This is a genomic window from Staphylococcus debuckii (genome assembly GCF_003718735.1).
Classification (GTDB): domain Bacteria; phylum Bacillota; class Bacilli; order Staphylococcales; family Staphylococcaceae; genus Staphylococcus; species Staphylococcus debuckii.
Window position 1 is genome coordinate 461,372 of sequence record NZ_CP033460.1, and the last position, 922,746, is coordinate 1,384,117.

A 922,746-nucleotide genomic window follows, 5' to 3' on the forward strand; every position below is an offset into this window, starting at 1 on the left:
CTATATTAATAGCTGCTAGAGATAGAAAGTTAGATGTCTTATTGCTTGATGATAACGATAATATGGAGTTTTATGATATTGATTTTAAAAATATAGATATTGGAAATCTCGAAGTTTATATTGAATTTATGGAAAACTCGGGATTATTCGATTTTCTTCAAAATGGAGTACATAAAAGCTTGGTTGACTTTGTATATGGAGTGGAAACTGGTTTAGACTCAAATGGTAGAAAAAATCGTTCTGGCAAAGTTATGGAAGATATTCTTGAGAGAAATGTAGCAAAAATGTGTGAACGATTAAATTATAAATATAAAGATCAAGCATCAGCGAAATGGATGCATGATACTTGGGGAGTTCATGTTCCAGTGGATAAATCAGAAAGACGCTTTGATATGGCCATCTATGATGATGAAAGAGATAAAGTTTATGTAATTGAAACAAACTATTATGGCGGCGGCGGTTCTAAATTAAAATCTGTTTCTGGTGAATTTAGAAGCCTTAATAATCTAATAAATTCGAGTGAGCATGATGTAACATTCGCTTGGGTAACTGATGGACAAGGATGGCATACAGCTAAGATACCATTATCTGAGGCATTCCAAGATATTAAAAACATTTTCAATTTGAGTATGCTCAGAAAAGATTATATTTACGACCTGATTAAATAGCAAAAGGTAGAAATATAAATTTAGAGGAGGATAATTGTGAATTTCCAAGAGTATAAAGAGAAATCGATTACGGAGAAAGTAAATTATTTTTTAAAGAATTTAAGTATATCTAATAGGGAAGCTAGTTATTATGTGAAGTGGGATAAAATTAAAAAGCAATCTAAGGAATATACCAATGAATTGAAAAAATTAAATCAACTTTTGGGACAGAAAAATGTTGAAGAAAAAGCTGAAAAATTATTTATTGAGGATCCATCAGTACTAGAAGCTATACCAATTTTAATAGCATTGAGACTGAGAACTCAAAAAGTTATCAATGTCATGGAATTGGATGGTAACTATAATAAAAGTTTTTACTCGATTAACTTCAGTAATATTGATTTAGAAAAAATAGATGTTTATATGAAATTTATAAGAGATTCAGGCCTCTTCGAGTTCTTTAAAAACAGTCCAATAAATGATTTGAGAGATTATATATACGGTGTGGAGGTCGGAATGGATACAAACGCTCGAAAAAACCGTTCAGGAAAGGTTATGAAAGATTTTATTCAAAAAAATATTGAGAGTGTTTGTAAAAGATTAGGATTTAAATACGAATTTGATATTAAATCATCACAATTAAAGAAAAAATGGAATTATAGTATTAATTCTGATAAAAAAGGACGGGAATTTAATGCGGCAATTCTCGATGAAAAAAATAATGAATTATACGTCATAGTAAATGATTACTATGGAGGTGGAGGAACCAAACCTTCTACTGTTACAGATGGATTTATAGAATTAGATAGAAGCATAAAAAAAAGTAAAGATGAGGCTACTTTTATATGGATAACAGATGGTTTAGGTTGGAATGATGGCGTTGAAGCTTTCACAATTGCATTCAAAAAAATTGATTATGTCTTTAATATGGAAATGGTAGAAAATGACTTTATTTATGAACTGCTAAAATAAAAAAGCCACTCATATAGTACTGTCACACTTTAAAATTCTGATTTTAGAGAGGCAGTACTATATGAGTGGCTTACTATTTAAAATAGGGAAAGTTGTGTTGAAGTATTTTTAAGTCTTTTTTCAGCTATTTCTAAGTAATCTTGATTAATATCTATTCCAATATAGTTTCTTTCTAGTTTTTTACACGCTACAGCTGTCGTTCCGCTGCCTAGAAAGGGATCAAGCACGACGTCGCATTTTTGAGAAGATGCTTGTATAATTCGTTCTAATAAATAAAGTGGCTTTTGTGTAGGATGTGAACCGAATACTTTTTCGTGTTGAGGAGTAAGATTACCAGTCCATACATCTTTCATTTGCTTATCCCCATTAATACTCTTCATGCGACTATAGTCAAAGAAGTGTTTAGCCTTTTTAGTATCCTTCTTTGCCCAAAGTATTGTCTCAGTAGAGTGTGTGAAATTTCTGCATCCTAAATTTGGTGGGGGGTTCGTTTTTTGCCAAGTAATATTATTTAGTATTTTAAAGCCTTCTTCTTCTAAAGCCATACCTACAGAATATATATTATGCAACGTTCCTGAAATCCAAATTGTTGCATTATCTTTCATTACTCTTTTACATAATTTAATCCATTTTTTGTTGTACATATGCTTTTCTTCCACAGTAAGAGATTTATCCCAATCTCCTTTATCAACTGAGACCATTCTGCCTCCAGAATTTGAAATACCTCCAGAAGATAAAAAATATGGCGGATCTGCAAAAATTAAATCTACACTGTCTTCCTCTAATTTCTCTAAGGCTTCAAAAGCATTATCAAGAATCAATTTACCGCATGATTCTTCAAAATAAATATTACTAGACACTTTTATTCAATCCTATCTATTAATAATTTTTAATAATCAGCTCTTTCCCTGTACGTTTACTAGCAACAGAGTTGATACTTCTCCGAACATTAATTTCTTCAATATTAAAATCTTTATATAAGTCTTGTATTAAGTCAGTATTGTGATTGGTAAGCATGCAATAAACTCCGCGTTCATTAAGTAATCTAAATACTTTTGATAGACGAATATGATCTTCTAATTTAAAGCCGGTTTTATCGTATGATGTAAAACTAGTAGGGTTAATAGGAGTATAAGGACTATCAAAAAATACAAAGTCGCCTTTTTCAGCTTTTAAAGCTACAGTTTCAAAGTCTTGACTAGTTAATTGAACATCCTGCAAAAATTTTGAAATATCCATTAGATTTTCTTTATTAAATGAAGTAGCAAACTCTTTTTTATTCCAAGGGACATTATAAAGCCCTTTACTGTTAACTCTATATAGGCCGTTAAACGAATGTTTATTAAGAAAAATAAAAAGAGCAGCTGTTTCTGTATTGTAAATGTTATCAGTTATATGTTGGTTATAAGTAGAGCGGAATTCTTTATACTTTTCTGCGTCCAATGGTATTTTATCAAATTCGGTTAGCATTGCTATTAAATCATTAGGATTATGTTTGATTTCATTGTAGGTGTGGATGAGGTGAGTATTAATATCATTAATAAATGAAGGGTTATGTTCTAAACCGAACAATACAGCGCCACCTCCTACAAAAGGTTCAAAATACGAGTTGAATTGTCTAGGTGCTTCTTCTAAAATTTTGGGCAAGTATTGTCTTTTACCTCCTGCCCATTTTACAAAGGGGTGCATCAGTAAAACCTCTTCCTGTTATTTAATATTGTTAAGTTAATCATCTTTGATGTTAGAAAGAATCACATTCTATTGTACCACGATCAAAAGGGATCGTTTAGTTATTAATACAGAAGTTTGCGGCTTTTTTTCTGACGATAATACTTTTAGAACATTAAATAAGCTTTTTGAAGAGCAAAAAAATTTGAAAGCGTAAAATATTTTAAGAAATATTCTAAAAAGTAGAAGACTTAACTTTGAAATTGAAGTAAAATGAAATTATTAATAATGGTAAGCGCTATCAAAGGATAAATGGGGACTTTGGAGGTTGTTTAAATGTTAGGTGATATGTTAATTGAAGAAAGTGATTTATCAACGCGTTCAAAAAATCAATTGACTAAAAATGGAATCGTAAGTTTCAAACAATTGCAAAAGTTAAATGATGACGAACTTTCAAAAATTAGAAATTTAGGACAAAAATCTTTAGATGAAATAAGAGAATTAAGAGACTCATTTCTCGAAAGAAAACTGGTTGAAGTTGAAATTCCTAAAAATTCATGTATAGAAGATATCTATGATTTGCCTATAGATTCAGTTATCAAAGAACGAAACATCTTAGAAAATTTAAAAAGAAATAATATTAAAAGAATAAGTACCTTAGTTGAATTGATACCTGAAGATATTAAAAAATATAGAGACTTAGAGGAAGAAGAAAAGGATGATTTATGGGATATTATAATCTTGTTAAAAAGACAATTAAAAATTAATTATGTAGATATTTCTTTGAAATTAGTCTTAAAGTCGAACAAGTCGTTTAAAGATATAATTGATGAATATTTACCACATACTAAAGCTCAAATTAATTATAAATTTCTTTATAAAAATAAGATTAGTAGTTCTATAAAAATAGGTCAGCTAAACGAGCTGTTTTCAAAGAAAGAACGAAATTTTATTGAAAAAATGAAAATTAATAATGTGGATAATTTTCTTAAAGAAAATAATAAGCATCTAATGATACAACAAGGTATTTCTAATAGTACTATCAATAGAATTATTGAATGGTTCGCCAAACATTTAATAATCTATTCTAAAAAAAGAGTATACATTTGTGATATCGCAACAATGTACTTAATAGAAAAGAAATTAGGCTATTTATTACAATTAAAAGATGAATTGACACAAAAAATTTTAAAAAATATAAATGATAATGTAATAAAATTGATATCGCTCAATGACTATTCTTTGAGATTTAGTCTAGATTTACTAAAAGATAATGAAGAATTTGAAAAAGGAGTTTTGAGTAGAGTAATAAATAATAATGATTCTTCTGAAATTATATATACCTATTTAAAGAAAAATGGCGGTGTGATAAATCAATATCAAATTGAAGATGAATTTAATAAGTTCAAAAATGTTGACGTCACAGCTGCCATAGATAAATTGATTAATAAAAATTTAGCTGAATTAAAAGAGAAGAAATTATATTATAAAAATCCTTCAGTTTTTTCTTATGTTAAAGAAAAATTTAATGATCAAGTTTTTCAAGCATTTAAAAAAAGAATGGAAGGCTATACTTTAGAAGAAATAGGACAAGAATTAGGTGTTACAAGAGAAGGAATTAGACAGATAAACAAAAAGGTTATAGACAGATTGCCAGAAAAAGAATTTCTTGAAGATAAAAACATGTATTGGTTTACAAATTATATTATGGATAAAAATACCTATAATAAAATATTTTCTGACAATAATTACACTTATCTTTCATTGAGATATGAAAATGGAGATAGAGATTGGTCTGAAATATTGAAGGACGAAAAAGCTTCGGACGAAATAAGAAAAAAAGTGCAAAGCTTAGTTTATAAAAATTTACTTGTCCTTGGGGATAAAACAATTCCTAAAAATAAGGGGGAAGTACTGAAGTATGTTATTAGTGAGTTTATTAAAACTCCTACTCATGTTAAAGATATATTAGATTTTTATAATTTATTTTTAGAAGAACAAAGTTTAAATGAAGAAAAATTTATTTGTGATATAAGGTACCTTGAAAATAGACTTACTGATCTTGACTTTGCAGTTAGCAGAGGTAAGAAAATATTTCGTGCTTATTTGTTTGAAACTTATGATTGGGAAGAGTTCTATAAAGAATTAAGATTAGGTGAATGGCAAAATACAGAGTTGTCAGCAAAAATTTTATTTGAATCTCATGAAGATCTGATGAAAAAATATAACATACTACATGAAAATGAGTTGCATAACATAATCAAAAGAACGCATGAAAAGTATTTAGATATAGATATTACAGTAACAAGGATGCCAGGATTAAATATAGGAAATGCTGACAGAGAAATTCAAGTGAAGGAATTTATGTTAGAAATTAGTCCAATAAGTGTTGAAGACTTTGTGAAATGTTATAGAGAAAGATATGGAGTCAAAGAAAGTACTATAAAAGCAAATTATCTCGTATTTATAGACAAGTATATATATGAGGATTATATTGATGTCACTTTTGATAATTTGAAAAGAGAAGATATTGAGGCAGTTAAACAAGCGATTAATAGTCAGGATTTTCTTTTTTATAAGGATTTCCTTCATGATTTGAATAGAAATATAAGTTCAGAAAATATTGGTCTCATACTAAAATATTTAAAGTATAAGAAATACATTACTTATCTTTTGGGACCGAAATACCCAACGATTAGAAGTTATTTTGATAAACAATATTATGAAGACAGAGACATTATTGATTTTAATGAGTTAGATAAAAGAATTTGGGAATTGAGTTCTTTTAACTCATGGCTCTATGACAAAATTATTAACCTAGATATGATTGAATTTCAAGATAAAAAATTTATTTCTATAAAAAAATTGAAAGATATAGGTATTAAAAAGTCCGAACTTTTAAATTATAGAAATGAAGCAATCAAAAAAATGAGTGACGGACATGTTTGGTCATTAACCTCATTGATAAATATCATTGATGATTCAACTATTGACAGTTTAGGATTTGAGCCAATATTTTACCGGTCTTTGATTAGAGATGGGAAAAGAGTTCGAACAAATAACGTGGGGAAAAATTATCTATTGCAATTAGATGAAAATCCAACTTTATTAACTATTATTGAAGAAGAAATTTTGAAAAGGAAGTCTATCGATATATACGAATTAACTCAATTACTTAATGAAAAATTTGACTTAAGTTTAACTAAAGGGCACTATACTAGCGCAATTTACAATAGCGGATTGTACTATGATCAAATCATGGAAAAAATATATCTAGATATAAATTATTATTACGAGGAGTTCGAGATATAATGACTAAATTAAAAAAAGAGAATTTAATTAAAACAGATGTTACGAAAAAAATGAATGTTGATGGTATTACCAAAGTTTATCCTGTATATAAAATTAAATTAAATGAACTATATTTTAATGATCAAAATGATAGAATTGCAACTTGGATTAGTAAATATAAAGCAGACAATGATTTAGATAAGTTTAATATGGAGAATTTAGAAGAGTATAATTCTATTATTAGTGATTTTATTAAAAAAAGTGATGAGAAGGCATTTACAAAAACCAAAAATAATATTGAACTTATTAATCAGCAGGAACCTGCTGTTGTATTAACTGACGGGAGAATTATTGATGGGAATAGACGTTATACATGTTTAAGAGACTTAAGTAAAGAAGACGCCAAATTCAATTATTTAGAAGCAATTATTATAGATAAAGACATTCAAAACAGTAAAAAAGAAATTAAGCTCTTAGAGTTATATCTTCAACATGGCAGAGAAGAAAGAGTAGGTTACAATCCTATAGATAAACTTGTGGGAATATATAATGATATTGTGAAAAATCAATTGATTTCTGTGAATGAATATGCAAAAAATACAGGAATGTTAGAGAGAGACGTAGTAAAATTAGTGAAAAGATCTGAATTAATGGTTGAATTTCTTGAACATATTGAGATGCCTGAACATTATTATATTGCCAGAGAATGGGAATTAGATGGTCCTTTGGGAGAAATACCTGCAGTGCTAAATAAAGTGAAATCTGAAGAGGAAAGAGAACAATTAAAATATATTATATTTACTTATTTAGCATTAAAACCATATCCTGAGATGGTTCGTTTTGTACGTAATATCAAAAATATTGTTGATAAACCGCAATTTAAAGATTTCTTAGAAAAAGGAATTGAAATAAGCGAAAAATTCTTAGAAAAGTTCGATGACGAAGATGTGTCTTTAGAGTTTATTAAAGAAAATATAAGAACTGATGAAGTATTGAAAGAAGAAGTTTTAGACGTTTATGAAAAAGCTCAAGAACAAGTGAAGAAAAGAAATGTTTTAAATGCTCCTAAAAATCAAGTTGAAAAAGCTATTGAAGCCTTAAAAAATATAGATAGTAACATAGTAATTGGGCTAAGTGATGAAGATCATCATCAATTTTTACAAGCTTTGGAAGAGTTGGAAAGTGAAATGAAAAATTTTAGAAAAGAGGTTTATGGTAATGCTTCTTCTGTCAATGAATGATAATGATCAATTAATACTCGAAGGAAACAGCCAAGAAATTAAAAAATTATTACGTTATAGTTCATTTAAAATGAAGATCAAAATGTATGTTGAAAATATTTTAGAAGATCTAATTGAGTTTAAAAAAGATATATATTATAGAGACATTAATAAAGTAATAGAAACTTTGGAAAAATTTCAAAGTAAGAAAGGTATCGAATTACAAGTAGAACCAACCGTTTATGAGTATATCGAAAATGAAAATACTTATATAGAATTAAAGTATAGCATAGGAAATGATATAAAAAATCAAGATCCTAGGATGATAGAAAAATATCTTGAATTTTGTGAAATAGTCAATAATAGTATGAAACGAGAATTAAGACATAAACAAATGATAGATGCATTTTATTTATCAATGATGGAGAAAGCAGGGAATTTCTCTGTTCCAGGTTCAGGTAAGACATCAACAGTTTATGGTTTATATAGCTATTTAAATAAAACTAAGGATGTAGATACTATATTAATGATAGGCCCGTTAAACTCATTTAATTCATGGATTGAGGAGTATAAGGCTTGCTTTGGTGGTGAACAAAAGCTTAATTATCTTAATTTAAAAGATTATAACACTTCTACAGAGAAGAAAATGATTTTAACTTATGAATCCGGAAATAAAGAACTAATACTTGTTAATTATGAGATTTTGGATAACCTTGAAGATGAAATAAAAGGAATTATAAATAAGAATGTGTTAGTTGTTTTTGATGAAGTCCATAGGATAAAAAGTACTACAGGTAAAAGAGCGGGTGCTGCTCTACGTATTACTGAAAATGCAAAATATATGGTTGCTCTTACAGGTACTCCTATTCCTAATGGATACATCGATATATATAATTTGCTGAACTTGCTATATCCCAACGACTATAAAAAGTTTTTTGGCTTTACAGAAACACTTCTAAAAAATCCTGACACAAACGAAATGAAAATGATTAATGACAAAATCCAACCCTTTTTCACACGAACAACAAAAGAAGAATTAAATGTTCCTAAGCAAAACAAAGATATTATAATAGATGTTTATGCTGATGAAAATGAACAAGAGTTATTTAAAATATTACTTTCTAAGTACAAAAATAGTGCGCTTGCTTTATTCGCTAAAATTTCTCAAATGGAAAGTGTTCCGAAAATGTTATTAGAAGAATTAGATCTTAATGATTTTAGTAAAATATTAGATATTGCAGTAAGTCACGAAGATTTTGTAGACTATAAAGATTTCTCTGAAGATGTTAATTACTTAGTTGAAAAGATAAAAATGACGTCTAAAATGAGAGCGGCACTTGAACTAGTAGATAGGTTAACAAGAGAGAATAAAACTGTAATTCTTTGGTGCATATTTGTCAAAACTATGGATAAGTTTAAAAAACTACTTAGCAATATGGGGATCAAAGCAGAAATAATCGCTGGCAGAGTTGAACCATATGAAAGAAAAAGAATTATTGATAAATTTAAAAATAAAGAAATTGATGTGTTAATTACTAACCCTCACACTTTGGCAGAATCCGTTTCTTTACATCAAACTTGTCATGATGCTATATATTTTGAGTATAGCTATAATTTAGTCCATTTATTGCAGTCAAAGGATCGTATTCACAGACTTGGCTTAAAAGAAAATGATTATACTCAGTATTATTATTTGCAACAATTTTATCCTATGCAGCAAGGTGATTACTCTTTAGGAGAAAGAGTTTATAATAGATTGTCTGATAAGGAACAATTAATGTTAGATGCAATTGACAATCACGAATTAGAAATACTTCCAACAGAAGACGAAGATTTAAAATTTTTCTTTGAAAATGTTATTTAAAAGTTAAAAAAAGAAGCGGAATTAGTACATTTCTCGTTCACTAGTCCGCTTCTTTCACATTTATATACTACAATACCAACAAATATGGATTCTCTATATACTTCGCAAGTACTTTCAAGAACTCTGCTGCATCAGCACCGTCTAAAATCTGATGATCAAATGTTAAGCTGAATGGGATACGTTGTACTTGTCTTACGTTACCATCTTGCATTACTACTTCTGATTGCATAGCTCCTACACCTAAAATGCCCGCTTCTCCTACATTCAATATCGGTGTAAAGTACTCAATCTCACTCGCACCCATATTCGTAATCGTGAATGTGCCGCCAGACATTGGCACACCATCAGTATCATTATTGCGTACTTTTTCAGATAATGTACGAATACTTTCTGCTAAAGCACCAATACTCTTACCATCCGCATTTTCAATCACAGGCACCATCAAACCATCATCTAATGAAGTCGCAACACCTAAATTGACGTGATCATACTCAGTCAATTCACCATTTTCATAACGAACATTCATCTTTTTATAATTTTGGAGCGCAAGCACTACAGCTTTAGCTAATAAAGCAGTAATAGAAAGTTTTACATCTTGGCCTGCATCGCCTAATTCTTTCTTCAGTTTATCTTTGAAGACAATCAACTCATCCGCATTGACTTTACGATGTAATGTGAGTTGTGCTGTCTGATCCTGACTTTGTCGCATGTTCTGTGCAATACGTTTGCGCATTGGATTTAAACCTTCGCCTATATCTGCAGATGCTGTTAAAGTAGAAGGAGTCGGAGAAGTTTTCGCTTCACCTTTATCTAATCCATTTTCTAATACACGTTGAATATCTAATTTGGTAATCCTTCCATTTCCGCCAGTTCCTTCCACTCTTTGAATATCAATATCATTTTTCTCAGCCATCTTGCGTGCGAGAGGAGAGATAAAGATACGTTTTTGATTAGATGCGTTATTATCTTTATTGTTATCGTTAGACGATGCCTTATTTGAAGCGGAGCTTGATGATTTGTCTTTATCTGCTTTTTGATTTTCATTTTCTGTATCATCTTTTTTCTCTTGTGCATCTTCTTCGTTATCGTCAGTTGATTCTCCTTCTTCGCCAATCACACCGATAACAGTTTTTACTTTTGTATCGTCACCGGCTTGTACTTTGATTTTTAAGAGAGTGCCATCTGCCGGCGCTTCTATATCTTGAGTTAATTTTTCCGAACTGATCGAAGCCACAATGTCCCCTTTACTCACAGTGTCTCCTTCAGATACGTGCCATTCTTCTACTGTGCCTTCTTTCATTGTCATACCGAGTTTCGGCATCATAATATTTGTACTCATCTCATTCACCTCCCGAAGTTAAGATTTAACCTTTTTCAAATCTTCAATGAGTTCGTTAGCGACATCTAATACTTTATCTACACTTGGAATGTAAGCTTGTTCTAGGTTTTGTGCAAATGGAACAGGAGTGTCAGGTGCTGTTACTTTTTTGATTGGACCATCTAAATAATCAAAACCAACATCTCCGATTGTAGAAGCGACATCTCCTGCAATATTACACTGTGGGTTAGACTCATCAATAACAATTAAGCGACCCGTCTTCTTCACTGAATCTAAGACTGTTTCCTCATCCCATGGTGAGATAGAGCGTAAATCGATGACTTCGGCTGATACGTTGTCCTCCGCTAATTTATCAGCAGTATCCAAAGCAACTTGAACCATCTTACCTATAGCAACAATTGTTAAATCGTCACCCTCTTGAGCAACTCGTGCTTTTCCAATTTCAACTGTATAATCTTCTTCAGGCACTTCACCTTTCATACTCAATAAAGTTTTATCTTCAGAGAATACAACTAAGTTATCATCTTCAATAGCAGCTAATAGTAAACCTTTCGCATCATATGGATTTGAAGGTACTACAACCTTTACACCTGGAATCGATGCAAAAATATTATAAAGCGTTTGAGAGTGTTGAGCTGCAGCCCCTGCGCCTGCACCGTGAATGGTTCTGACTACCATTGGAATTTTAGCTTTACCGCCAAACATATAACGCATTTTTGCGCCTTGATTGAGTATAGGGTCCAGACCAAATCCGATAAAATCATTGAACATTAATTCAGCAATAGGGCGTAAACCAGTGGCAGCTGCTCCGACTGCTGAACTCAAGGTAATATGTTCGGCAATAGGTGTGTCAATCACACGATCACGTCCATACTTTTTAACTAATCCTTTCGTAACACCGAATACACCGCCGAAAGAATCATCATCTTTCAAATGTTCTACATCTGCACCACCAGCGACGTCTGTTCCGATTAAAATAACATTATCGTCTTTCTTCATTGCAGTATCAATGGCTTCGTTTATTGCGCCCATAAATGTTAACTCACGTTTTTCACTCATAACTAAATCCCCCTTTGATTTATGCAAATACATCTTTGTATAATGAATCTAAATCCGGTTGTTCACTGCTTTCTCCGTATTCAACAGCATCATCAATAGCTTTTTGTGCAGCTTTTTCAATTTCATCCGCTTCTTCTTCCGTTAATAAATCATTTTCAATCGCGTATTTACGGAATTCTTCGGTTGGATTACGATCAGCATTACGGTCTTCTTTTGTTTTTACCTTTTGCTCGTCGCCTTCAAAGTGCCCATACTTACGGTAAGTATCACATTCGATAAGAGTTGGACCTTCTCCGTTTTTCGCACGTTCGATAGCTTTTTTAGCAGCATCTCTTACTTCAACTACATTCATACCATCTACATAAACGCCAGGCATATTATAAGCTGACGCACGTTCGGCAACTGTTTCAGAAGCACTCGCATATTTATGAGTCGTTCCTTCACCAAATTGGTTATTTTCACAAACGAAAATAACAGGTAAGTTGAGAATTGAAGCGAAGTTCAAACCTTCATGGAAGTTGCCTTCATTGGCAGCACCATCACCGAAAAAGCAGACTGCCACATTATCTTTACCTTGATTACGTAAAGAGATTCCTGCACCGGTAGCTAATCCGAAACCGCCACTTACAATACCGTTAGCGCCTAACATACCTTTATCAATTTCAGCTACATGCATCGATCCGCCTTTACCATGTCCTAGACCATCGCGTTTGCCCATAATCTCAGCCATCATTCCATTTAAGTCACAACCTTTAGCAATTGCATGTCCATGACCACGATGCGTACTTGTAATATAATCATCATCTTCTAACAGTGACATTACACCTGTAGCTACGGCTTCCTCACCAACATATAGATGTACAAATCCTGGAATTTCTCCATTGCTGAACATCTCATGTGCTTTTTCTTCAAAATCACGAATTTCATTCATCGTTTTATAAATCCAGCGTGCTTGTTCTTTATCCATAATGGATTCCCCCTTAAAGAAAAATATTTATTTGTGAATGGCTTTTTTAAACCAGTCATCTGCAGCTTCACCTAAAACTTCAAGTAGAGATGGGTGAGGTTGAATTACTTCAGATAATTCTTCAACTGTACCTTCTGCAACCTTCACGCCCAGTAATTCACCAATTAAGTCAGTAGCATGAGGACCTACAATAAATCCGCCTAAAATTTCACCATATTCTGCATCCGCCACGATTTGAATGAAACCATCTGTCTCTTCTTCAATCATTGCTTTAGCATTACTTTGGAAATAAGATTCTGCAGTTTTCACTTTATAACCTTGTTCTTTGGCTTGTGATGCTGTTAAGCCAACGGAAGCGGCTTCTACACGAGTATAAATACAGCGTGGAATCATATTAATATCGATAGATTTTGGATTTAATCCTGTGATCGCTTCAACGGCATTGATCCCCTCAGCACTTGCAGCATGTGCTAATTGATAAGTGTTAATTAAATCGCCGACTGCATATACATGCGCTTTACTTGTTTGGTAATTACTATTTACTTTTATAAAAGGTGTATCTTTTTCATTTTCTAATTTGAGATTTTCAGAAGCTTGTAAGTTAGGTTTACGTCCTGTGGCTACGAGTAATGTATCAAAATCAATCGTTGTCTCATCTGCAAAAATAATTTTGTTTTGGTTAACTTGCTTAATTTCACAGTTGGTAACTATATTGATTCCTTGTTCTTCTAAGTGTTCTTTTAAAATTGATCGAATTTCTTTAGTTTCAGTCAATAGAATATCTTTTGCGACTTCAAGAAGTGTTACATTAACTCCTAAATCAGCCATAGAAGAGGCGATTTCAGTGGCAATTACACCACCACCTATAACTACAAGTGATTGAGGAAGTTTTTCAAGCTTAAAAATAGTATTCGTAGTGTGATAATTTACTTTATCTAAACCATTGATAGGAGGAATAAAAGGTGTACTGCCTGTAGCAAGAAGGATATCTTTAGCTTTGATTGTTTGGTCTTCAATCTGAATCGTTAAGTCATCATTTACCTGGGCTTCACCATTAAATATTTTCACTTTATTTTGCTTGAGAAGGTGAGTGACACCGCTTGTTAAATTATTGATAACTGACTTTGTCCTTTGATTGAGTTTCGAGAAATCAATATTTAAATGATTCGTCTTAATCCCCCAACTATCAGCAAGTTTAATATCTTGGACTTTCTTGCCATATTCAAGTAGTAATTTAGATGGTATACAACCAACATTTAAGCAAGTACCTCCCATGTATTGCTTTTCGACAATGGCTGTATTTAAACCTAATTGGGCAGCACGTATAGCGGAAACATAACCACCTGGTCCAGCTCCAATGACTACTAAATCATATTGTTCCAATAAATCGCCCCCCTTAAGAAACCCAGTAGATAGAAACGAGATATAATTATGTAAGCGCTTACCTCGTTTACTCTATTTTATCTATATAAGTGTGAATTTTCAAATAATAATATAACGCTTAAGTGTTTTGTTGCAAAACGCGAATAAAGATATAAAATATAATTAAAGTAATTTTAGATTTTACAAATTAAACTCATTAGAATTTTTATCGAGAAAAAGAGAGGTAAATTACGAGAGAGTTAATTGACAAGATACTAGAAATGAAAAAAGAACAAAATGCTGAAAACTTTTCAATGACTGTAAAAAGCAAAAGAGAAGAAAATTTTAAAAATCGATACAAAGAATTGGTTCATAATTTGCTACCTTTAAAAATACGAAATGATATAGAAGTTGATTCATTGAAAGTTAATGGAAGTATAGGCAAAGGACGATATGCGCAAGTACCTTGGGTCGCTATTATGGACCCCAAAATCACAACTTCCACTCTAAGAGGATATTATGTCGTATTATTGTTTCATCCGGAAGGGGAAGGGTTTTATTTGACGCTTAACCAAGGATGGGCAAATATAACAGAACATGTGAGTTCTGATTCACCTTATTCATCAAAAGATCTAGCAAAAAGATTGTCAAATCAACTTAGTGAAAAAGCAGAATTTAAATTTACTAAAGGAAGCTATAACTACTATGAAAACGACGAGGAGAATAAAAATCTGAATGACAAGGCTAAAGGTTACAAATACGGAACAGTTTTTTATAAATATTATGAAAAAGGGAATTATAACGATGATGAACTTAAAAGTGATTTAGAAGATTTTCTTTATACTTATCATGAAATAGTTCAAAAAGTTTCTTATAATGATTATATAGAAATGCTAAAACAAATTGAAAGTTATGCTTTAATAGAAGATATAAAAGCTCTAGATAATTTTGAGCTTGAAATTGTAGAGAAACCAAAATTTAGCGGAGCAGGAAAGAAAAGTACTACAAAAGTTAAAGTAAATACTGAAGAGATAGAAAATAATCAAAAAGAAAATAAATTGGTTGGCGATAAAGGAGAAAGTATTGCGATACAGTATTTTAAAGATTTAACAGAAAAATGTTCAGGGACTGATAATAAAGAAAAACTGATGGATATGATAGAAAGCGTCAGTGAAAAAGGACATGGGGATGGTTATGATCTTATTGCATTTGATCCTAATAAACTAGAAGATCCCCAAAGAAAATTAATTGAAGTAAAAAGTACTACTTCCTCTGCTAAAAATCATCCTTTTTATATGTCATCTAACGAATTATGGGCAATAAAGGAAAATCCTAATAAAATTTTAATTATGAGATTATATGATATTTTAAATTCACCCAAGGCATATTTTATCGATCCTTATGAAAAGTGTGATAATTATGAAAGTATTGAGGATATAATAAAAAGTCTGTTTACAGCAGAAGCTACTAATTATAAAATTATTGGCGTTAAGTAGTTTTGTTATAATTTATATATTTTGAAATTAGGTCTATAAAACTGTAATTAGAAGAATAATCATAGGTTATATCACAATCCACCCATACGGATTATGATATAACCTTTTTCATTACCAATTTTTGATTTCTTCATCTATCGAAGCTTCAGTGAAATTGCCGTTTCCAACAACTTAATTATCCTAAATTTACAGAATTGTAACATTTCTAATAACAAATTGTGCAAAATCATATTGACTAAAATTTTGAAAGCGGTTACACTATATGTGACATCAATCACAAGGAGTGTAGAAAATGCAAAACTTAAGAAATCGTAATTTTTTAACTTTATTAGACTTTTCACAGAAAGAGATGGAATTCTTATTAAATCTATCGGAAGATTTGAAAAGAGCAAAATACGCAGGTATTGAAAAGCAAACTTTAAAAGGTAAAAATATTGCGTTGATCTTCGAAAAAGATTCAACTCGTACACGTTGTGCGTTTGAAGTTGCAGCTTATGACCAAGGTGCGCATGTGACTTATCTTGGGCCAACTGGAAGCCAAATGGGCAAAAAAGAAACTGCAGCGGACACAGCTCGCGTATTAGGCGGTATGTATGATGGTATTGAATATCGCGGATTCTCACAACGTACTGTTGAAGTATTAGCGAAAGAATCAGGTGTTCCTGTATGGAATGGTTTAACTGACGAAGATCACCCAACACAAGTATTAGCTGACTTCTTAACAGCTAAAGAAGTGTTGAAAAAACCATATCATGAAATCAACTTCACATATGTCGGCGATGGCCGTAATAACGTAGCTAATGCTTTAATGGCGGGTGCTGCAATTATGGGTATGCGTTTCAATTTAGTATGTCCGAAAGAATTGAATCCAACTGATGAATTATTAAACCGTTGTAAAGAATTAGCTGCAGAAAATGGCGGCGAAATCTTTATTACAGATAATATCGATGAAGGTGTGAAAGGTTCTGACGTACTTTATACAGACGTATGGGTATCTATGGGCGAACCTGATGAAGTATGGAAAGAACGTATTGCATTATTAGAACCTTATCGTGTAGATCAAGCAATGATCGAAAAAACTGAAAATCCTCATGTTATCTTTGAACACTGCTTACCATCATTCCATAATACTGATACAACTATCGGTAAAGAAATCTTTGATAAATACGGCTTGAAAGAAATGGAAGTTTCTGATGAAGTCTTCGAAGGCAAACACTCAGTAGTATTCCAAGAAGCTGAAAACCGTATGCACACTATCAAAGCAGTAATGGTTGCTACTTTGGGCGATATTTAATCTTTAGAGCTACTCAACAAGGAGGAACATCAAGAATGGCAAAAATCGTAGTGGCATTAGGTGGTAATGCTTTAGGTAAATCTCCAGAAGAACAATTAGAATTAGTTAAGAGCACATCCAAATCACTTGTTGCATTGATTCAAAAAGGTCATGAAGTTGTCATTAGTCATGGTAACGGCCCGCAAGTCGGCAGCATCAACTTAGGCTTGAACTTTGCAGCTGATCATGAACAAGGTCCTTCATTCCCATTTGCTGAATGTGGTGCAATGAGCCAAGCTTATATCGGCTATCATTTGCAACAAAGTTTGCAAAATGAATTGCATCATCTGGGTATCGACAAGCCTGTAGTAACACTTGTTACGCAAACACTTGTAGATAAAAAGGATAAAGCTTTTGACAATCCAACTAAACCAATCGGTCTGTTCTATGATAAAGCAACTGCAGACAAAGTTTCTGAAGAGAAACACTATACGTTTGTAGAAGATTCTGGTCGTGGCTATCGTCGTGTCGTACCTTCTCCAGAACCAATTGAAATCATTGAACAACCAAGTATCGAAACTTTAATCAATGCCGGCAACCTAGTTATTTCAGGTGGCGGTGGAGGTATCCCAGTGTATAAAGATGCTGAAGGCAACCTTCACGGTGTAGACGCCGTTATTGACAAAGATAAATCAAGTGCTTTACTTGCCGCAAATCTTAAATCTGAGCAATTAATCATTTTAACAGCAGTAGATTATATCTACATCAACTTCGGTAAAGATAACCAAGAAATCTTGAAAGAAGTGACAGTTGATGAAATTAAACAATATATTGCAGAAGATCAATTTGCGAAAGGCAGCATGTTGCCGAAAGTAGAAGCTTCATTACAATTTATTGAAAATAATCCTGAAGGTAAAGTGATTATCACATCTTTAGAAAAACTAGACGATGCCTTAGAAGGAAAAGTCGGTACAGTGATTAAAAAATAATAAATTTTAAAAAAGAGATCTGAAAACACCTTCTATCATAAACAGGATTTTCAGGTCTCTTTTCATGAAAACGTGAAAATGGGTGTGCAAGGAGATGTATTTATGAGCGAAGATATGAGTTTGAAAAATAATAAAGCTGCTAAAAAGAAGAAAAAATTTGAAATGCCCGGTGCATTCGCAATTTTATTCATCATAACTTTAGTCGCTGTCATTGCTACATGGGTAGTACCTGCAGGCGCTTACTCTAAATTATCATATGAACCTGCAAAGCAAGAATTAAAAATCGTCGACCCGCCTAATAAAGTAAAAATGGTGCCGGGTACACAAGAACAACTCGATAAAATCGGCGTTAAAATCAATATCGAACAGTTCAAATCAGGAGCAATCAACAAACCGATTTCTATTCCTGATACTTACGAACACTTAGATCAAAACCCAGCTGGTTTTTCAAAAATCACAACGAGTATGGTTCACGGAACAATTGAATCCGTAGATATTATGGTATTTATCTTAGTGCTAGGTGGTTTGATCGGAGTCGTACAAGCAAGCGGCTCTTTCGAATCCGGACTTTTAGCTTTAACTAAGAAGACTAAAGGGCACGAATTTATGCTCATCTTCATGGTATCTGTGCTAATGGTACTTGGCGGAACGCTTTGCGGTATCGAAGAAGAGGCCGTGGCCTTCTATCCTGTCCTAGTACCGATATTTATAGCGCTCGGCTATGACTCCATCGTCTGCGTAGGGGCTATCTTCTTAGCAAGTTCGATTGGGACGACCTTTGCAACAATCAACCCGTTCTCGGTTGTTATCGCGTCTAACGCAGCAGGTATTACTTTCACTGAAGGTTTATACTGGCGTATTGGCGGATGTATTGTCGGAACAATCTTTGTAATTGCTTATTTGTATTGGTACAGCCAAAAGATCAAGAAAGATCCAACCGCTTCTTACTCTTACGAAGACAAAGCTTCTTTCGAAAAAATGTGGTCTGTCTCTAACAATAACGGTTCTGACAAATTTACGTTACGTAAGAAAATCATTTTAGTATTATTTGTCTTACCGTTTCCAATCATGGTTTGGGGCGTTATGTCACAAGGCTGGTGGTTCCCAGTTATGGCCGCAATGTTCTTAGCGTTCACAATCGCAATTATGTTCCTTGCAGCAACAGGAGAACATGGTCTAGGCGAGAAAGGTGTCGTAGACCAATTCGTCAATGGTGCATCCAGCTTAGTTGGTGTATCTTTAATCATCGGTTTAGCGCGTGGTATTAACATCGTAATGAACGAAGGCTTAATCTCAGATACGATTTTACACTTCTCTTCTTCACTCGTAGAGCATGTGAGTGGTCCGATCTTTATAATTATTCTATTGATTATTTTCTTCTTCTTAGGATTTATCGTACCATCGTCTTCTGGATTAGCTGTATTATCAATGCCGATTTTCGCACCATTAGCTGATACAGTAGGTATTCCGAGATTCGTAATTGTTACAGCTTATCAATTCGGGCAATACGCAATGTTATTCTTAGCACCGACAGGACTCGTAATGGCGACATTACAAATGTTGAATATGAAATACTCTCACTGGTTACGCTTCGTATGGCCGGTCGTAGTTTTCGTACTCGTATTCGGTGGCGCAATGCTCGTCACTCAAGTATTAATTTACTCTTAAGATATATTATTTAGGCTCAAGCAGGTTGAGACTTCAATTGAGGTCTCAGCCTATTTTTTCGCTTAATTCTCCACAATCTTCTCCATCAATTCTGATGCACTTAAGTCTTCTTCCGCATCTTCTTCTGCCTCGATATCACTGTCTAATATGCAAGTAGTGTAACTTCTCTCAGGAAAAAGATGAATTAACCGTGCGCCAGGAGCTAAGTCGCTATATAGACTGACTCCGCTGACCCGACCGTAATTCAATCCAATCCCTTGGTGGAAGAAAGTAAAATCATTATCATAATCATGACCGCAAAAGATACCGTCTATATTCCTCGCTTCCCGCAAGACAGAGAATAATCGCTCACTCTCAGCAGCATAAGAAATTGCACTTTTCTTTTCGCCGATATAAACGAATACGTTGTCATAAGCTTTGATAGGGCGGTGCATAAATAACACACGACGTGCGACATGCTTTCCGCAATGCTTAAGCTTCTCTTGTAACCATACGAGATGTTCTTCCTCGATAGTGCCATCTGCGCCATTATCTAAGACAAAAATTTGTTGGTGTGGACTTTCGATGATATAAGCTTCTTTATCGTTTGCGATACTGCTGCAGTATTTATGTGCATAACTGGTCGAATATTTCGCTTCAAGTTGTCTTAACTTTGTCCGTGTAAGTCCGTGGCATGTCTCTTTATCGCCGAAAGTAGTAGCGATTTTAACCTCGAATTGATTCATAAACTCCAAGAAACGTCGATAAAGCTTTGCTCCCGTTTCTTGATCTTCAGCCCATATTTGATTGCCTGTAAAAATACATAGATCAGGGTGATACTTGTTGATAAAGTAAGCAATCAAATCAAAGGTTTCTTCGTTTTCTATTTGCTTAGATTGCTCACATGTTAAATAAAGATCTGTTAACTGTAAAATTGCATATTTATTTTTCATCATTGGCGGTTACTCCTTAGGTGTATTTTTCTCATGAAAATATCAATTTTTAAAAGTTAATTTGGTGAAGTAGTAAGTAATTTAATTATAGAGTGATTGATTGTAAAAGGTAAATGACTTATTTGGTAAGATTCGCGTTCTTTTTTTATGGTTAAACGCAATTAAAGCGTAAAAATATCTCTTTACATATTTTTTAGGATGTGTAATCAGATGTTAAAAAGAAAATTTTAAAGCAGGTAAAACAAAAAATGAGTTGAATTATTTTGAGGATAAAGTTAAGAACTTCTCGTTTAACTCTAGATCGCAATATTCTTGAATTTCGGAACATAAGTTTTCCCAATATGTTCTCCAATAGGGTTCGTTCAAATAGACATTGGGGAGTTCACTGAAGACTAATACATCATTATTCACCATTTCTTTAAACACAGAATCAGCATAAACCATAAAGGGAGTGGCTGGAATTGCTGTTTCTGGACTTTGGGCTTGGCGCTTTTGAAATGCTGTAATGATGTTGAATTGAAGAGTTAAATAAGTTTCGTAGACTGTTGAGTTCATAGGCTGATACCTCTTTTTCATAATATAATTTAATAATAGAGGCTGCTTGCTCATTTGTAAATATTTTTTTAGTTAAAAATTATCTCTAATAGTCGACAACGGTTATTGATGATTGAAAGTGATAAAAAACTGTCATAATAATATTTAAACTCATTGTATTACTTAGAGTTTGCAGTGCTAAAATGTTGATAACACCGTATCATTCCTATACTTTTTAAAAGAAATTTCTATTAAAGCATAAATAATTTAAAGAATTTTGTTGACGTTCTAAAAATAAGGTGGTAATATTTTGTTACGCACAAAAGAGGCGGGGGATTCCCTTATTAAATTAAATCGGAATATTCCAAATCCATTAATCTTTGATGACTATTTTAAAATTAAAGCATATTTTCTCTCGTCTCTATTTGTGTGAGATCCATATAGTTAATAACTATTTTGCTGCCAATTGCCATGTTGGAAAGCAACTAATTTCTTGGTGGGTCGGCATGTGGACTATATTGAAAATGAAGAATGATAATAAGAATTTGAGAAAATCTTGGGTAGAGCTCATTAATGATATTTATAACTTTTTTTCTGGTGAATTTTAATAAATAATATCAATCTTTTATTTTCTTTATACTTAGTCGTTATCTTATATCTGAAGTTTATAGCGCGCATAACTTTAGTGAGAGGTAAAGACACACGTGTAAGTAAGACATATGGTATTCACTTTTTCTTTTAATTCAATGGCCTATTCATTAGGTCAACTCTAACGACTGTTTTTATTAATTTTTGTTTCTTTTGAAAGAAGTATATTTGCAAAGCTAATAAAAAGTTTTGCAACAGTATTAAAACGAAGAGAGTAGGAGCTGGGACAATACAAGGTCTCAGCTCCTGCTTTTTTGTATGGGAGAGTCGAAAGTGTTAAGGCTGGCGCTCCTTGCCTATACAGATAGGGCAGAAAGTGTTAAGGCTCACGCTCCTCGCCTATACAGATAGGGTCGAAAGTGTTAAGGCTCACCATCCCAGCCTACACAGATCCCCCGCAGCATCACCACTCCCCAACTTCACCCATCACCTCAACGCCATCTCATCTCTTTTCATACATAGCAAAACCGACTACTGCAGCCCTGCACAGCTGCAATAGTCGGTTATTTTTTAAAATATTAGATTAAGAGTAAACGAGTACTTGAGTAACGAGCATTGCACCACCGAATACGAGTACGAAGACGACGACCGGCCATACAAATCGGAACCAGTGAGAGTATTTCATGTCGAGCATTTGCAGTGTTGCCATTACCAGTCCTGTCGGAGCTAAGAACAACATTGCGTATTGTCCGAATTGATAAGCTGTTACCATAACGAATCTCGGAATACCTACTGTATCAGCAAGCGGCGCGAAAATCGGCATTGCGAGTACAGCTAAACCAGATGATGATGGTACGATAAATCCTAAGAAGAAGAAGATAAATAGGATGATGATGATAAATATCGGACCACTTACATTTTGTACTAATGTAGATGAGAAGTGCAAGATAGTATCTGAGATTAAGCCTTCATTCATGACTAAGTTGATACCACGCGCTAAACCGATGATTAAAGATACACCAACTAAGCTGGATGCACCATTTACAAAGGCATCTACTGTTCCTTTTTCACCTAAACCATTTTTACCAGTTCCCGCAATGAACATGATGACGATTGTGACTGCTAAGAACATTGAAGCCATGACTGGGAACCACCAGCCTTGCGTCATAACGCCCCAAACCATTAATGGGAATGGAATAACGAATAAGATTAAGATAATTTTCTTACGCCAAGAGAAGTTATCAGCATGTGCATCTTTACCCATAACAGACCATTGTTTTTCAAATGATTCACGGTCTTCATAAGAGTAAGATAATCTGTGATCTTTCTTGATTCTTTGAGAATACCAGTATAAGTAACCGATAACAAAGATAGCACCTACGATACAGCCAGCTACACGCCAGTATAAACCTTCAGTAAATGTAATACCTGCTGCGTTAGAGGCGATTACTACTGAGAACGGGTTGATAGTAGAGAAAGTTGTCCCTACAGAGCTGGCCAGGAATATGGCCCCTACACAGACAATGGAGTCATAGCCCATGGCAATGAATATCGGCACCAGTATTGGGTAGAAGGCGACGGCCTCTTCTTCAATACCGCAGAGGGTACCGCCCAGTACCATTAAGATAGATACCATAAATATGAGCAAGAACTCATGTCCTTTAGTTTTCTTAGTTAAAGCAAGCAATCCTGATTCGAAGGAACCACTGGCACTTACCACGCCAATCAGACCACCGAGCACGAAGATGAAGACCATGATGTCTACCGCTTCAATTGTCCCTTCAACCATCGCATTGGTAATTTCTCCAGGTCCCGCTGGATTTTGATCTAATCTTTCATAAGTATCAGGAATCGAAACCGGTTTATTAATCGCACCGGATTTAAACTGTTCAATGTGTATTTTAACGCCCATCTTATCGAGCTCTTTTTGCGTTGCCGGTACTTTCTTGATTTCTTTATGAGGGTTCTCAATTTTTAATTGTTGCGCACCAGGCTCATAAGATAATTTAGAATACGCACCCGCTGGAATTACCCACGTCGCAATAACAGCCACGACAGTTAAAATAAAGAGGATTACAAAGGCCCCGGGCATTCTGAATTTAAATTTTTTCTTTTTCTTCGTATGCCGTTCAGTGCTGTCATGTTCGTCTTGTGCATGTTTACTTTGATTAGTGTTGTCCATAATGGTCATCTCCTTTTTGGCAGAGTGCAGCATTTGCCGATATGTAAATAGAATTTCGGAAACAGCGCTGCAATTAACTTGAATTCAAATGCTATCAAATACAGAAAGTTGTGCGACTCGACAAGCTGATGAGATGACAAGATGTAAAGTTACTCTCGCGTTTCACGCAAAAATTTTTTAGAAAAGCAGAGCGTCCAGAAGATCGCGTCTGAAGTTGATTCACTGAATTTGTCATAGAGCTTGAATGCAAATTATTTATAAAAAGGCCTGAACAGGATGTAACAAGGATACTATTGTTTACTCATGTTCAGGCACTTGTTATTATTCAATGAAGTTGTGATATGCAGATTCTAAGATGAGGCAGGTTAAGACATTTCATTGTCGATCATGTCCTGAGTGGAGGACACTTTTAAACTTTCCATGTCCATTCCCTAAGTTTTATTTTTTAATCACAGTGCCGACTTTACCTTCTAAAGCGTCATCTAATTTGTCTAATGAAGTGATGATAACTTCGCCTTTAGGGTTGTTTTCGATGAATTGGATAGAAGCTTCTACTTTAGGCAACATGCTGCCTTTCGCAAATTGACCTTCGTCAATATATTGCTTCATTTCGTCTACTGTGACTTCTTTCAATTGTTCTTGATTGTCTTTGCCGAAGTTGATATAGATATAATCTACTGCAGTCAAGATAATCAATTGTTCAGATTTCAATTCAGCACCAAGTAGGGCACTTGATTTATCTTTATCAATAACCGCATCTACACCGTGTAGATCGCCTTTATCGTCTTTAACAACTGGGATACCGCCGCCGCCACTTGAAATAACTAAGTTGCCGGCATTGATAAGTGTTTCAATACTTGGGAATTCAACGATTTCAATCGGTTGTGGTGAAGGAACTACACGACGATAGCCGCGTCCTGAGTCTTCAACGAAAGTATAGTGACGTTCTTTAGCGATTGTGTCTGCTAATTCTTTGTCATAGAACATACCGATTGGTTTAGTTGGGTTCGTAAATGCTTCGTCATCTCTGTCTACAACTGTTTGCGTAACTAATGTTACTACAGGTTTCTCAATACCTAAGTTATGCAATTCATTTTGCAGACTTTGTTGTAGTTGATAACCGATATAAGCTTGGCTCATTGCTCCACATTCTGGGAATGGGAATGGAGGGCCTTGCTCGTGTTCAGCAGCGTAGTTCAAGCCTAAGTTGATGCTGCCGACTTGTGGTCCGTTACCATGACTGATAACGACTTCGTTACCTTTTTGCACTAATGCAATTAAGGATTTCGCTGTATTTTCAACAAGTTTCAATTGTTCTTCTGGTGAGTTGCCTAATGCGTTTCCGCCTAATGCTACTACGATTTTAGCCATGCTATTTATCCTCCCTTATCCAATATCGCCTAAAGTTGCGACCATTACTGCTTTGATTGTGTGCATACGGTTTTCAGCTTCTTGGAATACTACTGAGTGTTTGCCTTCGAAGACTTCGTCAGTCACTTCCATTTCTTTCAAGCCGTATTTGTCAGCGATTTCTGCACCGATTTTAGTTTCATCGTTGTGGAATGAAGGTAAGCAGTGTTCGAAAATCACACGTGGATTACCAGTTTTTTCAATCATTTCTTGGTTCACTTGGTAAGGTTTCAATAATTTGATACGTTCTTCCCAAACTTCGTCAGGTTCGCCCATTGATACCCAAACGTCTGTGTAAAGTACGTCAGAACCTTTTACACCTTTGTCGATGTCGTCAGTTACCAAGATTTCGCCGCCGTTTTCTTCAGCCAATTCTTTACAACGATTCAATAATTCGTCTGTTGGATTTAACTCTTTAGGACATACTAAGTGGAAACGCATACCCATAATTGCGGCACCAGCCATCAATGCGTTTGCTACGTTATTGCGTCCATCACCAACATATGTGAAGTTGATTTCGTGATAAGGTTTTTTCAATGTTTCTTTGGCAGTCAAGAAGTCAGCCAATACTTGAGTAGGGTGATCTTCGTCTGTCAAACCGTTCCATACCGGAACACCTGATTTTTCAGCCAATGTTTCAACAGTACGTTGAGAGAATCCGCGGTATTCGATACCGTCATACATGCCGCCTAAAACGCGAGCAGTATCTGCTGCTGTTTCTTTTTTGCCCATTTGGCTGCCTGTAGGTCCAAGATAAGTGACGTGAGCACCTTGGTCGTAAGCGGCAACTTCAAATGCGCAACGAGTACGAGTTGAGTCTTTTTCGAAAATTAATGCAATATTTTTTCCTTTCATCGTTTGTTGCTCAATACCTGCGTATTTCGCACGTTTCAAGTCTTCCGAAAGGTTGAGTAGGAATTCAACTTCTTTCTGTGAAAAATCTAATAATGTTAGGAAATTTCTGTTTCTTAAGTTTTGCATTATACATACAACTCCTCTTTGTGATTGATTTCACATTTATTGTAATCGCTTTCTTTAGGTTTCGTCAATAGTATTTCAAACAATTTTTTGCTTTTCTCAATAAAATTGACGAAATAGTTACAAAACAATTTTTGCAGTTTACAAATGTAAATATTTAGTTTATGGGAAAATATATTCTTTTAAAATTCTACCGTTATCTTTATTGCCTATTTAAAAAAGAATAATCATGAAGATTATGAAAACTTTTTGATAACTGCGCTAATTATTTTTTTAAAGCCCTATACAAGTTGAATTATAGTTGATAATTTGAGATTTTAAACGAATTTAACAAATTCTTCATAAAAAAATGAAAAAGTCTTGATTTCCGTTAAAAATCTTATAAGATAAGAAGGAATAAATAATTTGACTACGCAAGTCATAATTTATTTGTTAGCTTTGCAAATAAAGATAGGGTGGAGAAAAACAAGTGAAAAGATTATTATTTTTAATGGTAAGTGTTTTATTTTTATTAGCAGCTTGTGGTAGTAACAAGTCTGAAGAAAAAGCTGAAGCTGATGAAGAAAGAGGCGAAGCAACGGACAAAATGAAATTGTTCCGTGTGGGCCAAACCGTCACAGCGGGTGGTGTAGATATTAAAGTCATGAAAGCTGAATATGTAAATGACTATGATGAATATAGCGCACCAGAAAACGGTAAAGTCTTAAAAGTCTATTTAAAATTCAAAAATAACAATAAAGATCAAGTATTAGTTGATAGCAGTGCATTTTCTATGAAAGTTCGCGGTGAAAATTATCCGGAATGGTATGGCGGAGATGGGACAGATGGAATGTTCTCACATCAATTGAATCAAGGCAACACAGCTACAGGAACATTGATTTATGACGTTCCGGAGTCTAACTTCTATACTTTAGAAATGGATACGAATTTCAACATGAAGAATGTGAAGGCGAAGTGGAACATCTCTAAAGCAATGATTAAAGAAAGCGGCAGTAAGAGCGAGGGAGACGAAGCGAAAGCCAGCGAAACAAGCAATGCCAAAGCTGATAAGAGCGATGATGAAAAGGATTATCCATATACCGCAGATGAATATAATGCTTTAGTAGATGAATACAATGCATTGACTGATGGTGAAAAGATGGATCATGTGACACGTGGTGTAACGAACAAAGAATACAATGATTTAGCTGCACGCGTGGAAAAATTATATGAAGAACTCGGTGCAGAATATGAAAAAGAATATCAAAAACAACTAGACCAAGAAGAAGCTGAGCGCCAAAAACAATCAGATCAAGAAGAAGCTGAGTGGAAAAAAGAACAAGAGCGTTTAGATAAAGAGTTTGATGCAGAAATGAAACGTCAAGATGAAGCATATGCGCGTGAAGAAGCACAGCGTCAAAAACAAGAAGCCGCTGATCAAAAAGCTTATGAAGCTGAACAACAACGTATACAAGAACAAGAAGCGCGTGAAGAGGCACAACGCCAAAAAGAAGAAGCAGCTGAGCAAGCACGCCAACAAAAAGAAGAAGCTGCACTTTCTGAAGAATAAGTGTGTAAATTTAAGCGTTCAGGGTATCTAGTTAGTAATTTTAAAAGCATAATGCATTACTAAAATTAAAATGAAAGCAGGGATACTATGAACGAACCAAGAAACAATGACAAGCGTGATGAGCGATACGACCAACCAGAAGATGCAAAACATGATGGCAGGCAAGAATCCAGCTTTGAAAAACGTGAAGAGCGAATCTATAACGATGGACAAAAGTCTGAAGATAAGACACGTGAAGAAGGCAACTTTGTAGATAGACGCGAACCAAGAAATGTGGATTCTGAAAATGATGGTTTTGTTGAAAAACGTGAATCAAGATATGATGACCGCGAGGATAATAGGAATCGTGAAAGCCATGACGGACGTGAATCTGGAAATGCTCGTCACGAAGAAGAAAGTTTTGTAGATAGACGTGAGCCGAGATATGTAAATCAAGAGGACAATGGAAACCGTGAAAGACATAATTTGGGATATAATCAACATGAGGGCAACCGATTTGATGATAGACATGAGTCAAGAAACGCTCATCATGAAGATAATCGCTATGCGGATAGACGCGACCAGAGATATGACAATCATGAAGATAGAAGATACAATGACAGACAACAATCGAAACATGATTATCGAGACAATCATCGGAATCATGATGACTACTATGATAGAAATAGAAGACCGACAAGCAGAGTAGCAGAAATGGTTCTAGGAATCATCGGTAGTATATTCGGTATTATTGGTGGAATCATCGCATTAGTGATTGGCACTATCAGTTCTGGATTAGGTGAAACAGATAGCGGTTCAATTTTCGGCCAAGCAATCGGTGTAATTCTTGTTTGTATTGTAACTTTAATTATCAGCTGTATTATTAATAAAAACCGAATTGCTATGGGTGTACTATTAATTATCGGCGGATTATTGAATTTCATTTTAATCGGTGGATTCGGTATCTTATCTGGTATTTTAATTCTAGTAGCAGGCGTTATTGCTTTAATTCGTAAGTAAAATAGAAATAGCCTAGCAACGTTAATCGCGCTGCTAGGCTATTTTTCATGCTTCATTATTTTTTCTTTTTCTTATTCTTTTTAGACACTACTTGTGTGTTCTTCGGCTTTTTATCAGCGCCAGAATCTTTATTCATCTTCGCTTTTAAGCGTGCCACTTCTTGATCTGCATATTTTGCATAGTAGCGGTTAGCTGCGAATGTTTGCACAATCATGAAGATGGCTGATACTGACCAATATAGACCAAGTGCTGAAGCTGAAGTATAAGAGATATAGATAATGAAAATTGGAGAAATAATCATCATCATGTAACCCATTTGTCGTTGTTCTTTCGGCATATTCTCTAGACTCACTAGTGATTGTAAGAAGTAAAGTACACCGGCAATAATCGTGATTAAAATGTCAGGTTTCGTTAAATCAAACCATAAGAAATCAGGATGTGCTGTAATACCGCCGTGCGAAGGCCATTTAAGAGAAACATATAAACCAAATAAAATAGGCATTTGAACTAAAATCGGCAAGCAACCTAACATGCTTTTCATCGGATTTAATTCATATTTCTTATAAACTTCCATCATTTCTTGGTTAGCGGCCATTTTTTCTTCTTGAGTACGCGCACGTTTTACTTTTTCTTGAACCGCATTCATTTCTGGTTTCGCAATATCCATTACTTTACGCATCATTTGGCCGTTCTTAGTTTGACCCAACATAAACGGCAACATGATTAAACGTATAGCCAACACGATGATGATAATTGCGAGTCCGTAATCGTGATTCAAGTTGTTACCTAACCAATGTAAAAGGTTATCCATTGGTCTAGCGAAAGTGTTATAGAAGAAACCTGTTCGATTCCCTGGTTTCGAATAATCACAACCCGCTAAAAGTACTGTAGTCATAGCAAGCAACAGTATGTATTTGATTTTCATGGTTAACTCTGCCTTTCTTTATTTATATGAATATTTATTAATATGATTAGCAAAAACTGAAAAAAGCAACCACGAAATGGTTGCTATGTGAATAATACAACAGTGTGGAAAAATTACTTCCGCCTTTAGATACTATCATAAATTGTTGACATGTCAAATTAGTTGATGTTATAGAGGAATATTTATATTAAATAATTGAGAATGCAAAAGTAAGTACTGGGGCGAGTGGAGGCAGTGCTAGTTAGAGGCGAAAGCGTCAAGGCACGAGCATGTTGCCTAGACACTTTTGCGTACCTCGCTCGCTAGAAGTCTCATTTCATTACGAAGCCTAAGGAGAAGGGGAACTAATTAAGTTCTTTCTGCTCTTTCTTCTTGCTTTTCTCCAAATCATCAATTAACAGAAAGCCTATGTAGCTGGCAAAGACTGTAATAAAAATCAGAATGACTATCAATAATGGTAGATTGAACGGGTTGTCAAATGGAACAACAGTGATTAAAACGTAATAGATCAGTGCTGCAAGAATAAGTTCGATAAAGCTGAGTAATATCGTTTTAGTCGCGGAATCCGCACTAGCTAAAATTACGCTAGGGATGACCAGTATTTCCAGGGTAATAGCAAACATCATTGCTGCTTGACCCAGAATCAGTATATTGGTTGTATGTAAATTTAAAAAAGGTACTTTAGCGATAAATAGAATCAGTGCTATAAAGAAGTAAATAAAGATGATAGCACCTACGAATTCACCTCCGAGTGCTTTGAGAAATGAAACTGCTAAACTTTCTTCGGTGATGCCTGCTTGTTTGACTACAGCGCCTGTGAGTGCTGCTATGAGCATGGTAATGATAATTATAGTAATAAGGAGTGGCGAAACTTTGCCTTGTATCAAGTCTGCAAAGAAGTCGATGCCGTTGCGAAAATTATGCATGATAAATATAATCCCTTCTCAATCATTATTCATTTAAGTATAATCATAAAAATTTAAGTAAATCAAATTGCTTTTCAATATAAAAAAAGTAAATGTCTATATTGAATAAGTATTATTAATTTAAAGTGGTTTTCATGGAAGTCGACATAAAAATTCATACTTTTGCTTTATCTTTGAGGTGGAGGTGGAAGGTATGAAAAATATATTTTTGAAAGGGAGTTTGGCGGCAGGTGCACTGCTCTTACTTTTTCCGCAGGGGCAGAGTCATGCTGCAGTTAATAGTTATGAGGTTAAAGTATATGCGGATGCTGATAAAATTGTGAAGGATAATCGGCATATTGATCATGACATCTTAAACCAATTAGGTTCAGAGGATAAAGATGAGGATTTCAATGTTCAGTACATAGACGATGGCATCGTTCGAATTATAACAACAAGGAGACGTTCCGTGTGCGTAAGTCTGAAGATGAAGATTCTACGGAGTTGCAGTATAAGAAGCGTTATCCGATTACGAATGGAGATGCGGATGCTGCAGTAGCACAAGCTAAGAAAGATGGATTCAATACTGACGATTATGAAGTGGAGTATGGTGAAAAGGGTCAAACCTTAAGCGCTTCGAATGAAAGTTCAGTGAATAGCGGTTCTGATTTGCCAGATGCCTCACAAAGTTTAGATGCGTTAAAAGGAAGTGCGAAGGCGCCATTTGATGCTTCCTTAAATAAAATTGGCAGCCCTCAGAAGATTGGTCCTGTACACTTTGAACGTCATAAAGGAGAGATTGACGGTAATAAAGTGAAGATTGAAAACTGGGATATCGGCAATCAAAATGTGGTGGAAGTTTCCGCTAAAGTTTCTAATGCTTCTGAAGCAAAATCTGTGCAGCAAGCGATTGTGCAAAAGTTAGACCAAATGGGCATACATGAAACAAAAGATCAGTTAAAGACCGATATGATATTTAATAATTATTAATAGATAGAAAGAAAGCCTGGATGATGATTTGTCCAGGCTTTCTTTGTCGTTTCTTCTTATGTTAGGTTAGGCTCCCGCTTGTCTGAAGTAAGACTGCCGGGAGGTTATTTAGCGCTGATTTAATACAAACGATAGATGGTGGATATGAAATCTTGCATAATCGGGTGAATGACGCGGTCGGATTTATACACAATAGAAATGTGTCGCTCGGCAGGTGCATGTGGTAAGGGCTTTGCGATAATATCTGGATGATTGACGGCGCTGGAACTGAGTAGACTAAGGAATTGTGAGTTGCGAATGGTTTCGATTAGACTGCTCATACTATTGGATTGCATGATGGGCTCAACCTCAATCAGATTCTTATGTTGCCATTCATCGATACTGTCTTTCGTTGAGCCACTGCTATGTGTAATCAAGGGATATCTTTGAATATCTTTAATGGTAAGTGTTTCTTTGTCTGCTAAAGGATGACGCTTGTCCATCGCTACCATTAAAGGATCGTTAAATAACCGCTTCACTTCCACTTCTTTATCTCGAATCCCGTTTTCGGAAATCACTCCGATTTCCACCTCTCTATTCTTTACCTTTTCCACGGTACGTGGGGCGGTATCGACTTCTAGTGAAATTTCAATCTCTGGATAAACTTTCATGAATTCTCTCATAGCGTGCGGCAACATTCCGTATATAGGGGCATGGCTGGCACCGATGCGTAAATGTCCGCGTTTGAAGATGGTGTAATCATCCATGAGCATTTCGGTTTCTTCTATTAAAGTAAGGATTTTGGTGCTGTTTTGATAAAGTATTTGGCCGGCTTTGGTCAGGGTGATGTGTTTGCCTTTCTTATGGTAGAGCGGCACGTTATGTGTTTCGCTCAGGTTCTTCAAATGGAAGGTGACGGTGGGTTGGGTGATGTTGAGCTTGTCGGCGACGATATTGACGTTCTGATCTTCGACGAATTGTTTGAAGATCATCAGTTGTTTCAAGTTCATATTTATCCTCCTCTTAAAAATAGAGAAAATCTATATTGATATATATTTTACATTGAAAAGATTGATAGTTTGTTAACGTTGTATTTAATATGCATTAATATCTGTTGTTTATAGTTGGTAGTGAAATGAGGTGAAGGAAGTGGCGCTTGAGATTCGTAATTTGAAAAAGGCGTTTGGTGAACAAGCGGTGATTCGTGATGTGAATTTAGCTGTGGATTCTGGAGAGTTTATTTCGCTGCTTGGTGCATCGGGAAGCGGCAAGACGACGTTGTTGCGTTTGATTGCTGGTTTGGAGCGACCGGATAGCGGATGGATTGAAAATGACGGGCGTGTGTATTGTTCGGATGAAAGACAGACGCAGTTAATGGCTCCGGCGCATCGGAATATCGGTATGGTGTTTCAGGACTTTGCGTTGTGGCCACATATGTCGGTATTTGAAAATGTGGCGTATCCGTTGCGTGTGAAAAAAGATACCAAACGATTGAAGCAGCGCGTCCGTGAGGTGTTGCAGGATGTGCGGTTGGAAGGTTATGAGAAACGTAAGATACATGAGTTGTCTGGCGGTCAACAGCAAAGGGTGTCGCTGGCACGCGCTATTATTTCGCGTTGTGATCTCATCTTGATGGATGAGCCGTTGTCGGCGCTGGATGCAGGACTACGTGAAGATATGCGCTTGTTGATTCAGCGCCTGGTCAAACAATATGGTATGACGGCTATCTTTGTGACGCATGATCAATATGAGGCGATGACGATGTCTGACCGCATTGCGGTGATGCAGGGTGGTCGCATCGAGCAATGCGACACGCCGGAAATGTTGTACGCACGGCCGAAAAGCGAAGCGGTAGCGCGCTTTATCGGCAAGGGCTCGTTTATTAAGGGCGTATTGGAGCATGGCAGATTTACGGTGGATGGAGCGTGTAATAATCAAGATTCCGAGTCGTTGAGTCATGGTGGTGCATGCGAGACAGAACTTTCTTTTTCTGTCGAGGGTGACTTGCCTGAAGGCCGGTATGGTGTGTTGTTACGTCCTGAGAATGTGCATGTTGGCAGCGCGGGCCACACGGCGGTTGTCTCGACAGTGAGTTTTACAGGTGAACGATATGAATACACAGCTTACATAGACGGCATTATTGTAATGTTTTATGATGGAAGATTTTTTTCCGAAGGGGAAGAAGTGCAGTTGGTCTTTGAAGTGAAGCGTGAATATTTAATTAAAATGGAGGAGATTTAAGTGAAGCGTTTGGTGCAGTTGGGCGTTGTGTTAATGGCGTTGTTAATGGTGTTGGCGGGTTGTCAGAATAAGCCTGAGGGGGATGATGCGAAATCTTCTGATGGCAAGTCTTCTGGCGGCAAGGATAAGTTGGTGTTGTACACGGCGGGGCCGGATGATTTGGTAAAGGATATGGTGAAGGAGTATGAGAAGGATTCTGGCAAGAAGGTGGAGGTCTTCCAAGGGACTACGGGTGAAATTCTAGGTCGTTTGGAAGCGGAAAAGGATAATCCGAAAGCGGATGTTGTGCAATTGGCTTCTCTGCCGGCTGCTTTGGATTATAAAAAGAAGGGCTTGATTGCGCCGTATAAGGTGAAGAATGCGGATAAGTTGTACAAGGATTGGCAAGATAAAGATGGGTATTGGTATGGTTTCAGCGGTAGTGCGCTTGGGATTTCATACAATACGGATAAGGTGAAACAGGCTCCGAAAGATGTGAAGGATTTGTTGAAGAAGGATTATAAAGATGCGTTGGCGATTCCGAATCCTTCTGAGTCGGGTACTGCGTTGGATTTGTTGTCGATCAAAGTGCATAATCAAGGTCAAAAAGCTTGGGATGAGTATCAAGCGTTGAAGGATAATGGCATGAAATTGGCGGGTGCGAATAAGCCTGCATTGGAAACGGTGATTAAAGGTGAGAATAAAGCGGTATATGGCGGTGTGGACTATATGGTCTATAAAGCTAAGAAAAAAGGTGAACCTGTAGATATTACTTACCCTGAGTCAGGTACGTCGATTTCTCCGCGTCCGGCGTTTATCTTGAAGTCTTCTAAGCATAAAGATGCGGCGAAGGATTATATGAATTATGTGACGAGTGATAAGGGGCAGAAGCAAGTGGATGAGCATTATTTGATTCCGGCAGATAAAGCGGCGCATAAGAATAAGATGACGAAGGCGCGTGAAGATATTAAGGAATTGAAATATGATTGGCCGTCGTTGTCGAGCGAGAGTGAAAAAGTGTTGAAACGCTTTATGGATATGATGAAGTCATAGAGGTTTGTGGTGAGTTGTAGGGAGTAGAGTGTAGGTTGAGGGGTGAGGCGCGGGTTGCGCGGTTGTGTTATGGCGGAGCTGCTTGGCGGCGAGTGTCGAGTAGAGGTAGCGAGCCCGCGTAACAGCGACTGTTAGAGAGTGTGCGGGAGATGTGTAGGAAGTTATAGCGGGTCGTGGCGGGATATTGGCCAAGAATTGAGGCAACGTGTCCAATAAACGGATATATTGGCCAAGATTGGAGCGAACGTGTCCAATAAACGGATATATTGGCCAAGAATAGTGTGAACGTGTCCAATAAACGGATATATTGGCCAATATTGGTGTGAACGTGGCCAATATCCTAGTTATCTAGACACAACTCAGAAACTAGTGTCCAGATTCCGGCGTTTTCTAGACACAACTCAAAAACTAGTGTCTAGATTAGGGTGTTTTCTAGACACTTCTCAAAAAGTAGTGTCTAGATTCGCCCGTCCGCCTGCCGCCCGCACTCCTACCAAATAACCCCCACACTCAACACACACTCAGCATAAGAGATGGCGGTGACTCATTTCGTATGAAGCGTCGTCATCTCATTTATTTTTTTAAAGATTGGAGTTGGATGTGATGGAAGATATGCAGCAGTCGTCTGCATCCGCACATGTCGGAAAGTCAACAGATCATACATTAATGTGGCAGCGCATCAATCGCATCTTAGCATTAACCGTCTTAGTGTTATTAATTGTCATGCCATTATGTTTGATACTATGGAAAGGATTCGCGCCGACCGCGGAATCCGGCATAATAAGTAATATCGGACAATTAGCACAAGGTGATAATATTAAAATACTATGGAACTCAGTAGTGTTAGGTATCGCGGTTGTCATACTATCCACAATCATTGCTTTGCCGCTGAGTTATATCATGGTGAAAACGTCATTAGCAAGACATCAATGGATTGATATTCTTATTATGATACCTTTTATGACACCGCCTTACATCGGTGCAATGGGTTGGATGTTGACGATGCAGCATAACGGATTATTAGAACAATTAGTACCAGGTGCAGCTAAAGTAACGCCGTTATTCTTCTCATTCTTTGGTATGGCACTCATTATGAGCTGCCACCTTGCACCTTTTTTATATGTAGTACTAAAAAAATCCCTATTGAATGTGCAGCAATCACAAGAAGAAGCGGGGCTCGTTTATGGCGGATCATTTATGTACCGCTTCCGCCGCATCATTCTCCCGATGTTTGTTTCGGGTTACAGCATGGGCGCGTTGCTTGTCTTCGTTAAGACGATTGGCGAATTCGGTACTCCGATAACGATGGGCAACCGCATCGGCTACCGCGTACTGACATCTGAAATTCATCATAGCGCCTCTATTTGGCCAATCGATTTTCAGCATGCGGCACTTTTATCCACCTTGCTCCTTGGCGTGAGCATGGGAGTGTGGGCCTTGCAGACTTGGTTTCAAACACGTACTGCAGTAGCTGGAGACAGCGGTAAAGGGCGCAAAACAATGCAGAAGGCCCGCAATAAATGGGATATTATCCTCTACGCGATTGTCGGCTTTGCGCTTTTCCTTACTATCGTGATGCCGTATGCCAGTATTGTGGTGAACGCTTTCGTTAAACAATTGTCAAAAGGCTTGAAGCTGCAAAACATCACTTTGGACAACTTCATTCAAGTGCTGTCAGGCAACGGAGGCATTGCATTAGCCAACAGTTTGATGCTTGCTTTAGCTGCAGCAACGATTGCGAGCGTCCTCGGATTATGGTTTGTTTTAGCTTCAGAAGGTAAAAGTAAAAAGAAAGAAAGCGATGGCTGGATGAGACGTCTGATCGATTTCTTCAGCTTATTGCCAAATACAGTACCTGGTATTATTGTGGTGATCGGATTGATTCTTATTTGGAATAATAAAGTAAATCCTATACCAGCCTATAATACTATCGGCATTCTCGTTATTACGTATACCGTGCTTTACATACCGTATGCCGTGCAGAATATTAAAAACGTCCATCAAACTATTGGCCATAACTTGATGGAAGCGGCTGAAATGAGCGGCAGCACAGGTTGGACACGCTTCCGTACAATTAAACTGCCATTATTGACACCAGGTATCATTTCCGGATTGATTCTTATCTTCTGTATTTCGATGCGCGAATTAGTAGGTTCCTTAATGTTGCGTCCGCCAAATACCGACACTTCAGCAACCTACATTTATCGTCAATTCGAACAAGGCGAATCTGCACAAGGAATGGCAATGGCACTCTTGTCAGTCGGCATCACTTCACTCATACTGATTTTAATGCAAGTATGGCAGAACAGGAAGGAGCGGTAACCCTTGGAACAACGACTATTAGCAGCCTCCGATATTCATGGACATGGGCGGACCTTACTAGAATTGTTAGACGTCGCGCATTATTCCCCGGGAAATGATCAGCTGGTACTATGCGGAGATTATGTGAATAACGGTCCCGACTCAGAAGGCACACTAGAAATCGTGCAACAACTGCAAACAGACGGCGCCATCGTACTCCTCGGCAACCATGAGCTGCGGTGGCTCGACGAAATTGCGGCCGCTGAACTCGCCATGCAGCACAAACTCAAGATGACCTACCAGCGCATTCAAAACGACTGGGGTAAACTAAAGTGGCGTCCGTTACTTGAATCATTTGATAAATATTATGAGACGGCAGAATTTCTGTTCATTCATGCCGGAGTTCTGCCGAATATTCCGTTGGAGAAACAAACCGCTGCAGAAGTGACCGGTTTCGATAAAAAGAAAGACTTGAAGAGTGCGTATCCTGGAAAATACATGATCCACGGACATGTGCCGACCTTCCGAGAAGGATGTGGACCAGGCGAAATGAAAGTTACAGATGAAGCGGTGAATATCGATACAGGCGCTGGGCACGGTGAGTATTTAACATTGTTAGATTTAACGCATCACAAACAATATTGCAAGAAAGTAGACGGAGCAGGGCAGAAATAAATTTGTCGGTTCAGAAAAGAAGGATTTGGAACAAGCTGACGTTCCAATTCCTTCTTTCGTCTTTCGAACGGCCCTCAACCGCCTCTGTTACTATGCTATACTATGATATGTTAATTGCTTTTTTAAAATATTTTTCAAAATAAAAGAATTTCGGAGGAAGTAATGCATCGATTTAGAAATATATTGATTGTTATCTTATTCAGTACAGTAATGTTATCAGGATGCGATTTACCAGGATTAGGCGGCGGTTCTGGTAAAAATGTAAAAATCACCGCACTTGCGACCAGTGAATCTCAAATTATGGCACATATGATTCGCTTGCAGATCGAACATGATACGCACGGCAAAGTAAAACCGACAATTATCAATAATCTGGGTTCAGCCACGATTGAGCATAACACGTTGAAACGCGGAGATGCGCAAATTTCCGCCACCCGTTATACAGGGACAGACTTAGTCGGCGCACTGGATCATAAGCCAATTACTGACACGGATAAGGCGATGCATGTGGTGCAGAAGGGATTTAAGGATAAGTTCAACCAGACTTTCTTTAACTCCTATGGCTTTGAAAATACCTTCGCCTTTATGGTTACGCAAGAGGTCGCGAAAAAATACCATCTAGAGAAAGTATCGGATTTAGAAAAACATAAAGATGATTTGCGTCTCGGTACAGATTCCACTTGGGTAAAACGCGCAGGGGACGGTTACCCAGCTTTCACCAAAGCATACGGTTTCAAATTCAAAACAGTTCGCCCGATGCAGATTGGTTTAGTTTATGATGCTTTAAAGAATAAGAAGTTGGATGTGGCACTCGGCTACACTACAGACGGCCGTATTGCTGCTTATAAACTGAAGGTGTTGAAAGACGACCGTCACTTCTTCCCACCTTATGATGCCAGCCCGCTGGCGAAAAATGACTTTTTGAAAAAGAATCCAGAAATTAAAAAGTCACTTGAAAAATTACAGGGCAAAGTTTCTACTCAACAGATGCAGAAACTGAACTATCAATCAGACGGCCAACAAAAAGAACCTGCTGTCGTAGCTGAAAAATTCTTGAAAAAGCACCATTATTTTGAAAATGAATAGAACGAGAGAGAAACACCCGCTGAATAATCGATTCTACTTTTGAATGGTTGTTCAGCCCTTTTTTTACTAAATGCGTAAAATTACATGAATTATTTATAGCAAGAGAGTATAATAAAATAAATAGAAAAGTAAGTTGTTTGATTTAAAAACCTGAAAATACGATTGTGTATAGGTTGGAACTAAGAAACTATATAATACTTCTATTCGATTTAATGAGGTGGGGTTAGTGAAATTTATAGAAGAAAAAATGAACGAATATTTTAAATGGCTCGAACGAAATTATAAATTCAAACAACTAGATGATTCTATCGAAATTACCACACCTTTTGTTAATTATTTAAATGATACGATTCGTATTTATTTAGATGCTTTACCGAATAATAAAATTCGCCTTTCGGATGATGGTCTAACCTTTAATGAATTAGAAATGTTTGGAATAGATATTAAGACAAGAAATACGTTGATTAAATCAATTTTAAATCAATTTGCGTTAAAAGTTGAAAACGGGAAATTATAATTGAAGTTGATAACGATGAGTTTGCCCAAGCTAAACACAATATATTACAAGGAATACTAAAAATTTATGATTTAACCTTTTCCCGAAATGAATATTATAGTGAATGATGCTGAAAACACTATATCAGAAAGAGTAGAACAAGCTGCGAATTATGAAGGAATAAAAATTTTATACTGGTCTGATAAAGAAAATGTCGCAAGTTCATTAAAGAGATAAAATTATATAGATTGATGACCCGCTGAATAATCGATTCTACTTTTGAATGGATGTGAAGCGGGTATTTATATGATAATTGGAGGGATTAAGATGCCACAAATGAATTCAAGACAAGCTAACAGAATTGCACGTTTGGTCGTTAAACTCGTCAGAAAAATCGTAAATACTCAAAATAAAAAGTAATGACTTGAGGTGACTTCAGTGTGGCAATTGTATGCTAAAAATGTTGTCCGATTTTCTCAAGTGATTATGAAGTTAATGAGAAAGTTAATGCGCAAACGTCGAAAATAATCCTCCCGTGTGCATTGTAGAGACAATGGATGGGAGGACTTTCTTGTGTGGTGCTTATTTATTTTTCAGAAGAAGAAGTGGAATGCAGAATTTCGGAATGTTGTTTGCTTGGTTTAAGGGTCAAACCTAGGGCTTTGCGTTCACGGTTGGCATCTTTATAGAATGAAATGGTCATCTTTAAAAATTGAGAATTGAGTATAAAAAAGTAAAAGTGTTCTACATGCTATCATAGATAAAGAATCACGCAACTTTATATGTTATTATATAATTTAATTATAAGGATGGACTAAATAACGAAAGAATAGATGCAGATGAACACGCAAGAATACATATTGAAGAAAGAGTCAATAAAAGAGATGAAACTGGACACAAGATTTAGAGAGTGTCTAGAAAAGGGCATAATCTAGATACAAGATTTAGAGAAGTGTCTAGATTCTCCCGATATCTCTCACCCGCACCACAAAGGAAGGGCTAGAACACTGATTTGTTCTAGCCCTTATCTCAATAGAAATGCGCTTAGTCCAAGCATTGTCTGCAACCAGAGCGGGACGAAAATCCTCTCCTTTCCCGCATCCGCAAACTACGCTAGGAAAGCGAACGTATAAATGGACAGATCGTAAATAACATGCGCGATATAAGTAACTAATAAATTTTTCGTTTTTACATAGGCTAATGAGTCGATAATACGTCCTAAGCCAATAACAAAGATACATTGTGTAAAGTCCCATTGATACGTTGGCAAATGCAATAGTCCGAAAATAAGTGACGAACAAATTAATGCTAACCATACGGCACGTTTACGTTTGTGCGGATTTCGGTGATAAAAGAATGTTAAGCATGCTAATAATGGGATGAGTGCCATAAATTCTTCGCCGAATAATTGAATAATTGTTAAGAAACGTGACCATAAAAATTGTGGTAAAGCATCAGTACCACCATGTACTGCTGCTGCCGGGTTCGCTTTGACGCCACCTGATAATGCTCCGACGATTCCTGATAAAGCAGAGCTTACAATCAAGGATAGAATGGCGAACACGATGATAGTCAAGATGTCCTTTTTATGTAAAGGTCGGAAAAATTTCTTCGTGTAACCGCCAATTGTTAAATACAGTCCTAATACAGCGAACAAGGGTAAGCTGATAGTTTGTAAAAATTCATTCACTTTAAATGGAATGAACGGCAGATTCATTTTGGTTAACAGAATGAATCCGAAAATTAAAAAGGCTATGATAATTGCCCATTTGCCAGCGCTGATCTTGATAGGTTTCCCGTTATAAAACGGAAAGTCTTTGTCTGGCTCTTCAATCCACAGTCTGTCAGATTGTCGTGTCTTACTCACTTTATCTACTCCTTTAATAAATTTCCATCGTACATTTAATATTTTCAATTATAAAAAGTTACTTATCAAGTATACCCGAAAGATAGATTTTATAGGGCAATCTTACAAAAATGTTATAGAGCAATTTTTTGAGCCTTCCACTTTCCAAAGCTTTCTTTTCAATTGACAAGTGGACAGTTGTCCGTTTATGATTAGAACAAGTTTTAAAAGGGAACTTTGAATTTGAGGAGGTCTTGTGATGAGTAAATCAATTTTAGTGATTGGTGCGACTGGCAAACAAGGTTTTGCAGTGGTTAAAGAGTTGTTGGATAAAGGTTGGCATGTGCGTGCCTTCACGAGAAATAAAGAGAATGAGAAGTTAGCGCGTGTTGAGAGCGATAAATTGGATATCTTTGAGGGAGATTTGAGTAATCCGGAGTCGATTGCGCGTGCGATGGAGGACCAATATGGCGTGTATAGTGTGCAACCGATTCTTCGCGAGGATCCGGAAGAGGAGCTGCGTCAAGGGAAGATGATTATTGAAGAAGCGGAAGATGCGGGCGTGCATTTTGTGGTGTATAGCACGGCGGGCGGTGTCAATCGTGACCGCACGGGTCCGCATTTCGAAGCGTTGGCGCAAATTGAAGATACCTTGAAAGCATCCCGTTTGAATTACGCAATTATCAAACCGTCCTTCTTCATGGATAATTTCTTGCGTATTGTGAAAGAACACGGGGGTCGATTAGTTATTCCAGAATTTATTAATCCGACAATTAGATTTGCGATGATTTCTTCTATAGATATAGCACGAATTGCGGCTGAAATCTTTGCCCATCCTAAAAAGTACAACCATGAAGAAATTGAAATTGGCTCTGATGAGTTAATGTTGAACGAAGTAGCGGCAGAGTTTGTAGAGGCGACAGGCAAACCTGCAACAATTGAAGGCGATTTTGTCAGCGGTACAGCGGAACGTTCGTGGCTCGAGGACCATGGTTATGTGGTAGATTTCGATCAAATGGACGCCATCAATCCAGAACGGTTGAAATTACGAGAGTGGATTCGTCGCCAAAACTTTTAACATCAAAGAGGTGCAAGAATGATGAGAAGAGATGCAATTGAAAATAGACAGCGTATCGAAACATGCGCGCGTCAGCTCTTTACCGACAAAGGCGTCGACAATGTCAGCATGAACCAGATTTCCAAGACGCTCGGCATCGGCATGGCAACGCTCTATCGGAACTTCGAAGATAAGCCGGCCCTGTGCTATCAGCTGATTGAAAATGATTTCGCTGCGTTATTTGCCGACATGCATGCAGTGTTGGATGATTCGGGAAAAGAAAGCTCCGAAAAGTTCGAGGCACTTTTAGAAGCGTTCTTAACTTTTAAAAAAGTTCATAACGATTTGCTGCGATGTGTAGAGGGTAATAAGAAACGCACCTCGTTCAAGCAACAGCCTGCTTACGAGGAGTTATTTAAGATTTTTTACGCAGTGCTCGGTGAGAGTGATGATGCGACGTGGAATACGTTTAAGACGGATATGTTATTGAATAGTTTAACGACGAATATGTATCAGTTTCAGTTGGAGGAGCGTGGTTTGACGGATGCTCAGCTGAAACGTTATTTATTGAAGATGTTTGAATAGGAGGCGTTATTGATGAGAGTAGTATTAATTACAGGCGGCAATAAAGGCTTGGGTTATGAAACGGCGAAAGCGTTGAAGGATAAAGGTTATCGGGTGTATATCGGTTCGCGTGATGAAGGTCGCGGTAAGAAAGCGGCGGAGGAACTCGGTGTGAAGAGTGTACAGCTGGATGTGACTGAAGTGGAGACATTGCGTAATGCGGCGCATGAAATTCGTGAAGCGGAAGGCCGCTTGGATATCTTGATTAATAATGCTGGGATTTCTGGCGATGTGAAGAAAGTCGATGAAGTGACGGGTGCAGATGTCGAGCGTGTTTATAATACGAATGTCTTCGGCGTGGTGCGCACGATTCATATGTTTGTGCCGTTATTGGAACAATCTGAGCAACCGGTGATTGTAAATGTCAGCAGTGGCTTAGGTTCATTCGGTATGGTGACTGATCCGGATACTCAAGAATCTAAAGTGAACTCGTTAGCGTATTGTTCATCGAAATCAGCTGTGACGATGTTGACGGTGCAATATGCGAAAGGCTTGCCGCATATACAAGTGAATGCTGCGGATCCAGGTCCGACGAATACAGACTTAGTGGGCGATTTCAGTAATAATTCGAAGCCCGCTTCTCAAGGTATTGTACCTATTGTGAAGTTGGCGACAATTGATAAAGATGGTCCGACTGGAAAATTTGTCGGCGTAGATGGCGAGATGCCTTGGTAATGAGAGCGGAAATCAGCTGTGCAATAGCGCAGCTGATTATTTTGGGAGTTATTGCCAGTTGAGAAAACAGGGATTGAAACAAGTGAGTGTTTCAATTCCTGTTTTTTTAGATTGGTGTTTGTAGCGAGGCGGATGAGAGTAAACATGTCCAATAAATAGATATATTGGCCAAGATGAGAAGCAACGTGTCCAATAAACGGATATATTGGCCAAGATTGAAGGCAACATGTCCAATAAAGGGATATATTGGCCAAGAATGAGAGCAACATGTCCAATAAATAGATATATTGGCCAAGAATTGAGTGAACGTGTCCAATAAACGGATATATTGGTCAAGAATGGAGCAAACGTGTCTAATAAATGGATATATTGGCCAAGATTGGATGCAACGTGTCCAATAAACGGATATATTGGCCAAGAATGGAGCAAACGTGTCTAATAAATGGATATATTGGCCAAGATTGGGTGCAACGTGTCCAATAAACGAATATATTGGCCAAGAATTGAGTGAACATGGCCAATATCTTGCTTATCTAGACACTTCTCGAAAACTAGTGTCTAGATTACCGATTACGAACAGAGCAACCGCCGCTTACTCAGCAACCGGCCGCCCCCTAGCAACACCGCCCTCATTTCGACGCATCTCCCGCATCCATCTTTTCCTTATTTTTCGCAATGGCCGCCAGAACTTGATCGACGCATGCATCCATATCTTTGAAGACTTCATGCTTCTCCCAAAAACGCAGCACCGTATATCCCATTTCCTCAAGCTTGGTATTGACTTCCTCGTCACGCTCCATATTGCGCTCCAACTTCGGAATCCAGTAATCACGATTCGTATGAATACGCTTCCGCTTCACATTCTCCCAATCGTAACCATGCCAAAATTCGCCGTCCACAAAGACCAGCACCTTATATTTCGTAATCGCAATATCCGGCGTACCCGGCAACTTCTTATAATTTTTAAAATAACGCACGCCTTCATGCCATAAAGCCTTCGCCAGTTGCGTCTCAGCTTTGCCGCCAGTGCCTCTGATTTTTGACATCATTTTAGAACGATATGCTTTAGATTCAGCCACATTGATTCACCTCTGCTTCGTCATACTCTTACTCTACCTATTCCCACGAACCCGCAGCACTATGCAGCTTAGCACGATCGATACCAACGCTTTGTCCATAATTTCACACCATGCATGCCCGCACACGCCTCCATGTCAGGAACTCTTCGGAGACTTTAACCTCTCCAAAGCCTTCTTTTAAAAAAAGAAACCTTAAAGAGTGCAGATCCGCTAAGATACCTCTGGATACTAGAATCGCAAAGCTCCCCCTTTAACAACCCGCTGATACGGGTATAGAGGAATTAATGAGTAGAAAAGGCAGGCTGATAATAATGAATAAACCATTGAAAGTGATTAGAAATATTGTGCATTTAGCAACTCCGACTGTAGGCGGCATGTTAATCGGACGTTATGCGACGAGCAATGCGCGTGAAGATTATCATGAAGAAAAGAATCCGCCGTTATCGCCGCCGGGTATTACGTTTCCTATCGTGTGGACGGGATTGTATGCGGCAATGGGCATCGCTTATACCGTAGCGCGTAATGCCAGCAAGGATAAATCGGTGCCGATTTCGCATTACACACAACTCGGCTTAAATTTCTTATGGTCGATTTTATATTTCAGATACAAATTAAGAGGCACGGCGTTAATCGAGAGTTATGCACTCTTCGCAGCAGTCGTCGTGACTGCAGTTAACTTTTACAAAGCAAATAAAGTGAGCGGACTCTTAATGATTCCTTATGCGGCTTGGTGCGCTTTCGCTAGTTATTTAGCAACAGGCAGCTGGATTCTGAATAAAGATAACGACGACGTACAATAATTCTTATAAAGGAAGTGAATTTGCATGACCACAAAATCAGTTGTATTAGGTGCTGGCGGACAATTCGGCATGGCCTTTGAAATCGGTTATTTGAAAGGCTTGGCAGATAAAGGTGTCAATTTATGCGATGCCGATGAATTCGTCGGTACTTCTGCCGGCGCTCAAGTAGGCACAGTGATAGCGTCAGATGCAGATTGGGACACAATTTGGGAAGAACAATTGAACTATCAGCGTGAAGAAGCTCATCCGCTGACTGATGCAGATTTAGCAGACTTATTTCAAAAATTTGATCACATCGCCAGATCATCACGCACAGTTGAAGAATGGGTGAATGGCATCAGTGAGTTGGCGATGAAGCCGAAAGTAGACCTCCCTGAGACAGAACGCTTGAACATGATTCGTAATAGTTTGGGCAATGCAGTATCAGGTTGGGTCAAAGGATTGAAAATTGTCGTTACGGAAGTGGAAACCAACCAACGCCGCGTCTTTGATCAAGATTCAGACGTACCGCTTGTGAAAGCTATTGCGGCAAGCTGTGCGTTCCAAGGCGCCTATCCGACGATTGAAATCAATGGCAACCATTACTATGATGGCGGTTCTTACTCCTTAGAGAACCCCGATGTGAGCGAAGCGGATAAAGTGGTGGTATTGGCAGCAAACTTGCCTGTCCTCACACCATTTTCACTCTCAGAACTGATTGAAGAAATGGAAAAGCGCGGTCAAAATGTGCATCGCGTCGAACCGAATAGAGAAGTTATGCAAATTCTTGAAAAGTATGATAATAATACAATGAACGGTGCAATGCGTAAAGAAGTTGCAGAAGCGGCCAGAAAACAAGGTCAGAACGACGTAGATGCGATGTACGCATTTTGGCACTAATTTTTTCTACACAACAAGGAGGAGCAAGAAGTGGCGAAATTTACAGATCGATTGTATGAACGCGTGGAGCCGATTTGGGCTTCATACATGGAACATCCATTCATCAAGGGGTTAGAAGACGGCAGTTTAGACGAAGAGAAATTCAAACATTGGTTGAAACAAGATTATATCTATTTAATCGAATATGCGCGACTATTTGCCATTGGTGCGGCCAAGGCGACCGACCTGAACATGATGTCTACCTATGCATCACTCATGGACGGCACCCTCAACACCGAAATGAACCTGCACCGAGACTACGCACAGAAATTCGGCATCAGCGAAACCGAACTCGAACAAACCGAACCCGCAGAAGTGACAACCGCCTATACCAGCTACATGCTGAACATGGCACAAATCGGCGGCGTCGAGAACGTTATTGCAGCCATCCTGACTTGCACTTGGAGCTACAACTATATCGGTTTGAACCTTGCGGAAAAAGAAGGCGCTAAAGAGCATGCCGGCTACAGAGAGTGGATTGAAATGTATGCTTCCGACGACTTTACACAGTTCAAAAAAGACTGCGTAGATTTAATGAACGAAGTTACCCAAGGCCGTTCAGAACAAGATTTGCAACGCTTAGAAGACATCGTTGTAAAAACAAGTTACTACGAATACAAATTCTGGGACATGGCAGAAAATCTCGAAACATGGGATGTTCCAGTGAAATAGAATGTTGAAGAGAGGGGGAGCGGAATAGAAATAATTTTTATTGAAATTATTTCGTCTTCCCGCCCCGGCAAGGCTAACTAGAATAGAAAAAAGCTTGGAACAAGCGCATTTTCTATTCAGATAGCTACTGCCAGTTCAATGATAAGTGCTGAGACATTATGATGTCCCAGCCTTTTTTGTGCGATTGAATGATTGGAATTTGATTAGAGATGATTTGAGCTAAAGTGTCTAGGCTGACAACGGTCGCCTAGACAGTTTCGGGCAACAAGAAGGACTAGGACAAAAATGATGTCCTAGTCCTCGTTCATTTATTCATCGATTATGTTTATTCAACAAATCAATCGCATTTCTGCTGAAGATTTGGCGTTTTTCGTCTTCATCAAAATAATCGGTCTCTCTAATATTTTTTTCCATTTCAGCAATCCATCTATCTGGCGCAAAATGAGCGTCTGAGCCGAAGTGGAAATGAGAAACATCCGTCACTTCTTTAATACCGGCAAACGTAGAATCGCCTGTTGAAAGCGCCGTATCATAATGGAACTTTCTGATATAGTACGCAGCTGGTTGAGAAAGTGAGGACCAGCGTCTGAGAATATGCGCGTAATTTTTGAACATCTTCGGATAACGAATAGGATGTTTTAAGAAAGTCTTCACAAATCCGCTTTTATTTTTTCGCATAATCATGTCGACGCGGTTGAGAGGATCCTCTAGAATATATTGTTCCGTTTTCAGCGTTTCATCGATTCGCCATTCAAGGTAAGGCAAGACCCCGCCGGCATGCGCCAAAATAAAATCAATATTAGGATAGCGTTCTAGCGTGCCGCTCAAAATTAAATTGTTAGCCGCTCGTGTTGTATTAAAAGTAAATTCTTCAATGAAATCCGTCGGGATATATTCTGGAGAAACGAATCCTTTTTCACTCGCACTCGGGTGGATGAACACGACCGTATCTTTCTTATGAAGTGATTTCATTACATCTTCGAATTTATCATTTCCTAAAAATTCCTCGCCATAATTAGAATAAAGTCCGACACCATCTAATTTTAAAACGTCTAAGGCATACTCGATTTCTTTTAAACTTTCTTTCACATGTGGCATTGGAAGTAATGCAAAACTTTTGAAGCGACCTGGATAATCTCTTTTAAGTTGAGCTTGGTATTCATTCACTTTACGTGCCACTTTCGCTGCATGCTTTTTCTTCAAAGGCATCGTGCCTGGCTCAGAAATCGAAGTTACGCCCACATCGATATCCAAATCATCCATCATTTTAATACTGTCTTCAGGCGTCCAGTCTTTGATAGGAAAACCGCCAGCACTAGAGACACCTGCCTTTTTCAATTCATCTTTATAAATTTTAGGAATAATATGGTGATGCACATCAACAATTTGTCCAGTCATACTTAAAACATCCTTTCTTTAAATTAATTGATACTCGCAACTAATATATGTATCTATTCACGTAAAAAGAAAAGCTGAAACGTAAGTATCCTTATTGGAGGTTCTTTCTTGGGTTCTGTACTTTCCGGAGTTTTCTTTCCAAAAGCATATAAATGATATAAAAGTTGTGTGCTATTGTGTATACTACAGATAAAGTGTAACGGCTTATAAATAGAGAGTGGAGGTTACGTGATGAAGTTTAGATATTTGGGTGCTGGTTTACTGGCATCAACTTTGTTATTGACGGCGTGTGGACAAGGGGATAAGAGTGAGGATACGAAATCTGAGAGTAAGTCTGATTCGGGCAGTAAGAGTGATGGGTCGGGCTTCAGCAATTCGAGTAAGAAGGAGGATAATAGTTCGAGTTCTTCTTCTGAATCTAAGTCGGAGAATCATAGAGATTCTGATTCGGAAAAGGAAAGTTCTAAGAGCAGCAGTTCTGAAAATGAAGATACCAACAGTCCACAGTATTTAGCGAAAGTATGGGCGGCGGCGTTGCCAGCATATAGAGATACAGGAAGAGGCCAATTTGATGATACTACTATTACGCATTATGATGTGTCGGGTAATGTGCTTAATCCATATAATGCAGATAATAGCATTAAGTTTCCAGAAGGGACTTATAAGTTAGCGGGTTCTCCGACAGCGGCAGGATTAGTAACATATAGTAATAATGGCGATGGAACGATTAATGTTTATAATGTTCCGAGTCATTTCCATGATCCTGAATGGTTAGAAAGTGATAGCTTCAGTCAAAGTGAATCTGAACGCATTATGAATAACCCTAAAGTAGTTAAGTTATATGACGGCAATCAATCTGCATTAGACGAAATTGCTTCTAATATAGAAGAAGGTGGCCATAGTTCCCAAGACATTGTTTATCATAATTCTAAGGAAAGCCAAGCTGATAGAGGAGATTCCGACAGCTTTAGCGATGATTCATCTTCTGATGACAGCAGTTCTTCTGAAGAAGTCACTCGTGAAAATGTGATTGATAAAGTTGAAGAGTACGAAGGTCACAATTTAGATACGAGCACGTATACTTATAAAGAACCTGAACAAAAGAGTGACGGCAGTTGGGGCTTCTCGTTTGATGACAAAGAGGGCAATTTAGCGGGTTCTTATGTTGTAGATCCTGATGGCAATGTGACGGAATATGATGCAGATGGCAATGAAGTTTAACATTAAATTAATAAAGTGGAGCAAATAGCTTAGCGGCCGCATTTAGAAGCACACTACCTCTTAAAAAGAGAAATTTTTTCGAAATAATTTGTTATTTTACACATATTTTGTAACTGAGCGTGTATAGTATTACTAAGCAACATGTTTTCGAAACTTTTTCCAAACGAGATAAAACAGGAGGTCAGTATGATGTTCAAATATGTAGCGGCTGGGGTATTAGCCTCAACATTAATTGTAACAACATCCGGACAAGACGAAAAAGGCGAGAAGACGAGTGATAACGGAAATCTATTGCAAGCAGTAACGCAAGGTAATGTTGCAGAAGCAGGCGCAGAAGCTACTACTTCTTATCAAAAAGAAATTGCCAAAGTTTGGTTGACAGGATTACCGGATTATCAAAATAAAGATGTACCTAAAGGCTTTGGAATTAATGTGAGAGATGTTTCAGGACAGCCAGTTAATCCAGCAAATCCAGATTCTTCAGCTAAATATCCACAAGGAACAAAAGCGTTGAATGGTAATGCAAATGCTGCAGGACACGTTGTTTATAAAGATAACGGCGATGGTACAATCAGTATATTTGATGCACCAAGCCACTTCTCTGGTCCAGATTGGGAAAAAGCAGATTATAATAAGACAGAGACACAAAAAATTATCGATAATCCACAAGTAAAAACTGTATATAATGGCGATGCAGCAACTGTTTCTTTATATGCACAATATGTAAAATAGATATGGGGAGCGGGACAGAAATAATTTTTGATTAAAATTATTTCGTCTTCCCGCCCCGACAAAGCTAACTAGGATAGAAAAAAGCTTGGAACAAGCGCATTTTCTATTCAGATAGCAACTGTCAGTTCAGAAAAAGGGAGGCTTGGACAAACAATGTCCAAGCCTCTTCATTAGTGTGTGCAGAGTTATTAGATTGTTGGGAAATGTGCAAGTTGTGATATTGAGGTGTGGCGAATGTGTTCGGTAGATGGGAATATTGGCCAAGATTGTGGTCAACGTGTCCAATAAACGGATATATTGGACAAGAACGAGAGCAACGTGTCCAATAAACAAATATATTGGCCAAGAATTGAGCGAACGTGTCCAATAAACGGATATATTGACCAAGAATAAGAGCAACGTGTCCAATAAATGGATATATTGGACAAGAATGGGAGCAACGTGTCCAATATCCTACTAATCTGGACATTTCTCAAAAAGTAATGTCTAGAATAAGGTGTTTTCTGGACATTACTCGAAAAGTTATGTCTAGAATCAGTCTCTTTCTAGACACTTTCGCCGCACTAGTGTCTAAATTCCGCACTTCGCTCCAATTCACTCGCTCACACATACCCACTCAAAACACCATCACACACTCGCATCAACTCGCTTACTTACGATATTGATTAAAATCAATCACATTGTTATTAGATTTCGAATTTTTCGGCGTTTCCGCATTTTCCTCAGCTTCCTCTTTTTCTTCCTCAAACTGACTAAACAACTTTTCCAAATCCTCTTCTGATTTGATTTTGCCATCCATAATTTGAGCAATCATTTGGCCTACTTGATCATTGTCGTCATCTTCATCAAAGCCGATTAATTCTGCAATCATTTCACGCATTTCCTCATCTTGCCCGGCTTCCGCAAACGCTGCAATCGCCTCATCCACATTTTCCGGTGTTTGATCAGTCATCGCCTGCAATTTTTTCATTTGCATCAATTCTTCATACATTTCTCTTTCTTCAGGCGGAATTAAATCTAAGGGATCAATGCCTTTAAAGGCAAAATATTCCTGCAAGTATTCAAAGACATCTACCGGCATATATAAAATTTGTGCTGCACTATCTTTGCCGATGATAAAGACCTCTAAATCTAAGTCGCCCATTTCGTCACAAGGAATCGTATTGCGCTCCTCAATGATAAAGTAAGCAATCAGTCCAATCGCATCAGGACTTAGACGCTTAAACAACTCAAATGGGTCCTCCATAAATTTATCCTGAATTAAATTAATAATATAATCTTCATTACCTTTAGAAAAACCTTTAATTTTAAAAATACGACAGATTTCTTTTAAATCTTTTACATAGAAATTAGACAAATGATCAGCCAAATATAAATGTTCATATTGCTCGCGTGCTTCCTCAGTAAAATACATATCCGCCAACATTTCTTGCTCCTCAGGATCGAGCGGCGTCAAAGGTTGATATGCACCATCTAAGACATATTGATTGTATTTATTTAAGAAATCCACATCTATATAATAACTATCCTTATCAATAGGAAATAAATAATTAGTCGTTATCAAATAATCCATTTCCTGTGCTTGAGTTTTCGGTAAAGCAGGCGTATTCGTTTCTAACGTAATCAAACTTTCAATCAACTGTTTCTCAGTACTAGAAATATGCGCCGCAAACTCGCGATACACTTGCGCTTCAGGAACATCTCCCGAATGACTGTGCGTAAAATCCTTATCTTTATTGAAAGCTTCAATCGCCGCAAGCAGTTGAAGCTTATTACCATTAATGCCGACTGGGAATTGATACAAAATGGGTCACCTCATGAATAATAGATTTACTTTATAATATATTCTAACTTAATCAGACCGCACCTCCTAATAATTACACTAAATCATCAGGAAATATGGTAAATTGATAGATAGAAATACTGCAAACAAGGAGTACACATATGAACACGTCAACCATCGCATTTGCACTCATCATCTTGGCCAGCTTCCTATTGACCAACATGATTTCCAACCGCTACATCCATTACAAAGACCGCACAGGACTCTTCCTGTTGACACGCGTCGGCATTTTCATAGGCATCTATCTCGTTTTATTTAGCGCATACTACTTACTATTTATCGCCTAGCGCACTACAAATGCTGTTTTGGGAAAAGAAAGACCGGAAGAACAGACGGTGCTGAAGTTTCGCAGCTTCAACCTCCGAAAGTCTCTCCGGTCTTTGAACTTTGCGCGCCTTCGAAGCGCGCGCTAAACAGGGCGCACCGTGATTTCATTCACATTCACATAATCAGGTTGTGAAAATGCATAAACCACAGCGTTGGCAATATCTTTAGGTTCTAATTTCTTACGGTCTTCCGGTTGATAATGGCTCGTCATTTCGGTGTCTACCATGCCGGGTGAAATACTTGTCGCTCGGATACCTGTTTTCGCGAGTTCCTTTTCCAAACCTTGTGTAATCGCGTGTACCGCTGTCTTCGTAGCACTGTAGATGGCACTGCCTTTAGTCACTTCAAAGCCTGAAATGGATGCAATGTTGAAGATATGGCCGCTGGACTGCTGTTGGAAATGGGGCATTACAGCATTGATGGCATACAATAAACCTTTCACATTGACGTCAATCATATCATCCCAAGCTTCAACGTCCCCGTCAGTAATTTTCGAAGATTTCATTTGGCCGGCGCTATTGACTAAGATATCGACTTGGCCGAATTGTTCAATCGTTTGTTTTACCACGCGTTCCACTTCCTCGCGCTGAGTAACATCTGCCGACATAATATCAAAATGTTTCGCGCCCGCTTTGCGCAATTCAGTAGAAACAGCTTCTAATTTTTCTTCACTGCGCGCTACTAATACGACAGTTGCGCCTTCGTTGGCTAATTTTAAAGCGATGGCTTTCCCGATTCCGCTGCTGGCACCGGTAATGATGGCTACCTTTTTATAAATTTCAGTCATGCATATTCCGCCTTTCACATTTATGATTTACTTCTACATTAACATATTCCCTTTTTTAGTAATGCAATCAGCCTGCCAAGGAAGTTTTTTTAAAGATAAGTTCACAAAAAATTACCACTTTATAGTTTGAAGCTATGAGTTGATTACTTTAAAATAATAGACTGAAAATTATTAAAATTGTAAAATTAATATAAGCTTAAATTTGAGAGGAGATTTTTATTATGGAATATTCACCAAAACAAGGGATTCGCAGCCACGGGTTACCGCACGACCCATTTAAGAGCAGCACAGTACCTAGACCGATCGGCTGGATTTCAACGATTTCAGAAAATGGCGAAGATAATTTGGCGCCTTATAGCCAATATCAAAACCTGACTTGGGATCCGCCAATGGTGATGTTTGCGGCCAACCAATCCGTATTAGGCGACCATGACCGTAAAGATACCGTTGTGAATGCTGAAAAGACAGGGTGGTTCGTATGGAACATGGCAACGTATGATTTGAGAGAAGCGGTTAATTTATCTTCCAAAGCTTTGCCGCCAGAAGAAGATGAATTTGAATTTGCTGGTGTAACGAAAGAAAAATGTATCGAAGCGCCTGGCCATCGCGTTAAAGAATCACCTGTACATTTCGAGTGCGAATATGTACAAACTGTACGTATTCCGACAGGGGACCCGGTTTCTACTGTAGATATCGTGATTGGCCGTGTAGCACAAGTACACATCGATGATAAAGTCATCTTAGACAATGGAAAGTTAGATATTAAATCCATTCGTCCGATTGCCCGCCTAGGATATTATGATTACACCGTTGTGGACGAAATCTTTGAAATGAAAGCTCCAGCAGCTTCAAAAGAAGAATTGGCAGGTCTTGAGGGACGCAATTTCGATAATAAATCTGAATAGCGCTTGAAAGTTTGCCACCATTAAGGGGATGGTGTAAATGATTAAAGAAGTTGAAAGAAACTTGTCACAAGAGACTAAAAAATCAAGTATTCTGAAGTTCTTTATTTGCAGCGCATTAGGAATTTTTGTCTTTTTCGTACCGGTGACGATTAATGGGACGTCATCTATTATGCTGGATCATGTAGTGACGCTGATTCAAACGACTATTCCATTTATTGCTAAGTTAGCGATTATGGCAGTCATTATTGCAGGTGGAGTATATCCGTTCGTTAAGGGGACCTGGAAGAGGAATACGACGGAATTGCTGTTTACCATCTCTAAAGTATTAGGTGTCTTTATTGGATTTTATTATTTTTCAATATCGGCCCTGCATGGTTATTGAATGAACATACGGGACACTATGTCTTTAACTATCTCGTGATTCCAGTCGGTATTACCGTGCCGGTCGGGGGTGCTTTGCTAGCCTTGCTGGTTGGTTACGGCTTGCTGGAATTTGTCGGAGTTTATGCACAAAAAGTGATGTATCCGATTTGGCGGACGCCTGGACGCTCTGCTGTAAATGCACTCGCTTCCTTTGTCGCTAGTTTTGCAGTCGGTCTGCTGATTACGAACAAAGAATATAAGGAAGGTAAATTTTCGAAAAAACAAGCAGTGATTATTGCGACAGGTTTTTCAACTGTAACGGTAGCTTTCATGATTGTCATTGCTAAGACTTTGAAATTAATGGATGTGTGGAATTTATACTTCTTCGTAACATTATTTGTGACGGCGGCGGTGACTGCTATTACCGTGCGCATCTGGCCGATTAAACAAATCAGCGAAGAATATTACGATGAACCCTTTGAAGAGGAAGATATCAGCCATTTAAAAGGAAAAGAAAAATTCCGCTATGCATGGAGAAAAGCGATGGAAGCCGTAGAAACATCGCCAAGTATTCTGCGCAACATCTGGATTAACTTTAAAGATAGTATTGTGATGACAATGAGTATCCTGCCGTCCATTCTATCTATCGGTTTGATTTGCTTGTTGCTGTCAGAATATACACCGATATTCGATTACTTTGCGTATATTTTCTATCCATTCACTTGGGCTTTGCGCATACCGGATAGTTTCTTAGCTGCAAAAGGTTTGGCAATCGGCATAACGGAAATGTTCTTGCCATCTTTAATTGTAATCAAAGCAGCGATAGCCACAAAGTTTATTATTGCAGTCGTATCAGTGTCGACAATTATCTTCTTCTCGGCTAGCGTACCGAGTATGCTTTCGACGGATATTCCGTTGAAAGTACGTGACTTGATTGTTATCTGGTTCGAACGTACGATTTTGAGCTTGTTGATTGTGACACCAATCGCATATCTTATTTTTTGAAAAATAGAGAGGTGCTGGGAAATGAATGAATTTCTCAGCGCCTTTTGTATTTGTAATATGAGATAACAGGTCTGAAAATTGCTGGTGAGTTTTGCCATTATAAGCGGCATATCCACTTAACTAACAGCACCGCCGCACTATATTACCCTCGCCACACTCCCCTGTTTCACGCACTCTTCCCATCTCTCCCGCTCTCCAAGGCTTTCTTTTCCGAGAAAAGCGCACTAGAGGATGAAACGCTTCCAATTTTGTCGTACAATTGAATTATAGTGGAATTGTATGCGTGTTCAGCGGTTGTGGGCCGCTACATAATACGGACATTAGAGAGAAAGGGGAGTCTGATATGATTGTGCTTACGATTCTTCAATTTATTATTAATATTATTTTAGTGGCGCGCTGTTTGCGGTTATTATTACGGCGCTGGTCTTGTTGTTCAAGGATAAGAGACAGAAGCAACATAGTGTGCTGCGCAATTATCCGGTGTTGGCACGGGTGCGTTACTTTTTTGAAAAGATTGGACCGGAGTTGCGTCAGTATTTGTATTCTGATGATACGAAGGGCAAGCCGTTTTCGCGGAGCCAGTATACGAGTATTGTGAAGGCGGGCAAGTATAAGTCGCGTATGGCGAGTTACGGAACGGAGTATGATTATGAGGATGGATTTTATATCCAGAATACGATGTTTCCGAAGCAAGCGGCGGAGTTGCGTATTGATCAAACGGGCATGATTTCGACGTTTGTTTATAAGATTGATAATGAGCGTTTGTTTGATCGTGATGAGCATCGTGTTGAGGACAAAGTGGATCCGTTTTATTTGTCTGACGAGGATGCGGTGGTGCTTGGCGAGAATTTAGAACATCCTTTTAAAGTGAAGCGTTTGGTCGGGCAATCGGGCATGAGTTATGGTGCGCTCGGCGGAAATGCGATTACTGCGTTGTCTATTGGTTTAGGACGCGCAGGAACTTGGATGAATACCGGTGAGGGCGGTTTGTCCAATCATCACTTGAAGGGCGGCGGCAATATCATTTTCCAAATTGGCCCCGGGTTATTTGGTGTCCGCACAGCTGATGCGAAATTTGACCCTAAGGCTTTCAAGACTTTGGCAAAAAGAGACCAGGTGAGAGCTTTCGAAATTAAGTTGGCACAAGGTGCGAAAACGCGCGGTGGCCATATGGAAGGCGAGAAAGTGACGGAAGAAATCGCGAATATTCGTCATGTGGAACCGGGCAAAACGATTAATTCACCGAACCGCTTCGAATTTATCCATAATAATGATGACTTGCTTGATTTCGTGACGCAGTTGCAAGAAATGGGCCAAAAACCAGTCGGCTTCAAAATCGTAGTCAGCAAGGTGGCTGAAATAGAAAAATTGGTGAAAACGATGGCCGAACGTAATGAATATCCGAACTTCATCACAGTGGACGGCGGTGAAGGCGGTACTGGCGCAACTTTCCAAGAATTGCAAGATGGCGTCGGCCTACCGTTATTTACTGCCTTGCCGATTGTTTCTGGAATGCTGGAAAAATATGGCATCCGTGATCATGTTAAAATCTTCGCTTCTGGTAAGTTGGTCACACCTGATAAAGTGGCGATTGCGCTTGGATTGGGCGCGGATTTAGTCAACGTGGCGCGCGGTATGATGATTAGTGTGGGCTGCATTATGAGTCAGCAATGCCATATGAACACTTGTCCTGTCGGCGTAGCCACTACAAATCCTAAGTTAGAAAAAGGTTTGATTGTCGACGAGAAAAATTATCGTGTTACCAATTATATTACCAGCATGCATGAAGGTTTGTTCAACCTGGCAGCTGCAGTCGGTGTGGAAAGCCCGACAGAAATTTCGCAAAACCATGTCATTATAAAAGAAGGCGGCGGTTTGCGTACCATTGGCGACTATAAATTGAAACTGATTGAGACGGGACGCGAAGCAGAACGTCAAAGAGATACTGCTTCTTAAAAAGAGAACTTAGTGAGGTTAGCTATGAAGGAATCTATTAATACAGATTCTTTCATAGCTTTTTTGTGTGGGGGGAGCAGAACAGAAATAATTTTCGATTAAAATTATTTCGTCGTTCTGCCCCGGCAAGGCTAACTAGAATAGAAAAAAGCTTGGAACAAGCGCATTTTCTGTTCAGATAGCTACTGCCAGCTCAGGAATTGAGATTTATATTCAGTATTGATATGAATATTTCCAGGCCTCAAAAGGGTATATTGGACAAGATGGAAGTGGACGTGTCCAATAAACGGATATATCGGCCAAGATGGGAGTCAACGTGTCCAATAAACAGATATATTGGCCAAGAATGAGTTGAACGTGTCCAATAAACGGATATATTGGCCAAGATGGGAGTCAACGTGTCCAATAAATGGATATATTGGCCAAGATAGGAGCGAACATGTCCAATAAACGAATATATTGGCCAAGAATTGAGCGAACGTGTCCAATAAACGAATATATTGGCCAAGAATTGAGTGAACTTGGCCAATATCTTGCTTTTCTAGACACAACTCGAAAACTAGTGTCTAGAAAGCGGCGTTATTTAGACATAACTCGAAAACCAGTGTCTAGAAAGTGGTGTTATCTAGACACTTCTCGTAAACTTATGTCCAGATTCCGCCCTTTTCTAGACACTTCTCGCCAACTAGTGTCTAGATTCGCTCCCCACACGCCCGCATCATCCACACGCCCCAACCTTTAACGCAATTCACAAACAAACTTAAAGCGCTCTACATTTATCCTATGGTATGATAGGGGACGTCTAAAAAAGAGAAACGATAATAAAGCATGCATTATAAAGGAGATGACCCATGTCACTAAAATCTAAATTAATTATGATTGTTACGATGCTGCTCGGCGGTTTCTTCGGCTTACTGAATGAGACCTTACTGGCAACCGCACTCCCCAGCATTATGAAAGATTTTCATATTGAATATACGCAAGTGCAATGGCTGACGACGGCCTTCTTGCTGACAAACGGCGTAGTGATTCCGCTCTCAGCCATGATCATCCAACGTTACAGCACACGCCAAGTCTTCTTGACGGCGATTCTGATATTTTTAATTGGCACAGTAGTTGCTGGCTTCAGCCCGAACTTCACTATCTTGCTCATCGCACGTGTGGTTCAAGCATTAGGTTCAGGTATCATGATGCCATTGATGATGACGACCATCCTCGATATATTCGAACCGCATGAACGTGGAAAATATATGGGAATCTTCGGATTAGTAATCGGCTTAGCACCAGCAATCGGGCCGACTTTATCCGGATATCTCGTTGAATACTATAATTGGCGCTCACTCTTCCACGTCGTGACACCGATTGCCGCCATCACTTTCTTGCTCAGCTTGAAATTTATTAAAAATGTCGGCACGACACGCAAAGTACCGATTGATCTCCTTTCCATTATTTTCTCAGTGCTAGGATTCGGCGGTCTCCTATACGGTACGAGCTCAATTTCACGCGATGGCTGGAATGACCCGATTGTCCTGACAACCATTATCGGCGGCTTGATTTTAGTCAGTCTCTTTATTTTCCGCCAAACGCGTCTCGCAACACCTTTACTCGACTTTCGCGTCTTTAAAGAAGGTCAGTTCGCAGTCGGCATTTTAATCATGGCACTGACGATGATTGCCATGATCGGCTCAGAAACCGTCTTGCCGATTTTCGTGCAGAACATCATGGGCAAACCAGCTTTAGAATCTGGCTTGACACTATTACCTGGCGCCATCGTGATGGGCTTCATGTCCGTCTTCTCAGGTTTGCTTTTTGAAAAATTCGGAGCGAAAAGCCTCGCCTTCATCGGTATGGGCATTGTCGTCATTACGACATCCTATTTCGTCTTTATGGATGAACACACATCCACCGCCATGCTGTCGACAGTATATGCGATCCGTATGATTGGGATTGCACTCGGCTTGATGCCATTGATGACACATACCATGAACCAGTTGTCGCACCAGATGAATGCACACGGGTCCTCGATGACCAACACTGTGCAACAAATTTCCGCTTCAATCGGAACAGCTATCCTCTTTACCATCATGAGCCATTACGCGAAAATCTTTAAACCGGATATGGCAGATTACAAAGGATTGGCTCCCAAAGCAATTAAAGCAAACATCGCCCGAGACGCTATGCTGAATGGGTACCATGCTGCCTTCTGGTTTACCTTCATTATTGCAATTATCGCGTTCTTCAGTGTCTTCTTGCTGAAAAGCAAAAAGAAAGCCCGGAAATCGGCTTATGTTGAAGATAACGCCTAATATTTGTACGCAACCCTTCCTATATAACACACCCCAAATGTTGAACTTATCCCTTCAACGTTTGGGGTGTTTAAATATGTGTTTCTCACAAGCATCCACCCACCTTTCCAAAGCCTTCTTTTCCGAAAGGAATTTAAAAAAGCAATAGATTAAAATCAATTTTAAATTATATTGACACCCTCTAAGCCGCAACTTATAATTATATTGATAACGATTATCAATTTCATTTGTAAAGAATAAATTAGGAATTTGAGAGAAAACAAGAGGTGACGATATGAAAAAGGTAACATCAGTTTTATTGGCGACGTCGATTTTATTAGCAGGGTGCGGTAATGGCAGCAGTGATTCGAAGGATAAAAAGGAAGCAGATTCTAAGTCTTCTTCTGAAAATAAAAAAGAACTAAAGCATGCGACTAATGAATATAAAAAGTATACTGACAAACAGTTGGACGAATTCTTGAAAGGTACTGAGGACTTCACAAAAGCGGTTAAAGATAAAGATGCTGAGAAAGCGAAGGAATTGTATCCGAAAGTGCGTATGTATTATGAACGTTCTGAGCCGGTTGCGGAAGCTTTCGGTGATTTAGATCCGAAGATTGATGCGCGTTTAGCAGATTTGAAGGAAGAAAATAAGGATTCTGAATGGACAGGCTACCATAAGATTGAGAAAGCGTTGTATCAAGATAATCAATTGAATGCTCAAACGGATAAAGATGCGGATCAATTGTTGAAAGATGCGAAGGAATTAGATGCGAAAGCGGATACTTTAGATATTACGCCGAAATTGATGTTGCAAGGGGCAGTTGACTTGTTGAATGAAGTTTCTACTTCGAAAATTACAGGTGAAGAGGAAATTTATTCTCACACTGACTTATATGACTTCAAAGCAAACATTGAAGGGGCACAAAAAATCTATGAACTCTTCAAGCCGATTTTAGTGAAAAAAGATAAAAAATTAAGCGATACGATTCAAACGAACTTTGATAAAGTGAATAAATTACTTGATAAATATAAAGAAGGTGACGGTTACGCGTCTTATGACAAAGTCACAAAAGAAGACCGTAAAGCGTTATCTGATGCGGTAAATGCGTTAGGAGAACCGTTAAGTAAGATGGCTGTGGTTACAGAATGACACAAGACAAGCATGAAGGTAATGAAGTATCCCGTCGTTCTTTTCTGAAAATGTTAGGAATCGGCGGAGCAGGTGCAGTAATCGGAGCGAGCGGTGTCGGCGGTATCTTCACGTTCAAATCTATGTTTGATACACCTGAAGATAAAGAGAATGATGCCTATGAATTTTATGGGAAAGTACAGCCAGGCATTACGACGCCTTCGCAGAAAAATGTAAATTTCGCAGTCCTTGATTTGAAGAGCAAAGACAAGGCTGCAATTAAAGAGATGTTTAAAGAATGGACGAAAATGAGCGTTAAGATGATGGACGGTTCCTTAATCGGGAAATCGACGAAGAACAGTCTGCTTCCGCCTGAAGATACAGGAGAAGCGGTCGGGCTCGGTGCAAGCAAACTTACGTTAACATTCGGTGTCAGCAAATCCTTTATGAAAAAGCTCGGGCTCTCCAGCAAGATTCCAAGCGATTTCAAAGACTTGCCGCACTTCCCGAACGACCAGCTCGATAAAGCCTTCACAGGCGGCGACATCATGATTCAAGCCTGCGCAAACGATCAGCAAGTGGCCTTCCACGCCGTGCATAACCTGATTCGACCGTTCCGCGACCTGATTCAAGTCAAATGGTCTCAGACAGGCTTTGTGTCCGGCAAGCCGAAAGAAACCCCTAGAAATCTCATGGCCTTTAAAGACGGCACCGTGAACCCGCGCAGCAACGATGAATATAAAGATTACGTCTTTATTAACGACGGCTGGGCTAAAAATGCGACGTATTGCATTGCGCGTAAGATTCAAATTCATATCGAAACCTGGGATCGTACAGCTTTAGAAGAACAAGAAGCCACTTTCGGACGTTATCGTCACTCGGGTGCACCGCTCGGCAAGAAGAAAGAGTTCGATGAAATGGACTTGAAAGCTAAAGACAGTGCAGGACAGCCGGTCATTCCAGCTGATGCCCATGCGCGTTTAGCGAAAGAAGCTAAGACTTCTATTTTACGCCGTGCTTATAATTTTATGGATGGTACGAATGAAGAGACAGGCGCTTTGAACACCGGACTGCTCTTCTTATGCTTCCAGAAAGCACCGCAGCAATTTATCGACATCCAGAACCATTTAGGACATAAAGACAAGTTGAATGAATATATCACCCATCGAGGTTCAGGACTTTTCCTTATTCTTCCTGGGGTGAAAAAGGGAGGATATCTGGGTGAAACATTATTTAGTTAAAATCACATTTTGCCTGGCACTACTCGGCCTTCTTTTTCCCGTCAAAGCTTTACCAGTAAGTGCCGCGTCAGAAACGAGTATGAGTGATGCTTATATTGCGATTTCTGATGCGAAAGAGACGTTGAATGATAAAGGGAAGTCAGAAGCGGATAAAAAAGCAGCCGTGGATAAGGTGAAAACTGAGATTGACAAGCTAAAAATTAATGACAGCAAAGCAGGCAAGAAAGTCAAAAATGAAGTGAAAACGCTAGACAAAACACCTTCTGACCAGAAGAAAGCAGAAGACATGTCTGATTTGACGAAAGCCTTGATTGCTTATGAAAATGCGCAAGCTAGCGGCAACTCAGGCGCTGAAATAAAAAAATTACAAGATGCGGTTGACGGTAAAGATCAAGCAATGAAAGATGCCATCAAAGCCAAGGATCAAACGCAGTTGAAAGCCCTGAATGCACAATTGAATCAAATTTGGACCAGTAATGAAACGGTTATCCGAAATTATGATGCGGATAAATATGGTCAAATTGAAGTGGCGTTAATGCAATTGCGTGTAGCTGTGGAAAAGGAACCTTTGAAACCGCAAAAAGTAGAAACAGCATGGCAAACTTTCAAATCTGGTGTTGATAATGTCAACAAGAAACAATCTACAGATGCTAAAGGTCAATATCATGTGACGCAATTGAATGACGAACTGGATAAAGCCATTCAAGCGATTGATGATAATGATTTAGATAAAGCAGATGCAGCGTTAGGGAAATTCATTCAAGTTTGGCCGTATGTAGAAGGTAAGATTCAAACTAAGAACGGCAGTTTATATACAACAATTGAAGATAAAATCCCTTACTATCAAAGTATTCTAGATAATTCAAACAAAGATCGTGTGAAAGACGGGCTGTCTGATATTAATAAGGATATCAAAGACACTGTCGGCAAATCAGGTTATAATGCGATCGATGTCATGATTATCTTCTTGCGTGAAGGTCTAGAAGTCTTATTGATTGTCATGGCTTTAGTTACCATGACACGTCAGTCTGGAGATAAAAAAGGCACGTCAAGTGTCATAGGAGGCGCCTTGCTCGGTTTAGTATTGAGTTTAATACTGGCATTTGTCTTTATACAAACACTTGGCAACAGCGGTATCTTGCGTGAAGGTATGGAAGCGGTATTAGGTATCGTAGCTGTAATCTTGATGTTCGCGGTAGGTATCTGGATGCACAATAAATCCAATGCACAACGATGGAATCAAATGATGCAATCTATGTATGATAAGGCAGCCAACAATCGCAGTCTAGCCTTGTTAGGCTTAATCGGTTTAATTTCCGTCATGCGTGAAGGCGTTGAAGTGATTTTATTCTACATGGGTATGATAGGCGAAGTATCAGTGAAAGACTTTATATTAGGTATCGGAATTGCGCTTGTGATTCTCGCTATCTTTGCGGCACTCTTCCGCTTCATCGTCAAACTCATCCCAATCCGTTACATTTTCAGAGTACTTTCTATCTTAATCTTTGTCATGGCCTTTAAGATGCTCGGTGTCAGCATTCAGAAAATGCAATTGCTCGACACAGTACCACAACACAGCATTGAACATTTGCCGACATTAAGTTGGATTGGATTCTATCCAAGTTGGGAAACGATTATACCGCAACTTATTTTTATAGCATTAATCGCACTCTACACTTATTTTTCAAATAAAAGAAAAACAGCATAAAAAGACACCCGTTTTACACATGATATTGTGCAGAACGGGTGTTATATTTATTTCTCAGGAAATGTCTGCGGATGGCGCAACTGCGTAACTTTCACAATCACCATACTGACTTCGAATAATAAAATTAAAGGAATAGTTAATAGAATGTTCAGCAACAAGTCCGGCGGTGCGACAATACTGGCACCTACAAAACACGCGAAATAAACATATTTACGTGATTTCGATAACTGATGCGCATCGATCAAACCAAATCTCGCTAAACCGAACAACACTACCGGCAATTGGAACAAAATGCCAAAGATGAGCAGCCAACGCAAGAGTTCCGATAAATACTCCTTGAAGCCGATCACCGGCGCAATATCCATGATTCCCGATAAATTAAGCGAGAAATGGATAATCAGCGGGAAGCCGATAAAGTACGCAAAGGCAATACCTGCTAGGAAAAAGAAAGCACAGAAAGCACTATACCTTCTAATAAAGCCTCTTTCATTTGCATGCAAACCAGGCGCGATAAAAGCCCATAACTGATAGAAAATAATCGGTGAAACCAGCAGCAAGGCACCAAAGAAAATAATCATGACATAGATTTGAATCATTTCCGTAAAGGAAAAAGCATGCAAAGTCATATTGCCACGTTTAATTTCATGGATAAACGGATGCATCCACCAGTGCGAAGAAATGTACATGATGAGTACAGCAACAATAAAAGCAATACCTGCTTTAAGCAAGCGGCTGCGTAACTCTCCAAAATGGCCGAGCAAGCTAGAAGTATAGCTGCTCGTTTGGGTGGCGTAGGATTCTGATTCTATAGTGTCGTTATTTTGTTGATTCTTTACGTTGAGATTCTGAGGGTTTACTGGGTGTCTCGTGCGAATCTTCATCTATATGCTCAGCAGCAGATTTAAATTCTTTCAAAGTCGATCCGATAGCTCTGCCGAATTGAGGCAATTTCGTCGGACCGAAAATAATTAAGGCGATAATGGCAATGACAACTAAACTCGTAGGACCAGTGATACCAAGGACAAATATATTTGTAAACATAAAGTTGTACCTCTCTTAAAGATTGATTACCTTTACTTTATACCTGTTGATAAAGATTATCAATATCAATTAAAAATAAATTTTGACAAAAAGCGGGAAAATGAGAGGGGCGTTAGTTTGAGAGTGAGATCTAAGCAGAAAATATTGGATTGTTATGTGCGAGTGAAGGTAGTTAGAAGAAGAGGCGGGGCAGGAGCGGTAGGTGGGCGAGTAGGCGAGGAGGTGGCGCTTATACAGATAGGACTGAAAGTGTCTAGGCAAGGAAGTGGCGCCTATACAGATAGGGTCTAAAATCCTAAGCAAGAGATAGTTAAATTCCTTCTAAACCGTATAAAAAATAGCTATAAAAGAATCCGCTGTTGTAGATTCCTCTATAGCTAAACTAAGTATATTGCCACATGACAAAAAAATAAGCTAAATAAGTTTCGCAAGAACTTAATCAGCCAACCAAAAAGGTTCGTTTGGTATTCACAACCATGAATTGTGAGCCTTTACTCAGAGAGGATACTAGTTTCCGCCTAGTATCTTCTTTTGGTATAGCAAAAATATCATAGCATAAAACGAATAATATTACCATAACGAATTACAAAATATTACAATTTCGCCTAACAGAAAGTTGTCTGTTTGCTATCGATGGTGGTAAAATATTTTCATGAGTAAAGAACCTTGCACTTTTTTGTGAGTATCTCTCTGGGCCTTTAATTGGACAGCAGAGAGGGGTGATAGCGATGCATACATTGATAGAAATAAACATCAATGCAGATACGTTACTAACCGTTGTGTTAGTCTTTGTACTGATAGTGTTCGTTATAAGCCATAAGACAAAAAAATAAGCTGATTAAGTTTAATGAGAACTTAATCAGCCAACCAAAAGGTTCGTTTGGTATTCACAAGCACCAGTTGTGAGCCTTTACTCGGAAGATACTAGTTCGCCGCTAGTATCTTCTTTTTTAATACACATAAATCATAGCATGGAAATAAAGTTACCGCAACATATAATGTACAAAAACATTACAAATTAGCCTAACATAAAGTCGACTGATTTCAGTCTATATCCCCAACCGCACTACCACCGTTCTTTATAAGCCGTAAGACAAAAACGAGAAAACGCTTACACACAACCGCGCACATCCCCCCAGAATCTGTTAAAATAGTACAAACACTAAACAAAGGGGATGTTTACACATGACAGATTTACAAAATATTTCGCCGCAAGCCTTGCGTAAAAAAATTCGAGAAAAAGAAGTCACAGGACATACAAGCGGGATGGCAAAAGGTTACATTCAAGCCAATGTCGTTATTCTACCTTCAAAATATGCATATGATTTTTTAAAATTCTGTTTCAAAAATCCGAAAACCTGCCCATTGCTCGACGTCTCAGAAGTCGGCGAAGTCAACTTTTCCAAATACGGCAAAGATGCAGATATCACTACAGACGTAGGCGCTTACCGCGTTTATAAAAACGGAGAACTTATTGACACACCGACAGACGTACAAGACCTGTTTAACGAAGACATGGTCAGCTTCCTGATCGGCTGCAGCTTCACCTTCGAACACGCCTTGCTAGAAGCCGGAATTCCACTGCGCCATCTTGAAGAAGGCCACAACGTTCCCATGTACATCACCAATATACCCGCCGAACCAGCAGGACGCTTTGACGGCAACATCACAGTCAGCATGCGTCCCATGACCATGAAAGACGCCATCCGTGCCACAGAAATCACCACACATTTCAAGAACGTCCACGGCTCACCAATCCATATCGGCAACCCAGCAGACATCGGAGTAGAAGACCTAGACCATCCAGATTTCGGCGAACCCGTCCAAATTAAAGCCAACGAAGTACCCGTCTTTTGGGGCTGCGGCGTGACCCCGCAATCAGTCGCACTCGATGCCAAACCCGACCTGATCATCACACACGCACCTGGCCATATGTTCATCACCGACATCAAAGACAGTGAACTCAGTGACTAACCCCTGGCGGAAAAGAAAGACTTGGAGAGCACCTCCCTTTTTGAAAGGGGTGCTTTTTTTCATCCACTCCTCCTCAAAAAATACTACACACATTCCGGTATTTGTATATTTTTATTATATAAATCAACATTAAATGCAAATTGAGTTTTATATAAACTCTAAAAGGGAACAGATTACCGTGGTTTTATTTTTACACATATGTGAGGGGGATTTACATTGAGTAAACAAGAAGAAAATAATAATAAAAAGCTCGAGCAGTTGGAACAGTTTAAGAAAAACGGTAAAGACCAACCGATGACTACCAATAATGGTACAAAAGTCAGCGAAGACGAACTCACTTTAACAGCAGGCGAACGTGGGCCAAGCCTGCTTGAAGACTTTCATTTCAGAGAAAAAATTATGCATTTCGACCATGAACGTATTCCAGAACGCGTAGTACATGCACGCGGCTTTGGTGCTCATGGCGAATTCGAATTATATGAAGATTTATCAGAATATACATCAGCTGATTTCTTAACAAATACTGATAAGAAGACACCGTTATTTACGAGAATTTCTACAGTACAAGGTTCGAAAGGTTCTCCGGATACAGTTCGTGACGTACGTGGTTTCGCAACTAAATTCTACACTGACGAAGGTATCTTTGACTTAGTAGGTAACGATATTCCAGTCTTCTTCGTCCAAGATGCAATCAAATTCCCGGACGTGATTCATGCAGTGAAACCTGAACCTGATACAGAAACGCCACAAGGTGGTTCGGCACATGATACATTCTGGGACTTCTTTGCTGAAAATCCAGAAGCGTCACATACCACAATGTGGGTCATGAGTGACCGCGGTATTCCGAAAAATATTCGTCAACTTGAAGGATTCGGCGTACATACGTACCGTTTAGTTAACGCAAAAGGCGAATCTTTCTTTGTTAAATTCCATTGGCGTCCAGTATATGGTTTAGAATCATTAGTATGGGATGAAGCACAAATCTTACAAGGTAAAGATATCGATTTCCATCGTAAAGACTTACATGAATCAATCGAAAAAGGTGATTACCCAGCTTGGGAATTAGGTCTGCAAATTATTCGCGAAGACCAAGAATTTGATTTCGACTTCGATATCTTAGATCCGACTAAATTATGGCCGGAAGATGAAATTCCTGTAAAAATTGTAGGTAAAATGACATTGAACCGCAATGTAGACAATGTCTTTGATGAAATCGAACAAATCGCTTTCCATCCAGGACATGTCGTGCCAGGGATAGATTTCTCAGATGACCCACTCTTACAAGGTCGTCTTTTCTCCTACACAGATACACAAATTTCACGTCTTGGGGGCCCTAACTTTAACCAAATTCCTATCAACCGCCCAGTGAATAAAGTGCACAATAACCAACGTGATGCAATGTACCAAATGGATATCCATACAGATAAAACATCTTATCACAACAATGGTATGGAAGGTAACTGCCCATTCACTAGCTCTAAAGCACAAGGCGGTTTCGAACACTATCCAGAACGCGTTGAAGGTCATAAAGTGCGTACACGCAGTGAAAGTTTCAAAGACTATTACTCACAAGCTAAATTATATCTTAACAGCTTAACGCAACCTGAATATGACCATACAGTTGACGGTTTCTCATTTGAAATTGGTAAATGTAAAAGTATGGATGTGCGTCAACGCGCAGTTAATCAATTAAATAAAATTGACCGTGAACTTGCCGAACGTGTAGCAGATAATGTAGGCGTTACAGTTCCGGAAGAAAATGAAGAAGTAAAATCCGATAAAAAAGACAGTCAATTGACGATGGAAAAATATAATCGTCCATTACCAGGTCACTCAGTAGCCGTATTGATTAACGGCGATATCGATCCAGAAACATTGAAAAAATATGCAAAAGAATTTGCTTCAAACGGTTTAAACTATGCTTTCATTGGTAAACAACAAAAAGAATTGTCAGATGACATCACAGTGAATGACACTTATGAAACAGGACACTCTACTTTATTCGACAGCTTAGTGATTCTATCAGATGGCAATGGTTTAGTGCCGGATGCAGAAGAATTTGCAGCATTGGCTTACAAACATAAAAAGCCGATTATCTTTAACGAAGCGGCAGCTAAAGATTTACAAGATGGCAAAATCAAATTAGATGCACCAGGCGTCTTCACTTCAGATAATCCAGATACTATCGTGAAAGCATTTGATAAAGTGCGTTATTGGGATAGAAAATAAATAAGTGAATGAGATATTAAGCAAGATTTAGGGGCTAGGACATCAATTGGTGTCCTAGCCCTTTTATTGTGAGGAAAAGTTATTGGGGATGGGGGGATAGGAATATATTGGCCAAGATGGGAGTCAACGTGTCCAATAAACGGATATATTGGCCAAGAATGAGAGCAACGTGTCCAATATCCGTATAATCAAGACACAACTCAAAAACTAGTGTCCAGATTCGGGTGTTTTCTAGACACAACTCAAAAAGTAGTGTCTAGAATATAGTGTTTTTTAGATACAACTCGAAAACTAGTATCTAGATTCCGTTTTTTTCTTGGCACTTCCTCGCAGTTCAAACTACCCTAAGCAGGTAAAAGTAAAAACCGCTTCACAACTTAAGTTAAAATAAATACGCTATTAATCCTCAACACACTTAAGTAATTTTTTATTTCAAAATAATGTAGTGAGAAAATGAAGATAGATTTAAAAATTGTTACGAAATAGTCGAATTTAAGAGTGAAAACGGCATGCCGAAATTTCTTACATCGTGATACACTAAACCATGGTAAATTTTTCACAAAGTTTAAAAGGGTAAAGTGAGGAGTCAACATGTTCCTATTTATAACGGAAATTGTGATTATGGTACTCGCTATTATTATGGGACTGAGAACAGCGGGTGCATTAGGCTGTGGTATTTTCGCCATTGTAGCACAGTTGATTATGATATTTATATTTGGCTTGCCTCCGGGATCCGCCCCGGTGACAGCCGTACTTATTATTTTATCTATTGGTATTGCAGGAGGAACTTTGCAAGCAACAGGAGGTATAGATTATCTCGTATACCTCGCTTCAAAGATTATTGAACGCTTTCCAAAGTCTATTATTTTTATTGCGCCGATGATTGTCTTCTTATTTGTATTTGGCATCGGAACAGCAAATATTGCATTATCACTTGAACCTATTATTGCAAAGACTGCGACGAAAGCAGGGATTCAACCGAAGCGACCGCTCATCGCCTCAGTATTAACGGCAAACTTAGCTTTGCTTTGTAGTCCGGCAGCCTCAGCAACGGCATATATTATTGCAACATTAGCAGTAACTGGAGTAACGATGGGTAAATATCTATCTATCGTTTTACCGACTGCCTTACTCAGCATGTTAGCACTCAGTGTTTACTGCACATTTGTTGGACGTAAACGCAATGTTCAACCAAGCGTATTTGCTGAAAATATCTTGAGCGATTTAGAAGAAGAAAGTATTAAACCGTATTTTCCACGCAGAGTTAAACTCGGAGTAGCGGCCTTTTTAATTGGCGTAGGTTGTATTTTAGTATTCGGTATATTTTCAGATCTCGTTCCTACATTTAAAGTAGACGGCAAAATGATTAAATTACAGACAACGGATATTGTCCAACTCTTTATGTATGCCAGTGCAGCAGTCAATCTCGTATTGGTTAAACTGAAAACAAGTGATATTTTGTCTTCGCACATTACACAATCTGCAATTGGTGCCTTGTTTGCAGTGCTTGGGCCTGGTTGGCTAGGTGCGACCATCTTCAGTGCACCACAGAATAAAAAAATTATGACCCAGGAAATAGGCGGTATTATTGAACAGGTACCTTGGCTCGTTATTATTCTGGTTTCGCTCGTTACAATTATTGTCATCTCGCAATCAGCTACGGCTTCGATTATGCTTCCAATCTTGATGAGCATCGGCGTGCCACCGACCTTTTTCTTAGCCATGGTACAGACTTTAAATGTCAATTTCGTGATTCCTGCGCAACCCACCCTGTTATTTGCAGTGGATCTTGATGAGACGAAACAGACTCGGGCAACCAGCTTTATCGTGCCTGGATTTTTTGCCATTACGGTCTCAGTCATTATAGGCTTTACTATAAAAGCAATACTTGGAATTTAATTTTAAACAGATGGAAAGACTTCTGCTGGAGTGTTTCTGTCTGTTTTTTGCATTTTGAAAATGTTTAAGTTTCAATTTCAGTGCAATACTAAATACTGTAGTAGCATAGCCTAATAGTGAATTTCTTTGATTTTATATTTTTAAATTAGAAAATTTTGTTAAAGTTGTTGTAAAAAGCAATTAAACATCATATATTTAAAGGATAAGTAAAAATATAATCGACTTTTTGATAGAGCAGAAAATATTTATAAAGAAAAGATTGGGGATTGTATGAATGTCGAAGAAAAAGAAAAAACTCGAACAAAGCATGGGAGAAAAAAAGGTAAGGTTCAAGCTATATAAAGCCGGCAAACATTGGATTAAAGCTTGATTAAAAGAAATTGAATTATTACGAATTATGGGAATGCCTTTTAGAAATAAATCGGTTGAAAAGGAACAAAAAATTGAACTTGATGTAGATACAACCGACGATTTGAAAAAAGACTTCATTAAAAAATCCGCTGTGGTAGGCGGCGCATTTGCCACAATGAATTTAATAGATGGACACCAAGCATTCGCAGCTTCAGAAACCCCTGTCACTTCTGAGTTATCATCTTTCAGTGAGACAGTTGCAAATCAAAATTCTACCTCTCTGACTAAATCTTCAGCAAGCCAATCTAACACGAATGCAAGTACAGAAAGCTCAGCAAGCGAAACCAACACTGAATCCTCTCAAGCAGAAAGTACTGCACCTTCACAAACAAGTACGTCAGAACAAAGTGAAGCTATTGATTCAAGCAGTATGTCGGAAAGCGGAAAAGACGAACAAGTTGAATCAACAAGCGATTCTCAAACAGAAAGCAAGTCGGTTTCAAAATCCGCTGAATCGTCACAATCATCACAATTTAGTGAGCCATCTGAAAGCCATAAAACTTCAGAAACAAGCACATCAAAATCTGAAGCTATCCAAAACTCAGAGGCTTCTTCAAGTACGGATAATTCTGAGAGCCAGGCGCATACGCAATCAAGTGAAAGTCAGACCCATCAAGAACAAAAAGATTCTGAAAACTTAACGAAAGGTAGTTCAGAAGCTTCTCAAAGTACAACTAAATCTTCAGCTGATAGTACTTCCGCTAAAGATAGTACGACTACCTCTTCAACAGATAAAAAGTCAGTTGCCAACAGCACATCAGATAACAGTACAACATCAAGTAGTGCTTCGAATAAAACAGCTTCAACCAACTCTCAGAATTCAACAAAAACTGATGCGAGTGGCACGCAAAGTACGACATCATCAAACAGTACTTCTAGTAGTGTGAATCCATCAACAAGCACTAGTACCAGTATGTCTAATTCACCTTTACGCGTGAGAATGTTAGCCGCAACACCACAAGCGGCTCAAATGGCAGCAGCCGCAGCAACTACTACGTCTACAACTTATACAGGCGTAGGCAAAGATAAATATAATGGCGTATCGATTTATTATCATTTAACTATTACGAATACCAACAATACTTCATTAACATTTGTATATACAGTAACCTATGACAATCCTGACACGACTACTGTAGAAAAACCATCTTTAAACTCTAATACAGTAACTATGAATACATGGGGAACTGCGACAGTACCGATGATTACTTTAGGTGCAGGTTATGGTACACCGACGAATGTACAATCAGGGCTATCTACTTGGGATGCACCTACAAAATTTTTGACGACACCAAGGCCTACTGATAACCCGATGACAAAGAATGGTAATGGTTATAGTTGGCCATATACAACCATCACTTCTACCAACACGGGGAAAGGATATGGCATTACATCTATCTTTACGGTGCCGATTTCCGACCCTAAAGCAGATTTATCGTTTACATTTATACCTTATGCTTCGCAAAATGATAGCAGCTTAGGCAAAGCGAATTACTTTGCGACAACCATTAAAGGCGTCGATCCAGTACAATCACAATCGACAAGTACATCTATCGTGCAATCAACCAGTACAAGTGCAGCATCAGCATCAACTTCAACAAGTGCAAGTATCGTTGCCGATTCTCTGTCGAAAAGCACCTCAGCTTCCGAGAGTGCCAGTGCTGAGGCCTCAACGAATGCCAGTATATCTGACTCTCAATCAGCAAGTGGTTCATTAAGTACTTCTATACAGCAATCAGCAAGTACAGCAACTTCATTGTCTGATTCTATTGCAACATCTCAATCAATCAGCGGCTCAACTAGCGCATCGACAGCAGCATCACTGGCCACTTCAACATCTAATAGCTCATCAATCAGTAGCTCTACATCCAGTTCATTAAGTGCTTCCACTGCAAAAAGCATTTCGGACAGTGTATCTAAAAGTGGATCCCTAGCGGATTCACAGTCAGCATCAACCAGTCTTTCAAATCAGACAAGCGAATCCTTATCAACATCTCAATCTATCAGTGAAGCAGCGAGTACTTCAAAGAGCAATTCAACAGCAGCAAGTACATCAGTATCAGAAAGTGACTCTATTTCAAAAGCAAATTCAATTGCGGCATCACAATCAGCCAGCAGCTCTTTAAGTACGTCTGAAGCAAATTCAATTGCCGCTTCAACATCAGAAAGTACGGCCATTAGTACTTCCAAGTCATCATCACTAAGCGGGTCGTTATCAACAAGTACTTCAACAAGCACCTCAGACAGCGAAGTCATTTCCGCTTCAACATCTAAAAGTGACTCCATAGCGGAATCCAACTCAGTTTCAACATCACAATCATTAAGCGCCATACAAAGTACTTCTCTAAGCGAAGCAACATCCGCTTCATTATCAAGCAGTACTTCAACAAGTACATCGGAATCTGAAGCATTAAGCACTTCGCTTTCAACGAGCCTATCAAACAGTAATTCTGGTAGTCTGTCACAATCCATCAGCACTTCAGAAAGCACAGCAGCGTCACAATCAGCAAGCACATCTCAACAAACATCACTTTCAGCATCGACATCAGACAGTATTGCGGCTAGTACTTCTCAATCGCAAGCGCTAAGTGAATCACTTGCAACAAGTACGTCCGCTTCAACATCAGTCAGCAGTTCAAACGCTGCTTCGCAATCAACGAGCACTTCCTTAAGCGAAGCCAATTCAGCATCCGAAAGTACATCATTATCAGAGAGCCTTTCAGATTCAGCGCGCAGCACTTCAGAAAGTACATCCGCTTCTTTAAGCGACTCTAGTTCATTGAGCAGTTCTATAGCCGTCAGTACGTCTCAGTCTATTGCAGCTTCAACCAGTGCATCCGAGTCCTTAAGCGGCAGTTTAAGCACGTCAACCAGCAATTCAGCATCTAAGAGTGCCAGCAGCAGTATCGCCTTGAGCGAATCCGAATCACTCAGTAAAACAGCATCCGAATCCTTGAGCAGCAGTCTGTCATCGAGCGGTTCTGCGTCTCTCAGTGCATCAGAAGCGACAAGTACAAGCATTGCCAACAGTACTTCAAATTCTCAAAGCATTGCCGATTCAACAAGTGCCAGCACCTCATTGAGCATTGTAGCTTCAACCAGTGCATCCGACTCACTCAGCGCGAGCACTTCAACGAGTCTTTTAGAATCAGAAAGTGAATCAGATTCCATTAAAGCCAGCACATCCGAAAGTACTTCAATTTCAGCTAGCGAATCCGGTTCGACAAGCAGCAGTATTTCAACAAGTATGGCTAACTCTGCAAGTACTTCCGATTCTGTAAAAGAAAGCACTTCGTTGAGTACGTCAGGCTCAGAAAGTACCTCAAGCTCAATCAGTGCGAGCACATCAGCAAGTCTTTCAGATTCGATTAAAACATCGACAGCCATCAGCACGAGCACATCAACCAGCGATTCAGAATCTATGAGTGAATCGTCATCATTGAGTGACAGCAAATCATCAAGTATTTCAAACTCAGAAAGTACTTCTGCTTCAGTCAGCAAAAGTACCTCATTAAGTACAGCAGAGTCAGAAAGTGAATCTAGCTCTATCAGCGATAGTATGGTCGCAAGTACTTCAGTTTCAACACGTGATTCTGAAGTGACAAGTGCGAGTATTTCAGGCAGTACTTCAGCCAGCAACTCGCTTTCACAAAGTACATCAACGTCTATCAATACGAGTACATCAGAGAGCAGCAGTAATTCGATTGCCGCTTCTAATTCAATTAGCGCCAGCACATCAGCAAGTCTTTTAGAATCGGAAAGTGAATCGAATTCCTTGAGTACCTCGACATCAACTAGTGAAGCTAAATCGCTGAGCGAATCGAATTCTATTCGTACGAGCACCTCTGAAAGTATTTCAGCGTCTACAAGTACTTCCGAAGTGTTGAGTGAGCAAGCATCTGAAAGTGCATCTGTTTCAGATAGCAATTCAATGTCTATCAGCGCGAGCACATCAGAGAGTACCGCAGTTTCAACGAGCAAGTCTGAGTCTATTAGTAACAGCATTTCATCAAGTATTTCAGCTTCTGAGAGTGAAGCGGCTTCAGTGAGTGCGAACACATCCGAAAGTACCGCATCATCGATCAGTACGTCAGAATCCTTAAGTGGTGTTGTATCTGAAAGTACTGCAGCATCAATCAGTGCTTCAAACTCATTGAGCACTAAAATTTCTGAAAGCGCGTCGGATTCAACAAGCGAATCAGAATCGGTTGTTGCGAGTACGTCAATGAGTGAAGCTAAGTCAACGAGTCAATCAACATCCTTGAGTGACAGTATTGCAAACAGTACGTCAACATCAATCAGTGACTCGATTGTCACAAGCACAATTAAATCAGACAGCATCGTAGCTTCAGAAAGTTTATCCGGCTCTTATAGCGCCAGCAGTTCACAAAGTGTTTCTTTATCAGAAATGGAATCCGAATCAATCTCAGAAAGTACTTCAATAAGTGAAGCCAAATCAACGAGTCAATCAACTTCTTTAAGCGAGAGCATTGCAAACAGTACTTCGGCATCAATTAGCGACTCGATCGTTACAAGCGCAAGCAAATCAACAAGTCTAGCAGCGTCCGAAAGTTTATCCGACTTATACAGTGCCAGCAGCTCACAAAGTCTTTCTTTATCGGAAGCAGCATCAGAATCCATCTCAGAAAGCACATCAACAAGTGAAGCCAAATCAACGAGCTTGTCAACATCGCTAAGCGACAGCATTGCAAAAAGTACTTCAGCATCGGTCAGCGACTCAATCGCTACAAGTACAAGCAAATCAGACAGCCTAGCAGCATCAGAAAGCTTATCCGACTCATACAGTGCCAGCAGCTCACAAAGTGTTTCTTTATCGGAAGCAGCATCTGAATCCATCTCAGAAAGCACATCCACAAGTGAAGCTGAATCGACAAGCACATCGACATCATTAAGCGACAGCATTGCAAACAGTACTTCAGCATCCATCAGCGACTCAATTGTTACAAGTACAAGCAAATCAGACAGCCTAGCAGCATCAGAAAGCGTATCTGATTCGTACAGCGCCAGCAGTTCACAAAGCCTAGTAGTATCAGAAAGTACTTCTGAAGCAGCGTCAACTAGTATTTCAACAAGTGAAGCTGAATCAACAAGCAAGTCAACATCGTTGAGCAATAGTATTTCAGACAGTACATCAACATCTATCAGAGACTCGATCGCTACAAGCACAAGCAAATCAAACAGTCTAGCAGCATCAGAGAGTGCCTCAGACTCAGTTATCGCAAGCACATCACTTAGTACAGCCGATTCAGAAAGTACATCGACATCTATCTCAACACGTCAGTCAGACAGTACATCAACATCGATCAGCAATTCCGATTCATTGAGTACGCAACTTTCAAACAGTAATTCAACATCCTTGAGTACAGCCGATTCAATCAGTGCAAGCACATCAGAAAGCACTAGCTTATCTGCAGCAACGAGTGAAAGCATTTCAGAAAGTACATCTATATCAGAGATTACATCAGCATCTATCAGTACCAGCCTGTCAGACAGCACAGTAGCATCTACTAGTCTATCCGAATCATTGAGCGGCAGTTTATCAACCAGCCAAGCAAACTCAGGATCCGAAAGTCTCAACGAATCAGAAAGCGAGTCCGTATCCATCAGTGCGTCAACATCGACACAAGCCAGTACATCAGAAAGCATAGCCAATTCAGAAAGTACGTCCACGTCCCTAGAACAAAGCACATCGACAAGTACTTCAATTGCAAATAGCACCTCTGATTCTCTGGAAAAGAGTGCTTCGGAAAGTGCGGCTATCTCTGAGAGTACGGCTAATTCAGAAAGTTTGAGCATGGAAGAAAGTACTTCTATTGCGACAAGCCAATCTATCTCAACAAGTGATAGTGAACAAGAAAGTCTTTCTATTTCTACAAGACTCTCTGACTCAAATAGCTCGAGTATTTCAGTGAGCGCATCAAATTCTGAAAGTATAGTGGCTTCGACAAGCAACAGTATTGCAGCAAGCGAGTCACAATCAGCCAGCCTATCGACATCGACGAGCAAGAGTACGTCAGATAGTGCGTCAATTTCCGAAAGTCATTCAATATCAGACAGCAAAAGCGCATCCAACAGTACGTCACTTGCCAGCAGCATCTCAGCATCGACAAGCGAAAGCCTAGAAGCGAGCGAATCGAATTCGGAAAGTATAGCGACGTCAACAAGCAACAGTACTGCAGCAAGCGAGTCACAATCAGCCAGCCTATCAACATCGACAAGCAAGAGTGCGTCAGATAGTGCAGTGATATCCGAAAGTCATTCGTTATCAGACAGCAAGAGCGCATCCAATAGCACTTCACTTGCCAGCAGTATCTCAGCATCGACAAGCGAAAGTTTAGAAGCGAGCGAATCGAATTCGGAAAGTATAGCGACGTCAACAAGCAACAGTACTGCAGCAAGCGAGTCGCAATCAGCCAGCCTATCGACATCGACGAGCAAGAGTACGTCAGATAGTGCGTCAATTTCCGAAAGTCATTCGTTATCAGACAGCAAAAGCGCATCCAGCAGTACGTCACTTGCCAGCAGCATCTCAGCATCGACAAGCGAAAGTCTGAAAGTGAGCGAATCGAATTCCGAAAGCGTAGAAACATCGACAAGCAAGAGTACCGCAGCCAGCGAATCACAATCAGAAAGTCTATCAACATCCACGAGCAAGAGCACGTCGGATAGTAGAGTACTTTCCGAAAGTCTATCAACTTCAGACAGCACAAGTGAATCCGACAGTACGTCACTTGCCAGCAGTATTTCAACATCAACCAGTGCAAGCCTTACAGCCAGCGAATCGAACTCAGTAAGCTTATCGACTTCCATGAGTGACAGTACAGTAATCAGCGAGTCACGTTCCGAGAGCTTAGCCGGCTCGATCAGTGCGAGTACTTCAGAAAGTAGCTCGATTGTTATCAGTACTTCAGAATCAACAAGCTCAAGTGTAGCGGCAAGTACTTCAGTTTCGACAAGCTTGTCTACTTCAACGAGTGACAGTACTGAAACCAGCAATTCACGCTCGACAAGCCTTTCACAATCATTAAGTGGTAGTGAAGCGGAAAGCGCAACACAATCAACAAGTCTTTCACAATCGCTCTGCGCCAGCACATCATTAAGCGAAGCCAAGTCAACCAGTGCGTCAGAATCGACGGTTGCAAGTACTTCTATCAGTACATCCAGCTCAACAAGCTTAGCTGATTCCATTAGTGCCAGTACTTCATCAAGTATGGTTAACTCAGCAAGCTTGTCAGACTCGTTAAGTACGAGCACTGCAGCGAGCGAATCACGTTCAGCAAGCTTAGCCAACTCAATCAGTGCGAGCACTTCAGACAGCATAGCAGAATCCAACAGTATTTCAGCTTCTTCAAGCGAATCAGATGCGGCGAGCACGTCATTGAGCGAAGCCTATTCAAATAGCCAATTAGAATCAATGAGCGCCAGTACTTCTAATAGCAAAGTGAATTCCGAAAGCTTGTCAGATTCAATCAGTACGAGCATCTTAACAAGTGAGTCGCGCTCAGCCAGTCTGTCAGATTCTGTAAAAGTAAGTACTGTAGAAAGTGCGTCGACTTCAACAGCAATCTCTGAATCTGTAAGTACAAGTACTGCAGCAAGTGAATCACGTTCAGAAAGCTTAGCTAACTCTATCAGTGCGAGTACGTCAGACAGCAATGAAGTATCAATGAGTATTTCCGAATCAATGAGCAACAGTACGTCGGATAGCGAAGTGGAATCATTAAGCTTAGTCGATTCGTTAAATGCAAGCACTTCAGTAAGTGAAATTGCTTCGACAAGTTTATCTCAATCAACAGCGGCTAGTACTTCATTGAGTAATGCGAGCTCAACAAGTGTGTCAACTTCCATGAGTGACAGCACTTCAATCAGCGAGTCACGCTCAGCGAGTCTGTCAGATTCGTTTGAACAAAGTACATCATTAAGTAAAGCGACTTCAGCCAGTTTGTCAGATTCTCAAGTGGTAAGCACATCTGAGAGTATTGCAAATTCCGAAAGTACATCAGATTCTATCAAAGCAAGTGAATCAGCTAGTACTGCATATTCAGAAAGTCAATCCGCTTCAGAAAGTGCCAGCACTTCTGATAGTGAAGTCACTTCAACAAACGTTTCATTATCACAAAGTACAAGTACATCTGAAAGTGTAGGGCATTCTACAAGTATGAGTGCCAGCACTTCAAAGAGTACTTCCCTAAGTGACGAGACAAGTACTTCTATCAGCGGTTCAACTGTAGCTAGTAACAGTACGAGCGCATCACTGAGTACTTCATTATCGGCGAGCTTATCAGATTCGATGGCAAGTGATTCTGCTTCAACTAGTACAAGCATAGCCGCAAGCGAATCAAGATCAGCCAGTCTGTCAGATTCAACAGCGGCAAGTACATCCATCAGCGAAGCTGCTTCAACAAGCTTGTCTAACTCAACAAGTGCCAGCATATTAGCCAGCACATCAGACTCGACAAGCCTGTCAACATCACTCAGTGAAAGTATCAGCAGTTCCACAGCTGCAAGTGAAAGCACAAGCGGTGTAGTGAGCGCATCATTATCCGAAAGTATATCTGCTTCAACCAGTGACTCTGAAAAGGTAAGCGGCAGTATTTCGGCTAGCACTTCCGACTCACTTAAAAACTCAACGTCAGTGAGCAATAGTTTATCTGAAAGTACATCAACATCAATCGATAATTCCGAATCACTGAGCGCAATCATTTCAACCAGCTTATCAACTTCGACAAGTACCTTTGAAGCCAGAGTGAAATCGCAATCGATGAGTACTTCTGATTCTATGAGTACTTCAATATCTATCAGTAATCAAACATCAGCAAGCGACTCCACATCGCTCAGTGAATCAGATGTTATCAGCGAAAGTTTATCAGAAAGCAAATCAACATCTGTCAGCAACTCTGAACAAACAAGTGCTAGTATTTCAACAAGCACATCAATATCTTTAAATGAATCAACATCAGAAAGTGAGAGTATTTCAGCTAGCAAATCAACATCTGTTGTGGACTCAGAATCAGAAAGCACAAGTATTGCAGGCAGCACATCCTTATCAACATCAGGCTCAACTTCACTCAGTGAAAGTATATCTGTAAGCAGCAGCAATTCTGCTTCAGCAAGTGACAGTCTGTCATCCAGTTATGCAGCATCAATGAGCCTTTCAGAACAAATCAGTGAAAGTCTTTCAACAAGCCACTCGGCATCAGATAGTACATCAGCATCGCTAAGTGAAAGTCTGTCAGCGAGTCATGCAGCATCAGACAGTGCATCTGAGTCATTGAGTGTAAGCTTGGCAGAAAGCCATGCAGCATCAACGAGTGTATCTGAAGCTATCAGTGAAAGTTTATCGGCAAGTCATGCAGCATCAGATAGTGCCTCCTTGTCAGATAGCAGCAGTCTATCGACGGTATATTCGGATTCAGCAAGTACATCTGTATCAGCAAGTGATAGTTTAGCTGATAGTTATTCTGCATCAGCGAGTCTCTCTGAAGTAACGAGCACTAGCTTATCAACAAGTCTTTCAGTTGAGGAAAGTGAAGAAACTTCGGTTAGAAACAGCTTGATAGCGAGTGATGCTGCTTCAGAAAGTACTTCAATATCTATGAGTACAAGTCTTTCAGATAGTGGTTCAACATCAATACGTACTTCAGAATCACTCAGTGAAAGTTTATCGGCAAGTCATGCAGCATCAGATAGTGCTTCTGAACAAATTAGTGAAAGTTTATCGACAAGTACATCCTTAAGCGAAGAAGATTCTACAGAACTCAATGAATCAGAAAGTAAATCTGTTTCAGAGAGCGCATCAACTTCTGTAAGTACAAGTACATCAGAAAGCGAAGTCAATTCAGTGAGCAAGTCAGATTCTCTCAGTCAAAGTACTTCAGAAAGCACTGAATATCAAAATAGTATTTCGGCTTCAACGAGTGAGAGCACTTCAATAAGCGAAGTGAACTCAGAGAGTACGTCAGAATCTTTAAGCACAAGTGCTTCACTTAATGAAGCCAATTCGATGAGTCAATCTGACTCACTTAGTACGAGTGCTTCATTAAGTACTATTAATTCAGCAAATATCTCTGATTCTATCAGTACAAGTGCATCTGAAAGTACTTCTAATTCAATGAGCAAGTCAGATTCATTAAGTTCAAGCACATCTCTAAGTGACACGAATTCAGTAAGTAAATCAGATTCGCTTAGTGCGAGCACTTCATTAAGCGATGCATATTCAGCTAGCAAATCTGATTCCATGAGTGCAAGTACCTCACTAAGCGATGCGAACTCAGAGAGCAGATCGGATTCATTAAGTTCAAGTACTTCTGTAAGTGATGCACATTCTATGAGTGCTTCCGATTCTATAGTTGCAAGTACATCACTCAGTATGTCTCATTCAACAGATGCTTCAGAATCTATGAGCGAAAGTATTTCATTATCTGACATGACGTCACTTAGCACAAGTGAACAAGTCAGCACTTCGCAATCGACAGTAAAATCAACTTCGCTCAGCAACAGCTTGTCGTTATCGGGTTCCACAAGTGTCAGCTCCTCTGAGTTAACAAGTGAGAGTCTATCTGAGAGTGAAGCGGAACGTGAAAGAGAACATGAATCTGAACAAGAAAGCTTAGCAACAAGCGAATCATTATCAGAATACAATTCAGAACAAGTGAGTATGAGCTTATCTGAAAGTACCTCATTAAGCGATGAAAATTCTTCTGAACTGAACGAGTCAGAACAACAATCTGCTTCGTTAAGCACTTCTGCTTCATTGAAAGAAAGTACTTCAATCAGCGAAGTTAATTCAATGAGCAAGTCAGATTCCTTAGTAGCAAGTGAATCGAAGAGTGCTTCATTCGCAATAAGTCAGTCGAATTCTATCAGCGATAGTACATCAATTAGCGAAGAAAATTTAACAAGTCAATCAATGTCAGTAAGTGCGAGTACTTCTGAAAGTACAGCAATTTCAGAAAGTAGATCGGCATCTCTAAGTGGCAGTACTTCACTAAGTGATTCGAATGCGATAAGTATAGCGAATTCATTAAGTAACAGCATTTCAGTGAGCGAAACAAATTCAACAAGTCAATCAGAATCTATACGTACAAGTACATCCTTAAGCGATGCACAATCACTCAGCAAATCAACATCATTGAGCAGCAGTTTATCTGTCAGTGATTCAGCATCTAACAGTAAATCAGATTCAATCAATATAAGTACTTCTCTATCTGATTCGACTTCAGTGAGCACAAGTGAGCGTTTAAGCACTTCATTAAGTACTTCAGCGTCGACTTCTCAATCAACATCAATCAGTGTAAGTACGTCATTATCGAACTCAACAAGTATGAGTGACTCCAATTCACTAAGCACGAGCACATCGTTGAATCCGTCAACATCATCAAGTGAGTCAGATTCAGAAAGCTTGCCACCATCTGAAAGTGAATCAACATCTATCAGCGATTCAGAATCAGAGAGCATTTCAGATTCTAATAGCGGCTCAATCAGTGGCTCAAACAGTACAACACCATCAGAAAGCACTTCTATCAGTACGAGCGAGTCAACGAGCTTGCCGCCATCCGAAAGTACATCGACATCTATCAGCGATTCCGAATCAGCCAGCGTATCCGGTTCAATCAGTGATTCAAACAGTACAACACCATCAGAAAGCGCATCAATCAGTACGAGCGAATCAATGAGCTTGCCACCATCCGAAAATCCGTCGACATCCATCAGCGATTCCGAATCAGCTAGTGTGTCCGGCTCAATCAGTGACTCAAACAGTACCAAACCGTCCGAAAGTACTTCAATCAGTACGAGCGAATCAACGAGCTTGCCACCATCCGAAAGTACATCGACATCTATCAGCGATTCAGAATCAGAGAGCATCTCAGATTCTAATAATGGTTCAATCAGCACAGCACCATCAACAAGCACGTCAACATCTGTATCGGAAAGCATGACACCATCAGAAAGCACATCAACATCAGTATCTGAAAGTGAATCTATGAATGTGCCATCATCCGAAAGTACCTCAACATCTATGAGTATTTCTGAATCTAGCAGCATCTCAGAGGCAGTAAGCAACTCAATATCACAAAGCGTATCGACTGAAATGAGCAACTCAAGTAGTGAAGCTGTTTCAACATCTGAAGTCCATCACAGTCAATCTATGAACTCAGATCAAACTTCAACAAGCACAGCACAACCTGAATCTCATTCTTCAGAAAACGCGACATCAACACATGATAAAGTTAGCGAATTACCAGATACGGGTAATAATGAGAATAATAGAAGAGGTCTCATTCCGGCTGTAGCCGCAATGTTAGCAGGTTTAGGTTTATTCAAAAGAAAGAAAAAAGACAACAAAGAAAATAAAGATAAAGAGTAATAATAAATAAAGGTAAAGGTCCGCCAGTACATGTATACTGTGCTGGGGCCTTGCCTTAATTTTTTAAATAAAAGAGGATTAACATGAAAAAATATCTCAAAGATTATGAATATAAAATTTTATATAAACGCATTATTTTTACATGTTGGATTCTGCTTATATACATATTCGGTACACACATCCCGGCCATTACAACAGTGAGTACCAACACTTCTATCAGTGAGTTTTATAAAATGACTGCCGCGAATGTCGGAGGAGATTATCGTGCGCTCAACGTGTTCTCGCTCGGTTTAGGCCCATGGTTGACGTCCATGATATTTATGACTCTGATTTACTACAGGGATTCAGACCGCATGTTGAAACAAACACGTCGCGAAAAGAGTACAAAAGAAAAGATTTTTACCTTGATATTAGCCTTGATTCAAGCTTACTTTGTCGTCTTCACCTTACTTTCACACGCGCAAATAGAGCTGAATGAAAAATGGCTGATTATCCTAGTCTTAATCAGCGGCGCGATGATGCTGGTGTGGTTGTCTGATTTAAATACTAGATACGGCATTGCAGGACCGATGCCCATCGTCATGATAAGCATCATTCGGTCCATTATGCGACAGAAGATAGCTTTTTCAGAATTGGGACCGGTATTACTGATTTCATCACTGCTTGTGTTGCTGGTCATTTTATTAGTATTAATTTTCATCGAAATTACAGAATATCGTTTGCCATACCTGGATATTATGGATATTTCCTCCCGCAGAGAACATACTTATCTTGCTTGGAAATTGAATCCTGGCGGCAGTATTGCCATTATGATTAGTTTTGCCGCTTTCTTTGTATTGAATAGTGCGATTAATCTGCTCGTTCAATTTTTCAATTCGAAAAACAACGATGCGCTTAATTTCTTAGATTTTTCCACACCTATAGGAATTACCATCTTCTTGTTACTGCAACTTGTGCTCAGTTACGGTATTTCGCGGTTGATACTGGATCCTAAAAGAAAAGCCAAAGACTTTAAGAAGAACGGGAATTTCTTCCCCGGTGTAGATCCTGGTAAACCGACATTTCAATATTTGGTGCATAAAGCACGCCGTATCAGTTGGCTCGATGCTTTTATTGTTACCGTTATTATTGGAATTCCGTTATATGCAACATTACTGATTCCGCAGTTTTCAAAAGAAATTTATCTGTCTGTGCAAATTATCGTATTAGTTTATATCAGTTTGAATATCGTAGAGACTGTAAAAACCTATTTGTATTTCGATCAATACAAAAGTTTCTTAAATCGTTATTGGTAAGAAAGGAGGGCTAAAGTGAAGTATTTAATTCCAGCTTGGTATCATGAAGGCGAGTGGTGGCGCGATAAGGCCATGCCGTTTTACGAGACACATTTCACAACAGAATTTGATGATATGGTCAGTCTCGGGAACATGCTGGCGAAACATGCCGAACCTTTTGAACTCATTTGTTTAAATTATCATTCTGAACTGCGGAACTTTTTATATCGCAACGGTCTCTTTGAATCTTCCTATTGGTCAGTGTTTGATGCTATACAAGGGTTCGAACCAGCGACGCCGCAACCGATAGATTATCGCGACTTGCATTGGCCAGAAGGAACAGAATTTATTTATACACCCTATATTGTGAAGGCTTATACAGGCGCACATACTTCTTCAAATATATACATGAGTCAAGAAGGTTATATGACTTGGGTAGAAGATTATTATAATAATCATATTGAAAAAAGATACATCTTTGACGACCGCGGCTTTCTGTCGAGTGTGACTTATTTTAATCAGCAGGCACAACCTGAAAAGATTGCGTATCTCAATCGTGAAGGTCATACAGTGATAGAGGAACACTTAGATACGGGGAAAGTAGAAGTTGCTGAATTCTTTCACGATCAATTCAAACAATCAGAATATTCATCAATGAAAGAAGTCATCCAAGAATATTTAGCAGCCTACATAGAAACACATCAGAGCCCGCACAATACCTATATTGCAGCGTCTGATTCGAGACATAATGCATTGCTGAGTGAAGTCATCAACGGCCAGCAGCTGACGTTTTCACTTTTCAGTCGCAGACAGCCTGAACTGAGCACTTCAGATTTACAGACTATCAGCACAGCATTGGTTGGTAGATTCTCAGACTCAAACAGCACAACTTAAGCAATACAAGGAAGCAGCGGGACTTGCAACAGACATCATGCATCACACACCTTTCCCAGCGACTATCTTGCCGAATTTAAGCAGTCAATTGCACGAAACGGAAATCGGCCTGATGATAGACGGTTTGTCACTAGAAGAAGTCAATCAACAACTTGATGTCTTAATCCCTTATGTACAGAAAGGTGAAGATTTGCGGTTGGTATTGCTGACACGCCATTCACGTTCCCAACGTGCAGAAACGTTGAAAGACCGCATCGATGAAGTGAACGAGACCTTTGCGAAAGCACAGCCGGGCTATATGTTGATGGATGAAACACAAATTGCCGAATTGAAATTGGTGCGTTTCGAGTTTATTCCCTTTGAAGCGGATATTGTGAAACTCATTTCAACATTGCGAATCATGATTGATTTGAATCACGAGCCCGATTTATTTTTACAAATCAGCAGTATCAGTGCGGGCATTCCGCAAATTAATCGCCAACCCACAGAATACATGAAAGACCAGGCAAACGGATTATTGATTACCCACAATACCGAACTTCCGCAAGCACTCGATACATTTCTTATCGGCTTGAAGAATTGGAACTTTGCATTTGCCTATTCGGTGCAACTGGTGGAAGCCTATTCTTCAAAAAAACTTGTAGAGCAACTCAATCGATTGATAGAAGGTGAAACACATGGCACGTAAATTCAGAGCACTCCAAATCGGTCCTGACAATTACGAGGAGGCATTTGAGACATAAAGCGAGATAGATTGGCACTATGTCAACGACGACAATATAGAACAAGATTTCGAAACCCTCTGCAGCGAGATGCAAGCAGAGAAAGCCTTTGAGTTTATTCTCATTCAAACACACTACACCGAGAATTTGGCCGCGTTGCTAGATATTATCAGCGAACCGTTCAATACGTACGTTGAAAGTCCTTTTTGGGAAGAAAGATTTGGACAGTTCAGTGCTGCTAGAAAGTACTTCTTCAGAGAAGTAATGGCGGAGACCACAGCGGAGTTAATCGATAAAATTCAAACAATCGGTTTCTCCGGACAATACGGAGATAAAGTCAGTACGATAGATGCTTTAGTTAACCCAGCGTTTACAGGTACGATGCAATATAACGGCAACGTGAACATCGAGCTGGAAGGAGATTATGGAACAGACTTTAATCCGCTCATTCATTGGAAGACCATTTTGACCGCGAATAAGAATAAAGCCAATGATATTTGGCCTGAATTTGAAATCGAAGGGGATGTACAGCTTCAATATACTTTCAGAGTCGGTGACAACAGTGCGGTCGACCGAATTTTAGAGACCTATACATTTACCCAAGACGAATTAAGCGAACCTATTACCATCCACAAGCAGCCCATCAACTGCTATATTGCGGTATCAATTAAAGCAAAAGGATCAGGCAAAGTTAAAATCGGTCCCGTACATAAACGTTGGTCCCGATTAGATTTCGGCGACTTTATATTAGGCGGGCATCGCTATACAGATACTGAGCGCAATGAGTTTATTTATTATTTCAATCCCGGAGATTTAAAACCACCGCTGAACGTCTATTTCAGTGGTTACCGTCCTGCAGAAGGATTTGAAGCCTTTTTTATGATGAAAAAAATGGGGGCGCCGTTCTTATTATTCGGTGATCCGCGACTTGAAGGCGGCGCTTTCTATGCAGGTTCTGAAGAATATGAAAAGGCCATTACACAAACGATTAAAGATACATTAGCCGAACTGAATTTTTCAGATAGTGATTTAATCATGTCAGGATTATCCATGGGGTCTTTCGGGGCATTGTATTATAGCGGAAAATTAAGACCTAAGGCGATTATTGTCGGCAAACCGCTCGTTAATATGGGGACGATTGCAGCCAATATGCGTTTAGTCCGTCCGAATGATTTCGGCACAATGCTTGATATTTTACTCAAGAATGAGCATTCAAATGAGGACATTGCCATTCAGCATCTTAATGATAAGTTTTGGGAATACATGAGATATAACGATTTATCCGATACCACCTTTGCGATTGCGTTTATGGAACATGATGATTATGATCCGCAAGCACATAATGACTTGGTGAATTATTTTGGTAAACAAAAGGTGAAAATTATCAGTCGTGGCATTCCAGGTCGACATAACGACGACACTCCGACTATCGCCAATTGGTTTACCAACTTCTATAATATTATGCTCAGAAATGAGTTTGGGAGATAGATAGTATGGCAGAGACACAGCATTTCAATGTTTATTGGCGACAAATCAATCAATCTACCTTTATGTACGGAGCACGACTTCAATTTCAATCTGGCGGTGCTCAGTATGAGAACCGTTTGATGCCTTCAGGAACCGTTATTCATGAATGGTATATGCACACAAATTTTTATACTGACCGTGCCTTTCCTGCCTTGCCTTTTCTGAAAAAAGGTGTCACGTATCGTTTTAAATTTCATGTGACCGCCGTACCAGCTAACACCGTTTATTTTAAGATTATCTTTTTAAAAAGAAATGGGACAGAAGCGGCTACGTTTATTGCGAAAGAGGATGAAATTGATATCGAGATGCCGGAAGAGGCTTACGAGTATCAAGTGCAAATGATTAATGCGGCGATGGAATCTTTGCATTTTGAACGGATTGAAATTATTCCTGAAGAACAAGTCGCGGCGCACTCTCATCCTGCCGATACTTTAGAAGCGCTGCGCCAAGAGGGAGGTGGCAGAGATGGCTAATGCAATGCAGCAGACAATTAATCGACTACGTTTACGGTCTTTAGAGAAAACTTTGCGCAAAATTAATCAATTGAGCGATACAATGGCTGCCAAAACCGACGCTGAATTGCAGAAACAAACGGCTATCTTTAGGGCAGCTCTGCAAAATGGCAAATCTCTAACCGATATTTTGCCGCAAGCTTATGCCACAGCACGTGAAGCTAGCAAACGTGTACTCGGTATGTATCCGAAAGACGTACAAGTGCTCGGTGCTATCGTCTTGCACGAAGGGAATATTGCAGAAATGCAGACCGGAGAAGGCAAGACTCTGACCGCGACTTTGCCGCTGTATTTAAATGCGTTAAGCGGGGAAGGTGCTTTCTTGGTAACCACGAATGATTATTTAGCTGAACGTGATTATGAGGAGATGCGTCCCTTATATGAATGGTTAGGTTTGACCACGTCGTTAGGCTTTATCGGCGACCCTGACTATGAATATCAGCCTGGAGAGAAACAAGCAATTTATAATGCGGATATCATTTATACGACAAATGGCCGTCTAGGCTTTGATTATTTAATTGATAATCTGGCTGATTCATTAGAAGGCAAATTTATGCCGGATTTGAATTACGCATTGATTGATGAAATTGATTCCATTATTTTAGATGCGGCTCAGACCCCTTTAGTGATTTCTGGCGCACCACGGGTACAGTCAAACTTATTTGAAATAACGCAACAATTTGTTCAGACTTTGGAAAAAGAACGCGATTTTAAAATTGATGAACGGAAGAAAGAAGTGTGGCTGACTTCAGCAGGCATTCAAGCGACCCGTGATTATTTCAATGTGCCTGGTTTATATGAAGCACGTCATTTAGATTTAATCCGTAATATCAATTTAGCATTACGTGCACGTTATTTGTTCGAAGCGGACATTGATTATTATGTCTTGAAAGGCGAAATCGTCTTAATCGATCGCATTACTGGCCGCTTACTGCCCGGAACTAAATTACAATCTGGCTTGCACCAAGCCATTGAAGCCAAAGAAGAAATTGAAATTACCAATGATATGAGTATCATGGCAACCATTACGTTTCAAAATTTATTTAAGCAATTCAATCAATTCTCAGGAATGACGGGTACAGCTAAACAAGGTGAAAAGGAATTGAATGATTTGTATAGCAAAATTGTGGTGCAGATTCCGACTGATAAACCAGTTCAGAGGGAAGATTATAAAGATAGAGTATTCATGACGATTGAAGATAAGAATCAAGCCTTGATGCGCCGTTTATTAGAGTTGTATCGCTCCAAACGCCCTGTACTCTTGATTACCCGCACAGCCGAAGCAGCAGAACAATTTTCGATGTTTCTTTTTCAAAATAATATCCCGAATAATCTGCTGATTGCACAAAATGCGGCTAAAGAAGCGCAGATGATTGCAGAAGCGGGACAACTTGGAGCAGTGACAGTAGCTACGAGTATGGCTGGACGCGGGACGGATATAAAGTTGGAAGAAGGAGTGGCGGAACTTGGTGGATTAGCCGTCTTGGTGCATGAACATATGGATAACAGTCGTGTCGACCGTCAACTGCGCGGGCGTTCCGGACGACAAGGCGATCCAGGGTCCTCGCAATTTTATATTTCACTTGAGGATTACGTAGTGAAGCGATGGGGTAATACCAACTTGTTAGAAAATGACAAACTAAAACAACAAGACGCTGCAGAATTAGAACAAAGTCCGCTCTTTCGACATAAAGTCAGCAAGATTGTACATAAAGCGCAACAAATTTCAGAAGAACAAGGGATTGCGGCTCGTGAAATGGCGAATGAATTTGAAAAAAGTATCAGTATACAAAGGGATTTAATTTACAAAGAGCGCGATAACATACTCGCACTGAATAATTTCGGGCAATTTGATTTAGAACGCATGGCAGAAGATGTTTATCATCAATACGTGCAAGATAATTGGGCACAACTGGATGCTGATAATTTGCGCTCCTATATTTACAAAAATGTCAGCTTTGATTTTAAAGGTGATTTTGAAGCGGAAATATTAGAGAGCCAGAATGCTGTAATTACCTTTTTAGTTCAGTTGTTTCAAACGCAAAAACGCAGGCAAGCTGAGACATTAAATGATGCGGAAATGTATCATGAGTTTCTGCAGAAGTGTGTCTTAAAAGCTATTGACCAGGGCTGGATTCGACAAGTCGACCATCTGCAACAATTAAAGGGCAGTGTCAATAATCGTCAAAATGGCCAGCGTAATGCTATTTTCGAATATCATCGCGCTGCTTTGGAATCCTATGAAGCAATGGGCGAAGAAATTAAACACAATATGATTCGCAATATCAGTTTAAGTATGGTGACTTTCGGCAAGAACGATGCAATGATTATCCATTTTCCATAACTAGGGGGAAGTAAAGTGACAATTTACAATATTAATTTCGGTATTGGCTGGGCGAGCAGCGGCGTAGAATATGCGCAGGCATATCGTGCCAAGCTTTTAAGAAATTTTAAACATCCGTTGAAATTTGTATTTATTGATTTGATTCAAAATGAAAATATTCAAACGTATACCGAAAATATGGGCTTTCAAGATGATGAAGTCATTTGGTTGTATCAGTACTTTTCAGATATTCCCATTGCCCCGACGACCTATACTGTTGATGATTTATTAGATACCTTGCAGAACCAGGTTGTGCGTACAGAACAAGCTGGCGCCGTACGTCGATTATTTATGCCAGGTAATCAAAACTTTATTACTTGTTATTTAAAAGACGCAGATAGTGATATTGTGAATCGAGCTGAGTTTGTGGTGAATGGCAATTTGATTCGTAAAGACTTCTATTCGTATACACGCATCTATTCTGAATTTTATGCACCCTTTGAACAGCGCGCTAAAGTTTACCTGCGCCAATTCTATAATCAAGATGGTTCAATTGCCTATCAAGAATTTATTGATGGCGACCGGCATATGTACAGCTTTGAAGATGCTAAGTTTTATAGCAAAGAAGCCTTTGTCGCTTACTTTATGGAACAATTAGACCTTACTGCAGATGATGTAGTGATTCTTGATCGCGCTTCTCATGAGCTGCATATCGGTCAGGCAGTCTTGCAACATAAAGGTGACAGTAAACTAGGTGTAGTGGTGCATGCAGAACACTTTAGTGAAGGCAGCACCAATGACGAAACGATTTTATGGAACAACTATTATGAATACCAATTTCGAAATGCGCCTGAATTTGATTTCTTTATTACAGCTACCGATTTACAAAATGAAATCTTAACCCAGCAGATGCAATATTATCAAAACCACACTCCTAACATTCATACGATACCAGTCGGCAGTCTGCATGAATTAAGCTACCCTGAAAAAGAAGAGACACGCCGTCCTTACTCGATTATCAGCGCCTCACGTCTCGCTTCGGAAAAGCATGTTGATTGGTTGATTCGTGGTGTCGTTAAAGCTAAAGCAGTACTGCCCAAAATTACCTTTGATATTTATGGTGAAGGTGGTGAACGCACTGCCTTGCAAGACTTGATTCAAGAATTAGGAGCAGAAGATTATATCCGCTTACACGGGCATGTTAACTTGGCTCAAATCTATCCTCGCTATGATTTATTTGTTTCTGGGTCAACGAGTGAAGGTTTCGGCTTAACCTTGATGGAAGCTATTGGTGCAGGCTTAGGAATGATCGGATTTGATGTCAAATATGGTAATCCGACATTTATTGAACATGGAGAAAACGGCTATTTAATTCCTATTGATTTGAAACAAGACCGTTTAGATGAAATTACAGACCGAATTGCAGCTCGTATCGTGGATTATTTCCAAGGAAATACGGAAGCGTTTCATGAGAAATCGTATGAGATTGCAGAAGCATTTAAAACAGCGCATATTCAAGAGAAGTGGCGCAACTTGATAGGAGAGGTGCTTAATGATTAATCTGTTCGAACGTTTTAATCAACCGACTGAAACACTGTATCATTCTATGTTAGAAGCTGGATTGGACCATTTAACAGTCGTATTAAATGATGATGGTTTTTTACCGGAAGCAGTGACTTCGCCTTATCGCTTTTTTGCGGAAAATGAAATCAAAGACAGCGACCATGCCTTGTATTTTAATGAAATAGAAATTCCGCGCTTCTGGAATATTGAAGGTGATAATAATCAAGCGGTTATTAAAGATATGGGGGAAGTACGCGGTAAGATTCACTATCAACCCAATTACAAGCAACGTATTGTCAGTAGTGTAGAGTGGTTAGATCCACAAGGCTTTGTCCGCTATTGTGACCATTACGATCAGTTTGGAATCCGTTTTGCCCAAACCACTTATGATTTACGGGGTGTCGCGATTTTGAAAGAATATTTCACACGTGAAGGAGAACCGCTGATTTATGTGAATTACACTACTTCAAATTATGTACTGACTTGGCATGGAAAGGATTACTTTTTTGAAACGGAAGCAGACTTCATTGTCTTTTACTTAGAAATCATGGGAATTGATTTGGATAGCTTTGTTATTAATCATCTTGGTACACCTTTATCAGTGGTTTATAATCTAGGCGCTGAAGGACACGATTATGTAGTATGGCAAGAGTATATTGATGAGAATGCTGCATTGCCAGGTAATATGCGCTTAGTGTTGAATGAAGATGATGCTAATCGCTCGTCGCGTGATTTCACCTTAGTGGTACCGGAACGCCAGGAGTATGACCAGATTGTTGGAAAAGTAGGAGATGCTGAAAGAGAAAAGGTGGAGTTAGGCGGCTATATCTATCCCTTCACACGCCACAATCAATTTACTTCTAACATTTTGACGATGACCAATTCGGATCAAATCGAGAATTTAGAAGAGATTGTGAAACTCAGTCCGCATTTGAAATTCCATATTGGGGCCTTAACTGAAATGTCTTCGAAATTGTTGGCGATGGAACGCTATGATAATGTAAAACTCTATCCATCGTTGGAACCTGAAACGGTACGACGTTTATATAATGATTGCGATGTGTACCTGGATATTAATTCCGGCAATGAAATTTTAGATGCAGTCCATCGTGCCTTCTTAGCAGATATGTTAATCTTTGCCTATCAGGAAACTGCGCATAACTTAAAATATGTTGATGTTAGTACAGTTTATAAGACTGCAGATTATCGCGAATTGATGCATCAACTGCACCAGACTATAGATAATCATGAAAAATGGCGTGATTTATTGAAACGTCAAAAACAACAAGCGAACGTTGTAGATGTTCAAACGTTCAAACAGTTATTTTAGTGATGATGGATTGTGATAATAAACATACTACGCTCAAGATATAATTTTGCATTTCTTTGCACTATAGTGTTATAATTTAATTAACAAGGAATCTAGTATAGATGCACTAACCCCCTCACTATTGCGAGTAGTGAGGGGGTTTTTGTAAGTGTGTCATAATATTAACATGGAATTCAATTATGTTTTACATATTCCATAAATTAACGACTGCATAACTACGTAAAGGACGCCAAGCTTCAGAGGCAGCTAAACGTGCTTTAGGTGTGTCGTAGTTCGGCATTGCATTTTTAATACCGATATCTGTTTCTAGAAAACTGTCGGTGTAACCCAGTGCACGCATGCCGATATATTGTGCCGTCCAATTACCTATACCTTTAATTGCTAAAAGTTGTCGCATCTCAGCTTCAGCTGCTTGCATTTGAACGTTGTGAGAAGCGGAAGAAAGATTATTTTCAACACCTTTTACTAAAGGATTCAAATATACTTGCCCATTAACGAGCGCTTCTGCTAATGCAGCTATAGTATTGGAACGCCGCCCGGTAATGACTAAGGGACCTAATATATCTGCAATAGGCGTTTCGCCATGCATTAATTGCACGAACGCTTCAGGAATAGGAAACAATGTATCTAATCCTTCGATTCCAGTTTCAAAGGGTGTGCCTAATGTGTGCACTAAGCGACCGGAAAGTGTAGTAGCTGCTTTAACGGTAATCTGCTGTCCTAAGATTGCACGAACTCCTAACTCGAATCCGTTGAAAGCGCCTGGTACACGTAATCCTTGAGTAACCCACGGCTCGTTTAATGTTTTAGTAATAATTTCTGGATTAACGTCTAAATCAAATAAATGCCGTAATCTCTGGACAACTTCATGCCATTCAGGTATTAAACTTGCGCTCATCTCTACCGTGAGTGCGTTGCTCTCCAGGTTTTCTTTTACCCGAAGCCAGCCCTTTACAGTTCTATGTGAAAAGGGAGGATGCAGCAAGACGGTACGTGCGTAATGGCGATCTTGCACGGTTTCTACGCCTGGAATGGCCCGCTTGGCTAGGTAATCTATCATGGCTGACCAAATGTAGGGTGGTTGGTAGTGTAAGTTGAAGTGGATGGATTGTTGGTACCAACTGGCATCGACGGGTGCAGTGGTCCAAATGTCTGTATTTAAGTTTTCTTTAAAGTTACGGATAAATGGCTGTTTAAATTGCATCGATTTCACTCCTTATTATTTCTTACCCGATTTAAGCAAACCCCTTGAAATCTATATAGAAAAAATTTAAGGTAGAGACTGTCGGTGTTGAATTATCATCAATTTGCAAAATGAAACACTGTCACAAGAGCATGGAGAAGTACCCAAGCACGGCTGAAGGGATCGGTCTCGAAAACCGACAGGAGCTTAACGGCTCGCGGGGGTTCAAATCCCTTCTTCTCCGTCGCATTAAGTACACTGGATATAGAAGGCCAGTGTGCTTTTTTTATTTTCCCACAATTTAATTGCTAGTCATCAACAATTTCGTTAAGCTTAGTAAGAATAGAGATGTTTATAATTTTCAGTCTTAAAATGTATAAATTTATTATAGCTCTATATCTGAAATTAAGGGGATGGGAACAATGAAGCGCATGTTGACAGTTGTAGCAGCGAGCACACTGATTCTGACTGCATGTGGCAGTAGTGATTCAACATCGGACGATAAACACAATAAACAATCTGCTAACCACAAACAATCCGATCAGCAAAAAGATCAGCAAAAAGATAAAATCAAATATCCGAAAGATGGTGTGAAAGGTATTTACGTTACACCTGGTTCACTGCAAGGAGAAAAATTTGATGAGTTGATTAAATTTATCAATGAAACAGAATTGAATGCTATGGTAATTGACGTTAAAGATGATAGCGGTAATATTACGATGGATTTAAATTCAGATAATAAGCTGATTCAGAAAAATACGACTGAAATGGTAAATCTGAAAAAACTGATGAAAACTTTGAAGAAGAATAATATTTATCCGATTGCACGTGTAGTAACATTTAAGGATTCGCGTTTAGCTGAAGAACACCCTGAATGGTCTTTTAAAGAGCAAAATGGCCAAGTTTGGGAAAGTGATGGCGGAGATAAATTCTTAAATCCTTTCAGTAAGCAAGTATGGAATTATGATATTGATGTAGCGAAAGCAGCGGCCAAAGCAGGATTCAGAGAAGTACAATTTGATTACGTGCGCTTCCCGGAAGGTTTCGAGAATATGGATAAACATTTGAAATATACAAATGGCAACTATAAAGGAGACGACATGAATCATACACAGCAACGTGTCGACACAATTTCTAACTTCTTGAAAACTGCGCGTAAAGAAATTCATCCACTAGATGCACAAATTTCTGCGGATGTCTTCGGTTATTCTGCGACAGTTGAAGAAGCGCCGGGTATAGGGCAAAGTTTCCCTAAGATTGCTGAAAATGTAGATGTGATATCTTCGATGATTTACCCTTCTCACTGGAACCCAGGTGACTTCGGTATTGAACATCCTGACTTAGAACCTTATAAAACAGTAGATAATTATTTGGATAAAGAAGAAGCGGTATTGAAAAAAACTGGAAAGCAGCATCCTAAAACGCGTCCTTGGCTGCAAGATTTCACTGCAAGCTATCTAGGTGAGGGGAATTATAAAGAATATGATTCTAAAGAAGTTTCCGAACAAATTCAAGCTTTGCGCAATCATGGAATTCATGAATTCTTGTTGTGGGATGCTTCTGGAGATTACACTAAAGGTGTAGATTATACGCCAGAGAAAAGTCAAAAGCAAAGTGATAAAACACAATAGTAGTTAAGAACTGAGCCTTTATTTGAGGTTCAGTTTTTATTTTGAGCATAAAAAAACCTAGAAACTGTTGGACAGTTTCTAGGTAAAGAAAGAACTATTATTTATCTTCTTTTTTTCTTCTGCTGAATGCTGCTAATCCGAATAATACAAGGATTGAGCCAAGCAATGTTGTGTTAGCATTATTATCTTCATTACCAGTTTTTGGTAATGCTTTAGCTTTGTTAGCAGATGCAGCTTTTTGATGTTTTGTTTCAGCTTTATCAGTTGCTGGTTGAGCTTTCTTAGCTTGTTTTTCAGGTGCAACTGTATTAACTTCGTCTTCATTAGATGTTATAACTTTATCTTTTTTCACTGGAGTTTTACCTTCAGGTACAACAGGTTTAGTCGGCGTTGGTTTTGTTTTTGGAGTAGCTTTAACAGTTGGTGTATATTTAGCTGTTACTACTGTACCATTTTTATCAACGCGTTTAACTACAACACCTTTACCTTCACCTGTAAAGTTAGGATCTGGAGTGAATGTAACTTTGCCAGATGGGTCGATAGTGTAAGTACCTTCGCCAGGAATAACAACTTTGTCGACTTCTTTTCCAGTGTTAGGAGCAATCAATTTAGGTGCAACCGTTTCGTCGATTGGTACAAATGGATCTCCGCCTTCAAATGTAGGAGTACCAGTTTGAGGTTGACCTTGAACACCAGTAGATGTTGCAGGTGTACCTTTAGGTGTTACTGCTGTTACAGTTGGAACGAACTTCGCAGTAACTGGTGTACCATTTTTATCGACACGTTTGACTTCGACGCCTTTGCCTTCACCTTTGAATTGAGGATCCGGAGTGAAAGTGACTTTGCCGTCAGGATCAACAGTGTAAGTACCTTCGCCAGGAACTGTTACGTTGTCAACTTCGTTGCCAGTTTCAGGGTCGATCAATTTAGGCGCAACGTTTTCGTTGATTGGTACTAAAGGGTCTCCGCCTTTGAATACAGGCGTACCTTCTTGAGGGTGACCTTGAAGGCCTGTAGATGTCGCAGGAGTACCAGTTGGTGTTACTGCAGTTACATTAGGTGTATAAGTCGTTTGAGCCGGCGTACCGTTCTTATCAACTCTTTCTACCGTAACTGGAGTTGCTTTTCCTGTGAATTTAGGGTCCGGAGTAAATGTTACTGTACCATCCTCATTCGCAGTATAAGTACCTTCATTAGGAATAGTTAAAGTAGGTACTTTATTTCCAGTTTGTGGGTCAACCAATTTAGGTGCAGCTGTTTCATCGATTGGCACTAAAGGATCTCCGCCTTTGAATTCAGGCGTACCAGTTTGAGGTTGTCCTTGAACACCAGTAGTTTCTGCTGGTTTTGCAGTTGGAATAACCTCATTTACTTTAGGTGTGTACTTCGCAGTAACCGGTGTACCGTTTTTATCGACGCGTTTGACATCGACACCTTTGCCTTCGCCTTTGAATTGAGGTTCTGGATTAAATGTTACCGTGCCATCTGGATTAGCTGTATAAGTACCTTCGCCAGGAACAGTTAAAGTATCAACTTTGGCACCAGTAGCTGGATCAACCAATTTAGGCGGCACGCTCTCATCGATTGGTACTGCTGGATCTCCTGCTTTAAATACTGGCGTACCAGTTTGAGGTTTACCTTGAATATCTGTAGTCTCAACTGGATCAGCAGTTGGAGTAACAGCAGTTACTATTGGAATGTAAACAGCATCCATTGTAGTTGTTCCGTTTACACCATTATTGTTATTTTCTAAGTTGTTTTCAGCTGTGTTGCTTGTCCAACCTGATGTGTTGCCGTTTAAGTCAGTTGCACGTAAAACAATACCTTTAGCTGTGCCAGTAAATTGAGGTTCAGGAGTGAAAGTGATAGAACCATCTGGAGCTATATCATATTTACCTTCACCAGGAACAGTTAAAGTAGAAACTAAGTTGCCTTGATCATCGACAATTTTAATATCTTTAGTAGTATCAATTTCGTTCACTTTCGGCCAGTCTTTATCCACACGTCCATGAGCTGTAAATACCGCTTTAGATGTTTGAGGTTGTCCTTGAACACCTGTAGTTTCAGATTTTTCACCTCTAGGAGGGTGTACCACTCTGATTTCGAAGTCTTCTATTTCACCTGAATATGCTACACCGTTAGGACGATTTACTGAATCTTTAGCAAGAGAAGTACGTACTCTAACTCGTAAGTAATCAAGTGCATCATCCGTTAGCTGTGGAATGTTTTTAAATGTAAGTGTAATTTTCTTGCCATCAGCGCCAGTTCTAGAAACTGTTACGAGGTCTGAACCTTCTTTTTCATCAAATACACCATTGTTATTGAAATCAACCCAGCCACGAACATAAGATGTGTCGTTGTCGGCTGTATTTGCAATAACATCTAAGCTGTAAGATTGATCAGCAGCATTATAAACAACATATTTGTCTGTAACACCCACAAGTTGTTTTTCACCTTCATCAGGGTCTTTTACACTATTAGGGGTATTAATATCATCAGTTTCCCAGTTTTTATGTTGATCATCTAATGTATCAAAATCAACATCGGCTTTCTGACTACCTAAGAATGGTTGACTAATATTACTATTCTCAGTTATAGCATGGATTGCTTCTCCATACGTTTCCGGAGCATCTCCCTTGTCTATAAGAACAAATCCCATTTGAACTGTTTGAATACCGGGTGAGTTTACAAAGAATGATACTTCGGTAGCACCAGTCGTTAATACAATAGGTACGCTATTATAATCTTGTCTTGTTTGATTCGAACCAAATATTTGGGTACCTAAGCCGCCGAAATTCTCATCTGGAGTAGCATAATATTTACCTTTACCGTGCCCACCCTTATCTATAGAGTCAGTAAAATATCCTTGTTTGGTTGTTTGAGGCATATAGTTTTCTGGGTTACCATCTTTTCTCGCATTAGCAAATAATTCCCAACCACTACCATTAGTGGTATATATTAAAGATTCAATATTCTTTGCTTCTTCGCCGTCTGCCATAACAATATTAGCAGGAACTTCTTTGCCATTATAAATAGTTTTCACTTCGAAAGTAGCACCGACATTTCCATAATTTCGATTCGAACCAAAGTTTGTTAGTTCTTCTCCAGTATCAATGCCTGCTTTTTTAAGATGTGACCAGTTTGGATCTTGTTTGGTAACAACTACGAAAGCCTCTTTATCAATTTCATCATCGTGAGCGTCTTTTCTTACAATATTAGTAGCATTAGGGTTATAACCTGAATTGGGATCACCTTCTGCTCGACGTTTATACATTGGTGTTGCTTCGAAAGGTTGTAAAGATTTAACTGTAGCTTTCACTACTAAACCAGGCATAATCTCTTTTTCATATTTTGTTCCGACTTTAAGGGCTATTTGGCCTGTATCACTTTGACCAACATTTGAAATTGCATTTTGATCAGAAAAATCAATCCATGTAATTTGATTGTTGATATTCTTCACCTGTTCTTTAGTAGCGACAGGTAAGTCAGCTGCTTTTGTTACACCCGTTTGAACAGTAGGGTCGGGACCAACAATATTATCTGATGCGTCTAAACTTGAACTTGCTGACTTAGCATTTTCTATAATAGCTTTATTATTTTCATAATTTGTAGGTGCTTTAATATTATCTTTAGTTTTAGATTCTGTATTTTCAACAGGTACCTTATCTTTATCAACATCAGGTTGAGCTTTAGGTTGGGCTGGTTTTGTATTTTGCTCTTGGGGAGCGGTATTATCAGTAGGTTTATTAGTATCTTGTTGTACCGGCGCAACGGGTTTATTTACACCTTTCTGTGCAGAGAGGGTAGGGTCTTTCGGAATATCTGTTGATGGAGCTTCTTTAGATTGGGTACTATCTTTAGGTTGTATTTCATCTGTTGTAGTTTTAACTATTTCTGCTTTTAATTCTTCTGTGCTAGCGCTTGCATCAGATGAAAAGCCTAAAAATAATAAACTGCTTACTAAAATGGAAGCTGTTCCTATTGAATATTTTCTTATTGAATATTTGTTGTAAATATTTTGTGGAAAGTTTGATTGAAGCTTTCGTTTTTTCATTATTTTTTCTCCTATGTTCTTTATGTTGTTATGAAAAATTGAATTTAAAAATGGGAGGACGGGGGATTACTAATATCTCTAATTATTTATGAGAGGTCAGATAATAACGATGGTTTAATTGTTGAATTATATTTAAGTACTGTATTTAGATGAATAGATATTTAATTTCATTTCTAGAATTGTTGGTTGCAGATGACATATTGAGAAAACAGAAATCTATAGTTAAAAATATTATGGCGGTGTTAAATATAATTAGTTACGCACGCTCCTTTTTATATAATGTCAACAACTAAACTACTGGAATATATTAACATGTTTAAGAGTAGATTGGAATAGATATTCTTAAATAAATTAATGTAATTTTTCCAGAATTTAAAATGAAATTAATATTAATATATTACTAACGTTTGAATTTTATAACTCGAGTCTTAGTGTGATTAATTATGCTTGTTCTAATAATATAAGTAATGACAAAAATAATATTTCTTTACTTATTTACTTCTATAAATAATGCGTGCAGGAAACATTTTAACTAACAAAAGATATAAATGCATATATCTATATGACTTTTTTTCGATAGAGATATAATTGACACATTTAATGCGACGTTAATATTTTTAGTACTCACATGAAAAAGTATATGATATAATGATTTTGCACTATGGAATAATATTAAATATACGATTTGTTTAGTATTAAATGGTGCATAACATCAAAGGAAAACGGAGGACATCAATGAAACAACGTAAAAGCAAGCGTTTAGACTTCTTGCCAAATATTCATAATAAGTATTCGATTCGTAAGTTTACAGTCGGCACAGCATCTATTTTATTAGGTTCTACTTTAATTTTTGGGGCTAGCCATGAAGCAGAAGCAGCAGAAAATGATTCGACAGCAGCCACTCAAAATTTAAATGATTCTGATGAGGTACCATCAACTACAGAGCAGCAGGTAAAACAAAGTGAAGAGCAGCAACCAGTAAGCGATGAAGCAAAACTGAAACAAAGTAATGTATCGTCAGAAAATGTTTCTGAAAATAAATCGGGTATTAAAGATACACCAGAAAAAGTTTCTGAAAGCAATGAAGTTCTAAAACCAGAAGTGAAAGAAGAAACTCCTAAAGCATCTGAGAATGCACCGGATTTAAAGAATGATTATTCTGACTTTTCTTCAGACAAAACAAAAAAGTCGTCAGAAAATCATTTAGAAAAGAATAATGAACAAGTAAATAGTAGTATAAATAATAATGAAAAAGATTCACTTGCGGAAGTTACTGTACCAGAAACTCCAATACAGCCAGGGCATCTTCCGGAAGCAGTTGAAGCACCACAAGAATTCATTTCAAAATATGAAGCGTCATCAGATCATGCTGGATTAGTTCGTGAAATGTTGGCAGAAAATTATAATTCAGAAGATGTTGAAGGTATTTTGAATAAATGGGATGTTGACTATAATACAATTTCGCCTGAAGATTTATTTTCAGAAATAATTAAAGCAGGTATTTTATATGCTAACGAGCAAACATCTAAATATTCTGTATATGCAGTTCGTGCTATGCCAGGTGATGCAAATGCACCTACTATGGCGGACAGCGATCCAGCTGATAGCGATTCAACTTTATTTGATTCAGAAACTAGTTCTAATGTTTCTATTCCTAAGAAAGCATCAGCTTCAGAAGCAATAGGAGCTTTGAAAGCAGAAGCTTCAATTAATCCTAATACAGGTATAGAAATTACTGGGGATGGTATGACATATAGTGGGCAAAAGCCAGCTTCATATGTTATCAATGCAATCCCAGATAAAGCGCATAATAAGATGAATTTTGAAATTAAATATTATGTTACGCCAGGTACAGGCCAAACACACGCTATAGATTTAGGTGGTTTTAATTTTGGTGACGGATTTGTATTGCCACCTGAAGGAGGAGCAATTAATACTACTGTTGATATGGTAGGAACGACTGCTAAACCAAGTACTGTTAGATTGCTGGAGGGCAAAACAAAACCAGGTTATCCTCAAGGATATGCTTTAGAAAGTAGACCTTTCCTTAGTGATTTTGCCGTTAAGAATAATGGATATGCTGATGTCAAATTTAGTTTGCCAGTTAAAGATTGGAACGGAGATTTGAGTGTAAACGGTTATGTAATGATGTATCCTAATGGAGGAAACTATTCAACTACTTTAAATCCGTATTCAACTCAAAACTATTTCAATAAAAATATGCAAGTAATTTTAGATGGAAACGTTGATTTGAATTTACACAAAAAGAATAAAGTATCTACAGAGCCCGTGCCATTTGAAAAAGAGTATATAATTTCTAAAGATATTCCGGTAGGATCTCAGCGAGTTACAACAAAAGGTAAAGATGGTTTGAAAGAAGTCAATAATTCAGTTTGGTATTATAAAAACGTAGCTATAGGTTCAGAAGTAGACAGCGAAAAAATACTCAAAGCACCTATCAATGAAGTTATTGAACTAGGTATTGGGGATATAGACAATGCAGGTTTACAAGCTCCTGTTATAGACCCTCAACTTTCTAAAACACAGGTTGTTACAGGAACAGCCTCTCCTAATTCTAACGTAGAAATTAAGGTAGGCAATAAAACTTATAATACAACAGCAGATAATCAAGGTAACTTTACTCAACGATTAAATACTCCTTTACAAGAAGGAGATAGAATTACTGCTATTGCTCATAAGGACGGTAAAACAAGCCAACCAGGAAAAACAATTGTACCGAGAGACGGACGTCCGGCTGAGTTAGAAACAATCACTTCTCGTGGAAATGATCAAGGTAAGCAGGGAACTTGGGTAACAATTACTGATAAATCAAATGGTCAAGAAATTAGTCGTTTCTTTGTACCAGATGGAGAAGCCGGAGCACAAGGTGCGAAAGGTGAAAAAGGAGATAGAGGAGAATCCATTAAAGTAAAAAGTTCTGGTTTATTACCAAACGGTAATATGCAAGTAACCTTTACTGATGAAAATTCTGTAGTAGTTCCTCAAGGTCCTCAAGGTATCCAAGGTGAAAGAGGACCACAAGGAGATTCAATTACTGTTCAAGATACTGAAAAATTACCAAATGGAGATACTAAAGTAATTTTTACTGACGGTACTGAAATAACTATTCCTAAAGGTGATAAGGGAGATCCTATACGTATAGTTGATACTACACAGATACTAACGGGGACGAGAGTAACCTTTAGTGATGGAACAAATATTATTATTCCGAAAGGTGCTCAAGGTCCTAAAGGAGATAAAGGAGATAGAGGCGCTACAGGTAGAGATGGAGACGATGGAGAACGTGGTGAAACTGGTCCAGCAGGTCCGGCAGGTACTTCAATTGGTATAAAAACTACTGAAAAATTGCCTAATGGAGATACAAAGGTAACTTTCACGGACGGTAAATCTATAACCATACCAAAAGGAGAAGACGGTAAATCCATTACTGTTACAAACTCTGCTCCTGATAATAATGGAGATATTGTTGTAACATTTAGTGATGGTAGTACGGTAAAAGTACCTAAAGGTGCTAAAGGAGATCGTGGAGAAGTTGGAGCACAAGGTGCGAAAGGTGAAAAAGGCGATGCAGGAGATTCAATCCGTATTACTACAACTGAACCACAATCAAATGGAGATATTAAAGTTAACTTTAGTGACGGCAAGTCAATTATTGTTCCTAAAGGCGATAAAGGAGACAAAGGTCAAGATGCCGCACCATTAACTGTTACAAGTGAATCAAAAGATAAAGATGGTAATACAGTAGTACATTTCAGCGATGGAAAAACAGCTACTATCTCTAAAGGAGATCCTGGAGTTGCGGGTCCTAAAGGAGACAAAGGAGACCGTGGCGAACAAGGTACTAAAGGAGACAAAGGAGATACTGGAGCTGCTGGAGCAAACGGAAAAGATGCTGCACCATTAACTGTCACTAGTGAAGCAAAAGATGCAGACGGCAACACAGTAGTCAACTTCAGTGATGGCTCTCATGTTACGATTTCTAAGGGAGATAAAGGAGACCGTGGCGAACAAGGTACAAAAGGTGAAAAAGGCGACCCAGGTAAAGACGGAGCAGCCGGTGCACAAGGTGAAGCAGGTGCTAAAGGTGAGAAAGGCGATTCTATTTCAATCGTAAGCATCACACCACAATCTAACGGCGACACTAAAGTAATCTTTTCAGATGGCAAGGAATTAACGATTCCTAAAGGTGAAAAGGGCGACAAAGGTGAAGCAGGTCAAAATGCTACACCATTAACTGTAACTGAAACAACTAAAGATCCGGATGGTAATACGGTTGTACACTTCAGTGATGGAAAAACAGCAACAGTCTCTAAAGGTGATAAAGGAGATACTGGTGCTGCAGGAGCAAATGGTAAAGACGCAGATCCGCTTACAGTAGTGAAAGAGTCCAAAGATGCAGACGGCAATACAGTCGTTGAATTCAGCGATGGCCAAACAGCAGTTGTTTCTAAAGGCGACAAAGGTGAAGCAGGTCAAGATGCTAAACCACTCACAGTCACTTCTTCAGAAAAAGATGCTGCAGGCAATACAGTAGTTCATTTCAGTGACGGCTCAGCAATCACAGTAGATAAAGGAGCCCGCGGTGAACAAGGTGCTAAAGGTGAGCAAGGTGAAAAAGGCGAAAATGGTACATCTGTTTCTATCGATAAAATTGAAAAATTACCGGATGGAGCTACAAAAGTAACCTTCTCTGACGGAAAATCATTTGAAATTCCAAAAGGCCAAGATGGTACTTCAGTTACAATTACTGAGACAAAAACATTGCCGAATGGTAATAAACAAGTCACTTTCTCTGACGGTAAAACGTTAGAAATCCCTAAAGGCGACAAAGGTGATAAAGGTGAAGCTGGTGTTAACGGAAAAGATGCAGCGCCGCTTACAGTAGTGAAAGAATCTAAAGATGCTGCAGGCAACACAGTCGTTGAATTCAGCGATGGTTCAACAGCTACTATCTCTAAAGGAGAGAAAGGCGAACAAGGTGAAGCCGGTGCTCAAGGAGCAAAAGGCGACAACGGTGAATCTATCACAATCAAGAGCATCGATCCGCAAGCGAACGGCGACACTAAAGTCACTTTCTCTGATGGCAAAGAATTAACAATCCCTAAAGGTGAAAAAGGCGAAAATGGAGCAGCAGGAAAAGATGCGGAACCATTAACAGTTGTTAACACAACTAAAGACCCAGACGGCAACACAGTTATCCACTTCAGTGATGGCCAAACAGCAACTGTCTCTAAAGGAGATAAAGGAGATGCCGGAGTTAATGGTAAAGATGGTGCTAACGGAAAAGACGCTGCACCACTTACAGTAGTGAAAGAATCTAAAGATGCTGCAGGCAATACAGTTGTAGAATTCAGCGATGGCTCAACAGCTACAATCTCTAAAGGAGATAAAGGCGAACAAGGTGAAGCTGGCGCTCAAGGAGCAAAAGGCGACAACGGTGAATCTATCACAATCAAGAGCATCGATCCGCAAGCGAACGGCGATACGAAAGTAACGTTCTCTGACGGCAAAGAATTAACAATTCCTAAAGGGGAAAAGGGCGAAAATGGAGCAGCAGGAAAAGATGCGGATCCATTAACAGTAGTTAACACAACTAAAGACCCAGACGGCAACACAGTTATCCACTTCAGCGACGGTCAAACAGCAACTGTCTCTAAAGGAGATAAAGGAGATGCCGGAGCAAAAGGCGAAGCTGGTGAAAAAGGAGCAGACGGACAATCTATTACGATTAAGTCTACTGAAACAACACCAGATGGCGATACAAAAGTCACATTCTCTGACGGACAAGTAATTACTATTCCTAAAGGTAAAGATGGTAAATCTATCACTGTAGATAATTCAGCACCTGATAAAGATGGTAATACAGTCGTACATTTCAGCGATGGTTCTGAAGTCGTTATTCCGAAAGGGGAAAAAGGCGAAGCTGGAGCAAAAGGCGAAGCTGGTGAAAAAGGAGCAGATGGTCAAAACGGTAAAGATGGACAATCTATTACGATTGATAGTATTGAACCACAAGCGAATGATGATACGAAAGTTACATTCTCAGACGGTCAATCTATTACAATACCAAAAGGCAAAGATGGCCAATCTATTTCTATTACTAATACTGAAACACTCCCTAACGGCAATAAACAAGTAACGTTCTCAGATGGTAAAACGCTTGAAATCCCTAAAGGTGATAAGGGAGAAAATGGCGATTCTGTAACTGTACAAGATACACAAACACTTCCTAATGGTGATACTGAAGTAACGTTCTCAGATGGTAAAAAAGTTACAATTCCAAAAGGAAAAGACGGTGTTGATGGTAAAGACGGCAAAGACGCTGCGCCACTTACAGTAACAAGCACTGAGAAAGATGCAGATGGCAACACAGTTGTACACTTCAGTGATGGCGGTACGGCTACTATCTCTAAAGGTGACAAAGGTGATGCAGGTGCTAAGGGAGAAAATGGCGAATCTATCACCGTAGATCACATCAATAAATTACCAAACGGCGATTCTGAAGTCGTCTTCAGCGACGGTAAAACAGTAACAATCCCTAAAGGTGAGAAAGGTGATGCAGGAGAAAATGCCGCACCACTTACAGTAACAAGCTCTGATAAAGATGCAGACGGCAACACAGTTATTCACTTCAGCGATGGTAGCACAGCTACTGTTTCTAAAGGAGATAAAGGTGACCAAGGTCTTCAAGGTAATCCAGGTGAAGCAGGCGCTAAAGGTGATTCAATCACAATTAATAGCATTGAAACACAACCAAATGGCGACACTAAAGTTTCTTTCTCTGATGGAAAAGAATTAACAATTCCAAAAGGAGCAAAAGGCGACAAAGGTGATAAAGGTGACACAGGCGCAGCTGGTAACGGTACTTCAGCAACACCATTAACAGTAACTGGAACTGATAAAGATGCAGACGGCAATACTGTTATCCACTTCAGTGACGGTTCACAAGCAGTCGTTTCTAAAGGCGACAAAGGTGAACGCGGCGAAGCAGGTGCACAAGGCGAAGCAGGCACACCAGGTAAATCGATTACTGTTCAAAATGTAGGTCCGGATGCAGACGGCAATACTGTACTTGAATTTAGTGATGGTTCACATGTGACAATCCCTAAAGCTAAAGACGGTGCAGCTGGTAAAGATGGTATTGACGGTAAATCAATCACAATTACATCTTCAGAAGTTCAACCGGACGGAACAACTAAAGTAACGTTCAGTGATGGACACGAAGTAGTAATTCCGAAAGGTGAAAAAGGAGATAAAGGTGCAGATGCAACACCATTAACTGTAACTGGCTCAACTCAAACACCAGACGGCAATACTGAGGTTACATTCTCTGACGGTTCTAAAGTTGTGATTCCTAAAGCGAAAGATGGTGTGAACGGTAAAGACGGTGCATCAATCACAGTCCAAAATACTGAAACAACACCAGATGGCGATACTAAAGTAACCTTCTCAGACGGCTCTTCAGTTACGATTGCTAAAGGTGCTAAAGGAGATAAAGGTGATAACGGAGCAGACGGACAATCCATTACGGTTCAAAGTGTAAAACCAGATGCAGACGGTAATACTGAGGTCACATTCTCAGATGGTTCTAAAGTAGTTATCCCTAAAGCGAAAGATGGAGCTGCAGGTAAAGACGGCGTTGATGGTCAATCAATTACGATTACTGATACAGCAGTACAACCGGATGGTTCAACTAAAGTGACGTTCAGTGACGGTCATGAAGTTACTATTCCAAAAGGCGCGCAAGGCGATAAAGGTGCAGACGGTACTTCAGTCACTGTCGCAAATGTAGAACCGCAACCAGATGGTTCAACTAAAGTGACATTTAGCGATGGAAAAGAAGTAGTTATCCCTAAAGGAGAAAAAGGAGATAACGGAGCACAAGGTGAAGCGGGCGCTGCAGGTAAAGATGGTCAATCAATTACAATTGCAGATACTGCTACAGATGCAGATGGTAATACAGTTATCACATTCAGTGACGGTACTAAAGTTGTTGTACCTAAAGGTGCTAAAGGCGACACAGGAGCCGCAGGTAAAGATGGTGCTGATGGACAATCAGTTACAGTTCAAAATACTGAAACAACACCAGACGGCGACACTAAAGTAACCTTCTCAGATGGCACTTCAGTTACAATCGCTAAAGGCGCTAAAGGTGATAATGGAGCAGACGGTACATCTATTACTGTTGCTAAAGTAGAACCTCAGCCAAATGGTGATACTAAAGTTACATTCTCTGACGGCAAAGAAATTGTGATTCCTAAAGGAGAAAAAGGCGACAAAGGTGATAATGGTGAGGCTGGTGCCCCAGGTACTTCAGTTACTGTCGCAAATGTAGAACCGCAACCAGATGGTTCAACTAAAGTGACATTCAGTGACGGAAAAGAAGCTGTCATGCCTAAAGGCGAAAAAGGCGATACAGGAGCACAAGGTGAAGCTGGCCAAAATGGTAAAGATGGTCAATCTATCACAGTTCAAAGTACAGCTCCAGACGCAGACGGCAATACAGTGGTAACCTTCTCTGATGGATCTAAAGTTGTTCTTCCAAAAGCCAAAGACGGTGTGAACGGTAAAGATGGTGCGTCAGTCACAGTTCAAAATACTGAAACAACACCTGAAGGCAACACTAAAGTAACCTTCTCAGATGGACATGAAATCACAATCGCGAAAGGCGACAAAGGTGATAAAGGTGACTCAGTCACTGTTGCTAAAGTAGAACCTCAACCAAACGGTGATACTAAGGTCACATTCAGTGACGGCAAAGAAGTTGTAATTCCTAAAGGTGAAAAAGGTGACGCAGGTAAAGACGGTGTAGACGGTAAAGATGCACCACCTCTAACTGTTACAAACACTGAAAAAGATGCAGACGGCAATACAGTCATCCACTTCAGCGATGGTGGCACAGCTGTCATCTCTAAAGGAGATAAAGGAGCAGATGGTCAATCCATCACTGTTCAAAATGTAGAGCCAGACGCAGACGGCAACACTGAAGTAACCTTCTCAGACGGCTCTAAAGTTACAATTCCAAAAGCCGAAGATGGTGTTGATGGCAAATCAATTACTGTTACTGGTAACGAAACATTGCCAAGTGGAGATGTTAAAGTAACCTTCTCAGATGGACATGAAATCATTGTTCCTAAAGGCGCTAAAGGTGATGCTGGAGAATCTGTGACAGTTGTGAAAACTGCTAAAGACGCAGATGGTAACACAGTTGTAGAATTCAGTGATGGAAGCAGCGTTACAATTCCTAAGGGAGATAAAGGCGACAAAGGAGAAGATGGTACTTCAGTAACTATTACAAGTACTTCAGTACAACCAGATGGCACTACTAAAGTAACATTCTCTGACGGTCGTGAAATCAATATTCCTAAAGGCTTAGACGGTAAATCAGTTACTATTACTAAAGCTGAACCAGATGCAGATGGCAATACAGTTATTGACTTCAGTGACGGCTCTAAAGTAACTGTACCAAAAGGTCAAGATGGCAAATCAATTACTATCACTAATACTGAAAGCTTGCCAAACGGAGACGTGAAAGTCACATTCAGTGATGGACATGAAGTCGTAGTACCTAAAGGTGCTAAAGGAGATAAAGGTGAAGATGGACAATCTATCACAATTACTTCTTCTGCAGTACAACCAGATGGTAATACGAAAGTAGTCTTCAGCGATGGACACGAAATTGTTGTACCTAAAGGTCAAGACGGCAAATCAATTTCTATCGTTTCAACAACTAAAGACCCAGACGGTAACACAGTTGTAGAATTCAGCGATGGTACTTCAGTTACAATTGCTAAAGGCGATAAAGGTGAACAAGGCTTAAACGGTAAGGGTGGTCGTGATGGTCAAGACGGCAAATCAATTACAGTAACTGGCCAAACTATTGATCCGGATGGTAATACGAAAGTAACATTCAGTGATGGCAACTCAATCACTGTACCAAAAGGCCAAGACGGCACATCTGTCACTGTGAAAGATTCACACCAAGATGCAGACGGCAACACAGTTGTAGAATTCTCTGACGGTAACACAATCACTGTGTTAAAAGGTAAAGACGGAAAAGACGGCTTGAACGGTCAGGACGGCAAAGATGGCAAATCTATCACAATTACTGGTCAATCTGTAGATCCGAACGGCAATACTGTTGTGACATTCAGTGATGGCAACTCAATTACTGTATCTAAAGGTCAAGATGGCAGATCTGTTTCTGTTAAAGACTCACACCAAGATGCAGACGGCAACACAGTTGTAGAATTTACTGATGGAAATACAATCACTGTCTTGAAAGGTAAAGATGGAAAAGACGGCAAAGATGGCAAGTCTATCACAATCACTGGCCAATCTGTAGACCCGAACGGCAATACAATTGTGACATTCAGCGATGGCAGAGAAATCACTATTCCAAAAGGCAAAGACGGCGTATCTGTTACTGTTAAAGATTCACATCAAGATAAAGATGGTAATACTGTCGTAGAATTTAGCGATGGCAATACAATTACAGTCATGAAAGGTAAAGACGGACGTGACGGTATTAATGGTAGAGACGGTAGAGATGGTAGAGACGGACGCGATGGACGTGATGGCAGAGATGCTCAACCAACAGCACCTGTTTATATCGTGAATAATTACATTGATCAATATAATACAAACATTATTGTATTTAGCGATGGTCAACGTATCGAAATTCCATGCGATGAAAATGGTAATGCAGTTGTGATTATTGGATATAACCACGATGTGAAAGGTAACGTAGTATTGCAATGTGCAAATAAAACTAAAATTATCGTACCTTGTCATAAACCTGAAACACCAAAAGTTACGATTCCAATGATTCCATTAGTGCCAGCAACACCTGTTGTACCGAATCAACCAGTGACACCGACACCAAGTGGACCAAATCATCCAGGTAAATCACCGAACGATGGTGGACAAACTAACACGCCGCTTGTACCAAATCAAAATACAACACCAAGTAATTCTCGACCAACTCCACCAGTAACAGGCACTCACACACCTGTTGTAAACCATGACGGTGGTCATAAAGTTGGAAACCCAGAACCAAATCATCAACCAGAAGTAAAAACAACTACGAAAGTTTCAACACCAAATAAAGTAGCTACTCAACCAAGCAAAGCGAAACCAGAACAAAATCAACCAAAAGCAAAAGTATTACCAAATACAGGCGCTAACGATACAGCACCAATGCTTTATGGTACTATCTTTGCTGGCTTAGGAACTGCAATGATGTTCGGCATGAAACGTCGTAAAAATCAAAAATAAATAAAGTTTTCTTCAAATTAAGAGCCAGGCCACCGTGCCTGGTTCTTTTTTAATTTTGAAAAGAGAAAAAGAAAACGAGTAAATGAACTGATTTTGAATAGCTTTACTATTGAGTTGAAAAGTTGCAAACGCTTACTAGCTCTAGTGTTTAGAATTAAGTTGAAATTAACAATTTTCTAAAAATTAATGTTGACTTTTTCACTCAGTAATGTAATATATGAAATATAAATGAACTGAATACATAACTCTTATCCAGAGAGGTGGAGGGACAGGCCCTATGAAACCTCGGCAGCAGGATCGAAATCGTAACTATTCGATTACTGTGCCAATTCCTACAGCAAATGCTGTAAAGATGAGACGAGCCAAATTATTCCGAGGACTTGTTTCATTGTCCCCGGAATTTTTATTTTTCAAAATAAAAGTCAAAATAGAGGCAAAATTCATTCATTTCAAACTATCAGAGGGGGACTAACCTATGATTGAGTTCAAGGATGTGAGTAAAACATTCCATAAGCGCTCAACAGAAATTCAAGCTTTAAAGGATGTCAGCTTTACTGTTGAACGACAAGAAATCTATGGTGTTATTGGCTACAGCGGTGCAGGTAAGAGTACTTTAATCCGTTTGGTAAATAAGCTTGAGAATGTAACATCTGGTGAAGTCGTTGTCGATGGACATCAAATAAATCAATACAGCAAGAAAGAATTGCGTAAAGTTAAGAAGAATATTGGTATGATATTCCAGCATTTCAACTTGCTGAATTCTAAAACGGTATTTAATAATGTGGCAATGCCGCTGATTTTGGAAGGCAAGAGTAAAAAATACATAAAAGAGAAAGTAGATGAAATGTTAGAGTTCGTCGGACTTGGAGATAAAGGCTCACAATATCCGAATGAACTTTCTGGTGGTCAAAAACAAAGAGTAGCCATCGCCAGAGCACTTGTCACAGATCCTCAAATTTTATTGTGTGATGAAGCTACAAGTGCACTCGATCCAGCTACTACGGACTCTATCTTGCGACTCTTAAAGCGAGTGAATGAAACATTTGAAGTAACGATTTTATTGATTACTCACGAGATGAGTGTCATTCAAAAGATTTGCGATAAAGTTGCCGTTATGGAACAAGGGCGCGTCATTGAAAAAGGCACTGTCTTAGATGTCTTCAGTCACCCGAAAACCGAAACGGCGAAGAACTTCGTTTCTACAGTTATCAGCACAGACATCAGTGAGAAGATGATTCATCAATTACCGACAGATGCCAATTATCAAGATGTGAAAGTTTATATGGAAGGTGCTCAATTAGGCTTATCTGTGATCCAAACATTGATTAAAGACTTTAATTTAGGAGTGAACGTCATTTATGCTTCGATGTCGGATATTCAAGATACTTCAGTCGGTTATTTGACATTACGTATTAAAGGCACTGACGAAGAGAAACAACGCGCATATGATTACTTGAAACAACATCACATCGAATATGAGGAGGTTGGATAATATGCTTGGTTCATCTTTAGACTCGTCGCAATTATGGGAAGCACTCTATCAAACGTTATTGATGGTTTCAATTTCACTAGTGATTGGTGCATTAATTGGGATTCCTTTAGGCATCTTACTAGTAGTGACGAAGAAAAATGGTATTTGGGAAAATGTAGCAATCTATCATATCTTAAATCCGATTATTAACATTTTTCGTTCGATTCCATTCATTATTTTGTTAATTGCGATTGTACCGTTTACTAAATTAATCGTAGGGACATCCATCGGTACAGCAGCGGCGATTGTACCTTTAACGGTATACGTAGCACCTTACATTGCGCGTCTCGTTGAAAATTCATTATTGGAAGTAGACGCAGGGGTTATCGAAGCAGCGAATGCAATGGGCGCCTCACCGTTCCAAATTATTCGCTACTTCTTAATGCCAGAAGCTTTAGGATCATTAATCTTAGCGATTACTACTGCAATCATCGGTTTGATTGGTTCAACAGCTATGGCCGGTGCAGTAGGTGGCGGCGGTATTGGTGACTTGGCCTTAGCTTATGGTTACCAACGTTTTGATACTATCGTCATTGTTATTACAGTAGTTATTTTAGTCATTATGGTTCAGCTGATTCAATCTCTCGGGAATGTTTTGGCTAAGAAGATTCGCAGAAATTAATCACACAAAGGGGTTTTTTAGGATATGAAAAAGTTATTAGTATTATTAATGGCATTAGTCGTAGTACTTGCGGCTTGCGGCGGCAATAAGAAAGATGATAAGACCGTCACAGTAGGGGTCGCATCAGATGATACAAAGGTATGGGATAAAGTGAAAGAACTGGCGAAGAAAGATGGAATCAACGTTGAAATCAAGAAATTCTCTGATTACAACGTACCGAACAAGGCGCTAAACGATGGGGATATCGACATGAACGCATTCCAACATTTCGCATTCTTGCATGAATATGAGAAAGCAAACAAAGGGACTCATATCACACCAATCCGTACAACAGTCTTCGCTCCATTAGGTATTTATTCTAAGAAGATTAAAGACGTTAAAGATTTGAAAAAAGGGGCAAAAGTCGTTATTCCTAACGATGTATCAAACCAAGCACGTGCATTGAAACTTTTAGAAAATGCAGGTTATATCAAACTTTCTAAAGACTTCGGCTTAAAAGGAAGCAAGAAAGATATTGTAGAAAACAAGAAAGATTTAGATATCAAAGCAGTGGATGCGCAACAAACAGCACGTTCTTTAGACGATGTAGATATTGCAGTTATTAATAATGGTGTAGCTTCTAAATCAGGTTTAGATCCTAAGAAAGATCCAATTTTCTTAGAAAAAGATAACACTAATACATCTAAACCTTATATCAATATTATCGCTGTAAATGACAAAGATAAAGATAATAAAACATACAAGAAAGTTGCTGAATTGTATCATTCTAAAGAAGCACGTAAAGCTTTAAAAGAAGATACTAAAGATGGAGAAAAAATCGTGGATCTATCTCAAAAAGAAATCAAAGATATTACAGATAGTTTGAAATAAGCAATAAGCAGAGTGGGATTGAGACAAAATAAAGTCTCGATTCCACTTTTTTAATAGAACAATAAAAAAAGACTTCGAATCAGTTGCCTGAATCGAAGTCTTTTAAGTAGCGGAGAAAGAGGGATTCGAACCCCCGCGGGCCGTTAAGCCCCTGTCGGTTTTCAAGACCGATCCCTTCAGCCGGACTTGGGTATTTCTCCATGTAATATTTAACACAAGAATTATTATATAATAAGATAACCTACCCGTCAATAACTTTTTTAATAAAAAATCTAAAATCTTTGTAGCCACTTCACAAAGTTAAAATCAGCTAAGCAAAGTTGTTATGGTTGTCAGTCTTATAAAGCGGGTAAATATTAAATGTTATGACAAAACTACCAATTTAGGAGTGCTACAAAATGGAAGAATTATATTACGGTGACCATGAAGAACAATTGATTGATGTTTATCCTGCCTCAGATGCTTTGGCTGAACATGATGATAAATGGTTAGTACTTATTCATGGCGGTTATTGGAGACAGAAATTTGACCGTTCATTAAATGATAAATTAATCGAAATGCTTACAAGAGAAGGATACAATGTGGCGAACGTTGAATATCGTCGTGGGGAGCATGCTTGGCCGACACCAGAGGAAGATACAAAGAAAGCCATTCAAGCTTTCAAGTCTTCAAAGTTTGTGGATAATCAAGAAATTATATTGATTGGTCACTCAGTAGGCGGCCAGCTTGTATTGAATAATGCAGACGAAGCAGACCGTGTGATTGCGATGGCACCCGTGACTGATGTGCCTTATACCAAAGAACAAGGGTTAGGCAGAAATGCAGTAGATGAGTATTTTGGAGACATCACTGATGCGGCGCTTGAAGCTGCCTCTCCAATGTCACGTTTACCTCTAAAAACTAAAACTTTAATAATCCAAGGTTTCAATGACAACGGCGTCAAAGTTGAATCTACCTTGGCTTATGTGTCTCAAAATGAAGAAAATACCATAGATTTATATGCATTTGCGCATTTAGGCCACATGCAATGCCTTGAACCTGAAGGACGCCATATTGATTTAATGCTTGAGTGGATTGATCATAGAGACGAAGAAAATTAAAATAAGCGAGAAGTTGGAGCAGAACAGAAATAATGTTCTGCTCTTTTTATTGTATAAGATAACGCTTACATTTGAGATTTTCTTTAAATTTTTACATTTTTTTGAAAATAGGTATTTTATTTTTGCGGATTTTAGTATATTATATTAACGAAAAGTGAGAAATTTGAGAAAAAACCTATAGAATAAATGAAATTATTACATTTTGGGAATAACTCAATCATTTATGAAAAACACCTCAATACATGCTCACTCCACAAAATTTCTTCGTTTAATTGCTTTATATTTTCTTTCTAATTTTTATTACCCAAACATATTTAAATAGACAACAAGGGGGACCTCTATGGATTATAATTACAGTATTATTAAATCATCGACTTGTACTTTAGATTTTACGAATAAACAAGATTACATTAATATCTACTTTGTGCTTTCAGGAACTGCTAAGACTGTGAAACAAGAAGGTTCACTTACCTATCACGCAGGGGAATTATTTATCAGAAGACCAGACATGAAACCTTTACAGATTGAAATTAAAAATGGCAGTGTGATTTGTTTAGAGATTCATACAGACTATTTTGAAAAGTACTATCTGAAAAACGCTCTGAATATGGAAAACAACTTTGAAATTCACCATCATATTAAAGAAGCATTTGTGCATACCATTCGCTGTATGTATGAAAAGAAATATTCCCACGCTGATGTCAGTATTATTAAACTCGTGAATTATTTACGTATCTTTTTTGAAACCTTTGATAACTATTTATTCCGACCGACATTAAGTCCGTTAGTAAATGAAGTGATTGAGTATGTTAATGAACATTATAAGAAACCATTGAAATTATGTGTTGTTGCTAGAGATATCTATGCGAACGAAAGCTTTCTTTCTAGAAAATTCGGAGAAGAGATGCAAATGACCTTCTCAGAATACCTCACTAATATCAGAGTGTTCAATTTATCCGAGCTATTAGTCACAAGAGGTGAAGAAGGTGAAATATGGAAAGAATTTGGTTTTGCGAGTAACCGCACTTTCTTGAACCGTTTCAAAGAGATCTTTAACATGTCTCCAAGAGAGTTCATTCTGCACTCTCAAGTTTATCGTAGTAATGAAGATATTATTTCAGACTCAGTATATTTAGAAATACTAAAATTTGTGCAGCCAGATAAGAGCTCTATCCCAGAAATTCAATAGCGCTCATTGATAATTTCGATTAAATGATTAACGAAGCGTCAAGAGAGACACAAGCACGCTTCACTTTAAATTAATCCCTTCTTTAAAAGCATCATTTTGTACACACCTTCCCATCTTTAAACGGCACTTCAAAAATGAAATTCCTCTCTTTCTCAGTTACTACTTTTATAATGAATTTTTTTGAACTCCTTAAAGTTACATTTAATAATCTTTATTCTCTAAGAAATGATAGAATGTACATAAGTTAGCGATAAAGGTTAAATACAATAAAATCTTAATATTATAAGGGTGTAATTAGGGTATAAGTTACTAAATCACGAAAAAATTAAGTTTATGGGGGAATGAATCATGAAGGTCAATGTGACTGAACTTTTAAAGAAGCGATTAAATAAATTTGATGATAATTTTAAACACTATGGAGACGATATGGCTTATCTTACATTAACAAGCCGTAATGACAGCACTTTGAAGGATTTGCTAGGCGTTCAGCTATTAAGAAATTCTGATAAAGAAACTGTAGCTAGAGAAATTGCACGATTGGACTTAGCTATTTTAGACAACAATGTGCTGACGGATATTATCAAATTAAAATCAGTGTATATCCAAGACTTTGAGCAGAATCCTACTGTGGAAGAATCAAACGCAATTAAAGCGATTAAACGTGATATCGAGGATAACTTAAATAAAATAGTGAATCCACCGAAATCATGGACTTATACAGTATCAGAAAGCGCGAAGTTGCACTTTGCGGCGATCTACGTGGATGTACAAGCGAAAAAGAAATTCGAGTTGCCAGCAACGAAAACTGAATTCCTTAAATCACATCCTGAATTAAAAGAGGGAGATTTAGTATACAAAAGTATTTTCCGTCATCGTGAAGCACGCGATTACTCAATTGAAGAAATTATTGAACCTAGACTGCAAACTGCCGTCTTCAATCCTATACTAGAAGAACATTCTGATATCTATATTAAAAAAGGTGATATCGAAGAGTTATACAAAGGAAAATATGACAACTTCAAAGTCCAAGTTTATCTACAAACTTACGAAATCGGCCAAGGACCAGAACCTGAAGAAGTAGAAGTCGATGAAGAAGTTGTAGAAACAGTGGACGTTAAGCCAGAAGAAGTGGAAGCTTCAATTGAAGTAGATGAAATGATTAAAGACGCAAGAACAAATCAAGAAAACGCATCTAAGACTGATACTTCAAAAGATGACAACGAGAAAGATAAAGACTCTAAAAAAGACGATAAGAAAAAAGATAACAACAAATCAAAAAAAGACAAAAAGAAAAAATCCGAGAAAACGGAAAATAAAAAAGATAAAAAGAAAGACACATCTAAGAAAAAAGACAACAAGAAGAAAAATAAGAAAAAGAAATAATTTTTTTGGAATCCCCGTTAGAAACTTGCTCAAGTTTCTAACGGGGATTAATTTATATAAATTGCTATCTACTAAACCACGAAATATTGTTAATTAAAAAAGGTAGAATACTCAAATGGAAGTTCGGAGTATAAGCTGTCTACACTTTATTAAATTAATATATCTTTATAAAAAATTCTCAAAAAAGCCGATGTATGACATTAATTACAAAGAATGTAAGAGGAAGTGTAAAAAGAAAGGAGAAAATCAAATTAGCAGAAAGCCTTTTAAAATGATTCTTATATGTTGAAGTGTAAAATAATGTTGTATATACAAAAATAATTATTTTAAAAAGTATTGCCTTTACAGATGAATTTACATATAATTTAAGTTGATTTAACAAAACTTTACATAGAGCAATGGAAAACATTTGTATTTAGAAAACTTCTAATTCATATATTTAGAAGTGTTTTTTAATGGTTATTTTAGATTATAAAGTGAAAGTGTACGTTTTTCGTTTGTCTATTCAATTATAAAGGATTGTGGAAAATAAGATTTTTTTATTAATGAAATTGATTTTTTATAGTAAAGAAAAAGTTGATTTTTAAAGGAGAGATGATTAATGAAAGAAATTATGACTATTTTTGGGACTAGACCAGAAGCAATTAAAATGGCTCCCTTAGTGAAAGAACTTGAAAAAAGTAATTTTCTTAACCCTATAGTAGTTGTGACTGCACAACATAGAGAAATGTTAGATGGTGTACTGGAAACATTTAAAATCAAGCCTGATTTTGATTTAGATATAATGAAGAAAAATCAAACACTTTCAGAAATAACAGCAAATGTATTAGTGAAACTTGATGAAATAATTAAGATTAAAAAACCGGATATGATTTTAGTGCATGGTGACACTTCAACTACTTTTGCTGGAAGCTTAGTAGCTTTTTATAACCAAATTCCTATAGGACATGTAGAAGCTGGCTTGAGAACTTGGAATAAATATTCTCCATTTCCTGAAGAATTGAATAGACAAATGGTTAGTGTGATGTCAGATATTAATTTTGCGCCTACTAAAACAGCAGCTAATAATCTTTTAGAAGAAAACAAAAATGAAGATACTATTGCTATTACTGGCAATACTGCAATTGACGCTATGAAATATACAATAAAAAAAGATTATTCTTCTAATATTGTTGATAAACATAAAGATAAGCGCATATTATTATTGACCGCACATCGAAGAGAGAACCTTGGATCTTCAATGCATAATATATTTAAAGGGGTTAAAAGAATAGTTGAAGAATATGAAGATGTAGTAGTAGTTTACCCTATGCACAAGAACCCTAAAGTTAGAGAAATAGCAAAAAAATATTTGGCAAATCATGAGAGAATTGAGTTAATCGAACCTTTAGGAGTAACAGATTTTCATAACTTTGCTAATCAAGCGTATTTAATATTAACTGATTCAGGTGGTGTGCAAGAAGAAGCACCATCATTGGGAAAGCCGGTTTTAGTTTTAAGGGATACAACAGAAAGACCTGAAGGTGTCGAAGCGGGAACTTTAAAGGTAATTGGAACATCAACAGATTCTATTTATAATCACACAAAAAATTTGTTAGATGATACAGAACTTTATCAAAATATGAGTAAAGCCTCAAACCCCTATGGAGATGGCAATGCAGCAAAAAGAATTTGTGATAATATTGAGTATTATTTTGAAATAAGATCTGAAAAACCAAAGTCATTTCTTGATGGATTTTAGGAGGCTTAATATCGATGGAATTAAAGTTAGTTAATTATAATATTGGCTATATAGAGTCACAAACAAACCAACTAATTGTTTTTGGTTTTCATAATAGCAAAAAAAAATTGAAAGTTAACCAAGAAACTTTATTAAAAGATGAACGGATATTGTTTAAAGTTAATAGACCTGATGCTTTATTAGGAGTTGTAACCTTTAAAGAAAAAGAATATTTTATTCATGTGAAAAAAGGAAAATTAATTATAACTAGATATATAAATGGCGATACTAAAGGAAGCTTAATATTAAACTTCACTATTTTTGATGATAGATTTGAAATTGTTAAAACTAAGTACAGCTATAACCTTTTTGATAAATCGACATCTTCAAATTTTACATTGACTAGCGATATCTTTGAAGTTAGCCATAAAATAATTGCCAAAAATCCTATAAGAAGGAAAAAAGAGAGCAATATCTATCTAAAAATTCGTTATGGTAGCTATTATAATTTCGTTGAATACAATGTAAAAAAGAAAAAGATAGTATTAAAAACTTTGAGTTTTTCAGTATTAGGAAATAGAAAATTAAAAGTTAGCTTTTCAACTGCGAATGAATTGGAAATTAATTTTAAAGGTAAAAAAGAAAATATAAAAATCAGCGACTTACTCAAGAAAAAACACATAAGACTAAATGATAAATTTAAAGAGGTATTAATCGAACCTGTCTATTTTAGAGTCGGAAAAAGATTATTTGTACTTATTAAAAATTCTGTTAACGGTAATTGCTATATTAAATTTAATACTAGAGTCAACTTAATGTTGAAATATTCGGAATATGATATAAAAAGTAAAAAAGGCTACTTTTATATTGATGGTAAAATAGAATTTAAAGAGAATCCTCATTTCGATTCATTAATGACTAATAAAGGGAAAATTTTAAGCAAGTTAATATGGAAAAACTCTACTAATTTTACAGCTAAAATTAAAAAAAGCGATATTTATAACTTGCCTAATATTCATACGTCGTTGTTGTTCTGTAAAAGCAACGAGCCTATATTACCAATGAAAAGATATAATAAAGATAGAATTCCACCGAAAAAAGTTGTACACACTACTACAATTTATAAAGATAAGGTACTAATTGCTCGTTTGAATTTAGCAAATAATATTTCTATTTCAATTGTTCCTAAGTTACCTGTCTATAATACCTTTAACCAGATGAAAATAGAGATAGCTTACTTCATTTCAAAAAGAATGAAAAATATGTTTGGCAAGAAGATCAATCTATATTTTGAAAAAGAGGCTTCAAGAGTCGGTGAATCAGGAAGTTATGTTTTTGAAAAAGTAATGCAGAAAAAAGAGGAGAAAAGTTCAAATTATTATATTCTAGACAGAAAAAGTAAAGGCTATCAAAACATGAAAAGAAAATGGGGAAACAATTTGGTGAAAAGATTTAGTTTTAAACATTATTTACTCATATTTCTTTCTACAAGTTTTATTTCAAGTGAATTAAGTAGTCATGTAATATCAGGACGAATATACTCAGATAAACTTAACAAAAAAATTAAGAGTACTCCGCTATATTTCTTGCAACACGGGATTATGTTTGCTAAACCAGTAGATAATCCAATGGCAGCTGGATTTCATAAGAAGAATATGCTCAATAACGTAGTCAAAAACGTAATAAGTTCTGATTTAGAAGCAAGAGAATTTTATAAAATGGGCTATGATGAAAATGATTTAATGAAAACCGGTTTACCTAAGTTTGACGGAGCTCAATTAAATGATGACGCAAATAAAATAACTTTCATGCCTACTTGGCGATATTGGGAAGAAGCAGAAATTGTTAATGGTAATATACAAAACACAACATATTATGATAGTTTCATTAAATTAATAAAAGCATTTGAAAAAGCTGACTTGTTAAACAACTTACAGATAACTGCACATAATAAATTTACAGAATTTATTTCAGAAAGTTTGCCTCAGTATAAATCATTGATTTGTGAAGATCCTACTGAAGCGCTAAAAAATTCGAAGATTTTTATTACAGATTATTCTTCAATTATTTATGATGCTATATATAGAGGTACTTATCCAATTTTTTATTGGAAAGATAAAGATTATTTAATAAAAAATTATCAAGCTATTCCTCCTGTGAACGAATTAAATGCTCCTGGTGAAATTGCGTATTCAGAGGATGAATTGATAGATTTAGTAATTGCAGCAATAAAAAATAATTATAAGATTGAAGAGAAAAATTTAAAAAAATATAGAAATATTAATGAGTTTTATGATAATAACAATTCAGAGCGTGTTATTTCTATACTTAAAAAAGAAAATGTTTTGTAGGAGGTGGATTTTTTGTTAAAGGGCTTACTTGTGAATAACAATTCAAAAAATTTAACAATTATATTTCAGAGTGCAGGTAGAATCTCAAAAGATTTGTTTGAAAGAATTTTAAACGGATCTGCAAGTTATGAAGAAGTAAAATCAGCACATGAGAAATATACTTGGTTTAAATTTTCTAACTATAAATATTCTGATTATTATTTTGTCGAAGATTATTTTTCACAGAGCTATGGATGGTATATGTTTGACGGCGGGAAAAGTATTATCAATGAATTTAACGAAGAATTATCTCGGTTTATAAAAGATAGAGGATATAAAAATGTTACGACATATGGAAGTAGCAAAGGTGGCACAGCAGCTTTGCTTTATGGGCTGATTAACCCAAACATCAATAACGTGTTTTCTTTAGTTCCACAAGTTTATACTATTAAATATATTAACTTAAAGCTATCAAAATATAAAAGGTTATTTTTTCCGAAGGATAATCCTGAAAACGAGGAATACTTTGATAAAATTTTCTTTAATGAGGAAATATATTCTGATAAAGTAATATCGGACACAAATATATACATTTATACAGGTATAAATGATGAACAGTTTGAGGATTTGTTACCTTTGCATCAATTACTAGATAAAAAAGTTTGCAATAACAATATTATTATTAATAGTAGTATGAAAGGACATAATAATATTGTTATGGATAACGTTCCATTTATTAATTCGGCTCTTAAGATTATTACTTTAAATCAAGTAATGAAGGGGCCGAGACTAAAAAGAGTAAATTCTAATGTCTTGTTATTAAAAGATAAATAATAAATTAATTCCGCTTTATGAATTGAATACAAAAGTTATTATTAATCTATTCTTTAGGACAAGGATTTATACTTATATAAGAGATTTAATGTTTATTTCCGTAACGTTATCATCATTTGTTACTCATCCTATTGTTTATATTTTAATTTCTGTTATTTTCACAATAGGATTTTGTATAGGACTAGCCATCGTACTTTCATTTATTCCTTACGTAAGATTTATCGTCTGCAGGAATATACTTTATCCGATGGTATTGAATAATTATAGCTTGAAACAAGAAGTTAAAGAGGGCTCTAACTAAACTAACAATATTATTTAAAGCCATGAAACTGTATTATTAGTTTCATGGCTTGTTTTATTTAGATCTATGATAAATCGGCTTGGTGAGTGGATAACTTGTTCAAAATTTTTAGTGCAGTTATGATTAACTGTGGTAGGAGAGTAAATCCATAAAAAACTGCAATTGGAATAGATGTCTCTAATATAAAACAAGAGGTTAAGCAAGATGAACTTGTTTAACCTCTAAAATTTGAGTTGCTTTTCCTTTTTGACTGTGAATCTAATTTTTCGTTAGCACTTGTATATAGTACGACCATACGTTTAGAGTATATAGAATTTACTTGAACAATGTTTTTATCACAGTTTCTGACGCATCTCCGTTGCGTCCGTATTGGCAAAATTCATCATAAAATTTTTGGTATTTGTCTTTATATCTAGAATTTATTGAATTGAGATTTTGCAATTCATCAATTAATGTATCAGTGTTTCTGATTACTGGTCCAGGTACTATTTTTTCATAATCTAGATAAGTGCCTCTTTCGCTATATAAATATTTTTCAAGATCATAAGCATAAAATAGCATTGGACGTTTCAAATAGGCATAGTCAAACATTACAGAGCTATAATCGGTGATTAATACATCACTTATAGCGTACAATTCTTCTATGCTTGGATAATTAGAAACGTTGATAGCGAAAGGATAATACTGACGAATATCCATATTATTACTTACCATATAATGAGCTCTTACGAGTAATATGAAATCGTTGCCCAGTTTCTTCTGCATATTTTCGATATCCAATTTGATATCGGAAGATTTTCCTTCTCTCCAAGTTGGTGCATAAAGTATTATTTGTTTAGTTGATGGTATATTTAAAGATTTTTTGATCGACTCTGTATTCTTGAGAGCATCAAAAATCATATCATTTCTTGGGAAACCAGAGGTGATAGATTTAACATTGGTATTAAACGCGCTTCTAGCCTTGCTGGTCATATAATCTGACGGTACAGAAACATAGTCCCAATTATTGATTTTCTTTTGAAATTCATCTATTTTATTTTGTCGCGTTTCAAATTTAAATTCAGGTGTGTCAAATCCCATAGTCTTCATAAATGTACCGTGGAAAGTTTGTACTTCTTTTTGTCCCCGTCTTTTTTTATAATCTACAGGCATATTTGTATTTTGAATAAAATATTTGGCTGTAGCTAAATGGAACCAGTATTTTAAAGAATACTTTTTAACAACTTGTCCATTGCCATTAATTGGAAGATTAACATCGTTCATTATCCATATATTTTTATATTTAGAATTTTGTTTTTCTAAAGTTTCATAAACAGCTTTTGGACTGCAAGAATATTGATCTCCCCAATAAGAATAATAAATAACTTTTTTCTTGTTTTTAGGCAAAAGACGGAAAAGGGGATAAAGATATTTATAGTTTCTTTTTCTTTTCTGTCTAGTATTATCCGCTTTATCCCATATTTGTTTCTTATATAAATAGATTAAGTTTCCGTTTTTTGAACTAAAGTCATACTTTCTATTTTTATAAGTAAAGGAAAATGGGAATTTCACTTCACGATTTGCATTTAATAATAACGATGAAGGCAGTAATTTGTTGTTTAAATAATAATCTACAGAAAATACAAATTCTCCATAAGTAACAAAATAGTTGATATTATCAGTTTCTAAAGGTATTGCGACTTGGCAAGTATTTTTATCGATTATGTCAGCTGGGAATTTCTTCACTACTTTACCATTAGTTGATTTTAAGGAAAGAAATACTTTGCTGAGTGAAACATCTAAGTTATAAGGACTTTCAAATCGAATTAATAAATCTTTATTGTTCTTTCTCATCTCTATAACATTAGAGTGTCTTCCTTTTCTATTTAAAGTAAAAGAATGATTATTATACACTCTTATTACATATTCGTGAGTTTCATCTTGTTTTATCTGTGAAGAATAAAAAGGAATTTTACTGAATTTAAAGTTTCGTGTTATTACACCATTATTACTTACTTCTAATTCAAATAATCTATGAATAGCTTCAAAACCATTTAAGTTAAATACTATTTCGTCCCCGTGTACTTCTCCAATAATAGGTTTTTCACGGAAATTTTTTAATTTAAATTGTGAATCGGGATCTATATGTGCTGCTTTGATAATTAAATTATTATCTTGAATGACTAATTTATCGAAGACATTAGTAATGTTTTCTTTTGATATATATAATTCCCAACTGAATGTGTAGTCTAGTTTATAGCTCCATTTTTCAGTTTTTTTGTTAATTGTTGTTGCTTTGTCATTGGCTCCTGGTTCACTTAATACCTTTTCGTTATACAAATCACCATCTTGATATATTAAATTGATTTTATTTAAAGAAGAATGATTTGTGGTTGGTATAATTTCTGTAGGTATTTTGATTTCATATAATCTTTCATCTTTTTTTCTTATTTGAATTTCCGTGTTTTCTTTATCATTATAAATAAAGGCTGAAAGACATTTTTCATCAATAGTATCTAGAAGTGGAGAAGTAATTTTTACATTAATAGAAATACTATTATCTTTAAATGTTGCTTTCTTCACTTTAGTTTTTAAAATATCGCTATGGTTGAAAGTGATCTTTTTTAAATAATAATTTTTTAAATGCTTGTCTGAAGGTTTTGAGTGCTTGCCTAATTGCATTGTTTTCACTTTATCAACACTATAGTTTAAAACTGTCTTATAATCCTTTTTTTGTATGGCATAGTAAATTGCTTGCTTGCGGTAATCACAGTTTTGAATGTATTTTTTATCCAGCTTAGTAAGCGCGTTTCTCGTAATTTTAATAAATTTTTTTGTATATGCTTTGTTGGTTTCTGTATATTCAGGAAAGAACAGAGGTAAATCAAAAACTATTACTTTCTTTTCAAATTCAGCACATAATTTTTTAGAAGCATGCTCTTTAAGAAATGATAAAGTATCCAAGCATGTATTTACCCGATCTTTATAGCCTTGTATATTAAATCTATCTTGAGAAATTGAAACACTCTCGCCAGTTCTGATTCTCCAGACATAAGTCACTGTTGGAATGATATTGATTTTTTTAGCTAAGCTGAAAGATTTCATTGTAAAATAGATGTCTTCATAAACGATATTTTCTGGGAACACGATTTGATTTTCTTTTAAGAAAGAAGATTGATATATTTTGTTAGTACTAGTGCTATCATAAACTAATGAAGGTGTTTCAAAAAAGTTAGTATTTATTTTCTCCGTAAAATCTACTTTTTTATGTAACCCTGAACGGCTATATTTGTTATTTTCAAATCTTTCTACAGGGCCTGTTACTATCTCCGCTTCATTAATAAAGGCAGATTCTAATAATGAACTATACGCATTTTTAGGAACAAAGTCATCGCTGTCTAAAAATGCAATATATTTTCCTTGTGCTAATTCAATCCCTTTATTACGAGTCGCACCTAAGCCGCTATTTTCAAAATGGTAAGCTTTAATGTTAGAGTACATTTCGCTAAAGTGATCGATAATTTTACCAGAGCCGTCTTGAGACCCGTCATTAATTAAAATGATTTCATATAGGTTATCATCTAGATTTTGTTCTAATAAGGATTCTATACAGTCGTGTAGATATCCTTGGACATTATAAACCGGTACAATAATGCTTAAAAGTTTTTCATACATAGTTAATTCATCCTTATTGAAGATTTATATTTTGTAGGTATTTCTATATTTATATTTAAAAAATGTGCTTTTCTTGTATTTAACAAAGGTGAATAGTGTATTTTAAATGATTTAGTCTAAGTTCTTGGTTAGTTGTAATAATCAATATATTTACACATAATCAATAATAATTAAACAAATAAACTACATTTTGTCAATGTAGTTTTCACTTTTAACTTCTTTAGATAAATTTTACACCTATTAGTTATAGATTATTATAAGTTGGGATATTGATTTTTATATTTAGCTTGTGCAAAGTTAAGTTGCATTTTTAATACATTTTACATATAATTAACATTGAATGAACAAATATAACACACTTCAAAATACTTCTAATTTACCGATTGAGGCGACATTAGGAGTGTTTTTATATGTTAGTATAACAATAATTCTAGGGAGTAGAGTATGGAAAAGAAAACTGAATTAACATATGCCAGAGCTATATTTTGTATTATTATAGTGCTTGTCCACGCGATGACCGGCTTTATTAATGATATTCACGTGGGAGCCGTTCAAAAGAGAATAGTTCAAATTATGCAAATTATGCTTTTGAGTGCTACACCGTGTTTTATCATGTTATCAGAAACTTTATTAGGGATGCGATATTCGAAGTATTTACCTAAAAACTTTTTGACAAAAAGAATCAAATTTATTTTGCTGCCTTACGCTGTATTTGCTTTATTTGTAATACTAGAAATTTATTTTGATCCTGCCAAGCATTTTACGCTTTGGTATCTTATTCTCAATATACTTATCGAAGGAAAATTCTTCGGTTGGTTTGTATTAGTCATCTTCCAATTCTTTATACTACATATGCTTTTCTATAAAGTATTAGATAAAATGAAACCTTTAATTCCTATTGTTGTTTCATTGGCTATTAGTTTTACTCATGCACTGTTAATGTATTATAGTACAACATATTTACATTGGTGGCATGAACACTATATTCTTTATAATCGCACAATCATATTGAACTGGTTATTTTACTTTGTGCTAGGTTTCTATATTGGAAAGTATTACGATGTTGTAGTGGAATTTGTACAACGAAAAATATATTGGATTCTATTGTTATTTATAGCAAGTGCTGGAGTTATTGCTATTGATTTCTTTAAGTTCGAAGTATACTTTAATGAATCTAATCGTTTTGATTTATTTGTTTTTTCAGCAGCATTTTTTGTGCTCATTATCAGTTTGTCTAAAATATTATGCCGCATACATTTAACCTTTATTTATATGATTAGTGAAATTTCATTTTTCATTTATTTATCGCATCAAATAATTGTAGAACACATTTCAAGAGGACTAGCATCGTTTGTCAGATATCCATTTATGTTTTTCACATTAACCACAATTTTCACGATAGGTTTTTGTATAGGACTTGGCATTGTACTTTCCTTTATTCCTTATGTGAGATTTATTGTCGGCAGGAACACACTCTATCCAATGGTGTTGAATAATTATAGTTTGAAACAAGAAGCCAAAGAGAACTGACTGAATAGCTTCATTACAAAAGCCATGAAACTGTATCATTAGTTTCATGGTTTTTTGTATTAGTGCAGTAAAGAATAGAGTTGTTCTAAAGCCTCGGCGTTATGCAGCTTTGCATCGAAGTGTTCGAAAGTAGGAGTAGTATGGTTTATAAATTTTCGTATATTTTCTTCAACAAGTTCAGGTGTGTTTTCAGTTAACATACCATAATCTCCGGATTTCAAGACATATCTATTAGCTGGGATATCAGAAGCAAGTGCATTGGTACCAACCGTCAATGCTTCTAACAATACCATCGATTGACCTTCATAGTGGGAAGTCAAAGCAAAGAGGTCACAGCGTTTCATTATATTGAATGGATTGCCTTTTTGACCTACTAAGAAGACATTATCTTCGAGTTTTAAACGTTTGATCATATCTTCTAAAGCTTTTCTTAACGGTCCGTCCCCTAAGATATATAATCTTGCAGTTGGATGGTCTTTTACAATACCTCTAAATCCATTGATTAAGATATCAAAGCCTTTTTCAGGAGAAAGTCTGCCCATCGCCATGACTTTATAATCATTTTCATTAAATGGAACACTGACAATTTCATTATCTTTTTGAATGGCAAGAACTTGTTGTCCTTTATGCATAAAGAAATCTGTATCTTCAGTGAGTAATTGTTGGATTTTAGGAAGATTAATCGTATTCATTGCTGATACAAATTTCTCTTTGGTATTTGGCTTAGTCAGTTCTTTAATATTAATCTTACATGTTTCTTCGGAAACGCTTACCAGATAATCAAATTTATAATACAAGCTGATAATACCTTTTAAGTTAACATAGTGCGGACGGTTGCCATTAACTGTGCGGTTCATGTCGCTTTTAATATCACTATGAAGATATATTAATTTTTGTTTAGACTGAGTTCCAAGTAAAATTTTAGACCAAAACATTGAGTAGCCACTGAAATCAATAACGTAATCAAAGTCTGAACTGCCGAAGATTTTTCGGAATTCACGTTCATAAGCCTCAGTTGGATAAGCTAATTTTTCTAGTGGTGATTTGAGACCTCTATTTTTTACGAAAATATCTCTGTATTTCTCTGAGGTAGTAGCTAGAAGAGGACCCTTTCTTAAAATAATGCGTACGTTTTCATTGACTTGTGAAAGGTTTTTAAGGATTTCTGTGTTCTGGGTATTATTCAAGAATATCGTTACATCATATCTGTCATAATCAATATTTTCTAAGAGGTTAATTGCTGAAGTAGTGATGCCGTTATTTTTCATTCCGCCAGGATACATTAAAATCGTTTCTTTAGTCTTTAATGATGGTCCTTTTTCAGAAGAGAACATAGCGTTAGTTAATCTTTCAGTGACTTTGCCGTCTTCATAGGGAACATATAAGTCTTTAAATTCTTGATATTGTCTGGCGTATTTTGAAGTGTTTGCTTGTGCATGATTGACTGCTTCTATCAAATCATCCGTATTAAAGACAGATGGACCTGGTAAAGCATCCGGCTTAATATAGAAGCCTCTGTCGTTCTTATAATCTTCATAATCTGGAGAATAGAAAATCATTGGCTTGTCGGTAACAAGATAATCAAAGAAAATACTAGAATAATCGGTTACTAATAAATCGATGACACTAAGTAATTCATTGGTATCAAAGGAATCTGGCACCAAGTAAGGTTTAAGTTCTTTATATTTCAAAGCTGTTTTATAAACAAAGGGGTGAACTTTAACTAATACCTGATATTCAGTATTGTTCTTCAGTTCCATTACCATGCGATAGACATCTTTCAAACTATCTTCCGGTTTATTGACATCGCTGCCTCTCCAAGTTGGCGCAAATAGAATGATTTCTCTGTCAGACATATGCAGACCGGATTGTTTTAAATGCTTGAAGACCTTTTTCTTGTCTGCATTGAGCGTAAGATCGATTCTAGGATAGCCGATTTCTAATAATTCTCCACTGTATAAACCCTCTAAGCTGAAAGCTCTCTTGAAGATTTCAGAAGTGTGAGCATTTGGACTGACCAGAATATCAGAACTTAAGAAGTTTCTAATGATATTTTGAGAACCAAGTAAATTATCTTCAACATCTAATCCCATCGCTTTAATTGGGGTTCCATGCCAAGTATTGACATAAACTTGATTCTCTTTCTTGGTAAAATATGCTGGGAAAGTTGAGTTGTTTAAAATGTATTTTGCTGTTGTAAGCATTTGTAAACAATCATTACTTTCTTTTACTACAAATTCTACGTTTGAGTAGTGTTTGTACATTTTGGCAAATTCTTGTTTTTTCTTTTGCGTATCCACAACCCAAATATGTTTGAAATGTTTATACTCTTTATGAGAAAGCAGATATAAAAAAACGGCATAGGGACTGTCTGTCATGCTCTTGCCGTCACGTGATTGATATAGGACATAATTATCTTTGACTTTATTGTGTTTATAATACTTTGCGTATCTCGTAGTCTTAGCAACATAAGGACTTTTAAACATTGCTTTAATAGGTTGCGCAAAAAATTTATATTTTCTGCTTGCTTGGTTTAAGAACACCTTTCCTACTTTATTCATTTCAAAAACTCCTCTTATCTATTTTTCGGTTACTTTTCGAATGATTTATATATGGTTATAGGTGAGACTGCTTATTTTAGGTTAAAGATTAGTTAATAATATGTATACAATCTTTACACTAAACTATACTTTAGTATATCTTTTATGACTTATTTATACAATTAAAGACTTGAGTAGAATGTGGAGTCTGAATTTCTTGATAAGTAAAAAAGGCAAAAAAATCCACCGCCAAGCTCCAACTTGACGGTGGATTTCATTTTTCCCCAAAGTATTGAATTATGCTGGAATTTCTGCACGTTTGTCTGAGTGTTTACGAATGAATGCAGCTACGATAACTGAAATGATACCGAAGATCATAAAGCCGATAAACATCCAGATTGTAGTATTCATTTCAATATGTTGATTCATATAGATGAGATCTCTGAGAGTGTGTGCATAGTGATTAAATGGATTCCAAGTTACGATATATTTACGGTAGAAGCTTGGAAGCATTTGTTCTGGCAACATTAAGAGTTGCATACTGAAGAACAATAATAGGAAGAAGACCGGTACAATTTTCATGCCTGCCCATGTCATACAACCGAGTACTAATCCGATGAATCCTAAGAATGCAATCATGATATAAAGTGCAACACGATTTGGATGATCAAAGTGGAATCCGAGTACACCTTTCATGAAGTAGATATATCCGAAACTACCGATTAAGGCACTTACAATTGCCATACCAATTTGACTGAAAGCTGCAATCAAACGGTTTTTACGAGTAACTAAATTACTTGTACGGAATGCAAAGAATAAGATAACGGATGTCACTAATGAGCCCATCCAAACTGGCATAAACATTAAGAATGATGCATTACCATTTGCTTGGTGATCTTTGATTTTGTGCACTGTTATATTATCTACATTTACAGGTTGAGTTAAACTTTCAATATCTTTAGCTGGAATAGATACATTTTGTTTATTTAAAATATCTAAACTTTGTTTTGTGATTTGTGCATTTACTTTTTGTCCTAAACCGTCGAGTGCTTTAGTGGCGATCTGAGAACCTTGTAAATTTACCCCTTGGCTGATGATTGTTTTAAGTTGTGCTGATTCAGGTTTTACATCTTGTGAACCTGACTGTTTCATTTTCTCAGCCATTTGTTGTGCTGCTTCTGGAGGGATTTCTCCTGATTTTACTTTATCTTCCATTTCTTGTTTTTTAGCTTTCATAACAGAAACTTGTGTTTTGCTGAGTGCATGTTTTGAAAAATCTTTTTCTAATACGACAGTACCGAAGTATTTTTCCTCGTCCATACCTTTACGCGCTTTATGTTCACTAGATACTTCTTTCCATTCTATTGCTTCTGATTTATTTTTGAGTAAGTTGTCTGTTAAATTTTTACCGATATTCATATGTTTGCCTTGCATATCAGTACCTTTATCTAAATTCACAACTGCAATAGGTATATTTTTAGGTTTTGGATTATACGCTGGATAGAATGCAACTGCTAATATCATTAGAACTGCTAGTAATCCGATTGGCGCAATCCAAAGTAATTTATTTTTTAAAATGTTCATTTTTTCGACCCCCAATTAAAATTTATTAAACACTGTGTTGATTTATCATTACTTTGACTATTATAATAGGAATATCAATAGATGCAATGCTCAATTTAAAACGATATGTACATTTATAGACATATTTTAGTAAATTGTTCATTAACTTTGAAAGAAGGTTATTTTTATGGTAGTTGATAGACGTGTACGAAAAACGCAGGCCGCAATTAAAGAAGCGTTTATACATTTATTAGAGAAAAAAGACTTAGATCACATTACAATTAGTGATATTACAGAAGCGGCAGATATTAATAGAGGTACATTTTACCTGCATTACGAAGATAAATATATCTTATTGGAATCTATGGAAGACGAGTACGCGAAACAATTATACGATTTAACACGCTTCCGAATTATTATTAAAAATACAGATAGTCCTGAAGAATTCAATAAAGAATTTTCAGAGATTATTATGAAAAATGTCATCTCCCATATTGCGGATAATATAGATTTCTACCGTGTTATTCTGACTTTAGACCGACGTAGTAAATTAGAAGAAAAAATTAGAGATATTATTAAAGAAAATCTAATGGATCAAGCCGATGAAAATAATAATATTGCCGGCATACCAGTAGAATATTTTCATAGTTATGTTACAGGATCTATGATTTCAGTCATTAAGTACTGGGTGCAAGATGAAAATCGCATGGACGTTGATACATTGATTAAATACGTATCACGTATCGTCTTTAATGGACCTTTACGTTTTGTGGCAGGTTCACATAATGGAGAAGTGTGGGAATAACGTTTAGAATAATGATTGGTAAATGATAGTTTTAAATATTATTAAGGTGAAAAGAGGCTAATTATGAATCAACTTTACGCAATAGGCGAAGCTTTAATTGATTTTATACCAAGTGAACGCGATTCAAAATTAAAGGAAGTAACACAATTTCAGCCGCAAGTTGGAGGGGCGCCAACGAATGTAGCAAGTTGTGTAGCTAAACTCGGTGGAAAATCTTCTATTATTACACAAGTGGGCGAAGATGCATTCGGTGAAAAAATTGAAGATACTTTGATAAATATTGGCGTAGATACGCAACATTTGAAGAAAACTTCTGAAGCTACCACAGCGTTGGCCTTCGTAAGTTTAACTAAGGAAGGTGAACGTGACTTTGCCTTTTACAGAAAACCTTCAGCGGATATGTTGCTGCAAACAGAGCATTTAACAGGATTAGAGTTTGATTCAACCGATATTCTGCATTTTTGTTCAGTAGATTTAGTGGACTATCCTATTAAACAAACGCATATAGAATTAATAGATAAGATGCTACAAGCAGAGGGCACTGTCATATTTGATCCGAACTTACGATTTCCGTTGTGGGATTCTACGGAGGCTTTGAGAGAAACTGTTTTAGAATTTATTCCTAAAGCGCATATTTTAAAAATCTCTGATGAAGAATTAGAATTTATTTCTGGTATTAAGGATAAAGATGAGGCTGTCGCTTCATTATTTATTGGCAATGTGGAAAGTGTAATTTATACAGAAGGCAAAAGCGGGGCCTCTATTTATACTAAAGAAGGTTTAATCGCACATGAAATTGGATTTGATGTGACCGTCAAAGATACAACGGGTGCGGGTGATGCATTTATAGGTGCAGTCATCTATCAATTATTAAACCATGATCGAAAGCATTTAATAGAAGAAGGCAATCAATATTTGAGATTTGCGAATGCTGTAGGAGGCGTGACAACGACTGCGTATGGTGCAATTGAAAGTTTGCCGCATCTTAGCGATGTAGAAAAAATAATGAATACAAAAGAAGAATAAAAATTAATTTTAAGCTGTTAAACCTTATTACAACAAGGTTTAGCAGCTTTTTTGATTTATATCGAAAATTTTATAACGATATATCGTTGGCTAGTTTCGATATATCGCTTATACTTTCGATATATCGAAATAAAGAAAACGAAAGAAGGAATTTAATATGTTCAGACGTGGATTTGATCAATTTAGAAATATGAGAGATAGTGAAGGATTTGATTTTGGTAAAGGTTTCGGCGGATTTGAGAAAATGTTTGGCGGTCGTGGACCAGGACATGAACGTATGTTTAAAAAAGGTAACTTGCAGTTTATGATTTTACGTTCTTTACAAGAGGATCCTAAACACGGTTACCAAGTGATTAAAGATTTAGAAGAACAGTTTAAAGGATTTTACTCTCCAAGCCCAGGTTCGGTTTATCCGATTTTGCAAATGTTGGAAGATAGAGAGTTTGTGTCTGTCACTAAAGAAGGAAATAAAAAAATCTATACACTCACTGCTGAGGGCGAAGACTTTTTAAAAGAAAATGCCGATCAAAATGAATTTGCACAACGCATGAAACAATTCCAAAATGTTAATAGAGAAGATATGCAACGTCTAGGTTCAGATATTAAAGAAACAGTAAACGCAATACTAACAGCCAGCAAAGAAGCGATGACTGATGAAGAGAAACGTCAACAATTTGACCGCTTCCTCGCCCAAATTAAAGACCAAGCGCAAAACTTATATAAAGAAGATGATGAACATGACAAATAAAAGAATTGGAATTATCGGCGGTGGTCCAGGTGGCTTAATGTTAGGGCTACTCTTGCAAAATCAAGGTTTAGATGTCCAAATTTATGAAAAAGCAGATCGTAATGTCAATCGCTCACGTGGCGGTTCATTAGATATCCATCACGACACAGGACAATTACCTTTAGCAGAGGCAGGTTTACTCGACGAATTTAAATCGCTTGCCCGCTTCGAAGGTGAAGATACTAAAATTGTTGATAAATACGGAAAAGTATACTTTGAAGAGGATGCTGAAGGTGAAGGCGGACGTCCAGAAATCGACCGCGGAGAATTATGTGATTTAATTCAAAATAAAATCGATGCAAAGCGTATCCATTATGGTTATGAATTTAACTATATGAAAACTTTAGACGATGGGCGTGTTGAAGTTAGTTTTACTAATAACGAGACAGAAACTTTTGACTTAGTCGTAGGTTCAGATGGTGCCTTTTCAAAAGTAAGACCGTTCCTTGCAGATACTGATTTAATTTACACAGGCGTTTCATTTATCGAACTCAGCGTACCTGATGTGCAAACAAAATATCCTGACCTGGCTGAATATAATAAGAATGGTAAATTGATGGGGTTAGGCGGCAACCAATTGATTTTAGGTCAATTGAACGGCGATGGACGTATTGTTGTGTATGTTGCATATCAATTAGACCGTAATCAATTAGATGAATACAAAGCGTTGGATAATGAAGCCTTGAAAGCACGTATCTTAGAAGAGTATCAAGATTGGGACGAAGATTTGCTTAAATATATTCGCTACTCTGATGAAAATATCATGTTTCGTCGCATTTATCGTTTGCCAATCGGATTCCAATGGCAACATCAGCCGAATGTTACTTTAATAGGAGACGCAGCACACCTCATGAGTCCTTTTGCCGGAGAAGGTGTGAACATGGCTATGTATGACGCGTATATGTTAGCGCACGCAATAGCTGAGACAGACGATAACTTGGATGAAGCTTTAAATGATTATGAGCAGAAAATGTATGCAAGTTCTAAAGAGCGTGCTCAAGAGTCACAAGATAATTTAGAATTGTTCTTTAGAGAAGATGGCGCTGAAGTGATGGCGAACTTCTTTATAGAGGGGCAAGAAATGTTGGAAGAAGCGGACAACCAAGAGTCCAATCAATAGAACGCAATTAAATTTCAATCACATCTCGCTTTGATTGAAAGCACTTGTTAATTTTGATAAGATTTAATTGTAGATAAAGTAGGAGCTGAGACATTATTTTGTCCCAGCTCCAGAGCACAGACCTCGCAATCTGAAATTGTGAATACCTCAATATGAGTGTACAAAGACTAGTTATGTGGCAGCATAGCTAGTCTTTTTTATTGCTGTCCTTGCTGATTAAAAACTTAATCGCTGTTGCGAGTAATGTCACTTGAACAATCGAAGAAAAATTAATCGTGAGTTCATGGATAATAATGTCCATCCATATCACCTCACTTTCTTGCCGAATGAAGGAATGTGAGGTACTCACTTGCAATATACAGCCTGTTGGCTCATGAATTAAGTTTAGCATTTTGGTTCTCAATTTTCAAAGGAAAACACGAACAAATGTTCTATTTTTATTTTTACACCCTTTCCTCAGAAAAAAATGATACTCTGTAATTAAGTTGAAACGCAATATAAAAAATTAAATGCGTATGATTGAGGAGGTACTTTTTTTGGCGAAAAGAGAAAAAAATGCCGTTATAGCTGCAATTATTTATATAGGTATTATGGCTATCGGAATGATAACACAACACTTTATCTTCCATTATTCATACACTGATCCCAACATGGCTAAGGCATTAATTTATTTTGAAATTATTATGGCGATATTTACCTTTATAGTTTATAAAAGAATGAAATTGACTATTTTATCGCAAAAAGTGCGGTTTACGAAATGGCTGATTCCGTTCATTATTATCATTCTTACTACTGTTGTTATGTTAGTGACAACGGGTGACTTTAGTAATCGTACTTCTCTTATTCTCACAATCTTTATCATGACCATTTTTGTAGGGTTTTCAGAAGAGTTGATGTTTAGAGGGATTTTACTCAATGTATTATTAGAACATAGAACAGTTAAATTCGCTATTTTATTCAGTAGTGCTTTATTTGCATTGTTGCACTCAGTGAATGTACTAGGCGGAGCTTCTTTAATTGCAACGATAATCCAGCTCTTTGCGACATTCTTGTTCGGTCTGGTCTTCAGTTGCTTAGCAGTATTAATGAAAAATATTATTCCTTTGATGATATATCATTGTCTATGGGATTTCTCATTGCTGCCACAAAGCATTACAGGTGCGAATATCGGCTGGATTTCTTCAATCGCTATTCTTGTGGAATTAATTGTAGTTATTCCGCTCTTTATCTATACGGTTAAAAAATTTAAACGCGCGAAATAAGCGGGGAATGGAAAGTGAGGCATGATGAATGTCTCACTTTTTTAAGTTTTTAAATAAAAAGTGTGTGGTTGTTGGGTGGAGCGAAGTTGGATATGGCTAATAAAATGGATATATTGGCCAAGAATGAGTCGAACGTGTCCAATAAACGGATATATTGGCCAAGATGGCGGGCAACATGGCCAATATATTTACCGCACTTTATAAACCGAGCTCAATCTCATGAATCTCTAATTCTCTCTTCATTATTTGGATGTATCTACCATTTGCAATAACTGGGCAACTTGATTTTCAATGGCTGCTTTATTTGAATCTTCATCTTGAATATATATCATTACCATTTGTACAATGCCTGCAGCAAAAAATTCTGGAAAAAGCTGTTCGCTTAAATAGTGTGCTTTCATAAAGGTTGTGCTTAATTTGCCGTCTAATTGACGGATGATAAATTTTTGCAATTTCTGTTTGTATTCATCAGCATTTTTGATGTTGAAAAGACGTTTGAAAAATATTTGATGGTCTTCGAAAAAATTAAACCAGATTATCGTGCCTTCTTCTAAACCTAAATCTTTCTTCGCTTCACATATTTCATCTAAGTGCTCAAAGTGTGTTTGAACAATTGCATCAAGCAGGTCGTATTTATCTAGATAATGAAGATAAAAAGTTTTACGTTCTATTTCAGCAGCCTCAGCTATTTTTTTAACAGTAATTTTCTCAAAATCATTTTTGTAAAATAAATCTAAAAAAGTTTCAGTGATATTACGTTGTGTTTTGATAACACGCTTATCCATATGGAGACATCTCCTCATTTAAAACCCGATATTCTGAATCTGTGTATTAATACACGAGCGTTCGAGGGTATAAATTGTATAAATGAAATTTCTTGATATATTTAAATTATACACACATGAGTTATAAAACACTAGAGTGAATTAAAAAATACGGAAGGGTGATTATTTTTGAAAGAACAACATGTCACTTTTAAAACAAGAGATGTTAAAACTGCAGGGATTTTAAGAACACCAGATAATGCGAAAGATAACGCGTTACCAACTATTGTGGTCATGCACCCTATAAGCAGTGTGAAAGAACAAACTGCAAGCATTTATGCGAAACGATTAACTGAAGAAGGTTTCGCAACTTTAGCATTTGATGCATCACATCAAGGTGAAATTGCTGCAGAACCTAAAAATATTGAAGTACCTTATTATCGGGTAGATGATGCCAAAGCAGCTATCGACTATTTAAATACACTTGATATCGTAGATGATAAACGAATTGGTATTTTAGGTATTTGCGGAGGCGGCGGTTATGCAGTTAACGCCAGCTTAACTGACAAACGTATTAAAGCAGTTGGTTCTGTTGCAGGCGTCAATTTCGGAATGTTAGCACGAGAAGGAGATTTCACGCCAGATGCTGCATTGAAAACCTTGTATCAAGTTGCAGATCAACGCGAAGCAGAGGCTAAGGGTGCAGAACAAGCACTAATGCCGTATGCGCCCGACAGTGAAGAGCAACGTAAAGAGCAAGGCCTTGATGATATTGATATCAAAGAAGCGGTAGATTACTATAGAACAGACCGCGGTTATCATGAAAATGTAACAAATCGATATCGTGTTATCAATCAAGCTGACATCATTGGTTTTGATGCTTATCATTTAGCTGATAAATTGTTAGATCAACCGTTATATATCGTAGCAGGTGATATACCGGGCGCCTTTGGTTCTTATCGTTGTGCTTATAATTTATTCGATCAAGCATTAAGTAATAAAAAAACATTGAACATTGTTAAAGGTGTTTCTCACTATGACTTATATGATCAACCTAAAGCAGTAGACGAAGCTTTGAAAGGATTAGTTCCTTTCTATAAAAAATATTTATAAATAATGTATCACTATTAAATCGATAGTTTCATAATAATTAAAGAGCCCCTTATTGCGTTTGTGAATGCAATAAGGGGTTCGTCTTATCTTATCAGATAAATAAATTATGGTTTGCATGTTCAGTGTCTCCGATATAAGTGCCGACACCTGCAAATTCAACTTCTGGACGCAGTTCTTCTTTTTTAATACCCATAACGTCCATGCTCATGGTGCAGGCAATCAGTTTAATATCATTGGTAATTGCTTTATCAATGAGTGTTGGAAGTGAATCGACGTTCTTTTGTTTCATAATCATTTTCATCATTAATCGGCCTAAACCGAACATATTCATTTTAGAAAGCGGCATGTTTTCCGGACCATTTGGCAACATCATACCGAATAAACGCTCAATGCCTGTCTTTTTCACTTTACCTGAGTGAGGGCGTTTTAAGGCGTTTAAGCCCCAGAACGTACAGAATATTGAAACCTCTCGCCCTGCAGCACGCGCACCGTTCGCAATAATAAAGGCGGCTAAGGCTTTGTCTAATTCACCGCTGAATAACACGATAGTAGTGCCCTTTTCAGTATGCTGTACTGTTAAATCTTGAGGTTGCTGTGCGGCTTTTTCAATAACTGCAGTGACTTCATTATTATTTTGTTTCAAGTCTACTAAGGTATTACCGGTTTGTGCTGCCCAACTTTTAATATCACTTGCAAAGCCTGGATCCGTAACCAGTACTTCAAGCTGTTCGGCTGGTTGTAGTTGTTTGAGTTCTTGATTGACATTCATTAATGGACCAGGGCATTGCATACCGCTGTAATTGACTTTCTTGCGACCTGGTTTCAGTTCAGAAACAGAAGTATTTTCAGTGCTCGGCTGTTCTTCAAAGTTTTCCTTTTCCGCAGGGGCAGTTTGAGCTTGTTCTGCTTCTGCTCTGTCTTGAATGGCTTGGTAACCGCCGTTTAAATTTACTACAGTAAAGCCGCTGTCGCTCAGCATCTGGCTGGCTTGTTGGCTGCGTTTGCCGGCTTGGCAATAAATGTAGTAGGTCTTGCTTTGGTCGAGCGGGAATTTGGTGTTGAGTGATGAGAGCGGATAAGATTGTGCGCCGTCGATATGGCCCGCTTCGTATTCATCGGTTTCTCTCACATCTATCAGTTGGCCTTGGTGGGCCATTGCTTCTAAATCTTCATCGGTTAAATCTGTTATTTGCACGGTCTTGAATTGAACCATGTGCCCATCTCCTTTGTGGATTGTTAATGTGATTGTACAAGGATTGGTGCGATAAATAAAATGAACTGCATATGTTAGGCTAGGGATGAGGTGAGATATGTGAAAAAAGGAAATAAAATAGATTATATTTTGGTTGGTATATTAATTGTTTTGATGTTTATAAATATATCAGTTATTTTTAAAGTTATTTCTCTTCCGAATGGTCTTATCAGCTTGATGTTGACATTCACTTTATTTGTTTGCACAATAAGTACTTACCGCAGCGGTTACAAAAAACTGCGTATTTTATGATTTTTGTAACGTGTTTTAACTTAGTATTAAGCATTATTCAATTATTTAGTTGAGCAACTATTCTTTAATACATATTAATACGATATAATATAAGACAAATAAATAATTTAAATGAGGTGAAAAAATTTGAAAGGTTATAAATTGTGGTTGACGTATTTAGGTATCGGCCTCATGGTGGTGGCTCTCATTTTAAGTTTGCTTTCGCTCTTTAAAGTGATTGATTTAGCAAGTTGGGTCTCATCGCTTATTAATGCATTCGTTATCTTCAATCTGTATTTTCTACTTTTCAAAGGAGATAAAAAATACGGTAAATTTTTCTTGATTGTAGGTTGTTTGATGATTGTTTTTGCTATTATTGATTTTATAATATGATAAACTAGGACTAATTATCTGAATTTTTCAGAGAGAATTTGAAGTAAAGGAATGTATAGAATTGACTGAGTACAGTAATGATTATGAGCATCTATTGTTCTATTTCGCATACAAGACATTTATCAACACGGCGGATGAAATTATCGAGAAGAAAGGTATGAGCCGCCAACATCACCGCTTCTTATTCTTTATCGACAAAGTGCCGGGCATTACGATCCGTGATTTATTGAAAAGCATGGAGATTTCGAAACAAGGCAGCCATCAGACTTTGCGCAAGCTGAAAGAGAAAGGGTTGGTGGTGGAAAAGAAATCCAAAGAGGATGGTCGCGTGAAAGAGTTGTTCGTGACGCAAAAAGGGCATGACCTAGTGACTGAAATCAATAAAGCGCAAAATGATTTATTGCAACATATTAAAGCGAAAGTCGGCAATGACTGGAATGCCATGATGGAAGAAATGGCGAGTTATCGACCAGGCTTCCAAGAAGTGAAATATTTAAAGGGTGAAGAGTAGCAGACAAGCAGGCAGCGTTGTCTGCTTTTTTTGATTGAGGCTCTCTTTCACTCATATAAGTCAATATAATTGACCTAATTCTGTTGGAAGCGTTATCCTAGAGTTGTATTAGAAATAGAGACAAAGGTGGAATGAATGATGAAGAAACGTGTCGGAGAGTATTTAATGGACTGTTTGAGCAACACGGGCGTTGAGAAAGTATTTGGTGTGCCGGGCGACTTCAACTTGGCTTTCTTGGATGATATTATCAGCCGAGACGATATTGAATGGGTCGGCAACACGAATGAATTGAATGCAAGTTATGCAGCGGATGGTTATGCGCGCATGAAAGGTATCAGTGCGATGGTCACAACGTTTGGTGTAGGCGAGTTGTCTGCGGTGAATGGTGTCGCAGGCTCTTATGCGGAACGTGTGCCGGTGATTGCTATTACTGGTGCGCCTACGCGTGCGGTTGAGAATGCGGGCAAATATGTGCACCATTCTCTTGGTGAAGGTACGTTTGATAATTACCGCAAGATGTTCAAAGAGATTACGACAGCGCAAGGTTACATTACACCTGATAATGCACAAACGGAAATTCCGCGTTTATTGAATGCGGCGTTAGCTGAGAAACGTCCGGTGCATTTGCATTTGCCGATTGACGTGGCGATGACAGAAATTGAGGTGGACACTGCTTATGGAGTGCCGGAACGTCAACCTCATGATGTCTCAAAATATATTTCTATGGTAAAAGATAAATTGGAAAGTGCTTCTCAACCTGTAATTATTGCAGGTCACGAAATTAATAGTTTCAAATTGCATGCAGCATTGGAAAAATTAGTAAATCAAACGCATATTCCTGTAGCGCAATTATCGCTTGGTAAAGGCGCGTTTAATGAAGAAAATCCTTATTATATGGGGATTTATGACGGCTCGATTGCCGAAGAAAATATTCGCGATTATGTAGATAATAGTGATGCAATCTTGAATATTGGAGCGAAATTGACGGATTCTGCGACAGCTGGATTCTCATTCGGATTTGATATTGACGATGTCGTGATGTTGAATCAACACAATTTCAAAATGAATGAAACAGTGGCAGAAGATGTAACATTGCCAGATTTAATGGATGGCTTGTTGGAAATGGATTATGTGAATGAAGCGGATTATCCGAAATTCAAACGTCCGGAAGCGGGTCAATATGACTTGAATGGCGATGTATTAACACAAGAAACTTACTTCAAAATGATGCAAGATTTCTTGGCACCTTCCGATGTGATTTTAGCTGAACAAGGCACTTCTTTCTTTGGCGCTTATGATTTAGCGTTGTATAAAGACAATAAATTCGTGGGACAACCTTTATGGGGCTCTATCGGTTATACATTGCCAGCTACAATTGGTACACAAATTGCAGATTCGAACCGTCGCAACTTATTGTTGATTGGTGACGGCTCATTGCAATTGACGGTACAAGGTATTTCTACTATGATTCGCCAAGGTCTGAAACCGGTAATGTTCGTGATTAATAATGATGGTTACACTGTTGAACGTAAAATTCACGGTGAAAATGAACCGTATAATGATATTTACATGTGGGATTACAAAGCTTTACCTGCAGTCTTTGGCGGCGAAGATGTGGTGAAAGTGCATGATGTTTCTACAAGTGAAGAATTAGATCAAGCTTTTGAAGCAATTAAGGCTTATCCAGATATGATGCACTTTGTAGAAGTTAAAATGGCAATGCATGATGCGCCGCATAAATTAGAAGCAATTGGTAAAGCGTTCGCTAAACAAAATAGTTAATAAAACTTGATGTGCCTCGGTTAATTTTTTAACCGAGGTTTTTTAATGTGAAATTTACTATATATGGGTAGAGGATTTTGGATGGGTGATACACTCACCAAAGCTTTCTTTTAAAAAATATTTATTCGGTTAAAAAGAATAATTATGCAAAATTTACGTATATTAAGTTCGTTCAATTCGTTAAATTTTAATTTAACACTACACTATGGCCGGTTTCTCGGGTTGAAACGCTTACAAAAAATATATATTTATTCATTGGAAACAATATTTTAATCTGCATGAATTTGCATTATTATAAATAATTCGTTACTGTCTTTATGTAGCTATTAAATAAGTTGTTGAGATAGGTATGTTTCTCGGGGAAATGAATTATATATTTTTCTCAACACAAAAATATAAATAGGGAGTGCAAATACATTGCAAAAAGCTAAAAAAGAAAGCAAAGCGAAAAAGTCCCACATTATGGACTGGACGACCTTTTATGGAACGGTTATCGTGCTGCTCATTGCGGTAGTTCCGATGATGGCCTTTCCGAAAGCGAGTCAAAAAGTCATTACAGACATTAACGAGTCGATTTCGAATTCGATTGGCGCTGTTTATCTGACGTTGGGCCTCGTAATTTTAGGCTTCGTGCTTTACATTGCATTCGGTAAATATGGAAATGTGACTTTAGGTAAAGCGAGTGACCGTCCGGAGTTCGGTAATTTCAGCTGGGCTTCGATGCTGTTTTGTGCGGGTATCGGTTCTGATATTTTGTATTGGGGCGTCATTGAATGGGCGTATTATTATCAAGTTCCGCCGCATGGAGCGAAAGGTATGACCGACCACGCGTTGGAATATGCCACAATGTACGGTATGTTCCATTGGGGACCTATTGCGTGGGCGATTTATGTGTTGCCGGCATTGCCGATCGGTTATTTAGTCTTCGTGAAGAAGAAACCGGTTTATAAGATCAGCCAAGCATGCCGTCCGATTTTGAAAGGACAAACGGATAAATTGCCTGGTAAGATTGTCGACATTCTGTTTATCTTCGGATTGCTCGGCGGTGCAGCGACTTCATTAGCTTTAGGTGTGCCGATGATTTCTGCTGGTATTGAGAAGTTAACAGGATTGGACGGCAGTAATATGGTACTACGTTCGATTATTTTGTTAACGATTACAGTAGTGTTTGCGGTCAGTTCTTATACTGGCTTGAAAAAAGGAATCCAACGTTTGAGTGACGTCAATGTTTGGTTGTCATTCTTACTATTAGGTTTCGTGTTTGTAGTAGGACCGACTGTCTTTATCATGAATACGACGGTAACGAGTTTCGGTAACATGTTGAAAAACTTCTTTGAAATGGCCACTTGGCTGGAACCGTTCGGCGGTATTGATGGGCGTAAGCTGACACACTTCCCGCAACAATGGACAATATTCTATTGGTCATGGTGGATTGTGTACGCACCATTTATTGGACTATTCATTGCGCGTATCTCTAAAGGCCGTACGTTGAAAGAAGTTATCTTGGGTACGATTGTGTACGGAACATTAGGTTGTGTTCTATTCTTTGGTATCTTTGGTAACTATGCAGTTTATTTACAAATCACACATCAATTTAATGTAGTAGAATTCTTAAATACACATGGTACTGAATCAGCAATTATTGAAGTTATGCATCAATTGCCATTCGGTAACATCGTAGTGGTCTTGTTCTTAATTTCCGCTTTCTTATTCTTGGCCACAACATTCGATTCAGGCTCATACATTTTAGCAGCCGCTTCTCAAAAGAAAGTGTTAGACGAACCATTGCGTGCCAACCGTCTATTCTGGGCGTTCGCACTTTGCTTGCTGCCTTTCTCATTAATGCTTGTAGGCGGACAACGCGCGCTCGAAGTTTTAAAGACGGCGTCGATACTGGCTTCTGTGCCATTAATCGTCATATTCGTCTTTATGATGATATCCTTTATCATCACCTTGTCGCGAGATCGGATTAAGCTTGAATTAAGGGCTGAACGACTGAAAAAAGCAGAGCAGCGGGTGTTGAATATGCATGAAATCGCTGAAAATAGAGATAATGACACACCGCTGAAATAACAATCTAAAAGCACCAGAATCCTTTGGTTGAAGGGATTCTGGTGCTATTTTTGTGTGGTGGTATGAGCGTCGGTGGTGAGGGAGCGCGTGGTAGATGGCGATGTGTCTTGTTGGCGGGTATATTGCTTGAGATTGGTGTGGACATGATGGATTAATGTGGAAATTGGTCAAGAATTGTGTGAACGTGTCCAATAAATGGATATATTGGCCAAGATGGAGGGCAACGTGTCCAATAAGTGGATATATTGGCCAAGATGACAGGGGGACATACTGAAATTTGAGGTTTTTAGACACAACTCGGAAACTAGTGTCTAAATTAGGGTGTTTTCTAGACACAACTCGGAAACTAATGTCTAGAATAGGGTGTTTTCTAGACACAACTTGAAAACTAGTGTCTAGATTCCTAGCTTTTCCAGTAATTTTTAAAAAAATAGTGCCTAGAACTTAATTTTTTCTAGACACTTACTTATTTGATGAACCAATATAAAAATGTAACTCCTAATTCTCGACTATACTCCGATACAAGCACTCACTATTCCTCAGGTATTGGGAAATATTTGAAAATCTCGCCGCTTTGGATGGCGTCGCTGATTTGTGACAGCCATTTATAATAAACAATTGAATGTTCGAGCTGTGCATACACTTTTTCAGCATGTTCTCTCGTTTCTGAATCTACATCATCTGCCTCAAGAATTTTTTTGATAATCTCCACTGATTCTTTTAAAGATTCCATATTTACAGTGATTTCGCGATTGAATTTAATGTTGAAGAAATTACGGAAGAATAAAAAGAAATCTTTTTCCGCTACAAAGTGTTGTTTACGACTGCCGCGTGTAAATTGTTGTTTCACTAAGTCATACTCTTGCAGTTTTTTTACACCTGTACTCATACTTGGTTTGCTCATTTGCAGTTCCTCTCGCATTTGATCGAGGGTCATGCTGTCTTCGAATACCATTGTGCCGTATAAGTTGCCGACACTACGATTGATACCATATAAATCCATTGTTTCACCAATGGCACTGATTACTAAATCCTTGGCTTCGTCAATTTCTTGTTCATATTTATTAGAACTTGCCATACTAAACCTCCGTCTACTGCATTTACATTTATTTTAGAGTTAATTAATGAATTAGTCCAATGCTGGTGGGAAAAACAAAGAGAGAGCAGAGTTTCTCATTGATTCGAATTCAGACTTTGTATTCACCAGCATGTTGTGATATACGGGCTTTCGATAGCAGGATTTTTGATAATAAGTGCGCAAGGCGAGCTAAACCAAAGAGCGGTTTACTCTTCTTGCTTCTTATTACTCAAATCCTAAACGCTGTCTCCAGCACCTCGGGCTACAAAGTGCAGGTTTCTCGGCAATAAGGCGTCACTCGCAAAAATCAAAGAGCGATTTCTGCTCGTGCCTTCTTATTGCTCGCAACCTAGACGCACTTTTCCGCACCTTACTTTTCACCTGATTTGACTTTGTTCTCTTTTCCATGCTAACATAAAGTCTGTAAAATTCGTTAAATAAAAATTTAACAAAGTTAACGGAGGTCGAAATGATGGAACTTGTAAACCATTTATCTCGCCAACATTTTATTGACGGCGAATGGGTAGATAGTGCTAATAAAGCAACACGCAAAATTATCAATCCGTACAACCAAGAAGTGATTTTTGAAGTCGCAGAAGCAGCACCTGAAGATGCTAAACGTGCCATCGAGGCTGCAAGACGCGCATTTGATGAAGGCGAATATGCCAATGAAACAAGTGAAGTCAAAGGACAGAAAGTCAGAGCTGTCGCTGATAAGATAAAAGAAAATCGTGAAGAGTTAGCGAAACTTGAAACATTAGATACAGGTAAAACTTACGAAGAATCATTAGCAGATATGGATGATATCCATAACGTATTTATGTATTTTGCAGGACTTGCAGATAAAGACGGCGGTGAAGTGATTAACTCTCCAATTCCAGGAACAGAAAGTAAAGTCTTGAAAGAACCTGTAGGAGTAGTAACACAAATTACACCTTGGAATTATCCGTTATTGCAAGCATCTTGGAAAATCGCACCTGCACTTGCAACAGGTTGCTCACTGGTAATGAAACCAAGTGAAATCACACCGCTTACTACAATTCGTGTTTTCGAATTGATGGAAGAAGTCGGTTTCCCTAAAGGTGTAATCAACTTGATTTTAGGTGCCGGTTCAGAAGTCGGCGACGTATTATCTGGCCATCCAGATGTCGACCTCGTTTCTTTCACAGGCGGTATTAAAACAGGTAAACACATCATGAAACAAGCTGCTGACCATGTTACAAACGTAGCATTAGAACTTGGCGGTAAAAATCCAAACGTTATTTTTGAAGATGCTGACTTTGAGTTAGCAGTCGATCAAGCACTTAACGGCGGTTACTTCCATGCTGGTCAAGTATGCTCAGCAGGTTCACGTATTATCGTGCAAAACAGTATTAAAGATAAATTCGAGAAAGCATTAATTGACCGAGTTAAAAAAATTCGTGTCGGTAATGGTTTTGATGAAACAACTGAAATGGGACCTGTCATTTCTGCGGAACATTTAGCTAAAATTGAAGGCTATATGGATGTCGCTAAAGAAGAAGGCGCGACAATTGCCACAGGAGGCAAGCGTCCAGAACGCAAGGACTTACAAGATGGTTTCTTTTTCGAACCGACAGTCATCACGGACTGTGATACTTCAATGCGTATCGTGCAGGAAGAAGTTTTCGGACCGGTCGTTACGGTTGAAGGCTTTGAAGATGAAGCGGATGCTGTGCGCTTAGCGAATGATTCTATTTATGGACTTGCCGGCGCGGTGTTCTCTAAAGATATCGGCAAAGCGCAACGTGTCGCTAGTCGCATGCGCATGGGTACAGTTTGGATCAACGACTTCCACCCATACTTCGCGCAAGCACCTTGGGGCGGTTATAAACAGTCAGGTATCGGCCGTGAATTAGGAAAAGAAGGCCTTGAAGAGTACCTCGTTTCTAAACATGTCTTAACGAATTATCAACCAGAACCGGTGAATTGGTTCCAAGGTTAAATTTAAAGTATCGATAGAGCGAGCAAAGCAGGATGTGTCTCTATAAGCCCCTGCTTTCCCGCTTTATTTTTTGACAAAAGGTTGAACAAAGCTGAAATCGCTACATTTATTCAGCATCAAACTAACCATAATAATAGGAGGATATAAATATATGGCAACATCTTATGATTATGATTACATTATTATCGGCGGCGGAAGTGCTGGATCAGTACTCGGCAACCGTTTAAGCGTTAACCCGAACAATGAAGTATTAGTATTAGAAGCAGGACGCAGCGACTATTTCTGGGATTTATTCATTCAAATGCCCGCTGCATTAATGTTCCCATCAGGCAACCGTTTTTACGACTGGATTTATAGTACCAACAACGAACAACATATGGGAGGACGCCAAGTCGCACATGCGCGTGGTAAAGTGCTAGGCGGATCAAGTTCAATCAACGGAATGATTTATCAACGCGGCAACCCGATGGACTATGAAAAATGGGGTGCGCCTGAAGGTATGAGTACTTGGGATTTCGCGCACTGCTTACCTTACTTTAAAAGATTGGAAAAGACATTCGGTTCGACGAAAGATGATGAATATCGTGGACACCACGGCCCAATCAAACTGAAACGTGGACCAGCGAAGAACCCGCTGTTCCAAGCGTTCTTTGAAGCGGGGGTACAAGCAGGTTATAACAAAACACCGGATGTTAACGGATTCCGACAAGAAGGCTTCGGACCTTTCGACAGCCAAGTGCATAATGGACGTCGTGTTTCTGCGTCACGCGCTTATTTAAGACCTGCAATGAAACGTAAAAACTTACATGTTAAAACACGTTCATTTGTGACTAAGTTAAACTTTGAAGGCAACAAAGTAACAGGCGTAACTTTCAAACGTAATGGTAAAGAACATACCGTGACTGCAAAAGAAGTCATTTTATCAGGTGGCGCATTCAATACACCGCAATTACTACAATTGTCTGGTATTGGTGATCCAGAACACTTGAAATCATTAGGCATCGAGCCACGTATCAACTTGCCAGGTGTCGGTGAAAATTTTGAAGACCATTTAGAAGTGTATATTCAACATGCAGCTAAACAACCAGTCTCTGAACAACCGAGCTTGAATTTATTAAGATGGCCATGGATTGGTATGCAATGGATCTTCAGTCGTAAAGGCCCAGCAGCGTCAAACCACTTTGAAGGCGGTGGCTTTGTCCGCTCAAATGATGACGTGAAATATCCAAACTTGATGTTCCACTTCTTGCCGATTGCAGTACGTTATGATGGTCAGAAAGCCGATACAGAACATGGTTATCAAGTCCACGTTGGACCAATGTACTCTAATTCTCGCGGTCACTTGAAGATTAAATCTAAAAATCCATTCGAACATCCAGACTTTACTTTCAATTATTTATCAACTGAAGAAGATAAACGTGAATGGGTAGAAGCGATTCGTGTAGCACGTAACATCTTATCGCAACCCGCAATGGACCCATATAATGCAGGAGAAATTTCTCCAGGACCTGAAGTACAAACGGACGAAGAAATTTTAGATTGGGTACGTCGTGATGCTGAAACAGCGTTACATCCGTCTTGCAGTGCGAAAATGGGACCAGCTTCTGACCCTATGGCAGTGGTAGATCCATTAACAATGAAAGTACATGGTATGGAAAACCTACGCGTAGTCGATGCGTCAGTCATGCCGACAACAACAAATGGTAATATTCATGCACCAGTCTTAATGATTGCTGAAAAAGCAGCAGATATCATCTTAGGAAATGACCCTATGGAACCAGAATACAAAGATTATTATCAACATGGCGTGCATGATAAAGATGCAGGCACAGTAAAATAATATGAATAGTTAATTAAAAGTCCTCTGTTTAGAGGGCTTTTTTTAAAGTTTTATAAAGAGTGCTATTGTAATTTACAATAATTTTACATATAATTTATAGTGTTTTTACATTTAATATATCATAGTAATTTTCAAAAAAATTTTAATGTGCTTAATCTGCAAAAATTATAAACCATAGGTTTTTCAGTTTAGCTTTTTAATTTACATATACTTCTTTATTGCAAATATATAGAGAGATTGAGTTAAACTTGTGTCGACAAAAAGATTCTGTGGTACAAATTTTTAAAAATAGAACTATGTATATCTAAATTAATAAATCAAAAAGAGGTATGTAAATTGAAAAAAGTCATAATTTTTCAAGAGCAAAACACATTGTATATTGACTTTCGTGAATTTGAAAAAAGAATATTAGGTGTTTATATAAAAGACGAGACTAAAGAAATAAAATTAGAAAAATCGAATAACCAATACAAAATTGATTTGGAAAAAATAGCCAAAATATTTGAGAATCAAAAAAATGATAAAGTGAGTTTAATGATTAAACAATATCGTGGCAAACTAGAAATTCAAAGAAAATTAAATATTTATGAGATGAATATTTCTATAATAGGATTAGAAGGAGTTAAAGGTAATAATTTAACACTGTTTCCTTATATTACTAAAAGCGGATTTTTCCATTTTTCATTCGTTGATAATTTACCTAGACAAACTTATTTTTCGAGAAGACATATTGATAAACTAGTAATTAAATCTAATAAAGTATTAGTCGAAGGTAAATTTACTTTGCATAATTCTACTTTAGAGGATGCTAATTTAGTTATCTGTACTCGTTTATCTAGTGAAGAAACAAAACTAAGAATGCAAACTAGTTATATAGGATTTAATAAATTATTGTTAACCAAGGCCTATAGCTATAAAGTTGAATTCTATAAGCAACTTGAAGAATTTTTACATTATAAATTTAACAAAGAAGATATAGTTGATATTTATTTAGAGCTTCAAACCAAAGAGTATAGACAACCAATAAGAATAAAGCTAGGCAACCCTAGAATATTAGTTGAACGATTTTTGAAAGGAAAAATAACCATACGAGATAATAATGAAGTTATTACAGCCGTTCCTTATTTTACTATGAAAGGAAGAAATCTATCCTTCCGAATTAATCGCATCAGTCAAGAAAGTTTTAAAGCTTATAATTCAGCTGTTCATAATAGAAGAATGCCAAATTCTAAAAAAGATATTTGGGTTATTGGAGAAAAATATTATAAAGCACAAGATAACGGTTACCATTTCTTTAAATATTTAAGAAATAATCATCCTGAAATCAATGCTTACTATGTTATTGACAAAGAGTCGGCAGAAGCTCGAAATGTAAAACCTTTAGGTAATATTATTGATTTTCAATCACCTGAGCATTACGAAATAATGCCTAAAGCTAAATACATTTGTACTACACACCATCCGGAATTGATATTCCCTACACAAAGTGAAGAGTATGTAAAAAAAGTTAATGGCACAAGAATATTTTTACAGCACGGAGTCTTAGGAACAAAGAATTTAACTAATATAAATGGAAAACAACTCAAGGATTTCAACGTTGATATGTTTATTACAAGTTCAGATAGAGAGAAACAAATCGTAGTGAGAGATTTAAAATTTGATGATTATCAAGCTAAAGTCACTGGACTTTCAAGGTTTGATAGTTTATTTGACGACAATACACCAAATAAAAATCAAATTCTTATTATACCTACTTGGCGTGATTGGATTACTAATATAGATGCTTTAAAAGTCTCAGATTACTTGCAAAGATTTAATGAGTTACTCAACAGCGATTCTCTAGAAAAATTAAATCAAAAAGGAATGAGTATTGCTTTTTGTCTTCATCCAAACATGCAACCATATATTGATTTGTTTGATGTGCCTGAATTTATTAATACAATTAAACAAGGCGATGTGGAAGTGCAAGAATTGATTAAAGAAAGCGCTTTGATGATTACTGATTATTCAAGTGTAGGTTTTGATTTCAGCTTTTTAGAAAAACCAGTAATTTACTACCAATTTGACAGAGACCGCTTCATAGGTCGATCTCCTTCTCATTTAGATATTGAAAGAGAGTTACCAGGTATTATTGTTAATAGTTTGGATACACTAGAAAAAACATTAATGGAATTTGAACAAAACAACTTTGAAATTGGACATCAGCTCTTAGAAAGAATAAATAATTTTAATCCGTTCAGAGACACAAATAATTCTGAAAGAATTTTTAATGAAATTATCAATTTTAAGAAAGAAAACCGAATTAAAGATACTATTAAATATGATATTTTATCTCAGCACTTGTTTAAGCGTTTCAGAAAGAGCAAATATTATTTCAAAACAATGAAATTGTACAATAATATTGCTGCAACATACGGGAAGGTAGATTCTAATTTAATTGTTTTTGAAAGTAATGTTGGAAAATCAGTAAGTGATAGTCCTAAAGAAATATATGATGAATTGAAGAAAAGAAATCATAACTACAAAATTGTTTGGGTAAATAATTCTATTTATCCTTTTGACGACAATAAAGTGGTATCCGTAAAAAGATTAAGTCCTTCATACTATAGATATTTATCTAAAGCTAAGTTTTGGATAAATAACCAAAATTTCCCTCATTATATTAAAAAGAATAAAAACACTACTTATATACAAACTTGGCATGGAACACCGTTAAAAAGAATGATTAATGATTTAGAAGATGTAAAAGGCAGAGACGAAGGTTATAAAGAAAGGGTAAATAATGCGATAAGCAGATGGGATTATTTAATCTCTCCAAGTCCTTACGCTACTGAACATTTTAAGTCGGCATTCAATTATTCAAAAGAAATTTTAGAAGTCGGTTATCCTAGAAATGATATATTCCATAAGAAAAATGGAAATGAAATAGAAAACAAGAAGAGAATAATTAAACAAAAATTAGGTATACAAGATGATCGTAAAGTAATACTTTATGCACCAACTTTCAGAGATGATGAAGTAAGTGTTGCAAAAAAACACACAATCAGTTTGAAGCTTGATTTGAAAAAAATGCAGAAAGAGCTAGGGGATGAATATATTTTGTTATTACGTCCTCATATTATCATTAGTAATGCTTTACACATCGATCAATCATTATCTGATTTTGTTATCAACACAAGTAAATATAATGAAATTAGTGACTTATATTTAATTAGTGATATATGTATTACTGACTATTCTTCTGTTATGTTTGATTTTGCTAATACTAAGAAACCATTATTATTCTTTACTTATGACTTCGATCATTACAGAGATAACTTACGTGGATTTTATATGGATTTTGAAAAAGAAGCACCTGGTCCGTTGCTAAGAAACAACACTGAGTTAATTAATAGTATCAAGCATATAAGTGAATACCCTTCTAAGTATGAAGAAAAATATCAGGAATTTTATCAGAAATATTGCACTTATGAACAAGGTAATGCTTCAGAGATAATTGTGGATAGTTTCTTTGATAAAATAGATTGAAATTACAGCTTTAATTCTAAAAAAGTAAAACAATGCAATAGTATTTGAAATTGAGATATTTTCCCTTTAAGCGTCCCTCATATGAGGGGCGTTTTTTATTACTTCGATTATTCCTATTCAACCTGTACTAAAAAATTGAATATAACGTAAATTACATTTTCTTTTGTTGGTGTATATTTTGATTCGGTAATCAAGTATGTTTGCTGGAACATAATTGTAAATTGAATGTAAATATCGTTAATTTGAAGTTGATAATTTAACAGTATCATTAAAATATTGTTAGCTTAGGTTTAGATTTGTTAAATAATAATTTTGATTCTGAATAATGATTGAATACTTTTTAGAGGATAGACTATACTGTTACTAAATTGAAACATAATATCTGTGCGGAGAGCATGCAGCGAATTTCAATTACGTTAGGGTATGCTCAATTTATTTTTTATAAATTCCGTTAATGATGAAGACAACTACGAATCGACGTGTATGAGTAATGTTTACTTTTTTAATAGAGAGAAATCAAAGGAGAAGATAGCAATGCAAATACCATTTAGTCCGCCACAAATCTCTGAAGACGCTATTGATAGCGTAGTGGAAACATTAAGAAGCGGTTGGATCACAACTGGACCAAAGACCAAACAATTTGAAGATGCTTTAACAGAATACATGGGTACGCAAGGTACGGTGTGCATGAATTCAGCTACTGCAGCTTTAGAAATGACTTTGCGATTATTAGGCATCGGACCTGGAGATGAGGTTATTACTTCTGCCTATACATACACAGCTTCCGCTTCAGTCATTGATCATGTCGGCGCCCAAATCGTATTAGTCGATACGCAGAAGGATTCTCTTGAAATGGACTATGCACAATTAGAAGAAAAGATTACAGAAAATACGAAAGCGATTATTCCTGTAGATATTGCTGGTCAATTGTGTGATTATGAAAAGATTTTTGAAATTGCGGAAAATAAGCAAGCATTATTTTCAACTGAAAATGAAATCCATCAAAAATTGAATCGAATCGCGGTCATTGATGACGGGGCGCATTCATTCGGTGCTAAGAAAGGTGAGTTGCGAAGCGGTCGTTTTGCAGACTTCACAACTTTCTCGTTCCATGCAGTTAAAAATTTAACGACTGCAGAAGGTGGCGCGGTAACTTGGACAGAAGATTATGCCAAGTATGGTATTGATATCGCTAAAAGATTTAAAACTTCTATTTTACACGGCCAAAGCAAAGATGCATTTTCTAAAATGCAAAAAGGAAATTGGGAATATGACATTGAAGCGTTAGGCTATAAATTCAATATGACGGATATCAACGCGGCCATCGGATTGGATCAATTAGATAAGTACGAAGAGAACTTGAAACGTCGCAAAGAAATCGTGAAGCTATATGAAGCACATTTAAATCCTGAATTATTAACTACTTTGAAACACTTTGATAATGACAAGGAATCAAGTTGTCACTTATTCCTAACATGGATTAAAGGAGCTTCAGAAGAACAACGTAATCAAATTATCACACGTCTAGCTGAAGAAGGCATTGCGTCTAATGTACATTACAAACCGCTTCCGATGTTCACGGCATATCAAAATTACGGTTTTGATATCAAAGATTATCCTAATGCTTATGCGCATTATAAAAATGAATTATCGTTACCTTTATATCCTCAACTCACTGACGAAGAAGTAGAATACATCGTAAAACATGTGAATCAAGCAGCAAATGAGGTTTTAATATGAAGAAAATATTAATTTTAGGTGTAGCGCCCGTGCAAGCAGAAGCTATTGAAAAATTGAATGATATGGGATATGAAACCTATGCGCTTGCAATGAAGAAAGACGGACCAGGCGCGGATGCAGCTCAGCACTTTGCAGAAATTAATATTATAGATGAAACGGCAGTAGCTGAATATATCCGAGAAAATAAAATTGACGCTGTATATTCTGTCGGCTCGGATTTAGCTATGCCTGTAGCTAATAAATTATCTGAAGAACTAGATTTGCCGCACTTTGTAAGTTATGAAACTGCCTATGCATGTAATCATAAAGATGACATGCGTAATCGGACGAAAGGCATCACAGGTTCTGTCCCTTTTGAAATTACTCAAGATGCCAACCATAAAACAGCAATTGAGTATCCGGTTTTCGTAAAACCTACAGACGGACAAGGGCAACGCGGTATTTCTTTAGTAGAAACAGAAGCGGAATTACCTGCAGCAATCGAAAGAGCTGTAGATCATTCAAGAGAAGGCGCTGCGATTATTGAACGCTATATAGAAGGTTATGAAATCAGTGTGAATGGTTACGTAGTAGACGGCCAGCTGCAATTCACACTCGTTTCCATGCGTGAAACATGGCCGCAACACCCAGGTCTTATTCATAAGCATGTGATTGATCCAGAAACCAAGTTTCCTATGGCATCAATCGAAGCTGCCATCCAAGCACATTTAGAAACCTTGCATATCGATAATGGGCCAGTTTACGCGCAAGTGAAAGTGATGAATGATGAAGCTTTTATTATTGAAATTACACCGCGATTTGATGGGTGTCATATGCACAAATTAATTCAATACTACAATGAAGATGATTTACTGGGAAAAACATTCAAACACCTTTTAGAAGGTGAAAAACCTTCATTTACAAATCAAAAAGAAGTACACCCAGTTGTTTTAGAATTTATGTGTGAGGTTCCTAATCAGACCATCGATTATCAACAGTTTGAAACACCTGAGGGCACAGTAGAATCCTATCGTTATTACAGCCAAGGTGATATGATTCGTCCAGTCAATGGTGTTTATGATAAAGTCGGCTTCTTTATTTATCCTTTAAAAAAGGAGGAAAACTAAATGGCCTTTCGAATCACAGGAGGAACAGGTCTTTTAGGTCGTTACTTTACTGAATTGTTAGAAGAGCATAATGAAGAATATACAGTGCTGTCACGCCAAGCCGCTCATCTTGAACAACATCCTCAACGCATCCAGACTGATTACTCTCAAGCATCTTTAGAAATGATTTTTCAAGAGGGTGACATTATTGTTCACTTAGCAGGTGGCAGGGGGCCGAAGAAAGAAATCAGCGCTTATACTTCAGAATTGCAGCTGGCGCAAAATATTTTTGATGCGGCAGCTGCCAAAAAGTGCAAGAAAGTGATTGTGGCTTCTTCTATCTCTGTCTATTCAGAAACTGAAACTTTGCCATGGCAGGAAAACGCCGCAAGCGAAGCGATGCCCAAGTCATTATACGGTTTGAATAAAAGATATATTGAAATGTTGGCAGATTATTACACAGTACATTTCGGTTTGGATATCACTTGTTTACGCTTTTCACATTTATTCGGCGCTAACGAGCAAAATAATTACATGATTAATTATTTTATGCGCTTAGCGTACTTAAACCAACCACTCACAGTGATGGGGGCGAGCAATGTGAAACGAGAATTTCTGTATGCTAAAGATGCTGCACAAGCGATTTGGCAGGCGAGTCAGCAGGAAACGAAAGCCTTGATTTTAAATGTCAAAGGCAGTGAAACATTGACCAACCTCGAAGTGGCTGAACAGATCAACACAGCGTTTGCTAACCAGGCACCGATTGAACGCAAAGATGAAGATGTCAAAGATTTCTTTGCGCCTTCTTATATGAATGGTACGCGAGCTGAAGCAGCCATAGCTTATACACCACAATATGCTTTTGGCGAAGCCTTGCAAGAAATTTATCACGAAATGGAGCTACATGATGATGAAATACCAGAAAAATATTAAACGTGTATTAGATGTAGTGTTGTTTATCGCATTATTGCCGATACTCTTATTAGTAGCTTTGCCGGTCGGTCTGGCAATTAAAGCAGAAGACCGTGGAAGCATTCTTTATAACGGGAAACGCCTTGGAGCAGGCATGCTCCCATTTAAGATGCATAAGTTCAGAACTATGAAAGAAAACGCAGCAGATATCCGTAATGAAGACGGTAGTACATTTAACAGTGACAATGATCCACGTGTTACACGTATTGGCAGCTTTTTAAGAAAATCCAGTATAGATGAATTGCCTCAGCTCTTAAATGTCTTAAAAGGAGATATGAGTTTTGTTGGGCCACGTCCAAGCCCGCTAGGCAATGAAGAGCGTTATCCTGATTATTATATTGAGAAGTTTCATGTGAAACCAGGCATTACAGGCTTGACGCAAGCATTGCTCAGAAATAGTGCTTCGATGGAAGAACGTATGCGTTTAGATGCATTTTATGCACAAAATGTCGGCTTTAAAATGGATGCATTTATTATTTATAAAACAATAGCTACAGTCTTGTTGCAAAAAAATATCAATCAGAAATAGAAGGGGAAGGAAACCATATGCATAAAGAATTGATTCTGTTGACGAATTATTTCCCTTATTACAAAGGTGAGGAATATTTAGAAGAAGAAATTAATTATCTTGCAGAAGAGTTTGATCATATTACGGTGATTCCTACGATGGTAAGCCCATCCATGCAGTTAACACGTACTGTTCCAGGCTCTGCTACTGTCTTGGATCTGCCTTTTCCGCAAGGGTTGAAGAATAAAGCAGTGAACTTTCTGAAGACAGCGCCGCATATTATGTTGAATCGCAGTCGTCTGAAAGGGATTGGTCAGAATGCAGGTTCGCTCAACCCTTATAAATGGATGTATAATCTGTACTTTGAAGCGCGTACAGATGCCATTTATTATGATTTGGTTCATTCGGGTTTGCTGCCGGAAAATGACAAAGATACTCAATTGTACCTTTATAGTTATTGGTTCTATATTACTGCCAACTTAGGTACCAAGCTGAAATATGAGTATTATGGTGATACTTCAATTCCGTTGATTTCTCGTGGCCATGGCTATGATGTCAATGACTATATCAAACCTTTTAGTTTCTTGCCTATGCGTAAAGGGATGTTGTCACGTGTCGATACGCTTTATCCTGTATCGGATACCAGCAGTCAATATTTGCAGAAGAAATTCCCGAAATATGCTGATAAGATAGAAACAAGACGTTTAGGGGTCGGGAAGGGAGATTTCCAAGTTTCTGAACGCAATCCGATGTTGATTGTGAGTTGTTCAACGATTCGCCAGTTGAAACGTTTAGATGTCATTATCGATGCTTTAGCGCAGTTGAATGAAGCGGGTTATGTATTTAAATGGGTACATATCGGTGATGGTCCGGATACTGAAAAGATTAAAGCACGAGCTGCTGAAAAATTAAATGCAGATGAATATGAATTTATCGGGCGTCTACCAAATCAAGAGGTGCGTCAATGGTATCATGATTATAATCCTTCACTGTTTGTGAACACTTCGGAATCAGAAGGGGTGCCGGTTTCAGTCATGGAAGCCATGGCTAATGCGATTCCGGTAGTTGCATCAGACGTAGGAGGCACCGCAGAAATCGTGAAACCTGAATATAATGGTTTGCTGATCGGCGCTGATTTAAGCGTGGATGATACAGCCTCTGCGATTGAAGATTTTATTCAAATGTCAGATGAACAGTATCTGTATTATGCTGAGGGTGCTTATCAAAGCTGGAAAGATTTAAGTGACTCAGAAACACTCTATACCTCTTTTGCGCAAGCGTTAGTCGAGAGAGGACAAGATTGCAAATAGCATAGTGAAATGTGAAGTGCGGCATGACGGCATTGGAGAGGCAGGTTGGGAATTGGTGTGAAATTGTATCAATCTTTTCTTGATGTATTGGTGTGAATGCTTATTGCGAGAAGCAGTCGCTTTCAAATGAGGCGCAGCGCCGATTTAATGCAATTCGATATCACCTATGATAAAACGATTAAAATTAATTTATAAAAATGCAACGTTCGAAATACAAAATAAAAAGTAATGAATGAGTGAGTAGGTGGGAGTTTGACCAGATTATTAAGATGGAGCATACTTGGTGCGGCAGTGATAGTCCTCGCATTGGGAATAATATTCTCAAATATCAATTTGCTATTTAGTGCGCTCTTGTTATTCTTTCTGAACAATATTATATATGGATTTGAATCGTTCAACAGACGGATCATTTTCTTTATGTTTAATGTGACTTTCTTTGTTTTTTTAATGGGAAGAATGTTTGTCAGCCAAGTCTTCCACTACAAAGAAAAGGAATTTAAATTATTAGGGACTTACTTTACGGATCAGTCTACGATTATCAATATTTTGATTATGCTGAGTTTAAGTTTGTTCTGTTTATACTTAGGTTATGCACTGCTAGATCGTAACATTCATCGCAGTTTCGATCGCTATATTCCTGAAGAAACGGATTATATTAGAAATATTCGTACCATCAGCTTAATTGTCTTTGCGATTGCAATTGTCTTTAAATTGATTTATTTAGCTGGTGCCATTCAAGCATCACAATCACTAGGTTATTATGCCTATTTTTCAACTTTTAAATCGAGTTTGCCAGGACCCTTAGTTTTAATCAGCAGAATGTTCCCGATTGCTTTTTTCGTCTATCTCGCAACGTTGCCTGCTATTAAACGGGCTTGGATTCCGATTCTTGCTTATCTATTTGTAGATGGTCTATCAGTTTTAACAGGTTCGCGTTCTGATTTTATGTTGGACGTATTGATTCTGTTTATCTATTTCTGTTACCGAAATCAAATTGCAGAGAAAACGCAGACGTATAAATGGTTCGGAAAGAAGACTTTGATTACAGGTATTATTGCGGCGCCTGTGCTTTTGGCTTTAATGAACTTTGTAGGGAATAACCGTGGCAGCACGTCGACTAGCAGTAATTCAGTGCTGGACTCTTTAATGTCGTTCTTCTTTTCCCAAGGAATCAGTGTGAACGTCATCGGTTATACGATTGAAAAAGCAAAAGAAATTCCAGATAAAATTTATTCAATTGGACCTTTAACAGAATACATTAAATTCAATTTGTGGGGTAATTTGACTGGCGGACATGGAGGTTGGTCAGGCCAATCTGTAGATCGTGCATTGGAAGGGTATCAATATTCTCATACGATTTCTTACGTCATAATGAAAGATTTGTATTTAAAAGGTGTAGGTTACGGCTCAAGTTTCGTGGCTGAACTGTATCATGACTTCGGGTATGCCGGTATTATTCTCGGCAGCATGATTATTGGATTATTGATCGGATGGTTTACTAAAATGCTGACATCTAAGCATATTATCGTGATTGCAATTGCTTTAATTATGGCTAGAATGACTTTATTTATTCCACGTGCCAGCACAATTGCATTTATCATCGATACATTCTCACCAGCGAATATCTTTACAGCTATCGTGATTTTTGCCGGCGAACGTGTGTTACGACCTTATCTCAATCGCAGAAGGAAAAAATCATAAACGGGAGCTAATAGTATGAATCAAAGAAGAGCTGGAGCAATTATTTCCTACATATCCATATTCGGTAATATTTTAGTAGCGGTGTTATATACACCTTTCTTCATCCGTACGCTCGGAACTTCCGAATATGGATTATATAACTTAGTCCTTTCATTCTTAGTTTACTTGAATATTATGGACCTTTCATTCGGGAATACGATTGCTAAATACCTATCACAAAACAGAGTCAACGGCTCTAAGAAACAAGAGTCGCGTATCCTCGGCAATATCTTGAATATTTATTTCTTGTGCTCGCTCATGATTGGATTGTTGGGCGTGATTTTGTATTTTAATGCAGATGCTATCTTCGGTCAGTCTCTTGGACCGAAGCAATTATCAGAACTGAAATTGATGTTGATTTTTATCATTATCAATATCATGATTTCATTTTATCCAGGTATCTTTAATGGTATCTTACAAGCCTATGAATATTTTGCGATTGCAAAAACAATGCTGCTCATTCGTGTCATAGCACCTTCTATTATTGCAACGCCATTTTTATTAATGGGTTATGGGGCAGTGACAATTATCGTTATTACTTTAAGCGTTAACTTTTTAGTCTTAGTGCTTGGAATGATAATGTGTCGATCACGTGTGCAGATCAAATTTGATTGGCGCGGTTCGGTGAATCTTACAAGTTTAATTCAGCAGAAAGAATTAAATGTTTATCTAGGCCTCGTGCTAGTCTCAATTGCCATTGAACAATTGACTTTAAACTTCGGCCAAATGATATTAGGTGCCATTAACGGTACAGTAGCAGTTGCGATATTTGTTATCGCTGTGCAGTTTGTTAAGATTTTCCAGCAGTTTGCGACTTCTATCAATAATGTGACTTTCCCGAGATTTTCCATGTTAGTAGTGGAGGGAGCCGATAACGATACGTTATTAAATGAAATGACGCGTGTCAGCCGGATTCAATTGATTGTATTAACATTTATTTTATCAGGCTTTGTTATTTTCGGTGAAAACTTTATTGTGATTTGGGCAGGCCCCGATTTCAGACCTGCATACATCATGACGGTAGTATTAATGTTTACGATTACCTTCCAGCTTTCGCAATTGCCGGCTGTGAGTATTATTCAAGCACATAACCGCCAGACATTCCGTTTTATTGTCTTAGCAGCAACCTTGTTGATTGCTATCGTAGGGGCAGTGATTACGGCACCGCAATACAGTGGCTATGGAGTCTCGTTATCAATCGGTATCTTTAGTTTCTTAGGTTACACATTGATAATGAATGTGTACTACCATCGAAAAATCGGATTGGATATGCAGAAGTTTTGGCTTGAAATGGGTAAAATCTGGTTGCCGATGATAGTAATGACTGCAGTTTACTATTTTGTTTATCAATGGATAGCTGAACATTTCGGCAAAGGTTTAATTATTTTAGGCATCAATATTATTGTGTATTCATTACTCTATTCTGTCGTATTATGGACTGTTATTATGAGTAACAGTGAAAAGAAAATCGCATATCATATTCTAAATCGCTTTAATCCTAAAAAAGGAAGTAAAGCACATTAAAAAAGAATCTTGCCCGAGAGCGAGATTCTTTTTTATATGAACTGCATGAAATGAGGTCGGCAGTTTTGTAATTAATTTTTAGTGAGACTGTTTTTCAGAAACGAATTCTTTATCATAGTAGTTGCTGCGGATACTCAATTCACTATCAAACTTTTTGAAACCGTCGCGTTCAATTAAAGTTTTTTCTTTTGAGAATAAATCTGTTCCGAGTCCAAGACGATGTCCTTTAATTTCTACACCCATAGCTGAAAGGATAGTTGGATAGAAATCAAGTGGCGCATATTGACGCTGTTTAGTTTGATGTGGTTTTACAGCAGGATTTAAAATCAAATTGAACACAGTACGATTGTATTTTGAATCGAAGTGCTTAAAGAATTTTTTATCCATACTGCGGTGATCCCCAGTAATAACAATAGTCGTATTATCGTAGAATGGTTGTGCTTGAATCCATTTAATAAATTTCACAGCTTCTTCATCAGAATAGGAGATTGCATTAGCGTATTGGCTTTTATGCGGAGTTGGCGCATTTTTTGAAAGGTAGCCGTCTGGGAAATGCGTATCTGCTGTTTCCATTGTGAAATTAAACGGTTTGCCTGCTTTAGAAAGACGTGTAATTTCATCTTTCGCAAATCCGTAAAGTTTGTCATCTTCAAATCCCCACCACACGTTGTAATCTTTAGGAATTAATTTTTGCTGACGCGCATATTTCACATCAAAGATTTTATAATGCCCGTGTGTAGTGAAGTAAGTTGTCAGACCGCCGAAATCAGCATCTGCACCGAACATAATTGTTTGGTTATAACCTTCTTTATGCAAGAGATCTCCGATACCGACTGCTCCTGGCAAGAAGTAACCAGATTTGCCATAGCTGTTCCCGTTCATCGGTATTTTCAGAGGAATCCCCATCCCCATATTGACCATACCAGCAACAGACCAACCTGAACCGTATATTTGCTGAGGTCCTCCAAATGGTTTGTCCGTATTGGAAAAATGAACACCCTCATTTGAAAGCTTTGTCAGATTCGGAATTAAATTTTCATCCATATAGCCACCTAGTGATTTAGAAGTATAAGAATTCTCCATTGATTCTAAGTAGATATGAATTAGATTGCGTTTTTGTTTCGGAAACTTCAAGTGTGCTGCTTCGCTAGTGACATAATTATCTTCAATATATTTTGAATCTTGATTATAGGCGCGATAGACTTCTGGGAGTTTCAATTTATTAGAACTGTAATAAAGACCAGAGATTAAAACTGCTGTCGCAATAATCAATAAACCGAAACGAATGACGGTACGTTTAAGGAATGTTTTGCACCTTGAGTTGTGAGCCATTGGATGTTGAAGCGGTTGAAAGCAATTAAGAACAACAGCGGCAATGAATAGAAGATGGCCTTTAAAATCGGACCATTCAACATTGCACTTGTCATATCGTCGCTTGTACCTTTAATTGGTGAATTGAGATTGAATAAGAATTGTTCCGGCGTAATATTACCGAAGAAATCAATAAACCAATCAGCAAAGAAAACTGCAAGCAAGCCAATGACAGTGAATAAAATAATTACTATATTGATGAGCGCATCTGTCCAAGCGCGCTTTGGTGCTTGATGTTCAAATTGCAAACGTCGATTCAACACGGCTTGCACTAACATTAAAATAGTTCCTAAAATACCAGCTAAAATAATATATTTTAAAGCAAAGGATGTTTGATACATTTTCGGTAATAAGGTATTCGGTTTATGAAGATAAAGAATCAATATACCGATAACGCTAGCGTTGATAAAGATAGTGTAGAAAAAGAATGAGGCGATCCATTTGAAAATGGAAACCTTGCGGCGGATTAATAAGCAATCGAGCACTGTAAATAGGATACCGATAGCCAAATAAATAACTAATTGAATCATGATGTTGTGTCTTCTCCTTAACTAGATGTTAAATATTGAATGTATTTCTCATATTAGAGGGTTGATAATATATAATTTTACTATCGGAGTAGAAAAAAGTCATTAGAAACTTTGGTGAACATTGAAAAAAAGATGAGACTTTCGTGGAGTGATAGCGGGAGATAGTTAGGTTGGGTTGAAAGAGGAAGACAACTCGGGATGGTGAGAGTGTATAGGCTGCGAGAGCGAGCTTCAACGCTTTGGCTCTCACAATGAGCCGGCAGCCTAACTTTTCGCCCCATACCATAAAATAGCCCGAGCCGCTCCCGTCGCTCCACACCTTTTTAAATATCTTCTTTAATTTTAATATTCACCAGTTTATTAAAAATTTCATCCAACTTCTCTAAAGATAATTTGCCACCGCTTTCGTTATTAATATTATAACAATTATCTACATGATTCCATTCACCCATCGCTTGAATAGAAGCTTCAAAGACACGTGCAACCAGACTGATAGGAATGTCGCTGTCGATTTCAATTTTATCTCTATTATTTTCAATATCTTCTCGTAATTTATCAATAAAGATAGAAGTTGCGGTTTCAAAGAATTTGGCATCATGTTTTTGCTTTTCACTAATCTTATTAATAGGAAAATCAATAAATGCAGCAATAGATTGGAAAGGCTGTTGAATACGTTCGCGAACATCTTTATCAAAGTAGTCTTGAGTTAGATTATGCAGTAAATAAGACAGTAAATCATATTTATCAAAAAAGTGTTTGTAAAAAGTAGTTCGGTGTACCAGCGCTTCTTCACAAATCATATTCACTGTGATGGAAGAAAAGGGTTTATTTTCAAGCAAACTCAACAGTGATTCTGATAAAGCGCGTTTCGTTTTAACCACGCGTAGATCTTTCGGGTTCAATTCTACATCTCCTCCTTAGTGTAGTTTAACCTTATAAATAGATTGAATTATATCTGTACAGGCAATAATTAACCATGTAGCATATGTGATACGTAATTAATCTACTGTGTAGAATAAACTATACTGTATATTTAAAGAGGAGGCAATACTTTGGCAAAGTTTCTTTATAAAATCGGTTCATTTATTGCGAAACACAAATGGTGGGCCCTTGTCGCATGGGTCGTCTTAATTGCAGCAGTACTTTCACCGATTGCAATAGATAAACCCAAATTTGATAACGACATCAAAATGACCGGTTTAAAATCTATAGACACGAATAAGAAAATAGAAAAGCATTTTAATGTAGATAGTGAAAAAGCCACCATTACAGTGGTGATGAAATCACATTCTAAAGATGGAATAGTGAAAAAAGACGTCATGAAAGACGTTCAAAAAACCTTAGATGACATCAAAGATGATGACAAACATGTAGATAAAATCACAGATCCATATAAAAACAGACAAATCAGCAAAGATAAAACTACAGCCTTTGCAGATATTCAATATGATGTTTCAGCTACATCCTTAAGTAATAAAAGTAAAGATAAAGTCACAGATAATTTAGATGACTTGAAAGATAAACATAATCTGGAAACTGAATTAACAGGTAATGGTATGAGCGGCAGCGTAGATACAGGTGGTGCTTCAGAAATCATCGGTATCGCAGTAGCCTTTATCGTCTTGTTAATTACATTCGGTTCATTTGTCGCAGCAGGATTACCGATTATTTCAGCGGTCGTCGGCTTAGTAACCAGCGTCAGCATTATCGGTTTAATGACTAAAATCGTGGATGTGCCGAACGTTACGCTCACACTCGCAGTCATGATTGGACTCGCAGTCGGTATCGACTACGCACTCTTTATCTTATTCCGATATCGTCAAATTATTAAAGAAGAGCGCGACGTTCCTAAAGCAGTCGGTTTAGCAATTGGTACGGCAGGCGGCGCAGTTATTTTCGCCGGTATTACCGTAATTATCGCAGTTTGCGGACTTGGACTTATCGGCATCAAATTCTTAGGTATCATGGGTTACATGTCAGCTATCAGTGTCTTCTTCGCAGTAATCAGTGCACTGATGCTAGTACCGGCGCTAATCAGTATTTTCCATAAAGCGATTCGACCGAAAGTAGAACGCAAATCACGTAAAACTGCAGACACACGCTGGTCTCGCTTTGTCGTTGGCAGTCCGCTTGCAGCTGTATTAGTCGGTGTAATTATTTTAGGTTTAGCTGCTATGCCGATTTCACAAATGCGTTTAGGTATACCAGATGACGGTGTTAAACCCGATCATACCACGCAAAAGAAAGCTTATGACATAATGAGCGACAAGTTCGGAGAAGGCTTTAACGGTAAAATTCCGATGCTTGTGAATGTTAAAGATAAAAAAGACAATCCAGAAGAAATGCAAAAAGACTTGAAAAAATTAAGCAAAGACATCAAAGACATGGATAATGTCGACATGGTGACTCCACCGCAAATGAGTAAAAACAATGACTATGCCTTGATTACAGTTATTCCAGATAAAGGACCGCAAGCCAAAGGCACAGATGATCTCGTGAAAGACTTGCGAGACTATCATGATGATGCCAAAGATAAATACAGCTTCTTAACTGAAATCTCAGGCCAAAGCGTAATCAACTTAGACATGTCTAAGAAATTGAACAATGCGATTCCTGTCTTTGCAGGTATCATCGTTGCATTAGCATTCTTATTATTAATGCTCGTCTTCCGTTCAATTATCATTCCATTGAAAGCAGTAGGCGGCTTCTTGCTCTCCTTAACTGCTACACTTGGATTTACAACACTCGTCATGCAAGAAGGCTTTATGAAACAACTTTTCGGTGTCCACGAGACCGCTCCTGTCCTAGCCTTCCTGCCAGTCATCGTCATCGGTATCCTCTTCGGATTAGCGATGGACTACGAAGTATTCTTAATGTCCCGAATTCACGAAGAGTATAGTCGAACTCGCGATAACAAACACTCAATTAAAGTGGGTATCCGAGAAAGCGGCCCTGTAATCATTGCGGCAGCCCTTATCATGATAAGCGTCTTCATGGCCTTTGCCATCCAAGACGACGTGATGATTAAGACAATGGGTATCGCACTCGCATTCGGTGTCTTCTTCGATGCCTTTGTGGTCAGATTATTGATGATTCCAGCACTTACCGCTTTATTCGGCAAAGCAGCGTGGTACCTGCCAGCATGGTTGAACCGTATCTTGCCGAAAATCGATATCGAAGGACATGCCTTAGAAGACATGATGCCACGCGAAGATTACATTACAGAACAAGAAGAACGCGCAGCACAACGTCGCAAATACAGTGTAGTCAACGAGGAAACCGCAGATACACGCAACCTTTACAAACAATTGCGCAACACAACAGACCAACCGAACCACCTTATCTATGACGCGTTGCTGCTGTATGCGAAAGATCATGCACCAGAAATTTACCGAGAATATACTGGAAAAGAAAACTCTGGAGAGCAGGGAGAAATGGAAGACACCTCCCAACGCAGTCTGCATCCACATAGTGGCAGCGGCTATAATGAGGTCGGTCATGATGAAAATCATCCGCACACTACAGAAGCACCAAGTATCATTCAAGGTAATGGAACAACAAGATATAGCACGCCAAATGCACAACAACGCGAAGATTTATATCGTCTCTTAAGCCAACAAAGCAAGAACATCAGCGAAATGAACGATATTATCAAACACTTAATTAACAAAAACAATAAATAGTAGTTAAAGCAAGCGGAGCCGGACATTGTTATGTCCCAGCTCCCTTACTTTGTTTCCAAAAACTTTTAAAAAGATTTAACAAATCGAGTATAAGTAGTGCCAAATAGTTGATATATCAAGGTTTGCAAATAAATAAGATGCGATTAACATATATAAGAGAAGGTTTATTATTTTCAATTTTATGGGAAATAAAATATAATTCTAGATTGTATTCTGCTTCACACTCGAAGCAGCCAATCAATGTTATTTCTATATACAGACAAGGAGCAACATACAATGAATGACTTAACGGTTATCATTACTTACTATAACTCAGAAGAATATATTCGTGATTGTATTGAAAGTTTGAAGCAACAACGTAATCAAAATTTTGATGTAATCATCGTGAATGACGGTTCTACTGATGATTCAGAAACTATTTTAAAAGAAGCACTCGAAGATTATGATAAATCTATCCATTATATCAACTTGCCAGAAAATCAAGGACATGCGCATGCTAGAAATTTGGCGATGCAAGACGTAACGACACCTTACTTTATGTTCTTAGATGCAGATGATCAACTAGCAACGTACGCGATTAATTTTTATTTGAAAAATATCAATGGGCTCGATGCATTAATTGCGCCAATTAATAATTTCAGTGTCAATCGACCGCAGTACATCGACCCCAATAAAGTCAGATTGGAATATATGAAGGCCAAGCACAATCCGAATTCCTTTTTACGTAAGAATACAGCATGTAATATCCTGTTTAAAACAGCAATTGTGCAAGCACATAATTTACAATTCGACGAGCATTTGAAAACCTATGTCGATAATTCATTTGTAGTGGATTATCTTCCATATGTAAATCGGTTCGTGCGTATCTTTGGTTTCCCATTTTATTATAGAGGCGAAGTTTATGACCCGTTTGAAACTGAGAAATTGACTGCACAAGATGCCGATGAATTATTCGAAGATTACGCGGATAGTTATCTGCATACTGTGCAAAAGACGAAGAATAAGAAAGTGAAGCGCTTCTTGACAGATAAAATGGCGAAGAAAATCCGCCATGTGTTTGATCCGGCGCAAAAGGATATTGGATTCCATTATGCACAACATGAAAATACTTTGGTCGAATTAGCACGCAAAATTAAAAGACCGCTTCTCGAACAAGGTGGCGCCTTATTCAAAGTTGAAATGCTCTTTCTCATGTTGCGTCAACCGAAAGCAGCTTATACTGTCAACCGTACACGAGAATGGATTCGTCTCATGAAAAATATTGTCTTGAACCAAAAAGGCAAGAATCGTTCTATTTATGAACTGACAGATGCACGGGAAAATGTGGAGAATACTACTATCGTCTTTGAAACATTCGGCGGTAAAAATTATAGCGATAGTCCTAAATATATTTATGAATATATGCAGGAGAAATATCCTTACTATAATTATGTTTGGTCCTTTAAAAAACCTTCTGCACACGCTGTGCCAGGAAATGCGCAAAAGGTGAAGCGGGGTTCGAAAGCTTATTATAAAGCCTATTCGGATGCCCATTACTGGGTAGCCAACGCCCGCATGCCATTATATTTGAATAAAAAAGCAAACCAGACATACATTCAAACTTGGCACGGCACACCTTTGAAACGCTTGGCTAATGATATGAAAGTGGTACGTATGCCTGGAACTACAACATCAGCTTATAAACGTCATTTCAAAGAGGAAACAGAGCGCTGGGATTATTTAATTTCACCCAACCGTTATTCCACAGAAATTTTCGAGTCTGCCTTTTGGATGAATCCAGAACGCATCTTAGAAATCGGTTATCCACGTAATGATGTGCTGGTCAATCGCCAAGATGATCAAGCTTATATAAATGAAATCAGAGAAAACTTGAACATTCCTCAAGATAAGAAAGTCATCACCTACGCACCGACTTGGCGTGATGATGAATTTATCAAGAGAGGTCAGTATTTATTTAAACTACAAATCGATTTAGATCACTTGCAACAACAAATCGGTGATGAATATGTGATATTACTGCGCATGCATTATTTAATAGCGAACGCTTTAGACTTAAGCGGCTACGAAGATTTTGCAATCGATGTTTCTAATTATGAAGACACATCAGAAATTTTCTTGATTTCAGACGCCTTAATTACAGATTATTCGTCAGTCATGTTTGATTACGGCATCTTGAAACGCCCGCAATTCTTCTTTGCGTACGATATTGAAAAGTATGATAAAGGACTGCGTGGCTTCTACATGGACTATAAAAATGATTTACCGGGTCCTATATTTACTGATCCGCATGCATTGTCAGAAAGCTTGAAAGATATTCCGAAAGTGAAAAGGGACTATCAAGAGAAAATCGATGCCTTTTACGACCGCTTCTGCAGCATTGAAAACGGTAAAGCTTCTCAATATATCGGTGACATGATTCATAATCATATAGAACAAAATAAATAGTAGTATGTCGAGCAGAGTCCCTCACTTAGGCGGTTCTGCTTTTCATATGCTTTCTTTTCCAGAAAAGGGCTATAGTAAAAGAGAGGTGAACGCGATGAGTACAGAAAAAGTGATTTATTCTATCGGCCATTCAAATCATGATCAAGCGACATTCTTAAAGATGCTTCAGACTTTCGATATCGAAGCCTTGGAAGATATTAGAGCCTTTACCAAGAGTCGCAAATATCCGCAATTCAATGATGCGCAGATGCGGGAATGGCTGGAGGAGGCCGGTATTGAATATCGTCAAGACCCTGAGCTAGGGGGCAGACGCCGTCCGAGCAATACAGTCGGCCGTTCGCTCAATGCAGGCTGGCAGAATGAATCCTTCCATAATTATGCCGACTATACTTTGACAGATGCGTTTAAGGATGGAATTCATACTTTAGAAAAAATTGCGGAAGAGAAGCGGACTGCTTATATGTGCGCCGAACATCATCCGGCACGTTGCCATCGGTTAATTGTGAGTAATTATCTGGTCGCCAAAGGATGGAAAGTGTTGCATATTATGCAAAATAATAAAGGTGACATTATTACGCAAGAACATCGATTAGGACAATGGGGCGCTATGCCGATTATAGAAGATGATGGAGAAGTAGTGTATCCAGAAAATACAGATTGATGCGGATATATTGGCCAAGATGGAGAGCAACGTGTCCAATATATCTGCAAAATTGGAACAACGACCACGCCACCATTCAACCCCATATCAAATTCTGCCCAACTCTCCCAGTATTTTTTTTTAGAAAAAGTTCACAAATCCGCTGCAATTATATGGCATTCTATCCTGAAAAATGAGATCCTGCTTATAAGAAGTGAATATTCTAGCAAGCGAGGGATTAGGAATGAAGAAATTAATCGAAGTGGTAGGCGCAGTCATTTATGACCATGACAAAATATTATGCGCACAACGCAGTAAACAAATGAGTTTGCCCTTATTATGGGAATTTCCGGGCGGTAAGATTGAACAAGGCGAATCAGATGTCGAAGCCTTGAAACGCGAAATCCGAGAAGAGATGAAATGTGATTTAGAGGTCGGAGAGAAAATTACGACGACGACGCATGAATATGACTTTGCGATTATTCAACTCACTACATATCAATGCAAATTGCAAGCACAAATGCCAACGCTTACTGAACATAGCCAAATCCAATGGTTGAGCGTAGAAGACTTGCATCAACTGGAGTGGGCACCGGCAGACGTTCCGACAGTCGATTTATTGGTTGAGAAGGGTTAATGGCCTATGGAAAATGCTATCGATGATTTGAAATACTCCTTGCATAAAGGATTTATCGACCGTTCCATTGTGCATCAAGGCCATCATGTACCGAAACTATTAATTAATAACGCAGAAGAAAATGTATTATCGACGGTCATTGATGAATTGCAAAAATGCCAATCATTTATGATTTCAGTCGCGTTCATTACAGAAAGCGGTTTAGCGAGCTTAAAAGCACACCTTTATGATCTCGCGCAAAAAGGAGTCAAAGGCAAAATACTGACTTCGAATTATCTCGGATTCAATACACCGAAAATGTATGAAGAATTATTAAAGTTGGAAAATGTTGAGGTCCGTTTAACAGAAGTGCCAGGATTTCATGCAAAAGGATATATTTTCGAACATGATCAATTTTCATCCTTAATCGTTGGCAGTTCAAATTTAACTTCCAATGCACTTAAAGTGAATTATGAACATAATATTCTTTTTTCAACCCATCAAAATGGAGACTTAGTGCATCGTGTGAAGCATCAATTCACGGACTTATGGAATCAGAGTACGCCCTTAACACCAGAGTGGATTGCGTATTACCGCGAAGTGTATCAACCGCAAGCAGTGCAACGCGTGTTTGAAGATAGCCAAAGACAAACTGAGATGATTAATCGTGTGGATGAAGCGGCACAGATTGAGCCTAACTTAATGCAAGTCGAGGCATTGCAATCTTTGAGCAGCGTACGCGCACGAGGAGAGGACCGAGCACTGATAATCTCGGCAACCGGAACAGGGAAGACGATTATGTCTGCTCTCGACGTCCGCCAAGCAGAACCTGAGCGTTTCCTTTTCGTAGTGCATAGCGAAACCATCTTGAATGATGCGATGCGGGCTTACCAGAAAGTCTTAACCACAGAACCCGCTTCGGCTTTCGGCAAATTATCTGGCCAGCATAAAGATATGGATGCGAAATATTTATTTGCGACTGTGCAGACGTTGTCCAAAGAACAGATCCATACGCAATTCGACCCGGCAGCTTTCGACTATATTGTCTTTGATGAAGCCCATCGTTCAGCCGCCGACACTTATCAGCGCATCTTCCATTATTTCAAACCGCAATTTATGCTAGGTATGACAGCGACACCAGAACGTACCGATGATTTGAATATCTTTGAACAATTCAATTATAATGTCGCTTACGAAATTCGTCTGCAAAAAGCCTTGGAAAGTGAAATCCTCTGCCCGTTTCATTACTTTGGCGTTTCCGACTATGTCCAAGACGGAATGGTAGTAGATGATAATAGTCAGTTGCGGTATCTGACTTCAGACGAACGCGTGAAATATATACTTGACCGGACGCACTATTATGGTTATTCCGGCGACGTGCTGAAAGGGTTGATCTTTGTCAGCCGTAAACATGAAGCGGTAGAACTCGCTGAAAAACTCACTCAGCAAGGGATAACAACGACTGCTTTAACAGGTTCAGATTCACAGCAACGCCGAAATACCGTGATTCAACAGCTTAAAGACGGAGAAATTAATTACATTATCACCGTTGACCTTTTCAATGAAGGGATCGATATACCTGAAATCAACCAAGTCGTCATGTTGAGAGGAACGCAATCCAGCATTATTTTTGTCCAGCAGCTCGGACGCGGCCTGCGTAAAAGTGCCAACAAAGATTACGTGACCGTCATTGATTTCATCGGCAATTATAAGAACAACTATCTGATTCCGATTGCGTTATCAGGCGACCATTCACACAACAAAGACAATTACCGTAAATTCTTGACGGATAACGCACCCCTAAGAGGCGTGTCGACCATCAATTTTGAAGAAGTCGCGAAGAAAAAAGTCTTCGAATCCATACAAAGCGCGACCCTAAACGAAATGAAAATGATTGTAGAAGCTTACCAGAACGTGAAGAATCGTATCGGCAGAACCCCGACCCTGATGGACTTTATCGAACAGAATTCCCTAGATCCAGACGTTCTTTTGTCGAAATTCGCGAACTACGAAATCTTTTTAGAAAAGAAAGCTCAAGTGACACCCCGCATTTCTGAGAGTGCCTCTAAAAACTTGACCTTCATGTCCAAAGAATTGGCTCAAGGCTTGAAGAGTTCGGATTATATGACGATTGAGGTGTTGTCAGAACAAGATGAGAGTTTCGAAAGTTTAGTGAAGAAGCTACAAGCAAGAGATAGTGAGATTAGTGAAGCGGACGTACAAACAAGTTTAAGAATACTCGATCAATCCTTCTTTAAAAAAGGAACCGATAAACATTACGGGCCGCCTATTATTAATATCAAGCATCACGGTAAAAAAATTCAATTGAGCGAGCACTTTAAAAAGAATATGCAAAATAAAGCATTTCGGGCGCATTTGGATGATTTGATGCAACTTGCACATTATAAACACATCAATCATTATCATAATAGTAATAGCTTACAACTCTATCAGAAATACTCAAGAAAAGATTTTGTGCGCATTATGAATTGGCAGAATGATGAATCTGCGACTGTTTATGGTTATAAACAAAAATACCAAACACTGCCTGTCTTCATTACGTATCACAAAAAAGAAGATATTAGTGAAACTACTGCCTATGAAGATGAATTTTTAAATCAAGATGAACTGAAGTGGTTCACACGTTCTAATCGTTCATTGAAGTCGCCAGAAGTACAAAATGTGATCCATCATCAAGAATTAGAGACACCCATGTATATGTTTGTGAAAAAAGAAGATGCAGACGGCAAAAATTTCTATTATTTAGGAACCGCCCGCTATATAGAAGGAACCGCTGAAGACGCACAAATGCCAGACGGTAAAAATGTAGTAACCATGCATTTGGCTATGGACACACCCGTTCGTGATGATGTATATCGCTATTTAGTAGAGAAATAAAGGTAGAAACCTGGCTCATAGTGGAGTCAGGTTTTTCTCTAGTGAGAAAATAGGGTATATTTAAGATAAGCATTAATCGAAAGGAATTAAATTAATTGGCTATTACACGTAATTATGAAGAAACCCATAAAAAATTGTTAGAAGTGAGTTTGAAAAATTTTTTAGCAAATGGATTTGATCAAACAAAGTTAAGACAGATTTGTCGCGATGCAGAAGTGACGACAGGAGCTTTTTATAAACACTTTAAAAATAAAGAAGAAATTTTTAGAGAAATTGTTATGCCTCTTATTATTAAAATGAAAGAAGCTTACCAAAAGAGATATACTGACTTTTTTGAATTTAATACTAAACAAGATGTGGTAAAAAAATGGGCCGCTAACAATGATGAAATGTATATCTTTATTGATTTGTTTTATGATAACTATGAGGTGTTTACTTTATTATTTTTTAATGCCCAAGGTACAAAATATGAGAATATACTTGAAAAAGTAACACAGTACAGCGAAGAAAATACTCATAAATTTTACAAGGTCCTTTTTCCTAATTCTGAACCACTCAACAAAGAGAAAGTTCATTTTTATACTTATGCGTATTTTGCGGCAATGTTAGATGTTTTGCGACATCAGTTTAGTAGGGAAAAAACAAAGGAATTATCTACTGATTTACATGATTTTGTGTTGCCGGGTTGGTTTAATTTTATGAATATAAAAAGTCTTGCTAATTAAGAAAGTTAAGACTATAATCATAAATGAGATTGATTCTCATTTATTTTTTGACTAATAGATAACACTGTTATCTTATTTTTTAATCTTTAAGATTACACTGTTATCTAAAGGAGGTAACTTTTATGCAAAATGAAAAAATTAACGTTAAGGATTACATTAATATCGGAGTATTTACTGCTATCTATATTGTTATTTTTATGATAGTAGGTATGATGGGGTTCATTCCGATATTGCTCTTTATTTATCCAGGTGCTATAGGATTAGCGTGTGCTTTGCCTATATTTATATTAATTTCTAAAACTAGAAAATTTGGAGTTCTTTCGATTACAGCTGTGATACTAACTCTTTTCATGCTCGTGACGGGTCATCCTTGGTTCGGCATATTAATATCGTTGCCAGCAGGAATCATTGGCGATTGGATTATGAAACTAGGCAGTTATAAAAATTGGATGAATTTATTAAGCGGTTATTGTGTTTTTTCACTATGGGTTTTAGGAGGATTTGCGCCTTTCTTCTTTGTTAGAGAAAATTATTTTAAACAATTAGAAAAAGGTTACGGTAAAGATTACGTTACTGCTATCAGTACGTTATTTTCTTATGAAATGATTCCAGTTTTAATCCTAGTCTGTGTAATCGGAGCAGCTATTGGAGCTTGGATCTCGAGAGGTCTGTTGAAAAAACATTTTACCAATTTGGTGAATTGAAATGTGGGCTGCTAATGAAAATAAAAAATTTTTAGATCCTCGAATATGTTTAATATTAAGTCTTATTGTCTCCATTGCTTCAATGATTGGAAAAATTGAAGGACCAGGAATTTATTATAGATTAGCTGTAATTTTAATACCTGTATTTCTTTTGTTTTGGATTAAAAAGTGGATAATGAGTAGCTTGTTTTTTATTATTTTACTTTTAAGTTGGCTCTATGAGATTAAAATAGGACTGATGACTTCTAATATGTATACATTAATCGGATATATTATTTCGAATATTGTTACGAGATTTTTACCTTCTATATTGATGGGTTATTTTATCATTAACACTTTAACTGTAGATAAATTTATAAGAGGATTAGATTTATTAAAATTGCCGAGAGGTTTAATTATTTCAATAGCAATTATGTTCAGATTTATACCGACTCTAATTGAAGAACATCATTATATTAAAAGTGCAAATAAAATGAAAGCTAACTTCACAGATTCTTATATTATAACTTTGCCGGTTATATCCCAACTTGTGCCGATTATTCATAGTGCTTTACGAATTTCCAACGATTTAACAATGTCAGTATTAACAAGAGGTTTAGACATTAATAATACGAGAACTTCTATCATCCAACTAAAAATGAAATTTATTGATTATGCAATTTTAGGGATTACTATTGTATTGCTATATTTTAATTTAATTACGTGAGGTTGAATTATGATTAAGTTAAATAATGTGAATTTTTCATATCAAGAAGACAAAAAAATACTTAAAAATATTAACTTACTAATAGAAAGTGGAAAAGTAATTGTTTTAGCAGGAAAATCAGGCTGCGGTAAGACGACCTTATTAAAAATATTAAATGGATTGATCCCTCATTTTGTTCCTGGAACTATAGAAGGGGAAGTCACAATTAATGAAAAAGATATTCGAGAACTAACATTTAGTGATATTTCCATGATTACTGGCACTGTCTTTCAAAATCCTAAAGCTCAATTTTTCTGTATGAATTCAACTAATGAATTAGCTTTTGAATCAGAAAATAATGGAGTGGACCCTGAATTAATTAAAGAGCAAATCAAGAAGTGTTCAGAGAAAATGAATATTAGTCATCTTTTAAATAAAGATATTTCAAAATTATCGGGAGGGCAAAAACAAATTATAGCATGTGCTTCAATTTCTATATTATCTCATGACGTTATCCTTCTTGATGAACCGACTGCTAATTTAGATATTCAAGCGATTCAAAAAATAAAAGAACTCATTGCTGTATGGAAAAGTGAAGGAAAAACTATTATTGTGGCAGAACATAGACTGTCATATTTAATAAACTTATTGGACGAATTGATTATATTAGAAAACGGAGAGATTACGGATATATTGAACCACAATGAAGTTGCAACGATGACTAATAAGCAATTTAACGAAGTGGGTCTAAGAAGCCCTTGGGCACCTATGCTTACTATCGATGATAATGAGAAAAATCATTCAAATGATTATATTGAATTTGAAAATATCAAATTTAAATATAAATATGCTGAAGATAGTATATTAGATATACCTTTCCTCAAAATTCCAAAAGGTAAGGTAACTGCTTTAATCGGTAATAATGGATGTGGAAAGAGCACCTTAGCTAAATATTTAGCAGGATTAGAAAAGAATTATTTTCATAAGTTCTTTTTCTTAAATAATAAAATTTTGATGTCAAAAGAAGTATTCATGGTTTTTCAAGATGTAAATAATCAATTATCAGCTAATACTGTATTAAGTGAATGGGAAATTTGCAGTAAAAAATGTAGAGATTTTGAACGTGAATCAACCCAACTGTTGAAAGAATTAAATTTAGAAATTAATCAAGAAATGAATCCCCAAAATTTGTCAGGAGGAGAAAAGCAAAGAGTTGCTATTGGAGAAGGGGTAATTGCACAAAGTGAAATACTGATATTAGATGAACCTACTAGCGGATTAGATTATTTTAATATGATTCGTATCGTAGAAGTAATTAAGAAACTTATGAAAAAGAAGAAATTTACTGTTCTGCTTATCACTCATGATTATGATTTTCTTCTGAGATTAGCAAATGAAGTAGTGGTACTTGAAAATGGTCGAGTAAGTGATCAATTTGAATTAAATAATAATTCTTTATCAAAATCAACCCTTTATTTTAAAGGAAGTGAATTTAAAATTGAATAATATTAAAATTTTGTATGGATATATGAGGGGATACAAAAAGTATATTTTATTATCTTTGATATTTTCAGCTTTAAGCGTAGTGGCAATGCTTACACCTTATTATAGTATTTATAAAATACTGATGAATATTGTGCATAATGAAGATATCGAAGCAGTGAAGTATGGCCTTTTAGCTAGTATTGCGATTATCATTGGGATAATTATATATTTTATTTCTTTATATTTAAGCCATATGAGTGCATTTGGTGTAGAAAGAAATATGAGAGATTATGGAATCGAGAAATTAATGAATGTTGAATTAGCTTTTTTCGATAATAATCAATCTGGAACAATTCGTAAAACGATTGATGACAACGCCGCTAAAACACATGTTTTTATAGCACATAATTTACCTGATTTAGTAGGAATTTTAATTTCTCCCATTATTATTTTAATCTTTCTTTTTACTATTAATTGGGTAATGGGCCTGACTATGCTAGTTATAATATTAGCAGCTTTATTCTTAATCTATTTAATGGTCGGCAAAGTCAATAATATGAAAAAGTTCTTAAATTCATTAAATCAGATGATTTCTGATGGTACTGAATATATTCGTGGGATACAAGTAATAAAAATTTTCAATGCTTCATTTAAAAGATTTTTAAATTTCAAAAAAAGTGTAGGAGATTATAGTAGGTGGGCTACAAATTATGCATTCTCAGCAAGAGTTCCTTATGTAATTAACCAGATTCTACTACACGGAGTCAGTATTTTAATTTTATTGGCAACGTTGCCTTTCATTACACATTCTACAGACTTCAACCAATTTTATGTTTCGATTATCTTTACAGTACTTGTAAATGGTCAGATTGTATTATTTCTATCCAAAATTATGAATACGGGTGAAAATGTTTCGCTGGCTATTCAGATAGTGGGCGAAGTGGAAAATATATTCAGTAATTATAATTTTAATCAATTTGATGAAAGTTCAAATAAAAAAATAGGGGGGAATATAGAGGTAAAAGATTTAAGTTTTACTTATGATAGCGATAAATATGCTTTAAAAGATATTAATTTTTCTATACCTACTAAAAGTATCGTAGCAATTGTTGGTTCATCTGGCTCTGGAAAGTCTACTATAGCAAAAGTGCTTAGTAAGATGTACGGTAATTATGAAGGAAGTATTAAGATAGGCGAACAAGAATTAAAAGATATTAACGAAGTTGATTATATGAATTATATGACCTATGTTTTTCAAGGTATGAAATTATATAATATATCTATTTACGATAATTTAAAACTCGTAAACGAAAATATTACTGACAAGGATATTGAGGAAGCTGTACAAAAAGCACAATGTCAAGATATCATAGAAAAGTTGCCTAAAGGATTGAACACTGTGATTGGTGGACAACATGTGAAATTATCAGGCGGGGAGATACAGCGTCTAGTGTTATGTAGAGCACTATTAAGAAATACTGAATTTTTAATTGTAGATGAAGTGACCGCTTCGATTGATCCGGTTAATGAATATAAAATTCAATGTATCCTCGAAGAACTAGTGAAAGAAAAAACTGTGGTCGTTATTTCCCATAAGTTAAATCTAGTTAAAATGGCACAACAAGTCCTTGTCATGGATCAAGGAAAAATTATACAAAAAGGTTCTCATCAAGAGCTCTTGTTAGAGGACGGTATTTATAAAACAATGTTTGAGAGATATAGACAAACTAAGATGTGGAAGTTAGGTGAGTCTTAATGATGAAATATATTAAAAACAAATTCGCCTTGTCAGATCAAGGCGCAAAGAATTATATTATATCAGTTATTTTTGAACTGTTGAATAATATTTGTAATATGCTTCCAATGGTCTTGTTTATCTATTTTTTATACGAGTTAGACATGTATATAAATAATTCGAATTATAATGCTATTCGTTGGCAGACTTACTTAATTTCAGCTGCAGTCATCATTGTTTTGATGTACATTTTTAATTATTTGAGTTATTCTAGCAACTTTATTAATACCTATAAAGAAAGTGAAAATACACGAATGAATATTGCTGAAAAACTCTACAAGTTACCAGTTTCTTATTTTTCAAGAAAATCCGCTGCTGAAACGAGCAATATTTTATTAAATGATATTGGCGATTTAGAAATGTTTTTATCTCATGCTTTACCTAAAATAACAGGATTACTGCCAATTATTGTACTTTTTTTAATTGGTTTATCAACATTAAATCTTACTATTACTCTTCTATGTTCCTTAGTTATTCCACTTTCATATATTGTATTTCTAGTTTCTAAAAAATACGAGATTCATGCTTATCAAAGTTATTTAAAAACGTTGACTTATCAAAGTGAGCAATATCAAGAACAGATTGAAATGATAAAGGAAACGCGTCTATTAAATCAAAAAGAAAAAGCTTTAGATAAAATTAAAAAGTTATTAAAATCACAAGAAAAAATGCATATGAAGTCTGAGATTCCCGGCGTTATATCACAAGGGTTAATTAATATTTTATTAACTTCAGGAATAGGTATTGTAATTGTTACAACTGCTTATTACTATGCTATGCATAAAATTTCTTTTGTATTATTGATCATTTTCTTAATTTCTTTTAGCAGGTTATATTCGTTAATAATACAAATATACGAATTATCAGCTATATCACGTTATGTTAAAGTAAGAATCAATAGAATTAACGAATTATTAAATGAACCTGAAATAAAAGGAGCTGAGAAGCCTGATAATAAGGATTCAACTTTTACTATACAAAACTTAACCTTTGCTTATAACGAAAATATAATTTTAAACAATCTCAACTTTGTAGTTGAAGAGAATAGAATTACTGCTGTTGTGGGAGCTTCAGGTTCAGGTAAAACAACGTTGCTTCGCGTATTAGCTAAGCTATATGAATATAATAGCGGAACAATTTATTTTGGAAAACATAAACTTGAAAATTTATCACCGTCTGCGTTCTATGAAAAGATATCAGTCGTTTTTCAAGATGTAACACTCTTTAATACAACAATTATGGAAAATATTAGAATAGGTAATCAAGGTGCTACTGACGAAGAAGTGATTCAAGCAGCTGAAATGGCAAGGTGTAGTGAGTTTATTCAACAATTGCCAGAAGGCTACCAAACGATCATAGGAGAAAATGGTTCAAGGTTATCAGGAGGAGAAGGTCAAAGGTTATCAATCGCACGTGCTTTTTTAAAAAATACACCAATCTTATTTTTAGATGAAATAAGTGCCTCTTTAGATTCATTGAATGAGTATGAGGTCCAGAAAGCTCTTACAAAGTTAGTGAAAGATAAAACCGTAATAGTAGTTGCTCATAGACTTAAGACTATTGAAAATGCTGATAAAATTATAGTATTAGATAAAGGGCAAATTATTGAAGAGGGCTCTAAAGATGAATTATTAAAAATAAATAATGGTATATTCGCTAAAATGTATAATTTTGAAAATACAATTTAGATTATGTAGCCTGGCTCGTAGTGGAGTCAGGTTTCTTTGTGTAGCGTGTTTGAAAACAAAATAGAAATAATTCAACTTGTCAGTAATAGATGTATTTGTACACTAATAGATGATATAATATTGAAGTCGCTTTTGCTTCCGGCGATAATTTCGACGGAAGGAGGTGCTGAATATGCAAATGATTTTCTTACACATCATTGCGCCAGTCATCAGTGGCTGTGTAGTTGCGTACTTTACTTATTGGCTTAGTAGTAAACGTAATAAATAAAAAGCGACAATAAGCCGCATCAAAAAATCCCCTCACTACCGCAAATAGTGAGGGGATTGGTGCATATATGCAAATGATTTTCTTCTTGTATATTATAACACTATTTAGCGGAGAAATACAAGGCTTCACAACTCGAAGGTTATTTAAATATATTTTGATGACATAAGAACTATCTGATATTACAAGTAATGAAGCATGAAAAATAACTGCATCAAAAAAACGAGCCCCATAGGAGCTCGCTTAATAACATAACCTTAAATTATGCTTTGTTTACTGAAGCATCGAAGATTGAATCGATTGCTTCTTGTAAATTTTTATTAAATTCTTCATCTGATTGTTTAACGTTCAAGTCAGATACTAATGCACGAGAGAAGCTTGCGATTAATCCGTCATTTTGTTTCAAGATTTTGTTTGCTTCGTCACGGCTGTAACCGCCTGATAAAGCAACTACACGGATAACTTGTGGATGTTCAATTAATTCACTGTAAGCATTTACTTTAGTTGGAATAGTTAATTTCAACATTACATATTGATCTTTTTTCAAGTTATCTAATTCAGCTTTGATTGCTTCAGCTAAGTTAGCTTCGATCGCTTCTTTATCTTTAGCATTGATATTAACTTCAGGTTCGATAATTGGTACTAAACCAGCTGAGATAATTTCTTTTGCAACTTCGAATTGTTGTTTAACAACTTTTTCAATTGCTTCTTTATTATTTTCTAAGATATTAGAACGCATTTTAGTACCGAAGATACCACGTTCGTTCGCACGATCTAATAATTTGTCTAAGTCTGGAATAGGTTTCATTAATTGAACGCCGTCAGTTTCTTCAGCTAAACCTTTGTCGACTTTCAAGAATGGAACGATACCTTTATCTGCTAAATATGCACCAGTGTATTTGCCCTCAACTTCACGGTCCATAGTTTGTTCGAAAAGAATCGCACCTAAGATTTTTTCTCCATCAAATGCAGGTGAAGTAATGATACGAGTACGCATTTCGTGTACTAGGTTGAACATTTCTTCATCGTTAGAGTATTCGTTTTCTTCAACGCCATAATCTTTTAGCGCTTTCGGAGTACTACCACCGCTTTGGTCTAATGCTGCGATAAATCCTTTACCATTTTTAATTTTGTCAAATTGTTCTTGGTTCATTTATTGACACTCCTCTTTCCGCATTTTGCTTTATCTCTTTCACACCTCTAGTATGGTAAAAAAATATTGATTTCGCAAATACTTTACATCAAAAAAACTTAAGAAAACGCTTACCTTTAAAAATTCTTTAAAAAGTCGCTATAATAGCGTTGAGAGAGGGTGAAACGTGTGAGTCAAATTGATCAATTATTCATAGGTGGTATTCAAAAAATAGGTGATTCACAAGCTGAAAATCGTCTAGATCAAGAATGGACAACAGCAGCTTTTAAAAAGCCGACCACAAAGGCTGTTTTTTAACAGAAACTGGTTTAGAAGGCGACGATGTAGGCGATAAGAAGCACCATGGAGGTCCCGAAAAAGCCTTGTATGCGTATAGTAAAAGTCATTATGAAAAGTGGGCAGCTGAATATCCTGCTATCCAGTTTGAAGCTGGGTTAAACGGGGAAAATGTTTCGGTCATTGATATGGATGAAACTACCGTTTGTATAGGTGACATTTATCAAATCGGAGAAGCAATTGTACAAGTTTCGCAACCTCGCAGACCATGTTGGAAGCCAGGGAGACGCGTACGCTGGATTGAATGGGGCAATCGTATTCAAGCAACAGGACGCACAGGGTGGTATTTCCGAGTATTAAAGGAAGGGAATATTCAGCAGCATGATGTTTTCCAATTAATAGAGCAGCCGTGTGCAGAGTGGACCATAGTAGAAATGAATGATGTCCTTTATCATCACACCGATAATGTGAAAAAGCTGCGTGAGTTGCTTGCAAGCGATTATACGCCGACTTCTTGGAAAGATGAAATTACACAAATTTTAAATGGGGAAACGGTAGATCATACGAGACGGTTGTATGGTCCGAATATTGAGTATTAAGACAAAAGAAAAGACTTACGCTGGGCTAGCGTAAGTCTCCCAAATCACACACTCATGAGATTTTACCGCAAAGAAGGGGTAGGAAATCTGCGGCACATCTTCACATGAGCGATATTACTAATGTTCGTCAAGGAATAGGATTGCCTAATCATTTAGTGCCTTTGCACTCTTTACATCTTCAATAGTGTGTGGGTTTTAATTAAGTGCAATTTTGGCTTATTTAATATTTATGAAAATAGGTTGAATATCGCATTGTCAGATTGAGGAGGGTAATCTCAATCTAGTATATTTATCAATTTACCTGTTCTATAGGGCTGATAAGAATCAAGTAAATAAAGAACTTAGTTCACAGAGTAGGGTTGGGGACGATGATATAATTGATGTCCCTTTCCCTTCAAGGACGTCCAACGAATAACTAGGGCAAGAATATTCGTTGGTATTTTTTTCAGTTACACATGGGTTTTAGAGGTGAGAACATGGATGAAATGCGTAACATTGACAGACGGGCTTTCAGCACCTTATACCATCCACGGTCTCGGGTTTGTTTTTTGCTTTTGTTGAAGCGGAAGATTTTCTCGCTTCACTACTTTCGGTTCAGCTCCAGACTCTATTTTCTTTTTCAACTTAGAATCGAGTTGATAGGTGTGAAAAGGGACAAACACTCGATTAGAAGTTGTGTTGCAGTTCGGGCAAACTGCAGAGTCGTGGTTTGCATTCATGGACTGATTCAACGTAAATTCACCGTGATTTGGACATGCGTATGTGTAGTTTGGCATTACTCATCTGGCTCCAAACTTGGCACGATATCGTTGTTGAATATTTCACGTGGGATTGCAATCGTACAACAAGCGTTAGGTACATCTACAATTCCAGCAACCGTACCCTGTACAGGCGCTGAACCTAATAACATGTACGCTTGTTCACCAGTAAAGCCACGTGTCTTTAAGAATTCAATTGCGTTTAAACAAGCATTGCGATAGGCAGTATTCGCATCTAAATATTGCTGTTTACCGCTGAATTCATCCACTGAAATGCCTTCAAATACAATATAATCTGTATAATTCGGCATTACTGGACCAGGTTTGAAAGCAGGGTTTTGTTTAATTTGATATTTTTCCATGCCATTTTTAATCACGTTGACACGTAAATCAATCCATCCGGGCATTTCAATACCGCCACAGAAAGTAATCTCGCCATCGCCTTGTGAAAAATGCAAGTCACCGACAGATAATTTCGCACCATCTACGAAGACTGGGAAATAAATTCGGGACCCTTTCGACAAGTTCTTAATATCGCAATTACCGCCGTTCTCTCTTGGGGGAACGGTTCTCGCACCTTCTTTAGCCACACGATCAAAGTCTTTGCCTTTTAAAGAACCGAGCACTACTGCATCTTCTTCCGGTAAATTGGCTAATACAGGTTCACGATTCGGATCAGTGGTTCGCGACGATTCCATTCATCCAACATTTCTTGCGAAGGAGCGACTCCGATTAAACCCGGATGAATTAATCCCACGAACTCGACGCCAGGTACATGACGGCTTGTTGCATAGATACCATTGAAATCCCAAATAGATTTCTGAGCATCTGGATAATGGTCAACTAAGAAACTGCCGCCGTTTGTTTTATCAAAGATACCGTTAAATCCCCATTCATGTTCCGGAAAAGCTCCAATATCTAAGATATCTACCACTAATAAGTCGCCAGGTTCTACACCATTAACATGAACTGGACCGCTTAACACATGTACACGGTTCAAATTCACATACTTGATATCGCTTGGATTGTCATTATTGCCGACTTGGCCATCTGTCCAGTCTAAACATTCCATGCGGAAAGACTCTCCTGGGTCTACTGAAAAGACTGCTGGAATATCTGGATGCCATCGATTATGTCCAGGATGAGCCTGTTGATCCATTTTCTTATTCAAATCTACACTAAATAATTTCTTAGGCATTCGCCTACCCCCTTGTCGAAAAAATTTATGTCTGAAAAAAATTCTGCCGTACTAGAAGCCTTATTCCTCAAAAAGTTACATATTAAACCAAATATTCAGAAATTTTTGTAAATATTTTAAAAAAACCGTAAATTGATATGTAGATAAAACTAAGACCGATGTGGTATTAATAGAAGAGAGGAGGGATTTCCAGTGAAGAAAATTCTGAGATTTTTAATCGGCGGACTATTCGGCACAGCAGGAGTCATGCACTTTGTGGCACCAGACGGCTTCACAAATATCGTGCCCAAATATTTACCACTGCGCAAAACAGCAGTATACGTTACAGGCGTGTTCGAAATCATTTTCGGCATACTGCTATTTTGGAAACGACCATGCAAATGGACTAAACGCGCTATCAACGCATTCCTGCTAGCAGTCTTTCCAGCCAATATCTACATGGCACGCAAAAAATTACCACTAGGCGACCAAGAAGTTCCGAAATGGGGACTTTACGGTAGATTGCCATTACAATTCGTGCTTATGTGGATTGTGAAAAAACTATAATAATCAATATTTTGCCTGATTCTAAAATGACATTGGAATCAGGCGTTTTTTTGTCTTTTCTGGAAAAAGAAAGACACAAAGAGACAATCTCTCTTCAAGATTCTTCTTTTTCAGAAGTTTTCTTTCCCGAAAGGTAAAAAAATAGGCGTCACAATGCGATTTTAGGTGGTTTGACAAGAGGGTTTGCAATTTTCTAATATAAAGTAATTCCTTTATGAAAGCAGGTTATAGATGGACATCTTAGAATATTACAATGCGATTGAAGGTCGTGTATTGTATCAGCCGAAGTGTTTTAAAGCTTACCAGAATAAATTGCAAGGAGATGCGGGCGAAGCGTTGGTCGAACAAGTGATACACCAATGTACGAATGTAACGTATCTGCGTAATCATGAGATGAAGGCACCGAGTCAAGTTGAATATGATTTTATCATTATTTCAAATCGGAAAGTAATTATTTTCGAAGTAAAACATTATAGTGGCAACTATTTTTATAATAATAATGAAATCACGCGTGATTTGAATGATCCTTTAGGTTTCGATCGACGTAATCCGATGACGCAGTTGAAGCATGCAGAGAATATTATGCGTCGGTGGTTGAAAGGGAACGGATTCGCAAATTATGAAATCGAAACGTATTTGATATTTTCGAATGCCTCATTTTGTTTGCATGGGTTAGAGGAGCTTAGACACCAAGGGCGTGTATTATTGTTCACGCAATTGTATCAGTTGCCTCAAATCATCGGGACGGATGCCATGCCACAGAAAACTCGGCAATTGCAGGAAGCCTTGGTTTCTAGTTATGAAAAGTGGACGCATCAATTGTCTGGTTATGAGCGAGAACCTTTTGAAAATGTACGCGGCGGACTGCGTTGTCCTAAATGTCGGAATTGGCTAGAGTCAGCAGCGGAGTATAAAAAAAGCAAGTGCTCATGTGTGAAGTGTGACACTGAATTTAAAAAGTTAGATATGATTCATGCTAATTTAATTGAACTTTATTATGCGAAAGGCGCGCCATTTACTAAATGTGAAGCGGTTCGCTGGTGTGCTCACCAAGGTATTTCTACTAAAACGATCTATAGAGCTTGTCGACAATTTTTTAAATCTGCCGGCAAGAATAAAGGGCGAGTTTATTATTTGTGATGGAGTATCTGTGGCGGGAGCGGGCGGTTATGTATGAGTGTAGAGCGAGCATGCCCTGGTTCTCAGGGGCCAGCTCGGATATATTGGCCAAGAATGCGGGCAAAGTGTCCAATAACCGGAAATATTGGCCAAGAATGGAGGCAACGTGTCCAATAAACCGCATAATTCCACCGCCCCTCGATAATAAAACACCACTCACTCGCTTTTCACTCGTCCACTCCAGCTCCGCCCCTCCACCCACAATAAAAGAAATCTTCAAAGGTTGCGGACTCTCAAAAGTCCGCTTCTTTTTTTCACCACAAACTGAAACAAAATTTCAATATTCAACAATATTATGAACGCATATTGTAATATTATTTCACTTATGCAATAATGAAAGCGATTACACAAAAGCAACTCTACACTTTTTTGGGTAAAGTGAAGAATAGAAATTATTCTTTTAATATGAGGTGGACAATATGCAATTAGGTTTTTCAGTGTATTTAGGTGAAGAGTTTGACGAAACGTATATCGAAACAATGTTAAATAAAGGATTCCGCTACATTTTCACATCTTTACAAATACCAGAAGAGGATCAAAGCCAATATTTAGAACGTTTAAAGCAGCTTTCAGTTTTAAATCAAGGGCGTGCAGAAGTTATCGCAGATATGAATCGTGACACATTTGAGCAGCTGGGATTGTCACTCGAAGACCCATCAAGTATCAAAGATGCAGGTATCGATATTATTCGATTGGATGAAGCGGTGGATATCAATCAGCTGGCAGATTACGTAGAAGATGAGCATCCGATCATGTTGAACGCGAGCACAGATGCGTTTCCGATTTTGCGCGAATTAAATGACCGAGGTATCTCTCAAGAGAATATTTACGTAGCGCATAATTATTATCCCTGCCCCAATACAGGATTGGATACCGCATTTTTCAAACATATTAATGAAAGATTGAAGGGCGCTTATCCAGAACTGCAAATTATGGCATTTGTTCCTGGTACAACTTTCCGCGGACCGATTCATCGTGGCTTGCCGACTCTTGAAGCCCATCGTTATGCCCATCCGCTTGCTTCAGCTTATGAATTAGAAATGATGCTTACAGATGTGGTGTGTATTGGTGATATTAAAATTAATGATTTCATGGTTGATCAATTTTTCCATTATGCCACTGAAGATACAGTATGGTTACGCACAGATTTGAACGAGGACAGCGCATTTTTACAAAGCTATACGAACCGACCAGATGTCGCGCGTGATGTCGTGCGGGCTCAAGAATCACGCACTACTTTTAAAAATCAAGTCGAACCAGCAAATGCAGTAGAACGTCCGCGCGGTTCAGTAACATTGGACAATAATTTATACGGCCGCTACATGAATGAATTAGAAATTACACGACGTGACTTGCCCGCGGATGCAGCAGTCAATGTATTAGGACATGTGATAGAAGATGATTTAGATTGTATTCAATTAATTCAATCAGGTACTGCTTTCAAACTTTTTAACCAGAAAGGGGATGAGTAACATGGATATTAGGAAATTGACGACCGAGCAACGCAATGAGAAGACGATGCATCTGGATGAATTAAGTACAGAGGAATTTGTGTCTGTAATGAATGAAGAAGATCGACGTGTCCCGCAGGCTATTGAAAAAGAAAAGCAAGTGATTGCACAAGTGATTGATAAAGTTATTGAAGCCTTTAAAAAGGGCGGCCGACTCTTCTATATCGGCGCAGGTACCAGCGGTCGATTAGGTGTGTTAGATGCTGCAGAATGTGTGCCGACTTTCGGAGTATCGCGTGATGAAGTCATCGGATTGATCGCTGGCGGTTCAAAAGCGATGACCGAAGCGATTGAAGGGGCGGAAGATAACTCTCAAATTGCTGAAGTAGACCTTAAAGAGCATGTCCTCACAGCTGATGATGTCGTAGTCGGTCTGGCTGCCAGCGGACGCACGCCTTATGTCATCGGAGGTTTAAATTACGCGCAATCCATCGGCGCTACTACCGCTGCAATCGCCTGCGTGAAAGGTTCGCAAATCGGCAAGTTAGCTGATTATGCCATTGAAGTCGAGGTCGGACCTGAAATATTAACCGGCTCCACACGGCTTAAATCAGGCACTGCGCAAAAATTAATTCTCAACATGATTTCTACCGGTGCCATGGTCGGTATCGGAAAAGTTTATGAAAATCTGATGGTCGATGTCAAACCGACCAACAATAAGTTAAGACAACGTGCATTAAATATGATTGCAGAAATTGTAGAAGTATCTGAAGCGGAAAGCGAACAACTTTTCCGTCACGCACGTGGCAATGTGAAAGCTGCTATCGTGATGGGTTTACACAATATTTCATTTTCAGAAGCGACACAAAGATTAGAAAAGGCAGATGGTTTTATTAGAAATACATAAGGAGCGTGAGACATCATGTCAAAAGAAGAGAAAATTGCCCGGGAAATATTAGACAACGTGGGCGGAAAAGCAAATTTAGAACGTGTCATTCATTGTATGACCAGAGTACGTATGGATATCATCGATTATTCCAAAGTTGATATCGCGGGATTGAAAGCAATAGACGGCGTCATGGGTGTGGTAGAAGATGAGTCCCTGCAAGTTATTGTAGGACCAGGTACCGTCAATAAAGTAGCGAACGCTATGAGTGAAATGATAGGTATACCTTTAGGTGAACGTATTACACATCATTCATCGGATGCGAACGCTGCTGACGGACCTCAATCTGACAAAGAACGTGTGGAACAAGAAGCTCAGTTGTTCAAAACTCAGATGAATCAGAAAAAGAAAAATTCTAAATGGCGTAAAGTACTGCGCACGATTGCCAATATCTTTGTGCCATTAATTCCAGCATTCGTCGGAGCCGGATTAATCGGTGGTATCAGTGCTGTACTATCCAACTTGCTCGTTGCCGGCACGATTGACGGTTCATTTTGGAAAGAACTGGTGATGGTCTTTGATGTTATTAAAAACGGAATATTTGCCTATCTGGCTATTTATGTAGGAATTAATTCTGCTAAAGAATTCGGCGCTACACCAGGGCTCGGAGGCGTAATCGGCGGTACCACGATGTTAACAGGTATCACACCTGATAAACCGCTGCACAACATTTTCAACGGCGACGCTCTCGCAGCAGGACAAGGCGGTGTCATCGGGGTTATTTTTGCAGTGTGGATTCTAGCCATGATTGAAAAACGCCTGCATAAAATAGTACCGAACTCTATCGATATTATCGTTACACCAACTATTACGCTCTTAATCATGGGACTAGCAACCATCTTTCTCATCATGCCCGTCGCAGGTGTCGTATCAGAAGGCATCTTAGCGGTAATTAAATGGGTATTAGACATCGGCGGACCATTCAGCGGGTTCGTCTTAGGTGCGACATTCTTACCACTCGTAATGTTCGGTTTGCATCAAGTCCTCACACCGATTCATATCGAGATGATCAATCAAGACCATGCCACTTTCTTATTGCCAGTATTAGCGATGGCAGGTGCGGGACAAGTCGGCGCAGCACTCGCACTATGGGTGAAATGCCGTAAGAACCAGAAAATCACGCGACTCTTAAAAGGTGCGTTGCCGGCCGGTATTCTAGGCATCGGCGAACCCTTAATTTACGGGGTAACCTTACCGCTCGGCCGTCCATTCATTACCGCATGTATCGGCGGCGGTATCGGAGGCGCTGTCATCGGAGGCATCGGACACATCGGTGCAGTAGCTATCGGTCCAAGTGGTGTGTCACTCATTCCGTTGATATATGACAACATGTACCTGGGCTACATCGCAGGATTGCTCGCAGCCTATGCCGGCGGATTTATAGCGACCTACTTTTTCGGAACGACTAAAGACATGACCGCACCCCAAGAAATAGAAGAGTAAGAAGGGAGAACTATGGAAACCGAACACCTTCAAATCTATATACGCGAACAACTTAAACACCTCACCAAGAACGAACAACAAGTCGCACACTACTTGCTCGAACATCCAGACAACGTCATTAAGATGAACGCCAAAGCACTCGGCCAAGCTACAAACACCAGCTCAGCCACCATCATCCGGTGCGCCCATAAACTCGGCTTCAAAGGACTCGTCGACCTGAAACTGTCACTTTCCAGAAACATGCCGCATCACGAGCCCAACACCTACAAAGAAATCACCCAAGACGAACCGCCGAGCGAAATCAAACACAAATTATTATCACGCGCCGCCTATACTTTAGAAACCACTGAAACCCTTCTGGGAGAAAAAGAACTGGAAGAGTTGGCCGGCAAATTATATGCAATTCGAAAGCTAGTAGTCTTCGGCGTCGGAGCTAGTCATATCGTGGCAGAAGATATTTATCAGAAATTTACTCGTGCAGGCGTAGAGGTCATACACAGCGCAGATGCGCATGTCGCAGCAACTGCCTTAGCGGGCCACTCAACAGATAGTCCTGTATTAATGCTAGGAATCTCTAATTCGGGTAATAATCAAGAAACGGTGCGTTTAGCACAAGTCGCCCATCATTATGGTACAGAAGTAGCAGCAATTACCAGCAACAGCGAATCGCAGTTAGCAGATGAAGCAGATATAGTGCTCTTGCACGATGCGAGTTCCGAACAAAGCTTGCGCCTTGCAGCGACGAGTTCTCTCATCGCACAGTTGATGACTGTAGATATATTATTCTATACCTATTTATCTAAAGATTACCAAAATCATGTGGCGCATTTAAGTCAGACGAAAGCAGCCGTTGATTTATATAAAGATTTGCAATAATAATTATAAAAAAAGAGAGAGGGGAAATCACATGCATTCACTTGAGACTAATGGCGCTATTGTCCGTTACGAACAATTAGGAGAAGGTCCCTTATTGATTATGATTCCAGGAGCCAGCGGAGTACACGACAGTTATAAAGATGCTGCAGAAACGTTGAAAGCTGATTTTACGGTCATCTTGCCTGATCGTCGAGGTTATGGTTATAGTGAATTGACTGAACCCATGCCTGCTTCGATCAATCAAACGCACAGTACCTTCAAACTGGAGAGAGATACACAAGATGTCATCGCACTCGCACAACACTTAAGTAATAATCCTGTTTATATTATGGGAACAGATACAGGAGCGGTCGTCGGCATGCATCTTTTAGAGCAATCTCCAGAATTAATCGCCGGTGCAGCGTTGCATGAACCTTTGAATGCTACTGTTTTTCCTAATCGCTCAGATTTAGAAAAAGAAACCACAAAAATCTCTGAAGCAGCCGAAATAGAGGGTATTCCTGCAGCCATGCGTATCTTTGAACATGTCATGCAGCCCTCGCAGTTAGATATGGAAGTCTTAGTAGAAGATACCATCGCACCATGCGCGGTATGTTCACCAGATACCATGGAATCGAATAGCGCTGAATCTACGAAAATCTGGATGCAATATGAATTGCGCCAATACATGGATTACCTAGTAAATCTAGATACATTGCGTCAATCAGCCGATAAAATCTTTTGGATGCAAGGCACACAGTCTAAAGGTTCATTAGCTTATCAAGCTTCACATTTATTTGCGAGAGAAATGGATCGACAAGCGGTAGAAGCGGCAGGCGGCCATTTCGGTTATGTGCAAGAACCAGAAGCATTTGCGCAAGACTTAGTTAAAATATTGAAAAAGTAAGAGAGATGTCAATTTTGCAATGAGGAGTTGGGACTTCTGGGGAGGTCTCGACTCTTTTTCTATTCCTCACATCTAAAAAACCGCTACCCAGCTTTAACACTAGATAGCGGTCTTGAGATAGTTTATTCCATTACATTAAGTTTCTGAAATCAAAGGGGATTTCTTTTTATGACAAGTTTCTTTAAAGAACTTATTTATCTTTTTTAGTTTGGTAACTTTGACTCGCTACTTTATTATTGTCGACAATTACATATTCAGGACGGATTGAAGTGCCTTCCATTGCATTAGTCAACATTTCTTCGACACCTTTTTGAATACGTTTTTGTGCTTCAACAGTCATACCTGAATAGTGCACAGTCATACCTGAATTTTTAAGTGAGCGCCAAGGATGATCTTTTGGTGCTGGTTGTGGGAACCAAACGTCGCCACCATATCTGATATGACCATCTTTAACTGCTTCAGTTACAGCATCTTTATCAACAATTGAGCCACGTGCACAGTTTACTAATACTGTACCTTTTTGCATTTTATCGATAACGGATTTATCAAATTTACCTTTTGTATCAGGAGTAAGTGGAGATTGAATGATGATAACATCAGAAGTTTCCACTAATTCATCAAATGGTAGATATTTGATGCCCATTTCTTTTTCTACATCTTCTTTACGGAATGGATCGTTATAACGTAAGTCTACGCCGAATGCTTTCAAGCATTGAGCAGTTAATTGACCGATACGTCCAAAGCCGAAGATACCAATTTTTTTCTCTTGTAATTCAAATGCGCCAGAACCTACTAATGGTAAGTCCCATTCGCCTTCAATTGCTTGTCTATGGCCTTCTTCATAGTTTCTAAGCAATAATAATGTTTCTAGAACATTTTGTTCAGCAACACTTTCATTGTTACTACCTGTTACTTCTGCAACAACAATACCATGTTCTGCAGCTGCTTCAATATCTACATGGTCAGAACCGATACCAGCTGTAATCGCATATTTAAGATTTTTAGCTTTTTCAATTCTTTCTTTAGTAATATAAGCAGGTAAGAATGGAGAAGAAATTACAACGTCCATATCCTCAACATATTGTTCAACTTCCTCATTGCTTGATACCAAGATAAGTTCGTTGTCAGTACCTTTCAAGAATTCAGGTAAACCTAAAGCTTCTTGTTTAGATAATAATTGAGTAGATTTTGTTGCTTCTGGGAATAATGCTACAATTTTCATTAAAAATCATTCTCCTTTTTAAATGATTATTGGCTGCTGTCTTCTTCTCTGTTTTTGGAAAAAAGTGCGGGCAAACAAAAAACTCCCATCACGCCACTTTGCACATAAATGTGCAGTGGAGATGGGAGTAGTAATCGGCACGGTCTGTACTTAATACCAATCCGCAGAAAAGAATATATATTTGAAGGCAACAGTCAGTTCGCTTTTGCCTTAGTTACGATGGATAGCTCAATAGTTAAAGATTAGCCAACTGCACATTAGTACAGCGTACCAATTTTGAAAAACTATCGAGAAAGTGTTGAGAATATTTCTCAACTACTTGATGTCTCAATTCTAATACGCATCGTTTTGTTTGTCAAACTTTTGTAACAAACTATTTATTTTTTAGACATATTTGTCGTAATTGTGACGAATAAAAATATGATTAAATGCTGGTATAATGCGATTTGTTGGGATGAGATAAGTGGCGGAAGAAATTTTATTATAGAATGAAAAATAATTTCAAGCTGGCTGATTTTGAGCAGTAATATTTAGGGCGATCGGAAGTTTTTGAGCAGGCTAATAGGGATATTTGGATATATTGGCCAAGAATAGAATCAACATGTCCAATATATGGATATATCGGCCAAGAATGGAGGCAACATGTCCAATATATGGATTTATTGGTCAAGAATGAGAGCAACGTGTCCAATATATGAGTTTATTGGCCAATAATAAGAGCAACATATCCAATATATGATTATATCGGCCAAGAATAAGAGCAACATGTCCAATATACCCATCAACTCTGATAACTGCAGCCTTCTTTTTCAACAACTAAGCAACTTAATAGACGGTAAGGTGTCTTCCTTCAGACAACCCGGAGACTTACCCCCTAATAGAATGAATTGGTATCTAAAATCGCGTGTGATAGTATATAGGTTGAATTATAGTAACTATACTTTATTGACTTCGAACTATAGAGAAAGGAAGTCGCCGCTATGAAACGCTATTTTCAGGAAATCGGACACAAATTATGGTTCAATCTTTTATCAATCATCTTAGGAATAATTTTATTCGCCATTTATCTAATGTTTAACAAAGATTATCTATGGCTCGGATTTATATTTGCGATAATAATAATTATTCCCGCATATGGAAATATAAGAAACGCTAAAAAATCTTCACTCGACATACAACGAGCGAAGATTTTTTAATTATTGTTCTTTACTTTTTTCTTTACTCAAAGCTTTACGCATTTGTTGGCGTGAGCCATACGTACTTTCGCGCACGAGTTTCTCATTACGCATACCTGCTCCAATAGCACCTGCGATAGTTGAAATAGAGGCTGCGAACCAGGCAATAAAGATATAAAGTGAGAACGGTGCTGCATGTTTCAATTCGAGTTGCCGTCCTAAGAAGCCGGATGGCAACAAGATTAATGCCGCAATAATGTAGAGCAGCATTAAGACAATGTAATAAATCAACACGGACGTTCCCAGCGTCGTCAACGTCGTCATATTATATAATCGCGTGATTTTGCGGTTTTGACTATAACGCGTGGATTCCCATAAGTTATGCGCCAAGATAATCCAAGCAATCATACCGATAATAGCAAAGAGGGAAAGTACGGTTAATCTTCCTGCTGTAAAAGTATTGCCGAGTTGCCACATCGTAGAGAAAATCATCCCTGAAGCACCGGTTGTAAAGGCAATAGCGATGACACTGTTCATACTTTGCATCAGACGCAGCGGGTTATTGGCGAAAGTCATTCCGCTTAATAAACGTAAGTTGCCGCTGATTTTCGAAGCTACAATATACCGGATATGCATGGTATGTGTTTCGTCTGCATAGGTCCGTATTTTTCTTAAGTTAGAAAAAGGAAAGATATTGCGATACTCTTTCTGGCGTTCTTCATCATCTTTTTCATTATCATCTTTGGCATGATCACTAAATTGAAGATTGATTTCATGGATAACGGTGATGATGGTTTTTTCTAGACGTTTAGTAAGGGGGCGCCAACCATATGCTGGAATAGAAATCATACTCGCGCCGTTTTCTTCGTTGATATCCACAGCGATAACCGCTTCATTATCATGAAACAAAGGCAAATCGGTTAAACTGATAATATAATTCCAATTATAGCGGTCTAAGTAGTCTTCTGTTTTTTGATAGGCTTTATCAGCTTCTTCAGCTGAGCCGGTTAATGCGTTGACTATGACTTCAATTTTCCATTTATATTGAGACGAAATATATTTTGAAAGCAAGTCAGGCAATGCATCTACCATTTTATGCGAGAGTTTATTGGCAATACCAGGCGCAGCCACGATGCCTACTACTAACTGTTCCACATTTTAGCCTCCTTTCTGTTCTTTTATATTTTTCTCGGAATCAGAAGAATAATATTTGCTGGATTCCCATTCTTTAGCTTCTCTATAGCGAGCACGTTGACGATAAGAATAAGTCATATCTCTAATTTTTTCTTCATTTTCCACAGAAGCGCCTAAAGCACCTGCCAAGAAACCGAGTGATGTGATAAACCATGTAAGATATAAGAATTGTCCCCAAGTTCTTATGCCATGATTGGAAGTCATCATATTATATAAGTCATTCGGTACGAATAAGGCGACGCTGATCATGAGCAGTACAAATAAGATGACATAGCTGAGTGCAATAATAATCAGTAATGTCATGACAGTGGTAATATTGTAGACCGTCCGATAGGTCCGCGTCGTCAGAGAAGACGGCGGCTCCCATAATCTATGCGCGTACATAATCCATAACGCCATACCGCCGACTGCAAGAATGGTCATCAATATAAAGCGCAAATTGGAGAATTCGATACTCATCTGCCAAGGCGTTGAGAAAATGGTTAAATACGTAGCTGTGGCAAATGACAATGAAATAATCTTCTTGAAATTTGGTATCTCTTTCCAAGGTTCATTGGCACGCGTCATACCGAATAATAAGAAAATCCAACTGATAATTAACGGTTTGAGTATAAAGCGCGTCGTAGTATGAGATTTAGAAGTTTCATCTCCATCTTCTTGTTCTGTCGCTGTCTCCATATCGTTATCTTGCTTTTGGTCTAAAGGTGCGGTTTCAGGTTTGATGCGTGTAATCCAAGATAAATTCAATTTGTGTTGCTGATTAGCTTCATCATCATGTTGAGAACGATAAATACTTTCAGCAAAATACAGCAAGGATTGTTTTAGTTTTTTCCGCAAACCGATCCAACCTAAAGCAGGCAAGGAAATCAGTGCAGTGGCATGTGTTTCATCCAGATTACCGACGATAACACGACGATTTGAGACGATAGGAAGGTCAGTAACCACAATGCCGTAATCCCAGTTATGTTCTTGTTTAACATTCTGGGCTGCATCCAAACTTTTATTTACATCTTCGGCTGAACCGATAAGCGGATCGACGGTCACATGAAAATGCCATTCTGCATCGGTGTTCAGTTCTCGATTCAAAATGGTAGGCAAATCTTCAATTACTTTGTTGGATAAGCGTTCTGGAAATCCAGGAGCAGCGATAATGCCCACGTTAAACGTTGTCATTCTGCAACCTCCTTTCTAAAGCTTTCTTTTCAGCAAAAAAATTCGTAATTTATAATTTAAATTTAATTTACGAATAAGTCAAATTGTACATGTATTAATTTCCCTGAATGCAGAGTGGAAAAACGCTTGAATCGTCAATAAGGTTTTTTAATAAAAGTAAAATATTGTATAACTTACTTATTGATTTTGCCTTAAGATTGTTTCAGCAATTAAGTTGAAATAAATTTTTTTGAAAAATACGAGCATCATTCTTTAATGTCACTCAAATATGTATTATCATTATTATGTAACATAAAATACAAGTGTAATATAATCTGGAAGGGAATGATAATAATGGAATGTGTGGTGCCGATTAAAGATAAAGCGCACATCGAAGCGATGTATCAAGTTTTGCAGCAGCACAGCCAACGTGACTATTTATTGTTAAGCTTTGCGATACATACGGGAGTGAAATTGAGTACACTGCTTAGTCTGCGTGTTGCAGATGTGGTAGAACATCACCGAAATGAAGCGGATGATCAAACGCTACACACTATCCATACCCAAGACATTATTCAATCATGGTCAAATCCGCAATTCCCTGAAATTGTAGTACCGCTTCCATCCTCATTACGTCAAGCTTTGGCTGTGTATATCTCACAAGGGGACTGCACTCTCCAGAGTTTTCTTTTCCAGTCGAGTAGAACGAAGAAGCAGTTGTCACGTCAGCAGGCGTATCGTATTATTCATCAGGCTGCGGAGGAGGTTGAGCTGGCGCATATTGGTTTGCAGTCGTTGCGCAAGACGTTTGCGTATCATGCTTATCAGGCGGGCACTCCGGTTACGGTGATTCAGAAGTATCTGGGGCATCAGTCGCTGGCTGAAACGATTAAGTTTATGGATGTGCCGTATGTGTCGAAGGCGATTGAGATTCATTTGGATATTTAATTTTATGTTGCCGTGTATTTTCATTTGTATAACTCAATAGATAGAAAGGAGTTTTCCGAAATATGAGCCTCTTATGGTTGTTTGTTTTTGTGATGGTCATCATGTTGGTCATTTTGTTGACGAATATGAAAGTGCATCCCTCACGGACATTAGAACCTGATATTCCAACTGAAACTGGTGCGGACGCTACAGTGCAGCAGACGCAGCTGTTTAGTAAGCAGCCGTTTGCACGTTTCTCAGGTTGGATTGCCCTCATTGCCCCTGTCGTCAGTGCTGTGTATTTTATATTAGCGATTTCACATATAGCTGACGGCCGTTTAACTACAGTTTCACTGCCTTGGATGCCCGCCATTGATTTAGATTTAGCGTTTCGACTGGACGGGTTATCGATGATATTTGCTTTGTTGATCACCTTGATAGGAACAGGTGTAGTATTATATGCCAATGCGTATTTATCGAAAGCACATGACGACTTGCCAAGATTCTATTTTTATTTAATTTTATTTATGTTCGCCATGCTCGGTGTAGTGTTAGCAGATAATACTATATTGCTGTATGTATTTTGGGAATTAACGAGTATTGCCTCATTTTTATTAATTTCTTATTGGTATAATCGCCAAGCGAGTCAGGACGGAGCGTTGAAGTCCTTCTTGATTACGGTATTCGGCGGTATGTTCATGCTGATCGGATTCATTATTATTTATAGTATTTCTGGCACTAATACGATTTCTGAATTGGTAACCCAAACAGACACGTTGAGCCAATCGCCTTGGTATCCTTTTGCAGTGGTGTGTATTTTAATCGGCGCCTTTACCAAATCTGCTCAGTTTCCTTTTCATATTTGGCTGCCGGATGCAATGGAGGCGCCGACACCAGTCAGTGCTTATTTGCATTCTGCCACGATGGTTAAAGCTGGATTGTATCTCTTGTTCCGCTTCACTCCGATTTTAAGTTATGCCCCATGGGTCGGCTACATTGTCATCACAGTCGGTATCGTCACGTTAGCAGTCGGTTCGTTTGTGGCAGTCGGACAACGCGATTTGAAAGGGTTATTAGCCTATTCCACTATCAGTCAACTCGGCATGATTATGTCTATGGTTGGTTTCGGTATGTTGACGTACAGTCTGCACCGATCTTTTGTAGAATTTTTCGTTATCAGCCTCTTTGCGGGTCTCTTCCATCTCATTAACCATGCACTGTTTAAGAGCGTCTTGTTCATGGGCGTCGGTATTATCGATCATGAAACGGGCACAAGAAATCTTGCCAACTTAGGTGGTTTGAGAAAAGTATTACCAGTAACAGCAACAATCATGACCATCAGTGCGATGGCCATGGCAGGTTTACCGTTCTTCAATGGCTTCTTATCAAAAGAAATGTTCTTTACTACTTTAGTCAATGCAGGAAAGTTGCCCATAGATGATCAAATCTTTATGAGTGTAATGTTGGTCATTGCAGTAGGTGCCAGTGTTTTAACCTTTGTTTATAGTTTGAGAATGGTGAAAGATACGTTCTGCGGACCTTTGAAAAGGGATAAATTGCCGCAGGTACCTGGTCATGAACCGGTGTCGATGTATCTTGCACCGGTCATTATCGTGTGCGGTCTCCCGTTATTTTTCATCATTCCGAATATCTTAGGAAAGTATCTGATTACTCCAGCTTTACGCGATATCAACCATACCGCGACCGTAGTAAAATATATTCCGCATGTTGAAGCGTGGCATGGATTTACTACAGAATTACTCATTACTTTAGTTATTTATACAGTCGGTATCTTGCTGTTATGGCGTTCGCATTGGATGGAAGTATATAACAAGCTGCCTTCTATCTTGAGTATCAATACGCTGTATAATGCGATGTTGAAATGGAGTGAAGGTTTTAGTCGCCGTAATATGCAGACGATGATGAATAACAAATTGAACCAATACTTGCATGTGATTTATCTGATGTTCTTCGGCATGCTAGTCTATGGATTCGTCAAAGTAGGATGGATTCCAATTAAAGGATTTAAAATGACGCCGTTCACTTGGTTCGAAATCTTAGTCTTAGTGAATATCGCTATTCTTTCAGCGGCTTTATTATACATTCGTGAACGGATGGCGATGGTTATTTTGAATGGGGTGATCGGTTATTCGATTGCCATTGTATTTATTTTGATGAAAGCACCTGATTTAGCAATGACTCAATTAGTTATTGAAACTATTACGACGATTCTCTTCTTGCTGGTATTCTATCACTTACCGAACGTGCAGCGTGATAAGGTGCAGTGGGGGAGAGAAGCGGTGAAGTTGGTTATTGCATTCATGATGGCGATTTTCGTCATGACTTTTGTCGTGATTGCATTACAAGATCCTCCATTCCAAAAGATTTCGCAGTTTTATGAGAACAGCTATGATTTAGCCGGTTCGAAAAATATTGTCAATGCGATTCTCGGAGATTTCCGTGCACTGGATACGATGCTGGAGGGTATCGTGATTATGATTGTCGGACTCGGTATCTTCGCGTTAGTCAAATTCAAGATCAGAAAGGGTGAGTCGAATGAAAGAAAATGATATTGTTCTGGAAACCATCTCGAAAGTAGCGGTATTTATTATTCTGACTTTCGGTGCGTATATCTTTCTTGCAGGACATGATAATCCAGGCGGCGGCTTTATCGGCGGCTTGGTTTTCAGCTCAGCCTTTATTCTGATGTTCTTAGCCTTTGATGTACAGAAAGTAGTGAGATCGCTTCCGATAGACTTCCGGGCAGTGACTATTTCAGGTTGTCTGCTGTCTATTGCTACAGCCGTAGTCCCAATTTTCTTTGGCCATCCGCTGCTCTCTCACGAAGATGTGTACGTCACTTTACCCTTGTTGGAAAAGATACACCTTTCAAGTGTCACGATATTTGAATTCGGTATTTTACTGACCGTAGTAGGTGCCGTCACAACCATTATGTTAGCGATAAGTGGTGATAAAAGTTGAATGTCATACTCATTATGATTATAGGAATTTTAACCTTTGCAGGAACGTATATGATTCTATCTAAAAACTTAATCCGTATTGTCTTAGGAACGGCCATTTACACCCATGTCGCCAATTTAGTGATCTTAGCTATGAGCGGCTTTAACGGTAAAAATGTACCGATTATCAATGGTGAAGGGCGCAACTTTGTAGACCCGTTGCCCCAAGCATTGATTTTAACAGCGATTGTCATCGGTTTTGCGGTGACAGCTTTCTTGCTCGTATTAGTTTACAGAACTTACAAAGTTACACGTGTAAACCGTATTGAAGCCTTGAGCGGAGAGGATGATGACGTCGATGAATAACTTATTGCTCGTTCCCTTATTAGTCCCGCTGATTACCGGACTCGTCTTATTCTTCTTCAAGGAACGTTTGATGGTCACACGGCGTATTGCGATTACGATGTTGATAGTGACGACAGCTGTGTCAATCTACTTGTTAATCCATGTCTTTAATACCAAACCGCTCGTCATCAACTTTGGAGATTGGAAGCCGCCATTCGGAATTCAATTTGTCGGCGATACCTTGGCACTCTTTTTCACTACTATCGCCAACTTTGTCGTCACGGTCATTATTTATTTCGGTTTCGGAAAAAAGGAACACTTGGCCAACCGCTATTTCTTACCGTCTTTCATATTGTTTATGTTAACAGGGGTGAATGGCAGTTTCTTAACCGCCGATATCTTTAATTTATATGTCATGTTCGAAATTATGCTGATTTCCTCGTTTGTACTTTTAACCTTAGGCCAAACCTTGGAGCAACTGCGTGCCAGTGTGATTTATGTCGTTATGAACGTAGTCAGTTCATGGTTCTTCTTGATCGGCATTGCGTATTTATATGGGACACTCGGTACATTGAACTTCGGACATTTAGCGATGCGTTTGACTGAAAGTGGCCAACCGCCTGCCATGACGATGGTGGCGATTATGATGATTTTCGTCTTCGGCGGCAAGGCAGCACTCGTCATGTTTATGTGGTTGCCGAAAGCGTATGCGGCATTGAATACAGAACTCGCAGCACTCTTTGCAGGTTTAATGACGAAAGTCGGTGTTTACGCATTAATTCGCGTCATGACCTTGCTCTTTAATCATCAGCCGGATATCACGCACCAATTAATGTACTATATGGCGATTATTACTATGATTATCGGGGCAGTCGGTGTCTTAGGTTATGAAGATGTGAAGAAAATTGCAGCCTACCAAGTGATATTATCCATCGGTTTTTCCGTGATGGGTATCAGTGTATTGAATGAAGCGGGTATTACCGGAGCTATTTATTACGCAGGTCACGACATCATCATTAAAACCTTACTCTTCTTAGTCTTAGGTGTCTTTGTGGTTCAATGCAACTCACGCAGTTACAAGAACGTGGGCGGCTTGATTCATGTGCATCCGAGCCTCGGCATTATCTTCTTTATCCTAACACTATCGATTGGAGGAGTACCGCCCTTCAGCGGATTCCCTGGTAAAGTCTTGATTATTCAAGGCGCCTTGGAAAAAGGCTATATCACCGGCGTCGTAGTCTTAGTGCTCACAAGTATTATTGCTATGTACAGCTTACTGCGAATCTTCTTCGTGATGTATTTCGGCAGAGAAGATATTCCGAAAGTACATCCTGTACCATTGCCGACACACAAGATTATCGCTATGTTTCTATTGACTGCAGCGACTGTATTGATGGGCGTCTGTGGCGAATGGTTCTTAGATTTCGCACGCCAAGCAGCAGAATTAAATTTGCATCCAAGCGAGTACATTAAAGCAATTATTCCCAATGTGAAAGTGGAGGTGGATTGATGTTAGCACAATTAACGTTAAATATTTTAATCGCATTCTTGTGGACGTTATTCCAAGATGAAGATAAGTTTCATTTGTCCACTTTCATTGCCGGCTATTTAATTGGTATTGTAATTGTTTATTTAATACATCGTTTCTTCTTCAAACGCGTATTCTATTTAAAGAAAGTTTGGGTGATATTTAAATTTATTATCGTTTATAATGTGCAGTTGATTATTTCTAGTTTCTCAACCATTAATTATATTCTCTTTAAATCCGATGATATGAATCCAGGTTTATTAATTTATGAAACTTCTTTAAAGAGAGATTGGGCAATTACCTTATTGACCTTGCTGATTATGTTGACGCCAGGTTCATTAGTATTACGGATATCACCAGACGGTAGTCGCTTCTTTATTCACGCAATCGATGTATCAGAAAGAGACAAAGCCATTTTAACGAAACAAATTAAAAAATATGAACGCTTAATCTGGGAGGTGCTCAAATGATTGAAACCATTATTATGTGGATGATACACGCAGCACTCGTGATTTACGGACTCGCAGTCATCGTCGCAATGTACCGCGTCGTCAAAGGACCGACCACACCTAATAGAGTCGTTGCTTTCGATTCAATCGGTGCCATGGTCATTTCAATCGTAGGACTCTTAAGCATTGTGCTAGATACATTGAGCTTCTTAGATGCCAGCCTAATTATCGCTATCTTAGCCTTCTTGAGTACGATCGGCATTTCACGTTTCGTGGAAGGGGGACGCATCTTTGAATCTAAACGAGATCGTTAGTTTATTCGCAGCAGTTCTAATACTCCTAGGTTCCATCGTTGCCTTGATCAGCGCCATTGGTATCGTCAAATTCAAAGACGTCTTCTTACGCGCACACGCAGCGACTAAGAGCTCCACACTATCCGTGCTGCTCTCCTTGACCGGCGTCTTTATCTACTTCCTGATGTTGCGCGATTACTTCAGCGTCCGCACCTTGCTGACCATACTTTTCCTATATCTGACCTCGCCAGTAGCAGGACAGATGATTGTACGAGCAGCCTATAACATAGGTTCTTATATGTATATGAAAGACTCTCAGAGAAAAGGTACTTCCTTGAACATCGCCTACAATCGTAAAGAGGCGCTTAAGAACCGTAAATTGCGCGCAGCCAGAAGAAAAGAAATTACAGAAGCCTTCAGAAAAGGGGAAAGAGAACCAACTATCAGTTATAAGCCCTATAAAAAGAAAAAATAACAACTATAATAGAGAAATGAAGGAGTGATATAACATGTCACTGAATAAAGAACAACGCGCAATAACCAGTGAGGAACTCAAAGCACACTTTGCAAAATCAACATTAAGCAAAGCGGATTTAGCAGATGCTTTAGATGTTTCAGTTGAAGACATTGAGCATGTGTTAGCAATGAAAGCACCTAAATTCGGTGCGAAGTTACAAAGATTTATCCATCTCGTATGGGATGTACGAGATGAAATTAATCATGAAATTCGTAAACACGGTAAAGAACCCGCACCTTATACCTATTTAAAAGGAGAGAAAGAAGACTACTGGTTCTTGCAATAAGTAAAATTTAGACGGCTTTGAAACAGGTGGGGAAACACTTGTTTTAAGGTCGTCTTTATCTATTCGACAATACTATACTTTTAGTAGGATATGTAGAGGATATTAAAATACAAGATAATATTATAGTAAAACGCTTTAGAAAGCGCTATAATGAAATAACAGAGAATTCAGAATTAAGCTTATCCTCTTGACTATGTGAATATGTTCACATAAAATAATAAGTGAGATAAGATTTATTCAATTACATTAATTTTTTAGAATCGAGGGAGTAATTATGACAAGAATTAAGTTTTTTGGTACACGCGATTATGAAAAAGACATGGCTTTAAATTGGGCTAAGGAAAATGATGTGGAAGTTTCATTTTCAGATGACTTTTTAAGCTATGATACTTTAGATCAACTTGAAGGATTTGACGGGGTTACAACAATGCAGTTCGGCAAACTTGAACCTGAAGCTTATCCTAAGTTAGAGGAAATGGGAATTAAACAAATCGCGCAACGTACTGCAGGATTTGATATGTACGACTTAGATTTAGCTAAAAAACACGGCATCATCGTATCAAATGTTTCTAGCTACTCTCCAGAAACAATTGCTGAATACGCAGTAGCGGCTGCATTGAACCTTGTACGTCATTTCCCACAAATTGAAAAACGCGTTCAAGATTACAACTTCACTTGGGAAGCACCAATCATGTCTAAACCAGTGAAAAATATGACAGTTGCTATCATCGGAACAGGCCGTATCGGTGCCTTGACTGGTGAATTATTTGCAGGTTTCGGTGCGAAAGTTGTAGGTTATGACTTATATCCTAATGATTCATTAGATTTCTTAGAATATAAAGATTCAATTGAAGAAGCGGTTAAAGATGCAGATATCGTATCATTGCATATGCCAGCTACTAAAGAAAATCATCACGCATTCAATAAAGAAATGTTTGATAAATTCAAAGACGGTGCTGTATTAGTCAATGCTGCACGTGGCGCAATGGTAGATACTGAAGCAATGATTGATGCTATAGACAGTGGTAAATTATTAGGTGCTGCAGTGGATACGTATGAATTCGAAATGCCATACTTCACTTTTGATTGGTCTGATAAAGAATTAGAAGACGACACATTCAAACGCTTAATCGAAAATGAAAGAATTCAATTGACACCACATATCGCATTCTTCTCAGATGAAGCGGTACGTAACTTAGTTGAAGGCGGTTTAAACGCTGCATTGAACGTTATTAACACAGGCGATACACCAACTCGCTTGAACTAAATTTGTTGAGTCGAAGTTTTAAATCATAAAGAAGCCGGAACAGTATTGTACTGCTCCGGCTTTTCTTATGGAAAAAAGAAAGCTTTTATCTCCAACCTTTACTTTTTCGAAGTACGGTTTTTAAAGCCGCCAAATCGATATGCAACATAAAGCAAGAGCAACCAGAATGGTGAGAAGTACAACGCTACACGCGTATCTTCAGCTAAGAACAGAATTACAATTACGATTGCGAAGAATACCAGCGTGCTATAAGATCCGATAACTCCGAAGAAGTTCTTGAACTTAGATTGAGCATGCAACTCTGGATGCTGCTTACGATACTTGATGTAGCAAATTAAGATAATCGTCCAAATAAAGATGAAGAATATTGTCGCTACAGTAGTAACCACTGTAAATACAGTATCTGGAATAATATAGTTCAAAAGTGCTGCCAAGAATAAAACGACGCCTGAGAATATTAACGCGTTATAAGGAACGCCATGACGATTAGCTTTACCGAGTGAGCTTGGTGCACTCTTAGAAACTGCAAGACCATAAACCATACGGCTATTACTGAACAAGCCGCTGTTCGCAGCACTGGCCGCTGAAGTCAGTACAACAAAGTTAACAATACCGGCAGCTGCTGGAATACCTGCAAGTACGAATAAATTAACAAATGGACTTTCATTTGGATCTAGTTTATTCCAAGGCGTGATACTCATAATCACCATCAAACTGATGACATAGAAAATAATGATACGGAGTCCGACACTGTTAATCGCTTTCGGCAAGTTCTTTTCAGGATCCTTCGTTTCACGTGCGGTTACACCGACGAGTTCAATTCCTACAAAGCTGAAGACCGCCATTTGAAAGGCGAGTAAGAAGCCCATCATACCGTTCGGGAAAAATCCTCCGTGTGAATAAAGATTGCTGAAACCACTCTTGATGTGGTTAGCAGAAGTAAAACCAGTGAAAATCATCCATAAACCGATTGCAATTAAGAATAAAATCGCAATTACTTTAATAATGGCAAACCAGAATTCGATTTCACCATAGACTTTAACCGTCATTAAGTTCAAACCTAAAAGTAAGATAACTGTGATAATCGCTGTCAGATAAGGCGGTACGCTTGGCCACCAGAAGTTGATATACTTCGTTACAGCCGTGATATCAGCAATACCTGTAGCCACCCAACAGAACCAATACGTCCATCCTGTAAAGAAGCCGGCCATATGCCCAAGATAATCATCAGCGATATCGATAAATGAGTTGTAGTTGCTATTAGACAGTAATAATTCACCTAAGGCACGCATCATAATGAATAAAAAGAAACCGATGATGATATAGGCAAGTAAAATGGAAGGCCCAGCTAACGCAATACTTTTTCCTGCCCCCAAGAATAATCCAGTACCGATTGCGCCCCCAATGGCAATCAATTGAATGTGCCGGTTACTCATACTGCGTTTTAAATCGTTGTTTTCCATAATATGTCTCCTCTCGATGTTGATGGAAAAAGATGGCATACAAGCTGTATTTCACCTAATCCCTATTTATATTGCACGGAATAGAATCTATATAATGAAGTATTATACACTAAATTTATTCTTTGAATAGTCTGATTTTTAAATTTTCTTAATATATTGAAAATGAAAGCGTTTTAAATATTACTTTAAGATGTTTAAGCTGAATTATGATAAATATGTGAAATGGATTTTCAAATGTATGAAACAGGGTATGGGAACAAAGAATACATCATTTGAGAGAGGGAGAAACAAAGATGAAACGCATCATGATTATGTTATTGGCTTGTGGGTGTATATTATCAGCGTGCTCTATGTCTGGAGATAAAGAAGCGGAGCATAAAGATAAGCCAGAGAAAAAAATAACCCAAAAGCAGCCGACTGAAAAAGACGCGTCTAAAATTAATTTGCATCCAGAAATCTTTACTAAAAAAGCTAAGAATAAAAATATCAGTGAAGCAGAAATGAAGCGAGACATTCAACAATATCTCAATGCAGATCACGATTTAACTAAGATTTCTGAGCATTATCAAGATGCCATGTATTCAGAGAAAGGTTTGAGCAAAGAAGAAGCAAATCATATTAAACAGGCTGGAAAACTGACAGATAAAAATGATAATAATTTCGCTGACTACATTAATCAAAACAAATTGCCAAAAGGCTATGATAGAAACACGCATAAAATCAGTCGTTATATTACTACTTCCAATCAGTATTTAAGAGATATGGAAGAGAAAATCGATTCGGTTATGGAAAATTCTAAAGACGGAAAAGTTTCTATCAAAGAAATCGGTGACATAGGCACAGATAGTGATGTGGTAAATGGCAAACAACAAAAGCAAATTGAAGATTGGTTAGATAAAAAAGGCATTCAGACACGCGCATTTACAAAATAATGAGTAAACCACAAAGAAGGTAAGGAACGGTAACATTTTGTAAGAATGTTACTGTTCTTTTTTTCATACGTTATAAGTAGATGAGGGTATAATGAAAGCAAGATTAAGCAATAGTCTTCTCGAATATAGATAAAGTAGGTGGTTTGAAATGGTACAGGTATTAGAAATTCATAATTTAACTAAACGTTTCGGCAAGTTCCAAGCGCTTTCTCATTTAAATTTAACAATTAAAGAGGGAGAAATTTTCGGCTATATAGGACCTAATGGTGCAGGTAAGTCGACAACTATCAAAACAATCTTGGGATTATTGAAACCCACTGAAGGAAGTGTGACATTATTCGGTCAAGATGCTTTTAAGCAACCCGTCAACATTCATCAACATATCGCCTATGTACCAGGTGATGTGAATTTGTGGCCGAATTTAACTGGCGGAGAAGTCATCGATTTTTTATTAAGTTTGCAAACACATGTAAATCATGCACGAAAACAAGAGTTGATTGAACGTTTTGAGCTGGATATTCGGAAGAAATGCAGCGCCTATTCAAAAGGAAACCGTCAGAAAGTGGCTTTGGTAACAGCGTTAAGTATAGATGCCGAACTTTATATCTTTGACGAACCGACTGCAGGATTGGATCCGTTGATGGAAAAGGTATTTCAAGAGTATGTACGAGATTGTAAAGCACGCGGTAAAACCGTACTACTCTCAAGCCATATTCTCTCTGAAGTAGAGCAACTATGTGATCGCGTAGGCATTATTCGAAAAGGCAAGATGGTAGAAGTCGGTACATTAGAAGAAATGCGCCATCTGACACGCATGCGCTTTACAGTAGAAACAGCACAACCTTTGCAAGATGTTGAACAACAAACTGGGATTCATGATTTATCAAAACAAGAGGACGTATACCGTTTTCAAGTAGATTCTGATCAGGTGGGCGAAGTCATTCAATACTTGAGTCGCTTCCATGTAAAAAAATTAGAGAGTCAACCTCCAACACTGGAAGACTTATTCTTGCGTCATTACGGCGAAGAAATTAAAGAAGGTGATTAAAATGAAACAAAATTTATATCACACTTCTAAAATAACGCTATTTTACTTAAAACTAAATAAGTGGAAAATGTTCTTTTGGTTAGCTGGCCTTGTTCTACTTACTCTAATCATACCGCCAGCCTTTAAAAATATTTATCCAGATAATAAAGAATTAGTACCAGTATTTGAAATGTTCAAGAGTCCAGCCATGGAAGCGATGCTAGGAAAAGCACATTTATCTAAAGTGAATCTTGCTTCAATGTTTGCTTATGAAATGCAACTGTTTACGGTCATTCTTGTAGCAATTATGAATATTTTATGGGTAGCTAAAGATACTCGAGGAGAAGAGGAAGATGGGCACTTGGAAATGATGCTTGCTTTGCCGGTTGGACGTAATGCTGTACTCGCAAGTGCTGTCATTCAACAAGCTATCCTTAATACAGTAATGGGGATAATCATAGGAATCGGTTTAACTATGATGAACATCTCGCATTTTACTGTTGAAGGCGGCTTCTTGCATGGGGCAACTCTAGCAGCTTCAGGATGGATGTTTGGAATGCTGACATTGGTAATCGCCCAGTTAGCTGTTACAAGAAGTCAAACCACAGGCATCAGTATCAGCTTATTACTCATAATGTACTTAATGAGAGCGATAGGAGATGTTTCTGTCCAAGGACTATCCAATTGGGTTCCGCTTGGCTGGATAGCGCATACCGAAGTTTATACCAATAACTATTGGTGGCCAGTTGCCGCCCTAATTGCAACGGGGCTTATTCTCTTCGTCATTGCATATGTACTAAGCGGCAGACGTGATGCCGAAGCAGGAATGTTGCCGTCATTTTCAGGACAAGCCAAGGCAGGATGGTTGTTGAAATCACTTTTAGGTATGCAACTGCGATTACAGCGCACAGGCATTATAGCGTGGGGAATTGGTATGTTCGTACTTGGTTTAGCATACGGCTCAGTATTTGGTGATTTAGATACCTTTTTCAAAGATAATCCCATACTGCAACGGATGCTGACTGGCAATGGTTCGAATTATGCCGAACAATTTGTGCCTATACTGATGGCAATTATGGGAATGATGTCCACCATCCCAGTACTGATGGCAATTTTCAAAGTACGAAAGGAAATAGCAATACAACGTGATGAACTTATACTCTCGCATCCTGTTGGTCGTACACGTTATCTCATGAGCTTTATTTGGATAGGTTTGTTGAACAGCATATTGATGATTATATTGGCTGGTCTAGGCATGTATTGTGGCGAGATTAGCAGTATGAACCATCCGATTGCCTTTGAAAAAATCATTAGCGCTAGTTTAGTCTATATCCCGGCTATCTTAGTATTTGCAGGACTTGCAGTTCTAGTAGCAGGATGGTTTGAAAAAATGAGTATACTCGTCTATCTCTATTTGGCTTATTGTTTCTTGGTCGTCTATCTAGGTCAATTGCTGGATGTGAAAAAGTGGTTGAAATCTATCACTCCATTCGGTCATGTTCCAAGACTTCCGATAGCAGATATGGAATGGTCTCCATTATTATGGATGTTGCTGCTTGCTTTTATTTTTATAGTGACAGGACTTATCGGTTTCAGACGCAGAGACATATAAGGTATTTAAGCTTTCCAAAGCTTTCTTTTTCCATCAAAGCATGGTAAATTGAGTAGGTTATTAAGCATCAGGAGGAGACAATGGAAAAAACTTCACCTAATTGTCCGAGCTGCGGTTCGGAGTATACGTATTTGGACGGCGCATTATTTGTGTGCCCGATGTGTGCGCATGAATGGACACAAGATTCAGTTGAGGAAGCGGAAGAAGCATTAAAGGTACGCGATGCTAACGGCCAGGAATTGGCTGATGGCGACACGGTTACGGTGATTAAAGATTTGAAAGTGAAAGGTGCTTCATCTGTGATTAAGCAAGGCACGAAAGTTAAAGGGATTCGTTTAGTAGATCCTGAAGATGGACATGATATTGATTGTAAGATTCCGGGCTTTGGCCAAATCGGCTTGAAGTCTATGTATGTAAAGAAGATAAAGTGAGCAGAACAGAAATAGGAGCTGAGACAATAATGTCCAAGCTCCTATTTTTTATACCATAGATTTCTTTTGCTTTTTCAAAAAGTAACTCAGAATATCGCAAGCAATACAAATAATAATTAATGCAGAGAGGGTCAAAATTTGAGGTGTGCTGTCGATAGTGATACCTAGTTTAAATTCGCCAGTACTTTGGAAATTTGCATAGAATCCAAAGGCTAAAATAGCAAGGACGCCGATGATACAAGCAATTGCAATTAAATCACAAGCTAACTTAATACGTGGATGTTTCAATTGAGTGTTAATCATTGTGCACCTCCGTATTGAATGAATTGATATCTTACACTCATTATATCATATAAAATATGAAATTATTAATAGTGTTCCACTTGGGTTGAACCACCAAATTGATTCGATATCTCAGCTATCACATGAATTAAACGAATACAAAAGATATAATGGAAGTGTAAAGAATAAGTAAGTAATAGATTAGCAGTATTCGAGATAACTTCATACAAAGGGTGAGTACAATGAAGAAATTGATACAAGAAAAGACGACAATTTTATCGGATATGTTAGATGGTTTTGTATTAGCTAATCCAGAAACTGACATCATTGCGGAGTCAGTGGTGGTAAGAAAGGATAAGAAAGAGAAAGGGATAGCGCTAGTTTCCGGAGGCGGAAGCGGTCATGAACCTGCACATGCGGGATATGTGGCGCAAGGTATGTTAGATGCGGCCGTCTGCGGTGAAATCTTCACTTCGCCTACACCTGATAAGATTCTAGAAGCCATTAAAGCAGTCGATACAGGTGACGGTGTATTATTGATTATTAAAAATTATTCCGGAGATGTCATGAACTTTGAAATGGCACAAGAGATGGCGGAAATGGAAGATATTAAAGTCGGCAAAGTTATTGTACGCGATGATATTGCGGTAGAAGACGAAGAATTGCGTCGTGGTGTAGCAGGTACCGTCTTTGTTCATAAATATGCTGGTTATTTATCAGAACAAGGGATGGATTTAGAAACGATTGTAGAAAAGGTAGAACATCTGCTCAGCGGTATGCGTACTATCGGAATGGCTTTAACACCTCCACTGGTACCTTCCACAGGACAATTAGGCTTTGATTTGGCAGGAGATGAAATTGAAGTCGGCATCGGTATCCATGGGGAACGCGGATTAAAACGCGAAATTATCAAACCAGTTGCTAAAATCGCAGAAGAATTAGTACGGACTTTACAAAAAGAAGTTTCAGCTTCTGAAGTGATTGTAATGGTCAACGGCATGGGAGGCACGCCACTTTCTGAGTTGAATATCGCGGCAAAATACATCAACAAAACGTTAGCCGATCATGACATTGCAGTGGTAGATTGGTTTGTTGGAGATTATATGACTTCCTTAGATATGCAAGGATTTTCATTAACACTCGTGCCGAATGATGCAGAAATATTTGAGGCACTTAAAGCACCCACAGCGAGTAAGTATTTTGGATAATGACACAAGGGGGAAATTGTGATGGATGGCTTAACACTGAAAAAACGATTATTAAATTTACAAGAAACTTTTGAGGAAAGAGAAGATACATTAACAGAGTTAGACCGTGAAATAGGAGACGGCGACCATGGTGTCAATATGGTAAGAGGATTCAATGCGTTGGCCGATGCACTTGAAGATGTAGAGAGCGTGCCAGATGTATTGAAGACAACTGGTATGACATTGATGTCTAAAGTAGGAGGAGCTTCTGGTCCTTTATACGGCTTTGGATTTGTCAAAATGGCTCAAGTGGCTGAAGATGAAATTACAGAAGAAAACTTACCTAAACTGCTGCAAGCATTTTCAGAAGCTGTAGCCCAGCGTGGAAAAGTGGAGCTGAACGAAAAGACAATGTATGATGTGATTGAACCTGCAAGAGAAGCGGTGGCTTCCGGGGAAACGGTAGACATCTCATATCTGCAGCAATTAGCAGATGAAACATATCATATGATGGCAACGAAAGGCCGTGCTGCTTATTATAAAGAAGCATCTCGTGAACATACTGATCCAGGTGCGCAAAGCAGTGTCTATATTTTAAATGCTCTGATTGGAGATGAATAGCCATGACCTCAATTGTTGTCGTAAGTCATAGTGAAGAAATTGCGGAAGGTATACAGAAGCTGATTGCACAAATGACAGAAGGTGTTGAAGTGATACCCGTCGGCGGCAGTGACGGCACAATCGGCACTTCATTCGAACCGATACAACAAGCTATCGAAGGATTGAAAGATGATGCCTTGTGCTTCTATGATTTAGGCTCAGCAGAAATGAACTTGGATATGGCAATTGAAATGTACGAGGGCGACTATCGCGTTGAAAAAGTTGAAGCACCGATAGTGGAAGGCAGTTTCTTGGCAAGCGTCAATATTTCGACTGGGAAAGATTTTGGAGAAGTAGTGGAAGCGGTCGAAAGCGAATTCAGATAAAAAGAAAAGATGAAGATAGGGGAGACGTACTTGCGGGAGCGAGTGCGTTTTTTTATTGGATAATTTGATGTTTATTTGCCGTTTTCAAATAAATGATTTAGAGTTATTTATAAAAATAATTTATACTTTATTAAATTAAAACGATTTATTTATGGTAAGAAAGTTAAACTTTTATTTAAAAAGTTAATATAGTATATTAATTATAAGGTTTTAGTGTTCTAGAAAGAGCTTGTTACCCTGCCAAATTAGATGGTAGTCATAACAACTAGAAATACTACAAATAATACCGTTTAACACAACGATACAATTACTATAACTTGGAGGGAACAACATGATAAAAAAAGCAATTATTCCTGCAGCAGGTTTAGGTACGCGTTTTTTACCCGCTACAAAAGCAATGCCAAAAGAAATGTTGCCGATATTAGATAAACCGACTATTCAATACATTGTGGAAGAGGCATCTGCAGCAGGTATAGAAGATGTAATTATTATTACTGGTAAACATAAAAGAGCGATAGAAGATCATTTTGATAACCAAAAAGAATTAGAAATAAATTTAGAAATCAAAGGGAAGATCGAGGAATTAAACAAGACGCAATATCCCACAAAGTTAGTTAATTTATTTTATGTTCGACAAAAAGAACAAAAAGGATTGGGAGACGCAATATTATGTGCTAAACAATTTATCGGCAATGAACCGTTTGCTGTCTTGTTAGGTGACGATATTGTTCAAGCAGATAAACCTGCTATAAAACAGTTAATGGAGCAATATGAGAAAACAGGAAAATCAATTGTAGGCGTACAGACAGTTCCAGAAAGTCAAACGCATAGATATGGAATTGTAAATCCTGATTCGCAAGAAAACAATTTATATAAAGTGAAGCAATTTGTGGAAAAACCTGAACAAGGTAAAGCACCATCGAATTTAGCTATAATGGGACGTTATGTTTTATCTCCATCTATTTTTGAATATTTGGAAAGCCAAGAACGTGGCGCCGGCGGAGAAATTCAACTAACCGATGCGATTGAACGTATGAATAATGAAGAATCTGTCTACGCGTACGACTTTGATGGCCAAAGATATGATGTAGGGGAAAAAATCGGTTTTATAAAAACGACAATTGATTTTGCATTGAATAATCCTGAAATGAAGGATGAAATTAAAGCATACATTAGAGAAAACATAGATCAATAAAAGAAGTTCTTCAAATTAGGAAAGAAGGGTTACAATTGCCGACAGAAAAGATATTAAATGAAGCTCAATACGAACTTTCTCAATTATATGATAATAAATATGAAAAGATTTTATCAAAAAATTTAGGACAAAGAATCATTGAACATTACAATAATTATAAAAATGAGGAAATAGAATCAAAAACTATTCTTTATGAGACATTTCATGGGAAAAGTCTAACAGATAATCCTTATGCTATTTTTAAAAAAATAATTCATGATGAAAAGTTTAGAGACTATCAACATATATGGGTTATTAACAATTCAGAACCATACAAAGACTATCAAAAAATTAAAAATGTTAAATTTGTAAGTGTAAATTCAGATGAGTATTTATATTACTTGGCTACTGCAAAATACTTAATCAATAATACTTCTTTTCCGCCTTACTTTTTAAAAAGAAAGGAACAAATATATTTAAACACTTGGCATGGTACACCTTTAAAAACTCTAGGAAAAGATATGAAGGGACCATTGAATCAGCTTAAAAATCTACAGAGAAACTTTATTCAAGCTGATTATATTTTATCTCCTAATGCCTTCACAACTGAAAAGTTGGCAGCTTCTCATAATTTAATAGGTATATATGAGGGAGAATTTTTAGAAACAGGATATCCTAGAATAGACTTAATTACTGAGACTAAAGAAAAAGATATCATTAAAAAATTGAAAAAGTATATTAAAGTAAATCCGAAGAAAAAATTGGTTTTATATGCACCTACATGGAGAGGGAATGTAGGGGAAGAAAAAGATATTAAAAAAGAAATCAAAGATATCATTAGAAATATGCAAAATAATTTAGGGGATAGCTACCAACTTCTTCTGAAAGTTCATCCTCTGTTATTTAAATTCTTTAAAAACGATAAGGAATTAGGAGCAATTTTCATTCCGGATTTTATAGATATGTGTGAAATACTCTCTGTAATTGATGTTCTGATAACTGATTATTCAAGTGTCTTCTTTGATTTTTATGTCAGAAATAAACCTATCATTCTATATACTTATGATAAAGAAGAATATTTAAAAGAACGTGGAACATATTTAGAATTCGAGGATTTAGGTTGCTATATTGCAAATAATCAAAAAGAATTAAATCAATTACTGCAGAACCCTTAATATCTAGAAGGTTGCGCTGTAAATGAATTTGTTGAATGGCAAGATGGCACTGCTACTGATAAAGTCATAAAAGCTTTGTTTAATGGAACACAAGATCTTGATTATGCTAAAAAAATAAGCAATAACAAAAAGAATGTACTGATCTTTATAGACGATTTTAATGAAAAAGACTTTGAGAAAAAAATTGCATTCATCAACAACATGTCTAGAGAAGGGAATAATATTATTGTCCTGACAAAAGATAAATTGAAATACGAAGAAGAGAATCAATTAAAACAACTTACAGATATAAAGTTATTCTTTAGATTTGGGAAATTAAATGTGAGTAAAGAATTGTGGATTGAATATATGCTTTTAATGGAGCAGCAAAATGTTCATTTGAATCAGAGTAAATTAGAACAAGTTTCTCTAAACGAAATCCATAGATTGCTTGGTTATATTGAGATTAATAAGATATATAATTTAAGTAGTAATAAGTTCTGGAAAAATATTTTAGGTAATTTCCCGATTGCTAGTAAATCCAAGTTTCAATACTTAGGAAAGCATGATTTGCAGATCATTGAAGAAGATGAATTTTTCTTTAATAAGAATGAAAATAGAAGATTCGAACGCTTTATCTCTTTTGAAGCGGGAGCATTAGCTATTAAGAATAACTACAAAGATATTCAATTTATTTATAGTGAAACTGAAAATGAGAATACTAATTCATCAATCATAGAGAGAGATAATAATTACTTTATTCCAACAGTATCAAATTCTATTAACACTCAGTATATTATGGTTAAACAGAATATCTTGAATGAAGATTTTGTTTTAGTAGATGCTGCAAATCAATCATTTAAAGAAATAATGGCTTTTTATTATAGATTCAACAAAAATATATCTGCTAGAGTAGCAAGACTTATTCTAATAAATGTAAGCCATGATTTGATTGATGATATTAATCAAGAGATACAAGAAAGAGACTTAGTAATGCCCGTACTTAAAGAAGAAGGAGACTTGTATTACCTTGCTCATAAATCAAAATTTTATTTTGTTTTAGAGGATTTAAAAGATGCATTTTATAAAATAGCTAGTGCGCTTCAAAATGATATCGATGTAAAAGTCTGTGACGAAAGTTATATCAATAAAACATTGAAGCTAGATATGGAATGCATTAATAATTGGGAAGCCTTTTTACCGCTTTTTAAGAAATATGATTTATTATCTTCTAGCAACAAAGAAAAAAGATCTGATGAAAGAGTGGAGATATTAAATGTCTAAGTTAAGCTCATTAAAGAAGATTATGCTTAAACAGAAACAAGAATTAGAAAAGCCTGTAATTAAATACAAAAGAGAAAAAAACTTTAAAAATGCTATTGATTTCACCAACTTTTTTAACCATAAGCCTTTAAAGAAAAATCAAATAGTGGTAGCCATTGAGACATTGCCGACTCAACAAGAATTAATCCTTATAAAGAGTTTGAAGCAAAAGTATCCACACAAAAAAGTCTATATTGCTATCAAAAATTTAGATGAGATAGACGAAATACCTGATGAGTATAAAGAGTACAACTTTATAGAATTTGATGATGCAGCATTTCTAAAATTGTTAGTAACAAGTAAGTATATTATTTCGTATACAATATTACCCACTTACTTTATCAGAGATAACAGACAAATTTTAATTCAAACTTCTGATGATTTCTCAGGAAAAATCGTTGAGAATAACCAATTTGATAAAAGAAAAATTCGTATTCAACATTCATTATTCCAAGCTTCACACTTATTATTCAAAACAGAAAACGAAGTAGAAAAATACACTTCGTTATTTAATCTCAATGGCATATTTGAAGGTCATATATATAGCAATGCCAATTTTTATGTTAAACAAGAAAACAATAAAAGATATCCAAGCTTTATCTTATTAAATAATATCTACTCTACTTCGCAACTCAGCGAGATATTAAGTAAAGCAGACGAAGTACTTTCTGATTATTATATTGTCGCTCATCCAGATGTGTATGAGTATTATTCAGAAATTGATGAATTAAATTATCTATTGGTCTCTCAAAGTATTGAAAATGAAGCATTAAATTTCAATGAAGCAGATATTATGTCTGATAAAGAAACAGATCTTATTGGAAAAGAAAATATCTACTATCAAATTGACGAAGAGGACGAGCTCTATTTTACGCATACAGAGCAGCGCCCGTGTCAATTAAATTTCAATATCATATTTAATATTATAGATGGTAAAGAAAAAGATTATTTTAAAATAAATAATGGTAAACAAAATATCATTATGTACTGCGGAGGTTTTCAGCCAAACGGTATTACTTCTTCTGCAATCAATTTATCGTACTCTATTGATTATGAAAAGTATAATTTGATAGTTATAGATAAAGGCCAAGTAAATAGTGTAATGGAATATAATATGGAGAGAATTAATCCTAGAGCAAATTTAGTATTTAGAATTGGTCAAAGTAATACTACTTTTAATGAATATCGTAAAAATCAATTTATTACTCAAAGAAGAGGTTATAGAGGATTTTTAGGAACAGAAGATTTTAAAAACTTCTATAATAGAGAACTCAGTAGAATGTTAGGGGATATTCATCTAGACATAGCAGTAGACTTTAGCGGTTATGTACCATTTTGGACAGCTATGTTTGCTTTTGCAAATATAGATAAAAAAGTAATTTATCAACACAATGATTTGCTAGCTGAAACAAAGAAAAAGATAAAGGGACAATATAAGCATAAATACATCTTGCCAAGAGTATTTTCGCTATATCAATTTTACGACAAAATCCTTTCAGTTTCTGAACCGCTTAAAGAAATTAATGCGAAAAATTTAAAGAAGTATGCTCATTATCATCAGTTCGACTTTGTAAATAATATTATTAATTTTGATGATATATTAGCAAAATTGAGTAACCAAAACAGAGAACTTATCACATCAAATGAAACTGAAGATATTTATCTGTTAAAAGAAATGAAGGACGTTTCAATCGTCGAAATTGAAGATAAAAAAGACGAAGGAATTAAATTAGTAACGATTGGCCGTTTGTCGCCTGAAAAAGACCATAGCAAGTTATTTCACGCTATTAAAAAATTTAAAGATAATAATCCAAAGATAAATATACAATTGGAAGTTTTAGGATCAGGAGTATTATATTCTGAATTGCAAGCACTCATTTTGGAATTAGGATTACAAAAAAGCGTTCATTTATTAGGACAAGTCAATAACCCTTATCAATATTTAGAACGTTGCGACTGTTTCATTCTTTCTTCAAATCACGAAGGGCAACCAATGGTGTTATTAGAAGCGCTTTCTATCGGCAAACCTATTATAGCAACTGATATTACAGGAAATAGAGGTGTACTAGAAGGTACACATGGTTTGCTAGTCGAAAATTCAATAGATGGGCTAGTCGAAGGATTAGAGAAGTTTGCTCATCATCAAGTACAGGATAATTACGAATTTAATATCAATGAGTATAATGAAGCTGCAATTCAAATGTTTTACAACAAAATCAGTGATTAATTATTAAAATAAAGCTTAGGGGAATCATTTTATGAAAAAATTAGTGCCTATTGTATTTTTACACAACATCAAGAAAGTCAACGGGGGACTTCATAAAGCAGCGTACCACCGAATTAATACGTTAGCTAAAGTTTATAAAAGAGCGATTATTTTCACATACGGGTTTGATCCTGAATTTCAAGAACTATGTAAATATCACAAAGAAGTTGGTAATATAGCCAAAAATGTAGAAATATATAATTTATATGAGAACAATAATGCAGATTCTTCTACACAAAAATATGAGAAAAATCCTAATTATACTTATTTTGCTGATGCTAAAGAAAAAAATACTTATAGAGTTTTTGATGAAAAGGGAAGATATCATTACTATTTAAGATTACATGAGAATGGTACGGCTAATTTCAAAGATGTTTTTACCACACCTTGGAAGCGTTATTTAAAAGAAATTTATGGTCAAAATGGAAAAGTAAGAAAAGCAATTTATATGGATGATAGAAACAAACCATCATTCAATGTTTTATATTCAAACGAAGGCAAACCAGTGGTATCATCATCTTTGCACAAAGATAACTTCAGACCAGTAAATTATTTCTGTCATTTAAATGAGCAACAATATTTTGATGAGGCGACTATGGGAGTAGCTGTACTTAAAGAGTTTATAAGAGATATACCTCATCCATTATTATTTATTGAAAAAAGAGATCACGTAAAACCGTTTAATATAATAAAAGGTCCAAACATCAAAAAGATTTATATACTGCATAATAATCATTTAGATGCACCATTTACTGATATTCACAAATTTTCTCCTTCAGCAGATGATTTATTTGAAAGTATAGATAATGATGAAATCGATAAATTAGTAGTATTAACTAAAGAGCAACAAGAAGATATTAACAAAATCAAACACATTGAAGACAAAATAAAGGTGATTTCACATCATCAACCTAAATTAACGAAGTTCATGGAAAAACTACCTGAGAATAAAGCTCCATTAATTATTTCATTAGCTAGATATCATAATGCTAAAAACTTACCTGAAGCAATTGATATTGTGAAAGAGGTTGTCAAAAAAATTCCTAATGTAAAATATGAAATTTATGGTTACGGGCCAGATAAAGAAAAGCTGCAAAAACAAATTAAAGAATTAGGTTTAGAGAAAAATATCTTTTTAAAAGGACATGTTACAGATACTATCGAAAGATTAAAAAAATCCAAAGTATATTTATCCACTTCAAATTATGAAGGATTCGGGTTGTCTTTAATGGAATCTTTGGCTTGCGGTGTACCAGCTGTTACTTATAATACTAAATACGGTCCAGCCGAAATCATCAGAGACAATAAGGATGGTTTTGTAATCGATAAATTAAGCAGTGATAGAATTAAGCAAGCTGCAGAAAAAGTAATTCAAATATTGCAGATGCCGGAAAACGAATACAAAAAAATGCAGAAAAATGCGTTAGAAATTACAAAACGTCAACATGAGAGAAAGATAAACAAACTATGGTTAGAATTGTTAGATGAATTAAGCTGAAAATAAAAAAATATATTTTGAACACAAGGATTGAAGAGATGTAGAAATCACTTCAATCCTTTTTTACCTCAAAATATGAAATTTACTAAGTAAATGTTATAATTTTGTAAATACGATAGACATAAATTAAACTATTATTGTTTTATGAGATATGTTTGCGTGAAAATAATTACATATATACAGATAAATAGTCTGGAATAAGTAATTAATTGAAGGGAACAATCAATATGATATATACAATCACTTCTACTTTGCCGAAGTTCCATGCAGGGAGAACTAAAGCACTTTTGAAGCGGATAGATTTTATTCAAGATAAATTAAAAAGAAAGCAAACAATTCTTACGACTAATTATGACCCGAATTATCGAGATGTTTATCAATCGTTTGAAGAAAGAGGATTATTGAAAAGTAATATTCCAATCATTAATCTTTATGAATGGTTGTCGGATTATAATGTTTATAACATTCGTAAAACTAAATTTAAGAAACAAAAAATTTATAAACCACAGCCGATTAGAATTTCCAATTATGAAGCGAGAGAAGACGAAAAACGGAATGCCATAAGATATTATGATAAAGATACTGGCAAATATTTAATGTACCGCCAATTCTTCCCGGAATCTGACATCATTAAATTTGAAGATTATTTTGTAGATGGTGTGAGACATAAAATTGAACGTCATGAATTTAATATGTATGGTTACTTGCATAGAATCAGTAATTTTTCGCGTAAGCTAAATAAGAAAATCGAAGACCAATTTTATGATTTAAATGGCAATCTTTATTGTCGGAGATTCTTTGATGAAGATGAAAATAATCGTATTAAATCTATATTAGTCTATAAAAATGGTTGCGTAGAAAAAGGTTTCAGCAATGAAAAAGATTTGTTTACTTATTTCTTTAATCATATTTTTGAAGACGGTGACACTGTCTTTGATGATGCAAGATTATTAGATAAATCATTATTGAATTGCAATAAAAAAGTGAAGCCGATTATGGTTTTACATAATACACATTTGGAGGGCAATGAGATTAAAGGTTCATATCGAACAGCATTACTTAATTCGGATAAAGTATTTAAATATATTGTTCTTACAAATCATCAAAAAGAAGATATCCAAAGCGAACTCGATATTCCTGATGATAAGTTTGCTGTTATTCCACATTTTATAGAGAAATCTAAAGCAGCGAAAAGTGTGAAGAAAGATCGCTTTGTTTATATGGGACGCTTTGCACCTGAAAAACAAATTCCGCATATTATTGAGGCTTATAAAATTTTCAAAGATAAAGGTTACGCTACCAAATTAGTATTATTTGGAGCAGGCATCGGAGAGGAACGCCAGACTATCGAGAAATTGATTCAAGACTATCATCTCGAGAACGATGTAACTATCGAAGATTTCACTGAGAATCCTTTAGAAGCGTTCAGAGAATCAAAGGCTTCCTTGCTGACAAGCCGACGCGAAGGCTTCGGACTTACTGTAATGGAAAGTATAAATGAAGGCTGTCCGGTGATTGCTTACGATGTGAAATATGGGCCAAGAGAAATTATTGAAAATGGAAAAAATGGCTATATTGTGGAAGCAGATAATATTCAAGGTATTGCTGATGCGATGACCTCGATAATTGAGCATCCACTTCAACCTGTTAAAACTAAAAAGACTTTAACAGAAAAAGCTGCTATAAAAAACTTTAAACAACTCTTTAAAGAAATAGACAATTCAAAAGAGTAGATTATCATTTTAGACTGATACACAAATTAAGGGAGCCGGAATAAAATATTATTTCACTCCCGTTTCTTCCCAAATGATATAAAAGAGATAATACTAGAGGAGATAATATTATGAATGACTTAACTATTGTTATTACATATTACAACTCAGAAGAATATATCACAGAATGTATCAATAGTCTTAAAAAGCAAAGAAATCAAAATTTTAATATCGTTATCGTAAATGATGGGTCTGAAGATAATTCAGAAGCTTTACTTGATCAAGCTTTGCAAGATTATAATAACGACATTAAAATTATTAATTTAAAAGAAAATCACGGTCATGCCTATGCAAGAAATGTAGGGATAGAGCAAGTGGAAACACCTTACTTCATGTTTTTAGATGCCGATGATCAGCTTGCTTCTTATGCCGTCAATTTCTATTTGAAAAAATTAAATGGTTTAGATGGCTTAGTAGCACCTATTTATAAATTTACACTGAAGCAACCGCAATTTATCGATCGCAATAAAGTGAAAGTTGAATATCTCACAGGGAAAAAGAACCCCAATTCTTTTTTAAGAAAAAATACAGCTTGTAATATTATCTTTAAAACCAGTATCGTTAAAGCACATGATATTCAATTCGATGAGTCATTACATACTTATATTGACCGTTCGTTTTTAATTGATTATGTGCGTTATGTTAATCGTTTTGTAAGAATTTTTAACTTCCCATTTTATTATAGGGGTGAAGTTTATCATCCGTTTGAATCAGAAACTCTGTCTGAACAAGATTTCGATAATCTGTTTGAAGAATATGTGGAAAGCTATTTTAAACAACTAGAGCAGACAGATAATAAGCGAATTCGAGATTTCTTAAATCATAAGATGATTGCGAAGATTAAAAGAGATTTTGATCCAACAAGACGAGATATTGAACAAAGATATGACAGACATCAACAAACACTTAAGAAATTAGCAAAACACTTGAAATGGGCAATGTTAAAAGAAGGTTCTGGTTTGTTCAAAACAGAAATGGCTCTGTTGATGTTCAACCAATCCGATAAGGCATTCTCCTTAAATAAAGGGCGGGCTGCCGTGAGACATCTCAAAAACATCGCTACTAATTCAAAAAGGAAAAATCGCTCAATTTACGAGTTAAAAGATAAACCTGAAAATGTTTCTGATACAACTATTCTATTTGAAACTTTCGGTGGCAAAAATTATAGTGACAGCCCTAAATATATTTATGAATATATGATGAAACAGTACCCTGAATACCATTATATCTGGGTGTTTAACGAGCCTGAAAAACATAGTGTTCCTGGAAATGCTGTGAAAGTTAAAAGAGGTTCATCAGAATATTATAAAGCTTATTCAGATGCGCATTATTGGGTGACGAATGCTAGAACGCCGCTATATTTGCATAAGAAAGAGAATCAAACTTATATCCAGACTTGGCATGGTACACCATTAAAACGTCTGGCAAATGATATGAAAGTTGTGAGAATGCCTGGTACGACGACACCTAATTATAAACGTAACTTCCATGAAGAAACTTCCAGATGGGATTATTTGATTTCTCCTAACCGTTATTCTACAGAAATCTTTGAATCAGCCTTCTGGATGAATAGAGAACGTATTTTAGAAATAGGTTATCCTAGAAATGATGTGTTAGTAAATCGCGCCGATGATACTGAATTTAAGAATACAATCAGAGAAGGACTCAATATTCCTGAAGACAAAAAAGTGATATTATATGCGCCGACTTGGAGAGACGATGAGTTTATCAAAAAAGGCCAATACCTCTTTGATTTGCGTATTAACTTAGAGAATTTACAGAAAAAGTTAGGCGATGAATATGTGATTCTCTTACGTATGCATTATCTCATAGCCAATGCATTGGATCTCAGCGGATATGAAGAATTTGCTGTAGATGTTTCGAACTACAATGATATTTCAGAGCTTTACTTAATTTCAGATGCATTAATCACCGATTATTCATCTGTAATGTTTGATTATGGTATCTTAAAACGTCCGCAATTCTTCTTTGCTTATGACATTGATAAATATGACAAAGGTTTGCGCGGATTTTATATGGATTATATGAATGATTTGCCTGGGCCAATTTATACAGATCCATTTAAATTAGCAGATGGACTGAAGCAAATGGATCAAATTTCCCAAGCATATTCTACCAACATCAATGCATTTTATGAGCGCTTCTGTTCTCTTGAGAAAGGTACAGCTTCTGAATACATCGGAGAAATGATTCATAAAGACATTGAAAATAAATAATTAAAGGAAAGCGAGAATTTAAGAATGAAACGTGTAATTACTTATGGAACTTATGATTTACTACATTATGGACATATTGAACTATTACGTAGAGCAAGAGAAATGGGCGATTATTTAATCGTGGCACTATCTAGCGACGAGTTTAATAGAATAAAAAATAAAAAATCCTATTACAGCTATGACCAACGCAAAATGATGTTAGAATCTATTCGTTATGTAGACTTAGTAATCCCTGAAGACGATTGGGGACAAAAAACGAAAGATGTTGATAGATACGAAGTCGATACTTTTGTGATGGGACATGACTGGGAAGGTGAATTCGACTTCTTAAAGGATCAATGCGAAGTGATTTATCTTAAACGTACAGAAGGAATCTCGACTACTCAAATCAAAAAAGAACTATACGGAAAGGAAAATTAAGCAGGAGCTGAGGCAAATATTGTCTCAGCTTCTCTATTTTTTAATCTTTTCTTTTGAAGCTTTACACAATCATTGTTGCTCATTACACTGCTGTGCGTTAAACTGTATAAGAATGCTAAGATTCAGAGAATTTTAGGGGTAAAAGTAACTGAGATAAATAAAATGTTATTTTATCAGTATGGCAGTGAACAATTGGGGCAAGTTGAATGAAAAGCGACTGGGGATAGCGCAACTCATATAATCGATACAACCGTATATCGTTATTATATATGTTGCAATCTCAGTCTTTTTATTTTGCAGAAAACTGATGTCATAATAGCATTCTTTCTCAAGTTACTTATCATATATTCGGTGAATGGAGGATAGGTAAAATGAGTAATCAAAATGAGTTGAAACGTAATCTCGGATTCTTCTCAGCCATTTCCATTGTCATGGGAACGGTCATCGGAGCAGGTGTCTTCTTCAAAGTATCCAGCGTTGTGGAAGTAACCGGTTCTACGAGTATGGCAATGTTTGTTTGGTTATTAGGCGGACTTGTTACCATCTGTGCAGGATTAACAGCAGCCGAACTGGCAGCAGCAATTCCTGAAACAGGCGGTTTAATCACATATATTGAATATACTTACGGCAGCTTCTGGGGCTATCTATCAGGCTGGGCTCAAGCATTTATATATTTCCCGGCTAATATCGCAGCCTTAGCAATTGTCTTCGCAACACAATTAGTTAATTTATTCCATATGCAAGCGGGTTGGATTGTCCCGTTAGCAATTTTAACAGCATTATCGATTTACTTTATTAACTGCTTAGGTTCTAAAGCAGGCGGCATGCTGCAATCTATTACATTGGTCATTAAGCTGATACCAATTATTTTAATTGTAGTAGTGGGCTTATTCCAAGACAGCAATGTAGACTTTTCATTACTGCCGCTTCAAGCAGGTGAACATCACGGCTTCTTCACTGCCTTAGGTGCAGGGTTGCTTGCTACAATGTTTGCTTATGACGGTTGGATGCACGTCGGTACCATCGCAGGAGAATTGAAGAATCCTAAACGCGATCTGCCAGGTGCCATCACTATCGGCTTAGGTGCAGTCATGATTGTTTATTTACTCATCAATGCAGCATTCTTAATGACCTTGCCGATATCAGAAATCAGCGGCAACTTAAACGCAGCCAGCGAAGCATCAGTTAAAATCTTTGGTAACGGCGGCGGTAAAATCGTCACTATCGGTATCATGGTTTCCGTTTACGGTGCCTTGAACGGCTACTTAATGACCGGAATGCGCGTACCTTATGCTATGGCAGAACGTAACCGCTTACCATTCCGCAACTTCTTCTTGAAATTAACACCAGGACAAGCGCCATGGGCAGCAGGACTCGTTCAACAAATCATTGCATTCGTCATGATGTCACTCGGCGCATTCGATACCATCACAAATATGCTCGTCTTCGTCATCTGGACCTTCTATTCCATGTCCTTCTTGGCAGTTATGATTTTAAGAAAGAGAGAACCAGAGATGGAGCGGCCTTATAGAGTGCCTCTTTACCCGATTATTCCGCTCATTGCATTACTGGCAGGAATCTTCGTATTAATCAACACACTCTTTACACAAACACTCTTGGCAGTTATCGGTATTGTAATTACCTTATTAGGTATTCCAATCTATTTCTATAAAAAGAAACAAGAGGAAAAAGAAGGCATCAAGTAGAGGACTTTCTTGAGTCGGCGCGACAGCCGGCTCTTTTTTTCAAGTGAAAGAAGTTATCTAAAAATTCTAAATATAGCCTAGACCTAAACTGACTTTCTGCCGTACAATAATAAGTATAGTGTCGGTAAAATAGAAAGCCGAAATTCGATTATAAAGGAGTAAGGTACATATGAAAGTAGCAGTAGCTGGTGCCGGAGCGATGGGCGGCCGTGTCGGTACACAAATTCAACAAGCAGGATACGATGTGACATTTATTGATTATTGGGAACCGCATGTAGAAGCGGTGAATGAAAATGGGTTCGAAATCCAAACAGAAACCGAAACGTATCATATTCCTGCGACAATGATTTATCCGCATGAAGTGAAAGAAGCTTATGATTTAGTGATTATCTTAACGAAGGCGATGCGTTCAGAAGAAATGTTGCGCGATTTAAAACAGTATGGCGCGATTAATGAGGATACTTCTGTATTAACACTAATGAACGGTTTAGGGCATGATGAACGCTTTACTAAAATCGTACCGGAAGAACAGGTTTATTTAGCGGTAACTGTATGGACTGCAGGACTCAGAGGGCCGGGCCAATTGTTATTAGAAGGCACAGGTGCCATCGAGTTCCAACGTGTAGACGGAAAGGTAACAGAACGCACGTATGAAATTCAAAAGGTCTTTGAAGCGGCTGGATTGAATGCGACGATTAGTGATAATGTGATGGTTTCTGTCTGGAACAAAGCAGCATTAAATAGTGTGTTGAATCCTTTATGTACGATTCTAGATAAAACAATTGCTGAATTTGCGGAATATGATCAAGCGCATGAAATGATTGTACCGATTATTGAAGAAATTGTGGATGTCGGTACCGCAAGAGGTGTGGACTTGAATTTTGATACGATTGTGAATAAAATCGAGAAAACTTATCCAGTAGAAGCACAAGGATTGCATCATCCTTCAATGCATCAAGATTTATATTCTGGTCGTTTAACTGAAGTGGATTACCTTAATGGTCAAATTGAAGCATATGGCCAAGAATTAAAGATTCCGACACCGAATAATACGATGTTGAAACATTTAGTGCATCAATTAGAAATGAAATATGTTAAAGAATAAAGAGAAATTGTAGAAGCGGGGCAGAGATAATCATTTACTCAATATTATTTCTGTCTCGCTTTGTTAGGTAAACGATTCACAAGCACATTAAATGAACTAATTATAAGTGTGTGTGATAATAATAATCAGAGATGTAAACGTTTTACTTTTTAACAGCTTTATTGCGTGACTGGCAGTTGGCATTACACAACGGTTAGAAACGCACTAATATAAATCAAAGAACTTAAAGGAGGAACTTTAAGCATGAGTGTAAATGTAAGAGATTATACCCAAGATAGTTATGATTTATTTATTAATGGTGAATTTGTACCGAGTGATTCTGGTGAAACACTTGAAGTAACCAATCCTGCAACTGGTGAAGTATTAACGAAAGTAGCGAAAGCAGGAGAGAAGGATGTAGATAAAGCAGTTAAAGCTGCACAAACTGCATTTGACAGCTGGGGTAAAACACCGAAAGAAGAACGTGTTAAATTATTGCGTAAAATCAGTGACAAAATTTTAGAACAAAAAGACCGTCTTGCGATGATTGAAACTTTAAATAATGGTAAACCAATTCGTGAAACATCTACAATTGATATTCCGCTTGCTGCGCGTCACTTTGAATACTTTGCAAGTGTGATTGATACAGATGAAGGTACTGTAAATGATATGAGTGAAAATGTGATGAGTATCGTCCGTCATGAACCTATCGGAGTTGTGGGTGCTGTGGTTGCCTGGAACTTCCCAATGCTATTAGCAGCATGGAAATTAGGACCTGCTTTAGCTGCAGGTAATACAGTGGTAATCCAACCCTCATCATCTACACCGCTAAGCTTGATTGAATTAGCGAAAATCTTCCAAGAAGTATTACCAGATGGTGTGGTCAATGTCTTAACTGGTAAAGGTTCAGAATCAGGTAACGCCATCTTCAATCATGAAGGCGTAGATAAATTATCATTCACTGGTTCTACTGATGTAGGTTATCAAGTTGCTGAAGCTGCAGCCAAACGTATTGTACCGGCTACTTTAGAACTTGGCGGTAAATCAGCCAATATTATCTTAGACGATGCGAATTTAGATGTAGCTGTAGAAGGTATTCAATTAGGTATCTTGTTCAACCAAGGTGAAGTCTGCAGTGCCGGTTCAAGATTATTAGTCCAAGAAGATATCTATGATGAACTCATCAAACGCTTGAAAGATGTCTTCAGTCATCTTAAAGTCGGCGACCCAACTGACGAAAATATTCAAATGGGTTCTCAAACTGGTGAAGCACAAATGAAAAAAATCCAAAGTTATTTAGACTTTGCGAAAGATTCAGGTGCTGACATTTTAACTGGTGGCCACAGAATTACAGATGGCGAATTAAGTAAAGGTTATTTCTTCCAACCGACAATTATTTTAGTGGATAACAATGATAACAAATTAGCACAAGAAGAAATCTTCGGACCTGTCTTAACTGTAATCAAAGTTAAAGACGACGATGAAGCTATCCGCATTGCTAACGATTCTGAATACGGTTTAGCTGGCGGTGTGTTCTCACAAAATATCAACCGTGCTTTAAATATTGCACGTGCAGTACGCACTGGCCGTATGTGGATCAACACTTATAACCAAGTACCGGAAGGTGCTCCATTCGGCGGTTATAAAAAATCAGGTATCGGTAGAGAAACTTATAAAGGCGCATTAAAAAATTATCAACAAGTTAAAAATATCTTTATTGATACAAGCAATAAACCAAAAGGATTATATGAATCAGGACAAAGTGATGTCTTAGATCATGATGATCATAAATTCTAATTTCTAAATGAATGAAATCCCGCTCTCTCAGATGTGGTCTGAGCAGGGCGGGATTTTTTGTTATGGTTTAATTTTTACTTCTACATTCCTTTTCTGATTTTTTACATATAATCATCTAGTTAAAGTAGTATAAACGATTTTAATATAGCAATAAAAAATAACAATATATGAATTATCCCGTTTACTGCCACATTTCATGAGTGTTTAGTTTTTGTAAAGCAACCTGTAATTATTAGAAACACAGAAATATTTCTTTTATAATGATGACCAAATACTTTCGGTGGAAGTTAAATTAAGTGAAAATAATTTGCTAATGTAAAATCGGGTATACAGGAATTAAGAACTTGTATATTTCATTAAAATTCTTAACTTTTAAAAAGGATGGAGTAATAGAATGAGTAAAGTTAGAATGTTAATCCCATGTTTCAACGAAGAGGATGTTATTAATTACACGTATAAAGAGCTGACAAAAGTTTTAGCTGCAGATTCTGAACTCCATCATTACGATTATGACTTGCTCTTCGTAGATGACGGAAGCAAGGATCGCACAATCGATATGATAAAAGAATATAGTCAGCAAGATGAAAAGGTAAAATATATCTCATTCAGCCGTAACTTCGGTAAAGAAGCGGCCATGTTTGCAGGGTTAGAAAATAGCCAAGACGTAGATGCTGTGATAATTTTAGACGGTGATTTACAACATCCGCCTGAACTAATTCCGCAAATGATTGAAAAATATATGGAAAATGACACAGACCAAGTCATTGCAAAACGAAATCGTGATGGGGAAAAAGCTTCACGTAAATTAATGACGAAATGCTATTATAAATTGATCAACCGCTTTGTTGATGTCCCTATTGAAGACGGTGTAGGCGACTTCAGATTACTGAGTCAACGTGCAGTGCGTTCTTTAGTGGAATTAGATGAAGTTCAACGTTTCTCTAAAGGTCTTTTTTCATGGGTTGGTTACCCGACTGAAACGCTTGAATATAACAATCAAGAACGTGCGGCTGGAGATTCGAAGTGGTCTTTCTTTAAACTATTAGATTATGGCGTTGATGGCGTGATTTCATTTAATAATAAACCGCTACGTACTATTTTGTATTTCGGCATGGCCATTTTCGGTATCAGTATTATTTATCTATTGGTAAACTTTGTGATGATACTGATGAATGGTGTCGATTCACCAGGTTATTTCTCCACGATATTTGCTGTGCTGTTCCTAGGCAGTATCCAATTGATTTCCATTGGTGTCATCGGTGAATATATCGGCCGTATTTATTATGAAGTGAAGAATCGTCCTAAGTATTTGCAACAAGACACTAATTTGAACGATAAGGCATCGAGCAGAGATAAGGTTGCGAGTATTCAATCATCGAATCGTGAATACCGCGATAATAGCAAGGTTGAGCCTTTGCATCACGCAATGCGTAAACCTGAAGAACATGTGCCATACCAAGCTAATCGTGAAGATCGCGAAGAATTGGAAAAAGAAGAGAAGGTTAACCAAGCGCGTCGTATTAAAGAAATGAATCTCTAAATAAAGGAAGAAGCGATAAGTGCGTATGCAGACTTATCGCTTCTTTTATGTGCTTTTAAAGGGTTAGGCCCCCTTTTAAGCTACTTTTAGTTCGCAGAAAAGGTGCGCCTCGATGAGAGACGCACCTTTATTATTCCGTAAGGGAAGTAAGGGCTTAGAAGAGTTGTTTGTCTTTAGGGAACACGTCATCGCCTAGTGCGCGTTGTGCTAGGACGTTCAAGTAGTTCCATGGTCGGTCGAAGTCTGGTTGGAAGAAGAAGTCGACTAATGCAAGTTCTTCGAGTGTCCAGCCTGCGTTGACTGCTACTGACAGCGTGTTGATGGATTCTACTAAGTCTTCTGTACTCATAATTTGTCCGCCTAGGATGCGATGTGAATCTTCGTCGAACATGATTTTAAGGTGCACTGTTGTATCGTCTTGACGGAATTTAGGACGTACGGGCACTTCGATATATTTTGCAGCTAGGTTGCCGTCGTAGCTGTCTTTTTCTGTTTCGTGCACGCCTGTTTGGCCGAATTTATAATCGAATAATGCAAGGCCAGATGTGCCTGAAACGCGTGGCATCTTCATGTCTTTGCCTGCCATGTTGCGTGCTGCTACGTAACCTTGGCGACGAGAGTTAGTTGCAAGTGCGATATAGCGGTCTTCGTTGATAGGTGCGAATGGAATAAGTGTAGCGTCACCACTTGCATAGACGTCTTTTTCTGATGTTTCTAAGCGATCGTTGATTTTGATAATGCCTTTTTTGCCGAGTTCGACTTTGCCGTCTAGCCATTTTGTTGCAGGTTTGACGCCGACAGCAAATAATACTGTGTCTGCTTCGTATTCGCCGTCATCTGTGACTACAGCTGTAACGTTATTGTTGTCGTCTGCTTTCAAGGCTTTGACGTTTGCATTGCCTTTGAATTTCAAGCCATGTTCGGCAACGTTTTTCTCTAGAATATCTGTGAATTCTTTATCTAAATAAGTTTTGATGATACGGTCACCGTCATCCATAATTGTTGTATCGATGCCTGCTTTGGTAAAAGCTTCGGCTGCTTCGATACCGATATAACCGCCGCCGACTACAATGGCTTTCTTCGCATTTTGCATGCGTTCTTTGATTTTACCTGCCCATTCTTCACCGCGCATAAATAAAACGTTATTGTAATCGTTGATACCGTCGATTGGTGGTTCGTTTGGTACAGCACCTGGGCTTAAGAATAATTTATCATAAGAGACTTCTGAAGTGTTGCCGTCTTTTTTAACTGTCACAGTTTTATTTTGAGTATCTAAATCCGTTACCGTTGTTTGCAGATGCAAGTTCACGCCTTGTTCTTTTAATGAGTCTGCATCTGCATAATGCAAGGATTGTAATGATGGTGCGACATCTTCTAAATAACTTTGGATACCGCAAGATAAGAATGAAGGTGCATCTGCACTTTCAAATACTTCAATTTCGGCCTCTGGGTCTGATATTAATAAAGTTTCGATTGCAGCATAACCTGCATGTGATGTTCCGACTACTACGTATTTCATAATAGTGAAGTCCTCCTTTGGTTGAGCATTTCCGCTCTTCTTTGTCTATTATAAAAGTCGATTTAATCTATCTTTATATTTTCTTCACATCTATATATTTACCACTCAAGAAGTGTTTTATTCAGTTTAGCTGGGAATAATGGCAGTGTTAATAGAATTGTCAAAAATGAAGTTACAAATGGAGTGCTGGGGTGGTTACGTGTTGTTTGTAATAATTGTTATTACAAATAAGACAGAGTATGCTTAATTTATAACTTTAAATATTACAAATTATGGTTTGGAGGAATTGGATATGAGTAATAATGTTATTATCGTAGGTGGAAATGGTTTCGTAGGTCGAGAATTGACGATGCAATGGGCTAACAGATTCCCAGAAGCTGAAATTTACATTACGAGCCGCGGCGATAGAAAAGAAATTCAAGGTGCTCACGTTCATCATGTACAAGTCGATGTTAATGATGCGCAAAGTTTCGAGAATGCGTTGCATGGTGATGAAGCGGACTATATTGTTACGCTCACTTATGGCAGTCAAGACGCTGTAACTACTGTGCGTGATTTTGCGGAAAAACATCAGTTAAAAGCAATCGGTAATGTCGGTATCGTTAACTTCGGTATTCCTGAGATGGCAGACTTTGTAACTATGAAAAAAGGAGAATTGAAAACCTTGCAAGAAGGCTCAGTACGCGTGGCCAACTATGATGCTACAGTCATTTGGAATAAATATCGTCATGATGAAATCGGCAAAGGTATTAAAAATGGAGAATATGATGAGATGCCTCCTGTGAGCGTAGAAGTTGTAGCCGAGCAATTGATAGATCGCATTACAAAAGCTTGGAAAGCTTAGGTTAGACGGTTGTTACTAAGAGCTAGAGGAGAGTGGGCCGTATGCGTGTGAGTACTCAATTTCCTATTGCTGTTCATGCGTTAATCATGATTGCATACTTTTCAGATATACGTGTAACGAGTGAAATGGTAGCAGAAAGTGTCGGCAAAAATCCCGTAATCATCAGAAATGTTTACAAGAAGTTGAAAGATGCTGATTTATTAGCCGTTCAGCGTGGCGTTGGCACTACAGAACTGGTGCGTCCAGCAGATGAAATTAACTTGTGGGATGTTTATAAAGCCGTGGAAACAGAACAAATTGATGAAATCTTTAAATTTCCAGATACTTTCTCCGGCATTTGCCCAGTGGGGAGTTCGATACGTGAATTATTGACGTTGCATTTGCAAGAAGCCTTTGATGCATTGAAAAAAGAATTGTCAAAGACAACTATTGAAGAATTGCGCTTTGAAATAGAGGCACATCGTGAAAAAGCAATCGACTTTCCAGCTATTGTGCACTGGTATAAAAATCATGGCTTTGATAGCGGATTTGAAGATTTGGAGACGCTTGAAAAACTGGAAAAATAAATATGGTGTGATGTTGAAGTGCGGAGATAGAGGAGCTATCTTCGCACTTTTTATATGCGGTTATGAGATTTTTGGTTGCGGAGTAGCGTAATCTGGACACAAGATTTAGAGAAGTGTCTAGATTCCTCGCTAACAACCGCCCCGTCCCTCATCACATATTAGCGACCGCCCTCAACTTCTCCTCTCAAGATTCAGGTCAGCTCACACCATCCCCCTCGTTCTCCAGGGTTTCTTTTCCCAAATTGCAATGTGATCGGTTTAGAAGCATAATAGGATTAAACATAGAATGAAACGGGGGATTCGATGGCTGAGTTAGTGGCGGAGTTGAAGCATGCGCGTAAGGTGTTCGGCAAGCAGGTGGTGCTGGAGGATATTGCGCTGGAGTTGGAGAAGGGGCAGATTCTGGGGCTGATTGGTCCGAGCGGTTCTGGAAAGACGACGGCGATTAAGTGTCTGCTGGGCATGGAGAAATTGGATGCTGGTGAGGCGCTGGTTTATGGCAAGCGTATGCCGAATCGCAAGGTGCTGAATCATATTGGTTATATGGGGCAAGAACTGGCGCTGTATGAAAATTTGAGTGCGAAAGAGAATTTGAAGTTCTTCGGTAATTTGAAAGGATTGGCTGGAGATAAGTTGGATTCGGAAATTGACGCCTATATGAAATTGGTGGATTTGGAAGGAAAGTTGAAGGATATTATCAATACCTTTTCAGGCGGTATGAAGCGACGACTTTCGCTGGCCATTACATTGTTGGCGCATCCCGATTTGCTGATATTGGATGAACCGACTGTAGGGATTGATCCGAGTTTGCGACAATCGATTTGGCGAGAGTTGCGACAATTGTCCGAAGCGGGCCAGACCATTTTGATGACTACGCATGTGATGGATGAGGCCGAACGCTGTGACAAGGTTGGATTGCTGGTAGATGGTCACATCTTTGCACTGGGCACACCGGCAGAGTTGAAGCAACGTTTCAATGCGGACAGTATTGAAGCAGTATTCCTGAAAGCAGAGGAGGCGAAGGATAATGAGATTTAAAGCGATATTAGTGCGCGTCATTACCGATTTATTCCGCGACAAACGCACACTTGCCCTAATGTTTATCGTCCCTTTGCTGATTCTGACCATCATGTACTTCCTCTTCAACAGCGATACCGACGAACACCTGAAAGTTGGTTTTGCAGACAACGTGCCGAATCGTATCGTCAAAGCCTTGCCGGATGATAAGGCAGACACTTCCAAGTACCAAGATGTCGACTCAATTCAATCCCTTATTGAAAAGAAAGACTTGGATGCGTTCGTGGCGAAAAAAGGAAACCAGCTGGAAGTAACTTACACGAATGAAGATCCGAGCAAAACCAATGCGGTAAAGCAGATGTTAAATGGTGCGTTGCAGAAAACTAAAATGCAAAGTGTCATGACACAAGTAGATAAAATGAAATCGCAAATGGAGAAAATGCCGGGTGCAGCAGGGAAAAATGGCATGCAGGTCTCTGATAAAGGTATATCGTTGAAGGCACATTATTTATATGGGGACGCAGATAGTACATACTTTGATAAAATGTTCCCTATCTTGATGGGATTCTTTGTCTTCTTGTTTGTGTTCTTGATTTCTGGTATTGCACTGCTTAGAGAACGGACAACGGGTACATTGGAGCGTGTATTGGCCACGTCTGTAAAACGGAGCAAGATTGTATTCGGCTATTTAGTGGGATATGGTATTTTCGCGATTATCCAAACATTGATCATCGTGTTGTTCTCGGTGTATTTATTGAAAGTGGAAATGGCCGGTAATCTTGGCTGGGTATTGTTGATTAATATTTTGGTCGCCTTTGCAGCACTGGCGATGGGTTTATTTGTTTCTACATTCGCGAATTCAGAATTCCAAATGCTGCAATTTATACCGATTGTAGTAGTCCCGCAAGTCTTATTCTCCGGCATTATCCCGTTAGATAATGTCAATCGTTGGATTGCAAGTATCGGCTACTTATTCCCATTGCGTTATGCAGGTAATGCGCTCACTGAAATTATGGTGAAAGCAGAAGGTATCAGTCATTTCTGGTTGGATATATGTATTTTATTACTATTCATCCTTATATTTACAGTGTTAAATATTGTAGGATTGAAGCGATATCGAAAAGTTTAATAGATGTTGGGTTGGAGCGAGTTGCGTTAAGTGCAGCTCGCTTTTTTGGGTTTGGGGCAAGGGCGGAGATTAGAAGCGGGGGATAGTTGAGGAGAGGAAGTGCAATATTTGGGGATATTGGCCAAGATGGCGACGAACATGTCCAATAAATGGATATATTGGCCAAGATGGATGTGAACTTGTCCAATAAACGGATATATTGGCCAAGAATTGAGTGAACGTGTCCAATATCTTCTTCCCACCGAAAACTCCTATAATTCCCCATGAAAATCCACCCACATATCTCATACTTATATTAATTTTATTTCTGCTTATAAAATTTTTAAAAGTAATCGAATTTAGAAATGTTAATTTACTCATATAATTGTAATTGATTCATTGACAATGCTTACATGATATTTTAAGGTTTATGTAAACGATTGCATAGTTGTATACAAAGATACAAATAATAGGAAAGCACAATAATATAATTTTAATAGAAGGGGAAACTATGTCGAATAATATTGAAACAACAAGACAGATGATTAAAGATGGCGGTTTATCTATCGGTATCGAGTTTGGTTCAACACGTATTAAGACCGTAGCGATAGATAAAGATTGCCAAACGATTGCTACTGGTTCATTTGAGTGGGAGAACCAATTTTTAAACGGTTATTGGACGTATTCTATCAATGATGTTTGGGTCGGTTTGCAAAAGAGTTATCGCGAAATGGCAGACAAAATAAAAAATGATTTCAATACGACAATTCGCCGCGTGAAATCATTAGGAATCAGTGGAATGATGCATGGTTATTTAGCGTTTGATGAAAAAGATGATTTATTAGTGCCGTTTCGAACATGGCGCAATAATAATGCTAATGAAGCGGCTGGTATCTTAAGTCAAGCATTCGGTGTGAATATTCCAGAACGTTGGAGCATCGCACAACTTTTCCAATCAGCTTTAGAAGATGCTCCGCATACCTCTCAAGTACGCTACATGACTACATTATCAGGTTTTGTTCATTGGTATTTAACAGATGAACGCGTATTAGGAGTTGGAGATGCCTCTGGAATGTTTCCAATCGATCCAGAAACTGGGAGTTTTCGCGAAGATTTATTAGATCAATTTAATACACTTTTTAAAGAAAAAGGATTTAACCAAGATGTTCACCAATTATTGCCTCGTGTCCTGAGCGCCGGCGAAAATGCAGGTTACTTAACAGCAGAAGGTGCGCGATTGATTGATTCAGCAAATGAATTAGAAGCAGGCGCCCCTTTATGTGCACCTGAAGGCGATGCAGCCACAGGTATGGTTGCCACAAATAGTGTAGCACCGCGTACAGGCAACGTTTCAGCTGGAACAAGTATATTTTCAATGATCGTCTTAGATCATCCATTGAAACGTGTTTATCCAGAAGTAGATTTAGTTACAACGCCAGCAGGACATGAAGTGGCGATGATACATGCCAATAATTGCACGTCAGATATTAATGCATGGATAGATTTATTCGCAGAAGTATTAGATGCAATGGGTGCTACTTACACTAAAGACGAATTATTCACACGCATGTTTGAAACAGCATTAACCGGTGACCCTGATTTAGGACGCTTACTATCATACGGTTACGTCTCGGGAGAATTCATTACCGACGTACCCAAAGGATTTCCAATGCTGATTAGAGACGTAGACAGTAAATTCAACTTAGCTAATGTGATGAAGACCCACATTTTCAGCGCCTTCAGCACATTGAAAATCGGAATCGATTTATTGAAACGCAATGAAGGAATGGAAATTGAAAACATGGTTGGTCATGGTGGCATCTTTAAAACAGAACGCGTGGCACAAAGCTTCCTAGCTGCTGCTTTAGAGAGCCCCGTCAGTGTCATGAAGACAGCAAGCGAAGGCGGTGCCTGGGGTATTGCAGTGTTGGCGCGCTATTTGATAGATGTCCAACCCGACTTGACATTAGCAGACTACTTGCAAAAGAAAGCTTTTGGAGAGGGAGCTGCTTTAATAATCGCCCCTAAACCAGAAGATGTAGAAAGCTTCCGAGAGTATATCACGAAATTTGAAGCGGGACTGCCAGTAGAACGCAGTGCAAATGACTATTTGAATTAACGATGAATAACAAAATGGTCGTCCAGGATTACCTGAAGAGTTGGGCGGTATCGTTGTATACTTAGCGTCAGATGCTTCATCATTTGCACAAGGCAGTGTATTCACAATTGATGGCGGTTATACAGCACTATAATAGAAGTTTCCAATTAATATAACCTCGGCAAGAAAAGGAATTGTCCCTTTATCTTGCCGAGGTTTTATTAATATATAGAGTGGTGTCTTATTTGTTTTCTTTACGACGTGCTTGAAGAAGGAATAAGGTACCAGCACTTGCAAATAATGAGCCAGCAAGCATTCCGAATAATACTTGATCTTGTTCACCAGTTTCTGGCAGTTGTTTTTTATTATGTTTAACTTTTAGTTGATTTTTGATTTCGTCTTTAGTAACTTTAGATGCATTTTGATCTTCAGTTTGGCCAGTTATTACTTTAGTATGCGGTGTTGAAGTATGAGTGTCAGAAGTTTGATCATGCTCAGTGCTTTTGTGGTGTCTAGTAGTTCCATGTTCCTTTTTATTTTGTTTAGGATTGCCAGTCTTTAATTGTCCTGTTGTAACTTTATTTTCAGGTATTTTTTTAGCACCTTTTTTCTCTTTTTTAGTTGCTTGTTTAGCATCTAAATCTTTAGCTTCTTTAACAATAGCTGGAATGTCAGCTACAGCAGCTGCTGCAATTTTATTATTAAACGCGTCTTTTTGCTTTTTAGAAAGGTGAGTTAATTGCTTAATTTCAGCTTGGCCTTTTTTAACTTGTTCAGCTGCAACCTTCTTAGCGTTTTCAACTTGTGCTTGTTCAGCACCCGCTTTTTGAGCTAATTCGACTTGAGCGTTAACCGCTTTAGCATCTTTAACAATTGCAGGAATGTCAGCTATAGCAGCTGCTGCAATTTTATTATTGTAAACCGCTTTAGTTTCTTTAGAAATACTAGATAATGCATTTACTTCTGTTTGTGCTTTTTGAACTTGTTCGGCTGCAACTTTTTGAGCATTCTCTATTTGAGCTTGTTCATTAGCAACATTTTGTGCAACACCGACTTGATAGTCTTCAGCTTTAGCATTTTGAACAATGCCAGGAATATTAGCTACGTCAGCTTTGTTGATTTGTGCTTTGTAAGCATTTTTTTTAGCTTTAGATAAATGAGTTAATTGATCTAATTCAGTTTGAGCATTTTTAACTTGTTCTTTTGCAACGTTCTTAGCATTTTCAACTTGAGCATTAGTTGCCTGCTCAACCGCAACCTTTTGAGCTAATTCAGCTTGTTTTTGAACGTTTTGCGCATTTTCTTTTGCTTCTTGTTCAGCGCCAACTTTTTTAGCAAGTTCAACTTGCGCATTGACTGCTTGGGCGTCTTTATCATTAGCTTTTTGAGTTTGTTCTGATTGAGATTTGGTAGGAGTATCTTCTGCATTTGCTACGTGAGCATCGCTTACGAATACTAATGCTCCTATTGAAACTGAAGCGAATCCTGCTGATAATTTTCTAAGTGAAAAGCGTTGTTTATTCTTCATGATGTGTCATCCTCCTGAGGTGTCTGTTGAGGTAAATATACTAACTATAAGTATATGTTTAAGGTATACTTCTATTTTACACAGCGGGTATAGACGTATGATTTCATCATAGAAAATTTTTTAATCGATTTATTGCTCAAAAAATCGGCGGTTATCCACAGGGAATGTCATAATATGTCATTCAATTCCTGAATTCTTTCTTTCAGAGGAATTTTTGCTTAGCCACAGCTTTCCAAGGCCTTCTTTTCCAGAATCAAGCATGGATTCTTAATTAAGTTTCAACCAATGCACTAATTCATCTAAATCTTGCACTGTAATCTTAGGCAGTGTTCCGTTTTTATCAAAAAGGCTTTGGTCGCGATTCACCCATACTGTATCGAAACCGAAATGGGCAGCGCCTGTGACGTCCCAAGTGTTTGATGACACAAAGAGAATTTCTTCGCGTTTGATTTGATAGTATTTCAAGATGAGTGCATAACTTGCAGGGCTGGGCTTATATTGTTTGATACTGTCTGCGCTGATAATCGAGTCCAATTTATTAGAGATGCCTGCATTTTCGATAACTGGGTCTAACATATCCATATTGCCATTTGAAAAGACAGATAAAGTTTTCTGCATCTTGTGTAATTCCTTCAGAGCATCCGGCACTTCTTTATAGGCTTTGAGGTTTAAGTATTCTTCAAAAATCTGATTGGTATCTTGACGGGTGAAAGGGACTTTATGTACTTCAAGAGCGTATTCTAAAGCTTGTTTCGTAATATCATCGAATGTAATGTAGCGTTCCATAACTTGTCGCAAGAAAGTATGTTTGAGTTGTGTATGACGCCATAATGTTGAGACAGATTCACTTTTTTCGCCTGCAAATTCTTCTAATTTATCTTTGACAGACGCAGTATCGAATAATGTTCCATATGCATCAAAGACTATCACTTTATACATTGTACTCACCTCATATCATTAATTGGCTTTATCGTATCACACGGGAATGATTAATAAAAAAGACAACCCTTATTTTAATGAAAAAAGTTGTCTTAAATATTATTAGTAATCGGCAAATAAATGGTTGAGCATATAAGTTTCTTGCAATTTCAGCAGTTGGTGAAAAACTTTGTGGCGCACATCAGCGGGTTCGATGATTCGAATTTGTTTGCAACATGAGAAGCAGAGATTGACAGCATCTTCAGGGCACATTTTGAAGCGAACAATACAGTAACCGTTTATTTGCGGTTTGATTATTTTATGTTCGTAAAAATACTGCATGGATTTATATAATGAAGTGTGCATCTCAAAAGTAATTTCTTGATAATAATTCTGAGAGTGGCGTGGGGTGAAATATTCAGGGCTGAAGGTCAAATCTGTGGTTCCGAGGTCAGTAATCATGGTTTGCTGTTGATAATGATAAACTAAATGAAAAGTAAAACCTTGATAACGAATATACAAAGGTGTGATTTCTTTACCTCCACTCATATATAATTTCTGATGTTGGTTAATCGCTCGGTTGGCGATAGTCAAATTATGGCAAGGTTGAACTTGATTACCGACCTTCAATTTGTTGAGATGATAAAGTAATTCGGGTTCATGATGACTATGAAAGGTCTTAATCAGTAATTTTAAATAGTCAGAGAGTTGGTGTTCAATAACGGGAGTAATCGTTTGTAATAAGGCAATGAGGAAGTAAATTGAAGCGGTATGGTCTTCATTGCTGCTGCTCATGGTGTAAGAAGCGGAACGATGATTGTAGGTAATTTCTTTACGATAACCGTGCCATTCATCTGTATCATATAAAAAGTTGCGGATATTATCGATATCGCGTTGAATCGTACGCGGAGAGACGTTCCATTCTTGAACAAGTTGGTCTTTATTGACCACTTTTTGTTGGATTAAACGTGTATAAATACTAAGTATACGGTGGGATTGTTCCATGAAGATATCATTGCCTCCTGGTGCTTGGTCTGGTTGTTAAGTAGGTAATTAAGTTTATTGCAGGTGGAAAAATAAAAGAGAGAATACAGTCATTATTATATAACAAATTTATGTTAAAAGGTACAATTTATTCATTAAAAATACTGACAATTATATTACTAGGACGCAAGATGCAGTATGCTAAAATGAACTTATACATATAAAACTTTTCAAGCAGGAAGGTGAGGGTATGGCAGATACAAACAAAATAATGATTGAAACAGAAAGATCTCAACTCACATATAATGATTTCAGCAAAAATTTAGAGAAAAATGCAGCCACGATACTGCAATGGTGGGAACAAGCTGCAGAACATCCTAATGAAAGAATAGGTATCAGCGTGGCCGATCCTGCTGATTTTTTAACTGTTTATCGCGCGATTCAAATAGCTGGAAAATTGCCGGTGGTTTTAGATTCTAAATGGACAACCACACAATTTAACGCCATCATAGGACACTACGATATTTCTCATTTAATTACAGATACAAAGCAACCAGCAGTACCCATACCGCAATTAACTCTAACTGAACTGAATAGTCAATATAGTACTGCAGAGCCATGCGCATGCAACACACCTCCTGAAGATTTGTTACATATCGGTTTTACTTCCGGAACAACGGGCATGCCGAAAGCATATTATCGCAACCGGATTTCTTGGGTAGTCAGCTACGAAGCAAATGATGCAATCTTAAAGGGCGCTCCTTCTAGCATTATTGCGCCCGGCCCGCTAGCGCATTCTTTAACACTTTATGCACTGATGTATGCACATCATCATAAGATTCCATGCTATATGCAAACAGATTATCGGCCAGAACAGTTGTTAACACAGCTCCAATCTCATCCAGGTGCAGCCGTTTTCTTAGTGCCCTCGATTCTTGAACATATACTGCAATTTGATGCAGATGCACTTGCGGAGATTAAAGTTACTTTCTTAACTTCAGGCGCTAAACTGGAACCTAGAACTATCGCCCGTTTTCAAGAGAAGCTGCCTAAATCGGAGGTCATTGAATTTTTCGGTACGAGCGAAGCCAGTTTCATTTCCTATCATCAAGTACAAGACTATCAGCCGCATAATGTCGGACAATTATTTAAAGGAGTCCAAATCAAATTGCGAGATGATGAAGGGAACAGAATGACGAATCTTACTGACGTGGGACAACTCTATATTCAGAGTCCCATGGTATTTTCAGGCTATGTCGATGGCCCTCGCATTTCTGAAAAAGACGAGATTGCTACAGGAGACTATGCACGGCTGACCCACACAGGCGATTTGATTTTAGAAGGTTGCGTCAATAATAAATGTATCGTCGGCGGCATGAACGTCTATCCCGAAGAGGTCGAGCGCGTCATTATGCAGTACTTCCCAGTCAAACACGTCATGGTCGCTGCCACTCCGCACTACGAGTTGGGGGAAGTTCTGATTGCTTATTATGAAAGTGATGTACCACTTTCTATCACTGACGTAAAAAAAGAACTGAGAAAGTACCTGGAACGTTATAAAGTACCGATGCGCTGGATTAAGGTACCCCAAATGCAATGGACATCCAGCGGTAAAATTGCACGCAAAGCTATGACAGAAATCTATGGACACTAATATTTCAAAAGGAGCGTGAAAATGATGACAGAAGCAGTGATTATCGAAGCGAAACGTACCCCCATCGGCCGATATGGCGGGATGTTTAAACATCTTGAACCCGAAGACCTGTTGAAGCCGTTGATACAAGAACTGACAAACTTGCACGTCAATATTAAAAATCATATCGATGATGTGATTATTGGCAACACGGTCGGCAACGGCGGGAATATCGCACGCAAAGCCTTACTCCACGCTGATTTGCCCCAACATATCCCGGGCATGACTATCGATCGCCAATGTGGCTCGGGCTTAGAAGCGGTGAATTTAGCTTGTCGTCTAATCCAAAGCGGTGCTGGAGAAATTTATCTGGCTGGCGGTGTAGAATCAGTCAGCCGAGCTCCCTGGAAGATTCAAAAGCCGCAGTCTTTATATGAAAAGAAACCTCCAGAAATTTACGAGCGCGCGCCTTTCACACCAGATAACTATGGTGACCCGAGCATGCTTGAAGCGGCAGAGAATGTGGCACAGATGTATCATATATCACGCGCCCGCCAAGATGACTGGGCAGCACGCAGCCACGCTCGCTATCATGCCCATCAAACAGAAATCGCTCGAGAAATAGTACCTGTGAAAGCACATGGGCAATGGATTGAGGCGGACGAGTCACCTAAACAGAACATGACCGCACAACGTTTAGGGAAATTACGGTCTATTTTTCCGGAAGGGACCGTAACAGTCGGCAATGCTTGTCCGAAAAGTGATGGGGCAGCCCTCGTATTAGTGATGTCGAAGCACAAAGCCTGGACATTAGGATTGTTGCCGAAATTGCGATTCGTGGACAGCGAGGTGTCAGGGGTGAATCCTAAAGTGCTCGGAGTCGGCCCAGTCCCAGCAGCTGAGCATGCATTAGAACGTCAAGGTTGGTCGGTTTCCGATATCGATTTCACAGCCTTTAACGAGGCATTCAGTTCGCAAGTCTTAGCTTCAATGGATCTCTTGAGCCTGCCAGCAGAGAAAGTCAATCCTTATGGCGGTGCTTTGGCAGAAGGTCATCCCTATGGTGCGAGCGGCGCCAATCTGATTGCGCGCTTGGTGACCATCCAAACTTATAACCCGGGAAATAAATTGATGGCCGCAATCGGAATCGGCGGTGGCATGGGAATCGCTAGCCTGTTCGAAAGGGTGGAATAAATGGAGACACTAGAATTTCACTGGACACAAAGCGATGCGCAACGAGATCCCTTTTATCTGACCAAGATTTGGAATCGCTTTGCAACCTTTCAACCCTATCATCATCAAAACCTGCTCCTGCGGAAAAAGAAAATCCGCAAACGTCGTCCGCTGTCTGCCGGGGTATCCTATCATGCAGAGCTGGACTGCCGGAGCAAGCGGGAATTGAAGCACATGACGCATTGCTGCTATCAATTGACAGTTGCCGATACAGCAGGCATCGCTATAGAAATCGTCACTGAATTTGTAGTCATACCGGACGTAGCGAACAAGCGAGATACAGCAGGGGTGCGTGCAGGCGCGTCACAGCGCGAGTCACGCCCACAACCAGCAATAAGCAATCCCCATGCAGTCCACTTAAAGATAGAGTGGCCCCGTGTGCTGCAATATCTAGAAGATGTGGAAGATGATAATCCCGTCCACCCGCAAACCAAGATTGTGCCAGGAGACTATGTTGCAATGTTGATTCTGCAATATTGGGATGGGGCACCAGCTGATTCATTTTCAACAGAGGCTAAGGCCATTACAGAAAGTTATACAGCGATAGACTTGAAGTTTAAACAGCCGATGTATGCAGGAGATACGTTGGTAGGAGAAGCGGAAATTGAAGCGGGTCAATTAACAGTGACAGTTTACAATCAATTCGGCACACCTTGCATGGTCTTCCAATGTCGATAAGTAGTGAGCAGACGAGCGCTCATTTTTGCATAATTTATAGAAGAGTAGAAGTGCACATTCATCAGTGCATACTACTCTTTTTTATTTTGCAAGCGCGTATATTCAATGCAATAAGCATTAATAATCATTGGAATATTAGAAGAAAGCCTATCAATTCAGGCACTTTGCTAGTTTACAATAGCCATAATGAATATATTTTCTAAAAAATGAATAAAATACTTTTTCAAGAAATTTCGGCAATTCAAAAATGTATAAAACTGCGGTATATGCATAAAAACCGCCCAAATTTGTAGTAATTATACAAAATAATGCAATGAATAAATGCAGCAGTGTGAAAATAGCAACAATACTCATGTGATTACATTCACATAAGTAGCTTATGCAAGGCTTACAATGTAGACAAATAGAACAAGGAGGTTTCACAAATGAATGAACATCCAATTAAAGTAAACAGTGAGATCGGAAAATTGAAAACGGTATTACTTAAACGCCCTGGTAAAGAATTAGAAAATTTAGTGCCTGAGTATCTTGGTGAATTGTTATTTGATGATATCCCATACTTGAAAGTAGCACAAGAAGAACATGATAAATTCGCGCAAACATTACGCGATGAAGGTATAGAAGTTGTTTATCTTGAAGACTTGGCAGCTGAAGCGATTGAAGATCCTGAAGTACGCAAACAATTTATTGATGATGTCTTAGCAGAATCAGAAGAAACATTATTAGGTCATGAAGATGCAGTGAAAGCCTTATTCGAAGACTTAGATAATAAAGAATTAGTTGAAAAAGTAATGGCAGGTGTGCGTAAAGAAGAAGTCGAAACAGGACATACACACTTGGTTGAATATGTAGATGATTCTTATCCATTCTACATGAATCCAATGCCTAACTTATATTTCACACGTGACCCGCAAGCATCTATCGGCAATGGTATGACAGTCAATCGTATGTATTGGCCAGCACGCCGTAGAGAATCTATTTTCTTCACATACATCTTGAAACATCATCCACGTTTCAAAGATGCAGATGTGCCGGTATGGTTAGACCGCAACTCACCATACAATATTGAAGGCGGAGATGAACTTGTATTATCTGAAGAAGTCGTAGCGGTAGGTATTTCTGAAAGAACTTCAGCACAAGCCATTGAAAAATTAGCACGTCAAATCTTTGCGAACCCAGAATCTAAAATTAAAAAAATCGTAGCGATTGAAATTGCGAATACACGTGCATTCATGCATTTAGACACAGTCTTCACAATGATTGATTACGATAAATTTACTATCCACTCAGCAATCGAGAAAAAAGGTGACGATATGAATATCTTCACTATCGAACCAAGTGACGATGGCAAAGATATTAAAATTACTAAAACTTCTAACTTAAAAGAAACATTAAAAGATGCCTTAGGTTTGGATGACATTACATTCATTCCGACTGGTGATGGTGACCGTATTGTAGGACCACGTGAACAATGGAATGACGGTTCAAATACTTTAACAATCCGTCCAGGAGTAGTAGTCACTTACGACCGCAACTATGTATCTAACCAATTATTACGCGATAACGGCATCAAAGTTATTGAGATTACAGGTAGTGAATTGGTTCGCGGAAGAGGGGGCCCTCGTTGCATGAGCCAACCTTTATACCGCGAAGATATCTAATTTCAAAGTGATGACGAGGCTTTAAGTGAAATGGATTGCAGCAATAGAGGTAGTTCGAAGTCTTTGCTTAAAGTCTGGTTATCTATTATCAATACTGCTTTGAAAAAATAAATCTATTACGACAACAGTCGCAGAATAGCCCGTGTATTGAAGAAGACCGCACGAAAAAACTATTAAAGCAGTATGCGTCAAAAACTGAATAAATTGACAACACATGCTTAGGGACGAAAAAGCAGTAAGACTCTAAGTATTAAAGGAGTTTTGAAAATGAGCGAACAATTAGAACAAAATAAACTCAGTAAAACAGCTTTAATCGGTTTGGTCATTGGTTCCATGATCGGCGGCGGTGCCTTCAACATACTTTCAGACATGGGCGGCAATGCTGGTGGATTAGCAATCATCATCGGTTGGATTATTACAGCTATCGGTATGATTTCTTTAGCCTTTGTATTCCAAAACTTAACAAATAAACGTCCTGATTTAGATGGTGGGATTTATAGTTACGCCCGTGCAGGTTTCGGTGACTTCGTCGGTTTCTCCAGTGCATGGGGATATTGGTTTGCTGCCTTCTTAGGCAACGTAGCTTATGCGACTTTACTGATGTCAGCAGTCGGCAACTTCTTCCCGATATTTAAAGGTGGTAACACACTTCCTAGTATTATCGTAGCCTCCATCTTGCTATGGGGTGTGCACTTCTTGATTTTACGCGGTGTTGAAACAGCTGCTTTAATCAATAGTATTGTAACAGTTGCTAAATTAATTCCGATTTTCTTGGCTATCGTTTGTATGTTGGTAGCATTCCATTTTGACACTTTTATGGCAGGATTTGCTGGAATGAAAGGCAACATTGCTTTACCGCTTAACTTTTCAAATATTATGGAACAAGTAAAAAGTACCATGTTAATTACAGTGTGGGTCTTTACAGGTATAGAAGGTGCTGTCGTCTTCTCTGGCCGTGCTAAAACGAAAAAAGACGTCGGAACAGCTACAGTCATCGGACTCTTGTTAGTATTAGTGATTTACTTCTTATTAACTGTACTCGCACAAGGTGTCATTGCACAAGGTCATATTTCACAATTAGATCAGCCTTCAATGGCCAGCTTACTTGCACATATTGTAGGACCTTGGGGCTCAACAGTAGTTAATATCGGTTTAATTATCTCAGTACTCGGTGCTTGGTTAGGTTGGACATTGTTAGCAGGGGAATTACCATTTGTAGTAGCTAAAGACAAAATGTTCCCTAAATGGTTTGCTAAACAAAACGTCAACGGCGCACCTGTCAATTCATTATTAATTACTAACATCTTAGTACAATTATTCTTAATCAGTATGTTATTTACAGAAAGTGCTTATCAGTTTGCATTCTCACTCGCATCAAGTGCCATCTTAATTCCATATGCATTCAGTGCTTTCTACCAACTTAAATATACGATTCAAGAAGATCGCAAAGCACATGTGCAATTAGTCATCGGTATTATTTCATCAATCTATGCAATATGGCTCATTTACGCAGCAGGCGTGGACTACTTGTTGTTGACAATGCTGCTTTATATTCCGGGACTCTTTGTGTATCACCGTGTGCAAAAAAACAACCAACGAAAATTCATTAAACGCGACTACATCTTAATGGGATTCATTATCCTCTTCGCGATTATCGGTATCATCCGCTTAGCTACAGGTGCAGTCAACGTCTTCTAGCAATAAAGTTATAAATAGAATTTTTACTAACCAGGGCGAAGACATCTATATCAATTGAGCAAATTCATATGTAAACACAGTGGTTGCTTAACCCCCGAAGCCCTAACAAATACGCTTTGGGGGTTTCATTATGGCATTCAGAAACAGCGAGCACCTTTTAATTCCGAGAATTGCAATTGATTATGATACAATTAATTTGTTGTAATAATAATCATATATTGAACACATCATCAATTTAACGAATTACTTTAATTATATAAAATTTAGTGAAAACAGATGAGCAATCATATTCATTTTTAAAAAAGACGAGAGAAATGAGGTGATGGTGTATGAGCAGGACAACTGAGACCTTTCAGTCCTCAATTCAAGAATTATCCAAAATGTTAGAAGTGCCGTCAGGATTGATTGTTCCGCACCTTTCTGAAATTTACGTTCGGAATTATGAAAAGGGACAAGTCATTTACTATCAAGGATCAGAAGCGGACAGCATCTATTTATTAATAGAAGGTTATGTATCGCGAGAACGTTTGAACGAAAATGGTGATGACTATTTAATGCTGAACCGCGGCCACACATTATTTCCAATCAGCCATCTTTTTGAACAAGAACATTATGAAGAATCTTGTACCGCGTTGACTGATGCACTCATTGTTCGTGTACCTAAAAATTTGATTGAATACTTGAGCAAGAATAATGAAGACACCTTCGTTAAAATCTTTACCTTGTTGCGCCAAGAACAGCAAATCAGCATTAATCGCAACATGGCCTTGATGGGGCGCAACGCCGAACAGAAAGTCATCAACACCTTGCGCATACTAGGTGAGACCATCGGCAACGACCAAGGCGCCTATTACGAAATCGACAAAGTGATGACCGTAACTCTGTTAAGCGCATTAGCAGGCGTCTCCAGAGAAAAGGCCAGCCATGTCGTGCGCGGCCTCAGCAACAATAACTTAGTCTTGAAAAACTATCAAACTTGGACCATCAGCAAGTCCATCTAATATACAAAATGAGCAGTCGCCATCAATTACAGGCCACTGCTCATTTACTTTAAGTCTCTAATAATAAATACTTCACATACTCCGCTTCTTCTGCGGACTTCAACAACACCATAATCACATCATTACCGCTCACCGTACCCAACACATGCGGCAACTGCATCTGATCAATACAATAATTAATCGTACGCGCAAACCCAGGCTCCGTCTTAATCAAGATATAACTATCCTTCACAATCACCGAATTCACACTATTCTGCCGATACTTCTTAAACGCTTCACGATAACTCTTCGCAGAATTCTTCTCAGGCAGCACATAATACGATTGATTCGCACCATTCGGGACCTTAGTGACATTCAACTCCTGCAAATCCTTCGCCACCGTCGTCATACTGAAAATCAAATTATATTGCTCCTCCAAAATTTCCGCCAACTCACGCACCGTCGAAATTTTATTATTCTTCAGTAATAATTTAATCAATTCAAGACGCTTTTCTTTCTCCATATCTTCATCCCTCAAATTTATAAATATACAGTATTATTGTATTCTATAAATTAAACGAACTCAATCCCAAGCCACTCATATTCACAAAATTTTTTGGGGGAAGAAAACTTTAGAAAGTACAGCTTGTTGAAGAGCTGACTCAGGACGGCAATAACTGCTGCCTCTGATTAATAGTGCATAAATGTGTAAATAGCATACGACCAATAAAGGAAGTAGGCCATTATAAAAATATTTTCATTCATAGTGTGGTTGATGGTATAATAATTTAAAATCAACGACATCAAGGGGGACATCAAGATGATTATATTCATGGAAATCATGTTGCTTACAGTCATCGCACTCGTTATGGAACATCGCATGACCAGGCGAGGCAACATGTCAAAGTCACAATGGTTCACTCGCATGCTGAAAATAGGGGTTGCCGTAGTACTCATCACGATCGCCATATCCTTTTTCCAAAATCTCGACGTAGTGATTGCAGGTTTTAAAGACGGTTATACAAGTTATCTAGAATTTTAATATAGTGAAGTTATTGGGGAATTGAGGGTAGGATAAAATAAGATCCTAACCCTCTTTCTAATTATAAATAGGAAATTGTCGCTAAGTGTCTAGGCTGGAGTTTGGAGCCTCGACACTTGTGACCCAAACTGTATAAGCAGCGAAGCGGAGCCTCGACATTTAAGCCTCAAACACAAAAAAACAGAGACTGCCCCACCACGAGCAGCCTCTGTTCAGTTAGTTATTATTTCATCGCTTTCAATAAATGCTGATATAACGCTTCTGCAGTTTCAGCATCCTCTATTCCATGTACATTCATACGACCATCTTTAAACAAAGTAGCAGACCGGCCACCAATATCCAGCAATTTCACATAAGGATTTGCTTTTAAGATATGGCCGGGAAACAAGTCAGCATTGTCAAAATGCTGCGGCTTAAAGCGGAAGACGTAAGTATCGCCGCAACTGCCTTCTACCCTTTTCGGCTCAGCTACCCCGAGCATTTCATAAGCAGCCTGTCCGCTGCAGACTGGACAATCAGGATTTTTCATACGACTGACATCCATACTTTGTTGCTTCATATTAAAGGGTTCAACAGTCAGCAATTTGCCAGAGAAGCCTGTGCCTGCCATATAACGCATTACTTCAGCAATTTGATAACTGACCACTTGCAAGATTACTGGCGGAATAACACCATTAATTGCACAACTTTCAGCAGTTTCAGGCGCTTCGCTCATTAAGCAGCGTAAGCAAGGACCTGTATAATCAATAGCGTAAACCGTACCTTTGCCGCCGACCGCTGCGCCATAAACCCATGGCAAACCAAGTTTATGACACACTTCATTGAATAAGAAGCGGATGGCGAAATGATCCATGCCGTCTAACAGCATGTCGGGAGCAACATCTGTCAGCATACGTTCAATATTAGTCGGAGTGATTTCCTGATAAAGGGGTTGGATTTCAACTTCCGAGTTGATTTGACGTAATTTATCAGCTAAGGCATAGACTTTCGGACGCATTTCTAACGCATCCGCTTCATCATACAACGCTTGTCGGTGCAAGTTAGATATTTCTACAATATCCATATCTACAATCGTTAACTTACCGACACCCATGCGCACCAATTGTTCTGCTAAATGACTGCCCAAAGCGCCGGCGCCCATTACTAGCAGATGGGCACTCTCCAAAGCTTTCTGTCCCTTAACACCAAAAGGAGCATAACGTGTTTGGCGACTGAAGCGGTCAGCTGAGGCGGAATTCATGCTCGGTGATTCCTCAGTATGACCGGAGTGCGACATCATAGGAAACCTAATCCTTCTGTTGGGCTGGATGCTTGTGCGGTATATTTAACTGGGATGCGTCCGGCTTCGTAGCTCAAACGTCCGGCTTCGATGCCTAATTTCATCGCTTCGGCCATTTTCACTGGGTCTTTTGCACGAGAAACTGCAGAGTTCAACAATACAGCGTCAGCGCCAAGTTCCATCGCTTCGGCCGCATCTTTAGCTGAACCAATGCCGGCATCTACAATAATCGGCACGTTAGCATTTTTAACAATATAACTTAAATTCAACGGGTTATTGATACCGCGTCCAGTGCCGATAGGGGAAGCTAACGGCATGACCGCATGCACGCCTAGTTCTTCTAAACGTTTCGCTAGTACGACGTCTTCCGCAATATAAGGGCAGACTATATAGCCGCGGTCTAACAAGATTTTACAAGCTTCGTATGTCGCAATCGGGTCGGGTAACAATGTTTCGTCGTCACCGATAATTTCAACTTTAATCATATCGCAGACACCCGCATGTTTAGCGATTTCTGCGATACGTACCGCTTCATCAACCGTCTTAGCTCCAGCTGTGTTCGGGAAAGTTACGAAGTCTTTCAAATTCACATTAGCTAATGGGTTCGGCAAGTTCTTGTCATACAAATTCATACGACGTACCGCAAACGTCAAGACATTTGTGCCTGACGCTTCAATGGCTTGTGTTTGAATATCTTCATCATCAAATTTTCCAGTTCCTAATAACAATCTTGATTCCATTTCATATGGTCCAATTTTCAACATTTTATCCGCCTCCAACAAACTCTAATAATTCTAAACGATCATCTTCGCGCACGATTTGCTTGGCAAAATCATCGCGCTGTATTAAATTTTCATTATGTTCAGCAATCACACGTTTCGGGTCGAGCTCAAGTGATTCCAGCACATTTTGAATGCTGAGTTCACTATCGAACGTAAATGGATCACCATTAATGATGCACTTCATAACTTTCCCTCCTCATTGCGAATGGCGCCAATTCTTCTGGACGCTCGCCAGATTTCAACCATTCTGCCATCAACTCACCGATAATCGGCGACAGCAATATTCCATTACGATAATGGCCGGTAATTACCCATAAATTGGGGTCCGCCTCATCCATAATCGGCTGTTCGCCAGGCGTCCAAGGGCGTACGCCGGACCAATGTTTCAACTCGCGGCTTGAAGCCAACTCAGGCACGCGCTCAATCGCTTCATGTAGCAGCCAATCTTTGCCTTCAGTACTCACACCGACCGAATAATCATCGAAATAGCTGGTTGCACCGATTAAGAAACGATGGGGCGGTTTCGGCACAATATAACAGCCGTTGGTCATAAATAAAGTATGTTTCAAATCCAATTCTTCATTTTCCACCAAGACGACTTCGCCTTTCACACCGCTTACGGTCTCTTTGATTTCTGGTTTGTCCGTTAAGAAACCTGCCCAAGCACCTGCTGCCACTACTACTTTTTCAGCTTGAAGCTCAGAAGATTTGCCCTCAGCTTCTACAGCGATATGATAATGGTCGCCGTGACGCGTAATCTCTTCCACATTTGTATGGTCGAAACGTTCTACTGCATCCTCGGCTTGCAACGCCGCGTGCAAGGCTTTCGTATAATGATTCGCATTAATTTGATGATCATGCGGAACAAACATCATAGCCTGCGCGCCTTTCACCAAATAATGCGTCAACTCACCTAAATCGTGTTCACTTAAATCCTCTACATCCTTATCATGCGCATGCAGAAATTCATACTGTTGCTGCAACGAAGCCACATCCTCTTCCTCCGTCGCAATCTTGATCAATCCATTCTGCTGATATTGAATATCGATACCCGTTTCCTTCTGCAAAGTCTTACTCAACTCGTCGAACTTTGCACGAGACTTTAGAGCCAAGCGAAACAACGGACTATCTTCCTTGAACTCATTCTGAGCGCCCAGCATACCGCCCGCCTTATAAGACGCATGCTGACCCTCAATATCGCGGTCAATCAACGCAATACGCATACCGCTATCCTTCAAATGACGGGCAATCGACATACCGATCACACCCGCTCCAACAATCGCTAAATCAAACATCCTTACTCAGCCTCCTTTGCTGAACACAACGTCACCAAATCATTCTCCATAAAATACGAAATCGCTGCGATACCTGCGAACCCAGACGGGACTTGGCCTAACGTTTCCGCATTAATACCACCCAACGCTACCACCGGGATACCGACACGCAACACAGCTGCGATTTCTGCTTGAGTTCTAGGCGCTTTCCCAGGTTTGGATTTGGTGGAAAAGAGGTGCCCGAAAAGTACATAGTCCAAGTGATGTGCCTCGGCAGCTTGTGCACTTGCAGAACTATGTGTCGACATACTGACCATGATTTGAGGATGTGCTGCTTTGAACTGAAACGCACGTTCATCATGTTCGCGAAAATGAATCGTCCTTAAATCAAGTTTCTGTAATAATTCCATATCAGAATGCACCGTGATTTTAGATTTAGGAAAACCAGCTTGAAGCAAGCGCTCCAGAAACCTTTTCAAATCCGCTTGCTGCATCGGCGTCCGAAAGATCAAATGGTCAATCGCCGGCGCAATTGCGAGGAAATGCCTTAAATCATCTTGGGTCAAAGTACGATAGGGCGTAATTGCAATATACATAACGTACACCTTCTTAAAATTATCCAAATAAAAAAGCACTGTTTCTCCATAGAAAAACAGCGCATCAAAAAGTGCAATACGCCACTTTCCTACGCCAGTATAAACTGGATCAGGTTCCAAGAATTTCCTCATTGCCATGAGGATCTCAGCCTGTAAGAACAGGCACTTCCAGTGGACTTATTGTCATTATTCATTTCAATAAGTAATACATATTATCAGCACTAACAAAACGTGTAGCGAGGTGTTAATGCACGAGAGTGACGGATTCGTTCCGTCTCACCATTACTTTACAAAATCATCATAAAGCAAGATGGCAGAAAAAGCAATAGGGGGAGTGGTGAAGATGAACATTGAATTAATTTAATTCTTACTAAAGATTAGTAGAATAAAAAAGTGTGATTTATCTCATTTGATGAACTCAATTAATATAAAAGCTTGCCTATAAATCCGGCAAAAGATACAATGTTAATAAGTTGCTTGCCCAAATTGCAGGCAAAGAAAACTATAGATAAATCCTATGATTATAGGTTTTGTGGGACTATATAATCGACGAGTACCCCGAGCATTAGGGGACGAGAACCGCTTGCGGTAGAAATGAATTTCTGCATGTCCTAATCGACGAGTACCCCGAGCATTAGGGGACGAGAACTGTTGCTATCGTCGATATTGTACTTAATTTGTTCCAATCGATGAGTACCCCGAGTATTAGGGGAGGAGAACTTTTATTTCCTCTTTGATTTCTGAAATTCTGTTTAATAATAGACGAGTACCCCGAGTATTAGGGGACGAGAATGATAGTTTCAACAATAAATCTCATTAAATATTTTCAAATAAAATTATCTTGCTTTTATCTTGAAAGCTATGCTAAGATAATCTCCTGCTAATTTTGAGGCGGGAGATTTTACACTTGTAAAAGTAATAATCTTTTGTTGATTTCTGAATCTTCAAAATATATTGAGAGGTAATGAGATGAAAGATATTATATATGTTAAACGGTATTTCTTTGTTACTGTCGCCAAGCAGACCTTTAAATTTGTAAATATAGTGGATAAGGAAGAGAGTTATGTTCCTATTGAAGATGTAGATATGTTTATTTTTGATCATCCTAGAAGTTATTTTTCCAATCAGCTAGTAGAAACTTGTGTTGAGAATGATATTACGATTTTATTTTGTAATCGTAAGCATCGACCTATTACAAGTGTTACTTCTAATTTTGGTTATCAAAGAAGGCTTAAGAGGCTTTTACTTCAAATGAAAGTTCAGAAGAAAACAAAAGATCGTATTTGGCGAAAGATAATTATCAGTAAAATTAAGAACCAAAGTGATTGTTTGCGCTATACTGCTAAGTTAGATGAAGAGGCAGATTTTATTGAAAAAATAGCTAGTAGAATTGAAGAAGGAGATAAAACAAATAAAGAAGCAATTGCCGCTAAAAGATACTTTAACAACTTGTATGGTAAAGAATTTATTCGGGGTAGATATGATGACGCAGTGAACGCAAGTTTGAACTATGGTTATGCATTAATTCGGGCCAAAATCAGAAAGAGCTTGGCTGCTTATGGATTTGAACAAAGTTTTGGAATTCATCATCGTTCAACAGAAAATCCATTTAATCTTTCGGATGATATTATTGAAGTTTTTCGTCCGTTTGTAGATAGCTACGTTTATGAATTTATTTATCAAAAGAATATAGCTGAAATAAACAGTGAACATAAAGAACAGTTAATCGGTTTATTATTTGAAAATTGTGTGATTGATGAACGAATTTCTTCACTATTCGATGCTATTGATATTGTAATTCAATCATTAATAAAATGTTACGAAAGCAATAGTGCAAGCTATTTAAAACTTCCTAAAATGATTGAGGAGGGCCCTTAATGATGTTACTTGTTTGTTTTGATTTGCCGAGACACAGTAAATTAGAAAAGAAACAAGCTGCTAAGTTTAGAAAAAGACTAATAGAATTAGGTTTTTCAATGAAACAATTTAGTTTATATGAACGTTCTATCCGTAATAGTTCTACTAAAGAAAAAATTGTAAAAATTATTAGTAAGGAGTTGCCGGATTCAGGAAGCATCACAATGTATTCTTTGCCTAATAAGATTCATAATGAACAAATTACAATTTTGGGAGAAAACGCTATCAAAATTCTGGAGAAACCTAAGTTAATTTCATTTTAGTGATTATTTTTATCTATAAAATTGCATAAAATTAATTTAAATGATTTATTTTTTAGGGAGGAGGATGTTTATCGTGAGTCGTAAATTAGATTTGCAATATGGTTCATTATTACACGATATAGGAAAGATAATATATCGTAGTAATTCAAATGAATTTGAAAAGGGCACTCATTCGAAAATGGGATGGGAGTACTTAAAAAAGTTTGAAGAATTTAACCATACGAGTATTAAAGAGAGTGTACGATATCATCATTATAAAGAACTTTCACAAGTTAAATTAAATAATAATAGTTTAGCTTATATCACCTATATTGCGGATAATATTGCTAGTGGTGCTGATCGTAGAGATTTTATTGAAGAGGGTGATGAAGGAGATTATAGTAACAGTTTTAAATTTGATAAATTCGTTCCGTTAAACAGCATATTTAATATTCTGAATTCACAGTCATTAGGTATTTCAAATGGGAGTTTACCATTCGCTGTAAGTGAACAAGTAAAGTATCCTAAAACGACTGAAATAGTCTATACAAGTGGGAATTATACCACTTTAAAAAATGATATGGATATAGATTTACGCGAAAGATTAAAGTTTGAGCCAAAGCACTTTTCATCTTTATTACAATGGACTGAAAGTTTATGGTCTACAATTCCTAGTTCAACTAACTTAAACCAACTTGTTGATGTTTCTTTATATGATCATAGTAAAGTTACTTGTGCTGTAGCTTGTTGTATCTACGATTATTTAGAGTCTTACAATATTAATAATTATAAAGAAGAATTATTTAGTCCATATTCAAAAACAAAAGATTTTTATGATAAGCCTGTCTTTCTACTCGCAAGTTTAGATATGAGCGGTATTCAAGATTTTATTTTTAATATTAGTGGTAGTAAAGCACTTAAAAGCTTGAGAGCTAGAAGTTTTTATTTAGAAATAATACTTGAAGTTATCGTGGATCAGTTATTAGGGAAATTAGAATTAAGTAGAGCAAATCTTTTGTACACTGGTGGAGGACATGCCTACCTACTTTTACCGAATACGAATTCAACTAAAGAAATAATTCAAGATTTCGATGAGAGTTTACGAAAATGGTTTATTAATATGTTTAGTACTGATTTATCTGTGGCTATTGCTTACCAAGAATGTACAGGAAATGATTTAATGAACAGTAATAACCAATATAGACAGATCTGGCAGTCGGTGAGTCAAAAATTATCAGATAAAAAAGCGCATAAATATTCGGCTGAAGATATTTTAAGAATGAACCAAACTAAATCTTATGGTGAAAGAGAATGTAAAGAATGTTTACGAAGTGATTTAGAACTAAATGAGGAAGGCATTTGTCCTATATGTGATGGAATTATTAAAATATCTAATAACTTAAGAGACAATGATTTCTTTGTGGTTGGTGATAATGGAAAATTATCGTTGCCTTTTGATTTGAAGTTGAAAGTAGTTAACAGAGAAGAAGTGGAAAAATTATTAAATTCACATACTGATATAAAAATATATAGTAAGAATAAAGCATTTATTGGACCTGAAGTTACGACTAATCTATGGATGTGTGATTATGATTTAGCGAGTACTAATGAAGAAACAAAAAAAGAAGGTATCTCCAGCTATGTTGAGAGAGAAATCGGTATTCGTAGGTTAGGTGTTGTGCGAGCTGATATCGACAACTTAGGTGCAGCCTTTATTAACGGTATACCAGAAAAATATAATTCTTTATCACGAACAGCAACTTTTTCTCGCAATCTTTCAATGTTTTTCAAATATGAATTAAACAACTTATTGGAAGGTTCTAAAATTACAGTTATATATTCAGGCGGGGACGATATATTCTTAATCGGTGCATGGGATGATGTAATTTCTAAAACTATTGAAGTTCGAAATGCATTTGAAAAGTTCACTTTAAATAAGCTTACTTTCTCAGCAGGTATTGGAATATATCCATCTAAATATCCTGTATCTAAAATGGCAAGTGAAACTGGAGAATTAGAAGAGGCAGCTAAGCAAGGTGAAAAAAATCAAGTTGCTTTATGGAACAAACATAAAGTTTATAAATGGAATACTTTAGAGAAAGACATACTAAACGATAAATTAGAAATAATTAGTGGAGCATTTGAAACTACAGCAGATCATGGAAAAGCATTCATTTATAAAATTATTGAGTTATTAAGAGAAGACAGTCAAATAAATATAGCACGTTTAGCTTATTTGCTTGCACGCAGTAATATAAATAGTCATTATTCAAATATTATTTTTAAATGGTCGCGGTCAGAAGAAGATCGAGAACAGTTAATTACAGCATTTGAGTATTATGTCTATCAAACACGGGAGGGTTAATTAATATGGAATTAGCAAAACTAAAGTCCGGTACACCAATTGATTTAAAGTATGCTGAAAATGTTATAAAAAAGAATTGTGAGACAAAGACGTTTAAAGGAAAAGAACAAACAGTACTATTTGGTGGATTAACAACGAGTAAATTACGTAATTTACTTCAATATTTAAATAATATTTATACTAAAGTTTATAATACCAATAATAAAGAGTTATCTGATGAAATTTGTGACGAGTTAGAATATTTGAAGGTTAAGTTTGCGTATGAATCTGCTAGAGAAAAATCAGTTGATTTATTTTTGAAGAAAACTCATATGAATGTACTTATTGATAGAGTAATAAAACATAAATCAAAAAAATTCTTTTTAGATTATTGTAAATACTTTGAAGCATTAGTTGCTTACGCTAAATTTTATAATAAGGAGAATTAATATGTATTCTAAAATAAAAATTTCAGGACAAATAGAAGTGTTGACAGGCTTGCATATCGGAGGGGGCGGAGAAATCAGTATGATAGGTGCTATTGATTCTCCAGTTGTAAGAGATTTATTTACGAAACTTCCGGTTATTCCAGGCAGTACTATCAAAGGGAAGATGAGAAGTTTATTGGCAAGAGATTTCGGACTTAAGCCTAACCAAAAAGAGCATAACGAAGATGATCCGATAGTTTTAAGATTGTTCGGCTCTAGTAACAAAGATAATATTAAACGCTCTCGTCTGCAATTTTCAGATGCTTTTTATAATCAAGAAACAAAAGCGAAGTTTGATGAAAATGAAGTACCTTACACGGAAACAAAGTATGAAAATACGATTAATCGATTGACTTCTGAAGCTAATCCGAGACAAATTGAACGTGTAACGAGAGGCTCTCGATTTGATTTTCAAATTATTTATAATGTTGAAGATGAAAATGAAGTAGAAACTGATTTTGAGAACATTAAAAATGGAATTCAATTATTAGAAAATGATTATCTTGGCGGCGGTGGGACACGTGGTAATGGCCGAGTTAAATTTAATATCGAAGAAATTGAAACAGTTATTGGTGATTATGACAGCACAAATTTAGTATTAAAGTAGGTGAGGAATATGAGTATAAAAATCTATAAATTACACTTTACTACACCTGTTCATTTTGGAGAAAAACGTTTAAGTGATAGCCAGCCTGTAATAGCCGCCGATACTTTATTTAGTGCGCTTTTTATTGAAACATTAAATTTAGGATTAGATACAGATTTTTTATTAAATGATTTAAAAATAAGTGATACTTTCCCATTTTTTAAAGATAATTATTATTTTCCCAAACCTTTAATGAAGATTGAATCACAACATAAGGATGAAACAAATTATAAGGTTTTTAAAAAACTTAAATTTTTACCTGTAAACCAATTTAATTCGTATATAGCTGGCGAAATTGATAGTACAGAAGCAGAACGAATCACTAGTGATTTTCAACTGGGAGAAAAAGAATTATTAACAAAAGTGTCATTGCAGAATAATGAAAAAGAAGGCGGAGATGCAGAACCATATTCTGTGGGGCTCTTTAGATATCATCCAGATGCAGGTCTTTATTTTATTGCAAAAGGTTCTGAGAACGCTTTGAATTCGTTAAATGAAGTTATTGATGCTTTACAATATTCAGGAATCGGTGGAAAGAGAAGTGCTGGTTATGGACAGTTCGAATGCAGAATAACTTCTGACGAGAAAGTGATAGATTTGTTGACTCAGCAAAAAGGTGAAATTATATATTACTGTCAACAGCTATGGCGGAAGAAAACAACTTAAAAACAATCTTAGAAAATGCTAGATACTTGTTAAAGAAAAAATCAGGTTTTATTCAGTCTGCTGATTTTACAAATACTTTAGTGAAAAAGAAAGATTTTTATAGTTTTTCTGCGGGTTCAGTATTTAAACATCCATTTTCAGGAGCTATATTTGATGTGGGTGAAAATGGAAAACATCCAGTATATAGATATGCTAAAGCAATGTGGATAGAGGTGTGAACATATGAGTTTAAAAACATATACTATTAATTTAACGACAATTGGACCGGTTCATATTGGGATGGGTGAAACAATCCGCAAACAAGAATATATCTATGAAAAAAACGCTTCTCAAGTACATTTTGTTGACGGTAAAAAAATGACTAAGTTTTTCAAAGATAAAGGTATTCTAAAAGCATTTTTAAATTATATTACTGATTATAAGCAACGTGCTGATCTTGCTACTTTTTTGAAAGATAAAAAGATAAAAAAAGAAGAATGGAAAGCATTTATTACTTATAGTGAACACGTGAATCAAGGTAAACGCTATACAACAGGTCAAAGTATTAAGTCATTTGAAAGTAATACTAAACCTTTAAATGATATTCATAAAATGGTAAGAGACGGCCAAGGTTCTGTTTATATACCCGGTAGTTCGTTGAAAGGTGCTCTTCGAACAGCGATTCAGGGAAATCGGAAGATAGTAGAAAATCATATTGCGAATAGAGCTAATAGATTTCATCATGTCGCTTTAGAAACACAACAAATCGTCGTTAAAGAGGAAATAAACAAAATTTTTAATAAGATAAAAATAGGTGATTCTAATCCGATTTCAGAAAGCGATTTAGAAATATATCAAAAAATAGATATAAATAAAAAAGCCAAAGCAATGCCTTTATATCGTGAGTGTATAAAAGCAGGTACTGAAGTGACCTTTACAATGACGATAGAAGATGATGTATTAAGTGGGCATGAATTAGAAGAAATTATTCGATTGTTCTACAAGAATTATTGGGAAAAGTGGGCTTCTGGATTTGAAAACACTGTTGCTGGTAAAGAATTTTTTGATATGGGTGCAGTACCAAATGATAAAGAAGTCAGAGAACAAAAGGCAATTTTATTTGTTGGCGGCGGTTCAGGTTTTGTAAGTAAGACTTTATATTATCAGATTAATAATAAAACCATCGCTAAAAACAACTCGTTTAAAGTCTTAAAGAATAGATTTAGAAGAGTTTACGGAAAGATGAGCACACAGCCTGGTAATGTGCCTATTGTATTAAAAGGCACTGTAAATACCTCACAAAACAAATGGTACCAATTTGGAGCATGCGAAATTCAAATATCTGAGAAATAAAAAGTGTTAGGAGAGGTTTGTACAATGAAAATAGTATTCAGCCCAATTGGAAATACTGATCCGTGGAGAAATGATAGGGATGGCGCTTTACTTAATATTATAAGAACCTATCAACCAGAAATTGTAGAGTTATTTTTCACAGAAAGTATTTGGGAAGGCAACAATCGATTTATTGGTCAAAAAAATTTTGATTGGAAATTTATTATTAATAGTATCTCTTCTGATGCTGAGGTTAGGATTAAAGTAGATAGTATTGAAAAAGAGCATGATTTTGATGCTTATAAAGATCTATTTCATTCATATCTTGTTGAATTAGAAAATGAATATCCTGAAGCTGAATTATTATTAAATGTTACTAGTGGTACACCTCAGATGGAAGCCACTTTATGTTTAGAATATATCACTTATCCAAAAAATAAGACATGCGTTCAAGTTGCCACACCTAATTCATCTAGTAATGCAGGTATGAAATATGCTAAACCAGAAGATCAAGAAATAGATTTGGAAATCGTAAACCAAGAGGAAAGCTCAGAAACTTCTAGATGTAAAGAAATAAATATTTTAAGTTTTAGAGAAGCGATGTTGCGGAGCCAATTGAAAGGCATAATTTACAATTATGATTATGAAGCTGCTTTGCAGCTTTTAGATATTATTCCAAAAGGCTTTAGAAATAAAAAGAAGTTACGTAAAATATTAGTGAATCTTACAGATAAAATTAAACTTCATGAGCCATTTGATGATATCAAAAAAGAGTATAAAGATATGAATGTACAGAAAGCAGTTTTCCATACTTTGTTATTAGGAATGCGTCATCGAAGAGGAGACGTGGCTGAAACTTTAATAAGAATTAAGGCGATTGCAGAATTTATTGTAGAAAAATATATAGATAAACAATACCCAGGGCTAATTTATTATTTTAATGAGAAACCATACTTGAATTTAGAATATGATCCAGTATTTATTAAAGAATATATTTCTCACGCAGGTCACTTTTTAAAAGAAAAAGAAAATTTGCTTTCTTTCCCAATGTATAGAGACATATTGACTTTGTTAGAAAATAAAGGAGAGGTTCTAAAAAATGTGCACGCTGTTAATAATATAAATAGCTTACGAAATCAAGTTGCTCATAATTTGCAATCACTTAACTTATATCAAAATAAGAATGAAAAAAATATTGATACAGCGGTAAAAGCTGTGGAAAAACTTTTATTAATTGTTTATCCTGAAGTGAATGACTCTACTTTAAATTACTTTGATCAATTTAATGAAAGGATAAAAGAGTTTATATGATTACTTATATAAAAATCTAACTAGATTTGCCTGATAAACTTAAAAGTATAAATATCAGCAGTACATTACATGGATTGTTGATGGAAAATTTAAGTGATGAAAGTGCTGAATTTATACATCATCTTTCTTATAGCCCGTTGAAACAAAGATTAATATTTGAAAACGATGAAACTTATTGGGAAATAGTATGTTTAGAGGACGGGATCGCAGAAGAAGTATTAAAGTTTGTATCATTGCAAACTTCAGTTTATTTGAAATATCATGATTTAAAAATAGATCTTCTCAATTTTAATGTAGAGCGAGTTGATGTTAAAAAGTTATTAGATAAAACTTTTTCGAAAGAAAAATTGAGTAGAACTATTAAATTAAAAATCATTACTCCTATGTCATTTAAATCAAGCGGACAATACGATATATTTCCTGATTTGAGAAAATTGTTCCGTAGTATTATGCTCCAATATGATGCTTTTTTCGAAAGTTACGAGATGTATGATCGTGAAACATTATCGTTTTTAACTGATAATATAAAAATTATAGATTATCAGTTATGGAGTACTAAATTTCACTTAGAAGGCGTAAGAATACCTTCATTTAAAGGTAATTTAATAATAAAAATAAACGGTCCGTTACCTTTCTTGCAACTTGTTCACTTTTTAATAGAGTTCGGAGAATATACAGGTGCGGGAATTAAAACTAGTTTGGGTATGGGGAAATTTAATGTTTCTTAAAATAATAAATAATACTTTGCCTTTAACTAGGGCAGCACGATACAAATTCATTAGCTGTTTGCCTGATTTGTAGGCAAAGAAAATAAGGCTTCTTTATTGATATCAAAGGGGTTATTGAGGTATCTAATCGATGAGTACCCCGGGCATGAGGGGACGAGAACGATATACCACTTTAATATATCGGTCAAACATTATCAATCGATGAGTACCCCGGGCATGAGGGGACGAGAACGTGATACATGCGAACGGTGTTATATTGATAGTCAATCGATGAGTACCCCGAGCATGAGGGGACGAGAACCAAACGGATTGACCTTTTTTATCAAAGTACATTGTGAATCGATGAGAACCCCGAGCATGAGGGGACGAGAACAGTTAATATATATCTATCCCACGCTTTCTCAACGACAATCGATGAGTATCCCGAGCATGAGGGGGACGGGAACTGATTTTCGTTATCTTCAAGTAAATAACCTAATTCAAATCGACGAGCACCCCGAGTAAGAGGGGGCGAGAACGGTAGATTTGTTGTTCTTATTTACTCGGATCAATGTGAATCGATGAGTACCCCGAGCATGAGGGGACGAGAAGCCCGTTTTGCTTATTATTTATACAACTGTGAGCATACTTTTTTGCAAATTCTAAGAAAGCTCTTATTGCTTTTCTCTTTTTTTAAAAGTAAACTGAAGATAACTTTAAATACGGCACAACTCATTTCGAAATTAATAATAAGGGGTAATTTTAAGATGAAAGTTAAAGGTTTGAAAGCAGGTATCGTCACAGTATGTGCTGTGGTCGGTCTTTCTTTTTCGGGAGCAGGCGGAGAGGAAGCGCATGCAGCAGGAAGTTATTACTATAATGGTATGAGCAACTATAATGAGTCGACTGCTTATCCGAAAGCAAAGAAAATTTCTAATAGTAATTTAGACATCCATCATATTTCGAATACGATGAAGACGAAGTATAAAGCGGTGGGACGCGTTAGCAATAAAGACGGCTGGAAAGGTCGCGGCAAAGACAGTATGGGAACGGGGACAGTGATCGGCAACTATACATTGGTGACAAATGCACATGTCATTGATACTGCGAAAGGGGCTGCCGCAAACCCTAAATACATCACATTTGATATGGCGAGAGACGGATCTAGAAAACCGTATACGTTCCATGCTACGAAAGTTGTGAAAGTACCAAATACAGACGTAGCGCTAGTGTATACAAAAGAAAAGATGTCGAAATACGCGACACCTTTAAAATTAGCTTCGAATGCGCAAATTAATGGTTTGAAATATAATACGAAATTATATTCAGTAGGTTATCCTTGGCAGAATGGTGACAATACGAAAACACATTGGAGCAGTTTCCGCTTCATTCAAAGATCTTCCAATGGTACTGAATTACAAACAAAAGATAAGTTCCGTGCAGGCGCATCTGGTTCGCCAATGGTCAACGGCAATTATCAAATATTCGGTTTGAGAACGTACGGTTATAATTTATGGGCTAATTCAACTACTAATTATGCTAAAGTTGAAATGGCTGGCGGCGAAGCGATGAATGGTGCAACAGGTAACTTCGTTCGTACACATATTAAATAATAATATTATGAGTGGCTTATTATTTCTGTTCCACTCTCGACGATAACCACCAATAATACCGAAAAGAACCCCTTACTACTGCAATAGTAAGGGGTTTGGTGTGCCATAACGTTGTTTATGTGTATACTATATATTATCTACCTTTAATATACAAGAGTTATATAGTTGTACTTTGTAATGCTTGAGTATTGTACTTCTATATTTCGTATTACAAGTTTCCTCATTTACAACACAACTGTATTTTCTTTTTCGTGAATCATTTCGACAATTTCATTCTTCTCATTCATAACAGCCACTTTTGGTGCGTGATCTGCAATTTCAGTTTCATTTAATTGCGCATAAGTCATAATGATAACCACGTCATCAACTTCTACTAAACGAGAAGCAGCGCCATTCAGGCAAATTTTACCGCTTCCACGTTCTCCTTTAATCACATACGTCTCAAAGCGTGCACCGTTATTATTATTAACAATCGCTACTTTTTCATTCGGTAAAATATCTACCGCATCTAAAATATCAGCAGCTATTGTAATACTGCCCACGTAATTTAAATTCGATTCAGTCACACGTGCGCGGTGAATCTTAGCATTCATCATTGTTCTAATCAATTTCTTCATCTCCGATTATCAGATTATCTATCAAGCGTGCTTTAGAAAATTTAACTGCGAGCGAGATGAAAATACGACCTTTGATGTGCTGCTGCTCTACAAGTTCAGGATAACTGTAAACGGCTACTTCATCTACATGACCGCTTGTATGCGATTCTAAGTAAGCAGTGACCGCTTCCACAATTATTTTACTCTCTCTTTCACCTTCGCGGTAGAGTTTTTCAGCTAATTTTAAACTTTTTTGCAGCTCAGGTGCTTCTTGGCGTTCTTTTTCAGTCAAGTAAACATTAAGTGAACTCTTCGCCAAACCATCCGCTTCACGTACAATAGCTTGACCTACGATTTCAATAGGATGATTAAAATCAGCGACCATTTTTTCGACAATGGCAAGTTGCTGAGCATCCTTTTTACCAAAGTAAGCACGATCTGGCTGGACAATATTGAAGAGTTTATTGACCACCGTCACGACCCCGTTAAAATGAATCGGACGTTGCGCTCCCTCTAAAACATCCGCTAATCTGCCGACTTTCAAAGCCACACCGATTTCGCCTGGATACATCGCTTCGACGCTTGGATGAAAGACATAATCTACTTCAGCAGATGCCGCCGCTTGCGTATCAGCTTCAATATCACGCGGGTAGGCATTATAATCTTCATCAGGTGCGAATTGAAGCGGATTCACAAATACACTGATTACCGTCACATCATTCTCCGCAACTGAACGGCGCATCATCGTCAAATGGCCATCATGCAACGCACCCATAGTCGGCACAAAACCGACCGATTTGCCATCTCGTTTGAAATCACGAGCCAAACGCTGCATATCTTGAATACTTGTAATTACTTCAGTCATTAATCTAATTCCTCCAAGACTTGTTTCTTATACGTATAAGCTTCAGAAGGGAAGCTGCCTTCACGAACCTCTTCATGATAATGATGCAAAGCTTCCACACCCGTTGAAAAGTCGCCGTACTGCTTAACAAACTTAGCACGATGTTCCTGACCGTAATTCAACATATCATGATAGACCAAGACCTGGCCGTCTGTATCTTTACCTGCACCGATACCAATAACAGGGATAGCTAAACGCTTCGAAATCAAGGCGGCCAAATCACTTGGTACCGCTTCTAACACTAGCATTACTGCATCCGCTTCTTGCACCGCTTTAGCATCCGCAATCAATTGCTCAGCCGCCGCTTTCGTTGCACCTTGCATTTTATACCCCATAATACCAACACTTTGAGGCGTCAAACCTAAATGAGAGACTACCGGGATACCCATCGCAGCCGCTTTCGTAATAAAACTGATTAAATGGGCACCTTCAGCTTTCACCGCATTCGCACCCGTTTCTTGATATAAACGCAGCGCATGCTCCAAATCAACACCTACCGTACCAATCGGCAAATCCACTACTACAAACGTATTCGGAGCACCACGGCGCACCGCTTTGCCATGATGAATCATATCGTCTAAAGTGACCTGAACCGTACTCTCATAACCCAGCACCGTCATCCCTAAAGAATCACCCACCAAAATAGTGTCAATTCCCGCAGCTTCAACTTGTTTCGCACTCGGATAATCATATGCAGTCACCATTGAAATCTTTTCATTATTCAGCTTCATATCAAATAAATTGCTTAATTGTTTCATTTCATCATATCCTTTATTTAATATAAAGATATAATAACACAAATAAGGAAATTTTGAGGTGATTCAAGTGACACTACAATACGGAATTATCGGCCCCGGAGCAGTCGGCACCACCATTGCTTACGAACTCTTGCGCAGCCTAGACACAGACCAAGTTCATCTTTTTGGAAAGAAAGCCTGGAGAGTACCCTACCGCCAAAGAGATACAGGAGAACAAAGTGAGCTGCAAACACAAACATTGGCGCATTTCGACGATACATTAGATGTCTTGTTTATTGCGGTCAAAACACATCAATTGGATCATGTGATAGAACAAATGGCACATGTGATTGATGACGATACGCTTATCATTTTGGCTCAGAATGGGCACGGGCAACTTGAAAAAATTGACCATCCGCATGTCTATCAAGCTGTGGTTTACATCAGTGGGCAGAAGACAGAAGATGGCGTGATTCATTTCAGAGACCGCATTTTGCAAGTGCAAGAAGACGAATTTACCAGCGAACTGGCGCAACACTTAGCTGAAACGCGCCTAGAGTTGCAATTGAAAAATGATATTGAGGTTGAAATCTGGTACAAGTTGTTAGTGAATCTGGGGATTAATTCGGTCACAGCTGTAGGAAGACAGACCGCTGCGATTTTAAGAGTGCCAGAAATTCGTAATTTGTGCCGCAACTTGTTAGAAGAAGGGCAAAGAATAGCAGAAGCAGCAGGCATCACGCTACCTGAAACTATCGTTGAAGATATCATGAAGATTTATGCCGGCTATCCAGATGAGATGGGTACAAGCATGTACTATGATATTACCAGCGGTGCGCCTTTAGAGGTCGATGCCATTCAAGGTTTCATATATCGTAAAGGTCAAGAATTAGGGCTCTATACCCCTTATTTAGAAACGGTTTACAGTATTTTAGCTGCTGCTGAGAATGGCAAATTAAGTTACAAGTAAAGTGATATTTTACTCGCAATTTCTCTACTGATTCTGTATAATATTATTAATTAAACTTGATTGTAAAAGATAAAATAATTGTGAGAATTCAAGAATGATGAAAGGTGGTTAATAACCTATGAACAAGCTAGAGCGTAACTTTATTTTAAAATTGAATATCAATTGCGTGATGCCTTCATAGTGAATTAACATAGGCACTTCACACAACATCTTAAGAAAGAAGGAAACAACATGAGTGCACAACAAAATAATCATCAAAACAGCACGCAAAATTCAGCAATTATTACCAGATTAGACCATTTAGAATTGAGAATGACACATTTAGAAGAAAATAAGGATACGAATTATCGTCTTTTGAGTGAAAGAATCGATAGTTTTCAAAAGGAAAATGAAAAAGATCACCAAATTCTCCATAAAAAAATTGATGATTTAAAAGAAGTGAATGATAAAGAACATCAACGTTTATACGAGATAATTAATGATTTTAAACTTGAAACTCGCTTACAGTTTGAAAGTATGGCGCAAACAATAGAAAGATTAGAAAAAAAGATGGACGGAAAAATAGAAAAATTGGATTCCAAAATAGAGAAATTGGATTCAAAAATAGACAATAAATTTGATGAATTAAAGAAAGACTTAAAATGGAAATTAGGTATATTTGCTACTATAGTGACTGCTACAATAGCTATTATTAATGTATGCCAACATTTCTTAATGTAAAAAGCAAACATAGGCAATTGCAGTTGAAGGAATAACGATTTAAATATAAAAAAATGTAATTAATACAAGCAGGGGTTGGGACGTTGTGGAATGTCTCAGCTCCTGTTTGCAAGTGGTCAGATAAAATTTTATATTTTACGATTGGGTAATAGGAATTTGATGGATAAATTACAGTAACTGTGTAGGCTCGCGCCTGCAGCTTATACAGTTCAGAGCCAAGGCGTCCTCCTCTGCTATCCTCCCCACTTTTTATTAAAATTACCAAGTTTGCTTTCAAATAGTCTCGCTAAAATATATGTTAAAATACGATTGAATACACATTACGCAAAAGAGGTTAAAATATGACAGAATATGTAGTGGCGAACGGCCGAATCTATACAGAAGATAAAGTAATGGATCAAGGTTACATCAGAGTTGCGGATGGAAAAATTGCGGAAGTCGGTGCAGGGGAATATACAGGTGACTTGCAAGTTATCGATGCTGAAGGAAAAAATATTTTACCAGGTTTTATTGATATTCATATTCATGGTGGTTATGGCGAGGATGCGATGGACGCGTCATTTGAGGGTTTAAAGCATCTCTCAGAATCTTTGTTATCTGAAGGAACAACATCTTACTTAGCAACTACAATGACACAATCAGTTGAGAATATTGACCGTGCTTTAGAAAATATTGTGGAGTATATTCAATTTCAAGATACGGAGAATGCGGCTGAAGTGGCAGGCGTGCATTTAGAAGGGCCCTTTATTTCAGAACATAAAGTAGGTGCTCAAAATCCTAAATATGTACAACGCCCTTCTGTAGAGGCTATTCAACATTTTCAAGGCACAGCTCAAGGAAATATTAAAATAATTACATTTGCACCGGAAGTAGAAGGTGCGGAGGATACGCTAAAAGCGCTGAGCGATTATATTATCTTTTCGATTGGTCATACAGTAGCCACTTACGATGAGGTAAATGAAGCGGTAGCGCATGGTGCGAAACACGCGACGCATTTATATAATGCAGGAACACCCTTCGAACATCGCTCACCAGGTGTATTTGGCGCAGTTTGGACTAATGATCATATTAATGCTGAAGCCATTGTGGATGGTGTCCATTCTCATCCTGCTGCAGTTAAAACAGCATTTAAAATGAAAGGCAATCAACATTTCTACTTAATTACTGATGCTATGCGTGCCAAGGGAATGCCCGATGGTAATTATGATTTAGGCGGTCAAAATGTCATCGTAAAAGGTTCAGAAGCACGTTTGGCATCTGGTGCACTTGCTGGCAGTATTTTAAAAATGAACGACGGAGTGCGTAATTTAATGGAATTTACAGGAGCACCTTTAGAAGGGGTATGGCGTACTACTAGTTTCAATCAGGCGATAGCTTTAGGTATTGATAATAAAAAAGGTAGTATTAAAGTGGGCAAGGATGCTGATTTAGTAATCGTGGATGATGATATTCAAGTAGCTACGACTATTAAAAATGGTATGATTCATACATTTGAATAAGAAAATTCGAAGCGAGAGTAGGACGAAAAGCATACTTTGTCCTACTCTCGCTTTGTATTATTTTGCTATGCTAAATAATACAATAATATTTAATTAGGTTGTTTAAAACAGAGAATATAATTACTTTGGATTTATATAGCTTGTATTAATAATTCTCACAGTCCTAACATTAAATTAATAATTTCTTAAAACTTGGTTGCTACAATTCAAAGTGAAAGGGAGTCAACCACACTTGTGAAGCCTTTACCAGGGGTTCTTTTTTCAGAGAGGTTAAAGTACTTCCTTTAAAAAATTCTATTTCGGAGGTAGGGCATTGAAGAATATCAAGATGACTAAAATTGTAGCAGGAAGTATGGCAAGTTTAATGCTGTTATTAGCAACTGGGACAGCTAATAATGCAGAAGCAAGCGGCGGTGCTCAAGCGACACCACAGCAAACACAACAAGCACAACAAACAACGAATCAAGATGGCATCAAGTTAATGAAACAAAAACCTGAAGTGGCACCGATTCCTAAAAAGAATTCACCTAATAGAATTATTACGAATTTCAACGGAAATCCACAAAAAGAAATGGGCTTCAACTGGTACACAACTGATAAAGCTGAACAGCCTCAAGTTTGGGTTTCAACTTCCAAAGATATGAAAGATGCTAAGACATTTGCAGCAGAAGCAAAACAAGTGGATTCTCAATACATAGAAAGAGATAAATCGGGACACTTTATCTTTGCGGATGTAGAGAAGAATGATGACGGAGAACCTGTTAAAGGGGCAGACGGCAAAGAAAAAATTAATGGGTACTATACAGATGCCAATGTAAGTGGTCCGGAATGGACAAGTGGTGACCAGCATGGTAAAGCTTCTTTGAAAAATGAAAAAGAATATGTGTATAAAGCTCAAGCAAAAGATTTGAAACCTAATACACACTATTATTACAAAGTAGGAAGCAAGAATGGTCAGCAAAGCCAAGTTGGACAATTCAAAACAGGTGGCAGTGCAAACGATCCATTCAAATTTGTACAATATACAGATACACAAAATGCTTATTGGAATGAGCATGTAAGAAACGAAGCGCAATTTGGTGCGAATACGATTGCTGAAGCAATTAAAACAGCGGGTAACCCTGACTTTGCTTTGCACACAGGTGACTTTGTAGAAAATTCACAAACTGAAGATGAGTGGAACGATATTTACAATCAATCCCGTCCATCATTCATGTCCTTACCAATTGCTGCAGCAGCAGGTAACCATGACGAATATCCATTTAAAGAAGACGATAAAAAGTTATTAGATCGTTTTAATCGTCATGTCAATGTACCTAAAGCGAATAATGCAGTTAATGGCGGGTCATATTATTCATTCGATTACAATAATGCACATATGGTTGTAGCGAATACGAATGATAATAAAAAAGTGAAAGACAATCCAGAAGGAAAAGCAATCGGTAAAGAACAAATGGAATGGATTAAAAATGACATCAAACAAGCCCGTAAAAATGGCTCTAAATGGGTAATCTTGAACTTGCATAAACCGATGTACTCAAAATCTTACCATGCCCTAACTGACGAAGATATTATGAAAGTCCGTAAAGAATTAACGAAAGAAATTGACGATTTAGATGTAGATTTAGTATTACAAGGACATGATCATGTATTAGCACGTACGAAAGTATTGCAACATACATCTACAAATAATAGTTTCGTCAACGCGAAGATTGAAGATGCCAAACAAGTGACTGGCAAAGATGGCGTGAAATATTATGATAACCCGAAAGGTTCCGTATATGTATTGCCAAATACAGGCGGTACTAAAGCGTATGATGATATTTACAGCCGCTCATTAGATCATATTAAGAAAATCCAACCGGATTTAAAATGGTTAACAGAAAAACAACGTCAAGAATACAATAATTTATTTGCTGTAGGTGAACAACCGCAAAAAACAGCAGCATTTAATGACAGCCACTCTAATGACCGTGATTCTTCAGACCAAAACTTCTCAGTATATGAAGTGAAAGGTAATAAATTGATTGTGAAAATCTATCAATTACACGGAGATATTAGTAAAGGTGAACCAAGATCAGTTAAATTGATCGACCAATTCGGAATTTCAAAAGACGATAATAAAAATAATAAGTAAGAGGTTGCAATGAAGTTGAGGGAGCGGGACTGAAATCAATTAAGGTTCCTATCCCTTGGCTTTAATACATAGGAGGCAATGATGATGAAGCGGTTTTTAACATATTCAGCAGCAGTCGCAAGGTTAAGCTTGATTTTAACGGGATGCAGCGGGCAGTCTGACAAGAAAACGAGTGACGCAAAAGCGCAGACGACACAACATGATTCTAAGCAAGCCTCAAATAATAAGGTAACAGAAATAAAAATCGATAAAGCAAAGCTATCTGATAAAGCGCATGAAAAGATGAAAAAAGAAGTGCTGGATTGGGCCGATAAATATGGGAAGCAACAAGGATTGGCAGTTTCAAATCGTTACTTCGGGGCCGGAGAAATTTCGAGCGGAGATTGGTACGCAATGACGCCTAAAGGTGAACTGCAAGTCAGTAATCAAGGCTCACCAGGACCAAAGGCTTTCGACAGACATAATCTTGTTGGTGTAGTGATGTATAAAGCTAAAGATCATACTACAGGTTTTGATACGAAAGCAAAGGATTTAACGAATATTGAAAGCTACCAAAATGTAGCAGATTTAAACCAACCTGTAACTAAATATTTATTTGCCGATGATGGAAAGGTGTATGAGTATACCTTCCAACCTGAAGAAAAGGTTAAATTGTCTTCCGGTTTTGCACCTAAAGATCATAATGATAAAGACCCAAACTTAAAACCGGATCATTCATTTAAAATCAGTGACAATTCCTCTGCAAACCAAGAAATGCAACGCCTTATCAAAGAGTATAGTAATCAATCTAAATAGATGACGAAATAAAAACCCAAGTCCTATGATGCGGACTTGGGTATTTTTAATATCATATTATTTCTCGTTATATTTTAAATAAGCTGCGATACCTTTCATGATGTCGTATTCTGGACGGAATCCTAACTCTTTTAATGGAGACACATCTGAGTAGGAATGTTTGATATCTCCTGCACGTGCATCTGCAAAGGAATAAGGAATTTCATAACCGAAATAATCTGAGAATGCATTAAAGACAGTAATTAAATCAGTTTGCTTTCCTGTGCCGGCGTTAAATACTTTGCCATTTGTAGAATCATCTTCAATAGCAATCCAAATCGCTTGCATTAAATCATTGATGTAAATGAAATCACGTGTTTGCTTTCCATCACCGAAGAAGGTGAAAGGAGCTTTATTCAAGAATTTTTGATTAATAATTGATAGAACGCCTGAATAATCTGATTCTGGATTTTGACGCGGACCGTATACATTAAAGAAACGCAATGCGACAGTCGGCAAACCATAAAGCGTATGATAAATTTTAGTATATTGTTCACCCGCAAATTTTTGTACGGCGTAAGGTGATAGCGGGTTGACATTTGAACCTTCTACCGACTTCGGCAAGTCTGGTAAATCACCATAAATAGCTGCAGAAGACGCAAAGAAGAATTTTTTCAAATTAGTATTATATTGACGAGTTGCTTCTAATAAATGAATTGTAGAGTCGATATTGTCACCATTTGATTCAACGGGTTTTTCAACAGTTTCTACAACACTGACCATTGCAGCCAAGTGAAAGATGTATTCGAATTGATGTGTTTTAACTAAATCAGTTAGTAATTCATGATTTTGTACATTTTCTTGATAAAAATGTGCATCATCGATGAATGGGATATTTTCTCTTTTTCCAGTAGATAAATTATCTACGACAAATACTTCGTTGCCTTCATTGTGAAATCGCTCAGCAATATGTGAACCAATAAATCCTGAACCACCTGTAATTAATACTTTCATTTGAACAACCTTCCCTTGTAATGATTATCTGAAAAATATGTATATGCATAAAGTTTAGCATTATAGTGATATTTATAAAAGATATATTAAGCATATTTTGCTAAAGAGAATGTTAAGAAAGTAATAAAGTGAAATTTTAAAAAACTAGACTGCGGGGAGTCTTAAAAAGTAAAAAATAGTCGAAAATAAGCTTGCTCGCGACGCGACGTCATATAGTAATTTGAAATTGAGGTGGAAAGTGGTTCAATTAGAATAAGCGAATTTGAATATAAGTGAGGTGAAATGAAAATGATTTATACCACAGGTGAACTCGCTAAAATCTGCAATGTTTCTGTACGTACAGTGCAATATTATGATCAAAAAGGCTTGTTGAAACCTGATAGAGTTGAAAATAAGCGGAGATATTTCAGTGAAGCAGCCAAAACAAAATTAGAAATGATTAATTTTTTGAAAGAAATGGACTGTTCATTAAAAGAAATCAAAACATTATTAGACGAAATAGATTCAATTAAAACTTTAAAATTCTTATTAAAGCAGAAAGAAGAAGAATTGGAAAAACAATTGACTAAGCAGCAAGCAAAGCTCAAACAAATTCAAAATTTAAATGACGTCATCAGTCAAAATAGTGAAGAACCACTTTCTAATGTCCTCAAATTTGATGAGATATCAGAGGGGATGATTGAGATGAAACAACTCAGACGTAATATTATGATTTCGGCAGGTATTGTAGGTATTTTCCAATATGGCAGTATAGCAACTTCAATACTAAAACACGATTGGAAACCAGTGGGTATTGCAGCACCTTTTTTAATAACTTATGCTGCTGGAGTAAGTTGGTATTATTATAAAAATGTGAGTTATGTGTGTCCGAATTGCCAATACACTTTTAAACCTTCTTTCATGCAAGTAATGTTAGCAAATCATACCTTTAAAACGCGCAAGTTTAAATGTCCGAATTGCGGTGAGACACATTATTGTGTAGAAGTATCGGACAAAGAAAAGATGAATGCAATAAAGCAAGAGCAAGCATAATTTAAAGGCGGGGCGACGAAATAATCTTAATTAATATCATTTCGTCATCCCGCCTCTTTATAATTATACAGCGACATCTTTTTTAGCTAATTCAATTGTAGTACCAATTAAAGTTTGAATACCTTTTTCAATTTCAGAAACTTCTACAGATTCTTTCGGTGAATGACTGATACCATCCTTACATGGAATAAAAATCATACTAGTAGGGCAGATAAGCGCCATATTCATAGCATCATGACCTGCACCGCTGAACATGAGACGATAAGAATAATCAAGTGCTTCACAAACCTCTTCTGTAATATTGGCGATTTGTGGATTAAGACTTACTGGTGTATCAGCGCCTAAGTCTTCTAAATCCGCTTCAATACCACGACGTTCTGTAATCGTTTTAATCGCTTGTTCAATTTCAGAAGCGACTTGTTCACGAGATTCTGCTTCTTTGCCGCGTACGTCTATCAACATTTTTACTTCGCCAGGAATCGCATTCATCATATTAGGGAAAGGCTGCACATATCCTACTGTGGCCACGATACCTTCTTGGTGATGGGCTTGAGCAATAGATTCTACTTGCAAAGCAATTTCAGAAGCGGCCGTCAAAGCATCTTTACGCATTGGCATTGGTGTTGAACCAGAATGGCTCGTCTCACCCGTTAATTTCAATTTATAACGATGAGGTGCAGCGATATGGGTGACGATGCCAATATCTTTGTGTTTGTTTTGCAAAATAGGACCTTGTTCGATGTGTAATTCAAGATATGCTTTTAAGTCACCTTTATGATAAAAATCATTGTCTGACGGCATGCTCTGTTTTAAAGTATCTACTAAATGGAAAAGTGTCTTCCCTCTATCATCAGTAAGCTGCTTCATATCTTCAGCTGAAAGGTCTCCGATAATATATTTACTGCCGAGCGTGGATTTATTAAAGCGAGCAGATTCTTCACACGTAAATGCCACTATTTCAATAGGATGATCTGTTTCGATTTGATGTTCATTCAAATGCTGAATAACTTGCAGGGCACCCACTACTCCTAGCAATCCATCATAACGGCCGCCATCTTTTACCGTATCGATATGTGAACCGAGCATCACTGGCGGTAGCGTATTATCCTTCCCTTTGCGACGCGCAATTACGTTTCCAAAGTAATCAAAGTGTACTTCTAGACATGCTTCTTGACAAAGCATAGAAAATTTCAAAGCAGCGAGTCGCTCTGCATGACGAAATGCAATACGGTTGATGCCGCCTGTTTCTTCATCGTAACCATAGTTGTTAAACGTATTTAAATGATGCATGACTGTATCTATGTTCATTATCTTCAACCTCTTTCTTAAAAAAATAATGAGAGCAGAACAGAAATAATAATGAATTGAAATTATTTCAACATCCCGCTCTGGCAAAGCCGATTAATAAAACAAGCTGAGACTGTCAATTTATGTCTCAGCGCCTTGATAAATAATGATTGTTTACTTATATTTTACCACAATAAAAATACAATCCTTTGAAATATACTGAAGATTATTGAAATTCTTGAAGAACTGTCTTGAAATAATGCTAGGGTCATCTTAAAATTGAATTAATATTAAGTAGAGGCTGTAAGCTGGGTAACCCAGTTTGCATGCCTCTCAACTTTTTTGGACTATTATTTTAAAAAGGAAGGAAGCGTTTAAATGTCATCGAATACTCCGTATCAAACGGGACGCATCAAAGATAGTTGGGTCCTAGTCATAGCCATTGTGTTAGTGGCCTCGACTTTACGTGCGCCTTTAACTGCAGTAGGTCCAGTCATCGACCAAATTAAAGATGCACTTCACATTACAAATAGTGTAGCTGGTATTCTTACGACCATCCCGCTTATCATCTTCGGGATTATTTCTCCACTAGTTTCGAAAATCACTGCCAAGCTCACTATGTCTCGTACTGTTTTTATGGCGATAATCATTATCTTATTAGCTTTAATTGTAAGGATTTTAGGCGGGTTCAACTTTTTTATTATAGGAACTCTATTATTAGGGGTAGGTATTGCTTTAAATAATGTTGTTCTACCGAGTTACGTTAAATGGAAATTCCCTATGCAAGTTGGAATTATGACTGGCTTATATAGCGGTACGATGAATTTCACTGCAGGTTTAGGCGGCGGATTAAGTTTTCCTTTATCAGAAATAAGCGGTTATCGTTTATCGCTCTCTTTTTGGATTATTTTCGGAATGATTGCTGCGATTTTATGGTTGCCTCAAATGAAAAGTGGTTCTAAAGCTGAGAAGAAAATGCTTGAAGAAGTAGAGCATAAAGATCGCAAGAGATTTCATGTGTCACGCTCTAAACTAGCTTGGTCGATTGCTTTGATGATGGGCTTCCAATCCATGATTTTTTATACCTTTGTAGCATGGGTACCTTCAATTTTAGTAGATCGTGGATTAAACCAATCTAGTGCGGGTTACTTATTGATGTTGAACCAATTCTCTCAAGTACCGATGACATTCCTTTTCCCGATTCTGGCTTCTAAAATGAAGAACCAGAAATTACTTATTACCATAGTTTTAGCACTCTTTATTATTGGATTTGCACTTTTCTTTACACAATCATTTACTCTCTTAATTATAGGTATGATTTTAGCAGGTTTCGGAATGGGGTCTGGATTTAGTTTATGTATGACCTTCTTCTCAATCCGCGCAAGAACCAGTGACGGCAGTATTGCTTTATCTGGATTCGGTCAATCTGTTGGTTATTTTGTAGCAGCAATCGGTCCATTCTTTGTCGGTCTTTTACATGATCTTACAGGAGGATGGGTTTCAGGAATTATAGCGCTTATCATCATGGGAATCTTATTCTATATCTTTGGATTAGCTTCTTCACATGGTGAAGTAGAAGATGAATTAGCATAGGGAGCGAGACAGAAATAATTTTTAATTAAAATTATTCCGTTATACTAGAATCAAGAAAGTGAAGGGGTGAAAGAAGTGGGATATTTTAAGGATTATTTAAATACCATTGAACAACCAGAACATCGAAAGAAGATGGAAGCGATATTTACTTGGGTAGACGAAACATTTCCTGAGTTAGAAAAAGTCGTCAAGTGGAATCAGCCGATGTACACACATCACAACACTTATATCATTGGCTTCAGTAAAGCGAAAGCGCATATTTCAGTGAATCCTGAAACAGCAGGAATGAAGCCTTTTATCCAACGGTTTGAAGCAGACGGCTATACTTATACAGAAAATTTATTTCGAATTAAATGGACGGATGAAGTAGATTATCACTTATTGAAAGATATGATTGAATTTAATTTGCAAGAGAAAGCAGAGACGACTACATTTTGGAGAAACTATAAATAATGATAAAGGCTGACACAGCATACCTCTAAGGAGAGCTGCGCCAGCCTTTTCAATTTTAATTTAATTTCGCTTTGCGTCTATCTTTCCAATAAAGCAACGCTTCTATGATAAAGACAATAATGAGTGAGAAACCAAATAACGGCATTAAAATACCCAAAATAACGAGTGTGATAATCAAGCCGATAGACATCGGTTTTTTAATACGTCTTGGTAATGGTTGCGGTGTTTTCATGCGGCCTAAGCGTTTGAACCAAGATAAGAAACCTAAAATGATACCGCCTAAGAAGGCTAAACATACTAATAGGTTAATAATTTTGTTGGCGATGCCGAATAAATGACCTTCATGAAGCGGAATGCCCCAAGTCAACCATTTAGCTAAAATACCGTAATCTTGATAATTGACTTGTCCTAATTTCTTACCTGTATATTGATCCATATACATTGTTGTTTCTTTATAAGGTGAGACGTCAAAACCAGTCACACCGCTGTTACTTGCTCGCGATAAGGTGAACGAACCATCTGCACTAGTTGGAGACACAATAGCATAAGGGCGTTTCAATCCTTCTTTTTGAGCATCTGACACGACTTTATCTAAAGATAATTGACCCGGTGTGTGTGTCATCGGCATAGCCATACCGCCATGATGACCGCCGCCACTCGATTCGGGTGCTTGTTTCTTTTTCATAGCCCAAGGAATTTCATTCGCTTCAGATTTAGGAGGGTTGGCTGCAATCTGTGTTTGCTCTAAAGCTGGGTACGTAGTTGCAATTTTATTAATCTTATCTCCCATAAATCCTGACCAAGGCAATCCTGTAAACACTAGAATCAACATCGGGATGGCAATAATGATACCGACGATTGAATGCCATTTCTGTAAACGTAAGTTACGACTGTTTTGAGTTAATAAATGTTTGCGGAACATCATATAAATACCGGAAAGTATCATGAAGACCGTCCAACATGCTGTGAGTTCTACTAAGTAATTAATTACTGTATTTTCCGTTGACAGTGAACTATGTATACTCCGTGTCATATTAGAATACGTATACTTAGCATTTTGCTGAGCTACAATCTGATTGTGGTTGTCTAAGAAGATATAGTATGAATTGCCTTCCATATCACCGATTGTAATACGGTTATTATATGGGGCTTGCATCATACTGACTTTATTAATCATATATCCGGGGTGTTCTTTCTCAATTTGCTTAATCGCATCATTTAAAGATTGCTGCTGGTGATGCTCGCTATGTCCATAGAATTCATGTTTATAAAAATGATTCTCCACTTCTGGGAAGAAGAGATATGCGATTCCGGATAGCGTTAATGTAATCAACAATGGTGTTATAAAGATGGCCGCATAGAAGTGAAGTCTCTGAAGCGGATTAAATGTATTTTTCATTAAGTATTACCTCTTTATCTATTTATATAGGAATCATTACGATTTGTAAAAAGACTACATTTTATTATTACAGATTCATAGATAAATAAAAGTACATTTATTTGTCATATTTTGAAAATTTTATGGCGGTAGTGTGACAATTCGGGAATTAAACCATTTTGTATTGAAAGATTTTCTGTAAATATTTTTTAGAATTTAGAACAGAGAGTGCGAAACACCAGATATTATCTCAACTTTTTATTATTCTTTTTCTTTTAAAAGCGAATATTGCACTTTTCCGATTATTAAACTCGAATTTGATATTGACTTTGTAGAGAATCCAATCTATTATCAGAATATTACAAAAATAACTTCGATCAAAATTTATATTACAACATAGGAGGCGAAATTTTTATGTCGAATACACTTACTAAACCAGGAACTAAAGTAACACCTAAGACATTTTTATTTAATGTATTGAATGGGGTGGCGATTGCGATTATTGCTGGATTGATTCCCAACGCAATTTTAGGTGAGATTTTGAAAGCTTTAAAACCACACTACCCGATTTTTGGAGAGTTGTTATTAATTACAACCTCTATCCAGTTTGGAGTACCGTTATTAGTAGGTGCACTAGTTGCACATCGGTTTAATTTCTCTCCTTTAGGTATTTCAGTAGTGGCAGGCTCTTCGTTTATAGGCAGTGGGGCAGCCGTATTTAAAGATGGAACTTGGGTTATTACAGGCATCGGCGATTTGATTAATACCATGCTTGCAGCGGCGCTAGCTTCACTACTTATTTTACTTATCGGCGAACGTTTCGGTAGTTTGAATTTAATTATTTTACCGACTTTCGTAGCAGTATTTACAGGATTTGTTACACTACATACTTTGCCTTACGTTAAACTTGTGACCACAGGTATTGGTCAAATGATTAATACATTTACAGAGATGCAGCCTGTTTTAATGTGTATATTGATTTCACTTGTTTATAGCATTATCATTATTTCACCAATTTCCACAGTTGCTACTTCAATGGCTATTGGTATCAGTGGTCTTGCAGCAGGTTCAGCATCTATTGGTATTACTTCAGCTGAAGCAGTTTTAGTATTTGGTACATGGGGAGTTAATAGACTGGGTGTACCGCTTACTATCTTTTTAGGCGGTGTGAAAATGATGTTGCCGAACATGGTACGTTATCCAATTATGTTATTACCAATTACTACCACAGCTGCCATTTCTGGTTTCATTGCAAGCTTTATTGGAATAGGGGGAACAAAAGAATCTGCTGGATTCGGTATTATTGGATTGGTTGGACCCATCAACGCATTTAGATTCTTGGAAGGCGATAACTTCATCATGAAAATTATCCTTGTAGCCATTGCTTTCTTCGTCGTACCCTTTATTGTTGCATTTGTTACGCAATTCATCTACATGCGCGTACTTAAAATCTACAAAAAAGATATCTATAATTTCTTAGGATAGACCAGAGAGTGGGCAAGTAGACTAGACTAACGCTTGCTCTCTTTTTTAGTGAAAAAGAAAACTTACGAGAGTAGAGAATACGTAAAGAGTACCTCAAAGAAAAAGAACTCTTAAATAAGAAGAGAGGTGTAAAATTTGTACAAAAAAAGTCTTTTACTTCTGCTAAAGTTGTATTATAGTATAACAATACGAATGGAAAGGCTTTCATGATGAATTATCAGAATAATGACACGATTGAAAGCTAAAGAATAAAAAAATAAAAATCAGCTATGGCAGGATGATAAATTAAATTATATTTAATATTATTTCTGCCTCGTATATATTCATCTTAATCGTAATGAAGTGACTAAAAATGTTATAATAGGGATTGCTGGATTTTTCTGTATATACTGAAAACCAACTTTAAACCAAACAACGTAATTTTAAACAAAGGGGGCTATGAGATGGATTATCAAATCATAAATGAGCAATCTATTATGATTAAATTCGAGCCGCAAATTGATCCGGAAACATTTAAAAAAGTACAACAGATTGTGAAGTATTTAGAACAACAAGCAATTGAAGCGATCACAGAAGTTGTGCCATCATACAGAGCGGTGATGATTCATTTTGATCAAACAAAGATTAATGCACAAGAACTGATTGATACATTGAATTTAGACAACTTAGATTTAGCAGACATTGAAGTATCAGAGAGTTCTAAAATTGTTTATATTCCAGTCGTATACGGGGGAGAATACGGACCGGACCTTAAAGCAGTAGCCGAACACAATCAGTTATCTACTGATGAAGTCATAAAATTACATACAGAACCTACTTATTTAATTTATATGCTAGGATTTATGCCTGGTTTCCCTTATCTTGGAGGATTAGATGAGCGTCTGTATACCCCAAGAAGAGATGAACCGAGAGTTCGCATTGATGCTGGGTCTGTCGGCATTGCGAATAATCAAACAGGCTTATATCCGCAAGATTCACCAGGCGGTTGGCAAATTATCGGTCGAACGCCATTAGATGTCTTCGACTTAAATCGTGAACCGATGACGTTATATGCTGCTGGTGATAATATTCAATTCTATGAAATCAGTGAAGCTGAATTCGAGGAAATTATGACAGAAAAGCATGAACCGGATTTTGATTTAGAAAGATGGGTGAATCGTTAAGATGAGTATCAGAATAAACAAACCAGGACTATTTTCTACAATTCAAGATGAAGGACGTATCGGTCATCAAAAGGATGGGTTTTCAGGAGCAGGCGCTTTAGATATTTATAGTTTCCGCTTAGGCCAATCCCTAATCGGAAATAAAGGCCCGGCTATTGAAGCGACTATCATTGGACCTTCACTTACATTTTTAGAAGACGACACTATCGTAATAACTGGCGCAGAATTCAAAGCTGAATTAAACGGCCGTCCTGTACCGCATCAAACTGTAGTTCAAGTGTACAAAGGCGATGAACTTGTGATGAACGCAGCTGTTAAAGGCGCACGCGGGTACGTATTCTTTGGGCATCCATTAGATGTGCCGGAAGTTGCAGGCAGTTATTCTACACATACACGCACAAAGATGGGCGGACATGAAGGCAGAGCGCTGAAGAAAGGCGACTTTGTCCATCAGAAGTTGAATGAAGCATATCGTAAACACGTAGGCTTCTCTAGCGATTTAGATTTGATTCATGAGGATACAGATACAATTCGTATTGTAGAAGGTCCTCAATATGATAGCTTTTCTGATGAAAATCATGAAAGCTTAGTTTCTGAGCCGTTTGAGATTTCAGAACAATCAGATCGTATGGGCTTTCGTTTGAAAGGACCATCGATTCCGCCTGAAGAAAGCGCAGATATCATTTCAGAACCTGTGGCTTTAGGAAGCATTCAAGTACCAAATGATGGTAATCCGATTATTCTGATGAATGATAAACAAACTGTCGGCGGTTATACGAAAATCGCGACGGTTACACAATTAGATTTAAGCGTACTTGCGCAAAAGAAACCTGGAGAAAAAATTAATTTTGAATGGGTTTCAATTGAAGACGCAATTAAAGACTTAGAAGAATACAACGATGGTTTCGAAGAGATATTGAATAATGTCGAAAGAGAACCATTATTTGATTTACGGGAATTAAGAATTACGGCGAATCGTATTTGCGAATTATTAGAGGGGGATAAATAATGAAGTTAGAAGAAATCAAAGATTTAATTAATTTAGTAAAAGAGAACGAAGTAAATAAGTTTAAATATAAAGACGAAGAACGTGAAATTGAATTAGATTTTTCAACTCCACAACAAACACAACCTGCTGCACAAATTCAAACACAAGCGACTTCAAGTGCGACACCTGAAAATAATGCAGCATCAGCATCTGATGAAGCGCCGGCAGGTAATACAATCAATGCACCAATGGTAGGTACTTTCTTCTTGCAAGACGCAAAAGATTTAACTGAACCATTATTTAAAGTTGGCGACAAAGTCAGCAAAGGCGACGTGGTTGGCTTTATCGAAGCGATGAAAGTCATGAATGAAGTAACAAGTGATGTAGATGGAGAAGTGACAGCGATTTTAGTCGACCATGGTACGAATGTCGAGTATGATCAAGCGTTGATTGAAGTTAAATAAAGGGGTGTGAAATTATCATGTATCGTTGTTTAATTGCAAACAGAGGAGAAATCGCTGTACGTATCATCCGTGCTTGCCGCGAATCAGGCGTTGGTACGGTTGCTGTATACGCGAAGGGAGATGAAAAAAGTCTGCATGTCAGTTTAGCAGACGAAGCGATCTGTATCGGAGAAGCTAATCCTTTAGACAGCTATTTAAATATTGAACGCATTATTGCGGCGGCTGAAATTTCAGGTGCAAATGCCATTCACCCAGGATACGGCTTCTTATCAGAAAGCCCTACTTTTGCGCAAAAAGTAGAAGAAAATGATATTTATTTCATTGGACCTACAAGACGTACAATGGAAATGATGGGTGACAAAATTACAGCACGCCAAACTGTTCATAACGCAGGTGTACCAATCATTCCAGGTTCAACTGGCGCAGTCAACTCTGTTGAAGAAATTGAAGAAATTGCTAAAGATATCGGTTATCCAGTTGTATTGAAAGCAGCAAGCGGTGGCGGCGGTAAAGGTATACGTATCGTTAAAGAAAAGAAAGACTTAGAAAAATCTTTCAAAGAAGCACAAAGTGAAGGTAAAAAATACTTTAACGATGACCGTATTTATGTAGAAGCATTTATTCCAGTTGCCAAACACGTTGAAGTACAAGTTATAGGCGACGGTAAAGAGAATTATGTACATTTAGGAGAACGTGATTGTTCAGTACAACGTAAAAACCAAAAATTAATTGAAGAATCACCTTGTGCAGCTTTATCTGACGAAAGACGCCAAGCTATCTGCGATGATGCGGTTAAAGTTGCAAAGGCTTCAAATTACCGCAGTGCTGGTACAATCGAGTTCTTGGTTACTGAAGATGCTTATTATTTCATTGAAATGAATGCGCGTATCCAAGTTGAACATACTGTTACAGAAATGCGTGCAGACCGTGACTTAGTTAAGTCGCAATTATACTTAATGAAATATGATGAACTTCCATATACGCAAGAGGACATTCATTTTACTGGTCATGTTATTGAAGCACGTATTAATGCTGAAAATCCAGAACGTAAATTCCAACCTTCACCAGGTAAGGTCAAAGCATTGCATTTGCCTCAAGGCTTTAATGTACGTGTAGACTCATTACTTTATCCAAACTATGTCGTATCACCATTCTACGATTCATTAGTTGCCAAAGTAATTGTCAAAGCAAGCGACCGTAGACTTGCAATTGAAAAATTAAAATCTACTTTAGATGAAATGGTGATTGAAGGTTTCTCAACAACAGCGGATTTCTTATATGCTGTATTATCATATCCTGCTTATGCAGAAGGTGATGCAAGTGATGTAGATATCAAGTTCTTAGATCGTCACCATATTATTAAGGGGGCATCATAATATGCAAATAGATTTAAACTGTGATTTAGGTGAAGCATTTGGTAACTATTCATTCGGAGGAGATCATCAAATCATTCCGTTGATTACTTCAGCGAATGTTGCTTGCGGTTTCCATGCAGGTGATGAAAATGTCATGAATGAAACAGTGAAATTAGCGAAAGAGCATGGTGTCGGTATTGGCGCACATCCTGGATTCCATGATTTACAAGGCTTTGGACGTCGCAATATTGATATGGCACCAGATGAAATTTATACATTAGTGGCTTATCAAATTGGTGCACTGCAAGCCTTTTGCCAAATCCATGATGTGAAAATCAACCATGTGAAACCACATGGTGCGTTATACAACATGGGTGCACGTGACAAAGATATTGCACACGCTATCGCGCAAGCAGTATATGACGTGGATCCATCGCTTATCTTAGTCGGACTATCTAACACTTTGTTGATTTCAGAAGCTGAAGCAATCGGCTTGAAGACAGCGTCTGAAGTGTTTGCTGATAGACGCTATGAAGCAAATGGCCAATTAGTCAGCCGTAAAGAGAATGACGCGGTCATCACAGACACAGATGCAGCAATTGAACAAGTGATTAAGATGGTTAAAGACAACAAAGTGACAGCGAAAGAAGGTACTGAAATAGATATTCAAGCAGATACAATCTGCGTGCATGGCGATGGTGCACATGCATTAGAATTCGTATCGAAAATTCGAGAAAGACTAACGAAAGAAGGTATTTCGATTACGAAACTAGGGGGTTAATATATGGGAGAAAACAAACAAACAAAGACGGATTTCGAGTTCACAAAGGAGCATAAACGCCTGTTACTCGGATCAGTTTTCTTGATGGCAACATCAGCAATCGGGCCGGCATTCTTAACACAAACTGCTGTATTTACAGCACAATTTGCAGCGAGCTTCGCTTTTGCGATTTTGCTTTCAATTATTATTGATATCGGGGCACAGATTAATATCTGGCGTGTCTTGGTAGTAACAGGTCTTCGTGGACAAGAAATTGCGAATGAAATGGTAAAAGGATTAGGTACATTCATCTCTATCTTGATTGCAATAGGCGGATTAGCCTTCAACATCGGTAATATTGCCGGTGCTGGACTAGGTTTAAATGCCATTTTCGGAATTGACGTCAAATGGGGTGCAGCGATTACAGCTGTTCTAGCCATTGGTGTATTCGTAAGTAAGAGCGGTCAAAAAGTTATGGATATCGTCACAATGGTTTTAGGGGTACTCATGATTCTGATTGTTGCTTATGTCATGGTGGTTTCAAATCCTCCATATTTAGAGGCAGCACATAGAATGGTCTTACCGGAACATCCTGCAGCATTAGTATTGCCGATCATCACACTGGTCGGAGGTACAGTAGGTGGTTATATTACTTTCGCAGGTGCACACAGAATTTTAGACTCTGGTATCAAAGGTAAAGAATATTTGCCGTTTGTTAACCAATCAGCGATTTCTGGTATCTTAACTACTGGAGTCATGCGTGGTCTATTATTCTTAGCTGTATTAGGCGTAGTAGTAACAGGAGTAGCTTTAGATCCTGAGAATCCGCCAGCATCTGTATTCGAACATGCTTTAGGACCTATCGGTAAAAATATTTTCGGTGTAGTATTATTTGCAGCTGCATTATCTTCTGTAATCGGTTCTGCTTATACAAGTGCTACATTCTTGAAAACATTGAGTAAATCATTGATGAAACGCAGCAACTTAATCGTTATTACTTTCATCGTTATTTCAACATTAGTCTTCTTATTCATCGGTAAACCAATCAAATTATTGATTATTGCTGGTGCATTGAACGGACTTATCTTACCTATTACTTTAGGTACGATATTAGTAGCGAGTAAGAAGAAATCGATTGTCGGAGATTATAAACACCCGACTTGGATGTTAGTCTTCGGTATCGTGGCGGTTGTGGTAACCATTATCACAGGAATCTTCTCATTCCAAGGTTTAGCTGAACTTTGGAGTTCATAATCAAAGTGAAAAATATAAGGCGCGGGCAGCCTAGTCCGTGTCTTATTTTTTTATTGCTTTTCAAGGTTTTCTTTTTAAAAAAGAATAAAGATATTGGATGTATATTGAAGTTGATAAACGTTATAATAATAGTGATGTAAGCGCTTAGAAGGAAAGGTGACAACTATGGTAAACGAAGCAGTTATTGGTATTGACTTAGGTACGAGTGCGATTAAATTATTGGCGGTGTCTAGAGAGGAGGAGTTCTTGGGCGTACAAAGTGAGCCGTTGCCGCTTTACCAAGATTATCCTGGTTATTCGGAACAAGATCCTGATGAGTGGAATGCCGCAATGCAGCGTGGTTTGAAGCATTTATTAAGCCAACCGCAAATGGCAGAGGTGGTTATCAAGGGAGTTTCGTTCTCTGGACAGATGCACGGATTAGTGTTGGTGGATGAAGCGGGAAGACCGTTAAGACGTGCTATTTTGTGGAATGATACGCGGACGACTCCACAATGTGAGCTGATTAAAGAGCAACATGGCGACCAAGTACTTGGGAATCCGGTGGTGGAAGGATTTACGTTGACTAAGTTGTTATGGGTGAAAGAGAATGAGCCTGAATTGTGGGGGAAAGCAGCAGCGTTTATGTTGCCGAAAGATTATTTCCGCTATTGTTTGACTGGCGAAATCTATACAGAGTTCTCTGATGCGGCTGCGACGATGTTATGGAATCCGCAGGCCAAAGCATGGGATAAGGCGTTAGGTGAGGAATTTGGAATTCCTGATATTTATCCTGATGTACTTCAATCGCATAATAAGGCAGGCACATTTAATGCTTTGTTGGCAGCTGAACTCTGTTTAGGGACAGACGTTCCAGTCTTTGCTGGTGGTGCTGATAATGCATGTGGCGCTTTAGGTTCTGGCGTTATTAATCCGAATGATTCGATTTGCAGTATTGGGACTTCGGGTGTGTTGCTGATTTGTGAACCTGTAGGCGGCGCTGAAGGATACGGTCATAAGATTCATTTGATGAATCACGCAGTGCCGGATGTCAATTATTTGATGGGCGTGACATTGAGTGCAGGATATAGTTTGAGTTGGTTCAAACGTGAGTTTTATGCGGATGAAAGCTTTGAACAGTTGTTGGATGAAGCGCGAGAAGCGGGCATTGGTGCTCATGGTCTGATCTTCACGCCTTATTTAGCGGGAGAGCGCACACCACATGGAGATGCTTCGATTCGTGGCAGCTTTATCGGTATCAGCGGCTCGAACATACGCGGCGACTTTGCACGTGCAGTAGTGGAAGGCATCACTTATTCATTGTATGATTCATTGATTTACTTGCGCAGTGTCGGAAAAAATGTCACGAAAATTGTCTCTACTGGTGGAGGAGCGAAAAGCGATTTCTGGTTGCAATTACAAGCAGATGTATTTAATGCGGAAATTTATAAATTGAAACATGAAGAAGGTCCGAGTATGGGCGCAGCTATGTTGGCGGCATATGGTTTAGGCTGGTATCCAAGTTTAACGGATTGTGCGAAACAATTTATTCATTATACAACGACATTCAAGCCAGATTTAAAACGTCATAAAGCTTACGAAGATTACTTCCAAATTTATCAACAAGTTTATAATGCGACAAGACGATTGACTAAGAACTTATTAGAGTTGCAGAAAAAGTAAGAGCGCGAGTGTTGTTGGGTAGTGAGTTGGTTGAATGTTGCGAATTGATGAGTCTGTAGGATATTGCGGTATATTGGCCAAGATGGTGGGCAACGTGTCCAAAAAACGGATATATTGGCCAAGATTCGAGTGAACGTGTCCAATAAACGGATATATTGGCCAAGATTGCGAGTAACGTGTCCAATAAATGAATATATTGGCCAAGATGGGCGGTAACATGTCCAATATCGCAACTCCTCTAAAGCATTTCTATCCAACGCCATATATAAAAAAACTGAGACATCCATTGAGATGTCTCAGCTTATTTCGGGCGTTTATTTCATGTGATTAGTTGCCGTTTTTTTCTAAATAGTAGCCAATCCATGCACCGACAGGAATACCGATGATAGGTGTTGTAATTGCGCTAAGTACAATAACTGAACCAATCATGATTAAACCATTCTTAGAACCAAATCGCATGTGCTTGATTGTTTCGACCATATCTCCAACATACTCTTTAAATGACATAATATTACCTCCTAGCAATTAATTTATTTGTGATTAGTATTCATCTATAATATATCATGAATTAGAGAAATTAGATATAATCAACTATATACAACCCTAAATAATTAAGTAGGTGAGTTCAATGAAGTTCGAATATTTGAGTGAGGAAACAGAACGGTTAGTGATAAGACCTCTTCAGCACTCGGATTACCAAGCATGGCTGACAGGTTTTTGCGGGCGTTTCGACTCACAATCTTCTTATGATGAAGGTAGATTAGATATGTCGATTTGTACTGAAAATTGGTATAAACAACTCGTAGACAAGCATCATCAGTTTATTAAAGAAGACAAGATTTACATATTTGGTATTTTTCGCAAAGCGGATGGTATGCATTTAGGGAATTTAGATATCGTGACCTTGTCTCGCAGTCACTTTCAGTGGGCAGAGTGCGGTTACACGATTCATAATCAATTCTGGCGCCAGGGATATGCGTTTGAAGCATTGACAGCCATGTTGAAGATTGCGGATAAACGATTGAAGTACCATCGTATTGAAGCACATGTGAATATTGGAAATATGGCTTCTGCGAAATTATTGGAAAAAGCAGGATTTCAGTATGAATGTACGCGTGAAAAATTTATTTTTGAAAACGGAGAATGGACAGATCACCTTGTATACGCTAAAACGCTGAATAATATGCTTCCGGTTAATATGTAATGTTATTTTTTACAAAAAATTTAAAAACATAAGACTGAAAATTATGTATACTATAAATAAGTAATGATTCGAGAAAGGCAGGAGGTCAAGTTCAACATCATGAAAGGGAGAATACTTGTTTCATCAGATATTCATGGTCATGGAGCAGCCTTGGCCAAACTCTTAAAATATGTAGATTATAATCCGAAAAAAGATCAATTAGTGCTCTTAGGAGATTATGTGAATAACGGTCCGGATTCGACTGGGACGTTGAAAATGGTTAAGAAATTACATAGCGAAGGGGCAATTGTATTATTAGGCAATCATGACGTACGGTGGATGAAATCGAAGGAGAAGCGGAAACGCAAGTGGCGTTCTGTGCTACAAGAGTTTGATAGCATTGCGAAAATCGATGACTATCTATTTGTTCATGCCGGCGTGAATCCTTCCAAATCATTATCGAAACAAAAATTGTCTGAAGTCACTGGATTTGAATCAGATGTTGCGTTGTCACGAAAAATAAAAGGCAGATGGGTCGTGCATGGCCATGTGCCGACACGTCGCTATGGTGCGAAGAAGAATAGGATTTACATCAAAGGCCATACTATCGACATTGATACAGGTGCTGGTCACGGTGAGCGCTTGTCTTTAGTCGATTTAACACATCAGCAAGTTTGTTCTATTGAAGTAGAGCAGTTGAAAAAAGTACATGAGTATAGTTTCGGATAGATGAAAGACCTTGAATGCTGTAATTAGCAGCTTCAAGGTCTTCAAAAATTTATCAGGATATTTTAATAAGAAAAATCCCTGAACTATATAGGCGGGAGGAGCGAGCCGCGACACTTCATCCAATCTACCCCTCACTAACCCATAAAAATATAAAATTTCCTCTAATTACGTAAAGAAAAAGAGTTGAGACCTCCATAGAAGTCCCAACTCTTCTTCCCAACGTTGGCAGTAGCTACCTGAACAGTACAAGTTAGCTTTACCAGCGCGAAAGAACGATATAACATTTCGGCCCCGCGCGCTCCCAACTATTATATTAAGACGCATGTTTCTGATGTTTTTTCATTTCTTTAGGCATTGCATGTCCGCAACCTTTGTTGATATCGCATGCTGCACATTTACCTTGCTTAGACTTTTTGAAGAAGCGGACTAAAGTATAAGCGGCATAGCCGAAGATTAATAAAATAATGACAGCGTTAATTAAAATTGTCATTGTACTGTTCCTCCTTAACCAAAAAGTTGACTGCCTTGATAGACAATAAATGTTAGAACATAGGCAATTACAACAGGATAAAGTGTTGCGATAATTGTCCATTTCCAAGATACGGTTTCTTTACGAATGGCTGCCACAGTGGACAAGCATGGAATATACAACAAGATGAATAACATAAATGCGTATGCAGATGCTGGTGTAAAGTGTGTAGATATCATTCTTGTCAGTCCATGACTATCAGTCGCATAAATAATGGCCATGGCACTTACCACGACTTCTTTTGCTAAGAAGCCAGGAATTAAAGTTGCACCGGCTTGCCATGTACCGAAACCAAGCGGCACTAATAATGGTGTAATACAAGCTCCGATAATTTGTAAGAAACTGTGATCGACATTAACCCCGAACCCAGTCGGTCCTGCGTAATTTAACATCCAAATGACGACTGAACCGCCGAAGATAAAGGTACCGGCTTTTTTCACAAAGCCTTTTGCTTTTTCCCAAGTGCTGCGCCACAACGTTTTAGCTGATGGTAAACGGTAAGGCGGCAATTCGATTACAAAGACAGAGTTTTCCTTTTTCAAAATCGTCTTCGTCATGACAAAGCTGACGGTCAAGGCCACTACTATACCGATAACGTACAAACTGAGTACTACAAGGGCTTGATTTTCTTTAAAAAAGACACCCGCAAATAGTGCGTAGACCGGAAGACGAGCGGAACAAGACATAAACGGTGTGATTAAAATGGTAGTTAAACGCTCTTTCTCTTGTTCAATACTTCTCGTCGCCATGACACCTGGTACATTACAGCCAAAGCCAATAATCATAGGAATGAAAGATTTACCGTTTAAGCCTAAACCTTCCATAATCTTATCCATGATCAACGCAATACGTGCCATATAACCTGAATCTTCCAATACAGAGATGAAGAAGAATAAAATCATAATTTGCGGCACGAATACTAAGACAGCGCCGACTCCGGCAATAATACCGTCCGTAATCAAGTCTTTTAAGAATGGGAATAATCCCAGCGCATCCATCGCTTGTTTGACCCAATCTGTAAAAGGACCGCCGATAAAATCATCCAACCTATCTGATAGCGGTGTACCAATCCATGAGAATGTTGCTTGGAAAATCAGCCACATAATGACTAAGAAAATCGGTATACCTATATATTTATTAGTCAATATTTTATCTACACGATCAGTCAGATATTGTTTCTTCTTATTAGGATACGTAATGACATCTTCTAAAATATCATCAATATATTCCGTACGAGAACGACGCATACTGTCAACAATAGACATATCCAATTGTGTCGCTAAATGCTCTCTAATCGCATGTAGTTCAGGATGATTATGTGCGTTAATAAATTGTTCAATTGCAGGATTACCCAATAAATATTGGACTGCGATAAAACGATGGCGTTTGGTTGGTAAATCAAGTTGGTGTTTGAAGTAATGCTGCAGCTCTGATAATGCAGATTCAACTGTTGCTTCATAAGGGATTTTCAAAGGTTGAGCTGTAGATAAATCATCGTCTTTGAGGAGCTCTAATATACTATCGATACCTTGACCGCTTCTCGCCACAATCGGCAATATCGGCATCTTCAACCGACGCATCAACAAATTGCGGTTAATCTCGATTCCCCGTTTCGTAGCCACATCTCCCATATTCAAACACAAGAGAATCGGAGAACCGAACTCCATTAATTGCGTCGTCAATAACAAGTTACGTTTCAACTGTACTGCATCCACAATATTGACAACTTTAGAAAAATTGTTATGCAATAAATAATCTGTCACGACCGTTTCATCTTTAGAAATCGGCAATAAATCATAAATACCCGGCAAGTCGACCAATTCGCCTTGCTTATCCTTCAACATACCCACTTTCTTCTCAACCGTTACACCGCTCCAGTTTCCTACATATTCATAAGAACCCGTCAGTGCATTGAAAAGCGTTGTTTTGCCGACATTCGGATTGCCGACAATACAATAAGAGTTATGCATCCGCTTGCTCCAACATTATTTTGCAAGCATCACAGTGACGGATACCGATACATTGACCATCCATCTCTAACGTGCATGGACCTTTCATAAAAAACTTCTGACGTACTTTAATTTTGCTTCCGATTGTAAAACCAAGTGCGCTTAATCGATGTGCAAGCATAGTATTTTCAAAATTAATACTCGTAATTTTATAAGTTAAACCTTTTTCGGCATTAGCTGCATGAACCATTTAAATGCCACCTCTCAAAACTTAATTGTAATTGATTATTATTATCATTGATATTTTACACCCATCTTAAAAAGTCTACAATCTTTTTTTAAATAATATGAGGTAAATGTAAAAAAGAAATAACGATGTAAGGATACAAATATTAAGCAGAAATACTGGACCTCAACGCTCATAAGGGATTTCAAGTCGTACGTCTCGACTGAAAATTTTTCGCAAAACTGTCACATCTTTTTTGAAAAGAAACCTTTAGAAAGTTCAATGAATGTGAAGAGGGAGCGGGACTGAGACATTATTATGTCCCAGTCCCTATTATGTAAGAAATGCGAAGTAATTTTTAAATAAATGTAAGCAATTAACGAATATCATTTTAAATATCATTAAAGTTTGTAAATTACATGTAAAAAGTATGCAATGTTTCAATTAATATCCAAAAATATGCTTTTATATCCATTATAATGAATCACAAGCGGTCGGATTAGTCGTGAAAGCTAAGCACCATCAACGCTTCTGACATGTAGCATTCAATTTTCCGCATTACGGAGGTAACGAAGCAATATGGAAGAAAATAAAAGTTTTGATTTTTCAAAGTTATGGGAGATTATCAAGCGCAATTTGAAGTGGCTGATAATTCTACCGATTGTCTGCCTATTATTGAGTGTGCTGTTTACAGCAGTAGCAGTACATCCCAAATACCAAGCAACTTCACAAGTCCTTATCAACAAGAGTGATAAAGGGGATCTAACTATGGCAGAGAAATTCCAAGCAGATTCTCAAATCGTCGCTACATATACTGACATCGCAAAAAGTCCACGTGTATTAGGCAAAGTTGCGGATGAAGTCGGACATGGAGAAGATGCGAATTCGATTTCAGAGAAAGTAGAAATCAGCAATGAGCCTAACTCACAAGTGTTGAACTTTACTGCTACAGACGAAAACAAAAAACGTGCTGAAAAAATTGCAGATCAGTCAGCTGAAATCTTCAAAAAGCAAATCGGCAGTCTTGCTGAAAAAGGTGATATTGAAGTTTTATCTAAATCAGCAGACAATGTTAAATCCACATCCACAAGCATGGGTAAAAATGCCGCTGTCGGCTTTATTGCAGGATTAATTTTAGCAGTTATTCTCATCTGTATTTTGGAATTCTTAAGAAATACAAAAAAGAATAAAACACAGCGCAATGAAACACCGCACACACAACATACGCATCAACGCAGACGTCCTAAAAGAGAAGATTTAACGCAAGATGATATCAATGAGCATGATAGACCTGATGAAGGAAATCATCTACGCTAGTAAACTTATTGCACTATCAGTAGGTTGGGATTCAAATAGAACGCCCGACCTCTTGCTTTTTCAAAGTCACTATAACTTGCATTTAAGACAAAGAGAGAGAACATTAAATTGGGGTGAAAGAAAGTGTCCAAATTACCTGTAAGACAGCAGCGTCTGATATTCTTTTTAATCGTCGATTCACTTATCGTCGCATTTTCTGTCTTCTTAAGCTATTCGATTCTAGAACCATATTTCCGAGGTTATTCATTAAAATTATTAATCCTATCATCAGTGGTATTATTATGTTCGCACCATATCTTCGCTAGTGTGTTCAATTTATATCACCGCGCTTGGGAATACGTCAGTATTAACGAAATGTTTGTTATTGTCAAAGCAGTAACCTGTTCAATGGCTTTAACCGTACTGGTCGTTCCCTTTTTCACACATGAAGGTCCATTTTTGAGATTGTACTTTATCACATGGATGATGCATATCCTCTTAATCGGTGGTTCAAGACTTTCTTGGAGAATCTTTCGCAGAACGCTTAACCGCAGAGGTCGAAAAAGAAAGAATACTTTAGTAATCGGAGCAGGAGAGGGCGGCTCAATGCTGATTCAACAGATGTTGAAACGTCCCGGTATGGACATGGAACCTGTACTTGCAGTCGATGATGATCCGAATAAACAGAAATTAACGATTACAGAAGGCGTAAAAGTCCAAGGTAAAATTGAAGATGTACCTGATTTAGTACGTAAATATCGTATTAAGAAAATCATCATTGCAATTCCGACACTTTCTCAAAAACGCTTACGTGAAATTAATGATATCTGTGAAAACCTCGGCGTTACTGTATTGAAGATGCCGAATATCGAAGAAGTCATGTCGGGTGAACTCGAAGTCAATCAATTGAAGAAAGTCGAAGTTGAAGATTTACTCGGGCGCGATCCGGTGGAATTAGACATGCAGTTGATTTCTAAAGAATTGACCCATCAAACAATTATGGTAACCGGTGCAGGCGGCTCAATCGGTTCAGAAATCTGTCGCCAAGTTTGCCGCTTCGCACCTGCACGTATTATCTTACTCGGACACGGTGAAAACAGTATCTATCTCATTCACCAAGAGTTGCAGAAACAATACGGCGACCAAATTGATATTGTACCAGTCATTGCGGATATTCAAGATAGAGCACGCATGTTCAAGATCTTAGACCATTATCAACCTTACGTGGTCTACCACGCAGCAGCACATAAACATGTACCGATGATGGAATACAATCCAAGCGAAGCTATTAAAAATAACGTGATGGGTACTAAAAACACAGCAGAAGCAGCACGTGCAGCCAGAGTCAGCAAATTCGTTATGATTTCGACCGACAAAGCAGTCAACCCGCCGAATGTTATGGGTGCTTCTAAACGTGCGGCCGAAATGATTGTTCAAAGCATGAACGAAGAGAACTGTAAGACTGATTTCGTGGCAGTGCGTTTCGGTAACGTACTCGGTTCCCGCGGTTCAGTTATTCCATTATTCAAGAAACAAATTGAAGCGGGCGGTCCAATTACAGTGACACATCCTGACATCACACGTTACTTCATGACAATCCCAGAAGCAGCACGACTCGTATTGCAAGCCGGCGCAATCGCAGAAGGCGGAGAAGTCTTCGTGCTCGATATGGGTGAACCAGTTAAAATTGTAGATTTAGCGAAAAACTTAATTCGCTTGAGCGGATACAAAGATGGCGACATCGAAATCCAATTTACCGGCTTACGACCAGGAGAGAAACTTTACGAAGAACTTCTCGACGAAGACGAAATACATCCAGAACAAGTCTACGAAAAAATCTATCGCGGTAAAGTAGAAACAATGGAAAATGAAGATGTACTGCGCATCCTCGATGAAATTATTCATAGCAAAGATTACAAACAAAAACTAATCGACCTCGCCAACCATCGTTACGAAGATAAAAACGGCAAAGTCGACGCACAAGATGAGGGCAACGACGATATCCCGCCCTTTCGCGTGATCAACTAATCAGACACACCTGCTTCGGCGGGTGTTTTCTTTTTGAGAAAAGAAAGAATTGGAGAGTGGAATGGCCCTCAAAAGTGTGGTCTAATACTCGTTTCGGATAAAATCAGCTACAATTTCGACAATTTCAGAATATTGTAGGATGATTTAACCAAGTTCATTATTGACTATTGAATATGAAACTCATAATATTAGGTATAATGGAAACGTTTTAGAGTACGGGGCTGTATCAGACTTAAACGCAGGAACATACATAAGATTTACTCTAAATCAGTACCTGCTTTCCCGGCTCTTTTTTACAAAGGAGAATTTAAATGTCTAAGATTAAAAAAGCAGTTATACCAGCAGCAGGATTAGGGACAAGATTCTTGCCTGCCACGAAAGCAATGCCTAAAGAAATGTTGCCGATATTAGATAAACCTACTATTCAATATATTGTGGAAGAAGCGGCACGTGCGGGTATTGAGGATATCATCATCGTCACAGGTAAACATAAGCGTGCTATTGAAGATCATTTCGATAACCAAGTGGAATTAGAGAATAACTTGCGTGAAAAAGGTAAGGATGACTTGTTAGAAAAAGTACAACATTCTACACAATTAGCTAATATCTTCTATGTGCGCCAACGTGAACAAAAAGGTTTAGGTCATGCAATTTGGACAGCGCGTCAATTTATTGGCAATGAGCCGTTTGCGGTATTGTTGGGCGATGACATTGTTGAATCTGATACACCAGCGATTAAACAATTGATGAATATGTATGAGGAAACTGAAAAATCCGTGATTGGTGTGCAGTCTGTACCTGAAGATGAAACGCATCGTTATGGTATTGTTAAGCCTGAAGGTCATGAAGGGCGTTTATATGAAGTAGAAAAATTTGTGGAAAAACCAGCGCCAGGTACTGCGCCATCAAATTTAGCAATCATGGGTCGCTATGTGTTGAAACCTGAAATCTTTGATTATTTATCAACTCAAGATAAAGGCAGCGGCGGCGAAATTCAATTGACAGATGCGATTGAGCGATTGAATCAAGATGATAAAGTATACGCTTATGATTTCGAAGGCCAACGCTATGATGTCGGTGAAAAAATCGGATTTGTTAAAACAACAATTGCTTATGCATTAAAAGATGCAGAAATGAAAGATGAAATCGAAAGTTATATTAAAAATTTAGATTTGTAATAGGTGGAAGTAGAGGAGGAGCTAAGACATTATGATGTCCTAGCTCCTTCATTTGTGTGGGCGTTGTGTAGATAAAAAGTGTGCAGGCGCAGGATATTGGCCAAGAATGGTGGGCAACGTGTCCAATAAACGGATATATTGGCCAAGAATGGTGGGCGACGTGTCCAATAAACGGATATATTGGCCAAGAATGGTGGGCGACGTGTCCAATAAATGGATATATTGGCCAAGAATGGAACGAACGTGTCCAATATTCAGCCACCGCCCTCATCCCGCCGCCCCAAACACCCACCACATTAATATTATGAATTTTTCTTGAAGAACGTTATTAATTAACGGTATAGGGTAAATTAATAATGAATAAATTATTAAACAACTTTTTCAAGAAAGAGTGATGTATATGTATAAAAATATCTTAGTACCATTCGATTTCGGCAATGCTTTCAATAATGTTCCAGAACAATTGAAGAAACTTACAAATGGTGAAGAAGATGCCAAAATCACCGTCTTTAATGTCATTTCTGAAACAGATTTAGCAAACTATGTGCGTTACCAAAATAAACATTTTGAAGAAGTAACTAAAGAAAAAGAAGAAGATATGCAACCTTTTGTGAAAAAGCTCGAAGAATTGAATTTACCTTATGAAATTGTATTTACAGTGGGTTCTCCGACAACAGAAATTTTAACTGATTTAGAATCTAATAAATACGATATTGTGGTCATGAGTAATAAACGTTCTCGTGTAGAATTAAAACACGTATTAGGTCATGTTACTCATAAAGTGGCTAAACGTTCTAATACACCTGTATTGATTGTAAAATAATAATAAACAAAAAAACCGCTTCGGCGGTTTTTTTTCATGTCTGCTTTTAGGAATAAAAAAGGGGTAAATAAACCGAGAAGGAGTGAAGAAATGATGGAAATATTAAAGTATCAAGATTGGAAAGATGAACAATTGACCCTGCACTTGATCACTCAGATTCTAGGCAAGTATAAAATTGCTTGCGCGTATCAACGACCTCAATGGGAACATGTGACTTTAGATATCACAACAGAAGGCTTAACTACAGGTATACTTTATGTTGACGATAAACACTTCTCGATTGATATCAATTTATTAGACGATTTGATTGAAGTTCGTGTGAATCACGAAAAAACAGCTTTTGCCCTAGAAGATGGTAAAACAGTTCAAGATTATTTCAAACAAATAAAAGGTACCTTAGATGATTATGATATTAAAGTACAATTGAATCCAGCGCCCCAAGAGATGAAAAATAAAATTCCTTTAGATGAAGATACAACACATCATCACTATAATCACGATATTGCGGTGAAGGCTCTAGAATTAATGCAATATGCAGAGCGTTCTTTAAAACGCTTTATCCATCCTTTACGCGCTAGAACTGCAGGCCCTGCATTTTTCTGGGGAACTTTCGACATTTCAGCTATTGTGGTCAACAATCAATTTCATGAAGAATTTAAACCAGCACAAGTCATTGAATATGGAGCATTTGATGAGGAAATGATTGAATTTGGTTTCTGGTTCGGCGGCGGCGATTTTGCAGGCCCTACTTATTTCGTATTGCCTTATCCTTTTGTAGATAAAGACTTTACCTTCCAGGCTTCACTACCTGAAGGCGCGCGTTTTGACCAAACTTTGACAGAGTTTGTCTATGAATTGCAACGTGGAGATTTAAGAGAATTAGATACGATTAAAGCAGTCTTTGAAAGCGGCTTTGCCATCTTTGGTGAACATCTTAAATGGCCAGACCTAGATCATAGTGAAGTGCCGATGCATATGCCGCCTAATTTGCATACGAATAAAGATGCATAGCATGCTGCGATTAAATCATATATAATGAATTTAATCGTGTGTTTCGACACCTGAAAAGAATGAACAGAAAGGGCGACAGCAATGATAGAAATGGATGGCATTGTTGCCAAAATGAAAAACCAAAAAATTAATTATGATCGTGTATTAAAGAAAATGATTCAACAATGGGAGCGTACTGATGAACGCCCAAAAATTATGCTGCATAGTTGTTGCGCACCTTGCAGTACTTATGTATTAGAGTTCTTGTCCCAATATGCAGATTTAGCAATTTATTTTGCTAATCCCAATATTCATCCTAAAAAGGAATATGAACGCAGAGCTTGGGTACAAAAGGATTTTATAGAAAAATTCAATCAAGAAAATGGGACGAATGTACGTTATATCGAGGCGCCTTATAAACCGCATGAATTCATGAAGATGGCTAAAGAGCGCGGTTTAATGGAAGAACCTGAAGGCGGATTAAGATGTCGTGCATGTTTTGAAATGCGTTTAGATATGGTGGCAGAAGCGGCGGTCGAACATGGCTATGATTATTTCGGCAGTGCATTGACACTTTCACCTAAAAAGAATGCACAGTTGATTAACGAACTCGGTGCGGAAGTTCAGAAACTTTATGATGTCAATTACCTTCCAAGCGACTTTAAGAAAAATAAAGGCTATGAACGTTCATTAGAAATGTGCAGAGATTATAATATTTATCGTCAATGTTATTGTGGCTGTGTCTTTGCAGCACAAGCACAAGGGATTGATTTTAAAGAGGTAAATCAAGCAGCAAAAGCATTTTTAGATACAGTTGAAACAAAATAATAGGTGAAGTGAAAGCAGTACGCTACTAAAAAGGCGTGCTGTTTTTTTAGTGAACACACCGAATAAAGCATGTTTTAAGTGAACCGCTTGTCTTATACTGCTGACCGCTTATCTTAAAAAGATTCTTATTAGTAAGGTGTTTTGGTTTAATAAAATTAAGGAAGGAGCTGTGCTTATGAAAGTAAATTGTTATTTTTCTCAAGATGAAGAAGATGAACGTGTGGAAATTTATGCAAAAGATGCTTCGCAAAAAATTAAAGAAATTATCGCATGTGCCGAACAAGATGAGACACTCATCACTTTAACTGGTAAAAACCAATATCAGCGTGTTTTTCAATTACCGATTGAAGAAGTATTACAGATTAAAGCAGAAAATAAGAAATTATATGCTTGGACACCTACACAATGCTTGCAAATTTCAAAGCCTTTATATGAATTAGAAGAGATACTTCCGCATTATTTCATTAGAATTTCAAAGTCAGAGATATTGAATATTCGTAATATCAAATATTTGAGTGTAGGTGCGAATGGCATGATTCATATTACGTTGAAACATGGAGAAGCCACTTATTCCTCAAGACGTTATTTAAAAAAATTGAAGGCGAGGTTAAAATTATGAAAAAAATAATGAAACCACTTATGAATGATTTTTGTATAGGCGTTGTTATCGGCACAATATTATCAGTCATATTTTCCAGCATTTTTGGACAAGGACACTATTCTCCGGTATCGCCTGTTTCATTGATGGGACATTTATATGAAACTCATTTGTCTGAACCTATGATTATGTTGATTGCAGTCGTTATATGGGGATTGATTGGTGTGTTATTTGGTTTAGCGAGTATGATTTACGACGCTTCAGATTGGAGTTTATTAAAAAAGACAGTTCTCCATATTGTCATTTGCTATATTGGATTTCTGCCCCTTGCCATATTAGCAGGATGGTTTCCATTAACTTTAGCTGACATCTTATTCTTCACAGGTATTTTTATCTTCGTGTATGCCATTATATGGGTAGTGAATTATTTTAAAAACAAAGCTTTAGTAGATGTGATCAACAAAGAATTGAAGCAATAACCAAAAAAAGAGAAGGCTTGGGGAAACCTTCTCTCGCAGTTTAACAATATCAATTTTTTATCAGGAGTTATGTCGGACCCTAAAGGGGAGGTGTCCGGCACAATGTTATCTTAGTATATTTAATAGGAGTGCATTTAATAGGATTGTTGTTAATGCTTGATTACTTACTTTGCCTACAATTATAAGGGGTAATCAATTCTTAATTCAGTGAATCCGATGTCGAATCCTCTACCATTCGAACTGTCTTCATGTGAATTAAGCATTAAAGTTCATGATACAAATGTTTCAACAATCAGCAGATCTTCACAAATTATATTCAAGACTTGTTTTATCATGCAGACCCAAACAGGGATTTATTGGGAGTTGGTTGAAAACGGTTGGGGAGCCGGTTTCAATAACGAATGTGTCTGCCGTTTGTTGAATGCTGTGAGCTTGGGGAAACTCACTCATGATTCATTGCTTGAATATAAAATTGTGCATGCCCACTGTATCTACGGGGGAGCCGACACAGTGTATTATCTTCTGAAAATCGAAAGTCACCTCCTGAAATATACTTGATGCTGCCTTATTACTACGTGGGGTAACGTAGGGATCAATAAGGAGCAGCGATACAGAGACTCCTACCACAGCATCTCTGTATCTAAATCTACTCTAAGTTGCAGAATCTAAGGTGATCTCGTTCACTGCTAAGCGTCTAGGTTAGAAAACTCACTGAATCCTCCAACCTTCGCTAAATGAAATAATTGAATAGATAGCGTTGCCAAAAGCGCATATCCATCAACTGTTCATTTCTCTACGTTCTCTTGAACAGCGCATCCGCTTACAACAACTTTGTTATCTATTTCACATATAACTCTAACAAAGAATGTGATAAAAATCACTAAATATGGTATAAAATTATTTGCACATGTGACGTTATTGTGAACCTGTTTAAATTGCTGTAATATTCATAAATTACTGTTCTATCACAGTAATGTTTTTTGACAGTGAAAAAAATTGCAAAACACACAATTTGTTTGTAGCAAGAAAGCAAGGGTATTTCAGAAAGTGAAGCGGAAAAATTTTTTGAAAAGGAAGGGAACTAGCATGGCTATTAAAATTGAACGTATTTATGAAGATAAAGCACAAAATGATGGTGTGCGTGTACTTGTCGATCGTGTTTGGCCACGTGGCATGTCTAAAGAGAATGCGAATTTAGATGAATGGATGAAGAATATCGGACCCAGCACAGAGTTGCGGAAATGGTTCGGACATGATCCTGATAAATTTGATGATTTTAAAAAGAAATACATTGATGAGTTGAAAAATAATAAAGAGCAGCACGAAGAATTGAAAGTATTAGAAGGTATCATTAACGATGCGCGTAAAGATGTAGTGTTGTTATATTCGGCTAAAGATGAAGAACATAATCAAGCGGTAGTATTGCAAGAATATTTAAAAGAACAAGGCTATAAATAATTGCTGGCGCGAAGCAAAAAATTATTTCGTAGTCCCGCCCCGGCACCCGGCCAAGTCTGCTAGTATAATACACAGAAGTTGAGACATTCTATTGTCTTAGCTTCTTATTTTTTGCAAATAAAACGATTGCTGTTCTAATACACTATCTATCGTATAGTACAAATATATAATACAGTTTCACAACCTTGACACACCTTGTTTAATTCTTTCGGAAATTAAGTGATTTTTTTCACAAAAGTCCGTATACTCATTTGTGAAAACGGTAACAAGCTTTAACACATCACATTAAATCCAATGGAGGGATTATTATGGTTGAAACAATGAAAGAGAAAACGACGCCATGGGCAAGCTTTAAACGAGGTAAGTGGGCTTCAGAAGTAGATGTGAGAAACTTTATTCAATTGAACTATACGTTGTATAACGGAGATTCATCATTCTTGGAATCACCTACACGGGCTACAAGTGATTTATGGAATCAAGTGATGGAATTAACACGTGAAGAACGTGAACGCGGCGGCATGTGGGATATGGATACTAAAGTCGCTTCGACGATTTTGTCGCATAATGCAGGCTATTTGAATGAGGAGTTAGAACAAATCGTGGGCGTTCAAACTGATAAACCATTCAAACGTTCCATGCAGCCATTCGGCGGTATTCGTATGGCGAAAGCGGCTTGTGAAGCATATGGCTATCATTTAGATGAAGAAACAGAGCGTATTTTTACGGATTTACGTAAAACACATAACCAAGGTGTCTTCGATGCCTACTCAAAAGAAATGTTGGCTTGTCGTAAAGCGGGTATTATTACTGGGTTGCCTGATGCATATGGTCGCGGTCGTATTATCGGAGATTATCGTCGTGTTGCTTTGTATGGTATTGACTTTTTAATGGAAGAAAAATTGAAAGACTTTAATAATATGTCTACTGAAATGGATGAAAGCACAATTCGATTACGCGAAGAGTTATCCGAACAATATCGCGCTTTGAAAGAATTGAAAGTATTAGGAGAACGTTATGGATTCGATCTCAGCCGACCTGCAGAGAACTTTAAAGAAGCGGTACAATGGCTATACTTGTCATATCTTGCTGCAATTAAAGAACAAAATGGCGCTGCAATGAGTTTAGGACGTACGTCTACCTTCTTAGATATTTATGCAGAACGTGATTTACAAGCGGGTGTATTAACTGAACGTGAAGTACAAGAAATTGTCGATCACTTTATTATGAAATTGCGCTTGGTGAAATTTGCACGTACTCCGGATTATAATGAACTATTCTCAGGCGATCCGACATGGGTAACTGAATCAATCGGCGGTGTAGGGTTAGATGGACGCGCTATGGTCACTAAAAACTCCTTCCGCTTCTTACACACTTTAGATAACTTAGGACCTGCTCCAGAACCGAACTTGACAGTACTCTGGTCGCAACGCTTACCTGAAAAATTTAAAGCATATTGTGCGGAAATGAGTATTAAATCCAGCTCTATCCAATATGAAAACGATGACTTGATGCGCGAAAGCTATGGTGACGATTATGGTATTGCCTGCTGTGTATCTGCAATGCGCATCGGCAAACAAATGCAATTCTTTGGTGCACGTGCTAACTTAGCGAAAACATTGCTATATGCGATTAATGGCGGAAAAGATGAAAAATCTGGCATGCAAGTCGGCCCAGAATTTGTACCGATTGATTCTGAAATACTCGATTATGATGAAGTGTATGCGAAATTCGATCAAATAATGGAATGGTTGGCTGGAGTTTATATCAACTCATTAAATATCATTCACTATATGCACGATAAATATAGTTATGAACGCATCGAAATGGCCTTGCATGATACAGATGTTCATCGCACGATGGCAACTGGTATTGCAGGACTCTCTGTAGCAGCCGACTCATTATCCGCTATTAAATACGGACAAGTCAAAACGATCCGTAACGAAGACGGCTTAGTTGTGGACTTTGAAACAACTGGAGATTTCCCTAAATACGGAAACAATGATGCACGCGTAGATGACATTGCGATTGAATTAGTGAAATCATTTATGAAAAAATTGCGCAAACATAAAACATATCGTGATTCCGAACACACTATGAGTGTGTTAACGATTACGTCTAATGTAGTATATGGTAAAAAAACAGGCAACACACCAGATGGACGCAAAGCTGGCGAACCATTTGCACCAGGTGCGAATCCTATGCACGGCCGTGATGAACATGGTGCATTAGCATCGTTGTCATCAGTTGCTAAAATTCCATATGAATACTGTAAAGATGGTATATCTAATACATTTAGTATTGTGCCGAAGTCTCTTGGCAAAACAGACGTTGAACAAAATCACAACTTAGTTTCTGTCTTAGATGGTTATGCAATGCAGCATGGTCACCATTTGAATATCAACGTCTTCAATCGTGAAACATTAATCGATGCTATGGAGCATCCGGAAGAATATCCGCAACTCACAATTCGCGTATCCGGCTATGCGGTTAACTTTATTAAGTTGACACGCGAGCAACAACTCGATGTTATATCAAGAACATTCCACGAAAGAATGTAGTGGAGTAGTGTGAAGCAGGTGTGTGGAAAGGGTGAAGCGGCCGTGGACGAGAATCTAGACATAAGATTTTGAGAAGGGAGAGGGACAGAAATAATTTTGGATAAAATTATTTCGTCTTCCCGCCCCGGCAAGGCTAACTAGAATAGAAAAAGCTTGGAACAAGCGCATTTTCTATTCAGATAGCTACTGTCAGTCTAGAAAAGGATGTAATCTAGACACAAGTTTTTAAGAAGTGTCTAGAAAAGGATATAATCTAGACACAAGATTTTAAGAAGTGTCTAGAAAAGGGCATAATCTGGACACAAGATTTCGAGAAGTGTCTAGAAAAGAGTGTAATCTAGACACAAGTTTTTGAGAAGTGTCTAGAAAATTCCGCAACTCGCAATCCGCTTTCCCATACACGCCCGACGCCCACACAACCGCAACACACCACCCAAAATACTAAGGAGGTCTATACAATGGAAGGACGAATTCACTCTGTAGAAAGCTTGGGCACGGTCGACGGGCCAGGCCTACGATATATCATATTTACACAAGGCTGCTTATTGCGTTGCCTCTATTGCCATAACCCTGACACTTGGAATTTGACCGATGCGCCACGCAAAGTGAGTGCAGAGGAACTCGTCGCAGAAATACTTCCGTATCGTCCTTATTTCAGCACTTCAGGCGGTGGTGTCACAGTGAGCGGAGGAGAACCGCTTCTGCAAATGCCTTTCTTAGAACTCCTTTTCCAGCAGTTGAAAGCAGAAGGCATTCACACTTGTATCGATACATCAGCCGGTTGCGTCAACGAAACACCAACCTTTCTCGCGCACCTAGACAACTTGCTCGAATATACAGATCTTATACTGCTCGATCTTAAACACATCGACAACGACAAACACTTGGCACTGACCGGCAAACCTAACCAGCATATCTTGAAATTTGCACAACATTTGTCCGAACGCAAACAACCCGTGTGGATCCGTCACGTCCTCGTTCCAGGGTATACCGATGACGAAGACGATCTCATCCAGCTTGGCAAATTTATCGCTACACTAGACAACGTCGAACGCTTCGAAATCTTGCCATACCATCAACTCGGCGTGCACAAATACGAAGCACTCGGGCAAACCTATCCCTTGGAAGGCGTGCAAGAGCCGAGCGAAGCAGCAGTCGCACGTGCTTACGAACTCGTCAACTTCCAAGGCGCAACACCACTTTCCATTCACTAATATCATCCATCCCGGAGCAGGCACTTGAACCCACTCAAGTGTCTGCATTTGTTATGCTAGAACCAAAGACAAGAGAGGCTGGTGGGACCATGGAAGACTCAGTATTCCAACACATTGCACATCGCTACGATAATGACCCTCAAATTCACCTGACGGGAAAAATTGCGGGAGAGATGGAAGCACGCATGAGTACCCCGCACCGTTTGCTAGACTACGGCTGCGGAACAGGATTAGTAGGTTTGCGCTTTGCGGACGAAGCGGACCACATCATCTTTGCAGATGCAGAGAATGAAATGCTGAAAATAGTACAACGGAAAATTAAGGACTTAGATTTAAAGCATGCAGAAACATTGCATCTTAACGTAGTCGAGGATAAGCTGCCTGATATACAAGTCGACACCATTATCATGTCCTTGGTAATGTTGCATGTTTCAGATACCCAAACGTTGTTAAAACAATTGTTCAAATTGTTTGAGCCAGGCGGTCAAATTCTAATAGCAGATTTTAATTACAACGAGAACGTCAGTCATCCGCTTATTCATTCAGGCTTTACACAAGAAGAAGTCAAAGCACAATTGGAAAAGGCAGGGTTCACGGACCCGACGATCCATACTTTTTACCAAGGCGAAAAAATCTTTATGAATCAAGATGCATCACTATTTTTAGCAAAGGCAAACAAATCATAACCAACAATATTTGACATTTATGTGAAATCTTCATTAAACTATTTGTGTTGTTAAAATGGATTTAAAATTATATTTGATTCATAGATGCATTTGAGCAATTGAAAATTTAAGGAGGGTTTTAAATGTTCGATAAAATTTTAACATCCCTAAAAGTTGGGGAACTTACAGTGGATACACGTTTGGAAAAAGCTGAATTCAAAGCTGATGAAACAATCTCTGGGAAAGTTGTTTTAAAAGGTGGAGACAATGATCAGCAAGTCGCAAGAATCAGATTGACATTGCTTGAACCAAAAGAAGGTTCTGATGAAAATAAAGATTTCGGCGAATCTGATAAAGTCTTGCAAATGGGTTCTGTTGCAAAGTAAAAAAATATAGCTAACCACTAATTTATCATGTCAGTGTTCGCTTAACTTGCTAGCATGATGCTAATTTCGTGGCATGGCGAAAATCCGTAGATCTGAAGAGACCTGCGGTTCTTTTTATATAGAGCGTAAATACATTCAATACCTTTTAAAGTATTCTTTGCCGTATTGATACTTTGATATCTTGTCTTTCTTACTTTAATATGACGGTGATCTTGCTCAATGAGATTATTCAGATATTTCGATGTACAATGACAGTCAGGTTTAAGTTTAAAAGCTTTAATGACTTTAGCCATTGCGACCTTCGTTGAAGGTGCCTGATCTGTAATTACCTTTTGAGGTTTACCAAATTGTTTAATGAGACGTTTGATAAACGCATATGCTGAATGATTATCTCGTTGCTTACGCAACCAAATATCTAATGTATGTCCCTCTGCATCAATGGCACGATATAAATAACTCCATTTTCCTTTTATTTTGATGTACGTCTCATCAATACGCCATTTGTAATAAGCTTTTTTATGCTTTTTCTTCCAAATTTGATATAAAATTGGGGCATATTCTTGAACCCAACGGTAGACCGTTGAATGATGAACGTTTACACCACGTTCCCTTAATATTTCAGATATATCACGATAACTCAATGCATATCTTAGATAGTAGCCAACGGCTACAGTGATAACATCCTTGTTAAATTGTTTATATCTGAAATAGTTCATACAGAAGACTCCTTTTTGTTAAAATTATACTATAAATTCAACTTTGCAACAGAACCCACGGTAATACCTGCTGTACCGCCACCTACAATAACAATTTGATAATATTTACTCATTTTTCCACACCCTTAAATTATTTTAATGATTCTGGAAAATCTTTATATCCTTCTCTAATATTCACGACATTTTCAAATCCTTTATTTTCTAAGATACCCACTGCGATTGAACTTCTAACTCCTGACTGACAATGTACGTATATTTTATCTTCTTTATTAAATGGAATATTTTCATTTAATAATTTACCATGTGGAATATTGACTGCTTGATCTAAGTGTCCATTATTCCATTCTTCATCATTACGTACGTCGAGTACATTTGCTTCTTCACCAGTCATATCAGCGCTGTGGATGGATTGTGTTAGAACTTCTGATTTTGGTAAACGATAGCCTGCTACATTGTCAAAACCAATTAATTGTAAAGTATGCGTTGCTTGCTCAACTGTAGATTTATCTCCAATTAAATCTACATCTTTTTCAAAATCTAAATACCAACCGATCTGGTTAATAAAGTTTTTGTTATAAGGAATATTGATTGTTCCTTGTGTATGGCCACCGTGAAAGGCTTCTTTGCTACGAAGATCAAATGCTATTCTTTCATTATCTAAACTAGGATAAACGTTGTATGGTTGATACAAGTTCATACCAAACTGATTGATTTGTTTCATCTGTGCAAAGTGATGGGGTGGCGCTGGTTGATTTGATGTTAATGTTTCAATGAATTTGGTTTCATCAGTTTCATTAAATGCCCAGTTATTTATTTTTTCATAACCTAATGTAGACATTGGTACGGCGCCTAATGCTTTGCCACAAGGACTTCCAGCACCGTGACCTGGCCAAATTTGAATATAATCTGGTAAATCTTTAACACTTTCTAGAGATTGATACATTTGTTTCGCACTAACTTCTGTAGAACCTTCTATTTGAACTGATTTTTCTAGTAAATCAGGTCTACCGATATCACCAACAAAAATAAAGTCACCACTAAATATACCCATTGGAACGCTTGATCCGCCACCTTCATCAGTGAGTAAGAAACTGATACTCTCAGGGGTATGACCAGGTGTATGCAATACTTCTAATTTAATGTTACCTACATGAATAATATCTTGATGGTTAACAAAATGTGTTTGTTCTGGCATATTACGATAACTTAATTCATCGTCACCTTCTCCAGATACATATACGTTTGCATTCAATTGTTCTGCCACATCTCTAATGCCTGAAGCAAAATCAGCGTGGATATGAGTTTCTGCAGCTTGTGTAATTGTAAAACCTTCACTATCTGCAACTTCCATATATTTTGTTAAGTCACGTACAGGGTCAATTATTATTGCCTCTCCTGTGCGTTGACAGCCAACTAAATAAGATGCTTGAGATAAATTATTATCGTAAAATTGTTTGAAAAACATATAAAAAACTCCTTATTTTAATAGATTTAATTAAATAAATAAATTATGACTCGCGTTTTCAGTATCGCCTATATAAGTACCTACACCGCCGTACTCAACTTCGTCTCTTAATTCTTCTTTTGTAATGCCCATGACCTCCATGCTCATGGTGCATGCGATTAATTTAATATCTTGAGCTATCGCTTGATTAATGAGTGATGGTAATGAATCAACGTTTTTCTTTTTCATTACGTAACGCATCATGATATTACCTAAACCGAACATATTCATTTTAGAGAGTGGCATTTTCAAAGGTGTTTTTGGCAACATAAAATCAAACATTTTTGCGATACCTTTCTTTTTAACGTTAACTGTTTGCGCTTTTTTCAATGCGTTAAGTCCCCAGAAAGTAAAGAAGATGGTTACATCTCTTCCTGCAGCTTTAGCACCATTCGCAATAATCATTGCTGCCACTGCTTTATCTAATTCTCCACTAAATAGTACAATTGTAGTGCCTTTAGACGTGTGACTCACTTCTAAATTTTTGGGTTGTCCTTTTTGAATAATTGCTTTAATTTCATTGTCGCCCTCCTCAAGTCTTACTAATACGTGTCCCGTTTGTTTCGCCCAACTTTTAATATCACTTGCGAATCCTGGATCTGTGACTGTAACCTCAATTTGGTCACCTTCTTGAATATTTTTTATTTCTTTACTGATATTTACAATAGGGCCTGGACATTGAAGACCACTATAGTTAAATTTTTTACGCTCTACTTTAATTTCTACATTTGTCCTTTCTTCTTTTGTATCATCGCTGACGTTTTTTTCTTCATATGCTTTATAGCCGCCCTCTAAATTTACAACGTCATAACCTTGTTCAGCTAAATATTTACTAGCTTTAGCACTTCTGTTACCACTTTTACAGTGTATATAATAGGTTTTATTTTTGTCTTTATTGAATGACTCAATCTCATCTACAGGATGCAGTATAGCACCATTGATATGCCCTAATTCATATTCTTCTTGTGTTCTTACATCAATCAATTGACCTTGAGAAGTTAATTTTTCTAACTCTGATTTACTTAAATCATTAATGTGTTTTTCATTATATTGTTTCATAATAACCTCCTGTTAAATACCTATGGGGGTATGTTAAAAGATATAACTCTTTTTGTCAAATACCCCCTCGGGTATTTGACAAACTTTTTTTATTTTATTACTATGACTATATTCAATTAAAAGTGGAGGAAATTACTATGAATTATGATAAAAACATGATCAATCGTATTAATAGAGTACAAGGACAACTCAATGGAGTTATTAAAATGATGGAAGAAGAAAAGCATTGTAAAGATGTGATTACGCAACTTAGTGCTTCAAAAAGTTCATTACAAAGATTAATGGGGATTATTATTAGCGAAAATTTAATCGAATGCGTCAATTCAGCTAACGATAACAATGAAGATTCACAAGAAATAATTAATGAAGCTGTTAACTTATTGGTGAAAAGTAAGTAATGGACATTATAACTGTTATTATCATGTTGCTCATTGGAGTATTCGGGGGGTTTATATCTGGGCTAGTAGGTATAGGCGGGGCTATCATTATTTATCCAGCTATTTTATTGTTGCCACCACTATTTGGGGAACCTTCATATAGCGCATATATAGCATCAGGACTTACTTCTAGTCAAGTCTTTTTTAGTACCTTAAGTGGCTCTTTGAAAGCAATGAAAAAATCAGAATTCTCACCCCAATTGGTTTTTTATATGGGGGGCGGTATGATTATAGGTAGCATGTTAGGTGCGTTGCTAGCAAATTTATTTGATGCTACATTCGTAAATACGGTGTATATTATCATTGCTTTACTTGCATTAATATTAATGTTTATTAACGTGAAATCTAGTACAGACCAGTCTTCCTTTAATAAGCCTTTATTAGTTATTGTAGGTCTTTTCGTTGGTATCATTTCCGGTATAGTTGGAGCAGGCGGCTCCTTTATTATTATTCCTATATTATTAGTTTTATTCAAATTACCAATGAATACAGTTGTTGCTAATAGTATAATAATTGCTTTTATATCTTCAATTGGCGCCTTTATCATTAAACTTATACAAGGTTACATTCCTCTAGAAGACGCGTTATTTTTAATAATAGGAAGTATTATTTTCGCTCCGTTAGGTTTAAAATTAGGTAAAAAAGTTCCTAGTTTTGTACAAAAGTGGATTATCAGTATTTTAATTATTATTGCAATTATTCAAATTGCTTTATAAATAAAAAAGAGAAGTACAAATATTAGTTGTACTTCTCTTTTTTATTTATAAAGTTAAAACATTCTTATATAGCAAGTAAATTAACACCTCTTAATATTAAGTTAAGAGGTTTTGTATCAAAAACGAAGGTTTAAGAGACGGAGTGATTGAGAATGAAGTTGATCGTGAAGCGGCTTATGAAAGTTTGATTAAACAGTCTAAAAGGCTCTCAAATATGTTTGATGAATTGACGAATGTTGCAGCGTTGGAATTACCCAATAAAGAAGCGGTGGAAATGATACAAATCGATCAACTGCTTATTACAATTTTAAGCGGCTACGAACAGCGCATGAAACTAGATTTACGTAATTTAGAAGTGAATTTTTGTAATCAATTTGAACCCTTTAAACAATATCCTCGTCCTTTAGAACGTATTCTAACCAATTTAATAGATAATGCTTTGAAATTTTCTCCCTCAGGCAGTCCCATTAATTTGTCACTGGCTGAAAATCATCAAAACATCGATATTATAATTCAAGATAAAGGAATAGGCATTCAGCCTGAACATCTTTCGCGTATCTTTGAGCGTACATTCAGAGTTGAACATTCAAGGAATAACGAAACTGGAGGTTCTGGTTTAGGTCTGTATATTGCTAACGAATTAGCAGCACAAATCGGTGGAACAATTAAAGCAGAAAGCAACCCGGGTAAAGGCACCAAAATGATTGTTTCGATTCCGAGATTATAAAAAAATAGAGGTTTGGACAATATTTTTGTCCTAACCTCTGCTTTTTAAAAGATAGCGACTATCTGAATAAAAATTGTACTGCTATATTAGTTAGTTTCTTTTTGCAGACATTTTTCAAAAAGTACATGATTTTCTAAATGAACATGTTGCAATGTTGCTTTTTCTAGAGCGGCAATTCTAGTATATACTAAACGCCAAGTTCCGCATGCTTCAACAGGAGGTTGGAAATCATTTGTGAGTTCTTCCATTTTTCGTAAAATAACTCCTGTATTATCATGATCTGATTTTAAATCTTGAATAATCGCATTAATATTTTCAACGTCTTTTCCTTCAGCAAAGGCAATCAGTTGAGGGAAGTCTTCCTTATCTTCTTTTTCAGTGTGTTCTAACATATTATTTTTAAAAGTCGTATACAAATCTTTCAATTCTAGAAGATATGGATGATTTGGACCGTGGACTTTCGCTAATTTAGTAACATAAGGTGTTAAATTTTTAAATTCTTCTTTCATAGGTTGATGATAAGCATCTTGAATGTATTGGATTAATGAAGGAATACTGAGATATTTAGGATTAAGACCTTCAGAACTAATATCTTGTTTACTTACTGCTTCTAATTCTGCTAATAAATCTTCTAATACTACTTTTTTCTTATCTTCTGCTGCTTTCTCGATAGTCACTTGCCCACCACAGCAAAAATCTATTCCAGAATGTTTGAAGACATCCGCAGTTTTAGGATAGTCGGTCACAACATTCGCTACAACATCATTTTTAGTAATCATAAAGCATTCTCCTTTTGATTCACTTCGACTCATCTCTAGTATAAGGAGAAGGGGAACAAATAAAAATAGTGATTTATTTAAGATAATGAAAGAATAGTAAAATAAAAATAATCGATCTTTAATTTTATTTGAAAAAGTTACTTTAAGAGTGATATGACTCTAAAAGGAATACTTTTCGAGATGTTTATTATCTATTTTAGTTACAAAACACTTCAATGGTAACTTAATAATCCTTTGTGTCAGATTTCTGAATTATTGATAATTATTCTCATTAATAAAATAAAGACTAGAACAATTTATGTCCTAGTCTCGTTATGAGTGCGCTTATTTTAAAGTACCAATTTTCACTTCGTCAGGATGTTTGCCTTGGCGTAAATTTTTATTTAGCTTATCAATCTTTTTAACATCTTTCTCTCTTAATTCGAATTTGATAGCATCAAAGTTCTCGTGAATTCTAGAAGGAGTTTTAGATTTAGGAATTACGATGCGGTCATGCATGAGATGCCAATTTAGTATAATTTGGGCAGGTGTTTTTTCATATTTCTCAGCTAGTTTTTCAATCACTGGATCTTCAAAAAGACCACGACCGCGCATTAAAGGCATCCAAGCAGTTACCTTGATATCATGTTGATCACAAAAATCTTGTAATTCTTGCTGATTTAAGTAAGGATGACATTCAATTTGGTTTACTGCAGGTACAATTTCTGTTTCAGCCATTAACTTTTCAAGATGATGCTGCTCAAAATTGCACACACCAATCGCTTTGATGCGTCCTTCTTTATAGAGTTCTTCCATTGCCTTATATGTTTCGATAAATAAGCCGTCTTCTTCGCATGGCCAATGCACTAAATAAAGATCAAGATAATCAGTTCCTAATCTTTTTAAAGAAGCCTCAAATTGTTCTTTTGTACTTTCATAACCTTGAAAATCGTTCCATACTTTAGAAGTTATAAATAATTTTTCGCGAGGAATATCACCTTTTTTAAGTGCTTCACCTAATTCTTTTTCATTTTTATAGATATAGGCTGTATCAAATGAACGATAACCAGCTTTTTCTGCAGCTTTCACTGCAGGTTTCATATGTGATTCATCAATTTTATAAACACCGAAACCTACACGTGGCATTTTTAAACCGTTATTCAACTTAGTGGTCTTCTTCAAAATGAGTCGCTCCTTTGCCCTTTTTCTTAATTGTAACAAACAACTTATCTGCAATACTATTAATTAGATAGCTAAAAAGTAAAAGTATAAAATTATACGTAATTTATTCGCACAAAAAAATAGAACCGAAATTCAAAATAAATTTGAACTTCGATTCTATCAATGAAAGTCTCATATTAGCTATAACATCTCATTATTTACGTTTACGCATTGCACCGAAAATGAATGATACAATAGCAACTAAAATAATTGTACCGATTAATGCAGGGAAGATTGAGATGCCGCCGAAGCTAGGTCCCCAATGTCCGAAAATAGCTGAACCTAACCAAGCACCAACGATACCTGCAATAATATTACCTAAAATTCCGCCTGGAATATCTTTACCTAAGATTGCGCCAGCTAACCAACCGATTAACCCGCCGACAATTAACATTATAATTAATCCCATTATAATTCCCTCCTGTCTCTCTAACAAAATTGTTCTTTTTGTTTTGCTTTTATTTCTATACCACTCAAACAGAAGGGATAATCATTAAATAATCAAATTTGTACTAAAATATTTTTATCCATAATAAAAACAAGATTAGAATTAAATAAATAATTACGAAAATATACCAAAATGGTGTAAGTAATGTCATTATCATGAAAGATAACACTATTAATATAGTGCCTAGAGTTAATTGACGACGTAATTTCTTAGATGATTGGTGGTTCCCTTTTTCATCGCTATTTTGAAAAGTGCTTAAAAATAACAGAGAGGCACCTATTAAAAAGAATGCAGGAGACAAATAAGGAATAGACATGTAATAAGAATCTTCACTTGTTTTAAATATAATAAAGAAGGAGATGCTCATCAGCGTAAATACAATAAATGCTACAAATTTTTGAGTTTCAAAGACAATCGGGCGCAGTTTCCAATCTGCAAGTAGGGCAAGTCCAGCCCAAATTATCATGAAAGTCACAAGTGAATATGAAATAAAATCATATTTACCAATAATATAGATGTTGACGACACTATTGATTGCTAGAGCAACTAATAGTGTGCTGAGTCTTAATTGACGTGGGGTGTGCAGCCACATATCGACTCCGATTGCTAATAATATAATTGAAATATTGATAATTATGTAAACGAGCATATGATGTGTCTCCTGACTACTATTATTCACTGAAGTATTATATCAAATTATAAGTGTTTTAATCATTAGAAAACACTTTGCGAAAGAAGAGAAGAATAGTATTAAAAAAGATTGCTCTGTTTTAAATAGACAAAACAGAACAATCTTTTTGAGAATATATAATTTATACACCTTTTTGATTGCTCCAAAGAAGGGTATGAAGTTGCGGCAATACATAAGCTTGATTCATATCACTGCTGTGCATTACCGTCTCTACTAAACTTTCATAACGTTCTAGTAAACGTGAGGTATGGTTTTCAACTTCTTCCTCTAAATAAGGATTGCCGACTTGTAAGTAAAATGGAATATCAGGATAGCGATGATGAATTTTTTTAGCGAATTCAAAGTCCCTGTCTTCAAAAACAACTACCTTTAAATTTAAGGATTCCGGTACGCATTGAGCAATGACATCATCTAATATTTCTAAGTTAGGTTTCATACCTGAGCTTGGTGGTTTCGGACTAATAGTTAAGTCGTTGATTTGGCGCATCCAAGGTTGATAACGACTGCCTTGGGTTTCTAAAGCGGTTTCGATACCTTGTTCTTCAAATAAATCCACTAACGCTTGAATTCCTTTAATTAAAGCAGGGTTGCCACCTGAAATTGTAACGTGATTAAAACAATCTCCGCCAACTTCCTTTAATTTCTGATAAATTTCTTCAGCGGACATCATTTGAATATCTTCTTTTGCACTGCCGTCCCAAGTAAACTTAGAATCGCACCAACTGCAATGATAATCACAACCTGCCGTGCGGACAAACATAGTTTTGCGGCCGATAACTCTTCCTTCACCTTGAATAGTAGGGCCGAAAATCTCTAATACAGGTATTTTAGCCATTGCGGAACTCCTTTGGTCGATAAACAACATAGCTGGAAGGTGTTTCACGCAGATATACTTGCGCACATTTCGGGTGATTAGGTTGTTGTTCTAATATTTCTTCAGTCATTTTGCAGATGGTCTGTGCTACTACTTCTGTTGACGGCATTTTGTCTTTGAATTGCGGTAAGTCGTTTAATAAATAATGATCAAATTGTTCGTGTATTTGTTTTTTTAAGTAAGCGAAATTAATTAAGAAACCACTATGGTCTAATTCGTCACCGACAATCGTTAAATTCACAAAATAAGTATGACCATGCGTACGCACGCATTTACCTGCATCTTCACATGGAATATAGTGTGCTGCTGCAAAATGAAAATCTTTATTTAATTCGAACGCGTAGGGATGAGAAACACTGGGGTAAATTTGTTGTAACATCCTACTTCACTCCTTTTTCTTCTAAATAAGCATTTAAACCGCGTGCACGTAATTTACAGGCAGGGCATTCACCGCAACCATCTGCAATAATGCCGTTGTAGCAAGTTAATGTTTGAGTACGTACATAATCTAAGACACCGAGTTGGTCGCTCAACGCCCAAGTTTCCTTTTTGTCTAGCCACATCAATGGTGTGTGGATAACAAAGTTTTTATCCATCGATAAGTTCAATGTGACGTTCATAGATTTAACGAAATCATCACGGCAGTCCGGATAACCTGAGAAGTCGGTTTCACAGACACCTGTAATAATGTGGCGTGCTTTGATTTGATAGGCTAATGCTCCAGCGAATGATAAAAATAATAAATTTCTAGCCGGTACAAAGGTATTAGGAACACCATCATCCGTTTGTTCGATTTCTAAATTATGTTGTGTGAGTGCATTAGGAGTAAGTTGGGAGAGAAGCGACATGTCTAGAATATGATGTTTTAAACCTTGCTCATCTGCAATTTTCTTTGCGACTTCGATTTCTGTATCATGACGTTGACCATATTGGAATGTAACGAGTTCAACTTCTTCAAATTTTTCTTTTGCGTAAAAAAGACATGTTGTACTATCTTGACCACCGCTGAATACAACCAGCGCTTTGTTATCATCAAGTGTGTGGGCTGACATAAATTGATTGCTCCTTTATCTTTCGCGGCCTAACTGAAAATAAAAAAATTGGACGCTGTATGAACTGCTTTGCTGTAAGTACAAATACAAGTTCTCAGGTCCAAGTTGACATGATAGACAATTTAATTTTATATTGCCTATCTCTATAAAAGATAGACGATTGAAAGTAAAAGTCTAGTTTTTTATAGAGGGTATCAGCTAGGAACCTCTGTTAATTGAATTCGTTAGATAGAATAATATATTTACAGGACAAAATCAAGACAGACTTCATGGGGTGTGTTACATTCTGGTGGATTATTTTGTAAAATAGATTTAAATCAAGCAATTTTGTTAAGGGGTATAGAGTATGATTATTATGATAGATAACAAAGATTCATTTACATACAATATAGTAGATTATCTGACTGTAGAAAGCGGGTCGGAAATTAAAGTAATAGACAGCAAAGATTTAACATTGCGAGAACTTGAAGCACTTCAACCTTCAGCGTTAGTTATTTCTCCAGGTCCTGGAAGTCCGAGCGATTATCCAATTTTATTCCAAATTCTTGAAAGATTTGAGGGTAAGATTCCTATCTTAGGTGTATGTCTCGGCTTTCAATTGATCATTGAGTATTATGGCGGCTCAATCATACCGAATACACGTCCGGTACATGGTCATACTACCAGCATTACGACTACTGCAGAAGGCATATTTGAGGGGTTGCCTCAATCATTTCAAGTGATGCGTTACCATTCATTAATGGCAGATCCTGCTGAAATTCCTGCAGTATTAAAAGTAACCGCTGAAAACACCGAACATATTATTATGGGCGTTCAACACCAATCTTACCCTGTATATGGGGTGCAATATCATCCAGAATCAATTTTAAGCGAATATGGGCATGAACAATTCCGACTGTTTGCACAGAAAGCGGGTGAAAGGGTTGTTAGCTAAATTCAACTTTCGTTACTACGAGGATGAAACTAAGTATCATACCTACCATTATGATTTTGAAAGTATCCAAGCATCTTCTGTAGCTTATCATTTAGAAGATGTCAAAGATGTGCTGGCCTTTGCGGAAGCTTATCAGAAAAAGGGTGAATATGTGGGTGTGTATCTACCTTACGAAGCAGCACCGGCATTCGATTCTGATATGGAAGTCAATCTACCTGAAACATCAGATTATGTTTATGCGGCTGCTTATGTCTTTACACAACCTGAAGCCACAGCGAAAGCGGAAGGGAAGCATCCACCTCAACTTTGCTTCAAGTTCCGGTTGCCTGATGAGATGCTGCAAGCGCATATTCAAGCGGTTCAAGAGGCGATTGTTGCTGGAAATACGTATCAAGTCAATTATACAACGCGTTTATATGATGAAATCCGTATGCCGATTACTGAATTATATACGTATTTGACCCAAACTGCACATGGAAATTATACAGCGCTCTTAGATACAGAGGAATTACAAGTGGCTTCCATCTCTCCCGAATTATTTTTCCAGAAGGGAGAATTTAAAGGGACTCAAGATGTGGTGCTGAGTAAGCCGATGAAGGGGACGATGCCTCGGGGCGTTGATGAAGCGGATGATCACATGTTCTATGAGCGGTTGGCGCATTCTGAGAAGGATCGTGCGGAAAATGTCATGATTGTGGATTTATTGCGGAATGATATTTCGCGGATTGCGGTTCCGGGAAGTGTGAAGGTGTATCAGCCGTTCCATATTGAGCGTTATGAAACAGTCTATCAGATGACGAGTATGGTGACTGGAGTGATGCGTCAAGGGACTGCTTTGGTGCGTTTGTTTGAAGCGTTGTTTCCATGCGGTTCAATCACGGGGGCGCCTAAAATCAATACGATGCGCTATATTAAACAGTTGGAGGAAGTGCCGCGTCACGGATACTGCGGTACAATCGGTTTAATGTTGCCGGATGGGAAAGCGATATTTAATGTAGCTATCAGAACGATACAGTATATTGAAGGTAAAGCGATTTATGGCGTGGGGGCAGGGATTACGATTGATTCGGATCCTGCAGCTGAAGTGTCAGAGTTCAAGGCGAAAACTAAGATATTGGGGTAGTGAAGAATGTATTTGTTTGAAACGATGCGAGTGGATGAAGGCGAGATTCCGAGAAAGGTTTATCATACGAGAAGAATTGCGCAATCAGCTGAACGATTGGGCTATAGATTTGATAATGAAAAGTGGGAAGAATATCTGGAAGCGATTTGTGCGGAATATGCAAGCGGTGTGTGGCGCTTAAAGGTTATGTTGGGGAAGGACGGAAGTTTATCGCATCAGATTGTGGAGTTGCCGAATAAGCGTAGTTTCACTGCACATTTTGAGTTGATAGATCATCAATTTCCTCAATGGCAATATACGTGCAAAACTTCAGAACGGGAGCATGTCACGCATTCTCATGTTACAGATGTTGTCTTATATTATGATACGACTGGCAAAGTGTTGGAGTTTGATATTGGCAATGTGGTTGTGGAAGAAGAGGGGCAATGGTATACACCTCCTTTTGAACATGATTTTTTAAAAGGCTGCATGCGCCAAGCTATGTTGGATAAGGGACAGTTGCAGTTGCGTTCTTATCAGGTTGATGAGTTGAAGGAAAAGTTGAGAAGCGGGCAAGCCCGAATTTTTCTAATAAATAGTTTGCGAGAGGTTGCCGATATTCGGATTAATCTTTAAAATTGATAATGTTCAGAACAATCAAAGTAAATGAAGGGTATAAATAAAGGTGGCAGCATGTTAGGAATCATCATTATTTTAATAGTTGCTGCAACATTTCTCGCTCAGCAAGGTTCCAAGCGGTTGATTAAGCGACATTATTATCGAACAGCCCGCTTACTAGTGAGCGGAATGTTGATGATACAGCTGGTACTCGTGTATTACTTCATGAAATTACTTGTTTTATATATTATAGATTTATTGAATATGTTTTATAACCAATAATAATTCGAGGTGCGTTATGAAGATTTATAGTCAAGGTGACCAAGCGATTGTAGTTTCGGTGGAAAAAGAAGTGACCCAAAATACAACTGAAGATTTATTGGCATTGCGTTCTTATTTAGTAGAACAAGATTATCCTTTTATTACTGAAATTGTACCGACTGAATCGGATATGATGATTGTGTATGATGCGAGAAGTATGATTAAACACCATCACATTAAGTCGCCTTTCCAATATATGAAAGAATTACTGCAATCTATCAAAATTGAAGTGAAACATGGAGATGCTGTCAGTATGCCGACGGAAATTCCGGTTTATTATGGTGGTACTTATGGGCCGGATTTAGAAGCATTGCTGGAATTTTATAAAATGGATAAAGAAACTTTTATTCAGCTGCATTCTCAAAAAACTTATTTCGTTTCCATGATGGGCTATTCTCCTGGCTTTCCGTATTTAACGGGGATGAATGAGCGCTTGTATATTAACCACACAGGAGACACGAAAAAATATATTCCGGCGGGTTCTGTTATTTTAGAAGGTAAAAAGAGCGGTATCGTTACAACTGATACATATGGAGACTGGATTGTTATCGGTTATACACCGGTTAAGTTATTCGACCCTTCAAAAGAAGATTTTACATTGTTGAAATTAGGCGATACGATTCGTTTCAAAGCAACTGAACCAGAGTCCGAAAAGATTGGAGGAACATTATAATGTCAATCATCATAGAAGATCCTGGCTTATTTGCCAGCTTTCAAGATTTTGGACGTCAAGGGTATGAACATGATGGCGTGATACCAGGCGGAGCAATTGATTTCTTAGCTCATGAAGTGGCCAATCGTTTAGTTGCGAATGATAAGAATGAAGCAACGCTAGAAATGACGACTAAAATGGCGCGCATACGTTTTACTGAACCAACTTTGATTGCCTTAGCAGGAGGCAACTTTAAAGCTTGGACTCAGCAGATGCGTATTCTGCCTAATAAATTATATTTAGTTGAAAAAGGCGATGTGCTTCAATTCTCTGAAACTAATCGCACGTCGCGTGTTTATTTAGCAATAGGGGGCGGAGTTGAATTAGAAGAGTGGCTCGGCTCTACCTCTACTGATTTTCTCTCTCACATCGGAGGATATGAAGGTCGCAAGTTGCAAACTGGCGATGCTATTAATATGAAACGTGATTATTCCGAACGTCATTTGAAATTGTTTGATAATCTGAAACACACTCATAAAACTGATTGGGGTGTGGATGGGTATGCACTGTCATTCAATTATATGTCAGATATGTTTCATGTCATTTTGAATAAAGGTGCTGAAGATTTTGACGAAGAAACATTGAATCGTTTTACACGTGAAGAATATAAAGTAACCAGCAAGGCGAATCGTGCTGGGATGATTTTAGAAGGCGAGCCGGTAAAAGCGTATTATGAAGATATGCCGCCGCATCAATCGGTTAAACGAGGCACAATACAAGTAAAACGTGACGGTTCACCGATTATTTTATTAAATGATCATTATACGTTAGGCAGTTATCCGCAAATCGGTACAATTGCCAGCTATCATCTCACTAAACTCGCTCAAAAACCGCAGGGTTCTAAATTAAAGTTCCAATATATCGATGTTTACACTGCAGAAGACAATCTAATGAAATACAGCAGCTGGGTACAACAGCTATTTCATGGCATTGAATATAGAATGCTGCAAGAAATGCAAAAATAAACTAAAATTATCTATTTAAATATAGGATGCTGATCGGATAATACTATTCGGTCAGTTTTTTTGTTTAAAGAAGTGCAAATTTATACAGTATTGTTAAAAAAGAGTACTAGGTCTGGAGTCTGATTTGAAAATAAGGAAAAGCGTGTATAATTTAACGCTATCGACACTCTTTAATTACAATAAAAGCTTGATTTAACAATAGCTAAGCTTTGTTTTCATTGTACCTTATTATAAAATTAACAAATAAAAAATAAAGTATAATAAGTAAAAAACGACTAGGTTATTGCTTGAAATCCGAGCCGAATTGTTCTATATTTAATTACTGTACTACGTACTTTTTGTTACAAACAGATTACAAAAAGTGGAGATTGTAAATGAATGATTAACCAAAAATAATGTTTAACGAAAATGTTTGATGAAACAAAGAGGTTGAGATAAGGGTTGTTTGAAATTCCGTGTAGTGAGTAACAGATTTCACTTTTAATCTCAACCTAGTTTTTAATGTATAGAGTGATTCAAGATGAATAAATAATAACGGGGGAGACACACATGAGTCTGCAGAAAAAGAAAATAAGCATCTTTGGCTTTTTTATACTCACGCTTATCACGTTGAGTTTAAAGACATACTTTGCTTATTATGTTGATTTTTCTTTAGGAGTTAAGGGATTAGTTCAAAATTTGATTCTATTGATGAATCCATATAGCTTAATCGCACTGGTATTAAGCGTATTCTTGTTCTTTAAAGGTAAGAAAGCATTTTGGTTTATGTTTGTAGGCGGGTTCTTACTTACATTTTTACTTTATGCGAATGTCGTTTATTTTAGATTTTTCTCAGACTTCTTGACATTCAGTACCTTGAACCAAGCAGGTAATGTTGAATCTATGGGCGGAGCAGTATCAGCTTCATTCAAATGGTATGACTTTGTATACTTTATTGATACAATTGTTTACTTGTTTATACTGATCTTCAAATCTCAATGGTTAAACACACGTACATTCAGCAAGAAATTCGTACCGGTTGTAATGGCCGTTTCAGTTGCATTGTTCTTCTTGAACTTAGCATTTGCTGAAACAGACCGTCCTGAATTATTAACACGTACATTTGACCATAAATATCTTGTAAAATATTTAGGACCTTATAACTTTACAGTTTATGACGGTGTCAAGACGATTCAGAATAACCAAGAAAAAGCATTGGCATCAGAAGATGATTTAACGAAAGTGTTAAACTACACAAAACATAAGCAAACACAGCCGAACCCTGAATATTATGGTGTAGCTAAAAAGAAAAATATTATCAAAATCCATTTAGAGAGTTTCCAAACATTCTTGATCAACAAGAAAGTAAATGGTAAAGAAGTTACTCCATTCTTGAATAAATTATCTTCAGGTAATGACGAGTTCAGATATTATCCAAACTTCTTCCATCAAACTGGTCAAGGTAAAACATCAGATGCGGAATTCACAATGGATAACAGTTTATACGGATTGCCTCAAGGTTCTGCGTATTCACTGAAAGGTTCTAATACTTTCCAATCATTACCAGCTATTCTGGATCAAAAAGAAGGCTATAATAGTAACGTAATGCATGGTGACTACAAAACATTCTGGAACCGTGATCAAGTTTATAAACATTTCGGTATCGATAAATTCTACGATGCAACATACTATGATATGAGTCCTAATAATATTGAAAACTTAGGATTGAAAGACATGCCGTTCTTTAAAGCATCAGCAGATTATCAATCTAAAATGAAACAACCATTCTATTCACATCTTATTACGTTGACAAACCACTATCCATTTACGTTGTCATCTGAAGATGCGGATATTGAAAAACCGAACACTGGTGACTCAACAGTAGACGGATATGTACAAACAGCAAATTATCTTGATAGATCATTAGAAGAATATATTAATGACTTGAAAGCCAAAGGTCTTTACAAAAATTCTGTAATTATTATTTACGGTGACCACTATGGTATTTCAGAAAATCATAATAAAGCTATGGAAAAATTATTAGGTGAAGATATTACACCAGCAAAATTCATGGACTTGAACCGCACTGGTTTATGGATGAAGATTCCTGGTAAACAAGGCGGCGTTGACAACACTTACGGTGGTCAAGTAGACGTTATGCCGACATTATTACACTTAGTAGGTATTGATTCTAAAAATTACTTGATGATGGGTACAGATTTATTATCTAAAGACCATTCACAATTAGTACCATTCAGAAATGGTGATTTCATTACACCGAAATATAAATATGTAAACGGCAAAGCTTATGACAATAAAACAAATCAACCGTTGACAAAAGAGCCGGCCGATTTACAGAAAAATAAACAACAAGTCGAAAAAGATTTAGAAATGAGCGATAATGTTCTAAACGGCGACTTATTCAGATTCTACAAAAACCCTGACTTCAAAAAAGTAGACCCATCAAAATATCAATATAAAACGGGTCCAAAAGGCTCAGAACAAAAATAGAGTAAAAAATTCACAAGAGAGTATTTAGAACTGCCGAGTTCTAAATACTCTCTTTCTTTTTGTACTTATGTAAATCGACACAATAATAAAATTTGTCTATTATTTCTTTTTCTCATGATTTATTTACAATTTCTTAATAATAATCGGTACTTCTAAGCGGTACGACAGTATCATTTAAGCTCTAAAAGGTGTATAATATATGGAACTGATTTCACTATAAGCAATCCTAAATAGTGAACAATAGAACAAATGAACGTACGAATATAAGTGGAGGCTGACAATGGAATCATACAAAATAGAACACTTACATAAATCTTACGCGGATAAGGTAATATTTGATGATTTACACTTATCTGTCTCAGAACATGAACGCATTGGACTCGTAGGGATTAACGGAACTGGCAAAAGTACTTTGCTGAAAGTGATAGCAGGCTTAGATGACGACTATGAAGCAGAAGTAAATTGTCCCAATCAATATCGCATTCGTTATTCATCTCAAAAGCAAGACTTAAATGAAGATAAGACAGTTTTAGAAGAAGTGTTGAGTGCGGATACAACTGCAGTTAAGTTGATCAAAAATTATGAAACAGCAGTTCAACGGTATACTGAAACTCAAAATGATGCAGACTTTCAAAAAATGATGCAAGCTCAAGAAGCAATGGATCAAGCTGAAGCTTGGGATTATAGTGCAGAGGTTAAAACAATATTATCAAAATTAGGAATAAACGATACTGCTCAATCCGTACAAGCATTATCAGGCGGACAACAGAAAAGGGTGGTGCTTGCTAAAACGTTAATCGAACAACCAGATTTATTATTGTTGGATGAACCGACCAACCACTTAGATTTCGATTCGATTAAATGGTTGATTAATTACGTAAAACAATATCCGCACACTGTATTGTTTGTGACACATGATCGGTACTTCCTGAATGAAGTCTCTACACGTATTGTTGAATTAGATAGAGGCAAATTGCGTACGTACCCAGGGAACTATGAGGATTATATTGCGATGCGTGCTGAAAATGAACAAATTGAGCAACAGCAAAATCAGAAGCAACGCTCGTTATACAAACAAGAATTGTCATGGATGCGTGCAGGTGCTAAGGCACGTTCAACAAAACAGCAAGCAAGAATCAATCGTTTCAGTGATTTGGAATCACAAGTTAAAAATCAGACCACACGTGAAACAGGACAGCTCAACCTTGCACATTCAAGATTAGGCAAACAGGTCTTTGAACTAGAAGATTTAACTAAGCGCATTGCAGAAAAGACTTTATTTGAACATGTTACCCAGATTATTCAAAATGGACAGCAAATCGGTATTGTGGGACCGAATGGTGCTGGCAAGACAACATTATTGAATATTCTAGCTGGGGAAGATATTGATTATTCAGGGGTTGTTAAAATAGGTCAAACAGTGAAGACTGCCTACTTTAAGCAAACTGATGAACGTTTAGACAGAGATATCCGTGTGATTGACTTTTTACGTGAGGAAAGTGAAGTTGCCAAAGAAAAAGACGGAACGACTGTTTCAGTCACGCAGCTTTTAGAAAGATTTTTATTCCCAAGTGCCACACACGGCAAAAAGGTATATAAACTATCAGGCGGCGAACAAAAAAGACTTTACTTGCTTAGACTGTTAGTACATCAACCGAATGTATTGTTATTAGATGAGCCTACGAATGATTTAGATACCGAAACATTGACCATTCTTGAGGACTATATTGCGACATTCGGCGGCACTATTATTACTGTCAGTCACGATAGATACTTCTTGAACAAGGTCGCTCAAGAATTCTGGTATGTTCATGATGGGCAAATTGAACGTATTATCGGAAACTTCGAAGATTATGAAAAATATAAAGAAGAACAAACTAAGCGTAAAGAAGCAAGCAAACAGCAACCTAAACAAACGAAAGAAAGACAACGTAAAGGGTTATCGTATAAAGAAAAGCGTGAATATGAAACGGTGATGGCAAGAATTGAGGAATCAGAAGCGCGTCTTGAAGCAATTGAACAAGAGATGGTAGATGCGAGGGATGATTATACAAAAATACAAGCACTTAATTCTGAAAAAGAAACTTTAGAGGCACAATACGAGCAAGATATGACAAGATGGAGTGAACTTGAAGAATTAAAGGAACAATGAGGGGTCAAAAATATGGAAACAACATTATCACATTATTTTGGATACCAAACATTCCGTCCTGGACAAAAAGAAATTATTTCCAAAATACTAGATAAACAAAATGTGTTAGGGGTTTTACCGACTGGTGGCGGTAAATCATTATGTTATCAAGTACCGGGTCTGATGATGGGCGGAGTCACTGTTGTAATCAGTCCGTTGATTTCATTGATGAAAGACCAAGTAGATCAGTTGAAAGCGATGGGGATTAATGCAGCATATTTAAACAGCAGTTTATCTCAAAAAGACCAAAAAGCTGTAGAGAAACAATTACTTAATGGTGAAATACAATTTTTATATGTGGCACCAGAACGTTTTGAAAATAATCAGTTCATGAAATTGCTTTATGGATTGGATATTAAATTGGTTGCATTTGATGAAGCACACTGTATTTCAAAATGGGGTCATGATTTCAGACCGAGTTACCAACAAGTCATCGGTAAAGTGATGTGTCTGCCGCAACGCTTTGCAGTTGCTGCTTTGACTGCTACCGCAACAGCTGAAGTGCAGCAAGACATTATGGAAAGACTGCATATCGCCCCAAACGACATGGTTAAGACGAGTATTAAACGTCCGAATTTAAAATTCAAAGTCAATTCAACGTATCAGCGTCAGAAATTTGTGTTGGAATATGTAAAGGAACACGCAGATAAAGCGGGTATTATTTATTGCTCTACACGTAAACAAGTAGAAGAACTGCAACAAGTTTTCGAAGACCAAGATATTAATAGTGCGATTTATCATGCGGGTTTAACTAATAAAGAACGTGAAGCGGCTCAAAATGACTTTGTTTTTGATAAAACTAAAGTCGTTATTGCGACGAACGCATTTGGAATGGGAATCGATAAGTCTAATGTTCGCTTCGTCATTCACTATAATATGCCAGGTGATTTGGAATCTTATTATCAAGAAGCGGGGCGTGCTGGGCGTGATGGATTAGAGAGTGATTGTATTTTATTATATAGCGAACGTGACATTGGTCTGCATCAATTCTTTATTGCTTCTTCTAAAGCAGATGATGATTACAAAGAAAAAATGGGTGAGAAACTCAATAAAATGATTCAATATACTAAGACGAAGAAATGCTTAGAAGCAACCTTAGTCCATTATTTTGAACCTAACGAGAAACTAGAAGAATGCGGACGCTGCAGTAATTGTGTTAATGAAAATAAAACATATGACATGACGGACGAAGCTAAAAAAATCATCAGCTGTATTGTCCGTATGCGTCAGCAAGAAACTTATGGCGTGATAATTCAAGTGCTGAGAGGGGAAATCTCTGATTATGTAAAATATAATCAATACGATGAATTGTCCACTTTTGGTATTATGAAAGCTTATACAACCTCAGAATGCAGTCATCTGATTGATGAATTACGATTTAAAGGCTTCTTGAATGAAAATGATGAAGTTTTAACTTGTGATAAAAAGGTTAAAAAAGTGTTAAGCGAAGGTTTAAAAATTTATACAGTACCATTTAAACGAAAAGCCAAAGAAAAAGTGAATATCAATACTATCGAAGGGGTAGACCGCGCTTTGTTTGATGAATTAGTTGCGGTTAGAAAAGGATTGAGTGAAAAGCTGAATATTGCACCGATTAGTATCTTCACAGATTTTACTTTGGAAGAATTTGCGAAACGCAAGCCAGAATCAAAACAAGAGATGATTGCGATCGATGGAGTTGGCAGCTATAAATTAAAGCATTACTGTCCGAAATTCATTGAAACTATTCATAATTATAAAGCGCAAGTTTAAAGTGATTTTTTAAGAACAGCAAGTTTAACAACGAAAGGGTGCCGCCACTGTTAGCTTGTTGTTCTTTTTTAAATAAAGAGAAATGTGGGTGAGGGAATGATAGAGTTCAAGAATGTCAGCAAAAAATATGGAAATAAAACTGCAGTTGATGATGTCAGCTTCAAAATTAATGAAGGAGAGTTTTTTGTTTTAATTGGACCGTCTGGATGCGGAAAAACAACGACGTTGAAAATGATTAATCGTTTAATACCGTTGACAGAGGGCTACATTTATTTTAAAGATGCGCCTATCAGTGATTATCCAGTATACGAAATGCGTTGGGACATCGGTTATGTATTACAGCAAATTGCTCTTTTTCCGCATATGTCAGTGAAAGAGAATATTGCACAAGTTCCTCAAATGAAGGGTTGGAATAAAGATAAAATTGATGCACGCGTAGACGAATTGTTAAAAATGGTGAATTTAGATCCTGATACATATCGTAATCGTAAACCTGACGAGCTATCTGGCGGTCAAAGACAACGTGTTGGGGTAATCAGAGCCCTTGCTGCTGATCCACCTGTTATTTTAATGGATGAACCTTTCAGCGCTTTAGACCCAATCAGTCGTACAAAATTGCAAGATGACTTGATTGAATTGCAAAAGCAGATTAAGAAAACTATTATTTTTGTAACACACGATATTGATGAAGCGATGAAGCTGGGAGACCGAATTTGTTTGCTGAATGAGGGACATGTGGAACAAATCGATACTCCAGAGCATTTTATTAAACATCCTAAAAACGATTTCGTAAAACAATTTATCAGTCAATATGATAGAAACGTTCAACAACAGTTGAATTTGGATGATATATTGCAAAATACTGAATTGAAATCTCTTCAATCAACACACGATTTGCCTATTGTGCAACATGACGCACCTTTGAAGAAAGTGTATAAAGATTTAGCGCGCTACGATGCAATTGCAGTAGAGCGTAAGGGTCAAACACATATGTTGACGAGAGAAGATATTTTCAACTTCTTAGCTGATAGTGAAAGAGGTGACGCATCATGAATGCATTTTTAGAAACGTTATCAGCGCGTAAAGGCGAGTTGCTCAGTACCATATTAGAACATATCCAAATTTCATTTATTGCGCTTTTAATTGCATGCTTGATTGGTGTTCCGCTTGGTATTTTGTTAACGAAGACGAAGCATGTATCTGAGTTTGTCATTAATATTGCTGCCGTACTGCAAACGATTCCGTCATTAGCACTCTTAGGATTAATGATTCCTATTTTTGGAATTGGAACTTTACCGGCTATTATTGCTTTAGTGGTTTATGCTTTGCTGCCGATTCTCAGAAATACATACACTGGGATCAAAGAAGTGGATCCTTCTTTAGTGGAAGCGGCTAAAGGGATTGGAATGAAGCCTGGAAGAAGATTGACGAAAGTCGAACTGCCTATTGCGATGCCGATTATCATGGCAGGGATACGTACTGCTATGGTGCTTATCATCGGTACTGCCACATTAGCTGCATTAATTGGTGCAGGCGGTTTAGGGGATTTAATCTTACTCGGTATTGACCGAAATAATAGTTCTCTTATTTTATTAGGTGCGATTCCAGCAGCTATTCTAGCTATTATCTTTGATTTGGCTTTACGCTACATGCAAAACTTATCTTATAAAAAAATATTGATTACTTTAGGGGCGCTTTTACTTATTGTCGTTCTTGTCATTATTATTCCTTTATTCGGAGGCAAAGGTGATAAAGTTACAATTGCTGGTAAATTAGGGTCTGAACCTTCAATTATTACGAACATGTATAAAATTTTAATTGAAGAAGAGACAGACGACACAGTAGATGTAAAAGATGGAATGGGTAAAACATCCTTCCTATTCAACGCCTTGAAATCTGATGATATCGATGGTTACTTAGAATTTACAGGCACCGTTCTAGGTGAATTAACGAAAGAACCATTAAAATCTAAAGAAGAACATAAAGTGTATGAGCAAGCTAAAACAAGTCTTGAAAAGAAAGATAAGATGACTTTATTGAAACCGATGAAATATAACAACACTTATGCACTAGCGGTCAAGCGCGATTTTGCTAAAAAACATCACTTGAAAACAATCGGTGATTTAGAAAAAGTTCAAGATCAAATCAAACCTGGTTTCACACTCGAATTTAATGATCGTCCGGATGGATTCAAAGCTGTATCTAAAGCCTATGATTTAAAATTTGATAATATCCGTACTATGGAACCGAAATTACGTTATCAAGCAGTCAAGAAAGGCGATATTAACTTAATTGATGCCTATTCTACAGACGCTGAATTAAAACAATACGATATGCAAGTGTTGAAAGATGATAAGCATGTCTTCCCACCTTATCAAGGTGCGCCGATGTTCAAAGAAAAATACTTAAAAGAACATCCTGAAATTAAAAAGCCGTTGAATAAATTAGCCGGTAAAATTACAGATGAAGAAATGCAAGAAATGAATTACAAAGTAACAGTGAAAAATGAAGATTCGTATAAAGTAGCAAAAGATTATTTAGAAAAACACCACCTGATTAAATAATGAGGAAGCTGCTTGAGATTTATTGCGGGGCCGGGACAGAATAATGTTCCGGTTCTTTTTGGTACTTTTAAAAAAACGAGTTTGCATTCTTACTGTAAAAAGCGCTATAATATTGACTAAATTCAAAAATATCAGTCAATTTAAATGGGGGGCTTTACCACATGAAAGAACAAATTCAACAATTATCCGCATACCAACCAGGATTGTCACCACGCGCATTAAAAGAACAGTTTGGTTTAGATATCGAATTACACAAACTTGCATCTAACGAGAACTTATATGGACCTTCTCCTAAAGCGAAAGAAGCGATTAAAGAACATGTAGATGAAGTCCTTTATTATCCTGAAACAGGCGCACCGACATTACGTAAAAAAATAGCCGAGGATTTGAATATTGATGAGAAACGCATTTTATTCGGCGCGGGATTAGATGAAGTAATCTTAATGATTTCACGTGCCGTATTAACACCTGGAGATAAGATTGTAACGAGCCAAGCGACATTCGGTCAATACTATCATAATGCTATCGTTGAATCTGCTGAAGTTGTCCAAGTGCCTTTAAAAGAGAACGGACAATTTGATTTAGAAGGAATCTTGCAAGAAATCGATGAAAATACAGCTCTAGTATGGATTTGTAACCCTAACAATCCAACAGGAACTTATGTGACGCATGAAGAATTAGAAGCATTTTTAGAACAAGTACCAGGCAATGTACCAGTGCTTGTAGATGAAGCTTATTTTGAATTTGTAACTGCGAAAGATTTCCCTGATACTTTGAAGCTGCAAGAGAAGTTCCCAAATGCCTTCTTGTTGCGCACTTTCTCTAAAGCATATGGATTAGCAGGTCTGCGTGTCGGTTATATTATCGCTACAGAAGAAGCAATTCATAATTATAATATTATCCGTCCGCCATTTAACGTAGGACGTTTATCAGAATATGCGGCGGTAGCTGCCTATGAAGATCAAGATTATTTAAAAGAAATTCAAAAACGTAATGCAGAAGAACGTGAGAAATTTTTTGCTATTCCAGAAAGCAAGCATTTCTTCGATAGCCAAACTAATTTTATTTTTGTAAAAACAAAACGACCTAAAGAGTTATATGAGGCGTTGCTCAAAGTTGGTTGCATTACCAGAGAATTTCCAATTGGCGTCCGTATTACAATTGGCTTCCCAGAACAAAATGCTAAGATGATTGAAGTGTTAAAGAATTTTGATTTTGAGGCGTAATCTAGAAAAATAATTATAAGAGAGCAGTGCTATGTGAATCATTTGAGCGATTTCAGTGCTGCTCTTTTTTCATTTGCAAAATAATTTTAGAGATATGCTATACTCGTAATGGATAAAGAGGAAAGGAAGTTACATAATATGGAGAGAAAATCGATTGCCATTGATATGGATGAAGTATTAGCTGATACAATCAAAGCCTTGATTGAAGAAGTTAATGCACGTACAGATTTAGGTATCAAAGAAGCACTTTTAGACGGCAATAAAATCCGACATTTTATGCCTGAACATGAAGGTGTTTTAGATGAAGTATTAAGAGAACCTGGCTTCTTTAAAAATTTAGAAGTGATTCAAGACTCACAAGAAGTAGTGGAAAAATTATCGCAGCATTATGACATTTATATTGCGACTGCTGCTATGGATGTCCCAACATCCTTCCATGAAAAGTATGAATGGCTGCGTATGCATTTTCCATTCTTAGATCCTCAAAACTTTGTCTTTTGCGGACGTAAAAATATTGTTAAAGCTGATTACTTAATTGATGATAATCCTCGCCAGTTAGAGCGTTTTACTGGCAAGTCATTAATGTATACTGCTGCGCATAATATTCACAATGAAGATTTTGAGCGCGTTAATAATTGGAAAGAAGTAGAAAAGTATTTCCTGGGAAATGAGGAAATATAATTAAGAGTACTCTGCGGAATAAAGATAATATTTCGTTGATTCAGGCGAGCTAAGCTACCAAAAAGAAGGTTGAAACAGTATCTTTTTTATTAGAAGTATTACTGAATAGCGTAAAGTAGATTTGAGGCATTTTTGTGTCTCAAATCTATTTTTTTGCGTCGATATTATGAATATTTGTCTAAACAGTATTTTTTAAAACTTTTTTGTGTTATTTTTTGATTGATAATAGTTATCAATTAGGAGGTTAGAGGATAATGGGTGAAGCAGGCCATACATTTTTAGCTAAATTAGGAAAGACACGTTTAAGACCTGGTGGAAAAGAAGCAACAGATTGGTTGATCGACAAAGGTTATTTTCAAAAAGATAAGAAGGTTTTAGAAGTAGCTTGTAATATGTGTACGACTTCCATCATGCTGGCGAAACGGTATGGTTGTGAAATAGAGGCTGTAGATTTAAATAAGAAAGCGTTAGAAAAAGGGAGGCAGAATGTGCTGAAGCAAGATTTAACACACTTAATTCATGTTCAACAAGCAAATGCTATGGATTTACCATTTGATGATAATTCCTTTGATATTGTTTTGAACGAAGCGATGTTAACGATGCTGCCTGTTAAAGCTAAAGAAAAAGCTTTAACAGAATACTATAGAGTGTTGAAACCAGGAGGTATATTACTCACACATGATATTGCTATTCTTGCTCCTGAGGATACAGCGCATGTTCAGAAGCAACTGAGCGATGCAATTAATGTGAAAGTCACGCCCTTACCAGTAGCGGATTGGACGCAACTCTATAAAGAAGCAGGCTTTAAGAATATAAATTCTAAAATCGGTGCTATGAGTTTGATGACGCCATCAGGAATGATTCGAGATGAAGGCTTACTCGGAACAATGAAAATTATTCGTAATGCATTGAAAAAAGAAAATCGTCCAATGTTTATTACTATGTTTAAAACAATGAATAAATTGAAAGAGCGCATGAACTATGTTGTGTTCGCTGCTAGAAAATAATAATAGCTAGGAAGAATTCATCACAGATTTCTTCCTAGCTATTTTTATTAAGGAAAGGGACTAGAACAGAATAACGATCTGATCCCTTCTAAAAAATAATAATATTGTGACATTTAGCGGATGCCACGCATACCTTTAACAATTTTCGGTACAAAAGCCAGTGTGACTAAACCGATGACTACTGCTAAACAGCCCAAGAATAAGAAATAATTTTGGTAGCCTAAAGGTTTAATGAGTTTAACTAATGTACCATTGATTGCTTGCGCAGTAGCATTCGTTAATAACCATAAACTCATCATTTGTGAGTTAAAGGCCTTAGGTGCGAGTTTTACAGCAGCACTATTACCAGTCGGTGAAATACATAGCTCACCGATTACACAAATGATATAAGATAAAATTACCCAGTTTACAGTGATTTGATGACCACCGCTGCCCATCATTACAAAGGCAATCATGATATAAGAGATACCAGCTAATACAGCACCCCAAACGAATTTAGTAGCTAAACTTGGTTGACGTTCTCCCATTTTTTTCCAGATATAAGAAATAACAGGACCTAATAATACGATGAATAGCGGATTAATAGATTGGAAGTAGGTTTTCCCAAAGCCTGAAGTCCATCCAAATAGGTTGATTGTCATATCTGTACCTTTGAAAGCGTAAATGTTAAGTACGTTAGAACCTTGTTCTTGAATTGACCAGAAAATAACTCCGATGATGAACAAAGGAATAAATGCGATAACACGAGAACGTTCATCTGAAGAAACCTCTTTACTTCTAATCATGATCGTGAAGTAAATTATCGGCAATGCAACACCTAAGATTAATACTGTTGTACTAATCATATCGAAAGTAAATGTACCTGTAAGAACAGTAATCAAGATTACGATAGCGATAATTGCTGCAACTGCTCCTACGATGATGCCATAACGTTTCTTTTCAACTGCTGAGAGCGGGTTAGTAGGTCTTAAGCCTACATTTCCTAAATTACGTTTGTTAAAAATCAAATAAATAACAAGTGCCACAGCCATACCAATTGCTGCAATTAAGAAGCCTTGGTGGAATTTGTGGTTGTCAGAGAATTGATTTAAAATAAGCGGCGCGACTAAGGCACCCATATTTACTGACATATAGAAAATAACAAAACCTGAATCGATACGTGAATCGTTTTCAGGGTACAAGCGACCTACAATATTGGAAATATTCGGTTTCATAAGACCAGAACCAATAATAATGAAGAACATCGATACAAATAAACCAATATTTGCGAGTGGTAGACTAAGTACCACATGGCCGATGATAATCAATACGGCACCGTACATAGTGGCGCCCCGTGTACCTGTGATTCTGTCAGCTACCCATCCTCCAATAATGGTAGTCATAAAAATAAGTGAACCATAAATAGACATTACAGATTGTGCTGTAACTTCATCCATTCCCAAACCGCCATCTTTAATGGCGTAAAACATGTAAAAGATTAAGAGTGCACGCATTCCGTAATAACTGAATCTCTCCCAAAATTCTACAAAGAAGAGTACTCCTAATCCTCTTGGATGTCCGAAGAAACCTTTTTGAGGAATTTCTTGAACATGCTGATTATGCAAATTATTCTGCAAATTAATCCCGACCTTTCTATCCTAAACGGGCTGATTATATTAGATTTTACTCTCATCAATTAATAGTTTCAATAATTTTCTAAAAATAATAATATTAACAATTTTCAGATTATTATAGTCATCAATTTAATCTACAAATTATCAGTCAAAGTAGTGAATAAATTACTTTGGAAACAAAAGAAGCGGAGACATTATGTCCCCGCTCCCCGAAATATATTTTAAAATTGATTAATGAATACCTTTCATGCCTCGTTTAACCATAGGAGAAACTACGATGAGCAAGACACCAATAATGATTGTTAATAAGCCTGAATACATGAAATACTCAGAAGGATTCATACCTTTATAAAGTACTACTAGCTGTGCGTTTAATCCTTGGGCTGTTGCATTACTCAACATCCATAAACTCATCATTTGCGCTGTGAAAGCATAAGGTGCAAGTTTAGTAGTAGTCGCTAATCCAACAGGAGAAATACAAAGTTCACCGATTGTAATAAGCAAGAAACTGAGCATGAGCCATATAGGATTGATCAGTGCTCCATGCAATCCTCCAGCTAATGGAATCATCATAATGAGATAAGATAGGCCAGCAATAATAGCGCCCATTGCAAATTTCATTACTGTAGATGGGTTACGTTTTCCTAATTTCACCCATAAAGTTGCGAATACAGGTGCTAATGCAACGATAAAGATAGGATTCAGTGATTGGAACCAAGCTGCTGGAATATCAAAATGAATTGCGCCGCCTGTAAGTTCAGACATTTTTAGTTGTGTATTTTTATCTGCAAAGTTTGCAAGAATAGTTGAACCTTGTTCTTGAATCATCCAGAATGCTACTGATGTAATATACAAAGGAATGTAACTGCGAACACGTGATTTTTCTTCAGACGTTGCTTCTTTACTCATTAACATACGAGCCACAATGAATACTGGTAAAGCAATTCCGAGGATAGTAACAAGTAAACTGAAGTTTTCGATTGTTAATGCGTTAAATGCTTTTAAAATAATAAGATAGAGCGCGAACGCCGCTGCAATCACAATAGTTATGATAGAGAATTTCTTCACATCATTTTTAGTCATAGGATTATGTACAGTCAATCCCGCTAAATTCAAATATTTTTTACGTTTTGTCCAATAAACGACAAGTCCGATAAACATACCGATGGCAGCAGTTGCGAAGCCAGCATGGAAACCTACACGTGTTTGTAAATATCCAGTAATAATTGGTGACAACAAAGCCCCTGCGTTGATACCCATGTAGAAAATCGTAAATGCTGAGTCTACACGTGGATCATTTTTCTCGTAAAGCTCACCCACTGTAGTTGAAATGTTTGGTTTCAAGAGGCCTGTACCAATAATTAAGAGCAGTAATGCAATCATAACTGCTGTTAAACTGCCCGGTAGGCTTAAGATGATGTGACCAAACATAATAAAGATTCCACCGACAAATACAGCATTCTGCGTACCTGTGATTCGGTCTGCTATCCAACCGCCAATGACTCCAGACATATAAATTAATGTCCCGTATAAGGCTACAATTTGCATGGCTACAGATTCATCGAGCCCAAATCCGCCTTTAGCAACTGAATAGTAAAGATAGTAAACTAAAATGGCTTTCATACCATAGTAACTGAATCTCTCCCAAAATTCAGTAAAGAATAGAGTGCTTAGTCCTTTAGGATGTCCGAAGAAGCCTGTACGTGGCACACTGTTGACGACTTCTTCTCGTGTATATTGTTTTTTATTCATAAATTCCCCCCTAACTGCTTAAATGTTATTTTAAGCGATAAGGAAAAGTTATACAAGAAAATTCTGAAAATTATTGTGGTATTCATCACGTAATAATTACACAAAAAGTTTAATAATATTTTTTTGTTAAAAAACGCCCCTAAATAGGAGCGTTAATATTAACGATTATCAATATTTTCTGGATATAAGTCGTGATTCATCATACGGTATTCAGCCATCTGTTCGTATTTTGAATTTGGACGACCATAGTTAGTATAAGGGTCGATTGAGATACCGCCTCGTGGCGTGAATTTTCCCCATACTTCAATATAATGCGGATCCATTAATTCGATTAAATCATTCATAATGATATTCATACAATCTTCATGGAAATCTCCATGATTTCTGAAACTGAATAAATAAAGTTTCAATGATTTTGATTCTACCATTTTGATATTTGGAATATAAGATATATAAATTGTCGCAAAATCAGGTTGACCTGTAATAGGGCAGAGAGAAGTGAATTCTGGACAATTAAATTTAACAAAGTAATCGCGACCTTGATGTTTGTTGTCAAAAGTTTCTAAAACATCTGGTCTATAATCGAAATGATAAGTATTGTTTTGATTGCCTAATAACGTAATGTTTTCCAGTTCTTCTTTTTTACGTCCTTCATTTGACACTTTTATTTCGCTCCTTTATGTGCACGGGTAGGTTTATTTTTACGTCCTTGCCGACGTGCTTTTTCAAACATATAATAACTTGCACTAATAATAATAACGTAACCGAGTGTAGCGTATAAATCTGGTGATTCACCAAAGATGACAATTCCCATGATAGCGGTAAAGATGATAGATGCATAGGTGAATATTGAAATGTCACGTGCTGGGGCATAACTGTAGGCTAAGGTGATGCCGATTTGACCTACTGCAGCAGATAACCCGGCGCCGATGAGATAAACGATTTGTATCATAGACATAGGTTCATATGTGAAGATTACAAATGGAATTAAAGCTACAATTGAGAAGAATGAAAAATAAAACACGATAGTGTAAGGTGCTTCACGAGTGCTCAAGGCACGTACACAAGTATACGCAGCTGCGGCGAAAATACCCGAGAATAAACCGCCGATTGCAGGTATCATAGCTGATGAAAATTGAGGCTGTACCACAAATAACATCCCTATAATGGCTACAATCATAGCAGTAACTTGATATTTACGCACTTTCTCATGTAAGAATACTAAACTTAACAAAATCGTCCAGAAAGGATTTAATTTCATTAAAGTATCTGCATCACTTAACAACATATGGTCTATCGCATAAATATTTAATAATACGCCGACTAAACCTAAAGTAGAACGGGTAATCAACAAGGGCTGACTGCTCAATTTGCCGAACATCGGTTGTTTATATTTATATAAGAAATATAAAGGAATCAACATCGCAACTAAATTACGTGCTAAAGACTTTTGAAATACAGGCAAATCACCTGAAAGTCTGAAGAACAACGACATAAAACTAAAGCCGATTGCTGAAATGAGGATAGCAATGATGCCTTTAATTTTCGGATCCATATTTTCGCCTCTACTTTCTTCAAAACTTAACGTATATCATCTTAGCATAATTCAAATTGTTATTGCTATAAGTCCTTGCAATTCTTTGATAGAATAGTTATAATCAAATCGAACATACGTTCTGTTAGTGAGGTTTGAAGTTTCACATAGTATTTAAGATGAAAATAGTTAAATTTTTAAGATAGTTGTATCAAGCTTACAAGGTCCAGAATGGCAGACGCTTGATTTCATAAGAAGTGCATAATTTTTGAAAAAATCAAGGGTAAAACTACAATTATTTATTTTGAGGGCTTTTTTTAAAAAATTTTTGTTCCTTAACGATAGATGTGACGGTCATTACATCGATTATGACAATTTAAAAATAATTTTCGGGCAATGATTCTCTTTGAAATTACAAAGTGTGTTAGGTATAATGAATCACATAATATAGTATTGAAGAACGAAAACCGACACTATATGTTGTGGTTAAGTTGAAAAATGCTAAATTTAAAATTAACTATTTTAATGCATTTTCACACCTTATTATTTTAAAAGTACAAAGTAACGTTTAAGCGATTAATTCATGATTAAAGTGTTATTAATGGTTGAAAGTAGTTCAAACGCGTTGGTATTCTTGTAAATGCGTTCAATGTGAAACTGATAAAATGATAAGGTGAAGATTCAAATATATACAGCTCGTAAATTGAATGACCACTACATATAGTGTTAAAGGAAAGTGCATTCTAATATCATTATCAAATGCAAACATGCAGCAGTCATAAAGTCTCATTCAAGAAACAACAATAGCAATAAGACAGCCTGTCATGTTTTTTATTTATGGCTTCTGCTTTAATCTATGGAGATAAAGAATGACGCGTTCTTTATAAGAAAGCGGGTGATTCAATGAAGGTAGTTTATTTCTCATTCACAGGAAATGTAAGACGGTTTATAACAAGAACAGGCTTTGATAACACCTTAGAAATCACAAATGATAACTGTGCGGAAATACGCATAGATGAACCTTATATATTGGTCACTAGTACCATCGGATTTGGAGAAGTACCGGATGTCGTCAAGACATTCTTGCAACATAACGGCACAATGATAAGAGGAGTAGTTGGAAGCGGTAATCGAAATTGGGGACAAAACTTCGCAAAAGCCAGCGATACAATATCCAGAGAATACCTCGTGCCTCTTTTAATGAAATTTGAAGTACAAGGAACACAAAAAGACGTTGAAGAGTTTAAAGATAAGGTGGGGCATTTTTATGAAGACAATGAACGAAAAGCAATATAATCATATTGAATTAAATAATGAGGTAACAAAGCGTAAAGAAGACGGCTTTTTCAGTTTGGAAAAAGACCAAGAAGCGCTAGAAGTTTATCTTGAAGAGATTAAAGATCATACTATTTATTTCGATAGTGAAATTGAGCGTTTGCACTATCTTGTCGACAATGATTTCTATGTAGATGTTTTTGCACAATACAGCGAGGAAGATTTGAAAGAATTAACTGATTTTGCGCGCAGTATACCATTCAAATTTGCCAGCTATATGTCTGCAAGTAAATTTTTCAAAGACTATGCACTTAAAACTAACGATAAACAACAATATTTAGAAGATTACCCGCAACACGCGACAATCGTAGCGCTTTATCTAGCAGATGGCGATAAAGCACAAGCACGTCAATTCATTTCCTCTATGATTGAACAACGCTACCAACCTGCAACACCGACATTCTTAAATGCAGGTCGTGCACGTCGAGGCGAACTTGTTTCATGTTTCTTATTAGAAGTAGATGACAGCTTGAATTCAATTAACTTTATTGATTCAACAGCGAAACAATTGAGTAAAATCGGAGGCGGCGTAGCAATCAACTTATCTAAACTACGTGCGCGCGGTGAAGCAATCAAGGGCATTAAAGGTGTAGCAAAAGGTGTATTGCCTGTTGCAAAATCATTAGAAGGCGGCTTTAGTTACGCAGATCAACTTGGTCAAAGACCAGGAGCTGGCGCAGTATATTTAAATATATTCCATTACGATGTTGAAGAATTTTTAGACACTAAAAAAGTAAACGCAGATGAAGATATCCGCTTATCAACGATTTCTACTGGTTTAATTGTGCCTGCTAAATTCTTTGAACTTGCGAAAAAGGGCGAAGATTTCTACATGTTCGCACCACATACAGTGTATAACGAGTATGGCGTAACCTTAGATGATATTGATCTTGATAAATATTACGATGATATGGTTGCAAACCCAAATATTTTAAAACATAAAAAAGATGCACGTGAAATGTTGAATACAATTGCACAAACACAATTGCAATCAGGATATCCTTATTTAATGTTTAAAGATAACGCAAACAAAGTTCACGCTAATTCTAATATTGGCCAAATCAAAATGAGTAACTTATGTACTGAGATTTTCCAATTACAAGAAACATCAATCATTAATGATTATGGTATAGAAGATGAAATCAAACGTGACATTTCATGTAACTTAGGTTCATTAAATATTGTTAACGTGATGGAATCAGGCAAATTCAGAGATTCTGTGCATACAGGTATGGATGCTTTAACAGTTGTAAGTGATGAAGCTAATATTCAAAATGCTCCAGGTGTACGCAAAGCAAACAGCGAATTGCATTCAGTAGGACTTGGCGTTATGAACTTGCATGGTTACCTTGCTAAAAACCAAATTGGTTATGAATCTGAAGAAGCAAAAGACTTTGCAAATGTATTCTTTATGACAATGAACTATTACTCAATTGAACGTTCAATGCAAACAGCTAAAGAACGTGGCGAAGCTTATCAAGATTTCGATAAATCTGATTATGCGAGTGGCAAGTATTTTGAAAAGTACACTCAAGCTGACATTGTTCCTGAGTATGAAAAAGTCAAAGCACTATTTGAAGGCCTAGAAATTCCAACAGCTGAAGATTGGAAAGCACTTGAAGAAGATGTTAAGGAATATGGTTTATATCATGCATATCGTTTAGCAATAGCGCCTACACAAAGTATTTCTTATGTGCAGAATGCAACAAGTTCAGTAATGCCGATTGTAGATCAAATTGAACGTCGTACTTATGGCAACTCAGAAACATTCTATCCAATGCCATTCTTATCTCCTAAAACAATGTGGTACTATAAATCAGCATTTAACACTGATCAAATGCGTTTAATTGATTTAGTAGCTACAATTCAACAACACGTTGACCAAGGGATTTCAACAATCCTATATGTGAACTCAGAAATCTCAACACGTGAATTATCACGCCTATATGTTTATGCACATCATAAAGGATTGAAATCTCTTTATTATACACGTAATAAATTATTGAGCGTAGATGAATGTACAAGTTGTGCAATTTAACAAATTAACTTAAAAATTAGAGCTGACAATTATTAAATCGGGACGACTTTACACAATGACAGTATGTGTGTAAGTGGTCCCTCCTTTAAGCACTTGACGATAAACTAAAATTAAATGAAGAATGGAGAATGCACATTGATGATCGCTGTCAATTGGAACACGCAGGAAGACATGACTAATATGTTTTGGCGACAAAACATTTCCCAAATGTGGGTAGAAACAGAATTTAAAGTCTCTAAAGATATTGCAAGTTGGAAAACTTTAACACCTGAGGAACAAGATACATTTAAAAAAGCATTGGCAGGTCTAACTGGTTTAGATACACATCAAGCTGATGATGGAATGCCATTAATTATGCTTCACACTAAAGATTTGCGTAAAAAAGCAGTTTATTCCTTTATGGCAATGATGGAACAAATTCACGCTAAAAGTTACTCTCATATTTTCACAACATTACTACCCTCTAGTGAAACAAACTATTTACTAGATACATGGGTATTAGAAGAACCGCATCTAAAATATAAATCAGATAAAATCGTTGGTAATTATCATAAACTTTGGGGAAAAGAAGCTTCAATTTATGATCAATATATTGCACGTGTCTCTAGTGTATTCTTAGAAACATTCTTATTTTATTCTGGTTTCTATTATCCTTTATATCTTGCTGGGCAAGGACGCATGACAACATCAGGTGAAATTATCCGTAAAATTCTACTTGATGAATCGATTCACGGTGTATTTACAGGCCTAGATGCGCAACATCTACGTAATGAACTTTCTGAGAATGAAAAGCAACGTGCTGATCAACACATGTATAAACTTTTAGAAGAATTATACAAAAACGAAGTATCTTATACTCATAAACTATATGATGATATCGGATTAACAGAGGACGTCTTAAATTACGTACGTTACAATGGAAATAAGGCACTTTCAAACTTAGGATTCGAGCCTTACTTTGAAGAGCGTGAATTCAATCCGATTATCGAAAATGCATTAGACACTTCAACGAAAAACCATGACTTCTTCTCGGTTAAAGGTGATGGTTATACACTAGCTTTAAATGTCGAGGCTTTACAAGATGAAGATTTTATTTTTGATGATGAAGAAAAATAAATAATAACAAAGAGAGCGTTGAATCTTGCTGTTGCTTAGCAGTTAAGATTCAGCGCTTTTTTAATAGAGTAATTAAAATTGTTTTACTCATGGACCGTGGTCAATTAATGACTGGTAAATCTAGTGATAAACAATTGCTGAAAAATGATGTTATCAAAAATGTAAAAGCAATAAAAGATAATAAAGTTTATGAGCTTGATCCGAAATTATGGTTCTACGCTTCAGGTTCAACTGCTACAACAATCAGAGAAATCGATGAATTAGAAAAGGTTGTTAAATAAAGATTAGTTATCGAGGTTTAGGGGGATTAACTTCGAACTATTTTATGAGAATATAAAGCTGGATTTAAAAAATAGCTATGAAGAAATCTATCGTTTCAGATTTCCTCGTAGCTATTTTTATATATTTTCATACATATCGATATGTAATTTATTATTTCGAATTAGTTTGTAAATTCTAAGGAGTAATTTAATTAATGTGTGAGGAGTTTTTACTTTTTGAAAGTTAAAATACATGAATATTACATATTTAATCCGAAAACATGTTAGAAAAAAATTGAAAATACAAAAACCTATTGCTAAAAAATTTTTACATGATAGGATAGATATTAAGTGATAATGATTATCATTTCCACTAATAAATACATAGAGAAAATTTCATCAGATCAAGAAAGGATATAAGCAGTTTATGATTATCAGGCAGCTGATGCGCGGACCTATATTATTTTTAATTTTTATCGTCTTAAGCATCTTATCTTTATTTATCGGCGTCAGCCAACTTGGATTAGCAGATATCTTTCATTTGTCTGCTGAACAACGCAACATACTATTTTCAAGCCGTGTTCCTCGGACTGTCAGCATTATTATTTCTGGAAGCTCTCTTGCTTTAGCTGGCTTAATTATGCAGCAGATGATGCAGAATAAATTTGTCAGTCCTACCACTGCAGGAACGATGGAATGGGCAAAATTAGGTATTTTAATCGCGCTCTTATTTTTCCCGCAAGCACACATTCTCGTTAAACTTATCTTTGCTATATTATTAAGCATCACAGGAACATTTTTCTTTATGAAGTTGATACAGGTTATCCGCTTCAAAGATGTCATCTTCGTCCCGCTTCTCGGTATCATGATCGGCGGTATTATATCCAGTCTTACAACCTTTATTGCCTTGCGTACGAATGCAGTTCAAAGCATCGGCAACTGGTTGAACGGTAACTTCGCAGTCATCACTAGCGGTCGGTACGAAGTTTTATATCTCAGCATTCCTTTACTGATCGTGACTTATATCTTTGCCAATTATTTTACGATTGCTGGTATGGGAAAAGACTTCAGTCATAATCTCGGTGTCAATTATGAACGGATTATGATGTATGGACTAGCCATCACTGCGACAATGACTGCATTAGTTGTGGTAACTGTCGGCGCATTACCTTTTTTAGGACTAATAGTGCCTAACATTGTGTCAATTTACCGTGGCGATCATCTAAAGCACGCTTTACCACATACCGCTTTACTCGGTGCAATCTTCGTGCTCTTTTCTGATATCATCGGGCGATTGATTGTCTATCCTTACGAAATCAACATCGGACTTACATTAGGAGTCTTCGGTACTTTTATTTTCTTAGCCATGTTGTTGAAAGGAAGCCGCAACTATGAAAGCTAATCATCTGACAACTAAATTACTTATACTTATAACAATTACTATAATCACAGGCGTCCTTTATTTGTTTCTCGGCATTGATTGGGATATTTTAGAATATCAACTCCAAAGCCGGGTCCGTAAATTGATTTTAATGTTGCTGGTAGGGGGAGCTATCGGCACCTCGGTTATTATTTTTCAAGCGATTACGGTCAATCGATTACTGACACCTTCCATGATGGGTCTAGACGCAGTGTACATGTTTGTCAAAGTGCTGCTTATCTTTGTCTTCGGAGTCCAGTCGATTGCGGTTACCAATCTCTATTTGAACTTCGCGCTGACTTTAGTAGCTATGATATTATTCGCACTTTTATTGTTCCAAGTAATTTTCAAATACGGAAACTTTTCAGTGTATTTTATTTTATTAATCGGTGTGATTCTTGGAACTTTCTTCCGCAGTATCACAGGGTTTATAGAGCTAGTCATCAATCCTGAAGAATTCTTAGCCGTCCAAAGTTCAATGTTTGCGAACTTCAATGCTTCTAATGAAAAATTAGTAGCGGTCTGTGGGGTAGTACTGGTTGCATTAATTATTGTTACAATTATCATCTTGCCTTATTTGGATGTTTTACTATTAGGCAAAGCACAAGCCATCAACCTTGGTGTCAATTACACCAGAGTAACACGCTTATTGATGATAATGGTAGCGGTATTGACAGCTATTGCCACAGCTTTAGTAGGACCGATTACCTTCTTAGGTTTGTTAACGGTCAATGTAGCACATGAAATTATGAAGACTTACGAACATAAATTTTTATTGCCGGCCACGATTTTATTAAGTTGGATCAGTTTGTTCTCAGCCGAATGGATCGTAGAACATCTCTTTGAAGCTACAACTGAAGTCAGCATTTTAATTAATCTCGTCGGCGGTACGTACTTTATTTATCTATTAATCAGTAGGAGGAACGCGCAATGATCAGTGTTGAAAACTTGAATAAATCAATTCAAGACAAGCCTATATTACAATCGATTGATGTGACGATACAAAAGGGACGATTGACTTCTTTAATTGGACCGAATGGGGCCGGAAAAAGTACTTTGTTATCTGCTATCAGTCGGTTGATTGATATAGACTCCGGTCAAATCAAACTGGAAGAAGAGTCGCTTGAGAATTTCAAAAGTAATGAAATTGCGAAGAAGCTTTCAGTATTAAAGCAAACCAATCATACCGAACTTAATATTACGGTAGAGCAACTTGTCGCGTTCGGTCGTTTTCCTTATTCAAAAGGACGCCTTACTAAAACAGATAAAGAAAAAATTAATGAAGCTTTAGATTTATTGCAATTACAAGAAATTAAAGACCGTAATTTGAAAACATTATCTGGTGGACAAAGACAACGTGCTTATATTGCGATGACTATCGCACAAGATACAGAATATATTTTACTTGATGAGCCTTTAAATAATTTAGATATGAAATATTCTGTGCAAATTATGAAGACTTTACGTCAATTAACACGCGAAGTCGGTAAAACGATTATTATCGTACTTCATGATATTAACTTTGCATCTTGCTACTCAGATGATGTAATTGCGATGAAAGATGGCCAATTGATTAAGGCAGCTCATAGAGATCAAGTTATCCAACCTGAAACTTTGAAGTGTTTATACGATATGGATGTACAAATTGAGTCCGTCAATGGACAAAGAATCTGTCTTTATTATGATTAAACCGACAACTTTGAGAGGGTGATGCTGAATTTTTCGTGGCAATATAAGGTGGGAACGATAGACATTTTAGGAGGAAAAGGGAAAAAATGAAGAAACTAGGCTTATTTTTATTAATTAGTATTATGTTTTTATTTGCAGCATGCGGCAATGACAGTTCATCTAAAGATGAATCTAAAAAAGGCGAGTCAGAGAACAAAACAGTTAAGATTGAAAATGATTATGAATTAAGTGGTAAAGATCCAAAAGGCAGTGATTCTAAGCAAGTAAAAGATACTGTTGAAGTACCAGTGAATCCTAAAAATGCGATTGTCTTAGATTATGGTGCATTAGATACATTAAAAGAATTAGGAGTTGCTGATAAAGTAAAAGGTATGCCTAAAGGCGAAAACGATAGCTCTTTACCTGATTTCTTAAAAGATTTTAAAGATGATAAATACATCAACACAGGATCTTTAAAAGAAGTAAACTTTGATAAAGTAGCACAAGCTAAACCAGAAGTTATCTTTATTTCTGGCAGAACAGCTAACCAAAAAAATATTGATGAATTCAAAAAAGCAGCACCAAAAGCTAAAGTTGTTTATGTAGGTGCTGACGATAAAGACTATGTTAAATCAATGAAGAAAAACACTGAAAACTTAGGTAAAATCTACGATAAAGAAGATAAAGCCAAATCATTGAATAAAGATTTAGATGATAAAATTGCTGACATGAAAGATAAAACTAAAAAATTCGATAAATCAGTAATGTACTTGCTTGTAAACGAAGGTGAACTTTCAACATATGGTCCTAAAGAACGTTTCGGTAGCCTTGTATATTCTACTTTAGGTTTCAAACCAGCAGACAAAGACATTAAAGCAGGTCCACATGGCCAAAACGTTACTAACGAATATATCAACGAAAAAAATCCTGATGTTATCTTAGCAATGGACCGCGGCCAAGCTATCGGCGAAAAATCTACTGCTAAACAAACATTAGGCAACGATGTCATCAAAAATGTTAAAGCAATCAAAGATGACAAAGTTTATAATCTTGATCCAAAATTATGGTACTTTGCATCAGGTTCAACTACAACAACTATGAAACAAATTGATGAGTTGAAAGAAGTTGTAAAATAAACTTGAAGTTAAAAGGAGTTTGGATGGGGGTACAAACTTCGAAAAAATGCACCAACTTTCTAATTAAAGAGAAAGTTGGTGTATTTTATTTTTTATGACGAGATTTGAGAATCGTAAATTTCTTGAGTGTGGTTGAATGAGCAGGAGTTAACTGGATGTGAGTTGGGGTGGCGGATATATCGGCCAAGAATGAGGTGAACGTGTCCAATAAACGAATATATCGGCCAAGATTCGAGCCAACATGTCCAATAAACGGATATATGGGCCAAGATTCGAGCCAACGTGTCCAATAAACGCAACATACCTCCCCGACCTTCCGCCATCCCAGTCAACTTTACCGAGTCAAGGCGCCGAAATACTTTTCCCAAATTCCAATTCAACTAACTAAAACTAAATCAACCAATAATAAAATATCATCTTCAAAAATTCACAAAACTAAAAGCTGAAACAACATCGAAGTCATTTCAGCTATACTAGATTTCATAAAGTAAAATAATAAGGATAATGTGCCTCACATCTTGGATTAAAGGTTGCACCGCAATTGGGGCACTTATCAGTATTCACATATTCGCGAATAGTCATCTCATATTTACAGAAGCCGCACATCACCGCTAAGACATCTTGTTCATCCTTGGACCAAGGGATGGGTTCATGATCTTCACATTCATTATGGCAATAAATACAAGCGTAATACTTATCACAACATTTAAAGCGCATGGCTACTACATCAAGTGGCGTGTGATAGTGGCTGCAGCGTGTTTCGTCATCTAAATCTATTCCATGTACGATAGGAATGTCGTTATTATCATATTCCGTCATAACTGCATCCTTAACGATGTCCTTCAGGATATTCTCCGATGATGCGAACTTCCGGATGTAGCTCTACATCAAATTTTTCTTTAACGACCTTTTGAACATGGTGGATTAAATCTTCATAATCTGTGGCTGTACCATTATCGACATTCACCATAAATCCAGCGTGTTTTTTCGAAACTTCTACACCGCCGATACGATGTCCTTGCAACTCTGAGTCTTGGATCAATTTGCCGGCAAAGTGGCCAGGAGGTCGTTGGAAGACACTGCCGCAAGAAGGATATTCAAGTGGTTGCTTCGTTTCACGACGCTCAGTCAAATCATCCATTACAGCTTGGATATCTTCTTGATTACCCGGTGTTAAATTAAAGGCCGCTTCAAGCACCACCAAATGCTGCTTTTGCACAATACTGCTACGGTAACCCAATTCCAATTCATCACGAGTCAAAGTCACCAATTCACCGCGTTCATTGACACAAACCGCATGTTCAATACAGTCACGGATTTCGCCGCCATAAGCACCCGCATTCATAAACACAGCACCACCGACAGAACCCGGAATACCGCAAGCAAATTCCAAGCCAGTTAAAGCCTTATCGCGTGCTTTACGAGAAACATCGATAATTGCAGCGCCACTTCCCGCAATAATCACATTATCTTCAACCTTTATATAATCCATCGATAATAAACTCAATACAATACCGCGGATACCACCCTCACGGATAATAATATTAGAACCATTTCCTAAATACGTTACCGGAATATTGTGCATTCTCGCAAAGTGATTAATCGCTTGCACTTCATCATTAGTAGTTGGACTTAAATAAAAGTCCGCATTTCCTCCAGTTTGCGTATAAGTATAGCGTTTTAATGGTTCATCAACTTTAATAATTTCTTCTGGCAGAACCTTTTTCAGTTCCTTTAGGATGTCATCTTTAAGCAAGGATAGAACTCCCTTTCAATTATTTTCATCTATTTATTATACCAATGATTACCTCAATTGCGAAATACAATCTAACACCTAATCCAAATATTGCCGAGACAATTTCGCAAATAATTTTTCTTTTTGCACCTCATATTCACGGATTGATTGCGTAGAAGCATGCAACAGTTCTTTTTCTTCTTTGAAAAGAGAGCCTAGAGAGTTGGACCGCTCTAAAGCGTCCTGCATCTGTAAGTAATCCGAGTAAGCTTTAGATTCAATTTGCAAAATATGTAACCTTACTTGTTGTTTGAGCTCAATCAGATTATTAAACTTTACCATCATTACTTTTTTCTTATAGTGATGGTGAATACGGTAAAAACCCGCATAATTTAAACGTTTCTCATCTAAAGCCGTAATATCATGCAGATTATTCACACCTACCAAAATATCTAAAATCGGCTCAGTAGCATAGTTGAAATGTGCAGTTCCACCGATATGATGCACTGATTTTACCGGCGTGTTCAATAATCCGAATAATAAATCTTCATAGTCTTTAAAAAGATTATGATACACTACTAATAAGTTCGCATCACTAATGAGCGGCTGTGTCTTTGTGTACATAGTTAACCGTCCTTTTGTAAAAGTCTTATAGGTATTATAATATGGAATCTGACATACTCAAACCTTAAATAGAGAAATTAGAGAAACAGACAGGAGTGAACGAACATGAAAACATGGCTTCTGACAATATTGCTGGTTATTGTGACCATTTCATTAGCAGCATGCGGCAATAGAACTCAGTCTGATTTAAATCAATTCGAACAATCTATGTCTGAAGTAGACAAGAAACAGAATCATGTCAAAAAGGTAATGGATGATATGCATTTGAATCGTTTGAATGAACTGAGCAAGTCAGATTTAACCGATAGAAATCAAGAAGATTTTGAACAGATGAGCAAGGATATGGACAAGAAATTGATGCCAGCCTTTCAATCATATAAGGAAGCAGCGAAAGCACTTCCTGCAGGTACTAAAGATGTAAAAGCCTTAAGAAGTCAATATTTGAAAGAAGTAGATAAGCAAGAGAAAGCTTTAAAAGATGATAGAGCTTATATTCATCTGTGCAACCAATCTATTAAAGCTAACGAAGATATTTTGAATTACACACGTCTGTTTGAAAAACGCCGAGCGCAATTAGAGATTAAAGTTTCAGATGCTAAAAAAGCTGGAGAAACAAAAAGTGCAAATGCCCTTGTCAGTAAGTTGAAAGATAACAATAAGCAGCTGCAAGATGTAGCTAAAAAATATCTGGATGGTGTAGATCCGAAACAAACGAAATCAGTAATCAAAAATAAAATAGAACCACTGATTTCAAAACAGATTGAAGACTTGAACCAATCGAATGTAACGGATAGCGAAACTACTAAAGCGCGTCAAAGTGCGATAGAAATGTATTACAGTTTGCAGAACTATTATGAAACGAGACAACAAACGATTGATATTAGTACGAAATTAGAAGACTATGATATGAATAAATTACCGTTGACAGGGAAAGACTTAAGTAAGTATCATAAGCAGTATAATAAAAATTTAAAGCATTTAAAGCAAGAATTGAGTAAAAACAATTAAGAAATACACCTTTATATTAGTATTTTGGTTAACATTGAAATATAAAGTGTGTATAATTAGACACATTGAAATATGAAAAATGAAAAGGGACTATCACTTTAAGTGATAAATATTTTTAGAGGTGAATAGAATGGCTACAAAGCTGACTTCGATTGACCAGTTTAAACAGGTAATTAACGACAACAAATATGTATTTATTTTGAAACACAGCAATACTTGTCCGATTTCTGCAAATGCATATGATCAATTCAACAAGTTCTTATATGAACGTGACATTGACGGCTACTATTTAGTAGTTCAAGAACAACGTGAACTTTCAGATTATATCGCAGAAGAAACTGGCGTGAAACATGAATCACCACAAGCTTTCTACTTTGTAGAAGGAAATGTGAAATGGCATGCGAGTCACGATGACATTAATGTTTCTTCGTTAGCGCAAGCAGAAGAATAATAAAATTTAAACAAATGAATGAATAATGAAATTGCAACTCTAAGCAAATAGATGCGAGTCGTAAGTCGAAGTATAGACGTCGCTCGTATTCTATTTAATTGCTTGGAGTTTATTTTTTTAGTAGGAATCAAAAGGGGCGTTACAGTAGGTTTTTTTCAGCAAGGACTGTATAATATTAAAGTGAATCATCAACAAAAAACATTGGGAAACTTTATTTGAGGTGACAAGATGAGAGTATTAGTTGCGATGGATGAATTTAATGGTATCGTTTCAAGTTATGAAGCCAACCGCTATGTTGAAGAAGCAGTGGCAAGCCAAATTGAAAAAGCAGACATTGTTCAGGTACCGCTATTTAATGGTCGCCATGAATTAATGGATTCTGTGTTCTTGTGGCAATCAGGTACTAAATATCGCGAAATGGTACATAATGCAGATATGAAGCAGGTAGAAGCGGTATATGGCCAAACTGAAAATGGTTTAACCATTATTGAGGCGGATTTATTTTTACAAGGTGAAGCTCCTATTCAGAAGCGTTCAAGTTTCGGCTTAGGTGAATTGATGAAGAAAGCCTTAGATAATGACGCAGAACATTTAGTCATTTCTTTAGGTAATATTGCAAGCTTTGACGGTGGCGCTGGCATGCTTCAAGCACTTGGCGCAAGATATTACGATGACGAAGGTCAACCTATCGATACGAGAAAGGGCACAGAGGTCTTAAAATACATTCGTCATATAGATTTGACGCAATTGCATCCGCGTTTAGCACAAGTGCGCATTCAATTGGTATCAGACTTTGCCAGCAAAATGTATGGCAAGAATAGTGAGATTATGCAAGTTTATCCATTATTAAACGTTACACGTGAAGAAGCGGCAACAATCGACAATTTAGTATGGTATTTCAGTGAAATATTAAAAAATGAAGCACATCTACTGACAAGTACAGTAGAACGCGGCGGTGCTGGTGGCGGCGTTGCAGCATTGTTAGCAGCGTTATATGATGCTGAAATTCTGACGAGTCATCATTTAGTGGATCAGATTACACATCTAGAAAATTTAATTGAACAAGCAGATTTAGTGATGTTCGGTGAAGGCGTGAATGAAGCGGACCATTTGCTTGAAACAACAACTTTGCGCATTGCAGAGTTAGCGACTAAATATCATAAACCTTGTATTGCAATAAATGCCACTAATGATAAATTTGATCGTTACGAGGCATTAGGTGTAACAGGTATGTTTAATTTGTTTATGGAAATGCCTGAGCACTATACAAGCTTTAAAGCAGGTATTCAAATTCGATTCTATGCTGTCCAAGCATTAAAGTTATTGAAGACACACTTTGATGTGGATAAGAAAGCGTAAATAGTATATAAAATAAGAGCGGGGTTGGGACATAATAATGTCTCAGCTCCGCTCTTGTTTTGTGTTATTTATTTTGTTGTTGGTTGTGCAATTTCTTCAGCGATTCCTAGAATAACTTCTACTGCACGTTCCATCACATCGATAGAAGCGTATTCGAAAGGACCGTGGAAATTATCGCAACCTGTAAAGATATTAGGTGTTGGCAAGCCCATAAATGAGAGTTGAGAACCGTCTGTACCGCCTCGAATAGGTTCAGTATTTGGTTCGATTCCAAGTTTTTTGAAGACACGTTTAGGAACTTCAATCACTTCAGGTACTTCATTTATTTTTTCAGCCATATTATGGTATTGATCGAACATATCAACCTCAACAGGGTTATTATGATAATCTGCATTGATTTGATCGCGGATTTCTAATAAGCATGCTTTGCGTGCTTCAAAACGTTCGCGGTCATGATCACGAATAATATACTTCAACTGGGCTTTTTCTGTACTGCCGTTAAAGTTCATTAAGTGGAAGAAACCTTCGTAACCTTCAGTTTTTTCCGGTACTTCGTCTTCTGGCAGCAAGCTGTCGAAACGCTCACCTAATTTGATTGCATTGACCATTACATCCTTTGCAGAACCTGGATGCACGTTTACTCCATGACAAGTAATATTGGCTTCAGCAGCGTTAAAGCTTTCGAATTGCAATTCGCCATATTGGCTGCCGTCCATAGTATAAGCAAAATCCGCATTAAAGCGATCTACATCAAATTTATGAGGACCGCGACCGATTTCTTCATCAGGTGTAAAGGCAACACGGATACGACCATGTTTGACCTCAGGATGTTCGACTAAGTAAGTCAATGCGGTCATGATTTCGGCAACACCCGCTTTATCATCAGCGCCTAATAAAGAAGTGCCGTCTGTAATCATCAAAGTATGACCTTCTACTGATTTCATAGCAGGGAAGACATCTTGATTTAATTCACGGTCAGTATCGCCGAGTTGAATCGATTTCCCATCGTAGTTTTCAATGATTTGCGGTTTCACGTTTGAAGCATTGAAATCATGAGAAGTGTCCACATGTGCTAAGAAGCCAACTGTCGGTACTTCATCAGCAATATTGCTTTCTAATGTGGCAAATAAATAACCATTATCATCTATATCAGTTTGCAGACCTAATTCTTCCAATTCTTGTTTCAGCAGATTCAATAAATCCCATTGCTTTTCAGTAGATGGTGTAGTTTCTGAATCTGGGTCAGATTGAGTATCAATCTCAGCATAACGTTTGAGTCTATCGATTAATTCTTGTTTCACTTTTATGCACCCCTTAACTTCTATTATTCATATTAAATGGTTTATGATATGACTTGCCTTTCATTTTACCATAATTAGCTAGGATACGATTGTAAGTATGATAGGCAATCTCGGCGCAGAGAATACCGAAAGCAATCGCTCCTGAAATTAAGGTTACTTCTAAGAAAGTATTAACAGCATGTGTATATTGGTTTGTAACTAAGAAGCGTGTCGCCTCATATGCTGCGCCCCCTGGTACAAGCGGAATAATTCCCGGCACAATAAAAATAATAACCGGTTGGAAATACCGTTTACTCATTGCATGACTCATAATCGCTAAAATAAAACTTCCTAGAAATGAGGCTGCAACTTTACCAGTGTTCATATCCATCGCAATGACATAAATAATCCATCCCATAGCTCCAACGAAACCGCAAGCAGGCAGCAATTTACGCGGCGCATTAAAGAGTATTGAAAATAGTAAAGTAGAACAAAAACTGATTAAAAATTGAAAGATATATTGAAACAACATATTTTCAAACACGCCTTTCTAAAAGAATAGTAAAATAATTGCTACACCTGCACCGATAGCAAATGCAGTTAAAGCAGCTTCCATGCCGCGGGACATTCCTGCCAGCAATTCACCAGCCATTAAATCGCGGATTGCATTGGTAATCAAGATCCCTGGGACTAACGGCATTACACCAGCAATGGTGATAATATCTTGGTTTACAGATAATCCAAGTTTATGGGTGACCGCAGCCACGCCTATTACTACAATGGCACTTATAAATTCAGAGAAGAATTTGATTTGAATAAATCGCTGAACATAATCAAATGTAAGATAAGCACCAGCACCGGCGATTACTGCATAGATGAAATCTTGTGCTACGCCTCCGAACATAAATAAGAAGAAGCCGCATGCAATAGATACTGCAATAAATTTCGTTAAATATGAATATTGCAATGAAGCATGTTCTAAATGAATTAATTCGGATTTTGCTTCATCAATAGAGAGCTGTTTCTTGGCAATTTTACGAGAAATATTATTTGCTAACGCAATCTTTTCTAGATCAGTTGTACGATCTCGTACACGTATTAAACGCGTATTCGTACGATCATTCAAAGAAAAGATGATAGCAGTATTTGATACGAAACTGTTGGTGTTATCCAAACCGTAACTGTAAGCAATACGAGACATCGTATCTTCAACACGATAAGTTTCGGCACCGCTTTCTAGTAAAATTTTTCCTGCAGTCATCACTACATCTATAACTTTGTTCTCGTCAATTATCGTAATTGCTTCTTCAGGCACCTTGCAGTTCTCCTTCTTGTAAGTATTGTTGATACTAAAAGTTTACAAGGAAGACCTTCAACTTGCAATAAAACAGGGCAGTTTGAAACACAATTGAAAAAGAAAATATTATGAAAGAGTGGAAAGGGAAGAGAGCATAGAAATAAAAAAGCAGTCTCATGAAATTTTCATAAGACTGCCTTAACTTTAAGATTTAACAATCGGGTTAAACATAACTTGGTTACGACCTTCGTTTTTAGCCATATGCAGCATATCATCTGCATCTTTAAATACTTTGCGTTGAGATTTGTAATCTTCTGCTGTGAGATAACCGATACCGATAGATACGGACAATTTGATGACTTCTTTGTCAGGAAGATGGAAGGTTGATTGTTCAACACCCGCTCTGATGCTCTCAGCAAGTTTCACACTTTGGTCTAAAGAATAGCCGAGTACTACAACTGAAAATTCTTCTCCGCCATTTCGGAAAATTCGAATGTTAGGAGGAACGTAATTAATTAAGAGCTGGGAAATCTGTTTGAGTACTGCATCACCTGAACGATGTGTAAAAGCGTCATTGACATCTTTGAAACCATCAATATCAATCAATAACAATCCTAAACTCGTAGATTTATCTTCTGCTTCATCTGTCATTTTATTCAAATAACGATCAAATTCCTTCACATTCCCTAAACCTGTCAAATAATCATAGCGGTCTTCACTTTCATACCGTTGAACTAAAGTGAAGAAGCGCCAAATATCTACGAAAGTAATAGATGAAGCAATAGTCACTACGAAGGAAATAGGTATTAAATAAATGATTTCTTGCAAAGTATAGAGCTTTGTAATAATAGAAACAATACTTAAAATAATTAAACTGATCGCATTAAGTATCTGTAAAGAAACAATGTCATTTTGTTTGATAAAGGGTCCGATAAAGCTGACAGCAAGTGCAATAATTAATAAAGCAATATTATAAGCTAACGGATCTCCATAAACAAAGACATCTACGACGAAGATAATTGCTGCAGATACCATCGTGAAAAATACATTAGTGTAGCGTCCTAAGAAGAGCAACGGTACAAATGTTAAAAATAATAAATAATCATGAACTGGAATAGGATATGCAGCCAGTAACAGCGCTACCACAGTCATTAAGATAGTGACATAGGTTTGCGAGAATTTCATTTGCTTAGTTTCTGAATACTGCAACCTATGAAAGAGATAGATTCCTGCAACGGTAACAGAAATATTATAAATGATAGCTTCAATCATGTAATCTACTCCTTTGTTTTACCACTTAGTTATTGTAAGTGAAAATATACATTTTGTCATCTCACATCACATAAAATACTATTCCATTATGATACATTTAGGTATAATTCATGTTAGAATAAGTTATTAGATAATTTAACATTTTGTTAAATGAAAGGAGGTCCACTTGTCAAAGGACCTGCAACCGTACAACGTCTTTCTTCTTACTAATATAAAAATGTTTTAAATTCACTTTACTTTTAAAAAGATGTTGGAATGGTTTTGACAATGGAAGACAGATGATAACACTTTTACTCGTAATATTTTCAATGATTGTCAGCTTAATACTTACACCAATTGTCATTAAGATATCCATAAAACTAGATATAATGGATAAACCTAATTACAGAAAGGTACATACTAGACCCGTTTCTGTCTTAGGCGGTACAGTAATTCTCTTCTCGTTTTTGTTGGGAATCTGGATTGGACATCCTATCGAACGAGAGGTTATTCCGTTAATTATCGGAGCCGTCATTATGTATTTAGTCGGATTAATAGATGATGTGTATAATTTGAAGCCCATCCTTAAATTATTAGGACAATGTTTAGCAGCATTAGTGGTGGCTTATTACGGTGTCACTATCGACTTTATTCAGTTACCATTCGGTATTATTCATTTCGGTATCTTGAGTGTACCTATCACTGTCTTTTGGATTATTGCTATTACAAATGCAATCAACTTAATTGACGGCCTAGATGGACTGGCAGCAGGAGTTTCAACAATTGCCTTCATGACGATCGGCTTTATAGCCATCTTGCAAGCAGATATATTCATTATTATGATTTGCAGTGTCATGATCGGTTCGTTAATTGGATTTTTATTTTATAATTTCCACCCTGCAAAAATTTTCTTAGGTGACAGCGGTTCGTTGCAACTTGGTTTTATTATCAGCTTTTTATCCTTATTAGGTTTTAAAAATATCACGTTCTTCTCTTTATTTTTCCCAATCGTGATTTTAGCTGTGCCATTTATAGATACATTATTTGCAATGATTCGCCGTGCAAAAAAAGGACAAAAAATCATGCAAGCAGATAAATCACATCTGCATCACAAATTATTAAAGTTAGGCTATACACATAGACAAACCGTAGTGCTGATTTACTCGATTGCAATCTTATTCAGTATTTCCAGTGTCATCTTATACCTTTCACAACCATGGGGTGTAGTGATGATGCTGATACTCATTTTAATTACAATTGAGTTAATTGTGGAATTTACAGGATTAATAGATGATAATTATCGTCCGTTCTTAAGATTATTAGAAAAAAGACATCAGAAACACGAAGATTAAAATGAGGGAGCAGAATAGAAATAACATTGGTTCAAATTATTTCGTCGTTCCGCCCCGATAAAGCTAACTAGAATAGGGAGCAGAACAGAAATAACATTGGTTCAAATTATTTCGTCGTTCTGCCCCGGCAAAGCTAACTAGAATAGAAAAAGCTTGGAACAAGCGCATTTTCTATTCAGATAGCTACTGCCAATTTGGAACAAGCGCATTTTCTATTCAGATAGCTACTGCCAATTTGGAACAAGCGCATTTTCTATTCAGATAGCTACTGCCAATTTGGAACAAGCGAATTTTCTATTCAGATAGCTACTGCCAGTTCAAAGAGACGGGGACATTATTACGTCCCAGTCTCTTTGTTATTTGGTTTCAATATCGAAAGGTAAGCGTGTTGCTTCGCCTTTTTCCAGTTCGTACTTGCCTGCAGTAATACGGTTTAAGAAATTAATAAAGTCCTCAAAGTCATCTTCAAGTACATCAATCTTGTAACTTACTTTATCCGTATATATAGTGTCACGCAAAATAAAATCAGTAGATTGCAATTCATATTCAAGTTTGCCAGTTAAATCATAGCTAATTGTAACTGTAGTAGGATATGCATTGCGCAACTCTACACGCCCGCCGTCTTTAATGGCGTCTCTAACAGCGCCGCTATATGCTCTGATTAATCCGCCTGTTCCTAATTTGATACCGCCGAAATAGCGTGTTACTACGGCTGCGGTATTATGTGTGTCTAATTTTTTCAAGATTTCTAGCATCGGAACTCCGGCCGTTCCGCTGGGTTCGCCATCATCATTGGCTTTTTGAATCAGCATATTATCTCCGATAGTGTAAGCCGAACAATTATGGGTCGCTTCACGATGTTCTTTTTTCACGGTATCAATAAACGCTTTGGCTTCTTCTTCTGTTTGTACAGGCTTGATATGTGCAATAAATCGTGATTTATTGATGGTGTTTTCGATAATATATTCTTGTTTAATCGTAATAATATGATTTTCCATACCTAACATCCTTATATAATAAATTCATTGACTTGTTACTCTTATTCTTCATTATACATGCTCTTAATCGGTTTTCTAAATATTAAAATCAATTTTCTTTTCATGAAAAATAGGGTATGATTAATAACGAGTATATTTTAGGAGGATTCGTATGAAGATTGCTGTGATGACAGACTCCACAACATCATTACCTCAGCGTTTAATAGATAAATATAATATTTCAGTCGTTTCGCTCAGCGTCACTTTCGCAAATGGAGATAACTATATAGAAGGCAAAGAATTGAATGCATCAGAACTTTACCGTCGTATGAAAAGTGAGAAAACATTGCCTACGACAAGTCAACCGGCAATCGGTAATGTCATTCAAGAATATGAACGCCTGCGTGATGCAGGTTACACTGATGTAGTAGGGTTGTTTTTATCTGCCGGCATCAGCGGAACATACCAAGCAGCTACCCAAGCTGGTGAAATGGTTGAAGGCATCAATGTACATACTTTCGACTCTAAATTATCAGGTATGATTTTAGGCGGTTATGTTATTTACGCTGCTGAACGTGTAGAGGCAGGCTTGACTGCAGAAGAAGTAATGAAAGAATTATTAGAGATGCGCGAATATACTGGTGCTCTAGTGGTTGTAGATGACTTGAAAAATCTACAAAAAAGCGGCCGTATTACAGGTGCGCAAGCTTTTATCGGTTCGCTGCTGAAAATGAAACCTGTGTTAGAATTTGTGGATGGCAAAATCTTGCCATTAGATAAAGTACGTACGAAAAAACGTGCGATTAAAACGATAGAACAAGGTGTTTTAGATAGAGTAAAAGACTATGACAACGTCACTTTATATGTAGTGAATGGTGATGCCAAAGAAGACGGTCTTAAATTATTCAAGCATTTAAAAGAAAATTATCCAGACTATGTCATCAATTATTCAGAATTCACGCCAGTTATCGCAACACATTTAGGTGTCGGCAGTGTCGCATTAGGATTTACAAACAAACATATTGCAACATTAGCAAATTCACCAGAAGAAGAATAATTTTTCCTCATAGGGCAGGGGTTGGGACATAATGATGTCCGGTTCCCTGTCTTTTTTCATCTCAAGAAATTACTGACAAAAGGAATGATTGAAATTAAGCACTACGGCAAATTAATACGCAACAAAGAAGATTTATCAGATGAAACCATCAGAACAGTGCAAAAAGGCGTGATCAAAAACAAGCAAGGCAGATGGCAGTGTATCCAATGCGAAAGTTCTGAACGCGCAGACTATTATACGTATTACTCAGAACCGCTGCACACAGAAATCACTTATTGCAGACACTGCTTACAATTAGGCCGTATGGATACGCACAATGATGTTTATATAACCGACACCCATCAAGAAATAAGCAAAGCTGAGTATCACCTAGATTTCCAATTATCAGAACAGCAGACTTACGCTTCGGAAAATGTGATACGCGCCATTCAAATACATGAAAAATTGCTGCTCTATGCTGTCACAGGAGCAGGAAAGACCGAGATGATGTTTGCAGGCATCCAATATGCAAGACAACAGGGATACAATGTAGCCGTAATTTCGCCGCGTGTAGATGTGGTAGTTGAAATCAGTGCACGAATTGCAGAAGCCTTCTCTGCTGAAAAAATTGACGTACTCTATCAAGGACAATCACAACAGTACAATGGTCACTTCGTAGTTGCGACCGTACATCAACTCTACCGCTTCAAACACCACTTTGATGTCATCTTTATCGATGAAGTTGACGCATTCCCGCTTTCCATGGATCCGTTGCTGATGCAGACGATTAACAGCGCATCAGTTTCTACTGCAAGTCATATTTATATGACCGCGACTCCCTCTAGAAAATTACGCTCCCAATTCAAACCAGCCAACATTATTACTCTTCCAGCACGTTATCATCGACGTTCGCTTCCCGTACCAACTTATCGCTATTTGAAATTCAAACCTTCACAACTGCAACCCCAGTTACTCCGACTCTTTCAACAGCAAATCAACAACCAACGCTATACCCTCGTATTTTTCAACCACATAGAAGCAATGAAAGCAGCCTTTGAAATCTATGCTGAGCATATCCCAGATCTCATCTACGTACACAGTGAAGATGCCTTGCGCTTTGATAAAGTCACAGCTTTAAGAGAAGGCAGACATCCTATTGTCTTCACTACCACTATCCTCGAACGCGGCTTCACAATGCCTCGTCTCGATGTCATAGTACTAGAGAGCCAAACCTATTCGACAGCTGCCCTCGTCCAAATCGCCGGACGCGTCGGCAGAAAGCTGCAAGATACCAGCGGACTCGTCCTCTATCTGCACAATGGTGTATCCCTCAGCATGCTGCGTGCCAAAGCACAAATCAAACAAATGAACACTATCGGACTTCAAAAGGGGTGGTTAGATGCCTAAATGCTGCCAATGCCTGCAAAAATTCACCGACCCACTCACTGCAGACAACTTTTACCGCAAACCAGAAATACTCTGCGAAACCTGTCGAGAAGCATGGCAACAAAGTCTTATTTCCCGGGAAAAGAAAGCTTTGGAAAGTGTTGGACGCTGTACGAGATGCCTCAAACCTTTAGCAGAGAATGAAACAGAATGTTTAGATTGTAAATTTCTAGCGCAACGCTTTACTTTAATCAACCAATTGTATTGCAACTATCAATATCAAGGAACAGTACGGGATGTTATTCATCAGTATAAAATAGCGGGAGATACTGCACTATGTGAAGTTATTGCTGAACAAATCAGCTTGCCGAAGAAGAAATATGATTATATTGTACCGATTCCTTCACCGTTAGAAAGAGATGTGAAGCGCACTTTTAATCCAGTCGAGCAAGTGTTAAAAGCGAAAAAGATAGCGTACATGCCGTTATTAAATACGCAAATACGACCAAAGCAATCTAGCTTAGGGAAAAGAGAACGTGCGCTAGCTGAAAATCCCTTTTGTTTCTCAGCAATGGCACAATCTTTAAATCTTGAAAATAAGGCGATATTACTCGTAGATGATATTTATACAACAGGGTTGACTGTCCATCATGCAGCGGAAATATTACTTGTCAGAAAAATAGGAAAAGTCGATGTATTTACTTTTGCTAGGTAGTATAAACATGTTATTATAATAGTGAGCATTACCAATCACATATATAGAGGTTAAAGGAGTCGATTACTATGATTAGATTTGAAATTCATGGAGACAACCTCACTATTACAGACGCAATACGTAATTACATTGAGGACAAAGTTGGTAAACTTGAACGTTACTTCACTAATGTGCCGAATGTGAATGCACACGTAAAAGTGAAAACTTATGCAAATTCTAGCACAAAAATTGAAGTTACAATTCCGCTTAAAGACGTTACACTTCGTGCAGAAGAAAGAAACGATGATTTATATGCAGGAATTGACTTAATTACTAACAAATTAGAACGCCAAGTTCGTAAATACAAAACACGTGTTAATCGTAAAAAACGTAAAGACAGCGAACAAGAGCCGTTCCCAGCTACACCGGAAACACCTCCGGAAGCAGCTGATCATGATAAAGATGATGAAATCGAAATCATCCGTTCTAAACAATTCAGCTTAAAACCAATGGATTCTGAAGAAGCAGTACTGCAAATGGACTTGCTTGGTCATGACTTCTTCATTTTCACTGATCGAGAAACAGATGGTACAAGTATCGTCTACCGTCGTAAAGATGGAAAATACGGTTTGATCGAAACATTAGAAAACTAATATTTGATAATTAAAAGTGCTCTTGCGGCAATCAATGTCGCAAGAGTTTATTTTTTTCCAAGACGGCCTATTAAGATTTGATTAATTAAATAGCAATTGATTGATTTACAGGTTATGTCCGTGTCAAAATAAGAGGGATGTATTAAGTACACAATTAAAGAAACTACGGTATTAAAGAAAAAAATAAAACTGTAAGACGCACATCTGGATAAAGACAACAAGACAGTATATAAACAGGATCCTATGAGTTTTTAAGTATAAATCAAACCATATAAATGGTAAGATAAATTGTTGTAAGCCAAACAGTTTTTATACCAAAGGAGCGAACAGAATGGGTTTTTTAACAAAAATTGTTGACGGCAATAAGAGAGAAATTAAACGCCTAAGTAAGCAAGCTGACAAAGTACTCGCTTTAGAAGAAGAAATGTCGATTCTTACTGATGAAGAAATCAGAAATAAAACCAAAGCATTTCAAGAAAGATTACAAGCAGAAGAAGATGTACAAAAGCAAAATAAAATTTTAGACGAAATTTTACCAGAGGCCTTTGCACTCGTACGTGAAGGGGCTAAACGCGTGTTCAACATGACGCCATATCCAGTACAAATCATGGGAGGAATCGCCATTCATAATGGTGATATTTCTGAAATGAGAACTGGTGAAGGTAAAACTTTGACAGCTACAATGCCGACATATTTAAATGCCTTAGCAGGCCGTGGTGTGCACGTTATTACGGTCAATGAATATTTAGCAAGCTTCCAAAGTGAAGAGATGGCTGAGTTATATAACTTCTTAGGTTTGACTGTCGGATTGAATTTGAATAGTTTATCTACCGAGCAGAAGCGTCAAGCTTATAACGAAGATATTACTTATAGTACAAATAATGAACTTGGGTTTGATTATTTACGCGACAACATGGTGAATTATTCAGAAGAACGTGTTATGCGTCCATTGCACTTCGCTATTATTGATGAGGTCGACTCTATTTTAATCGATGAAGCACGTACGCCATTGATTATTTCAGGCGAAGCTGAAAAATCAACCTCCCTATATACTCAAGCTAACGTCTTCGCTAAAATGTTGAAAGCAGAAGATGACTATAACTATGACGAAAAAACGAAATCAGTGCAATTAACAGACCAAGGTGCTGATAAAGCTGAACGTATGTTCAAATTGGATAACTTATACGATTTGAATAACGTAGATATCATTACACATATCAATACAGCGTTACGCGCTAATTATACATTGCAACGTGATGTCGACTACATGGTAGTAGATGGTGAAGTATTAATCGTTGACCAATTTACAGGACGTACGATGCCAGGACGCCGTTTCTCTGAAGGTTTGCACCAAGCAATTGAAGCTAAAGAAGGCGTTCAAATTCAAAATGAATCTAAAACAATGGCTTCTATTACTTTCCAAAACTACTTCCGTATGTATAATAAATTAGCTGGTATGACAGGTACAGCGAAAACAGAGGAAGAAGAATTCCGTAATATTTACAACATGACGGTAACGCAAATTCCGACAAACCGTCCTGTTCAACGTGAAGATAAGCCGGATTTGATTTACATCAGCCAAAAAGGCAAATTTGATGCAGTAGTAGAAGACGTAGTAGAAAAACACAAAAAAGGACAACCGATTCTTCTAGGTACAGTAGCCGTTGAAACCAGTGAATATATTTCACAACTTCTGAAAAAACGTGGCGTACGCCATGATGTCTTGAATGCCAAAAATCATGAACGCGAAGCAGAAATTGTCTCTACTGCAGGTCAAAAAGGCGCAGTAACTATTGCGACTAACATGGCTGGTCGTGGTACTGATATTAAATTAGGCGAAGGTGTAGAAGAATTAGGCGGTTTAGCTGTTATCGGTACAGAACGTCACGAATCACGCCGTATCGATGATCAGTTGCGTGGTCGTTCTGGACGTCAAGGTGACCGCGGCGAAAGTCGTTTCTACTTATCTTTACAAGATGAATTGATGGTACGTTTCGGTTCTGAACGCTTACAAAAAATGATGGGCCGACTAGGTATGGACGATTCTACGCCGATAGAATCAAAAATGGTGTCACGTGCAGTTGAATCTGCGCAAAAACGTGTTGAAGGTAATAACTTCGATGCGCGTAAACGTATCCTAGAATATGACGAAGTATTACGTAAACAACGTGAAATTATTTATAATGAACGTAATAATATTATCGACTCAGAATCAAGTTCAGAACTCGTAATTACAATGATGCGTTCTACATTAGACCGCGCCATCACTTATTATGTGAATGAAGAAATCGATGAAATCGACTATACACCGTTTATCAACTTTATTGAAGATGTCTTCTTGCACGAAGGTGAAGTAAAAGAAGAAGAAATCAAAGGTAAAGATCGTGAAGATATCTTTGATACTGTTTGGGCTAAAATTGAAAAAGCTTATGAAGCACAAAAAGCTAATATTCCTGAACAATTCAATGAGTTTGAACGTATGATTTTATTACGTTCTATTGATGGACGTTGGACTGACCACATTGATACGATGGATCAATTGCGTCAAGGTATCCATTTGCGTTCATACGGACAACAAAACCCGCTTCGTGACTATCAAAATGAAGGACATCAATTGTTCGACACTATGATGGTGAATATCGAAGAAGACGTCAGCAAGTATATCTTGAAATCTGTTATTACAGTAGATGACGATATTGAACGTGATAAAGCGAAAGAATATCAAGGTCAACATGTATCTGCAGAAGACGGTAAGGAAAAAGTTAAATCTAAACCTGTCGTTAAAGATAATCACATTGGCCGTAATGACCCATGTCCATGCGGCAGCGGCAAAAAATATAAAAATTGTCACGGCAAATAATTGAACATTTGAAAGACCACTGTTAAATCGCTTCAGGAAAGAGACTCAGTAATCAGCAGAGTTTCTTTCTGACGGCTTTCAGCGGTCTTTTTTTCAATCCAACAGGGTCTTAAATGTATGCTAAAATAAAAAAGGTAATCTTGAAAATTAAACAGGTATTGGAGAGATATGAATATGGAACTATCTGAAATTAAACGTAATCTCGCAAATTATGAAGAGAAATTAAATCAACTTAGGGGGTCTCTTTGACTTAGAAGAAAAAGAGACAAACATCCAAGAATATGAAGAAATGATGACGGATCCGAATTTCTGGGACGATCAACAAAAAGCGCAAGAAATCATCGATAAAAATAATGCAATAAAACATGTTGTGAACGGCTATCGTGATTTAGAAGCGGAATTAGAAGATATGACTGCCACTCATGAATTGTTGGCAGAAGAATATGATGAAGATTTGAAAGCAGACTTAGAAGAGGAAGCAATCGGGTTTAAAGATAAATTAGACCAATTTGAATTGCAATTATTATTGAATGGACCTTATGATGCGAATAATGCAATCTTAGAGCTGCATCCAGGTGCGGGCGGTACGGAATCGCAAGACTGGGCGAGTATGTTATTGCGTATGTATCAACGTTATGCAGAGCAGCAAGGATTTAAAGTAGAAGTGGCAGATTATTTGCCAGGTGACGAAGCGGGTGTTAAAAGTGTAACGCTAGTCATTAAAGGACATAATGCTTATGGTTATTTGAAAGCAGAAAAAGGCGTACATCGTTTGGTACGTATATCACCGTTTGATTCATCTGGACGTCGTCATACCTCATTTGTATCTTGTGATGTGATTCCTGAGTTCAGTAATAATGAGATTGAAATAGAAATTAATCCGGATGATATCACAGTGGATACTTTCAGAGCATCCGGAGCTGGCGGACAACATATCAATAAAACAGAATCTGCTATCCGTATTACTCACCATCCAACTGGAATTGTGGTCAATAACCAAAATGAACGTTCGCAAATTAAAAACCGTGAAGCGGCAATGAAAATGTTGAAATCTAAATTGTATCAATTGAAATTAGAAGAGCAAGAACGTGAAATGGCTGAAATCCGTGGAGAGCAAAAAGAAATCGGATGGGGCAGTCAAATCCGTTCGTATGTCTTCCATCCATATTCTATGGTAAAAGACCATCGTACAAATGAAGAAACAGGTAATGTAAATGCTGTAATGGATGGAGAAATCGGACCATTTATTGAAGCTTACTTAAGAACACAAATGGATAATCGAGAAGCGTAAGAAAAAGGAACTAGGACAGCATTTGACCTAGTTCCTTTGTTAATTTAAAAAGAGGACCAGGGCTGGTTTAATAATAATTTAAATGCAATATGCATGATTTAATGTTACTGAAAAGTAGTTTACAGTAGCTTTAAAAAATCTGTTTGTTCCAATAATACCAAGGGTTAACAAATATCTTACAAAAAAGTTTTAGAATAAAAAGTTGGTGGTTTTATAACGGTTATATTACAACTTTTTAACATCAATCCATTGCGTTATTTTTTATGCTATATTTAGTTCACTTAATTTGACAGCAAAGGATGAACTAATAAATGAAGAAAGCTTTATTACTCTCAGCAGCATCGGTGACAGTTTTTACAGGATTAAATAGCGTTGCAAATGCAGAACAAACACATGTTGTTAAAGAAAACGCTAAATTAAGCGATGTCGCAGCTTTGTTTGCCACGACTACAAATGAAATTAAAAATTTAAATAAATTAAATCAAGACGAAGTTAAGAAAGACACACAATTAGTCTTGCCTGATACAGATGTTGTAGAAGTGAAAGCGGGCGACTCTTTAAATTCAATCGCTAAAGCACATCATCTTACTTTAAATAAGTTGCACGAATTAAACCCAGGTCTTACTAATGTTATTTTACCTGGTGATATCTTAGCCGTTTCAGATAAGGGTGCAGCACATTTACAAGCACTATATTCTGGCAAAGCGGTTAAAGAAGTTGAGAAACAATCTTACAACGAAGAACAACAACAAACAGAACAACCGACACATTCAGGCTACAGAACAGTAGAACATAAAGAGGCAGCTCCGACAACTTACTATTCTAATGACAGCAGCAGCGAATATACAGCGCCTGCTCAAGCTGCACATTCATACTATAGTGCGCCTACTACAAACTCAGACTATACTTCATATAATACAAACACAACATCTTATAGTGCACCAGCAGCAACACAAGCATCATATTCAAACTATTCAGGTGCTAACTACTATACTGCAGGTCAATGTACTTATTATGTATTTGATCGTGCAGGCGGTAAAGCTGGCTCATTATGGGGTAATGCGAATAACTGGGCAAGTGCAGCAGCGGCTTCAGGACGTACAGTAAATAATACACCATCAGCGGGTGCTATTATGCAATCTTCAGCAGGTGCATATGGCCATGTAGCATACGTAGAAGGCGTAAATGGTGATGGTTCAGTTCGCGTTTCTGAAATGAACTATGGTTATGGACCAGGTGTCGTTACTTCACGTACACTTTCAGCTGGACAAGCAGCTTCATATAACTTTATTCATTAATCAATTTCATATCGCGATAATATAAGACAGCACTGTTCTCAAATTTTGAGGATAGTGCTCTTTTATTTAAAAAAAGTGATATTGAATCTAGCTTGAAAGGGTAAAAGACAAACGAATGTAAAAAAGTCAAATTGTATTTTCAAAGTTCTTGCAAGAATGTCAACTTTTCGAGTATAATAACTCATTAAATAGACAAGGGGTGAGCTGGATATGGGTGTACATCAATATTTTAAAAGACTATCAGATCTAGAAAAGCTAATACGCTTGCCTGGAAAATTTAAATATTTTGAACATAATGTAGCTGCGCATTCTTTCAAAGTTACTAAGATTGCTCAATACTTAGGTACAGTAGAGGAAGCGCACGGTAATGAAATTAACTGGAAAAATTTATATGAAAAGGCTTTGAATCATGACTTTGCAGAAGTATTTACAGGCGACATCAAGACACCTGTAAAATATGCAAGCCGTGATTTAAAAGTGTTGTTCTCACAAGTTGAAGAGGAAATGGTCGATAACTTTATCAGGGAAGAGTTTCCTCCTGAATACCAAGATGTTTATAGAGAAAGGCTGCAAGAAGGTAAAGATGATTCTTTAGAGGGACAAATATTGGCGGTAGCTGATAAAATCGATTTGCTTTATGAAACATTTGGTGAAATACAAAAGAGAAATCCGGATGATTTGTTCTTCGAAATTTATGAGATGTCTTTAGAAACAATTATGCAGTTTGATCATTTAGTATCGGTACAAGACTTTATCGATAATGTAATTCCGGAAATGTTGACAGAAAACTTCATTCCACGATCGGAATTGCGAGAATTAACAATGTCGATTTTAAATAAAAGAGATGGGTGACAACTTATGGTTCTCGTTTGGTATCTTTGTGCTTCGTTTTTCCCTTGTGTTTTAGTTGTATTATTCAGCGTAATTACTAAAAATAAATGGGTAGGTGCAATTGTAACATTAACGCTGATTGGCGGTTCAATTTATAAAGGATTCTTCCATAATGAATGGATTATTTTTATAGATGTAGTATCGTTGTTAGCGGGATTTGTGATTGTTGATCAATTGAATCTCCACAAACAGCACGAAGATGAAGATCGTTAAAAAGAATGATATAAGATAATATATTTCAGTACTTGTCACTTTTGAGGCAAGTGCTTTTTTCGTCTTAAAAAAACTTTTTACCTTACGAACAGATGTTTGTATTTTTTCGGATGAATCTGTTAAAATAGTTTATGATACAAAAAGTTTGAGATAAAGCCAAAATGAGAATATATAGATTAGCAAATAGGGTTGAATTAAATGTACAAACGGACAGTGCGGACTGAAGAGATAACAATGTCTGCTCGTCTGAGTAGGAGGTTGAGGCAATGAGGATGTCTCAGCCGATTTGTGTTTTAGTACATTGATATAAAGATTGAATATGATTATGTGAATATAAATAAAAGGAGATTGTTAATTGCATGGAACACCATCCATTTAAAATTGTCTCTGGTTATGAACCTCAAGGTGACCAGCCTACAGCGATTAAAGAGCTTACAGAGGGTATTAAAGCGGGCAAACGTCATCAAACATTGTTAGGTGCGACAGGGACAGGTAAAACTTTTACAATGAGCAATGTGATTAAAGAAGTAGGTAAACCGACACTTGTTATCGCACATAACAAGACACTTGCCGGTCAATTATACAATGAATTTAAAGAGCTGTTTCCAGAAAATAGAGTAGAATATTTCGTCAGCTTTTATGATTATTATCAACCAGAAGCTTATGTCCCTTCAACTGATACATTTATTGAAAAGGATGCAACGATCAATGACGAAATCGACCAATTACGACATTCCGCAACAAGTTCTTTATTTGAACGTGATGATGTAATTATTGTTGCTAGCGTCAGCTGTATTTTTGGGTTAGGGAATCCGGAAGAATATAGTGACTTAGTAGTAAACATCAGAGAAGGCATGGAGATGGACCGCAGTCAGTTTTTGAGAGACTTAGTGGACATTCAATATACCAGAAATGATATTGATTTTAAACGTGGTACCTTCAGAGTTCGCGGAGATGTAGTTGAAGTCTTCCCAGCTTCACGTGAAGAAATATGTATCCGTGTAGAATTTTTCGGAGATGAAATTGATCGTATCAGCGAAGTGAATTACTTAACTGGAGAAGTATTAAGACAACGTGAACACTTCTCAATTTTCCCAGCATCTCACTATGTCACACGTGATGAAAAGCTGAAATTAGCGATTGAAAGAATTGAAAAAGAACTAGAAGAACGTCTAAAAGAATTACGTTCTGAAAATAAATTATTAGAAGCTCAAAGACTGGAACAAAGAACCAATTATGATTTGGAAATGATGAGAGAAATGGGCTTTTGTTCAGGAATTGAAAACTATTCTGTTCATCTAACTTTACGCCCAATCGGTTCCACACCATACACGTTACTTGATTACTTCGGTGATGATTGGTTGGTAATGATTGATGAGTCTCATGTAACTTTACCGCAAATCAGAGGAATGTATAACGGAGACAGAGCACGTAAACAAGTGTTAGTTGACCATGGTTTCCGTTTGCCGAGTGCAATCGATAACAGACCTTTAACTTTCGAAGAATTTGAAGAAAAAACCAAACAATTGGTTTATGTTTCAGCTACACCTGGACCTTATGAATTAGAACATACAGATAAAATGACTGAACAAATTATTCGACCTACTGGCTTGTTAGACCCTAAAATTGAAGTCAGACCTACTAAAAATCAAATTGATGATTTATTAAGTGAAATTCAAGATAGAGTAGAAAAAAATGAACGTGTATTAATCACTACATTGACGAAGAAAATGAGTGAGGACTTAACGACATATCTTAAAGAAGCGGGTATTAAAGTAAACTATCTGCATTCTGAAATTAAAACTTTAGAGCGTATCGAAATCATAAGAGACTTGCGTATGGGAACTTATGATGCGGTCGTAGGTATCAACTTGTTAAGAGAGGGTATCGATATACCAGAGGTTTCTCTTGTAGTAATTTTAGACGCTGATAAAGAAGGTTTTTTACGCTCTGAACGTTCACTCGTACAAACTATTGGCCGTGCTGCCCGTAATGAACATGGTGAAGTAATTATGTACGCTGATAAAGTGACGGACTCTATGCAATATGCAATAGATGAAACAGAACGTCGTCGTAAGATTCAAAATGAATATAATGAAGAACATGGTATTACGCCGCAAACGATTCATAAGAAAATTCATGATGTTATCAGCGCAACAGTAGAGACAGATGAAGAAAATGAAAAAGAACAAAAAGTAGTTCCTAAAAAATTAACGAAAAAAGAACGAGAAAAAACAATTGCCAATATAGAAAAAGAAATGAAAAAAGCAGCGAAAGATTTAGACTTCGAAAGAGCAACAGAATTAAGAGATATGTTATTTGAATTAAAGGCAGAAGGGTGATATCTAGATGAAAGAACCATCCATAGTTGTAAAAGGTGCCAGAGCGCACAACTTAAAAAATGTAGATGTAGAGTTACCGAAGAATAAATTGATTGTGATGACAGGCTTATCAGGTTCTGGTAAGTCTTCCTTAGCGTTCGATACCATCTATGCTGAAGGGCAGCGCCGTTATGTCGAATCGCTAAGTGCATATGCGCGTCAATTCTTGGGACAAATGGATAAACCAGATGTAGATACAATTGAAGGATTGTCGCCAGCAATTTCAATTGATCAAAAAACTACCAGTAAAAACCCACGTTCAACAGTAGCAACTGTAACAGAAATATATGATTATATTCGTTTGCTGTATGCAAGAGTAGGAAAAGCATATTGTCCTGAACATGGAATTGAAATAGAATCACAAACGGTTCAACAAATGGTAGACCGTACATTAGAATTAGAAGAACGCACTAAAATTCAATTAATGGCTCCGGTGGTTAACCACCGTAAAGGTTCACATGAAAAGCTATTACAAGATATCAGTAAAAAAGGTTACGTGCGTGTACGTGTAGATGGTGAAATATTAGATATTAATGATGTGCCGGAGTTAGACAAAAATAAAAACCATACGATAGAAGTAGTTGTCGATCGCTTAGTAGTTAAGGATGGAATTGAGGGCAGACTAGCTGACTCAATTGAAACAGCTTTAGAACTCGCAGATGGTAACTTAACTGTTGATATTATTGATGGAGACGAATTGAAGTTCTCTGAAAATCATGCTTGTCCAATTTGCGGATTCAGTATCGGTGAACTAGAACCCCGTATGTTTAGTTTCAACAGTCCATTCGGTGCTTGTCCTGATTGTGATGGTTTAGGTCAAAAATTAACAGCAGATGTTGATTTAATTGTGCCTGATCCGAATAAATCATTAGCAGAAGGTGCTATTGTACCTTGGGAACCTAAGAGTTCAGATTTTTATCCAACACTTTTAAAACGCGTATGCGAAGTGTATAAAATTAATATGGACAAACCTTTCAAAAAGTTGACTGATCGTCAAAAGAATATCATCTTACATGGTTCAAAAGATAAAGAAATTAAATTTACTTTTGAATCGCGAAATGGACAAAAACGTACACGTACTATGCCGTTTGAAGGTGTTATTCCAAATATTGAAAGACGCTTTCATGAATCGCCTTCTGAATATGTACGCGAAGTGATGCGTAAATATATGACTGAGCTCCCTTGTGAAACTTGTCATGGAAAACGTTTAAGTAAAGAAGCGTTATCTGTTTATGTGGCAGGTTTGAATATTGGAGAAGTAGTAGAGTATTCAATTAAAGAGGCTTTAGATTTCTTTGAAAACATCGATTTGTCAGAGCAAGATCGAAAAATTGCAGATTTAATTTTGAAAGAAATCATTTCCAGATTGTATTTCTTAAATAATGTCGGGTTGGATTATTTAACGTTGAATCGTTCCTCAGGCACACTTTCTGGTGGTGAGGCACAACGAATTCGCTTAGCTACTCAAATCGGTTCCAGATTGTCAGGTGTACTCTATGTGTTGGATGAGCCGTCTATTGGTCTGCATCAACGTGATAATGATCGTTTAATTGAAACGTTGAAAGAAATGCGCGATTTAGGTAATACACTCATTGTAGTTGAACACGATGATGATACGATGAGAGAAGCGGATTACCTAGTAGACGTAGGGCCAGGTGCCGGAGAACATGGTGGCGAAATTGTGGCTAGCGGTACTCCAAAACAAGTGATGCGTAACAAGAAATCCTTAACTGGTCAATATTTGAGCGGCAAGAAACGTATTGAAGTACCAGAATACAGATGTCCAGCTACAGAGCGCAGATTGAAAGTCAGAGGCGCTAATAGCAATAACTTGAAAGATGTCAATGTCGATTTTCCGCTCTCTACTATGACTGTCGTTACAGGAGTATCGGGCTCAGGGAAAAGTTCTTTAGTAAATGAAGTGCTGTATAAAACACTTGCGCAAAAAATCAATAAATCTAAAGTAAGACCTGGCAAAGTAGATGAAATTGAAGGTATCGATCAATTGGATAAAGTGATTGATATTGACCAATCTCCAATTGGTAGAACACCACGTTCAAATCCAGCTACTTACACAGGTGTATTCGATGATATTCGCGATGTATTTGCACAAACGAATGAAGCGAAGATTCGCGGGTATCAAAAAGGACGTTTCAGCTTTAATGTTAAAGGCGGCCGTTGCGAAGCTTGTAAAGGTGACGGTATTATTAAAATAGAAATGCACTTTTTGCCTGATGTCTATGTACCTTGTGAAGTATGCGGAGGTAAACGTTACAACCGCGAAACTTTAGAAGTCACATACAAAGGTAAAAACATTGCAGATGTATTAGATATGACTGCAGAAGAAGCGACTCATTTCTTTGAAAATATACCTAAAATCAAACGTAAATTACAAACTTTAGTAGATGTTGGTTTGGGCTATGTTAAATTAGGACAGCCAGCAACGACTTTATCTGGCGGTGAAGCACAACGTGTCAAACTTGCATCTGAACTGCACAAACGTTCTACTGGACGTTCTATTTATATATTAGATGAGCCGACAACAGGTTTGCATGTTGATGATATCAGCCGTTTATTGAAAGTGTTGAATCGTATTGTAGAAAACGGCGACACTGTAGTTATTATTGAACATAACTTAGACGTCATTAAGACAGCGGACTATATCATTGATTTAGGACCTGAAGGCGGCGATGGCGGCGGTACAATAGTTGCGACCGGCACGCCGGAAGAAATTGCAGAAACGCCGGATTCTTATACAGGCAAATATTTGAAAAAAGTTTTAGAGCGGGATAAAGCTGAAGCAACAAAATAAGAAAATACTATCGGAGCGGAAAGACGAAATAATTTGAAGTATTATTATTTCATCTTTCCGCTCTTTTTCTTATACATAAAATATTTTCCAACAAGGAAAGTGAATAAATTTTTGAACATTGTCAAAAAATGATAGAATGTATCAAGTAATAATCGTTAAACCAATAACTTAAACACAATCTTTTTTGATATGATAGAGATAAGAAGAAATAAAGGAAATTGAGGATTGAGGTGAAATTATGTTAACTGCAAGAGCGTTAGTTAATAAATTCAAGTTGCAACTCGTTGCAGGTGAAGAGGGATTGGATCGTCCAATACATAATACAGATATTTCTCGACCAGGTTTAGAAATGGCAGGTTATTTCTCTCATTATGCATCAGATCGTATTCAATTATTAGGCACTACTGAGCTTTCTTTTTATAATCTGCTTCCTGATAAAGAACGTCACGGCAGATTACGTAAATTATGTCGTCCAGATACACCGGCAATTATAGTAACCCGTGATATTGAGCCTCCTGAAGAACTAGTGACTGCAGCAAAAGAACTAGGTACACCATTGCTTACTTCTAAAGATCCTACAACCAGCTTAATGAGCCGTCTGACAACCTATTTAGAGCATGAATTGGCTAAGACGACATCATTGCACGGCGTACTTGTCGATGTTTATGGTGTGGGCGTGCTTATTACAGGAGATTCTGGTATTGGTAAAAGTGAAACTGCTTTAGAACTCGTTAAACGCGGTCACCGTCTAGTAGCAGATGATAATGTGGAAATTCGTGAAATCACGAAAGATGAATTAATTGGTAAACCGCCAAAACTAATCGAACATTTATTAGAAATTCGCGGGTTAGGAATTATTAATGTAATGACTTTATTCGGCGCAGGTTCTATTTTAACCGAGAAAAAAATCGGTTTGAATATCAATTTGGAAAATTGGGATAAAGATAAACTCTATGACCGTGTCGGTTTAAATGAGGAGACATTGCGTATTCTAGAAACTGAAATCACGAAAAAAACGATTCCTGTACGGCCAGGCAGAAACGTGGCTGTTATTATTGAAGTTGCGGCGATGAATTACCGCTTGAATATAATGGGAATTAATACAGCTGAAGAGTTTAATGAGCGATTAAATGCTGAAATTCTACGCAAAAATGAACATAAAGAGGAGAACGAGTGATGATGTCGAATTTGGCTTACATTGATCCTATAGCCTTTCACCTAGGTCCGGTAGAAGTGCGCTGGTACGGAATCATTATCGCAGCCGGTATTTTATTAGGTTACTTTATTGCACAAGAGGGTGCTAAAAGAATAGGATTACATAAAGACGCTTTAATAGATATTATCTTTTGGAGTGCCATCTTTGGATTTATTTCAGCGCGAATTTACTTTGTTATTTTTCAATGGCCTTATTATGCGGCCAATCCAGCTGAAATTCCGATGATTTGGCATGGAGGCATTGCAATTCATGGTGGTTTGATAGGTGGATTTATTACCGGGGTAATTATTTGTAAACGTAATAATCACCATCCTTTGCAAATCGGAGATATTATTGCGCCAAGTATTATTTTAGCGCAAGGCATTGGACGCTGGGGCAACTTTATGAACCACGAAGCACATGGCGGGCCAGTGTCTAAAGCCTTTTTAGAAAATATGCATATCCCTGAATTTATTATTAATAATATGCACATTGATGGTAAATATTACCAACCTACATTTCTATATGAGTCAATTTGGGATGTAATTGGATTTGCACTATTGTTATTTTTACGCAAGCATTTACGTATTGGAGAAACATTCTTTGTTTACTTAATCTGGTATTCTATCGGAAGATTCTTTGTAGAAGGTTTACGTACAGACAGCTTAATGTTGACAAGCAACATCCGTGTAGCGCAACTCGTATCCATTCTCTTGATAGTTATTAGTATCGGCATGATTATTTATCGCCGTATTAAGTTTCAACCTCCACAATACAAAGATACTAAGGCATTACCTTGGCCTAAATAGAAAAGAGTGATGACTTGAGACAGTATAAAAAGATTGTTAATCATTTTCCTCATACTAACCCTTTATGGCGCATGTATAAAATAATCAACTTTTCTAAAGTGTTCAGACAAACATTGTTAATTGAAATTGCGCGGTTTATCCCAGTGTTGTCTTTAAAACTATGGGTATATCGTGCTTGTTTAGGCATGAAAATCGGTAAGAAAACAGCGTTCGCTTATAAAGTTATGCCGGATGTATTATATCCAGAATTAATTCAGATTGGTGAAAATTGCGTAATAGGCTATAATACAACAATATTGACACACGAGTTTCTAGTTTCAGAATATCGTATTGGAGAAGTTGTAATCGGCAATAATACTTTGATAGGCGCTAACTCAACTATCTTGGCTGGTGTAACTATAGGAAATAATGTGCGTGTAGGTGCAGGTACAGTTGTGAGTAAAGATATTCCGGATAATGCATTAGCATTCGGAAATCCTATGCAAATACGTTTATAGTTAGAAAGGAGGGACAATCCATGGCACAAAATCAACATAAAAATGTCATACCGATGCAAAGAGATGCTGCTTTTTTCAAAAGAATTGCAGAATCTAAAATGAAACAAAAAGATTATCATAAAGCAGCAGAGTATTATCAAAAAGCCCTTGAATTGTCACCTTCTGACTTTGAATTGCTCGTTGATTATACCCAAGCATTGAAAGAAATAGGCCAAGGCAGCAACGTGGCAGAGCGTTATTATGATTATATAGCTAAAGGAGAGCATCTGGCAGATGCGTTTTTCCAATTAAGCCAGCTTTACATCACATTGAACGATCCAAATAAAGCCTTTTGCTTTGGAATGAATTATGTATTAGAAGCGGAAGATGAAGATTATCGTTCTGAATTAGAAGAAATGTTTGAAGTGGTTTATGATGATTTGGATAAATTAGAAAAGGAAAGCCAAGCCTTTGCGGTTCAAATGATTTTCCAGCATCTTTTTTCACAAGGCAGATTAGAAGATGCCAGAGATTATGTGTTGAGACAAGATATGAAGATTCGCGCACATCACAGCATTCGCAATCTCTTAGCTATGAGTTATTTGTATTTAGGTGATTACGATCAAGCGCGAACGATGTTGAAACAGCTCTTAAAAGAAAATCAAACTGACGTTCATGCATTATGCCACTATACATTGTTGCTCTATAATACGAAAAATAAAGCTTACCCTAGTTATCTGCAATTATTATCTAAAGTCGTGCCTATGAATGAAGATGAAACCTTTAAATTAGGTATTGTCCTTAGTTATTTAAAAAAATATGAAGCTTCTCAGAAACTGCTCTTCCCTTTATACAAGAAAGGGAAATTTATTTCTATACAGCTCTTTCACGCTTTAAGTTATAACTATTATTTCCTAGGAAATAAAGAACAGAGTATTTACTTTTGGAATAAGCTGCAAGAAATAACTAAGAGCAGTCCCGGTTATCCTCCTTGGGTGATTTCTGAAAATGATAATTTCTTCCAATCTAATATTTTGCCTTTATTAACGAGTGAAGATAACCATGCCCGTATTTACGGTATCTTTCTATTAAATCAAGTTAAAGGAAAAGAACTGCTGATTACGGAGGAAGTTTGGGCAGTATTAGAAACGATGGATGAATATGAAAAGCTGTACCTCACTTATCTCATTAAAGGATTGAAATTGGTAAAGTTAGATTTTATTCACCGCGGCATGTTAGCATTATATGAGCATGAAACATTACGTCATTACCATAATTTATTTATTGCTTGGATTGATCGTGCAGAAGGTTTGATTGCAAGCGGCTATGATTTAGAGCAAGTTGAAGGTTATGTCGCAGCATTTGTCTATTTATTTTTCAGACAAACTGAACAAAAGGTAACTAAGAAACAAGCTGCAGAGTGGTTTGATATTTCGACTTACGGTTTAAATAAAGCAATTAATATTCTGTTAGAGGTTTAGAAATAAAGTAGGAGATAACGATTTGCTTATGGCATACTTTGAGCAAATCGTTATATTTAAAGAGAACGATATAATATAATACATGATGATATGAAGATAGGAGGCAATATTAATGGCTAATCAACAACCGGATTATGATGTTGTAATTATCGGCGCAGGTCCAGCAGGAATGACTGCAGCCGTCTATGCTTCTCGTGCAGATTTAAAAACACTCATGATAGAACGCGGTGTACCCGGCGGACAAATGGCAAATACAGAAGATGTAGAAAACTTCCCAGGTTTCGAATCCATTTCAGGACCTGATTTATCTACAAAAATGTTTGATCATGCACAAAAATTCGGTGCAGTTTACCAATATGGTGATATTAAACGTATTGAAGATAAAGGTGATATCAAAGAAATCTTTTACGGAGATAAATCCGTAACTGCATATGCTGTTATCATTACAACAGGCGCAGAATACAAAAAAATCGGCGTACCTGGTGAGGAAGAATTAGGTGGACGCGGAGTAAGTTATTGTGCAGTCTGTGACGGTGCATTCTTCAAAGGTAAAAAATTATTCGTAATTGGTGGCGGCGACTCTGCTGTCGAAGAAGGTGCATTCTTGACTAAATTTGCAGATAGCGTGACGGTAGTTCACCGCAGAGATAAATTGCGTGCTCAAAAAATCTTACAAGATCGTGCCTTCAAAAATGAAAAAATGGACTTTATCTGGAACCATACGTTAGCTTCTATTAACGAAGAAAACGGCAAAGTTGGTTCAGTGACATTGCAATCTACTGTGGACGGCAAAGAAGAAACATTGTCAGCAGATGGTGTGTTCGTATATATTGGCATGAAACCATTGACTGCACCATTTAAAGACTTAGGTATCACGAATGATGCAGGCTATATCGTGACGAACGATGAAATGGAAACTAAACTTCCAGGTATTTATGCTGCCGGTGACGTACGTGAAAAAGGTTTAAGACAAATTGTAACTGCTACAGGCGATGGTAGTATTGCTGCACAAAATTCTCAAGCTTATATCGAAGAAGTTAAAGATAAATTAGAAACAGAAGCATAATAAAAACGAACAAGGTTTGAATATTGCACGAATGTAAATTTTCTGTGTATTATTCAAACCTTTTTACATATTCTGCATTTGCAATGCCAATCCATGAAGCGAATGTGATAGTATTGAATATAATGAGGATATTATGAGCGAATTTAAACAGGATGGTGGCAAAATGCAACATGAAGAAAATGAAGTCGTAAATAAAAGTGAATTATTAGTAGTTACCGGTATGTCAGGCGCAGGGAAGTCTGTGGTGCTGCAAAGCTTAGAAGATTTAGGATACTTTTGTGTGGATAATTTACCGCCTATTCTACTTCCTAAGTTTGTAGAATTAATGGAACAAGGGAATCCGTCACTGCAAAAAGTAGCAATTGCAATCGACTTACGCGGGCAAGAATTTTTCAAATCCTTAGTTAAAGAAGTAGACTTACTTCGCAGTCAGAACCATGTTATTGTAGATGTTATGTTTGTGGAAGCGAGTGAATCCAAGCTAATTTCTAGATATAAAGAAACCCGTCGTGCGCATCCGTTAAATGACAATGGTCAACGTTCATTAATAGATGCGATTCAAGAAGAAAGACAATCTCTATCAGAAATCCGCAGTTTTGCAAACTTTGTCATTGATACAACAGCTCTAAAACCTAAAGAGTTACGTGCACAAATAGATGAATTATTCAATCGAGATAATATTGAAACTTTCAGTATTAGTGTGACAAGCTTTGGTTTTAAACATGGTATTCAACAAGATGCAGACTTAGTATTTGACGTGCGTTTTTTACCTAATCCATTTTACGTAAAAGAATTGCGACCTTTGACAGGCGTAGACGACGCAGTCTATCAATATGTTATGAAATGGCAAGAGACGGCTATCTTTTATGATAAGTTGTTGGATTTATTGAAATTTATGATTCCGGGATACAAGAAAGAGGGCAAGACACAGCTGGTGATTGCAATAGGATGTACGGGTGGACAACATCGTTCGGTTGCCTTAGCGAAACGTCTTGCTGAAGATTTAAATGAAAGTTATGACTACAATGTGTATGTTCACCACAGAGATGCGCATATTGAAAGTGGCGAGAAGAATGAAAAAAGTTAAAATCGTATTAATTGGGGGCGGTACAGGACTCTCAGTCTTGGCACGTGGTTTGAAAGATTATCCGATTGACATTACTGCTATTGTGACTGTGGCGGATGACGGCGGCAGTACGGGTAAAATACGTAATGAAATGGATATTCCGGCCCCTGGAGATATCAGAAACGTTATTGCAGCTTTAAGTGATACAGAACCGACTTTGAAAGAATTGTTCCAATATCGCTTCCAAGATAATCAAGTAGAAGGGCATTCGTTAGGTAATCTGCTTATTGCAGCAATGACTAATATTACAGATGACTTTGGTCATGCAGTAAAAGAACTTAGTAAAATATTAAATATCAAAGGACGTGTGATTCCTTCTACTAATTCCAGTATTCGTTTAAATGCTGAAATGGAAGATGGAGAAATCGTCTGCGGTGAATCTAATATTCCTAAACGTCAAAAGAAGATTAAACGTGTATTTATTGAACCTGCTGATGTACAGCCGATGGAAGAGGCGATTGATGCCTTAGAGCATGCGGATTTAATTGTTTTAGGACCAGGTTCACTTTATACAAGTGTACTTTCGAATTTGTGTGTTCCAGGTATCGGGGACGCTATTCAACAAAGTGGTGCTCCTAAAGTATATGTGTCTAACGTAATGACACAGCACGGAGAAACAGATGCCTTTGATGTTATGGATCATGTGCATGCATTAAATCGACATATGGGTGCTAACTTTATCGATTATGTTATTTGTTGTGAAAATGAAGATTATAGCAATCAAATCTTAGAAAATTATCGTAAAGAATGTGCAGAACCTGTTAAATATCACAAAGAAGATATTGAAGCGGAAGGCATTATACCGTTAACTGATCCTGATTTAGTGCATATTTCAGAGAAGAATCGAGTGAGACATAATACTAAGCGTCTTGCTCGGATGATTTATGATTTAGCTCTAGATCTGACAAGCACAATTCCGTTTAAACCTAAAAAAAGAAAAAAGTAAAGAAAGGAATGGCGCAGCATGAGTTTTGCATCAGACATGAAAAACGAATTAACAAGAATAGATGTCGATGAAAAAAATGCGCGGGCTGAATTAAGCGCCTTGATACGTATGAATGGAGCGCTCAGTTTATCTAATCAGCAATTTGTGATTAATGTACAAACTGAAAATGCTACAACTGCAAGACGTATCTATTCTTTAATCAAAAAAGTTTTTAATATTGAGGTAGAAATCCTTGTTCGTAAGAAAATGAAATTAAAGAAAAATAATATCTATATTTGTCGTACAAAGGTAAAATCTAAAGAAATTTTGGATGAGTTAGGAATATTGAAAGATGGCGTTTTTACCCATGCGATTGCACCAGAAATGATTCAAGATGATGATATGAAGCGCAGTTATCTCAGAGGTGCCTTTTTAGCGGGTGGGTCTGTAAATAATCCTGAAACTTCATCTTATCATTTAGAAATCTTTTCTTTATATGAGAATCATTCAGAAGGATTAACTGAATTAATGAATGAATATGATTTGAATGCTAAACATCTCGAACGAAAGAAAGGCAGTATCGTTTATTTGAAGGAAGCGGAAAAAATCTCGGATTTCTTGAGTTTGATAGGAGGCTATCAAGCAATGCTGAAATTTGAAGATGTACGCATTGTGCGTGATATGCGCAACTCTGTTAACCGGTTAGTCAACTGTGAAACAGCAAATTTAAATAAAACAGTAAGTGCTGCCATGCGCCAAGTTGAAAGCATTCAACTGATTGACCAAGAGATTGGAATAGAAAATTTACCAGATCGCTTGAGAGAAATTGCCAAGTTACGTGTAGACAATCAAGATGTGTCCCTCAAAGAATTAGGTGAGATGGTCTCTACTGGTACGATTTCGAAATCAGGCGTCAATCATCGTTTACGCAAGTTGAATGAGCTGGCAGATAAAATTCGAAGCGGCGAACATATCGATATGTAAAAAATGGCTGAGACAAATCAATGTCTCAGCCATTTTTATCTCACGTTTTATTCAACAAATTGTGATTTAGGAATGAAGGATGCAATAGCTAAACCGATAAAGTTAACGATGGATAGAACCACAAACATCATTGTGAATGAAGGTAATTCTAATAATCTTAAAGATAGAATCGGAGCGATTGCTGTTCCAATAAACAGCATGAATGTGTTGATTGAAAGGTAGAATCCTTTATCTTTATCTGTTAATAAACCGATTTGTGAAATAACAGATGGGACGGCGAATGCAATTCCAGCGATAAACGTAACACTGAATGTAGTAATAAGAACTATGTTATGAGTAAGTCCCATTAAGATAATTGAAATGCCGCTTGTGCGCAATGCAATAAGCAATACCTTTTTAACGCCGATGAAATCACTAGCACGTCCTGCTAATAGCGCAAGCACCATACCGATTAAACCAAATAATTTAATAGTTGAAATCATAGTTAAATCTGCGTGAATTGCTTTAGATGTTAAAAATTCATTCAATATGGTATACATTGAAACAAATGAAGTGAGGATTGTGAGTGATACAAAGAAACATAACACAATACCTTTATTATCAAAGATGTGTCGCATATTTTTGAAGAACACAGAGAATTTTGTATCTGGTGTATGATATGGACTTTTAGGAATAGTACGTAAGATCCAAATAGCTAATAGAATATAAACGACTGTTAAAATAAAGTAGACAATACGCCAGCTCATATGTGCAGCGATAATATCACTTAAGTTCTGTCCGATAACACCGGATAACATGAAACTTGTACTAATAAAACTGATTGCAGTAACACGTTTTTTGATTGGGAACACTTCAGTAACATATGTGAGTGATACAGGCGAGAAGCTGGCTGCAGCCATACCTTGTAAAACTCTTACTACTAAAAGCAAGATGAAATTATGAATAAATCCAATTGCAAGTGTAGTTAAAGTTAACCCGCATAAACCAATAAGAATCACTTTTTTCTTACCGAACTTATCTGAAATAATTCCATAGAACATGCAGCTGACTGAATAAGAAATAGAGAATACGACACCAATCAGAGTAGTTGCACTCTCACTTAAATGAAGTTCTTTACCGATAACAGGCATCAAGGGGATAGCAGAATAAAGGCTGCACATAACTGCAATACCTGTTATAAAGAACACAGTGGTGATTAAGTTGTAATTAAACTTTTGCTCCATTACAAACCTACCTTTCTTTAAATAATTAATATGAAGGAAAATTGTTTAATAGGAATTTCAAAATTTACATAAAGAAATAGGGACAAATGTTTCAACACGTCCCATTACTTATGCAAAATGCTCAAAAGATGGCAATATGTCATCGAGCACAAACAGGGAATTGGACATAATTTCTGTCTACTCCCATCATCTTTAAAATGCAATTTTAATTTTAACACATGAAACTTAAATTAAAACGGGTTTGCTCAATATAAAAATATTGTGAAAAATCAGTAGAAAAAATATAAAACCGATGGAAATAGAGATCAATTCCATCGGCTTCATGACGAGATTAAAATTATATTCGATTATTTAAACTTTCTGTGCTTCAGTACGATGTGATGGTTTATTATTTCGATTTCTCATAAAGTCGATAATAATACCGATAAATGTTAATACTAAGAATGGATATAACCAAGCTAATCCTTGTCCAGACAAAGGCAATGCTTGATATAAACTGTTTAAAGGCTTAATTAATTTAAAAGTATTAAAAATCTCAAGTACTGAGATAATCAATGTTGAAATAGTTGGCAGTATATATGCAACTTTTAAATGTGTAGGTATCACAATAGCAATTAACGAAATTAATACTAACACAATAGAAATTGGATAAATAAATGTGAGTAATGGTACAGCAATTTGCAAAATCATATTTAACCCTAAAGTTGAAATTAAGAATCCGACTAGTGAAAAAACAATAACATAGGTTTTATATGAAATTTTAGGAAATTTCTTCATTCCAAATGCTGAGCTTGCGTTGACGAGTCCGATACATGTCGTTAAACATGCTAGAATAACGATAACCCCAAATAATATATTGCCGAAAGCTCCAAATAATCTGACTGAGTTATAAGTTAGGATACTCGCACCATTTTTAAATCCTGGCTTGCTTGTAGTGATACCAAGATAGGCAAGTGAAAAGTAAATGATCGTTAATAAAACAGCTGAAATCAAACCTGCTAAAATCACATTTTTAACAATCTTCTTACTATCTGAAATGCCCGCTAGTTTGAAACTTTGTACAATAACAACTGAGAAGGCGAGTGCAGCCACTAAATCCATTGTGTAATAACCTTCTAAGATACCTGAAACTAATGGCGCTTGAGCGTATTTACCTTGTGGTTCGCCGACTTTGCCTTCTGGGTGAATAATAGCCGCTACACAAAGTGCTCCAATAACTAGTAATAATGCTGGAGTCAGAACTTTTCCTAAATTATCTACCATTCTATTAGGATATAAAGCAATTAATCCTACTATTATAAAGAATACCAGCGAAAACCCGACTAATGTCCAAGTGTTATGGACAGGAATAATAGATTTAGCGCCGATTTCATATGCGACATTTGCAGCACGCGGAATGCCATAAAGCGCTCCAATAGATAAATAAATACAGACTGCAAAAATAAATCCAAACTTTGGATGAACACGATTACCTATAAATTCTACACCGCCGTCATAATAGGCGATGACGATAACTGTTATGTATGGCATTAAAATACCGGTAATTGCAAATCCAGTCATACCAGCCCACATATTCCCCTGTGCGGTATAACCTAACATTGGTGGAAATATCAAGTTGCCGGCCCCGAAAAATAGCGAGAACAACATTAAACCTGATACTAATATTACTTTTTTCATTTGAACCTCCCGAAAAATCAAGAAACAATATTTACTAAAATTTCTGAATATTATCTAATGTTGAAACCTTTCAAATATATAAACTTTAACATAATTCTAACTATTAGCAAAGTTTAAATTGAAAAAATAATATAAAAAGTGATAAATTAAGCAAAAAGGTGCAAATTGAAATGATTATAAAGTGTCAAAAGTATGAAAATCTTAAGGTGAATTTCTGCAAATAAAAGAAACGCTGAATAATCTATCAGCGTTTCTGGTTAATAAGTATTAATGAATATTAGTTATTGAACCCCCTCGGAGGGAATCGAACCCCCATTTTAAGAACCGGAATCTTACGTGTTATCCATTACACTACGAGGGGTAAATATTAACAGACAATTAATAGTGTACCTTTAACCGACTATAGGGTCAATATGGAGAAAGAAATAAAAAGTGAGTATAATTTTTGACCATTTTTGACTTTTAGGTTAAAATATAGTTAATTCATAAAAGTACAAGGAGGAAATGTAATGAATTTAATTCCTACAGTAATTGAAACAACTAATCGCGGAGAACGCGCTTATGACATCTATTCAAGATTATTAAAAGACCGTATTATCATGTTAGGTTCAGCGATTGATGATAACGTAGCAAACTCAATCGTATCACAATTGTTATTCTTACAAGCTCAAGATGCTGAGAAAGACATTTATTTATATATCAACTCACCAGGCGGCAGCGTAACAGCTGGATTTGCAATTTATGACACAATTCAACATATTAAACCAGATGTACAAACAATCTGCATCGGTATGGCCGCTTCAATGGGTTCATTCTTACTAGCAGCTGGTGCAAAAGGCAAACGTTTCGCGTTACCAAACGCTGAAGTTATGATTCACCAACCACTAGGCGGCGCGCAAGGTCAAGCAACTGAAATTGAAATCGCTGCTACTCATATCTTAAAAACACGTGCTAAATTGAATAAAATTTTAGCTGAACGTACTGGTCAATCAATCGAACAAATTGAAAAAGATACAGATCGTGATAATTTCTTAACAGCAGATGAAGCTAAAGAATACGGTCTAATTGATGAAGTAATGCAACCAGAAAAATAATATACTGATATAAGAACGAAACAAGGGCGGAGACAAAATGTTGTCTCCGCCCTTGTTTCGTTTGCTTAATGTTTATTGCGGTTTCTTTTCAAATATTTCATCAGTACGCTCACCAATATTACGATACCTACTAAGAGGTACAAGATAGCAATAAAGATTGATGGAGCTTGGGTCGTCATGGCGAAACTTCCGATACATATTAAAAGAATACCAGCAATTGCTAATAATGATTGAGTTAAAATGTCGTTCTTATCCACAAATCCACCTTCGTTCTAACCACGTGGCTGACATTCATCAGTCAGGAATTTCTTAATTAAATACTACTTTAAATGAGTAGTTGATTATTCGTGCACTAAATTATCTAGTGCAGCTTTTAAATTTGGATAAGCAAAATCGAATCCTCGTGCTTGCAAGCGATTCGGAATTGCTTTTTGTGTATCTAAGATGATTGTAGCACGTTGACCTAACACTAATCTCAAGACTAAACTAGGCGCCCATGTTTCATGAGGTTTGTGCATTTCTCTAGCCAGTGTATATCCGAAAAGATTTTGTCTTTCAGAGACAGGAGCAGTGAGGTTGAATACACCCTCAGCATTTGAATCGTGAATTAAAAATAGAATAGCACGTGTTAAGTCAGTGATGTGAATCCAAGAATACCATTGGAAGCCTGTGCCTAATTTGCCTCCAAAGTAAAATCTGTATGGAAGTTCCATAGTAGGAAGGGCGCCGCCTTCATCTGAAAGAATCATGCCGAATCGTCCAATTACGACTCTTGTACCTAATTTTTCAAATTTACGTGCAAATCGCTCCCATTGATAAGTAATATCTGAAAGAAAATCATGAGGATCGCATTTAGAAAGTTCTGTATAAGTTCTATGGAAATCAGGTCGATAATAACCCACAGCACTTGCGTTAAATAAGACAGACGGATGCGTATTCTTATGCTCGAATAATTCGTAAAGTGCTTGAGTCGAACGAATGCGGCTCAACATTAGAGTACGTTTATAATCTTCAGTCCAACGATTATTTAATGAAGCACCAGCGAGATTGATTACAATATCGATATGATTAGGTACTTTGTCTTCCCATCCATCTTTATTCCAATTAACATAAGTAATCTTATTGTCTAAGCTATGACGATCTTGTCGAGTGAGAATAGTAATATGCGAATCAGTATTATAGATAGCATCTACTAAATGACTACCTACTAAACCTGTACCACCTGTGATTAAATACTCTTTCATTTTAGCCACCTCTTTTTTAATATACGTAGTTCTACTTCATTTCTTATATAGACAATATTCATTCTAAATATTCATTGATTATTCAATGTTTAGCCATTAATATGTCAATAAAATCTTAATAGAAGTATTTAAAACAAATACAGAAAAGTTATAATGAAAGTACCTTCGGAAATTAATTAAACATCTCTTAATTAAAAACAGTATACCCCATAATATACATGCGAAGGTGAAATTTTGACTCCCTTTAGTATTGGGCCTATGCGAGAAACGTATAGGTCCATTATTTTTTTAGGAGATAATGATATGAATTTCATTATAACAATCTTTCGGAAGTTAATCATCTGTACACCCTGTGCATGAAAATACTTGTTGCACATCTATATTGATAAAGTGAATATTAAATTCAGATTAATATCGACTCATTTCCTCGCAAAATGATGTATATATCATTGGAAAATGTTATGATTAGTTAATGAAAACTATGAAAATAACAATTCAATTGGGTATATAAAAAATAAATTGCAAAATATCTTAATGTGTAGATTATTAGGAATTGAATTCGGAAAGAGGAGAGCACATGTCTAATAAAAATCGAAATGATTTTGGCAAGCCGCCTAAAAATAAAATGAGCAGCCTCGCGAAAATTGTGAGTGCTATTATTGTTGTTATTTTATTATTCACGCTTGCATTTGCCACTTTCGCATTTGTGGATCACTCTAAGAAAGGCAGCGAGAGATTAAGTCAGGAACAGAAAAAAGAAAAACAAGAAAAGCAAGATAAAAAAGAGAAAAAAGAACGTGAAGAGAAAAAGAAAAAAGAAGAACAGAAACGAAAAGAAAAAGAACAAAAAGAACAACAAGAACAAGAGTGGGCCGATCAACAAGCTGCAGAACAACAAAGACAAAATAATATAAACGCACAACGAGAACAAACCGCTCGACAAGAGGAACAAAATAGAAAAGCTCAAAAACAACAGTCTGCAAACAACAAAGCACAACAAGATAAGCAACAAGAACAAGCGCGTAAAGATCAAGAAGCGGCTAAAAAGCAAGCTGAAAATCAACAAAAGCAAAATGATGAAGTAGCAAAAGAGCGTCAGCAAAAGGCGAAAGAACAAGCTGACAAAGCAATGGAACAACAAAAAGCGAAAGAACAGGAAAATCAGCAAAGACAGCAAGAACAGCAGAAAGCACAACAAGAACAAGCGAATAAACAACGTCAGCAAGATCAGCAAAAATCTAACCAACAACAAAATCAACAACAGAGCAAACCTCAGCAGAATACCCAGAATCAACAGTCAAATAATAAGCCCAGGCCAGGGCAAGGACAACAATCAACAGTAGACAATCCACCAAAAAGCAATCCATCTAATGCACAACCATCAAATAATTCTAATGCAACACAAAATAGACAGACACCTTCAAATCAAGGTAATAGTAGTGGTGCTCAGTCGAATAAATCTAATCAAAGTACTCAATCTAATAATACTAATAATAGTAACAACACATCATCACAACGATAATATTTGCGTTGAATTATAAAGCTGAAGTAGGAGTGGGACAGAAATGATGTCTCAGCCTCTTCAGCTTTTTTAATTTATTAAGTTCAATAACCAAGTAATTAATATAGATATAATGATAAAGAAAGGTAAGCAACCACAGCCGATAGGGAAACAGCCGCCGAAAGAATAGTATTTAAATCTTCTTTCGTTCTCGAAATGAGTTTGACGATTATCAGAATGATCAGGATGAAAATATGTGTCGTCTTTGTATCTAGGATCTTTTGGGTCAATAACTTCTGGATTTTTGTTTTCTTCAGACATGTATATAATTCTCCTTTAATGCATTATTATAGTGGTTAACTGGGTATATGAATAATCATAAGAAAAATTGCGTGGAAAATATAGTTTTTAGATGATTTTTCTTATGGTGAAAGGGTATAATATAATTATTGAGGAACAATTGCATGCAATAGTAAGCTTGGAATTTTATTATAAGCATTTGGACTTGCTTTTTAAATCAGATGATAGTATTATTACAAATGTAAGAGATGTTATTTTTTTGCCCCACCTGGGACTTAAAATGTCAAAGTGTGGTTGCATGCTGACCCTTAAAGATATAGAGGAGGAAATAGTAGTGGAAGACTTGCTTAAAGTCCAACAGAAGTTAATTCCTGAGCTTGTCGACAGAATGTATCGCAGATTCACTATACTCACTACTATCAAGATGCACCAACCTGTTGGAAGAAGAAGCTTGAGCGAATACATGAACTTAACTGAACGTGTATTGCGGTCAGAAACAAACATGTTGAAGAAGCAAGAATTGATTAAAGTGAAACCTACTGGTATGGAAATTACTGATGAAGGTGAACATTTAATCGACGAACTGGATAATTATTTCAACATGTACTCAGATGGTTACCATTTGGCACAACTGATTAAAGAACGTTATCAAATCAGTAATGTTTATGTCGTACCTGGAAATACAGATATCGATAATGCAGTGAAGAGTGAAATGGGTAATCAAGCTGGACAGCTCTTAGAAAAAACTTTTTATAAAGATGCGATAGTATCAATAACCGGTGGTTCTACAATGGCATCGGTAAGTGAGTCAATGCATGTATTGCCATTTAAAACTTTCTTTGTACCGGCAAGAGGCGGTTTAGGGGAAAATATGGTGTACCAAGCAAATACTATTGCAGCAAGTATGGCTGAACAGACTGGCGGTGACTACACAACATTATATGTTCCTGATAATGTCAGTGAATCAACATATGAGTTGTTGATGCAAGAGCCTTCAGTTGCTAATACATTAGAAAAAATCAAGCAATCAAATATTACAATTCATGGCATTGGTGATGCGCTGAAAATGGCGAATCGACGTCATTCATCTAAAGATGTGATTGAAATGCTTCAACATCACAATGCTGTAGGAGAAGCATTTGGTTATTACTTCGATATTCATGGAAAGATCGTCCATAAAGTTAAAACGATAGGACTTCAAATGGAAGATTTAGAATCGAAGCAATATATATATGCTGTAGCTGGAGGTGCTTCTAAAGGCGAGGCGATAAAGGCTTATTTATCGATTGCCCCTAAGAATACTATTCTTATCACAGATGAAGGCGCAGCTAAAACTATCGTACAATCTTAAACAAATTTGGTTATAAAAAGTGAAACCACTTTTTAACAATATCTTTTTAAAGGAGGCCATAATAATGGCAGTTAAAGTAGCAATTAATGGTTTTGGTAGAATCGGTCGTTTAGCATTTAGAAGAATTCAAGATGTTGAAGGTGTCGATGTAGTAGCAGTAAACGACTTAACAGATGATGAAATGTTAGCGCATTTATTAAAATATGATACAATGCAAGGACGTTTCACAGAAGAAGTTGAAGTTGTAGATGGCGGATTCCGTGTGAATGGTAAAGAAGTTAAATCATTCGAAGAACCAGATGCAAGCAAATTACCTTGGAAAGATTTAGACATTGATGTTGTATTAGAATGTACTGGTTTCTATACAAGTGATGAAAAAGCTAAAGCACATATCGATGCAGGTGCTAAAAAAGTATTAATTTCTGCTCCAGCAACTGGTGACGTTAAAACAATCGTTTATAACGTAAACCAAGATACTTTAGACAGCTCTGATGTTATCGTTTCAGGTGCTTCTTGTACTACAAACTCACTTGCTCCAGTAGCAAAAGTTTTAAACGACAGCTTTGGTTTAGTTGAAGGTTTCATGACTACTATCCATGCTTACACTGGTGACCAAAATACTCAAGATGGTCCACACAGAAAAGGTGACAAACGTCGTGCACGTGCAGCAGCTCAAAACATCGTTCCAAACTCAACTGGTGCTGCTAAAGCAATCGGTAAAGTAATCCCTGAAATTGATGGTAAATTAGACGGTGGCGCTCAACGTGTTCCTGTTGCAACTGGTTCATTAACAGAATTAACAGTTGTATTAGACAAAGATGTTTCAGTTGAAGATGTAAACGAAGCAATGAAACAAGCTTCTAACGAATCATTCGGTTACAATGAAGACGAAATCGTATCTTCTGACGTAGTTGGTATGACATTCGGTTCATTATTCGATGCTACACAAACTCGTGTAATGACTGTATCAGGTCGCCAATTAGTTAAAGTTGCAGCTTGGTATGACAACGAAATGTCTTACACTGCACAATTAGTACGTACTTTAGAATACCTTATTAAAGACGTAAAATAATTTGATAATGAGATCTGAATTTGACAAGCTGTAAATGTGCTGTTGAATTTCAATGGTCAGCTTTTGAGTAAGCGGAGAGGCACATACGCTTCTCCGCTTTTTTAAAATTATTAAGCTGTATTGGAACTTAGCGGATAGTTTGTTTCTAAATGGAGAAATTTTCAGATGCTTTAGATATTTTTTCTGCAATATTAACAGCTATATGCTAATCTCAATCTATAGACATTAAAGAATCATGCTTTCATTCAAAGGAGGAAGTTTAGATGGCTAAAAAACATGTATCTGATTTAGATTTGAAAGGTAAAGTTGTATTAGAACGCGCTGATTTCAACGTACCTTTAAAAGACGGAAAAATTACTAACGACAACCGTATTGTTCAAGCTTTACCAACTATCGAGTATATTCTTGACCAAGGTGGAAGACTTGTTCTTTTCTCACACTTAGGAAAAGTTAAAGAAGAAAGCGATAAAGAAAAATTAACACTTCAACCTGTAGCTGAACGTTTAAGCGAAAAATTAGGCACAGATGTTAACTTTATTCCTCATACTCGCGGTGAAGTTTTAGAAAAAGCAATCGCAGAATTAAAAGATGGAGAAGTACTTTTAGTAGAAAATACGCGTTTTGAAGATTTAGACGGTAAAAAAGAATCTAAAAACGATCCTGAATTAGGTAAATACTGGGCATCATTAGGTGATGTGTTTGTAAATGATGCATTTGGTACTGCTCACCGTTCACATGCTTCAAACGTAGGTATTGCATCTCACTTAGAAAGTGCAGCTGGCGACTTAATGGAAAAAGAAATTAAATTTATCGGTGGTGTTGTAAATAACCCTGATAAACCAGTTGTGGCTATCTTAGGTGGTGCGAAAGTATCAGATAAAATCGGTGTCATCGAAAACTTATTGAATGTAGCAGATAAAGTTCTTATCGGCGGCGGTATGGCTTATACTTTCTTAAAAGCGCAAGGCTACGAAATCGGTAAATCATTATTAGAAGAAGACAAAGTAGATTTTGCGAAAGATTTATTAGAACGTGCAGGCGATAAAATTGTATTACCTGTAGATGCTAAAGTTGCAAAAGAATTCTCTAATGAAGCACAATTTACTGTTGTAACAATCGATCAAATTCCAGCAGATCAAGAAGCGCTTGACATTGGTCCTGAAACAGTAGATTTATTCAAAAAAGAACTCGAAGGCGCACATACTGTAGTATGGAACGGTCCTATGGGCGTATTCGAATTTGAAAACTTCGCACAAGGTACTATCGGTGTTTGTGAAGCAATTGCATCATTAAAAGACGCGACTACTATTATTGGTGGCGGCGACTCTGCAGCAGCAGCAATGATGCTTGGATTCGAAGACGACTTCTCACACATTTCAACTGGCGGCGGAGCTTCTCTTGAATATCTTGAAGGCAAAGAATTGCCAGGTATCAAATCTATCAGCGACAAATAAGCAATATAATTTATATAATAATTTTTCAAGGAGCGTTTAATAATGAGAAAACCAATTATTGCAGGTAACTGGAAAATGAATAAAACAGTACAAGAGGCTAAAGACTTTGTAAATGCTTTACCTCAATTACCAGATACAAATGAAGTTGAAGCAGTCATCTGTGCACCAACTATTCAATTAGATGCTTTAACAACTTTAGTTAAAGAAGGTAAAGCTGAAGGTCTAGAAATCGGTGCTGAAAACACTTATTTCGAAGAAAGCGGTGCATTTACTGGTGAAACTTCTCCAGTTGCATTAGCTGATTTAGGTGTGAAATACGTTATCATCGGTCACTCAGAACGCCGTGATTTATTCCATGAAACTGATGAAGAAGTGAATAAAAAAGCACATGCTGTATTCAACCATGGTATGACTCCAATTATTTGTGTCGGTGAATCTGACGAGCAACGTGAAGGCGGAAAAGCTGAAGAAGTTGTCGGCGAACAAGTTAAAAAAGCTTTAGAAGGATTATCTGAAGAACAATTGAAACAAGTGGTTATTGCTTATGAACCAATTTGGGCAATCGGTACAGGCAAATCATCAACTTCTAAAGATGCTAATGAAATGAGCGCGTTTATCCGTAAAACTGTTGCTGAACTTGCTAACCAAGAAGTAGCAGACGCAGTGCGCATTCAATACGGCGGCAGTGTTAAACCTAACAACATCGCTGAATACATGGCAGAATCAGATATCGACGGTGCTTTAGTCGGCGGAGCTTCATTGAAAGTAGAAGATTACGTACAATTATTAGAAGGTGCTAAATAATATGGCAAAACAACCAACAGCATTAATCATCCTTGATGGTTTTGCGAACAGAGAAAGTGAACACGGTAATGCAGTCAAACAAGCGAACAAACCAAATTTCGACCGTTATTATGACAAATATCCGACTACACAAATCGAAGCCAGCGGTTTAGCTGTAGGACTTCCAGAAGGTCAAATGGGCAACTCTGAAGTTGGTCATATGAACATCGGTGCAGGCCGTATTGTTTATCAAAGTTTGACTCGTATTAATAAAGCAATTGAAGATGGAGATTTCTTTGAAAACGAAGTCTTGAACGAAGCAATCGAACATGTAAAAGCAAATGGTTCAGCCTTGCATGTCTTCGGTTTATTATCAGATGGCGGTGTACACAGCCACTATAAACATTTATTTGCGATTTTAGAACTAGCGAAAAAACAAGGATTAGATAAAGTTTATGTGCACGGATTCTTAGATGGCCGTGACGTAGATCAAAAATCTGCCTTGAAATATGTCAAAGAAACTGAAGAAAAATTCAAAGAAATCGGTATTGGCCAATTTGCTTCAATTTCTGGACGTTATTACGCAATGGACCGCGACAAACGTTGGGAACGTGAAGAAAAAGCTTATAACGCAATTCGTGATATCGATGCACCTGAATATGCATCAGCTGAAGAAGGTATTGAAGCTAATTACGAAAACGATGTGACTGATGAATTCGTTGTGCCTTTCTCAATCAAAGAACAAAATGAAGGCGTTCAAGATGGCGACTCAGTAGTATTCTTCAACTTCCGTCCTGATAGAGCAGGTCAACTTTCTGAAATCTTCACTAATAAAGATTTCAAAGGATTTAAAGTTGAGCAACCTAAAGATTTATTCTTTGCTACATTTACAAAATATAATGACCAAGTAGATGCTAGAATCGTATTTGAAAAAGTTGATTTGAAACAAACAATTGGTGAAGTTGCTGAAGCCAATAACTTAAAACAATTACGTATTGCTGAAACTGAAAAATATCCTCATGTGACTTATTTCATGAGTGGTGGACGTAATGAAGAATTTGAAGGTGAACGTCGTCGCTTAATCGACTCACCAAAAGTTGCAACTTATGACTTGAAACCTGAAATGAGTGCCTACGAAGTTAAAGATGCACTATTGGAAGAACTTGATAAAGGGGATTTAGATTTAATTCTCTTAAACTTTGCTAACCCAGATATGGTCGGCCATAGCGGTATGCTTGAACCGACTGTGAAAGCAATTGAAGCGGTAGATGAATGCTTAGGTGAAGTTGTAGATAAAATTATCGAAATGGGCGGCCACGCAATTATTACTGCTGACCATGGTAACTCAGATCAAGTATTGACTGATGACGACCAACCTATGACAACTCATACTACTAACCCAGTTCCTGTTATTGTGACTAAAGAAGGCGTGACACTAAATGAAACTGGTAAACTTGGTGATTTAGCACCAACATTGCTTGATTTATTAGGTGTACAACAACCAGAAGAAATGACTGGTGTTTCTTTAATCAAACATTAAGAAATTAGTGTGTCATTACTCAATAATCAATTCAATTTTGATATGAAAAAAGTTATAATATAAGCGAAAGCTATTATGAAAAGGAGATTATCAACATGCCAATTATTACAGATGTTTATGCTCGCGAAGTCTTAGATTCTCGCGGTAATCCAACAGTTGAAGTAGAAGTATTAACTGAAAGCGGTGCATTCGGTCGTGCATTAGTACCATCAGGTGCATCAACAGGTGAATACGAAGCCGTAGAACTACGTGACGGTGATAAAGATCGTTACTTAGGTAAAGGTGTTACTAAAGCAGTTGAAAATGTAAACGAAAAAATCGCACCTGAAATTGTTGAAGGTGAATTCTCAGTTTTAGATCAAGTTTCAATTGACAAAATGATGATTCAATTAGATGGAACTGACAACAAAGGTAAATTAGGCGCAAATGCTATTCTTGGTGTTTCTATCGCTGTTGCTCGTGCAGCTGCAGACTTATTAGGTCAACCACTTTATAAATATTTAGGCGGATTCAATGGTAAACAATTACCAGTTCCTATGATGAACATTGTAAACGGTGGTTCACACTCTGATGCACCGATTGCTTTCCAAGAATTTATGATTTTACCTGTTGGTGCTGATTCATTCAAAGAATCATTACGCTGGGGTGCTGAAATCTTCCACAACTTAGCTAAAATTCTTAAAAAACGCGGTTTAGAAACTGCAGTAGGTGACGAAGGCGGATTTGCTCCTAAATTCCACGGTACAGAAGATGCTGTAGATACTATTTTAGAAGCAATCAAAGCTGTAGGTTTAGAACCAGGTAAAGATGTTTATCTTGGATTCGATATCGCTTCTTCTGAATTCTACGAAGATGGTGTTTATGACTATACTAAATTCGAAGGTCCTGAAGGTGCTAAACGTACTTCAGCTGAACAAGTTGACTACTTAGAAGAATTAGTTAACAAATATCCTATCATCACAATTGAAGATGGTATGGACGAAAATGACTGGGATGGTTGGAAACAACTTACAGATCGTTTAGGTAAAAAAGTTCAATTAGTAGGTGACGACTTATTCGTTACAAATACTAAAAAATTAGCTGAAGGTATTGAAAAAGGTATCGGTAACTCAATCTTAATCAAAGTTAACCAAATCGGTACTTTAACTGAAACATTTGATGCAATTCAAATGGCTCAAAAAGCTGGTTACACAGCAGTTATCTCACACCGTTCTGGTGAAACTGAAGATACTACAATTGCTGACATTGCTGTAGCTACAAATGCTGGTCAAATTAAAACTGGTTCATTATCAAGAACTGACCGTATTGCAAAATACAACCAATTATTACGTATTGAAGATGAATTATACGAAACAGCTGAATTCGACGGTATTCACTCTTTCTATAATTTAGATAAATAAGTAAAGATTTACTAATTTTGAGTTCACGCAAAACTTCATAAAGTAGTAATCTTATTAGAGAAGCTGCTAGAGTCTTTGAAGACTTTAGCAGTTTCTTTTTTTGGACTAGCTTTTTGTCGAAAATCATTGAGAAACTGATATAATTAAATAAACAGAGTCAAACTTTCAGCGTGAATTAAGGAGATTGAATTTAAATGGAAACTATAGATCGAGAAAAGGAGCTAAGAGCTAAGAAGTCTGGACGCTTTATTGCTTATGCTTCAGTATTGTTGGCTGTTATTTATGCAATCTACCTTTTTGTTGCTTTAGACAATAGTGTGGTAGCTGATATTCTCACATCACACCATATTGATGCGACAAAAAATGCAGTAGGGAATTTTATTAACAGTTATCGACTAACAGGAATTATGTATTTAATCGCTTATATGTGCGGATTAATCGCAATTTGGAATCAGCACACTTATTTATGGTGGTTCCTCTTTGCTGTTTATATCTCTCAAGCCTTTTATACTGCAGTCAATGCAGGTGTGATTATTCAAAGTATTAATCACGTGAAGTCAGGGTTTATGACATTGCCTTTATGGATTACTATCATCGGTTCACTCGCTTTAGCAGTTTATATGTTGATTATTTCCATCAAACGTAAAAGTACGTTTAATCGCTAATCAGTAAATAAGAAGATTGACCAAAAGTTGATAATTTACATTAAAATGTGTTATGCTTACTGAGTATATTATGAATGGAGGACTACGCATGCACACTTTATTGACAGTTTTATTAATTATAGACTGTATCGCTTTAATCACAGTTGTGTTACTCCAAGAAAGCAAAAGTAACGGCCTTTCAGGAGCAATCAGCGGCGGTGCTGAGCAGCTCTTCGGCGGTAAGCAGAAGCAGCGCGGTGTTGATTTATTCTTAAACCGTGTAACGATTGGATTATCTATTGCATTTTTCGTGTTGATGTTAGCAATTACTTATTTCAATATGTAAGGTCCGACAATGTAAAAGTCGGGCTTTTTTCTTTATAATAGGACTATGAGTAAATTTGATTAATTGGGAATCATGAAAGGATTGAAAGACATGCAGATTAAATTGCCGAAACCATTCTTTTTTGAAGAAGGAAAAAGAGCGGTATTATTATTACACGGTTTCACTGGAAACTCTTCTGATGTAAGACAGTTAGGACGTTTTTTACAAAAGAAAGGTTATACATCATATGCGCCTCAATATGAAGGGCACGCAGCACCACCGGAAGAGATTTTACAATCCAGCCCGCATGTCTGGTATAAAGATGCGTTAGACGGTTACGACTATTTAGTGGAGCAAGGTTATGATGAAATTGCTGTAGCCGGGCTTTCGTTAGGTGGCGATTTTGCGCTTAAATTAAGCATAAATAGAGATGTAAAGGGTATTGTAACGATGTGTGCGCCTATGTTTATCAAGACAGAAGGCTCAATGTACGAAGGGGTACTCGAATATGCGCGCAATTTTAAAAAATACCAAGGGAAAGATGAAGCAACTATTGAACGTGAGATGGAAGCTTTCCATCCTACAAATACATTAAAAGAATTGCAACAAACAATTCAAGATGTACGTAATCACGTTGATGAAGTGATGGATCCATTATTAGTCATCCAAGCAGAACAAGATAAAATGATTAATCCTGAATCTGCAAATGTGATTTATGATGAAGCATCTTCAGATGAAAAAAATATAAAATGGTATGCGGATTCCGGTCACGTCATTACAATTGATAAAGAAAAAGAACAAGTCTTTGAGGATATTTACGATTTCCTTGAAAGTCTTGATTGGTCAAAATAGAAATGAGAAACAAACAAATTAAATAATGAAAGGAGGGGGCATAATGAATTTAAAACAATCTGTAGCAGATATTATTAAACAACCTGATTATGAACCCATGTCAGTTTCTGATTTTCAAGATCGTTTAGGTTTAAATAATGCCGACTCATTTAGAGACTTAATAAAGGTGTTAGTTGAACTGGAACAATCTGGCTTAGTAGAGCGAACGAAGACGGACCGCTACCAAAGAAAAGGAAGTCAAACTATGAAAAATAATCTCGTAAAAGGTACATTAAGTCAAAATAAAAAAGGTTTCGCATTCTTACGTCCTGAAGACGAAGAAATGGAAGATATCTTTATTCCGCCGACAAAAATTAATCGTGCAATGGATGGAGATACCGTGATTGTTGAAGTTCAACCTTCAAAAGGTGAATTTAAAGGGAAAGTTGAAGGCGAAGTCAAAACCATCGAGAAACATTCTGTCACACAAGTCGTGGGAACTTATACAGAAGGGCGTCATTTTGGTTTCGTCATACCTGATGACAAGCGAATTATGCAAGATATTTTTATACCTAAAGGTCAAAGCTTAGGCGCTGTCGAAGGTCATAAAGTATTAGTGCAAATTTCGAAATATGCAGAAGGAAATGACAATCCAGAAGGTCATGTTTCTGCAATATTAGGTCATAAAAATGACCCAGGTGTAGATATTTTATCTATTATTTATCAACACGGTATCGAAATTGAATTTCCAGATGAAGTGTTGAAGGAAGCAGAAGAAGTTCCTGAGACGATTGAACCATCTGAAATTGAAGGCAGAACAGATTTGCGTGATGAATTGACGATTACTATCGACGGCGCAGATGCAAAAGACTTAGATGATGCTATCAGTGTGACAAAATTACCGAATGGCAATACACAATTAACCGTCAGCATTGCAGATGTAAGCCACTATGTTAAAGAAGGATCAGCTTTAGATAAAGAAGCTTATGACCGCGGTACAAGTGTCTATTTAGTAGACCGCGTTATTCCGATGATTCCGCATCGCTTAAGTAATGGCATTTGTTCGTTAAATCCTGATGTTGACCGTTTAACTTTAAGTTGCCGTATGGAAATTGATCAAGATGGCAACGTGAAAAATCATGAAATCTTTGACAGTGTCATTAAATCTGACCATCGTATGACTTATGATGAAGTTAATCAAATTATTACTGATAAGAATCCAGAAGTACGTGAAAAGTATAAAGACGTGACGCCGATGTTGGATTTAGCTCAAGATTTATCCAATCGCTTAAAACAAATGCGTAAACGTCGTGGTGAAATTGATTTCGATATTGATGAAGCTAAAGTATTAGTTAACGATGAAGGTATTCCGGTAGATGTTCAATTACGTGACCGCGGTGAAGGCGAACGCTTAATTGAATCCTTTATGTTAGCTGCAAATGAAACGGTTGCAGAACATTTCAATAAAATGGAAGTACCATTTATATATCGTGTCCACGAACAACCGAAATCAGACCGTTTAACACAATTCTTTGATTTCATTACGAACTTCGGAATTATGGTCAGAGGAACAGGAGAAGATATTTCTCCAAGTACTTTGCAAGAAATTCATGAAAAAGTAAAAGGGTTGCCAGAACAAACTGTAGTTTCTACAATGATGCTGCGTTCTATGCAACAAGCACGCTATGAAGATACAAACTTAGGACACTTCGGGTTATCAGCTGATTACTATACTCACTTCACTTCACCGATTCGTCGTTATCCTGACTTAGTAGTACATCGATTGATTCGTAAATATTTAATTGATGAAACAATGAGTGGTAAAGAATTGAGAAAATGGGAAGACAAGCTTCCTGAAATTGCTGAGCATACTTCAAACCGTGAACGTCGCGCTATTGAAGCAGAGCGCGATACAGATGAACTGAAAAAAGCTGAATTTATGCTGCAACATATTGGAGAAGAATATGAAGGTATTATCAGTTCTGTTGCTAACTTCGGAATGTTTGTCGAATTGCCGAATACTGTAGAAGGTATGGTTCATGTTTCAAACATGACAGATGATTACTACCAATTCGCTGAAGGCCAAATGGCGATGTTTGGTGAACGTTCAGGTAATGTATTCCGTATTGGAGATTCAGTGAAAATTAAAGTTGTCAATGTAGATGTTGAACAACGTATGATTGATTTCCAAATTGTTGGCATGCCTGAACCGAAACGTAAAAAATCTGAAGATCGTCCAGCAAGAGGTACAACTATCCAAGCTAAGACGCGCGGTAAAAGCTTAGGAAACGATAAGAAAAAAGGTAAGAAAAAACAACGTAAAGGTAAAAATCAACGTAACCGTGATAAACAAAATAATACACAGCATAAACCTTATTACAAAAGTAAAAAAGTGAAACAAAAAGCGCGTAAAAAGAAATAAATTATAGTTGAGGAAGGACTGTGACAAATTCAGTCCTCCTCACTTTGAAATTAATTCAACAAGAGGTGAACACGATGTCGAAAAAGAAGAAAAAATCTCCAGGTACCTTAGCGGAGAATCGTAAAGCAAGACATGATTATAATATAGAAGATACGATTGAAGCGGGCATTGTGTTAAGAGGAACAGAGATTAAATCAATTCGACGTGGAAGCGCAAACTTGAAAGATAGTTTCGCACAAGTCAAAAACGGAGAAATTTACGTTCATAATATGCATATTGCACCTTATGAAGAAGGGAATAGATTCAATCATGATCCACTTCGCCCACGTAAATTACTTTTACACAAAAGAGAAATTGATAAGTTGGGGACACGTACAAGAGAAATAGGATATTCGATTATCCCGTTGAAGCTTTATCTTAAACATGGCGTTTGTAAAGTCTTGATTGGTATTGCAAGAGGTAAGAAAAAATACGATAAACGTCAAGATCTGAAAGATAAAGCAGTTAAACGTGATATGCAACGTGCTATGAAAGATCGCTATTAAAAAAGGTAGAAGCGGTAATGAAAAGTTTCCGCTTCTACATCTTCAAATTAATAATCGTAGTCTAAACATTAGAATTGCGTCTAACCGCGTAATTTGATATGATTAAGAATGCTATCGGATTCATCAAAGAATGAATCTCATATTTATATTACGGGGACGTTTTGGATTCGACAGGGGTCCCCAGAGCTTATTAAGCGTGTCGGAGGGTTGTCTCCGTCATCAACACACTCAGTTTATAATAACTGGCAAATCAAACAATAATTTAGCAGTAGCTGCGTAATAGCACTCTGCATCGCCTAACAGCATCTCCTATGTGCTGTTAACGCGATTCAACTTTAGTAGGATACGCTAGGCACTGCTGTTCGAAGTCTGCCTAGAAGAGATGAATCGGACTAGCATGATGCTGGTTGTCTGTTTCCTACCATCATGTGAAATTGATTAATAGACTACACACGTAGAAAGATTTGTATCAGGATCCTTGGACGCGGGTTCAAATCCCGCCGTCTCCATACATACACGAATATTCGTTAATATTTGTTATATCAGATTTGAGAGAAACGTTGTTAAATCAACGTTTCTTTTTATTTTGGCCTTTTTCATTGATATCAATATTTTAAAAATGTGGACACGGATTGGACACTTCAAAAGTTGGTGTCCAATTAAAATTTTGGTAAGGGGGAGAATGTGGATGAGTTTTTATTCACTTCTATCGCTCGTCTTTTGATTGTTAAAATCGGTTAGAAAGAGATAACAAATAATTTACGATAAAAAGATAGAGAAAATTTTTATAATGGAATGTAAACATAACGAAAACGGTTTGTTAGAAGAAACACAGTTTAATATAGATGATTTCTTTTTCTTAAAACTTAATTCAACAGAAAAATTAGAAGATAATATATTTTTTAAGGAATTGAGTTCTTTAATAGAGGAAATAAATTAGGAGCTTATATGTTCTAAATGCTTGTTGAAGGCAAAGGTTATAATGTAATAGAAAAAATAATAGTTGTGACAGAAAGGCGATTAAGACAAATATTTAGTAATTTATTGGATAAACTGGCTTAATAGGTGGCTTTAATATATATAGCGGTGACTTTTTGTAGAATGAGCTTAACTTTAAGTATGAATTAACATTGTAATAGATTAGAATTAGATATAAGAGGGTTGTATTATATGTATTTTTAAAAATATAATATAAGGAGGGTATCACAAAAACAAACGAAGAATATATTACTTATTGTTATTGCTTTGGTTATTTGTGTTACTTGTTACAATTCAGATACTAAAAATGAAGAAAATCTAAATAAAAAGAAAATCTAAACAAGAAGTTAAGGTTGAGTAAACTAAAACTCCTGAATTAATCTAGAAAAAGAAGAATATCGAGATAAGTTAGCAAAATGTTCATCTAATGATGACTTGAAAGAAAGTATCAAAAGCTCTATTAGAGATACAGTAAAGTTGGAATTGCTCAATTATACAGAAAATAATACAGTAATTGTATTCAAAGGAGTAGGTAATTTAACTAAATCAACGATTATCAAAAGTGTGAACGAAGAGATTGCTAATACTATTTTAGATGTTAAAGATTCTAGTATATCAATTAAGAATTTAATTGTAGAGTGTTATATGTCTACTAGATAACAGTGATAATACAATAGTTATTATATCTAAATGGGATAAAAATAGTATCGATAATATGGATAAGAACATGCAGACAGATATAACGAATAACCCGAAAGATTATACAGTGAGTAACTGGCAATATGGTGCTTTAAAATAAAACAGGATAGAGGGAAAGTGGAATGAAAAAGGTTTTTGCATTATTACTAACAAGCGTATTAGTTTTAGGTGCATGTTCTAACAGAGGAGCAGAACAGAAATCTGAAAAAGTAAGTGAAAACAAAGTACAGTATAAAAATAATACCGTCGTATTAAATCAAGCGGTCTTATATATTAAAGATACGTTTATTTTAAATAATCAAGATAACGGTAAAAAAGAAATTGTCTTCAAATATGAGGTAAAAAATAAGACAGATAAAGAGGAAATTACACCTAGTAATATATTTATTGTTTCTACACAAATAAAACAAGACAATGGTAATACTGTCGACAATCTAAACGTTGGAATGAGTCTTGTCTCAAACGGAAAATATAAAAAGTGGTTAGAACACTCGAATGATACTATCAAAAAAGGCAAAATTGCTAAAGGTATGTCAGGATATGAATTGAAAAATGATAAAAAAGTAACAGTGAAATTTACACAAGGCGCAGGTGGCAGAGAGTTAGGCAAAAAAGTCTATGATTTATCTAAACTTAAAACCGTAGATTATTCTACATCAGAGGAGGCGAATAATGCTTTACAATCAAGCGACGAAAATAACCAAACCGAAACAACTGATAGCGAAAATTCTGCTATCATGAATCCAGATACTTCAACACAAGTAAAAGAAAAAGTTAGTAATAATCATAATGACAACACAGCTAAAACAAATTCCCAAGTCGAAACTTCAAGTAATCAATCAAATAGTATGGCATCGCAACAAGTGAGTGAATCGAATCAAAATAAACCTATAACTCATGACGAGCTTCAAGTGGAAGATCCTTACACCCCTTCTTATGCTCAATATCAAGCAAACAAGAAGTTTTCAGATGATGTGAGAAGTAATCCGTCTAAATATGAGGGAGGTGGAATCGGAGGCGGGCCGGGCCTGGTTGTTAATGAAAACAAAACATATAACCAATATAAAGAGAGAGTTATAAAAGAGTATAAACAACTACAACCATAAATAACTGACTAACAAGAATAAGAGGTAACAACATAAAAATACAATAGTTTTTGATATTACAGTTACCAATAAAAATATTAGAGAGAAGGTAACACCGAATTCTAGTTGGTTTATTATTTATAACGTATATCAATTAGTTGATGGAGAGAAAGAATTTTAACTACTGAAGCTTCACCTATGCAAGACATTCATAGAACTTGCGTTAAGGAACCATTCAATAAAATCAGAAAAGGAAACTCCGGATGTGGAATAAAGGCTTATGAGTTAAAGAACAATAGTCCTGTTTATTTACAACCAATAAATAAAAGTGATAAAAAGATTGATGAAAGCAAATTGAAGTTCAATCTAGATGATTTAATAAAAGATACTTATTCGGATTTTAAAACGGTATCAAAATAAACGTAAAGCGGGATTTAGAACAAAAGCTGATGCAAAAGCACAGTCATTCGCAGAACAATATTAGTTAAGTATTATTGATAAAACATCTATTTAAAATATTTAGAACCAATTTTTACAACGCGTGTAAGTCTAATTAATTAGCAGCGTGTTTTTTATTTGAATATATATACTTGAATAGTAGTTTTAATAAGTTAAGAGAGTCTTTGACTATTCTTTTCCTGAAAATATTGAATATCCTTTATGTGTGATAACTCAAGATTAAATACTTTAATTGAGAATTATTAATCTAATTAAGAAAAGCATTCAACAAAGCATAAAGCGTTAAGTTTTATAAGGACGTGAAAATATCTTAAACTGTATTAATAATATAAAGATGGGTGGTATGAAAATGTTTATTAATCCTAATGAACTTGAATTAAGCAAAATGTATAAAACGTTGATAGGTACTGTAACGCCTAGACCTATAGCTTTCGTAACTTCTCAAGATGAAAATGGAAGATTAAACGCAGCACCATTTGCCTTCTTTAATATCGTCTGCCCTGATCCTCCAATGCTAATGATTTGTGTAGGTAAACAAAATGGTGCATTAAAGGACACGAGTTCTAATATTTCAATAACAAGGAATTCGTCGTTCATATTGTTGATGAATCGATTGTAAAAGAAGTGGTCAAAACAGGTGATAATTATCCTCATGAAATTAATGAGCTAGATGAAACAAACCTGACAACTACCCCGTCAAAAACAGTAAGCGTCCCAAGCGTTAAAGAAGCTAAAGTGCGTTATGAATGTGAGTTAGTGCATCATTTAGAATTAGGTGACAAGCAAAATGGAACGGATATGTTAATAGGGCAAGTTAAAGCAGTATATATAGATGATGCTATTTATGACCCTGAAAGTGCATATGTCAATGTTGAAAAGTTAAACCCTATCAGCCGTGTAGTCGGAGATCATTATGTAAGAATCGGTGAGTCTGTAAAAGAATTGCTTGATGAATAAACTGTTTAAAGATAAATATATGGCCTTGGAAATATTTCTTTTGATTATCTTTTTGAATTACAGGGAAAAATCTAGAAAAAGTTAACTCACGAAAGAGAAAGGACAGTCTGAATGAATACATTTTTCTTAGGTATGGAAGATGAACTTGTAATTGTAAAAGAAACTGCGACAGGTCAATATAAAGTAGATACGCGCTTAGAAGGAACGCATCCTGTTGACTTAGCTCAAAATCCAGCTTATCCAGAAGTATTATATTGTGCAACTTACGGAAACGGACTTTGGAAAAGCGAAGATAACGGAGATCACTGGAAAGCAATAGGACAAATGAACGCGTATCATGAAGCTACATTAGGAAAAGGTATTACCTCTGCTTATATGACTGCTGTGGCGATTAATCCACATAATCCAGAAATTTTATATGTGGGCACAGAACCAAGTGCTATCTATTTTTCAAAAGATGGTGGCCAAACATTTACGGAATTTAAAGAAGTACAACACTTACCTTCACAGCCTTTTTGGGAATTCCCTGCGAGACCATACACCAATCATGTGCAAGATTTAATGCCTAGCTCTAAAGACAGTCAAACACTGAATGTAGCTATTGAATTCGGTGCTTTCATTAATACTACAGATGGCGGTGAAACTTGGAATGATCGACCATTTTTCAGCCCTAAAGATATTCATGAAATGGTTACGCATTCTTCTGAGCCGGGTAAATTGTTCGCAGTATGTGGCGATGGCTTGGCGCTTGAGGGTCATTCATTTGCGGAGAGTGACAATGATGGAATGAGTTGGCAGTATTCCAGTAAAGGTTTGGATAAGCATCCTTATTTATATTCTATCGCAATTAATCCAGAGGACGCTTCAGATTTGTTAGTTGGTGCAGCCCAAAATGCCTTTGCAGCACATTACCAAGATGAGAAGAAAGAATATCCTCGCGCTACTATCTATCGCAGAAATCAAGATGGCAGTTGGAGTGAATGTGCCCAAGGTCTGCCTTATGCAGGAACTTATATGAATCAAATAGAAGCCGATTCAACTCATCCAGGTGCTTTCTATGCTCTGAATAATCACGGTTTGTTTCACTTAATTGATAATCGATGGCACCAATTAGAGCTGCATTGGAAAGATAAATACCTTGATCAGCATCCTACCTTTTTAAAAATACTAAATGGATAATTTGTTTTTCGAGAAAAAGTAATCGCAATAGGGTATCAAAACGAGCAATAGAATAAGGAAATGGATAGTTTCTAAAAATAAAAATACAAAAAGGTATACAAAACGAAAAAATAAGTGTAGTATTGAGGTTAAGTAATTATTGTTCGTGAAATTGATTTGAAGTTTTATTCGTATGAATTTGCTCCCATTGATTTTTATTAACAAGTTACAAATATTCGTGCAAAAGCACATGGAGGATTTTTATATGAATAACGGTACAGTTAAATGGTTTAACGCAGAAAAAGGTTTTGGATTTATCGAAAGAGAAAATGGTGACGACGTATTCGTACACTTCTCAGCAATCCAAGGCGACGGCTACAAAACTTTAGAAGAAGGCCAAAGCGTAGACTTCGACATCGTTGAAGGCGACCGTGGTGAACAAGCAGCTAACGTTGTAAAAATGTCATAATTTTTGCTTTAGCTGATGAATAGAAGCAGTGAGATAATCTACAAAGTTAGGTTATTTCACTGCTTTTTTGTATAATGAAATCAAATTCAGAAAGGGTGATTCAGTGCAGATATTCAGAGTGAGTTCTAATCCAAAAGTCAGTGCAGAATTTCTAGATAATCGACGTTTATCGAAGCAAGTATTAGAGCTTTATCAAATAATACGTGTATGTCTAGGTGAGTTGGGCGCTATCCAAACTGGAACTGGATATCGTAATCATCCCGTGGTAAAAGCCGTCTATAATGAGGGGAATCCCTATTTGTGGGGAGCCTTAGAAATTATGGATGCTATGAACTATGAACATTTGCGTAGAGGTGGCAATCATTCTGAACACTTTAAAAATGAATTAGCCGATCTGCATCAAATTGTTGAAGAAGCGGCTAAGGAACATCAATTTTCTCACGCTAAGTTGCCACCCTTTTATGTAGAAGGCAAGCGGTATATTGAAGGTGATGAAGCCTATGAACTATACCGAAAATTATTATATAAAAAATGGGAAAATGATAAAATACCGCCACGCTGCAATATTAATTTAAAAAATAAGGGCGGGAGACAGAAAAACTGAGACTCCCAATAAAAGTCTCAGTTAGGTTATTATTTTTTATCATTCAGCTTAGTAAGCAGCTTGATAATTTTTTTATTTTGATGAATAATTTCTTCGTTTTGTTTAATAAGTTTATCTGTTTGAGTATCTAACGGAGAATCAAGATTTTCTGGATGCGATTTCTCTGCATCTGAATTTGTACTCTTATTAAATTTACGATGCTCAATTGCTGATATCATTGTTTCTGTTGGTTCGTAGATGCCTTGAGATTCTAAGTAGCGTTTAATAATATCGTGAGATGCTTTGTTGTTAAAAGTTTCTGTTTCGTATTTGAATTGATTTAGCAGTTTTTTCTTCACCGAAACTGATTTTTCCTTATATTCTTTACGTTTTTTCACTGATAAAGTACGTAAGTATTCAGTTTCGAGGTTGGTGTTGTCAAAAATTCCCATGATGCGCCTCCGTAATTCAATTGTATAATTATTATACACTATCCATCGAATAGTCGGTAGATGCTTCATGATTAAAATATAGTTCTCAACAGGTAAGAACTTGCATTTAATTCAATTCATCCTGAAAAATAATTAATAAGATTAGTGCTGAGGATTATTTGTTGCAGCAGACTGTTTTTGTGTCTCCAAAGTGGTTTGCGTCTTGTTATTATCTAATGTTTTTTGCTTAACTAGAGTATTTCCGTAGTTATCATACATATGGTAAGAAGGTGGGACTTCAGTTCCTTTTTCAATATTCAATGATGATTGGTAAGCCGCTTCAGGTGGTCCTTCCATAACGTTGCCTTGCGGAATAATTCCATTAGCAACCGCATTATTATAAGCATTTAATTTTTCTATTTCAGAATAATTCCCGGTCATAATTTTATCCAGTTCTGCATGATTTGTAACTTTGCTGGTATCTATAGCTTCTTGATTGCTTAGGTAATTCCAATAATTATTATCAGATTTGGCAACGTTTTTATTATTTGCTACGTTTTCAATTGGAATCTTTTTGTTATCCTCTGGTTGCCTATTATCCTGCTTTTCTTTTTTCGTTTGAACATTTTTCTTCTCAGTATGTTTTTCTGTCTCTTGATTACCGCATGCTGAAAGCGCCAATGAACTCGCTACAAATAGGAACAAGAATTTTTTCATAAGCATTTTCCCCTTAATATTTATTTCTACACTTAAATTATACACTGTTATAATATTTTGTGGCACAAAAAATCGGAATTAAAAATTATTTTTAAATTCCGATAGATATACTTATTAATCTTTACATTAACTTAAGACTTATTGTTTATATTGATCATATTTTCCAGCATTGATGTCTGCTTCTCTTTCTTGGATTTTTTGATATACTTCAGGTCCATCATCTCCGTCATAATAACCTTGTTCGATAGCAGTTTTAGTTTGCATTTCTTGAGTAGATAAACCGCCATTATATTTTTTACGTAGCGCATTTACATATTCTTCTTCATTTTGTGCAGAATTTATTTCAGCATTAACATCTTCAGGTTGTTCGTTGTCAGCACTGCTTTGTTCGTAAACAGATTTTTCAGCACCGCTTTCGACACGTAATGAACTTTGATATGCAGCACTTGCAGGACCTTCCATTACATTTCCTTGTGGAATAACCCCATTAGCAACCGCACTATTGTAAGCTTGTATCTTATCAATTTCAGAATAATTTCCGAAAATCACCGATTCTAAAGTCACACGGTCTGTAATATTTGCGACATTAATTTGATTTTGTTCCGGTTGTGTTTCAGTTGTGTCTTTAGTTGATTCGGTTGTTTGGTTATTTTCATCATTTGAGGACTGTGCTTGATTATTATTATCTTCATTTTTTGGTTTTTTCTTACCCTTATCAGTCTTATCTTTTTTATCGTGAGTGTCAGAGGTTTTCTTTTCTTCGTTTTGATTCGATTTTTCCACATTACCGCAAGCGGCAAGCGTTATACAAGCTGCAAAAATAAAAAATAAAATCTTTTTCAAATTCCTATCTCCTTTAGAGTAAATGTATTACTACTAATATACTATGAAAGTGAGTAGTAAAGTATAAAAAATCGAACTTAAAAAATATTTTTAAGTTCGACATCCATTTAATAGAATTACAGATAAATATTTCCTTTTGCATATTGGTAAAGCCGTTTCTTATCAGGAATAAATAATGCCAGTACAGTGGCGACTCCAATTTTACCGCAAATCATTACGAGTATAATAATCGCTTTCGTAGCAGTATGATATTCAGTCGTGAAATCCATAGTTAAGCCGACTGTCCCAAAGGCGGAGACGACTTCAAAGATAACTTTGATAAAGGGTGTATTCTCGTTTAAAATACTGACGATAAAAGTAACGAGCAATACGAAAAGGCCGCTGACTGTAGTAACTGCCACTGCTCTTCCAATGATTCTAGGTTTGATTGTTCTATGGAAGATTACTGTATGATTTTCATTACGCAAGGCGCTGTACACAAACATGATTAAAACGATGAAAGTTGTGACTTTAATTCCGCCTGCCGCACTAAATGGCGCGCCACCGATAAACATGAGCACCATCATTAATAATGCAGTGGGTGTATGAATCAGCCCCAAGTCGACAGATTGAAAGCCTGCCGTTCTAGTAGTAACAGATTGGAAAAAAGAAGTGCCGATTTGTCCCCAAATATTAAAGGGCTTCAAAGTATTATTAAACTCTAAAATATAATAGAGTAGAGTGCCTCCGACAATCAATGCTAGAGTAGTAGACAGCACTACTTTGGTATGGAGTTTTAATTTAGACAGTCTTCTCGTTTGGATTAAATCTGACATTACTAAAGGTCCTAACCCGCCTAGGATAATTAATAAAGGGATCACTATATTGACTACAGGATCATCGTTGAATCCAATCATATTTTTAGAAAATAAGGCAAACCCCGCATTATTGAATGCTGATACAGAAGTAAATAAACTAATGTATATTCCTTTGCCAAATCCGTAACGCAGTATAAAAGATAAGGCCAGTAAAAGCATACCGATGAATTCTGAAGTCAAACTATAAACCACAAGCTGACGGATAAAACGGACCATGCCGCCTGGCTCATCAACGCTCCATGTGACCATAATAAGACGACGATCATGCAGTGAAATTCTGCGGTTGGCTATGATCAATGTCAGCGTTGTAATAGTTACAATTCCAAGGCCGCCGATTTGAATCAGCAACATAATAATCAAGTCGCCTAGCCAATTAAATTGGGTAGTGATATCTACTGTGGACAAACCTGTCACAGTAAATGCGCTGGATGCGACGAAAAATGCATCAATAAAGGGCGTAGGATGTTTGCCGGTGATAGGCAAATATAACAAGAACGCTCCAATGAGTGTGGTACTCAAGAATAATATAAGATACATTGAAAGAGGTTTCTTTAAGAAATCCACATGAACACCTTCTTAGCTAAATTATTCAACTATTATTAGTACTTTTAATACATTAGTTATTATACATATCTTTTGCGTATGTGCACCAATTTTATAAATGAACTTTTTAAAATTTTTCAAGTGAGAAAAAAGTTCTTTTCTCTACAATCGTGTATGAGGATCATTTCATGTATAATAAAATTAAGAAACTAAGAGTTAAAGGAGTTTAAAAATTGAAGAAGACACTTACCCCGATTATTATTATTGGTATTGTAATTGTAATTATTGGCGCAATGATGATTGGTCCCTATAATAAATTGGTTGGTTTAGATGAAGACACAGATAAAGCACTCTCTAATATTGACAACCAGCTTCAACGACGTGTGGACTTAATCCCTAACTTAGTCAATACAGTGAAAGGTTATACTAAGCATGAGGAAGATGTTTTTAAACAAGTCTCTGATGCACGCAGTAAATTAGCAGGTGCGGATTCTCCTAAGGAAAAGGCAGAAGCAAATGATGAAGTCAACTCTTCATTAAGCAGATTGCTCGCAATTAGTGAAAAATATCCTGATTTAAAAGCAGATAAACAATTCACTGGATTACGCGATGAATTAGCTGGGACAGAAAATAGAATTGCTGTTTCAAGAAAAGATTATAATGATTCTGTAAATGAATATAACCAAGCCATTCGACACTTCCCAACAACAGTCGTTGCTAAAATTTTCGGTTTTGATAAAAAAGAATATTTTAAAGCGGAAAAAGGTGCCGAAAAAGCTCCAAAAGTAGATTTCGGTACTGATAGTTCTCAATGATGAAACGCATAATCGGCTTTTTAGCTGTTATGTTTGTTGGGGTGCTGATAACAGCACAAAGTGTTTCGGCATCAGAAAAGTTTCCACCTTTAGAGAAACCTGTTTTTGTACAAGATCATGCGGATATCATTTCACAAAATGATAAAGACGATATTGTTAAAAAGGGTCAGAAATTACAAGATGGAACGGATGCAGATATTCTAGTAATGACTATGAAATCGATTGGAAATACACCAAGAGAAGATTATGCATATGAAGCGGGACGCCATTACAAAGTCGGTGATCAAAAACATAACCGAGGCGTTGTAATACTGGTGAATTTAGATAATGACAATGAAAATAACAATAGAGGTATACAAGTTGCTGTAGGTGATGGTCTAGAAGGTGTGCTTAACGATGCGAAAGTCGGATCCTTAATCGACGATAAATTTTCTCCGTATGCTAAAAAAGCTGCTAATACAGATGATAAGGCTGAAAAAAAGCAATATTACAGTCAAGGTATTACGAATTTGTATAATGCGATTTGGGATGAGATTGCTAAGGCATATGGCTATGATGGAAAAGAATTTAAGGAAGATACGCCTAAAGAAACAGATAACTCTGGCAGTGGCGGTTTTCTAGGTTCGTTCGGGTTCATATTTGTGATTATCATCATTATTTTGATTATCATCACCAGAAATGGCGGTGGCGGTCCTCCTAGAGGGGGAGGCCGTAGAAGAGACGACTCTGGAATGTGGTGGGTAGGACCCGGTTCTGGAGGTGGCTTTGGAAATGGTTCTTCCGGCGGTGGCTTTAGCGGAGGCGGCTTCGGTGGAGGAGGCGGCTTCTCAGGCGGCGGAGCTGGAAGAGGATTTTAAAGTAAAAAGGGAGTCGCAATTTAGCGTGCTCTCTTTTTTAATGTTAAAGTAGATTGGGAAGGAACGAGAATTATGTTCGCTAATTCTTCTTAAAAATAATTAATTTTGCGTAATGAAGTTGTGATTAATCGGCAAACTTTGTGGGACTGCTCTTGTATCTCTACAGAGCATCCGTTAATTTAGAATTAAGTCACTAAAGCAACATGAATAATACATTATTTATTGAGGTGGTTAGTATGGAAAAATTAACAGGAACAGGCAAAACAGGACCAATCTATCAATCAGAACAGCAGACAATTGTGAATATCGTCTTTAAAGCAGGAGAAACACTTCCTACTCATTCTGCACCGAATTGTGTAGTTGTAGTTCCAGTAAGAGGAACGATTCAATTTAGAGGCGAAGATTTTGATGAGCGCATTGCACCAGGTTCAGTTGTGCGGATAAACCCTGATGAAAAGCACAGTTTAGAAGCACTTACAGACGCAGAAGTAATGGTTATAAAATCGCATTTAGCTTAAAAGAGAAAAAATAAATGAAATCAACTTTTATGTATATAATAATTTTGTAAAAACTGTATTTATATTTTATCTATTATGATATACTAGAGGAAATCCTATCAACCTAATAAGAAATACTTTTTCGATGCGTCGAAAATGAAAATTATTGAATTTCTGATAAGGAAATACCTTTAAGTGAGGTTGTTGAATGTCATTTTATAAATTTATTATTACATTTATGGAAGACGATACACCATTTGGTCAATTAGCAGATTATATTACAAAAGATCACAATTTCCCAAAGGAAGAGACAAACGTCCAAAATATTTATGATTATGTACATGAGCATTATATGGAAAACCATCTTCTAGAATCCGCCAATAGAGCAATGAGTATATATGAAAAACATTAAATGTAACAAGTGCGAAGTATGTATGATGCTTGCACTTGTTTTTTTATAAATTTAAATCGAAAAAATTACGATTTATGGTTTACAAATAGGAGAATATACTGTAATATAAAACGTAACCGTTACGATTTGCGGTCACTTAATTACAACTTACTTTACTTAGTCAATTCGGTACACGGGAATGTGCCGAATTTTTTTATTACGCAGTCATTTTAATTGATATTTCAATACGTGTTAATCAGCAGGAATTTCTGTAATTAACACGACATTGCCTTGAACATCAAAATAGGCGACTTCGAAGTTACGCACGTCAACTAACCATAAATAAATACCTGAAGCTGCAGCCCGGTTGCAAAACTCTTTGAAAGTAAATTCCCCAGCTCGCGCCCCTTGCAGAACTTCAGTAAAGGTCTTTTTATCTGCATGATGTGGAAAAAGAACAGAAGTAGCATCTTCTTGAAGATAGATTTCGTCTCCTTCTGCATCTGTGAATATATAAAGTCCATTTTTTAGATGGTAAGTATACTTTACAACTCCGCAGTCTTTAAACTTCTTTAAAGTATTCGGGAAATCAGCAGTAGAAGTTTCATTCTTCAATGCTAGTTTTAAATTAAATTTTGTAAACTCCATATTTTCCCTCTTTTCACTATGAACTTAATAATTCACCTTTGCAGTCTTTTCAATAGGATAGATAAGCCAATGCTCATCTATATAGTGGTTATTATACTTACGTGAATTTGTTTCAAAACCAACTTTCGAAAATCCATATTCACTATAAAAGACCATAGCTCCAATATTATTAGAAGCCACAGGTGCTAAAATCTTTTCGATATTCATTTTAAGACAGAAATCCACAACTGAATCAAGTAAGTGTTCATCCAGATGATCAATATCTTTTACATACATATTCTCAATAATACTTTTATGTTTAGTGCCGATAATAATAGGGTGGAATAAAGTCAGTGCACCTACTAAAACATCATCTAAAAAGACGCCGAATAGATATTGAATCGTATTGTTTTCATCAAGCAGGTGTGCGAAATATTCTTCAGAGATTGTGTTTTCGTCGTAAATGGCCCAAGTATAAATATTTTTCTTATCTTGAGCAGCCTCTCTAAACAAGTTATATACATTTTTTAAGTCATCTGGTTTCAATAAGCGGATTTCTTTCATTTTTCACACTCCAAATTTCAAAATCGGATGAAATTATTTATTGTTTTAAGGCAATAGAATAACATCAATTAGTTAATTTTAATATTATAATAGGCTTATAAACAAATCAATGACAAATTCATGTACTTTTCAAAAAAGTTAAAAAGTTATATGAATGCCGAATTTGCTGTGTGAATGAGCAAAGAGAACTGCATTTCAAGCATTGTTCAATATACAAACCATTTAATAAATTTGATATAATAAATTGCATATGTATTTGAAAGAGGTTACAACTATGGAATGGCTAGGATTTCTAATACCTACTTTAGTATTGTTGATTGCAGTATTTTTCTTCATACTTATTATCTTTTTGGATAAATAGTGTTGAAAAAATAAGGGAAAGTTAAATAATAAGTGCGATTATTGAAAGTGAGGTATGTAGTATGAGTAAGGTGGATGTAGCAGTGACAATTGCTCCCTATGAGGGAGTAAATAAACAATTAAAAAATGACTTGATAAGAGAAAAAGCAAATATTGATATCATCGAACTGCGTATTGATCAACGCGAATCATTGGATTTTAAAGAGTTAGAAAAGCTATTGAAAGATTTAAAAACTATCGATATAAAGGCTAAGGTTTTAGTGACTTACCGCACTGCAGTTCAAGGTGGTAAAGGAAGTAAAAACGGCAAAGACTATTATGAATTTTTACAAAATCTTATCCAAATTGAAGGATACGATATGATAGACATCGAATGGGAGGAAACGCAATCTGAGACGTTGCTGCAATTGATCGCACAGGCGCAAGTAGCTGGATTAGAAGTCGTTTTATCACAGCATGATTTCGAGCAGACTCCTAATTTGGAAGCCTTAAAATTCACTTATTTTAAAATGAATAAATTAGGTGCAGATATATTGAAAATAGCAGTGATGCCTAAAGAAAGACAAGATGTCTTAAACTTATTAGAAGCACTTGCTACTTCTGCAGAAAGTGTACAAGCCAAATCAGTCGGTATCGCTATGTCTCACCTTGGATTGGTTTCTAGAACAGCACAAGGTGTGTTCGGAGGAGCTATCTCATACGGATGTTTAGGTGAACCGCAAGCACCTGGACAAATTCATGTACGCAAATTAAAAGAACTTTTGAATTTATACGAAATAAACAAATAATTTGAATAAAAACATTCGACAATCTATACTATAAATGATAATGATTATCATTAGATGAAAGGGAGTTAGACTGTGGAATTAAAAGATGCAATTACTTCAAGACGTAGTGTTAAAATATTTGACCATGATATGCAAATAGATGACGAAGCATTGTATGAAGCGCTCAAACTTTCTACAGATGCACCTAATCATGGTATGAGAGAGCCTTGGAGAATTGTGCATGTTTCCAAAGAACGATTAGGAGATATGAGTCGATCAGTTTCTCGCTTTGCTTTTAGAAACGAACCTGAGAAACAACAAAGTCATTTTGACGCCGTAACCAAACTCGGCGGATTATTAGTGATGATTGTCAAAAGAGATCCAAGACAAAAAGAAAATCTTGAAAATCATTTAGCGTTCGGAACTTATGCACAAAATCTGATGCTCTTATTGTATGAAGCGGGCATTGGTACATGTTGGAAATCTCCGGAATATATTTTCTCACCAAAAGTAAGAAAAGTATTAGGAGTCCAAGATGATGAAGATTTAGTTGGATTTTTATATTTAACAGATTTAGAAGGTAAAATACCTCCTAAAAAACCGCGTCATACAGAAAACTTTATTTCGGAATATTAATTGAAAACGGTCTGTGATTTACTTAGAAATCACAGACCGTTTTTGTTAATTGTAATTACTTGTTGAATGTTTCACTTAAGAAAGATTCCACTTGTTCAGGGGATTTAGCATTTGCGGAATGTAAGTGTGCAAGTTTATCTCCATATTGGAAAACAAGCAGACTTGGAATTCCCATTACTTCATTTTCTTGAGCAACTTCTTCTAATTCGTCTCGGTTAACTGAATACCATTTATAATCATCGTATTTTTTAACGATCGGGTCGATCCACATGTCCATAGCTTTGCAATCAGGACACCAACCTGCTTCGAATTTAACGATTACAGGTTGTTCGCTTTGAATCACTTTATCAAATTCTTCACGTGTTGTTATAGCTTCCATTACTAATTCTCTCCTTTAAAATTGCTTATACGCTTATTATAACTAATGATTTGCGAATCTAAAAAAATTTTAACCTATAAATTAAAGCGTTTTAATTGATAATTTGGTATATTATAAACAAAGTTAAAGGAGGTCAATGAATGTGATTAGATTTTATCAGTATCAAAATTGTACAACATGCAAGAAAGCAGCTAAATTTCTAGATGAATACGGTGTAAGTTACGAACCGATTGACATTGTAGAGCTTAATCCCAATAAAAGAGAGTTGCAAGACATGATTGATAAGACCGGTGTCGAAATTGACAAATTATTCAACAAGCGCGGAGGTAAATACCGCGAATTAGGCCTGAAAGACCGTTTAGATGATTTATCAGACGATGAAAAGCTAGATTTATTGGCTTCAGACGGTATGTTAGTGAAACGTCCATTAGCAATTTCAGGCGATAAAATAACGCTTGGATTCAATGAAAAAGAATACAAAGAAAAATGGGTAAACTAACTTAACTGTGACCCGTATTTGCATTCCTTTTAAGAACTCGATTAATTAAATTAACCAAAAAAATTTAAAACATAAAAGATGTCTATAAATAGTTGAATGAAAAGGTTTCATATGGCATCATTAAAGAGTATTCATTTATATTATAGGAGGGGATTCGTGTGGCAGTGCCAGAGGAATTGAAATATTCAAAAGAACATGAATGGGTTAAAGTTGAAGGCGATACAGTAACAATCGGTATTACTGAATACGCACAAGGTGAACTTGGCGATATCGTATTCGTTGAGTTACCAGAAACAGAAGATGATATTGAAGAGGGCGAATCTTTCGGTAGCGTAGAATCAGTTAAAACTGTATCTGAATTATATGCACCTGTTTCAGGCTCTGTAGTTGAAATTAATGAAGAATTAGAAGACAGCCCTGAATTCGTTAATGAATCACCATATGAAAAAGCATGGATGGTGAAAGTGAAATTAAATGATGAAAGTCAATTAGATGACTTATTATCAGCAGATCAATATAAAGAAATGATTGGTGAATAATTTATATTGAAAAAGCAACTCCAGGATACTTTGTATTTTGGGGTTATTTTTTTCGTGGAAATGGATATAACTAACTATATTAGTAAAGTGCAGTTACTTAACAGTTGAGTACATAATGCATTTGTTTCAAAACAATTTTCATGCAAAGCGATAAGTTTCTGCGTTACTATAGAATTATAAGTTTGATTAGCAAAATTTAATATTATTACGTATTTCTTAACTTAAGCACCACGTTTGCAAGTATTATGCAATGATATCACGAGAGTATTGGAGTGTAGTGAATATGGCATTGTTAGATAAAGTAATCGTTGTTGAAGGTAAGACAGATAAAAAGCGTGTTCAAGAGGTGATGAACGAACCAGTCCAAATCATTTGTACACACGGCACAATGGGGATTGATAAATTAGACGATATGATTGAATCCCTATATGAACGCCCAGTCTATATCCTCGTGGATGCAGATAAAGAAGGACAACGCATCCGCCAATGGTTTAAACATTATCTTTCAGAAAGCGAGCATATCTTTGTGGACAAAACCTATTGTGAAGTAGCTCGCTGTCCTAGACCTTACCTTGCTAGAGTGCTTAGAAAATATGGATTTAACGTAAAAGATGAAGCTCCTGTGAAAGGATTAGTTTATAGATGAGTACAAGCAAGACAACTAGAACAGATATTACCCAAAATTTTGATAAAGACAAACATCTGATATTTGGTTATACACCAATGTGCGGAACGTGCAAAATTTCCGAAAGAATGCTGGATATTGCAAATGATATATTGCAACTGCCAGTAGTCAAAGCGGACTTGAACTTTCATGCGGATTTCAGCGAGCAATATAAAATACAATCTGTTCCGGTAGTAATGTTGATGTCTAAAGATCAAGAAATAAAGCGAATTTACGCATTTCAATCTGTTCCATATTTATTAGAAAATTTAAAATAGTTATTGACTATCACAGAGTGAAGTGGTAGGATAAATATCAATTAAATAGTGTTATCTCTTATCAAGAGAGGTGGAGGGATGTGCCCTGCGAAACCCGGCAACCGTCTTATTAGAAATGGTGCCAATTCACAAAAAGTTGAACTGCTTTTGAAGATGAGAGAAAGAAATTTTAAATTGCTTTCTCTTTATCGCTTGAAGCGACGATAAGAGAAAGCATTTTTTAATGTGGTAATGTAAGCAAGGAAAGGGGAGTATAGGGTGATTCAACTCAAACAAATCGTCAAACGGTATAAGACGAAACATCAAGATGTACTAGCTGTCGATCATGTCGATTTAGATGTAGCAGAAGGTACGATTTACGGCGTTATCGGGTTTTCAGGCGCTGGTAAAAGTACGCTTGTCAGAATCTTAAATTATTTAGAAGAACCAACTTCAGGTGAAGTGATTATAGACGGAGAAGAATTGGGTAAGCTTTCTAAATCGCAGTTAAGAAAGAAACGTCAAAAAGTCAGCATGATTTTCCAGCATTTCAACCTATTATGGTCCAGAACAGTGTTGGATAACATTACGTTTCCATTGGAAATTGCAGGTGTTAAGCGCAACAAAGCTGTAGCCAGAGCCAAAGAATTAATTAATTTGGTAGGTTTAAGCGGACGTGAAAAGGCCTATCCTTCTGAATTATCTGGAGGTCAAAAACAAAGAGTCGGTATTGCGCGTGCATTAGCGAATGATCCAAAAGTCTTGTTATGTGATGAAGCAACAAGTGCATTAGACCCGCAAACAACGGATGAAATTTTAGAACTACTTTTAAAAATTAGAAAAGAAGAAGATTTAACGATTGTTATCATTACGCATGAGATGAACGTTATCCGTCAAATCTGTGATGAAGTTGCAGTGATGGAAAATGGACGTGTAATTGAGCGCGGTAATGTGAAAGAAGTATTTGAGAATCCGCAACATCAAGTCACTAAACGTTTTGTGAAAGAAGGTTTAAATGACGAATTCGACGAATCTATTGAAGAATTAATTCCGGCAGCGGAAGATGGTTATATCCTCAGATTTAACTTTGCGGGAGAAGAAACAACTGAACCTCTCGTATCCTATATCACGCAGCAATATGATTTAAATGTCAACATCTTAGAAGCAAATATTCGTCATTCTAAAAATGGACCGGTTGGTTTCTTGATTGTACATATTGCAGGATTGAAAACTGAATATTTTGATGAGTTCAAAAACGAATTGGAAAAACGCAGTGTGAACGTGGAGGTGGTACGTCATGGATAAATCATTCAGCGATATACTTCAAGAAATGATTACAATGCCGAACGTTCAATGGGATCAAGTATGGCAAGCTTCAATTGAAACGCTTTATATGACGGCAATTTCTACGGTATTTGCATTTATCATCGGTTTAATTTTAGGGGTTCTCTTATTTTTAACTGCTAAAAGCAAATCACCTGTAGCTAAAGTGTTCTACCAAATTGTTTCGTTTATTGTTAACTTGTTCAGAGCGATTCCTTTCATCATTTTAATCTTATTATTAATTCCATTTACAAGTTTGATTTTAGGAACTATCAGCGGACCAACAGGTGCATTGCCGGCATTAGTAATCGGTGCAGCACCATTCTATGCACGATTAGTAGAAATTGCGTTCAAAGAGATTAATAAAGGTGTGATTGAAGCAGCACGTTCTATGGGAGCTGATACTTGGACAATTATCAGAAAAGTGTTAATTCCAGAAGCACGTCCAGCTTTAATTTCAGGTATCACAGTAACAGCAATCGCTTTAGTAGGATCTACAGCAGTTGCTGGTGTAATCGGTGCCGGAGGTCTAGGTAACTTGGCCTACTTAACAGGATTTACTAGAAACCAAAATGATGTCATTTTAGTTTCAACTATCCTTATTTTAGTATTTGTGTTCATCATCCAATACGTGGGTGACTGGGCTACTAATAAAATAGACAAACGTTAATATTGATTTCAAAAAAGGGGTAAAGCAAATGAAAAAAATTATTAGTATTTTAGCAGTTTTAGTATTAACAGCAGCTTTAGCAGCTTGTGGCAACAAAGATAAATCAGACAGCGATTCGAAAACAATCACAGTAGGCGCATCTCCTGCACCGCATGCTGAAATTTTAGAAAAAGCTAAACCAATCTTGAAAAAAGAAGGTTATGACTTAAAAATCAAAACAATCAACGACTATACTACACCGAATAAATTGGTAGATAATGGCGAATTAGATGCTAACTTCTTCCAACATACACCTTACTTGAACACTGAAAAGAAAAGTAAAGGTTACAAACTTGTATCAGTAGGTAACGTACACTTAGAACCAATGGCTGTATATTCTAAAAAATATAAAAGCTTAAAAGATCTTCCAAAAGGCGCAACAGTTTATGTTTCCAACAACCCTGCTGAAGAAGGACGTTTCTTGAAATTCTTCGTAGATGACGGCTTAATCAAGTTGAAAAAAGGTGTTAAAATTCAAGATGCTAAATTCAGCGATATTGTAGAAAACAAAAAAGATATCAAATTCAATAACAAACAATCAGCAGAGTACTTACCAAAAATCTATCAAAACCAAGATGTTGATGCAGCAATTATCAACTCTAACTTTGCAATCGAACAACATTTAAGTCCTAAAAAAGACTCAATTGCACTTGAAAAACCAGAAGGTAACCCATATGCAAACTTAGTTGCTGTTAAAGATGGCGACCAAAAAGAGAAAAAAATCAAAGCTTTAATCAAAGCATTGCAATCTAAAGAAATCAAAGATTACATCAATAAAAAATATGATGGTGCTGTAATTCCAGCAGAATAACAGTATGTTTTTAATAAAACCCTGTAAATTCAACGTTTACGGGGTTTTTATTTGTTTAAAAACAATTAAAAAGGGCGGAAAAAGGACCGTTTGTCGATTTTTTTATAATAAGAAGTATAGTTTTTGTTTTACTTAAATTTGTCAATATTATTATTGTGACAGAAATATTGGTAATGATAATTTGATGCTAGAAAATGAGAATCAACAAGAATTTTTTTAGTGAATTAAATCACGAAATTGTATCAATTCAATAGTGATTCCTAGATTAGAATTCTTTTAATTTAGGTGCTCAAAAGGTTTATTAAAGGGGTCAATTGCGTTATAATTTATAAATGTATCAATGTAGTGCTATTTTGACTACAGATTAAAATTATTATAAACTAGTATATGAAATACTATTTATGTTTACGGAGGGACTTTTAATGCCATCAACATTGGAGATTAAAGACTTACACGTGTCTATTGAGGATAAAGAAATCTTAAAAGGCGTTAATTTAACAATTAACACTGGAGAAATTCATGCAGTTATGGGACCAAACGGAACTGGTAAATCTACATTATCAGCAGCTATCATGGGTCACCCTGCATACACTGTTACACAAGGTGAAGTATTACTTGACGGTGTAAATGTTTTAGAATTAGAAGTAGATGAACGTGCTAAAGCAGGTTTATTCTTAGCAATGCAATATCCATCAGAAATTACTGGTGTAACGAATGCAGACTTCATGCGTTCAGCTATCAATGCGAAACGTGAAGAAGGTAAAGAAATCAACTTAATGCAATTCATTAAGAAATTAGATAAAGAGATGGAATTCTTGGATATGGATCCAAACATGGCACAACGTTACCTTAACGAAGGATTCTCTGGCGGTGAGAAAAAACGTAACGAAATCTTACAACTTATGATGTTGCAACCTAAATTTGCAATCCTTGATGAAATCGACTCTGGTTTAGACATCGACGCATTGAAAGTTGTATCTAAAGGTATCAACGAAATGCGTGGCGATGACTTCGGTTCATTAATTATTACGCACTACCAACGCTTATTAAATTACATCACTCCAGACTTCGTACACGTTATGTACAATGGTAAAATCGTGAAAACAGGCGGAGAAGAATTAGCACAACGTCTTGAAAGCGAAGGTTACGAATGGGTTAAAGAAGAATTCAGTGAAGCATAAGTTTTATGCACATTGATAATGACAACAGATTAAATGTTATAAGTATCGTTAGGAGGAAATGAAGTTATGACGACTGAAACTTTGAACATTTCTGAAGCAGAACTTGTTGAATATTCACAAGCCCACAATGAACCTTCTTGCATGACAGATTTACGTAAAGAAGCATTGAAACTTACTGAAACTTTGGAAATGCCAAAACCAGATAAAACAAAAATCGATAAATGGGATTTCGACTCATTTAAACAATTAGAAACAACTTCTGATAAATATAAAGACATTAAAGATGTACCAGATTCAATTGAAAAAGTAATTGATGTGGAAAAATCAGAAAACTTGATTATCCAACACAACAACACATTAGCTTTTTCCCGTGTGTCTGAATCAGCACAAAAAGACGGCGTAATTATTGAAGGCTTAGCAGATGCCTTAATTAACCACGGCGACTTAGTTCAAAAATACTTGATGCAAGATGCAGTAACTGTAGACGAACATCGTTTAACTGCTTTGCACACAGCATTGATCAATGGCGGCGTATTTGTTTACGTACCTAAAAATGTTGTAGTTGAACATCCAATTCAATATGTAGTATTGCATGACGATGAAAACGCTAGTTTCTTCAACCACGTGATTATTGCTACTGAACAAAGTGCAGAAGTCACTTACGTTGAAAACTATCTTTCAGATGTCAGCGGCGAAGGTAATCAACTTAACATTGTCTCAGAAGTAATTGCAGGAGCAAATTCTACTATTACTTATGGTGCAGTTGATTACTTAGATAAAGGTTTCACAGGTCATATTATTCGTCGCGGTATTACTGAAGCAGATGCTTCAATCAACTGGGCGCTTGGCTTAATGAACGAAGGCGACCAAATTATTGATAATACTACAAACTTGATTGGCGATCGTTCTACAAGTGAATTGAAATCAGTAGCTGTAGGTACAGGAAGCCAAAAAGCAAACGTAACTTCTAAAATCGTTCAATATGGTGTTGAAACTGACGGCTACATTTTAAAACATGGTGTAGTTGAAGACAGCGCAACAATTATCTTTAATGGTATTGGATACATCAAGCATGGCGGTTCTAAATCAGTTGCAAACCAAGAATCTCGTGTCTTAATGCTTTCTGAAAAAGCACGTGGTGACGCGAATCCAATTCTTTTAATTGATGAAGATGATGTTGAAGCAGGTCACGCAGCTTCAATCGGCCGTGTTGATGAAGAACAACTTTACTACTTGATGAGTCGCGGAATTTCTAAACACGAAGCAGAACGTTTAGTTATTCATGGATTCTTAGATCCAGTAGTAAGAGAATTACCAATTGAAGATGTTAAACGTCAATTAAGAGAAGTTATTGAATTAAAAGTAGCAAAATAAGAGAGATAAGCTAGGCAGGAGAGAATGAGAAAAGGGGTTGCTTCAAGCTTGCAATATCCATTTTAAATGGATGGAGCTGTTTCAGCCTTCTTGTCTGTACTCTTCTTCAACACGAAGATTTCCCAGAAAGCAATTCATTGAAATCCTGTCAGCTACTATTTTGCACGACAAGTGATTATTAATGAAGAAAGGTCTGAGGATAAAGTGGCCGATACACTCAATGTTAATGAAATTATAGAAGATTTTCCGATTTTAAAAGAGCAAGTAAACGGCAAACGCTTGGCTTATTTAGATACAACGGCAACAAGTCAGAAGCCGCTTCAAGTCATTGAAGCAATTGACGATTATTATAAACGCTATAATTCCAATGTTCACCGTGGTGTGCACACACTCGGTTCTTTAGCAACAGACGGATACGAAGGTGCACGTGAAACAGTAAGACGTTTCATTAATGCACGTTACTTCGAAGAAATCATTTTCACACGAGGTACTACAGCTTCTATTAATTTAGTGGCACGCAGTTACGGTGATGCGAACATTTCAGAAGGCGATGAAATCGTGGTAACTGAAATGGAACATCACGCTAACATTGTACCTTGGCAAGAACTGGCACATCGTAAAAATGCGACATTAAAATTCATACCGATGACTGAAACGGGTGAATTGAATATTGAAGATGTGAAAGCGACAATTAATGATAAAACAAAAATTGTAGCGGTAGCACATGTGTCAAACGTTTTAGGAACAATCAATGATGTCAAAGAAATAGCGAAAGTTGCACATGAACATGGTGCGATTATCAGTGTAGACGGTGCACAATCTGCACCACATATGAAACTGGATATGCAAGATTTAGACGTTGACTTCTACAGCTTCAGCGGTCACAAAATGTTAGGTCCGACTGGTATTGGTGTCCTATATGGTAAACGTGATTTGTTGAAGAACATGGAGCCGATTGAATATGGTGGCGATATGATTGACTTTGTAGGCAAATACGATGCGACTTGGACAGATTTACCAGTTAAATTTGAAGCGGGTACACCGTTAATTGCACAAGCAATCGGTTTAGCAGAAGCTATCAAATATCTTGAGAATATCGGTTTTGACGCTATTCATGCGCATGAAAAAGAATTAACTGAATATGCATATGAACAAATGTCTCAAGTTGAAGACTTAGAAATTTACGGACCTCCGAAAGACAGACGTGCGGGCGTAATTACTTTCAACATTAAAGATATTCATCCGCATGATGTTGCTACAGCACTAGATACTGAAGGTGTTGCGGTACGGGCAGGCCACCACTGTGCGCAACCGCTAATGAAATGGTTGGGCCAATCTTCAACAGCGAGAGCAAGTTTCTATATCTATAATACGAAAGAAGACATTGATCAACTTGTATATGCTTTGAAACAAACGAAGGAGTTTTTCTCATATGAATTTTAATAATTTAGATCAGTTATACAGATCTGTAATTATGGACCATTATAAAAACCCTAGAAACAAAGGCAAATTGGATAACGGCTCTCTTACTGTTGATATGAACAACCCAACTTGCGGAGACCGTATTCATCTTACTTTCGATATTGAAGACGGCGTTATTCAAGATGCAAAATTTGATGGAGAAGGCTGTTCAATCTCTATGTCTAGTGCTTCTATGATGACTGAAGCTGTAAAAGGACACTCATTAAAAGAAGCGCTAGAAATGAGTCAAGAATTCTCTAAAATGATGCTCGGCGAAGATTATGAATTAACAGAAGATATGGGCGACATTGAAGCACTTCATGGTGTCTCTCAATTCCCAGCTCGTATCAAATGTGCAACACTTGCATGGAAAGCTTTAGAAAAAGGAACTGTAGAACGTGAAGGTAAAGCAGAGCCAAATTCTAGCGAAGATGCAAATTAAGTCAGTATATAACGGGTAAAATATAAACAACCGGTTTATAAGGTTTCGAATGGACCGGTTAAATGATAAGCTAGTAACATCGAGTATTATCTTAGAGCAGATAATACGATAGCAGATAAGTCAACTTATCGTAAATCAACAAGATGCTCTATTAAATTGAAAGATTGTCACGTGTAAATTATATCGTGTTGATTATATAAAAGGAGTGATTGAAATGGCTAAACAAGCACCTGATGTTGGGGATTACAAATATGGTTTCCACGACGAAGATGTTTCCATTTTCAGATCAGAACGCGGATTAACAGAAAATATCGTAACTGAAATTTCTAAAATGAAAGAAGAACCTCAATGGATGCTAGACTTCCGTCTAAAAGCTTTGAAGTTATTCTATAAAATGCCGATGCCACAATGGGGCGGCGACTTGTCAGAATTAAACTTTGACGACATCACTTATTATGTTAAACCTTCAGAACATGCAGAACGTTCTTGGGATGAAGTACCTGAAGAAATCAAACGTACTTTCGACCGTTTAGGTATCCCTGAAGCAGAACAAAAATACCTTGCTGGTGTTTCTGCGCAATACGAATCTGAAGTCGTTTATCAAAATATGGAGCAAGAATTAGAAGAAAAAGGTGTTATCTTTAAAGATACTGACTCTGCATTGAGAGAACATGAAGAATTATTCAAAGAATATTTCGCATCAGTTGTTCCTGCTGGCGATAATAAATTCGCTGCATTAAACTCAGCAGTTTGGTCAGGTGGTTCATTCATCTACGTACCAAAAAATATTAAATTAGATACACCATTACAAGCATACTTCCGTATCAACTCAGAAAACATGGGTCAATTCGAACGTACATTGATTATTGCTGATGAAGGAGCGTCTGTAAACTATGTTGAAGGATGTACAGCTCCTGTTTATACAACAAACTCTTTACACTCAGCTGTAGTTGAAATCTTTGTACACAAAGATGCTCATGTGCGTTATACTACAATTCAAAACTGGGCTAACAACGTTTATAACTTAGTTACTAAACGTACAATGGTTCATGAGAATGGTAATATGGAATGGGTTGACGGTAACTTAGGTTCTAAATTGACAATGAAATACCCTAACTGTGTATTAGCAGGCGAAGGTGCTAAAGGCAGCACACTTTCAATTGCATTAGCAGGTAAAGGTCAAGTACAAGATGCCGGCGCTAAAATGATTCACTTAGCACCTAACACATCTTCTACTATCGTTTCTAAATCAATTTCTAAAGATGGCGGTAAAGTTGTTTATCGCGGTATCGTTAAATTCGGTCGTAAAGCCAAAGGTGCACGTGCGAACATCGAATGTGATACGTTAATCTTAGATAACAAATCAACTTCAGATACTATTCCTTATAATGAAATCATGAACGATGACATTTCATTAGAACACGAAGCTAAAGTATCTAAAGTATCAGAAGAACAACTCTTCTACTTGATGAGTCGCGGTATTTCAGAAGAAGAAGCTACTGAAATGATCGTAATGGGCTTCATCGAACCATTTACTAAAGAACTACCAATGGAATATGCAGTAGAAATGAACCGTTTGATTAAATTCGAAATGGAAGGTAGTATCGGATAGCCTTCAGAGGCGTGGTTGAGCCATTCTTGAAGTCGAAAAAGGGCTATTGATACCATTTTGATACCATTTACTCATCAAATATGGCTATCGCATCATGCTTTTTCTGGGTGTATAAATGGCTGTAAGTGCCCATCGTTTCAGTGATTTGAGCGTGTCTCATAAGTGACTGTAAAACGAAAATATCTACACCGTTATTTGCAAGATAAGATGCGTAAGAATGTCTCAGCGTGTGTATGTTATAGTGTGGAAAAGCCTTTTGAAATTTTTTATGAACATGGCTATAATGTTTAGGTGCTATTCCACCGAAAATGAAATAGCTGCGTTCATCAAAATACTTGTTAGCTGCTTTTTCGCGTTGGTAACGTTCAGCTAACATTTCATTAATAAAATTAGGTAGTGGAACAATATCTTCTGAACTGTCAGTTTTCGGACGTGGATATATTGTTCTGTTGGAGATGTCCATAGTTTTGTCTATGGATATCTCTTTTTTATATTTATTATAATCTGTCCATACTAAAGCCATAGCTTCTCCAATTCTCAATCCAGTATAGAACATGAGCTTAAACAATTCTTGATAATCTTGTTCTTCTACTTCTTTCACACGCTCATCAAATTCTTCTCTCAACATGTATTTCGGTTTAGTTTTTATGCGCGGAATTGGCTTGATAGAAATAGTAGGGTCAGTACGTAAACCAAAGTATTTTTTAGCGTAATTGATGACTACTTTGAAACCAGACCATATTGTGCGTGCTGTGTTAGTGGAAGGGATATTATCCATTAAATATTTGCGGAACTCTTGGCATTGATTCTGCGTAATTTTATTCATATTAATATGTCCGAACTTATCTTTAAAGTGCCGATTATATTCATTTATTTTGCGTTTTTTAGTTTTAGGTCTTAGATCACTATGTTCTAAGTAATGATTAAATACATAATCAAATGTATTTGAATCGCTATAACCTTCATTTATATCGTTTAAAAAAGCAGCTTCTGCATACTTAGCTTCTCTTTTAGTGTTATATCCTCGTTTCATTTTGCGTTTATTGTTACCATAAACATCTTTATATCTGACGGAAAAATACCATTTGTTTGTACTATCGTCTTTATATACTGGCATTTTTACTCATTCCTCCTCAAAAAAGGTAAAAAAATAATAAGGGTACGGTGGGTGTACCCATGTAATAGTTTAAAACTATATATAGAGTGATAACTCATAGAAATATGTTATAATTAAAGAAAAAGTAGGTGATGGTTTGGCTCAAGTAATTACAAGTTTGATACTTACCGGATTTTTGGGTTATATTCCTTATAAATACTTAGTTTTAATCGGTTTGGTAAGTGAAGATAAGCAAACAATTAATGCCCCAATATTATTATTATTTTCAGTTGAGACAATAATAATTTGGTGTACAGCATTTGCTGTTGTATATGGAAATATAGACATATCCAATCTATACACGTCTGAATTCATTACCCTAATAAAATTATCTATTGTTTTTACACTATTGTTTATATTAGTAATATTTATCTTTAATCCATTAATTATCAATTCTATAATCAAACTGGTTAACATCACTCGTATGAAGTTCAAACTAGACAAAATGAGTATTCTTGATAAAAGAGATGAATTATTTAATAACAATCGCAAACCGGTTTTTATAGTCATAAGAGATTTTGAAAACAAAATTCTTAATGAAGGAGAGTTAATAACTTATAATTCCTCAGGTAGTGATTTTGATTTACTAGAAATAAAACCTCAAAAATTTAAAGTTTCTAATTTGCCATATGAAGACGATTACTACACAACTCATACCATTATTGATTTAAAGCAAAAAGTGAAATTAGAGTTGTATTTAATGAAAATAAGCTAACCTTTATTTTTATTAGCTTTTTCTTCTAAAATAGATTTGAGCTTACCCGAAGATTCCTCTTTTTCAAAACTTTTATTTAATGGGTTACTTCGCTTAACACCTTTATTTTTCATATAGTCTTCAATGTCTTTGCCTTGGTTATAACCTTTCATAATCTACCTCCTTACAACGTCTACTTATGTAGGCGTTTTATTATTACAATGAATTATTATTCGTTTTATTATCACTATCGATTTTTTGTTCAATTAAATTTAGACATTTTTTTGTGTGGTATGAAGATAAATCTTTAGGTAACTCATAAGTGAATAATTGATTTCCATTTGTTAAAACTTCATAAATGATACTTGTTCTTTTGATCTTACAATTGATTATTTTCATGTTGTTGTCCCCTTTGTTTAAAATAACTTCTGACTAGCTGTAACATGTGGAAAAAATAGGGCAAGTGAATGCCCTAAAAATTATTTTTCACTTTTACGCATTACAGGGTGTATAAAACTACTTTCTGCATGCATTTCGATATTGTCGCCATCAGGTAGTGTATATAATGCATCTTGATTCATTTCTCTTATTGTATCTTTATCCCATCTGCTACTCATTACCATTTTTTCTTCGTCTTTCATTCCGTCGTTCAGAGGATAATATACGTATATATCTGCACTATTTACATCGATTTTAGATTTCTTTAGCGCATATAACGCTTCAGATGTTCCCATTCTAAACCCTTTTGAGGTCATCTTTTCAGATAAATTTTCTTTGCCTTTTAGTTCAATAGTTACATCCGACGCTCCCACGCCAAAATCAACATTTTTAACATCTGCAGAATGCACTCCTTTTTTCAACTGCTTATTTAGCTTTTCTTCATCTGTCAGAGGTTTTTTAGTTTCTTCTTTCTTGTTAGTATCTTTTTTAGTATCTTGTTTACTTTCTTTCTTCTCTTGTTTGGTAGCAGTTTCTTTTTTAGCATCTTCTGTTTCTGTATTTTCGGAATCAGTAAAAATGCTCCAGATGCCACCAATAAGTATTAATATTATAATCCCACTCCAAATTTTGTGCTTTTTAATCCAACCGATAACTTTGTTATCTTCATTATTAGACGGTTCAAACTTTTGTGGGTTAAATTCATGTATAATTTTTCTTTTTTCTTCCACTGATTTTTTCTTATACTCTTTTTTCTGCTCTTTTGTTAATGTTCTTAAATAATCCCCTTCCACCTTAGTTTCCTTAAATGTAAGTATGTCTTGCTTTCCCATTTTACATTCTCCTTAATAATAATTTTTTATATTAAAGCTCCACGAGAGCGCTGTTAATCGAATATTTGGTAATTATAGATAACTTTACCTATAACTTCTATTTCATCAATTGAATCTAACTCATAAGAATTAGTCTTGAACTCATCAGAATAACTTACTGGATCTAAATGTAGCTTTGTTTCAGTGCGCCTAACGCGTTTGACAGTGTATTCTCCACCGATGCGTAAGACTAAAATATCGTTACTATTTAATTTGTAATCTTGATTGATTCTATAATCGTGTACGACTATATATGAACCATTGGCAAGGATTTTATTCATACTGTCTCCATTGATTTGTAAAGCAATACATTCGCTTGGTTTGCGTCCGTTAAATATTGAAGAAGGAACTTTAATAGTAGAGGATTCAACTGCCACTTCTTCAAAATTACCAGCAGAAACCTTACCGTAATATGAAAGTTCAACATCTTGTTCGAATTTAGGTAAAGCTACACTATCAATTTCTCCCAAAAGATACCCTTTAGAAACATTAAATAAATCGGAAATCTTTTCTACCATGCCCATTCTAGGTTCATTTTTGCCACTTTCCCACATTCTTATTGTACCTTCAGAAACATCTAGTTTTTTTGCCATTTCAACTTTTGAAAGTTTGTTTTTTAGTCTGATTTCTTTGATGGAATTTTTGAAAGCCATTTTAATTTCCCTCCTTATATGTGATGTTTTGTTACTTATTATTATACTATGAAAAATCATAATTACAATAGTTAAAATACGTTATTTCGAAATTTATTTACGAAAAAATCGAAAGTTTTTACAAAAAATACTTGAAAACGTATTTTAAGTACGATATACTTTAGTCAGAGCTTGAGAGAAAGAGGTGACAAACATGACAGAACTTACATTGAAAGAATGGAGATCTAGAAAAAATTATACACAACAAGAACTAGCTAAAGTTATTGGTATTTCTCCTTCAACATATAATATTTGGGAAAATAATCCTGAAATAATTAAACCGAAAGATGCGTTTAAAATAGCAAATGCACTTAACGTATCTATTAATGAGATTATTTTTTTAAAAGAACAATCGTATTTTAAATACGTTTTAGTGGGAGAGAAACAAAAAGCATCAAATTAATAGGAGGGAAACATATGCAAGATTTACAAGAAATCAAAATTGAAAATAATTCGGAATTAGGGCCAGTCGTTTCTAGTCGAATAGTAGCTAAAGAATTAAATCGTAGACATGACAATGTTAAGAGAGATTTAGAACAAATTTTAATGTCCTCAAATGTGAGTACATTAATCTTTCCTAGTAACTACAAAGATTCACGAGGTAGAAAACAAAAAGAATATCTACTTACTAAAGATGGTTTCACTTTATACATGTTCAATATTCAGGGTCATAACGATTTTAAAATGGCATACATCAACAAATTTAACGAAATGGAAAACGCGCTTCAAAACAGATTGCCAGGAACTTATAAAGAAGCATTGATTGAATTGTTAGAAACAGTTGAACGCAATGAACAATTAGAGCTCGAAAACAACATGCAGAAACAAAAGATAGCGGAATATGAACCTAAAGCTTCTTATCTAGACGCAATTTTGAACAACAAAAGTTTAGTGACAGTAGGTCAGATTGCGAAGGACTATGGTATGTCGGCTCAAGCACTTAATAAATTACTGCATAAATTAAAAGTACAGTACAAACAATCTGGACAATGGTTACTTTACTCGAATTTACATGATGAAGGATATACGCATTCATCAACTACAGAAATCGAGCATAAAGACGGCAGCACGTCAGTACGTATGAATACTAAATGGACGCAAAAGGGCAGACTGTTTATTTATGACTTGCTCAAAGACAACAATATCCTGCCCACAATCGAGCGAAATTAAAGGAGGTGAAACAAATGAAGAAAATTGAAGGTATGACAGTGAATCTAGATTTAAAACTTAAAAACCGCAATGATCTCGAAGAATTGCTGGAAACAATTCAAAAAGACATTGCAGCTTTGAAAGATGATTTTGAAAGATTGAATCAATTTAAAATCAAATTTGATTTAGAACAATCTCAGAAGAACATTTCGGACAAGTAGCTTTATGCTTTCTGAATTTAAGTGTCACTTTCTTCTCACAGTCGGGACACTTCATGGTTTTATCAAAATTAGCTATTTGTTTATTCAAAGCTTTTTTGAAAGCCTTGTCGAAATTCTTCTCATCAAAATCAATAGAAATACCTGACTTTTTACCCAAAGGCAGCACCTCCTTTCAGTAGGAGATGAAATTAGTATACCAAAACCCACAATCGAGCGAACAAATTAAAGGAGGAAACGGAATGAGCAAATTTAAATTAAACAAAGAAATAATAGAGTGTCATCAAGATTACAAAGATATTTTGTATAAACACGCATTAGAAATTTATAAAGATTCTATTGATAGTGCAGAAACCTACGGAGAGGCTTACAAGATAATTAAAGACATCGAATTTAAAGTTAAACAGGAACCAGAACTAGTAGATTTTCTTCCAATTTACGAATTAGCTCTTGTTATTTTAGAACAAAGAATGCGTGCTACTTCTATTAAAAAGTAACACGCAAATAGTATTAATCCTTAGATAAATCTTCTGGGAAAATACCTTGGCTAGCTAAACGACGCATTTGTGCTTCTTGTGACATATCTTTATTGACTCTATCGATATCACTGATAACTCTTCTTTTTAATCTTTCGTCATCAGTATATAGAGAAAATAATTTAGATAGCGCTACTGCAAGATTTACATTGTCAACGCCGTTATCCTTTAAAACTTGATCTATCTCATCAAATTTTAATTCGTATTTATCTTGGCTCATAGTTTTTTTCACCACCCACTATCGCAGTAGCGATACCAACATTATACACGAAAGGAGTCGCTATTATGATCATCAATTATTTAACTATAAAAGATATACAGATGTTGGCAGGTATTAGTAAAAGTAAAGCTTCTACCATTGTAAGGGAGTTGAACAGTGAACTTGAAGAAGAAGGATTTATTGCAATTAGAGGGAAGGTTCCTATCCAATTAGTGAGAGAAAAATTCCCATATTGTGATTTGTCGGATGAAGCAATTCGAGAATTAAAAGAAACCAGTATTTAAACAGGAGTTGAAATTATGAAATCATTCTGGATAACATATGCGTTTTGTTTTGTAAGCACAGTCATACTGACACTTATCACACAAGATCTCATTATATCATCAGCGTGGTCATTGCTTTTATCGTTAGTAGTTTATCTGTTCTTTGATATCTGGTACTTCGAAGAAGATGAAGAAGAAAATGCGGTTGATGGAGAAGAATACATTACGATTTTGACAATTAAACATTAAAAAGACTGAAAGCAAGAGCAATTGCTGACAGTCAGAGTAAGTGTTTATTAATTATTCATAACTTAAATATACACAGAATAGGGGTGTTTCGTCAAATGTCCAAAGAAACAGTGACTTACCTAATCAAGCGAAAAGGTATTGATGATGATGATTTATATATCACTAATAGACCTAGTGAGAATGTACCTACTATTAGATATTCAACTGACAAACGTGACGCTAAACATTTTGATGGCTTAGACAAAACTTCAATAGATATGACAAAACATGTAGCAATTAAAAAGACTGTTACAGAAACGACTAAATATGAGGAGGTAGGACTTGATGACTGAGCAAACATTATTTAATCAACTTAACCAAAAAGATGTAAACGATCATGTAGAAAAGAAAAACGGACTTACTTATTTAGCGTGGTCATATGCTCATCAAGAATTAAAAAAGATTGACCCTGAATACACAATTAAAACTCATGAATTCCCCCACCCCGATGTAGCTAGAGATGACTATTTTGTGCCTTACCTTTCTACACCAGAGGGCTACTTCGTACAAGTATCAGTTACAGTCAAAGGTCATACAGAGACAGAATGGTTGCCAGTATTGGACTTTAGAAACAAATCGTTAGCAAAAGGTAGCGCAACTACATTCGATATCAATAAAGCGCAGAAACGTTGTTTTGTAAAAGCTGCTGCACTACATGGACTAGGCCTTTACATTTACAACGGTGAAGAAGTACCAAGTGCAAGCGATAACGATATTACAGAATTAGAAGAACGTATCAACCAATTTGTAACGTTATCACAAGAAAAAGGTAGAGACGCAACATTAGATAAAACAATGCGTTGGTTAGGTATTCAAAACATTAACAAAGTTACTAAAAAAGATATTGCAGTAGCTCATCAAAAATTAGACGCCGGACTAAAACAATTAGACAAGGAGAATAATAATGACTAACTTAACTATTTTAACGGGACGTATCACTAAAGATTTGGAACTAAAACAAGCAGGTCAAACACAGGTAACTAATTTTTCACTGGCAGTAGATAATCCATTCAAAAGAGATGACACTTCATTCTTTGACATTGCAGCATTTGGTAAAACTGCTCAACTACTCACTGACTATTGTGGTAAAGGAAGCAAAATTTTAATCGAAGGGCAATTGAAACAAGATAGATTTCAAGATAAAGAAGGCAACAATCGTTCAGTAGTACGAGTGATTGCGAACAGAATTGAATTCTTAGATAGCAAAGGCAGTAAACAACAAAACAATCAACCTCAACAGCAACGAGGACAAGCACCAGCAGGCAATAACCCGTTTGCAAATGCTAACGACGATATTTCAGAATCGGAACTTCCTTTCTGATTGGACTGATTTAAGTGGCTAATATCAAATCATACATCCAACAAGATGATGGCACAATAACTGCCGTCATCGAGGGTGTAACTTTAGAAAACAAAGATTTCTTACTGTTAGATAACGGACTAGAAGTTGAATGTGAAGTTAAAGCTATCGATCCATTCCTAATCACAGATAAACAGCGCAAAAAGATATTCGCCTTATGTAACGACATAGAAGCACACACAGGGCAACCACGTGACTATATGCGGTATATGTTCATGGATTACGTATCAGTCCTTTACGGCTATGATATGACCCTCTCATTGAGTGACTGCACAAGAAGCCAAGCGAAACAAATTATAGAGGTCATTATAGACTGGGTTTTCTATAACGATATTCCACTCAACCATAAAACAAGCGACCTCATGAAAGAGGATAAAGCCTTTCTTTACTGGTCAACGGTCAATCGAAACTGTGTTATATGCGGAAAACGTGGAGAGCTTGCTCATCACAAAGCAATCGGAAGAGGTGCTAATCGTAAGAAAATGGGCCACTACGGTTACGAAGTGCTGTGTCTTTGTAGAGAACATCATCAGTCACAGCATGACATGGGTGTTAACAGTTTCGATAAGCTACATCAACTAGAAAATTCTTGGATTCCAGTAGACCGACGATTAAACAAAATGTTGAAAGGAGGAAAGATGAATGATAACAAATGATATTCCTTTATATTTTTCACCGCAACTAGCTAAAGAAATAGGTCTTAAAGAAGCTATTTTATATGAATACATCAAAATATGTATCTCCACAGAGAACAAGAATGGTTGGACTAGATTACCATATTATCAAATACAAAACAGATTAACATTTATGAGTGAAAAATCAATAACAAGATGTGTCAACAACTTATGTAATCAAAAATTGATTTGTAAAGGACAATTTGGAGTTACCGGTTTAAATAGATCTAACTGGTATGCACTTCGAGAAAATACAACAGAAAGGGCATAACTAAATGGATAACAGACTTCAAATTAAAAGTGTTATTAAGAGCTTTAGCGGTAGAGAAAATATTATTCCAATACCAGTTGTATATATTGAATTGTTAGGAGATTATCATATTGCTGCATTCTTAAATCAATTAATTTACTGGTCCGATAAGACGAAAAGGAAAGACGGTTACTTCTATAAATCATATAAAGAATGGAAAGAAGAACTTTTTCTATCTCGTTATCAAATTGATAAGAGCATTGATAAATTAAAAGAAATAGGTTTAATAAAAACATCATTAAAGAAAGCTAATGGCGCACCTACTTTACACTATAAAGTTGATATGGACAGATTGACCGAGTGGATTTGCGAAAAACTAACAAATGGAAATGCTAAAAACTCGCAAATGGAATTGTCAAAAACTGACAAATCTTTAACAGAGATTACTACAGAGATTACTACAGATAGTGTAAGTGAGTCATTTCAATATATTAGTAATCACTTAGAAATAATACAAAGTCCTTTAAAGATACAAGAGATAGAAGAGTTAATCAAAGACTTAGGTAATGAAGCATTAGACATAGTAAAAGTAGCTACTGATTATACAAGAGATAACAACAAAGGTATTAACTACTTAATCAAAGTATTAACTAATTGGATTAAAGAAGGTGTAGATACTAAAGAGAAAGCAGAGAACAAAGTTAAACCTAAGACTAAAAAACAAAATAGCAATATAGATGGAATGCTAGATGACTTAGTAGGGAGTGATAGCTAATGACTATGACTAAAGAAAAGGCTGCAGAGATAATCAAGTTCGCCAATAACATTTACGAAATGAATTTTGATAGAGAGAAAGCAAAGTTATGGTTAGACATGCTAAGTGAGAACGGGGATTACGAGCCTACTATGCACACTTTAAAGAAATACATCAAAGATGGTAATCCTTATCCACCTAAGATACCGAACATCATGCGTAGTTACCCTAAACAACTAGAACATAAGGTTGATGAAAAGACAAAGGAACATCAAAGCAAAATGGCGAATGATCCAAAGTATCGAGAGGAACGAGCAAAAGCATTACAAACTTTAAGAAATAAAATGAGAGAGTTCGGGGGCGAGAATTATGTATAACATCAATGAGATAGAAAGCACTATTGTTGCGAGCCTATTAAAAAAGCCGGACCTTCTCCAAAAGTTAAGAGTAAAACCCGACATGTTCACAAATGTTGGTTACTCCTATTTTATCACATTCATCTTAGAAAAAGGAAGCGTGGAATTAAATGAGTTATTTATCAAAAGTGCTAAAGACAAAGGTTTTATCAGCAACGACGAACTAGCACATCTTTACAATACTGATTTTATCGGAGTGGGTTACTTCGAATCATATCAAGACGACATCATACACGCTTATCAACGCAGAGAATCGGAACGGCTAGCCAACATGTATCAACAAGATGATACGACAAGCATAAGAGAACTGATAGATAACTTACAGGCAATCGAATTATTAGATAAAACGGAAGATACAGGAACGAAAGAATATGTAAACGAATTGATTGAGGAAATTTATAGTGATGCACCGAATAACAAAATTAAAACGGGCTTTCCACTTATGGATTATAAAATCGGAGGTTTTGAGCCAAGCCAATTGGTCGTCATCGCAGCGCGTCCGTCAGTCGGAAAAACTGCATTCGCATTGAACCTCTTATGGAATGTCGCTAAGAGTGGTTATCAAACAACATTCTTCTCTATTGAAACGACCGGTAAAAATGTTTTGCAAAGAATGCTCGCCAGCATTTGCAAAATCGAGTTAACGAAAATTAAAGAGGTATCAAACTTAACTGTCGATGACATAACCAACCTTACTAAAGGCTTGGACGACATCATGCACAATAATGTGAATATTGTCGCTAAGAGTAGTATAACGACCCAAGATGTGAGAGCGCAAGCGATGAAACAAACAGATAAACCACAAGTCATATTTATCGACTATCTCCAATTAATGCAGACCGACGCAAAGATAGATAGACGGGTGGCAATAGAAAGAATCTCACGCGATCTAAAAATCATAGCAAACGAGACAGACGCAATCATCGTAATCTTGTCTCAATTAAGTCGTGGTGTTGAGTCACGTAATGACAAACGGCCGATGTTATCAGATATGAAAGAGTCCGGCGGTATCGAGGCAGACGCTTCAATAGCAATGCTGCTTTATCGTGAAGATTATTACGACAAAGATATTGAAGAAGAGGAAGGCAAGTCCACAGTCGAATGTAATATCGCCAAGAATAAAGACGGCGAAACAGGCGTAATCGAATTTGATTTCTATAAACGTATACAGAGGTTTTACACATGACATTTCCGACATTCAGATTACAAGAATTACTAGGCAATATGTTCAGAAACGAATACAAGAACGACCCGGTTATACAAAAACATATTTTAGAGCTGGGTTGGGCGATAGACAGATTAATTAAAAGAAATGAAATCACACCATTCGATGATTATGAAGTTGTTATGAAGAAAGCATTAAAAGAAATGGATTGGAGTGCTGTAAATGGAACGCAGAGAAGAGAAGGCTAGAATACGATACACCATAGATTTCGAAAAGAAAATTCCATTGAATTTAAAACCGGACGAGACGGTTGATGACTACATCGAGGAAATCGCAGACGACATATTTTATAACACAGATGACTGGTTAGACGGCGATGTAAGAGACGTCGACCACATAAGGGGGATATAAGCATGGCAATAGTTTATTACAATGACAGACCATTTACATTATCAGAGGAAAAAGTCAAGCATGCACATAATATAGGCTTGAATATGATTACTATTCAATATCGTTTAGATGAAGGTTGGGGGTTAGATGATGCTATTTCATTATCTCCTGAGTATGTAATGAAAAATAGCGTGATATGTGCAGCATTTATCTTGCCGGAAGTCAGTTACTACTTACCGCTTGAAACATTAGAAGATAACGCAATCAAAAGTTTAACGGCGTTCAGAAAAAGAATAGAGAACAATAAAAGCATAGATGGCTTATTAAAAGAAAACAATCTTTATTTTGTAGACAGAAACTCACGTACTGAATACGACTTGGCACTTGAAGATGTAATGCGCAGAAAAAGAGCAGAAGAACGGTCAAGAGAACGTAAGAAGGCCGAAAAACCGTGGCTATACGATGGCACACCGCAATGTGTGAAGCCTAGCAAATGGTACAAGCATTTAGCAGAAAACGACATATTTATTAAGGTGGTGCAGTAAATGATTAAAATTCATGAACTCAATCAAAGTGATCGTATCATTATTTACAACTATAAAGGCATGAACATTGCAGACGGTGGACATTGTGCGACAGTCATTGACTTATCTAAAAAGAATTTTGAATATGATACGGCAATTGTGAGAACGGACGGACAAGAAAAGGTTTTAGAACTTACTGATGAAGATTATTTCGACAAGTTGCCTATCAGTTATAAGAAGATGGAAAGCAAAAGCATACATTCTCCGTGTATAAAGGGACTTAAAATAACACTGCCGTTGGAAAGTGATAGAACACCATCACATTATGCCGGTACAGATAATGTAGATGTTATTGAATTTACGCGTCAACAATTTACTAAAGATGAGTGGATTGCATCAATGAAGTTTAATATCATCAAATACGCTACAAGGCTAGGTCGTAAAGACGCATTAGACAAAGAGCTGGATAAGATTATCGATTATGCGCAAAGACTCAAGGAGGGGCTGGCACATGAGTAAAGTTTATATGGCACACTCGATTGCGACGACCGGAGAATTCAATCATTCAATCGAAACGGCGAAGAAAATAAAAGCATTAGGTTACGAAGTATATGCACTGGCATTGAACAATGCGATCAATGATAAGTCCAACAATCCGACACCAACAGATATTTACAACAGTGATGTGTCTGAAATCTTGAGCAGCGATTATGTGGTTGTGAATGTCAACGGCGGTACACAGGACGGTACCGTATCAGAAATCGGATTGGTTGCGGGACTGAATGAATGTGGACGAGATATTCCGATTATCGCCTACACAAGCAACAAACGCTTACTGCAACCGCAATTTTATCAAGGTATCGCCAGTGCTTCTGCAAATCATTTAGTACTCGGCATGATAGAGAAGTGGGGAATTTTCGTAGGGTCTGAAAAAGAAATGTTAGGACATTTGAGTTTCTTATGAGAGAACTTACAAACGGAATTAAACAGCGTTTCAAACTGAATACGGTAGGACGTTCACCAAGCGACATACAGCGTGATTTAGAGCAGATAGGCGTAAAGGGATTCGTAGTACACATGAGTCCCTACACGCGTCACTGTGTTAGCAGATAGAGCAGAATATGAAAGTAACAGGAGGAAATGGAATGACAGATAAAGAACTTGCAGACAAATACCGCAAAGCGTATTACGAATTACTTGATGATATTAAGATGTATCGCAGCGACTGGTCAGAGTTAGAGAATTATATCAGATTGAAAATAGAGTGGAATCCGAGCAACAGTCAATACAAAAATGTACAACATGAAATGGATCGAATTAAGGGAGGAATTGTGGAATGAAACCACGTGATTACGAAACTGCTTGGCAAAGACTAAAGGACCATATGTTAGCAGAATATGTGAAGACACACAAGGAAACAAAAAGAGTCATTAAACCTAATAATCAGTACCACTTATTCCAAGTAGCAAATGCAATGGTTGCTAAAGATGAATTTCGGAAGCTATTAACACATATGGATAACCTAGACGGCACACATGAGTTCAGTAATTTAAAGCATGATTTAGAGAGGGGCAGTGAGTGATGGATATAAAGAATAATTTGAAATACTACATTAAGTTACGCAGTGTCACTCAAACACAGATTGTGGAAGCGACAGGAATAACAAGACCTACATTATTGAAGTTGATAAAAGAAGAAGGCGGAACGTCAATAGGAGTCATGTTGAAATTATGCGATTACTTCAATATTACGCCTAATGAGTTTCTAGGGATAGAAGATAAAAAGACAATCCAAGTAGCACAGAAGATTGATGAAATTGTAGAACTAATCAAGGAGGAAAATATTAATGAATAATTTAATCAAACAAGTAGAACAATGGAGTAAAGATAAAGGATTAGATAAAGGTAATCCGGACAGACAAGCACTTAAATTCTATGAAGAAGCCGGGGAAGTAGCAGCAGCATTATCACGTGGGCAATCAGAAGCATTGAAAGACGGTATAGGCGACACAGTAGTTACGCTTATCATTCTTGCACAACAACATGGTATGACGTTAGAAGAATGCTTGCAGTTTGCTTATGACGAGATTGCTGGACGTAAAGGTAAGATGATCAACGGAACATTTGTTAAGGAATCAGATTTATAAATTGCTTGGCGATTCGTCCGCCTTGCTCTTAAGGAGGTAAGATAATGAAATTCGGTCAAAATCTTAAACGTATTAGAAAACGCATGAATATGACTCAAGAGGAATTAGCCACAAAAATGGAAATTTCACGGTCTTATTTAAGTGATATTGAAAATAGAAGGACAAACCTTAGCATAAAAACAGTTAAGAAATTAGCGGACAGTTTAGGACTATCAGTCAATGATTTATTTAATGATGAAACAACTTTTGAGGAGAAAGATAAATGAAAAATTTTAAACATACATTAATCAGAAACTTACTTATTATTGGTGCGTGGGAGTTAGGGAAGTATTTAGGTGAGCAATTGATTATCTATGCTAACCGTAATGATGAGGTGGAAGCACCTGCAGACTTTAATATACACGATCACATGCACCTTAACGATTTAAAAGCAGAGGTGAGTGAGTAATGGTTTTGATAAAAATAATTTCTATAATCCTTCTATTTTTCTTGTGGGCTTATATTCTTTATAGATGGATAAAGTCTGAAAGAGAATTAGATAAATATAAAGAAGAAACTCAATATTATCGAGAAGAAAAAATAAGAGCTGAAAATGCTTTGCATGAATATTTAAAATCTAAAGAATCAATAATACATGGAACATTAATAAATACATCAAAACATAAGATTAGCGAAAGACATAAAATTGACCCATCTAGTTGGTTAGATAAACAAAAAGAAAATGGATTAATACCAATCAAACAATCATTTGTATTAAAAAGTAAAAATGGTAGATATTTTCAAGATGTAGTTAAGATGTATGTAAACAACGAAAACCTAATAGAAAAAGTAATGCAAACTACTGATGATATTTCGAAAGCAAAGGAATATCGTACACATAGAGAAGCTAGCGAAGAAGCGACAAAGTACGATCTTAAAGTTTTAGCACTTAATACTTATGTAAAGGAGTTGTAGCATATGTGGATAGCCCTAACAATACTCTTTGCTCTCCTTTCACTTGTGCTTAATATGGCGAATAGAGAGTTGAATCGTGAATTAAAGATACAGAAATATATTATACGGACGCTGACTAAAAGAAATGATGATGCAGATATTAATAACCATAAACATCTAAATAACTCAAAGGAAGTGGATAAATGAGTTACGCAAACAGAGGCAAGTGGTTAGAATCAGTAATCACGCATGTAAATCAGATATATGAGATGAACAACAAAGCAATCATACGTAAGGTGCCGACAGATATTAATTACAACACACGCACAGGCAAAGCATTCTTTAAAGCTAAAGGTATGGTGGACTTCGTAGGTATCAGTAACGGCAAGATGATAGCCTTTGATACTAAGAATACTAAAGGTAAGAGCATTCCATTCAATAACATACAACCGCACCAAGTAGATTACTTACAGAAAATTAAAGCACATGGCGGTGCAGCATTCTTACTTATCTATTTTGAACGTTATCAAGAGTTATACGCATTGGATATTGATGAATATGTAGGATTAGAAGAAACGTTGGATAGAAAAAGTGTTCCGTATAGTTACTTTGAAAATATAGATCCAGTACAAAGTAGAAACGGTATAGCATTTGATTACTTAGATATTATGTGAATAAGGACCGTAACGATAGATTTTATAAAAAAATAGCTGGAGGTTTCTCATGAAGTTAGGCAGTGCAGATATTAAGAAGCTAGAAGAGTTGTGGGTTTACCATGAAGAGTTGAAAGGACAACTTGCATATAGAAGATATGAATTACTATATCAACCTAGTGATAAGAATGTAGGAGGTGGTAAATCTAACTTGCCGGGCAAGCCAGTAGAGCAGGAAGTTATTAAACTTAATAAGGACAACCTGTATAGAAACTTAACTGAATCAATCATGGCAGTTGAAGATGTGTATAGGAAAGCAACTAAGGAACAGAAGCTGATAGCACAATATCGCTATTGGGAAAAAGACCTTGCTATATATGAATGGCCGGACATTGCTCATGAGATAACTAAACAGAGAGAGGACGATAAAATTATCAGTAAAGACGCAGCGCTAAGAATGCGTAATAAGATGATGAGAGAGACAGCTAAAAAGATAGGCTGGGTTACAAAAGAGTAACCGCACTTTCGAGGTTGTAGAAGTGCGGTGTGTCAATAGCTTATTATGATAGTATAGGTTTTTACCTAGAGAAATAAAACAGGACGTGTCATTCTAAGATATGCATTTGATTAGATGCACGGTTCTTCAAACATACTATATTATACGAGGCACGTTACTTTTGTAGCGTGTCTTTTTGTATGCACCTATTTAATCTACCCACATAATAAGGACACACATATTAAAGGACACTACTTGTTAAGGTGCGGTGATTAAAGGTCTCTACATTCAAGAGTACCCTTTTAGGTCATACACTTTGAGTGTAGGCTTTAAAGGTCAATGCTTGAAGCAGAAGATTAACATACAACATTCATCATTCATTCTATTAACTTAAAAGGTTTCATTAGTTTAAGAGATTAATCGAAACAACAATTATTATTTATTATCAATTTGTTTGTTGTTTATTTGTTGTTTGTTATTTGTTAAGTGTTTCATTAATCATAAACTTTAGAGATCAATTTGCATTTGATTGATGAAACATTTTCTAAAGTGAAAGACAAAATGATTTGAGATTATAATTTCTTATTTTGTTTTGTCTTTTATTTTTTATTCTTAAATTGATTTGAGTTTCTTTGTTAAGAAATGAAAGATGAAAAGTTAATTGAAAGAAGTTGAAATGAATTTGAGTAATTTCAAAGTTCCAAAAGTTAGATTAGGAAACAGAACTTATAGTCAAAGCGAGCTACAAGACTATAGGAAAGCCAATACACAAAGGTATAACCAAGAGGTTAGGCACAATAAGCACAATAGTGAGTATACAGCATTCTACAATAGCACACAGTGGCGTAAACTACGTCAACAGGTGTTAATGCGTGATAACTATCTTTGCCAACATTGCTTGGCTGAAGGCGTTGTGAATGACAAGAATTTAATTGTCCATCACAAGATTGAATTGAAACGGGATTGGTCGAAAAGACTGGATATGGATAATTTAGAGGCAGTATGTTTTAGCTGCCACAATAAAATTCACGGCAGATAAAATTTTGAAGTTTTATTTTTTGAAATTATTTTTTGGAAAAATATTTTTTGCGGGGTGAAGAAAAACCGGGTGGGTGTTGAGAGAACGCTGAAAACGAGCCGGCCTTAATTTCGCCCGATTTCCCGAAACTGACCGTTGTAATATTACAAAAAGGAGGTGGTCAGATGGCTAGACCACGCAAATTGAATCTTCAAAAGCAGGGACACCGTACCAAAGAAGAGCTACAAGAAGCCGAAAATGTAGAAAACGGACTTTATGAGTTCGAACAGATTAATACGGAAAATCTGCCGGAAGATTTAACCGAAGGTGCTGCTAAGGAATGGTTACGCGTTGTCCCTCTCTTACAACAATTGCCGATTGCTGAACTAGATTATGGTTTAATTAAAAAATATTGCCAGTTAGTCGACATCAGCGATGAAGCATATCAAGAAATGCAACAAGTGGGGACGTATCAACCAGATAATCACCGAAAAACTGGACCATATGTCACATTCATGGATACGACAAGGGAGATTATAAGCATATGCGGCAAGTTAGGAATGACAATTGACAGCCGTATGCGTTTAGTTGTCCCTGTTGAAAAGGATAAAGCTAAATCAGTTTACGATGAGTTTGGTGTTGATGAAGATGACTAATGTTAAAATACCCAAAGCATATGAAAATCTTCTCAATATACCGAATGAATTAAGAGATGACGCATACAAATATTGCGTTATGGTTCTGTCCGGTGCATACATTACATGTAAGGACACTAGACTTGCTTGTATTCGTCATTTAAAAGACATACAACGTTCATTAGAAAATGATAAATGGAATTATACCTATAAGCCTAAACGTGCTAAAAAGGTCATTAAATTCATGGAGACATTACCCGATACAAAAGGTAAAATTCATAAACTAACTTTGTTCCAAAAATTCATAGTTGCCAGTGTCAGAGGTTGGTTCACTAAAGATAAAGATATGTTGAGATTTAAAAAAGCGTTTATCTCAATGGCTAGAAAGGGCGGTAAAAAATTGCCTGGTTATATAGAAATATATAACTGTAATCGGGGAAAATCGGTAGAAATCTAAAGAAGTAGTTATATATGATAGTCTGAACGAATGTTGTGAGGAATTAGGTTTATGCAATACGTCTCCAATGACTTATAAATTGTTAAAAACTAATGAGCCTTACAAATTAACACCTTATGCGCTAAGAGATAGAAAAAGATTGAAAGAATTAGAAGGACTTACTTTAGAATATTTAGACAATACCGAGGTAACTAAATAGATTAAAAAATATTTAGTACCGTAGAGCATAGGAGTTGAACCTATGCTTTTTGTTTGGTCAAAAAGTATAGAATATAATACTTCCACGAGGTCCCGACATCTTAACAAAGCAAAGATGAAAATATATGCCGAACTTACTGGCGACAGTAAGAAGTAGATGATAAAAAACTTCTACGATAACAAATTGAAATCCCTTTTAGTAAGTGGGCTTGTCCTTTATTCATTTTTATTCGATAGAGAACCGGCAGAAGGTAGACAAATCTTTTGTGCAGCTAATGACAAGAAACAAGCAAGCGTTGTATTCAACATGGTAACCAAACAACTCATGCATTTAGTATCGAAAGTACCAGAGTTGAAGAAAGATGTGAAAAAAGTACGTGAGTTGCTTAATAACTTGCGTGATGACTCTTTCGTTATGCCACTTTCACGTGATACAAGTGCCGTCGATGGTTTCGAACCGTTCCTAGCTGTTATTGATGAATATCATGCAGCTAAGACTGATGAAATGGTAGAACTTATTCAATCCGGTCAAGGTAACTTATATCAATCACTTATATTCATCATCAGTACCGCAGGGTTTAACTTAAATTCACCGATGTTTGTAAATGAATGGCCTTACGCCAAAGATATTTTAGCTGAAGTTTATGAAGACCCAGAATACTTTGCAATCATCTATGAACAAGATTCGGAAGATGAATGGCAAGATAAAACAACATGGGCCAAATCTAATCCGTTAATCAATGAATCAGACGAATTGAAAGAACAAATCGAAGAATATTTAGAAAAACGTGTAGCAGAAGCTAACAAAAAAGGTTCTATGTTCAAAGTTCTTGTTAAAAACTTTAATTATTGGTTGCAAGCAAGTACAGAGTCTTACTTAGATTTCAATGATTGGAAGAAAAACGAAACAGACTTTGATATACACGGTTCGAAAACTTATATCGGTTTAGACTTATCGCGTGCTGATGACTTAACCGCAGTATCGTTCATTCATCTTGATGAAGGTAACCAGCAATATTATGTAACCAGTCACTCATTTGTTGCTACAAAAGGTGGATTGGAAGGCAAGATTGATAGAGACTTTATCGATTACAGACAACTTGCAGAAAATGGTTATTGTACAATCACTGATTTGCAAAGCGGGATTATCAATACCGACCAAGTTTTGAATTACATCGAAGATTATATCAATCAATACAATTTAGATGTGCAAGCGGTATGTTACGACCCTTATTCAATACATGGCGTTATTGCAGAGATTGAACGTCGTGACTGGCCGTATGAATTAGTGGAAATCAGACAAGGACCGCAAACGTTATCCAATCCGATATTGGATTTCAGATTAAAAGTGATTAATGGAGAGATTAAACATCACAAAAACCCATTGCTAGACATTGCAATTAAAAATGCAGTGGCTAAAGATACTAATGACTCATTAATGATTGAGAAGAAAATGAACAGAGAAAAGATAGACCCATTAATGAGTTCAATATTCGCTTACGTGATAGCGAGCGAACATGAATGGAACACAGAAACTTTAATGCCGCTATTTTTATAAGGGAGGTGCAGCGATGAAAAAATTCTTATATGCGCTTGTAGTCATACTGTTATTCGTTGCGGGGTTAATAGGGCTATTCTACGGCTTGTTTATACTTTGGCAACCTTTAGCTTATATCATTGGCGGATTGTTGCTCATTGGTCTCTCTGGCGTTTTAAATCAAGCATATGATAATACCTCTATGAGTCGGAAAGGGGGTGACAGTTAATGCCGTTACTTGATTTAGGATTTACAAGCAAGCAGGAAAAGATGAATAGAGATTTAGAGCGACTGTTGTATTGGCAAGAACATGGTACACATGCCAGCTATGTTGGTATAAATGCGTTGCGTAACAGTGATGTATTTACTGCGACACGTATTATATCTGCAGACATTGCAAGTACCAAGTTGAAAGTTAAAGGTCACGAAACAAATACAGTGATGGACCAAATACTGGATCTATTTAATAACAATCCGTATTCGGACTTACCGGGTTGGCACTTTAAGTTTATAATCATCGCGAATATGCTGCTTAACGGTCAATCTTTTGTTGAAATTGTGCGTGACAAAAATGATTTTCCCGTTGGATTCCACTTCTTACATAACGACTTAGTAGGAATTGAGGAAAAAGACGGTGAAATTATTTACAACGTAAGTGAAGATGTGGAGGGTAATGCCGTTAAGATAACAAGTGATGATATATTACATTTCAGATATATCACATTAGATGGATATGTAGGATACAGTCCGTTGTATGCACTAGCACATGAGATTGGCATTTCTCAAGGTTCTAAGAGCTTCCTGCGTAACTTCTTCGATAATGGTGGGACTTCGACATCAGTATTGAAGTATAGAAAAGGGCAAATCAACGCTGAACAATTAAGAGACTTGAAAAAGAATTTCTCAGAAAGCCAATTAAAAAACAATGGTGGCTTAGTTGCTATCGACGACACAATGGAATTCAGCAGATTGCAAATTCCTACCGAAGTATTGAACTTCTTAAATAGTTATAAGTTCAGTACATCTCAAGTTGCTAAAGCATTCGGTTTGCCGGTATCTAAACTAGGTATTGAAACAGTCAATACATCTATTACACAAGCAAACTTAGAGTATTTGCAAAGTACATTAGACCCAATATTCAAAATGATGATTGCAGAGCTTGAGACGAAGATATTCAAGTTTATCGATTCTGGATATGAATTAGAGTTTGACTCATCACGTCTTATTGATATTGACCCAGAACTACAATTACAACGTATTACTGAATTGCATGGTAAAGGGATTATATCGACAGACGAGGCAAGAAGTGTATTTGGTTATCAACCTATTGAACATGGTGAGCAACCATTGGTTGACCTTAACAGAGCGCCTCTTAACACATTAGAAAATTATCAAAAATCAAAAATTGACAAAGAAGTCGAAAAGAACTCCATTAAGGGAGGTGATGAGTATGACGAACAGTAATGTTGACACTGGACAACAAGACATGGTTGTTGAAGGGTATGCAATTATCTTTAATTCAATGAGTGATGACTTGGGTGGGTTCAGAGAAATTGTAGCGCCTAACGCCTTAGATGGTGTAGATGTAAGTGACGTCAAATGTTTAATCAATCACGATTTCAGCTATGTTATAGGTCGAACACAAGCAGGAACGCTTGAGTTACAAGTGGATGAAAAAGGATTGTACTTTAAATGCCACTTACCTAACACATCTTATGCCAGAGATATTTATGAAAATATTAAAGCGGGCAATGTAAACCAGTGTAGTTTCTTCTACACATTACCACCTAACGACGCAGCAGCTCGCACATTTCAAAACATTGATAATGAGTACGTTCAAACCATAAATAAAATCGATGAACTTATTGAGGTCAGTATTGTTACAGTGCCGGCCTACAAAGATACATCGGTTGAAGTCGGTCAACGTGCAAAAGATTTAAAGAAATTTAAACAGTTGGAACAAATGAAAATCGCGTTAGACATAGAAAGCCTTCGTTTTGAAACGTAAGGCTATTTTTTATGCACAAATTTAACAAGGAGTGATATTGCATGGCCAATTTAGATGAGCGCAAAAAAGAAATTGCTAGTTTGATTTCTAAAGCGCAAGAAGCAGTCGAAAAGGGCGACCTCGAAACTGCTCGTAATTTAAAAGCTGATATTGATGCACAGAAAAAAGAATTTGAAGAACTCGAACAGCTTTCACAAGAAATTGAAGCATCAGCACCTAAGTTAGAAGAAACACCACCTCAAAGTGAAGGTGCAGAAGTCGAAGATAACAAAGGTGATAAAACTGGAGAAGGGTCAGAAAGTAAACCATCTGACGACAAAGAGGAGAAACCGTCAGACGAAGAAAAAGCTGATGATAAACCGAAACCAGATGGGCCACCTGAATCTGAAGAAAAACCAGAAGCACCTGCTATTGAAAAGGTGGAAGAACCTACGGAAGAAGAATTAGAAAAAGAGAAAGACAAAAAGAAAAAAGAAGGAGCGAAACGTTCTATGGCGAAATTAAATCAAAATCCAGAAGAAAGCCTAGAAGTACAAGGCTTTGAAGAATACATGAAATCAAAAGGGGCAAAACGTGACAACGTTAAATCTGATGACGTTGGTGTGACTATTCCAGAGGATATTAAATATATTCCTGAGAAAGAAGTTAAAACAGTACAAGACTTATCAGAATTGGTACAAAAAACATCAGTATCAACTGCAAGTGGTAAGTACCCAATCTTAAAACGTGCTAACGCTAAATTCAACACTGTTGCTGAATTAGAGAAAAACCCAGAGTTAGCTCGTCCAGAATTCGAAACGATTGCTTGGGAAGTAGACACTTATCGTGGATCTATTCCAATCTCACAAGAAGCATTAGACGATTCAGTTGCTAACTTAACTGCTATTGTGTCTGAAAACATCAACGAACAAAAAATCAATACTTTAAACGAACGTATTGGTGAAGTATTAAAATCATTTAATCCATCTTCAATTTCTGATGTGGACGACTTAAAAGCAATCATCAACGTTAAATTAGATCCTGGTTACGATCGTCAAATCATCTGTACACAAAGTTTCTATCAAAAATTAGATACTTTGAAAGATGGTAACGGTCGTTACTTATTACAAGATAGCATTATCAATACTGCAGGTAACACTGTATTAGGTATGAACGTAACAGTAGTTCGTGACGACCTATTAGGTGCTAACGGTGATGCTAAAGCTTTCATTGGTGATGTAAAACGCGGCGTTCTATTTGCAGACCGTACAGACGTGTCAGTGCAATGGATTGAAAACGAAATCTACGGTAAATACTTGATGGGTGCTTTCCGTTTCGATGTAAAACAAGCTGATAAAAATGCTGGATTCTTCGTAACATTTGAAGATGCAGCAACAGAACCTAGCGGAGATTTAGGAGCATAAGTAAAGTAGGTGATTTCAATGTTCAAAATAGATAACGTTGAATCCATTAAGCAAGCAATACGCGTTGATCACGATTTTGATGATGATTTAATCATGGAAGTATATTTGCCGGGTGCAATTAACGAGATTAAAACAGCGGTATCTTTAGAGGAAAAAGACCAACCTTTTTATGAAAACAATGGGGTGTTTAATCTTGCTGTTTTGAATGTTATTGCGCATCATTATGATAACCGTTCCACTACTTCCAATGAACAGGCGTTTGAAGTGCCTGACTCTTCCATAAAACTCGTACAAACTTTAAGAAGCAACTTGGCTAAATGGCGTAAAGATAACATCGAGGTGATAGCCGATGAATCTTAACCAATTAGATTACAGAGTTACGTTTTACGAGAGTACAAATGATGGACCGGAAGCGGGCATGGATACTTTACAGCAAGTATACAGTTGCTTTGCTGGATTATATGAGCCTACGCAAAAAGATGTTCAGTTAGGTAATTTAGAGCTTAGCAAAAGGTCGGTCACATTAAATATTAGAAATGCGCAGCCTCAATTCATACCCAGCGTTAATCAAACGTTTGAAATAAAAAATGGTATGTATGCAGGGTTGTTTTTTAATGTCAAAAATGTGGCGCCTGCTAAGTCACCTAACTACGTCAAAGTCGTAGGTGAAGAACAATGACGGTAACAGTTAAAGGTGATAAAGAAATAATCGCTTATTTAGAAAAGAAATACGGTAAATCTGCTACAAAGCGCATAACAGACTTTGCACTAACTAAAGGTGGACAGAAGGTTGCTCAAATAATCAAAAACAACATGAAGTCATTCAAAGATACCGGCGAATCTGTCGAAGAAACGACAGTATCAAAACCTATGACGATAAATGGTGTACGCACAGTGAAAATCCATTGGCGTGGGCCTAAACAACGTTATAGAATTATCCACTTAAACGAATATGGTCACTTTGACCGTGCTGGTAAGTGGGTTAATACAGCTGGTAAAGGTGTTATCGAGAACGCTATGCGCGAAGGCAGAGAAACGTATTTTAGAACAGTTAAAGAAGAAATAAGAAGGAGGGTGTAACTTATTGGACGACATCACAATGAAGATATACCAAGCGATTATAGATAACAAAGAAATTATGGAGCATGTTCCTAAGAACAATATAAAGTTCTTCGATTATCCCAACGCACAAGAAATCAAAGATGTAGTGATTGTTATAGATCCATTAGATACACCTACACCTTCTGATTTTGCAGACAACGATAACCTAACTTACGAATTTTTTTATCAAATAGATGTATTTGTAAAACAAAAGCAAGGCGTAAACGGACGAGTCCTATCAGATAGGCTCGTTTTTTTATTGCAAAGAATTATGTGGGAAGAATTGGGATTTGGTGAAACGTCCTCAATGAAACCCGAATATATCAAAGATTTCAATATATACCGACAAGCGAAAAGGTTTGAAGGCAAACAATATTACAAAATTTAGGAGTGTTTTAATATGGCAGAGAAAAACTACCGTTCATTTACAGGATTAACAGAGTTTTATTACAAAGTTCACGGTGAAGATGTACAAACTGTTGCAGACCCGGAACGCATTAAATATTTACAAGAAATTTCAGTATCAAAAGACCAAGACATTGAGAAAGCATATGGTGATAATGTAGTAGCTGAGATGGCAATATCTAATGGCACAATCGAAGTAGAAGCTGGTTTCCATAAATTACCATTAGAGGACAGAGTTGCATTGTTCGGATTAGAAAAATCAGAGGACGGCATCGTGTCAGTTGGTAACGATACACCACCATATGTAGCTGTTATGTTTGCGAAAACTATGGAAGATGGTTCACGTGAATATGTTGGATTACCTAAAGGACTATTCACATTCCCTGAATTAGAAGGTAATACAAAAGAAGATGGCGTAGAATTCAGTTCTGATTCTACTACTGCAGAATTCATGCAAGCTAAAGTTAAAGGCTTCGAAGAAGAAAAAGCGATGTTGTTAGGTCATGATGCTAAAGGCACAACGGTTATGAAAGATGCTATCTGGGAAGCTATCTTCGGCGAATCTGCACCAAGCAGCGACTCTGAAGAATCTAGCGACCCAGTATCAGATTTAGGCGCGTAATAAACAGGAGGTTTAATTATGGCTAAAAAGAAATATGAAGTGTTACACAAATTCATTGATTTAGAAGATAAAAAGAAAGTTTATAATGTCGGAGATTCTTACCCTAAACCAGCAAACAAAAAGGTATCTGATGAGCGACTATTAGACCTTTCTACAAGCGACAACAAACGTGGCAAGGCTTTAATCAAAGAAGTAGAAGAATAACAACCATTGAGGGCCTAGTGCCCTCTTTTTATTTACATTCCAAAAACAAAGGAGAAATTAAATATGACAAAACGTAATTTTATTAAATTAGTACAAGTAGACAAAAAAGGTAACGCAGTAACAGATACAGAAGGCAACGCGAAATATGATACATTCATTACTCCAACACAAATTCCATTTAGAAAAATCTATGATGCTGCGAATTTAATGGATGGCGCATCAGACGAAAATACTTCCGCACAAGAAAACATCGACCAAATGCTAGATATGGTCGTAGACATTTACAATAACCAATTTACTAAAGATGACTTATTAGACAGATTACATGCACCCGATGCAGTAGAAGAATTACAACAACAAATTCAATTCGTCGCACAAGGACAAATGGACGAAGAAAGAAAAAAGGAACTAGCACGAATCATCTAAAATCCATTTCCTACAAGGAACATAAAGAAAACATGAAGAAACTCATGCTGCAAATGATGAAGGAAGGCGGCAAAGATATTAACGATATTTTAGATATGCCTTTCGCTTTCTTCATGGAATTAGTTGACGAAAGTAATAAGAAAAACGTCAAGAAAACAAACAGTATGATTGATGCGTTCATGTAATACATCTTATAAGCAAGGAGGTGGAGTGATGGCAGAAAGAATTAAAGGGTTGCAGATTGACCTCTCCATGAAGGATATGGGGGTCAGCAAAACAATAGCCGCCATAAAGCGTGAGTTTAGGTCTTTAAACTCTAGTTTGAAATTATCTAGTAACAACTTTAAATATGGCGAAAAGAGTGCATCTTCTTATAAAGAAAGAATGAATGATCTCGACAAAGCTATTAAAGTTGGTACATCAAATTTAGATGAACTAGAAAAGCAATATAACGAAACATCAAAAGCTCAAGGCGCAAACAGTGCTAAAGCTGTTAGATTGCAAACAGAGTATAACAAACAAGCTAACGCTATAAATGCTATGAAAGACGAATACGGTCGTTTAAATCAGTATTATAAAGAAAATTTTTCAATGGCTGGTCGGCTTAGCAACTCATTTAAAAATATAGGAAGTAGCATGCAAGGTGTAGGGCAAAAAGCACAAGATGTAGGCAGCTCACTGACAAGTAGCATTACTAAACCAGCATTAGTTGCCGGAACTGCTATGGCTGGTATTACAGCTAAACTGGGATTCGATAGACTTGTCGGCTTAGATAGTGCTAAAGCTAAACTTGAAGGACTGGGTTATTCAACTAAAGAAGTTGGTTCGATTACCGACCAAGTAGCGAAAGCTATCGAAGGCGGTATGACAACTATGGCAGAAGGTACTGACGTTGCAGCCGGTGCATTAGCAGCAGGCGTAAAAGAAGGTAAAGACTTAGAAAAATACATCAAGCTCGTTGGTGATGCCGCAGTCGGCAGTAACAGACCTGTTTCTGAAATGGCTATGATATTCAACCGTGTACAAGGGCAAGGTAAGCTCATGACAGAAGAGTTGAATATGGTTGAAGAAGGCATGCCTGGATTTAGTAATGCTATGGCTAAACATTTAGGCGTTTCTTATGATGCATTTAGAGAAATGGTCACTAACGGTGAAGTCAGTTCGAAAGAGTTTTTAACTGTAATGGACGACTTCGCAGGTGGTATGGCTGGAGCTTATTCTAAGTCGTGGCAAGGTATGGTACAAAATAGTAAGGCTTACATTGGGCAAATTGGTGAGGCTTTCCTTAGCAGTACCTTCCAAAAAGCTAAAGGCGGATTACATGAGTTTGAAAAAATGCTCCAATCTCCCGGCGCTAAACAATGGGCAGCTGAAACTGGCGAGAAATTAGGTAACACTTTAGAATCAATCGGCAATGGTATTAAGGGGCTAATTAATTGGTGGCAAAGTTTAGATGGATCTACTCAAAAAACGTTAGGTGGCATTGTTAAATGGCTAGGTATCACTTTAATAACGATGGGACCAGTTTTAACCATATTCGGTAAAATGGTGAGTACCATTGGCGGCATGTTTAGCGGTATGTCTACTCTGATACAATTCTTCATCAGACACAACGCTGCAGCTAAAATATCGGCTGCATCACAAGCTGTATGGAATGGCGTTACTGCTACCGCTCGTGGTATAGCGAATGGATATAGGTATGCGATGGCTGCATTATCCACTTCTCAAACAATACAGGCAATTAAATCTAAAATTGCAGCGGCGGCTATGACTGTTTGGACTGGTGTAACTAAAGCGGCAGCATTAGCAACTAGAGGTTTAGGACTAGCAATCAGATTTATGACAGGACCGGTGGGAATAGTTATCACTGTAATCACTGCACTGGTAGGGGCTATTGTTTACCTTTGGAAAACAAACAGTACATTCAGAAATGCAGTTATCAGTATTTGGAATTCAATTAAAAATTCCGCGATAGCCATATTTGGATTTTTGAAAAAATATATTGTTGGTGTTTGGACTATTGTAAAAACATCTACAATAATCATATGGAATGCTATTAAGGGAAGCGCTATAACAATATGGAATGCTATTAAATTTGCTATACAGCACCCTATACAAGCGTTGAAAAATGTCTTATCAGCTTTATGGAACGGCATGAAGAATGCAGCTATCAAAATATGGACTTTACTTAAAAATGGCGTAATCGCAATAATTAAAGCTTATGTAGCACAAGTCAGATCTAATTTCAATTTAGTGAAAAGAATTGTATTGACTGTATTCAATGCTATCAAATCTTTCTCTATCAAAGTTTGGAATGCTATTAAAAACGGTATACTCAACATTGTCAGAGGGTTAAGAAATGGTATTGCAAACATATTCAAAGCAATTAAAAATACTGTGATTACTATATTCAACGCTGTTAAAAACTTCTCTATCAAAGTTTGGAATGCTATTAAAAACGGTGTTATAAACCGAGCTAAAGGACTTTGGAACGGAGTTAAAGCTGCATTCAACGCGCTTAAAAAAGGTACAACTGCGATATTCAATGCGGTTAAAAACTTTGCGTTGAAAGTATGGACCAACATTAAAAATAGCGTCGTAAACCGAGCTAAAGCCTTATGGTCCGGTGTTAAAAATGCATGGAATAACCTTAAAAACGGAACTACTAAAACATTCAAAGCAGTAGGCAGTTTCATGAGTTCTAAATGGAGTAGTATTAAATCCGGAACAGTAAATAAAGCTAAAGGACTTTGGTCCGGTGTTAACGGTGCTTGGGGTTCTTTATCCAAAGGCACACATAAAACGATGAATGCTATCGGCGGTTTCATGAGTAAGAAATGGAAAGGTATTAAAAGCGGCACGATCAACCTAGTTACCACAATGAAAAATAAAGTAACTGGCGTCATGGACAAAATGGGTACTGCTATTAAAAACGTTACCGGTAAAATCGGCGGATTCTTCGGTGGAATGATTAAAGGTGTTAAAAAAGGCTTAAATACACTTATCAAAGGTGTTAACTGGGTCGGCGATAAACTAGGCATGGAAAAATTACCAGATGTTAAATTCCATACTGGTACTGAATCAACCCACACACAAAAATTTGTTACTAACGGCAAGATTAATCGTGATACCTTCGCCACTGTCGGAGATAAAGGTCGCGGAAATGGTCCTGGAGGCTTTAGACACGAAACAATCATACCTCCTAAAGGTAAACCGTTTATCACTCCAGGTAAAGATACAACAATGCCATTATCAAAAGGTACTCGTATTTTAAACGGAGCACAAACTCACAGTTTGCTTGGAGGACCACAATTTAATAGCGGCACAATACCGAAATTTAATCTAGGTACAACAGTTGCTAAATTACTTGGCGGTGGTAAAAAGCCGAAAAAACATAAAAAAAATGACAGTTTAGTGGGTGACATAGCTCAAAAAACTAAAAACGGCGTTAAAGCTATGACTGGTAAAGTTGTAGAAGGTGGAAAAGCTGTTGTTGATAATGCATTAAGTACTGCCAAAAAAGGCAAAGATTGGTTATCTAATAAAATTGGCGATGTACTAGATTGGATAGAAAAGCCAAAAAAATTATTAAAAAAAGTATTTGAAGGTTTCGGTATTAACATGTCTTCATTTGGCATACCTGAAGGTGCAAAATTACCGTTTGATCTTATGAAAGGTATGTTTACAAAATTAAAAGAAGCAGCCGTTGATAAAATAAAAGAATGGTTTGAAGAAAGTGGCGATGGCGAAGGCGGCTGGGTAGACATTTCTAAAGGAGTAAACTTTCCATTTAGTCCGAACGGTAAAGCACCTGGCTATCCGTTCAACAGCCCTCACTTCGGTGTCGATTTAAACTATGTATACGATAAGCTTTACTCAACGCATAGTGGTAAAGCAACAGCAATCCCAGACGACGGCAGCGGATTCGGTAATCACATGAGCATTAAAAACGGTGCGTTAGAGATTATCTACGGACATATGAGTAAACTTGCTTGGAAAGGTACGAAAAAAGTACATCCCGGTTCTTATCTTGGCGTGTCAGGTAACACAGGACGTTCTTCTGGTCCTCACTTACACTATGAAATGAGAAAAAATGGTAAGCCTATTGACCCAATGCCATTCCTTAAAAAACAAAGTAAGGGTGGCGGTAAATCTGGTGGCTCAAAAGCTGCAAGTAAATGGCGCCCTGAAATTATCAAAGCTTTAAAAGCTAATGGATTACCAACAAGCAGTAGATACGTTAATGCTTGGATTAGACAAGTTCAAACAGAGTCTGGCGGTAATGCAGGAGCTAGACAACAAGTCCAAGATGTAAACAGTGGTCCGAATGCTGCAAAAGGATTGCTACAAGTTATCCCTACAACATTCGCAGCCAATAAATTACCAGGTCACGGAAACATCATGAGTGGTTTAGACAACGCTATGGCAGCAATGAATTACGCTAAAAAACGTTATGGTAAATCAGGAATGTTGCGAGTTATCGGTCACGGTCACGGTTATGCCACAGGCGGATTAATCAATTCATCTGGCTGGTACAATCTTGCAGAGGGTGGTTATCCGGAATTTGTGATTCCTACTGACCCATCTAAAACCAGTGACGCGATGAAACTACTTGCCATTGCATCTGAGCGCGTTTCTCAGCGTGCTAAAAACAATAAACGCCCTAATCAAATGCGTGTACCAAGCCAAAATAACAATCAAGATGCGAACATGATAGAAATGATGGCTCAACAACTAGAAGCAACACAAGAACAAAACGCATTATTAAAACAATTATTAGCAAGCAACAGAAATATTGAAAACCAACCGAAAGGCTTCAATACTGATGATGTTAATAAAGGCTTAGGTAAACGTGCAGAGATGATGGCGTATAACCTAGGAGGTGCATACTAAAATTGAAAAAAGAAGTTAAGCTATTTAATGATGATGTAAGCGAAACGATTACAGATATACCTAATTTGAGGTTTTTAGACTTCGAAGAAGAAGGGGTAGAAGTACAAGCTAACACACTTGAAGTAAAAGGAACAGATGGTGTGCTATTAGGGCCGACAACGTTCGGTCCTTTTAATTTAGTTTTAAACTTTTCATTCAAAGGTGAAGACACACGAGATTTAAGATTGTTGAAACAGAAACTTAGAAATTTATTTTTCAGACGAGAACCTTATTATATCTGGCATTCAGACATGCCGGGCAAAAAATACGCAGTATATTGTGAAAGTAATGAAAATGAAGATTTAACCAATTCCTTTGCAACATTCAAAGTAACCTTTGTTGTTTATAAAGGTTATTCAGAATCAATAGACGATACAAGCCAATTCAGTTTAAGTAATGGACGTTGGCAATTCGAATCTGGCGTTTTAGCAACACCGGACGTTCATTATTCTCACGATCATACGGCTTTTAGAATCTATAACGGTTCAAGCGATACAGTCAACCCGATTATGCGTCATAATTTCAAACTTATTATTCATGCGGCAGCACCTAAAGGGTTGAAGATAACCAATACAACTACCGGCGATGTATTCGAGTACAAAGAGCCTTTAAATTATGCCAATGAGTTGGTAATTAACGGTGTACACCCATTTTTGGATAGAAAACAACGAGTCGGCAAATATACAAACTTCGAATGGATAACTTTAGCACCCGGATATAATCAAATTGTTATAACAGGTGAGAACATCAAAAAGGTGCAGACCGAATGGATATTCAACTTTATATATAGGTAGGTGAACATATTGAAAGACTTAGTTTTGAAGAATAAAAAAGGTACGTTTGCCGAAATATTAGTTGATTATGACTATGGTTCTTTTAAATATGAGTATGAACGTAACAATGAACGTTCAATTTCACTTACTGTATATAAAACAACAAGAAATGAGGATATATTCGACAACTTATTGAATGAAGCAATATTAGAATGGAAAGGCCAAGAATATGTTATTAAATCAACATCTATACAATATAACGGTGCTAATATCATCAATGAGGTAGAGGCTAAACATATATTTATGGAGTTTCAAGACCATTACGTCCCTAAAAAGCTAACGGAAGCAGACATAGATACAAGCGATGAAAGTGAAAAAACGTTAGAAAATGAAGATAAACCGACAACAGGCGGTGGGGTCATCGTTAAAGGCAACAGCGTTTCAGACCAACTATGGAATTATTTCATCAAAAAAGGATTAACGCCTTATCAAGTAGCAGGTATGTTAGGCAATGCAGAGGCAGAGTCCAACATGAATCCGGCTGCTGAGCAAGTTGTAGGGAATCCTAATTTAGGCGGTAAAGGATTATTCCAATGGGACGACCGTAAATTTAACTTATACCAATATGCTAATCAACGCGGTAAATCATGGACAGACGCACAATTGCAATTCGATTTCGCTTGGCAAGAATTACAAACAACAGAAAGTTACGCCTATAAAAAGTTGAAATCATCTAAAAATGTTACAGAAGCAGCACTCAATTTCCACAGATACTTTGAAAGAAGTGCAGATACACCGACGATGGAACAAAGACGCGTGACATATGCCCAAGAATATTTAAATAAATACAGTGCAAATGGCGGTGGTTCTGTTGAGTTCGATGGTAGTTGGATTGACCTATCAAAAGGAATCAATTTCCCGTTCGACCCTAATGGTTCTAACCCTTATTATCCTTTCGGTGGCAAGCACTTCGGTATAGATGTCAATTATATCTATGAACCGTTATATTCTACTATAAGAGGTAAAGCGACTGCAATTCCAGATGATGGTAGTGGCTATGGTAATCATGTGTGGATTAATAATGGCAAAGGTTTGGAAGTTATTTATGGGCATATGAGTTCATTAGCATGGATAGGAACAAAGAACGTCGTACCCGGTGACTATATCGGTGAGTCAGGGAATACTGGACGTTCAAGTGGCCCTCATTTACATTACGAGATGCGTCAAAATGGCGTAGCATTCGACCCACAACCGTGTTTAGAAAGCAACGCACATAACATCAAAGATGATGAAGTGGGTGAAGGACCGGACACAAGCGCACCGAGTGAAGAAGTGGACGATGAAGGTAAAGAGATAACAACGTACTCATTATATGAGTATCTGAAATATGGTTTCCAAGATAACAAAATAGGGTTTGATTTCAGAATTATCGGCGACTTTGACCAACGCATACCTATCAATGAATTAGGTGGTAAAAATGGTATGGAATACTTGATAGACGGCGTTGATATGTATGATTATATCTATTTCGCAGATAACAAGATGATTTATATCTATGACGAAGCAAGTTATTACAAGCAAGCCGATGAACCTATCATCTATAAGTACAACAATGATGAAATCAATGTAGCAACAAAAACAACGGAATTAAAAACATATATCCGAGGTTATGGCAAGAAAAAAACCAAAGCAGAAACTAAAAACTACAATCCTATCAAGCCTAAAGAACTTGATTATAGTGGCAAGTTTACCAAAGACGGAACATGGTACACCGAAGAAGTCGGCGCTTCATTTAATAAGAAATTCAAATGCAAGTGGGGAAAAGAAACGCTTGAATGGACGCTCAAAAAGATGTCTAAAGGCGGTATCATGACGATTTATGTTGATGATAAAGTGGTCGGCGATTATGAATGTTACAGTAAAAACTCTGAAACTGAAAAAATTATTATCGCTTCTAACTTAGAAAAAGGAGAACATACATTCAAAGCGGTATTCAAAAGCGGTATCAAAGGAGTGGACTACAAAAAGTCTAATCCAAGAATGTATGTGGGGACTGAAAAATCAACAGTCTTAAACCTCACAGCTAAAATGGAAGGCGATGATATATATCACACATTCGCAGAATATAAATCGCCGAACTACGATGATTTCGGGCATAAAGAAGCTAACACGCTATTTGATGACAAAATAACCGATAAAAAGGAACTTGAAAACAAACTTCAAGAGTCGTTGAACGATGAACCAGTCGTAGAGGTTTCGACCAACTATTTAGGTTTTACAGATTATGAAGAAAACAGCAAAGTACGATTTGTCCACAAACCTTTGAATTTCAATACTGATTTAAAGGTAATCAAGATGACTGTTCCACACCCGTTTGTTAATGAAAACGTAGAAATTGAGTTTACTAATTCAGCCAGTGACTTCATTAAAATGCATCAACAAATTACACGTAACATCAAACGTATGAATAGATTGAATAACAATACGCCTAAAGATCCAACACCGGCAATTACGCGAGTGGCTTCGGATTCAATCGGCAGTGTGCTTATAGATGAGGAGTGATAACGATTGGAAATCAAATATCCTTTAGATGAAAACCAAGAACAATATTTTGCAGCAACTCATAAAGAAGCTGTACAAGGCATTGACTTAGATGATTTGGAAAATAGCATTACAGGACTTCAAAACAACTTCAATAAGACTAATTCCGACATCAATGACTTAATGAATTTCAAAAATACTGTTATCGGCGATACTGGTTGGGTCAATATTCAAATGATACCCTCTGTTGATAATAATAGTAGGTTCGGAAATGATGGTTTCAGTAGCGCCATCCGAGAAATCAGGGTCGGTAATATACGAATGAAATCGGTAAGGCTAAACCTTTCTAAAGTTCCTCATGATGTGCAAATAGCACAGTTGCCGATTGGTTTCATTACTAAAAACCAATATTTTAATGCGGTTACAAATGGTAATGTTTATTCGATTAAAATAGCAATGGAAACAGACGGCAAAATAAGGACTTACATTAATAAAAACGACCAAAGCCGTACTGATTTATGGATATACCAACAATTTACATGGATAGAATAGAAAGGAATGATTGAATGTATTATACTAACCTCCCTGTTGAGTTAGGGCAAGAGTTTAGACAACAATCAATTCATAACTTCAAATGGTTGCTTGATAAGGTTAACGCCATTGATGAAACGATTGACAAACACAAATACAATACACGATATGCACACAATGCCAAAAACATTCTATATAGAAACGGCAGTGTAGACGTTGAATTGCATTACTTACGCAAATTAATTATTAACCTTGTACTCGGTCACAATGGCGATGGCATTCAAGAGTTAAGAGATAGCAGAACCGCTATTGACGGTACAAACTTCCCTCTCTTATCGGACAGACTCAAATACGACTTGCAAGTCATTGACCGCCGTATTGATAATGAAGTCGATAAGATTATGGAAACATTTAGCTACTATATCAATATTAGATCCATTGGCGCTATCGGCGATGGACAAACAGATAACACGGACTTGTTTAGTAAATTCAAAGCTAAGCAAGTCTATTTTGTTCCGGACGGTACTTATTTAACGCGTGAGTTTCCGGACGGCTTATTCTTTGGTTACGGCGAATTGAAAGTTAAGAATGAAATCGTTCCATTAGATAACAAAACGGCTCAACCTGTTAACGTTGATTACAACACGAAAAATAAAGAACGTTATTACAGTTGGGTAGCCGGTCAACAAGCCGGACGTAACCAGACTAAAGAAAGTTATTCTAATACAGGTGTCGGTTATGCCGTATTCAGAAACAACATCAAAGGCCGAAGATTAACCGCATTCGGTAAAGGTGCAATGTCAAACATGGTAGAAAGTTATTCTAATGACGCTTTCGGTTCAGACGCATTGGGTCAAGGTAAATTCGGACAACGTAATACGGCAGTCGGTGCCAACGCTTTAAAATGGGGTGGTGTGAATGACGCTATCTCAACATTGCATGACTTCTGGTTAGAAAAAGGCAGTAAAAACTTCGTGAATAGTTACTTCTTACCTAAATGGTCGGACGTTTGGCAATATTTAGGAACTGAATACCACCCTAACACTGATTTATACAGTTATAGTGATAGCGACTATATAAACAACGTGGGTGTTGGTCGTAATGCTTTAGTGCATATGATGAAAGGTATCGGAAACGTTGCAGTAGGTTATAACTCACAAGCACACACAGTAAAAGGCAGTGAAAATACCTCTATCGGTAACCGTTCATTACGTGATAACTTGTTAGGTTATCGTAATACGGCTCTAGGCTCATATGCTTCGGTCAATAACCTTACAGGCCAAGATAACGTAGCCATTGGTGCTAACAACTTGCAACAAACATTACACGCTAGCAACAATACCGCAGTCGGCTATGGTGCTATGCACTTCTTTAAAGATGATAAGAACAAAAATACCGATAGCACATACACTTATGGTTATCGTAATACCGCAGTCGGCACACAAGCTATGCAAGACGGTAAAAATTCAAGTTATTCCGTTATGGTAGGTAGTTATGCCGGTCGATTTGTCGAAGGTAATCATAATATCGGTGTTGGATCATCATCATTACCAGCCGTTACATCAGGACAGGAAAACGTAGGCGTGGGCTCAAATGCTTTGCGTGAAATCATCAAAGGTAAAAACAATACTGCACTGGGATATACTTCTGGTCCTGTCGGTGATTACAACAATACAACGAGTCTTGGTTCCAATGCTCATGCACTCGGGGATAATCAAGTACAACTTGGTTCGTCAGACGCTACTGTTTACGCACACAAAGAAATTCAACAACGTTCTGACAGACGTGATAAAAATAGTATTAGAGAAACACATCTCGGATTAGACTTTGTTAATAACTTGAAGCCGGTGGATTACAAATACAATAACAGTAATTCAGACCGTTACCACCACGGCTTTATTGCACAAGATTTGGAAGCGTTAAATAGTAAAGGCTATGATTTCGGTGGTATCGATAATCCTAAATATACAGGTGGGGAAGATGTTTACAGTGTAGGATATACAGAAATTATCGCACCACTTGTTAAATCAGTGCAAGAGTTATCAGAAGAAAACAAAGCACTGAAAAGCAGAATCGATAAATTAGAGGGGGCTAAATAATGGAGTTAAATAAAATAGCGAAATATCAAGCTAAGAACGAGCCTTATTTGCAGCCGATTTCTGATTTAGGAGTCGGCTTTTATAATTTGGACGAGAATACAGCTACGTTACAATTTCAAATTTATAATGATAATGGCCCTTTGCTTATTAGTGACGAAAATGTTGATGTACACGGTTATTTTGAATCCAGCAATGGCAGCGTATCGACAGTTCTTAAATTAAATGTAGTCGACGGTATGAATGGTATTGCGCAAATCACTTTAGATAAAGATTTTTTACAAGCAAGTACGTCGACACAAGTAACTGGTCAAATTTATGTGGCAGTCAATAACGTCACAGATAATCCAAACAATAATCAAACCGCAGTGTTAGGCGAGTTTAATTTTCAAGTGGCAGATGCTTTGATTAATAAAGTTTCATCATTTACTAAAGTTGAATATATCCGTATGTTTGACCAGCTGCGTGAAGAAATTAAGCAACGTACAAAAGAAATGGAAGATGATATAGGCAACATCAAAACACTTGTTAATGAAGTGAAAGATGCCGTTGCTGATGGTAAAGCAGATATTACTAAAGTTAAGAACGACTCAATCAGTGAGTTAGAAGATATTGCAAATACAACAAATACATCTGTCCAACAACAAGCAAGCCAAGCTATATCGGACATACAGTCAATTGTTGATGAATATACAACTAAATTAAATGATGAAACGAACGATAAGATAAATCAAGTCAATGAAGCAAGTGACAAAGTTTTAGCAAGTATTAAACAAAACGACGTAGTTACAACAGGTCAAACAGAGAATTGGCAAAAGCATAAATTTACTAATGATGACGGTTCAAGAAAGTATATACCTGGATTAGATTTATTAACTGCACCTCCCGGTTTATATGAAACTACAAATGCAATTAACGGTCCATTGAGAGATGATAAAACACCCGATCCGGGTTTTATTGAGGCAGACATTACTGTATCATCTTCCGGAAGAAGATTAATTACGGCAACAAGAAACAGTTTCAACAGAACATATGTCAAAGCCATTCACACGAATGGTTATGACACAGGTTGGAAAGAATTAACGAACGTTCAACTAGACACTGGTTGGGTTCCATTAACGTTAAAAAACAATTATAAAAAATCATCAACTCCAGACTTTGAACCATCTTATCGGGTCGTCGATAATGGCAATAACAAAAGAATATATATCCGACTGGGTGTAGAAAATTTGACAAATGGTAAAAACGTAGTTTCTTCTATTCCACCAGAGTTTGCACCAAACAAGATATATGGTTCAGGTGTATCTACAAACTCCAAGATACCGCCTAAAGTCATCATCAGTGGTGGCGATATTGAGTTTCATACCAATGAAGCAGACAGTTATTCAAGTACAGATTATATCATCTATCAAGATAACTGGATTATGTAAGGAGGGATAAGATGTTTAAACAGATTTTTGATAAAACAAACGGCATGCCTAAACTTATTCAGTCAGTATTAGATGAAGAAACAGGTGTCGAACGTTTTGTTTATGATGAAGATAAATACACCGAAGAAATGCCATCTAGCGAATTATACGAGCCAATCTCATACAAAAATGGAAAATGGCAAGGTGTTAGTTATGATGAGTGGAAATATAACCGTTCTGTCGAAGAAGACAACGAAGGGGAGACGCCATATAATCCAAGTGAGACGGAAGCGTTATTAGCACAAACTCAAATGCAGTTGGCCAAAACAGCAAACAGATTAGTACAATCAGAAACACAACAAGCCCAATTAACTATGGAATTAATGAAAAAAGAACAAAGATTAAATATTATGGAAGAACAGCAAGCAAAAACAATAATGGAAATTGCTAAATTGAAAGGGGAATAAATTATGTATCCGGGATTTAAAGCTATTAAATACTTTTACGATATTAACTGTTACACAAACGAGGATATTGCGACTTACGTTCAATTAAATTGTATCAATAAAGAAGAATATAAAAAAATAACAGGTGAAGAATACCCAGAAGAACCACAGGCTGAATAGCTTGTGGTTTTTATTTAAATGAAAGCAGGTGAACGCATGAACGAACACTTTACAATACGTGATAAACTAGCCACCTTATCTTTATTTGGATTAGGCGTGTTTGTAGATGTACGAGGCTTCTACTGGTTCACAAGCCCCGAAAATGTAATCAAAGAGAGCGCTTTTTACCAAGCGTTAAATAACGTTATGTCTATTTGGATTTGGGGTTTGTTATTGCTTATATTCGGTACTTGTCTGATTCTATCAAGTTTGTTTTTCGGCAAACGATCTGTGAATAATACTTCGGATTACTTTATGTTAATAGGTGGGTTAGGAAGCGCCATCATACACTTTTTAATGTCATCGGCCGCTGTGTATAACGCCCTTAATTGGCTAACCCCAGCGCAAATGCTTACCATGACAGCATGGCTTGGTTTTGTCGGTTTCTTAGGTGGTTTAGGTATCTATGGACGAAGATAAATATGTACTAAAACACGAGTGGGAAAAATCAAGGGGCAAAATACACGAACGCATAAACGAAGTAGATAAGAAACACACAGAAAACTTTAATAGTTTGCTGAATAAATTAGATAGACAGACATTGCTACAAGAAAAATCGTTCGAGTCACAAGCTAGGTCAGAAAAACACTTAGAAAAAATGAGTGAATCATTAGCAACGGTAGGCACTAGGGTAACTGATTTAGAATACGAAACGAAGGACCACGAAAAAGAAATCAAGAGTTTGCAAGGAATTGTAGAGGCAGAGGCAAAAGGTAACAGAGAAGTAATCGGCTACTGGTTAGGATTTGCAGGGGTTGTATTAGTCCCTCTTATCTCTTTGGTAGCAAACATCTTCTTTAAATAAGTCGGCACTTATGTGTCGTCTTTTTTTATTTTATTTGGAGGTTTTTAAATGAAGAGTATAAATTGGAAAGTGCGTTTCAAAAGCAAAACATTTTGGATAGCTATCTTATCGGCAGTTATTCTTTTTATTAATAATGTAACACAAGCTATCGGGGTAGATTACACAAGTCAGTTAGAACAATTTAGTAATGGCGTTAATGGATTACTTGCTGTATTAGTCGCATTCGGAGTAATACAAGATCCTACAACGAAAGGAATAAAAGACAGTGGTATTGTACAGACTTATACAAATCCGCGTGATGAAAATGTTGACCCAGTTGAGTATCAGAAAACAGTTGACGATGATAGCGTTACACCAGAACGAAAAGAATTGACTCCTCAAGAATTCGACACATCACAACCATTTACTGATGATAGTGACGAAGTAGAATTTGATGTTGCAGATTATGAATATGATGAAGAATTACCACGTGGTGCTAGTCGTTACCACGATGATGAAGTGCTAAAGGAGAGTGAAGAAGATGGTCGCTAAATTAACACGAAAAGAAGCTATTAAATATCTGTATTCACTAGAAGGCAAGGGCTGGGATTTTGATAATTTTGCGGGCTGGCAATGCTTTGACTTAGCGAATATGTATTGGTTCAAATTATTCGGTCATGGACTTAAAGGCGAAGGTGCTGCCGATATACCTAATGTGAATAATTTTAAAGGCGAGGCGACTGTTTATAATAATACGCCTAGTTTTAAAGCCCAAGAGGGCGACGTTGGCGTATTCAATCATAATTATGGTGGTGGTTACGGCCACGTTGTTATCGTATTAAATGGTAATTATGACGGTAACTATATGAAATTTGTTAGTTTAGACCAAAATTGGTATGGTGGTGGGAAAGCTAAAACCGAAGTAGCGCAAAGAATTGTTCATAATTACGATTTCCCAATGTGGTTTATTCGTCCGCAATATAAATCAGAGAGTGCGAAAAAGGTTTCTGAACAATCGGCTACTAAAACTGATACTAAGAAGAAAACAACAGCTAAAAAGAAAATGAAGAAATTAAGTTATATTCGTGATGAAGTGAAAGGTTATCGCCTACCTAATCGTGGATATAAACCAACATCAATAACGCTACACAATGATGCAGGAAGTGTTGGTGCTACAGCAGAAGCATATCATCGTGGTTTAGTGAACGCTCCTCTATCACGTTTAGAGGCTGGTGTAGCTCATTCATATATAAGTGGAAACACAGTATACCAAGCATTACCAGAAAGCCGTATAGCATGGCACACAGCCAATCAGAACGGTAATAAAAATTCGTATGGTATTGAAATATGTCAGTCAATTGGTGCAAGTGATAAAACATTCCTTGCCAATGAGCAGGTAGCTTTCCAAGAAGCAGCAAGACTGTTGAATAAATGGGGATTAAAAGCTAATAGAAATACAGTGAGACTCCATATGGAATTTTCACAGACTTCATGCCCTCATCGAAGTATGAAGCTCCATACTGGTTTCGATCCAGTGACACAAGGTGTACCTTCACAAGCAATTAAACTCAAACTTAAAGACTACTTCATTAAGCAAATAAGAGCTTATCAAGAAGGCAAAGTACCAACAGCTACTGTATCTAATAAAACAAGTTCTGCAAGCAATACTAAGTCAACGGTAGCCGGTGCATGGAAACGCAACAGTTATGGTACATGGTATATGAGTGAGAAGGCACGTTTCACTAACGGTAGTCAACCAATCATGGTTAGAACAGTCGGACCATTTAGAAGCTGTCCATACGCTTATGATTTTCAACCGGGTGGTTACTGTGATTATGATGAAGTGATGTTACAAGACGGTCACGTATGGATTGGATATGATTGGAAGGGTAGACGATATTATTTACCGATAAGAACAGTAAGCGGGACACCACCAAATCATTCGGTAGGTCCATTGTGGGGAACAATAAGTTAAGTTATAATTGAAGTGTGAGTAATGGATAATGTCCATCCGTTTGAGGATTGCTTGGCTGAGCAGTCCTCTTTTTTTTATGTGTTTTAAAGTCAAGATTGATATAGAACTTATAAAAAGTAAAATTTGACTGTAAAAATCATTAGCTCTATAATTATCATTAGTACACATATAAATCTGTATCATTCATGCCCCAATTATACGAAGCATTAAAACTTACGTTACACCTTCCTCCAATAATACAGTTTTGTGTACTTTTTATACATAATTTACCCACCTATACTATATACTGAATAGGTGGGTTTTTTGATACCATTTTTGATACCATTTTGTTGGAAAATAGAAAAGTTCAGATAATTTAAGTGCTTAAAAACCGCATGAAATCAACGTTTTTAATTTCAAAAATTCCTAAAAAACACTGTTTTCAATCGAAATGGAAGGTTCTATCGGCTAATCTCTTATTGGTATGAAAGTTGAATAGATTTTAATGACTATAGGCAACGCTTGTACTTTCGAGTATAAGCGTTGCTTTTTTATACTTAAAAATATGAGTCCTCAACTATAAGATAGTGCAAATCAATTAAATTTAATTATTTTATAGTCTACTATTTTAACGCGTCATATTGTAGAATATAGTTAAAATATATAGGGAGGCAGGCAATATGAAATGTTCGAAATGCGGTACTGTTGTTGAAGACGGATCAAAATTTTGTCCCAACTGCGGCAGTCCTATAGAATCTACAAACCAAGAACCGCAATTTGGTGCGCAGTCAACGCCATCATTCGGAGCGCAAGAAACACCTACATTTGGCGCAGAGTCATCCACAACTGCTGACGAAACTAAGCAGCAAAGTGAAAATTCAATGTCTAATACTGAGAAGACAGAATTTGGAGCGAACGCTGAAAGAGAGAAAACAAAAACAAATTTAACAAGCAATGCAAAAGGTATAGTCTCGCGCAATTTAAAACTGCAACCTCAAGATTTTTGGATTAAATATTATATTATTTCTTTTATCTTTGCATTATTAAGCTATATGGCAAGTTCATTTGGAGGATTACAGTATTTATTTATTATCCTCAACTTCATTCTTTATCCGATTACAGAATCTATCTTACAGGAAGGCACTAAAATGTTAGGAATCAATTATATAGGTAATGCGTTAATCACCAATGCAGAAACGCCTGGGATTTTAGTAGTAATTATCTTAGTAATCAAGTTTATCTATAAAATGTTTATATGGTCGTTTTCTTGGATTGTTGGTCCATTAGGCGCTATATATATGAATCATCTTGGCAAAAAGATGGGATTGTAGGAGTGAAGAAATGAAAAGACCAATTACAGTAGGACATGGTTTTGGCAAAACAAAATCCCATGAACTTGTAAATAAAGCAGTGAGCGGCGATATTATTGTTTTTACACCTTCTGACAAGCCGTATTTGATAGAAGATGGATTAACTATACCTTCAGGAGTGGAAATGACATTTAGAAGTAATAGCAAACCTGAAGATACGGTACTTAAATGTCCTTTTACGATAGAAGGACAAGTATTATTTGAAAATATAACAATTGATTTAGGTAAAAAAGGACAATTATATCTAAAGAACCAAAGTAATGTTATTTTTAGAAATGTCATCATAAAAAGCGACTCAAAAGAATATAATCCTGTATACTGTGAAAATGCTAATGTGGACTTTCACAGTGTAACATTAGTAGGAGATGAAAGTTCAACGCAAATTACTATAGCTGATAAATCTAAAGCCAAAATAGAGCGTTGCTTAATAAATAAATTCTATATTGAAGGCGAATCACATGTTGAGCTGACTGACACAAAAATCACCAATAGATTAGTAATTGACTACGGTGCATTGTTGGATGCCGAAAATATTTATCTTGAAAATGATGAAGATGGTATTCCTTTAATTGCAGGTGAGGGAGTGTTTCTTACAATTAAGAATCTCTATTTTTTAGGGAAAACCAAACAAACCATCGACCTTGATAATACGATGCATGCATATATAACACGTATTTTTGCAAATAACGATGTGGAAATTTATTTGAAGGGCGATTCACGTATTAATAACGATATAGAGATTAATGATAATGTCGAACTGAATTATATTAAAAAAAGTAGTGAAGGTAAAAAAGAAAGCGTACAGCAACTGGAAAAATCACCATTTGGAGATATTCCTTTTGATCCTGAAACTGAGCTAGATCCTAACTTTTTCGGCGACGATGTAGATGATTCAATAATTGGGATTGATGATGCAATTAACGTAAATAATGAAAAAATCATTGAAACAACGCCGGTTGTTGATGAGTTGAAATATCCGAAGTTAGCTGAAAAATCTCTTGAGGATTTAAACGCTTTAATTGGCTTGGATTCTGTCAAAAAAACAGTGAAGATGTTTATTGATAATGTGAAAATCAATAAAATGAAGAAAGAAAATGGTTTGCATTATGATAATATTTCACTGCATTCAGTATTTTTAGGTAATCCAGGTACCGGTAAAACAACCGTAGCAAGATTACTTGGTAAGGTACTTTATTATAATGGTGTCACAAAAACAGATAACTTTATTGAAGTTTCTAGAAACCAATTGGTGAGTCCTTATGTTGGAAGAACAGCCGAACAAACTCAAGAGATACTAGAAAAAGCAAAGGATGGTATTCTCTTTATTGATGAAGCATATACACTCTATGACGATAGTTCGAATAATCCCGGGCAAGAAGCACTAGATACCATACTCAAATTCATGGAAGATCATCGTGACGAAATTATGATTATCTTTGCGGGTTATACAGACGAAATGTACGATCTCTTAAATATGAATCCTGGTTTACAGTCTCGCGTGCAGCATAAGTTCTTCTTTGAAGATTATAATGATAACGAAATGGCAGAAATCGGAGAATCTATTTTAAATCACCAAGGTCTTGAATATAACCAAGAATTATACCGTAAACAACTATTGAAAGCCTTGCGCCAATCCAATGATAATAGCAATGCGCGTTGGGTGCGTAACTTCAATGAAAAATTAATCATGAATCAAAATTCGAGATTAGCTCAAACTGCGGAGGTTAATCCAGAAGCATTAAAATGTATTACGGATGAAGATATTTTGCAAATGGCTGCTAATGACGCCCAAACAGAAAGTTTAGATGATTTATTGAACCAACTTAATCAACTTGTTGGTTTAGATAATGTTAAATCTTTTGTGAAGAAATTGATAAATGAGGTCAAAGCGAATAAACTGTTTGAAGAAAAAGGAATGGTGTTAGATAAACCGACCTATCATATGGTTTTCACAGGTCCTCCTGGTACCGGCAAAACAACTATTGCACGCTTAATCGCTAAGATTTTTTACAATCTAGATATTCTAGCAGAGGACAAAGTAGTTGAGGTAGATAGACAAAATCTAGTCGGCGCTTATGTAGGTCATACTGAAAAAAATACTGCTAAAGCTGTCGGTCAAGCTATGGGTGGCGTGTTATTCGTAGACGAAGCTTATCAATTGGCTTCTGGAAGTGAAAATGATTTCGGGCATTTAGCGGTAGAAACCTTAATTACTTCATTAGAAAACTATAGAGATAAATTCATTGCTATCTTTGCTGGCTATACAAAGGATATGGAAAAATTCTTAGATGAAAATGAAGGACTCAAATCGCGTATTCCATTTACTATTGAATTTCCGGCCTATACACCAGTTGAGGTGGCCGAAATAGTTTTACGCAGTCTAAATAAAGATTGGTCATTTGATGAAGCATTTCTACTGCAAGCCGTCAGCACTAAGTATGCCAATCTTAGTGCTGATCAACAAGCAAATGGTAGATGGGCACGTAACACCGTTCAAAAACTGTTGGCAAATCATAAAACGTATATTGTTGAACATGTAGATGATATTTCTGATATTACACATATAGAAAATGAAACGATTTTGAATACATTAAACGAATAAATAACTACGCAGTATGAGGGTGAGACATTTTGGTGTTTCGCCCTTTCTAATTTTGCGGAAGTGTCTAGAAAGTGGTGTAATCTAGACACAAGTTCCTGAGAAGTGTCTAGAAAAGCCTGTTATCTTCATTATTGTTGTTAGACGCTGCTTACATAAAGGATTATTCTTTCTTAACCCTTCGCTCTCTCTGGTTTCTATTTTAAAAAATGCACTGCTTGTGGTATATATAATATAAGTTTATGAATATAACCTTGGACGAATGAGGGGTTTAATTGTGAAAAATAATGAGACTTTATTGAAAGTATTTACCATCATCTTTATTGTGTTAACGTTAGTCAGTCCTTTGTTTGCGATTGGCAGTATCATCTGCAGTGTAAAATTGAAAAAGTATGATGAAGTTAATGGCAATCGCTATTTAACTGCTTCCATTGTTGCCGCAGTCATTTTTATGATGATACATTTTGTGTATTACCTGACATATTTCTTTTAAATGCTCGAAAATTCAGTGTGTAACTTGAATTTCCGAGCTTTTTTTGTGTACTGGAGGTATTTTCATAGCATTTCAACTCTTCAAGTTTTTCTTTTCAAAAATAAAAAGTGATGTACAATAATTATTAATATTTAATTCTGTGTGTTTCTGTACGGTTTACGGTGTAATGCTTAAGGGAATTTATATTTTAAATACAGTGCATCTGTTTAGAAGGAGTGTCTGTCATCATGATGATTGCAATTATAGTATTGATATTTGTGTCGTTCTTCTTTTCTGGAAGTGAAACGGCATTAACCGCAGCGAATAAGGTGAAGCTGAAGACGGAAAGCAGGAATGGGGATTCGAGAGCTAAGAAGTTAGTGAAGCTCTTGGATAAGCCGCGCGAGTTTATTACAACGATATTGATTGCGAATAATAGTGCGAATATTGTCTTGCCTACGTTGGTAACGATTTATGCTGTGAATCATGGTTGGAATGTCGGGGTGGCCTCCGCAATTATTACGGTAGTGGTTATTATTGTGTCTGAAGTGATTCCGAAATCGGTCGCAGCCACGTATCCTGATGCGATTTCGCGACTGGTTTATCCGGTAATCCATTTGTTTGTAGTCATATTATCACCGATTACTAAGGTGTTGAATGCGTTAACGGGCTTGATTAATAAGATGTTAGCGAATGACCGCTTCCAAGCTCAAAAGATGTCTAAAGAAGAGGTCCGCACGATGGTTGCGATTGCGGGAACTCAAGGTGCTTTCAATGAAAATGAGCGCAATCGTTTGCAAAGTGTAATGGAGTTCGACCAATTGAAAGTCAATGATGTGGATACGACGCCACGTGTGAATGTAACGGCATTTTCTATTGATACGCCTTACGATGAAGTATATGAAATTATTATGTCGCATCCTTATACGCGTTATCCGGTTTATGATGAGGACATTGATGATGTTATAGGTGTCTTTCATTCGAAATATTTACTGATTTGGAGTCGTCATCATGACAAATCGTTGCGTGACTTTATCTCAGAGCCTTTATTTGTGAATGAGCATAACAAGGCGGAGTGGGTGATGCGCAAGATGATTGCTTCGCGTAAACATATTGCTATCGTTTTAGATGAGTATGGCGGTACTGATGCTATTATTACGATGGAAGATTTGATTGAACAATTGCTAGGTTTAGATATCGAAGATGAAATGGATCAACGCGAACAAAATATGGTGGAACAACGTTTGAAAAATAAAAATAAACAAATTAGAAGTAAAAGCTAAAATGACTATGATATAGGAGAGATAAAAATGTGGTCAGATACTAAAGTCAGTGAACAATTAGGTATTAGATATCCCATTATCCAAGCGGGAATGGCGGGGAATACAACACCTGAATTGGTCGCGCATGTCAGTGAAAGCGGCGGTTTAGGAACGATTGGAGCAGGTTATTTCAGTTTAGAACGACTTGCTTCGGAAATTGATGCTGTGAAAGCATTGACATCGCAACCTTTTGCAGTCAATCTTTTTATACCTAATCAACAAAGGATGCTCCCGGCACAAGTGGAGTTAATGAATGCTTGGTTGAGCCCTTATCGACGTGCATTGAATTTAGAGGAGCCTGTTATTAATTTATCTCAAACACAATTATTAGAAGCACAAATTAATCTTTTAATTGAAAAACAAGTGCCTGTGGCTAGTTTTACTTTCGGTATACCTGATGAGAAACTCATTCGTAAAATGCATAATCATCATATTGTAGTAATGGGTACTGCAACATCTATAGCCGAAGCTGCAGCGAATGAAAAGGCCGGCATGGATATGATTGTGGTTCAAGGCAGTGAAGCTGGAGGACATCGCGGTTCGTTCCTTAAAGAAAAGAGCGAGTATCCGATGGTCGGCAGTATCTCTTTGATCCCTCAAACAGCAGATGCGGTGTCTATCCCTGTTATCGCAGCTGGTGGTATTATGGAAGGCCGCGGAGTACTGGCAAGCTTGATTTTAGGTGCTTCAGGCGTTCAGATGGGAACGGCCTTCTTAACTTCTCAAGAAAGCGGTGCGGACGTTGCTTATAAACAAGCCATCTTGAACAGCACGGACACTTCGACAGTGTTAACCAATGCGTTTAGTGGTAAAATGGCACGTGGTATCCGTAACGATTTCATCAATTATTTGTCTGAATTTAATGGTGAAGTGCCAGGTTATCCGATTCAAAATCAATTGACTTCAGCTATTAGAAAGGCTTCTACTGCTCAGCATAATGACAAACTCATGTCATTATGGAGTGGACAGACACCGAAACTTGCGACGAGCCGGAGTGCACGTGACATTATTACAACGATTGTTCAACAAATTGAAGATATGACTCAGAATGGAATTCATCGATAAATAACGAAGAAGATGCTGGGACATATTAATGTCTCAGCTCCTCTCTTTGAACTGGCAGTGGCTATCTGAATAGAAAATGCGCTTGTTTCAAGCTTTTTCTATTCTAGCTAGCTTTGTCGGGGCGGGAAGACGAAATAATTTCAATCAAAAATTATTTCTGTCCCCGCTCCCTTTTTTTCTTTTTTTATAGATAGCGTTAAGTTAAGAGGAGTTAAAGAGTTCTATTGAGAAAATATGATAAAATGAAGCTGGTGATAATTATGATAAATATTGGACTGACAGGATGGGGCGATCATGACTCGCTCTATACTGATTTAAGTCGCAAAACAGATAAATTAAAGACTTATGCAAGTCATTTTCCAGTAGTTGAATTAGATGCTTCGTATTATGCCATTCAACCAGAACGTAATATACGCAAGTGGATTAAAGAGACGCCAGAACGTTTTGAATTTGTGGTAAAGATTCATCAAGCTTTGACTTTGCATGCAGATTATAAAGATTTTGCTGAGACCAGAGATGAATTATTTGAACAGTTCCGTTTGATGATCGAGCCGTTGATTGAAGCGGATAAATTAGCAATGGTTCTTGTCCAATTTCCGCCTTGGTTCGACTGTAAGACGCAAAATATCAACTATATTCGTTATGTCCGTGAACAGTTGAAGGATATTCCTGTTTGTATTGAATTCCGTAACCAAACGTGGTTTGAGGAAGGTATGAAAGAAAATACACTGCAATTTTTAACTGAACAGCATTTGATACATGCTATTGTAGATGAACCGCAAGTAGGGGAAGGTTCCGCACCGATGATTAACCGTATCACTACAGATACAGCATTTGTACGTTACCATGGGCGTAACAGACATGGGTGGACCAAACAGGATATGACAGATGAAGCTTGGCGAGATGTACGTTATCTGTATGATTATTCAACGGATGAATTGAAAAACTTAGCGGAAAAGATACGCATTATACAACATAAAGCTAACAAAATTTATGTCATTTTCAATAATAACTCAGGCGGCCATGCAGCTGGAAATGCCAAAGAACTTCAGCAGATTCTAGGTATTGATTATGAAGGTTTAGCGCCGCAACAACTTAAATTATTTTAGGAAGTGGTCAAATGCTGAGTATTTTATTACTCATTCTTATCGGTGCATTATCTGCCATCTTAGGCTCAATTGTGGGTATCGGCGGAGGCATTATTATCGTACCGACCTTAGTATACTTTGGTGTAGAACATCATCTGCTCCATGGAATTACGCCGCAAATTGCTATTGGTACGTCTTCGATTATTTTGATTGTGACTGGTTTAACGTCGACATTAGGGTATATGAAATCCAAACAAGTGGATATTAAGAATGGTTATATCTTTTTGTTTGGTTTATTGCCAGGATCGTTAATTGGTTCAATCATCAGCCGATATTTAACGTTAGATTCATTTAACTTATATTTTGGTATATTTTTAATCATCGTATCTATTATTCTAATGGTACGGTATTATATTAAACCTATTAGTTTGTTTGAGAAAAAGAAATACGAACGTACATATATTGCAAGTGACGGTACGACTTATCATTACCATGTTCCACCGGTATTTGCCTTTTGTGCTACATTTTGTATTGGTATTTTGACCGGTTTATTCGGCATCGGCGGAGGCGCGTTAATGACGCCATTAATGCTCATTGTCTTTCGATTTCCACCGCATGTGGCAGTCGGCACCAGCATGATGATGATTTTCTTCTCGAGTGTGATGAGTTCGATCGGTCATATCTTTCAAGGGCATGTCGCTTGGCATTACGCGTTGATATTAGTTATTTCTAGTTATTTCGGAGCTAAATTAGGTGTTAAAATCAATCAATCTATTCAATCTAATACAGTTGTGGTATTACTTCGCACAGTAATGCTGCTGATGGGTATTTATTTAATCATAAAATCAATTCTTTAAGGGGGACACTCAAGCATGGAGTTAACGATTTATCATACAAATGATATTCATAGCCATTTGCATGACTATGAAAGAATTGCCGCGTATATGTCTCAGCATAGACCTCAATTAAACCACCCGTCTCTCTATATCGATATCGGTGACCATGTAGATTTATCAGCTCCGGTTACAGAAGCCACACATGGTCAAAAGAACGTGCAATTGCTGAATGCAGCACATTGCAATATTGCAACGATTGGTAATAACGAAGGAATGACGATTTCACACGATGATTTAAATGCATTATACGAAGATGCGGATTTCAGTGTGACTTGCAGCAACGTGTTTGATGAAGAGGGCAACTTGCCGCATCATATGACTTCAAGCCATATAGAGACCATTGAAGAGACACGTATTTTATTTGTAGCTGCTACTGCTCCGTTCACTCCTTTTTATCGTGCATTAGATTGGGTTGTAACTGATCCTATGGCAGCAATCAAAGATGAAATTGCGAAACAAGAAGGTCAATATGATGTGTTGATTATAATGAGTCATTGCGGTATTTTCTTTGACCGCAAATTATGTGAAGCACTGCCAGAAATTGATGTCATCTTCGGTAGCCATACACATCATTATTTCGAACATGGTGAAATGAAGAACGGTGTTTTAATGGCGGCAGCTGGAAAATATGGCCACTATTTAGGAGAAGTCAATTTAAGCATTGAAAACAACCAAGTCGTACATAAGGAAGCAGAATTACTGCCGATTGATACCTTACCTGAAGTTGAAACCCATTTTGCTGAAGAAGGAAAAGCTTTAATGAGCGATCCTGTTGTCGATCACCCTGTGAACTTGCCGAGACGTACTGATGTTATCACTAAAACGTCATATCTGCTGGCACAAAGTGTATATGAATTTACACATGCAGACTGTACAATAATTAATGCAGGACTAATCGTAAAAGGTATTGATGGGCCAGAGGTAACTGAATTTGATGTACATCAAATGTTGCCGCACCCTATTAATGCAGTCCGAATTAAAATTTCAGGCAAAGATTTGAAAACAGTGATTTTAACAGCTGAAGAACAAAGTTATATGCACGAACATGCGCAAGGCTTAGGATTTAGAGGAGATATTTTTGGAGGATATATTTTGTATAATATGGGTTATATTGAATCTGAATCCTGTTTCTTTGTGCAAGGTAAAGAAATAGAAGACGATCACATTTATACACTCGGTACTATAGACATGTATACTTTCGGACGTTATTTCCCTATTTTTAAAGATTTACCAACAGAATATCTGATGCCTGAATTTTTACGGGATATTTTTAAAAAGAAATTATTAGAACTGTGAAATTATGAGTTATAGCGTTTTCATTTTCTTATAATTTGTTATAATAAGGTGAAGATGAGTACACAGGAGGGTATGTGTTGTAATGGCTACAAAAAATGAAGAGATTTTACGTAAACCAGATTGGTTGAAGATTAAGCTGAACACGAACGAAAACTATACCGGTCTGAAGAAGATGATGCGTGAGAAGAATTTACACACTGTTTGCGAAGAAGCAAAGTGTCCGAATATACATGAATGCTGGGGCGCACGCCGTACAGCTACGTTTATGATTTTAGGAGCGGTATGTACACGTGCTTGCCGTTTCTGTGCAGTTAAGACAGGTTTACCGAACGAATTGGATTTAGGAGAACCAGAACGTGTTGCTGAATCAGTTGAGTTGATGAATTTGAAACACGTTGTTATCACAGCAGTAGCACGTGATGATTTAAGAGATGCGGGTTCAAATGTGTATGCTGGAACTGTCAGAAAAGTAAGAGAGCGTAATCCTTATACAACTATTGAAATCTTGCCTTCTGACATGGGCGGAGATTATGATGCGCTTGAAACTTTAATGGCATCTAAACCTGATATTTTGAACCATAACATTGAAACAGTACGTCGCTTGACTCCAAGAGTGCGTGCACGTGCAACTTATGATCGTACATTAGAATTCTTAAGACGTTCCAAAGAATTACAACCGGATATTCCTACTAAATCAAGTATCATGGTAGGTTTAGGGGAAACAATTGAAGAACTTCACGAAACTATGGACGACTTGCGTGCTGTAGACGTTGATATTTTGACAATTGGTCAATATTTACAACCTTCTCGTAAGCACTTGAAAGTTCAAAAATATTATTCTCCATTAGAATTCGGTAAATTGAGAAAAGTAGCAATGGACAAAGGATTTAAACATTGCCAAGCTGGTCCATTAGTCCGCAGTTCTTATCATGCTGATGAGCAAGTTAATGAAGCGGCTAAAGAAAGACAACGTATCGGTGATGAAAAATTAGAAGTAGCTAAAAATGAAGGGTAAATAGTAACTTTTTATAGTGAAGCAGAAAGGAAGCGGGTCAAATGACTCGTTTCTTTTATTTTAATAGATTGGGTTTTGAAGACTTAGATGCCATAATGAATAAGGTATCTAAGTTTTTGTTGTATAATGAAGAATATATTAAAAAGTTGCGAAAGAATAATGAATATAGATTAGGTGAGAATAATGATTAAAGCAGGAGATAAATACTTTGAATTAATAGAAGAATATCGTGATTGCTTTGATGAAGAGCAATTTGCAAGCCGTTATTCTGAAATTCTAGATAAATATGATTATGTAGTTGGAGATTACGGTTATGAACAATTACGTTTAAAAGGTTTTTATAGAGATTCAAATAAAAAAGCAGAAATCAGCAAACGTTTTTCAACTATCCAAGATTATTTATTAGAGTATTGTAATTTTGGTTGTGCTTATTTCGTGTTGAGACGCATTCCTGAAAGAGAGCTAAAGCAATTGCGTGAATCAGAAGAGGAACAATTGGTTGATAATCCGTCTGACAAATTACATGATGTGAAAATTGAACCAAGTATTCCGAAAGAACAAGAATCCAAGCAATAATAAAGAGTTGAGGGCATGGATATAGTATAAGCATCCTGCTTCCTCAACTCTTTTAATTATATTAATATTCACCGCTATCAAAAGTCCCGCTAGGTATAACATCCTTTAAGTATTCAGTGAGTTCTTCACCTTCAGCATCGCTGACGCCTAATACATAAGCGACATATCCATCTTCAGCTAAATCATCCGGTCCGATAATACCAAATTTGTTGGTTTGCATATTTAATACTAAAACTTTGCCATAATGACGATTAGTTTGAAACATCATTAAATCATAACGACTTTCTTCACCAACCATGCCTACATACTGGACATCAGCTTCTTCGTTATCATCATATAAAAACATATCTATCATATTTTCAGCTCCTTTTAACAGCGTCTTTATGCAAGTGTATCTACTAATGAATTGTACTGCAAAGATGTGATATGATTGAAGAGAATAGGAGTGATAGCATGTATTTTGTGGATAAAGAGAAATTAGAACTTAAATTAAATTATTTAAAACAATTAACAGAAGATTACCCAGAACAAAAAGAAAATCATTATGCATTTGAAAGAATTGCCCAAATGTTAATTGAGTCTTCTGTAGATATCGGAAACATGATTATTGATGGTTTTGTTTTAAGAGATCCTGGTAATTATAAAGATGTCATTGATATTCTTGAATTGGAAAAAGTGATTTCTCCAAAAACAAAAGAAAGTATTAACCAAACTGTAGAGGTACGCAAACGCTTTGTACATCAATATGATCAGTTAGATTCTGAAGATTTAATTCCTTTGTTTGATGCATCACTTGAAGATTATCGTAATTTTATTGATGAAGTCATTCATTTTTTAAATAATGAAAATGTACCTGTGACAGCATTTGGAAAAGGAGAGCATTAATTTCATGAAACAATATAAAGGCTATTTGATTGATTTAGATGGAACAATGTATAAAGGTTCCGACGAAATTGATGGGGCGAAACAATTTATCGATTATTTAAATGAACACCATATTCCTCATCTTTTTGTGACGAATAATTCTACTAAAGTTCCAAGTGATGTAGTGAAAAAATTAGCAGGTTTCGGTATTGAAGCGAAACCAGAAGAAGTGATTACTTCAGCATTAGCAACTGCGGGATATATTAAAAAAGAAAATCCTAAAGCTTCTATTTATGTTATCGGTGAAGGCGGCATCCGTAGTGCTTTATTAAATGCAGGTCTTACTTTAATTGATGATACCCATGTCGATTATGTAGTAGTAGGATTAGATACAAATGTAGATTATGATAAATTTGCACAAGCAACGTTAGGCGTACGCAATGGCGCTCAATTCATTTCTACTAACCAAGATATTTCAATACCTAATGAACGCGGATTTTTACCAGGTAATGGGGCAATTACAAGTGTTATTACAGTATCCACTAAAGTTCAGCCGACTTTTATCGGCAAACCGCAACCAATTATTATGGACATGGCGATGGAAATTATGAAATTGCCGAAAGACGAAGTAGCTATGGTCGGCGATTTATATGAAACAGATATTATGTCCGGTATCAATGCAGGTATTGACACGATTCATGTACAAACAGGTGTAACAAGCAAAGAAGAACTCGCACAAAAAGAAACACAACCAACTTATACATTCAAAGATTTGAATGAGGTACTAAATGAATTAGAAGGGTAGGTGTTACTATGACCAAAGTGTTAGTGACACGGAAAGTACCAGATCGTTATATAGAACAGTTGAAAGAATTTGCGGAGGTTAAAATGTGGGACGAAGAATTTGTCCCTATGCCTCGCAAAGAATTCTTGGAAGAGTTGAAAGATGCAGATGCATGTTTCATTACTTTAAGTGAGAAAGTCAATGAAGAAACATTGGATGCCGCACCTAAATTGAAAATTATTGCCAATTTAGCTGTAGGTTATGACAACATTGATATCCCGTTAGCTGAAGAACGTGGTGTGACGGTTACCAATACGCCGGAAGTATTAACCGAAACCACAGCAGAACTAGGATTTACTTTGATGCTTGCAACAGCACGTAGAATTGTTGAAGCGGAACAATATATCCGAGACGGCAAATGGAAAAGTTGGGGTCCTTACCTTCTTGCTGGTAAAGATGTTCACGGTTCTAAAGTCGGAATTTTCGGGATGGGCGATATAGGCAGAGCATTTGCGCGTCGTCTGAAAGGTTTCGAAGCAAATGTAATGTATCATAACCGCAGCCGTCATCGTATTGCTGAGAAAGAACTAGGAGTATTATATGTCAGCTTTGATGAATTGCTTGAAAATAGCGATTTCGTAATCTGTACTGCACCATTAACACCAGAAACGAAAGATAAATTCGATCGCGCTGCATTTAAGAAAATGCGTAGTGATGCTATCTTTATCAATATCGGACGCGGTGCTACAGTTGTAGAAGAAGATTTAATTCAAGCGTTAGAAGAAGGCGATATTGCCGGTGCTGGTTTAGATGTATTCAGAGAAGAACCGATTGTACCAGATCATCCTTTATTGAAATTATCTAATGCAGTGGTATTACCGCACATCGGCAGTGCTTCTGTTGTAACAAGAGATAGAATGATTCAGCTATCTGTTAATAATGTGAAAGCTGTGTTGCAAGGACACCCGCCTATCACACCTGTAACAGATAAATAATTAGATTGAGCAGCATTTCTCTTTTGAATAAATTGAGAATGCTGCTTTTTATTATTTTTTTCTTTCTACATCTTAAGAATGATGGAGAAAATAAAAGTGAGTATTACAATAATGTTATAGATATAAATATTACCTTTTTGTATGGTTAGAAGTAAACTAAATGAGTAAATTTTTTTAGACGAAGCAAAAATTTCTGTATCAAGTGAATTTATTTGATTGTTAAACGCCCGCCTATCAAGAGGTAGAGCGATTGGAAGCGGTTATTTTTTTCTCTATTCATGACCAATATAATTGAAAAATAATGTGAAAAACATTATAATGAATTATATTTTTGTTGAATTAGGGTAGTAGTTTATTAAGAAACTTCCATGTCACACTTGTACCAAGAAAAATTAATATAGCAAGAGGGGTGCTACATGAAATCCAAAGAACCCGAAACAAAATTAGAAACATTTCAAAAGTTAAAGCCATATTTATTAACTGCTCTTTATTTAGCGATATTCATTACTCTATACCTAATATATGGATCAGGAGACACGCATAATAACTTTATTTACAATGAATTCTAATTAAAGGAGAAAGTTATGAAAGATATTATTAATGTATTAAAAAGCATTGTTAAAGAGAAACCTGATAATATTGCTGTAAGACATACAAATGAGACATTGTCTTACCAAGAATTAGATGATTTATCAGACCGCCTTGCTTTCTTAATTAAAGAAAGTCAGCAACCGATAGTCCTATACGGACATATGTCTCCTTATATGATTGTCGGCATGATAGGGGCTATTAAAGCAGGTTGCGGTTATGTACCTATAGATACATCAGTGCCTGATGATCGTACAGCTATGATTATCGAAAAGGCGGCGCCAGAATACATTTTAGATGCAAGTCAAGAAGCATTTGATTTTCAACGTGGCAAAGTTATTACAATTGAAGATATTCAGAACACGACACTATCTGAACCTGTTGAATCACGCATGTCACCAGAAGATATTGTTTATACGATTTTTACTTCAGGTTCTACAGGAGAGCCAAAGGGTGTACAAATTCAGTACAGCAGTTTAATTGAATTTGCAGAGTGGATGAACGACTTAAATCAATTAGGAGAAGACCAAGAATGGTTGAATCAAGCGCCATTTTCGTTTGATTTATCAGTGATGGCGATTTACCCTTGTCTCTTTACAGGCGGCACATTGAACCTAGTAGATAAAGACATGATCAAGAAACCGAAGCTCTTAAATGATATGTTGCAGCAGACACCGATAAATGTTTGGGTCTCTACACCTTCATTTATTGAAATGTGCTTATTGTTGCCTACTTTAGAGGAAAAACAATATCCAAGTCTGAAAGAATTCTTCTTCTGTGGTGAAATTTTACCGCACAGAACAGCTAAAGCACTTACAGAACGTTTCCCATCAGCAGTGATTTATAATACTTATGGACCGACTGAAGCAACTGTGGCGGTGACAAGTGTCCAAATCACACCAGAAATCTTGGAACAATACAATCCGCTTCCAGTGGGACAAGCAAGACCTGGAACAACTTTATCTACAACAGATGAAGGTGAACTTGTGATTGCAGGAAACAGCGTCAGTGCAGGTTATTTAAAAAACAAAGAAAAGACAGATGCAGTATTTAGCTTAGAAGGCGATACACGTACTTATCATTCAGGTGATAAGGCGAAATTCGAAGATCAACAATGGTTCATTCAAGGACGTATTGATTTTCAAATTAAAATGAACGGTTACCGTATGGAACTTGAAGAAATTGAAACTATTTTACGTCAATCAGAGCACGTCAGAGAAGCAATCGTGGTTCCTATTTACAAAAACGGCAAAGTCACACAATTGATTGGTGCAGTAGTACCAGCAGAAACAGTGGAAGATAATGCAGAACTTTCACACGCAATCAAAACTGATTTGAAATCCAGCTTACCTGAATACATGATTCCAAGAAAATTTGTGTGGATGGATCAGTTACCATTAACTTCGAATGGTAAAATAGACCGTAAGAAAATAGCAGAGGAATTGAATTAATGACACCATATGGCACATTCACCTTTTTCTTAATTGCTTTTATCTTGCTCATACCGGTTATTATATTAGGATTTTTAGGTAAGCGAAGCTATATTTATAACGGTATTAGCACAGCAATAATGATAGTTATTATTTTTTCATCCGATAAATTGAATTTTTTCGGAAATAAATATTTGAGTGTACAGCTAGTTAGTTTTATCATTTATATATTATGGCAAGCAGCTTTGATTATGTGGTATTACTACTCACGCCCGAAAAATAATTCATTTATTAAATTCTTTATCGTGATGGCCTTGTCTATCTTGCCACTTGCCTTAGTAAAGATATTTTCAAGTTCGTGGTTAGGTGGCCAACAAATCCAATTTCATGAGCACAAGTTAATTGAATTCATCGGTTTCCTAGGGATTTCCTATGTTACCTTTAAAAGTGTTCAGCTGATTATGGAAATTAGAGATGGTTCGATTAAAGAAATTAAATTAGGAAAACTCTTCCAATTTATTTCTTTCTTCCCAACGATTTCGTCCGGTCCTATCGACCGTTACAAACGTTTCGTAAAAGATGATAAAAAAGTTCCGACTGGAAATGAATATCGAGAGCTGATTTTAAAAGCAATTCATATGATTATGCTCGGCTTCTTATATAAATATATTATCGCGTACTTTGTAAATCAATACGGCGTAATGCCGTTGCAAATGCATCTTCATGGATTTGTTAAATATTGGTTATATATGTATGCCTATAGCATGTATTTATTCTTTGATTTCGCTGGATATAGTTTATTCGCGATAGCAGTGAGTTATATATATGGTATCAAGACACCGCCGAACTTCAATCAACCATTCAAGTCTAGAAATATTAAAGATTTCTGGAACAGATGGTATATGACTTTATCATTCTGGTTCCGCGATTGTATTTATATGAGATCTTTATTCTTTATGTCTAAAAAGAAATTATTGAAAAGCCAATTCGCTATGTCTAATATTGCTTTCTTCCTGAACTTTTTCATCATGGGAGTTTGGCACGGACTAGAAGTGTATTACATTGTTTATGGACTCTACCATGCGGCCTTATTCATCGGCTATGGTTATTATGAACGTTGGCGCAAGAAACATCCGCCACGTTGGCAAAATGGTTTTACAACCGCACTAAGTGTTATCATTACATTCCACTTTGTCACATTCGGATTCTTAATTTTTTCAGGAAAACTGATTTAATCAAAAAGGAGATTTATTATTATGGAATTTAGAGAACAAGTTTTAGATTTATTAGCAGAAGTTGCAGAAAATGATATTGTGAAAGAAAATCCTGATGTGGAAATTTTCGAGGAAGGTATCATTGATTCTTTCCAAACTGTAGGTTTATTATTGGAAATTCAAAATAAATTAGGTATTGAAGTGTCTATTATGGACTTTGATCGTGACGAGTGGGCGACTCCTAATAAAATTGTTGAAGCTTTAGAAGAACTTAGATGAAGCAAAAACTAAAACCGTTTTTACCGATTTTTATCAGCGGTGCAATATTTATAATTTTTGTATTGCTGCCATCAAGCTGGTTTACAGGATTGGTCAATGATAAAACTTTGGTAGATAATCGTATGTCTTTGACAGACCAAGTATTGAAAGGAACTCTCATACAAGATGAGTTGTTCCATCATAACAAACAATTCTATCCTATTTATGGTTCAAGTGAACTAGAAAAAGATGATCCATTTAATCCAGCCATTGCTTTGAATAAGCATAATTCTCCAAGACAGGCCTTCTTATTAGGTACTGGAGGTAATACTGATTTGGTAAATGGCGTGGAATTAGCATCTCAATACGACGATTTGAAAGGCAAGAAAATAGCTTTTATTATTTCGCCGCAGTGGTTTACAAACCATGGATTGACCAATCTGAACTTTGATGGGCGCATGTCTCAAAATCAAATTAATCAAATGTTTAATCAAAAAAACATGAGTGACGAATTGAAACAACGTTACGCTAAAAGATTATTGCAATTTAAGAACGTCCACAATAAAGCATTTTTAAGAGACGTGGCTAAAAATCACGGTGAAACAGATGGTAATTATATTTCTTCTTTTAAAGAAAATCAATTAACAAAAATTGAAGCGATTAAAAGTTTAATGAACTTCAAGAAAGTGCCGTTAGAACATGTAAAACCTGTGACATCTAAAGATGCTTCATGGTCTGAAATGAGAGATGTTGCTACACAATATGGCGAAGCACATTCAAAATCTAACGAATATCATATTCGTGATAAGTATTGGAAATTGATTAAAGCACATAAACGTCGAATGAATCGAGACTATGAATTTAATATCAATTCTCCAGAATTTAAGGATTTAAAATTATTAGTAGATACGATGCATGAAGCAGGTGCAGATGTTGAATATATCAGTATTCCAGTTAATGGTAAATGGTACGATCATATTGGTGTTGATCGTGATAAACGCCAACCTGTATACGATAAAATTCATCGCACTGTTGTAGATAACGGCGGTAAGATTTACGATTTAACAGATAAAGATTATGAGCCTTATGTCATTACTGATGCTGTCCATATTGGATGGAAAGGTTGGGCTTATATTGATGAACGTATTGTTCATCATATGAAAGAAAAATAGTTTGAATGGAAGAGGCAAGATACAATGATAAAACGTTGTATCTTGCCTCTTTACTTTTGAATTATACCCTATAAGGGTATAGACGAGTATACTATTCAAGTACCATAAAAATAATGAGCGCTTTTTGTGTTTAATAGATACTTAAAGTTAATTGTGAAGATAGGAGAAAGGAGTTTTAGTATGGCGCAAAAACATGACTCAATGCACATGCATGATCACCATAATATGCATCATCAAAATCATATGGGTCACCACCATCATGGCGATTTTAAAAAGAAATTTTTAATCTCATTAATATTTGCGCTTCCTATTATTATTTTATCGCCGATGATGGGTCTGCACTTGCCATTTCAATTTAAAGGTTCTGATTGGGTAGTATTAGTATTTGCTACCATTCTGTTCTTTTATGGGGGTCATCCTTTCTTATCAGGAGCTAAAGATGAATTGAAAGAGAAAAAGCCAGGTATGATGACACTTATTGCTTTAGGTATAACTGTCGCATATATCTATAGTCTATATGCATTCTATCTTAATCATTTTAGTAATACTTCTTCTCATGCTATGGACTTTTTCTGGGAACTAGCAACTTTAATTATCATTATGTTGTTAGGTCACTGGATTGAAATGAATGCTGTAGGCAATGCAGGCAACGCTTTGGAGAAAATGGCAGAGCTGTTACCAAATAAAGCAGTTAAAGTAGATAAAGACGGCAACCATGAAACAATCCAAACTTCTGATATAAAAGATGGGGACATCATTGAAGTCAAATCTGGAGACAGTATACCCGCAGATGGTATTATTATCAAAGGAAGTACTGATGTAGATGAATCATTAGTAACTGGCGAATCCAAGAAGATTCCGAAACATATCGATGACAAGGTTATTGGCGGTGCGGTTAATGGCTCAGGTACAATTCAAGTAAAAGTTTCTGCTGTAGGAGGGCAAGGCTATTTATCACAAGTAATGGAAATGGTTAATCAAGCGCAAGATGATAAGTCTCGAGCAGAACTTTTATCTGATAAAGTTGCAGGATACCTCTTTTATTTTGCGGTAAGTGCAGGTCTTATTGCATTTATCGTATGGATACTGATTACCCATAATATTGATTTCGCACTTGAGAGATTGGTAACGGTATTGGTAATAGCATGTCCGCATGCATTGGGCTTGGCTATACCGTTAGTTACTGCACGTTCAACTTCAATTGGTGCGCATAATGGTCTTATTATTAAGAATAGAGAAGCTATAGAGATTGCGCAGCATTTAAACTATGTCATGATGGATAAAACAGGTACTTTAACTAAAGGTGTGTTTACAGTTAATCACTATGAAAGTTTAAATAGTCATTTAACAGATGACGAAGTATTGCAATTATTTGCATCATTAGAAAGTGCCTCTAATCATCCGTTAGCAACTGGTATTATTGAATATGCAAAATCTAAAGAAGTTAAAATTGAAAATCCAGAAGATGTTCAGACAATTTCGGGTGTGGGATTAGAAGGAAAAGTGAATGGACATAGTATTAAGATTGTTAATGAATCGTATTTGAAAAAGCATCAATTTAAACATGATGAATCATTATTTACACGTTGGGCAGAAAAAGGTAACTCAATCAGCTACTTGATTGAAGGTGATTCCGTTGTTGGTTTTATTGCTCAAGGTGATCAAATCAAAGAAAGTTCTAAACAAATGGTTTCAGATTTAATAGAACAAAATATTACTCCTGTAATGTTGACGGGGGATAATCAAGAAGCAGCTAAGAGTGTTGCAAAAGAATTAGGAATTAAAAATGTCCACTCTGAATTATTGCCGGAAGATAAGGAAACCATCATACAAAATTATCAAAAAGATGGGAGTAAAGTTATGATGGTGGGAGATGGTATTAATGATGCACCTAGTTTAGTTAGAGCAGATATTGGAGCCGCAATTGGAGCAGGTACAGATGTTGCAATAGATTCTGCTGATATTATCATCGTCAAAAGTAATCCTATTGATATTATTCATTTCCTTACACTATCTAAAAATACAATGCGTAAAATGGTCCAAAACCTTTGGTGGGGTGCTGGGTATAATATTATTGCAGTACCACTAGCAGCGGGTGTATTAGCATCTGCAGGTTTGACACTATCACCGGCAGTAGGAGCTGTGTTAATGTCGCTCAGTACTATAATTGTCGCAATTAATGCCTTTACATTAAAATTGGATTGAATTTTGAAACTCGAGCTGTCTTAGCAGTTCGAGTTTTTTACGTTTATTAAACAGTAATTCAGAAAATGAAAAAAGTTATTGACCTTTACGTCACGTAAAGCTTTAAGATAAAAATATAGGAGGTGACACAATGGATTATTCTATAAGCGAAGTTGCAGAAATGACAGGACTAAGTACTCGAACTTTACGCTATTATGATGAAATTAATTTATTTACTGCTCGGAGAGGAACAGAAAATGGTTATCGCATTTATCAATCAGAAGATTTAGATGTTCTGCAAGTAATTATGTTTTTAAGAAAGATGAAAATGCCTTTAGAACAAATCAAAGCAATTATTCTTAATGAAGAAAATGATTTCAATCAGTTATTGAAAGTACAAAAAGAAAGACTGATGGAAAAGCAAGCTGAAATAACTGCACTAATTCATTTAATTGATACTACGTTAGCAAACAAACAGGAGGGAAAGGTAATGTTAGACAAAGAAAAATTTGAAGCTTTCAAACAGGAGAAAATTAATGAAAATCGCAATCAATTTGGAGAAGAAGTAATTGAAAAATATGGGCATGAGGCGTTAGAAAAATCAGAACAAAATTGGCAACATCTTTCTCAAATAGAATATCAGTGTGCAGAAGAATGTGAGTTGGCAATAAAAAGAGGATTGCAAGAATTACTGAAGCGTAATCATGAAAGTATGGATAAAGATATCGCTAAAGAAGTATTCAAAGCACATGCTGAGTGGCTGAAACTAATGAGCGGACAATATAGTGAAGGTTATCATCTTGCAATGGCAGACTTGTATGTTGATGATATACGATTTACAGCTTATTATGATAATTTAGTGGGGGAAGCAGGAGCTGCCGCATTGCTCAGCCGTATTATAAAACAGCATTTTGATTAATAAAAAAGAAGCATCAGCTGAATCAACCATCAGCTTAGCTTCTTTCATAGCGCTATTTATCTGAATGCTTTAGAATACTTGTTCCACTTCAACAACACCAGGTACTTCTTCAAGCAACGCACGCTCGATACCTGCTTTTAAAGTGATTGTTGAACTAGGGCATGTATTGCATGCACCGTGAAGTTGTAATTTAACGATACCGTCTTCGACATCAATCAATGTGCAATCGCCGCCGTCACGTAATAAGAACGGACGTAAACGCTCAATAACAACTGCAACTTGATCAAACATTGTTGTATTTTCAGTTGGCATGGATATATCTCCTTCCAAGTATATAATTTCATTTTTCTGCTTGTTCATTTATTATAATAGATAAAGACAAAAAAATCTATGGAGGGACGCTAAATGACTAAAGTAAGTGTAGTGGTTTATGGGGCTGATGTAGTATGTGCAAGTTGTGTTAACGCACCAACATCTAAAGATACATTTGATTGGCTGCAAGCATTATTAAAACGAAAATATCCAGATATTAATTTCGAATATACGTATATTGATTTTCAAAAGGATACTGAAAATTTATCTGATCATGATCAACAGTATATTGAACAACTAGAAAATGATGAGTTATTCTATCCGCTGGTCACAATGGATGACATGTTAGTAGCGGATGGTTTTATTCAATCCAAACAAATTACACGTTTCGTTGACGAACATTTCGAAAGTTAAATATGAGATTTTAAGAACAATAGGGCGACTTATATTAAGTTGCCTTTGTTTTTATATCTATTTTTAAATGATAAAGGAAGAGAAGGATGTATTATGACATTATCTAAAAGGAAACTTCAAGAAAAAGATTATGACATAGCTTTAGAGATATGGGAAAGCGCTGTAAAAGCCACTCATGATTTTTTAAAGGAGAAAGATAGATTAGAATTAAAAGCTGAAATTCCAAACTATTTTAAATTAGTAGAAGCTTATTTGTGGTTGGATAATCAACAAGTCATAGGTTTTTCAGGAACACATGAGCAAAATTTAGAAATGTTATTTATTGAGCCGAAATATTTCAATAGGGGTTACGGTACAGAAATAGTTCAATATCTCATTCGCGAAGGAAAGGTACAATACGTCGACGTTAATAAGGATAACGCTCAAGCTTTGAAATTCTATTTAAAAAATGGCTTTGCAATACATAGTGAATCTCAAAAAGATGATCAAGGAAGAGATTATCCGATTTTGCATCTCAAATTGTAATTGATACAGCAAAGAGGCCAGGACACAACCATGTCTTGGCCTCTTTAACAATCAATACTTTTATCCGTTATGATATTTATACAACCATAAAATTCCTGATTTCATAATTGAAGCAATACGACCTGTAAGCGGTCGATCTAATACATAAGCGAACCCTTTTTTGTCGCCTAAAGAACCAAAGAATCCTTGAATTTTCAATTCAGGCATTTTATCTGGAAGTGCTTCGTTTTTCCATTGTTTCATCATAACATCTGCAATCTGATCACCTTGAATTTCAGCAAGTTGTGCACTTGGTGCGTGTGGTAGGCTTGCACAGTCGCCGACTACATATACATTTTGATATGTAGGGATTTGATGATATTGGTTTACAATGACTTGACCATTTTTGCTGACATCGACAGGTAAATTTCTAACTACTGAAACTGGATGGATACCTGCTGTCCAAACAACGATATCTACATCTTCAGGTTCGTCATGATTATAAATCTTTCCAGGTTCTACTTTATTGATATTAGAATTAGGAATTACCGTAACGTTATTTTTCTTGAACCACTTTTCGATATAATGACTGAGTTTCTCTGGGAAACGTGCAAGAATACGTTCACCGCGGTCGTAAAGTCTGATGTCTAAATCAGAACGACTTTCGCGTAATTCACTCGCTAATTCAATGCCGCTTAAACCTGCTCCCACAATTGCTACCTTAGAACCAGTAGGTAAGTCGCTGATTGTATGATAAGTTTTACGTGATTTTGCTAATGTTTGAATACTGTAAGTGTATTCTTCAGCACCTGGTACATTATGATATTTATCTTCGCACCCCAACCCGATAACGAGTTCATCATAATCTACTTTAGTATCACCGACAGAAATAATTTGTTCATCTAAATCAATTGCTGAAATTTCCCCGTAAACAACATTCAGCTTTTTAGATTCCGGAAACTGTAATCGTACATCTTTATCTGATTTAGTACCTGCTGCAAGAGCATAATATTCTGGTTTCAAACCATGATAAGGCATACGATCAATCAAAGTGATAGTGTAATCTTCAGGTAATTCATCAGGCAGGATATGCGAAAGAATACGCATATTGCCATAGCCGCCACCTAACAATACTAAATTCTTCATTCCGATAACCCCTCTTATCTAGATTAATATAACGCTGCATCACTGCATGGTGCCTGATTATTATGAAAGTACGTAACCAACGTCATTTGCTTATTTTTAAAAATATGCTTTCATTTATTATAATCTTTTTTAAACCACCAGACAAACAATCTTTTACCGGAAAAATAATTTCAATTTGTACTGAGAGAGAATCCGCTAGAAATATGTTATAATAATAGCACTCAAAACTATAAGAGGAGTTCAATTAATGAATCCAATAGTAGAATTTTGCATATCAAATATGGCAAAAGGCGGAGACTATGTGTATAACAAACTTGATCAAGACCCCGGCGTAGACGTATTAGAATACGGATGTCTGCAAAATTGCGGTGTTTGTTCAAGTGGGTTGTATGCACTGGTTAACGGTGATATTGTTGAAGGAGACTCGCCAGACGATTTATTGCAAAATATTTATAAGCATATAGAGGAAACTTGGATTTTCTAGTTTCAATTTTTGACGAAGCAGAATGAACTAGGAGGGATTAAATATGCCAACAGTAATTCTTACTGAAGCGGCAGCATACGAAGTGAAGAGTATGCTTGAAAGCAATGACATGCCAGACGGCTATTTAAAAATTAAAGTCAACGGTGGCGGTTGTACTGGATTGACTTATGGTATGACAGCTGAAGAGGAACCTGGCGATAATGATGAAATTATCGAATATTATGGTTTAAAAGTGTTAGTTGATAAATATGATAAACCTGTATTAGAAGGTACAACAATAGATTTCAAACAATCACTTATGGGTGGTGGCTTCCAAATCGATAATCCGAATGCAATTGCTTCATGCGGTTGCGGAAGCTCATTCCGTACAGCTAAAGTAGCCGGCAATCCAGAAGACTGCTAAGTGATTAATAGTGAAAAATAGCGGGATGAAACAGTAGAGATTATATCTACTGCCAGGGTGGAACGGTGAAATAATTTTACTCAATATTTATTTCTGTTCCGCTCTTTTTTTGTCTAATAATGGTTTTACTTTGAAAATTTAAGTAAGTATGACCATAATAAGACTATTAGGGTATCAGTAAATTCTGAAATTATGAATGCTTTTCTTCCTATTACCTTGAAAAAATGACTGAATAATTATAAGATGAAGAGGAATGACATTTGTCTTTATTTGACATTTTTTTCAATCAAATGGGGTATATTAAGAAAGCGTATTCTATTACAAATTTTTAAGAAAGCATAGGTGAATAAAATGGCTGAAACAAAAAAAGTTATTGTTTTAGGGGCAGGTTATGCAGGCTTGCAAACTGTTACAAAATTACAAAAGATTTTACCAGCTGATGAAGCTGAAATCACTCTAATCAATAGAGATGATTATCACTATGAAGCAGTATTATTACATGAAGCTTCAGCAGGTACTGCGAATTACGAAGATATTATTTATCCAATTGAAAGTACTATCAACAAAGAAAAAGTAAAATTCCTTAAAGGCGAAGTCGTTAAAGTTGACCCAGATGCTAAAGTTGTAGAAACAAACAACGGCCGTTTCAATTATGACGTTCTAGTTGTTGCTTTAGGTTGGGTAAGTGAAACATTTGGTATTAACGGTATGTTAGAACATGCTTTCCAAATTGAAAATATCCATACTGCACGTAAATTATCTCGTCATATCGAAGATAAATTTGCTAACTATGCATCTTCTAAAGAAAAAGATCCTAAAGATCTTGCATTCTTAGTAGGTGGCGCAGGCTTTACAGGTATTGAATTCTTAGGTGAATTAACAGCGCGTGTTGATGAATTATCAAATAAATATGGCGTAGATCGTGATAAAGTTAAAATCACTTGTGTAGAAGCAGCACCAACTATGCTTCCTATGTTTGATGATGAATTAGTAAATTATGCTGTAAATTACCTTGAAGAACGTGGCGTTGAATTCAAAATCGGTACACCAATCGTTGGTGCAAACGAAAAAGGTTTCGTCGTTAAAGTTGGAGACCAAGAACAACAATTAGAAGCGAACACTTCTATTTGGACTGCTGGTGTTCGCGGAAGTAAAATTATGGACGATTCATTCGATGGCGTTAAACGCGGTCGCTTAATTGTAAACCAAGACTTAACTGCTCCTGGTTATAATGAAACATTCGTAATCGGTGATGTATCAGCATACATTCCTGAAGGCGAAGAACGTCCATTACCAACAACTGCACAACTTGCAATGCAACAAGGTGAAAGCGTTGCTCAAAACGTTAAAAACATCTTAAATGGCCAACCTAAAGAACCATTCAACTTCGTTAACCGCGGAACTGTATGTTCATTAGGTGCACATGATGGTGTTGGTATTGTTTACGGTAAAAACATTACTGGTAAAAAAGCAGCATTCATGAAAAAAGTTATCGATACTCGTTCTATCTTCAAAATCGGTGGTATCGGTCTAGCATTCAAAAAAGGTAAATTTTAATAAAAGCTGACTCAACAAAGTTAAGTTTTATTAAACTAATAAGAAGGACAAAGGTTGGTAATACTGTGAGTATCAAGCAGTATGCCAACCTTTTTTCATAATGGAGGAGATAATCGTGCCTATACAATTTACATTTGATGAGCACAATGAATTGGCGAGTGATATTCTCATTGTCGGATTGCCTGATCATTTGAATCAGTTGCCGACATTGAATTTTCAAGATAAGAATCTGACGGAAGCGTTAGATACATATAAGCAGAAACACATTATAAGCAGTGAGACAGGTAAAATCAGTTCTACAAGATTTAATGAATCAGGGCTAGACATTCATCTGATTACTGTAGGCTTAGGTAATTTAAAGGAATTAACACGCATCAGCGCTATGAAAATTTTCGGCAGCTTGCTGCAGACTTTAAAAAGAGACCATATTACTGAGGCAGATGTATTATTCCAGTCATTCGCTTCAAAGGTTATCGAGAAAAATGAAATGGCTGAATTGTTTAGTTTACAAGCTAAGAAGGCACTCTATCATTTCAATAACTATAAAACAGATAAAAGAATTCCCTATCATTTGAATTTGAAAATTCATGGAGCTGAAGCGGATGAAATTACAGCGCTTAAAGATGGAGAAGTTATTGGAGAAGGTATCAAATTAGCCAGAGACTTCAGTAATATTCCGCCCAATATCTTAACACCTAAACATTACGCTGATTTGATTTGCGGCCATTTTGAAGAAACGGCTGTAGATGTGGAAGTGAAAGATGCTGAAACGCTTCAAGCTGAAGGATTTGGATTACTGCACGCAGTAGGTAAAGGCTCTGACTTTGGACCGAGACTCATTACTTTGACTTATAAAGGTGCAGATGATGATGTCGCGCCAATCGCTCTCGTAGGTAAAGGCATTACTTATGATTCAGGCGGATACTCTATTAAGTCGAAAACGGGTATGCAGGAAATGAAATTTGATATGTGCGGTTCTGCTAATGTGCTAGGGATGATAGAAGCGGTTCACCGTCTGGCTTTACCGATCAATATTGTAGGCGTTATTGCTTCTGCGGAAAATATGATTAATGGAGAGGCTATGAAACCTGATGATGTCTTTACAGCTTTAAATGGCGAGACGGTTGAAGTTTTGAACACAGATGCAGAAGGGCGCCTTGTCTTAGGAGATGCAGTCTTTCATGCAGCGCAGTATCAACCAAGATTGATTTTAGATTTTGCGACCCTGACAGGAGCAGCAGTGGCAGCATTAGGTGAAGATAAAGCAGCTGTGTTTAAGAATAATTCACAAGCTCCTTTAGAAGCCATAACTGAAATTGCCGGAGAGAATGGCGAATGGACATTTGAACTGCCGGTTACAGACTCTGAAAAACAATTGATTAAAAAAAGTGAAGTGGCGGATTTAGTTAACCATACGAATGGAATGGGCAAAGCGTTATTTGCGGCAGCCTTTGTAATGCATTTCAGCGGCAGCATCCCTCAATTACACTTTGATATCGCTGGACCAGCTACCACTCAACAAAATAATTACAATGGCCCTAAAGGACCGACAGGATATTTAATTCAAACGATTGTAGATTGGTTAAGAAGAGAAGCTAAATAAGATAAAGCCGGCGCTTAGATTGTACGTATTAATGTATAATTTAAGCGTCTTTTTAAAAGATTCATATTTTAAAAGAATCTAATTTTGAATATTGACTTTTAGAATTACCACTGTTATCATACAAACATAATGCTTTAGTTCGATAACGTAGTAAAGGAGAAACAGGAATGGTGAATGCAGTTGTAATAGCAGTATTATTAATGATAGTTTTATGTTTATGCAGACTGAACGTAGTATTAAGTCTGTTCATCAGTGGTTTAGTTGGCGGCGTAGTTGCAGGTATGCCGGTAGAAAAAGTAATTAAAGTCTTTACTGAAAATATTGTAGATGGCGCAGAAGTAGCATTGAGTTATGCCTTGCTTGGAGGTTTTGCTGCACTTATTTCCTATAGTGGAATTACGGATTATTTAGTAGGCAAGGTTATTGATATGATTCACGCAGAAAATAATAGAGTTTCTCGCTCTACAATCAAAGTGATTTTAATTGTATCTTTGCTTCTACTAAGTATGAGCAGCCAAAACTTAATTCCTGTACATATTGCATTTATCCCGATTGTGATTCCTCCATTGCTCAGTTTATTCAATGAATTAAATATAGATAGACGTCAAATTGCTTTAGTCATCAGTTTTGGATTATGTTTTCCATACTTCTTGATGCCATTTGGATTTGGACAAATTTTCCACCAAATTATTCAAACCGGATTTGCAAAAGCACATCACCCGATTGAATTTGATATGATTTGGAAAGCTTTATTAATACCTTCAATCGGATATATTGTCGGATTAGCCTTAGGTTTATTTGTATATCGTAAACCACGTCAATATCGTAATGATGAAGAACAAACAAATCAAGCACCGAAAGAATTGAACAAGTATATTTTAATCGTGACGATTGTGGCAATATTACTTACATTTATCGTCCAAATGATTACTGAATCCATGATATTTGGTGCACTTGCTGGGGTTATGGTCTTCTTTATTTCTCGAGCTTACAAATGGTTCGAATTAGATAAACAATTTACAGAAGGTATTAAGATTATGGCCTATATCGGAGTCGTTATTTTAACAGCCAACGGGTTTGCAGGCGTAATGAATGCGACTGGAGATGTTAAGACGCTGGTAGCTAATATCGCTTCAATTACAGGAGACCACAAATTAATTGCGATTATTTTAATGTATATCATCGGCTTAATTGTTACATTAGGTATTGGTTCATCCTTTGCGACAATTCCGATTATTGCAGCTTTATTCATTCCATTAGGAGAGCAATTAGGTATGAGTACAATGGCCTTAATTGCCTTGATAGGTACAGCAGCAGCGCTAGGAGATTCTGGATCGCCTGCCAGCGACTCAACTTTAGGACCGACTGCTGGTTTAGATGTAGACGGCCAGCATGATCATATTCGCGATACTTGTGTTCCGAACTTTTTATTCTACAATATTCCATTAATGATCTTCGGTACAATTGCAGCTATGATATTATAAAAGTAAATCTGAGATATGAGGTGTGCTGTAGTGACAAATTTACTGAAAACACTAGATATGGAAATTTTAGAAGTAAGAGAAGGCTATACAAAGGTGAAGATGCCTGTATCAGATAAAGTGAAGCAACCCTTTGGATACTTGCATGGCGGCGCTACGATGGCTTTAGGAGAGACGGCTTGTTCTGTCGGAGCTGCACATATAGTAGATACGGAAAAAAATATTCCAGTAGGGCTGGAAATGAACACAAACCATATAAGCTCTGCTACTGAAGGAAATGTTTTTGCTATTGCAGAATTGATTCATGGTGGTAGAACAACGCAAGTCTGGAATATAAATATTGTAGATGATAATGATAAATTAATCAGTGTGATGCGTGGCACGATGATGTTGAAAACACGTTGAAGAACAAGGGTGAGACATTAAGTTGGTCTCGCCTTTGCTTTTTAATTTGGTAATTTTTTAAAGTAGTAGGGGTTCCAAAGTGTCTAGACACTGGTGTCGAGCCTCGACACTTCGGCCCACTCAACACGACAAAATCTCTACATGAAACGCAGAAAAGGGGATTAAGACATGTAATTGTGTCTCAATCCCCCATTTTTTATGATACTTTTTCAACTTTATTCACAAATGCATTTGCTATACGACTTGCAGATTCGCGTCCGCCCATAACATTACGAGCAAATGGACCTAATTCTAAATCAGCTAAACCGCCAGAAACAAATAATCCTGGCAGCCATTCTAAGTCTTCAGAAATAGAAGGATAACCGGTTTTCGCAAGTGGTGCATCGTAAGTGTTGATTAATTTTCTGACAAGAGGTTGTCGCATTATAGTATTTTGGAATCCAGTAGCTAGCAAGATTCTATCATATTTATAATTTTTCTCTTCTGTAATGATTTCATGATTTTTAATAGCTTGTATTTCATTTTGATGAATCACAAGTTCACCTTGCTGTTTATGTTTTTTAAGTCGTAAGTAAAGCTCTTTCGGCATTGAACCTTTATGACGCTCATTTAAGATAACGTTCATTTTCTCTTCAGAAGATTCGAGTTCTCTAAAGTGCACCATATTTTTAGGACCTAACCAACCAGGGTCAGCATCAAAGTCGTGAATTTCTATAGGTTTTTTCAACCATAGATGCACTGTGTCAGTATCGGTTTTATTAATTAATTTTAATGTCAAATGTGCAGCTGAAATACCGCTTCCGACTACATGAGAAGTACCTTCATATTGAATAGTTTTTGATTCAAAAATATGTTGGACATCTGGTTGTGCTTGATACATTGGCGGAATATAAGGGCGATGATTGCAACCAGAAGCTAACACGACATGTTGGCTGACAACTTGTTCGCCACTATCTAAAGTTACAATCCATTGATTATTTTCTTTAGAAATATCTGAAGCGAAAGCTTTGATGTGACGTTTATTTAAATCATAGTCATGTAAGAGTTCATGAATGTGATCCATAAACATGTCACGTTGCGGTCTTTGATAGCGACCGTACGTGGCTCCCGTATATTGATTGCTTTTGGCGAATTGTTTTAAATGGAATGGATCCGGATGTACATGGTGTACATGCGGTGAACGTAGGAACGGCATACCAATACGGCATGAGTAATCGTCAAATTGTTCACATAGAGATTCATGAGGATCTATAATTGTTAAGTCTTCAGCAGGTAAGCCTGAAGCACGAAGTTTAATAGCTATTGTAACAGCGTGTATACCGCCGCCGATAATTGTCCAAGACATAGCGTCACCTTCTCAAATCGTAATAGTTTCGATTTATTTAATATACCATATAATCTATTACTGCTCAAGTTGACACAATAGAAAAAGCCTTGAGAAAGCCTAGTAAAAGGCTGGCTCAAGACTTTAATTCAAACTATTTATTTGCTGGCTGCTTTAGGTTTTTCTTCTTCAGGTTCATTAATTTCATCCAACTTTGTGGTTTTAGTGTAAGGTGTTTTAATTTTATAAGCCGCTCTGATAATTAAATGACTGGATAATGGACCAGTAATTAAGATAAATAAAATACCGATTAAGAGTTGCGGGTTAGTAAAGTGGTCTTTACCAATGAAATATAAGAATACCCCTAATAGTAAGCTCATTGAACCTAACGTAGAAGCCTTGCCTGCAGCATGTGCACGTCCGTATACATCACGTAATCTTAAAATACCGAGTGCAGAAAGGGCACTGATAAGCGCACCAATCACTACAAAGAAAAGTGACAGACTAATCATTATTGTGTCGATCATGTTCAATCACCTTGCCTTCCTGCATGTATTTCGCGAAGACTGCTGTTCCTAAAAAGGCGATAATACCAATTAAAAGAATGGTTACAATCATATACTTTGTATCTAAGAAGATACTGAATAGCGCTACGATGGCCATTAATTGAATACCAATCGCATCCAAAGCTACAACACGATCTGCCAAAGAAGGTCCAAGGATTACACGGACGAGCATTCCAAGTATTGAGAGTGCCACTACAATCAGTGCGATAACAATTACAATATTAAATGCAGACATTAGTATTCTCCCACCTCTCTAACAGCTTTTTCTAATGAAGATTTAATTCCTTCAATCTCTTCTTCTTTCGTACTGAAATCTAAACAGTGAATATAGATTTTGCGGTTATCATCACTTACCCCTAAGACGATAGTACCTGGAGTGAGGGTGATGAGTGTACATAACAAGACTACTTCCCATGGACGTTTCAAGTCTGTATCATAAACAAAAAAGGCTGGCTCGTTATCCATGTGCGGTTTCGTTACGATACGAATAACATCGATATTGGCTTTGACTAGTTCGATAAAGAAAATGCAACAAAGCTTCAATGCATAATAAAATGTAATGATATAAAAACGTCCTGGCAGAATTTTGCGCATTAAGAATACCAGTAATAATCCAAAAAGGTAACCGAGCACAAAATTGTTCAGAGTATAACTATCGTTGACGAAGAGCCAAAATACAGCAAGTAACATATTAACTACGATTTGAACTGCCATATTATTTCACCCCCAGAACGCTATCGATATAAGCTTTAGGATCATAGAATGTCACAGCAGCTTGTTTAAAGAATGGATATAACCAATCTGCCGCAAAACTGAAGACCACACAAAGCGCTACAGCTAGAATAGCGACACTCAATAAACCGCGATAATGCAATTTATGATTGATTTTGTATCCTTTCGCTTCGCCAAAGAAACCTTTGATGAAAATACGCATTACTGAATAAAGAATTAATAAACTGGAAAGTAATACGATAATACCACTGATATAAAATCCTTTTTCAAAGGCTGCGCGAACAATAAACATTTTTCCATAGAAGCCGCTGAACGGCGGAATACCGGCTAAATTCAAACAAGCAATGAAGAAAGTCCAGCCTAAGACTGGATAGCCTTTAATCAAACCGCCGAATTCTCTGATGTCGGTGGTCTTGGTGATTTTCAACATGACACCGATTAAGAAGAATAAGGCTGCTTTAATCAACATATCATTAACTGTGTAATATAATGCGCCGATGATGCCTTGTTCATTCATCATTGCTACACCTACTAAAATGATACCTACTGCAATCATAATATTGTAGATAATAATCTTTTTCGTGTCGTTATAACTGATAGCACCGATTGAACCGAAAATAATGGTCAACAGAGCCAGCATTAACACTGTATAGTGTGAGAATGAAAGTGTATTGACAAAGAATAAACTCAATGTTCTGGCAATTGCATAGACGCCGACTTTAGTAAGCAAGGCTCCGAAAAATGCGATAATCGCAAATGGTGGGGCATAATATGCTCCAGGCAACCATACATACATCGGAAAGGCGCCCGCTTTAGTTGCGAATACAAATAAGAACAGTACAAACACGATGCTGACAAGTCCGCTGTCTTTATCGGATAAATGCGCTAATTTACGGCTGATGTCTGCCATATTCAAAGTTCCGACTACAGAGTATAATATACCGACTGCCATAACGAAGAAAGCAGACGAAGCGACGTTCACCAGCAAGTATTTGATGCTTTCTTGCAATTGAATCTTCGTACCGCCAATTACTAGTAATGCATAAGATGAAATCAAGAAGACTTCAAAGAATACGAATAAGTTAAAGATATCTCCTGTGATAAAGGCACCGATGATACCTGTTTCCATAAACATGACGGCGAAATAATAATAATACGTTTCGCGGTGCAAGCCGATAGATTGATAGGAAAACAAAATAATTAAGATTGTCACAATAATACTTGTGATCACCAGTGTTGCACTGAATAAATCTAGTACAAATACGATACTATAAGGTGCTTTCCAAGAACCTAATTCTAATTTTAAAGGTCCATGATGCCATACATTGATAAAGTTGATGATGGCTAACGCTAATGCAACGAGCGAACCTCCAAGCGCCACAAATCGCTTAATAAACGGGCGCTTACCGATGAAGACCAGAATAATCGCTGTTAACATTGGTGCAAGAAGCATAGCTGCGAGTAAGTTATTCTCAATCATCATCTTCAGGCACCCCTTTCATACGTTCTACGTTGTCTGTACCTAGTTCTTTGTAACTTCTGAAAGCAAGTACCAGGAAGAATGCAGTAACTGCGAATGAAATTACAATTGCTGTTAAAATCAATGCTTGCGGAATAGGATCCACATAATTCTTTGTTCCAGGTTGAAAGATAGGCACTGCGCCGTCATTTAATCCACCCATTGTGATAAGGAATAAGTTAGCTGCGTGCGTTTGAACTGCGGTACCGATAATGATACGAATCAAGCTTTTAGATAAAATGAGATAGACGCTGATTGATGTTAAGATACCGCAGACGATAATCATAATTATTTCCATTACTCATTCTCTCCAATCGCTAAGATTATAGTCATTACCGTGCCGACAACTGCAAGCAGTACACCCAAATCAAAGAAGAGGGCAGTGTGCACTTGCATCGGTTTAAGTAACGGAAGCGGAATTTCAAACACGCGATGTGTAAAGAAATTTTTTCCGTATAACCAACTTGCACAAGGTGTTAAAGCACAAAACGTCAAACCGATTGCAATTAATTTTTTAAAGTCCCAAGGGAAGATTTTCCGCATCGTTTTTACGTCGAAGGCTACTGAGAAAAGTACTAGTGAACTTGAAACTAGCAATCCTCCAATAAAGCCGCCTCCTGGTTGATAATGTCCATTTAAGAATAACGAAAAAGCGAAAACCATAATCAAGAAGAAAATGATAATAGTTGAATATTGAAAGATGATATTATTTTTCTGTCTGTTCATTTTCTTCCACCCTTTCATAACCGTTTTTATGCTTAGAACGCAATTTGATAAGTGTATAAACACCTAATCCGGCAATACCTAATACTGATGATTCGAATAAAGTATCGGTACCACGGAAGTCAACTAAAATAACGTTAACCATATTGTTTCCGTGAGCTAAGCTGTGTACATTTGCTTTGTAGTAAGCAGCAATAGATTCAAAGTGCTGATTACCATAGGCAATTAAACCAAGTACTGTTACAGCAAGTCCAACACCAGCAGCAATAAGCGCATTACCAATCTTGAACGATCTAGATTCGTTATAACGGTTTAAGTTTGGTAAATGGTAGAAACATAATAAGAACAATGCTGTAGAAATCGTTTCTACCACAAATTGTGTTAATGCTAAGTCTGGAGCATTAAAGAAAATAAAGAATATTGCCATTGAGTAACCTACAGCACTCAACATGATAATACTGAACAATCTTGAACGTGCAAAGACGATCATTGTTGCTGAAGCCAGTATCATAATGACAATAATGATTTCAGTAGTACGTAATCGACTGACATGTTCAAAGTTCAAGCTGAACGGCATACAAAGTAAAGTAATTAAAGTCAAGGCAATCAAACTACCTAAAATGACAATTAACTTATTGCGAATAAAGCCGCTCATATAAGTGCGTGTAATTTTCTTCGAGTAGAATGGCATATAGCGTCCAGAGCGGTCATATAAATAGTTCAGCTCTAAACGTTCTGGAATCGCTTCGATAATTTTGACCCACTTATGATAGGCAAAGATTAGGCCGATGCCTGCTGCATAAATAAACAATGTAGCAAAGAATGCCGGTGTAAATCCATGGAATAAATGGAATTCAGCATGCGGAATATGCGCGTTGCTGATTGCACGGCTTGCTGGGTCTATAATTGATTGCGTTAAAATTGCCGGGAATAAACCGAACACGACAACTAAAATAGCAAGAAAAGCTGGCGCTATCCACATCATTACTGAAGGTTCATGCGGTTTATCTGGTAAAGATTCAGGTTTATAAGTGCCCCAGAAAATTTGGCCGATGAAACGTACTGAATAAACGAATGTAAATAAACTACCTACTATTGCTACAATAGGAATTAAGACACCTAAAGTATTTAAACTAAATAGGTGAGAGTGTGTCACATTGATCATCGCCTCTAAGAAGCTTTCTTTTGATAAGAAGCCATTAAACGGCGGTACACCAGCCATACTTAAAGCTGTGATGACTGTGATGGTGAAAGAAATCGGCATTACAGTCATTAATCCGCCTAGTTTGCGAACATCTCTTGTGCCTGTCTCATGATCAATGATTCCAGCAACCATAAAGAGTGCACATTTGAATGTTGCATGGTTGATTAAATGGAATACCGCTGCGATAAAAGCGGCAGCATAGAATTGGCTTTGTGCGCCTTGGTAATGGTAACTGACTGCTCCAATTCCTAACATTGCCATGACCATTCCTAATTGTGAAACCGTCGAAAAGGCTAAGATTCCTTTTAAATCAAGTTGTTTTGTTGCATTGAGAGAGCCCCAGAATAATGTAATTAAACCGATTGCTGTGACTGTCCAAATCCAACCTTCTGATAGTGCAAAAATCGGTGTGAGACGTGCAACTAAGTATATTCCGGCTTTTACCATAGTCGCTGAATGCAAGTAAGCGCTGACAGGTGTCGGTGCTTCCATCGCATCTGGCAACCAGATGTAAAATGGGAATTGTGCAGATTTTGTCATTGCACCAAAGAGTATTAAAATCATGGCCAAAATAAATGTTGGACTAGATTGAATCTCAGAGGCATGTGCAATGAGATGGCGAATACTTGTTGAATGTCCTGAAAGTGTCATTAAGATAAGGCCGCCGAGTAATGATAAACCGCCAAATACTGTAATTAATAACGATTTTTGAGCGCCATACAATGAAGCTTGTCTTGTACGCCAAAAAGAAATAAGTAAGAAACTAGAAAATGAAGTCATTTCCCAGAATAAATACAGCATAAAGACGTTATCAGATAAAACGACGCCTAACATTGCACCCATGAAGAGTAATAAATAACAGTAAAAATTCCCTAACTGTTCATTTTTGCTCAAATAGCTGATTGAATAAAAGGTAACAAGCGATCCGATACCTGTAATCAACAAGCTGAAGAGTAGACTGAGCCCATCCACATACAAATTAAAATTCATACCGATTTGCGGCATCCATAACAATTGTGCAAATCGATGATTACCTGACATAGTTGTCGAAATATAACTTAGAAAATAAATAAATAAGACAACGGGGACAGGCAATACAAACCATCCTATATGTATGCGTTTAACAAAACGATAAACAATAGGGATAATGAGTGCAAAGATGAACGGCAACAATACCGCTGCATGTAACCAACTCATTATTTGTCCTCCTTTGAATATAAGATATCCTCATTATACATCATTGTTAAGGCTCGAAAAACCTTGTTTTACGGTAACACGCTTACATTTACCGGAACTGTTAAATAGGAAGAAATGTATATTTTTAGAGAAAAAATTATTTGAAACTTTGTTTGTATTGAATACTGTAATCCTTTTTAAGTTCGTTTAAATTTTCTAATGATCGTTTAGCATGAGGTGTTTCTGCGTCTTTCAATTTCTCTTCTAAATCTGTAATGGCTTTTTGCAGTGATTCTTCATAAGGCATCTCTGCAACATTGAACTCACGTAATTGTGATTTCGGTGTGAAACGTTTTTCATAATGACTTAATGCGCGGCGTTCGTGGAAAAATACATCATCGACAGCATTCGGATTATGTAAATCTCCTTGTTTCGGATGCTTGATAACTTGTTCTACTTTGACCAGCACTTCTCCATTGTCTTTTTCTTCAACAATTGAAACGCCGTAACTTCCTGTTTTATGTGAAAAGCGATATAACATTTTAATACTTCCTTTCTGTGGTATATGTTACTATAAACGTATATCAATCTTAACATGAATGGAGAATTAAGATGGCAAACTATCCTCAATTAAATAAAGAAGTGCAAGATAATGAAATCAAAGCAGTCATGCATACAAACAAAGGTGACATGACGTTTAAATTATTTCCTGATTTAGCGCCTAAAACAGTTAAAAACTTTGTGCAACATGCTAAAGACGGTTATTATGACGGAATTACTTTCCACCGTGTCATCAACGACTTTATGGTACAAGGCGGTGACCCTACAGCAACAGGTATGGGCGGCGAAAGTATCTATGGCGGACCATTTGAAGATGAATTTTCAATGGAAGCTTTCAACTTATATGGCGCATTATCAATGGCAAATGCAGGACCGAACACAAATGGTTCTCAGTTCTTTATTGTGCAAATGAAAGAAGTACCGGAAAATATGCTGAGCCAATTAGCTGATGGCGGATGGCCTGAACCGATTGTTGAAGCGTACGGGGAAAAAGGCGGTACGCCATGGTTAGACCAAAAACATACTGTATTCGGTCAAATTATTGATGGAGAAGCGACATTGGAAGATATCGCAAATACTAAAGTAGGACCACAAGATAAACCATTACACGATGTAGTCATTGAATCTATTGATATTGAAGATTAAGCATCAATATAGTTAAAATAATGTATATAAAATGTATATAACAAGTAGGAATGTGTCACGAGCGCATTTCTACTTTCTATTTGTAAAAAAGGAAATAATGGAGGGTAATCCATGGCAGAGAAAGAAAAGAATGAAGTGAACATTGCGTTATATCAATTGCTTGCAGATTGGAACCCAATGCACTTTGAAGATAAAACAATGGGAGACGCTGAAGTGTATGAAATGATGGATGCGGTTCACCAAATAGATGATGTGAATGAGTTGGCACAAAAATTCCAGTCAATTTTCCAGTATTCTTTTGAAGAAAAGTTACCGATAGCAAATTGTCTGAAGAAAGCGAATGAAGCTTTATCCTTAGAAGGAACATGTGGTTTGTAAGCTATAAAGCATAGGGAGGATTTGAAAATGGCAGAAATGCTCGATTTGTATAATCAATACCGTCAACAGCTTAAAGGGCAAACAAAAGAACGTGGTAACACACTAGATGAAGGCACTTTTCATTTAGTAGCGCATATTTGTATTTTCAACCAACAAGGTGAAATGTTGATTCAACAACGTAAATTCAATAAGAAACTCTGGCCCGGGTTATGGGATTTCAGTGCAGCCGGTGCGGTCATGCAAGGAGAAACCAGCAATGTTGCAGCTCAACGAGAAATCAAGGAGGAGTTGGATTTGGATATCGACTTATCCAAAACACGTCCGCAAATTTCGATGACCTTCCCATTCGGCTTTGATGATATTTATCTGATACGCACGAATGGAGAACTGAAGGATATTCATATTGAAGAAGATGAAGTAGAAGCGATACATTTTGCAAGTAGAGAAGAGATTGTCGAGCTGATAAAAACAGAAAAATTTATTAACTACAAACCAGGTTTAATTGATTTGATATTTGATTTTGTTGAAAGTGATAATGACGGGATGTATCAATGAAATAATATACTGATGACACATGCTTATTTTCTTGTTATTAACTTACTTATTTCAGAAAATAACCTTTTAAAATATCGTTTATGTTAGTGACTAGTTTTTATTTATGCTATGATAACTATGTTAGAAATAATACGAATTAAGGGGTTATTAAGTTGAATAATCACTATCAAATAGGTCAGCACGTGAAAGTTAAAGTGACTGGTATTCAACCTTATGGCGCATTTGTAGAAACCCCTGACAACACGGAAGGACTCATTCACATTTCAGAAATTATGAATGATTACGTACATAATTTGAATCGTTTCTTATCTGAGGGACAAATCGTCCGTGCTAAAATCCTCTCAATTGACGAGGAAGGCAAACTTAATTTGTCATTGAAAGACAATGACTATTTTAAAAATTATGAGCGTAAAAAAGAGAGAAAATCTGTATTGGATGAGATCAAAGAAACTGAAAAATACGGGTTTCAAACATTAGAAGAACGTTTGCCGGTTTGGATTACGCAGTCTAAGAAAATGATTAAAGAAAATAAATTGTAGCTGGTTCTTAATATACGCAGTTACAGTGCTTTTAATCAATGACAAAGCCAGAGAGCAGGACATTATTTTGTCCCAGCCCCCTGGCTTTTCGTTTTGCTGACAACTTTCAGCGGGTAAAAATTAGAGGCGAAATATATGAGTTGGATAAGCAGTTTTTTTCGGTATCAAAGCATTCTGATGTAAAATAGACGATTACAAAGAGATAACGAGGAGGATTTAGCAATATGGATAAAAAGTATGAGCCTTTATTTACTGAATATACATTGCCGAATGGCGTAGCAATTCGCAATAGATTTGTACTCGCGCCGTTAACACATGTTTCTTCTAATGATGACGGCACTATCGCTGACGTTGAACTGCCTTATATGGAAAAACGTTCTAAAGATGTCGGCATCAGCATTACAGCAGCAAGCAATGTGACGGATTTAGGCAAGGCCTTTCCAGGTCAACCTTCTATAGCACATGATTCTGATATCCCAGGATTGAAGAAATTAGCCAAAGTCATGAAGAAGAACGGCGCGAAAGCACTCGTGCAAATTCATCATGGCGGCGCACAAGCACTGCCTAATTTAACGCCTGGCGGAGATGTCGCAGCACCAAGTCCAGTTGATTTGAAAAGCTTCGGACAACCAGAAGAACATCATGCACGCGAAATCACACCAGATGAAATTAAAGAGACGATTAAAGCATTTGGTGAAGCAACACGCCGCGCAATTGAAGCGGGATTTGATGGCGTAGAAATTCATGGTGCGAACCATTATTTAATTCATCAATTTGTTTCGCCATACTATAATCGCAGAAACGATGAATGGAAAGATCCATTTAAATTCCCATTAGCAGTAGTCGATTCTGTAGTTAACACTGCAAAAGAACATGCCGATTCAAATTTCATTATCGGTTACCGCTTCTCTCCAGAAGAAGCCGAAGAACCGGGCATTAAAATGGAATTGACTAAAGAGTTGCTTGAACATTTAAGAGACCAGCCTTTAGATTATCTGCACTGTTCTTTATTCGATATTCATTCAAAAACAAGAGAAGGTCGCTACAAAGGCGAAGAACGCATTAAACTCTTGCACGAATGGATCGGTGGAAAAATGCCTTTAATCGGCATCGGCTCAATATTCACACCAGAAGATGCCTTATCAGCATTTGAAACAGGCGTAGAATTTATAGCCTTAGGTCGTGAATTATTATTAGATTCACGCTTTATCGAAAAAATTAAAGACGGCAAAACAGATGAAATCATTTCATACTTTGATCCGACACGCGAAGATAAACACGAATTGCCGCCTAACTTGTGGAAACAATTTGATGAAGATTTTTACCCACTACCTAAAAAAGAAAAATAATTGTGTGCTGGAAGCAGAATAAGGGCGGAACATTTCAATGATGTCCCGCTCTTTTCTATTATAGATAGCTACTGCCAGTCTAGAAAAGAGCGTAATCTAGACACAAGTTCAGCCATAGTGTCTAGAAAACCAGCGCCCTCATCCCTCAACCGCCAACCATCCTGCCAAAACGACCGAACCCTCTAATTATGTAAACTATACACCTGCTTTTCCGCCAAAAATAAATTGCATACCCCTGAATTTTGATGTAAAATTTCGCTAAATCTTTATATATTGCATAGTGTCGGGTAATTTGAAAACGTAGAATTAAAAATTTTCGCAATTTTGAAGATTTTCCTTTTACATCTATAAGAATTTATGTAATTATAGTGAATGTAAGGGCTTTCTTAACAATTTTTACACTAAACAAAGGGGGATTAAAATGATTCCATATCAACACGAACCATTTACAGATTTTTCTAAAGCAGAGAATAGAGAGGCTTATGAAAAAGCGCTCAAAAAGGTGGAAGATGACTTAGGCAGAGAATATCCACTTATTATTAATGGTGAACGTATTTTTACAGACGATAAGGTTCGTTCATTTAACCCATCAAACAGAGAAGAAACAATTGGTTATGTTTCTAAAGCAAATAAAGAATTAGCTGCAAAAGCGGTTGAAGCAGCTAAGGAAGCATTTAAAACATGGCGTACGGTTGATCCAGCAGTCAGAGCTGACATTTTATTCAGAGCAGCTGCTATTACACGTCGCCGTAAACATGAATTCTCCGCATTATTAACTAAAGAAGGCGGAAAACCTTGGAAAGAAGCGGATGCAGATACTGCTGAAGCAATCGACTTTATGGAATACTATGGTCGCCAAATGTTGAAATTGAAAGATGGCAAACCTGTTAATTCTCGTCCAGGCGAATACAACCAATACGACTACTTGCCAATAGGCGTATCAGTGGTTATTTCTCCATGGAACTTTGCATATGCAATTATGGCAGGTACAACAGTTGCGCCAGTAGTTACAGGTAACACAGTATTATTGAAACCGTCATCTAATACACCGGTTATTTCTTATAAATTTATGGAAGTTTTAGAAGAAGCAGGTCTTCCTAAAGGGGTAGTTAACTGGATTCCTGGTGACTCTAGCGATATCGGTGATTATTTAGTTGAAAATAAAGATGTCGGCTTAATTTCATTCACTGGTTCTAAAAATGTAGGGACAAGTATCATGCAGAAAGCTTCAAAAATTCAAGAAGGTCAAAACCACTTGAAACGTGTTATCGCTGAAATGGGCGGTAAAGATACTATCGTTGTAGATAGCGAAGCAGATTTAGATGTTGCAACTGATGCTATCGTATATTCAGCATTCGGATTCTCTGGTCAAAAATGTTCAGCATGTTCACGTGTCATTGCTGTAGATGATATTTATGATGACTTAGTAGAACGTTTGAAAGCTGCAACTGAAAAATTAACAGTAGGTGACTCAGCTGAATATGATAATTTCATGGGTCCTGTTATCGATGAAAAAGCCTTGAATAAAATCAAAGACTACTTGAAAGTCGGAGAAAAAGAAGGACGCTTAGTAGTAGGCGGCAAAGTAGACGATGAAGTCGGAAACTTTGTATACCCAACTATTTTTGCAGACTTGAAATATGATGATCGCGTAATGCAAGAAGAAATCTTTGGTCCTGTTGTAGGTATTACTAAAGCTAAAGACTTCGACCAAGCAATTGAATACGCAAATGCGACTGAATATGGTTTGACAGGTGCTGTTATTTCTAATAACCGCTTCAAACTTGAACAAGCACGTCGCGACTTTATGGTCGGCAACCTTTACTTTAACCGTGGTTGCACAGGCGCAGTCGTAGGTTATCAACCATTCGGCGGCTTCAAAATGTCTGGTACAGACTCTAAAGCCGGCGGACCTGACTACCTTGTATTACACTTGCAAGGTCGTACAGTATCAGAACATCTATAAGTTAAATCAACTTAACATTGCTTAAATGAATATGGAATCACATTATAGTTTTACTCTGGTGTTCAGACGCTATAATGTGATTTTTTTCGAAGGTAAAATTAAAGCTTTCTAATAAATAAAGGATTATTTGCATGTGATTAATGAAAAATAAAGCAAAAGGGATTCTAAGGAGGAAAAATTATGACAAAATCTGAAGAAATTATCAAAAAGACAGAACATTACGGTGCACCGAACTATAAACCACTGCCAATTGTTATTTCAGAAGCTGACGGTATTTGGGTAACAGATCCTGAAGGAAATAAATATATGGATATGTTAGCTGCTTATTCAGCAGTAAACCAAGGTCATCGCCATCCGAAAATCATCGAAGCATTAAAAGAACAAGCAGATAAAGTCACTTTAGTTTCTCGTGCATTTAATAGTGATAATTTGGGAGATTGGTATGAGAAAGTCAGCGATTTGACTGGCAAAGAAAAAGTATTGCCGATGAATACAGGTGCTGAAGCTGTTGAAACAGCAGTTAAAGCAGCACGTCGCTGGGCATATGAGCATAAAGATATTGAGCCGGATAAAGCTGAAATTATCGCTTTCAACGGCAACTTCCATGGCCGTACAATGGCACCTGTGTCATTATCTTCAGAAGCTGAATACCAACGTGGCTATGGTCCATTATTAGAAGGTTTCTTAAAAGTAGATTTCGGTGATGTAGACCAATTGAAAGATGCAATTAATGAAAATACAGCAGCTATCTTAGTAGAACCGATTCAAGGTGAAGCAGGCATCAATGTTCCACCTGAAGGCTACTTAAAAGAAATTCGCAAATTAGCAGATGAAAATAATATTTTATTTATTGCTGATGAAATTCAATCAGGTTTAGGACGTTCAGGTAAAACATTCGCAACAGATTGGGACGGCGTAAAACCGGACGTTTATATTTTAGGTAAAGCTTTAGGCGGCGGTGTATTGCCAATTTCTGCAGTTGCAGCTGACAGTGAAGTCTTAGATGTCTTCACGCCAGGATCTCACGGTTCTACATTCGGCGGTAATCCTTTAGCAGCAGCGGTTTCAATAGCTGCCTTAGATGTCTTGGAAGATGAAAAATTGGCCGAACGTTCTCGTGAACTCGGTGAATATTTCCAAAATGAATTGAAAAAAATCGATAACCCAGTCATTAAAGAAGTGCGGGGACGTGGCTTATTCATCGGTGTAGAATTAAACGAAGACGCAAGACCTTATGCTGAAGCATTAAAAGAAGAAGGCTTATTATGCAAAGAAACACATGATACAGTGATTCGATTTGCACCGCCATTAATCATTACTAAGGAAGAAATTGACGATGCACTAGAACGAATCAAGAAAGTTTTCAGCTAAGTTCAAAAAGTTGTAACAAAAGGGATGAAAACCCTTTAAAAAGGTTAAGCTTATGTTACAATACAAATGAAAGCGAAATCATTGTTAGGAAAAAGAGGCGAAAAGGATTATGACTGAGAATAATAATTTAGTGGCGTCTACACAACAAATTATTAAAGAAGCTTTGCATAAATTGGGCTTTGATGACGGCATGTATGATTTAGTTAAAGAACCATTAAGATTTTTAGAAGTACGTATCCCTGTAAGAATGGATGACGGTACTGTTAAAACTTTCACAGGATACCGTGCACAACATAATGACGCAGTAGGACCTACTAAAGGTGGCGTGCGTTTCCATCCGAATGTAAACGTTGACGAAGTGAAAGCATTGTCTATGTGGATGACTATGAAATGTGGTATCGTCGATTTACCATACGGTGGCGGTAAAGGCGGCATCATCTGTGACCCACGTCAAATGAGTATTCATGAAGTTGAACGCTTATCACGTGGTTACGTACGTGCAATTTCACAAATTGTTGGACCTTCTAAAGATATTCCTGCACCAGACGTAATGACAAACTCTCAAATCATGGCATGGATGATGGATGAGTACAGTGCATTAGATAAATTCAATTCACCTGGATTTATTACTGGTAAACCAATCGTGTTGGGTGGTTCACAAGGACGTGACCGTTCAACAGCATTGGGTGTTGTAATTGCTATTGAACAAGCAGCTAAACTACGCGATTTAGATTTAAATGGTGCTAAAATCGTAATTCAAGGTTTCGGTAATGCAGGTAGTTTCTTAGCGAAATTCTTATTCGATAAAGGCGCTAAAATCGTAGGTATCTCTGATGCATATGGTGCTTTATCTGATCCAGAAGGTTTAGATATTGATTACCTATTAGACCGCAGAGACAGCTTCGGTACAGTAACAAACTTATTTGAAGAAACAATTTCAAATAAAGAACTGTTCGAATTAGATTGTGATATCTTAATTCCAGCAGCTATCGAAAACCAAATCACTAAAGAGAATGCGCCGAATATTAAAGCGGATATCTTAGTTGAAGCGGCAAACGGTCCAACTACATTAGAAGCAACACGTATCTTGCACGAACGTGGCATTCTATTAGTTCCTGACGTATTAGCAAGTGCCGGCGGTGTAACAGTATCTTACTTCGAATGGGTACAAAATAACCAAGGTTACTACTGGACAGAAGAAGAAGTTAACGACAAAATGCGTGAAAAATTAGTCACTGCATTTAATGATATTTACGAATTAGCACAAAACCGTAAAATCGACATGCGCTTAGCTGCGTATATCATCGGTATTAAACGCACAGCAGAAGCTGCACGTTACCGTGGTTGGGCTTAATTCTAAAAAGAAAGATTGGGAGAGCGGTTATACCAGAGAGACTGGTGTAGCCGTTTTTTCGTACTCGGATTTAAATAAAATTAAGCCGCTTCCCAATCACAGCAGTGATGGGAAGCGGCTAGTTTTATGACAATAAGTCTTTAGCGACCTCTATTTGATGACGAACTGCCTCTTGTCCTGTAGAACCATAACTCTTTCTACGTTTAAGACAGTTTTCAGGTTTCAAATAGTTATAAATAGTGTCATCGATTTTAGATGAGAATTCTTGGTATTTTTCAAGCGGTACATCTAGCAAGTAGCAATCATGTTGAATGCACCAATATACAATTTGTCCTACAATTGCATGCGCTTCTCTAAACGGAACATCTTTTTCCACGAGATAGTCTGCCAATTCAGTTGCATTTGAAAAATCTTGATGTACTGTTTCATTTAAACGATCTGTATTCACAGTTAAGGATGCTAACATTCCTTCAAAGATACGAAGTGATCCAGTTACAGTATGCACTGCATCAAATAATCCTTCTTTATCTTCTTGCATATCTTTGTTATAGGCAAGAGGCAATCCTTTTAAAGTCATTAGCATACTCATTAAATGGCCAGTAGCACGTCCAGTTTTACCCCGAATCAATTCTGCCATATCTGGATTTTTCTTTTGAGGCATAATAGATGAGCCTGTTGAGAAAGCATCAGATAAAGTGATAAATTTAGCTTCATCAGTCGACCAGAAAATGATTTCTTCAGAAAAACGAGACAGATGAATCATGACTAAGGAAATCGCATTGAGTGTTTCTACTACAAAATCACGGTCACTGACTGCATCTAAACTATTCTCATATAAAGAACCGAAATTTAATAATTCTTGAGTTTTTGCACGGTCGATAGGATGAGTAGTACCACTAAGAGCAGCAGCGCCTAACGGATTGATATCAATTCGTTTCAATGCATCTTCGAAGCGGTTTTTATCGCGCTCTAACATCCAGAAATAAGTCATAATATGATGTGCGAAGGAAATAGGCTGCGCACGTTGCAGATGTGTATAGCCTGGCATAATAGTATCCACATGCTCATCAGCTAATTTGACAATTGTTTCTTGCAATGAATGAATTAAGTTAATAATTTCTTTGACTGCTGTTTTAGTATATAGATGCAAATCTGTAGCGACTTGGTCATTACGGCTTCGTCCAGTATGCAATTTGCCGCCGACAGATCCGATTCTTTCTATTAATTCATGTTCAATATTTAAATGAATATCTTCCAAGGCTTCTGTAAATTCAACTTTGCCGTCATGATAATCTTGTTGGATTTCTTGAAGACCTTTAATGATGGTCTCACTTTCTTCTTGAGTGAGAATATCTTGTTTAGCTAACATCGTTGCATGTGCGATGCTGCCTTGAATATCTTCGTCAATCAGCAGATGGTCAAAGTTAATAGAAGCATTGAAAGCATCTACCCATGCTTCTGGTTCAGATTGAAAACGTCCGCCCCAAGCTTTCTTACTCATTAGAATAACCTCCGTGCAACATAGAATTAACTTCAGTTGGCAAACCGTAAATTTCGATAAATCCTATGGCTGCTTCTTGGTTGAAAGCATCTTCTTTAGTATAAGTTGCAAGTTTTTCATTATATAAAGAATAAGGAGAACGTCTGCCGTTCACTGTTGCATTACCTTTGAATAATTTAACACGTACGTCTCCAGTAACGTGGTCTTGCGTAGAATCAATAAATAATTTTAATGAATCTGTTAAAGGTGAGAACCATAAACCATTATACGTTTGTTCAGCAAATTGTTTTTCAATTACTGGTTTAAAGTGCGCAACATCTTTAGTTAGCGTAATTGTCTCTAATGCTTTATGTGCTTTTAAAATGACTTCAGCGCCTGGAGTTTCATAAATTTCACGAGATTTAATACCTACTAATCTATTCTCAACGTGGTCAATACGGCCGATTCCATGTTTACCAGCTAAATCATTTAAATAAAGAATTAATTCGTCTAATGGAAACTCTTTATTATCAACTGAAACAGGAATACCTTTTTCAAAATGAAGCACAATCTCATCCGGTGTATCTGGTGTGTCTTCAATTTCTCGTGTTAAATCAAAGGCATCAGCTGGAGGTGCTGCGTAAGGATCCTCTAAGATACCGCATTCATTTGCACGGCCCCATAAATTCTGATCGATAGAATAAGGAGAATCATGATTGATAGGTACTGGAATATTATGTTTGATAGCATAATCGATTTCTTCTTCACGGCTCCAGCCCCAAGCACGTACTGGTGCAAATACTTTTAGTTCAGGATTTAAAGCTTTAATAGCCACTTCGAAACGTACTTGGTCATTTCCTTTACCTGTACATCCGTGTGCAATTCCTACAGCATCTGTTTTTTCAGCGATTTCTACTAATTTTTTAGAAATTAAAGGTCTTGATAATGCTGAAACTACTGGATAAGTATTTTCATACATTAAGTTTCCTTTTATTGCGTAACTGACATACTCATCACTGAATTCTTCAGTTGCATCAATGATGTAACATTCGACAGCGCCCATATCTAAGGCTTTTTGATAAACTTGGTCTAAGTCTTTGCCTTCGCCGACATCTAAGCAGCAAGCAACGACATCGTAACCTTTATCGATCAGCCATTGAACTGCAACACTTGTATCTAATCCGCCTGAATAGGCTAACACGATTTTTTCTTTCATAATTTTACACCTCGTTAGAATAGTTAGAATTTTTTAACATGTATACATCATAGCAGATTACTTATGAGAAATAAACCATTATTTTACATAAATATACAAAATAATGAAAGTTCACTCTAAAAGTAATCGGCAACCAAGCGGTTATAGACTTCTTTATGCATTTTTCATAAATAAGTGATTAAAATATATCAAGTTTTAAAACGTTTATTATAGAAGAGTAAGAAACTTGACGTTTTAGTTACAATTACACACGGTAATTACAAATATACAAACAATTTTATTGAAAGCATTGTCAGAAATTTAGTAAACTATGGTTGAAATAAAAGAGCAGGAGGCAGTTCATATGACACATATTGAGCTAGACTATAACAAAGCTTTAAAATTTGTTGGCGAACACGAATTAACTCAACAACAAGAAATCGTTAAAACAATCCACCGTATTATTCATGAAGGCACTGGTGCAGGCAGTGACTTCTTAGGTTGGTTAGACTTACCTGTTGATTACGATAAAGAAGAATTTTCACGTATCTTAGAAGCAGCGAAACGTATTAAAGAACACTCTGATGTATTAGTAGTAGTAGGTATCGGTGGTTCTTACCTTGGCGCGCGCGCTGCAATTGAAATGTTAAGTTCTGCTTTCAGAAATAGCGACGAATATCCTGAAATCGTCTTTGCAGGCAACCACTTATCATCAACTTATTTACATGACTTGATTCAATATTTAGATGGCAAAGATTATTCAGTCAATGTCATTTCTAAATCAGGTACTACTACAGAACCAGCAGTTGCATTCAGACTCTTTAAACAACTATTAGAAGAAAAATATGGTAAAGAAGCAGTGAAACAACGTATTTTTGCTACTACTGACAAAGAAAAAGGTGCGTTAAAACAACTTGCAACTAATGAAGGTTATGAAACGTTCGTAGTTCCAGATGATGTAGGCGGACGTTATTCTGTATTAACTGCAGTAGGTTTATTGCCGATTGCAGCAGCAGGTATCGATATTGAAGCTATGATGAACGGTGCAGCTAAAGCACGTGAAGAATTATCATCTGATAAACTTGAAGATAATATCGCTTACCAATATGCTACATTACGTAATATCTTGTATGCTAAAGGTTATACAACAGAAATGTTAATCAACTATGAACCTTCATTGCAATATTTCAATGAATGGTGGAAACAATTATACGGTGAATCAGAAGGTAAAGACTTTAAAGGCATTTACCCATCAAGTGCCAACTATACAACTGACTTGCACTCATTAGGTCAATATGTTCAAGAAGGACGTCGTTTCTTGTTCGAAACAGTGGTTAAAGTTGAAGAACCGAAATACAATATTACAATTGAAAAAGACCCAGATGATTTAGATGGTTTAAACTATCTAGCTGGTAAAACAATTGATGAAGTTAATACTAAAGCTTTCCAAGGTACATTATTAGCACATACTGATGGTGAAGTACCAAACATGGTAGTCAAAATTCCGCGTATCGACCCAGAAACATTCGGATACTTAGTATACTTCTTTGAATTAGCTTGTGCGATGAGTGGCTATCAGTTAGGCGTTAATCCATTTAACCAACCAGGTGTAGAAGCATATAAACAAAACATGTTTGCTTTACTTGGTAAACCAGGTTACGAAGATAAAAAACAAGAATTAGAAGATCGCTTGTAATTTCTATAAAAATATACAATTCCTTACAACTGTAGACTGATTTCAGTTGTAAGGAATTTTTTTATACTTAGAACAGCTTAATTGTTTTAAAAGTAAAAAAGCGTGCACAGCAAATGAATAAGTTATTCTTTTTCGGTTTCAAAATACACCGTTTCCATCTATAATAGTATTAATTGTATTACATAGAGAGATGGGTGGATATATGTCAGCACATCAAGTTGAAAGTTGGATGCATTCAATGGGAGACTTTGGATATTTATTAGGGTTTTTACTTCCCTTTATTGAATCATTTGTTCCAGTCCTTCCATTATTTGTATTTGTTTTTGTCAATGTGGATACCTTTGGTTTGTTCCTAGGGATTATCATTTCTTGGTTAGGAACATTTTTAGGGAGCTTTGTAGTCTTTTTAATTGTTAGAGCCTTTGCCAATACTGCTGTAATGGATAAAGTAAAAAGTAGAAAAGACGTGCGTAAATTTTTGAATTTCGTGAATAAGCAAGGTGTCACGCCTATCTTTATTATGTTATGTTTCCCATTTACGCCAAGTGCCTTGATGAATGTAGTAGCAGGGCTATCTAAAATGAAAGTACGCACCTTCTTTTTAGTGCTTGCTGTTTCTAACTTGGTTGCAATGGCTTTAACAGGTGTGTTAGGCAGAGATATGCATAGTATTTTATCTAGCCCAATACGTGTCGGTATTATGATTATTATCCTTGCGGGCTTATGGTATTTGAGCCGCCGTTTAGAAAAACGCTTTATAAAATAGAGGGAGTAGAACGTGCGTAAAATTGTAAAATATTTGCTTTCATTGATAATTGCGATTATTATTGTAATGTTGATTCAAGCTTTTCTGATTATCGGTGCTGTTGTTCCAAATAATGAAATGTCGCCTGCGTTAAAGCAAGGAGACCGCATTTTAATAAGTAAAGTACAGAACACTTTCAATCGCATACATAATGGCGACATCGTGATGTACAAACAAAAGGGCAACACCTATTTTGGAAGAGTAATTGGATTGCCAGGACAATCTGTTGAATTTAAAGACAGTCGACTTTATCGTGATGATCAAATGGTTAAAGAGAATTATCGTGTGCAAGCACAAATTAAAAATTTAGCATTGCGAAATGTCAAACACTCTGAAGGAGATATTGTTCCGCCGAAACAGTATTTTATTCTTAACGATAATCGTGCTGATTCAAATGATTCTCGGACATTCGGAACAATTCAACAAAAAGATATTGTAGGAAATGTAGTTTTGCGATATTATCCTTGGAAGAAGTTTGGGATTTCATTCAACGAATAATTGAGGTGTCTTATAGTGAAGAAGGAAATAAAAGAATGGATAATTGCTATAGCGATTGCTTTAGTATTAGTTTTAGTAATAACTAATTTTATTGCGAAATCTTATACAGTTCGCGGTGATTCAATGTATCCGACTTTAAAAGATGGAGAAAAAGTAATCGTTAATATGATTGGCTTTAAAACAGGCGGCTTGGAAAAAGGTAATGTCATCGTGTTCCATGCTAATAAAGATAGTGATTATGTGAAACGTGTTATCGGTATGCCTGGTGACAGTGTTGAATATAAACATGACCAATTGTATGTAAACGGTAAGAAAGTTAAAGAACCGTACTTAGATTATAATGAAAAACATAAAAGCTACGACGAAATTACAGGTAGCTTCAAGGTGAAAAACTTACCTAACTCAAATGGATCAAATACAATTCCTAAAAATAAATTATTAGTATTAGGAGATAACCGTGAAGTAAGTAAAGACAGTCGTTCATTCGGTCTTATTGACGAGGATCAAGTTGTCGGTAAAGTCAGCTTACGTTATTGGCCGTTTACAGCTTTCAAAGCAAACTTTAATCCTGACACAAAATATTAAAATGAGTGCTGACTCTAAGACTCACATTTAAATTGAATAAAAGAAATTGCTGATGCTATGACGTTTAATATAGTGTCAGCTTTTTTCGTATAAGATTAGAAATTTTTGTGATTAAGAATGAGAACATATGTGCTACAATATGGACAAAGGGGGAGGAAAACGTGAGTGAATTAAATGCATATATAGGGCGAGCAGGAACTGGTAAGTCTCATGCTATGTTAGATGAAATTAAAACTAAAATGAAAGAAGATCCGCTTGGAGATCCGATTATTATTATTGCACCAACGCAAAGCACCTTCCAATTAGAACAAGATTTCGTGAAAGATCCAGACCTTAATGGCAGTATGCGTACTGAGGTTTTACACTTTGAACGCTTAAGTCATAGAATATTTCAAGAAATAGGCGGTTTGACAGAAGACTATGCTTCTAAAGGCGCTTTAGAAATGATGGTCTTTGATATCTTGCAATCACACCGTTCTGAATTGAATTTATACCAATCTCAAACTAAATACTATGGATTTAGTGCTAAATTAAGCGAACAAATTCAAGATTTTAAAAAGTATGCTGTTTCTCCCGCACAACTCGAACAGTTTATTGCTGAAGATCAACTGCAAACAAGAACACAAGATAAATTACATGATATTGCACTTGTTTATCATTATTTGGAAGAGCGTTTGGCTGATAATTTCGTTTCTTCTGAAGACACACTTTATAAATTTATTGAGAAGATGGATGAATCAGCATGGCTGAAAAAGTCAGAGATTTATATCGATGGTTTCCATAACTTTTCGACGCTTGAATATCAAATTATAGAAAAACTATCGCAATGCGCTAAGTCTGTCAGTGTGCTGCTTACTACAGATGGAGATAAAGATCCGTTCAGTCTTTTCAGAAAAACTTCAGCGACACTGTCACATATTGAAGAAATTGCGCAACGACAACAAATTCCTTTCAACTTACGTCGTTTTACAAGTCAAGAACGCTTTGAAAATCGAGATTTATCTCATTTAGAAAGTACTTTCAATGAACTCTTTTTTGAGAAAGCGAAGGTAGAAGGGCATATTAATATTCTCGAGGCTTCAAATGTTCGCGAAGAAGTAAATGCGGTAGCACGGGAGATTCTGCGTAAAGCACGTGAGGAAAATATACGTTATCAAGATGTAGCGATTCTCTATCGTGATGACACTTATGCGCATTTAATGGAAAGTGTCTTTCCGGAATTTGAAATTCCCTTTAATGTTGATACCAAGAAATCGATGACGCATCATCCGGTAATGGAGATGATCCGTTCATTATTAGAAGTGATTGAAACAAAATGGAGTTTCGAACCCTTAATGCGTTTGTTTAAGACTCAAGTGCTGACGAAAGAATTTAAAGATAGTCGTTATCTTATCGACATCTTAGAAAACTATGTATTAGAACGTGGTATTTATGGTCAACGCTGGTTAGACGATAAGTACTTTAAACTTGAGCAGTTTAATCAAATGGGTCTGAAGCGTCAACCTATGACAGAGGAAACACAACAAGTCTATCAACGCGTTATAGATATGAAGAACTTTGTGATAGATAAAATCTTGCGTTTTGAAAAAGCGTTGAGTGAAGCGGAAACTGCAGAGGAGTACGCAGCTGCTTTCTATGAAGTATTTGAAGAATTCAATTTGCCGAGTCAATTAATGACAGAGCGAGATGAATTAGATTTAGCTGGGGAACATGAACAAGCTGAAGAATTGGACCAAGTATGGAATGGCTTTATTCAAACATTGGATGACTTAGCTACTGTCTTCGGCGATAGAGAAATGACACAGAAGCGTTTCCTTGAACTCTTTGATGTAGGTTTAGAGCAATTAGAATTTGTGATGATTCCTCAAACCCTAGATCAAGTAAGTATCGGCAGTATGGACTTGGCTAAAGTAGATAATAAAAAGCAAATTTATATGTTAGGTATGAATGATGGGGTAATGCCTCAAACAATTTCTAATTCTAGATTAATCAGTGACGATGAGAAAAAATACTTCCAAGAAGAGACGCAACTTGAGTTGAGCCCGACTGCTGACGTTTTACAAATGGACGAAGCATTCGTGTGTTATATTGCAATGACAAGAGCAACGACTGATGTTACTTTTTCTTATAGTTTAATGGGTCTCAGCAATGATGAAAAAGAGGTCAGTCCGTTTATTAATAATATTCGAGACCTGTACACTAATTTGGATGTATTAAATGTACAATATGCCGCGCAATATAATCCGTTGAGAGTAATGGAACATCCGCATCAAACCAAAATTCTGTTGTTCGAAGAATTGCAAGGGTGGCTGAATCATGAATTAACTGCTGAGACTTGGTTAGAAGCTTATCAAGCAATGCTGTATAATGAGCGCTTGAATAAAGGATTGCAATATTTGACATCTGCCTTAACTTTCGATAACAAAACAGTACAATTAGATACCTCTTTATCGAAAGCTTTATATGGAGATAAAATCAATGCCAGCGTCTCGCGATTTGAAGGTTATCAGCAGTGTCCATTCAAGCACTATACTTCTCATGGGTTACGTCTAAATGAGCGTACAAAATATAAATTAGAGAACTTTGATTTAGGAGATATCTTCCACTCGGTATTGAAATATATTGCTGATAGAATCCACGGCGATTTCCGCAATCTCACAGATGCTTCTATCCGCCAATTGACACAAGAAGCTCTAGAAAATATCTTGCCTGAAGTTCAATACAACTTGTTGAACTCTTCAGCATATTATCGTTATATGTCAGTACGTATCGGGGCAATCGTGCAATCGACTTTAACAGCATTAAAATATCAAGGTACTTTTTCTAAATTCAAACCTCAAGCTTTTGAAAAATCTTTTAGAAAAAATCCTAACTCTAATGAGCAGCTCGCAGCAGAATCACTATATACCTCTCAAGGTATACCGATAAATATCCGTGGCCAAATTGATCGTATTGATACGTATACCAATCAAGACCGCAGTTTTGTGAATATAATTGACTACAAATCATCAGAATACAGCGGAACTTTAGATTTAACGAAAGTCTACTACGGACTGCAAATGCAGATGATGACCTATATGGATGTGGTACTGCAAAATAAAGCACGCTTAAATTTAGCAGAATCTACAGAACCAGGAGGCTTATTATATTTCCATGTGCACGAACCGCGGGTTAATTTTGCCAATTGGGCTGAGATGGATGAAGTAAAAAGACAAGAAGAATTGTTGAAATCCTTCAGATTAAATGGATTAATCAATAGCGATCCTGAAGTCGTTGATGCTGAAGATACCAGATTAGAACCTAAATTCAAGTCAGACATTGTCCCAATAGACGTAGGCGCAAAAGGTAATTTGAATAAGAGCAGTAAAGTTGCAGATTCGAAAACCATTTATAAATTTATTGAACATAATAAAAATAACTTCGTGCAGATTGCTTCGGATATTATGGATGGACACACTGAAGTGGCACCCATGAAATATAAACAGAAGCTACCTTGCGAATTTTGTAATTATCGTTCTGTGTGTCATGTTGATGGGATGATAGATAGTAAGAAATATAGAACAGTAGATGAAAGTATTAATCCGATTGATTTATTAAATCAAACATCAGACGAAGAGGAGGAAACTGAATGATACCTGAAAAACCGAATGACGTAATTTGGACAGATGATCAATGGAAAAGTATTTATGCGAAAGGCCAAGATACCTTAGTAGCGGCTGCTGCAGGATCAGGTAAAACAGCGGTTCTGGTTGAACGTATCATTCAACGTATCCTTCAAGATGAAATCGATGTCGACCGTTTGCTCGTAGTGACGTTTACCAATTTAAGTGCCAGAGAAATGAAGCATCGTGTGGAGAAACGTATTCAAAAGGCTTCAATAGATGACCCTAGTAACACTCATTTGAAGAACCAAAGGGTGAAAATTCATCAAGCGCAAATTTCTACTTTGCATAGTTTTTGTTTGAAGCTCATTCAACAACATTATGACGTATTAGATATTGATCCTAATTTCAGAACGAGCAGTGAAGCAGAAAATATTCTATTGCTAGAGCAAACTATCGATGAAGTATTAGAAGCGTATTATGCTGAATTAAATGAATCATTCATTGATTTATCTGAGCAGCTCTCATCTGATAGAAGCGATGATAAGCTGCGCCAAATTATTAAGAGGGTCTATTATTTTGCAGTAGCGAATCCTCAGCCTAAACAGTGGCTTGCTTCATTAGTCAATCCATATATAGATGAACAAGCACAAGAGGAATTTTTAGAATTACTTATGGATTTAGCGAAAGTGTTTATGCATACCGCCTTAGAAAATATCAATAAGAGCTATGATTTGTACAGTGAGCTAGCAGGTGTTGATAAACAATTAGAAGTAGTAGAAGAAGAACGCGCTTTCATAGCACGCGCAATGGAAGGCGGTCTATTGAATACAGAATTAATAAGTAAGCATGGATTTGTAGCGCGCTTTCCAAGTGCAACTAAGAAAATTAAAGAAGCCAATGATGGAAACCTAGAAGCATTAGAGAGTGCCAAGGCTTATTATGATGACTATAAAGGTGCAGTAGAAAAGGTACAACAAGACTACTTTTCACGCTCGGCTGAAGATTTGAAAGCTGATATGGAAAAATTAGCGCCGCGTGTAGAAATACTGTCACGCATTGCTCAAGATGTCATCGATACCTTTTCCAAAAAGAAAAGAAGCCGAAATATCTTAGATTTCTCTGACTATGAACATTTTGCGCTGAAAATTTTAATGCGTGAGGATGGGACTCCGACAGAGCTTGCTAAACATTATCGTCAAAGCTTTGATGAAATACTAGTGGATGAATATCAAGATACGAACCGCGTACAAGAACAGATTTTAAGCTGTATCAAACGTGGCGATGAAACAAACGGCAATTTATTCATGGTAGGTGATGTGAAGCAGTCTATTTATAAATTCAGACAAGCCGATCCGAGTCTCTTTATTGAGAAATATACGCGCTTCTCTCAAGATGGCACAACAGGTATGCGCATTGATTTATCCCAAAATTTCCGTTCGCGTCCAGAAGTACTCTCTACTACTAATTATTTGTTTAAACACATGATGGATGAATCAGTAGGGGAAATTATTTATGATGAAGCGGCACAACTCTACTATGGAGCACCATTTGATAAGAAACCGCACCCTCTAAATTTAAATGTAATGGTCGAAGATAAAGAGTCTGAGTTGACTGGGACAGAACAAGAAGCGGAATATATCGTAAATCAAGTAGAAGATATTATGAATCATCGAGAGGTTTATGATATGTCTACCGGCAACTACCGAAAGCCTTCTTACAAAGATATTGTCATTTTAGAGCGGGGCTATAATCGTTCTAGAGAATTGCAGCAAGCTTTTAAAAACAGAGATATTCCTTTCCACGTTAATAGTAAGGCAGGTTATTTTGAACAGACAGAAGTTCGCTTAGTCTTATCCTTTTTAAGAACAGTAGATAATCCGCTTCAAGACATTTATCTTGTCGGACTCATGCGCTCAGTGATTTATCAATTCACAGAGGATGAATTAGCTCAAATCAGAGTATGCAGTCCAAATGACGATTATTTCTATCAATCGATTCAGCATTATTTAAAAAATGAAGAATCAGATTCAGGCTTAGTTGATAAACTGCAAGCCTTTCTTAAAGATTTGAAGTTTTATCAAGATTTCAGTCTAGAGCATCCGGTCTATCAATTGATTGACCGTTTTTACAACGACCGCTTTGTCATCCAATATTTCAGCGGCATGATTGGTGGCAAAGGCCGTCGTGCCAACTTGTACGGTCTATACAATAAAGCTGTGGAATTTGAAAATTCCAGCTTCCGCGGCTTATTCCAATTTATTCGCTTTATCGATGAACTTATTGATCGCGGAAAAGACTTTGGTGAAGAGAATGTAGTAGGGCCAAATGATGACGTAGTCCGCATGATGACAGTTCATGCGAGTAAGGGTTTAGAATTTCCATTTGTGATTTATTCAGGTTTGAGCAAACAATTTAATCGCAGCGATTTGTATCAACCAGTTATATTAAATCAGAAATACGGAATGGGAATGACGTATTTTGATGTTGAGAAAGATGCAGCATATCCTTCGTTAGCTTCAGTAACATTAAAAGCTATAACGGAAAAGGAAATGATATCTGAAGAAATGCGTTTAATGTATGTTGCCTTGACCCGTGCTAAAGAGCAATTGTTTTTAGTAGGACGCGTCAAAGCAGAGAAAGAATTGGACAAGATGTTAAATACTGCCATTTCAAACAACATGTTGCCGATGAGTTACCGCTTAGAAGTTAAAAATCCGTTGCAACTCATCTATGCGATTTTGGCTAAATATCAGGCGCATAATTTAACACGTGATTTGAAATTTGAACGCAATATTGATGAATTGGACGATTCGATTCATCCGTATGCAGAAATTCATATCGATGAGTATAGTGAAATTTCCCAGGAAATACAGCATAAGGAAAATGAAGATTTCCGTACTGTAAATGATATAGTGAATTATCAAGCCACTCAGCCAAAACGTCAACAAATGATTGCAGAACAATTAGATTATCAATACCCATATCCAGCTGATATTGTTAAACCGACAAAACAGTCTGTTTCTGAATTAAAACGACAATTAGATACTGAAGAAACAGGTACCAGTTATGAACGTGTCCGTCAATATCAACTCGGTGCTTCAACGTACGAACGGCCAAAATTTATGAGACAGCATAAGAAACGTAAAGCAAATGAAATAGGAACGCTTATGCATACAGTGATGCAGCATCTTCCTTTTAAAAAGGAAAGAATGACAAGCGCAGAATTAGATGAATATATTGATGAATTGATTGAAAAGAACATCATAGAAGACGATGCTAAGCCAGATATTCGTGTAGATGAAGTAATGGACTTTATCGAGAGTGATTTGTATATGGACATCGCTCAAAGTGACCAGATTATGCGAGAAATGCCATTTGTAGTCAATCAGGCTAAAGTAGATCATCAGATGAGCAATGATGAAGATGTTTCTATTATACAAGGGATGATTGACTTGATTTATCGTAAAGATGGAGAATATTTCTTTGTCGATTATAAAACGGATGCATTCAACAGACGACGAGGCATTTCTGACGAAGAACTTGGCGAGCAATTGAAAGCACGTTATGAAGTGCAAATGTATTATTATCAATCAGCTTTAGAAACTATTTTGCAAAGAGAAGTCAAAGGTTTCTTATACTTCTTCAAATTCGGTACATTATCTTTAGATGAAAAGCATGAGCATTAACACTTTATTCTAAGGGTAAAGAAATAAGTAAGGGATTAAAATTAAATAGTGAGCGCTGTTCCTTCATACAAACTTAATCTAAAAGGTACAGCGCTTAACAAATATTTGTTATTTTTCTGAAAATATAGTTATAATTAGTATTAAGATTGAGATGAGGAGCTGATACTGAATGAAATTCCTATCATTCAAACACAATGATGAAACATCATATGGAGTAAAGGTAAAACGTGAAGAAGCAGCTTGGGATTTAAGAAAAGTTTTTGCTGATTTTGGCGAAGGTGATTTTCATCCTAAGACTTTATTAGAAGGTTTAGAACAAAACCATACTTTAGATTTCCAAGAACAGGTACGTAAAGCAGTGGTAGCGGCTACAGATAGTCCTAACTCAGAGGATTATAAAGTTCAATTTTCTGATATTGAATTCTTACCTCCTGTCACACCACCGAATAATGTCATTGCTTTCGGCCGTAATTATAAAAAACATGCAGATGAATTAAATCATAGCGTAGAAAGATTATATGTATTTACTAAAGCTGCATCATCTTTAACAGGTGATGAATCTACAATTCCTAACCATAAAGATATTACAGACACATTGGATTATGAAGGTGAACTAGGAGTTGTGATTGGTAAAGCAGGAGAGAAAATTCCGACAGGCTTGGCTTTAGACTATGTATATGGTTATACAATTATTAATGATATTACTGACCGTACAGCCCAACGCCAACAAGATCAGGCATTTCTGTCTAAAAGTTTAACTGGCGGCTGCCCAATGGGACCATATATCGTTACTAAAGATGAATTGCCTACACCAGAAGATGTTAATATCGTCACTAAAGTAAATAATGATATTCGTCAAGATGGCAATACGAGTCAAATGATTCTTAAGATTGATGAGTTAATTGCTGAGATTTCTAAATATGTTGCATTACATCCAGGTGATATTATTGCAACAGGTACACCAGCAGGAGTAGGAGCAGGCATGAATCCTCCGCAATACTTGCAACCTGGTGATGAAGTCAAAGTAACGATCGATAATATTGGAACACTTACAAACTTTATTGCAAAAGAAGAAGAATAGTTAGATATTAGGATTGGAGCTGGGACATTAAATTGTTCCAGTTCTTGTCTTTTTAAAGAGAAAAACTCTGGAGCGAGGATAAATTTATTCCCTGCTCCAGAGTTTATTATAAATATTATTTTCCGATACCGAACATACTTGAAATCGGTCCATTAGGTAAGATAATACCTATTGCCATTGTAACGATAATTAGAGCGATAGTCCCCCAGAATAAACCTTTATGAGACACGCCACGTTGTTTACGTACTAATGTGACTTCCATAAGTGCTACAACGCCGACACCACAGACCATTTTTAAAGTTAATAACATGTGCATGCTTCCTGTTGCGGTAGCAAATTCTTCTACCACTTGCCAAACACCGCTGAACAAGATTAATACTAAGAATAATCTTAAAGTCATATGCAATGGTTTATAAGCTTTCTTTGGTGCGCCGGATTGAGTAAAACTGAGATAAGAGACGATAAATAAAATAATACCGATTACCCAGCTGAAAATGTGTAAGTGTAACATACGTTTTCCTCATTTCTTCAATATTTCATGTTCAATCATAACATATATAGGATTAAAGATTATAATGCCAACAATTGTTAACGTATTATTTTGTTTCTTATATCAATTAGATATTAAACAGTTATTTTTCTTGAGCTTTATAGCCGATCATATTAATAATGTCTTTAGGTGAACTGTATGGAGGTGCATATGCAGTTTCGAATTCAGTTAGCTCATCTACAGTCATATCATTTTGCATAGCTAGTGATAAAATGTCAATGCGTTTATCAGCTCCTGCTTTACCTACAGCAGCTGCTCGGATGATTTTTCTAGTATTCTTTTCGAAATATACACGTAAGTGAAGCGGTGCAGCACCAGGGAAATAACCCGCATGATTCATTTGTTTGGATTCAACCATAGTGTAATCAAAGTGTTTCAAGTCTGCAGGAGTAACGCCGACACTCGCCAAGGTATAATCAAAGAATTTTACTACATTGGCAGCTAAAAAGCCTTTAAAAGGAATATTACGAGTTTGAGTAATATGCTCAGCTGCAATGCTGGCTGCACGATGCGCACCCCAAGCTAAAGGAACATGAGTAGGTAAATCAACGTGGCGATAACGATAAGAAGCAATATCACCAATCGCATATACATTTCGATAATTAGTCTGGAAGAACTCATTTACTGGAATATAACCGGCATCGTCTTCCTCGATACCAGCGTCTTCTAGAAACTCGGTGTTAGGCTTAATGCCGATGCCTTCAATAATGATATCAAAATCTTCCGTCTTTCCTGATTTGAAATGAACCGTTTTACCGTCTACAGATTCAACTTCTTCATTCAGACGGTAGTCAATATTTTGTTCATCCATCGTATCAAAGACAACTTGATTCATATCTTGGTCCATCAATTTATTGATTGCTTCAGAACGATGAATTAAAGTGGTTTGAATACCTCTATTGTAAAAGTTCTCCAATACTTCTAAGGAAATATATCCTGCTCCTACAATAAGAGCCTTCTGTACATTATTTTCTTCAATATAAGATTCAATCGCATCTGTATCTTCTAAATTACGCAAAGTAAAGATCATGTCACTGTCTAAAGGCAGCCGATTAGCGCGACAACCTGGACTCATCACTAAATAATCGTAATGCTCAGTAAAAGTAGTATTATTTTTTAAATCTTTTACGGTTACGGTTTGATGATTAGGGTCCACATGAATGACTTCGTGAAATACTTTAGCCGTAACATCTTTCTTTTCTTTAAATTGTTCAGGAGTAAAATGCAACAGTTCTGAGCGCTTCTCGATGATGTTGCCGAGATAATAGGGGAGCCCGCAGTTTGCAAAGGTAACATCACGGTCTTTTTCGAATAGAGTGATTTCACATTCAGAATCTAAACGTCTGAGTTGGCTGGCAAATGTAGCACCGCCAGCGACACCTCCGATTACAATTACTTTCGTCATAATTTTTACCTCCATTTATGTTTATATATGAAAAAGACAAGGTTATTGACTTTGAGTACGTATCTATATATGTACTCAAGCAAACCTTGTTTAATCTAAAAAGTAATTTATCTGGAATAAACTTTCGTTTCTTCATTATATGGGATATTCAGGCTGAAGAAATCATTCAGATATCTTCCGATGCCGTTTTGATTATTAGAATAAGTAATTTCATTAGCAATATGCTTGAGTTCGTCTAAACCATTTGCCATAGCGACACCATGTTTAGCATATTTAATCATTTCCGTGTCATTATCTTCATCGCCGAAAGCAATGATATGATTGCGGTCGACACCTAATTCGTCTTTGACACTATCAATGCCACGTGCTTTACTAATACCTCTTTTTACAATTTCAATAACTGGAAAAGGCGCACCCCAACGTCTATGTTCAATACTTTCAGCGTAGAAGCGGGATAACATTTGTTTAACGCGAGGAATCATCACTTCATCTGCTTCGACTAAAATTGAAGTCGGCGGTTCTTTCAATTGGTTTACAATATCACCTGTTTCAATTTTTGGGTTGCCCATTGAAAAACCATCGAATAAATGTTGATCGAAATTATCGATGTAAACATGATCTTTTACTTCGGCAATAATATTTTTAACTTGCATTTTTTGCAGAGATTCAATAATACTTGAGGCTAAATCCGGATCAAGCGTTTCATGTGTGACAGGTGCATCTGAATCAGTTGGATTATGTACAAATGCCCCGTTGAAATTGACTATAGGAGTATCAAGGCCTAATTGTTCATAATAAGGCTTGCTGGCACGAAAAGGTCTGCCTGTGGCTATCATAATATAATGACCTTGTTCTTTAAGTTTTTCTAAGACTTTTAAAGTGTAAGGTGAGATTTCTTTTTCATCGTTCAATAATGTTCCGTCTAAATCTAAACAAATTAAATAAGGTTCCATAAAATTATCTCCTTAATGCTGAGGGATAGTGTTCAATTTTATAAAATCGTTAAATTCAAGTCTAAGAGGGGTGATGAAATAATTGTCATTATAATTATTTCTATCCTGGTCCCTGAGGTCATACGTCAGGTTAATATTTTATCCAATATATTACAGTTACAAACATTGCAGATTAAAATAGCGCTGCAGTATGACGTCACACCTAATTCAGTGTATTCTAATAATAGCATTTTATTGGAGTTTTGTCGGATATTTGATATATTTGTATTAATAATTATTGCTTAGAGAGGTGAGCGAAATGGAAGAAGCATTAAAAGATAATATTCTAGGCGCATTAGAGAATGTAATTGACCCTGAATTAGGCATTGATGTCGTAAACTTGGGTTTAATATATAAAGTAGACCTTGATGATGATGGTTTATGCAAAGTTGAAATGACTTTAACTTCAATGGGTTGTCCGCTTGGACCGCAAATCATCGAACAAATTAAAATGGTGCTTGCAGAAATTCCTGAAATTCAAGATACAGAAGTGAATATCGTATGGAATCCACCATGGAATAAAGACATGATGTCACGTTACGCAAAAATTGCGTTAGGTGTCAGCTAATATATAATTAAATAAAGTTGTCAATAAAGAGAAACGATACATTATAAAAACGAAGCTGCTAGAAAGCATTACGTAGATGTATATCGTTTCTCTTTTTGTTTTTTGAAACAGTTACTCACAAAATTGTCACATTTTAATTGTGCAGGTTTTTCTAATATTGAGAATTAAATCAAAATATATATAATAACTTGATATTGCAAGAGTATTACATTAAGATTACAATTGGTAATTATGACGCAATAGTGCTTTCCATATAAAAATACATAGCACTGAATAACGGAAAATTTTAAAATGGAAAGAAAGGTAAGTGCATGAACAATTTGAAGCGCAGTTCAGGAAATAACAACTCGCCGAAGAAGATGAATTACATGCCTGGCCTCGATGGGTTACGAGCAATTGCGGTTCTAGGAATCATTATTTATCATTTAAATAAACAATGGCTCGCAGGCGGTTTCTTAGGTGTAGATACATTCTTTGTTATTTCTGGATATTTGATTACAAGTCTCTTGTTGATTGAATATAAAAAGAATGGAAGAATTGATTTAAAAAAATTCTGGTATAGACGAATTAAACGCTTGATACCTGCTATGGTATTTGTGGTCAGCATCGTGACCATTATCACATTGATATTACAGAGAGACGAAATCATAAGAGTAAAACAAGATGCATTTGCGGCCCTCTTTTATGTATCCAACTGGTGGTACATTGCTAAAGACGTCAACTATTTTGACCAATTCTCATTTGAACCGATGAAACATTTATGGTCATTAGCGATAGAAGAACAATTTTATCTGTTTTTCCCGTTGGTTTTAATCTTATTGCTTCGCAAAGTTAAAAAACCAAAACAGATTACATTGATTTTTTGGGTAATATCTTTAGTTTCATTGCTTGCAATGGTACTTCTGACACATCCAGGAATGAATTTCTCACGTGTATATTTCGGTACAGATACAAGATTGCAAACTTTATTATTAGGCGTAATTTTAGCCTTTGTCTGGCCGCCGAATCGTTTGAAGAAAGATCCACCGCTCGCGGTGCGTTCTCTCGTAGACATTGTAGGGGTCATTGCATTAGCGATTTTAATCTGTCTCTTCATATATGTAGATGATCAAAGCTATTGGATTTATAACGGCGGATTCTACTTGATTTCAGGTATCACATTATTTTTAATTGCCAGTATCGTACATCCGTCTGGGCTCTTAGCCAGATTTATGGGTAATCCTATATTTGTGTATCTCGGCAAACGTTCGTATAGTTTATATCTATGGCATTTTCCAGTGATTATCTTTACGCATCGTTACTTTGTAGCTGGACAAATTCCAGTATATGTATATTTGATTGATTTGCTCTTGACGGTAGGAATGGCAGAGTTCTCATATCGTTATGTAGAAACGCCTTTCCGCAAAAAAGGTTTCAAAGCCTTGTCAGTGCAAAAATGGACAAAAGGTGCGGTGGTACGTTGGATTCTCATCCTTCTCATCTTGATTCCATTTATCCTGATATTAGCTGGTTTATTCGATAAATATGGAAAAGATACGGTCGGAGATAAGGCAACACAATTTGATACAAACAGTATTGATAAATATGTAGTTCGACCTATTCCATATGGCAAGATGGACTTCTTAGGCAACGGCGGAGGCAAGGAACCTGAAGAGAATACCGAGGTTTATGAAAATGAAAAACCACTCTTAATTGGTGACTCCGTAATGGTAGATATCGGTGAATACTTTAAAGAAAGTGTTCCGCGTTCAGTGATTGACGGTAAAGTTGGCAGAAACATGTACCAAGCGAAACCACTGATTGATTCTCAATATGGACATTATAATCAAAAAGGAGACAAGGTTATCATTGAACTAGGTACCAATGGAGATTTCGATAAAAATCAACTTGATTCTGTTATCGATTCATTTGGTAAAGCGGATGTTTATCTGGTCAACACACGTGTGCCGCGTTCTTATGAAAAACATGTAAACGAATTGATGAAAGAAGCGGCGGATAAACATAAAAATGTGAAATTAGTGGATTGGTACAGCAGATCAGCTGGCCACACTGAATACTTTGCTCCTGATGGTATTCATCTAGAATACTCTGGTGTTAAGGCACTCTCTGATGAAATTATTAAAACAATGGGTTTAAAGAAAGATAAAGATTAGACGCAACTCTTAAAGGTAGAGGCTGGGACAACATTTTGTTCCAGCTTCTTCACTTTTAAAATTTTTCTTTTCAGAGAGGGTAATAGGTTGAAATAAGACTTTAAAATAGCTTATACTATTATTAAGGTCAAAGTAAGTCAAAGTCAAGAGAGGTTCTTGGCTCAGTATACTGAATCGACAGAGGTGAAATGAATTGGATGCAAATAAAATGACATATGCTGTGCAAGAGGCATTGCAAGCAGCTATTGAAATTGCTAAGCAGCATGAACAGCAAAGCGTAGAAGCGGAAGCGGTGTTGCTTGCGGCATTAAATGGAGATGAAAGTCTTTATAAAAGTGTCTTAGAGCGTGCCAATATAGATACAGAAGCGCTTTCTGAAGCTTATGAAAGTAAATTAAAACACTATGCCACAGTGAAAGGTGACAATGTTCAATACGGACAGTTTATCGGTAATAATACAAATATCCTCTTTAATAAGGCTGAAACGATTATGGAAGCTTATGAGGATGATTTTGTTTCTATGGAGCATCTTTTGCTTGCGGCGATTGAAACAAATGAAACGACTCAACAATTTGTGGGTAATAAAGATGAAGTCATCAAAGAAATTATTAAGAAAGTCAGAGGAGGAAATCACGTGACATCTCAAAATCCTGAAGCAAACTATGAAGCACTTGAAAAATATGGACGTGACTTGGTAGAAGAAGTCCGTCAAGGTAATATGGATCCGGTTATTGGACGTGATGAAGAAATTCGTAATACTATCCGGATTATAAGTCGAAAAACTAAGAATAATCCTGTATTAATAGGGGAGCCTGGTGTAGGTAAAACGGCTATTGTCGAAGGGTTAGCACAACGTATCGTGAAAAAAGATGTCCCTGAATCTTTATTAGATAAAACGATTTTCGAATTAGATTTAAGTGCTTTAGTAGCCGGCGCAAAATACCGTGGTGAATTTGAAGAGCGCTTAAAAGCAGTCTTGAAAGAAATCAAAGATTCAGATGGCAGAATTATCTTGTTCATCGATGAATTGCATATGCTGGTCGGAGCAGGTAAAACAGACGGTGCTATGGATGCCGGCAATATGTTGAAACCAATGCTTGCGCGTGGTGAGTTGCATTGTATCGGTGCAACTACTTTAAATGAATATCGTGAATATATTGAGAAAGATTCTGCCTTAGAACGTCGTTTCCAAAAAGTAGGCGTGTCTGAACCAGATGTAGAAGATACGATTTCAATCTTGCGTGGATTAAAAGAACGTTATGAAGTTTATCATGGTGTCAGAATTCAAGACCGTGCATTAGTGGCTGCAGCAGAATTATCAGACCGTTACATTACAGACCGTTTCTTACCAGATAAAGCGATTGATTTAGTAGACCAAGCTTGTGCAACTATTCGTACTGAAATGGGTTCTAACCCAACAGAACTCGATCAAGTCAATCGTCGAGTAATGCAGTTGGAAATTGAAGAAAATGCTTTGAAACATGAATCAGACAGTGTCAGTCAACAACGTCTGAAAGAATTGCAAGAAGAACTATCTAATGAAAAAGAAAAACAATCTTCTCTTCAATCTCGTGTGGAACAAGAAAAAGAAAAAATTGCGAAACTGCAAGAAAAACGCGCAGAATTAGATGAAAGTCGTAAAGCATTGGAAGATGCAGAAAATAATTATGATTTGGAAAAAGCCGCAGAATTACAACATGGCAAAATTCCGAAATTGGAAAAAGAATTACGTGATTTAGAAGATGCCTTCCAAGATGAACAAAGTGAAGATCACGAAAGAATTATTCGCGAAATTGTTACTGATGAAGAAATTGGAGATATTGTCAGTCAATGGACAGGTATTCCAGTTACTAAATTAGTCGAAAGCGAACGTGACAAATTATTGCATTTGAATGATATCTTACATGAACGTGTGGTCGGACAAGACAGAGCGGTGGATTTAGTCGCAGATGCGGTTATCAGAGCAAGAGCTGGTATCAAAGACCCTAATCGTCCGATCGGCAGTTTCTTATTCTTAGGTCCTACCGGTGTAGGTAAGACAGAATTAGCTAAAGCTTTAGCTTCTTCCTTATTTGATTCAGAAAAACACATGATTCGTATTGATATGAGTGAATATATGGAAAAACATTCCGTTTCAAGATTGATTGGAGCGCCTCCAGGCTATGTAGGTCATGATGAAGGGGGACAATTAACAGAAGCAGTACGTCGTAACCCTTATTCTGTTATCTTGTTAGATGAAGTTGAAAAAGCACATTCAGATGTGTTCAATGTCTTACTGCAAATCTTAGATGAAGGCCACTTGACTGATTCTAAAGGACGTAATGTAGATTTCAAAAATACGATTATTATTATGACAAGTAATATCGGTTCTCAAATTTTACTTGAACAAGTAAAAGAAACAGGTGTGATTTCTGAAACTACAGAATCAGCAGTGATGACCAGCTTAAATCAATACTTTAAACCTGAAATTCTCAATCGTATGGATGACATTGTGCTCTTCCGTCCATTATCAGTTGGCGACATGAGTATGATTGTAGAAAAAATCCTTACAGAACTTAATATTCGCTTACTTGATCAACGTATTTCTATTGAAGTGTCAGATGCAGCGAAAAAATGGTTAGGTGAAGAAGCTTACGAACCTCAATTTGGTGCAAGACCTTTAAAACGTTTTGTACAACGTCAAATTGAAACACCATTAGCACGTATGATGATTAAAGAATCTTTACCAGAAGGTACCACTGTAAAAGTTGATTTAGGTGAGAATGAATTAAACTTCAAAGTAGAAGAAGCATCATTAAATTAATGAAGAACATGAAAAGGCTGGAATCTCTTAATTTTAAGAGATTCCAGCCTTTTTAAAATAAATTTATCACTGTTTGCTGTCTTCAACAGGAGTTGAATCTTTAACTGGTTTCATGAGTGCATCTAAAATTGCGACTACAATTGTGAAGATGACTGCAAATACGATTGGGATAATAAAATTCAATTTACCGCCGCCTGCTAAACTGTTTAATACAAAGTTCACCATTTCAAGCAGCAATACTGACCAGAATAGTACCATAATGTATCTCATCTGTAGTGCCTCCATAGAATTATCTTTAGTTTAATTATAGATTACAACAAGAACTTTGTATAGTGATGATAGTAAAATTGAGTATTTTCTCTGGATTTAATTTTAATCTGCATATCAGAATAATTGTGATACAGGGCCTCAGATATTATAATAGTAGAAGTAATTCCATAAGATATGATAGTTAAAGCACTTGTATTTAAAAAGTGGAATATGATAAATTAATACCTGGTATTAAAAATTTTTTAAGAAGGTGTAAAACCATGGACGTGGGTATTAAAGGTTTCGGAACTTATGTTCCGGAAAAGGTAGTTGACAATGCCTATTTTGAAAGTTTTTTAGAAACATCAGATGAATGGATTTCTAAAATGACAGGAATTAAAGAACGCAGATGGGCAGGAGAAGATCAAGAAACATCAGATCTTGCATATGAAGCGAGCGTTAAAGCAATTAAAGATGCAGGTATTCAACCTGAAGATATAGATATGGTTATCGTGGCAACTTCAACTGGAGATTTTCCATTTCCAACTGTAGCTAATATGCTTCAAGAGCGACTTGGATTAGGTAAAGTAGCGACAATGGATCAACTTGCAGCTTGTTCAGGCTTTATGTATTCATTAATTACTGCTAAACAATATGTATTATCAGGCGATTATCAAAATATATTAGTAGTCGGTGTAGATAAATTATCTAAAATCACAAATATGACGGACCGCTCTACTGCTATTCTTTTCGGAGACGGCGCAGGTGCTGCTGTAATAGGTGAAGTGTCAGAAGGACGCGGAATTATCAGTTACGAAATGGGCTCTGACGGCAGTGGCGGTAAATATTTATATCTTAATCCGGAAAATGGTAAAATCTTCATGAATGGGCGTGAAGTCTTTAAATTTGCAGTACGTATTATGGGAGAAGCTTCACGTAATGTAGTTGATAAAGCAGGTATGACTGCAGATGACGTAGATATGTTTATTCCACATCAAGCGAATATCAGAATTATGGAATCAGCTCGAGAACGTTTAGGAATCCCTAAAGAAAAAATGAGCGTTTCAGTAAATAAATACGGCAATACTTCAGCGGCTTCTATTCCGTTAAGTATCGGCCAAGAACTTGAAAACGGCAGAATTAAAGATGATGATGTCTTAGTTCTTGTTGGATTCGGCGGCGGCCTGACTTGGGGCGCAATTACACTAAGATGGGGAAAATAGGAGGATAAAGTATGAGCAAAGAGCAACGCGTTGTAATTACAGGACTAGGCGCATTATCTCCACTAGGTAATGATGCACAAACTTCATGGGAAAATGCCTTGAAAGGTGTAAATGGTATTGATGAAATTACACGCATCGATACTTCTGATTATAATGTACACCTAGGCGGAGAACTAAAAGACTTTAATATTGAAGATTATATCGAGAGAAAAGAAGCACGCCGTATGGATCGCTTCACTCAATATGCAGTAGTTGCTGCAAGAGAAGCGGTAAAGGATGCGCAATTAGATATTAATGATACTAACGCTGATAGAATCGGTGTATGGATTGGTTCAGGTATCGGCGGAATGGAAACATTTGAGGTTGCACATAGCCAATTACTTAACCGTGGTCCTCGCCGTGTCAGCCCATTCTTTGTACCAATGTTGATTCCAGATATGGCAACAGGTCAAGTATCTATTGATTTAGGTGCTAAAGGCCCTAACGGCTCAACAGTAACTGCTTGCGCAACAGGTACCAATTCAATTGGTGAAGCATTTAAAATCATTCAACGCGGTGATGCTGATGCTATGATTACAGGCGGCAGTGAAGCACCTATTACACATATGGCAATCGCAGGTTTCAGTGCAAGCCGTGCCTTGTCTACAAACGATGACAAAGAAACAGCTTGCCGTCCATTCCAAGAAGGCCGTGACGGCTTCGTTATGGGCGAAGGTGCAGGCGTATTAGTGATTGAATCATTAGAATCTGCTCAAGCACGTGGTGCAGAAATTTATGCGGAAATTGTAGGTTATGGTTCAACAGGTGACGCTTACCATATTACTGCTCCAGCTCCTGAAGGCGAAGGTGGTTCTCGCGCAATGCAAGCAGCTATGGATGATGCAGGTATTCAACCTAAAGATGTCCAATATTTAAATGCTCATGGTACAAGTACGCCAGTGGGTGACTTAAATGAAGTATTGGCAATTAAAAATACTTTCGGCGATGCTGCAAACAGCTTGAAAGTCAGCTCAACTAAATCAATGACAGGTCATTTATTAGGGGCTACAGGTGGTTTAGAAGCTATCTTCTCAGCACTTTCAATTCGCGACAGCAAAGTTGCACCGACAATTCATGCGGTAACTCCAGATCCAGAATGCGATTTAGATTTTGTACCGAATGAAGCTCAAGATTTAGATATTACTTATGCAATGAGTAACAGTCTTGGATTTGGCGGACATAATGCAGTTCTTGTATTGAAAAAATTTGCAGACTAAACGTATTATTAAATGAATGAAAAGCATTTGAAGCGATAAATCGAATCGTTTCAAATGCTTTTTTTATTTTTAGATTTTTAGCAAGTGTTAGAAGTATAAATACTTAACTTAGAATAAAAGTATTATTTTAGGGATAATTGTATATAATGAAGTTAACTGTTTTTTTAAATTTTACTGCAACTTATTAAAATAATATGTACAAATTAATTATCAGAGGAGGGTGAAAAGCATGCGACAATTTAATCAACTTTCCAGAACATTAAAAGCTAGAATGCTCTGCGACTTTTTGTTAACCCTCTCTAGTACTGCGATTTTACCATTCATGGCGCTTTACTTGACTACAATGATTAATGCAGTTTTTACTGGTATTTTCTTAATGACGACTATAATTGTCGGATTTATTGTGTCTTTTATCGGAGGTTATGTTTCTGATCACTTTGAGCGCAAAAGAGTAATCAGTTTTGTCCACGGTATTTATACATTTTGTTTAGTTGTACTGATAATTACAGTGAATATGCATGACATCGGTTTAATCTTATTTTGCACTACCTTCTTCATCTTTACTATTACCAATTCTTTCAAAATGCCTATTCTAGAGGCAGCAGTTATGGATGCCATTCATCCAGCAAAGCGCGAGTTCATATATCGTTTTTTCTATTGGATGAATAACATCGCGACTGCAATCGGCATGTTAATCGGTGCAGCGTTATATGCTGAACATCGTCACGTGCTATTTGGGCTTTTTCTCGTTGCGAACTTGATCAGTTGGTACGCCTTTGTATTCATCTATGATGTGCATCAGAAATTTGCGAATCATGATTCTTTAGATTCTGTGGTGAAAAAGTTTGTGCGCGGTTACGTTCAAGTCTTTAAAGATAAATCTTATAGCATTTTGGTTTTGGCATTCAGTTTGGTCTTCATGGCTGAAGCAAGCCTCGATACTTATGTCGTTGTTCGTCTGCAAAAGACATTTGAGCCGCTTTCTTTTTTAGGAATTGAAATTGATGGCGTGCGTATTTTTACTTCGATTATGATTGTCAATACAATCACTGTGGTATTCTTAACATTTTATATTAATCGCTTAGTAGAAAGCTATTCGAAGAAAGTGATATTTCTAATCGGAATGATTTGTTATACGTTTGGTTATGGCATGATAACTTCTGCTAATACATTCTTATTAATTATAGTGTTTGCATTTATCGCAACTATTGGAGAAATTATCTATTCTCCGATTTATAATGCTGAAAGGTTTGCATTAACACCTGAGGATGCGAGAGGTGTATACAGTTCAATCAGTTCATTGGGTTTTACAACTTCAAAAATACTCGCCCAATTAGGTTTGGTGATTGGAGCATTTCTGACCCCATGGATGATGTCTATTTATACTGGTTTGATAGTTTTAATCGGATTCATCTTAATGTATTTAGTATTGTTTAAAACATCCAAAGTACCAGAAAACCAAAAATAAAAAGTTAAAACGGCGACGTGAGGTTGCCGTTTTTTAAAAAGTCAATATTGCACATAAACATAAAAATATGAAAAGTGCATTTATAATTGTTATCCGCTTTGCCCAAGCTTCTACTAAATAGAAATCTCTCTTTGCTTGTTTAGGATTCATAAATTCATCATCTTTCCAGGCTTTTTGATGCTTCTTACCAGCCATCTGATAGCGAATACGTCTAAAACCATAGCTGGTCGCATCAAAGACGCCATCTTGAACTAAGATAACTACAAACCCCGCAATAAATAAGACCATACTGACGATAAATAAAATGTCTATATAATTTGGCCATGTATGTGCCTTGAATCCCCAAATTATTAAACTTACTAAAGGTGCAAATAACACCCAAATTAACCATTGTATATATTTATTCATTTTTTAACCCCAATCAGTAAAATTATATTCCGTCCCAACTATTAATGATAACTATAAATAATTTTTCATAGAAATTCAAAAAGATTTAAAAGTTGCCAATCCCTTGTTAATCCTAAGTTTATTATACATGTTTTACGGAACTTTTTGTTGCAAGATTTAAATTATTCAAAAAATTATGTTGATTTAGAATGCAAACTATCGATATAATAATATTAAAATATTTCTGAATAATTAGAAGGGAATGTTTATTTTGGACTTATAAGGGGGATTGTCAATGCTTAGATATGTACTCAAACGTTTTGGATACATGTTGATTTCTTTGTTCATCATTATGACTATCACTTTCTTCTTAATGAAATTGATGCCAGGTTCACCATTTAATGATGCAAAGTTAAGTGCTGATCAAAAGGAAATTTTAAATGAGACATACGGTTTAAATGATCCAGTCATCGTGCAGTACTTACATTATCTGAAAAACGTAGTTACAGGAGATTTCGGAGTATCGTTCCAATATCATAACCAACCTGTTTGGGATTTAATACAGCCTAGATTAGGACCTTCCATGGAAATGGGATTAACGGCGATGGTTATCGGTATAATTTTAGGATTGATTTTGGGGGTAGCAGCTGCAACGAAACAAAACACATGGGTGGATTACTCATCTACAGTAATTTCAGTTATTGCTGTATCAGTTCCATCATTCGTATTAGCAGTATTGTTACAATATGTATTTTCAGTAAGATTAAGATGGTTCCCAGTAGCAGGTTGGGAAGGCATTTCTACAGCCGTCTTACCATCTCTAGCACTTTCAGCGGGCGTACTTGCAACTGTTGCACGATACATACGAGCGGAAATGATTGAAGTGCTGAGTTCGGATTATATCTTATTAGCAAGAGCCAAAGGGAATTCTATGATGCGTGTGCTTTTCGGTCATGCACTAAGAAATGCTTTAATTCCAGTTATTACAATTATCGTTCCGATGTTAGCAGGTATTTTAACAGGGACACTAACAATCGAGAACATCTTCGGGGTACCAGGACTAGGGGATCAATTCGTAAGATCCATTCAAACGAATGACTTCTCTGTCATTATGGCCACTACACTTTTATTCAGTACGTTATTTATTGTATCGATTTTCATTGTAGATATTCTGTATGGAATTATCGATCCGCGTATTAGAGTGCAAGGAGGTAAGAAATAATGGCAGAAAATAGAGAACACTTGCATGGAGATTACTCCAATGCAGCATTAACACATACTACAGATGGAGAAAATGCACCAGATTTCTTACTTGTAGAACAAGATATTGAAAGAGAACCTGAAATTCAACGCGAAAGTAAAAACTTCTGGCAAGATGCATGGAGTCAATTAAGACGAAATAAATTAGCGGTCATCGGTATGATTGGCTTGATTTTAATCATTATTATGGCATTAATTGGTCCTTTGATGAGTAGCCATGATTATGCAGAACAAGACGTTAACCGACGTAATTTACCAGCTAAAATTCCAGTATTGGATAAGGTTCCCTTCTTGCCATTTGATGGGCAAGGGGCAGATGGAACCAATGCTTATAAAGATGCTGGCGTCAAAGAGAACTTCTGGTTCGGTACAGACCAATTAGGACGTGATTTATGGTCACGTACTTGGCAAGGGGCGCAAGTTTCACTCTTTATCGGGGTTGTAGCAGCTGCACTAGATATTTTTATCGGTGTAGTGTACGGAGCAATATCCGGATTCTTTGGAGGACGGATAGATGATATAATGCAACGAATTATTGAAATTATTGCTTCTATTCCAAACTTAATCGTTGTAATCTTATTCGTATTGATTTTCGAACCTTCTATTTGGACAATTATTCTTGCCATGGCCATTACCGGATGGATTGGGATGAGCCGTGTAGTGCGTGGAGAATTCTTGAAATTAAAAGGACAGGAATTTGTCTTAGCATCTAGAACATTAGGGGCTTCAAAATCAAAATTAATCTTCAGACACATTTTGCCGAATACATTAGGAGCGATTGTTGTAACTTCAATGTTTACAGTACCAAGTGCGATTTTCTTCGAAGCTTTCTTAAGTTTCATCGGTATCGGGGTGCCTGCACCAAAAACATCGCTTGGCTCGTTAGTCAATGATGGACGCGCCATGTTATTAATTCATCCACATGAATTATTTATTCCGGCATTAATTTTAAGCTTATTAATCTTATTCTTCTACTTGTTCAGTGATGGATTGCGTGATGCATTCGATCCGAAAATGCGTAAATAAGGGAGGCAGTTCATATGGCAGAAAGAATATTAGAAGTAAACGACTTGCATGTCTCCTTTGATATCGACGCAGGAGAAGTGCAAGCAGTCAGAGGCGTAGATTTTTATTTAAACAAAGGGGAAACTTTAGCGATTGTAGGAGAATCTGGTTCTGGTAAATCAGTGACTACAAAAGCATTAACAAAGTTGTTCCAAGGTGATGTCGGCCGCATTAAAAAGGGCAGAATCGACTTTTTAGGAGAAGATTTAGTTAACAAGCCGGAAAAAGAGCTGATTAAACTAAGAGGAAAAGACATTTCTATGATTTTCCAAGACCCGATGACTTCTTTGAATCCTACAATGCAAATTGGCAAGCAAGTTATGGAACCTTTGATGAAACACCGAGGATTTAATAAAACGCAAGCTAAGAAGAGAGCGCTGGAAATCTTAGATATGGTGGGACTTCCTAATGCTAAAGAGCGTTTTAAAGCTTATCCTCACCAATTCTCAGGAGGACAAAGACAGCGTATTGTTATCGCAACTGCTTTAGCTTGCGAACCTAAAGTACTCATTGCGGACGAGCCGACAACCGCATTAGACGTAACAATGCAGGCTCAAATTCTAGATTTGATGAAAGAATTGCAAAAGAAAATCGATACGGCCATTATCTTTATCACACATGATTTAGGGGTTGTTGCCAATATAGCGGACAGAGTTGCAGTGATGTATGGTGGTCAAATGGTAGAAACAGGAGATGTAGATGAAATCTTCTACGACCCACAACATCCATATACTTGGGGATTATTATCTTCTATGCCTGACTTAGAAACTGGTACTGAAACAGAACTAGTGGCTATTCCAGGTACACCACCTGACTTATTACATCCACCTAAAGGGGATGCGTTTGCAGCCAGAAGCCAATATGCTTTAGGTATCGATTTTAAAGAAGCGCCGCCATGGTTCCAAGTTTCACCGACGCATTTTGTAAAATCATGGCTGTTGGATGAACGTTCTCCTAAAGTACAACCGCCAGAATTGGTGGTTAAACGTCAAAGAGCAATGCCGAATAAATTTGAGCACGCTGAACGTGTAGAAAGGGTGGCGTTCAATGAAGGATAATCAAAATAAAGATTTTAAAGAAACAAGCGGAGCATTAGAAAAGCAAGATAAAATTGACAAAGAACAAGCAGAAATAAAAGAACAACGCCAACCAGCTGAAGATAAAGAAGTATTAGTTCAAGTTAAAAATCTAAAGCAATACTTTAATGTTGGAAAACGTAACGAAGTCCGTGCCATTGAAAATATTTCGTTTGATATTTATAAAGGGGAAACATTCGGTTTAGTGGGAGAATCTGGTTGCGGTAAATCCACAACAGGAAAAGCACTGATTAAATTAAATGATGCAACAAGCGGAGAAGTGTATTACGAAGGGGTTAATATTCAAGATATTAAAAACCGTAAAGACATGTTGAAATTCAATAAGAAAATTCAAATGATTTTCCAAGATCCATATGCTTCGCTTAATCCGAGATTGAAAGTTATGGATATTATCGCTGAAGGTATTGATATTCATAAATTAGCGAAGAATACTAAAGATCGTAAGAAGCGAGTGTATGATTTATTAGAGACAGTTGGATTGAATAAAGAACATGCTAACCGTTATCCCCATGAATTCTCAGGTGGGCAAAGACAACGTATCGGTATTGCCCGAGCGTTGGCAGTTGAACCAGAATTCATCATTGCTGACGAACCGATTTCAGCATTGGATGTCTCTATTCAAGCGCAAGTTGTCAACTTATTGTTGAAATTGCAACAGGAAAAAAATATTACATTCCTGTTCATTGCGCATGACTTATCGATGGTGAAATATATTTCCGACCGTATTGCTGTAATGCATTTCGGTAAAATTGTAGAGATCGGTTCAGCGGAGGAAATTTATAATCATCCTTTACATCCTTATACACAATCTTTGTTATCAGCAGTACCACAGCCTGATCCAGAAAGTGAGCGTACAAGAACACGTATTACTTATAAAGAAAATGCAGAAGAAAATCCGAATCGCTCTCTGCAAGAAATCAAACCTGATCATTATGTTTTTGTGACGGATCAAGAAGCGGAAGAATTGAAACAAAGATTAGAACAAACGGTGTAAAGGGGGAGAAGCATTATGAAGAAAAAATTAATTTCGTTTGCCTTAATGCTTGGGATTGCAGGGTTAGTTTTAAGCGGGTGCAGTCAAGGCGGCGGTATTTATGACGGGAAAGGGCAAGTTTATCGAGAAGTAATTCCTCAGGATATGAGCACATTAGATAATGTTTTAGCTACCGATGAAGTATCTTTTAATACTTATAATCAAGTGTTTGAAGGTTTGTATACTTTAGATGGTAAAGATAAGATTCAACCAGGAGTAGCAAAGAGTAAGCCGAAAAAAAGTAACGGTGGTAAAACATTGACGATAGATTTAAGAAAAAATGCCAAATGGTCAAATGGCGATCCGGTTACAGCTAATGATTTTGTTTTTGCTTGGAAAAAAGCTTTAAAACCAGAAACGGCATCTGAATATGCCTATATTATGTATGACTTAAAAAATGCACAAAAAATTAATGAAGGTAAAATGCCTGCCGATAAATTAGGCGTTAAAGCTTTAAATAAATATAAACTTCAAATTGAATTAAATAAACCATTACCATACTTTGAACAAATGCTTGCCTTTGGTACATATATGCCGCAAAATGAAAAAATCGCTAAAAAATATGGTAAGCGATATGGAACAACAGCTAATAAAGTTGTTTATAATGGTCCATTTAAAGTAAAAGACTGGAAAGTAGAAGATAAAATTCTTTTAGAAAAAAACGAAGACTATTGGGATAAAAAAGCAGTTAAGTTAGACAAAGTCAGCTATAAAATTTTAAAAGACCAACAAGCAGGTGCTTCTTTATATGATACAGGTTCTGCTGATGTTACAGAAATAACATCTGAACAAGTAGATAAATATAAAAAGAATCCAGCTTTGTTTAAAAGATTATTTGCTTCTACATTTTTTATAAAATTAAATGAAAAGCAACAGAAAGAATTCAAAAATAAAGACATGCGCTATGCCATTGCACAGTCTATCAATAAAAAAGATTATGTTGATACCGTGTTAAATAATGGTTCGTCACCATTTGATGGATTCACTGCAAAGGAAACGGCTATTCTTAAAGATGGAAAAGATTATGCATCATTAGTGAAATCTCCGCTGAAATATAATACGAATGAAGCTAAATCTCATTTTGAAAAAGCGAAGAAAGCACTTGGAAAAGATAAATTTACTTTCACTTTAAATACCCAAGATACAGCTTCCTCTAAAATTTCAGCACAATTTATCAAATCGCAAATCGAAAAGAATTTGCCAGGGGTAACAATCAATATAAAACAATTACCATTTAAACAACGTGTAACTGCAGAATTATCAATGAATTATTCTATGTCTATATCTGGATGGGGGCCTGATTATCCTGATCCAATGGCATTCTTAGATACTATGACTACTGGAAATGCTCAAAATAATACAGATTGGGGCAGTAAACATTATGATGATATGTTGAAAGAAGCCAATGGTCCTCTTTTAAAGAAACCTGATGAAAGAATAAATAAATTAAAAGACGCCGAAGAATTTATGTTGAGTGAAGCTCCAGTTGCGCCACTTTATCAACAGGGTAGAGCATACTTGAAAAATCCACAAATTAAAGGTGTGGTTTATCACCAAGTTGGTGGCAAGGATTCATTGAAACATGCATATATTGATAAGAGCATCGATAGAGAAACAGGAAAGAAAAAGAAAGATAAATAAAGTGGTCTTTAATGGGAGAAGTTCACTTCAACTTAAATAATTGTTGCTAATTTAGCAGATAGAAGCTGGGACATTAATTTGTTCCAGTTTCTTTTTATGTCTAGAGCGAGCAAATTGACTTCATATACAATTGCTCATACTATGGCATTAAAAGAGATTATGGATGGAGGGAATGTCCATGTTGCCGATTAGTATACTGGATCAAACACCTATTATTAAAGGACAAACAGTCAAAGAAGCGCTTAATCATACGCTAGAACTTGCACAACTCGCTGATGAGTTAGGTTATACAAGATACTTTGTATCAGAACATCATAACCTCAAAGATGTAGTGGGAACTTCACCAGAAATTTTAACGATGTATTTGCTGGATCATACAAAACGGTTGCGTATAGGTTCTGGTGGAGTAATGTTGCAACACTATCATCCGCTGAAAGTCATTGAACAATTTCATATGATAGATGAACTTTCTGACCATCGTGTAGATTTAGGTGTAGGAAAGGCACCAGGAGGATTTCCAAAAGTTGTAGATATTTTGCAAGAAGAATTGCAAAAGCCGCTTCCATCCTTTAATGAAAAGTTTTCGCTTTTAAATCATCTGAACCAACGAAATTTTGATGAGGCGTCAACTTATCATGGTATACGGACAGCACACAGAGAGGAAAATAATCAACCCGTCCCAATCTATTTATTAGGTGCTAGTAAAAAGTCAGCGCTACAAGCAGCCGAAACGAAAACAGGTATAATTTATGCATACTTCATTAATTCTGACCAATCAGCGCTTGAAGAAGCAGCCGAAGCTTATCATTCACTTTATCCTGAAGGTCGTTTTATTGTCAGCATACCAGCTGTCGTTACTGCAGATGGTTCGCAAAAGTTGCCATTTCGTTTTTCACAACGTCATTACGAACTTCTTTTTGATAGTGGAGAAAGAATCGTGTTAAATACGAAACAACAAGTAGAAGAATTTAAAGCTGAATCTACTGCAAGCTTTGAAGTAGTCGAGAAGAGAATGCGTATTATCAGTGGGACTAAAGAAGAGGTGACAGCTACACTCGATAATATTAATCGCAGTGGATTAATAGATGAATGGATGCTGCATATGCCTGTGCAAAGTCATCAATTAAGAATGAATACTGTAAAACAATTAGCGCCTGCCACTTCCTAAGATAGATTCAGATTATGATTACTTCATAATTAAAATTGACTTGTATAATAAAATATTGAATGTTATCATAAATTTGTAAATTAAATAATTCATTGCTAGGGGTGCCTATTTGGCTGAAAGATAATTATCAACCCTTTGAACCTGATCTAGTTAGCACTAGCGTAGGGAAGCGTTTATAATTGATGAGATAAGTGTGGATTTAATAATAAAGACATTGTATATTAGTGTATTTATTATGAATTCCTAAATATAAATTCTTTGCTGCGCATTCATAAATTAAATGAATGCGTTTTTTATTTTATCACGTATTTTTTGGCAAATATTCCTCCTAGCTTTGATTTTGAGGAGGCTATTTTTAATGAAACAAGAAGAAATTGAATTGAAAAAAGGATTCCCGGCAAGTCGCAGAATTTTTAAACAAGGTGCAGAAGCGGATATTCGTGTTCCCTTCAGAGAAATTGAATTAAGTGATACGGTAACTGAATACAGTACGGAAGAAAATCAACCATTTGTCGTTTACGACACTGCAGGCCCATACCATGAAGAAGGCTATGAAGTAGATGTTCAAAAAGGGATTCCAGATTTACGTTCTGATTGGATTAAAGCACGCAACGATGTTGAAAGTTACGAAGGACGCAAGGTGCAGTCTATTGATAATGGCTTCAAAAAGGAAGGGCATCGTAAATTTGTAGAGACACCTTTCCAATATCAGCCTAAGCGCGCTAAAGCAGGCAAAAGAATTACTCAAATGCATTATGCTAAGCAAGGCATCATTACAAAGGAAATGAAATTTATTGCAGTACGTGAAGGTGTAGAAGCAGAATTTGTCCGTGATGAAATTGCGAGAGGACGCGCTATTATTCCTAACAACGTCAATCATCCGGAGTCAGAGCCGATGATTATCGGTAAGAATTTCCAAGTGAAAATTAATGCTAATATTGGGAATTCAGCTGTTTCTTCATCCATTGAAGCAGAAATTGAAAAGTTAGTTTGGGCAACACACTGGGGCGCTGACACTATCATGGATTTATCTACTGGGAAAAATATTCATGCGACACGCGAATATTTATTAAGAAACTCTCCAGTTCCAGTAGGTACAGTTCCAATTTACCAAACTTTAGAAAAAGTGAATGGAGTAGCGGAAGATTTAACTTGGGAAATTTATAGAGATACATTAATAGAACAAGCAGAGCAAGGCGTGGATTACTTCACAATTCATGCAGGCGTGTTATTACGCTATGTACCGTTGACAGTAGATCGTTTGACAGGCATCGTATCACGCGGAGGCTCTATTATGGCGCAATGGTGCTTAGCACATCATGAAGAAAGCTTCTTATATGAGCATTTTGGTGACATTTGTGAAATCTTAAATCGCTATGATATTGCAGTATCTCTAGGCGACGGTTTACGTCCAGGCTCCATTTATGATGCAAATGATGAAAGCCAAATTTCTGAATTGAAGACATTAGGAGAATTGACAGATATTGCTTGGGAACATGATGTACAAGTGATGATTGAAGGTCCAGGTCATATTCCGATGCATAAGATTAAAGAAAACCAAGATTTAGCTGATTTCTATTGTAAAGAAGCGCCGTTTTATACTTTAGGACCGCTTACAACAGATATTGCTCCAGCATACGACCATATTACTTCAGCAATAGGAGCTGCTCAAATTGCTAGTCACGGCACTGCAATGCTTTGCTATGTTACGCCTAAGGAACATTTGGGATTACCAAATAAAGATGATGTACGTGAAGGTGTAATTACTTATAAAATCGCTGCCCATGCTGCAGATTTAGCGAAAGGTTTGCCTGGTGCGACAGAACGTGATGACGCTATAAGTAAAGCGCGCTTTGAATTCCGTTGGATAGATCAATTCAACTTATCTCTAGACCCTGAACGTGCGCGTGAATATCATGACGAAACGCTACCGAAAGAATCAGCGAAGGTAGCGCATTTCTGCAGTATGTGCGGACCTAAGTTCTGTTCAATGCGTATTTCTCATGATTTACGTCAAAACCATTTTGATGAAAAAGAAAGACAAGAAGCGATGAAAGAAAAAGCACAAGACTTTGTGAATCAAGGCAGTAAAATATATCAATAAAACAAAGAAGAAGTAGCCGGCACGGAATGTGTCGGCTGTCTTTATGGAACAGGATGAGACAGTGATTTTATGTTTCGTCCTATTTCTGCTAATGATGAATAACTGCAAGCAGCATTGTCTCAACGTAGATAATGAGACTTGTAATTATCCAGAAAGCATCAGAGCTTTGTATGGAACTTAAAGTTTCGGAAGCGTTTTTATTAGTTTTCTTATTGTTAAAGTGAAAATGACCGCCATGATATAATTTTTTAATCAAGATACCTGCAAATATTACGAAAGCTAAAATGAAGAGTGCGTAGTTCAAAGCTGCATAATAATTTACAAATAAATTGAAAAGTAAGTATAGAAATAAACCAACATACAAAAGGATTCTAAAAGGATGTAATTGCAAAGTAAGTCACTCCGTTTCGATGTATTTATATTATTATACGACACTTTCTTTAACGGATAAATATAAAGTTGTACAAATCTCATAGGGATTCAAATAAAAAATTGCACCCGCGTTAAAATGGGTGCAATTCCTTTTAAAATGAATGTTATTTTTTACGTTTACGACCTAGTCCCATTGCACGTTCCATTTTTTCTAATGTACGCGCAGAAGCTTTAATCGCTTTGTCGCGGCCAAGGTCTAAGATATCATCTAATTTTTCAGAATGATAATAGCTTTCGTAGCGTTCTTGGAAATCAGTTAAGAATTGTTTTACGACTTCTGCCAAGTCACCTTTAAACTTACCATATCCTTCGCCTTCATAACGAGCTTCTATCTCTGCAATAGATTCGTCAGTAAGACTAGAGTAGATACTTAATAAATTACTGATGCCTGGCTTGTTATCTTTATCGTATTTAATAATACCATCTGAATCTGTTACGGCACTTTTAATTTTCTTAGCTGCTGTATTAGGATTGTCTAATAATGAGATATAGTTTTTAGTATTGTCATCACTCTTACTCATCTTTTTAGTTGGATCTTGCAAACTCATTACACGTCCGCCGATTTTCGGCATGCGTACTTCTGGTTTGATTAAAATATCATTGTAACGACTATTAAAACGATCCACTAAATTACGTGTTAGTTCTAAATGCTGCTTCTGATCTTCGCCGACAGGAACAATATTTGTATTGTAAAGTACAATGTCTGCTGCCATTAATGGCGGGTAAGTCAATAAGCCAGCTGGAATACCTTCTGTTTGTTTTTGAGATTTATCTTTGAATTGCGTCATTCTTTCTAACTCGCCAACAGATGAGATAGTTGTTAACATCCAACCTGCTTGAACGTGAGCAGGAACTTCAGATTGTATGAAGAGCGTTGATTTTTCTGGATCAATGCCAGATGCTAAATAAATTGCTGCCAATTGACGGATGCGTTCACGTAATTTAAGTCTATCTTGTGGAACTGTAATTGCGTGTTGGTCTACGATGCAGAAGAAACAATTATAATCATCTTGGACTTCACTGAACTGTTTCAGTGCGCCGATATAATTTCCTAAAGTTGGAATACCGCTTGGTTGGATTCCTGAAAATAGAGTTTCCATTTTTGATGCCCGCTTTCTATGTAGAATAAGATATTTATTTCATTATAGCAGTATTTTCTTTGTTTGTAAGGTGTGTTAAACTAGATACGTAGGCAGTTTTTGACATATTGCAAAGTTTAAATTTTGAAAATTCTAAAGCAAATCAGAGTTGAAAAATCAAATAGTCGATGTGTTTGAAATTTTCTATAAATAATTTCCGGATTCTCATTTAATTTTAATGTTGAATGGGTATAATTCAGATATAACGTTAAGAGAAAGAGAAATTTATAACGTGAAGACAAAGAAAATGTTAAGTATTCTTAACTTAACATATTTGAGTACTGCGTTTGAATTTATAAAGTTTTTCCTTAACCAATTCATTTAAAATCAATGAATTTAATTCATGATAATAGGAGAGTGAGATGTATGGTAACACTATTCACATCACCAAGCTGCACATCTTGCCGTAAAGCGAAAGCATGGTTACAAGAACATGACATTCCGTATACGGAGCGTAACATTTTTTCAGAACACTTAACAATTGATGAAATTAAACAAATCTTAAAAATGACAGAAGACGGAACAGATGAGATTATCTCAACTCGTTCTAAAACATATCAAAAATTAAACGTCGATATCGACTCTTTACCATTGCAAGAATTATATACAATCATTCAAGATAACCCAGGTCTATTACGTCGACCAATTATCTTAGATGAAAAACGTTTGCAAGTAGGTTATAACGAAGACGAAATCCGTCGTTTCTTACCAAGAAAAGTGCGTACGTTCCAATTACAAGAAGCACAACGAATGGTGGACTTATAAGTTTAAGTTCTAACTGAATTATCCTGTAAAGAGCTGCAGTACAGTTGTGCTGTGGCTTTTTATGCTTGCGGTCATAGAATATTAAGACGTTGATAGACACTATAACTGAATCTATCAGACAAGTCGTTTCTATAGAGTATTTTAGGGTAATATGTTAGTATAATAAGTCAACGGTACGTCACTCTTCATACCATAAACAAATAGATTGTAATTTGCATACCGTTTTAATACAATATGGGTACTATTCTAGGTTGTCGAAAAAGTAGACCATACCTAGACTCTAGAAAGTTGTTCTAAAGTCTAGTTTTGCTATTCATCGACTGTAAGGAGTGAGATGATATGAGAATAGAGCGCGTAGATGATACAACAGTTAAACTTTTCATAACGTATGGTGACATTGAATCAAGAGGTTTCAAAAGAGAAGACTTATGGACAAACCGTCAACGCGGTGAAGAATTCTTCTGGTCTATGATGGAAGAAATCAATGAGGAAGAAGACTTTGTAGTCGAAGGTCCTCTATGGATTCAAGTTCATGCTTTTGAAAAAGGCGTGGAAGTTGTCATTTCTAAATCGAAAAATGAAGAAATGATGAATATGGCTGATGACAATATGAATAATGAATTCGATCGACAATTAAATGAATTACTTGAACAAACATTTGAAGATGAAAATGAAGAAAGTGCACAAGGCAGTCAACAACAAAGAAAAGCACATGCTTCAGATCATTCTAAACGTGCACGTCATACAAATGGACGTTTAGTGATTGTAAAATTTGATGATTTAGAGTCAGTTATCGATTATGCTCACCACAGCAATCAACCAACTGATGACTTTGAAGATTTATTATATATGTTAAATAACGAATATTATTATGCAATTCACTTCGATGATAACGTAGGTGAAGAAGTAATTAATGATTTCTACAGTCAGTTACTTGAGTTTACTCAACCAAGCGATAAATCAGAAGTATACTTGAATGATTATGGCAAAATTATTATGAGCCATAATGTAACAGCTCAAGTTCGTCGTTTCTTTACTGATACAACAGAAGCTTAATTGAATATAGATAGATGAACCTGTTCCGAGTGGAGCAGGTTTTTTATTTTTTGAAAAGAAAAAGACCAACATTGAACGTTTAATATAATGAGGTGGTTCAATGCTTATCGGAATGTCAGACAGCGGCCAACTTACAATGGCCAATCAAGCTGATGGTAATACTGCTTATTATTGCCCGCACTGCAAATCGAAACTTATTTTGAAAAAAGGAAATACTAAAGTGCCGCATTTTGCACATTATCATCTATCTCCAACTTATTGCAGTAAATCAGAAACGCTCTTACATTATCAAGTGAAATATTATTTAGCTTATATCTTAAAAAATCAGGGTTATGATGTGCAAATTGAACCTTATATTAAAGGGGCTTATCAATATCCGGATTTATTGGTGAATCAACAATTCGCGTTAGAAATTCAATTTTCCAATATACCTGTTTCAGAAGTGCAGAAAAGAACTTTAGGATTACAACTTCGAGGTATTGAAGTAATTTGGATTGCTGATTTAAATCAAATAATGACATCACAAATGCGTTTCAATCAAATGATCAGCAGTTTCATTCATCCTTACAATAGAAATTTATATGCTTTTGACACGAACAGCCAAACTTTAAAAGTAATCGAAAATATTCAACATATAGGCGGGAGCAAGTTCAAAGGAATGCTACGAAGAGCGGATGTAGAGACTATTTTTCAACAGAGAAAACTTGAAATGACACCTGAAGTTAAAAGGCTGACAAATACTCAAGTATATCGTTATGTGAAAAGTTGCCGCAAAGCACGTTCAGTATTAGAACCGACGCTAAGTAGTTTATATCAGATGAGAAAGAATACAGAGTGGCTGGCGCATCATTGTAATTATCTTTTCCCTCAGCAACTATACATTTGTAATCATCCTATTGCCTGGCAAGTGCAACTATATCAACAATTAATGCGGGAAGATTTTGATATACACAACTTTCAGAAGCTCTTGAAATTCCGGACTTTTTATATAGAAGGCCCGACACCAGAAATGATTACACAACAAATTGTCAGTCAATTCAAACAAATAGAGCGCTTATAGTTGTAATAACGTGCAAAATAGCGTGATTAATGAGAAAATTAAGCTATTACTATTTATAAATGTTCGAGGAGGCTTTTTATTTATGAGTCAACAATTGACAAGAGAACAACAAGAACAGAAACATCCTGAATATACTTGGGATTTAACGACAATTTTCGAAGATGATGAAGCGTTCGAGAAAGCTTTCAAAGAAGTAGAAGGCTATTTAGGCGCTGAAGAAAAATTTAAAGGTCATTTAGCTGATAGTGCAGAAACATTATATGAAGCATTAGCTTTAGAAGATAAAATTGAAACAGAATTAGAAAAAGTCTATGTTTATGCGCATCTTAAACAAGACCAAGATACAGGCAATGATAAATATACGGGTTATGAAGCCCGTGCGCATCAGTTAGCAATTAAATTAAGTTCAAGCTGGAGTTTCCTTGTGCCAGAAATTTTGCAAATTGATGAAGATACAATTCAAGCATTTATTAATGAAAATAAAGATTTAGAACGTTATGCCTTTGATTTGAAATTAATCAATGAACAACGTCCGCATATTTTAAGTGCAGATAAAGAGAAATTATTAACTGAAGCTCAAGATGCATTATCTACACCAAGCAATGTTTACGGCATGTTTAGCAATGCTGATTTAGAATTTGAAGATGCAGTTGATAAAGATGGAAATAAACATCCGCTCACTCAAGGCACATTTATCAAATATCTAGAATCAGATGATCGCGAACTGCGTCGTTCAGCATTCCGCAATTTATATAAAGCTTATGGCGCTTATAATAATACTTTAGCGGCTACGTTAACAGGTGAAGTGAAAAAACACGTATTCAATGCACGTACACATAATTATAAAACAGCACGTGAACAAGCATTGAGCAACAACCATATACCAGAAGAAGTATATGATAACTTAGTTAAAACAGTTCATAAATATCTCCCTTTATTGCATCGCTATACTGCTTTACGTAAAGAAGTATTAGGATTAGATGACATGAAAATGTATGATTTATACACTCCGCTCGTTAAAGATATCCAATTCGAAATGCCTTATGATGAAGCTCAAGAATGGATGCTTAAAGCATTAGAACCGATGGGGGAAGAATATTTAGAGGTGGTTAAAGAAGGATTGAACAATCGTTGGGTCGATGTATATGAGAACAAAGGCAAACGTTCAGGCGGTTACTCATCTGGCGCACATCTAACTAATCCGTTCATCTTATTGAACTGGTCAGATACTGTTTCGGATTTATTCACGCTCATTCATGAATTCGGACACTCTGCGCACAGTTATTTCAGCAGAAAAAATCAACCATCTAATCATAGCGACTATTCAATTTTCGTGGCAGAAGTAGCTTCAACTACAAACGAAGCTTTACTAAGTGATTATATGGAAAAACACTTAGACGATGAACGTCGTCTGCTCTTGTTGAACCAAGAATTAGAACGTTTCCGTGCAACACTCTTCCGTCAAACAATGTTTGCAGAATTCGAGCATAGAATTCACCAAATCGAAGAAGCGGGAGAACCTTTAACTGCCAATCGTATGAACGAAGAATATGCGAAATTAAATCGTGAGTACTTCGGTGATATCGTAGAAACTGATGAAGATATCAGCAAAGAATGGTCACGTATTCCGCACTTCTATATGAATTACTATGTATATCAATATGCAACAGGTTATAGTGCTGCGCAAAGTTTAAGCTATCAAATCTTGAATGAAGGTAAACCTGCAGTCGAACGCTATATTAATGAATTCTTGAAAAAAGGCAGCTCAAATTATCCAATCGAAATTCTTAAAAATGCTGGAGTAGATATGAAATCTCCAGAACCTATTGAGCAAGCGTGCCAAACTTTCGAAAGAAAATTAGACGAGTTTGAAAAATTAATCAAAGCGTAAACATTGTGAAATCGTTTACAATATGACAAGTTTGTGACAAAAACGTTTTCATGATTCAACCGTCTTGAAAAGGGGATTTTAGCGTGGTATATTATGACCATGAAATTAATCACATAACAAACATACCCCTTTGTTTGAAGTGAAAAATTTCTCCCATCCCCTTTGTTTAGCGCCGTGTATTCAGACACGGCGTTTTTTTATTGCCTAAAATTTTAAAGTATCATTGAGATAGAATAAGCCGACAGTGAATGATGTTACTACACCATTCAACTGCCGGCTTTTTTGTATAGGGATAGAGAGAACTTTCTATTTATTACCGAAAAAGGAAGGGGATTATCCTTTTTCTAGAATAAATGGCTGAGAACTGCCTATTGCTTTTAAATTCATAACTTGGTAACTGAGATGGTGCAGATCATTCAACTTCAAATGAATGACGAAATCTGCATCGAAGTCTTGTGTTAAAGTCATCTCATTATCTGTAGTGCTAATCGTTTTAATTTCATAGATATCTTTTAATTCGCTAGATGTAGAGTAAAGTATGTGTACATTGACAGAAAGAGAATCATCTTGATTGATCCATTCACCTTTAAATTGTTTCAATAATTCTGCTTCTGCATCTGATAGAGCGGTGAGATATTTTACATTAAGATTAATCTGTTCCATATTTACAAGTCATCCTTTTTATAACGAGTTTAGTAACCAGGGATTGCTGAGAACCACTTGAAGTGAGAACCATCTGACACAGGAATAATATCACTGTCAGCAGGTTGCAAGGATACATCGCGGTCCCAGGGATTCCAAAATACAATTACTTTTTGTCCATTTGCAAGTACAGCATTACCTACCACTGCCATTGCATGACGGCCATGCAAGCCATTAGGTGATGCTTCAAGTCTTTGACTTAGTATTGCTATACCCTGATTTTTAGATGTGTATTGGTCTACCATCTCGAAACTTGGCATCCCATTGTATAAGCTAGGATTTTTACCTTGTGAGCGACCATATTGAATCATTTCATCTGGTGTTAAACCAGTGAATTGGAATCTTTGGCCAGATAATCCTGGGTGGATTGTGCGCATAATATCTTGCGCTCTATATTGGTTAGTATTTTTAGTGGCATTTAATAAGGCAGCCATCGTAAATCCTGCACACCAACCATTATTTCCTTGTGTTTCGCGAATTTGGAAATGAGGCAATGTATTGACATATTTGGTAGCAACACTCTTTTGAGCAGCTACAGCTTTTGAAGCATCGACAGTTTGGTTCGTTTGTACTTTAGGAGGTGCAGGTGTAGCAACAGGTGTTTGATCATCTGCTAACTTAGTTTGTTTAATCATGGACACTTTATTATCATGTTCGACAAAATAACCGTCTTTATTTGTGAATATAGTGACAGGTATATTATTTTGACGATATTGATTGAGTGCATCCGCGATAAACTTAGAAATGTGTACGCTGTAATTTGCACTATTTTTATTTACATTTAAATCATTTTCGTTTTTAGGTGTCACGGTCAAGACATATTTGATTGTGTCACCTTGCATAATTGGATAATAGTAGTTGCCGTCTTCTTGCCCGTTTAATTTATAAATTTTAAATGGGTTACCTAATTTATATTCACCATTTGAACCTGTTTTATCAATCTGGGACAATGCTTGCGCATAACTAGAGAATTGAGCTTTGGCTTGTTGTTCCGCTTTAGCAGGAACTTCAGTATTGCTGACTTTTACTTTTAAGAGGCAGGACCCTTATCTTGTGCATAAGTAGAGGATGAAAAAGCAAAGATACCACTTAATGCCATGATGAAAGAAAATAAAATTATTGCTGTGTTCTTAAAACTCAATTTGATACTGTTCAAAATAATTCCTCCAATCATTTTTAAAATATTAATAATGCAAAATATCTCAACTCGAATATATCATAGAATTCTTTATGAAAATATATAATTTAGTAAGAATAGGATTAATGTATGAAAGTGTTATTTAAGATAAGATAAAATGATAATTTAAAAATAAAAATCTAATTATATGCAATTAGATAGCGCATGAGTTGGGAGGAGGTTCAATTTGCGTGGATATCGTATAGCTATTAAACACACTAAGGCTAAATTTATTTTTTTGTCCGCATTAAAAAATAAAAAACACCTTAATCGTTAGCTTTTAAATCTAACAATTAAGGTGTACTTCAAAATGTAATTATATTTATAATTATTTCGCTTTCCAAAAGTCTCCTTCCGGATTGCTGAGCTTTTCTATTTTCTGTTGCAGTGCTAATTTCTTCAACTCTTTTAATAACATCTTTTCTGGCCATTCATATATCGTTAATAACTCTTCAAATGTAACAAATTGCTGCTCTTTGATATAAGTCTCGAGTTTAGGCGGTAATTCTTTTTCGATAGGGGTTCCCATTAACTCATTAATAATATAAGTATAAATGTGATATGGATACAATCCCTCAACTTTTAAGCCTTCTTCAGTCACGTCTTCGTTAAAGAACACAAGGGAAGGTGCTTGATCAATTTCCATTTCACGCGCAATATGCAAATCAACTTTCAAACTGTCTTTGAGTTTGCCGCTCTTCAAGTCTTCCTTGAAAACTTCATATTCTAATCCTGCATTCTTAGCCGCAGTCTTAATCATTTCTTCAGTAATGATGTCTCGCTTGGGAATAATTTCATTCTGCATGAGATGAATGAAACGTTCTGCACGAGAACGGCCTTGTAATTCTGCTGCTTTATATGCCAAAGCGATATTATCATTTTCTGAACTGCTTTGTGCTTGACATTTTGTTAAAATCCGCAAAGATGGGTTTAAAATATGACGAATACGGATATATTGTTTATATTCAACCCTTAATTTTGACAAGATTGCTGAAAGTTTAAAGCAATCTTCATCAAAGGGATCGAAGAAAGAATAAATTTCAATTTTACTCACAGGTGAAAGATTGGTATCATCTTGTCTATTGTTACATATTAACTTTAATTCTTCAGACATCTAATTCACCTACAATTAATTTTCAGAATTAACCATATGATGGGCTGTCATCCGCAGTCTTTCATATAGGTATTCACCAACACCTGCAGGGAGCTCTGCATGTTGAATCGCTTTATTCATATTTTCTAACCAGGCGTCTCTTTCAAATGATGTGATTCTAAATTCCATATGTCGCATTTTCAGCATTGGGTGTCCGTGCTCTTCAGTGTATAAAGCAGGTCCGCCTAAAAACTGTGTTAAAAATTGTTTTTGCTTGCGACTTGTTTCAGCAAAGTCACCGGGAAAGAGATAATTTATTCTTTCATCTTTTTCAACAAGAGAATAAAAGTAATCTATCATACTATATAATCGCTCTTTACCTATGACTTCATATGGATTTGGAGCCATAACATCACCCTGTTTCTTAAACATATATCTAATATAACATGAATTTTTACATTTTAAAGTAATACGACTTTTGATGTAGAGTATTATACATTATATGTGAATTTATTTACTTTTAGCTTTGAAAAAACGTTGAACTTTATTTTTTGGTACATAAGATTTAATATCGAATTCTTTTAAAATACTTTGGAATTTTGCCAAACCAGTTTCAGGATTTTCAACTTCAAATTCTAATTCATAATCTTCAATGCCCAAATATTCGCTATGGTCGAGAACCAGCAGTCCTTCTTCGATTTCTGTTTCCATTCTATGGGTTGTCAGTGCCCCTAATACATGCAGTTTTTCCGTATCAATACCAGAATCCTTCAAGACTGAAAAGATATCTTCTGGCAATTGATTTGAATGAATATGTTGTCCATGCTCAGGTACAATGTGCGTTTCATTATTATATTCAGTCAATCCGACTTCTGCGGGTACTTTTAAGGTCATTTCATATTCTTTGCCGATTTGACGAATGCGTAATGCCATTAATTGTTCAGCTAATTCAAAGTCCGGTGTATCAATATAAAAATTAATTTGTGTAAATGGCTGTTGACTATTAAAAAAAGCTTTTTTCAAAGCAGTATATTCCTCTTCAGATAAGAGTTGTTTGTATTCGATTTCTTGGTTAATCGCCATAATTTCACCCCTTTGTTTGTATATTATGGAGGATTTTTTCATTGAATGAAAGCAATTCAAATTTCGTATAATTAGATGAAGCGTTTAGGTTATGTAATGGACTCAATACATATGTTAAAATAATGAGGAATAACACAAGGAGGAACACAGGTATGCGAATTTATGTAAATGAAATCAAGGTGAAAGACGATGGCATCTATTGCTATACTGATAAATCTACAGAAGGTTTAAAGGAAGCAGGACAAATGCTTGTGGATAGTGACAATTACGGATTTGCCTATATATTAGATGATGGACAATCGTATTCTTATCTTATCTTTGTGAAAGAAACATGGTCGATGCTCCATGAAAATAAGGGTAAAGCAATATATATCAATGATGATTTAAAATTAGAAATGTTTGATCAAGAATTAGACTATATTCTAAGTAATATTAAAGGCAACTCAAATTACGGTAAAGACTTTGTAGCGGAAGTTGAGGAAGCATTTGAGTTGGAGTGAAGCGGAGTGAATCACTATGAATCAATGGGATCGATTTTTAACCCCTTATAGACAAGCAGTGGATGAATTAAAGATAAAATTAAAGGGCTTGCGCAAAATATACGATTTGGAACAAGATGCATCACCGATTGAATTTGTGACAGGTCGTGTCAAACCTTTGACGAGCATTATTGAAAAAGCCACAGAAAGAGGCATTCCATTTGATCGCTTGCATGAAGAAATGTACGATATTGCAGGTTTAAGAATCATGTGCCAATTTGTGGATGACATTGAAATTGTCGTTAATTTATTACGCCAAAGAAAAGATTTTAAAGTTATCGAAGAAAGAGATTACATCAATAACACGAAAGAGAGCGGTTATCGTTCTTATCATGTAATCATAGAATATCCAATTGAAACATTGGATGGACAAAGTAAAATTTTAGCGGAGATACAAATACGTACTTTGGCCATGAATTTCTGGGCAACGATTGAACATACTTTACGTTATAAATACGATGGGGACTATCCTCCAGAAATTCAAAAGCGTTTAGAAAATGCGGCTGAAGCAGCTTTTTCACTAGATGAAGAAATGTCTGAGATTAAAGATGAAATACAAGAAGCGCAACGTTATTATTCGAAAAAAAGGGCGAAAAAACATAATCAAGAGTGAGGTGCAGCATGCGATATAATATTGTGTCAAAGGGAGATCATAAATCCAACAGCATTAAGGAAAATATGGAAACACAAATGCAGAATACAGAGATGATAAAGGACACGGAAACACCTGAAATCGTAATTTCTGTCGGCGGAGATGGTACTTTACTAGAAGCGTTTCATAAATACAGTTACCGATTAGCAGAAACTGCATTTGTAGGGGTACATACTGGACATTTAGGCTTCTATGCTGATTGGCTGCCGCACGAATCTGATAAATTAATCGAAGAAATTATAGATGGGGAGTACGACGTGATTAAATATCCATTGATTGATATCACGGTAAACTATAATGATGAAAAGAATCCTTCGCAACATATTGCTTTAAATGAGGCAACGATGAAAACTGAGGATAACACCACATTAGTTGCAGATGTGAGTTTAAGAGGGAAGCATTTTGAACGTTTCAGAGGAGATGGTTTATGTATATCGACGCCTTCAGGTTCAACCGCTTATAATAAAGCACTCGGGGGCGCTTTAATTCATCCATCATTACGTGCGATTCAGTTAACGGAGATTGCTTCTATTAATAACCGCGTCTTCCGTACAGTAGGGTCGCCTTTAGTATTGCCGGCGCATCACTATTGTTTGATTACACCGGTAGATCAAAGAACGATTATGACGTCAATCGATCATGTTACAACTAAGCATCATAACGTGAAAAGTATTGAGTATAAAGTTGCGAAAGAAGAAATTCGTTTTGCGCGCTTCAGACCTTTCCCATTCTGGAAACGTGTACATGATTCGTTCATTTCTGATGGACGCGATGACTAATGCAATTTCAATATACTATTGCATCACCCATAGTTTTGAAAACTTTTTTACAAGAAAATCAATATTCCAAGAAGATGATAAGTGCCATTAAACGTGATGGCGCTTTACTTGTGAATGAGAAGCCTGTCACTGTTAGAAAGGCCATGGAAGCAGGAGATACTTTGGTAGTGAAGTTACCGGACGAACTTCCAAGTGTAAATTTGGAACCGTTCGAACAACCTTTAGATATTTTGTTTGAAGATACGTATTTCATTGCTGTATCAAAAGGCAAACAGCAAAATTGCGCACCCTCTCGAGAGCATCCGCACGGCAGCTTAATAGAGCAGGTGATGGGATACTTAGCTTCTAAGCAATCTGGCGAAGCCTCACCAGCAAATCCGCATATTGTGACGCGTTTAGATCGTAATACAAGCGGTATTGTCTTATTTGCTAAACATGGTCATTTTCATCATATGATGTCTCATGTTGCAATGAACAAGATTTACCACTGTATTGCTGAAGGCAGGATAGAAGAAGCGGGCAATATTGTCGCACCTATCTTAAGGGCGTCAGACAGTATTATTAAACGTCAAGTCGGAGCTGCAGGAAAATACGCAGAAACGAGCTTTCAACCTATTCAAATCGCCAATGACTTTACTTTATGCAAGGTACAGCTGCATACAGGGCGCACCCATCAGATACGCGTCCATTTTCAATATATCGGCCATCCGCTTCTAGGCGACGACTTATACGATGGCCCGCATTCTGATATCACCGGCCAGGCTTTAGCCTGCTGTAATCTAAGTTTTACGCATCCCATCACTCATGAATGTATCGAGTTGAAAGATGATGCGAAAAGGACAGAATTAGATAATCTTTTCCAACATTTAATACAACCAACTGAGATGTGAGGAGGGCACCAATTTGGCAAAAGATGACAATAAATTCATGGACGAGAAAGAAATATATAACAAGTCATTATTAGACAATCTCTTATTAAATAATGACATTGATCAATTCCGAGAAGAATTCTTATCCATGCATACGTATGAACAAAGTGAATATTTTGAAGACAGCGATAAAGAAATTCATCAAAAAATGTATCACTTACTTTCACCAAAAGAAGTGGCAGACTTTTTTGATCAGTTAGAAATTGATGATGATGAATATGAAGAGATATTTGATCAAATGAAAGTCAGTTATGCAGCGCATATCTTAGAAGATATGTCTTACGATAACGCTGTAGATATCATGAATCATCTCTCTAAACGCAAGATTGCAACATTACTTGCGATTATGGACAAAGAAGATGCAAAAGAAATTAAAGCATTGATGCATTATGAAGAAGATACAGCCGGCGGTATCATGACTACGGAGTATATCTCCTTGAAGACGACTACACCAGTCAAAGAAGGGTTATTGCTTGTAAAAGAGCAAGCGCCTGATGCTGAGACGATCTATGTCATCTTTGCAGTCAATGATGATAAACAACTCGTTGGCGTACTTTCACTCAGGGATTTAATTGTTGCAGAAAATGATGATTATATAGAAGATATTATGAGTGAACGTGTGGTCAGCGTAAATGTTGCAGATGACCAAGAAGACGTTGCGCAAACGATGCGTGACTATGATTTCATTGCCTTGCCAGTAGTCGATTATCAAGACCATTTACTGGGTATTATCACAATTGACGATATCTTAGATGTTATGGACGAAGAAGCGTTAGAAGACTACTCGGGTTTAGCCGGGGTTTCGGATATCGATTCCACAGATGACTCTATCGTAAAAACGGCCACTAAACGGCTTCCATGGTTGCTCATCTTGACGTTTTTAGGTATGATTACTGCAACTATCTTGGGCTCGTTCGAAGATACGTTAGAAAAAGTAGCATTATTGGCAGCCTTTATTCCGATTATCAGCGGTATGTCCGGGAACTCAGGAACACAATCACTTGCCGTTTCTGTGCGTAATATCTCAACAGGAGAAATTGAGAATCAGAGTAAGTTTAAAATTACGTTGCGTGAAGCGGGAGCCGGTTTCCTCTCAGGTTTAGTATGTGCCATTGTACTGTTTACGATTATTATGGTGCTCTACCAGACACCACTTCTCGGTCTCATTGTCGGCGGCAGTTTGACAATAGCCATGACAGTCGGTACGATTATGGGCTCAATTATTCCTCTGATAATGAATAAATTGAAAATCGACCCAGCTGTTGCCAGCGGTCCATTTATTACTACTATCAATGACATTGTCAGTATGTTAATTTACTTTGGTTTAGCAACATCATTTATGTCATATCTCACATAAGGAGGGACACATGGAGTTTGTATCACTCGTAATTGTTGTCATGGCGGCTTTCTTAACCCCGATCATCGTCAACAGACTCAATATTAATTTCTTGCCGGTGGTCGTTGCCGAAATCCTCATGGGACTCGTTATCGGACAATCAGGCTTTCATTTAGTTGAAAGAGACAATGTATTAAATATTTTGTCGACATTAGGATTTATTTTCTTAATGTTCCTCAGCGGTTTAGAAATAGATTTCAATGCTTTCAAGAGCCAACCGACTCAAAATAACAAGAAATCTAAGAATAAGAAGAAACAACCGAGCCATTTACAATTAGCTTTACTCGTTTTCGGTTTAATTATGGTAATATCAATTATCTTGGCTTATTTATTCAAATGGTTCGGCTTAATCGATGATGTATTATTAATGGTGATCATCATTTCTACGATTTCTTTAGGTGTCGTTGTACCGACATTAAAAGAAATGAACATCATGCGTACGACAATCGGCCAATTCATCTTATTAACTGCGGTTCTAGCAGACTTATTCACGATGATACTATTAACCGTTTATGGCGCCTTAAATGGTAAAGGCGGCGCAACATTATGGTTGATCAGTATTTTGGTTATATTTACCGTTATTTTCTATTTCTTGGGCGGTATGTTCAAGAAAGCGCAATTCTTACGCAAATTAAATGACGGGACGACGCAAATTGGAGTACGTGCGTGCTTTGCTTTGATTATTTTATTAGTAGCCTTAGCAGAAGGAGTAGGCGCTGAAAATATTTTAGGTGCATTCTTAGCAGGGGTGATTGTTTCCTTGCTTGGACCTGACGAAGATATGGTAGAGAAACTCGATTCATTCGGTTATGGTTTCTTCATTCCTATCTTCTTTATCATGGTAGGTGTGGATTTAAACATTCCTTCCTTGATAAAAGAACCGTCTATTCTTATCATTATTCCAATATTGATTGTCGCGTTCTTGATTTCAAAAATAATACCTGTATTTGCGATTCGACCTTGGTTCGACCAAAAGACTACAATTTCTTCAGCATTTCTTTTAACATCGACACTGTCCTTGGTAATCGCAGCAGCAAAAATTGCAGAACAATTAAAAACAATCACACCAGAAATTTCAGGTATTTTAATTTTAAGTGCTGTCATTACATGTGTCTTTGTACCGATTGTCTTCAAGAAAAACTTCCCGATGCCGGAAGAAGCGACAAGACGTATTAATGTCAGCTTGATTGGTAAGAACCAATTAACAATCCCGATTGCTCAAAACTTGATGTCAGACTTATATGCCATCACGTTATACTATCGTAAGGATTTGAGCGATCAACGTCACCTTTCAAACGATATTACAACCGTTGAAATCGCTGACTATGACGAAGCAATGTTGGATAAACTGGGACTGTTCGACAGCGACATTGTAGTTTGCTCAACTAATGATGATGAAATTAACTATAATGTAGCGACGATGGCAAAAGAACATGGAGTTAGCCGTGTGATTTGCCGCTTTGAAGAAGGCGGAGAAACAGAAGCCGAGTTGCGTAAAGAAGGCATCGAAATCTTCAGCAGCTTCTTGAGTAACAAAATATTACTTACCGGCCTGATCGAAACACCGAATATGCTGAACCTATTGAGCAATGTGGAAACTTCATTATACGAAATCCAAATGCTCAACTACAAATTCGACCATATCCAATTGCGTAACTTCCCATTCGACGGCGACATCATTTTCGTACGTATTGTGCGAGATAACGAATCCATCGTGCCGCACGGGGATACAACCTTACGTTATGGCGACCGCTTAATCGTCACAGGCTCTAAAGAATACGTAGACGAATTGAAACGCGATTTAGAATACTATTCCTTAGGTTCTTAATTGGAAAAAGAAAGATTTAGTGAGAGGAGCAGGGCAGAAATAATTTTAAACATTATTATTTCTGCTCCGCTTCTTTTTTGCCGTCATAGGCACTTAAGTATGGAAGTTGTGCAGCGTGTATCAGAAATGATAAAATACCTTTATTGTCAACATACAGAAGGGTTGTAAGCAGTGCAAGCAACTTAAAAATGTTATAATACATGTAATCATGAATTAATAATAATCAAATGAAGGAGCGTTTCCATGTTTAGTTTAGAAGGTAAAACTTATGTCATTATGGGAGTAGCAAACAAACGCAGTATTGGTTTCGGTGTTGCTAAAGTGTTAGATCAATTAGGAGCGAAACTGGTATTTACATACCGTAAAGAACGCAGTAAAAAACAATTAGAAAAATTATACGATCAATTAAACCAAGACCAACAACATATGTATCAAATCGATGTTCAAAGCGATGACGATGTGATTAACGGCTTTAAACAAATCGGCGAAGATTTAGGGAATATTGATGGCGTTTACCACTCAATCGCCTTTTCAAATGTTGAAGACTTACGCAACCGCTTTTCAGAAACATCACGCGACGGTTTCTTATTAGCGCAAGACATCAGTTCTTATTCTCTAACTATTGTAGCTCGTGAAGCGAAGAAAATTATGCCAGAAGGCGGCAGTATCGTAGCTACAACTTACATCGGCGGCGAACTTGCTATGCCGAACTACAACGTAATGGGTGTGGCAAAAGCAAGCTTAGAAGCTAATGTCCGCTACCTTGCATATGACTTAGGCCAAGAAAACATCCGTGTCAACTCTATTTCTGCGGGTCCAATTCGTACAGTCAGCGCCAAAGGTGTAGGCGACTTGAACATTATTTTAAAAGAAGTCGAAGAACGTGCGCCATTAAGACGTAACGTCGACCAAGAAGAAGTCGGTAAAACAGCGGCTTACTTATTAAGTGATTTATCAAGCGGCGTAACAGGCGAAAACATCCACGTTGATGCCGGCTTCCATGCAATCAAATAATAGTAATTGATATCTACACGGAGTTGAGACATGAGTTTGTCTCAATTCCGTTTTTTATTTGAGGAGAGATTTTTAGTTTGGGCCCTTTGAGGCGAAAGTGTCGAGGCACGCCACAATAGCCTAGACTCTTCAACTACCGCCTCGTTCCCAGAGACCCCACCCACGTCGCTCGCCACTCCGCAAATTTTTCTTTTCACCACACCTATTCAACACCTCAGGAAAAGTGTATGATATGTAACAGAGAAAATTTAATAATACATATTATAAAGTAGGTGACCTTAATGACAGGTAAAATTAATCAACAAGACAAATCCTATTCAAACAAAATCTTGACATCCTCCATGCTTGGATTCGGATTAGAGAATATGGACGTAATGTTCCTTGCATTTGCACTCTCCAGTATTATCAACGAATTCCATATCACTTCAGCAGAAGCCGGACTCATTTCGTCCATCACCAACTTCGGTATGCTTTTCGGCGGAGTAATTTTCGGCGTGCTAGCAGATAAATATGGCCGTATTCGGATATTTACTTATACGATCTTCCTATTTGCAATCGCCACAGCTTTGCTTTCAGTTGCACATAACATTTACATCGTCTACATTTTACGTTTCATCGCTGGAATGGGCGGCGGCGGTGAATTCGGCATCGGCATGGCATTAGTCGCAGAAGTCTTCGCCATGAAGAAACTAGGACGAGTCTCCTCCATCGTCGCAATCGGTGGCCAGGTCGGCGCCTTAACCGCAGCCTTGTTAGCTGCAGCTATTTTACCCTTATGGGGATGGCGCGCACTCTTCTTAATCGGCGTAATACCCGTTATCCTAGCGTTCTACATCCGTCGCAATCTTGATGAAACAGATGCTTGGAAACAAACGAAAGCACAACATACATTAGAAAAGAAAGAGAGCAGTCCCATCGTTCTTCTGTTCAATACTAAACATCAAGCACACACAACTATCGCTCTAACCATCATGTCCAGCGTGCAAGTTGCCGGCTACTTCGGATTAATGAATTGGCTGCCCTCCATTTTACAGAAACAACACGGACTGAGCGTTTCCAACTCATCATTATGGACCATCAGCACCATCATCGGTATGAGCCTTGGTATGCTCTGCTTCGGCCAAATCCTCGATAAATTCGGGGCCAAAGTATCCTACAGCATATTCTTGATTGCCTCAGCAGCCTCAGTATTCCTGTACGTCTTTGCACAAAGTGCGACAGCCTTATTAATCGGCGGTGCATTCGTAGGCTTCTTCGTAAACGGAATGTTTGCCGGCTACGGCGCAGTCATTAGCAGCTTCTACCCAACACACATCAGAAGCACCGCGAACAATGTCATCTTTAACGTCGGACGCGCAGTAGGGGGCTTATCTCCAATCGCAATCGGCTTCTTGATGGATCATTCAGGCATGGCAGGCACTATGATCTTCCTCGCATGCTTGTATATGATTTCCCTTGCAATGCTGCTTTCTTTGAAAAAAATTCCTTTACGTGGCAAACGTCACTTAGAAAAGGCATAATATAAAGCGCTAGACCCGCCCTGACGAAGGCGGCATGCAGCGCATAACAAAAAGCGTTCCTACTGTTTTGAGAGAGTAGGAACGCTTTTTAAGTACGCTTATCTAATCTTCTACATCACTTTGCGCTTTCATCATAATAGACTGACGGTATTTAAAGACATTACGTACCACTGTTTTAATAACTGCATATAAAGGGACAGCAATTAAAATCAGAACGAAACCGCCTAAATTTCCTGCAGCCAAAATAACAACGATAATTGTAAGTGGGTGAATACTTAATGATTTACCCATAACGTTAGGTGTGATGACATTACCTTCTAATTGTTGTGCTACCAAGGTAACCACACAAACCCAGATAAAGGCTGTAGGGCTTTGAATGATACCGATTATAGCAGCAGGCGCAAAGGACATCCATGGTCCTAAGAATGGAATCATATTAGCGACACCCGCAAAGAGTACAAGTAATAATGTATAATCTAATCCGATAATAGAATAACCGATATATAGAATAATACCTAAAATAATGCTGACAGTTACTTGTCCTTGGATATATGATTGCAAAGTATGGTTTAAATCTTTCAATAAGTTTACTACAAATACTTTACGGTCTCCATTGAATAATTTAGCAATGGACGGAATAAATTTCTCATGGTCTTTCAACATATAGATTAAGAAGAAAGGAACCATAATCAACAAGAATAAAGTTGAAATGATTTGAGACACAATCGAAATAGAGTTAGTTAGAACATTCGTGACATTGTCACCAAATGATTTAACCACTTTATTCACACGGTCTGTAACATCACTAGGGAGTTTATCCATTTGATCTAAGGCATATTTAATCATTCCTTGTGCTTCTTGTTGTAAGTGCGGTGCTTGTTTAATTAAGTTGTTGATTTGATTCATAATCAATGGCGCTACTACTGTAACAGCAGCTGTAATAATACCAATCAAGACAACAAATATTATCGTAATGCTTCCCCAACGAGGGACGCGATGTTTTTCTAAGAATTTTTGCAGCGGTAAAAATACATAAAATAAGAAACCGCTCAAAATAAATGGCAACAATACTGATTTAACAATGATGATAATCGGATTGAAAATAACATGCACTTCCATTATCAACTTAATCAGTACGAACAGAATGATCAGCATTATGCCTGTCCTGAACCATACTTTATTAAGCATTTATGAGTTCCTCCTAAAGAAATAGACTTACGTTTAATTATATCCTATTTAATAACATTCAAAAAGTAATATTTCAAAAAAACAAACCAGCCCAAAAGATTAAAAACTTCTCTTTGAGCTGGTCATAATTTTATAACATTCAATCTAAATTAAACTTCTTTTAAATTTTTATTTAAAGGAACGCTTGGTTCTGCACCTTGGTCATCATCTTCATCATTATCACGTTCTTCTTTGAAATGCGCTTTTTTCAATCGTTTAGGATAATCTTCAAGCCAGAAAGTCGCATTCGGTAGTTTCTTCGGATCTGGATGATAAATTGCATAATTCCCAGACCCCAAACGTTTCATCTGACTTTCATAATCACGTAATGCGTCTACAGCAGGGCGATGCAAAATCCAAATCGCTATAATATTCAACCACGCCATCATACCTACGCCTAAATCACCCATACTCCAGGCTACATCAGCTGTTTTAATTGAACCGTATACCGTAGCTCCAATTAAGACAATACGTGCGACGTTTATCCAGATAGTTGTAGTAAAGCGTGAACTGTTTCTCGTCATATAAGCAATATTGGTTTCCGCAATATAGTAATACGCCAGAATTGTGGTAAAGGCAAAGAAGAATAACGCAATCGCAATAAAGTATGAACCGAAACCAGAGAAAGCTGGATCGAAGTGGTAACTTCCGCCTTGTAAGGCTTTATCGATACCCGCTTGTGCATACATTGCAGTTCCAGAGTAATCTTTTGTGCCATCTGCAGATTGTACGAATATTCCGTTATCTTTGATCAGTTTCGGCAACCCGCCAGGCCCGACATCACCATTCGTTGTGTTGTAAGTTCCAGATATTAAGATAATTAATGCAGTCGCTGTACATACAAATAATGTATCCACATATACTGAGAATGCTTGTACAAGTCCTTGTTTAGCCGGATGTGATACTTCTGCTGCAGCTGCTGCGTGCGGACCAGTACCCTGACCGGCTTCGTTGGAGTAAAGTCCCCGTTTTACCCCGATTTCAATCATAGCTCCAAAAATTCCCCCAAATGCTGCTTGCATTCCGAATGCTGATTTAAAAATAAGAGCGAATAAAGCAGGTACCGCTTGAATGTTTAAGATGATAATAAAAACTGCCATTAAGATATAAATAATGGCCATGAACGGTACAACCGCAGTCGCTACATTCGCAATCCACTTTACACCGCCGAATATAATTAAACCTAAAATAACTGCTAAGATAGTAGCGATAATCCAACTTGGCACTTTAAAGGCATTGTGCATAGAACTGGAAATTGCGTTGGATTGGACTCCGGGTAAAAGGAGACCTACGGAAATAACTGTTACTACTGCAAAGATGAGACCATATATTTTACCGATGCGTCCTTTAATACCGTATTGAATATAGTAAGCAGGGCCGCCTCGGTATTCACCTTTTTCTTCTCGTTTGAAAATCTGTCCCAAAGTAGATTCGATGAAAGCACTGCTTGCTCCTAAGAATGCAGTCACCCACATCCAAAATACAGCACCAGGACCACCGATAAAGATGGCTGTAGACACACCGACAATATTACCAGTTCCGACACGGCCGGCTAATGATAAGGCAATGGCCTGGAAACTGGATATCCCAGTCGGTGACTTTTCACCATGGAACATCAGTCGAATCATTTCTTTAAAATGCCTGACTTGGAAAAATTTCATCATCAATGAGAACAAAATACCAGTGATTAACAAACCATAAACAAGCGGTTTACTCCACACCACTTCATTAAACCAAGCTACAATACTTTCTAGCATAATGATTTCCCCCTTATAAAATCTTACAGAAAGCGTTTACATCCGTCCCTAAAAATAAACGGTCACCTGTTCGATTTATTTGTAAGTGTTTCGACATGCAAGAGTAACAATTATTTTTCATAATTATACTGTGTAAATAAGTTCCGTGCAACAATTTTAATAAAATTAATAAATAAATTAGAAAACTAAAACGTAGCAACTTAATCGGAATGGGGCTTAGAAACCAATATCTATCTAGCTTAACAACATATTGAAGAGAAAATTGTTATAATGAAGAATATATTGAATTGAGGAGAGATAGGATGACTGAATTTCAAACCGGCACAATCAATACCACAACGTTTCATAGTGATATTTTAGAACGTGATATTACCTTTTCAATTTATTTACCTGAAGATTATACGCCCTTATTTAAATATAAAGTGATCTTTTGTTTCGATGGATTAGATTTTTTCAGATATGGACGTATTCATCGTGTTTATGAAAAGCTAAGAAAAGATGACAAAATTGAACGTGCCATTATTATTGGTTTTCATTATAAAACGGTCGATTTGCGCAGAGAAGAATTTTCTCCGAATGGCAGCAAGGCGCCTTTAACAGTAAAAGCAATGGGGAAAGAAATTTTGCCGTATATCGATCAGAATTTCCCAACTTACAAGGTAGCTAATGGCCGTATTTTATTGGGAGATAGTTTAGCAGGTTCTATTGCCTTGATGACTGCGCTTTCCTATCCACGTCTATTCAGTCAAGTAGGAATGTTCAGTCCAATGTTTAATGAAGTAGTTGAGGTATTGACAGATCGCTGTCAATTTATCGATCAATTAAATATTTGGCAGGCAGTGGGCGAGGAAGAAATTGATTTTGAGTTGCCGACTACTGGTGAACGTGCAGACTTTTTAACACCGAATCGCGAACTGAACGACTTATTAGACCGCAAACAAATCACGCATCATTATGAGGAATTTGAGGGTACGCATCGTTGGAAGTATTGGAAAAACTTAATGGAACCTCTCTTAGTTTATTTTTTAGCAGAATAAATTATTCAGTTAATTCTGTAAAATTATTGTTTTTGGTAACGATTTCATTAAATGTTTGCTATAATGGCATTATAGTTAAATTAAGGAGGAATTCAAATGATCTTAGGGTTAGCATTAATTCCATCAAAAACGTTCCGTGAAAAAGTCGATGCATATCGTAAACGTTATGATGAACGTTATGCGCAAATTCCACCTCATATCACAATCAAAGATTCGTTTGAGGTAGAAGATGGGGATTTCGATAAAGTAAAAGAAGAAATTAAAGAGCGTGTGCAAGGTGTTAAACCGTTGCATATTCACGCAACTAAAGCGTCAAATTTTGCTCCGATCAACAATGTGATTTATTTCAAAGTTGAAAAAACACCAGAATTAGAAGAGTTGGACAATCGCTTTAATAATGGCGATTTTTACGGCAAACCAGAACACTCATTTGTTCCGCATTTTACAATTGCCCAAGGTTTAACTAGTCAAGAATTCGAAGATATTTTCGGACAAGTTGCACTTGCAGGTATCGATTATAAAGAAACAATCGATGCATTGACATTATTGCAATATGATGAAGATGCTGAAAAGTGGAAAGAAGTTGACACATTCAGCTTTGAATAATGAAAGCAATCAATTTACTTTTTAAAGTGAAATTAAAAAGATTTAAAGTACGAGGCTAGGACATGGTGCAGAAATAAAGGGTTTATAGTTGAGATGAGAATCGCAGTGAATGATTTCAAATCCAATGTCCCAACCTCATACTTTTATACATAAGAAACAGAGCCAAGCCATTAATTTGTCTTGGCTCTTATCTTTTGCGTGTGATGAGTTGAATTTTTATATTTATATGATGGAATAATAGTTATTTGCTTAATAAGTAGAGTGGTATTGAAGGAGGAGAAGGGGAGAGTGTCGAGGCTCACGATCGTTGTCTATACAGTTAAGGCCAAAGCCGCTACAGCCTAGACACTTTTAGCTATCTCTCATTAAATTTTCCACCCAATAAAGAAACGGACTGGAACAAATGATGTTCCAGTCCGCTCCCCACTCCCTTACGAAGTAGTTGACTGCCGTCTTAATTTAATGAAATAAATACCGTAGAATATGGCTAAGAAGATGAATACACCAGCTGAGAAATAGAAGGTATTATTAACCGCACCTGTGAATTGGTACAACATACCACCGATCAACGGACCTATCATTGCTCCGAAACCTTGAATACTATTGAACACGCCCCAGGTTTCTTCTTGCTCATCTTTATGGATAAAGCTGGCCATGAAAGTATTCCAAGCTGGCAGCAAGAATCCATACATTAAGCCGATAAAGAGGGCAATTACCCAAACGATAAATATATTAGTGATTTTTGAAAGTCCGAATATACCGATTGTATAAAGAACAAATCCTACAAATATAGTTGAATACATAAAGACTTTACCATGGTTATCTATAATTTTAGATAAGAAGAGCATGGAAATGGCACAACCGATACCGCCGATAACGAGTGCTGCAGTATATTCAACGGTTGATACTTTTACAATTTTTGTTGCGTAAATCGGTAAGATAGGCACCAGCGCACTGATTGAAGCCCCTTGTAAAATAATACCAGGGAAGAGCACGCCATTCTTTTTAGCAACTCCGGCAATTTGTTTTAATTGCTGGCCGACTTTGCGTGTATTGTAATTGGTAAGGCGAATTTTTACGAAGTAATACAGAATCCAAGCAATCAATACCATTAGCGACATCAAGAAAGTAAAGGATGTCGGATGAATTTTCATAATTAAATTCATGCCGATCATTCCGAGTAATAATCCGAATAACCAAGCAAAGTATACATGACCCATTTGTTTACCACGTGTTTCATCACGTACACTGGATAACATGATGACCCAAATCGGACTGGAAGCGATGCCTAATAATATGGCGCTGATAAAGATAATGAATGGATTAAACGGAAACCAGATAACTAAGAATAGGCTTCCGAACGCTAATAAAAACCCTAGAGTTAAAACAGGTTTAGCTCCAAAGCGTTTTAATAAGAACCCAATCACAAAATTGGTTGCTGCATCTGAGATATAGTGAACAGAAACTGCCGCCGAGGTAAGGCCTACCGCAACTGAAGACACAGTTGGAAGAATCGGCAAGTAACTTAGGACATACATCCCTCGGGCAAATTCTATTAAGAATAAGATGACGAGCATAATAATGAAATTTCTTTGGTAGTTCGCATTTTTGTAACTACTTGAGGAAGAGCTTTGCATACATAGGAACCTTTCCATAAATTTCTTCGAATTGTGAAGAACGGTCTAATAGATGTAGGAGATCTCGGCATAATTTATAAGTAGGGTATTTTACCTTTAGATCTGCCATTCTTTCTGTCATTTCAACCAATGCTTCTTCATTTTGAGTCAAGTCAGTAATTAGTTGAATAGCTTCTTCAGTTGTGTCCGCAACTTCTCCGATACCTTTAGATTGGAAATAACATGCATTTTCTAATTCTTGTCCCGGTGCCGGATCTAAGAAAATCAAAGGGATTCTTCTAGCTAAAGCTTCTGAAATCGTAATACCACCTGGTTTTGTCACCATCAAATGAGAAGAGGCCATCCACTCGTTCATATGATGTGTATAACCTAAAATCAATACATTCGTATGTTCTTTAAATTGTTGGCGCAATGAGCGTTTCAGTTCTTTATTGCGTCCGCAAATCATCACAACCTGAGTGTCAGGAGTGCGTTCAATAATATCAGAAATCATCGCTTCAAATCCTTTTGAGACTCCGAAAGCACCTGCAGACATTAAAATAGTAGGACGTGCAGGATCAAGGTGATGCTTGTGCATCCAAGCCTGCGTATCAATTTCTTCATCAAATTGTTCAGAAATAGGAATTCCTGTGACTTTGATAATATCTTCTGGAATACCGATATCCATAAATTCCTGTTTCAAATCAGGTGTTGCTACATAATAACGAGAAGAGTGTGGTGTAACCCAGTTTTTATGTAATCTATAGTCTGTCATTACAGTAGCAATTGGGATATTCATATTGAATTGTTCTGTCAACACTGACATTACCGGAGTAGGGAACGTCAACAATATCAAATCTGGTTTTTCCTTTATGAGCAAATTAATAAGCTTATTTAAACCGTAGTATTTGTAAAAACATTTATCTACATCATCTGGGCGGCTATAATAAAACTGTTTGTAAGAATTTCTAAAATATTTAAAACTATTGATGTAATACTTTTTGCAAATAGAAGTTAAAATAGGATGTGCTTCCATAAATAAATCATGCTCAATCACAGAAAGATGCTTCAGATTCATTTCATTCAATTGGTTCACAACGCTATTGGTTACTTGCAAATGGCCGTTACCGAATGACCCTGTAATAATCAATATCTTCTTATTTTGAGTAACCATATGAGTAGCCACCCTCCAGTTAGTTGAATTTATAGTTTTTTCCTATATGTCGTGAAGAAGAAAATGTATCGTCCCTCCACCGCTTGATTTGAGTTTAACGCAAAATTACTTAACATTAAACCGCATACGTATTAACATCATTGAATTATAACATTTATTAATATGAGATAAAAATATTTTCACATTGCCTTAACATTTAACGCGTGGAATTTAAAAGGTATTATCATATTCTATTACCTACTTCAGCTGAACTCAAACTTACATAGAAGTAAGAAATGCCGATGGAAATTAATATAAGTAAAAAGAAAAAATCTGTACAATAGAATTAAACCTCAGTATATAGATTTATGAGAAAAAAATGTATAAAATAGTAGTATTGGGAAAAAAGGAGCGATCGATGTGAAAGCGAACGAATTGTTCGAAAAAATAAAATCGAAACAAGTGCTTGGCAGTTTAGATAGAGAAATTAATGATGTAACCACAGATTCTCGTACTGCGAAAGAAGGAAGTATCTTTGTAGCTACCAAAGGATATACAGTGGATAGCCATAAGTTCTGTCAAGATGTAGTAAACCAAGGATGCAAGTTGATTGTGGTAGAAAGTGAACAAGAAATAGAAGGAGACGTGACTCAAGTTATAGTTCCGAAAACACGTCGTGTGGCCAGTTTAATTGTTCATAAACTCTACGACTATCCGAGTGAACAACTTACAACTTATGGTGTCACAGGTACGAACGGTAAGACTTCTATTGCGACAATGATTCATCAAATTCATCGCAAATTAGGTAAAGGCAGTGCTTATTTAGGTACCAATGGTTTTCAAATCAATGAGAAAGTCACTAAAGGTGAAAATACAACGCCTGAAACAGTCACTTTAACTAAGAAAGTACACGAAGCAGTTGAGGAGGGCGCTGAAGCGATGACTTTAGAAGTATCCAGCCATGGACTTGCTTTAGGACGCTTGAGCGGTGTAGAATTTGATGTTGCCATTTTTTCTAATTTGACTCAAGATCATTTAGATTTCCACGGTACAATGGAAGCATATGGGCATGCTAAATCTTTACTTTTCAGTCAGCTGGGTGAAGATTTACGTAAAGAAAAATTCGCAGTAGTGAATGCGGATGATGATTTCTCAGAATACCTTACAAGTGTGACACCTTATGAAGTCTTTACATATGGCATTCATCGTCCAGCGCAATTCAAAGCTGAGCGTATTCAAGAATCTTTGACAGGCGCGTCATTTGATTTCGTAACACCAGATGGCACTTTCCATGTTAATTCTCCATATGTCGGAAAGTTCAATATTTCTAATATCATGGCAGCAATGACTGCAGTATGGGGTAAAGGCACTCCAATGCAAGAGATTGTAGACATTGTTCCCCAATTAGAACCAGTAGAAGGACGTTTAGAGGTATTGGATCCTAGCTTACCTATCGATTTGATTATCGATTATGCGCATACTACAGATGGTATTGAAAAGTTAATTGATGCCGTCAAGCCGTTTGTAAAACAAAAATTAATCTTCCTAATTGGTATGGCAGGTGAAAGAGACCTTACGAAAACACCTGAAATGGGTAAACAAGCGAGTCGAGCAGATTATGTTATCTTTACTCCAGATAATCCAGCCAATGATGATCCGAAGATGCTGACAGCTGAACTCGCTAAAGGTGCGACCCATGATAATTATGTTGAATACACAGACCGCGCTGAAGGTATTCGTCATGCTATCGATGTTGCTGAACCTGGTGATACTGTAGTATTAGCATCAAAAGGCCGCGAACCTTACCAAATTATGCCGGGTCATGTTAAAGTGCCGCATCGCGATGATTTAATTGGGTTAGAAGCGGCTTATAAGAAATTTGGAGGTGGGCCTTCTGAAGATTAGAACACTTCAACAATTAGAAGGTGCCAAAGTTTATATCCGCGAAATTGACAAGCATAGTATTATAGCAATACCAGACCTGAATTGGTCCGCTGAACTAGATACGAAGGAGACTCCAGAAGATGTAGATGATAATTTAGTCATGTATCTTTTTAATATAATGGACGAAGATGAGGCAGAACGCCTTGCACATACACTAACTTTAATGATATTTGAAAAGGAGATAAAGAATGAGTATTAAGGATGAAATTGAATCCCGAAAAACCTTTGCGATTATTTCTCACCCTGATGCCGGTAAAACGACATTAACTGAGAAACTCTTGTTATTTGGCGGCGCCATTCGTGAAGCCGGAACAGTAAAAGGGAAAAAATCCGGGAAATTTGCAACAAGTGACTGGATGAAAGTTGAACAAGAACGTGGAATTTCTGTAACCAGTTCAGTAATGCAATTTGATTATGATGATTACAATATTAATATTTTAGATACACCAGGGCATGAGGACTTCTCTGAAGATACGTACAGAACTTTAATGGCGGTCGATAGTGCTGTCATGGTAATCGACTGCGCTAAAGGGATTGAACCACAAACTTTGAAATTATTCAAAGTTTGTAAAATGCGCGGAATCCCGATTTTTACATTTATTAATAAATTAGACCGTGTCGGAAAAGAACCCTTTGAATTATTAGATGAAATTGAAGAGACGTTGAATATCAAAACTTATCCGATGAATTGGCCAGTCGGAATGGGTCAAAACTTCTTCGGAATTATCGATCGTGAACATCGTACTATCGAGCCATTCAGAGATGAAGAACATCTTTTACATTTAAATGAGGATTATGAACTAGAAGAAGAGCACGAAATTACTAAAGATAGTACTTTTGAACAAGCTATCGATGAATTTATGTTAGTGGAAGAGGCTGGAGAAGATTTTGATAATGATATGTTATTGGCAGGGGAATTAACACCTGTATTCTTCGGTTCAGCCTTAGCTAATTTCGGCGTCCAAAGTTTCTTAAATGCTTATGTTGACCATGCACCGATGCCGAATGGCCGTGTGACGAAAGAAGCAGAAGAAGTCAGTCCATTTGCGCCAGATTTCTCAGGATTTATTTTTAAAATCCAAGCTAATATGGATCCTAAACACCGTGACCGTATTGCCTTCATGCGTATTGTCAGCGGTGCGTTCGAACGTGGCATGGATGTGAAATTGCAACGTACCAATAAGAAACAAAAGATTACTCGTTCAACTTCATTCATGGCAGATGACAAAGAAACGGTCAACCATGCAGTAGCAGGGGATATCATCGGTTTATATGATACTGGAAACTATCAAATCGGCGATACCTTAGTTGGAGGGAATCAAAAGTTCAGCTTTGAAGATTTACCACAGTTTACGCCGGAACTCTTTATGAAAGTATCAGCTAAAAACGTTATGAAACAAAAACATTTCCATAAAGGTATTGAACAACTCGTTCAAGAAGGCGCGATTCAATATTACAAAACTTTGCATACGAACCAAATTATCTTAGGTGCAGTTGGACAATTGCAATTTGAGGTATTCGAACATCGTATGAAGAACGAATATAATGTGGATGTAATAATGGAACCCGTTGGACGCAAAATTGCACGTTGGGTGGAAAATGAAGAAGATATTCAAGATAAAATGAGTACATCACGTTCTATTTTAGTGCAAGACCGCTATGAGAAAAAAGTCTTCTTGTTTGAAAATGAATTTGCCACACGTTGGTTTGAAGAAAAATTCCCTGAAATTAAACTTTATAGTTTATTGTAAGACTGGCATAGGGTATAATAGTTTTAAATAATTGAATACCTATGACGTCATGTCAGAGGGGAGTAACTTAGATGGACAGGCTGCAGGCCTGCCGGTACATTTTATCGTCATTACGAAGTCAGGCACTTCCGGTAAAATGGGATGTTATAAAAAGAGACATTCAAGTGAGACCTTTGCTATTTATTTAGCATAGGTCTCTTTTATTGTCCAAAAAAGCGGACATGAATACTTAGACGTTTGAGTGTTCTGTACGAACCATTTTATGAAATAAGGAGTTGGTCTGTTAATGGATCCGAGTTTAATTTTACCTTATTTGTGGGTATTGCTCGTATTAGTATTTTTAGAAGGCTTGTTAGCAGCAGATAATGCTGTAGTAATGGCCGTTATGGTTAGACATCTACCACCCGAACAAAGAAAGAAAGCATTGTTCTATGGTTTGCTTGGTGCATTTGTATTTCGTTTTGCTTCATTATTCTTAATTAGTTACTTAGTGAACTTCTGGTTTATTCAAGCAGCCGGTGCAGTTTATTTACTTTATATGTCAGCGCGGAATTTATATCAATTCTTCAAAGCCGACCAGCACGGGCCTGAAAGTCCAGAAGCTGGTGATGATCACCACTTTGATCAGCATGGTAATGAAAAGAAAGTGGGCCCGAAAGCATTCTGGGGTACGGTAGCTAAAGTTGAATTCGCAGATATTGCCTTTGCAATCGACTCTATGTTAGCAGCCATGGCAATTGCATTTACATTAAAACCGGTAGGCATCCACTTCGGCGGTATGGACTTAGGACAGTTCTTAGTAATGTTTGCAGGTGGTATGATTGGTGTCATCTTAATGCGTTTCGCAGCAACTTGGTTTGTAGAATTATTGAATAAATATCCAGGCCTAGAAGGTGCAGCATTCGCAATCGTAGGCTGGGTAGGTATTAAATTAGTGGTATTAGTACTTGCGCACCCACAAGTAAATCTGATTCCAAAAAACTTCCCGCATACTATTTTATGGCAATGTATCTTCTGGGGCGTGATGATCGGTCTTGTAGTCATAGGCTGGTTGACTTCCCTACGTCATAATAAAAAAACAGCACAACACAAAGATAAATAATTTTTAAAATGCTCTTTCTGATTTGCCTAACAGGTTGAATGAGAAAGAGTTTTTTATATTGCTAAAAATAAAGTCGAATTATTTGTATAAATCACAAGGATTTACAAGAAATTCATATAAAGTTATGGCATAATAAGACATAGTTAGATTGTAGTGAAGGAGGCGTTAATATGGGAAATGACCAACATTCGAATGAAGAGAAAAAGCATAAGGATGGAAAACAAGTCATACCGAAACGTCATTATAAACGTAAGCGTCGTGCTTTCTTCCATAACGAAGAACGCGAGAAACGTGTACAAAAAGAACGAGAAGCTAAAGAACGTGAGAAAGAACGAGAAGCAAAACTTGCTAAGAACAATGAAGAACGTGTAAAGGACAATTTACGCAAAGCAAGAATTGAAAAGTTGACTCAAGAAGAAATTCAGCATCAAAAGCAAAAAGCACATGAAAATCAAGAAGACGATTCACCTTCTGAAACATTACATAGTGTGCCGAGTGAAAACAAAAAAGATAAGTCAGAATTTGATACGGCAAATCAACCGAAACAGCGTGACGAAGATAAGAAAGAAGCGGCAGTAGGTGGAGTGGCAGGCATACAATCTGAAAAAGCTTCTAAGAAAGAAGTCGACAATTCTATGGAAAAAGATAATAAAGAAAAAGAAAAATCGAAATCCGACACAAAAGAAAAAGAAGCTGTTGCAGAAAAGCCGAGTCATCAAAATGATAAACATGACACACCTTCAACACATACACCAAATAAGACAGATACGCGTAATCATTCGGGGGTCTCTGAATTTTTACGTCGTAATTGGGCAAAAATTGCGGTGGTAATCGGAGCAATTATTTTAGTATTATTATTGTTCGCTATCTTCCATAATTTGCAAGATAGAGATAATGGCTCTTCAGGACAAGTTTCCTCCTTCAATGGTAGTGGAGATAAGAAACAAACTGCTATGATGAAAGCCGCCAAAGAAACAACACATTCAGTAGTGACGGTTGAAAATAAAGACAGTAATAAAGGTTCGGTAGAAAAAGAAGCACCCAAATCTGACGGAGAAATCGGCTCAGGTGTCGTCTACAAAAAAGTAGGCGACTCTATTTTTATATTGACGAATGCCCATGTAGTAGGCGACAAAGCGAATCAAAATATTTTATATGATGATAAGCAAAAAACAAACGGTAAAGTTATCGGCAAAGATAAATATTCCGACATTGCAGTCGTGAAAGCTGAAGTAGATAAAGATAGTAAAGTAAAACCGATTGCCATAGGTGATTCTAATCAACTTCAATTAGCTGAACCGATAATTACTGTAGGGAATCCATTAGGCGCTGATTTTAAAGGTAGTGTATCCAGCGGTATCATTTCCGGCTTGAATAGAAATGTACCTGTGGATATAGACAAAGACGGCAGTTATGATAATCTGACGAAAGCATTTCAAATTGATGCGCCAGTCAATCCAGGTAATTCAGGCGGAGCTGTGGTAGATCAGAATGGTAAATTAATCGGAATTGTTTCACTGAAAATTGATATGCAAGCTGTTGAAGGTATGGCCTTTGCAATTCCAGTCAATCATGCACTTGATTTAGCAAAACAATTAGAGAAACACGGTCATATTGATTATCCGAATACTGGTGTACAAATTTCTAATGTAAGTGATTTAGATGATGGAGAACGCCATCAAATGAAATTGCCTGATAGTGTGGAACAAGGTGCAGTAGTACGAGCGGTGAAAGATAATTCTATTGCTGAAAAAGCTGGTTTGAAATCAGACGATGTTATAGTAGAATTAGGTGGTACAAAAATTGAAGATAGTTTGCGATATAGACAAATCATTTTTGAACATAAAGATGATAAAAAATCATTATCGGCAAAAATCTATAGAAATGGTAAACTTAAAGATATTAATATTAAATTGAAGTAACGTTGAGGTGAAAAAAGTTGTCCATTTTTAATCAATTATTTAAAAGAACCAGCCCTCAACAAGGTATAGTAATGTATTACCTATTTGCTATCGTTGCAGCTTTTTTAATGCTGAACTTGCCTTACGTACACAAACCTGGCGTGCACGTTAATCCAATTGATACACTCTTTGTGGCAGTTTCAGGCATTAGCGTAACAGGGCTGACGCCTATCTCGATTGTCGATACTTATACGACATTTGGACAGATTATCATATTGATTATCTTAAACATCGGCGGCGTTGGTGTTATGGCAATGGGTACAGTTTTATGGGTGATTCTCGGTAAACATATTGGCTTGCGTGAAAGACAATTGATTATGTTAGACAATAACCGCAATACCATGAGCGGTGCGGTCAAATTGATTATTGAAATTGTGCGCGCCATCTTATTAATTGAATTGGTCGGCGCACTGTTGCTAGCATTTTATTTTTACAGAGATTCTTCTGATATTCAGTATTCACTGATGCAGGGATTCTTTGTAGCAATTTCATCGACGACAAATGCAGGTTTAGATATTACCGGCAATTCTCTTATTCCATATGCTGATGATTACTTTGTACAAACTATTGTCATGTTCTTAATTACTTTAGGATCAATTGGCTTTCCTGTGTTGCTTGAAGTCAAAGCCTATATTAAAAATAGAATTCCGAACTTTCGTTTCTCACTCTTTGCTAAGATTACAACGATTACCTATTTGGCCTTGTTTGCACTCGGCACAATTGTAATCTTGTTATTAGAAGCGAACCATGCTTTTCAAGGTTCAAGTTGGCATAAAGCATTGTTTTATGCGATGTTCCAGTCTACTACGACAAGAAGTGCAGGTTTAGAAACCATCGTTATTACGCATTTTTCAGATGCAACCAACATTGTGATGGGCTTACTGATGTTTATCGGTTCTTCACCAAGCTCTGTAGGCGGCGGTATTCGTACAACGACCTTTGCGATTCTGATTTTATTTATACTTAACTTCAGAAATGAAACAAATAGCACAACCATAAAGGTATTCAATCGTGAAATCCAACCTTCAGATATTCAAAAAACCTTTACAGTCTTCGGAGTGGCTACGATATTAACATCTGTAGCAATCATTCTCACTTCAGCTTTTGAAGGAACTAAATTAACCTTCTTGCAAGTGTTCTTTGAAATCATGTCTGCCTTTGGTACGTGCGGACTCTCTCTTGGTGCCTCAAGTGACGGCAATGACTTAACCAAAATCATCTTGATGTTGCTGATGTTTATCGGTCGTGTCGGCCTCATATCCTTTATCATTATGATTGGCGGTCGAAAAGAACCCGTGATGTATCACTATCCTAAAGAGAAGATACAAATTGGATAATGACTTTTGAAAAAATAAATACGCTGCAGATGATGCTCCTTATAGTGGCTTGGTGAAACTATAGGGAGCATTTTTTTGTTTATTAAGAAGGAAAATCGCGTGGTAGTTTCGGCTTGATAGGGTGAAATTGTATAGGTGGCCACAATGATATTCAATATTCAACCGCTCATTTTTACACAAAAAATACAAATCATATAAATAAGGTGCTAAGACATTCTTGAGGTCTTAGCACCTTATAATTTACCATTCTTGCACATCTTGACGTTCTCCTTTGAAGTTGCCACTCTTCTGGTGTCTGGCTTGCAGTACTTTTTTGACATCTGCAATAGGAACGTCGCAGGCATGCAATAATACAAACAAATGATACAAGACATCTGCCGTTTCATTGGTCAATTCTTCACGGTCCGCTTTCATCGCAGCAATGACGACTTCGAAAGCTTCTTCACCGAATTTTTTGGTGATTTTTTCAATGCCTGAAGTTAATAGATAATGGGTATAGGACTTCTCGTCATCACTTTGAGCACGTGAAGCTACAATATCCTCTAGACTATCCACAAAGAACGGGATTTCCGTATTAAAGCAACTTGTAGATCCGGTATGGCAAGTAGGGCCTGCTGGTGTGACCTTGATCAAAAGGGTATCTTGGTCGCAGTCTAAGTGGATATCTTCAACATATTGGTAATGTTTAGAGCTTTCACCTTTTTTCCATAAACGGGCTTTACTGCGTGAATAAAACCAGCATACTTTATCACGCAAGGTAAGCTCATAAGCTTCTTCGTTCATATATCCAAGCATTAAGACTTGTTGTGTTTGATTATCTTGTAAGATTGCTGGAACTAATCCTTTAGAAAAATCTGGTTTTACAGCCATCTGACCTGCACTCCTTTTTCTTGTAAATAAGTTTTAACGGCGCCAATAGTAGTTTCTTGATCGTGAAAAATACTGGCAGCTAACCCCGCAGAGACGTCTGTTTCTTGAAAAAGATCTGCAAAATGCTGAGCATTGCCTCCGCCGCCTGAAGCAATGACTGGGAGATTAACCGCTTCATTTATCTTTTTCAACAACTGATGATCGAAACCTTGTTTCACACCATCATAATCCATACTGGTTACCAACAATTCTCCGGCACCTAAAGCTTCTACTTGTCGCACCCAATCTAAAACTCGGATATCCGTCGGTTGCTTACCGCCATGTGTATAACAAAACCAATCATTACGAGCAGCTTCCCATTTAGCATCGATAGCGATACAAATGCACTGGGAACCGAATTTATCGCTTGCTTCTTTAATCAGAGAAGGTTGACGTAAAGCACTGGAATTAAGCGAAACTTTATCTGCACCGTGCTTTAGTAATGTTGAGATATCGGCTGTAGAACTGATGCCGCCACCGATAGTCAAGGGAATAAATAATTTCGAAGCGGTTTCTTCAATGATATCCAGCATCATTTGGTGACCGTTCTCAGTTCGGGAAATATCGAGAAACACTAATTCATCTGCTAATTCTGCATTATAATAGGCAGCTAATTCCACAGGATCACCGATATCACGTAGACCTTTAAATTGTACGCCCTTCACGACACGACCGTCTTTTACATCGAGACAAGGAATAATGCGTTTCTTAATCACGTTAATCCCTCCCAAAAGCTTTCAGTATTAGCAGCTTTGCCGACAATAGCTGCTTGTACACCAGCTTGTTCTAATTGAGTTAAGTCTGCTTGGTTTCGGATACCCCCTGAAGCAATCACAGGCAGAGGAGTCGAATTTACTAATTGAGCAGTCAATTCAAAGTTAGGACCTTGCAACTTGCCATCTTTCGAAATATCAGTATAAATAATGCCGCCGAGAGGGAGGTGGTTAATCTTTTCAACAAAATCAAATAAATTGATTCCAGTATTTTCTAACCAGCCGTTTATTTTAATTTCATCCACGAACGCATCTACAGAAATATAAATACGACCAGGATATTGCTCTGCAACAGCTTTTAACCATTTTGTATTTTGAATGCCTTTCGTGCCCACAATAATATATTGCGCCCCTTTGCTGAAATAAGTTTCAATTGTTTCAAGTGAGCGAATGCCACCACCGACTTCGAAAGGTAAATGAGTTAATCCGACTAATTGTTCAATATAATCTGTTTCGATAGGTGTTTGTTGCTTGGCGGCAATTAAATCGATGACATGAATACGAGTCACACATTTAAACTGGCTATAAAAGGCGACTGCTTCTTCTGCTGTTCTGGTCATCGCTTCTTTCGAGGTATAATCGCCTTCTGTTAATCTGACGCTGGTAGAATTAATAAGGTCGATTGCTGGCCAAATTTCAATCATCTATAAAACCGCCTTTCAATGCTTGATTTAATATTTCCAACCCATAATCTCCGCTTTTTTCCGGATGGAATTGGATACCAATTTTATTTTGTGCTTGAACAATAGCAGTAACAGGCAGTCCATAATCTGCTGTCGCGATAATCGGAGCTTCAGTCTGTACATAATATGAGTGAATGAAGTAAACATCTTGATTAAGCAGAGGATGCTTACTTTCTAAATTGTTCCATCCTAAATGCGGCACTGGATAAGATGTTTTAATCGGTACTACTTCACCAGGGATAATGCCTAATCCATTACTATCTCCTTCAGCACTGTGGTCGAACATTAGCTGCATTCCTAAACATATCCCGATAAAAGGTTTGGAATTTTGCAATTCGATCAGAACTTGATCTAATCCTGATTGTCTCAAGGCTTGCATTGCGTCTTTAAAATGACCGACACCCGGCAGTACAATATGAGAGCTTGAACGGATGACTTCAGGATTATCTGTTAAGACAGCTTCAAAACCCAAATGATGAATGGCGCGCTCAATATTCTTAATATTGCCGACGCCGTAGTCTACAATCGCAATCATTCAATCACACCTTTCGATGAAGGCACACCTTTGAATCCGTCGTCAGAGAGAGCGATTTTCAAGCTTCTTGCAAAAGCTTTGAATATCGCTTCAATTTCGTGATGCGTATTGCCACCTCGAATTAAATTGATGTGGGTTGTGAGGCGTGCATTAATGACCAGACCTCGGAAAAATTCTTCAACTAATTCCGTATCAAAGGTGCCTACTTTTTCCTTTGAAAATTGTGCATTAAAAGAAAGATAAGGGCGACCGCTGATATCAGTCACTACTCGTGCTAAGGTCTCGTCCATAGGAATATAGAAGCTGCCATAACGCGTAAAGGATTGTCGGTCTTTAATTGCTTCCAAGAGTAGTTGTCCTAGAACAATCCCAACATCTTCGGTGGTATGGTGATCATCTACTTCATTGTCGCCTTGCACTTCAATTTGACAGCTAATACCGCTATGAAAACTAAACAAAGTCAGCATATGATCTAAAAAGCCGACGCCTGTCTTAATCGAAGTTATTTGCTCGCCTGATAAATCTATAGAAATTTTAATAGAGGTTTCTTTCGTTTCACGTTGTTTGCTGTAATTCAAATTGATCACTCCATTCTTTAACAATCTCTGATAATTGGTTGAGTTCTTGCTCGGTAGCAATAGAGTAGCGGACAGCTTCTGATAATAATGCTTCTTCGTAAAAACGAGGTTGGAAACCACGTGCCAATACGTATTCACCTAAATCACGTGCGTGAGTACCGTAAGTGAATACAAAGTTCGCTTTCGAAGGAATAACAGTCATTTTATCGTCTGCATATTGAGTGAAGATATCCTGCAACTTGCGACATAAGAAGCGCTGTTCTGCAAGCAAGTGTTCCACCCGAGTGTGATTTTTAAAGAGTGCCTCTGCTATGCGTAAAGATAAGGTGCTCATTGGATAGGGATGTGCCAAACGGTTCAATAATTGAATCGTCTCAGGTGTTGAGATGACAATGCCGATACGTAAGCCTGCTAGAGCAAAAGCTTTGCTGAGTGTCTTCATGATGATGAGATGAGATTCAAGCGGTATTTCGTTAGGTTGTCCAAACTCGATATAAGCTTCATCTAAGACAAAGTAACTGCCTATACTTTTCAATTTGTCCCTAATCGCTTTTAAAAAGTCAGCAGAATATTGAATACCGGTCGGATTATGTGGAACGCTCATAATGAAAAAGGCAGGTCGGACTTCTTCAATGCGTGTCAAAATCGTTTCAAGAGAAAAACTGAAATCTGCTTTACATTCTACATATTCGATAGGGCGGTCGGTTTGTCGTGCAAACTCGGTATACATGACGAAATCCGGATTGAGCGCAAGCACAGGACCTTCAGGCAAAGCCAGCATACATTTCTGTATCCATTCATCCGAGCCGTTCGCTGCTAATACTTGATTAGTATTTAAATGATAGAAATCAGCGTAGGCCTTTAAGAAAGCCTCATATTGTCCTTCCGGGTAGACTTTGAAATCAGAAGCGGCCACAATATCTGCTATTTCTGATGGGGTCAAGGCTGCTATAGGACTTTCATTCTGATTGATATAAATCATTTTTCCTCCATCTCCTTCTTTGTTCTGACACGAACAGAAGCTTCGTGTTGATATAATCCTTCGTTATGCGCAATTTTCATGGCTCCCGACGCAAGTTGTTCGAAGGCTGGTTGGTCAAAGCTGATAACAGAATGACTGGTTAAGAAATCATTGACTGTCAACCCATTAGTAAAGCGGGAGGTTTGATTGGTCGGCAGCACATGACTGGGACCAGCATTATAATCACCCAGCGCTTCTGGTGCATAAGAACCTAAGAACATCGCGCCTGCATATTTGATGTGATAAAGATATTGTTCAGGATTTTGCGTTTGAATTGAAAGATGCTCTGGTGCTACGAAATTTGCAATCTCAATAATCTCATCATTATCTTTTGCTAAGATTGCATAATGGAAATGCTGAATACTCGATTCAATAATCGCTTTACGCGGTGCATTCTGAATTGCTTCAGGCAATAGTGCTTCCACTTTTTCTAAAACTTTTTTACTAGTAGAAAGTATAAAAGTACGTGCATGTTCATCATGTTCTGCTTGGGCCAGAATATCTTGGACGATAAATTCCGGTTCTGACGATTCGTCAGCAATAATCATAATTTCACTAGGACCAGCAATTTGATCGATGCCGACATAGCCATACAACAATTGCTTGGCCGTTGCTACAAATTGATTGCCAGGTCCGACTATTTTATCGACCTTCGGAATGGTTTCGGTACCAAAAGCCAAAGCAACAATACTTTGTGCGCCCCCAACTTGATAGACATGATGGACACCTGTCAGCTGACAGGCAGCTAAAATACTTGGATTGACACCTTCTGGTTGAGGAGGTGTAACGACTACTATATTTTCTACGCCCGCTACTTGAGCTAAGGTAGCTGTCATCAATACAGTAGAAGGGTAGGCGGCTTTCCCGCCAGGCACATAGATACCGACACTTTCTATAGGGTGATATATTTGACTTGTATGTTTTCCAATGACATTTTCATGCTTTATCTTTTGCTGAAATGCTTTTATATTTTCATAACTTTCTTCTAAGGCTGTGCGTAATTCAGACGAGATTTGATCTAAACTTTTTTCAATAGTTGCAGCAGGAACTTCTAGCTGATTAACTTCAACATGATCGAACTCGCGGTTATATTGAAATAAGGCTGTATCTTGATTCAGTTTTACATTTTGGATGATGTCTTGAACACTATCTAATAAGTCTTGATTTGAAGCGGACGCTGTTTCGAATTGACGATAAAAATCTTGTTTATTGAGCATGAATAGAAACCCCCAGTTGCTGGATGAAATCCTCGATAGCTTGTGATTTACTGAAAAATGCGTGTTTATTAGTAATAAGACGTGCATTGATTTCTCCAATGCGTTCTCGTTCCTCTAGTCCGTTTGATTTGAGCGTAGTCCCGGTTTGTACAATATCTACTATGGCATCTACCATATCCACTACAGCAGCCAATTCAACAGAACCAGATAAGCGAATAATAGTAACGTCTGTCCCTTTCTGGTTGAAATAATCACGTGTGGTCTTCACAAAGGTCGTGGCTACACGTTGTATATCTGTCGTCTGAGGCTTGGCTGCTACTGAAAAATGACACTGGCCAAAGGGAAGGTCAAGATAATTATTAATATTATGCTCCGGGCATTCCTTTAAAATATCGCTTCCAGTAATTCCGATATCTGCAATACCTTCTTCTACATAGGTTGGGACATCTGAACCTTTGACTAAGATGAATTTGATAGAACCAACAGTAATTTGAAGTTTACGTTCTCGCTGATTCAATGCCTCTGCCCAAGTAGCATTACCATTTTGTTCTAAAAATTGAATAAAGTCTTTCAACAATCTGCCTTTACTGAGTGCCACTGTTAACATTCAAACCACCTCCTAGTCTAATTTAATTCCAAAGCCGAATCCTTCAATTTCACCAGCATAATGGCCGCCTGACATCACAGGTTCAGACTGATTATTAGTGAACAACTGCATGAAACTACCGATATAGTAAGATTTTGGCGGCATCGTCGTAATATCTAAATGAATACTTTCAATACCGGCTCTTCTCAATTCCTCAGACCAACGTAAGAGCGACAAATAGGTTGGATGCTCATTTGGAATAAGAGACGGAATATAATCAAGCTGCACATGTGTAGGTTGCTTTAATAAAGTTATCAATGGATGAGTTGGCGTTAAGCGTTGGCTTAATTCAGAAATGTTGCGTTCGTTAATTAAGTTTAAGATCTCAGGCGTTTGTTCTGATTGTGTTAAAAGTAAATCTAAGAGTTGATAATGACCGATAACAGCAAAGTCAACTGGTTGCTGCATCTCTTCACGAACAAATTGCAACATGTATTGGAAACTAGTGAGCATGTCTTCATAAGAAGGATTGAATACTTCAATACCTAAATTACTATTGATATGCTCATTATTAGCAATAGGCCCTGCATATACAGCACGTTTGAAATTTAAATCATACGTTCGGGCATAATGCTGCAGCTGATCCGTCCAGTCATTTCTTAAGGCATAAAAATTTTGACCGTTTTTCCAAATACTGCGTGTACTCATACTTTCTAAATCATCTTGAGTCAATTGCTGCCAATTTAAGCGTTCAATAAAATGTAAATCAATTACTGTATAATCGTGATTTTGGAAATACTTTAAAAATTGATATTCTAATGCTTTTCTCCTCAACACTTTATCTTGGTACTCAATATAATCCATTGCCGTCCCACACCTTTGCTTTTATTCTCTACCGAACTAAAGTAAAAATAAATTAATGACGTAATCATAGCATGAAAGAAAGGTGATTTCAATAGAAAACTCTGAATATTAATAAAAATTAAAGCGGGTTTAATATGTGATGTTGAATCATATATTAGAAGTTGACTTTGTTGAAATTGAGAAGAGATAGGGTGAGGTAAAATAGCGATAGAAAAAACGACTAAGACTTTTAATAGTCCTAGCCGCTCTATTGAAAATAAGTTGATATTTATTTTTTCAATGCTTCTAATAATAAACGGTTCACTTCATCTTTTTTCTCGAAGAACAATGCATGTCCTGCACCTTCAACTTTTGAAAGTGTATAATCAGGCGCTTCTTTTTCTAGATACTCAGAGAATTCGATAGGGCAAACATGATCTGCTGTGCCGTGAATACCATATACTGGTAAATCTAATGATTTAATTTCTTCACGTAAATCTTCATCTCTCAATGATTCAGCAAGTTTAACTGTACCGATTAAAGACGAAGTTAAAGTCATTGCATTGAAATATTGTTTATATTCATCTGAAACTTCAATATCTGAATTAAAGAATGAATCTTCACCAAAGTCGCCAATCGCTTTAGGTTGATCATCATTAATTTGCTCGATTAAAGCTGTAACATCTTCAGGTTTCAAGCCATATGGATAGCCGTCGCGTTGAACGAAACTAGGTCCAGCTGGTCCTAATAAGACCATTTTCTTCAAGTTCGAACTGTTATGTTTGACACCGTATTTCAAGGCTAATGCTCCGCCGACTGAAAATCCTACCACTATAATATCTTTTAAGTTTAATTCATCTACAACCTTTTGAATGTCATCTGCAATAGTATCATAATCATAACCATCTGCTGCTCTGTCTGATAAACCAAAACCACGATGATCAATGCCGATATAACGATAGCCGTTTTCTACAACGAAATCTGCTTGATATTCAAACATTGTGTTATTTGCTGGCCAGCCGTGTAAGAACACCAATGGTTGACCTGAGCCGAAATCATCTACATTTAATGCAACTTCATCGCTTACTTGAATTCTATGTTTCATATATTATTGCCTCCATTCGTTTATTGTACAAAGATACTATACCCTTGCGTTACTTATGAGAAACTCAATCAATAGAGCATAGCAACTTCTTAGTATTATGTTAAAATATGAAAACAAGAAAACAAAATTATTAAAATATTATGTGAGAATTAATACACAGTTATTTAAAATGTGGGTTGTAAGTGAGGAGATATAATGAAAGAAGAAGATTTAAGAGTGATTAAAACTAAAAATAATATTGAAAGTGCATTTTTAACTCTTTTTTATCAAAAAGAAATAGATAAAATTTCTGTTAAAGAAATCACATCAACAGCACAAATAGCGAGAAAGACATTTTATCTCCATTATATAGATAAATACGATTTGTTAGAAAAAATATTTATAAAAAGGTTAGAAGAACTAAGAGAAATTTGTCATACATTTAAAATTGTTAATTTAAATTTGATAGTAGATGAATGGTTAAAGTTTTTTTATCAAAACCAAAAGTTTTATCGCACATTATTTGGTGATTATCATTTTAAAAAGAGCCGCCAGCAATTAATTCAATTTTTCAAAGAAGTATTAACAGAAGTAGTCTCCGAAGAAATATGCCGACAGAAAGCCTTGGATTATCATATGACCTTGAGCTTTCTTGGTCATGGTATAATTGGAATGGTTGACGAGTATATAGAAAATAATGAAAAGAATAAGGATGCAATCAGAAAACATATTATGACTTTATTGAATGCTTATAGAATTTAAGATAAGGAATAAGCTCTATAAAATAGTTACACATAAAACATAGTGAGCATTAATATTATTAAGAAACTAAGGAAGCGGACACCATGAAGATAACAGGGAAGCATTTATTTTTGCTAAAAAAATTAAATATTGGAGTATATGATAGATTAAAAACAGAGTTTTTGTTCCATTCTAATCGATTAGAAGGCAGTATGTTCAGTAAGGAAGAAATCATGAAACTCACTATAGAGAACAGAGTGATAGGTTCACATAAACTCAATGATATTATAGAGACCGCAAATTCAATAGAAGTATTTGATTTCATCGCAAAAATATATAATGGACAATTATCGGAGAAATTATTAAAAGAATTTCATGGTATTTTACTAAACAATTCTTTAAATGTTTTTGATAGTAAACTTGCCGGAACTTATAGACCAATGCCGGCTAGATTAAGAAAAGTAGAATTAGAATTATCGAGCCCGGAAACAATACATTTCGACATGGAACTGTTATTGCAAGAATATAATGAAGTTAAGATGGACACTAGAAAAATCGCTGAGTTTCACAGTAAATTTGAAAAGATCCATACATTCCATGATGGAAATGGCAGAGTAGGGCGCTTTATTATTCTAAAACAATGTTTAGATAACGACGTAGATTTAATAGTTGTGCACAGTGAATATGAAAAAGAGTATAAAGATGCGCTTTACATTGCTCAAACTGGCAATGGTATTGATGCATTAGTCAATATATTTGAAAAATCTCAAAGAAGATTTGAGAAGACTATTAGGAAAATGATGAAGAATCTAGATATATATAATTGATTAGAAAGGATATGACTTTGACGTGTCTACAGTGTGTCTTTTTTATAAAAAAAGCACAGAATTTTAGACACATTGTGCTTAAAAATTTTTAGGCGATTCTAATAGATTCCAAGTAAGGAAAGTTATAAAAATTAAAAAACAGCCGCAAAACCTTATGTATCAAGGGATTTAGAACAAAATAAAAAATAGCTAGAACCCATTGATATAACGGATTCTAACTATTTCTAAGTAATTAACGGAAACGGAGGGATTCGAACCCTCGCGCCGCTCTCGCGACCTACACCCTTAGCAGGGGCGCCTCTTCAGCCAACTTGAGTACGTTTCCAATGGCTCCACAGGTAGGACTCGAACCTACGACCGATCGGTTAACAGCCGATAGCTCTACCACTGAGCTACTGTGGATTAATCTGATTTATTCAAGCACAAGTACTATTATATCAATCACTTTAAAATTTTCAAGAGAAAATAACGAAAAATATGCGGAATATTTACACCAAATTAATATGAATATCCCGCATATTAACTTACTACTATAAATTTTAATTACAGCTATGATTTGTTGGATTGATTGATAACCAGGTACTTGCAAAGCGTTTCATAAACATCTAGTGACGGCTTAGAATAGTCGATTGGTTTTTCAGTATTCCACTTGATAGTTTTAACGCGTTTATTAATGAGATGTTCGTAATAAATGGCATTTTTATATTGATGATTGATAGTGCGGGATGTAACGGGTGCAGTAATAGATTGGCCATCAATAAAATTGATTTGAGTTTCTTTTGTACCTATTGACTTAATATCTTTTACATATTCAATGTTTATCCAAATATTTGATGGTGAACTGATAGATTGAGTAGAAAATAAGATGATTGAAATAATAGGTGAGAGTAAGATAGGGGGCTTGCTTTTGATATCTGTTAATCTGATCGTATCGGATCTTAAAATTGAAAATTTTGAGCCGTAGAACTTGCATGATTTTTCGAGAGCTTTCCTCGGGGAAATTTTCAAAATGCGCGGTTCCTTTTCGTAAGATAAAATTTGGGTGAGGGGGTAAGGTTCTCCTTCCATGATAATGGGCATAATAGCGATGTCGTTACGTTTGAAGATATAATGTTCTTCCATAGTCATTTCCTCCTATTAAGTTGTTTGAAGTTAAAATATTTATTAATCAAAACCTACAATTATTGTATACTAGAGCGAGAAAAAGTCAATAGAAACTTTAGTACTAATATTACACTTTTTATTTTTAAAAAATCAGAATATTCATTGATTTCAAAATAAATTCACTGTATACTCGTAGTTACATAAAAAAGAGAAAGGCAGTGATTACTATGAATCACAATATCAATGTAAAAAATGGGACGTTGCAGGCGTTTGTTGCTAATGTGAATGATTTGGGGGTTGAACTTGTTATCGATCAAGCTTTGCGTAATGTGCGAAAGGAAAAATTAACTGAGCTGATCGATCAAGCATTAGTTAATAAAGATGAAGAAGCATTTAATCGCTATACAGCAGAATATAATCAATTGGAGGATGTTTTAATTGGATAATTCGACATCGTGTTCCTGGGTAAAATAAAGGACTATTCATTGTTATTGATAATGAATAGTCCTTTGTTATTTGTTAAGACATTAATCTAATCAGTTCTTCACGTGGAATGTCTCCGAAATAATGATATAAATCATATTCAGAAAGTGCTTCTTCAATACTTTCGAAATTATGCAAGCTGCCAATCAACGCTTCTTCTAAATCGGATACATCACCGACACCAAAGAAATCTCCGAAAATTTTAGCGTGTTCAATACGTCCTTTTTTAACATGCAGCTTAATTTGCACAAATCCTTTTTCAAATTTTTCCTCACGTTCGAAATTATATTTAGGGTTTTTACCATAATTCCAATCCCACGTACGATATTTTTCATCGCTTAATGCTTCGATATTTTTCCAATCGTCATCAGTTAATTTATATTCTTCAACTTCATGCTCGCCAAAGATATGTTTTAAAATAATTTGTTTAAACGTTTCAATATCCAATGGTTCCTCTAGAAATTCTGATATATTAGCAACGCGTTTTCTTACGGACTTGATGCCTTTAGATTTAATTTTAGCAGGATTAACACGTAATGCGTTTTGGACTTCGTTTAAATCACTGTCAAGCATTAAAGTACCGTGACTGAACATGCGGTTTTTCACTTTTACCATAGCGTTTCCAGATATCTTAGCTGGTCCGACTTGAATATCGTTTCTTCCAGTCATTTCAGCATCTACTCCTAAGCTGTTTAGCGCTTGCACGATAGGCTGCGTAAATTTTTTGAAGTTATGGAAACTATTGCCGTCATCATCTGTGATGAAACTGAAGTTCAGATTACCGAAGTCATGATAAACAGCGCCACCGCCTGAAATTCGACGAACTACATCTATATTATGTTCCTCAACATATCGTTGATTGACTTCTTCAATCGTATTTTGATTTTTGCCGACAATAATAGATGGGCGATTAATATAGAATAAGAAGTAATCATTATCTTGAGGAAGATATTTCAATACATATTCTTCCATTGCTAAATTAAGTTTGGGGTCTGTAATATTATTGTTGCTTACAAATTTCATGCCTATTCTCTCCTTTAAGCTTACTTTTCCTTATACTTTATTTATCCCTTATTTTTGACTAAAATGCTAATTAAATAGTTTGAAGTTCACAATTAAGTTAGAATTTAGTATAATTATAACGCTTTCACAGGATATTTGTTTATTTGAAGCGTAAATTTTAGTACAATGTAATTTAGTATAATTCGAGGAGGACCTGTAATGACTGTTGCAGAAGTAGGAGATATTGTAGAATTTTATGATGGACTTAGAGGTCGTGTTGAAAAAATTAATGATAATTCAGTAATTGTGGATTTAACAATTATGAAGAATTTCGAAGAATTGGATTTACCGGAAAAAACGGTAATTAACCATAAACGCTATAAGGTAGTTGATCAAGAAGGTTAAGGAACAATGAAAACAAATACAAAGGCTTTATTGTGGTTTATTATTAGTTTTATAATTTTCCACATTATTTTATTAATCATGTGGGGAGAGCGACAGGAATATTGGTATTTATATACTGGCATCATGTTGTTTGCCGGTATCAGTTACGTATTCTACCAACGTGATATTGCTTCGAAACGGCTATTACCATCTATTGGTATAGGTATTATTACCGCAGTTGCTTTAATTATCGTGCAGCTGATTATGTCTTTAATAAGCCAAGAAGTGTCATACACTACTTTGATTAAAGATTTAACACGTTCAGGCGTATATTTTAAATGGCAGATTCTAGTGACTTTATTATTTGTCATTCCATGTCATGAGTTATATATGCGTACTGTACTGCAAAAACAATTACTGAACTTGAAATTGCCTGCTTGGGCGGCAATTCTTATTACTGCTTTATGTTCAGCTTCGTTGTTTTTCTATTTTGACCAAATTTGGTTATGCGTCTTTATCTTTATTGCTCAAGCTATCTTATCAATCAGTTATTTCTATACACGTCGCATTATTACAACTTCGATTGCTCAAATTGCGGCTGTAGTTTTATTGCTGATTTTCCATGGTTAAATACACAAGGGCTGGGACATTAATTTTTGTCCCAGCCCTTTCTTTTTGTTTAATCAGTTTAATACGTAGAACGTTGTAAAATTTCAAAATGTGAGATTTTAGAAATATTTACTACATATTCTGCAGGTTCAGTTACATGGAGCACGCCTTCATCAGTATCTTCGTTAATGCCTTCAACTGAAATTTCAGCTTGATTGTCCATGTATAAGATCAAATATTTACTTGGAAATGATTGTAAATACGAAAGAATGGTTGTTTTATTCAAATATATCTCTCCTTAGTGAAATGTAATGTTACCATTTTTATCTGCAGGTTTGAAAAGTAGAGTGAAAATGGCGCTGATGACTGCAATGACATGGGGTATACCTGTCCAACAAAATAGCAGGAAGAGAATGCCTAAACCGGTTTGTCCTGCATAAAATTTGTGGACACCGAAGCCGCCTAAGAAAATGGCTAGTGCAATATAAATGACTTTGTTTACTTCCATTAGCAAATACTTCCTTTCATGTGATATCCCTTCGATTACATTATGTAATAATTAGAGAAATATTTCCAATTTAGCTACTTATCTAATGATATCAAATCACCATTGTTAAACTAGAAGGTACTTTTAAGAGCTAGAGTTACTTTTTAAAGTTGAGGTAGGTGCACTTTTTTCCAAAAGAAGAGGAATTATTGTTAAACTAGAAGTGATTAAAAGAAAAAGAGGGGACATTATGATTCGACAAGCAAAATCTGAAGATAAACGCGAAATTGCTGAATTATCTTATATTATTTGGGAAGATATGGAATTGCCGATTGTTCAACGATTTGATAAAGCGCAAGTAATTTCTTGGTTAGAACAAGTTATTACAAAGACGCCTTACAGAACTTATTATGGCAATGTGCTAGTTTATGAAGTTGAGGGAAAGATAGCCGGAATTATTGTTACATATAAAGGCGAAGAAGAAATGGATTTAGAAGCGAATTGGTTGAAACTGGATTTACCTGAAGAAGCACGCAAAATGGGAACGCCTTTACCTTTAAAGGAAGCGGAAGATGGAGAATTATACATTGAAACAGTAGCCGTATTTCCGGAATATAGGGGTAAAGGTATTGCAACACAGCTTATGCATTATGTAATTGAAGGACATCGAGATCAGAAAATCAGCTTGAGCTGTGATTATGAAAATACGGGGGCTTACCAACTCTATCAACGCTTAGGTTTTGAGACTGAGGGAACGGTTGATTTGTATGGTCACTTGTATCGTCATATGGTAATAGAAAAAAACGCCGAACAATAAATGTTCAGCGTTTTTAGCAAGATATATTTAAATACCGCCTAACAATGCACTGATATAAATACCTAATGCATAAAGTAAACCGAATACTGTATTGGTTTTGCCTGTTGCGCCCATCGCCGGCATCATCTCTGCAGCTGTATCATTTTTCTTGAAGCGACGAATTGCTTTGACTGGGAATGGGAAGGATAGCAACGCGAGCAAGTAAAAGATTGAACCGCCTGGCACGAAAAAGGCAGTGTAGACTACCCATACGTAAGCAATAATATACATGAGTGCCATGAAGCGGATGGAATTATTCTTGCCTAATAGAATAGGTAAAGTTTTACGTCCGCTTTGTTTGTCTTTTACACGGTCGCGAATGTTATTAGCCATATTAATCAAGCCGATAGTAATAACAATCGGAATACTTATCCACACTGCATAACCTTGCAGATTATCAGTTTGAATAAAGAATGAAATCAGGATAATAATCAGACCCATAAACACCCCAGCGAATAATTCACCAAATGGTGTCCAAGAAATCGGGAATGGACCGCCAGTATAAAGATAACCTACTGCCATACAAACAATTCCAATCGGTATCAATAAGAAAGATGTTTGTGAAGCGATAAAAAGACCGAGCAGCCCGGCAATCACATAAAAGGCAATCGCCAAGTTCATGACCAGTTTTGGGCTCATGCCGTTACGGACGATTGCACCGCCGATTCCGACTGATGTATGATCGTCGAGTCCTTTTTTAAAGTCATAGTACTCGTTGAACATGTTTGTGGCAGCTTGAATTAATAAACAAGCCAGCAACATAGCTATAAATAAACTTAGTTTTAAATGATCTTCACTGCCTAATAAAAAAAGTTTTGCAGTGGCAGTCCCTACAAGCACAGGTACAACTGAAGCTGTTAAAGTATGCGGACGCATCAAATGCCAGTATTTTCTAACAGTAGAATATTGTTGATATTGATTTGACATTTCTTCTCCTTCTTAATCTTTAGAATAACAAATTTCAGAGTGCGGCTGATAAATGAATAACATGCATTCTGATTAACAAATTAATTTTAAGCAATGAAAGTAGAAAGGTCAACTTTTGTAAAGATTTTAACTTATTAAAATGCAAATCAAAGTACAGTGAAACGCAAAAAATGATACAATGAGATAATGTGAATAATTTGAATGACGAAAGAAGTGAGATAGATGACTGTAAGTGTTAAGGATGATCAAATTCTCGACGCTGTTTACGAAAACTCGGAAAAATGGGTTTCTGTTGAGATTAAAATTGACCAGCCGACAGATCCGATAATGCTTTTTCAAATGACTGAGGGACAAGCAAAAGATCGTTTTTATTTTAGAGACAACTCAGGGAAAACCGCCTTTTTCGGATATAATGCACTATTAAAATTGAAAAATAATCATGAAAATAAACAATCTATTTTTCGAGAATGGGAGAAATATAAAGAAGAAATTGCACTCATCCATCCGGATACGTCTCATCATCATCTGAAAGTTTGCGGAGGTTTCCAATTCTCAACGCATAAATCAGGAGATGAATGGCGTCAGTTCGGGTTGAATCACTTTGTCTTGCCAAAGGTACTGATTACTATGGAAGGAAATCACACCTACTTAACGTATACAGTGCCGAGAGATGAATTTAATATAGAAGATTTAAAGGCACTCGCTGAAAAAATAATAAGTACTGAAGTACAGCCTACTACACCTAATGGGGAAATCAAACGCTGCGAAGATATTTATAAAGACGAGTGGCTGAACATTGTTCAAGAAGCCATAGAGACGATGAATGAGGATGAAAAGATTGTATTAGCGCGTCGTCGTATGATTCAGTTCAATAAAGATATCGATATTGCTTATGTATTAGAAAATGCTTTGAAAAGTGAATCGAACAGTTATATTTTTGTCATCGAATCTGATCAATCTGTTTTCTTTTCACAAACACCAGAGCAGCTGATGGAAGTAGATAATCAAGTGCTATCTACTAAAGCAGTGGCAGGAACGATTAAACGTACCAACGATGAGCAAGAAGACAAACAGCATTTGGATGCCTTTTTACAAGATAAGAAGAACTTGCATGAGCATCACTTTGTAGTTCAAAGTATCTTAGATGATATTGAGCCTTATGTAGAGGATGTAGATTATAATCAACATCCGAAAATCTTGAAAAATGACCATCTTTATCATTTATACACGGAAATTTCAGGAACACTTAAAAATAAAACGTACATCGGTTTATTAGACCGCTTGCATCCAACACCAGCACTTGGAGGCTATCCAAAAGAAAAAGCGGTGGACTTTATCGAGCAAAGAGAGTTCGGTACGCGCGGCTTGTATGGTGCGCCTGTAGGTTATATTGATATGGAAGATAATTGCCAATTTATTGTGGCAATACGTTCAATGTTGATTAAACAAAATCAAGCAACATTATTTGCTGGCTGTGGAATTATTAAGCAATCAGAACCGGAAAGTGAACTTGCAGAAACTACTTTGAAATTCACGCCGATGATGAATGCTTTAGGAGTCGAAAATCATGGATAATCATCAAACTTTATTAACAAAACAAGTGTTTACAATGGCATCAGAAATGTATGCATATGGAGTGAGAGAGGCTGTCATCAGTCCAGGTTCACGCTCTACACCGCTTGCTTTAGCCTTTGAAGCACATCCGGGTATTCAAACATGGATTCATCCGGATGAACGTAGCGCTTCATTCTTTGCGCTCGGCTTAATCAAAGGCAGTAACCGTCCAGTTGCTATTTTATGTACTTCAGGAACTGCAGCTACTAATTATACGTCTGCAGTAGCGGAAAGTGACATCAGCAACTTGCCGCTTCTCGTCCTTACCAGCGACAGACCGCACGAGTTGCGAGGTATCGGTGCACCGCAAACGCTCAATCAAGTCAACATGTTCCAGAATTTCGTACGTCATCAATTCGACATGCCGCTCGCCGACGATTCTGACGGTGCCGTAGAAGTAGTCAAATATCAAATGCAGATTGCAAGTCAGTTCTTCCAAGGTCCGCAAAGAGGTCCAGTGCATTTGAATTTACCATTCAGAGAACCGTTGACACCTGATTTCGAAATGACAGATTTATTAACTACAGATGAAAAAGAAATACCTAACTATCAAAAAACGGCATCTATCGATAAAATTCTGCCTATCTTGAAGCAAAAGAAAGGGCTCATTATCGTTGGAGATATGCAACATCAAGATGCGCGAGAATTATTGCCGTTTGCGACGGTACATGACTTGCCTATCTTGGCAGGACCATTAAGCGGTTTGCGCCAATCTGAACATCCGAATGTGATTTCAACATATGACCTGCTGTTTCGTGCAGGACTCGACCCTGAAGTCGACTTTGTAATCAGAGTCGGCAAACCAGTATTATCTAAGAAATTAAATCAATGGCTGAAAGCTTCTAATGCTTATCAGATTTTAGTTCAAAATAGTGCATTGCCAGATGCTTTCCCGGTTCCTTCAGACATTACTTTCGAGATGTCTGCAAATGACTTTTTCCGCTCTTTAGGAGAAGTTCCAGTCATTTACCGTCGTGCTTGGTTGACGAAATGGCAGAAAATGAATTATCAAGCTGTAGCGGAAGTGGAAAGCTACGTCAATCATGCTACAGATGAAGCTGCAAACGTGGGTGTGCTCTTAGACAAACTCACTGAAGAAGATACTTTATTTGTCAGCAACAGTATGCCGATTCGAGATATTGACAATTTATTCGTCAAAGGTAAAATGCAGATTTATGCTAATAGGGGTGCGAACGGTATCGATGGGGTTATCTCCACCGCACTCGGCATGGCCGTTCATAAAAAGGTAACCTTGCTGATCGGAGACTTGGCTTTTTATCACGACATGAACGGTCTGTTGATGGCTAAATTAAATGATATTCATATCAATATTGTATTGTTGAACAATGATGGCGGAGGTATCTTCTCTTATCTGCCACAAAAACAATCAGCTGCACAATATTTCGAACGTTTATTTGGTACACCGACGCATCTAGAATTCAAACATACTGCCCATCTGTATGACTTCGGCTATCAACACTTAGAAACCGTAGAAGACTTTAAATACACCACACTTTCTCAGCTGGATTCATATATTTATGAAATCCGTACTGATCGTGAAGATAATTTGCAACAACATCAAATTCTATACAAGAAATTGAGTGAAATCGCCAATGCTTAACTATCAATTTTATGAAAGTACCGCTGCAAATCAAAGCAACCAGTTGCTCGTCATGCTCCACGGCTTTATCAGCGATGCTTCGACTTTCGATGCCCATATCGAAAGATTGCGTCCGTACGTCTCTATTTTAACAATAGAATTGCCAGGACACGGAGGAGACCAAAGCCCAGACACCGAAACATGGGACTTCTCCTACATTCAACGTGAATTGGACACAGTACTGCAGCACTATCGCAAGTACTGCATCACGTTACACGGCTACTCAATGGGAGGCCGTACCGCGTTGTATTACGCCCTTCACGGGAAAATAAAACCAGAAGGGCTGATACTCGAGAGTGCCTCTCCAGGTATTCAAGACAACGCTTCACGCACTGAGCGGATACGAGTAGATGAAGCACGCGCGAAAGTCTTAGAAATTGCGGGCATAGAATTATTTGTCAACGATTGGGAGAAACTGCCGCTGTTTGCCAGTCAAGCTGAAATGATGACTGCAACGCAAAGAGCGCGTATTCGTAATATGCGGTTGGCTCAAAATCCTGAACGGTTGGCCAAAGCCCTACGAGATTACGGCACAGGCAATATGCCGAATCTATGGCCAGAATTGTCTGCACTAGCAATGCCAGTCTGCTTGATAGTAGGAGAACGCGATGAGAAATTTGTGAGCATTGCAGATAAGATGGAAGCGGTTATACCGCGGTGTGAAGTACATGTGGTAGAAGAAGCGGGACACACTGTTCACGTGGAAGATGCCGAACAATTTGCTATAATAGTATTAGGTTTTTTAAATAAGGAGGATCATAATGACTAGACAGTGGGAAACACTTAAAGAATATGAAGAGATAAAATATGAATTTTTTGAAGGGATCGCTAAAATTACGATTAACCGTCCAGAAGTGCGTAACGCATTCACACCTAAAACAGTTCAAGAAATGATGGATGCTTTTTCACGCGCGCGTGATGATCAAAATATTTCAACTATCATTTTAACAGGTGAAGGCGACTTAGCATTCTGTTCAGGCGGAGACCAAAAAGTTCGCGGTCACGGCGGCTATGTCGGCGATGACCAAATTCCTCGATTAAACGTTCTTGATTTACAACGTTTAATCCGTGTGATTCCTAAACCAGTAGTTGCAATGGTTAAAGGTTATGCAATCGGCGGCGGTAACGTCTTACAAGTCGTATGTGACTTGACAATCGCAGCAGACAACGCTAAATTCGGTCAAACAGGTCCTAAAGTAGGTTCATTCGATGCAGGTTACGGTTCAGGCTATTTAGCACGCATTGTCGGACATAAAAAAGCACGTGAAATCTGGTATTTATGCCGTCAATACGATGCACAACAAGCTTTAGACATGGGAATGGCTAACACAGTTGTACCTTTAGATCGCATTGAAGATGAAACAGTACAATGGTGTAAAGAAATGATGCAACATTCTCCGACAGCATTACGTTTCTTGAAAGCAGCTATGAACGCTGATACAGACGGTTTAGCTGGCTTGCAACAAATGGCTGGAGATGCTACATTGCTTTACTACACTACTGATGAAGCAAAAGAAGGTCGCGATGCGTTTAAAGAAAAACGTAAACCAGACTTTGATCAATTCCCTAAATTCCCTTAATATTTTAAGCGGTAGTTATAGATTAGTAAGATAGTATTATATATAAAATTGAACGAGAAGCGGGACGGAAATGATAGTTATTAAACTTATTTCATCGTCCTATTTCGACAAAGCTAACGAGAAAAGAAAATGGCTAAGAATGAGACATTGGCTATTCGAGTAGTTATTGACAGTTCAGGAGAGGAGCTAGGACAATCATGTGTTCTAGCTCCTTTGTTGTAGTTGCGGATAGTGTTGCGGGGGGGAGTGTCGAGGCACGAGTTGGCTGCCTATACAGATTGAAGCGAAGCGGCCATGATAAGTAGTTTTTAATTAATTGCGAATTATGACATAAGTTGAAAATAATAAATTGGAATAATGAGGTATAATATAAGTGATAATAAATATAAATTTGAAGGCGCAGGTGACGCTAAGATGCAAAAAATGTTTCTTAAACACGAAACCCTGTCTTGTATTTTATTGATTGTTGCTTATGTAGTGATTAATTCATATTGCATGCAAAACTTCGGCTTAGCAGATTATCGCAGTACAATAATCAATACCTTAATTTCTATTTTGTTAATTTGGCTCATCATTAAATTAGGTAGAGTTCGTTATTATGGATTCACAAAAGTGCATGCACCGAAAAAGTATTTATATTTTATTCCGCTGATACTAATAGCCTCTGTAAATTTGTGGGGCGGTATGAAGATCAACTTTACTGTTGGAGAAACTTTATTTTTTGTTTTGACCATGATTAATGTTGGATTTATTGAAGAAGTGATTTTTAGAGGATTTTTATTTAAAATGATGGCAAAAGATAATTTGAAGTTAGCGATTATAGTCAGTGCAGTAACTTTCGGAATTGGTCACATTGTTAATTTGTTAAATGGCGGCGATTTAATTCCTACTTTGTTACAGATTTTTTATGCTATCGCCTTAGGGTATTTATTTGTGATTATTTTTTATAAAAGCAAATCTTTGGTACCTTGTATTATTACGCATATTCTAATTAACGTATCATCTATTTTTAATGCGAATACTAGTGATACTTCTTACTTAATACCTTTATTTATCATCATTGTTTCTGTAAGTTATGCACTTTATATTAATAGAAAAGTAAAAGTAGCTTAGAAATTGTCTAGTATACGAAATAAAAAGAATAAGAATTGAGCAGCGAATCGTTTGCGATTTGCTGCTTTTTTGAGCTTTGTAAAAGTTAAGGTTTATTTCATATAGTACTAGTTATTATATTGTTAAAGAAGTGTACTTTTATATTTTTTCAATAATAAGGTAGAACTTAACTATCTGTTAATACAATTTATTAAATAAACGAAAAAATATCTTAATTTAAACAAATTATAAAAAGCACTATTGAAATTACTTTTAAAACAAAAGTATTCTATTGACATTCATTGAAAAATTGAATATATTTAAAAGGAGGTGGAATATATTGGCTAATAAGCAGAACCAGAAGTTTGATCAAGATTTATGCTTTCTTTTCTATATTACAACTAAAGAAATTGTTAACCGTTTTAATAAATATTTAAAGCAGTATAACATCAGCTTTCCTAATTATATTGTTCTATCTTACATAAAAGAAGATGAAGAGATATATGTGAAAACGTTATGTGACAAATTATTTTTAGATTCAGGGACAATTAGCCCGATTGTTAAAAGATTAGAAAAGAAAAAATTGATAAAAAGAAAAAGATTACCTGAAGATGAGCGCAAAGTAGTATTGAGTTTGACAAAAGAAGGCTTAGCTCTCAAAGAAGAGTTTGCGGATATCTCTACACACGTAGTTGATCAATTGAATTTAGACAGTGATGAAAAAGAGAATTACTACAATATGATGCAACGTTTTGTAGATAAAAATTTAGTTGAACCTTAATATTAATCTGAATTACTAAAATTTAATAGCTAAAAGAAGGGGAAATATGAACAACTCAGAGTATAATAAGACATTCAACTATAATATGGTCCTTTTGAAACCAATAAAAGTGAGAGAGTACTTATAAAAAATACTATCTCACTTTTTTAATTAGTCTATATATTGATTCAAATAATTTTCTAAACGATTCATGCCTTCTTTGATTGTTTCTAAATCATAAGCATAAGAAATTCGTACATGACCTTTGCCTGAGTCTGTAAATGAAGAACCTGGGACCATCGCAATATGTGCTTTCTCTAAAGCATCTATACAAAATTGATAATCATCTTCGATACCGAATGGGGCTAAGCTAGGGAAAATATAAAAAGCGCCTTCAGGTTCAGCATCTAGGGCAAATCCCATATCTAACAAACGTGATTTTAAATAAGCAAGGCGTTCCTCATAAGCTTCGTTCATTTTTTTAGGCGCATCAATGCCCTCTGTCAATGCCGTAATACAAGCAATTTGAGCAGGGACATTCGCACAAATAGTATTATAAGCATGCATAAAGGTTAATTTTTCAATTAAATACTCAGGACCTATTAAAAAACCTATGCGAATACCAGTAGCAGAATGAGATTTACTTAATCCGCTGATTAGAAGCAACTGATTGCGTATTTCTTTAAATTCGGCTAAGGAAGTATGTTGACCATTGAAAGTATTTTCAGCATAAATTTCATCACTTAAGATAAAAATTTGATGTTGTTTTAATTCTTCCGCAAGCGCTGACGCTTCATCGTGTGTTAATATCACTCCAGTAGGGTTTGTCGGATAATTAAGCATAATCGCTTTAGTTTTAGGAGTAATATGAGCTCTAATCGCTTCAGGTGTTATTTTAAAACCAGTTTGTGTGGTATCTACATAGACCGGCTGGCCTCCTAGCGTTTCGATCAATGGTATATAACCTGCATAGATAGGACTTGGAAGTATAATTTCATCACCTGGTTCCAAAATACTTCTCAAAGCAGTATCGATGGCTTCACTCGCCCCGTTAGTGATAATAATTTCTTCTTCGTTATAATCAACTTGATAACGGTGGTTAAAATAATTGCGGATAGCTGTTCTTGTTTCCATTAATCCTTTATTATGCGAATAACTTGTTTGATCGTCTTGAATCGCTTTAATATATGCATCTTTTACAACCTCTGGCATTGGAAAATCAGGCTGGCCGATAGTGAGATTGACACAATCAGGAATATTTTTAATGCGACTTGAGAATTGACGGATACTTGGTGCTCGTAAAAATTTAGAATTGTTGTTTAAAGATAGTTCCACTGCATTACACCTCTATTATTAACTTCGATATGTATATAAATTTCATCTTATCATATTTAATAGGCAGAAATCGAATAGATATCTGAAAACAAACAATCTTTAAGAAAAGAGTAGTGATATTTATTTTTTCATCCAAACAAAACAGACCGAGACAGTGATTAATGTCTCAGCCTATAAATTTAATTAAGGTTTGAATTTAGAAGGAGATTTTAAATTAATAACTGGATTAGTCCACTTAGCTATAAAGTTTGAAGATAAAATATAAACAATAATAGCAGATGTTACGAATAGATAAATATAAGTTAAGATTGAAATTGGATCTTTGAATGGATATAAATCAAATCCGCGAATAATACCAATAGCAATACCATGTAAAAGATATACATACATCGTACGTTGACCTATATAAGTATAGAAATGTTTTTTAGATGACATTAAATTCATAAATGAAAACATCGTTATACAAATTATAAAGTACAGTAATAGTCTTTTTAATGGACTGAATATGCTTTTTCCATCTAAAGAGCTATAAGGCGAGCTTCCAAGCAACCAATCAGGGTTAATTGGATGCATAGTATAGATGACATAAAACGCAATCAAAATTGTAATCGAAATAGGTAACCAGCGTTTGTTACGTAAAATCATAGTCTGATGCTTATTCATAAGATAACCTAGATAAAAAATAGGGAAGAACACAATGGTTCTAGAATAACTCATGTAACCATCTATGTTTGAAGAAAATCCAGCAAACATTGCGACTAAAATAGCAATTGGCATCACATAATAAGGTTTATAATTTTTGATAATAACTAAAATCACATGGAACATAAAGAGTGTCAATAAAAACCATAATGCGAATACAGGATTAAATGGATCTAACTGCAAGTCGCTGCTTTTCCCTGTCAGATAATAATAAACTGAAAAGAAGCAGAAGAAACAAATATAGGGCACTAATAGCTTTTTAGCTACTTTTTCTAAGTGACCAGGTTTACCAGCATTTTTTGAAAAATAACCTGAAATAAAAAGAAATGAAGGCATATGAAAGCTATAAATTAACAAATAAAGCGATCCCATAAATTTATGTCCTTCTACATAGGGATTAATTAAATGTCCAAGAACTACAAGATAAATGAGAAACGCACGTGCATTATCAAAGAAATAATCACGATGTTCTAGTGTCTTGTGCATAACGATATGTATCTCCTTTGGATAATTAGGATAACCCTAACGTATTACAGATATATACATAAATGCAAGGTAAACAACTTCTTGACATTTAGTGTTGTATATTTTGTTAATAAATTTTATAATATAAGCATTACAGTAAATGGGGTAGACAGCTATGTATAAACAACTTGAACAACAAATAACTGTTACGCATAATGATTTAATAATAGTAAATAGACGCTTTGGACAACGTGCTAATTTGACTATAGAACAAATAGATTTATTAAGAACGCTTAATGAATATCATCGCTTATCGCAATATGATTTAACGATGAAAGTAGGGAAAGAACAGTCGATTGTATCGCGCTGGATAAAAAAATTAGTACAATTAGGCTATGTAGTCAGCCATCAATCGCATCAAGATTTACGCTGCAAGGAACTAGAGGTTACGGATAAATCTCGTATTCTAATCAATCAAATTAATGAAGCGCGTCAGGAATTGATAGAAGCGCGATGTGAAAGGCTATCTGAAACAGATGTCAAGCAGCTGTATGATTTATTAGCAAAATTAAATAAAAAGAGTTTCGTTATTTAATGAAAGTCAAGCTTTGCGATCTTATTGAACAAAGCTTGACTTTTTGTTTTGTAAAAAAGAGGGGCGGGGAGGGATGAGTTGAGTTGATAGAAGCGGAATAATTAAGTGGATATATTGGTTGGGTTTAGGGAATCTTATCCAATAAAAGGATATATTGGCCAAGAATGAGGGCAACGTGTCCAATAAACAGATATATCGGCCAAGATGGGTGCGAACGTGTCCAATAAACGGATATATCGGCCAAGATGGGTGCGAACGTGTCTAATAAATGAATATATTGGCCAAGATGGGTGCGAACGTGTCCAATAAATGAATATATTAGCCTAGATTAGGACGAACGTGTCCAATAAATCAAATTACATACTATCTCTCATAAAAAAGCTCCCTATAAAGTTTTCACTTTTGAAGTGTCTGCTTTATAGGGAGCATTTCAATTATGTCCTATTGCTATTCGCTATCTTTGTATAGCTTATTAGCCTTTATAATTATCGATATCGAAATATTTACCTGATTCGCCGATAGAATCATACATTTGTTTCATACGTGTTGCATTGTGACTTGCCCAGTTAATATCAGTAGCATATTGATGGTTACCTGGGGAACTTGGATTCCAACGCATACGATATAGTGTATTTTGTCCTTGATTGATATAAGCATTTTTAATGAATTGAGCTCCGCCGATAATCGCTTTGCTTACCGAGTCCCATCCATAATTTTGAGCTGTTTTAAAGCCGCCGCGTACAGCGTCTGTATCAATCGCTCCAATACCAAACATATTGTAGTATTTAGGATTGCTGTTAGTCACAATTTTACCAGCGCTATTTACAACACCGCCATTAGCAAGCATTGAAGTACCATTGCCTGTTTCTAAAAGGGCATGAGAGATTAAATATATTTCATTAATATCGTATTTTTGAGCAGCTTGTGCAAATGCAGCGCCTTGTCCTTCTAAAATGCCTTTACCTTTTAAGAGTTGGTTAACGCTATTTGCTGAAAGCTTTTGAGCTTTATCTAAGCGCAAGAATTGATATTTTTGAGTCGCATCTTCAGTAATTGTTTTTGGATCCATAGCAGTTTTTACTTCATCCTTAGTCGCATTTACCCAAATACCAGGTGTACGTTGGATTTGAGGTGGCCAAGGTGAATTTGATTGTGTATTTGCTGCTTGGTTTAACGTATATGGAGATGTAGATACTCTTGTAAATGTATCACGAACATCTGCTGCTTTAATCCAAATCGTTTTTCCATTTGCCAATACACCATGATACCAAGTAATACCATTTACAAGTTGTTTTTCATAAACTGAAATAATATTACCGTATTGGTCTTTTAGTGAACCTAGAACTTTACCGTTTGGTGTGTTGTAAGAAGTTCCGTTTGCATTAGCGATAATATAATCATGTTTGTAAGCTGTTGCAGGTTGAGCTTTAGCTTTTGCTTGAGTTGCAGCTTTTTGTGTTGCTGCTTGAGTTTGAACTAAGTCTTTTTCATTAATCCAACCTGTTTTGCCATTAATTGTTCCATAAACGTAAGTTACTCCGTTAACTACTTTACGCTTAGAAGCTTGGAAGGCACCTTTAGCTTGTTTCAATGCGTCAATTTGTTGTTTTTGAGTACCCCATGGCATTGTATAAAGACCGCTGTTACCTGATTTAACATTATATTTTGTTGAAACTGGTGTAGCATTGCTTTGGTTTACAACTTTAACATCCTTAGCGTTAACCCAGCCAAGTGGCGTTGCTAATCCATTGTTTTGTAATAAATAATATAATGTTCCATCTTGGTTGCGTTCTCTTAAAATATCATACGTATAGCCTAAATATTTAGCAGCATTTGCACCTTTAGCATCATAAACAGAAGCGCGTAAACCATATTGATTAGATACAAATTGACCTAATTTATTTACAACTACAGTTTGATTAAGGTTAGAAGCAGCTTTAGTTGCAGGTTTTGGCGCAACTTTAGTTGTTGCTTTAGCCGCTGGTTTTGTTGTAGTAGCAGCCTTAGCAGTAGGTTGAACTGCTTTTTTCACTGAGTTGATCACTTTAGTGACAGGTTTGGCTACCGTTTTAGTTGCTGCTGCTGTTTTAGCAACTGGTTTGACTGCTGTTTTAGTATTAACAGTAGTTTTAGCTGCCGGTTTAGTAGCGGTTTTAGCAACAGGTTGAGTTGCCTTTTTCGCTACAGTCGTTGTTTTTGCTGGTGTAGCAGTTTTCACAGCTGGTTTTATTGCAGTCTTAGTTGGTGTAGCTGTTTTGGTAACTGGTTTTGCAACAGTTGTTTTCTTAGTTGTTGAAGGTGTTGTTGCATTTGCTGCTTTAACTCCAGTTTTTGGCGGATTTACAGTTTTCACTGCAGTCTTCGGTGCAGTATATTTTGTGAGTTTCGTACTGTCCACCCAAGCATTTTTACCATTTATAGCACCGTATACATAAGTTAAAGTACCAACTTCTGTTTGTTTCTGAGCTTTGAATTGTTGTGCACCAGATCCTGTTACTGAACTGATAGATTGACGCTCAGAGCCCCAAGGAGTGTGATATAGTTTAGTGCCTGGTTGAACAGAGTAAGTTGTTGTATTTGATGTTACAGGTTTTCCTACACGATAGTTAATATCATTGGTTTGTACCCACCCGACATTTTTGTTTTGGTTATAATCTGTAATTAAATAGAATGATTTATCGCCTAATAATGCTTTTTTAGTTAAGCGGTAAGTTCTGTCATTAATCGCCGAATTTTGCACGCCAGCTTTATCGTATACAGTTGTATAAACACCGTGATTATTTGCAGCAACACGACCAATTGAATCAACAGGAATTACTTTTAATTGTGAATTCGCAGGTGTTGTTGAATTCTTAGGTGCAGTTGGTGTTTTAGGTGTATTTGTTTTTGGTGGAGCTGGTGTGCTGGCAGAAGTGCCCCAAGGCGCCACTTTGCCTTCTTTAATTAAATATTTTTCATTAATTAAATCGTATAACTGATCGTAACTATAATTATGCGCTTGTAAGTAGGCATGCGGGTCAGTATGATCAGTTCCGCTCAAGTATCTTGAAATAGCGTCATGTGTCCAAACTGTACCTTGACCATCATATTCAGCGCTATCAGGTTTCAAACCATAATATTGCAAGTTTGTCGCTGCATAATCAGCATAGTTATTCATTTGACGTGCAAAACCGTCGTAAGAATGTTCATGAACAAGTTCGATATGAATAAAGCGTTGGTTGCCGACAGGTCCAGCGCCCCATGCAAGGTAGTCAGTATCTGCAGTTTCTACAATACGATTACCATCAATGAAACCATGTACAAAGGCATTTTGCCAATTGTTTTTCATATAATTAATTTCACCATTAATATTTGAAGTTTCATTAGCTGTATCATGGATTACAATACCTTCAGGTTTGCCATAGCGATAATTATATTTTGGAAGATAAGGCGAAAAATCTTGCTCGTAAGTTGGTGCTTTAAAATTATTTTTACGAATATAATCGTTGATAGACGAATTTACAGTCGGTTTATACTTCGGTAAAGATGAAGTTGCTTGTGTCGCAGCATAAGTTACAGGAGTAACTGAACGTGCTGCAGTTGTCGTTGCTTTAGCAGGTTGAACTGCAAGTTTTTGAACAGCCGGTTGAGCAGCAGCTGGTTTTGGACTGTTAGCCGTTGTTTTCGCTGTTTGAGCTGTAGCCGGTTTCACATTGGTAGTTGTAGTCTTCGCTGATTGAGCAGTCGGCTGCGCTGTTTGTTTTTGAGCAGTAGCTGCTCCTGGTTTTGTCACTTGAGCTGTAGCTGCCTTCACATTGCTAGCTGTAGTCTTCGCCGATTGAGCAGTGGGTTGGGCTGTTTGTTTTTGAGCAGCGGGTTGAGCTGCAAAAGAGCGTACAACAAATTTAGGTGTTACTTTATTTTCAGTATCCGCTATATTATTTTGATCAACAGATGCAACAGGTTTCGTTTCTTTAGGTGCTGTATTATTTTCTGCTTCTACTGCATTATCAATTTTTTTATTTTGTGCAACTTCGTTTTCATTGTTAAGTTGCTCATCTTGTTTAGCTGCTTCCGGTTGAGGTTGTTGCTCATCTTGTTTAGCTGCTTCCGGTTGAGATGGTTGCTCATCTTGTTTAGCTGCTTCAGGCTGAGGTTGTTGCTCAGCAGCTGGTTGCTGTGCAGTTTCAGCAACTTTTTCACCTGAATTTTCTTGTGCATCAGAATTTATTGCAGAAGCATCTTGAACTTGTGCTTGAGCTTCTGGTGAGTTTTGTTCTGTCCCTTGTTGTCCTTCTTGAGCTGGTGCAGAAACAGGGTTACCTTCATTTGAATTCGCTTCATTCGTTTGAGAACTAGCTGAATCCTGTGTTTCAGCAGTATCATTACTCTTTTCTGTATTGGAAGATAATTCCTCAAGTTTTGAATCATAGCTTAAATTTTGCGGACTAGTTAGAGGTTGAACTTGTGCAGGGTCTTTATATGCTTGTGTACCTGCAACTTTGTTGTCATTATTCTCTGCTTGGCCTTGAGTATTATTTGTTAGATTAGTCGGTTGTTGTCTCTGATCAGCTGTACGATTGCTCTTTGAATTTGTATCAGTTCCAGTAGAACTATCAGCAAAAGCTTGATGCGTAGTGATTGCAGTTCCTGCAATAGTGAGTGCAATGATAGCGGGTGCTTTGTAATGAAACTTTTTAGACATGAAACTACTCCTTTTTTAACTATATATTATTTGAATATATTACAGTCTGTAGACAAACGTTTCGAGTTGTATTTTCTGTCCTCGAAGAAGTTTGTAAATTCAAATACCCAGTATAGGCGTGGTGTAACGTCAGAAAATATATAACGTGAATAGAAGTGAAGGTAAACAGTATGTAAACAGACTCTTCAAGATATATATCCAAATCAGGAGAATTTAACCATTAAATTATAATTATCTGAACGGATATAACTTCTTGTTATCACTTTGTAATATATCATTTTCATACAGTATAATACTTCTTAAGTCGTAGGTTAGTCTTTTTAATCGATTTGTAACCAAACCTTAATATCGTTAAATGAATTATAAGAAACCAAGATTATATTTTTTTGACCTATACTATTAATTCACGTAAAAAAGACTAGGACATATAATAACATGTCTCAGTCTAATCGGTAAGCCTTCAAATTTCCTTTTGCATTTCAATATGCTCAATTCCTTCTTCTAAAAAAATAGCTCCGTGGGGTTGATAGCCTAAAGATTCATAAAAAGGTTGTGCTTGGATTTGACCGTTTAATATGGCTTTTTTAAATCCGTCATTTTTAGCTTGCTGCTCAATAAATTGCATTAATTGGCGCCCAATGCCGTGTTTTCGGAAGGGTTTAGCGACTACTACACGTTCAATTTTGGCCATTTCATGGTAGGAACGATAGCGGGCAGCGGCGATAGGGAGGTTATTATCGTCATATCCAATAATGTGAGTAGATTCATCTTCAAATTGATCAAATTCATTTTCTTGCGGTACATGTTGTTCATCTACAAATACTTTTTTTCTAAGTTCGAAGCAGTCATTTAATTCTTTTTTACTTTGTGCAATCTTATACATTATTATCATCCTTTATAAATTGAAAAGTACTTCAAAGTTTCTTCAAGAATATAGAAAAATCGCTATAAATGCACTAAATTCAATACATTTATAGCGAAATATTTATTGAGCGTATTTTCTTACGATTGCAGTATATTGCCAGAATATACGCATTTGAGCGATATTCCAATTGTTCATTCCCATTGTAAATCCAGATGGTTTGAAAATATTCACGTCTGTGACTTCCAAAGCAGCTGCAATAAGATACTGAATAGGAACACTGATTTTTTGCATTGTTTCAGTTACACCATTTTCATCATAAACCCAAGAAAATGGAAGTTCAGATTGAAAAATATCTACGCGATCAAAAATTTCAGGTAGTGCAACAATATAACATGCTCCATCGATAAATGGATTTTCTACACTATCTTTATAGTAGAGTAAGAGTGCTTCATAATTTTCACGGTGTTGATGATTAACGTAGAAAAATTCATTACGAAAATGTGCCATGTCTTTACTGTGTATAATCTGTTGTTCTAATACACCGAACATCCCGTTAATATTATTAAGCTTTTCATATGTTTTTCGCGGCATCTCATTCTCTCCCTTCTATTAATTAATAATACCCTTGATTAGAAGGCGCTTGCTGTGCATTATTCACATCAGTTTGTGGATTACCTTGTTGAGTTTGATCCGGTACTTGCTGTTGATCTTGGTTATAGCCGTTAGGGTCTTGCTGTACATTTGGAGCTTGTTGGCTATTAGGATCCTGTTGAGCATTAGGATCTTGTTGTTGGTTAGGGTCTCCTTGATTTTGCTGATCATCATTTTGATCTTGGTTTTCACCTTGATCTACATCGTTGTCATTTTTACCTTTAGAAGTATCATGTTGATTTTTACGTAACAGACTTTCATCTATTTCGGTTAATGGTACCAATTCACCATATTGATCGATGAAACGCTGATTTAAGAAATCGTCATTATCTTTAATTTTAGGCAAACCTAAGTCTCCACGCAATAAATTAGAGAATTTCTTGATACTCTTAATATCTGGGTTGTAATAATAGATACCATTTAACATATCATTATTGCCTTCTAATTGTTCTGTTTTAATTTTAAGGTCTGCTGGCAAATATGTACTCAATAGACTTTGGATATCTTTATTAGATAGGTCATGTTTCGAATTCTTACCTACAATTTCAACTAAATTATTTAATTTGTTAACAGAATCAAGTTTTTGAGCTTTTTTGAATAGAATTTTAATCAATTCCATTTGTCTTTGGCCACGCTTTAAATCAGAATCGTGATACCGTGTTCTGGCTACCGCTAAAGCTTGGTCGCCATTCAGTTTATGATAACCTTTTTTAACTTTAGTACGTCCGTCATCATTAGTGTTCGGTTCGTTTAAATTATATGGAACATCGTAGTAAATACCGCCTAATTCATCTACAGCTTGTACGAATGCATCCATATCTACACGCACATAATAATCTACGGGGACGTTCAAAGTACCTTCCACTGCATCCATCGCAGCTACAGGGCCGCCATAAGCATGGGCATGGGTGATTTTATCATAATAGCCGACTTTTGGAATGTAACTAATAGTATCACGCGGAATACTTAACATTCTTACTTGTTTTTTATCGGGATTAAGAGTAGATAAAATCATTGCGTCAGTTCTAGAATGTTCAGTTGATTGACCATTTTCTCGTCTTCCTTTATTATCATCGATTCCTAGAAATAAGATAGAAACAGGATCTTTAGCCGGATTTACTTTGCCATTTCTTAAATTGGAAGTTCTGTCTGTATTTTCCCCGCTAAAAGAAGTATCGATTGCATGTTGCGATGTTCTTAAGAGAATCACCGCAAATACAATAGGAATAATGACCAGGACAAGCGAGAGTAGAATCAAAAAATATTTGAAAACTTTATTCATTATTTTTACTCCTGGTTTTATTAGAATGTGCAGCAACTACAATAGAATTAACTTACCAACTGTATGTAACTGCTTTGAAATTTGTACATTATAACCATATATTCTAATACGGCGATGGTCAAATTACAAACTTATAATACACCTTATTATTTCACAAACTCTTATAATACTAAAGGGAATCGCGATTTTAATTTTAATATTTACACTAGTTTTACAATTTAATAAGATTAATGCGACAGAATATGTATATATGTAGATGAATCAATGGTTTTCGATAGTGCTTTCCATGATTCAATAATGATTTAATTTAACCGATAAGATATAATAGTATTGTTAAAACTCCGATACTTATATGGATAGAAAACAAACGGAAACAGTCTGAGAGGAGAATACGAATGAAAATTAAATGGGAAAATAAACTTGAAGAAAGTTTAGTTTCAGATTTTTATAATAATCAAGATGAAACATCACGTGCTGAAGGTTTTGAGGAGACGTTGGCATTTGGTACAGCCGGCATCCGTGGTTTATTAGGCCTTGGACCAGGGCGTTTAAATGCGTTTACAGTACGCAAAGTAGCTGCTGGATTAGCTAAATACTTAAATGAGCATAAACCAGGTTCGAAAGTAGTAATTCATTTCGATACACGTTTTTTATCAGAAGAATTCGCACACGAAATTGCAGCTATATTGTCTCAATATGATTTGCATGCAGTAGTAGGAAAACATTACAATTCGACGCCTGAGCTTTCTTTTGCAGTGAGATATTTAGAAGCGGATGCGGGCGTAATGATTACTGCGAGCCATAACCCTAAAGAGTATAACGGGATTAAAGTTTATGGTGCAGATGGAGGGCAATTACTGCCTGAAGCATCAGAAATGCTGAGCGGATATATTAATCAAATTGAAGACCCATTAGAATTAGAAAGCGGAAACTTTGAAGAAGGATTAAGCAAAGGTCTTATTACATATCTGAATCCAGAAGTTAGTAATGCCTATCGCAAAGCAGTAGAATCACTCGTTCAAAGTATACCATCGCAACAAGATAAAATTGTGCTGACAAGTTTACATGGTACAAGTCTTCCTTTACTTTCAGATATTCTTGATGATTTAGGATATCGCAATTATGTAATAGAAGAAGAACAATCTCGTCCAGATGGCAGTTTCCCAACAGTAGCCTACGCTAATCCAGAAGAAGAACAAGCTTTCGATTATAGTTTGCGCCTAGCTGAAAAAGAGAATGCGCAACTTGTATTGGCTACTGATCCTGATGCCGACCGTTTTGGTATGATTGAACGTTATGCAGACGGAAGTCATCGCTATTTTAATGGAAATGAAATTGGATTGTTATTACTGAAGTTACGCTATGACAATATTAAAGAGCAACATAAAAATTTATATATGGTGAAATCAATCGTAAGCAGTGCAGCAAGTGATCGATTAGCACATGCATTAGAAATAGAAAACCATACAGTTTTAACAGGTTTCAAATATATTTCTGAAATATTGCAGAAAAAAGAAAATTCTAATGAAACATTAGTCTTAGGATATGAAGAAAGTCATGGTTACTTAGCTGCTCCATTTTCAAGAGATAAAGATGCTATACAAATGATTCCATTAGTTGTAAAATATAAAAATCAATTGACAAAAATTGGAAAGAATTTCCAAGATTTGTTAAATGAAATTTATAACATTACTGGTACGTTTAAAGACTGTACGATTTCTCCAAAATTTGAGGGACAAGCTGGACGTCAAAAAATGAATGACTTACTTGAGAATTTCCGAGTTAATACTCCTAATGAAATTTGCGGTTTAAAAGTCAAACGAGTTGAAGACTATCAAACTGAATTAATTACAGATATTGAGAATGAGGAAAAAAGTGCTACGGTATTGCCAAAAGCAAATCTGATCCGATTTATTTTTGAAGAAGGATTTATTGCATTGCGCCCTTCTGGAACTGAGCCGAAAATAAAAGTATATTTCTCTTTAAATGTAGGGGACTTAAATCAGGTGATAGATGAATTTAAATCAACTTATTTGCCTTAATGAGTCTAATTGACGAAGAATGACTATTATATGGAAAAATACCAGTACTCAAAGAGGAAAAAATGAAAAGAAATATAAAAATAATTTCACTATTTGTAATTGCTGTCGTTATTTTAGTAGCTGTTATGTTATTTGTTTTAAATCGAAAAGATTATAATCGACAAACTGACTTAAGCGAAAAGAAAATTACCGGACATATTGCTAAGGAAGATGTTGATTATAAAACAGTTGAAAATAAAAAGATACCTGTTTATAAGAATATTGATAAGTATCTAAAAAAACGAAATACAATGGCTCTATTGTAATTTACTATAAAGGGAAAATTATGATGAATAAGGGCTATGGCTTCCAAGATTTTGCAAGTGGGACGAAATCTTCTCCTAATACTATGTATCTGATTGGTTCTGCTCAGAAATTTGCTACAGGTCTGATGTTGAAGAAATTAGAAACTGAAGGAAAAGTTAATATCAATGATCCGATTACAAAATATCTGCCGTGGTTTAAAACGAGCAAACCGCTTTATTTAAAAGACTTTATGTTACATAGAAGCGGCTTGAAAAAATATGTAGCAACAGGACAAGTTCATGATATAGATGGAGCGTCTAGATTGTTGCAAAAAGAAGGTATACAGCCGGGTATGTATCATAAACATTTATACAACGACGGTAACTATATTGTATTGGCGCGTGTAATTGAAGCTGTTACCAAAGAACCTTATGCAAAATATTTTAATGATAATTTTGCAAAGCCTTATGAGTTAGAACGTACAGCATTTTATAATGATTCAACTTTCACTCCATATATGGCTCAAGGGTATAATGAAATGAAAGATTTTCAAAAGCCTAAGTTTTTAGATCAATACTATGGTGCCGGTAATTTATACATGGCTCCAAAAGATTTAGCAAGATTAGTCATTGATTTACAACAGTATAAAATTTTCCCTGAAAAAGTGACTAATCCATTACTCTATAGTGTTAAAACGAATGAGTATCCAGGTGACTATCGTTATGGTTTCTATTCCGACGGCCCTGCACACAGAATTAATGGTGTTTTCTTTGGACAAACGGTCACTTCCTACTTTAATAAAGATTATGTAGTCGTGATGGCATCTAATTATCAAAAGTCCAAGGCACAAAATGAAAAATCACTGTTCCATATATATGAAAAGATGTTGCATCAACAACCTTATTTATTAAAGAAAGCTAAACCTTCACCTTCACTTTCACCACAATAGAAGTGCTATAAATTAATAAGACGTTCGTAAAGGGGAACACTATATAGTTTCCACCCCTTTTCGACGTCTTTTTTCATGAAAGAAATATTGAAAGTTTATCTGCAACAAAAATAAGTGAAAGTATTGTTTTACAATGTAGGTCTACACCAATTTCTGAAAATTGTCTTAATAATTTCTTTACATTCGGGTAGATTATTAATAAACAAGGAGGAATTGATATGAAGACAAAAATGTTATCATTACTGCTTGCATCAGGCGTTGTTTTAGCTGCGTGCGGACAAGGCGGTTCAGGTGATGAAGGCAAGAAATCAGACAATGACAGCAATAAAACTGAGCAAAAACAATCAGGTGACACATCAAGTACTTCTGAAACAGGAAAAAATAGTAAAACAATCAAATTAAGTGATATTAAAACAACACCAGAAGAAGCGGTTAAGACTGCTAAAAAAGAATATAATGGTGAAGTAAAAGAAATATCATTTGAAAAAGAACAAGGTAAGTGGGCTTATAAAGTCGATTTACAAAAACAAGGCGAAGAAGCTGAAGTTGTTATTAACCAAAAAGATGGCAAGTTGATGCATAAGTCTACTGAAAAAGAAGATGATTATGATAAAAATAAATCATTTGAATATAAAGACTTCAAGCCATATAAAGAAATTATTAAAAAAGCACAAGACGATTATGATGGCGATATACATGAATGGTCATTATCGAAAGACGATGATGAAGGTAAATTTGTATATGATTTAGATTTACAAAAAGGTAATAACAAACACGAATTCAGCTACGATGCTAAAAATGCAAAATTGTTATCAAACGAAAAAGATAATTAATATGCATGTTGTAAAGAAAGCTGCTTAGGAGCAATCCTGGGCAGCTTTTTTAATGTCCAAAAACGAGAACAGAGACGAAAAATAAAGCGCTGTCAATTTCTCTCTCAATTATGTAACTTATTTGTCAAAATTCATTGTAAACTAGATTAATTTTTGAATTTTGAATTGACTATATCATAGGAACAAGTTACATTATTATTGTGAACAAAAACGAACATTAACGAACAAGTAAAATGCTGCGATTTTAATTTTATAGTTGAGATAAGTTCGTTTTCGTTGATCTACAAATAATAATTAATTACACCATGAGGGGGAAACATCATGAGTAACAAAGAAGAAAATATGATGATTGGTTTCACGATTGTTGCAATAGCAGGAGATGCACGTCGTGAGGTAATGGGAGCTTTAGCAGCAGCTAAAGACAACGACTTTGAACAAGCACGCCAACATATTGTAGAAGCCAATAATTTTATCACTGAAGCTCACAAAGAACAAACACAAATGTTAGCTAAAGAAGCCGCGGGAGAAGCATCTGATATTAGTTTTATCATGGTACATGGTCAAGACCATTTGATGACAACAATGGCTTTACGTGATGCAGCAAATTATATGATCGATCTTTATGAACAACTCCATGATTTAAAACACTAATGAGTAGGTGACAGCATGAATAAAATAATCAAAATGATCGAAAAAATGAAACCATTTTTTGAAAAAATTGCATCTAACCCTTACTTAGCAGCAATCCGTGATGGTTTCGTAGCATTAATGCCCGTCGTACTTTTTTCATCTTTATTTATCCTAGTAGCATATGTACCAAACGTTTGGGGCTTCCATTGGCCTAAAAATATTGAAGATATCATTATGAAAGTTTACAACTTCACAATGGGTATGTTAGCTGTCTTCATGGCTGGTACGGTTACTAAATCTTTAACAGATAATCGAAATTTAAAATTACCGAAAACTAACCAAATCAATGTGATATCAACTTTCGTTGCAGCAGAATCATCATTACTGATCTTAGCTGTTAAGCCTATTAAAGATGGTATCAATATTGAATTATTAGGTACTAAAGGATTAATCGCAGCATTCTTAGTAGCATTTATCGTACCTAATATCTATAAATTCTGCATCGGCAGAAATATCACAATTAAAATGCCGCCTCAAGTTCCAGGCAACATCGCTCAAGCATTTAAAGATATGATTCCGTTTGCATTCTCAGTAACATTCTTCTGGATTGTAGACATCGTTGTAAGAGCTTTATCTAAAGGTAACACAGCAGAATTAGTTACTAACTTGTTATCTCCATTATTCAGAGCAGCTAACGGATATTTAGGATTTGCTATTATCTTTGGTTTCATGGCATTCTTCTGGTTTATCGGAGTACATGGACCATCAGTTGTAGGACCAGCTGTTATTGCGATTATGTACAATAACCAAGTTGAAAACTTGCGTTTATTCAGAGCAGGAGAACATGCTCATTATGCATTGACTCAGTCTACTCAAGATTTTGTAGCGCTAATTGGTGGTACAGGGGCAACATTACTTGTGCCTTACATGTTTATGCTGCTATGTAAATCCCCAGAACTAAAAGCCGTAGGTAAAGCATCGTTTATTCCGACAACCTTTGCAGTAAATGAACCGTTATTATTCGGTGCGCCTATTATCTTGAACCCAGTATTTATGATTCCATTCATTATCACTCCGATTTTAAACTCATGGGTTTTAAAATTCTTTGTTGATAATTTAGGAATGAACGGCTTTATGCATTTCTTACCATGGCCAACTCCAGGTCCAATTGGTATTTACATGGCTTCTAACTTCTCGACATTATCATTATTATTAATTGCAATTATTTTAGTATTAGACTTCTCAATCTGGTTCCCATTTGTCAAAGCTTACGACAAATTGAAAGTAGATGAAGAACGTGAACTTGAATTAGCTAAAGCTAATGATGTAGCAACTGCTGCGGCAGGCGGTGCTACGACAACAGCTCCAGTAGAAGTAGAAGAAAATACACCAGATTTCAACTCTCGTGAACATACGAATGTTTTAGTAGTATGTGCAGGCGGTGGTACAAGCGGTATTTTAGCGAATAGCTTAAATAAATATGCGAAAGAAAATGATATTTCATTAGAAGCAACAGCACGTGCTTATGGACAAGATATGGATTTAATTAAAGATATGGACATTGTTATCTTAGCGCCTCAAATGGACGCGATGAAAGATGAAATGAGAAAATTCACTGATCAATATGGTGCTGTATTAGTACCGACAACTGGTAAACAATACATTGGCTTGACTCGAGATGGAGAAGGCGCAATGAAATTGATTTTTGAAAAAATTAACGAAAATAAATAAACTTTAATTTAAGTCAATACACAACTGCCCCTTGTTGCATTCCACACGACAGCACGAATCAACATAAGCGGCAAGGGGCTCCATTTGTGTGTATAAGTAAAGTAATAATATTGAAGATTTTAATTCATTAAAAAGGAGCGCTAATGATGAGTAAATTACCTAAAGACTTTGTGTTAGGTGCTGCAACTGCTGCATATCAAGTTGAAGGTTCTAGTACTGTTGATGGTAAAGGACGTATTTTGTGGGATGGATTTTTAGAAAAACAAGGACGTTTTTCTCCTGATCCTGCAAGTGATTTCTACAATCGTTACGAAGAAGATATTCGCTTAGCTTCAGAATACGGCATTAAAGGTATCCGAATTTCAATTGCTTGGTCAAGAATTATTCCTGATGGTACAGGCGAAATTAATCCTAAAGGTATCGAATATTACAGAAATGTATTTGAAACTTGTCACAAGTATGGCGTTGAACCATACGTTACATTGCATCATTTCGATACACCAGAACCACTTTTTGAAAAAGGAGATTGGTTGAATAAAGAACAGTTGGATGCATTTGAACGCTTTGCTGAACTTGTATTCGATGAATATCATGATATTGTTACACATTGGATGACAATCAACGAACCGATTGCATATGTTCAAGGTCAATATATTACAGGTGCCTTCCCTCCAGGTGAACAATACAACACATTAAAATGTCTTCAAGCTCAACATAATCAAATCGTTGCACATAGTCGTGTTGTGAATTTATTTAAATCTAAAGGATACGAAGGAGAAATTGGTTTAATTCACGCGTTAACTCAATTCTACAGTATTGATAATCAACCATTAAATCAAATTACTGCCTATAAACACGATATCTTTATGAACGGATTTATGTTAGATGGTACTTTCTTAGGTTATTACACTCCGGAAAAATTAACAGTGGTACGAGAAATTTTAGGTGAAGAATTTGCAGAATTAGATATCCGCGAAGAAGAATTAGAGGAAATGCGTAAAGCAGCATCTCAACTTGATTTCTTAGGTATCAACTATTATCAAAGTAACTGGATTAAATATCATAACCAAGATAGCTACATTCATCATAATGGTACAGGCGAAAAAGGAACTTCAGTCTTCCGCGTTAAAGGTATCGGAGAAGTCGTTAAAAATGAAGCAATTCCTACAAATGATTGGGATTGGTATATCTATCCTCAAGGACTATACGATATCATGTCACGCGTTAAAAACGACTATCCGAATTACAAAAAAATCTATGTCACTGAAAATGGCTTAGGATATAAAGACGTTTTAGAAGAAAATGGCGAAGTCCATGATGAAGAACGTATTGATTATATCCGCCAACATATTGAAGCTATTGAAAAAGCTTATGTAGATGGCGTAAATGTCAAAGGCTATTTCGTTTGGTCATTACAAGATATGTTCAGCTGGTCAAATGGTTATAATAAGCGTTATGGTTTATTCTATATTGATTTTGAAACTCAAAAACGTTACATCAAAGATAGTGCAAAATGGTACAAAGAACTATCTGAAGATATTTACGGAAAATAAATTTGAAGAGGGACTTGGATAATATAATTTCCAAGTCCCTTTATTCATACTTTTCAATATGCAATTAAAATAATAACAGTGTTAAATATAGCCCAATCAATGTTGCAAATAGGACAGGGATTGTAATGATTACTCCCGTTTTAAAATAAACGCCCCAAGAAATTTTTAGACCTTTTTGACTTAATACATGTAACCAAAGTAAAGTCGCTAACGATCCGATAGGGGTCATCTTAGGACCTAAATCTGCACCGATGACATTGGCATAAATAAGTGCTTCTTTGATTAAGCCATGTGCTGCCGATTGGTTGATTGCTATGGCGTCGATCATCACAGTGGGTAAATTATTCATAACTGCAGATAAGAAAGCGGAAACAAATCCCATACCCATTATACTTGCAAAGAGTCCATAATGTGTAAAGTTATCGATAACACCAGCTAATAAGCCAGTAATCCCCGCGTTTTTTAAACCAAAAACTACAAGATACATTCCGATAGAGAAAATAACAATATTCCATGGCGCACCTTTTAGCACCTTACGTGTATTAACAGCTGGCGAGGTTTTTGCTAAACCAAGAAAAATAAGGGCAATCATTCCAGCGATTAATGAAACTGGTATTCCAAAGAATTCACTTACAAAATAGCCTATTAATAAAAACGAAATAACTATCCACGAAATTTTAAAAAGGCGCGGATCTTTAATGGCCTTCTGTGGAGGATCTAATTTTGAAACATCCACCTGTTTAGGAATACTTTTTCTGAAATAAAGATATAAAATCAAGATACTGGAAAGAAGTGAAAAAATGTTCGGTAAAATCATATGTAAAAAGTAGTTTGTAAAAGTGATATTGAAATAATCTGCAGAAACAATGTTTACCAAGTTACTCACAATTAAAGGTAACGAAGTTGTGTCGGCCACAAATCCGCACGCAATTATAAAAGGAAAGATGAATTTCTTATTAAAATTAAGGTGTCTGACCATTGCTAGCACAATAGGGGTAAGTATTAATGCTGCGCCATCATTTGCAAATAGGGCAGCAATAAGAGCACCTAATAGTATGATATAGATAAACATACGGTTGCCGCTTCCTTTAGCAGCATGAACCATGTGTATAGCAGCCCATTCAAAGAAACCAATGTTATCTAGGATGAGTGAAATGATAATCAAGGCTACAAATGTCAGCGTAGCATTCCAGACAATTTGAGCTACTTCTCCTGCATCATGTAGAGAAACTACCCCTGTAAGAAGTGCTAACAAAGCGCCTATGGATGCTGTAATACCTATATCTAAACCTTTCGGCTGCCAGATAATGAAAATAAGTGTTAAGAGAAAAATAATAATTGCGATAATAGCCATCATAAGCGTCCTTTATTTCTTTATCAGATTTATTTTTACATACATTATGATAGCACTGCATAATCCCCTTGTATATACAGAAGAGAAGGGGGACGCAATAACAGTAGTAGTTAAAGCTATTTCAGATTTATTGCGAAAAAATAAGGACCTGAACAAATTGATGTTCAAGCCCTTGCATGGTTGTTAAGAAATTAAATTATTTAACAGGTGTAGCAGTTTCATCTAATACTTTATTTAAACCTTCGATATTTGCTTTACCTTCAGTACGGAACCATTCTTGAACAGCTGCATCGCCTTCAGCAAAGTGATCAGTAGCGCCTCTCCAAGTTGCACGGCCGCAAAGTACACCATTAAATGTAGAACCAGCTTCTTTAGCGAAGTATAATGTTTTTTGGAATAAATCTGCAGATACTCCAGCACTTAAATAGATATAAGGTAAGTTTGTTGAAGCGGCTTGTTCTTTGAAAGCTTGAGCAGCTTCTTCTTTAGTGAATAATGCTTTTTCACCAAATCCTTCAACATAGTTCATATTTACAGGTACTTCAACTTTTAATACATCTACATTGAAACGAGGTTCAGAATATTTTTTCATAGCTTCATTTACTTTATGTGCTTTAACTTTTGCGAATTCTTCAGAACCGCTGTCAGAGTTGTTCGCATCATATGATACTAATTCTAAGAAAAGAGGTAGACCTTCAGCTACACATTCGCTGCCTACGCGTTCAACAAAAGCTTCTTTTTGATCATTGATAGCTTTGTCTTCGTCAATATCTACGTATACTAATAATTTAACAGCATCTGCGCCAGCTTCTTTTAAGCGTTTCACAGACCATACATTTAATAAATCAGGAAGACGTCCTGGTTCAGATGCATCATAACCAGTTTTTTCGTAAGCAAGTAATAAACCAGCGTTTTTAGCACGAACTTTAGTAGCTGGTAAGCCGTATTCAGGGTCAAGTAAGATACTTGAAGCATAAGGAGTTAATTCTTCAGAAACATGAACTTTAAATTGTTCTAAGTCTTCAGTTTTAGCATCTTCACCTAATAAGCGTTTTAATGCTCCACGTTGGTCGATTGCTAATGCAGCAATGTAATTTTTGTCATTTAATAAAGGTTTGATGGATTTTGTCATGAGGTTTTTGCCACCTTTTCAATAATTATTTGATTACTAAATTTATTAAAATTATCTAAATCTACATGTCCAGTTCTTGCTTCTAATGCGTTCGACATTCCGGCAGCCATTGCAAATTTCGCCGCTGATTCAAAGCTTTCATTTTTAGAAAGACCATAACTGAAGCCGGCTAAACTGCTATCACCTGAACCTACGGGATTAACGGCAACGATTTTAGGAATATCAATATTGTATACTTCTTCTTTGATACGTAATAATGCACCATTCTTACCTAATGATAATAAAATGTAAGGAATATGAGCCAAGCTCTCATCTAATAATTGATTAGCTAAATCAATAGAATCTGAACTTGTGATTGCATTGATTTCTTCATCATTTGGTTTAATCAGAAGGGGAGGGCAATGGTTTGAATGCGTTACTGTATAATTCAATACTTGTCCAGAAGTATCTAGACATACAGGAATATCTTGAGTATGCGCTATTTCCAGTAACTTGACGTAATAGTCCTCAGGGAAACCTTTTGGCAGACTACCGGAAATAGTGACCAAATTATAGTTAGATACTATAGTATTAAAGTGTTCTAAAAATCTTGTTTGAATTTCTTCAGGCTGCAATGCACCGCTTTCTAAAATTTCAGTTTGACTGCCTTCGCTGTTGATAGCAATACAAAGTCTAGTAGAAGCGGGGGAAACAGTGAAATCATGATTGATATGTGTTTCATCCAAATTATGTGTAAGCCACTCACCGAATTTGCCGCCGATAATACCTGTACATGTAACAGACAGACCTAATTCGGCAGCTACACGTGCGACATTAATTCCTTTGCCGCCAGCTGATTTATAATCTTCGGTAGCTCGTTGTACAGTGTTAATCTCGAAATCCTTTATTGGATAGTTGATGTCGATTGCAGGATTTAATGTAACAGTTAATAATTTGAAAGTCATTAGTCGTGATATTCTCCGTTATCCCATTTATTCAAATACTCATCAAACATTTTATGAGAATAATGTACGTCTTCTGGTTTTAAGCTTTCATCCATTACTTTAATAAGCGCTTCTTTTTCAGGTGTTGGTTCGTATTTTGTTTCAGCAAATGTGTCTACAATGTTTTTAATAAGATCTACACCAGTTACCATACCGCCTGCAGCAATAATGTTGCAGTTATATTCACTTTTAGCTAAACGAGCGCTTGTTGCATCACGTACAAGGGCAACACGAGTTCCAGGTACTTTATCAGCACTAGCTGAGATACCTACGCCAGTACCGCACAATGCAACACCGAAGTCTACGTCTCCGTTAGCAACAAGTTCGCCGATACGAGTACCGTAAATAGGGTAGTGTGTACGGACGTAGTCGTAAGTACCAACGTCAATGACTTCGTGTCCGTTATTTTTTAAATAAGTAGCAACTTCTGCTTTAATATTAGTAACAATATGGTCACAACCAATAGCTATTTTCATAATCTTATAATCCTCCTATTAACATAAAGAATTTAACATATCAATTCTGATTTGGTGGCGTCCAGCGTCATATCCAGCTTTTAAGAATGCTTTCACACAGTTTAAGGCATTTAATTTGCCGACAACTTCGCTGCCTAAAACGATAACGTTTGTATTATTGTGTCTATGCGTCATTTTTGCTGATTGTTCATCTGAAACAGTAGCTGCAATAATGTTCTTTTGTTTATTAGCAAGAATAAACGGAGCGATACCGTACTTATCAATAATAATTGCCTTTGTACCTTCATGTTCTTGAACATATCGAGTGACCTCAAAAGTAATTTCATCAATTGTTTCTGCTGAACTATTTGCTGATAAATCCTCGATTTCGTAATCTGCATCAGCTAGTGATTTTAAAATAAAATCTTTTAACTCTTGTGATTGTGCATCACTATGAATAACAATAGATATAGTAAATCCTACTGTTCGAAAATGTTTGATTTTGTTCTCATTTAGAATATACACTCTGCTATGAAATCTGTCAATTTTATAGAAGAAGATTTATGTATAAATGTTTGTATAATAAGGGTTTTAGGTGATTTTAAAGTGATATTTTCATAAATTAGACATAAAAAATACGCACATCAAAATGTGCGTTTATGTTTGGGAGATATTTATATAATTTTTGTGAGGTTACTGTAATAATTTTTTACTTTATGGGATACTTCGTTATCTGTAATAATTGCAGTCAAATCTTTGATTTTGTAAAAAGGCGTGAAAGCTCTTGTATTGAATTTCGAGCTGTCAGAAACCAGATACTTTTCCGTTGAGTGGTTTAAAATGAGTTCATTTACATTTCCTTCTTCTTCATTAGCTGTTGTAGCTTCATCGTCTATAATGCCATTGACACCGATAAATGCTTTATCGATATGAACTTGTTTCAACATCGTGTTAGCTAGTTGCCCAATAAACGATCCAGTTTTCTTTCTGTAGCGACCGCCTATTAAAACCACATCCATATGCTTTATATCTTTATACTGCTCAAAGATATAAAGAGAATTCGTAATGATATGCAGCTTTAATTCTTTAATAAAAGGAAATATCGCTTCGTTGGTAGTTCCTGAACCGATAAATACAGTATCATCATCGTGAATTAAGCGACCTGCTTTTTCAGCAATAACGCGTTTGTTCTCACTGTTCAATTGTTGTTTTTCTTCGTTTGCCAATTCATCGTAAAACGTAGATTTTTCCACAGCTCCACCATGTACACGAACTAATAATGCTTTTTGTTCTAGTTCCTTTAAATCTCTACGAATCGTCATGGGAACTACTTGCATTTCTTCTGATAATTTTTTTACTGATACACTTTTGGATTGTTTTAATTTATTGAGGATAAATTGGTGGCGTTCTTCTTTTAAATTCATCATTTTCACAACCTACATCTTTATTTCTTAATTTATGGTTATTATAGCATATAGAATTATACTGCTCTTATTAGAATTCTAAATTATTATTTAGCATATGATAAAGCCTCAAAAAACATGGTGATAAATTGAGATTTGTCGACTGAAAGAACTACTTTTGCGTTCGTCGTTTCCTCATCAAAATTAACAACAGTTTCTCCTTTTGTATAAGTTCCTGTCAATTCAATTTTTACATTGGCATCTGCTACAGAAAACTTTTCAGGATAGAGTAAATATAAAATAGTATAGGCATCATAAACAGCGATACCATCACCAAATTGGTCGCCGCGATAGTGGTTGAACATGTGATAAAGCATGTGAGAAGTTTGGTTTTTTTCTTGTAATTTATTAATCGCTTCATAAGTTAAGCTTGCTCCTCTTGCAACATCCAAACCAACCATCGTGATAGGGATGTGAGAGTTAAAGACGATATCTGCAGCTTCTGGATCGCAATAAATATTAAATTCAGCAGCTGGGGTAACATTACCTCTGCCTGCACTGCCGCCCATCAATACGATTTCTTTAATTTGGCGAGATACTTCTGGATAAGTTCTCAATAATAAAGCGATATTTGTAAGTGGTCCAATAGGGACAAGAGTAATAGGTTCATCAGAGTTGAGCAATGTCTCTTTCATAGCTTCAACTGCTTTATCTGAAGTTAGCAAATCATAATCAGCTTCCGGAAATTCAAAGCCTGCCATTCCTGTTTCACCATGAACGTGTTCAGCGTCTACAGGTTGATTAATAAGTGGTGTTGCAACTCCTTGGTGAATAGGGACATCACTGTTAAAGAATGCTTTCAATTGTAAAGCATTGCTAGTAGTCTTATGGATATTTACATTGCCGTGCACAGTTGTAATCATTCTTAAATCTAAATCAGGGTGAGTGAGAGCAATGCTGATGGCTGCCGCATCGTCAATTCCTGGATCTGTATCTATAATAATTGGGATAGCCATTATATCGTTTCCTCCTTCAAATGAATTAATTCACCTTATATTGTATGTAAAAAAAGCCGGTGGGGCAAATGCCTCACCAGCTTAGTATGCTCACTTGAATATAATTCCTTATATTACATATGTGAACTGTGTCCGCCGACCATTACCCAGTATGAACCGATTACAGTTACAAGAGTAATGATAATGGCGAAGATGACTTTGAATGTTTGAGCTTGTCCATCTTTACCTTCAGTTAAATGCATGAACATTAATAACTGAACTGCAGCTTGGATAAAAGCGAATCCAAAGATAATTGTAATTTTAGCATTGAGTGTCAATGATGTGTAAAGAGTTACGAAAACTGCGAGTAGTGTCAAAACAATAGAAGCTATAAAGCCGACTGTATGTTTTACGATTGTATTCATCCGCTATACACCATCCCTATCATATAGACTGCAGTAAAGATGAAAATCCATACAACATCTAAAAAGTGCCAATATAAACTTACGATAAATAATTTTGGAGCATTATGTTCATTAAGTCCACGTGTTGCCACTTGGATTAATAAGCAAATGATCCAGACGATACCTAACGATACGTGGGCACCGTGAGTTCCTAACAAGATGAAGAAACTTGACCAGTAAGAACCGATTTGCGGTGTTACACCTTCAGATACATAGTGTGCGAATTCGAAGATTTCTAATCCAACGAAGACTGCACCAAGTGCAACTGTGATGATCATCCAAATCATCATTAATTTTTGTTTTTCTTTTCTCATATAGTAAATTGCGATACCGCATGTATATGAACTGATTAACAATGCGAATGTCATCAATAATACTAAAGGAAGTTCAAACAAATCAGTTGTTAATTTGTCTGCGTAATCACCGGCATGTTGCATAATAAGCAACGTTGCAAATAGAGTACCGAATAAAGAGAATTCAGCTGTTAGGAAGATCCAGAAGCCAAACTTGTTCAAATTACCTTCATGCGAACGCGCATCAATAGTCTTTGTATCATGCATGACTTGCAGCCTCCCTTTCTTTTTCACGAGCCTCACGAAGTTTCGCTTCAGTAGCAGCTACTTCAGAAGCTGGAATGTAGTAACCGTGATCTTCTTGGAAGCTTCGGTAAATCATGCAGCCGAATACACCGATTAAGCAGATGATTGCTGGAATGATTGTATCGAAAGTCAAGAAGAATCCGCCGATTGTCATGAAGATACCCATGAAGAAACCAACTGGTGTGTTGTTCGGCATATGAATATCTTTATAGTTATGATTGTCTAAATAATGACGACCTTGTTTTTTCATGTCTACAAATGTATCTAAATCATCCCAATCAGGAGTGATAGCAAAGTTGTAAACAGGAGGTACAGATGAAGCAGTACTCCATTCTAAAGTACGGCCAAGACCCCAAGAGTCACCTGAAGCAATTCTTGGTGATTTAAGGTGACTGTAGATAATGTTAGCAACTAAGAATAATACACTTGCTGCCATCATTAATGCACCGATTGTTGAAATAACGTTTAACATGAACCAACCGTCTGAAGGCATGTAAGTGTATAAACGACGTGGCATACCATCTAATCCAAGAATGAATTGAGGCATGAAACATACGTTGAAACCAATTACAAATAACCAGAAGAATGGTTTGTTCAAACGTTCATTCAATTTGTAACCCATCATCTTAGGATACCAGAAGATAAGTGCTGCGAAACAAGCGAATACAACACCACATACCAATGTGTAGTGGAAGTGGGCAACTAAGAAATACGTATTATGGTATTGATAGTCAGTAGACGCCATTGCAAGCATTACACCGGTAACCCCACCGATAGTGAATGTTGGGATAAATGCTAATGAGAATAGCATTGGTGATTCGAAACTGATTCGACCTTGATATAAAGTGGCTAACCAGTTAAAGATTTTAACTCCGGTAGGCACAGCGATTAACATTGTTGAGATTGAGAAGAATGAGTTGATTAACGCACCATTACCCATTGTGAAGAAATGGTGGACCCAAACTAAGAAACTCAAGAATGAAATAGCAGCTGTTGCCCAAATCATACTTTTATGTCCGAATAAGTGTTTACGTGCGAATGTCGGAATAATATCTGAGAAGATACCGAATGCTGGAAGGACAACGATATATACTTCAGGGTGCCCCCATACCCAGAAGAAGTTCGCCCATAACATCGGCATACCGCCATTTGCGACTGTAAAGAATTGAGTACCGAAAATACGGTCAATTGTCATAAGCGCTAAAGTAACTGTGAATACTGGGAATACCAAGATTACGATTAAAGCAGTGATAAATGTTGTCACTGTGAACATTGGCATTTCCATAAATTTCATAGTTGGTGATTTACATCTTAAGATTGTTACAAAGAAGTTAATACCAGTCATTAACGTACCGATACCTGAGATTTGAATCGCAAGTAAGTAGTAGTTAACCCCAGGACCAGGACTGAATTCACCAGCAAGTGGTGCATAGTTTGTCCAACCTGCAGCAGGTGAACCACCGACGATAAATGAAAGGTTGAATAGTAACATTGCGCCTGCGAACAACCAGAAACTGATGTTGTTCATTACAGGAAAGGCAACATCACGTGCGCCGATTTGCAATGGAATTACTGCGTTCCATAATCCGAAGATGAAAGGCATTGCCATGAAGATGATCATGATAACACCATGTGTTGTGAAAATTTCGTTGTAGTGGTTTGCTTCCAAGAACGTATTGTTTGGAATTGTTAATTGAGTACGCATTAATAGTGCATCAATACCACCGCGGACGAACATTAAGATTGCACAAAGCAAGTACATGATACCGATTTTTTTATGATCGACAGTTGTAAACCATTCTTTGTACAGATATTTCCACAATTTAAAGTATGTGATTACTGCGATGACACCAATAACTAGGAAAGGAGCACCGATTTGCGCCATTGTAATCATCCAGTTACCGTGAACGAGTAATTCATTCCATGGGAAATTCATTAATGTTCACCTCCATCATTTTTCTTTTCTAGCTCAGAAGCTTTTTTGTCTTTAGAGTTTTTGTGAGCTTTTTCCATTTCGTCCATATTATGAGATTCTTCTTTCTTGAACTCATTATCATATGGTTTGTCGTTTGGCAAGATCATTTCTTTCATGCCGTGACGGTTGTACATAACGTTTGTAATTTGTGCTTTACGTGCTGGATATTTTGCATCTGGTTTGCTTAAAACGCCTTCTTTTTGATCATAGAAGTTTGGATCTTTCGGTGTGAAGTGGAAACGTTTGTAAGCATAGAAGATGTATTCAGGATCGGCAGCTGGATCAACAAACGCCATATGCGTACCGCTGAATGTCAACTCTTGGTTTTTAGTTGTAGGTAAAAGTTGTTTATCGAAAGTATCTTGTTTAAGAACTTCTTTTTTCTTAGCTTTATCTACCCATTTATTAAACTCTGAGTTGTTGACAACGTGAACAGGGAAAGTTTGACGAGCGAAGCCTTCACCGTTGAAGTTTGAGTTACGACCTCGGTATGTACCTTCTTTGTCACCTTCTAAAGTCCATTCCATTGTCATAGCTGTCATAGCATATTTTTGACCGCCAAGTTGTGGAATCCAGAAACTTGTCATAGTATCCATAGATTGCAATTTGAATACTACTGGACGATCTTTTGGAATCGTTAAGTGATTCACTGTTTCAATCTTTTGCTCTGGATAAGCAAAGAACCATTTGAAACCTGCACTAGTTGCATAAACAACGACTGGGTCTTTGTCGCTAGCAGGCGGTTTTTCGTAATCATACAATGTTTTGACAGTTGGAATTGCCAAAGCAAGTAAGATAATGAATGGTACGATAAACCAAATAGTTTCTAACAATGTGCTGTGATGTATTTTGCCTGATTCAGTGGTATTTGAATAACGGTATTTATAAGAAAATACAGCAAACAATACAAACACAACCGCAACAATAACAAGCATAAAGATGATTGAATAAATAATCAGCCATTTCAAACTGCTTGCCATTGGCCCTTTTGGGTTAAGTACTTCCATATTTTGACAACCGCTGAGTAAAATCAACGAGCCAAATAGTAGAAGCAAAGACTTGATTTTTGACACTTTATTGACCTCCTAATACTACAATTGTAGGGCTTAACAATAATTTTAAGATATTACGTGATATTTACAAGTGGGTGGAGGAAAATTTTTTCGAAAAAATTAAAGAAAGCCCAACAGACACTAGGACTGACGGGCTTTCACAGATTTGTTAAAATTATGTGTCCATTTTGTGAATACTGACATAAATTACATTCCACACTAAAATAGGCGCTGTAGTTGAGAACGCTTATCAATTAAGGGGTTAAAAGCGGTAGCACCTAATTTAAAAATAAACACATTGTTATTAAATTTTATTTCGAATCATTTGACTTCTATGTAACGTTCGGAAATTTCTTTCGCACCATCCGAGTCAATGACTTGATATTCAACTTTATACTTACCAATTTTATTAGTATTGACGTTTCCGTTAACTTTAATTTGGTCAGTTAAATCTCCATCTTCTTTATCATAAGCACTGACCCCGTTTAACAGGTTATAGCTTTCACCTTTTTGAATGATTGCATCTTCAACGCCTTTTAATTCAGGTACAGAGTTGTCAGTGGCTTCAGCATTTAAGTTAGGTGTTACAAGAGTTGCTGAAACGCCTAAAGCTGATAAAGACTGTAATAATTTGTGCATTTTATCGACCTCCGAATTCAATGGCTTACTAACGAGTGAGTTTATATTTATACTATAACGATTTCTTTATCAAGTCACATCATACTATGGACCTAATATTTAGAACACTTACAATATTAAATGATAATTATGAAAATTGGATTAAAAACGCGTAAAAATTTGTTCTATTGCTGAATTGTGAACAAAAATAGACGTTAAGAAAGGGGACAAAAGTAACTAAATAAGAAATGGTGTTTAAAAAAAGGATAAGTGTATATAAAAAATAATAGAAACGTGTCTAAATTAGTTATAATTTTTGACTATTGTGTGAACTCAAGCTTTAAATGTTTATATATCGTGAAAAGCGTATTATGATTGGAATTGAGTCGAAGAGGGAGTGAAGTTAAATGTTAACTGAACAAGAAAAAGATATTATTAAACAAACAGTACCAGTATTACAAGACAAAGGTGTGGAAATTACGTCATTCTTCTATAATAGAATGTTTAATGAACACCCTGAACTTCGTAATATGTTTAACCAAACTAACCAGAAAAAAGGTTTGCAATCTACAGCTTTAGCACAAACTGTATTAGCTGCTGCAGCAAATATAGAAAATTTAGGTGCTATTATGCCTGTAGTAAGAGAAATTGCATATAAACACTGTGCATTGCAAGTACCGCCAGCTGGTTATGAAATCGTCGGCGAAAATTTAATTGCTGCAATTATGGAAGTCTTGGGATTAGAAGAAGATGATCCTATCATTAAAGCTTGGGTAAATGCGTATTGGGAAATTGCAAATGTATTTATAGATGTTGAAAAACAAATGTATGCGGATATGTTATGGGATGGTTTCCAACCATTTAAAATTACTAATATTGAAAATGTTGCTTCTGATATCAAAGCATTTACAGTTTCATCTGAAAAATATGATTTAAGTCAATTTATCCCAGGTCAATATATTACAGTAGATGTTTCTAGTGATAAATTGCCTTACAGAGCTAAACGTCACTATTCTATCGTGGGCGGAGACGAAGATACTTTAACATTTGCAGTAAAACGTGATGTAACTAAAGACAATGAAGGTGAAGTTTCTACAATCTTACACGATGAATACAGTGTTGGAGATGATTTGAATTTAACAGCTCCTGTTGGTGCATTCAGATTGCATGAAACAGATAAACCTCAATTGTTCCTTGGTTCTGGTATCGGTGTGACACCGTTAGTATCTATGTTCGAAGCAGCGGTACAAGGTGATTCACCAAGTGTTCAATTCATTCAAAATACACGTAACATTTCAGATGTGCCATTTGCTGAACGTTTAGCAAACTTTGCTGCTGAATATGATAATGCCAGCTACACATTGCATGATAGAGAAGCAGATGGATATATTACTAAAGAAGATTTGAAACCGTATGTTTCAGATGATACACAAATTTATATTTGCGGCGGTATCCACTTCTTGAAATCAATCGTAAATGAATTGTATGAAATGGGTGTAGATAAATCACGTATCCACTTCGAAACATTCATCCCACGTTTGAGTGTAGAAGTTTAATAAAGATAGCAAAATAAATAATTTTATAATAAATGCTAGCAGACAAGTCTTATGGATAGGCTTGTCTGCTTTTCTTTATAATTTTTAATTGCTACTATTAGAATTAAAAGAGAGGGGATGTTTAAATGGATGAAACAAATCAATTATTAAAAAATTTAACGGATGTAAATGGAATAGCTGGACATGAAATGCAAGTTAAGGAAACAATGCGTGAGTATCTGAATCCTGTTTCTGATGAGCTGATTGAAGATAACTTAGGCGGCATTTTTGGTAAAAAGAATGCTGCAAAGGGTGATAAAACGTTGATGGTGGCTGGCCACTTAGATGAAGTCGGCTTTATGGTGACAGATATTGATGAAAATGGATTTATTAAGTTTGCGGCAGCAGGTGGATGGTGGAGTCAAGTAATGCTTTCTCAAAAAGTAACTGTGACGACAGAAGACGGCAGTGAAATCAGAGGCGTTATTGGATCGAAACCTCCGCATGTTTTAGCACCTGAAGAACGTAAAAATGCGATGGACATAAAAAATATGTTTATCGATATTGGAGTAGCTTCAAAGGAAGAAGCGGAAAAATTAGGAATTGCACTAGGTGACATGATTACCCCGTATTCTGAATTTGAAGTCATGAGTGATGAAAATTATTTGTTAGCTAAAGCTTTCGATAATCGCTTCGGATGTGCACTTTCAGTAGACGTATTAAGAAACTTGAAAGATGAAGATATCAATGTCAACTTGGTTGCAGGTGCGACAGTTCAAGAAGAGGTAGGATTACGCGGGGCTAAAGTAGCAGCACATAAAATCAAACCAGATTTGGCTATTGCAGTGGATGTAGGTATTGCTTACGATACACCAGGAATGAAAGGTGGCGCTGAACAATCTGAATTAGGCAAAGGGCCATTAATTGTCTTTATGGATGCTACTATTATTGCTCACGTTGGTTTACGCAGACATATTAAAAAAGTAGCTGAAGAAAAAGGTATTGAAGTACAGTGGGGCACGACTCAAGGTGGCGGTACAGATGCCGGTAGTATTCACCTAGTTGATGATGGTATTCCTTCGATTGTAATCGGCGTACCTTTGAGATATATGCATTCTAATGTTTCTATTATGCATAAACAAGATTACTTAAATGCTGTGAAACTAGTTACTGAAGTTGTGAAATCTTTAGATAATGATGTAGTAGAAAATATAAAATGGTGATTTATTGAATATCAGGAGGTGGAACAAAATGGTGTTCCTCCTCCTTTTTTATTCAACAAAAAAATCGGAATGTCCCTCAAACATTCCGATCCACTATAACCCTTACTTATTATTGGATGCCGCGACGCATTTTTTCAGCTAACAATGTATTGTTTAATACCATTGTAATCGTCATAGGACCTACTCCTCCAGGAACAGGTGTAATAGCGCCCGCAATTTCTTTAACGTCTTCATATTCGACATCGCCTTTTAATTTTCCGTTTTCATCAGGTGTATTACCGACATCGATAACAACTGCGCCTTCTTTTACATCATCTTTAGTTACAAGTCCAGGTTTACCCACAGCGCTGACAATAACATCCGCGTCTTTAAGATGTTTGCTCATGTCTTTTGAATGAGAATGCAAGATTGTAACAGTAGCGTTTTGCTGAATTAATAATTTAGAGACAGGTTGGCCGACAATGTGACTGCGTCCAATTACTACAGCATCTTTACCATCTAAATCAATATCCGCATTTTTTAGTAATTCCATAATACCAAGTGGTGTACAAGGAACGAAAGTTTGTTCATCAATATATAATTTACCGATGTTTTGTGGATGGAAGCCGTCAACATCTTTCTCAGGATTAATGGCTTCAAGTACTTTTTGTTCACTTACTTGAGATGGAAGCGGTACTTGAACAAGAATGCCGCTGACAGAATCATCATTATTTAAACGGTCAAGTTCGTTTAATACTTCTTCTTCAGTAGCTGTTTCTTCTAAATGTACGATTTCTGAAATCATACCGATTTTTTCAGCAGCTTTCTTTTTAGATTTTACATAGCTTAAACTCGCCCCATTATTGCCCACTAGAATTACTGAAAGTTTCGGCGTATAGCCCTTTTCTTTTAACGCTTCGACTTGATCTTGCAATCCTTGACGATAGTCCTTGGCAATTTGTTTGCCATCTAAAATTTTTGCAACCATGTGTAAATTCCTCCTAAAAAATTTTCGAACTTTAACATAGATTTAAAAGTGTAAATTAACGAATTTACGTATAATTACGTAATTTTCTTTAAAAAATCTATTGAAAGTTCGATTTTTGATTGAAAAAGCATGACCTGATTTGTTATGCTATATCTGTAATATACAACTTACTTGATTAAAATTTCAAATAATTGAAAGGGTGTTCAATTTGAAAGTGGCAGTTATTATGGGCAGTTCTTCTGATTGGGATATGATGTCAGAAAGTTGCCAGATGTTGGACCAATTTGGAATCCCGTACGATAAAAAAGTAGTATCCGCACATCGTACGCCTAAGTTAATGTTCGACTTTGCGACAGAAGCCAGATTAAATGGATATGATGTTATTATTGCCGGAGCAGGCGGAGCGGCACATTTACCAGGTATGGTTGCTTCTATGACGACATTGCCTGTTATTGGAGTTCCGATTGAATCAAAAAGTTTAAAAGGATTAGATTCATTACTATCGATTGTTCAAATGCCAGGTGGTATTCCAGTTGCTACAACAGCAATCGGAAAAGCAGGCGCTAAAAACGCAGGTATCTTGGCAGCACGTATTTTAAGCATCCAGAGTGATGAAGTACGTCAGAAATTAGAAGCATATCAACAATCATTAGTAGACAAAGTAGGAGAGATGCAAAGTGAACTTCAATAAATTAAAGTTCGGCGCCACTGTAGGTATTATCGGCGGCGGCCAATTAGGCAAAATGATGGCGCAATCTGCTCAGAAAATGGGCTTTAAAGTGATTGTGCTTGACCCTGACCCTGATGCGCCTTGTCAGTACGTAGCGCATGATTTCATTAATGCAGCATATGATGATATGGAAGCTTTAAGACAATTAGGAGAAGCTTCTGATGTCATTACTTATGAGTTTGAAAATATCGCTGCAGACCAATTGCAAACATTAACTGAAGAATTCAATGTACCTCAAGGTTATCAAGCGATTCACTTACTTCAAGATCGCTTGACTGAAAAACAAACATTAGAATCAGCTGGCACTAAGATTGTTCCTTATGCACAGTTGACATGTCCTTCTGATTTAGAGGAAACTGCAGAAAAATTAGGCTATCCATTTATGGTTAAAACACGTTTCGGCGGCTATGACGGCAAAGGTCAAATTCTAGTGAGAAATGAACAAGATATGGATGAAGCAAAAGAGCTTGTTGAAAAACAAGAGTGTGTGGCTGAGCAGTTCCTTGATTTATACAAAGAAGTTTCACTCACAGTGACTATCGGAAATGGTGGTCAAATCTGTTACTTCCCGCTTCAAGAAAACGAACACCGCAACCAAGTACTTTTTAAAACAATCGTTCCAGCTCGTTCTGACAAAGAAGCAGAAGCTAGAGCTGAAGTAGACAAGATTACAGAAAAGGTTCATTTCGTCGGTACCTTTACAGTCGAGTTCTTTATTGATAAGAACAACAATTTATACGTGAATGAAATCGCACCGCGTCCGCATAATTCAGGACATTATTCGATTGAAGCTTGTGATTATTCACAATTCGACACACATATATTAGGTGTGACTGGCCAAAAGCTGCCAGAAAGTATTGAAATCTTAAAACCGGCAGTTATGATGAACTTGCTAGGAAAAGATTTAGACTTATTAGAAGACGAATTCGGTGATCATCCTGAATGGCACGTGCATATTTACGGTAAAGCAGATAGAAAACCAGCCAGAAAAATGGGACATATGACAGTATTGACAGATGATATTGATCAAACAGAGCAAGAAATGTTGGCAACCTTTAAAGGAGGAAACAAGTAATGTCATTATTATATGAAGGAAAAGCAAAACGTATTTTTTCAACAGATGAAGACGGCGTATTACGTGTAGAATATAAAGATGAAGTGACAGCAGGCAATGGTGCGAAAAAAGACCACATCGACGGTAAAGGCCGACTTAACAATCAAATCACTTCAATTATTTTTGAATATCTTAAAGAACACGGTATCCAAAGCCACTTTATAGAACAAACATCCGAAACTGAACAGCTTGTACGTTCAGTAGAAATTATTCCTTTAGAAGTTGTTGTACGTAACATCGCAGCAGGTTCCATTACAAGACGTTTAGGTTTCGATAAAGGACATGAATTCGAAACACCGCTCGTTGAATTCTTCTATAAAAATGATGACTTGAATGATCCGCTTATTACAGATGACCACGTCAAATTATTAAACATTGCAAATGAAGAAGAAATTGCAAAATTGAAAAAAATGGCATTAGAAATTAACAAAGCATTAGTTGAAATGTTAGACAGCATCAATCTTCGTCTCGTTGATTTTAAAATCGAATTCGGCCGTACAAAAGATGGCGATATTTTATTAGCAGATGAAATTTCTCCAGATACTTGCCGTATTTGGGAAAAAGATAGCGATACAAACTTTGATAAAGATGTTTATCGTGAAGATCGCGGTTCAATTATAGACACATACCAAACTTTCTTAAATAAATTGGAGGAACTTAAATAATGAAAACAATCGAATTGCACATCACATTACAACCGCAAGTATTAGATACACAAGGACAAGCACTTAACCGTGCCGTACATGATTTAGGTTATAACCAAGTCAATGACATTCGTGTAGGTAAATTATTGTATTTTACAGTGGATGAAGCAACAGATGAAGCAGTGCATAACATTGTAAATACTTTAAGTGAAAAATTATTTGCGAACACAGTAATCGAAGAATACAACTACAAAGTAGTCGAAGATGATGAAAAGGAGAATGCATAATGAAATTCGCAGTATTAGTATTTCCTGGCTCTAACTGTGATAGAGATATGCTGAATGCAGCATTGAAAACAGGCGCAGAGGCAGAATATGTAGATTACCGCGAAACTTCATTAGAAGGCTTCGACGGTGTATTGATTCCTGGCGGTTTCTCATTCGGAGATTACTTGCGTTCAGGTGCAATGGCAAGTGTAGCGCCAATTATTTCGGAAGTAAAACGCTTTGCTGCAGAAGGTAAACCAGTATTAGGCGTTTGTAACGGTTTCCAAGTCTTAACAGAAGTAGGATTGCTTCCAGGTGCTTTGTTGCATAACGAGACACATTTATTTGTCAGTCGTAACGAAGCATTGAAAGTAGTGAATAACCGTACACCGTTTACACGTGAATATGCTGAGAATGAAACAGTTATTTATCCAGTGGCCCACGGTGAAGGCAACTACTACTGTACAGAAGAAATGTATAAATCACTAGAAGCGAATAACCAAATCATCTTAAAATACACTGACAACCCGAACGGTTCTTACGATGATATCGCAGGTATTGTAAACGAACAAGGCAATGTGTGTGGCATGATGCCACACCCTGAACGTGCATTGGAATCTATTTTAGGAACTGAAGACGGCGTAAAATTATTTGAGTCAATGGTAAATAGTTGGAGGGAACAAAATGCCTAAGTTTATTGAACCGAGTATCGAAGAAATCAAAGCTGAGAAGATTTACAGCGACATGGGATTAACTGATGCAGAATATGATAAAGTGGTTGATATTTTAGGAAGAGAACCAAACTTTACTGAAATCGGAATTTTCTCTGTAATGTGGAGTGAACACTGTTCATATAAACATTCTAAACCTTTCTTGAAACAGTTCCCGACAACCAGCGAACACGTATTGATGGGACCTGGTGAAGGTGCCGGAGTCGTAGATATCGGCGATGACCAAGCAGTGGTATTCAAAGTCGAATCACATAACCACCCATCAGCAATTGAGCCTTACCAAGGTGCTGCAACGGGTGTTGGCGGTATTATCCGTGACATCGTATCTATCGGAGCGCGTCCAATCAATTTACTCAATAGTTTACGCTTCGGTGAATTAAACGAAATTCAAAACCGTACATTAACACGCGGCGTGGTTGCGGGTATCGGCGGTTACGGCAACTGTATCGGAATTCCGACAACAGCTGGAGAAATTGAATTTGACGAACGCTATGACGGTAATCCTTTAGTGAATGCAATGTGCGTGGGTATTATTGATCACGATATGATTCAAAAAGGTACTGCTAAAGGTGTCGGCAACTCTGTCATTTATGTTGGTTTGAAAACAGGCCGCGACGGTATCCATGGTGCGACTTTTGCATCTGAAGAATTAAGCGAAGAAAGTGAAAGCAAACGTCCTTCTGTACAAATTGGCGACCCATTTGTAGGTAAAAAGTTAATGGAAGCAACACTTGAAGCTATCACTTTCTCTGAATTAGTCGGTATCCAAGATATGGGTGCTGCTGGTTTAACATCTTCATCATCTGAAATGGCAGCTAAAGGCGGCAGTGGTATGCACATGCGTTTAGATCAAGTACCTGTTCGTGAAGAAGGTATTTCACCATATGAAATGATGCTATCTGAAACTCAAGAACGTATGTTATTAGTTGTTGAAAAAGGAACAGAACAAAAATTCTTAGACTTATTCGATAAACATGAACTAGACAGTGCAGTTATCGGGGAAGTAACAGATACAGATCGTTTCGTTCTTACTTATGACGACGAAGTATATGCTGATATTCCTGTAGAACCTTTAGCAGACGAAGCGCCTGTATATATTTTAGAAGGTGAAGAAAAAGAATATAATACTTCTAAAAATGATTACAGCAATGTCGATGTAAATGAGGTATTCAAGAAGTTGTTAGCTCATCCAACGATTGCTTCTAAACGTTATTTATACGAACAATATGATCAACAAGTTGGGGCAAATACAATTGTAAAACCAGGTTTGCAAGCTTCAGTAGTACGTGTCGAAGGTACTAATAAAGCCATTGCCTCTACAATTGACGGAGAAGCACGTTATGTATATAACCAACCGTATGAAGGCGGCAAAATGGTGGTAGCAGAAGCTTACCGTAACTTGATTGCAGTAGGGGCAACACCACTTGCTATGACTGACTGCTTGAACTATGGTTCTCCTGAGAAAAAAGAAATCTATCAACAATTGATTGATTCTACAAAAGGTATGGCAGAAGCGTGTGAAGTACTTAAAACACCAGTTGTATCTGGTAACGTTTCTTTATACAACGAAACAAAAGGAACTTCAATTTTCCCAACACCAGTAGTAGGAATGGTCGGCTTAATTGAAGATATTGATTACTTAAATGATTTCCAACCGCATGCTGGAGATAAATTATATGTTGTAGGTGAAACACGTAACGATTTCGGCGGCAGCCAACTTGAAAAATTATTGTATGGCAAAGTCAACCATGAATCAGAAGCCTTAGATTTATCTGAAGAAGTAGCAAAAGGAGAAGCAATTAAAAAAGCAATCAGAGACGGCAAAGCTTCTCATGTGCAAACTGTCGGTAAAGGCGGTTTATTGATTACACTTGCACGTTTCAGTGCTTACTACGGTTTAGGTGTAAATGTGAAATTAGATGTTACAGATGCACAATTATTCAGTGAATCTCAAGGGCGTTATATTGTAGCAGTGAAAGATGGACAAACTTTAGATATTCCGGGCGCTCAAGAAATCGGAACAGTAACTAATAACAAGGAATTTAAAGTAACAAATGGTCAAACAACAGTAGAAGACAACGTGTCGACGTTAAACGAAATTTGGGAAGGAGCAATTCCTCAATGTATGACATCCGCGGATTAAATGAAGAATGTGGAGTCTTTGGAATATGGAATCATCCTCATGCAGCCACACTGACATACATGGCGTTGCATAGCTTGCAGCACCGTGGTCAAGAAGGTGCCGGCATTGTGTGTTCAAACGGCGAATCGCTGTTTGGCGCACGCGGCATGGGTTTGTTAACTGAAGCAATTTCAGATGCACAATTAGAATCATTGCAAGGTTATCAAAATGCAATCGGACATGTGCGTTATGCGACAACAGGAGCAAGCGAGATTGCCAACGTACAACCATTTTTATTCAAACATTCAAAAGGTGATTTAGGCTTAGCCCACAATGGTAATTTGACAAATGCAGTTCAAATTCGCCATGCACTAGAATCTGAAGGCAGTGTGTTCCAAACAACGAGTGATTCAGAAGTACTCGCACATTTGTTGATCAGAGGGAAATCACCTAACATTAAAACCAATCAAAAAGCGGCATTAAATCAAGTTAAAGGTGCATTCAGCTGTGTCATGCTGAACACTAATCAATTAGCAGCAGTGAGAGATAATAACGGCGTGCGACCATTAATGCTAGGCGAAGTAGACGGTGCCTATTGTGTCGCAAGTGAAACATGTGCGTTTCAAGCCATTGGTGCGACTTATATTCGCGACATCGAACCAGGTGAATTAATTACTTTCAGCGGTGAAAATGATATCGATTATGATTATTACTCAACCGATATTAATCACAATATGTGTTCTATGGAATATGTGTACTTTGCACGTCCTGATTCAGAATTCCATAAACATTCTATTTATAACGTGCGCAAAGCCTTAGGTAAAAAGCTTGCGAGTGAGATGGGAATTGAAGCGGATATTGTTATCGGTGTGCCTGATTCATCTTTACAAGCAGCGAAAGGTTTTTCAGAGTATACAGGTATTCCGAATGAACAAGGTTTATTGAAGAATCGTTATATCGGACGTACCTTTATTACACCTGATCAAAGTGTGCGTGAAAAACAAGTACGAATGAAACATTCGCCAATCAGAGATGTCATTGAAGGCAAACGTGTAGTGGTCATTGATGACTCTATTGTACGTGGTACAACAAGTAAGTATATTGTGAAAGCATTGAAATCAGCAGGAGCGAAAGAAGTACATATGGGTATTTCTTCTCCACCTCTCATCGACCCTTGTTATTACGGTATTGATGTGTCAACACACGCTGAATTAATGGCTGCACAACATACTGTAGAAGAAATGCAGGAAATGATCGGAGCAGATTCATTAACGTATCTTTCAGTTGAAGGTATGCACGAAGTATTCCATGAATTTGATTCAAAAGGTGAATGTGATGCTTGCTTTACAGGAAATTATCCAATTGAAATTGTCGATCATCAATTACCAGAAGTAAAAGAACTTAAGAGAAGAGGAGTGTAAAGCTGTGGCAGAGTCATATAAAAATGCAGGTGTAGATATTCATGCAGGTTATGAAGCGGTTGAACGTATGAAAAGTCATGTGCAACGCACAATGCGTAAAGAAGTCTTAGGCGGTTTAGGAGGCTTCGGCGCAGCGTTCGATTTATCACAATTAAATATGCAGAAACCCGTTTTAGTTTCAGGTACAGATGGCGTCGGAACTAAATTAAAGCTTGCGATTGATCATGACAAACATGACACAATCGGTATCGATGCAGTTGCAATGTGTGTGAATGATATTTTAACAACAGGTGCTGAACCGCTTTATTTTTTAGATTATATCGCAACTAATAAGGTCGTACCTGAAGTCATTGAACAGATTGTTAAAGGTGTCAGTGATGGTTGTGAAGAAACGAATACAGCTCTCATCGGCGGCGAAACTGCTGAGATGGGTGAAATGTATCACGAAGGCGAATATGATTTAGCAGGCTTTGCAGTAGGGGCAGTGGAGAAAGATGACTACATTGACGGTTCATCAGTTCAACCAGGCCAAGTCATTATCGGACTCGCTTCAAGCGGCATCCACTCTAATGGTTACAGTTTAGTGCGTCATTTGATTAAAACATCAGGCGTGGACTTAAACGCTGAATTTGCTAACGGACGTACGTACTTAGATACATTCTTAGAACCGACACGTTTATATGTTAAACCTGTTCTAGCGGTAAAAGAGCAAGTGAAGTTGCATGCGATGACACATATCACAGGCGGCGGCTTCTATGAAAATATTCCTCGTGCATTGCCTGAGGGTGTCACTGCTGAAATCGATGTGCAATCTTTCCCGACTCCAGCTGTATTTGACTGGTTGCAAAAAGAAGGCAACATCGAAACTCAAGAAATGTACAATATCTTCAATATGGGAATCGGCTTTACCTTAGTGGTTGATGAAGCGGATGCTAAGAAAGCTATGGATATTTTAAAAGAACAAAATGTTGCAGCTTATCAAATCGGTAAAATTGTTGAAGCAGGCGACGAGCCGATTGTATTAACGGGGGTTAAAGCGTGACTAAAGTAGCAGTTTTTGCCTCAGGTTCTGGAAGCAATTTTGAAAATATCGCACAGCGTGTCCAAGATGGACGATTAGACAATATCGAAATTACAGCATTATATGTGGATCATGCAGATGCTTATGCGATTGAACGTGCTGAGAAACTAGATATTCCTGTTCATGTAACACTACCTAAAAACTTTGATTCTAAAAAAGAATATGAGCAGCAATTGTTGCAATATTTAAAAGAAGAAAAAGTAGAATGGATTATCTTAGCAGGTTATATGCGTTTAATCGGTTCAGATTTATTAGATGCATATGAAGGTCGCATTTTAAATATCCATCCTGCTTTATTGCCGAAATATAAAGGTATTGACGCGATTGGTCAAGCTTATAACAGTGACGATAAAGTCACAGGAACGACAGTACATTTTGTCGACAGCGGTATGGATACAGGTGAAATTATCGAGCAAAGCCAATGTGACATCTATCCAGATGATACTAAAGAACAACTTGAAGACCGCATTAAGAATTTAGAATATGAATTATATCCTAAAGTCATTGCGAACATTATTCGATAAGAGGGGCTATTTTTAAAATGAAAAAAGTAATTTTAAGTGTTTCAGATAAAAGCGGAATTGTAGACTTTGCTAAAGCCTTAGTAAGCTTAGACTACGAATTATATTCAACAGGCGGTACAAAACGTGCGCTAGACGAAGCAGGGGTGCCAGTCAAATCAGTATCAGATTTAACACAGTTTGATGAAATCATGGATGGTCGTGTAAAAACATTACATCCAGCAGTGCATGGAGGTATTCTGGCTGACAGAGATAAACCTGAACATTTGCAACAATTAAAAGATAAAGATATCGACTTAATCGATATGGTCGTTGTAAACTTATATCCATTCAAAGAAACAGTAGCTAATCCAGATGTAACTGAAATGGACGCGATTGAAAATATCGATATCGGCGGACCAACAATGTTGCGTGCAGCTGCGAAAAACTTTAAACATGTGACGACTGTAGTAGATCCTGCTGATTATGATGCAGTAATCGAACACATCCAAAATAATACTTTAGATGAAGTATTCCGCAAATCATTAATGATTAAAGTATTTGAACATACCAATGATTACGACAATGCAATTGTGAACTTCTTTAAAGAAAATAAAGAACCTTTACGTTATGGTGAAAATCCGCAACAAGATGCATACTTTGTACGTACATCTGATGCGCCGAATACCATTGCAGGTGCGAAACAATTGCACGGTAAACAATTAAGCTTCAACAACATTAAAGATGCAGATGCTACGCTAGCATTAGCTAAGAAATTTGAAGAACCTGCTGCTGTAGCAGTGAAACACATGAATCCTTGCGGTGTAGGTGTAGGATCTTCAATCGAAGAAGCTTTCCAAAATGCCTACGATGCAGATAGTCAATCTATTTTCGGTGGAATTGTAGCAGTTAACCGTCCCGTTTCCAAAGAACTTGCTGAAAAATTACATTCAATCTTCTTAGAAGTAGTCATCGCACCTTCATTTACCGAAGAAGCTTTAGAAGTATTAACGAAAAAGAAAAATATTCGCTTGCTTGAAGTTGAAATGACAGTGGATCACGATGAAAAAGAATACGTTTCTGTATCAGGCGGCTATTTAGTTCAAGACAAAGATACCAAAACAATTTCTCGTGAGGACATGAAAGTCGTTACTAAAGCGGAACCGACTGAAGAACAATGGAAAGCGATGGAATTAGGCTGGAAAGTCGTTCCTTCCGTAAAAAGTAATGCCATCATTTTAAGTAACGATCACCAGACAGTCGGTATCGGTGCAGGCCAAATGAATCGTGTCGGCTCAGCTGAAATTGCGATTGAACGTGCGATTGAAATTAACGACAATGTAGCGCTTGTATCAGACGGCTTCTTCCCTATGGACGACACAGTAGAATTAGCAGCTAAATCAGGCATCAAAGCGATTATTCAACCAGGCGGATCTATTAAAGACCAAGACTCTATCGATATGGCAGACAAACACGGCATTGCAATGGTAATGACAGGTGTACGCCACTTCAAACATTAAGGTATCAGGAGGTTTAAGCTGAAGATGAAAGTATTAGTAATCGGCGGTGGGGGCAGAGAACATGTCCTTGCCCATAAATTAAATCAATCTGAACTTGTAGACCAAGTGTACGCAATTCCAGGTAATGCAGCGATGGAAACAGTTGCTGAAGTGCATAGTGAAATTGCTGAAACAGCACATGCTGAAATTGTAGAATTCGCCAAAGACCATGATGTGGAATGGACAGTCGTCGGTCCAGAGCAACCTTTAACAGAAGGCTTGGCAGATCAATTGCGTGAAGCAGGAGTGAAAGTGTTCGGACCAGGCGCAGCAGCCGCACAAATTGAAGGCTCTAAATCATTTGCGAAACGTATCATGGAGAAATACCATATCCCAACTGCAGAATACGTAGAGGTAGATTCTAAATCTGAAGCCTTGAAATATGTTGAAGACTGCAAGATTCCTGTAGTCTTGAAGAAAGATGGTCTAGCTGCCGGCAAAGGCGTAATCATTGCAATGACACGCGATGAAGCTAAAGAGGCTGTAGAAACGCTTTATCCAGAAGAAGAGGGAAAAGTAGTCTTTGAAGAGTTCTTAGAAGGTGAAGAGTACTCTGTCATGACCTTCGTCAACGGAGATTATGCTGTACCATTTGATACCATTGCACAAGACCATAAGCGTGCATTTGATGGCGATAAAGGACCGAATACAGGAGGTATGGGGGCTTATTGTCCTGTACCACATATTTCTGCAGATGTTATAAAACGTACGAATGACGAAATTGCGCAACCGATTGCGAAAGCCATGCAAGAAGAAGGCTATCCATTCTTTGGTGTGTTGTACATTGGAGCAATTCTAACTGAAGAAGGCCCTAAAGTGATTGAGTTTAATGCACGCTTCGGGGATCCAGAAGCTCAAGTATTATTAACACGCTTAGAGAGTGACTTGATGCAGCACATCTTAGATTTAGAAGCACGCAAACCTATTGAGTATCAATGGAAAGATGAAGCGGTTGTAGGCGTTATGCTTGCATCTAAAGGCTATCCTGGATCTTATGAAAAAGGTGTTAAAGTCAGTGGCTTTGATTTAGATGGTCAAACGTTTGTCAGCGGCTTGAAAAAAGAAGGCGATGACTACGTTACTTCAGGCGGTCGCGTAATCTTAGTTATCGGCGAAGGCAAAACAGTAAGTGAAGCTAAAGCAAATGCTTATCAAAAAGCCGATGCTATCGATAGCGAAGGTTTATTCTATCGTCGTGATATTAGCGATAAAGCAATCAAACATGAAGCGTAAAAAAATTATAAATTCGTTCCTAAAACAGCCATACTAAGTGTATAGGCTGTTTTTACTATGCCAAAACAAAAAAGCAAGGAAGCAAATACTTCCTTACTCTTCTGGAACTGATTTAGCCATATCAATATAGGCTTGTTTGTATCCTGCGATAAAACGTGAGCTTCTTTTATTAAATAACTGGCAGAAACGCCATGCTCTTTTACGTTTCTTAATATAACGCTTTAAACGTCGTTTTTTATTTTTCAATTTTGCCATAGTATCGATTTCTTTTGCGGCTTGCTGATAGCCCTTATCATATGCGTCATTTCTCTTTTTCATAATGAAATCCTCCAGTTTCTGTGCGAATATTCAGTATATATTTATTATAGCATTAATTGCTCGATACTTTTAATTATTTTAAGGTGAAAAAATAGCAGCAAACGGCTGAATCGGTAACCGCTCACTGCTGGAAAAGATATGGATGAATGAAAATGTAAAATTGGTATGGGTTGCAGCTCGACTACCACAACCCAGATATGCATTGTAAGGAAATATTGACGATGCGTCAACCACGGACGTCTGTGATTCCTGTAATTGGTAAATAATGTGCTAATAATACAGCAATAATTAAGATTGCCGCAAACAACAGGATAAAGAGGAGGTCACGGTAACTGAATGGTGCGTAATAATAATATGTTCTTGGACCATCTTTGAATCCTTTTTTCTCCATAGCCACTGAAAGCTGATGCGCTTTGCGAATGTTTTGGCTGAGCAACGGAATAATTAAATGCTTCATACGAGCAAAACCACGATAGTTGGCTTTATCCACCATCTGGTAGCGCATCTTCAATGATTTACGCAATTGCACAAATGAAGAAATAATTAACGGAACCATACGGATAGCTGCCATAAAGGCATAAGCTACTTTCGGTTTGACTTTTAAATGCTGCATCAAGCTGTAGAAGATCATCACAATCTGTGAAGTGAAAGCCATTACAATACCAAAGAATGTCACTGTATCTGTACGCATGGATAAATGAAGCCCGCGCACTAAACTTTCAGTTGTGACATTGATGATGCCTAGTTTGAATAATGTATGTGTACCATCCCCATAGAAAATCATGAAAAGGGCAGATACAATACTGAATATTACAGTATAAAGTACAAATAGTGCTGTCACTTTAAATTTCATACCGCCGAAGACCAACAAGAAAATCAGCATGAGTGAAGTCAGATAAATCATAACATCAAAGTTATGCACAAAGATGACAAAGAAGAATAAGAATACACCTAATCCTAACTTAGTAATAATATTTACATTATCTACAAAGGTGAAATAGCGTTTCCATGCCTCATACATTGTCTTCACCTGCCGTTTCAAATAGTTGTTCTTCGCACAGTAAATGTTCTCTTAGCTCAATTCGTCTTGTAGGGTAACGCTCAATAATATGAGGATCGTGCGTTACCATGACAATCGTTTGACCTTGCGCCACACGTTTTTGGAAAAGTGATAATAAGTTGAAAGTGTTATGACTGTCTAAACCGAATGTAGGTTCATCCAGTAGAATAATATCAGCTCGAGAACTTAAAGCCGTTGCTACACTTAAGCGGCGTTTTTGGCCCATTGATAATTCAAAGGGATGGTGGTCACGTACCGCTTCCAAATTCAACAAGTCTATCAACTTGTCTGTTTCTTCTTTTGCATTTTCACCACTAAAGTTGATAAAGATTTCTTCGTAAACAGAATTAGTAATAAATTGTAGTTCTGGATTTTGATAAACCAAATACATATGTTGAGCAGCTTCTTTAATCTTATGCAGTTGCTGATCTTGATAAGTCATTTTACCGCGATATTTTATTAACTGCATCATGGATTCCAATAACGTTGTTTTGCCGGCACCATTTTTTCCAGTAATCGTTATCCACTCACCTGGACCCACAGCTAATTCTGGAATCTGAATCAGTGATTTTTTTCCGCGTACGATTTCACCATTGCTGAATTGGAAATCAGGTTTGATGTGAGTATCTGATGACAAAGTGCTTTCAGGTGCGTAATCCCAAGCATGCGGATGCCACACGCCATATTCAGTCAGTAATGCTTCATGCTGATGCAAAATCACATCAGGAGAATCATCTGCAATAATTTCTCCGCCATAATTCATTAAAATAACGCGGTCAATGTGTTTCCAGATATGTTCAACTTTGTGCTCTACAATTAGCACGGTCTGGTCTTGCCACATATCTTTAATATGATTCCACAAGTCTTCCGTCGCATCTACATCCAACATGGCTGTCGGTTCGTCTAAGAAAAGTGTGTCCGCTTCTTGCAACACTGTTTCTGCAATGGCTAACTTTTGTTTCATGCCGCCGCTTAATTTCTGTACAGTTTGCTTAGGTCCCACATCTAAATCAACTGAGGCTAAAGCCTTCTGAATTAAGGCATCCATGTCTTTACGCGGTACTTGCTTGTTTTCTAATACAAAAGCAAGTTCTTCATAGACCTTGGGCATGCAAAATTGTGTATCTGGATCTTGAAAGATGACACCGCTATTTAAATCGACTTCTAAATCATCATATTTCATCGGTAATTCTATTAAATTCGGAACGATGCCACTTAAGACATTCAGCAATGTACTTTTACCGCAGCCTGAAGGACCTAATAATAGTACCTTTTGTTTATCTGGAATTTCGATATCTAATCCATCAAAGGTTTTTTCAGGCGCATTCGGATATTTGAGTCGTAAATTTTTTGCACGTAACAAGGTAAATTCTCCTTACAAATTATCGTAATCTTTTTGAGAAGCAGGTCTGAATAATTTCGTCACACCTGTCTTATCAAGCGCTTTCACTAAGTAATAAGGGAAGAGACCTGCAAGCACAATACCGCTGACACAACGGAAGAATACATATAAGAATAAGTTCCAGCCTGCTACTTCGCCTAAATAACCATAGTAGAAGTCGATAGGGAAAGTGACTAATGCTGCAGCTAAACCAGCAAGCATTGCGACCATCACAGAGCGTGATTTATAACGGAAGATTGCAAAGATAATCTCACAAGCTAAACCTTGCAATAAACCGTAAACGATGGTTGCAATATCAAAGCGTCCCATGACGATTGTTTCACCGGCACCCGCTGCAAATTCGGCAAGTAAGGCAATACCCGGTTTAGGGATGATGAGGTAAGCTACAACTGCCGCCGCAAACCACATACCGTACGAGAGCTCCTCTAGATGTAATCCAGTCACTTGCATCGCTTTGTATACGAAGTTCCAGATGTTGTAGATGATAGCGAAAATAACTGCAATTAACACAGTTACCAAGATATCTGAAAGTTTAAGTCCTTTTGACATGATCAATAATTCCTCCTAAATATAAAAAAACACACAAACTTGTCTAGCAAGCTGCGTGAAATAGGCATCGGAACAGACCGGCATAACCCTTAACCAAATTGCCGGCAGATCTCCTGCACTTTCCTACGCTAGTCTCAGCTAGATCAGGTTCGAAGGGTTTGAAGCAAAACTGCTTCATCTCAGTTACGAAACACCCCTAGTGCTTTTCTTTATTGATTTATACTAAATGTATGCTTTTTAAAAGGAAATGTCAAGATGATTTCAGTAACAGAAGCCTTGAGGCGCCCACAATTTCATTCGATTTTTCTTAGTAAGCATTTTCATAGAAATTTAGGGTATTATCCGATTGAGTGAAAGACTTAATTTCGATATACTATGTACTACCATAGAATGATTTATTACATTCACTAAAGACACAACACTTATGTTCCTATATAATAACTATGAGGTGAAAAACATGTCGTATATAAAGAAGCACGCTGAGATCATTTTTAGTTTGATTATTGGCATTGTTTCACTTTTTATTGGAATCATAATATTATTAAATGTATCCTTTATCCATAAGCTTGCTAAAGGCGGCAAGGCCGATATACATATCTACAACGTATGGGATTTCGTCAATGCATTCTTCGGTGAAATTATCCGGATTATGAGTCGATTTATCGGTCAGTTTCCTGTTTTTAGTGCCATCTTCATTATAGTGTTCGGCATTGCATTGTTATGGATCGGTTATTTGTTATTTATGACGACGAAATATGATTATGATATCTCAATTTTCTTCCTTATTATAGGAATTCTCTTCTTTATCATTACTATTATCTTGATGACCCAAGTTTATGGGTTTGCAGCCATTATATTTGTGGTGTCATTCTTGGTGCACACAGGATATATTGTATATAAAGATGAATTGAATCATAATCATCGAAAAGAACATTATTTATGGATTATTTGTGCTTACGGTATCAGTTATTTAATCACACAAATTGCTTTGTATGGACGTATTGAAAGCCATGAAATCGCAATGATTGATATTTTAAGTGTGAATGCATTCTTTATTGTAATGTGGATTTTAGCACAAATCTCGATTTGGAATTTCTTGTTCCTGCGCAGATCTTTACCATTGACGAAAGCGGAATTAGGGGAAGAGATGGAATTTTCGCGTACGGATAAAAATGGCACAATGAGCCAGACTAAAGAACAACTTCGCGAATTCCAAGAGCGTACACAAGAATTTACGCATCGTACAAGACGTAGCATTGATTTAGAAAAAATGAGAAATAAGCGTGATAAATTTAAAAATACGATCAAAGAAAAAATTGATATCCAAGACGATGATATTCCAAATTGGATGAAGCGTCCGAAATGGATTAAACCTGGAATTGTAGAATTAATCTGCGGTATCATTTTATTCTTATTTACATTGTTAGAGTTAAATAATAGAAATGCTTTGTTTGCATCTGGAGAGTGGGAGTTATCGCAAACCTCTTATGTGATTGAGTGGATTACTTTATTCCTATTACTCATCATTATTATTATTTATATCATTACGACGTTAACGCATTTCTTACGAGGCAAATTCTATTATGTGCAAATGTTTATGATCAGTATTTTATTCTTTAAATTATTGACTGAGTTTGTGAATATTATGATTCATGGATTGTTATTATCGATTTTTATTACACCAATTTTATTAATTATGCTGGTTGCAGTGATTATTGCATTTGTGATTCAGATGCGTACACCTGTGGACGGCCAGTAGCATATTGAGCTGGGGAACTCTAAACGGTTTCTCAGCTTTTTGAGTCTTTCTTTTTAGAAAGGGAAGTTAGGATACGTTATGATGAAGACAAATAATTATAGAAGGCGGAATGGATTATGAAGACAGCGGTTATTAATAAGGGTAAGGAGCAGAAGTATTTGAACCACTATCCGTTAGTGGATGAAGAGGATATTTATGAGCACAGTCACTTGGTGGATGGAGATGTTTTCCATTTGGTGATGGATGATGGACGTTATTTGGCGACTGCTTATGTCGGACGTCAGCATAAAGGTTTAGGCTGGGTATTGAGTTATGATACTGAGCAGCAGATTGATGAAGCGTTCTTTGCGGAGTTATTCCAAGAGGCTTTGGATTATCGTCAATATTATTTCAATGTGGATGGCACGAATGCCTTTCGTCTTTTCAATGCAGAAGGGGATGGCATCGGTGGCTTAACGATTGATAATTATGATGGCCATTTGCTGGTACAATGGTATTCTAAAGGGATTTATGCTTTCAGAGATATCGTACTGCAAGCCATTCAAGAGGTCTTTCCTTATACTTCAATTTTTGAAAAAACGCGCTTCAAAGATGATGCAGTCGAAAGCGGATTTGTAACTGGAACAGCGCCGGAATTTCCAATTATTATTGAAGAGAATTTCACGTTCTATAATGTGGATTTAGATGATGGACCAATGACGGGTATTTTCTTAGATCAAAAAGAAGTGCGTAAAAAGTTGCGTGATGTGTATGCGCCTGAGCGTCATGTATTGAATCTGTTCAGTTATACTGGTGCTTTCTCAGTGATTGCAGCGGAAACGGCTGTGGATACGACGAGTGTGGATTTAGCGAATCGCTCTAGAAGTTTAACAGAGGAGAATTTCGGGGTAAATGGTATTGACCCGAAATCACAATTTATTTACGTGATGGACACCTTTGATTTCTATCATTATGCTGCAAGACATAATCGTGTGTACGATACGATTGTGATTGATCCGCCAAGTTTTGCGCGTAATAAGAAGAAGGTATTTACGGTGCAGAAGGATTATCATAAGTTGATTGAAGAAGCGCTGCCTATTCTCAATGAGGATGGCGTCTTAGTGCTAAGTACGAATTCAAGTGCGCTTTCTTCTAAAGCATTTAAAAATATGATTAAAAAGACGTTGGATGAAGCAGGAGTGGACTTTGAAATTGAAGAGGTAATGGGACTGCCGAAAGATTTTAGAACACATCCGCATTATAAACCTTCTAAGTATTTAAAAGTGGTCTTCGTTCGGGTATCGAGTAAAGAAGTAATCATATAATGGAGGGTCATAATTATGGGAATTAAAGATAAATTCATTAAAAATACAAGTGATAAATTAAGTAATAAAGTCTTAGATTTGGAACCTGTTACTGGAAAGTCGGCTTTGCCAGTCAATGAGAGTGATTTATCACGCAGACGTGAACGTGCTGAAGAATTAGTACGCAAGAAATCAATGTGGTCTTCAGCAGCAAGCATAGTACCGATTCCAGGGCTCGACTTCGGTGTAGATTTGAAATTAATGAAGGATATTATTGAAGACATTAATAAAATCTATGGCTTAAATCACAAACAAGTCAGTCATATGAGTGATGATTTGAAAGAACGTATCTTGGCAGCGGCTTCGATTCAAGGCAGTCAGTTTATTGGACGTGCCGTTTCTAAAGCTATTTTGAAAGTAGCGATTAGAGATGTAGCGAAACGTACGGCGGCGAAACAAACGAAATGGTTCCCTCTAGTCGGTCAAGCAATTTCTGCCTCTATCAGTTATTACTTTATGAAAAAATTAGGTAATGAACATATTGAAAAATGTGAAAGCGTTGCCAAAAGAATTTTAGAAACACCGACTGGCAAATAATTGTTATTTTTTCACAAATTGATAAAAATACTACGCTTACAAGGAATTAACAAATTGAATTTAAAGGTATATTTTGGTAAAGTTAAGGTGTAATAATGTTAAGGTGACTAATCACCAATTAATTGATGCGAAGGAGAAAGATTATTATGGAACAACAATCATACACTATCATCGACGAAACAGGTATTCATGCTCGTCCAGCTACAATGCTTGTACAAACAGCTTCAAAATTTGATTCAGATATTCAATTAGAATATAACGGCAAAAAAGTCAACTTGAAATCTATTATGGGTGTTATGAGTTTAGGTGTCGGCAAAGATGCAGAAATCACTATCTACGCTGACGGCAGTGACGAAGCAGACGCAATCCAAGCAATCACTGAAGTGTTATCTAAAGAAGGACTAACTGAATAATATGGCTAAACACATCAAAGGCATTGCAGCATCTGACGGTGTTGCAATTGCAAAAGCCTATTTATTAGTTGAGCCCGACTTATCATTCGATAATGAACCGGTGACGGATACGGATGCAGAAGTTGCTAAATTCAATGGCGCACTTAATAAATCTAAAGTTGAATTAACTAAAATTAAAGAAAATGCCGAAAAACAATTGGGCGCAGATAAAGCAGCGATTTTCGAGGCACATTTATTAGTGTTAGATGATCCTGAACTTATCCAACCGATTGAAGATAAAATTAAGAATGAAAATGTTAATGCTGCACAAGCTTTAACAGATATTTCAAACCAATTTATCACAATATTTGAATCAATGGATAACGAATATATGGCTGAACGTGCAGCTGATATCCGCGATGTTTCTAAACGTGTATTAGCGCACATCTTAGGTGTTGATTTACCTAATCCAAGTATCATTGATGAAAGCGTAGTCATTATAGGGAATGACTTGACTCCTTCTGATACAGCACAATTGAACAAACAATATGTGCAAGGGTTTGTAACAAACATCGGAGGCAGAACATCTCACTCAGCTATTATGAGCCGCTCGTTAGAAATTCCGGCAGTTGTAGGTACAAAATCTATTACTGAGGAAGTTGAAGCGGGAGACACTATTATCGTTGATGGTATGACTGGTGACGTACTTATCAATCCAAGCGATGAGGTAATTGCAGAATATCAAGAAAAATGCGATAATTTCTTTAAAGATAAGAAAGAATTGCAAAAATTGCGTGATGCAGAATCAGTAACTGCTGATGGCCATCATGTCGAACTGGCAGCGAATATCGGAACACCTAATGACTTACCAGGTGTGATTGAAAATGGCGCAGAAGGTATTGGTTTATACAGAACTGAATTCTTATACATGGGCAGAGATCAAATGCCGACTGAAGAAGAACAGTTCGAAGCGTATAAAACAGTATTAGAATCCATGGAAGGCAAACGTGTAGTAGTGCGTACTTTAGATATCGGCGGCGACAAAGAGTTGCCTTATCTTGACTTGCCTGAAGAAATGAACCCATTCTTAGGTTACCGTGCGATTCGTCTTTGCCTAGCGCAACCTGAAATTTTCCGACCACAACTACGTGCGTTGTTACGTGCGTCAGTCTTCGGTAAATTGAACATTATGTTTCCGATGGTTGCAACACTTCAAGAGTTCCGTGACGCGAAAGCCTTACTTGAAGAAGAACGTGCAAATCTTAAAAATGAAGGCTACGAAGTGGCAGATGACATTGAATTAGGAATTATGGTAGAGATTCCTTCAACAGCTGCACTTGCTGATGTATTTGCGAAAGAAGTTGATTTCTTCAGTATCGGAACAAACGACTTAATTCAATACACAATGGCTGCTGACCGTATGTCAGAACGTGTCTCTTATTTATACCAACCATACAATCCAGCAATTTTACGTTTGGTTAAACAAGTAATCGAAGCTTCTCATGCAGAAGGTAAATGGACAGGTATGTGCGGTGAAATGGCCGGCGATCAAACAGCAGTTCCATTGTTGTTAGGTTTCGGTTTAGATGAGTTCTCTATGAGTGCAACATCTATTTTGAAAACACGTCGTTTAATCAGAAAGCTCAATGAAAGTGATATGAAAGAATTAGGCGAAAAAGCTATTCAATGTGCGACTCAAGATGAAGTTGTAGCATTAGTTAAAGAATACACTCAAAACGCTTAAGGGTTATCTTAAAAAATAAACCGTGCAAGCATGAATTTTCGAGTTCATGCTTGCACGGTTATTTGTGTGCAGAAATTTAATGAATAGAGGAACGGGACATCAATTTGTCTCACCTCTAACAACTGTTCAAACAATATTTAATTGTGCGTACGTAACTTTATCTTTTACAAATTTGTGACAAAATATTAGGATGAAAAAACTATATAATGTGAAAACTGATTAGAATAATTGTAAAGAAGCCTTAGGAAGCGTAACATAGTTAGTACTGTGTCAATGTACTGAGCAAATTATAATTGTTTAAACTCATACACTTCATGGTAAATATAAGAATACAGTGCATTCTATTACAGTTTAGGCATAATCGATATGAAGTAATTGATTTATTTTATCTAAATCAACCTGATACATAGGTTCTTGATCGATTAAGATAAAAGGTGTTGAAAAGGCATCATAATCAATCATTTCATTACGATATTCCGAGTTTGCAATATTTTTTTCAGTATAAGCAACGTTATGCTCATCTAAATAATTTTTCACAAATTGGCACGGCGGGCAATCATTTTGTGTATAAATTGTTACTTGAGTCATTGTTAAATCTTCCTTTTTTAATAAATTGATGATTTAACCTTATTAAAAGTGAAAAATAAAATCAAGCTTGGTGCATCATGCGTAACGAGATAGAATGCTGCGAGATATACCACATGTGTGAAGTTGAAATTAAGAATCCGCTTCAAGATCAACATCAAATATACACCTCAACTTCTTAGAAACTTGCGGGCATTATACAGTATCAAATATAAAAAGATTAGGGTGATATCATGGAAGCGGTAGAATTAAGCAGATTTTTAACTGCTATGACTTTAGCTGTCCACATAGTTTTCGCTACCATCGGCGTGGGGATGCCGCTAATGTTCGTAATTGCTGAATTTATCGGCATCAAAAAGAACAGCGCTCGCTATATAACATTAGCTAAAAGATGGGCGAAAGGCTATGCAATTACAGTTGCAGTCGGCGTTGTAACCGGTACAATTATCGAGCTGCAATTATCATTATTATGGCCGACATTTATGAAAACAGCAGGACACGTCATTGCCTTGCCATTATTCATGGAAGTATTCGCATTCTTCTTTGAAGCGATTTTCTTAAGTATTTATTTCTATACTTGGAATAGATTTAAAAATAAATGGACACACATGATTATTGGTTTACCTGTTGTTATCGGCGGTATGTTGTCAGCGTTCTTCATTACTTCAGTGAACTCCTTCATGAATACGCCAGCAGGATTCCAAATGAAAGATGGACGTATGATTCACGTGGACCCAGTTGCAGCAATGTTCAACGCTTCATTCGGTGTAAGACAGTTCCACGTTATTATGACAGCTGTCATGACAATGGCATTCTTATTAGCAGCGATTGCAGCATTTAAATTATTGCGAGATAAAATTCCGCAAGATAGAGACTATCATAGAAGTGCATTAAAATTGACAATGATTGTCGGTTTGATTTTTACAGTAGGTTCTATCTTAGCAGGGGATATGTCAGCGAAATTCTTGCATAAAGAGCAACCTGAAAAATTAGCAGCATACGAATGGCATTTCGATACTCAAAAACGTGCAGATTTACAAGTGTTCGGTGTCTTGAACGAAAAAGATCAGAAAGTAACCGGTGCTATTAAAATTCCTGGTATGCTCAGCTTCTTATCTGACAACAATATCAACACTAAAGTAGAAGGATTGAATGAATTCCCTAAAGATACGCAACCACCTATGATTGTCCATTACTTCTTCGACTTAATGGTCACAGGCGGTATCTTCTGCTTAGTCGTATCAGGTGTTTATACACTCACAAGAATCGTTAAAAAATGGCGTAAATTCTCTGTGAACAAAGTGTTGCTGTACGCAACCTTGATTACAGGACCGGCTGCAATGTTATCAATTGAATTTGGTTGGTTCCTTACAGAAATGGGCCGTCAACCATGGATTATCAGAGGTTACATGAAAGTTTCAGATGCAGCAACTAATGCAGGCGGCTTGACTGGCGTTACGATTGCATTCGGATTAGTTTACTTTATTATTCTGTTCACATCAGCTTATGTACTGATTCGTATGTTCAGAAACAAACCGCCATATAAAGATATTGAGAAATTAGAAGGAAACCGAGGTGAAGCATCATGAGTTTCACAGCATTAGGAATGATCGTACTGTACTTGTTCTTATTCTTTTACATCGTCATTGCTTCAATTGACTTTGGTGCTGGTGTTTTCATCTTGCAATCTCGATTAAGAGGAACAGAAAAAACACTGACTCCGGTCATTGCACGTTATTTAAATCCAATTTGGGAAGTTACTAACGTGTTCTTAGTATTCTTTACAGTAGGTATCGTAGGATTCTTCCCTGACTTTGCCTATTACTATGGAACAGTGTTACTCGTTCCAGGGTCTATCGGATTACTGTTATTGACAATGCGCGGCAGTTTCTATGCTTTCCAAAACTACGGTGTAGATTCCAAGTTCTCTTGGCTATTGATTTATAGTGTGTGCGGTTTATTAATTCCGCCATCTCTTAGTATGGGACTGGTAATTTCTGAAGGCGGCTATATTACGAAACATGGCGGCCATGTAGACTTGAACTGGGCTGACTTATTCTTTAGTCCATTTGCTTGGGCCATCGTCTTCTTAGCTCTTGTTTCAGTGATGTATATTTCATCAGGTTTCCTAACATACTATGCTAGAAAAGCCAGATCGATGAAAGCATATGCATTACTTAGAAAGTGGTTCATTTTCTGGGGACCGCCAATGGCCCTTGTATCATTATTCGCATTTATTACCTTGCGTACGCAAAACAAAGAACATTTTGATACAGCTGTTACACAATACTGGTGGTTATTCTTAATCAGTATCATCTGCTTACTTGCAGCTTGGGTACTCACAATTATGAAGAAATCTCCAGGCACAGCATTTATTTTAGTCATTCTTCAAATGGCTACAGCAATCGGCGGATACGGCATCAGTAAATGGCCATATATTCTTTATCCGTTTATCAATGGTAACGTCAATAAAACAGATGACCCAATGGCGTTAGCACTCACAGTTGCAGCAGTTTGTGGTTTACTTTTATTGATACCATCGTTAATATTATTAATGAGATTATTCATCTTCAACAAAGATTACGTTGAAGGTAAAAGTGAAGAAGGTCATTATTAATATTTAAAATCAGATGGGGCGAGGCAATCTATAGACTTGGTTTCAGCCAAACTATAGTTCAACATTGCCTGGTCCCATTTTTATTTTTCGGAGGTTACTATGGAAAAAGAATTTGTAGTGATTGGATTAGGACGCTTCGGCGGAAGTATTGTCAGAGAACTCAATGCGCTAGGCATGGACGTCATGGCAATCGATATGAGCGAAGCACGCGTTAATGAATACAGTGAAATAGCGACACATGCAGTAGTTGCAGATACTACAGATGAAGCAGTGATGAAAAGTTTAGGGATCAGAAACTTCGATCAAGTCATCGTAGCTATTGGTGAAAACATTCAAACAAGTACATTAACCACTTTAATCCTTAAAGAACTGGGTGTTAAAAAAGTTATCGCCAAAGCACAAAATGATTATCATGCTAAAATCTTGAACAAAATCGGTGCCGACTTAGTGGTACACCCTGAACGCGACATGGGTCGTCGTATCGCACATAACATCGCCAGCGCCAGCGTACTCGACTACTTAGAACTCGCCGACGAATACTCTATCGTCGAAGCCAAAGCAAACGAACGAATTGCAGGCCAAACAATCGTAGACCTAGACATCCGTGCACATTACGGCATCAATATTATCGCTATCAAACGCGACAAAGATGTCATCATCTCGCCAGACCCTAACATGAATATCGAATTAGGCGATATCCTCATCATGATCGGTCATGATAACGACCTGAACCGCTTCGAGAAAAAAGTAGTCCGCTAATATATTTCATCGCGCCGTTGTGCGGCAAAGTTGATGAGAATAGAAAGCAAGGATTGGAACAATTTAGATGTTCCGGTCCTTTTTTCTTGGGATTTTTTGGGAAAAGAAAGCTTTAGAGAGAAGGTGTGATGAGAAGAGTAGTTCTTGAGGGGAGAGGCGAGGGAGAGTGTGCGGAATGTTTTTTACGAAACTGTCTAGGCAGCGGTGGAGAGCTTATACACATAGGGTCGAAACTGTCTAGGCGACGATGCTGAGCCTCTACACATAGCCCCCAAACTGTCTAGGCGGCGATTTGGAGCCTTTACAGTTTCAGGCTCACCATAGAAAAAAGGCCAGAACATTTTTCATGTCCTGACCTTCAACTCATTAATTAATATCATTTTATTCTAAATTCGCATGATTTTTCTGCATTGCCGTTTCATCAATATTGAAATCCTGCATGAAGTCCAGCACAACGGCATCTAAGAAAAGTTGTGCAGATTGTTCAAACAAACTGCCGAGCGGCTGTTCTGAACCTTCAGCATCATATTTCGTACCAGCTGGCAATTCGATAACCGTATCGGCAAGTTCGCCGATTTTAGAATCAGGTTGAGTGGTAATCAAGGCTACTTTAGCGCCTTCACCTTTGGCTTTTTCAGCAAGCAGACGTAAATGTTCTGTACTGCCTGAACCTGAAATGACGATAAACAAGTCGCCTTCATGAATCGAAGGCGTCGTAATGCCGCCGATGATGAAAGCAGGTTGTTCAAGCTGATTCAAACGCATCGTAAAGCTGTCTGCGACAAAGCCTGAGCGACCTTTGCCGGCTACGAAAATATGCTTAGCATCTTTCACAGCCTGTTCAAAGTTTTCAACATCTTCATCTTTGACGTTGGATAAAGTCGTTTTCAACTCATCCAAAATCAATGGATATTGTAGTTTGGCCATAGATTATTCACCCTTAACTGCGTCGCGGCAAGCTTTCGCAGCTTCTACAGGATCGTCAGCGTTTGCAATACCGCCACCAACGATAACTAAATCCGGACCTTCAGCTACGATATCTTTGATAGTATCCGGTTTGATTCCGCCAGCAACTGCAACTTTAGAATTTTTGATAACAGATTTAACTTTGTGCAAGTCTTCTAATGGAGATTTGCCTTCTGCTTGCAAGTCATAACCGATGTGTACTGCAATGTAGTCAGCACCCATTTCATCCAATTCTTTCGCACGTTTTTCAATATCTTGCACTGCAATCATGTCGACTAATAATTGTTTATCATTTTTGTGTGCTTCTTCGATGGCAGCTTTGATTGATGCGTCTTCAGCCACACCTAAGATAGTCACAACGTCAGCGCCGAATTTAACTGCTTGGCTGACTTCGTAATCTGCAGCGTCCATAATTTTCATATCTGCAAGCACTTTAACACCGTCAATATGCTCGTCCATGTATTGCACTGATGGCAAGCCTTCGTTATATATGATAGGAGTACCGATTTCTACGATATCAACATAATCTTTTACTTTATTAGCTAATTCTGCCGCTTCTTCTTTATTTAATAAATCAATTGCTAATTGTAGTTCCAAAATAATTCATCCTTTCATATCTAATGTATATCAAGTATTACATAGCATATAAAACCTGACAATACTGACAATAATAGCAGTGTTATCCTATTAATAAACAGTTGATAATAACCTTCAATTTACATCTAAGTTTAAAACATAAACATTAAAGATTATATGCATATCAAAAAATACAAGGAGCATTCCCAATGTTAATAGAGTATGACAATAAAGAATTTTTTACCTCTAAAGATTTAGCACTTTCAGTAATAGGAGGAAAGTGGAAGATTCCGATTATCTTTCATTTACTAGAATCGAAAGTTTTAAGGTTAAGCGAATTTGAGAAAAGATTACCAGACGTGAATCAACGTATGTTAATTAGACAATTAAGAGAGTTAGAGAATGATCAAATTATTGAAAGAGTCGTCTATCCAGTAGTACCACCAAAAGTAGAATATAGATTGACGGAAATCGGTCAGTCCTTAGATAAAGTTGTATATGCAATTTGTGAGTGGGGAGACGAGTTTTTAGACTTTATCTCTAAAAAATAAAACGAAAAGGGATTTGAAACATAATTTTGTTTCAAATCCCTTTTCTGAACTAGGAACAGCTATCTCGCTCCCAATCAATACTATTCTTTATTAGAATCAGATTTATTTTTTGATTTTGCTTGAGATGATGGTTCTTGCTTAGAACCTGATTCATTTTTAGCTTGTGGTTTATTATTTTTAGACTGAGGCTTTCGTCCATTAGTATTACGTTTTGCTGGACGCCCACCTTGGTTATTTTTGGAATCATTATTTTTATTAGATGATTTAACTTTAGAATTATTTTTCTTAGGTCTTGAATTTGATTTAGATTTAGATGGCTTAGTTATTTGTTCGCCATCTTCATTTACTTTCATAATAACAGGTAAAATCATCGGTTTACGTGCTGTTTTCTCATAAAGATAAGGTTGTAATGTTTCAATAATCGATGATTTGATTTGATGCCATTGAATATCTTTATTTTGATTTAATTTACTGATGACATCAGTTTTAATTCTACGCTGCGCATCGTAAATTAAATGACCTGATTCACGCATATAAACGAATCCGCGAGAAATAATATCAGGACCAGAAAGTAATGTATTAGTGTTGAAATCAATACTTACTACTACGATTACTAAACCTTCTTCAGATAAGAGTTTACGGTCACGAATGACGACATTACCAATATCGCCGATACCGCTTCCATCAACTAAAACATCACCAGAAGGGATACGTCCTGCTTTACGTGCAGAATCTCTCGTCAATGCCAATACATCGCCGTTATCAAAGATAAACACATTATCTTCGTCGACGCCGCATTGAATACCTGTTTGCGAGTGTGCTTTTAACATACGGTATTCACCATGAATCGGCATAAAGAATTTAGGTTGAATCAAGCGTAACATTAATTGTTGATCACCTTGAGATCCGTGTCCGGAAGTGTGGATATTAGAAATTTTACTATGAATAACATCCGCACCTGCACGATATAACGCATTAATTGTACGGTTAATACTTTTAGTGTTACCAGGAATAGGTGATGAACTGAATACCACTGTATCTTCAGGAATAATTTTAATTTGTTTGTGTGTTCCATTCGCAATTCTTGAAAGGGCAGCCATCGGTTCACCTTGAGAACCTGTACATAAAATCAACAATTCGTGTTTTGGCACAGAATTGATCTTGCTTGGTTCAATAAAAGTTTCTGGTGGTGCTTTGATATAGCCTAATTCCATACCGATTTTAATATTATTTTCCATTGAACGGCCGAAAACTACAATTTTGCGATTATATTTGATTGCAGCTTCAACTGCCTGTTGCACACGGTAAATATTAGAAGCAAATGTAGCAAAAATAATTCTGCCTGTACATTTACGGAAAATTTTGTCAACGTTTTGTCCTACTTCACGTTCGCTCAAAGTAAAGTTAGGCACTAAAGCATTAGTAGAATCAGAAAGAAGACAAAGCACACCTTCTTCTCCAATTTTTGCCATTTTAGCAATATTCGCAGGAGTTCCTACTGGGGTAAAATCAAATTTGAAGTCACCTGTATGCACGATTTTACCTTCTGGTGTATCAACTATGACACCGTAAGCTTCCGGAATACTGTGAGTAGTCAGATAAAATGAGATATTGAAATATTTCGAATCAATTTCTGTGTCTTCATTAATTTCATGCAACTCAGCAGTTCTAAGCAAATGGTGCTCTTCAAGTTTATTGCGGATTAATCCAAGTGCTAAAGGGCCACCATAAATCGGTATATTAAGTTCTTTAAGTAAGAAGGGCACACCGCCGATATGGTCTTCATGTCCATGTGTGATGAAAAGTCCGATAATCTTATCTTTGTTTTGTACAAGATAAGAATAATCAGGGATGACATAGTCAATCCCCAATAAATTGTCATCAGGAAATTTAATCCCTGCATCAATCAAGACAATCTCATCTTTATATTCGACTGCATACGTATTCTTGCCGACTTCACCAAGTCCGCCAAGCGCGTATACGCCGACCTCATTATTTTTTAATTGTTTCATTATTGAATATGCTCCACTTTAAAGTGATCAGATTGTTGTTCATATTCTAAATGTGCGCCCTCTAATTTAGTTATAAACTCAATATTATAATTTCTGTTTTTCAAATACTTTCTTACTTCTTCTTCAGAATTACCTTCAACGTAAATAGTGTGTGTGTTTTCACGTACGATTACTTCTGATTTGTCATCTTGAAAAAATACTTTGTAAATTGCCATAATTTATTTCTTCCTCCTATGTTTTCTGTTCTTATATATTATTAATTACAATCCTAGTTGTTATTTGTTGTCCAATTCATCTTAATAAGATTTGCTTGCTTATTCTTATAAATAAATACAACATACCAGCTTAACTGCCTAGTATGTTTGCCAGGATTATTATTTTAAAGACGTTCTATTTTGAAATGAGACTCAGTATAATTGAGTATAGACTCGCACTGTTTTTACTCATTTTCAGTTACCTTTTATTTTACATGATGTATATCAATAAATAAAGCGGTTTTACTTTTATATCGATAATCTGACAGAGTACTTCTTTTAAAAAAGAGGAGCCGGGACGTAAAAATGTCCCAGTTCCTCTATCTGAACTGGCAATAGCTATCTGAATAGCTTCGCCAAGAAGGGACGACACGTCCCTTCATCAGTATTCTTTTTAAAAATTATTTTTAAAACAGACGGATTGCATCTTCATGGGGTTGTAATGGATTTTCTTTATCAATATGGTCATAGAACATAATACCATCTAAATGATCGATTTCATGTTGAACCACTATCGCAATATAACCTTTAAGGCGTAAATTGATATCGTTACCGTCAATATCTTTTGCTTTTACAGTTACGCGGTTATGACGATGTACAAGTCCTGGAATATCTTCATCCACACTCAAGCAGCCTTCACCAGTAGGTAGATAAGCCTCTTGAACGCTATAGCTGACAATTTTAGGGTTGATCAGCATTAATTCATAAGACTTGCCGTTGCCGTCATCAGGAAGATGGACAGCAAGCATACGCTTAGAAATGTTTAATTGCGGCGCAGCAATACCCACGCCTGAACGTAAACCGTATTTTTTCGCAATTTCATCATCTTGGCTATTAACTAAAAACTCATGCATTTCTTGAATTTTATTACGTTCTTCTTCTGATAAAGGAAACTCAACTTCTTTTGCTTTTTCACGAAGTGTAGGGTGTCCGTCTCTTATAATATCTTTCATAGTAATCATGTCATACACCGTCCTTATTATAAAATATAACAAAAAATATTGAGATAGAACAGAAAAGTATTTGCGAAATGAGCGGAAATTAATTAACATCATTATTGAAATACCCAAGGAGGCACAGTACAGTTACTAAAAATGTAATTAAAAGGCAGTAAATATCTCTGAATATAGTTATAATTGAATTGAGGTGATAATGATGAATAAGACTAAAGAAATAATTGGAAAATTAGGGAATGCTATTTCCACCCCATTTAATCCTAAATATACAGTACATAGTTGGGTTACGAACCCATTGCAACCTATTACATTACAAAATCAATTGGAAATTTTAACACATCACCGCAACTATCCTTGCTTTTAGCGGTTGTATCTATGGTTTTGGTCCATTTAAAAAAGGGGGTGGCAGGATATGCTGAGAGCATATAAAACCGAAATCAATCCTTCTTTTGAACAACGTCAGACCATCAACCAAACCATCGGTACATGTCGTTGGGTATACAACAAATTTATCGAGACTAACCAAAATTTCCATAAAACCGGACAATCATATATGAACGGTTTTGCTTTCAGCAAATGGATGAACAATGTATATCTTCCCAATAATCCTAATAAACATTGGATTAAACAAAGTGCCAGCAAAGCTGTCAAACAATCCATTATGAATGCACATCGTGCTTATCAGACATTTTTCAAAAATAAGCAAGGTTGTCCGAAGTTTAAGAAGAAATCCGGTATTGGAAGCTATTATTTGATTGGTACAATCCATATACAACGACATCGCATCCAATTGCCGAAGTTGGGATGGATTAAATTAAAAGAAAGAGGTTACATTCCAACAAATAATATAAAGTCGGCAACAGTCATCAGAGAATTCGATCGTTACTATGTATCTGTACTGATTGATTGTGAATGTCCCCTCCTCTCTAAACCGGAACAGACAGAGGGAATCGGTATTGATTTAGGATTGAAAGAGGCTGTGTTCACACCCTCCGGTGTAAAAATCAGAAGCTTCAAAACGAATCAAACCATTATCAAACTTGATAAATCTTTGAAACGACAGCAGCGAAAATTATCCAGAAAGAAAAAAGGTTCTCATAATTGGTATAAACAGTTGTTGAAAGTACAAAGATTATATAAACGTATCAAAAATATTAAAAAAGATATTAAACGCAAAGGCATACTCTCTATTCTCCGCACCAATCCGCAATTTATTACCGTTGAAAATTTAAACATCAAAGGCATGATGAGAAATAAAAGATTGGCCAACAGTTTTCAACAAATCGGACTCGGTTACATGGTTGAATGGTTGAAAATTAAATGTCGAGATTATGGTATTGAATTACGCCAAGTCGATAGATTTTATCCATCCAGTCAAATATGTTCTGATTGCGGTCACATACAACCTATGCCTTTGAATCAAAGAACGTATCATTGTAATCATTGCGGAATGATTAAAGACAGAGATATCAATGCCAGTATTAATTTGAAACAAGCAACAGATTACACCGTGATAGTGTAATAAAATAAAGAAAGGAAAACTGCTAAAAGGTTATCACACAATTTAAATGTATAGATAAAGTTTTAAACTACGGTGGGCTACATCGGAAGTAACGCTCTGGGAGAGGTTCATAGACCTGATTTCAATCGAAATCAACCTCATTGAAAAGAGAAATCCTCTAATAACATTTGAATATGTTTTTAGTAGCAGGCTAATCGATAAATGAAATTTAATAAGACGCTCGGTTTAGTAGTCGCATCTTCACTCGTATTAGGTGCTTGTTCAACAGATACGCACGAGATTAAAGAATACAACAAGACGCTTAAAGAAGCCGTCAACAAAGAAAATGCAGCAGTTAAAGTCGGAGAAAAACTAAACAAACTTACTAATGAGAAAAATGATTTAGCTAAGAAGATTAACGGGAAAGATACAAATAAAGTCGTCGATACTTCTAAGAAAATCATAGATAATGTCGATCAACGTAAGAAAGAATTCAAAAAAGAAGAAAACGCTTTCGACGCATCTGAAAAGAAATTTGATGAAGCAAAAAAACGTACTAGCAAAATTCGGAATGACAAACGTAAAAGTGGCATAGAAAAAACGAATAAAGCAATGGAAAAAAATTACAAAGCACATGATGACTATGCCAAAGCTTATACAAATAGTTTGGATAAAGAAAAAGATTTGTTCCAATATATTGTGAGTACTAATGACAAAGCAGAACAATCTAAAATTGATGAAAAAACGAAAGCCATTGATGATTCTTATAAAGATGTGAATAAGAAAATCAAAGACTACAGTAAAACACGTAATGAACGTGGCAAACAAATGGAAGCGGCTGAACAGATTAAATAAACAACACTAGTACAGTTTCATATTTCTTACTAGTACAGCCCTCTAAACTGTACTTTACATCAGTGATACAGAACTTTTTAATATTATTTAACAGTGTAGAGAATATATGTTATAATACTTATTGGATGAAATGAATTTTAATTATACGGGAAAGGTATGGTGAATTGAATGGCTCCGAAGTTACAAGCCCAATTCGACGCTGAAAAAGTATTGAAAGATACTGAAGCACAATTTAAGATGGTTCAAGTATTGGACCAAGACGGGAACGTAGTTAACGAAGACTTATTACCAGACTTATCTGATGAACAATTAGTTGAATTAATGGAAAGAATGGTTTGGACTCGTGTGTTAGACCAACGTTCTGTTTCATTAAACAGACAAGGACGCTTAGGTTTCTATGCACCTACAGCTGGTCAAGAAGCTTCACAACTTGCTTCTCAATATGCTCTTGAAAAAGGAGACTGGATTCTTCCAGGTTACCGTGATGTACCTCAATTGATTTGGCACGGTTTACCATTAACAGAAGCATTCTTATTCTCCAGAGGACATTTCAAAGGTAATCAAATGCCTGAAGGTGTAAACGCATTCAGTCCTCAAATTATTATCGGTGCACAGTACGTACAAACTGCTGGCGTAGCACTTGGTATTAAAAAACGCGGTAAAAAAGCAGTAGCAATTACTTATACTGGTGATGGTGGGTCATCACAAGGTGATTTCTACGAAGGTATCAACTTCGCTTCTGCATATAAAGTACCTGCAATCTTTGTAATTCAAAATAACAACTATGCGATCTCAACACCAAGAAGCAAACAAACTGCTGCTCATACATTAGCTCAAAAAGCAATTGCAGTAGGTATCCCTGGCATCCAAGTAGATGGTATGGACCCATTAGCAGTTTATCAAGCAACTAAAGAAGCACGTGATCGTGCAGTAAATGGCGAAGGACCAACTTTAATCGAAACAATGACTTATCGTTATGGTCCGCATACAATGGCTGGTGACGATCCAACTCGTTACAGAACTTCTGATGAAGATTCAGAATGGGAGAAAAAAGACCCATTAGTGCGTTTCAGAAAATTCTTAGAAGACAAAGGGTTATGGTCTGAAGAGAAAGAAACAGCAGTTATGGATCAAGCTAAAGATGACATTAAGAAAGCAATCAAAGAAGCTGATAAAGTTGAAAAACAAACAGTGACTGACTTAATGGATATCATGTATGAAGAAATGCCATCTAACTTGGCAGAACAATATGAAAATTACAAAGAGAAGGAGTCGAAGTAAACCATGGCACAAATGACAATGGTACAAGCAATTAACAACGCACTTAAAACTGAACTGCAAAATGATGAAAATGTGTTAGTTTTTGGTGAAGACGTTGGTGTTAACGGTGGCGTATTCCGTGTAACGGAAGGTTTACAAAAAGAATTCGGTGAAGATCGTGTATTCGATACACCATTAGCTGAGTCAGGAATCGGCGGTTTAGCATTAGGTTTATCTGCTGAAGGTTTCCGCCCAGTAATGGAAATCCAATTCTTAGGTTTCGTATTTGAAGTATTCGACTCTGTAGCTGGACAAATTGCACGTACACGTTTCCGTTCAGGTAACACTAAATCAGCACCTGTAACAATTCGTACTCCATTTGGCGGCGGTGTGCATACACCAGAACTTCATGCTGATAACTTAGAAGGTGTTTTAGCTCAATCTCCAGGATTGACTGTAGTTATTCCTTCTAACCCATACGATGCAAAAGGTTTATTGATCTCTGCAATTAAGAGCAATGACCCAGTTGTATATTTAGAACACATGAAATTGTATCGTTCATTCCGTGAAGAAGTTCCGGAAGAAGAATATGAAATTGAACTTGGAAAAGCAAAAGTGAAAAAAGAAGGTACAGACCTTACTGTTATCGCTTATGGCGCAATGGTTCAAGAATCATTAAAAGCAGTTGAAGAACTTGAAAAAGACGGTGTTTCTGTAGAAGTTATCGACTTGCGTACAGTTCAACCAGTTGATTATGAAACTTTAGTGGCTTCTGTTGAAAAAACAGGTCGTGCTGTAGTAGTACAAGAAGCGCAACGCCAAGCAGGTGTTGGTGCTCAAGTTGCAGCTGAATTAGCTGAACGTGCTATTCTTTCGTTAGAAGCTCCGATTGCTCGTGTTGCAGCAGCTGATACTGTTTATCCATTTACAGAAGCTGAAAACGTTTGGTTACCAAACAAAAACGATATCATCGAACAAGCTAACGCAACTTTAAACTTCTAATTGTATTCAATTAGAAAGTGAATCGGCATATTAACAATAGCTTTCGGGTAGATGACAACTGAGAACAGCTATCTGAAGGTTTGACAAAACATTTCTGTCCTTGCAGCTATTAAGTAGTGCAAGGGCAAATGGTTTGTCCGAGAAGTAAAATGATAAATTGAAGATAGATTTCGTTGAAACGGAATCAAGTTTTATGTCAGAATATAAACTAGAACAATATATTGATTTGATTTCAGTATGACTGTCGACTCAAGGGTTATAGCTTGAATAAATGACACTTTGTTTCAAATTTTGTTCTTTGTACTAGTTTATAAGACTTAAATTGACTTTTAGGAGGACAAGAACGTGGCATTTGAATTTAAATTACCCGATATTGGTGAAGGTATCCACGAAGGTGAAATTGTAAAGTGGTTTGTTAAAGCTGGAGACGAAATTGAAGAAGATGATATCTTAGCTGAGGTTCAAAATGATAAATCAGTTGTAGAAATTCCTTCTCCGGTTTCAGGTACTATTGAAGAAGTAGTAGTTGACGAAGGTACAGTAGCAGTTGTGGGTGATACAATTGTTAAAATTGATGCACCAGATGCTGAAGAAATGTCATTCAAAGGCGGACACAGCCACGATGACAGCAAAGAAGAAGCATCAGAACAACAAGAAACTAAACAACAAGCAGCAACAGTTTCAGAAGAAGGAACTGAAACAGCTTCTGGCGATGCACCGCAAACACCAACACAAGACGAAGAAATTGACGAAAACCGCGTTGTGAAAGCAATGCCTTCTGTTCGTAAATTTGCACGTGATAACGACGTTAATATCAAAGCTGTTAAAGGTACTGGTAAAAACGGACGTATTACAAAAGCAGACGTAGAAGCATACTTAAGCGGAGATACTAGCTCAAGCGTTGATGAAAGCGCTACATCAAGCGAAGCTGCATCTGCAGATACTTCATCAGCACAATCAGCACCTGTATCAGCTGAAGGCGAATTCCCAGAAACACGCGAAAAAATCCCTGCAATGCGTAAAGCAATTGCAAAAGCTATGGTAAACTCTAAACATACTGCGCCTCATGTAACATTAATGGACGAAGTAGAAGTACAAGCTTTATGGGATCACCGTAAAAAATTCAAAGAAATTGCTGCGGAACAAGGTACTAAATTAACATTCTTACCTTATGTTGTTAAAGCTTTAGTTTCAGCACTTAAAAAATACCCAGCATTAAACTCTGAATTTGACGAAGAAAACGGTGAAGTAGTAAACAAACACTACTGGAATATTGGTATTGCTGCTGATACAGAACGTGGTCTATTAGTACCAGTTGTTAAACACGCTGACCGCAAATCAATGTTCGAAATTTCAGATGAAATCAATGAACTTGCTGTTAAAGCACGTGATGGTAAATTGACTTCAGACGAAATGAAAGGTGCTTCATGCACAATCAGTAACATCGGTTCTGCAGGCGGTCAATGGTTCACTCCTGTAATTAACTACCCAGAAGTAGCTATTTTAGGAATCGGCCGTATTGCTCAAAAACCTATTGTTAAGGATGGGGAAATTGTAGCAGCACCTGTATTAGCATTATCATTAAGCTTTGACCATAGACAAATTGACGGAGCTACTGGTCAAAACGCAATGAATCACATCAAACGTTTATTAAATAATCCAGAATTATTATTAATGGAGGGGTAAAACATGGTAGTTGGTGATTTTCCAATTGAAACAGATACTATTGTAATCGGAGCAGGTCCAGGGGGTTATGTTGCAGCAATCCGCGCAGCACAATTAGGACAAAAAGTTACCATCGTTGAGAAAGGCGAATTAGGCGGTGTATGTCTTAACGTAGGATGTATCCCATCTAAAGCATTATTGCACGTTTCACACGTATTCCAAGAAGCACAGCATTCAGATAACTTAGGTATTATCGCTAAAGATGTTGAGCTTAAATATGACAAAGTACAAGACTTCAAAAAATCTGTCGTTAACAAATTAACAGGCGGTGTTGAAGGATTATTAAAAGGAAACAAAGTTGAAATTGTTAAAGGTGAAGCTTACTTCCACGACAGCAACAGCTTACGCGTTATGGATGAAAAAAGTGCACAAACTTACAACTTCAAAAATGCAATCATTGCTACAGGTTCTAGACCAATTGAAATTCCTAATTTCAAATTCGGCGAACGCGTTATCGACTCAACAGGTGCTTTAAACTTACAAGAAGCTCCTAAAAAATTAGTCGTAGTAGGCGGCGGTTACATTGGTTCTGAATTGGGCACAGCATTTGCGAACTTCGGTACAGAAGTTACAATTTTAGAAGGTGCTAAAGATATCTTAGGCGGCTTCGAAAAACAAATGACTCAACCAGTTAAGAAAAAAATGAAAGAAAAAGGTATTGAAATTGTTACTGAAGCAATGGCTAAATCTGCTGAAGAAACTGCAGATGGCGTTAAAGTAACTTATGAAGCTAAAGGTGAAGAAAAATCAATCGAAGCTGATTATGTATTAGTTACTGTTGGACGTCGTCCGAACACTGATGAAATGGGTCTTGAAGAAGTCGGCATCAAATTTGCAGACCGCGGATTATTAGAAGTTGACGATCAAAGCCGTACATCAGTTAAAAATATCTTTGCAATCGGTGATATCGTTCCTGGTTTACCACTTGCTCATAAAGCAAGTTATGAAGGTAAAGTTGCTGCTGAAGCAATTTCAGGTGAAAAATCTGCAGTAGACTATATCGGTATGCCAGCTGTATGCTTCACTGAACCAGAATTAGCAACAGTAGGTTACAACGAAGCACAAGCTAAAGAAGAAGGCTTGGATTATAAAGCTTCTAAATTCCCTTACGCTGCTAACGGTCGTGCTTTATCATTAGATGATACTAATGGATTTGTTAAATTGTTAACACTTAAAGAAGATGGTACTTTAATCGGTGCACAAGTTGTAGGTACTGGTGCGTCTGATCTTATCTCTGAATTAGGTTTAGCAATCGAATCTGGTATGAATGCTGAAGATATCGCATTAACAGTACATGCGCACCCAACTTTAGGTGAAATGAGCATGGAAGCTGCTGAAAAAGCAATCGGATTACCAATCCACACTATGTAATAAAACCCAACATTAGATTAAGCATATAATGAGAAACCGTCGAGCTATGGCTCGGCGGTTTTTCCATCTTTGGAATAGTAAAAGACGTGGTATAATACTATGGAAATCGACATAATAGAAGGAGGACAAACGAATGGAATACCAATACCCGATAGATGTTGATTGGTCACAAGATGAAATGCTTGCAGTTATCAATTTCTTTAATAAAATTGAAGATTACTACGAAAGAAAAGTAGAAGGTTCTGCTCTTAAAAACGCTTATAGCGACTTCAAAAAAGTAGTACCAGGTAAGGCAGACGAAAAAAATATCTTTGCTGAATTTGAAAAAAGCAGCGGTTATAACAGCTATAAAGTAGTGAAATTAGTGAAAGATAATCCTGAGGAAAAATATTTCAGTGCAAATGCAGAATAAAAAGCATCAATAATCTAAAAAAACCTTTTATATCAGACAGGGGCTGGGACAATTAGTTTGTTCTAGCCCTTTCTTTTTTACGTCAAAAATAAAATGAAAAGGTTACCAAGCAACTATTTACAAAATAACTTTCGGCAAAGTATAATAGTATAGCTAAACAAAAAGTTTGATAATACTAAACAAATCGAATCATTCAGACTTAAAAATTTAAGTTGAAATAGAAAGATATAGGTGAACAGTTTGAATATTGGTCAGAAACTGCGTAACTTACGTAAAATAAAAAATTTAACACAAGAAGAATTGGCAGAACGCACCGATTTATCGAAAGGTTATATTTCCCAAATTGAAAGTGGGCAATCCTCTCCCAGTATGGAAACCTTTTTGCATTTATTAGAAGTGCTCGGCACCTCTCCAGAATTATTTTTCAAAGAAAAACCCAAAGAAAAAATATTATATCCAAAAGCAGAGCAAGCTATTTACGACGAGTACGATGAAGGTTACATATTAAATTGGCCGATTAATCGATCCAACGAATTTGAGATGGAGCCACTGATCATTACGCTGCGTCCGCAAACCGCCTACAAAATCTTCAAACCATCAGAGTCAGACACATTCATTTACTGTCTCGAAGGCGTGTTGACTTTGAACTTAGGCGAGGAAGTTTATACAGCAAGAGAAGGAGATGCACTTTATTTCAAAGCAGAAAGCAATCACCAACTCTCAAATACTACACAAAGATACGCAAAGGCAATGATTGTTGCGACTGCGTCATATTTATAGGAGGAAAAGACAAAGTTGACACCTTTACTATCACTGAAATCAGTCAGCAAACAATTTGACGGCCAACAAGTTTTAAATAATATCGATTTAGATTTCGAGCCCGGCCATTTTTACACTTTACTAGGCCCGTCCGGCTGCGGCAAAACAACCATCCTGAAATTAATTGCAGGTTTCGAACAAGCCGATGCAGGCTCCATTATTTACCAAGGAAAGACCATCAATAAGATACCCGCAAACAAACGTACCGTGAATACCGTCTTCCAAGATTACGCGCTCTTTCCGCACCTGAACGTCTATGATAACGTCGCTTTTGGTTTGAAACTGAAGAAAAAGAAAGATTCAGAGATTCAAGAAAAGGTGAGAGAAGCTCTGAAACTTGTTAAGTTGGAAGGCTATGAACACCGTGGTATTGAAGAAATGAGCGGCGGCCAGAAACAAAGAGTGGCCATTGCACGCGCTATTGTCAATGAGCCGGAAATCTTATTATTAGATGAATCCTTGTCAGCATTAGACTTAAAATTGCGTACAGAAATGCAATATGAATTACGTGCCTTACAATCACGATTAGGCATTACGTTTATTTTTGTCACGCATGACCAAGAAGAAGCTTTAGCTTTAAGTGATTATATTGTGGTATTGAAAGATGGAAAGATTCAACAATTCGGAACGCCTTTAGATATCTATGATGAACCTGTAAACCGGTTTGTTGCCGACTTTATTGGCGAATCTAATATTATTGAAGGAACGATGGTCGAAGATTACTTAGTGAATATTTATGATAAAGACATAGCATGTGTAGATATGGGTATTACATCAGGTCAAAGAATCGAAGTAGTGATACGGCCAGAAGATATTACAATAACACCGCCAAATGAAGGATTATTCCAAGCTAAGGTAGATGCATTGCTTTTCAGAGGTGTGCATTATGAAATCAACTGTATGGACCAAGAAGGCTATGAATGGATGATTCAAACAACTAAGAAAGCTGAAGTTGGCAGTACTGTAGGCTTATATTTTGAACCGGAAGCTATTCATATCATGGTACCAGGAGAAACTGAAGAAGAATTTGATAAACGAATCGAAAGTTATGAGGAAGCCGAGGATGAGTAAATTAAATAAGTGGCTGTTTATACCTTATATTCTTTGGATGATTGGATTTATTATTATTCCTGTGATTTTACTCATTTATTTTTCTTTCATAGATATTCATGGGCATTTCAGTTTTACGAATTATGAACAAATCTTTTCGCTGCGTTATTTTAAGATGATGGCTTATTCAATTTTGTATGCGGCGATTATTACTTTGGTCACTTTAGTTATCAGTTATCCTGCAGCGTACTTTATTAGTTATTCTATTCATCAAAATTTATGGATTCTCATTTTAATCATCCCGACGTGGATTAATTTACTCCTCAAGACGTATGCATTTATCGGGATTTTCAGTCATGATGGAATTATCAATCAAATTCTAGGTTGGTTGCATCTTCCGAAAGCAGATTTGCTGTTTACAGCACCCGCTTTTATTATTGTAGCCAGTTATATTTATATTCCTTTCATGATACTGCCGATTTTCAATAGCATGAAAACAATTCCGAAGAATTTGCTGCAAGCTTCTAGCGACTTAGGAGCAGGCAAATGGACAACTTTCAGAAAAATCATTTTGCCGTTGACGAAAGAGGGAGTCTTATCTGGGATACAAGTAACCTTTATTCCTGCTTTATCGCTCTTTATGATTACACGTTTAATCGCTGGCAATAAAGTGATGAACATTGGTACTTCAATCGAAGAACAATTTTTAGTTATCCAAAACTATGGAATGGGTTCGACCATCGCTATTGCGTTGATTGTCTTTATGGCTTTAGTGTTAATCATTACGAAGTCAGGCAATGAAGGAGGCAGACGCTCATGAAATGGTATGGTAAATTATATTTGGCTGTATTAATTATCGGATTATATATTCCGATTATTTTTCTGATGGTCTACTCATTTAATTCAGCAGGTAATATGATTCATTTTGAACATTTTACCTTAGAACATTATCAGACACTTTTCCAAGATGACCGATTAATGTCGATTCTCTTTAATACCATTGCTGTAGCGCTACTTGCAGCGGCTGTATCGACAGTAGTCGGCACGTTCGGTGCGATTGCTTTATATCATTTGAGACAAAAGAAATTGCGCTTAACTTTTTTAACTTTAAACAATGTATTGCTCGTTTCTTCAGACGTGGTTATCGGCGCTTCATTTCTGATTATGTTTACAGCACTCGGGCATTTTACAGGTTTAGGACTAGGATTTTGGACAGTGCTTACTTCTCATATTGCGTTTTGTATACCGATTGTGGTCATTCTTATTTTGCCGCAACTGTATGATATGAATCAGCATATGTTTGATGCAGCTCGAGATTTAGGAGCAAGTGAGTGGCAGATACTGAATCGTGTGATGCTGCCTAATTTAATGCCGGCCGTCCTTGCAGGATTTTTCATGGCACTTACTTATTCATTAGATGACTTTACAGTAAGCTTTTTTGTGACGGGTAATGGATTCAGCGTTTTATCTGTAGAAGTTTATGCTATGGCGCGTAAAGGTATCAGTATGGAAATCAATGCGATTTCGACGTTAATTTTTGCAGTCATCGTTATCGGGATTGCAGGTTATTACCTGATTCAGCATACTACTAAAAAAAGACAATCTGTGAAACGAGGCATGATGCGATGAAAAAATTGATGCAGTTGATTATCGGCGCATTAGTACTCGGGCTCTTATTTTTAGGTTTAAGCAAATGGTATAGTGCTGAAGATAATCAGAAGACTGGGAAGAAGATATATGTTTATAACTGGGGAGAATATATCGACCCTGATTTGATTAAGAAATTTGAAAAAGAAACCGGTATCAAAGTCGTATATGAAACCTTTGATTCCAATGAAGCGATGGAAGCTAAAATCCGTAACGGCGGCACACATTATGATGTGGCGTTTCCAAGCGAGTATACGGTTCAGAAGATGAAAAAAGATCATTTATTATTACCTTTAAATCATCGTAAGTTGCCAAATATGAAAAATTTGGATAGTGATTATATGAATATGTCTTATGACCCGCACAATCGTTATTCCATTCCTTACTTTTTCGGAACGGTAGGGATTATTTATAACAAAACAGCTTATCCGAAAGAAGATTTCACAAGTTGGCAGAGTTTATATAATCCTAAGTTTAAAAATGATATTATATTAGTGGATGGTGCTCGAGAAATTATGGGGATGAGCTTAAATAAATTAGGTTATAGTTTGAACGATACGAATCCAAAACATTTGCAACAAGCAGAGAATGATCTTAGTCGTCTGGCACCTCAAGTTAAAGGGGTAGTAGGCGATGAGGTCACTATGATGTTAGAACAGCATGAAGCAAATATCGCAGTCGTATGGAGCGGTGCTGCGGCACCCATTGTTCAAGAGCATCCTGAATTTAATTATGACGTGCCTAAAGAAGGCTCGAATTTATGGTTTGATAATATGGTAATTCCTAAAACCGCTCAAAATAAAGAAGGCGCCTACCAATTTATTAATTTCTTGCTAGATGCCAAAAATAGTAAGCAAAACACAGAATGGGTCGGTTATGCGACACCAAATAAAGCAGCTGCACAAATGTTGCCGGCTGAAATTCGCAACGACCATCGATTTTATCCGACAAAAGATACTCAAAATAGGCTTGAAGTATATAAAGATTTGGGTAAAGATATTCTAAGTGATTATAACGAACATTTTTTGAATTTTAAAATGACGTTACAATAAAAAATAGATAAGTAAAATGTAATAGGGAGTGTTAGTGATGTCTGGAGAACCACAATACACACAAATTAAACGGCCAGTGAGCAGAGTGGCCGAAAAAGTACTGGGGTGGCTGAACTGGATTGGCTTGTTGCTGCTTACAGTAGCTACAATGTTTATTGCGCTGGTGTCATTCAGCAATGATACATCCATTCAAAAGTTAGAACAAACATTGACCAATAATGAATTTGCGCAACAAGTATTGACGAATAACGGGTTGAATACTACTCAATTTGTCATTTGGCTGCAAAATGGAATATGGGCAGTGATAGTGTATTTAATTGTTTGTTTATTAATTTCATTCTTAGCACTTATTTCGATGAATATTCGAGTGCTTTCTGGGATTTTGTTTTTAATTGCATCAATTATTACTTTACCGCTTGTGTTATTGCTTGCGACTGTCATTATACCTATTCTTTTCTTTATCGTAGCAATCATGATGTTTGCCCGTAAAGATCGCATTGAATCAGTGCCTTATTATCCAGGTGGTTATGGTCCTTATGACCGTGATTACGATTATGGACGAGACGATTATTACAATCGTCCTGAACATGATAGAGGCAGAGGGCGTTACGAGGATGATTATGAAGACAAGAGAAATCGCCGTCCCCGTCATGAACCTGCATATGAAAAACGTGATAGAGAACTTGCAGAAGAAGAGGACGATACACGCGTATACCGTCCTGAAAAAGAACGAGGTGCTGAAGCGGGTAATCGCTATCAAGATGAACAGAATCCGCAAGCTGATTATGAAGACGAACCACAATTCTTGTCACGACAAGCTAAATATAAACAAAAATCTGCAGACGAAGTAAAAGAAGAACAAGAGATGGACGCTTACGAACGCGAACAAGCACGTATTGATGAAATAGAAGGCAATAATGAAGCGGAAGAAGAAGTCCAAAATCGTGTTAATGAACCGCGTAAAGGTGAAACACCTGAAGAGAAAGCAGCACGTAAACGCGAGAAGAAAGAACGTAAAAAACGCGCGAAAGAACTCCGTAAGCAACGCCCGAGTGCAGTCAATCAACGTCGTATGAATTTTGAAGAGCGTCGTTCATTCAGTCAGCAAAAACCTGAGCATCCTGAATCAGAAAAGCCAGAAGATAAAGCAGCAGATAATACTGAAACACCAGTGGATGACACAAAAGAAGATAAATAAATAAGTAACGGTTAGGTCTATATTAATATGTAGATTTAACCGTTATTTTTTTATTTTCGACAAAGGAATGAATTCAAATGTAATTTATATAATAATTAGTTGTAATATGAAACTATACATGCATAAACCTTATTTGACAGGGTATGTACGATTATAAGACCAGTTCAAATGGCCTTAAAATAACGGCTGAGGTTAGCGAACAACAAATCAGAATGCAGCCTCGATCTTGCCTAATCAGGAGGGTAAATCCATGAACAGAAAATTAGAGAGAGTGATAGGTTGGATTGGTGTAGGTTTAACCCTACTATATACCTTATTATTTCTCATTGGCTTAGCCATGGGTAAAGGCACATTATCTAAAATATTATTAAAACAAGGCGATTCAAGTATGTCAGCCTCATACTTGCAACACTCAATGATCTTTGAAGCAGTAGCATTAATTGTAGTTGCAATCATCGCAGCAGTAGGTATCGTTTTAAGTAAGAAAAGCCGTATTCTAGCTGGTGTTTTACTCATTATTGCTGCAGTAATTGGCGTTTTCTTATCTAACTTCATCGCTTCAATCTTATTCTTCATTGCAGGTATTATGTTATTTGTAAGAAGAAGTCAGAAGAAGCATAGAGAAAATCAAGAATACGATAGAAAACACGGTTACTTTGATGCTACAACAAGCAAAGATGACGATTTAGATGAATTGCATAAAAAAGGTAAAGTAGATCCAAACTTAGAAGACCCTGAACATTATTCAGAAGCAGAACATGCTGCACACAATCGTAAAGAAAGAGAAAGACGCGAAAGTGGTGTTTTAGGCGGCAAAAAACATGACGAACATGAAAATAACCAGCATCAAGAAAATGATCACAATCCTAAAGAAGAACGTATTTATACTGAGGAACGTGGTTATGATAAAAAAGGAAATGAATTTGTCGAAAAAGACGAAGAAACTTTCTATGAAGACAATAAAGACGATATCAGCAACAATGACTTAACAAGTCAACGTCGTCGAAATAATGACGAACGACCAAGCCGTCATGATTTAGATGATAAGAAATAAAAGAGCAACATAAAGGCCTCGCTCCGGTAAGGATGCGAGGCCTTTATGTTACGTTTAAAGCTCTTGGAAAGTTTGAATAATTAAATGGATGTTCAAAATGCTAAGCACTCCGATTAAAATCCAAGAGACAATATTAATCCATAATTTGTTTTTAAAACGACCCATTAGATCTGAGTTGTTGGTAGCAAGTTGTAAAGGAATCAATGAGAACGGCAGGGCAATACTTAAAAATACTTGTGAGAAGACCAGCAATTGTTCCATCATCGCTTCGTTACCGTTAAAGATAATGAGACAGACGATGACAGGAATAATAGCAATCCCACGTGTGATTAAACGATTCAACCAATTCGGTATTTTTAAATTGATAAAGCCTTCCATCACGATTTGTCCTGCTAAGGTACCCGTAATCGTTGAGTTTTGACCTGATGCTAATAAAGCTACAGCAAATAAGGTACTCATCAAACCGCCTAATGAAGCGCCTAATAACGGTTGTGTCTTCAAGGCGTGGTACAAGTCATAGAATCCGCCAAGACTTTCTGAATTGCCGCCATAGAATAAAGCGGCTCCTAATATCAGCAATAAACAGTTAATAACGAATGCAATACTCAATTGAATGTTGGAGTCAATTGTTGCAAATTTAATAGCTTGTGCTTTTGAATCTTCATCTTTACGGTCATAAGTACGTGATTGCACGATAGAAGAATGCAAGTATAAGTTATGAGGCATAATTGTCGCGCCTACGATACCTAAAGCAATATATAGTGCGCCGTGTTCCGTAATAATCTTGCTGCTAGGAACAAAGCCGTTTAGGATACGCGTTACATCCGGAGAAGCAATATAGACTTCAAAAATAAAGATAGCTAAGACTGTAAATATTAATGTCCCAACAATCGCTTCAATCTTTCTGAAACCGAACTTCATAATGAACAACAAGATAAACACATCTAAGACGGTAATGATAGCACCGACGATTAAAGGAATTCCGAATAATAGGTCAAGTGCAATCGCGCTCCCGATCACTTCGGCAACATCGGTTGCGATAATTGCGAGTTCAGCTATAATCCAGAATACATAGCCTAAAGGTTTATTCAAATAATGTTTCGTAACTTGTGCTAAATCGTAGCCAGATGCGATTCCTAATCTGACAGTCATACTTTGTAAGAGCATGGCAGACAAACTGGAGACAAGGATAATAAACAATAGGATATATCCATATTTCGCACCGCCTTGCATAGATGTAATCCAGTTACCTGGATCCATATAGCCAACAGCGACCAGCAATCCAGGTCCTAGGAAAGACAAGAATTTCTGCTTGATACTGCTGCTGGAGTTAAAGCTGACAGAATTATTGACTTCATTTAAACTGTCAGTGTCATATTTGACCTGCTTTTTACTCAAGAAGGTCACCTCCGCTTCTAATACTTCTAATATTGTTCAATAATAAAGTAAAAATAAAGTTAGGTCAACCTAAAAATTTAATGTGAATGCTTTTTTAGCGTAGAACGACACAAATTTTTATAGAAAAAAGCACCTCATCTGTTCAAACAGAAAAGGTGCGAAAATAATCCTGAGTGTAGTTATAAGTTTTAGAGTATGCTATTATGAGTAAAACTTAAGTAATTGCTCAAAAGTATCTTCTAAATAACTTTTAAAGGCTTTATCAGTTTTAAGTTCAGGTGCTTTAGGAGATAATGTACGTGCAATGAAAAATTCGCCTTTTTTCAATTGATGGGCACGATGTAGTGCTTCATGCAACTCATCAGTTGTCAGGTCTTTAATAAGTGGTTTTTCCATTTTAACGTGGTCCGTACAAATCCGGTAATCCTCTGGCAAGTTTTCAATCTCATCAAAGTGCTTGTCAAAGACTTCAATGTAGTGATTTTTATTTTTAGCCTCATGCATGACACCGAACATGACAAAGACTTGATTTTCGTAGAGACCGATTTGGAAGTGAGGCAGCATTTTATAACCGCGTTTATTAGTTGAAAAGGCCACCCATGTATCTTTAGGCGGATTAACTGTACGACGAGCATGTTTTGCAATATGTGCATAGAACTCATCAGGCGTGTGGGTATTCAAGAAATCAGTGAAGTAATCACCAAGAGCTGCGAGTTTAGGTTGAATTTCTGATTCAATGGCAGCCATACGTCCTTCTAAACCTGGAACTTCAAAGACTTTAAAGTTTTGTTGAGTGAAAGTGAATTTAGACATCGTTTGCCTCCTGTTTGTTGTATTGAAAATATTGTAGCATAATTTGGATAGACAAACAGAGCAGATGCAATTTCATACAGTATAGAGTGCGTTATAATAACAATAAAGGGGTGTTCGACATGGCAGTATATGATTACGCAAAAGGGCTCGTGATTGAAGCGGGCAATAATATACGAAAAATGATGCAAGAAGAAATAGATATTGAAACAAAATCTAATCCGAATGATTTAGTAACCAATGTTGATAAAGCCACGGAGGATTTTATCTACAATAATATTATGGAGAATTATCCAGATGCGCAGGTGATAGGGGAAGAAGGGCATGGTAAGCCAATGTCTGAATTGAAGCCTGAGGGCGTTGTATGGGTCATTGATCCGATTGATGGTACATTGAACTTTGTGCATCAGCAAGAAAACTTTGCCATTTCCATCGGCATTTATAACGACGGCAAACCTTATGCAGGATTTGTCTATGACGTGATGAACGATAAATTGTATCATGCAAAAGCCGGCGAGGGTGCATTTGTGAATGAACACCCATTGAAACCGATTGCAGGCAGTGAATTGAAGAAAAGTTTAATTGGAATTAATCCAAACTGGTTAACAAAGCCACAAATAGGTGTTATATTCAAAAAGGTAGTAGATGATGCGAGAAGCGCACGTGCTTACGGTTCAGCAGCTTTAGAAATCGTGAATGTCGCGCGAGGCAAACTCGCTGCATATATGACACCAAGATTACAGCCTTGGGACTTTGCAGGCGGTTTGATTATTTTAAATGAAGTAGGCGGCGTCGGTTCAGATTTATTAGGCAAACCTTTGGAACTGACACAACCTCACTCCGTTTTAGTAGGCAACCAAGCAGTGCATGAAGAAATTCTGAATAAACATATGCTTTCTGAAAAAGAAACACTAGAAGCACTGCACGCAAGATACAAACAATAAAAAGGTCGGGACCATGTATGCATAAGCAAATGAGCATTAAACTGCTCATCTGCTGCATGGCATGAACCCAACCTTTTTCTTTTGACTGAAATTTATGAGTAATCTCCATTATGCAGGGTACTGCAATAAATGGATACCTTTGTTACAAATGTGTCGATTCGCTTATAGCCAGCCATTTTCTCGGTATTTCTTTTTCGTAGCAAATCCTGCGCCGAAGATACCAACCATGATTACAAATGTAATAATCGCGAATGGTAAGCTCTTAGCTCCGATACTGAAACTGAACAGTAAAAGGAACAGAACTGCTAGAACTGTGTATACCCAAAAAATCGCATGTGATTTTTTTTTCTGCATTCAAACCCCACCTTATTATTCTTTGCTCAATAATATGATATAATAAAAAAGTTGCAAATTGAAGTGGGAATTTACTCAAGAAAGGAAATTTAGTATGACAAATTTAAGAAATGACGTTCGAAATATTGCTATTATCGCTCACGTTGACCATGGTAAAACTACTTTAGTAGATGAATTATTAAAACAGTCTGGTATTTTCCGTGAGAATGAACACGTTGACGAACGTGCAATGGATTCAAATGATTTAGAAAGAGAACGCGGTATTACAATTTTAGCAAAAAATACTGCGGTTGATTATAAAGGCACTAGAATTAATATCTTAGATACACCAGGACACGCTGACTTCGGTGGCGAAGTTGAACGTATTATGAAAATGGTAGACGGTGTTGTATTAGTTGTTGATGCCTACGAAGGTACAATGCCTCAAACACGTTTCGTGTTGAAAAAAGCCTTAGAACAAAACTTAAAACCTGTTGTGGTTGTAAATAAAATCGATAAACCTTCAGCACGTCCTGAAGCAGTTGTCGATGAAGTATTAGATTTATTTATCGAATTAGAAGCAAATGATGAACAATTAGAATTCCCAGTTGTTTATGCTTCAGCGGTAAATGGTACTGCAAGCTTGGATCCAGAAACTCAAGATGAAAACATGCAATCATTATATGAAACAATTCTTGAAGAAATTCCAGCACCAAAAGACAACAGAGATGAACCATTACAATTCCAAGTTGCTTTATTAGATTATAACGATTACTTAGGACGTATCGGTATCGGTCGTGTGTTCAGAGGAACAATTAAAGTTGGCGACCAAGTATCATTATTGAAACTTGACGGCAGCGTTAAAAACTTCCGTGTCACTAAATTATTCGGTTTCTTCGGATTGAAACGTGAAGAGATTGAAGAAGCACATGCCGGTGACTTAATCGCAGTATCTGGTATGGAAGATATCAACGTTGGTGAAACTGTTACACCACATGACCACCAAGAAGCATTACCAGTATTGCGTATTGATGAGCCAACATTAGAAATGACTTTCCGTGTTAATAACTCACCATTCGCTGGTCGCGAAGGTCAATACGTTACTGCACGTCAAATTCAAGATCGTTTAGATCAACAACTTGAAACAGACGTATCATTGAAAGTAACACCGACAGATTCACCAGATGCTTGGACAGTAGCCGGCCGTGGTGAATTACACTTATCTATCTTAATCGAGAATATGCGTCGTGAAGGATATGAATTGCAAGTTTCTAAACCGCAAGTTATCTTAAAAGAAATCGATGGTAAATTATGCGAACCATTCGAACGTGTACAATGTGAAGTACCGCAAGAAAATGCTGGTGCAGTTATTGAATCATTAGGTCAACGTAAAGGTGAAATGTTAGACATGGTCACAACTGACAATGGCTTAACACGTTTAATCTTTATGGTACCAGCTCGTGGTTTAATCGGTTATACAACTGAATTTATGTCTATGACAAGCGGTTATGGTATTATCAACCATACTTTCGAAGAATTCCGTCCACGTGTTAAAGGGCGTATCGGTGGCCGCCGTAACGGTGTGCTTGTATCAATGGACCAAGGTAAAGCAAGTGCTTACGCTATCATCGGTCTTGAAGATCGCGGTACAAACTTCATGGAACCTGGTACTGAAGTATACGAAGGTATGATCGTTGGTGAAAACAACCGTGATAACGACTTAACAGTTAATATTACTAAAACTAAAAACCAAACCAACGTGCGTTCAGCAACAAAAGACCAAACTGAAACAATGAAACGTCCACGTATTTTGACTCTAGAAGAAGCGTTAGAATTTATTGATGATGACGAATTATTAGAAGTAACACCTGAAAATATTCGTTTGAGAAAGAAAATCTTAAATAAAGCACAACGTGAAAAAGAAGCAAAACGCGTTAAACAAATGATGCAAGAAGACGAACAATAAAATAGATAGAATCAATCTCTGAGTGAGATGGTGATGCACGCCGAGAAGTTAGGTTGAATACTAACTTCCCGGCGTGTATTTTTTTGGTGGAAAGTAGAGTGGAGGCGTGTATGCGGGCGGTGTATAGTGAAATCGGTTGATTGGGGAGATTGACGAAGTATGCAGGTGAGGAAGGGGCGGTTGATGAGGAATGTTGTAGGAATTAGCGGTTGAGGTGAGGGCAGAATTTTGCTTATTTGAGCAGATGAGATATTGTTTTTTAGGATTTGTGCGTAATCTAGACTTTTCTCGGGAACTAGTGTCTAGAATAGTGTGTTTTCTGGACACAACTTTAGAACTAGTGTCTAGAATAGTGTGTTTTCTAGACACAACTTTAGGACTAATGTCTAGAATCAGCATTATCTATCAACTTCGTGTCCAATAAACGGATATATCGGCCAAGAATGGGAGCAACGTGTCCAATAAACAGATATATAGGCCAAGATTCGATGCAACATGTCCAATAAACGAATATATTGGCCAAGAATACGGACAACGTGTCCAATAAACAGGTATATTGGCCAAGATTCAAGCAAACATGTCCAATATCCGCTCCCCACATACTTCCTCCTATCTCCTCATTCCAACACCAACCCACATCCGTCCGCACCGCCCCCCCTATAAAGACAAAAAATATCGAAGACCAACAAGTCTTCGATATTTCTTCTATTCATTAAAATGAAATTCGTTATTTTCTTGATAGAAATTATTACGTTGCTTTGGAACATCTAAACGGCTTTTACATTCGCCGCACATAAACGTACGCATCGGATTATTTTTCAACTGTTTAGCTTCCAAAGTATTTTCGTCAATGAGTACTTCGGTATCACAAATGATACACTGTACTTTTTTCAAATTATACCACCTCGATATAAATCACATGTTTGAATTCATGTGAGTAACCTTCTTCAGGTATGTAAATGAAACTATCAACGCCATTGTCATCGTATAAGCGTTTACCATGATCAGCAAATTTAAAGAATAGATATGGCAATAAGCTGATGGGAATTTCGATGGAATCTTCATCGTTTGATAAACGGATAGCAGTAGCATTGTCGTTTGGCTCAGCATTTTTAAAGAAAGGTGTCATGTTGATTACAAATGTATCTTCAATCATGGCGCGTTTCTTATATTTTGTTTCTGAGTTTAATGTAGGCGGGTTAGTTTGACCTTCTAAAATGGCACGGTTCCAAGCACGATTGTTTTGGAATTCAATCGGTTTTGTCCCTTCGAAAACACCATTTTCCAAGTCTTCAATTTTGACTTTACGATCATCAAAAATCCAAGTTGTACTATCTAAAGTGATTGGAAATTTAACGTTACCCTTAATTTGTATCATTATTATGCGCTCCCCTTTATTATATCTGAGTATATAATAACATAGATTGGATAAAGTGAATTGAAATTTACTTGCAATTTAGTATCGAGTAGGCTAAAATTTTTAATATGACAACAAATGATAGGGGGAGTATGTCATGGCTAAAACGAATAGTATAAATAATGCGGCATATGACCAATTAAATAAAGATGCAGACCGCATCCTACAATTAATTAAAGTACAGATGGATAATCTTACATTGCCGCAATGTCCATTATACGAAGAAGTTTTAGATACACAAATGTTCGGATTGCAAAAGGAAGTAGACTTTGCAGCTAATTTAGGCCTTATTGATATTGAAATGGGCAAAGAAATTATGTTGCGTCTTGAAAAAGAATTGTCTAAACTTCATGAAGCATTCACAAATGTTTAATTTTTAACATATCAGCACCAGATAAGACATTTTCATCGGCTGTCTATCCATCAATTTATGAATGGATGCAGCCGATTTTTCTTATCAATCTAAATAGGAATTACTTGCATCATTTTGCAAATCTATGGTTCTATAAAGAGAGATTGTAAATTCAACTTTACATTATAGTAAAGTGTATTTATAACGGATTGAGGAGAATGTTTGGAGCACTTTCAAATATTAGAATTGGATGATTAACTAAAATGAATAATTTAAAAGCAATCTTTCGACATGTGGGAAAATATTCGAAATTTATCGATTATCCGCTTGTCATTACTTACATAACGCTTTGTTTAATTGGTTTAATTATGGTTTATAGTGCCAGCATGGTTGCTGCGACAAAGGGAACGCTGACCGGTGGTATACCTGTATCAGGCACTTATTTTTACACGAGACAATTAATGTATGTCATTATGAGCTTTATCATAGTCTTCTTTATGGCATTTTTCATGAACGTTAAATTCTTGCAGCAGAAAAAAGTACAACAAGGGATGATGCTGATAATCTTTCTACTATTATTTGCGACACTCTTGATAGGGAAAAATATCAACGGGTCTAAAAGTTGGATCAACCTTGGTTTCATGAACTTGCAAGCTTCGGAATTATTAAAAATTGCTATCATTTTATATTTGCCTTACATGATTAATAAGAAGCGACCTCAAGTATTTACGAATTCTAAGTTGATTAGAGGGCCGATTATCTTTATTCTCCTTTGTGTAGGATTAGTATTTTTACAAAAAGACGTCGGTCAAACGATGTTGATTTTAATCATCTTCTTTTCAATTTTGTTTTATGCAGGTATTTGGGTGAAACAAGTATTGAAATATGGCATAGGTATTTTTATTTTAGGCATCGTCATATTTGGTGGTGCTGCATTATTAGGTATATTGCCTTCATATTTAGTTGCTCGTTTCAGTATTGTGACGAATCCTTTTAAATATGAATCTGGAACAGGTTATCACGTAGCGAACTCACTTATGGCAATTGGTAACGGGGGATTATTCGGTAAAGGGTTAGGCAATAGTGTGCTGAAACTAGGCTACTTGCCTGAACCGCATACTGACTTTATCTTCGCAGTGATTTGTGAGGAATTAGGATTAATCGGCGGAATGTTAGTGTTGGGACTACTATTCTTCATTGTGTATCGTGCGTTCCAATTAGCATCTCAAACGACTTCTTATTTCTATAAGTTAGTTTGTGTCGGTATTGCGAGTTATATCGGAAGTCAAACTTTCGTCAACTTAGGCGGTATTTCAGCACTTATTCCTTTAACAGGTGTGCCATTGCCGTTTATCAGTTTCGGCGGATCTTCCATGATTGCATTAAGTATTGCTTTAGGATTGCTCTTAATTACGGCTAAGCAAATTAAGCTGGATAAGAAACGAGCGAAGCAGCAACATGTTGATATACCAAGAAAATATTAAAACTCTTTCAGGAGTTGGGACATTAAATTGTTCCAACTCCTATTTTTATGCGGGAATGTAAACTTTTAAATAAAATTGATTAACAATACACAAACATTTTAAAAAGTTAACTCAAAAACGTTAAAGCTTTTAAATTAAGTAAACATGATTAGTGTTGAAGAAACATATAACTAATAATTATTATGGTTGATAAGGTTATGTGATATAATAGGGATATGCTGTTTAATACATCTACTAAAGTAGAATTATTACTATAAATGTAACTTAAACAGGGGGATATTTTAATTGGAAAAGGGATTTTCAAAGGTTTCTTTTTCAGTAGTAAGAAGTTGAAGTTGAACTTGAATGTTCGTGTTTCAAGGATTTTGTGCACATTAAGGGTTTTGAAAATTCTAATAATTCAGATGGGGGTAAGTGTCATTGAAGAAGATTAATAAGTTAATGGTTGCTAACCGTGGTGAGATTGCGATTCGTATTTTCCGTGCGGCAACTGAGTTAAATATTAAAACGGTAGCGATTTATTCTAATGAGGACAAGGGTTCATTACATAGAAACAAGGCGGATGAATCTTATTTGGTCGGTGAGGATTTAGGACCGGCGGATAGTTATTTGAATATTGAACGTATTATTCAAGTGGCGAAGAATGCTGGTGTGGACGCGATTCATCCTGGTTATGGTTTCTTAAGTGAAAATGAAACGTTTGCACGTCGTTGTGCGGAAGAAGGTATTATCTTTGTCGGACCTGAATTGAAGCATTTGGATATGTTCGGGGACAAGGTGAAGGCGCGCGCAACTGCGATTGAAGCGGGTTTGCCGGTAATTCCGGGTACGGATGGTCCAATCGAGGATTATCATAAGGCAGCGGACTTTGCGAACGAGGCGGGTTATCCGTTGATGATTAAAGCCACAAGTGGCGGTGGCGGTAAAGGTATGCGTATTGTGAATAGTGAAGATGAATTGGAAGAAGCATTTTCTCGTGCAAAATCTGAAGCTGAAAAGTCCTTCGGCAATAGCGAAGTGTATATTGAAAAATATATTAATGAGCCAAAGCATATTGAAGTGCAGATTATGGGTGATTCTGAAGGCCATATTGTCCACTTGTATGAACGTGATTGTTCGGTTCAACGTCGTCATCAAAAGGTGGTCGAAGTGGCACCGTCTGTTGGATTAGATGAAGGTTTGCGCGAACGTATTTGCGAAGCAGCTTTACAATTGATGAATAATGTAGGTTATGTGAATGCCGGAACTGTTGAATTCTTAGTTTCTGGTGATGATTTCTATTTCATTGAAGTCAATCCGCGTGTCCAAGTTGAACATACGATTACTGAAATGATTACAGGTATTGATATTGTGAAAACGCAAATCTTAGTCGCAGATGGTGAATGTTTATTCGGCGAAGAAATCGGCATGCCACACCAAGAGGATATTCAAACATTGGGCTATGCCATTCAATGTCGTATTACTACTGAAGATCCTGAAAATGATTTTATGCCGGATACTGGTCACATCATTGCTTATCGTTCTAGCGGCGGTTTCGGCGTACGTTTGGATGCCGGAGACGGTTTCCAAGGTGCGGAAATCTCACCTTACTATGATTCATTATTGGTGAAATTATCGACGCACGCGATGACATTCAAGCAAACGATTGAAAAAATGGATCGTTCGTTGCGCGAAATGCGTATTCGTGGTGTGAAAACTAATATTCCATTCTTAATTAATGTGATTCGTAATAAACAATTCCAAGAAGGCGATTATACAACTAAATTTATTGAAGAAACACCTGAATTGTTTAATATTCAAGCGACACAAGACCGTGGTACTAAGACGCTTGAGTACATTGGAAATGTTACGATAAACGGCTTCCCGAATGTAGAGAAACGTCCTAAGCCGGATTTTGAACGTCCGCATATTAAACAAATTCCGCAAGCTGAAATTAATCAATTACGCGGAACGAAACAATTATTAGATGAACAAGGCCCGAAAGCGGTGGCGGAATGGTTGTTGAAACAAGATGATGTGCTGATTACGGACACTACTTTCCGTGACGCGCACCAATCATTACTTGCAACGCGTGTGCGTACGAATGATATTTTAGCGATTGCTTCGGAAACAGCTGAAATTCTGCAGGATGCGTTCTCACTTGAAATGTGGGGCGGCGCAACGTTTGATGTTGCTTATAATTTCTTAAAAGAAAACCCATGGGAAAGATTGGAAAAATTACGTACAGCGATTCCGAATGTGCTGTTCCAAATGTTGCTGCGTGCTTCTAATGCAGTGGGTTATAAAAACTATCCAGATAATGTGATTAAGAAATTTGTGAAGGAAAGTGCTGAAGCGGGTATCGATGTCTTCCGTATTTTCGATTCGTTGAACTGGCTGGATCAAATGAAAGTAGCGAATGAAGCGGTGCAAGAAGCGGGCAAAATCTCTGAAGGTACAATTTGTTATACAGGTGATATTTTAGATCCAGCACGCTCTAACATCTTTACATTGGAGTACTATGTTAACTTAGCAAAAGAATTGGAAAGAGAAGGTTTCCATATTTTAGCGATTAAAGACATGGCTGGTTTATTAAAACCGAAAGCAGCCTTTGAATTAGTCGGTGAATTAAAAGCGGCGATTAACTTGCCAATCCACTTGCATACGCATGATACAAGCGGTAACGGTATTTTAGTATATAAACAAGCTGCTGATGCAGGTGTAGATGTGATTGACACAGCAGTGTCTTCTATGAGCGGATTAACAAGTCAGCCAAGTGCCAACTCTTTATACTATGCATTGAATGGTTTTGGCAGAGATGCGCGTACTAATATTGTAGGCTTAGAACGACTAGGCCAATATTGGGACACAGTACGTCATTACTACAGCGACTTTGAAAGTGATTTCAAATCACCGAACACAGAAATCTATCAATATGAAATGCCTGGCGGACAATATTCTAACTTGAACCAACAAGCGAAAAGTTTAGGACTGGGCAATCGTTTCCATGAAGTAAAAGATATGTATCGTCGTGTGAACTTCTTATTCGGTGATATTGTCAAAGTAACACCTTCCTCTAAAGTTGTCGGCGACATGGCCTTGTATATGGTACAAAATGATTTGAACGAAGAAGATGTAATTAAAGATGGTTACAAACTCGACTTCCCAGAGTCTGTAGTTTCCTTCTTTAAAGGTGAAATCGGACAGCCGACAAGCGGTTTCAACAAAGAGTTGCAAAAGGTTGTTCTGAAAGGTCAAGAGCCATTAACTGAACGTCCAGGAGAATATTTACAAGCGATTGATTTCGACGCCTTACGTGAAGAATTGCAAGCTAAACAAGATAAACCGGTCACTGATCAAGATTTAATCAGTTATGCAATTTATCCGAAAGTATATGAACAATACATCAATACTAAAGAACAGTTCGGTAATATCTCATTATTGGATACGCCAACTTTCTTCTTCGGTATGAATGTCGGAGAAACAGTAGAGGTTGAAATTGATAAAGGTAAAACTTTAATTATTACCTTAGAAGCGATTACTGAGCCGGATGATAAAGGTATCAGAACGATTTTCTTCATCATGAATGGTCAAACGCGTCAAATTAAAATTCAAGATGAAAATGTGAAGACGGATGCGACTGTTAAACCTAAAGCAGATAAATCGAACCCAAATCATATTGGTGCCCAAATGCCTGGTACGGTATCTGAAGTAAAAGTGGCTGTGGGTGATCATGTAGATGCGGGACAAGCACTCTTGATTACTGAAGCGATGAAAATGGAAACGACTGTCCAAGCGCCATTTGCTGGCACTGTGAAAAAAGTGACGGTTACAGATGGAGAAGGTATTCAAACTGGAGATTTATTAGTAGAGTTGGAAAAAGATGAATAATCGTAGGAGAGAACAGAACAGAAATAACATTGTTTAAAACTATTTCGTCGTTCTGCCCCGACAAAGCTAGCTACTGTCAATTTGGAACAAGAGCATTTTCTATTCAGATAGTTACTGCCAGTTCAAAAAGAGGGGTTAGACGTCGTTATGTTTTAACTCCTGCTCTGGACATTTGAAAATAACTTCATACTAGATTGAAAAATAAGAGAACTAGAAAGATGGCTTGGCTTCTTTCTAGTTCTTTTTGACGTTCGAGATACTTATTAAAAGGGTTGAGAAAGGCGATTGATTTATAGAACGAAGATATTTAACAAGAGATAGTAAGTAATCAAACATAAAAAACTCTGCCAGACAAATATAACATTTGTCTGGCAGAGTTAAATTTTTAATAGGCATTATTTTTAGCTTTTTCTACCCGCTTCGTACGCAACATCAGCAAGATGAAGTAAGCGATGAGGCCGAATTCAAACGTAATAATCAAGGCGTGCAATAACGCGATTAAAAGATTGACGTGTGTGAAGATAGATAAAGCACCCGTAATAATTTGCAAGATAATCAATAACAAAGCTGCTGTATATCCATAACGAATTGTACGGTTATTTTGATAATGTTTGATTGCATAATTAAAGGCTAAGAATACACTGATACTTGCAATCAAAGCTAAAGTTCTGTGTGCAAGTTGTACCCAGTCTTGTTCTGTATGAGGAATCAAATCAGCGAATGGTAACGGCCAAGAACCGTATGCCATAGAAGATTTAGTGTGGCGTACTAAAGCGCCAGTATAAATTCCGACATAAAGGCAAATTGCCATTGTCCATGTATAAATACGTAATTTGCGATCGATATGTACTTTGTTGGCTTCATATTTTTGGTCAACATCAAAGATAATTAATGTTAAGACAAAGACTGAAGAGAAACTGATAAGTGAAATACCGAAATGCAAAGCAAGTACATAATCATTTTGCTGCCATAATACTGCAGCGGCACCAACAAGTGCTTGAATCAGCAAGAAACCTACGCTGATAATACTTAATGGTTTAACTTCTTTAATATACCCGATGTTCTTCCATGCTGTAATTACCAACCATAATACAACGATTAAAGACAATGCAGAAGTTGCTCTGTGACTGAGTTCGATTATAGTATCTATAGGCAAATTCTGCGGTAAAAGTGCACCATGACATAAAGGCCATGAAGACCCGCAGCCGTTTGCCGAGCCCGTTTTAGTAACTAACGCGCCCCCTAATTGTACCCATGCCATAATAATCGTTGCTAAAATTGATAACCATTTAAGGTTACGCTTTTTAAACAATTTTAAACACCCCACTGATTATTGACATAATTAAAGGCAGGGCATAAGTAAAGATGCCCCAGCCTGTGTTGTCATTCAAATAAATTGTAAAGATTTATAAACATTATATCAATAATTGTCTTAGATTTTAATAGCTGACACTTTGAATTTGTGTCACAAAATTGACGATTTGGAATGTCGATAAAGTGTCACAAATTTGTCTCATTTAATCTAGTCAATAGTTACCTTTTGCTTTATCATAGTATTATATGAATATTTTAAGGAGGGGCATTATGGATAAAGGACACACTTTGTCGCAAACTTCTGGGCGCGTTACCTTCAAAGAATTAAAGACAATTATAAAAATGGGACTCGTCCAAGGTAACCTGATTCCTGCATTTGCGGGTTCATGGCTTGCAATTGTACTGGCGAATCATTCCTTCCTATCATCTATACCGCAAATTTTGTTAATGCTGATTGGGTCTACACTCATCATGGGGGGCGCATGTGCACTCAATAACTATTATGACCAAGATATTGACCGCATTATGCCTAGTAAACAGGGAAGACCTACAGTTAATGACAGAATTTCAAATAAAAATTTATTGATTTTAAGTTTCAGCATGATGGTTATCGGAGAGATTGCTCTATTTATTCTCAACATACCATCAGGCGTTATCGGTTTAATGGGAATAATCGGTTATGTATCGTTTTACTCAATCTGGTCTAAACGACACACAACTTGGAATACTGTAATTGGAGCATTTCCTGGAGCAGTACCGCCGTTAATCGGCTGGACAGCAATCGAGGGACAATTAAGCATGACAGCAATTGCACTATTCTTAGTTATTTTCTGTTGGCAACCGATTCATTTCTATGCATTAGCGATTAAACGCCAGGATGAATATTCAGCTGCGAATATTCCAATGCTGCCATCAGTTAAAGGATTTAATCGTACAAGAATCGGTATGTTCGTATGGTTAGTTTTATTATTACCATTACCATTCTTATTAAGTGATTTAGGTCCAGTATTTATCGGATTGGCGACATTATTGAACTTAGGTTGGATTTATCTTGGATTTACAAGTTATAAAAAGAAATCTGATCATACGAAATGGGCTACTTTAATGTTTGTTTACTCACTGAATTACTTAGTGTTATTCTTTGCATTAGTTGTAGTAATTTCTTTAATCAATATGATTTAAATAAATTTGAGATAGGATGAGATGAATGAGCCTACCTATATTACCTACTATTAGTACAAGTTGTATTCAAATTTGTGCTGTATTGGTAGCCATTGGCTGGTATTTAATTAGAAAAGGCAATATTGAAGCGCATAAAAAAGTAATGTTAGCCGCTGCATTTTTCGCACTGACTTTCTTCATTATTTATGCAAGCAGAACTTTCTTCATTGGAAATACTGCATTCGGCGGACCTGACTGGTTGAAAGGACCGTATACTTTCTTCTTAGTTTTCCATATTATTTTGTCAACAGTCGGCGGCTTGCTTGGTTTGAACCAAATTATTACAGCATTTAAAGACAAATTTAACATCCATAGAAAAATGGGACCGATTGCTGCAGTTGTATGGTTCTGTACAGCCTTCACTGGTATCATCGTCTACATATTGTTATATGTTATGTACCCAGGTGGAGAAACAACTTCATTATTTAAAGCGACTTTCGGTTTTTAATAGCTTAGTAATCGACTGATGACTCTATGTTGTTAGTCGATTTTCTTTTAGGTAATTATTAAAAGACATTCCTTGCGAGTTGTTAATATAAACATGTACAATAAGAATACTTAATATTGAGGTGGGCGGAGAATGAGGAATTTGCTTATTAAAGTTATCGGCGTTTTACTGCTCATAACTTTTCTTATTTATTTATTTTATTCGCCTCGGCTGAAATTTGATGTTTTAGAGAACCCAAATAAGAAAGCGCCGACGAAAACTGAACAAGTACAAAAAAATAATAATCAATCTGAAAATCCTAAACCTAAAACAGGAATAGGTACTTGGATTAATAATGACATCAGTCTGCTGACTAAGAAATTCGGCCAAGCAGATCGGGTATATGCGTATCATGATAACTATAAGAATTATGTCTTTAGAGAAAATAACCAATACTATATTGTGACTACGAAAGAAAACAAAATTAAATCAGTATACGCAACAGGTAGTAAAGCTAAAATATCACCTGTTAAAATTAATCAAAATGCTTCCCATATTTTTGCAAATACAAGTATTAATCCAGAACCGCATATTAAAGCAAACGGCAAAGAATATGATTTAGAACTTTCGGACGAAGATATGAAAACACAAATGCTGATTAAATATGGTGATGAATACGCTCAAGTGTATATTGATCAACAAAATAATAAAGTAGTAGGAGTGCGTTTCTTAGATCCAGAAGCACTCGTGATGTTCAATCCATATCAAATGACTAAAGCATCTGATGATAAAACTATCGAAAATAATCATAAAGAAGAGCCGTACGAGCAAAATGCAAACCAACTGATGACTTTATACGAAGTGACCAATCAAATCAGAAACTTAAAAGGGTTAAAGCCTTTCAAAGTGAATAATGATTTAGGACATATTGCTTCAGTCAACTTATATGAAAGTACGAATAATAAAAGCGTTGAATTTACTGAAGCTGCTTTAAAACAACAACTTGATGATAGAGGGGTACATTTCAAATCAGTAGGGCAAAACGTCGGTTATGATTTCAATGACGTTCCCACACTATTGCATAGCTGGTTGAACTCCGATACCCATCGTTCTCGAATCTTGAATACCCAATATACAGAAATGGGCGGCGATGTCATGGATGGATATTACACATTAATATTTATAGAAGATTAAAGATAGAAGGTGACTTGAATGATAAATACTGAGGTTATTGATGTATTAGACCAAGTAGATAAAGTAAGTGATATGATTTTAGATTCAGACATTTATCAGGCATATACGGAAGCCCGTTCAGTCATGAATGATGATCCAACAGCACATGCGCGCTATCAAGAATTTATGAAAAATAAAGTGCGATATGATGAAGTCATGCGCTTTGGAAAATATCATCCAGATTATCAACAAGTAACAAGAGCGACTAGAAAATGCAAACGTGAATATGAAATGGTGCCATCTGTTATGGCATATAAACAACAAGAAGTTGAATTGCAGAATTTAGTAGATGAAGTGATTACTATTATTGCTACTTCGATTTCGGAACATGTGAAAGTCGAAGTCGGAAATCCATTCTTCAGAACAGACATGCATGGTTGCAGCACTGGCGGTACATGTCAATGCAAAGTACATGCTTAATCAATATTACGCTTGAGTCAGAAGCACACAGCTTTTGATTTGGGCGTCTTTTTGATTTGAAGGCTTTGGCTCATTGGGGAAAAAATAATTGTTGCAAACTGTATAGGCTGTGAGGTGCACCCATAAAATAAGAGAAGAGCTGGACTTAATAGTGTCTCAGCTCCTCACTAAACTGGCAGTAGCTATCTGAATAGAAAATGCGCTTGTTCCGTTCCCCACGGGTACAATCTCTTATTTTTGAACTTGATTTTGGCGATATTGGAATGCAAGATCAGGACGATCTGTCACTACAGTATGCACACCTTTATTGAAGAGGTCGCCCATCAAGTCGATACTATTTACGCCGTAGTAACCCGGTACAATATTACGTTCATTCAACCAGTTGATTAAACGCGCAGAAGTTAACGGGATATTGTGGTAAGTTGTAGGCATTTGGAAAGTGTTGGCCTGCACTTCGAACATATTGCCAAGTCCGGAGAAGAATTTCATTAAGCCGACTGTTACTTCTTCTTCGCTCGCGCCAATCGCGACTGTGCCTAAACTAATTTCGTTGAAGCGGCGAATTTGTTCTTGATAAAAGCTTGTGACCAAGACGCGATTTTGAGCGTTATGGCTGACAATAGATTCATAAATGAGTTCAGGTGCAATTTGACCTTCCATTGAATCAGGATGATCTTTAAGATCTACATTAATCAACATTTCTGGGTAAGCTTCCAACAATTCGTCAAATGTCATAATTTTAGCATCCGGATGATTGCGGTAAGGCGTTTCGTTGTTGATATCTTTGAAGTGATAACCCGCATCTAGACGTTGGATTTCATCTAAACTGTGTTCGCTCACTTTACCTGAACCATTTGTAGTACGGTCGACTTCTGCATCATGAAAAACAATTAATTGTTCATCACGTGTGACACGGACATCTGTTTCAAAGCCGTCGACTTCATAATCTTGAGCTGTATCAAATGCAAGTTGAGTTAATTCAGGACGTAACGCCATTCCGCCGCGATGTGCAAAAATGTATTGATTTTTACGTGTGAAGAAAGGCGGGATAGGGTGAGATTCTGGTTGACCTTTGAATTTTGAATATAAGATAAGCCCGCTGACAATACCGGCAGCTCCTGCTACACTGTTTCTGAGTAATCTACTTATTTTTACCATATTAAAAAGCCTCCTAATTGAGTTTAAGCTTAATTTCATAAGTGTAACCATTTAAACATGTTTGTGGCTGTTTGTTGGTTATTTCCAATTCAGTCAACTCGTGATACTATAGATTAAAGTAATGGAGTGATGATAATGACAGAAATCATACCAAGAACAAGTTTGATTATCTATCTTAAACATATGAAACATGAGCGTCATATCCGTAAATATGGTCACATTATTCATAGTAACCGCCAACAAAAATACGTCATCATGTATATTAATGAAAATGATGCGGACCGTATTGTAAATCGACTCATGAAATTAAAGTATGTGCGCCAAATTGATGGTTCACCTTATAAATATTTAAAGAAAACGTATGAAAAAGAAAAATACGAAATCAATTAATTGCAGTTTAATCGTATCCTGAATTATAGCCTTTCTTGCATGACTTTAAACCTTATTGCAAAGGCGGAATCCAACGATAAAGACGTAAGACACCGATTAAGTAATTGAAATACAGTTCCAAGTCATGGAAATCCTCTGTAGATTTAACATCCAACTCATTGAGCGTTAAATCATATTGTTCCGCCCAATTCCGAATCATTTCAGATTTTTTATTATCTTCTGGATGAGGGTATGGAAAAGCATTGACCATGATGTACATAGCTTGAAAATAATTACCTTCTGTCGGATTCATAATAATGGCTGCAGAACTGAGTCCTTTATGAGAATCAGGACTATTAAAGAACACAATACGATTGATTCTGCTGTGGTCATATTCGATTAAAGTTTTAAATTCGAATAAATCGGTGAGTCCTTCACCTAAAACGATAAATGATTGTTTCAATTGAGAAACCTCCTTGTTACCCAAATTATATTACAGATTTAGAGAGGAAGTGAAGTGTAAGATGAGAGTCATTGCTGGTAAGCATAAAAGTAAAGCTTTAGAGAGTTTGGAAGGCCGAAACACACGTCCTACCATGGATAAAGTCAAAGAAGGTATTTTTAACAGCCTGCACGAAGTATCCGGTATCGGGTTAGATTTGTTTGCAGGAAGCGGCGGCCTAGGTATTGAAGCACTTTCTCGCGGCATGGATGAAATGATTTTTGTAGATCAGAATTTCAAAGCAGTTAAAATCATTAAAAACAACTTAAAAAACTTAGATTTAACGAAGCAATCTGAGGTTTATAAGAATAACGCAGATCGTGCTTTGAAAGCACTTGCAAAGCGTGAAATACAATTTGACATTATCTTTTTAGATCCTCCTTATCAAAAGGGGCTAATAGATGAAGCGCTAGCTAAAATCGAGGAGTTTAACTTATTGAAGAAAAGTGGTATCATCGTTTGTGAGTTTAACCATAAAGAAAATATTGATACGCAATCATTTGAGGTTATTAAGCGTTATCATTATGGGTTAACAGATACTATGCTATTAGAAAAAGGAGAACGTGATGACTGAATCTAAAGCAGTAATACCAGGGAGTTTTGATCCGATTACATACGGACATGTGGATATTATCGAAAGAGTGGCACAACGTTTTGATGAAATTCATATTTGCGTTTTGAAAAATAGTAACAAGGAAGGGACATTTACTGTTGAAGAACGCATGGCTTTAATTGAAGCTTCTGTTGCAGACATTCCAAATGTTGAAGTCCATCAATTTAATGGATTACTAGTGGATTTCTGTGACGAAGTCGGAGCTAAAACCATCATTAGAGGTTTGCGTGCAGTGAGCGACTTTGAATATGAATTACGTTTAACTTCTATGAATAAGAAGTTGAATAGCGACGTTGAGACACTTTATATGATGACAAGCACGAATTATTCATTTATCAGTTCAAGTGTAGTGAAAGAAGTTGCGCAATATAAAGCAGATATCTCAGAGTTTGTTCCAGAACCTGTGGAAAAGGCTTTAAAAGAAAAATTTGGAAAATAAGAGAAACCTCGTTTCAAAGTGATTTTATTTTGAATTACTTCGAAACGAGGTTTTTATTTTAGCTTTGATTTAATTTTTGATAAGCTCCAATGGCTACTGCTAAGTCAAAATAAGCAGCGCCGACACACTTAAATACAGTAATCGCATCCTCATTATTGCGCGTTTGCTTATTAAGAGAAAGTGTTTTTAATTCGTCATCAATTTCTTCAAAGGTAAAGACACTTTTATCGTTTGCTTCAATAAGTTCACCGGATTCGTCTTTTACACCCTCTAAATCATCGACGACTACCCAGTCTGCTTTAGGAAAAATATTGTAATCTATTTCTTTCATAGAAGGCTGATATGAACCGATACCATTGATATGTGTGCCAGGTTGCACATCTTCCGCTTTAAAAACAGGCTCGGTAGAAGGCGTTTGACAGTTGATAATATTTGATTGTTTAACCAGTTCACTGACATCCTCAGTTACTTTGACTTCCAAGTTTGGATAGTCTTTTAAAATGCGCTGTTTAAATGTATTTGCTTTTTCAGTAGTACGGTTATACAGAATAACGGCATCGATAGGGCGAACTTCCATATTACCCAGAAACTGTTCATAAGCCATGCCGCCTGTACCGATCATACCCAATGTATGTGCATCTGCTTTACTCATATATTGAGTGGCAATGCCGCTTAACGCCCCAGTACGCAATCTTGTCAGATAACTGCCGTCTATAATTGCTTTATGTTCGCCATTGTTGAGCGCAGTAATCACAATTTGCGCTTGAGTCGTCGGTTTGCCGGATTTCGGATTGTCCGGTGTAATGGACGTGATTTTAATCGTGCCAAGTTGCTGCTTCAAATCCACACAAGGCATATACAGCATAGCCTTTGCGCCTTCACCAGTAGGTATCACCGTGCGTTGCGCTTGCTGAATATCTTCTAAATGTCCGAATGCCTGTTCAATATCTCGAATGGCATCTGACATTTTATAATGCTCTTCTACTTGCGTTTCTGAAAATACTTGCATCATGAGTTGTGCCTCCTTATAACTATTCATTACTCATTCTTTACCCTAATTACCGGTGTATTGATATCTTTTTGAGTTTGACCTGAGATTAAATTATATATTTCAGTTGCTTTAATTTCAGGTTGAAAATAAAGTGCATTTGTTTTATTTACATTTGTAATATAACGGCGTTCTGGAAATTGTTGTTTCAATTGCTTTAAATAACGCTGGCCTGTTTCGTTCATTCCTAAAATACGGACCGCTTCAAGTGTTCTCGGCTTATGTTGTTGCTTAAAATTTAATAAGATATTCATTAGCATGCGTTGGATTCGGGTATAAGTATAACGCTTAGTCTTAAGTTGCGACATCAGCTGTTCAAAGGTGTCGGCGTTGTTAATATGAGCTTTTATCCGGTGTTCAAATCCTTCGCTGATTGTATGAATTTTTTGCAATTCTGCCGGGTCAGCGCTGATTATCTTATATTTTAAAAAAGGAAAAAGTTGGTTCATGCTCAAGTGTGGCTCTGCATAGAGAGAACGTATATTTTCTGGTACCACTTTTTCCCACATCCTGTCATTAGTATTAAGTGCATGTCTGATGGCCGTTCCGCTCGCGAAATGCTGGTCATTAATGGCTTGGTTATGATGTTCAGTTTTATGTCTTGGTATGGAAAAAGGCTGAATAGTCGGCGCCGATTTTAAGATGGCTTGTACATAAGAAAGCCCTAAAATATTGTTAGGAGTCTGCAATAGCGCAGGTGCTCCTAATAATTCGTTAATTATTCTGGGATAGCTTTTGCCTTCTCGCAACTTTAGTTGAAATTCCGGATGTTCTTCGATATGGTTGATTTGCAAGGCGAGTTCTTCGAATGCTTGTATACTGCCTGATTCACTTCCGAATACAAGCGCATCAGCATTCATATAATCAGCAACTTCGACGCCTGTTTGTGCAAAGTATTCTCCAGCTGATAACGCTGCATAAGCCGGCAACTCTACGACTAAGTCACAAGTAGAAAGCGCCATTTGCGTGCGGAGAAATTTGTTGTAAATTGCAGGTTCGCCGCGCATGACAAATTGGCCGCTCATAATTGCAATTGTTACATCAGCATCAGCGATTCGGCGGGCTTGTTCTGCATGATAAACATGCCCGTTATGGAAGGGATTGTATTCAGTAATTAATGCAGCGCATTTCATTTGCAATCTGTCCTTTCAGAATTCATTATAATTATTGTATCAAAAAGTCAAGATGTTAAGAAAAAATCTTGACAACTTTACGCTAGAAAGTTAAAATAAATTTTGTGCTTGTTAGAGGTGAAGCCATATGAAATGGTCAATAACGCAATTAAGAAAATATCAAGGTAAGCCTTTTGAATTTGATCAAACAGTAAATTTTAATCATTTAATTGATAAATTAGGACTCATTGATTTGTCCGAAATACGAGTTAAGGGTCAGCTTGATGTCAAATCAAATGAAGTTGTTGCAGACATGCATATCACTGGTGAATATACGATGGAAGATGCGCGTACACTAGAACCGGTCAAAGTACCGATTGACGTTGAAACAACTGAAATTTTTGATTTAGAAGGTCATGAATACAGTGACGATGAAGATGATGAAAATGAACATTATCATCTCGCGTTAAGCGGAATGATTGATTTACGTGATATTGCAGAAGAGCTTGTCATCATAGAAAAGCCTATCCGAGCAGTGGCTGATGACAGCAGTATAGATGATATGCTGCAAGGTGGCCAAGGTTGGGATGTTATTGACGAAGACGAATTAGAACAAAATGAACAAGCAGAGGAAGAAAGTTCTAAGAAAGTCGATCCAAGGCTTCAAAAATTACAACAATTTTATGATGAAAAGCAATAGAAATTGATGTACAATAGAGAGTATTGTAATCATCATTTCCAAAGTAACAAAGATTTTGTGTTTGAATTTTAAGGAGGATTAAATCATGGCAGTACCAAAAAGAAGAACATCTAAAACTAGAAAAAATAAACGTCGTACGCACTTCAAATTATCAGTGCCAGGTATGACTGAATGCCCTAACTGCGGTGAATACAAATTATCTCACCGTGTATGTAAAAACTGTGGTTCTTACAATGGCGAAGAAGTCGTTTCAAAATAATGAATGTATAAAATCAGCTGCTTAAATGCGCAGCTGATTTTTTTGTGCTTTTTTTGTGGGGATATGCCGGTGGATGTGTTGGTTGGACGTGATTTAGGATAGGGAGCGGCGGGATAAGTCTGGTTTGTTTCGTTTTTTAGACACTTCTCAAAAATTAGTGTCTAGATTCATGTGTTTTCTAGACAGTTCTCGGAAAGTAGTGTCTAGATTGAGTGCTTTTCTAGACACTTCACAAAAAGTAGTGTCTAGATTATGTGCTTTCTAGACATTTCATGTCCAATGGATAGAGATATTGGCCAAGATTGAGGTCAACGTGTCCAATAAATGGATATATTGGCCAAGATTCGAGGCAACGTGTCCAATAAACAGATATATCAGTCAAGATAGCGACAAACATGTCCGATATAACGCGCATCTCATAACGCACGCCACCCGCGGCCCGCCACACCCACCAATCGAACCACCTCTCCCCATCCCTCCAGCTTTCCAAATCTTTCTTTTCCCAATAGTGTCATCCATCCCCGCGCCATCCGCACGCCGCAAGCACCACCCACCAATCGAGCCACTTCTCCCAAATCTTCCTGCACCCCCACAATTCTTTCTTTTCCCAAGTTCGTGAAGCATGATAAAATAGGGTGAAAGTGATGAATGAGGAGAGCGGTGCTATGGAGCAGATTACGTCGGCGCAAAATGCGAAGATTAAGCAAGCGAATAAATTGAAGAAGAAGAAGGAACGCGATAAAACGGGTTTGATTCTAGTGGAAGGGACACATTTGATTGATGAAGCTATTAAGAGTGGCTTAACGATTCAACAGTTGTTTGTGGTAGAAACAGAACGGTTTGCGCCTGAGTTGGTGGAAGCGGCTGAAGAGCAGTATCAAATTAATTTCAAGGTTGCGGAAGTGTTGTCTGGAACGGTGACACCTCAAGGTATATTTGCGGTGATTGAAAAGCCGGATGTTTCGAAGCAAGCGGAGGCTTCACAACAAGTGCTATTACTAGATCGTATTCAAGATCCGGGAAATTTGGGCACATTGATCAGAACAGCCGATGCGGCGGCATTGGATTTAATCGTGATGTCACCTGGGTCAGCGGATCCTTTCCAAGATAAAGTGTTGCGTGCAAGTCAAGGCAGTGTGTTCCATTTGCCTATTATTTCAAATGATATCAAAGAATTTGTAGAACACTTTGACGGTCCGGTTTACGGCACTGCGTTAGAAGATGCTATCAACTTTAATGATACTGCTGCACAAGAAAAGTTCGCTTTATTATTAGGTAATGAAGGCCAAGGTGTCGATCCGGAATTGCTGGAATATACGACTGAGCGCTTAACGATTCCGATGTACGGCGATGCCGAAAGTTTGAATGTTGCGATAGCTGGCAGTATTTTAATTTATAAATTAAAAGGTTGACCGGTAATTTTGGATTACTTATAATAAGATATGATTACAAACGCATATGTGCTGATAAAAAGACGTAAACTATAAAAATTGAGTTGAACAGGGAGAATAATCGAGACTGCAAATTATTCCAACTGAATATAGTTTTTTTCACCTTTTTGGCAACTTAAAGAGATTTAAGTCGGTTAAATACCGTTATAAATTATATAAACAAGTGTATGCGTATGCATAAATTTGGGTGGTACCACGGAAGACTTCGTCCCATACAAGAGGGGTGAAGTCTTTTTTTATTGGAATAAAAGACCGTTTAAGACCGCAATATCAATAGGAGGGTTAACATGATCCAAACTGAAGAAATGAATCAGTTGAAAGCTGATGCACTTGCTGACGTGACTCAGGCATCTGATGAGAAAGCGCTGCAAGACGTTAAAGTAAAGTATTTAGGGAAAAAAGGTTCTGTTTCAGGACTGATGAAACAAATGAAAGATTTATCAAATGAAGAAAAGCCGAAATTCGGACAAGCTGTCAATGAGGTTAGACAAGCGATTGAAGGCGCGATTGCTGACCGCAAAAAGGTATTAGAACAAGAGCGTTTGAACAAGCAGCTTGAAGAAGAAACAATCGATGTGACATTACCAAGCCGTCAAATCAAATTAGGCGCAGCACATCCGTTGACGCGTACAATTCAAGAAATTGAAGACTTGTTCTTAGGACTAGGCTTTGAAATCGTGAACGGTTATGAAGTAGAACAAGACTACTACAACTTCGAAGCGTTGAATTTACCGAAATCCCACCCAGCGCGTGATATGCAAGACACTTTCTACATCACAGAAGAAACATTAATGCGTACGCATACTTCACCAGTACAAGCGAGAACTTTAGAACAACGTAACGGACAAGGACCTGTTAAAATTATTTGTCCTGGTAAAGTATATCGCCGCGACTCAGATGATGCGACGCACAGTCACCAATTTACACAAATTGAAGGTTTAGTAGTGGCTGAGAACATTACAATGAGCGACTTGAAAGGAACATTAGAATTATTAGCGAAAAAACTATTCGGCGAAGACCGCGAAATCCGCTTGCGTCCAAGCTACTTCCCATTCACAGAGCCGTCAGTTGAAGTTGATGTGTCCTGTTTCAAATGCGGCGGCAAAGGTTGCAACGTCTGCAAACAAACAGGTTGGATTGAAATCTTAGGTGCCGGCATGGTACATCCGAACGTCTTAGAAATGGCAGGATTCGATTCATCTCAATACACAGGATTCGCCTTTGGTATGGGACCTGATCGTATTGCGATGTTGAAATACGGTATTGAAGATATTCGTTACTTCTACACTAATGACGTCCGTTTCCTAGACCAATTTAAAGCTGTTGAAGATAGAGGTGAAGCATAATGTTTGTATCAAAAGAATGGTTAGAATCCTTAGTTGCTGTCAATGAACCGATTAACGATTTAGCAGAACGCATTACACGTACAGGAATCGAAGTCGACGATATCATTGATTACACAGCAGAAATTAAGAAACTCGTAGTCGGTTATGTGGAAAGTAAAGAACCGCATCCAAATGCAGATAAATTAAATATTTGCAAAGTCAATATCGGTGAAGCAGAGCCCGTACAAATCGTTTGCGGCGCGCCGAACGTAGATGCTGGACAATACGTTATTGTTGCTACAGTCGGCGGTCGTCTGCCAGGCGGAATTAAAATCAAACGCGCGAAATTACGCGGCGAACGTTCAGAAGGCATGATCTGTTCATTACAAGAAATCGGTCTCTCAAGCAACGTCGTGCCTAAAGCCTATGAAGACGGAATTTACAACTTCCCGACAGCAGTAGAGCCAGGAACTAACGCATTAGAAGCCCTCTACTTAAACGACCAAGTGATGGAATTCGACTTGACACCGAACCGTGCTGACGCCTTGAGCATGGTAGGGACAGCATACGAAACCTCAGCACTCTATGGCGCACCACTGACATTACCAGAGACACAGCCAGATACGACAGACCTTACTACGGAAAAAGAAATCTCTGTGAAAGTGGAAAACCCTGAAAAGGTACCTTATTACAGTGCACGCGTCGTGAAAAATGTGCAGATTGCACCATCACCAATGTGGATGCAAGCACGTTTAATGAAAGCGGGCATTCGTCCGATTAATAATGTAGTCGATATTTCAAACTATGTATTATTAGAATACGGTCAACCACTGCATATGTTCGACCAAGACCACATCGGTTCACAAGAAATTGTAGTTCGCCAAGCTAAAGCAGGTGAACAAATGACAACACTTGACGATACGGAACGTGAATTAAAAGATTCTGATATCGTCATTACTAACGGTCAAGCACCTATCGCGCTTGGCGGTGTCATGGGCGGTGATTTCTCAGAAGTAACTGAACAAACGCAAAATGTAGTCGTAGAAGGTGCTATTTTCGACCCAGTCAGCATTCGTCATACTTCACGTCGTTTGAACTTGCGCAGTGAATCATCCAGCCGCTTCGAAAAAGGTATTGCCACTGAATTCGTAGACCAAGCCGTAGACCGTGCTTGCTATTTATTAGAACATTATGCCAATGGTGAAGTTTCAGAAGGACGCGCAGCAGCAGGAGATTTAGGCGAATTTATCACACCTGTGGAAATTACAGTAGATAAAATTAATGGCACAATTGGTTCTGAAATGACCGTTGAAGATATCGTGCAATCATTTGAACAATTAGGGTTCAAAACAGAAAATCAAGACGGTAATTTAACTGTGCATGTTCCTTCACGTCGTAAAGATATTAAAATTAAAGAAGACTTGATTGAAGAAGTAGCACGTATTTATGGTTATGATGAAATTCCATCGACATTACCTGTATTTGAAGATGTAACGAGCGGCCAATTAACGGATCGCCAAGCTAAGACACGAATTGTTAAACGTACTATCGAAGGTGCAGGCTTAAGCGAAGCGATTACGTATTCCTTGATTTCTAAAGCGCGTGCTAAAGAATTTTCAGTGAGCGACCGTCCGAACATTGAATTATTGATGCCGATGAGTGAAGCACATGCCGTTTTACGTCAAAGCCTACTGCCACACTTAATTGATGCTGCAGCTTATAATGTGGCACGTAAAAATGATAATGTCTTCTTATACGAAATCGGCCGTGTCTTCTTTGCGAATGGCGAAGGCGAATTACCCGATGAAGTAGAATACTTGAGTGGTATTATGACAGGTGAATACAGCGGTAACACTTGGCAAGGTAAGAAAGAAAACGCAGACTTCTATCTTGCAAAAGGTGTGATTGATGCAGTAGCTGAAAAATTAGCGCTAAACTTTGAATACGAAGCTGCCGAGATGGACGGTTTACATCCTGGCCGTACAGCAAATGTCTTGTTAGATGGCGAGATTATCGGGTTCATCGGTGAATTGCATCCGCAATTGGCTGCAGACAATGACTTGAAACAACGTACGTATGTATTTGAATTGAATTACGATAAAATCATGAATGTTTCAGTAGGTTACGTTAACTACGAAGCGATTCCAAAATATCCAGGTGTGACACGTGATATCGCATTAGAAGTAGATACAGACGTGTCTGCTGCAGAATTAATCCAAACTATTAAAGAACACGGACACAATATCTTGCAAGATGCCCAAGTATTTGACGTCTATGAAGGTGAACATATGGAAGCAGGCAAGAAATCAGTAGCCATCCGTATTGCTTATCTAGATAGAGAAAATACTTTAACAGATGAACAAGTAACAACTGTACATGATGAAATTGTAGCAGCCTTGACTGCACAAGGTGCTGTAATCAGATAAAACGATAAATAATAAAAAACGCTTCCTTCACTAGAGTGCGCAAACATTCTAGAGAGGGAAGCGGTTTTTTTGCTATTTAATGCTTTTTCTCATATAAAGCCAATGCTTTATCGCGATTTTTAAAATGTGCTTTCGAAATCGCGTCTAATTTAGCGATGCCGTATTGTTCAATCAGCTTTGCGGCAAATAAATCCACTTTATTGCTGGCACCTTTCGGAACAGTAGTGTGCAAATCACGTCCGATGTGATCCATGTGTTTCACAAAGGCGTAACGCGAAATAATACTTGCTGCTGCTATAGCAATAGATTTAGATTCGCCCTTAGTTTCAAAGTGCGTTTTGTCAGGGTGAGGAAGCGGGGAAAGCGCATAATTTTGGTAGACGCCTCGTACTGCAAATTGGTCGATAACGATATAATCTAACGGTTCGTTATTCTGGTCAATTTTATTGACGACATTTTGAATCGCTTGATTATGCAGGACGGCTTTCATTTTCACTTGCGACCAGCCCTTACGTTGCTGTTCGTTATATTTAACGTTGTTCATCGTCAACAGAGAATGTGGAATAAAGGTAATGATTTGTTCAGCAATTTCCACAATCTTTGCATCAGTTAACTTTTTAGAATCATCTACACCTAATGTTTCTAAAATTTCAGCATTTTTCTTAGACACGTAAGCGGCACAAACGGTTAATGGTCCGAAGTAATCGCCGCTTCCGGCCTCATCGCTGCCAATACAATTCGCTTGATTAAAAGGATAACTCTGCTTAGTCGCAGTAGTTTTTTTAGCGGATGCTTTGCCGGAAACACTTGCATCCTTGTTGCCTAGCAATTGTTGGGCTGCGGTTTCGGCTTGGTTGCCTTGAAACATCACCTTGCCGGAATTATAAATATTGATAGTTGTGCCTTGATACTTCGTGCGTGCACGCATCCCAGGCGGTAAACTATCTGTTGAGAACTTTGTTTTCTCCATTAAGTGCTTTATTTCTGTTTCGGTTAATTTAAATACGGCATTTGCCATGATGAGACTCCTTGCTTATAAAAAATAATTTAAATCCATTTTACTACATTGCAATATGAATACCAATTTCCTTAGATTACAATTCGTTTAAGTTATGTTGTAAAAAGACAATCACTACTTACATATTAAATATGACTCGTGTATAATGGGTCGTGATGACGAGCAGAAACATTTCTTCGATAAGAAGTCAAATTTAAAGAGAAAATCAATCTGCTGAAAAATAATAGCAACCAGTTAGATGGATGGATTGCTGAACAGAATTTATAATTTACGCTAGATAGGAGTTATCATATGGGCGAATTTAAAAATAGAATCAACGTAACGATTAATAATAAAAATTATACGATAGTGGGCGAAGATAATCCTGAGCATATTCGTTATGTCGCGCATTTAGTCGATGAAAAAATTCAAGATCTCGGGCGTAAAAGTGCCGGATTGGATACTACACGCAAAGCAGTGTTGACTGCTGTGAATATTATGCATGAAAAAGTATTATTGGAAGAAGAAAATCGTCGTTTGACACATGAATTGAATCGCTTAAAAAATCAAGAACATTAGGTTCTGCCGATGATTTTAAATTTTATTATCTTTTTTGTCTTTTTAATTATTGCTGCGATGGGCTTTCGCAGAGGAATATGGTTGAGTGCCTTGCATTTCCTTGCAACGTTAGCTTCTTTGTTTATCGCAGCACGTTTCTATCACCCGATTGCAGAACGACTCGAATTATTCTTGCCGTTTCCTAAAACACAAGCAGCACTAACCCATTATTACATTGAATACTCTGATATACATTTGCGATTTGAAGCGATAGCAGCATTTATTTTCATCTTTATTATCAGCAAGTTTATTTTATATCTTATTTTGACGGTATTTGATAAAATGACGTATATCAATAACCTGACGCTATTCAGCCGAATTGCCGGAGTGATTCTGAGCTTTGTGAGTTCGACTGCCGTGTTGCTGCCGGTATTATATATGTGCAGTCTCTATCCGAGCGTCTGGATACAAAGTCAGTTTGCACATTCAATCATTGCGCAGCTGATTTTGTTCCACACCCCATATTTATCAACACTGATAATGGCATTATAATTTCATTTTTTAAAGGAAGAAACTAAGAGGAGGCGCCGCTTTTCGTACATCAATTTTTGATAGCCGAACTGCTTTTTGTCTCTCTTTTTAATTGGAGTGAAAAAATATGAGTCAGAAGATAACTAAGAAAGATGTTGTCGGTTTATTAGAGAAAATCGCAACTTACATGGAACTTAATGGTGAAAATACCTTTAAAGTTTCTGCCTATCGTAAAGCAGCGCAAAGTTTAGAAGCAGATGAGCGTACCTTAGATGAAATTGATGATGTTACAGATTTAAAGGGCATCGGTAAAGGTGTCGGGGAAGTTATCAATGAATATTTAGCGACTGGCCAGTCTGAAACTTTAGAAGCCTTGGAAAAAGAAGTGCCTGCAGGATTAGTGCCCTTATTAAAAATTCAAGGTCTAGGCAGTAAAAAAATTGCCAAGTTATATAAAGAACTCGGGATCACGAATAAAGAAGCATTACAAGAAGCTTGTGAAAAGAAACAAGTCAGTGCGTTAAGTGGTTTCGGTAAAAAGACAGAAGAGAATATTTTGGCAGGCGTCAAAGCGCTAAGTGAACGTAAAACACATTTTCCAATTCATCTTCTTATCAAATTAAATAATGAAATTGAAGCTTATTTGACGACGGTAGAAGGCATTGATAAATTCCATGTTGCCGGCAGTTTCCGCCGTGTTAAAGAAATGAGTAAAGATTTAGATTATATTATCAGCTCAACAGAACCTGAAAAGGTCCAAAAAGCATTGCTTGATATTCCTCATAAAGTGAAAGATGTCGCAGTCGGATTGACTAAAGTATCTGTCGAAGTAGAATTTGACGATGAAATTATTGAAATCGACTTCCGGATTATTGAGCCGGCAGCTTATTATCATACACTGCAACATTTTACAGGTTCTAAAGATCATAATATTCGTATCCGTCAACTGGCCAAAGAACGTGATGAAAAGGTCAGTGAATATGGCATTGAACAAGCGGACGGCACTTTATTGCAATTTGACAGTGAAGCTGCTATTTATGAACACTTCGGCAGACCGTGGATTGCACCGCCTATGCGTGTAGACGGTTCAGAATTTGATCGTGATTTATCTGACATCATTACGTTAGATGATATTAAAGGTGATGTGCATATGCATACCACAATGAGTGACGGTGCCTTCAGTTTGAGAGAAATGGTTGAAGCCAATATTGCTAAAGGCTACGAATATATGGTAGTAACAGATCATTCACGCAGTTTGAGAGTAGCACACGGGCTAGATATCGACCGTTTATTACGTCAAAATGCTGAAATTAAAAAGCTGAATGCAGAATATGATGAAATAGATATTTATTCTGGAACTGAAATGGATATTTTAGCAGACGGTACACTGGATTATCCAGACGAGATATTAGCGCAGTTGGATTATGTTATTGCTTCTATCCACCAAAGCTTCGGCCAAACAGAAGAAGAAATTATGCACCGTTTAGAGTCTGCATGCCGCAATCCTTATGTACGTCATATTGCACATCCGACAGGCCGCGTGATCGGACGCCGACCAGGTTATAAAGTTAATCTGCCACGCTTATTTGACTTGGCACGTGAAACGGATACCATTTTAGAAATCAATGCTAGTCCACAACGTTTGGATTTAAGTGCAGAAGTGTTAAGACCCGTGCATGATATTATGGTAACGATTAATACAGATGCCCACCATATTGATAATTTAGAATTGATGAAATACGGTGTAGCTACTGCTCAAAAAGCCTTTATCAATAAAGATAGAGTCTTAAATACGATGAGTCGCGCAGACTTTAAATCGTTTATTGAAAATAATAAAAAACTACAGAAATAGGGGAATGAAATGAGACAGAAAACCTTAGATGTGCTTGATTTTGAGAAAATCAAAGCAAGCGTTGAAAAAGAAGCAGTCAGTGATTTAGGAAAAGCTAAAGCAGCCCAAATGACGCCTGCATCTGATTATGATACTGTCGTTTATCAAATGAATGAGACAGATGAACTTTCCCAAATCTATAATAAGCATCGTTTACCGAGTTTAAGCGGATTGACAGAAGTCAAACCGCTGATTCATCGTGCGAAAATCGGCAGTATCTTAAATGTGAGAGAACTGAATCAAATTAAACGTTTAATTCAAGTTCAGAATCAATACAAAACTTTTTACAGTCAATTATTAGAAGAAGAGGAAGCCATCAATTATCCTATTTTAGACGAAAGAATGGCGCAATTGCCGATACTCTCAGATTTATATCAAGAGATTCATCAGAAATGCGATAACTTTGATTTATTTGATGATGCCAGTTATGAATTGCAAAGTATCAGAAGTCGCATTCACAGTACTTCAAATCGTATTAAACAGAATTTAGACAGAGTCGTTAAGAGTCAATCGAATCAGAAGAAATTATCTGATGCGATTATCACGGTCAGAAACGACCGTCATGTTATCCCTGTCAAAGCAGAATACCGTCAAGACTTTAATGGTATCGTGCATGACCAATCTTCTTCAGGACAAACTTTATATATCGAACCATCAGCCGTAGTGGAAATGAATAACAAAATCAGCCGTTTGCGTAATGATGAAAAGGTAGAAGTAGAACGTATTCTGAGTGCACTTTCTGCTGAAGTAGCTGCTGAAGCGGATGCATGTCTAATTGCCGAATCAGTGATGGGTCAAATTGACTTCTTAACAGCGAAAGCACGTTACGGCCAATCTATTAAAGGAACGAAACCTGAATTTACACAAGAACGCAATGTCTATCTGCCGAAAGCGTTTCATCCATTATTAGACCGCGAAACAGTAGTAGCGAATACAATTGAATTTGCAGAAGATATTCAAACAGTAATTATCACTGGGCCTAATACAGGTGGTAAAACCGTAACCTTGAAAACACTGGGCTTAATTATTGTGATGGCACAATCAGGACTATTGATTCCAGCTTTAGATGGCAGTAAATTAAACGTCTTCGATAACGTATATTGTGATATCGGAGATGAACAATCTATCGAACAATCACTTTCTACTTTCTCTTCTCATATGAAGAATATTGTAGAGATATTGAAACACGCAGACCATAACAGCCTGATTCTATTTGATGAATTAGGTGCAGGAACAGACCCGAGTGAAGGGGCTGCACTTGCAATGAGTATTCTGGATCATGTGCAACAATTAGGTGCCTTAGTGATGGCCACTACCCACTATCCGGAATTAAAAGCCTATAGCTATAACCGTGAAGGCGTCATGAATGCCAGCGTGGAATTCGACGTCAACACGTTAAGCCCGACTTATAAATTACTGATGGGTGTGCCTGGACGTTCCAATGCCTTTGAAATTTCCAGCAAACTAGGTCTGAGTGGCAATATTATCCGCGAAGCGAAATCCTTAATCGGTCAAGATGAACAAGAAATCAACAATATGATTGCTTCTTTAGAAAAGAATGCTAAGAAAGTAGAAACACAACGTATTGAGCTCGACCAATTATTAAGAGAAGCTAAACAAGTACATGGCGATTTAAATAAAAAATACGAGCAATATCAAAATTACGAGAAACAACTTATGGATGATGCTAAAGTCAAAGCGAATCAACGTGTGAAAGCTGCGACGAAAGAAGCGGATGACATTATTCAAGACTTGCGTCAGATGCGCGATGAAAAAGATGCTGAAGTCAAAGAACATGAACTGATTGAGAAACGTAAACACCTAGATGAGCAATATGAAGGCACAGATATCAAACAAAATGTTAAGAAACAAAAATGGGATGAAATCAAAGCCGGAGACGAAGTCAAAGTTTTGACTTACGGACAAAAAGGCGAAGTGCTTGAGATATTGGATGATGATGAAGCGGTTGTCCAAATGGGTATCATTAAAATGAAATTACCAATTGCAGATTTAGAGAAGAAAAAGAAAACACAAGAGAAACCAGCTAAGACGATTTCACGTACCAACCGTTCCAGCGTGAAAATGGAGCTAGATTTGAGAGGCTATCGTTATGAAGAAGCAATCACAGCACTCGACCAATATCTCGACCAAGCAATGCTCAGCAACTACGAAAACGTTTATATCATTCACGGAAAGGGAACAGGTGCATTGCAAAAGGCAGTACAGCAACATTTGAAAAAGCATAAAAACGTAGCTTCATTCCGTACAGGTATGCCGAGCGAAGGCGGATTCGGTGTAACGGTTGCCGAATTGAAGTAACTTTATAAACAATAAAAAAATAGCGAAAACACGCATTATTACACAATTTTCATGAGCAAAGCCAGTGCATTTTTAAAATGTATCTGATATACTTTGTTCATCATTAAATTCCGAAGGAGGAACGATATTTATGGCATTAGTAAAAGTAACTGACTCAAACTTTGATGAAAAAGTTCAAGACGGTGTTAAATTAGTAGATTTCTGGGCAACTTGGTGCGGACCATGTAAAATGATTGCTCCAGTATTAGAAGAATTAGCACAAGATTTTGAAGGTAAAGCTGACGTCTTAAAATTAGACGTAGACGAAAATCCTAACACTGCTGCTAAATTCGAAGTAATGAGTATTCCAACTCTTATCGTTTTCAAAGATGGACAACCTGTAGATAAAGTAGTCGGTTTCCAACCAAAAGAAAACTTAGCAGAAGTTTTAAACAAACACCTATAAGTTGCATAGAATAATGTCTTGTTTCGGCGTTTAAAGTTGAAACTTTGAAAATATCGTCGATATGAAATAGGTTAGTTAAAAAGGCTGGATTCACTTTTTAGGGTGATCCAGTTTTTTTGCGTCCGCTAACGCATCAATCAATGTTATAATGACTGACAAATCAAGACATATAAACTTTAATTTTAAAGAAAGGAGGAAGAAACGTGGAGGCATATCAAGAGAAGATTAAAGAAAAACTTTCAGTAGTGCCTTTTGAACCAGGCTGTTATTTGATGAAAGACCGCAACGATCAAGTGATTTATGTCGGAAAAGCCAAGCGTTTACGTAATCGGCTGCGCTCTTACTTTACAGGCGCTCACGACGCTAAGACGACGCGTTTAGTCGGTGAAATCCGTAACTTTGAATTCATTGTCACCGATAGTGAAACAGAATCTTTATTACTAGAACTCAATCTCATCAAGCAATATCAGCCACGTTATAATATTCTGCTGAAAGATGATAAAAGCTATCCTTTTATTAAAATAACGAAGGAAAAATACCCGCGGTTATTAGTGACTCGTACGGTCAAAAAAGGCACAGGGAAATATTTCGGTCCTTATCCTAATGCCTATTCTGCTGTAGAAACGAAAAAATTATTGGATCGTATTTATCCTTTTCGTAAGTGTGATAAGATGCCAGATAAACTTTGTTTATATTATCACATCGGCCAATGCCTAGGTCCATGTGTGTATGATGTGGATCAAGCAGAGTACGATAAAATGACACAAGAAGTCAGCGATTTCCTAAATGGTGAAGATAAAACGATTATCAAAAACTTAGAAGCGAAAATGCAAGCAGCCAGTGAAAATTTAGATTTCGAGCAAGCTAAGGAATATCGTGATTTAATTCAACATATCCATAACTTGACGAAAAAACAAAATATCATGTCAGCAGATAATACTGCGCGTGATGTTTTCGGTTACTATATTTCCAAAGGCTGGATGTGCATTCAAGTCTTCTTTGTACGGAACGGGAACATGATTCAGCGTGACACTACCATGATTCCATTACAGCAAACACCAGAAGAAGAGTTTTATACGTTTATCGGTCAATTCTATCGTTTGAATCAACATTTATTGCCGAAAGAAGTACACGTACCGAAGAATCTAGATCGTAAAATGATTGAGTCGGTTGTAGATACTAAAATTTTGCAGCCAGTCCGCGGACAAAAGAAAGACTTGGTCAATATGGCTAACCATAACGCAGAAGTGTCACTACAAAATAAATTCGAGTTGATCGCAAAAGATGAATCTAGAACCATTAAAGCGATTGAAGAGTTAGGCGAACAAATGGGAATTCAGACGCCGATTCGTATCGAAGCTTTCGATAACTCTAATATCCAAGGTGTCGATGCTGTATCTGCAATGGTTACTTTTGTAGATGGCAAACCCGATAAAAAAGGATACCGCAAATACAAAATTAAAACAGTTGAAGGTCCAGATGATTATAAATCAATGCGTGAAGTGATTCGCAGACGTTATACACGTGTGTTGAATGATGGTTTGCCATTGCCGGATTTGATTATTGTCGATGGCGGTAAAGGACAAATGTCCGTAGCCATTGATGTACTGGAGAATGAGCTAGGGCTAGATATCCCAGTGGCAGGTTTGCGCAAGAATGATAAACACCGTACCTCAGAATTAATTTATGGACCTGCAGCCGAAGTGGTTCCTTTGAAAAAGAACAGCCAAGCTTTCTATTTACTGCAACGTATTCAAGATGAAGTCCACCGCTTTGCCATTACTTTCCATCGTCAAACGAGACAAAAACATAGTTTCTCCTCTGTGTTAGATGAGGTAGAAGGAATCGGTCCAAAACGTAAAACGACTTTATTACGTACTTTCGGTTCTATTAAAAAAATGAGAGAAGCTACATTGAAAGATTTGCAAGAAGCGGGTTTGCCGCAAAAAGTAGCGGAAAGTTTGCAAGCTGAATTGAATAAAGAAGATTAAGAGTGTGTTGCTGCATAAATAGTTATCAATTTGTGCAGTTTTCGCACTCTTTTTGTTAATAAAAGTGTAATATTATTTGAATTAAATACAAAATAGAAAAAAGTGCAATGAGAATTATTCTCATGCCCAAAAGACGGTCAAAAAATGTTACAATATCGTTAACAAGGTTTTATATTTTTTTAGGACTGTTTGTAAACGCTTTCTAAATGAAAATGTTTCTCAATTAGCTCTATATCAAAGTTTTTAACAGAAATTCATCAAGAAGCAAGCGTTCAGAAAAGACAGCTTAGATAGGGGTCAAATACATAGAAATACTCTTTCTGAACTTGTGGGTTGCTCGTACAGACTGTGAATTATACAACAGTGTTTTATTTAGATACTTTAAAAATTTTGATTAGGGAAAATTGTGGGACAATTTAGGGCTTTTCCAATTCATTTCCTTTGAATAAAACCATAAATACTATTTGTTTCACAGGGGGGACTTCCTTTTGGGTTATACTAAGAATCAATTCTACTTGCGACGTATTCACTCGTTACTAGGGGTTATTCCGATCGGAGCATTTTTACTTGTGCATTTGACGGTTAACCATCAGGCAACAAAAGGAGCTGGCGCATTCGACAAAGCATCTCAGTTCATGGAATCACTACCATTCTTGCTAGCACTTGAGATTTTACTTATTTACTTACCAATTTTATACCATGCATTATACGGTGTGCATATTGCTTTCACAGCTAAAGAAAATGTCGGGCATTATTCATGGTTCAGAAACTGGATGTTCATGATGCAACGTATTACAGGTGTTTTAGCGTTTATCTTCATCGCTATCCACTTCTATCAAACTAAAATTGAAATGTGGATGGGTCATAAAACACTTGGTTTCACTATGATGCATGACTTATTAAGCAATCCATTTTGGTTGGTTTTCTATATTATTTTAACTGTTGCAGTTATTTTCCACTTCGCTAATGGTTTATGGTCATTCGGCGTAACTTGGGGATTCTTGCAATCACCAAAATCACAACGTGTATTCACATGGATTTCATTAATTGTATTCATCGTAGTCGCTTATATCGGCGTGAGTGCAATCTTAGCATTTGTTTAACAGAGCATAGAATCAGCGTAAATAAAGGTTATATTTTCAGGGAGTGACATTTAATATGGCAGAGAAAAAAGTTATTGTTGTCGGCGGCGGATTGGCCGGCATGATGACAACAATTAAAATAGCAGAACAAGGTGTACATGTTGATTTATTCTCAGTTGTACCCGTAAAACGTTCGCACTCTGTGTGCGCACAAGGGGGTATTAACGGGGCTGTTAATACAAAAGGTGAAGGAGACTCACCTTGGATTCACTTCGATGATACGGTTTATGGTGGCGACTTCTTAGCTAACCAACCACCAGTAAAAGCAATGGCTGATGCAGCACCAAAAATCATTCACTTGCTTGACCGTATGGGTGTAATGTTCAACAGAACACCTGAGGGCTTATTAGACTTCCGTCGTTTCGGTGGTACAATGCACCACAGAACAGCTTATGCTGGTGCGACAACAGGTCAACAATTAGTTTATGCACTAGATGAACAAGTTCGTAAATTTGAAGTTGATGGGCTTGTAACAAAATATGAAGGATGGGAATTCTTAGGACTTGTTAAAGACCATGATGGTGCTGCACGCGGTATCGTGGCTCAAAACTTAACAGATGCTAAAATCGACTCATTCCGTTCAGATGCAGTTGTTATGGCGACTGGTGGTCCTGGTATCATCTTCGGTAAAACAACAAACTCTATGATCAACACAGGTTCAGCAGCATCTATCGTTTACCAACAAGGTGCGGTATATGCAAACGGTGAATTTATCCAAATCCACCCAACTGCAATTCCTGGTGATGATAAATTACGTTTAATGAGTGAATCAGCGCGTGGTGAAGGTGGCCGTATTTGGACATACAAAGATGGTAAACCTTGGTATTTCTTAGAAGAAAAATATCCTGACTATGGTAACTTAGTGCCACGTGACATCGCTACACGTGAAATCTTCGATGTTTGTGTGAACCAAAAATTAGGTATCAACGGTGAAAACATGGTTTACCTTGACCTTTCACATAAAGATCCGCATGAATTAGATGTTAAATTAGGCGGTATCATCGAAATTTATGAAAAATTCACTGGTGACGACCCACGTAAAGTACCAATGAAAATCTTCCCAGCCGTTCACTATTCAATGGGTGGATTGTATGTAGACTATGATCAACACACAACTATTAAAGGATTATTTGCAGCAGGAGAATGTGACTTCTCACAACATGGTGGTAACCGTTTAGGTGCGAACTCATTATTATCTGCAATTTACGGCGGTACTGTAGCGGGCCCTAACGCAGTTAAATACATTGATACAGTTGAACAATCATACACTGAATTAGATGACAGCTTGTATCAAGACAGAGTTGACGAAGAACAAAAACGTTTCGACGAATTATTGAATATGAAAGGTACTGAAAATGCCTTCAAACTTCATCGCGAACTTGGTGAAGTCATGACTAAACATGTAACTGTAGTTCGTGAAAACAAAGCATTACTTGAAACTGACGAAAAAATTCTTGAGTTGATGAGACGTTATAAAGACATCGACATGGAAGATACACAAACTTGGAGTAACCAAGCAGTATTCTTCACACGTCAATTATGGAATATGTTAGTGCTTGCACGTGTTATCACTATCGGTGCTTATAATCGTAACGAATCACGTGGTGCCCACTATAAACCAGAATTCCCTAATCGTAATGATGAAGAATGGTTGAAAACAACAATGGCACATTACAATGGTAAATATGAAGCACCTACATTCACATATGAAGATGTAGATATCAGCTTGATTCCACCGCGTAAACGTGACTACTCAAGTAAATCGAAAACTGCAGAACATAAGGAAGAAGAAGAAGGGAGCGAATCATAATGGCAGAAGAAGTAAAAGACCAAGCTGTTGAGCAACATCATCAACAACAGCAAGCTTCTAATAAACAAAAAACTGTAACTTTGATTATTAAACGACAAGATACAAGTGACTCTCAGCCATATGAAGAAAAATTCGAGATTCCTTATCGTGAAAACTTGAATGTTATTGCGTGCTTGATGGAAATCAGACGTAATCCAATCAATACTAAAGGTGAAAAAGTAGCACCTGTAACTTGGGATATGAACTGTTTGGAAGAAGTTTGTGGTGCTTGTTCAATGGTTATCAACGGCCATGCACGTCAAGCATGTTCAGCAATCGTTGACCAATTAGAACAACCGATTCGCTTAGAACCAATGAAAACTTTCCCAATCATTCGTGACTTGCAAGTTGATCGTTCACGCATGTTCGACAACTTGAAACGTATGAAAGCTTGGATTCCAATCGATGGTACTTACGATTTAGGTCCAGGACCTCGTATGCCTGAGAAAAAACGTCAAACTGCTTATGAGTTATCTAAATGTATGACTTGCGGTGTATGTTTAGAAGTTTGTCCTAACGTAACTAAAAATAATGGTTTCGTTGGTGCACAAGCCATTTCACAAGTACGTTTATTCAACCTACATCCAACAGGTTCAATGACTAAAGATGAACGTCTAGATGCATTGATGGGTGCAGGCGGTTTACAAGAATGCGGTAACTCTCAAAACTGTGTAAATGCTTGTCCAAAAGGTATTCCTTTGACAACTTCAATCGCAGCATTAAACAGAGAAACTTCATTCTATATGTTTAAATCATTCTTTGGTTCAGATCACCAAGTAAACTAATTAATATTGATATAGAACGGCCTGAGGCATTATTAAATGTCTCAGGCCTTTTTTGGTGCGTGCTTGCTAATTGTAGAAAAGGGCGCAAGGGGGGGATATATTGGCCAAGATTCGAAGCAACATGTCCAATATATCCGCTCTCCTCTATGGTTAGCCGTCTTTCTTCATTCCATCCTCTCTCCAAAGGTTTCTTTCGGCGGAGCCGGGGAGATAAGGAACACAAATTCTGATTAATTCAATGCATTTGGTGATTGTGATAAAATATAGTTTAAGAATGTTTTGCACGAGGATGAGTAGAGATGAACAAACCTATTGGAGTGATTGACTCAGGAGTCGGCGGCCTCACTGTAGCCAAGGAAATTATGCGTCAGCTGCCGAATGAAACGATTTATTATTTAGGTGATAGTGCACGTTGTCCTTATGGCCCTCGACCTGGTGATGAGGTGCGGAAGTTTACGGTGCAGTTAGCGCAGAAGTTAATGGAATTTGATATCAAGATGTTGGTGATTGCGTGTAATACGGCGACTGCAGTGGCTTTGGAAACGTTGAAGGAATTGTTGCCGATTCCTGTTATCGGAGTGGTTGAACCGGGTTCACGCACGGCGATTATGACGACGAAGAATAATAATGTGATGGTGCTCGGCACTGAGGGTACGATTAAATCTGAAGCGTATACGAAGCATATTAAAGCGATTAATCCGAATGTTGAAGTGACTGGCGTTGCTTGTCCAGACTTTGTACCGTTGGTGGAACAGATGCGTTATCATGACCCGGTCCCAACGAATATTGTGATTCACCAAACGTTGAGAGCGTTTCGTAATAATAAAGCGGATACGGTAATATTAGGTTGTACGCATTATCCGTTGTTGTTTGAGCCGATTTATGAATATTTTGGTGGTACGAAAACGGTGATTTCTTCTGGTTTGGAAACTGCGCGTGAAGTGAGTGCGTTGTTGACGTTCAGTAATGAACATGCGCCTTATACGCCGAATCCGCAACACCGTTTCTTTGCGACAGGAGATACGGAGCATATTGAATATATTATTTCGCAATGGTTGAAGTTGGATGATGTCGTAGTCACAATGGTAAAAGTCGATTAAATAGAGGTGGAACAGATGGAAGATTTAGTAATAGCAACAGGAAATAAAGGTAAAATTAATGATTTCAAAGTGATTTTTCCTGAGTATAACGTCATTGGCATCGGTGAATTGATTGAGGGGTTTGATGTGGAAGAAACTGGCTCAACTTTCGAAGAGAATGCTAAATTGAAATCAGAAGCGGCGGCTCAAGCATTAGGTAAACGGATTATCGCGGATGACAGCGGTCTTGCAGTAGACGCGTTAAATGGAGAACCTGGTATTTATTCCGCACGTTACGCGGGGACAGATAAAGATGATGAAGCGAATATCGTAAAGTTGTTGAATAATTTAGGTGAAAATGACAATCGTCAAGCCCAGTTCGTTTGCGTCATCAGTATGAGTGCGCCGAATGAAGAAACGGTGACTTTCCGAGGCACAGTTGATGGCGAAATTACACATGCGAAAGAAGGCGACAATGGATTCGGTTATGATCCGATATTCTATGTTCCTGAAAAAGGTAAAACGATGGCACAGCTCTCTGCTGAAGAAAAAGGAGAAATCAGTCATAGACGTCGTGCAATTGATAAACTGCGAAACTATTTAAAGGGTGATCAAATTTGAATAGATGGTTAATTGTCAGTGATAATCATACGGAAGCGGGTATCTTATTTGAAGTGTTTAATCACTACGATGAAGTAGATGTAGCGATTCACTTGGGCGACTCAGAATTTCAATATGATGATACGGAACTCAGTTTATATCGACGTGTGAAGGGCAATTGCGATTTTTATCCGGAGTTTCCGGGAGAAGAAGTGGTGGAAGCGGATGGTGTACGTGCGTTTTATACGCATGGCCATATGTATAATGTCAATACGACACGCATGCAACTAGCTGAAAAAGCAAAATCACTAGCATGCCAATTTGCTTTCTATGGTCACACTCATATTGCACGTTATGAAGAAATTGCTGGTGTACATGTCATTAATCCTGGCAGTATTTCTCAATCGAGAAGTAGCACTGAGGAAACTTACGCGGAATTGCTGCTTAATGAAAATGAGCAAACAGCCAAGTTAAATTTCCGTAATCGCCAACATGCAATTATTGATACAGTTGAATTTACGATATAAAAAATTGCCAGCGTATAGGCACCTCTTTGCAGTGCTGATTGACGCTGGCTTCTTTTTATTATTCATGATTAGGAAAATCTATCAGTGACAAAATAAACATAACGGTTGGCGGTATGGTAAAAAAAAGCCTAACATACCGACGATTAAAAACATATGTAGACCGATTATAGTTCCACCTAATGATAAAATACTGATAGATTTAGGGTCTTCGGAAAATATAGATGCCATTGTATAGCTTCTACTTATAATATGATTGCTTAACGTTATCAAGGACACTATAACATGTATGGACGATAGATAATGTTCTAATTCCTAAGTGACCGGTGTCATTGCAAAATCGTCTCTGACTTTTCTTACGTGCGGAGGTTCAGAAATTATTTATTTTCTGTCACAGCAAAATAATTATCTTCAGAATCAGCGAAATTGAATACTCGGCCTTGTGGAGATTCAACCAGTTCTCCTACAAAAATACCTTTGCTTTGAAAATCTTCGTAAAGATGATCGATATCATCTGTGCCGAACATCAAAGAAGGCGTTTCTGTGCTAATACCCAGCGACATGGCTTCAACCTTGGCTTTATCATGCAAGACAATTTCTGTTTGTGATTGTGCTGAAGGCTTTACAACAATTGTTCGAATGGCTTGATTGGCCACATCCGAGACTTCTACAAAGCCTAATTTTTCAATCCAAAAGGTCTTCGCAGCTTCTTGGTCGTATACATATAACATAACTTGATCTAATTGATTAATCATTCTTTCACCTCAAATAAGTTTCATAGTCTCTTACCTTTAACTAAAGTGTTTGAAACATAGTATAATAAGGTAAGTGAAAGTGCATATTTTTTAAAAAAAGGAGCCTAAACTAATGACTCAATTATATCCATATTTAGCATTTGAGAATACTAAAGAAGCTTTGCAATATTACGAAGAAGTGTTTGGCGCGACCCACATCAATCGCTTGCCCGTTCAGCGTGAACAAGCTGAAAATCTCGGCATCGATCCTGATAAAGCAGAAGACAGTACGATGCATGCAGAATTTAAGGTAGCAGACGTAACTTTGTTTGCTTCAGACGCATTTGACAACTCTGAAGATTATACTATCACGCGAGGCATTTCCTTATTAATTGATTACGATATTAATGATGCAGAAGACGCTAAACGTGTAGAAGCTTTGTATGAAAAAGTAAAAGACGATGAATCTATTATTGTAGAGATGCCGTTAGCCGATCAATTCTGGGGAGGCAAGATGGGTGCTTTTTCAGATAAATATAACGTACGTTGGATGCTTCACGGACAAGATCATAGTAAAGAATAATGAGCAGGTTAGTTAAAATCGACGTAATGAAAGGACAAGAATATGGAAAATATCGAAACACTCATTAAAAAAACACCTGAATTAACGCCCGAAGAATTAGTTCAAATTATGATTGAAAGAGTTAAAGTTTTTGTGGTTGAACAAAATTGTCCTTATCAAGAAATAGATGAGGAAGATTTTAATGCAGAACATGTTATTTTAAAAAAAGATAATCAAATTGCAGCATATGCTAGATTACTGAAAACTGAAGAAGATTTTAGAATTGGACGCGTGATTGTAGTCAAAGCTTACCGTAAAAATAAATTAGGTTACCAACTTATGGAAACTGCTATAGATGCATTAAGAAAATTGGATGCTGAAAAACCAATTAAGATTTCCGCTCAAGAACATTTACTTAAATTCTATGGCTCCTTTGGATTTAAACGTATTTCAGAAACTTATCTAGAAGATAATATCCCTCATGTTGATATGATTTTAGAGGGTAAATAATTAAATAATATTTATAAAGCAAGGCTCCTTATCTTATGTTTAGAAAACGTTACGATAAGGAGTCTTTTAAGGTTTAATATTTAAATTCAACAGAATGCTCAAACATATTATTGTGGAATTTGACTTCATGCAAGTCTGCTATGACATAATCATAGACCTTGTCATCTAAGACAACATAAAGATTCACACGTCCAACAAATACAGCTCCTTCACCGTGACCTTTGCCGTCGATTTTAGGATGCACATTCGCTTCAAATTCAAAGAGTACTTCAATCAAATCTGGTTTTTCTTTAGTTAAAACGTCAACATATTTTTGTTTTGCGTTCATTCTAAAACCTCCATATTAAAAAATATCCTGCTAAATTGTACTCATGTCGTAGTTTATAATTACCCTAAAATTCAAAGTTGATTGATGAGGGGGATAGAAATAATATTAGCCATTCTATTCAGGGTCAACTTTAACTATACTTACAAAATCAAATTGAGCATCTTGCGGTATTTTCATGATTTCTAAATTTAATGGGTGATTTGAGTTCTCGGATTTTAAGTTGTAAATGTAAGGTGGTAATTCACTCTCGAATTCTACGGGATACTTTTCCAATGAATCTACTAATAGTCGGAAATAATCTTGAGGTGAATACTCATTAATTCGCTCAGTCAATAATTTTAAATACGATTTTCCAAATAAAGATTGATGCTTTCTAATTGTTTCAAATGCGCTTTCGTTTTTTAAGCTAATTAAATTCAAATCATCTTCATTAAAACTAGTGACATCCTTTAATACTACTTGTAATGATTTGAGTTCTGGAATAAAATCTCCTTCGTAAATAAAATGATTATATTCAAAAATAAGTTTGTAGCGGTTGGAATAATGAGATGTGTTATTACTGATATATTTCAATAGGAAATCTAATTGCTGCATAAATTTTATATCCATTTTGGACAACCCCTTTACTGTTTTTAATCCATACCCCAAAACATATGAAATTGTCATTAGAATTTGAGACTTTTTTATTTTCCTCAATATTTTTGTTCGAAATACAAATTGTTGTATTAATTCATCTAGTAATATATTAAAATAAACTTTAAGGAAATATATTAACCAGACAGGGGACAGTGTAATGAAAAAATTATTAATGCTTTTATTGGCCAGCTTTTTAGTATTAGGAGCTTGCGGACAAAAGGAAGAAAGTAAATCTGATGACCAAAAATCAGAAACGACTCAAAAAAAGGACAAAAAAGAGGATAAGAAAAAATCAGATAGCAAGAAAGAAAGCAAAAAAGAGAGCGAAGAAAACAATCAAAATCAAGAAACAGCTGTGCAAAATGACGACCAACAACAAGCAGATCAACAAAACATGAATGTGCAAAATAATGAGCAACAAAATACGCAGCAAGCAACTGCTCCACAAAACAACCAGCAACAAAATGCTAATGTACAAAACAATCAGCAAGCCGCTCAACCTCAACAATCTCAAGCTTTAACAAAAGATGAAGTGACTCAGAAATTAAAAAGTGGTCAAAACGTGAATGGTGTGGTTGATGCAGAAGGCAACACATGGCATCAAGCTCCAGGTGGCGGTGATGCAGTGGGTATGACTAAACCAGATGGTACGACATGCACTGTAGGAGGATGTATGACACCTGATGGAAGATCAGTGCCAGATGAGGAATAGTAAATATTAATAAAAGGTAACGGGAGCTGAGATATTATTATGTCTTAGCTTCTTCAAATATATACATGTTTAAAAGTTTTATAGAAAAACTATTAATGAAAAATATTGAACAGTGCAGAAAAATAACAGCTAGACGAAAAATTATTAAATAACAGTATGCATGAATTGAAATCACAAATAGTTTTTTAGGGAACATTCAAGTGACATTTTAATATGTTATTAAATACTAACGAATATTAGACAAAAAAAGAAACGTTGAAATATCAACGTTTCTCAAGGGTTGGGCAAAGAATATATAAAATATTCTCCTCTATGGACGTCCTGGGAGGAAGAAATGAGGATATTTCTCATTATCCTACATTTTCAAAATCGCACAATATCAAGTTTTTTACAGTTCTCATTGTCTTCCATTATCCCTTAATATCTAATCATTTTCCCTATTTTTTCCCTAAATATTTTTCTCGAGAGTTGTCTCAAAAACGGACCGCATGCTTTACATATAGAATTATGTAATTATACATATTCAAGTTTTCTTTTTGTTGAGGGAGTAAGCTGTGTGAGTAATAAAAAGCCACCATACAAAGTATGATGACCTTAAAGTAAATCTAATGTTAACAGTGAATATGCACACCCAAGAGGTGTGGTAGAACTTAAAAACGCACACAACACAAGTTATATGCCACTACTGAAAAAATGGCACATAAAATATTTTAGCATATATTTAGGAAAAAATCAATTACTTTTAGTTTATCATTTCTTTAATAGGTTTTATATAGCATAACGCCCCCTTGCTTTCTCATGTAGCAAAGGGGGGTAGCCTTCAAATATATAGGGGTACTACTTATAAAATGAGTAATATTAGTAAGTCTGGGGCTCGGCTTACTTATTTACTATATCCTTATAATAACTAATTAAACATGTTTTAAGCAAATTTTTAAGATAAAACTATTTTAAGACATAATCTTTCTGACTAATGAATACTAGGTTAGGTGTCAAATCACTTACTAATGCACATTCTGGTAGCAATAGCATTATTTTTAATAAGGGTACGGTGGTGTACCCAGTAAATATAGCTTTTGTTTATCGTTCTGTATGACATATATAATTATATGTTATAATTAAAGAAAAAGTAGGTGAGGGTTTGGCTCAAGTAATTACAAGTTTGATACTTACCGGATTTTTGGGTTATATTCCTTATAAATACTTAGTTTTAATCGGTTTGGTAAGTGAAGATAGGCAAACAATTAATGCCCCAATATTATTATTATTTTCAGTTGAGACAATAATAATTTGGTGTACAGCATTTGCTTTTGTATATGGAAATATAGACATATCCAATCTATACACGTCTGAATTCATTACCCTAACAAAATTATCTATTGTTTTTACCCTATTGTTTATATTAGTAATATTTATTTTTAATCCATTAATTATCAATTCTATAATCAAACTGGTTAACATCACTCGTATGAAGTTCAATCTAGACAAAATGAGTATTCTTGATAAAAGAGATGAATTATTTAATAACAATCGCAAACCGGTTTTTATAGTCATAAGAGATTTTGAAAACAAAATTCTTAATGAAGGAGAGTTAATAACTTATAATTCCTCAGGTAGTGATTTTGATTTACTAGAAATAAAACCTCAAAAATTTAAAGTTTCTAATTTGCCATATGAAGACGATTACTACACAACTCATACCATTATTGATTTAAAGCAAAAAGTGAAATTAGAGTTGTATTTAATGAAAATAAGCTAACCTTTATTTTTCATCACTTCTTTTTGTAATGACTTGGGTGCATTAAGGAAGTTGTCTTTTTGAGTGTTTTCTAGATTTGTAGAAAACTGATTTAAGTTAATATAGTAATAAACTTGATTTCTATCTAAGCCTCCACTTTCATACCATTTAACAAAAACACCATGCTTCATAAAAATTTTCACGGAATAAAAAACCGCCAATTAAGGCGGTTATCACTTTAGTATAAAGGATTTTTACAATGTATAAAAACTTTTCCCGAAACATTGATTGTAATATTTAACATTCTCTTTTTCAACCATACTAAATATTAATTTTGGATACAATAAAAGCCCCTTATTCAAACGAGAAAAATAAGGGACTAATACAAGGATGCATTTACTAAAAATGCGTGTGTTTTGTAGTGTAGATTTGGTCAAATATCTACACATTAAATATATTACCGCTTATAACAGGGTTTAAACATAAATAAATGACATATTATTTTTTCACTCGTAATAATACCCGCTAAGTTATAGTCAAACGATCTTACATTTGCAGTCAAAAATTACCTCCTCATTTTACATTGTACTAACAATTGTGTAATTATGCGGCAGTTCTTTTATCAATGCAATACAGACGCTCTCTCAGCACCTATTTATATGCTTTAGCATAAATAGTTAAGGAAATTTCTAATGCTATCAATCTTAAAATTAAATGCTCATTTCTCAGAATTTTTTATATAGTATAATAGAAACCCCTTTGCTTTCTCATGTAGCAAAAGGGACAGTATTCAAATAATCAGATAGGAATATTGCTTATAAAAGCACCTGTAAGTCTGGGACAAGACTTACTTATTTATTATCTCCTTATAATGATCAATAAAACATGTTTAAAGATTTTTTAACTTTTCCCTGTTACACGTATCAGAATGCACTTTTGCGTTGTGTACTTTTACAAAAACCAATTTTGGTTTCTGTGTCAAAGCTCAAATTTGAGTTATGAATATAGTTACATCAGCACAAATTTTATACTCGTTTCTAATACATCATTTCAGTGCGTTAAGTTTAGTATATGACTATCCTATCATTTAAGTACCGCAGTTTTTAGAAACCTCTTATGCAAATCAGAACTTTCATGTTACTATATATACGTACCTTCAAGGTACATTTTAGTCATACTATGCCTTTTTTTGATGATTTTAGCGAGTCACTACACCGTAATGTAGTGACTTTTTTTGTATAACACTCTATAACTGTATATATCAATGCAACACAGACACCCTCTCAGTATAAAAAACCGCCAATTAAGGCGGTTAGGGATTGTCAAAATCAATTAAGAGAGTTTTGTTAATGAAAAATGCATTATTTCTATATTGTCTATTTCTTGAAATAACAACAATCCCTAATCAAAATATACAATAAATACATCATCTATACAATAAAAAGCCACTATCTTGTAAAGATAGCAGCTTATCATGTTAAGGATATAGGAGGTTATACTTAATTATAACCGACTTTTTGAATTTAAAACACAATTCCTGTCACTCGATCAACTGACATTTAATGTTTCAACTGATAATAACGATTAACCCGTAAAAGGAGGTGGGAAGGTAAAACGAATTACAACTCAGTAACGACTTAACCACAATAGAAACAGAAATTAAAAGTTATCAAAACATCGCTGGTCAATCGATTTTTGAAATTGGTCGTAGATTAAAACATGTAAAAGAGAATGACTTAGCACATGGAGAATTTGGTAAGTGGCTTGAAAAAGTAAATATGAGCAGAAGTACTGCTAGAAGATTTATGAAGGTGGCTGAAAATCCAGAATTAAATTCGCCATCGATGGCGAATTTAGGAACTAGTATTTTGTATGAAATAGCAACTCTTCCTGATAAAGAAAGAGAAAAAGAACATTTAACTTCAAGCGGAGAAAAGAAAACACCAGATGAAATGACACAAAGAGAATTACAAGATTTAAAAAAACAACTCAAGCAACGCGACGAACAAAACGCTCAACTTCAATCTCAAGTAGAACAAGCGCAACGTTCCGAAGAGATTGCACGTAAGCAACTAGAAGAAGCAGAGAATAGATAGCCGGAAGTAATTGAGAAATACATCATCTATACAATAAAAAGCCACTATCTTGTAAAGATAGCAGCTTATCATGATAGTATAGGAACGTATAATTACTATAGCCAACTTTTTTAAATTTAAAACATAATTCCTACAACTCGTTCTACTAATGTTTGTTATTTGACAATTTAATATTAATCTACCTTTACTAATCCTTCATTTAATTGCAATGAGTCACACACTTATCCGCCAATCTTTCTCTCAGTGAAAAATAAAGGCTCTCTCAGCCTGTTAAAATATAGAAAGTCCGTGTTTATAGCAGTGATTGCATTACTTCATTCAATACTATGATGATCTACTAATTTTAAAGTAGTTACTTCATATATATTTTGACTTTACCAATTGCTACGGGTACTTTAATAACTGCAACTATATTATTATATTTCACTTTAACAACTAGCTTCATTTAAAATAAATGTCTATATAGAAAAAGCCACCTCTTAAGGTAGCTTATCTAGTAATCGGCTAAATATCTGTTGAACACGTCCGCTTGTAACCATGAGCATTTCTCCTATTTTTTCATACGACCAACCATGCGCGAGCAAATCAAAAACAACGAACTCTTTTTCTGTACCAATGTTTTCAATTACTGACGATAATTCATTAAAAAATATATGTTCTTCAAAATTATCGCTCATTTCTATCGATGTTGTAGGTTGATCTAGTGAAAAGAAGTCATCTATGTCTTGTTCTACTGGTGGTTCATCGATAGGGCGGCTCTCATAGCTTAATATAAAGGCTCTAACGCTCTCTTTATCATATATCATATATAAACACTGGCTTTTGCAACACGGCCTAATATTACTGCTCTAGCATGTTTGATTGTATTCTCTGTTACCCCTAAAACATCTGCGATAATGTCATAAGGCTGTTTATCCCACCATAACATCTTAATTAATTGCTGCTCTTGTAGCGTCGCATTGTTATATACTTCGGTAATTCCTTTTACGATACTTTTAACTCTATTGTATCTCTGTTCTGTCACTTGGCTAGCTTGTGTTTTGTACTCATCAACTAATATTTGATAGTTTTCCATATATCCACTCAGAATTTTGTAATCGAAACTCTTTAAAGAACTCATATAACTAGCTCCTCTTTTTGCGTTTGCAATGCAGCTCTTACTTTTCCCACTTCTTCATCAAAATATTTTCTTTGGTCTTTCAAGTGGCCTCTCTGGCGCATTAGACGGGCTTCATGCGTGTTTTTATATAAATCTTCACATAACTTCTCAATGCTCTTATAAGGCTTATAAACACCGTTTGTACGCATGTAGTGCATTATCTCTTGTTGCTCATGATATGGGTAGGCGCTGACAATGCTTTTAAGTAAATTCATGCGTTTCAATGAGTGATTTTTGTAACGTTCCAACTCTTCTTTTTTCTCAACAATCCATATAACCAACTTCTCTAATGGATAACTGGTGAAAACTACACCTGTTGCTTCATCACAAGCCATATGCGAGATGTTCAGATGATACATTGCTTTTATTTGTTCTTCGAGCGCTTGGCATTTTCTGTTTATAAATTGAGGATTGTATTTAACCAATAACTCATATTCTGAAATTCTTTCTTCTCTTTCATAATTGAAAGTATTTTCACTTTTATTCAGCAACAGCTCTGCACTCCTTTAAACTTTATCTATTTTATTTTCTGATTGGCTTTGTACTTTTGTTTAGTCGTTATCTGAAATCCCGAATTGGTCATATACAGATTGTTTCTTAGGAGTTTCATTTTTAGGATCTAATATCTTTAGTCTGGATTCTACTGTTAAGCCTAACTTAGATGAAATACTATTCAATTGTGCCAGTGCATCGCGCTTAATAGCATGGTTTTGGTTTAATTTAGTGCCTCTTTCAGTAACAACTACTGCTCCTTCTTGCTTCATACGTTCAGTGGCTTGAATATAATCCGAATAAGCTTGACAGTATGCTGATACTAGCGCTAAATCTAAGCTGGCAATAGGTAACTCTTTTAATAGCGGATATATTCTAAACCATTCCTGTTTTGCTCTATCGTCTAACCACTCTGGCGGTTCTGCCTCTAAAGATGTTAGCTTTTTCATTGCTTCTTCTGTCGCTTTCTTATTTTCTTGTACTTCTCTAGTGAGTCGTGATTTTTGTTGTGATAATAACTTTCTTTGTGCCAAATACAACCACCCCTTAATCAATGAAGTATTTTAAATAATAAAATGTTGAGAATACGTAGTTACAAAATCAAACTGCAGTTTTCTTTTTCTTATACAAGACTAATTAATGACAAAATTTGTGTGGCATCAAATTAATATCCTTATTCAATGCAGCTAATCTAGTTAACTAACAGAATAGTTACAAGATATTAAATTGATATGGTTAACTTTAACCGTGATAGATAAACAGGGCGACTATATAGAGTTTTCTTCAAGTTCATCTAGTAAGTAAGCTAACTTACACTTTAAACACTCTCTATAAGCCTATTGAAGCCTTATTTAAAAGGATTTCTTCACGAATATTCACCTTTTATTTTCAACTTTTGGTTACGTTTAAGGCCGGCTCGTTTTCAACGTTCTCTCAACACCCACCCGGTTTTTCTTCGCCCCGCAAAAAAAATTTCCCAAAAAAATAATTTCAAAAAACTTCAAAATTTTATCTGCCGTGAATTTTATTGTGGCAGCTAAAACACACTACCTCTAAATTTTCGGTATCCAGTCTTTTAATCCAGTCCCTCAGCATTATCTATATTGATATATTTACCTTCACTAATTACCATGCTCTCTAATTGCTTCATATAAGCCTGTCATCAGCTTTTAACCAGTTCCTTACTCTTTAATCCTATTTGTTCCTATCTTTCTTACAATAAGCCTGAAATTGCAATTCAAACTATTCTATTTATGTTTGTTCTCTCAACATTTCTATAATTATTCTTCATTCTTTTTTATTTATAATTTCTTCTCTCTTGATCTAAATATTTTTTTATCTTGAAAGCAAAACTACAAATCGAAATCACAAAACAAATTCAAATTATTTTTTTAGTTTCATTTCTCATTTCAAAATTCTATTTCACTTTCTGAATTTCAAAATACTTTCTGACTTCTCATTTACATTTAAACTTTCATTCTATTATCTTTAATCAAACATCAACTTCACTTTTGTTCAATCAACTAATTATCTTCTTAACTCTTTCGTCTTCTAACATAAAAGATAATTGTTTCTTCTAATTCATTCTAATTAATATATTCTCAACTCTTTTGATATTGAACACAAACATGATTGTTTCTTCTAATTCATTCTAATTAATATCTTCAAAACTTATTTGCTTACTCACATACATTTAAGTATATAATCTATGTGTATTGCCTATACACTTTAGCAAGCAATCACCTTAATGCTATAGGTTAATACCTAGACCTTTATACATGCAGTGTATATTTTGATGCAGTTATGCAATCATAGCCCTGTAACTAATATGAGGCTACTAATATATAGCGGCTATTTGCTTGTGCTGTAGGATAGTTACCTCTACATTGTATGCCTAACCTATAGGCTGTTTGGTTGTATACTGTTGAGTTATCTATACTATACGGTTAATATAATCTGCCGCATATTAATTCCAACATAAAGTTTTTGTTTGCCTTTATCTATCTATCTTTGCATAGCTTCCTACTAAGTAACTCACTGTAGCACTCATGCATGAGACCACTTATAAAAGAAAGGCCACCACATATATTGAAGTGATGACCTTGTAAACGTGCTTTAGAGTTAGAACAGCATTTGCACAAATGAAGGAGTAACTCATGGCTATTTTAGACTTTAACAAAAAGCGCTTGTTGTTAAAGATAATTATCATCTTTAATACCTTTATTATAACATAGAAAGCTCAACCGCGCTATTTTAAGCACCATTCAAATTAATAGAAACTGCTAAGATTTCACCCATGTGACTCACTCTATTATCTTTACCTTCTGCATTTTTTACATACACGTCAACACTATCCACTTTATTACCCTTGATTTGTTCAAATGCTTTATCTTTTGCATTATCGCCACTCTTCCAAGCATGAACGAGTGTATGATTTTTCTTAACTATAAACTCTCTATTATTTCTCTGACTTGAAGCAATGATAAAGTTCAAATTACCATTCATCATCACACAACTGTTTTTATTAAACTTAATCTTTTTAACTGCTTGTGGTTCGATTTCTCCTTCTTCAAAGTCGCTTACAATATTTAACTTATTATCTGCATCAGCCAGTTCTACAGGCACACTACTTGAACTAGCCAATATCATTAAATCTTCGCCGTTTTCAGTTACCTTTGCCCTGTTTCCTTTGTATCTAATAGCTGTAATCATTGCATTACCTCCTTACCATTTCTTTTTGCCGGAGTGATATTTCTGAAAGTCTTCTAATGACTCCTCTTTCAACATATCTTCAAGCAGCCATGCGTAATCTCTAGGCGTTGTATTACCTCCGATTTCTACTTCATCAGCTAGCATTTGCCCTTTGTATTGATTATGAATATTGCTAGGGTGCTGCTGCTCTTGTTTGACATAGCGTAAGCGTGAAATACGTCTGCCGCCTTCATTCTTATTCTCAATCATTTTACGGTAAGTAGAAGCTACTTCTTGAAGTTGGGCTTTCATCTCTTTGCGGTACTGTTCATGCGCTTTCTTAATGTCTGTCATTTCATCTTCATATGTGCCATAGAACTCTGTAAACTCATCATCTGTAATACTGTAATCCGATGTTTTAAGTTGTTCATCTACTTCCAATAACTCTTGTTCCAAATTCGCTTGGTGACGTTTTAATTTTGTCGCTTCAGCGTATTCATCTTGATTTTGGCAGTGCGTAATTTTAGCATTGATTTTTTTAATACGATCTACTAGCTGATTATATTTTTGTTGAACCTCTTTAGCACGTAATCTTTTGCCATAAATTTGTTTATCAAAAATACTGATTGAATTTTCTTTTACTTTTTTACTCATAATTAACAACCTCTTTTTCGTTTTTAATATTAATACTTTTAATCACATCACGACGGCGCACGCTTCCTCTTATCAAGTTGTTTAAACTATTAATAGCTCGCTCTTTTTCTTCTTGAGTTGTAATCATAAAATACCCGTTTTGTTTAGGGGAGTAGCTGCAGCCGATAGGATAACCGTAATTTGTTGATAAATCGCGTATAATTCGACGCACCCAACGCTCATTAGTTGAATTTGCTGCATATCCTAATTGATTTAAAATCTTCTCTTTAGTAATATGTTTGTTTGGTGCATTAATTATCACATTGACTACTTGGCGGTGTTCATCTGGTAATTTTTGCACCTCGTCCTTCGTTTTGTCCATTTCATTACTCCTTTTCTTAATTTTATGAACTTATGTTTTTTAAAACTATCACCTCCTTAATTAACCTGTATTGATGAAGAATACAACCGCGCGCTCGATTAGGGCAGGGGAAATCGCTTATAGAAACGACTTGACCGTCATGTAATTCATAGCCTGCATAATGTCCTTATACGCTTCTAATAGCCCTGTATAATACCTTAATAACGTACCTGCGCGTGTATCAAGTTGATTAGCTATAGTTTCCATATCCATTGTCCTACTTCTACATTCATTATTTTTTAGCGAGATTTTTACAATACAATTTTTTAAACTTATAATATTACTTTTGTTTAATAGCATGGTCACACATCAGTACCACACTAGAGTATATAACGCTAGTTGCGGCAAGAGTTTGAATGTTTTACTTCTAATTCTTTGATACTTTTTTCGCTTGCATTAAAATGCCAATTAAGACGTGTTTCATCTTTAACCTTGAATCCTGCTTTCATCATTGCACCCTTGAATTGACCGTTTGTGATATAACTACCTTCAAAAGTTCCTGATAATGCTTCACTATATATACGTTCAAATACATGTTTTAAACCATACGAGGAACGTCTAACATTGAATGTTTTTATTTTATTGATCGAGTAACAAAACTCGAGTAATGCGTTTTTCTTTACCTTATTCAATTCTTCAAAGTGTTCTGGTTTATTAATATCAGTCATTTAAATTCTCCATTCTATATTTATTGTGTGTGACGAGTATAGGAATAAAAGTTACTACATTCGACAAAAGTTACTACATACCGCTTTAAAAGATTGATATATAGCTGTTTTAAGGTTATTTCATTGATATATAGACCTACTACAAAAGTTACTTCATTTATAAAAAAAGTAGCTACATAAGTTACTACTTCTTATGAATGTCTACTACATTTATTTATATGTAGCTACATAAGTTACTACTTAAAAAGTTGATAACAGAGGCGATTAAACACACTTTGTAGTAACTTTCTTAATATGTAGTAACTTTTTGTTCTACTCTCCATACACAGATTTTATTTTCTTATACAAATTGCTTCCTTTTCTAGGTTCAATAATATTTGTAGTATCACTGTACTTGTCATCAGTATCATGAGGAGCTATAGTTTCTATATTCATTGATTTACTTCTCCGTTCATTATTTTTTAGTAGTTCCCCCTCAATTCCCCGTAGTTCCTCTTTTCTTTTAATCATTAGGGAACCGTCTCTGTCTTACTCTCTCAACACTTAAAACTAAATGGTTCCCTAAGTTCCCCTTTTTTTGAGACCTGTATAACTATTAGTAAATATACAGATATAGATATAAATGATAAGTACGTCTCTAATATTATTTATGGTTAAAAATTATAGGGAACTTGGGGAACTAATAACATAAAACCATTGGTGTTACAGTGTTTATACGGTTCCCTCTTTAATTAAAAAATGGGGAACCAATAGGGAACTTAGGGAACTAAGCTCAATTTTATTCATAGTCAGAATGATATTGGTTAAAATCAAAATCTAGTTGCTTTATAATTTCTTCTTTAATCGCATAACCTCTCGGCTTTTTTCCTTTATGCCCAACTCTTTTGGTTAATTTCTGTTTATCTGTTATGAGATAGCTTCTTTCGTTCCACGATTTAGTAATACTGTGTAACTCATGCCCTAAAAATTGTTTCAAAGTTTCACCCATTACCAACAGATAATCACGTTTGTATATTGCTTTTACATCACCATTAGTTACAGTGTAATAACCCTCGCCTTCAATGTGGTTGCGGTTAGCGTCCAAATACTGTAAAAGTTCTTCTAGTAACTGCTTAGGCTTATCAATGTTCTTATTGGTTTCAAGCATTTTATTATAAGTTCGGTCTAACGTGGTGTATGGATCATGTTGAAACCCTTCAATATCATTGATGATTTCACCAGCAACCTGTAACAAAGCGAAAGCCCTGCCTATTCTTGCGACAATCTCATTTGTTCCAGCCTTTTCGATGAGACGCTTCTCGTGGCTTTTAAATGAGTTATAGTAGCCTTCTTTGTTTTTGCGGTATTGTTCCATGAAAGCCATGCCTAACGTGCCGTACTGATTGTTAATGCCTTCGTACAAATCAATAAAAGAAACATCACTGTTAAATGGGTCATCTTGCAATGTAATAACCCTAGCACCAATACCAGCTTTTTCATTGCCGCTATCCGCTAAAGATGTTTCACCTGTTGAAAGCATAATGTTTTGCCATGTTCTCTCTACTTCAATACTCGACTTGTTCCCACGACCCTTTTCACGACCACCACTAAATTGGTATATGACATCTGGTATCATATAAGGGTTCGCTTTTCTTGAGTCGTCTAAAAGAAGTGGATAGCTGTTCAAGAATGCAGATTTGCGTTCAATATTGACTCTGGTTGTATTCCATTCACTGATAAGTTTTGAAGTTCCCCACACACTGCTAGCTACCTTTAAAGCTGTTGTTTTACCTCGTGAACTAGCCCCGCTTAAATCTACAATAAAAGGTTCTACATCAAAATCATGAAGCAATATCGAGCCACAAGACGCATACAACATCATCATGGCAGGGTATGAATTGGATATAAGATTAAAAACATTATCAGCGTAACCTTGCAATGTTCCTTTAGTCTTGAATTGGTTCGCAATGTTTTTATAACCCTGTTCATGAATCGTCAACTCAATTTCGCTATCCAACGGATGTACAAAGTATTTACCTACATGGCCTAATCGAGTGACTATATTTGTTATAGGCAACGGGTTCAGTCGCATATACATGCTTATATAGTTAACGAGATCAGTACGATTTGTAGTGTTTACATCTAAACCTCTGCTAGCTAGCCCGATTAAATGTGTAGCGTCTGCTAAGTCACGAGCAAACACGGGAAACTGGTAAGTTCTGCCACCGTTATTAAAGGTCATTTCATAAGTAAACTCGTTTGTTTCAATATCTTTATACTTTTTAGTAATAAATGGCGGTGTCGAAGTGATTAAAATTGGAACAACTTGCTTATCGTCACCTCTACCTTTTTCCACCATTTTATATAACCATCCATTATCGCGTACTTGGTAATTAGTTGGTATACTCTCGGCGGCATTACTATCATTGACGATTTCTGTAATTTCTGTGGGTAGTTCGGCCATTTAATCACTCCTTTCGCGTGTGTCTTAAATAAATACTTTTAAATGTCTTGATAATTTCTTTATCTTCAATAGGCGGCGTACATTGCTTTGCCCAACCATAAGCCAAACCATATACAAGGCTAGGATCTACATATCTACGCAATAAATAACCGATAATTTGTGTTAATACTGTGTTTCGTTCACCAGCACCTACCCCCATAGCGACACTTTGCCAATGTTCTGCACTATGCTTTTTATGATATGAAACAGTAATAGGCGTATCCTCTTGTTTAAACTCGTTGGCCCAACCTTCTATAGTAGAGCAATCCAATATTGGAGCATCATTGTATCTATATACAAACGCGCAGCTTTTATCTTTTATAACGGGTAATGCCATTGCCCGGCTAGGTTGATATGAGCCCTCATCTACTTTATGACCAATTTTAGAAGCTAATACCTTTGTGTATTTACGATAATCTTCCCCGTTAATACGTTCATTTAAAGGGATAAATAAGCGTAATCTAGGGGCTTCTGTGTGGTGGCTATAACTTGTATGCCAAAAGTAAGCAAATGCTCCTAAATGTGCTTTAAACGCTTCATTCAACGCCTTTAAATCAGAAATATCATCATAATCTAATACCAATACATTTCGATAAATCACATTATTATCTGCACGATATTTTTTACCTTTACCACTATCCGCAAGGTCGCCATAAACGGCTACCCCGCGACTATATTTATTGATGTTAATTTGTGGTATAGCTAGTCTATTAACAAGCTCATTCCATTTAGGTTGTGAGAACTGTTTAAATGAACCAGCGTCTAAACTGTCATACCAAACAATGCTTACTTGAACATCATATTCCAAATTAATTTTATTCATTTTGTCACCTCTGAGGAATATCAGAGTGGAATATGCTATAATAAAAATAGATTCACTATCCCACTCTGGTGTGTTTTTTATAGTCCTTACGCGTCTCTTTCGGTTTGCTCGCCATTAAGAGACGCTTTTTCTATTTCATGGATTTTTTCCATAATCTCATTGAATTCTTTCATATACATAATCATTAAATCAATAAGTTGCGTATTTTGGATCCGGCACTCATGATATTTTAAACCGTGCATTTTAATTTCTTCACGACTTAATTTATGGTTTGGCCCATGCGTGAAATATTTTTCATCAAACCAAACAACAGAGGTTACTACATCGTTAATTTTTTCTTTCACTATATCTAAATCACAAAATAAATCTCTTAATTCCCAATTCATTATTAATCGTCTCCTTTATGAAATTTAATAATATTATTATTTTCTTCTAAACGGATATTCTCACCGTACAAGGCACATACATTTTTTAGTTTTTTTATTTTTCCTCCAATCCTTCAACAAAGCCCGTCATCTCTTCAATAGCTATCTTTAATTCTTCAATATCGTCTTCAGTTAAGAATTTACTAATATTTGAATCCATATAATTGAGCGGGAAATTAATAAATATTTCGATCGAATCGATAAGGTTTATATATTCTCTATAATCACCAAGAATGTTTACAATCTCGTCATCACTTAAATTTGGGTATTCTTTCTTTATAATTGAAAACTCTCTGTCATGACGTTCTTGTAATAATTCCACCATTTTTTTAGTAAACAAAGAATTTTTTAAACTTCTGTCAATACTCACAATATTTTTTACATTTTCATAATCTTTACTATTTAATTTTTCCATTCTTAATTACCTACCTTTTTCTTATTTTTAAGTTCTAAAATTCTGCTAATATCCATCTCCAGACATGCGATACAAATATCTTCGCTGACTTCTGGGAAATGCTTTTTAAATACATCGGGTGCTATGTTGAGTAAAAGATTGTGTTGTGTATCTTTTATGTTGTACCAACCGACAATCGACTTCGTAATAATTACTTGTTGTTTCATGTCTGTTACCTGCTTTCTAAAATATTTGATTATGATTTTCTTCGATATATTGCTTCATATACTTTGCGACAAAAGACCAATGGTCATTTTTATGTGCTGGTGCATGTGTGAACTCAGCAATTTTTGATTGGTGTTTGGGGTTCAGCAGCAGCTTTTTCAACAATGTATTTCTGCTTTTATTCGTGTGTGCCATTAGATCGTACATCGTCCACAGTGTCTTATATTCTAATAATGTTGTTGTGAAATCTTTTTCTTGTAGCATATTTTTCACCTCCTTATGCCATTTTCTGATTATTAACGTATTTACTATAAATATGTTTGCTGACTGACAAAGGAAGATTATATTTATCAACAAATACCATAAATTCTACCGTGTCATTTAATACTTGTTGTCTTAACGCCAGCATGTCTCTTGTCATATCTTCCTTTTGAATCATCTTAGGAAAGCCGAACACATTTGATACTGCTTTGTTACTAATTGTTTGAGCTTTGCAATAATCTTTTTTAGAAATAGCTTCAATACCATTTTTCAAATTATCCATTGCTTCTTTTTGCTTTTCTTTGTCTAGCATGCGAAAGGCTTCATATCCTTTAAGTCCTGTGGCTTGTCGTAATTCTTTAATAACCTGCTTAACCCATTTCTTAAATTCTTGAGCTTCGGCACGTCTACTATTCCAAATAGCTTCGTAAATACCATATTCAGAAATGATACTCGCTTTCTGTGTCTTTCTTGCAAATTTACTATTAGAGGTGCTATCCACAATGTGAGTAGTCACATCTTCTTTATCTATCATTCTTAGCATATGTGGGGTCAAGCTATACCCTAATACCTTCGCTACATCTCCTGCTACTGCCCAATACTCACCGTCTTTTTCAATAAAGCGGATTTCTTTGTTATTGAATAGTTGTTTAATCATTGATTATGCCTCCTTTTAACGATATACAATTTTATAAGTCTCTATTTACGTCATCAATACTTAAAAAAATAGGTATGACATTATTAATTTTTAACAACACCCTTCCACTCGGAAATGCTTTTCCGTTTTCAATATCCGAAAGGTAACTTCTAGAAATACCTATTTTTCTCGCAACTTCTTCTTGTGTCATTTTCAATTCTTTTCTCTTCTTTTTCACTAGGTTACTATAATGTATCTCCTTAATCATTTAATCACCTCCTTAAACGTCTCTTTCAACGTCTAAATACATTATAAACACTCCTACAAACAATGTCAACACAAAATGTCTTTATTAACGTCATACCATTTGGTAATATTATTTATATAGTAAGGAGGTTAACTAATGTCTGTTGGTAAAACAATTAAAGAAATTAGAAAGCAACGCAACTTAACTCAAAAACAATTGGCTGATCAAATCGAAATATCACGTTCTTATTTAAGTGATATTGAAAACGGAAATAAAAATCCAAGTATAAAAACAACCCAGCGACTTGCAGAAAAACTAGGTGTAACTGTTGCATATTTAACAAGTGGTAAAAAAATGTATGCAGATTTAACAGATGAAGAAAAAACGCAACAATTTATCAAATTAAATAAAATGCTTAGACATGAGTACACTAGTAAAGAAGAGAAATTGAAAAATGAATTATTAGAATTACTTGAAAGAAAATTATCGTTCAATGAAATACACTATCTCAACAACGCGCTTATTTTTTTAAAAGAAGATGAAAGAGACAATATTTTATTTATGTCTGTTCTGATCCAGCAGTTATACAATTACAAAGGTTCAAAAAATAAAGCTGTGTATGATGATATGATAAGCGAATTTTCGGAATTTCTTTATAAGTATTTCAACATTAAGTAGGTGATTAAATGGCTTCATTCGAAAAACAAAAGAATGGTAAAACATGGCGCTACATCATTTCATACAAAGATGATGACGGTAAATATAAGAAATATCAAAAAGGCGGTTTCCGTACTAAACAAGAAGCAAAGGTACATGCTACAGAAATGGAGTATAACTTAAAAAGAGGGTACAATATCGATAATAATGTGGTGTTTGTGGAATACTTTAAGCAGTGGTATGAAGTTAATAAGAAACCGCATGTTTCAGTGAGTACATTGAACCGTTATGAGTCGGCATATAAGCATTTGAAAGACTTCTTTAAGAATACATACATTAGAGAGGTTAAGCCTACGGATTATCAAGAGTTTTTAAATGAGTATGCGAAAACTCACAATAAAGAAACTGCACGTAAATTAAACAGTTATGTGAGAAATTGTTTTGAGCAGGCTATACATGAAGGCTTAATATTGCGTAATCCTACTTTTAAGGCCAGTATAACGGGTTCTGTGCCTAGTAAAAGTGAAGAGCTAAAGTTTATCAGTCACAAAGAATATATACGCTTAAAACATCATTTAGAAAGCAAAGAAAGCACCTCATCACTGGTGTTGTTAGTTGCACTTGTGACAGGTGCTAGGTTTTCAGAAATTGTAAATATGAAGAGAGAAGATTTCTATGTAGGTGATAATAAAATACACTTGCCCGGTACGAAAACAAAAACATCAGATCGTACTATTACGATAGATACAAATACACTGAATAAAGTACGCAACTTCATTAAAGGTAATCCAACTAATATAAATGGTTATGTATTTACTATCAATGGTTCGATTATTTCTAATGCAGCAGTAAATAAAGCGTTGAAATCTGCATGTAAGAAGTTAGGTATAAAGAACATTACTATTCACGCCTTACGCCACACACACGCCTCTGTTTTAATACACAATGGTTATAGTATACATTATATCTCTAAACGCTTAGGACATGCCTCTGTGCTTGTCACACAATCCGTATATCTGCACTTATTAGAAGAAACTTATGAGCGTGAAGATAATAGCTTTATCCAGTTCATGAATAATCTTTAAGGAAAATATTTTCTCTATCAATATATGCTGCATTTTAACATCACTATTGAGTGGTGTTTTCTTTATATCAATATCAATAGAAGAAGACATTTCGAATCCATTTTCCCTAAAATTTCCCTAAAAAAATTAAAAAGCCCATAACCGCGAGGGTTAAAGGCTTTAATCAACGTCCTGGGAGGGATTCGAACCCCCGACCGATGGCTTAGAAGGCCATTGCTCTATCCAGCTGAGCTACCAGGACACTTTTTTAACACAAGATTAATTATATCTAATTAAATTATAGAAATCAATACCGTTCATCATAATTTTCGATATGATTTTTCACTTTAATAGCTGAATTGCACATAATAATTATAAATAATAAGCTTTTTTGCCAAACAGACACTTAGGCATGCCTAAGTGTCGTAAAATAAAATATATTGTACAGTAATGAATGATACTCAATGAGTTGAGAATTATCATCCAATTTTTCTATAGAGCATAGTATAGTGAAATTAACAAAGGTCAACGAATTACATAAGTGGTGTAAACACAATTACCGTTAGTACCTTTTAAATAAAATAATAGGGGTGAAATTTTATGGAAGGCTTATTTAACGCAATTAAAGGGACAGTTGAATCTGCAATTAATCACGATGGTGGACAATTAGCTGTTAATATCGTTGATATCGTTCAAAATGGTATCCAAATCGCTTCTAAATTATTTGGTGCTTAATTCGATTAGTTCAATTTCATAAATGACTATAAAATATATAGAAAAGAGGAAATAGATTATGCTTACAAAATTAGCTCAAGCTATCGTTAACACAGTAAATGCTGCACAAGCTCATGATTCTACAAAATTAGGTACAAGCATCGTAGATATCGTACAAAACGGTGTAGGAATTGTAGGTAAATTATTCGGTTTCTAATTTTAAAACATACTTAGTAAAGCTATAGAGAAATCCATGACGATGGGTTTCTTTATAGCTTTTTTAGTTAGGGAGAGAAGTAAACTGTCTAGGCGCATAACCGCAGCCTATACAGATTCGAGCCAAACTGTCTAGGCGCGATATCACCGCTTATACAGATTCGGGCCGAAGTGTCTAGGCGAGCAACTACAGCCTATACAGATCCGAGCCGAAGTGTCTAGGCGCGCCACCACAGCCTATACAGATTCAAGCCAAAATGTCTAGGCACGCTCCAGTCGCCTAGATACCTTGGCAATCTTCCTTTTTATTTCTCAAGTTTTACTGTTCCTGATCCTTGGACTAGCACTACATCATCTTTCTTTAAATCGATGTGCATGGATTTTTTCGCGCTTGAGCTATCACTGCCTATAATTTCGATTGCTTTTGATTCTCCTTTTGAGGATTGAACATTGAAATTAGCAGAGTATTTATTGCCAGGTTGTACCGTATAACTGCCGGGCGCTATATCGGCTCCGACTACCCACACACCTGTATTTAAGTTGGTACGATATTTAATAGGCTCAGGAGTGAATTTAACATGCTTCATATCTTTGACTACTACAGTTTGGCCGTCTACTAAGTAAGTAGTGATTTTACTGGCAATTGACTCAGATTTCGCACTTAAAGCATTACTGAAAACATAGTTGCCATACTCGTTGTCTACTTCGAGAATACCTATATTTTTGTTATTGTGCGTAATAGTATAATGGCCTGGCTCTATATCTTTACCAACCTTATATTTTCCTGAATTTTTAGTAGTAGACTGACCTTTAGCTGCTTTAGGATTAAAATTGGAAGGCAGCAATCTATATTTGCTTTCATAATCACTTGTGGATTGGGAAGTGGATTTTTTAGGTTTATCATGTTTAATAGAAGTCGTGTTATCTTCTTTTGAATGATTATCTACGTGTTGATTATCTTTTTTGCTTTGTGAGGAATCTTTATGCTTATCGTCTGCGAAGAGTGCTTTTAAAGGATTAGGGATTGAAAGGGAAGACTTATTTTTAAAAAAGCTCGACCATTCTTTTTCGAGCGAATGATTTGAGAAAATACCAAAGAAGCACACAATTCCTAGTATGAAGGAAATGAGAGCAACAGATAGCCTTAATTTGAATCGTGTTTGCCTGCCGAGTGCACTAAGAGTAAGAAAAGTGAAAATTAAGAAAATGAGTGAGAAAAGAACCCATAGCAATAGATAAACTAGAGGAGAAAAGAACATGCGCGCCACCCCTTATTATTTTATTTTTTTGTTATTAAGTTAAGTATATAAAATTAATAAGATTGGAACAACAAAAATTGCAAAAATAAAAAAACGGCACGTCATCGCACCGTTTTCCATCTACTTATCTTACTGGAGGTTGTTGGCTCCAATATTTAATTTGTTCAAAAGGTTTACCGTCTGAAAGGCGTTGTAAGATAGCTTGTTCTTTTTCGTAGTCGCTTAAAGTACTCATAAATGGTGCAGGTGGCATTTCTCCGAATTTCTCATAGTATTCTTTATATAATTTAGGTACACGTTTATTCATAATTTCAACTTCCTTTCGCATCTCTTAATTCAATTGTTCATTTATGTATTTACCCGTAAATGAAATGATTTAAATTCAATACGTTATTTTTTAATACACACGAGATTAATTGTACTCCTTTTACCTCTAGTTAGCAATTGGAATTGAGCACTTGCTTCACTGCATAGTTATTTGCATAATAGACCAAGAGGTGAAATTTATGAAATACGATACGATTTTGCTTGATTTTGATGATACTATCGTAGATTTTCATGATGCGGAAGATCAAGCTTTTTATCATTTGGCTGAAAAATATGATATTCCACCTTCTAAAGATAATTTAGCTTTATTTAAAAAGGTGAACCAAGCTCACTGGGAAGCATTTCAAGAAAATAAGCTGACAAAGGAAGAAGTGTTGACGGAACGCTTTATCAATTATTTTAAGCGGTTCGGGTTGTCAGTAAATGGGAAAGAAGCGGATATTGCTTTCAGAGACGGTCTTGCGACTGCGCCAATTAAATATTTTCCTGAGACATTAGAAACGATTCAATATTTAACGCAACATGCTAAAGTGTATATCGTGACTAATGGAGTAGAAGATACTCAGTTGCGTCGACTGGCTCAAACGCCTCTTAAAAATTCGATTCAAGACATTTTTATCTCAGAGGTAACAGGTTACCAGAAACCGATGCCTGAATTCTTTAATTATGTCTTTGAACGCATAGATGCTGAGCGTCATCGTTCACTGATTATCGGTGATTCACTGACTTCAGATATACTTGGAGGGTTGAATGCGGGTATCGATACATGCTGGTTTAATTTCCGTCATAAAAAGAATGACACAGCAATTCAACCGCATTATGAAATTACACAATTAAATGAAGTGAAAAATTTCATTTAAAAAACGAGCGAAGTGTTGTTCGCTCGTTTTCACATTTCAATATTCACTTTAATTATTTTGCGGTTCCCAAATCAACACATCATAGCCTTCGTCATTATTTGAGTGTAAATCTTTGAAGCCATGTTTCACAAAGAAATCACGCGATTTGTTTCTTGCGAGCGCTTTAATCGGCAACTGTGCTGATTTTGCGTAATCCACAAGTTCAGTTCCTAATCCTCTTGATTGATAACTTGGCAATACTTCTAATTTCCATAAAATTAAATACTTATCATAATCAGGGAAGTGTTTTTCTTCGACTTCTCCATTTTCATAAAGTGCCATTCTCGCTCCAATTTTTTCACCAATAAAAATACCATAGAAAGGTGAATCAGAACTTGCATCTATCATTTCTCCTGCAAGCTCATCAATCATTGCGAGGTTCGGGTTGCTGGTTTCTCTGAAATCTGCAAATAACTCGTCAGTTTTATAATTGATATCTAAATGTTTGACGTTGCCCATTCTCATTTCCCCCTTCGCTTAGTTATATTAATTGTATAATAAATATTGCTGATATGCATTGAAAACGATAAGCCGTTAAATTGTGTTCTGCCACTATAAACATTATACTAATTGTTGAGAAAACACAGTAGTTAAGGAGAAAAGTGTATGGATTGTTTAACCGCAAATATCAATGAGCATGATCAATTTCTGGAAAAGTTGAAGGAAAGTGATGCATTGTTGAATAGCTTTTATCAATATGATGCGATGTCTCCTGAAAGCTTTGAACAAGCTTTGAATATGCCGAATAACGGCAGAGAACAGGAGTTGGCATCTGTAATCAGTGATTACATGTCAGATTTAGATTTAACAGAGGCACAACAAGTAAATATTGATAAATTAAAACAAGGGGCTAAAGTAGTTATCGGAGGACAACAAGCAGGGTTGTTCGGGGGACCGCTGTATACTTTTCATAAAATATTATCCATTGTAAATCTGAGTCGCCAATTAAGCGAGGATTATGCTAAAGATGTGGTGCCTGTATTCTGGATTGCAGGAGAAGACCACGATTTTGATGAAGTGAATCATACGTATGTGTTTAATACTGAAAAGGCTAAATTGCATAAAGTAAAATATCATACGATGACACCGCCAGAAAGTAATGTTTCACGCTTTGTACCTGATAAAGAAGCGATGATGCAAGCGCTAGATGATTTTTTAGTACAGATTCCTGAAACGACGCATACTAATCATCTGCGCCAAGAAATGCAGGACATTATTAAGAATTATGCATCTTGGACAGAGATGTTTAAAGCGTTCTTGCATCTTGTATTTAAAGAATATGGTGTTTTACTGTTAGATGCACAATATCAACCCTTGCGCAGATTAGAACAACCTATCTTAAAGGAAATGTTGAAGCAACACGAGGCGGTAGATCAAGCTTTCAGAAATAGACAATCAGAAACTGTAGAGGCTGGACTGCCAGCTATGATTCAGACTGATACGAATGTACATTTATTTATCCATGAAGACGACATGCGTCAACTACTCACCTTTGAAGACGGCAAGTTTTATACGAGCAAATCCCAAACCGCTTATACTTTAGATGAATTATTAGAAATAGTAGAAACTGCACCAGAGCGTTTTTCTAATAATGTCGTTACACGTCCTATAATGGAAGAATGGCTCTTTAATACGGTCAGCTTCGTTAGCGGACCTAGTGAAATAAAATATTGGGCTGAATTGAAAGTGGCATTTGAAACTTTAGAAGTAACCATGCCGATTGTCTTGCCGCGTATGAAGATTACATACGTGTCAAAGCGTATTGAAAAATTATTACGTCGTTACCATTTAGAGGCTGAACAAGTGATAGAAAACGGTATCGAGGAAGAAAAGGATAAGTTTATCAGAGCACGCGCTTCAGAAAGCTTTTTACAAGAATTAGATGAGCTAGAAGCAAGACAGAAAGCCACTTATGAGAAATTGGCGGCAGAAGTGAAAGATAACGAAGATAACAAGAATTTAGTAGAAAAGAACAATCAGATTCATCAAACGCAATATGATTACTTGCGCAAACGTTACTTCATTAATATAGAACGTGAGAATGCAATTAGCATGAAACACTTCCGAGAATTGAACGAGACTCTCCACCCAATGGGAGGGCTTCAAGAAAGAATTTGGAATGCACTGCAATTTATGAATGAATTTGGGACAGACATGTTCAGTCCCTCCACTTACCCACCACTTCGTTACACTTTAGACCAAATTATAGTAAAACCTTAGAGAAACAAGGCTTAGGCCCGTGTTCCCGGTCAGGGAGGCGGGTCTTTTTTTCGTGAAAAATGAATTTTTTTTGATATGTTTATATAAATAGTGGAGGATAGTGGGGAGTTGTGGTAAATTATAAATAAGGTGAGGTGAGTAGAATGTTCATGGGTGAGTACGAACACCAACTAGACGCAAAAGGCCGCATGATTGTACCATCTAAATTCAGATATGAATTAAATGAACGTTTTATTATCACTAGAGGCCTTGATAAGTGTTTATTCGGTTATACTTTAGAAGAATGGCAGACTATCGAAGAGAAGATGAAGTCATTACCGATGACTAAGAGAGACGCGCGTAAATTTATGCGCATGTTCTTTTCAGGTGCTACTGAAGTTGAATTGGATAAGCAAGGGCGTATTAACATCCCCAAGAATTTACGGGAATACGCAAATTTAACTAAAGAATGTACAGTGATCGGGGTTTCAAACCGCATCGAAATTTGGGACAGAGCGACATGGAATGATTTCTATGATGAATCTGAGGATAATTTCGAAGATATCGCTGAAGATTTGATAGATTTTGATTTTTAAATGGAGGAATGAAAGTGTTTCATCACGTAAGCGTCATGTTAAAAGAAACCATTGATGAGCTCAATGTGAAAAAAGATGGTGTATATGTTGATTGTACGCTGGGTGGTGCAGGACATGCCCTTTATTTATTAAATCAACTTGATAAAAATGGACATTTGATTGCAATTGACCAAGATTTAACGGCAATTGAAAATGCTAAGACGGTCTTGAAGGACCACTTAGATCAAGTCACGTTTGTACACAGTAATTTCAGACAAATCAATCAAATCCTAGACGACTTGGACATTGACAAAGTAGACGGTATTTACTATGACTTGGGCGTTTCCAGCCCGCAATTAGATGTACCGGAACGAGGATTTAGCTATCATCAAGATGCGCGTTTAGATATGCGTATGGACCAAACCCAAGATTTATCAGCTTACGAGGTGGTAAATGATTGGCCCTACGAAGATTTGGTGAGGATTTTTTATCGCTATGGCGAAGAGAAATTTTCCAAACAAATCGCCCGAAGAATTGAAAAAACAAGAGAAAACGAACCAATTGAAACCACTTTACAGCTTGTTGACGTGATTAAGGAAGGCATCCCTGCGAAAGCGAGACGTAAGGGCGGACATCCGGCCAAACGTGTTTTCCAAGCCATCCGAATCGCGGTTAATGATGAATTGAAAGCTTTTGAAGATTCATTAGAACAAGCAATCGAAAGAGTTAAAGTACACGGACGTATTTCTGTCATTACTTTCCATTCTTTAGAAGATCGTTTATGCAAACAAATTTTCCAAGAGTATGAGAAAGGCCCAGAAGTTCCCCGTGGCTTACCTATTATTCCAGAAGAATATACGCCGAAATTGAAACGTGTTAACCGAAAACCGATTACCGCAACCGAAGAAGACTTAGCAGAAAATAACCGAGCGCGCAGTGCCAAATTGCGTGTCGCCGAAATTTTGAAATAACAGGGAGTGACAAACTGCTATGGCTGTAGAAAAGATCTATGAACCTTACAACGAAAGTTATGAACCCGCTAGACAGACCCCAGAAGTAAAACCTTCGTCTTCACCAGCCCGTAAAGTGAAGCGTAAAGTTGTTGTGCAACTGACAAAGTTTGAAAAAGTACTATACATATCTTTAATCGCTGTCATTGCAATGGTAAGTATTTATATCCTATCTTTAAAAATGGACGCCTATGATACTAAAGGCAAGATTGCTGATTTAGATCAAAAAATCGAAACGCAATCGAGTCAAAATAGTGCATTAAAGTCTGAAATCAAAAAGAACTCTTCTTATGAACGCATTTACGAAAAAGCTCAAAAACAAGGCATGAGCTTAAAGAACGATAATGTAAAGGTAGTGCGTAATAATGCCGAAGCGAAAAATTAAAATTAAAAAAAATAAAATAGGGGCAGTCCTCCTCGTCAGTTTGTTCGGACTGCTCTTTTTTCTATTGGTTTTAAGATATAGTTATGTCATGCTGACCGGACATTCCTCTGGCCAAGACTTAATTATGAAAGCTAATCAGAAATATCTCGTACAACAACAAGAACAACCCGAGCGAGGAAAAATCTATGATAGAAATGGGAAAGTCCTTGCAGAAGATGTAGAAAGATTTAAATTAACTGCCGTAGTCAGTAAAAAAGCTGACGAAGGTTCAGAGAAACCGCGACATGTCGTCGACAAGAAGAAAACAGCAGAGAAATTAGCTACAGTGATTGATATGAAGCCTAAAGAAATAGAGAAAATACTTTATAATAAAAAAGCGTTCCAAGTCGAGTTCGGCCGAAAAGGCAGTGATTTGACTTACCAAGAAAAAGATAAGATAGAAAAAATGAAATTACCAGGTATTACGTTATACCCTGAAACAGAACGATTTTATCCTAATGGTGTTTTCGCTTCTCATTTAATCGGTATGGCACAAAAGAATCCAGACACAGGAGAGCTGAAAGGCGCTATGGGTGTTGAGAAGATATTTGATAGTTATCTCGCAGGTAAGAAAGGGGCATTATCCTATATTCATGATATATGGGGATATATCGCTCCAAATTCTAAAAATGAGGTAGCACCGCAACGTGGTGATGATGTACACTTGACCTTGGATTCGAATATTCAAGTATTTGTAGAAGAAGCATTAAACGACCTCGACAAGCACTTTGAACCTAAAGATGCATTTGCGGTGGTGATGGATGCGCATACGGGTGAAATTTTAGCATTCAGTCAAAGACCAGCCTTCAACCCTGAAACAGGTAAAGATTTCGGTAAAACTTGGGCTAATGATTTATATCAAAATACTTATGAACCAGGTTCCACATTCAAAACGTACGGTTTAGCAGCAGCCATTCAAGAAGGAAAGTTCAAACCTGACGAAAAATATATGTCAGGGCATCGAGACATTATGGGTTCGAAAATTTCCGACTGGAATAGAACAGGTTGGGGTAAAATTCCAATGAGTTTAGGATTCACTTACTCTTCTAACACCTTGATGATGCATCTGCAAGATTTAGTCGGTGCAGACAAAATGAAATCTTGGTATGAAAAATTCGGTTTCGGTAAGAAAACAGGCGGTTTGTTTGATGGAGAAGCGCCTGGTGGTATTGCTTGGGATAACGAATTGCAACAAAAAACTTCAGCATTCGGTCAATCTACAACAGTGACACCAGCTCAAATGCTGCAAGCACAATCAGCAATTTTCAACAAAGGTAATATGGTGAAACCTTGGTATGTCAACAATATTGATAATCCGGTCAATGATAAATCATTATATAAAGGTAAAAGAGAAATTGCAGGAAAACCTATTACTGCAGCTACAGCTGAAAAGGTAAATAAACAGTTGGACTTAGTAGTAAATAGTAAACAAAGCCATGCAATGAACTATCGTATTCATGGATACAGAATTGGTGGTAAAACCGGTACAGCACAAGTTGCCGATCCAGATAACGGCGGCTATGTTGACGGTCCTTTCCCTTATTTTGTAAGCTTTATTGGACATGCGCCAAGTAAAAATCCTAAAGTTATCGTCTATGCAGGTATGAGTTTGGCACAGAAAAACAAACAAGAAGCTTATGAAATGGGTGCCAGCAAGGCATTTAATCCAATTATGGAAAATACCTTGAAATATCTGAATGTCGGTAAAAACAGCGAAACTTCATCTAAAAATACGTTCAGTAAAATTCCAGACGTATCTAATGAAACAGTTCAAAAAGCTGAAGATACTTTGAAATCTAAAGACTTAAAATCAGTAGTCATTGGACAAGGTGATAAAGTGACACAGCAAGCACCAAGTACGACTGAAAAAATTATTCCTCATAGTAAAGTATTGTTGAAAACAGATGGTGATATGACAATGCCTGATATGAACAATTGGAGTAAAGATGATGTGATTGCTTTCGAATCATTGACTGGAATTAATGTTAAAATGAAAGGAAGCGGATTTGTTTCCAAACAATCTGTCAGTCCAAACGAGTCACTGCAAGGCAAGAAAGAAATTACAATCGAACTTTCCGCACCAGATGCCAGCTAGCAGTTAATCAATCAGACGAGGGAAATAAACTGGGAATAGGACGAAATAACAGCGAATAAAATTTCGTCGTCCCAGCCCCTTGCCTGTTATACATAAGGAATAGAATAAGAATAAATGAGGAGATAAATATGGTTTACGTTTTAGCAATTATCGCTTTCTTAATTACATTAATATTGGTGCCTATACTCATTCCAACATTGAAACGAATGAAGTTCGGCCAAAGCATCCGTGAAGAGGGTCCGCAAAGTCACATGAAGAAAACTGGAACACCGACAATGGGTGGTCTGACATTTTTAATCAGTATCATCATTACGACAATCATCGCGATTATCTTTTCAGACAATGCCAATCCCTTTATCTTATTGTTGTTTGTCACAGTTGGATTTGGATTGATCGGATTTATAGATGATTACATTATTGTTGTGAAGAAGAATAACCAAGGCTTAACAAGTAAGCAGAAGTTCTTGGCACAAATTGCAATCGCAGTCATCTTCTTTATCTTAAGTGATGTCTTTAATATGATTCATTTTGCTACAGGAATCCATGTGCCATTTACTAATGTAAGCATTCCGTTATCATTCGTATATGTGATTTTCATTGTATTTTGGCAAGTAGGATTTTCTAACGCAGTAAACTTAACGGATGGTCTAGATGGTTTGGCTACAGGATTGTCTATTATTGCGTTTGCAATGTATGCCATCATGAGTTTCATGTTAGGCAACAATGCAATCGGTACTTTCTGTATCATCATGGTATTCGCTCTGCTCGGCTTCCTTTTCTACAATGTCAACCCAGCTAAAGTGTTTATGGGAGATACAGGAAGTTTAGCACTAGGCGGTATTATTGCTACAGTTTCAATTATGTTGAATGCTGAAGTTTCTTTAATCTTCATCGGATTTGTTTTTGTAGCAGAAACATTGTCAGTAATCTTGCAAGTCGCTTCGTTTAAATTGACTGGCAAAAGAATCTTCAAAATGAGTCCATTGCATCACCACTTTGAATTAAGCGGTTGGAATGAATGGAAAGTAGTAAGTGTGTTCTGGATTGTAGGTTTAATTACAGGATTGATAGGTTTATGGATTGGAGTGCATTAATAAATGCTTAAATACAAAGGTTTAGAAGGAAAAAATGTTTTAGTAGTAGGATTAGCAAAGAGCGGCTACGAAGCAGCTAAGTTATTACATCGTCTCGGAGCAAACGTAACTGTTAATGATGGCGGCGATCTTTCTAAAGACCCGCATGCCAAAGACTTAGAAAAAATGGGATTGACAGTAATCGGCGGCCACCATCCACTTTCGTTATTGGACAGCAATCCGATTATTGTTAAGAATCCGGGTATTCCTTATTCAGTACCGCTCATCAGTGAGGCTGAAAAACGCGGATTGAAAATTTTAACAGAAGTAGAATTAAGTTATTTAATTTCTGAAGCACCTATTATTGCGGTGACAGGTACTAACGGCAAGACTACCGTAACTTCGTTAATCGGTGATATGTTTGATAAGAGCCGTCAAACAGGATTGTTATCAGGAAATATCGGTTTCGTAGCATCGAAAGTAGCACAAGAGGCGAAACCAGAGGATTATTTAATTACAGAATTGTCTTCTTTCCAATTATTAGGAATTGAACAATATCGTCCGCATATTGCCATTATCACTAATATCTACTCAGCGCATTTAGATTATCATGGCACATTAGAAGATTATCGCAATGCGAAACGTCGCATTTATAAGAACCAAACGGCAGATGATTTTCTAATCTGCAATTATAATCAACGTCATCTTATTGAAACAGATACATTAAAAGCGAAAGTTTATTACTTCTCAACTACTCAAGAAGTAGACGGCATTTATGTTAAAGACGGCTATATTATGTTGAACGGTCTCAGACTGATTCATAAAGATGATATTGTCTTGCCGGGTGAACATAACTTAGAAAATATCTTAGCCGCAGTATTGGCAGCAGTTTTAGGCGGCGTATCTATAGATGCAAGCATAGCAACCTTGACTTCTTTTTCAGGAATTAAACACCGCTTGCAATATATAGGTTCAAATAAAACCAATAAATATTATAACGATTCTAAAGCGACGAATACATTAGCAACACAATTTGCTTTAAATTCCTTTAATCAACCCATCATTTGGCTATGCGGCGGCTTAGATAGAGGGAATGGCTTTGATGAACTGATTCCTTATATGAAGAATGTCCGTGTGATGATTACCTTTGGTGAAACTCAAGATAAATTGACTAAATTGGGAGAAAGCCAAGGTAAATATGTTATCCGTGCAACTGATGTGAAAGATGCAGTGAATAAAGTACAAGATGTGATTGAACCGAATGACGTAGTATTACTTTCACCTGCTTGTGCAAGCTGGGATCAATACAATACCTTTGAAGAGCGCGGTGACATCTTTATTGAAAGTTTCCGCTCACATCTTCCGTCGAAGTAAGGGTGTGAAAATGCATGTCTGATAAAGTACGCAAAATTGATTCAGAATATCTGAAGGAAAAGCGTCGCAAACGTCGGCAGAAACAACGCCGAATACAGCTGGGTATATTCAGCGGTCTCATCTTACTTATCGTACTCATTGTACTGTACATGTTTACGCCAATCAGCCGAGTGGATCAAGTCTACATCAAAGGAAATCACCATGTGAGCCAGAGTGAAATAAAGAAAGCTTTAAATTTGCAAAAGAAAACTAAAATCTATTCTTTTAATAAAGGCAAAGCCATTGATACCTTGAAAAAGAATCCCTATGTAAAAAATGTTGATATCACCAGAAAGTTTCCTAATGATATCGAAGTTAAAGTCACTGAGTATGAGTTGGTTGGCCTTATCGAAGAAAAGGATCATTATTATCCAGTGTTAGACAATGATCATATTTTAAAAGATGACAAGCAGCAAGTGCCTGAGGATGCGCCAGTCGTTTCAGATTTCACTAAGTCGAAACGTGCTCAAATTATTCAAGCACTTTCAGAAATGAAGCCTGACATACGTAATTCTATTTCAGAAGTGACGTATGCAGATGATAAAGAAAACCGTAATCAAATCAAGTTGTACATGAAAGATAATATTCAAGTGTTAGGAAGCATCAATACGATTGCTGATAAGTTGAAGTATTATCCAGAAATGTCTAAAGCACTGGAAAGAGATGAGGATGGCAACCTGAAAAAATCAGGCTATATTGATTTATCAGTAGGTGCTTCATTTATTCCTTATAAAGATGGAGAAAAGACGTCTTCAGACAGCAGTGAAAAACTTCAAGAAGGAACAGCCATGGAAGACAAAGCTAAAGACGAACTTCAGAACACCTTAAACAAGATTAATCAACAATCCAAAGAAAGTTCTAAAGACAAATCGAAAGCTAATAGTACAAATAATTAAAAAAGTCTTGAATATCTTGTGTTTATAGTTCACAACGTAAGAAACGTATTGTAAACTAACTATAGTGTATTTTTTAAAGAAATTGTCAGGAGGTGCCTATCTATGGAGGAACATTACTATGTGAGTATAGATATTGGTTCATCTAGTGTTAAAACAATAGTAGGCGAAAAATTTCATAATGGAATTAATGTGATAGGTACAGGACAAACCTATACAAGCGGAATTAAGAATGGCTTAATTGATGACTTTGATTTAGCAAAACAAGCTGTTAAAGATACAATTAAGAAAGCTTCAATTGCTTCAGGCGTTGACATTAAAGAAGTATTTTTGAAATTGCCGATTGTTGCAACTGAGGTTTATGATGAAACCAACGAAATTGAATTTTATGAAGATACAGAATTAAGCGGCACACATATTGAAACCGTGCTGGAAGGCATCAGAGACAAAAACGACGTCGAAGAAACTGAAGTAGTGGATACTTTCCCTGTTCGTTTTGTAGTAGACGGAGAAAATGAAGTTTCTGATCCTAAAGAATTGATTGCAAGACACTCTTTAAGAGTAGAAGCGGGCGTTATTGCAATTCAAAAATCAATATTAGTTAACCTAATTAAATGCGTTGAATCATGCGGTGTAGATGTATTAGATGTTTATTCTGATGCATACAACTATGGTTCAGTTCTGACTCCTACAGAGAAAGAACTAGGTGCTTGTGTTATTGATATCGGTCAAGACCTTACTCAAATTGCCTTTTACGAACGCGGCGAACTTGTCGACGCGGATTCAATTGAAATGGCAGGTCGAGATATTACAGACGATATCGCACAAGGCTTGAACACATCATTTGAAACAGCTGAAAAGGTAAAACATCAATATGGACATGCCTTTTATAATTCAGCTTCAGATCAAGATGTGTTTACAGTTGAACAAATCGACAGCGACGAAGATGCTCAATTCACTCAGAAAGATTTAGCTGATATCATTGAAGCGCGTGTTGAAGAAATCTTCTTCAATGTATTTGATATCTTGCAAGAATTAGGTTTGACAAAAGTGAATGGCGGTTTCGTAGTGACAGGCGGTTCAGCAAATTTATTAGGTGTGAGAGAATTATTACAAGATATGGTGAATGAGAAGGTCAGAATACATACACCTTCACAAATGGGAATTAGAAAACCGGAATTCTCTTCTGCGATTTCTACAATTTCCAGCAGTATTACTTTCGATGAATTGTTAGATTATGTTACAATTAGTAATCATGATAATGAAGAATTTGAAGAGGAAGTAATCGAATCTGAACCTAAAGAACACACTGAAAAATCAGGCGGATTCGACTGGTTCAAGAAGAAACCGAATAAACAAGCTCCTGAAGAGCATGTTGAGGAAGAACCAAAAGCAGCGGATGATGATATTCGTGAAGAAGAAACACATCGTCCTAACCACGAAAATGATCAAAACTCAGACCAATCTCATGAGAAAGAAGAAAGTAAATTTAAAAAATTATTGAAATCTCTATTTGATTGATTGCCCATTAAAACTAGGAGGAAATTTAAATGTTAGAATTTGAACAAGGATTTAATCATTTAGCGACTTTAAAAGTCATCGGTGTCGGCGGCGGAGGTAACAACGCTGTCAACAGAATGATTGACCACGGAATGAACAATGTAGAATTTATTTCTATCAATACAGATGGTCAAGCATTGAACTTATCTAAAGCTGAGTCCAGAATCCAAATCGGTGAAAAATTAACACGCGGTTTAGGTGCTGGCGCGAACCCAGAAATCGGTAAGAAAGCTGCCGAAGAATCTCGTGAACAAATTGAAGATGCCATTCAAGGCGCAGACATGGTATTCGTAACTGCAGGAATGGGCGGCGGTACTGGTACAGGTGCTGCACCAGTTGTTGCGAAAATCGCAAAAGAAATGGGTGCATTAACAGTAGGTGTTGTTACACGTCCATTCAGTTTCGAAGGCCGTAAACGTCAAACACAAGCTGCAGCAGGTGTTGAATCAATGAAAGCAGCGGTGGATACATTAATCGTTATTCCAAATGACCGCTTATTAGATATCGTTGACAAATCTACACCGATGATGGAAGCATTCAAAGAAGCAGATAACGTATTACGTCAAGGGGTACAAGGTATTTCTGACTTAATCGCTGTTTCAGGTGAAGTTAACCTTGACTTTGCAGACGTTAAAACAATTATGTCTAACCAAGGTTCAGCATTAATGGGTATCGGTGTTTCATCTGGTGAAAACCGCGCAGTTGAAGCAGCTAAAAAAGCAATTTCATCACCATTGCTTGAAACTTCAATTGTTGGGGCACAAGGTGTCTTGATGAACATCACAGGCGGAGAATCATTATCATTATTTGAAGCACAAGAAGCGGCTGACATTGTTCAAGACGCAGCTGATGAAGATGTGAATATGATCTTCGGTACTGTAATCAACCCTGAATTACAAGACGAAATCGTAGTAACAGTAATTGCTACAGGTTTTGAAGATAAACCAGCTACACATGCACGTAAACAATCTAATACTGGTTTCGGATCAAGTGCTTCTAATACTTCAAGCAGTGATGAAGGTATCGGACATGCACCAAGATCTCATAGTTCAGAATCATCTAGTGAATCAAGAACACACACTACTAAAGAAGATGATATCCCAAGCTTTATCAGAAACAGAGAAGAAAGACGTTCAAGAAGAACTAGACGTTAATTTCTCTATTAGGTTTGCTTTGAGCAATCAATAATAAGTATCACGCAAGATTAGATGCAACAGGTCATCGAGTGGTCTAGTGAGAACAATAACAAAGGTGTCATCAGATCGATTGGTCTGATGACATTTTTATATTCTAAGTTATTTGAAGAATTATATATTTCGTTTTATTATGAAAGTAAGCACGACTTAAAAATTGGCAGCTACCAAATTACGGGAGAGATGAAATATGCCAGAAAAATTTATGAAGAAACCACACTACTTAGAACATACAGGTGCTTCAGAAGATGAGATTATGCTTGGTTTTACTACACGTGAGGATGGAGAGAGCGCATATCCTGAACATGCTTTTAACATGGCCAGATACATTGATGATACAGATGAAAATGTCACAAAACATCAAGAAATTTTAGCTGAATCCATCGGTTATCCAAGAAATAGATGGGTATTTCCAATTCAAACACATGGAACGAATGTGGTAGAAATCACCGCTAAGGATGCCAATACAAATATAGATGCACTTACTGATGCACTGCATGGTGTGGACGGCATATATACTTACGAATCGGATTTATTGCTTACGATGTGTTACGCAGATTGTGTGCCAGTTTACTTTTACAGTAAGCAACATCATTTTATTGCGCTTGCACATGCGGGCTGGCGTGGGACTGTTGGCAGAATTGTAGAAGAAATCTTGACTCATGTCGACTTTGATTTGAACGATTTAAACGTAGTCATTGGACCGGCTACTTCCGACAGTTATGAAATTAACGATGATATTAAATCGAAATTTGAAAAGTTGCCTATAGATACTAACAAATTTATTGAAACACGCGGTCAGGATACACATGGCATTGATTTGAAAGAAGCGAATAAACAATTATTACTGCAAGCAGGTGTGCCAGAAACACAAATTGATGTCACTGATTACGCAACTTCGGAAAATTTAGACTTATTTTTCTCATATAGGGTAGAAAAAAGTAAGACTGGCCGTATGCTTGCATTTATCGGACAGCATAAGTAAGGGGTAATAAGCATGAATGTGAAACAAAATTTAGAAGAAATCAACAACAACATCCATAAAAGTATGGAAAGTGCCGAAAACGACACACAACCATGCGTGATTGCGGTTACGAAATATGTTACAATAGAGCGAGCTAAAGAAGCTTATGATGCGGGTATCAGAAACTTCGGTGAAAACCGTTTAGAAGGTTTCCAAGCTAAAAGAGCAGCCTTGCCAGAAGACGCAGTCATGCATTTTATCGGAACTTTACAATCTAGAAAGGTTAAAGAAGTCATCGACCAAATTGACTACTTGCATGCTCTTGATCGTAAAAGTCTAGCAAAAGAGATTAATAAACGTGCTTCCCATGTGGTCAATTGCTTTGTGCAAGTCAATGTTTCTGGAGAAGCATCTAAACATGGCATTCCACTTAATGAGGTCAATGAATTTATCGACATGTTAAGTCAATACGAAAACATTCGTATTGTCGGATTAATGACGATGGCACCATTGACTGAAGACGAAACGTTGATTAGAGACGTATTTAAACAATTAAGAGAAAAAAGAAATGAAATCCATAAATTGAATCTAGATTATGCGCCATGTACTGAGCTTTCAATGGGAATGAGCAATGATTATGAAATTGCGACAGAAGAGGGCGCAACTTACGTTCGAATCGGTACAAAATTAGTAGGAAAAGAGGAGTGAGCCACTTGGCCTTAAAAGACCTATTTAGCAACTTTTTTGTTATAGAAGAAGAGGAAGATGAAGTTGCTGATAATCAGCAGCAATCACAGAAAAATAGAGCTCAAGCTGAACCAGAAACAGAGAGACCGACACAACAAAATGCTTATAATGAGTCAACACAACAACCTACGCAACAAACTAATCATCAATACAACGAAAGACAGCGTGCAATTAAAACAGTACCAAAGCGTCAAACACAATCAAATCGATTGCAGTCGTCTTCCAATGAAAGGAAGTACCAACCTATGAATGAATCTACTGCAAGGAATGTGGTTAACATGAATGCTTCTAATTTACATGAAAGCTCAAAAATGTGTTTATTCGAACCACGCGTATTTTCAGATACTCAAGATATTGCAGACGAATTAAAGAACCGTCGTGCAGCCTTAGTCAATTTGCAAAGAATTGATAAAGTATCTGCAAAGCGTATTATCGACTTTTTAAGCGGTACAGTATATGCTATTGGCGGAGACATTCAACGTGTAGGCAGTGATATATTCTTGTGTACACCAGACAATGTCGAAGTTGCAGGCAGTATCACTGAAGATATGGAAACTACAGAATACGATTATGAATAGAGGTCACAATCAATGGGTTTAATAGAAGGTTTAAGTATTGTCTTTAAATTCATAATGATTCTATTGCAAGTCTATTACTATGGAATGATTGTATACTTCTTTATGTCTTGGATTCCAAATGCGCAAAGCTCGAAATTCGGACGTTTTTTACAAAGTATATATGAACCATTCTTAGCACCATTCCGTAAGATTATACCGCCAATCGGTATGATTGATATCTCTAGTCTTGTAGCAATCTTCGTTCTGATCTTTTTCCAAAGAGGTCTCGGAGCGATATTCAATTTGATTTTACAACAATTACTTAAATAAACAATTAGAAGGTACGCCGCTTTTCAAGAGAAGATGCTGGCTTGCCTTTTTCTATTTTAAAGAGGTGGATGAAGATAGATATTTATCAGCATTTCAGACAAGAAGAACAACCAGTGATTACCATGCTGCTGGATAAGGTCAATCAAGCAGAACGTAATTATGCGCCCGTGTTAACGCACTTTCTAGACCCTCGTGAACAATACATCTTGGAGGTTATTGCGGGGAGTTATCCGGAGCTCACCTTGACTTTCAATGGCGGCAGTCCAAGTAGTGAACGCAAACGTGCCATGATTGCGCCCGAGTATTTTTCTCCGCAAGAAGAAGACTTTGAATTGGTCTTGTTAGAAGTAGATTATCCTGAAAAATTTGCGACGATTGACCATCGCAATGTCTTGGGAACTTTGATGTCCTTGAGCATTGAAAGAGATCAATTAGGGGATATTATTGTAGGCGATAAAATTCAGTTTATTTTGACAAAAAATATTCAATCGTATATAATGTTAGAATTAAAACGTATTAAAAATGTGCCGGTCAAACTGCATGAAGTTCCACTAGAAGATATGATACAATCAAAAGAGGATTGGACAACACATCAAGCAACAGTAAGCGCATTGCGTTTAGATGTTGTGTTGAAGGAAATGATTCGTAAATCACGTTCAATTGCGAAACAGTATATTGAAAAGAAACGTATCAAAGTAAATCATACCATTATTGAACGTCCAGATTTCCAACTTGAACCTGGAGATTTGCTGTCGATACAAGGACATGGCCGTGCGAGAATGACTGAAATCGGTCATAAAACAAAGAAAGACAAACTGCGCATAGTATATGAAACTTTATTCAAATAGTGTATGATTAAGGAGGACAATCAAATGTCTTTTACACCGAGTGAAATTAAGAACAAAGAATTTTCCCGTATTAAAAACGGTCTTGAACCAAGTGAAGTTGCTGATTATTTAAGCCAGCTCAGTCAAGAAATTGAACACTTGAGAGAGCAGAACAAACAATTAGAGACAGTAGTTCAAGAAAAAGAAAATAATTTAAAATCTTACAAAGAAGTACAACAATCAGTAAGCGATGCTTTAGTACAAGCACAAGCTGCCAGCCAAGAAACAAAAGCTGCAGCTACTAAAGAAGCGGAAGCCATTATCAACAAAGCGCAAGCTGAAGCAGACCGCATTGTAAATGATGGAGTAGAGAAAGCAAGACGCCTTTCTTTCCAAACTGAAGATATGAAACGTCAATCTAAAATCTTTAGATCACGTTTCCGCATGCTAGTTGAAGCACAATTGGATTTATTAAAAAATGACGATTGGGACTATTTGCTAAATTACGATTTAGATGCACAACAAGTGACTGAAGAAAATGTTCAGCATTTGCATCAGAACGATTTGACAGAAGCTGAAAAACAACAAGCACAACAAGCTGAGCAAGCTAAAGCGCAACAAACAGCTGCTGAGAATGAAGAAGCAAACAAAACGAATAAATAGATGTTGAAATGCAGTATGCACAAGCTTATACGAACACAGAGACAGACGCGTAAGAATTAGCTGGACATATCAAACACACAGCGAGTTAGGGACGGTGGAAGCCTAATATATGTTTAATTCTTATATCACTGTCTTTTTAACAATTACAGAACATAGAATGAAGAGAACTCTAAGTTGAGTTAATCAGGGTGGTACCGCGGTTGTTCGCCCCTGTTAATTGAACTTAGAGTTCTTTTTTATATTTTTAAGGAGTGAAATACATGAACTACAAAGAAACGTTACTTATGCCAAAAACAGATTTCCCAATGCGAGGCGGATTACCAAAAAAAGAACCTGAAATCCAAAAACAATGGGACGAACAAGATTTATATCACAAAATTTTAGAAAAAAATAAAGGTCATGAATCATATATTTTACATGACGGTCCTCCTTATGCGAATGGTAATTTACACATGGGACATGCACTCAATAAAATCTTAAAGGACTTTATCGTGCGTTATAAATCTATGCAAGGTTACTATTCTCCATATGTACCTGGCTGGGATACACATGGTTTGCCTATCGAACAAGCATTGACTAAAAAAGGGGTTAAACGTAAAGAAATGCCGATTTCTGAATTCCGTAAACTCTGTGAAGAATTCGCATTAGAACAAATCGACATCCAAAAGAAAGACTTTAAACGTTTAGGTGTAAATGGAGATTTCAATGATCCATATATCACTTTGAAACCTGAATACGAAGCAGCACAAATCCGTTTGTTCGGTGAAATGGCGGATCGCGGATTAATTTATAAAGGTAAAAAACCAGTTTATTGGTCTCCATCAAGTGAATCGTCGTTGGCTGAAGCGGAAATCGAATATCACGACAAACGCTCACCATCTATCTATGTGGCATTTGATGTTAAAGACGGTAAAGGTGTCGTTGATGAGGATGCGAAATTCATCATCTGGACAACTACACCTTGGACATTGCCTTCAAACGTAGCTATCACTGTACATCCTGACTTGAAATACGGTCAATATAATGTCAATGGTGAAAAATATGTCGTAGGCCAAGACTTAGTGGAAGAAGTAGCTGAAGAATTAGGTTGGGACAAAGAAGCAATCCAACTTGAAAAAGAATTCACAGGTAAAGAATTAGAATATGTGGAAACACAACATCCATTCATCGACCGTGTATCATTAGTTATCAACGGATTACACGTTACAACAGATGCAGGTACTGGTGCCGTGCATACAGCTCCTGGACACGGGGAAGATGACTATATTGTCGGCCAAAAATACGGCTTGCCAGTTATCAGCCCGTTAAATGATAAAGGGGTCTTCACTGAAGAAGGCGGTCAATTTGAAGGTATGTTCTATGACAAAGCCAATAAAGCTGTAACAGACTTACTTAAAGAAAACGGCAGTCTCTTAAAATTAAAATTCATCACACATAGTTACCCACATGACTGGCGTACGAAAAAACCAGTGATCTTCCGTGCAACACCACAATGGTTTGCTTCAATCAGCAAAGTCCGTCAAGATATCTTAGATGCGATTGAAGATACACACTTCAAAGTCGATTGGGGTAAAACACGTATCTACAATATGATTCGTGACCGTGGTGAATGGGTAATTTCACGTCAACGTGTATGGGGTGTGCCTCTTCCAGTATTCTATGCTGAAAATGGCGACATCATCATGGACAAAGAAGTCATCTATCATGTAGCAAACTTATTTGAAAAATATGGTTCAAATGTATGGTTCGATCGTGAAGCGAAAGATTTATTGCCAGAAGGATTTACACATCCAGGCAGCCCTAACGGTGAATTTACAAAAGAAGAAGATATCATGGACGTGTGGTTCGACTCAGGTTCATCACACCGCGGTGTATTAGAAACACGCCCTGAATTATCATTCCCAGCTGACTTGTACTTAGAAGGTAGTGACCAATATCGTGGTTGGTTTAACTCATCTATTACAACTGCTGTAGCAACTCGTGGCCAATCTCCATACAGAATGTTATTATCACACGGCTTCGTAATGGATGGCGAAGGTAAGAAAATGAGTAAATCATTAGGTAACGTTATCGTTCCAGACCAAATCGTGAAACAAAAAGGTGCAGATATCGCACGTTTATGGGTAAGTAGTGTTGACTATTTAGCAGACGTTCGTATCTCTGACGAAATCTTGAAACAAACTGCAGATGTCTATCGTAAAATCCGTAATACATTACGTTTCATGTTAGGTAACGTGAATGATTTCAATCCTGAAACAGGTGCAGTACCTGAAGCGGAATTATTAGAAGTAGACCGTTATTTATTGAACCGTTTACGTGAATTCACAGAAAGTATCATCAACCACTATGATAATTTCGACTACTTGAATATTTATCAAGAAGTTCAAAACTTCATCAACGTGGAATTAAGTAACTTCTACTTAGACTATGGTAAAGATATCTTGTACATTGAAAAACAAGATTCTCATAAACGCCGCAGTATGCAAACTGTGCTTTATCAAATCTTAGTCGATATGACTAAATTATTAGCACCAATTCTTGCACATACTGCTGAAGAAGTTTGGTCATACATTCCTCACGTTAAAGAAGAAAGTGTGCACTTAGCTAATATGCCGGAAGTAGTTAAACCAGATGAAGAATTACTTGAAAAATGGAATACCTTCATGAAATTACGTGACGATGTGAACCGTGCATTAGAAGAAGCGCGTAATAACAAAGTAATCGGTAAATCATTAGAAGCGAAAGTAATCATCGGCAGCAACGAAAGCTTTGATGCAGCTGATTTCTTAAAAGACTTCGAGAATTTACATCAACTCTTTATCGTGTCACAAGTTGAAGTGGAAGATAAAGTAGAAGATGGTACTGAATACTATCATGGCGACATTAAAGTCGTACACGCTGATGGCGAAAAATGTGAAAGATGCTGGAACTACAGTACTGAACTTGGCTCAGTTAATGGTTTAGACCATTTATGCCCACGTTGCCAAGGCGTTGTAGCTGACTTATAATCTAAGTGATTTTTTTAAAAGAAGCAGGAACTGGGACAATATTTTGCCCCAGCTCCTGCTTTTTTCTTTTCGACACATTTAAGTAAATAATTAGAGAACATATGAGCGCCTTAGAAGTAATTAAAAGCAAAAATAGTTATAATTAAAATTACTTGTGCACAGAAAAACGAAAAATTATAAATAGAACTGAACGAAAGGAGATTAATCTTGACGGAGTATAAAAGAGACCATTATCCAAACGGTGTAACCTTAAATGTCAGAGATAAAGAAGCATTGAAACCGTTCTATGAAGATATGTTAGGCTTCACAGTAATGAACGAAACATATACTTCGATTCAATACGAAGTAGGCGATTCAGGGCACCGAATTACATTAAGACAATTAGATCATGGTAGGGAGCCCTTAGTTTCTGAAGCGGGACTATTCCATATTGGAATTAAATTACCAACACATGCAGATTTAGCAGACTTAATGGCACATTTAACAGAACAAGATATTGTGATTAACGGCGCTGAACATGATGTCAGTACTTCTATATATTTGAGCGATCCAGAAGGTAACGGCTTTGAATTTTATGCAGATTTGCCAGAAGAAACTTGGAATTATGATAAAGAAGACCGTGTCATTATGGATACGAGACCATTATATGCTTCCAAATTGATGAATTTAAGAACGCATAAAGATTGGGAAACTTTACCGCCTGATACGAAAATAGGAAATGTACATCTAAAAACGATTCGTTTGAAAGAAGTAAAAGACTTCTATTTAAAATATTTTGGTTTAGCAGAATCTTCTTATGTAAACTCTTCATCACTTTTTATGGCTTCTGGTGGATACCATCATCATTTAGCTGTAAATCATTGGATGTCGAGCATGAAACGTATGGAAAGCTCAGAAACTTATGGCTTAGCCTATGTAGATTATCACTATCCAGAAACTGCACATAAATGGATTAAAGGACCTGATGGCATTGAGTTTAGATTTAATTATTTAGGAGCGTAAAGAGATAAATTAATGAAAAAATTAATAAAGATAGCTGTGTTGCTGTTGATTTTCGGAGGTGCTGTATTCTTTTTCTATGAAAATAAAAATGAAGTAGCGAAATGGGTGGAGCAATTGAAGCCCGATCCGATGCGCAACAATACGTATGAAAAAGGACAGTGCACGTATTATGTATTTGATAAAGTGAAAAAAGATGGCAATTTAATCAGCAACCGTTGGGGTGACGCAGAAAATTGGGCTAAAGATGCTAAAAAAGACGGATATGTGGTCAATCATCAACCCGCCGTGCATGCTTTAATGCAGACGTCAAGAGGTAAAATAGGTCATGTAGCTTATATTGAGCGTGTAAATAAAGACGGTTCCTTTGATGTGACAGAAATGAATTATATTAAACCTTACAAAGTCTCTTCACGTCCCATTACTGCAGAAGAAGCCAAGACTTATGAGTATATTCATCCTAAAAAGAATCCCAAAGCAGAAGATGAAAAAAGCAAAAATAATTAATAGTGTTGGTTCGAATAACAATTTGTTATAATATAACATGTTGTAAAGAACATACGGAGAATCGTTGAATCAGATAAATTGTATTTCTCCGGGGAGGAACGCATGAAAAAACCATATTTTGTTAGTATCACATTGTTTATCACCATTGCTATTTTAGTTTTAGATCAAGTGACTAAAGCAGTTATTGCAAAGTCGATGGCAGTGGGTGATTCTTATACAGTGATACCTAAATTTTTGTATATTACTTCACATCGTAATAATGGGGCAGCCTGGGGAATTTTAAGTGGAAGAATGAGCTTCTTCTTTATTGTAACTATTGTTGTCTTAGGACTATTAGTCTTCTTCTATATCAAAGAAGCGAAAGGCAATTTCTTAATGCAAGTAGCTATTAGTCTATTATTTGCAGGTGCGTTAGGCAACTTTATCGATCGCATGCTGCATGGTGAAGTAGTGGATTTTATTGATACTAAAATTTTCAGTTACGATTTTCCAATCTTTAACGTTGCAGACTCGAGTTTAACGATTGGTGTGATTCTGGTATTAATCGCCTTATTATTTGACTCCCGCAAGTCGAAAGTTCAGTAAAGGAGTATTTATATGACAGAATTTAACTATGAAATAACAGAAGCTGAGCAAGCTGGTCAGCGTATAGATAAGCTGTTGCCAGAATTTAATTCGGATTGGTCTCGAAGTCAAATTCAAGATTGGATCAAAGAAGATTTGGTAACAGTGAATGGTAAGAAAGTAAAAGCAAATCACAAAGTGAAATTGAATGATAAGATTGAAGTGACAGAAAAAGAGACAGTTGAAGCGGACATCAAACCTGAAAACTTAAATCTTGATATCTACTATGAAGATTCAGATATTGCAATTGTGTACAAACCTAAAGGCATGGTAGTGCACCCGTCACCGGGTCATTATACAGGCACATTGGTTAATGGCCTCATGTATCAAATTAAAGATTTATCAGGCATCAATGGTGAAATTCGTCCAGGTATCGTTCATCGTATTGATAAAGATACGTCTGGACTTTTAATGGTCGCGAAAAATGATATTGCACATCGTAATTTAGTGGAACAATTGATGGCTAAAACAGTAACTAGAAAATACACTGCTTTAGTACACGGCAATATTCCGCATGATTACGGCACAATTGATGCGCCGATTGGTCGAGATAAAAAAGACCGCCAATCAATGGCAGTTGTTGATGACGGTAAAGATGCGGTGACACACTTCAATGTCTTAGAACGCTTCAAAGACTATACTTTAGTAGAATGTGAACTAGAAACAGGTCGTACGCACCAAATTCGTGTGCATATGAAGTATATTGGCCATCCATTAGTCGGAGATCCAAAATATGGTCCGAAGAAAACAATGGATATCGGCGGTCAAGCATTGCATGCAGGCGTAATTGGTTTCGAACATCCTGTTACAGGTGAATATATTGAACGCAAAGCAGACTTGCCAGATGACTTCAAACAAGTATTAGAAGATATAAGATTGAGAGAAGCGTAAAAATAATCCCTTGAATTCAGTTAGAGAATACTGAATTCAAGGGATTTTTGTATAAAAAAAGTCTTACTGACACAGTAAGACGTTAGCATTTAAACTACATTTTCGTTTTAAGCTTGTTTTAACTTATTTATGATCTTTTAGAATGAAGTAGAACATTAAAGCAGAAACCGCCTGCTGACCTAGAGTTTTAGAATTATAATCTTTTAGAATTTAAAAATTAATATGATTATCTGCACTTCTTGAAACTTTAAACATACAAGTTCTTTATTTATCTTTTAAAAGATAGGTAAAGAGCTTGTTTTTTAGCTAATTCAAGTCGTAGCAATACATAATTTTATTATGTAAACCGCACCAACCAACCACCTCACCCCCAAAATTTCTCTTTGACTTTTCTTTAATCTATGGTAAACTTATTACAGTTTAATAAAGAAATCGTAAGTCTTTAATTGAGAGTACCGAGATGCTCCGAAGACAGGAAGTTTCAACAAGTGTAGTTAGAACAAATGTATCTACGCCTCTAACTAGACTTGGGTCATTATACCTAAGCAGACTTGTAAACAGTAGTAGGTATAATGGATTCTGACAGGAATCGGATTCCCGTGTCTCTCAATGAGAAGACACGGGGTTTTTTTATAGAAAGGTGAGGGCGAGAATGTCAGAACGTATTGTGTTAGATGAAGCAGCAATGAAACGTACGTTAACACGTATGGCGCATGAAATTTTAGAATACAATCGAGGAACGAAAGACCTTGTATTGCTCGGTGTGAAGACACGCGGTGAATTTCTAGCGAAGAGTATTCAAAGCAAGATTCAACAAATTGAAGATACAACTGTTCCGACAGGTACCATTGATATTACACAATTCAGAGATGATTTAGAATTACCTACGCCAAAGATTTCAGAGAAGTCATTTGTGATAGATGTTGATATCACAGATAAAGTAGTCATCATCATCGACGACGTGCTTTATACTGGACGAACAGTCAGAGCTTCACTTGATGCGATACTCTTGCATTCACGTCCTCAGAAAATCGGATTAGCTGCTTTGGTAGACCGCGGTCATCGCGAACTTCCAATTAGAGCTGATTTCGTTGGGAAGAATATCCCAACTGCACGCGATGAAGCTGTTTCTGTATACGTTAAAGAAACAGACGGACGCAACGCAGTCATAATTAAATAGCCGTACCCTTTTAAATCAGTACGAGAGACTGACAAAGGATTTGATAAGAAGGCATTGAAAGATACTTGCATGACACGAGAGGTCAAGCGAGTTTCGGGTTAGCGAGCATCGTCTATATGCTTGAAACCTTAAGTTCAATGCACACACTTTCTTATCTCTCCCCTTAAGTCTCTTTGCCAGCTGATTGCTGTAAAGAGATTTTTTTCATGAAAGGAAGAAAAAGAGAATGGAAAATGAACAAATGTTTGAACGTACTGTGAAACCAGTACTCGATGTGAATGAGAAACCGAAGCCTTCGCAATGGGCGTTCTTGAGCTTACAACATCTCTTCGCAATGTTCGGTGCCACAGTATTAGTACCATTCCTGACAGGATTGCCGATTTCAGCAGCGCTTCTTGCATCAGGTGTCGGAACATTATTGTACATTTTAATTACCAAAGCGATGATTCCAGCGTATCTCGGATCTAGCTTTGCCTTTATTACACCGATTATTACAGGACTAAGCACACACAGCTTAGGGGATATGCTTGTCGCACTCTTCATGAGTGGTGTCATGTACGTCATTATCGGAATTTTGATTAAGTTAAGCGGCATCGGTTGGTTGATGCACTTGCTGCCACCTGTAGTAGTTGGACCGGTCATCATGGTTATCGGTTTAAGCTTAGCACCGACAGCAGCCAACATGGCCATGTTTGAAAATAGCGCAGACATGAAAGGCTACAATGTCACATACTTGATTGTTGCGATGATTACTTTAATCACAACATTAGTTGTACAAGGTTACATGAAAGGTTTCTTCTCATTGATTCCAGTATTAATCGGAATCATAGTCGGATATATCGCAGCGACAATCTTAGGTATTGTAGATTTCAAACCCGTCATGAAAGCCTCATGGTTAGATTGGCCGCACATTTACTTGCCATTCAAAGATTACACACCAAGTTTCCACATGGGATTGATACTGTTGATGCTCCCAATTGTATTTGTCACAGTCAGTGAACATATTGGACATCAAATGGTCATCAACAAAATCGTTGGACGTAACTTCTTTGAAAAACCAGGATTGCACCGATCAATCATCGGTGATGGTGTTTCAACAATGTTTGCGAGCTTAATCGGTGGACCGCCAAGTACAACATACGGTGAGAATATCGGCGTGCTGGCGATTACAAAGATTTACAGTATCTATGTAATCGGCGGAGCTGCAGTCATTGCAATCATCTTAGCCTTTGTCGGTAAGTTCACAGCATTGATTTCATCTATCCCAACTCCAGTAATGGGCGGGGTATCCATTCTCTTATTCGGTATTATCGCTTCAAGCGGCTTAAGAATGCTGGTTGAAAGCAAGGTAGATTTTTCGGAAAATCGTAACTTAGTAATTGCCTCAGTCATCCTAGTCGTAGGAATCGGTAACTTAATGTTCGATATCCACGGCGTGAAAGTAGAAGGAATGGCATTAGCAGCATTGTCAGGCATTGTTTTGAACTTAATTTTACCTAAAGCTAAAGCGTAAAAAATTTAAAATAAAAATTTATCCAAATCTTAGGGGGATTTAACAATGAAACAATTAGTATCTATGGAAGACTTAACAAATGAAGAAATTTACTCACTTATCGAAACTGCAATCGAATATAAAAAAGGTAATAAACCTAATAAATTTACAGACAAATATGTTGCAAACTTGTTCTTTGAAAACTCAACACGTACAAAATGCAGCTTTGAAATGGCTGAACGTCAATTAGGTTTGCAAGAAATTCCATTTGAAACTAGTACTTCATCTGTTAAAAAAGGTGAATCATTATACGATACATGCAAAACTTTAGAAAGCATCGGTGTAGACGCATTAGTTATCCGTCACCCACAAAATGACTACTACAAAGAATTAGACGGCTTAAACATTCCAGTTATCAACGGTGGAGACGGAAGCGGGCAACATCCGACACAAAGTTTACTAGATATTATGACTATCTATGAAGAATACGGACACTTCGACGGCTTAAACGTATTGATTTGCGGAGATATTAAAAATTCACGCGTAGCACGCAGTAACTACCAAGCACTTACAGCATTAGGTGCAAATGTTAAATTCGCAGCGCCTGATGAATGGGTAGATGAAACATTAGACGCACCATATGTGAAAATTGATGATGTTATCGAAGAAACTGACATTGTGATGTTATTACGTGTACAACACGAAAGACATGACGGTGAATTGAGCTTCGATCCACATGAATATCATGAAAAATATGGCTTAACATTAGAAAGATATAACCAATTAAAACCTGAAGCGATTGTAATGCACCCAGCACCTGTTAATCGCGGTGTTGAAATCGACTCTGACTTAGTAGAAGCACCTAAAGCACGTATTTTCAAACAAATGAAAAACGGTATGTTCTTACGTATGTCAGTTATCACACACATCTTGAATGAAAAAAAGGAAGGGGTTATCTTTGATGTTGCTAATTAAGAATGCGAAAGTATTAAATAATAACGGTGAGTTGACAGAAGCATCTATCCTAGTTGAAAACGATAAAGTAAAAGAAATTGCACCTGAAATTGCGGTCGGTAACGAAGTTGAAGTTATCGACGCAAAAGGTCGCTTTGCTGCACCAGGCCTTGTGGACGTACACGTTCACTTAAGAGAACCAGGCGGTGAGCATAAAGAAACAATTGAAACGGGTACGAAAGCAGCAGCACGCGGCGGATTTACAACAGTGTGTCCAATGCCGAATACGCGCCCAGTACCAGATACGGTTGAACACTTAGAACAATTAAACAAATTAATTGATGATAATGCGAGCGTACGTGTACTTCCTTACGCTTCTATCACAGTCAGACAAGCAGGCAGCGAGTTAGTAGATTTTAAAGGCTTAGCAGATCACGGTGCCTTTGCTTTTACAGATGACGGTGTAGGGGTACAAACGGCAGGTACGATGTATGAAGCAATGCAACAAGCAGCTAAAGTCAACAAAGCAGTTGTTGCACACTGTGAAGATAACAGCTTAATCTACGGCGGTGCAATGCACGAAGGTAAACGTAGTGAAGAATTGGGTATTCCAGGTATTCCAAATATTTGTGAAGCGGTACAAATCGCACGTGACGTCTTATTAGCAGAAGCTGCAGATTGTCATTATCATGTCTGCCACGTTTCTACAAAAGAAAGTGTACGCGCTATCCGCGATGCCAAACGCGCTGGAATTCGTGTTACTGCCGAAGTCACACCGCACCATTTATTAATGACAGAAGACGATATTCCTGGCGATAACGCTATGTTTAAAATGAATCCTCCATTGAGAAGCAAAGAAGACAGAGAAGCCTTGATTGAAGGTTTACTAGACGGCACAATCGACTGTATCGCAACAGACCATGCGCCACATGCAGCAGATGAAAAAGACCAACCAATGGTTAAAGCGCCATTCGGTATTGTAGGTAGTGAAACAGCATTTCCATTGTTATACACATACTTCGTGAAAAACGGAGACTGGTCTTTACAACAATTAGTAGATTATTTAACAATCAAACCGTCAAAAATCTTTGACTTGCCATACGGCACATTAGAAGAAGGTAAAACAGCAGATCTTACTTTAATCGATTTAGAAGAAGAACGTGAAATCAAAGCAGAAGATTTCCAATCAAAATCAAGCAACACACCATTTATCGGTTATAAAGTATACGGTAATCCAGTATTGACTATGGTAGCTGGAGAAGTGGCATTCAAGGAGGACTAATTTAATATGTTGGCAAAACGATATCTTGTATTTGAAGATGGTTCTATATACGAAGGCAGAAAGCTTGGATCAGATCATTTAACTAAAGGCGAAATTGTCTTTAATACGGCAATGACGGGTTACCAGGAAACGATTTCCGACCCGTCTTATACAGGCCAAATTATCACTTTCACTTATCCGTTGATTGGTAATTATGGTATTAACAGAGATGATTTCGAATCTCTTGTACCGACATTAAACGGAGTGGTGGTGAAAGAAGCAAGTACGCATCCAAGCAATTTCCGCAAGCAGAAAACATTTGACGCAGTCTTGAAAGAATTCGATATTCCTGGAATTTGTGGTGTAGATACACGCAGTATCACTCGCAAAATCCGTCAACACGGTGTTTTGAAAGCTGGTTTCGCAGACCATGCAGAAGATATTCCAGAACTTATCGAATCATTAAAACACTTTGAACTGTCTCGCGATGAAGTTCCTACTGTATCGACGAAAACACCTTATGTATCAACTGGCTTTGATTTAAGCGTCGTTTTAGTAGACTTCGGAAAGAAACAAAATATCGTTCGAGAATTAAATGCGCGTGGTTGTAACGTCACAGTAGTGCCTTATAACACATCAGCAGAAGAGATTATTCGGATGGCGCCAGATGGAGTTATGTTATCTAATGGACCGGGCGACCCTGAAGATGTGCCTGAAGCGATTGAAATGATTAAAGGTATTCTAGGCAAAATACCATTCTTCGGTATCTGTCTCGGCCACCAATTATTTGCCTTATCCCAAGGTGCAACCTCATTTAAAATGAAGTTCGGACACCGCGGGGCAAATCATCCGGTCAAAGATTTAGCCACAGGAAAAGTGGCTTTAACGAGTCAAAATCACGGTTATGCGATTGATGTTGACTCAATTGAACCTACAGATTTAGAAGTGACACATATTGCTCTCAATGATCAGACAGTTGAAGGCTTAAAACATAAAACGCTCCCTGCCTTTTCAGTACAATATCATCCAGAAGCATGCCCAGGACCTACTGATTCAAATTATTTATTCGACCAATTTGTCTCTATGATGAATGAATTCAAAGCGAATGAGAAGGAGCGTTACACAAATGCCTAAGAATAATGAGATTAAAACAATTTTAGTAATTGGCTCTGGTCCGATTATTATCGGACAAGCAGCCGAATTTGATTATGCTGGAACGCAAGCTTGTCTTGCTTTGAAAGAAGAAGGTTACAAAGTAATTCTGGTCAACTCTAATCCAGCTACGATTATGACGGATAAAGAGATTGCTGATAAAGTGTATATCGAACCTTTAACACATGATTTTATTGCACGTATTATTCGTAAAGAACAACCTGATGCATTACTACCGACTTTAGGCGGACAAACAGGTTTGAATATGGCGATTCAATTGTATGATAGCGGCGTGTTAGAAGCCAATAATGTGCAATTATTAGGAACAAAGTTAAGTTCTATTCAACAAGCTGAAGACCGTGAATTGTTCCGCAGTTTGATGAATGAGTTAGATGTTCCGGTACCAGAAAGTGATATCGTCAACACTGTCGAGCAAGCCTTTGCATTTAAAGAACAAGTGGGTTATCCACTCATCGTGCGTCCTGCTTTTACAATGGGCGGTACTGGCGGTGGTATTTGTCACAATGATGCAGAATTGAAAGAAGTCGTGACAAATGGCTTGCATTATAGTCCGGCTACACAATGTTTAATTGAAAAATCAATTGCAGGATTTAAAGAAATTGAATACGAAGTCATGCGCGATAAAAATGATAATGCCATTGTAGTATGTAATATGGAAAATATCGACCCAGTCGGTATTCATACAGGTGACTCCATTGTAGTAGCACCGAGTCAAACACTGACAGATGTGGAATACCAAATGTTGCGCGATGTATCGTTGAAAGTGATACGTGCTTTAGGCATCGAAGGGGGATGCAACGTACAACTTGCATTAGATCCCTATTCCATGAATTACTACATTATTGAAGTGAACCCGCGTGTTTCACGTTCATCCGCGCTTGCCTCTAAAGCTACAGGTTATCCAATTGCGAAACTCGCAGCGAAAATTGCTGTCGGTTTAACTTTAGATGAAATGTTGAATCCAGTTACGGGGACTTCCTATGCCGCATTTGAACCGGCTTTAGATTACGTGATTTCTAAAATCCCACGTTTCCCATTTGATAAGTTTGAAAAAGGAGAGCGTGTACTCGGCACTCAAATGAAAGCTACTGGCGAAGTAATGGCTATCGGCAGAACTTACGAAGAATCATTATTAAAAGCGATTCGTTCATTAGAATATGGCGTACATCATTTAGGTTTACCAAACGGTGAAAGTTACGAATTAGACTACATAAAAGAACGTATCTTACAACAAGATGACGAACGTCTCTTCTTTATCGGAGAAGCGATTCGTCGCGGTACTACATTAGAAGAAATACATGAAATGACGCAAATCGATTATTTCTTCTTAAATAAATTCCAACATATTATTGATATCGAACACGAATTAAAAGAACATAAAGGCGACATCGAATATTTAAAATATGCTAAAGATTACGGTTTCAGTGATAAAGTCATTGCACATCGATTCGATATGACAGAAGATGAAGTGACTGAACTGCGTAAAGCTCACGACATTCATCCGGTGTATAAAATGGTCGATACGTGTGCAGCCGAATTTGAATCTTCAACACCTTATTATTACGGCACTTATGAGAGAGATAATGAATCAGTAGTAACCGAGAAAGAGAAAGTCATTGTATTAGGATCAGGCCCAATCCGTATCGGTCAAGGGGTTGAATTCGATTACGCAACTGTACATGCAGTATGGGCGATTCAAAATGCAGGATACGAAGCGATTATAGTCAATAACAACCCAGAAACGGTGTCCACTGACTTCTCTATCTCTGATAAATTATACTTCGAACCTTTAACAGTAGAAGATGTAATGAATATTATTGATTTAGAACAACCTAAAGGTGTAGTCGTGCAATTTGGTGGACAAACTGCGATCAACCTGGCGGAAAAGTTAGCTGAGAAAGGCGTGCGTATTTTAGGAACTTCTTTAGAAAACTTGAATCGTGCTGAAGACAGAAAAGAGTTTGAAGCATTACTCAATAATATACATGTACCGCAACCTAAAGGTAAAACAGCAACCTCTCCAGCAGAAGCATTAGAAAATGCACGCGAAATAGGTTATCCGGTAGTTGTACGTCCTTCATATGTGCTTGGCGGACGCGCAATGGAAATTGTGTACAATGATGCGGAACTTGAGAATTATATGAGAGAAGCGGTAAAAGCAAGTCCAGAACATCCGGTATTAGTCGACCGTTACTTGACGGGTAAAGAAATTGAAGTCGATGCTATCAGTGATGGCGAAACGGTGATTATTCCAGGAATTATGGAACATATTGAAAGAGCGGGTGTACACTCAGGCGACTCCATTGCAGTGTATCCGCCGCAAACACTCACACCAGAAGATATCAACACTTTAGAAGATTACACAACGAAATTAGCAAAAGGTTTAGACATCATCGGCTTAATCAATATTCAATTCGTACTTGCACATGATGGGGTGTACGTACTAGAAGTGAATCCTCGTTCAAGCCGTACAGTACCATTCCTAAGTAAAATCACTCATATCCCGATGGCTCAGTTGGCAATGCGCGCTATCTTAGATGAAAAGTTAAGTGACTTAGGATATCAACCTGGACTTCAACCTTATACAGAAGGTGTCTTTGTGAAAGCACCGGTATTCAGTTTCAATAAATTAAAAAATGTAGACATTACTTTAGGACCTGAAATGAAATCTACAGGTGAAGTAATGGGTAAAGATTTAACGTTAGAAAAGGCGTTATTCAAAGGGTTGACTGCAAGTGGTGTAGAAGTTAAAGATCACGGAACAGTCTTAATAACAGTAAGCGATAAAGATAAAGACGAAATGGTTAAAGTAGCGAAACGTTTAAACGAAGTCGGCTATAAGATTTTAGCGACAGAAGGAACAGCTCAGAAACTTTCTGAACATCACATTCCAGTTGAAACAGTCGGTAAAATCGGTGGGGAAGACGACTTGTTGACACGTATCCAAAAAGGCGAAGTACAGATTGTCATTAATACGATGACAAAAGGGAAAACAATTGAAAGAGATGGATTCCAAATCCGTCGTGCTTCAGTTGAAAATGGTGTCCCTTGCTTAACTTCATTAGATACAGCCAATGCACTTACCAGTGTCATTGAAAGCATGACGTTTACAATGAAACAAATGTAACAAAGCAGCTTTTAGAATCTTGCTTTTAACAGGAGATTCTAGAAGCGCTTCGTTCTGTAAATACCAAAGTTGGAAGTGTAGATTTTTTTAAGAACAGACACATACATTTTACGGGAAATCATGTACAATAAAGAAAGCGAATCAATGAACGACAACCAAGTAATTTATATTGAAGGAGGATATTTGCGGTGGAAGAAAATATTATCGTATCCAATCAGGAAATTGCGGACCGCATTTTCGAAATAAAAGTAAAAGGCCCGGTAACACGGAAAATGAAACAGCCTGGTCAATTTGTGCATATTAAAGTGGGAGAAGGTTCACTGCACATGCTGCGTCGACCTATTTCTATTTGCCATATCGAACCAGAAATCGATACCTTTACGATGTTATACCGTGCAGAAGGCGCTGGTACACAACGCTTATCTGAAATGAAAGCGGACGATACGATCGATATCATTGCACCTTTAGGAAACGGCTTCCCAATTGAAAAAGCAGAACGTAAAGCTTTATTAGTCGGCGGCGGTATTGGTGTTCCTCCATTATACGAATTATCCAAACAATTAAATCGACTTGGTATTGAAACTGTACACGTGCTTGGATTCAGAAGTAAAAAAGATGTGTTTTATGCAGAGCAATTTGAACAATTAGGAGAAACACATATTGTGACTGAAGATGGCTCAATGGGTGCCAAAGGATTTGTGACGAATGTGATTTCGGATCTGCCTGTAGATTATGACATTTACTATACGTGCGGACCTAAACCAATGTTAAAAGCGATTAAAGAACATGAGAAACTTGCTGATGTTGAAGGTTTCTTATCACTTGAAGAACGCATGGGCTGCGGTATTGGAGCATGTTATGCTTGTGTCTGCCATACACCAGAATCTGATACAAGTTATGTTAAAGTCTGTACGGATGGACCGGTATTTGAGAAAGGAGCAGTCATCTTATGAGTCGATTAAATGTTGAAATTCCTGGATTAGATTTGAAAAATCCTGTTATGCCTGCAAGTGGTTGTTTTGCTTTCGGTGCAGAGTTCAGTCAATTTTATGATTTGAGTGAACTAGGCGCGATTATGATTAAAGCAGCGACAAAGGAAGCTCGTTATGGCAATGAAACACCACGCGTAGCTGAAACAGATAGCGGTATGATTAATGCGATTGGTCTGCAAAATCCAGGTGTACATCACATTATTGAACACGAATTGAAGAAGTTAGAACAATTTGATGTTCCGATTATTGCCAACGTAGCAGGTTCTATTGAAGAAGATTATGTTTATGTAGCAGAACATATTTCTAAAGCACCGAATGTCAAAGCACTTGAATTAAATATTTCTTGCCCGAATGTTAAAGAAGGCGGAATGCAATTCGGTGTCGATCCGCAAGTGGCTGCTGAATTAACACGCAAAGTCAAAGCAGTGTCCGAAGTGCCAGTTTACGTGAAGCTATCACCTAATGTGACAAATATTGTTGAAATGGCAGAAGCGATTGCAGAATATGCAGATGGTCTTACGATGATCAATACTCTAGTTGGTTTACGTATTGATGGTAAATCAGGCAGACCGATTATTGCGAATACAGTAGGCGGTTTAAGCGGACCAGCGATTAAACCTGTAGCATTGCGTATGGTTTATGAAGTGCGTAAAGCAGTTGATATTCCAATTATTGCGATGGGCGGCGTGCAAAATGCACAGGATGTCATTGACTATATTTCAGTAGGTGCCAATGCAGTGGCAGTCGGCACAGCGAATTTCCAAAATCCAATGGTATGCAAAGAAATCATTGATGAATTACCCGCTTTATTAGACAAACTTGGTGTCAACCATATTAACGAATTGTACAGAAGAACTCATGAGGTGACGAAATAATGACAAATACAAACTTACCTTTACCGATTATTGCGCTTGATTTCGCAACAGCAGAAGAAGTAGAAAATTTCTTAGATTTATTTGATGAACCGTTATACATCAAAATTGGTATGGAACTTTATTATCAAACTGGACCAGAATTAATCAACCGTATTAAAGATCGCGGACATCATCTTTTCCTAGATTTGAAATTGCATGATATTCCGAATACGGTTAAACAAGCGATGGCAGGACTCGGCCGTCTGAATGTGGATTTAGTGAATGTACATGCAGCAGGCGGAACTGAAATGATGCGCCAAGCGGTAGAAGGGTTACGCAGTGTCAACAAAGATACAAAGATTATTGCTGTGACACAGTTGACTTCTACAACTGAAGAAATGTTGAATAAAGAACAAAATATCCAAACGACTATTGAAGAAGCGGTATTGAATTATGCGAAACTCACTAAGCAAGCAGGATTAGATGGCGTGGTATGTTCTCCGTTAGAAGCGAAATTACTAACAGATGAACTTGGACCGGAATTCTTGAAAGTCACTCCAGGTATCCGTCCAGCAGATTATGGTCAAGATGACCAAAAACGTATTACTACACCAGATGAAGCACGCAAGTTAGGCTCTACGCACATTGTAGTAGGACGTCCGATTACGCAAAGCGAGAATCCAGTAGAAAGTTATCATCAAATTAAAGAAAGTTGGTTAGGTTAATATGTCAAAGAAAATTGCTCAATCATTATTAGATATCGGTGCAGTCGCACTTTCACCCAATGATTTATTTACATGGAGTTCAGGTATCAAATCACCGATTTATTGTGATAACCGTGTAACTTTAGGTTATCCAGCAGTTCGTAACGAAATTCGTGATGGTTTAATTGAATTGATTCAAGAACATTTTCCAGAAGCTGAAATCGTGTCTGGAACTGCGACAGCGGGCATTCCACATGCAGCTTTCATTTCTGAAAAATTAGAGATGCCGATGAGCTATGTACGTTCTAAAAGTAAAAGCCATGGTAAACAAAACCAAATTGAAGGTGCGCCAAGTAAAGGCAAAAAAATTGTGGTTGTAGAAGATTTAATTTCTACAGGCGGTTCTTCATTAGTGGCTGCTGAAGCATTAAAAGAAGCAGGCGCTGAAGTATTAGGAGTGGTAGCCATCTTCACATATGGATTAGCTAAAGCTGATACAATGTTTAAAGAAGCAGATCTTCCTCTCTATACTTTGAGTAATTATAATGAATTAATTGACGTAGCAGAAGACGAGGGCAAAATTTCTACTGAAGATATTAAGTCTTTAGTTGAATGGCGCGATAATTTAGCATAAGATGTACTTGGAGGGGATGACCATGTCCAAAACTGAAGTACATTCAACACAAAATCCATTTGCACATTTGAATAAATTTTTATCGGCAAATGAAGATTATCGAACTCAAGAAGACAACCAAGAACAACTAGAGAATCAATGGTTATCAAACGAACATAGTAAAAATATTTTTAAAAAAGCAAAATCAGATATTAAAGATAAAGGTTATATTTAAAAATTGAGGCATGACAGTCCGAAGCAAGTTACTGGTTTAAAGAATCGGCAACTTGAGGCGGGCTGTTTTGTTTTTCAGAAATAAAAAAGCGAGAGCAGAACATTATTGAGTCCCAATCTCGCTTCAATCTATTATCTAAGATACCATCTTACAAAGAGGTAGCCGAGCAATACGATTAATACCATAACGATAATCGGCCAAATTAAATAAGACATGATTCATCAACCTCCAGTTGTATTATCTCGAATCGGCTTTTACTTATCAATTCATATTAAACGTATTATACTATGTATAGTAAGTTACATATACTGAAAAGGGTTTCGGTAAGCAAAATAGTAGGAGGGGATTTTTGTGCACATTCCAAAAGTTACGACTTTTTTAATGTTCGACAATCAAGCGGAAGAAGCAATTGAATTATACACATCGCTCTTTGAAGATAGCGAAGTGATTTCTATGGTGAAATACGATGAATTCGGAAGCGGTGAAGTGGGTGCTGTACAACATTCGATTTTCCGATTAAAAGACCAAATTCTAATGGCAATTGATAATACTAACGGAACAGAAATTCCGATGAATCCATCTATTTCGTTATTTGTGACAGTAGATAATGCAATGGAAATGGAACGTTTATATAGCGGCTTGAAGAAAGGCGGCGCAATCTTGATGGCCAAGACTGAATTAGGGCCTTATCGCGAATTTGCTTGGATTCAAGATCGTTTTGGAGTGAATTTCCAACTTGCTTTAATGGATTAAAATAGAGTAAGCGGGGGCTGAGACAAGATAATGTCTTAGCCCCCGCTTCTTTTTTGGCTAATATTATATCATTACAGTCAATAATAATGTGTAATTATTTAATGATAAACAACTGGATATATTTATAATAGAAGTGTTTAGAGTAGTTTAAATGCATAATAAATAAATTTAGAGGATGAAGAACATCATGGATAAAACATTAGATCTAAGTATTATATTTGCTGCTTTAAAGAAAAATTTAAAATTGATTATTGGTCTGCCTATATTATTTTTGATTATTAGTACCTTAATAACTATGTTTCTTATAACGCCTAAATATACCTCATCTACCCAGGTTATCGTGACGCAAAAGAAAGTAGAACAGCAATTTCAAGCACAACAAACACAATCTGATTTGCAATTAATAAATACTTATGCTGAAGTGATTAAGAGTCCAAGAGTATTAGACACAGTTTCTGAAAGTTTAACACATCATTATTCAGGAAAAGAACTTGCCAAAATGATTTCTGTCAGTAATAAGTCAGAATCCAAAGTGTTGAATATCAGCGTGACTTCAACGCATGCTAATACTTCAAAAACGATTGCCAACACCACTGCTAAAGTGTTTCGAAAAGAAATCAAGAAAATCATGGATGTAGACAATGTTTCAGTATTGTCAAAAGCTGAAAAAGGAGAAAAAACCTCTCCGAATTTGTTAATTAACAGTGCTATAAGTTTCATCCTAGGTTTGGCTTTAGCCATAGTCTTTGCTTTTATTAGAGGAATTACTGATAAAAGAATTAAAGATGAAAAAGATGTAGAAGAATATTTAGAATTACCGGTTATTGGAACTATCAATAGATTTTAGAGGGGATTAAGAAGGAAAATGAAGAATAAACGACTTAAGAATCATACACCATTAATTGCTCATACGAATCCTAAAACAGCTATCAGTGAAAAATTCAGAAGTCTTCGCACCAATATATTATTTTCAAACCCGGATAGACCCATCCATACTATTGTAGTGACGGCGGAGAAGCCGGGAGCAGGAAAAAGTACAGTAGCAGCAAATTTAGCGATTGTCTATGCGCAAGCAGGATATAAAACACTGATTATTGACGGAGATATGCGTAAGCCTTCCTTACATTATTTGTTTAATAGAGATAACCAAGTCGGTCTATCTTCGGCTATTATTAAGAGCGTTGAAGCGACAGATGCAGTACAAAGCACGGAAGTTGAATGGCTGGATATTTTAACATCTGGACCTACGCCGCCAAACCCTTCGGAATTAATCGGCTCAAAAAATTTCAAAGAAGTATATAAAACATTATTGCTGCACTATAATTTCATAGTCATTGATACACCGCCTGTTAATAGTGTCACAGATGCACAACTACTGGCAGAATATGGTCATAACGTCATACTCGTCATAGATGCAGAAGATAACAATAGAGATGAAGTTAAAAAGGGTAAGGAATTAATTGAAAAAACAGGTGCAAAAATCGTAGGAGTAGTAATGAATAAGGTCTCGGAAAAAGAGAGTCCAAGTTATTACTATTATGGAGATGATAAAAATGATTGATATACATAATCATTTGTTAATAAATGTTGATGATGGAGCGCAAACAGATCAAGAAGCCATCCAACTTATTCAGCAAGCACAAGAAGAGGGAATAACAGGCATTATTGTTACACCTCATTATAGTAAACGGTATTCGAATTTTTTCGACCAAGTTGAGTTGAAAATAATAGAATTATGTAACCTAAGAGAAGTAGAAAAGTCGAATATTAAAATATATCCTGGACAAGAAATTAGAATAAGTGGTGATTTGCTCGAAGACATTGATAACGAGAATGTTAAAGGTCTTAATTATTCAAAATATTTATTAATAGAATTTCCGCCTAATGAAGTGCCTCATTATACTAAGAAATTATTTTTTGATTTGCAGAATAAAGGTTATATTCCCATCATTGCCCATCCAGAACGTAATCTTGCAATTATGCAAGATATGAATTTGCTCTACGAATTAGTCAGTGCTGGGGCACTCAGTCAAGTCACGTCATCCTCACTTGGAGGCTATTTTGGAAAGAATATACAGAAGGCTTCAATTAAGATGATCGAACATCATCTTGTGCATTTTATCGCTTCGGATGCACATCATGTCGGCTACAGGCCATTTATTATGCAGTCACTTTTTGAAGAGAAGAAATTAAAACCGCTTCACCATGATATGAAGCGACTGATCAGCAATGCTGAAGCTGTAATTGACAATCAACCAGTAACCAAAGAGCCGCCTTTACCACCTAAAGAGAAAAAGGGATTCAAAAGGTTTTCATTTTTAAAATAAATTGAAAATTGCAAATAATCGAGAATGCAACAAAGAAACTACAACAACAAGGTGATTTTATGTTTGAAAATAAAATATTACTCATCACAGGAGGAACGGGTTCTTTTGGTAATGCTGTCATGAAACGATTTCTTGATAGCGAGATTAAAGAAATACGAATTTTCTCTAGAGATGAAAAGAAACAAGATGATATCAGAAAAAGATATCATAATTCTAAACTGAAATTTTATATTGGTGATGTTCGCGAAAGAGAAAGTGTAGATAATGCAATGCGCGGAGTAGATTATGTCTTCCATGCAGCGGCGTTGAAACAAGTTCCGTCGTGTGAATTTTTCCCAATAGAAGCAGTTAAAACTAATGTGCTTGGTACTAATAATGTGTTAGAGTCTGCCATCCATGCAGGTGTGAAAAAGGTAATTTGTTTATCGACTGATAAAGCAGCATATCCCATCAACGCCATGGGAATTTCTAAAGCCATGATGGAAAAGGTGTTTGTGGCGAAATCTAGAAATATTGAAGATACAGATACAGTCATCTGCGGAACACGTTACGGGAATGTGATGGCTTCTCGTGGTTCAGTTATTCCATTATTTATAGAAAAAATTAAAAATAAAGAACCTTTAACAGTAACAGACCCTTCCATGACTAGATTTTTAATGAGTTTGGAAGAAGCAGTAGAATTAGTCATACATGCATTTAAAAATGCAGAAAATGGCGATATTATGGTTCAAAAATCACCCGCTTCTACGGTAGGTGACTTAGCGCAAGCCTTGCTGGAATTATTTGAAGCGGATAATAAAATAAAAATCATTGGAACACGTCATGGAGAAAAAAGAGCAGAAACACTATTAACTAGAGAAGAATATGCGCACGCTGATGATTTAGGTAATTATTATCGTGTACCAGCTGATTCTAGAGATTTGAATTATAGTAATTATGTAGAAGAAGGCAGTCCGAAAATAACGGAAGCCTACGAATATAACTCTGACAATACACGAATATTGAATGTCGAAGAGATTAAAGAGAAATTATTAACCTTAGATTATGTACGCAGAGAATTAGCAGAAATAAATAATACATCAAGATAGGTGAAGAAAATGAAAGCAATTGCTGTAACAGGTGCAAATGGTTTTGTAGGTAAAAATTTAGTAGCAGATTTAAATTTAAATGATGATTATAAAGTGTTGCCGATTACGAAAGCAACGCCTTTGCAAGAACGTGACCAATATTTAAAACAAGCTGATTTTATTGTGCATCTTGCGGGCGTCAATCGTACTGAAGATGACACTGAGTATACTCAAGGCAATGTGTATCTTTTACAAGAGTTATTAGGAGTGATTCAAGAAAATCCTAAGCATCCGACTATTCTTCTTTCATCTTCAATTCATGCTGCAAATGATACACCTTATGGCAGAAGTAAATTAGAAGCTGAAGAAGTGTTGGAAAAATTTGCTGAGGATAATGAGAATGAAATCTTGATTTACCGTTTCCCTAATTTATTTGGTAAATGGTGTAATCCGGACTATAACTCAGTAGTAGCAACATTTTGTTATCATATTTCCAGAAATGCTGAAGTAAGTGTTCACGATTCAAATGTCCAATTAACACTGAATTATATTGATGATGTCGTAGCTGAGATTGAACGTGCGATTAAAGGAAATCCTACTTTATTAGATAACAAGCCGACTGTTCCGAACGTTTTACGAATCACTGTCGGAAATCTAGTGAAGAAAATTAAAGCATTTAAACAATCTCGAGAAAATCTAACTGTGCCGCATCTCGCTGATCCACTTGAAAAAGCTTTATACAGTACGTATTTAAGTTATTTACCTGAAGATGACTTCAGCTATATGCTTCCGATGCACACAGATGATAGAGGCAGCTTTACAGAATTTATTAAGACAGTTGACCACGGCCAGGTCTCTATTAACGTTTCTAAACCAGGCGTTACTAAAGGCAACCATTGGCATCACACTAAGGTTGAAAAATTCTTAGTCGTATCAGGAAAAGGAGTAATCCGCTTCAGAAACATCAGAAGTAATGAGATTATCGAATACTTTGTAACGGGCACACAATTAGAAGTTGTAGACGTACCAGTAGGTTACACACATAATATTGAAAACTTAGGTGACAGTGATTTGATTACAGTAATGTGGGCTAACGAACCATTTAATCCTGCCAATCCTGACACTTACGCTTTAGAGGTCTAATTATGAGCAAATTAAAATTAATGACTATTGTTGGAACAAGACCAGAAATTATCCGTTTGTCTGCAACGATTAAAGCCTGTGACCAATATTTCAATCAAGTCTTAGTGCATACCGGACAAAACTATGATTACACGTTAAACGAAGTTTTTTTCGAAGAGCTAGAGCTGCGTGAGCCAGACTACTTTTTAGAAGCGGTCGGCAAAGATTTAGGTGAGACAATGGGTAATATTATTTCTAAATCTTATGAAGTATTAGCTAAAGAGAGACCAGACGCATTATTGATTCTTGGTGATACAAACAGCTGTTTATCTGCAGTAGCGGCCAAACGTTTAAAGATTCCCGTGTTTCATATGGAAGCGGGAAATCGCTGCTTTGATCAGAATGTACCTGAAGAAATCAATCGTAAAATCGTGGATCATGTCAGCGATGTGAATTTGCCTTATACCGAACACAGTCGCAGATATTTACTAGATGAAGGGTTTAAAAAAGAAAATATTTTCGTAACAGGTTCACCGATGCGTCAAGTTCTAGAAGAATATCAAGAAAAAATTAATCACAGCAAAATATTATCTGAATTGGAATTAGAACCTCAACGTTATATTTTAGTTTCTGCACATCGTGAGGAAAATATTGATAATGAAAAGAATTTTAATTCTCTAATGCAAGCAATAAACAACATCGCAGAGCGGTACCAATTACCGGTAATTTATTCGACACATCCGCGTAGCTGGAAGAAAATCGAAGAACGTCAATTTAAATTCCATCCGCTAGTGAAACAACTTAAACCATTTGGATTCTTCGATTATAACTATTTGCAGAAGAATGCATTTGTGGTGCTTTCTGATAGCGGTACATTATCTGAAGAATCTTCTATTTTAAAATTTCCTGGTGTGTTAATTAGAACTTCAACAGAACGCCCGGAAGTCTTAGATAAAGGAACAGTGGTGGTCGGAGGTATTACCTTTGAAACCATTACACAATCGGTGGAACTTGCCCGTCACATGCAAGATAATAACGAACCTTATGTAGGTGCGCTTGATTATAAAGATACAAATGTAGCACAAAAAGTCGTTAAAATCATTCAAAGCTATACAGATATTATTAATAGAAATACATGGAGAAAGTAAGCTGCTTATGAAGATAAAAGTTAGGCTATTAACATCAATTCTAGAATATTCATTAATTGTAGCGATTTTTATTTTGAGTCTAATCAATAATTATTTACTTATCTTTAGTTTGCTTTTAGGAACATTTTATATTTTCAAAGGTAGAATAGGTTTCCTAAAACTAACCACCCTCATTACTATTCGTTATCTGATATCACCTGCGCTTGATCATAGCACATTGCCAACTGTGATGGTGGGTTATAAATTCGGAGTGCTCTTTATCTTTGGAAGTTTGATTGTGATATATTTTCGTAAAAAAATATTACAGAATAAAATATTGACGAATTTTATTTTTGTAACGATGACGGTTTGGGTCTTGTATATTATTTTCGGTGTTTCTCATTTGAACTCAATAATTTTAATTTTAGGTAAGAGTTTCGCCTATTTTTATACACTTATTATTATTGTGGCAGTGCTAGGTATAACAAACGAAATAAAACGCTTTATGATTTGGTTTTCGTTTATTTTAAGTTTCGTAATTTTAGGTTCTTTAATTTATATACGTCACCCTATAGGTTATTTACTAAATGGTTTTTCTTTTCAAGGAATATTAAATCATCCTAATTTATTCGGAGTATTTATGACGCTCGCTTTAACTTTAATAGTCGTCAACTTATTTAAATTCAAGCAATATAAACTATTTTATATCTTTATATTGATAATTGGAATTACGGAATTATTCTTATCAAATTCCAGAACTGCAGTATTGGCATTACTGTTATCTTTAGGTGTAATGTTCATTATTTCCCGTATCAGTCTAGGCAAGAAATTATTGTTATTCACAATAGCTTTACTGGGAAGTTTTATTATTTTAGTAGTACCAAACATAAATGAGTATGTATTAGGGTTTATTCAGAAAGGGCAATCGAGCAGCCAAGTATTATATTCTAGATATATTCAAATTGATTATGTGAAATGGGGATTGGAACATGCACCATTTTTCGGTTCTGGTTTTGGTGTGCCTTTAAATAACAGTAGTTTAGCTTTGGCATCTACAACCTTTGAAGCAGGGAATCTCTTATTTGGATTAATTATTTACACTGGAATTATCGGAACGTTAATATACTTATTTTATTTAATATATGTAGGTACATTATCTTTTAAAAAATCAGGCATCGCTTTTACACTTTTTGTAGCCACACTTTTTGTAAATATTGGTGAAATGATTATGTTTAGTCCTAATAGCTTAGGTATTATGTGCTATATCTTTTGGGGGATTTTCTTAAAAGAAGGGATGACTCAATATGAACAATAAATATCGTTTGAATGTAATATTATCTGCAGTTTTTACAATTGCAGCATTAATTGCTAATTTTTTATTGTATCGTTCATCTCATTACTTTTTGAAAAATGAACAATTATATGGCGTTTGGCTGGTTATTTTATCTATTATTTCTTGGTTTTATATCTTAGATTTCGGTATTTCTAATTCATTGAGAAATAAATTGACAGAAGCGATTAAATTAAATGATCGCCCTCTGCAACAACGCTTAATCGCAACAAGTTATTTGATAATGCTGATACCGACTGTAGTTTTAATCGGAGTAGGGCTATGTGTCAATTATTTTGTTAATTGGGCAGAGTTATTGAATGCAACACATCACCAATTTGAAATTAATGTAATGGTGAAAATTGCTTTTGTCCTATTTCCTATAATTTTCTATCTGAATACGATTACTTATATTTATCATGCGTTCTTTAAATCTTATATAGTAAATGCGATTCAATTCTTTAATTTATTTATCAGCAGTGTCGTCATATTCTTTTTAGCACCTTCTTTTGAAGGAAATTTAATTATTATGGCGCTTGCTTATTTTGCGATTAATATTTTGGTTTATCTGATATTTACTTGGGATTTTATTCGGAAGTCTCATTTTAATATAGTTTCTATAAAATATTTCGATAAATCATTGATTAAAGATTTGCTTTCAATGGGAATTGCGTTCTTTTTATTAGACATTGCTAGTTTGTTTCTATTGAATTCAGGACCTATACTGATCAGTTACTTTTTTAATCCAGAATATTCGGTAGTGTTTCAGTTACCTTATAAGCTGTTGAGTATATTCCTAACAGTTTCAACTATTTTCTTGTCACCTTTATGGACACTCGTGATTAATTACTACGTAGCTAATGATTTGAAATCTATTCAGAGTATCAATAAAAAGATTGCTGTGTATTTATGTGGGTTAATTATTATAATCTTAATTTCTACTTTATTTATTAATGAAGGAATTTACTTATGGATTGGACATAATTATCATATTAAGATCACAACTATTTTACTTATTGCATTTATAGTAATACTATCCATTATTGCGCATACATATAAAACTTTATTGAATGCTATAAGTAAGATTTATATTCAAGTTGTATTTTATGGATTGTCATTAATCATAACTCTAAGTTGCATGAAAATATTCTTAATTGATCATGATGGGAATCTCGAAGCATTTTTATGGTCTTTAATTATAGGTATGCTCTTTTCAAGCGTTATGCTGCCTGTGGTTTATTATAGATTTCTGCATAAAATGAAAGGACAGTGATTATTATAAAAATTTTAGTATTAGATTATGCCAGTGATAAAGGCGGCGCTAATAGAATTTCTAAATATATAAATGATGAAATGCTTAACGATACTAAAAATCATTGGTTGCTCATTACTAGTGTTTTTCAGCCGATTGAAAATAGCAGAGTAAAGAATATCAGTGTGCCTTGGATTAAAAAGAGTTTGTTGAGTCGTTTATGGTTTGAAAAAGTTATTCTACCTCAAATAATTAAAAACTTCGGGCCGGATGTAGTTTTTTCGTTGCAAAATTTAAAAACAAAGGCATTTAAAGGTTCGCAAGTTGTTTATTTGCATCAGTCACTGCCTTTCGTCAATTATCCATTAAAGAGCAAGTTTAATGGAATTGCAAAGTTAAAAATAAAACTATTAAGCCGATTAATTAAAAAAGATGTAAAAACTACTGATTTAATACTTGTGCAAACACAATTTATGCTTGATCAAGTGAAAAAATATAATAAAAATGTAGTGCAAGTTATGCCGAAGTTATTTAATCATCATAGCGATACTACTCATAAAGCGAATGATTTTATTTACCCAACAAGCGCTCAGAATTATAAACGATTTGACTTAGTTGAACAAATTGCAGAAATGATTAAAAAGAAGCAACTGAAAATGCGCATTTTATTAACTTTAGAAGGCAATGAGAATAAAAATTTAGTGCGCTTAAAACAAAAGACTAGTGCAGAAAAATTACCAATTGAGTTTATTGGTTATCAAGATCAGAAGCAATTAAAAGAATTATATAAAACACATAATTTGTTATTCACTTCTGAAATTGAAAGCTTAGGATTACCTTTAATCGAAGCGATGCATTTTGGATGTAAGATTTTGGCTTATGATATCCCTGTAACTAGAGAAGTATTAGGTGATTACCCGTACAAAGTATTGTTTCAATCTGAAGATATAGAAAATAGCATGCAAGTATTTTATAAAGGTTTAACAACGCCTAGTAAAGGGCATGATATAGAACCAACGTCACTACTGAAAGTACTTAGAGAAAATCATCTTATAGATTAACAACGGAGTTTAGCTTATGACAAAACAAAATATTTTATTTATTACGCAATACTATGAGCCAGAACCATTTATCATTTCTGAAGTAGCAGAAAGTTTGGTGGCTCAAGGCAACAATGTAACAGTTCTAACAGGATTACCGAATTATCCAGAAGGCAAAGTTTATCCAGGGTATCATGCAGGCCATTTTTCCGAACAGGGAATACAACTTATCAGATTGAAAATCAGACCAAGAAAGCAAGGTAAAGTTAATTTATTCTTGAACTACTTATCCTACGCTTTCCAAGCTTCTAGAAAAGTTTTAACTTTTGGCAATGAATTTGATGTAGTATATGTATATCAATTGTCTCCAATATTACTCGCTATTCCAGGAATTATTTATAAATCAATACATAAAAAGAAATTAGTGTTGTATTGTTTGGATTTATGGCCGCAAAGCTTAATTTCAGGAGGAATCAAGCCGGGTTCTTTTGTCTATAATTGTTTCTTAGGTATTAGCCGTTATATTTATAGAAGGGCAGATATCGTTCAAATCAGCAGTAAGTCTTTCGAAAAATATTTTAAGAAAGAAATTAAAAAGGTGAAAGTACTGAGATATCAACCGCAATTTGCGGACGATTATTTCCTGCAATCTTTGCCAGATGAAAAGGTAGAGGAAGATAAAACGCATACTCATATTTTGTTTGCTGGAAATATCGGACATTTGCAGTCACTAGAAACGTGGATAGAAGCGGTCGCATTACTAAAAGATTCTAACTTAATTCTTGATGTGGTAGGCGACGGCTCTCATTTTGAAGCGATTAAAGAAAAAGTACAAAAATATCATTTAAATGATAAAGTAATCTTACATGGAAGAAAACCGAAAAGTGAAATGCCGATATATTATCAACAAGCAGATGCACTGGCTGTGTCATTGATAAATGATGAAGTAATTTCTTATACATTGCCGGGTAAAGTTCAAACTTATATGGCAAGTAAAAAACCAATTATAGCATCTATAAATGGTGAAGCTGCAGATATCATCAGAACAGCTGAATGTGGTTTGGTTAGTCCGGCAGAAAACGCGGAATTATTAGCGGAAAATATGAGAAAATTTATAGAAATCAGTCAAGCGGATAAAGACAGAATGGCAGATAATGGAGTCGACTATTATTTGAAACATTTCACTAAAGCAGATTTTGTACGTAGATTAATAGAAGATTTGCAATAGAAAAACGGGGTTGGAACAAACATGTTCCAATCCCGTTGTTATGCTTTCTGAGCATTATTTTTCATCTCTTGAATTTTATCGTAATCCGGTGTTGCGTACAATGTTTTTTGATTATCATAAGTTACAAAACCAGGTTTTGCACCTGAAGGTTTATGCACATTACGGATTTCAGTATAATCTACCGGAACTTGTGCAGAATTACCTGCTTTCGAGAAGTAGGCGGATAACATAGCCGCTTCTTCCACTGTCGTTTCACTCGGTTCATCTGCAAAAATCACCACATGTGAACCCGGAATGTCTTTTGTATGGAACCACAAATAACCCTTTCGCGCTTTCTTATTCGTCAGATAATCATTCTGTTTATTATTCTTACCAACATAAATTAAATCGCCATCTGAAGATAAATAGGTCTGCAATTGAATTTGCGGCTGTTTCTTTTTCTTGCGGTTCTGACGTTGTTTCATGAACCCTTGTTCGGCCAACTCTTCGCGGATTTCGTCAATATCTTCAACAGTGATATGCGTCAACTGCTGTTCGATAGACTCAAAATAGTCAATATTTTCTTCAGTCAATTGAATTTGTCGTTCCAATTCATGTTCGCGCGTTTTTAAACGATTATACTGTTTGTAATAGTACTGCGCATTTACAGAAGGAGATTTCGTTGGATCTAAAGGAATCGTCACTTCTTCGCCTGTATAATAATTTTGCGTAGTCAGTGACTCGTCACCTTGTTGAATACGGTAAATATTCGCTGTAATGAGCTCGCCGTACAATTGTTCTGTTTCTTTAGATTGCGTACCTTCATATTCAGCATGCAATTTCGTCAGCTTATTACGGCTTTTCTGTAATTGTTGCTGCACAAATTTAACTAAATCATTCGCACGCTGTTTCACACGTTCGCGTTCGCCACGAGCATCATAGAAACGATCTAGCAGCTCATCTAGGGAGTCGTACACAACACTGTCATCGTCAAATTGTTTTAAGCGCATGAAATAGAAGTCTTCTTTTCCGGTTTCGTGATTTTTATGAAAAATCGGTACAGGCTCTAATTTGGTTTCTGCCATGACTTCGTCGTAAGCAGCCGGCAAGGTTTCAGAAGTCATAAACTGACGGCGCTCGGTAATCTCTTTAGTAATCAGTGGGCTGAACCCTTCAAAGTTTTGTAATAATTGCCGCGCCACATTTCCTTGGTTGAAATCAATGTATTTGAGCACTTCTTGCCCTGTGACTTCATAAGGATTCATTTTATTTTGAGTAGGCGGCGCCTCGTATTTGAAACCAGGCATCACCGTACGATACTGATTCGTATTCGGAGTCAGATGCTTGAATCCTTCTATAATCTTGCGTTCATTATCAACTAAGATTAAATTACTATGTTTACCCATGATTTCTAAGATAACAGTACGATAAATTTTATCGCCGAGTTCATCCGTACTTTGAATATCAATTTCAATATGTCTGTCATTGCCGATTTGGCGGACGTCTTGAATAATCCCTCCATCTAAATGTTTGCGGAAGACGCGCGTAAACATCGGCGGTTCAAAGGGATTATTATATTTCTTATGAGTAATGTGCATACGTGAAAAATTGGAATGGATGGAAAGTAATAATTGATGGTTCTTTCGGTTCTGACGTACAACCATAATAATGGTATCATTATCAGGCTGATTGATTTTATGAATGCGTCCACCTTTTAGGAACTGAAGTTCTTCAACCATCTTTCTAGTAAAAAGGCCATCATAAGCCATTGTCATCAGCCACCTTTAATAGTTTCGTTGTACTTAATACGTTCTTATTATTGTATCATGCGAAGTAAGAGTTGACACGTACAGGGCTTGTACAGAATTTTGCATGTGGCATCTATACAACTTTATAATAGATATGGTATCATTATATAATACAACAATAGCTTAGAGAGGTCGTAAGGCATGGATAATGAAAAAGGTTTACTGATTGTCTTATCAGGTCCATCTGGAGTCGGCAAAGGCACGGTCCGTAAAGAAATATTTGATGATCCTGCAACATCATACAAGTATTCTATTTCAATGACAACACGTGACATGCGCGAAGGCGAACAAGATGGCGTTGATTATTTTTTCAAGACAAAACGAGAATTTGAACAACTCATTGCTCAAGATCAATTCATAGAGTATGCGGAATATGTAGGAAACTATTATGGCACACCTGTTCAATATGTGAAGGACACGATGGATCAAGGACATGATGTCTTCCTGGAAATTGAAGTAGAAGGTGCAAAACAAGTACGCAAGAAATTTCCTGATGCACTCTTTATCTTCCTCGCACCGCCAAGTTTAGACCACCTAAGAGAACGTTTAATCGGACGCGGTACTGAATCAGATGAAAAGATTCAAAGCCGTGTCAAAGAAGCCCGTAAAGAAGTCGAAATGATGAACCTTTACGACTATGTGGTGGTAAATGATGAAGTGGAACTCGCTAAAGAGCGGGTACAATCCATTGTTGCTGCCGAACATTTAAAACGAGAACGTATCGAAGCAAAGTATAGAAAAATGATATTGGAGGCCAAAAAATAATGTTATACCCACCGCTTAACCAACTGACTTCAAAAGTAAGTTCAAAATATTTAATCGCTACAGTGGCAGCCAAACGCGCACGTGAATTATACGACAAACCAGACACAGCACTTTTAGAAAAGTACCATTCAGTGAAAACTGTAGGTAAAGCTTTAGAAGAAATTGCTGATGGCAAAATCACTCCAATTGAACCAGAATTGAATGAAGGCGAATTTGAAACTAAAGACTGATAGCTTTAAAAATACCGTAAAAGTTGGCATTTGACTTTTACGGTATTTTTATATCATTTTCAGCTGTTCCATAGAACGTTTCAGTTTTTCAAAATCGATAATACGAGCTTGACGATGGAACTCTTTGCCATTTTTAAATAGAATCACGACAGGTGAGGTGAAGAGGGAAAGTTGTCCGGCTGCTTCAGGCATTTGATTCACTGTAATTTGTACAGCTGGTAAATTTATCTCTTCGACTAATGCTTGGACTCTGGGTTGATCTGCATGACAAACGGTACAGCCGTCAGACATTACAAATAACAGTAATTTCTCATTAGTATTGATTTCTGTTTGCAAGGATTCATAGGTCGTGAGTGTTTTCAACTTGAGCAGTCCTTTCTTTTTAATCTGAAGATAGATTACTGAATCCAGACTCAATTTACAATCAATTTGATTTGCAAAGCAAAGGACTTTTTTTTCAGACAGTGTTAAAATAATGTGTGAACTTAAAAATGAGACGTGCGATGTCATATCCATGCGCTCATTTTTTCTTGTAAAGTACGTATACATATAAAGGACTCATGGAGGCAAAAGTCTATGAAAAATATTCTATTGGCAGTCTCAGGAGGCATTGCAGCCTATAAAGCCATCGATTTAACAAGTAAATTAACACAAAGCGGATATGAAGTGCGTGTCATGTTGACAAATCATGCACAGGAGTTTGTCACACCGCTTGCTTTTCAAGCCATCAGTCGTAATCCGGTGTACACAAGTACCTTTGTGGAAGAAAACCCAGCAGAAATCCAACATATTGCATTAGGAGATTGGGCAGATGCAGTAATTATTGCGCCCGCCACTGCGAATGTGCTCGGTAAATTAGCGAACGGCATTGCAGACGATATGGTAACTTCTACCTTATTAGCTACAATAGCACCTAAATTTGCTGCACCTGCAATGAATGTGCATATGTATGAAAATCCACGTGTGCAGCACAATATGAAAGTATTAGCGCAAGACGGTTATCGTTTCGCAGAACCTGGTGAAGGATTCTTAGCTTGTGGTTATGTCGCGAAAGGCCGTATGATGGAGCCTTTAGATATTATGGCATTTGTGGAACAAGAGATGAATGTTTTGAATAAGGCGCCTAAACAGGGACAGGACGTTTCTTGGTATAGTGACAAGAATGTACTCGTCACTGCTGGACCGACTGTAGAAGTCATTGACCCAGTCCGTTACGTTTCTAATCGCGCTTCTGGAAAAATGGGATATGCGATTGCCGATGCCTTACAAAAAAGAGGTGCTCATGTCGCATTGGTCAGCGGACCAACGTATCTGACACCACCAGAGAATGTGGAATTCGTCCCTGTAACAAGTGCTGAAGATATGTTTGAAGCGGTCAAAACACGATATGATGCACAAGATATGGTGTTTAAATCAGCAGCCGTTTCTGATTATAAGCCAGCCGACCAATTAGAACATAAAATGAAAAAACAAGACGGCGATTTATCGATTACATTTACTCGAACACAAGATATTTTGAAATATTTAGGAGATCATAAAGCACATCAGAAACTCATTGGTTTTGCAGCTGAAACCCAAGATGTGGAAAAATATGCGAAAGATAAATTAGAACGTAAAAATGCCGATGTAATTATTGCAAATAATGTCGGAGATACTTCAATCGGATTCAATTCTGATGATAATGAAGTGACACTCTTTTTCAAAGAAGATGAAGCTGTCAGTATTGAGAAAGGGAAGAAACAGCAACTTGCTGAACGAATTTTAGATGAATTAGAACGTAGGTGGAAATAATATGATAGCAAAGGTTATCGTTGATGTCCCAGCAAAGAATGTAGACTTTTCCTTTGATTATTTAATACCAGAACGGCTCGCACCCATTATTCAAGTTGGCGTGCGGGTCATTGTTCCCTTTGGACCCAGAACGATTCAAGGGTATGTCATGGAAATTGCTGAGGAAGCAGATCCAGAGTTAGATTTAGCAAAATTAAAAGAAATTAAAGAGATTCAAGATATTAAACCAGAATTAACACCGGAATTGGTAGATTTAAGCGAATGGTACGGCAAGTATCATGTGACGAAACGAATTTCTATCTTAGAAGCTATGTTGCCGAGTGCTATTAAAGCTAAATATACGAAAGTATTTGAGATGGTAGAAGACGAATTGATTCCTGAAGATTTGCTGAAAAAATTTGACCGTGAAGGCCATTATGCGTATAAAGCAGCACAACAAAATGGCGATTTAGATCGCTTAGTGCCATTAATGGAGGAAGACGCAGTTCGAGAGGTTACGCTGCTGTCGCAAAATACTAAGAAGAAAACCCAGCGTGCGATTCGAATTTCACCTGAACACAATCCTGATGATGTATTAGCGATGTTAGAAAAACATCCTAAACAATATGATGTGTATGTCTATTTACTAGATGAACAAAATCGAGATGTACCTTTAAAGGAAATCGAAGAAGCCGGCTTGTCGCAGTCTAGTGTAAAAACTCTAGAGAAAAATGGCTTTGTAGAAAAATACGATGCGATTGTAGAACGTGATCCTTATGCATCTCGTGTCTTTGAACAAGAAGAAAAACGCCAATTGACGCCTGGTCAGCAAGAAGCTTATGATGCGATTAAAAAAGTGATTGATGAAGAAAAACAAGAAACTTTCTTATTGCATGGTGTAACCGGTTCAGGTAAGACCGAAGTTTATTTGCAGACGATTGAAGCGGTGTTGCAACAAGATAAGCAAGCCATGATGTTAGTACCTGAGATTGCTTTGACACCGCAAATGGTCTTACGCTTTAAAAAACGCTTCGGTGATGAAGTGGCTGTCTTGCACTCTGCTTTATCTAAGGGTGAACGTTATGATGAATGGCAAAAAATTCGTGACGGCCGTGCACGTGTCAGTGTCGGCGCTCGTTCAAGTGTCTTTGCGCCTTTTACCAATTTAGGCATGATTATTATTGACGAAGAACATGAGGCGACTTATAAACAAGAGGACTATCCCCGCTATCACGCGAAAGATATTGCGCTCTGGCGTTCTGAATATCATCAGTGTCCTTTGATATTAGGCAGTGCAACGCCAAGTTTAGAAACTTATGCCCGTGCTGAAAAAGGGGTGTATCGTTTATTGAGTTTACCAGAGCGTGTGAACAATCAACCGCTTCCCGTAATCAATATTGTAGACATGCGTGAGGAATTGGCGGAAGGGAATCGCTCGATGTTCTCAACTTCTCTACGTGCAGCGATTGAAGAACGACTCGCACGCAATGAACAAATTGTCTTGTTCTTGAATCAGCGTGGCTATTCATCCTTTGTGCTCTGTCGTGATTGCGGCCATGTTCCGCAATGTCCGAACTGCGATATTTCATTGACTTACCACAAATCGAGCGACCAATTAAAATGTCACTATTGCGGTTATCAAGAAACACCGCCGAATAAGTGTCCTAATTGTGAGAGTGAACACATCCGCCAAATGGGTACCGGCACGCAAAAAGTAGAAGAATTGTTGAATCGGGAATTCGAAGATGCCAAAATCATTCGGATGGATGCGGATACGACATCACGAAAAGGTGCGCATGAGAAGTTTTTAAATGACTTTGGCGAAGGAAAAGGTGACATTTTATTAGGAACACAGATGATAGCAAAAGGTCTGGATTTCCCAAATATCACCTTAGTCGGCGTATTAAATGCCGATACTATGTTGAACTTGCCTGACTTCAGAGCGAGTGAGCGCACGTTCCAATTGCTGACACAAGTTTCAGGCCGTGCTGGACGTCATGAAAAAGAAGGTGAAGTAATCATACAAACGTATAATCCGGATCACTATGCGATTCAAGATGTTCAGCTGAATGATTATTTATCTTTCTATCACAAAGAAATGAAATATCGTCAAATCGGCAAATATCCACCTTATTATTTCTTGATCAACTTCACGATTTCTCATGTGAACATGAAAGAAGTCATGCAAGCGGCCAACCATGTGCATCAAATCTTATTACAGCATTTAACAGATCGTGCTTTAGTGCTAGGTCCATCACCAGCTGCTTTAGCACGGATTAATCGAGAGTACCGCTTCCAAGTATTAGTAAAATATAAAAGTGAACCCGAATTGCATAAAGCATTACAGTATTTAGATGATTATTATCATGAGAAATATCTTAAAGATAAACTGTCGTTGAAGATAGATATTAATCCCTATATGATGATGTAATAACGACACAGAAACACTGTAATATCAGTTTTTTTAGGATCTCAAGCCTTCTGATTTTCGGTTTGGGGGCAATTTGGGGGCAAAATAAAATTATTTTTAAATGGATAAGTGACTATTTAGAAAGTGATACAAGCTCTTCAGATAGTTGCTTGTTCATTTTTTTACCCATTAATAATTGGGTAAATAATAATGAAATGATGAAGTGTGAGGAGAGGAAGGATAGTATGATTGATTTGCACAACCACATTATTTATAACATTGACGACGGTGCAAAGGATATAGAGGAATCGATTGAAATGGCTAAAGCAGCACAAGCAACAGGTGTTGATAAAATCATAGCTACCCCACATTATAAAACAAATTCATTTATGTCAGATAAAGATGAAATCATACATAAAATTGAAACATTAAATCAGCGATTGCAGAACTTAAATATAAATGTTGAAGTGAAAGGTGGCCAAGAAATTCATATTGAACCCTATACACTTGATTATTTAGAAAAAGGTCAGCTGCTTTCTTTAGCGGACAGTCAGTATTACTTTCTAATCGAGCCGCCGTTCAAAGGGTTCCCAAATTTTATTGAAACCACTATAGATGGCTTTATTCAAGAAGGCCTGCAACCAGTAATTGCGCATCCTGAACGTAATGATTATATAAGAAGTCATCCTGAAATGTTAGATAAGTTAGTGAAAAAAGGTTGCTTATTGCAAATGAATGCTGCGTCTGTGCTTGGAGATTATGGACCATTAATCGAAAAGACCGCACAATATATGATTGAAAATAAGAAATTTCATCTAATCGGCAGTGATGCACATAATTGCAATAACCGTGTATTCTGCATAGATCAATGTTATGAGAGAATTAACGATGAAGCGTTTCAAAATTATATCAAAACCAATACTGAAAAAGTATGGGAAGGTAATAAAAAGATAGATAATATGCAGTATTTTTAAATTAAGATTTTACTAACCTCTGGTACCTTTCTCATGTATAATGTTTAATTAAGAGGTGATAAGAATGATCGTTCTTAAAACGCTGATTATTTTGTTTTCAGTCTTTAATTTTTTACAAGCCATATTATTATTAACAAAAAATGTGATGATGCCGAAGAGTACATTAGTTTTATTAATTATCGGAAGTATCTTATTAGATATCGGCGCTATTATTTATCCATTTACAGCTGCTGTTACATTATTAGTGCTTGGCTTGGCTGCCATTCAAATTGGTATAATTCTTTATCAAAAATTATTCAGACATAAAATTTACTATTTAGAACAAAGTGTCAGATTCGTAATTAATATTTTAATTATCGTAGCATATATTGTTTTAAGATAATTCATGTAGATGATCTGAATTTACATTCAATTTTAAAACGCACTTGCTGAACAACTATCAAGTTGTCTCAAACAAGTGCGTTTCTTGCGTTTAATTATTCTTTTTATTTACTCAATAAATTAGTATTAACGGCGTCGAATCCTTTGTCAGAAATTCGAATGTTGGTTACTTTTTCGCCATCCCAATTGCCTTCAATATAACCTTTTTCCCACAAAACTTTACTGTTTTCCAAGAATTCATCTAAATCCTTATCACAGAAATAATCTTCTTGGAGTGAGTATTGATCTTTAAAGTCATTTGCTTCTTCAGGCGTCGAGCCGTGGTTAATCTTTTCAGTATAATATTTATATAAAACTGCAACCACAAATGCCTGGTCTCTATTGATATCATCCAAGAATCTTCACCACCTTAAATCTATACCCGTATAAATTGAAACTTTATACAATATCTATGTTATACCCGTTTTAAGCAATTTTGAACCACTGTCACAAGCTTGTAAGAATTGTAGATTTACTAAGGGCTATCGCTTTTCTCTCTTATTTACGCTATAATATAAGGATGAATTTTTTAAGGAGACGATAAAATGGCAGTGAAACAATTAGTACCGGCAAATAGTTCGAAGTTGCGCGAACGTGCAGATGAAGTAAAAAAGTTTGATAATAATTTAAAACAGTTATTATTAGATATAGAGGATACTTTGTACGAAACTGAAGCTTCTGCATTAAGTGCCCCGCAAATCGGTGTTTCACTGCAAGTCGCTATCATTGATATGGAAGCGGAAGGCTTGTTGCAGTTGATTAATCCGACGATTGTGCGACAATCTGATGAAACAGTGACAGACTTAGAGGGCAGTGTTTCATTTCCGGATGTGTTCGGGACGGTAGAACGCAATCAGATGATAGTTGTTCAAAGTTACGATTTACACGGAAATAAGGTAGAATTAACTGCATACGATGATGTTGCACGTATGCTTCTGCATATTGTTGATCAATTGAACGGCATTCCTTTTACGGAAAAAATAGAAAAGCAATTAACTGAAGAAGAATTGGAGGCGTATTTAGAAGATGAGTAGAGTAATATTTATGGGAACACCTGATTTCTCAACTAAAGTATTAGAGATGTTGATAGCTGAAGAAGACGTGATTGCAGTGGTGACACAGCCTGATCGCCCAGTTGGACGTAAACATGTGATGACACCTCCACCGGTGAAAAAGGTCGCATTAGAAAACGGTATTGAAGTGTATCAACCAGAGAAAATTGCTCAATCAGACGACCTTCAAACGTTAATTGATATGAAACCAGATTTAATTGTAACTGCTGCGTTCGGCCAAATTTTACCAGAGTCATTATTAGATGCACCGAAATTAGGCGCGATTAATGTGCATGCTTCTTTACTGCCGAAATATCGTGGCGGTGCACCGATTCATCAAGCTATTATCGATGGAGAAAAGGAAACAGGCGTTACCATCATGTATATGGCGCCTAAATTAGATGCAGGTGATATTATTTCACAACAAGCTATTGCGATTGAGTCTTCTGATAATGTGGAATCCATGCATGATAAATTAAGTTTCTTAGGTGCAGACTTATTGAAAAAAACATTGCCTGAAATCATCAATGGAACGAATGAGCGTATCGATCAAGATGACGCTAAAGCGACATTTGCTTCTAATATTAGCCGTGAAGATGAACGTATTGATTGGACGCAATCAGCAGAGCAAATTTATAATCATATCCGCGGTTTGTCTCCGTGGCCGGTAGCTTATACGAAACTAGAAGATAAGAATATGAAACTTTTTGCAGCGCGTATTGAAGAAGGTAAAAATGGCAATCCTGGCGAAATTCTAGAAACGACTAAAAAAGCTATGATTGTCGGTACAGGTTCTGAGGATGCGATTGCTTTGACTGAAATTCAGCTTTCAGGTAAGAAACGTATGCCGACTGCTAATTTCTTGAGCGGCTATCAAGAGGACTTAGTCGGGAAGGAATTAAAATAATGCAGAATGTGAGAACCTTAGCGTTTGAAACCTTAGAAGCAATTTTTCAAGATAAAGCTTATAGCAACTTAAAGTTGAATGAAGTATTGAAAGCGAATGATTTAAGCAGAGCGGATAAGAATTTGCTTACAGAGTTAGTGTATGGAACAATCAAGAGAAAATTAACGCTTGAATATTATTTGAAACCCTTTGTACAAACGAGAATTAAAGGATGGATGCGTTATTTACTGTGGATGAGCATTTATCAATATCAATATTTGGACAAAGTTCCGGATCACGCCATTATTAATGAAGCCGTTGAGATTGCTAAGACACGTGGCGGTTTGCATAACAGTAAAGTAGTCAATGGTATCTTGCGCAATATGATGCGTTCTGAATTGCCTAATCCTGCTGATATCAAAGATGACAAACAACGTCTTTCTATTATGTATAGTGTGCCGAAATGGATTGTGAAGCAATGGATGACGCATCATGGTTTAGAAACAACCGAGCGTATTGCGGCTGCAATGCTTGAACGTCCTGGACAAACAGTGCGCGTTAATCTTACACGTAAATCAGTAGCACAAGCGACACAACAATTAGAAGACGAGGGTTATACGGTCGCTCAAGATGCAGATATTGATTACTGTCTGCATATTTCAGGGCGACCTGTAGTCGAAAGCCGTGCGTTTAAAGATGGTATTGTATCGATTCAAGATAAAAGTTCAATGTTTGTGGCGCAAATCTTAGCACCGGCTGAGGGTGAAAGTATCTTAGATGCTTGTAGTGCTCCGGGCGGTAAAGCTTGTCAAACAGCGGAATTGCTGGATGGAAGCGGACATGTAGATGCTACAGACATTCACGAACACAAGATAGACTTGATTGACCATAACATTCGTAAATTACGCTTGAAAAATATAACAGCCTTCCAACACGATGCTACAAAACCTTATCAAAAAGTATATGATAAAATTTTAGTGGATGCACCGTGCAGCGGTTTAGGTGTGTTACGCCATAAACCAGAAATCAAATACGCACAAACACCTAACACTGTAGATGATTTAGTCACTTTACAATTAGAAATCATGAATAATGTTAAAGATTTTGTAAAGCCGGGTGGCACTATCGTCTACTCAACATGTACAATAGAACAGATGGAGAACGAAAATGTGATTTATACATTTTTAAAACAAAACAAAGACTTTGAATTTGAACCATTCTCACATCCAAGAACAGGAGAGGAAGTAAAAACTTTACAAATCTTGCCGCAAGACTTTAACTCAGATGGTTTCTTTATTACAAAGATTAGAAGAAAGGAAAATAAGTAATGATAACTACTCAAAAGAAGAAAAAGAATCGTTTTCTTCCAGATTTTGATAAACAATCAATCTATTCATTGCGTTACGAAGAAATGCAAGATTGGTTAGTAGAACACGGCCAACAGAAATTCAGAGCAAAGCAAATATTCCAATGGCTTTATGAAAAACGTGTCTACAGTATTGATGAAATGACCAACTTATCTAAAGACTTGCGCGAGGTATTAAAAGATAACTTTACAATGACCACTTTGGAGACCGTTGTAAAACAAGAAAGTAGAGACGGTACCATTAAATTCTTATTTGAATTACAAGATGGCTATACGATTGAAACAGTATTGATGCGTCATGAGTATGGAAATTCAGTATGTGTGACCACACAAGTAGGTTGCCGTATCGGTTGTACCTTCTGTGCGTCTACACTTGGCGGCTTGAAACGTAATTTAGAAGCAGGCGAAATTGTTTCTCAAGTCTTAACAGTACAAAAAGCCCTTGATGAGACAGACGAACGTGTCTCTCAAATCGTAATTATGGGAATTGGGGAACCTTTCGAAAACTATGATGAAATGATGGACTTCTTGAAAATCGTTAATCATGATAACGGCTTGAATATCGGTGCACGCCATATAACAGTCTCAACTTCTGGCATTATTCCGCGTATTTATGACTTTGCGGATGAAGATATCCAAATTAATTTCGCAGTGAGTCTGCATGCGGCTAACGATGAAATCCGTTCTAAATTAATGCCGATCAACCGTGCTTATTCTATTGAGAAATTGATGGAAGCGATTCAATATTATCAAGAAAAAACGAATCGCCGTATTACCTTTGAATATGGTTTGTTCGGCGGTGTAAACGATCAATTAACGCATGCACGTGAACTTGCACATTTAATTCAAAATTTGAATTGTCATGTCAACTTAATCCCAGTAAACCATGTTGCAGAACGTAATTATGTGAAAACACCGAAAGAAGATATTTTCAAATTTGAAAAAGAACTCAAACGACTTGGTATTAATGCAACAATCAGACGTGAGCAAGGCTCAGACATTGATGCAGCTTGTGGACAATTGAGAGCGAAGGAACGTCAAGTAGAAACGAGGTAGAATCCTATGCTAAACGCACAATTTTTTACAGACACAGGACATCATAGGGAAAAGAATGAAGATGCAGGCGGCGTATTTTACAACCAAACCGAACAGCAATTGCTCATTTTATGTGATGGAATGGGCGGGCATAAAGCCGGCGAGGTTGCGAGTCAATTTGTGGTCAATAGAATTCAAGAATTATTCGAAGAAGAAAATCTTGTTGAAGAAGACCAAGCAGAAGATTGGCTGCGCGCAACACTGCAGAAAATTAATAGAGAATTATACCACTATGCTTCTACAAATGAAGCATATCGCGGCATGGGCACAACAGCTGTAGCAGCGCTTGTCTTTGATAATCGCGTGGTGATCGCCAATATTGGCGATTCACGTGCTTATTTAGTGAACAGTCGCAGTATTGAACAAATTACGAGCGATCATTCTTTTGTTAACCACTTAGTGATGACAGGCCAAATTACTGAAGAAGAAGCATTTACACATCCTCAACGTAATATTATTACGAAAGTGATGGGGACGGATAAAATGGTGATTCCAGATGTTTATATTAAGCGTATTAATTTTTATGATTACCTTTTATTGAACTCTGACGGTTTAACAGATTTCGTACGTCCAAATACCATACAAACGCAGTTATCAGAACCGCTTCCTCTAGAAGAACAAGGAGAGACACTCTTGAATCTAGCGCAAGAGTATCACTCTACGGATAATGTCAGCTTCGTATTAGCTGAAATAGAAGGTGACAAGGTATGATGATCGGTTCAATAATCAATGAGCGATATAAAATTGTTGAGTTTCTTGGCGGAGGCGGCATGAGCAATGTCTACCTCGCTGAAGATTCAATTCTCAATCGCAAAGTTGCTGTAAAAATGATTCACATTGCACCACATGAAAAAGAGGAAATGATTCGCCGCTTTGAACGAGAAGTACATAATACCTCTCAGTTATCACATGAAAATATCGTCAATGTGATTGATGTTGGAGAAAACAATGAATATTTTTATTTGGTAATGGAATATATCGAAGGACCTACCTTATCTGAATATATTAAGACGCATGGGCCGCTCAGTATTGAGACTGCAATTAACTTTGCAGAACAAATTCTGGACGGGATTCAGCATGCCCATGAAGCGGGAATTGTACATAGAGATATAAAGCCGCAAAATATTTTAGTCGATCGTCATAAAACCTTGAGAATACTAGATTTCGGTATTGCAAAAGCTTTAAGCGAAACGGCTATGACGCAAACGAGTCATGTTCTGGGCACAGTACAATATCTATCCCCAGAACAAGCGAGAGGCGAATCTACAGATATGACTACCGATATCTATTCAATCGGTATCGTACTCTATGAAATGTTAGTAGGAGAACCGCCGTTTACAGGTGAAACTGCGGTAAGTATAGCGATTAAACATATTCAAGACGCCATGCCTAATGCGACAGATCAACGTCCAGAAATACCACAGGCGCTTAGTAACGTCATTTTAAAGGCTACGGAAAAGAATAGAAATGACCGCTATCAAGATACAGAGAGTATGAAAAGAGATTTAAGCAGTGTACTTAAAAATTCAAGAGCGAACGAATCAAAGTACGTGTCTGAGGAAGCCGCTGCAAAGACGATTGAAATTGATAAGGATGCGATTGCTAAGCAAGCGAGTCCTGGACCCGAAGCACAACGCAATGCATCGAAACAAGAAGCAGAACCGTTGAATGAAACGATGCAGATTCCTATTGTGGAACAACAGAAATTCCAAGGAGGAGAAGGTCCGATTTATGAAATGCCGAAGAAAAAACGCTCGAAGAAGAAAAAGTTTTTCTTCGCACTCATCTTCTTCTTTTTACTTGCTGGTCTGATTACATTCTTAGCGTTCGGTATGTTTGGAGATAAATACATTGAGACGCCTGATTTAAGAGGGAAATCTGAAGCCCAAGCGCAGCAGATATTAAAAGAACATCATATCAAAGTTGGGAAAACAACTAGAGCGTACAGCGATAAATATCAGGAAAATCAAATCGTCACTACTGATCCTGCGCCTGGCAAACGTGTTGCAGAGCATGGAACAGTCAATATCGTACTTTCAAAAGGGCCTCAAAAAGCGCATATGCCTAACTTATATGGTATGACAAAGGCAGACGCTTTGGACGCCTTGAAGAAACTCGGATTTAAAAATATCTCAATTAATCAAGAATACTCTAAAACTAAACTTGAGCGCGGCTTGATTGAAAATCAAAATATCTCAGCTGATGCTTATGTGCCAATCAAAGATACAAATATCGTATTGACCGAATCTCTAGGGATTAAACAAGTTTATGTAAAAGACTATACAGGCGAGTCCTATGACAAAGCTTCTAAAGAACTTATGCAAAAAGGCTTGAAGCCTGTAAAAGAGAAAGAAGAAAAAAGCGATAAAATTGAAAAAGGCAAAATTATATCTCAATCACCTACAAGTAAGTCTGTAGATGAAGATTCAACCGTGACCTTTGTGGTATCGTCAGGTAAAGAAGACAGTTCAGACAGTGAAAAAGATGAAGGTAAATCAGCAAGTTCTGATGACGTTAAACAAGTGACCGAAACGGTTAAGGTGCCTTATTCTGGAAAAGACGGCGATAGTCAGAAAGTAGAAGTCTTTGTACGTGATAAAGAACATCCAGGTACTTCATCTTCACAAACTTATAATATTACAAGCAGCCGTTCAGTTTCGATTCCTTTAAAAATAGAAAAAGGCAAAACTGCGGGTTATACAGTGCGTGTGGATGATAAAATCGTAGCCGATAAAGATGTCGGATATTAAATAGGTGAGAGCAGGAGCTGGGACAAAATGATGTCTCAGCTCTTGCTGTTTTTAAAGGCACAGTAGCTATCTGGATAATCAAAGTACCTAGCTACGTTCCATTTACCTTTATATTTCTCATATTCCTAAGAACATATAAATTGATATCGATATTTTCGTTAAATAGCCAAACCTTTGATATAATGAGGAGAAGAATACGAACGTAATAAGAGAGGTGTCTCGGTGAGAACAGGACGTATAATTAAGTCGATAAGCGGTGTCTATCGTGTGGATGCAGATGGTGAAATGTTTGATACGAAACCGCGCGGCTTATTCCGCAAGAAGAAATTTTCCCCGATTGTGGGAGATATTGTTGATTTTGAAATTGAAAATGTCACAGAGGGTTATATACAGCATGTACATGAAAGACGAAACGAGTTGAAGCGTCCGCCTGTGAGCAATATAGATCATCTTATTATAGTGATGAGTGCGGTTGAGCCTGATTTTTCAACGCAATTGGTAGATCGATTTTTAGTTATTGCGCATTCATATGGATTGAACCCCCGCATTATTGTAACTAAAAAAGATATGACTTCAGAAGAACAAATTCAACGCATAGAACAGTATCTAGTAATCTATCGCAATATTGGATACTCTACACAATTTGTCGGCAAAGATGATAATATCGAAGCCATCTTTGATGCGTGGGGAAGTGGACTAGCCGTGTTGAGCGGTCAATCCGGGGTCGGAAAATCTACTTTGCTGAATGCTTATCAACCCGACTTATCATTAGAAACTAACCAAATTTCAAAATCGCTTAATCGAGGAAAGCATACAACGCGTCATGTTGAGTTATTTGAACGTAAAGATGGCTTTGTTGCGGATACGCCTGGATTCAGTGCCCTTGATTTTGATCACATTCAAAAGGATGAAGTGAAAGATTATTTTTTAGAAATACAAGAATATGGACAAGCATGCAAATTTCGTAACTGCAATCATATTAGGGAACCGAAATGCAATGTCAAAGCGCAAGTTGAAGCGGGCAATATTGCACAATTTCGTTACGACCACTATGTGCAGCTCTTCGAGGAAATTGCAAATCGAAAGGAAAGATATTAATGGTTAAAGTATACCCATCGCTGTTATCAGCTGACTTTTTAAATTTGAAAGCAGAATTAGAATCTTTAGAGAAAGCCGGAGTAGACGGTGTGCATTTTGATGTGATGGACGGTCAGTTTGTACCGAATATTTCTATTGGATTACCGATACTAGAAGCGGTCAACGCTGGTACTGATTTAACAATAGATGTACATTTGATGATTGAAGACCCTGAAAATTTCATTCCAGAATTTGCGGCTAAAGGGGCGGATATGATTTCAGTACATGCTGAAGCGACGCCGCATATTCATCGCGCTATTCAACTTATTCATGCACACGGTGCTAAGGCTGGTGTAGTGATTAATCCTGGTACATCAGTGGCCATGATTGAACCGATTCTGCATGATGTAGATTATGTGCTGATTATGACAGTGAATCCTGGCTTTGGCGGACAAGCATTTATTTCGCAAAATATTGATAAGGTCAGTGCGTTGCATGCTTTTAAAGAAAAGCATCATCTAGACTTTGATATTGAAGTAGACGGCGGTATTAATGAAGTGACCGCTGAACAATGTGTGGATGCAGGTGCCACAATGTTAGTAACAGGTTCCTATTTCTTTAAACAAGATGATTACAGCAAGGTTGTTAAAGCCTTGAAAAGACAAGATAATTAAGTAATTGAACGGCAGGTGATGGGCATGAAAATCAATTTATTATGTGGGAATCGCAATCTTCCTGAAAAAATATTACAGACCAAAGCAGATGAAGCATGGGGCGGAATTGACCGTGGCGCGTTAATCTTAGTACAACAAAATATCCAACCCGTCTTCTCATTAGGAGACTTTGATTCTGTGAATGATACTGAACGTTTAGAACTCAAAGAAAAATTAGATATCCATCCCGTTAAAGCTGAGAAGGCGGATACTGATTTAGGACTAGGCGTAGCAGAAGCGGTTGCACGCGGTTATGATGACATTTCAATTTATGGAGCAACGGGCGGTAGATTAGATCATTTCTTAGGGGCGTTGCAACTTTTGCAAATTCCGGATTATTTAGAAAGAGGCATAAAGGTTTCACTCCTAGATGACCAAAATGAAATTACTTATTTAAAAAAAGGGATTCATCGCGTAGATAAAAAGACGGCCGTTCCTTACATTTCATTTATACCTGCGAAGGAAGATACGATTATTTCGTTAAGAGGATTTAAATATCCTTTAGACCAAGAGAAGCTGTATCAAGGTTCAACTTTAACCATTTCTAATGAAATAGAGGAACCTGTAGCAGAGATTGAAATTGAAGTCGGTGCCTTAATTTGTATACGCAGCCATGATAACCGATAAATGAAAAAGGATGAAACAATTTTGAGTTGAATTGTTTCATCCTTTTAATTTGGTTCAAAGAACATTAATCATACCTCACGTTCAGCAATATAGTGCAGTCATTTCTGCGTCGTACGTTTCTTCTGGCATAATCGCACTTTTACGTTTTATACCGATGTCTTCTCTGATAATACCGTTTCTAGTTTTAGAATATTTTTTTACTTTCGCTTTGAATTTAACACGTTGATGCAAGAAGTCCTCAGCCAATGCATAATACTTATTTTTCTCATGCAGCCACAGATGATCGGTTTCGATGCCGTTAATCGTCACATCTTTTAACAAAATTTTGACATTTGATTTTGTGGTACTATAACGATCAAGTTTGTTAATGAGCATCACTTCTTTAATGACTCCAGTCACCGTAGCTTTTTTGTTGAGAAGCGGTTTAAGTTCTGTACGCGACATTTCAGCACCTCTTTTCTAAGTGAACTACTTTTATCATAGCATGTTAATAAAGAAAAGTCGGTTAAAATGATTTGAATAATCTGAAAACTAAATAAATATTATTAATGCATTCAATTTATTTATAAAAAATATACACATAAAAAAACGACCCGCCACATACGAGTCGTTTTTTCTGTGCATATATTTATTAAACTCTAGTAACTTTACCAGATTTTAAAGCACGTGCAGAAACCCAAACTTTTTTAGGTTTTCCGTCTACTAGGATTCTAACTTTTTGAAGGTTAGCATTCCATCTACGTTTCGTAGAGTTTAAAGCGTGTGAACGACGATTTCCAGTCGATGCTTTACGACCTGTTACGTAACATTGTTTACCCATGAAAGTACCTCCTTTAATAAATATAAACACACTGACTTATGATATACTTTGTAAATTTAACACATTTAGAGCGAAATAGCAATAAAAAATTATAGCCATAGAAGTTGTTTTCAGTTATTCTATACAAAGTAGAAAGTATGATATAATTCTTAAATGTGTATGTATGCGTTTTATCTACGCTGCATGTATTGGGAAGATAAACGAATACAGGGTTTGCCAAACAATCCGGCATATTAAATAAAGGCATAGAACGCGGTTTCATTATATAATAATAGTAATGATTGTAAGCCTTTATCCAGCAGCTTACCATACCTATCTTAAGGAGGAACAAATAATGACATTAGAAATTAACAATGAATACGGCAATATTGATGTTTCGAACGAAGTGATAGCTTCTGTAGTAGGCGGTAAAGCCGTAGAATGTTATGGTATTGTCGGAATGGCATCTAAACATCAAGTCAGAGACGGCATAGCTGAAATCTTAGGACAAGAGAATTATGCACGCGGCATTGTTGTGCGTTCTAGTGATGCAGCAATCGATGTTGATATGTATATTATTGTGAGCTATGGTACCAAAATTTCTGAAGTTGCTAATAATGTGCAATCAACAGTTAAATATACTTTGGAAAAGACTTTGAGTTTGAAAGTAAATTCTATAAATATCTATGTACAGGGTGTACGTATAAATAATTACGGCAAGAAACATTAGGAGGAACACATAATGATCAGCAGAATAGATGGTAAATTATTTGCCGATATGGTAGTTCAAGGGGCACAAAATTTATCAAATAATGCAGAAATCGTGAATTCATTAAATGTTTATCCCGTTCCAGATGGCGACACGGGAACAAATATGAACTTGACGATGACTTCTGGGAGAGAAGAAGTCGAACAAAATGCATCTCAACATATCGGCGCTTTAGGAAAAACTTTCTCTAAAGGCCTATTAATGGGTGCACGCGGAAATTCAGGCGTTATCTTATCACAAATTTTCAGAGGTTTTTGCAAACATATTGAAGATGCAGAGTCAATCGATGCGCAAGTTTTAGCAGAAAGCTTTGAAGCGGGTGTCAATACAGCTTACAAAGCAGTCATGAAACCAGTAGAAGGGACAATTTTAACCGTGGCAAGAGAATCAGCAGCTGCAGGTGTAGAAAGCGCTCAGCAGACAGAAGATTGCCAAGAAGTTTTAACAGCAATTATCACAAAAGGCGAAGAAGGACTTGAAAATACACCTAATCAACTTCCAGTATTGAAAGAAGTAGGTGTAGTCGACAGCGGCGGTAAAGGTTTGCTTTGTGTTTACGAAGGCTTTTTGAAAGCGATGAAAGGTGAGAAAGTAGAAGCGACTTCACCTAAATTGGACACAGAAACTTTCGTGAATGATGATCATGATTTCCATGGCGTCATCAACACAGAAGATATCGTGTACGGCTACTGTACTGAAATGATGGTGCGTTTCGGTAAAGATAAGAAACCTTTTGATGAAAAAGAATTCCGTGAAGATATGGCCCAATTCGGAGATTCCCTTTTAGTTATTAACGACGACGAAATTGTGAAGGTGCATGTGCACTCAGAACATCCTGGTGATGTCTTCAACTATGGACAGCAATACGGCGAATTAATTAAGCTGAAAGTTGAAAATATGCGTGAACAACACCGTAACGTTGTGAATAAAGAGAAATCAAAAGAAGAAAAAGCTGAACCTGTTGAAACGGCAATTATTGCGATTTCTATGGGCGATGGAATTTCTGAAATCTTCAAATCCATGGGTGCCACTTCTATTATTAATGGCGGTCAAACGATGAATCCATCTACTAACGATATTGTGAAAGCCATTGAAGAATCTGGCGCTAAAAAAGCCATTATCTTGCCAAATAATAAAAATATTCAAATGGCGAGCGATCAAGCTGCTGAGATTGTAGATATTGAAACTGTAGTAATTCCGACTAAGTGGGTCCCACAAGGTATTGCCGCATTATTCCAGTATCTTCCAGATGCTTCATTAGAAGATAACAAAGCAACAATGACTGAAGCAATCGAACATGTTCAATCTGGCGCGATTACTAATGCTGTACGTAATACTACAATTGATGGCATTGATATTAAAGAAGGAGAATTTATGGGGCTTAAAGAAGGTAAGATTGTCGTAAGCAATCCGACTCAATTAGAAGCTTCTAAAGTACTGCTTTCAAAAATGGTTCAAGAGGACAGCGAAATCGTGACAATTTTAACTGGTGAAGATGCAGAAGCTGAAACGACAGAAGCATTAACAGACTGGTTAGAAGCTGAATATCCTGATGTTGAAATAGATGAACAAGTAGGTTCACAACCTATTTATCCGTATTTATTCTCAGTTGAATAATGAATACTTTCATATTTAAATTCACTTGGAGTTTTGTACTCTGAGTGGATTTTTCTGTATAAAAGGGGATTATTTATTTTTTTATAATTTTTAGATTCGTACCTTGAAGAGATGCTAATTGAAATGGATGGATAATATAAGGGTTTGAATTTTTACAATAATCAAAATTTAAAGGGGTTAATATGAAATTTAAAAGTGTATTTGAAATTATTGGTCCGACAATGATAGGGCCGTCTTCTTCTCATACAGCAGGTGCTGTGAGAATAGGCCATGTTGCTAGTGCTTTATTCGGAGAACTACCAGAACGCGTTGATATATATTTGTATGGCTCATTTATGGAAACTTATCGAGGTCACGGTACTGACGTAGCTTTAGTTGGAGGTTTACTTGGCTACGATACAGATGACGAACGCATTATCACCAGTTTAGCAACCGCAGCAGAACAAGGAATGTCTATCGAATTTATTGAAATGCAGGAAGAAAAGAAATATCCGAATACGGTAGTGTTGGATTTGCAAAAAGCAGATAAACAACTTTCAATAGAAGGTGTTTCGATTGGCGGAGGTAAAATTGAAATTACTGCCATCAATAATTTTCCAATCAGCTTGAGTGGCGATTATCCTGCTTTACTCGTCTTTCATCAAGATACTTTCGGAACTATAGCCAATGTAACACGCATACTTGGCAACGACAGTATCAATGTGGGAGCCATGCAAGTGAATCGTAAAGAAAAAGGTGATTCAGCATTGATTATGTGTGAATTAGATGAAAAACCAAATGCTGCAATCATTAACGAAATACGTCAAGTCACTGGGGTGACAGCTGTCTTCTTGATGGAAAACAGCTGAGTCGGAGGAACAAATATGTTTAAAACTATAGAAGAACTCATACACAGATGCGAGAAAGAAAATAAAGTTATCTACGAAATTATGCTTGAACAAGAAATGCATGTAACTGGAGCATCAGCTGATGAAATATACGCTGGCATGAGTCATCATTTCCAAACGATGGAAAATGCAATAGAGCAAGGATTAGATGGCGTTTCATCAGTAACGGGACTGACAGGCGGAGATGCTGTTTTAATCCGCAAATATTTAGAAAGCGGGCAAGCGTTATCAGGACCGATACTGTTAGATGCAGTAAGTAAAGCTGTGGCGACTAATGAAGTAAATGCTGCAATGGGGAAAGTTTGCGCTACTCCTACGGCAGGTTCAGCAGGTGTAGTTCCTGGCGTGCTCTTCGCCATCAGACACCGCTTCAATCCCACTCAAAAAGAAATGTTGAACTTTTTACTTACTGCAGGAGCGTTCGGATTTGTAATTGCTAATAATGCATCTATTTCAGGTGCAGCAGGGGGCTGTCAAGCAGAAGTAGGCGCAGCTGCTGCTATGGCTGCGGCTGCCACGGTCGAAATGGCTGGCGGCACACCGCAACAGTCGGCTGAAGCTTTTGCAATTTGCATGAAGAATATGCTAGGTTTAGTATGTGACCCAGTAGCGGGACTGGTTGAAGTGCCTTGTGTGAAACGTAATGCAGCAGGGGCTTCAAATGCAATCGTGTCAGCGGATATGGCACTTGCAGGTGTATCATCGCGTATTCCGGCCGATGAAGTGGTAGGCGCAATGTACCGTATCGGTCAAACGATGCCTTCAGCGCTTCGAGAAACGGGACGCGGCGGTTTAGCTGGCACACCAACCGGCCAACGCTTAAAACAACAAATATTTGGTGATTAATATGTCTAAAGTCAATCTCATTGATCAACCTTATGCGTTAGATCAAATAAAGGGTTTAGGACCCAAACGCATTGCAGTATTAAATGAATTAAATATATATAATGTAGAAGATTTAGTGCTCTATCTGCCAGTTCGCTATGAAGATAATAGTATTGTAGATTTGAATGAAGCAGAGGATCAATCCACCGTGACAGTGACCGGCGAAGTTTATTCTACGCCCACTGTCGCTTTTTTTGGCCGCAACCGGTCTAAAGTAACAGTGCATCTCTTGATTAATAACATCGCCGTCAAAGCAGTCTTTTTCAATCAGCCTTATCTAAAAAAGAAAATCAATCTGCATGACCATGTAACCGTGAAAGGTAAGTGGAACCGCGGAAAACAAGAAATTAATGGTATGCGTATGTTTACGACAGGTTCAGAAGATCTGCAAAATGCTGACGGAGAACAATTAGACCCCGTTTATCGTATCAAAGAAGGCATTAAACAGAAGACGATGCGTGATATTATCCGCAAAGTATTGGATGATATTGAAATTCGTGAATGGCTGTCTGAAGATTTGCGTGAAAAATATAAATTAGAATCACTTGCCACTACCATTCGTGCCTTGCACTATGCTGACAATAAGAAAGCTTTACTGAAAGCACGCCGTACCTATGCTTTTACAGAACTGTTCTTATTCGAATTGCGGATGCAATGGTTGAACCGCTTAGAAAAAGCCAGTGATGAAGCCATTGAAATCAATTATGATTTAGAGCAGGTCAAACAATTTATTGAGGATCTGCCTTTTGAATTGACTGATGCACAAAAGCACAGTGTGAATGAAATCTTTAGAGACTTGAAAGCACCGCTGCGCATGCATCGTTTGTTGCAAGGTGATGTAGGCTCGGGTAAAACAGTCGTAGCTGCGTTATGTATGTTTGCCTTGAAAACAGCGGGTTATCAATCTGCTTTAATGGTGCCTACTGAAATCTTAGCGGAACAGCATGCTGAAAGTCTGACAGAATTGTTTGGCGACCGCATGAACGTAGCACTGTTAACTGGCTCTGTGAAAGGCAAGAAACGTCGTTTACTCTTAGAACAACTTGAAAATGGAACTATAGATTGCTTGATAGGCACACATGCGTTGATACAAGACGATGTGTCCTTTAATAACGTCGGACTCGTCATCACAGATGAACAACATCGTTTCGGTGTCAATCAAAGACAAGCACTGCGTGAAAAGGGTGCAATGACAAATGTCTTATTTATGACAGCGACACCGATACCTAGAACCTTAGCTATTTCAGTATTCGGTGAAATGGATGTTTCCTCTATTAAACAATTGCCTAAAGGACGGAAGCCTATTAAAACCATGTGGGCGAAACATGAACAATATGACGTCGTCTTAAATCAAATGACTTCAGAGTTGGAAAAAGGACGGCAAGCATATGTCATTTGTCCTTTAATTGAGAGCTCTGAACATTTAGAAGATGTCCAAAATGTCGTCGCATTGTATGAATCACTAGAAGAACATTATGGTGCAGGTCGAGTCGGCTTATTACATGGTAAAATGCCAGCTGATGAAAAAGATGAGGTCATGCAACGCTTTAATCGTCATGAAATAGATATTTTAGTCTCCACTACTGTAGTAGAAGTAGGTGTGAACGTACCGAATGCTACATTTATGATTATCTATGATGCAGATCGTTTCGGCTTATCAACCTTACACCAATTACGTGGTCGAGTCGGCCGTAGTGACCATCAAAGTTATTGTGTATTGATTGCTTCACCTAAAACAGAAACCGGCATTGAGCGTATGAATATTATGACTCAGACTACAGACGGTTTCGAATTAAGTGAACGGGACTTAGAAATGCGTGGGCCAGGCGATTTCTTCGGAGTGAAACAAAGCGGTCTGCCAGATTTCTTAGTTGCTAATATTGTTGAAGATTATCGAATGCTAGAAGTAGCCAGAGATGAAGCGGGCGAATTGATACAATCCGGAAGATTCTTTACAGATGAGTATGAAGTATTGCGCAATTTTGTCGAAGAGAATTTACTGCATACCAGCTTTGATTAAAATTATTTCTGTCCCGCTCCCGATGTGTTTTTTGTTGAGCATTTTTAAGAGAAAATGATATGATATGTAAGGAGTCTTAAGACTTGGTACTAAAATTAGGGAGGGAGAGAGAAATGAAGTTGAAAAAACAAGCACGACGAGATGCAATCAAGGAACAATTACAACAGAACCCCTTTATGACTGACAATGAACTAAGCGACTTATTTTCAGTAAGTATCCAAACCATACGCTTAGATCGGACTTACTTAAAAATTCCAGAATTAAGGAAACGTATTAAATCAGTAGCAGAACACAATTATAAGCACATCCGAGCGATTGAAGGCAATGAAATCATCGGTGATTTGATTCGTGTAGAACCTAATGTGACAGCAGAATCTTTAATTTATATTACTGAAGATTCTGTCTTTACACGAAATGATATTGCGCGCGGGCATATTTTATTTGCTCAAGCCAATTCTTTATGCGTAGCTTTGATTCAAAAGAATATGGTGCTGACACGAGACAGCCAAGTGAGTTTTTTAAGACAAGTCAAGTTGCATGATACGGTGCATGCTTTCGCACAAGTAACAGATTTCGGTAAAAAGTATATTACTGTGGCGGTATCGTCATATGTAAAAGATAAATGTGTATTTAAAGGTACATTCAAAATGTATTATTATAGCGAGGAGGAATCATGATATGGTGACATTAGCCATTGACATGATGGGTGGAGATGACGCACCTGGTATCGTACTAGAAGCGGTAGAGAAAGCGTTGAATGACTTCCCAGATTTACATATTATTTTGTTCGGAGATGAAAAGCAGTGCAATATTAAACATTCACGCTTAGAATTCCGTCATTGCTCAGAAGAAATTGAAATGACAGATGAACCTGTACGCGCCATTAAACGTAAGAAAGATAGTTCAATGGTCAGAGCGGCACAAGCAGTCAAAGACGGTGAAGCTTCAGGTTGCGTTTCAGCAGGAAACACAGGCGCTTTGATGTCTGCTGGATTATTTATTGTCGGCCGTATTAAAGGCGTAGCACGTCCAGCACTTGTGGTTACTTTGCCGACAGTTTCAGGTAAAGGCTTTACTTTCTTAGACGTAGGCGCTAACTCAGATGCTAAACCTGAACATTTATTACAATATGCGCAGCTGGGTAATATCTATGCGGAAAAAATCCGCGGTATTGGCGCGCCGAAAGTAGCGTTATTGAATATCGGTACAGAACCGAAGAAAGGTAACAGCTTAACTAAAGAAACTTATCAATTAATGAGCGCTGATCCATCATTCCATTTTTCAGGCAACGTAGAAGCTAAAACATTAATGGAAGATGCAGCGGATGTAGTAGTGACAGACGGATTTACAGGCAACATGGTCTTGAAGAATCTTGAAGGCACTGCGAAATCTATCGGTAAGATGTTCAAATCAACTTTACTAGGCAGTGTGAAAAATAAATTAGCTGCCTTAATCTTGAAAAAAGATTTAAGTGAAGTGATGAAAAAAATGGATTACGCAGAATATGGCGGTTCTGTATTGCTCGGCTTAGATGGTATCGTAGTCAAGGCACACGGCAGCTCGAACGCCAGAGCCTTTTATTCAGCCATTCGCCAAGCTAAAATCGCAGGAGAAGAACGTATTGTAGAAATAATGAGAGAAACGGTAGGTGAAGCATAATGGGCAAGACGGCCATTATTTTTCCTGGACAAGGTGCACAAAAAGCCGGTATGGCAAAAGATTTATACCAAGTTGATGCACAAGCGACAGAAATCCTAGATCAAGCACAACAAGCAGTAGACTTTGACTTATTGGAAACGATGTTCACAGATGCAGATAACACGCTAGGAGAAACAGAGAATACGCAACCCGCATTGTTGACACATAGTATTGCTTTATTGAAAGCTTTGGAAAACGTTGACGCAGATTATACAATGGGACATAGCTTGGGAGAATATTCTAGTTTAGTTGCAGCTAAAGTGCTTTCTTTTGAAGACGCAGTTAAAATCGTGCGTAAAAGAGGCGAACTGATGGCACAAGCATTTCCGAGCGGTGTCGGCAGTATGGCAGCGGTACTTGGCTTAGATTATGATGAAGTAGCTAGAATTTGTGAAGAATTGTCTGAAGAAGATTCAATTATCGAACCTGCCAATATCAATTCACCGGGTCAAATTGTAGTTTCAGGTCATAAAACAGCTATCGACCGCATTGTCGAACAAGGTAAATCACTAGGTGCGAAACGTGTGTTGCCATTAAATGTTTCTGGTCCGTTCCACTCATCTATGATGCAAGTGATTGAAAAAGACTTTGAAGATTATATTAATCAATTCGAATGGCATGATGCTGAAATTCCAGTAGTACAAAATTATCATGCGCAAGCAGAAACAGATGCAGAAGTCATTAAACAAAATATGGTGAAACAACTTTACTCACCAGTTCAATTTATCAAATCAACAGAATGGTTAATCGATCAAGGTGTCGACCACTTTATCGAAATCGGACCTGGCAAAGTATTGTCTGGTTTAATCAAGAAAATCAACAGAGATGTTAAATTAACTTCGATTCAAACACTCGAAGATGTTAAAGGATGGAATGAAAATGAGTAAAAGTGCATTAGTAACAGGTGCTTCTAGAGGTATCGGCCGTAGTATTGCATTGCAATTAGCGGATGAAGGCTATAATGTAGTAGTCAATTATGCCGGTAATACAGAGAAAGCAGAAGCAGTTGTGGAAGAAATCAAAGGCAAAGGTGTGGACGCTTTTGCGATTCAAGCTAACGTAGCGCATCCTGATGAAGTTAAAGAAATGATTCAAGAAGTTGTTTCGAAATTCGGTTCATTAGATGTTCTCGTCAATAATGCAGGTATCACACGTGACAACTTATTAATGCGTATGAAAGAGCAAGAATGGGATGACGTAATTGATACGAACTTGAAAGGTGTCTTCAACTGTATCCAAAAAGCGACACGTCAAATGATGAAACAACGCAGTGGTGCTATTATTAACTTAACAAGTGTAGTAGGCGCAGTCGGCAACCCTGGACAAGCGAACTACGTAGCCACTAAAGCAGGTGTTATCGGCTTAACGAAAACAGCAGCTCGTGAACTTGCATCACGTGGTATTACTGTGAATGCAGTAGCGCCAGGTTTTATTGTTTCTGACATGACTGATGCTTTGAATGACGATCTTAAAGAACAAATGAAATCTCAAATTCCGCTCGCTCGTTTCGGTGAAGACACAGATATTGCAAACACTGTTGCTTTCTTAGCTTCTGACAAAGCTAAATATATTACTGGACAAACGATCCATGTCAACGGCGGCATGTTTATGGAATAATTCCCTTTTTAATTAGCATAATTTGATAGAAGTAGTGCGATTACACTAATTTATGGGTAAACCTACTTGTATTATTGATAATAAAATGGGAAAATAATAGAGTCGTATAGGCTTGTTAAAGGAGGTGAATCGACGTGGAAAACTTCGATAAAGTTAAAGATATCATCGTAGACCGTTTAGGTGTAGATGCTGACAAAGTAACTGAAGATGCATCTTTCAAAGATGATTTAGGCGCTGACTCACTTGACATCGCTGAATTAGTGATGGAATTAGAAGATGAATTCGGTGCTGAAATCCCTGATGAAGAAGCTGAAAAAATCAATACAGTTGGTGACGCAGTTAATTTCATCAACAACCTTGATAAATAATGAAAATATTATCTGAGTCGTCTCTTTCAGCGACTCAGATTTTTCTTTTGTTTTAAGACAAATTCACGTAAAATGAGTAACATAGACAGAGTATAAATTCCTATATTGATAGAAAAAAAGGAGGTCTTTTTTTGACCAATCACAAGAAAGAAGCATTACTTCAAAATTTCAATAAGAAATTTGCGGATAAAATGCAAATGCTAAATTTAAACTACGATAATTTACCTCTTTACCAACAAGCATTTTCACATTCAAGCTTTATCAATGATTTCAACATGAATCGTCTCGACCATAATGAACGTTTGGAATTTCTTGGAGATGCGGTATTAGAATTGACGGTTTCACGCTATTTATTCGATAAGTATCCAGAATTACCAGAAGGCAACTTAACTAAAATGCGCGCGACAATTGTATGTGAACCCTCACTTGTAATATTTGCGAATAAAATCCACTTAAACGAACTTATCTTATTAGGAAAAGGTGAAGAAAAAACAGGAGGACGCACTAGACCTTCATTAGTGTCAGATGCCTTTGAAGCCTTTGTAGGCGCTTTATATTTAGATCAAGGTCTAAAAGCAGTTTGGCAGTTCGCAGAAGAAGTCATCTTCCCGCATGTAGAAGATGATAAACTGATGGGAGTAGTGGATTTCAAAACACAATTCCAAGAATTAATTCACCGTCTCAGCAAAGGAAATGTAACCTATCGCTTAATTCATGAAGAAGGACCAGCGCATCATCGTCTGTTCACTTCAGAAGTATTATTAGAAGATGAAGCTGTAGCGACAGGCCAGGGCAGAACCAAGAAAGAATCAGAGCAAAAAGCTGCTGAAAAAGCATACAATACTATGAAAAAGCAATAAGTCACAGATTGTCAGAACAGGAATAAGGAGAAAGAAAATAGCATGGTTTATTTAAAATCAATCAATGCCTTCGGTTTCAAATCGTTTGCGGAACAGACTGAGGTTAATTTCGACCAAGGCGTGACGGCAATCGTAGGCCCGAACGGCAGCGGCAAGAGTAATATCACTGATGCAATCAAATGGGTGCTCGGTGAACAATCAGCCAAATCCTTACGTGGTTCGAAGATGGAAGATATTATTTTTTCCGGCGCAGAACATCGTAAAGCACAAAATTATGCTGAAGTACGTTTGAAATTGGATAATCATGCACATCAATTAAATGTTGATGAAGATGAAATTATCGTAACACGCCGCCTATATCGCAGCGGTGAAAGTGCGTACTATTTAAATAATGACCGCGCACGTTTAAAAGATATCATTGAGCTCTTCTTGGATTCAGGATTAGGCAAAGAAGCGTTCAGTATTATTTCTCAAGGACGTGTAGATGAAATCTTAAATGCGAAACCCGCTGATCGTCGACAAATCATTGAGGAATCGGCAGGGGTTTTAAAATACAAGAAACGTAAAGCAGCTTCTGTTCAAAAACTAGATCAAACGGAAGAGAATTTAACACGTGTGGAAGATATTCTGTACGATTTAGAAGGCCGTGTAGAACCGTTGAGAGAAGAAGCAGCAATTGCTAAAGAATATCAGCATCTCTCAAGCGAAATGAAAAAGAGTGATGTACTTGTCACTGTTCATGATATTAACGATTATCAAGAGGCCATTCAAAAAGCAGACGAACAGTTGAATATACTGAAGAGTCAACAAGCGCAAAAAGAAGCAGACAAGACCTCTTATTCTAAAACATTGACCAAATATAAAGCAGAGTTGAATCAACAGAATGATGATATTGAACGTTTGAATTATGAGTTGGTACAGACAACTGAAGCCGCTGAAAAATTAGCGGGTCAATTAAATGTCTTAGAAGAACGTAAAAAGAACCAATCGCAAACGAATGCACGTTATGAAGAAGAACAAGCAGCTTTAGAACAACAAAAGTTACAATTAGAAACTGAGCGACAAGAGGCTGAAGCAGCTCAAGATGAACTTGTACGCAGACAAAAAGAACTTGCCGGCGAAATTAAAGGTTTAGAAGACAAATTATATATCAATGATACAGATCATGATGAAGAATTAGAAAATATTAAAAATCAATACTATGACATCATGTCTGAACAATCCGAAGTGAATAACGACATCCGCTTCTTAGAACGTACTATCGAAGAAAACGAAGCGAAACAATCAAGATTAGACAGCCGTTTATTAGAGGCGTTCAATCAATTAAAATCAATCCAATCAGAAATTACAGAAATTGAACAACAATACCAAGTACGCCAACAGACTTTTAAACAGTTAGAGGCTGAACTGCAAACCTGTGAAGAAAAGCTTGCAGCTGCTAAAAATCAACAAACTGCAGAAGAAGAAAGACTTTATCAAGCATATCGCTATAATGACAAGTTGAAGGCTAAAATTGAAAGTTTATCAAGTCGTGAAGAAGATTATACTTATTTCTTCAACGGAGTTAAACATGTCTTGAAAGCAAAGGACAAAGAGTTGTCGGGCATTCATGGAGCGGTAGCTGAGGTCATTGAAGTTCCTTCAAATTTAACGACTGCCATTGAGACTGCATTAGGTGCCTCCATGCAGCATATCATTGTAGATAATGAAAAAGATGGTCGCCAAGCAATTCAATTTTTAAAACAAAATCATTTAGGCAGAGCAACCTTCCTACCACTGAATGTCATTCAAGCCAGATATCTGAATCAAGAAATCAAGATGACTGCAGCGCAAGCAGAGGGTTATATTGGAATCGGTGCTGAATTGATTCATACCCAACCTCAATATAATAACGTGATTGCCAACTTATTAGGTACTACGATTATTGTGGATGATTTGAAGCATGCCAATGAATTAGCGCGAGCGATTCGTTATCGTACACGTATCGTGACGTTAGAAGGGGATATCGTAAACCCAGGCGGCTCTATGACAGGCGGAGGCCAACGTCAGACCAAAAGCATCTTAGCGCAGAAAGATGAACTTGCACAACATCGAGAGCAGTTGAAGCAATATGAGCAGCAAACGGCGCAATTCGAGCAAGAAGTGCAGCAAATTAAAGAAACGGCTAATCAATATAGCGAAGATTATTTAGAAATCAGCCAGCGGTATAATCTTGAAAAACAAAGTATGCATGATTTATCTTTAGAATTGGATCGCTTAAAGACGAGTGAATCACATATTAAAAGTGAACATGAAGAATTTGAATTTGAGAAGAATGACGGTTATCAAAGCGAAACCAGCCGTCAAACGCTAAAAGACAAAGAGTTACAAAAACAAGCGTTAGCAGACAAACTAGCAGAATTAGAAAAGCAAATTGAAACATTAACTAAGCTTTCAAAAGAAGGTAAAGAAAGTTCAACACAACTGCAACAACAATTGCATCAGAAACAATCAGATTTAGCAGTCTTGAAAGAACGTATTAAGACAGGACGTGAGCAGTTAACACGCTTAGATAAGCAACGTGAACAAAATCGCCTACAACAAGAAAAATTGGCAGAAGATATTCAATTATTTAATTCTGATGAAGTGACAGGCCAGAAAGCTTTCGAAACGATTCAAGCAGACATTGAAGTGAAAAAGGAAGAAAAAACAGCCTTAAGCAGCCGTTTAGCAGAGTTGAAAGAACAACGTCAAGCCACTAATGCAGAAATTGAAGAATACGATGCCTTACTTCAAGAAGCGCATCGCGATATCCTATCTATAGAAAATAGTTATCAAGATATCAAAGCAGAACAGTCTAAATTAGATGTACTGATTGACCATGCGATGGATCACTTAACTGAAGATTATCATCTGACTTATGAAGCGGCACGCGAATTATACGAACAAGATGAGCCAATTGAGGCATTGCGTAAAAAGGTCAAACTGACTAAAATGTCGATTGAAGAACTCGGGCCAGTGAACTTAAATGCGATTCAACAATTTGAAGAAGTCAATGAACGCTATACTTTCTTAGACGAACAGCGTACTGATTTGCGTGAAGCGAAAGCAACGTTAGAACAAATTATTAAGGAAATGGACGAAGCAGTGATTGATCGCTTTAAAACGACTTTCCATGCTGTCCAGGGTTATTTTTCAGAAGTGTTCAAATCACTATTCGGCGGGGGTCAGGCAGAACTGCGCTTAACGGATGATGATTACTTAACTGCCGGGGTAGATATTATTGTACAGCCGCCCGGTAAGAAATTGCAGCATCTTTCATTGTTAAGCGGCGGTGAACGTGCACTAAGTGCGATTGCGCTACTCTTTGCTTTATTGAAAGTCCGTTCAGCTCCATTTGTTATACTAGATGAAGTAGAAGCGGCATTAGATGAAGCCAATGTGATTCGTTATGCGAATTATTTGAAGCAACTATCAGAGAAGACACAATTTATTGTGATTACGCATAGAAAAGGAACAATGGAAGCGGCAGACCGTTTGTATGGTATTACGATGCAAGAATCAGGTGTCTCTAAACTGGTTAGTGTGAACTTAAATACGATAGATGAAGTGTTGAAGGAGGAAGAAAAATGAGCTTTTTTAAACGATTAAAAGATAAATTCTCTGGAAAGTCATCCGATGAAGAGAAAGAACTGAAAGATTTAGACCAAGAAGATCAAGAATCTGAGTCCTCGAAGGAAGAATCAGAATCTAAAGCTGAACCGAAATCTACCTTGCCAGAAGATCAACCTAAAGAAGAGAAAAAAGAAGCGCCGAAAGATGACTTTGATTTCGACGATGGTTTAATTTCTATTGAAGAATTTGAAGAAATTGAATCGCAAAAACTAGGTGCGAAATTCAAACAAGGTTTAGAAAAATCACGTGAGAATTTCCAAGAGCAATTAAATAACTTGATTGCACGTTATCGTACAGTAGATGAAGATTTCTTCGAAGCCTTAGAAGAAATGCTGATTACAGCAGATGTCGGTTTCAATACCGTAATGGAATTAGTAGATGAATTACGTACAGAAGCTCAACGTCGCAATATTAAAGAAACATCCGACTTGAAAGAAGTTATCGTCGAAAAAATCGTTGAAATCTATGAACAAGAAGATGACCACTCAGAAGTCATGAACTTAGAAGACGGCCGTTTGAACGTCATCTTAATGGTAGGTGTCAACGGTGTCGGCAAAACAACAACAATCGGTAAATTAGCACATCGTTATAAAGCTGAAGGTAAAAAAGTAATGCTTGCAGCAGGAGATACTTTCCGTGCGGGTGCTATTAATCAGTTGAAAGTATGGGGCGAACGTGTCGATGTTGATGTGATCAGTCAAAGCGAAGGTTCAGATCCAGCAGCAGTTATGTACGATGCGATTAATGCGGCTAAAAATAAAGATGTGGATATCTTAATTTGTGATACTGCAGGACGTTTGCAAAATAAAGCTAACTTGATGAATGAATTAGAAAAAATGAAACGTGTTATCGGCCGAGCAGTACCTGATGCACCGCATGAAGTATTGTTATGCTTAGATGCGACTACAGGTCAAAATGCTTTATCACAAGCGCGCAGCTTTAAAGAAGTGACGAACGTTACAGGTATTGTATTAACGAAATTAGACGGCACTGCCAAAGGTGGTATCGTCCTAGCAATTAGAAATGAATTGCATATTCCTGTTAAATACGTGGGTCTTGGTGAAAAACTCGACGACTTGCAACCATTCAACCCAGAAAGCTATGTTTACGGCTTATTTGCTGACATGATTGAAGAAACAGTCGACGAATACAAAGAAGAACATGGTGAACCGGTTGAACGTGGAGAAGACGGCGAGGCATCATCTCATGAGCAAAAATGATTTAGTTAAAACTTTGCGGATGAATTATTTGTTTGATTTTTATCAAGCATTACTCACAAAAAAGCAGCGTAATTATTTAGAACTCTTTTACTTGCAAGACTACTCATTGAGTGAGATTGCAGATACATTTGATGTGAGTCGGCAAGCAGTATATGATAACATAAGAAGAACTGGTGATTTAGTAGAAGATTATGAAACTAAATTAGAGCTGTATTCTAAATTTGAGCAGCGCCGTGAAATTTATAATCAAATGAAAGCATCTATTGAAGATCCGGATGCCTTGAAACGATATATTGAAGAACTAGAAGAATTAGAATAATAAGGAGGTCACTTGGTATGGCATTTGAAGGATTGTCCGATCGTTTACAAGCGACCATGCAAAAAATCCGAGGTAAAGGAAAAGTGACTGAAGCGGATATTAAAGCAATGATGCGTGAAGTGCGTCTTGCATTGTTAGAAGCCGACGTTAACTTTAAGGTCGTTAAATCTTTTATCAAAACGGTTTCTGAACGTGCTTTAGGTTCAGATGTAATGCAATCTTTGACACCTGGCCAACAGGTTATCAAGATTGTTCAAGATGAATTAACAGAATTAATGGGTGGCGAGAATTCCACTATTAATATGGCAAACAAACCGCCGACTGTAGTTATGATGGTTGGTTTGCAAGGTGCAGGTAAAACAACCACTGCAGGTAAACTTGCACTCTTAATGCGTAAGAAATATAATAAAAAACCATTGCTTGTGGCAGCTGATATCTATCGTCCAGCTGCAATCGACCAATTGGAAACAGTAGGTAAACAGCTCAATCTACCTGTATATAGCGAAGGCGATCAAGTCAAACCGCAACAAATTGTTGAAAACGCCTTGAAATATGCGAAAGAAGAACATTTAGACTTTGTTATCATTGATACAGCCGGTCGTCTGCACATTGATGAAACATTGATGAATGAGCTGACTGATGTTAAAGAAATTTCCAAACCTGACGAAATCATGTTAGTTGTCGATGCGATGACAGGTCAAGATGCAGTGAATGTGGCACAATCATTTGATGATCAATTAGATGTAACAGGTGTAACATTAACTAAACTTGACGGCGATACACGTGGTGGTGCTGCACTATCTATCCGTTCTGTAACTGAAAAACCTATTAAATTCGTAGGTATGAGCGAAAAAATGGATGGACTTGAAGTATTCCATCCAGAACGTATGGCTTCTCGTATCTTAGGCATGGGTGATGTGCTCAGCCTAATTGAAAAAGCACAACAAGATGTCGATGAATCTAAAGCTAAAGATTTAGAGAAAAAAATGCGTACGTCTTCACTTACCTTAGATGATTTCTTAGAACAATTGGATCAAGTGAAGAACTTAGGTCCATTGGATGAAATTATGAAAATGATTCCTGGTATGAACAAAATGAAGGGAATGGATAAGCTGAATATGAGCGACAAACAAATTGACCATATTAAAGCGATTATCCAATCCATGACATTGGCAGAACGTGAACGACCAGAAATCTTAAATGTGTCACGTAAGAAGCGTATTGCGAAAGGTTCAGGACGTTCGTTACAAGAAGTGAACCGTTTAATGAAACAATTTAATGATATGAAGAAAATGATGAAACAATTCTCTGGTGGCGGCAAAGGTAAAAAAGGCAAACGCAGCCAGATGGAAAATATGTTAAAAGGTATGAATTTACCGTTTTAATAGTAGAAGAGATGGAACATATTAACGTTCCATCTCTTATTTTTTAGGTTAAATAACGTGGAAAATTTAGACGATATATTACAGAATTGAGTGAATTTTAAATGGTAAAGAAAAAACTCTTTACAAACCTCTAGCTTACTGTTATTATTATTCCTTGTAGAAAAGAAAACAAAGATTTAAAGGAGAGAATTAAAACATGGCAGTTAAAATTCGTTTAACACGTTTAGGTTCAAAAAGAAATCCATTCTACCGTATCGTAGTAGCAGACGCACGTGCTCCACGTGATGGTCGTATTATCGAACAAATCGGTACTTATAATCCAGTAGATAAATCTGGTGAAAACAAAGTAACAATCGACGAAGAATTAGCACTTAAATGGTTGAAAGACGGTGCGAAACCAACTGATACAGTTCACAATATCTTATCAAGAGAAGGTATTTTGAAAACTTTCGAAGAACAACGTCATTCTAAGTAATAAGTTGCTTTAGACTCATAACCCTGAGACAATATACTTGTTTCAGGGTTTATTGTTAGGTATTAAAGATTTTTTACACAAACAGAGACCGTAATGGAGGCAGGAGATATGAAAGTTGAAGTCGGTAAAATTGTGAATACGCATGGAATTAAAGGCGAAGTCAGAATTAAATCGCAATCAGATTTCACGGATGTACGCTTTCAACCGGGCGAAATCTTAAATGTAAAGCATGATGGTAAAGAAATCGAGCTTGTTGTAGCATCTCATCGTATGCATAAAGGATTGCATATGCTGACTTTTGAAGGCATTCATAATATCAATGATATTGAACATCTTAAAGGCGATGTATTAACTCAAGAACGTGACCATGCGGACATCGAGTTAGACGAACATGAATTTTATTATTCAGATATTATCGGCTGTACTGTCTTCGAAGGTGACACACCTGTCGGCCGCGTAAAAGAAATATTTGAAACCGGCGCCAATGATGTATGGGTCGTCCAAGGCGATAAGGAATATTTGATTCCTTATATTGCTGACGTAGTGAAAGAAGTTGACGTTGAGGGACGACGTATTCAGATTACGCCATTGGAAGGAATGTTAGATTAAAATGAAAATTGATTATTTAACACTATTTCCGGAAATGTTTGATGGGGTGTTGAATCATTCTATTTTGAAGCGGGCTCAAGATAAAGATATCATTCAAGTCAATACAGTAAACTTCCGTGACTATTCAATCAATAAACATAATCAGGTAGATGATTATCCATTTGGCGGCGGCCAAGGAATGGTATTGAAACCAGAACCTGTCTTTAATGCAATGAAAGATCTTGAGACAAATGAAACGACGCGCGTGATTTTAATGTGTCCTCAAGGGAAACCTTTTTCGCAAAAGATTGCGCAAGATTTAAGTTCTGCAGAGCACATCGTCTTTATTTGCGGTCATTATGAAGGTTATGATGAACGTATTCGCGAGCATTTAGTGACAGACGAGATTTCTATAGGAGATTACGTCTTGACTGGCGGTGAATTGCCAGCTATGACGATGACGGATGCGATTGTACGCTTGATTCCAGGTGTACTCGGCAATGAACAGTCACATCAAGATGATTCCTTTTCAGATGGACTGTTAGAATTTCCGCAATATACCAGACCACGTGAATTTGAAGGAATGAAAGTTCCGGATATTCTGCTTTCAGGCAATCATGCGAAGATTGATGCATGGCGTCATGAGCAGAAATTAATACGCACATTTGTCAAAAGACCAGATTTATTAGCGAAGTATCCACTTACTTCAGAAGATGAAAAAGTACTAGAAAACTACAAAAAGCAATTGAAAACGAAATAGCAGTGTGCTAATATAGTTGAAGTGTGCTAAGCACGAAAAATCACTATGATCCGCTGCTATTTAGTTGTCAAGGCAAGAACATAGGTTAGAGGAGAGAATAAATAATGAGTAATCACAAATTAATTGAAGCAGTAACTAAATCACAATTACGCACAGACTTACCGACTTTCCGTTCTGGTGACACAGTACGTGTACACGTACGTATCGTCGAAGGTTCACGCGAACGTATCCAAGTCTTCGAAGGCGTTGTAATTAAACGTCACGGTGGCGGAATTTCAGAAACTTTCACTGTACGTAAGATTTCTTCAGGTGTTGGTGTGGAACGTACATTCCCATTACACACTCCAAAAATCGAAAAAATCGAAGTGAAACGTCGCGGTAAAGTTAGACGTGCTAAACTTTACTACTTACGTAACTTACGTGGTAAAGCTGCTAGAATTAAAGAAATTCGCTAATTTTAGACAGATAGACATACGAGAAGTAAAGGTTGTTCCTATAAAGGAGCAGCCTTTTTTTGTTACCTCGTAAAAAGTATTTTTTAAAAAGGATTGTACAACTGCTCGATTTAAAGTATTATATTGTAAATAAATAAAGTTGTTAGCTTTCTAATGGGGGAGAATAACTTTCGTTAACTTTGATACAGGTGTAAATTTTAAGATCATCAAGGAGTCGTGGACATCATGAATAAGAAAATAATGTATTTCGTTATTGGCTCGCTCGTACTAGCAGTAGTTGTGGCAATAGCCATTGTGCGTAATGAGCTGACAGACAGAGTAAATCCGTTTTTGGATATGGAAGATGCTTATGCACAAGTCGAGAAAGGCACACAGAATTATGAAAATGTGGAGGCTTATAAAAAAGACGGAGAACGCTTGCCGTATAAGTTGGATTTCAATGGGTTTGCTTCTGATAAAGAATATGTAATTATTAAACACAAAGGAAAATATGTTAAAGAAATTCATTATATTAAGAAGTTGCCGTTTGAATAAAATGGAATTTTTACTGGGGAATTTGCAAAGTCATTAACAAATAAATCAAATACGTTAGAGGGAGCAGGACAAAATGATGTCTTGCTCTTTTTTACGTTTGAATTGGAGAGATTAAATTAAATGAAGCTAATATCTGATGACGAGTAAATATTCAAACGAGTGTAACAATATTATATTTTTACTACAGTTTTGTAAAGAATTAGAAGAAAAACTGTAATACTACATAGAAAAAGAGCGTGAACTTGGTAAAAAATTTGTTCGGGATTTAGAAATACCCTAAAAACGCTGTAAAAATAAGGATTTATATACCAATAACATATAAATGCAGGCAAAAAAATCCGGAAATTAATAAAAAAGGATTAAATATGCATAATTACAGTATCATATACAGTTGCACAAAGTACTATTATAATAAAAATAGATTTAAAATATACTATTCTTGGAGGGTACCCTATGAAAAAGTTGGATTTTTTACCTAACTTAAAGAACAAATATTCCATTAGAAGATTCACTGTAGGTACAGCATCTATTCTTATTGGATCACTTTTGTTCCTAGGTCATAATACTGAGACACAAGCAGCTGAAGAAACGGATAATCCAACAGAGGCTGAAGTAGCTAATGAAACGAATGACAATCATTCCTCTACGCAAGAAACACAAAATGTTCCATCAGAAACTGCAACACAACTTAACAAAGATGATTCAGCAAATAACTTGAAAGATGTTCAAAACCAAGCATTACAACAAGTTTCCGCATTACAACATTTGAGTGCTGAACAGAGCAGCAGCTTCACTAATGAAATAAAGAATGCAGTTTCTCAAGCGTCTGTACAAGCAGTTGTAGAAAAAGCATTAGCGGCTGATAACCAAGCTGCACAACAAGCTGAAAATGAAAATAAGCAACCAGTTAAAGAACCAGAAACTGTTGAAGAACCAAAAAATGAAGTTAAAAATGAAGCAACAAAAGAAGTTGATTCTAAAGTTGAACAGCCAACTGAAAATCAAGAAACTAAACAAAAATCAGTTGAAGCAGAAAGTAAAGTAAAAGCTGACAACTCTAAAACAGATGAAGTTGAGCATCAAGCAGCAACGCCAGCGCCTGAAGCAAAGGAAAATAAAGAAGTAAACCCTGTGCATACAGAAAACAATATCGCTTCAGAAAGTTTGGCTACTGAACAAAAGGTAGAAAAAGTAAAAGCTGAACTGAGTGCTCAACGCAGTACTGAAGAAGTAGATGAAGCTTTAGCTCTCATAGACACTGAAGGATTAACTGCTGAAGAAATTAAAGCTGAAGTGACTAAATTATTATTTAAACGAGGTTTAGCTGAAAAAGAATTCTATAGCCCTAAAGCTGTGCTTCCTAGAAAAGAAGATGAACCTGTTTATTCAACACGTGCAGCTTTCGATATTAATACGGATCTTAAAGATGAGGTTGTAGTAACTAAAGACAACTTTAATGATTATTTCTGGACGGTAGATGATGCGAGTTATGACCCAGAAACAGGTATTGCTACATTAACACCTAACGAACCGAGTAAAAAAGGTGCTATTACACTTGATACTAAATTAAATGTCAATAAAGATTTCCATTTTTCAGGAGAAGTGAACCTCGGTGACAAATACGAAGGACATCCGAAAAATGGAGAGGCTGGCGGAGACGGAATTTCATTTGCGTTCAACCCTGGCAAAACACATGACTTAGGTTTATATGGTTCAGCTCTTGGTGTAGGGGGATTACCATTTGCTTTTGGATTCAAATTAGATACTTATGTTAATAATTCTCCTAAAGCTGCTGAGAAAGCCGGACCTGATCCAAAACCTTTTGACACTAAAGGCGCATTTGGTGCGTTCGTGTGGGCAGACGGCAACGGCAGAGTTACTACACAACCAGGTACAGGAACATGGAAAGCGGCATTGCTCAATGAACCGCCTGAAGATAATAAATTCAGACCTTTTACAATTGATTATGATGGCGATACTAAGGATATGACTATTACTTATGCTGGTCAAACTTGGAAGCAAAATATGAAGAATTACTTTAATTATACGCATAAAGATGTTTATGCCTTAGGAATCACTGCATCAACTGGCGGAGGTTACAATTTACAACAAGTTAAAATCAATGAATTTACTTATACAGCTGCAGCTCTATTAGCAGAGTATTTTGTTGATCAAGATTTGCAAAAGCCGATTGATAAACCATTGCGTACTTCTGGTGACATCGATTCTGTTGTAGATGTTTTAGACCATAGTGCGTATTTGCAAAGCAAAGGTTATCAATTAGTGAGTAAAGATACTTCATTAGCACCAGAATATAATGCTGCTGCAAGTAATATTAAACTGACGAACGCATCTCAATTTATCGTCTATGCAGTTAAAGATATCCAAGCACCAGAGATTGGTGAAGTGCCAGCAGCGACTGGCGAATTGAATGCTCCTATCACACCAATTGTTTTAGATGTAACGGATAACAGTGGTAGTGTAGCCTCTACTCAAGTAACAGGCTTGCCAGCGGGATTAACTTTTGATGAAAAGACTAACACTATTTCCGGTACGCCAACTGCTTTAGGTAATAATACAGTCACTATTACTGCAACTGACCATGCAGGTCTAAAGACTGAAAAAACATTTACATTTACAGTAGCAGATACACAAAAACCAACTATAGATACAGTTGAAAATAAAACAAGCGAAGCATTTACACCTATTACACCTATTGTTTTAAGTGCAGATGATAATTCTAAAGTTGCGCCGACTTTAACAGTAACAGGTTTGCCAGCAGGATTAACGTTTGATCCAGCAACAAAGCAAATTACGGGCACACCAACTGCTGAAGGAACATCTACTGTTACTATAACAGCAACAGACGCTTCTAATAATACAAGTACGAGCACCTTTGAATATACAGTTCAACCGAATGCAGCTTTAAATACATTGAAAGCTGCAGTAGCTGATGCTAAGACGGTAAATAAAGATGATTACACGCCAGATAGTGTTAAAGCATTAGAAGATAAAGTAGCAGAAGGAGAAGCATTGCTTGCTCATCCTGAAAATGGAACACCAGAACAATTCAATGCGAAGGCTCAAGAAATTAAAGACGCGAAAGATGCTTTGAAACAAAAGGCGAATAAAGACGAATTAAATAAATCAATTACGGCTGCTGAAGCATTACCACCTTTAAAAGCTGGAAATCCTTTAGATGATGCCGTTAAAAATGCTTTAGAAAAAGCAAAAGAAGTTCAAGCGAATCAAAATGCAGATCAACCAGCTGTCGATAAAGCTAAAACAGATTTAGATAATGCAGTCAATGCTAAGAAGGCAGCAGATGAAAAAGAAAAAGCAGAAGCGTCAGATGCAGCTAAGGCTAAACAAGACGCTTTAGATGCTTTGAAGGCAGAACTTGCAAAAGTTGAAAAATTGAACAAAGATGACTATACACCTGAAACAGTGCAACCTTTAAGTGAAAAAGAGACTGCAGGAAAAGCAGTAGTAGCCGATGCAGATAATAAATCTGTGGATGAAATCAAAGAAGCGACTGAGGCCTTAAAACAAGCTGAAAACGATTTGGTTAAAAAAGCGAATAAAGACGAATTGGAAAAATCCATCGCTAAAGCTGAAGGTTTAGGTCAATTAGATCCTGCAGATGCAGAAGATAAAGCAGTCCAAGATGCATTAGATAAAGCAAAAGAAGTTCAAGCGAATCAAAATGCTAACCAAGCAGCAGTTGATAAAGCTAAAACTGATTTGGATAACGCAATCAAAGCGAAAGAAAATCAAGTCGCTAAAGAAAAAACAGATGCAGCCAAAGCAAAAGAAGATGCGCTGAAAGAATTGAAAGCAGAGCTTGAGAAAGTAGCTCAAATCAATAAAGATGACTTCACGCCAGATAGTGTGGCACCTTTAACTGACAAAGAAAACGAAGGAAAAGCGATTGTAGCTGCACCAGATGCTAAAACTACTGATGAAATTAAAGCAGCAACTCAAGCGTTGAAAGATGCAGAAGCCGGTCTTGTAAAACGTGCTGATAAAGGTGATTTAGAAAAAGCTATCGAGAAAGCAAATGCTTTAGGCCAGTTAGATTCTGCAGATGCAGAAGATAAAGCGGTTCAAGATGCTGTAGCAGCAGGTCAAAAAGTTAAAGACGATGCAGATGCGACTCCTGAACAAGTAGCAAAAGCGACTAAAAATATCAATGATGCAGTTGCAGCAAAAGAACGTCAAGATGCTTTAGATGAACTGAATAAAGCAATCGATGCCGCTCAAAGAATTGAAAAAGCTGACTATACTGCTCAATCTGTCGCACCGTTAGATACAGCGAAACAAGCAGGAGAAAAACTTACAGCTGATAATCAAGCTACAACTGAGCAATTGAAAGAAGCAACAAAACTTATCAATGATGCAATCAATCAACTTGTTCCTGATAAATCAGAATTGGATAAAATAATTGAAGTAGCTAAAGGATTAGAACCATTAAACAACTCAGCAACTGATCGATTATTAAAACATGCATTAGATGCAGCAATTGCCGTTCAAAATAATCCAAACGCTACACCTCAAGAAATTAAAGAAGCAACATGGAACCTTGAAGATGAAATCGGAAATAAACTTGCAGCTGATGCGATTGAAGCATTAAGAAATGCAGTAAACAAATCTAAAGCTCTGAAAGAAGAAAATTATACACCTGATAGTTTTGCACCATTAAAAAAAGCAACTACTGAAGGACAAAGCATTTTAGATGACCCTTCTTCAGCAGATGTACCAACTATAATGGATAAAACTAAAGAAATTAATCAATTGATTGATGCACTGAAAGAAAAAGCTGATAAAACAGCACTTGAAGAAGCATTAGATAAAGCAGTCGCTTATGAGAACTTAGATGATAACGACGCTGAAGACAAAGCTGTACATGACGCTTTAATCGCTGGACAAGAAGTAGAAGGAGATTTAAATGCGACTCCTGAAGAAGTTAAAAAAGCTACAGATGATTTAAATAAAGCAATCGCAGCTAAAGAACACCAAGATGCGTTAGATGAATTGAACAAAGCAATCGACGCAGCCAATGCAGTTACTAAAGACGACTTCACACCAAATTCAGTGAAATCTCTAGAAGAAGCTGTTAAAGATGGTGAAGCTGTAAAAGCGGACGCCGCTAATAAGACACCGGAAGAGTTAAGAACAGCTGCGAAAGCTATCAATGATGCTAAAGATGCATTACAAGCAAAAGCCAATAAAGATGGTTTAAATAACTCAATCCAAACAGCAGAAAGTTTAGGCAACTTAGACCAAGCAGACGCTGAAGACAAAGCCGTAAAAGAAGCCTTGGATAAAGCGAAAGCAGTTCAAGCAGACCAAAATGCTACGCAAGCAGAAGTAGATGCAGCAAAAGATGCTTTGGATAAAGCGATTCAAGCAAAAGCTGATCAAGACAAAGCAGATACAATCTCAGCCTCTCTAGATGCATTGAAAGCAGAACTTGAAAAAGCAAAAGCAGTAAATAAAGACGAATTTACACCAAACAGTGTTAAACCTTTAACTGATGCGACAGACGCAGGTCAAGCAATTATCGATGCGCCGGAAGGTAAAACTGCTGAAGAAATTGATAAAGCAACACAAGCCATAAAGGATACTTTAGCAGGCTTGCAAGCAAAAGCAGATAAAGACGGTTTAAACAGCTCTATCCAAACAGCGGAAGGATTAGGCAACTTAGATCCTGCAGACGCTGAAGACAAAACGGTAAAAGAAGCCTTGGATAAAGCAAAAGCAGTTCAAGCAGATCAAAATGCAGATCAAGCAACTGTGGATCAAGCTAAAACTGACTTGGATAATGCAATCAAAGCAAAACAAGATCAGGATGCTAAAGATAGCGCAGATGCCGCGAAAGCGAAACAAGATGCATTAGATGAGTTGAAAGCAGAACTTGCGAAAGTGAAAGCGATAAATAAATACGAATACACTCCAAACACAGTAGCGCCTTTAAACGAAAAAGAAACTGCAGGAGAGGCAGTAGTAGCAGATGCAGATAATAAATCTGTTGACGAAATCAAAGAAGCGACGAAAGCATTGAAAGATGCCGAAGCTGCTCTTGTTAAACGTGCAGATAAAACAGCGCTTGAAGAAGCATTAGATAAAGCGGTCGCTTATGAGAACCTAGATGATAATGATGCTGAAGATAAAGCTGTACATGAAGCTTTATTAGCTGGACAAGAAGTTGAAGGAGATTTAAATGCGACTCCTGAAGAAGTTCAAAAAGCTACAGACGATTTAAATAAAGCAATTGCTGCGAAAGAGCATCAAGACGCTTTAGATGAATTGAATAAAGCAATCGACGCAGCCAATGCAGTAGTTAAAGATAATTTCACGCCAGATAGTGTAAAACCTTTAGAAGATGCTGTCAAAGCTGGGGAAACTGTAAAAGCAGACGCTGCTAATAAAACACCAGAAGAGTTAAAAGCAGCTGTAAAAGCTATCAATGATGCTAAAGACGCTTTACAAGCAAAAGCAGATAAAACGGAACTAGACAAGTCAATAACAGCAGCAGAAGGTTTAGGCAACTTGGATTCTGAAGACGCTGAAGATAAAGTCGTAAAAGATGCCTTGGATAAAGCGAAAGCGGTTCAAGAGGACCAAAATGTGACACAAGCAGAAGTAGATCAAGCGAAAACCGACTTGGATAACGCTATCAAAGCAAAACAAGATCAAGATGCTAAAGATAGCGCAGACGCAGCGAAAGCGAAACAAGATGCTTTAGATGAGTTGAAAGCAGAACTTGCGAAAGTTGAAAAACTGAATAAAGATGACTATACTCCAAACACTGTAGCACCTTTAAACGAAAAAGAAACTGCAGGAAATGCAGTTGTCGCTGATGCGGATAACAAATCTATGGATGAAATCAAAGAAGCAACAGAAGCTTTAAAACAAACCGAAAATAATTTAGTTAAAAAAGCAGATAAAGAAGAATTGGAAAAATCCATTCAAGCAGCAGAAGGTTTAGGTAACTTAAATCCTGCAGATGCTGAAGACAAAACCGTAAAAGATGCTTTAGATAAAGCAAAAGCAGTACAAGCGGATCCGAATGCGACTCAAGCAGAAGTAGATGCAGCCAAAGATGCATTGAACAAAGCGGTTCAAGCAAAAGCGGACCAAGACAAAGCAGATGCAATTCAAGCAGCTTTAGATGCATTGAAAAAAGCTATTGATAGAGCTAAAACAACGTCAACTTCTAATTGCACAGAACAATCAGTTAAAGTATTAGAAGAAGCTGTGAAAAATGGTGAATCAATTATTAAAGGTACGGAGAAAGCTTCACTAAAAGAAATTCAAAATGCTACTGAAGCTATCAATAAAGCAATTGATAATCTAGAAGCGAAAAAAACAACGGTTGCACCAACTGACAAAACAAAAACAAATGTTGAAAATTCTGTAACTCAACCAGCAAGTCAAACAAACATTAAGCATAAGCACCACACAACTAAAGAAACTGCAAAAAATAAAGCGAATAAAAATAAAGCGAAAGTATTACCGAATACAGGTCAAGATTCTACATCTGTAGATCCGAAATATGCTTCATTAATGTTCGCAATCGGTAGATTAATGATGTTCTTCAGAAAACGCAAAAATGAAGACAAAGACAACACTGAAAAATAAAAGAGTTTCTTTATCCTAAAGGCTAGTATTCAAATGTAGCCGCAAAAAAGGAGCCGATGAAAATCTCAAAGATTTTCGCCGGCTCCTTTATTTATTATAATTCAGTGTTTCCATATTCAATTATTTTTTTAAATTCTCAATATCGATGACTTTTATTTTATCTTTCTGTGATGATTGATTTCGGGATGCCCGACGTAATTGGTGGTATTCAGAAATAGTATGTCCTCTAAGCGTCCATAAGCGTAAATGACGATATAAATTCAAAGCATGTTTTTGCAATTTCTCAACTGAAGCTTTTTTAAATAACCCTTGAGTCTTCCAATCTTCAACTGTATCTTTGATATCACTTTCAAAAGGTAACGTCTTAATACTTGGAATAATGAGTTCTTCAATAACCAATAATTTTATTAAAGGTTTAGGATTTTTCTCAAACTCTTCTGGAATATGAATATGTCTTTTAAAGAAAGTGATACTGTCTTGAATTTCGTATAAATTAATATAGGAAGATTTTGAATTATGATAAATAAGCTCATTAAGTGTTTCTGGAATATAGTAGGGAATATCGTGGTAAATATTGCTTAACATAGAATAAGCATCTTCAAGTATAGGTTTGACGAAATATCCTTCTGTTAAACTGAATCCAATATCTTTATAGAAAAAGTTGATTTCTCTTTTAATTTCGAAGATATTTTTAGGTTGGTCAAAGTATTTATCATGAATTATTTTTACGATTTTTAAAGGGAGAAATCCATATAATTGAAGTAAAGACTCATAAAACTGAAATTTTTCATTTTCCATTTCGTTCATACTAGAAAATAAATCTTCATAGAGATAATCGTTACATAAAGCTTCTATTAATATTTTTTCATCTTGTTCATTGAGTTGATTATCGATTAAGGAACATAAGAGTTCTTCTTCGTTATCTTCAGACATTAATTTAGAGGAAAAATTAAGTATAGAATTTTTTAATATGTGGGAGGGATCAATATTTTTGTCTTTAAAGAATGCTTTTAAATGATTAAAAACATCTATAGGCAAATACATAATCTCATATGTGCTATTTTTAAAGAGCATAAAAGTCGCTAAAGAACGGTTTTCTTCAGTAGCACCCAAATAACTGTTTCTATCTTCTAGTATCATGAGCGAAAATAAGATTCTGATAGAAGGGATAAGTTCGAAGAGTTTTTCTAGCATGTAATAATCTTTCAATACTTCATTTGCAATCAGTTGGCATTGTTCTGCGCTATTTATATGATTTGAAAGATCAATTTTAAGCAACATACAAATAAATGCAAGTTCTTTTGAGTCAAAGTTTTGGTTCAAACATTCTTCTAGCGTTAAGTTTTCGTATGCTCTTCGGTGAGTTTCTGCAAGTGCATAATGACCGATTTTTTTATAAATACGAGTACTTACGTCGCGAAGGAAAGAATACTCTTGATTTAGAATAAGTTGATTGTAATCATTTACAAATGGCGGTGAAATAAAATAGCGATTCTTACCAATAGGTATAAGATAGTCGGATTGATTTAATACAGTAAGTTGGTTGAAAGTTTCGCGGTTGATGCGGACGAACGGTATACCAGTGATTAAAACATTTTCAATCACGATTTTTTCTTCAGTATTCAACAGTTCATATAGTTTAGCAAATAATTCTTTGTAGGTGCTGTCGGAGGATAAGGGGTGTCTGTAGCCATGCGTGATTTGATTGATGAAGTTTAATAAGTAGTGTTGAGTATTAAAGTGAGTTTGTTCCAAAGTGGTACCTCTTTTCTTGTTGTTTATATAATATATTTTGTTGAAGTAATTGGAAAATAAAAATGTGAGTAATAAGTATTGAAAGGGACTTAAATATTATTGTATATTCTAGAGCTTTTATTCGAAGAGAGTCCTTTGCTGAATGATTATAGAGAGCGACATACCCGTCCATAAAGTTATCCTGGCATCGTACCAAAAAAGTTTTGGTTTGATAAACTTATTATAATTTGTCGAGGCGTGTTTGTATAGTAGATTTTGTACAATTATAAAACTTAAAAATGTATTATTTAGAGACCTATAACTTTATTAGTGTAAAAGTTAAAAAAGAACTCTCGAAGTGCTACACGTGCACTTTGAGAGTTCTTATATATTTATTTTCTTCTTAACCAACGGCACAAGAGTATACTTGCTAATACTCCAATAATAGTGATAAGTAGTATAGGTTTAATAAAAGGTTGTTCGTATTTTAATAAAATATGCGTTTGTCCTTTTTCAACTGGAATCACACTCATGATGCCATTGCCTTGTTTGACGTTATATTTCTTGCCGTCAATTTCTGCATATAATCCGTTACGATAAGCGGTTGGGAGAACTAAATTACCATGAGCAGCTTTAGGTTTCGTAATTTCTAGCCCGTTGTTTACTTTTTTAACTTTAACTGGAGTGACTTCTTTGGCAGCTTTTTCAAGTGTATGATAGTTTTCACCGTAAATTCCTTTCACTGACAAACGATATTTACCCTTAGCAAGTTGAATCTTAAGATCAGGTGACGCTTTAACTCTCATTGTAACAGGACTTACAAAGCGTCTATATTTATAATCAGAGGCATTGCGTTTTTGCTGGTATTCATTGACTTTTACATAATGTTCGCCGAAGGGTGCTTCTTTCTCAACATCCATTTCAACGTACATATCTTTATATTGATCGGCAACTGATTGAGGAAGCTGCAAAGTCATACCGCCACGGTCTTTTGTAACTTTAATGTGGTTTTTATCAATACGTTCTGCATCGTTCAATTGAGATGACGCATCTTTTAAAAGGTTAGGATTTGCTTTAAACTTAGAATTTCCTTTTTGCTTTCCATCCCATACTACACCTTGCAACATTGCTTGTTCCTTATCTAACGGAGATTTCAACTCGCTCATATTATAAGTTTTAGTCGTAATATGAGCACTTGGGTAATGGATTTGATTTGCTGAATGTAAGAAATCGCCGTCTTTTCCATCTTTAATTTTATCTTGAAATTTAAACCCATAGGGCATATTCATATCCGAACCCATTTTAAAACGGTCTGTGACATTCCATAAAGCCATTAAATTTGCACGATTATTAAATAAACGGTACGTACTATTTTTGTCGACAGGCATGTTAATTTGCATCGTTTTGTCGTAGTATTTCAATATTTTTCCATCAAAAATACTAGAATAAAGCGAAATACCATTATAGCCATAAATAAGCGGAGAATTTAATCCGAAAATACTCATATAATCAATACGCATTAAATCGTTGTTATTTTTCTTTTGAATCTCTTTAATTTTTTTATTAAGCGGATGGCTGAAGTAATCGTATTTAATAACTTGTTTACGATCGGTTTGGTATTGGAATAAGATATTATTGTTATAATCCCAAGCTAACCAAAGTTGTTGAAAGGCAATTAATGCGACTAAAACAGCTTTAATCCATAGATATTGTCGACCTTTGAATAATAGAACAATCGCAACTAATACGATAAATATTAAAACCGTGCTCATCCACCAGTGCCATTTACCTTGCATAAAGTGGTGAGAGTAAAGAAAAATTGCGATAGCTGGCAAGCTGGCTAACAGCAAAGAACGCAATGATAACTCAGCCAGATGCTGAATCATAAGCGCCACGATAATAGCTGCACTCATAGCCAAAATGTACACCCAACGTCTTTGCGGAATAGACATACCATTAAAAAAGCTGTCAAACCCATTAGTAAATGAACCAATTAAAAATATCCAAGACATAATAGCAAATAAGCGATAATAGTAATGTTTATAAAGTTTAAATTGCAATAGTGCGATAATCACTAATAAAGATAAGACGATATGAAAGCCGGACAAAAATGTTTGCTTTTCTGTATCGATTAAATTAACTAAAAATGGATAGTCTATAGGATTTTGTTTACGATCATTATGTAAAAATGAGCTGATTCCTGTGAAAAATCCCCAACTGCCGATAAAGGCACTAATAACTACCGTAATAATAGATGTATAAATCTTAGCTGCTCGAGTCATGATATCTGCTTTATAAACAAAGATGGTTCTATAAATACAATATGCACTAATAATAATCGCTTCATAATAACTGAAATAAAAATTAGACATTAACGTCAGAGCTAATCCTAAAATCAGTACACCGGCTTTACGTTCTCGAAATAACTTCTCTACTCCAAGCAAAGTAATAGGGAAGTAAATCATGACGTCTCCATAGAATGACCATGTGAAATTAAAGTAGAACATCACATTAGAAGCTGCATATAAGATACTGGCAATCGTTGCTGTATAGCGCTTTAAATGATAGTAACGCATTAAATAATAAGCCGCAATATAGGTTAAACAAGCTTTGAAAATAGCAAAGAATAACTGATTGCCTGGCCAAAATTCAATTATATGTGGATTCATTTGAAAGACATGTTCTGCTATCCAAACGAAAAAGAAATTAAGATAAGTTAAGGGCGAAGTCGAATAGTAATATGCTAAATCCGTCATATAATCTCCGCCCAAGCCAAATGAAATATCATAAAAGCTGGATAAACTTGTAATGTGATTATATAAATACATTTGAAACGGCATCATTTGTCTAAAGCCGTCGCCTTCACCGCTGAAAATTAAATCGTGTCGGAAGACCGAATTGAATGCAGGAAGGAAAAAAATCAGCATGAGCACAACACTCACAGCACTAATTTTTAGGAAACGTAAAACTTGGTAACTAAAGAATGATTTCATCTATAGTCGCTCCTGAAATTAATTTGTAGTATGTATACTTAATATAACTAATTATTCGATATACCCATTTTATAGTAAAGGTTAACTTATTTTCATCTATAAAGTACTATTCCAACATTAAAAAAGTGTTAACATAACAGTATAGTATCGAATTATTTGTCAAATTTTTGCGAATATAGTTAATCAAGAATGATTAAGATTTCTATGGGTATACTATCATAGAGGGATTTTAAGGAGGTAACTAATAATATGGTTGAAGTAAAAAATGAAGCTGGAATAACTAAAATTGCAGACAATGTAGATAGAGTGGCAGCACTTGAATTTTCATTTGTAGATGATCTGCTTGCTTTAGGAATCAAACCAGCGGCTATTGCTGATGACGGGAGTAAAGAAAACCTGTTTGAAGCGATGAGAGATAAAGTTGGGGACTATATCTCAGTCGGGCATAGAAGTAATCCTGATTTAGAAAGAATTAAAGATGCAGAGCCTCAACTCATTATCGCAGATGGTCAACGCCATCACGAAATTTATAGAGATTTACAAAAAATTGCACCAACAATTTTATTAGAAAGTTTTGAAGGTGATTATAAAGAGAGCTTGAAAATCTTCGAAACGATTGGAAAAGCAATCTCTAAAGAGCAGTTAGCTAAACGCTATGTAGCAATTTTCCAACAAAAAATTAATCAACTTGATGAGAAGGTTTCAATTGATACTAATTTATCAACTTTAGCAGCAGTAGTCACAGATGATTACATTGTCGGACACGATGCAAATAGTTTCGTCGGCCAATTTTTAAAACGTTTAGGCTTTAAATCTGCTATTACACAAGCAGATTCTAACAAATATCCTGAATACAAGGATGGGCCTTACCTCAAGGTAACTGACGAGCAATTATTAGAATTGAACCCTGAACGCTTAATTCTAATGGTTGATAAAGAAGATGAAGATGCGCTTGAAAAATTACGCCAATCAGAAGTATATAATACGATTAATGCTAAGAAAAATAATCGAATTCATATTGTAAACCGTGAGTTATGGGCAAAAACACGCGGTATTATGGCTGCTGAGTTTATTATTGATGAAATCGTCAATTTTAAAGAAGGCTAAATATGAATAAGCAAGATTGAATGAACCATAAAGCTGGAGAGGTTGATACAACTTCTTCGGCTTTATTTTTTATGGAAAGGTTAACTTGCAACTTTAAAAGGGTATTTTAATAATATTAAATTAAAAAATACTGCGGGGCGATTAAAATGGAATACGAAATTAAGCATTTAGATACAACCCAGGTAATAGGTATATTAAGTAAATATGCTACGATGCAAGATGCACAGCAAGGATTACCGCAAGCTTGGGCGAATTTCAACGTGTCTGATCAACCTGAAACGTTAAAAGCTATTAGCAATGATAAACTGCAAGGTTTTTTAGGCATTGTAATTCCTACTGAAAATGGAATGAATTATTTAATTGCGGTGACTTCAGATAAAAAATCTGCTGCTGGATTATATCCGTATACTCTGCCTGAAGGAAATTATATAGTAGCTGATGCGATAGGGCCTTTACCATATACGCTACAAAAAACAACAGAGCGACTATATAACCCCGATGTCCTATCTGATTTAGGCTATCAATATCGCAATGCCCCAGGTATTGAACTTTATCCACACGGAAATACAGACGCTGATGATTATGTGGCACAAGTATGGGTGCCGATTGAAAATTAAGAGATAAGATGAAGGGTTGGAAAGATTGTTGTTCCAACCCTTGATTCATACCCTGGCAGTGGTTATTTGAATAGAAAATGCATCTATATGATTTCAATTCCTTGCTCCTCAATTATACGGCACTTAACTTGTGAGAGATTACTATCACTGATGAGTTGATTAAAGTCACTTAGGTTACCTATTTTTGCTACAACAATTTTATCAATTTTACTACTATCTGCAGTTAAATATTTTTCTTGGGTGATATTGAGAATCCGACGTCTTGTTTCAACTTCTTCAATGTTATAATCCGTGACTCCATGTGAAACTGAAATTCCGCTGCAACAAAAGAACCCTTTATTGATATTCAACCTTTCGAAATTAAATAGAAAATCAAATTGTGTTAACGATTGTTCGGAAGCTCTAACTTTACCTCCAATAGAAATCAGCGTATGGTTTTGGTTAATGCATTGAACTAAAACTGGTATCGAATTCGTTATAATTGTTAAATTTTCTTTAGTATCTAACATTTTAGCAATTTGCAAAGTAGTTGAGCCGCTGTCTAAGAATATACAATCCCCATTTTTTATTTTGCTGAGTGCTTTTTTAGCAATTACCATTTTTTCAGACAAATGTCTTTCTAACCGACGTTCGATTTCTGACTCCCCATTAGTCTCTTTATTAATACGAATACCGCCATATTCCTTTAGTACTAATTCATCTTTAACTAACTGCTGGACATCTCTTCTCAAAGTTTCCATCGATATTTCCAAATCTTTATGTAGTGTTTTTAATTCTAAAAATTCATATTGTGCTAATTGATTCATTATTTCAGTACGACGTTCTGCAGGTAACAACACATCCAGCCCCTTTATTCTTTTTAATTGAAATATACCACATTTATACGTGTATCCCTACAAAGTTAGTAATAAGTTTGTCAAAAGTTAATCAACACTTACACATTGTTAACGTTAGCTTAATATTCATTCTCTATACTTTGGTTATATCAATTTAGGAGGTGCGGATGGTGTTAGAAGTGAAAAATGTTAGTAAGAAATTTGACGATAATGAAGTACTGAAAAATATAAATTTAGATATTGAAAATGGTGAAATTATTGCTTTATTAGGACCAAGCGGTTGTGGGAAAACAACATTGCTCAATATGATTCTCGGATTAACGGAAGTTACTGAAGGTGAAATTTATTACAATGGAAAACCTGTGCATAATGTACCGATGAAGAAAAGAGGATTTAATATAGTCTTTCAAGATTATTGTTTATTTCCACATTTAAATGCACGAGAAAATATTTTGTATGGTTTGAAAAATACTCAAAAAAATACTGATACTAAAGAAATAACTGACTTAATAGAACTTCTTGATTTAAGACCACATCTAGATAAGAAAATTCATGAACTTTCTGGCGGTCAAAAACAGCGTGTTTCAATTGCTCGGACAATTGTAATGGAACCTAAAGTTTTGTTGATGGATGAACCTTTGAGCGCATTAGATGGAATGATTAAAGAACGTATTAAAGACATGATTATTAAAGTGGCCAAATCATTATCGCTGACAACAATTATTGTTACACATGATCCAGAAGAAGCACTGACAATGGCTGATAAAATTGTGGTGATAGAAGACGGGAGAATTGCACAGTATGATTCTCCGGATATGATTATTAAGCAACCGGCTAATCACTTTGTAAAAAAATTCATTTTGAATCAACTTGAGATTAAACGTCATAATATTTATGCATTATTTGGTGAACAACATGGCGCATAAATTATGGAGTCAACGTATTATACAAATTTTAATCTTTGTATTTTTTACCGTATTTTTAGTACTGCCGGTAGTAGTACTGCTAGGCCGTTCAATTATCGCAGATGGCCATATCAGTAATATGTATTTTAAAGAAGTATTATCTAATCCAGATATTACAACGGCACTCATGCGAAGTATGAAACTTTCATTAATAACAGCCGTCATAACGAGTGTTTTAGCTTTTTTTGCTGCATATGCTATACAAACAACAGCCATTCGTCCATGGTTAAAGCGTTATTCCAATAGCATGATAATCTTACCAATGCTAGTTCCGACAATCACTTATGGATTTTTGCTGATGTACTTGTTTGGAAATGAAGGGATTATTGCTAAGTTAATTGGAAAGCCTTTATTTACGATATATGGTGAAAACGGCATGCTGATAGGATATGTAATTTATACGTTGCCGGCTGCTTTTATCATCATTAATAATGCATTCCAGTATATTGATCAACGATTTTATTATATCTCTCAGCTTATGCAAGATAACGGAATACGCAGATTTTATCATACAATTTTGAGACCAATGTTAATTCCTATAGGGAATGCGTTTGTTTTATCATTTATATTAAGTTTCACCGACTTCGGTATACCCGCTTCAATAGGCGCAGACGATACCACAATCTCCATCTTGTTATATCAAACAATTTTAGGCTCAATTCCTAAATTCGCACAAGGTGCAGTGATTGCGTTTGTCATGTTAATACCTGCACTATTCGGCTTTATTTTCTTAGCTGTTATAGAAAGATGGAATGTCAGTCACCAAGCCTCAGGGCGTCATCAGGCGGAAAGACGGCCAGTGCACGACATTATCATCAGTATACTTTTATTTGTATTATCCACATGTATATTAAGTGTCTTCCTTGTAATGATTGTGGTACCTTTTACTGAAAATTACCCATATAAAATTGGCTTTACCCTCAAAAATATCGTGGCACTGTTTAAAGATGAAATTTTAATTCATGTTTATATACAATCTGTGTTTGTAGCAATTTGTACAGCAATATTTGGTACTGTCATTGCGTTTTTCAGCGCAGTAATTAATAGCAGGACAAAATTGAAGGGTAGAAAAGCTATTAATCTGGTAGCAATGTTGACAAATACGGTTCCTGGCATGATTCTTGGACTTTCCTATTTATTATTTTTCCAAGGAAGCTCAATTAAAGGGACATTTTTAATTGTAATATTAAGCATTATTGTTCATTACTTTACAACTCCCTATTTAATGGCAAAAGGAGCGATGGATAAATTAGATCAATCATGGGATATTACGAGTTCTTTGTTGCAAGACAGCTGGTTCGAAACCATATTTAAAATAATACTACCAAACATGAAATCTACGGTTATTGAAATCATGAATTACTATTTTATTAATGCAATGGTGACAATTAGTGGTGTCATCTTCTTGGTTTCTACTTCAACGCAAATTGTTTCAACTCAAATCAATCAATTACAACATTTTAATCGTTTCACAGACATTTTTATTCTCTCTATTTTAATTTTACTTACTAATTTAGCAGTCAGATTTGTAAGTGCTATGTGGTTACGTTATGAAAAAAGGAGGGAAATGTCGTGAAAATTAAACTTATTATATTTGGCATCATCTGTGCAGTGCTATTATATTTTTCATATGCAGGATTAGGAGCTTCGTCTGATAAAGTGATTATTCAAACTAACGCTGACGAAGAAGCTATCGCAGCCATGGAAACTGCTTTAAATAACCACGGTTATAGAGGAGAATATATTGTTCAACCACAATCCACTTCTGAGCTCGGCGGAAAAATTATGGCTGAAGGTGAAAATATCGATGCCGATATCGTTACGCAAGCCAGTTATTATTTAGAAAGTGCTCAGAAAGAACACCATATGTTTGTTCCTCTTCATTCCTCTATGAATCAACAAGAAATTAAAAAATATCCTGATTATATGACGCCAATTTTAGGGAACATGGGCTCTCTTTTTGTAAATACTAAAGTATTGAAAGAAAAACATTTACCAGTGCCTGAAAGTATAAAAGATTTAACAAAACCAGAATATAAAAATGAAATCTCATTTCCGAATATTATGGATTCTTCGACAGGATGGCTTCTCTTACAAGGCGTTATAAGCGAGTATGGAGACCATGAAGGTCAGCAAATTATTAAAAAATTAATTGTAAATGCAGGCCCTCATTTAGAAAGTTCAGGTTCAGGTCCGCTTAAGAAAGTTCAATCTGGGGAAGCAGCAGTAGGAGCGGGTTTAAGAAACCAAGCGATTGATGCCGAGAAAGATGGAGAGCCTATAAAATATATTGATCCAACTGAAGGGAACTTTTCATTAACAGAAGCTGCTGCAGTGGTGAGAAAAGATGGTAAAAAGCAACAAAAGGCAGAAAAAATGGTTGAAGTTATTCAAAAATATGGACGCAAAGATTTATTAAAAGAATATCCAGTACCCTTATATAAAGGCGAGAAAGTTTCTAAAGAAATGCAACCTAGCCATCCTAAAGAATGGAAAACACCTTTAAATGTAGATTTATTAGATAAACATCAAACGATTTTTAATAATGCTAAGAAAGAAGCAGAAGTGGAAAAAGCTGAAAAGTAAAGGAGCATTCAAAAATGACGCAAAAATATAAATTGTTAACACCAGGGCCATTAACAACAACAGATACAGTCAAGCAGAAAATGTTGGAAGATAGATGCACATGGGATTCAGATTATAAACAGCTTACGCAAGATATTCGTCATAGATTGTTGAAAGTAGCAGAAGTTTCTGAAGGTAACTATACTGCTGTTTTACAACAAGGAAGCGGTAGTTTTGTAGTAGAAAGCGTATTACAAACAGTATTAGGGAAAGATGACCATGTTCTGATTATAAGCAATGGTGCTTATGGGAACCGTATGATCGACATGGCAAAAGCCATTGGAAAAAGAGTAACCGAAATGCGCATTCCGTATAATACTGTACCAGATTTTGAAAAAGTAGAAGCGCTTATTAAACAAGATCAATCTCTTACACATATTGCGATGGTACACTGTGAAACAACTACGGGTATTTTAAATCCTTTAGAACCTTTGTCTGAAATAGGAAAACGTCATAACGTTTCTTTAATTATTGATGCGATGAGCAGCTTTGGCGGTATCCCGATGAACGTTGAAAAATTAAATATTGATTATTTAATAAGCAGCGCTAATAAATGTATTCAAGGTGTTCCTGGCTTTGGTTTTGTCGTCGCTAAGCAATCGAAATTAGAGCAAACAAAAGGGAATGCAAATAGTATAGCTTTAGACTTATTTGAACAGTGGAAAGTGATGGATAGAGATGGTAAATGGCGCTTTACTTCGCCAACTCATGTCGTTGCTGCCTTTCAAGAAGCGTTAATCGAATTGGAAGAAGAAGGTGGTGTAGCTACAAGATATCAACGCTATTCAGAAAACAATCATTATATAATTGAAAGCTTAAAAAAGATGAACTTTCAAGCTTATATTGATGCTGAACATCAGTCGCCGATTATTACCACTTTCTTATATCCTGACAAAGACTTTGATTTTGAAGATTTTTATCAATATATGAAGGAAGCAGGCTTTGTATTATATCCAGGTAAATTAATGGATACGCCATCATTCAGAGTTGGAAATATTGGTGACTTGCATCATAAAGACTTTCTTTTATTAGCAGACAACATTCAAAAATATATGAAAGAAAGGAATTGATTTCATGTTAAACAAAATAGAAGGTGTTATTTTTGATTGGGCAGGTACGATGATTGATTTTGGTTGTTTTGCGCCCGTTCATGTTTTCATAGATATTTTCAAAGATGCAGGCATAGATGTGACGATTCAAGAAGCAAGAGAACCTATGGGTATGTTGAAACGAGATCACATTCAAGCAATGTTGGAAATGCCGAGAATCCAATCACTTTGGGAAGAAAAATATGGTCAGAAAGCAACTGAAACCGACATCGATCGACTTTATGAAAAATTTGAAAGTCAATTGATGCAGACATTAGAAAATTTCACAACGCCTATTCAAGGTGCTGTTGATACGGCGAATTGGTTGAAAGCTAAAGGAATTAAAGTAGGGTCTACTACTGGTTATACTAAAGAAATGATGGAAGTAGTGAAACCTAACGCAGCATTGCAAGGTTATCAACCAGATAATGTAGTAACGGCTGATATGGTCGGAGGCTTCGGCAGACCTTATCCTTATATGATATTTAAGAATATGGAAGATTTAGAAATTCAAAGTGTCAAGCATGTATTGAAAGTCGGAGATACTGTGTCTGATATCCAAGAAGGTGTCAATGCAGGTGTCATTACGGTAGGCGTAATAAAAGGAAGTTCAATTGCCGGCTATAACGAAGAAGATTGGCGAAAGCTTTCTGAAGATAAAAGAGTAGAAATTGGTACGAAAGTAAAAGAAAAATTTGAAGCTAACGGCGCAGATTATATTATCTACAGTATTGAAGAACTGCCGGGATTAATTGAAGAAATAAATAGTTGATGGAAATTTTCCGCATGCATCTCTTTTGATGTTTTGCGGATTTTTAATTTTTTTCAACAAAATAGAAGTATAGTATAATTAAGAGAATCTGAAAGGATCAATAAAGTAATATTGAAAGGTGATGAAAGATGGTTATTCAATGGTATCCAGGACACATGGCGAAAGCTAAACGTGAAGTGTCGGAACAACTTAAGAAAGTGGATGTGGTATTTGAATTAGTGGACGCACGTATTCCGTATAGTTCGCGTAACCCGATGATTGATGAAGTTATTCAAAATAAACCAAGAGTGGTTATTTTAAATAAAAAAGATATGGCTAATTTAAGTGAAATTGCAAAATGGGAAGAATATTTCCGAAATAAAGGCTATTATCCAGTAGCCGTAGATGCTAAGCATGGCAAAGGACTTAAACAAGTAGAACAAGCAGCAATTGAAGCGACAAAAGAAAAGTTCGAACGCGATAAAGCTAAAGGTTTAAAACCGCGCGCTATTCGTGCCATGATTGTCGGTATTCCTAATGTTGGCAAGTCAACACTTATTAATAAATTGGCGAACAGAGCGATTGCGAAGACAGGCAATACACCAGGCGTTACGAAACAGCAGCAATGGATTAAAGTCGGTAAATCCTTACAGTTGTTAGATACACCAGGAATTCTTTGGCCTAAATTCGAAGATCAGACTGTGGGTAAAAAATTAAGTCTGACAGGTGCAATTAAAGATAGTATTGTGCATCTAGACGATGTTGCGATTTATGGATTAGAATTCTTCAAAGCGCATGATCTAGCGGCCTTGCAACAACATTTTAATGTTGATTTGGATGCCGAAGCGGAAAACTTAGAATGGTTTGATGCGATTGGGCGCAGAAGAGGGGCGTTGCAACGCGGTAATGAAGTAGATTATGAAACAGTAATTGATTTAATTATAAATGATATGCGTAATGGTAAATTAGGCACACATAGTTTTGATATTTATAAAGAAATGGCAGACGAGATTAAATAATGAGCTATTCTATCAAAGAAGTAAAAGAACTATTAAATGATATTCAAGATTTACAAACATTAGAAGCATCAGAATGGAATCAGGATGAACGTAAAGGCGTGCAGCAAGCCATATCTCGTCGTAAGAAACAGTTGGAGAAAGAAGCTGATATGGTTGCGCATTATGAAGAGATGACGCAATATGAAGCGGCTATATTACAAGAACAGCCGGACGCAGTGATTTGCGGTATTGATGAAGTCGGACGCGGACCATTAGCAGGACCAGTAGTAGCTTGTGCAGTCATTTTGAACGCTGATCATGCCTATTACGGGTTAGATGACTCTAAAAAGGTAAGTGCAGCGAAGCGTCAGAACTTAGCAGAAGCCTTAATTGAAGGAACTGCCGCTTATGCTTACGGCAAAGCAAGTCCAGAAGAAATTGATGATTTAAATATCTATCAAGCAACACAAGTCGCAATGATGCGTGCTATAGAAAATTTAGCCATTTCACCAACCCATTTATTAATAGATGCTATGAAGCTGCCGTTAGATATCGCGCAGACATCGATTATTAAAGGTGATGCTAAAAGTGTATCCATAGCTGCTGCAAGTATCTTAGCTAAAGAGCACAGAGATGCATACATGCACCAGCTTGCTGAACAGCATCCTGGTTATGATTTTGAGCACAATGTAGGATATGGAACAAAGGCACATTTGGAAGGTATCCAACAATTTGGTGTAATACCTGAACATAGAAAAACCTTTGAACCGATCAAATCGATAGTTCAGGAGAAAAAAGATGATTTCTAGAAAAATGTTGAGTAACGTTGTGTAATATACTATCTATGATGAAATCTGTGTCAAATAGTAACAAACTCTTTTGGCGCAAGGTTTCAGGCTTTAATCCAAATTTTAACAAAATTGACAAAAAGAGCCTCTTTCAGTTTACAATAGCGCTTACATTTTCTATAATTAACAATGTACTTAACCTAAGAAACAGGAGGATGGAGAATGAATATCCACGAGTATCAAGGAAAACAAATCTTTCGTTCTATGGGCGTTCCCGTTCCAGAAGGACGTGTAGCATTCACTGCAGACGAAGCAGTGGAAAAAGCTAAAGAATTAGACACTGATGTTTATGTTGTAAAAGCACAAATCCACGCTGGGGGTAGAGGTAAAGCTGGCGGCGTTAAAATCGCAAAGTCATTATCTGAAGTGGAAACTTATGCTAACGAATTACTTGGGAAACAACTTGTAACTCACCAAACTGGCCCAGAAGGTAAAGAAGTTAAACGTTTATATATCGAAGAAGGCGCTGATATTAAGAAAGAATATTATGTCGGCTTCGTAATCGACCGTGCAACTGACCGTGTTACTTTGATGGCGTCTGAAGAAGGCGGAACTGAAATTGAAGAAGTAGCGGCTAAATCTCCGGAAAAAATCTTTAAAGAAACAATCGACCCTGTTGTTGGTTTAGCACCATTCCAAGCGCGTCGTATTGCTTTCAATATTAATATTCCGAAAGAATCAATCAACAAAGCAGCTAAATTCTTAATTTCTTTATACAACGTGTTTATCGAAAAAGATTGCTCAATCGTTGAAATCAACCCACTAGTATTAACTGGTGCAGGCGATGTAATCGCATTAGATGCTAAAATCAACTTTGACGATAACGCTTTATTCAGACACAAAGATATTCTAGAATTACGTGACTTAGAAGAAGAAGATCCAAAAGAAATCGAAGCTTCTAAATATGATTTATCTTATATCGCTTTAGATGGCGACATCGGCTGTATGGTTAATGGTGCCGGGTTAGCTATGGCGACTATGGATACTATCAATCATTTTGGCGGAAATCCTGCAAACTTCTTAGACGTAGGAGGCGGCGCTACGAAAGAAAAAGTTACTGAAGCATTCAAAATCATTTTAGGTGATGACAACGTTAAAGGTATTTTCGTTAATATCTTCGGTGGAATCATGCGTTGTGATGTTATTGCAGAAGGTATCGTAGCAGCAGTTAAAGAAGTCGACTTGACATTACCTTTAGTGGTACGTCTTGAAGGTACTAATGTTGAAATCGGTAAACAAATCTTAAAAGATTCAGGTTTAGCAATTGAGCCAGCAGCAACTATGGCTGAAGGCGCTCAAAAAATTGTCAAACTTGTCAAAGAAGTCTAAGGAAAGGATGAGACACTAAGATGAGCGTATATGTTGATAAGAATACAAAAGTAATCGTACAAGGTATCACAGGGTCTACAGCCCTTTTCCATACAAAACAAATGCTTGAGTATGGTACTCAAATCGTTGCAGGTGTTACGCCTGGCAAAGGTGGACAAGTTGTAGAAGGTGTACCTGTATTTAATACAGTAGAAGAAGCGAAAGAAGAAACTGGTGCAAATGTTTCAGTAATTTATGTTCCAGCTCCATTTGCAGCAGATGCGATTTTAGAATGTGCGGATGCAGATTTAGATTTAGCAATCTGTATTACTGAACACATTCCTGTTTTAGATATGGTTAAAGTTGTTCGTTATTTAGAAGATAAAAACACTCGTTTAATCGGACCTAACTGCCCAGGTGTTATTTCTCCTGATGATTGTAAAATCGGAATTATGCCTGGTTATATCCATAAAAGAGGTCACGTCGGCGTAGTATCACGTTCTGGTACATTAACTTACGAAGCTGTACATCAATTGACTGAAGAGGGTATTGGTCAATCATCAGCTGTTGGTATCGGTGGCGACCCAGTTAACGGTACTAACTTTATCGATGTATTAGATGCATTTAATAAAGATCCTGAAACAAAAGCTGTTGTAATGATTGGTGAAATCGGCGGTACTGCTGAAGAAGAGGCTGCTGAATGGATCAGCAAAAATATGACTAAACCAGTTGTAGGATTCATTGGTGGTCAAACAGCTCCTCCAGGTAAACGTATGGGTCACGCTGGTGCGATTATTTCTGGCGGTAAAGGTACTGCAAAAGAAAAAATCAAAACATTGAACGAAAATGGCGTGAAAACAGCAGATACTCCTTCTGAAATCGGTTCTACTTTAATTGAAGCGGCTAAAGAAGCAGGTATCTACGAAGATTTATTAACAGTCAAAAAAGACTCTTAATTTAAATTCACATTATTATTCATTATTGAAAGCATGGATTTGCACGGATAAGTGCAAATCTGTGCTTTTTGTTATTTAAGTCGAGTAAACTTATCAGTTTTATGAGTTATAAGAAGTGCCATATACAATAGTAGAAACTCGACAACTGAGTTTTATAAAGAATAAGTAACTACTTTGAGAATGACGGCTGACAAGGTATAATAAATATTAAACTTTATAGAAAGTAGGAAATTTATGACACAACACGAATCAACTCTAGAACTCCTAAAACTCCGTTATGCTGGCTATACAACACAGCAATTGATACGGCTCTTCAAATTCTGTCCTCTTTTTTTACGCTTAAGTCCCTCAGATAAAATGACAAATCTTCGACAATTTACTTATACAAGCAAGATACGAAATCCTGCTGCTTATCTCACACGTTATTCTGCACTAAGTATTTCTACTATCCTAAACAACCTCGATCAACATGGCGTGAAATATATTTCTATTTACGATGCAGCCTATCCACGTTTGTTAAAAGAAATCTATGATCCTCCGTTTATCCTATTTTATAAAGGCAATATTGAATTGCTCCAGCATACTCATTTCTTAGGAGTAGTCGGCTCCAGACAATCGACAGCTTATACCGCCCATGCACTTTCTTTTTTATTTTCACATATTTCTACATCGCAACTTACTATTGTCTCTGGTTTAGCCACTGGGGCAGACAGTGAAGCCCATCTTTCAGCACTTCAAAACCAACTCCCTACAATTGGTGTCTTGGCATTCGGCCATGCACATCACTATCCCAAATCGAATTTGCATCTTAGAAATGAAATAGAAGAAAAAGGTTTGACTCTCAGTGAGTATATTCCTGAAGATGAACCGCGCAAATTTAAATTTCCTGAAAGAAATCGACTCATCAGCGGACTTTCGCAAGGTGTGTTGGTGACTGAGTCGAAGGAGAGAAGCGGTGCACAAATTACCATTGATTTAGCATTACAGCAAAACCGCAATGTCTATGTTCTGCCTGGCAGTATTTTTCAAGAATTGACCAAAGGGAATTTGAAACGTGCGCAAGAAGGTGCAACTATTGTGTTAGAAATCGATGATATATTAGCAGATTATAATTGTGAAATTCATTGTAAATGGATGAGTACTTTCAAGTAAATGAAGCAATAAATTGAATTGCTGCTAAATTAATATATTGACAAATGTAAAATAAACCGTTTATCATTTATCTTTGTAACAAGGATGCTATTAATGAATGCAAGGGGGAATCTGCTTTGGCTGATAATTTAGTCATAGTTGAGTCGCCTGCAAAAGCTAAAACAATTGAAAAATATTTAGGGAAAAGATATAAAGTAATCGCATCAATGGGGCATGTCAGAGATTTGCCAAGAAGCCAAATGGGCGTTGATGTTGAAGATGATTTTGAACCCAAATATATTACTATTCGCGGCAAAGGACCGGTCGTAAAAGAATTAAAAAGACATGCTAAAAAAGCAAAGAAAATCTTTTTAGCGAGTGACCCCGACCGTGAAGGAGAAGCGATTGCATGGCACTTAGCGAATATCTTAGATTTAGATGAAAATGCAAAGAATCGTGTAGTATTTAATGAAATCACTAAAGATGCAATAAAGGAAAGTTTTAAGACACCAAGAGGAATTGAATTGAACCTCGTTGATGCACAGCAAGCACGCCGTATTGTAGATAGACTTGTGGGTTATAATATTTCTCCAGTGTTATGGAAGAAAGTTAAAAAAGGTCTGTCAGCAGGTCGTGTGCAATCTTTAGCCTTACGTCTTATTATTGACCGTGAAAATGAAATCAGAAACTTTAAACCAGAAGAGTATTGGAAAATCGAAGGTAATTTCCGTTATAAGAAATCTACTTTTAGTGCCAAATTCTTACATTATAAAAACAAACCTTATAAATTAAATAATAAAGATGACGTCAAGTTTATTACTGATCAATTAGACGGTAACGAATTTGAAGTGACTAAAGTAACGAAGAAAGAGAAAAAGCGTAATCCAGCTAATCCTTTTACGACTTCTACACTTCAACAAGAAGCTTCTAGAAAGTTGAACTTCAAAGCTAGAAAAACGATGATGATTGCACAGCAATTATATGAAGGTATTGATTTGAAGAAACAAGGTACAGTTGGTTTGATTACGTATATGCGTACCGATTCAACACGTATTTCAGCAGGCGCCAAAGCCGAAACGAAAGAATTTATTACTGAGAAGTACGGTAAAGATTATATCTCTCATCGTAAAGCAGCGGCAGGTAAACAAGGCGATCAAGATGCCCATGAGGCGATTCGCCCAACGAAGACATTACGTACACCTGCTGACATGAAACCATACTTAACACGTGACCAATATCGCCTCTATAAATTAATTTGGGACCGCTTCGTAGCAAGTCAAATGGCACCTGCAGTTCTAGATACTGTAGCTATGGATATTGAACAAAAAGACGTGAAGTTCCGTGCCAACGGACAAACGATTAAATTTAAAGGATTCATGACTTTATATGTAGAATCCAAAGAAGGAGAAGAAGAGAAGAACAATAAACTTCCAGTGATTGCAGAAGGTGAAAAGGTAACAGCTACAGATATTGAACCGACACAACACTTTACACAACCACCTCCAAGATTTACTGAGGCGCGTTTAGTTAAAACGTTGGAAGAATTGAAAATCGGACGACCTTCTACGTACGCACCGACTTTGGATACTATTCAAAAACGTAATTACGTTAAAATGGAAAGCAAACGCTTTGTTCCAACTGAACTTGGTGAAATCGTGCATGAACAAGTGAAAGAATACTTCCCAGAAATAATCGATGTTGATTTCACTGTAAATATGGAAACATTATTGGATAAAATTGCTGAGGGCGACATTAAATGGAGAGAAGTTGTCGGTAATTTCTACGGCGGTTTCGAAAAAGATGTCGAACGTGCTGAGCAAGAAATGGAAAAAATTGAAATTAAAGATGAACCTGCCGGCGAAGATTGTGAAGTATGCGGTTCTCCAATGGTAATTAAAATGGGTCGTTATGGTAAATTCATGGCATGTTCAAACTTCCCGGATTGCCGCAATACGAAAGCAATCGTCAAAGAAATCGGCGTTAAATGTCCGAAATGTGATGATGGCCAAGTCGTTGAACGTAAATCTAAAAAAGGCAGAGTCTTCTACGGCTGCTCTAATTATCCTGAATGCGACTTTATCTCATGGGATAAACCAGTCGGCAGAAGCTGTCCAAAATGCGACCATTATTTAGTAGAACGTAAAAAAGGCCGCTCAAGCCAAGTAATTTGTTCAAATTGTGATTATAAAGAAGAAGTTCAAAAATAGAATGTGAAGATGTGAGAGGTTGGACAATTAAGTCGATATTGCTGATGTCCTACCTCTTTTCATCTGAATGAGGAGGATTTATTTATGGCAGATACAGTAGTCAATGTAGTCGGAGCTGGATTAGCAGGTTCCGAAGCAGCGTATCAGCTTGCGCAAAGAGGCATTAAAGTGAATTTAATTGAAATGCGTCCGGTAAAGCAAACACCTGCGCATCATACAGATAAATTTGCAGAACTGGTATGTTCTAATTCGTTACGCGGTAATTCGCTTACAAATGCTGTAGGCGTATTGAAAGAAGAAATGCGTCGTTTAGATTCATTAATTATCAAAGCGGCAGATACTGCGCGCGTTCCAGCTGGCGGTGCATTAGCTGTAGACCGTCATGATTTTGCCGGATTTATTACAGACACTTTGAAATCTCATCCTAACGTGAACGTTATCAATGAAGAAATTGAATCTATTCCTGAAGGTTATACGATTATTGCGACAGGTCCTTTAACAACTGAAGGTCTTGCTAAAGAAATAGTTGAGATTACAGGCGAAGACCAGTTGTATTTCTATGATGCAGCAGCACCTATTATTGAGAAAGACTCTATTGATATGAATAAAGTCTATTTGAAATCACGTTATGATAAAGGTGAAGCAGCTTATTTGAACTGTCCGATGACAGAGGAAGAATTCGACCGTTTTTACGATGCTGTTTTAGCAGCTGAGGCAGCACCTGTTAATGAATTTGAAAAAGAAAAATACTTTGAAGGATGTATGCCGTTTGAAGTTATGGCTGAACGCGGCCGTAAAACGTTATTATTCGGACCGATGAAACCAGTAGGGTTAGAAGATCCTAAGACAGGAAAACGACCATTTGCAGTAGTACAATTGCGTCAAGACGATGCAGCAGGAACGTTGTATAATATTGTCGGATTCCAGACACATTTAAAATGGGGTGCTCAAAAAGAAGTCATCCGTTTAATTCCTGGCTTAGAAAATGTAGATATTGTGCGTTATGGTGTGATGCATCGTAATACCTTTATCAACTCACCAGACGTTTTATCTGAAACTTACCAACTCAAAGGTCATGATAAAGTATATTTCGCAGGCCAAATGACAGGTGTAGAAGGCTATGTAGAAAGTGCAGCAAGCGGTTTAGTCGCAGGCATTAACGTAGCACATAAACTTCAAGATAAAGCCGAAGTCATCTTCCCGCGTGAAACTATGATAGGCAGTATGGCTTATTATATTTCGCACGCTAACAATAATAAGAACTTCCAACCGATGAATGCTAACTTTGGTTTAGTACCTTCATTAGAAAAAAGAATTAAAGATAAAAAAGAGCGTTATGAACAACAAGCAAATCGAGCATTAACGTATTTAGAGAATTTTAAGCAAACTTTGTGATAAATTATGAATATTTTGATAAAATTAGATTTGTGTTTAGAAAGCGTTTGCGATTTCGAGACGTAAATCACTGCAGCTCCCTCTGTCCATATGCTACAATGCAAATGATGGAGGGGTTTTTATTGAATAAAATCCAAGAGTCTTTTTTATACATGTTAAAGGTAGAACGCTTTTTTTCTAAGCATACGTTAAAGTCTTACCACGATGATTTAGTTCAATTTAATACATTTTTAGAACACGAGCATTTGAAATTAAAAACTTTTGAATATAAAGATGCTAGAAATTATTTGTCATTTTTATATTCAAAAGGCTTGAAAAGAACTACAGTTTCCCGTAAAATTTCTGCGTTACGTTCTTTCTACGAATTTTGGATGACACAAGACGATACAGTCGTTAATCCTTTTGTACAGCTTGTTCACCCTAAGAAAGAACAATATCTGCCTCATTTTTTCTACGAAGAAGAAATGAGTGCTTTATTTGAAACTGTAGAAGCGGATGGTCACAAAGGTTTGCGTGACCGCGTGATTTTAGAATTGTTGTACGGAACTGGCATACGGGTTTCAGAATTAGTGAACATCAAGTTAGAGGATCTCGATTTAAATTCACCTGGTGTTAAAGTGTTAGGTAAAGGTAATAAGGAACGGTTTATCCCGTTTGGAAATATGTGCAGAGAGAGTATTGAACGTTATATAGAATTATTTCCGCCGATTCAGAATGTGCCTCATGATTATTTGTTAGTCAATATGAAAGGCGGCCAAATTACTGAACGCGGCGTGCGATATGTTTTAAATGATATAGTGAAACGCACAGCAGGAGTGACAGATATACATCCGCATAAACTGCGTCACACATTTGCTACACATATGTTGAATGAAGGCGCTGATTTGCGAACAGTCCAATCTCTTCTCGGTCATGTCAACTTATCAACAACTGGTCGATATACGCATGTTTCAAATCAACAATTGCGTAAAGTTTATTTAAATGCACATCCTCGAGCTAAAAAGGAGAAATAATAATGAATAACTCAATTCATGCGACAACAATATTTGCTGTTAGACAAAATGGTCATGCCGCAATGGCCGGCGACGGTCAAGTTACGCTTGGCGAACAAGTAATTATGAAGCAGACAGCACGTAAAGTCCGCAGATTATATGACGGCAAAGTACTTGCCGGATTTGCAGGCAGCGTTGCAGATGCTTTTACACTTTTCGAAAAATTCGAAACTAAGTTGCAAGAATTCAGCGGTAATTTAGAACGTGCAGCAGTAGAACTTGCTCAAGAATGGAGAGGCGACAAGCAGTTGCGTCAACTTGAAGCAATGCTGATTGTGATGGACAAGAACTCTATTCTTGTAGTAAGCGGTACTGGTGAAGTAATTTCACCTGATGACGATTTAATCGCTATCGGCTCAGGCGGCAATTACGCTTTGAGTGCCGGACGTGCTTTGAAACGTCATACAGAAATGGCAGCAAAAGATATCGCACATGCAAGCTTAAAAGTCGCTTCAGAAATTTGTGTCTTCACAAATGACAACATTATTGTCGAAGAATTATAAGTATTCTTTTTGGAATATTAAACAACAATATTTTTCCTGAGAAATGGAAATGAGTAAATTTTGAAATATTGGAGGTTGAACGACGGATGGATGCTAGCGCAATCAAACTTACCCCAAAAGACATTGTCTCTCAATTAAACGAGTATATTGTCGGACAAAACGATGCTAAGAAAAAAGTAGCCATAGCTTTAAGAAACAGATATCGTCGCAGTCAATTAGATGAGGAATTGAAACAAGAAATTGTTCCGAAAAATATTTTGATGATCGGGCCGACTGGTGTAGGTAAAACAGAAATTGCCCGTAGAATGGCAAAAATTGTCGGTGCACCGTTTATTAAAGTAGAAGCAACTAAATTCACTGAAGTCGGCTATGTGGGTCGTGACGTAGAAAGCATGGTTCGTGATTTAGTGGACGTTGCAGTAAGACTTGTAAAAGAAGATAGAAAAGATAAAGTGAAAGATGAAGCAATTAAAAAAGCTAACGACAAATTAGTGAAATTGCTTGTACCGAGTATGAAAAAGAAAGCAAATCAAAATGCAGGAAATCCTTTCGAATCAATTTTCGGCGGCATGATGCCTAGCTTCGGTAACAACGAAGAGGAAGATGAAGAACCGCCGACTGAGGAAATCAAAACGAAACGTTCTGAAATCAAACGCCAATTACAAAATGGTGAATTAGAAGAAGAAAAAGTACGAATTAAGGTTGAACAAGATCCTGGTGCAATGGGAATGCTTGGTACAAATCAAAATCAACAAGTTCAAGATATGATGAATCAATTGATGCCGAAGAAAAAAGTAGAACGTGAAGTGCCAGTTAAATCAGCACGTAAAATCTTGGCTGATGAATATGCAGATGAATTAATCGATCATGAAACAGCTAACCAAGAAGCTTTAGAATTAGCAGAGCAGATGGGCATTATCTTTATCGATGAAGTAGATAAAGTGGCCAGCAATAATCAACAAGGCGGTCAAGACGTTTCAAGACAAGGCGTACAAAGAGATATCTTGCCGATTGTTGAAGGAAGTGTCGTGCAAACTAAATATGGCAGTGTCAACACTGAACATATGCTGTTTATCGGAGCAGGGGCTTTCCACGTATCAAAACCGAGCGATTTAATTCCAGAACTACAAGGCCGTTTCCCAATCAGAGTGGAATTAGATAGTTTATCAGTTGAGGATTTTGTGAATATTCTTAAAGAACCGAAATTATCATTGATTAAACAATATGAAGCGCTCTTGCAAACAGAAGAAGTGACGGTTAATTTCACGGATGAAGCGATTACACGTCTCGCTGAAATTGCTTATCAAGTCAACCAAGATACAGATAATATCGGAGCAAGACGTTTGCATACTATTTTAGAAAAAATGCTTGAAGATCTGTCGTATGAAGCACCTGGCATGCCGAACGCAGTGGTAGATATTACTGCACAATATGTTGATGATAAATTGAAATCTATTTCTACTAATAAAGATTTAAGTGCATTTATCTTATAACTTATAATCATAAATATAAAAGGAGAAGAAAAATGAGTTTACTTTTAAAAACGAGAGAATTAAATACACTGTTACAAAAACATAAAGGTATTGCTGTAGACTTTAAAGATGTTGCGCGCAAAATTAGTGAGGTTACTGTAACGAATGTATTTATCGTATCACGCAGAGGGAAAATTTTAGGTCATAGCTTAAATGAGTTGTTGAAAAGCAGCCGTATTAATCAAATGCTAGAAGATCGTCATATTCCAAGCGCATATACTGACAAATTAATGGACGTAAAACAAACGATATCTAATATTGGTATCGATGATGATTTATCAGTTTTCCCTCCTGAAAACAGAGACACATTTATTGATAGCAAAACAACAATTTTCCCAGTATTAGGCGGCGGTGAAAGACTAGGTACACTTGTACTAGGACGTGTGTCTGATGATTTCACAGATAATGACTTAGTATTAGGCGAATATGCTGCAACGGTATTAGGTATGGAAATCTTACGTGAAAAACACAGTGAATTAGAACAAGAAGCTCGTGATAAAGCAGCAATCAACATGGCAATCAATTCTTTATCTTACTCAGAAAGAGAAGCCATTGAACATATCTTTGAAGAGCTTGGCGGAAAAGAAGGCTTATTAATCGCCTCTAAAGTAGCAGACCGAGTAGGCATTACTCGTTCAGTGATTGTAAATGCTTTGCGTAAATTAGAAAGTGCCGGCGTAATTGAATCTCGTTCGTTAGGAATGAAAGGAACATTTATTAAAGTTAAAAAAGAACAATTCTTAGATGAATTGGAAAAATCTAACTGATAGTTTCTTCTATCTCTTTCAGTTTTCGATATTGCTTTATAAAATGAATTATGTTATATTTAATGACGGCTATAAAGCCGATAACACACATAAAGAGTTTAAGTATAGAGGGTGCGATGTAATTTCGTCGTTTTTATACGAGCTTTTTATGGAGGAAAATAACCAAATTGGAGGAATTTAATCATGGCAGTAATTTCAATGAAACAATTGCTAGAAGCTGGTGTTCACTTCGGTCACCAAACACGCCGTTGGAACCCAAAAATGAAAAAATATATTTTCACTGAAAGAAATGGTATTTATATCATCGACTTACAAAAAACAGTGAAAAAAGTTGACGAAGCTTATAATTTCATCAAACAAGTATCTGAAGACGGCGGTAAAGTCTTATTCGTAGGTACTAAAAAACAAGCTCAAGAATCAATTAAAAATGAAGCAGAACGTGCTGGTCAATTCTACGTTAACCAAAGATGGTTAGGCGGAATCTTGACTAACTATAAAACAATCTCAAAACGTGTAAAACGTATTTCTGAAATTGAAAAAATGGAAGAAGACGGTTTATTCGAAGTATTACCTAAAAAAGAAGTAGTTGAAATCAAAAAAGAATATGACCGTTTAATCAAATTCTTAGGCGGTATTCGTGATATGAAATCAATGCCTCAAGCATTATTCGTAGTTGATCCTCGTAAAGAGCGCAACGCAATTGCTGAAGCACGTAAATTACACATCCCAATCGTAGGTATTGTTGATACTAACTGCGATCCAGATGAAATTGACTACGTTATCCCAGCAAACGACGATGCTATCCGTGCCGTTAAATTATTAACTGGTAAAATGGCAGATGCAGTTTTAGAAGGACAACAAGGTGTTTCTAATGAAGAAGTAGCTGCTGAACAAAACATCGACTTAAATGAAGATGAAAAAGCTGAAGCAGAAGAAGTTAAAGAAGAAACTTCTGTTGAATCAAACTAAGAATAATTCTGAGAGGAGAGTGGGACAGAAATAGTATATTCAAAAATATTTCGTTGTCCCGCCCCCGGCAAAGCTGACTAGAATAGAAAGCAGCTTGAAACAAGCGCATTTTCTATTCGGATAGCTACTGCCAGTTCAGGAAACAGGGGCTGAGACATTATTTTGTCCCAGCTCCTTTTTTTAAAATATTATGAAGTATAAAAGAACTTTCATTGCATATTTACTAAAGTATGTATGAATTTGTAATAAAATAAATGAATAATCAGATATTGCAAGTTTAAAGCAAGGCAAATAGAGTTATATTCATATTAAGAACTGATATACTATATTTGAAATGATTATTACGTTATATAAATGGAGGAAAAATAAATGGCACAAGTTACAGCTAAATTAGTTAAAGAATTACGCGAAAGAACTGGCGCAGGTATGATGGATTGTAAAAAAGCGCTTGAAGCAACTGAAGGCGACATCGATAAAGCAATTGACTACCTACGTGAAAAAGGTATTGCAAAAGCTGCTAAAAAAGCAGACCGTATTGCTGCTGAAGGTATGACTCATGTTGAAGTTGAAGGTAATGAAGCAGTTATCGTTGAAATCAACGCTGAAACTGACTTTGTTGCGCGTAATGAAGGTTTCCAAGAATTAGTTAAAGAACTTGCGAAACACATTCTTGAAACTAAACCAGAATCTGTTGATGCTTTAATGGAAACTAAAATGTCTACAGGTGAAACTGTTAAAGAACGTATCAATAAAGCAATCTCAACTATCGGAGAAAAATTAAGCTTGCGTCGTTTTGCAATCAGAACTAAAGGCGACAACGATGCTTTCGGTGCTTACTTGCACATGGGCGGACGCATTGGTGTATTAACTGTTGTTGAAGGTACTACTGATGAAGAAGCTGCGAAAGATGTTGCTATGCACATTGCTGCGATCAACCCTAAATATGTTTCTTCTGACCAAGTAAGCCAAGAAGAACTTTCTCATGAAAAAGAAGTTTTAAAACAACAAGCATTAAATGAAGGTAAACCAGAAAAAATCGTTGAAAAAATGGTTGAAGGCCGTTTACGCAAATATTTACAAGAAATTTGCGCAGTTGACCAAAACTTCGTTAAAGACCCAGATGTAACTGTTGAACAGTTCTTGAAATCTAAAGGTGGTAAATTAACTGACTTTGTACGTTACGAAGTAGGCGAAGGTATGGAAAAACGTGAAGAAAACTTTGCTGACGAAGTAAAAGGACAAATGAAATAATTTTACTAAGTTGTTGAACAAGAAAGAAGACACCTTTGTATCTCTATATAAATGCACACATTTGTATCAGACATACCTTTTGTGTCTTCTTTACTTGTATCACTTACATATTTTTACAATAGAGAGGATAGGAAAATGGCTGAAACTTCTAAATATAATCGCGTTGTCTTGAAACTGAGCGGAGAAGCCCTTGCAGGAGAAAAGGGATTTGGTATTAATCCAATTATTATTAAAAGCGTTGCAAAGCAAATTGCAGAAGTTGTAGAACTAGATTGTGAAATTGCAGTAATCGTTGGCGGAGGAAATATCTGGAGAGGTAAGACAGGCAGTGATCTTGGCATGGATCGCGGTACAGCTGACTACATGGGCATGTTAGCAACAGTGATGAATGCATTGGCTCTTCAAGATAGCTTAGAACAATTAGACTGCGACACACGTGTGTTAACTTCTATTGAAATGAAACAAGTTGCAGAACCTTATATCAGACGTCGTGCAATCAGACACTTAGAGAAGAAACGTGTTGTCATTTTTGCGGCAGGTATCGGCAACCCTTACTTCTCAACAGATACAACAGCTGCTTTGAGAGCTGCTGAAGTTGAAGCGGATGTCATTTTAATGGGTAAAAATAATGTAGATGGCGTTTATTCAGCTGACCCTAAAGTGGATAAAAATGCGAAAAAATATGAGCATTTGACTCATATCCAAATGCTTCAAGAAGGTCTTCAAATCATGGATTCTACAGCAGCTTCATTCTGTATGGATAACAATATTCCATTAAATGTATTCTCTATTACTGAAGAAGGCAATATTAAACGTGCTGTGATGGGCGAAGAAATCGGAACTACAATTACTAAATAAATTTGAGGTGTATTAATATGAGCGACATTTTAAGCGAAACTAGATCAAGAATGAAAAAGTCTATTGAAAGTTTGTCACGTGAATTAGCTACAATCAATGCTGGACGTGCTAACTCTAACTTGTTAGCAGGTGTGAAAGTAGATTACTATGGCGCGCCTACTCCAGTACAACAATTAGCAAGCATCAGTGTTCCAGAACCACGTTTATTAGTAGTATCTCCATATGATAAAACTTCTTTATCTGATATCGAACGTGCAATCAATGCAGCTAATCTTGGTGTAAATCCTTCTAGTGATGGTGAGGTTATCCGTATCATGGTGCCTGCTTTAACTGAAGAACGTCGTAAAGAATTAGTTAAAGACGTTAAAAAAATGGGTGAAAACACGAAAGTTTCTATTCGTAATATCCGTCGTGACAGTAATGACGATTTGAAGAAAGACGAAAAAGAAGGCGCTATTACTGAAGATGAATTACGTACAGGAACTGACGATGTACAAAAAATTACTGACGAATCAATCAAAGAAGTAGAAAAAGTACTAGATGAAAAAGAAAAGGATATCATGTCTGTATAATATCTCACATCTACTTGAATGAGTTGAAAATATTGTGACCAAAACTGTACCAACTAAGACTTTGGTACAGTTTTTTAATTGTTCTATTCATTGCTATTAACGAGTGTGATAAAATGATAGATAATTGCATGAATAATCTATTATAATGTAACAGAGATAGATTGAGCTCGGAGGATAGACCATGTTTAAAAAGCTGAAAAATAAAAATCAATCTGAACCAGAAGGGACATATTCAGATTTAGATTTACATAATATACCCGAACATATCGCGATTATCATGGATGGTAATGGCCGTTGGGCGAAGAAACGTAAAATGCCAAGAATCAAAGGGCATTATGAAGGAATGCAAACAATTAAAAAGATAACAAGAGCTGCAAATGATATCGGAGTAAAATATTTAACTTTATACGCCTTCTCAACTGAAAATTGGTCACGTCCTGAACAAGAAGTCAATTACATCATGAACTTACCTGTAAATTTCTTAAAAACTTTTCTTCCGGAATTGATAGAACGTAATGTGAAAGTCGAAACAATCGGGTTTACAGATGATTTACCAGCTTCTACAATGAAAGCAATTAATCACGCTAAGGAAAAAACTGCACAAAATGATGGATTGAAACTGATTTTTGCCATTAATTATGGCGGTCGAGCAGAAATTACAGATAGCGTTCGACGTATGTTTGATGATATGATTGAGCGAGGTCAAAAGAGCAGTGATATCACAGAAGAGGTAATCAATGAATATTTAATGACCAGTCAGTATCCTGATCCGGAGTTGCTTATCCGAACTTCAGGAGAACAACGAATTAGTAATTTCTTAATTTGGCAAATTTCTTATAGTGAATTTATTTTTGACCAAAAACTTTGGCCTGATTTTGACGAAGATGAACTGATGGATTGTATTAAAATTTACCAGAAAAGACAACGTCGTTTCGGTGGCTTATTATAGGGAGATAGGAGTATATTATGAGAGTTAGAACGGTAACGGCAATTATAGCCTTGTTAATCTTTTTACCAATACTAATTATCGGCGGCCCTTTGTTGATGTATTTCTCATACATCTTGGCCCTCATCGCATTAAAAGAACTGTTGAATATGAATAAAATTCGGTTTATTTCTATTCCAGGTCTGATTAGTGCACTCGGGCTGATTCTTATTATGCTGCCTCATGATTTGGGCGCATGGGTAGCAGCAGTCCAATTAAAAGGACTCATTATTATGAGTTTCGTAATTTTAAGTTATACAGTTATGTCTAAGAACCGCTTCAGTTTCATCGATGCTGCATTTTGCTTAATGTCAGTAGCATATGTAGGTATTGGATTTATGTATCTTTACGAAACACGTGAAGCTGGATTAGCCTTCATCTTATTTGCATTCCTAGTGGTTTGGACAACAGATACAGGCGCATATTTATTTGGACGAAGTTTCGGCAAGCATAAACTATGGCCGGTCATCAGTCCGAATAAAACAATTGAAGGATTTATCGGCGGTGTATTAAGCAGTCTGCTCGTACCGTTGGTGATGCAATTCTTCGTGGATTTCGACTTCAATATTTGGATTATATTGCTGGTAACAGTTATTTTAAGTATGTTCGGACAATTAGGAGATTTAGTGGAATCTGGATTTAAACGTCATTTCGGCGTTAAAGATTCCGGTAAGATTTTACCTGGACACGGCGGGATTCTTGACCGTTTCGACAGCTTTATGTTTGTCTTACCACTTTTAAATATTTTATTATTGCAAAATTAATAATGCGAGGCATGCGAGAAGTGCAAACAGATAAATATGCGTTTGCTGAACAGCATGCCTCTTTTCTGTAGCAAGGTTCATCTTTTTGCTTGTACATCATTCAAAATATCATTAATATAATATATTATGTTGAAAATTTTCAACACTACATATCTCAGAAGGGCAATATGGAAAGCGTTGCTTATCCTCGCTGAAACTTTTGAGAAATGAAAATTTAACCAGAGGTGGCCCATTTTGATAATTACTATCTTAGCTTTTATTATCGTATTTGGTGTCTTAGTTTCCGTTCATGAGTACGGCCACATGTTTTTTGCAAAACGCGCAGGGATAATGTGTCCTGAATTTGCTATCGGCATGGGACCCAAGATTTTTAGTTTTAGAAAAAATGAAACATTATATACAATTAGACTCTTACCAGTCGGCGGCTATGTTCGAATGGCTGGAGATGGCATAGATGAAGTGCCGGTAGAACCAGGCATGTCAGTCAAAATCAAATTAAATGATAAAGATGAAATTACACACATTATTCTTGATGATCAACATAAATTCCAACAAGCAGAAGTGATTGAAGTAAAAAAATGTGATTTCAAAGATAAAATGTATGTGGAAGGTATTACATCTTATGATGATGAAAGACATCGTTTTTATATTGCGAAGGAAGCTTATTTCGTTGAAGGCGGCAGCTTAATACAAATTGCACCGCGCAATCGCCAATTTATGCATAAAAAACCGTATCAAAAATTCTTAACATTATTTGCAGGCCCTTTATTCAACTTTATTTTAGCTTTAGTCATCTTTGTAGGTCTTGCATACTATCAAGGTACACCTACGCATTCTATTAAAGCAGTGGCAGATCATTTCCCTGCACAAGAAGCGGGATTAAAAGCAGGTGATACAATTGAACAAATCGGACCGCATAAAATCAGCTCATTCGATGATGTTCAACAAGCGTTAGATAAGAATAAAGATAAACCGGTTAAAGTGACTTATGAAAGAGATGGCAAGAATAAAACTGTACAATTAACACCGAAAAAGGTTAAAGAAGGTACCAAAGTTAATCCGAAATATGCGTATAAACTGGGTTATCAACCAGCCACAGAACACTCGTCGCTGATTGAACCATTAACAGCCGGAGTTACTAAATTTTTCCAAGCGGGAACATTGATTTTCACAGCTATTGTAGGTATGATCGGCAGCATTTTCACTGGCGGATTCTCTTTTGATATGTTGAACGGACCAGTGGGTATTTATCATAATGTTGATACTGTAGTAAAAACTGGTATCATTAACTTGATAGGTTGGACTGCACTGTTAAGTGTCAACTTAGGTTTAATGAACTTATTGCCGATTCCCGCTCTTGATGGCGGACGCATACTCTTTGTGCTCTACGAAGCGGTATTCAGAAAACCAGTGAATAAGAAAGCAGAAACATACATTATTGGTGCAGGTGCCATTTTCGTCATTATAATTATGATATTAGTAACCTGGAATGACATACAGCGTTATTTCTTATAAGAAACGGAGGATTTGAGTTTTATGAGACAATCAAAAGTATTTATACCAACGATGAGAGAAGTCCCAGCAGAAGCTGAAGCCTTGAGTCATCGACTATTATTGAAAGCAGGATTAATCAAACAAAGTACCAGTGGCGTATACAGTTACTTGCCGCTAGCAACACGTGTCATTAACAACATTACAGCTATCGTACGCGAAGAAATGGAACGCATTGATGCAGTGGAAATTTTAATGCCTGCTTTACAACCTTCTGAATTATGGGAAGAATCAGGTCGTTGGGATGCTTACGGAAGTGAATTAATGCGCTTGACAGACAGAAACGGACGTCAATTTGCTTTAGGTCCGACACACGAAGAAGTCGTAACTTCACTTGTACGTGACGAAGTGAAATCCTACAAGCAATTGCCATTAACACTGTTCCAAATCCAATCTAAATTCAGAGATGAAAAACGTCCTCGTTTCGGTTTATTACGTGGTCGCGAATTTATCATGAAAGATGCCTATTCCTTCCATGCGGATGAAGAATCATTAGATGAAACATACAATCAAATGTACGACGCATACAGCCGCATTTTCAAACGCGCCGGCATCAACGCACGTCCAGTCGTTGCAGACTCAGGAGCAATCGGCGGCAGCCATACACACGAATTCATGGCCCTAAGCGAAATCGGCGAAGATACAATTGTCTACAGCGAGAATAGCGACTATGCAGCTAATATCGAAAAGGCAGAAGTGCCTTATGAGGCAAAAGAAAGCTCTGAAGAGTTATTAGAACTAGAAAAGGTTGCTACACCTGATGCACACACTGCTCAAGAAGTCGCTGATTATTTAAATCGTCCATTAGAACAAATTACCAAATCTATGATTTTCAAAGTGGATGGCGAATTTATCATCGTACTTGTACGTGGACATCATGAAATCAACGATGTGAAATTGAAAGCATACTTTGGTACAGATAATATTGAACTTGCAACACAAGATGAAATTATTAATTTAATCGGTGCTAAACCAGGTTCAATCGGACCTATTCAAGAAAAAGGCATCAAAGTATATGCAGATAACTTTGTCCAAGCGTCACCGAACTTAGTTATTGGAGCAAATGAAGATGGCTATCATTATATCAATGCAAATCCTGAGCGTGACTTTAACGTTGAAGCATTCGGCGATTTCCGCTTCATCTTAGAAGGAGAACCTTTAAGCGATGGATCAGGCGAAGCAAAATTCGCAGAGGGTATTGAAGTCGGACAAGTCTTCAAACTAGGTACAAAATATTCTGAAGCAATGAATGCCACATTCTTAGATAACCAAGGTAAAGCAAAACCATTAATCATGGGTTGCTATGGTATCGGCGTTTCCAGAACTTTAAGTGCCGTTGTGGAACAAAATAATGATGAAAATGGTATTATCTGGCCAAAATCCGTTACACCATTTGATTTGCACTTGATTACGATTAATCCTAAAAAAGAAGACCAACGTGAATTAGGCGATAAAATCTATGCTGAACTGCAATCATCATATGAAGTGCTGTATGATGACCGCAAAGAACGTGCAGGCGTAAAATTTAATGATGCTGATTTAATCGGTTTACCTATTCGTATTGTAGTCGGTAAACGTGCGGATGAAGGTATCGTAGAAGTAAAACGTCGCGATAACGGCGAGAGTGAAGAAGTTGAAGTTTCAAACTTAGCCTCTTATATCGATAGCTTATATACACAAATTTAACTAAACATTTTCCGAAGCTCTTTAAAAAGGGTTTCGGAAATTTTTTTTATTTTTACCGTAATCCTACCCATCAAAGTGTTTGCAGAGTTAACAGCTCAATTATTATAGTTTTAGTATTTTTAGAACGGTCGAAAATTTGGTATAATATTGAAGAGTTTCTAAAAATGAACGTAAGTAACGTAACCGCGCTGATTTAAAAGTGTGGTTCTGTTTTTCATAAAAGTAGTACTGCAAAAATCCTCTGACTTCCTCTTAAAACAATTGAGTTGTAATTCTATTCCTGCAGTTCTACAATTTTATTTAATCAATCATTAAGGTGGTAATTGTCTTGGCAATGACAAATCAAGAAAAATTTAAAGTTCTAGCTGATCAAATTAAAATTGCGAATCAGTTAGAACCTGAAATATTAGAACAAAGTGAGTTAACACGTATTGATGTGTCGTCAAAAGCACGCACATGGCTTTTTCAAATCACCTTGCCGCATTTCTTATCTCACGAAGATTATTTATTATTTACCCATGCTTTGACCCAAGAATTCAAAGACATTGCTACAGTGAATTGGCATTTTAAAGTTCAAGATACGATGCACCAAGATGAACATGCCATGAAATATTTCAATCACTGTATCGATCAAACAGGCTTATCACCTAAAGTTAAAGGTCAATTGAAACAGAAACGTCTAATTATGTCAGGGGACGTTTTGAAAGTAATGGTTTCTAATGACGTTGAACGCGATTATTTTCATAAAGCTTGCAATGGCAGTTTAGTGAAAGCCTATCGCCAATGTGGTTTTGATGTGAACAAAATCGTCTTTGAAACAGATAATGACGGTCAAGATGCGGATTTAGCATCGCTTGAAGCTTATATTCAAGAAGAAGATCAACAAAGTGCTAAAGAAGCTACTGAAAAATTAGAAAAAATGAAAGCTGAAAAGGCGAAACAACAAGATAATAACGAAAGCTCAGTCGCAAAATGTCAAATCGGTAAACCAATTCAAGTGGACAACGTGCGTTCAATTGAATCTATCATCGAAGAAGAATTTAAAGTGGCCATCGAAGGTGTCATCTTCGATATGAATATTAAAGAGTTGAAGAGTGGACGTCATATTGTCGAATTAAAAGTCACAGACTATACGGATTCACTCGTGCTTAAAATGTTCACGCGTAAGAATAAAGATGACTTAGAACACTTCAAAGCGCTAAGTGTTGGTAAATGGGTGAGAGCTCAAGGACGTATTGAAGAAGATACGTTTGTGCGTGACTTAGTTATGATGATGTCAGATATTGAAGAAATCAAAAAAACACCTAAACAAGATAAAGCAGATGATAAACGTGTTGAATTGCATCTGCATACTGCAATGAGTCAAATGGACGGAATTAATAATATCGGTGATTATGTAGCACAAGCAGCCAAATGGGGACATCCAGCCATAGCTGTGACAGATCATAATGTGGTACAAGCTTTCCCAGATGCTTTTGCGGCAGCGGAGAAAAACGACATTAAAATGTTATATGGGATGGAAGGTATGTTGGTAGATGACGGTGTACCGATTGCCTATAAACCGACAGACCGTATATTGAAAGATGCAACGTATGTCGTATTTGACGTTGAAACTACAGGGCTTTCAAACCAATATGACAAAATCATCGAGTTAGCCGCTGTTAAAGTACATGATGGTGAAATTATAGACAAATTTGAACGTTTCAGTAATCCACATGAACGTTTATCAGACACTATCAAGAATTTAACGCATATTTCTGATGATATGTTAGTAGATGCTCCGGAAATTGACGAGGTATTAACTGAGTTCAAAGAATGGGTCGGCGATGCGATTTTCGTTGCGCATAACGCATCATTCGATATGGGCTTTATTGATACAGGCTATGAACGTGCTGGGCTCGGTAATTATACGAACGGAGTGATTGATACCCTAGAATTATCTCGTACCATCAATACTGAGTTTGGTAAGCATGGCTTGAACTTCTTAGCGAAAAAATATGGCGTAGAACTGACACAACATCACCGTGCCATTTATGATACGGAAGCCACAGCATACATTTTCATTAAAATGTTGAAACAAGTAGAAGAATTAGGTGTAACGAACCATAAAGATATCAACCAATCATTATCTAATGAAGATGCATATAAACGGGCGCGTCCAAGTCATGTGACAATTTTAGTGCAGAACCAAGAAGGCTTGAAGAATTTATTTAAGATTGTCAGTGAATCTTTAGTCACATATTACTATCGAACACCACGTATTCCGCGTTCCTTGTTGGATGAATATCGTGAAGGATTATTGATTGGAACTGCTTGTGATGAAGGTGAAGTCTTCACAGCGGTAATGCAGAAAGATCAATCGCAAGTAGAACGGATTGCGAAATATTATGACTATATCGAAGTACAACCGCCTGCGTTGTATCAAGATTTGATTGATCGCGAATTGATTCGTGATAATAAAACGATGGAAGAAATTTATGAAAGACTTTTGAAAGCGGGAGAAGCGGTTAATGTACCGATTGTAGCTACAGGCAACGTGCATTATCTCAATGAACATGATGGGATTGCACGTAAGATTCTGATTGCTTCACAACCAGGTAATCCGCTGAACCGTTCAACGTTACCTGAAGCCCATTTCCGCACTACTGACGAAATGTTGGATGCTTTTCACTTTTTAGGAGAAGAAAAAGCACGTGAAATTGTAATAGACAATACACAAGCATTAGCTGATAAAATTGAACGCGTGGTTCCAATCAAAGACCAATTGTACACACCGCACATGGATGGTGCGAATGAAGAAATACGTGAATTAAGTTATAAGAATGCACATAAACTTTACGGTGAAGACTTACCGCAAATCGTAGTAGATCGTCTAGAAAAAGAACTTGAAAGTATCATCGGTAATGGATTCTCGGTTATCTATTTGATTTCGCAACGTTTAGTTAAAAAATCATTGAATGACGGCTACTTAGTAGGTTCACGTGGTTCAGTCGGTTCCAGTTTCGTAGCGACAATGACTGAGATTACCGAAGTTAATCCGCTTCCTCCTCACTACATTTGTCCAAAATGTAAGAAAAGCGAGTTCTTCAATGATGGTTCAGTCGGTTCCGGTTTCGACCTGCCAGATAAGAAATGTGAGTGCGGCGCTGAAATGATTAAAGAAGGACAAGATATTCCTTTCGAAACTTTCTTAGGGTTCAAAGGGGATAAAGTTCCTGACATCGACTTGAACTTCAGTGGTGAATATCAACCTGAAGCGCATAACTATACCAAAGTATTGTTCGGTGAGGATAAAGTATTCCGTGCCGGTACAATTGGTACTGTAGCAGAGAAGACTGCATTCGGTTATGTGAAAGGATATCTCAACGACCAAGGTATTCATAAACGTGGCGCAGAAGTCGATCGTTTAGTGAAAGGTTGTACAGGTGTTAAGCGTACGACTGGTCAGCACCCAGGCGGTATTATCGTAGTGCCGGATTACATGGATATTTATGATTTCACACCAGTTCAATATCCAGCCGATGATCAATCCTCACCTTGGATGACAACACACTTTGACTTCCACTCAATACACGATAATGTATTGAAACTCGATATTCTAGGACACGATGATCCGACAATGATCCGTATGTTGCAAGATTTGTCGGGTATTGATCCGAAAACTGTACCGGTTGATGATAAAGAAACGATGCGTATCTTCAGTACACCAGAATCTCTGGGAGTTACGGAAGAAGAAATTATGTGTAAAACAGGCACATTCGGTGTGCCAGAATTTGGTACAGGCTTCGTAAGACAAATGCTTGAAGATACTAAACCGACGACTTTCTCAGAACTGGTACAAATTTCTGGTCTGTCTCACGGTACCGATGTATGGTTAGGAAACGCCCAAGACTTAGTCCGTTCAGGTACATGTGACCTTTCTGGCGTTATCGGTTGTCGTGACGATATTATGGTTTACTTGATGTATGCAGGACTCGAACCGTCATTAGCCTTCAAGATTATGGAAGCTGTGCGTAAAGGTAAAGGACTGCAAGAAGAATGGGAAGAAATTATGAAAGAGAACAACGTGCCGGATTGGTACTTGGATTCTTGTAAAAAAATCAAGTACATGTTCCCGAAAGCCCATGCGGCTGCCTATGTCTTAATGGCCGTGCGTATTGCGTACTTTAAAGTACATTATCCGCTTTATTACTATGCAAGTTACTTTACGGTCCGTGCATCAGACTTTGATTTAATTACAATGATTAAAGATAAAGAAGGCATTAAGAGTGTCGTGAAAGATATGTATTCTAAATATATGGAACTTGGTAAAAAAGAAAAAGACGTCTTAACAGTCTTGGAAATTATGAATGAAATGGCACATCGCGGTTTCCGCATGCAGCCGATCAGTTTAGAAAAAAGCCAAGCCTTTGAATTCATTATTGAAGGAGATACTCTAATCCCACCGTTTGTTGCGGTTCCTGGATTAGGTGAAAACGTAGCAAAACGTATTGTAGAAGCACGTGAAGAAGGTCCGTTCTTATCTAAAGAAGATTTGAATAAAAAAGCCGGTTTATCACAAAAAGTTATTGAATACCTTGATGAATTAGGTTCATTGCCAGGTCTTCCAGACAAAGCACAACTATCAATTTTTGATATGTAATTGCAACTCAGTAGTTAAAACCTTGCCATTGTGCAACAATTGGCAATTAAATGTCGACTGTGTTATAATTATAGTGCGTAAAAAATGAACTTTAGTCACGAAGAGTGGGGTTTACCCGCTCTTTTCTATTTGTATAAAAGGAGGTTCGCATGAGTAAAATCACTGAACAAATTGAAGAAATCATTCAACCCGTATTAGATGATTTGAATTTTGAACTCGTAGAAATTGAATTTACTAAAGAAGGTAAAGACCGCTTCCTCAGAATTTCAATCGACAAAGAGGGCGGCGTCGACTTGAATGACTGTACGCTTGCTTCTGAGAAAATCAGTGAAGTCATGGATGAAGAAGACCCGATTGAACAAATGTATTATCTTGATGTCGCATCACCAGGTGCTGAACGTCCTATCAAAAATGATAAAGCGTTCCGTGATGCTGTCGATCAACCTGTATTTGTTTCTCTTTATGCGCCGATTGAAGGCTCTAAAGAGTGGTTAGGTGTTTTACAATCTGTAACAGATGACCATGTTGTCATCAAAGCGCAAGTTAAGGAAAAGAAAAAGGAAGTTGAAATCCCTAGAAATAAAATTGCTAAAGCACGTCATGCAGTATTGATTTAACGTGATTAGGAGGATTTAACCGTGTCAAGTAATGAATTATTGTTAGCAACAGAGTATTTAGAAAAAGAAAAGAAAATTCCAAGAGAAGTATTAATTGATGCAATCGAAGCAGCTTTGATTACAGCTTATAAGAAAAATTATGAAGCTGCGCGCAACGTCCGTGTTGAATTAAATATGGATGAAGGTACTTTCAAAGTGATTGCACGTAAAGAAGTAGTAGATGATGTATTTGATGACCGTGAAGAAGTAGACATCAGTACAGCATTAGAAAAAAATCCAGCTTATGAAATCGGCGATATTTATGAAGAAGATGTAACACCTAAAGACTTTGGGCGTGTAGGTGCGCAAGCTGCTAAACAAGCAGTGATGCAACGTTTACGCGATGCTGAACGTGAAATTTTGTATGATGAGTTCATCGACAAAGAAGAAGATATCGTCACAGGTATTATCGACAGAGTCGACCATCGTTATGTATATGTTAATTTAGGACGTACAGAAGCGGTATTATCTGAAGCTGAAAGAAGCCCGAATGAAAGCTACATCCCTAACGAACGTATCAAAGTATATGTTAATAAAGTAGAACAAACTACAAAAGGTCCTCAAATCTATGTATCAAGAAGCCATCCTGGTTTATTGAAGCGTTTATTTGAACAAGAAGTACCTGAAATTTATGATGGTACTGTAGTGATTAAATCTGTAGCACGTGAAGCAGGTGATCGTTCTAAAATCAGTGTTTACTCTGACAATCCAGATATCGATGCTGTAGGCGCATGTGTAGGTTCTAAAGGTGTACGTGTGGAAGCAATTGTAGAAGAACTTGGCGGAGAAAAAATCGACATCGTTCAATGGAACGAAGATCCTAAAGTATTCGTTAAAAATGCTTTAAGTCCTTCACAAGTCCTTGAAGTCATTGTAGACGAAGCAAATCAGTCTACAACAGTTATTGTTCCAGATTATCAACTTTCATTAGCAATTGGTAAACGTGGTCAAAACGCTCGTTTAGCTGCGAAGTTAACTGGTTGGAAAATTGATATCAAATCAGAATCAGATGCTAGAGAAGCCGGCATTTATCCAGTTCCTGAAGTAGAAGAAACTGACGATGAACCAACAGAAGATTTAACTGAAGAAGTAGTCATCAATCAAGTTGACGAAGAACCTGATGTGGAAGCAGAAGAAGCAGCTGAAATTGAAGAGGCTGAAGCAACTGAAGAAGCGGACACAGAAGAACTTGAAGACGAAGCAGTAGCTTCAGAGATTGAAGAAGCAGAAGCTGAAGAATCTGCAGAAGAAGAAGCAATCGAAGAAACATTTGAAAAAGATTCTAAAAAAGACGTAGAAGAATAATTTGGAGTGAATAACTTTATGAAGAAAAAGAAGATTCCAATGAGAAAGTGTATTCTTTCTAACGAAATGCGTCCCAAAAATGACATGATTCGTGTGGTTATCAATAAAGAAGGAGAGATTTCTGCGGATGCTACAGGTAAGAAGCCTGGGCGCGGTGCTTACGTTTCTAAAGACGTCGCACTTGTTGAACAAGCACAGAAAAAAGGCGTGCTTGAAAAGTTCTTCAACTCAGATGCAGAAACGCTTGCTCCTGTATATAAAGAAATCATACGTCTCATTTACAGAGAAGAGATTCCAAAATGAATAAGAGCAACATCTTGAATTTTTTAGGATTGGCAATGCGCGCTGGTAAAGTTAAAAGCGGTGAATCCGTCATTTTAACTGAAATCAAAAAGAGAAAAGTCTCTTTAGTGATTCTTTCAGAGGATGCTTCGGCAAGGACTGAGAAAGATATCAGCCAAAAATGCGAAAGTTACCAAGTCCCATTACGTATATTCGGAACCAGAGAAGAACTTGGGCAAGCCCTAGGTAAATCATCTCGCGTGAATATCGCTATAATGGATAACGGTTTTGCCAAAAAGCTATTATCAATGATAGATGAATAACGTAAGGAGTGATTATATGAGTAAACAGAGAATTTACGAGTATGCAAAAGATTTAAATTTAAAAAGTAAAGATGTTATTGATGAATTGAAAAAGATGAATGTAGAGGTGTCTAACCATATGCAAGCGTTAGAGCCTAACGAAATCAAAGAATTAGATAAAAAATTCAAACCAGGTTCATCTAAAGATAAGCAAGATAATAAAGCTGCTCAAAATAATCACAAAAAACATCAAAATAACAATAAAGATAAAAACAACAATAATGGCGGCAACGCTAAAAAGAATAACAATAAGAAAGACAACAAGACAAATCATCATAATAAAAATCAAAAAAATAACAAAAACAATAAAAACAACAAGAATAATAAAAATCAAAAACAAGCACCTAAGCAAGAAACTGTAAAAGAAATGCCAGAAAAAATTTCTTATACTGAAGGCATCACGGTGGGCGAATTAGCTGAGAAAATGAATATTGAATCATCTAATATCGTTAAGAAATTGTTCCTATTAGGAATTATGGCGAACATTAACCAATCACTAGATGATGAAACGGTTGAATTGATTGCTGATGATTATGGTATCGAAATCGAAAAAGAAGTTGTTATCGACGAAGAAGACTTAGATATCTACTTCGATGATGAAGAAGAAGATTCAGATGCAATTGAACGTCCTGCAGTTGTAACTATTATGGGACACGTTGACCATGGTAAAACAACATTACTTGACTCAATCCGAAACACACATGTGACTGAAGGTGAAGCAGGCGGTATCACACAACATATCGGTGCTTATCAAATTGAAAATGACGGCAAAAAAATCACTTTCTTAGATACACCAGGACATGCTGCCTTCACAACAATGCGTGCACGTGGTGCACAAGTTACTGATATTACAATTTTAGTAGTAGCTGCAGATGATGGTGTAATGCCTCAAACAATTGAAGCCATCAACCATGCTAAAGAAGCCGATGTACCAATTATCGTAGCAGTTAATAAAGTTGATAAACCAACAGCGAATCCTGATCGCGTAATGCAAGAGTTGACTGAATATGGTTTATTCCCTGAAGACTGGGGCGGCGATACAATCTTCGTACCACTTTCTGCCTTAAGCGGAGACGGTATTGATGACTTGCTTGAAATGATTGTCTTAGTTTCAGAAGTACAAGAATTAAAAGCTAATCCAGAAAAACGTGCTGTAGGTACTGTAATTGAAGCAGAACTTGATAAATCTCGCGGACCTGCCGCTTCATTACTTGTTCAAAACGGTACATTGCATGTCGGTGATGCGATTGTAGTCGGCAACACTTACGGCCGTGTACGTGCAATGGTTAACGATATCGGTAAACGTGTTAAATCTGCTGGCCCTTCAACACCTGTTGAAATTACAGGTATCAACGATGTACCGCAAGCTGGTGACCGCTTCGTTACCTTCTCTGATGAAAAACAAGCACGTCGTATTGGTGAAGCACGTCATGAAGAAAGTATTCTTCAACAACGTCAAGAAAGTAAAAACGTGACACTAGATAACTTGTTTGAACAAATGAAACAAGGTGAAATGAAAGACCTTAACATCATTATCAAAGGTGACGTACAAGGTTCTGTAGAAGCACTTGCTGCATCATTAATGAAAATTGATGTTGAAGGCGTTAACGTACGTATCATTCACACTGCTGTGGGTGCAATCAACGAATCTGACGTGACATTAGCAAATGCTTCAAACGGTATTATCATCGGATTTAACGTACGTCCTGATTCAGGTGCAAAACGTGCTGCAGAACAAGAAAATGTAGATATGCGTTTACACCGTGTAATTTATAACGTAATTGAAGAAATTGAATCAGCAATGAAAGGTATGCTTGATCCTGAATATGAAGAAAAAGTCATCGGACAAGCTGAAGTTCGCCAAACATTCAAAGTGTCTAAAGTCGGTACAATTGCTGGTTGTTACGTGACTGACGGCAAAATCACTCGTAACGCTGGTGTACGTGTCATCCGTGACGGCATCGTAGTCTTTGAAGGCCAATTAGATACATTGAAACGTTTCAAAGACGACGTTAAAGAAGTTGCGCAAGGTTACGAATGTGGTATTACAATTGAAAAATTCAACGATATTAAAGTAGAAGACATCATTGAAGCTTATGAAATGGTAGAAATCGAAAGATAATATTGTGCTTTAAAAATGCACTTTCCTTAGTTGGAAAGTGCATTTTTGTGTATCTCCTTCATATCAGCACTACTTCCATCAGAATCGTGGTAAAGTTAAAGAAATAACTAACGATGATGGGAGAGATTTCAATGTTAACAAATATTTGGTTCAACTTAGGTTGCGACGATTTAGATAAGAGCATGAAGTTTTATAAAGATATCGGCTTTACGATTATCCAACAACCAGGACAAGAGGGAGAGATGTTCGGATTTAAAGCGCAAACAGGTTCACCCGTAATGGTTGTGCCTAGAGAGCGCTTTAAACAATATATAGGAAAAGAAACAACTGGAAATGACGTATTAATTTCCTTATCAGTGAAAACTGAGGAAGAAGCGGATGAACTTGCGAAGAAAGTAGAAGCGGCTGGTGGCGTAATTAAAGATGCGCCTAAAGTCAGAAATAATTTCTATGGCTTCTCATTCCAAGATATTGATGGACACTTTTTTAATATCATTGTAATGGCGTAATAGGATATTAAATTGTGATTCGTTTTTGCAGTAATTGTGTTTCAAAATGAAATGCAAATCGAAAATGAAACGTCGAAAATTGGTGTATTCTGCTCCTTATTCTACAGTTAAGCAAAAGTTGAAAAGGACTGTGACCATTTGAAAGTAAAGAATTACCTTGTAATAACAATGATTCTAAAGAAAGAATCTTTAAAAAGAGGATTACACAGATGCACATGAAAATGAAATGTAAATTTTATTTTGAAATGAACGATTAAACGTTTACGCATTCTTTACATGCTTAACTGTACCTTTACATTCATTAGTGTGCACGTAAGTGATTAAACATGACGCTACAAGGGAAAAACTTTGTCATCAAGGTGATTTTAGTCTATAATTTTGGATTGAAGCAAATCGTTAAATGTAGATTAGAAGAGGTGAAACAAATGAGTAGGATGAGAGCAGAACGTGTTGGTGAGCAAATGAAAAAAGAATTAATGGATATCATCAATAATAAAGTCAAAGATCCACGTATCGGCTTTATTACGATTACAGATGTTCAACTCACTAACGACTTATCATTAGCTAAAGTATACTTGACTGTATTAGGTAATGAGAAAGAAGTTGATGATACATTCAAAGCACTTGAAAAAGCTAAAGGATTTATTAAATCTGAATTAGGTTCAAGAATGCGTTTAAGAATTATTCCTGACTTACAATTTGAATATGATCATTCAATTGAATACGGAAATAAAATTGAAAAAATGATTCAAGATTTACACAAAAAAGACTAATGAATCATTTATGTCACAAGCTGTATTTCTCTTAAGGAGAGATGCAGCTTTTTAATATACAAAATTAACATTTGCTTATTTTTACTATTTCTTAAGTTTAAACTGATGTAAAATAGATATGGTACGAATTAAATTTGAGGTGTTAAAAATGGATGGTATTTTACCTGTTTTTAAAGAACGCGGTCTTACAAGCCACGATGTAGTCTTTAAACTACGTAAAATTTTACATACTAAAAAAGTAGGTCATACGGGGACGCTTGATCCGGAAGTGGATGGTGTATTACCTGTATGTGTAGGGAATGCTACTAAAGTAAGTGATTATATTATGGATATGGGCAAAGCATATGAAGCAGAAGTTACAATCGGTTTCAGTACAACGACTGAAGATCAAACTGGAGAAGTATTAGAAACTAAGGAAGTTAAAGCAGATGCTTTGTCAGTTGAGAAAATTGATCAAGCAATCGATTCATTTAAAGGTGAAATTGAACAAATTCCCCCTATGTATTCTTCAGTAAAAGTGAATGGACGTAAACTATACGAATATGCACGTAACAACGAAACAGTCGAACGACCGAAACGCAAAGTAAACATTTACGAAATTCAACGTACAACAGAACCGCAATTTCATAATGGCGTCTGCACTTTTAATCTTGCTATTCGTTGCGGCAAAGGTACTTACATTCGTACATTAGCGACTGATATAGGAAAGGTATTGGGATACCCAGCGCATATGTCATGCTTAACGCGTGTTGAAAGCGGCGGCTTCAAAATTCATGATAGTTTGAAATTAGGCGAAATAGAAACACTTTTTAAGCAAGAATCATTACAGGAACGCTTATTTCCTATAGAATATGGATTAAAGGGATTACCGCATATTCAAATCAGTAATCCAAACATGAAAAAACGTATATTAAATGGACAGAAATTTAATAAAAGCGATTTTGAGGAAGCGATTGAAGGTATCACTGTATTTATGGATAGTGATTCTGAAAAAGCACTCGCGCTTTATATCCCACATTCTGAAAAAAACAATGAAATCAAGCCGAAGAAAGTTTTTAATTAAAGGAGAGGCACACTATGAAAGTGATAGAAATTACACATCCCATTCAACCAGATCAATATATACAAGAAGACGTTGCAATGGCATTAGGCTTCTTTGATGGATTGCACAAAGGGCATGCACAAGTGTTTCATGCATTGAATGAAATCGCTGAAAAGAAAAATCTAAAGAAAGCAGTGATGACATTTGATCCGCATCCATCAGTCGTTCTGAATCCAAAACAAAAAAGAACTGATTATCTTACACCTTTAGCGGATAAGGTTGAGATTTTGGAAGCTTATGATATTGATTATGTGATTATAGTGAACTTTACTTCTAAATTCGCTGATTGTTCAATAGAAGAATTCGTAGAACAGTATCTTGTAGGCAATCATGTGAAAGAAGTGATTGCTGGCTTTGATTTTACTTTCGGAAAACATGGGAAAGGCAACATGTCAGTACTAAAAGAACTTAAAGAGCATTTCAATACGACTGTAGTGAGCAAACAAGAAATGTATTCTGAAAAAATTTCCACTACTGAAATTCGCCGTGCTTTAAAAGAGGGCAACTTGAAAAAGGCCAATGAAGAATTAGGCTACCGTTATCGTATTAAAGGCACAGTGGTTCAAGGTGAGAAACGGGGCCGCACAATTGGTTTCCCTACAGCTAATATTGAACCGAGCGATGATTACGTTTTACCTAAAAAAGGTGTCTATGCAGTAAGCCTAGCAATTGGTGCAGAACAACGCATATATCGCGGAGTTTGCAATGTCGGCGTAAAACCTACGTTCCACGATCCGAAAAAATCACACGTAGTGATTGAAGTAAATATTTTCGACTTTGACCAAGATATTTATGGAGAACGTGTCGTAGTATTTTGGCACCATTATTTAAGACCTGAAGTTAAGTTTGACGGCATCGATCCGCTCGTTGAACAGATGAATAAAGATAAAGAACAAGCGAAATATCTATTATCTGTTGATTTCGGTGATGAAGTATCATATAATATTTAGGTCGGAATGATTGTATCTATTACAATCAGATTGAACTTAAACAGTCCTCTATCTTGGTAGGTCGAGACTCCGACGCCTCACTCAGACTGAGGAGACTATATATAATTAAAGGAGGAAATTGACTATGGCAATTTCACAAGAACGTAAAGACGAAATCATTAAAGAATACCGTGTACACGAAACTGATACTGGTTCACCAGAAGTACAAATCGCTGTATTATCTGCTGAAATCAATGCATTAAACGATCACTTACGTACACACAAAAAAGACCACCATTCACGTCGTGGCTTATTAAAAATGGTAGGTCGTCGTAGACATTTATTAAACTACTTACGTAAAAAAGATATTCAACGTTACCGTGAATTAATCAAATCATTAGGTATCCGTCGTTAATCTTTTTAAGTAATTAAACTGATACCATTTAGAGGAAAGAACCATCGTTGGTTTCTTTCCTTTTTTTATAGGATGAATAGAATCCAGAATATAAATATGTACGCGTAAATGATATGATAGAAGTATTAAATGTTAAAGAGGTAGTAATAGAAAGGAGATTCCTAATGTCTCAAGAAAAGAAAGTGTTTAAGACTGAATGGGCCAACCGACCATTATCGATAGAAACTGGACAAATGGCGAAACAAGCAAATGGGGCGGTACTTGTACGTTATGGCGACACAGTTGTATTATCTACAGCCACTGCATCAAAAGAACCCCGTGACGGTGATTTCTTCCCATTAATGGTCAACTATGAAGAAAAAATGTATGCGGCAGGTAAAATTCCTGGGGGCTTTAAGAAACGTGAAGGGCGCCCGGCTGACGAAGCTACATTAACTGCACGCTTAATCGATAGACCGATTCGTCCTCTATTCCCTAAAGGTTATAGACATGACGTTCAAATTATTAATATGGTATTGAGTGCAGACCCTGATTGCTCACCTGAAATGGCAGCGATGATTGGTTCATCTATGGCATTGAGTGTTTCTGATATTCCATTCCAAGGTCCGATTGCAGGTGTCAACGTTGGTTATATTGATGGCGAATATGTCATTAACCCGACAGTAGAACAAAAAGAAGTTTCACGTTTAGATTTAGAAGTTGCCGGTCATAAAGACGCGGTAAACATGGTTGAAGCTGGCGCAAGCGAAATCACTGAAAAAGAAATGCTAGACGCAATCTTCTTTGGTCATGAAGAAATCAAACGCCTAGTTGACTTCCAACAAGAAATTATTGATTATCTTCAACCTGAAAAAACGGAATTCATTCCTAAAGAGCGTGATACTGCAGTTGAAGAAAAAGTCACAGCTTTAACCGAAGAAAAAGGATTAAAAGATGCCATCCAAACTTTCGATAAAAAAGAACGTGAAGAAAATATCGATGCAATTCGTGACGAAGTCATTGCTGAATTTGATGACGAAGAAAATCCAGATAATGAAGAGGTACTCGCTGAAGTTAACGCTATCTTAAATGATTTAGTGAAAGAAGAAGTACGTCGTCAAATCGCTGATGACAAAATCCGTCCAGATGGTCGTAAACCAGACGAAATTCGTCCACTTGATTCAGAAGTAGGTCTATTACCTCGTGCGCATGGCTCAGGATTATTCACACGTGGTCAAACACAAGCACTTTCTGTATTAACATTAGGTGCAATGAGTGAGTATCAATTAATTGATGGTTTAGGTACAGAACAAGAAAAACGCTTTATGCATCACTATAACTTCCCGAATTTCTCAGTTGGGGAAACAGGTCCAGTGCGTGCACCAGGACGTCGTGAAATTGGACATGGTGCATTAGGTGAACGTGCATTGCGTTATATTATTCCTGATACTAAAGACTTCCCATATACTGTACGTATTGTCAGTGAAGTATTAGAATCTAATGGTTCTTCATCACAAGCATCAATTTGCGGCTCTACGCTTGCATTAATGGATGCCGGTGTGCCAATCAAAGCACCTGTAGCGGGAATCGCGATGGGTCTAGTTACACGTGATGATAACTATACGATTTTAACGGATATCCAAGGTATGGAAGATGCTTTAGGCGATATGGACTTTAAAGTAGCAGGTACTGAAAAAGGTATTACAGCTATCCAAATGGATATTAAAATTGATGGTTTAACACGTGAAATTATCGAAGAAGCTTTAGAACAAGCGCGTGTAGGTCGTTTGACAATCTTAAATCATATGCTTGAAACAATTGATCAACCACGTCCTGAATTAAGTGCATATGCACCTAAAGTAGAAACAATGACTATCAAACTTGAGAAAATCAGAGATGTGATTGGGCCTGGCGGTAAGAAAATCAATGAAATCATTGATGAAACAGGCGTTAAATTGGATATTGAACAAGATGGAACCATCTTTATCGGTTCAGTTGATCAAGATATGATTAACCGTGCACGTGAAATTATCGAAGATATTACACGTGAAGCGGAAGTCGGCCAAGTTTACAATGCGAAAGTAAGACGTATTGAAAAATACGGTGCATTTGTAGAACTTTTCCCAGGCAAAGATGCTTTATTACACATTTCTCAAATCGCAAATCAACGTATCAACAAAGTTGAAGATGTATTGAAAATGGGAGATACGATTGAAGTCAAAGTTACTGAAATCGATGATAAAGGCAGAGTAAATGCTTCCCACCGCGCTTTATTAAATAAAGAAGATTAATCCAATGAAACCAGAAGGATATTTGCGTAAAGACAGATATTCACTTCTGGTTTTCTTTATACATAACAGCTGCCTCTGACCCCCGTGTGAAGTAGTGTACATTGCGCCTATTTTAACCTATAATATAATATGAATACTTATATGGTCGGGGAATTATAAATAGGAGGTAACATTTTGAATTTAGTAAAGAAAAAGAATAATGATATTCGCATCATCCCGCTTGGCGGCGTGGGTGAAATTGCGAAAAATATGTATATCGTCGAAGTAGACGATGAAATGTTTATGCTGGATGCAGGATTAATGTTCCCAGAAGATGAAATGCTGGGTGTCGATGTTGTCATTCCAGATATTCAGTATGTCATTGAAAATAAAGATAAATTAAAAGGAATTTTCCTTACACATGGTCATGAACATGCGATAGGTGCAGTAAGTTATGTACTTGAACAAGTCGATGCGCCAGTATATGGCTCGAAATTAACACTTGCATTAGTGAAAGAAAATATGAAAGAACGTAATATTAATAAAAAAGTACGTTACTATACAGTGAATGATGAATCAGTTATGCGTTTCAAAAACGTCAACGTGTCATTTTTCAACACAACACATAGTATTCCAGACAGTTTGGGTGTAACTATCCATACTTCTTACGGTGCCATTGTTTATACTGGCGAATTTAAATTTGATCAAAGCTTGCATGGCAACTATGCACCTGACTTGAAAAAAATGACTGAAATCGGCGAAGAAGGTGTATTTGCGTTAATCAGTGATTCTACTGAAGCTGAAAAACCTGGTTATAACACACCGGAAAATGTGATTGAGTCACATATGTTAGATGCCTTCACAAAAGTGAATGGTCGTTTAATTGTATCTTGCTATGCATCTAACTTTATCCGTATCCAACAAGTATTGAATATTGCAAGCAAACTCAACCGTAAAGTATCCTTCTTAGGCCGTTCATTAGAATCATCATTCAATATTGCACGTAAAATGGGATATTTCAATATTCCTAAAGATTTATTAATTCCAATTAATGAAGTTGAAAATTATCCTAAAAATGAAGTCGTAATTATTGCGACAGGTATGCAAGGTGAACCTGTTGAAGCTTTAAATCAAATGGCCAGACAAAAACACAAAATTATGAACATCGAACCAGGCGACTCTGTATTCTTAGCAATTACCGCTTCTGCCAACATGGAAGTAATCATTGGTGATACATTGAATGAATTAGCACGTGCTGGTGCCGAAATTATTCCAAATAGCAAGAAAATCCACGCTTCAAGTCATGGTTGCATGGAAGAACTTAAAATGATGATCAACATCATGAAGCCAGAATACTTTATCCCCGTCCAAGGCGAGTTCAAAATGCAAATTGCCCATGCAAAATTAGCTGCTGAAGCAGGCGTAGCACCAGAAAAAATCTTCTTAGCTGAAAAAGGGGATGTATTGAATTTCGATGGTAAAGACATGGTACTGAATGAAAAAGTAGAATCCGGAAATGTTTTAATTGACGGTATTGGTGTCGGCGATGTTGGTAATATCGTATTACGTGACCGTCACTTGCTTGCTGAAGATGGCATCTTTATTGCGGTAGTAACACTAGATCCGAAAAATAGAAGAATCGCAGCAGGTCCTGAAATTCAATCACGTGGATTTGTTTATGTACGTGAAAGTGAAGAATTATTGAAAAAAGCGGAAGAAAAAGTCCGTGAAATTGTTGAACAAGGTTTACAAGAACGTCGTATCGAATGGTCTGAAATCAAACAGAACATGCGCGATAAAATTAGTAAATTGTTGTTTGAAAATACTAAGAGACGTCCGATGATTATTCCAATCATTTCAGAAGTTTAATTGAATAAACTGTATTAGAAGATTAAATACACAAATGCTATGGTGTCCTCACAAAGGTACGCCATAGCATTTCATGTTATTTGTCACAATGCTTAAATAAGAAGGTAGCACTATTTTTGCTATAAATGTTAAAATATAAGGATAGTGTTGTAAGCTAACAGCTACTGTCAGTTTAAAGAAAGGAGCTAAGATATTATTATGTCCCAGCTCCTAAGGGATACATAAATAGCGTCATTATTTTTATTGAAAAGAAGGTGTATGTTTTGGCACAAAGAAAGAAAAGAACGACCAACACTAGAAAAAAGACAACTGCTAAGAAGAAATCTTCTAAAAAGAAACAAAATGAAGCGCCATTGCGCTATATTGCAGCGATTATTACTGTAGTCTTAGTCGTTCTAGGTGCCTTCCAATTAGGTATTATCGGTCGAGTGATTGACTCATTTTTCAATTACCTATTTGGATACAGTAGATATTTAACCTATATTTTAGTGATATTAGCCTCAGGATTTCTTGCTTATAATGGTAAATTGCCAAAAACGCGCCGTTTAACGGGTTCAATTGTTTTGCAATTTGCATTATTATTTGCGACACAGCTTTTTTTAGTATTTACTAAAGGAGCAGCTGGCGATAGAGAGCCTGTCTTATCCTATGTTTATCATCAATACGAACACACGCACTTTCCTAACTTCGGCGGTGGCGTGATCGGATATTACTTAGTACATTTATCGATACCGCTCGTATCAATTATCGGTGTAGTCGTATTTACCATTATTTTGTTTGTTTCAAGTATTATTTTATTAAACAAACAACGTCACCGTGATGTAGCGAAAGCGTTTTTTGAAAAGTTGAAATCAGGAAGCCAATCTGCAGCGATACATAGAAAAGAACGTAAAGAGCGCCAAGCAGAGCGTGCAGAAGAAAAAAGACTGCGTCGTGAAGAGAAAGCACGAGAGAAACAAGAACGTGAAGCACAAGAAGAAGTCAAAGATGTCAGTGACTTTACGGAAATTCCAATACCAGAATCAGAGAAGCCGGATAGTGCAATACCGATTTATGGTCACAACGACAAAGAGAAACAACAGGCTGCTTTTGCTCAAACTCCGGAACCATCATCGGAAAATAACGTAACAGAGGTGCCGCGCAAACGGCCTAAACGTCAACTGGTTGAAGAGGATAATTCCGAAGAAACATCTAAGGAAGATATGAGTTCGATTTCTGATGCAGGAGAAGTAGAAAATACAGCATACAAGTTACCGCCTTTATCACTTCTCAATACACCTGCGAAACAAAAGACTACTTCAAGAGCAGAGGTGCAAAAGAAAGGTCGATTATTAGAAACTACTTTAAAAAACTTTAATGTAGATGCGAAAGTGACACAAATTAAAATCGGGCCAGCTGTAACCCAATACGAAGTACAACCAGCACAGGGTGTGAAAGTCAGCAAGATTGTGAACTTGCATAATGATATAGCCCTTGCTCTAGCTGCGAAGGATGTACGTATTGAAGCGCCAATCCCAGGACGTTCCGCTGTAGGGATTGAAGTGCCGAATGATAAAATTTCGCTAGTTTCTTTAAAAGAAGTATTAGAAGAAAAATTCCCATCTAAGAATAAATTAGAGGTGGGTTTGGGTAGAGATATATCAGGCGACCCAATAAGTGTAGAATTAAATAAAATGCCGCACTTACTTGTGGCAGGTTCAACTGGTAGCGGTAAATCTGTTTGTATCAACGGGATTATCGCAAGTATACTGTTAAATGCGAAACCTCATGAGGTTAAATTGATGCTAATTGATCCTAAAATGGTAGAATTAAATGTATACAACGGAATTCCGCATTTATTAATACCAGTTGTTACGAACCCTCATAAAGCATCACAAGCTTTAGAAAAAATTGTAGCTGAAATGGAACGTCGTTATGACTTATTCCAACATACGGGAACTAGAAATATAGAAGGCTACAACCGTTACCTAAGACGTCAAAATGATGAATTAGAAGAAAAACAATCTGAACTGCCATATATCGTGGTCATCGTGGATGAGTTGGCAGATTTAATGATGGTAGCTGGTAAAGACGTAGAAAATGCCATTCAACGTATCACTCAAATGGCACGTGCTGCGGGTATTCATTTAATTATTGCAACACAACGTCCATCAGTAGACGTAATTACTGGATTGATTAAAAACAACATTCCATCCAGAATTGCCTTTGCAGTAAGTTCTCAAACTGACTCTAGAACAATTATTGATAGAGGCGGCGCTGAAAAGCTGTTAGGTAAAGGGGATATGTTGTACTTCGGTAACGGTGGTTCTATTCAAACACGTATCCAAGGTGCTTTCTTAAGCGATGATGAGGTACAAAACATAGTCAATTATGTGGTGGAACAACAAAAAGCCAATTATGTTAAAGAAATGGAACCAGATGCACCAACAGACAAAGCAGATGCTAAAAGTGAAGATCCGTTATATGAAGAAGCGTATATGTTTGTAGTTGAAAAACAAAAAGCAAGTACATCTTTATTACAACGAAAATTCAGAATTGGTTATAACAGAGCATCACGATTAATGGATGATTTAGAAAGCAATAATGTAATCGGCCCACAAAGAGGAAGCAAACCGAGACAAGTATTAGTAGATTTAGATAATGGTGAGGTGTAAAGAGATGACAAATACTAATTCTATATACAGAATCAAGGAATGGATCTTAAATGCAATTGATGAGGGGACTTTGCAACCGGGAGACCCGGTGCCGAGTACGTTAGCTATTGCACGAGAGGTAAATGGTAAAACAGATGATGTGTACGACGCGATCGATGAACTGATTACAGAACAAGTTCTGACGCAACGCTTTGAGGCACAAGCAACTGTGAAAGAATCTCAGCCATTCTTTTATCCTTTAGACAAATTGCTCAGCATTGGAAAAATGATTGAAAATGAAGGCTATCAAGCGGGTACAATTTTCATGAATTTGGACCAGCAGCCTTCTACTATGCTTGATCGCAAAGCTTTAGATTTAAAAGAGGGAGAATTTGTAACATTAATCGAACGGATTCGTACTGCCAATGGTCGCCCAGTCGTTTATTGCTTAGACAAAGTAGCAACAGAATATTTAACATGTGCTGCTTTCCAAGCACACGATGAATCTATTCTAACAGCCATTAAAGCGAATGCTGATATCACGATTGCCTATTCAGAAACGGAAATTGAATCAGTAAGCTATGAACCAAGAGTTTCTGAAGCGCTAGAAGCAGCACCTAACGAAGCTTTAATGCTATTAAAACAAGTGCATTATGACAAAGACCATCGTCCGATTCTGTTCTCATTTAACTATTTCAAAAGTGAAGTAGTTAAATTTAAAACAGTTCGCGAAACTGATCCAGAATAAAAGAGGTGTATAAAATTTGAATAAGCAGATAAAATCGAAAAAAGAACCACGTATTAAAGTAATGCCGACAGATAAATTTAAAACGACCTTGATTACTTTTAAATTTATGGCGCCATTAGATGAAGAGACTATGACTTCACGTTCATTATTGAGCAAACTCTTAGTAAGAGCGACGAAGAAATGGCCGACAGATAAAGCATTTAACCGTAAATTGTCTGAACTCTATGGTGCTTACGTCAATAGTTTTGTAACGAAATTTAAAGACAAACATGTGATTACAATTACCTTAGAATTAGTAAATGAAAGATACCTTAAACATAAAGATCCATTATTTGATGAAGGTTTATCTTTATTAAAAGAAATCTTGTATCATCCGATTGTTGAAGATGAGCGATTTAATGAGACTTTTGTACAGCAAGAGAAGACATTGTTGAAGAAGAAGTTAGAAGCGGTCAATGATAATAAATCACAATTGGCTTTCTTAAAGTTAATGGAAAATATGTTTGGTAATCAACCATACAGTTATTTAGCATCAGGTCTAAGCGAAAACATATCAAAAGTAACGCCTGAATCGTTATACCATACATACCAATCTATGCTAGAAAATGATGACTGTGCAGTTTATGTAGTTGGAAATGTTGATTCAGACATAGTCAAACAAAAAATCGCCAACATCTTCCATATTCAACCGCTTCACCAAGTTTCACATGTCATACAGCCACAACGTCAAGTAGATGAACTGCCGCAAACTATTATTGAGCATGACGAATTAGACCAAGCCAAATTAAATATAGGGTTCAGATTCCCTACATACTATGGCGAACCTGATTACTATACTTTTGTAGTGTTTAACACAATGTTCGGCGGAGACCCTTCTTCAGTGTTATTCAATGAAGTGCGTGAAAAACAAAGTTTAACTTATTCTATTCGCTCGCAAATTGATGGCAAGAATGGATATATGTTCGTGTTGAGCGGGGTAGCAGTTGATAAATATGAACGCGCTAAAGATACTATTATTGATGAATTTAAGAAGTTCCAGCAGGGTGAGTTTACAGAAGAGAAATTAGAACTGGCGAAAAAGATTTTAATTTCACAAAGAAATGAATCTCAAGACCGTCCGAAAAGTATGGTAGAAATTGCACATAATCAAATTTTACTGCCAGAAGATTTAACTAACGGAAACTATGGTCAAAAGATTCACGACGTAACTAAAGACGATATCATCAATCTGACAAAGCGTGCCATCCTGGATACAATCTATGTGCTCACAAAGGAGGATGAAGCATTGTGAATAAGAAATATTATGAATTAATAGATGAAACTGTTTATGAGAACCAAATGGATAATGGTTTAAAACTATTTATCATCCCTAAAAAAGGGTTTCAAAAAACGTTTGCAACCTATACGACGCAATTCGGTTCACTTGACCATAAATTCAAACCTTTAGGCAGTAATGAATTTGTAACTGTGCCAGATGGCGTCGCACACTTTTTAGAGCATAAGTTGTTTGAGAAAGAAGAAGGCGACTTATTCACAGAATTTGCCGAAGACAATGCGCAAGTCAACGCATTTACAAGTTTTGACCGTACAAGCTACTTATTCAGCGCAACTTCTAATGTCGAAAAAAATATTCTGCGTCTTATGGAAATGGTGGAGACGCCTTATTTTTCAGAAGCAACAGTAGAAAAAGAAAAAGGAATTATTGCTGAAGAAATTAAAATGTATCAAGAACAGCCTGGTTATAAATTAATGTTCAATACTTTACGTGCAATGTATGCAGACCATCCAGTGCGCGTCGATATTGCCGGAAGCGTAGAAAGCATTTATAACATTACTAAAGACGATTTGTATTTATGCTACGAAACATTTTATCATCCATCTAATATGGTAATGTTTGTTGTGGGTGACGTGGACCCTGAACAAATCAATACATTAGTCAGTGAACATGAAGCGAAAAGAGAGTTGACAGATCAGCCTGAAATCGTCAGAGATGCACTGGCTGAACCGAATGAAGTACAACAACAATCAGTGACAGAGGAAATGAATATTCAAATTCCAAGATTGATGTTAGGGTTTAAAAACGTGCCTCCTGAGGCCTCTAAAGAAGCCTTCATGAAGCGTGATTTAGAAATGACTTTCTTTTTCGAAATGGTATTAGGAGAAGAAACGGACTTCTATCAAAAATTATTAAACGATGATTTGATAGATGATACCTTTGGCTATCAATTTGTGATGGAACCTACATACAGCTTCTCACTGATAACGAGTTCAACGCCTGATCCTGGTCTGTTAAAACAAATGTTGTTAGATGAATTAAAAGATAAAGTAGGCCAATTGAATGATACAGAAGCCTTTGAATTATTGAAAAAACAATTTATCGGCGAGTTTATTTCAAGTTTGAACTCACCAGAATATATTGCTAACCAATATACGAAGTTATATTTTGAAGGTGTCAGCTTATTTAATATGTTAGATATCGTTGACAGTATCACTTTAGAAAGTATTAATAATGCGGCCTTATCAAGTTTGAATTTTGATGAAATTACAGATAGCCGTTTGGAGATAAAAAAATAATGAAAGCCTTAGTTATCGGTGGTTCTGGTTCTATAGGAACAGCAATCGTAGAACGCTTATTAGCAGATAATTATGAAGTCATTGTGCATTATCATCGTTCTGATTTAAAACTGTTGCAACAAAAATATCAAAATCAAAATGTTTCATTTGTACAATGCGATTTAGCATCTTCAACAGAAGATATCATGCAATCTTTCGAGTTTATCCAGAATTTGGATTGCTTGATTTATGCAGCAGGACAAAGTGTCTATGGCATGCTTCAAGATATGGATGATGCTTTAATTGATCAATGCTACCGTATTAATGTGAAAAGTTTGATGCAAATTTCTAGAGGTATGATCAACCAATTGCGTAAGAGTGACCATGGCAGAATCATCGTTATCTCCTCGATTTGGGGAGAGACGGGCGCGAGTATGGAAGTTGTTTATTCTGCTATGAAAGCAGCACAGATAGGGTTTGTTAAAGCACTCAGTCAAGAACTCGCATTAACCGATGTGACAGTGAATGCTGTAGCACCTGGGTTTGTAAGTGGCAATATGGCGGATGAATGGTCAGAGACAGAGCGTGCAGCGATTATTGACGACCTTCCTCAACAACGCATGATAACGCCTGAGGAAGTAGCGTTTACTTGTGCATATCTGTATCATCCAATGGCACAAAGCGTGACAGGTACTGTACAGAAAGTGAATGGCGGCTGGTATATTTAGTTGCGGATTTGATATTCATAATTCCTGAGAAAATGCTATAATGTAACTAATCTTTTCACTCATACATAGAATGTTGAGATAAAAGGTATCATAGTGTTCTATTTGATGTTTGAACTAAGGGGCGTGGAAAAACATGATAGCACCAGAGCGTAAAATTGAATGGTATTTAGAATATGAAATCACATTTAACAGAGCGGGCTTATTAGGAGATGTTTCAAGTCTTCTTGGCATGATGGGTATCAGTATTGTAACCATCAACGGCGTTGAACAAAATCGTCGCGGCTTGCTGATTCGAGCTGACAGTATTGATAAGATGCGACGTTTTGAGGATATTGCAAATCAGATTGAAGAAATCTCGATTACGAAACTTCGTAAACCCGAACTCAGAGATCGTTTAGCTGTACGTCACGGCAGATACATCAAGCAGGATGCCGATGATAAGAAGACATTCAGATTTGAACGAGAAGATTTAGGTTTGTTGGTTGATTTTATGGCTGAAATTTTTAAAGAGGATGGCCATAAATTAATAGGTATCAGAGGGATGCCTCGAGTAGGCAAAACCGAATCTATCGTTGCTGGAAGTGTTTGTGCACATAAACGTTGGTTATTTATCAGTTCTACATTGATTAAGCAAACTGTACGTAATTCATTGCTTAAAGGTGAATACGGACCTGAACATGTCTATATCATTGATGGTGCTGTCACAGCAAGAGAACAAGATCCTAAACATCGACAATTAGTAGATGAAGTGATGGCTTTACCAGCAATCAAGGTAGTAGAGCATCCGGATTTGTTTGTAGAGTCTTGCGATTATCGTCTCGACGATTTCGATTATATTATTGAATTGCGCGAAACAGACGATCAAGAAATCAAGTATGAACATATGAAACAAAAAACAGTCAAAAGCAAGAATAACTTGGACTTCGGCGATACGTTTGATGAATTTGGCGGAGGATTTGGATTTTTTGAATAAGATTTCAAGGAGTGTAAACGGATGAGCAATACAATTGGTCAAACTTTAAAAGGCAAAAGAGAACGCTTAGGTATGACTTTAAATGAATTAGAAAAGCAGACTAATGTGAAAAGAGATACACTAGTCTTAATCGAAAATAATGAGTTTGAAATGCTCGATAATCCGGCTTACGCTGAAGGTATTATTATGAAGTATGCTAAAGCTGTTAATACTGATGCTTCAATCTTAATCCAGCATCACAAAGAAGAACTGCCGCCTTCTGTAAATCGTCAATACGATCAATCGATTGAACAATTCAGCAGTTCAAATCCGCCGATGTATAAAACTCAGAATAAAGAATCTAGAGAACTCGTAATATGGTTATCCGGATTCATTATTTTAGCTTTAGTTTTATGGGTAATAGCAGTAATTTTGTTATAATTTGATTAGTTAGAAAAGAGGAGTATGTTATGAATCTGCCCAACCAGATAACTATCTTTAGGGTAATTTTAATACCGGTATTTATACTATTTGCTTTAGTGGATTTCGGCTTTGGCAATATGTCGTTTATCGGAGGCTATGAAATACGTATTGAACAATTTATCAGCGGTATTATTTTTATAGTGGCTTCATTAAGCGACTTTGTTGACGGTTATTTAGCACGTAAATGGAATTTAGTAACTAATATGGGTAAATTCCTGGATCCGCTTGCAGATAAATTGTTAGTAGCAAGTGCACTTATTGTCCTTGTGCAATTAGATTTAACCAATTCAGTGGTGGCAATTATTATTATTGCACGTGAATTTGCGGTTACAGGCTTACGTTTATTACAAATTGAACAAGGATTTGTCAGTGCTGCTGGCCAACTAGGAAAGATTAAAACAGCAGTTACAATGGTTGCGTTGGTATGGATTTTATTAGGCGAACCATTAGCAATGTGGATTGGTTTCCCATTAGGTCAAGTCTTATTGTATATCGGCGTATTCTTTACAATCTTGTCTGGAATTGAATATTTCTATAAAGGTAGAGATGTTTTCAAACAACATCAATAATCGGTTGCGTAAGAGTGCCATAAATACAGTTATTCATTATTTGAACGATTTTCAGTGCAAATGAGTTCACAAATGACTGTGTTTGTGACACCCTTATATTTGTGTAGAATAGGAAAAGAAACCATGCGGAAAATGGGGGAATCAAAATGAAGATATCAATTGTAGCAGTAGGCTCTGAATTATTACTAGGCCAAATATTAAATACCAATGCTAAATACTTAGCACAATTGTTCAATGGAGTAGGTTTGAACGTGGTAGAACAGTCCGTCATTGGGGACAATCCTGCACGCTTAGAACGCTTGTTGAGACAAACGCTAGAAGAGAACGATACCGTCATAATGACTGGTGGTTTAGGGCCGACAAAGGATGATTTAACAAAGCATACAGTGGCTAAAGTCTTTGGCAAAGAACTCGTTATTGATAACGAAGCTTTAGAATATATAGAGAATTATTTTAAAGCACAACATCAAGAGATGAGCGAGAATAATAAACAACAAGCTCTAGTGATTGAAGGTGCGAAAGTTTTACAGAATAAAGTAGGTATGGCGCCTGGAATGCTAGTCGAACAAGATGGTAAACGTGTTGCTTTAATGCCTGGTCCTCCAAGAGAAATGCAGCCTATGGCAGAGAATGAATTACTTCCCTATTTATTAGAAGGTGACAAATTAATCTTTTCAGAACAATTAAGATTTGCAGGTATCGGTGAATCAAGAGTAGAAACTGAACTCATGGATCTTATTGATGCGCAATCTAATCCGACGATTGCGCCTTTAGCAGGTGCCCATGAAGTTTCAACCCGTTTAACAGCTAATGGCAAAAATCAAGAAGAATGTGAGAAATTGATTGCTCCTATTAAAGCAGAGATTTTGAAACGCATTGGTAAATATTATTATGGTTCAGATCAAACTAAAATTGAACAAGCAGTCTTAGCCAAATTACCTGGCACTTTCGCCATTTATGATGGAGTTACTTCAGCTGAAATTTATTCTAGATTAAAAGAGTATGATAAAGATAATCAGTTAAAAGGTATGCTACTGGATAATGATAGCTACGTAAGCAGTACATCTAGTTTAAACGAACGTTTAAAACTTGCAGCTGCTTATATCAGAGATTTTTATCAAACAGACATCGGTATCTCTTTGTTGCATGATGGTGAAAATGTCCATTTAGGCGTACTTACTGATAAAGGATTCAACAGCGAAGAATTTGTTATGACGCAGAAAAGAAATTTAATTAAGCACAGAACGCCAAATTATGTCTATATTCGTTTAATTAATTTATTTTCTTAAAGGATAAGCCCTTGAAAATGTAAAAAACAGGTACGGGTGTTCGTGTAAATGTGTTTTACGAATGAAAATAATCGAACAAACATTCGCAAATTGCTTGTAATTTCTCATCAAACACTGTATAGTATTAATTAAGATAATTAAGAGACTAAATCTAGACTAGGAGGCACAATATTGGATAATGAACGTCAAAAAGCGCTAGATACTGTTATTAAGAATATGGAGAAATCGTTTGGTAAAGGTGCCGTTATGAAACTTGGCGATAACAAAGCTCGTCGTGTTTCAAGCATATCAAGCGGATCAGTAACATTAGATAATGCTTTAGGTGTAGGTGGTTACCCTAAAGGTAGAATCGTAGAAATTTATGGACCAGAAAGTTCTGGTAAGACAACTGTAGCTTTGCATGCTATTGCTGAAGTGCAGAAACAAGGTGGCGTCGCTGCATTTATCGATGCTGAACATGCGTTAGATCCAGTTTATGCTGAAGCATTAGGTGTAGATATCGATAATTTATATTTATCTCAACCTGACCATGGGGAACAAGGTCTAGAGATTGCGGAGGCATTTGTACGAAGCGGTGCTGTAGATATTATTGTAGTCGACTCTGTAGCAGCCTTAACACCGAAAGCTGAAATTGAAGGTGAAATGGGAGATACACATGTCGGTTTACAAGCACGTTTAATGTCTCAAGCTTTGCGTAAATTATCTGGTGCTATTTCAAAATCTAATTGTACTGCAGTATTTATCAACCAAATCCGTGAAAAAGTCGGAGTAATGTTCGGTAATCCTGAAACAACGCCAGGCGGTAGAGCGTTGAAATTCTATAGCTCAGTTCGTTTAGAAGTGCGTCGTGCAGAACAATTGAAGCAAGGTCAAGAAATTGTGGGTAACCGTACTAAAATTAAAGTTGTTAAAAACAAAGTAGCACCTCCATTCAGAGTAGCCGAAGTTGATATTATGTACGGCCAAGGTATTTCAAAAGAAGGCGAATTAATCGATTTAGGTGTTGAAAATGACATCGTTGATAAATCAGGTGCTTGGTATTCTTATAATGGTGAAAGAATGGGCCAAGGTAAAGAAAACGTTAAAAATTACTTGAAAGAACATCCAGAAATCAAAGAAGATATTGATAATAAATTAAGACAGAAATTAGGTATCTTTGATGGGGACGTTGAAGAAAAAGACGAAAAAGAAGCGAAAGCTGAGAAAAATGAAAACGCAAATTTATTCGATGAAGAATAGATAAGCGGTAATGTGAGTCTGCCTTTAGCTGTGCAGACTCCTTTTTTTACATACAATCAATTGAGGTTTCTGAATAGTGATTTTGTATCTCAACTTACAACTCTATTAGTCTATACACACTATTTTGAATTATATAGCGGACTTCAATTATTAACCTTGACACTCCTTGTATTTAAAAAGTACAATTAGTATGTATGATTCTTATATTACTTCATATAATCATATTGAAAGCGATATACAAATAAACAAAATCCTAGAAAAAGGAGGTGTTTGTGTGAATTTATTAACTCTCCTACTCATTTTGCTGGGGTGTATTCTAGGAGTTGTTGTAGGGTATATAGCAGCCCAAAAAGTTTTGCATGAGAAACAAGTTCAGGCAAAACAAACTGCAGATGATATTATCAATCAGGCAAACAAAGAAGCAGATAATCTCAAGAAAGAGAGATTACTTGAGGCTAAAGAAGAAAATCAACGTTTAAAAGAGCAAACGGAAAATGAACTTCGTGAAATACGTGGTAATCTTCAAAAACAAGAGGCCCGACTTCTTCAAAAAGAAGATAACTTAGAGCGTAAGTCTGATCTGTTAGATAAGAAAGATGAGATTTTAGAGCAAAAAGAATCGAAAATTGAAGAAAAACAACAACAAGTAGATGCAAAAGAGAGTAGTGTTCAATCAATAATAATGAAGCACGAACAAGAATTAGAACGCATCTCCGGTCTCACACGCGAAGAAGCAATCAACGAACAATTCCAGCGTGTTGAAGAAGAACTGTCACAAGATATTGCAGTACTTGTTAAAGAAAAGGAAAATGAAGCGAAAGAAAAAGTTGATAAATCAGCAAAAGAATTATTGGCTACTGCTGTACAGCGATTAGCAGCTGAACATACATCAGAGTCAACAGTATCAGTTGTAAACTTGCCTAATGATGAAATGAAAGGTCGAATCATTGGACGTGAAGGCCGAAATATTCGAACATTAGAAACATTAACAGGTATTGATTTAATTATTGACGATACGCCAGAAGCTGTTATCCTATCTGGCTTTGATCCGATTCGACGAGAAATTGCACGTACAACTTTAGTCAATCTAGTTTCAGATGGACGTATTCATCCAGGACGTATTGAAGATATGGTTGAAAAAGCACGTAAAGAAGTAGATGATATTATCCGAGATGCTGGTGAACAAGCAACATTTGAAATTAATGTTCATAACATGCATCCTGATTTAGTTAAAATCTTAGGTCGTTTAAAATTCAGAACAAGTTATGGCCAAAATGTATTAAAACACTCTATAGAAGTGGCGCACTTATCAGGTATGCTTGCAGCAGAGCTTGGTGAAGATGTGACATTGGCTAAACGTGCTGGTTTATTACATGATGTAGGTAAAGCTATTGACCACGAAGTCGAAGGCAGTCATGTAGAAATCGGTGTAGAACTTGCTAAGAAATACCATGAGAATGAAACAGTTATCAATGCGATTCATTCACATCATGGCGATGTAGAACCGACATCAATTATCTCTATCTTAGTCGCAGCAGCAGATGCACTATCTGCAGCGCGTCCAGGTGCTCGTAAAGAAACACTTGAAAACTATATTAGAAGACTAGAGCGTTTAGAAGCTCTATCTGAAAGTTATGAGGGTGTTGAAAAAGCATTCGCAATACAAGCAGGTAGAGAAATCAGAGTCATTGTATCTCCTGAAGAAATCGATGATCTAAAAGCACATCGTTTAGCAAGAGATATTAAAAAACAAATAGAAGATGAACTACAATATCCAGGACATATTAAAGTGACAGTTGTTCGTGAGACGAGAGCAATTGAATATGCGAAATAATTTTTGAAATATAACCTCAGGCCGGTTGGCTTGGGGTTTTTTGATTAGGGAAAAATCAGTAGTTGCTAAGTATTATAACTAAGTGAAGTTAATTCAAAAAAAGAGAGTGAAGAAATTTTGATTTTCTCCGCTCTCTTTCATTTAATAGATTAAATTCAAAAGAATAAAGATCAGTACCGATAAACATCCTGAAATTATTATAACGGCTAGCAAGGGTTTTAAAGCTCTGTTTTTTAAATCTTTGAATGAAACGTTCAATCCTAAGGCTACCATGGCCATCATCATAAAGAGATTAGTTAGCACATCTAGAAATTGCATAATAATGCCTGGAATATCAATATAGGTATGGATAATAGCCATTATTAGAAATCCAATTAAGAAATAAGGGATATCAATTTTGTGAGCTTCTGAGGATCCCTTTGAGGTATATTTCATAATTATGATTAAGATAATACTCACAGGAATCAATAGAAATACACGGCCTAATTTTCCTAATAGCGCAATACTTAAAGCGTTGTTTCCAGAAAAATCAGCAGCTAATACTACATGTGCAATTTCATGTAAGCTAGTACCTGCCCAAGCGCCATATAGTTGCGGTGATAAGCTTAACAAGCTATCTACAAGCATATAACCAAGGGAAAATAGAGTGCCGATCAAAGCAATGATACCAATACTGATTGCTGTATCTTTTTCCCGAGATTTAAGTATAGAAGATGTAGCAGCTATAGCCGCAGCACCGCAAATACCTGTCCCTATACCTAATAAAATACCGAGTTTAGCATCTCCTTTAATACATTTATTCAAAAAGTATATTCCAATGATACTGAAAATAACTACTCCTACATCAACCGCCAATAAAGTTGCGCCTTTAGTAATAATTTCATTAATATTTAACTTTAGTCCATACAAAATAATAGCAAATTTTAGTAACCGCTTCGATGAAAATTCGATTCCGTTTCTATATTGAGTCGGATAACCTTTGAAGTGTCTATATACAATAGCAATTAAAATAGCGATTGTAAGTGACCCTATATTTTCTAATATTGGAATCTTGGATAATAATAAACTGATTAATGCGATGATAAATGTGAAACCAAGTCCGAGTGTAAAATTATTATATTTAGGTATTTTCATCTGCATCAACTCCTTAAATTTAGGTTATCACGTCAAATTTATAACGTGAAATAAATAATTAGTATAATCGTCATAACAAAAATGTTATAATTATTAAAAGGGTAGGGGAGGTTTAAGCGAAATGGATCCATTTAAAGTGTTAATTGAAGTTGTAAAAGCACGAAGTTTTACAAAGGCAGCTGAAAATTTATATACATCGCAACCGTCAATTAGTCGTGATATAAAAAAGCTTGAAACTGAATATGATGTGAAAATTTTTGAATTCAAGCATTCTAGAATGACCTTAACAAGTGATGGCGAAAAATTATTCAGTTACGCCTTAAAACAAAAGCATTTAGAAGATACGTTGAGAAGAGAATTACAACAAGCGCCTCACAGTATTTCTGGAGAACTTACCATTGGCAGTAGTTACACTTATGGAGAATATCGACTTGCTCAAAAACTTGGAGAGTTAGCTCAAAGTTATCCTAAGTTACATATCCATGTACATTTAGACAATTCAGATCATGTAATTGAAAATGTACAGCGTAATATTATTGATCTAGGAATTGTTGAAAAAGAGATTCAAGCCAATATGATAGAAAGCACTCGTATTGAAAAAGACGAAATGGTTTTGATTCATAAAAAAGCTGGAGGCTCCAATATGGATACGTGCTTTGTGCGAGAGAAAGGTTCTGGCACGCGTTTTTATCAAGAAGAAGGATTAGCACAATTTCAGTTGCATCCTTTTTTAGTAGAAATCAATAACACTACCTTGATTAAGAATATGGTGCATGATGGATATGGCTTTTCTATTGTATCTAAAAAGACTTTGACTCCTTTCGATAAAGAAAAACTTGAGATTATTCCTCTCGATATTGAACGGTATTTCTATTTACTTACACATACAAATAAATATATCGATAAAAATATGGAGATTCTGATAAATAAATTTACAGAAGAATAACCCAACTGCAATTATTCTGCAGTTGGGTTATTTTATTGGTTGAAAAACGCAATGATTATTGTTTCAAAGAATACAGTTAGACTGAGAATTAATAAAAATTTTTGACGAGGACGAGATTCACTGTTTTTCGCATAAAACACTACTACAGAATCAATATTATTAGATTGCTTTTTTGAAGTTAAATGATATTTCACACGAGAAACTGTATATTTAATCAAATGAAAAGTTCTCTGATTCAAAAGAATTTTTATTAATTCAATCATTAAAGTCAAGAATGAGACGATAAATAATAATGAGTTAAATGTCTCATTGTAATAAATAGTAATACTGACAACCAAATAGATGAAAGAAAATATGCACAATAGGTATTTTAAAAATATAAATTTCATAGTAGTTGCACCTCTGATTATTAGCCATATAGTAATTATAAGGTAAAAAAAAGAACTTTAGAAATAAAAAAATAGATTGCATATGATATTAACTCTAGGTATAATACTCTTATCTAAAGATTCAGAAAAATACAACGAGAGAGTGAACAACATGATTAAATACATAATACAGCGTATTGGTTTTATGGCAGTTACTTTATTCTTAATTATGTCTATAACTTTTTTCTTGATGAAATTAATGCCAGGATCACCATTTAATGATGAAAAACTAAATGCTGCTCAAAAGGCTATTATCAATGAAAAATATGGTTTGAACGATAGTTTGCCTGTCCAATATGTGCACTACTTGGGAAAAGTAGTAAGAGGAGATTTCGGAGTTTCTTTCCAATATGACAATAAAGACGTATGGGAGTTAATTCAACCACGTTTAGGTCCATCTATGGAAATCGGGCTTTATGCGATGGTGGTTGCAGTAGTTTTTGGAATCTTGTTTGGTTTAATTTCAGCTTTTAAGAAGAACACATGGATTGATTATACTTCTACAGTTATCACAGTATTTGCAATTTCGGTTCCTGCTTTTGTATTAGCAGTGTTATTGCAATACTTCTTAGCAGTAAAGCTAGAATTATTCCCAGTCAGCGGATGGACTTCTTTAGAATCAGCAGTATTGCCGACTGCATCTTTGGGACTAGGATTGATTGCAGTTATAGCAAGGTATATCAGATCAGAAATGATTGAAGTATTAAGTTCTGATTATATTCTTTTAGCAAGAGCTAAAGGATTATCCGAAAGTAGAATATTATTTGTACACGCACTTAGAAATACACTTATTCCTTTGGTTACAGTAGCGATACCTATGCTAGCAAGCGTTTTAACAGGTACCCTTACGATTGAAACAATTTTCGCAATTCCTGGTATAGGTGATCAATTTGTACGTTCAATTCAAACTAATGATTATCCAGTAATTATGGCACTTACACTATTATTTAGTTTTCTATTTATTGTTTCAATTTTCATAGTCGATATTTTATACGGCATAATTGATCCTCGTATTCGAACGCAAGGGGGCAAAGAATCATGAGTCAGACATCACAAGAAATAAAAAATATTGATTATTCTAAGTTCAAATTCAAAGAGATAAATATTAATTCTATAGAGAAAAACGAAAGAGAATATCACTCCACTGTTAAACATATTTGGCTGCAAATAAGAAAAAATAAAGCTGCGTTTTATGGAATGATAGGACTGTTAGTTATAGTATTATTTGCTTTATTCGGTCCATTGGTAAGCCCTTATACTTATGATGAACAAGATACAAATAGTACGAACTTACCTCCTAAGATTCAAGTTTTAGATAAAGTACCTTTTTTACCTTTTGATGGTAAAGATGCAAATGGTACTGACTTATATGCTGAACAACATGTTGAAAAGTATCATTGGTTTGGTACTGATAATCTAGGCAGAGATTTATGGACACGCACTTGGAAAGGTGCACAAATATCTATCTTTATCGGTTTGGTTGCTGCCTTAATGGATATATTAATCGGTGTTACATATGGAGCGATTTCTGGATATATTGGAGGTAAAACCGACTTATTTTTACAACGTATCATCGAAATCTTAAGTTCAATACCGAATCTGATTGTTTTGATTTTATTTGTATTATTATTTGAACCGTCTATTTGGACTATCATTTTGGCAATGAGTGTGACTGGATGGATTGGAATGAGTCGTATTGCTCGTGGACAGTTTATGAAACTCAAAAATGAAGAATTTGTATTAGCTGCTCGTTCACTTGGAGTGTCTAATCTCAAAATAATTTT

839 protein-coding genes, 6 tRNA genes, 1 other RNA gene, 14 pseudogenes and 5 riboswitches (2 of these 865 only partly in view) are annotated in these 922,746 nt (G+C 36.7%); of the genes and pseudogenes, 634 read left to right on the forward strand and 226 right to left on the reverse strand.

What is annotated here, in order from left to right:
* Both CNQ82_RS02135 and CNQ82_RS02140 read left to right on the forward strand, forming a co-directional pair.
* Positions 1-668: the 3' portion of a type II restriction endonuclease gene (locus CNQ82_RS02135; protein ID WP_123143882.1), read on the forward strand. Its footprint begins 238 nt before the window's first position; only the last 668 of its 906 coding nucleotides appear in the window; its start codon lies beyond the left edge, outside the window; the stop codon is at positions 666-668.
* Between the two features lie 36 nt (positions 669-704).
* Entirely contained in the window at positions 705-1,619 is a 915-nt protein-coding gene (locus CNQ82_RS02140; protein WP_164711930.1) for a DpnII family type II restriction endonuclease, read from the forward strand.
* Between the two features lie 77 nt (positions 1,620-1,696).
* Here the strand turns inward: CNQ82_RS02140 and CNQ82_RS02145 are convergent, their stop codons facing one another.
* Positions 1,697-2,479 carry a DNA-methyltransferase gene (locus CNQ82_RS02145; RefSeq protein ID WP_240624906.1) on the reverse strand — a complete coding sequence of 261 codons (783 nt, stop codon included), beginning with the start codon at positions 2,477-2,479 and terminating at the stop codon, positions 1,697-1,699.
* A gap of 19 nt (positions 2,480-2,498) precedes the next feature.
* Entirely contained in the window at positions 2,499-3,308 is an 810-nt protein-coding gene (locus CNQ82_RS02150; protein ID WP_123143885.1) for a DNA adenine methylase, read from the reverse strand.
* A 315-nt stretch (positions 3,309-3,623) separates the two neighbouring features.
* Here CNQ82_RS02150 and CNQ82_RS02155 point away from each other — a divergent pair, with 315 nt between their 5' ends.
* From CNQ82_RS02155 to CNQ82_RS02165, 3 genes are read left to right on the forward strand one after another with little or no spacing between them, the layout of a single operon-like run.
* Positions 3,624-6,599 carry a DNA-directed RNA polymerase subunit alpha C-terminal domain-containing protein gene (locus CNQ82_RS02155; RefSeq protein WP_123143886.1) on the forward strand — a complete coding sequence of 992 codons (2,976 nt, stop codon included), beginning with the start codon at positions 3,624-3,626 and terminating at the stop codon, positions 6,597-6,599.
* Positions 6,599-7,819: a hypothetical protein gene (locus CNQ82_RS02160; protein ID WP_123143887.1), complete on the forward strand. Its 1,221-nt coding sequence runs from the start codon at positions 6,599-6,601 to the stop codon at positions 7,817-7,819. The genes CNQ82_RS02155 and CNQ82_RS02160 overlap by 1 nt, the downstream gene beginning before the upstream one ends.
* On the forward strand, positions 7,812-9,662 hold the full coding sequence (locus CNQ82_RS02165) for a DEAD/DEAH box helicase (protein WP_240624907.1): 1,851 nt from the start codon (positions 7,812-7,814) through the stop codon (positions 9,660-9,662). Before CNQ82_RS02160 ends, CNQ82_RS02165 begins: the two co-directional genes overlap by 8 nt.
* A gap of 67 nt (positions 9,663-9,729) precedes the next feature.
* Here CNQ82_RS02165 and CNQ82_RS02170 read toward each other — a convergent pair whose 3' ends face one another.
* From CNQ82_RS02170 to lpdA (CNQ82_RS02185), 4 genes are read right to left on the reverse strand one after another with little or no spacing between them, the layout of a single operon-like run.
* Complete coding sequence (locus CNQ82_RS02170; RefSeq protein ID WP_123143889.1) at positions 9,730-11,001, reverse strand: dihydrolipoamide acetyltransferase family protein; 1,272 nt, start codon at positions 10,999-11,001, stop codon at positions 9,730-9,732.
* An 18-nt stretch (positions 11,002-11,019) separates the two neighbouring features.
* Positions 11,020-12,060 (reverse strand): alpha-ketoacid dehydrogenase subunit beta, encoded by a 1,041-nt coding sequence (locus tag CNQ82_RS02175; RefSeq protein ID WP_123143890.1) that lies wholly within the window; start codon positions 12,058-12,060, stop codon positions 11,020-11,022.
* Between the two features lie 19 nt (positions 12,061-12,079).
* Complete coding sequence (locus CNQ82_RS02180; protein WP_123143891.1) at positions 12,080-13,027, reverse strand: thiamine pyrophosphate-dependent dehydrogenase E1 component subunit alpha; 948 nt, start codon at positions 13,025-13,027, stop codon at positions 12,080-12,082.
* Between the two features lie 27 nt (positions 13,028-13,054).
* The gene (lpdA, locus tag CNQ82_RS02185; protein WP_123143892.1) at positions 13,055-14,410 is read right to left on the reverse strand and encodes a dihydrolipoyl dehydrogenase; all 1,356 of its coding nucleotides are present in this window, start codon (positions 14,408-14,410) and stop codon (positions 13,055-13,057) included.
* A gap of 260 nt (positions 14,411-14,670) precedes the next feature.
* Here lpdA (CNQ82_RS02185) and CNQ82_RS02190 point away from each other — a divergent pair, with 260 nt between their 5' ends.
* From CNQ82_RS02190 to CNQ82_RS02205, 4 genes are all read left to right on the forward strand, one after another.
* Positions 14,671-15,885 (forward strand): MrcB family domain-containing protein, encoded by a 1,215-nt coding sequence (locus CNQ82_RS02190; RefSeq protein WP_123143893.1) that lies wholly within the window; start codon positions 14,671-14,673, stop codon positions 15,883-15,885.
* A 292-nt stretch (positions 15,886-16,177) separates the two neighbouring features.
* The gene (argF, locus tag CNQ82_RS02195) at positions 16,178-17,179 is read left to right on the forward strand and encodes an ornithine carbamoyltransferase (protein ID WP_123143894.1); all 1,002 of its coding nucleotides are present in this window, start codon (positions 16,178-16,180) and stop codon (positions 17,177-17,179) included.
* Positions 17,180-17,214: 35 nt separating this feature from the next.
* Positions 17,215-18,147: a carbamate kinase gene (gene arcC / locus CNQ82_RS02200; protein ID WP_123143895.1), complete on the forward strand. Its 933-nt coding sequence runs from the start codon at positions 17,215-17,217 to the stop codon at positions 18,145-18,147.
* 114 nt (positions 18,148-18,261) lie between these two features.
* Entirely contained in the window at positions 18,262-19,815 is a 1,554-nt protein-coding gene (locus CNQ82_RS02205; RefSeq protein ID WP_123145616.1) for a YfcC family protein, read from the forward strand.
* A gap of 62 nt (positions 19,816-19,877) precedes the next feature.
* On the opposite strand, the gene CNQ82_RS02210 is transcribed toward CNQ82_RS02205, so the two are convergent.
* From CNQ82_RS02210 to argF (CNQ82_RS02230), 5 genes are all read right to left on the reverse strand, one after another.
* Entirely contained in the window at positions 19,878-20,750 is an 873-nt protein-coding gene (locus tag CNQ82_RS02210; RefSeq protein WP_123143896.1) for a metallophosphoesterase family protein, read from the reverse strand.
* A gap of 255 nt (positions 20,751-21,005) precedes the next feature.
* Positions 21,006-21,302 carry a hypothetical protein gene (locus tag CNQ82_RS02215; RefSeq protein WP_123143897.1) on the reverse strand — a complete coding sequence of 99 codons (297 nt, stop codon included), beginning with the start codon at positions 21,300-21,302 and terminating at the stop codon, positions 21,006-21,008.
* A 1,150-nt stretch (positions 21,303-22,452) separates the two neighbouring features.
* Positions 22,453-23,961, reverse strand: a complete 1,509-nt coding sequence (locus tag CNQ82_RS02220) for a YfcC family protein (RefSeq protein WP_123145617.1) — start codon at positions 23,959-23,961, stop codon at positions 22,453-22,455.
* A 528-nt stretch (positions 23,962-24,489) separates the two neighbouring features.
* Entirely contained in the window at positions 24,490-25,422 is a 933-nt protein-coding gene (arcC, locus tag CNQ82_RS02225) for a carbamate kinase (protein WP_095103026.1), read from the reverse strand.
* A gap of 15 nt (positions 25,423-25,437) precedes the next feature.
* Positions 25,438-26,442: an ornithine carbamoyltransferase gene (gene argF / locus CNQ82_RS02230; protein WP_095103028.1), complete on the reverse strand. Its 1,005-nt coding sequence runs from the start codon at positions 26,440-26,442 to the stop codon at positions 25,438-25,440.
* Between the two features lie 466 nt (positions 26,443-26,908).
* Here argF (CNQ82_RS02230) and CNQ82_RS02235 point away from each other — a divergent pair, with 466 nt between their 5' ends.
* Together CNQ82_RS02235 and CNQ82_RS02240 are read left to right on the forward strand one after the other, a co-directional pair.
* Entirely contained in the window at positions 26,909-27,988 is a 1,080-nt protein-coding gene (locus tag CNQ82_RS02235; RefSeq protein WP_123143898.1) for a DUF4352 domain-containing protein, read from the forward strand.
* Positions 27,989-28,681: 693 nt separating this feature from the next.
* A complete protein-coding gene (locus CNQ82_RS02240) occupies positions 28,682-28,987 on the forward strand; it encodes a hypothetical protein (protein ID WP_123145618.1) in 306 nt (101 codons plus the stop codon).
* Positions 28,988-29,042: 55 nt separating this feature from the next.
* On the opposite strand, the gene yidC is transcribed toward CNQ82_RS02240, so the two are convergent.
* Both yidC and CNQ82_RS02250 read right to left on the reverse strand, forming a co-directional pair.
* Positions 29,043-29,912, reverse strand: a complete 870-nt coding sequence (gene yidC / locus CNQ82_RS02245) for a membrane protein insertase YidC (RefSeq protein WP_123143899.1) — start codon at positions 29,910-29,912, stop codon at positions 29,043-29,045.
* Positions 29,913-30,256: 344 nt separating this feature from the next.
* On the reverse strand, positions 30,257-30,838 hold the full coding sequence (locus tag CNQ82_RS02250) for a hypothetical protein (protein ID WP_123143900.1): 582 nt from the start codon (positions 30,836-30,838) through the stop codon (positions 30,257-30,259).
* A gap of 450 nt (positions 30,839-31,288) precedes the next feature.
* Here CNQ82_RS02250 and CNQ82_RS02255 point away from each other — a divergent pair, with 450 nt between their 5' ends.
* A complete protein-coding gene (locus tag CNQ82_RS02255; protein ID WP_240624908.1) occupies positions 31,289-31,807 on the forward strand; it encodes a hypothetical protein in 519 nt (172 codons plus the stop codon).
* A gap of 119 nt (positions 31,808-31,926) precedes the next feature.
* On the opposite strand, the gene CNQ82_RS02260 is transcribed toward CNQ82_RS02255, so the two are convergent.
* Positions 31,927-32,796, reverse strand: a complete 870-nt coding sequence (locus tag CNQ82_RS02260; RefSeq protein ID WP_123143901.1) for a LysR family transcriptional regulator — start codon at positions 32,794-32,796, stop codon at positions 31,927-31,929.
* Between the two features lie 139 nt (positions 32,797-32,935).
* Between CNQ82_RS02260 and CNQ82_RS02265 the strand changes: the two genes are divergently transcribed.
* The 6 genes and pseudogenes from CNQ82_RS02265 to CNQ82_RS13425 form a co-directional block, all read left to right on the forward strand.
* Positions 32,936-34,027 (forward strand): ABC transporter ATP-binding protein, encoded by a 1,092-nt coding sequence (locus CNQ82_RS02265; protein ID WP_123143902.1) that lies wholly within the window; start codon positions 32,936-32,938, stop codon positions 34,025-34,027.
* Between the two features lie 33 nt (positions 34,028-34,060).
* Positions 34,061-35,059: an ABC transporter substrate-binding protein gene (locus tag CNQ82_RS02270; RefSeq protein ID WP_240624909.1), complete on the forward strand. Its 999-nt coding sequence runs from the start codon at positions 34,061-34,063 to the stop codon at positions 35,057-35,059.
* A 666-nt stretch (positions 35,060-35,725) separates the two neighbouring features.
* A complete protein-coding gene (locus tag CNQ82_RS02275; RefSeq protein ID WP_123145619.1) occupies positions 35,726-37,381 on the forward strand; it encodes an ABC transporter permease in 1,656 nt (551 codons plus the stop codon).
* A gap of 3 nt (positions 37,382-37,384) precedes the next feature.
* The gene (locus CNQ82_RS02280) at positions 37,385-38,035 is read left to right on the forward strand and encodes a metallophosphoesterase (RefSeq protein ID WP_123143904.1); all 651 of its coding nucleotides are present in this window, start codon (positions 37,385-37,387) and stop codon (positions 38,033-38,035) included.
* Positions 38,036-38,197: 162 nt separating this feature from the next.
* Positions 38,198-39,121: an osmoprotectant ABC transporter substrate-binding protein gene (locus CNQ82_RS02285; RefSeq protein ID WP_123143905.1), complete on the forward strand. Its 924-nt coding sequence runs from the start codon at positions 38,198-38,200 to the stop codon at positions 39,119-39,121.
* A 226-nt stretch (positions 39,122-39,347) separates the two neighbouring features.
* Positions 39,348-39,742, forward strand: a pseudogene (locus CNQ82_RS13425) (DUF1828 domain-containing protein); the annotation flags it as partial.
* Between the two features lie 983 nt (positions 39,743-40,725).
* Here the strand turns inward: CNQ82_RS13425 and CNQ82_RS02295 are convergent.
* Positions 40,726-41,484 carry a CPBP family intramembrane glutamic endopeptidase gene (locus CNQ82_RS02295; protein WP_123143906.1) on the reverse strand — a complete coding sequence of 253 codons (759 nt, stop codon included), beginning with the start codon at positions 41,482-41,484 and terminating at the stop codon, positions 40,726-40,728.
* A gap of 238 nt (positions 41,485-41,722) precedes the next feature.
* Here CNQ82_RS02295 and CNQ82_RS02300 point away from each other — a divergent pair, with 238 nt between their 5' ends.
* The 3 genes from CNQ82_RS02300 to CNQ82_RS02310 are packed head-to-tail and all read left to right on the forward strand — an operon-like array spanning position 41,723 to position 43,819.
* The gene (locus CNQ82_RS02300; protein ID WP_123143907.1) at positions 41,723-42,541 is read left to right on the forward strand and encodes an NmrA/HSCARG family protein; all 819 of its coding nucleotides are present in this window, start codon (positions 41,723-41,725) and stop codon (positions 42,539-42,541) included.
* 18 nt (positions 42,542-42,559) lie between these two features.
* Positions 42,560-43,105 (forward strand): TetR/AcrR family transcriptional regulator, encoded by a 546-nt coding sequence (locus tag CNQ82_RS02305; RefSeq protein WP_240624911.1) that lies wholly within the window; start codon positions 42,560-42,562, stop codon positions 43,103-43,105.
* A 9-nt stretch (positions 43,106-43,114) separates the two neighbouring features.
* Entirely contained in the window at positions 43,115-43,819 is a 705-nt protein-coding gene (locus CNQ82_RS02310) for an SDR family NAD(P)-dependent oxidoreductase (RefSeq protein ID WP_123143908.1), read from the forward strand.
* A gap of 629 nt (positions 43,820-44,448) precedes the next feature.
* Here CNQ82_RS02310 and CNQ82_RS02315 read toward each other — a convergent pair.
* Positions 44,449-44,898 (reverse strand): very short patch repair endonuclease, encoded by a 450-nt coding sequence (locus CNQ82_RS02315; protein ID WP_123143909.1) that lies wholly within the window; start codon positions 44,896-44,898, stop codon positions 44,449-44,451.
* A 311-nt stretch (positions 44,899-45,209) separates the two neighbouring features.
* On the opposite strand from CNQ82_RS02315, the gene CNQ82_RS02320 reads away from it, so the two are divergent.
* From CNQ82_RS02320 to tenA, 3 genes are read left to right on the forward strand one after another with little or no spacing between them, the layout of a single operon-like run.
* Positions 45,210-45,698, forward strand: coding sequence for a TspO/MBR family protein (locus tag CNQ82_RS02320; RefSeq protein ID WP_123143910.1), 489 nt, complete (start codon positions 45,210-45,212; stop codon positions 45,696-45,698).
* Between the two features lie 24 nt (positions 45,699-45,722).
* The gene (locus tag CNQ82_RS02325; RefSeq protein WP_123143911.1) at positions 45,723-46,577 is read left to right on the forward strand and encodes a patatin-like phospholipase family protein; all 855 of its coding nucleotides are present in this window, start codon (positions 45,723-45,725) and stop codon (positions 46,575-46,577) included.
* Positions 46,578-46,607: 30 nt separating this feature from the next.
* A complete protein-coding gene (gene tenA / locus CNQ82_RS02330) occupies positions 46,608-47,288 on the forward strand; it encodes a thiaminase II (protein WP_123143912.1) in 681 nt (226 codons plus the stop codon).
* A gap of 312 nt (positions 47,289-47,600) precedes the next feature.
* Here tenA and CNQ82_RS02335 read toward each other — a convergent pair whose 3' ends face one another.
* Positions 47,601-48,686, reverse strand: a complete 1,086-nt coding sequence (locus CNQ82_RS02335; protein WP_123143913.1) for an amidohydrolase family protein — start codon at positions 48,684-48,686, stop codon at positions 47,601-47,603.
* Positions 48,687-48,917: 231 nt separating this feature from the next.
* Here CNQ82_RS02335 and CNQ82_RS02340 point away from each other — a divergent pair, with 231 nt between their 5' ends.
* Positions 48,918-49,907, forward strand: coding sequence for a hypothetical protein (locus tag CNQ82_RS02340; RefSeq protein WP_123143914.1), 990 nt, complete (start codon positions 48,918-48,920; stop codon positions 49,905-49,907).
* A gap of 186 nt (positions 49,908-50,093) precedes the next feature.
* Positions 50,094-50,639, forward strand: coding sequence for a hypothetical protein (locus CNQ82_RS02345; RefSeq protein ID WP_164711931.1), 546 nt, complete (start codon positions 50,094-50,096; stop codon positions 50,637-50,639).
* A 649-nt stretch (positions 50,640-51,288) separates the two neighbouring features.
* Here the strand turns inward: CNQ82_RS02345 and CNQ82_RS02350 are convergent.
* Positions 51,289-52,443, reverse strand: a complete 1,155-nt coding sequence (locus tag CNQ82_RS02350) for a hypothetical protein (protein WP_123143916.1) — start codon at positions 52,441-52,443, stop codon at positions 51,289-51,291.
* Positions 52,444-52,583: 140 nt separating this feature from the next.
* On the opposite strand from CNQ82_RS02350, the gene CNQ82_RS02355 reads away from it, so the two are divergent.
* The gene (locus CNQ82_RS02355) at positions 52,584-52,769 is read left to right on the forward strand and encodes a hypothetical protein (protein ID WP_095103078.1); all 186 of its coding nucleotides are present in this window, start codon (positions 52,584-52,586) and stop codon (positions 52,767-52,769) included.
* 122 nt (positions 52,770-52,891) lie between these two features.
* Here the strand turns inward: CNQ82_RS02355 and CNQ82_RS02360 are convergent, their stop codons facing one another.
* Entirely contained in the window at positions 52,892-53,596 is a 705-nt protein-coding gene (locus tag CNQ82_RS02360) for an SDR family oxidoreductase (RefSeq protein ID WP_123143917.1), read from the reverse strand.
* 221 nt (positions 53,597-53,817) lie between these two features.
* Here CNQ82_RS02360 and CNQ82_RS02365 point away from each other — a divergent pair, with 221 nt between their 5' ends.
* From CNQ82_RS02365 to CNQ82_RS02400, 8 genes and pseudogenes are all read left to right on the forward strand, one after another.
* Positions 53,818-54,501: a flavin reductase family protein gene (locus CNQ82_RS02365; RefSeq protein ID WP_123143918.1), complete on the forward strand. Its 684-nt coding sequence runs from the start codon at positions 53,818-53,820 to the stop codon at positions 54,499-54,501.
* 37 nt (positions 54,502-54,538) lie between these two features.
* The gene (locus CNQ82_RS13260; protein WP_123143919.1) at positions 54,539-54,883 is read left to right on the forward strand and encodes a hypothetical protein; all 345 of its coding nucleotides are present in this window, start codon (positions 54,539-54,541) and stop codon (positions 54,881-54,883) included.
* Positions 54,880-55,869 (forward strand): YjiH family protein, encoded by a 990-nt coding sequence (locus CNQ82_RS02375; RefSeq protein WP_240624912.1) that lies wholly within the window; start codon positions 54,880-54,882, stop codon positions 55,867-55,869. The genes CNQ82_RS13260 and CNQ82_RS02375 overlap by 4 nt, the downstream gene beginning before the upstream one ends.
* Positions 55,870-56,212: 343 nt before the next feature.
* Positions 56,213-57,825: pseudogene (locus CNQ82_RS02380) on the forward strand (FMN-binding glutamate synthase family protein).
* Between the two features lie 851 nt (positions 57,826-58,676).
* Positions 58,677-60,131, forward strand: coding sequence for an MDR family MFS transporter (locus CNQ82_RS02385; protein ID WP_123143920.1), 1,455 nt, complete (start codon positions 58,677-58,679; stop codon positions 60,129-60,131).
* Positions 60,132-60,405: 274 nt separating this feature from the next.
* Positions 60,406-61,263 carry an iron uptake system protein EfeO gene (gene efeO / locus CNQ82_RS02390; RefSeq protein ID WP_123143921.1) on the forward strand — a complete coding sequence of 286 codons (858 nt, stop codon included), beginning with the start codon at positions 60,406-60,408 and terminating at the stop codon, positions 61,261-61,263.
* Positions 61,260-62,483, forward strand: a complete 1,224-nt coding sequence (gene efeB / locus CNQ82_RS02395) for an iron uptake transporter deferrochelatase/peroxidase subunit (protein ID WP_123143922.1) — start codon at positions 61,260-61,262, stop codon at positions 62,481-62,483. The genes efeO and efeB overlap by 4 nt, the downstream gene beginning before the upstream one ends.
* Entirely contained in the window at positions 62,464-64,191 is a 1,728-nt protein-coding gene (locus tag CNQ82_RS02400; RefSeq protein ID WP_123143923.1) for an FTR1 family iron permease, read from the forward strand. The genes efeB and CNQ82_RS02400 overlap by 20 nt, the downstream gene beginning before the upstream one ends.
* A 47-nt stretch (positions 64,192-64,238) precedes the next feature.
* Here the strand turns inward: CNQ82_RS02400 and tatC are convergent, their stop codons facing one another.
* Both tatC and tatA read right to left on the reverse strand, forming a co-directional pair.
* A complete protein-coding gene (gene tatC / locus CNQ82_RS02405) occupies positions 64,239-64,952 on the reverse strand; it encodes a twin-arginine translocase subunit TatC (protein WP_206125378.1) in 714 nt (237 codons plus the stop codon).
* A 55-nt stretch (positions 64,953-65,007) separates the two neighbouring features.
* On the reverse strand, positions 65,008-65,232 hold the full coding sequence (tatA, locus tag CNQ82_RS02410) for a twin-arginine translocase TatA/TatE family subunit (RefSeq protein ID WP_123143924.1): 225 nt from the start codon (positions 65,230-65,232) through the stop codon (positions 65,008-65,010).
* 1,185 nt (positions 65,233-66,417) lie between these two features.
* Here tatA and CNQ82_RS02415 point away from each other — a divergent pair.
* The 12 genes and pseudogenes from CNQ82_RS02415 to gtfB all read left to right on the forward strand — a co-directional run bounded on the left by CNQ82_RS02415 (position 66,418) and on the right by gtfB (position 94,278).
* On the forward strand, positions 66,418-67,206 hold the full coding sequence (locus CNQ82_RS02415) for a putative hydro-lyase (RefSeq protein WP_123143925.1): 789 nt from the start codon (positions 66,418-66,420) through the stop codon (positions 67,204-67,206).
* 294 nt (positions 67,207-67,500) lie between these two features.
* The gene (locus CNQ82_RS02420) at positions 67,501-69,435 is read left to right on the forward strand and encodes a catalase (protein ID WP_123145623.1); all 1,935 of its coding nucleotides are present in this window, start codon (positions 67,501-67,503) and stop codon (positions 69,433-69,435) included.
* A 591-nt stretch (positions 69,436-70,026) separates the two neighbouring features.
* Positions 70,027-71,334 (forward strand): anaerobic C4-dicarboxylate transporter family protein, encoded by a 1,308-nt coding sequence (locus CNQ82_RS02425; protein ID WP_123143926.1) that lies wholly within the window; start codon positions 70,027-70,029, stop codon positions 71,332-71,334.
* Between the two features lie 307 nt (positions 71,335-71,641).
* Positions 71,642-71,704 carry a KxYKxGKxW signal peptide domain-containing protein gene (locus tag CNQ82_RS13450; protein ID WP_420876463.1) on the forward strand — a complete coding sequence of 21 codons (63 nt, stop codon included), beginning with the start codon at positions 71,642-71,644 and terminating at the stop codon, positions 71,702-71,704.
* A gap of 27 nt (positions 71,705-71,731) precedes the next feature.
* The gene (locus tag CNQ82_RS13105; RefSeq protein WP_164711932.1) at positions 71,732-84,133 is read left to right on the forward strand and encodes an accessory Sec-dependent LPXTG-anchored adhesin; all 12,402 of its coding nucleotides are present in this window, start codon (positions 71,732-71,734) and stop codon (positions 84,131-84,133) included.
* A gap of 83 nt (positions 84,134-84,216) precedes the next feature.
* The gene (gene secY2, locus CNQ82_RS02485) at positions 84,217-85,428 is read left to right on the forward strand and encodes an accessory Sec system protein translocase subunit SecY2 (protein ID WP_123143937.1); all 1,212 of its coding nucleotides are present in this window, start codon (positions 84,217-84,219) and stop codon (positions 85,426-85,428) included.
* 15 nt (positions 85,429-85,443) lie between these two features.
* Positions 85,444-86,989, forward strand: a pseudogene (gene asp1 / locus CNQ82_RS13265) (accessory Sec system protein Asp1).
* Positions 86,979-88,511, forward strand: a pseudogene (gene asp2 / locus CNQ82_RS02500) (accessory Sec system protein Asp2). Before asp1 ends, asp2 begins: the two co-directional pseudogenes overlap by 11 nt.
* Positions 88,512-88,516: 5 nt before the next feature.
* Positions 88,517-89,023 (forward strand): accessory Sec system protein Asp3, encoded by a 507-nt coding sequence (gene asp3, locus CNQ82_RS02505; RefSeq protein WP_123143940.1) that lies wholly within the window; start codon positions 88,517-88,519, stop codon positions 89,021-89,023.
* Positions 89,016-91,406 (forward strand): accessory Sec system translocase SecA2, encoded by a 2,391-nt coding sequence (gene secA2, locus CNQ82_RS02510; protein WP_123143941.1) that lies wholly within the window; start codon positions 89,016-89,018, stop codon positions 91,404-91,406. The genes asp3 and secA2 overlap by 8 nt, the downstream gene beginning before the upstream one ends.
* 15 nt (positions 91,407-91,421) lie before the next feature.
* Positions 91,422-92,945, forward strand: a complete 1,524-nt coding sequence (gene gtfA / locus CNQ82_RS02515; RefSeq protein WP_123143942.1) for an accessory Sec system glycosyltransferase GtfA — start codon at positions 91,422-91,424, stop codon at positions 92,943-92,945.
* On the forward strand, positions 92,938-94,278 hold the full coding sequence (gene gtfB / locus CNQ82_RS02520; protein WP_123143943.1) for an accessory Sec system glycosylation chaperone GtfB: 1,341 nt from the start codon (positions 92,938-92,940) through the stop codon (positions 94,276-94,278). Before gtfA ends, gtfB begins: the two co-directional genes overlap by 8 nt.
* A gap of 184 nt (positions 94,279-94,462) precedes the next feature.
* Here the strand turns inward: gtfB and CNQ82_RS02525 are convergent, their stop codons facing one another.
* A complete protein-coding gene (locus CNQ82_RS02525) occupies positions 94,463-95,482 on the reverse strand; it encodes an AlkA N-terminal domain-containing protein (RefSeq protein ID WP_123143944.1) in 1,020 nt (339 codons plus the stop codon).
* A gap of 133 nt (positions 95,483-95,615) precedes the next feature.
* Here CNQ82_RS02525 and CNQ82_RS02530 point away from each other — a divergent pair.
* Together CNQ82_RS02530 and CNQ82_RS02535 are read left to right on the forward strand one after the other, a co-directional pair.
* A tRNA-Ser gene (locus CNQ82_RS02530) sits at positions 95,616-95,705 on the forward strand.
* Positions 95,706-95,883: 178 nt separating this feature from the next.
* Positions 95,884-97,092 carry a putative glycoside hydrolase gene (locus tag CNQ82_RS02535; RefSeq protein WP_123143945.1) on the forward strand — a complete coding sequence of 403 codons (1,209 nt, stop codon included), beginning with the start codon at positions 95,884-95,886 and terminating at the stop codon, positions 97,090-97,092.
* Positions 97,093-97,189: 97 nt separating this feature from the next.
* Here CNQ82_RS02535 and CNQ82_RS02540 read toward each other — a convergent pair whose 3' ends face one another.
* Positions 97,190-101,146: a GEVED domain-containing protein gene (locus CNQ82_RS02540; RefSeq protein ID WP_123143946.1), complete on the reverse strand. Its 3,957-nt coding sequence runs from the start codon at positions 101,144-101,146 to the stop codon at positions 97,190-97,192.
* 735 nt (positions 101,147-101,881) lie between these two features.
* Between CNQ82_RS02540 and CNQ82_RS02545 the strand changes: the two genes are divergently transcribed.
* The 4 genes from CNQ82_RS02545 (at position 101,882) to gmpC (ending at position 115,467) form a co-directional block, all read left to right on the forward strand.
* Positions 101,882-112,444: a YSIRK-type signal peptide-containing protein gene (locus tag CNQ82_RS02545; protein WP_164711934.1), complete on the forward strand. Its 10,563-nt coding sequence runs from the start codon at positions 101,882-101,884 to the stop codon at positions 112,442-112,444.
* A 245-nt stretch (positions 112,445-112,689) separates the two neighbouring features.
* Positions 112,690-112,803, forward strand: a riboswitch (SAM riboswitch).
* A gap of 116 nt (positions 112,804-112,919) precedes the next feature.
* Positions 112,920-113,936: a methionine ABC transporter ATP-binding protein gene (locus CNQ82_RS02550; protein ID WP_123143948.1), complete on the forward strand. Its 1,017-nt coding sequence runs from the start codon at positions 112,920-112,922 to the stop codon at positions 113,934-113,936.
* Between the two features lies 1 nt (position 113,937).
* A complete protein-coding gene (locus tag CNQ82_RS02555; RefSeq protein ID WP_123143949.1) occupies positions 113,938-114,597 on the forward strand; it encodes a methionine ABC transporter permease in 660 nt (219 codons plus the stop codon).
* A gap of 24 nt (positions 114,598-114,621) precedes the next feature.
* Positions 114,622-115,467, forward strand: a complete 846-nt coding sequence (gmpC, locus tag CNQ82_RS02560; RefSeq protein ID WP_123143950.1) for a dipeptide ABC transporter glycylmethionine-binding lipoprotein — start codon at positions 114,622-114,624, stop codon at positions 115,465-115,467.
* A gap of 110 nt (positions 115,468-115,577) precedes the next feature.
* Here the strand turns inward: gmpC and CNQ82_RS02565 are convergent.
* Positions 115,578-115,667: transfer RNA gene (locus tag CNQ82_RS02565), tRNA-Ser, on the reverse strand.
* A 198-nt stretch (positions 115,668-115,865) separates the two neighbouring features.
* Between CNQ82_RS02565 and CNQ82_RS02570 the strand changes: the two genes are divergently transcribed.
* The 6 genes from CNQ82_RS02570 to CNQ82_RS02595 all read left to right on the forward strand — a co-directional run bounded on the left by CNQ82_RS02570 (position 115,866) and on the right by CNQ82_RS02595 (position 124,023).
* Positions 115,866-116,567: an alpha/beta hydrolase family protein gene (locus CNQ82_RS02570; protein WP_123143951.1), complete on the forward strand. Its 702-nt coding sequence runs from the start codon at positions 115,866-115,868 to the stop codon at positions 116,565-116,567.
* Between the two features lie 340 nt (positions 116,568-116,907).
* Complete coding sequence (locus CNQ82_RS02575; RefSeq protein WP_123143952.1) at positions 116,908-117,756, forward strand: helix-turn-helix domain-containing protein; 849 nt, start codon at positions 116,908-116,910, stop codon at positions 117,754-117,756.
* 348 nt (positions 117,757-118,104) lie between these two features.
* Positions 118,105-119,139 (forward strand): hypothetical protein, encoded by a 1,035-nt coding sequence (locus tag CNQ82_RS02580; protein WP_123143953.1) that lies wholly within the window; start codon positions 118,105-118,107, stop codon positions 119,137-119,139.
* A 601-nt stretch (positions 119,140-119,740) separates the two neighbouring features.
* Entirely contained in the window at positions 119,741-120,880 is a 1,140-nt protein-coding gene (gene wecB / locus CNQ82_RS02585; RefSeq protein ID WP_123143954.1) for a non-hydrolyzing UDP-N-acetylglucosamine 2-epimerase, read from the forward strand.
* Between the two features lie 14 nt (positions 120,881-120,894).
* Positions 120,895-123,210, forward strand: a complete 2,316-nt coding sequence (locus CNQ82_RS02590) for a CDP-glycerol glycerophosphotransferase family protein (protein ID WP_123143955.1) — start codon at positions 120,895-120,897, stop codon at positions 123,208-123,210.
* Positions 123,211-123,222: 12 nt separating this feature from the next.
* A complete protein-coding gene (locus CNQ82_RS02595; RefSeq protein WP_123143956.1) occupies positions 123,223-124,023 on the forward strand; it encodes a hypothetical protein in 801 nt (266 codons plus the stop codon).
* Positions 124,024-124,639: 616 nt separating this feature from the next.
* On the opposite strand, the gene CNQ82_RS02605 is transcribed toward CNQ82_RS02595, so the two are convergent.
* Complete coding sequence (locus CNQ82_RS02605; RefSeq protein WP_123143957.1) at positions 124,640-127,978, reverse strand: bifunctional glycosyltransferase/CDP-glycerol:glycerophosphate glycerophosphotransferase; 3,339 nt, start codon at positions 127,976-127,978, stop codon at positions 124,640-124,642.
* A gap of 444 nt (positions 127,979-128,422) precedes the next feature.
* Here CNQ82_RS02605 and CNQ82_RS02610 point away from each other — a divergent pair, with 444 nt between their 5' ends.
* Positions 128,423-129,508, forward strand: a complete 1,086-nt coding sequence (locus tag CNQ82_RS02610) for an acyltransferase family protein (RefSeq protein ID WP_123143958.1) — start codon at positions 128,423-128,425, stop codon at positions 129,506-129,508.
* Between the two features lie 59 nt (positions 129,509-129,567).
* Here CNQ82_RS02610 and CNQ82_RS02615 read toward each other — a convergent pair whose 3' ends face one another.
* Together CNQ82_RS02615 and CNQ82_RS02620 are read right to left on the reverse strand one after the other, a co-directional pair.
* Positions 129,568-132,069: a glycosyltransferase gene (locus tag CNQ82_RS02615; protein WP_123143959.1), complete on the reverse strand. Its 2,502-nt coding sequence runs from the start codon at positions 132,067-132,069 to the stop codon at positions 129,568-129,570.
* A 276-nt stretch (positions 132,070-132,345) separates the two neighbouring features.
* A complete protein-coding gene (locus tag CNQ82_RS02620) occupies positions 132,346-133,632 on the reverse strand; it encodes a YhgE/Pip domain-containing protein (protein ID WP_123143960.1) in 1,287 nt (428 codons plus the stop codon).
* A 166-nt stretch (positions 133,633-133,798) separates the two neighbouring features.
* Between CNQ82_RS02620 and CNQ82_RS02625 the strand changes: the two genes are divergently transcribed.
* The 5 genes from CNQ82_RS02625 (at position 133,799) to CNQ82_RS02645 (ending at position 138,611) form a co-directional block, all read left to right on the forward strand.
* Complete coding sequence (locus CNQ82_RS02625) at positions 133,799-134,416, forward strand: TetR/AcrR family transcriptional regulator (RefSeq protein WP_123143961.1); 618 nt, start codon at positions 133,799-133,801, stop codon at positions 134,414-134,416.
* Positions 134,417-134,479: 63 nt separating this feature from the next.
* A complete protein-coding gene (locus tag CNQ82_RS02630; RefSeq protein WP_123143962.1) occupies positions 134,480-135,442 on the forward strand; it encodes a carbohydrate kinase family protein in 963 nt (320 codons plus the stop codon).
* A 157-nt stretch (positions 135,443-135,599) separates the two neighbouring features.
* Positions 135,600-136,190, forward strand: a complete 591-nt coding sequence (locus CNQ82_RS02635; protein ID WP_123143963.1) for a helix-turn-helix transcriptional regulator — start codon at positions 135,600-135,602, stop codon at positions 136,188-136,190.
* Positions 136,180-137,349, forward strand: a complete 1,170-nt coding sequence (locus tag CNQ82_RS02640) for an FAD-dependent oxidoreductase (protein WP_420876459.1) — start codon at positions 136,180-136,182, stop codon at positions 137,347-137,349. Before CNQ82_RS02635 ends, CNQ82_RS02640 begins: the two co-directional genes overlap by 11 nt.
* A 536-nt stretch (positions 137,350-137,885) precedes the next feature.
* Positions 137,886-138,611: a CPBP family intramembrane glutamic endopeptidase gene (locus CNQ82_RS02645; protein ID WP_123143965.1), complete on the forward strand. Its 726-nt coding sequence runs from the start codon at positions 137,886-137,888 to the stop codon at positions 138,609-138,611.
* A gap of 242 nt (positions 138,612-138,853) precedes the next feature.
* Here the strand turns inward: CNQ82_RS02645 and CNQ82_RS02650 are convergent, their stop codons facing one another.
* Entirely contained in the window at positions 138,854-139,396 is a 543-nt protein-coding gene (locus CNQ82_RS02650; protein ID WP_240624913.1) for a TetR/AcrR family transcriptional regulator, read from the reverse strand.
* 168 nt (positions 139,397-139,564) lie between these two features.
* Between CNQ82_RS02650 and CNQ82_RS02655 the strand changes: the two genes are divergently transcribed.
* Complete coding sequence (locus tag CNQ82_RS02655; RefSeq protein ID WP_123143967.1) at positions 139,565-140,488, forward strand: alpha/beta hydrolase; 924 nt, start codon at positions 139,565-139,567, stop codon at positions 140,486-140,488.
* A gap of 91 nt (positions 140,489-140,579) precedes the next feature.
* Here the strand turns inward: CNQ82_RS02655 and CNQ82_RS02660 are convergent, their stop codons facing one another.
* A complete protein-coding gene (locus CNQ82_RS02660) occupies positions 140,580-141,701 on the reverse strand; it encodes a DsrE/DsrF/DrsH-like family protein (protein WP_123143968.1) in 1,122 nt (373 codons plus the stop codon).
* 417 nt (positions 141,702-142,118) lie between these two features.
* On the opposite strand from CNQ82_RS02660, the gene CNQ82_RS02670 reads away from it, so the two are divergent.
* The 4 genes from CNQ82_RS02670 (at position 142,119) to CNQ82_RS02685 (ending at position 146,730) form a co-directional block, all read left to right on the forward strand.
* Positions 142,119-142,364 (forward strand): hypothetical protein, encoded by a 246-nt coding sequence (locus CNQ82_RS02670; protein WP_123143970.1) that lies wholly within the window; start codon positions 142,119-142,121, stop codon positions 142,362-142,364.
* A 61-nt stretch (positions 142,365-142,425) separates the two neighbouring features.
* On the forward strand, positions 142,426-142,875 hold the full coding sequence (locus tag CNQ82_RS02675; protein ID WP_123143971.1) for a MarR family winged helix-turn-helix transcriptional regulator: 450 nt from the start codon (positions 142,426-142,428) through the stop codon (positions 142,873-142,875).
* A 138-nt stretch (positions 142,876-143,013) separates the two neighbouring features.
* Entirely contained in the window at positions 143,014-144,657 is a 1,644-nt protein-coding gene (locus tag CNQ82_RS02680; RefSeq protein ID WP_123143972.1) for an alpha-keto acid decarboxylase family protein, read from the forward strand.
* A gap of 462 nt (positions 144,658-145,119) precedes the next feature.
* Positions 145,120-146,730, forward strand: coding sequence for a BCCT family transporter (locus CNQ82_RS02685; RefSeq protein WP_123145624.1), 1,611 nt, complete (start codon positions 145,120-145,122; stop codon positions 146,728-146,730).
* A gap of 532 nt (positions 146,731-147,262) precedes the next feature.
* Here CNQ82_RS02685 and cudC read toward each other — a convergent pair.
* Positions 147,263-147,808: a choline uptake/conversion transcriptional regulator CudC gene (gene cudC / locus CNQ82_RS02690; RefSeq protein WP_123143973.1), complete on the reverse strand. Its 546-nt coding sequence runs from the start codon at positions 147,806-147,808 to the stop codon at positions 147,263-147,265.
* Positions 147,809-148,280: 472 nt separating this feature from the next.
* On the opposite strand from cudC, the gene betB reads away from it, so the two are divergent.
* The 10 genes from betB (at position 148,281) to CNQ82_RS02740 (ending at position 164,018) form a co-directional block, all read left to right on the forward strand.
* Complete coding sequence (betB, locus tag CNQ82_RS02695) at positions 148,281-149,771, forward strand: betaine-aldehyde dehydrogenase (RefSeq protein WP_123143974.1); 1,491 nt, start codon at positions 148,281-148,283, stop codon at positions 149,769-149,771.
* Positions 149,772-149,922: 151 nt separating this feature from the next.
* Positions 149,923-151,611, forward strand: a complete 1,689-nt coding sequence (gene betA, locus CNQ82_RS02700; RefSeq protein ID WP_123143975.1) for a choline dehydrogenase — start codon at positions 149,923-149,925, stop codon at positions 151,609-151,611.
* A gap of 336 nt (positions 151,612-151,947) precedes the next feature.
* On the forward strand, positions 151,948-155,139 hold the full coding sequence (locus CNQ82_RS02705; protein WP_240624914.1) for a CDP-glycerol glycerophosphotransferase family protein: 3,192 nt from the start codon (positions 151,948-151,950) through the stop codon (positions 155,137-155,139).
* 534 nt (positions 155,140-155,673) lie between these two features.
* A complete protein-coding gene (locus CNQ82_RS02710; RefSeq protein ID WP_123143976.1) occupies positions 155,674-156,879 on the forward strand; it encodes a DegT/DnrJ/EryC1/StrS family aminotransferase in 1,206 nt (401 codons plus the stop codon).
* Positions 156,876-157,985, forward strand: coding sequence for an ATP-grasp domain-containing protein (locus CNQ82_RS02715; protein ID WP_123143977.1), 1,110 nt, complete (start codon positions 156,876-156,878; stop codon positions 157,983-157,985). The genes CNQ82_RS02710 and CNQ82_RS02715 overlap by 4 nt, the downstream gene beginning before the upstream one ends.
* On the forward strand, positions 157,986-158,897 hold the full coding sequence (locus tag CNQ82_RS02720; RefSeq protein ID WP_123143978.1) for an NAD-dependent epimerase/dehydratase family protein: 912 nt from the start codon (positions 157,986-157,988) through the stop codon (positions 158,895-158,897).
* Positions 158,875-159,465, forward strand: a complete 591-nt coding sequence (locus CNQ82_RS02725) for a sugar transferase (protein WP_123145626.1) — start codon at positions 158,875-158,877, stop codon at positions 159,463-159,465. Before CNQ82_RS02720 ends, CNQ82_RS02725 begins: the two co-directional genes overlap by 23 nt.
* 17 nt (positions 159,466-159,482) lie before the next feature.
* Positions 159,483-160,754, forward strand: coding sequence for a glycosyltransferase (locus tag CNQ82_RS02730; protein ID WP_123143979.1), 1,272 nt, complete (start codon positions 159,483-159,485; stop codon positions 160,752-160,754).
* Between the two features lie 291 nt (positions 160,755-161,045).
* On the forward strand, positions 161,046-162,455 hold the full coding sequence (locus tag CNQ82_RS02735) for an O-antigen polysaccharide polymerase Wzy family protein (protein WP_240624936.1): 1,410 nt from the start codon (positions 161,046-161,048) through the stop codon (positions 162,453-162,455).
* 15 nt (positions 162,456-162,470) lie between these two features.
* Positions 162,471-164,018, forward strand: coding sequence for an oligosaccharide flippase family protein (locus CNQ82_RS02740; RefSeq protein ID WP_123143980.1), 1,548 nt, complete (start codon positions 162,471-162,473; stop codon positions 164,016-164,018).
* Between the two features lie 78 nt (positions 164,019-164,096).
* Here CNQ82_RS02740 and CNQ82_RS02745 read toward each other — a convergent pair whose 3' ends face one another.
* From CNQ82_RS02745 to CNQ82_RS02750, 3 genes are all read right to left on the reverse strand, one after another.
* Positions 164,097-165,350, reverse strand: a complete 1,254-nt coding sequence (locus CNQ82_RS02745) for an LTA synthase family protein (protein WP_206125369.1) — start codon at positions 165,348-165,350, stop codon at positions 164,097-164,099.
* The gene (locus CNQ82_RS13210) at positions 165,287-165,919 is read right to left on the reverse strand and encodes a hypothetical protein (RefSeq protein WP_206125370.1); all 633 of its coding nucleotides are present in this window, start codon (positions 165,917-165,919) and stop codon (positions 165,287-165,289) included. The genes CNQ82_RS02745 and CNQ82_RS13210 overlap by 64 nt, the downstream gene beginning before the upstream one ends.
* 323 nt (positions 165,920-166,242) lie before the next feature.
* Positions 166,243-166,821: a TetR/AcrR family transcriptional regulator gene (locus CNQ82_RS02750; protein WP_123143981.1), complete on the reverse strand. Its 579-nt coding sequence runs from the start codon at positions 166,819-166,821 to the stop codon at positions 166,243-166,245.
* A 150-nt stretch (positions 166,822-166,971) separates the two neighbouring features.
* Between CNQ82_RS02750 and CNQ82_RS02755 the strand changes: the two genes are divergently transcribed.
* The 12 genes from CNQ82_RS02755 to CNQ82_RS02810 all read left to right on the forward strand — a co-directional run bounded on the left by CNQ82_RS02755 (position 166,972) and on the right by CNQ82_RS02810 (position 183,551).
* The gene (locus tag CNQ82_RS02755) at positions 166,972-169,602 is read left to right on the forward strand and encodes an MMPL family transporter (protein WP_123143982.1); all 2,631 of its coding nucleotides are present in this window, start codon (positions 166,972-166,974) and stop codon (positions 169,600-169,602) included.
* Between the two features lie 276 nt (positions 169,603-169,878).
* A complete protein-coding gene (locus CNQ82_RS02760) occupies positions 169,879-172,047 on the forward strand; it encodes a bifunctional glycosyltransferase/CDP-glycerol:glycerophosphate glycerophosphotransferase (protein ID WP_123143983.1) in 2,169 nt (722 codons plus the stop codon).
* A gap of 94 nt (positions 172,048-172,141) precedes the next feature.
* Positions 172,142-172,708, forward strand: coding sequence for a DUF488 domain-containing protein (locus tag CNQ82_RS02765; RefSeq protein ID WP_123143984.1), 567 nt, complete (start codon positions 172,142-172,144; stop codon positions 172,706-172,708).
* 223 nt (positions 172,709-172,931) lie between these two features.
* Entirely contained in the window at positions 172,932-173,324 is a 393-nt protein-coding gene (locus CNQ82_RS02770; RefSeq protein ID WP_123143985.1) for a (deoxy)nucleoside triphosphate pyrophosphohydrolase, read from the forward strand.
* Positions 173,325-173,330: 6 nt separating this feature from the next.
* Positions 173,331-176,201: a DEAD/DEAH box helicase gene (locus CNQ82_RS02775; RefSeq protein ID WP_123143986.1), complete on the forward strand. Its 2,871-nt coding sequence runs from the start codon at positions 173,331-173,333 to the stop codon at positions 176,199-176,201.
* A 95-nt stretch (positions 176,202-176,296) separates the two neighbouring features.
* Entirely contained in the window at positions 176,297-176,926 is a 630-nt protein-coding gene (locus tag CNQ82_RS02780; RefSeq protein ID WP_123143987.1) for a TetR/AcrR family transcriptional regulator, read from the forward strand.
* A gap of 122 nt (positions 176,927-177,048) precedes the next feature.
* Positions 177,049-177,630 carry an MptD family putative ECF transporter S component gene (locus CNQ82_RS02785; RefSeq protein ID WP_123143988.1) on the forward strand — a complete coding sequence of 194 codons (582 nt, stop codon included), beginning with the start codon at positions 177,049-177,051 and terminating at the stop codon, positions 177,628-177,630.
* A 1-nt stretch (position 177,631) separates the two neighbouring features.
* Positions 177,632-178,336, forward strand: coding sequence for an energy-coupling factor transporter transmembrane component T (locus CNQ82_RS02790; RefSeq protein ID WP_123143989.1), 705 nt, complete (start codon positions 177,632-177,634; stop codon positions 178,334-178,336).
* 9 nt (positions 178,337-178,345) lie between these two features.
* Positions 178,346-179,821, forward strand: a complete 1,476-nt coding sequence (locus tag CNQ82_RS02795; protein WP_123143990.1) for an ABC transporter ATP-binding protein — start codon at positions 178,346-178,348, stop codon at positions 179,819-179,821.
* The gene (locus CNQ82_RS02800) at positions 179,814-181,556 is read left to right on the forward strand and encodes an ABC transporter ATP-binding protein (protein WP_123143991.1); all 1,743 of its coding nucleotides are present in this window, start codon (positions 179,814-179,816) and stop codon (positions 181,554-181,556) included. Before CNQ82_RS02795 ends, CNQ82_RS02800 begins: the two co-directional genes overlap by 8 nt.
* Complete coding sequence (locus CNQ82_RS02805) at positions 181,556-183,283, forward strand: ABC transporter ATP-binding protein (protein WP_123143992.1); 1,728 nt, start codon at positions 181,556-181,558, stop codon at positions 183,281-183,283. The genes CNQ82_RS02800 and CNQ82_RS02805 overlap by 1 nt, the downstream gene beginning before the upstream one ends.
* A 172-nt stretch (positions 183,284-183,455) precedes the next feature.
* Positions 183,456-183,551: a type I toxin-antitoxin system Fst family toxin gene (locus tag CNQ82_RS02810; RefSeq protein ID WP_123143993.1), complete on the forward strand. Its 96-nt coding sequence runs from the start codon at positions 183,456-183,458 to the stop codon at positions 183,549-183,551.
* A 259-nt stretch (positions 183,552-183,810) separates the two neighbouring features.
* Here the strand turns inward: CNQ82_RS02810 and CNQ82_RS02815 are convergent, their stop codons facing one another.
* Positions 183,811-184,701, reverse strand: coding sequence for a fructose bisphosphate aldolase (locus CNQ82_RS02815; protein WP_123143994.1), 891 nt, complete (start codon positions 184,699-184,701; stop codon positions 183,811-183,813).
* A 168-nt stretch (positions 184,702-184,869) separates the two neighbouring features.
* On the opposite strand from CNQ82_RS02815, the gene CNQ82_RS13375 reads away from it, so the two are divergent.
* Together CNQ82_RS13375 and CNQ82_RS02820 are read left to right on the forward strand one after the other, a co-directional pair.
* The gene (locus CNQ82_RS13375) at positions 184,870-184,998 is read left to right on the forward strand and encodes a hypothetical protein (RefSeq protein WP_276308800.1); all 129 of its coding nucleotides are present in this window, start codon (positions 184,870-184,872) and stop codon (positions 184,996-184,998) included.
* Between the two features lie 65 nt (positions 184,999-185,063).
* On the forward strand, positions 185,064-185,576 hold the full coding sequence (locus CNQ82_RS02820; protein WP_240624915.1) for an MOSC domain-containing protein: 513 nt from the start codon (positions 185,064-185,066) through the stop codon (positions 185,574-185,576).
* A gap of 518 nt (positions 185,577-186,094) precedes the next feature.
* Here the strand turns inward: CNQ82_RS02820 and CNQ82_RS02825 are convergent.
* Entirely contained in the window at positions 186,095-186,352 is a 258-nt protein-coding gene (locus CNQ82_RS02825) for a zinc ribbon domain-containing protein (RefSeq protein WP_123143995.1), read from the reverse strand.
* Positions 186,352-187,532, reverse strand: a pseudogene (gene fmdA, locus CNQ82_RS02830) (formamidase). Before fmdA ends, CNQ82_RS02825 begins: the two are co-directional and overlap by 1 nt.
* Positions 187,533-187,724: 192 nt before the next feature.
* Between fmdA and CNQ82_RS02835 the strand changes: the two are divergent.
* From CNQ82_RS02835 to CNQ82_RS02865, 7 genes are all read left to right on the forward strand, one after another.
* Positions 187,725-188,078, forward strand: coding sequence for a DoxX family protein (locus CNQ82_RS02835; protein WP_331712166.1), 354 nt, complete (start codon positions 187,725-187,727; stop codon positions 188,076-188,078).
* A 231-nt stretch (positions 188,079-188,309) separates the two neighbouring features.
* Entirely contained in the window at positions 188,310-189,218 is a 909-nt protein-coding gene (locus tag CNQ82_RS02840; RefSeq protein WP_123143996.1) for a nuclease-related domain-containing protein, read from the forward strand.
* Between the two features lie 458 nt (positions 189,219-189,676).
* Positions 189,677-190,729, forward strand: coding sequence for a MupG family TIM beta-alpha barrel fold protein (locus CNQ82_RS02845; protein WP_123143997.1), 1,053 nt, complete (start codon positions 189,677-189,679; stop codon positions 190,727-190,729).
* 1 nt (position 190,730) lies between these two features.
* Positions 190,731-191,615 carry an N-acetylmuramic acid 6-phosphate etherase gene (gene murQ / locus CNQ82_RS02850; protein ID WP_123143998.1) on the forward strand — a complete coding sequence of 295 codons (885 nt, stop codon included), beginning with the start codon at positions 190,731-190,733 and terminating at the stop codon, positions 191,613-191,615.
* 15 nt (positions 191,616-191,630) lie between these two features.
* Entirely contained in the window at positions 191,631-193,097 is a 1,467-nt protein-coding gene (locus CNQ82_RS02855) for a PTS transporter subunit EIIC (RefSeq protein WP_123143999.1), read from the forward strand.
* 12 nt (positions 193,098-193,109) lie between these two features.
* Complete coding sequence (locus tag CNQ82_RS02860) at positions 193,110-193,973, forward strand: MurR/RpiR family transcriptional regulator (protein WP_123144000.1); 864 nt, start codon at positions 193,110-193,112, stop codon at positions 193,971-193,973.
* A 31-nt stretch (positions 193,974-194,004) separates the two neighbouring features.
* On the forward strand, positions 194,005-194,859 hold the full coding sequence (locus CNQ82_RS02865) for an alpha/beta hydrolase (protein WP_206125371.1): 855 nt from the start codon (positions 194,005-194,007) through the stop codon (positions 194,857-194,859).
* 190 nt (positions 194,860-195,049) lie between these two features.
* Here the strand turns inward: CNQ82_RS02865 and CNQ82_RS02870 are convergent, their stop codons facing one another.
* The 3 genes from CNQ82_RS02870 to CNQ82_RS02885 all read right to left on the reverse strand — a co-directional run bounded on the left by CNQ82_RS02870 (position 195,050) and on the right by CNQ82_RS02885 (position 199,623).
* Positions 195,050-196,081 carry an NAD-dependent formate dehydrogenase gene (locus tag CNQ82_RS02870; protein ID WP_123144001.1) on the reverse strand — a complete coding sequence of 344 codons (1,032 nt, stop codon included), beginning with the start codon at positions 196,079-196,081 and terminating at the stop codon, positions 195,050-195,052.
* A 1,196-nt stretch (positions 196,082-197,277) separates the two neighbouring features.
* Positions 197,278-198,411, reverse strand: a complete 1,134-nt coding sequence (locus tag CNQ82_RS02880) for a 5,10-methylene-tetrahydrofolate dehydrogenase (protein WP_123144003.1) — start codon at positions 198,409-198,411, stop codon at positions 197,278-197,280.
* Positions 198,412-198,414: 3 nt separating this feature from the next.
* On the reverse strand, positions 198,415-199,623 hold the full coding sequence (locus tag CNQ82_RS02885; RefSeq protein ID WP_123144004.1) for a hypothetical protein: 1,209 nt from the start codon (positions 199,621-199,623) through the stop codon (positions 198,415-198,417).
* 333 nt (positions 199,624-199,956) lie between these two features.
* On the opposite strand from CNQ82_RS02885, the gene CNQ82_RS02890 reads away from it, so the two are divergent.
* The 10 genes from CNQ82_RS02890 (at position 199,957) to CNQ82_RS02935 (ending at position 208,174) form a co-directional block, all read left to right on the forward strand.
* On the forward strand, positions 199,957-200,550 hold the full coding sequence (locus tag CNQ82_RS02890; RefSeq protein ID WP_123144005.1) for a tyrosine-type recombinase/integrase: 594 nt from the start codon (positions 199,957-199,959) through the stop codon (positions 200,548-200,550).
* A gap of 62 nt (positions 200,551-200,612) precedes the next feature.
* A complete protein-coding gene (locus CNQ82_RS02895; RefSeq protein ID WP_123144006.1) occupies positions 200,613-203,099 on the forward strand; it encodes a DUF4040 family protein in 2,487 nt (828 codons plus the stop codon).
* A complete protein-coding gene (locus CNQ82_RS02900) occupies positions 203,086-203,511 on the forward strand; it encodes a monovalent cation/H+ antiporter subunit B (protein WP_123144007.1) in 426 nt (141 codons plus the stop codon). The genes CNQ82_RS02895 and CNQ82_RS02900 overlap by 14 nt, the downstream gene beginning before the upstream one ends.
* Entirely contained in the window at positions 203,508-203,855 is a 348-nt protein-coding gene (locus tag CNQ82_RS02905) for a Na(+)/H(+) antiporter subunit C (protein WP_123144008.1), read from the forward strand. The genes CNQ82_RS02900 and CNQ82_RS02905 overlap by 4 nt, the downstream gene beginning before the upstream one ends.
* The gene (locus CNQ82_RS02910) at positions 203,848-205,344 is read left to right on the forward strand and encodes a Na+/H+ antiporter subunit D (RefSeq protein ID WP_123144009.1); all 1,497 of its coding nucleotides are present in this window, start codon (positions 203,848-203,850) and stop codon (positions 205,342-205,344) included. The genes CNQ82_RS02905 and CNQ82_RS02910 overlap by 8 nt, the downstream gene beginning before the upstream one ends.
* Complete coding sequence (locus CNQ82_RS02915) at positions 205,344-205,832, forward strand: Na+/H+ antiporter subunit E (RefSeq protein WP_123144010.1); 489 nt, start codon at positions 205,344-205,346, stop codon at positions 205,830-205,832. The genes CNQ82_RS02910 and CNQ82_RS02915 overlap by 1 nt, the downstream gene beginning before the upstream one ends.
* On the forward strand, positions 205,829-206,125 hold the full coding sequence (locus CNQ82_RS02920) for a monovalent cation/H+ antiporter complex subunit F (RefSeq protein WP_123144011.1): 297 nt from the start codon (positions 205,829-205,831) through the stop codon (positions 206,123-206,125). The genes CNQ82_RS02915 and CNQ82_RS02920 overlap by 4 nt, the downstream gene beginning before the upstream one ends.
* The gene (locus tag CNQ82_RS02925) at positions 206,103-206,579 is read left to right on the forward strand and encodes a Na+/H+ antiporter subunit G (protein WP_123144012.1); all 477 of its coding nucleotides are present in this window, start codon (positions 206,103-206,105) and stop codon (positions 206,577-206,579) included. Before CNQ82_RS02920 ends, CNQ82_RS02925 begins: the two co-directional genes overlap by 23 nt.
* Positions 206,580-206,613: 34 nt before the next feature.
* Positions 206,614-206,907 carry a DUF2316 family protein gene (locus tag CNQ82_RS02930; RefSeq protein WP_123144013.1) on the forward strand — a complete coding sequence of 98 codons (294 nt, stop codon included), beginning with the start codon at positions 206,614-206,616 and terminating at the stop codon, positions 206,905-206,907.
* 274 nt (positions 206,908-207,181) lie between these two features.
* Positions 207,182-208,174 (forward strand): D-lactate dehydrogenase, encoded by a 993-nt coding sequence (locus CNQ82_RS02935; protein ID WP_123144014.1) that lies wholly within the window; start codon positions 207,182-207,184, stop codon positions 208,172-208,174.
* A 98-nt stretch (positions 208,175-208,272) separates the two neighbouring features.
* Here CNQ82_RS02935 and CNQ82_RS02940 read toward each other — a convergent pair whose 3' ends face one another.
* On the reverse strand, positions 208,273-209,637 hold the full coding sequence (locus CNQ82_RS02940; RefSeq protein ID WP_123144015.1) for an amino acid permease: 1,365 nt from the start codon (positions 209,635-209,637) through the stop codon (positions 208,273-208,275).
* 293 nt (positions 209,638-209,930) lie between these two features.
* Here CNQ82_RS02940 and CNQ82_RS02945 point away from each other — a divergent pair, with 293 nt between their 5' ends.
* The 4 genes from CNQ82_RS02945 (at position 209,931) to CNQ82_RS02960 (ending at position 213,639) form a co-directional block, all read left to right on the forward strand.
* On the forward strand, positions 209,931-210,569 hold the full coding sequence (locus CNQ82_RS02945) for an NDxxF motif lipoprotein (RefSeq protein WP_123144016.1): 639 nt from the start codon (positions 209,931-209,933) through the stop codon (positions 210,567-210,569).
* A gap of 148 nt (positions 210,570-210,717) precedes the next feature.
* A complete protein-coding gene (locus tag CNQ82_RS02950) occupies positions 210,718-211,617 on the forward strand; it encodes an ABC transporter ATP-binding protein (RefSeq protein ID WP_123144017.1) in 900 nt (299 codons plus the stop codon).
* Position 211,618: 1 nt separating this feature from the next.
* On the forward strand, positions 211,619-213,208 hold the full coding sequence (locus CNQ82_RS02955; protein ID WP_123144018.1) for an ABC transporter permease: 1,590 nt from the start codon (positions 211,619-211,621) through the stop codon (positions 213,206-213,208).
* A gap of 80 nt (positions 213,209-213,288) precedes the next feature.
* Positions 213,289-213,639 (forward strand): zinc ribbon domain-containing protein YjdM, encoded by a 351-nt coding sequence (locus CNQ82_RS02960; protein WP_123144019.1) that lies wholly within the window; start codon positions 213,289-213,291, stop codon positions 213,637-213,639.
* Between the two features lie 48 nt (positions 213,640-213,687).
* Here CNQ82_RS02960 and CNQ82_RS02965 read toward each other — a convergent pair whose 3' ends face one another.
* Complete coding sequence (locus tag CNQ82_RS02965) at positions 213,688-213,942, reverse strand: hypothetical protein (RefSeq protein ID WP_123144020.1); 255 nt, start codon at positions 213,940-213,942, stop codon at positions 213,688-213,690.
* A gap of 221 nt (positions 213,943-214,163) precedes the next feature.
* Between CNQ82_RS02965 and dhaK the strand changes: the two genes are divergently transcribed.
* The 15 genes from dhaK to CNQ82_RS03040 all read left to right on the forward strand — a co-directional run bounded on the left by dhaK (position 214,164) and on the right by CNQ82_RS03040 (position 234,065).
* The gene (dhaK, locus tag CNQ82_RS02970; protein WP_123144021.1) at positions 214,164-215,129 is read left to right on the forward strand and encodes a dihydroxyacetone kinase subunit DhaK; all 966 of its coding nucleotides are present in this window, start codon (positions 214,164-214,166) and stop codon (positions 215,127-215,129) included.
* A 21-nt stretch (positions 215,130-215,150) separates the two neighbouring features.
* The gene (dhaL, locus tag CNQ82_RS02975; RefSeq protein ID WP_123144022.1) at positions 215,151-215,729 is read left to right on the forward strand and encodes a dihydroxyacetone kinase subunit DhaL; all 579 of its coding nucleotides are present in this window, start codon (positions 215,151-215,153) and stop codon (positions 215,727-215,729) included.
* 2 nt (positions 215,730-215,731) lie between these two features.
* A complete protein-coding gene (dhaM, locus tag CNQ82_RS02980; protein ID WP_123144023.1) occupies positions 215,732-216,094 on the forward strand; it encodes a dihydroxyacetone kinase phosphoryl donor subunit DhaM in 363 nt (120 codons plus the stop codon).
* A 331-nt stretch (positions 216,095-216,425) separates the two neighbouring features.
* A complete protein-coding gene (galU, locus tag CNQ82_RS02985; protein ID WP_123144024.1) occupies positions 216,426-217,289 on the forward strand; it encodes a UTP--glucose-1-phosphate uridylyltransferase GalU in 864 nt (287 codons plus the stop codon).
* 35 nt (positions 217,290-217,324) lie between these two features.
* Positions 217,325-218,443 carry a CDP-glycerol glycerophosphotransferase family protein gene (locus CNQ82_RS02990; RefSeq protein ID WP_164711935.1) on the forward strand — a complete coding sequence of 373 codons (1,119 nt, stop codon included), beginning with the start codon at positions 217,325-217,327 and terminating at the stop codon, positions 218,441-218,443.
* 75 nt (positions 218,444-218,518) lie between these two features.
* Entirely contained in the window at positions 218,519-219,706 is a 1,188-nt protein-coding gene (locus CNQ82_RS02995; protein WP_123144026.1) for a hypothetical protein, read from the forward strand.
* Entirely contained in the window at positions 219,699-221,972 is a 2,274-nt protein-coding gene (locus CNQ82_RS03000; RefSeq protein WP_123144027.1) for a glycosyltransferase, read from the forward strand. The genes CNQ82_RS02995 and CNQ82_RS03000 overlap by 8 nt, the downstream gene beginning before the upstream one ends.
* Before the next feature lie 31 nt (positions 221,973-222,003).
* A complete protein-coding gene (locus CNQ82_RS03005) occupies positions 222,004-223,509 on the forward strand; it encodes a glycosyltransferase (protein ID WP_123144028.1) in 1,506 nt (501 codons plus the stop codon).
* A gap of 227 nt (positions 223,510-223,736) precedes the next feature.
* Positions 223,737-225,242 carry a glycosyltransferase gene (locus CNQ82_RS03010; protein ID WP_123144029.1) on the forward strand — a complete coding sequence of 502 codons (1,506 nt, stop codon included), beginning with the start codon at positions 223,737-223,739 and terminating at the stop codon, positions 225,240-225,242.
* A gap of 110 nt (positions 225,243-225,352) precedes the next feature.
* Entirely contained in the window at positions 225,353-227,518 is a 2,166-nt protein-coding gene (locus CNQ82_RS03015; RefSeq protein ID WP_123144030.1) for a bifunctional glycosyltransferase/CDP-glycerol:glycerophosphate glycerophosphotransferase, read from the forward strand.
* 24 nt (positions 227,519-227,542) lie between these two features.
* A complete protein-coding gene (gene tagD / locus CNQ82_RS03020) occupies positions 227,543-227,938 on the forward strand; it encodes a glycerol-3-phosphate cytidylyltransferase (protein WP_123144031.1) in 396 nt (131 codons plus the stop codon).
* A 371-nt stretch (positions 227,939-228,309) separates the two neighbouring features.
* Positions 228,310-229,644 (forward strand): APC family permease, encoded by a 1,335-nt coding sequence (locus CNQ82_RS03025; RefSeq protein WP_123144032.1) that lies wholly within the window; start codon positions 228,310-228,312, stop codon positions 229,642-229,644.
* 169 nt (positions 229,645-229,813) lie between these two features.
* Positions 229,814-230,749: a ketopantoate reductase family protein gene (locus tag CNQ82_RS03030; RefSeq protein ID WP_123144033.1), complete on the forward strand. Its 936-nt coding sequence runs from the start codon at positions 229,814-229,816 to the stop codon at positions 230,747-230,749.
* A gap of 243 nt (positions 230,750-230,992) precedes the next feature.
* Positions 230,993-232,525, forward strand: a complete 1,533-nt coding sequence (locus CNQ82_RS03035; protein ID WP_123144034.1) for an aldehyde dehydrogenase family protein — start codon at positions 230,993-230,995, stop codon at positions 232,523-232,525.
* A gap of 394 nt (positions 232,526-232,919) precedes the next feature.
* Positions 232,920-234,065: a glycosyltransferase gene (locus CNQ82_RS03040; protein WP_123144035.1), complete on the forward strand. Its 1,146-nt coding sequence runs from the start codon at positions 232,920-232,922 to the stop codon at positions 234,063-234,065.
* A 154-nt stretch (positions 234,066-234,219) separates the two neighbouring features.
* Here the strand turns inward: CNQ82_RS03040 and CNQ82_RS03045 are convergent, their stop codons facing one another.
* Positions 234,220-235,584, reverse strand: a complete 1,365-nt coding sequence (locus CNQ82_RS03045) for an FAD-dependent oxidoreductase (protein WP_123144036.1) — start codon at positions 235,582-235,584, stop codon at positions 234,220-234,222.
* A gap of 292 nt (positions 235,585-235,876) precedes the next feature.
* Between CNQ82_RS03045 and CNQ82_RS03050 the strand changes: the two genes are divergently transcribed.
* From CNQ82_RS03050 to CNQ82_RS03075, 6 genes and pseudogenes are all read left to right on the forward strand, one after another.
* Positions 235,877-236,428, forward strand: a complete 552-nt coding sequence (locus CNQ82_RS03050; RefSeq protein ID WP_123144037.1) for an NAD-dependent epimerase/dehydratase family protein — start codon at positions 235,877-235,879, stop codon at positions 236,426-236,428.
* Between the two features lie 41 nt (positions 236,429-236,469).
* Complete coding sequence (locus CNQ82_RS03055; protein ID WP_123144038.1) at positions 236,470-236,994, forward strand: Rrf2 family transcriptional regulator; 525 nt, start codon at positions 236,470-236,472, stop codon at positions 236,992-236,994.
* A gap of 303 nt (positions 236,995-237,297) precedes the next feature.
* A complete protein-coding gene (locus CNQ82_RS03060; protein WP_123144039.1) occupies positions 237,298-238,032 on the forward strand; it encodes an ABC transporter ATP-binding protein in 735 nt (244 codons plus the stop codon).
* Positions 238,022-239,140 (forward strand): ABC transporter permease, encoded by a 1,119-nt coding sequence (locus CNQ82_RS03065; protein ID WP_123144040.1) that lies wholly within the window; start codon positions 238,022-238,024, stop codon positions 239,138-239,140. Before CNQ82_RS03060 ends, CNQ82_RS03065 begins: the two co-directional genes overlap by 11 nt.
* 490 nt (positions 239,141-239,630) lie before the next feature.
* The gene (locus tag CNQ82_RS03070) at positions 239,631-241,238 is read left to right on the forward strand and encodes a xylulokinase (RefSeq protein ID WP_123144041.1); all 1,608 of its coding nucleotides are present in this window, start codon (positions 239,631-239,633) and stop codon (positions 241,236-241,238) included.
* A gap of 19 nt (positions 241,239-241,257) precedes the next feature.
* Positions 241,258-241,371, forward strand: a pseudogene (locus CNQ82_RS03075) (SDR family oxidoreductase); the annotation flags it as partial.
* 87 nt (positions 241,372-241,458) lie between these two features.
* Here the strand turns inward: CNQ82_RS03075 and CNQ82_RS03080 are convergent.
* The 3 genes from CNQ82_RS03080 to CNQ82_RS03090 all read right to left on the reverse strand — a co-directional run bounded on the left by CNQ82_RS03080 (position 241,459) and on the right by CNQ82_RS03090 (position 244,668).
* Complete coding sequence (locus CNQ82_RS03080; RefSeq protein ID WP_123144042.1) at positions 241,459-242,745, reverse strand: YSIRK-type signal peptide-containing protein; 1,287 nt, start codon at positions 242,743-242,745, stop codon at positions 241,459-241,461.
* A gap of 267 nt (positions 242,746-243,012) precedes the next feature.
* On the reverse strand, positions 243,013-243,684 hold the full coding sequence (locus tag CNQ82_RS03085; RefSeq protein ID WP_123144043.1) for a haloacid dehalogenase type II: 672 nt from the start codon (positions 243,682-243,684) through the stop codon (positions 243,013-243,015).
* Between the two features lie 102 nt (positions 243,685-243,786).
* A complete protein-coding gene (locus tag CNQ82_RS03090) occupies positions 243,787-244,668 on the reverse strand; it encodes a helix-turn-helix transcriptional regulator (protein WP_123144044.1) in 882 nt (293 codons plus the stop codon).
* Between the two features lie 229 nt (positions 244,669-244,897).
* On the opposite strand from CNQ82_RS03090, the gene CNQ82_RS03095 reads away from it, so the two are divergent.
* The 6 genes from CNQ82_RS03095 to CNQ82_RS03120 all read left to right on the forward strand — a co-directional run bounded on the left by CNQ82_RS03095 (position 244,898) and on the right by CNQ82_RS03120 (position 252,551).
* Complete coding sequence (locus CNQ82_RS03095; protein ID WP_123144045.1) at positions 244,898-246,301, forward strand: AMP-binding protein; 1,404 nt, start codon at positions 244,898-244,900, stop codon at positions 246,299-246,301.
* A gap of 24 nt (positions 246,302-246,325) precedes the next feature.
* On the forward strand, positions 246,326-247,474 hold the full coding sequence (locus tag CNQ82_RS03100; RefSeq protein WP_123145629.1) for a thiolase family protein: 1,149 nt from the start codon (positions 246,326-246,328) through the stop codon (positions 247,472-247,474).
* Positions 247,475-247,708: 234 nt separating this feature from the next.
* The gene (locus CNQ82_RS03105; protein WP_164711936.1) at positions 247,709-248,191 is read left to right on the forward strand and encodes a hotdog family protein; all 483 of its coding nucleotides are present in this window, start codon (positions 247,709-247,711) and stop codon (positions 248,189-248,191) included.
* Between the two features lie 425 nt (positions 248,192-248,616).
* Positions 248,617-249,852, forward strand: a complete 1,236-nt coding sequence (gene arcA, locus CNQ82_RS03110; protein ID WP_095103361.1) for an arginine deiminase — start codon at positions 248,617-248,619, stop codon at positions 249,850-249,852.
* A gap of 267 nt (positions 249,853-250,119) precedes the next feature.
* Positions 250,120-251,550 (forward strand): arginine-ornithine antiporter, encoded by a 1,431-nt coding sequence (gene arcD / locus CNQ82_RS03115; protein WP_123144047.1) that lies wholly within the window; start codon positions 250,120-250,122, stop codon positions 251,548-251,550.
* Between the two features lie 329 nt (positions 251,551-251,879).
* The gene (locus CNQ82_RS03120) at positions 251,880-252,551 is read left to right on the forward strand and encodes a Crp/Fnr family transcriptional regulator (protein WP_123144048.1); all 672 of its coding nucleotides are present in this window, start codon (positions 251,880-251,882) and stop codon (positions 252,549-252,551) included.
* 49 nt (positions 252,552-252,600) lie between these two features.
* Here the strand turns inward: CNQ82_RS03120 and CNQ82_RS03125 are convergent, their stop codons facing one another.
* Positions 252,601-253,053, reverse strand: a complete 453-nt coding sequence (locus CNQ82_RS03125) for an arginine repressor (protein WP_123144049.1) — start codon at positions 253,051-253,053, stop codon at positions 252,601-252,603.
* Positions 253,054-253,350: 297 nt separating this feature from the next.
* On the opposite strand from CNQ82_RS03125, the gene CNQ82_RS03130 reads away from it, so the two are divergent.
* Entirely contained in the window at positions 253,351-253,572 is a 222-nt protein-coding gene (locus tag CNQ82_RS03130) for a hypothetical protein (RefSeq protein WP_123144050.1), read from the forward strand.
* Positions 253,573-253,795: 223 nt separating this feature from the next.
* Here the strand turns inward: CNQ82_RS03130 and CNQ82_RS03135 are convergent, their stop codons facing one another.
* From CNQ82_RS03135 to CNQ82_RS03155, 5 genes are read right to left on the reverse strand one after another with little or no spacing between them, the layout of a single operon-like run.
* The gene (locus tag CNQ82_RS03135) at positions 253,796-254,812 is read right to left on the reverse strand and encodes a ThiF family adenylyltransferase (RefSeq protein WP_240624916.1); all 1,017 of its coding nucleotides are present in this window, start codon (positions 254,810-254,812) and stop codon (positions 253,796-253,798) included.
* A 35-nt stretch (positions 254,813-254,847) separates the two neighbouring features.
* Entirely contained in the window at positions 254,848-255,615 is a 768-nt protein-coding gene (locus tag CNQ82_RS03140; RefSeq protein ID WP_123144052.1) for a thiazole synthase, read from the reverse strand.
* A gap of 1 nt (position 255,616) precedes the next feature.
* Complete coding sequence (thiS, locus tag CNQ82_RS03145) at positions 255,617-255,817, reverse strand: sulfur carrier protein ThiS (protein ID WP_123144053.1); 201 nt, start codon at positions 255,815-255,817, stop codon at positions 255,617-255,619.
* Positions 255,801-256,928 carry a glycine oxidase ThiO gene (thiO, locus tag CNQ82_RS03150; RefSeq protein WP_123144054.1) on the reverse strand — a complete coding sequence of 376 codons (1,128 nt, stop codon included), beginning with the start codon at positions 256,926-256,928 and terminating at the stop codon, positions 255,801-255,803. Before thiO ends, thiS begins: the two co-directional genes overlap by 17 nt.
* A gap of 2 nt (positions 256,929-256,930) precedes the next feature.
* Positions 256,931-257,503 (reverse strand): thiamine phosphate synthase, encoded by a 573-nt coding sequence (locus tag CNQ82_RS03155; protein ID WP_123145630.1) that lies wholly within the window; start codon positions 257,501-257,503, stop codon positions 256,931-256,933.
* A gap of 69 nt (positions 257,504-257,572) precedes the next feature.
* Positions 257,573-257,683: riboswitch (TPP riboswitch) on the reverse strand.
* Positions 257,684-258,472: 789 nt separating this feature from the next.
* Here CNQ82_RS03155 and cas1 point away from each other — a divergent pair.
* The 11 genes from cas1 to CNQ82_RS03205 all read left to right on the forward strand — a co-directional run bounded on the left by cas1 (position 258,473) and on the right by CNQ82_RS03205 (position 268,748).
* A complete protein-coding gene (cas1, locus tag CNQ82_RS03160) occupies positions 258,473-259,381 on the forward strand; it encodes a type II CRISPR-associated endonuclease Cas1 (RefSeq protein ID WP_123144055.1) in 909 nt (302 codons plus the stop codon).
* Complete coding sequence (cas2, locus tag CNQ82_RS03165; RefSeq protein WP_123144056.1) at positions 259,381-259,683, forward strand: CRISPR-associated endonuclease Cas2; 303 nt, start codon at positions 259,381-259,383, stop codon at positions 259,681-259,683. The genes cas1 and cas2 overlap by 1 nt, the downstream gene beginning before the upstream one ends.
* Before the next feature lie 73 nt (positions 259,684-259,756).
* A complete protein-coding gene (cas10, locus tag CNQ82_RS03170; RefSeq protein WP_123144057.1) occupies positions 259,757-262,027 on the forward strand; it encodes a type III-A CRISPR-associated protein Cas10/Csm1 in 2,271 nt (756 codons plus the stop codon).
* A 5-nt stretch (positions 262,028-262,032) separates the two neighbouring features.
* Positions 262,033-262,455: a type III-A CRISPR-associated protein Csm2 gene (gene csm2 / locus CNQ82_RS03175; protein WP_123144058.1), complete on the forward strand. Its 423-nt coding sequence runs from the start codon at positions 262,033-262,035 to the stop codon at positions 262,453-262,455.
* Position 262,456: 1 nt separating this feature from the next.
* Positions 262,457-263,101, forward strand: a complete 645-nt coding sequence (gene csm3, locus CNQ82_RS03180; RefSeq protein ID WP_123144059.1) for a type III-A CRISPR-associated RAMP protein Csm3 — start codon at positions 262,457-262,459, stop codon at positions 263,099-263,101.
* A 9-nt stretch (positions 263,102-263,110) separates the two neighbouring features.
* Positions 263,111-263,806 (forward strand): type III-A CRISPR-associated RAMP protein Csm4, encoded by a 696-nt coding sequence (gene csm4 / locus CNQ82_RS03185; protein WP_240624917.1) that lies wholly within the window; start codon positions 263,111-263,113, stop codon positions 263,804-263,806.
* The gene (gene csm4, locus CNQ82_RS13275) at positions 263,785-264,024 is read left to right on the forward strand and encodes a type III-A CRISPR-associated RAMP protein Csm4 (protein WP_240624918.1); all 240 of its coding nucleotides are present in this window, start codon (positions 263,785-263,787) and stop codon (positions 264,022-264,024) included. The genes csm4 (CNQ82_RS03185) and csm4 (CNQ82_RS13275) overlap by 22 nt, the downstream gene beginning before the upstream one ends.
* 4 nt (positions 264,025-264,028) lie before the next feature.
* Positions 264,029-265,138, forward strand: coding sequence for a type III-A CRISPR-associated RAMP protein Csm5 (gene csm5, locus CNQ82_RS03190; protein ID WP_123144060.1), 1,110 nt, complete (start codon positions 264,029-264,031; stop codon positions 265,136-265,138).
* Positions 265,139-265,162: 24 nt separating this feature from the next.
* Complete coding sequence (csm6, locus tag CNQ82_RS03195) at positions 265,163-266,428, forward strand: type III-A CRISPR-associated CARF protein Csm6 (protein ID WP_123144061.1); 1,266 nt, start codon at positions 265,163-265,165, stop codon at positions 266,426-266,428.
* Between the two features lie 80 nt (positions 266,429-266,508).
* Positions 266,509-267,156, forward strand: a complete 648-nt coding sequence (cas6, locus tag CNQ82_RS03200) for a CRISPR-associated endoribonuclease Cas6 (protein WP_164711937.1) — start codon at positions 266,509-266,511, stop codon at positions 267,154-267,156.
* Positions 267,157-267,902: 746 nt separating this feature from the next.
* Positions 267,903-268,748 carry a trypsin-like serine peptidase gene (locus CNQ82_RS03205; RefSeq protein WP_123144063.1) on the forward strand — a complete coding sequence of 282 codons (846 nt, stop codon included), beginning with the start codon at positions 267,903-267,905 and terminating at the stop codon, positions 268,746-268,748.
* A 224-nt stretch (positions 268,749-268,972) separates the two neighbouring features.
* Here CNQ82_RS03205 and panD read toward each other — a convergent pair whose 3' ends face one another.
* Genes panD through panB form a run of 3 tightly spaced genes read right to left on the reverse strand, consistent with a single transcriptional unit; the run spans position 268,973 to position 271,006 of the window.
* Positions 268,973-269,356, reverse strand: a complete 384-nt coding sequence (gene panD / locus CNQ82_RS03210; RefSeq protein WP_206125379.1) for an aspartate 1-decarboxylase — start codon at positions 269,354-269,356, stop codon at positions 268,973-268,975.
* On the reverse strand, positions 269,349-270,209 hold the full coding sequence (gene panC / locus CNQ82_RS03215) for a pantoate--beta-alanine ligase (protein WP_123144064.1): 861 nt from the start codon (positions 270,207-270,209) through the stop codon (positions 269,349-269,351). The genes panD and panC overlap by 8 nt, the downstream gene beginning before the upstream one ends.
* A complete protein-coding gene (gene panB, locus CNQ82_RS03220) occupies positions 270,209-271,006 on the reverse strand; it encodes a 3-methyl-2-oxobutanoate hydroxymethyltransferase (protein ID WP_123144065.1) in 798 nt (265 codons plus the stop codon). The genes panC and panB overlap by 1 nt, the downstream gene beginning before the upstream one ends.
* Before the next feature lie 67 nt (positions 271,007-271,073).
* Here panB and CNQ82_RS03225 point away from each other — a divergent pair, with 67 nt between their 5' ends.
* The 5 genes from CNQ82_RS03225 (at position 271,074) to CNQ82_RS03245 (ending at position 277,106) form a co-directional block, all read left to right on the forward strand.
* The gene (locus CNQ82_RS03225; protein WP_123145632.1) at positions 271,074-271,955 is read left to right on the forward strand and encodes an oxidoreductase; all 882 of its coding nucleotides are present in this window, start codon (positions 271,074-271,076) and stop codon (positions 271,953-271,955) included.
* Positions 271,956-272,186: 231 nt separating this feature from the next.
* Positions 272,187-272,675 (forward strand): hypothetical protein, encoded by a 489-nt coding sequence (locus CNQ82_RS03230; RefSeq protein ID WP_123144066.1) that lies wholly within the window; start codon positions 272,187-272,189, stop codon positions 272,673-272,675.
* 341 nt (positions 272,676-273,016) lie between these two features.
* The gene (gene nagA, locus CNQ82_RS03235; RefSeq protein ID WP_123144067.1) at positions 273,017-274,174 is read left to right on the forward strand and encodes an N-acetylglucosamine-6-phosphate deacetylase; all 1,158 of its coding nucleotides are present in this window, start codon (positions 273,017-273,019) and stop codon (positions 274,172-274,174) included.
* Positions 274,175-274,526: 352 nt separating this feature from the next.
* A complete protein-coding gene (locus CNQ82_RS03240) occupies positions 274,527-276,311 on the forward strand; it encodes a purple acid phosphatase family protein (protein ID WP_420876464.1) in 1,785 nt (594 codons plus the stop codon).
* 84 nt (positions 276,312-276,395) lie between these two features.
* Positions 276,396-277,106 (forward strand): hypothetical protein, encoded by a 711-nt coding sequence (locus CNQ82_RS03245; RefSeq protein WP_123144068.1) that lies wholly within the window; start codon positions 276,396-276,398, stop codon positions 277,104-277,106.
* Between the two features lie 57 nt (positions 277,107-277,163).
* On the opposite strand, the gene CNQ82_RS03250 is transcribed toward CNQ82_RS03245, so the two are convergent.
* A complete protein-coding gene (locus tag CNQ82_RS03250) occupies positions 277,164-278,099 on the reverse strand; it encodes an NAD-dependent epimerase/dehydratase family protein (protein ID WP_123144069.1) in 936 nt (311 codons plus the stop codon).
* A 288-nt stretch (positions 278,100-278,387) separates the two neighbouring features.
* On the opposite strand from CNQ82_RS03250, the gene CNQ82_RS03255 reads away from it, so the two are divergent.
* Complete coding sequence (locus tag CNQ82_RS03255) at positions 278,388-279,131, forward strand: MerR family transcriptional regulator (protein ID WP_164711938.1); 744 nt, start codon at positions 278,388-278,390, stop codon at positions 279,129-279,131.
* Positions 279,132-279,194: 63 nt separating this feature from the next.
* On the opposite strand, the gene CNQ82_RS03260 is transcribed toward CNQ82_RS03255, so the two are convergent.
* Positions 279,195-280,439: a Zn-dependent hydrolase gene (locus CNQ82_RS03260; RefSeq protein ID WP_123144071.1), complete on the reverse strand. Its 1,245-nt coding sequence runs from the start codon at positions 280,437-280,439 to the stop codon at positions 279,195-279,197.
* Between the two features lie 357 nt (positions 280,440-280,796).
* On the opposite strand from CNQ82_RS03260, the gene CNQ82_RS03265 reads away from it, so the two are divergent.
* A complete protein-coding gene (locus CNQ82_RS03265) occupies positions 280,797-282,011 on the forward strand; it encodes a CynX/NimT family MFS transporter (protein ID WP_123144072.1) in 1,215 nt (404 codons plus the stop codon).
* Positions 282,012-282,086: 75 nt separating this feature from the next.
* Entirely contained in the window at positions 282,087-282,464 is a 378-nt protein-coding gene (locus tag CNQ82_RS03270) for an iron chaperone (RefSeq protein ID WP_123144073.1), read from the forward strand.
* 55 nt (positions 282,465-282,519) lie between these two features.
* On the opposite strand, the gene CNQ82_RS03275 is transcribed toward CNQ82_RS03270, so the two are convergent.
* Complete coding sequence (locus CNQ82_RS03275) at positions 282,520-283,863, reverse strand: PepSY-associated TM helix domain-containing protein (protein WP_123144074.1); 1,344 nt, start codon at positions 283,861-283,863, stop codon at positions 282,520-282,522.
* 393 nt (positions 283,864-284,256) lie between these two features.
* Here CNQ82_RS03275 and CNQ82_RS03280 point away from each other — a divergent pair, with 393 nt between their 5' ends.
* The 8 genes from CNQ82_RS03280 to xylB all read left to right on the forward strand — a co-directional run bounded on the left by CNQ82_RS03280 (position 284,257) and on the right by xylB (position 292,973).
* Positions 284,257-285,327 carry a PTS sugar transporter subunit IIC gene (locus CNQ82_RS03280; RefSeq protein ID WP_123144075.1) on the forward strand — a complete coding sequence of 357 codons (1,071 nt, stop codon included), beginning with the start codon at positions 284,257-284,259 and terminating at the stop codon, positions 285,325-285,327.
* Positions 285,328-285,770: 443 nt separating this feature from the next.
* Entirely contained in the window at positions 285,771-286,490 is a 720-nt protein-coding gene (gene pxpB / locus CNQ82_RS03285; protein ID WP_123144076.1) for a 5-oxoprolinase subunit PxpB, read from the forward strand.
* A 1-nt stretch (position 286,491) separates the two neighbouring features.
* Positions 286,492-287,499 carry a 5-oxoprolinase subunit C family protein gene (locus tag CNQ82_RS03290; RefSeq protein WP_123144077.1) on the forward strand — a complete coding sequence of 336 codons (1,008 nt, stop codon included), beginning with the start codon at positions 286,492-286,494 and terminating at the stop codon, positions 287,497-287,499.
* A complete protein-coding gene (accB, locus tag CNQ82_RS03295) occupies positions 287,499-287,942 on the forward strand; it encodes an acetyl-CoA carboxylase biotin carboxyl carrier protein (RefSeq protein ID WP_123144078.1) in 444 nt (147 codons plus the stop codon). The genes CNQ82_RS03290 and accB overlap by 1 nt, the downstream gene beginning before the upstream one ends.
* Before the next feature lie 17 nt (positions 287,943-287,959).
* Positions 287,960-289,318, forward strand: coding sequence for an acetyl-CoA carboxylase biotin carboxylase subunit (locus tag CNQ82_RS03300; protein WP_123144079.1), 1,359 nt, complete (start codon positions 287,960-287,962; stop codon positions 289,316-289,318).
* Position 289,319: 1 nt separating this feature from the next.
* Positions 289,320-290,078 (forward strand): 5-oxoprolinase subunit PxpA, encoded by a 759-nt coding sequence (gene pxpA, locus CNQ82_RS03305; RefSeq protein ID WP_123144080.1) that lies wholly within the window; start codon positions 289,320-289,322, stop codon positions 290,076-290,078.
* A gap of 3 nt (positions 290,079-290,081) precedes the next feature.
* Positions 290,082-291,311 (forward strand): NRAMP family divalent metal transporter, encoded by a 1,230-nt coding sequence (locus CNQ82_RS03310; protein ID WP_123144081.1) that lies wholly within the window; start codon positions 290,082-290,084, stop codon positions 291,309-291,311.
* 165 nt (positions 291,312-291,476) lie between these two features.
* Complete coding sequence (gene xylB / locus CNQ82_RS03315) at positions 291,477-292,973, forward strand: xylulokinase (RefSeq protein ID WP_123144082.1); 1,497 nt, start codon at positions 291,477-291,479, stop codon at positions 292,971-292,973.
* A 327-nt stretch (positions 292,974-293,300) separates the two neighbouring features.
* Here xylB and CNQ82_RS03320 read toward each other — a convergent pair whose 3' ends face one another.
* Positions 293,301-293,480, reverse strand: coding sequence for a VraH family peptide resistance protein (locus tag CNQ82_RS03320; RefSeq protein ID WP_123144083.1), 180 nt, complete (start codon positions 293,478-293,480; stop codon positions 293,301-293,303).
* A gap of 121 nt (positions 293,481-293,601) precedes the next feature.
* Between CNQ82_RS03320 and CNQ82_RS03325 the strand changes: the two genes are divergently transcribed.
* Together CNQ82_RS03325 and CNQ82_RS03330 are read left to right on the forward strand one after the other, a co-directional pair.
* Complete coding sequence (locus CNQ82_RS03325) at positions 293,602-294,177, forward strand: GNAT family N-acetyltransferase (protein WP_123144084.1); 576 nt, start codon at positions 293,602-293,604, stop codon at positions 294,175-294,177.
* A 99-nt stretch (positions 294,178-294,276) separates the two neighbouring features.
* Entirely contained in the window at positions 294,277-294,885 is a 609-nt protein-coding gene (locus CNQ82_RS03330; RefSeq protein WP_123144085.1) for a metallophosphoesterase, read from the forward strand.
* A gap of 313 nt (positions 294,886-295,198) precedes the next feature.
* On the opposite strand, the gene CNQ82_RS03335 is transcribed toward CNQ82_RS03330, so the two are convergent.
* The 3 genes from CNQ82_RS03335 to CNQ82_RS03345 are packed head-to-tail and all read right to left on the reverse strand — an operon-like array spanning position 295,199 to position 297,613.
* Entirely contained in the window at positions 295,199-295,375 is a 177-nt protein-coding gene (locus CNQ82_RS03335) for a FeoB-associated Cys-rich membrane protein (RefSeq protein WP_095103418.1), read from the reverse strand.
* Positions 295,376-295,389: 14 nt separating this feature from the next.
* Complete coding sequence (feoB, locus tag CNQ82_RS03340; RefSeq protein ID WP_123144086.1) at positions 295,390-297,384, reverse strand: ferrous iron transport protein B; 1,995 nt, start codon at positions 297,382-297,384, stop codon at positions 295,390-295,392.
* A complete protein-coding gene (locus CNQ82_RS03345) occupies positions 297,377-297,613 on the reverse strand; it encodes a FeoA family protein (protein WP_095103423.1) in 237 nt (78 codons plus the stop codon). Before CNQ82_RS03345 ends, feoB begins: the two co-directional genes overlap by 8 nt.
* Positions 297,614-298,168: 555 nt before the next feature.
* Between CNQ82_RS03345 and CNQ82_RS03350 the strand changes: the two genes are divergently transcribed.
* From CNQ82_RS03350 to CNQ82_RS03415, 13 genes are all read left to right on the forward strand, one after another.
* Complete coding sequence (locus CNQ82_RS03350) at positions 298,169-298,906, forward strand: YveK family protein (RefSeq protein ID WP_123144087.1); 738 nt, start codon at positions 298,169-298,171, stop codon at positions 298,904-298,906.
* A gap of 123 nt (positions 298,907-299,029) precedes the next feature.
* A complete protein-coding gene (locus CNQ82_RS03355; RefSeq protein WP_123144088.1) occupies positions 299,030-300,913 on the forward strand; it encodes a polysaccharide biosynthesis protein in 1,884 nt (627 codons plus the stop codon).
* A gap of 311 nt (positions 300,914-301,224) precedes the next feature.
* Positions 301,225-302,091, forward strand: a complete 867-nt coding sequence (gene galU / locus CNQ82_RS03360; protein WP_123144089.1) for a UTP--glucose-1-phosphate uridylyltransferase GalU — start codon at positions 301,225-301,227, stop codon at positions 302,089-302,091.
* A gap of 400 nt (positions 302,092-302,491) precedes the next feature.
* Complete coding sequence (locus CNQ82_RS03370) at positions 302,492-302,914, forward strand: universal stress protein (protein ID WP_123144091.1); 423 nt, start codon at positions 302,492-302,494, stop codon at positions 302,912-302,914.
* 90 nt (positions 302,915-303,004) lie between these two features.
* Entirely contained in the window at positions 303,005-303,925 is a 921-nt protein-coding gene (locus CNQ82_RS03375) for a DUF5996 family protein (RefSeq protein ID WP_240624919.1), read from the forward strand.
* Positions 303,926-304,006: 81 nt separating this feature from the next.
* The gene (locus CNQ82_RS03380; protein ID WP_123144093.1) at positions 304,007-304,732 is read left to right on the forward strand and encodes an epoxyqueuosine reductase QueH; all 726 of its coding nucleotides are present in this window, start codon (positions 304,007-304,009) and stop codon (positions 304,730-304,732) included.
* A gap of 175 nt (positions 304,733-304,907) precedes the next feature.
* A complete protein-coding gene (locus CNQ82_RS03385; protein WP_123144094.1) occupies positions 304,908-305,351 on the forward strand; it encodes a LytTR family DNA-binding domain-containing protein in 444 nt (147 codons plus the stop codon).
* A gap of 8 nt (positions 305,352-305,359) precedes the next feature.
* The gene (locus CNQ82_RS03390; RefSeq protein WP_123145634.1) at positions 305,360-305,809 is read left to right on the forward strand and encodes a DUF3021 domain-containing protein; all 450 of its coding nucleotides are present in this window, start codon (positions 305,360-305,362) and stop codon (positions 305,807-305,809) included.
* A 1,086-nt stretch (positions 305,810-306,895) separates the two neighbouring features.
* The gene (locus tag CNQ82_RS03395; protein WP_123144095.1) at positions 306,896-307,267 is read left to right on the forward strand and encodes a DUF488 domain-containing protein; all 372 of its coding nucleotides are present in this window, start codon (positions 306,896-306,898) and stop codon (positions 307,265-307,267) included.
* Between the two features lie 308 nt (positions 307,268-307,575).
* Positions 307,576-309,825, forward strand: a complete 2,250-nt coding sequence (gene pflB, locus CNQ82_RS03400) for a formate C-acetyltransferase (RefSeq protein ID WP_123144096.1) — start codon at positions 307,576-307,578, stop codon at positions 309,823-309,825.
* A gap of 458 nt (positions 309,826-310,283) precedes the next feature.
* A complete protein-coding gene (gene pflA / locus CNQ82_RS03405) occupies positions 310,284-311,039 on the forward strand; it encodes a pyruvate formate-lyase-activating protein (protein ID WP_123144097.1) in 756 nt (251 codons plus the stop codon).
* A 53-nt stretch (positions 311,040-311,092) separates the two neighbouring features.
* On the forward strand, positions 311,093-311,725 hold the full coding sequence (locus CNQ82_RS03410) for a class I SAM-dependent methyltransferase (RefSeq protein ID WP_123144098.1): 633 nt from the start codon (positions 311,093-311,095) through the stop codon (positions 311,723-311,725).
* Between the two features lie 122 nt (positions 311,726-311,847).
* Positions 311,848-312,090, forward strand: coding sequence for a sporulation protein (locus CNQ82_RS03415; RefSeq protein ID WP_123144099.1), 243 nt, complete (start codon positions 311,848-311,850; stop codon positions 312,088-312,090).
* Positions 312,091-312,131: 41 nt separating this feature from the next.
* On the opposite strand, the gene CNQ82_RS03420 is transcribed toward CNQ82_RS03415, so the two are convergent.
* From CNQ82_RS03420 to CNQ82_RS03430, 3 genes are all read right to left on the reverse strand, one after another.
* Entirely contained in the window at positions 312,132-312,806 is a 675-nt protein-coding gene (locus CNQ82_RS03420) for an IS6-like element IS257 family transposase (protein WP_001105987.1), read from the reverse strand.
* Between the two features lie 130 nt (positions 312,807-312,936).
* The gene (cstB, locus tag CNQ82_RS03425) at positions 312,937-314,271 is read right to left on the reverse strand and encodes a persulfide dioxygenase-sulfurtransferase CstB (protein WP_107537789.1); all 1,335 of its coding nucleotides are present in this window, start codon (positions 314,269-314,271) and stop codon (positions 312,937-312,939) included.
* Positions 314,272-314,301: 30 nt separating this feature from the next.
* The gene (locus CNQ82_RS03430; protein WP_107537788.1) at positions 314,302-315,369 is read right to left on the reverse strand and encodes a DsrE/DsrF/DrsH-like family protein; all 1,068 of its coding nucleotides are present in this window, start codon (positions 315,367-315,369) and stop codon (positions 314,302-314,304) included.
* Positions 315,370-315,506: 137 nt separating this feature from the next.
* Here CNQ82_RS03430 and cstR point away from each other — a divergent pair, with 137 nt between their 5' ends.
* The 3 genes from cstR (at position 315,507) to CNQ82_RS03445 (ending at position 317,249) form a co-directional block, all read left to right on the forward strand.
* Positions 315,507-315,767 carry a persulfide-sensing transcriptional repressor CstR gene (gene cstR / locus CNQ82_RS03435; RefSeq protein WP_037541288.1) on the forward strand — a complete coding sequence of 87 codons (261 nt, stop codon included), beginning with the start codon at positions 315,507-315,509 and terminating at the stop codon, positions 315,765-315,767.
* Positions 315,767-316,522 carry a sulfite exporter TauE/SafE family protein gene (locus CNQ82_RS03440; RefSeq protein ID WP_119535697.1) on the forward strand — a complete coding sequence of 252 codons (756 nt, stop codon included), beginning with the start codon at positions 315,767-315,769 and terminating at the stop codon, positions 316,520-316,522. The genes cstR and CNQ82_RS03440 overlap by 1 nt, the downstream gene beginning before the upstream one ends.
* Positions 316,523-316,664: 142 nt before the next feature.
* Positions 316,665-317,249, forward strand: coding sequence for a sensor histidine kinase (locus tag CNQ82_RS03445; protein ID WP_240624920.1), 585 nt, complete (start codon positions 316,665-316,667; stop codon positions 317,247-317,249).
* Positions 317,250-317,335: 86 nt separating this feature from the next.
* Here CNQ82_RS03445 and scdA read toward each other — a convergent pair whose 3' ends face one another.
* The 7 genes from scdA to queC form a co-directional block, all read right to left on the reverse strand.
* Complete coding sequence (gene scdA, locus CNQ82_RS03450) at positions 317,336-318,028, reverse strand: iron-sulfur cluster repair di-iron protein ScdA (protein ID WP_123144100.1); 693 nt, start codon at positions 318,026-318,028, stop codon at positions 317,336-317,338.
* A 324-nt stretch (positions 318,029-318,352) separates the two neighbouring features.
* Positions 318,353-319,153, reverse strand: a complete 801-nt coding sequence (locus tag CNQ82_RS03455; protein WP_123145635.1) for an aldo/keto reductase — start codon at positions 319,151-319,153, stop codon at positions 318,353-318,355.
* 229 nt (positions 319,154-319,382) lie between these two features.
* Positions 319,383-319,637, reverse strand: a complete 255-nt coding sequence (locus CNQ82_RS03460; protein ID WP_123144101.1) for a GlsB/YeaQ/YmgE family stress response membrane protein — start codon at positions 319,635-319,637, stop codon at positions 319,383-319,385.
* A 103-nt stretch (positions 319,638-319,740) separates the two neighbouring features.
* A complete protein-coding gene (locus CNQ82_RS03465; protein ID WP_123144102.1) occupies positions 319,741-320,325 on the reverse strand; it encodes a hypothetical protein in 585 nt (194 codons plus the stop codon).
* Between the two features lie 163 nt (positions 320,326-320,488).
* Positions 320,489-321,202: a 7-carboxy-7-deazaguanine synthase QueE gene (queE, locus tag CNQ82_RS03470; RefSeq protein WP_123144103.1), complete on the reverse strand. Its 714-nt coding sequence runs from the start codon at positions 321,200-321,202 to the stop codon at positions 320,489-320,491.
* Complete coding sequence (gene queD, locus CNQ82_RS03475) at positions 321,195-321,620, reverse strand: 6-carboxytetrahydropterin synthase QueD (RefSeq protein WP_123144104.1); 426 nt, start codon at positions 321,618-321,620, stop codon at positions 321,195-321,197. Before queD ends, queE begins: the two co-directional genes overlap by 8 nt.
* 1 nt (position 321,621) lies before the next feature.
* On the reverse strand, positions 321,622-322,293 hold the full coding sequence (queC, locus tag CNQ82_RS03480; RefSeq protein WP_123144105.1) for a 7-cyano-7-deazaguanine synthase QueC: 672 nt from the start codon (positions 322,291-322,293) through the stop codon (positions 321,622-321,624).
* Between the two features lie 346 nt (positions 322,294-322,639).
* On the opposite strand from queC, the gene CNQ82_RS03485 reads away from it, so the two are divergent.
* From CNQ82_RS03485 to CNQ82_RS03550, 14 genes are all read left to right on the forward strand, one after another.
* On the forward strand, positions 322,640-323,227 hold the full coding sequence (locus CNQ82_RS03485) for an anthranilate synthase component II (protein WP_123144106.1): 588 nt from the start codon (positions 322,640-322,642) through the stop codon (positions 323,225-323,227).
* Positions 323,217-324,350: a chorismate-binding protein gene (locus CNQ82_RS03490; protein ID WP_123144107.1), complete on the forward strand. Its 1,134-nt coding sequence runs from the start codon at positions 323,217-323,219 to the stop codon at positions 324,348-324,350. The genes CNQ82_RS03485 and CNQ82_RS03490 overlap by 11 nt, the downstream gene beginning before the upstream one ends.
* Positions 324,351-324,356: 6 nt before the next feature.
* The gene (locus CNQ82_RS03495) at positions 324,357-324,965 is read left to right on the forward strand and encodes an aminotransferase class IV (protein WP_123144108.1); all 609 of its coding nucleotides are present in this window, start codon (positions 324,357-324,359) and stop codon (positions 324,963-324,965) included.
* Positions 324,966-324,995: 30 nt separating this feature from the next.
* On the forward strand, positions 324,996-325,229 hold the full coding sequence (locus tag CNQ82_RS03500) for a hypothetical protein (protein ID WP_164711939.1): 234 nt from the start codon (positions 324,996-324,998) through the stop codon (positions 325,227-325,229).
* A 16-nt stretch (positions 325,230-325,245) separates the two neighbouring features.
* Positions 325,246-325,941, forward strand: a complete 696-nt coding sequence (gene pxpB / locus CNQ82_RS03505; RefSeq protein WP_123144110.1) for a 5-oxoprolinase subunit PxpB — start codon at positions 325,246-325,248, stop codon at positions 325,939-325,941.
* A complete protein-coding gene (locus CNQ82_RS03510; RefSeq protein WP_123144111.1) occupies positions 325,941-326,945 on the forward strand; it encodes a 5-oxoprolinase subunit C family protein in 1,005 nt (334 codons plus the stop codon). Before pxpB (CNQ82_RS03505) ends, CNQ82_RS03510 begins: the two co-directional genes overlap by 1 nt.
* A gap of 549 nt (positions 326,946-327,494) precedes the next feature.
* Positions 327,495-329,435 (forward strand): polyglycerol-phosphate lipoteichoic acid synthase LtaS, encoded by a 1,941-nt coding sequence (gene ltaS, locus CNQ82_RS03515; protein ID WP_123144112.1) that lies wholly within the window; start codon positions 327,495-327,497, stop codon positions 329,433-329,435.
* A gap of 274 nt (positions 329,436-329,709) precedes the next feature.
* The gene (locus CNQ82_RS03520; RefSeq protein WP_206125380.1) at positions 329,710-331,587 is read left to right on the forward strand and encodes an ABC-F family ATP-binding cassette domain-containing protein; all 1,878 of its coding nucleotides are present in this window, start codon (positions 329,710-329,712) and stop codon (positions 331,585-331,587) included.
* A gap of 12 nt (positions 331,588-331,599) precedes the next feature.
* The gene (gene recQ / locus CNQ82_RS03525) at positions 331,600-333,378 is read left to right on the forward strand and encodes a DNA helicase RecQ (RefSeq protein ID WP_123144114.1); all 1,779 of its coding nucleotides are present in this window, start codon (positions 331,600-331,602) and stop codon (positions 333,376-333,378) included.
* A 96-nt stretch (positions 333,379-333,474) separates the two neighbouring features.
* The gene (locus CNQ82_RS03530; RefSeq protein ID WP_123144115.1) at positions 333,475-334,431 is read left to right on the forward strand and encodes an ABC transporter ATP-binding protein; all 957 of its coding nucleotides are present in this window, start codon (positions 333,475-333,477) and stop codon (positions 334,429-334,431) included.
* Positions 334,428-335,942 carry an ABC transporter permease/substrate-binding protein gene (locus tag CNQ82_RS03535; protein WP_123144116.1) on the forward strand — a complete coding sequence of 505 codons (1,515 nt, stop codon included), beginning with the start codon at positions 334,428-334,430 and terminating at the stop codon, positions 335,940-335,942. Before CNQ82_RS03530 ends, CNQ82_RS03535 begins: the two co-directional genes overlap by 4 nt.
* Positions 335,943-336,103: 161 nt before the next feature.
* Positions 336,104-337,168, forward strand: a complete 1,065-nt coding sequence (gene hisC, locus CNQ82_RS03540) for a histidinol-phosphate transaminase (protein ID WP_123144117.1) — start codon at positions 336,104-336,106, stop codon at positions 337,166-337,168.
* A 138-nt stretch (positions 337,169-337,306) separates the two neighbouring features.
* A complete protein-coding gene (locus CNQ82_RS03545) occupies positions 337,307-337,849 on the forward strand; it encodes a 5' nucleotidase, NT5C type (RefSeq protein ID WP_123144118.1) in 543 nt (180 codons plus the stop codon).
* Between the two features lie 251 nt (positions 337,850-338,100).
* Positions 338,101-338,856 carry a class I SAM-dependent methyltransferase gene (locus CNQ82_RS03550; RefSeq protein WP_123144119.1) on the forward strand — a complete coding sequence of 252 codons (756 nt, stop codon included), beginning with the start codon at positions 338,101-338,103 and terminating at the stop codon, positions 338,854-338,856.
* A gap of 113 nt (positions 338,857-338,969) precedes the next feature.
* Here CNQ82_RS03550 and CNQ82_RS03555 read toward each other — a convergent pair whose 3' ends face one another.
* The 4 genes from CNQ82_RS03555 to CNQ82_RS03570 form a co-directional block, all read right to left on the reverse strand.
* Entirely contained in the window at positions 338,970-340,472 is a 1,503-nt protein-coding gene (locus CNQ82_RS03555; protein ID WP_123144120.1) for a peptide MFS transporter, read from the reverse strand.
* A gap of 228 nt (positions 340,473-340,700) precedes the next feature.
* Entirely contained in the window at positions 340,701-342,221 is a 1,521-nt protein-coding gene (locus CNQ82_RS03560) for a peptide MFS transporter (RefSeq protein ID WP_123144121.1), read from the reverse strand.
* A gap of 158 nt (positions 342,222-342,379) precedes the next feature.
* Positions 342,380-342,883 (reverse strand): preQ(1) synthase, encoded by a 504-nt coding sequence (queF, locus tag CNQ82_RS03565; protein ID WP_123144122.1) that lies wholly within the window; start codon positions 342,881-342,883, stop codon positions 342,380-342,382.
* Between the two features lie 2 nt (positions 342,884-342,885).
* Positions 342,886-343,776, reverse strand: a complete 891-nt coding sequence (locus CNQ82_RS03570) for a DMT family transporter (RefSeq protein ID WP_123144123.1) — start codon at positions 343,774-343,776, stop codon at positions 342,886-342,888.
* An 882-nt stretch (positions 343,777-344,658) separates the two neighbouring features.
* On the opposite strand from CNQ82_RS03570, the gene nrdI reads away from it, so the two are divergent.
* The 8 genes and pseudogenes from nrdI (at position 344,659) to CNQ82_RS03610 (ending at position 352,728) form a co-directional block, all read left to right on the forward strand.
* Positions 344,659-345,051, forward strand: a complete 393-nt coding sequence (nrdI, locus tag CNQ82_RS03575) for a class Ib ribonucleoside-diphosphate reductase assembly flavoprotein NrdI (RefSeq protein ID WP_095106525.1) — start codon at positions 344,659-344,661, stop codon at positions 345,049-345,051.
* Positions 345,023-347,128: a class 1b ribonucleoside-diphosphate reductase subunit alpha gene (gene nrdE, locus CNQ82_RS03580; protein ID WP_123144124.1), complete on the forward strand. Its 2,106-nt coding sequence runs from the start codon at positions 345,023-345,025 to the stop codon at positions 347,126-347,128. Before nrdI ends, nrdE begins: the two co-directional genes overlap by 29 nt.
* Before the next feature lie 138 nt (positions 347,129-347,266).
* Complete coding sequence (gene nrdF, locus CNQ82_RS03585; protein WP_123144125.1) at positions 347,267-348,244, forward strand: class 1b ribonucleoside-diphosphate reductase subunit beta; 978 nt, start codon at positions 347,267-347,269, stop codon at positions 348,242-348,244.
* 77 nt (positions 348,245-348,321) lie between these two features.
* Positions 348,322-348,525: pseudogene (locus CNQ82_RS03590) on the forward strand (iron ABC transporter substrate-binding protein); the annotation flags it as partial.
* A 424-nt stretch (positions 348,526-348,949) separates the two neighbouring features.
* Positions 348,950-349,906: an ABC transporter permease gene (locus tag CNQ82_RS03595; protein WP_420876465.1), complete on the forward strand. Its 957-nt coding sequence runs from the start codon at positions 348,950-348,952 to the stop codon at positions 349,904-349,906.
* Entirely contained in the window at positions 349,896-350,858 is a 963-nt protein-coding gene (locus CNQ82_RS03600) for an iron chelate uptake ABC transporter family permease subunit (protein ID WP_123144127.1), read from the forward strand. The genes CNQ82_RS03595 and CNQ82_RS03600 overlap by 11 nt, the downstream gene beginning before the upstream one ends.
* Entirely contained in the window at positions 350,855-351,613 is a 759-nt protein-coding gene (locus tag CNQ82_RS03605; protein ID WP_123144128.1) for an iron ABC transporter ATP-binding protein, read from the forward strand. The genes CNQ82_RS03600 and CNQ82_RS03605 overlap by 4 nt, the downstream gene beginning before the upstream one ends.
* A gap of 86 nt (positions 351,614-351,699) precedes the next feature.
* Positions 351,700-352,728 carry a ferrated catecholamine ABC transporter substrate-binding lipoprotein SstD gene (locus tag CNQ82_RS03610; RefSeq protein ID WP_123144129.1) on the forward strand — a complete coding sequence of 343 codons (1,029 nt, stop codon included), beginning with the start codon at positions 351,700-351,702 and terminating at the stop codon, positions 352,726-352,728.
* A gap of 480 nt (positions 352,729-353,208) precedes the next feature.
* On the opposite strand, the gene CNQ82_RS03615 is transcribed toward CNQ82_RS03610, so the two are convergent.
* The 3 genes from CNQ82_RS03615 to CNQ82_RS03625 form a co-directional block, all read right to left on the reverse strand.
* Positions 353,209-353,547 carry a CHY zinc finger protein gene (locus CNQ82_RS03615; protein WP_206125372.1) on the reverse strand — a complete coding sequence of 113 codons (339 nt, stop codon included), beginning with the start codon at positions 353,545-353,547 and terminating at the stop codon, positions 353,209-353,211.
* Positions 353,548-353,557: 10 nt separating this feature from the next.
* Complete coding sequence (murB, locus tag CNQ82_RS03620) at positions 353,558-354,484, reverse strand: UDP-N-acetylmuramate dehydrogenase (protein WP_123144130.1); 927 nt, start codon at positions 354,482-354,484, stop codon at positions 353,558-353,560.
* 78 nt (positions 354,485-354,562) lie between these two features.
* On the reverse strand, positions 354,563-355,087 hold the full coding sequence (locus CNQ82_RS03625) for a GrpB family protein (protein WP_123144131.1): 525 nt from the start codon (positions 355,085-355,087) through the stop codon (positions 354,563-354,565).
* Positions 355,088-355,192: 105 nt separating this feature from the next.
* On the opposite strand from CNQ82_RS03625, the gene CNQ82_RS03630 reads away from it, so the two are divergent.
* The 3 genes from CNQ82_RS03630 to CNQ82_RS03640 all read left to right on the forward strand — a co-directional run bounded on the left by CNQ82_RS03630 (position 355,193) and on the right by CNQ82_RS03640 (position 357,905).
* On the forward strand, positions 355,193-356,095 hold the full coding sequence (locus CNQ82_RS03630) for an EMYY motif lipoprotein (protein WP_123144132.1): 903 nt from the start codon (positions 355,193-355,195) through the stop codon (positions 356,093-356,095).
* 130 nt (positions 356,096-356,225) lie between these two features.
* A complete protein-coding gene (ytxJ, locus tag CNQ82_RS03635) occupies positions 356,226-356,546 on the forward strand; it encodes a bacillithiol system redox-active protein YtxJ (protein WP_123144133.1) in 321 nt (106 codons plus the stop codon).
* A gap of 228 nt (positions 356,547-356,774) precedes the next feature.
* Positions 356,775-357,905 carry a glycerate kinase gene (locus CNQ82_RS03640; protein WP_123144134.1) on the forward strand — a complete coding sequence of 377 codons (1,131 nt, stop codon included), beginning with the start codon at positions 356,775-356,777 and terminating at the stop codon, positions 357,903-357,905.
* A gap of 68 nt (positions 357,906-357,973) precedes the next feature.
* Here CNQ82_RS03640 and pepT read toward each other — a convergent pair whose 3' ends face one another.
* The 4 genes from pepT to gdpS all read right to left on the reverse strand — a co-directional run bounded on the left by pepT (position 357,974) and on the right by gdpS (position 361,754).
* Positions 357,974-359,206: a peptidase T gene (gene pepT, locus CNQ82_RS03645; RefSeq protein ID WP_123144135.1), complete on the reverse strand. Its 1,233-nt coding sequence runs from the start codon at positions 359,204-359,206 to the stop codon at positions 357,974-357,976.
* Between the two features lie 13 nt (positions 359,207-359,219).
* A complete protein-coding gene (locus tag CNQ82_RS03650; protein WP_164711987.1) occupies positions 359,220-359,714 on the reverse strand; it encodes a threonine/serine exporter family protein in 495 nt (164 codons plus the stop codon).
* A gap of 21 nt (positions 359,715-359,735) precedes the next feature.
* Complete coding sequence (locus CNQ82_RS03655; RefSeq protein ID WP_095107320.1) at positions 359,736-360,446, reverse strand: threonine/serine exporter family protein; 711 nt, start codon at positions 360,444-360,446, stop codon at positions 359,736-359,738.
* A 240-nt stretch (positions 360,447-360,686) separates the two neighbouring features.
* Positions 360,687-361,754, reverse strand: coding sequence for a GGDEF domain-containing protein GdpS (gene gdpS, locus CNQ82_RS03660; protein WP_123144136.1), 1,068 nt, complete (start codon positions 361,752-361,754; stop codon positions 360,687-360,689).
* A gap of 278 nt (positions 361,755-362,032) precedes the next feature.
* Here gdpS and CNQ82_RS03665 point away from each other — a divergent pair, with 278 nt between their 5' ends.
* Positions 362,033-363,085, forward strand: a complete 1,053-nt coding sequence (locus tag CNQ82_RS03665; RefSeq protein WP_123144137.1) for a glycosyltransferase family 4 protein — start codon at positions 362,033-362,035, stop codon at positions 363,083-363,085.
* 356 nt (positions 363,086-363,441) lie between these two features.
* On the opposite strand, the gene CNQ82_RS03670 is transcribed toward CNQ82_RS03665, so the two are convergent.
* A complete protein-coding gene (locus CNQ82_RS03670; RefSeq protein WP_123144138.1) occupies positions 363,442-364,083 on the reverse strand; it encodes a YigZ family protein in 642 nt (213 codons plus the stop codon).
* 151 nt (positions 364,084-364,234) lie between these two features.
* Here CNQ82_RS03670 and fakB1 point away from each other — a divergent pair, with 151 nt between their 5' ends.
* The 19 genes from fakB1 to whiA all read left to right on the forward strand — a co-directional run bounded on the left by fakB1 (position 364,235) and on the right by whiA (position 387,639).
* Entirely contained in the window at positions 364,235-365,119 is an 885-nt protein-coding gene (fakB1, locus tag CNQ82_RS03675) for a fatty acid kinase binding subunit FakB1 (RefSeq protein ID WP_095106493.1), read from the forward strand.
* Between the two features lie 84 nt (positions 365,120-365,203).
* Positions 365,204-366,505 (forward strand): DEAD/DEAH box helicase family protein, encoded by a 1,302-nt coding sequence (locus CNQ82_RS03680; RefSeq protein ID WP_123144139.1) that lies wholly within the window; start codon positions 365,204-365,206, stop codon positions 366,503-366,505.
* Positions 366,498-367,199, forward strand: a complete 702-nt coding sequence (locus tag CNQ82_RS03685) for a ComF family protein (protein WP_123144140.1) — start codon at positions 366,498-366,500, stop codon at positions 367,197-367,199. The genes CNQ82_RS03680 and CNQ82_RS03685 overlap by 8 nt, the downstream gene beginning before the upstream one ends.
* 68 nt (positions 367,200-367,267) lie before the next feature.
* Positions 367,268-367,831, forward strand: a complete 564-nt coding sequence (hpf, locus tag CNQ82_RS03690) for a ribosome hibernation-promoting factor, HPF/YfiA family (protein ID WP_123144141.1) — start codon at positions 367,268-367,270, stop codon at positions 367,829-367,831.
* A gap of 331 nt (positions 367,832-368,162) precedes the next feature.
* A complete protein-coding gene (gene secA / locus CNQ82_RS03695) occupies positions 368,163-370,691 on the forward strand; it encodes a preprotein translocase subunit SecA (protein WP_123144142.1) in 2,529 nt (842 codons plus the stop codon).
* Positions 370,692-370,865: 174 nt separating this feature from the next.
* Positions 370,866-371,982, forward strand: a protein-coding gene (gene prfB / locus CNQ82_RS03700; RefSeq protein ID WP_123144143.1) for a peptide chain release factor 2 whose coding sequence is annotated in 2 segments (ribosomal slippage) — positions 370,866-370,937 and positions 370,939-371,982 — 1,116 coding nt in all. Because the reading frame shifts where the segments join, the coding sequence is not laid out codon by codon here.
* Between the two features lie 311 nt (positions 371,983-372,293).
* Positions 372,294-373,280 (forward strand): COG3942 and LysM peptidoglycan-binding domain-containing protein, encoded by a 987-nt coding sequence (locus CNQ82_RS03705; protein ID WP_123144144.1) that lies wholly within the window; start codon positions 372,294-372,296, stop codon positions 373,278-373,280.
* Between the two features lie 210 nt (positions 373,281-373,490).
* Positions 373,491-374,132 (forward strand): YfbR-like 5'-deoxynucleotidase, encoded by a 642-nt coding sequence (locus CNQ82_RS03710; RefSeq protein ID WP_095106481.1) that lies wholly within the window; start codon positions 373,491-373,493, stop codon positions 374,130-374,132.
* Between the two features lie 6 nt (positions 374,133-374,138).
* The gene (locus tag CNQ82_RS03715) at positions 374,139-374,384 is read left to right on the forward strand and encodes a CsbA family protein (protein ID WP_123144145.1); all 246 of its coding nucleotides are present in this window, start codon (positions 374,139-374,141) and stop codon (positions 374,382-374,384) included.
* A gap of 359 nt (positions 374,385-374,743) precedes the next feature.
* Positions 374,744-376,726, forward strand: coding sequence for an excinuclease ABC subunit UvrB (uvrB, locus tag CNQ82_RS03720; RefSeq protein WP_123144146.1), 1,983 nt, complete (start codon positions 374,744-374,746; stop codon positions 376,724-376,726).
* Positions 376,727-376,733: 7 nt separating this feature from the next.
* Positions 376,734-379,577 (forward strand): excinuclease ABC subunit UvrA, encoded by a 2,844-nt coding sequence (uvrA, locus tag CNQ82_RS03725; protein WP_123144147.1) that lies wholly within the window; start codon positions 376,734-376,736, stop codon positions 379,575-379,577.
* A gap of 238 nt (positions 379,578-379,815) precedes the next feature.
* Positions 379,816-380,754 (forward strand): HPr(Ser) kinase/phosphatase, encoded by a 939-nt coding sequence (hprK, locus tag CNQ82_RS03730; protein WP_123144148.1) that lies wholly within the window; start codon positions 379,816-379,818, stop codon positions 380,752-380,754.
* A complete protein-coding gene (gene lgt / locus CNQ82_RS03735; protein WP_123144149.1) occupies positions 380,754-381,581 on the forward strand; it encodes a prolipoprotein diacylglyceryl transferase in 828 nt (275 codons plus the stop codon). Before hprK ends, lgt begins: the two co-directional genes overlap by 1 nt.
* A 14-nt stretch (positions 381,582-381,595) precedes the next feature.
* Entirely contained in the window at positions 381,596-382,078 is a 483-nt protein-coding gene (locus CNQ82_RS03740; RefSeq protein WP_420876460.1) for an acyltransferase, read from the forward strand.
* 20 nt (positions 382,079-382,098) lie between these two features.
* A complete protein-coding gene (locus CNQ82_RS03745) occupies positions 382,099-383,538 on the forward strand; it encodes a tetratricopeptide repeat protein (protein ID WP_123144150.1) in 1,440 nt (479 codons plus the stop codon).
* A gap of 112 nt (positions 383,539-383,650) precedes the next feature.
* Positions 383,651-384,604, forward strand: a complete 954-nt coding sequence (gene trxB, locus CNQ82_RS03750) for a thioredoxin-disulfide reductase (RefSeq protein WP_123144151.1) — start codon at positions 383,651-383,653, stop codon at positions 384,602-384,604.
* A gap of 163 nt (positions 384,605-384,767) precedes the next feature.
* Complete coding sequence (gene rapZ, locus CNQ82_RS03755; RefSeq protein WP_123145639.1) at positions 384,768-385,691, forward strand: RNase adapter RapZ; 924 nt, start codon at positions 384,768-384,770, stop codon at positions 385,689-385,691.
* The gene (locus tag CNQ82_RS03760) at positions 385,678-386,676 is read left to right on the forward strand and encodes a gluconeogenesis factor YvcK family protein (protein ID WP_123144152.1); all 999 of its coding nucleotides are present in this window, start codon (positions 385,678-385,680) and stop codon (positions 386,674-386,676) included. The genes rapZ and CNQ82_RS03760 overlap by 14 nt, the downstream gene beginning before the upstream one ends.
* Before the next feature lie 18 nt (positions 386,677-386,694).
* On the forward strand, positions 386,695-387,639 hold the full coding sequence (whiA, locus tag CNQ82_RS03765; RefSeq protein WP_123144153.1) for a DNA-binding protein WhiA: 945 nt from the start codon (positions 386,695-386,697) through the stop codon (positions 387,637-387,639).
* 47 nt (positions 387,640-387,686) lie between these two features.
* Here whiA and CNQ82_RS03770 read toward each other — a convergent pair whose 3' ends face one another.
* The 3 genes from CNQ82_RS03770 to CNQ82_RS03780 all read right to left on the reverse strand — a co-directional run bounded on the left by CNQ82_RS03770 (position 387,687) and on the right by CNQ82_RS03780 (position 390,900).
* Positions 387,687-388,862 carry an MFS transporter gene (locus CNQ82_RS03770; RefSeq protein ID WP_123144154.1) on the reverse strand — a complete coding sequence of 392 codons (1,176 nt, stop codon included), beginning with the start codon at positions 388,860-388,862 and terminating at the stop codon, positions 387,687-387,689.
* A gap of 351 nt (positions 388,863-389,213) precedes the next feature.
* The gene (gene brnQ, locus CNQ82_RS03775; RefSeq protein ID WP_123144155.1) at positions 389,214-390,539 is read right to left on the reverse strand and encodes a branched-chain amino acid transport system II carrier protein; all 1,326 of its coding nucleotides are present in this window, start codon (positions 390,537-390,539) and stop codon (positions 389,214-389,216) included.
* A gap of 289 nt (positions 390,540-390,828) precedes the next feature.
* Positions 390,829-390,900, reverse strand: a tRNA-Arg gene (locus CNQ82_RS03780).
* A 148-nt stretch (positions 390,901-391,048) separates the two neighbouring features.
* Between CNQ82_RS03780 and clpP the strand changes: the two genes are divergently transcribed.
* On the forward strand, positions 391,049-391,633 hold the full coding sequence (clpP, locus tag CNQ82_RS03785) for an ATP-dependent Clp endopeptidase proteolytic subunit ClpP (RefSeq protein WP_015899677.1): 585 nt from the start codon (positions 391,049-391,051) through the stop codon (positions 391,631-391,633).
* A 65-nt stretch (positions 391,634-391,698) separates the two neighbouring features.
* On the opposite strand, the gene CNQ82_RS03790 is transcribed toward clpP, so the two are convergent.
* Together CNQ82_RS03790 and CNQ82_RS03795 are read right to left on the reverse strand one after the other, a co-directional pair.
* Positions 391,699-391,890, reverse strand: a complete 192-nt coding sequence (locus CNQ82_RS03790) for a hypothetical protein (RefSeq protein ID WP_123144156.1) — start codon at positions 391,888-391,890, stop codon at positions 391,699-391,701.
* 84 nt (positions 391,891-391,974) lie between these two features.
* Positions 391,975-392,877 (reverse strand): TIGR01777 family oxidoreductase, encoded by a 903-nt coding sequence (locus CNQ82_RS03795; protein ID WP_123144157.1) that lies wholly within the window; start codon positions 392,875-392,877, stop codon positions 391,975-391,977.
* A 577-nt stretch (positions 392,878-393,454) separates the two neighbouring features.
* Here CNQ82_RS03795 and CNQ82_RS03800 point away from each other — a divergent pair.
* A complete protein-coding gene (locus CNQ82_RS03800; protein WP_123144158.1) occupies positions 393,455-394,399 on the forward strand; it encodes a DUF4887 domain-containing protein in 945 nt (314 codons plus the stop codon).
* Between the two features lie 69 nt (positions 394,400-394,468).
* On the opposite strand, the gene CNQ82_RS03805 is transcribed toward CNQ82_RS03800, so the two are convergent.
* Positions 394,469-394,699 carry a hypothetical protein gene (locus CNQ82_RS03805; RefSeq protein ID WP_123144159.1) on the reverse strand — a complete coding sequence of 77 codons (231 nt, stop codon included), beginning with the start codon at positions 394,697-394,699 and terminating at the stop codon, positions 394,469-394,471.
* A 313-nt stretch (positions 394,700-395,012) separates the two neighbouring features.
* Between CNQ82_RS03805 and CNQ82_RS03810 the strand changes: the two genes are divergently transcribed.
* The 20 genes from CNQ82_RS03810 to CNQ82_RS03900 all read left to right on the forward strand — a co-directional run bounded on the left by CNQ82_RS03810 (position 395,013) and on the right by CNQ82_RS03900 (position 413,454).
* Positions 395,013-396,029 (forward strand): sugar-binding transcriptional regulator, encoded by a 1,017-nt coding sequence (locus CNQ82_RS03810; RefSeq protein ID WP_123144160.1) that lies wholly within the window; start codon positions 395,013-395,015, stop codon positions 396,027-396,029.
* A gap of 64 nt (positions 396,030-396,093) precedes the next feature.
* Positions 396,094-397,101: a type I glyceraldehyde-3-phosphate dehydrogenase gene (gene gap / locus CNQ82_RS03815; RefSeq protein WP_123144161.1), complete on the forward strand. Its 1,008-nt coding sequence runs from the start codon at positions 396,094-396,096 to the stop codon at positions 397,099-397,101.
* Between the two features lie 263 nt (positions 397,102-397,364).
* The gene (locus CNQ82_RS03820) at positions 397,365-398,555 is read left to right on the forward strand and encodes a phosphoglycerate kinase (protein ID WP_123144162.1); all 1,191 of its coding nucleotides are present in this window, start codon (positions 397,365-397,367) and stop codon (positions 398,553-398,555) included.
* A 42-nt stretch (positions 398,556-398,597) separates the two neighbouring features.
* Positions 398,598-399,359 carry a triose-phosphate isomerase gene (gene tpiA, locus CNQ82_RS03825; protein WP_123144163.1) on the forward strand — a complete coding sequence of 254 codons (762 nt, stop codon included), beginning with the start codon at positions 398,598-398,600 and terminating at the stop codon, positions 399,357-399,359.
* Position 399,360: 1 nt separating this feature from the next.
* A complete protein-coding gene (gene gpmI / locus CNQ82_RS03830) occupies positions 399,361-400,878 on the forward strand; it encodes a 2,3-bisphosphoglycerate-independent phosphoglycerate mutase (protein ID WP_123144164.1) in 1,518 nt (505 codons plus the stop codon).
* 95 nt (positions 400,879-400,973) lie between these two features.
* Positions 400,974-402,278: a surface-displayed alpha-enolase gene (gene eno, locus CNQ82_RS03835; protein WP_123144165.1), complete on the forward strand. Its 1,305-nt coding sequence runs from the start codon at positions 400,974-400,976 to the stop codon at positions 402,276-402,278.
* 194 nt (positions 402,279-402,472) lie between these two features.
* Positions 402,473-402,943 carry a hypothetical protein gene (locus CNQ82_RS03840; protein ID WP_123144166.1) on the forward strand — a complete coding sequence of 157 codons (471 nt, stop codon included), beginning with the start codon at positions 402,473-402,475 and terminating at the stop codon, positions 402,941-402,943.
* An 88-nt stretch (positions 402,944-403,031) separates the two neighbouring features.
* Positions 403,032-403,268, forward strand: a complete 237-nt coding sequence (gene secG, locus CNQ82_RS03845; RefSeq protein ID WP_047132666.1) for a preprotein translocase subunit SecG — start codon at positions 403,032-403,034, stop codon at positions 403,266-403,268.
* Between the two features lie 90 nt (positions 403,269-403,358).
* Positions 403,359-404,099 (forward strand): alpha/beta hydrolase, encoded by a 741-nt coding sequence (locus CNQ82_RS03850; protein ID WP_123145640.1) that lies wholly within the window; start codon positions 403,359-403,361, stop codon positions 404,097-404,099.
* A gap of 43 nt (positions 404,100-404,142) precedes the next feature.
* Complete coding sequence (gene rnr / locus CNQ82_RS03855; protein ID WP_123144167.1) at positions 404,143-406,500, forward strand: ribonuclease R; 2,358 nt, start codon at positions 404,143-404,145, stop codon at positions 406,498-406,500.
* Between the two features lie 74 nt (positions 406,501-406,574).
* Positions 406,575-407,045: an SsrA-binding protein SmpB gene (gene smpB / locus CNQ82_RS03860; protein ID WP_095106430.1), complete on the forward strand. Its 471-nt coding sequence runs from the start codon at positions 406,575-406,577 to the stop codon at positions 407,043-407,045.
* Between the two features lie 152 nt (positions 407,046-407,197).
* Positions 407,198-407,557, forward strand: a transfer-messenger RNA (tmRNA) gene (gene ssrA, locus CNQ82_RS03865).
* 901 nt (positions 407,558-408,458) lie between these two features.
* Positions 408,459-408,683 (forward strand): hypothetical protein, encoded by a 225-nt coding sequence (locus CNQ82_RS03870; protein ID WP_164711940.1) that lies wholly within the window; start codon positions 408,459-408,461, stop codon positions 408,681-408,683.
* Between the two features lie 161 nt (positions 408,684-408,844).
* Positions 408,845-409,828 (forward strand): DUF5067 domain-containing protein, encoded by a 984-nt coding sequence (locus CNQ82_RS03875; protein ID WP_123144169.1) that lies wholly within the window; start codon positions 408,845-408,847, stop codon positions 409,826-409,828.
* A 177-nt stretch (positions 409,829-410,005) separates the two neighbouring features.
* Complete coding sequence (locus tag CNQ82_RS03880; protein WP_123144170.1) at positions 410,006-410,227, forward strand: hypothetical protein; 222 nt, start codon at positions 410,006-410,008, stop codon at positions 410,225-410,227.
* Between the two features lie 388 nt (positions 410,228-410,615).
* Positions 410,616-410,885: a flavin reductase family protein gene (locus CNQ82_RS13380; protein WP_276308807.1), complete on the forward strand. Its 270-nt coding sequence runs from the start codon at positions 410,616-410,618 to the stop codon at positions 410,883-410,885.
* A gap of 5 nt (positions 410,886-410,890) precedes the next feature.
* Complete coding sequence (locus tag CNQ82_RS13385; RefSeq protein ID WP_276308808.1) at positions 410,891-411,223, forward strand: flavin reductase family protein; 333 nt, start codon at positions 410,891-410,893, stop codon at positions 411,221-411,223.
* A gap of 111 nt (positions 411,224-411,334) precedes the next feature.
* Positions 411,335-412,402, forward strand: coding sequence for a WD40/YVTN/BNR-like repeat-containing protein (locus tag CNQ82_RS03890; RefSeq protein WP_123144171.1), 1,068 nt, complete (start codon positions 411,335-411,337; stop codon positions 412,400-412,402).
* Positions 412,403-412,646: 244 nt separating this feature from the next.
* Positions 412,647-412,850, forward strand: a complete 204-nt coding sequence (locus CNQ82_RS03895; RefSeq protein ID WP_015899695.1) for a cold-shock protein — start codon at positions 412,647-412,649, stop codon at positions 412,848-412,850.
* Positions 412,851-412,968: 118 nt separating this feature from the next.
* Positions 412,969-413,454, forward strand: coding sequence for a pyrimidine dimer DNA glycosylase/endonuclease V (locus CNQ82_RS03900; RefSeq protein ID WP_338062295.1), 486 nt, complete (start codon positions 412,969-412,971; stop codon positions 413,452-413,454).
* 29 nt (positions 413,455-413,483) lie between these two features.
* On the opposite strand, the gene CNQ82_RS03905 is transcribed toward CNQ82_RS03900, so the two are convergent.
* The 4 genes from CNQ82_RS03905 to CNQ82_RS03920 all read right to left on the reverse strand — a co-directional run bounded on the left by CNQ82_RS03905 (position 413,484) and on the right by CNQ82_RS03920 (position 416,845).
* Positions 413,484-413,885, reverse strand: a complete 402-nt coding sequence (locus CNQ82_RS03905) for a hypothetical protein (RefSeq protein WP_123144173.1) — start codon at positions 413,883-413,885, stop codon at positions 413,484-413,486.
* Between the two features lie 141 nt (positions 413,886-414,026).
* Positions 414,027-414,647, reverse strand: coding sequence for a hypothetical protein (locus CNQ82_RS03910; protein WP_164711941.1), 621 nt, complete (start codon positions 414,645-414,647; stop codon positions 414,027-414,029).
* A gap of 72 nt (positions 414,648-414,719) precedes the next feature.
* The gene (locus tag CNQ82_RS03915; RefSeq protein ID WP_123144175.1) at positions 414,720-415,424 is read right to left on the reverse strand and encodes a hypothetical protein; all 705 of its coding nucleotides are present in this window, start codon (positions 415,422-415,424) and stop codon (positions 414,720-414,722) included.
* 116 nt (positions 415,425-415,540) lie between these two features.
* On the reverse strand, positions 415,541-416,845 hold the full coding sequence (locus tag CNQ82_RS03920; protein WP_123144176.1) for a TrkH family potassium uptake protein: 1,305 nt from the start codon (positions 416,843-416,845) through the stop codon (positions 415,541-415,543).
* 212 nt (positions 416,846-417,057) lie between these two features.
* On the opposite strand from CNQ82_RS03920, the gene CNQ82_RS03925 reads away from it, so the two are divergent.
* The 4 genes from CNQ82_RS03925 (at position 417,058) to CNQ82_RS03940 (ending at position 419,405) form a co-directional block, all read left to right on the forward strand.
* Positions 417,058-417,639, forward strand: coding sequence for a LemA family protein (locus tag CNQ82_RS03925; protein ID WP_123144177.1), 582 nt, complete (start codon positions 417,058-417,060; stop codon positions 417,637-417,639).
* Positions 417,636-418,496 carry a TPM domain-containing protein gene (locus CNQ82_RS03930; RefSeq protein ID WP_164711942.1) on the forward strand — a complete coding sequence of 287 codons (861 nt, stop codon included), beginning with the start codon at positions 417,636-417,638 and terminating at the stop codon, positions 418,494-418,496. Before CNQ82_RS03925 ends, CNQ82_RS03930 begins: the two co-directional genes overlap by 4 nt.
* 236 nt (positions 418,497-418,732) lie before the next feature.
* Positions 418,733-419,014, forward strand: coding sequence for a cupin domain-containing protein (locus tag CNQ82_RS03935; protein ID WP_123144178.1), 282 nt, complete (start codon positions 418,733-418,735; stop codon positions 419,012-419,014).
* 187 nt (positions 419,015-419,201) lie between these two features.
* Positions 419,202-419,405 carry a YozE family protein gene (locus CNQ82_RS03940; protein WP_095106409.1) on the forward strand — a complete coding sequence of 68 codons (204 nt, stop codon included), beginning with the start codon at positions 419,202-419,204 and terminating at the stop codon, positions 419,403-419,405.
* 231 nt (positions 419,406-419,636) lie between these two features.
* Here the strand turns inward: CNQ82_RS03940 and CNQ82_RS03945 are convergent, their stop codons facing one another.
* Together CNQ82_RS03945 and CNQ82_RS03950 are read right to left on the reverse strand one after the other, a co-directional pair.
* The gene (locus tag CNQ82_RS03945) at positions 419,637-420,032 is read right to left on the reverse strand and encodes a DUF1398 family protein (protein WP_123144179.1); all 396 of its coding nucleotides are present in this window, start codon (positions 420,030-420,032) and stop codon (positions 419,637-419,639) included.
* 24 nt (positions 420,033-420,056) lie between these two features.
* The gene (locus tag CNQ82_RS03950) at positions 420,057-420,575 is read right to left on the reverse strand and encodes a GNAT family N-acetyltransferase (RefSeq protein ID WP_123144180.1); all 519 of its coding nucleotides are present in this window, start codon (positions 420,573-420,575) and stop codon (positions 420,057-420,059) included.
* 422 nt (positions 420,576-420,997) lie between these two features.
* On the opposite strand from CNQ82_RS03950, the gene aroD reads away from it, so the two are divergent.
* Positions 420,998-421,723, forward strand: coding sequence for a type I 3-dehydroquinate dehydratase (aroD, locus tag CNQ82_RS03955; RefSeq protein ID WP_123144181.1), 726 nt, complete (start codon positions 420,998-421,000; stop codon positions 421,721-421,723).
* 72 nt (positions 421,724-421,795) lie between these two features.
* Positions 421,796-422,338 carry a nitroreductase family protein gene (locus tag CNQ82_RS03960; RefSeq protein WP_095106402.1) on the forward strand — a complete coding sequence of 181 codons (543 nt, stop codon included), beginning with the start codon at positions 421,796-421,798 and terminating at the stop codon, positions 422,336-422,338.
* A 55-nt stretch (positions 422,339-422,393) separates the two neighbouring features.
* Here CNQ82_RS03960 and CNQ82_RS03965 read toward each other — a convergent pair whose 3' ends face one another.
* The gene (locus CNQ82_RS03965; RefSeq protein WP_123144182.1) at positions 422,394-422,717 is read right to left on the reverse strand and encodes a thioredoxin family protein; all 324 of its coding nucleotides are present in this window, start codon (positions 422,715-422,717) and stop codon (positions 422,394-422,396) included.
* Between the two features lie 142 nt (positions 422,718-422,859).
* Between CNQ82_RS03965 and CNQ82_RS03970 the strand changes: the two genes are divergently transcribed.
* The 12 genes from CNQ82_RS03970 (at position 422,860) to sufB (ending at position 433,589) form a co-directional block, all read left to right on the forward strand.
* The gene (locus CNQ82_RS03970; protein WP_095106398.1) at positions 422,860-423,216 is read left to right on the forward strand and encodes an arsenate reductase family protein; all 357 of its coding nucleotides are present in this window, start codon (positions 422,860-422,862) and stop codon (positions 423,214-423,216) included.
* Positions 423,217-423,374: 158 nt separating this feature from the next.
* Positions 423,375-423,755, forward strand: a complete 381-nt coding sequence (gcvH, locus tag CNQ82_RS03975) for a glycine cleavage system protein GcvH (protein ID WP_046100107.1) — start codon at positions 423,375-423,377, stop codon at positions 423,753-423,755.
* A gap of 283 nt (positions 423,756-424,038) precedes the next feature.
* Positions 424,039-424,401 (forward strand): toprim domain-containing protein, encoded by a 363-nt coding sequence (locus CNQ82_RS03980; RefSeq protein WP_095106397.1) that lies wholly within the window; start codon positions 424,039-424,041, stop codon positions 424,399-424,401.
* Positions 424,398-424,697, forward strand: a complete 300-nt coding sequence (locus CNQ82_RS03985; protein ID WP_123144183.1) for a thioredoxin family protein — start codon at positions 424,398-424,400, stop codon at positions 424,695-424,697. Before CNQ82_RS03980 ends, CNQ82_RS03985 begins: the two co-directional genes overlap by 4 nt.
* A gap of 55 nt (positions 424,698-424,752) precedes the next feature.
* Positions 424,753-424,857, forward strand: a riboswitch (SAM riboswitch).
* Positions 424,858-424,955: 98 nt separating this feature from the next.
* Positions 424,956-425,981, forward strand: coding sequence for a methionine ABC transporter ATP-binding protein (locus CNQ82_RS03990; protein ID WP_123144184.1), 1,026 nt, complete (start codon positions 424,956-424,958; stop codon positions 425,979-425,981).
* The gene (locus CNQ82_RS03995) at positions 425,974-426,669 is read left to right on the forward strand and encodes a methionine ABC transporter permease (RefSeq protein WP_095106393.1); all 696 of its coding nucleotides are present in this window, start codon (positions 425,974-425,976) and stop codon (positions 426,667-426,669) included. The genes CNQ82_RS03990 and CNQ82_RS03995 overlap by 8 nt, the downstream gene beginning before the upstream one ends.
* A 28-nt stretch (positions 426,670-426,697) precedes the next feature.
* Entirely contained in the window at positions 426,698-427,519 is an 822-nt protein-coding gene (locus tag CNQ82_RS04000; protein WP_123144185.1) for a MetQ/NlpA family ABC transporter substrate-binding protein, read from the forward strand.
* A 422-nt stretch (positions 427,520-427,941) separates the two neighbouring features.
* Positions 427,942-428,700 (forward strand): Fe-S cluster assembly ATPase SufC, encoded by a 759-nt coding sequence (sufC, locus tag CNQ82_RS04005; protein ID WP_095106390.1) that lies wholly within the window; start codon positions 427,942-427,944, stop codon positions 428,698-428,700.
* A 66-nt stretch (positions 428,701-428,766) separates the two neighbouring features.
* Complete coding sequence (gene sufD, locus CNQ82_RS04010) at positions 428,767-430,074, forward strand: Fe-S cluster assembly protein SufD (protein ID WP_123144186.1); 1,308 nt, start codon at positions 428,767-428,769, stop codon at positions 430,072-430,074.
* Between the two features lie 204 nt (positions 430,075-430,278).
* A complete protein-coding gene (locus CNQ82_RS04015) occupies positions 430,279-431,517 on the forward strand; it encodes a cysteine desulfurase (RefSeq protein WP_095106388.1) in 1,239 nt (412 codons plus the stop codon).
* Positions 431,507-431,977: a Fe-S cluster assembly sulfur transfer protein SufU gene (sufU, locus tag CNQ82_RS04020; protein ID WP_123144187.1), complete on the forward strand. Its 471-nt coding sequence runs from the start codon at positions 431,507-431,509 to the stop codon at positions 431,975-431,977. Before CNQ82_RS04015 ends, sufU begins: the two co-directional genes overlap by 11 nt.
* Positions 431,978-432,191: 214 nt before the next feature.
* A complete protein-coding gene (sufB, locus tag CNQ82_RS04025) occupies positions 432,192-433,589 on the forward strand; it encodes a Fe-S cluster assembly protein SufB (RefSeq protein WP_047132880.1) in 1,398 nt (465 codons plus the stop codon).
* 67 nt (positions 433,590-433,656) lie between these two features.
* On the opposite strand, the gene CNQ82_RS04030 is transcribed toward sufB, so the two are convergent.
* Positions 433,657-434,706: a site-specific integrase gene (locus CNQ82_RS04030; protein ID WP_123144188.1), complete on the reverse strand. Its 1,050-nt coding sequence runs from the start codon at positions 434,704-434,706 to the stop codon at positions 433,657-433,659.
* Positions 434,707-434,842: 136 nt separating this feature from the next.
* On the opposite strand from CNQ82_RS04030, the gene CNQ82_RS04035 reads away from it, so the two are divergent.
* A complete protein-coding gene (locus CNQ82_RS04035; protein WP_123144189.1) occupies positions 434,843-435,460 on the forward strand; it encodes an ATPase in 618 nt (205 codons plus the stop codon).
* On the opposite strand, the gene CNQ82_RS13110 is transcribed toward CNQ82_RS04035, so the two are convergent.
* The 4 genes from CNQ82_RS13110 to CNQ82_RS04050 form a co-directional block, all read right to left on the reverse strand.
* The gene (locus CNQ82_RS13110; protein WP_240624938.1) at positions 435,457-435,573 is read right to left on the reverse strand and encodes a hypothetical protein; all 117 of its coding nucleotides are present in this window, start codon (positions 435,571-435,573) and stop codon (positions 435,457-435,459) included. The two genes, CNQ82_RS04035 and CNQ82_RS13110, sit on opposite strands and share 4 nt — an antisense overlap.
* Before the next feature lie 82 nt (positions 435,574-435,655).
* Positions 435,656-435,838, reverse strand: a complete 183-nt coding sequence (locus tag CNQ82_RS13280) for a hypothetical protein (protein ID WP_123144190.1) — start codon at positions 435,836-435,838, stop codon at positions 435,656-435,658.
* A gap of 80 nt (positions 435,839-435,918) precedes the next feature.
* Positions 435,919-436,710, reverse strand: a complete 792-nt coding sequence (locus CNQ82_RS04045; protein WP_123144191.1) for a hypothetical protein — start codon at positions 436,708-436,710, stop codon at positions 435,919-435,921.
* A gap of 53 nt (positions 436,711-436,763) precedes the next feature.
* Entirely contained in the window at positions 436,764-437,402 is a 639-nt protein-coding gene (locus CNQ82_RS04050; RefSeq protein ID WP_123144192.1) for an XRE family transcriptional regulator, read from the reverse strand.
* A 193-nt stretch (positions 437,403-437,595) separates the two neighbouring features.
* Here CNQ82_RS04050 and CNQ82_RS04055 point away from each other — a divergent pair, with 193 nt between their 5' ends.
* The 4 genes from CNQ82_RS04055 to CNQ82_RS04070 all read left to right on the forward strand — a co-directional run bounded on the left by CNQ82_RS04055 (position 437,596) and on the right by CNQ82_RS04070 (position 439,305).
* A complete protein-coding gene (locus CNQ82_RS04055; RefSeq protein WP_123144193.1) occupies positions 437,596-437,844 on the forward strand; it encodes a helix-turn-helix transcriptional regulator in 249 nt (82 codons plus the stop codon).
* Positions 437,845-437,858: 14 nt separating this feature from the next.
* A complete protein-coding gene (locus CNQ82_RS04060; protein WP_123144194.1) occupies positions 437,859-438,611 on the forward strand; it encodes a phage antirepressor KilAC domain-containing protein in 753 nt (250 codons plus the stop codon).
* 14 nt (positions 438,612-438,625) lie between these two features.
* Entirely contained in the window at positions 438,626-438,811 is a 186-nt protein-coding gene (locus CNQ82_RS04065) for a hypothetical protein (protein WP_123144195.1), read from the forward strand.
* Between the two features lie 239 nt (positions 438,812-439,050).
* Positions 439,051-439,305 (forward strand): hypothetical protein, encoded by a 255-nt coding sequence (locus CNQ82_RS04070; RefSeq protein WP_123144196.1) that lies wholly within the window; start codon positions 439,051-439,053, stop codon positions 439,303-439,305.
* 13 nt (positions 439,306-439,318) lie between these two features.
* Here CNQ82_RS04070 and CNQ82_RS04075 read toward each other — a convergent pair whose 3' ends face one another.
* On the reverse strand, positions 439,319-439,564 hold the full coding sequence (locus CNQ82_RS04075) for a hypothetical protein (protein WP_123144197.1): 246 nt from the start codon (positions 439,562-439,564) through the stop codon (positions 439,319-439,321).
* Positions 439,565-439,629: 65 nt separating this feature from the next.
* Here CNQ82_RS04075 and CNQ82_RS04080 point away from each other — a divergent pair, with 65 nt between their 5' ends.
* From CNQ82_RS04080 to CNQ82_RS04390, 63 genes and pseudogenes are all read left to right on the forward strand, one after another.
* Positions 439,630-439,848, forward strand: a complete 219-nt coding sequence (locus CNQ82_RS04080; protein WP_123144198.1) for a hypothetical protein — start codon at positions 439,630-439,632, stop codon at positions 439,846-439,848.
* A 15-nt stretch (positions 439,849-439,863) separates the two neighbouring features.
* Positions 439,864-440,076, forward strand: a complete 213-nt coding sequence (locus tag CNQ82_RS04085) for a hypothetical protein (protein WP_123144199.1) — start codon at positions 439,864-439,866, stop codon at positions 440,074-440,076.
* A 95-nt stretch (positions 440,077-440,171) separates the two neighbouring features.
* A complete protein-coding gene (locus CNQ82_RS04090) occupies positions 440,172-440,408 on the forward strand; it encodes a DUF2483 family protein (RefSeq protein WP_123144200.1) in 237 nt (78 codons plus the stop codon).
* Complete coding sequence (locus tag CNQ82_RS04095; protein ID WP_123144201.1) at positions 440,401-441,027, forward strand: Sak single strand annealing protein; 627 nt, start codon at positions 440,401-440,403, stop codon at positions 441,025-441,027. The genes CNQ82_RS04090 and CNQ82_RS04095 overlap by 8 nt, the downstream gene beginning before the upstream one ends.
* Positions 441,020-441,436 (forward strand): single-stranded DNA-binding protein, encoded by a 417-nt coding sequence (locus CNQ82_RS04100; protein ID WP_123144202.1) that lies wholly within the window; start codon positions 441,020-441,022, stop codon positions 441,434-441,436. Before CNQ82_RS04095 ends, CNQ82_RS04100 begins: the two co-directional genes overlap by 8 nt.
* Positions 441,437-441,450: 14 nt before the next feature.
* Positions 441,451-442,131: a putative HNHc nuclease gene (locus CNQ82_RS04105; RefSeq protein ID WP_123144203.1), complete on the forward strand. Its 681-nt coding sequence runs from the start codon at positions 441,451-441,453 to the stop codon at positions 442,129-442,131.
* Complete coding sequence (locus CNQ82_RS04110; RefSeq protein WP_123144204.1) at positions 442,118-442,420, forward strand: hypothetical protein; 303 nt, start codon at positions 442,118-442,120, stop codon at positions 442,418-442,420. Before CNQ82_RS04105 ends, CNQ82_RS04110 begins: the two co-directional genes overlap by 14 nt.
* Before the next feature lie 4 nt (positions 442,421-442,424).
* Positions 442,425-443,174 carry a DnaD domain-containing protein gene (locus CNQ82_RS04115; protein WP_123144205.1) on the forward strand — a complete coding sequence of 250 codons (750 nt, stop codon included), beginning with the start codon at positions 442,425-442,427 and terminating at the stop codon, positions 443,172-443,174.
* Positions 443,174-443,530: a hypothetical protein gene (locus CNQ82_RS04120; RefSeq protein WP_123144206.1), complete on the forward strand. Its 357-nt coding sequence runs from the start codon at positions 443,174-443,176 to the stop codon at positions 443,528-443,530. The genes CNQ82_RS04115 and CNQ82_RS04120 overlap by 1 nt, the downstream gene beginning before the upstream one ends.
* Positions 443,520-444,755, forward strand: a complete 1,236-nt coding sequence (locus CNQ82_RS04125; RefSeq protein ID WP_420876466.1) for a DnaB helicase C-terminal domain-containing protein — start codon at positions 443,520-443,522, stop codon at positions 444,753-444,755. The genes CNQ82_RS04120 and CNQ82_RS04125 overlap by 11 nt, the downstream gene beginning before the upstream one ends.
* Positions 444,752-444,982 carry a hypothetical protein gene (locus tag CNQ82_RS04130; RefSeq protein ID WP_123144208.1) on the forward strand — a complete coding sequence of 77 codons (231 nt, stop codon included), beginning with the start codon at positions 444,752-444,754 and terminating at the stop codon, positions 444,980-444,982. The genes CNQ82_RS04125 and CNQ82_RS04130 overlap by 4 nt, the downstream gene beginning before the upstream one ends.
* A complete protein-coding gene (locus CNQ82_RS04135; RefSeq protein WP_123144209.1) occupies positions 444,957-445,145 on the forward strand; it encodes a hypothetical protein in 189 nt (62 codons plus the stop codon). The genes CNQ82_RS04130 and CNQ82_RS04135 overlap by 26 nt, the downstream gene beginning before the upstream one ends.
* Before the next feature lie 2 nt (positions 445,146-445,147).
* The gene (locus CNQ82_RS04140; RefSeq protein WP_123144210.1) at positions 445,148-445,669 is read left to right on the forward strand and encodes a hypothetical protein; all 522 of its coding nucleotides are present in this window, start codon (positions 445,148-445,150) and stop codon (positions 445,667-445,669) included.
* On the forward strand, positions 445,670-446,167 hold the full coding sequence (locus tag CNQ82_RS04145; RefSeq protein ID WP_123144211.1) for a DUF3310 domain-containing protein: 498 nt from the start codon (positions 445,670-445,672) through the stop codon (positions 446,165-446,167).
* Positions 446,160-446,612 (forward strand): nucleoside 2-deoxyribosyltransferase, encoded by a 453-nt coding sequence (locus tag CNQ82_RS04150; protein ID WP_123144212.1) that lies wholly within the window; start codon positions 446,160-446,162, stop codon positions 446,610-446,612. The genes CNQ82_RS04145 and CNQ82_RS04150 overlap by 8 nt, the downstream gene beginning before the upstream one ends.
* A gap of 181 nt (positions 446,613-446,793) precedes the next feature.
* Positions 446,794-446,988, forward strand: a complete 195-nt coding sequence (locus CNQ82_RS04160) for a hypothetical protein (protein WP_123144213.1) — start codon at positions 446,794-446,796, stop codon at positions 446,986-446,988.
* On the forward strand, positions 446,985-447,230 hold the full coding sequence (locus tag CNQ82_RS04165) for a hypothetical protein (protein WP_123144214.1): 246 nt from the start codon (positions 446,985-446,987) through the stop codon (positions 447,228-447,230). The genes CNQ82_RS04160 and CNQ82_RS04165 overlap by 4 nt, the downstream gene beginning before the upstream one ends.
* Positions 447,230-447,502 (forward strand): helix-turn-helix transcriptional regulator, encoded by a 273-nt coding sequence (locus tag CNQ82_RS04170; protein ID WP_123144215.1) that lies wholly within the window; start codon positions 447,230-447,232, stop codon positions 447,500-447,502. The genes CNQ82_RS04165 and CNQ82_RS04170 overlap by 1 nt, the downstream gene beginning before the upstream one ends.
* Positions 447,495-447,794 (forward strand): MazG-like family protein, encoded by a 300-nt coding sequence (locus CNQ82_RS04175; RefSeq protein ID WP_063164620.1) that lies wholly within the window; start codon positions 447,495-447,497, stop codon positions 447,792-447,794. The genes CNQ82_RS04170 and CNQ82_RS04175 overlap by 8 nt, the downstream gene beginning before the upstream one ends.
* A 44-nt stretch (positions 447,795-447,838) precedes the next feature.
* Positions 447,839-448,060, forward strand: a complete 222-nt coding sequence (locus CNQ82_RS04180) for a helix-turn-helix domain-containing protein (RefSeq protein WP_123144216.1) — start codon at positions 447,839-447,841, stop codon at positions 448,058-448,060.
* The gene (rinB, locus tag CNQ82_RS04185; RefSeq protein ID WP_123144217.1) at positions 448,057-448,242 is read left to right on the forward strand and encodes a transcriptional activator RinB; all 186 of its coding nucleotides are present in this window, start codon (positions 448,057-448,059) and stop codon (positions 448,240-448,242) included. Before CNQ82_RS04180 ends, rinB begins: the two co-directional genes overlap by 4 nt.
* Positions 448,242-448,748, forward strand: a complete 507-nt coding sequence (locus CNQ82_RS04190; RefSeq protein ID WP_123144218.1) for a hypothetical protein — start codon at positions 448,242-448,244, stop codon at positions 448,746-448,748. The genes rinB and CNQ82_RS04190 overlap by 1 nt, the downstream gene beginning before the upstream one ends.
* Before the next feature lie 182 nt (positions 448,749-448,930).
* Positions 448,931-449,401, forward strand: coding sequence for a Holliday junction resolvase RecU (locus CNQ82_RS04200; RefSeq protein WP_123144220.1), 471 nt, complete (start codon positions 448,931-448,933; stop codon positions 449,399-449,401).
* Between the two features lie 49 nt (positions 449,402-449,450).
* The gene (locus tag CNQ82_RS04205) at positions 449,451-449,897 is read left to right on the forward strand and encodes a transcriptional regulator (protein WP_123144221.1); all 447 of its coding nucleotides are present in this window, start codon (positions 449,451-449,453) and stop codon (positions 449,895-449,897) included.
* A 655-nt stretch (positions 449,898-450,552) separates the two neighbouring features.
* Positions 450,553-450,915: an HNH endonuclease gene (locus CNQ82_RS04210; RefSeq protein ID WP_123145642.1), complete on the forward strand. Its 363-nt coding sequence runs from the start codon at positions 450,553-450,555 to the stop codon at positions 450,913-450,915.
* A gap of 164 nt (positions 450,916-451,079) precedes the next feature.
* Positions 451,080-451,550, forward strand: coding sequence for a phage terminase small subunit P27 family (locus CNQ82_RS04215; protein ID WP_123144222.1), 471 nt, complete (start codon positions 451,080-451,082; stop codon positions 451,548-451,550).
* Positions 451,543-451,932: pseudogene (locus tag CNQ82_RS04220) on the forward strand (terminase large subunit); the annotation flags it as partial. The gene CNQ82_RS04215 and the pseudogene CNQ82_RS04220, both read left to right, overlap by 8 nt.
* Before the next feature lie 121 nt (positions 451,933-452,053).
* The gene (locus tag CNQ82_RS13390; RefSeq protein WP_276308809.1) at positions 452,054-452,185 is read left to right on the forward strand and encodes a hypothetical protein; all 132 of its coding nucleotides are present in this window, start codon (positions 452,054-452,056) and stop codon (positions 452,183-452,185) included.
* Positions 452,186-452,371: 186 nt separating this feature from the next.
* Positions 452,372-453,742: pseudogene (locus CNQ82_RS04225) on the forward strand (terminase large subunit); the annotation flags it as partial.
* Between the two features lie 13 nt (positions 453,743-453,755).
* The gene (locus CNQ82_RS04230) at positions 453,756-453,950 is read left to right on the forward strand and encodes a hypothetical protein (RefSeq protein WP_123144223.1); all 195 of its coding nucleotides are present in this window, start codon (positions 453,756-453,758) and stop codon (positions 453,948-453,950) included.
* Complete coding sequence (locus tag CNQ82_RS04235; RefSeq protein WP_123144224.1) at positions 453,950-455,185, forward strand: phage portal protein; 1,236 nt, start codon at positions 453,950-453,952, stop codon at positions 455,183-455,185. The genes CNQ82_RS04230 and CNQ82_RS04235 overlap by 1 nt, the downstream gene beginning before the upstream one ends.
* Entirely contained in the window at positions 455,172-455,729 is a 558-nt protein-coding gene (locus tag CNQ82_RS04240; RefSeq protein WP_123144225.1) for an HK97 family phage prohead protease, read from the forward strand. Before CNQ82_RS04235 ends, CNQ82_RS04240 begins: the two co-directional genes overlap by 14 nt.
* A gap of 41 nt (positions 455,730-455,770) precedes the next feature.
* Positions 455,771-457,132, forward strand: a complete 1,362-nt coding sequence (locus CNQ82_RS04245) for a phage major capsid protein (RefSeq protein ID WP_123144226.1) — start codon at positions 455,771-455,773, stop codon at positions 457,130-457,132.
* An 18-nt stretch (positions 457,133-457,150) separates the two neighbouring features.
* Entirely contained in the window at positions 457,151-457,492 is a 342-nt protein-coding gene (locus tag CNQ82_RS04250) for a head-tail connector protein (RefSeq protein WP_123144227.1), read from the forward strand.
* A complete protein-coding gene (locus CNQ82_RS04255; protein WP_123144228.1) occupies positions 457,482-457,811 on the forward strand; it encodes a hypothetical protein in 330 nt (109 codons plus the stop codon). The genes CNQ82_RS04250 and CNQ82_RS04255 overlap by 11 nt, the downstream gene beginning before the upstream one ends.
* Complete coding sequence (locus tag CNQ82_RS04260; protein ID WP_123144229.1) at positions 457,808-458,212, forward strand: HK97-gp10 family putative phage morphogenesis protein; 405 nt, start codon at positions 457,808-457,810, stop codon at positions 458,210-458,212. Before CNQ82_RS04255 ends, CNQ82_RS04260 begins: the two co-directional genes overlap by 4 nt.
* 4 nt (positions 458,213-458,216) lie before the next feature.
* Complete coding sequence (locus tag CNQ82_RS04265) at positions 458,217-458,621, forward strand: hypothetical protein (RefSeq protein ID WP_123144230.1); 405 nt, start codon at positions 458,217-458,219, stop codon at positions 458,619-458,621.
* 12 nt (positions 458,622-458,633) lie between these two features.
* Positions 458,634-459,260 carry a major tail protein gene (locus CNQ82_RS04270; protein ID WP_123144231.1) on the forward strand — a complete coding sequence of 209 codons (627 nt, stop codon included), beginning with the start codon at positions 458,634-458,636 and terminating at the stop codon, positions 459,258-459,260.
* 18 nt (positions 459,261-459,278) lie between these two features.
* Positions 459,279-459,464, forward strand: a complete 186-nt coding sequence (locus tag CNQ82_RS04275; RefSeq protein WP_123144232.1) for a hypothetical protein — start codon at positions 459,279-459,281, stop codon at positions 459,462-459,464.
* A 63-nt stretch (positions 459,465-459,527) separates the two neighbouring features.
* On the forward strand, positions 459,528-459,890 hold the full coding sequence (gpG, locus tag CNQ82_RS04280) for a phage tail assembly chaperone G (protein WP_123144233.1): 363 nt from the start codon (positions 459,528-459,530) through the stop codon (positions 459,888-459,890).
* Between the two features lie 32 nt (positions 459,891-459,922).
* Complete coding sequence (gene gpGT, locus CNQ82_RS13115; protein ID WP_002453521.1) at positions 459,923-460,075, forward strand: phage tail assembly chaperone GT; 153 nt, start codon at positions 459,923-459,925, stop codon at positions 460,073-460,075.
* Between the two features lie 28 nt (positions 460,076-460,103).
* The gene (locus CNQ82_RS04285; RefSeq protein ID WP_123144234.1) at positions 460,104-464,783 is read left to right on the forward strand and encodes a tape measure protein; all 4,680 of its coding nucleotides are present in this window, start codon (positions 460,104-460,106) and stop codon (positions 464,781-464,783) included.
* Between the two features lie 2 nt (positions 464,784-464,785).
* Positions 464,786-465,616, forward strand: a complete 831-nt coding sequence (locus tag CNQ82_RS04290) for a distal tail protein Dit (RefSeq protein ID WP_123144235.1) — start codon at positions 464,786-464,788, stop codon at positions 465,614-465,616.
* Positions 465,617-465,625: 9 nt separating this feature from the next.
* On the forward strand, positions 465,626-468,157 hold the full coding sequence (locus CNQ82_RS04295) for a phage tail tip lysozyme (RefSeq protein WP_123144236.1): 2,532 nt from the start codon (positions 465,626-465,628) through the stop codon (positions 468,155-468,157).
* A 6-nt stretch (positions 468,158-468,163) separates the two neighbouring features.
* On the forward strand, positions 468,164-468,688 hold the full coding sequence (locus CNQ82_RS04300) for a hypothetical protein (RefSeq protein WP_123144237.1): 525 nt from the start codon (positions 468,164-468,166) through the stop codon (positions 468,686-468,688).
* Between the two features lie 14 nt (positions 468,689-468,702).
* Entirely contained in the window at positions 468,703-470,766 is a 2,064-nt protein-coding gene (locus CNQ82_RS04305) for a tail fiber domain-containing protein (RefSeq protein ID WP_123144238.1), read from the forward strand.
* A complete protein-coding gene (locus CNQ82_RS04310) occupies positions 470,766-472,193 on the forward strand; it encodes a BppU family phage baseplate upper protein (RefSeq protein ID WP_123144239.1) in 1,428 nt (475 codons plus the stop codon). The genes CNQ82_RS04305 and CNQ82_RS04310 overlap by 1 nt, the downstream gene beginning before the upstream one ends.
* A gap of 11 nt (positions 472,194-472,204) precedes the next feature.
* Positions 472,205-472,639, forward strand: a complete 435-nt coding sequence (locus CNQ82_RS04315; protein ID WP_123144240.1) for a hypothetical protein — start codon at positions 472,205-472,207, stop codon at positions 472,637-472,639.
* A 3-nt stretch (positions 472,640-472,642) separates the two neighbouring features.
* Positions 472,643-472,798 carry an XkdX family protein gene (locus CNQ82_RS04320; RefSeq protein WP_123144241.1) on the forward strand — a complete coding sequence of 52 codons (156 nt, stop codon included), beginning with the start codon at positions 472,643-472,645 and terminating at the stop codon, positions 472,796-472,798.
* 18 nt (positions 472,799-472,816) lie between these two features.
* On the forward strand, positions 472,817-473,257 hold the full coding sequence (locus CNQ82_RS04325; protein ID WP_240624922.1) for a hypothetical protein: 441 nt from the start codon (positions 472,817-472,819) through the stop codon (positions 473,255-473,257).
* Positions 473,244-473,642 carry a hypothetical protein gene (locus tag CNQ82_RS04330; RefSeq protein ID WP_123144243.1) on the forward strand — a complete coding sequence of 133 codons (399 nt, stop codon included), beginning with the start codon at positions 473,244-473,246 and terminating at the stop codon, positions 473,640-473,642. The genes CNQ82_RS04325 and CNQ82_RS04330 overlap by 14 nt, the downstream gene beginning before the upstream one ends.
* A 48-nt stretch (positions 473,643-473,690) precedes the next feature.
* Entirely contained in the window at positions 473,691-474,173 is a 483-nt protein-coding gene (locus CNQ82_RS04335) for a phage holin (RefSeq protein WP_206125373.1), read from the forward strand.
* Positions 474,163-475,596, forward strand: a complete 1,434-nt coding sequence (locus CNQ82_RS04340) for an SH3 domain-containing protein (protein ID WP_123144244.1) — start codon at positions 474,163-474,165, stop codon at positions 475,594-475,596. The genes CNQ82_RS04335 and CNQ82_RS04340 overlap by 11 nt, the downstream gene beginning before the upstream one ends.
* Positions 475,597-476,255: 659 nt before the next feature.
* Positions 476,256-476,906, forward strand: coding sequence for a zinc-ribbon domain-containing protein (locus CNQ82_RS04345; protein WP_123144245.1), 651 nt, complete (start codon positions 476,256-476,258; stop codon positions 476,904-476,906).
* A 10-nt stretch (positions 476,907-476,916) separates the two neighbouring features.
* On the forward strand, positions 476,917-479,547 hold the full coding sequence (locus CNQ82_RS04350) for an AAA family ATPase (RefSeq protein WP_123144246.1): 2,631 nt from the start codon (positions 476,917-476,919) through the stop codon (positions 479,545-479,547).
* Between the two features lie 259 nt (positions 479,548-479,806).
* A complete protein-coding gene (locus CNQ82_RS04355) occupies positions 479,807-480,037 on the forward strand; it encodes a hypothetical protein (protein WP_123144247.1) in 231 nt (76 codons plus the stop codon).
* Positions 480,038-480,264: 227 nt separating this feature from the next.
* Positions 480,265-481,299 carry a hemolysin family protein gene (locus CNQ82_RS04360; RefSeq protein WP_123144248.1) on the forward strand — a complete coding sequence of 345 codons (1,035 nt, stop codon included), beginning with the start codon at positions 480,265-480,267 and terminating at the stop codon, positions 481,297-481,299.
* A gap of 27 nt (positions 481,300-481,326) precedes the next feature.
* The gene (locus CNQ82_RS04365) at positions 481,327-482,403 is read left to right on the forward strand and encodes an NAD(P)H-dependent flavin oxidoreductase (RefSeq protein ID WP_123144249.1); all 1,077 of its coding nucleotides are present in this window, start codon (positions 481,327-481,329) and stop codon (positions 482,401-482,403) included.
* 260 nt (positions 482,404-482,663) lie between these two features.
* Complete coding sequence (locus tag CNQ82_RS04370; RefSeq protein WP_123145644.1) at positions 482,664-483,512, forward strand: DUF72 domain-containing protein; 849 nt, start codon at positions 482,664-482,666, stop codon at positions 483,510-483,512.
* A gap of 11 nt (positions 483,513-483,523) precedes the next feature.
* On the forward strand, positions 483,524-484,348 hold the full coding sequence (locus CNQ82_RS04375; RefSeq protein ID WP_123144250.1) for a sulfite exporter TauE/SafE family protein: 825 nt from the start codon (positions 483,524-483,526) through the stop codon (positions 484,346-484,348).
* Positions 484,349-484,363: 15 nt separating this feature from the next.
* The gene (locus CNQ82_RS04380; RefSeq protein WP_123144251.1) at positions 484,364-485,683 is read left to right on the forward strand and encodes a bifunctional metallophosphatase/5'-nucleotidase; all 1,320 of its coding nucleotides are present in this window, start codon (positions 484,364-484,366) and stop codon (positions 485,681-485,683) included.
* A gap of 82 nt (positions 485,684-485,765) precedes the next feature.
* Positions 485,766-486,698 carry a lipoyl synthase gene (lipA, locus tag CNQ82_RS04385; protein ID WP_123144252.1) on the forward strand — a complete coding sequence of 311 codons (933 nt, stop codon included), beginning with the start codon at positions 485,766-485,768 and terminating at the stop codon, positions 486,696-486,698.
* 183 nt (positions 486,699-486,881) lie between these two features.
* Positions 486,882-487,274 (forward strand): YutD family protein, encoded by a 393-nt coding sequence (locus CNQ82_RS04390; RefSeq protein ID WP_123144253.1) that lies wholly within the window; start codon positions 486,882-486,884, stop codon positions 487,272-487,274.
* A gap of 61 nt (positions 487,275-487,335) precedes the next feature.
* Here CNQ82_RS04390 and CNQ82_RS04395 read toward each other — a convergent pair whose 3' ends face one another.
* On the reverse strand, positions 487,336-487,629 hold the full coding sequence (locus CNQ82_RS04395) for a DUF3055 domain-containing protein (protein WP_046100264.1): 294 nt from the start codon (positions 487,627-487,629) through the stop codon (positions 487,336-487,338).
* A gap of 98 nt (positions 487,630-487,727) precedes the next feature.
* Between CNQ82_RS04395 and hepT the strand changes: the two genes are divergently transcribed.
* The 10 genes from hepT (at position 487,728) to CNQ82_RS04445 (ending at position 497,682) form a co-directional block, all read left to right on the forward strand.
* Positions 487,728-488,159 (forward strand): type VII toxin-antitoxin system HepT family RNase toxin, encoded by a 432-nt coding sequence (hepT, locus tag CNQ82_RS04400; RefSeq protein ID WP_123144254.1) that lies wholly within the window; start codon positions 487,728-487,730, stop codon positions 488,157-488,159.
* 4 nt (positions 488,160-488,163) lie between these two features.
* Complete coding sequence (locus tag CNQ82_RS04405) at positions 488,164-488,943, forward strand: TIGR01457 family HAD-type hydrolase (protein WP_123144255.1); 780 nt, start codon at positions 488,164-488,166, stop codon at positions 488,941-488,943.
* An 8-nt stretch (positions 488,944-488,951) separates the two neighbouring features.
* Complete coding sequence (locus tag CNQ82_RS04410) at positions 488,952-489,917, forward strand: 2-hydroxyacid dehydrogenase (RefSeq protein WP_123144256.1); 966 nt, start codon at positions 488,952-488,954, stop codon at positions 489,915-489,917.
* A gap of 416 nt (positions 489,918-490,333) precedes the next feature.
* The gene (locus CNQ82_RS04415; RefSeq protein ID WP_123144257.1) at positions 490,334-490,486 is read left to right on the forward strand and encodes a teichoic acid D-Ala incorporation-associated protein DltX; all 153 of its coding nucleotides are present in this window, start codon (positions 490,334-490,336) and stop codon (positions 490,484-490,486) included.
* Between the two features lie 15 nt (positions 490,487-490,501).
* Positions 490,502-491,956: a D-alanine--poly(phosphoribitol) ligase subunit DltA gene (gene dltA, locus CNQ82_RS04420; RefSeq protein WP_123144258.1), complete on the forward strand. Its 1,455-nt coding sequence runs from the start codon at positions 490,502-490,504 to the stop codon at positions 491,954-491,956.
* The gene (gene dltB, locus CNQ82_RS04425) at positions 491,956-493,170 is read left to right on the forward strand and encodes a D-alanyl-lipoteichoic acid biosynthesis protein DltB (protein WP_123144259.1); all 1,215 of its coding nucleotides are present in this window, start codon (positions 491,956-491,958) and stop codon (positions 493,168-493,170) included. Before dltA ends, dltB begins: the two co-directional genes overlap by 1 nt.
* 21 nt (positions 493,171-493,191) lie before the next feature.
* The gene (dltC, locus tag CNQ82_RS04430) at positions 493,192-493,428 is read left to right on the forward strand and encodes a D-alanine--poly(phosphoribitol) ligase subunit 2 (RefSeq protein ID WP_095106356.1); all 237 of its coding nucleotides are present in this window, start codon (positions 493,192-493,194) and stop codon (positions 493,426-493,428) included.
* Entirely contained in the window at positions 493,425-494,579 is a 1,155-nt protein-coding gene (gene dltD, locus CNQ82_RS04435) for a D-alanyl-lipoteichoic acid biosynthesis protein DltD (protein WP_123144260.1), read from the forward strand. The genes dltC and dltD overlap by 4 nt, the downstream gene beginning before the upstream one ends.
* A 180-nt stretch (positions 494,580-494,759) precedes the next feature.
* Positions 494,760-496,784 (forward strand): heavy metal translocating P-type ATPase, encoded by a 2,025-nt coding sequence (locus CNQ82_RS04440; protein ID WP_123144261.1) that lies wholly within the window; start codon positions 494,760-494,762, stop codon positions 496,782-496,784.
* Between the two features lie 130 nt (positions 496,785-496,914).
* On the forward strand, positions 496,915-497,682 hold the full coding sequence (locus CNQ82_RS04445) for a MerR family transcriptional regulator (protein WP_123144262.1): 768 nt from the start codon (positions 496,915-496,917) through the stop codon (positions 497,680-497,682).
* A 69-nt stretch (positions 497,683-497,751) separates the two neighbouring features.
* Here CNQ82_RS04445 and CNQ82_RS04450 read toward each other — a convergent pair whose 3' ends face one another.
* On the reverse strand, positions 497,752-497,994 hold the full coding sequence (locus CNQ82_RS04450; protein WP_002481635.1) for a NifU family protein: 243 nt from the start codon (positions 497,992-497,994) through the stop codon (positions 497,752-497,754).
* 93 nt (positions 497,995-498,087) lie between these two features.
* On the opposite strand from CNQ82_RS04450, the gene CNQ82_RS04455 reads away from it, so the two are divergent.
* A complete protein-coding gene (locus CNQ82_RS04455; protein ID WP_123144263.1) occupies positions 498,088-498,408 on the forward strand; it encodes a YuzD family protein in 321 nt (106 codons plus the stop codon).
* A 93-nt stretch (positions 498,409-498,501) separates the two neighbouring features.
* The gene (locus tag CNQ82_RS04460; RefSeq protein ID WP_123144264.1) at positions 498,502-498,933 is read left to right on the forward strand and encodes a GNAT family N-acetyltransferase; all 432 of its coding nucleotides are present in this window, start codon (positions 498,502-498,504) and stop codon (positions 498,931-498,933) included.
* A gap of 60 nt (positions 498,934-498,993) precedes the next feature.
* On the opposite strand, the gene CNQ82_RS04465 is transcribed toward CNQ82_RS04460, so the two are convergent.
* Positions 498,994-500,058 carry an NAD(P)/FAD-dependent oxidoreductase gene (locus tag CNQ82_RS04465; protein ID WP_123144265.1) on the reverse strand — a complete coding sequence of 355 codons (1,065 nt, stop codon included), beginning with the start codon at positions 500,056-500,058 and terminating at the stop codon, positions 498,994-498,996.
* Positions 500,059-500,305: 247 nt separating this feature from the next.
* Between CNQ82_RS04465 and CNQ82_RS04470 the strand changes: the two genes are divergently transcribed.
* The 6 genes from CNQ82_RS04470 (at position 500,306) to CNQ82_RS04495 (ending at position 505,991) form a co-directional block, all read left to right on the forward strand.
* On the forward strand, positions 500,306-500,542 hold the full coding sequence (locus CNQ82_RS04470) for a YuzB family protein (RefSeq protein WP_015899802.1): 237 nt from the start codon (positions 500,306-500,308) through the stop codon (positions 500,540-500,542).
* A gap of 43 nt (positions 500,543-500,585) precedes the next feature.
* Positions 500,586-500,945 carry a HesB/IscA family protein gene (locus CNQ82_RS04475; RefSeq protein WP_095106340.1) on the forward strand — a complete coding sequence of 120 codons (360 nt, stop codon included), beginning with the start codon at positions 500,586-500,588 and terminating at the stop codon, positions 500,943-500,945.
* A 351-nt stretch (positions 500,946-501,296) separates the two neighbouring features.
* A complete protein-coding gene (locus CNQ82_RS04480) occupies positions 501,297-502,502 on the forward strand; it encodes an NAD(P)/FAD-dependent oxidoreductase (protein WP_123144266.1) in 1,206 nt (401 codons plus the stop codon).
* A gap of 100 nt (positions 502,503-502,602) precedes the next feature.
* Complete coding sequence (locus CNQ82_RS04485) at positions 502,603-504,105, forward strand: M17 family metallopeptidase (protein ID WP_123144267.1); 1,503 nt, start codon at positions 502,603-502,605, stop codon at positions 504,103-504,105.
* 167 nt (positions 504,106-504,272) lie between these two features.
* Positions 504,273-505,589, forward strand: coding sequence for a Na+/H+ antiporter family protein (locus CNQ82_RS04490; RefSeq protein WP_123144268.1), 1,317 nt, complete (start codon positions 504,273-504,275; stop codon positions 505,587-505,589).
* A 30-nt stretch (positions 505,590-505,619) separates the two neighbouring features.
* Positions 505,620-505,991 carry a PaaI family thioesterase gene (locus CNQ82_RS04495; protein ID WP_123144269.1) on the forward strand — a complete coding sequence of 124 codons (372 nt, stop codon included), beginning with the start codon at positions 505,620-505,622 and terminating at the stop codon, positions 505,989-505,991.
* Between the two features lie 196 nt (positions 505,992-506,187).
* Here CNQ82_RS04495 and CNQ82_RS04500 read toward each other — a convergent pair whose 3' ends face one another.
* From CNQ82_RS04500 to kapB, 9 genes are all read right to left on the reverse strand, one after another.
* Positions 506,188-507,336, reverse strand: a complete 1,149-nt coding sequence (locus CNQ82_RS04500) for an NAD(P)-binding domain-containing protein (RefSeq protein WP_123144270.1) — start codon at positions 507,334-507,336, stop codon at positions 506,188-506,190.
* A 137-nt stretch (positions 507,337-507,473) separates the two neighbouring features.
* Positions 507,474-507,842, reverse strand: coding sequence for a Na+/H+ antiporter subunit G1 (locus CNQ82_RS04505; RefSeq protein ID WP_123144271.1), 369 nt, complete (start codon positions 507,840-507,842; stop codon positions 507,474-507,476).
* Positions 507,820-508,116, reverse strand: coding sequence for a Na(+)/H(+) antiporter subunit F1 (locus CNQ82_RS04510; protein WP_095106330.1), 297 nt, complete (start codon positions 508,114-508,116; stop codon positions 507,820-507,822). Before CNQ82_RS04510 ends, CNQ82_RS04505 begins: the two co-directional genes overlap by 23 nt.
* On the reverse strand, positions 508,116-508,595 hold the full coding sequence (locus tag CNQ82_RS04515; RefSeq protein WP_123144272.1) for a Na+/H+ antiporter subunit E: 480 nt from the start codon (positions 508,593-508,595) through the stop codon (positions 508,116-508,118). Before CNQ82_RS04515 ends, CNQ82_RS04510 begins: the two co-directional genes overlap by 1 nt.
* A 1-nt stretch (position 508,596) precedes the next feature.
* The gene (locus tag CNQ82_RS04520; protein WP_123145645.1) at positions 508,597-510,093 is read right to left on the reverse strand and encodes a Na+/H+ antiporter subunit D; all 1,497 of its coding nucleotides are present in this window, start codon (positions 510,091-510,093) and stop codon (positions 508,597-508,599) included.
* A complete protein-coding gene (gene mnhC1 / locus CNQ82_RS04525) occupies positions 510,086-510,430 on the reverse strand; it encodes a Na+/H+ antiporter Mnh1 subunit C (RefSeq protein WP_095106328.1) in 345 nt (114 codons plus the stop codon). Before mnhC1 ends, CNQ82_RS04520 begins: the two co-directional genes overlap by 8 nt.
* A complete protein-coding gene (locus CNQ82_RS04530; protein ID WP_123144273.1) occupies positions 510,430-510,858 on the reverse strand; it encodes a Na(+)/H(+) antiporter subunit B in 429 nt (142 codons plus the stop codon). The genes mnhC1 and CNQ82_RS04530 overlap by 1 nt, the downstream gene beginning before the upstream one ends.
* Positions 510,839-513,256: a Na+/H+ antiporter subunit A gene (locus CNQ82_RS04535; RefSeq protein WP_123144274.1), complete on the reverse strand. Its 2,418-nt coding sequence runs from the start codon at positions 513,254-513,256 to the stop codon at positions 510,839-510,841. Before CNQ82_RS04535 ends, CNQ82_RS04530 begins: the two co-directional genes overlap by 20 nt.
* A 136-nt stretch (positions 513,257-513,392) precedes the next feature.
* Positions 513,393-513,776 carry a sporulation phosphorelay system protein KapB gene (gene kapB, locus CNQ82_RS04540; RefSeq protein ID WP_123144275.1) on the reverse strand — a complete coding sequence of 128 codons (384 nt, stop codon included), beginning with the start codon at positions 513,774-513,776 and terminating at the stop codon, positions 513,393-513,395.
* A 71-nt stretch (positions 513,777-513,847) separates the two neighbouring features.
* Between kapB and CNQ82_RS04545 the strand changes: the two genes are divergently transcribed.
* The 8 genes from CNQ82_RS04545 (at position 513,848) to CNQ82_RS04580 (ending at position 521,953) form a co-directional block, all read left to right on the forward strand.
* Positions 513,848-514,441: a peptidylprolyl isomerase gene (locus CNQ82_RS04545; protein ID WP_123144276.1), complete on the forward strand. Its 594-nt coding sequence runs from the start codon at positions 513,848-513,850 to the stop codon at positions 514,439-514,441.
* Positions 514,442-514,552: 111 nt separating this feature from the next.
* Positions 514,553-514,819, forward strand: coding sequence for a DUF1871 family protein (locus CNQ82_RS04550; RefSeq protein ID WP_123144277.1), 267 nt, complete (start codon positions 514,553-514,555; stop codon positions 514,817-514,819).
* A 27-nt stretch (positions 514,820-514,846) separates the two neighbouring features.
* Positions 514,847-515,374 (forward strand): NUDIX hydrolase, encoded by a 528-nt coding sequence (locus tag CNQ82_RS04555; RefSeq protein WP_123144278.1) that lies wholly within the window; start codon positions 514,847-514,849, stop codon positions 515,372-515,374.
* A gap of 152 nt (positions 515,375-515,526) precedes the next feature.
* Complete coding sequence (ygs, locus tag CNQ82_RS04560) at positions 515,527-515,913, forward strand: S1 domain-containing post-transcriptional regulator Ygs (RefSeq protein ID WP_123144279.1); 387 nt, start codon at positions 515,527-515,529, stop codon at positions 515,911-515,913.
* Positions 515,914-516,137: 224 nt separating this feature from the next.
* The gene (locus tag CNQ82_RS04565) at positions 516,138-517,262 is read left to right on the forward strand and encodes an NADH-dependent flavin oxidoreductase (RefSeq protein WP_123144280.1); all 1,125 of its coding nucleotides are present in this window, start codon (positions 516,138-516,140) and stop codon (positions 517,260-517,262) included.
* Between the two features lie 421 nt (positions 517,263-517,683).
* Entirely contained in the window at positions 517,684-519,228 is a 1,545-nt protein-coding gene (gene pruA, locus CNQ82_RS04570; protein WP_123144281.1) for an L-glutamate gamma-semialdehyde dehydrogenase, read from the forward strand.
* Between the two features lie 180 nt (positions 519,229-519,408).
* Positions 519,409-520,599 carry an ornithine--oxo-acid transaminase gene (locus CNQ82_RS04575; protein ID WP_123144282.1) on the forward strand — a complete coding sequence of 397 codons (1,191 nt, stop codon included), beginning with the start codon at positions 519,409-519,411 and terminating at the stop codon, positions 520,597-520,599.
* A gap of 109 nt (positions 520,600-520,708) precedes the next feature.
* Positions 520,709-521,953, forward strand: coding sequence for a Glu/Leu/Phe/Val family dehydrogenase (locus tag CNQ82_RS04580; protein WP_123144283.1), 1,245 nt, complete (start codon positions 520,709-520,711; stop codon positions 521,951-521,953).
* Positions 521,954-522,077: 124 nt separating this feature from the next.
* Here CNQ82_RS04580 and argH read toward each other — a convergent pair whose 3' ends face one another.
* Both argH and CNQ82_RS04590 read right to left on the reverse strand, forming a co-directional pair.
* A complete protein-coding gene (gene argH / locus CNQ82_RS04585; RefSeq protein WP_123144284.1) occupies positions 522,078-523,454 on the reverse strand; it encodes an argininosuccinate lyase in 1,377 nt (458 codons plus the stop codon).
* A complete protein-coding gene (locus CNQ82_RS04590) occupies positions 523,447-524,649 on the reverse strand; it encodes an argininosuccinate synthase (RefSeq protein WP_123144285.1) in 1,203 nt (400 codons plus the stop codon). Before CNQ82_RS04590 ends, argH begins: the two co-directional genes overlap by 8 nt.
* Before the next feature lie 343 nt (positions 524,650-524,992).
* On the opposite strand from CNQ82_RS04590, the gene CNQ82_RS04595 reads away from it, so the two are divergent.
* From CNQ82_RS04595 to CNQ82_RS04625, 7 genes are all read left to right on the forward strand, one after another.
* Positions 524,993-526,324 (forward strand): glucose-6-phosphate isomerase, encoded by a 1,332-nt coding sequence (locus tag CNQ82_RS04595; RefSeq protein WP_123144286.1) that lies wholly within the window; start codon positions 524,993-524,995, stop codon positions 526,322-526,324.
* Between the two features lie 202 nt (positions 526,325-526,526).
* Positions 526,527-527,090, forward strand: coding sequence for a TVP38/TMEM64 family protein (locus tag CNQ82_RS04600; protein WP_123144287.1), 564 nt, complete (start codon positions 526,527-526,529; stop codon positions 527,088-527,090).
* A gap of 12 nt (positions 527,091-527,102) precedes the next feature.
* Positions 527,103-527,627 (forward strand): signal peptidase I, encoded by a 525-nt coding sequence (gene lepB, locus CNQ82_RS04605; RefSeq protein WP_123144288.1) that lies wholly within the window; start codon positions 527,103-527,105, stop codon positions 527,625-527,627.
* 15 nt (positions 527,628-527,642) lie between these two features.
* Complete coding sequence (gene lepB / locus CNQ82_RS04610) at positions 527,643-528,212, forward strand: signal peptidase I (protein WP_123144289.1); 570 nt, start codon at positions 527,643-527,645, stop codon at positions 528,210-528,212.
* A 161-nt stretch (positions 528,213-528,373) separates the two neighbouring features.
* Positions 528,374-531,844: a helicase-exonuclease AddAB subunit AddB gene (gene addB / locus CNQ82_RS04615; RefSeq protein ID WP_123144290.1), complete on the forward strand. Its 3,471-nt coding sequence runs from the start codon at positions 528,374-528,376 to the stop codon at positions 531,842-531,844.
* Positions 531,841-535,503 (forward strand): helicase-exonuclease AddAB subunit AddA, encoded by a 3,663-nt coding sequence (gene addA, locus CNQ82_RS04620; protein WP_123144291.1) that lies wholly within the window; start codon positions 531,841-531,843, stop codon positions 535,501-535,503. The genes addB and addA overlap by 4 nt, the downstream gene beginning before the upstream one ends.
* Before the next feature lie 169 nt (positions 535,504-535,672).
* A complete protein-coding gene (locus tag CNQ82_RS04625) occupies positions 535,673-536,584 on the forward strand; it encodes a fumarylacetoacetate hydrolase family protein (RefSeq protein WP_123144292.1) in 912 nt (303 codons plus the stop codon).
* A gap of 115 nt (positions 536,585-536,699) precedes the next feature.
* On the opposite strand, the gene CNQ82_RS04630 is transcribed toward CNQ82_RS04625, so the two are convergent.
* From CNQ82_RS04630 to CNQ82_RS04640, 3 genes are all read right to left on the reverse strand, one after another.
* On the reverse strand, positions 536,700-537,095 hold the full coding sequence (locus CNQ82_RS04630) for a YisL family protein (RefSeq protein ID WP_123144293.1): 396 nt from the start codon (positions 537,093-537,095) through the stop codon (positions 536,700-536,702).
* 121 nt (positions 537,096-537,216) lie between these two features.
* Positions 537,217-538,539 carry a CoA-disulfide reductase gene (locus CNQ82_RS04635; protein WP_123144294.1) on the reverse strand — a complete coding sequence of 441 codons (1,323 nt, stop codon included), beginning with the start codon at positions 538,537-538,539 and terminating at the stop codon, positions 537,217-537,219.
* Positions 538,540-538,646: 107 nt separating this feature from the next.
* Positions 538,647-539,492 (reverse strand): Cof-type HAD-IIB family hydrolase, encoded by an 846-nt coding sequence (locus CNQ82_RS04640; protein WP_123144295.1) that lies wholly within the window; start codon positions 539,490-539,492, stop codon positions 538,647-538,649.
* A gap of 298 nt (positions 539,493-539,790) precedes the next feature.
* Between CNQ82_RS04640 and CNQ82_RS04645 the strand changes: the two genes are divergently transcribed.
* The 3 genes from CNQ82_RS04645 (at position 539,791) to clpB (ending at position 545,055) form a co-directional block, all read left to right on the forward strand.
* Entirely contained in the window at positions 539,791-540,099 is a 309-nt protein-coding gene (locus tag CNQ82_RS04645; protein ID WP_095106270.1) for a metal-sulfur cluster assembly factor, read from the forward strand.
* A gap of 311 nt (positions 540,100-540,410) precedes the next feature.
* Positions 540,411-542,252, forward strand: coding sequence for an acyltransferase family protein (locus CNQ82_RS04650; protein ID WP_123144296.1), 1,842 nt, complete (start codon positions 540,411-540,413; stop codon positions 542,250-542,252).
* A gap of 193 nt (positions 542,253-542,445) precedes the next feature.
* Entirely contained in the window at positions 542,446-545,055 is a 2,610-nt protein-coding gene (gene clpB, locus CNQ82_RS04655; protein WP_123144297.1) for an ATP-dependent chaperone ClpB, read from the forward strand.
* A gap of 66 nt (positions 545,056-545,121) precedes the next feature.
* On the opposite strand, the gene CNQ82_RS04660 is transcribed toward clpB, so the two are convergent.
* Positions 545,122-545,325 (reverse strand): YjzD family protein, encoded by a 204-nt coding sequence (locus CNQ82_RS04660; RefSeq protein ID WP_123144298.1) that lies wholly within the window; start codon positions 545,323-545,325, stop codon positions 545,122-545,124.
* A 260-nt stretch (positions 545,326-545,585) separates the two neighbouring features.
* Here CNQ82_RS04660 and CNQ82_RS04665 point away from each other — a divergent pair, with 260 nt between their 5' ends.
* The 3 genes from CNQ82_RS04665 to CNQ82_RS04675 all read left to right on the forward strand — a co-directional run bounded on the left by CNQ82_RS04665 (position 545,586) and on the right by CNQ82_RS04675 (position 549,251).
* Positions 545,586-546,527 (forward strand): beta-ketoacyl-ACP synthase III, encoded by a 942-nt coding sequence (locus tag CNQ82_RS04665; protein ID WP_123144299.1) that lies wholly within the window; start codon positions 545,586-545,588, stop codon positions 546,525-546,527.
* Between the two features lie 11 nt (positions 546,528-546,538).
* The gene (gene fabF, locus CNQ82_RS04670) at positions 546,539-547,783 is read left to right on the forward strand and encodes a beta-ketoacyl-ACP synthase II (protein WP_123144300.1); all 1,245 of its coding nucleotides are present in this window, start codon (positions 546,539-546,541) and stop codon (positions 547,781-547,783) included.
* A gap of 229 nt (positions 547,784-548,012) precedes the next feature.
* Positions 548,013-549,251, forward strand: coding sequence for an MFS transporter (locus tag CNQ82_RS04675; RefSeq protein ID WP_123144301.1), 1,239 nt, complete (start codon positions 548,013-548,015; stop codon positions 549,249-549,251).
* 33 nt (positions 549,252-549,284) lie between these two features.
* Here CNQ82_RS04675 and CNQ82_RS04680 read toward each other — a convergent pair whose 3' ends face one another.
* Positions 549,285-549,659, reverse strand: a complete 375-nt coding sequence (locus CNQ82_RS04680) for a DUF3899 domain-containing protein (protein WP_123144302.1) — start codon at positions 549,657-549,659, stop codon at positions 549,285-549,287.
* Positions 549,660-549,933: 274 nt separating this feature from the next.
* On the opposite strand from CNQ82_RS04680, the gene opp3b (CNQ82_RS04685) reads away from it, so the two are divergent.
* The 7 genes from opp3b (CNQ82_RS04685) (at position 549,934) to thiC (ending at position 559,006) form a co-directional block, all read left to right on the forward strand.
* The gene (opp3b, locus tag CNQ82_RS04685) at positions 549,934-550,860 is read left to right on the forward strand and encodes an oligopeptide ABC transporter permease (RefSeq protein WP_095106255.1); all 927 of its coding nucleotides are present in this window, start codon (positions 549,934-549,936) and stop codon (positions 550,858-550,860) included.
* Complete coding sequence (gene opp3C, locus CNQ82_RS04690; RefSeq protein ID WP_123144303.1) at positions 550,860-551,924, forward strand: oligopeptide ABC transporter permease; 1,065 nt, start codon at positions 550,860-550,862, stop codon at positions 551,922-551,924. Before opp3b (CNQ82_RS04685) ends, opp3C (CNQ82_RS04690) begins: the two co-directional genes overlap by 1 nt.
* Before the next feature lie 14 nt (positions 551,925-551,938).
* Positions 551,939-553,021: an ABC transporter ATP-binding protein gene (locus CNQ82_RS04695; RefSeq protein WP_095106251.1), complete on the forward strand. Its 1,083-nt coding sequence runs from the start codon at positions 551,939-551,941 to the stop codon at positions 553,019-553,021.
* Positions 553,011-554,054: an ABC transporter ATP-binding protein gene (locus tag CNQ82_RS04700; RefSeq protein WP_240624924.1), complete on the forward strand. Its 1,044-nt coding sequence runs from the start codon at positions 553,011-553,013 to the stop codon at positions 554,052-554,054. The genes CNQ82_RS04695 and CNQ82_RS04700 overlap by 11 nt, the downstream gene beginning before the upstream one ends.
* A 15-nt stretch (positions 554,055-554,069) precedes the next feature.
* Positions 554,070-555,734 carry a peptide ABC transporter substrate-binding protein gene (locus tag CNQ82_RS04705; RefSeq protein ID WP_123144304.1) on the forward strand — a complete coding sequence of 555 codons (1,665 nt, stop codon included), beginning with the start codon at positions 554,070-554,072 and terminating at the stop codon, positions 555,732-555,734.
* A 163-nt stretch (positions 555,735-555,897) separates the two neighbouring features.
* Positions 555,898-556,902: an MsnO8 family LLM class oxidoreductase gene (locus CNQ82_RS04710; protein ID WP_338062298.1), complete on the forward strand. Its 1,005-nt coding sequence runs from the start codon at positions 555,898-555,900 to the stop codon at positions 556,900-556,902.
* Positions 556,903-556,989: 87 nt separating this feature from the next.
* A riboswitch (TPP riboswitch) is annotated at positions 556,990-557,087 on the forward strand.
* A 173-nt stretch (positions 557,088-557,260) separates the two neighbouring features.
* Positions 557,261-559,006: a phosphomethylpyrimidine synthase ThiC gene (gene thiC, locus CNQ82_RS04715; RefSeq protein ID WP_123144306.1), complete on the forward strand. Its 1,746-nt coding sequence runs from the start codon at positions 557,261-557,263 to the stop codon at positions 559,004-559,006.
* A gap of 88 nt (positions 559,007-559,094) precedes the next feature.
* On the opposite strand, the gene CNQ82_RS04720 is transcribed toward thiC, so the two are convergent.
* A complete protein-coding gene (locus tag CNQ82_RS04720; protein WP_164711944.1) occupies positions 559,095-559,310 on the reverse strand; it encodes a hypothetical protein in 216 nt (71 codons plus the stop codon).
* Between the two features lie 232 nt (positions 559,311-559,542).
* A complete protein-coding gene (gene trpS / locus CNQ82_RS04725) occupies positions 559,543-560,538 on the reverse strand; it encodes a tryptophan--tRNA ligase (protein ID WP_123144308.1) in 996 nt (331 codons plus the stop codon).
* 405 nt (positions 560,539-560,943) lie between these two features.
* On the opposite strand from trpS, the gene spxA reads away from it, so the two are divergent.
* The 4 genes from spxA (at position 560,944) to pepF (ending at position 565,349) form a co-directional block, all read left to right on the forward strand.
* Entirely contained in the window at positions 560,944-561,342 is a 399-nt protein-coding gene (spxA, locus tag CNQ82_RS04730) for a transcriptional regulator SpxA (protein ID WP_002481951.1), read from the forward strand.
* 339 nt (positions 561,343-561,681) lie between these two features.
* Positions 561,682-562,398, forward strand: coding sequence for an adaptor protein MecA (gene mecA / locus CNQ82_RS04735; RefSeq protein ID WP_095106239.1), 717 nt, complete (start codon positions 561,682-561,684; stop codon positions 562,396-562,398).
* A 100-nt stretch (positions 562,399-562,498) separates the two neighbouring features.
* Positions 562,499-563,458 carry a competence protein CoiA gene (locus CNQ82_RS04740; RefSeq protein WP_123144309.1) on the forward strand — a complete coding sequence of 320 codons (960 nt, stop codon included), beginning with the start codon at positions 562,499-562,501 and terminating at the stop codon, positions 563,456-563,458.
* Positions 563,459-563,540: 82 nt separating this feature from the next.
* Positions 563,541-565,349 (forward strand): oligoendopeptidase F, encoded by a 1,809-nt coding sequence (gene pepF, locus CNQ82_RS04745; protein WP_123144310.1) that lies wholly within the window; start codon positions 563,541-563,543, stop codon positions 565,347-565,349.
* 333 nt (positions 565,350-565,682) lie between these two features.
* Here the strand turns inward: pepF and CNQ82_RS04750 are convergent, their stop codons facing one another.
* The 5 genes and pseudogenes from CNQ82_RS04750 to CNQ82_RS04770 form a co-directional block, all read right to left on the reverse strand.
* Positions 565,683-566,012, reverse strand: coding sequence for a hypothetical protein (locus tag CNQ82_RS04750; protein ID WP_123144311.1), 330 nt, complete (start codon positions 566,010-566,012; stop codon positions 565,683-565,685).
* Between the two features lie 29 nt (positions 566,013-566,041).
* A pseudogene (locus CNQ82_RS13395) lies at positions 566,042-567,073 on the reverse strand (C47 family peptidase); the annotation flags it as partial.
* A gap of 483 nt (positions 567,074-567,556) precedes the next feature.
* Positions 567,557-568,342, reverse strand: coding sequence for a protease adaptor protein YjbH (yjbH, locus tag CNQ82_RS04760; RefSeq protein WP_095106216.1), 786 nt, complete (start codon positions 568,340-568,342; stop codon positions 567,557-567,559).
* A 15-nt stretch (positions 568,343-568,357) separates the two neighbouring features.
* Positions 568,358-568,729: a globin domain-containing protein gene (locus CNQ82_RS04765; RefSeq protein ID WP_240624941.1), complete on the reverse strand. Its 372-nt coding sequence runs from the start codon at positions 568,727-568,729 to the stop codon at positions 568,358-568,360.
* 102 nt (positions 568,730-568,831) lie between these two features.
* Positions 568,832-569,404: a CYTH domain-containing protein gene (locus tag CNQ82_RS04770; RefSeq protein WP_123144314.1), complete on the reverse strand. Its 573-nt coding sequence runs from the start codon at positions 569,402-569,404 to the stop codon at positions 568,832-568,834.
* A gap of 152 nt (positions 569,405-569,556) precedes the next feature.
* Here CNQ82_RS04770 and CNQ82_RS04775 point away from each other — a divergent pair, with 152 nt between their 5' ends.
* The 6 genes from CNQ82_RS04775 to CNQ82_RS04800 are packed head-to-tail and all read left to right on the forward strand — an operon-like array spanning position 569,557 to position 575,527.
* A complete protein-coding gene (locus CNQ82_RS04775) occupies positions 569,557-569,904 on the forward strand; it encodes a UPF0738 family protein (RefSeq protein WP_123144315.1) in 348 nt (115 codons plus the stop codon).
* 16 nt (positions 569,905-569,920) lie between these two features.
* Complete coding sequence (gene yjbM / locus CNQ82_RS04780; RefSeq protein WP_095106205.1) at positions 569,921-570,556, forward strand: GTP diphosphokinase; 636 nt, start codon at positions 569,921-569,923, stop codon at positions 570,554-570,556.
* An 8-nt stretch (positions 570,557-570,564) separates the two neighbouring features.
* Positions 570,565-571,374: an NAD kinase gene (locus CNQ82_RS04785; protein ID WP_123144316.1), complete on the forward strand. Its 810-nt coding sequence runs from the start codon at positions 570,565-570,567 to the stop codon at positions 571,372-571,374.
* Entirely contained in the window at positions 571,374-572,264 is an 891-nt protein-coding gene (locus CNQ82_RS04790) for an RluA family pseudouridine synthase (protein ID WP_123144317.1), read from the forward strand. The genes CNQ82_RS04785 and CNQ82_RS04790 overlap by 1 nt, the downstream gene beginning before the upstream one ends.
* 37 nt (positions 572,265-572,301) lie before the next feature.
* Complete coding sequence (mgtE, locus tag CNQ82_RS04795) at positions 572,302-573,660, forward strand: magnesium transporter (RefSeq protein WP_123145647.1); 1,359 nt, start codon at positions 572,302-572,304, stop codon at positions 573,658-573,660.
* A gap of 10 nt (positions 573,661-573,670) precedes the next feature.
* Complete coding sequence (locus CNQ82_RS04800; protein ID WP_123144318.1) at positions 573,671-575,527, forward strand: monovalent cation:proton antiporter family protein; 1,857 nt, start codon at positions 573,671-573,673, stop codon at positions 575,525-575,527.
* Between the two features lie 55 nt (positions 575,528-575,582).
* Here CNQ82_RS04800 and CNQ82_RS13120 read toward each other — a convergent pair whose 3' ends face one another.
* Complete coding sequence (locus CNQ82_RS13120) at positions 575,583-575,729, reverse strand: hypothetical protein (RefSeq protein WP_164711945.1); 147 nt, start codon at positions 575,727-575,729, stop codon at positions 575,583-575,585.
* A gap of 41 nt (positions 575,730-575,770) precedes the next feature.
* Between CNQ82_RS13120 and fabI the strand changes: the two genes are divergently transcribed.
* Both fabI and CNQ82_RS04810 read left to right on the forward strand, forming a co-directional pair.
* Positions 575,771-576,541: an enoyl-ACP reductase FabI gene (gene fabI, locus CNQ82_RS04805; RefSeq protein WP_123144319.1), complete on the forward strand. Its 771-nt coding sequence runs from the start codon at positions 575,771-575,773 to the stop codon at positions 576,539-576,541.
* A gap of 281 nt (positions 576,542-576,822) precedes the next feature.
* Positions 576,823-578,061 carry an MFS transporter gene (locus CNQ82_RS04810; protein WP_123144320.1) on the forward strand — a complete coding sequence of 413 codons (1,239 nt, stop codon included), beginning with the start codon at positions 576,823-576,825 and terminating at the stop codon, positions 578,059-578,061.
* Positions 578,062-578,163: 102 nt separating this feature from the next.
* On the opposite strand, the gene cozEa is transcribed toward CNQ82_RS04810, so the two are convergent.
* Positions 578,164-579,249, reverse strand: a complete 1,086-nt coding sequence (gene cozEa, locus CNQ82_RS04815; protein WP_123144321.1) for a lipoteichoic acid biosynthesis protein CozEa — start codon at positions 579,247-579,249, stop codon at positions 578,164-578,166.
* A gap of 149 nt (positions 579,250-579,398) precedes the next feature.
* Positions 579,399-581,045 carry an alanine/glycine:cation symporter family protein gene (locus CNQ82_RS04820; RefSeq protein ID WP_123144322.1) on the reverse strand — a complete coding sequence of 549 codons (1,647 nt, stop codon included), beginning with the start codon at positions 581,043-581,045 and terminating at the stop codon, positions 579,399-579,401.
* A gap of 302 nt (positions 581,046-581,347) precedes the next feature.
* Between CNQ82_RS04820 and CNQ82_RS04825 the strand changes: the two genes are divergently transcribed.
* Both CNQ82_RS04825 and CNQ82_RS04830 read left to right on the forward strand, forming a co-directional pair.
* Positions 581,348-582,082, forward strand: coding sequence for an esterase family protein (locus CNQ82_RS04825; protein WP_123144323.1), 735 nt, complete (start codon positions 581,348-581,350; stop codon positions 582,080-582,082).
* A gap of 96 nt (positions 582,083-582,178) precedes the next feature.
* Complete coding sequence (locus tag CNQ82_RS04830; protein ID WP_123144324.1) at positions 582,179-582,688, forward strand: YjcG family protein; 510 nt, start codon at positions 582,179-582,181, stop codon at positions 582,686-582,688.
* A gap of 431 nt (positions 582,689-583,119) precedes the next feature.
* Here the strand turns inward: CNQ82_RS04830 and ltaA are convergent, their stop codons facing one another.
* Together ltaA and CNQ82_RS04840 are read right to left on the reverse strand one after the other, a co-directional pair.
* The gene (gene ltaA / locus CNQ82_RS04835) at positions 583,120-584,325 is read right to left on the reverse strand and encodes a lipoteichoic acid biosynthesis MFS flippase LtaA (RefSeq protein WP_206125374.1); all 1,206 of its coding nucleotides are present in this window, start codon (positions 584,323-584,325) and stop codon (positions 583,120-583,122) included.
* A complete protein-coding gene (locus CNQ82_RS04840; RefSeq protein ID WP_123144326.1) occupies positions 584,303-585,478 on the reverse strand; it encodes a diglucosyl diacylglycerol synthase in 1,176 nt (391 codons plus the stop codon). Before CNQ82_RS04840 ends, ltaA begins: the two co-directional genes overlap by 23 nt.
* Positions 585,479-585,877: 399 nt before the next feature.
* On the opposite strand from CNQ82_RS04840, the gene CNQ82_RS04845 reads away from it, so the two are divergent.
* From CNQ82_RS04845 to CNQ82_RS04870, 7 genes are all read left to right on the forward strand, one after another.
* Entirely contained in the window at positions 585,878-587,362 is a 1,485-nt protein-coding gene (locus tag CNQ82_RS04845) for a UDP-N-acetylmuramoyl-L-alanyl-D-glutamate--L-lysine ligase (RefSeq protein ID WP_123144327.1), read from the forward strand.
* Complete coding sequence (locus CNQ82_RS04850) at positions 587,343-587,600, forward strand: YueH family protein (protein ID WP_164711946.1); 258 nt, start codon at positions 587,343-587,345, stop codon at positions 587,598-587,600. Before CNQ82_RS04845 ends, CNQ82_RS04850 begins: the two co-directional genes overlap by 20 nt.
* Positions 587,590-589,152, forward strand: coding sequence for a peptide chain release factor 3 (locus tag CNQ82_RS04855; RefSeq protein ID WP_123144329.1), 1,563 nt, complete (start codon positions 587,590-587,592; stop codon positions 589,150-589,152). Before CNQ82_RS04850 ends, CNQ82_RS04855 begins: the two co-directional genes overlap by 11 nt.
* 49 nt (positions 589,153-589,201) lie before the next feature.
* On the forward strand, positions 589,202-589,345 hold the full coding sequence (locus tag CNQ82_RS13125; protein WP_164711947.1) for a hypothetical protein: 144 nt from the start codon (positions 589,202-589,204) through the stop codon (positions 589,343-589,345).
* A gap of 87 nt (positions 589,346-589,432) precedes the next feature.
* Positions 589,433-590,254 (forward strand): TerC family protein, encoded by an 822-nt coding sequence (locus tag CNQ82_RS04860; RefSeq protein WP_164711989.1) that lies wholly within the window; start codon positions 589,433-589,435, stop codon positions 590,252-590,254.
* A 170-nt stretch (positions 590,255-590,424) separates the two neighbouring features.
* Complete coding sequence (locus tag CNQ82_RS04865) at positions 590,425-592,176, forward strand: S1C family serine protease (RefSeq protein WP_123144331.1); 1,752 nt, start codon at positions 590,425-590,427, stop codon at positions 592,174-592,176.
* A 17-nt stretch (positions 592,177-592,193) separates the two neighbouring features.
* Positions 592,194-593,552, forward strand: a complete 1,359-nt coding sequence (locus CNQ82_RS04870; protein ID WP_123144332.1) for a TrkH family potassium uptake protein — start codon at positions 592,194-592,196, stop codon at positions 593,550-593,552.
* A 240-nt stretch (positions 593,553-593,792) separates the two neighbouring features.
* Here CNQ82_RS04870 and hisIE read toward each other — a convergent pair whose 3' ends face one another.
* The 10 genes from hisIE to CNQ82_RS04920 all read right to left on the reverse strand — a co-directional run bounded on the left by hisIE (position 593,793) and on the right by CNQ82_RS04920 (position 601,802).
* Positions 593,793-594,422 carry a bifunctional phosphoribosyl-AMP cyclohydrolase/phosphoribosyl-ATP diphosphatase HisIE gene (gene hisIE, locus CNQ82_RS04875; RefSeq protein WP_123144333.1) on the reverse strand — a complete coding sequence of 210 codons (630 nt, stop codon included), beginning with the start codon at positions 594,420-594,422 and terminating at the stop codon, positions 593,793-593,795.
* A complete protein-coding gene (gene hisF / locus CNQ82_RS04880; protein ID WP_123144334.1) occupies positions 594,413-595,177 on the reverse strand; it encodes an imidazole glycerol phosphate synthase subunit HisF in 765 nt (254 codons plus the stop codon). Before hisF ends, hisIE begins: the two co-directional genes overlap by 10 nt.
* The gene (hisA, locus tag CNQ82_RS04885) at positions 595,174-595,878 is read right to left on the reverse strand and encodes a 1-(5-phosphoribosyl)-5-((5-phosphoribosylamino)methylideneamino)imidazole-4-carboxamide isomerase (RefSeq protein ID WP_123144335.1); all 705 of its coding nucleotides are present in this window, start codon (positions 595,876-595,878) and stop codon (positions 595,174-595,176) included. Before hisA ends, hisF begins: the two co-directional genes overlap by 4 nt.
* Positions 595,871-596,452 carry an imidazole glycerol phosphate synthase subunit HisH gene (hisH, locus tag CNQ82_RS04890; RefSeq protein ID WP_123144336.1) on the reverse strand — a complete coding sequence of 194 codons (582 nt, stop codon included), beginning with the start codon at positions 596,450-596,452 and terminating at the stop codon, positions 595,871-595,873. Before hisH ends, hisA begins: the two co-directional genes overlap by 8 nt.
* Positions 596,449-597,030 carry an imidazoleglycerol-phosphate dehydratase HisB gene (gene hisB / locus CNQ82_RS04895; RefSeq protein ID WP_123144337.1) on the reverse strand — a complete coding sequence of 194 codons (582 nt, stop codon included), beginning with the start codon at positions 597,028-597,030 and terminating at the stop codon, positions 596,449-596,451. The genes hisH and hisB overlap by 4 nt, the downstream gene beginning before the upstream one ends.
* The gene (locus CNQ82_RS04900; RefSeq protein WP_123144338.1) at positions 597,008-598,012 is read right to left on the reverse strand and encodes a pyridoxal phosphate-dependent aminotransferase; all 1,005 of its coding nucleotides are present in this window, start codon (positions 598,010-598,012) and stop codon (positions 597,008-597,010) included. Before CNQ82_RS04900 ends, hisB begins: the two co-directional genes overlap by 23 nt.
* On the reverse strand, positions 598,009-599,268 hold the full coding sequence (gene hisD, locus CNQ82_RS04905) for a histidinol dehydrogenase (RefSeq protein ID WP_123144339.1): 1,260 nt from the start codon (positions 599,266-599,268) through the stop codon (positions 598,009-598,011). Before hisD ends, CNQ82_RS04900 begins: the two co-directional genes overlap by 4 nt.
* Positions 599,258-599,875, reverse strand: a complete 618-nt coding sequence (hisG, locus tag CNQ82_RS04910; protein ID WP_123144340.1) for an ATP phosphoribosyltransferase — start codon at positions 599,873-599,875, stop codon at positions 599,258-599,260. The genes hisD and hisG overlap by 11 nt, the downstream gene beginning before the upstream one ends.
* 12 nt (positions 599,876-599,887) lie before the next feature.
* A complete protein-coding gene (locus tag CNQ82_RS04915; RefSeq protein WP_123144341.1) occupies positions 599,888-600,718 on the reverse strand; it encodes an ATP phosphoribosyltransferase regulatory subunit in 831 nt (276 codons plus the stop codon).
* 268 nt (positions 600,719-600,986) lie between these two features.
* Positions 600,987-601,802, reverse strand: coding sequence for an alpha/beta fold hydrolase (locus CNQ82_RS04920; protein ID WP_095106148.1), 816 nt, complete (start codon positions 601,800-601,802; stop codon positions 600,987-600,989).
* Between the two features lie 195 nt (positions 601,803-601,997).
* Between CNQ82_RS04920 and CNQ82_RS04925 the strand changes: the two genes are divergently transcribed.
* Together CNQ82_RS04925 and CNQ82_RS04930 are read left to right on the forward strand one after the other, a co-directional pair.
* Complete coding sequence (locus tag CNQ82_RS04925; RefSeq protein ID WP_123144342.1) at positions 601,998-602,543, forward strand: TetR/AcrR family transcriptional regulator C-terminal domain-containing protein; 546 nt, start codon at positions 601,998-602,000, stop codon at positions 602,541-602,543.
* Positions 602,544-602,626: 83 nt separating this feature from the next.
* Complete coding sequence (locus tag CNQ82_RS04930) at positions 602,627-603,349, forward strand: Fic family protein (RefSeq protein ID WP_123144343.1); 723 nt, start codon at positions 602,627-602,629, stop codon at positions 603,347-603,349.
* A gap of 236 nt (positions 603,350-603,585) precedes the next feature.
* Here the strand turns inward: CNQ82_RS04930 and CNQ82_RS04935 are convergent.
* From CNQ82_RS04935 to CNQ82_RS04945, 3 genes are all read right to left on the reverse strand, one after another.
* A tRNA-Ser gene (locus CNQ82_RS04935) sits at positions 603,586-603,674 on the reverse strand.
* A gap of 2 nt (positions 603,675-603,676) precedes the next feature.
* Positions 603,677-603,751 (reverse strand) — tRNA-Asn (locus tag CNQ82_RS04940).
* A 147-nt stretch (positions 603,752-603,898) separates the two neighbouring features.
* Positions 603,899-604,471, reverse strand: coding sequence for a competence protein ComK (locus CNQ82_RS04945; protein ID WP_123144344.1), 573 nt, complete (start codon positions 604,469-604,471; stop codon positions 603,899-603,901).
* Positions 604,472-604,680: 209 nt separating this feature from the next.
* On the opposite strand from CNQ82_RS04945, the gene CNQ82_RS04950 reads away from it, so the two are divergent.
* Entirely contained in the window at positions 604,681-604,899 is a 219-nt protein-coding gene (locus CNQ82_RS04950) for an IDEAL domain-containing protein (protein ID WP_047131718.1), read from the forward strand.
* Between the two features lie 73 nt (positions 604,900-604,972).
* Here CNQ82_RS04950 and CNQ82_RS04955 read toward each other — a convergent pair whose 3' ends face one another.
* Positions 604,973-605,959, reverse strand: a complete 987-nt coding sequence (locus tag CNQ82_RS04955) for a lipoate--protein ligase (RefSeq protein WP_123144345.1) — start codon at positions 605,957-605,959, stop codon at positions 604,973-604,975.
* A 198-nt stretch (positions 605,960-606,157) separates the two neighbouring features.
* On the opposite strand from CNQ82_RS04955, the gene CNQ82_RS04960 reads away from it, so the two are divergent.
* Both CNQ82_RS04960 and CNQ82_RS04965 read left to right on the forward strand, forming a co-directional pair.
* Positions 606,158-606,343: a YkvS family protein gene (locus CNQ82_RS04960; protein ID WP_123144346.1), complete on the forward strand. Its 186-nt coding sequence runs from the start codon at positions 606,158-606,160 to the stop codon at positions 606,341-606,343.
* 6 nt (positions 606,344-606,349) lie between these two features.
* Positions 606,350-606,952, forward strand: a complete 603-nt coding sequence (locus tag CNQ82_RS04965) for a CPBP family glutamic-type intramembrane protease (protein WP_123144347.1) — start codon at positions 606,350-606,352, stop codon at positions 606,950-606,952.
* 58 nt (positions 606,953-607,010) lie between these two features.
* Here CNQ82_RS04965 and CNQ82_RS04970 read toward each other — a convergent pair whose 3' ends face one another.
* Both CNQ82_RS04970 and CNQ82_RS04975 read right to left on the reverse strand, forming a co-directional pair.
* Positions 607,011-607,217 (reverse strand): hypothetical protein, encoded by a 207-nt coding sequence (locus CNQ82_RS04970; RefSeq protein ID WP_123144348.1) that lies wholly within the window; start codon positions 607,215-607,217, stop codon positions 607,011-607,013.
* Positions 607,218-607,229: 12 nt separating this feature from the next.
* Complete coding sequence (locus CNQ82_RS04975) at positions 607,230-607,439, reverse strand: TM2 domain-containing protein (RefSeq protein WP_123144349.1); 210 nt, start codon at positions 607,437-607,439, stop codon at positions 607,230-607,232.
* Between the two features lie 229 nt (positions 607,440-607,668).
* Between CNQ82_RS04975 and CNQ82_RS04980 the strand changes: the two genes are divergently transcribed.
* Positions 607,669-608,235, forward strand: coding sequence for a GNAT family N-acetyltransferase (locus CNQ82_RS04980; protein ID WP_123144350.1), 567 nt, complete (start codon positions 607,669-607,671; stop codon positions 608,233-608,235).
* Between the two features lie 27 nt (positions 608,236-608,262).
* Here the strand turns inward: CNQ82_RS04980 and CNQ82_RS04985 are convergent, their stop codons facing one another.
* Positions 608,263-609,201: a 1,4-dihydroxy-2-naphthoate polyprenyltransferase gene (locus CNQ82_RS04985; protein ID WP_123144351.1), complete on the reverse strand. Its 939-nt coding sequence runs from the start codon at positions 609,199-609,201 to the stop codon at positions 608,263-608,265.
* 222 nt (positions 609,202-609,423) lie between these two features.
* Here CNQ82_RS04985 and CNQ82_RS04990 point away from each other — a divergent pair, with 222 nt between their 5' ends.
* The 6 genes from CNQ82_RS04990 (at position 609,424) to CNQ82_RS05015 (ending at position 615,928) form a co-directional block, all read left to right on the forward strand.
* On the forward strand, positions 609,424-610,776 hold the full coding sequence (locus CNQ82_RS04990; protein WP_123144352.1) for an isochorismate synthase: 1,353 nt from the start codon (positions 609,424-609,426) through the stop codon (positions 610,774-610,776).
* The gene (gene menD, locus CNQ82_RS04995) at positions 610,769-612,436 is read left to right on the forward strand and encodes a 2-succinyl-5-enolpyruvyl-6-hydroxy-3-cyclohexene-1-carboxylic-acid synthase (RefSeq protein WP_123144353.1); all 1,668 of its coding nucleotides are present in this window, start codon (positions 610,769-610,771) and stop codon (positions 612,434-612,436) included. Before CNQ82_RS04990 ends, menD begins: the two co-directional genes overlap by 8 nt.
* Positions 612,429-613,244: a 2-succinyl-6-hydroxy-2,4-cyclohexadiene-1-carboxylate synthase gene (gene menH, locus CNQ82_RS05000; protein ID WP_123144354.1), complete on the forward strand. Its 816-nt coding sequence runs from the start codon at positions 612,429-612,431 to the stop codon at positions 613,242-613,244. The genes menD and menH overlap by 8 nt, the downstream gene beginning before the upstream one ends.
* Positions 613,234-614,055: a 1,4-dihydroxy-2-naphthoyl-CoA synthase gene (gene menB / locus CNQ82_RS05005; protein WP_186824460.1), complete on the forward strand. Its 822-nt coding sequence runs from the start codon at positions 613,234-613,236 to the stop codon at positions 614,053-614,055. Before menH ends, menB begins: the two co-directional genes overlap by 11 nt.
* A gap of 357 nt (positions 614,056-614,412) precedes the next feature.
* Complete coding sequence (locus CNQ82_RS05010; RefSeq protein ID WP_206125375.1) at positions 614,413-615,168, forward strand: CPBP family intramembrane glutamic endopeptidase; 756 nt, start codon at positions 614,413-614,415, stop codon at positions 615,166-615,168.
* Between the two features lie 319 nt (positions 615,169-615,487).
* Positions 615,488-615,928 (forward strand): MarR family winged helix-turn-helix transcriptional regulator, encoded by a 441-nt coding sequence (locus CNQ82_RS05015; protein ID WP_123144356.1) that lies wholly within the window; start codon positions 615,488-615,490, stop codon positions 615,926-615,928.
* A gap of 150 nt (positions 615,929-616,078) precedes the next feature.
* On the opposite strand, the gene CNQ82_RS05020 is transcribed toward CNQ82_RS05015, so the two are convergent.
* Both CNQ82_RS05020 and CNQ82_RS05025 read right to left on the reverse strand, forming a co-directional pair.
* Positions 616,079-617,242 carry an aminotransferase class I/II-fold pyridoxal phosphate-dependent enzyme gene (locus CNQ82_RS05020; protein WP_123144357.1) on the reverse strand — a complete coding sequence of 388 codons (1,164 nt, stop codon included), beginning with the start codon at positions 617,240-617,242 and terminating at the stop codon, positions 616,079-616,081.
* Positions 617,243-617,425: 183 nt separating this feature from the next.
* Positions 617,426-618,430 carry an acyltransferase family protein gene (locus tag CNQ82_RS05025; RefSeq protein ID WP_123144358.1) on the reverse strand — a complete coding sequence of 335 codons (1,005 nt, stop codon included), beginning with the start codon at positions 618,428-618,430 and terminating at the stop codon, positions 617,426-617,428.
* 154 nt (positions 618,431-618,584) lie between these two features.
* On the opposite strand from CNQ82_RS05025, the gene CNQ82_RS05030 reads away from it, so the two are divergent.
* The gene (locus CNQ82_RS05030) at positions 618,585-619,004 is read left to right on the forward strand and encodes a MarR family transcriptional regulator (RefSeq protein WP_123144359.1); all 420 of its coding nucleotides are present in this window, start codon (positions 618,585-618,587) and stop codon (positions 619,002-619,004) included.
* A 472-nt stretch (positions 619,005-619,476) separates the two neighbouring features.
* On the opposite strand, the gene CNQ82_RS05035 is transcribed toward CNQ82_RS05030, so the two are convergent.
* The 4 genes from CNQ82_RS05035 to CNQ82_RS05050 all read right to left on the reverse strand — a co-directional run bounded on the left by CNQ82_RS05035 (position 619,477) and on the right by CNQ82_RS05050 (position 626,486).
* Positions 619,477-623,688, reverse strand: coding sequence for an N-acetylmuramoyl-L-alanine amidase (locus CNQ82_RS05035; RefSeq protein ID WP_240624925.1), 4,212 nt, complete (start codon positions 623,686-623,688; stop codon positions 619,477-619,479).
* 460 nt (positions 623,689-624,148) lie between these two features.
* The gene (locus CNQ82_RS05040) at positions 624,149-624,571 is read right to left on the reverse strand and encodes a GNAT family N-acetyltransferase (RefSeq protein ID WP_123144360.1); all 423 of its coding nucleotides are present in this window, start codon (positions 624,569-624,571) and stop codon (positions 624,149-624,151) included.
* Positions 624,572-624,673: 102 nt separating this feature from the next.
* A complete protein-coding gene (locus tag CNQ82_RS05045) occupies positions 624,674-625,144 on the reverse strand; it encodes a DUF2538 family protein (protein WP_095106098.1) in 471 nt (156 codons plus the stop codon).
* Positions 625,145-625,166: 22 nt separating this feature from the next.
* Positions 625,167-626,486, reverse strand: coding sequence for an LCP family protein (locus tag CNQ82_RS05050; protein ID WP_123144361.1), 1,320 nt, complete (start codon positions 626,484-626,486; stop codon positions 625,167-625,169).
* A gap of 395 nt (positions 626,487-626,881) precedes the next feature.
* Between CNQ82_RS05050 and CNQ82_RS05055 the strand changes: the two genes are divergently transcribed.
* The 6 genes and pseudogenes from CNQ82_RS05055 to lacG all read left to right on the forward strand — a co-directional run bounded on the left by CNQ82_RS05055 (position 626,882) and on the right by lacG (position 634,509).
* Positions 626,882-628,528 (forward strand): phospho-sugar mutase, encoded by a 1,647-nt coding sequence (locus CNQ82_RS05055; protein ID WP_123144362.1) that lies wholly within the window; start codon positions 626,882-626,884, stop codon positions 628,526-628,528.
* 62 nt (positions 628,529-628,590) lie between these two features.
* Positions 628,591-629,762, forward strand: a pseudogene (locus CNQ82_RS05060) (serine hydrolase domain-containing protein).
* 218 nt (positions 629,763-629,980) lie between these two features.
* A complete protein-coding gene (locus tag CNQ82_RS05065) occupies positions 629,981-630,595 on the forward strand; it encodes a PepSY domain-containing protein (RefSeq protein WP_123144363.1) in 615 nt (204 codons plus the stop codon).
* A gap of 321 nt (positions 630,596-630,916) precedes the next feature.
* Positions 630,917-631,246 (forward strand): PTS lactose/cellobiose transporter subunit IIA, encoded by a 330-nt coding sequence (locus CNQ82_RS05070; RefSeq protein ID WP_123144364.1) that lies wholly within the window; start codon positions 630,917-630,919, stop codon positions 631,244-631,246.
* 15 nt (positions 631,247-631,261) lie between these two features.
* Positions 631,262-632,956 carry a PTS lactose transporter subunit IIBC gene (locus CNQ82_RS05075; RefSeq protein WP_123144365.1) on the forward strand — a complete coding sequence of 565 codons (1,695 nt, stop codon included), beginning with the start codon at positions 631,262-631,264 and terminating at the stop codon, positions 632,954-632,956.
* Between the two features lie 146 nt (positions 632,957-633,102).
* The gene (lacG, locus tag CNQ82_RS05080) at positions 633,103-634,509 is read left to right on the forward strand and encodes a 6-phospho-beta-galactosidase (RefSeq protein ID WP_123144366.1); all 1,407 of its coding nucleotides are present in this window, start codon (positions 633,103-633,105) and stop codon (positions 634,507-634,509) included.
* Between the two features lie 64 nt (positions 634,510-634,573).
* Here the strand turns inward: lacG and CNQ82_RS05085 are convergent, their stop codons facing one another.
* From CNQ82_RS05085 to CNQ82_RS05140, 12 genes are all read right to left on the reverse strand, one after another.
* On the reverse strand, positions 634,574-635,863 hold the full coding sequence (locus CNQ82_RS05085; RefSeq protein ID WP_123144367.1) for an arsenic transporter: 1,290 nt from the start codon (positions 635,861-635,863) through the stop codon (positions 634,574-634,576).
* Positions 635,864-636,059: 196 nt separating this feature from the next.
* Complete coding sequence (gene lacD / locus CNQ82_RS05090) at positions 636,060-636,995, reverse strand: tagatose-bisphosphate aldolase (protein WP_123144368.1); 936 nt, start codon at positions 636,993-636,995, stop codon at positions 636,060-636,062.
* Positions 636,992-637,939 (reverse strand): 1-phosphofructokinase family hexose kinase, encoded by a 948-nt coding sequence (locus CNQ82_RS05095; protein ID WP_123144369.1) that lies wholly within the window; start codon positions 637,937-637,939, stop codon positions 636,992-636,994. Before CNQ82_RS05095 ends, lacD begins: the two co-directional genes overlap by 4 nt.
* Entirely contained in the window at positions 637,939-638,454 is a 516-nt protein-coding gene (gene lacB / locus CNQ82_RS05100; RefSeq protein WP_123144370.1) for a galactose-6-phosphate isomerase subunit LacB, read from the reverse strand. Before lacB ends, CNQ82_RS05095 begins: the two co-directional genes overlap by 1 nt.
* Before the next feature lie 18 nt (positions 638,455-638,472).
* Positions 638,473-638,958, reverse strand: a complete 486-nt coding sequence (locus tag CNQ82_RS05105; protein ID WP_240624928.1) for an RpiB/LacA/LacB family sugar-phosphate isomerase — start codon at positions 638,956-638,958, stop codon at positions 638,473-638,475.
* 149 nt (positions 638,959-639,107) lie between these two features.
* The gene (locus CNQ82_RS05110) at positions 639,108-639,860 is read right to left on the reverse strand and encodes a DeoR/GlpR family DNA-binding transcription regulator (RefSeq protein ID WP_123144371.1); all 753 of its coding nucleotides are present in this window, start codon (positions 639,858-639,860) and stop codon (positions 639,108-639,110) included.
* Between the two features lie 83 nt (positions 639,861-639,943).
* The gene (gene rihC / locus CNQ82_RS05115; RefSeq protein ID WP_123144372.1) at positions 639,944-640,852 is read right to left on the reverse strand and encodes a ribonucleoside hydrolase RihC; all 909 of its coding nucleotides are present in this window, start codon (positions 640,850-640,852) and stop codon (positions 639,944-639,946) included.
* A 113-nt stretch (positions 640,853-640,965) separates the two neighbouring features.
* Positions 640,966-641,256: a cytochrome aa3 quinol oxidase subunit IV gene (gene qoxD, locus CNQ82_RS05120; RefSeq protein ID WP_123144373.1), complete on the reverse strand. Its 291-nt coding sequence runs from the start codon at positions 641,254-641,256 to the stop codon at positions 640,966-640,968.
* A complete protein-coding gene (gene qoxC, locus CNQ82_RS05125; RefSeq protein WP_095106066.1) occupies positions 641,253-641,855 on the reverse strand; it encodes a cytochrome aa3 quinol oxidase subunit III in 603 nt (200 codons plus the stop codon). Before qoxC ends, qoxD begins: the two co-directional genes overlap by 4 nt.
* On the reverse strand, positions 641,848-643,830 hold the full coding sequence (gene qoxB, locus CNQ82_RS05130; protein WP_095106064.1) for a cytochrome aa3 quinol oxidase subunit I: 1,983 nt from the start codon (positions 643,828-643,830) through the stop codon (positions 641,848-641,850). Before qoxB ends, qoxC begins: the two co-directional genes overlap by 8 nt.
* Positions 643,830-644,942, reverse strand: a complete 1,113-nt coding sequence (qoxA, locus tag CNQ82_RS05135) for a cytochrome aa3 quinol oxidase subunit II (protein WP_095106062.1) — start codon at positions 644,940-644,942, stop codon at positions 643,830-643,832. Before qoxA ends, qoxB begins: the two co-directional genes overlap by 1 nt.
* A 300-nt stretch (positions 644,943-645,242) precedes the next feature.
* On the reverse strand, positions 645,243-645,560 hold the full coding sequence (locus tag CNQ82_RS05140; protein WP_095106060.1) for a DUF5011 domain-containing protein: 318 nt from the start codon (positions 645,558-645,560) through the stop codon (positions 645,243-645,245).
* Positions 645,561-645,946: 386 nt separating this feature from the next.
* Here CNQ82_RS05140 and CNQ82_RS05145 point away from each other — a divergent pair, with 386 nt between their 5' ends.
* Both CNQ82_RS05145 and CNQ82_RS05150 read left to right on the forward strand, forming a co-directional pair.
* Entirely contained in the window at positions 645,947-647,095 is a 1,149-nt protein-coding gene (locus CNQ82_RS05145; RefSeq protein WP_123144374.1) for a globin domain-containing protein, read from the forward strand.
* Between the two features lie 125 nt (positions 647,096-647,220).
* Positions 647,221-648,297 carry a M42 family metallopeptidase gene (locus CNQ82_RS05150; protein WP_123144375.1) on the forward strand — a complete coding sequence of 359 codons (1,077 nt, stop codon included), beginning with the start codon at positions 647,221-647,223 and terminating at the stop codon, positions 648,295-648,297.
* Positions 648,298-648,406: 109 nt separating this feature from the next.
* Here CNQ82_RS05150 and folD read toward each other — a convergent pair whose 3' ends face one another.
* Entirely contained in the window at positions 648,407-649,264 is an 858-nt protein-coding gene (gene folD, locus CNQ82_RS05155) for a bifunctional methylenetetrahydrofolate dehydrogenase/methenyltetrahydrofolate cyclohydrolase FolD (protein ID WP_123144376.1), read from the reverse strand.
* Between the two features lie 208 nt (positions 649,265-649,472).
* On the opposite strand from folD, the gene purE reads away from it, so the two are divergent.
* Genes purE through purD form a run of 11 tightly spaced genes read left to right on the forward strand, consistent with a single transcriptional unit; the run spans position 649,473 to position 660,665 of the window.
* A complete protein-coding gene (purE, locus tag CNQ82_RS05160) occupies positions 649,473-649,955 on the forward strand; it encodes a 5-(carboxyamino)imidazole ribonucleotide mutase (protein WP_123144377.1) in 483 nt (160 codons plus the stop codon).
* Positions 649,942-651,069, forward strand: a complete 1,128-nt coding sequence (gene purK, locus CNQ82_RS05165) for a 5-(carboxyamino)imidazole ribonucleotide synthase (RefSeq protein ID WP_123144378.1) — start codon at positions 649,942-649,944, stop codon at positions 651,067-651,069. Before purE ends, purK begins: the two co-directional genes overlap by 14 nt.
* Positions 651,069-651,773 (forward strand): phosphoribosylaminoimidazolesuccinocarboxamide synthase, encoded by a 705-nt coding sequence (gene purC / locus CNQ82_RS05170; protein ID WP_123144379.1) that lies wholly within the window; start codon positions 651,069-651,071, stop codon positions 651,771-651,773. The genes purK and purC overlap by 1 nt, the downstream gene beginning before the upstream one ends.
* The gene (gene purS, locus CNQ82_RS05175) at positions 651,773-652,039 is read left to right on the forward strand and encodes a phosphoribosylformylglycinamidine synthase subunit PurS (RefSeq protein WP_095106041.1); all 267 of its coding nucleotides are present in this window, start codon (positions 651,773-651,775) and stop codon (positions 652,037-652,039) included. Before purC ends, purS begins: the two co-directional genes overlap by 1 nt.
* Positions 652,039-652,710: a phosphoribosylformylglycinamidine synthase subunit PurQ gene (purQ, locus tag CNQ82_RS05180; RefSeq protein WP_123144380.1), complete on the forward strand. Its 672-nt coding sequence runs from the start codon at positions 652,039-652,041 to the stop codon at positions 652,708-652,710. Before purS ends, purQ begins: the two co-directional genes overlap by 1 nt.
* Entirely contained in the window at positions 652,703-654,892 is a 2,190-nt protein-coding gene (gene purL, locus CNQ82_RS05185) for a phosphoribosylformylglycinamidine synthase subunit PurL (protein ID WP_123144381.1), read from the forward strand. The genes purQ and purL overlap by 8 nt, the downstream gene beginning before the upstream one ends.
* A complete protein-coding gene (gene purF, locus CNQ82_RS05190) occupies positions 654,871-656,292 on the forward strand; it encodes an amidophosphoribosyltransferase (protein WP_123144382.1) in 1,422 nt (473 codons plus the stop codon). The genes purL and purF overlap by 22 nt, the downstream gene beginning before the upstream one ends.
* A gap of 4 nt (positions 656,293-656,296) precedes the next feature.
* A complete protein-coding gene (purM, locus tag CNQ82_RS05195) occupies positions 656,297-657,334 on the forward strand; it encodes a phosphoribosylformylglycinamidine cyclo-ligase (protein ID WP_123144383.1) in 1,038 nt (345 codons plus the stop codon).
* Positions 657,331-657,897 carry a phosphoribosylglycinamide formyltransferase gene (gene purN, locus CNQ82_RS05200; RefSeq protein ID WP_123144384.1) on the forward strand — a complete coding sequence of 189 codons (567 nt, stop codon included), beginning with the start codon at positions 657,331-657,333 and terminating at the stop codon, positions 657,895-657,897. The genes purM and purN overlap by 4 nt, the downstream gene beginning before the upstream one ends.
* Positions 657,898-657,914: 17 nt before the next feature.
* Complete coding sequence (purH, locus tag CNQ82_RS05205; RefSeq protein WP_123144385.1) at positions 657,915-659,393, forward strand: bifunctional phosphoribosylaminoimidazolecarboxamide formyltransferase/IMP cyclohydrolase; 1,479 nt, start codon at positions 657,915-657,917, stop codon at positions 659,391-659,393.
* 24 nt (positions 659,394-659,417) lie between these two features.
* Complete coding sequence (gene purD, locus CNQ82_RS05210; RefSeq protein WP_123144386.1) at positions 659,418-660,665, forward strand: phosphoribosylamine--glycine ligase; 1,248 nt, start codon at positions 659,418-659,420, stop codon at positions 660,663-660,665.
* A 93-nt stretch (positions 660,666-660,758) separates the two neighbouring features.
* On the opposite strand, the gene CNQ82_RS05215 is transcribed toward purD, so the two are convergent.
* From CNQ82_RS05215 to CNQ82_RS05230, 4 genes are all read right to left on the reverse strand, one after another.
* Entirely contained in the window at positions 660,759-660,983 is a 225-nt protein-coding gene (locus tag CNQ82_RS05215; protein WP_123144387.1) for a hypothetical protein, read from the reverse strand.
* 226 nt (positions 660,984-661,209) lie between these two features.
* Complete coding sequence (locus tag CNQ82_RS05220; RefSeq protein ID WP_123144388.1) at positions 661,210-662,004, reverse strand: energy-coupling factor transporter transmembrane component T family protein; 795 nt, start codon at positions 662,002-662,004, stop codon at positions 661,210-661,212.
* Entirely contained in the window at positions 661,997-663,406 is a 1,410-nt protein-coding gene (locus CNQ82_RS05225) for an ABC transporter ATP-binding protein (RefSeq protein WP_123144389.1), read from the reverse strand. Before CNQ82_RS05225 ends, CNQ82_RS05220 begins: the two co-directional genes overlap by 8 nt.
* Before the next feature lie 12 nt (positions 663,407-663,418).
* Positions 663,419-663,994 carry an ECF transporter S component gene (locus CNQ82_RS05230; protein ID WP_095106016.1) on the reverse strand — a complete coding sequence of 192 codons (576 nt, stop codon included), beginning with the start codon at positions 663,992-663,994 and terminating at the stop codon, positions 663,419-663,421.
* 103 nt (positions 663,995-664,097) lie between these two features.
* A riboswitch (TPP riboswitch) is annotated at positions 664,098-664,202 on the reverse strand.
* Positions 664,203-664,451: 249 nt separating this feature from the next.
* On the opposite strand from CNQ82_RS05230, the gene auxA reads away from it, so the two are divergent.
* From auxA to ptsP, 5 genes are all read left to right on the forward strand, one after another.
* Positions 664,452-665,753 carry a lipoteichoic acid stability factor AuxA gene (gene auxA / locus CNQ82_RS05235; RefSeq protein WP_123144390.1) on the forward strand — a complete coding sequence of 434 codons (1,302 nt, stop codon included), beginning with the start codon at positions 664,452-664,454 and terminating at the stop codon, positions 665,751-665,753.
* Between the two features lie 116 nt (positions 665,754-665,869).
* Complete coding sequence (locus CNQ82_RS05240) at positions 665,870-667,057, forward strand: class I SAM-dependent rRNA methyltransferase (protein ID WP_123144391.1); 1,188 nt, start codon at positions 665,870-665,872, stop codon at positions 667,055-667,057.
* A gap of 15 nt (positions 667,058-667,072) precedes the next feature.
* Positions 667,073-667,633: a DUF697 domain-containing protein gene (locus tag CNQ82_RS05245; protein WP_123144392.1), complete on the forward strand. Its 561-nt coding sequence runs from the start codon at positions 667,073-667,075 to the stop codon at positions 667,631-667,633.
* A 146-nt stretch (positions 667,634-667,779) separates the two neighbouring features.
* Positions 667,780-668,046: a phosphocarrier protein HPr gene (locus tag CNQ82_RS05250; protein ID WP_047132399.1), complete on the forward strand. Its 267-nt coding sequence runs from the start codon at positions 667,780-667,782 to the stop codon at positions 668,044-668,046.
* Between the two features lies 1 nt (position 668,047).
* Positions 668,048-669,769 (forward strand): phosphoenolpyruvate--protein phosphotransferase, encoded by a 1,722-nt coding sequence (gene ptsP / locus CNQ82_RS05255; RefSeq protein WP_123144393.1) that lies wholly within the window; start codon positions 668,048-668,050, stop codon positions 669,767-669,769.
* A 351-nt stretch (positions 669,770-670,120) separates the two neighbouring features.
* On the opposite strand, the gene CNQ82_RS05260 is transcribed toward ptsP, so the two are convergent.
* A complete protein-coding gene (locus tag CNQ82_RS05260; protein ID WP_123144394.1) occupies positions 670,121-670,357 on the reverse strand; it encodes a glutaredoxin family protein in 237 nt (78 codons plus the stop codon).
* 230 nt (positions 670,358-670,587) lie between these two features.
* Between CNQ82_RS05260 and CNQ82_RS05265 the strand changes: the two genes are divergently transcribed.
* From CNQ82_RS05265 to CNQ82_RS05275, 3 genes are all read left to right on the forward strand, one after another.
* Positions 670,588-671,943 (forward strand): cytochrome ubiquinol oxidase subunit I, encoded by a 1,356-nt coding sequence (locus CNQ82_RS05265; RefSeq protein WP_123144395.1) that lies wholly within the window; start codon positions 670,588-670,590, stop codon positions 671,941-671,943.
* Positions 671,940-672,971 carry a cytochrome d ubiquinol oxidase subunit II gene (locus tag CNQ82_RS05270; RefSeq protein WP_123144396.1) on the forward strand — a complete coding sequence of 344 codons (1,032 nt, stop codon included), beginning with the start codon at positions 671,940-671,942 and terminating at the stop codon, positions 672,969-672,971. Before CNQ82_RS05265 ends, CNQ82_RS05270 begins: the two co-directional genes overlap by 4 nt.
* A gap of 99 nt (positions 672,972-673,070) precedes the next feature.
* Positions 673,071-673,730 (forward strand): potassium channel family protein, encoded by a 660-nt coding sequence (locus CNQ82_RS05275; RefSeq protein ID WP_123144397.1) that lies wholly within the window; start codon positions 673,071-673,073, stop codon positions 673,728-673,730.
* Positions 673,731-674,111: 381 nt separating this feature from the next.
* Here the strand turns inward: CNQ82_RS05275 and hxlB are convergent, their stop codons facing one another.
* A complete protein-coding gene (gene hxlB / locus CNQ82_RS05280) occupies positions 674,112-674,657 on the reverse strand; it encodes a 6-phospho-3-hexuloisomerase (RefSeq protein WP_123144398.1) in 546 nt (181 codons plus the stop codon).
* Between the two features lie 3 nt (positions 674,658-674,660).
* Positions 674,661-675,293, reverse strand: coding sequence for a 3-hexulose-6-phosphate synthase (hxlA, locus tag CNQ82_RS05285; RefSeq protein WP_012664254.1), 633 nt, complete (start codon positions 675,291-675,293; stop codon positions 674,661-674,663).
* A 188-nt stretch (positions 675,294-675,481) separates the two neighbouring features.
* On the opposite strand from hxlA, the gene CNQ82_RS05290 reads away from it, so the two are divergent.
* Positions 675,482-675,823 (forward strand): winged helix-turn-helix transcriptional regulator, encoded by a 342-nt coding sequence (locus tag CNQ82_RS05290; RefSeq protein WP_095105995.1) that lies wholly within the window; start codon positions 675,482-675,484, stop codon positions 675,821-675,823.
* 80 nt (positions 675,824-675,903) lie between these two features.
* Here CNQ82_RS05290 and rnjA read toward each other — a convergent pair whose 3' ends face one another.
* The 3 genes from rnjA to def form a co-directional block, all read right to left on the reverse strand.
* Positions 675,904-677,835, reverse strand: a complete 1,932-nt coding sequence (gene rnjA / locus CNQ82_RS05295; protein WP_123144399.1) for a ribonuclease J1 — start codon at positions 677,833-677,835, stop codon at positions 675,904-675,906.
* On the reverse strand, positions 677,835-678,050 hold the full coding sequence (locus CNQ82_RS05300; RefSeq protein ID WP_095105993.1) for a DNA-dependent RNA polymerase subunit epsilon: 216 nt from the start codon (positions 678,048-678,050) through the stop codon (positions 677,835-677,837). Before CNQ82_RS05300 ends, rnjA begins: the two co-directional genes overlap by 1 nt.
* A gap of 446 nt (positions 678,051-678,496) precedes the next feature.
* Positions 678,497-679,051: a peptide deformylase gene (def, locus tag CNQ82_RS05305; RefSeq protein ID WP_095105990.1), complete on the reverse strand. Its 555-nt coding sequence runs from the start codon at positions 679,049-679,051 to the stop codon at positions 678,497-678,499.
* A gap of 406 nt (positions 679,052-679,457) precedes the next feature.
* On the opposite strand from def, the gene CNQ82_RS05310 reads away from it, so the two are divergent.
* From CNQ82_RS05310 to CNQ82_RS05375, 14 genes are all read left to right on the forward strand, one after another.
* Positions 679,458-680,567, forward strand: coding sequence for an RNA-guided endonuclease InsQ/TnpB family protein (locus tag CNQ82_RS05310; protein WP_123144400.1), 1,110 nt, complete (start codon positions 679,458-679,460; stop codon positions 680,565-680,567).
* Positions 680,568-680,768: 201 nt separating this feature from the next.
* A complete protein-coding gene (locus CNQ82_RS05315; protein ID WP_123144401.1) occupies positions 680,769-681,401 on the forward strand; it encodes a YkyA family protein in 633 nt (210 codons plus the stop codon).
* Between the two features lie 168 nt (positions 681,402-681,569).
* Positions 681,570-682,682 (forward strand): pyruvate dehydrogenase (acetyl-transferring) E1 component subunit alpha, encoded by a 1,113-nt coding sequence (gene pdhA, locus CNQ82_RS05320; RefSeq protein ID WP_123144402.1) that lies wholly within the window; start codon positions 681,570-681,572, stop codon positions 682,680-682,682.
* Between the two features lie 3 nt (positions 682,683-682,685).
* A complete protein-coding gene (locus CNQ82_RS05325; protein WP_123144403.1) occupies positions 682,686-683,663 on the forward strand; it encodes an alpha-ketoacid dehydrogenase subunit beta in 978 nt (325 codons plus the stop codon).
* A gap of 345 nt (positions 683,664-684,008) precedes the next feature.
* Positions 684,009-685,349 (forward strand): dihydrolipoamide acetyltransferase family protein, encoded by a 1,341-nt coding sequence (locus CNQ82_RS05330; protein ID WP_123144404.1) that lies wholly within the window; start codon positions 684,009-684,011, stop codon positions 685,347-685,349.
* A gap of 3 nt (positions 685,350-685,352) precedes the next feature.
* A complete protein-coding gene (gene lpdA, locus CNQ82_RS05335; RefSeq protein ID WP_123144405.1) occupies positions 685,353-686,759 on the forward strand; it encodes a dihydrolipoyl dehydrogenase in 1,407 nt (468 codons plus the stop codon).
* Between the two features lie 133 nt (positions 686,760-686,892).
* Positions 686,893-687,171 (forward strand): UPF0223 family protein, encoded by a 279-nt coding sequence (locus tag CNQ82_RS05340; protein WP_123144406.1) that lies wholly within the window; start codon positions 686,893-686,895, stop codon positions 687,169-687,171.
* 240 nt (positions 687,172-687,411) lie between these two features.
* A complete protein-coding gene (locus tag CNQ82_RS05345; RefSeq protein ID WP_123144407.1) occupies positions 687,412-687,951 on the forward strand; it encodes a helix-turn-helix domain-containing protein in 540 nt (179 codons plus the stop codon).
* Positions 687,952-687,966: 15 nt separating this feature from the next.
* Entirely contained in the window at positions 687,967-689,061 is a 1,095-nt protein-coding gene (locus CNQ82_RS05350) for an ABC transporter ATP-binding protein (protein ID WP_123144408.1), read from the forward strand.
* A complete protein-coding gene (locus CNQ82_RS05355; protein WP_123144409.1) occupies positions 689,054-689,860 on the forward strand; it encodes an ABC transporter permease in 807 nt (268 codons plus the stop codon). Before CNQ82_RS05350 ends, CNQ82_RS05355 begins: the two co-directional genes overlap by 8 nt.
* A complete protein-coding gene (locus CNQ82_RS05360) occupies positions 689,857-690,669 on the forward strand; it encodes an ABC transporter permease (protein WP_123144410.1) in 813 nt (270 codons plus the stop codon). The genes CNQ82_RS05355 and CNQ82_RS05360 overlap by 4 nt, the downstream gene beginning before the upstream one ends.
* A complete protein-coding gene (locus CNQ82_RS05365; protein WP_123144411.1) occupies positions 690,666-691,739 on the forward strand; it encodes an ABC transporter substrate-binding protein in 1,074 nt (357 codons plus the stop codon). Before CNQ82_RS05360 ends, CNQ82_RS05365 begins: the two co-directional genes overlap by 4 nt.
* A 37-nt stretch (positions 691,740-691,776) precedes the next feature.
* Entirely contained in the window at positions 691,777-692,937 is a 1,161-nt protein-coding gene (gene auxB / locus CNQ82_RS05370; RefSeq protein ID WP_123144412.1) for a lipoteichoic acid stability factor AuxB, read from the forward strand.
* Between the two features lie 250 nt (positions 692,938-693,187).
* A complete protein-coding gene (locus tag CNQ82_RS05375) occupies positions 693,188-693,991 on the forward strand; it encodes a DUF4064 domain-containing protein (RefSeq protein WP_123144413.1) in 804 nt (267 codons plus the stop codon).
* A gap of 54 nt (positions 693,992-694,045) precedes the next feature.
* Here CNQ82_RS05375 and CNQ82_RS05380 read toward each other — a convergent pair whose 3' ends face one another.
* Positions 694,046-695,389, reverse strand: a complete 1,344-nt coding sequence (locus CNQ82_RS05380; protein WP_123144414.1) for an Nramp family divalent metal transporter — start codon at positions 695,387-695,389, stop codon at positions 694,046-694,048.
* Between the two features lie 201 nt (positions 695,390-695,590).
* Entirely contained in the window at positions 695,591-696,202 is a 612-nt protein-coding gene (locus CNQ82_RS05385) for a YktB family protein (protein WP_123144415.1), read from the reverse strand.
* 119 nt (positions 696,203-696,321) lie between these two features.
* Here CNQ82_RS05385 and CNQ82_RS05390 point away from each other — a divergent pair, with 119 nt between their 5' ends.
* Positions 696,322-697,143: an inositol monophosphatase family protein gene (locus CNQ82_RS05390; RefSeq protein ID WP_095105956.1), complete on the forward strand. Its 822-nt coding sequence runs from the start codon at positions 696,322-696,324 to the stop codon at positions 697,141-697,143.
* 162 nt (positions 697,144-697,305) lie between these two features.
* Here the strand turns inward: CNQ82_RS05390 and CNQ82_RS05395 are convergent, their stop codons facing one another.
* On the reverse strand, positions 697,306-697,497 hold the full coding sequence (locus tag CNQ82_RS05395; RefSeq protein ID WP_095105954.1) for a DUF5325 family protein: 192 nt from the start codon (positions 697,495-697,497) through the stop codon (positions 697,306-697,308).
* 94 nt (positions 697,498-697,591) lie between these two features.
* Between CNQ82_RS05395 and typA the strand changes: the two genes are divergently transcribed.
* The gene (typA, locus tag CNQ82_RS05400) at positions 697,592-699,442 is read left to right on the forward strand and encodes a translational GTPase TypA (protein ID WP_123144416.1); all 1,851 of its coding nucleotides are present in this window, start codon (positions 697,592-697,594) and stop codon (positions 699,440-699,442) included.
* A 705-nt stretch (positions 699,443-700,147) separates the two neighbouring features.
* Here typA and CNQ82_RS05410 read toward each other — a convergent pair.
* Both CNQ82_RS05410 and CNQ82_RS05415 read right to left on the reverse strand, forming a co-directional pair.
* On the reverse strand, positions 700,148-700,336 hold the full coding sequence (locus CNQ82_RS05410) for a DUF2197 domain-containing protein (protein ID WP_095105945.1): 189 nt from the start codon (positions 700,334-700,336) through the stop codon (positions 700,148-700,150).
* Between the two features lies 1 nt (position 700,337).
* Positions 700,338-700,820 carry a hypothetical protein gene (locus CNQ82_RS05415; protein ID WP_123144418.1) on the reverse strand — a complete coding sequence of 161 codons (483 nt, stop codon included), beginning with the start codon at positions 700,818-700,820 and terminating at the stop codon, positions 700,338-700,340.
* Between the two features lie 136 nt (positions 700,821-700,956).
* On the opposite strand from CNQ82_RS05415, the gene CNQ82_RS05420 reads away from it, so the two are divergent.
* The 3 genes from CNQ82_RS05420 to CNQ82_RS05430 all read left to right on the forward strand — a co-directional run bounded on the left by CNQ82_RS05420 (position 700,957) and on the right by CNQ82_RS05430 (position 706,565).
* Positions 700,957-701,232 (forward strand): Fpa/YlaN family protein, encoded by a 276-nt coding sequence (locus tag CNQ82_RS05420; protein WP_015899990.1) that lies wholly within the window; start codon positions 700,957-700,959, stop codon positions 701,230-701,232.
* A 242-nt stretch (positions 701,233-701,474) separates the two neighbouring features.
* Entirely contained in the window at positions 701,475-702,695 is a 1,221-nt protein-coding gene (gene ftsW / locus CNQ82_RS05425) for a cell division peptidoglycan polymerase FtsW (RefSeq protein WP_123144419.1), read from the forward strand.
* 420 nt (positions 702,696-703,115) lie between these two features.
* The gene (locus CNQ82_RS05430) at positions 703,116-706,565 is read left to right on the forward strand and encodes a pyruvate carboxylase (protein WP_123144420.1); all 3,450 of its coding nucleotides are present in this window, start codon (positions 703,116-703,118) and stop codon (positions 706,563-706,565) included.
* A gap of 385 nt (positions 706,566-706,950) precedes the next feature.
* Here CNQ82_RS05430 and CNQ82_RS05435 read toward each other — a convergent pair whose 3' ends face one another.
* On the reverse strand, positions 706,951-707,877 hold the full coding sequence (locus CNQ82_RS05435) for a COX15/CtaA family protein (RefSeq protein ID WP_095105934.1): 927 nt from the start codon (positions 707,875-707,877) through the stop codon (positions 706,951-706,953).
* 272 nt (positions 707,878-708,149) lie between these two features.
* On the opposite strand from CNQ82_RS05435, the gene cyoE reads away from it, so the two are divergent.
* From cyoE to CNQ82_RS05455, 4 genes are all read left to right on the forward strand, one after another.
* On the forward strand, positions 708,150-709,061 hold the full coding sequence (gene cyoE, locus CNQ82_RS05440; protein WP_123144421.1) for a heme o synthase: 912 nt from the start codon (positions 708,150-708,152) through the stop codon (positions 709,059-709,061).
* Positions 709,062-709,086: 25 nt separating this feature from the next.
* A complete protein-coding gene (locus CNQ82_RS05445; RefSeq protein WP_123144422.1) occupies positions 709,087-709,548 on the forward strand; it encodes a DUF420 domain-containing protein in 462 nt (153 codons plus the stop codon).
* Between the two features lie 132 nt (positions 709,549-709,680).
* Positions 709,681-710,721 carry a CAP domain-containing protein gene (locus tag CNQ82_RS05450; RefSeq protein ID WP_123144423.1) on the forward strand — a complete coding sequence of 347 codons (1,041 nt, stop codon included), beginning with the start codon at positions 709,681-709,683 and terminating at the stop codon, positions 710,719-710,721.
* Positions 710,722-710,739: 18 nt separating this feature from the next.
* Positions 710,740-711,180 carry a YlbF/YmcA family competence regulator gene (locus CNQ82_RS05455; RefSeq protein WP_123144424.1) on the forward strand — a complete coding sequence of 147 codons (441 nt, stop codon included), beginning with the start codon at positions 710,740-710,742 and terminating at the stop codon, positions 711,178-711,180.
* Between the two features lie 231 nt (positions 711,181-711,411).
* Here CNQ82_RS05455 and CNQ82_RS05460 read toward each other — a convergent pair whose 3' ends face one another.
* On the reverse strand, positions 711,412-712,338 hold the full coding sequence (locus CNQ82_RS05460) for a lysophosphatidylglycerol phospholipase D (RefSeq protein ID WP_123144425.1): 927 nt from the start codon (positions 712,336-712,338) through the stop codon (positions 711,412-711,414).
* A 135-nt stretch (positions 712,339-712,473) separates the two neighbouring features.
* On the opposite strand from CNQ82_RS05460, the gene CNQ82_RS05465 reads away from it, so the two are divergent.
* Positions 712,474-712,728, forward strand: a complete 255-nt coding sequence (locus tag CNQ82_RS05465) for a DUF2129 domain-containing protein (protein WP_095105927.1) — start codon at positions 712,474-712,476, stop codon at positions 712,726-712,728.
* 52 nt (positions 712,729-712,780) lie between these two features.
* On the opposite strand, the gene CNQ82_RS05470 is transcribed toward CNQ82_RS05465, so the two are convergent.
* The gene (locus tag CNQ82_RS05470; protein ID WP_123144426.1) at positions 712,781-713,170 is read right to left on the reverse strand and encodes a DUF7147 family protein; all 390 of its coding nucleotides are present in this window, start codon (positions 713,168-713,170) and stop codon (positions 712,781-712,783) included.
* A gap of 61 nt (positions 713,171-713,231) precedes the next feature.
* On the opposite strand from CNQ82_RS05470, the gene rsmD reads away from it, so the two are divergent.
* Positions 713,232-713,783, forward strand: a complete 552-nt coding sequence (rsmD, locus tag CNQ82_RS05475) for a 16S rRNA (guanine(966)-N(2))-methyltransferase RsmD (RefSeq protein ID WP_123144427.1) — start codon at positions 713,232-713,234, stop codon at positions 713,781-713,783.
* On the forward strand, positions 713,776-714,261 hold the full coding sequence (gene coaD / locus CNQ82_RS05480; protein ID WP_046100552.1) for a pantetheine-phosphate adenylyltransferase: 486 nt from the start codon (positions 713,776-713,778) through the stop codon (positions 714,259-714,261). The genes rsmD and coaD overlap by 8 nt, the downstream gene beginning before the upstream one ends.
* A gap of 58 nt (positions 714,262-714,319) precedes the next feature.
* Here coaD and CNQ82_RS05485 read toward each other — a convergent pair whose 3' ends face one another.
* Both CNQ82_RS05485 and CNQ82_RS05490 read right to left on the reverse strand, forming a co-directional pair.
* The gene (locus CNQ82_RS05485; protein WP_123145648.1) at positions 714,320-715,270 is read right to left on the reverse strand and encodes an ornithine cyclodeaminase family protein; all 951 of its coding nucleotides are present in this window, start codon (positions 715,268-715,270) and stop codon (positions 714,320-714,322) included.
* A gap of 29 nt (positions 715,271-715,299) precedes the next feature.
* Entirely contained in the window at positions 715,300-716,442 is a 1,143-nt protein-coding gene (locus CNQ82_RS05490) for a nucleotidyltransferase (protein WP_123144428.1), read from the reverse strand.
* 127 nt (positions 716,443-716,569) lie between these two features.
* On the opposite strand from CNQ82_RS05490, the gene CNQ82_RS05495 reads away from it, so the two are divergent.
* The 5 genes from CNQ82_RS05495 (at position 716,570) to pheT (ending at position 722,582) form a co-directional block, all read left to right on the forward strand.
* Positions 716,570-717,121 (forward strand): YceD family protein, encoded by a 552-nt coding sequence (locus CNQ82_RS05495; RefSeq protein WP_095105921.1) that lies wholly within the window; start codon positions 716,570-716,572, stop codon positions 717,119-717,121.
* An 85-nt stretch (positions 717,122-717,206) separates the two neighbouring features.
* Positions 717,207-717,380, forward strand: coding sequence for a 50S ribosomal protein L32 (gene rpmF, locus CNQ82_RS05505; RefSeq protein WP_002480558.1), 174 nt, complete (start codon positions 717,207-717,209; stop codon positions 717,378-717,380).
* Positions 717,381-718,045: 665 nt separating this feature from the next.
* Positions 718,046-718,792, forward strand: coding sequence for a TrmH family RNA methyltransferase (locus tag CNQ82_RS05510; protein ID WP_123144429.1), 747 nt, complete (start codon positions 718,046-718,048; stop codon positions 718,790-718,792).
* Positions 718,793-719,118: 326 nt separating this feature from the next.
* Positions 719,119-720,177, forward strand: coding sequence for a phenylalanine--tRNA ligase subunit alpha (gene pheS / locus CNQ82_RS05515; RefSeq protein WP_123144430.1), 1,059 nt, complete (start codon positions 719,119-719,121; stop codon positions 720,175-720,177).
* Positions 720,177-722,582 carry a phenylalanine--tRNA ligase subunit beta gene (gene pheT, locus CNQ82_RS05520; RefSeq protein WP_123144431.1) on the forward strand — a complete coding sequence of 802 codons (2,406 nt, stop codon included), beginning with the start codon at positions 720,177-720,179 and terminating at the stop codon, positions 722,580-722,582. The genes pheS and pheT overlap by 1 nt, the downstream gene beginning before the upstream one ends.
* Before the next feature lie 76 nt (positions 722,583-722,658).
* Here the strand turns inward: pheT and rnhC are convergent, their stop codons facing one another.
* Entirely contained in the window at positions 722,659-723,600 is a 942-nt protein-coding gene (gene rnhC, locus CNQ82_RS05525; protein ID WP_123144432.1) for a ribonuclease HIII, read from the reverse strand.
* 291 nt (positions 723,601-723,891) lie between these two features.
* Between rnhC and zapA the strand changes: the two genes are divergently transcribed.
* The 12 genes from zapA (at position 723,892) to CNQ82_RS05590 (ending at position 737,296) form a co-directional block, all read left to right on the forward strand.
* Positions 723,892-724,158: a cell division protein ZapA gene (gene zapA, locus CNQ82_RS05530; RefSeq protein WP_095105911.1), complete on the forward strand. Its 267-nt coding sequence runs from the start codon at positions 723,892-723,894 to the stop codon at positions 724,156-724,158.
* Positions 724,159-724,167: 9 nt separating this feature from the next.
* Positions 724,168-724,689 (forward strand): CvpA family protein, encoded by a 522-nt coding sequence (locus CNQ82_RS05535; RefSeq protein WP_123144433.1) that lies wholly within the window; start codon positions 724,168-724,170, stop codon positions 724,687-724,689.
* A 118-nt stretch (positions 724,690-724,807) separates the two neighbouring features.
* The gene (polX, locus tag CNQ82_RS05540; protein WP_123145649.1) at positions 724,808-726,520 is read left to right on the forward strand and encodes a DNA polymerase/3'-5' exonuclease PolX; all 1,713 of its coding nucleotides are present in this window, start codon (positions 724,808-724,810) and stop codon (positions 726,518-726,520) included.
* A 9-nt stretch (positions 726,521-726,529) separates the two neighbouring features.
* The gene (locus CNQ82_RS05545; protein WP_123144434.1) at positions 726,530-728,878 is read left to right on the forward strand and encodes an endonuclease MutS2; all 2,349 of its coding nucleotides are present in this window, start codon (positions 726,530-726,532) and stop codon (positions 728,876-728,878) included.
* 130 nt (positions 728,879-729,008) lie between these two features.
* Positions 729,009-729,323 (forward strand): thioredoxin, encoded by a 315-nt coding sequence (trxA, locus tag CNQ82_RS05550; RefSeq protein WP_047132443.1) that lies wholly within the window; start codon positions 729,009-729,011, stop codon positions 729,321-729,323.
* A gap of 203 nt (positions 729,324-729,526) precedes the next feature.
* Positions 729,527-731,314, forward strand: coding sequence for an excinuclease ABC subunit UvrC (gene uvrC / locus CNQ82_RS05555; RefSeq protein WP_123144435.1), 1,788 nt, complete (start codon positions 729,527-729,529; stop codon positions 731,312-731,314).
* Between the two features lie 488 nt (positions 731,315-731,802).
* Positions 731,803-732,417, forward strand: a complete 615-nt coding sequence (locus CNQ82_RS05560) for a succinate dehydrogenase cytochrome b558 subunit (RefSeq protein WP_095105901.1) — start codon at positions 731,803-731,805, stop codon at positions 732,415-732,417.
* A gap of 55 nt (positions 732,418-732,472) precedes the next feature.
* Positions 732,473-734,266, forward strand: a complete 1,794-nt coding sequence (sdhA, locus tag CNQ82_RS05565; protein ID WP_123144436.1) for a succinate dehydrogenase flavoprotein subunit — start codon at positions 732,473-732,475, stop codon at positions 734,264-734,266.
* Complete coding sequence (gene sdhB, locus CNQ82_RS05570; protein WP_095105897.1) at positions 734,266-735,090, forward strand: succinate dehydrogenase iron-sulfur subunit; 825 nt, start codon at positions 734,266-734,268, stop codon at positions 735,088-735,090. The genes sdhA and sdhB overlap by 1 nt, the downstream gene beginning before the upstream one ends.
* A gap of 299 nt (positions 735,091-735,389) precedes the next feature.
* Complete coding sequence (racE, locus tag CNQ82_RS05580) at positions 735,390-736,190, forward strand: glutamate racemase (RefSeq protein ID WP_123144438.1); 801 nt, start codon at positions 735,390-735,392, stop codon at positions 736,188-736,190.
* Positions 736,191-736,205: 15 nt separating this feature from the next.
* Positions 736,206-736,790, forward strand: coding sequence for an XTP/dITP diphosphatase (locus tag CNQ82_RS05585; RefSeq protein WP_123144439.1), 585 nt, complete (start codon positions 736,206-736,208; stop codon positions 736,788-736,790).
* Positions 736,787-737,296: a YfcE family phosphodiesterase gene (locus CNQ82_RS05590; RefSeq protein WP_123144440.1), complete on the forward strand. Its 510-nt coding sequence runs from the start codon at positions 736,787-736,789 to the stop codon at positions 737,294-737,296. Before CNQ82_RS05585 ends, CNQ82_RS05590 begins: the two co-directional genes overlap by 4 nt.
* Positions 737,297-737,670: 374 nt before the next feature.
* Here the strand turns inward: CNQ82_RS05590 and CNQ82_RS05595 are convergent, their stop codons facing one another.
* On the reverse strand, positions 737,671-738,048 hold the full coding sequence (locus CNQ82_RS05595) for a VOC family protein (protein WP_123144441.1): 378 nt from the start codon (positions 738,046-738,048) through the stop codon (positions 737,671-737,673).
* 112 nt (positions 738,049-738,160) lie between these two features.
* On the opposite strand from CNQ82_RS05595, the gene CNQ82_RS05600 reads away from it, so the two are divergent.
* Both CNQ82_RS05600 and CNQ82_RS05605 read left to right on the forward strand, forming a co-directional pair.
* Positions 738,161-738,610: a VOC family protein gene (locus CNQ82_RS05600; protein ID WP_123144442.1), complete on the forward strand. Its 450-nt coding sequence runs from the start codon at positions 738,161-738,163 to the stop codon at positions 738,608-738,610.
* Between the two features lie 42 nt (positions 738,611-738,652).
* Positions 738,653-739,099 (forward strand): GNAT family N-acetyltransferase, encoded by a 447-nt coding sequence (locus CNQ82_RS05605; RefSeq protein ID WP_123144443.1) that lies wholly within the window; start codon positions 738,653-738,655, stop codon positions 739,097-739,099.
* Positions 739,100-739,172: 73 nt separating this feature from the next.
* On the opposite strand, the gene CNQ82_RS05610 is transcribed toward CNQ82_RS05605, so the two are convergent.
* Together CNQ82_RS05610 and CNQ82_RS05615 are read right to left on the reverse strand one after the other, a co-directional pair.
* Complete coding sequence (locus CNQ82_RS05610) at positions 739,173-739,427, reverse strand: hypothetical protein (protein WP_123144444.1); 255 nt, start codon at positions 739,425-739,427, stop codon at positions 739,173-739,175.
* A 114-nt stretch (positions 739,428-739,541) separates the two neighbouring features.
* Positions 739,542-740,036 (reverse strand): hypothetical protein, encoded by a 495-nt coding sequence (locus CNQ82_RS05615; RefSeq protein ID WP_123144445.1) that lies wholly within the window; start codon positions 740,034-740,036, stop codon positions 739,542-739,544.
* 184 nt (positions 740,037-740,220) lie between these two features.
* Between CNQ82_RS05615 and CNQ82_RS05620 the strand changes: the two genes are divergently transcribed.
* The 3 genes and pseudogenes from CNQ82_RS05620 to CNQ82_RS05635 all read left to right on the forward strand — a co-directional run.
* Complete coding sequence (locus CNQ82_RS05620) at positions 740,221-740,775, forward strand: hypothetical protein (protein WP_123144446.1); 555 nt, start codon at positions 740,221-740,223, stop codon at positions 740,773-740,775.
* 1,141 nt (positions 740,776-741,916) lie between these two features.
* Positions 741,917-742,534, forward strand: a complete 618-nt coding sequence (locus tag CNQ82_RS05625) for an ATPase (protein ID WP_123144447.1) — start codon at positions 741,917-741,919, stop codon at positions 742,532-742,534.
* A gap of 1,637 nt (positions 742,535-744,171) precedes the next feature.
* Positions 744,172-744,606 (forward strand): annotated as a pseudogene (locus CNQ82_RS05635) (DUF3102 domain-containing protein); the annotation flags it as partial.
* 482 nt (positions 744,607-745,088) lie between these two features.
* On the opposite strand, the gene CNQ82_RS05640 reads toward CNQ82_RS05635, so the two are convergent.
* From CNQ82_RS05640 to CNQ82_RS05730, 19 genes and pseudogenes are all read right to left on the reverse strand, one after another.
* Positions 745,089-745,415 (reverse strand): sigma-70 RNA polymerase sigma factor region 4 domain-containing protein, encoded by a 327-nt coding sequence (locus CNQ82_RS05640; RefSeq protein WP_123144450.1) that lies wholly within the window; start codon positions 745,413-745,415, stop codon positions 745,089-745,091.
* Positions 745,412-745,729: a hypothetical protein gene (locus CNQ82_RS05645; RefSeq protein WP_123144451.1), complete on the reverse strand. Its 318-nt coding sequence runs from the start codon at positions 745,727-745,729 to the stop codon at positions 745,412-745,414. The genes CNQ82_RS05640 and CNQ82_RS05645 overlap by 4 nt, the downstream gene beginning before the upstream one ends.
* Positions 745,726-746,262, reverse strand: a complete 537-nt coding sequence (locus CNQ82_RS05650) for a spore coat protein (RefSeq protein ID WP_420876467.1) — start codon at positions 746,260-746,262, stop codon at positions 745,726-745,728. The genes CNQ82_RS05645 and CNQ82_RS05650 overlap by 4 nt, the downstream gene beginning before the upstream one ends.
* A 57-nt stretch (positions 746,263-746,319) precedes the next feature.
* Positions 746,320-746,793: a phage terminase small subunit P27 family gene (locus CNQ82_RS05655; protein WP_123144453.1), complete on the reverse strand. Its 474-nt coding sequence runs from the start codon at positions 746,791-746,793 to the stop codon at positions 746,320-746,322.
* Between the two features lie 475 nt (positions 746,794-747,268).
* Positions 747,269-747,355 carry an HNH endonuclease gene (locus CNQ82_RS13455; RefSeq protein WP_420876468.1) on the reverse strand — a complete coding sequence of 29 codons (87 nt, stop codon included), beginning with the start codon at positions 747,353-747,355 and terminating at the stop codon, positions 747,269-747,271.
* 1,158 nt (positions 747,356-748,513) lie between these two features.
* Positions 748,514-748,972 (reverse strand): hypothetical protein, encoded by a 459-nt coding sequence (locus CNQ82_RS05665; RefSeq protein WP_123144454.1) that lies wholly within the window; start codon positions 748,970-748,972, stop codon positions 748,514-748,516.
* Positions 748,973-748,984: 12 nt separating this feature from the next.
* Entirely contained in the window at positions 748,985-749,605 is a 621-nt protein-coding gene (locus tag CNQ82_RS05670) for a guided entry of tail-anchored proteins factor 1 (protein ID WP_123144455.1), read from the reverse strand.
* Entirely contained in the window at positions 749,598-749,966 is a 369-nt protein-coding gene (locus CNQ82_RS05675; RefSeq protein ID WP_123144456.1) for a pathogenicity island protein, read from the reverse strand. Before CNQ82_RS05675 ends, CNQ82_RS05670 begins: the two co-directional genes overlap by 8 nt.
* A gap of 165 nt (positions 749,967-750,131) precedes the next feature.
* Positions 750,132-750,218, reverse strand: a pseudogene (locus CNQ82_RS05680) (pathogenicity island protein); the annotation flags it as partial.
* Between the two features lie 122 nt (positions 750,219-750,340).
* Positions 750,341-750,673 (reverse strand): hypothetical protein, encoded by a 333-nt coding sequence (locus CNQ82_RS05685; protein ID WP_123144457.1) that lies wholly within the window; start codon positions 750,671-750,673, stop codon positions 750,341-750,343.
* A 312-nt stretch (positions 750,674-750,985) separates the two neighbouring features.
* The gene (locus tag CNQ82_RS05690; protein ID WP_123144458.1) at positions 750,986-751,183 is read right to left on the reverse strand and encodes a hypothetical protein; all 198 of its coding nucleotides are present in this window, start codon (positions 751,181-751,183) and stop codon (positions 750,986-750,988) included.
* 268 nt (positions 751,184-751,451) lie between these two features.
* A complete protein-coding gene (locus CNQ82_RS05695; protein WP_123144459.1) occupies positions 751,452-753,116 on the reverse strand; it encodes a DUF927 domain-containing protein in 1,665 nt (554 codons plus the stop codon).
* A gap of 4 nt (positions 753,117-753,120) precedes the next feature.
* Positions 753,121-753,978, reverse strand: coding sequence for a primase alpha helix C-terminal domain-containing protein (locus CNQ82_RS05700; RefSeq protein ID WP_123144460.1), 858 nt, complete (start codon positions 753,976-753,978; stop codon positions 753,121-753,123).
* Positions 753,979-754,064: 86 nt separating this feature from the next.
* Positions 754,065-754,364 carry a type II toxin-antitoxin system toxin TscT gene (gene tscT / locus CNQ82_RS05705; RefSeq protein ID WP_123144461.1) on the reverse strand — a complete coding sequence of 100 codons (300 nt, stop codon included), beginning with the start codon at positions 754,362-754,364 and terminating at the stop codon, positions 754,065-754,067.
* 94 nt (positions 754,365-754,458) lie between these two features.
* Positions 754,459-754,818, reverse strand: a complete 360-nt coding sequence (locus tag CNQ82_RS05710) for a pathogenicity island protein (RefSeq protein WP_123144462.1) — start codon at positions 754,816-754,818, stop codon at positions 754,459-754,461.
* Positions 754,819-754,820: 2 nt separating this feature from the next.
* Positions 754,821-755,024: a pathogenicity island protein gene (locus tag CNQ82_RS05715; protein ID WP_123144463.1), complete on the reverse strand. Its 204-nt coding sequence runs from the start codon at positions 755,022-755,024 to the stop codon at positions 754,821-754,823.
* A gap of 16 nt (positions 755,025-755,040) precedes the next feature.
* A complete protein-coding gene (locus tag CNQ82_RS05720) occupies positions 755,041-755,286 on the reverse strand; it encodes a DUF771 domain-containing protein (protein WP_123144464.1) in 246 nt (81 codons plus the stop codon).
* Between the two features lie 13 nt (positions 755,287-755,299).
* Complete coding sequence (locus tag CNQ82_RS05725; protein ID WP_123144465.1) at positions 755,300-755,941, reverse strand: BRO-N domain-containing protein; 642 nt, start codon at positions 755,939-755,941, stop codon at positions 755,300-755,302.
* 31 nt (positions 755,942-755,972) lie between these two features.
* Entirely contained in the window at positions 755,973-756,188 is a 216-nt protein-coding gene (locus CNQ82_RS05730; RefSeq protein ID WP_123144466.1) for a helix-turn-helix domain-containing protein, read from the reverse strand.
* A gap of 135 nt (positions 756,189-756,323) precedes the next feature.
* Here CNQ82_RS05730 and CNQ82_RS05735 point away from each other — a divergent pair, with 135 nt between their 5' ends.
* Positions 756,324-756,845, forward strand: a complete 522-nt coding sequence (locus CNQ82_RS05735) for a helix-turn-helix domain-containing protein (protein WP_123144467.1) — start codon at positions 756,324-756,326, stop codon at positions 756,843-756,845.
* 8 nt (positions 756,846-756,853) lie between these two features.
* Positions 756,854-757,909: a site-specific integrase gene (locus CNQ82_RS05740; protein WP_123144468.1), complete on the forward strand. Its 1,056-nt coding sequence runs from the start codon at positions 756,854-756,856 to the stop codon at positions 757,907-757,909.
* Between the two features lie 167 nt (positions 757,910-758,076).
* On the opposite strand, the gene CNQ82_RS05745 is transcribed toward CNQ82_RS05740, so the two are convergent.
* Positions 758,077-758,150, reverse strand: a tRNA-Arg gene (locus CNQ82_RS05745).
* Between the two features lie 338 nt (positions 758,151-758,488).
* Here CNQ82_RS05745 and CNQ82_RS05750 point away from each other — a divergent pair.
* Complete coding sequence (locus tag CNQ82_RS05750; RefSeq protein ID WP_095105877.1) at positions 758,489-758,623, forward strand: beta-class phenol-soluble modulin; 135 nt, start codon at positions 758,489-758,491, stop codon at positions 758,621-758,623.
* 58 nt (positions 758,624-758,681) lie between these two features.
* Positions 758,682-758,819 carry a beta-class phenol-soluble modulin gene (locus CNQ82_RS05755; protein WP_095105875.1) on the forward strand — a complete coding sequence of 46 codons (138 nt, stop codon included), beginning with the start codon at positions 758,682-758,684 and terminating at the stop codon, positions 758,817-758,819.
* Positions 758,820-759,123: 304 nt separating this feature from the next.
* Here the strand turns inward: CNQ82_RS05755 and CNQ82_RS05760 are convergent, their stop codons facing one another.
* Together CNQ82_RS05760 and CNQ82_RS05765 are read right to left on the reverse strand one after the other, a co-directional pair.
* Positions 759,124-759,924: a hypothetical protein gene (locus CNQ82_RS05760; protein ID WP_123144469.1), complete on the reverse strand. Its 801-nt coding sequence runs from the start codon at positions 759,922-759,924 to the stop codon at positions 759,124-759,126.
* 277 nt (positions 759,925-760,201) lie between these two features.
* Positions 760,202-760,384 carry a hypothetical protein gene (locus CNQ82_RS05765; protein WP_123144470.1) on the reverse strand — a complete coding sequence of 61 codons (183 nt, stop codon included), beginning with the start codon at positions 760,382-760,384 and terminating at the stop codon, positions 760,202-760,204.
* Positions 760,385-760,583: 199 nt separating this feature from the next.
* Here CNQ82_RS05765 and CNQ82_RS05770 point away from each other — a divergent pair, with 199 nt between their 5' ends.
* Positions 760,584-761,264: a YjjG family noncanonical pyrimidine nucleotidase gene (locus CNQ82_RS05770; RefSeq protein ID WP_123144471.1), complete on the forward strand. Its 681-nt coding sequence runs from the start codon at positions 760,584-760,586 to the stop codon at positions 761,262-761,264.
* Positions 761,265-761,312: 48 nt separating this feature from the next.
* Here the strand turns inward: CNQ82_RS05770 and CNQ82_RS05775 are convergent, their stop codons facing one another.
* Positions 761,313-761,762 carry an N-acetyltransferase gene (locus CNQ82_RS05775; protein WP_095105867.1) on the reverse strand — a complete coding sequence of 150 codons (450 nt, stop codon included), beginning with the start codon at positions 761,760-761,762 and terminating at the stop codon, positions 761,313-761,315.
* A gap of 147 nt (positions 761,763-761,909) precedes the next feature.
* On the opposite strand from CNQ82_RS05775, the gene bshC reads away from it, so the two are divergent.
* The 43 genes and pseudogenes from bshC (at position 761,910) to CNQ82_RS05990 (ending at position 807,686) form a co-directional block, all read left to right on the forward strand.
* Positions 761,910-763,523: a bacillithiol biosynthesis cysteine-adding enzyme BshC gene (gene bshC / locus CNQ82_RS05780; RefSeq protein WP_123144472.1), complete on the forward strand. Its 1,614-nt coding sequence runs from the start codon at positions 761,910-761,912 to the stop codon at positions 763,521-763,523.
* Positions 763,524-763,666: 143 nt separating this feature from the next.
* Positions 763,667-764,098, forward strand: coding sequence for a division/cell wall cluster transcriptional repressor MraZ (mraZ, locus tag CNQ82_RS05785; RefSeq protein ID WP_123144473.1), 432 nt, complete (start codon positions 763,667-763,669; stop codon positions 764,096-764,098).
* 14 nt (positions 764,099-764,112) lie between these two features.
* A complete protein-coding gene (gene rsmH, locus CNQ82_RS05790) occupies positions 764,113-765,048 on the forward strand; it encodes a 16S rRNA (cytosine(1402)-N(4))-methyltransferase RsmH (protein ID WP_095105861.1) in 936 nt (311 codons plus the stop codon).
* A gap of 19 nt (positions 765,049-765,067) precedes the next feature.
* Complete coding sequence (ftsL, locus tag CNQ82_RS05795; RefSeq protein ID WP_123144474.1) at positions 765,068-765,472, forward strand: cell division protein FtsL; 405 nt, start codon at positions 765,068-765,070, stop codon at positions 765,470-765,472.
* A pseudogene (locus CNQ82_RS05800) lies at positions 765,453-767,591 on the forward strand (penicillin-binding protein); the annotation flags it as partial. The gene ftsL and the pseudogene CNQ82_RS05800, both read left to right, overlap by 20 nt.
* A 143-nt stretch (positions 767,592-767,734) precedes the next feature.
* On the forward strand, positions 767,735-768,700 hold the full coding sequence (gene mraY / locus CNQ82_RS05805) for a phospho-N-acetylmuramoyl-pentapeptide-transferase (protein ID WP_123144476.1): 966 nt from the start codon (positions 767,735-767,737) through the stop codon (positions 768,698-768,700).
* 3 nt (positions 768,701-768,703) lie between these two features.
* On the forward strand, positions 768,704-770,053 hold the full coding sequence (gene murD, locus CNQ82_RS05810; protein ID WP_123144477.1) for a UDP-N-acetylmuramoyl-L-alanine--D-glutamate ligase: 1,350 nt from the start codon (positions 768,704-768,706) through the stop codon (positions 770,051-770,053).
* Between the two features lie 14 nt (positions 770,054-770,067).
* The gene (locus CNQ82_RS05815) at positions 770,068-770,988 is read left to right on the forward strand and encodes a cell division protein FtsQ/DivIB (RefSeq protein ID WP_123144478.1); all 921 of its coding nucleotides are present in this window, start codon (positions 770,068-770,070) and stop codon (positions 770,986-770,988) included.
* A gap of 102 nt (positions 770,989-771,090) precedes the next feature.
* Complete coding sequence (gene ftsA, locus CNQ82_RS05820; RefSeq protein ID WP_123144479.1) at positions 771,091-772,506, forward strand: cell division protein FtsA; 1,416 nt, start codon at positions 771,091-771,093, stop codon at positions 772,504-772,506.
* Positions 772,507-772,535: 29 nt separating this feature from the next.
* A complete protein-coding gene (gene ftsZ / locus CNQ82_RS05825; RefSeq protein WP_123144480.1) occupies positions 772,536-773,699 on the forward strand; it encodes a cell division protein FtsZ in 1,164 nt (387 codons plus the stop codon).
* Between the two features lie 229 nt (positions 773,700-773,928).
* Complete coding sequence (pgeF, locus tag CNQ82_RS05830) at positions 773,929-774,723, forward strand: peptidoglycan editing factor PgeF (RefSeq protein WP_123144481.1); 795 nt, start codon at positions 773,929-773,931, stop codon at positions 774,721-774,723.
* A 12-nt stretch (positions 774,724-774,735) separates the two neighbouring features.
* A complete protein-coding gene (locus tag CNQ82_RS05835) occupies positions 774,736-775,410 on the forward strand; it encodes a YggS family pyridoxal phosphate-dependent enzyme (RefSeq protein WP_123144482.1) in 675 nt (224 codons plus the stop codon).
* A gap of 5 nt (positions 775,411-775,415) precedes the next feature.
* Complete coding sequence (locus CNQ82_RS05840; RefSeq protein ID WP_123144483.1) at positions 775,416-776,027, forward strand: cell division protein SepF; 612 nt, start codon at positions 775,416-775,418, stop codon at positions 776,025-776,027.
* Positions 776,028-776,039: 12 nt separating this feature from the next.
* On the forward strand, positions 776,040-776,336 hold the full coding sequence (locus tag CNQ82_RS05845) for a YggT family protein (RefSeq protein WP_123144484.1): 297 nt from the start codon (positions 776,040-776,042) through the stop codon (positions 776,334-776,336).
* Between the two features lie 68 nt (positions 776,337-776,404).
* The gene (locus CNQ82_RS05850) at positions 776,405-777,184 is read left to right on the forward strand and encodes a YlmH family RNA-binding protein (RefSeq protein WP_123144485.1); all 780 of its coding nucleotides are present in this window, start codon (positions 776,405-776,407) and stop codon (positions 777,182-777,184) included.
* 24 nt (positions 777,185-777,208) lie between these two features.
* Positions 777,209-777,826: a DivIVA domain-containing protein gene (locus CNQ82_RS05855; RefSeq protein WP_123144486.1), complete on the forward strand. Its 618-nt coding sequence runs from the start codon at positions 777,209-777,211 to the stop codon at positions 777,824-777,826.
* 260 nt (positions 777,827-778,086) lie between these two features.
* A complete protein-coding gene (ileS, locus tag CNQ82_RS05860) occupies positions 778,087-780,834 on the forward strand; it encodes an isoleucine--tRNA ligase (RefSeq protein WP_123144487.1) in 2,748 nt (915 codons plus the stop codon).
* A gap of 207 nt (positions 780,835-781,041) precedes the next feature.
* On the forward strand, positions 781,042-781,836 hold the full coding sequence (locus tag CNQ82_RS05865; RefSeq protein ID WP_095105836.1) for a VOC family protein: 795 nt from the start codon (positions 781,042-781,044) through the stop codon (positions 781,834-781,836).
* Between the two features lie 12 nt (positions 781,837-781,848).
* The gene (locus CNQ82_RS05870; RefSeq protein ID WP_123144488.1) at positions 781,849-782,340 is read left to right on the forward strand and encodes a CHAP domain-containing protein; all 492 of its coding nucleotides are present in this window, start codon (positions 781,849-781,851) and stop codon (positions 782,338-782,340) included.
* A 102-nt stretch (positions 782,341-782,442) separates the two neighbouring features.
* Positions 782,443-782,925 (forward strand): signal peptidase II, encoded by a 483-nt coding sequence (gene lspA / locus CNQ82_RS05875; RefSeq protein WP_123144489.1) that lies wholly within the window; start codon positions 782,443-782,445, stop codon positions 782,923-782,925.
* 12 nt (positions 782,926-782,937) lie between these two features.
* Positions 782,938-783,855 carry an RluA family pseudouridine synthase gene (locus CNQ82_RS05880; RefSeq protein ID WP_123144490.1) on the forward strand — a complete coding sequence of 306 codons (918 nt, stop codon included), beginning with the start codon at positions 782,938-782,940 and terminating at the stop codon, positions 783,853-783,855.
* Positions 783,856-784,507: 652 nt separating this feature from the next.
* Complete coding sequence (gene pyrR, locus CNQ82_RS05885; protein WP_123144491.1) at positions 784,508-785,035, forward strand: bifunctional pyr operon transcriptional regulator/uracil phosphoribosyltransferase PyrR; 528 nt, start codon at positions 784,508-784,510, stop codon at positions 785,033-785,035.
* A 226-nt stretch (positions 785,036-785,261) separates the two neighbouring features.
* On the forward strand, positions 785,262-786,548 hold the full coding sequence (locus tag CNQ82_RS05890) for a uracil-xanthine permease family protein (protein WP_123144492.1): 1,287 nt from the start codon (positions 785,262-785,264) through the stop codon (positions 786,546-786,548).
* A 45-nt stretch (positions 786,549-786,593) separates the two neighbouring features.
* Entirely contained in the window at positions 786,594-787,502 is a 909-nt protein-coding gene (locus CNQ82_RS05895; RefSeq protein WP_123144493.1) for an aspartate carbamoyltransferase catalytic subunit, read from the forward strand.
* Positions 787,489-788,763: a dihydroorotase gene (locus CNQ82_RS05900; RefSeq protein ID WP_123144494.1), complete on the forward strand. Its 1,275-nt coding sequence runs from the start codon at positions 787,489-787,491 to the stop codon at positions 788,761-788,763. Before CNQ82_RS05895 ends, CNQ82_RS05900 begins: the two co-directional genes overlap by 14 nt.
* A gap of 6 nt (positions 788,764-788,769) precedes the next feature.
* Positions 788,770-789,876: a carbamoyl phosphate synthase small subunit gene (locus CNQ82_RS05905; RefSeq protein ID WP_123144495.1), complete on the forward strand. Its 1,107-nt coding sequence runs from the start codon at positions 788,770-788,772 to the stop codon at positions 789,874-789,876.
* The gene (carB, locus tag CNQ82_RS05910; protein ID WP_123144496.1) at positions 789,869-793,042 is read left to right on the forward strand and encodes a carbamoyl-phosphate synthase large subunit; all 3,174 of its coding nucleotides are present in this window, start codon (positions 789,869-789,871) and stop codon (positions 793,040-793,042) included. The genes CNQ82_RS05905 and carB overlap by 8 nt, the downstream gene beginning before the upstream one ends.
* Before the next feature lie 188 nt (positions 793,043-793,230).
* Positions 793,231-793,995 carry a dihydroorotate dehydrogenase electron transfer subunit gene (locus CNQ82_RS05915; protein ID WP_123144497.1) on the forward strand — a complete coding sequence of 255 codons (765 nt, stop codon included), beginning with the start codon at positions 793,231-793,233 and terminating at the stop codon, positions 793,993-793,995.
* Positions 793,992-794,909: a dihydroorotate dehydrogenase gene (locus CNQ82_RS05920; protein WP_123144498.1), complete on the forward strand. Its 918-nt coding sequence runs from the start codon at positions 793,992-793,994 to the stop codon at positions 794,907-794,909. Before CNQ82_RS05915 ends, CNQ82_RS05920 begins: the two co-directional genes overlap by 4 nt.
* The gene (pyrF, locus tag CNQ82_RS05925; RefSeq protein WP_095105788.1) at positions 794,909-795,613 is read left to right on the forward strand and encodes an orotidine-5'-phosphate decarboxylase; all 705 of its coding nucleotides are present in this window, start codon (positions 794,909-794,911) and stop codon (positions 795,611-795,613) included. The genes CNQ82_RS05920 and pyrF overlap by 1 nt, the downstream gene beginning before the upstream one ends.
* 1 nt (position 795,614) lies before the next feature.
* Positions 795,615-796,226 (forward strand): orotate phosphoribosyltransferase, encoded by a 612-nt coding sequence (gene pyrE, locus CNQ82_RS05930; RefSeq protein WP_123144499.1) that lies wholly within the window; start codon positions 795,615-795,617, stop codon positions 796,224-796,226.
* A gap of 22 nt (positions 796,227-796,248) precedes the next feature.
* Positions 796,249-796,440, forward strand: coding sequence for a hypothetical protein (locus CNQ82_RS05935; protein WP_123144500.1), 192 nt, complete (start codon positions 796,249-796,251; stop codon positions 796,438-796,440).
* Between the two features lie 351 nt (positions 796,441-796,791).
* Complete coding sequence (locus tag CNQ82_RS05940; RefSeq protein WP_123144501.1) at positions 796,792-797,193, forward strand: VOC family protein; 402 nt, start codon at positions 796,792-796,794, stop codon at positions 797,191-797,193.
* A 187-nt stretch (positions 797,194-797,380) separates the two neighbouring features.
* The gene (locus CNQ82_RS05945; RefSeq protein ID WP_123144502.1) at positions 797,381-798,040 is read left to right on the forward strand and encodes a YveK family protein; all 660 of its coding nucleotides are present in this window, start codon (positions 797,381-797,383) and stop codon (positions 798,038-798,040) included.
* Between the two features lie 18 nt (positions 798,041-798,058).
* The gene (locus tag CNQ82_RS05950; protein WP_123144503.1) at positions 798,059-798,754 is read left to right on the forward strand and encodes a polysaccharide biosynthesis tyrosine autokinase; all 696 of its coding nucleotides are present in this window, start codon (positions 798,059-798,061) and stop codon (positions 798,752-798,754) included.
* Entirely contained in the window at positions 798,747-799,520 is a 774-nt protein-coding gene (locus CNQ82_RS05955; RefSeq protein WP_123144504.1) for a tyrosine-protein phosphatase, read from the forward strand. Before CNQ82_RS05950 ends, CNQ82_RS05955 begins: the two co-directional genes overlap by 8 nt.
* A 59-nt stretch (positions 799,521-799,579) precedes the next feature.
* Positions 799,580-800,608: a nucleoside-diphosphate sugar epimerase/dehydratase gene (locus CNQ82_RS05960; protein ID WP_123144505.1), complete on the forward strand. Its 1,029-nt coding sequence runs from the start codon at positions 799,580-799,582 to the stop codon at positions 800,606-800,608.
* Between the two features lie 9 nt (positions 800,609-800,617).
* Complete coding sequence (locus CNQ82_RS05965; protein WP_123144506.1) at positions 800,618-801,730, forward strand: polysaccharide biosynthesis C-terminal domain-containing protein; 1,113 nt, start codon at positions 800,618-800,620, stop codon at positions 801,728-801,730.
* Between the two features lie 2 nt (positions 801,731-801,732).
* Positions 801,733-802,857, forward strand: coding sequence for a non-hydrolyzing UDP-N-acetylglucosamine 2-epimerase (gene wecB / locus CNQ82_RS05970; protein WP_123144507.1), 1,125 nt, complete (start codon positions 801,733-801,735; stop codon positions 802,855-802,857).
* Positions 802,858-802,930: 73 nt separating this feature from the next.
* Positions 802,931-804,151, forward strand: a complete 1,221-nt coding sequence (locus tag CNQ82_RS05975) for an O-antigen ligase family protein (RefSeq protein ID WP_164711948.1) — start codon at positions 802,931-802,933, stop codon at positions 804,149-804,151.
* Entirely contained in the window at positions 804,141-805,439 is a 1,299-nt protein-coding gene (locus tag CNQ82_RS05980) for a lipopolysaccharide biosynthesis protein (RefSeq protein WP_123144509.1), read from the forward strand. The genes CNQ82_RS05975 and CNQ82_RS05980 overlap by 11 nt, the downstream gene beginning before the upstream one ends.
* Entirely contained in the window at positions 805,436-806,479 is a 1,044-nt protein-coding gene (locus CNQ82_RS05985; RefSeq protein WP_123144510.1) for a glycosyltransferase, read from the forward strand. Before CNQ82_RS05980 ends, CNQ82_RS05985 begins: the two co-directional genes overlap by 4 nt.
* Before the next feature lie 16 nt (positions 806,480-806,495).
* Positions 806,496-807,686: a glycosyltransferase family 4 protein gene (locus CNQ82_RS05990; RefSeq protein ID WP_123144511.1), complete on the forward strand. Its 1,191-nt coding sequence runs from the start codon at positions 806,496-806,498 to the stop codon at positions 807,684-807,686.
* 38 nt (positions 807,687-807,724) lie between these two features.
* Here the strand turns inward: CNQ82_RS05990 and CNQ82_RS05995 are convergent, their stop codons facing one another.
* Positions 807,725-809,434, reverse strand: a complete 1,710-nt coding sequence (locus CNQ82_RS05995) for an Rqc2 family fibronectin-binding protein (RefSeq protein WP_123144512.1) — start codon at positions 809,432-809,434, stop codon at positions 807,725-807,727.
* Between the two features lie 180 nt (positions 809,435-809,614).
* On the opposite strand from CNQ82_RS05995, the gene gmk reads away from it, so the two are divergent.
* Both gmk and rpoZ read left to right on the forward strand, forming a co-directional pair.
* Positions 809,615-810,238 (forward strand): guanylate kinase, encoded by a 624-nt coding sequence (gmk, locus tag CNQ82_RS06000; RefSeq protein WP_095105766.1) that lies wholly within the window; start codon positions 809,615-809,617, stop codon positions 810,236-810,238.
* Complete coding sequence (gene rpoZ / locus CNQ82_RS06005; protein ID WP_123144513.1) at positions 810,238-810,468, forward strand: DNA-directed RNA polymerase subunit omega; 231 nt, start codon at positions 810,238-810,240, stop codon at positions 810,466-810,468. Before gmk ends, rpoZ begins: the two co-directional genes overlap by 1 nt.
* Before the next feature lie 48 nt (positions 810,469-810,516).
* Here rpoZ and CNQ82_RS06010 read toward each other — a convergent pair whose 3' ends face one another.
* Positions 810,517-810,831 carry a thioredoxin family protein gene (locus tag CNQ82_RS06010; RefSeq protein ID WP_123145650.1) on the reverse strand — a complete coding sequence of 105 codons (315 nt, stop codon included), beginning with the start codon at positions 810,829-810,831 and terminating at the stop codon, positions 810,517-810,519.
* A gap of 213 nt (positions 810,832-811,044) precedes the next feature.
* Here CNQ82_RS06010 and coaBC point away from each other — a divergent pair, with 213 nt between their 5' ends.
* The 4 genes from coaBC to CNQ82_RS06030 all read left to right on the forward strand — a co-directional run bounded on the left by coaBC (position 811,045) and on the right by CNQ82_RS06030 (position 816,004).
* Entirely contained in the window at positions 811,045-812,259 is a 1,215-nt protein-coding gene (gene coaBC, locus CNQ82_RS06015) for a bifunctional phosphopantothenoylcysteine decarboxylase/phosphopantothenate--cysteine ligase CoaBC (RefSeq protein ID WP_123144514.1), read from the forward strand.
* A gap of 1 nt (position 812,260) precedes the next feature.
* The gene (gene priA, locus CNQ82_RS06020) at positions 812,261-814,669 is read left to right on the forward strand and encodes a primosomal protein N' (protein ID WP_123144515.1); all 2,409 of its coding nucleotides are present in this window, start codon (positions 812,261-812,263) and stop codon (positions 814,667-814,669) included.
* 224 nt (positions 814,670-814,893) lie between these two features.
* Positions 814,894-815,622 (forward strand): tyrosine-protein phosphatase, encoded by a 729-nt coding sequence (locus CNQ82_RS06025; protein ID WP_123144516.1) that lies wholly within the window; start codon positions 814,894-814,896, stop codon positions 815,620-815,622.
* Between the two features lie 64 nt (positions 815,623-815,686).
* Positions 815,687-816,004 (forward strand): hypothetical protein, encoded by a 318-nt coding sequence (locus tag CNQ82_RS06030; protein WP_123144517.1) that lies wholly within the window; start codon positions 815,687-815,689, stop codon positions 816,002-816,004.
* 103 nt (positions 816,005-816,107) lie between these two features.
* Here the strand turns inward: CNQ82_RS06030 and CNQ82_RS06035 are convergent, their stop codons facing one another.
* Positions 816,108-816,398: a hypothetical protein gene (locus tag CNQ82_RS06035; RefSeq protein ID WP_123144518.1), complete on the reverse strand. Its 291-nt coding sequence runs from the start codon at positions 816,396-816,398 to the stop codon at positions 816,108-816,110.
* 189 nt (positions 816,399-816,587) lie between these two features.
* Between CNQ82_RS06035 and CNQ82_RS06040 the strand changes: the two genes are divergently transcribed.
* From CNQ82_RS06040 to CNQ82_RS06080, 9 genes are all read left to right on the forward strand, one after another.
* Positions 816,588-817,076, forward strand: a complete 489-nt coding sequence (locus CNQ82_RS06040) for a peptide deformylase (RefSeq protein WP_123144519.1) — start codon at positions 816,588-816,590, stop codon at positions 817,074-817,076.
* Positions 817,069-818,001: a methionyl-tRNA formyltransferase gene (gene fmt / locus CNQ82_RS06045; RefSeq protein ID WP_123144520.1), complete on the forward strand. Its 933-nt coding sequence runs from the start codon at positions 817,069-817,071 to the stop codon at positions 817,999-818,001. Before CNQ82_RS06040 ends, fmt begins: the two co-directional genes overlap by 8 nt.
* Entirely contained in the window at positions 817,998-819,308 is a 1,311-nt protein-coding gene (gene rsmB / locus CNQ82_RS06050) for a 16S rRNA (cytosine(967)-C(5))-methyltransferase RsmB (protein WP_123144521.1), read from the forward strand. Before fmt ends, rsmB begins: the two co-directional genes overlap by 4 nt.
* Complete coding sequence (gene rlmN / locus CNQ82_RS06055) at positions 819,308-820,402, forward strand: dual-specificity RNA methyltransferase RlmN (protein WP_123144522.1); 1,095 nt, start codon at positions 819,308-819,310, stop codon at positions 820,400-820,402. The genes rsmB and rlmN overlap by 1 nt, the downstream gene beginning before the upstream one ends.
* A 6-nt stretch (positions 820,403-820,408) precedes the next feature.
* The gene (locus tag CNQ82_RS06060) at positions 820,409-821,152 is read left to right on the forward strand and encodes a Stp1/IreP family PP2C-type Ser/Thr phosphatase (protein WP_123144523.1); all 744 of its coding nucleotides are present in this window, start codon (positions 820,409-820,411) and stop codon (positions 821,150-821,152) included.
* Complete coding sequence (pknB, locus tag CNQ82_RS06065; protein WP_123145651.1) at positions 821,152-823,191, forward strand: Stk1 family PASTA domain-containing Ser/Thr kinase; 2,040 nt, start codon at positions 821,152-821,154, stop codon at positions 823,189-823,191. The genes CNQ82_RS06060 and pknB overlap by 1 nt, the downstream gene beginning before the upstream one ends.
* 222 nt (positions 823,192-823,413) lie before the next feature.
* Entirely contained in the window at positions 823,414-824,289 is an 876-nt protein-coding gene (gene rsgA, locus CNQ82_RS06070; protein WP_123144524.1) for a ribosome small subunit-dependent GTPase A, read from the forward strand.
* Positions 824,289-824,942, forward strand: a complete 654-nt coding sequence (rpe, locus tag CNQ82_RS06075) for a ribulose-phosphate 3-epimerase (RefSeq protein ID WP_123144525.1) — start codon at positions 824,289-824,291, stop codon at positions 824,940-824,942. Before rsgA ends, rpe begins: the two co-directional genes overlap by 1 nt.
* A 24-nt stretch (positions 824,943-824,966) precedes the next feature.
* Positions 824,967-825,608 (forward strand): thiamine diphosphokinase, encoded by a 642-nt coding sequence (locus CNQ82_RS06080; protein ID WP_123144526.1) that lies wholly within the window; start codon positions 824,967-824,969, stop codon positions 825,606-825,608.
* A gap of 81 nt (positions 825,609-825,689) precedes the next feature.
* On the opposite strand, the gene CNQ82_RS06085 is transcribed toward CNQ82_RS06080, so the two are convergent.
* On the reverse strand, positions 825,690-826,052 hold the full coding sequence (locus CNQ82_RS06085; RefSeq protein ID WP_123144527.1) for a hypothetical protein: 363 nt from the start codon (positions 826,050-826,052) through the stop codon (positions 825,690-825,692).
* Between the two features lie 187 nt (positions 826,053-826,239).
* Positions 826,240-826,428 carry a 50S ribosomal protein L28 gene (gene rpmB / locus CNQ82_RS06090; RefSeq protein ID WP_015900097.1) on the reverse strand — a complete coding sequence of 63 codons (189 nt, stop codon included), beginning with the start codon at positions 826,426-826,428 and terminating at the stop codon, positions 826,240-826,242.
* A gap of 334 nt (positions 826,429-826,762) precedes the next feature.
* Here rpmB and CNQ82_RS06095 point away from each other — a divergent pair, with 334 nt between their 5' ends.
* The 21 genes from CNQ82_RS06095 (at position 826,763) to CNQ82_RS06195 (ending at position 854,162) form a co-directional block, all read left to right on the forward strand.
* Positions 826,763-827,137 (forward strand): Asp23/Gls24 family envelope stress response protein, encoded by a 375-nt coding sequence (locus CNQ82_RS06095; RefSeq protein WP_095105711.1) that lies wholly within the window; start codon positions 826,763-826,765, stop codon positions 827,135-827,137.
* A 12-nt stretch (positions 827,138-827,149) separates the two neighbouring features.
* On the forward strand, positions 827,150-828,793 hold the full coding sequence (gene fakA / locus CNQ82_RS06100; protein WP_123144528.1) for a fatty acid kinase catalytic subunit FakA: 1,644 nt from the start codon (positions 827,150-827,152) through the stop codon (positions 828,791-828,793).
* A gap of 182 nt (positions 828,794-828,975) precedes the next feature.
* Positions 828,976-829,641, forward strand: a complete 666-nt coding sequence (gene sdaAB / locus CNQ82_RS06105) for an L-serine ammonia-lyase, iron-sulfur-dependent subunit beta (RefSeq protein ID WP_123144529.1) — start codon at positions 828,976-828,978, stop codon at positions 829,639-829,641.
* Positions 829,642-829,656: 15 nt separating this feature from the next.
* A complete protein-coding gene (sdaAA, locus tag CNQ82_RS06110; RefSeq protein ID WP_123144530.1) occupies positions 829,657-830,526 on the forward strand; it encodes an L-serine ammonia-lyase, iron-sulfur-dependent, subunit alpha in 870 nt (289 codons plus the stop codon).
* A gap of 1 nt (position 830,527) precedes the next feature.
* Positions 830,528-832,585 (forward strand): ATP-dependent DNA helicase RecG, encoded by a 2,058-nt coding sequence (gene recG / locus CNQ82_RS06115; RefSeq protein ID WP_123144531.1) that lies wholly within the window; start codon positions 830,528-830,530, stop codon positions 832,583-832,585.
* Between the two features lie 113 nt (positions 832,586-832,698).
* Positions 832,699-833,262 (forward strand): transcription factor FapR, encoded by a 564-nt coding sequence (gene fapR / locus CNQ82_RS06120; RefSeq protein WP_095105705.1) that lies wholly within the window; start codon positions 832,699-832,701, stop codon positions 833,260-833,262.
* A 1-nt stretch (position 833,263) separates the two neighbouring features.
* Positions 833,264-834,244, forward strand: a complete 981-nt coding sequence (plsX, locus tag CNQ82_RS06125; protein WP_123144532.1) for a phosphate acyltransferase PlsX — start codon at positions 833,264-833,266, stop codon at positions 834,242-834,244.
* The gene (gene fabD / locus CNQ82_RS06130; RefSeq protein WP_123144533.1) at positions 834,244-835,170 is read left to right on the forward strand and encodes an ACP S-malonyltransferase; all 927 of its coding nucleotides are present in this window, start codon (positions 834,244-834,246) and stop codon (positions 835,168-835,170) included. The genes plsX and fabD overlap by 1 nt, the downstream gene beginning before the upstream one ends.
* Positions 835,163-835,900: a 3-oxoacyl-[acyl-carrier-protein] reductase gene (fabG, locus tag CNQ82_RS06135; RefSeq protein WP_123144534.1), complete on the forward strand. Its 738-nt coding sequence runs from the start codon at positions 835,163-835,165 to the stop codon at positions 835,898-835,900. Before fabD ends, fabG begins: the two co-directional genes overlap by 8 nt.
* A gap of 134 nt (positions 835,901-836,034) precedes the next feature.
* Positions 836,035-836,268 carry an acyl carrier protein gene (locus CNQ82_RS06140; RefSeq protein ID WP_123144535.1) on the forward strand — a complete coding sequence of 78 codons (234 nt, stop codon included), beginning with the start codon at positions 836,035-836,037 and terminating at the stop codon, positions 836,266-836,268.
* A 191-nt stretch (positions 836,269-836,459) separates the two neighbouring features.
* Complete coding sequence (rnc, locus tag CNQ82_RS06145; protein ID WP_420876469.1) at positions 836,460-837,128, forward strand: ribonuclease III; 669 nt, start codon at positions 836,460-836,462, stop codon at positions 837,126-837,128.
* A 42-nt stretch (positions 837,129-837,170) separates the two neighbouring features.
* On the forward strand, positions 837,171-840,740 hold the full coding sequence (gene smc, locus CNQ82_RS06150) for a chromosome segregation protein SMC (protein WP_123144537.1): 3,570 nt from the start codon (positions 837,171-837,173) through the stop codon (positions 840,738-840,740).
* A complete protein-coding gene (gene ftsY / locus CNQ82_RS06155) occupies positions 840,737-842,002 on the forward strand; it encodes a signal recognition particle-docking protein FtsY (RefSeq protein ID WP_123144538.1) in 1,266 nt (421 codons plus the stop codon). The genes smc and ftsY overlap by 4 nt, the downstream gene beginning before the upstream one ends.
* Positions 841,989-842,321, forward strand: a complete 333-nt coding sequence (locus tag CNQ82_RS06160) for a putative DNA-binding protein (protein WP_015900110.1) — start codon at positions 841,989-841,991, stop codon at positions 842,319-842,321. The genes ftsY and CNQ82_RS06160 overlap by 14 nt, the downstream gene beginning before the upstream one ends.
* Positions 842,322-842,338: 17 nt before the next feature.
* A complete protein-coding gene (gene ffh / locus CNQ82_RS06165) occupies positions 842,339-843,706 on the forward strand; it encodes a signal recognition particle protein (RefSeq protein ID WP_095105693.1) in 1,368 nt (455 codons plus the stop codon).
* A gap of 196 nt (positions 843,707-843,902) precedes the next feature.
* A complete protein-coding gene (rpsP, locus tag CNQ82_RS06170) occupies positions 843,903-844,181 on the forward strand; it encodes a 30S ribosomal protein S16 (protein ID WP_123144539.1) in 279 nt (92 codons plus the stop codon).
* Positions 844,182-844,289: 108 nt separating this feature from the next.
* The gene (rimM, locus tag CNQ82_RS06175) at positions 844,290-844,790 is read left to right on the forward strand and encodes a ribosome maturation factor RimM (RefSeq protein ID WP_123144540.1); all 501 of its coding nucleotides are present in this window, start codon (positions 844,290-844,292) and stop codon (positions 844,788-844,790) included.
* A gap of 1 nt (position 844,791) precedes the next feature.
* Positions 844,792-845,529: a tRNA (guanosine(37)-N1)-methyltransferase TrmD gene (trmD, locus tag CNQ82_RS06180; RefSeq protein WP_123144541.1), complete on the forward strand. Its 738-nt coding sequence runs from the start codon at positions 844,792-844,794 to the stop codon at positions 845,527-845,529.
* Between the two features lie 104 nt (positions 845,530-845,633).
* Positions 845,634-845,984 (forward strand): 50S ribosomal protein L19, encoded by a 351-nt coding sequence (gene rplS / locus CNQ82_RS06185; RefSeq protein WP_095105678.1) that lies wholly within the window; start codon positions 845,634-845,636, stop codon positions 845,982-845,984.
* A gap of 225 nt (positions 845,985-846,209) precedes the next feature.
* Entirely contained in the window at positions 846,210-846,518 is a 309-nt protein-coding gene (locus CNQ82_RS06190) for a YxeA family protein (RefSeq protein ID WP_123144542.1), read from the forward strand.
* A 453-nt stretch (positions 846,519-846,971) separates the two neighbouring features.
* Positions 846,972-854,162, forward strand: coding sequence for a lectin-like domain-containing protein (locus CNQ82_RS06195; RefSeq protein ID WP_123144543.1), 7,191 nt, complete (start codon positions 846,972-846,974; stop codon positions 854,160-854,162).
* Positions 854,163-854,282: 120 nt separating this feature from the next.
* On the opposite strand, the gene CNQ82_RS06200 is transcribed toward CNQ82_RS06195, so the two are convergent.
* Positions 854,283-855,917 carry a hypothetical protein gene (locus CNQ82_RS06200; RefSeq protein ID WP_123144544.1) on the reverse strand — a complete coding sequence of 545 codons (1,635 nt, stop codon included), beginning with the start codon at positions 855,915-855,917 and terminating at the stop codon, positions 854,283-854,285.
* A gap of 371 nt (positions 855,918-856,288) precedes the next feature.
* Positions 856,289-858,889 (reverse strand): YfhO family protein, encoded by a 2,601-nt coding sequence (locus tag CNQ82_RS06205; protein ID WP_123144545.1) that lies wholly within the window; start codon positions 858,887-858,889, stop codon positions 856,289-856,291.
* Positions 858,890-859,138: 249 nt separating this feature from the next.
* Here CNQ82_RS06205 and CNQ82_RS06210 point away from each other — a divergent pair, with 249 nt between their 5' ends.
* Together CNQ82_RS06210 and CNQ82_RS06215 are read left to right on the forward strand one after the other, a co-directional pair.
* Positions 859,139-859,996 carry an ABC transporter substrate-binding protein gene (locus CNQ82_RS06210; protein ID WP_123144546.1) on the forward strand — a complete coding sequence of 286 codons (858 nt, stop codon included), beginning with the start codon at positions 859,139-859,141 and terminating at the stop codon, positions 859,994-859,996.
* A gap of 146 nt (positions 859,997-860,142) precedes the next feature.
* Positions 860,143-860,613: a GyrI-like domain-containing protein gene (locus CNQ82_RS06215; RefSeq protein ID WP_123144547.1), complete on the forward strand. Its 471-nt coding sequence runs from the start codon at positions 860,143-860,145 to the stop codon at positions 860,611-860,613.
* Positions 860,614-860,696: 83 nt separating this feature from the next.
* On the opposite strand, the gene CNQ82_RS06220 is transcribed toward CNQ82_RS06215, so the two are convergent.
* Positions 860,697-861,449: a DeoR/GlpR family DNA-binding transcription regulator gene (locus CNQ82_RS06220; RefSeq protein ID WP_123144548.1), complete on the reverse strand. Its 753-nt coding sequence runs from the start codon at positions 861,447-861,449 to the stop codon at positions 860,697-860,699.
* Between the two features lie 170 nt (positions 861,450-861,619).
* Here CNQ82_RS06220 and CNQ82_RS06225 point away from each other — a divergent pair, with 170 nt between their 5' ends.
* The 48 genes from CNQ82_RS06225 (at position 861,620) to rny (ending at position 918,454) form a co-directional block, all read left to right on the forward strand.
* Positions 861,620-862,375, forward strand: coding sequence for an ABC transporter ATP-binding protein (locus tag CNQ82_RS06225; protein WP_123145652.1), 756 nt, complete (start codon positions 861,620-861,622; stop codon positions 862,373-862,375).
* A complete protein-coding gene (locus CNQ82_RS06230) occupies positions 862,365-863,990 on the forward strand; it encodes an ABC transporter permease subunit (RefSeq protein WP_123144549.1) in 1,626 nt (541 codons plus the stop codon). The genes CNQ82_RS06225 and CNQ82_RS06230 overlap by 11 nt, the downstream gene beginning before the upstream one ends.
* Complete coding sequence (locus CNQ82_RS06235; RefSeq protein ID WP_123144550.1) at positions 863,987-865,000, forward strand: ABC transporter substrate-binding protein; 1,014 nt, start codon at positions 863,987-863,989, stop codon at positions 864,998-865,000. Before CNQ82_RS06230 ends, CNQ82_RS06235 begins: the two co-directional genes overlap by 4 nt.
* A gap of 14 nt (positions 865,001-865,014) precedes the next feature.
* Entirely contained in the window at positions 865,015-866,109 is a 1,095-nt protein-coding gene (locus CNQ82_RS06240) for a 2-aminoethylphosphonate--pyruvate transaminase (RefSeq protein ID WP_123144551.1), read from the forward strand.
* Positions 866,110-866,113: 4 nt separating this feature from the next.
* A complete protein-coding gene (gene phnX, locus CNQ82_RS06245) occupies positions 866,114-866,899 on the forward strand; it encodes a phosphonoacetaldehyde hydrolase (protein ID WP_123144552.1) in 786 nt (261 codons plus the stop codon).
* A 128-nt stretch (positions 866,900-867,027) separates the two neighbouring features.
* Positions 867,028-867,897 (forward strand): ribosome biogenesis GTPase YlqF, encoded by an 870-nt coding sequence (ylqF, locus tag CNQ82_RS06250; RefSeq protein WP_123144553.1) that lies wholly within the window; start codon positions 867,028-867,030, stop codon positions 867,895-867,897.
* Positions 867,897-868,685, forward strand: a complete 789-nt coding sequence (locus tag CNQ82_RS06255; protein ID WP_123144554.1) for a ribonuclease HII — start codon at positions 867,897-867,899, stop codon at positions 868,683-868,685. The genes ylqF and CNQ82_RS06255 overlap by 1 nt, the downstream gene beginning before the upstream one ends.
* Positions 868,686-868,886: 201 nt before the next feature.
* A complete protein-coding gene (gene sucC / locus CNQ82_RS06260; RefSeq protein WP_123144555.1) occupies positions 868,887-870,053 on the forward strand; it encodes an ADP-forming succinate--CoA ligase subunit beta in 1,167 nt (388 codons plus the stop codon).
* Positions 870,054-870,073: 20 nt separating this feature from the next.
* Positions 870,074-870,988 carry a succinate--CoA ligase subunit alpha gene (sucD, locus tag CNQ82_RS06265; protein ID WP_095105657.1) on the forward strand — a complete coding sequence of 305 codons (915 nt, stop codon included), beginning with the start codon at positions 870,074-870,076 and terminating at the stop codon, positions 870,986-870,988.
* A gap of 234 nt (positions 870,989-871,222) precedes the next feature.
* Positions 871,223-872,140: a DNA-processing protein DprA gene (gene dprA / locus CNQ82_RS06270; protein WP_123144556.1), complete on the forward strand. Its 918-nt coding sequence runs from the start codon at positions 871,223-871,225 to the stop codon at positions 872,138-872,140.
* Positions 872,141-872,256: 116 nt separating this feature from the next.
* On the forward strand, positions 872,257-874,326 hold the full coding sequence (topA, locus tag CNQ82_RS06275) for a type I DNA topoisomerase (RefSeq protein ID WP_123144557.1): 2,070 nt from the start codon (positions 872,257-872,259) through the stop codon (positions 874,324-874,326).
* Between the two features lie 84 nt (positions 874,327-874,410).
* Entirely contained in the window at positions 874,411-875,721 is a 1,311-nt protein-coding gene (gene trmFO / locus CNQ82_RS06280) for an FADH(2)-oxidizing methylenetetrahydrofolate--tRNA-(uracil(54)-C(5))-methyltransferase TrmFO (protein ID WP_123144558.1), read from the forward strand.
* A gap of 122 nt (positions 875,722-875,843) precedes the next feature.
* Complete coding sequence (gene xerC / locus CNQ82_RS06285) at positions 875,844-876,734, forward strand: tyrosine recombinase XerC (protein ID WP_123144559.1); 891 nt, start codon at positions 875,844-875,846, stop codon at positions 876,732-876,734.
* Between the two features lie 2 nt (positions 876,735-876,736).
* Positions 876,737-877,276, forward strand: a complete 540-nt coding sequence (gene hslV / locus CNQ82_RS06290; protein ID WP_123144560.1) for an ATP-dependent protease subunit HslV — start codon at positions 876,737-876,739, stop codon at positions 877,274-877,276.
* A gap of 86 nt (positions 877,277-877,362) precedes the next feature.
* Positions 877,363-878,769 carry an ATP-dependent protease ATPase subunit HslU gene (gene hslU / locus CNQ82_RS06295; protein ID WP_095105645.1) on the forward strand — a complete coding sequence of 469 codons (1,407 nt, stop codon included), beginning with the start codon at positions 877,363-877,365 and terminating at the stop codon, positions 878,767-878,769.
* Between the two features lie 32 nt (positions 878,770-878,801).
* Complete coding sequence (gene codY / locus CNQ82_RS06300) at positions 878,802-879,575, forward strand: GTP-sensing pleiotropic transcriptional regulator CodY (RefSeq protein ID WP_095105643.1); 774 nt, start codon at positions 878,802-878,804, stop codon at positions 879,573-879,575.
* Positions 879,576-879,758: 183 nt separating this feature from the next.
* Entirely contained in the window at positions 879,759-880,544 is a 786-nt protein-coding gene (rpsB, locus tag CNQ82_RS06310) for a 30S ribosomal protein S2 (protein WP_123144562.1), read from the forward strand.
* A 369-nt stretch (positions 880,545-880,913) separates the two neighbouring features.
* Complete coding sequence (gene tsf, locus CNQ82_RS06315) at positions 880,914-881,795, forward strand: translation elongation factor Ts (protein WP_123144563.1); 882 nt, start codon at positions 880,914-880,916, stop codon at positions 881,793-881,795.
* Positions 881,796-881,930: 135 nt separating this feature from the next.
* Positions 881,931-882,653, forward strand: a complete 723-nt coding sequence (gene pyrH, locus CNQ82_RS06320; protein WP_095105635.1) for a UMP kinase — start codon at positions 881,931-881,933, stop codon at positions 882,651-882,653.
* 17 nt (positions 882,654-882,670) lie between these two features.
* A complete protein-coding gene (frr, locus tag CNQ82_RS06325; RefSeq protein ID WP_123144564.1) occupies positions 882,671-883,225 on the forward strand; it encodes a ribosome recycling factor in 555 nt (184 codons plus the stop codon).
* A 181-nt stretch (positions 883,226-883,406) separates the two neighbouring features.
* Positions 883,407-884,174 carry an undecaprenyl pyrophosphate synthase gene (locus tag CNQ82_RS06330; protein WP_123144565.1) on the forward strand — a complete coding sequence of 256 codons (768 nt, stop codon included), beginning with the start codon at positions 883,407-883,409 and terminating at the stop codon, positions 884,172-884,174.
* Between the two features lie 17 nt (positions 884,175-884,191).
* Positions 884,192-884,974 (forward strand): phosphatidate cytidylyltransferase, encoded by a 783-nt coding sequence (locus tag CNQ82_RS06335; RefSeq protein ID WP_123144566.1) that lies wholly within the window; start codon positions 884,192-884,194, stop codon positions 884,972-884,974.
* A gap of 234 nt (positions 884,975-885,208) precedes the next feature.
* Entirely contained in the window at positions 885,209-886,489 is a 1,281-nt protein-coding gene (gene rseP / locus CNQ82_RS06340; protein ID WP_123144567.1) for an RIP metalloprotease RseP, read from the forward strand.
* 21 nt (positions 886,490-886,510) lie between these two features.
* Complete coding sequence (locus CNQ82_RS06345; RefSeq protein WP_123144568.1) at positions 886,511-888,211, forward strand: proline--tRNA ligase; 1,701 nt, start codon at positions 886,511-886,513, stop codon at positions 888,209-888,211.
* Between the two features lie 334 nt (positions 888,212-888,545).
* The gene (locus tag CNQ82_RS06350) at positions 888,546-892,853 is read left to right on the forward strand and encodes a PolC-type DNA polymerase III (RefSeq protein ID WP_123145653.1); all 4,308 of its coding nucleotides are present in this window, start codon (positions 888,546-888,548) and stop codon (positions 892,851-892,853) included.
* A gap of 149 nt (positions 892,854-893,002) precedes the next feature.
* On the forward strand, positions 893,003-893,470 hold the full coding sequence (rimP, locus tag CNQ82_RS06355) for a ribosome maturation factor RimP (protein WP_095105624.1): 468 nt from the start codon (positions 893,003-893,005) through the stop codon (positions 893,468-893,470).
* A 21-nt stretch (positions 893,471-893,491) separates the two neighbouring features.
* Positions 893,492-894,814 carry a transcription termination factor NusA gene (gene nusA, locus CNQ82_RS06360; protein ID WP_123144569.1) on the forward strand — a complete coding sequence of 441 codons (1,323 nt, stop codon included), beginning with the start codon at positions 893,492-893,494 and terminating at the stop codon, positions 894,812-894,814.
* Positions 894,815-894,832: 18 nt separating this feature from the next.
* Positions 894,833-895,117: an RNase P modulator RnpM gene (gene rnpM, locus CNQ82_RS06365; protein ID WP_123144570.1), complete on the forward strand. Its 285-nt coding sequence runs from the start codon at positions 894,833-894,835 to the stop codon at positions 895,115-895,117.
* Entirely contained in the window at positions 895,114-895,419 is a 306-nt protein-coding gene (locus CNQ82_RS06370) for a YlxQ family RNA-binding protein (protein ID WP_095105618.1), read from the forward strand. Before rnpM ends, CNQ82_RS06370 begins: the two co-directional genes overlap by 4 nt.
* A 16-nt stretch (positions 895,420-895,435) precedes the next feature.
* Positions 895,436-897,580, forward strand: a complete 2,145-nt coding sequence (infB, locus tag CNQ82_RS06375) for a translation initiation factor IF-2 (protein ID WP_123144571.1) — start codon at positions 895,436-895,438, stop codon at positions 897,578-897,580.
* A 131-nt stretch (positions 897,581-897,711) separates the two neighbouring features.
* A complete protein-coding gene (locus CNQ82_RS06380) occupies positions 897,712-898,089 on the forward strand; it encodes a VOC family protein (RefSeq protein WP_123144572.1) in 378 nt (125 codons plus the stop codon).
* 425 nt (positions 898,090-898,514) lie between these two features.
* Entirely contained in the window at positions 898,515-898,862 is a 348-nt protein-coding gene (gene rbfA / locus CNQ82_RS06385) for a 30S ribosome-binding factor RbfA (protein WP_123145654.1), read from the forward strand.
* 148 nt (positions 898,863-899,010) lie between these two features.
* The gene (gene truB / locus CNQ82_RS06390; protein ID WP_123144573.1) at positions 899,011-899,925 is read left to right on the forward strand and encodes a tRNA pseudouridine(55) synthase TruB; all 915 of its coding nucleotides are present in this window, start codon (positions 899,011-899,013) and stop codon (positions 899,923-899,925) included.
* Positions 899,926-899,939: 14 nt separating this feature from the next.
* Positions 899,940-900,914 (forward strand): bifunctional riboflavin kinase/FAD synthetase, encoded by a 975-nt coding sequence (locus CNQ82_RS06395; RefSeq protein ID WP_123144574.1) that lies wholly within the window; start codon positions 899,940-899,942, stop codon positions 900,912-900,914.
* A 124-nt stretch (positions 900,915-901,038) separates the two neighbouring features.
* Positions 901,039-901,308 (forward strand): 30S ribosomal protein S15, encoded by a 270-nt coding sequence (gene rpsO / locus CNQ82_RS06400; protein WP_095105606.1) that lies wholly within the window; start codon positions 901,039-901,041, stop codon positions 901,306-901,308.
* A gap of 164 nt (positions 901,309-901,472) precedes the next feature.
* A complete protein-coding gene (gene pnp, locus CNQ82_RS06405) occupies positions 901,473-903,578 on the forward strand; it encodes a polyribonucleotide nucleotidyltransferase (RefSeq protein ID WP_123144575.1) in 2,106 nt (701 codons plus the stop codon).
* A gap of 174 nt (positions 903,579-903,752) precedes the next feature.
* Positions 903,753-905,426, forward strand: coding sequence for a ribonuclease J2 (gene rnjB, locus CNQ82_RS06410; protein ID WP_123144576.1), 1,674 nt, complete (start codon positions 903,753-903,755; stop codon positions 905,424-905,426).
* Positions 905,427-905,689: 263 nt separating this feature from the next.
* On the forward strand, positions 905,690-908,080 hold the full coding sequence (locus CNQ82_RS06415; protein ID WP_123144577.1) for a DNA translocase FtsK: 2,391 nt from the start codon (positions 905,690-905,692) through the stop codon (positions 908,078-908,080).
* A gap of 4 nt (positions 908,081-908,084) precedes the next feature.
* Complete coding sequence (locus tag CNQ82_RS06420; RefSeq protein WP_123144578.1) at positions 908,085-908,807, forward strand: GntR family transcriptional regulator; 723 nt, start codon at positions 908,085-908,087, stop codon at positions 908,805-908,807.
* A gap of 61 nt (positions 908,808-908,868) precedes the next feature.
* Positions 908,869-910,098, forward strand: coding sequence for an EF-P 5-aminopentanol modification-associated protein YfmF (yfmF, locus tag CNQ82_RS06425; protein WP_206125382.1), 1,230 nt, complete (start codon positions 908,869-908,871; stop codon positions 910,096-910,098).
* Positions 910,095-911,381 (forward strand): EF-P 5-aminopentanol modification-associated protein YfmH, encoded by a 1,287-nt coding sequence (gene yfmH, locus CNQ82_RS06430; protein WP_123144580.1) that lies wholly within the window; start codon positions 910,095-910,097, stop codon positions 911,379-911,381. Before yfmF ends, yfmH begins: the two co-directional genes overlap by 4 nt.
* Positions 911,381-912,088, forward strand: coding sequence for an elongation factor P 5-aminopentanone reductase (ymfI, locus tag CNQ82_RS06435; RefSeq protein ID WP_123144581.1), 708 nt, complete (start codon positions 911,381-911,383; stop codon positions 912,086-912,088). The genes yfmH and ymfI overlap by 1 nt, the downstream gene beginning before the upstream one ends.
* Before the next feature lie 133 nt (positions 912,089-912,221).
* Entirely contained in the window at positions 912,222-913,061 is an 840-nt protein-coding gene (locus tag CNQ82_RS06440; protein ID WP_095105594.1) for a DUF3388 domain-containing protein, read from the forward strand.
* Positions 913,062-913,082: 21 nt separating this feature from the next.
* Positions 913,083-913,481: a helix-turn-helix domain-containing protein gene (locus tag CNQ82_RS06445; protein WP_123144582.1), complete on the forward strand. Its 399-nt coding sequence runs from the start codon at positions 913,083-913,085 to the stop codon at positions 913,479-913,481.
* A 29-nt stretch (positions 913,482-913,510) separates the two neighbouring features.
* On the forward strand, positions 913,511-914,092 hold the full coding sequence (pgsA, locus tag CNQ82_RS06450) for a CDP-diacylglycerol--glycerol-3-phosphate 3-phosphatidyltransferase (protein WP_123144583.1): 582 nt from the start codon (positions 913,511-913,513) through the stop codon (positions 914,090-914,092).
* A 146-nt stretch (positions 914,093-914,238) separates the two neighbouring features.
* Positions 914,239-915,381, forward strand: coding sequence for a CinA family nicotinamide mononucleotide deamidase-related protein (locus tag CNQ82_RS06455; RefSeq protein WP_123144584.1), 1,143 nt, complete (start codon positions 914,239-914,241; stop codon positions 915,379-915,381).
* 171 nt (positions 915,382-915,552) lie between these two features.
* A complete protein-coding gene (gene recA, locus CNQ82_RS06460; RefSeq protein WP_095105586.1) occupies positions 915,553-916,620 on the forward strand; it encodes a recombinase RecA in 1,068 nt (355 codons plus the stop codon).
* A 274-nt stretch (positions 916,621-916,894) separates the two neighbouring features.
* Positions 916,895-918,454, forward strand: a complete 1,560-nt coding sequence (gene rny / locus CNQ82_RS06465; RefSeq protein ID WP_123144585.1) for a ribonuclease Y — start codon at positions 916,895-916,897, stop codon at positions 918,452-918,454.
* Positions 918,455-918,595: 141 nt separating this feature from the next.
* Here the strand turns inward: rny and CNQ82_RS06470 are convergent, their stop codons facing one another.
* Complete coding sequence (locus CNQ82_RS06470) at positions 918,596-919,588, reverse strand: YeiH family protein (RefSeq protein ID WP_123144586.1); 993 nt, start codon at positions 919,586-919,588, stop codon at positions 918,596-918,598.
* A gap of 121 nt (positions 919,589-919,709) precedes the next feature.
* Here CNQ82_RS06470 and CNQ82_RS06475 point away from each other — a divergent pair, with 121 nt between their 5' ends.
* Positions 919,710-920,534 carry a LysR family transcriptional regulator gene (locus CNQ82_RS06475; RefSeq protein WP_095105574.1) on the forward strand — a complete coding sequence of 275 codons (825 nt, stop codon included), beginning with the start codon at positions 919,710-919,712 and terminating at the stop codon, positions 920,532-920,534.
* A gap of 32 nt (positions 920,535-920,566) precedes the next feature.
* Here the strand turns inward: CNQ82_RS06475 and CNQ82_RS13480 are convergent, their stop codons facing one another.
* Positions 920,567-920,923: a DUF3899 domain-containing protein gene (locus CNQ82_RS13480; protein ID WP_123144587.1), complete on the reverse strand. Its 357-nt coding sequence runs from the start codon at positions 920,921-920,923 to the stop codon at positions 920,567-920,569.
* A gap of 151 nt (positions 920,924-921,074) precedes the next feature.
* Here CNQ82_RS13480 and opp3b (CNQ82_RS06485) point away from each other — a divergent pair, with 151 nt between their 5' ends.
* Together opp3b (CNQ82_RS06485) and opp3C (CNQ82_RS06490) are read left to right on the forward strand one after the other, a co-directional pair.
* Positions 921,075-922,004 (forward strand): oligopeptide ABC transporter permease, encoded by a 930-nt coding sequence (gene opp3b / locus CNQ82_RS06485; protein WP_123144588.1) that lies wholly within the window; start codon positions 921,075-921,077, stop codon positions 922,002-922,004.
* Positions 922,001-922,746, forward strand: partial view of an oligopeptide ABC transporter permease gene (opp3C, locus tag CNQ82_RS06490; RefSeq protein ID WP_123144589.1) — the 5' portion only. Its footprint extends 277 nt past the window's final position; the window shows 746 of its 1,023 coding nt (coding positions 1-746); its start codon is at positions 922,001-922,003; its stop codon lies beyond the right edge, outside the window. Before opp3b (CNQ82_RS06485) ends, opp3C (CNQ82_RS06490) begins: the two co-directional genes overlap by 4 nt.

Excerpts from the sequence above, each read along its gene's own strand:
- qoxC (WP_095106066.1), bottom strand. The coding sequence starts at position 641,855 with ATGCATGATACAAAGACTATTGATGCGCGTTCGCATGAAGGTAATTTG.
- CNQ82_RS04820 (WP_123144322.1), bottom strand. The coding sequence starts at position 581,045 with ATGCTAGAAAGTATTGTAGCTTGGTTTAATGAAGTGGTGTGGAGTAAA.
- CNQ82_RS04460 (WP_123144264.1), top strand. The coding sequence starts at position 498,502 with ATGACATTATCTAAAAGGAAACTTCAAGAAAAAGATTATGACATAGCT.
- hpf (WP_123144141.1), top strand. The coding sequence starts at position 367,268 with ATGATTAGATTTGAAATTCATGGAGACAACCTCACTATTACAGACGCA.
- CNQ82_RS02240 (WP_123145618.1), top strand. The coding sequence starts at position 28,682 with ATGGTTCTAGGAATCATCGGTAGTATATTCGGTATTATTGGTGGAATC.
- CNQ82_RS05035 (WP_240624925.1), bottom strand. The coding sequence starts at position 623,688 with ATGTCTAAAAAGTTTCATTACAAAGCACCCGCTATCATTGCACTCACT.
- CNQ82_RS03940 (WP_095106409.1), top strand. The coding sequence starts at position 419,202 with ATGTCATTTTATAAATTTATTATTACATTTATGGAAGACGATACACCA.
- CNQ82_RS02785 (WP_123143988.1), top strand. The coding sequence starts at position 177,049 with ATGCAAAATGAAAAAATTAACGTTAAGGATTACATTAATATCGGAGTA.
- CNQ82_RS04100 (WP_123144202.1), top strand. The coding sequence starts at position 441,020 with ATGACTAACTTAACTATTTTAACGGGACGTATCACTAAAGATTTGGAA.
- galU (WP_123144024.1), top strand. The coding sequence starts at position 216,426 with ATGATAAAAAAAGCAATTATTCCTGCAGCAGGTTTAGGTACGCGTTTT.
- wecB (WP_123143954.1), top strand. The coding sequence starts at position 119,741 with ATGAAAGAAATTATGACTATTTTTGGGACTAGACCAGAAGCAATTAAA.
- CNQ82_RS04445 (WP_123144262.1), top strand. The coding sequence starts at position 496,915 with ATGGATTATTCTATAAGCGAAGTTGCAGAAATGACAGGACTAAGTACT.
- CNQ82_RS03030 (WP_123144033.1), top strand. The coding sequence starts at position 229,814 with ATGAAAGTAGCAGTAGCTGGTGCCGGAGCGATGGGCGGCCGTGTCGGT.
- pheT (WP_123144431.1), top strand. The coding sequence starts at position 720,177 with ATGTTTGTATCAAAAGAATGGTTAGAATCCTTAGTTGCTGTCAATGAA.
- CNQ82_RS04710 (WP_338062298.1), top strand. The coding sequence starts at position 555,898 with ATGGAGGGAATGTCCATGTTGCCGATTAGTATACTGGATCAAACACCT.
- CNQ82_RS05260 (WP_123144394.1), bottom strand. The coding sequence starts at position 670,357 with ATGACTCAAGTAACAATTTATACACAAAATGATTGCCCGCCGTGCCAA.
- CNQ82_RS03895 (WP_015899695.1), top strand. The coding sequence starts at position 412,647 with ATGAATAACGGTACAGTTAAATGGTTTAACGCAGAAAAAGGTTTTGGA.
- CNQ82_RS02610 (WP_123143958.1), top strand. The coding sequence starts at position 128,423 with ATGGAAAAGAAAACTGAATTAACATATGCCAGAGCTATATTTTGTATT.
- CNQ82_RS04205 (WP_123144221.1), top strand. The coding sequence starts at position 449,451 with ATGAAGTTAGGCAGTGCAGATATTAAGAAGCTAGAAGAGTTGTGGGTT.
- rimM (WP_123144540.1), top strand. The coding sequence starts at position 844,290 with ATGAAAGTTGAAGTCGGTAAAATTGTGAATACGCATGGAATTAAAGGC.
- CNQ82_RS05815 (WP_123144478.1), top strand. The coding sequence starts at position 770,068 with ATGTCTGATAAAGTACGCAAAATTGATTCAGAATATCTGAAGGAAAAG.
- CNQ82_RS04520 (WP_123145645.1), bottom strand. The coding sequence starts at position 510,093 with ATGATTGAGAATAACTTACTCGCAGCTATGCTTCTTGCACCAATGTTA.
- CNQ82_RS05050 (WP_123144361.1), bottom strand. The coding sequence starts at position 626,486 with ATGAATAAAGTTTTCAAATATTTTTTGATTCTACTCTCGCTTGTCCTG.
- CNQ82_RS02625 (WP_123143961.1), top strand. The coding sequence starts at position 133,799 with ATGGTAGTTGATAGACGTGTACGAAAAACGCAGGCCGCAATTAAAGAA.
- accB (WP_123144078.1), top strand. The coding sequence starts at position 287,499 with ATGAAGTTAGAAGAAATCAAAGATTTAATTAATTTAGTAAAAGAGAAC.
- CNQ82_RS02895 (WP_123144006.1), top strand. The coding sequence starts at position 200,613 with ATGAGCCTCTTATGGTTGTTTGTTTTTGTGATGGTCATCATGTTGGTC.
- CNQ82_RS02840 (WP_123143996.1), top strand. The coding sequence starts at position 188,310 with ATGGACATCTTAGAATATTACAATGCGATTGAAGGTCGTGTATTGTAT.
- CNQ82_RS04275 (WP_123144232.1), top strand. The coding sequence starts at position 459,279 with ATGGCTAAAAAGAAATATGAAGTGTTACACAAATTCATTGATTTAGAA.
- CNQ82_RS03850 (WP_123145640.1), top strand. The coding sequence starts at position 403,359 with ATGCAGATTAAATTGCCGAAACCATTCTTTTTTGAAGAAGGAAAAAGA.
- CNQ82_RS04455 (WP_123144263.1), top strand. The coding sequence starts at position 498,088 with ATGACTAAAGTAAGTGTAGTGGTTTATGGGGCTGATGTAGTATGTGCA.
- CNQ82_RS04545 (WP_123144276.1), top strand. The coding sequence starts at position 513,848 with ATGGCAAACTATCCTCAATTAAATAAAGAAGTGCAAGATAATGAAATC.
- cas2 (WP_123144056.1), top strand. The coding sequence starts at position 259,381 with ATGATGTTACTTGTTTGTTTTGATTTGCCGAGACACAGTAAATTAGAA.
- CNQ82_RS03035 (WP_123144034.1), top strand. The coding sequence starts at position 230,993 with ATGAGTGTAAATGTAAGAGATTATACCCAAGATAGTTATGATTTATTT.
- betB (WP_123143974.1), top strand. The coding sequence starts at position 148,281 with ATGGAACTTGTAAACCATTTATCTCGCCAACATTTTATTGACGGCGAA.
- CNQ82_RS04920 (WP_095106148.1), bottom strand. The coding sequence starts at position 601,802 with ATGAAACATAGAATTCAAGTAAGCGATGAAGTTGCATTAAATGTAGAT.
- CNQ82_RS04150 (WP_123144212.1), top strand. The coding sequence starts at position 446,160 with ATGAGTAAAGTTTATATGGCACACTCGATTGCGACGACCGGAGAATTC.
- CNQ82_RS05920 (WP_123144498.1), top strand. The coding sequence starts at position 793,992 with ATGAGTCGATTAAATGTTGAAATTCCTGGATTAGATTTGAAAAATCCT.
- gmk (WP_095105766.1), top strand. The coding sequence starts at position 809,615 with ATGGATAATGAAAAAGGTTTACTGATTGTCTTATCAGGTCCATCTGGA.
- cas6 (WP_164711937.1), top strand. The coding sequence starts at position 266,509 with ATGGAAAATTTAAGTGATGAAAGTGCTGAATTTATACATCATCTTTCT.
- dhaM (WP_123144023.1), top strand. The coding sequence starts at position 215,732 with ATGACCTCAATTGTTGTCGTAAGTCATAGTGAAGAAATTGCGGAAGGT.
- CNQ82_RS04925 (WP_123144342.1), top strand. The coding sequence starts at position 601,998 with ATGAAAGAAGAAGATTTAAGAGTGATTAAAACTAAAAATAATATTGAA.
- CNQ82_RS05145 (WP_123144374.1), top strand. The coding sequence starts at position 645,947 with ATGTTAACTGAACAAGAAAAAGATATTATTAAACAAACAGTACCAGTA.
- CNQ82_RS05510 (WP_123144429.1), top strand. The coding sequence starts at position 718,046 with ATGGAGCAGATTACGTCGGCGCAAAATGCGAAGATTAAGCAAGCGAAT.
- dprA (WP_123144556.1), top strand. The coding sequence starts at position 871,223 with ATGACACAACACGAATCAACTCTAGAACTCCTAAAACTCCGTTATGCT.
- CNQ82_RS03770 (WP_123144154.1), bottom strand. The coding sequence starts at position 388,862 with ATGGAGCAAAAGTTTAATTACAACTTAATCACCACTGTGTTCTTTATA.
- lacB (WP_123144370.1), bottom strand. The coding sequence starts at position 638,454 with ATGAAAATAGCTATTGGTTGTGACCATATTGTTACTAATATTAAAGCA.
- CNQ82_RS06445 (WP_123144582.1), top strand. The coding sequence starts at position 913,083 with ATGAGCAATACAATTGGTCAAACTTTAAAAGGCAAAAGAGAACGCTTA.
- sdaAA (WP_123144530.1), top strand. The coding sequence starts at position 829,657 with ATGTTTAAAACTATAGAAGAACTCATACACAGATGCGAGAAAGAAAAT.
- CNQ82_RS03330 (WP_123144085.1), top strand. The coding sequence starts at position 294,277 with ATGAAAGGGAGAATACTTGTTTCATCAGATATTCATGGTCATGGAGCA.
- coaD (WP_046100552.1), top strand. The coding sequence starts at position 713,776 with ATGACTGAATCTAAAGCAGTAATACCAGGGAGTTTTGATCCGATTACA.
- CNQ82_RS02575 (WP_123143952.1), top strand. The coding sequence starts at position 116,908 with ATGGATTATAATTACAGTATTATTAAATCATCGACTTGTACTTTAGAT.
- CNQ82_RS02180 (WP_123143891.1), bottom strand. The coding sequence starts at position 13,027 with ATGGATAAAGAACAAGCACGCTGGATTTATAAAACGATGAATGAAATT.
- CNQ82_RS05880 (WP_123144490.1), top strand. The coding sequence starts at position 782,938 with ATGACAGAATTTAACTATGAAATAACAGAAGCTGAGCAAGCTGGTCAG.
- dhaK (WP_123144021.1), top strand. The coding sequence starts at position 214,164 with ATGAAGAAATTGATACAAGAAAAGACGACAATTTTATCGGATATGTTA.
- CNQ82_RS04575 (WP_123144282.1), top strand. The coding sequence starts at position 519,409 with ATGACAAAATCTGAAGAAATTATCAAAAAGACAGAACATTACGGTGCA.
- mnhC1 (WP_095106328.1), bottom strand. The coding sequence starts at position 510,430 with ATGGAAATAATTATGATTATCGTCTGCGGTATCTTAACATCAATCAGC.
- recG (WP_123144531.1), top strand. The coding sequence starts at position 830,528 with ATGTCTAAAGTCAATCTCATTGATCAACCTTATGCGTTAGATCAAATA.
- CNQ82_RS05895 (WP_123144493.1), top strand. The coding sequence starts at position 786,594 with ATGAAACAATTAGTATCTATGGAAGACTTAACAAATGAAGAAATTTAC.
- CNQ82_RS05300 (WP_095105993.1), bottom strand. The coding sequence starts at position 678,050 with ATGGCAATTTACAAAGTATTTTTTCAAGATGACAAATCAGAAGTAATC.
- sufC (WP_095106390.1), top strand. The coding sequence starts at position 427,942 with ATGCCATCAACATTGGAGATTAAAGACTTACACGTGTCTATTGAGGAT.
- mecA (WP_095106239.1), top strand. The coding sequence starts at position 561,682 with ATGAGAATAGAGCGCGTAGATGATACAACAGTTAAACTTTTCATAACG.
- CNQ82_RS02945 (WP_123144016.1), top strand. The coding sequence starts at position 209,931 with ATGAAACGCATCATGATTATGTTATTGGCTTGTGGGTGTATATTATCA.
- trmFO (WP_123144558.1), top strand. The coding sequence starts at position 874,411 with ATGGCAGATACAGTAGTCAATGTAGTCGGAGCTGGATTAGCAGGTTCC.
- rnhC (WP_123144432.1), bottom strand. The coding sequence starts at position 723,600 with ATGGCAAATGCCGTATTTAAATTAACCGAAACAGAAATAAAGCACTTA.
- CNQ82_RS04050 (WP_123144192.1), bottom strand. The coding sequence starts at position 437,402 with ATGGCTTTCAAAAATTCCATCAAAGAAATCAGACTAAAAAACAAACTT.
- CNQ82_RS04330 (WP_123144243.1), top strand. The coding sequence starts at position 473,244 with ATGGACGAAGATAAATATGTACTAAAACACGAGTGGGAAAAATCAAGG.
- nrdF (WP_123144125.1), top strand. The coding sequence starts at position 347,267 with ATGATCGCTGTCAATTGGAACACGCAGGAAGACATGACTAATATGTTT.
- gtfB (WP_123143943.1), top strand. The coding sequence starts at position 92,938 with ATGATTAATCTGTTCGAACGTTTTAATCAACCGACTGAAACACTGTAT.
- CNQ82_RS05045 (WP_095106098.1), bottom strand. The coding sequence starts at position 625,144 with ATGCCGCGAAAAACATATGAAAAGCTTAATAATATTAACGGGATGTTC.
- qoxD (WP_123144373.1), bottom strand. The coding sequence starts at position 641,256 with ATGAATACAATCGTAAAACATACAGTCGGCTTTATAGCTTCTATTGTT.
- thiC (WP_123144306.1), top strand. The coding sequence starts at position 557,261 with ATGAAACAAGAAGAAATTGAATTGAAAAAAGGATTCCCGGCAAGTCGC.
- CNQ82_RS06395 (WP_123144574.1), top strand. The coding sequence starts at position 899,940 with ATGAAAGTGATAGAAATTACACATCCCATTCAACCAGATCAATATATA.
- tagD (WP_123144031.1), top strand. The coding sequence starts at position 227,543 with ATGAAACGTGTAATTACTTATGGAACTTATGATTTACTACATTATGGA.
- CNQ82_RS02715 (WP_123143977.1), top strand. The coding sequence starts at position 156,876 with ATGAAGAAAATATTAATTTTAGGTGTAGCGCCCGTGCAAGCAGAAGCT.
- CNQ82_RS02960 (WP_123144019.1), top strand. The coding sequence starts at position 213,289 with ATGGAAAAAACTTCACCTAATTGTCCGAGCTGCGGTTCGGAGTATACG.
- CNQ82_RS02335 (WP_123143913.1), bottom strand. The coding sequence starts at position 48,686 with ATGACTGGACAAATTGTTGATGTGCATCACCATATTATTCCTAAAATT.
- CNQ82_RS04625 (WP_123144292.1), top strand. The coding sequence starts at position 535,673 with ATGAAATTCCTATCATTCAAACACAATGATGAAACATCATATGGAGTA.
- purS (WP_095106041.1), top strand. The coding sequence starts at position 651,773 with ATGAAAACAATCGAATTGCACATCACATTACAACCGCAAGTATTAGAT.
- racE (WP_123144438.1), top strand. The coding sequence starts at position 735,390 with ATGAACAAACCTATTGGAGTGATTGACTCAGGAGTCGGCGGCCTCACT.
- gpGT (WP_002453521.1), top strand. The coding sequence starts at position 459,923 with ATGAAGAAACTCATGCTGCAAATGATGAAGGAAGGCGGCAAAGATATT.
- CNQ82_RS03255 (WP_164711938.1), top strand. The coding sequence starts at position 278,388 with ATGATTTATACCACAGGTGAACTCGCTAAAATCTGCAATGTTTCTGTA.
- infB (WP_123144571.1), top strand. The coding sequence starts at position 895,436 with ATGAGTAAACAGAGAATTTACGAGTATGCAAAAGATTTAAATTTAAAA.
- CNQ82_RS02150 (WP_123143885.1), bottom strand. The coding sequence starts at position 3,308 with ATGCACCCCTTTGTAAAATGGGCAGGAGGTAAAAGACAATACTTGCCC.
- trxA (WP_047132443.1), top strand. The coding sequence starts at position 729,009 with ATGGCATTAGTAAAAGTAACTGACTCAAACTTTGATGAAAAAGTTCAA.
- CNQ82_RS04475 (WP_095106340.1), top strand. The coding sequence starts at position 500,586 with ATGCCAACAGTAATTCTTACTGAAGCGGCAGCATACGAAGTGAAGAGT.
- qoxB (WP_095106064.1), bottom strand. The coding sequence starts at position 643,830 with ATGAATTTCCCATGGAATGAATTACTCGTTCACGGTAACTGGATGATT.
- CNQ82_RS03605 (WP_123144128.1), top strand. The coding sequence starts at position 350,855 with ATGATCAGTGTTGAAAACTTGAATAAATCAATTCAAGACAAGCCTATA.
- CNQ82_RS03395 (WP_123144095.1), top strand. The coding sequence starts at position 306,896 with ATGGCTATTAAAATTGAACGTATTTATGAAGATAAAGCACAAAATGAT.
- CNQ82_RS02540 (WP_123143946.1), bottom strand. The coding sequence starts at position 101,146 with ATGAAAAAACGAAAGCTTCAATCAAACTTTCCACAAAATATTTACAAC.
- gap (WP_123144161.1), top strand. The coding sequence starts at position 396,094 with ATGGCAGTTAAAGTAGCAATTAATGGTTTTGGTAGAATCGGTCGTTTA.
- CNQ82_RS04955 (WP_123144345.1), bottom strand. The coding sequence starts at position 605,959 with ATGAAATTTGTAAGCAACAATAATATTACAGACCCCAAACTTAATTTA.
- CNQ82_RS04865 (WP_123144331.1), top strand. The coding sequence starts at position 590,425 with ATGGGAAATGACCAACATTCGAATGAAGAGAAAAAGCATAAGGATGGA.
- CNQ82_RS03545 (WP_123144118.1), top strand. The coding sequence starts at position 337,307 with ATGGAGAGAAAATCGATTGCCATTGATATGGATGAAGTATTAGCTGAT.
- CNQ82_RS04375 (WP_123144250.1), top strand. The coding sequence starts at position 483,524 with ATGCTGAGTATTTTATTACTCATTCTTATCGGTGCATTATCTGCCATC.
- CNQ82_RS03275 (WP_123144074.1), bottom strand. The coding sequence starts at position 283,863 with ATGAAAAATACATTTAATCCGCTTCAGAGACTTCACTTCTATGCGGCC.
- CNQ82_RS04840 (WP_123144326.1), bottom strand. The coding sequence starts at position 585,478 with ATGGTTACTCAAAATAAGAAGATATTGATTATTACAGGGTCATTCGGT.
- csm2 (WP_123144058.1), top strand. The coding sequence starts at position 262,033 with ATGGAATTAGCAAAACTAAAGTCCGGTACACCAATTGATTTAAAGTAT.
- CNQ82_RS13210 (WP_206125370.1), bottom strand. The coding sequence starts at position 165,919 with ATGATTCAATTAGTTATTTATTTGGCTATCGGTATCCTATTTACAGTG.
- CNQ82_RS06210 (WP_123144546.1), top strand. The coding sequence starts at position 859,139 with ATGGTTGAAGTAAAAAATGAAGCTGGAATAACTAAAATTGCAGACAAT.
- CNQ82_RS03025 (WP_123144032.1), top strand. The coding sequence starts at position 228,310 with ATGAGTAATCAAAATGAGTTGAAACGTAATCTCGGATTCTTCTCAGCC.
- CNQ82_RS02635 (WP_123143963.1), top strand. The coding sequence starts at position 135,600 with ATGTTCAGACGTGGATTTGATCAATTTAGAAATATGAGAGATAGTGAA.
- CNQ82_RS06455 (WP_123144584.1), top strand. The coding sequence starts at position 914,239 with ATGAAGATATCAATTGTAGCAGTAGGCTCTGAATTATTACTAGGCCAA.
- rpsB (WP_123144562.1), top strand. The coding sequence starts at position 879,759 with ATGGCAGTAATTTCAATGAAACAATTGCTAGAAGCTGGTGTTCACTTC.
- menH (WP_123144354.1), top strand. The coding sequence starts at position 612,429 with ATGCTTAACTATCAATTTTATGAAAGTACCGCTGCAAATCAAAGCAAC.
- CNQ82_RS04410 (WP_123144256.1), top strand. The coding sequence starts at position 488,952 with ATGACCAAAGTGTTAGTGACACGGAAAGTACCAGATCGTTATATAGAA.
- CNQ82_RS03570 (WP_123144123.1), bottom strand. The coding sequence starts at position 343,776 with ATGGATCCGAAAATTAAAGGCATCATTGCTATCCTCATTTCAGCAATC.
- CNQ82_RS04055 (WP_123144193.1), top strand. The coding sequence starts at position 437,596 with ATGACAGAACTTACATTGAAAGAATGGAGATCTAGAAAAAATTATACA.
- CNQ82_RS04210 (WP_123145642.1), top strand. The coding sequence starts at position 450,553 with ATGAATTTGAGTAATTTCAAAGTTCCAAAAGTTAGATTAGGAAACAGA.
- CNQ82_RS03120 (WP_123144048.1), top strand. The coding sequence starts at position 251,880 with ATGAGCAGGACAACTGAGACCTTTCAGTCCTCAATTCAAGAATTATCC.
- CNQ82_RS03125 (WP_123144049.1), bottom strand. The coding sequence starts at position 253,053 with ATGGAGAAAGAAAAGCGTCTTGAATTGATTAAATTATTACTGAAGAAT.
- CNQ82_RS03710 (WP_095106481.1), top strand. The coding sequence starts at position 373,491 with ATGGGTGTACATCAATATTTTAAAAGACTATCAGATCTAGAAAAGCTA.
- CNQ82_RS02765 (WP_123143984.1), top strand. The coding sequence starts at position 172,142 with ATGAGTACAGAAAAAGTGATTTATTCTATCGGCCATTCAAATCATGAT.
- CNQ82_RS05675 (WP_123144456.1), bottom strand. The coding sequence starts at position 749,966 with ATGGACAAAACGAAGGACGAGGTGCAAAAATTACCAGATGAACACCGC.
- CNQ82_RS04130 (WP_123144208.1), top strand. The coding sequence starts at position 444,752 with ATGACATTTCCGACATTCAGATTACAAGAATTACTAGGCAATATGTTC.
- CNQ82_RS05730 (WP_123144466.1), bottom strand. The coding sequence starts at position 756,188 with ATGATTAAGGAGATACATTATAGTAACCTAGTGAAAAAGAAGAGAAAA.
- CNQ82_RS13105 (WP_164711932.1), top strand. The coding sequence starts at position 71,732 with ATGGGAATGCCTTTTAGAAATAAATCGGTTGAAAAGGAACAAAAAATT.
- CNQ82_RS05365 (WP_123144411.1), top strand. The coding sequence starts at position 690,666 with ATGAAAAAATTGATGCAGTTGATTATCGGCGCATTAGTACTCGGGCTC.
- CNQ82_RS05995 (WP_123144512.1), bottom strand. The coding sequence starts at position 809,434 with ATGGCTTATGATGGCCTTTTTACTAGAAAGATGGTTGAAGAACTTCAG.
- panC (WP_123144064.1), bottom strand. The coding sequence starts at position 270,209 with ATGACTGAAGTAATTACAAGTATTCAAGATATGCAGCGTTTGGCTCGT.
- CNQ82_RS04345 (WP_123144245.1), top strand. The coding sequence starts at position 476,256 with ATGAAATGTTCGAAATGCGGTACTGTTGTTGAAGACGGATCAAAATTT.
- mgtE (WP_123145647.1), top strand. The coding sequence starts at position 572,302 with ATGGACGAGAAAGAAATATATAACAAGTCATTATTAGACAATCTCTTA.
- CNQ82_RS04450 (WP_002481635.1), bottom strand. The coding sequence starts at position 497,994 with ATGCCAACTGAAAATACAACAATGTTTGATCAAGTTGCAGTTGTTATT.
- CNQ82_RS03880 (WP_123144170.1), top strand. The coding sequence starts at position 410,006 with ATGCAAGACATTCATAGAACTTGCGTTAAGGAACCATTCAATAAAATC.
- CNQ82_RS02640 (WP_420876459.1), top strand. The coding sequence starts at position 136,180 with ATGACAAATAAAAGAATTGGAATTATCGGCGGTGGTCCAGGTGGCTTA.
- purF (WP_123144382.1), top strand. The coding sequence starts at position 654,871 with ATGTATGACATCCGCGGATTAAATGAAGAATGTGGAGTCTTTGGAATA.
- CNQ82_RS05275 (WP_123144397.1), top strand. The coding sequence starts at position 673,071 with ATGGAAAAAGAATTTGTAGTGATTGGATTAGGACGCTTCGGCGGAAGT.
- CNQ82_RS02790 (WP_123143989.1), top strand. The coding sequence starts at position 177,632 with ATGTGGGCTGCTAATGAAAATAAAAAATTTTTAGATCCTCGAATATGT.
- CNQ82_RS04175 (WP_063164620.1), top strand. The coding sequence starts at position 447,495 with ATGAATAATTTAATCAAACAAGTAGAACAATGGAGTAAAGATAAAGGA.
- CNQ82_RS05595 (WP_123144441.1), bottom strand. The coding sequence starts at position 738,048 with ATGATTAATCAATTAGATCAAGTTATGTTATATGTATACGACCAAGAA.
- purC (WP_123144379.1), top strand. The coding sequence starts at position 651,069 with ATGTCATTATTATATGAAGGAAAAGCAAAACGTATTTTTTCAACAGAT.
- CNQ82_RS03055 (WP_123144038.1), top strand. The coding sequence starts at position 236,470 with ATGCGTGTGAGTACTCAATTTCCTATTGCTGTTCATGCGTTAATCATG.
- rinB (WP_123144217.1), top strand. The coding sequence starts at position 448,057 with ATGAAAAATTTTAAACATACATTAATCAGAAACTTACTTATTATTGGT.
- CNQ82_RS04370 (WP_123145644.1), top strand. The coding sequence starts at position 482,664 with ATGATAAATATTGGACTGACAGGATGGGGCGATCATGACTCGCTCTAT.
- ftsL (WP_123144474.1), top strand. The coding sequence starts at position 765,068 with ATGGCTGTAGAAAAGATCTATGAACCTTACAACGAAAGTTATGAACCC.
- CNQ82_RS04705 (WP_123144304.1), top strand. The coding sequence starts at position 554,070 with ATGAAGAAAAAATTAATTTCGTTTGCCTTAATGCTTGGGATTGCAGGG.
- CNQ82_RS02795 (WP_123143990.1), top strand. The coding sequence starts at position 178,346 with ATGATTAAGTTAAATAATGTGAATTTTTCATATCAAGAAGACAAAAAA.
- CNQ82_RS02620 (WP_123143960.1), bottom strand. The coding sequence starts at position 133,632 with ATGAACATTTTAAAAAATAAATTACTTTGGATTGCGCCAATCGGATTA.
- CNQ82_RS05360 (WP_123144410.1), top strand. The coding sequence starts at position 689,857 with ATGAAATGGTATGGTAAATTATATTTGGCTGTATTAATTATCGGATTA.
- CNQ82_RS02570 (WP_123143951.1), top strand. The coding sequence starts at position 115,866 with ATGGAAGAATTATATTACGGTGACCATGAAGAACAATTGATTGATGTT.
- betA (WP_123143975.1), top strand. The coding sequence starts at position 149,923 with ATGGCAACATCTTATGATTATGATTACATTATTATCGGCGGCGGAAGT.
- CNQ82_RS04565 (WP_123144280.1), top strand. The coding sequence starts at position 516,138 with ATGGATAAAAAGTATGAGCCTTTATTTACTGAATATACATTGCCGAAT.
- CNQ82_RS05495 (WP_095105921.1), top strand. The coding sequence starts at position 716,570 with ATGAAATGGTCAATAACGCAATTAAGAAAATATCAAGGTAAGCCTTTT.
- ltaS (WP_123144112.1), top strand. The coding sequence starts at position 327,495 with ATGAGTCTGCAGAAAAAGAAAATAAGCATCTTTGGCTTTTTTATACTC.
- CNQ82_RS04800 (WP_123144318.1), top strand. The coding sequence starts at position 573,671 with ATGGAGTTTGTATCACTCGTAATTGTTGTCATGGCGGCTTTCTTAACC.
- dhaL (WP_123144022.1), top strand. The coding sequence starts at position 215,151 with ATGGATGGCTTAACACTGAAAAAACGATTATTAAATTTACAAGAAACT.
- pknB (WP_123145651.1), top strand. The coding sequence starts at position 821,152 with ATGATCGGTTCAATAATCAATGAGCGATATAAAATTGTTGAGTTTCTT.
- CNQ82_RS02415 (WP_123143925.1), top strand. The coding sequence starts at position 66,418 with ATGACAGATTTACAAAATATTTCGCCGCAAGCCTTGCGTAAAAAAATT.
- CNQ82_RS03500 (WP_164711939.1), top strand. The coding sequence starts at position 324,996 with ATGAAGGGTATAAATAAAGGTGGCAGCATGTTAGGAATCATCATTATT.
- secA2 (WP_123143941.1), top strand. The coding sequence starts at position 89,016 with ATGGCTAATGCAATGCAGCAGACAATTAATCGACTACGTTTACGGTCT.
- CNQ82_RS03440 (WP_119535697.1), top strand. The coding sequence starts at position 315,767 with ATGGACATTATAACTGTTATTATCATGTTGCTCATTGGAGTATTCGGG.
- CNQ82_RS05415 (WP_123144418.1), bottom strand. The coding sequence starts at position 700,820 with ATGATACAAATTAAGGGTAACGTTAAATTTCCAATCACTTTAGATAGT.
- CNQ82_RS04590 (WP_123144285.1), bottom strand. The coding sequence starts at position 524,649 with ATGAAAGAAAAAATCGTGTTAGCCTATTCAGGCGGATTAGATACAAGT.
- hisD (WP_123144339.1), bottom strand. The coding sequence starts at position 599,268 with ATGCTCAATAAACAAGATTTTTATCGTCAATTCGAAACAGCGTCCGCT.
- CNQ82_RS02260 (WP_123143901.1), bottom strand. The coding sequence starts at position 32,796 with ATGAACTTGAAACAACTGATGATCTTCAAACAATTCGTCGAAGATCAG.
- CNQ82_RS04490 (WP_123144268.1), top strand. The coding sequence starts at position 504,273 with ATGGTGAATGCAGTTGTAATAGCAGTATTATTAATGATAGTTTTATGT.
- pyrF (WP_095105788.1), top strand. The coding sequence starts at position 794,909 with ATGACAAATACAAACTTACCTTTACCGATTATTGCGCTTGATTTCGCA.
- CNQ82_RS02190 (WP_123143893.1), top strand. The coding sequence starts at position 14,671 with ATGAAAAAAGAACAAAATGCTGAAAACTTTTCAATGACTGTAAAAAGC.
- CNQ82_RS05455 (WP_123144424.1), top strand. The coding sequence starts at position 710,740 with ATGATAAATACTGAGGTTATTGATGTATTAGACCAAGTAGATAAAGTA.
- rnc (WP_420876469.1), top strand. The coding sequence starts at position 836,460 with ATGCAAATGCTAAATTTAAACTACGATAATTTACCTCTTTACCAACAA.
- CNQ82_RS04350 (WP_123144246.1), top strand. The coding sequence starts at position 476,917 with ATGAAAAGACCAATTACAGTAGGACATGGTTTTGGCAAAACAAAATCC.
- CNQ82_RS05900 (WP_123144494.1), top strand. The coding sequence starts at position 787,489 with ATGTTGCTAATTAAGAATGCGAAAGTATTAAATAATAACGGTGAGTTG.
- sufD (WP_123144186.1), top strand. The coding sequence starts at position 428,767 with ATGACGACTGAAACTTTGAACATTTCTGAAGCAGAACTTGTTGAATAT.
- CNQ82_RS02165 (WP_240624907.1), top strand. The coding sequence starts at position 7,812 with ATGAATGATAATGATCAATTAATACTCGAAGGAAACAGCCAAGAAATT.
- hepT (WP_123144254.1), top strand. The coding sequence starts at position 487,728 with ATGTATTTTGTGGATAAAGAGAAATTAGAACTTAAATTAAATTATTTA.
- CNQ82_RS03290 (WP_123144077.1), top strand. The coding sequence starts at position 286,492 with ATGAGTATCAGAATAAACAAACCAGGACTATTTTCTACAATTCAAGAT.
- CNQ82_RS02810 (WP_123143993.1), top strand. The coding sequence starts at position 183,456 with ATGCAAATGATTTTCTTACACATCATTGCGCCAGTCATCAGTGGCTGT.
- pnp (WP_123144575.1), top strand. The coding sequence starts at position 901,473 with ATGTCTCAAGAAAAGAAAGTGTTTAAGACTGAATGGGCCAACCGACCA.
- CNQ82_RS04965 (WP_123144347.1), top strand. The coding sequence starts at position 606,350 with ATGAAAACAAATACAAAGGCTTTATTGTGGTTTATTATTAGTTTTATA.
- CNQ82_RS13480 (WP_123144587.1), bottom strand. The coding sequence starts at position 920,923 with ATGAAATTTATATTTTTAAAATACCTATTGTGCATATTTTCTTTCATC.
- CNQ82_RS03995 (WP_095106393.1), top strand. The coding sequence starts at position 425,974 with ATGGATAAATCATTCAGCGATATACTTCAAGAAATGATTACAATGCCG.
- rnpM (WP_123144570.1), top strand. The coding sequence starts at position 894,833 with ATGAAGAAAAAGAAGATTCCAATGAGAAAGTGTATTCTTTCTAACGAA.
- plsX (WP_123144532.1), top strand. The coding sequence starts at position 833,264 with ATGGTGACATTAGCCATTGACATGATGGGTGGAGATGACGCACCTGGT.
- CNQ82_RS06195 (WP_123144543.1), top strand. The coding sequence starts at position 846,972 with ATGAAAAAGTTGGATTTTTTACCTAACTTAAAGAACAAATATTCCATT.
- CNQ82_RS04555 (WP_123144278.1), top strand. The coding sequence starts at position 514,847 with ATGGCAGAAATGCTCGATTTGTATAATCAATACCGTCAACAGCTTAAA.
- CNQ82_RS05775 (WP_095105867.1), bottom strand. The coding sequence starts at position 761,762 with ATGGGCAACGTCAAACATTTAGATATCAATTATAAAACTGACGAGTTA.
- nagA (WP_123144067.1), top strand. The coding sequence starts at position 273,017 with ATGACAGAATATGTAGTGGCGAACGGCCGAATCTATACAGAAGATAAA.
- CNQ82_RS06330 (WP_123144565.1), top strand. The coding sequence starts at position 883,407 with ATGTTTAAAAAGCTGAAAAATAAAAATCAATCTGAACCAGAAGGGACA.
- rpe (WP_123144525.1), top strand. The coding sequence starts at position 824,289 with ATGGTTAAAGTATACCCATCGCTGTTATCAGCTGACTTTTTAAATTTG.
- yfmF (WP_206125382.1), top strand. The coding sequence starts at position 908,869 with ATGCCGACAGATAAATTTAAAACGACCTTGATTACTTTTAAATTTATG.
- CNQ82_RS03905 (WP_123144173.1), bottom strand. The coding sequence starts at position 413,885 with ATGGGAATTTTTGACAACACCAACCTCGAAACTGAATACTTACGTACT.
- CNQ82_RS05055 (WP_123144362.1), top strand. The coding sequence starts at position 626,882 with ATGAAAATTAAATGGGAAAATAAACTTGAAGAAAGTTTAGTTTCAGAT.
- CNQ82_RS05770 (WP_123144471.1), top strand. The coding sequence starts at position 760,584 with ATGAAATACGATACGATTTTGCTTGATTTTGATGATACTATCGTAGAT.
- opp3b (WP_123144588.1), top strand. The coding sequence starts at position 921,075 with ATGATTAAATACATAATACAGCGTATTGGTTTTATGGCAGTTACTTTA.
- CNQ82_RS04180 (WP_123144216.1), top strand. The coding sequence starts at position 447,839 with ATGAAATTCGGTCAAAATCTTAAACGTATTAGAAAACGCATGAATATG.
- hisH (WP_123144336.1), bottom strand. The coding sequence starts at position 596,452 with ATGATTGCGATTGTAGACTACGGCGTCGGCAATATTAAGAATATTGAG.
- CNQ82_RS06160 (WP_015900110.1), top strand. The coding sequence starts at position 841,989 with ATGAGCAAAAATGATTTAGTTAAAACTTTGCGGATGAATTATTTGTTT.
- whiA (WP_123144153.1), top strand. The coding sequence starts at position 386,695 with ATGAGTTTTGCATCAGACATGAAAAACGAATTAACAAGAATAGATGTC.
- gpmI (WP_123144164.1), top strand. The coding sequence starts at position 399,361 with ATGGCAAAACAACCAACAGCATTAATCATCCTTGATGGTTTTGCGAAC.
- efeO (WP_123143921.1), top strand. The coding sequence starts at position 60,406 with ATGAAAAAGGTAACATCAGTTTTATTGGCGACGTCGATTTTATTAGCA.
- lpdA (WP_123144405.1), top strand. The coding sequence starts at position 685,353 with ATGGTAGTTGGTGATTTTCCAATTGAAACAGATACTATTGTAATCGGA.
- CNQ82_RS05270 (WP_123144396.1), top strand. The coding sequence starts at position 671,940 with ATGAGTTTCACAGCATTAGGAATGATCGTACTGTACTTGTTCTTATTC.
- opp3b (WP_095106255.1), top strand. The coding sequence starts at position 549,934 with ATGCTTAGATATGTACTCAAACGTTTTGGATACATGTTGATTTCTTTG.
- CNQ82_RS05735 (WP_123144467.1), top strand. The coding sequence starts at position 756,324 with ATGTCTGTTGGTAAAACAATTAAAGAAATTAGAAAGCAACGCAACTTA.
- hisC (WP_123144117.1), top strand. The coding sequence starts at position 336,104 with ATGAAAGAACAAATTCAACAATTATCCGCATACCAACCAGGATTGTCA.
- CNQ82_RS03015 (WP_123144030.1), top strand. The coding sequence starts at position 225,353 with ATGAATGACTTAACTATTGTTATTACATATTACAACTCAGAAGAATAT.
- ftsA (WP_123144479.1), top strand. The coding sequence starts at position 771,091 with ATGGAGGAACATTACTATGTGAGTATAGATATTGGTTCATCTAGTGTT.
- CNQ82_RS04110 (WP_123144204.1), top strand. The coding sequence starts at position 442,118 with ATGATAACAAATGATATTCCTTTATATTTTTCACCGCAACTAGCTAAA.
- CNQ82_RS03410 (WP_123144098.1), top strand. The coding sequence starts at position 311,093 with ATGCTAGAACCAAAGACAAGAGAGGCTGGTGGGACCATGGAAGACTCA.
- CNQ82_RS05490 (WP_123144428.1), bottom strand. The coding sequence starts at position 716,442 with ATGAAATGCGCTGCATTAATTACTGAATACAATCCCTTCCATAACGGG.
- CNQ82_RS04440 (WP_123144261.1), top strand. The coding sequence starts at position 494,760 with ATGGCGCAAAAACATGACTCAATGCACATGCATGATCACCATAATATG.
- CNQ82_RS04500 (WP_123144270.1), bottom strand. The coding sequence starts at position 507,336 with ATGTCTTGGACAATTATCGGCGGCGGTATACACGCTGTTACAATAGCT.
- CNQ82_RS02650 (WP_240624913.1), bottom strand. The coding sequence starts at position 139,396 with ATGGATAAGCGTGTTATCAAAACACAACGTAATATCACTGAAACTTTT.
- CNQ82_RS04085 (WP_123144199.1), top strand. The coding sequence starts at position 439,864 with ATGAAATCATTCTGGATAACATATGCGTTTTGTTTTGTAAGCACAGTC.
- CNQ82_RS04070 (WP_123144196.1), top strand. The coding sequence starts at position 439,051 with ATGAGCAAATTTAAATTAAACAAAGAAATAATAGAGTGTCATCAAGAT.
- argF (WP_123143894.1), top strand. The coding sequence starts at position 16,178 with ATGCAAAACTTAAGAAATCGTAATTTTTTAACTTTATTAGACTTTTCA.
- phnX (WP_123144552.1), top strand. The coding sequence starts at position 866,114 with ATGTTAAACAAAATAGAAGGTGTTATTTTTGATTGGGCAGGTACGATG.
- CNQ82_RS04785 (WP_123144316.1), top strand. The coding sequence starts at position 570,565 with ATGCGATATAATATTGTGTCAAAGGGAGATCATAAATCCAACAGCATT.
- CNQ82_RS06030 (WP_123144517.1), top strand. The coding sequence starts at position 815,687 with ATGATCGTTCTTAAAACGCTGATTATTTTGTTTTCAGTCTTTAATTTT.
- CNQ82_RS02910 (WP_123144009.1), top strand. The coding sequence starts at position 203,848 with ATGAATAACTTATTGCTCGTTCCCTTATTAGTCCCGCTGATTACCGGA.
- CNQ82_RS04115 (WP_123144205.1), top strand. The coding sequence starts at position 442,425 with ATGGATAACAGACTTCAAATTAAAAGTGTTATTAAGAGCTTTAGCGGT.
- CNQ82_RS05140 (WP_095106060.1), bottom strand. The coding sequence starts at position 645,560 with ATGCACAAATTATTACAGTCTTTATCAGCTTTAGGCGTTTCAGCAACT.
- CNQ82_RS03805 (WP_123144159.1), bottom strand. The coding sequence starts at position 394,699 with ATGTCTGAAGAAAACAAAAATCCAGAAGTTATTGACCCAAAAGATCCT.
- CNQ82_RS02320 (WP_123143910.1), top strand. The coding sequence starts at position 45,210 with ATGAATAAACCATTGAAAGTGATTAGAAATATTGTGCATTTAGCAACT.
- sdhB (WP_095105897.1), top strand. The coding sequence starts at position 734,266 with ATGGCAGAAGAAGTAAAAGACCAAGCTGTTGAGCAACATCATCAACAA.
- hisA (WP_123144335.1), bottom strand. The coding sequence starts at position 595,878 with ATGATTGAAATTTGGCCAGCAATCGACCTTATTAATTCTACCAGCGTC.
- CNQ82_RS03205 (WP_123144063.1), top strand. The coding sequence starts at position 267,903 with ATGAAAGTTAAAGGTTTGAAAGCAGGTATCGTCACAGTATGTGCTGTG.
- hisIE (WP_123144333.1), bottom strand. The coding sequence starts at position 594,422 with ATGGCTGTAAAACCAGATTTTTCTAAAGGATTAGTTCCAGCAATCTTA.
- CNQ82_RS03980 (WP_095106397.1), top strand. The coding sequence starts at position 424,039 with ATGGCATTGTTAGATAAAGTAATCGTTGTTGAAGGTAAGACAGATAAA.
- CNQ82_RS04825 (WP_123144323.1), top strand. The coding sequence starts at position 581,348 with ATGACTGAATTTCAAACCGGCACAATCAATACCACAACGTTTCATAGT.
- CNQ82_RS02915 (WP_123144010.1), top strand. The coding sequence starts at position 205,344 with ATGTTAGCACAATTAACGTTAAATATTTTAATCGCATTCTTGTGGACG.
- CNQ82_RS02550 (WP_123143948.1), top strand. The coding sequence starts at position 112,920 with ATGATTGAGTTCAAGGATGTGAGTAAAACATTCCATAAGCGCTCAACA.
- CNQ82_RS04600 (WP_123144287.1), top strand. The coding sequence starts at position 526,527 with ATGTCAGCACATCAAGTTGAAAGTTGGATGCATTCAATGGGAGACTTT.
- CNQ82_RS03890 (WP_123144171.1), top strand. The coding sequence starts at position 411,335 with ATGAATACATTTTTCTTAGGTATGGAAGATGAACTTGTAATTGTAAAA.
- nrdE (WP_123144124.1), top strand. The coding sequence starts at position 345,023 with ATGAAGACAATGAACGAAAAGCAATATAATCATATTGAATTAAATAAT.
- kapB (WP_123144275.1), bottom strand. The coding sequence starts at position 513,776 with ATGTTATATCGCTTTTCACATAAAACAGGAAGTTACGGCGTTTCAATT.
- CNQ82_RS05245 (WP_123144392.1), top strand. The coding sequence starts at position 667,073 with ATGGGAATTAAAGATAAATTCATTAAAAATACAAGTGATAAATTAAGT.
- CNQ82_RS05315 (WP_123144401.1), top strand. The coding sequence starts at position 680,769 with ATGAAATTTAATAAGACGCTCGGTTTAGTAGTCGCATCTTCACTCGTA.
- CNQ82_RS04120 (WP_123144206.1), top strand. The coding sequence starts at position 443,174 with ATGACTATGACTAAAGAAAAGGCTGCAGAGATAATCAAGTTCGCCAAT.
- CNQ82_RS04075 (WP_123144197.1), bottom strand. The coding sequence starts at position 439,564 with ATGAGCCAAGATAAATACGAATTAAAATTTGATGAGATAGATCAAGTT.
- CNQ82_RS03135 (WP_240624916.1), bottom strand. The coding sequence starts at position 254,812 with ATGAATTCCGCCTCAGCTGACCGCTTCAGTCGCCAAACACGTTATGCT.
- rsmD (WP_123144427.1), top strand. The coding sequence starts at position 713,232 with ATGAGAGTCATTGCTGGTAAGCATAAAAGTAAAGCTTTAGAGAGTTTG.
- efeB (WP_123143922.1), top strand. The coding sequence starts at position 61,260 with ATGACACAAGACAAGCATGAAGGTAATGAAGTATCCCGTCGTTCTTTT.
- CNQ82_RS03630 (WP_123144132.1), top strand. The coding sequence starts at position 355,193 with ATGAAAACATGGCTTCTGACAATATTGCTGGTTATTGTGACCATTTCA.
- CNQ82_RS05890 (WP_123144492.1), top strand. The coding sequence starts at position 785,262 with ATGGAAAATGAACAAATGTTTGAACGTACTGTGAAACCAGTACTCGAT.
- CNQ82_RS03090 (WP_123144044.1), bottom strand. The coding sequence starts at position 244,668 with ATGGAACAATCCCACCGTATACTTAGTATTTATACACGTTTAATCCAA.
- hprK (WP_123144148.1), top strand. The coding sequence starts at position 379,816 with ATGTTAACTGCAAGAGCGTTAGTTAATAAATTCAAGTTGCAACTCGTT.
- CNQ82_RS02965 (WP_123144020.1), bottom strand. The coding sequence starts at position 213,942 with ATGATTAACACTCAATTGAAACATCCACGTATTAAGTTAGCTTGTGAT.
- CNQ82_RS05065 (WP_123144363.1), top strand. The coding sequence starts at position 629,981 with ATGAAGACAAAAATGTTATCATTACTGCTTGCATCAGGCGTTGTTTTA.
- CNQ82_RS06025 (WP_123144516.1), top strand. The coding sequence starts at position 814,894 with ATGATTGATTTGCACAACCACATTATTTATAACATTGACGACGGTGCA.
- CNQ82_RS04535 (WP_123144274.1), bottom strand. The coding sequence starts at position 513,256 with ATGAGTTGGTTACATGCAGCGGTATTGTTGCCGTTCATCTTTGCACTC.
- sufU (WP_123144187.1), top strand. The coding sequence starts at position 431,507 with ATGAATTTTAATAATTTAGATCAGTTATACAGATCTGTAATTATGGAC.
- queE (WP_123144103.1), bottom strand. The coding sequence starts at position 321,202 with ATGGCTAAAATACCTGTATTAGAGATTTTCGGCCCTACTATTCAAGGT.
- secA (WP_123144142.1), top strand. The coding sequence starts at position 368,163 with ATGGGTTTTTTAACAAAAATTGTTGACGGCAATAAGAGAGAAATTAAA.
- CNQ82_RS04975 (WP_123144349.1), bottom strand. The coding sequence starts at position 607,439 with ATGGAAGTAAACAAAGTCATTTATATTGCACTAGCCATTTTCTTAGGC.
- CNQ82_RS04250 (WP_123144227.1), top strand. The coding sequence starts at position 457,151 with ATGTTCAAAATAGATAACGTTGAATCCATTAAGCAAGCAATACGCGTT.
- menD (WP_123144353.1), top strand. The coding sequence starts at position 610,769 with ATGGATAATCATCAAACTTTATTAACAAAACAAGTGTTTACAATGGCA.
- CNQ82_RS05855 (WP_123144486.1), top strand. The coding sequence starts at position 777,209 with ATGTCTTTTACACCGAGTGAAATTAAGAACAAAGAATTTTCCCGTATT.
- yjbM (WP_095106205.1), top strand. The coding sequence starts at position 569,921 with ATGAATCAATGGGATCGATTTTTAACCCCTTATAGACAAGCAGTGGAT.
- fmt (WP_123144520.1), top strand. The coding sequence starts at position 817,069 with ATGAGTAGAGTAATATTTATGGGAACACCTGATTTCTCAACTAAAGTA.
- pxpB (WP_123144076.1), top strand. The coding sequence starts at position 285,771 with ATGGATTATCAAATCATAAATGAGCAATCTATTATGATTAAATTCGAG.
- CNQ82_RS04900 (WP_123144338.1), bottom strand. The coding sequence starts at position 598,012 with ATGATTTATATCAATCAGAATGAAAGTCCTATAGCAGCCTTGACCCCA.
- CNQ82_RS02935 (WP_123144014.1), top strand. The coding sequence starts at position 207,182 with ATGACAAGAATTAAGTTTTTTGGTACACGCGATTATGAAAAAGACATG.
- rpmB (WP_015900097.1), bottom strand. The coding sequence starts at position 826,428 with ATGGGTAAACAATGTTACGTAACAGGTCGTAAAGCATCGACTGGAAAT.
- CNQ82_RS03510 (WP_123144111.1), top strand. The coding sequence starts at position 325,941 with ATGTCAATCATCATAGAAGATCCTGGCTTATTTGCCAGCTTTCAAGAT.
- CNQ82_RS04135 (WP_123144209.1), top strand. The coding sequence starts at position 444,957 with ATGGAACGCAGAGAAGAGAAGGCTAGAATACGATACACCATAGATTTC.
- CNQ82_RS03495 (WP_123144108.1), top strand. The coding sequence starts at position 324,357 with ATGTATTTGTTTGAAACGATGCGAGTGGATGAAGGCGAGATTCCGAGA.
- CNQ82_RS04245 (WP_123144226.1), top strand. The coding sequence starts at position 455,771 with ATGGCCAATTTAGATGAGCGCAAAAAAGAAATTGCTAGTTTGATTTCT.
- galU (WP_123144089.1), top strand. The coding sequence starts at position 301,225 with ATGTCTAAGATTAAAAAAGCAGTTATACCAGCAGCAGGATTAGGGACA.
- rimP (WP_095105624.1), top strand. The coding sequence starts at position 893,003 with ATGAGTAAAATCACTGAACAAATTGAAGAAATCATTCAACCCGTATTA.
- typA (WP_123144416.1), top strand. The coding sequence starts at position 697,592 with ATGACAAATTTAAGAAATGACGTTCGAAATATTGCTATTATCGCTCAC.
- CNQ82_RS02890 (WP_123144005.1), top strand. The coding sequence starts at position 199,957 with ATGGAATGTGTGGTGCCGATTAAAGATAAAGCGCACATCGAAGCGATG.
- CNQ82_RS02385 (WP_123143920.1), top strand. The coding sequence starts at position 58,677 with ATGTCACTAAAATCTAAATTAATTATGATTGTTACGATGCTGCTCGGC.
- carB (WP_123144496.1), top strand. The coding sequence starts at position 789,869 with ATGCCTAAGAATAATGAGATTAAAACAATTTTAGTAATTGGCTCTGGT.
- CNQ82_RS04260 (WP_123144229.1), top strand. The coding sequence starts at position 457,808 with ATGACGGTAACAGTTAAAGGTGATAAAGAAATAATCGCTTATTTAGAA.
- CNQ82_RS05755 (WP_095105875.1), top strand. The coding sequence starts at position 758,682 with ATGCTTACAAAATTAGCTCAAGCTATCGTTAACACAGTAAATGCTGCA.
- CNQ82_RS05720 (WP_123144464.1), bottom strand. The coding sequence starts at position 755,286 with ATGCTACAAGAAAAAGATTTCACAACAACATTATTAGAATATAAGACA.
- CNQ82_RS03655 (WP_095107320.1), bottom strand. The coding sequence starts at position 360,446 with ATGACTGCAGGAAAAATTTTACTAGAAAGCGGTGCCGAAACTTATCGT.
- ytxJ (WP_123144133.1), top strand. The coding sequence starts at position 356,226 with ATGGCTACAAAGCTGACTTCGATTGACCAGTTTAAACAGGTAATTAAC.
- CNQ82_RS05485 (WP_123145648.1), bottom strand. The coding sequence starts at position 715,270 with ATGCAAGTATTTTCAGAAACGCAAGTAGAAGAGCATTATAAAATGTCA.
- CNQ82_RS06380 (WP_123144572.1), top strand. The coding sequence starts at position 897,712 with ATGTTAACAAATATTTGGTTCAACTTAGGTTGCGACGATTTAGATAAG.
- CNQ82_RS04340 (WP_123144244.1), top strand. The coding sequence starts at position 474,163 with ATGGTCGCTAAATTAACACGAAAAGAAGCTATTAAATATCTGTATTCA.
- CNQ82_RS05605 (WP_123144443.1), top strand. The coding sequence starts at position 738,653 with ATGGAAAATATCGAAACACTCATTAAAAAAACACCTGAATTAACGCCC.
- auxB (WP_123144412.1), top strand. The coding sequence starts at position 691,777 with ATGTCTGGAGAACCACAATACACACAAATTAAACGGCCAGTGAGCAGA.
- brnQ (WP_123144155.1), bottom strand. The coding sequence starts at position 390,539 with ATGAAAAAAGTAATATTAGTATCAGGTTTAATGTTGTTCTCGCTATTT.
- cstR (WP_037541288.1), top strand. The coding sequence starts at position 315,507 with ATGAATTATGATAAAAACATGATCAATCGTATTAATAGAGTACAAGGA.
- CNQ82_RS02270 (WP_240624909.1), top strand. The coding sequence starts at position 34,061 with ATGGCGTTGTTAATGGTGTTGGCGGGTTGTCAGAATAAGCCTGAGGGG.
- CNQ82_RS05545 (WP_123144434.1), top strand. The coding sequence starts at position 726,530 with ATGAGACAGAAAACCTTAGATGTGCTTGATTTTGAGAAAATCAAAGCA.
- CNQ82_RS04830 (WP_123144324.1), top strand. The coding sequence starts at position 582,179 with ATGATCTTAGGGTTAGCATTAATTCCATCAAAAACGTTCCGTGAAAAA.
- CNQ82_RS02805 (WP_123143992.1), top strand. The coding sequence starts at position 181,556 with ATGATGAAATATATTAAAAACAAATTCGCCTTGTCAGATCAAGGCGCA.
- CNQ82_RS05585 (WP_123144439.1), top strand. The coding sequence starts at position 736,206 with ATGGAAGATTTAGTAATAGCAACAGGAAATAAAGGTAAAATTAATGAT.
- CNQ82_RS02525 (WP_123143944.1), bottom strand. The coding sequence starts at position 95,482 with ATGCAATTTAAACAGCCATTTATCCGTAACTTTAAAGAAAACTTAAAT.
- CNQ82_RS02730 (WP_123143979.1), top strand. The coding sequence starts at position 159,483 with ATGCATAAAGAATTGATTCTGTTGACGAATTATTTCCCTTATTACAAA.
- CNQ82_RS03265 (WP_123144072.1), top strand. The coding sequence starts at position 280,797 with ATGTCATCGAATACTCCGTATCAAACGGGACGCATCAAAGATAGTTGG.
- ymfI (WP_123144581.1), top strand. The coding sequence starts at position 911,381 with ATGAAAGCCTTAGTTATCGGTGGTTCTGGTTCTATAGGAACAGCAATC.
- dltD (WP_123144260.1), top strand. The coding sequence starts at position 493,425 with ATGAAGCAAAAACTAAAACCGTTTTTACCGATTTTTATCAGCGGTGCA.
- trmD (WP_123144541.1), top strand. The coding sequence starts at position 844,792 with ATGAAAATTGATTATTTAACACTATTTCCGGAAATGTTTGATGGGGTG.
- CNQ82_RS04270 (WP_123144231.1), top strand. The coding sequence starts at position 458,634 with ATGGCAGAGAAAAACTACCGTTCATTTACAGGATTAACAGAGTTTTAT.
- coaBC (WP_123144514.1), top strand. The coding sequence starts at position 811,045 with ATGAAAAATATTCTATTGGCAGTCTCAGGAGGCATTGCAGCCTATAAA.
- CNQ82_RS02285 (WP_123143905.1), top strand. The coding sequence starts at position 38,198 with ATGCATCGATTTAGAAATATATTGATTGTTATCTTATTCAGTACAGTA.
- smc (WP_123144537.1), top strand. The coding sequence starts at position 837,171 with ATGGTTTATTTAAAATCAATCAATGCCTTCGGTTTCAAATCGTTTGCG.
- CNQ82_RS13110 (WP_240624938.1), bottom strand. The coding sequence starts at position 435,573 with ATGAAAAATAAAGGTGTTAAGCGAAGTAACCCATTAAATAAAAGTTTT.
- CNQ82_RS05040 (WP_123144360.1), bottom strand. The coding sequence starts at position 624,571 with ATGTATAAGATTGCACAAAGTAAAAAAGAATTAAATGACTGCTTCGAA.
- pyrR (WP_123144491.1), top strand. The coding sequence starts at position 784,508 with ATGTCAGAACGTATTGTGTTAGATGAAGCAGCAATGAAACGTACGTTA.
- fabG (WP_123144534.1), top strand. The coding sequence starts at position 835,163 with ATGAGTAAAAGTGCATTAGTAACAGGTGCTTCTAGAGGTATCGGCCGT.
- CNQ82_RS04505 (WP_123144271.1), bottom strand. The coding sequence starts at position 507,842 with ATGATCGACACAATAATGATTAGTCTGTCACTTTTCTTTGTAGTGATT.
- CNQ82_RS05640 (WP_123144450.1), bottom strand. The coding sequence starts at position 745,415 with ATGATATATGATAAAGAGAGCGTTAGAGCCTTTATATTAAGCTATGAG.
- rpsP (WP_123144539.1), top strand. The coding sequence starts at position 843,903 with ATGGCAGTTAAAATTCGTTTAACACGTTTAGGTTCAAAAAGAAATCCA.
- folD (WP_123144376.1), bottom strand. The coding sequence starts at position 649,264 with ATGGTTGCAAAAATTTTAGATGGCAAACAAATTGCCAAGGACTATCGT.
- CNQ82_RS04675 (WP_123144301.1), top strand. The coding sequence starts at position 548,013 with ATGCGACAATTTAATCAACTTTCCAGAACATTAAAAGCTAGAATGCTC.
- CNQ82_RS03240 (WP_420876464.1), top strand. The coding sequence starts at position 274,527 with ATGGCAAGTTTAATGCTGTTATTAGCAACTGGGACAGCTAATAATGCA.
- CNQ82_RS03370 (WP_123144091.1), top strand. The coding sequence starts at position 302,492 with ATGTATAAAAATATCTTAGTACCATTCGATTTCGGCAATGCTTTCAAT.
- CNQ82_RS06370 (WP_095105618.1), top strand. The coding sequence starts at position 895,114 with ATGAATAAGAGCAACATCTTGAATTTTTTAGGATTGGCAATGCGCGCT.
- CNQ82_RS04945 (WP_123144344.1), bottom strand. The coding sequence starts at position 604,471 with ATGGAAGAACATTATATCTTCAAACGTAACGACATCGCTATTATGCCC.
- CNQ82_RS06060 (WP_123144523.1), top strand. The coding sequence starts at position 820,409 with ATGCTAAACGCACAATTTTTTACAGACACAGGACATCATAGGGAAAAG.
- rpoZ (WP_123144513.1), top strand. The coding sequence starts at position 810,238 with ATGTTATACCCACCGCTTAACCAACTGACTTCAAAAGTAAGTTCAAAA.
- CNQ82_RS03935 (WP_123144178.1), top strand. The coding sequence starts at position 418,733 with ATGGAAAAATTAACAGGAACAGGCAAAACAGGACCAATCTATCAATCA.
- CNQ82_RS03640 (WP_123144134.1), top strand. The coding sequence starts at position 356,775 with ATGAGAGTATTAGTTGCGATGGATGAATTTAATGGTATCGTTTCAAGT.
- CNQ82_RS05375 (WP_123144413.1), top strand. The coding sequence starts at position 693,188 with ATGAACAGAAAATTAGAGAGAGTGATAGGTTGGATTGGTGTAGGTTTA.
- CNQ82_RS05355 (WP_123144409.1), top strand. The coding sequence starts at position 689,054 with ATGAGTAAATTAAATAAGTGGCTGTTTATACCTTATATTCTTTGGATG.
- CNQ82_RS03155 (WP_123145630.1), bottom strand. The coding sequence starts at position 257,503 with ATGTATATTGCAATTACGCCCTATCGTACTTTGACCCAAGATGATTTA.
- CNQ82_RS05715 (WP_123144463.1), bottom strand. The coding sequence starts at position 755,024 with ATGAAACAACAAGTAATTATTACGAAGTCGATTGTCGGTTGGTACAAC.
- CNQ82_RS05845 (WP_123144484.1), top strand. The coding sequence starts at position 776,040 with ATGGGTTTAATAGAAGGTTTAAGTATTGTCTTTAAATTCATAATGATT.
- CNQ82_RS02215 (WP_123143897.1), bottom strand. The coding sequence starts at position 21,302 with ATGAACTCAACAGTCTACGAAACTTATTTAACTCTTCAATTCAACATC.
- CNQ82_RS05600 (WP_123144442.1), top strand. The coding sequence starts at position 738,161 with ATGACTCAATTATATCCATATTTAGCATTTGAGAATACTAAAGAAGCT.
- CNQ82_RS02155 (WP_123143886.1), top strand. The coding sequence starts at position 3,624 with ATGTTAGGTGATATGTTAATTGAAGAAAGTGATTTATCAACGCGTTCA.
- CNQ82_RS05960 (WP_123144505.1), top strand. The coding sequence starts at position 799,580 with ATGTTTGAAAATAAAATATTACTCATCACAGGAGGAACGGGTTCTTTT.
- CNQ82_RS03280 (WP_123144075.1), top strand. The coding sequence starts at position 284,257 with ATGTCGAATACACTTACTAAACCAGGAACTAAAGTAACACCTAAGACA.
- CNQ82_RS05230 (WP_095106016.1), bottom strand. The coding sequence starts at position 663,994 with ATGTCAAAAGGACTTAAACTTTCAGATATCTTGGTAACTGTGTTAATT.
- CNQ82_RS05025 (WP_123144358.1), bottom strand. The coding sequence starts at position 618,430 with ATGCACAAGACACTAGAACATCGTGATTATTTCTTTGATAATGCACGT.
- yidC (WP_123143899.1), bottom strand. The coding sequence starts at position 29,912 with ATGAAAATCAAATACATACTGTTGCTTGCTATGACTACAGTACTTTTA.
- CNQ82_RS04530 (WP_123144273.1), bottom strand. The coding sequence starts at position 510,858 with ATGAACAGACAGAAAAATAATATCATCTTTCAATATTCAACTATTATC.
- CNQ82_RS03665 (WP_123144137.1), top strand. The coding sequence starts at position 362,033 with ATGATAACACTTTTACTCGTAATATTTTCAATGATTGTCAGCTTAATA.
- CNQ82_RS02590 (WP_123143955.1), top strand. The coding sequence starts at position 120,895 with ATGGAATTAAAGTTAGTTAATTATAATATTGGCTATATAGAGTCACAA.
- CNQ82_RS04060 (WP_123144194.1), top strand. The coding sequence starts at position 437,859 with ATGCAAGATTTACAAGAAATCAAAATTGAAAATAATTCGGAATTAGGG.
- mraY (WP_123144476.1), top strand. The coding sequence starts at position 767,735 with ATGGTTTACGTTTTAGCAATTATCGCTTTCTTAATTACATTAATATTG.
- CNQ82_RS03670 (WP_123144138.1), bottom strand. The coding sequence starts at position 364,083 with ATGGAAAATCATATTATTACGATTAAACAAGAATATATTATCGAAAAC.
- CNQ82_RS03095 (WP_123144045.1), top strand. The coding sequence starts at position 244,898 with ATGGCAGATACAAACAAAATAATGATTGAAACAGAAAGATCTCAACTC.
- lgt (WP_123144149.1), top strand. The coding sequence starts at position 380,754 with ATGATGTCGAATTTGGCTTACATTGATCCTATAGCCTTTCACCTAGGT.
- CNQ82_RS06240 (WP_123144551.1), top strand. The coding sequence starts at position 865,015 with ATGACGCAAAAATATAAATTGTTAACACCAGGGCCATTAACAACAACA.
- CNQ82_RS04255 (WP_123144228.1), top strand. The coding sequence starts at position 457,482 with ATGAATCTTAACCAATTAGATTACAGAGTTACGTTTTACGAGAGTACA.
- CNQ82_RS02710 (WP_123143976.1), top strand. The coding sequence starts at position 155,674 with ATGCAAATACCATTTAGTCCGCCACAAATCTCTGAAGACGCTATTGAT.
- CNQ82_RS03380 (WP_123144093.1), top strand. The coding sequence starts at position 304,007 with ATGATAGAAATGGATGGCATTGTTGCCAAAATGAAAAACCAAAAAATT.
- arcA (WP_095103361.1), top strand. The coding sequence starts at position 248,617 with ATGAATGAACATCCAATTAAAGTAAACAGTGAGATCGGAAAATTGAAA.
- secY2 (WP_123143937.1), top strand. The coding sequence starts at position 84,217 with ATGAAAAAATATCTCAAAGATTATGAATATAAAATTTTATATAAACGC.
- CNQ82_RS02740 (WP_123143980.1), top strand. The coding sequence starts at position 162,471 with ATGAATCAAAGAAGAGCTGGAGCAATTATTTCCTACATATCCATATTC.
- CNQ82_RS02725 (WP_123145626.1), top strand. The coding sequence starts at position 158,875 with ATGAAATACCAGAAAAATATTAAACGTGTATTAGATGTAGTGTTGTTT.
- CNQ82_RS05110 (WP_123144371.1), bottom strand. The coding sequence starts at position 639,860 with ATGATGAATTTAAAAGAAGAACGCCACCAATTTATCCTCAATAAATTA.
- frr (WP_123144564.1), top strand. The coding sequence starts at position 882,671 with ATGAGCGACATTTTAAGCGAAACTAGATCAAGAATGAAAAAGTCTATT.
- ftsZ (WP_123144480.1), top strand. The coding sequence starts at position 772,536 with ATGTTAGAATTTGAACAAGGATTTAATCATTTAGCGACTTTAAAAGTC.
- CNQ82_RS05310 (WP_123144400.1), top strand. The coding sequence starts at position 679,458 with ATGCTGAGAGCATATAAAACCGAAATCAATCCTTCTTTTGAACAACGT.
- csm4 (WP_240624918.1), top strand. The coding sequence starts at position 263,785 with ATGGCGGAAGAAAACAACTTAAAAACAATCTTAGAAAATGCTAGATAC.
- pgeF (WP_123144481.1), top strand. The coding sequence starts at position 773,929 with ATGCCAGAAAAATTTATGAAGAAACCACACTACTTAGAACATACAGGT.
- CNQ82_RS02745 (WP_206125369.1), bottom strand. The coding sequence starts at position 165,350 with ATGGCTCACAACTCAAGGTGCAAAACATTCCTTAAACGTACCGTCATT.
- CNQ82_RS04355 (WP_123144247.1), top strand. The coding sequence starts at position 479,807 with ATGAGGGGTTTAATTGTGAAAAATAATGAGACTTTATTGAAAGTATTT.
- CNQ82_RS05620 (WP_123144446.1), top strand. The coding sequence starts at position 740,221 with ATGAAAAAATTATTAATGCTTTTATTGGCCAGCTTTTTAGTATTAGGA.
- pyrE (WP_123144499.1), top strand. The coding sequence starts at position 795,615 with ATGTCAAAGAAAATTGCTCAATCATTATTAGATATCGGTGCAGTCGCA.
- uvrB (WP_123144146.1), top strand. The coding sequence starts at position 374,744 with ATGGAACACCATCCATTTAAAATTGTCTCTGGTTATGAACCTCAAGGT.
- CNQ82_RS06230 (WP_123144549.1), top strand. The coding sequence starts at position 862,365 with ATGGCGCATAAATTATGGAGTCAACGTATTATACAAATTTTAATCTTT.
- trxB (WP_123144151.1), top strand. The coding sequence starts at position 383,651 with ATGGCTAATCAACAACCGGATTATGATGTTGTAATTATCGGCGCAGGT.
- wecB (WP_123144507.1), top strand. The coding sequence starts at position 801,733 with ATGAGCAAATTAAAATTAATGACTATTGTTGGAACAAGACCAGAAATT.
- trpS (WP_123144308.1), bottom strand. The coding sequence starts at position 560,538 with ATGGAAACTCTATTTTCAGGAATCCAACCAAGCGGTATTCCAACTTTA.
- CNQ82_RS04315 (WP_123144240.1), top strand. The coding sequence starts at position 472,205 with ATGTTTAAACAGATTTTTGATAAAACAAACGGCATGCCTAAACTTATT.
- CNQ82_RS13125 (WP_164711947.1), top strand. The coding sequence starts at position 589,202 with ATGTCAGAGGGGAGTAACTTAGATGGACAGGCTGCAGGCCTGCCGGTA.
- secG (WP_047132666.1), top strand. The coding sequence starts at position 403,032 with ATGCACACTTTATTGACAGTTTTATTAATTATAGACTGTATCGCTTTA.
- CNQ82_RS03715 (WP_123144145.1), top strand. The coding sequence starts at position 374,139 with ATGGTTCTCGTTTGGTATCTTTGTGCTTCGTTTTTCCCTTGTGTTTTA.
- CNQ82_RS04165 (WP_123144214.1), top strand. The coding sequence starts at position 446,985 with ATGAAACCACGTGATTACGAAACTGCTTGGCAAAGACTAAAGGACCAT.
- tatA (WP_123143924.1), bottom strand. The coding sequence starts at position 65,232 with ATGTTTACAAATATATTTGTCCTTGGTATCACTGGTCCTACGAGTTTA.
- CNQ82_RS13455 (WP_420876468.1), bottom strand. The coding sequence starts at position 747,355 with ATGCTGAGGGACTGGATTAAAAGACTGGATACCGAAAATTTAGAGGTA.
- CNQ82_RS02615 (WP_123143959.1), bottom strand. The coding sequence starts at position 132,069 with ATGAATAAAGTAGGAAAGGTGTTCTTAAACCAAGCAAGCAGAAAATAT.
- CNQ82_RS02630 (WP_123143962.1), top strand. The coding sequence starts at position 134,480 with ATGAATCAACTTTACGCAATAGGCGAAGCTTTAATTGATTTTATACCA.
- CNQ82_RS04285 (WP_123144234.1), top strand. The coding sequence starts at position 460,104 with ATGGCAGAAAGAATTAAAGGGTTGCAGATTGACCTCTCCATGAAGGAT.
- spxA (WP_002481951.1), top strand. The coding sequence starts at position 560,944 with ATGGTAACACTATTCACATCACCAAGCTGCACATCTTGCCGTAAAGCG.
- lacD (WP_123144368.1), bottom strand. The coding sequence starts at position 636,995 with ATGACAAAATCCATCAAACCTTTATTAAATGACAAAAATTACATTGCT.
- fabI (WP_123144319.1), top strand. The coding sequence starts at position 575,771 with ATGTTTAGTTTAGAAGGTAAAACTTATGTCATTATGGGAGTAGCAAAC.
- CNQ82_RS03455 (WP_123145635.1), bottom strand. The coding sequence starts at position 319,153 with ATGCCACGTGTAGGTTTCGGTGTTTATAAAATTGATGAATCACATATG.
- ftsY (WP_123144538.1), top strand. The coding sequence starts at position 840,737 with ATGAGCTTTTTTAAACGATTAAAAGATAAATTCTCTGGAAAGTCATCC.
- CNQ82_RS04915 (WP_123144341.1), bottom strand. The coding sequence starts at position 600,718 with ATGGATTATATTGAGTACCAAGATAAAGTGTTGAGGAGAAAAGCATTA.
- CNQ82_RS03325 (WP_123144084.1), top strand. The coding sequence starts at position 293,602 with ATGAAGTTCGAATATTTGAGTGAGGAAACAGAACGGTTAGTGATAAGA.
- rnr (WP_123144167.1), top strand. The coding sequence starts at position 404,143 with ATGAATTTAAAACAATCTGTAGCAGATATTATTAAACAACCTGATTAT.
- CNQ82_RS03375 (WP_240624919.1), top strand. The coding sequence starts at position 303,005 with ATGATGGAAATATTAAAGTATCAAGATTGGAAAGATGAACAATTGACC.
- cozEa (WP_123144321.1), bottom strand. The coding sequence starts at position 579,249 with ATGCTTAATAAAGTATGGTTCAGGACAGGCATAATGCTGATCATTCTG.
- opp3C (WP_123144303.1), top strand. The coding sequence starts at position 550,860 with ATGGCAGAAAATAGAGAACACTTGCATGGAGATTACTCCAATGCAGCA.
- CNQ82_RS04335 (WP_206125373.1), top strand. The coding sequence starts at position 473,691 with ATGAAGAGTATAAATTGGAAAGTGCGTTTCAAAAGCAAAACATTTTGG.
- gmpC (WP_123143950.1), top strand. The coding sequence starts at position 114,622 with ATGAAAAAGTTATTAGTATTATTAATGGCATTAGTCGTAGTACTTGCG.
- CNQ82_RS06470 (WP_123144586.1), bottom strand. The coding sequence starts at position 919,588 with ATGAAAATACCTAAATATAATAATTTTACACTCGGACTTGGTTTCACA.
- CNQ82_RS03840 (WP_123144166.1), top strand. The coding sequence starts at position 402,473 with ATGGAAACTATAGATCGAGAAAAGGAGCTAAGAGCTAAGAAGTCTGGA.
- CNQ82_RS05150 (WP_123144375.1), top strand. The coding sequence starts at position 647,221 with ATGGATGAAACAAATCAATTATTAAAAAATTTAACGGATGTAAATGGA.
- xylB (WP_123144082.1), top strand. The coding sequence starts at position 291,477 with ATGGTAAACGAAGCAGTTATTGGTATTGACTTAGGTACGAGTGCGATT.
- CNQ82_RS05965 (WP_123144506.1), top strand. The coding sequence starts at position 800,618 with ATGAAAGCAATTGCTGTAACAGGTGCAAATGGTTTTGTAGGTAAAAAT.
- CNQ82_RS04415 (WP_123144257.1), top strand. The coding sequence starts at position 490,334 with ATGAAATCCAAAGAACCCGAAACAAAATTAGAAACATTTCAAAAGTTA.
- hslV (WP_123144560.1), top strand. The coding sequence starts at position 876,737 with ATGAATAACTCAATTCATGCGACAACAATATTTGCTGTTAGACAAAAT.
- CNQ82_RS04580 (WP_123144283.1), top strand. The coding sequence starts at position 520,709 with ATGACTGAGAATAATAATTTAGTGGCGTCTACACAACAAATTATTAAA.
- CNQ82_RS04665 (WP_123144299.1), top strand. The coding sequence starts at position 545,586 with ATGGACGTGGGTATTAAAGGTTTCGGAACTTATGTTCCGGAAAAGGTA.
- CNQ82_RS03430 (WP_107537788.1), bottom strand. The coding sequence starts at position 315,369 with ATGAAACAATATAATGAAAAACACATTAATGATTTAAGTAAATCAGAG.
- CNQ82_RS02845 (WP_123143997.1), top strand. The coding sequence starts at position 189,677 with ATGCAATTAGGTTTTTCAGTGTATTTAGGTGAAGAGTTTGACGAAACG.
- CNQ82_RS05980 (WP_123144509.1), top strand. The coding sequence starts at position 804,141 with ATGAACAATAAATATCGTTTGAATGTAATATTATCTGCAGTTTTTACA.
- CNQ82_RS04630 (WP_123144293.1), bottom strand. The coding sequence starts at position 537,095 with ATGTTACACTTACACATTTTCAGCTGGGTAATCGGTATTATTTTATTT.
- CNQ82_RS13390 (WP_276308809.1), top strand. The coding sequence starts at position 452,054 with ATGACTTATAAATTGTTAAAAACTAATGAGCCTTACAAATTAACACCT.
- addA (WP_123144291.1), top strand. The coding sequence starts at position 531,841 with ATGATACCTGAAAAACCGAATGACGTAATTTGGACAGATGATCAATGG.
- CNQ82_RS03985 (WP_123144183.1), top strand. The coding sequence starts at position 424,398 with ATGAGTACAAGCAAGACAACTAGAACAGATATTACCCAAAATTTTGAT.
- cyoE (WP_123144421.1), top strand. The coding sequence starts at position 708,150 with ATGGATAAAGGACACACTTTGTCGCAAACTTCTGGGCGCGTTACCTTC.
- CNQ82_RS05670 (WP_123144455.1), bottom strand. The coding sequence starts at position 749,605 with ATGAGTAAAAAAGTAAAAGAAAATTCAATCAGTATTTTTGATAAACAA.
- CNQ82_RS05850 (WP_123144485.1), top strand. The coding sequence starts at position 776,405 with ATGAAGATAGATATTTATCAGCATTTCAGACAAGAAGAACAACCAGTG.
- CNQ82_RS02955 (WP_123144018.1), top strand. The coding sequence starts at position 211,619 with ATGAAACAAAATTTATATCACACTTCTAAAATAACGCTATTTTACTTA.
- CNQ82_RS05085 (WP_123144367.1), bottom strand. The coding sequence starts at position 635,863 with ATGGCTATTATCGCAATTATTATTTTTCTCTTAACACTTATTTTCATT.
- CNQ82_RS02605 (WP_123143957.1), bottom strand. The coding sequence starts at position 127,978 with ATGTATGAAAAACTTTTAAGCATTATTGTACCGGTTTATAATGTCCAA.
- sdhA (WP_123144436.1), top strand. The coding sequence starts at position 732,473 with ATGGCAGAGAAAAAAGTTATTGTTGTCGGCGGCGGATTGGCCGGCATG.
- pyrH (WP_095105635.1), top strand. The coding sequence starts at position 881,931 with ATGGCTGAAACTTCTAAATATAATCGCGTTGTCTTGAAACTGAGCGGA.
- lspA (WP_123144489.1), top strand. The coding sequence starts at position 782,443 with ATGAAAAAACCATATTTTGTTAGTATCACATTGTTTATCACCATTGCT.
- CNQ82_RS02325 (WP_123143911.1), top strand. The coding sequence starts at position 45,723 with ATGACCACAAAATCAGTTGTATTAGGTGCTGGCGGACAATTCGGCATG.
- CNQ82_RS04645 (WP_095106270.1), top strand. The coding sequence starts at position 539,791 with ATGGAAGAAGCATTAAAAGATAATATTCTAGGCGCATTAGAGAATGTA.
- gpG (WP_123144233.1), top strand. The coding sequence starts at position 459,528 with ATGACAAAACGTAATTTTATTAAATTAGTACAAGTAGACAAAAAAGGT.
- CNQ82_RS03680 (WP_123144139.1), top strand. The coding sequence starts at position 365,204 with ATGATTGAAATTAAGCACTACGGCAAATTAATACGCAACAAAGAAGAT.
- CNQ82_RS05010 (WP_206125375.1), top strand. The coding sequence starts at position 614,413 with ATGAGGTATAATATAAGTGATAATAAATATAAATTTGAAGGCGCAGGT.
- CNQ82_RS05615 (WP_123144445.1), bottom strand. The coding sequence starts at position 740,036 with ATGGATATAAAATTTATGCAGCAATTAGATTTCCTATTGAAATATATC.
- zapA (WP_095105911.1), top strand. The coding sequence starts at position 723,892 with ATGGGCGAATTTAAAAATAGAATCAACGTAACGATTAATAATAAAAAT.
- rapZ (WP_123145639.1), top strand. The coding sequence starts at position 384,768 with ATGCAACATGAAGAAAATGAAGTCGTAAATAAAAGTGAATTATTAGTA.
- fakA (WP_123144528.1), top strand. The coding sequence starts at position 827,150 with ATGATCAGCAGAATAGATGGTAAATTATTTGCCGATATGGTAGTTCAA.
- CNQ82_RS05465 (WP_095105927.1), top strand. The coding sequence starts at position 712,474 with ATGACAGAAATCATACCAAGAACAAGTTTGATTATCTATCTTAAACAT.
- nrdI (WP_095106525.1), top strand. The coding sequence starts at position 344,659 with ATGAAGGTAGTTTATTTCTCATTCACAGGAAATGTAAGACGGTTTATA.
- CNQ82_RS03760 (WP_123144152.1), top strand. The coding sequence starts at position 385,678 with ATGAAAAAAGTTAAAATCGTATTAATTGGGGGCGGTACAGGACTCTCA.
- CNQ82_RS05385 (WP_123144415.1), bottom strand. The coding sequence starts at position 696,202 with ATGTCTAAATTCACTTTCACTCAACAAAACTTTAAAGTCTTTGAAGTT.
- CNQ82_RS02770 (WP_123143985.1), top strand. The coding sequence starts at position 172,932 with ATGAAGAAATTAATCGAAGTGGTAGGCGCAGTCATTTATGACCATGAC.
- truB (WP_123144573.1), top strand. The coding sequence starts at position 899,011 with ATGGATGGTATTTTACCTGTTTTTAAAGAACGCGGTCTTACAAGCCAC.
- CNQ82_RS05325 (WP_123144403.1), top strand. The coding sequence starts at position 682,686 with ATGGCACAAATGACAATGGTACAAGCAATTAACAACGCACTTAAAACT.
- auxA (WP_123144390.1), top strand. The coding sequence starts at position 664,452 with ATGTCGTATATAAAGAAGCACGCTGAGATCATTTTTAGTTTGATTATT.
- CNQ82_RS05070 (WP_123144364.1), top strand. The coding sequence starts at position 630,917 with ATGAGTAACAAAGAAGAAAATATGATGATTGGTTTCACGATTGTTGCA.
- CNQ82_RS03345 (WP_095103423.1), bottom strand. The coding sequence starts at position 297,613 with ATGGTTCATGCAGCTAATGCCGAAAAAGGTTTAACTTATAAAATTACG.
- CNQ82_RS02940 (WP_123144015.1), bottom strand. The coding sequence starts at position 209,637 with ATGGAAAACAACGATTTAAAACGCAGTATGAGTAACCGGCACATTCAA.
- CNQ82_RS05240 (WP_123144391.1), top strand. The coding sequence starts at position 665,870 with ATGAAGACAGCGGTTATTAATAAGGGTAAGGAGCAGAAGTATTTGAAC.
- CNQ82_RS03250 (WP_123144069.1), bottom strand. The coding sequence starts at position 278,099 with ATGAAAGTATTAATTACAGGTGGTTCAGGATTTATTGGTTCACATATT.
- CNQ82_RS04960 (WP_123144346.1), top strand. The coding sequence starts at position 606,158 with ATGACTGTTGCAGAAGTAGGAGATATTGTAGAATTTTATGATGGACTT.
- lacG (WP_123144366.1), top strand. The coding sequence starts at position 633,103 with ATGAGTAAATTACCTAAAGACTTTGTGTTAGGTGCTGCAACTGCTGCA.
- pflB (WP_123144096.1), top strand. The coding sequence starts at position 307,576 with ATGGTTGAAACAATGAAAGAGAAAACGACGCCATGGGCAAGCTTTAAA.
- CNQ82_RS03795 (WP_123144157.1), bottom strand. The coding sequence starts at position 392,877 with ATGAAAGAGTATTTAATCACAGGTGGTACAGGTTTAGTAGGTAGTCAT.
- CNQ82_RS04855 (WP_123144329.1), top strand. The coding sequence starts at position 587,590 with ATGAGTATTAAGGATGAAATTGAATCCCGAAAAACCTTTGCGATTATT.
- CNQ82_RS06345 (WP_123144568.1), top strand. The coding sequence starts at position 886,511 with ATGAGACAATCAAAAGTATTTATACCAACGATGAGAGAAGTCCCAGCA.
- CNQ82_RS05265 (WP_123144395.1), top strand. The coding sequence starts at position 670,588 with ATGGAAGCGGTAGAATTAAGCAGATTTTTAACTGCTATGACTTTAGCT.
- lipA (WP_123144252.1), top strand. The coding sequence starts at position 485,766 with ATGGCTACAAAAAATGAAGAGATTTTACGTAAACCAGATTGGTTGAAG.
- hxlB (WP_123144398.1), bottom strand. The coding sequence starts at position 674,657 with ATGGCCAAACTACAATATCCATTGATTTTGGATGAGTTGAAAACGACT.
- CNQ82_RS03965 (WP_123144182.1), bottom strand. The coding sequence starts at position 422,717 with ATGGAAGCTATAACAACACGTGAAGAATTTGATAAAGTGATTCAAAGC.
- CNQ82_RS02870 (WP_123144001.1), bottom strand. The coding sequence starts at position 196,081 with ATGAAAATTGTAGCATTATTCCCAGAAGCAACAAAATCTACTCAATTA.
- CNQ82_RS02855 (WP_123143999.1), top strand. The coding sequence starts at position 191,631 with ATGTCAAAAGAAGAGAAAATTGCCCGGGAAATATTAGACAACGTGGGC.
- CNQ82_RS02580 (WP_123143953.1), top strand. The coding sequence starts at position 118,105 with ATGAAGGTCAATGTGACTGAACTTTTAAAGAAGCGATTAAATAAATTT.
- CNQ82_RS04550 (WP_123144277.1), top strand. The coding sequence starts at position 514,553 with ATGGCAGAGAAAGAAAAGAATGAAGTGAACATTGCGTTATATCAATTG.
- CNQ82_RS04240 (WP_123144225.1), top strand. The coding sequence starts at position 455,172 with ATGACGAACAGTAATGTTGACACTGGACAACAAGACATGGTTGTTGAA.
- murQ (WP_123143998.1), top strand. The coding sequence starts at position 190,731 with ATGGATATTAGGAAATTGACGACCGAGCAACGCAATGAGAAGACGATG.
- CNQ82_RS05870 (WP_123144488.1), top strand. The coding sequence starts at position 781,849 with ATGAAAAAATTAATAAAGATAGCTGTGTTGCTGTTGATTTTCGGAGGT.
- pxpA (WP_123144080.1), top strand. The coding sequence starts at position 289,320 with ATGCAAATAGATTTAAACTGTGATTTAGGTGAAGCATTTGGTAACTAT.
- CNQ82_RS04145 (WP_123144211.1), top strand. The coding sequence starts at position 445,670 with ATGATTAAAATTCATGAACTCAATCAAAGTGATCGTATCATTATTTAC.
- CNQ82_RS02815 (WP_123143994.1), bottom strand. The coding sequence starts at position 184,701 with ATGAACCAAGAACAATTTGACAAAATTAAAAATGGTAAAGGATTTATC.
- ylqF (WP_123144553.1), top strand. The coding sequence starts at position 867,028 with ATGGTTATTCAATGGTATCCAGGACACATGGCGAAAGCTAAACGTGAA.
- CNQ82_RS05685 (WP_123144457.1), bottom strand. The coding sequence starts at position 750,673 with ATGACTGATATTAATAAACCAGAACACTTTGAAGAATTGAATAAGGTA.
- CNQ82_RS03245 (WP_123144068.1), top strand. The coding sequence starts at position 276,396 with ATGAAGCGGTTTTTAACATATTCAGCAGCAGTCGCAAGGTTAAGCTTG.
- CNQ82_RS04595 (WP_123144286.1), top strand. The coding sequence starts at position 524,993 with ATGACACATATTGAGCTAGACTATAACAAAGCTTTAAAATTTGTTGGC.
- csm3 (WP_123144059.1), top strand. The coding sequence starts at position 262,457 with ATGTATTCTAAAATAAAAATTTCAGGACAAATAGAAGTGTTGACAGGC.
- CNQ82_RS03485 (WP_123144106.1), top strand. The coding sequence starts at position 322,640 with ATGATTATTATGATAGATAACAAAGATTCATTTACATACAATATAGTA.
- dltC (WP_095106356.1), top strand. The coding sequence starts at position 493,192 with ATGGAATTTAGAGAACAAGTTTTAGATTTATTAGCAGAAGTTGCAGAA.
- uvrA (WP_123144147.1), top strand. The coding sequence starts at position 376,734 with ATGAAAGAACCATCCATAGTTGTAAAAGGTGCCAGAGCGCACAACTTA.
- CNQ82_RS03260 (WP_123144071.1), bottom strand. The coding sequence starts at position 280,439 with ATGAACATAGATACAGTCATGCATCATTTAAATACGTTTAACAACTAT.
- tscT (WP_123144461.1), bottom strand. The coding sequence starts at position 754,364 with ATGAATTGGGAATTAAGAGATTTATTTTGTGATTTAGATATAGTGAAA.
- CNQ82_RS02300 (WP_123143907.1), top strand. The coding sequence starts at position 41,723 with ATGAGTAAATCAATTTTAGTGATTGGTGCGACTGGCAAACAAGGTTTT.
- thiO (WP_123144054.1), bottom strand. The coding sequence starts at position 256,928 with ATGTTTGATTTAGCGATTGTTGGAGCGGGTGTGATCGGTATGTCGATT.
- csm6 (WP_123144061.1), top strand. The coding sequence starts at position 265,163 with ATGAAAATAGTATTCAGCCCAATTGGAAATACTGATCCGTGGAGAAAT.
- scdA (WP_123144100.1), bottom strand. The coding sequence starts at position 318,028 with ATGATTACTAAAAATGATGTTGTAGCGAATGTTGTGACCGACTATCCT.
- CNQ82_RS03040 (WP_123144035.1), top strand. The coding sequence starts at position 232,920 with ATGAGTAAAGTTAGAATGTTAATCCCATGTTTCAACGAAGAGGATGTT.
- CNQ82_RS03595 (WP_420876465.1), top strand. The coding sequence starts at position 348,950 with ATGCGCGGACCTATATTATTTTTAATTTTTATCGTCTTAAGCATCTTA.
- CNQ82_RS04750 (WP_123144311.1), bottom strand. The coding sequence starts at position 566,012 with ATGGAACAGATTAATCTTAATGTAAAATATCTCACCGCTCTATCAGAT.
- CNQ82_RS05390 (WP_095105956.1), top strand. The coding sequence starts at position 696,322 with ATGGCAGTATATGATTACGCAAAAGGGCTCGTGATTGAAGCGGGCAAT.
- CNQ82_RS04235 (WP_123144224.1), top strand. The coding sequence starts at position 453,950 with ATGCCGTTACTTGATTTAGGATTTACAAGCAAGCAGGAAAAGATGAAT.
- pgsA (WP_123144583.1), top strand. The coding sequence starts at position 913,511 with ATGAATCTGCCCAACCAGATAACTATCTTTAGGGTAATTTTAATACCG.
- sufB (WP_047132880.1), top strand. The coding sequence starts at position 432,192 with ATGGCTAAACAAGCACCTGATGTTGGGGATTACAAATATGGTTTCCAC.
- CNQ82_RS04405 (WP_123144255.1), top strand. The coding sequence starts at position 488,164 with ATGAAACAATATAAAGGCTATTTGATTGATTTAGATGGAACAATGTAT.
- CNQ82_RS02425 (WP_123143926.1), top strand. The coding sequence starts at position 70,027 with ATGTTCCTATTTATAACGGAAATTGTGATTATGGTACTCGCTATTATT.
- CNQ82_RS03385 (WP_123144094.1), top strand. The coding sequence starts at position 304,908 with ATGAAAGTAAATTGTTATTTTTCTCAAGATGAAGAAGATGAACGTGTG.
- tsf (WP_123144563.1), top strand. The coding sequence starts at position 880,914 with ATGGCACAAGTTACAGCTAAATTAGTTAAAGAATTACGCGAAAGAACT.
- CNQ82_RS04200 (WP_123144220.1), top strand. The coding sequence starts at position 448,931 with ATGAGTTACGCAAACAGAGGCAAGTGGTTAGAATCAGTAATCACGCAT.
- CNQ82_RS04065 (WP_123144195.1), top strand. The coding sequence starts at position 438,626 with ATGAAGAAAATTGAAGGTATGACAGTGAATCTAGATTTAAAACTTAAA.
- smpB (WP_095106430.1), top strand. The coding sequence starts at position 406,575 with ATGTCGAAAAAGAAGAAAAAATCTCCAGGTACCTTAGCGGAGAATCGT.
- CNQ82_RS03685 (WP_123144140.1), top strand. The coding sequence starts at position 366,498 with ATGCCTAAATGCTGCCAATGCCTGCAAAAATTCACCGACCCACTCACT.
- CNQ82_RS04990 (WP_123144352.1), top strand. The coding sequence starts at position 609,424 with ATGACTGTAAGTGTTAAGGATGATCAAATTCTCGACGCTGTTTACGAA.
- CNQ82_RS04680 (WP_123144302.1), bottom strand. The coding sequence starts at position 549,659 with ATGAATAAATATATACAATGGTTAATTTGGGTGTTATTTGCACCTTTA.
- CNQ82_RS04950 (WP_047131718.1), top strand. The coding sequence starts at position 604,681 with ATGAATCACAATATCAATGTAAAAAATGGGACGTTGCAGGCGTTTGTT.
- ileS (WP_123144487.1), top strand. The coding sequence starts at position 778,087 with ATGAACTACAAAGAAACGTTACTTATGCCAAAAACAGATTTCCCAATG.
- CNQ82_RS02775 (WP_123143986.1), top strand. The coding sequence starts at position 173,331 with ATGGAAAATGCTATCGATGATTTGAAATACTCCTTGCATAAAGGATTT.
- CNQ82_RS06350 (WP_123145653.1), top strand. The coding sequence starts at position 888,546 with ATGACAAATCAAGAAAAATTTAAAGTTCTAGCTGATCAAATTAAAATT.
- CNQ82_RS04380 (WP_123144251.1), top strand. The coding sequence starts at position 484,364 with ATGGAGTTAACGATTTATCATACAAATGATATTCATAGCCATTTGCAT.
- CNQ82_RS04700 (WP_240624924.1), top strand. The coding sequence starts at position 553,011 with ATGAAGGATAATCAAAATAAAGATTTTAAAGAAACAAGCGGAGCATTA.
- bshC (WP_123144472.1), top strand. The coding sequence starts at position 761,910 with ATGGATTGTTTAACCGCAAATATCAATGAGCATGATCAATTTCTGGAA.
- CNQ82_RS03745 (WP_123144150.1), top strand. The coding sequence starts at position 382,099 with ATGGCACAAAATCAACATAAAAATGTCATACCGATGCAAAGAGATGCT.
- CNQ82_RS04230 (WP_123144223.1), top strand. The coding sequence starts at position 453,756 with ATGAAAAAATTCTTATATGCGCTTGTAGTCATACTGTTATTCGTTGCG.
- panB (WP_123144065.1), bottom strand. The coding sequence starts at position 271,006 with ATGAAACAATTAAGCAATTTATTTGATATGAAGCTGAATAATGAAAAG.
- pdhA (WP_123144402.1), top strand. The coding sequence starts at position 681,570 with ATGGCTCCGAAGTTACAAGCCCAATTCGACGCTGAAAAAGTATTGAAA.
- CNQ82_RS05725 (WP_123144465.1), bottom strand. The coding sequence starts at position 755,941 with ATGATTAAACAACTATTCAATAACAAAGAAATCCGCTTTATTGAAAAA.
- CNQ82_RS05700 (WP_123144460.1), bottom strand. The coding sequence starts at position 753,978 with ATGAATAAAATTAATTTGGAATATGATGTTCAAGTAAGCATTGTTTGG.
- CNQ82_RS06085 (WP_123144527.1), bottom strand. The coding sequence starts at position 826,052 with ATGTCGCGTACAGAACTTAAACCGCTTCTCAACAAAAAAGCTACGGTG.
- CNQ82_RS06205 (WP_123144545.1), bottom strand. The coding sequence starts at position 858,889 with ATGAAATCATTCTTTAGTTACCAAGTTTTACGTTTCCTAAAAATTAGT.
- CNQ82_RS03420 (WP_001105987.1), bottom strand. The coding sequence starts at position 312,806 with ATGAACTATTTCAGATATAAACAATTTAACAAGGATGTTATCACTGTA.
- CNQ82_RS06420 (WP_123144578.1), top strand. The coding sequence starts at position 908,085 with ATGACAAATACTAATTCTATATACAGAATCAAGGAATGGATCTTAAAT.
- queD (WP_123144104.1), bottom strand. The coding sequence starts at position 321,620 with ATGTTACAACAAATTTACCCCAGTGTTTCTCATCCCTACGCGTTCGAA.
- purQ (WP_123144380.1), top strand. The coding sequence starts at position 652,039 with ATGAAATTCGCAGTATTAGTATTTCCTGGCTCTAACTGTGATAGAGAT.
- CNQ82_RS04770 (WP_123144314.1), bottom strand. The coding sequence starts at position 569,404 with ATGGCGATTAACCAAGAAATCGAATACAAACAACTCTTATCTGAAGAG.
- aroD (WP_123144181.1), top strand. The coding sequence starts at position 420,998 with ATGAGTAAGGTGGATGTAGCAGTGACAATTGCTCCCTATGAGGGAGTA.
- CNQ82_RS02420 (WP_123145623.1), top strand. The coding sequence starts at position 67,501 with ATGACTACCAATAATGGTACAAAAGTCAGCGAAGACGAACTCACTTTA.
- CNQ82_RS03390 (WP_123145634.1), top strand. The coding sequence starts at position 305,360 with ATGAAACCACTTATGAATGATTTTTGTATAGGCGTTGTTATCGGCACA.
- CNQ82_RS05955 (WP_123144504.1), top strand. The coding sequence starts at position 798,747 with ATGATTGATATACATAATCATTTGTTAATAAATGTTGATGATGGAGCG.
- CNQ82_RS04365 (WP_123144249.1), top strand. The coding sequence starts at position 481,327 with ATGTGGTCAGATACTAAAGTCAGTGAACAATTAGGTATTAGATATCCC.
- rihC (WP_123144372.1), bottom strand. The coding sequence starts at position 640,852 with ATGGCTATCCCAATTATTATAGATACAGATCCAGGAATTGACGATGCG.
- CNQ82_RS05075 (WP_123144365.1), top strand. The coding sequence starts at position 631,262 with ATGAATAAAATAATCAAAATGATCGAAAAAATGAAACCATTTTTTGAA.
- sdaAB (WP_123144529.1), top strand. The coding sequence starts at position 828,976 with ATGAAATTTAAAAGTGTATTTGAAATTATTGGTCCGACAATGATAGGG.
- CNQ82_RS05645 (WP_123144451.1), bottom strand. The coding sequence starts at position 745,729 with ATGAGTTCTTTAAAGAGTTTCGATTACAAAATTCTGAGTGGATATATG.
- fapR (WP_095105705.1), top strand. The coding sequence starts at position 832,699 with ATGAAGTTGAAAAAACAAGCACGACGAGATGCAATCAAGGAACAATTA.
- CNQ82_RS04045 (WP_123144191.1), bottom strand. The coding sequence starts at position 436,710 with ATGGGAAAGCAAGACATACTTACATTTAAGGAAACTAAGGTGGAAGGG.
- CNQ82_RS03050 (WP_123144037.1), top strand. The coding sequence starts at position 235,877 with ATGAGTAATAATGTTATTATCGTAGGTGGAAATGGTTTCGTAGGTCGA.
- CNQ82_RS02170 (WP_123143889.1), bottom strand. The coding sequence starts at position 11,001 with ATGAGTACAAATATTATGATGCCGAAACTCGGTATGACAATGAAAGAA.
- cudC (WP_123143973.1), bottom strand. The coding sequence starts at position 147,808 with ATGGCAAGTTCTAATAAATATGAACAAGAAATTGACGAAGCCAAGGAT.
- argF (WP_095103028.1), bottom strand. The coding sequence starts at position 26,442 with ATGCAAAACTTAAGAAACAGAAATTTCCTAACATTATTAGATTTTTCA.
- def (WP_095105990.1), bottom strand. The coding sequence starts at position 679,051 with ATGATTACTATGAAAGATATTATAAGAGACGGACACCCTACACTTCGT.
- CNQ82_RS05215 (WP_123144387.1), bottom strand. The coding sequence starts at position 660,983 with ATGAAAAAGAGAAATGACGCATATGATAAGGGCTATCAGCAAGCCGCA.
- CNQ82_RS04320 (WP_123144241.1), top strand. The coding sequence starts at position 472,643 with ATGTATCCGGGATTTAAAGCTATTAAATACTTTTACGATATTAACTGT.
- CNQ82_RS03530 (WP_123144115.1), top strand. The coding sequence starts at position 333,475 with ATGATAGAGTTCAAGAATGTCAGCAAAAAATATGGAAATAAAACTGCA.
- recQ (WP_123144114.1), top strand. The coding sequence starts at position 331,600 with ATGGAAACAACATTATCACATTATTTTGGATACCAAACATTCCGTCCT.
- CNQ82_RS05610 (WP_123144444.1), bottom strand. The coding sequence starts at position 739,427 with ATGAACGCAAAACAAAAATATGTTGACGTTTTAACTAAAGAAAAACCA.
- csm4 (WP_240624917.1), top strand. The coding sequence starts at position 263,111 with ATGAGTATAAAAATCTATAAATTACACTTTACTACACCTGTTCATTTT.
- CNQ82_RS04465 (WP_123144265.1), bottom strand. The coding sequence starts at position 500,058 with ATGAAGAATTTAGTATTGTTAGGTGGCGGCTATGGCAATATGCGTATT.
- CNQ82_RS04310 (WP_123144239.1), top strand. The coding sequence starts at position 470,766 with ATGGAGTTAAATAAAATAGCGAAATATCAAGCTAAGAACGAGCCTTAT.
- CNQ82_RS06475 (WP_095105574.1), top strand. The coding sequence starts at position 919,710 with ATGGATCCATTTAAAGTGTTAATTGAAGTTGTAAAAGCACGAAGTTTT.
- pepF (WP_123144310.1), top strand. The coding sequence starts at position 563,541 with ATGAGTCAACAATTGACAAGAGAACAACAAGAACAGAAACATCCTGAA.
- CNQ82_RS06190 (WP_123144542.1), top strand. The coding sequence starts at position 846,210 with ATGAATAAGAAAATAATGTATTTCGTTATTGGCTCGCTCGTACTAGCA.
- CNQ82_RS02535 (WP_123143945.1), top strand. The coding sequence starts at position 95,884 with ATGAAGCGCATGTTGACAGTTGTAGCAGCGAGCACACTGATTCTGACT.
- fabF (WP_123144300.1), top strand. The coding sequence starts at position 546,539 with ATGAGCAAAGAGCAACGCGTTGTAATTACAGGACTAGGCGCATTATCT.
- CNQ82_RS02930 (WP_123144013.1), top strand. The coding sequence starts at position 206,614 with ATGTCACTGAATAAAGAACAACGCGCAATAACCAGTGAGGAACTCAAA.
- CNQ82_RS03705 (WP_123144144.1), top strand. The coding sequence starts at position 372,294 with ATGAAGAAAGCTTTATTACTCTCAGCAGCATCGGTGACAGTTTTTACA.
- CNQ82_RS02720 (WP_123143978.1), top strand. The coding sequence starts at position 157,986 with ATGGCCTTTCGAATCACAGGAGGAACAGGTCTTTTAGGTCGTTACTTT.
- CNQ82_RS03010 (WP_123144029.1), top strand. The coding sequence starts at position 223,737 with ATGATATATACAATCACTTCTACTTTGCCGAAGTTCCATGCAGGGAGA.
- CNQ82_RS05220 (WP_123144388.1), bottom strand. The coding sequence starts at position 662,004 with ATGTATGAGGCATGGAAACGCTATTTCACCTTTGTAGATAATGTAAAT.
- CNQ82_RS05340 (WP_123144406.1), top strand. The coding sequence starts at position 686,893 with ATGGAATACCAATACCCGATAGATGTTGATTGGTCACAAGATGAAATG.
- CNQ82_RS03065 (WP_123144040.1), top strand. The coding sequence starts at position 238,022 with ATGAGATTTAAAGCGATATTAGTGCGCGTCATTACCGATTTATTCCGC.
- CNQ82_RS03080 (WP_123144042.1), bottom strand. The coding sequence starts at position 242,745 with ATGAAGAATAAACAACGCTTTTCACTTAGAAAATTATCAGCAGGATTC.
- CNQ82_RS03535 (WP_123144116.1), top strand. The coding sequence starts at position 334,428 with ATGAATGCATTTTTAGAAACGTTATCAGCGCGTAAAGGCGAGTTGCTC.
- priA (WP_123144515.1), top strand. The coding sequence starts at position 812,261 with ATGATAGCAAAGGTTATCGTTGATGTCCCAGCAAAGAATGTAGACTTT.
- CNQ82_RS03085 (WP_123144043.1), bottom strand. The coding sequence starts at position 243,684 with ATGTATAAAGTGATAGTCTTTGATGCATATGGAACATTATTCGATACT.
- thiS (WP_123144053.1), bottom strand. The coding sequence starts at position 255,817 with ATGAAGTGCATCATTAATGGTGATCCATTTACGTTCGATAGTGAACTC.
- CNQ82_RS05450 (WP_123144423.1), top strand. The coding sequence starts at position 709,681 with ATGAGGAATTTGCTTATTAAAGTTATCGGCGTTTTACTGCTCATAACT.
- CNQ82_RS02210 (WP_123143896.1), bottom strand. The coding sequence starts at position 20,750 with ATGATGAAAAATAAATATGCAATTTTACAGTTAACAGATCTTTATTTA.
- rpsO (WP_095105606.1), top strand. The coding sequence starts at position 901,039 with ATGGCAATTTCACAAGAACGTAAAGACGAAATCATTAAAGAATACCGT.
- CNQ82_RS03615 (WP_206125372.1), bottom strand. The coding sequence starts at position 353,547 with ATGACGGAATATGATAATAACGACATTCCTATCGTACATGGAATAGAT.
- CNQ82_RS03045 (WP_123144036.1), bottom strand. The coding sequence starts at position 235,584 with ATGAAATACGTAGTAGTCGGAACATCACATGCAGGTTATGCTGCAATC.
- sucD (WP_095105657.1), top strand. The coding sequence starts at position 870,074 with ATGAGCGTATATGTTGATAAGAATACAAAAGTAATCGTACAAGGTATC.
- CNQ82_RS02860 (WP_123144000.1), top strand. The coding sequence starts at position 193,110 with ATGGAAACCGAACACCTTCAAATCTATATACGCGAACAACTTAAACAC.
- CNQ82_RS04980 (WP_123144350.1), top strand. The coding sequence starts at position 607,669 with ATGATTCGACAAGCAAAATCTGAAGATAAACGCGAAATTGCTGAATTA.
- CNQ82_RS04215 (WP_123144222.1), top strand. The coding sequence starts at position 451,080 with ATGGCTAGACCACGCAAATTGAATCTTCAAAAGCAGGGACACCGTACC.
- CNQ82_RS05750 (WP_095105877.1), top strand. The coding sequence starts at position 758,489 with ATGGAAGGCTTATTTAACGCAATTAAAGGGACAGTTGAATCTGCAATT.
- purD (WP_123144386.1), top strand. The coding sequence starts at position 659,418 with ATGAAAGTATTAGTAATCGGCGGTGGGGGCAGAGAACATGTCCTTGCC.
- pxpB (WP_123144110.1), top strand. The coding sequence starts at position 325,246 with ATGAAGATTTATAGTCAAGGTGACCAAGCGATTGTAGTTTCGGTGGAA.
- CNQ82_RS05710 (WP_123144462.1), bottom strand. The coding sequence starts at position 754,818 with ATGGAAAAATTAAATAGTAAAGATTATGAAAATGTAAAAAATATTGTG.
- eno (WP_123144165.1), top strand. The coding sequence starts at position 400,974 with ATGCCAATTATTACAGATGTTTATGCTCGCGAAGTCTTAGATTCTCGC.
- hslU (WP_095105645.1), top strand. The coding sequence starts at position 877,363 with ATGGATGCTAGCGCAATCAAACTTACCCCAAAAGACATTGTCTCTCAA.
- CNQ82_RS04930 (WP_123144343.1), top strand. The coding sequence starts at position 602,627 with ATGAAGATAACAGGGAAGCATTTATTTTTGCTAAAAAAATTAAATATT.
- CNQ82_RS04510 (WP_095106330.1), bottom strand. The coding sequence starts at position 508,116 with ATGTCTGCATTTAATATTGTAATTGTTATCGCACTGATTGTAGTGGCA.
- CNQ82_RS02685 (WP_123145624.1), top strand. The coding sequence starts at position 145,120 with ATGGACTGGACGACCTTTTATGGAACGGTTATCGTGCTGCTCATTGCG.
- tpiA (WP_123144163.1), top strand. The coding sequence starts at position 398,598 with ATGAGAAAACCAATTATTGCAGGTAACTGGAAAATGAATAAAACAGTA.
- CNQ82_RS03310 (WP_123144081.1), top strand. The coding sequence starts at position 290,082 with ATGGGAGAAAACAAACAAACAAAGACGGATTTCGAGTTCACAAAGGAG.
- CNQ82_RS03820 (WP_123144162.1), top strand. The coding sequence starts at position 397,365 with ATGGCTAAAAAACATGTATCTGATTTAGATTTGAAAGGTAAAGTTGTA.
- CNQ82_RS03230 (WP_123144066.1), top strand. The coding sequence starts at position 272,187 with ATGAGTGCACAACAAAATAATCATCAAAACAGCACGCAAAATTCAGCA.
- CNQ82_RS02555 (WP_123143949.1), top strand. The coding sequence starts at position 113,938 with ATGCTTGGTTCATCTTTAGACTCGTCGCAATTATGGGAAGCACTCTAT.
- CNQ82_RS06080 (WP_123144526.1), top strand. The coding sequence starts at position 824,967 with ATGAAAATCAATTTATTATGTGGGAATCGCAATCTTCCTGAAAAAATA.
- CNQ82_RS04695 (WP_095106251.1), top strand. The coding sequence starts at position 551,939 with ATGGCAGAAAGAATATTAGAAGTAAACGACTTGCATGTCTCCTTTGAT.
- CNQ82_RS03930 (WP_164711942.1), top strand. The coding sequence starts at position 417,636 with ATGATGAAACGCATAATCGGCTTTTTAGCTGTTATGTTTGTTGGGGTG.
- CNQ82_RS04740 (WP_123144309.1), top strand. The coding sequence starts at position 562,499 with ATGCTTATCGGAATGTCAGACAGCGGCCAACTTACAATGGCCAATCAA.
- CNQ82_RS05290 (WP_095105995.1), top strand. The coding sequence starts at position 675,482 with ATGTTAATAGAGTATGACAATAAAGAATTTTTTACCTCTAAAGATTTA.
- CNQ82_RS04080 (WP_123144198.1), top strand. The coding sequence starts at position 439,630 with ATGATCATCAATTATTTAACTATAAAAGATATACAGATGTTGGCAGGT.
- cas1 (WP_123144055.1), top strand. The coding sequence starts at position 258,473 with ATGAAAGATATTATATATGTTAAACGGTATTTCTTTGTTACTGTCGCC.
- csm5 (WP_123144060.1), top strand. The coding sequence starts at position 264,029 with ATGAGTTTAAAAACATATACTATTAATTTAACGACAATTGGACCGGTT.
- CNQ82_RS02275 (WP_123145619.1), top strand. The coding sequence starts at position 35,726 with ATGTGGCAGCGCATCAATCGCATCTTAGCATTAACCGTCTTAGTGTTA.
- CNQ82_RS02920 (WP_123144011.1), top strand. The coding sequence starts at position 205,829 with ATGATTGAAACCATTATTATGTGGATGATACACGCAGCACTCGTGATT.
- CNQ82_RS04030 (WP_123144188.1), bottom strand. The coding sequence starts at position 434,706 with ATGCCAGTATATAAAGACGATAGTACAAACAAATGGTATTTTTCCGTC.
- CNQ82_RS05765 (WP_123144470.1), bottom strand. The coding sequence starts at position 760,384 with ATGAATAAACGTGTACCTAAATTATATAAAGAATACTATGAGAAATTC.
- CNQ82_RS05250 (WP_047132399.1), top strand. The coding sequence starts at position 667,780 with ATGGAACAACAATCATACACTATCATCGACGAAACAGGTATTCATGCT.
- CNQ82_RS04635 (WP_123144294.1), bottom strand. The coding sequence starts at position 538,539 with ATGACGAAAGTAATTGTAATCGGAGGTGTCGCTGGCGGTGCTACATTT.
- CNQ82_RS03000 (WP_123144027.1), top strand. The coding sequence starts at position 219,699 with ATGTCTAAGTTAAGCTCATTAAAGAAGATTATGCTTAAACAGAAACAA.
- arcD (WP_123144047.1), top strand. The coding sequence starts at position 250,120 with ATGAGCGAACAATTAGAACAAAATAAACTCAGTAAAACAGCTTTAATC.
- gdpS (WP_123144136.1), bottom strand. The coding sequence starts at position 361,754 with ATGATTGAAGCTATCATTTATAATATTTCTGTTACCGTTGCAGGAATC.
- arcC (WP_095103026.1), bottom strand. The coding sequence starts at position 25,422 with ATGGCTAAAATCGTAGTAGCATTAGGCGGAAACGCATTAGGCAACTCA.
- CNQ82_RS02900 (WP_123144007.1), top strand. The coding sequence starts at position 203,086 with ATGAAAGAAAATGATATTGTTCTGGAAACCATCTCGAAAGTAGCGGTA.
- CNQ82_RS05395 (WP_095105954.1), bottom strand. The coding sequence starts at position 697,497 with ATGCAGAAAAAAAAATCACATGCGATTTTTTGGGTATACACAGTTCTA.
- pflA (WP_123144097.1), top strand. The coding sequence starts at position 310,284 with ATGGAAGGACGAATTCACTCTGTAGAAAGCTTGGGCACGGTCGACGGG.
- CNQ82_RS02305 (WP_240624911.1), top strand. The coding sequence starts at position 42,560 with ATGATGAGAAGAGATGCAATTGAAAATAGACAGCGTATCGAAACATGC.
- CNQ82_RS04985 (WP_123144351.1), bottom strand. The coding sequence starts at position 609,201 with ATGTCAAATCAATATCAACAATATTCTACTGTTAGAAAATACTGGCAT.
- CNQ82_RS05695 (WP_123144459.1), bottom strand. The coding sequence starts at position 753,116 with ATGGCCGAACTACCCACAGAAATTACAGAAATCGTCAATGATAGTAAT.
- CNQ82_RS02865 (WP_206125371.1), top strand. The coding sequence starts at position 194,005 with ATGCATTCACTTGAGACTAATGGCGCTATTGTCCGTTACGAACAATTA.
- ftsW (WP_123144419.1), top strand. The coding sequence starts at position 701,475 with ATGAATAATTTAAAAGCAATCTTTCGACATGTGGGAAAATATTCGAAA.
- CNQ82_RS04325 (WP_240624922.1), top strand. The coding sequence starts at position 472,817 with ATGAAAGCAGGTGAACGCATGAACGAACACTTTACAATACGTGATAAA.
- CNQ82_RS06040 (WP_123144519.1), top strand. The coding sequence starts at position 816,588 with ATGGCAGTGAAACAATTAGTACCGGCAAATAGTTCGAAGTTGCGCGAA.
- CNQ82_RS05990 (WP_123144511.1), top strand. The coding sequence starts at position 806,496 with ATGACAAAACAAAATATTTTATTTATTACGCAATACTATGAGCCAGAA.
- CNQ82_RS04810 (WP_123144320.1), top strand. The coding sequence starts at position 576,823 with ATGACAGGTAAAATTAATCAACAAGACAAATCCTATTCAAACAAAATC.
- CNQ82_RS04360 (WP_123144248.1), top strand. The coding sequence starts at position 480,265 with ATGATGATTGCAATTATAGTATTGATATTTGTGTCGTTCTTCTTTTCT.
- CNQ82_RS02680 (WP_123143972.1), top strand. The coding sequence starts at position 143,014 with ATGAAGAAACGTGTCGGAGAGTATTTAATGGACTGTTTGAGCAACACG.
- ptsP (WP_123144393.1), top strand. The coding sequence starts at position 668,048 with ATGGCTAAACACATCAAAGGCATTGCAGCATCTGACGGTGTTGCAATT.
- CNQ82_RS02825 (WP_123143995.1), bottom strand. The coding sequence starts at position 186,352 with ATGCCAAACTACACATACGCATGTCCAAATCACGGTGAATTTACGTTG.
- CNQ82_RS04775 (WP_123144315.1), top strand. The coding sequence starts at position 569,557 with ATGCGAATTTATGTAAATGAAATCAAGGTGAAAGACGATGGCATCTAT.
- CNQ82_RS04140 (WP_123144210.1), top strand. The coding sequence starts at position 445,148 with ATGGCAATAGTTTATTACAATGACAGACCATTTACATTATCAGAGGAA.
- CNQ82_RS04390 (WP_123144253.1), top strand. The coding sequence starts at position 486,882 with ATGATTAAAGCAGGAGATAAATACTTTGAATTAATAGAAGAATATCGT.
- CNQ82_RS03800 (WP_123144158.1), top strand. The coding sequence starts at position 393,455 with ATGTCTAATAAAAATCGAAATGATTTTGGCAAGCCGCCTAAAAATAAA.
- CNQ82_RS04170 (WP_123144215.1), top strand. The coding sequence starts at position 447,230 with ATGGATATAAAGAATAATTTGAAATACTACATTAAGTTACGCAGTGTC.
- rbfA (WP_123145654.1), top strand. The coding sequence starts at position 898,515 with ATGAGTAGGATGAGAGCAGAACGTGTTGGTGAGCAAATGAAAAAAGAA.
- CNQ82_RS04485 (WP_123144267.1), top strand. The coding sequence starts at position 502,603 with ATGGAGGAGATAATCGTGCCTATACAATTTACATTTGATGAGCACAAT.
- CNQ82_RS02760 (WP_123143983.1), top strand. The coding sequence starts at position 169,879 with ATGAATGACTTAACGGTTATCATTACTTACTATAACTCAGAAGAATAT.
- arcC (WP_123143895.1), top strand. The coding sequence starts at position 17,215 with ATGGCAAAAATCGTAGTGGCATTAGGTGGTAATGCTTTAGGTAAATCT.
- CNQ82_RS05460 (WP_123144425.1), bottom strand. The coding sequence starts at position 712,338 with ATGGTAAAAATAAGTAGATTACTCAGAAACAGTGTAGCAGGAGCTGCC.
- CNQ82_RS03560 (WP_123144121.1), bottom strand. The coding sequence starts at position 342,221 with ATGAATAAAAAACAATATACACGAGAAGAAGTCGTCAACAGTGTGCCA.
- hisG (WP_123144340.1), bottom strand. The coding sequence starts at position 599,875 with ATGTTAACAGTGGCACTCAGTAAAGGCAGATTGTTGAAAGACTTTATT.
- CNQ82_RS03100 (WP_123145629.1), top strand. The coding sequence starts at position 246,326 with ATGACAGAAGCAGTGATTATCGAAGCGAAACGTACCCCCATCGGCCGA.
- CNQ82_RS02660 (WP_123143968.1), bottom strand. The coding sequence starts at position 141,701 with ATGGTTCAATTCAAGACCGTGCAAATAACAGATTTAACCGATGAAGAT.
- dltB (WP_123144259.1), top strand. The coding sequence starts at position 491,956 with ATGACACCATATGGCACATTCACCTTTTTCTTAATTGCTTTTATCTTG.
- CNQ82_RS03350 (WP_123144087.1), top strand. The coding sequence starts at position 298,169 with ATGGAAGAAAATAAAAGTTTTGATTTTTCAAAGTTATGGGAGATTATC.
- CNQ82_RS03130 (WP_123144050.1), top strand. The coding sequence starts at position 253,351 with ATGATTATATTCATGGAAATCATGTTGCTTACAGTCATCGCACTCGTT.
- CNQ82_RS03610 (WP_123144129.1), top strand. The coding sequence starts at position 351,700 with ATGAAGAAACTAGGCTTATTTTTATTAATTAGTATTATGTTTTTATTT.
- CNQ82_RS03335 (WP_095103418.1), bottom strand. The coding sequence starts at position 295,375 with ATGACAATTTTAATTAACGCTGTCATTATTTTATTAATCTTCGGCTAT.
- CNQ82_RS02175 (WP_123143890.1), bottom strand. The coding sequence starts at position 12,060 with ATGAGTGAAAAACGTGAGTTAACATTTATGGGCGCAATAAACGAAGCC.
- cstB (WP_107537789.1), bottom strand. The coding sequence starts at position 314,271 with ATGTTTTTCAAACAATTTTACGATAATAATTTATCTCAAGCATCTTAT.
- rnjA (WP_123144399.1), bottom strand. The coding sequence starts at position 677,835 with ATGAAACAATTAAAAAATAATGAGGTCGGCGTATACGCGCTTGGCGGA.
- CNQ82_RS05935 (WP_123144500.1), top strand. The coding sequence starts at position 796,249 with ATGTCCAAAACTGAAGTACATTCAACACAAAATCCATTTGCACATTTG.
- dltA (WP_123144258.1), top strand. The coding sequence starts at position 490,502 with ATGAAAGATATTATTAATGTATTAAAAAGCATTGTTAAAGAGAAACCT.
- CNQ82_RS02220 (WP_123145617.1), bottom strand. The coding sequence starts at position 23,961 with ATGCCCGGGGCCTTTGTAATCCTCTTTATTTTAACTGTCGTGGCTGTT.
- CNQ82_RS05535 (WP_123144433.1), top strand. The coding sequence starts at position 724,168 with ATGATTTTAAATTTTATTATCTTTTTTGTCTTTTTAATTATTGCTGCG.
- CNQ82_RS03945 (WP_123144179.1), bottom strand. The coding sequence starts at position 420,032 with ATGGAGTTTACAAAATTTAATTTAAAACTAGCATTGAAGAATGAAACT.
- CNQ82_RS03460 (WP_123144101.1), bottom strand. The coding sequence starts at position 319,637 with ATGGGATTAATTATAATGTTAATTGTCGGCGGGTTAATCGGTTGGTTA.
- codY (WP_095105643.1), top strand. The coding sequence starts at position 878,802 with ATGAGTTTACTTTTAAAAACGAGAGAATTAAATACACTGTTACAAAAA.
- CNQ82_RS04000 (WP_123144185.1), top strand. The coding sequence starts at position 426,698 with ATGAAAAAAATTATTAGTATTTTAGCAGTTTTAGTATTAACAGCAGCT.
- CNQ82_RS04090 (WP_123144200.1), top strand. The coding sequence starts at position 440,172 with ATGTCCAAAGAAACAGTGACTTACCTAATCAAGCGAAAAGGTATTGAT.
- CNQ82_RS02355 (WP_095103078.1), top strand. The coding sequence starts at position 52,584 with ATGAACACGTCAACCATCGCATTTGCACTCATCATCTTGGCCAGCTTC.
- CNQ82_RS04305 (WP_123144238.1), top strand. The coding sequence starts at position 468,703 with ATGTATTATACTAACCTCCCTGTTGAGTTAGGGCAAGAGTTTAGACAA.
- CNQ82_RS03140 (WP_123144052.1), bottom strand. The coding sequence starts at position 255,615 with ATGTTGAAAATTGGACCATATGAAATGGAATCAAGATTGTTATTAGGA.
- CNQ82_RS05950 (WP_123144503.1), top strand. The coding sequence starts at position 798,059 with ATGAAGAATAAACGACTTAAGAATCATACACCATTAATTGCTCATACG.
- CNQ82_RS03005 (WP_123144028.1), top strand. The coding sequence starts at position 222,004 with ATGAAAAAATTAGTGCCTATTGTATTTTTACACAACATCAAGAAAGTC.
- CNQ82_RS04480 (WP_123144266.1), top strand. The coding sequence starts at position 501,297 with ATGGCTGAAACAAAAAAAGTTATTGTTTTAGGGGCAGGTTATGCAGGC.
- CNQ82_RS06095 (WP_095105711.1), top strand. The coding sequence starts at position 826,763 with ATGACATTAGAAATTAACAATGAATACGGCAATATTGATGTTTCGAAC.
- CNQ82_RS05030 (WP_123144359.1), top strand. The coding sequence starts at position 618,585 with ATGTATAAACAACTTGAACAACAAATAACTGTTACGCATAATGATTTA.
- CNQ82_RS06215 (WP_123144547.1), top strand. The coding sequence starts at position 860,143 with ATGGAATACGAAATTAAGCATTTAGATACAACCCAGGTAATAGGTATA.
- CNQ82_RS03600 (WP_123144127.1), top strand. The coding sequence starts at position 349,896 with ATGAAAGCTAATCATCTGACAACTAAATTACTTATACTTATAACAATT.
- sucC (WP_123144555.1), top strand. The coding sequence starts at position 868,887 with ATGAATATCCACGAGTATCAAGGAAAACAAATCTTTCGTTCTATGGGC.
- mraZ (WP_123144473.1), top strand. The coding sequence starts at position 763,667 with ATGTTCATGGGTGAGTACGAACACCAACTAGACGCAAAAGGCCGCATG.
- CNQ82_RS04790 (WP_123144317.1), top strand. The coding sequence starts at position 571,374 with ATGCAATTTCAATATACTATTGCATCACCCATAGTTTTGAAAACTTTT.
- CNQ82_RS04190 (WP_123144218.1), top strand. The coding sequence starts at position 448,242 with ATGGTTTTGATAAAAATAATTTCTATAATCCTTCTATTTTTCTTGTGG.
- CNQ82_RS04160 (WP_123144213.1), top strand. The coding sequence starts at position 446,794 with ATGACAGATAAAGAACTTGCAGACAAATACCGCAAAGCGTATTACGAA.
- CNQ82_RS02345 (WP_164711931.1), top strand. The coding sequence starts at position 50,094 with ATGATGTTCAAATATGTAGCGGCTGGGGTATTAGCCTCAACATTAATT.
- ffh (WP_095105693.1), top strand. The coding sequence starts at position 842,339 with ATGGCATTTGAAGGATTGTCCGATCGTTTACAAGCGACCATGCAAAAA.
- CNQ82_RS06255 (WP_123144554.1), top strand. The coding sequence starts at position 867,897 with ATGAGCTATTCTATCAAAGAAGTAAAAGAACTATTAAATGATATTCAA.
- pheS (WP_123144430.1), top strand. The coding sequence starts at position 719,119 with ATGATCCAAACTGAAGAAATGAATCAGTTGAAAGCTGATGCACTTGCT.
- CNQ82_RS02885 (WP_123144004.1), bottom strand. The coding sequence starts at position 199,623 with ATGACAACGTTTAACGTGGGCATTATCGCTGCTCCTGGATTTCCAGAA.
- purH (WP_123144385.1), top strand. The coding sequence starts at position 657,915 with ATGAAAAAAGTAATTTTAAGTGTTTCAGATAAAAGCGGAATTGTAGAC.
- CNQ82_RS04095 (WP_123144201.1), top strand. The coding sequence starts at position 440,401 with ATGACTGAGCAAACATTATTTAATCAACTTAACCAAAAAGATGTAAAC.
- CNQ82_RS05420 (WP_015899990.1), top strand. The coding sequence starts at position 700,957 with ATGGCTAAAACGAATAGTATAAATAATGCGGCATATGACCAATTAAAT.
- CNQ82_RS02365 (WP_123143918.1), top strand. The coding sequence starts at position 53,818 with ATGGAATATTCACCAAAACAAGGGATTCGCAGCCACGGGTTACCGCAC.
- fabD (WP_123144533.1), top strand. The coding sequence starts at position 834,244 with ATGGGCAAGACGGCCATTATTTTTCCTGGACAAGGTGCACAAAAAGCC.
- CNQ82_RS03625 (WP_123144131.1), bottom strand. The coding sequence starts at position 355,087 with ATGTACACAAAGACACAGCCGCTCATTAGTGATGCGAACTTATTAGTA.
- CNQ82_RS04650 (WP_123144296.1), top strand. The coding sequence starts at position 540,411 with ATGAACAATTTGAAGCGCAGTTCAGGAAATAACAACTCGCCGAAGAAG.
- rlmN (WP_123144522.1), top strand. The coding sequence starts at position 819,308 with ATGATAACTACTCAAAAGAAGAAAAAGAATCGTTTTCTTCCAGATTTT.
- CNQ82_RS03875 (WP_123144169.1), top strand. The coding sequence starts at position 408,845 with ATGAAAAAGGTTTTTGCATTATTACTAACAAGCGTATTAGTTTTAGGT.
- CNQ82_RS05945 (WP_123144502.1), top strand. The coding sequence starts at position 797,381 with ATGGATAAAACATTAGATCTAAGTATTATATTTGCTGCTTTAAAGAAA.
- CNQ82_RS05095 (WP_123144369.1), bottom strand. The coding sequence starts at position 637,939 with ATGACTTTCAAATTATTAACTGTTACATTAAATCCTGCAATCGACATC.
- CNQ82_RS02545 (WP_164711934.1), top strand. The coding sequence starts at position 101,882 with ATGAAACAACGTAAAAGCAAGCGTTTAGACTTCTTGCCAAATATTCAT.
- CNQ82_RS13380 (WP_276308807.1), top strand. The coding sequence starts at position 410,616 with ATGTTTATTAATCCTAATGAACTTGAATTAAGCAAAATGTATAAAACG.
- CNQ82_RS03465 (WP_123144102.1), bottom strand. The coding sequence starts at position 320,325 with ATGCTCGTTTACATAATTATCAATATTTCAATTATATTATTAGCAATC.
- CNQ82_RS06440 (WP_095105594.1), top strand. The coding sequence starts at position 912,222 with ATGATAGCACCAGAGCGTAAAATTGAATGGTATTTAGAATATGAAATC.
- CNQ82_RS02340 (WP_123143914.1), top strand. The coding sequence starts at position 48,918 with ATGAAGTTTAGATATTTGGGTGCTGGTTTACTGGCATCAACTTTGTTA.
- feoB (WP_123144086.1), bottom strand. The coding sequence starts at position 297,384 with ATGCATAACTCTTATTGTATTGTCGGCAATCCGAATGTCGGCAAAACA.
- purL (WP_123144381.1), top strand. The coding sequence starts at position 652,703 with ATGCCTAAGTTTATTGAACCGAGTATCGAAGAAATCAAAGCTGAGAAG.
- CNQ82_RS05905 (WP_123144495.1), top strand. The coding sequence starts at position 788,770 with ATGTTGGCAAAACGATATCTTGTATTTGAAGATGGTTCTATATACGAA.
- CNQ82_RS05740 (WP_123144468.1), top strand. The coding sequence starts at position 756,854 with ATGGCTTCATTCGAAAAACAAAAGAATGGTAAAACATGGCGCTACATC.
- CNQ82_RS05445 (WP_123144422.1), top strand. The coding sequence starts at position 709,087 with ATGAGCCTACCTATATTACCTACTATTAGTACAAGTTGTATTCAAATT.
- CNQ82_RS03950 (WP_123144180.1), bottom strand. The coding sequence starts at position 420,575 with ATGAAAGAAATCCGCTTATTGAAACCAGATGACTTAAAAAATGTATAT.
- pruA (WP_123144281.1), top strand. The coding sequence starts at position 517,684 with ATGATTCCATATCAACACGAACCATTTACAGATTTTTCTAAAGCAGAG.
- murD (WP_123144477.1), top strand. The coding sequence starts at position 768,704 with ATGCTTAAATACAAAGGTTTAGAAGGAAAAAATGTTTTAGTAGTAGGA.
- rplS (WP_095105678.1), top strand. The coding sequence starts at position 845,634 with ATGAGTAATCACAAATTAATTGAAGCAGTAACTAAATCACAATTACGC.
- CNQ82_RS13120 (WP_164711945.1), bottom strand. The coding sequence starts at position 575,729 with ATGTATTATAACATTTTTAAGTTGCTTGCACTGCTTACAACCCTTCTG.
- CNQ82_RS05665 (WP_123144454.1), bottom strand. The coding sequence starts at position 748,972 with ATGATTACAGCTATTAGATACAAAGGAAACAGGGCAAAGGTAACTGAA.
- CNQ82_RS03070 (WP_123144041.1), top strand. The coding sequence starts at position 239,631 with ATGTCGAATAATATTGAAACAACAAGACAGATGATTAAAGATGGCGGT.
- ltaA (WP_206125374.1), bottom strand. The coding sequence starts at position 584,325 with ATGCAAAGCTCTTCCTCAAGTAGTTACAAAAATGCGAACTACCAAAGA.
- CNQ82_RS13280 (WP_123144190.1), bottom strand. The coding sequence starts at position 435,838 with ATGAAAATAATCAATTGTAAGATCAAAAGAACAAGTATCATTTATGAA.
- CNQ82_RS13260 (WP_123143919.1), top strand. The coding sequence starts at position 54,539 with ATGATTAAAGAAGTTGAAAGAAACTTGTCACAAGAGACTAAAAAATCA.
- CNQ82_RS05690 (WP_123144458.1), bottom strand. The coding sequence starts at position 751,183 with ATGATTAAAAGAAAAGAGGAACTACGGGGAATTGAGGGGGAACTACTA.
- CNQ82_RS04765 (WP_240624941.1), bottom strand. The coding sequence starts at position 568,729 with ATGGCTCCAAATCCATATGAAGTCATAGGTAAAGAGCGATTATATAGT.
- CNQ82_RS03415 (WP_123144099.1), top strand. The coding sequence starts at position 311,848 with ATGTTCGATAAAATTTTAACATCCCTAAAAGTTGGGGAACTTACAGTG.
- clpP (WP_015899677.1), top strand. The coding sequence starts at position 391,049 with ATGAATTTAATTCCTACAGTAATTGAAACAACTAATCGCGGAGAACGC.
- CNQ82_RS02250 (WP_123143900.1), bottom strand. The coding sequence starts at position 30,838 with ATGCATAATTTTCGCAACGGCATCGACTTCTTTGCAGACTTGATACAA.
- CNQ82_RS05835 (WP_123144482.1), top strand. The coding sequence starts at position 774,736 with ATGAATGTGAAACAAAATTTAGAAGAAATCAACAACAACATCCATAAA.
- CNQ82_RS03300 (WP_123144079.1), top strand. The coding sequence starts at position 287,960 with ATGTATCGTTGTTTAATTGCAAACAGAGGAGAAATCGCTGTACGTATC.
- queC (WP_123144105.1), bottom strand. The coding sequence starts at position 322,293 with ATGTCAGCCCACACACTTGATGATAACAAAGCGCTGGTTGTATTCAGC.
- rpmF (WP_002480558.1), top strand. The coding sequence starts at position 717,207 with ATGGCAGTACCAAAAAGAAGAACATCTAAAACTAGAAAAAATAAACGT.
- CNQ82_RS04470 (WP_015899802.1), top strand. The coding sequence starts at position 500,306 with ATGAATCCAATAGTAGAATTTTGCATATCAAATATGGCAAAAGGCGGA.
- yjbH (WP_095106216.1), bottom strand. The coding sequence starts at position 568,342 with ATGTCTGAAGAATTAAAGTTAATATGTAACAATAGACAAGATGATACC.
- CNQ82_RS02160 (WP_123143887.1), top strand. The coding sequence starts at position 6,599 with ATGACTAAATTAAAAAAAGAGAATTTAATTAAAACAGATGTTACGAAA.
- CNQ82_RS06335 (WP_123144566.1), top strand. The coding sequence starts at position 884,192 with ATGAGAGTTAGAACGGTAACGGCAATTATAGCCTTGTTAATCTTTTTA.
- CNQ82_RS03320 (WP_123144083.1), bottom strand. The coding sequence starts at position 293,480 with ATGTCATTTAAAGAGTATGTTGGAGATATGGTCGAAACAATCAAGCAC.
- CNQ82_RS03060 (WP_123144039.1), top strand. The coding sequence starts at position 237,298 with ATGGCTGAGTTAGTGGCGGAGTTGAAGCATGCGCGTAAGGTGTTCGGC.
- CNQ82_RS02205 (WP_123145616.1), top strand. The coding sequence starts at position 18,262 with ATGAGTTTGAAAAATAATAAAGCTGCTAAAAAGAAGAAAAAATTTGAA.
- CNQ82_RS02360 (WP_123143917.1), bottom strand. The coding sequence starts at position 53,596 with ATGACTGAAATTTATAAAAAGGTAGCCATCATTACCGGTGCCAGCAGC.
- CNQ82_RS04660 (WP_123144298.1), bottom strand. The coding sequence starts at position 545,325 with ATGAGATACATTATGGTACTATTCTGGTCAGTATTGCTGCTTGAAATG.
- CNQ82_RS04515 (WP_123144272.1), bottom strand. The coding sequence starts at position 508,595 with ATGGCAGTTCAAATCGTAGTTAATATGTTACTTGCTGTATTTTGGCTC.
- CNQ82_RS04395 (WP_046100264.1), bottom strand. The coding sequence starts at position 487,629 with ATGATAGATATGTTTTTATATGATGATAACGAAGAAGCTGATGTCCAG.
- fakB1 (WP_095106493.1), top strand. The coding sequence starts at position 364,235 with ATGAAGATTGCTGTGATGACAGACTCCACAACATCATTACCTCAGCGT.
- CNQ82_RS02950 (WP_123144017.1), top strand. The coding sequence starts at position 210,718 with ATGGTACAGGTATTAGAAATTCATAATTTAACTAAACGTTTCGGCAAG.
- argH (WP_123144284.1), bottom strand. The coding sequence starts at position 523,454 with ATGAGTAAGAAAGCTTGGGGCGGACGTTTTCAATCTGAACCAGAAGCA.
- CNQ82_RS04640 (WP_123144295.1), bottom strand. The coding sequence starts at position 539,492 with ATGGAACCTTATTTAATTTGTTTAGATTTAGACGGAACATTATTGAAC.
- asp3 (WP_123143940.1), top strand. The coding sequence starts at position 88,517 with ATGGCAGAGACACAGCATTTCAATGTTTATTGGCGACAAATCAATCAA.